We start from the raw sequence: 922,746 nt of genomic DNA, 5'->3' as shown, positions 1-922,746 counted from the left end.
TTGCGCCGAGCCCAGTACATGCCCGGCCGGGTGCAGGCTCAGGGTTACGCCATGGTGCAGCAGGCGTTCGCCATACGGCAGGGTTTGCAGGGCGATGTCCTGGCCCAGGCGGCTGCGCAGGATGCCGGCTCCTGGGGCGGCGGTGAGGTAATGGCGGTTGCCGATGCGGGCATGGTCGCCGTGACCATGGGTGATGACGGCACGCTCCACTGGCCGCCAAGGGTCGATGTAGAAATCACCGGGCGGGCAGTACAGGCCTTCGGGGCGGGCGATGACGAGGTCCATGGGCTTTGTGCACTGATTGGGTTACCAGTTAGGAGCCGTGGCGGAGGAGAGAAGTTCGGACGGGTTGGAGCTGGCAGGTGCCGGGCTGGCAACTGGCAGCGCCTGTGAGATCGAGCGCCGCGCGGGCGGCGCTCGATCTCACAGGCGCTGAACAAGGTCCGATCAAGCACCTCTCAGCCTCCCCGATACATCTCCTATCGCCCAGGCACCAACGTCAGACGCTGGTTGCCATACGCCCGCCCGAAGTTCTGCTGCTGCAGTGGCAGGCTCATGAAGCGCCCTTTGAACCAGGCATCCAGCCCGTCGCTGTAATGCGTGCTGGCCGGGTTGCCGGACTGGCCGCTGCTGGTCAGCACCTGCAACGGTTCGGCCTGGCTGAAGTCGACGATCATCCGTGCCGAGGCCGGCAGGCGGGTGTCGAAGTCGCTGCCCCAGGCGTATGGCGTCAGGGCCAGGGTGGTGAAGTCACCACCGGCAGCCAGCGGCGAGCGGCTGAGGGCATCGCCCAGGCCATGGTAGGCCGGTGCCGGCCAGCGGTACTGGTGCAGCTTGCCCCACTGCCAGGCGCGGCGGTCGGCACCCAGTTGCGCGGTGCCAGCATCCACCGCCCCAGCCAGGCTGCGGGCCAGAATGGCCGGCTTGTCTTCTTTCTGCGGGGTGCTGCGGTCATCCCAGAACGGGCTGTCGTCGCGGCCCAGCAGGTGGTCGGCCTGCGCCGAGAACGACAACCGTGCATTGCTGACGAAAGCCTGCCAGGCCGCGCCGGATTCCGGGCCCAGGTCATCGAGGAAGGTTTGCCGGGCCACTTCCTGGAGGAACAGTTCGTACAGCGCGGCATCGCTCGACACCGGGCTCAGGCGGCCATCGAAGGCCTTGAGCCGGGCCAGTGCGTCGCGGGCCTTGTCGCGCTGTGTGGCGGGCAGGGCATCGATCGCCTGCTTGAGCGGCTGGGCCATGCCCGGGGCGTCGAACATCTGCTTGAGCTTGTCGGCCAGCAGGGTGGTCTGGTCGTTCTGCAGGGCCATCAGGCTGCGGCTGTCGTGGCGGCCATTGCCGGCCAGCTGGGCCAGGCGTTCGGCGCGCTCGGGGTAGTACCAGGTGCTGGACAGCTGCATGCCATAACCGCGCGGCAGGCTGCGCTGGTTGGCGTGGCCGATCCAGCCGGCGGGCGGGTCCTGGTCGTAAGGGTGCAGCATCGGGTCGGCATAGCCGTCCCAGTCGTAGCGCCCGTCCCAGCCCGGCGAGGGCAGCAGGCCCTGGCCTTCGCGGCGGTTGGGGTAGCGGCCACTGACTTGCCAGCCGATGTGTTCGGGCTCGGCGAAGACGAAGTTGAGGGCGGCAGCGGTCACTTCACGGGTGCTGTCGAAGGCACGCTCCACGCTCTTGGCACGGGTCAGGTCGAACAGCGCATCCAGGCTGCGGTCGCCCTTGAACTGCGGCAGGTTCAGCGCCAGGCCCAGGCTGGCATTGCCTGGCTGGGCCAGCAGGGTGCCATGGCGGGTGTCGTACATCACCTCGCGCAGCGGGCGCTGGCCGCGGACGAAGAAGGTTTCGCTACGGGCACGGGCGGGCAGCCATTTGCCGTCGGCCAAGTAGCTCAGCTGGCTGCCCTGCTGGCGCAGTTGCTCCAGGTACAGGTCCTGGTTGTCGGCCATGACCGCGCTGCTGCTCCAGGCCAGCTTGCCGTTATAGCCGGCCAGTACGATCGGCAGGCCGGGCAACGACAGGCCGGCGACCTGGTACTTGCCGGTGTGGATCTGCACCGGGCTCAGGGCCCAGGCGGCCCGGCTGTCGCTGGCCAGCAGGCTCTTGCCGCTGCGGCTGCGCTGCGGCGCCAGGGCCAGGTTGGCCGAGCCCGGGCTGCCCAGCAGGTCGAGGTCGGCCAGCTTCTGGCTGGCAGCTGCCAGCGCCGGTAGCCCCGGCAACTGGCTGGCCAGGTTCAAGCCCTTGAGCTTGTCCACTTCGGCTTCGGCCAGCGGCTCGTCCGGGGCTCCGGGCAGCAGCCAGGCCAGCTTGTCGCTGCCGGCTTTCTGCGCCAGGGTCAGGGCAGTCAGTTCTTCCTGCAGGTTCACCGACTGGCTGAAGGCATACAGGCTGAAGATCAGCGCCGAGTCTTCGGGCTTCCAGTATTCGGGACGGTAGCCACTGCCGGCCAGGCTGGCTGGCAGCTTGTCGCGGTAGCGGAAGAGGTAGGCGTTGACCCCGCGTGCATACACTTCGAAGAAGCGCTTGAGCCGTGGCGAGGCGTCGGCGTATTGCTGGGCGGCGCTCTGCTTGAGGTTGGCCGCGCGCATCAGGCGGTCGATGTCCAGCGCGTCGCTGCCGGCCAGTTCTGCCAGGCGGCCCTGGGCCAGCAGGCGCATGGCGACCATCTGCTCGATGCGGTCGCCGGCGTGCACATAGCCCAGGCTGAACAGGGCGTCATGGAAGCTGCTGCTTTCGATCAGTGGTGCGCCCATCGCGTTGCGCCGAACCGAAACGTTCTGCGCGAGGCCCTTGAGCGGCTGCACGCCGCTGGTCGGTGGCACGCTGTCCTGATAGCCGCCCGTCTGGCAGCCGGCCAGCCCGAGCATGCCGAGCAGCGTGGCAGCGGTTGCGAACCGCAGGCGGAATGGAGGAAAGGCGGGGGCGGCCATGACAAGGGCTCCTGCAAGGCGTGGCGGGTATGGAAAGGCGCTAAGGTAGTGAGCGCGCAGGCGCCGTGCAAGGTCCCTGGGCGGTTTATTTTTCGTGCTTGCCGTGGGTTGTGTGGCGCCTGTGCGATCGAGCGCCGCCTCAAAATTCCAGACAGGCACTCAAACCTTGAAATGCTCGGCCACGGCATCGGAAAAGTGCGTGCAATTGATGCGCGCATGGCGTTGGTAGTCACGGCTGACAGCGAAGGCCGAGCCTGGCATCAATAGCACCTTGTGTTGTTCCAGGCGATGCATGAAGGGCTGCAGGTCGGCCAGTTCGGGGTGATAGACCCACAGGAACATGCCGCCTTGCGGTGTTATATCGAACTGCCAGCCACGCGCCCGCAACAACTGTTGGGTCTGCGCCTGCTGGCGGATCAGGCGCTGCTGCAGGTCTTGCATGTGGCGGGCATAGGTGCCGTCGGACAAGATGGTGTTGACGAAGCGTTCGCAAAACGCCGGCACTGCGACGCAGGTCAGCAATTTCAGGCGTGTCAGCGGCTCTATAAGCTGTGCCGAGCAGGCGATGTAGCCCACGCGCAATGAGGCGGACAGGCATTTCGAGAAGCTGCCGATATAGATGACCCGCTCAAGGTTGTCCAGTTCGGCAAAGGTCTGACGAACACCCGGGCTGAAGTCGCCGTAGACATCGTCCTCGACCACGAAGAAGTCGTGCTCCACCGCCAGGCGCAGGACGCTGAAGGCATTGTGCGGGCTGATGTTGCCGCCAGTCGGGTTGTGGAAGGTACTGTTGCAGAAGAACGCCTTGACCTTGTGCCTGGCCAGGTGGTCCTTCATGTCTTCCACACTCGGTCCGTCCTGGGTTCGCCGCACCCCGACCACGTGGCCACCGGCCAGTTGTATCAGCTTGATCAGGTTGCCATTGCCGGGCTCGTCGACGAACACGTGATCGCCTGGCTTGATCAACAGCCGCGCCACCAGATCCAGTGCTTGCGTGGCGCCCAGCGTAGTCAGCAACTGGGCTGGCTGGGCATCGACACGGGTCAGACGTTTCAGGTGTACGCACAACTGTTTGCGCATTGGCAGGTAGCCCTGGATGTCACCATATTCCGCCAGCGAACTCTGCTCCAGCCGTGCCGTGCGCCGAATCGCCCTGGCCAGCAGCTCGGTGTCACGCCAGGCGGGTGGCAGCCAGCCGCTGCCCAGTTTGGTGTAGTGCCTGCCCCCTTGCAGCAGTTTGAACAGTGGGTCGCCGGACATGCCTGCAGGCGCGTCTACCGCACCGGTTTGCCGTGGGTGGCTGGCGACGAAGTAACCGCGGCCAGGCAGTGCGGTCAACACCCCTTCGCTGACCAGCCGGGCGTAGCTGGAGACGACATCGTGGTAACTGCAGCCGACTGCCGCCGTGAGCTTGCGTATGGACGGCATGCGCTGGCCGGGCAGCCATTCGCCGGCTTCGAGGCGTTGTTTCAACTGGTCATGAAGGCTGTGCGGGCGCATGGCAGGTCCAGCAGCTGTTAGAAAAAACAGCCTAACAGTTAACCGGAAAGTGCGTCGACTGTTCACATCTGCGGGTTCGACAGATGCCACCATGCACCTGTCGACGCTTTCCCATGCCGAAAATTGCCCCATCCACTTACCCTGAGCACACGCTATGTCGAGCACACTTCCGCGGCGCACGTACCTGTATTTCACCGCGCAATCGATCAACCTGACGACTGCTGTCATGTCCGTGACCATGGCGGCCATTGTCGGGTCGGCGCTGGCGCCTGCCGCCACGTGGTCTACCGTGCCCTATGGTTTCCAGTTTCTCTGCCTGATGCTGGCCACCTATCCGGTTTCCAGGCTGATGAGCCGCATTGGCCGCAAGCGCGCCTTCATGTTGGGCTCGATCCCTTTAGCGGTGTCTGGCGTCAGTGGTTACCTGGCGGTGCAATACCAGCACTTCCCGACCCTGGTCATCAGCCATTCGGCATTGGGCATATATATTGCGTTTGCCAACTTCAACCGCTTCGCGGCCACCGACAATCTGGCCCAGAACCTGAAGCCCAAAGCGCTTTCCCTGGTCGTTGCAGGCGGGGTGATCGCTGCCGTGGTCGGGCCGGCGCTCACCGAGTGGCTGCGCGACGTTGGCGGGTATCCCCTGTTTTCGCTGTGTTACGCCGCTTTTGTCGGCCTGGCGGTGATGTCCTTGCTGATAGCAGCCTGTCTGCCCGGCGACAGCGCTATCACCAGAAACGACCGTGCAGCGAAACCGGCGGGTGCAGCCACCGAGCTGCTGAGCCCGGTGGTCGCCTTGGCCATGGCAGTGGCCGCGCTGGGCTACGGGATCATGAATTTGCTGATGATCCAGGCGTCGATGCATATGAAACACATGCATGAGGACTTTTCCGACGTTCGTCTGGCGATTCAGTGGCATGTAATTGCCATGTTTGCCCCGTCGTTCTTCACCGGCGCCATCATCCACAAGCTGGGGATCAGGGCCACCATCTGCCTCGGCCTGGGCCTGTTGATTGGTTGTACGGCCATGAACATGTGGTCGCACAGCTACGCGATGATGACCTTGTCGCTGATCGCCCTCGGTCTGGGCTGGAACCTGACCTACGTGGGCGGAGGGGCGCTGTTGGCGCAAACGCTGCAGAACAGCCCGGCAGCGATGCAGATGCAGGGCAAAAACGACCTGGCCATTGCGGTGTTTGCGACCGTTGGCGCATTCAGCCCGTCGTTGTTGCTGGGTGCGGTCGGCTGGGACGGCACCAATGCCATTTGCATGGCCCTGTGCATCGTGCTGCTCCTGGCCACCGCCGGGGTGCTGCAGCGCAAGTTGGCAGGACCTGCCAGGGCCAGCTAGGCCCCGGCTAGCCGCTGCGCGGCCCACGGCAGGGGCGCGCACGTGCTGTTCAGTTCAGGCGCCGTGGCACTTCTTGAACTTTTTCTGGCTACCGCACGGGCACGGGTCGTTACGGCCGACGTCTTTCAGGGCGTTGCGTACCGGCTCTTGGTGGCCGTGGTTGCAGTGCGGGCCGTGTACATGGCCATGATCGTGGTGGTGGTCATGGTCATGGTCGTGGTTGCAGTCAGGGCCATGAACGTGGGGTTGTTGGGACATTGCAGGGTTACTCCGGGTTGTAATCGCCGGGGATTATCTCACCACTGCGCGACAAGTGCAGGTCCCGATGGATGAGCAACCCTGTCGCCAGCTCGCCCTGCAGGCTGTAGTGCAGCGGTTGCGCGCTTTTCAGCAGCTTGGCCAGTGGCTTCAGGTGCTGCCACAGGTTGGTCCGTGCGGTTATCTTGAAGGTCCGCCGGGAATGCCCGCCGACACTGCGCCACAGGCTGGTTTCATCCTGCACCAGCAACAGGTCATTGAGGCGTATGGCATACGACAGATTGCGGATGAACAGGCGGCTGTCGTTGGGGTTGTCGACCCGCAGGTGCAGTTCGAACTCCTGTTCCAGCAACCTGGCTTTGACCGACTCCACCTTGACCAGGTGCACCTCTGGTTCGCGCCACTCGTCACCGCCCCAGCTGGCGCAGCCCGCCAGCAGTGCCAGCCATGTCATCAGGATGGCGAACAGCAGTGGGCGGGTGCGGGCGATCATGTTCAGTTACCGACGTAACTGGCGCAGCATTTCTTGAACTTCTGGCCGCTGGCGCAGGGGCAGGGGTCGTTGCGCCCGGCCTTGAGCCCGACCGTGGGATCGATGAAGTACCAGCGCCCGGCATGCTGGACAAATGCCGAGCGCTCGCGGTGCTGATGGTCACCTTCCTGGTCGTGCCAGCGTGCGGTGAAGGTGACAAAACCATGCTCCGGCTGGCCGCCCAGCACCTCTGCGCTTTCCACCTCCAGGCCCAGCCAGGTGCTCTGGGCGCTCCAGGCGGCCATGGCGGCGCGGTCCAGGCTGGCTTGCTGCGCCGGCAGGGTGGTGGCCACCAGGTAGTCGACCAGGCCTAGCACGTAGGCACTGTAGCGCGAGCGCATCAGGGCCTGGGCGTCCGGTGCCGGGGTGCCGGCATGGTAATGCCCACAGCAGGCGTCGAGCAGGTTGCCACTGCCGCAAGGGCAGACCGAGACACTCATCATCACCACCAGTACTTGCCAAAGTTTTCGGGGTTGGCCCAGAACTTGGCGTTGAGCCAGTCCGGTACCTGTTTGTAGTCATGTAGATCATAGGTGAACAGGCTCAATACCTGCTGGTCCCGGCAAAATTTCTCGCTCGCCGACAGCGCCAGGGCAAAGAAATCGGTGTCTTGCCAGCCACAGGCAGCCAGGTCGGCCAGCACCGCAACCCGGCTGGCATTGAGGTTGCGAATGCCACCGAGCAATTCCAGGCCGGTGCGTTTGGGCAGGTGCTCCAGGCAGTCCACCAGTACTGCCAGGTCAAAGCGCTGGGCTGCCAGTTCGGCCGGTAGCGGGCCCGGGGCGGCAGTAGCGATGGTTACCTGTGGGTGCGCCTGGGCAAAAGCATCCAGCGCCGGGAAGCGCGTGCCTACCAGCAGCAGACGTTGCGGGGTAAAGCGCTCCAGCAGGGCCGCCAGGGCCTGCTGCGGGGTGCGCGGGGAAAAACCGTCGGTCATTGGCAATCCTCGTTGAAGTCGTCCAAGACTAGCGGGCCGCAGCGTGCGGGCAAAGAGGCAGGTAACCGTGTCGTGGCTTACTGGTGGCAGGGATCAAATGCTGCGTCTTTACTCCCAGAGATCGGCCTTATGCCGATTCCCCCTAGGAGAAGCAATGAAATGAGCATAGTACGCACAGCGATACCCCTGGTCCTGCTCACCAGTGTGTTGACTGGTTGTGCAGGTTTGCAAAAGACCGACTGGCCGAAATGTGCCGCCGTCGGGGGTGTAAGCGGCGCTGCCTTGGGCGCCATCGAGAGTTCCAGCTGGGCTGGCTGGGGCGCGTTGCTGGGCGGTGGCCTGGCGGCGGGCTATTGCTGGTCTCATGGCGATGGCGACGAGGATGGCGACGGCGTGCCGGACAGCCGTGACAAGTGCCCTGGCACCCCGCGTGGTGTGCAGGTCGATGCCAACGGCTGCCCGCCGGAGCCGGCTGCGGTAGTCGAGGAAGTGGTGGTGCAGAAGGAAGAAGTCATCGTCATCCGCGATGTGCACTTCGAGTTCGACTCTGCGCGCCTGACCGCCAGCGACAAGGAGCGCCTCAATACCATTGCCACGCGTTTGAAACAGGAAGCGCCATCCGCTCGCCTGAGCGTCACCGGCCATACCGACAGTGTTGGCTCCGACAGCTACAACCAGAAACTGTCCGAGCGCCGTGCCCACTCGGTAACCGATTACCTGGTCGAGAGCGGTGTGCCGCGTAGCAGCTTCGTGTCGGTGGTCGGGGCCGGTGAAACCCAACCGGTAGCGGACAACGCCACGGCCGACGGGCGTGCCATGAACCGCCGTACCGAGATCAAGATCCAGCGGTAGAGCGGCGTGCGCCCGTGCCTTGAGCAGTGGCACGGGCGTGCCTGCACAGCAGTCAGCCATTGGTGGCCAATGACACAGGAGCATTCAGCATGAGTGTGACGTCGAAGGCGGCGTTGCCGCTGTTGGTGGCTACCAGCCTGCTCGCGGGCTGCGCCACCCATAGCGATGGCCGCGCCCCTCTCAACCAAAGGACCTGGCCTATCTGCAGCCTGCTCGGTGGCCTGGTCGGGGGTGGCCTGGGCGCCATCGAAAGTTCAAGCTGGGCGGCTGGCGGCGGTGCCCTGGGTGCCATTGCCGGGGGCCTGATCTGTTACGTCCAGGATGGTGACGAAGATGGCGACGGCATTTTCGACCGCCGCGACCGTTGTCCCGATACTCCCGCCAACGCTGCGGTCGACCACATGGGTTGCCCGTTGAAGGTGTACCCCGCATCGCCGCCAGCCACTGAACCTGAACCCTCGCCAGAGGTGATCATCCTGGATGACAACGGCGCGGTGATGTTCGCCTTCGATTCCGCCGAGCTGACCCCGGCGGCCCAACAGCGCCTGCAAGGCCTGGTGGCGAAACTCGATTCGGCGACGGTGGCCAAGGTCAGTGTGATCGGGCACACCGACAATGTGGGTTCCGACAGCTATAACCAGGCACTTTCCGAACGCCGCGCCGGTAGCGTGGCGAGGTACCTGATCGCCCACGGGCTGGCGCCGGGCAAGGTCACCAGCCAGGGACGTGGCGAGAGTGAGCCGCTCACCGATAACGAAAGCGAGGAGGGCCGCGCCCGTAACCGACGGGTGGAGCTGCGCCTCAACTGAGCGGTGCTGGCGCCTGCCTTGGCATTGCAGTTAATGTTGCCGCGCGACCCGCTCGAACGGGCCGTCTCGACATAACAACAACCTGATAGGGGCGGGAAATGAAGTTCATCCTGGGCTTGGGCAAGGTCCTGACAGTCGCTTTCTGGGGTGTGGTGTTGTTCAATCAGTTGATGCCACAACCCTTGCCCTTCAACCTGCTGATCAACGCCGCCGGCATCGCCTTGCTGGGGCTGCACCTGCTTGAAGTGCTGTTCTTCAATGGCAGCCTGCGCGGGCGCAGCCACCGCTGGTTCGATCGCTTGCAGATCCTGTTGACGGGTATCTTCCATGTCATGTCCATTCCTCGAGCGCAGGAGGCGCCGCGAAATGCGTAATCTGATGTTGCTGGCCATGTTGGCCGCGCCCCTGGCCCAGGCCGAAAGCCTGGAGGTCGCTGCCAACTCCATGCTGCGCCTGCCCGACAAGTCGGCCAGCGTGCACCTTGCGCACCTGCGTGTCGCCGATGCCGCAACCCTGCTGCTGCCTGCCACGCTCGCCGAACTGAAGGTCGACCAGCTGGAGCTGGGGCGCGATGCGCGTATCGCCATTGCACCGTCCGATAGCCCGTTACTGATCGAGGCGCGCAGCGCACGGCTGGCGCAGGGCAGCGAATTCAGTGCGCCGGGGGCCGCGGGCAGTTACCAGCGCGGAGCCCGGTCGGGCCGCAGCCTGGACTTGAAACTGGCTGAAGTGGATGCCGAGCGGCTGGCGATCGATGCCCGTGGTGGTGCCGGTGCACCGGGTTATGTGGGGCTCGATGGCGCCAACGGCCAGGCCGGTGGTTGCACTTGGGGCCAGGCCAGCCGCGGTGCCAATGGCGATGACGGCGGCAACGGGCACGATGGTGCGCCGGGTGGGCGTATCCGCCTGAGCGTGCCGCAGGGCTTCCCGCAGGAGCGCATCGTGGTGCGTCTGGACGGTGGCGCACCGGGCAAGGCCGGGGCTGCAGGCAAGGCAGGTAAAGGCGGGGCGAGCAAGGGTTGCCTGGTGTACCGCACCGATGCCGGGGCTAACGGCCGCCCGGGGCAGCCGGGCCAGCCCGGGTTGGCGGGGGCAGCGGGCGAACTGATCCTGCAGCGCCTGTGAAGCCTTGCCGCGTCCTCCTGTAGGAGCGGCCTTGTGTCGCGATGGGCTGCGAAGCAGCCCCAGGATTTCAGCGGCCTTGCACAATTTGATGGGGCTGCTTCGCAGCCCATCGCGACACAAGGCCGCTCCTACAGGGACTGCGCAGAGCCTGTCAGATCACCAGGCGCGAACTGGCCACGGCTACCACGGCCAGGCCCAGCAGCAGGTTGATCCCGACCATCCGCCGAACCCGCCCCAGCACTGCCGCACCCGCCGGCCAGTCCTCGGCCTGCACCGCCGCCTTCAGTTCCGGCAGCAGCAACGCCTGGATACGCATGAACAGGGCAAACATGGCGATGCCCCCACCGATCATCACGTGCACATACTTCGGTGCAGTCTCGAAGCCGCTGAAGCGCATGTGCAACATGCCGATACCACTTATCGCCAAAATCGCCACCGCCAGCCAGACCCAGCCGAAGAAACGTCGGAAAACTTCCACCCACAGGCGCAGCCGGGCAGGCCCTTCAAGGGCTGCAACCGTTGCCGGGCGTAGCACCAGCCAGGCGAAGAACATGCCGCCGACCCACACCAGGGCGGCCAGGACATGCAGTGTGTAGGGCAGGGCAAAGGCAAGCATCCGGATCTCCATGCGGCATAAAGGGCAATAGCGGGGTATGATAGCCGCCCCATGCGAAACACTGAAAATATATCCAGCCCTCCGGGCGCCTGCAGACCATGATCAGCAACGAACTCAAAGCCACCATCCAGGGCGCCTATACGCGTTTTCTCGAAGCCAAGAGCCTCAAGCCACGCTATGGCCAGCGCCTGATGATCGCCGAAGTGGCCAAGGTGCTCGGCGACATTGCCTGTGACGAAGAAGGCCGCCGTGCCGGCGAGCCTGCCGTGGTGGCAGTGGAGGCGGGCACCGGTACTGGCAAGACGGTAGCCTACAGCCTGGCTGCCATTCCGGCCGCCAAGGCTGCCGGCAAGCGCCTGGTGATCGCCACCGCCACCGTGGCGCTGCAGGAGCAGATCGTCTTCAAGGACCTGCCGGACCTGATGCGCAGCAGCGGGCTGAACTTCAGCTTCGCCCTGGCCAAAGGCCGCGGCCGCTACCTGTGCCTGTCCAAGCTCGACATCCTGCTGCAGGAGGGGCACGCCCAATCGGCTACCGCCCAGCTGTTCGAGGAAGAAGGTTTCCGCATCGAAGTCGACGAGCGCAGCCAGAAGCTGTTCAACAGCATGATCGAGAAGCTTGCCGGCAACCGCTGGGACGGTGACCGCGACAGCTGGCCCGAAGCCCTGGAAGACCAGGACTGGGCGCGCCTGACCACCGACCACAGCCAGTGCACAGGCCGTCACTGCCCGAACTTCCAGCAGTGCGTGTTCTACAAGGCCCGCGAGGGCATGGGCAAGGTCGACGTGATCGTCACCAACCACGACATGGTGCTGGCCGACCTGGCCCTTGGCGGCGGCGCGGTATTGCCCGACCCGCGCGATACCATGTACGTGTTCGACGAAGGCCACCACCTGCCAGACAAGGCCATTGGTCATTTCGCCCATTATACGCGCCTGCGCTCCACCGCCGACTGGCTGGAGCAGACCGCCAAGAACCTGACCAAGCTGCTGGCCCAGCACCCGTTGCCCGGTGACCTGGGCAAGTACATCGAGCAGGTGCCAGAGCTTGCGCGGGAAGTGCGCACCCAGCAGCAGTTCATGTTCACCTTGTGCGAGCAGGTTGCCGATTTCCGCCCCAGCGAGGACAACGAAGGCCGTGAGCGCCCCCGCTACCGCTTCGAAGGCGGCGTGGTGCCGGAGCAGATTCGCGAGGTGGGCATCGAGCTGAAAAAGGGCTTTGCCCGCCTTAACGACCTGTTCACCCGTCTGGCCGACCTGCTCAAGGAAGGCATGGATGGCGAGGTCAACATCGGCATCGCCAGCCACCAGGCCGAGGAGTGGTACCCGCTGTTCGGCAGTCTTGTAACCCGTGCCCAGGGCAACTGGGAACTGTGGACGGCCTTTACCGCCGAAGACCCGGAAGACAGCCCTCCCATGGCCCGCTGGCTTACCCTGGCTGAGAGCGGTGCGCTGTTCGACATCGAAGTCAATGCCAGCCCCATCCTGGCCGCCGAGATGCTTCGCCGCAGCCTGTGGAGCGTGGCCCATGGCGCGTTGGTGACCTCGGCGACGCTGACTGCGCTGGGCAAGTTCGACCGCTTCCGCATGCGCTCGGGGTTGCCGCGTGACGCGGTCACCTGCGTGGTGCCCAGCCCGTTTGTGCATGGCGATGCCGGCCTGCTGCGGGTCCCCGACCTCAAGGCAGACCCGCGCGATGCGGCGGCGCATACCGCTGCGATCATTCGCGAACTGCCGAACATCGTCGAAGATGCTCGCGGCGCGCTGGTGCTGTTCTCCTCGCGCAAGCAGATGCAGGACGTGTTCGATGGCCTGGACCGTGACTGGCGCAAGTTGGTGCTGATCCAGGGCAACCTGTCCAAGCAGGAAACCCTGAACAAGCACAAGGCGCGGGTCGACGATGGCCAGCACAGCGTGCTGTTCGGCCTGGCCAGCTTTGCCGAGGGTGTCGACCTGCCGGGTGCCTACTGCGAGCATGTGGTGATAGCCAAGATTCCCTTTGCCGTGCCCGACGACCCGGTCGAAGCCGCGTTGGCGGCGAGTGGATCGAGGCTCGCGGCGGCAACCCGTTCATGGAAATTGCCGTGCCCGACGCCTCGCTGCGGCTGATCCAGGCATGCGGCCGCCTGTTGCGAACCGAACAGGATCGCGGTGTCATCACCTTGCTTGACCGGCGCCTGGTCACCCAGCGCTACGGCAAGGCTATTCTCAATGCGCTGCCGCCATTCCGGCGGGAGATTTCCTGACCGCCGGAGCACTTGCTCCGGCGCGTTGTCCATTACTCAGTCGTGGGCCATGAGGGCCCTGAAGGAGAGCCCCAGCCTTATGGTCCGCCGCACCCTGCCCGCCGTTTTCGCCCTGTTGTTCAGTTCGCCCTTGCTGGCTGGGCAGCAGACGCTGTTCAGTTTCGTGCGCCCGGCCTCGGTGGTCAATGTGGCGACCGAGGATGCCGGCATGCCGCAGTACAACGCGGAGCAGACGGCCGAAGGCGAAGTGTTGCGGCGCGTGGTGTTCAACCCGGCCCAGCGGCCGACCCTGCGGCTGACCCCGCAAAACGGCGTGTGGGACTGGTCCGGCGGGCAATTCCTGACCCTGCGCCTGCAGAGCGCGATGGATTGGGCGCTGACCGTGGATGTCGTGGTGCAGGGCAGTGATGGCCGCATGTTGACCAGCCGCATTGACTTGCCGGCCGGCCCTGCACAGACCGTGATGGTACCGCTGATGGCCAGCTCGCCGCTGAGCCAGGGCATGCGCGCTGGCCCGCCGATGCCCTGGAACCATGCTGGCCAGCGCCTGCTGCTGACCAGCAGTACCGGCGCAGTCGACCTCAGGCAGGTGGCCTCCCTCAGCCTGAGCATTCCCAACCCCAAGGTGGCGCAGAACCTGCTGATCGAGCGGGTGGGCATCCAGGATGACGACCAGGCCTACAAGGCGGCCTACCACGCGCTGATCGATGCCTATGGCCAGTCCACCCGCGGCCATTGGCCCGAGAAGGTTGCCAGTGACGAGCAGCTCAAGGCGGCCGATGTACGGGAGCAGCAACAGCTCAAAGGCTGGCTGGCGGAGCGTGGCAAGCAGCAACTGGACACGTACGGTGGCCTGCTGGCCGGGCCGGCGTTCGCGGCCAAAGGTTTCTTCCGCACGGAAAAACGTGATGGCCGCTGGTATCTGGTAACGCCCGAGGGGCACCCGTTCTATTCCCTGGGGGTGAATGCCGTGGCCGCGGACGGCGGGCGAACCTACGTTGCCGGGCGGGAAGGGATGTTCAAAGCCTTGCCGGGCGAGGGCGATGCACTGGCGGCATTTTATGGCGACGGCAATAACGACGACGGCAACGCGTCGTCGCAAGGGCGCAATTTCAAACAGGGGCGCTGGTTCGACTTTTATGCCGCCAACCTGCAGCGTACCTATGGCAAACCCTGCCCACCGGCAGTTGAGGGGCAACCGGCCAACTGCGCGCCGTTGGTGCTGGATGCCGCCCGTTGGCAGGCGCATGCGCTCGACCGCCTGCAGGCCTGGGGTTTCAATACGCTGGGCAACTGGAGCGAGCCGGCCCTGGGCCAGGCCAGGCGCATGCCGTACACCTTGCCGCTATCGATCGTGGGCGATTACGCCAGCATCAGCACCGGCATGGACTGGTGGGGCCGCATGCCCGACCCGTTCGACCCGCGTTTCGCCATGGCTACCGAGCGCGCCGTGGCCATTGCTGCCCGCGATCACCGTGACGACCCCTGGCTGATCGGCTATTTCGCCGACAACGAACTGGCCTGGGCCGCCCCTGGTAGCGACCCCAAGGCGCGTTACGGTCTGGCCTATGGGACCTTGCGCCTGACCACCGATGTGCCGGCCAAGCGCGCCTTCCTCAAGCAGTTGCGCGACAAGTACCGTAACCAGGAAGGGCTGTCCAGGGCCTGGGGTATCGAGCTGACCGCCTGGGAACTGATGGAGGACCCGGGCTTCGAGGCACCGTTGCCCGACCCGGAGCACCCGGAAATCGAGCGTGACTACCAGCACTTCCAGCAGGTATTCGCCGAAACCTATTTCAGGACCATTGCCGACTCGTTGAAGTGGCATGCGCCCAATCACTTGTTGCTGGGCGGCCGCTATGCCGTGAGCACGCCGGAGGCGGTCAAGGCCTGCGCCGAATTCTGTGATGTGCTCAGCTTCAACTTCTATACCCTCAAGCCGCAGGACGGCTACGACTTCGCCCGCCTGGCCGAGCTGGACAAGCCGGTGCTGGTGTCCGAATTCCAGTTTGGCTCCCGCGATCGCGGGCCGTTCTGGCCGGGGCCGCTGGAAGTGGCACGGGAAGAAGACCGTGGCCCGGCCTACGGCAACTTCCTCAAGGCGGCGCTGGCGCAGCCGATGATCGTTGGCGCGCACTGGTTCCAGTACCTTGACCAGCCGGCCAGCGGGCGCCTGCTCGATGGTGAGAACGGCCACCTTGGGCTGGTAGCGATCACCGATATGCCATACCCGGGGTTTGTCGATGCCGTGCGCAAGAGCAACTTGCAGGCAATGAGCCAGCTGCGTGCCCAACTGGAAAAGCCGATTCCCTGACTAGTGCACATATCTTGTGGGAGCGGCACATGGTTTGGGATTTTGAGCAAGACAGTAAGTCCAGCTTGGCTACCATTCGTCGCGACCACCCAGCCCAAGCCGGTTTGCAAAACGCCAAACTACTGAAACAATGCACACCATTTTCGGAAATGGTCGTACGGAGAACAGCGGGTGCAGATCCAGGGTCACTATGAGCTGAAGTTCGAAGCAGTGCGCGAAGCCTTCACCGCGCTGTTCGATGATCCCCAGGAGCGTGGCGCCGCGCTGTGCATCCAGGTCGGTGGCGAAACCGTGGTCGACCTGTGGGCCGGCAGCGCCGACAAGGACGGCCAGCAGGCCTGGCACAGCGACACCATCGCCAACCTGTTCTCCTGCACCAAGACCTTCACCGCTGTCACTGCCCTGCAACTGGTTGGCGAGGGCAAGCTGGCTCTGGATGCCCCGGTGGCCAATTACTGGCCCGAGTTTGCCCAGGCCGGCAAACAGGCGATCACTCTGCGCCAGTTGCTCAGCCACCGTGCCGGTTTGCCAGCCATCCGTGAACTGCTGCCGGCCGAGGCGCTGTATGACTGGCAGGCCATGGTCGATGCGCTGGCTGCCGAAACGCCCTGGTGGACACCGGGGACCGAGCACGGCTATGCCGCCATCACCTACGGCTGGCTTATCGGCGAGCTGATCCGCCGTGCCGATGGCCGGGGCCCCGGCGACTCGATCGTTGCCCGTACCGCGAAGCCGTTGGGGCTGGATTTTCATATTGGCCTGGCGGACGACGAGTTCCATCGCGTGGCGCATATCGCCCGTGGCAAGGGCAACGCCGGCGACGCTGCGGCCCAGCGCCTGCTGCAGGTGACCCTGCGCGAGCCCGAGGCCCTGTCCACCCGTGCCTTCACCAACCCGCCGGCGATCCTGACCAGCACCAACAAGCCGGAATGGCGGCGCATGCAGCAGCCAGCGGCCAATGGGCATGGCAATGCGCGCAGCCTGGCTGGCTTCTATGCCGGGTTACTGGACGGTAGCCTGCTCGAATCCGAGCTGCTCGACGAACTGACCCGTGAGCACAGCCTCGGCCAGGATCGCACCCTGCTCACCCAGACCCGTTTTGGCCTGGGCTGCATGCTTGACCAGCCCGACGTGGCCAACGCCACCTTTGGCCTCGGGGCCCGCGCTTTCGGCCACCCAGGCGCTGGTGGTTCGGTCGGTTTCGCTGACCCGGAATTCGATGTCGCCTTCGGTTTCGTGGTCAATACCCTTGGCCCGTATGTGCTCATGGACCCGCGCGCCCAGAAACTGGTACGTGTCCTTGCCAGCTGCCTTTGATCGGGTAATGCGGGTGTTGCCCCAGCCCTTTGACTATCCTCATTGCCAACGCCTTAAGGGCGTAGCCAAAATTTCTTTCTATTTCATGGTGTATCGCTGATGTCTTCACACAAAACCTTAGCACTCGCCCTGTGCCTGACCGCCGTTACCGGCTGCGCCAGTCACCCCCAGGACGGCTCGAAGGACAGCGCCTCGAGCTGGTGGCCCTTCGGTTCGGACAAGGTTGCCGAGCAGGAAGTGAAGCAAGCCGTCACTGAAAACGTGGCCAAGGCCGACGCCAAGTCCGAGAATGCCAGCCGTTGGTGGTGGCCGTTCGGCGGTGAAGAGAAGCAGGCCAAAGGGCCGGTTGTACCGAAGATCGACCAGAAGGCTACCCAGGCCTGGCTGGACGAGTACGAGCCCAAGCTGCGTGAGGCTATCAAGGGCAGCAAGCTGGAGCTGGAGCGCCGTGATAACGTGCTGGCTGTAACCATCCCGGTGGACAGCTCGTACAACCCTGATCGTCCGAACATGCTGCTGCCGATGACCTTGGGCCCGATCACCCGGGTGGCCAAGACTGTCGAGGGCGATGCCAAGACCGCAGTACTGGTGCTTGGCCATGCCGACAGCAGCGGTGTCGCTGCGGCCAACCAGAAGCTCAGCCTGGAGCGCGCCGCTTCGGTGTCGGCGATCTTCCGCCTCAGCGGCCTGCAGCGTGACCGCCTGAACCTCAAGGGCATGGGTTCGGAAATGCCGCGCGCTGCCAACGACAGCGCCGAGGGCCGTGCCCTGAACCGCCGTGTGGAAATGCTGTTGACCCCGCAGAACACCATGGTCGCCCTGCTGGCCAAGTACCAGCAAGCCGCCCCTGCGCGGGCCCCGATGGTGGCGGTACAGGACGTCAAGGCGCCTGCCGTCAAGGCTGCCGACAGCAAGCCGGCCACCAAGGCAGCGGCGAAGAAGCCTGCTACCAAAGCCAAGGCCAAGGCGCCAGCCAAGACCACGGCCAAGAAAAAAGCCGCGCCGGTCAAGCCCGTCGCCAAGAAAGCTACCGCTGACAAGAAAGTAGCTGCCAATAGCCCTGCGAAGACCAACTGATCGTCAAGGAACGCAGCAATGACCCAATCCCTGGCCGATATGCGCCGCGACTACACCCGTGATGGTCTGGCTGAAGCCCAGGCCCCGGGGGAGCCGTTCGCCCTGTTCCACCAGTGGTTCGCCGATGCGGTGAAAACCGAGCAGGTACCGGTGGAAGCGAACGCCATGACGTTGGCCACTGTCGATGGTGAAGGCCGCCCTCACTGCCGCGTTTTGCTACTGAAAGGGCTCGATGAGCGTGGATTCACCTTCTTCACCAACTATGACAGTGCCAAGGGCCAGCAACTGCTGGTTAACCCCTTCGCCGCCATGACCTTCTTCTGGCCAGCGCTGGAGCGCCAGGTACGCATCGAAGGGCGGGTGGAAAAGGTCACGGCCGAAGAGTCGGACGCCTACTACCAGGTGCGCCCGCTGGGCAGTCGTCTAGGGGCCTGGGCTTCGCCACAGAGCCGGGTAATTGCTGGCCGTGAGGAGCTGGAGGGGCTGGTCAAGGCCACCGAGGCGCGCTTCTCCGACACCCAGCCGCATTGCCCTGAGCATTGGGGTGGGTATCGGTTGCTGCCTGAACGCATCGAGTTCTGGCAGGGACGGGCCAGCCGCCTGCATGACCGACTGAACTACCGACTGGTGGATGGGCAATGGCTGCGGGAGCGGCTGGCGCCCTGAGATTGTAGGGGCCGCTTTGCGGCCCTTTCATGACACAACGCTACCCCGGATATCCCGCAGCCTCCCGCTCCAACCACCCCGCCAACTGCTTGCGCCCCACCTTCTCCAGCCGTGCTTGCTCCAGCCTTTGCAGCATGTACGCGCGTTTTCCGGGGTCCGAACCAGCCAGTGACAACGCCAGGTCACGGTCCATCCAGTGGCGCGTGCGCACATACAGCCACCAGTGGAAATACAGCCCCGCAACCGTTGTGACCACGACGATGAAGTAATCCATGGCTATCCTTGGTCTCACTTGAAAGGCCTCGATACAGCCTCGCCGGCTGTACCTCGGCTGAATGAAAACAATTTTATTACGTTTGTACCGTGACAGCCGTCAACCTGCAGCGTCTAATGAGCACCTGACTTATGGAGACCTTACCCATGCGTAAATCCGCTTTGCTGGTGGCAACCTTTACCACCATGTCGCTGTTGCTGGGTGGCTGTGCCTCGAGCCTGACCGGTGACAGCTACTCCCGTGATGAGGCCCGCCGTGTGCAAACCGTGCGTATGGGCACCATCGAATCCCTGCGTCCGGTCAAGATCGAGGGTACCAAGACCCCGATCGGCGGTGGTGCTGGTGCCATCGTCGGTGGCGTGGCCGGCAGCGCCGTGGGCGGTGGTCGTGGCAGCATCGTCGCCGCCGTGATCGGTGCCGTTGCCGGTGGCTTGGCCGGGTCTGCCGCCGAAGAAGGCCTGACGCGTACCCAGGGTGTCGAAATCACCGTGCGTGAGGACGATGGCAGCATGCGTGCCTATGTGCAGGCTGTGCAGCAGAACGAGATCTTCCGCGTTGGCGACCGTGTGCGTATCATGACCGTCGACGGTACCAGCCGCGTCACGCACTGACCGTAGCGCAACAAGAAAAAACCCCGACATGGTGCTCGCCAGTCGGGGTTTTTTCATGCAGTGGCCAAGTCAGCCGATACTGGGCTTGCGGCTGGCCATGGCGGTTATCGCATAGCCGATAACGGCGGCGAAGAACGAACCGGTGAGGATTCCCATGCGGTCCATCCCCGCGTATTCACTGCTGCCAGGCACAAACGCGAGCGAGCCAACGAACAGGCTCATGGTGAAGCCGATACCGCAGAGTATCGCCACACCCAGCAATTGCCCCCAACTGGAGCCAACAGGCAGTGCGGCCAGGCGCAGCTTGACCGCGACCCAGGTCAGGCCGAACACACCCACGGTCTTGCCCAGCAACAGCCCGGCGGCGATACCCAGCGGCACCGGGTGGGTGAAGCTTTCCACGGTCATGCCTGCCAGCGATACACCGGCATTGGCGAACGCGAACAGCGGCAGGATGGCGTAGGCGACCCAGGGATGCAGGGCGTGTTCCAGGGCGAGCGACGGTGAGCGTTCGGGATGGCGCGTGCGCAGCGGGATACACAGGGCCAGGGCCACACCAGCCAGGGTGGCATGCACGCCGCTCTTGAGCACGCAAACCCACAGGATCAGGCCAACGACCATGTATGGGCCAAGTTTGACCACGCCGAGCCGGTTCATGGCCACCAGCACTATCAGGCAAATGGCGGCAAGCAGCAGTGACATGCTCGACAGGGTGCCCGAGTAGAAGAGCGCAATGACGATGATCGCACCCAGGTCGTCAATGATCGCCAGGGTCATCAGGAACAGTTTCAGTGACACCGGCACGCGCTTGCCCAGCAGGGCCAGCACACCGAGGGCAAAAGCGATATCGGTGGCGGTGGGGATCGCCCAGCCGGCCACGGCCGCGGGGTTGTCACGGTTGATGAACCAGTAGATCAGTGCAGGTATTACCATGCCGCCCACGGCAGCGGTGGCAGGCAGGATGACCTGCGAGGGCTTGGACAGGTGGCCGTCGACAACCTCGCGCTTGACCTCAAGGCCGATGAGCAGGAAGGAACAGGGCCATCAGCCCGTCGTTGATCCACAGCAGCAACGGCTTGGCAATGTGCAGAGCGCCGACCTGGACGGCGACGGGCACGTCGAGCAGGCCGCTGTACAGGTAGGACAGCGGTGAATTGTTGATGACCAGGGCCAGGATGGCCGCAGCAATCAGTAGCAGGCCGCTGGCGGCTTCGAGCTGGATGAAACGGGTTAACAGGCTACGCACGGGCTATGGGCTCTCCATGAGCAGTTAACGATGGAACGGGGGGTACACCCTAGCCTGTGACGATATGCTTTCAAATAAAAACCATATTCGTTTTTGTTATATGGTGTTGCTGGCTGGGCTGAGGGAAGCCTAGATGGAAATGGGGAAGGAAGGGGGAGGGAGAGTCTGATGTCTGGGTTGGATAATTCTGATTCCTGTCAGGGCCCCTTCGCGGGCTTGCCCGCTCCCACAGGTACCGCGCCACATTCAGATCTGGCGCGGCACCTGTGGGAGCGGGCGAGCCCGCGAAAGGGCCCTGGCAGGCAATAAAGTATCAGAGGCCGAGCATATCCCGCGCCACTGCCTCGGCAATGCGAATCCCGTCGACACCGGCCGACAGGATCCCGCCCGCATAGCCGGCCCCTTCACCCGCCGGGAACAGCCCCTTCAGGTTCAGGCTCTGGAAGTCCTCACCGCGGGTAATGCGCAGCGGCGACGAGGTGCGCGTCTCGATCCCGGTCAGCACCGCATCATGCAGGTTGTAGCCTTTGATCTGCCGGTCGAACGCCGGCAGCGCTTCGCGGATAGCCTCGATGGCGAAGTCCGGCAGGCTCGGCGCCAGGTCGCCCAGGGTCACGCCCGGCTTGTAGGACGGCTCGACACTGCCCAGCGCAGTCGATGGCCGGCCGGCAACGAAGTCACCCACCAGTTGCGCCGGAGCCTGGTAGTTGCTGCCACCCATCACGTAGGCGTGGGCTTCCAGGCGTTCCTGCAACTCGATGCCGGCCAGCGGGCCGCCCGGGTAATCGCGCTCGGGGTCGATGCCGACGACGATGCCGGAGTTGGCGTTGCGCTCGTTACGCGAGTACTGGCTCATGCCGTTGGTAACCACCCGGCCCGGTTCGCTGGTGGCGGCTACCACGGTGCCGCCCGGGCACATGCAGAAGCTGTACACCGATCGGCCGTTTTTGGCGTGGTACACCAGCTTGTAGTCGGCGGCACCGAGTTTCGGGTGGCCGGCGTACTTGCCCAGGCGCGCCTTGTCGATCAGTGTTTGCGGGTGTTCGATACGGAAGCCCACCGAAAACGGCTTGGCTTCCATGTACACGCCCTTGGCGTGCAGCATGCGGAAGGTGTCGCGGGCACTGTGGCCCAGGGCCAGTACCACATGGCGCGAATGCAGCTGTTCGCCGCTTTCCAGCACCACGCCGGTCAGCTGGCCATCTTCGATCAGCAGGTCGGTGACCTTCTGCTGGAAGCGCACTTCGGCACCCAGGGCGATCATGTCCTGACGCATCTGCTCGACCATGCCGGTGAGGCGGAAGGTACCGATGTGCGGCTTGTTGATGTACAGGATCTCGTCCGGCGCTCCGGCCTTGACGAACTCTTCCAGCACTTTGCGGCCGTGATGCTGCGGGTCCTTGATCTGGCTGTACAGCTTGCCGTCGGAGAAGGTGCCGGCGCCGCCTTCGCCGAACTGCACGTTGGACTCGGGGTTGAGCACGCTCTTGCGCCACAGGCCCCAGGTGTCCTTGGTGCGCTGACGTACTTCCTTGCCACGTTCGAGAATGATCGGCTTGAAGCCCATCTGCGCCAGCAACAGGCCAGCGAAAATGCCGCACGGGCCGAAGCCGACCACGATCGGGCGCTCCTGCAGGTCGGCCGGGGCCTGGCCGACGAACTTGTAGGTTACGTCTGGCGCCGGGCCGATGTTGCGATCGTCGGCGAACTTGCTGAGCAGTTCGGCTTCGTTGCTGGCTTCCAAGTCGATGGTATAGATGAACAGCAGTTCGCTGTTCTTCTTGCGCGCATCGTAGCTGCGCTTGAACAGGTTGAAGCTGAGCAGTTGCTCTTCGCGGATGCCCAGGCGCTGGACGATAGCTTCACGCAGGGCTTCGTCGGGATGGTCCAGGGGCAGCTTCAGTTCGGTGATTCGTAGCATGGCAGGGTCCAGTATCCCGGCCATGGGCGGCCGGCGGCTTTACACAAACCGCCAAGTATAAGCTGTTCGCCGCCTCGACTGGCAGGATAAAAGCGCCCGGCGATCAGTTGTCGCGCGCACCGCCGTAGTAACCGCAGCCCTGCAGGGTCTTGCCGTCGATGCGCAATTCGGCGCGCAGGTGGTGGATGGCACCGGTGGCGGTGTCTACGCAGCGCTGAGGTGCGACCCACAGCTCCACGTGCTGGCCGTTGGCTTCGCTGGTCAGGGTCAGGCCGCCGCCGGGCACTTCTTCTTCCAGGAAGGGCAGGGGCAGGGGGTCCTGGCCGACGCGGTTGAGTACCATGCCTTTGCCGCTGGCCTTGATGTCCCACTCCGGCTCGTGGCCATTGGCGCGCAGGGTCAGCTGCCTGAAGTTGGGGTCTTCGCAGGCGCGGGTCGAGGGTTCCAGGCGGTACAGGCGACGTACTTCCAGCTGGCCGTCGTTGTTGGCCTGCTTGCTGCCGGTGAGGCGGCCACGGACGTCGGCGAAAAGCTTGTCGTTGGCGTCCTTGGCGAGGTTGGCGGCTTCCTGCAGGATGCCGGTGGCGCCGATGTCGTTGATCACGAAAGTGCGGTTCTCGCTGCATGGCCTGAACAGCAGCTGGCCACCGGCGGCACGCAGCTCGCCCTGCATGCGCGTGGTGCCGATGTTCGGATCGCTGGGGGCGTCAGCCATGAGCTGGCAGCCGGCGAACAGGGGCAGCAGGGCGGTGAGCAGCAGGGTGGGGGTGAGGCGCATGGGGCGGGCTCCGGGGATCTTTGCCGTGAAAGCTGGCCACGTTACGCAGGCTGGCGGCGGATCTCAAGTTAATGGTTGCCTGTACTGGCCCTATCGCCGGCAAGCCAGCTCCCACAGGTACCCCACCGTTCCTGAAAGTTGTGGGGGCCTGTGGGAGCTGGCTTGCCGGCGATAGGGCCAGCACAGGCAATACATTTCTGACAGGTAGAAAAAAGGGCCAGTAGATGGCCCTTTTCCCGATCAACCCCCCAGGTACGCGTCGCGCACCTTCGGGTCGGTCAACAGTGCTTCACCGGTCCCTTGCATCACCACCCGGCCGTTCTCCAGCACATACGCCCGGTCAGCGATCTTCAGCGCCTGGTTGGCGTTCTGCTCCACCAGGAACACCGTCACGCCATCACGGCGCAGCTGTTCGATGATGTCGAAGATCTGCTGGATGATGATCGGCGCCAGGCCCAGCGAGGGCTCGTCGAGCAGCAACAGCTTGGGCTTGCTCATCAGCGCCCGGCCAATGGCGAGCATCTGCTGCTCGCCACCGGACATGGTGCCGCCACGCTGGATATAACGCTCCTTCAGGCGCGGGAACAGCTGCAGCACCTTGTCCAGCTGCTCCTGGTAATCGCCCTTGTCGGTGAAGAAGCCACCCATCGCCAGGTTTTCCTCGACGGTCAGGCGGGAGAACACACGGCGGCCTTCCGGTACCACCGCAATGCTTTTGCGCATGATGTGCGAGGAAGGCTGGCCGACCAGTTCTTCACCCAGGTACTTGATGCTGCCGCTGTGCGCCTGCGGCGAGCCGCACAGGGTCATCAGCAAGGTCGATTTGCCGGCACCGTTGGCGCCGATCAGGGTAACGATTTCGCCCTGGTTGATCTCCACGTTGACGCTGTGCAGCGCCTGGATCTTGCCGTAGAAGGTGGAAACGTTCTCGAACTTCAGCATTTACGCTTCCCCCAGGTAGGCTTTGATCACTTCAGGGTTGTCGCGGATCTCTTCCGGCGTGCCGTGGGCCAGGGGGGTGCCCTGGTTGATCACCACGATATGGTCGGAAATGCTCATCACCAACTTCATGTCGTGCTCGATCAGCAGCACGGTGACGTTGTGCGACTCACGCAGGTAGGCGATCAGCGCCTTGAGGTCTTCGGTCTCCTTCGGGTTCAGGCCCGCTGCCGGTTCGTCGAGCATGATGATGCGTGGCTGGGTCATCATGCAGCGGGCGATTTCCAGGCGGCGCTGCTGGCCGTAGGCGAGAGTGCCGGCGGTACGGTTGGCGAACTCGGTCAGGTTGACCTTCTCCAGCCAGTACTGCGCGCGCTCCATGGCCTCCTTCTCGCTGCGGCGGAAGTTCGGGGTCTTGAACAGGCCGGCGAAGAAGTTGGTGTTCAGGTGGCGGTGCTGGGCAATCAGCAGGTTTTCCAGCGCGGTCATTTCCTTGAACAGGCGCACGTTCTGGAAGGTCCGCACCACGCCTTTGCGGGCGATCTGGTGCCCGGCCAGGCCCTGGATCGGCTGGCCATCGAGCAGGATGGTGCCGCCGCTGGGCTTGTAGAAACCGGTCAGGCAGTTGAACACGGTGGTCTTGCCGGCACCGTTCGGGCCAATCAGTGCCACCACCTGTTTTTCCTTGACGGTCAGGCCCACGCCGTTGACCGCCAACAAGCCGCCGAAGCGCATGCTCAGGCCGCTGACTTGCAAAATTTCGCGGCTCATCGACGCAGCTCCATGTGTGGACGTTGCATAGGCAGCAGGCCTTGCGGACGCCAGATCATCATCAACACCATCAGCGCACCGAACATCAGCATCCGGTATTCGCTGAACTCACGCATCAGCTCGGGCAGCAGGATCATCACGATGGCCGCGAGTATCACGCCCAGTTGTGAGCCCATGCCGCCGAGCACGACGATGGCGAGGATGATCGCCGACTCGATGAAGGTGAACGACTCCGGCGTCACCAGGCCCTGGCGCGCAGCGAAGAAGCTGCCGGCGAAACCGGCGAAGCAGGCGCCCAGGGTGAATGCCGACAGCTTGATCACGGTCGGGTTCAGGCCCAGTGCACGGCAGGCGATCTCGTCTTCGCGCAGGGCTTCCCAGGCGCGGCCGATCGGCATGCGCAGCAGGCGGTTGATCACGAACAGCGCCAGCAGGGCCAGCAGCAGGGCCACCAGGTAGAGGAAGATGACCTTGTTGATCGAGTTGTATTCCAGCCCGAAGAACTCATGGAAGGTCTGCATGCCCTCGGCGGCACGGCGCTCGAAGGTCAGGCCGAACAGCTCCGGCTTGGGGATGTTGCTGATGCCGTTGGGGCCGCCCGTCCAGTCGGTGAGGTTACGCAGGAACAGGCGGATGATCTCGCCGAAGCCGAGGGTCACGATCGCCAGGTAGTCACCCCGCAGGCGCAGCACCGGGAAGCCGAGCAGGAAGCCGAAGGTAGCGGCCATCAGGCCGGCGATCGGCAGGCATACCCAGAAGCTCCAGCCCAGGTAGTGCGAGAGCATGGCGTAGCTGTAGGCACCGACGGCGTAGAAGCCGACGTAACCCAGGTCGAGCAGGCCTGCCAGACCGACCACGATGTTCAGGCCCAGGCCCAGCAACACGTAGATCAGGATCAGCGTGGCAATGTCTACCGCACCGCGCGAGCCGAAGAACGGCCACACCAGTGCAGCGACGATCAGGCCCATGATCACGTAGCGCTGGGTTTTCGGCAGGGTCAGGTAGTTGCTGACAGCCGGCGGGATCAGCTTGCGGTCCGAACGGCGGCCCATCACCGAGTTCCACTGCTTGTCGAACAGCACGCGCAGGAACATCAGCACCGAACACACGGCGATGATACTGATGGTGAACGACCCTTGGCTGTGCACCGCCAGGCTGATGCCGTCGATGCTCAGTTTCAGGCCCAGCACCGGGAAGGCCACGGCCCATACCAGCAAGGCGCTGAAGAACGCCTGTTTGAGATTTCTGTTCATACTTTTTCAACCTCCGGGCGGCCCAGGATGCCGGTCGGCCGGAATAGCAGGACAAGAACCAACAAGCCGAATGCCACCACGTCCTTGTACTGGTCGCCGAAGATATCGGCACCGAACGCTTCGGCCACGCCCAGCACCAGCCCGCCGAGCATGGCGCCCGGAATGCTGCCGATGCCACCCAGCACCGCCGCGGTGAAGGCCTTCAGGCCCACCAGGAAACCGGCGTTGGGGTTGATCACCCCGTACTGCATGCTCAGCAGCACGGCCGCCACCGCCGCCAGGGCGGCACCGATGACGAAGGTGAGGGCGATGATGTTGTTGGTGTTGATGCCCAGCAGGTTGGCCATCTTGATGTCCTCGGCACAGGCGCGGCAGGCACGGCCCAGGCGAGAACGGGAGATGAACAGGGTGAGGCAGGTCATGGCCACCAGGGTGACCACGAACACCAGGATCTGCATGTAGCTGATCAGTACTTCCTCCGCACCGCCCGGCCCGAACGAGAAACTGCCGGGGATCAGGTTGGGGATGGACTTGTCCTTGGAGTCTTGCGACAGCAAGACGGTGTTCTGCAGGAAGATCGACATGCCGATGGCGGAAATCAGCGGGATCAGGCGGTTGCTGTTGCGCAAGGGGCGGTAGGCAACCCGTTCGATGCTGTAGCCATAGGCACTGGTGACGAAGATCGTCGCGACGAAGGCGACGGTCATCAGGATCGGCAGCGAATGGATACCCATCATGGCCAGGCCCGCCAGGGCGATGAAGGCCACGTAGGAACCGATCATGTAAACCTCGCCGTGGGCGAAGTTGATCATGCCAATGATGCCGTACACCATCGTGTAGCCGATGGCGATCAAGGCATAGGTGCTGCCGATGGTCAATCCATTAACCAGTTGTTGGAAGAAATGGTAGATCTCAGGCATTACAGCGCTCCTAAAAACCTGATTTGCATTTCGCTGGCGGGGGTACGGCCAGGAAACCGCGGGTGACGGTTTTAAGATTTTCAGGTGAACCCGCCCCCGGATCGCGGGGATCAGGCCCATGAACCTCGTAAAACAAAGCCCACTGCTCGCACAGTGGGCTCCTAGGTCAGCTATTAGTCACGCAGTTACTGAGGGGAGACTTCGGTCTTCGGCTTGCCGAAGTGCCATTCGTAGACCACGAACTTGAAGTCTTTCAGGTCGCCTTTGGCGTCGAAGGAAAGGTCGCCGGTCGGGGTTTTGAAGGTACCGGCGTGGATGGCCTCGGCCACCTTCTCGGCGTCTTCGGACTTGGCGGCCTTGATGCCCTGGGCGATCAGCTCGACAGCCGAGTAGGCCGGGAACACGAACGGGCCGCTTGGGTCCTTGCCGTCAGCCTTGATGGCGTCGACGATCTTCTTGTTCGCAGGGTCCGCGTCGAACGACTTCGGCAGGGTCACCAGCAGGCCTTCGGAGGCATTCTGGGCGATCTGCGAAATGGAGTCGTTGCCTACGCCTTCCGGGCCCATGAACTTGGCTTTCAGGCCCTTTTCCTGAGCCTGGCGCAGGATCAGGCCCAGCTCTGGGTGGTAGCCGCCGTAGTAGACGAAGTCGACGTTGTTCTGCTTGAGCTTCTGGATGATCGAGGAGAAGTCCTTGTCACCAGCGTTCAGGCCTTCGAACACGGCAACCTTGGTGCCTTTGCCTTCCAGGGTCTGCTTGACCGCGGTAGCGATGCCTTCACCGTACTGCTGCTTGTCGTGCAGGACGGCGACCACCTTCGGCTTGACGTGGTCGGCGATGTAGTTGCCGGCAGCCGGGCCCTGGGCGCTGTCCAGGCCAATGGTACGGAAGATCAGCTTGTAGCCACGGGCGGTGATTTCCGGCGAGGTAGCGGCCGGGGTGATCATGATCACGCCTTCGTCTTCGTAGATGTCGGACGCAGGCTGGGTGGAGCTGGAGCACAGGTGGCCGATGACAAACTTGACGCCGTCGTTGACCACTTTGTTGGCGACTGCAACGGCCTGTTTAGGGTCGCAGGCGTCGTCGTATTCCTTGGCTTCGAGCATCTTGCCATCCACGCCGCCCGCGGCGTTGATATCCTTGATGGCTTGCTTTGCGCCGATGAACTGCATGTCGCCGTACTGGGTCACAGGGCCGGTCTTTGGACCTGCGATCCCGATCTTGATGGTATCGGCGGCAAACGAATGGCTGGCTACCCCTGCCAGAACCATTGCGGCGAACAGCTTGGAAATCTTGATCATAGTGCTCCACTCATTCTGTTGTAATTCTTATAGTCCTGGCGGCCAGGGCTACAGACCGGGCGGGATTTGCGGCGTGGCCATGCCAACGCGCAAGCCCACCTTCCCCCGGAACATGTCCCGGAACTGTACCGGTACAGTGTAGAGCGCTGTTCGAGCGCTTGAAAAGCGGTCGAAAAGTGCCTGCTTCCTGGGTTGTCGCTTGATCGACACAAAGATACAGAAAGGCGCCATCAAACTGCCTGCATCTGCGACCCCGGCCCACACGTTCGGGATCAATCGACCAAATTACATATTTGAAACCGGGTTTTTCTGCAAAAATGCCGGCCTTTTTTATTGGCCGATTTTTGTGGATACCACCCATGACTGATCAAACAAGCACCCTCTATGCCAAATTGCTTGGCGAGACAGCAATCATCGAGTGGAAAGCGCTGGAGCGTTTCTGGGCCAAGGGTGACCTGATTTGGGTCGACCCAAGCCTGGACCTGATCGCAGTAGCCGAGGCAATGGCCGAGAATCGCAGCGAGATCTTCGCCAAGTGGCGTAGTGATGGCACTGTCGGGCCAGTGACGGCCGAGCAGGCCCAGGAGCTGCAAAGCCGCGATCCAGAGATCTGGGCGGTGGTGGTTTCGCCGTTCATCGTGATTCAGATGAAGCGCGCGGTAGAGGCATGATCGTTTTTGGTGCGCAAAAATGCGCAGCAGCTCCGTTTTGGTGCTCGAAGGCGTTCAAGGCGGGTAGAGGTAAGTAACAATTCGGCGTGGCGGTAACAGTTTACGGGATGCGTAATGGGGGCTGCTTTGCAGCCCTTCGCGGGCACGCCCGCTCCCACAGGTTGTGTGTTGTTCTCCAGAGCAGCACCGGCCCTGTGGGAGCGGGCGTGCCCGCGAAGGCCGCAAAGCGGCCCAGATCGATATCGAATCTGTCTGGAGTCATTGATGAGCACTGCACTACCTTCGCTTGGATTCGCCGGCATCGGCCTGATGGGCCTGCCCATGTGCCGCCGCCTGTTGGCCGCGGGCTACCCGCTGACCGTGTGGAACCGCAGCCCGGACAAGTGCGCGGCACTGGTTGCCGCCGGCGCGCGCCTGGCCAGCAGCCCTGCCGAGCTGTGCCGCGACAGCGACATGCTGCTGCTGTGCCTGGCCGACACGGCCGTGGTGCGTGAGGTGGTGTTCGGCGAGCACGGCATTGCCCAGGGCGGGCGCAGCGGCCAGTTGCTGATCGATTTCTCCAGCCTGGAACCCACCGCCACCCGTGAAATGGCCGCCGAACTGGCGGCGCTGTGCGGCATGGCCTGGCTGGATGCGCCAGTGTCCGGTGGCACGCCCGGGGCCGAAGCCGGCACCCTGGCGATCATGGTCGGTGGCGAGGTGGCCGACCTGCAGCGCGCCCGCCCGGTGCTGCAGGTACTTGGCCAGCGTGTGACGCACATGGGGGCGGTGGGCGCCGGCCAGGTGACCAAGGCCTGCAACCAGATGATCGTGGCCTGCAATGCCCTGGTGATCGCCGAAGTGGTGGCCTTGGCGGAACAGTCCGGCGTCGATGCGACGCTGATCGCCGAAGCGCTGGCGGGCGGCTTTGCCGACTCCAGACCGTTGCAGATCCTCGCGCCGCAAATGGCCGAGAGCCGCTTCGAACCGATCAAGTGGCACGTGCGCACGCTGCTCAAGGATCTCGATGGTGCGGTCAAATTCTCCCGCGAGCAAGGCTCGGCGACGCCGCTCAGTGGCCTCGCTGCGCAATTGATGCGCCTGCACGCAAGCCAGGGGTACCAGCAAAAAGATCCAGCGACTCTGGTTGAACTGTACCGCAGCAAGGGTTGAATGCAGCGCTGGGGTACTGCAGCCGCTCCAGCAGCGGCCGCAGTTCGGCCAGCGGCTCCGGGCGGCCCAGCAGGTAGCCTTGCAGGTAGTCGCAGCCGTGCGCTTCGAGGAACGCCAGCTGTTCGGTGCTTTCCACCCCCTCGCTGACTACTTGCAAATGCAGGGTATGCGCCATGACGATGATCGCCTGGACGATCTCGCGGTCTTTCTGGCTGCCCGGTACATCCTGCAGGAAGCTGCGGTCGATCTTCAGCACGTCCAGCGGCAGACGCTTGAGATAGGCCAGTGACGAGTAGCCGGTGCCGAAGTCATCGATTGACAGCGCCACGCCCAGCGCGCGCACGTGCTTGAGCAGGTTGACCGTGCGCTGGATATCACCCATGAGGGCGTTCTCGGTCACTTCCAGCTCCAGCTGCCAGGGCGAGAGCCCGGCGTGAGACAGCGCCTTTTCCACTTCATTGGGCAGATCGTCGTGGCTGAGGGTGACGGCCGAGCAATTGACCGTGACCTTGAGGCTGCCGTACCCGTGGCGCTGCAGGTAGGCCAGGTCGGCGCAGGCGTGGCGCAGTACCCACAGGTCAAGGTCGATGATCAGGCCATTGGCTTCGGCGATGGCGACAAAACGCTCGGGCCCGAGCAGGCCATGTTGCGGGTGTTGCCAGCGCACCAGGGCTTCCAGTTTGGCCACTTGCCTGCTGCGCAGGTCGAAAATTGGCTGGTAGTGCACGCACAGCCCATGTTCCTCGAGCAGGGCCACCCGCAGTTCTTCTTCCAGTTGCAGGGCAATCGAGGCCTGGGTCTTCAGGCTGTCGTTGAAAAAGTTCAGGCTGTTGCGTCCGCTGCCCTTGGACTGGTATAGGGCGAGGTCGGCATGCTTGAGCAGCTCTTCGGCGCTGGTGCCGTCGTCGGGGAAAATGCTGATGCCGATGCTGGTGGTCATGACCATGCGCCGACCGCCCAGGTCGATGGGCTCTTTCATCCGCTGCATGATGCGCTGGGCCAGATGGCGGGCTTCGTCGCGGCTGTTGAGGCTGGTGACCACGCAGAACTCGTCACCGCCAAAGCGCGCGACCAGGTCGTGGGTGCGGGTGGCAGCCTTGATGTGGCTGGCGATCACTTTGAGCAGTTCGTCGCCAGCGTCGTGGCCAAGGCTGTCGTTGATGCGCTTGAAATGGTCGATATCGAGGAACATCACCGCCAGGCGGTTTTCCGTGGCCTGGTGTTCGGCCAGGCGTTCGGCGAACACCTGGTTGAAACCGCGACGGTTGACCAGGTTGGTCAGGGCGTCGTAGTGCGCGGCCTGTTGCAGCGAGGCGCGGGCCTGGTCCAGCTGGCTGAGCAGCACGCTGACCCGACGCAGGTCGTGCTCCTTGCTTTGCAGCTTCTTGTCGGCCAGCGCGGCACTGATGCTGGCAGCACTGATCAGCAGGGTGATGAAGCCGATGCCCAGCCCCAGTTGCACGCTGTTGTCGCCAGAGGGAAGGCGCAGGGCGGTGTCGGCCGGGATGACGAGGGTCATGGCCGACATTGCGGTGAAGTGGGTGGCGACGATGCCGCCGGCCATCAGCAGGCTGGCGCCGTATTTCATGGCCTGGTGCAGGGTGCCGCTGCCGTGACGGAAGTAGCGGGCCAGGCACAGCGCTGTCAGGCTGGTGAGCAGCGCAATGGTGGCAGATGCCAGCAGCAGGCCGGTCTGGTAGTACTGGCGGGCGCCGGTTTCCAGGGCGGCCATGCCGACGAAGTGCATGAGAATGATGCCCAGGCCGATCAGCATTGCACTTTGCAGGTAATGGTGTGCGTGCATCTGTCTGCGGTCGAGGCTGTGCATGGCCACCCAGGCGACGGCCAGGGCAATGAGCAGCGAAAGAATGGTCAGGGAAGCGTCATAGTGCACTTCCACCGGCGCCTGGAAAGCCAGCATGCTGATGAAGTGCATGGCCCAGATGCCACCTGCCAGGCAGCAGGCACCGAGCATGTTCCATTGGCGGTGGGCAGTAGGGTCTTCGCTGTGGGATTGGCGCTCGGCCATGTCCAGTGTGGCGAAGCAGGCCGTACAGGCGACGAGGTAGGCGAGCAGAACCAGGAACGGTTCATGCCGGCAATCGATGACGATGCGCCCGGTTGCCGGGAGGTCGGCGAACAGTTGCAGCCCCAGCCATTCCATGGAATGCCTCATGTTCGAGTTTTCACTTGTCTGCGCTATAACCCTGTGCAGACTGTCCAGAGGCAGTATAGGAAGAGGTGGTTAAGCCTTCCTGACTAATGGCACTTTGATTTCTACGATTTGGTTATGAGCCTGATCGCAGCGGGGAATATGCAGCAGGTGGATGGCACCGGCTCCGCCGGTGTTCGCGGGCATGCCCGCTCCCACTGGTACCGCATAGCGCTTCAGCCTGGTGCGGTCTCTGTGGGAGCGGGCGAGCCCGCGAAGCAGGCGCCGCGGCGCCTGCCCTCTCAGCCAGCCACCAGTACGCGAATGGCTTCCAGGCGCAGGGCGGCCTTTTCCAGCATCGCCAGGCCTTCTTCGCGCTGCTTGCGCAGCGCTTCGATCTCGCTATCGCGCACGCTCGGGTTGACCGCTTGCAGCGCGACCAGGCGGGCCAGCTCTTCGTCGGCTTCCGCGGTCAGCCGGCGCTGGGCCTCGGCCACGCGCTCCACGTGGGTCGGCATGACCTTGGCCTCGCCACTGCCGATGCGCTGGGCCAGCACGTCACGCTGGGCCTGGACGAACTTGTTGGCGCTGGCGCGCGGCACGCTTTCCAGCTGGTCGTTGAGGGTTTCGAAGGCCACGCGGGACGCCAGGTCGTTGCCGTTGGCATCGAGCAGGCAACGCAAAGCCGCCGGTGGCAGGTAACGGCCCAGCTGCAGGCTGCGCGGTGCCACCACTTCGCTGACGAACAGCAGTTCAAGCAGCACGGTACCGGGTTTGAGCGCCTTGTTCTTGATCAGCGCCACGGCGGTGTTGCCCATCGAGCCGGACAGCACCAGGTCCATGCCGCCTTGCACCATCGGGTGTTCCCAGGTAAGGAACTGCATGTCCTCGCGCGACAGCGCCTGGCCACGGTCGTAGGTGATGGTCACGCCTTCGTCGTCGCCCAGCGGGAAGCTGGCGTCGAGCATCTTCTCGCTCGGTTTGAGGATCAGGGCGTTCTCGGAATGGTCTTCGCTGTCGATGCCGAAGGCGTCGAACAGGGTTTCCATGTAGATCGGCAGGGCGAACTGGTCGTCCTGTTCGAGAATGGCCTCGACCAACGCCTGGCCTTCGCCGGCACCGCCGGAGTTGAGCTCCAGCAGGCGGTCACGGCCGGTATGCAGTTCCGCCTCCAGGCGCTCGCGCTCGCTGCGGGCGTCGGCCACCAGGGCTTCCCAGGCCTTGCTTTCGTCGCCGTCGAGCAGCGGCAGCAGGCGCGGGCCGAACTGGTGCTGCAGGGCGTTGCCGGTTGGGCAGGTGTTGAGGAAAGCATTGAGGCCTTCGTGGTACCACTGGAACAGGCGCTCTTGCGGGCTGCCCTGCAGGTACGGGACATGCAGCTGGATGGTGTGCTTCTGGCCGATACGATCGAGGCGGCCGATGCGCTGTTCGAGCAGGTCCGGGTGCGCCGGCAGGTCGAACATCACCAGATGGTGGGCAAACTGGAAATTGCGGCCTTCGCTGCCGATCTCGGAGCAGATCAGCACCTGCGCGCCGAACTCTTCGTCGGCGAAGTAGGCGGCGGCACGGTCGCGCTCGAGAATGCTCATACCTTCATGGAACACCGAGGCCGGGATACCGGAGCGCACGCGCAGGGCGTCTTCCAGGTCCATCGCGGTTTCGGCATGGGCGCAGATCACCAGCACCTTGGTGCGCTTGAGCATCTTCAGGGTGTCGATCAGCCAGTCGACGCGCGGGTCGAAACGCCACCAGCGCTCGTCGTCAGCCACCTCGCCCTGGGCCTGGAAGGCAACTTCCGGGTACAGCTCGGCATGTTCGCCGGCTGGCAGCTCGCGGTACTGATCGGGCGTGGTCAGTGGGTAAGGGTGCAGCTGGCGCTCCGGGAAGCCCTGGATTGCTGCGCGGGTGTTACGGAACAGCACACGGCCGGTGCCGTGGCGGTCGAGCAGCTCACGGATCAGGCGCGCGCTGGCCTGGGTATCGCCGTCGCTGACCGCCGCCAGCAGGGCTTCGCCTTCGGCACCCAGGAAGCCCTGGATGGTGGCGTGCGCCTTGGGCGACAGGCGGCCTTCGTCGAGCAGTTCCTGTACGGCTTCGGCCACCGGGCGATAGTGCTCGCTCTCGGCGCGGAAGGCGGCCAGGTCGTGGAAACGGTTGGGGTCGAGCAGGCGCAGGCGGGCGAAGTGGCTGTCCTGGCCGAGCTGTTCGGGGGTGGCAGTAAGCAGCAGCACACCCGGAATTACCTGGGCCAGCTGTTCGACCAGGCCGTATTCGGCGCTGACCTGGTCTTCGTGCCAGACCAGGTGATGGGCTTCGTCCACCACCATCAGGTCCCAGCCGGCGGCGAACAGCGCGTCCTGGGCCTTTTCGTCGTCAACCAGCCACTCCAGGGCCACCAGCGCCAGCTGGGCATCCTCGAACGGGTTGCTGGCGTCGCTTTCGATGAAACGTTCGGCGTCGAACAGGGCCACCTGCAGGTTGAAACGGCGGCGCATTTCCACCAGCCACTGGTGCTGGAGGTTTTCCGGCACCAGGATCAGTACGCGGCTGGCGCGGCCCGACAGCAATTGGCGGTGGATCACCAGGCCGGCCTCGATGGTTTTACCCAGGCCCACTTCGTCGGCCAGCAAGACGCGCGGCGCGCTGCGGTCGGCGACTTCGCGGGCGATGTGCAACTGGTGGGCGATAGGTTGGGCGCGGCAGCCGCCCAGGCCCCACAGCGCCGACTGCATCTGCTTGCTGGTGTGCTGCAGGGTGTTGTAGCGCAGGCTGAACCACGACAGCGGGTCGATCTGCCCGGCGAACAGGCGGTCGCTGGCCAGGCGGAACTGGATGAAGTTCGACAGCTGGGTTTCTGGCAGGGTGCGCGGCTGGTTCTGCCCGTCCAGGCCGTGATACACCATCAGCCCGTCGATGTCCTCGACCTCGCGCACGGTCAGCTTCCAGCCCTCGAAGTGGGTGATCTGGTCACCTGGCGAGAAGCGCACGCGGGTCAGCGGCGCATTGCGCAGGGAATACTGGCGTGTGTCGCCAGTGGCCGGGTAGAGCACGGTCAACAGGCGGCCATCCTGCGCCAGGATGGTACCCAGGCCGAGCTCGGCTTCGCTGTCGCTGATCCAGCGTTGCCCCGGTTGATACTGCTGCGCCATACTGCCTGAACTCCCGCGATGAAAAAGCCGATTATGTTAACGGATCGGCCGGTCAGACCAAAGTGCCGAGCGCATCGAAAGGTGCCGAAATGCAATAGCTAGTGCAACAGTCTAGCCGCTTCATCGCCCCCCACCGCGCTGCCGACGAGGGCTCCGGATCAACATGTCTGCCAAGCACCGCTGGATAAGCACCTCGATGGCCATGGGCAGCCTGCTGCTGCTGGGTGCCTGCGAGCAGAAAAACTTCGAGACCTTGCCCGCCATCCCGATGGAACAGCTTGAGGTATTGGGCGTGCAGACGCCGATCAAGAGCGTGCACTTTCGTGACCGTGACGGTGAAGGCCTGCTGGTATTGAGCCGCAGTGATGGCCAGGCCAGTGATCCGGAAAGCGAGCAGGAAGTGGATAAGGTGGTACTCAAGGCCACGCTGTACGGGCGCACCGCCGAAAACGACGCGTTCAAGGCGCGCTGGCAGATCGAGCAGGAAACCACTTGCCCGGGCCTGGACCTGGATGTGGACTTCTATAACGATGTCAGCGATGTCGGCGACCTGAACAAGGATGGCGTCGCCGAGGTGACGGTTGCCAGCCACGCTTTCTGCGGCGGCGGTATCGACCCGCACGACATCGCCATCGAGATGCGTGAAGGGCAGGCCAGCTACAGTATCACCGGCCAGTCACTGATTAGCCCGGCAGGTGAAGAGCCGATAGGTGGTGAGCGCGAGGACAGTGCTTCGCTCAAAGGTGCGCCGCAGGTGCTGCGCGAGCACATGGACGCGGTCTGGCAGCAGGTATACAAGCGGCCCTGGAGCGAGGCCAGCCCGCCAACCGACGACGAGCCCGACGAAGAAGCCGAATAAGTGTTGCGCCTGCCATCAAGGTAAACCCGCGCCTGCCGATACAGGGGGCATAGGAGAACGTCCATGCTGCCGCCGATCATTCCGCTAAGTGCTGCCCCGGTGACCTCGCAACTGGACCCGGTCAAACCGACCCCCGACATCAAGCCGGTGGTGCCGACACAGCCTGCATCCGGTGAAAGTGCCATCGACCTCAAACACCAGCGTGACCCGCAGGAGCAGACGCTGCTGTTGCGCGATGAGCAGCGCCGCCAGCAGCAACGGCGGCGGCAGAGCGATGACGAACGCTACAGTGCGATGTCGGGTGACGAGGTAAACGCCGACAACACCGTACCGGTGGCACCGTTGATGGGCGAGCACGTGCGCCAGGGGCTGCTGGTAGACATCGAAGTCTGACGCGGGGCTGGTCAGCGCCTGCGCCTGGCTTCATCATGCAAGTCTCAGTTGATCGTCGAGCCCACCCATGAGCCAAGACAACCTCATCGATTTCGATGCCGAACGCGCCAAGCGCGTCCACGACCTGAAGGAAAAGCGCCTGAACGAAATGCGCAATGCGTTCGAACAGGCCCTGCCGTTGAACACCGCCAGGAAAAAGAAGCCCAAGGGCAAGCCGAAGAAACGCTGAAACTTGACGCAGGTCAACCCAGCACCCGCCTCGCGTGCCCGGCCCCGGGCACCATTGACACCGATCAATTTTTCCTACCCCCACTTTGGTTAACGTGCACCCATCGGACAACGGCAAACGAATGGGGAGGCCAGCATGTTCTTCGACAACGTGGTTATCGCCGGAGTGGTAACGGTCGGGTTGATGGTCGTCTTCTTTGCCGGTCTGGGCATTTTCATCTGGAAGGACTCGAACAAGCGCAAGCCGCGCTGACCTTCCGGGTACACGAGCACGCAAGGCATTTAGGGCGACTTCGGTCGCCCATTTTTTTGCCTGGGATTTTGCTTTGCCGGTACCGGCCTCTTCGCGGGCACGCCCGCTCCCACAGTTTTCAGACTGTGCGCGGTCCCTGTGGGAGCGGGCGTGCCCGCGAACGGGTCAGCACAGGAGAACGCGATCTCACTAAAGATGATTAGCTAGCTAATTAGTTGTTTCCGTTTTATCCTTCCCGTCATTGTCTATCTTTTCAGTAACACCACCCCCCGCAAGGTCCGCCGCGTGCCCATCACTCTCCAGGCCCTTTTCGCCCCCAGCAGCCTCGCCCTCAAGTTCGCCATCAAGACCCTGCTCGGTGGTGGCCTGGCGCTGTGGCTGGCGATGCGCTGGGGCCTGGAGCAACCCTCCTGGGCGCTGATGACCGCTTTCATCGTCGCCCAGCCGCTGTCGGGCATGGTGGTACAGAAGGGCTTGGCGCGGCTGGCCGGCACCCTGGTCGGTACGTTTGCATCGGTGCTGTTCATCGGCCTGTTCGCCCAGACCCCATGGTTGTTCCTGCTTACCTTGGCCCTGTGGCTGGCCCTGTGCACCGCCGCGTCCACCCAGCTGCGCAGCGCCTGGGCGTATGCCTTCGTACTGGCTGGCTACACCGCGGCGATCATTGCCCTGCCGGCCATCGACCACCCGTTGCAGGTGTTCGACCAAGCCGTGGCGCGCTGCACCGAGATCTGCCTGGGTATCTTCTGTGCCACCGCCAGCAGTGCCTTGCTCTGGCCCATGCGGGTAGAGCAGCAACTGGGCGGGCAGGCCCGCCAGGCCTGGCAGAACGGTCTACAGGCCGCCAGTGCCATGTTGGGCGGTGAAGACGAGGCGCGCAAAGGCTTGCTGGAAAGCCTGGGGCGTATCGTTGCGATCGACAGCCAACGCGAACACGCCTGGTTCGAAGGCAACCGCGGGCGCCAGCGTGCCCGCGCCGTTCGTGGCCTGAGCCAGAAACTGATAGTGCTGCTGCGCATCTCCCGCTCGGTACGCCGGCAGTGGCGGCAACTGGATGAGCGCGAAGCCGAACACCTGGCGCCCTGGCTGAATGAGGTGCGGGCACTGCTCGGCGAGCCCGACCGGCCCAGCCTGTTGTTGCTGCGCCAGCGCATCTGGGATGCTGCCCACGATGAACATATCAGCCCGGCGGAGCACTTCTGCCTGGCGCGCATGGCGCTGCTGCTGGATTACGCCATGGCCGCCAGCCAGGCGCTGGAGGACGTGGAGGCGGGCAGGGCGCCCAAGGATGTGTCCCAGGGCCTGGCCGCCCACCGCGACTGGTCGCTGGCCTTGTTGTTCGGCTCACGCAGTGCGCTGGCCTTTCTGGTAATGAGCAGTTTCTGGCTGGCCACCGCCTGGCCTTCGGCACCGGGCGGGCTGGTACTGACCTGCGTGGTCTGCAGCCTGTTCGCCAGCCGCGAGAATGGTGCGCAGATCGGCCTGAGCTTTTTACGCGGGATCTTCCTGGCGATACCTGTGGCGTTTCTGGTCGGGCAGATATTGCTGCCGCAATGGAGCAGCTTCGCCATGCTCTGCCTGGGCATGGGCGTGCCGCTGTTTCTCGGGGCGCTGGGCATGGCTCACCCACGCACCGGGGCCACGGCCACCTCCTATTGCCTGCACTTCATCGTGCTGGTGTCGCCGCTCAACGCCATGCAGTTCGGCGTGGCCACCCTGCTCAACAGTGCCTTGGCCATGCTGGTGGGGGTATCTGCTGCGGTGATGGCCTTCCGTTTGTTGGTGTTTCGCCACCCGGCCTGGCTGGGCCAGCGCCTGCGCGCGGCGACCCAGAACGACCTGGTGCGCCTGACCCGGCGCGACCTGCGCGGGGCCGACAGCTGGTTTGGCGGGCGCATGGCCGACCGCCTGATGCTGCTGGCACGGCATGCCGGCGAGTTGCCCGAGAGCGAGCGCAAACGCTGGGACGACGGCCTGCACGGGTTGGATATCGGCGACGAACTGGTGCATCTGCGCATGTGTCTGGCGGTCGCCCAGGCCCCGTTGGGGCGTGCCGAGCGTGAATACCTGCAGCAGGTAGAGGCCGTGCTGGCCAAAGGGCCGGCGCCAGGGCGTGGCCAGCGCCTGGACGCTGCCAGCGAACAGTTCATTGGTGCCTTGCGCCGTCTACCCTCAAGCGATCCGCTGCGCTTGGCCGAAGGGGCGGTGCTGCAATTGCAGAAAAGCTGGGGCAAGTGGTGCCGCTGGCAGGAGGAAGCCCATGGGGTTGCGTGAGTGGGAAGCAGGCGGCGTACTGTTCAGTCCCTTCCTGGTTTATGTGTTGATGGCGCTGGTGCTGACCGGGTTGCTGCGTCTGGTGGTGCAGGCCACGCCGTTGGGGCGCTGGATCTGGCATGAGGCGCTGTTCGACGCGGCGCTGTTCGTTTGTGTGTTGTTCCTGGTAGTGCGACTGCTGGGAACCTTGTGAAGGAGTGTTTCGATGCGTGCGGCCGTACGTACCCTGGTCACCTTGTGTGTGGTGGCCCTTGCCGTGTTCGCCGGCTATCAGCTGTGGCAGTACTACATGCTCACCCCCTGGACCCGTGATGCCCGTGTGCGCGCCGATGTGGTGGTGATCGCCCCCGATGTGTCGGGCTGGGTGCGCGAGCTGAAGGCGCGTGACAACCAGCGGGTCAAGGCCGGCGACCTGCTGATGACCATCGACCGCGAACGCTTCCAGGCCGCTTTCGACCAGGCCAGTGCGGTAACCGAGACCCGCACCCAGCAGCTACGTCTGCGCGAGCGTGAGGCGGCCCGGCGTACCGCCCTGGGGCCGGAGGCGATCAGTGCCGAGTTGCGGGAAAACGCCCAGATCAATGCGGCCATCGCCCGCGGTGAACTGCATGAGGCCGAGGCACAGTTGCAGGTTGCCAGAATCAACCTGGCGCGCAGTGAAGTGCGGGCGCCGCGCAGCGGGCATATCACCAACCTGCGCCTGGCCGAGGGCAACTATGTGAACACCGGGGAATCGATGATGGCCCTGGTGGACGATTCAACCTTCTATATCCAGGCCTATTTCGAGGAAACCAAGCTGCCGCGCATTCGCGTGGGGGATGCGGTGAGGGTGTGGTTGATGGGCGCGGGCGAGCCGATGCAAGGGCATGTGGAGAGCATCAGCCGCGGGATCACCGACCGCAACAGCAACCCGGACAGCCAGTTGCTGCCGGAGGTTGAACCGACCTTCAATTGGGTGCGCCTGGCGCAGCGCATACCGGTGAGGATTCGCCTGGACCAGGTGCCTGAGGGGGTGACCCTGAGTGCGGGCATGACGGCGAGTGTGCAGGTGCATGAGCAATAAGGCGGGGGCCACTCCGTGGCCCAATCGCTGGCAAGCCAGGCTCCCACAGATACTGCACAAGGCTTGAGGTCCATGCGGTGGTGGCAGCAACTGGCCTGCATTGCCTGTCCTGGCCTCATCGCCGGCTAGCCAGCTCCTACAGGTACTGCACATGGCTTGGGATCAATGCGGTCGAGGTGGGAGCTGGCTTGCCGGCGATGGGCCGCAAAGCGGCCCCAGATTCCCGATTTCAAAGGAACATCCCGCCCGACACCTCCAGCCGCTGCCCGTTGATCCACCCATTGCCCTCTTCCAGCAGCAGCGCAATCGCCGCGCCGATATCATCCGGCAAGCCCACCCGACCCAGCGCCGTATTACTGGCAATGTACTCATTCACCTGGTGGTTATCCCGCACTACGCCGCCGCCAAAATCAGTCTCGATCGCCCCCGGCGCCAGAATGTTCACGCGAATACCACGCGGCCCCAGTTCCTTGGCCTGGTAGCGGGTCAGCACCTCCATCGCCCCCTTCATCGCGGCGTAGGCGGAATACCCCGGCAGCGCAAAGCGCGCCAGGCCGGTGGAAATATTGACGATGCGGCCATTGTCGACCAGTAGCGGCAGCAGGCGTTGGGTAAGGAAGAATGGCCCTTTCAGCTGGATATTCAGCAACTGGTCAAACTGCGCCTCGCTGGTTTCGGTGTAGGGCACGTTCAAGCCGATCCCTGCATTGTTCACCAGGAAGTCGAACCGCTCGCGGCCGAAGTGTTGTTGCAGGGTTGTGCTCAGGCGTTCGGTAAAACCGGCAAAGCTGGCGCTATCGCTGACGTCGAGTTGCAGCATGGCAGCCTTGACCCCGGCCTGCTCGAGCCGGGTGGCCACGCCGTGGGCTTCCTCCGCCTTGCTGTGGTAAGTGCCGATGACATCGATGCCGCGTGCGGCCAGGTGTTCGGCAGCGTTGCGGCCCAGGCCTCGGCTGGCGCCAGTGATCAGGGCAATCTTGCGAGTCATGGTGAAGACCTCATGGTGGGTTGATGAGCACAGGTTATTGGTCACTGTTGTGCTGTTAAATCCAGGAGATTTGGCAATACTGTTCGGTAAAACCGAATAGTCGAGGCGGCAAGTGAACAAGCTGGAGTTGTTACGCACTTTTGTGCGGGTCAGTGAGGTCAGCAGTTTCACCCTGGCTGCCGAGAGCCTGGGGCTGCCACGCTCGACCGTGTCGGAGCAGATCAGGGGGCTGGAGCGTTTGCTCGGTACGCAGCTGTTCAACCGCACCACCCGCCGGGTGCAGGCAACCCAGGATGGTGCCTTGCTGTACGAGCGCAGCAAGGACTTGCTGTCGGGCATGGAGGAAATCGAGAGCCTGTTCCGTGCCGACGATGCCGAGCTGGCCGGGCGCCTGCGGGTCGACCTGCCGACCATGATGGCCCGCCGGGTCATCATCCCGGCGCTGCCGCAGTTTCTGCAGCGCTTTCCGCGCCTGGAGGTAGAGCTCAGCTGTACCGACCGCCAGGTCGACCTGCTGCGTGAGGGCTTCGATTGTGTGATGCGCATTGGTGCCCTGCACGATCTGGATGTGGTGGCGCGTCCGGTCGGGCAACTGAGCATGCGTAACTGTGCAAGCCCCACCTACCTGGCCCGCTACGGTGTGCCGCGCACGCTGCAGGACCTGGCCGGGCACCACCTTGTGCATTACGTGCGCACCCTGGGGGCGCGCAGCGCCGGTTTACGAGTACCTGCAGGGCGGTGAATTGCACTGCCAGGCCATGGCCGGCGTGGTCACCGTCAACAATGCCGAGGCCTACTCGGCGGCCTGTCTGGCCGGGCTCGGGCTGATCCAGGTGCCAGCAGTGGGTGTGGCCGAACACCTGCGGCGCGGCGAACTGGTTTCGGTACTGGAAGGCTGGCAGGCCCCGGCGATGCCGGTGTCACTGCTGTATGCGCGGCAACGGCACGTGCCGCGTCGGGTGCAGGCCTTCATGCAGTGGCTGGGCGAGGTGCTCCATTCTCAGGTGGACGGTGGCCACTGATCGATCAGAACCGTAGCGCCGGTGCGGCGGCTTGCGTTAGGCTGCCAGTCACGAGTTGCCCGACAGAGGCGACCCTTCCCCCGCCTGGCGTGCGTATCTTCCGATTTCATTGCGAGGTTACGTCATGGCCATCACTTCCCAGGACATCTGCAACGCTGCCGACCAGCTCAAGGGCTTTGTCGGTTTTCATCGCAAGCGCGGTGTGCATATCGTACGTTTTTCCGAAGATTCGTTCGGCATGGACGTGGCCGACGCCAGCATCACGCCCTGCAGCGAGTTTGTCTGGCGGCACGAGCAAGGGCAGCGCATGGCCCTGTGCCGTGAACGGCTGACGCTGTTGCTGGAGCAGCATGTGGATGACCGTTTGAACATCGGTGAACCGCTACGCACCTACCTGCGCCGGCGCGACCTGCCGGAAATCGTGGCTGAGCGCAGCTTGCAGCCACCTTGCTGAAAAAATGCCTGTGGGAGCGTTCAAACTTACGCTACGGGTGAGGTGCCGAGCGCTGGGATGTTTGCTGCAACAACGCCGCGAGCCCGGCACTGTCCAGCGGCCGGCTCATGTAGTAGCCCTGCACTTCGTGGCAATGGTCATTTGCCAGTGCCCTGAGCTGCTGCTCGCTCTCCACCCCTTCGGCCGTGACCGTCAGCCCCATCGCTTCGCCCAGATTGATGATGGCCTGGACCACGGCGCGGTCGCTGCCGCCTGTGTTGCTCAGCCCGCCGATGAAGCGCTTGTCGATCTTGATGCTGTCGAACGGGTAGGTACGCAGGTAGCCCAGCGACGAGTAGCCGGTGCCGAAGTCGTCCATGTTCAGGCGCACGCCCAGCTCCTTGAGCGACAACATGGTGCCCAGCGCGCCTTCAATATCGTTGAGCATCACGTTCTCGGTAATTTCCAGCTCCAGGCGCTGGGCAGGGAAGGCGGTTTCCAGCAGGATCTCGCGCACATCGGCCACCACATCGCTGCGCAGGAATTGCGCAGGCGAAAGGTTCACCGAAACCAGCACGTCGGCGGGCCAGTCGTGGGCAGTGCGGCAGGCTTCGCGCAGCACCCAGCGGCCCAGCGCCACAATGATGTCGCTCTGCTCGGCCAACGGGATGAAGGTATCCGGCGCCAGCAACCCCTCCTGCGGATGTCGCCAGCGCACCAAGGCCTCGACCGCGACGATGCGCAAGTCGCTGAGGCGGTAGCGCGGCTGATAGTACAGTTCGAATTCCTGGTTGCGCAGGGCCCGCCGCAGGTCGTTCTCCAGTTGACGGCGGTACTGGATCTGCTGGTTCATTTCGGCAGCGAAATAGCGCCAGGTGTTCTTGCCGTCGGCCTTGGCCTGGTACAGGGCGATATCGGCGCAGCGGATCAGTTCCCCGGCATCGAAGCCCTGGGTGCGGGTCTGGGCGACACCGATGCTGGCGCCAACGTGCAGGGGCTGGCTATCGAAGACGATCGGTTGCTGCAGCAGGCTGATCAGGCGCGCACAGAAACGGTCGATCTCGCTGCGGTTGTCCATGCCGCCGAGCACCAGCAAAAACTCGTCGCCGCCCAGGCGCGCGACCATGTCGCCATCGCGTGTGCTGTCGCGCAGGCGTGTTGCTACCTCCTGCAGCACGGCGTCACCGGCGGCGTGGCCGAGGGAGTCGTTGATCGGCTTGAAGTTGTCCAGGTCCAGTAGCAGCAGGGTCAGTGGCGGCGAATCGTTGCCGCGCAACAGTGCCTGCTCGAGGTGCCGGGCGAGCTTGTTGCGGTTGGCCAGCCCGGTCAGCGGGTCGTGCAGCGACAGGTGCTGTATGCGCGCATGGGCGTCGACTTCGTCGGTGATATCGCTGGCGGTGCCGCGATAACCCACGGGCTTGTCGTCGAACCAGATGGCGCGGGCCGAAATCCGGCAGTAACGGTTCTGGCCATTCTGGTCGCGGTAGGTGCAGCGCAGGTTGGCCAGTTGTTGCGGGTCGGCCGCGGCCAGGGCATCCAGCCACGGCGAAAGCGGCGTGGTGTCGCAGGCCAGCAACTGATTGAGCGGCTGGCCGAGCCAGTCGTCCACCGCGTAGCCGGTGACGTTGACAAAGCGTTGAGAAAGGTAGGTCAGGCGTTGTTGCCGGTCGGTTTCCCAGATCCAGTCGGAGGCCGACTCGGCCACCGCGCGAAAACGTTGCTCGCTGGCCTCCAGCGCCCGGTTGCTCTGCTGCAGATCGGCGAGCGTACGGTCGATCGCCCGCGAACTGCGCAACGCATGGCGGAACAGGTACAGCATGATCAGACCGAGTATCAGCAAGGCACCTGCCAGTGGGGGCAATACCGCCCGCAACAACTGATGCCCGGGTAGCGGGCTGCTCCAGGACAGGTGGTAGCCGGTATCGCCGAGGTCGAGGCGCAAGTGGTCGTGCTCACCCACATCATTTTTTTCCACGTGCATGCCGGTAAGGCCTGCACCGCTGCTCAGCTGTGCCAGCTTGTCCTCGGTGAGCTGGTCGACGAAAAGCATTACCGGCGCCTTGCTCACCTCGCTGTCGGTGACATCCCGATCAGGGCGCACCGCCGCGGCACTGAGCACGGCCGGCCAACCGTTGAACAGGACAAAACGGGTGATCTGTTCACGTGGGGCCGCCGCCGCCCGGGCCTGGTCGATGATTGGCTGAAGTGCCGCATCAATATAGGTATCGGCCGATGCCTGGGTAGGCTTGCCCTTGAACAGGGCATACGTGGTGCGTGCATCCTCCACCACGAACACCCCTTCATAGCCGCTGGCGCTGTACAGCGATTCGCCCACGTTCTTTTCTTCGTAGGCCCATTTCCAGTCGGCCTGGCCCGCCAGGTGCTCGAAAGCCGCATCCCAAACGGCGTAGCTGGACAGAAACTGGCGCGAGGCGAGCAACCGCTGTTCCAGCGCCTTGGTCGCCTGCGAGGCACTGCGCTGGCGCTCCTGGTGGTCGAGAGTGGCCGCGATATTGAACAGGGCGCCGAGGATGACCAGGCAGACCAGGCCGAAAATTGCGCTGAAACCGGCAATGAGGCGACGCACCTGGAAGCGTGGTGCAGGGCTGGCGGGTGGAGGGTTGGCGGTCCTGGCCATGCGCGGGCAGCTCCTTCAGGCAGCCTCCCGCCAGGCAGTCAGGAAGGAGGTTCAATCAGGATAGGCCAGCCTGAGCGCCGCGGTGCCGCTGTGGGCAAAAATTGACCTGGTCGCGGCCAGCATGCTTGGCGGTGTATAGCGCCTTGTCCGCTTGTTCGAGCCAGTGTTCGGGTGACGCCAGGTCGACCTCGAATGCCGACAGGCCGATACTCAGGCTGATGCGCAGGTGCGGCAACTGCGGGTTGCGGTAACTGGCGACCCGCTCGCGCAGGCGCTCCATGGCCTGGCAGGCCTGGGCCTCGCTGGTGTCCGGCAGGAGCACGCAGAATTCATCACCGCCGTAGCGCCCGGCCTGGTCGCCTTCGCGCAGGTTACGCCGCAGCTCGGTGCTGAGCTGGCGCAACACACAGTCGCCGACCACGTGGCCGAAGGTGTCGTTGATGGTCTTGAAGTGGTCGATGTCGATCAGGGCAATCACCGCGCTCCCTTGTTGCTGCTGGCAGGCCTGGAACTTCAGCTGCAGCAGGTCTTTCCAGGCACCATGGTTGAGCAAGCCTGTCAGGCTGTCGGTGAGGCTCAGGGCGCTCAGGCGGCGCTTGTGGTCGGCGAGCTTGATCGCCAGTTGGTAGCAGACCCAGCCCAGCGCCAGCGGATAGAGTGTCAGCATCGGCAGGCAGGCATAGACCTGCAGGGGCGTGGCGTTCAATTGCAGGCCCGGGCCGAGCAGCAGGATGGCGACGAACATGCCCGCCAGCTGGGCCAGCACCCCGCGCACGACCATGCGTTTGCCGCCTGCGGCGACATTGTTCATGGTCATCATCGACAGCACGGTCACGCTGGGCAATGGATTGAAATGCATGGCGGCCGCCCAGAACCCACCCATCAGGGAGTCCAGCACCAGGTTGCGCTGTTCTGCCTGGTAAGGCATGGCCGAACGGGTGGCCCACAGGTAGGCCACATGCGGCCACAACAAGCCGTTGAACAGTACCAGCAGCCATGTCCAGGTGGGTGGGGACAGCGGCGCCATTGCCGCCATGACGCTGAACATGCCGATCCCCAGGCCGATGACACGCGGCAGGTAGATGCGTTTGGCGAATGAAAGTCCTTTGCCGCTGCGTTTATCCATCTTGGCCATCGTTCTTCTGCTGAAGCACCGTTTATCGCATAACCTGCATGAATATTGTTGAACAGTGTTTCATCGACGAAAAATGACCTTACAAGCCAATTCACGGTTGATTCGATCACTGTGGGATAGCATGAAGGCTTTCCTGTTGCCAGGAGTGTTGCTGATGGTCCCTTTGACTAGCCCTGCCGGCGAGCCGGCGCCCCAGCGGGAAGGGCGTTTTCACAACCAGGCGTTGTTGCCTCAGGATGGCGTATTGAAGAAGCTGCGCATCGGGCTCAAGTACCTGTTCTTGCGCAAGCCGCCGGAAACCCGGCCGGCCAAACCGGTCAGCCTCCAGCCCATGACCCGCCAGCAGGTGCTCGACGCACCTGACCGCAGCCTGTGGCGCCTGGGCCATTCCACGGTATTGCTGAAGTTGCGCGGGCGCTTCTTTATTACCGACCCGGTATTCGCTGAGCGCGCCTCGCCGGTGCAGTGGGCCGGCCCGCTGCGTTTTCATGCGCCACCCCTGGCGCTGGACCAATTGCCACCGTTGGCTGCAGTGGTACTGTCCCACGATCACTTCGACCATCTGGACGAACAGGCCATTCGCCAACTGGCGCCGCGCACGGACGTGTTCCTGGCGCCGCTGGGTGTAGGCGACTTGCTGATGACCTGGGGCGTGGCACCGGCGAAGGTGCGGCAGCTGGACTGGTGGCAGCAAAGCGAGGTCGAGGGCGTGCGTTTTGTCGCCACCCCGGCCCAGCACTTTTCCGGGCGTGGGCTGCTGGACAGCAACCGGACCTTGTGGGCGTCCTGGGTGATCGTCGACGAGGATGTGCGGGTCTTCTTCAGTGGCGATACCGGCTACTTCGATGGGTTCAGGCAGATTGGCGAGCGCTTCGGGCCATTCGACCTGACCCTGATCGAGACCGGGGCCTACAACGTCGCATGGCCCGATGTTCACATGCAGCCGGAGCAGAGCCTGCAGGCCCATCTGGATTTGCGCGGGCGCTGGCTATTGCCGATTCACAACGGCACCTTCGATTTGTCCATCCACGGCTGGCAGGAGCCGTTCGAGCGCATCCTGGCGTTGGCCAACCAGGCACAGGTGCGCCTGAGTACGCCGCAAATGGGGGAGCGGGTCAGCCTTGACACTCCGCATGCCGGACAGAACTGGTGGCAACCGCGGCCTTTGCGTCAGCGCGGCCAGGCAAACGAGCACGTGGTAACGGCAAGCTGAAGTTCATTGGTTGCCATTGTTGCGGCGCGGGGAGTGTGGCTGGTCCTTCTTCAGTAGCCGTGAGGGCGGTTTGCCGCTGTCGCTGCGCACCTGTGCATGGCTGATCAAGCCAAATATGAAGCTGCCGCCGATGATGTTGCCCGCCAGTGTCGGCAGGGCGAACTCCAGCCAGAAGCTGCTCCAGGTTTCATCGCCGGCCCAGACCAGATAGGACACCTCGACCGAGCCGACCACGATATGAGTGAAGTCACCCAGGGCCATCAGGTAGGTGATCATCAGGATTATCCAGATCTTGGCGTGTTCCATCGACGGAATCATCCACACCATGGTGGCGATCATCCATCCCGATACGATGCCTTTGGCGAACATCTGGCTGACATCGTTCTCCATGACCTTGCGGCCAACCTCCAGGAAGGCCACGTCTGTCTTGCTGTCGAAGATCGGCAGCTCGAGCATTACCCAGGCCACCAGCAAGGTGCCGGCGAGGTTGCCAAGCAGTACCACGCTCCAAAGGCGCAGCAGGCGCCCAAAGTTGGCCAGGGTAGGGGCGGTCATTACCGGCAACACGGCGGTCAGGGTGTTTTCGGTGAACAGCTGCTGGCGCGCCAGTATTACTGCAAGGAAGCCTGCACTGTAGCCGATGCTGGCGATCGCCTGGGCACTGTCGCCCTCCGGCAGGCGAGCGTAGAACAGGCCCATGGCCATGAGCGACAGCCCCATGGACAAGCCTGCGGCCAGTGCCGACCACCATAGGGCGGCGAGTGTACGTTCCAGTTCCTGGTCGCCCTGGTAACGAATGATCTCGTGCAGTACTGCCGCGCGGGGCGGTTGGTTAAGGCTGACTTCCTGCTCCTCGTCCGCCGACAGGCCTGGGGTTTTCTCGCTCTGCGCGTCGCTCATGGCCGCTACGCTCCGTTGGGTGGTGTTTCTCTACAGATTCGCGGCGCTTTCATTAGTTGCCGTCGAAGGTAAAGCGCCGGTAGAAAGTTTTTTCAGATCAAGGTGTTGACTCTGATCTCAAAGCGCGTATTATTCGCCTCCTCGCAGCGATGAACGCTTCGAGGCAAGCGGTAAGTTGTTGAAGTTGAAGGGTTTCGAAAGAAATCGGTTGTAAAAAACTTCAAAATAAACGCTTGACAGACCATGAGGAAAGCGTAGAATGCGCGCCTCGGTTGAGACGAAAAGCTCTTAACCAAACGCTCTTTAACAAATCGAATCAAGCAATTCGTGTGGGTGCTTGTGAGTATGGGCTGATAGTCACAAAGATTATCAGCATCACAAGTGGCCATGCGAGAAATCACATAGTCATTTGAGATTGCTGAGCCAAGTTTAGGGTTTCTTAAAAACCCAAGCAGTATTGAACTGAAGAGTTTGATCATGGCTCAGATTGAACGCTGGCGGCAGGCCTAACACATGCAAGTCGAGCGGATGACGGGAGCTTGCTCCTTGATTCAGCGGCGGACGGGTGAGTAATGCCTAGGAATCTGCCTGGTAGTGGGGGACAACGTTTCGAAAGGAACGCTAATACCGCATACGTCCTACGGGAGAAAGCAGGGGACCTTCGGGCCTTGCGCTATCAGATGAGCCTAGGTCGGATTAGCTAGTTGGTGGGGTAATGGCTCACCAAGGCGACGATCCGTAACTGGTCTGAGAGGATGATCAGTCACACTGGAACTGAGACACGGTCCAGACTCCTACGGGAGGCAGCAGTGGGGAATATTGGACAATGGGCGAAAGCCTGATCCAGCCATGCCGCGTGTGTGAAGAAGGTCTTCGGATTGTAAAGCACTTTAAGTTGGGAGGAAGGGCAGTAAGCTAATACCTTGCTGTTTTGACGTTACCGACAGAATAAGCACCGGCTAACTCTGTGCCAGCAGCCGCGGTAATACAGAGGGTGCAAGCGTTAATCGGAATTACTGGGCGTAAAGCGCGCGTAGGTGGTTCGTTAAGTTGGATGTGAAAGCCCCGGGCTCAACCTGGGAACTGCATCCAAAACTGGCGAGCTAGAGTACGGTAGAGGGTGGTGGAATTTCCTGTGTAGCGGTGAAATGCGTAGATATAGGAAGGAACACCAGTGGCGAAGGCGACCACCTGGACTGATACTGACACTGAGGTGCGAAAGCGTGGGGAGCAAACAGGATTAGATACCCTGGTAGTCCACGCCGTAAACGATGTCAACTAGCCGTTGGAATCCTTGAGATTTTAGTGGCGCAGCTAACGCATTAAGTTGACCGCCTGGGGAGTACGGCCGCAAGGTTAAAACTCAAATGAATTGACGGGGGCCCGCACAAGCGGTGGAGCATGTGGTTTAATTCGAAGCAACGCGAAGAACCTTACCAGGCCTTGACATGCAGAGAACTTTCCAGAGATGGATTGGTGCCTTCGGGAACTCTGACACAGGTGCTGCATGGCTGTCGTCAGCTCGTGTCGTGAGATGTTGGGTTAAGTCCCGTAACGAGCGCAACCCTTGTCCTTAGTTACCAGCACGTTATGGTGGGCACTCTAAGGAGACTGCCGGTGACAAACCGGAGGAAGGTGGGGATGACGTCAAGTCATCATGGCCCTTACGGCCTGGGCTACACACGTGCTACAATGGTCGGTACAGAGGGTTGCCAAGCCGCGAGGTGGAGCTAATCTCACAAAACCGATCGTAGTCCGGATCGCAGTCTGCAACTCGACTGCGTGAAGTCGGAATCGCTAGTAATCGCGAATCAGAATGTCGCGGTGAATACGTTCCCGGGCCTTGTACACACCGCCCGTCACACCATGGGAGTGGGTTGCACCAGAAGTAGCTAGTCTAACCTTCGGGAGGACGGTTACCACGGTGTGATTCATGACTGGGGTGAAGTCGTAACAAGGTAGCCGTAGGGGAACCTGCGGCTGGATCACCTCCTTAATCGACGACATCAGCCTGCTGATGAGCTCCCACACGAATTGCTTGATTCATGGTTGAAGACGATCAGGGCCTTGAACAGGTCTTGTGTTGTTCCTGATCAGAACCTGGAAATGAACATTCGCATCGAATGTTGATTTCTGGCTTTTGTCAGACCGTTCTTTAAAAATTCGGATATGTGATAGATATAGACTGATGACCAGTTTCACTGCTGGTTAATCAGGCTAAGGTAAAATTTGTGAGTTCTGCGCGAAAGCGCAACATGCGAATTTTCGGCGAATGTCGTCTTCACAGTATAACCAGATTGCTTGGGGTTATATGGTCAAGTGAAGAAGCGCATACGGTGGATGCCTTGGCAGTCAGAGGCGATGAAAGACGTGGTAGCCTGCGATAAGCTTTGGGGAGTCGGCAAACAGACTGTGATCCAGAGATCTCTGAATGGGGGAACCCACTCAGCACAAGCTGAGTATCTTGTACTGAATACATAGGTGCAAGAGGCGAACCAGGGGAACTGAAACATCTAAGTACCCTGAGGAAAAGAAATCAACCGAGATTCCCTTAGTAGTGGCGAGCGAACGGGGACCAGCCCTTAAGTTGATTTGAGATTAGTGGAACGCTCTGGAAAGTGCGGCCATAGTGGGTGATAGCCCCGTACACGAAAATCTCTTGTCAATGAAATCGAGTAGGACGGAGCACGAGAAACTTTGTCTGAATATGGGGGGACCATCCTCCAAGGCTAAATACTACTGACTGACCGATAGTGAACCAGTACCGTGAGGGAAAGGCGAAAAGAACCCCGGAGAGGGAGTGAAATAGAACCTGAAACCGTATGCGTACAAGCAGTGGGAGCCTACTTTGTTAGGTGACTGCGTACCTTTTGTATAATGGGTCAGCGACTTATATTCAGTGGCGAGCTTAACCGAATAGGGGAGGCGTAGCGAAAGCGAGTCTTAATAGGGCGTTTAGTCGCTGGGTATAGACCCGAAACCGGGCGATCTATCCATGGGCAGGTTGAAGGTTAGGTAACACTGACTGGAGGACCGAACCGACTACCGTTGAAAAGTTAGCGGATGACCTGTGGATCGGAGTGAAAGGCTAATCAAGCTCGGAGATAGCTGGTTCTCCTCGAAAGCTATTTAGGTAGCGCCTCATGTATCACTCCAGGGGGTAGAGCACTGTTTCGGCTAGGGGGTCATCCCGACTTACCAAACCGATGCAAACTCCGAATACCTGGAAGTGCCGAGCATGGGAGACACACGGCGGGTGCTAACGTCCGTCGTGAAAAGGGAAACAACCCAGACCGTCAGCTAAGGTCCCAAAGTCATGGTTAAGTGGGAAACGATGTGGGAAGGCTTAGACAGCTAGGAGGTTGGCTTAGAAGCAGCCACCCTTTAAAGAAAGCGTAATAGCTCACTAGTCGAGTCGGCCTGCGCGGAAGATGTAACGGGGCTCAAACCATGCACCGAAGCTACGGGTGTCATCTTTGATGACGCGGTAGAGGAGCGTTCTGTAAGCCTGTGAAGGTGAGTTGAGAAGCTTGCTGGAGGTATCAGAAGTGCGAATGCTGACATGAGTAACGACAATGCGAGTGAAAAACTCGCACGCCGAAAGACCAAGGTTTCCTGCGCAACGTTAATCGACGCAGGGTTAGTCGGTCCCTAAGGCGAGGCTGAAAAGCGTAGTCGATGGAAAACAGGTTAATATTCCTGTACTTCCAGTTATTGCGATGGAGGGACGGAGAAGGTTAGGCCAGCCTGGCGTTGGTTGTCCAGGTTTAAGGTGGTAGGCTGAAATCTTAGGCAAATCCGGGATTTCAAGGCCGAGAGCTGATGACGAGTTGCCTCTAGGCGACGAAGTGGTTGATACCATGCTTCCAAGAAAAGCTCCTAAGCTTCAGATAACTGGGAACCGTACCCCAAACCGACACAGGTGGTTAGGTAGAGAATACCAAGGCGCTTGAGAGAACTCGGGTGAAGGAACTAGGCAAAATGGCACCGTAACTTCGGGAGAAGGTGCGCCGGCGAGGGTGAAGGACTTGCTCCGTAAGCCCATGCCGGTCGAAGATACCAGGCCGCTGCGACTGTTTATTAAAAACACAGCACTCTGCAAACACGAAAGTGGACGTATAGGGTGTGACGCCTGCCCGGTGCCGGAAGGTTAATTGATGGGGTTAGCGCAAGCGAAGCTCTTGATCGAAGCCCCGGTAAACGGCGGCCGTAACTATAACGGTCCTAAGGTAGCGAAATTCCTTGTCGGGTAAGTTCCGACCTGCACGAATGGCGTAACGATGGCGGCGCTGTCTCCACCCGAGACTCAGTGAAATTGAAATCGCTGTGAAGATGCAGTGTATCCGCGGCTAGACGGAAAGACCCCGTGAACCTTTACTATAGCTTTGCACTGGACTTTGAATTTGCTTGTGTAGGATAGGTGGGAGGCTTTGAAGTGGGGACGCCAGTTCTCATGGAGCCATCCTTGAAATACCACCCTGGCAACTTTGAGGTTCTAACTCAGGTCCGTTATCCGGATCGAGGACAGTGTATGGTGGGTAGTTTGACTGGGGCGGTCTCCTCCCAAAGAGTAACGGAGGAGTACGAAGGTGCGCTCAGACCGGTCGGAAATCGGTCGTAGAGTATAAAGGCAAAAGCGCGCTTGACTGCGAGACAAACACGTCGAGCAGGTACGAAAGTAGGTCTTAGTGATCCGGTGGTTCTGTATGGAAGGGCCATCGCTCAACGGATAAAAGGTACTCCGGGGATAACAGGCTGATACCGCCCAAGAGTTCATATCGACGGCGGTGTTTGGCACCTCGATGTCGGCTCATCACATCCTGGGGCTGAAGCCGGTCCCAAGGGTATGGCTGTTCGCCATTTAAAGTGGTACGCGAGCTGGGTTTAGAACGTCGTGAGACAGTTCGGTCCCTATCTGCCGTGGACGTTTGAGATTTGAGAGGGGCTGCTCCTAGTACGAGAGGACCGGAGTGGACGAACCTCTGGTGTTCCGGTTGTCACGCCAGTGGCATTGCCGGGTAGCTATGTTCGGAAGAGATAACCGCTGAAAGCATCTAAGCGGGAAACTTGCCTCAAGATGAGATCTCACTGGGATCTTGAATCCCCTAAAGGGCCGTCGAAGACTACGACGTTGATAGGTTGGGTGTGTAAGCGCTGTGAGGCGTTGAGCTAACCAATACTAATTGCCCGTGAGGCTTGACCATATAACACCCAAGCAATTTGCGCACGAAAGCCAAATTGTGGTGGTGAAGACGAAAGAACCGAAAGTTCGCAACTTCACAAAATCACATATCCGAATTAGCCAAGAGTGTTCAACAGACATTCTGGCAACAGAATTTCTTGACGACCATAGAGCATTGGAACCACCTGATCCCATCCCGAACTCAGCAGTGAAACGATGCATCGCCGATGGTAGTGTGGGGTTTCCCCATGTGAGAGTAGGTCATCGTCAAGATTCATTTCGCAAAACCCCTATCTGCACATGCAGGTAGGGGTTTTGTCTTTGTGGCGCAAAAATCTCCAGCCCTACGTAATACCTGTGGGAGCGGGCAAGCCGGCGAAGCAGGCGACGCGGTGCATGGCACCGGCTACCCCGGTGTTCGCTGCGGTTCGACGCCTCGACTCGCCCGCTCCCACAACTCCCACTCTGAGCGCGCAATACCCAGGCTGCGACAATATTCCCGTCACACTCACGTGACTTTCCCGAGCCCACCCTACGTCAAGACTTTGGTTCGGGGCACTCCTGGCCCTGGGCTGAGCGATGCCAGCGTACCGTGCTGCGCATTTCCGGACGTCCACCGTCCCATCACTTGAGGTAGCAAGCAAGATGGCCAAGGCCGCCGATGTCGTTGTGCAATGCCTGGAAAACGAAGGTGTCGAGTATGTGTTCGGCATTCCGGGTGAGGAAAACCTCGACCTGCTCGAATCCCTGCGCAAGTCGAAGATCAAGCTGGTACTGACCCGTCACGAGCAGTCCGCAGGTTTCATGGCTGCCACTTATGGCCGCCTGACTGGCAAGACCGGCGTCAGCCTGTCCACCCTCGGCCCTGGCGCCACCAACCTGGTTACTGCCAGCGCCTACGCCTACCTGGGCGGCATGCCGATGATGATGATCACCGGCCAGAAGCCGATCAAGAAGTCCAAGCAGGGCCGCTTCCAGATCATCGACGTGTGCGGCATGATGGATCCCATCACCAAGTACACCCACCAGTTCGCCTCGGCCGACAACATTCCGGCCCGCATGCGCGAAGCCTTCCGCCTGGCTGAAGAAGAGAAGCCGGGGGCCGTGCACCTGGAGTTGCCGGAAGACATCGCCGCCGAGCAGACTGATAGCCTGCCGGTCCCGCCTAGCCTGAGCCGTCGCCCGCTGGCCGAGCACAAGGCTATCGAAGCGGCCGTAGAGAAACTGCAGAACGCCCGTAACCCGATCCTGGTGATCGGCGCCGGCGCCAACCGTAAAATGACCGCCAAGGTCCTCAAGCAGCTGATCGACAAGACCGGCATCCCGTTCATCACCACCCAGATGGGTAAAGGTGTGGTCGACGAGCGTCACCCGCGCTTCCTGGGTAACGCTGCACTGTCGTCCGGTGACTTCGTGCACCGCGCCGTCGAAGCCGCCGACCTGATCGTCAACATCGGCCACGACGTAATCGAGAAGCCGCCGTTCTTCATGGTCCGTGGTGGCACCGAGGTCATCCACATCAACTTCCGCTCCGCCGAAGTCGATGCCGTGTACTTCCCTCAGGTGGAAGTGATCGGCGATATCGCCAACGCCGTATGGCAGATCAGCGAAGCGCTGAACGACACTTCGCACTGGGACTTCACCCGCCTGATGGCCATTCGTGAAGCCAACGAAGCGCAGATCGCCGAAGGGGCCGACGACAACCGCTTCCCGGTCTACCCGCAGCGCCTGGTTGCCGACATCCGTCGCGTGCTGCCGTCCGAAGGCATCGTGGCCCTGGACAACGGCATCTACAAGATCTGGTTCGCCCGCAACTACAAGGCTCACAGGCCGAACACCGTGCTGCTGGACAACGCCCTGGCGACCATGGGCGCCGGCCTGCCATCGGCCATGGCCGCGCACCTGGTGCACCCGGACCGCCCGGTGATTTCGGTGTGCGGCGACGGCGGCTTCATGATGAACAGCCAGGAGCTGGAAACCGCAGTACGCTTAGGCATGCACATCACCGTGGTGATCCTGCGTGACGACGGCTACGGCATGATCCGCTGGAAGCAGGCCAACATGGGCTTCACCGATTTCGGCCTGGACTATGGCAACCCGGACTTCGTCAAGTACGCCGAAGCCTACGGTGCCAACGGCCACCGCGTGGAAAGCGCCGAAGGCTTGCTGCCGCTGCTCGAGCACTGCATCAAGACCCCGGGCGTGCACGTGATCGACTGCCCGGTCGATTACAGCGAGAACGACCGCATCCTCAACAGCGAGCTGCGTGAGCGCGCGCTGGCGGTGTAAGGCGTAACGGCTTTATTGACATCAACCCGGCCACCACAGATATCTCACGATCTGTGGTGGCCGGTTGGTGCTAATTAACAACCTCCTGACGCACCTCTTGATTGACCACTCTCATGTTCCCAATTCATTGAGAACACGAGACCATGACCATCGGCTCAACACACAACCATCCTGCCGATCTGGCTATCGAGCCATCCCTGTCCGTAAAGCCGTGGGCTGCGCGTTACCCTAACCCTCCTGATCTTTGCTTTGATTACCGCCGTCTACTCGAACAAGAGGGTGGAGTTGCATACGCCACTCAGCCGGAACACCGGATCTGTATTGTCGGTGCTGGTGTTACCGGGCTAACTGCAGCCCGAGAATTGCTACGTTGCGGCTTTACCCGTATCACCTTGATCGAGCAGTCCCAACGTGTGGGTGGACGTCACCTCACGCTGGTGAATAACGCAGGAGATCACAAGCAGCCTGTAACCCCTTTTGAAATGGGGGCCATGCGCATGCCGTTCTTCAACAGGACTGGTGAGCACCCAAAAGAGGGGCGTTCGCTTATGGCCTATTACGCCAAGCTGTTCAGGCTACGAATCTCCGATTTTCCAAATCCCGGGACACCTTGGGTGAATGCCACTGGAATATATCTTCGTGATGGGCAATTGGAGGGTGACAGAGGCCCAGAGCTGTTGATCTGGCGCAATCCCGAAGGAAAGACACCACCACCCACTGCGATGCTTCAGCAGGTCTACGATAAATGGCGCCATTTCGCGGAGCAGTTCGCCGAGCGTATTGCTGCGGTTTACGGCACTTATGGTTGGGAATCGATGTGGTCGGCGATCGTCGAGCGCTATCATCGATTATCGTTTAGAGATCTGGTGCATTTACCTGCTCTTACGGTTTGGGACCCTGCAAACCCTGGTGATTTTGGCGGTCTAGACATGAGTGGCGACGAGTCGGCCATCTTCTATGCAATCGGTATTGGAGATGGTAGCTGGGGAGCGTTTTATGACGTCTGCTGCCTGTACCCGCTGCGCACAGCAATCTTTGGCTTCAGCAGTCACTTGCAGTTGGTGCATGGGCGTGTTGATCAGGACGGTGTGCCTTACGCTGCACCCTATCTTGAATCCAGCAGCATCCCTGACAGTAAAGGGTTGATGTTTCAGGCGCCAGCGTATATCGGGCTTGCGGCGATGGACGAAAGCCTCATGTTTCTGAACGTCGGGATGAGCGGTTCCTCACTATATGATCATCTGCTACAACGAGATGATGGGCTACTGACCGACAGTTCGGTCTGTTCGCTACAGAAGCTGGAAGGGGGGCGCGTACGGGTCGGATATCGTTGGCATTGCAGTGATCCGGTGCAGGATAACGTCCAATACGAAGACTTCGACAGTGTGATCTTGACTATCCCTTCCTGGCTGATCGAAACCAACATCTGCCTCGAAGGTTTCAGCCGTCAGATATTGCCGCAGACCATCATGGATGCCTGGAAGCATGCTCATTGGGAGACCAGTTGCAAGGTCTATGCTCCGCTGAAGAAGAGCTTCCTGGACCGCAACCCAGCCTTTCCGCAAATCTTGGTCACTGACAGTTTCGTTCACGATGTCTATGCCTATCGCTACAACGACCATTACGCGGATGACTGCATCCTGCTCAGTTACACCTGGGAAGACGATGCAACGAAGCTGGCCGCGTTCTCAGATGAAGAACTGGGCGTCAAGTGCGTGAAGGAACTCGATCGGATCCTCCTTCGCTGCAGCAACGTGGCTGAACCCATATCGCCTTATATCGATACTCGAAACATTCGCATACAGCGTTGGATGACAGACCGAAACGCCCTTGGCTGCGCAAAGTTGTATCGGGCTGGTACCTATTACGATGCAGTGAGCCTGATGAAATACAACCGTGATCTGAGTGCCGGTTCAGGGTTGTATCTGGCTGGAGAGTCTTTCTCTGTTGACGCCGGCTGGACCGAGCCGTGTTTACGCACGGCACTTGATGCAGTCATCAACCTGTGCAACAGAACATCGGCATCCTTCAACGGTGGCTTTACCCTGAACGACTACCCACATTATCAAGCTGGGAAATAGCTGCATCCGGGAGTTTTTGTGGGAAGTTTCCTACTGGCACACTTCTCTTGTCCTTCGATCCCATAGGAACTCCCCGACTGTCACTCCCCAGCCCAACCCAGCTTTACTGGCGCCCTTCCAAAACAACCATAAGAAGGAAGCCGCCATGTCTGAACATTGCACCCCCGTCAGCCCCGTACGCATCGCTGTCATCCAGTACGACCCTCAGGTCGGGCTCGAGCATTGCGACGGTAACCTGAGCAGAGGCCTGGCATTGGCCCGGCGGGCAGCGCGTGAAGGCGCCAACCTGATCGTGCTGCCCGAGTTGGCCAACACCGGCTACACCTTCCACTCCCGCGCAGAGGCCTATGCCCATGCCGAAACGCTGGAGGAAGGTGGCAGCCTGAAAGTCTGGGCGGATTTCGCCAGGGAGTATCAGGTCTACCTGGCTGCGGGATTTGCCGAACGCGAAGGGCTGAAGCTCTACGACAGTGCCGTACTGTTCGGCCCCGAAGGCCTGCTCGGGCATTACCGCAAGGCCCACCTGTGGAACCAGGAAAAGCTCTGGTTCACCCCTGGCAACCTGGGCTTCCCCGTGTTCGAGACGCCGATCGGCCGTATCGGCCTGCTGATCTGCTGGGATATCTGGTTCCCGGAGGTGCCGCGGCTGATGGCCGCGCAAGGCGCCGACATCATCTGCAGCCTGAACAACTGGGTATGGACCCCACCACCGCTGTTCGATGAATCAGGGCGCTGCATGGCGTCCTACCTGACCATGACGGCGGCACACGTCAATAACGTCTACATTGCCGCCGCCAACCGCATAGGCAACGAGCGGGGCGGGCGCTTCCTGGGCTGTTCGCTGATCGCCGGTACCAATGGCTGGCCCATCGGTGAGGTGGCCAGCGCAGAGGAGGAGGGCATTCTCTACGCCGATGTCGACCTCAGCAGTGCACGTTCGGCGCCAATCTGGAACAACCTCAATGATCTGCCACGAGACCGGCGCACCGACCTCTATGATGCGACCCTTGGCTATCGCCTGCATGCCCCGATGCCGCGCTGAGGAGTCGCCCATGAAAACGCTACTCTTCCCGAGTCGGCAACGTGCGCCGCTGTTGATCCTCGCCTGCCTGCTGGTGCCGCTGGCTGTCAGCCTCGCCCACGGCCAATGGCCGGACTACGCACAAATGGCGGCGACGCTCGATCAGCCGTTGAGCCGCCTGCGCTGGATAGTCGGTGATATCAGCGAGGTGGCTTTCTACAAGCATGAACTGCCCGCCCTCGGCTTGCTGCTAGGGGCTGGCCTGGCGCATTGGGCGCATGTGCGCAGGTATCGCTGGCAGGGCTTTGCCATCTGTTACGGCAGCGGGTTATGGCCATGGGTGTTCACTAGTTCGCTGTTGGGCCTGCTGCTCAGCCACGCGCTGTGGGGATGGACCTTGGCCAGTGGCACCTGGCAACCGACCTTCGTTGCCTTCGTGTCATTGCCGGCGGCCATGGTGCTGCTGTTTGGCGCGGGCTGGCAGGTGGCGATCAGCGGTGCACTGCTGGGGGCACTGCTGGTAACACCAGCCAGCCTGCTGATGGTCAACTACCTGTGCTACCCCCTGCAGCTGCCGGTGGTCGTCGGCAACGTGAGTGGCATGGCGCTGGCAAGCCTTTTGGCGTTCATGCTGTGCCGGCGCTTTCCGTCATGGGTGCGGCCCAGCCACAAGCCCGCCGTGTCCGAACCCGTTATGGCCCAAGCCGATTACGGCGTAGCGTGGACCCTGCGTCGTGTGCTTGCCGATTTCAGCGAAGCGCCATTCTTCGGTAATGAACTGGCCAGCCTCGGGCTACTACTGGGCGTGCTCCTGGCTTATATGCTGGCCCCCGGAGCGCCGGCCTACGGTTCGCTGCTGCTGATACCGATGATCGCCGGGCAGGCGCTGGCGTCACTGGTCGGGGTCGTGCTCTGGCGTCGCCAGTGGCAGGTGCGCGGCTGGTATCCCACCTACATTCCCATCGTCTCTATCGTCCCGGCCACTGTGCTTACCCATGGTGGTAGCTGGCAAGTGGTTGTGGTCAGCGCAGTGCTCGGTGCGCTGGTGGCTCCACCGCTGGCGGTAGCCATTACTCAGCGCTTGCCGACCTACATGCACGGCTATATCGGTAATGTGCTGTCGATGGCCATCAGCACGCTGGGGATCGTGCCACTGGTTGGGATGCTTGCGGGAGGTGGCGCATGAATGAGCAAACAAGCCTGCCCAGGCTTTCGATCGCCAGCCTGGGTGGCACGGTGAGCATGCAGGCAAGTGGCCGCGAATACGCGGTAAGGCCAAAGCTGGACTGCGACGAGCAACTGGCAAAAGTGCCACAACTACGCGAGATGGCCCACCTTGAAGTTGCCACTCTGGGCCTGCTCCCCAGTGCCTCGTTGGGCTTTGCAGCGCTGCTCGAGGTGCTGGCCTGGGCCCGGGGAGAGGTGGAGCGCGGGGCGCAGGCGGTGATACTGACCCAAGGTACCGACAGCCTCGAGGAAACGGCGTATTTCCTCGATCTGCTCTGGCCGTTCGATGCGCCGTTGGTGATGACCGGAGCCATGCGCGCGGCCAGCCAGCCGGGCAACGACGGCCCGGCCAATCTGCTGGCTGCTGCGCGGGTTGCCCTGGCGCCGAGCAGCCGTGGGCGCGGTGTTCTGGTACTGATGAATGATCAGGTCCACTGTGCCGCGAGGGTTCGCAAGACGGCCAGTTTGGCGATAGCTGCATTCGAATCGCCCGGCTGCGGAGCGCTGGGCGATGTTGTGGAGGGTGTTGTGGTATATCGTCAACCGCCTGGGCCACGAGAGGTGTTGCCATTGCCGCAACGCACCGAGCATCGGGTTGCACTGCTGGAAGCGTGCCTGGATGCAGACACGGCGTTGTTGGAGGCCACAGCGACACTGGGCTACGAAGGACTGGTCATTGCCGGTTTTGGCGCTGGCCACGTTTCCGGTAGCTGGTCCGAAGTGCTCGGCTGTCTTGTGCCCACCTTGCCTGTGATTGTTGCCACCCGTACAGGCAGTGGTCCCACAGCCTCGGCCTCCTACGGTTTTGCCGGGGCCGAGATCGACCTCCAGGCCAAGGGGATACACATGGCCGGGCAGCTCTGCCCGCGCAAATGCCGCATTCTGCTGTGGCTGTTGATCGGCACAGGCAGGCAGCAGCAGTTGCATGGCTTGTTGCCACGTTAAGCAATCTGCCCGCGTAGCTGCAAGCGCGGGCAGCCCTTCGGGCGCTGCTGTGCTAGGGTGCACACACTTTTGCTTCCCAGGATGTCCGCCCATGCTCCCCGCACTCAGCGAAAAAGAACTCGACCGCCTTGAAGACCTGCTGATCACCTACGGCAATGACTACTCGGTACTCAACCTGGCCGAGCTCAATGGTTTTTTCACTGCACTGGCCAGCTCGCCAGTCACCGTCACGCCGGAGCAGTGGCTGCCCGTAGTGGCCGGCGGCAAGGTGCCGAAATTCAAGAAGCCGGCGCATGAAGAAGCCTATACGGCGTTGATGCTGCGCTACGCCAGCCAGGTGGCAGAGGAGTTGGGCGACGATGTGGACCACTTTGAGCCGCTGTTCGAAGAAGGCGAAGGCGAAGAGGGCAGTGTGATCATCATGGAGGAGTGGTGCTTTGGCTACATGCGCGGCACTCAGGTCGCTGGTTGGGCTGAGCTGCCGCCGGAGCAGGACCAACTGCTCAAGGCCATTTCGCTGCATGGGCTGGAGGACAACTTCGAGCTGCTGGACCAGATGAGCGAAGCGGATATCCAGGCATGCGTGCCGCAGGTGGTCGAGGCTGTGCGTGGGTTGTTCCGGTATTTCAACAAAACTGCACTGATCTTGCATCTGCATTGACGCTAACGGCCCCATCACCGGCAAGCCAGCTCCCACAGGTAATCTAAGGCCTCAGGGTTTTGTAGCCCCTGTGGGAGCTGGCTTGCCGGCGATCGGGCCCGGGCAGGCTCGGCGATTATTCCGCCTCGCGAAATTATGGTTTCCCCACCACACGGATTCTGCTCCCAGCCGAACAGGTGCAGCATGTGCTCCATCAGCCCATTCCGGTGCTGACCAGGAGCCAAGCCCATGTCGAACCCGATCAAGCTTTACAACTTCCCCAAGTCTGGCCACGCCCATCGCATTGAACTGATGCTGTCCTTGCTCAACCTGCCCACCGAGCTGATATTCGTCGACCTGGCCAAAGGCGCGCACAAGCAGCCGGACTTCCTGGCCCTCAACCCGTTCGGCCAGGTCCCGGTCATCGATGACAACGGCACGGTGATCGCCGATTCCAACGCCATCCTTGTGTACCTGGCCAAAAAGTATGACAACGGCACCTGGCTCCCCGAGGAGCCCGCCGCCGCAGCCCGCGTGCAGCGCTGGCTGTCGGTCGCTGCCGGCCCGCTGGCCTTCGGCCCTGCCGCGGCGCGGCTGGTGACCGTATTCGGCGCAGCGTTCAACACCGACGAAGTCATTGCTCGCGCCCACACCCTGCTCAAGGTAATCGACGCCGAGCTGGCCAAAACGCCCTTCCTGGCCGGTAGCACACCCACCATTGCCGACATCGCCAACTACTCCTACATCGCCCACGCACCGGAGGGCAATGTGTCGCTGGAGCCCTATGCCAACGTGCGCGGCTGGCTGGCGCGGATCGAGGCGCTGCCGCGCTTCGTGCCCATGCCACGCACCGTGATCGGCCTGCAGACCAGCGCCTGACATTCCGCCACTGCGAGGAACGCCGCCATGCAACAGAACCCGGACCACCACTCCTCGCCCTGGCATGCGGGAGAGAAGGCCCTGCAGGAAAAAGCCGGTGTCGCGGAGCGCATGGAGGCGTTCGGGCAGAAGGTCATTCGTGACTACATGCCCGACCAGCATCGTATTTTCTATCACCAGTTGCCATTCATGGTCGCCGCCAGCGTAGACGCACTGGGACGGCCTTGGGCGACGCTGTTGGAAGGGCCGGAAGGCTTCGTCAGCTCGCCGGACCCGCGCCAGCTGACGATCGACACTCGACTGCCGGCAGACGATCCCGCTACCCCGGGGCTGTCTGCCGGGCAAGCGGTCGGCCTGTTGGGTATCGAACTGCATACCCGCCGGCGCAACCGCCTCAACGGGCAGATCCGTGAAGCCGGCGACGGGCAACTGCAGGTGACTGTGGAGCAGTCGTTCGGTAACTGCCCGCAGTACATCCAGCTGCGTGACTACACTCGCGTCGCGGAACCCGCCCAAGGGCGTGTCGATGCGACGGCACTGGATGCCTCGGCTGTCAGCATGATCCAGGCAGCCGACACTTTCTTTGTCGCCAGCTATGTCGAGCATGGCGACGGCCAGCGCTCGGTGGATGTCTCCCACCGTGGTGGGCGGCCCGGGTTCGTCAAGGTCGAAGGCAACCGCCTGACCATTCCCGACTATGCTGGCAACCTGCACTTCAATACCTTGGGCAACCTGCTGGTTAACCCGCAAGCAGGGTTGCTGTTCATCGATTTCAGCAACGGCAACGTGCTGCAGCTTTACGGGCATGCCGAGCTGCTGCTGGACAGCCCCGCCATCCAGGCGTTCGAGGGCGCTGAGCGCTTGTGGGCGCTGGAGGTCGAGCAGGTGGTGTGGCGCCCGGCTGCTGTTTCCCTGCGTTGGGCCTTCAAGGAGTACGCGCCGACCAGCCTGATGACCGGCACCTGGGCCGAGGCCGATGCACGCCTGCAGCAACGCCAGCGGCAGCGCCAATGGCAGGCCTGGCGTGTGCTGCGGGTAGAGCAGGAGAGCCGTGATATACGTTCGTTCTACCTTGAGTCACCGGGCGACACGGCGGTGGCCTTTGCGCCAGGGCAGCATGTTCCGGTGCAAGTGCGGCTCGATGGCGAGGTGGTGGTGATCCGTACCTACAGCCTCTCCAGCGCGCCCTCCGATGGCTACCTGCGCATCAGCGTCAAAGCCCAGGGCCCTGCTTCGCGGCACCTGCATGAGCACGTTGTGGCCGGCGATGTGCTGAACGTGCGCCCGCCAATGGGCAGCTTCACGCTGGACCAGCAGAGTACACGGCCGCTGGTGCTGATCGGCGCGGGCGTGGGTATCACGCCGTTACTTGCCATGCTGCGTGAGCAGTTGCACAGCGGGCGGGCACGACGCATTCATCTGTTCCATGGTGCGCGCAGCCAGGCCGACCTGCCGTTCCGTGAGGAACTGGCGAGCTTGCGACTACAGGCTGGTGGTCTGCTGCAGGTGCACCGCGCCCTGAGCCAGCCGGAAGCGCATGCGCGGGTGGGGCGTGATTATGAGTTCGCCGGTCGGTTGGGTATCGAGCAGATCAAGGCGACGCTGGCGCTGGACGACTACGATTTCTACCTGTGCGGCCCGGGCAGTTTTACCCAGGACCTGTATGAAGGGTTGCGCGGCGTGCATGTGCCGGATGCGCGGATCCATGCCGAAGCCTTCGGCCCGTCGACACTCCGACGGCACACCGACGATGACCAACCCACACTGCAACAGCCACCCGCTGCCAGCGAACCGGTGCCAGTGTATTTTGCGGCTTCGGCCAAGGAGGCGCGCTGGGCGCCCGGTAGCGGGACGCTGCTGGAGCTGGCCGAGGCGCGAGGGCTGGCACCGGAGTTCAGTTGCCGGGGCGGGTCGTGCGGTACATGCAAGACCCGGTTGGTCAGCGGACAGGTGCATTACCCTGCCCCCCCGGCCGAGCAGCCGGAAGCGGGGGCGGTGTTGATCTGTTGTGCCGTGCCGGCGAGGGTGGAGGAGGGGGCGCAGGCGTTGGTGCTGGATCTGTAAGGTAGTCCCGGCCCTTTCGCGGGCAAGCCCGCGAAAGGGCCGGTATTGGCAAAACCACAAAATGCCCAGATGAAAGATAATCCCGGCACCTCACAAACCCAGGAGCCCGCATGGACCAGATCCACCTGATGAAGGTGTTCGTCGCCGTAGGCGAACTGGAAAGCTTCGCCGCCGCTGCCCGCCGTCTGGACATCTCCCCGGCCGCAGTCACTCGCGCGGTAAGCGCCCTGGAAGAGCAGCTTGGGGTCAAGTTGCTGCTGCGCACCACCCGCAGCGTGCGCCTGACCGAAGCCGGTGGCCGCTACCTGGAAGACACCCGGCTTATTCTCGCCAGTATTCACGAGGCCAACGAAGCGGCTGCCGGCATCAACGCCACACCCAAAGGCGACCTGGCCGTCACCGCGCCGATCCTGTTTGGCAAGAAGTACGTCATGCCGTGCATCGTCCGCTACCTGCAGCAGTACCCCGAGGTTGACGTTTCCGCCTACTTCCTCGATCGCATCGTGAACATGGTCGAGGAGGGCATGGACGTGGCCGTACGCATCGGTCCCTTGCCCGACTCTGGCCTGAAAGCGCTACGGGTCGGCAGGGTGCGGCGCATGTTGTGTGCATCCCCTGGCTACCTGGCGCGTCATGGCGTGCCGAAGCACCCGTCGGACCTCGCGGGCCATGTGGTGATCGGCACGCCCAACCTGTCGCCGCGAGCCGGCTGGCGCTTCGGGGTGACCGATGAGCCGACCCTGGTGCGCATGAAACCCCGCCTGACGGTGACCAGCAATGACGGGGCCATAGCGGCCGCTAGCGGCGGACTGGGGATTGCCCGCCTGCTGTCGTATCAGGTGGCGGATGAACTGGCCAGCGGGCAGTTGCAGGTGATCCTGGCCGAGTATGAAGAGGCGCCCTGGCCGATTCATGTCTTGCACCGGGAGAGCAAATACGGCTCGTCCAAGGTCAGGGCCTTTATCGACATGCTGGCGCAGGATTTGCGGGCCCAGCAGCTGGATTGAAGTGGACAGTATCACTGCCCTCAGCTATTTTCAGTACTGGCCTCGCCCTCGACCACGTAGACTGGCATGTCCAGTCCCGGCACCTCGTTGTGCCGTACCCCCTTGTCGGCGTGGGCGAGGCCTCTCTTATCCCGCCTGTTTGAAAAGATCCGAAACCGCCTTGCCTTCCCGCAACGAGTGAAGATTCGACTGCCTGTGACGCCTTATCCGCGCAGGCGCTCAGGGCCTGTCAACTGAACTGCTCAACGGAGCAGGGTGAATGTAAAGCAACCTGGGCATTGCTGCTCCAACCACGCTTTGGCTCGCTCGCTAAGAAAGTACCCTCGATAGACATCACCTTTGAAAAAATCGGCTTGCTCGTCGGCCTTGAGCACCTTGAGGTACAGGCCGAGGTCAGCAGGTTCTTGCTGTGGGTCCTTGAGCAGGTTGAGTTTGCCCATGACGAATGCTTGCCAATACTCCGGCATGTGTCTGGCAAGCTCCGGGTCATGCGGCAGGGACTCGATGATCGAAGCCGGCCCGCCCTCCAGGTCCAGGTATTCGGTAATGGGCTTGCTGGTGTCCCAGTGCAGCCAGTCAAGGTGCACGATGTGGGTTTTCTCCAGGTGCTCATAACGACTAATGCCCTTCAGACCGCTTTTTTCCAGGGCTGCCTTGACCGGCTGGGTGAGCACCAGTGAACCCGAACGGATATACGCAGCCGGCGTGTATGGCCCGGCGCGGTTGATGCTGTCCATGTCGGTGTTTTCATCCCAGGCGATCAGACCCTGGACCAGAGCCGCGCCCCAGTCGCCCCAGGGTGTTGGCGCGTTGTCCAGGTGATAGATTTTCAGGTGAGCCTCCTCAGCCCTTGCCGTTCTTGTAGGGGCGAGATACAGGGGTTTGAAATCGGTACTTCATTCAGGCGTACTGAACGAAAAAGAACCCGGCTTCGTCGCCTTGGTTTTTCCGCCGGGCTTGCTTGTCCAGATAGATGTAACCGATGCCATCCAGGAAGATCCCTTCCTGCTGGGGAGCCCAGCGGCTGATTTCGTAGTCGGTCAGTTGCAAAAGGAGCAAGTACCGGTTTGGAACATAGATGGGATCTTGCATCCAGGCGGCTCGACCGAGTTGCTTGCTGATGCCCAGACCGGAGTCTTCGTCAGCGTGCTCTTCGGCGAATTCCTCTTCGGTCATCGGCTCGAAGTCGATATAACGGCGCTCCAGCAAGAGCGTTTCAGGCGGGGCTGGTAACTCCTCCTCGCACAGCCGGTGGAGAATGAACCGCGCATAACCCTTCTGGATACCGGGTAGCTCCGCTTGCTCATGAAGTGAGTAGCGGCTGACGACAGACTGTTTGAAGCCGCCGGCACGCTGCTTTCGAGCGGTGATGAATACCGTGGCAGCCATGCCGGGCGGGAAGATTTTAGCTGGCAGGAAGTTTTCCGTGACCGTACACAGAGGCGTCATCGGCTCCTGGGTGTCGGGTGCCAAAGGCCACAGGCCTGGGTCGTCCATGCGTACGCTGCCACCTAGCTGACCGAGGCCTTTGTCTTTTTCGGTAAATACAATTTTCATGGTTTAGGTGAACTGAATGAAGAAGAAACCGGCGTCGTCGCCTTGCTTGCCACGGCGCGCCTGCATGTCCACGAACAGATAGCCGATACCTTCGCCGAACAGCCCAACATGCTGAGGGCTGGCTTCGGCCACATCTGCATCTACCAGTTGCATCATGAACATGTAGCGCGCTGGTTCGTAAATCGGGTCCTGCAGCCAGCAGGGCCTGCCGCTGGGCTTGCTCAGGCCGATCCCGCTGTCCTCGTCATGATGTTCCTCGTCATGCTCCTCGTCGGTCATCTCTTCAAAATCGATGAATGCTCGCTCCAGCAGCAAGGGGGGATTGCCAGGTTCCAGTGGCTGGTTGGCGAGTTCATGCAGAATGACCCGGGCAAAGCCGCTGCTGATGACGTCTTGCAGCTCCGCCTGTTGATTGACCGTATAGCGACGCTGGAGGGGGCGGCTGAAACTGCCATCCTGATATTGGTCGACGGCGAGGAAAACCGTGATCGCCATGCCTGGCGGGACGAACGTGGCCGGTTGGAAACGCTCGCTCAGGGTCAGGATGGGCGTCATCAACATGCCGGTTTCCGGGTTTGTCGGCCACAAGGAGAGGTCCTTGAGCAAAGCCGCGCCACCGACCTGGCCGAAGCCGCGATCGTGTCGGGACAAGAGGATTTTCTTCATGGCTGGAACCCCCCTTTGCACTGGCGGACGACCTGGCGTAGTGACGGGTAGTCAGCGATTTCGTTTACCACTCGAACAGCCCTACGAAGTTCTTCTGGTCCATGGGGCCGATCGAGCAACTGGCGCCACGTGCCAGGATGGAAGGCTCGAGGCGGTTGCCCATCTGGCGAACAGCCTGGTACTGGCTATCGCAACGCCCGGACAGCGACGGGGCTGGCTGCACATGGCTGACAATGATGATCTGCACACCATTGAACTGTTCCACGCGAGGCTTGCCTCCATCCCGTTCCGGGCTGAATTGGCAGGGCCAGGGCATTTCGAGCTGTAGCAGTGATGCATCGGAGCTGCGCAGTGCGCAACGACCTTCGTGGTTCACTAGTGCAAGCTTGTGCCCGGCAAGGGTAACTTCAGGCCCTGCATTCGATGACGGGGCAGGCGCCTGCGCGCCTGCATTCAGAGCGATTGCAGCCAGCAGCGTCGGCAGGGTTTTGGACACACGATTCATTTCAGTTCCCCGGAACTGGCCTGCGGGAACAGCGAGAGCAACGGCGATTCATTCACCAGATTTCGATCTCCTATCGGCCCTGGGTGAGGGCGTGTGCCTGTGCGGAGTTGCTAACGCGCACAGGTGCGAAACTTACATAAAGTGCCGAAGTGATATCGCGCTGACAGGCACTTGGAAGTCGGCTTTTTATGGTTTATTCATTTCTGGTTGTCAAGGTAAGCTACCTGCGCACCACGGCTTTCAAGGATGACAGCGCTTACTCATATGAATGGATCGAAGTTTCAAAAGGGGCAGGAACTGCAAAGATTTCTTACCCGCTATTTCGGCGTTTTCATCGCCGAATTTCTGCTGTCCTGCTTTGCCATCGGCGGCTGTGTGTCACTGGTGTTCTCCACCTATCTGCGTAGTCCGGACCGGTCGCTGTCGGTGCTGGCACTGGCGCTGGCATGGGCGGTGAGCGCCGCTTCGCATATCGCGCTGGTGCGTGGATACGCCTGGGGCCTGCGGGGGCTGGTCGGCCTGAACGGGTTGGCCGTGTTGGCCGCGCTGCCGAGCTACGCTTACCGGCCGCACATGGGCGGCTACGTCTCGGTTTTACTGTTCGGGCTGCTGGCCTTGCTGGTCATCAACACCCAGCGCTACCGGGAAATGCGCGTACGTTTGGTGGGCTACCGGGACATTCGCAAGACCAACCGGCAGGCGGCGAAAGCTGCCAAGTAGCATTTTTGCTGGTGTAGCGAGACTTCTGCATGAATGCGCGCCGCGCAGTGCATGGCACCGGCTGCGCCGGTGTTCGCGGCCACGGCCGCTCCCACAGGTGCAGCGTGAACTAGAAGCCAGCGCAGTACCTGTGGGAGCGGGTTCACCCGCGAAGAGGGCCGCCCAGGCCAACACACCGCTCAGCCGGTCGGGTTCGTGGGCGCAGAGCAAAAGTAATAATGAAAACCGTGCAGGAAGCTTCCTGTTCGGCTTTTTCCCTGCCAATAAAAAAGGCTGCCAATTGGCAGCCTTCTCGATGCTCAGCCTGGATGATCAATCCCAGCTCAATGCCCCACCAGTCTGATACTCGATCACTCGCGTCTCGAAGAAGTTCTTCTCTTTCTTCAAGTCCATGATCTCGCTCATCCACGGGAACGGGTTGGTAGTCCCTGGGTACTCTTCCTTCAGGCCAATCTGGGTCAGGCGACGGTTGGCGATGAACTTGAGGTAGTCCTCCATCATCGCTGCGTTCATGCCCAGCACGCCGCGTGGCATGGTGTCACGGGCATATTCGATCTCCAGCTGGGTCCCTTGCAGGATCATCTGGGTCGCTTCTTCCTTCATCGCCGCGTCCCACAGGTGCGGGTTCTCGATCTTGATCTGGTTGATCACGTCGATACCGAAGTTCAGGTGCATCGACTCGTCACGCAGGATGTACTGGAACTGCTCGGCCACGCCGGTCATCTTGTTGCGGCGGCCCATGGACAGGATCTGGGTGAAGCCGCAGTAGAAGAAGATGCCTTCCAGTACGCAGTAGTAGGCGATCAGGTTGCGCAGCAGCTCCTTGTCGGTTTCGACGGTGCCGGTGTTGAATTCCGGGTCGGAGATGGCGCGGGTGTACTTCAGCCCCCAGGCGGCTTTCTTCGCGACCGACGGGATCTCGTGGTACATGTTGAAGATCTCGCCTTCATCCATGCCCAGCGACTCGATGCAGTACTGGTAGGCGTGGGTGTGGATCGCCTCCTCGAAGGCCTGGCGCAGGATGTACTGGCGGCACTCCGGGTTGGTGATCAGGCGGTACACGGCCAGGGCCAGGTTGTTGGCGACCAGCGAGTCGGCGGTGGAGAAGAAGCCGAGGTTGCGCATGACGATGCGGCGCTCGTCTTCGGTCAGGCCGTCCATGCTCTTCCACAGGGCGATGTCGGCGGTCATGTTGACCTCTTGCGGCATCCAGTGGTTGGCGCAGCCGTCCAGGTACTTCTGCCACGCCCAGTCGTACTTGAACGGTACCAGCTGGTTGAGGTCGGCGCGGCAGTTGATCATGCGCTTTTCGTCAACACGCACGCGGGCGCCGGAGCCTTCCAGCTCGGCCAGGCCTTCGGCGATGTCGAGGTCGTTCAGGGCAGCCTTGGCACGCTTGACCGCGTCGGAGTCGTCGGCGGTGGCGGCACGGGCTTCCAGGGCGGCGGCACCACCGGCGCTGTCGAGCTTGTCGAGGGTAGCGGCGGCAGCAGCCTGCGCAGGGGTGTTGCCTTTGGCGGCTACTTCGCCGTCTTCCTTGTCGAATTCGTCCCAGCTCAGCATGGTTTGGCTCCTGCTTGAGGGTCGCCCTGGGGCAACCGGTTGGATTTTAAGAATGTGATGCCTGACGCAAGGCCGTAACGGCGAATGGACAGCTCGAGAGGCTGACTCTCGTTTACATCTGGTGTGTTCTGGCTTGTACCTGGCCAGGCCTTCGTGAGGGGCCAGGGACAATTGATAGGTGCCCTTTTCAGAGGGGGCGAAGTATACCGGAATTCGCCTTCGATCGGGGCGCGTGTCTGGCGGGCGAGGGTAACTTTTTCGACCGGTCTGACGTGCGTCCGTTCACGAAATCCTGTGTAGTTTTCTACGGGGGAAGAGTTTAGCGTCAACCTATATGTTGTGCCAGTTTAAATTTCAGGCACACCATATGGTGTTTTCGCGAGGTTTTGTGTTGCCCGGCCTGGCCTCATAGCCGGCAAGCCAGCTCCCACAGATACCGCGTCACGCCGGAGGGCGATTAGCACCGTGGGAGCCGGCTTGCCGGCGATGAGCCCAGGCCAGGCAACCACTAGCTGCGTGAGTGGTGCAGCGTTTCGACAATGTGTGTCTTGGGATGCCTGCGTGCTTCTTCGACCGAGGTGAAGCGGCCGGTTTCCGCATTGCGACCGATCTTGCGAGTTGCCAGTTTTTTCCGCGCCATGGGCTTACGTCCTTTTTTGAGAGGTCCTGTCCTTTTACCGAGCTGCGCGAACAGTGGGCAAAGGGCAAGGTTTCTCCGGGGCGCAGATACAAAAATGCCGCGCAGGGCACCCATGGGCACCCTGCGCGGCACTCAGGCCTTACTGGCAGGCTTCGCAGTCAGGCTCGTCGATCGCGCAGGCCTTCGGCACTGGTGCAGGGCCCGCTGCCTGGACCGGGGCGCTGTCGCCACCACTGGAAACGGCGTTGAGCTTGCCGGTGTTGATGGTCGACTTCTCGGTGCTGGTCGCGGCCAGGGCACGGAGGTAGTAGGTGGTCTTCAGACCACGGTACCAGGCCATGCGGTAGGTCACGTCCAGCTTCTTGCCCGAGGCGCCGGCGATGTACAGGTTCAGCGACTGGGCCTGGTCGATCCACTTCTGGCGACGCGAGGCGGCATCGACGATCCACTTGGTCTCGACTTCGAACGCGGTGGCGTACAGGTCCTTCAGCTCTTGCGGGATACGCTCGATCTGCTGCACCGAACCGTCGTAGTACTTCAGGTCGTTGATCATCACCGAGTCCCACAGGCCACGGGCCTTCAGGTCGCGGACCAGGTACGGGTTGATCACGGTGAACTCGCCCGACAGGTTCGATTTCACGTACAGGTTCTGGTAGGTCGGCTCGATCGACTGCGAAACGCCGGTGATGTTGGCGATGGTCGCGGTCGGCGCGATGGCCATGATGTTCGAGTTGCGAATACCTTTCTTGACGCGCTCGCGCACCGGGGCCCAGTCCAGGGACTCTTCCAGGTTGACGTCGATGTACTTGGCGCCACGGGCCTCGATCAGGATCTGTTGCGAATCCAGCGGCAGGATGCCCTTGGACCACAGCGAGCCCTGGAAGGTCTCGTACGCACCACGCTCGTCGGCCAGGTCACAGGACGCCTGGATGGCGTAGAAGCTGACCGCTTCCATCGACTTGTCGGCGAATTCGACGGCGGCATCGGAACCGTACGGAATGTGCTGCAGGTACAGCGCATCCTGGAAGCCCATGATGCCCAGGCCGACCGGGCGGTGCTTGAAGTTCGAGTTACGCGCCTGCGGCACCGAGTAGTAGTTGATGTCGATCACGTTGTCGAGCATGCGCACGGCGGTGTTCACGGTGCGTTGCAGCTTGGCGGTGTCCAGCTTGCCGTCGACGATGTGGTTCGGCAGGTTGATCGAGCCCAGGTTGCAGACCGCGATCTCGTCCTTGTTGGTGTTCAGGGTGATCTCGGTGCACAGGTTCGAGCTGTGGACCACGCCCACGTGCTGCTGCGGCGAACGCAGGTTGCACGGGTCCTTGAAGGTCAGCCACGGGTGGCCGGTCTCGAACAGCATCGACAGCATCTTGCGCCACAGGTCTTTGGCCTGGATGGTCTTGAACACCTTGATCTTGTTGTACTCGGTCAGGGCTTCGTAGTACTCGTAGCGTTCTTCGAAGGCCTTGCCGGTCAGGTCGTGCAGGTCTGGCACTTCCGAAGGCGAGAACAGGGTCCACTTGCCGTCATCGAAGACACGCTTCATGAACAGGTCAGGGATCCAGTTGGCGGTGTTCATGTCGTGGGTACGACGACGGTCATCACCGGTGTTCTTGCGCAGCTCGATGAATTCTTCGATGTCCAGGTGCCAGGTTTCCAGGTAGGCACACACGGCGCCCTTGCGCTTGCCACCCTGGTTCACGGCAACGGCGGTGTCGTTGACCACTTTCAGGAACGGCACCACGCCCTGGGATTTGCCGTTGGTGCCCTTGATGTAGGAGCCCAGTGCACGCACCGGGGTCCAGTCGTTGCCCAGGCCACCGGCGAATTTCGACAGCATGGCGTTGTCGTGGATCGCGTGGTAGATGCCCGACAGGTCGTCCGGCACGGTGGTCAGGTAGCAGCTGGACAGCTGCGGGCGCAGGGTACCGGCGTTGAACAGGGTCGGGGTCGAGGCCATGTAGTCGAAGGACGACAACAGGTTGTAGAACTCGATCGCACGGGCTTCCTTGTCTTTCTCTTCCAGCGCCAGGCCCATGGCCACACGCATGAAGAATACCTGTGGCAGCTCGAAGCGTACGCCATCCTTGTGGATGAAGTAGCGGTCGTACAGGGTCTGCAGGCCCAGGTAGGTGAATTGCTGGTCACGCTCGTGGTCGATGGCCTTGCCCAGGCGGTCCAGGTCGTAGCCTTTCAGAGCCGGGTCCAGCAGCTCGAACTCGACGCCTTTGTCGACATAGGCTGGCAGGGCCTTGGCGTACAGGTCGGCCATTTCGTGGTGGGTGGCGCTCTCGGCCACGTTCAGGAAGCCCAGGCCTTCGGCGCGCAGGGTGTCCATCAGCAGGCGGGCGGTAACGAACGAATAGTTCGGCTCGCGCTCGACCAGGGTACGGGCGGTCATCACCAGGGCGGTGTTGACGTCCTTGATGGCCACGCCGTCGTACAGGTTCTTCAGGGTATCGCGCTGGATCAGGTCGCCATCGACTTCGGCCAGGCCTTCGCAGGCTTCGCTGATGATGGTGTTCAGGCGGGCCATGTCGAGTGGCGCCAGGCTGCCGTCGGCCAGGGTGATGCGGATGGTCGGGTGCGGCTCGACCACGGACTCGCTGTTGACGCGGGTGGCACGCTCCTTGGCGCGCTGCTCGCGGTAGATCACGTAGTCACGGGCGACTTTCTGCTCGCCGGCGCGCATCAGGGCCAGTTCGACCTGGTCCTGGATTTCTTCGATGTGGATGGTGCCACCCGATGGCATGCGACGCTTGAACGTGGCGGTAACCTGCTCGGTCAGGCGCGCGACGGTGTCGTGGATGCGCGACGAAGCGGCGGCGGTGCCGCCTTCAACTGCGAGGAACGCCTTGGTGATGGCAACGGTGATCTTGTCGTCGGTGTAGGGAACGACAGTGCCGTTACGCTTGATCACGCGCAGTTGGCCGGGAGCGGTGGCGGCCAGATCCTGGTTGGAATCGGCGGCCTGCGGCACCTTGGCCTGCGGGTTCTCGCGAGTTGTGTCGGTTTGCATGGGTGGGTGTCTCCACAGTTTCTATATTGTTCAGGCGCCTTTTGGGCGCCCACCGTTCCGTCCACTTGCTCGATGGCCCGGCGGGGATGGGCAATGCATGCGCATCCGCCCGCGCGGGCGTACCGACTTCGGGACAGACTCAGGAATAAGGGGCAATGGCTTGCCGCTCCCTGGCCGAAGTCAAAGGTTCTGGGCCGTGCCCAAAAACTGTTGCTGATGGATGCCAGGCCTGGCCTGCCACACCCATACCCGAACAAGGCCCTGGAGGGGCTTGCCTCGGTCGCCTCCGCAGGAGCGGTTTGGCTGCTGAAATCACTTGAAGTTCAGCCGAAAAATCGTTTGATTTTGCGGGTTGACTTTTGTGTGTGATTTTGCACGAACCCCTATATCTAGTGGTTCGCTGCGATCGGGATACAAGATAATGCGGTATTGGGGGCTTTGCAAGGCGAGCGCCTGTGGATAACTTGTGCGTACTTTGTGAGTGAATGGTGGGTATTCGCTGTAGGCCTTGTGCCAAGTGGTTTGCAGTATTTTTCTGCGCCTTGCCGCCCTCTGGCAGAATTTTTCGGGCGCGAACCCGATCACAAAATACGGTTCAGTCGAGGGGCGGCGGGGCGGCTTGGCAGTGCCGGGGGCGGGACGTAGTATCCGAAGCAGATGTTGCCTTTTGGTTAAAGGGTCATGTTTCCTGCACTGGCCTCTTCGCGGGCACGCCCGCTCCCACAGGTACTGTGCAAGCCTTGAAAGCGGTGCGGTCCTTGTGGGAGCGGGCGAGCCCGCGAAGGGGCCGGTACAGGCCAGAGAAAAACAACAAACAAAGGCACAAGCCATGGACCACCCCGCACCTCGCATCCTCATCGTCGAAGACGACCAGCGCCTGGCCGAGCTCACCGCCGAGTACCTCCAGGCCAACGGCTACGAAGTCAGTGTCGAGGGCAATGGCGCCCGCGCCGCGCGGCGCATCGTCGACAGCCAGCCCGACCTGGTCATTCTCGACCTGATGCTGCCTGGCGAGGACGGCCTGAGCATCTGCCGCCGGGTGCGCGGCCAGTACCCCGGCCCGATCCTCATGCTGACCGCCCGCAGCGATGAACTCGACCAGGTCCAGGGCCTGGACCTGGGGGCCGACGACTACGTCTGCAAACCCGTACGCCCACGCCTGCTGCTGGCGCGCGTTCAGGCCCTGCTGCGCCGCAGCGAAGCACCGGACAGCAAGCGCCAGGAGCTGGTCTTCGGCGCGCTGCGCATCGACAATCGCCTGCGCGAGGCGCGTCTGGGTGAACAGCTGATCGAGCTGACCGGTGCCGAGTTCGACCTGCTCTGGCTGCTGGCCAGCAATGCCGGCCGGGTGCTGACACGCGAGCAGATCTTCACGGCGCTACGTGGCGTCGGCTACGACGGCCAGGACCGCTCCATCGACATACGCATCTCCAGGATCCGCCCCAGGATCGGCGACGACCCGCTCCAGCCAAGGTTGATCAAGACCCTGCGCAGCAAGGGCTACCTGTTCGTCGGCGAGGCCCCATGAAGAACGCGATCTTCCTGCGCATCTATGGCGGCATGCTGGCCGTGCTGGTGCTGGTGGCCCTGCTTGGGGTGCTCAGCCTGCACCTGGTCAACGAAGTGCGTGCCGCCCAGCACCGCGAGGGCCTGGCCCAGGGTACGTTCAGCCTGATGGCCGACAACCTGGCGCTGCAGAACGACACCGAACGCAAGCGCTCGCTGCTGATCTGGGAGCGCCTGCTAGGCGTGCCGTTGGCGCTGCAGCCAATGACCGCGCATACCCTCGATGGTGGCCAGCGGGCGCGCCTGTACCGCGGCCTGGTGGTGGTCGAGAAGACCGGCCCGCATGCGGCCCAGGTGCTGCGCAAGGTCGGCCAGGAAGACCTGATGCTGGTAGCGCAGATCAAGCAGATCAGCGAGCAACTGGCGCGAGCCACCCTCTACCTGTTGGCCGACGAACTGGTGCGCTACCCGGTAACCGAACAGCAGCAGCGCCTGGCACAGATCAAGAAAGAAAAGGGCTTCGGCTTTGGCGTGGCTCTGCAGCGCATCGAGCGGGTGAGCCTGGACGATGACCAGCGGCGCCGGGTCGAGGAGGGCGACACGGTCATGGCCCTGGGCAAGGATGGTGACTCGATCCGCGTGTTCGCCGGGCTGGCTGGCTCGCCCTGGGTGCTGGAAATCGGCCCGCTGTACCAGCTCAACCCGTATCCGCCGCAGTTGCTGATCCTGATCGCCTTTCTCGGCCTGTGCCTGATCGGCCTGGTGGTCTACCTGCTGGTACGCCAACTGGAGCGGCGTGTGTCGGGCCTGGAGATTGCCGCCACGCGCATCGCCCAGGGCAGCCTGGACACCCGGGTGCCGGCCGGCGATGCCGACTCGGTAGGGCGCCTGGCTGCGGCCTTCAACGGCATGGCGGAGCACCTGCAGCGCTCGCTGACCATGCAGCGCGAGCTGGTGCGGGCGGTTTCCCATGAGCTGCGCACGCCGGTGGCACGCCTGCGCTTTGGCCTGGAGATGATCGAAAATGCCCCCACCGAGCTGGCTCGGGCCAAGCACCTGGCGGGCATGGACGGCGATATCCAGGACCTCGACAAGCTGGTCGACGAGATGCTGACCTACGCTCGCCTGGAGCAGGGCGCTCCGGCGCTGAAGTTCGAGCGGGTCGACCTGGATGCCTTGCTCGACCGGGTGATCGAAGAGCTGGCGCCGCTGCGTGCCGAGGTACGGGTGGTGCGGGGTGAGTGCCAGGGCGCCGATGGCGAAGGCGCCTGGGTCGAGGCCGAACCGCGCTACCTGCACCGGGCCCTGCAGAACCTGGTGGGCAATGCCATGCGCCATGCCGAGGCCGAGGTGCGCCTGAGCTACCAGTTGGGGCAGCAACGCTGCCGCATCGATGTGGAGGATGACGGCCCTGGGATCCCCGAGGGTGTCTGGGACCGTATCTTCACACCGTTCACCCGCCTCGACGACAGCCGCACCCGCGCCTCGGGCGGGCATGGCCTGGGCCTGTCGATCGTGCGGCGGATCATTTACTGGCACGCGGGCCGGGCCACGGTGGGGCGCAGCGCCGCGCTGGGTGGTGCCTGCTTCAGCCTGAACTGGCCACGGCAGCAGGCACCGTTGTGACGGTCAGACGCTGACCAGGCTGAGCAGGTGGCCGTCCTGCAGGCAGAACTGGCCCTGCAGCTCGGCGCCATGCCGCCACTGCGGCGACAGGTCGGTGAGCAGGCGCAGGCGGGCCAGGCCTTCGGCGGACCAGTCCAGCACTTCGGCGTGCTCGAAGTAGAAGCGCTGACGGGTCAGCGGGTAGAGCGTCTTGAACAGGCTTTCCTTCAGCGAGAAGGTCAGGGTGACGGCGAGGCCGAGCTGGTGGCGGTCCAGGCGCTCGAGCTCGGGCGGGGTGAGGATTTCGCCCATCAGCCGCTCGGCGCGTTGATCATCCAGCAGCGCTTCCTGATCCAGGCCCAGGCCCTGGCAACTGCCTTCGGCGGCGACCACGGCAGCAGCCCAGCCTTTGCCGTGGGTGATCGAGCCATGAATGCCAGCGGGCCAGATGGGCGAGCGGTCTTCGTGGGTACCGGGCACGTAGTCACGGCCGTCCAGGCGCTGCAGCGCGGCGCGGGCGCATACCCGGCCGGCCAGGTACTCGGCCTGGCGCTTGGCCACCGAGCGCTGCAGGCTGGCGCCTGGCACGACGCCGGCGCGCTGGAAGTCGTCGGGGGCCAGGCGGGTGGGGTCGAAGGTGCAACTGACCAGTACCGCGCCGGGTAATGGGCGGGGCAGGGGCCAGTGGTGCTGGAGCGGGGCGCAGCAGGCGGGGAGTGTGTTCATGGGGCTATTGTGCCAGCCGCGGCGGTGGTGTGGGAGGTGGGATCGCAGAGGGCTGCTTTGCAGCCCAATCGCCGGCAAGCCAGCTCCCACAGGTACAGCGTATGTCTCAGGTTTTGCGCGGTCCTTGTGGGAGCCGGCTTGCCGGCGATTGGGCCGCAAAGCGGCCCCTCGCGTTGCTTACTTGAACACCTTCTTGAAGAACGCCTGCATGTCCGCCCAGGAGCTTTCATCCGCTGCCTTGTTGTAGCCGATATCCGGCCCGCCATGCTCGCCATGGCTCAAGCGGTCCGCGTCCGGGTTGGTAAACCCGTGCTTGGCCCCGTCGATGCTGACGAACTGGTAGTTGACCTTAGCCGCATCCATTTCGGCCTTGAACGCTGCTACCTGCTGCGGGGTAACCATGCTGTCCGCAGCACCATGTTCGACCAGGATATCCGCCCGCACCACGCCAGGCTTTGCCGGGGTCTGCGTGGCCAGCGCGCCGTGGAAGCTCACCACGCCATCCAGCTTCTCCCCGCGCCGCGCGGCATCCAGCACCACCTTGCCACCGAAGCAGTAGCCTACCGCACCCAGCTGGTGCTTGTTGGTATTGGGCTGCAGTTTCAGCAGTTCAAGCCCGGCGTCGAAGCGGCGCTCGGCAGCTTTCGGGTCCTTCATCACCTCGGCCATGAACGCCTGGGCATCGGCGGGATGTTCGGTCTGCTTGCCGTCGCCATACATGTCGATGGCCAGCGCGTTGTAGCCCAGCGCCGCGAGGTCGCGCGCGCGACGCTTGGCGTAGTCGTTCAGCCCCCACCATTCATGCACCACGACAATGCCGGGGCGCTTGCCCTCGATGGCGTCGTCATAGGCGTAGTAGCCGACCAGGCGGTTGCCATCGGCGTCCTGGTAGGGAATTTCGCGAGTTTGCACCGCCGCTTGAGCGAGGGCGGCGCCGCACATCAGGGTCAAGGCCAGCAGGGCGCGCATGGTCACTACTCCTAGTTCTGCAAATAGTTCTGCAAATAGTTCTGCAAACAGTTCGTTCAGCCGGGGTTCAGCCAGGGTTCAGTCGCGGTTCAGGGTGCCCTGCTTACTCTAGCTTCCAGACCGCAACAGCGCACTCAACCGGAGTATCCCGCCATGAAAACCTTCAATACCCTGCTTGCCGCCATGGCCGTCTGCGCCGCTGGCATCACCACCGCCCAGGCCGCCGACGACAACTTCGCCAGCCTGACCTACGGCCAGACCAGCGACAAGGTTCGCAAGTCCGGCCTGCTGCAGCGCAACACCGACCACCTCAATGCCGACGGCATCATCGGCAAGGACGACACTTGGGGCGTGCGTGTGGGCAAGATCAATGACCAGGGCCGCTACTACATGACTTACGACAATGTATCGGGCGACCACAGCGGGCTGAAGTTGCGCCAGGAAAACCTGCTGGGCAGCTATGACCTGTTCCTGCCGGTGGGCGATACCACCAAACTGTTCGGCGGTGGCAGCCTGGGCGTGACCAAGCTGACCCAGGACTCGCCAGGCGCCAGCCGGGATACCGACTACGGTTACGCGTATGGCCTGCAGGCCGGCGTGATTCAGGACATTACCGACAAGGCTTCGGTGGAACTGGGCTACCGTTACCTGCGTACCAATGCCGCCACCGAAGTGGGTGCGCACGGCGGGCCGAAGGATGGCACCCTGCGCCTGACCAGCAGCGCCCAGACCTACCTGGCTGCAAGCTACAAGTTCTGACGGGCGAGCCGGGTTATCCTGTACCGGCCCTTTCGCGGGCACGCCCGCTCCCACTGGTACTGCACAAGCCTTCGGGGCAGTGCGATCCCTGTGGGAGCGGGCGTGCCCGCGAAGAGGCCGGTCCAGGCAATGCAAACAAGGAGCTGCACATGAAACTGCTGGTGGTCGAGGACGAAGCCCTGCTTCGCCATCACCTCTACACCCGCCTGGGCGAAAGCGGCCATGTGGTCGAGGCGGTCGCCGACGCCGAAGAGGCGTTGTACCAGGCCGGGCAATACCACTTCGATCTGGCCATCATCGACTTGGGCCTGCCTGGCATCAGCGGCCTGGAGCTGATCACCCGCCTGCGCAGCCAGGACAAGACCTTCCCCATTCTCATCCTCACCGCACGCGGCAACTGGCAGGACAAGGTCGAAGGCCTGGCCGCCGGCGCCGACGACTACCTGGTCAAGCCGTTCCAGTTCGAAGAGCTCGAGGCACGCCTGAACGCCCTGTTGCGTCGCTCCAGCGGGTTCACCCAGTCGACCATAGCCGCCGGCCCGCTGATGCTCGACCTCAACCGCAAGCAGGCAACGCTGGACGAGCAGCCCCTGGCCCTGACCGCCTACGAATACCGCATCCTCGAATACCTCATGCGCCATCACCAGCAGGTGGTGGCCAAGGACCGCCTGATGGAGCAGCTGTATCCGGGGGACGAGGAGCGTGACCCCAATGTCATCGAAGTGCTGGTCGGTCGCCTGCGGCGCAAGCTCGAGGGCGAGCACGGCTTCAGACCGATCGACACCGTGCGCGGCCTGGGCTACCTGTTCACCGAGCGCTGCCGATGATCCGTTCGCTGCGGGTGCGCCTGATGCTGGCGGCCGCGGTGCTGGCGCTGCTGTTCATGCTGGCGCTGCTGCCGGCCTTGCAGAAGGCCTTCAGCCTGGCCCTGCAGGAGTCGATCGAACAACGCCTGGCCTCGGATGTGACCACGCTGATTTCCGCTGCACGCATCGAGCACGGCCAGCTGCAGATGCCGACGCTGCTGCCGGACGAGCGTTACAACCTGCCGTATACCGGGCTGCTCGGCTATATCTTCGACCGCGACGGCACGCTGGTCTGGCAGTCGCGGGCCACCGCCGCGCAGAACATCAACTACCGCCCGCGCTACGACGGCCGCGGCAACGAATTCGCCCGCATTCAGCAGGCCGATGGCGAAGAATTCTTCGTCTACGACGTCGAGATCAAGCTGCTGGGTGGCCAGAGCGCCGCCTACAGCATCGTTGCCCTGCAACCGGTGCGCGAGTACCAGCACACTCTCGACGGCCTGCGCGAAAAGCTCTATCTGGGCTTTGGCGCGGCCTTGCTGGTGCTGCTGGTGCTGCTGTGGGCCGGCCTGACCTGGGGCCTGCGTTCGTTGCGCCGGCTTAGCCGGGAGCTGGACGACGTAGAGTCTGGCGCGCGGGATGGGCTGAGTAGCGAACACCCGCGTGAACTGCTGCGCCTGACCGGCTCGCTGAACCGTCTGTTGCGCAGCGAGCGCGAGCAGCGTCAGCGCTACCGCGATTCGCTCGATGACCTGGCGCACAGCCTGAAGACGCCGCTGGCGGTGTTGCAGGGGGTGGGCGAAAGCCTGCAGCAGCGTAGTGGCGAGCGCGAACAGGCGCGCGTGCTGCAGAGCCAGATCGAGCGCATGAGCCAGCAGATCGACTATCAGTTGCAACGCGCCAGCCTGCGCAAGAGCGGCCTGGTACGCCACAGCGTGCTGCTGCGACCGTTGCTCGACAGCCTGTGCAGCACCTTGGCCAAGGTGTACCGGGACAAGCGGGTGGAGGTGAGCCTGCAACTGCCCGAGGCGGCGCAGGTGCCGATGGAGCAGGGCGCGTTGCTGGAGTTGCTGGGCAACCTGCTGGAAAACGCCTACCGCCTGAGCCTGGGCCAGGTGCGTGTGAGCCTGGAGCAGGCGCCTGGGCAGTTGACCTTGTGCATCGAGGACGACGGCCCGGGGGTGCCGGTGGACCAGCGTGAGCGGATTCTGGAGCGTGGGGAGCGGCTGGACAGCCAGCATCCGGGGCAGGGGATCGGGCTGGCGGTGGTCAAGGACATCGTCGACAGCTATGACGCCGAGTTGAGCCTGGGGGATTCTCCTCTGGGGGGCGCGGCGTTCAGGATCACCTTCAACCTCGAGTGATTTGCTGGCTTGGCCGGCCTCTTCGCGGGTAAACCCGCTCCGACAGGGGCGCACTGCACTCGAGCCCTGTGCGGTTCCTGTGGGAGCGGGTTTACCCGCGAAGAGGCCGGCACAGGCAAACCACGATGGGCGGATTCCCGCCAATGCCCCTGTACAAAACCCGCCACCGGGCGGAAATCCGCCAGCCTTTCTCAAGCAAATCGCCCCGTCGTTGGGCGTTTATCCCTTGCAAATAGGGCCCTTGCACCCTTCGTGGGCATTTTGGCACCACCCTTGCTATTGATCCTCGCAGAGGCCTGCCCAGGCAGCTCGAACACAACGACAAATCCCTCCGGGTGCAGGAGGGTTAGCGATTCAGGTGCCCCATCGCCCTGGGAAGGGTGACCCGGCACACTTGAGGAAAATTAGCCATGACGACACGTCAGCCGCTGTACAAATCCCTGTATGTCCAGGTGTTGGTCGCCATCACCATCGGTATCCTGCTCGGCCACTTCTATCCGGAGACGGGCGTTGCCCTCAAACCCTTGGGTGACGGCTTCGTCAAACTGATCAAGATGGTCATCGCCCCGATCATCTTCTGCACCGTGGTCAGCGGCATCGCCGGCATGCAGAGCATGAAGTCGGTCGGCAAGACCGGTGGCTACGCGCTGCTGTACTTTGAAATCGTCTCTACCATCGCCCTGATCATCGGTCTTGTCGTCGTCAACGTGGTCAAGCCGGGCGCTGGCATGCACATCGACGTCAGCACCCTGAACGCCAGCAGCGTGGCTGCCTATGCCGCCGCCGGCGCGCAGCAGACCACCGTCGGCTTCCTGCTCAACGTCATCCCCAACACCGTAGTCGGCGCCTTCGCCAATGGCGACATCCTGCAAGTGCTGATGTTCTCCGTGCTGTTCGGCTTCGCCCTGCACCGCCTGGGCAGCTACGGCAAGCCGGTGCTGGAAATGATCGACCGCTTCGCCCACGTCATGTTCAACATCATCAACATGATCATGAAGCTGGCCCCGGTCGGTGCCTTTGGTGCGATGGCCTTTACCATCGGCCAGTACGGCGTTGGTTCGCTGGTGCAACTGGGCTACCTGATGGCCTGCTTCTACATCACCTGCCTGCTGTTCGTGCTGGTGGTGCTGGGCGGTATCTGCCGCGCCCACGGTTTCAGTGTCCTCAAGCTGATCCGCTACATCCGTGAAGAACTGCTGATCGTGCTGGGTACTTCCTCCTCGGAATCGGCCCTGCCACGCATGCTGGCCAAGATGGAGCGCCTGGGGGCGAAGAAGTCGGTAGTGGGCCTGGTCATCCCGACCGGTTACTCGTTCAACCTTGACGGCACCTCGATCTACCTGACCATGGCTGCGGTGTTCATCGCCCAGGCCACCGACACCACCATGGACATCACTCACCAGATCACCTTGCTGCTGGTGCTGCTGGTGGCGTCCAAAGGTGCTGCCGGCGTTACCGGCTCGGGCTTCATCGTGCTGGCTGCCACCTTGTCGGCGGTTGGCCATCTGCCGGTTGCCGGCCTGGCGCTGATCCTCGGCATCGACCGCTTCATGTCTGAAGCCCGCGCCCTGACCAACCTGGTGGGCAACGCCGTTGCCACCGTGGTCGTGGCCAAGTGGGTAAAGGAAATGGACAACGACAAGCTGGCATCGGAGCTGGCCTCCGGTGGTGCGCCGCTGGTCGATAACCGTCCGACCGACGACCTGGGCGTGGCGGAAGGCCCGGCTCGCTGATAGCGGAGCGATGGAAAGAAAAAGGCGACCCTGGAGGTCGCCTTTTTCATGCCTGCGCGGTCCCTTTGTAGAGCGGCCTTGTGTCGCGATCGGGGCGCGTAGCGGCCCCAGGATTTCCGCCACCCTGCAAGATTGCCGGGGCTGCTACGCAGCCCTGTCGCGACATAAGGCCGCTCCTACAAGGGATCGCGTACAGGCCTGAGTCGAGGTCAGGCCAGCACCACCTCCAGCACCCGGATCACGTCCGGTTGCGGGTAGTGCCAACGCACTTGCACATCCCAGAACTTCACCCCATATACCCGCTCGGCCGGCGGCACCTGGTAGGCCGGCCGGGGGTCCTGCGCCAGGCATTGCTCGATCAGTTCCACCAACGGTTCACCCAGGCGCAGTGCATGTTCACGGGCCTGGGGCAGGGCGTTGTCGCCCCACTGCAAGGCGATCGCGACAGGTGCTTCGCTGGCCATCTGGTTGCTGGCACCAGCGATGCTGTCGGCGTATGGCACATATGGCTTGATGTCCAGTATGGGGGTGCCATCGAGCAGGTCTATCCCGGACAGCAGCAGGCGCCCGGGCTCCACGCCTTCCAGGCGCACTACCGACTGGCCGATACCATTGGGCCGGTGAGTGGCGCGGGTGGCGAACACGCCCATGCTCTTGTTGCCGCCCAGGCGCGGCGGCCGCACCTTCAGGCGGGGTTTGTCTTCCAGTGCCTGGTGAAACAGGAACAGCAGCCAGACATGGCTGACCTGCTCCAGGCCCTCGACCGCATCCCCCTGGTCGAACGGTGGCAGCAGTTCGAGCACGCCGCGTGCGGCGGGCGCCAGTTGCGGCTGGCGCGGGATGGCGAATTTCTCCTTGAAACAGGAGCGGAGAATGCCGACCGGAGTAACCGTATGCTGCATGGCCACTCAGCCGCGCACGCGCAAGGTCAGGCCCTTGAGGAAGTTGCGCAGCAACTGGTCGCCGCACGGGCGGTAGTTGTCGTGGCCGGCCTTGCGGAACAGCGCGCTGAGTTCGGGCTTGCTGACCGGGAAGTTGACCGACTTGAGGATTGCATGCAGGTCGTCTTCCTTGAGCTCGAAGGCCACCCGCAGCTTCTTGAGGATGAGGTTGTTCGTCACCGGCAGCTCGATTGGCTGCAGCGGGCGGCTGTCGTCCTTGCCGCGGCGGTGGATTACCAGGCCGTCGAGAAAGTGCGCCATGACCCGTTCCGGGCAACGCACGAAGCCTTCCTCGTCTTCCTTCTTCAGGTAGGTGGCCAGCACCAGGGGATGCACGTCGAGGCCGGATAGCCCGATGATCTCGACCATCTTGGCGTCATTCACCTTGAGCATGTAGCGCAGGCTACGCAGGACGTCATTGTGGTTCATTGCTGCAGAATCCTGTTCAGGTGCCGCGCCGGTGGGCGCAGCATATTGCTTAGAAACGTTCGGTAGTGGCCAGGTAGCGCCATTGGCCCAAAGGCAGCTTGCCCATCGATACACCACCCAGGCGAATGCGGCGCATGCCTACCAGCTCCAGGCGCAGGTACGCGCACAGCTCGGCAATCTGCCCCGGCTGCGGGTTTTTCAGGGCCATGCGCAGGTGGGTCTCGTTCTGCCAGCTGGCCTTGGTCCTGGGCAGCTCGCGGTCATTGCGGGTGGCACCGCGTGCCAGGCGTTCCAGCGCTTGGGGCGTGGTCTCGCCGCGCACTTCAACGATGAACTCCTGTTCCAGGCGGCGCAGGTCGGCGTCGATCTTGCGGGTTACCCGCCAGTCCTGGGTGAAAACCTGCAGGCCGCTGGCACCGCGCTCCAGCGGCGCCACGCAGGCCTGCCGGGCAAAATGCCCGTGCAGGGCGCGCACACCTTCGCGGTGGGCTTCGCTGAGGGTGCCCATGTTCATGCTCGCGCGGGCGGTTTCGCTGTCCACGCTGGCCGGCTGGTTCAGCAGCAGGGTTACCGGTTCCAGCGTTTCGGCACGGGCACCTGGCAGCAGTTCGACGCGCTGTTGTTCGACCTTGAATTGTGGCTGCTCGACCACCACGCCATCGACCGTGACCCAGCCGCCTTCGATATACAGCTCGGCCTCGCGGCGAGAGCAGCCAAGCTGCTCGATAAGGCGTTTGGACAGGCGGACGGGTTCGGACATGACGGCAATTCGCAAAGGCAGGGAAAGACCTGCATTGTACCTGCCCGCGCGGCAGAGGGGCTGGGAATCTGTGTCATTTACGCCGTTTTGCGCAGGCGCATGTGCAGCAACGGGTAGGGTTGCCCCAAGCCGTCGGTTTCCGAACGGCCGATCACCTCGAAGCCTTCATGCAGATAGAAGCCCAAGGCTTGCGGGTTCTGTTCGTTGACGTCCAGGCGCTCGGCATTCAACTCGTCGATCGCATGGTGCAGCAGGCGCTTGCCGACCCCTTGGCCCCGGTAGGCAGGTGCGACGAACAGCATGTCAACGCGCCCGTTGGCGACCCCGGCGAAGCCGCAGATGCGTTGGCGATCCTTGCAGCAGATCAGCATCACGGCATCGAGGTAGCGACGCAGCACCTGTTCGCGTAGCAAGACGATATAGCCATCCGGCAAGAAGTCGTGGGTGGCGCGTACCGAATCCTCCCATACCTGTACCAGTTCGTCGTAGTCACTCAAGCGCGGGGTTTGCAGCGTCAGTACCGCATGCATGTCGGTGTTCCTCCGTGACGATAAGGCAAACATAGCAGGCCAACCACCGGTCGGCTTTTCCGCGCGGTGCTTGAACCTCGGGGTGTGGAGGACTATTACTTGAGCGTGGGAAAAAATCCCACGCAATAAGAAGCAAAAGCTGAACCCAGAATTTCCGGCTTGATTTGGCGTTTCTCATGGCGATGACCTGGAGACGAAACATGCATATCCCTATGTTGTTCAAAAAGGCGCTATTGGCGGCCGCGGTTGCTGGCGTGCTGTCGACTTCCATCGTTCTGGTCCCTGATTCGATATCCAATGGCTCCAGTGCCTACGCCAAGGATGGTGGTGGCGGTGGTGGCGGTGGTGGCGGTCATGGTGGCGGCGGCGGTGGTCATGGTGGTGGCGGTGGCGGCCATGGTGGCGGCGGAGGTGGTCACGGCGGTGGCGGTGGCGGTGGTCACGGCGGCGGTGGCGGCGGTCATGGTGGTGGTGGCGGCGGTCATGGTGGTGGTGGCGGTGGTCACGGCGGCGGTGGTGGCGGCCACGGTGGTGAAGGCGGTGGCCACGGTGCTGGCGGAGATGGAGGTGGCCACGCCGGCAACAGTGGGCGCGGTCATGATGGTGCCTCGAACTCTGGGCGCAGCGGCAACCACGCTGAAGCGGGTGATGATCATGGCAATCACGTTGGCGGTGAGCCTGGGGACGATCACGGTAATCACGTTGGCGGTGAGCCCGGTGACGATCACGGTAATCACGTTGGCGGTGATGCCCGGGGATGATCATGGCAATCATGTTGGCGGTGAGCCTGGCGATGACCACGGCAATCACGTTGGCGGTGAGCCTGGTGATGATCGTGGTGACCCTATGGGTGGCGAACCGGGTGATGACCGCGGTGAGCATGCCGCAGGCGAACCGGGTGATGACAACAGCAGGAGTTGACTGGCGCTGAACTCAACGCGAATGCAATGAGCGCTGACGACCATCCCTGATTTTGTTGGGGTTGTGTGGGATGTTTTCCCACGGCGTATACTGGGTTCATCTGTCAAGGAATGCGCTCAATGCAATCGCCTGCCATCCCCCCTTCGATGTTAAGTGCACTGCGGCGCGTCATGCGTCCGCTGGTGCGCCTGATGCTGCGCAAAGGGGTCACCTACACGATGTTCGCCGACCTGCTCAAGGAAGTGTTCGTCGATGTGGCCCATCGCGAGTTTCGCCTGGACGGTACCGTGCCGACCGACAGCCGTATCAGCCTGCTCACGGGCGTACATCGCAAGGACGTTCGGCGTTTGCGCAGCGAGGGGGGGACATCGCTTGTCGCGCTGCCGGAAAACATCACGTTAGGTGCGCAGCTGGTCAACATGTGGACCACTGGCAAGCCGTTCTGCTCGGAGCCTGGCCAGCCGCTGCCGTTGCCGCGCCTGGCGAGTGTCGGCGGCGATCGCTCCTTCGATGCCCTGGTAGCGAAGATCAGTACCGACATTCGCGGGAGGGTGGTGCTGGATGAGTGGTTGCGCCTGGGTATCGTCCGGCTCGACGAACAGGACTGTGTCCACCTGGAAGCCCAGGCATTCGTGCCGCAGAAGGGCTTCGATGAAAAGGCCGCGTACTTTGGCCACAACCTGCATGATCATGCCTGCGCAGCAGTGCACAACCTGAGCGGGGAAGGCCAGCCGTTCTTTGAACGCAGCGTGCACTACGACGCCTTGAGCCCGGCCAGTGTCGACCATCTGCGTGAAGCGGTGGACAAGGATGGCATGCAGATGCTGCTTGCCTTCAGCCGGCTTGCATCAGACCTGGAAGATGCCGAAGTGCCCAGTGCCGGGCAGCGTCAGCGCATCACTGTCGGGCTTTATTTCTACACTGAAACCACCGACTCCGATTTGTCGAAGACACCTGACCCATGACCTCCCTCGCGCGCTGCCTCAGTGTCGTCGCACTGGCCCTGGGTTTCGGGCTGAACCTGGTGGCGCCTGCCGAGGTGGCCGCAGCACCGGTGTGTGTCAGCCGTGACGAAGTGGGTATGGCGGGGGCAGCGGGCTTGCAGTTTCCGGGTGGCATGGGTGGCACCGGGGCCAGGACTGGCGGTGTCGGCGGTACAGGCGTACGCAGTGAAAACGGTGGTGTGGGTGGCACCGGTGCGCCGCAGCCGCAGCGTCCCGGTGGCACAGGCGGGACCGGTGCGGTGGCCGACGGTGTGGACGGTAACTTTATCGATCACGGTGGTGTCGGCGATACCGGCGCGCCGATCCTGCGCCCGGGCGGCAGCGGTGGCACAGGCATCGTCGGCACCATCACCGGGTTCGCTTCGATCTGCGTCAATGGCCTTGAAGTGCACTTCGGCAAAGATGTGCCGGTGAGTGAAAACGGTGCGCCTGCCAGTAGCGCTCACCTGGCGATCGGGCAGGTTGTCGCGGTGGAGGCATTTGCCGGCAAACGCGGCCTGCAAGCAGGGCGCATCTCCATCCTCAACGTTTACGAAGGGCCACTGACGGCACTGCCCAATGCTTCGGCCCCCCTGCGGGTCATGGGCCAACCGGTGCGCCTTGCTGCTGGGGCACGGGTGGCCGAAGGGCTGCGCCCGGGCGAACCGGTCAGGGTCAGTGGCTTGCGCGATGCCAGAGGCGAAGTGGTAGCCAGCCGTATCGAACGGGCGCCTGGGCTCAGGGAAGCCAGTGCCATCGGTGCGGTTGATCGTACCGGCAGCCTCCAGGGGCTGAAGCTGGGAACCCGCGTGGCACCCGCACGGGAAGTGCTGGTGCGTGGGCAGTGGACCGGGCGTCAGCTGGAAGTGGCGCAAACCCGCCCAGACCCGAGCCTGCCTTTTGCTGGCCGTGTACAGGCGGCGGTGATCGAGGGGCTGGTACAGCGCAGCCACGCTCAACAACTGGTGGTAGCAGGGATCAAGGTGACGCTGGGGCAGGGCACCGTGATCGTCGGCAAGCAGTCCGCGGCATTTACGCTCGATCAACGTGTGCGGGTGAGCGGGGTGTTCAGTGGCAAGCACGAGCTGCGGGCAACCCGCGTGGAGTTCGATGGCGACCGTGCCGATAACCCGGACAGAGGGCACTCGGGGCGGGGCAGCGAGCATGGGACCAGTGACGCTGAAAGCGCCAGCAATAGCGGGCATGGCGGGCGCGATTCGACCAGCGTTCGCCTTGAAAGCAATGACGATCACAGCGGGCACGGTGGCGTTGACGGCTCCAGTGGTCGTGACAGTACTGAAAGCCTGGACAAGTCCGGGAGGTCAGAACATGTCGACAGCGTGGAGCAGCCCGAGAGCAGCAACAGTGGACGCTCTGGTCGGGTAGAGAGGGTCGAGCTTGAGCGGGTGGAAAAAGTAGAGAAGGTTGAAAAAATACAGAAACCAGAAAAAGTAGAGAAAGTAGAAAAAATCGAGAAAGTAGAAAAGCCCGAGAAGCCCGAGAAGCCCGAAAAGGTCGAGAAGGTCGAGAAGGTCGAGAAGGTCGAGAAGCCTGAGAAAGTCGAGAAGGTAGAAAAACTCGAGAAGGTAGAAAAAGTCGAAAAGGTCGAAAGACCCGAGACAATAGAGAAAACTGAAAAAGTGGAGCATCCAGAGCGATCCGGGCATTAGGCAACTAGGCTGGGTAAGTGCCATCACGCTTCCCGCCGGGATACCGAGGTGCAGATGAGACCCACGCTCCCTCTTTTCGCCTGCTTGCTGTCATGCGCCAGCGCGTCGGCCCTGGGCGATACCTTCAGCGCCGCCATAGGCATGGACTATTCAAGTGGTGACTATGGCACCGGTACCACCTCGGAAATCTGGTACGTCCCCGTGGTCGGCAAGTATGAAACCGGCCCGATGACCTACAAGGTCACCGTGCCCTGGCTGCGTATCACCAACCCTGAAGTGGGGCCCAATGGTGACCCCTTGCCCGGTGGCTGCCGGGATGTGGAAAGCGGGTTGGGAGACACGGTTGCCAGCGCCGGTTATGCGCTGCTAGACGGCAGTGACGGCGGCCTGATGGTGGACCTTATCGGCAAGGTCAAATTCCCCACTGCCGATGAAGACCAGTGTCTGGGCACCGGTGAATACGACTACACCGGCCAGGTCGACATCGCCAAGGCCTTTGGCCCGATGACCGGCTTCGCGACCCTGGGCTGGAAGAAGTTCGGTGACCCGCCCGACAGCGATTTCGACGACCCGATATTTGCCAGCCTCGGCTTCGCCATGCCGGTGGCTGCAGGCACTTCGGCGGGCGCCTCCTACGACTGGCGGCAGAAGGTCGTCTCGACAGGCGCGCAGATCAGGGAACTTACCCTGTTCCTGACGCACAAGCTCAACCAGCAGTGGAAAGTGCAACTCTATGCGGTCAAAGGCTTCTCGGATGCCAGCCCGGACGCAGAGGGCGGTCTGATGCTTTTTCATGCGTTCTGAAGAACAAGCCCTGCCCCGGCAATGCGCGATCCCGGGAGCAACAGTCTTGTGTTGCCTGTCAGGGCCTCATCGCCGGCAAGCCCGCTCCCACAGGTACTGCACAGGCCTGAAGGCAGCGCGGTCGAGGTGGGAGCCGGCTTGCCGGCGATGGGCCGCGAAGCGGCCCCAAATTGCTTGACTGACAGGCTTTGTCAGCGGCCTTGGATGGGTTCAGCCCACATGTCGTATTCGTCGGCATCCACCACGCGGCAACGCACCTTGTCACCCGGCTTGAAGCCGTGGTCGCCATCAATGAACACGCTGCCGTCGATCTCCGGGGCATCGAAGAAGCTGCGGCCAACCGAACCTTGCTCTTCCACTTCATCGATCAGCACGTCGATTTCCTTGCCGATACGCAGTTGCAAGCGGGCGGCGCTGATGGCCTGCTGGTGCGCCATGAAGCGGTCCCAGCGGTCCTGCTTGACGTCGTCCGGCACTTCTTCCAGGCCCAGGTCGTTGGCCGGGGCGCCTTCTACCGGCGAGTACTGGAAGCAGCCCACGCGGTCCAGCTGGGCTTCGGTCAGCCAGTCCAGCAGGTACTGGAAATCTTCCTCGGTCTCGCCTGGGAAGCCGACGATGAAGGTGGAGCGGATTACCAGCTCCGGGCACTGCTCGCGCCAGTTCTTGATGCGCGCCAGGGTACGGTCTTCGAAAGCCGGGCGCTTCATGGCCTTGAGTACTTTCGGGCTGGCGTGCTGGAACGGGATGTCCAGGTACGGCAGGATCTTGCCGGCGGCCATCAGCGGAATCACGTCGTCGACGTTCGGGTACGGGTACACATAGTGCAGGCGGACCCACGCGCCCAGGCTGCTCAGCGCTTCGCACAGCTCGAGCATGCGGGTCTTGACCGGGCGGCCGTTCCAGAAATCGGTCTTGTACTTGACGTCGACGCCGTAGGCGCTGGTGTCCTGGGAAATCACCAGGATCTCCTTGACCCCGGCCTTGACCAGGCGCTCGGCCTCGCTCAGCACTTCGCCGACCGGGCGGCTGACCAGCTTGCCGCGCATCGACGGGATGATGCAGAAGCTGCAGCTGTGGTTGCAGCCTTCGGAAATCTTCAGGTACGCATAGTGGCGCGGGGTCAGCTTGACGCCCTGCGGCGGTACCAGGTCGATCAGCGGGTTGTGGTCCTGGCGTGGCGGCACCACTTCATGCACCGCGTTGACCACCTGCTCGTACTGCTGCGGGCCGGTGACCGACAGCACGCTCGGGTGCACGTCACGGATGCTGCCTTCCTCGACACCCATGCACCCGGTAACGATGACCTTGCCGTTTTCCTTGATCGCTTCGCCGATCACTTCCAGCGATTCTGCCTTGGCGCTGTCGATGAAGCCGCAGGTGTTGACCACCACCACGTCGGCGTCCTCGTAGGTGGGCACGACTTCATAGCCTTCCATGCGCAGCTGGGTCAGGATGCGCTCGGAATCGACCAGGGCTTTTGGGCAACCCAGGCTTACGAAACCAACCTTGGGGGTGGCGGGCGTGGTGGACATGACTAACCTCGGTATTGAATGCAGGTCGCCCGACCGGAATCGGGGGCGATCTTGACGGACGCTTTTGGCGCCTCTGATCAAAAAGTGCGCAATTCTAGCGAGCGCGGGATCGCTTGACCAGCAGAAATGCGACGAACGCTGCGCTATGCTTCGCGCCATTGCGTCGGGGGTATCGGTATCACTTGGCGCATGGGTAATTCTACTGGCCTTGCAAGGCCGTCTGCGGGAGTGGTCGATGGTTCAGGCAAGCAGTCACGCCGAGGGCGGGCACGAGGGGAAGCAGGGCGCGACGCGGTCGCTGAGCCTGCTCGTAGCGGCAGTCGGGGTTGTTTATGGCGATATCGGTACCAGTCCGTTGTATACCCTCAGGGAAGTCTTCAGTGGCGGGTACGGGGTACCGGTCAACCATGACGGCGTGCTGGGGATCCTGTCGCTGATCCTGTGGTCGTTGCTGTGGGTGGTGTCGTTCAAGTACGTGATGTTCATCCTGCGTGCCGACAACCAGGGCGAGGGTGGCACCATGGCGTTGACTGCGCTGGCACGGCGGGCCACGGCGGCCTATCCGAGGTTGCGTACGCTGATGGTGGTGTGCGGGTTGATCGGCGCTTCGCTGTTCTATGGCGACAGCATGATCACCCCGGCGGTGTCGGTGCTGTCGGCGGTAGAGGGCATGGGCCTGGCGTTCGAGGGTATCGACCACTGGGTGGTGCCGATTTCGCTGGTGATACTGGTGGCGTTGTTCCTGGTGCAGAAGCACGGCACCGACAAGATCGGCAAGCTGTTCGGCCCGATCATGGTCACCTGGTTTGTGGCGCTGGGCTCGCTGGGGGTGTACGGCATCTCGCAGAGCCCGGAAGTGCTCAAGGCATTCAACCCGGTCTGGGCAGTGAACTTCTTCGTGGTTCACCCCGGCATGGGTGTCGCCATTCTCGGTGCGGTGGTGCTGGCACTGACCGGTGCCGAGGCGTTGTACGCCGACATGGGCCACTTTGGCCGCAAGCCGATCGCCCGGGCCTGGTTTGCCCTGGTACTGCCGGGGCTGGTGCTCAACTACTTTGGCCAGGGCGCGTTACTACTGCAAGACCCCGAGGCGGCACGTAACCCGTTCTACCTGCTGGCGCCGGGCTGGGCGCTGCTGCCGATGGTCGGTTTGGCTACCATGGCCACGGTGATCGCTTCGCAGGCGGTGATCTCAGGGGCGTTCTCCCTGACCCGCCAGGCCATTCAGCTGGGCTACATTCCCCGGATGCAGATCCAGCATACCTCCAGCGACGAACAGGGGCAGATCTACATCGGCGCAATCAACTGGTCGCTGATGGTCGGCGTGGTACTGCTGGTGGTCGGTTTCGAGTCGTCCGGAGCCCTTGCGGCGGCCTACGGCGTGGCGGTGACCGGTACCATGCTGATGACCACCATCCTGGTCTCGGCGGTGATGCTGCTGCTGTGGAAGTGGCCACCGGTGCTGGCAGTGCCGATCCTGCTGGGCTTCCTGTTCGTCGACGGGCTGTTCTTTGCCGCCAACGTGCCGAAGATCGCCCAGGGCGGTGCCTTCCCGGTATTGGCCGGGGGCGTGCTGTACCTGTTGATGAGCACCTGGAAGCGCGGCAAGCAAATCCTGATGGAGCGTATCGACGAAGGCGCGCTGCCACTGCAGCTGTTCATCAGCAGCATACGCATTCAGCCGCCGCACCGGGTCGAAGGCACGGCGGTGTTCCTCACGGCGCGCTCCGATGCGGTGCCCCATGCGCTGTTGCACAACATGTTGCATAACCAGGTGCTGCACAGTCAGGTCGTGCTGTTGACGGTTGTCAGTGAGGACCGGCCACGGGTACCGGAGCAGGAGCGTTTTGAAGTGGAGGCTTATGGCGACGGGTTCTTCCGCGTGTTGCTGCACTTTGGCTTCATGGACGAACCGGATGTGCCGGCGGCGCTGAAGCTTTGCCACCTGGAAGAGCTGGACTTCAGCCCGATGCGCACCACCTACTTCCTCAGCCGCGAGACCGTGATCGCCTCACGGCTGGAGGGGATGTCGCGCTGGCGGGGCAACCTGTTCGCGTTCCTGCTGAAAAATGCCAACGGCAACTTGCGCTTTTTCAACCTGCCGCTGAACCGGGTGATCGAGCTGGGGACCCAGGTCGAGATCTGAATCTGCGCCAAGGCGCGGTCCCTGTAGGAGCGGCCTTGTGTCGCGATGGGGTGCGAAGCGCCCCCACGATTTGTGCAACGATGCAGAATAGCTGGGGCCGCTTTGCGGCCCTATCGCGACACAAGGCCGCTCCTACATCGACCGCGTCGCTTGTAGGAGCGGGTTTACCAAAGGTTATCAGTTCTGCTCAGCCACACTCGACTTGCCCTGGCGTGTCTCGATCTCGCCGATCAGGCGCTTGGCCAGTGCGGGGTAGTTTTCGTCGAAGTGGTGCCCACCCGGCAGCTTAAGGCGTTCACCCACCGCAGTCTTGTCGGTGCAACCGCTTTCGTCGGCCTCTTCCACGCCATACACGCACACCACCTTGGACGCCGGCAGCCTGGCCATTTCCGGCCCGGTTGGCGCTTCCTGGCCTTCCTTGCCCAGCCAGCCCTCGACTTCGATCTCGAAGCTGCCGCTGCGGGCAAAGGCCAACAGCATCACCGCGTCGATCCGCTGCTGGTCCTCGGCCGGCAGGCGGTTGTAAATCGCCGGCAGCACGTCGGCACCGAACGAGTAGCCGGTCAGCACGAAGCGCTTGGTGCCCCACTTCTGCCGGTAATGCTGCATCAGCTCGGACAGGTCGGCGGCGCTTTGTTCCGGGGTCTTGTGTTGCCAGTAGTAGCGCAGCGTGTCGATGCCCACCACCGGGTAGCCCAGCTTGGCCATTTCACCGGCCACGTCGCGGTCCAGGTCACGCCAGCCACCATCGCCGGAAAGGAACAGGGTAACCGTGTCGGTGGTCTGCCCGGCTGGCACCTCGACCACCGGGATGGCCAGTGCGTTGCCGTCGTGGCCGACCAGGGCCTGGGTCAGTTGGGCCTTGAGCACTTGTGGCAGGTGGATGTCGTAGTCGCTGATACTGGTTTCGGCATTGGCCTGGTCGCGTACGAAGGCAGCGCTGGCGTCATCCGGGTTGTCGTTCCAGGCGACATTCCAGTGGCCATGGGCCGCAGATTTTGGCAGCGGGACCTGGCAGCCAGGTTGTTCCAGGCTGAAGTCCACGGAAATCGCCCGCGCCTTGTCGTTGTTCTGGTTGGCCAGCCAGCGCCAGGCCTGGGCGGCGCCAGGGCCGATACCGGCGACCAGCGTCGGCTTTTCCGACAGCTGGCCCAAGGCCTGGTCCAGGGCCTGTTGCTGCTTGCTGCAGTCGTTTGGGCGGCAGGATCACCTGCACCAGTTGCGCTTCACCGGCCTGGGCCAGGTCCAGCAGCTGCCTGTCGGTCAGTGCCTGGTCCTGGGGCACACCGATGGCCACCCGGGCCTTGGGGTGCACGCCTGGGGTCACGCGGGTGATGCGGGTGTCATTGAGGCTCAGTTGTTCCAGGTGTGCCTCGGGAGCCGGGCGCGTCCACAGCCAGAATGCCAGCGCACCTCCCAGGGTGGCTAACAGCAGAGGAACCAGCAGGTACAGCCAAAAGCGTCGGGTCATCAACGTTTCACCAATCCAGTCAGGCCGCCTGCGATCAGGGCGGCGGTGTCGGCCAGTGCCACCAGCGGGTCGAGCCCGGCCGGCACGGCCATGTAGCGGGGTTCCCAGTCCGGTTGGAATTTGTCCTTGAAGCGTCGAAGCCCCTGGAAGTTGTACAGTTGCTCGCCACGGCGGAACACCATCGAGCCCAGGCGTTGGGTCAAGGGCGCGCCACGCCGCGGTTGCAGGCCGGACAGCGGCACCATGCCCAGGCTGAAGCGGGCGTAGTCATGGTTTTTGTAGTGCAGAATCAGGCCGATCATCATGAATTCCATGGTCAGCTTCGGGGCCTCGGGGTGCGCACGCATCAGGTCGAGGCTGGCCAGTTCGTGGCCATGGGTTTCCAGCAGGTTGGCGAAAGCCACCGGGCGGCCCTGGAAGCGGATCAGGGCAATACGGAAGTGCTGCAGGTATTCAGGGCTGAAGCGCCCCAGCGAGAAGCCTTTCTCGCGCACGTTCTTGCCGCCGAGCCAGGCATCGGAAATTTCCTTCAGTTCTGTCAGCGGGGCATGGCCGGGTTCGTGGATTTCCAGGCTCAACCCGTCACGCCCACCACGGTTCCAGGTGTAGCGCAGGTCCTTCATCTCCTTGCCCTTGGCTTCGAGGTCGAAGCGGCGCAAGTCGACCCGGGCTTCTTCGCCCAGCTTCAGCGCGGTCAGGCCGATGTCCATGTAGAACGGCAGGTTCTCGGCGCGCACCTGGTAGAACACCGGGCGGGCATGGTGCAGGTCGCACAGGTCGCGGAACTGCCAGATCATCTCGGCACGCTCCTGGGCCGGGCCGATCGGGTCGTACAGGGCCACCAGGCTGCGGCCGCGACGGGCATACATGAGGAAGGCGTTGTCGCGAGGATGGAACAGCAATGCCTTGTCGCCGGTCAGGGCCAGGCCGCCATCGGGCTGGTCGGACGCCAGCAGTATGCGGTTGGCACGTTGCAGCTCTTCTTCGTCAGGCAGGTGGATCACCGGCGGTGCCGTGCGCAGCAGCCAGGTCAGGGCCACGGCCGCCAGCAGCAAGGCGCTGCCCATGGCGGCGCGCAGGCCACGCGGGGCGTCGGCATCGAGAGTGAACTGCCACCACAGCTGATGGCTGTAGGGCACATCCTGATAGGCGAACAACAACAGCCAGACCGATGCACCGACCACACAGGCACTGGCCACCAGAAATACTGGCGAGAACGGCAATTCGAGCAAGCGGCTTGGGCGGTAGAAGGAACGGCGGAACAGAGCGAGCAGGGCGGCAGTGAGGGTCAGCAGGCAGGCCTCTTCCCAATCGAAGCCCTTGAGCAGCGACAGCAGGGCGCCGACCAGCAACAGCACGGTAGTCAGCAGCCAGGCGGCGGACAGGCGCCGACGCAGGCCTTGGGCCAGCAGCAGGCAAAGCACGCCGATCAGGCTGGCGCCAAAGTGCGAGGCATCGATCAGACGGTGCGGCACCAGAAAGCCCATGTGTTCCAGGCGCGTGTCGATCTCGGGCGTGGCCCCGGAGAACAGCAATACCACCCCGGACAGGAACACCAGGATCGACAGGATCGGCGCGGCCAGCCCGGAAGCGGCCTTGATCGCCTGTTGCGCGAACAGCAGGCGCCGGGCTTCGTTGGCCAGCAGCAACACGCAGGCCAGCAGCAGCGGCAGCACCACGTAGATCAGCCGATACAGCAGCAGTGCCGCTGCCAATGGCGCCGCGCCGAGCTGGTCGGCAAAAGCCGCCAGCAGGATCGCTTCGAACACCCCGACGCCACCCGGTACATGGCTGAGCACACCTGCGGCCAAGGCCAGCAGGTACACCAGGACAAACGCACCGAAAGGTGGTGCTTCGGGCAACAGCAGGTACAGCACCGTGGCGGCAGCGGCGACATCCAGTGCGGTGATCAGCAATTGCAGGGCGGCCAGGCGTGCGCCCGGCAGGCGCAGTGTGCGGCGACCCAGTTGTACCAGCAGGTTATTGGCCAGTGGTTGTTCAGCCAGGCGCCGGCGGTACAAGCCGAACACCAGCATGCTGCAAACCAGCAGTACGGCTGTGGCGATACCGGCCAGCAAGCCAGGGGCCAAACCCAGTGCAGCCGAGGCTGCCGGCAGGTCGCTCAAGGTCGCCAAAGCCGCCAGTGGCGGCAGCGCGCAGCCCAGTGACAGGCTGGCAAAAACGGTCATCCGTGCCACTTCACCTGCGCCCACCCCCTGTCGTGCATACAGGCGATAGCGCACAGAACCGCCCGAAAGCATCGACAGGCCGATGGCGTTGCCGATGGCAAAGGCGCTGAAGCCGCCCAGCACAAGGCTGCGCGTCGGCAGTTTCACACCGGCATAGCGGCTGGCCGACCATTCGTAACCCAGCAGGATCACGAAACCGAGCACGGTTGCCAGCAAGGCGCCGAGTAGCGACTGTGTCGGCACGCTGAGCATGGCATCGTGCAAGGCATAGATGTCCAACTCGCTCAGCAGGTGGCGGCAGGCGATCAGGGCCATGGTGAACAACACCAGCGTCACTACCAGGCCAATGGGCTGGCGATAGCGGCTCAAGCGTTCGAGCAAGGGCAGGCGTTGCACGGCACCGGGCAGCGCCGAGGCGAGCGGCACCGGCGGTTCGGGGTTGTGCGAAGTCATGGATTGCCCCCGGCATGTAGCGCGAGGTGAGGGGAAGGTGCGGCCAAGTGAAAGTCCCTTAGGAAAACGTATCCAATGTTACTCCGGCCTCGGGCACTTTCAGCGGCCTGGCAGGGTTAAAGATAGTTCATCCTGGGCACGACCTCTCAAGCCTGCGGGTTGGCTGGAGGGCGGGGGCATTGGGGGCGACGAAAAGCAGGAGGGGAAAAGCAACAAACCCCGCGCTGCTGTTACACAGGCGGGGTTCGTTCTGACGAATATGGTTGCGGGAGCCGGATTTGAACCGACGACCTTCGGGTTATGAGCCCGACGAGCTACCAGGCTGCTCCATCCCGCGTCAGTGGGGCGCATTCTACAGCTTTCAGAATGAGCGTCAAGCGCTAGTTGTTGATTTTTTTAATATTTCTACAAGAGCATTATTTGACGCAAAAGAAAAAGGCCACTGTGTGAACAGTGGCCTTTTCTCGAATCTGGTTGCGGGAGCCGGATTTGAACCGACGACCTTCGGGTTATGAGCCCGACGAGCTACCAGGCTGCTCCATCCCGCGCCTGTGAGATCGAATTCTACGGATTTACCGGTTGGGTGTCAAGCTTTTTCCTGAAAAAACCTTTCCTGTTCAAACTCTTAGCGCTTGAATATGGCCCGCAGCTCAGGCGCGACGGGGCTTTCAGGCCGATTATCGAGCAATGCCGCGTACAGGCTGCATCCTCCCGAGGGGGCATGCGATACTATCTGTATGAATTTACAGTGCTGACGGTCATCCATGTCCTTGCGCAAGATCATCCACGTCGACTGCGATTGCTTCTATGCCGCTATCGAAATGCGTGACGACCCGTGCCTGGCCGGGCGGCCCATGGCGGTGGGCGGCTCGCCGGACCAGCGTGGGGTGATCGCCACTTGCAACTATGAAGCGCGTGCCTACGGCGTGCGTTCGGCCATGTCGTCGCGGCACGCACTGAAGCTGTGTCCGGACCTGCTGATCGTCAAGCCGCGCTTCGAGGCCTACCGTGAGGCCTCGCGGGAAATCCACGCGATCTTTCGCGATTACACCGAGCTGATCGAGCCGCTGTCGCTGGACGAGGCCTACCTGGATGTGAGCGACAGCCAATGGTACTCGGGCAGCGCCACGCGCATTGCCGAGGATATCCGCCGGCGCGTCGCGCGCACCCTGCATATCACCGTGTCGGCCGGTGTGGCGCCGAACAAGTTCCTGGCCAAGATCGCCAGTGACTGGCGCAAGCCCAATGGCCTGTTCGTGATTACCCCGGGCGAAGTGGAGGCGTTCATCGCTGCGCTGCCGGTGGCCAGGTTACACGGGGTGGGCAAGGTAACGGCAGACAAACTGGCGCGGCTGGGTATCGAAACCTGCCTGGATCTGCGTGAATGGTCGCGTCTGGCGCTGGTGCGCGAGTTCGGCAGTTTTGGCGAGCGGTTGTGGGGGCTGGCGCGGGGTATCGATGAGCGCGCGGTACACAATGACAGCCGCCGGCAATCGGTCAGCGTGGAAAACACCTACGACACCGACCTGCCGGACCTGGCCAGTTGCCTTGCACGGCTGCCCGAACTGCTGGAAAGCCTCAACGAGCGTATCGCCCGCATGGACAGTAGTTACCGGCCAGAAAAACCCTTCGTCAAGGTCAAGTTCCATGATTTCAGCCAGACCACCCTGGAGCAGGCGGGGGCGGGCAGGGACCTGGAGAGTTATCGGCAGTTGCTGGGGCAGGCGTTTGCCCGTGGAGGCAAGCCGGTGCGCTTGCTGGGGGTAGGCGTGAGGTTGCGCGACTTGCGCGGGGCGCATGAGCAGCTGGAGCTGTTTCCGCCTAAATAAGGAGAGCAGCTTCACGCGGCCCTTGTAGGAGCGGCCTTGTGTCGCGATGGGCTGCGAAGCAGCCCCAGGAGTTCAGCTTTAATGCATGAATTGCCGGGTCTGCTTCGCAGCCCATCGCGACACAAGGCCGCTCCTACAAGGGCTGCGTGATGCTGGTTATTGCGCGCCTGGATCAGCCACCAACCGGCCAGTGGCCTTGGTCAGCGACTGCAGAAACTCCTGCTGCAGCTCCGGGTCGTTGCGGGTCAGTTCGATCAGGCTCTGTTCCATTTCACTGGCTTCCTCTTCCAGGCCCAGTTCGGACAAGCGCTTGACCCGGTGTACCCATTGGCCGACATCGTCATCTTCGAGGTCATCGAAGATCAGTTCATGGGCTTCGAGCAGCTTGTTGCGCAAAGTAGCGCTGACCAGCAGGCTGGCATCGCCACGTACCGCGTTGTCCTCGTCCAGCACCTGCAGGTGCAGGGTACCGATGTGGTTGAGGTTCTGCTCGGAGAACGGGCTGTCGAGCAGGTTCAGGCGCAGCACACCGTTCCTGTCGGTGGTCAGCTCGTGGGTCATCCTGCCGGCCTTGACCTCGACCAGGCGTTCGCTCCAGGGCACGCTGGTAGATTCTTCGCGCTTGCCTTTCTGCACTTCGCTGATCCCGGCCAGGTTCTGCTGGGCACGGCCGTTGGACGGCACGTTCATGAACGGGTTGAGCCCGTCCACACCGTAGCTGAGCCAGTCGTGGGTGATGCTTTCCGGCAGGTTGCCCAAGGCGAAGACGTTGACCACGTTGGCACCGACGCCCGCTACCACCGCCACTGCACCCAGCGGGATCTCGTAAATCTCCCGCCATGGCTGGTAAGGCGTGTAGCGGTCATAGCTGCGGGTGACTTCGAACTCGGTGACTTCGAAGCGCTTCTGCTCATGCACCCGCACACGTCGCTGCGGAAGCTCCATCACCTTCGGCTCGCCGACATCGATCTGCAGGGTGTGCTCGAGCAGTTTGCGCTCGATGCGCTCCTCATGGTCGCTGCGTTGGGACATCTGGTTGGCGCAGCCGCTGACGAGCAGGGCGCCGCACAGTGCGGCGCCCCCCAGGGGAAAGGTACTTCGCTTGAACATGATCACTCGTGCATTGGTTATCAGCGGCGAACGCGGGCCTGCAGGAAGGTCAGCACTTCATTGAGCGGCAACGGCTGGGCGTCCTGCTCGGTGCGGTGCTTGTACTCCAGGTTGCCTTCGGCCAGGCCGCGATCGCTGACGACGATGCGGTGCGGGATACCGATCAGCTCCATGTCGGCAAACTTGATGCCAGGGCTGGTTTTCTTGTCGCGGTCGTCCAGCAGCACTTCGTAGCCGGCGGCCGTCAGCTCGGCGTACAGCTTGTCGGTCGCCTCGCGAACCACATCGGTCTCGTAGCGCAGCGGTACCAGGGCGATCTGGAACGGGGCCAGGGCGTCGTTCCAGATGATGCCCTTGTCGTCGTAGCTCTGCTCGATGGCAGCGGCGACCACACGGGACACACCGATGCCGTAGCAGCCCATGGCCAGGGTTACCGGCTTGCCGTTCTCGCCCAGTACCTGGCACTTCAGCGCCTCGCTGTACTTGGTGCCGAGCTGGAAGATGTGGCCCACTTCGATGCCGCGCTTGATCACCAGGGTACCCTGGCCGTCCGGGCTCGGGTCACCTTCGACCACGTTACGCAGGTCGGCGACCTGTGGAACCGGCAGGTCGCGCTCCCAGTTCACGCCGAAATAGTGCTTGTCGTCGATGTTGGCGCCAATGCCGAAGTCGCTCATCAGGGCAACCGAACGGTCGATCACGATTTCCAGCGGCAGGTTCAGCGGGCCGAGCGAACCGGCGCCGGCACCAATGGCCTCACGCAGTTCGGCGTCAGTGGCCATGACCAGCGGGTCGGCAACCTGTTCCAGCTTGGCTGCCTTGATTTCGTTCAGCTCGTGGTCGCCACGGACGATCAGGGCAACCAGCTTGCCTTCCTCGGCGCCGCGCACGATCAGGGTCTTGACGGTTTTCTCGATCGGCAGGCCGAAGTTTTCCACCAGCTGGGCGATGGTCTTGGCGTTCGGCGTGTCGACCAGGCGCAGCTCCTCGGTAGGGGCCGGGCGCACGGTTTCACGCGGGATGGCCTCGGCCTTCTCGATGTTGGCGGCGTAGTCGGAGCTGTCGCTGAAGATCACGTCGTCTTCGCCGGACTCGGCCAGTACGTGGAACTCGTGCGAGTAGCTGCCACCGATGGAGCCGGTGTCGGCCTGCACCGGGCGGAAGTCCAGGCCCAGGCGGGTGAAGATATTGCTGTACGCCTGGTGCATGCGGTCGTAGGTTTCCTGCAGGGAAGCCTGGTCGGCATGGAACGAGTAGGCGTCTTTCATGATGAACTCGCGGCCGCGCATCAGGCCGAAGCGCGGGCGGATCTCGTCACGGAACTTGGTCTGGATCTGGTACATGTTGAGCGGCAGCTGTTTATAGCTGGACAGCTCGTTGCGGGCCAGGTCGGTGATGACTTCTTCGTGGGTCGGGCCGACACAGAAGTCGCGCTGGTGGCGGTCCTTCAGGCGCAGCAGCTCGGGGCCGTACTGCTCCCAGCGGCCGGATTCCTGCCACAGTTCGGCGGGCTGGATGCTGGGCATCAGCACTTCCAGGGCGCCGGCGGCGTTCATTTCCTCACGCACCACGGCCTCGACCTTGCGCATCACCCGCAAGCCCATCGGCAGCCAGGTGTACAGGCCGGAGGCCAGTTTGCGGATCATGCCGGCACGCAGCATGAGCTGATGGCTGATGACCACTGCGTCGGCAGGGGTTTCTTTCTGGGTGGCGAGCAAATATTGACTGGTGCGCATGGTGAGCCGTGTCGATTGCCTAAGACATTGAAATGACCCCGCATTGTACGGGGGCGAAACGAAGGCGTACAGGATGCCCCAGGGCGTGACGCTTGTCAGCCAAGAAAAAGCCCGGCGTGATCGCCGGGCTTTTTCAGGTGCGGGGCACTGCAAGCCAGGCTTACAGGATGCTCAGCGGGTACTCCACGATCAGGCGCAGTTCGTCGATCGATGGGGAATCGTAGTAGGTGCCATCGGAAGAACGGTAGGTAGCCTGACGTACGCGGAAGCTCAGGTCTTTCGCCGGGCCGCTCTGCAGCACGTACTTGATATCCACGTCGCGTTCCCATTCCTTGCCGTTGCTGGTGCTGGCGACGTTGGCGTCGGTACCGCGGACATAACGGGTCATGAAGGTCAGGCCCGGGATGCCGTATTCGGCAAAGTTCAGGTCGTAGCGAGCCTGCCAGGATTTCTCGTCTTCGGCGTTGAAGTCGGAACGGGCCACGGAGTTGGCCAGGAAGATGGTGCCGCCACCGTCGATACCATAGCCATAGTCGCCGTCGCCGGTGACTTTCTGGTAGGCCAGGGTGAAGGTGTGAGCGCCGATGTTGTAAGCGCCCGACAGGCTGAACGCGCGGTTGTCCAGCTTGTCGCCATCGAACGCGCGGTACTCGGCCGAGCCTTCGCTCTTGGTGTCATAGATGTTGAAGTCGAACACCAGGCCTTGCTTGTCGGAGATCGGCAGTGCCCAGTTGACGTTGGCGTAGTACTTGCGCCAGTAGTCTTCAACCTTCGAGTAGTACAGGCTGGTGCTGAGGTTGTCGGTGAAGGCGTAGGTACCACCGACCACGTTGGCTTCCTTCAGGTGGAAGCTGTCGCGGTCGGTCTGCTCCTGGGCGGTCAGGCTGGTGAAGTGACCAGCGTGCAGGGTCAGGCCCTCGATCTCGTTGCTGGTGATCAGGGTGCCCTGGGCGATTTCCGGCAGCAGGCGGCTGTCGTCGGTGGCGAAGACCGGCAGTGCGGTGAACTGGTCACCCACTTTCAGCACGGTGTCGGAGATGCGGAACTTGACCGCGCCGCCGCCCTTGGAGTAGTCATCCTGCGAACGGCCGTCGGAGCCGGTCGGGAACAGGCCGGTACCGGCGCGGCCCTTGCCGCTGTCCAGTTTCAGGCCGAGCATGCCGATGGCATCGACACCCACACCCACGGTGCCTTGGGTGAAGCCGGACTCGAAGGTGCCGAGGAAGCCCAGGCCGGTTTCTTCGCGACGGCTCTGGCCGCCTTCGTTGTTACGGAAGTCACGGCTGAAGTACAGCATACGGGTCTTGACGTTCAGCTTGCTGTCTTCGATGAAACCTTTGGACTCGTCCTGGGAAGAGGCCACTGCCAACTGCGAGGTCCCTGCCGCAACGGCCAGGGCGATCATGCTCCACTTCATCACGCGCATCGTGATTTGCTCCTTTGGTTTTTAGGAAGAGTACCGCTGCGTCCAAGTCTTTTAGTTATATGGTGCAGCTCTTTCTTGTTATGTCGGCGAAAATGTATAGCACGCTGACTGTTGTTAGCGATATGGGTATAAACATCCTTTGCGGAACTTTTTCACCCTGTCGCTTTCAGGTATTTCCATGTCGCAAATCACGCCCCGGTTTAAGGGCCGTACAACGCCAGCGCTGTTCCTGCCACCGTAATCAACCTGTAACTACCGATTCCGGCGGGTGGAACTCCCTGGTAACCAATGCCGCTGTTGTTATTTGTCGCGTACACCTGCCACTGCAGATGTCGTGCCGACTTGGCGTGAAAGGAATGCAACAAGCGTGCTCAAAATTCGCAACGCTTCATGAAATTTTCACAAAACCCGCTACCGGGGGTCGGAAAGTGCCGTAAACACGGGGCGGGAGCGACCTGGCCATGTATTGCGGACGAGAATCATTAAAAATTGGAAAGCTGTCATGAAAGTCAATGTGTTACCGCAACTTGTTCATGCAGCGTCACTTGTGGGGTGGCAAGTGTGGTGAGAGGTGTGCCGGCGGCCTCATTTTGGTGCGAAAAGTAGCGCTGTGTTACCGGGAGCGTGCAAGGTATCCTTGCAGGCCTGTTTTCCGCGTGAAGCGGGTTGGTTCTGCCTGAAGGAGATTTGCCGTGTTCGTCCTCGATTCGCGTTTGCAGCAGGATTCGCTGGTGCTGGGGGAATTTGCGCTGTGCCAGTTGCTGCTGAGCAAGGATGCCAACTATCCATGGTTCATCCTGGTGCCCAAGCGCGCCGGCATCAGCGAACTGTTCGAACTCGATGCTGCTGCGCAGCAGCAGTTGTGGCAGGAAACCACCCGCTTGGCCGAAGCGCTGAAAGCCAGTTACGGCGCCGACAAGATGAACGTGGCGACCCTGGGCAATGTGGTAAGCCAGTTGCACATGCACGTGATCGTGCGCCAGCGCGACGACGCCGCCTGGCCGGCACCGGTGTGGGGCAAGTGCCCGGCGCTGGCCTACACCGACGATCAGGTGCAAGCCATTCGCCAGCGCCTGCGCGGGCTGCAGCTCGCCGGTTACCAGGAGGCCTGACATGTCGCTTGAATTGCGCGTGGTCGAACTGGAAACCCGCCAGGCGTTCCAGGATGACACCATCCAGGCGCTGAATGATGTGGTGGTCGAGCAGGGGCGAGTGATCGAACGGCTGCAGTTGCAGATGGCCGAGCTGATCAAGCGTTACGAAGAAATGGTTGGCCAGTACGGCAGCGAAGGGGACGAGGCGCCGCCGCCTCATTATTGATCCTTGTGTGGGCGGGCACGCTCGCTCCCACACAAGGATGGTTGTGCAAATGCAGTCAGCGGCGTGTTACCGCAACCACATCTTCGGCCTGCAGGCCCTTGTCGCGGTGCATCACGGAAAACTCCACGCGCTGGCCTTCGACCAGGATGCGGTGGCCCTCGCCGCGAATGGCGCGAAAGTGCACGAAGATGTCATCGCCCGAGTCGCGGGAGATGAAGCCAAAGCCTTTGGATGTGTTGAACCACTTCACGGTACCGGTATCACGATTGCCGGTATCCTGCGCCGTGTGCTGGCCAGCGCGCGCCTTGCGCGGGCTGCGGGCAAAGCCCACGGCCAGGTGCACGGCCACGGCCAGCGCCGCGCAGACCAGTGCAGCCAGGTTGCCCATTTCCGGGCGGGCCAGCAGTGTCAGGGTCTGCAGCACCACGGCTACTACCAGCAGGGCGCAGGCCAGGTGCTGCAGCTGTTGCCGTGCACCACGGTAGTACAGTGGCACGACCGGGGCCAGCACCAGGTTGAGCAGGCCGAGCAGGGCCAGGTAGACCGCGTCGGGTTGTTGCAGGAAAGGTATCGCATCAGTTTTCAGGCTGGGCATGAGCGATAGCAGCAAGGCTGCCACGCCCGTCACCAGATGGACGATCTTGAACATGGGGTTGGCTCACAGTTGATAAGGCCGATCACAGGAAGAGCTGGCGGCACGGTGCGCATGAGGTGTAGGGCGCGAACACGTGACAGGCCAGCCTATGCACCCGGCAATTGCTGTCCGCACGGGTGGCACCCTGCCTATTTAACAGTAAAGCTGCAGGCTACTCAAACCGCAGGCCACGAGGCGCGATGTGTTGCGCCATGTCACAGGCGGCGTACACCAAGTGTTGCTACAGTGGACGGCACCCGCTTGGGTCTCAAGCCTTATGGAAAAAGGGGAACTTCATGGCAATCGATATCGGTATCAGTGAAGAAGATCGCAAGTCCATCGTTGATGGGCTGTCCCGTCTGTTGTCGGATACCTACGTGCTGTATCTGAAAACCCATAACTTCCACTGGAATGTCACCGGTCCTTCGTTCCGCACGCTGCACCTGATGTTCGAAGAGCAGTACAACGAACTGGCGCTGGCGGTGGACTCGATCGCCGAGCGCATCCGCGCCCTGGGCTTCCCGGCACCGGGGTCCTATGCATTTTATGCACGACACTCCTCGATCAAGGAGGAAGAAGGGGTGCCGCCTGCCGACGAGATGATCCGCCAGCTGGTGCAGGGCCAGGAAGCCGTGGTGCGTACCGCGCGCAGTATCTTCCCGGTGGTGGACAAGGTCAGTGACGAGCCGACCGCCGACCTGTTGACCCAGCGCATGCAGGTGCACGAGAAAACCGCCTGGATGCTGCGGGTGCTGCTCGACGGCGAGTAAAAGGCTGTCATGTAACCCTGTGGGAGCGGGCACGCCCGCGAAGAATCCAGCACGGTGGTTGGCACCGGCTCCGCCGGTGTTCGCGGGCTCGCCCGCTCCCACAGGGTCCGCCTCGTGCGTAACAATCAGTGTTTGTGCAGGAAGATTTTGCCGCTGCTTTAAGCTCGCCCGTCAGCGCTTCATAGGCCACCTGGTACCTGTGACGAGGAAGTGTGGCGCATGATGCAAGCAAGCAAACGTGTGGCTGGCCAGGGGCGCTGGCCGGGAAAACAGTGCATCGATCCGTTCAAGGCGGATTTCGATATGTTGCAGACCCGGCCCGTGTCACGTTCGGTGCGGCTCAACGGCTTTTCCACCTGCCTGCGGCTGGAGGCCGTCTACTGGGGTATCCTGGAACGCATTGCCGCAGCCAACCGCTGTTCGGTCAGTGCGGTGCTGTCTTATGTGGACCGCGAGGTGCACCTGCGTCAGGGTGGAGTGCGCAACTTCAGCGGGCTGATCCGGGTGATCTGCGTCGCCTGGCTTCAGGACCCGCCAAGTGTGCGCTGATCGCCTGCCGGGCTGCGCAGTGCTTGCTAACCATATATAATCCCGCTTTTTGCTGCCCCGGCAGCCAGCGTTGTGGTTGACGAGAGACACCCATGCCCCTTTATGACTATCAATGTGCATCCTGCGAGCACCGCATGGAGGTGCTGCAGAAGATCAGCGCCGCGCCGCTGACCGATTGCCCGGCCTGCCAGGCGCCGGCGCTGAAGAAGCTGCTGTCGGTGCCAGGCTTCCGCCTGAGCGGTAATGGTTGGTACGAAACCGACTTCAAAACCGGGGCGAAGAAGAATCTGGCAGGCGGCGACAAAGCCGACTGAGTTGAATGCTGTGACCGGGTCTTGCAGTATTAGCCCTCTCCGGGCGGCCAAGGCCTCCACCGAATACACGAATCACGAGAAGCGAAACCACCATCATGATGCGCAGCCATTATTGCGGCCAACTGAACGAGAGCCTGGACGGCCAGGAAGTCACCCTTTGCGGCTGGGTCCATCGTCGCCGCGACCACGGCGGGGTGATCTTCCTCGACATCCGTGACCGCGAAGGCATGGCCCAGGTCGTGTTCGACCCGGATCGCGCCGAAACCTTCGCCGCTGCCGACCGCGTGCGCAGCGAATACGTCGTGCAGATCACCGGCAAGGTCCGCAAGCGCCCTGAAGGTGCGGTGAATGCCAACATGGCTTCCGGCGCCATCGAGATCCTCGGCTACCAGCTGAACGTGCTCAACGAAGCGGAAACCCCGCCGTTCCCGCTGAACGAATACTCCGACGTCGGCGAGGAAACCCGCCTGCGCTACCGCTTCATCGACCTGCGTCGCCCGGAAATGGCCGACAAGCTGCGCCTGCGTTCGCGCATTACCAGCAGCATCCGTCGCTTCCTCGACGAAAACGGCTTCCTCGACGTCGAGACGCCGATCCTGACCCGTGCCACCCCGGAAGGCGCGCGTGACTACCTGGTGCCTAGCCGTACCCATGCCGGTAGCTTCTTCGCCCTGCCGCAGTCGCCGCAGCTGTTCAAGCAGCTGCTGATGGTCGCCGGCTTCGACCGCTACTACCAGATCGCCAAGTGCTTCCGTGACGAAGACCTGCGTGCCGACCGCCAGCCGGAGTTCACCCAGATCGACATCGAGACCAGCTTCCTCGATGAAAGCGAGATCATGGGCCTGACCGAAAGCATGATCCGCAAGCTGTTCAAGGAAGTGCTGGACCTGGAATTCGGCGAATTCCCGCACATGACCTTCGAAGAAGCCATGCGCCGCTACGGCTCCGACAAGCCGGACCTGCGTATTCCGCTGGAGCTGGTCGACGTTGCCGACCAGCTCAAGGACGTCGACTTCAAGGTGTTCGCCGGCCCGGCCAATGATCCGAAGTGCCGCGTTACCGCCCTGCGCCTGCCAGGCGGCGCCAGCATGCCGCGCAGCAAGATCGACGAGTACACCAAGTTCGTCGGCATCTACGGTGCCAAGGGCCTGGCCTACATCAAGGTCAACGAGCGCGCCAAGGGCGTCGAAGGCCTGCAGTCGCCGATCGTCAAGAACATCCCCGAGGCCAACCTCAACACCATCCTCGACCGCGTTGGCGCGGTTGACGGCGACATCGTGTTCTTCGGTGCCGACAAGTTCAAGGTGGTCAGCGAAGCCCTGGGCGCGCTGCGTATCCGCCTGGGCCACGACTTCGAGCTGCTGACCTGCGAGTGGGCACCGATGTGGGTGACGTCGACTTCCCGATGTTCGAAGAGAACGAAGACGGCAGCTTCACCGCGCTGCACCACCCGTTCACCGCGCCGAAGTGCACCCCGGAAGAGCTCGAGGCCAACCCGGCCACCGCTCTGTCCCGTGCCTACGACATGGTCCTGAACGGTACCGAGCTGGGTGGCGGTTCGATCCGTATCCACCGCAAGGAGATGCAACAGGCGGTGTTCCGCCTGCTGGGTATCGAGGCAGAAGAACAGGAAGAGAAGTTCGGCTTCCTGCTCGACGCCCTGAAGTTCGGTGCGCCGCCTCACGGTGGCCTGGCCTTCGGCCTGGACCGCCTGGTCATGCTGATGACCGGCGCCCAGTCGATCCGTGAAGTGATCGCGTTCCCGAAAACCCAGAGCGCCGCGTGCGTCATGACCCAGGCCCCTGGCGTGGTCGACGCCAAGGCCCTGCGCGAGCTGCACATCCGGCTGCGCGAACAGACCAAGGTCGAGTAAGCAGTCCCCGGGCGCATCCACATGGATGCGCCTTTGCGTTTCGGCGCAGGCAATTTCCCGTCCCGCCCCGAACAGGGGCGGGGCTGTTTGTGATTCAAAGGATTCGGAGTCGTTATGGCTGGTCATTCCAAGTGGGCAAACATCAAGCACCGCAAAGAGCGCCAGGATGCCAAGAGAGGCAAGATCTTCACCAAGTGGATCCGCGAACTGACGGTCGCTGCCAAGCAGGGTGGTGCTGACCCGGCATCCAACCCGCGGCTGCGCCTGGCGCTGGACAAGGCCTTGGGCGCCAACATGAGTCGCGACATCATCGATCGTGCCGTCGCCCGCGGTGCCGGCACCAACGAAAGCGACAACGTCGAAGAGCTCAGCTACGAAGGTTACGGCCCGGGTGGCGTGGCGATCATGGTCGAGGCCATGACCGACAACCGCAACCGTACCGCCGCCGCCGTGCGTCATGCCTTCTCCAAGTGTGGTGGCAATCTGGGTACCGACGGTTCGGTGGCCTACCTGTTCGAGCGCAAGGGGCAGATCAGCTTTGCCCCGGGCGTGGAAGAAGACGCGCTGATGGAAGCGGCGATGGAAGCCGATGCCGACGACGTGGTGGCCAACGATGACGGCTCGTTCGACGTGTTCACCTCGTTCAACAGCTTCTATGCCGTGCGCCATGCCCTGGAAGAGGCGGGCTTCAAGGCCGCTGACGCGGAAATCGTCATGCAGCCGACCACCAGCGCCGAACTCGACCAGGACGGCGCCGAGAAGGTGCTCAAGCTGATCGACATGCTCGAAGACCTGGATGACGTGCAGAACGTTTACTCCAATGCCCAGATTTCCGACGAGATCATGGAAAACCTCGGCTAAGGTGTCCTGAGCATTCGGGCCAGGCAGGTAGCTTTATTGGGGCTGCTGTGCAGCCCATCGCCGGCAAGCCAGCTCCCACAGGTACAGTGCCACCCTCAAGTCCTGCACTGTACCTGTGGGAGCTGGCTTGCCGGCGATGGGCCGCGCAGCGGCCCCAATGGTGTTAAAACATGAGCTTTGTACGACAGGCACTATGACTCTGATTCTTGGTATCGACCCCGGCTCGCGCATTACCGGTTATGGTGTGGTGCGCCAGACCGCCCGTGGTTGCGAGTACGTGGCGTCGGGCTGTATCCGCACCGGCAGCGGCGAGCTGCACGAGCGGCTGCAGATCGTTTTTCGTGGTGTCAGTGAAATCATCAGCCAGCACGGCCCGGTGACCATGGGCATCGAACGGGTGTTCATGGCCCGTAACGCCGACTCGGCACTCAAGCTCGGCCAGGCCCGCGGCGCGGCCATCGTCGCGGCAGCCGAAGCCGGCCTGGAAATTGCCGAATACAGCGCTACCCAGGTCAAGCAGGCGGTAGCCGGTACCGGTGGGGCCAACAAGGAGCAGGTGATGATGATGGTCATGCACCTGCTGAAACTGACGCAGAAGCCGCAGATCGACGCCTCCGACGCCCTGGCCATTGCCCTGTGCCACGCCCACACCCGCTCCAGCCTGGTGCCGCATGGCCTGGCAACGGCGCGTCGGCGCGGTGGGCGCTTGCGTCTGTAGGCGCTTCATGCGCTGATACACATTTTGTTCGGGTGATGCGTTCACCTGCTGCATTTGCTGATAGGGTTGAGCGGTCTTTGACCGGCTCCCCGAGAGGAAGGATCGGAACGTGATTGGACGTTTGCGCGGCACCCTGGCGGAAAAACAGCCGCCGCACCTGATTATCGACGTCAACGGCGTAGGTTATGAACTGGAAGTTCCCATGACCACGCTGTACCGTCTGCCCAAGGTGGGCGAACCGGTAACCGTGCACACCCACCTGGTGGTGCGCGAGGACGCTCACCTGCTCTACGGATTTGCCGAAAAGCGCGAGCGCGAGCTATTCCGCGAGCTCATTCGCCTGAACGGCGTAGGGCCGAAGCTGGCCCTGGCGCTGATGTCCGGGCTGGAGGTGGACGAGCTGGTGCGCTGCGTGCAGGCCCAGGACACCTCGGCCCTGGTGCGCGTGCCCGGTGTCGGCAAGAAGACCGCCGAACGCCTGCTGGTCGAGCTCAAGGACCGCTTCAAGGCGTGGGAAACGTCCCCGGCCATGTTCACCCTGGTCTCCGACGGGCCGCTGCCGGTCGCCAGCGCATCCACAGCCGAGGCCGACGCAGTCAGCGCCCTGGTTTCGCTTGGCTACAAGCCGCAGGAGGCCAGCAAGGCGATCGCCGCGATCCAGGACAAGGCCGGCCTGAGCAGTGAAGAGCTGATCCGCCGCAGCCTGAAAGGGATGATTACCAAGTGATCGAAGCCGACCGCCTGATCGCCGCCAGTGGCCGCGACCGTGAAGAAGTCCAGGACCGTGCGATCCGCCCGCTGCGGCTGGACGAGTACATCGGCCAGCCGGTGGTGCGCGAACAGATGGCGCTATTCATACAGGCCGCCCGTGGCCGCAGCGAGTCGCTCGACCATACGCTGATCTTCGGCCCGCCCGGCCTGGGCAAAACCACCCTGGCCAACCATCATTGCCCAGGAAATGGGCGTGTCGGTCAAGAGCACCTCGGGGCCGATTCTCGAGCGCCCGGGCGACCTCGCGGCAATGCTGACCAACCTGGAACCGCACGACGTGTTGTTCATCGACGAGATCCACCGGCTGTCACCGGTCGTCGAAGAGGTGCTGTACCCGGCGATGGAGGACTTCCAGCTCGACATCATGATCGGCGAAGGGCCAGCGGCCCGTTCCATCAAGCTCGATCTGCCGCCGTTCACCCTGGTCGGTGCCACCACCCGTGCCGGCATGCTCACCAACCCGCTGCGGGACCGCTTCGGTATCGTCCAGCGCCTGGAGTTCTACAGCGACAAGGACCTGGCCACCATCGTCAGCCGTTCGGCCGGCATCCTCGGCCTGGCCATCGAAGATCAGGGTGCCTACGAGATCGCACGCCGGGCCCGCGGCACGCCACGTATCGCCAACCGCCTGCTACGCCGCGTGCGCGACTACGCCGAGGTGCGCGGCAAGGGCCAGATCACCAAGGCCGTGGCCGACATGGCGCTCAACCTGCTGGACGTCGACGAGCGCGGTTTCGACCACTCCGACCGCCGCCTGCTGCTGACCATGATCGAGAAGTTCGACGGTGGCCCGGTCGGCGTGGACAACCTGGCGGCAGCCATCAGTGAAGAGCGCCACACCATCGAGGACGTGCTCGAGCCGTACCTGATCCAGCAGGGCTACATCATGCGCACGCCGCGCGGTCGCGTGGTCACCCGGCATGCCTACCTGCACTTTGGCCTGAATGTGCCCGGGCGCCTGGGGGAGGGAGGGGATTTTTCCGAAACGGGCGATGAGTGACAGATCGATAACGGCTTTTCGCGGTCCTACCGCTGGCATGCCAAGGGTGCGCTGGCAATAAGACATTAATGAAGAAAAAACAGTTGCCACAGCGGATTGGCAAGCTGAGGAGTAAGCACTAGAGTATGCGCGCGCAAAATTGCCTGGAACCGTTCGCACACCGTTGTCGTGTCTATTACGAGGATACCGATGCCGGTGGCGTGGTGTATTACGTCAATTACCTGAAATTCATGGAGCGCGCGCGTACCGAGCGGCTGCGGCACCTGGGCTTTTCCCAGGCGCAACTGGCCGAAGACAACCTGCTGTTCGTGGTCCACTCCAGCGAAGCGCGCTACCACGCGCCGGCGCGGCTGGACGACGCGCTGCGGGTCACCGCGCAAGTACTTGAACTCAATCGCGCCAGCCTGCGCTTCGTGCAGCAGGTCTGGCGGGAAAAGGATGAAACGCTGCTCTGCGAAGGGCAGTTCCTGGTGGCTGCCGTGCGCGCCGATACTTTCAAACCCCGAGCCATACCCCCGGAGCTGCGCGACGCCTTTGCGGCCGACGGCTCGGGTACTCAATCGAATGCAGGAGAATAAGCGTGGAAGCTAACGTCGTCGACCATACCTCCATGTGGAGTCTGGTCAGCAATGCCAGCGTGTTGGTACAGCTGGTAATGCTGATCCTGGTGGGCCGCCTCGGTCACCTCATGGATCATGATCTTCCAGCGCAGCACCATGCTGCGCGCCGGTCGTCGTGCGCTGGATACCTTCGAGGAGCGCTTCTGGTCGGGCATCGACCTGTCCAAGCTGTACCGCCAGGCAGGCAGCAACCCAGACCCGGATTCCGGTGTCGAGCAGGTCTTCCGTGCCGGCTTCAAGGAGTTCTCGCGCCTGCGCCAGCAGCCGGGCGTTGACCCGGACGCGGTCATGGAGGGTGTTGCCCGTGCCATGCGCGTGGCTATTTCGCGTGAGGAAGAAAAGCTCGAGCAGAGCCTGCCGTTCCTGGCCACAGTCGGTTCGACCAGCCCGTACATCGGCCTGTTCGGTACCGTATGGGGCATCATGAACTCCTTCCGCGGCCTGGCCAGCGCCCAGCAGGCCACCCTGGCCACGGTTGCCCCGGGTATCGCCGAAGCGCTGATCGCTACCGCCATCGGCCTGTTCGCGGCAATCCCGGCGGTCATTGCCTACAACCGCTTCTCGGCCCGCAGCGAAGTGCTGATCGGCCGTTACTACACCTTCGCCGACGAGTTCCAGGCGATCCTGCACCGCAAAGTGCACACCAGCGAAGAGTAATCAGGTAGAAGCCCATGGCCCGAGTTCGCCACAAACGCAAGCCCGTCGCCGAGATGAACGTGGTGCCCTACATCGACGTGATGCTGGTACTGCTGGTCATCTTCATGGTGACGGCGCCCATGCTCAACCAGGGCGTGAAGGTAGACCTGCCCAAGGTTTCCAGTGAAGCCTTGCCGCAGGACAACAACGTCCAGATCCTCACCATCTCCATCAAGGCCGACAAGACCTATTACTGGAACCTCGGCAGCGAAGTCGATACCGACAAGCAGATGGACAAGGCCATGACCTTGCCTGCCATGACCGACGCGGTGACCAAGATCATTGCTGCCGGCCGTGACCAGGGCAAACAGACCCAGGTGTTCATTCGTGGCGACAAGGCTGTCGACTATGGCGCGGTCATGGGTGCCATGGGCGGGTTGCAGAAGGCCGGTGTCGGTAACGTTGGCCTGATTACCGAGGCGCCCTGATGCAACAGCGAGAGCCATCCGCCTCGGAAAGCTACTTCTGGCCCAGTGTCTGGGCCATCGGCCTGCATGTGCTGGTGTTCGCCCTGCTGTTCGTCAGTTTTGCCATGACGCCTGAGCTGCCGCCATCCAAGCCGATCGTCCAGGCTACCCTGTACCAGCTCAAGTCCAAGAGCCAGGCGACTACCCAGACCAATCAGAAGATTGCCGGGGAAGCGAAGAAAACTGCTTCGCGCCAGACCGAGGTCGAGCAGCTGGAACAGAAGAAGGTCGAGCAAGAGGCCGTGAAGGCCGCGGAACAAAAGAAAGCCGACGCCGCTCAAAAGGCCGAAGAGGCCCGCGAGGCCGCCGAAGCCAAGAAAGCCGAGGCCGCTGCCGAAGCCGCCAAGGCTGCCGAGGCCAAGAAAGCCGCCGAAGCCAAGAAGGCCGAAGAGGCGAAGAAGGCTGCCGAGAAGCAGCAGGCCGACATCGCGAAGAAGAAGGCCGAGGAAGAGAAGAAAAAAGCCGAAGAAGAGGCCAAGAAAGAGGCCGCTGAAGAGGCGAAGAAACAAGCCGCCGAGGATGCCAGGAAAAAGGCAGCCGAAGAGGCCAAGAAGAAAGCAGCCGAGGACGCCAAGAAGAAAGCGGCGGCCGAGGACGCGAAGAAGAAGGCAGCTGAAGAGGCCAAGAAGAAGGCCGCTGCAGACGCCCAGAAGAAAAAGGCACAGGAAGCGGCCCGCAAGGCGGCGGAAGACAAGAAAGCCCAGGCCCTGGCCGAGCTGTTGTCCGACACCACCGAACGGCAGCAGGCGCTGGCCGACGAGCAGGGTGACCAGGTGGCCGGCGACTTCGACGACCTGATTCGCTTGCGCGCGGCCGAGGGCTGGGCACGTCCGCCATCCGCGCGCAAGGGCATGACGGTGGTCCTGCAGATCAACATGTTGCCGGACGGTACCATCACCAACGTCAGCGTGGCCCGGTCCAGTGGTGACGGCCCGTACGACAGTTCGGCGGTGGCTGCGGTGAAGAACATTGGTCGTTTGACCGAGATGCAGGGTATGAAGCCGAGCGATTTCAACCAATATCGTTCGTTCAAGATGACATTTACACCTGAGGATCTAGCGTTGTGATTAAACGTCTGAGAGGACTGCTGGTCATGCTGTGCTGCGTGGCAGGCATGGCCGTGGCAGAGGAAAAGAACATCCTGGTCACCAGCGGCAGCGACCGGGCCACGCCCATCGCGGTAGTGCCGTTCGGTCTGCAGGGCGGCAGCGTGCTGCCGGAAGACATGGCCGACATCATCGGCAACGACCTGCGCAACTCCGGCTACTACTCGCCGATTCCGCGGCAGAACATGATCAGCCAGCCGTCGCAGGCCAGCGAAGTGATCTTCCGTGACTGGAAAGCGCTGGGCGCGCAGTACGTGATGGTCGGCAGCATCGTGCCGTCGGGCGGTCGCCTGCAGGTGCAGTACGCGCTGTTCAACGTCGCCACCGAGCAGCAAGTGCTGACCGGTAGCGTGGCAGGCAGCGTCGATCAGCTGCGCGACATGGCGCACTACATTTCCGACCAGTCGTTCGAGAAGCTCACCGGCATCAAGGGTGCGTTCTCCACCCGCATGCTGTACGTGACGGCCGAGCGTTTCTCTACCAACAATACCCGCTATACCCTGCAGCGTTCGGACTACGACGGTGCGCGTGCGGTTACCCTGCTGCAATCGCGTGAACCGATCCTGTCGCCACGCTTTGCGCCGGATGGCAAGCGCATCGCCTATGTCTCGTTCGAGCAGAAGCGCCCGCGCATCTTCGTCCAGCACATCGATACCGGTCGCCGCGAGCAGGTCACCAACTTCGAAGGCCTGAACGGGGCGCCAGCCTGGTCGCCGGACGGCACCCGCCTGGCATTCGTGCTGTCGAAGGACGGCAACCCGGACATCTACGTGATGAACGTGGCCTCGCGCCAGATCAGCCGTGTCACCGCCGGCCCGGGCATCAACACCGAGCCGTTCTGGGGCAAGGATGGCAACACCCTGTACTTCACCTCCGACCGTGGCGGCAAGCCGCAGATCTACAAGCAGTCGGTCAGTGGCGGTGGTGCCGAGCGTGTAACGTTCGTGGGTAACTACAACGCCAACCCGAAACTGTCGGCGGACGAAAAGACCCTGGTGATGATCCATCGCCAGCAGGGCTTCACCAACTTCAAAGTTGCGGCCCAGGATTTGCAACGCGGAAGTGTAAAGATTCTCTCGGAAACGAGTCTTGATGAGTCTCCCACTGTTGCGCCAAACGGCACCATGCTAATCTACGCCACCCGCCAGCAGGGCCGGGGAGTCTTGATGCTCGTGTCGCTTAATGGCCGCGTGAGGCTCCCACTTCCTACCGCTCAAGGCGAAGTCAGAGAACCGTCCTGGTCCCCTTACCTGAACTGATTGCGGCGTAATAATTTTTGCTTAACACACTGGGGTTTCATTAGGAGTTTCACGATGGAAATGCTGAAGTTTGGTAAATTTGCTGCGCTGGCTCTGGCCATGGCCGTAGCTGTAGGTTGCTCCTCCAAGGGCGGTGACAACGCAGGCGAAGGCGCTGCTGTAGATCCGAACGCTGGCTACGGTGCCAACACTGGTGCTGTTGACGGCTCCCTGAGCGAAGAAGCTGCCCTGCGCGCAATCACCACCTTCTACTTCGAATACGACAGCTCGGACCTGAAGCCAGAAGCCATGCGCGCTCTGGACGTTCACGCCAAGGACCTGAAAGCCAACGGCAACCGCGTTGTCCTGGAAGGCAACACCGACGAGCGCGGCACCCGCGAGTACAACATGGCTCTGGGTGAGCGTCGTGCCAAGGCCGTTCAGCGTTACCTGGTTCTGCAGGGCGTTTCCCCTGCTCAGCTGGAACTGGTCTCCTACGGTGAAGAGCGTCCGGTTGCCACTGGCAACGACGAGCAGTCCTGGGCTCAGAACCGTCGCGTAGAACTGCGTAAGTAAGTTCTTATGCGTATGTGCCGCCGTGTAGTAACCGTCCTCGCACTCAGCCTGCCGCTCGCGGCCTGGGCTGAGGTCCCTGTAGTTGATGACAACGCAGGCAGCTATCCGCCTGCGGGTTATGGCACGAGCGGCGCCTATGCCGGGTCAGGGGCTTCGGCCCCTGCCTCTGCACAGGGCCAGCTGTTCATGCAGCTGCAACAGATGCAGGATCAGCTTTCCCGCCAGCAAGGCATCATCGAAGAGCTGCAGAACGATGTGTCGCGCATGAAGCAAGAAAACCTGGAGCGTTACCAGGACCTGGACCGTCGCATCAACAGTGGCGCCGCGCCTGCCGCGACCCCTGACAATTCCTCCAGTGGTGGTGCATCCGGTGCCGCCCCCGATGCAGCAGCAGGTGCTGCTGCGCAACAACCGGCCGCCAGTAGCGAGCCCGGTGATCCGGCGAAAGAAAAGCTCTACTACGATGCTGCTTTCGACCTGATCAAGCAGAAAGACTTCGACAAGGCCAGCCAGGCGTTCAACGCCTTCCTGCGCAAGTACCCCAACAGCCAGTACGCCGGCAATGCCCAGTACTGGCTGGGTGAGGTGAACCTGGCCAAGGGCGACCTGCCGGCTGCCAGCCAGGCCTTCGCCCAGGTCAGCCAGAAGTATCCGAAGCACAGCAAGGTGCCGGATTCGCTGTACAAGCTGGCCGACGTCGAGCGCCGCATGGGCCACACCGACAAGGTCAAGGGTATTCTGCAGCAGGTCATCACCCAGTACCCAGGCACCTCGGCCGCACAACTGGCCCAGCGTGACCTGCAGAAGCTCTAAGCTGCACCGTTTGAAAGAAACCCGCGCCTGCCGCGGGTTTTTTCGTTAGAATCACAGCCCTTTTTTCGTAAACACGCTGCTGCGGATAACGCTATGTCGAGTCCGCGACAGTGCCTGACGGAGGCGGACAGCCTGTTTAGCTGTCACGCCCGTGGCGAGCATGCAAGACACATTACGCATTACCGAAGTCTTTTACTCTTTGCAGGGTGAAACGCGAACGGCTGGGCTGCCCACGGTATTCGTGCGCCTCACCGGTTGCCCCCTGCGCTGTCAGTACTGCGACAGTGCCTATGCCTTCAGTGGCGGTACCCTTCGCACCCTCGATTCGATCCTCGAGCAGGTCGCCGGCTTCAAGCCGCGCTACGTCTGCGTCACCGGTGGCGAGCCATTGGCGCAGCCCAACGCCTTGCCGCTGTTGCAGCGCCTGTGTGACGCCGGTTACCAGGTGTCGCTGGAAACCAGCGGCGCGCTGGATATCGCCGGCACCGACACCCGTGTCAGCCGCGTGGTCGACCTGAAGACCCCTGGCTCCGAAGAGTCGCACCGTAACCGTTACGAGAACATCGAGCAGCTGACCCGCAACGACCAGGTCAAGTTCGTCATCTGTTCCCGTGAGGACTACGACTGGGCGGTCTCCAAGCTGATCCAGTACAACCTTGCCGAGCGTGCTGGCGAGGTACTGTTCTCGCCCAGCCACCACCAGGTGAACGCCAGCGACCTGGCGGACTGGATCGTCGCCGACAACCTGCCCGTACGCTTCCAGCTGCAGCTGCACAAGCTGCTGTGGAACGACGAACCCGGACGTTGATTGAGGAGCAAGCACACATGACCGAAAAACGCGCAGTAATCCTGTTGTCCGGCGGCCTGGACTCGGCCACCGTGGTTGCCATGGCCAAGGCCGAAGGTTATAGCTGCTACACGATGAGTTTCGACTACGGCCAGCGCCACCGTGCCGAACTGAACGCCGCCGCCCGCGTTGCCCGCGACCTGGGCGTGGTCGAGCACAAGGTGATCGGCCTGAGCCTGGACGGCATCGGCGGTTCGGCATTGACCGACAGCAGCATCGACGTGCCGGAAACCCCGGGTGAAGGCATCCCCGTCACCTACGTGCCGGCGCGCAACACCGTGTTCCTGTCCCTGGCCCTGGGCTGGGCAGAGGTGCTGGATGCTCGCGACATCTTTATTGGCGTCAATGCCGTGGATTACTCCGGCTACCCAGATTGCCGCCCCGAGTTCGTCGAAGCCTTCGAGCGCATGGCCAACCTGGCGACCAAGGCCGGCGTCGAAGGGCAGGGCTTCCGTATCCAGGCGCCGTTGCAGAACATGAGCAAGGCGCAGATCGTGCAGGCCGGCATGGCTCGCGGCGTGGATTACAGCCTGACCGTTTCCTGCTACCAGGCCGATGATGACGGCCGCGCTTGCGGCAAATGCGACAGCTGCCGCCTGCGTGCCGACGGCTTCAAGGCAGCTGGTGTCGAAGACCCGACGCGATACTTTTGAAAAAAGTTTGATGGGGTATTGATTTCCCGTTAGAAATCAGTATTATACGCGCCATCCAACGGGTCGTTAGCTCAGTTGGTAGAGCAGTTGGCTTTTAACCAATTGGTCGTAGGTTCGAATCCTACACGACCCACCATATGCAGTACGTCAAAGCCCGCAACCAGAAATGGTTGCGGGCTTTTTCGTTTTCGGCGCTTTGGGGGCGCAAAGCGCCCCCAGCTTATTCAGCCCACTCCGGATCCCCGGTAAACACCACCGTCAGCCAACGGTCCGGCCCTTCACCCCCCACCGCATCACCAATCTCGTTGCGCCACGCATCCCATTCATCGATGGTTTTCGCGGCCATGGCCTTGGGGACGATGAAATACAGCTCGATCTCCCGCGAGCGCCCGACCTTGGCCACATAGGCGCGGTACGACTGCAGCCCATGGCGTGCGACGAAGGCTTTGGCGACTTCGTCTACATGCAGCTTGAGGTCGCCAGGGGTCACCAGGAATATTTCCGCAAGGGCCTGGCGCACCACCGACATCGGCAACGGCACGATCACCAGGCAGACCAGCGCCAGCACCGCCGGGTCGATGTACGGCGACACCCACTCCAGCGACGTGCCTTGCACCGCATAGCCAAAGCAGAAGGCGATCAGCAGGGCGGCGGTGATGCTGGCCGACATCACCCAGCCCTTGACGTCCATTCGCACGAAATCCGAACCCAGCTTGCGGTTGGCGCGGGCCTCGACAATGGCGATGGTCACACAGGCGATCACGGTCAGCACCGCGTAGACCATGGCGATGCCGAACTCCAGGTGGCGCCCGCCTTGCAGCAGGCTGCTGACGGCGTTGATCAGTGCATAGATGGCCACGCCGCTGAGCAGGATGCCGTTGAGCGCCAACACCATGGGTTCCAGGTGCCAGAAGCCCATGGTGAAGCGCTCACGCAACTTGCGCGACATCTGCACGCTGGTGGTGTGCGCGGTGATCAGCCTGACCACCACCAGCGACAGCCCGCTCATGCTGGCGTCGACCAGCGAGTAGACGCCATCGAACACGATGGAGAACGAGCCGGAGGCCAGGCCGAAGGCGATGCCGATAGTGGCTATGAACAGGGTGACGGCGATCGAGGTGCGTAGCAGGCCCTGTTCGCTGGTGATGTCGAAGAAGGTGGTTCTGGTTGGGTTTTGCATAAATTGTGCTCGGTAAAATCGATGATGCGGTATTGCCTGATGGGGCCTCTTCGCGGGCTCGCCCGCTCCCACACGGTATGGCTCCACCCCAAAGGGCTGTACATATCCTGTGGGAGCGGGCAAGCCCGCGAAGCAGGCGCACTGGCCCTGACAGACTAGACGCGGAACTGCTCCATCAGCGCCTGTTGCTGGTTCGCCAGCCGGTTCAAGGCCTGGCTGATCCGCGCCGATTCATCGGCCTGGCCAGCCAGCGATTCGGTTACATCGCGAATGCCGGCCACGTTGCGGTTCACTTCTTCAGCCACCGCACTCTGCTCCTCAGCCGCCGAGGCAATCTGCAGGTTCATGTCGCTGATCACCGCCACCGCCTCGCCAATGCGCTGCAGTGCCGGCAGCGCCTGTTCCATCCGCGCGGCGCTGTCCTGGGCCTGGCGCTGGCCTTCGTGCATGGCACCCACCACATCCTGGGTGCCTTGCTGCAAGCCCTCGATGACCTGGCGAATTTCTTCCACCGATGTCTGCGTGCGCTGGGCCAGGCCACGCACCTCATCGGCAACCACGGCAAAACCACGCCCGGCTTCGCCAGCGCGTGCGGCTTCGATGGCGGCGTTGAGCGCCAGCAGGTTGGTTTGCTCGGCAATGGTGCGGATCACTTCCAGCACCGAACCGATCTGCCCGCTGCGGCCTTCCAGCGCGCGTGCCTCGTCCATGGCGGTGTTCATGCCGGCGGCCAGGCGATCGATGCCCTGCCGGGTGCTGTCGATCAGTTGCAGGCCCTCGCGGCTGGCCTGGTCGGCTGCGCGTGCGGCCTGGGCCGCTTGCGAAGCGTTATGGGCGACATCCAGGGCGGTGGCGCTCATCTCGTTGGCAGCGGTGGCCACCTGTTCGATTTCACGGTGCTGTTGCTGCATGCCGTTGCTGGTCTGGCTGGCGATGGCTGCCGACTGGTCGGCAGTACTACGGGCCTCCCGCAGTGAGCCTTTGACCTGGGCTATGACCGGCTGCAGCTTGTCGAGGAAGCGGTTGAACCAGCCGGTGAGCTGGCCCAGTTCGTCCTGGCGGGCGTAGTCCAGGCGGCGGGTGAGGTCGCCTTCGCCGCTGGCGATGTCTTCCAGGCGCGCGGCCACGGCCAGGATTGGCCGGGTTACGCCGCGCGCGGTCAGCCACACCAGCAACAAGCCGACTACCGCAGCGCCCAGGCCAACCAGCAGGCTGGTGAGGTTGGCGCTGTGGTTGTGCGTGTCCAGGCGCTGGTTGAGCGCCACGGCAGGCGCCTGCAGCACGCTTTCCGGCAGTTCCAGCAATACCTGCCAGGGGGCTGCGTCAGGGATTGGTGTGAACGGGTGGGCAACACGCAGCAGGCCGTCGGCTACCGTCTTGTCCATCGGCTCGCCGAGCTTGCTGTCGTCGCGGCTGTTGCCGGCCAGCAGGTCGGCGGCGCTGGCGATGCTGACCTGACCCTGGCCGTCGAACAGCTCCCGGCGGCCGTCCAGACTCAACTGCTGCAGGTTGGCCAGGCCGATGTCCAGGCCGACCACGCCGACCACCTTGCCGTGCTCCAGCAGGGGCAGGGCAATGCTGGTCATGAGCACCTGGCGCCCATTCACCTCGTCGAGGTATGGCTCGAGCATGCAGGTTCTTGCGGTGTCCTGCGGGCAGGTCAGCCAACGGTTCTTCGCCGTGCCGTTGCTGCCGATGCTGGCGTCGCCGAGCATCGATTCCGGCATGGCTTCGAGCTCCAGGGTGCCGGGACTGGGTTGTGACCAGTACAGCGAGAAACGCCCGGCCTCGTTACTGCCCATGGCGTCCTGGCCGAGGTACTGGCTGTCCGGGCCCAGGGCGTTGGGCTGGAACACCAGGTACAGGCCGATCACATCCGGGTTGCCAGCCAGGCTGGCGCGGGCCTGGCGCGTCAGTTCGGCGCGCAGGTCGTTGCCGCCACGGGTCTTGAGCACTTGCACCAGGCGGGCAAAGCCATTGCCGTACTGGTAGGCGTCCATGAAATAGCGCTGGATGCGCAGGGCCTGGGTTTCGGCATGGGCCTGCAGGCGCAGGCGTGCGCTGCTGTCGAGCATTTCGGTGTTGGCCTGGTTGACCAGTACCGCGCTGCGCCGCGCCTGGGCCAGCGAGGTACTTACCAGCAGGGCGACGATGGCCAGCAGGCAAAGGCCGGCGAGCAGGGTGATTTTCCACTGGATGGAGAGGCGGCGCAGCGGCATGAGGGCTTTCCTTTTCGATCAAATACAACGCCCGCGATCAGGCGCGGGCGTTGTCGGCAGCATGGGTCATTCAGCGACGTAGTTGGGTGGCGCGTTCCTGAAAGCCTTGGTCAGCCAGGCCAGGTAGAGCACGCCGAGCACTGCCCAGACGCCACCGAACAACAGCGAGTGGGCGTTCAGGTCCAGCCACAGCGAGACGATGATGCAGAAGCCGATGGTCGGCAGTACCAGGTACTTTAGCTGGTTGGCCAGCCCTTGCCGCTTGCCTTCACGCAGGTAGCAGTGGTTGATCACCGACAGATTGACGAAGCTGAACGCAACCAGCGCACCGAAGTTGATGATCGAAGTGGCGGTGACCAGGTCGAAGAATATCGCCGACAGCGAAATCAGCCCCACCACCGCGATATTCAGCACTGGCGTTTTGTAGCGCGAGTGCAGGCGGGCGAACAGGCTGGCCGGCAACACGTTGTCGCGGCCCATCACGTACAGCAGGCGCGACACGCTGGTCTGCGAAGCCAGGCCCGAGGCGATGGTGTTGATCACGGTGCAGGCGATGAAGATCGACTGGAACAGTTTGCCGCCGACGTACAGGGCGATTTCCGGCAGTGCCGCTTCGTGGTCATGGAAACGCGCCATGGTCGGGAAGTAGGCCTGGATGAAGTACGACACGGTGATGAACACCACGCCACCGATCAGTGCGGTGAGGAAGATCGCCCGTGGAATGGTCTTGCTCGGGTTGTGGGTTTCCTCGGACAGGGCAGGTGACCGCGTCGAAGCCGAGGAACGAGAAGCACAGGATGGTTGCACCGGCGGCCAGCGCGCTGAACTGGGTCTGGCTGTCGGCGAACGGCAACAGGCTCCAGGCGGTGCCCAGCCCCTCACCCTGGTCCAGGCCGCGCAGGCACAGGTAGATGAACACCGCGATGATCGCCACCTGGACGCCCACGAACAGCAGGTTGAAGTGCGCTACCAGGTTCACGCTGCGCATGTTGATCAGGCTGATCAGGGTGACGAAGCCGGCCACCCACATCCACTCCGGTACTTCCGGGAACATGGCCGAAAGGTACAGCTTGGCCAGCAATGCGTTGACCATTGGCAGCAGCAGGTAGTCCAGCAACGACGACCAGCCGACCAGGAAACCGACGTGCGGGTTGATTGCGCGCTGGGTATAGGTGTAGGCCGAACCCGACTGCGGGAAGCGTCGTACCAGGGTGCCATAGCTCACGGCGGTGAACAGGATCCCGGCCAATGCCAGGATGTAGGCGCTGGGTACGTGGCCGGCGGTAATCCCGGAAACGATACCGAAGGTGTCGAACACGGTCATCGGGGTCAGGTAAGCCAGGCCAATGATGATCACGTGCCAGAGGCGCAGGGTTTTGCGCAGTTGGCCGTTGCCGGAGGCGCTGTGGTCATGCTGCATGCTGGCATGGCTCCTGCGGCTGGGCGTAAACGGCGGGCACGGTGTACTGCGCATGCGGCAAGGGCGAGCGGGTGGGCTCCATGTTGTTCACCTTTATTGTTGGAGCAGCGGGGACGCGGGGGAGCGCGCAAAGTGGTGAAAATAAAAAACGATGGGTAGCTTGGTGTCAAGTTAAACATGACAAGATGTTACTGGATTGAAATATTTATCGATTAAAGTGGGGTTTTGTTCGGTTTTTGCGCGTTTTTTTGCGGTTATGATCAATTTTGGTGTTCGCAAAAATTAACGAATGCTGGTCTCCCTTGGAAGGGGCGTGTAAGAGGGTTCCCAAAAACGGGTTTTCTCTCGCCTTGCCAGCGCCAGGCGTGGCTGCGGTGGTACTCTTGGCGTCTTGTGCGGCCCCTGGCCCCCTACGAAGCCCTTATGGACAGCAATCGGTTCTATTCATGAAGAAATCAGTCGGCATCCTTTCCGGCCTGGCTATCGCCATCGCCGTCGCAACCACCGCTGGCGCCTGGTACACCGGCAAGCAGCTGCCTGCGGAGCTGGACAACGCGCTTGTCCGCAGCAACGCCGAACTGAAGAAGGCGTTGGTGAGCACCGGTGGCAGCATGAGCATCGAGCGAGTGTCGCTGGAGCAGCATTTCTTCAGCAGTATTGCCCAATACCGGCTCAAGGCCCGCGATATCAACCTGGGCGACGGTGAAGTGGTGAATTTCGATGTGGGTGTGACCGACCAGATCGAGCACGGCCCGTTCCCCTGGTCGCGGGTAAAGGCGTTGAAGCTGATGCCGGTGCTGGCGGTCAGCAACAGCACGCTGCAGAAGGACGACGCCACCGCACCGTGGTTCGCCGCCGCAGGCGAGCAGGCCCCGGTCAGCGCACAGACCAGCCTGGGCTACGACGGCAATGTGGTCAGCCAGGTCCGGCTGGCGCCGGTCAAGCTCGACGAAGCGGATGGCAATAGCATCGACTTCTCGGGCATGCAACTGCAGGTCAGCGGTGATCAGGAAGGCAAGGCCTCGAAATTCCAGGGCCAGGCCGACCGCTTTGTGATGAAGCTGGTACGTGATGACCAGCCGCCTGCCACCTTCGAGCTCAACGGCCTGAAGGTCGGTGGCCAACTGGCGGCCACCGCGCACGAGGCCATCTATGTGGGCAACGTCGACCTGGCGCTGGCCGAAACCAAGGTCACTCTGGGGCCCAGGCAGCAGGTGCTGGTGGTCAAGGGCCTGGAGCAGAACGCCCTGCAAACACTCGACGGCCCGGACACCGTGGGTGGTCGCGTGGCGTACAAGGTCGGGGATATCACCTGGGATGGTCGTGCGGTAGGCAAGGCGCAGATGGCAGTGAGCATCACCTCGGTCAACGCCCCGGCGTTACAGGCGCTGTCGGCCTGGTACCAGGCCCACCTGCCGGAGTTCGAAGCCGCAGCTGCCGCCGGCCAGCCGGTGCCGGAAATCCAGATGAACGATGTGGAGAAGGCCAGGTTCCACGGCGAGCTGCAGAAACTGCTGGCTGCCAAGCCCCGGGTGGCGGTTGAAAACCTGTCGTTCAAGACCGCCAATGGCGAAAGCCGCTTTGACCTGTCGATGGGTTTCGCCGCCCCCGCCAGCTTCGATCTGCCGCCTGAACAGTTGAGCAAGCAACTGATCACCGAGGTGAAGGGCAAGCTGTCGTTGTCCAAGCCGATGATCGGTGACCTGGCAACCTTGCAGGCGCTGCTGGATGGCCAGACCGACGCCCAGGCCATTGCCATGCAATCGAGCCAGGCCGGGGAAATGGTCGGCATGATGGCGCTGCAGAGTGGCATGGCCACGGTGCAGGGCGATGATGTGGTGACCAGCCTGCACTATGCCGATGGCATGGTCGACTTCAACGGCAAGAAAATGACCGTGGAAGAGTTCGCCATGCTCATGTCGGCGCAGCTGGCGGCCCTTTCGCCGCAGGGCTGATCGCTTCTCCTGTACCGGCCTCTTCGCGGGCGCGCCCGCTCCCACAGGGTCTGCACAATTCCTGTGGAAGCGGGTTTACCCGCGAAAGGGCCAGCACCAGGCAACACAAAAACCGCTTTAGAATTCGCTGGATTGTCTGTAGCCTTCGGCCTCCGATAATAATCCGCGCCCGCAGAGGGCCGTGGCGGCCTGTGTGCCGTCCGGCACCCTTAGCCGATCTGTCAGGGCCGGGTGATACACTCGATTTGACGCGCGCACGCGCCTGCAGGTCCAGCGATCATGACCCAGATTTCCGAACGCCTGTTGGTTCAGGCCCACCTCGACGCCAAGCAGCCCAACCCGCTGACAGCCGAGCAGGAGGCCGAATACCGTGCGGCCATCGCTGCCGAGCTCAAGGCCCAGAACGCCGTGCTGGTCGCCCACTATTACTGCGACCCGGTCATCCAGGCGCTGGCCGAAGAAACCGGCGGCTGCGTCTCCGACTCGCTGGAAATGGCCCGCTTCGGCAAGAACCACCCGGCTGAAACCGTGATCGTTGCCGGCGTGCGCTTCATGGGCGAGACAGCGAAAATCCTCACCCCGGAAAAGCGGGTGCTGATGCCGACCCTGGAGGCCACCTGCTCGCTCGACCTGGGCTGCCCGGTCGAAGAGTTCTCGGCCTTCTGTGACCAGCACCCCGAGCGTACCGTGGTGGTCTACGCCAACACTTCCGCTGCCGTGAAGGCTCGCGCCGACTGGGTGGTGACGTCGAGCTGCGCCCTGGAAATCGTCGAAAGCCTGATGGACAACGGCGAAACCATCATCTGGGGCCCGGACCAGCACCTGGGCCGTTACATCCAGAAGCAAACCGGTGCCGACATGCTGCTGTGGGACGGTGCCTGCATCGTTCACGAAGAGTTCAAGTCGCGCCAGTTGGCCGACATGAAGGCGCTGTACCCGGATGCAGCGATTCTGGTGCACCCAGAGTCGCCGGAAGCGGTGATCGAACTGGCCGACGCGGTGGGCTCCACCAGCCAGCTGATCAAGGCTGCCCAGACGCTGCCGAACAAGACCTTCATCGTCGCCACCGACCGCGGCATCTTCTACAAGATGCAGCAGCTGTGCCCGGACAAGGAGTTCGTCGAAGCGCCTACCGCCGGTAACGGCGCGGCATGCCGCAGCTGCGCGCACTGCCCGTGGATGGCGATGAACACCCTGGAGCGGGTGCTGGATTGCCTGCGCAAGGGTACCAACGAGATCTTCGTCGACCCGGCACTGGTGCCGAAGGCGATCAAGCCGCTGAACCGCATGCTGGACTTTACCCAGGCCGCACGCCTGAAGTTGTCCGGTAACGCCTGACGCCAGACCGCGTCGCTTTCTTCGCGGGCACGCCCGCTCCCACAGGTACTGCACCGCTTGTAAGGGCGGTGCAGTACCTGTGGGAGCGGGCGTGCCCGCGAATGGCCCTCACCGCCCCATCATTTCCTGAACCATGCGCTGCTGTTCCATGATCTCGCGCTGACGCTGGTCAATCTGTGCTGCCAGCGGGAAGTTGCCACCCGCACGGCGCTTGGCGTAATCCAGCTGCTGAATCGCCTGGTCGAAATCGCCCACCAGGGTGAAATACTCGGCCCGCGCCCGGTGCAAACCAATGGTATTGCCCGAAAGGCCACGCACTTCAGCCATGTCGTACCACACGTCCGGGTCATCCGGCCGGCTCTTCACCAGATCGTTCAATACCTTCTCTGCCTCGGCGGGCTTGTTCTGCTTCACCAGCAGATCGGCACGCACTTGCTTCAGCGGGTAGTTGCCTGGGTACAGGCCCTGCATGCGTTCGGCGCGCTGCTGCGCGTCGGCCAGGCGGTTGTTGGTGATGTCCAGGTCGATCTGCGCCAGGTTGTAGGTAATGTCGTTGGGCGCCTTGGCCAGCAGCGGCTTGAGCAGTTCACGCGCCTCGTTCAGCTGGCCGCCCTTGATCTGCGCCAGGGCCAGGCCGTAGCGTGCTGCGTCCAGCTTGGGGTCTTCGTCCAGCTGTGCGCGGAAGCGCTTGGCCGCCAGCCCCGGGGTGCCTTCGTAGGTCAGCGCCACGCGAGCACGAATAAGCTGGTAGCGCATGCTGTCCTCGACGCCGCCCTTGGGCGCCTGCTCGGCACGGTTGCGGGTGTCGGCGATACGCGACTCTGTTACCGGGTGGGTCAGCAGGAATTCCGGCGGTTTGGCATCGTAGCGGTACTGCCGGGCCAGGCGCTCGAACATGGTTGGCATGTTGCGCGGGTCGTAGCCGGCCTTTTCCAGGTTCTGGATGCCGATGCGGTCGGCTTCCTGTTCGTTCTGCCGTGAGAAGCGCCGCTGTTCCTGGATCGCCGCCGCCTGGGTACCGGCGATCATGCCGATACCGGCATCACCGCCGCCACCAGCGGCCAGCACGATACCGGCCAGCAGCGCCGCCATCATCGGCAACTGCATGCGCTGCTGGGCCTCGACACCGCGGGCGAAGTGGCGCTGCGACAAGTGCGCCAGTTCGTGGGCCAGTACCGAGGCGTACTCGCCTTCGGTCTGGGCGTTGAGGAACAGCCCGCCGTTGACCCCGACGATACCGCCCGGGGCGGCAAAGGCGTTGAGCTCGCGGCTGTCGATGAGGATGAATTCCAGGCGGCGGTCCTGCAACTGGCTGGTTTCGGCCAGGCGGTACACGCTGGTTTCGACGTAGTCCTTGAGCTGCGGGTCGTTGAGCTGGTTGACCTGACCACGCAGCAGGCTCAGCCAGGCTCGGCCGAGCTGGTGCTCCTGTTGCGGCGAGACGATCGCGGAACTGGCATCACCCAGTGATGGCAGGTCGTCAGCGTGGCCGGGGAGGGCCAACAGGCAGGCCAGCGTCAGCAGGGTAGGGCGCAGTAGATTCATGCATGAAGCTCGCGTCGGTCAAAGATACCTACTGTAGCGGGCTCACACGTTGGCGACCAGTGGCGCTATCCTAGCCGGCCAAATCCAGATACAGCCTGGCAATGCCTTTTGGAGAGCCCCGTAATGAGTGACACCCTGACCTGTGACGCCGAACTGGACGCCAGCGGGCTGAATTGCCCTTTGCCGCTGCTGAAGGCCAAGATGGAGCTCAACCGCCTGGCCAGCGGCGCGGTGCTGAAGGTCATCGCCACCGACGCCGGCTCCCAGCGCGACTTCCGCACTTTCGCCCAGTTGGCAGGTCATACCCTGCTGCGTGAAACGGCCGAGGCCGGCACCTACACTTACTGGCTGCGCAAGGCCTGAGTCTTTCCAAGGATCGTCAATGTTCAAAGTGCTTCGCGACTGGATGCAACGCTACTTCTCCGATGAAGAAGCAGTGGTGCTGGCGGTCCTGTTGTTCCTGGCTTTTACTGCGGTACTCACCCTGGGCGGCATGCTTGCGCCGGTGCTGGCGGGCATGGTGCTGGCGTTTCTGATGCAGGGGCTGGTCAATGCCCTGGAGCGCCTGCGGGTACCGACCCGGTTGGCGGTGATGCTGGTGTTCGCCCTGTTCATGGGCGCGCTGGCAGTGGTCATGCTGGTGCTGGTGCCGCTGCTGTGGCACCAGTTGATCACCCTATTCAACGAATTGCCGGGCATGCTCGGCAAGTGGCAGTCGCTGCTGTTGCTGTTGCCAGAGCGCTACCCGCACCTGGTATCGGACGAGCAGGTACTGCATGCCATCGAGTCGGTGCGCGGGGAAATCGGCAAGTTCGGCCAGTGGGCACTGACCTTCTCGCTATCGAGCCTGCCGCTGCTGGTCAACGCCATGATCTACCTGGTGCTGGTGCCGATCCTGGTGTTCTTCTTTCTCAAGGACCGCGAACTGATCGGCCGCTGGGTCAGCGGTTATCTGCCGCGCCAGCGCACCCTGCTTAACCGGGTGGGCAGCGAGATGAACCGGCAGATCGCCAACTACATCCGCGGCAAAGGCATCGAGATCCTGATCTGCGGCATTGCCACCTACATCGCCTTCATCAGCCTGGGGCTCAACTACGCCGCGCTGCTGGCGCTGCTGGTAGGGCTGTCGGTGGTGGTGCCTTACGTGGGCGCGGTGGTGGTGACCGTGCCAGTGACGTTGATCGCGTTGTTCCAGTGGGGGTGGGGTGACCAGTTCATCTACCTGATGACGGTGTACGCGATCATCCAGGCGCTGGATGGCAACGTGCTGGTGCCGCTGCTGTTTTCCGAGGCGGTCAGCCTGCACCCGGTGGCGATCATCTGCGCGGTGCTGTTGTTTGGCGGGTTGTGGGGGTTCTGGGGGATATTCTTCGCGATCCCGCTGGCGACGCTGATCAAGGCGGTGCTGGATGCCTGGCCGCGGCAGGAGCCTAGTGTGTCACCGATGCTTTGAATGCAATTGGGGCCGCTTTGCGGCCCTTCGCGGGCACGCCCGCTACCCACAGGTTCCGGCTCGATTTCTGTGGGAGCGGGCGTGCCCGCGAAGGGCTGCAAAGCAGCCCACAGCAATCTCAAGCCTTGTGCAGGGCCTGGGCAGCAGCCAATACGGCATCCACATGCCCGGGCACCTTCACCCCGCGCCATTCCTGGCGCAGCACACCGTCCTTGTCGATCAGGAAGGTGCTGCGGTCAACGCCCATGTATTCCTTGCCATACAGCTTCTTCAGCTTGATCACGTCGAACAGCTGGCACAGGGCTTCGTCCTTGTCGCTGATCAGCTCGAACGGGAAGCCTTGCTTGGCCTTGAAGTTCTCATGCGACTTGATGCCATCGCGCGACACGCCGAATACCAAGGTGTTGGCCGCGGCAAAGGCATCATGCTGGTCACGGAAGCCCTGACCCTCGGTGGTGCAGCCCGGGGTGCTGTCCTTCGGGTAGAAGTACACCACCACTTGCCGGCCCTTGAGCCCGGCCAGGCTGACGGTTTGCCCGCTGGTGGCCTGGGCCTGGAAGTCGGCAACAGGTTGGTCGAGTGCTACAGCCATGGTCGGTTTCCTTACATTGGGTTCTGTGGACGCCATGGCTCGATCAGCGCATCGAGGTTCAAGGCATCGGCAAAGTCCAGGAACTGGTCACGCAGCCAGCTGATCTGGGTACCGGCCGGCAGAATCACGGTGAACTGTGCGTTGAGCATGCTGCTGCCGGTCTGCGGCGCAAGGTAGGTATCGCAGGTCATGGCTTCCAGCTCGACGCGGTGGTCGAGGAAGAACTGGCACAGTTCGTTGATGATGTCCGGGCGGTAGGCGGCGCTGACGTAGGCAACGTAGGGCAGGGCCTGCGGGCGCACTTCCTGGTCGGCGCTGCGCACCACGTCCAGGGTCAGGCCGTGCTTCTTGCCCAGGCCCGGCAGCATGGCTTCGAGGCGCGCCAGGGCGTCCCAGCTGCCGCCCACCTGCAGTACCAGGGCGCTGGTCTCGCCGTGGCGGCTCAGGCGCGAGGTGACCACCGCGCAGCGGTTCTCGAACGCAGCGCGGCTGAGGACGTTGGCCAGCTCCATGGGGTTGGGGCCCAGGGCACTGATGACAAGGAATTGTTCGCGGACGGTGGGGGTGGACATGCAGCATTCCTAAAGCGATGAGCGGTCGGCACAGGACGGGCGAAAGCCTCCTGTCGGCAGGGCCCGGGGCTCGCATGCGAGGTCGTGGACGCTGGCGGGGAGCAAGGTCGACGGCCCGGCGGGCCGCGCTGCACCGATCAAAGCATCAAGGGTAGCGAAATAAGGCGCCGAGGGGAATGCTCCGCCCGCCTGCTTCGCTTGTGCAAGGCCGATGCCCCCAGTACCATTACCGCTCTCTTTTTCCGGCAGGAGCAGTTACATGATTGCGGGCAGTATGGTGGCATTGGTCACACCCATGGATGCACAAGGGCGTGTGGACTGGGGCAGCCTCGACAAACTTGTAGACTTCCACCTGGAAAACGGCACCCACGCGATCGTCGCTGTCGGCACTACCGGTGAGTCGGCCACGCTGGATGTCGAAGAACACATCCTGGTCATCAAGCACGTGGTCGAGCGCGTCAAGCGCAGCAACAAGCCGATCCCGGTCATCGCCGGCACCGGTGCCAACTCCACTGCCGAAGCCGTGCACCTGACCCAGAATGCCAAGAATGCCGGCGCCGATGCCTGCCTGCTGGTGGTGCCGTACTACAACAAGCCGACGCAAGAAGGCCTGTACCAGCACTTCAAGCACATTGCCGAAGCCGTCGACATCCCGCAGATCCTCTACAACGTACCTGGTCGCACTTCCTGCGACATGCAGGCCGAGACCGTGATCCGCCTGTCGAAGGTCAAGAACATCATCGGTATCAAGGAAGCCACCGGCGACCTGGTGCGCGCCAAGGCCATCCTCGATGGCGTCGACAGCGACTTCATCGTCCTGTCCGGCGACGACCCGACTGCCGTCGAACTGATCCTGATGGGTGGCAAGGGCAACATCTCCGTCACCGCCAACGTCGCCCCGCGCGAAATGGCCGACCTGTGCGAGGCCGCCCTTGAGGGCAATGCCGAGAAGGCCCGCGCAATCAACGAAAAACTCATGCCACTGCACAAAGACCTGTTCTGCGAAGCCAACCCGATCCCGGTGAAATGGGCGCTCGTCGAAATGGGCCTGATGCAAAAGGGCATTCGCCTGCCGCTGACCTGGTTGAGCGAAGGCTGCCACGAAAAAGTCCGTACTGCCTTGCGCCAGTCCGGCGTACTGGTTTAAGAGGAAGTACACCGCATGAAGCGACTGGCTGGTCTTTCCGCCCTTGCCCTGATCATTTCCAGCACCAGTGGGTGTGGCTGGCTGTGGGGCGAGGATGGCTATTTCCGCGACCGCGGCAGCGATTACCTGCAGGCGCGCCCGACTGCGCCGATGCAGCTGCCGCCGGACGCCAGCAACGTCAAGCGCCTGGATCCGCTGCTGCCGATTCCGCGTAACGTCGCCGACGACGGCGCCACCGGCGAGTTCGAGGTGCCGCGCCCGCAACCGATGACCGGTGGCGCCGCCCAGGTTACCGACTACAGCCTGCAGCGCAGCGGCAGCAGCCGTTGGGTGCTGGCCCAGCATTCGCCGGCCGAAGTATGGCCGGTGGCTCGCCAGTTCTTCGAGGACAACGGCTTCCGCATTGCCGAAGAGCGCCCGCAGACCGGTGAGTTCAACACCACCTGGCAGCGTTTCGACGAACTGTCGGCATCGCTCGGCCAGCGCCTGGCCAGCACTGCCAGCAGCGCTGACAGCGAAGTGCGCGTGCGTGTGCGCATGGAGCCTGGCGTGCAGCGCAACACCTCCGAGGTGTACGTGGTCAGCGTCGAGCGCCCGGCCGGCAGCACTACCGAGCCCGATTTCCCGTCCACCTCCAGCAACACCGGCACCGATGCCCTGCTGGTCGACGAAATGCTTGCCAGCATGAACCGCAGCGCCGAGAAAGGCGGTTCGGTGTCGCTGCTGGCCGCGATCGCGATTTCGACGCGCCAAGCCGCGTCAGCCTGAGCGAAGACGGCAGCGGCAACCCGGTGCTGTATCTGGGCGCCGACCTGGACCGCGCCTGGTCCAGCGTGGGCCGTGCCTTGGAGCAGGGTGGCGAGTGGCGTGTCGAGGACATCAACCGCAGCCTGGGCCTGTACTACATCAACCTGTCGGAAAAGCCTGACGACAAGCAGAACCAGCCGGGCTTCTTCGGGCGCATGTTCGGCAGCGAACCGACCAAGGAAGAGCGTGAAGCCCGTGCCGAGCGCTACCAGGTTCGCCTGAGCAAGGTGGGTGAGAGCGTGCAGGTCACGGTCGAGAAGAACATCAACACCGTGGCCCCGGCCGATGTCGCCCGCCGCGTGCTGAGCGCCATTCAGGACCACCTGGGCTAAGTGCGCTTCGCGGTACTCGGAAGCGGCAGCCAGGGAAACGGCACGCTGATCGCCAGTGGTGACACACTCATCCTGGTCGATTGCGGGTTCTCTCTGCGCGAGACTGAGCGGCGCCTGGCGCTGCTCGGCGTGTCGCCGGCCCAGCTCAGTGCGGTACTGGTCACCCACGAACATGCCGACCACGTGCATGGGGTCGGCTTGCTGTCGCGGCGCTACAATGTACCGGTCTACCTCAGCCAAGGGACCTTGCGCGGCATGCGCAAGCCGGTGGAGGTGGCCGGTTTTCTCGCTTGTGGCGACAGCCTGCGTATCGGCGGCCTGGAAGTGACCGCGGCGCGGGTCGAGCATGACGCCTATGAGCCGCTGCAGTACGTGCTCAGTGATGGCCAGCGGCGCTTCGGCATGCTGACTGACCTGGGCTCCTACGACGCGCTGCTGCTGGAACGTTACCAGGGCCTGGATGCACTGCTGATCGAGGCCAACCACTGCCGCGACCTGCTGGCACGCGGTCACTACCCGGCCTTCCTGAAGCAGCGGGTGGGTGGCATGCAAGGGCATTTGAACAATCACCAGGCCGCGCGCCTGGTGCACGAGTTGGGCTGGAGCAACCTGCAACATCTGGTGCTGGCCCACCTCAGCAGCAAGAACAACCTGCCACACTTGGCTCGCCAGTGCTTTGTCGACACCCTCGGGTGCGACCCGGACTGGCTCCAGGTGGCGAATCAGGAACACGGGCTCGACTGGCGCGAAATCGCCTAGCCCAACACCTCAAGCAAGCGGAGCCCAATCATGGAAAAACGCGACGAACTCTACCGCGGCAAGGCCAAATCGGTTTACAAGACCGACGACGCCGACCGCTTGATCCTGCTGTTCCGTAACGACACTTCGGCGTTCGACGGCAAGCGCATCGAACAGCTCGACCGCAAAGGCATGGTGAACAACAAGTTCAACGCCTTCATCATGCAGAAACTCGAAGAAGCCGGCGTGCCGACCCAGTTCGACAAGCTGCTGGGCGACAACGAGTGCCTGGTGAAGAAGCTGGACATGATCCCGGTCGAGTGCGTGGTGCGCAACTACGCTGCGGGCAGCCTGGTCAAGCGCCTGGGCGTGGAGGAGGGCATCAAGCTGGAGCCGTCCACCTTCGAACTGTTCCTGAAGAACGACGAGAAGGGCGACCCCTTCATCAACGAATCCCACGTTGTCGCGTTCGGTTGGGGCACCGCCGAGCAGCTGGCCGAAATGAAAAAGCTGTCGCTGAAAGTCAACGAAGTGCTGAGCAAGCTGTTCGATGACGCTGGCCTGCTGCTGGTCGACTTCAAGCTGGAGTTCGGCGTATTCCACGGTCAGATCGTGCTGGGCGACGAGTTCAGCCCGGACGGCTGCCGCCTGTGGGACAAAGAAACCCGCAAGAAGATGGACAAAGACCGCTTCCGCCAGGGCCTGGGCGACGTGATCGAAGCCTACGAAGAAGTTGCCAAGCGCCTGGGCGTGCCGCTGTAAGCGCTACGTTCACGCAAGCGCCTGATACCACGCGATTTTTTTGAAAAAAAGGTTTGCCTTTCAAAAGAACGCTGGTATGATGCGCGGCATTGGAGAGATGCCGGAGTGGTCGAACGGGACGGATTCGAAATCCGTTGTACTGGCAACAGTACCTAGGGTTCAAATCCCTATCTCTCCGCCATACAAGATAAAGCCCTTGGAAGCGCAAGTTTCCAGGGGCTTTTTCGTTGTTGGACCGGCAATCGATTTGGCGTTCTGCTTGCCTGTTGGGTGGCGTCCTATGAAGAAGCTGGTAGCTTCTGGAGTGGCCTCACTGTCAGCTCAACTCCCAAAGCCAGCATCAGCTTCTGAATAGTTGAGAAGCGTGTCTTATCGCCACCCCTCAAAGTCTTGTAAAGCGATTCACGATTTACGCCCGCCTCTTGTGCAAATTGGTTCACGCCCTTGGCTTTCGCCACTTCGCCCAACGCATGCATCAGGATTTGAGCGTCGTTAGCTTTCATTGCTTCTGCCAGGAAAGCTGCGATGGTTTCGGGGCTGTCTAGAAACCGGGAAGCCTCGAACCGTTTGCTATTGCTCAAGTCCAGCTCAAGGATGGGCATGTCCTCGGGGGTGAATTTGTCGCTCATCGTTGTTTACCTCTTACAGAATCAAGGATTTCCTTGGCTCGCTTGATGGCTCTGTGTTGATCCGTTTTATTGCTGCCGTAAAGCATCAGGTAGCGAGTCGAGCCCGTTCGTACGAAGTAGATTCGATATCCCGGACCGACAAACACACGCATCTCACTGACACCATCGCCTACCGATTCGATATCGCCGAAGCTGCCAATTTCGGCTCGGGCGATTCTGGAAGTGATTGCACCTCTGCCGATCGGGTCTTTGACGTCATCCAGCCAATCGTCAAATTCTGGCGTCGTGTCAATCTGATTCGGCATACCTTTAATGTAGCCTACTGGCTACTCCTTGTCGATGAGTGAGCGACCGAGTGCTGCGCGACGAGGCTAAGCGGGCGGGTTGAGCACAGGCAATAGCTAGAGCAGGTTTGGCGTAGATTTGGGAAATGGACTACATGGCATCGAATGCGATAGATAGGACCCCTGGATGTTCACCTTTCCAGGGGCTTTGTCGGTGTCTTACTTTTTCATCATCCCCAGCTCTGCATCATCCAGCAGCGCCTTGGCCATCGCACTCAGGTAGTGCGAAGCCCAGATCAGCTTCTGGTCGCCGTCCATCAGGCCGGTGATGATCAGGTCGCGGACGTAGCCCATCAGTTCGGAGGCCTGCTCGCGGGCGTCCTGGCAGGGGATGCCAGGTTCGATGCGGAACAGCGGGTGGGTGTTGTTTTCGCCTTGGTAGAAGCAGGTCTTGCCGACTGTGGTGGGTTGCTTTGTGTCGTCGGTGGGCATTGTTTTACTCCCTGGAGTCTTGGGTGTCTGGGCCGGCCTCTTCGCGGGCGCGCCCGCTCCCACAGGTATGGCGCAGTACCTGAGGGCAATGATTACCCCTGTGGGAGCGGGCGTGCCCGCGAAGAGGCCAGGCCTGCTAGTGCAAGGTTCGCGGCTCAGCCGGCAAATGGACCTGCATCCGCAATTGCATTCAATGCCGACTCGACCAGGCCCTGTACCGCCTCCATTTCATGGATCACGGCCTGCATCACGATCGAACTTGGGGCCGTGGGTTTGAGTTGCACGGATTGGCGGGCCACGAACAGGGCGCAGAGTACGTACTCTGAGGACTGGACCAGGGTGTCTTGCAGAGCCTGGGTGGAATCGAGGGAGTGGGGTGGATCGGGGACCATCTTGCGCATGTAAGCTCCTTGGGTAAGTGGAGCCGCCTGGCAACGCTGTCAAACGAATGGAGGCAGCTATACATGGGTTGACAGACCGGTACCCAAGGACCCGGCGCACACGAATGTGCCCCATGCACAGCTGCCATAAAGCGCTGCAACGGAAACTTGAGTAATCGGCCTGTCAAAGCCGGTCGTTGATTTGCAACGACAAGCCGAGACTAGAGCGCGACCCAATCCGTCGCAACAGTTTGAGCGGTTTGGCAGTATGTTTGGGAAATTGCCTACATGGAAGGGGATTATTCTGAGCTTCAGGTGTAGGACAGGGGCCGCTTTGCGGCCCATCGCGACACAAGGCCGCTCCTACAACTGCATCCCTGCAACTAGCCAATGCACGTTGCTGCTTGGATCCAATGCCCAGGTTCTGTATCATCCCGCCGCCATCAGAATGATGGCCGAAGATGATTCATTAAAGGACTTAGTATGAAAAAGCTGTTCAAGGCTACCGTTGCCGTTGCTGTCGTTTCGGGTGTTGCCCTGCTGTCGGGTTGCACTGGTCAGGTTTACAACCAGCCGAAAAACTGCACCTACGACTACCTGTTCCACCCTTCGGTTTCCATCTCCAAGATCATCGGTGGCTGCGGCCCGATCGATAAACTGCCTCAGCAGCAGTAATCTTGGCGATACCCTGATCGCGACGCTTGCGGCGTGATCCAAGGCCCCCGGTCATGTACGTGACCGGGGGTTTTTGTTTTTCGGCGTGACAATCTGCCACTGGGGCAACCCGTCGCCTTGACGCTCCGGGCGGTAATTTGTTTGTGCTGGCATTTAAGCTACAATCGGAAAAACGATTCAGCCTTGTCGGTCAATTCGACAAAAGCCCGAGTCGTTTTCTGGTTCTCTGGCTGCTGAATAACGATCAACAACAAGCCTGCGCTGCAGAACACGCTTTACCTGGGCCAGCCACAGGCCCACCCCTGTTCTCCTGACTGGAATCGATCAATGTTCAAGAAAGCTGGCAAGACCTTGCTGGGTCTGGCTGTCGCTGCAAGCGTCATGCAAGCGCACGCCGCAGAAACCAAGAAAGTAGATGTGCTGCTGGTCGGCGGCGGCATCATGAGCTCCACCTTGGCCGTGTGGCTGCACGAGCTGGAGCCAAGCTGGTCGATGGAAATGGTCGAGCGCCTGGATGGCGTGGCCGAAGAAAGCTCCAACGGCTGGAACAACGCCGGTACCGGCCACTCCGCGCTGGCCGAACTGAACTACACCCCGGAAGACAAAGACGGCAACGTCAACATCAGCAAGGCCATCGAAATCAACGAAGCCTTCCAGATCTCCCGGCAGTTCTGGGCCTGGCAGGTTCGCCAGGGCGTACTGAAGAACCCGCACTCGTTCATCAACACCACGCCGCACATGAGCTTCGTGTGGGGCGATGACAACATCAAGTTCCTGAAGAAGCGTTACGACGCGCTGCAGGCCAGCCCGCTGTTCCGCCCGATGCAATACTCCGAGGACCACGCGCAGATCGCCAAGTGGGTCCCGCTGATGATGGAAGGCCGCGACCCGAACCAGAAGCTGGCCGTGACCTGGACGCCAATCGGCACCGACGTCAACTTCGGCGAGATCACCCGCCAGTTCGTCGGCCACTTGAAAACCCAGGACAACTTCGACCTGAAGCTGTCCAGCGAAGTGCAGGACATCACCCGAAACAAGGACGGCTCCTGGCACGTCGAGTACAAGAACCTGAAGGACGGTACCGAGTCGGCCACCGACGCCAAGTTCCTGTTCATCGGTGCCGGCGGCGGCGCATTGAAGCTGCTGCAGAAGTCGGGCATTCCTGAAGCCAAGGAATACGCAGGCTTCCCGGTGGGCGGCTCGTTCCTGGTGACCGAGAACCCGACCATTGCCATGCAGCACATGGCCAAGGCCTACGGCATCGCCTCGACCGGCGCGCCGCCCATGTCGGTTCCGCACCTGGACACCCGTGTGCTGGACGGCAAGCGCGTGATCCTGTTTGGGCCGTTCGCCACCTTCTCGACCAAGTTCCTGAAGAACGGTTCGTACCTGGACCTGCTGAGCAGCACCACCACCCACAACGTATGGCCGATGACCAAGGTCGGTATCGACCAGTACCCGCTGGTCGAGTACCTCGCTGGCCAGCTGATGCTGTCTGACGACGACCGCTTCGAAGCCCTGCGTACCTACTTCCCGAACGCCAAGAAGGAAGACTGGCGCCTGTGGCAGGCCGGCCAGCGCGTGCAGATCATCAAGCGTGATGCCGAGAAGGGCGGCGTGCTGAAGCTGGGTACTGAGGTGGTCGCTTCCGAGGACCGCACCATCGCCGGCCTGCTGGGTGCATCGCCAGGTGCTTCGACTGCTGCACCGATCATGCTGAACGTGCTGGAAACCGTGTTCAAGGAAAAGGTCGCTACCCCTGAGTGGCAGGCCAAGATCAAGCAGATCGTGCCAAGCTACGGCACCAAGCTGAACGACTCGGCGGCGGCCACCCAGAAGGAGTGGAACTACACCGCTGAAGTGCTGCAGCTCGAGAAACCACCGGTGATCGACGAGAGCGTCGGTACCACGGTTGCACCGAGCCAGCCGGTCGAGAGCAAGCCTGAGAATGACATGGCGCTGTAATCGGCCATCGTTGTGAAAGAAGCCACGGGGGAGACCTCGTGGCTTTTTTGTTGCCTGTTCCGGCCCTTTCGCGGGTAAACCCGCCCCCACAGGGATAGCGCCAAGCCTGTGGCCAACGCGGTCCGTGTGGGAGCGGGTTTACCCGCGAAGAGGCCGGCACAGGAAAATCATTGCTGCCGCAGAATGCAGTCCAGCAACCCGGGAAACCGCTCCCCCAGCATCTCGCTACGCAACGAATTCATATGGGTAGTTCCCACATTGCGGGTATGCACCAGCCCCGCATCACGCAGCACGCGAAAGTGGTGGGACATGCTCGACTTCGGCCGGCCGCCGTCCAGCTCGCCGCAGCTGGCTTCGGTCACGCCTGCCAGGCGGCGCACGATATCCAGGCGCACCGGGTCGCTCAGGGCATAGAGCAGACGTTCCAGGGTCAGGTCTTCAGGATTGGGGTGTGGGTAGGCTCGCATGGTCGTCATGATAACGGGGCTATCATTAATTGCCATAGTTCGATTATGATCGAACTATCGTAATCAATCAGCTCGGGAGCTTGCCCATGTCCGCCTTGTTCGAACCCTATACCCTCAAGGACGTCACCCTGCGCAACCGCATTGCCATCCCGCCGATGTGCCAGTACATGGCCGAGGACGGCATGATCAACGACTGGCACCACGTGCACCTGGCCAGCCTGGCCCGTGGCGGTGCCGGCCTGCTGGTGGTCGAGGCCACGGCAGTGGCACCGGAAGGGCGCATCACCCCCGGTTGTGCCGGTATCTGGAGCGATGCCCACGCCCAGGCTTTCGTACCGGTGGTGCAGGCAATCAAGGCCGCAGGTTCCGTGCCGGGTATCCAGATTGCCCATGCCGGGCGTAAGGCCAGCGCCAACCGCCCGTGGGAAGGTGATGATCACATTGCCGCCGACGACGCCCGCGGCTGGGAAACCATCGCCCCGTCCGCCATCGCCTTCGGCGCGCACCTGCCACAAGTGCCGCGCGAGATGACCCTGGACGACATCGCCCGGGTCAAGCAGGACTTCGTCGATGCTGCCCGCCGTGCGCGTGATGCCGGTTTCGAGTGGATCGAACTGCACTTTGCCCATGGCTATCTGGGCCAGAGCTTCTTCTCCGAGCATTCCAACAAGCGTACCGACGCCTACGGTGGCAGCTTCGACAACCGCAGCCGCTTCCTGCTGGAAACCCTGGCAGCGGTGCGTGAGGTGTGGCCAGAGAACCTGCCACTGACCGCGCGTTTTGGTGTGCTGGAATACGATGGCCGCGATGAGCAAACCCTGGAAGAGTCGATCGAACTGGCGCGCCGCTTCAAGGCTGGCGGCCTCGACCTGCTGAGCGTGAGTGTCGGCTTTACCATTCCCGACACCAATATTCCGTGGGGCCCGGCGTTCATGGGGCCGATTGCCGAGCGCGTGCGCCGAGAGGCGAAGCTGCCGGTGACTTCGGCGTGGGGTTTTGGTACGCCGCAACTGGCGGAAGCCGCGCTGCAGGCCAACCAGCTGGACCTGGTATCGGTGGGGCGTGCGCACCTGGCAGATCCGCACTGGGCTTATTTTGCGGCCAAGGAGCTAGGGGTTGAGAAGGCCTCCTGGACCTTGCCGGCACCGTATGCTCACTGGCTCGAGCGTTATCGCTGAGGCATAAAAGGGGCTGCTTTGCAGCACCATTCGCCGGCAAGCCAGCTCCCACAGGTACTGCACACCGCTTGAGGCCTATGCGGTCGAGGTGGGAGCTGGCTTGCCGGCGAATGGGCCGCACAGCGGCCCCCGAATCTAGAACCGATCCAACCGGTAAGCCCCCATCTCCGGTCCACCGGCCCGCTCGACCAACCGCCCCACCCATTCCGCCGTCACCGCCGCCTGGGTCAACCCCAGGTGCTGATGCCCGAACGCCAACAGCACCCGCCCATCACACACCCGGTCGATCACCGGCAACGAATCTGGCAACGAAGGCCGGAAGCCCATCCAGGGCGTCGCTCCCTCCACACTCAAATCCCGCCGGAACAACCCCTTGCTCAACCGGTGTAACTGCCACGCGCGCTGCATGCTCGGCGGCGCATCCAGCCCGGCGAATTCCACCGTACCGGCCAGGCGCAGGCCCTCGGCCATGGGCGTCATGATGAACTTGCGCTCAAGCGAAGTGACCGCGAACGGCAAACGCTGATGCTCGCCAGGCAACATCAGGTGGTAGCCGCGCTCGGTGTCCAGGGGCACCTGCTTGCCGGTCAGCGCGCCGGTCAACCGCGCAGAATGCGCACCACAACTGATCAGCACCTGGCGGGCCTCCAGCGTGCCCTGGTCGCTGGCCAGGCTGACCCCGCCGCTGTGCAGCCGCCCGCCGTCGACCTGCGCCTGAACAAAACGCACGCCACTGGCCTTGGCCGCTTCGAACAGTTCGCACACCACCCGGTACGGGTCGATGAAATGCCCGGTACGCGGGAAGAACAGCCCTCCCAGCAATGACGGACTCAGTTGCGGCGCCGCTTCAAGCACGGTGTCGGCCGACCAGACGTCCACCGCCACCGCCTGTTGTTGCATGCGTGCACGCAAGGCCTCCAGGGCCTGACGCGACTCCGGCCGCTCGAACACCAGCAGCGAGCCATGTTCCTGGAACAGCTCGCTGCGCCCGATCGAACCCAGCAACCGTTGCCAGGCACCCAGGCTGCCCTCGTTCAAGGCACGGATGCCGGCCACGCTGCGCTGATACGGGCCCGGGCGCAGGTTGAGCAGCAGGCGGGTGAACCAGGGCATGGCCTTGGGCAGGTACTTCCAGTCCAGGCGCAGCGGGCCCATCGGGTCCAGCAGCATGCGCGGCAGGCGCTTGAGAATCGACAGGTCGGCAATCGGGAATACCTGCTCGGTAGCCAGGTGCCCGGCGTTGCCGTAGGACGCGCCATGGCCGGGTGCCTGGCGGTCGACCAGGGTTACCCGGCGGCCCTGGCGGGCCAGTTGCAGCGCACAGGCAACGCCGACAATGCCGGCGCCGACCACGGCGATATCGGTTTCAGCGGTTTCGACCATGCTCAGCCTTCCCGTTTACCGTCGTGCAGGCGCCGCAATTGCAGCGGGTTGCCGTGTTGCAACGCCTGCGGCAGCAGGGCATCGGGGAAGTCCTGGTAGCACACCGGGCGCAGGAAGCGCAGGATCGCCGCCGTGCCCACCGAGGTGGTGCGGGCATCGGAGGTGGCCGGGAACGGTCCGCCGTGGACCATCGCGTCGCATACTTCGACACCGGTCGGCCAGCCATTGACCAGGATGCGGCCAGCCTTGCGCTCAAGGGTTGGCAGCAGGGCGCGGGCGTTGTCGATGTCGGCATCGTCCAGTTGCAAGGTGGCGGTCAGTTGGCCTTCCAGATGCTCGGCCACCTGGCGGACCTGCTCATCGTTGACGCAGGCCACCACCAGCGACGCCGCGCCGAAGACTTCGGCCTGCAACGCCGGGTCGGCGAGGAACGCTTCCGCCTGGGTCACGAACAAATGCGTCTGGCACTGGTTGGGGCCTTGCCCGGCCTGGCCACTGGCGGCAGCCTGGGCATTGGCGTTTGCGGCCAAGGCGCCGACACCGGCCTGGTAGGCACTGAAGATGCCCGGGGTGAGCATGGTCTGCGCCGCAGCCTGGCGCACGTGTTCGCTGGCGGCGTCGATGAAACGCTGCAACGCCGGCCCTTGACGGGCAATCACCAGGCCTGGGTTGGTGCAGAACTGGCCGGCACCCTGGGTCAGTGAGGCGACGAAGCCTTGTGCCAGTGCCTCAGCGCGGGTCTGCAAGGCGGTGTCGAACAGGAAGACCGGGTTGATCGAGCTCATTTCGGCGTACACCGGGATTGGCTCCGGGCGGGCCTGGGCCGCCTGGCACAGCGCAATGCCACCGCTGCGCGAGCCGGTAAAGCCAACGGCCTTGATGCGCGGATCGCTGACCAGTGCAATGCCCACTTCACGACCGGAACCGTACAACAGCGAAAACACACCAGCCGGCAAGCCGCACTGCTTCACGGCCCTTGCCACTGCCTGACCAACCAGCTCGCTGGTGCCCGGGTGGGCGCCATGGGCCTTGACCACCACCGGGCAACCGGCGGCCAGGGCCGAGGCAGTGTCGCCACCGGCCACCGAGAAGGCCAAAGGGAAATTGCTGGCGCCGAATACGGCCACCGGCCCCAGGGCCACCTGGCGTTGGCGCAGGTCGGCACGTGGCAGCGGCTGGCGTTCGGGCAGGGCGTTGTCAACCCGCACGTCCAGCCATTCGCCGGCCCGCACCACGCGGGCGAAAGTGCGCAGCTGGGTGCAGGTGCGACCGCGCTCGCCCTGGATGCGCGCCTTGGGCAGGCCGCTTTCGGCCACGGCGCGGTCGATCAGCTCATCGCCCAGCGCTTCGATCTGCGTGGCGATGCTTTCGAGGAATTGTGCCCGTTGTTCGAGCGAAGTTTCGCGGTAGGCATCGAACGCCGCCCAGGCCAGGGCGCAGGCCTGGGCCACGTGTTCGCTGGTGCCGCCAAGGTAGGCCGGTTCCAGCGCCTGGCCGGTGGCCGGGTCGATGGCACGGATGGCTTCGCGGCTGCCGGTTACCGGCGTCTGGCCGATCAGCAGGTTGCCTGTGAGGGTCATGGAGCCTCCTTGGAAATCACATGCAGTTGCAAGGGTGTACTAGGTACCCTGTGGGAGCGGGCGAGCCCGCGAACACCGGCAGAGCCGGTGCCAGGCACCGAGTCGCCTGCTTCGCGGGCACGCCCGCTCCCACAGAGAAAACCGTGGCTGCTTAGGCCACGTTCTGCTCGGCCGACCAGCTGGCATACCAGGTGCGGAACAGCGCGTACTGCTGCTCGGCATAGTTGCGCTGGGCGTCGGTCAGTACATCGGTCTCGTTGAAGTGCAGGCTGTATTCGCTGTCGCCGTTCAGCACCATCAGGTGCTTGTAATACAGCACCAGGTCGCAGCCTTCATCGAACGACGACAGCACCGCCAGCGCCGCTTCCAGTTCCCGTGCCAGGCGGCGGGCCTTGGCATCACCCTTGGCCGCCTGCTTGCTCAGGCTCACCAGCTGCAGTACCTCACGCGGCAGGGCGTTGCCAATGCCGGTGATGGCGCCGGTGGCGTTGCAGTTGACGAAGCCATGCACCACCTGGGTGTCGACGCCGACCATCAGGGTCACGTCATCATCCTTGGAGGTGATGTGCTCGGCGGCGTAGCGCAGGTCGGCGCCACCGCCAAACTCCTTGAAGCCGATCAGGTTGGGGAACTCGCGGCGCAGTTCGAAGAACAGGTCGGCGCGGGTGGCAAAGCCGTAGTACGGGCTGTTGTAGATCACCGCCGGCAGCTTCGGTGCGGCTGCCAGGATGGCCGAGAAGTGGTGCTTCTGGGCGATCAGCGAGGCCCCGCGGCTGAGTACGCGTGGGATGACCATCAGGCCGGCGGCACCGACCTTGGCCGCATGGGCGGCGTGAGATACCGCTTCACGGGTGTTCACCGCACCGGTACCTACGATGGTCGGGATGCCGGCGGCTACCAGGCGTGCCACGCCTTCCTGGCGCTCGGCTTCGGTCAGCAGCGGCCAGTCACCCATCGAGCCGCAGTACACCACGGCGCTCATGCCGGCCTCGATCAGTTCACGGCCCTTGCGCACCAGGGCGTCGAAGTCCGGCTTGCGCTGGGCGGTGCAGGGGGTCATCAGGGCGGGCATGGTGCCGGTGAAGATATTGGTCATTGTTGTCACTCCTCGCGGTATTCGGTTTTTATGGAAAAAGCCGGGGTCAGATGCCCCAGGCGAACGGGTCCTGTGCGTCGATCAGCAGGGTGCTGTCGGCGGTCATGTAGGCGCGGCCGGTGATGAACGGGCGAATGAGTTCGCCGTCGTGCTCGTAGCGGCCCTGGAACTGGCTGCCGGTGATACTGGCCTGTACCCAGGTCTGGCCTTGGTCGAGCTTGCCGTCGGCGGCCAGGCAGGCCAGCTTGGCGCTGGTGCCGGTGCCGCAGGGCGAGCGGTCATAGGCCTTGCCGGGGCACATCACGAAGTTGCGGCTGTCGGCATTGGCGTCGTCGGCGAACAGTTCGACATGGTCGATGGGAGCGCCGTTTTCACCGGTGATGCCTTGGGCTTCGAGGGCCTTGAGCATCGCCCAGGTGTACTCGGTCAGCGCCTCGCGGTTGTCCAGTTCGATGCGCTGGCCGTGTTCGGAAACAAGGAAAAACCAGTTGCCGCCCCAGGCGATGTCACCGCGCACCGGGCCATGGCCGGGCACGTCCACCAGCACTTGCTGGCGGTAGCGGTAGGACGGCACGTTGCCGACGGTAACGGCGCCGTCTTCATGCAGGGTGGCGCTGACCTGGCCGACCGGGGTGTCGATCTTGTGCACGCCCGGTGCGATCAGGCCCAGGTGCTGCAGCGAGGCGACCAGGCCGATGGTGCCGTGGCCGCACATGTTCAGGTAGCCGGCGTTGTTGAAGAAGATCACCCCGCACGTGGCGTCGGCCGATACCGGTGGGCAGTACAGCGCGCCGACCAGCACATCGTTGCCACGTGGTTCCAGCAGGCAGGCGCGGCGCCATTGGTCGTGCAGCTCGCGCAGTTCGTCACGTTGCTCGGCCATGCTGCAGCCATGCAGTTGCGGGAAGCCTTTCATCACCAGGCGGGTCGGTTCTCCGCCGGTGTGCGAGTCGATGACGTGAACGTGTTTCATAGGCATATCCATTCGAGAGTGGGTCAGGAGGCGACGGCGGCAGGGCGCTGGCCTGGGTAGCTTTCGGAGGAGGCTTCGCTTTCATCCTCACCCTCCAGGCGCACCAGGTGCGCAGGCACGCCGGTGGCCGCGCCCCAGTAGTAGATGCCCAGCGCGCAGGCGGCCACGGCCACGGTGTCGAACGGGTGGCCGAGCACTCCCAGGCCGCCGAAGCTGCCCAGCCACGACAGCAGGATGGTCACCGCGTAGAAGCCGATCAGCCACGCCGACGAGCGCACTTGCTGGGTCAGTGACAGGTGCCGGGTCGGCACGAAGCGACCGCACAGCAGGTACAGCACGAACATCACGATCTGCAGGGCCAGCAGCCACGACACGGTGTTCCAGCCCGACCAGTACACGATCAGTGCGGCGATGATGAACGACAGCGGGCCGAGCACGCCCATGCCCTTGACCCGGAACGGGCGTGGCATGTCGGGGGCGTTGCGGCGCAGCGCGGCGACGGTGACCGGGGCCACGGCGTAGCTCAGTACCAGGGCGGCGGAAACCACGTTGATCAGTGCTTCCCACGAAGGGAACGGCAGGGTCCAGAACACCGACAGGCCGAAGGTCAGCCACAGCGCCGGGCGCGGGATACCGGACTCGGCATCGATGCGGGTGAAGTACTTGAAGAAGGTGCCGGTCTGCGCCCAGCCATAGACCACACGTGGGGTGGCATTCATGTAGATGTTGCCGCAGCCGCTGGGTGAGATCACTGCGTCGGCCACCACCAGATAGGCCAGCCAGCCCACACCCAGGGCCAGGGCGATGTCACGGTAGGGCAGGGCCAGTTCCTTGGTCACGGCGGCCCAGCCGTTGCTCAGCATTTCGGTTGGCACGCTGCCGAGGAAGGCTAGTTGCAGCAGGGCGTAAATCGCGGTGGACAGCAGTACCGAGAGGATCAGCGCGATAGGGATGGTGCGCTGCGGGTTCTTTACCTCGCTGGCCACCGAAATGATCGGGGTCAGGCCCAGGTAGGCGAAGATGATGCCGCCGGCCGATACCGCCATTTCAACACCGGACAGACCGAACGGGGCAAAACCCTGGACCTCGAAGTTTTCCGGCTTGAAGAAGGTGAACAGCACGCCGATCACCAGCAGCGGCACGATGAACTTGAACACGCTGACCAGGTTGTTGGCCTTGGCGAAGGTTTTCACGCTGCGGTAGTTGAGGAAGAAGAACAGCCCCAGCAAGGCGAACTGCACCAGCCAGCCGAGCACGGTCGGGTCGCTGGAGCCGGCCTTGGTCAGCCCGGGGAACCAGGCGGCGGCGTATTGGCGCGACGCGACCACTTCGATGGCGATCAGGCTGGAAAAGGCGATCAGGGTGATGAACCCCATCAGGTAGCCCAGCAGCGGGCCGTGGGAGTAAACCGGGTAGCGCACCACGCCCCCGGCACGCGGCAGGGCAGCGCCCAGTTCGCAATAGACGATGCCCAGCAACAGTACGGCGAAGCCGCCAAGGAACCAGGACAGGATGCCGGCCGGGCCTGCGATGGCCGAGACGTGGCTGGCTGCGAACAACCAGCCGGAGCCGAAAATGGCGCCTAGGCCGATGAAGGTGAGGTCCAGCAATGACAACTGTTTTTTGAATTTACCTGACATGGGTTCGCCTTTTTGTTGGTTATTGGATAGGCAGGTCTGATGTCACCAGATGCGGCTTTTTGGGCCGCGCTCTTGTAGGACTTGGGGCGGCTTGCGTGGGGCATAGAGTGGACCGATCGGGGCGACGGTTCTTGATGGTTTTCTGCAGGCGGAATGACGAAATCGGCACAGTTGCAGAAAAACAGTGGCGGGCCGGAAGGGTGGGGGATAGGCTGTAAGCCATACCGTATAAGGGCTGTAGAGGTGTGTTGGTAGCGCTGGCCTCTTCGCGGGCACGCCCGCGAAAGGGCCGGCACAGCCAACAGAGAACCGACAGATGACCGACACCCCCCTGGCAACCCTCTACCAGTCCCCTCGACCAGCACCGCCCTGCCACCCTAGAGGCCCTGCTCGCCGGGGTGTCCCTGCTACTGCCGATCCTCGACGCCATCCCCAACGCCGCGATCTTCATCAAGGACCCGGCCGCCCGCTATGTGCTGGCCAACAACACCCTGGTCCAGCGCTGCGGCCTCAAGCGCCTGCAACCGCTGCTGGGCAAGACCAGCGCCGAAGTGTTCCCGGCACAACTGGGCCCCGGCTACACCGAGCAGGATCGTCGTGTCCTCAAGGAAGGGTTGGTTTTGGTAGACCAGCTGGAACTGCACCTGTACGGCAGCCGCGAGCCTGGCTGGTGCCTGACCCACAAGCGCCCGCTGTATAACCAGGCCGGCGAGATCATCGGCCTGGTCGGCATCTCGGTCGACTTGCAGTCAGCCTCCGACAGCCACCCTGCCTACCAGCGCCTGGCGGCGGTGGACGAGCATATCCGCCGGCATTTTCACCAACCGATCAGCATGGGCGAGCTGACCCGTATCGCCGGCATTTCCGTGGCCCAGCTGGAGCGCTACTGCAAGCGCGTGTTCCACCTGACGCCACGGCAGATGATCCACAAGGCACGCCTGGAACATGCCCACCGCCTGCTGCACTCGGAACTGCCGATCACCGAAGTGGCGATGTGCTGTGGCTATACCGACCACAGCGCCTTCAGCCGCCAGTTCAAGCAACTGACCGGCTTCACCCCGCGGCAGTACCGCCAGGCAACCAGCGATCAGTTGGCCTGAAACAGCGCCCGCGCCTCATCGAAGCACTGTTCGGCGATCGCCGAACGTGGCTCGCTGCGGCGCAGCAGCAGGCCGACCGGGCTGTGGATGGCGGCGTCGGCCACCGGCAGGATGCGTAGGTGTTCGCTCAGGTCTTCCAGGCCGCAGTCCAGCGGCATGACTGCGCAGCACATGCCGGTGGTGATGGCCTGGATCAACTGGAAGCTCGAATCGCTTTCCAGCACCGCATTCGGCTCCAGGCCACGGCTGCGGAAACTCAGGTCCAGCGATTGGCGGTAATGCATGCCTTTGCTCAGCAGGCCCAGCGGAATGTCGCCCAGTTCGTCCCAGCGCAGGGTGTCGGCGGTGAACTGGAAGTGCCGGGTATCGTGCAGCAGGCCCATGGTGGTGGTGCCCAGCTCGATTACTTCGAAGAAGCTGGTGTTGACCTGGTCCAGGTAGCAGATGCCCAGGTCGAGCTGGTTGCGGCTGAGCCCGTCGATGATCTGTTCCGAGCTGAGCGAGCTGAGCTGGAAGTGCAGCTCGGGGTATTTTTCACGCAGCGGCAGCAGCAGGTGCATGGGGTTGAAACTGGCTAGCGGCACCGTGCCCAGGCGCAGGCTGCCGACCACCTGGCCACGGCAGCTGGCGGCCTCGGCCTGCAGGCCGTCGTGGGCGGCGAGCAGAGTGCGGGCCCAGGCCAGGATGCGCTCGCCGGCCTCGGTGAAACCTTCGAAGCGCTGGCCGCGCTTGACCAGTACCAGGTCCAGCTCGTCCTCCAGGTTGCGCAGGCGCATGGACAGCGTCGGCTGGGTGATATGGCACAGCGCCGCCGCCTGGCCGAAGTGGCGGGTCTGGTCGAGGGCGATGAGGAATTTGAGCTGCTTGATGTCCATGGAAGTGCCTGGTAGCGGGTTGTGCAGACCTTAACCCACGTCTGCGATAGATGTCATTGATCAGTCGGTACGCCATATCGATTGGACGCCCCTGGGCCATGCCTCTAGCGTGGCAGCAATGCCACTTGAGGAGCCCCACCGTGCGCGTCCAACCCGACGCGGTCTTCGTACCGCTCAACATTGCCGTGCTGACCGTCAGCGACACCCGTACCTACGACAACGACACCTCCGGTGAGCTGCTGGCCAGCCGCTCGGTGGAGATCGGCCACCGCCTGGTGGCGCGGGCGTTGCTCAAGGACGACCTTTACAAGATCCGCGCCCAGGTCGCCACCTGGATTGCCGATGAGCAGGTGCAGGTAGTGCTGATTACCGGCGGTACCGGTTTTACCGGGCGTGACAGCACGCCGGAAGCCGTAGAGTGCCTGCTGGACAAGCGCATCGATGGCTTTGGCGAACTGTTCCGGGCCTTGTCGATTCTCGATATCGGCACCTCGACCGTGCAGAGCCGGGCGCTGGCCGGGCTGTCCAACCGCACGTTGGTGTGCTGCCTGCCTGGGTCCACCGGGGCTTGCCGTACGGCGTGGGAGGGCATCCTGGCGGAGCAACTGGATGCGCGGCACCGGCCGTGCAACTTCGTCAAGCACCTGAAGCCGATCGAGGCCTGTGCAAGCCGGGGCTGAGTGCTTTCCTGTACCGGCCTCTTCGCGGCGGTTCGACGCCTCGACTTGCCCGCTCCCACAGGTACTGCACAGGTCTTGAGGGCAGTGATGACCCTGTGGGAGCGGGCAAGTCGAGGCGTCGAACCGCCGCGAAGAGGCCAGGACAGGCAACAACAATCGCTCAGCTCAATACATGGTCCACCGGCAACAACGCCGGCGGTAGCTGTTGTTCCCCCAACCCAGCCAGCACATCGCGCTCCACGGTCCGCACCATGGCATCGGTCGGCAGGTCGTTCTCATCGCGCCCGAACGGGTCTTCCAGTTCGTTGCCAATCGCATCCAGGCCGAAGAACGTGTACCCCACGATGGTGGTGAACAGCGGCGCCAGCCAGCCCAGCGGTTCGGCCAGGGCAAACGGCAGCAGCAGGCAGAAGATGTAGATGGTGCGGTGCAGCAACAGTGTGTAGGGGAACGGCAACGGCGTGCCCTTGATCCGCTCGCAGGTGGCCTGCACTTCGGTCAGGCCTGCCAGCCGTTGCTCCAGCAGGCTGTAACGCCAGTCACTGATCTGTTGCCGTTCGGCCAGCCGCGAGCAATGCCCGCCGATTTCGCGCAGGATGGCATCGCACACATTGTGCGGGCTGATCGCTTCGGGCCGGGCCAGCCAGGGCCGGGCGGCGGCCAATTCGTCCTCGTTACGCAGCCGCGCATTCAGCGCATGAGCAAAGCCGCACAGGCTGCGCAACAGTTCGGCCCGCAGGGTTTCGTCGGTAATCACCACGCTTTCACGCACGAACGAGCGGGTTTCGATAATCAGCTTGCCCCAGGCCTTGCGCCCCTCCCACCAACGGTCGTAGCAGGCGTTGTTGCGAAAGCTCATGAAGATCGACAGCGACAGGCCAAGCAAGGTGAACGGCGTGGCACTGACCGGGTAGAAAAACGCCGGGTAGTGGCGCTCGACCAGCACGATCAGTGCGGCCAGCAGGGTCACCATCAGGCAGCGCAGGGCAATGCGCTTGACGATCGAACCCTTGAGGGTGAACAGCACACGCAGCACATCGGGGGTGGGGTGGACGATCATGGAAATCCAGGGGCGGCTGCCTAGCCGCCGGTCATGTTCATGAAACGCAGGATCTGCACGTCGCCCCCGACTTCGAAATGATGGCGATAGGGCTTGAGGTGCAATGAATCACGAATGGCCTTTTCCAGGCGCCCGGGGTTGCCGGGGTGGGCGCGCAGCACCTGCTTCAGGTCCACCGAGTGCTCATTGCCCAGGCACAGCAGCAGGCGGCCTTCGACGGTGAGGCGCACGCGGTTGCAGGTGGCGCAGAAGTTGTGGCTGTGTGGCGAAATGAAGCCGACCCGAGTGTTGGCGGCTTCGGCCAGGCGCCAGTAACGGGCCGGGCCATGTGACGACTCGGTCGACTCGACCAGGGTGAACTGCTCGGCCAGTAGCGCACGTACTTCATCGCTGGAGCAGAACGACTCGCCGCGTTCATGTTCGCTGATCACGCCCAAGGGCATTTCTTCGATGAAGGTGATGTCCAGTTCGCGGTCGATGGCAAAGCGTACCAGGTCGACCAGTTCATGATCGTTGCGGCCCTTGAGGACCACGCAGTTGAGCTTGGTGCGCTTGAAGCCGGCCTGGCGGGCGGCGTCGATGCCGGCGATCACCTGGTGCAGGTCGCCGGTGCGGGTCAGTTGCTTGAAGCGGTCGGCGTCCAGGCTGTCGAGGCTGATGTTCAGGCGCGTCACGCCAGCGTCGAACAGCGGCTGGGCCAGGCGCCCGAGTTGCGAGCCATTGCTGGTCAGGCACAATTCACGCAGGCCGGGCAGGGCGGCGATGCGCCCGCACAGGTCGACGATGCCCTGGCGCACCAGCGGCTCGCCGCCGGTCAGGCGGATCTTGCGGGTGCCGAGGGCGACGAAGCGCTCGGCCACCTGGAACAGTTCTTCGAGGCTGAGGATTTGCTGGCGCGGCAGGAACTGCATGTCTTCGGCCATGCAGTACACGCAGCGGAAGTCGCAGCGGTCGGTGACCGACATCCGCAGGTAGTCGATTTTCCGGTTGAAGCCGTCGATCAGGGCCCGGCTGTTCTGTTCCACGTTCGCGCTCGAATGGGTTGGGACTGCACTCCAAGCTATAACCTGGGGGCAAGGCCGTCAAATTGCTTTGCCCGACCATTTGATCGACCGTTTCTATCATCACCCCCGATGCATGATCGAAACCGCCTATCACCCCGTAAGATCTTTCGATTGGACGGCTCTACCCCGCGCTCCATAGGCTGAAAAAAAGCATCGAAGCGTGAGGATTCATCGCATGAGCCAGGACCAACATATCAGGGACTACAAGGGCGCCGCCGCCGGCTGGGGGGCGCTCAAGAGCGTGACCAAGAGCTGGCTGGGCAGCGACAATGCCTTCAAGAACCTGCGGGCCATGCTCAAGACCAACCAGAACGGCGGCTTCGACTGCCCCGGCTGCGCCTGGGGCGAGTCGCCGGAAAACGACATGGTCAAGTTCTGCGAAAACGGCGCCAAAGCGGTCAACTGGGAGGCCACCGGCCGCTCGGTAGACCCGGCGTTCTTCGCCAGGTACAGCGTCAGTGCGCTGGCCGGACAGACCGACTACTGGCTGGAGTACCAGGGCCGCCTGACCCACCCGATGCGCTACGACGCGGCCACCGACCACTATGTCGAAACCAGCTGGGAAGAAGCCTTTGCGCTGATAGCCCAGCACTTGCGCGCACTCGATTCGCCCGACCAGGCCGAGTTCTACACCTCGGGCCGGGCCAGCAACGAGGCGGCGTTCCTCTACCAGCTGTTCGTCCGCGCCTACGGCACCAACAACTTCCCCGACTGCTCGAACATGTGCCACGAGGCCAGCGGCGTGGGCATGTCGGAAACCCTCGGCGTGGGCAAGGGCACCGTGGTGTTCCATGACCTGGAGCTGGCCGACGCCATCTTCGTCATCGGCCAGAACCCTGGCACCAACCACCCGCGCATGCTCGAACCGCTGCGTGAAGCGGTGAAGCGTGGTGCCCAGGTGGTCTGCTTCAACCCGCTCAAAGAGCGCGGCCTGGAGCGCTTCCAGCACCCGCAGCACCCGTTCGAGATGCTCAGCAATGGCTCCGAGCCAACCAACACGGCCTACTTCCGACCGGCCCTGGGCGGTGACATGGCAGTGATGCGCGGCATTGCCAAGTACCTGCTGCAGTGGGAGCGCGAGGCCCAGGCCAACGGCGAGCCGGCAGTATTCGACCATGCCTTCATCGCCGAGCACACCAGTGGCATCGACGCCTACCTGGAAGCCGTGGATGCCACGCCCTGGGCGCACATCGTCGAGCAATCGGGCCTGACCCAGGCCGAGATCGAACTGGCCGCGCGCATGTACCGCAAGGCCGAACGGGTAATCATGTGCTGGGCCATGGGCGTAACCCAGCACCGTCATTCGGTGCCGACCGTTCAGGAAATCGTCAACCTGCAGCTGCTGCGCGGTAATGTTGGCAAGCCCGGCGCCGGTCTGTCACCTGTGCGTGGCCACAGCAACGTGCAGGGCGACCGCACCATGGGCATCGACGAGAAGCCCGGGGCGGCGCTGCTCGATGCCATCGAAAAACGCTTCCGCTTCCGTGTGCCGCGTGCCCACGGGCACAACGCGGTGCTGGCGATCAAGGCCATGGAAGAGGGGCGGGCCAAGGTGTTCATCGGCCTGGGTGGGCAACTTTGCCCAGGCCACGCCGGATACGCCGCGCACCCATGCCGCCATGCGCAATTGCGCGCTGACCGTGCAGATTTCCACCAAGCTCAACCGCTCGCACCTGGTCACCGGCCGCGATGCGTTGATCCTGCCATGCCTGGGCCGTACCGAAATCGACATGCAGGCCAACGGGCCGCAAGGCGTGACCGTGGAGGACACCTTCAGCATGGTGCACATTTCCCACGGCCAGCTGCGCCCGCGCTCGCCGCACCTGCGCTCGGAGCCGTGGATCATCGCCGGCATGGCCCAGGCGACCCTGGGCAAGCAGCCGATCGACTGGGAATACGCTGTTGCCGACTATGGCCGCATCCGTAGCATGATTGCCGATGTGATTCCCGGCTTTACCGATTTCAACGAGCGTCTGCAGCACCCGGGCGGCTTCCACCTGGGCAACAACGCTGCCGACCGTACCTGGCGCACGGCCACTGGCAAGGCACGCTTCAGCCCGCACCTGCTGCCGGAGCAACTGGTGAATGCCAAGGTGCTGGCGCGCGGCGACAAGCCCGACCTGATCCTGCAGACCCTGCGCTCGCACGACCAGTACAACACCACCCTGTATGGCCTGGACGACCGTTATCGCGGGGTGTTCGGCCTGCGTGAAGTGGTGTTTGTCAACGAAGTCGACATTCGCCGGATGGGCTTCGAGCCGGGCGAACATGTGGACCTGGTGTCGCTGTGGGAAGATGGCGTGGAGCGGCGAGTGTCGGGGTTCCGCCTGGTGGCGTATGACGTGCCCGAGGGGCAGGCGGCGGCCTATTATCCGGAGACCAACCCGTTGGTGCCGCTGGAAAGCTATGGCGAGGGAACTTATACCCCGACTTCGAAGTTTGTGGCGATCAAGGTCGAGAAGGCCAAGGCCGGGAGCCGGATTGCGGCGGTGCTGGCCGCGGATTGACAGGTAGCCTGCAAGGGCCCTATCGCCGGCAAGCCAGCTCCCACAGGGACCGCACAGATTTCAGAACCCTGTGACGTACCTGTGGGAGCTGGCTTGCCGGCGATAGGGCCGGTACTGCCATACAGGAATCAGGAACGATGCACCGGATAAGCCGTGGTGTACTTCATCTGCTCCATGGCAAAACTGGACGTGATGTTCGACAGCCCGTCAGTACTGGTGATCAGCTTCTTGTAGAACCGGTCATACGCCGCAATATCCCCCACCACCACCCGCAGCATGTAATCCCAGTCGCCCGACATGCGGTAGAACTCCATAACCTCTTCGAACCCGGTCACGGTCGCGGCAAACTGCTCCAGCCAGGCGCTGTCGTGGCGCTGGGTCTTGAGCTGGACGAACACCGTCAGCCCCAGCCCCAGCCGTTCCGGGTCGAGCAGGGCTACGCGGCCGACAATGTAGCCGTCTTCCTCCAGGCGCCTGACCCGCTTCCAGCACGGCGTGGTAGACAGGTTGACGGCCTCGGCCAGGTCCTTGAGCGAGATCGACGCATCGCGCTGAAGCAGGGTGAGAATGTGCTGGTCGAAGCTGTCCATATTGCGCGGGGGCCGTGGCGAAAAATATTTCACAGATTACCCCAAGCCTGGAAGTTTTGGCTTGTGCGATAGTGGTGGCTTTCTCTCTGCCAATGGGCCTGACCATGTCCGACAAGCTGCGCAATTTTGCCACCCGTACCATTCACGCCGGCGAGCAGTTCAGCGTCGCCGATAACGCCATCTTCCCGGCGATCGTCACCGCCAGCTCGTTCACCAAGCGCAGCCTGGACGACAAGCCGGAGTACTCCTACAGCCGTGTCGGCAACCCCACCCGGCATGCCTACGAAACCTGTGTCGCCGCTCTGGAGGAGGGCGTTGGCGCGGTCGCTTGCGCCTCGGGCGTGAACGCCACCGCCACGGTGCTCGAGCTGCTGCCCAAGGATGCGCACGTGGTGGTGATGAACGGTGTCTACGGCGGCACCTTCCGCATCCTCGAAGACTACCGCAGCCACACCTCGGGGCTGACCACCACCTACGTCGACCTCAACGACCTCGACGCCGTGGCTGCCGCCATCCAACCAAATACCCAGCTGATCTGGATCGAGTCGCCGACCAACCCGCTGCTGCACCTGGTCGATATCAAGGCGGTGTGCGACCTGGCCAGGGCGCGGGGCATCCTCACCTGTATCGACAACACCTTCTGCTCGCCTTGGAACCAGCGCCCGATCAGCCTGGGTGTCGACCTGGTGATGCATTCGGCCAGCAAGTACATCGGCGGTCACTCCGATCTGACCGGGGGCGTGGTGGTCGCGGCCAATGAAGCGCTGCTGGCGCGCCTGCGCCGCATCAGCATGGCGATTGGTGCGGTGCAGGGGCCGTTCGACTGCTACCTGGCCTTGCGCGGCCTGAAGACCCTGGATGTGCGCATGGAGCGCCAGTGTGCCAATGCCTTGCAGGTAGCGCGCTTCCTGGAAGGCCATGCGCAGATCGAGCAGGTGTATTACCCGGGGCTGGAAAGCCACCCGCAGCATGAGCTGTGCAAACGGCAGATGCGCAGTGGCGGGGCGGTGGTGGCGATGAAGGTCAAGGGCGACCGCGCTGCACTCAACCGCCTGGTCGAGGCGCTGCAGATCTTCGTGCTGGCCGACTCGTTGGGTGGCGTGGAAAGCATGATCAACCACTCCTGGAGCATGTCGCACTGCTCGCTGAGTCCGGAGCAGAAGGGCGTGATGGGGATCAGCGAAAACCTGCTGCGCCTGTCGGTGGGGATCGAGGATCACCGCGACCTGATCGACGACCTGAATGCCGCGTTCGCGGCCATGGCCGTGGCGTAACGCCACCGCCGCTGCCAGGTACAGCCTCGACACGACCGTTGTCGAGGCTGCGCTTGCCTGGATAAACGCCCGCTACAAAAGTCGAATATTTCAGTTTTAATACGCCAGCGCAGAGATGTCGCTGCGTGTCGGAGTGCGTCGCAAATATCCCGGAAATTCAAAGCTGCAAAAATAGTTGCTTGAATAGTGTGGGTTCTGCGTTTAGTATCGTCTTCGTTATAAGTTAATGACTGTTTCTTCCGGAAAACGCCAGGCGATGTACCTGGGCGTATCGGAAGTGCACCTGCCTGTGCGCAAGCGGCTACGGCCAATGCGTGGGTATGGTTTCGTTTCTTGTTCAGTATCTTGTTGATCTATAAGAATATTATTTTCTGTCACCGAGGCTGTGATACCTGTCGTGCTGCCTGTTTCGAACCGGTTTTTCAGGGTTTTTCCAGGTCGGAATTAAACTTGCCGGTTTAACAATATAGGCGCTTGGAAAGCATGCGGGTAAACGTTCAAGTTTAATAATGGTGATAATGAACTGACAGTTTTAATAATGCCCGTTCAGCGCTCTGTTACGCGTCTTGAACTTGCATGGCGGCGGAGTTGTGTTTGGAATTTGGTTACTTAATTGACTCGTTAGTTTAATGGTGTGGGCAGCAAGGCCCCGGGTCATCGACCGGGCCGCAACAAGTTGCGTCACGCCCGTTGCGCAGGATGGCAAGGCTGGATCAGACGTCTGCGGGGGGCCGGGCAAGCGTTCGGCAACCCCGAGGCGAAGATTTACATAGGTGGAAACAAGGAGGCTCATGATGAGCAACGACAATATGCTGAACCGCTCGCTTGCACTCTTGACCGAGGCAGGCATCGACAGGCTGGCTTCCAGCTGCGTGGTCATCGCCGGCTGCGGCGGCGTGGGCGGCGCCATGGCCCTGACGCTGTGCCGCATGGGCGTACAGACGTTCAAACTGGCGGACCCGGGGGTTTTCGATCCGCCGGACATGAACCGCCAATGGGCTGCGACCGGGGCCACGCTGGGCCGCAACAAGGCGCTGGTCTATCGCGAGCTGATTCTCGACCTGAACCCGCAGGCGAAGGTCGAGATTTTCGTCGAGGGTATCACTGCCGATAACCAGGACGAGTTCCTCGGCGGCGCGGATATCCTGGTCGACTGCCTGGACGCCAACGTCACCCACGTGCTGCGCGAATCGATCCACGCCAAGGCACGCCAGCGAGGGGTGTTCAGCGTCGCGGGGCCGATCATGGGCTTCGGCTGTTTCGCCCTGTGCTCCGCGCCCGATGGGCTGGCCATGGATTACTGGACCGAGACGCTCAAGGGCGCCAAGGAGCAGGGTTCGCTACCACGGGTTTTCGACGAAATCTTCGTGCCGCAGCACATGCAGGCCATCGTCCGCAGCCTGGAAGTCGGCAAGGTACCGACGGTAGCGGTTGGCGTGCTGATCGCCACATCGTTGCTGGCGACCGAGTGCGTCAACTACCTGCTGCATGACCTGGTGCCGGGTTTCCGCGAGCCGATCGTGCTGCCGAAGGTGATGTTCTTCGACCTCAACCGCATGAATCACAAGGTGCTCGACGTCACGCAAGGGGCGCTGGCATGACGTTGCAGGCAGAAACCGCCGAAGGCCGTGCGCAGATTCTCGTCCGGCACGGCTTCAACCTCGACCTGGTACCGTCACGCCTGGTGCTGGATGACTACCAGACAGACAGCCTGATGCACCGGGCCTATCCAAGCTTCCCCGCACAGCAGGACGCTGACCGCGAGCTGGACGAGCAGTTGTCGAATGCCTTCGCCGGGCTTTTCAACCTGCCACAGGTGATTGCCGTGGCCCAGGGGCGGCTGGCCGAAGCCTTGCTGGTCAATGCCCTGGTGTCACCAGGGGACTGCGTGCTGGGCAGTGCGCCGTTCCCCACGCTCGAGGCTCACGTTCGGCTCAAGGGCGCTTCGCTGTGCAGCGTGACGACGGTCGATGGCAACGGCGCGTTCGCTGCCGACCTCGACAGTGCCGCGCTGGAGCGCGCCATCCGTCGCGTGGGGCGTCAGCGGGTGCCGTTCATTGTGCTGGAACCGTGCACCAACGCCATCGGCGGTGCGCCGATGTCGGTCGAGAACCTGCAGGCAATCAAGGCAGTGGCTGCCCGGCACGGCATTGCGCTGATCCTCGATGCGACGCGGATCATCAGCAATGCCTGCCTGGTCCGTGAACACGCCAGCGGCTGGTACGACAGTGACGAGTTGCACATCGTCAAGGCCATGTGCGAGCTGGCTGACGGTGTGTTGATGAGTGCGACCAAGGAAATGCCGACGACCATCGGCGGGTTCCTGGCGCTGCGTGAGCGTGCCTTGTTCGAGCGATGCCTCGACCAGGCGCTGATCTTCGGCAGCGGCCTGGACCTGATGGGCAAGCGCCGGCTGCTGGCGGCGATGCACGAGCCGTCCGGCCTGGTGGAACGCGTACGTGCACGCATTGATCAGGTGCGTCGTCTGCATGGCCTGGTGGGTGCCGGTCGCGGGCTGAGTGCCGGTGCGCATGGGCTGTTCCTGCATGGCAGCGCGGCGTTCGCCGGCATGGCAGCGCACCTGTGCCCGGCGCGCGCGTTCCTCAATCACCTGTATGTCAGCCACGGTGTACGCGGCGCGCTCAACCCAGGCGCTTCGAGCGAACAGGGGGATGCTCAGGTGCGCTTCGCGATTGCGGTACCCGGCAAGAGCCAGCGCGCTTTGGAGGCGGCTGCAGCCGCCATTCGCGCGGCTCTGGCAGAAACCGACCAGTTTGTCGGCCTGGAGGAGGTGTACCGCCCTAAAGGCATGGCCGGTGGCTTGCTGGCGACCTATCGACAGGCGGGAGGCATGCACGCATGAAGCGGATATTCCTGCTTGCCTGGCTGTGTTGCCCGACGCTGGCACTGGCGGAGGCCACGGCGCCGGCCGAGGAGCCCAGGGCAGTGATCGAACGCTCCGAAGGCCGCCCGATTGGCAACGACTCGGTGTCGATGCTGATGGTGACCCTGACCGACCAGGCAGGCGTGCGCCGCCAGCGTGGCCTGCTGTGGTATCACCTGGCAAGCCAGCAAGGCGATCTCGACCTGCAAAAGTTCTTCTACCCGCGCAGCATCCGCAACATCGCCACTTTCAACGAGGAAGTGCGTGATGCCGAGGACTTGCAGTATCTGTTCCTGCCGGCCGCCAGCCGGGTCAGGCGGGTTTCCTCGAAGCACCAGACCTGGGTGGGCTCGGACCTGATCTACGAGGACCTGCAGAAGCTCAACCTCGAAGACTGGACCTACCGCTACGTGGAGCAGGCCAGCGAGGACGGCTTTGCCGTGCATGTCATCGACTGCGTGGCCAAGCCTTCGTCGAACTCCGCTTATGCCAAGCGCCGCTATTACATTCGTGCGGATGGCAGCTATTTCCCCAGCCGGATCGACTTCTTCGACAGCGTGGGCACGTTGATCAAGCAAGTCCGGCGCAGCGATGTCCGGGCTTACGGCGATGCGCTTTACGAGCGCCTGGTCCAGGTGAAGGATTTTCGCAATGGCCACCAGACCGAACTGGAGCGACGTTGGGTCCAGGTGAATGTCGGGCTGCCCGCTGCACTGGTATCGGTGCGGCAGATGGAGAAAGGCATCGAGCACTTTGCCTACCCGGCAGAGATCCAGCGGGTGGTCGATGAGGCAACCAACGGGATGGTGGAGTGAATGGGCGGTTACCTCCATGGGCTGGCCGCTGCCCTGCTGATGGCCACTGGGCCGCTTGCGAGCAGCCAGGCATGGGCAGGCCCGCACGGGCAGAGCACGGTCACCGGCTTTGTCGATGTGCGTTCGGCCGCCGGGCTTGGCAGCGGTGGTGAAGTGGGCTCCAGCGCGTTGAAGTCCAACCTGGACAGCGGCCAGCGCGGGCGTGCCCGGGTGGAACTGGACCATCAGGGCGATGGCCTGCGCACGGTGCTGTCGGCGGATATGGAACTGGAGCACAAGGACATGCGCGGCACGGCTGACGAGAACGAAAGCCAGGTCCGGCTCTGGGAGGCATTCGTGGAATGGGATGGCGAGAGCACCAACTGGCGTATCGGTCGCCAGGTGATCCAGTGGGGTGTGGCCGATGAAGTCAGCGTGATCGACAGCTTCACCCCGCAGGATTTTCGCAGTTTCCTGGTGCATACCCGGTTTGAGCGCAAGTGGCCGGTGACGGCGGTGAGTGGCCGCTACTTCCTCGACGATGGCGGTTTCGTGGAGATGGTCTGGCAGCCGCAGTTCCGCCAGGACCTGCTGGCGCAGCCAGGGGAAGAGTGGAGCTTGTTCGTCGAGAACAACTATGTGCGTGGCCTGGGCCTGCGCGAGCGGTCCACCGCCATCGAGTCGGGCGGGCTGGGTGAAAGCGTGTTCGCGCTGCGCCGGGTGTTGCGTGGTGACAATTACGACCTGTCGTTCAACTACGCCTATCACTTCGAGCAGCTGGCGGCGTTTCGTGCCGATATCCAGGGGTTCGACCCGGGGGGCAAGGCAATCGGCACGGTGCAGCCGTACCACGCCCGCCAGCACACCAGCTCGATCGCGTTCGAATCGGGGCGCGACGGCATCGGCCTGCGTGGGGAACTGGCCTACGTGACCGACGCCGGTTACGTCTCCTACGACCTCAGCGTACCCGGCCTGGTGGAACGCCGGGACACGCTCAGGGGCGTGGCGGGCATGGATTACACCTTCGCTTCGCGTACCTACGTCAACCTGCAGTACACCCTGGATTACATCCGCAACCACAACGGCCAGATGCAACCGGACAAATACCGGCCGAGCGTGACCTGGCGGGTCAATGTTCCCTTGAAAGGGGAGGATGTCTGGCTGGAGTTCCAGGGGCGCGAGTTCATGAACATGACTGACCGTTTCATGCGCTTGCAAGTGCGTTGGCGGGTGACCGACGACTGGGAGCTGCGGGCCGGCGGCATGCACTTTGCCGGGCATGACGAAGGCATATTCGGTGAGTTTCGAGATAACGACCAACTGTATGCGGGGGTTCATTACTACTTCTGATCAAACAACGTGCGGTACATCGATTGGCGGTAAAGGTTAACGCTGGACAAGAACCGACAAGTTGGTGCTTGCACCCGCGTGCAGCCGAAATCTGGATATATAAGGTTTTAATTGATCCTACAAAGGAGCGTGAAAAATGAATGTTGAATTGACCCCGGAAATGATCAACGAGTACCAGACACGTATGGCCGTGGCGCGGGAAAGGTTTGCTAGCCGTGAAGATGTACAGGCCTTGTTCAACGCGCCGATGGAGCCTCGGTTGCTGAACCTCTTCATGATCTACTGGAGCGCCATGAGTGCCGCGCTGACAACGCCTATCCCCGAGTATCTGGCCACCGCCGGCATGCGCTGCGAGGCGTTGGGCCTGCATGACCTGGCCGAGTTTTTCAAGGAACACACCGAAGAAGAAGATGGCCATCACGAATGGGCGGCTGCGGATGTGCGCAAACTGGTCGACCTGTGGAACTTGAACAACCCGGGTATGCCGTTCAATGCCGACGATTTGCTGGTTTCCAACTTGACGCCGTCGGTGCGCCGTTATCACCAGTTGCACAAGGATGTTGTAGCGGGCGATGCGCCATGGGCGGAACTTGCAATCGATGTCGAGATTGAATTGATCACCACGCAATATGGCCCACCGCTGATGAAAGCCTGCAGCGCGGCATTGTGCGAGCGTGGCCAGCAAAGCATTTCGTTCCTGGCCGAACATGTCCGCTTCGACTTTGGCCATACCGATATCAACTTCCGCGTCGTTGCCAATTTGATCAAGGCCAAGCCCGAGTTCACCGACCACCTGGTTGCCATTGGCGAGCGGGCACTGACCGCTTATGGCGATTTCCTCGGTGAGGCCTTGCAACTGGCCCGGCAGGCCTACGCCCGCCTGCAGCACAGCCGGGCGACGGTCGGCGCGTGATCTGACACGGACTGTTATTCGAATACGACAAGGATAGAAAGGAGCTGGTCGGTATGTTCAAGAAAGTGTGCGTCACCTGCTTGCTGACCGATGCCGTCGAAGGGGTGGCACTCGACTCTGACGGTATCTGCAACCTGTGCCGCGTAGCACAGGGAGGTGGCAATGAGCGCCAGGAGGCGCGGCGCATGCAGTTTCAGCACGATCTGGAGTCGACGCTACGCGCCGCCAAGGGCAGTGGCAGGCAGTACGACTGCATCGTTTCCTTCAGCGGCGGCAAGGACAGTTGCTACCTCTTGCATCGGCTGGTGAAGGATTACGGGCTGAAAGTGCTGGCGTATACCAGCGACTACGACATACCGCCCAGAACCTGGGACAACATTCGCCGCACCATCAAGGCCCTGGGGGTAGACCATCACGTGCACCGCCCGGTGCAGAGTGTCTACCGCCGCTTCATCCGCCACCTGCTGATGAATCAAGGCCCCAAGGGGGCGGTGCACACCGTTTGCTATTTCTGGCTGGATATTCGTGAGGGCGACCTGTTGCGGTTTGCCCTCGAGAAAGACATCCCGCTGATTTTCACCGGCTATTCGCCTGGCCAGCCGGAGCCCGAACGCATGCTCTACGAAATGGCCCCGGAACGTATTGCCCAGGATTGGACGCCGCATGAATTGTTCGCCAACGGGGTGTTCGAGGAGCACGAGCGGGCGCTGTTCTGGAACCCGCAGCAATACCCTGGGCAGGTCAGGCTGCCGCGCATTCTGGCCCCGTTTCATGCCTGGGACTACGACCAGGCAGGTGTCACCAGGGCGGTCATCGAACTGGGGCTGGTCCAGGACAAGGTGCACGCCAACCCGGTACTGAGCAACTTCACCTTGAACTGGCTGCTGATGTATTCGGACCTCAAGCACCTTGGTTACAACCCGTACAAACCGGAGTTCGCCAAGCTGGTGCGCGAAGGCAAGGCGGGGCGTACCCGCTGGCGGATCATTTTCGCGCTGATGGACTTCATGGTGCGCCGGCGGATTTTCATGGGCCGGCATATCGACCGTTCGCTGCGCGAACTGGGCTTGCGTCTTGAAGACTTGCGCATGGCGCCAGTGCAGCAGGCGCCGCGCGACCGGGGCCAGCCACACAAGGCCGGCCGGGCCCACGATTTCGCCTGACCGCTGGCGGTGCCGGCCATGAGCGAAATCGGCAGCGCCGCCCTTCCCAATGTTTCAACCAAGGATGGTATCGATGAGCGATACAGCATTCTCCAGCGGACTGTTCGCAGGTTTCACGGACTTCCGCTTCTCTCATGAAGGCGTGTCGCGCCAGGTCTTTCGCCTGGGCGAAGGGCCGGCCGTGTTGTTGATGCATGAGGTCCCCGGGTTGCATGAGGGGGTGGTGCGCCTGGCCCGTCGGCTGGCAGACGCCGGCCTGAGCGTCTGGCTGCCGGTGTTGTTCGGTGAGCCCGGGGTGCGGGTTTCGGCGTTATCCGTGGCCAGCTGCATGGGCAAGGTGTGCATCTCGCGGGAGTTCAAGGTGCTGGCCAGCCGGCGCCGCAGCCCGATCACCGACTGGCTGCGAGCGTTGGCCCGTTGCGCCCACGAGGCCTGTGCCGGGCCCGGCGTAGGCGTGATCGGGATGTGCCTGACCGGTGGTTTCGGCCTGGCCATGATGGCGGATGCCGCGGTGATTGCCCCGGTGCTCGCCAACCCGTCGCTGCCGTTTGCCCTGTCTGCTGGCAAAGCAGGGGCACTGGGCCTAGAGCACGCGGTACTGGAAACCATCAGCCGGCGCGCCAGCGAGCAGGACATCACGGTGCTGGGGCTGCGCTTCACGGGCGACCCAGCAGTGCCGAACGCGCGCTTCGAAAGCCTGAAACAGGCCTTCGGCGAGCGCTTCGTGGCATGCGAAATCGACTCCAGTGCGCGCAACCCGCACGGGATCGGCCGCTGGGCCCATTCGGTGCTGGGGGTGAGCTACGTCGACCACCCAAGCCATCCCACTTACCAGGCCCAGGAACAGGTCGTGGCCTTTCTCCAGGCTCGACTCGCCGCGAACACTTCAGAGGCATGCACATGGAAACCATAGAACTGGCCAGGACCCTGGCGCCGGTCATCCTGTTCGTGATGATGATCGGGATGGGGCTGGGCCTTGAGGTCGCGGATTTTGCCAACCTGCTCCGAGCGCCTGCGGGTGTGGTGATCGGTACCCTGGGCCAGGTGGTGGTGTTGCCGTTGGTGGGCGTGTGGGTCACCTGGCTGTTCGCGCTGGACGGCGCCTTGGCACTAGGCGTGATCATTCTGGCGCTGTGCCCCGGCGGCGTGGCCTCCAACACCATCACTTACCTGGTCAAGGGCGATGTGGCGCTGTCGATCTCGCTTACCGTGATTTCCAGCTGCGTGGCGTTTGTCAGCGTGCCGTTGCTGGCCTCGCTGGCCCTGGCGCACTTCGGCCTGTTCAGTCACGAGGTGCGCCTGCCGATGGGCGAAACGGTATGGCGGCTGTTTCTGCTCACCTTGCTGCCGCTGGCCCTGGGCATGCTGATCGCCCGTCAATGGCCGAACGCCAGCGTTCGGCTGCAGAAGCCGCTGCGCCTGCTCGGCTTCGCCTTCCTGATGCTGATGATCCTGACCGTGGTGGTCCGGGAGTACGCGCTGCTCGAAGACTACGCCTCGCGCCTGGGGGCCAGCCTGCTGGTTCTGTTCAGCGCGACCATGGGCCTGGCCTGGCTGGTGGCGTGGCTGGCCGGGCTGGGCCGCGAGCAGCGGCGCTCGATCACTGTCGAGATCGGCATCCAGAACAGCGCGCTGGCGATGGTCATCGCCAGCCTGATTGGCAGTGTCGACATGGCCATCGCCGCGATCATCTACAGCGTCATGGTCTGCCTGATCGCGCTGCTGGGCGTTTCTGCGCATGCCTGGTTTACCAGGCAAAGCCGCGTAACGGACCCGCGGCGGGCTTATGGGCAGCACGCATGCAACCCGCTAGCCAAGGACTGAATGGCCATGAACACAGCAAGCATTTTCCTGCAGTTACTGGTGATCCTCGGGATCTCCCATTGCCTGGGCCGCATCAGCTACTGGCTGGGGCAACCCGCCGTCATCGGCTACCTGCTGACCGGCGTGGTTGTCGGGCCCATGGTCCTCGGTGCATTCGACCCGGGTCTGAGCAGCGCACTGTTCGCCAACCTTTCGGGGTTGATGGTGCTGGGCAAAATCGGCCTGATCTTCATCATGTTCGGCCTTGGCCTGGAAGCCGGGGCGACAGAACCTGGCCCAGCGCAAGCCAAGGCAGGCAAGGCCTTGCCGATTGCCCTGTGCGGCTTCATTGGCGCGGGCCTGGCGGGCATGCTGCTCGGGCATGTCAGCCATGGTGTGTTTTCAGGGCATGTCGAGCGGCTGCCGTACATGCTGTTTTTCGGCGTCGTCATGGGCGCCACGGCGGTTCCGGTGCTGGCCGGGATCCTCGCTGATCCGCGGTTCCCGCATCGTTCATTGTCGCCGTTGGTGATGAATGCCGCGGTGATCACCGACATCCTCGCCTGGTTCGCTTTATCGCTGGTGCTGGTGGTGCTGTCGAGCAAAGGCACGTCGGGCATTTTCTATTCCGCCATCACCCTGGTGGTGCTGGTGGCGGTCGCCGAACTGGTGGTCAGCCGCCGCCTGGTAGGGGCGGCGGGGGCAGCTGCGGGTTGCGACCCGTCCAGGCCCTTGATCGCTGCCTTGATCGTGCTGTTCGCCTTCTGCGTCATCACCGACCTGGCCAACGCCCACGTCACCATCGGCGCATTCGTCGCCGGTATTGCCTTCCGCAAGCACAAGGGCCTGCGCGAGTTCTGGGAAAAAGGCCCACAACCGCTGGTGAACCTGTTCTTCGCGCCGCTGTTCTTTGGCACGGCCGCGATGAACGTGCAGATCGATGCCGCCAGCTGGCCGGGGCTGCTGGCCTGGGGCGGGTTGTTTTTCCTGGTGGGGGCGGTGGGCAAGGCTGGGAGTTCGTACCTGGCTGCGCGCTTCACCGGGTTGGACCGGCCCGACGCATTCGTGCTCGCCACCCTGATGCACACCAAAGGCGTGATGGAAATCATCTTGCTCACCGTAGGCCTGGAAATCGGCGTCATCACGCCAGACCTCTACGCGATTCTCATGGTGGTCGCACTGCTGGCGACGGTGATCACCCTGCCAGTGGTGCGGCGGGTCACGCCTCGTCGCCAGGCCCCGGCAGCGCAACCCCAGGTGTTGTTTGGCCAGGGAGAAAAACGCGCTGGGTGATGAGCAAGGGTTCAGAAAGTACCGATAGGGATGTTCACGTAAAAAAATGGGAAGTGATGCTGATGAGACCTATGTTGAATACCGACGTGGAAAGAAGCGGCGTTGACGCAGGCGCAATGCCCTGGACCGTGAACCTGCGTGGCGCTGATGGCGAAGGCGTGCCGGTGACCGCGTATTTGCGCGAGCTGGGCGAGAGCAGCTTGACGCTGGACCTGGAACTGGCCGTGCAACCCGGGCAGGTGCTGGCACTGGCGGGAAAGGACGAGATTGCCCGGCGCGACATTGCCTTCGAGGCGCAGGTCGTGCAGGTACAGGCGAACGGGCCGGGCAAGCTTGCTTCGGTACGTTGCAGCCCCTGTGCGACGCAGGTGTCACGGCAGTGGCCGCGCGATGTCAAACAGCTCTGCCAGCGCCTGCGCGTTGACCAGGCCGTTGCGGCAGCCGGGCGTGTTGGCGGGTTCCAGCCGCTTTGCCCGGCCACCGACAAGCGTGCGGCGGTGCCGCTGTCGCTAACCCAGGCCAAGTCCGTCGACGAGCGAGAGGCCGCCTATCGCCTGGTGTATGACGCCTACTTCGCCAAAGGCCTGGCCGAGCCGGCCGAGAATGGGCTGTACACCAACGGTTTTCTGCTCAACCCGCAGACGGTGACGTTCGTTGGCAAGGTGGAGCAGGCCGTGGCCATGACCCTGACCTCTATTCCCGATTCGGAGCAGGGGCTGCCCATGGACGCGGTATTTGCCGACTGCCTGGAGCCCTTGCGCAAACAAGGCAGGCGCCTCGTCGAGTTCGGCATGCTGGCGGTCGGCACCGAGCATTTCGGCGCGATGAACTACAGCATTCACGACCCTGACCGGATGCTGTGCGTGTACTCGCTGTTCCGTATTGCCCTGCAGCACGCCAAGTTCAGCCGTGACTGCACCGATGTGGTGTTCGCCGTGCCACCCAAGCACCAGGCGTTGTATCGCTTCATGGGCGTCGGTGCCATATCCGAGGTGCGCTATTACAGCAAGTACAACACGCCCGCCGTGGCCATCCGCATCGACCTGCTGGCGCTGGAACTGCGCCCGCACGTCAGGCAGTTCCTGTTCGGCGAGGCGATGGCCGAACTACAGGAAATCGGCCTGACCGATTGGGGGGTACAGGCCCTGGCCAGATTGTTCGGTAGCCGATCCGCGCCCAGCGTGGCGCGGGATGCCGAGCCGCAGTTCAACAGTCAATCTCAATGACCCAGCAGGGAGTAGCAAGGCAATGGACAAAGCAATGAGGTCGCACAACAGTTTCGCACAGGCGGACTTCCCGACCATCGATCTGAGCCACGATCCGAAGATCGACTGGCTCACCCGCAGCCGCTACTGGGCGGACTTCCTGCGTCGGTACTACCTGGTCGGGCGCAAGGAACATGGCCCCTACGGTACCCCCGCCTGCATCGAGCGCACCCGCCGTATCGAGGCGCGTATCCAGGAACAGTCCAGGGCGTATGGCGACGGCCCGACCTTGCCGGTGCCCGAGGTCGACATCAACGCGCTGTCAGCCGAGAACTTCCACAAGCTCTACCTGGAGCCCAACACCCCGGTGGTATTCCGTGGCGCGGCCAAACACTGGGAGTCGGTACGCAAATGGACGCCAGAATACCTGGCGCAACACTACGGCGATGTGAAGGTGGCCACCCGGGTGCGCGGCAACGAGCTGAACGAGAAGGCGTTGCAGTACATCGACCTGCCGATCGCAGAGGTGGTCGAGAACATTCTCGGTGGTGGCACCTACTACCCGGGCCACACCGAAGACCTGTTCAACAAGCACCCCGAGTTGCGCCAGGAACTCGACCTGGCAACCCTGGGCAAGTACCTGAGCACGCGCGACAAACGCATCATGTCGACGCAGATGTTCCTCTCGGCCGGTGGGGTGATCTCGGGGTGGCACTGCACTGGCGGGCCGAACCTGTTCACCATGATCAATGGCGTGAAGAAATGGACGTTCGTGCATCCCAAGCATTCGATGTGGATGCACCCGATCACGCGCAAGGACATGTTCTACGCCGCCACCATGCTCGACTGGCGCAAAAGCCATGACGAGATCGAAGCGGACGGCTACCCGTTGTATCGCTACATCCCCAAATACACCACCACGCTGGAAGCGGGGGACGTGCTGTTTTCCCCGCACTGGTGGTGGCACTGCGTGGAAACGCCGGTCCCCTCGCTGGCGATTGCATCGCGGGCGATCAACAAGATGATCATGGGCAACAAGATGTTCTCGCTGATGTGGATTACCTCGCCACGCTTCCGCCAGACGGTAATGACCGTGCTCAAGGAAGGCTGGGGTTCGGACAAGGCCACCGGCGCGAAACTTGCGTTCGAGTTCGACACCGAGGAGTTCGTCCGTCGCGTATCGCTTTAGGTGCCGCCTGACCGGGCTATGACCATTATACTGTGACGGCCCCGGGGGCTGGCCCCCGGGACGTTAAAGTCCTAGACCGGAAAGTTGATCTAAAGGAGTAGATATGAGCGTAGTTCTTTACAGCTATACCCTGTGCGTGTTGGTGCTGTTTTTAAAGATGTTTGCCATTTCATGTTACCAAGGCGTTTACCGCATCGGCCGCATGACATTCAAGAATGCCGAAGATGCGAGTTTTGTCGGAAGGGCCGCCAGTGCCGAAGAACTGCCCCAGGTATCACGGGCATCCCAGGCCTGGATGAACGACCTCGAGAACATTCCATTGTTCTTCGTGCTCGGCGGTATTTACGTCCTGCTGGACGGGCCGGCCGAACCGGCGGTGTGGTTGTTCTCGCTGTTCACCGTTGCCCGCGTCGTTCACACCGTGACTTATCTGGCGCGCTGGCAGCCATGGCGCACGCTGTCTTATGCCGTGGGCATCGTCTGCCTCTTCGCGTTGGCAGGAATAATCATCGCTCAATTGGTCGCAGGGACCAGTTGAAGTTCTATCCATAACAAACAGGATCGCCGGTGGGCGAGATGACCAACATGGGCATGGAAGCAATAATTCGATTTCTGATCAATTGGCGCCGGTTCAACGCGCTTTGGGTGGTACTGGTCGTATTGGCGGTTGCGCCTGGTGTGATGAACCTGCGTTTCGACGCTTCGATCGATACCTTCCTGCCCGAGGACAACCTCGAACGCCAGCAATACGAACAATTCAGGCAACGGTTCGGCGATGACCGCCTGTTGGTGATCGCCTTGCCGGTTCAATCGCTGTTCACCGGCGAGCAGATGGCCAGCTTACAGGCGCTGACCACGCGCCTGGAGCAGCTACCCGATGTGGCCAAGGCAACCAGCATTGCCTCGGTCGACATCATGCTTGGCGAGCAGCAGGCGCTGGACATCCTGCCGGCTGAAAAGGCCTTGGCCAACCCTGCTGCGTACGACCGGCAACGGGTGGTGGACAAGCTGCTCGGCAGCCCGTTGTATCTTCGTGACCTGATCTCGCCAGACGGCCAGGTCACGGCCATCCTGCTCGAAGCGAACCTGGCGGCTACCGAAGGCAAGTTCGAGCGGATCTTGTCGGGCGTGCACGCGATCATGAACGACAGCGGTCATGCGAAGTACTACGTTGCCGGTGAACCGGTCGTAGAGCAGCAAGTGACCAGCGACATGTGGAAAGACCTGCAGACATTCATACCGCTCACCGCGCTGATCCTGTTCGTGTTGCTGCTGGTGTTTCTGCGCAACCTGGGCGATGTGATGGTGATGCTGGCAGTGGTGACGCTGTGCACGCTACTGCTGCTGGGCGGGATGGCCAGAGCGGGCTTGCCCATGAACGCCGTCACGGTTGGTTTGCCATCGATCATGATGTGCGTCGCCGTACTGGACTGCCTGCACTTGCTGGGCGCCTATCGTCAGGGGCTCGACCAGGGGATGCCGGTGCTGGATGCTGTGCGGTTTTCCTTGCGGCAGAACCTCATGCCGTGCTTCCTGACCGCGCTCACCACGGCATTCGGCTTTCTCGACCTGGCACTCAGCGAGGTGGCCCCGATTCGTCAATTCGGTGTCATCGCATCACTGGCAGCCATCTTCGCTTACCTGCTGTCCTGCCTGGTAATGCCATTCCTGCTGGAATGCGCGGCTTCGCGCCGGGTGCGTCGAAGCGAGCCGAAAAATCATGCCAGGTGGGTGCAACGCTTCGAGCCGCTGTACCGTTCACCCAGGTTGCTGCCCTATGTCTCGATCGCGCTGGTGGTGCTGGCCGTTCTGCCGATCGGGCGCCTGCATGTGGAAGCCTCGTTCCTCAATTTCATCGACAAGACGGCGCCAATCCACGTTTCCACAGACTACATAGAACGTGAGCTGGGCGGGGTGTCCAACCTCGAGATCAGCCTTGCGACCGAACACGCGGGTGGCGTGCTCGAGCCCGAGGCGTTGCGCGAGATTGTCGCGTTGCAAGGGTTCATCAGCCAGATCCCGGGCGTGGACAAGAGCCTGTCGGTGGTGGATTTCCTCAAGGACATTCACCGTGAAGTGGAAGGTGGGGATAGCCGTCAGCAGGCCCTGCCGCCCAGCCGTGAGAGCGCGGAACAGTATGTGTTCACCTACTCGCTGGCCGGGCCGGACCATGACCTGAAACGCTTCATCGACTATGACAACCAGTTCACCCGGGTGCGCATCCGCCTGCAACAGATGCCGCATGCGCAACTGCAGCAAGTGCTGGATCAGGTCCAGGGTTATCTGGACAGCCATCCCGGCGTTTTCGAGCATCATCTGACCTCCTACTCGGTCATGCAGTCGGTGATGGTCAAGCTGCTGCTCGACGGCATGGCGTGGAGCCTGTTGTCGGCCGTGCTGTCCATGCTCGTGGCGTTTTTCATCCTCACCCGCTCCTGGGCGGCAGCGGTGGTAGCGGTGATCGTCAACATCCTGCCGCTGGTGGCAGTGTTCGGGGTGATGGGCGCCCTGGGGCTGTCGATCAACGTGGGCACTTCGATGATCGGCTGCATCATGTTCGGGCTGGTGGTGGATGCGACGCTGCATTGCTTCTACCACGCCAGGCAAGCGCCGGCGCAGCTGACGGCCCGGCAGGTGGTCAGGCTGGTCTTCGACGATGTCGGTGAAGCCCTGTGGGTCGGCGGCCTGGTGCTGTGTGCCGGGTTCCTCGTACTCGGGGTAGGGGAGTCCTACTTCACCCGATTGTTTGGCCTGTTCTGCGCGCTGGCGGTCCTGGTATCGCTGCTCTGCAACGCACTGGGCATTCCCTATGTCATTCACCACTTTCTCAGGCGTCCAGCGCCGGGTGGTGTTGAAAGCGCCGCAGTCGCGCTACCGAGCATTGATCCACGCTGACCCGCGCACGTCATCGGTGCTTTAAACCTTGCGAGCCTGGCTTATCTGACCGGGTAGCCAAAAACCGCAAATCCTGACCAGGCCGGCTTGCCTCGCTGCAAGCCGCGTCTGCCAATACAACAAAGGAATGAAAACCACATGACCAAGCAAACAGTACTGGTGAGCAAATCGGGGCGCCCAAAGGATCAGGCCAAACGTAAAGCGGTGCTGGAGGCGGCCAAGAGCCTGTTCCTGAGCAAAGGCTACGAGGGTAGCAGCATGGATGCCATCGCCGCAGAAGCGGGTGTTTCGAAATTGACCGTGTACAACCATTACCGAGACAAGGCCACGCTGTTCTCCGCGGCGATAACGGCCAAGTGCGATGAGCAGCTACCTGAGCGGCTGTTCGAATTTTCACCGTATGCCAGCATCGAGACGGTGTTGCTCAATATCGGCATCAAGTACCTGGAGCTGATCTGCAGCAGCGAGGCTGTAGCCCTGCAGCGGGTCATCGTCGCCATGGCCAATCAGGAGCCCAAGCTGGCCTGCATGTTCTACGAGGCCGGTGCACGGCACATGCTCAGGGAAATGACCAACCTGCTGATGCGCGCGTCGCTGGCAGGCCGCTTGCACATCGAGGACCCGCAGAAGGCGGCGGAGCGCTTCTTCTGCCTGCTCAAGGGTGATGATTACTTCCGGGTGCTGATCGGAATCTGCGAACCGCTGGAAGGGGAGCAGGCCGCGCGGCATGTGCATGAGGTGGTGACGGTGTTCCTCGGCCTGCACAGCTGCGAAACGCCTCAGGTGCGTGCGGTGATGCCTTTCGGCACCCTGGCCAGCCCGGCCAAGGCGCAGGTGCCAAGCGTTGCGAGAACGCGAGGGCGCTGAGTGCAGGGTCGTCGGTATTGGCCGGCCGGCAAGCCGGCCGTTCACGAAGGCCTCGCCAGGCGCGCGTGAAGGATGGCTTGCCGGTAACGCGGGAACTGGCGTTCAGGATTTGGGCGGATGAATGATCCGTTCGATCTTGTCCTTGATCAGCAACCGCTCCTTGCGCAGGCGGTTGACGGCTTCGTCGTTGGTGCCGTTGCCTTCGGCGGCGACTACCTCCTTGTCTTTGGCGTTGTATTCCTTGTGCAGTGAGTGCAGCGTCTGGTCCTTGTCCATGAGCGCCTGGAATGCATCAGCGGTAACGTGCAGGTCAGCGAGCAGATCATGCGGAACTGGCATTTCTTCACCTCTGTCGGGGGTTGGCGAATGGTTCTGACCTTTGAGGATAGTCGCCTTTGCGCAGGTAGGGGACTGGGTTAGGCTGTCGTATCTCCCCCTTGACCCGGAACCCGCACCATGCCTCACCTGAACCTGGAATACAGCGACAACCTGCGCGAGCTCAATGTCGACGTCCTGCTGCTGCGTCTGAATCACGCCCTGGTCGGCAGTGGCCAGTTCGCCGACGAGGCCGACATCAAAAGCCGCGCCGAAGCCTTCAAGCACTATCGGGTGGGCACCGCTCCCGGTGAGCGTGCCTTTGCCCATGTGCGCCTGGCCATCCTCAGCGGGCGCTCGCCCGAGGTGAAAACGCAACTGTCCGCCAGCCTGCTGGAGGTGCTGCGTGAGGCCATCCCCGAGCAGGCCGGGCTGGATATCCAGCTGTGCGTGGAAGTGCTGGACATCGACCGCGAGCCATACGCCAAGGTACGCCTGCCTGGCTGAGCACACGCTGAATGAACTTCTTTTAATGTAGAAAAGGCGCCTGCTCACGGATTTGTTGGCGTCTTTTTCACAAAAAATTGATGGTGCGCTTTCTAGAGTTCAGCCCAGTTTCCCCGGTGCCGCGCAGGCCCTTGGGCTGATAATCACTCTAGATTGCGAACACCGATGCTCAACTTCAAATCCCTGCGGACTGAATGGGTCACGCTGCTGGCCAGCCTTTACTTGCTGATCGGCTTCAATGTCTTCCTCTGGCAGCATGTTGAACAGGTCGTGCCGCCCGGTTTGCCTGGGCTTTGGCTAAGCCTGGCGTTTGCCGTGCTGATGTTGTTCGCGTTCAACCTGATCCTTACGTTGTTCGCCTTCCGTTATGTATTGAAGCCAGTACTTATCGTGTTGTTCATGAGTGGCGCGGGTGTGGCTTACTTCATGAACCAGTACGGTGTACTTATTGACGCGGGTATGTTTCGCAATATCGCGGAAACCAACGTGGCGGAAGTGCGTGACTTGCTGTCGTTGAAGTTTGCCTTGTATATCCTGGGCCTCGGTGTAGTGCCTTCGGTACTATTGTGGAAGGCGCCCATCGCCTATCGTGCCTGGCACCGTGAACTGCTCGGCAAGCTGGTGGTTGGCGGTACCTGCGTAGTGGCACTGGGCTCGGTGGCATTGGTCAACTACCAGGGCCTGTCGTCGCTGTTTCGCAACCACCACGAACTGCGCCTGATGCTCACCCCCAGCAATATCGTGGGGGCTTCCATCGGTTATGTCAGCGAGCGCGTCGGTACCGCATCGCACCCCTTCCAGCATTATGGCGAAGATGCCAGGCGTGATGCCGCCTGGCAAAAACACCAGCGCAAGTCGCTGACCGTGCTGGTGGTGGGTGAAAGTGCGCGGGCAGACCACTTCGGCGTGCTCGGCTACAACCGCGATACCACACCGAACCTTGCCAGGGAACAGGGCCTGCTGGCGTTTTCCGATGTGCACTCCTGTGGCACGGAAACCGCCGTCTCGGTGCCGTGCATGTTCTCTGGCATGAGGCGCAAAGACTACGATGCCCGCGTGGCGAAGAACCGCGAAGGGTTGCTGGACATTCTCCAGCGTGCCGGCCTGGCGGTGCAGTGGCGTGACAACCAGTCGGGCTGCAAGGGTACCTGCGACCGGGTGCAGTTCATTGATGTCAGCAACCTCAAGGACCCGCAGTTGTGCGCTGATGGTGAATGCCATGACCAGATCCTGCTGCAGGGTCTGGGTGAGCTGATCGACAACCTCGACAAGGACACCGTGCTGGTGCTGCACCAGATGGGCAGCCACGGGCCTGAGTACTTCAAGCGCTACCCCGGCGCCGACCAGCGCTTTGCCCCGGTGTGCCAGAGCAACGCGCTGGACCAGTGCAGCGAGCAGGAAATCATCAACGGCTACGACAACACCCTGGCATATACGGACGAGGTGCTGGCCTCGCTGATCGACACCCTGCGCAGCAAGCAGGACAAGGTCGACACGGCAATGATCTACCTGTCCGACCACGGCGAGTCGCTGGGCGAGTACAACCTGTTCCTGCACGGCACACCCTACGCCATCGCCCCCGAGCAGCAAAAGCACGTGCCGCTGCTGACATGGTTCTCGGACAGCTACAAGGAGGACTTCGGCGTCGACACCGACTGCCTGGCCAAGCTCAGCGATGCGCCGCTGTCGCAGGACAACCTGTTCCACTCGATGCTCGGCCTGTTGCAGGTGCACACCGAGGTCTACCAGCAGTCGCTGGACATGTTCGCCAGCTGCCGGCCGTGGCTGGCGGCCAAGCGCTGAGTCGGGCTGCACCGTTTATCCATTCCAGGGATGGCCCGGGTTTCACCAGCAGTGCCCGCGCCGTATATACTGCGCGCCAATGTTAGTGGGAGAGCCTCGTGGCCATCGAAATACACTGGATCCGTGACGACCAGAGCCTGGCCGAACACTGCCGCGACTGGCACAAGCTGCCCTTTGTCGCCGTCGATACCGAATTCATGCGGGTCGACACCTTCTACCCGAAAGCCGGGCTGATCCAGATCGGCGACGGCCAGCGTGCCTTCCTGATCGACCCGTTGCTGATCGGCAACTGGCAACCTTTGGCCGAACTGCTGGAAGACAGTGGTGTGGTCAAGGTGCTGCACGCCTGCAGCGAAGACCTCGAAGTGCTGCTGCGCCTGACCGGCAAACTGCCACAGCCGCTGTTCGACACCCAGCTGGCCGCCGGTTACCTGAACCTGGGCTTCTCCATGGGCTATTCGCGCCTGGTGCAGGACGTGCTGGGTATCGACCTGCCCAAGGGCGAAACCCGCTCCGACTGGCTGCAGCGGCCGCTCTCGGAAACCCAGGTCAGCTATGCCGCCGAGGATGCCGTGCACCTGGCCGAGCTGTTCACCGTGCTGCGCCCGCGCCTGAGTGACGACAAGTACGCCTGGGTGCTGGAGGACGGCGCCGAGCTGGTGGCCGCATTGCGCCGCGAAGTCGAGCCCGAAAGCCTGTACCGCGACGTCAAGCTGGCCTGGAAGTTGACCCCCCAGCAACTGGCAGTGCTGCGTGAGCTGTGCGCGTGGCGCGAGCGTGAAGCGCGCAACCGCGACGTGCCGCGCAACCGCATCCTCAAGGAGCATTCGCTGTGGCCCATGGCCAAGAGCCAGCCGAACAACCTGTCGGCGCTGGCCAAGATCGACGAGATGCATCCGCGCACCATTCGTCAGGACGGTGAGTTCCTCATTCAGCTGATCAAGCGTGCCGCCAGCCTGCCAGCCGAACAATGGCCACAGGCCCTGCCCGAGCCTTTGCCGATCGAAGCCGCCGGCATCCTCAAGCAGCTGCGCGCCATCGGCCAGGCCGAAGGTGAGCGCCTGGGCATTGCCCCCGAGCTGATGCTGCGCAAGAAAGCCCTGGAAGCGCTGCTCAAGAGCGGCTACCCCAACGGCCCCTACCAACTGCCCGATTCGCTGCGCGGCTGGCGCCGTGAGCGCATGGGCCAGGCCCTGCTGGACAGCCTGGCAGGCGCCGGAGAGACCCGATGAAACGCATTTGCTCTATCTACAAGAGCCCCCGCAAGAACGAAATGTACCTGTACGTGCTCAAGGCCGACGGCCTGAACCGTGTGCCCGAAGGCCTGCTGCCGTTCTTTGGCACCCCGAAGCACGCCTTCGACCTGGTGCTTACTCCCGAGCGCAAGCTGGCCCGCGAGGACATCGCCAAGGTGCTGGAAAACCTCGACACCCAGGGTTACCACCTGCAGATGCCGCCGCCGGAAGACGACTACATCGAGCACCTGCCCGAAGAGTTGCTGCGCCGTAACGACCCTGCCTGATCATGCGAGTACTGATTGCTGAGCATGATCATGCTCGATATGCCGAAATTTTGCGCGCAGCCGCGCCTGAACTGGAAGTCCTGACCAGCGGCGACTCCGCAGAACTGGCCCGCCAGGCACCGCAGTGCCCGGTGTGGCTGGGCCAGCCGGACCTGCTGGCCAGCCTGCTGCGCCAGGGCCACAAGCCTGGCTGGGTGCAGTCTACCTGGGCCGGTATCACCCCGCTGCTGGCCGAGGGCCTGCCGCGTGACTATCGCCTGACCCGCGCCGTGGGCATCTTTGGCCAGGTGATGGCCGAGTACATGCTCACCTACATGCTTGGCCATGAGCGCGAGGTACTGTCGCGCCTGGTCAGCCAGGTCGAGCGGCGTTGGGACGACCGCCCGGGGCGTACCCTGGAAGGGCGCAAGGTGCTGATCGTCGGCACCGGCGACATTGGCCAGCGGGTGGCCGAGTTCCTGCAGGCGTTTGGCGTGGTGCTGTATGGCGTTGCCAGCAGCGCCCGCGAGCAGGCACCATTCGTCGAGGTGGCGGCGCTGGCCGACCTGCCGCGCATGGTTGGCCAGGCCGACTACGTGCTCAACCTGCTGCCGGATACCCCGGCCACCCACGACCTGTATGACGCGACACTGTTCAAGTGCTTCCAGCCCACGGCGCTCTTCATCAATGCCGGGCGTGGGGTGGCGGTGGTCGACGCTGACCTGGTCGAAGCGCTGAAGGACGGGCACCTGGCGGGGGCGGTGATCGATGTCTGCCGGCAGGAGCCGTTGCCCAGGCAGCATCCGTTCTGGACGGCGTGGGGCTTGCTGCTGACCGGGCACAGCTCGGCGCCCACCTCGCCGGCGGCGATGGTGCGGTTGTTTGTCGAGAATGTGCGGGCGTATGTGGCGGGGCAGGGGTTGCGTGGCGAAGTGGACTTCGCCCGGGGCTACTGATTTTGTAGTGCCTGTACCGGCCTTTTCGCGGGCTTGCCCGCTCCCACAGGTATTGCGCCGCCCTCGAAGGGTGTGTTGTACCTGTGGGAGCGGGCGAGCCCGCGAAAAGGCCGGTACAGCCAATGCAAGGCTTACAGGCTGAAATCACCCTCGGCCGCCAGCTCGCTCAGTGGCTTGCGCGGGCTGGGCACTTCACGCGCCTGCAGGGCTTCGTTCAGGCTGGCCTTGTCGCCCAGCTTGCCAATTGCCACCATGGCATGCAGCACGTAGCCTTCAGGCACCTTCAACTCCTGACGCGCCAGCGCCTGGTCGAAACCGGCCATGCCATGGGTATGCCAGCCGCTGATGCTGGCTTGCAGGGCCAGGTGCCCCCAGGCGGAGCCGGTGTCGAAGGTGTGCCACAGCGCCGGTTTTTCTTCCGTGGTGCCCGGTGCGGCGTAGGTGGTCTTGGAAATCACCAGCACCAGCGCCGAAGCCTGTTGCGCCCAGCTGCGGTTGGCCGGCACCAGCAGGTTCAGGTAACGCTCCCAGTTCGGCGTGTCACGGCGGGCATAGAGGAAGCGCCAAGGTTGCGAGTTGTTCGCCGACGGCGCCCAGCGAGCCGCTTCGAGGAAGCTCAGCAAGGTTTCTTCGCTGATCGGCTCGGCGGTGAAGGCGCGTGGCGACCAGCGGTTGATGAACTGCTCGTTGATGGCGTAATCGGCAATGCGGGGGTTGGCGCTCATGGCGGCTCCTGCAAAAGGACGGGAAACGCGCACGCTACTGCGTCGCGTCGCGACTGACAAGCGGTCTGGCTTTGCCGAAGGCCAGGCTCTAGACTGGCGCCGCCGCGCGCCGTGGCCCCAAGATGAATGCAGGAAACCCGTGTCATGATCGCTGAAAACGCGCCGTTCTGGCGGCGCAAGACCCTCGAGCAACTCAGCCCGCAAGAGTGGGAGTCGCTGTGTGACGGCTGCGGCCTGTGCTGCTTGCAAAAGCTTGAGGACGAGGACGATAACAGCGTCTATTACACACGCGTCGCCTGCAAATTGCTGGATCTGGATACCTGCCAGTGCAGCGATTACCCCAACCGCTTCGCCCAGGTCCCCGACTGCATCCAGCTCACCCCGGGCAAGGCCGACCAGTTCAAGTGGCTGCCGAGCACCTGCGGCTACCGCCTGGTCAGCGAAGGCAAGGATCTGCCAGCCTGGCACCACCTGGTCTGCGGCGACCGCCAGCAGGTCCATGAACAGCGCATTTCCCAGTCGGGGCGCATGCTCAGTGAACACGATGTGCACGAAGATGACTGGGAAGACCACCTGATCTTCCGCGCCAGCTGATCGGCGCGGCCCGCTGCCACGGGGAAACAAGGAGTTTCTGTATGCGTTGCCAGCTGTTGTTGCTGTTGGGCCTGATGGCCAGCTCGCCGGCCTGGGCGAAAAAGGTCGAGCTCGACTACCAGGTGCGCCTGTTACCGGCCAGTGGCCAGGCGGAGGTCCGCCTCACCTTGGCCGAAGGCAGTGCCGTGCGCAGCCTGGACTTCGACCTGGGCAAGGCCGGGGCCTACAGCGGCTTCCAGGCTGATGGCCAATGGCAAATGCAGGGCCAGCGTGGTGTGTGGCAACCGGCGGCTGGCAAGACCAGCCTCAGCTACCGCGTGCAACTGGACCAGAAACGCGCCAGCGGCGCCTATTCGTCGCGCATCACCCCGCATTGGGCGCTATTCCTCGGCGACCAACTGGTACCGCCTGCGCGCCTCGACCAGCAGGATGGCACCGAGCTGGTGGCGCGGCTGGCGTTCGACCTGCCCGAGGGCTGGAAGAGCATCGAGACCTCATGGCCACGCATCGGCAAGGACAAGTTCCGCATCGACAACGTTTCGCGCCTGTTCGACCGCCCCACCGGCTGGATGCTTGCCGGCGACCTGGGCAGCCGCCGCGCCCGCCTGGGCGAAACCGAGGTTACCGTGGCCGCACCGGTGGGGCAGGGTATGCGGCGCATGGACAACCTGACCCTGCTGACCTTTGTCTGGCCGCAATTGCAGGCGGTGTTCCCGCGCAACCCGCCGAAGCTGCTGCTGGTCGGTGCCCGTGACGGCATGTGGCGCGGGGCGATGGCTGCGCAGGGGTCGTTGTACCTGCACAGCGCCCGGCCGATGATCAGCGAGAATGGCAGCAGCCCGTTGCTGCGTGAAGTGGTGCAACTGTTTGCGCAGATCCATGGGCGTGATGGCAGTGACTGGCTGGTGGAAAGCCTGACCGAATATTACGCCAGCGAGTTGCTGCGCCGCTCGGGCGGGGTAAGTGACGACCGTTACCAGGCCTGGCAGGCGCGCCTGAGCAAGCAGGGTGCCAAAGTCACCCGGCTCAAAGGCGAGCATGCCACCCCGGCGCAGGTAGCGCGTGGGGTGATGTTGCTGCAGGCGCTGGACAAGGAAATCCGCATCCACACCCAGGCCAAGCGCTCGCTGGACGATGTGGCCCGGGGGCTGATGCGCTTGCCAGGCGTGAGCACCGAAGACTTCGTGCAGATCAGCGAGAATGTGCTGGGGCGGCGCTCCGAGGTGTTGCAGAGCAAGGCGTTGCGCTAGGGCTCTTCAGTGCCTGTGCCGGCCCTTTCGCGGGCACGCCCGCTCCCACAGGACCGCGCAGGGCTCAGCGGCAATTCGGTACATGTGGGAGCGGGCGCGCCCGCGAAAGGGCCAACACAGGCAGTGCAGGATCAACTGCCAGCCAACGGATCTTTCCCGGTCACCGTCACCCCCCGCGTCGCTGCGTCGGCACTGGCCTTCAATGCCTCCAGCTCCGCCGCGCTGCGCTCGATGTCCGAACGCAAGCGGTGATATTCCTGCCGATGCCGCTGCCACCAGGCCTTGGTTGCACAGTGCCCGCTGAAGCCCCGAGCCAGGGCCAGGCCGCCCACGGCAATCTGCAACAAGCCGACAAGGCCGCCGTGGCGCAACCCCTTGCTTACCATCAACGCGCCACCAGCCAGCGAACTGGCACGCTCAAGGCCATGAACATTGTTGTCCTGCGATGTCGCTGCCGAATGTATATCAAGCATGGCAAGGTCTCCGTCTGAAGTGTATGCAGGTGACCTGTCGGCCACCGTCATCGTTCAGTCGGCTATTTGAACCGGGGCCCCGAACGGGTGTTCAGGCCCTTGGCCATGCGGTCATACAGCACCACGTTCACCGTCGCCGCCAGGTTCATGCAGCCGTCGGTCGGAATGTAGATGGTCTCTTCGCACCACGCCCGTACATCGGCACTGAGGCTGCCGTCTTCCGGCCCGAAGATATAGATAGCCCGGTCCGGGTGGGTGTACTCCGGCAATGGCCGCGCACCTTCAACCAGTTCTACAGCCACCGGCGTGCAGCCCAGCGGGATGATGCGCTGCAGGTCATCGATGCCGATCAGCGGGATGTCGTAGTGCACGCGCTTGGTGTCGGTGACGAAGTCACGGGCACGCTCATAGCGTTTGCCGGTGTAGAACACCGAATTGACGCCGTAGCAACCCGCGGCGCGCATCACCGAGCCGACGTTCTCTGCCGACTTGGGGTTGAACAGGCCGATGCAGCTGTATCGTTTGTTTGCCACGACCGGGGCCCTTCGCGAAAAAAGCGCGATTATACGGGCTGCCCGGTAGCAGCGGGGGGCGAATCGATGGTCAGTCTTTCTTCAGCATGCCCGCCAGCCCGGCGAACGGGTTATGGGTGGCCTTGGCGATGCTCGGGGTGCTGGTGGAGCCTTCGCTGAAGTACTGCTGGTCGGTGTAGCGCGAGTGCTCGTTGTCGTGGCAGTACAGGCACAGCAACTCCCAGTTGGAGCCGTCCTGCGGGTTGTTGTCGTGGTTGTGGTCGCGGTGGTGCACGGTCAGCTCGCTCAGGCGCTTGCCGGAGAACTCGCGGGCGCAGCGGCCGCAGACGTGCGGGTACATTTTCAGGGCCTTGTCGCGGTAGCCCATTTCCTTGTCGCGCTTGGCATCGGCCAGGATGCGGTCCAGTCGCGCGGTGGCAGCGGCGGAAGAGGTGGAGCTCATGGTGTTTCCTTTGTACTGATCAGGCAAATGACGGTTATGCCACTGAGTCTAGCGCGCTTGCGGGGCAGGCGGACAGGCGGAAGCCTGGATTTAGGCGTAGCCTGTAGGAAGGTTCCCGACAGGAGGTTGCTGATGTTTCGCGCGATCCTCGCTCTGCTGATGTTGGCCGGCCTGGCCATGGCCGAAGCTGCCAGTACGCCACCCCGGCTGACCACGCCGGTGCCCGGTGCACCAGGTACGCCTACGCCTACGCCATATCCGCAGATTACCCCCAGTACGCCGCCCAAGGCCTACGACAACAAGCCGGGGGCGCCATTGTTACCGCCGATGCCGGTACCCGGGCCGCCGAAAGATCAGCCGTTGCCGGGGTTGCGGCCGGAGCCGCCGAAGCCGGCGGTGGATGATGATTAAATAAAATCAGCCTGCACCGGATCCTGTGGGAGCGGGCATGTCGAGGCGTCGAACCGCCGCGAACACCGGCGAAGCCGGTGCCAACCACCGCGTTGAGTTCTTCGCGGGCATGCCCGCTCCCACAGGGATCGGCGCGGGTGCTCAACCCTGGGTTTTACGCCACACCCAGCTCACCAAACACGAACGCATACTCCAGCGCCACATCCTTCAAGCCCTGGTACCGCCCACTCATCCCGCCATGGCCAGCGCCCATTTCGGTCTTGAGCAGCAGCAGATTGTCGTCGGTCTTGCGCGTGCGCAGCCGCGCCACCCACTTGGCCGCTTCCCAGTACTGCACGCGGCTGTCGTTGTAGCCCGCCACCACCAGCATCGCCGGGTAGGCCTGTTCCTTCACGTTCTCGTACGGTGCGTAGGCCTTGATCCGCTCATACACCTCCGGCTCTTCAGGGTTGCCCCATTCGTCGTACTCGGTCACGGTCAGCGGCAGCTCAGGGTCGAGCATGGTATTGAGCACGTCGACGAACGGCACTTCGGCAATCGCGCAGCGGAACAGCTCGGGGCGCAGGTTGAGCACTGCACCCATCAGCAGGCCACCAGCGCTGCCGCCACTTATGGCCAGGCGGTCGGCAGCCGTCACACCTTCGGCGATCAGGTGCTCGGCACAAGCGATGAAGTCGCTGAACGTGTTGTGCTTGTGCTCCTGCTTGCCGGCACGGTACCAGGCTTCGCCCAGTTCGCCACCACCACGCACATGCGCGATGGCAAAGGCCACGCCGCGCTCCAGCAGGCTCAGGCGCGCATGCGAAAACCACGGGTCGAGGCTTTCGCCATAGGGCGCCGTAGCCATACAGGTACAGCGGCATGGTCTGGCCCAGGTCCTGGCGCCGGCGCACCAGGCTGATCGGCACCCGGGTGCCGTCCGCTGCGGTGGCCCACAGGCGCTCGCTGACGTAGTCATCGGCATTGAACGGCCCGAGTACCGGGGTTTGCTTGAGCACCGCCTGGGCGCCAGTAGCCAGTTCCAGCTGGCGCACCTGGGCGGGGCGGTTGAGGGCCTCGTAGCGCAGGCGCAGGCGCGGGCTGGCGAACTCCAGGCTGTCCTGCACGTACAGGCTGTAGGCCGCATCGGGCAGTTCGACACGGTAGGCCGCCAGGCCTTGGGGACGTACTTCGATGATCGGCAGGCCGCCTTCGCGCAGGCTAAGGGTCAGCGCAGTGGCATTCAGGCTGAGGCCCTCGAGCATGATCGCGTCGCGGTGCGGCACCAGCACCTGCCACTGCTCACGGCTGGGCACCGGTGCGACCGGAGCGTGATACAAGGCGAAGTTGATGCCGTCCTGGTTGGTGCGGATGAACCAGCGCCACTGGCCGTCGAGCTGGCCGTGGTCGGGGAAGTATTCGTGGCCTTCGACGCGTGGCGCCAGGCAAGTGAACGGTGCCTGCGGGGTTTCCGCGTCCAGCACCCAGGCCTCGCTGGTGGTCTTGCTGTTGAGCAACAGCACCAGCTGGCGTTCGGAACTGGTGCGGTAGCAGTGCAGGAAGAAGCGCCCGTCGGGCTCCTCGAACACAATCTGCGCGCCTTCGTTGCCCAGGGTGTGGCGACGCAGGCGCCACGGCCGGTGGGTGTCGTCCAGTTCGGCGAAGAACAGTGTCTGGCTGTCGTTGGCCCAGGTCAGGCTGCCGTCGCAGTCGTCGAAGGGCAGGGTGGTGACGCTGCCACTGGCCAGGTCCTTGACGTACAGGGTGTAGATTTCGTCGCCGCTGGTGTCCAGGCTGTAGGCCAGCAGGCGGTGGTCGGGGCTGACGTTGAACGCGCCGAGGGACAGGAAGCCACCGTTGGCCAGGGCGTTGGGGTCAAGCAGCAGTTGTTCCTGGCTTTCATCGACCGTGTTGGAGTCGTCGGCCGGGCGTGGGCAGCGGTAGTGGCGCGGGTATTCGTCGCCTGCGGTGGTACGGGTGTAGTACAGGTAGGGGCCCCACGGCGCCGGCAGCGACAGGTCGGTTTCCAGGATGCGGCCCTTGATCTCTTCGAACAGCTGCTCGCGCAGTGGCGCCTGGTCGGTCAGACAGGCTTCCTGATAGGCGTTCTCGGCCTGCAGGTAGGCAAGCACCTCGGGGGAGTCGCGCTGTTGCAGCCAGGCGTACGGGTCGGCGGTGTTGTCGGCGTGGGCAATAGGGGGTTGGGGCTTGGTTGGCATTGAGGATCTCTTGATTGGGGTTGCCTGTGCCGGCCTCTTCGCGGGCTTGCCCGCTCCCACAGGTTCACCACAGTTCTTGAAATCTGTGCGGTCCCTGTGGGAGCGGGCAAGCCCGCGAAGAGGCCGGCACAGGCAAACACTGTCTGCGCCCGGAAAAGTGTTTATCATAGGCATCTCTTTGCCTGGCTTGCACGAACACCATGACCGAGAACGACTACACCCTGGCCTGGGGCCTATACGCGGTTGCCGCCCTGGGCTGCCTGCTGGTGGGCTTCAAGCTCACCGGCTGGATGTGGCGCTGGCTGCGCGAACCGCTGCGGGTGGTGCTGGCGGTGCTGCTGCTGACCCCGACCATCGTCGACCCGGTCAAGGACAGCTTCGCCCCGGCCATCGCCATCACAGCCCTGGATGTCGCCTTCAAGGTCGGCAACAACGCCTGGCGCGCGGTGTCGGACTTTGCCATGTACGGCATGTTCGCCTTCAGCCTCTATTTCCTCTTCGTGGCGCTGCGCTGGCCGCTGGAAAAGCGCGCCCGCGAGCGCCGCGCCCAGGCCGAGGCCGCGGCCCAGCGCCAGGTCGCCGAAGATGACGCACTCGCTGCCCAGGCGCCGTTGGCCGCCGAGCGCCGGGACCGCTACCTTGACGACCCACGCCCTGCCGCCCTGCATGGCGGCGGCCGGGTCGAGCCCCGTCTGTAAGTGGAGACACGCCTATGTGCGAACTGCTGGGCATGAGTGCCAACGTTCCCACCGACATCGTCTTCAGCTTCACCGGCCTGATGCAGCGCGGCGGCCGTACCGGCCCGCACCGTGACGGCTGGGGCATCGGCTTCTACGAAGGCCGTGGCCTGCGCCTGTTCCAGGACCCGGCCGCCAGCAGCGAGTCGGAAGTGGCCAACCTGGTGCAGCGTTACCCGATCAAGAGTGAAGTGGTCATCGGCCACATACGCCAGGCAAACGTCGGCAAGGTGTGCCTGTCCAACACCCACCCGTTCGTGCGGGAGATGTGGGGCCGCAACTGGTGCTTCGCGCACAATGGCCAGTTGGGTGACTTCAAGGGCCAGGCCAGTTTCTACCGGCCGGTGGGCGACACCGACAGCGAGGCGGCCTTCTGCGACCTGCTCAACCGGATCCGCAGTGCCTTCCCCGAGCCCGTGCCGGTGGAACAGCTGCTGCCGGTGCTGGTCGAAGCCTGTGCCGGCTACCGCGGCCAGGGCGTGTTCAACTGCATGCTCAGCGACGGCGACTGGCTGTTCTGCTTCTGTTCGACCAAGCTGGTGCACATTACCCGCCGTGCGCCCTTTGGTGCGGCACGGTTGAAGGATGTCGACCTGATCGTCGATTTTCACACCGAAACCACCCCCAACGACGTGGTCACGGTGATCGCCACCGAGGCCTTGACCGAAAACGAGACCTGGCAGCGCTACGCACCGGGTCAGTGGGCCCTGTGGCGGCACGGCGAGTGCGTGGCGCACGGCCAGAGCTAAGGACGCGGCATGTTCAGAAGTTACCTGCGGTTGCTGCTGTTCACCTTCGGCCTGCTGGCCGGTATCCAGGTTCCGGGGCTGGTGAAGGACTACAGCCAGCGGGTCGAGGCGCACCTGTTCGAATCGCGCGAGGCGCTCGACGGTTTCCGGCCAGACCGCCGAACGCTTCTTCAATGGTGACCTGCAGGCGCTGCTGCGGCATTACCGCAGTAGCGACGACCCGGTATTCCTCAGTGACGCCAACAGCATCGAAAGCCTGATGATCCGCAACGAACTGCTGGAAAACGAATGGCAGGCGCTGCAGGGGCCATGGGCACTGCGTACCTGGCACGTGCTGGTGCAGGCCGACCCGCAGTTGCGCGACGAAACCCTCAATGGCTACAGCTACCAGATTCTGCTGGTGCCCGAGGCGATTGGCTGGGGCGTCGGTGCAGGGTTTGTGCTGGCCTTCGTGGTCGAGAGCCTGTTGCTGACGATTGGCTGGGTGATCCTGGGTGGGCGGCGCAGGGCGGTGAAAGAGAGCTGGCGCTGATTTTTAATGTGTCTTTGCCGGCCCTTTCGCGGGCTTGCCCGCTCCCACAGGATCATCACAGGCCTTGAGAGCTGTGCAGTTCTTGTGGGAGCGGGCAAGCCCGCGAAAGGGCCCGCACAGACAAAGCCAATCAGTCAGACCAATACTATGCGCTGCCCACCCACATCCCGCGCATACCTCTCCAGCACCTGCCGGCAAACCCCGACCACTTCATCCACCAGTACCACCCCGGTCTGCCAGGCCACCACCAGCTCCAGGCTTGGCGGTGGTTGCAGCCCCTGCAGCAATACCAGCTCACCCCGGCTCAACTCGGCATCCACCAGTGCCGGCGGTAATGCGCCAATGCCAAACCCGTCGCGCAACAGCCGGGTAATCGCCGCCACCGAATTCACACAATTCAGCCGCGGCGTTTCGGCCCCCGCACTCTGCAGCAGGCTCAGTACTTCCTGGTGCGGCCGCGAGTTCTTCGAGAAGGTGATGATGCGTTCCCGCCCAAGCTCGGCCAGTGACGCGTAGTCGCGGTGCTGGTGCGAGCCGGCGGCCACCACCCAACCCATCGGGTAGCGCGCCAGGTCCAGGCTGCGGATCGACTGCTCGCGCAGCAGGTCGGTCTGCAGGATCACGTCGAGAAAGCCCTTTTGCAGTTGCTCGCGAAGGTTCAGCGCCGTGTCGGCCACCAGTTCGATCTCCACCTGCGGGTAACGCTCGGTCAGCTCCGCCACCAGCGCGCTCATCCAGGTGTGGATCACCGTGTCCATCACCCCGATACGGATGCGCCCGACCTTGGCCCGGTCGCTGTCCAGCGACTGCTTCATGGCCTTGGCGGTTTCCAGCATGCGCTCGGCATATTCCAGGACCTTGCCGCCCTCCGGGGTCAGGCTGACACCGCGTGAATCGCGCAGCAGCAGCTTCACACCCAGGTCGGCCTCCAGCGCAGCGATGCGGCTGGACACCGAGGCCTGGGTGGTGAACAGCTTTTCTGCGGTCAGGCGGAAGCTCTTGAGCCGGGCAACCCAGACGAAGGTTTCGAGGAAGCGAAGGTTCATGATCAGTTTTTCTTGTTCCAGACCGGCGGTTTTTATCGTTGGACGCAGGTGGCGCGGCCTCTGAACAATGACGCACAGGCCGCGACACTTTGTCGCCCATAAAACAATACCAACAAGCCGAGGCAAGCATGAACCCCACCGGCGTACAGCAGCAGGTCAATTCCCCCTCTTCGTCCGGGCCCTTTGCCTGGTACCGCGACATAGACTCACAGCAACGCCGCACCTTCTGGAGCTGCAAGATCGGCTATGGCCTGGACGGCATGGACACACAGATGCTCAGCTTCGTCATCCCCACGCTGATCATGCTGTGGGGCATCACCACCACCGAAGCCGGGCTGATCCATACCAGCACGTTGATCGCCTCGGCCGTGGGAGGCTGGGTGGCCGGCATTCTCTCCGACCGCATCGGCCGCGTGCGCACCCTGCAACTGACGGTGCTGTGGTTTGCCTTCTTCACCTTCCTCTGCGGCTTCGCCCAGAACTACGAGCAACTGCTGATAGCTCGCACCCTGATGGGCTTCGGCTTTGGCGGAGAGTGGACTGCCGGCGCGGTGCTGATCGGCGAGGTGATCCGCGCCCAGGACCGTGGCAAGGCGGTGGGCATGGTGCAGTCCGGCTGGGCGCTTGGCTGGGGCCTCACCGCCATCCTGTACGCGCTGCTGTTTTCCTGGCTGCCGGCAGAGCAGGCCTGGCGTGCGCTGTTCCTGTTGGGCCTGGTGCCGGCGATCTTCGTGATCTTCGTCCGCCGCCTGGTCAAGGACCCTGAGGTGTACCGCGAGGCCAAGGCTGTGGAAAGGGCCGAGGCTCCTGCGCAGTTCTACGAGATTTTTGCCCCCGGCATGCTCTGGACCACCGTGCGAGCGTCGCTGCTGACCACCGGCGCATTGGGCGGCTACTACGCCATCACCTCGTGGCTGCCGACCTTCCTCAAGAACGAGCGCGGCCTGAGCGTGCTGGGCACCGGCGGCTACCTGGCCATGGTGATCGTCGGTTCCTACGTCGGCTATGTGGTCAGTGCGTACCTGTCCGACCTGCTGGGGCGCAAGAAGAACTTCATCCTGTTCGCCGTGGGCTCGTTCGTCATCGTGCTGCTGTACACGCAAATGCCCGTCAGCGATGGCGTGATGCTGTGGCTGGGCTTCCCGCTGGGCTTCTTCGCCTCGGGCATCTTCAGCGGCATGGGCGCGTTCCTGACCGAACTGTTTCCCACCCGCATCCGTGGTTCCGGGCAGGGCTTCTGCTACAACATCGGCAAGGTCATCGCCGCGCTGTTCCCGCTGCTGATCGGCGTGCTCGGCCAGAAAATACCGCTGGGCCTGGGTATCGGCGTGTTTTCGGCTGTGTCCTACGGCGTGGTGATCGTTGCGGCGCTGAGCTTGCCGGAAACCCGCGGCAAACAGCTGCAGGCGCGGTAAGGTAGGCTTATGAACAACGAAAACGGAGGCCGCGCGGTGGAACGCCTGCTACTCAATTGCGACATGGGCGAGAGTTTCGGCAGCTGGCGCATGGGCCTGGACGCCGAGGTCATGCCCTATATCGATTGCGCCAACATCGCCTGCGGCTACCACGCCGGCGACCCCGGCATCATGCGCCGCACCGTGGCCCTGGCGCTGGAACACGGGGTAACCATCGGCGCGCACCCGGCCTACCCGGACCTGGTCGGCTTCGGCCGCCGTTCCATGGCCTGCAGCCCGGAGGAAATCCGCGACCTGCTGCACTATCAGATCGGTGCGCTGGATGGCATCTGCAAAGTGTCGGGCGGCCGCGTGGCCTATGTGAAACCCCATGGTGCGCTGTACAACGACATGATGGCCGACCCGCTCAAGCTGCGTACCGTACTGGAAGCTGTGGCGGCGTATGGCGGCGAGCTGCCGCTGATGCTGATGGCCACCGCCGACAACCGCGCCGCCCAGGCCCTGGGCGATGAAATTGGCGTGCCGCTGTGGTTCGAAGCGTTCGCTGACCGCGCCTACACCGCCAGTGGCCACCTGGTGTCGCGGCGCCTGCCCGGCGCGGTGCACCACGATCCGGCGCTGGTGGTCGAACAGGCCGTGCGCCTGGCCCGTGGCGAAACATTGGTGGCGGACGATGGCAGTGCATTGATGCTTGCGGCCCGCACCCTCTGCGTGCACGGCGACAACGACAGTTCGGTGGCGGCGGTGCGGCAGATTCGCCAGGCCCTCGATGCCTTGGAGTCGCGATGAAACCGCGCATTGAAGTGGTGGCCATTGACAGCCTGATGGTGCGCCTGTTCGAGCGTATCGACGAGGCCAACATGCCGTGGCTGCTCGCCGCCAGCCAGCGCTTGCACGCGGCGTTCGGCGAGCATTTGCTGGACCTGGTGCCGTCCTACACCACGCTGATGGTGCAGTTCGACCTGCCACCGGGGCAGGCGAGGGCGCTGATCCTTCGTGCGCTGGAAGGCATGCAGCCAGACACGGGCAGCGCTGGGCGCGGCCATGAGATCCCGGTGTGGTACGACGCCAGCGTCGGCCCGGAACTGCCGGTGCTGGCGGCCCGCAGCGGCTTGAGTGAAGCAGAGGTGATCCGCTTGCACAGCGAGCGTGAGTACCCGGTATTCGCCCTGGGTTTCGCCCCTGGTTTCGGCTTCATGGGCCTGGTGGACGAACGCCTGGCCAGCCCGCGCCTGAGCACCCCGCGCAAGCGCGTGGCGGCCGGCAGTGTCGGCATTGCCGAGCGCCAGACGGCGGCCTATCCGGCGGTGTCGCCGGGTGGCTGGAACCTGATCGGGCGCACCCCGGTGCGCCTGTTCGACCGCGAGCGCGAGGGCTACAGCTTGTTGCAACCCGGTGACCGGGTGCGCTTCGTGCCGGTTTCGCGCAGCGAGTTCGTGGCGTTGGGCGGTGATGTGGAGGCGCAAGGATGAAGCAATTGAAGATCGAGGCCAGTACGCCGCTGTGCCAGTTGCAGGATGCCGGGCGCTTCGGCGTACGCCACTTGGGGGTGACCCAGGGCGGGGCGCTGGACTGGGTGGCGATGCACTGGGCCAACTGGCTGCTGGGCAACCCGCTGGCGGCGCCGGTGGTCGAGGTAGCGCTGGGTGGTTTCTGTGTAGTTGCCGAGCAGGATTGTGTGCTGGCCCTGGCCGGTGCCGACCTGGATGCGCGGGTCGATGATCAGCCGTTGGCGCCCTGGCGCAGCTTTGCGTTGAGCAAGGGGCAGCGGTTGACCCTGAAACAGCCGAAGCAGGGCGTGAGGACCTACCTGGCTGCACCGGGCGGGTTCCTGGGTGAGGATGTGCTGGGCAGTTGTGCCACGGTTGTGCGCGAAGAACTGGGCGGTGTCGATGGCCAGGGCTCTGCGCTTGGCAAAGGCCAGGCGCTGGCATTTTCAGGCACGCCGGCGACCCTGCGTGAGGTACCGGAAGCGCTGCGGCCACAGTACGCACAAAAGCCTGTGCTTGACCTGGTGATGGGGGCACAGATCGGTGATTTCAGTGGTACCAGCCTGTTCGAGGCGTTCAACCGCGAGTGGACGCTGGACAGTCGGGCCGACCGTATGGGCATCCGCCTGCTTGGGCCGCAGTTGGCCTACCAGGGCGCGCCGATGATTTCCGAGGGGATTCCGCTGGGGGCGGTGCAGGTGCCGCCTGATGGGCAGCCGATCGTGTTGCTCAACGACCGGCAGACCATTGGCGGCTATCCGCGGCTGGGGGCGTTGACGCCGCTGGCGCTGGCGCAACTGGCGCAGTGCATGCCGGGGGCGGTGGTGCGGTTCCGGGCGGTGGTGCAGGATGAGGCCTGGCGGGAGCAGCAGGTTTACCTGGACCGTTGGCGATAAGGCTGCTGGACCTTTCGCGGGCATGCCCGCTCCCACAGGTTCGGCGCAGGCCTCGGGCTTGTGCAAAACCCTGTGGGAGCGGGCGCGCCCGCGAAGAGGCCTTTACAGCCAGCATCACTTGGACAGGTAACGCATCCCTTCCTCCAACCCCTGCAAGGTCAGCGGGTACATCTTGTCTTCGATCAAGTCCCGCACCAGATGGGTCGATGCGGTGTAGTCCCAGGCCTGCTTCGGATACGGGTTGATCCAGATGATCTTCCTGAACTTCTCCATGAAACGTTGCATCCACACGTACCCGGCTTCTTCGTTCCAGTGCTCCACGCTGCCACCTGGCTGGGTAATCTCGTAGGGCGCCATGGCCGCGTCGCCGACGAACACCACCTTGTAGTCATCGCCGTACTTGTGCAGCAGGTCGAAGGTGGAATAGCGCTCCGAGGTGCGGCGCAGGTTGTTTTTCCACACCGATTCGTACACGAAGTTGTGGAAGTAGTAATACTCCAGGTGCTTGAACTCGGTCTTGCACGCCGAGAACAGTTCTTCGCAGACCTTGACGTGGGCGTCCATCGAGCCACCGATGTCGAACAACAACAGCAGCTTCACCGTGTTGCGCCGCTCGGGGCGCATCTGGATGTTCAGCAGCCCGGCATCCCGTGCGGTGTGGTCGATGGTGCCGTCGATGTCCAGCTCTTCGGCGGCGCCTTCACGGGCGAACTTGCGTAGTCGGCGCAAGGCCAGCTTGATGTTGCGCGTACCCAGCTCCACCTGGTCGTCCAGGTTCTTGTATTCGCGCTGGTCCCACACCTTCACCGCCTTGCCCTGGCGCTTGCCGGCCTCGCCCACACGGATGCCCTCGGGGTTGAAGCCGCCCGAACCGAACGGGCTGGTGCCGCCGGTGCCGATCCACTTGTTGCCGCCGGCGTGACGCTCCTTCTGCTCTTCGAGGCGCTTCTTGAACTCCTCGATCAGCTTGTCCAGGCCACCCAGCGACTGGATCTGCGCGCGCTCCTCGTCGGTCAGCGAACGTTCGAATTCCTTGCGCAGCCAGTCTTCGGGTATCAGCGCCTCGATATGCCGGTCGAGGTTCTCCAGGCCCTTGAAGTAGGCGGCAAAAGCGCGGTCGAACTTGTCGAAGTGGCGCTCGTCCTTCACCAGGATGGCGCGGGCGAGGTAGTAGAACTCGTCCATGTCGGCGAACACCACGCGCTTTTGCAGGGCCTGGTGTAGGTCGAGCAGTTCGCGTACCGACACCGGCACCTTGGCCGCGCGCATTTCATTGAACAGGTTGAGCAGCATGGCCCGGCTCCTGTCAGCGGTTGCCGCGCCGGCTCATGAAGGCCAGGCGCTCGAGCAACTGCACGTCCTGCTCGTTCTTCACCAGCGCACCGGCCAGCGGCGGAATGGCCTTGGTCGGGTCGCGTTCGCGCAGAACCGCTTCACCGATGTTGTCGGCCATCAGCAACTTGAGCCAGTCGACCAGTTCGGAGGTGGAGGGCTTTTTCTTCAGGCCTGGTACCTTGCGCACGTCGAAGAACACGTCCAGCGCCTCGCTGACCAGCGACTGGCTGATGTTCGGGTAGTGCACGTCGACGATCTGTTGCAGGGTGGTGCGGTCGGGGAAGGCGATGTAGTGGAAGAAGCAGCGGCGCAGGAAGGCGTCCGGCAGCTCCTTTTCGTTGTTGGAGGTGATGATGATGATCGGGCGCTGTCTGGCCTTGATGGTCTCGTCGATTTCGTAGACGTAGAACTCCATCTTGTCGAGCTCTTGCAGCAGGTCGTTGGGGAACTCGATGTCGGCCTTGTCGATTTCGTCGATCAGCAGGATGACCCGTTCCTCGGCCTCGAAGGCCTCCCACAGCTTGCCCTTTTTCAGGTAGTTGCGCACATCGTGGACTTTGTCCACGCCCAGTTGCGAGTCCCGCAGGCGGCTGACCGCGTCGTACTCGTAGAGGCCCTGGTGGGCCTTGGTGGTGGACTTGATGTGCCAGGTAATCAGGCGCGCACCGAACGAGGCCGCCAGCTGCTCGGCAAGCATGGTCTTGCCGGTGCCGGGTTCGCCCTTTACCAGCAAGGGGCGTTCGAGGGTGATGGCCGCGTTTACTGCCAGTTTCAGGTCGTCTGTGGCGACGTAGTCGCGGGTGCCTTCGAACTTCATGGGTCTGTCCTCTGCCTTATGCCTGTCAGGGCCTCTTCGCGGGCACGCCCGCTCCCACAGGAACTGCACAAACTTCCGGATCTGTGGAGTACCTGTGGGAGCGGGCGTGCCCGCGAAAGGGCCAACACCTGTTCTTGATTTGTCACCGACTATAACGCGGGGTTCGTCGACTGGAAACGCAGACCGGGTATTCAGTCCCTGAATGCCCCGTCACTCAATCCTGGTCGGAATCCGGCGCATCACGCTCGTACCGCGCATTGAACGCCTCGATGAACCCGTTGCGCAGTATCTGCAGAAACGCCTCGAAGGCGCTGATATCCTGTTTGTGCACGCTACCGCTGAGCTCGACACGGGTCGCGAACTGGTTCTTAGGCTGGTTCTTCAATACCGTCTCGGTGGCGCCCACCAGCGCTTCCCAGACCGAGCGGAAGAAACCCTTGTCCTTTTCCTGCACATCCTGCTGCCAGTCGAACACATCCACATCCCGCAACAGCGGCTTGATGTACCCGTTCAATCGGCCCTTGGTCGCTTCGGCCTCTATCACCACATCGCCATGCCCGGCATTGAAGTCGAACTTGCCGTAGGCGCTGGCGAAGTCATTGAGTTTGCGCAGCTCGATACCCGTGGCGCGCAGGCGGAACTCGAAGTCATCAAAATCGCTGAACGGGTCGAACGTGGCACGGCTTTCCACCTTGGCATCGCCTACGATCAGCGCCGTGCCATCGAAACTGGCATCGCGTCGGCCCTTTTCGTCACGAATGTTGGTGAGGTTGCGGATACTGGCATCGAGCTGGGTGGCCTTGAGGTTGACCGGTGGCCTGGAGTTGAAGTTGCGGAAAGTGAGCACGCCGTTGTCGATGCGAACCTCGTCCAGGGTGATCGGCAGCAGTTTTTCCAGTTGCTGGCGCCAGTCGGTGCCCTGACCGGTCTGCGAGTTCTGTTTGTTGCCGCCATCGACGAAGTTGAGTTCCGGTCGGTCGAAGACCACTTCGGCAACCACTGCGCGGTCGTACCACAGGGCGTGCCAGCTCACCGACAGGTCTATCAGCGGCGCGTCGAGAAACGGTACTGGCACCTTGCCGGTGGTCTTGACGATCTTCAGCCCGTTGATCTGGTACGCGCCGCGCCACCAGGCCAGGTCCACATCGGCCACCTGGCCACGGTAGTCGCCCATGTCGGCCAATTTGTCGTTGAGGTAGTTGCGCACCAGATAGGGCAGGGCCAGGTGCAGTGCCACCAACAGCACGATCAGGCTGGCCAGGCCGATCAACGGCCAGCGATAACGGGCTTTCATCAACGTGTCTCCAAGGCAGGATATGCGGTTGACCGCAACGCGTCCGCGGGAGTTCGAACAGGCTTTACGGGCCTTCGCCCCGGGCTTACCCTTGAGGTCTTTCCCTGCTTACTTTCATGCCAAGGACTCCTGCCATGAGCCGTATCTTTGCAGACAACGCCCACTCCATCGGTAACACGCCGCTGGTGCAGATCAACCGCATTGCCCCGCGCGGCGTGACCATCCTGGCCAAGATCGAAGGGCGTAACCCGGGCTACTCGGTCAAATGCCGCATCGGCGCGAACATGGTCTGGGATGCCGAAAGCAGCGGCAAGCTCAAGCCGGGCATGACCATCGTCGAACCCACCTCGGGCAACACCGGCATCGGCCTGGCCTTCGTCGCCGCCGCCCGTGGCTACAAGCTGATGCTGACCATGCCTGCCTCGATGAGCCTGGAGCGGCGCAAGGTGCTGAAGGCGCTGGGCGCCGAGCTGGTGCTGACCGACCCGGCCAAGGGCATGAAGGGCGCCATCGAGAAGGCCAGCGAAATCGTCGCCTCCGACCCGGCCCGGTACTTCCTGCCCGGCCAGTTCGAAAACCCGGCCAACCCGGCGATCCACGAGAAGACCACCGGCCCGGAAATCTGGAACGACACCGATGGCGCGGTCGACGTGCTGGTGGCGGGCGTGGGCACCGGCGGCACCATCACCGGCGTGTCGCGCTATATCAAGCAGACCCAGGGCAAGGCGATCACCTCGGTGGCCGTGGAGCCGCTGGCATCCCCGCTGATCACCCAGACCCTGGCCGGCGAGGAACTCAAGCCCAGCCCGCACAAGATCCAGGGCATCGGCGCCGGCTTCGTGCCGAAGAACCTCGACCTGTCGATGGTCGACCAGGTGGAAACGGTGACTGACGAAGAGTCCAAGGCCATGGCCATCCGCCTGATGCAGGAAGAGGGCATCCTCTGCGGTATTTCCTGTGGCGCGGCGATGGCGGCGGCCGTGCGCCTGGCCGAAAAGCCGGAAATGCAGGGCAAGACCATCGTCGTGATCTTGCCGGATTCCGGCGAGCGCTACCTGTCGAGCATGCTGTTCAGCGACATGTTCAGCGAGCAGGAAAACCAGCAGTAAACGGCCTTGCCGCTGACCCGGCGCAACGTTCGGTGGGCTTGCTTTATTGCAAAATCTTCATGATTGAGTTGCCGCCCGGGCTGTTTTTACCCTGGCGGCATCAGTTTATGATGGCAGGATGATTTATCGGAGCGCAGGGCCACAGCCCTGTTGCTTCCTCAAGGAGTGAAAGCATGACCTTTTCCTTTGCAGCCAAGGCGGGTGTCTTGCTGGTGTTATTTTGGCAGCGTGCTGTTCGTGCACCTGCGCGGCAAGGCTCGCCTGCCGGTGTTGCGCCAGTTCGTCAACCATTCGGCGCTGTTCGCCCCTTACAACAGCCTGATGTACCTGTTCTCCGGCGTACCGTCCAAGCCCTACCTGGACCGCCAGCGCTTCCCGGAGCTGGATGTGCTGAAGGACAACTGGCAGGAAATCCGCGAAGAGGCCATGCGCCTGTTCGACGAGGGCTACATCCGCGCCGCCGAGAAGGATAACGACGCCGGCTTCGGTTCGTTCTTCAAGAAAGGCTGGAAGCGCTTTTACCTGAAGTGGTACGACAAACCGTTGCCGTCGGCCGAAGCCCTGTGCCCGCGTACCGTCGAGCTGGTCAGCAGCATCCCCAACGTCAAGGGGGCGATGTTCGCCCTGCTGCCCGGCGGCAGCCACCTGAACCCGCACCGCGACCCGTTCGCCGGTTCCCTGCGTTACCACCTGGGGTTGTCCACCCCGAACTCCGACGCCTGCCGCATCTACGTCGATGGTGAGCAGTACGCTTGGCGTGACGGCGAGGACGTGATGTTCGATGAAACCTACGTGCACTGGGTCAAGAACGAGACCGACGTTACTCGGGTGATCCTGTTCTGCGACATCGAGCGCCCGCTGAGCAGCCCGCTGATGACCCGCATCAACCGCAAGGTCAGCGCGTTCCTGGGGCGTGCTACCGCGCCGCAGAACACTGATGACGAGCGCGTTGGCGGGATCAACCAGGCCTATGCCTGGAGCAAGCGCTTCAGCAACAAGATCAGCACCCACGTGAAGCAGTTCAAGCGCGCCAACCCCAAAGCCTACCGCGTGCTGCGGCCGGTGCTGGCGGTGGTGGTGGCGTATCTGCTGTATCGCTGGTTGTTCTGATTCTGCCTGTTGGGGCTGCCTTGCAGCCCATCGCGACACAAGGCCGCTCCCACAGGTGATCGCGTATTCCTGTAGGAGCGGCCTTGTGTCGCGACAGGGGCGCAAAGCGCCCCCGGCGTCCTCTCAGGAAACCACTCAGGCAAGGCCTTCCAGCAAGCCGTCCGCACGCACGATATCGACTATCACCTGCTCATCTACCGCGTACACCCCCCGCGATGCTTTCCACACCAGGTTCTTGTCCTGCAAGGCGATAAGTGCTTGCTGCACCCCCGGTACCTCGGCCTTCACTTCGCTCGCCTCCACACCAGCCTGTTCCATCGCTTTGGCGTACAGTGCCAGGGTCGGGGCCTCGAACGGCGCGAAGTCGTTCCCCTTTACGCACATGACACGTAGAACCGCAGCCTGGATAGGCGTGAGGCTGTGGATCACCTTTTTCAGGTTTGCATTCAAGTCATTGGCTTGTGCCTGAACAAGCTCTCTGAATCGTGCCGGAATAGCCTCGGGCGTGATACCGAAGTCGAAGCGGATTTCATCCGCTGCCGCACCTAACAGCTCTGGGCGGTAGCCGCTTTCCTTGAAGAGCTGGAACACCTCTGCTGGGTCGAGTGCGCATGGCAGGTCGATATTGGCGCACAGCCAGTCGATGAAGTCCTTGTCCAGCGTTGGGAACTGCACCATAGAGGCGCCGAAGAACGCCTGGTCCTTGCTGTTGCGCAGCATGGCCAGCTTGTCCCGGTTTGAACCTGTGCAGACGATGCGCAGGCCATGGTGCTTCGAGCTGTTGAGCTCGTCTCTGGCTGCCTTGAGGGCGAACAGCGCTGCTGTTCCTTGCTCGGTCGTGATTGCATGCTGTGCTTCGTCGATGATCAGTACGATGATCTTGCGGGATTCATCGGAAAGCGCCACCAGGGCGGTGGTCAGGTCGACATCTTGCCCCAGTCCGATCTTGTCCACGCTGAAGTTCAGGCCGCCGACAGTGACCTTATCCATACCAGATGACCTTGCCAGCCGGGTGATGAAGCCTTCGCTACGCCCGACCGCTTCCCGCACCGCTTCTACGATGACTTGCCCGGGATCCTTGGTCAGGTCTTTCCACAGATCGGCATACAGCACGATGGCCCCGGCTGTTTCGAGGGCAGGGCGCAGGTCTTCGCGAGCAAAGGTGGATTTACCGGTACGTCTTGGCGCAGCGAGAAACACACCTGAGCTTGCTGCGCTGCCCACGGCGACTTGCAGGATCAATTTCGACAGTCGGGACGCGAGCGCCGGACGGTGATAGACAGTTTCAGGCATTTCGACCCCCTCCGTTTCAATTTATAGTCGATTATAGATCGATTATAGATTGATTATAGAGCGATTATAGAGTCATTAGAGATCTGGCAGGGCGGTGTTTATAGGGAATTATAGAATAACTATAGAGCGATTATAGATTGTGGTGGGTGAGGGGCGCGCAGCCCCCCTTTGCCGTATCAAGCCGGCTCCAACGCCTCCACCACTTTCCCCCGGCTAAGGTGCACCACCTTGTCCGCCGTATCGAAATACCGGTCATCATGCGAAATCACGATGATGGTCTTGCCCAAACGCTTCAGGTCCGGCAGCAGTTCGGTGTAGAACACCCGGCGGAAGGTCGGGTCCTGGTCCGCCGCCCATTCGTCGAACACCAGCACCGGCCGGCCGTCCAGCCAGGCATTGACCAGCGCCAGGCGCTTGCGCTGCCCGGTCGACAGGTCGGTGGTGGTGAAGGCGCCATCGCGCACGCTTACCTTGTGGGCGATTTCCAGCCGTTCCAGGTAGCGCGTTGCATCGCTGGGCAGGCTGTGCTCGTGCTCGGGCAGGTCGTCGAACAGGTAATAATCGGCGAACACCGTGGTGAACAGCTGGCGATAGTCATCCAGCCCCTCCGGCCCGACGGCCTTGCCGTTCAGGCGCACTTCGCCGCGTTGCGGGGTGTACAGGCCCAGCAGCAGCTTGATCAGCGAGGTCTTGCCGCAGCCGTTTTCGCCGACGATGAACAGGATCTCGCCCGGTTCGATGCTCAGATTCACCGGCCCGACGCGGAACGGCTCGTTGCCATCCACCGGCGGGTAGGCGTACTCGACGTTATGCAGTTCCAGATGCGCGCTGGCCGGGGCGGTGCGCTTGACCGGCGGCTGCAGCAGCAGGTGCGGCTCGGGCGAAGAAAAGCGCTCGGACAGGTCGGCGATGCGGCGGAACGCCACCTGGGCGCGGCCGAGGATGGGCAGGTTGCCGATCAAGGTTTCCAGCGGGCCTTTCATGTACAGCAGCACCAGCACGAAGCCGCTCATCACCGCCGGGTCGTTGCTCGGCCATAGCGACTGCAGGGCCAGGGTCAGGCCGATGACCACGAAGAACAACATCGACCCCAGGCTCTTGGCTGCGACGAAGATGTTGATGGCACGGATATGGGTGTTGGCGATGAAATCGGCGGTGCCCTGGATGTTGCGGGTCAGCATGGCGTGGCGGCGGCGGCGGTCGATGCGCAGCTCCTTGGCGCCCTCGGCAATGGCCGAGTAGTGCTTTTGCAGGTTGTCTTCGGCATCGCGGGCGGCATTGAAGCCGGCAACGCCTTTCTGCCGGGCCACGTACTGAATGCCACTGCCGATGCCGATGGCTGCCAGGGTGATGAGGAAGATGGGCCACGACAGCCAGGCCAGGTAGGCCATGCAGCCGGTCACGGTGGTGAGCGAGATGGCCAGCGGGGCGAAGGCGAAGGCGAAGTCGCTGATGGTGTCGACGTCGCGGGTCAGCACCGGGATCAGGCGGTGGGTGCGGTAGCGCTCGATCTGCTCGATCGGTGCTGACAGCACCTTGGCGCCGAGGTCCTTGCGCAATCGGGCGATGACTTTCTGCCCAACGTAGTTGGTGCCGCTGTCGGCCGCCACGCTGCTGACCAGGGCCAGCACGCACAGGCCGGCGAAGGCCAGGATCACGCCTTGGCTCATGCCGCCGGCCTCATGCAGGCCCTGGTTGACGGTGGCCAGCAGGGCGGTCACGGCCAGGCCGCCGAGCATGCCCAGCAGCACCGAGACGATGACCGCCGGGCGGTAGGGTTTCAACAGGCCCAGCAATTCGCGGATGGCCCCGGGGGAGGAGGTTTTCATGAAGCGTGATCTCGCTGGTGAGGTGGGGGCGGGTCAGCTGCCGAGGATCAGGGAGCCTTTCATCAAGGTGCTGTGGAACGGGAACGAGCAGTAGAAGCTGTAGGCGGTACCGGCCTTCAGCGACCGGGTGTCGAGGGTGACGCTGTCTGTTTCACCGCCGCCGATCAGGCGGGTGTGGGCGATGACCCGGGTGTCGCCGGGCTTCACGTAATCCAGCGCTTCGCCGGCCTTCTGGCCGTCGTCGAGCACGCCTTGCATGTCGGCCTGGGTACTCAGCACCCAGTTGTGGCCCATCACGTTCTTCGGCATGTCGCCAGGGTGAGTGAGCGTGACGGTGAACACGGCGCAGGCCTTGGGCACCGTGATGGCGGCCTTGTCGAAGGTCATCTGGTCGGTGCCATGGATTTCCACGGCGCATGGCTGCGCCGACCAGGCGGCAGGGGCCGCGGCGAGCAGGGCGAGGAGCAGAAGCTGGCGAGTCATTTACGGGTCCTGGGCGTTAGAAGGGTGCACATCGTTCAGACGAACCGGCGCGCGCAGGCTTTACCTGTGTGTGCGGCCCGGGTGAATTTCCCCATCGCCCGCTCGTTCATTCAGGCAGGCGCTGACACGGCGCATATCCCGATTTCGCCGCCTATGCGGCCCAGGCCTGAGGTGACCGGACATGAGTGAACTGCTGAGCTTTGCGATCGAACCCCTGGATGCTGCACGCGGCAATCTGCCGCTGCTGGTGCGCGCGCCGGAGCCGGGTATCGACCTGCTGGAAGCCTTTGCCGAGTTGCAGCCGCTGGTCGACCGGCACCTGCTGCAGGCCGGCGGCATCCTGTTTCGCGGGTTCGAGGTGGGTGGTGCCGAAGCGTTCCGACAGTTCGCCGCGTCCTTCGGCCACCCGCTGCTCAACTACGAGTTTGGCTCAACCCCGCGCAGCAACGTGACCAAAGGCGTGTACACCTCCACCGAGTACCCGGCGCACCAGAGCATCCGCCCTGCACAACGAGCAGGCCTATACCCTGGAATGGCCGATGAAGATCTGGTTCTACAGCGTGATTCCCGCCGAGACCGGAGGCGAGACGCCGATTGCCGACAGTCGCGAAGTGTACCGACGCATGCCGGCACGCATTCGTGAGCGGCTGGTGGAGAAGGGGCTGATGTACGTGCGCAACTACGGCAACGGCCTGGATGTGGAATGGTCGCAGGTGTTCAACACTGAAGACCCGGGCCAGGTCGAGGCCTATTGCCGGGCCCATGCCATCGAGTGCATCTGGAAGGATGACGGCGAATTGCGCACCCGCCAGCGCTGCCAGGTGGTGGCGCGCCACCCGGTGACCGGGGAGGACGTGTGGTTCAACCAGGCGCACCTGTTCCATGTGTCGAACCTGCAGCCAGAGGTGCGCGAGTCGTTGATGGACATTGTCGAGGAAGAGGACCTGCCGCGTAACGTGTATTACTGCGACGGTACGACCATCGAGGATTCGCTGCTTGATGAAGTGCGCGGGGTGCTGGATGAATGCACCATCAGCTTTCCGTGGCTGGAAAACGATGTGCTGATGCTGGACAACATGCTTGCAGCGCATGCCCGGTCGCCGTTTACCGGCAAACGCAAGGTGGTGGTGGCGATGGCGCAGGGGCATTCCGAGGTGTTGCGCTGATTAGGGAGTGAGGGCTGCCATGTGCCTGGCTTGAGAGGTGTGGGGCCTATGAGATCGAGCGCCGCCCGCGCGGCGCTTCGCGGGACAAGCCCGCTCCCACATTTGTTGCAACGTGCCGAACCTGTCAGGCCATGGTTGCCAGCCTTGGTAGGTTGACTCGATTTCTGAGTTGGCATTGCTGCCGCATCACCTGTCTCAAGCCATGCACCCAGGCTGACAACGCCGCTCCCACAGGCATGGCCACGTTGCAACAAATGTGGGAGCGGGCTTGTCCCGCGAAGCGCCGCGCGGGCGGCGCTCGATCTCACAGGCACTGAAAGGGTTGTGGCGAACACCTGTCAGCCCTGATGCATTCCCCAGACATGCCCCCTGCAACCCACAACAATCCCAGACTCTTCCTACGCCTCAGCACTGGCAACTCCACTCCCCAGCGAAATACCCTACAACCTCTGTCGACACGCGTCTGATTGTTCCTGCAAATCCCGCACTCTAGGCTTTGCCCGTCGCTGACGGTTCAGCGATCGGGTGTGGAAACCTGCAGCAAGCATTTCAGGGTTTAACGAGCATTCAGGAAAACCCCATGACCGACGAAACCAAAACCACCCCCGGCGTTACCTACTTCTACCAAGGCGAAGGCCAAACCCATCCACTGTTCCGTATAGCCGAGGGCATCCCCTGCCGCAGCGCCCGCGAGCAAGCCTCGGAACTGATGGGCTATGCACGCGACTTGTCACTGACCGGTTTGATGGACGGCGATCAGCAGATGCTCTGGGCTTCGCATTACTTTGCAGCCATGGCCAAGGCGCTGCTGGATGATGCCGAGTTGGGTTTGATGCGCTGATCCTTCTATTGGCTGGGCTGGCCCTTTCGCGGCTAAAGCCGCTCCCACAGGGATTGTGCATGCCTCAGGTTATGCAGAATGCCTCAGGGCATGCACAACTCCTGTGGGAGCGGGCGTGCCCGCGAACACCGGCGCAGCCGGTGCCATACAATCAGTGGCAAACCGACCTTTACGTCATTTAGTGGTTGGCATAATGAGAAATTAGTGCAAGTAGAGCGGCGGAGGGCGACCAGCTGATAATTATCCATAGCCCGTTTGCCCAAGTAATTTGTGCGTTCCGCAGACCTGTTGGGTCACCTTCATAAGCGTTGGCGGCTTGCTGAATTTGCACCAGCGCTACCAAGGTTAAAGTCACAGACGTGACCAGAAGCGCGAGAGGCAGCATGAACATGTTATAGAGCGATTGGTTTTCATCCGGCTGGTCGGGTGCCCAGAATTGCCAGCTCACGAAGAGCAGGTAAGGTACCCAATATCTCAATGTCACGCCAAGCGCTGTACCTTCGACGGTCAGATCCAATTCTTTGCAATAGGTGATTGCTCTTTTCATTAGGGGGTAAATCAAGAAAGAGCCAAACACGCCGCAGAGCAACGGGATTATACTGAACCCGCTTTGTCCTCGGATAAGTCGCCAGTGGCAATAGCTCCAGTAGGGTATATAAAGGCCCCAGGTCAAGCAGGTCATGGTGATCAGCTTTGATACGGAGACTACGTGAAGTCGGGGTTCTTGAATACGCTGGTTTGCTTGAGGTTCGGTGTTATATGAAATAGTTGAGCTCATCTGTTTTGTCTCTCAGTCTAGCAGTTTCATCAGGTAATAGATGGCTATCCAAGCGATACCAATGGTGTTTAGCGAGGATGCAATAAGAATTTTTCTTCTTAACTTCTCGGGGAATTGTAAATGGTCTTGCTCATCCAATAGTCCACTGCGAATGCTTGAAGCGGGGGAACCAATGGCGCCAGCGATTACAGAAATAACTAGAATCCTGGAACCTATTTTTTTCTCTCCCCACATGCTGGTCGCAAATGGGAGACATGCGCTCCGTTGGAGTGCTGAGGTCATTTCTTTATATTGGCGAGAGCACACGATGTGAAGGTCAGATGCAAGCCCGATTAAGGCGAGGCAGATTGGGGTGCCTAAAAGAAATAGTCTTAATTTTACGTCAAGATGCTCAATCATTTCGAAGATCTCGAAGCTCTGTTGTGGCTAAATCATGAAGTAATTTATAACTAGCCAAGTGAACCCGATTGTATTTAACCATGATGCAATAACGATTTTGGTTTTTAATGGTCTGGGGAGTTGCTCATAATCTTCTTTGTCAAGCAGGCCTCTGCGAGTACTGGAGGTTGGGAAGGTGATGGCGCCCGCTACCATGAAAATCACCAGCATTCTTGAGCGTATGCTTTTCTCGCCCCAAAGGGTTATGGCGTATGAAAGACATGGGCTTCGGTGAAGTGCTCTGACCATTTCTTTATACTGCTGAGAACTTGCAATGTGAAAGTCCATTGCAAGTGCGGTCAGGCCGAGGCAGAAAGGTGAGGCTACTATAAATAGCCTTAATTTTATGTCCAGATGATCAATCATCTTGAAAAACCTCGAAGATTACTTCACCTAACTCTTCGCCACCGCCCATACCTGCAATGCTTCCCGCTAGTGCGCCTGCGCCGGTAATCACAACTCCGCATGCCAAGCCGGCGGCTCCGGCTTTCCAACAAACTTTCGTGGCGGCTTTACCTGCTATCTTTCCGCCTAGCCAGCCCGCAGCTAGCCCGCCTGAAAAATTCCCCGCTTCAGTAATTTTTACCTTTTGACAATTCTTGACATTCCCTGACTGGCAAACTTCCGATATTTTTAATGCCGAGCCAGTGCCGCCAATGGTAATGCCTATATATCCTCCTGCCTTGAGGTATTTAGCCATTTTGGCCAGTTTGTCTAGGTGCGTCGAGTAACCAGGGATATGCGTCGGGGCCCCTGCTTTACTCCAGTGATGAACTAGGCTTCTTGATGATATTCCCAAATCTCGTCGTAGGTTTTCATAGCTTCCAAGATTGAGTCGCTTGTTCAGAGTGGTTGCTTTCAGGTTCGCATTCAATTGCTTGAACAGTCTTTGACGCTCCGCAAAGAACTCAGGGTGGCGGAGATGCCCGTGCTTGATGAATTGCTCTTTATGTAGATCCTCTATTTTTTGCAATAGGGTGCTGAGTTCATCCATCGACTTGGCAACCATCGCCTCGCTCACCCCCATCGCCAGGCTCAAATCGCTGAGCAACGCAGCAATCTCGGCTTGATGGCGCATCATGAATTCCGCCTCTTCGGGCGTCAGTTCCGCCAATGCTTCACGAGCTTGTTTTGCTGCACTCATCGCAGACAGTTCTTCCCGAGTGCACACCGGGCGCCTCAAGCCATCGCCAATGACAAAGATCTCGCCCGCCTTGAACCCCTGCTGATAGGTCGGGTTTAGCCGCTCCAGAATTGACCGAGGCAGGTTGGCCTGCGGCGCGCCCAGTTCTGCCAGGACTTCCTGATACGTCATGCAACGCGGAACGATGTAGAAGCCGGGTTCCATGCCTTGTGGCGTGGGCGAGGGCTGAACCCCCTCAGGCTGGTAGGTACTTCTTGTCGGGTTACCCGTCTGGGCCTGTGCTGGTGCCTCACGAACCGGCTCAGGTGCAGGTGCCCTGCGCGACGATGGCGGTGCATATCCACTGGCTACCAGGCGATTGCTGCCCTGTGGGCACCCACATTGCACCAGTGCTCCGTCCAGAGCCGTGGGTATACCATCCTGCCGCCAGCGGGCTTCGCCCTCGACGATTGTGCCCGCTTGTCCACATAGCGGGCAGGGTGTGGTCGGGTCGCCTTGAAGCAGCCAGTTGTGGCCATGCACGCGGCCCCTGGCCTGGCTGGCAATGCAGATGGCACCTGTGGTGGTTTCGTCGCCGTCCAGGCCTTGATATCGGCCGAAGATGTTCATGCGCATGCTCATGGCTCGCCTCTTTTTTTAAGGTGGAAGCCAGGAACCTAGCAGGCTGTGGGCGGGTATTTCCGGGGCGGGAAGGGTTTAGGAAGGGGCCTACAAGCAATAGGGATTTGGACTACATGTTTGTCATGGCAATACCGGCCTCTTCGCGGGCATGCCCGCTCCCACAGGTGCGGCACAAGCCTCGATAGCTGTGGTGTATCTGTGGGAGCGGGCGAGCCCGCGAAGAGGCCGACAAGGCCACCGCCAGAGCCCTGCAGCCCCGCCACTAAATCAGCCCCCCACACCTTCGTCTGACAGTTACCGCTCGACTGCCAGGACTCCGCTCGACATGAATGCCGACCAAACGCTCAAGCTCGCCCGCCGCTTCATCGAACTCAGCCCCGACAAGCGCCGCCTGTTCCTCAAGGCGCTGCAGGGCGAGGGCATGGATTTTTCCGTGCTTCCGATCGCGCCCGGGGTGGAGGTGGCCGAGCGTGACCAGCTGTCGTACGCCCAGCGGCGCATGTGGTTCCTCTGGCAGCTCGACCCCCAAGGTGCGGCGTACAACCTGCCCATGGCCGTGCGCCTGACTGGCCCGCTGGACCTGGCAGCCCTGAAGCACGCCTTCGATGCCCTGGTGGCCCGCCACGAAACCCTGCGCACCCGCTTTGTCGCCGACGGTGATGACGTGCGCCAGCAGGTCGATGCCGTCGCCGCTCCGTTGCAGCTGCGCCAGGATGCTCTGGCCGATCTTGACGAGGACGCCCGTCAGGCCGCCATCGAAACCATCGCCGAAGCCGAAGCCCTGGCCCCCTTCGACCTGGCCAGCGGCCCGCTGCTGCGCGTGCGCCTGCTGCAACTGGCAGCACAGGAGCACGTGCTGCTGCTGACCCTGCACCACATCGTTGCCGACGGCTGGTCGATGAACGTGCTGATCGACGAGTTCCTGCACCTCTACGACGCTGCCGTGGCCGGCACCGAGGCCACCTTGGCGCCGCTGCCGATCCAGTACCGTGACTACGCCCTGTGGCAGCGCAGCTGGCTTGAGGCCGGTGAGCAGGAGCGCCAGTTGGCCTACTGGCAGGCGCGCCTGGGCGACGACCATTCGCCGCTGGAGTTGCCACTGGACCGCACCCGCCAAGGCCGCCCCAGCTATCGCGGCGCGCGCCACGAGTTTCCCATCGCCGCCGATGTCGCCGAACGCCTGCGCGGTGTGGCCCGCAAGCACAACGTCACCCTGTTCATGGTCCTGCTGGCCGCCTTCAAGCTGCTGCTGCAGCGCTACAGCGGCCAGGCCGCGATCCGCGTTGGCGTGCCCATCGCCAACCGCAACCGTGCCGAAGGCCAGGGCCTGATCGGCTGCTTCATCAATACCCAGGTGCTGCACACCGAGATCGACCCGCTGCTGGATATCGCCGGTTTGCTACAGCGCGTGCGCGAAACTGCCGTAGGCGCGCAAAGCCACCAGGACCTGCCGTTCGAGCAACTGGTCGAAGCCCTGGACCTGCCGCGCAGCGGTGAAAGCCCGCTGTTCCGGGTGCTGTTCAACCATCAGGCGCAGGTGGCGGATGTGCAGGCCATCGAGACCCGCTCCGGCCTGAGCCTGGCGCCGATTGTTCTGGAAAAGCGCAGCGCACGTTTCGACCTGGCGTTGGACACCCACGAGCGCGGCGGGCAGTTGCATGCAGCGTTCACCTATGCGACCGATGTATTCGATGCGGCTACCGTCGAAACCCTCGGTGAGCAGTGGATGACCCTGGTGCAAGCGCTGGCCGCCGAAACGGCTGGCGCCGTAGGCGAGCTGGCATTGCCGGGCCTGGCCACAGCCATTGGCGTAGCAGCACCGGCTGACGAAGTACCCATGGTGCAGGAGCGCTTTGCTGCTGCGGCCCGCCGTCACCCTGAGCGTATCGCGGTGATGGCTGCCGGCGAGCAGGCCAGCTTCGCCGAACTCGATGCCCGCGCCGAGGCCATCGCCGGCCGGCTGGCCGAAGCCGGCGTGGGGCCGGACTCGCTGGTCGGCGTGCTGGCTGACCGCAGCGTCGGCATGCTCGCCAGCATCCTTGGCGTGCTCAAGGCCGGTGGCGCCTACCTGCCGCTGGAGCCTGAGCAACCAGCCGAACGCCTGGCCTACATGCTCGCCGACAGCGGCACGCGCCTGGTGCTGGCCCCCGGCAACTGGCAGGCCGAATTGCCGGCAAGTGTGCAGCACCTCAACTGGGCGCAATCCGGTAACGGGCGCGTCACACGCGCCGCTCCGGCAGCGGCCAACCTGGCCTACGTGGTCTACACCTCCGGCACCACCGGCCAGCCCAAGGGCGTGGCGATCAGCCACGGCGCCCTGGCCAATTACGTCGACGGCATCGCCGCACGCCTGCCGCAGCAGCACATCCGCAGCATGGCCCAGGTCTCTACCCCAGCGGCCGACCTGGGCCACACCATGCTGTTTGGCGCCCTGTGCGGCGGCCACACGCTGCACCTGCTGCTGCGCGAGCAGGTGCTGGATGCCGAAGGCTTCGCCGCCTACCTGGCCCGAGCACCAGGTGGACGCGCTGAAGATCGTGCCGTCGCACCTGGAGGCCATGCTGGTGGCTGGCCGCGCGGCGCTGCCGGGCCAGTGCCTGGTGCTCGGTGGCGAGGCCATCAGCCCAGGCCTGCTGGGCAAGATCCGCCAACTGGCCCCGGCGCTCAAGGTGTTCAACCATTACGGCCCGACCGAGACCACCGTAGGTGTGCTGGTCGCCGAGCTGGACGGGCAGGCCTGCCTCGGCCAGCCCCTGGCCAACACCCGCGTCGCGGTGCTCGACCACTGCCTGCAACCTCTGCCGGCCAAGGCCAAGGGGGAGCTGTACATCGGCGGCGCCGGCCTGGCCCGTGGCTACCTGAACCGCCCGGCACTCACTGCCGAGCGCTTCGTTCCCGACCCGAGCGGCAGCCATGGCCAACGCCTGTACCGCAGCGGTGACTGGGTACGCCAAGGCAGCGACCTGCAGTTCGCCGGGCGTATGGATGGCCAGGTGAAAATCCGTGGCTATCGCGTGGAACTGGCCGAAATCGAAAACCAGCTGCGTGCCCTGTGCGGCGTCACCAATGCCGTGGTCCGTGTGCATGGCCAGGCGCCGCAACTGCAACTGGCTGCCTGGCTGGTGCCCAGCCAGATGCCGGCAGACAGCCTAGCCTGGCAGGAATCGACCCGCGCCAGCCTTAAAAGCCTGCTGCCCGAGCACATGGTGCCGACCCACCTGATGGTGCTGGAGCACCTGCCGGTCACGGTCAACGGCAAGGTCGATGTCAAGGCGCTGCCGGAACCCGTCGCCACCCAGGCGGCCTATCAGGCGCCGCAGACCCCGCTGCAAACGCAATTGGCACAGATCTGGGCGCAAGTCCTGCAAGTACCGGAGGTAGGCCTGGGCGACAACTTCTTTGCCCTTGGCGGCCATTCGCTGCTGGCCACCCAGGCGGTATCGCGGATACGCAAGCAACTGGGCGTGGATATCCCGCTACGCACCCTGTTCGACACCGTTGACCTGCAGGCCTTCGCCCAGGCAGTGGCCGAAGGCGAACAGCGCGCAGGCCTGGACATCGAGATCCTCGACCGCCAGCAACCCTTGCCGGTATCCCGCTCGCAGAACCGCCAGTGGCTGTTCTGGAAGCTCAACCCCGAAAGCCTGGCCTACAACACGCCGATGGCCGTACGCATGCAAGGCCACCTCGACCGCGCCGCCGTGCAGGTTGCACTGGATGCCCTGGTGGCTCGCCATGAATCGTTGCGCACGGTGTTCGTCGAGGCCGACGGCCTGCCCTGGCAGCGCATCCTGCCGGTCGCCACGGTCCCTATCGGTTTCGAAGATCTCAGCGGCCAGGACCACGCCGCACAGATGCGCAAACTGGAAGCCGAAGCCTTCGTCCCGTTCGACCTGGAGCACGGCCCGCTGCTGCGCGCCCGGCTGTTCAAGGTGCATGGGCAGGAGCACCTGCTGTCGCTGACCTTGCACCATATCGTTTCCGATGGCTGGTCGATGAGCCTGTTGGTACGTGAGTTCGCCGCCGCCTACAACGCCGCCGCCACGGGCCAGGCGCAAACCGTCGAGCCGCTGCCGGTGCAATACGCCGACTTCGCCGCCTGGCAGCGCAAGTGGCTGGCCGAGGGGCAGATGCAGGTGCAGATCGACTACTGGAAGGCGCGCCTGGAAGACGACTTCGAAGTGCTGGAGCTGCCTGCCGACCGCATTCGCCCGCAGGTCAAAAGCTACCAGGGCAGCCGTTTCGATGTGCGCCTGCCACAGGCCCTCACCGAGCGCCTGCGGGCACTGGCGGTGGCATCCAACGCCACGCTGTTCCATGTGTTCCTGGCGGCCTATGCCATCGTGCTGTCGCGCTACAGCCGCAAGGGCACGCTCAACATCGGCGTGCCGGTCACCAACCGCAATCGCCTGGAACTGGAGGGGCTGATCGGCTTCTTCATCAACGTGGTGGTGGCCCGCATCAGTGTCGATGGCAGCCAGCCGTTCCCGCAGTTGCTGGCGGCGATCAAGGAAACCACCTTGCAGGCCCAGGCCAACAAGGATGTACCGTTCCTGGAGGTAGCCGAAGCGCTGTACCCAGAGCGCGACCAGGGCGTGAACCCGTTCTTCCAGGTGCTGTACAACCACCTGCGCGACCTTGGCGAGCAGGTGTCCAGCGATGCCCTGCACGGCCTGCAGGTCAAGGAAGTGGACCTGCTGGAGCCGGGCGCGCAGTACGACATCTCGCTCAATACCCTGGAGCGCTCAGATGGAGTAACTGCCTCGTTCAACTATTCAACCGACCTGTTCGATGCTGCACGTATCGAGCGCATGGCCGGGCATTGGCAAGCACTGCTGGAAGCCATCTGCGTCGAGCCACGGCGCTGCATTGCCGAGCTGGATTTCCTTGGCAGTGCCGAACGCCAGCAGCTGACTTACGGCTGGAACCCGGCACCCCAGGCTGGCAGCGGCTTGTGCGCGCACCAGTTGCTGGAGCGCCAGGCGCGTGAGCGGCCGGATGCGCTGGCGCTGATCTTCGACGACCAGCAGATGACCTACGCCGAACTGGACCGCAGCAGCAACCAGCTGGCCCACCGCCTGCGGGCGCTGGGCGTGGGGCCGGATTGCCTGGTCGGCGTGGCCGTCGAGCGCGGCCTGGGCATGGCCCTGGCGCTGATCGCCATTCACAAGGCAGGTGGCGCTTACGTGCCGCTGGACCCGGACTACCCGCAAGAGCGTCTGGCCTACATGGTCGAGGACAGCAAGATCGGCCTGCTGCTGGCCGACGCGCTCTCGCGTGAGCGCCTGCACCTGGGCCGGCAACTGCCCTGCGTGGTACTGGAGCCGGGCACCGAGTGGCTGCATGCCTGGCCCGCCGAGCCGCTGGCCAACCTGGCTGCACCGCACAACCTCGCCTATGTCATCTACACCTCCGGCTCCACCGGCATGCCCAAGGGCGTGGCCATCGACCACCATGCCCTGTCGCTGTTCTGCCAGGTGGCCGGCGACTACTCGCGCTTGAGCCCGGACGACCGTGTGCTGCAGTTCGCCACCTTCAGCTTCGATGGCTTCGTCGAGCAGTTCTTCCCGCCGCTGGCCCACGGCGCTTGTGTGGTGCTGCGCGATCTGCGGCTGTGGGACACCGCCACCCTGCTGGATGAGATCAACCGCCACGGCGTGACCGTGGCCGACCTGCCGGCGGCCTACTGGCGCCTGCTGGCGCTGGAGCGCCGAGCCCCCGAGGCCTATGGCCGGCTGAAACAGATTCACGTGGGGGGGGAGGCGGTGCCGGAAGATGCCCTGCGCGCCTGGCTGGCCGATGGCCCGCCAGCGGTGCGCCTGCTGAACACCTACGGCCCGACCGAAGCCACCGTGGTCGCCACCACCTACGACTGCTCGCAGATGACCGTGGAGCAGGTCAGCCAGGGTGGCGTGCCGATCGGCCGTGCCTTGCCGGGCCGCACCCTGCATGCCCTGGACGATGGCCTGGCGCCGACACCGGTGGGCGTGCCCGGCGAGCTGTTCATCGGCGGGGCAGGGTGCCTGGCGCGCGGTTATCACCAGCGGCCGTCACTCACCGCCGAGCGTTTCATCCCCGACCCGTTCGACCCGGTTGGCGGTGGTCGCCTGTACCGCACCGGCGATCTCGGCTGTTACGACGAGAACGGCCAACTGGCCTATCGCGGCCGGGTCGACCACCAGGTGAAGGTGCGCGGCTTCCGTATCGAACTGGGCGAGATCGAGCAGTACCTGCGGGCGCACCCGGACGTCCGGGAAGCCACCGTGCTGGCCATCGACCTGCCCAGTGGCAAGCAGCTGTGCGCCTACGCGGTGCCGGCCGAAGGCTACCGCGGCGATCTGCGCCAGGCCCTGAAGCAGTACCTCAAGGCCAGCCTGCCGGACTACATGATCCCGGCCTACCTGGTGACCCTGCCGAGCATGCCGCTGACCCCCAGCGGCAAACTCGACCGCAAGGCCCTGCCGCTGCCCGACCCGAACCTGACACAGCATGACTACCAGGCGCCGCAGACCGAGCGGCAGCAGCAACTGGCGAGCATCTGGGCGCAATTGCTGAACCTTGCACGGGTCGGCCTGAACGACAACTTCTTCGAACTGGGCGGCCACTCCCTGCTGGCGGCCCAGGCCGTGTCGCGGATCAACGTCGAGCTGGGGCTGGACATCCCCCTGAGGCTGATCTTCAGCCACCCCGAACTGCGCGCGTTCGCCCAGGCGCTGGACGAGCAGGGCCTGTCGCTCTCCGACGACGGCCTGAGCGATATCGAACAAATGATGAATGCATTCACAGAGGCCTGACATGGAACTCACCGCCGCACAACGCATCGCCCAACGTTTCGTTGGCCTCCCCGTCGAACAACGCCAGCAGATCTTGGAAAAGATGCAGGCCAGTGGGCAGAGCTTCCGCCTGCTGCCCATCGTGCCCGCGCGCCAGGGCCTGGCGCGTATTCCGCTGTCGTACGCCCAGCAGCGTCTGCTGTTTCTCTGGCAGCTGGAGCCCGACAGCCCGGCCTACAACGTGCCGATGGCGGTACGCCTGAAGGGCGCCCTGGACCAGGCGCTACTGCAACAGGCGCTGGATGCGCTGGTGCAACGCCACGAATCGCTGCGCACGCGCTTCGCCTCGGAGGAGGGCGAGTTCTACCAGGAAATCCTCGAGCACTGCCCGTTGTCGCTGGAATTGCTGATGCTCGACGGTTCCGCCGATGAGGCCGCGCTGAGCGTAGCCGTGGACGCCGCCCTCAAGCAGCCTTTCGACCTGCTGACTGGCCCGCTGCTGCGGGTGACCCTGCTGCGCGTGGCCGCCGATCACCACGTGCTGGCGTTGAGCATGCACCACATCATCTCCGATGGCTGGTCCAGCGATGTGCTGGTGCGGGAATTCATCCAGCTGTACAGCGCCCTGGCCGAGGGCCGGCAGGCCGAGTTGCCGGCGTTGCCGATCCAGTACGCCGACTACGCCATCTGGCAGCGCGCCTGGCTCGAGGCAGGTGAAGCGCAGCGCCAGCTGGCCTATTGGCAGGCCCAGCTGGGCGACGAGCAGCCGGTGTTGAGCCTGCCGCTGGACTTCGAGCGCCCGTCCACGCCTAGCCAGCGTGGCGCGGTGGTGCACGTGGACATCGGCGCCGAGCAGGCCGAGGCCCTGCGCAGCCAGGCGCGCAAGGGGGGCCACACCTTGTTCGTGCTGGTACTGGCAGCCATGGCGGTGGTGCTGTCGCGCTACAGCGGCCAGGCCGACATCCGCATCGGCGCCCCGAACGCCGGGCGCAACCGCAAGGAGCTGGAAGGCCTGATTGGCTTCTTCATCAACACCCAGGTGCTGCGCGTGCAGGTGGACGAGCGCGCCACCTTCGCCGCGCTGCTGGAGCAGGTAAAAGATGTGATCGGCGGCGCCCAGTCACACCAGGAACTGCCGTTCGAGCACCTGGTCGATGCCTTGCTGCCCGAGCGCAACCTGGCCCATAACCCGCTGTTCCAGTTCAAGATAAACCAGCATGTAGCCGCCAGCGATACAGGGCGCAAGCGCCTTGGCGCGCTGGAGGTGGAAGGCTTTGCCCGTGACGGCGGCGATGCCCGCTTCGACCTGGCATTTGACTTCTCCGACAAGGCCGATGGCATCGAAGGCTACTTCACCTACGCTACCGACCTGTTCCAGCAAGCCACCATCGAACGCATGGCCGCTTCGCTGCGCCAGGTGCTGGATGCGCTGGTCCGCAATCCGCAGCAGGCTATCGTAGACAGCCCGCAAGTGGCGACGCTGCTGCCGGCGAACACACAGGTCTACCCGCACGGCAACGTCCTCGCCCTGTGGCGTCGGGCCATGGCGCAAGGCCAGGCCTGCGGCGGTGTGCGTGCCGGTGACCGGTTCATGACCCAGGCCGGGCTGGAGGCCGCGTCCAACCGCCTGGCCAACTACCTGCGCCAGCGCGGCGTGGGCGCCGGCAGCGTCGTTGCCCTGTGCCTGCCGCGTTCCATCGAGTGGGTCGGCGCCTTGCTCGCGGTGCTCAAGACCGGCGCTGCCTACCTGCCGCTGGACACCCAGCAGCCACAGGAGCGCCTGCAACAACTGATTGCCGACAGTGGCGCCGCCGTACTGCTGCATGAGCCGGGCGACCAGCGCTTCGCAAGCCTCGATAACGTGCAGCTGATTGCCTGCGATCACACCGCCTGGGCAACCTGCAGCGACAGCCCGGTCGAGGTGGCCATCACCGCCGAACAACCGGCCTATCTGATCTACACCTCGGGCTCGACCGGTCAGCCGAAAGGCGTGGTGATCAGCCACGGGGCGCTGGCCAGCTACACCCAGGCGGTGCTGGAGCGTCTGCAATTGCCGGCCGCAGCGAGCATGGCAATGGTCTCCACCACCGCAGCCGACCTGGGCCACACCGTGCTGTTCGGTGCCCTGGCCTCTGGCCGCCTGCTGCACCTGCTGCCACACGAACTGGCGTTCGACCCGGATGGTTTCGCCAGCTACATGGCGCAGCATCAGGTCGGCGTGCTCAAGCTGGTGCCGAGCCACCTGCAGGGCTTGCTGCAAGCGGCCCGCGCCGCCGATGTGCTGCCCGCCGAGGCGCTGATCCTGGGGGGTGAGGCCTGCAGCTGGGGCCTGTTGGAAAAAATCCGCGAACTGCGCCCGGCCTGCCGGGTCATCAACCACTACGGCCCGACCGAAACCACGGTCGGCGTGCTCACCTTCGAGCCGGGGCAACCGCTGCCAGGCTGCCGCACGGTGCCGGTCGGGCGCCCGCTGGGCAACGCCTGCGCCCAGGTGCTGGATGGCTACCTCAATCCGTTGGCGGCGCAGGTGCCCGGTGAACTTTACCTGGGCGGGCAAGGCGTCGCCCAAGGCTACCTGGGCCAGCCGGCTTTGACCGCCGAGCGCTTCGTGCCGACCGAGGGCGGTGCCCGCTTGTACCGCACCGGCGACCGCGCGCGGCTGACGGCCGATGGCTTGGTCGAGTTCATCGGCCGTGCCGACGACCAGGTGAAGATTCGTGGCTACCGGGTAGAACCTGGTGAAGTCGGCCGGGTGCTGGCTGGCCTGGCCGGTGTCGGCGAGGCCGTGGTGTTGGCCTTGCCGCTGGAAGGCGATGCCGAGCGCCTGCAACTGGTGGCTTATGTGGTAGCCGACGGCGACGTCACCGTGCAGCAGCTGCAGGCGCAATTGCAGGCTCGCCTGCCGGACTACATGCTGCCGGCGCAGATACTGTTGCTGGAGCACCTGCCATTGACCGCCAACGGCAAACTCGACAAGCGTGCATTGCCGTTGCCGGGCGCTGTCAGCCGTGGCTATGTGGCGCCACAAGGTGAAATCGAGGAAAAACTGGCTGCGGTGTGGGCCGATGTGCTCAAGCTGGAGCAGGTCGGCAGCAGCGACAACTTCTTCGAACTGGGCGGCGACTCGATCCTCAGCCTGCAGATTATTGCCCGGGCCAAACGCCAGGGCATAAGGATCACCCCCAAGCAGCTGTTCGAACAACAGACCATCGCCCAGCTGGCCCAAGTGGCCAAGCGCCATCGAAACGAAGCCAGCGGTAGCCGCTGTGGACACCGCTATCAGCGGGGAGGCAGGGTTGTTGCCAGCGCAGGCACGGTTCTTCGAGATGGAGATCGCTCAGCCGGCGCATTGGAACCAATCGGTACTGCTCAAGCCGGCCAGCCCGGTGCAGGTGCAGCATCTGGAGGCAGCCCTGCGCGCCGTGGTCGAGCAGCACGATGCCCTGCGCCTGCGCTTCAGCCGTGGCGAAAGCCAGTGGCAGGCACGCTTCCAGCCGCTGGACAATGCACCACTGCTGCACCAGCGCAGCCTGGCCGCCCTGAATGAACTGGATGCCGCCGGCAACCAGGTGCAGGCAAGCCTGAACCTGGAGCACGGGCCGCTGCTGCGTGCCGAACTGTTCGAATTCGCCGATGGCCAGCAGCGCCTGCTGCTGGTGGTCCATCACCTGGTGGTCGATGGCGTGTCGTGGCGGGTATTGCTGGAAGACCTGCAAGCGGCCTACCGGCAATTGCTGAACGGCCAGGCCGTGAGCCTGCCCGCCAAGACCACCTCGGTAAAAACCTGGGCCGAGCGCCTGGTCAGCCATGCCGGCAGCCCGGCGCTGCAGGTACAGCGCGATTACTGGCTGCAGGCGCTGGCCGGCGACTCCGGCGAACTGCCGCGGGACAACCCGCAGGGCAGCCTGGCCAACACCCATGCCCGTACTGCCGCCACACGGCTGGATGCCGAGCGCACTGCCAAGCTGCTGAAACAGGCCCCTGCGGCCTACCGCACGCAGATCAACGACCTGTTGCTGACCGCGCTGGCGCGCACCCTGTGCCAATGGAGTGCGCAGGACAACCTGCTGGTCCAGTTGGAGGGCCATGGCCGCGAAGACCTGTTCGACGACCTTGACCTCAGCCGCACCGTGGGCTGGTTCACCAGCCTGTTCCCGGTGCGCCTCACCCCCGGCCAAGACCTTGGCCAGTCGATCAAGGCGATCAAGGAGCAACTGCGCTCGGTGCCGGACAAAGGCCTCGGCTACGGCCTGCTGCGCTACCTCGGCGATGCCCAGGTGCGTGACCAGCTTGAGCGTGCTGCCCAGGCCCGTGTCACTTTCAACTACCTGGGCCAGTTCGATGCCAGCTTCGATGCCGAGGCTGGCGCCCTGTTCACCCCGAGCGGGGAAAGCGCAGGCCGTACCCAATGTGCCGGCGCACAGCTGGGCAACTGGCTGAGCATCACCGGCCAGGTGTACGGCGGCGAGCTGTTCCTGGAGTGGACCTACAGCGCCGACGTTCATCATCCGGCCACCATTGAAAAGCTGGCCCAGGCCTACGAGCAGGCCTTGGCAGAGCTGGTCGAGCACTGCTGCGATGCCCGGCACCAGGGCGTGACGCCGTCGGACTTCCCGCTGGCCGCGCTGACCCAGGCGCAACTGGACAGCCTGCCGCTGGAGCCCGGCCAGATCGCCGATGTGTACCCGCTGTCACCCATGCAGCAAGGGATGTTGTTCCACACCCTTTACGACCAGCAGGCAGGCAATTACATCAACCAGCTGCGCGTGGATGTGGATGGGCTGGATGTACAACGTTTCCAGCAGGCCTGGCAGGCCACGCTCGATGCCCACGACATCCTGCGCAGCGGTTTCATCCTGCAAGGCGAACTGGAGCAGGCCGTGCAGCTGGTACGCAAGGCCGTCGAACTGCCGTGCAGCGAGCACGACTGGCGTGGCCAGCCGGCGCTGGAGCAGGCACTGCAGGCCCTTGCCGAGGGTGAGCGCCAGCGTGGTTTCGACCTGACTGCCGCGCCGCTGCTGCGCCTGGTACTGGTACGCACTGGCGATGCTCGCCATCACCTGATCTACACCAACCACCACATCCTGATGGACGGCTGGAGCACCTCGCGCCTGCTGGGCGAAGTGCTGCAGCGCTATGCCGGCCTGGCACCGCAAGCGCAGGCCACCCACTACCGCGACTACATCGCCTGGCTGCAGGGCCAGGACGCGGCCGTTGCCGAAGCCTTCTGGAAAGCCCAGCTTGCGGCCCTGGACGAGCCGACCCGTCTGGCCCAGGCCATCGCCGGCGGTGCGGGCTCGAGCGGTAGCGGCCACGGCGATCACCGCCTGGCCTTCGACCGCGAGCACACCGCACGCATCGAAGCCTTCGCCCGGGCCAACCGGGTCACGGTCAACACTCTGGTGCAGTCGGCCTGGCTGCTGCTGTTGCAGCGCTGCACCGGCCAGGCCAGCGTGTGCTTCGGCGCCACTGTCGCCGGCCGCCCGGCAGACCTGCCGGGGGTAGAGGAACAGATCGGCCTGTTCATCAACACCTTGCCGGTGATCGGCGCCCCGCGTGCCGAGCAGACCGTGGCCGAGTGGATCGGCCAGGTGCAGGCCGGCAACCTGGCCGTGCGCGAGTTCGAGCACACCCCGCTGTACGATGTGCAGCGCTGGGCGGGGCAGGGCGGTGACGCCTTGTTCGACAGCATCCTGGTGTTCGAGAACTACCCGGTGGCCGAGGCGCTGCAACAGGGCGCGCCCGGTGGCCTGCGCTTTGGCGACGTGGCCGTGCAGGAACAGACCAACTACCCGCTGACGCTGGTGGTGGAGCTGGGCACGACGCTGTCGATGCAATACAGCCACGACCGTGCGCTGTGGAGCGAAGAGACCATCACCCGGCTGGCTGGCTACTTTGCCAACCTGCTGCAGGCGCTGGTGGAGAATGCTGACGCGATGATTGGCGAGCTGCCAATGCTGGGGCTGGCAGAACAGCAACAGATGGTCGAAAGCTGGAACGAGACCCATGCGACGTACCCGAACGAGTGCAGCATCCACCAGCTTATCGAAGCCCAGGTATTCGCCACCCCGAACGCCCCGGCGCTGGTGTTTGGCGAACAGACCCTGAGCTATGCCGAGCTCAACCGCCGTAGCAACCAGCTGGCGCACAAGCTGCGCGAGCAGGGCGTGGGCCCGGATGTGCTGGTGGGCATCGCCATGGAGCGCAGCCTGGAGATGGTCATCGGCCTGCTGGGTATCGTGAAGGCCGGTGGCGCCTATGTGCCGCTGGACCCGGAATATCCACAGGACCGTCTGAGCTACATGTTCGAGGACAGCGGCATCGCCTTGCTGCTGACCCAGTCGCACCTGCATAAAACCCTGCCGATCCCGGCCGGCCTGCGCAGCCTGGACCTGGACACCGAGAACCTTGGCGGCTACAGCGAGGCCAACCCGAATGTCGACGTGGCGCCGCTGAACCTCGCCTACGTGATCTACACCTCCGGCTCCACCGGTCGCCCGAAAGGCGCTGGCAATAGCCATCAGGCGCTGGTCAACCGCCTGTGGTGGATGCAGAAGGCCTACGGCCTGGACGCCAGCGACAGCGTGCTGCAGAAGACCCCGTTCAGCTTCGACGTGTCGGTGTGGGAGTTCTTCTGGCCGCTGATGACTGGCGCGCGCCTGGTCATGGCCCAGCCCGGTGCGCACCGCGACCCGCAGCTGCTGGTGGAATGCATCAACCATTACGGCATCAGCACGCTGCACTTCGTGCCGTCGATGCTGCAGGCGTTCATGACCCACGAAGCGGTCGAAAGCTGCGTCAGCCTCAAGCGCGTGGTGTGCAGCGGTGAAGCGCTGCCGGCCGAACTGGCCCGGCAGACCCTGCAGCGCCTGCCGGCGGCGGGCCTGTACAACCTGTATGGCCCGACCGAAGCGGCGATCGACGTGACCCACTGGACCTGCCAGCCGGACGAACGCATCAGCGTGCCGATCGGTCAGCCGATCGACAACCTCAAGACCCATATCCTCGAAGGCAGCCTGCAACCGGCGGTACGCGGCAGTGCCGGCGAGCTGTACCTAGGTGGCGTGGGCCTGGCCCGTGGTTACCACCAGCGCCCGGCGCTGACTGCCGAACGCTTCGTACCAGACCCGTTCAGCGACAACGGCGGCCGCCTGTACCGCACCGGTGACCTGGCGCGCTACCGCGCCGATGGGGTGATCGACTACGCGGGGCGTATCGACCACCAGGTGAAGATCCGCGGCCTGCGCATCGAGTTGGGCGAGATCGAGGCACGCTTGCTGGAACTGCCGACTGTGCAGGAGGCCGTGGTGCTGGCGCAGGACGGTCCAAGCGGCAAGCAACTGGTGGGCTATGTGGTGCCTGCCGACAGCACGCAAGACGAAGGCGCATTGCGCGACAGCCTGCGCGAAGCGCTCAAGGCCGGTTTGCCGGACTACATGGTACCGGCGCACTTGCTGCTGCTCGGCAAGCTGCCAGTGACGCCGAACGGCAAGCTGGACCGCAAGGCCCTGCCGCAGGCGGATGCCAGCCAGTTGCAGGGCGAGTACATCGCGCCGCAGAGCGATCTGGAACAGCAGATCGCGGCGATCTGGGCGGATGTGCTGAAGCTGGAGAAGGTCGGCCTGACCGACAACTTCTTCGAACTGGGCGGCGATTCGATCATTTCGCTGCAGGTGGTCAGCCGCGCACGCCAGGTGAATATCCAGTTCACGCCCAAGGACCTGTTCGAGGCCCAGACGGTGCAGGCATTGGCCCGGCTCGCCAACCACGGCGACAGTGTATCGATCGATCAGGGCGCGGTAACGGGCGTGACGCCGCTCACGCCCATTCAGCACTGGTTCTTCGAGCAGCCCATTGCCGTGCGCCATCACTGGAACCAGTCGGTGCTGCTCACGCCAGGTGAAACGCTGGACCCGGCGACGCTCGATGCGGCATTGCAGGCATTGCTCGAACATCACGATGCCCTGCGTTTGCGCGTGTTCGGCCATGGGGTGGGCTGGCAGGCTGAATTTGCCGATGCGGGATACTCCCAGTTGCTGTGGCATCGCGATTTCGCCAGCGTCGAGCAGTTGCAGCAAGCCGCCACTGAAGCCCAGCGCAGCCTTGACCTCGAGCATGGGCCGTTGATGCGTGCCATGCTCGCTGCGCTGCCTGACGGTAGCCAGCGGCTGCTTTTGGTCATCCATCACCTGGCGGTAGACGGTGTGTCTTGGCGTGTGCTGCTGGAAGACCTGCAGCAGGCCTACCAGACCCTGGCTGCCGGGCAACCACTGCAGCTTCCGGCCAAGACCACTTCGTACAAAGCCTGGGCCGAGCGTTTGCAAACCTATGCCGCTGCGCCCGCATTGCAACAGGAACTGGGCTACTGGCAGGGGCAGTTGCAAGGGGCCAGCGAAATGCTGCCCTGCGACAACCCGCAAGGCAGCCGGCAACTGAAGCATGCTGCTTCGGTCAGCACGCGCCTCGACGTGGCAAGCACCCGACGGCTGTTGCAGGATTGCTCGGTGGCTTATCGCACGCAGATCAACGACCTGCTGCTGACGGCCCTGGCGCAAGCAGTTGGCCGCTGGAGCGGTCAACCCGAAGTGCTGGTGCGCCTGGAAGGGCATGGCCGTGAAGACCTGTTCGCGGGTATCGACCTGACGCGTACGGTGGGCTGGTTCACCAGCCTGTACCCGGTAAAGCTGAGCCCGCAGGCAGACCTGGCAAGTTCGATCAAGACCATCAAGGAACAGCTGCGCGCCGTGCCTGACAAAGGCCTGGGCTATGGCGTGCTGCGCTACCTCGGCGATGCCGCGAGCCGCGAGGCCCTTGCAGCATTGCCTGAAGGCCAGATCGTCTTCAACTACCTCGGGCAGTTCGACGGCAGCTTCGATGGTGAAGCAGGTCTGTTCACCCCCGCCAAGGAGAACGATGGCGCCAGGCAGGATGCCGAAGCACCGTTGGCCAGCCTGCTGACCATCAACGGTCAGGTTTATGGCGGCGAGCTACGCCTGGAGTGGACCTTCAGCCAGGACATTCATCGCCGCGAAACCATCGAGCAGCTGGCCCAGGCTTACCAGCAGGCCTTGGCTGAAATCATCGAGCATTGCTGTGAGGGTGGACATCGCGGCCTGACCCCGTCCGACTTCCCGTTGGCCGACCTGACACAGGTGCAGCTCGACCAGCTTCCGGTTGACGTGGCGGAGATTGCCGATGTCTACCCGCTGTCGCCGATGCAGCAGGGCATGCTGTTCCACAGCATCTACGAGCAAGGCAACGGCAACTACATCAACCAGATGCGCGTGGATGTGGATGGCCTGGATGTAAATGCCTTCAGGCAGGCCTGGGGGGCTGCCTTGCAGGCCCACGACATCCTGCGCAGCAGCTTCGTCTGGCAGGGGGACTTGGGCCAGGCGGTACAGGTCGTGCACAAGCAGGTGACACTGCCGTTCAGCGAATATGACTGGCGTGCCGAGGATGAGCTGGCACGGGCGCTGGACAGCCTGGCGGATGCCGAGCGGCAGCGTGGCTTCGACCTTGTCGAGGCACCCTTGTTGCGCCTGGTGCTGGTGCGTACGGCGCAGGCACGTCACCACCTGATCTTCACCTGCCATCACATCCTGATGGATGGCTGGAGCACCTCGCAGTTGCTGGGTGAGGTGTTGCAGCGTCATGCGGGTAAACCTGTGGTGGCAGCGGCGGGCAGCTACCGTGACTACATCGCCTGGTTGCAGCGCCAGGATGGGGCGGCGGCAGAGCGGTTCTGGCAAGGCCAGATGGCCAGCTTCAACGAGCCGACGCGCCTGGCCCAGGCCGTGCGCAATGGTGTGCCTGATGGCCAGGGCCATCACATTCATCACCAGGCATTCGATGCCGGGCGTACCGAGCGGGTTGAAGCCTTTGCCCGTGCCCAGCGTGTCACCGTCAACACCTTGGTACAGGCTACCTGGCTGTTGCTGCTGCAGCGCTATACCGGGCAGTCGTCGGTCTGCTTCGGTGCCACGGTCGCCGGCCGGCCAGCGGAGCTGGCGGGCGTGGAGGCGCAGATCGGCTTGTTCATCAACACCCTGCCGGTGGTTGGTACACCGCAAGGCGAGCAGAGCGTCGCGCAATGGATCGGGCAGGTGCAAGCCAGCAACCTGGCCATGCGTGAATACGAACATACGCCGCTGTACGACGTGCAGCGCTGGGCCGGCCTTGGCGGTGAAGCCCTGTTCGACAGCCTGGTGGTATTCGAAAGTTACCCGGTGTCCGAGGCCCTTCGGCAGGGCGCAGCGAGTGGCTTGCAGTTTGGCCCAGTGCAGGTGCGCGAGCAGACCAACTATCCGCTGACCGTGCTGGTGAGCCTTGGCGACAGCCTGGCTATCCAGTACCGGCATGATCGTGCGCACTGGAGCAGCGAGGCGATCGAGCAACTGGCCCATCACTTCGGTACGCTGCTTGACGCGCTGGTGAGTGACCCGTGTACTGCACTCGGCGACCTGCCGCTGCTCGATGCCGCACAGCATCAGCGTATCGTGCAGGACTGGAACCGCACGGCGGCCAGTTACCCGACCGACCGCTGTATCCATCAGCTGTTCGAGGCGCAGGTGGTTGCTGCGCCAGGCGCAGTTGCACTTATCCACGGCGAGCAGACGCTCACGTATGCCGCGCTCAATGTACGGGCCAACCAGCTGGCCCACAAACTGCGCGAGGCTGGCGTGGGCCCGGAAGTGCTGGTAGGTGTCGCCATGGAGCGTGGCCTGGACATGGTGGTCGCGCTGATGGCCATTCTCAAGGCGGGCGGCGCCTACGTGCCGCTCGACCCTGGCTACCCGCAGGACCGCCTGGTGTACATGCTCGAAGACAGCCAGTCGATCCTGCTGCTGTCGCAGTCGCATCTGCTGGAGCGTGTGCCGGCCAGCTTCCAGGCGCGCACGCTGCTGGTGGACCAATTGCTGCTCGACGGCTACGAAGCGGCCGACCCGGTGTGCGTGAGCACGCCGGACAACCTGGCGTACTGCATCTACACCTCAGGCTCCACCGGCAAACCCAAGGGCGTCCAGATCGAGCATCGCAATGCCGTGGCAATGATCGGCTGGGCGCAGTCGGTATACAGCCAGCAGGACCTGTGCGGCGTGTTGGCGTCCACATCGATCTGTTTCGACCTGTCGGTCTGGGAGTTGTTCGTGACCCTGGGGTCGGGTGGCTATGCGGTACTGGCGGCCAATGCCCTGGAGCTGCCGCACCTGCCGGCCAAAAACCAGGTACGCCTGGTCAACACGGTGCCGTCGGCCATCAAGGTGCTGCATGAAACCGGCAAGTTGCCGTCCAGTGTCCGCATCGTCAACCTGGCGGGGGAGGCCCTCAAGCAGGGGCTGGTCGACGCGTTGTACGGCACTGGCCACGTGCTCAAGGTGTACGACCTGTACGGGCCTTCGGAGGACACCACCTACTCGACCTTCACCCTGCGCACTCAAGGCGGCCAGGCCAATATCGGCCGGCCGCTTTCCAACAGTGCCGTGTACCTGTTGAGCGAGGCCGGAACGCCGCTGCCGGTAGGGGTGGTGGGGGAGCTGTACATGGCGGGTGCGGGCCTGGCGCGTGGTTACCTGGCGCGCCCTGGGCTTACCGCCGAACGCTTCATCCCCGACCCGTTTGGTGGGCAGGGTGGCCGCCTGTATCGCACCGGCGACCTGGCGCGCTATGACGCCGACGGGGTCATCGAATATGCCGGGCGTATCGACCATCAGGTGAAGATTCGCGGCTTCCGTATCGAACTCGGCGAGATCGAGGCGCGCCTGCAACAACAGGACGCAGTCCGCGAAGCCGTGGTACTGGCGCTGGATGCGCCTGGCGGCAAGCAACTGGTGGGCTATGTGGTGCCAGCCGATGCAGAGTCGGTTGCCGGCGAGGAAGCTCGGGCGGCGTTGCTTGACACCCTGCGCGTCAGGCTGAAGGCCAGCCTGCCGGACTACATGGTGCCCGCGCACCTGTTGCTGTTGGAGCGCCTGCCACTGACACCGAACGGCAAGCTGGACCGCAAGGCCCTGCCACAGCCTGACGGCAACCTGCGCCGGGCGACCCATGTGGCGCCGGAAACGGAGCTGGAGCGGCGGATCGCCGCGGTATGGGCTGAAGTTCTTGGCCTGGAAAACGTATCTCTTACCGACAACTTCTTCGAGCTGGGGGGCCACTCCTTGCTGGCAACCCAGGCGATAGCACGACTGCAGATCGAACTGGGTACGAACCTGCCACTCGCGTTGTTGTTCCAGACAGAGAACCTGCAGGCCTTTGCACAAGAGGTCGGCAGTTTCGGTACCCGAAACGACGGAGACCTGGATGAGCTCCAGGACTTCATGGCAGAGCTCGAGGCGGTTTGAGATGCACACGGACAACAGAAACGCAGACCTGGTTTATCGCTTTATCCGTCTGCCCCTGGCGCAGCAGAAGCTGTTTCTCGAAAAACTGGCGTCCAAGGGCGTCACGCTCGCGCAACTGCCCATCCCGGTGGCCAGGCACGATGTCGAGCGCCCTGTGCTGTCCTATGCCCAGCAACGCCAGTGGTTTCTCTGGCAACTGGAGCCCACTGGCTCGGCCTACAACATTCCGACCGCGCTCAGGTTCAGGGGGCCGCTCGACCTGGCAGCCCTGCAGCGCAGCTTCGCGACGCTGATCCAGCGTCATGAAGCCTTGCGCACGACCATTGCCGAGGAAGATGGCCAGCTGATGCAAGTCATCCACCCGGACCAGCCTTTCCAGCTGGCCCGCCAGGCCTTGGGGGCCGTGGAGGAGCAGGTCTTGCAGGCGCAGGTCGCGCTTGAGGTCCAGCAGCCGTTCGATCTGGTCCATGGGCCGCTGCTGCGGGTGAAACTGCTGGAACTGGCGCAGGACGAGCACGTGCTGGTGCTCACCTTGCACCATATCGTCGCCGATGGCTGGTCGATACCCTTGCTCATCGATGAGTGGGTGCAGCTTTATGAGGGCTATAGCCAAGGTCGGGAGGTGGCGCTGGCCGAACTGCCGATCCAGTACGCCGATTATGCGATCTGGCAGCGTGCCTGGATGGACGCCGGCGAGCGTGAGCGTCAGCTGGCGTACTGGATTGAGCAGCTGGGCGACGACCACCCGGTGCTGGAACTGACCACCGACAGGCCACGCCCGGCGTTGCAAAGCTACCAGGGGGAGCGGATCGACATTGACCTGGGCGAAGCGTTGAGCCTGTCACTCAAACAGCTGGCGCAGCAACAGGGGGCGACACCCTTCATGCTGCTGCTGGCGAGTTTCCAGGTACTGTTGCACCGCTACTCCGGGCAGGCCGATGTGCGCGTGGGCGTGCCCATCGCCAACCGTAACCGTGTAGAAACCGAGCGGCTGATCGGCTTTTTCGTCAATACCCAGGTGATGCGTGCCGAGTTCGACACGCAGCTGACCTTCACCGAGTTGTTGGCGCAGGTCCGGCAACGGGCTTTGGGCGCGCAGGTGCATCAGGACCTGCCATTCGAACAGCTGGTCGATGCCTTGCAGCCTGAACGCAGCCTGAGCCACAGCCCGTTGTTCCAGGTGATGTACAACCACCAGACCCGGGGCAAGGGCGAGCGCCGCAGCTTGCCCGGCCTGGAGGTGGAGAGCCTGCAATGGAACGTGCACGCGGCGCAGTTCGACCTCACGCTGGACAGCTTCGAACATGAGCAGGGCATCAGCGCCACGCTGACCTTTGCAACCGACCTGTTCGATGCCTCGACCATACAGCAGATGGCGCGGCACTGGCTGAACCTGCTACATGGCATCGTCGCCAACCCCGGCCAGCGAGTGGCTGAGCTGCCATTGCTGGATGACGGGGATCGGCAGCAGATCGTGCATGGCTGGAATGCCACGCAAGCCGATTACCCAGGCGAAACCAGGATCCACCAGCTGATCGAGGCCCAAGTGTTCGCCACCCCGGACGCCCCGGCGCTGGTGTTTGGCGAACAGACCCTGAACTATGCCGAGCTCAACCGCCGTAGCAATCAGCTGGCGCACAAGCTGCGCGAGCAGGGCGTGGGCCCGGACGTGCTGGTGGGCATCGCCATGGAGCGCAGCCTGGAGATGGTCGTCGGCCTGCTGGGTATTCTGAAGGCCGGCGGCGCCTATGTGCCGCTGGACCCGGAATATCCACAGGACCGTCTGAGCTACATGTTCGAGGACAGCGGCATCGCCTTGCTGCTGACCCAGTCGCACCTGCATAAAACCCTGCCGATCCCGGCCGGCCTGCGCAGCCTGGACCTGGACACCGAGAACCTTGGCGGCTACAGCGAGGCCAACCCGAATGTCGACGTGGCGCCGCTGAACCTCGCCTACGTGATCTACACCTCCGGCTCCACCGGTCGCCCGAAAGGTGCTGGCAACAGCCATCAGGCGCTGGTCAACCGCCTGTGGTGGATGCAGAAGGCGTACGGCCTGGACTCCAGCGACAGCGTGCTGCAGAAGACCCCGTTCAGCTTCGACGTGTCGGTGTGGGAGTTCTTCTGGCCGCTGATGACTGGCGCGCGCCTGGTCATGGCCCAGCCCGGTGCGCACCGCGACCCGCAGCTGCTGGTGGAATGCATCAACCATTACGGCATCAGCACGCTGCACTTCGTGCCGTCGATGCTGCAGGCGTTCATGACCCACGAAGCGGTCGAAAGCTGCGTCAGCCTCAAGCGCGTGGTGTGCAGCGGTGAAGCGCTGCCGGCCGAACTGGCCCGGCAGACCCTGCAGCGCCTGCCGGCGGCGGGCCTGTACAACCTGTATGGCCCGACCGAAGCGGCGATCGACGTGACCCACTGGACCTGCCAGCCGGACGAACGCATCAGCGTGCCGATCGGTCAGCCGATCGACAACCTCAAGACCCATATCCTCGAAGGCAGCCTGCAACCGGCGGTACGCGGCAGTGCCGGCGAGCTGTACCTAGGTGGCGTGGGCCTGGCCCGTGGTTACCACCAGCGCCCGGCGCTGACTGCCGAACGCTTCGTACCAGACCCGTTCAGCGACAACGGCGGCCGCCTGTACCGCACCGGTGACCTGGCGCGCTACCGCGCCGATGGGGTGATCGACTACGCGGGGCGTATCGACCACCAGGTGAAGATCCGCGGCCTGCGCATCGAGTTGGGCGAGATCGAGGCACGCTTGCTGGAACTGCCGACTGTGCAGGAGGCCGTGGTGCTGGCGCAGGACGGTCCAAGCGGCAAGCAGCTGGTGGGCTATGTGGTGCCTGCCGACAGCACGCAAGACGAAGGCGCATTGCGCGACAGCCTGCGCGAAGCGCTCAAGGCCGGTTTGCCGGACTACATGGTACCGGCGCACTTGCTGCTGCTCGGCAAGCTGCCAGTGACGCCGAACGGCAAGCTGGACCGCAAGGCCCTGCCGCAGGCGGATGCCAGCCAGTTGCAGGGCGAGTACATCGCGCCGCAGAGCGATCTGGAACAGCAGATCGCGGCGATCTGGGCGGATGTGCTGAAGCTGGAGAAGGTTGGCCTGACCGACAACTTCTTCGAACTGGGCGGCGATTCGATCATTTCGTTACAGGTGGTCAGCCGTGCACGCCAGGTAGATATCCAGTTCACCCCCAAGGAGCTGCTGCAGCATCAGACCGTGCAGGGGCTGGCCTCGGTTGCCCGGCGCAGCGAAGCTCAAGCGCTGGAGCAGGGCGTGGTCACCGGGCCCCTGCCACTTGTTCCGGTGCAACACTGGTTCTTCGAACAAGCGCTTGCGGTACGTGACCACTGGAACCAGTCGGTGCTGCTCGAGCCTGGTGAGGCACTGGATGCGCACCTGTTGGGCCTGGCACTGGGCAACCTGCACGCCCATCACGACCTGCTGCGGCTCAATGCCTGGCAGAGTGCCGGGCGCTGGCAGGCCGCGATCGGCGCGCCGGTATCGACCGAGCTGCTGTGGGTACGCGAATGCGTTGATACCGAGGCGCTGGAGCGCTTGGCTGATCAGGCCCAGCGCAGCCTGAACCTGGCTCAGGGGCCACTGTTACGCGCCGTGCTGGCAACGCTGGCAGACGGCAGCCAGCGGCTGCTGCTGGTCATTCATCATCTGGTGGTCGATGGCGTGTCATGGCGGATCCTGCTAGAAGACCTGCAACAGGCCTACCAGGCGCTTGCCCTCGGGCAGCCGCTGAAGCTGCCGGCCAAGACCAGCGCGTTCAAGGTATGGGCCGAACGGCTGCAGGCCTATGCCACCAGCCAGGCGCTGGAACATGAACTGCACTACTGGTGTGATCAACTGCACGGCGCCAGCGATGCTTTGCCTTGCGATCATCCTCAGGGCGAAAACCGGCAGAAGCATGCAACGTCGGTCAGCACTCGCCTGGACCCGCTCTGGACCCGCAAGCTGTTGCAGCAGGCACCGGCAGCCTATCGCACGCAGATCAACGACCTGTTGTTGACGGCATTGGCCCGTGTGGTCAGCCGTTGGACCGCGCAGCCGCAGGTACTGGTACGCCTGGAAGGCCATGGCCGCGAAGACCTCTTCGACGGTATCGACCTGAGCCGCACAGTGGGTTGGTTCACCAGCATGTACCCGGTCAACCTCAGCCCTCAGCCCGAGCTGGCCAGCTCGATCAAGACCATCAAGGAGCAACTGCGAGCGGTGCCCCACAAGGGCCTTGGCTATGGTGTGCTGCGTTACCTGGGGGCTGGTGAAGCTCGGCAGATGTTGGCGGCGCTGGCCCAGGGGTCGATCATCTTCAACTACCTGGGGCAGTTCGATGGCAGCTTCGATCAGCAGGCCGGCCTGTTCAAACCGGCCAGCGAGAATGCCGGGCTGAACCAGGATAAGGACGCGCCATTAAGCGGCCTGCTGGCGCTCAATGGCCAAGTGTACGGCGGCGAGCTGATAATGGGCTGGACGTTCAGCCGTGAAGTCTTCGATACCTCGACCATCCAGCACCTGGCCGATGCCTATGCAGAAGAACTCAAGGCCTTGATCAACCATTGCAGCCAGGATGACACCCAAGGCCTCACGCCATCGGACTTCCCCTTGGCCCGTCTGAACCAGGCGCAACTGGACGACCTGCCGGTACCTGCTGCTCAGATTGCCGACATCTACCCGTTGTCGCCGATGCAACAGGGCATGCTGTTCCATACCCTGCAGGAGAGCGACGCGGCGCTGTACATAAACCAGACTGCGGTCGATGTGCACGGCCTGGACATCGACCGCTTCGTCGCGGCCTGGAACCAGGTGATCGCCAGCCACGACATCCTGCGCACGGTCTTCCTGTCATCGGCCCGGTGGGCGGAGCCCTTGCAGGTGGTGCAGCGTCAGGCCAGCCTGCCGCTGCGCGTGCTCGACTGGCGTGGGCGTGAGGTGACCAGCGACGCCTTGCAGGCGCTGGCAGCCGAGGAGGCCGCCGAAGGCTTCGACCTGGCGTGTGCCCCCCTTATGCGCCTGACACTGGTTCGAGTGGATGAGCAACGCCTGCACCTGATCTGGTCGCGCCACCACATCCTCATGGATGGCTGGAGCAATTCACGGTTGCTGGGCGAGGTGTTGCAGGTTTATCACGGCCGGTCTGCCAGCCATGCGGGGGGGCGCTACGGTGACTACATCCGTTGGCTCGCCGAGCAGCCGATGGGCAAGCTGGAGCAGTTCTGGAGCGAGAAGCTGCGTGCCCTGGAGGGACCGACGCTGTTGGCCGACAGTGTAGCGCCGCAGGCGGACGGCAAGCTTGTCGGGCACCATGCGCTGTATCTGCATTGGGATGCGCAGCGCACGCAACACCTGCGTGACCAGGCCCGGCGCCTGAGGGTCACGCCCAATACCCTGGTCCAGGCCACCTGGCTGTTGCTGCTGCAACGCTACACCGGCCAGGCCAGCGTGTGCTTCGGCGCCACAGTGGCCGGGCGCCCCAGCAGCCTGGCTGGTGCAGGCGAGATGCTGGGGCTGTTCATCAACACGCTACCGGTGGTGCAGGCGCCGCAACCCCAGCACATTGTCAGTGACTGGCTGCACCAGCTGCAGCACTACAACCTGGAGTTGCGCGATCACGAGCATGCAGCGCTGGCCGATGTGCAACGCTGGGCAGGGCGGCCAGGGCAAGCGCTGTTCGACAGCATTGTGGTGTTCGAGAACTACCCGGTTGACGACCGCCTGCGCGAGGGCGGCGGCGGAACGTTGCGCTTTGGCGAAGTACGTAACCGCGACGTCACCAACTATGCCATGGACCTGGCCGTTCAATTGGGCGAAACCTTTTCGGTAGAGTTCCTGTACCTGCGCAATCGCTTTACCGAAGCCGCTGTCGAATGCCTGCGCGGCAGTTTCGAAAGCCTGCTGAGTGCCATGCTGGACAATCCCCAGGCCACGCTGGGCAGCCTGGGCATGCTGACGCAGGCACAGGCAAGGCACGCCGACCTGCGCAACCAGCTTGCGGCACCTGGGCGCGAGCAGCCGCTGCTCGCCGAGCGTATCGCCGGGCATGCCCGTGAGCGTGGCGAGGCCATGGCGGTCGTCTGCGGCGGCCAGCAGTTGACCTATGCCCAGCTGGACGCGCGTGCCAACCGCCTTGCCCACCACCTGATCGCGCAGGGCGTGCGCCCGGAAAGCTGCGTGGGCATTGCCCTGGAGCGGTCGGTGGAGGTGATCGTGGCCTTCCTGGCAGTGATGAAGACCGGCGCAGCTTATGTGCCGCTGGATATCGACTACCCACAAGAGCGCTTGCAGTGGATTGTCGAGGACTCGGCAATGCACCTGCTGGTCACCAGCAGCGGCCTGCGCCAGCGCTTTACCCAGGTAGCACGGTGCGTCGAGCTCGACCAGCAAGCGCTGGACCATCTGCCTGCAACCGCACCCGAACAGCGCGCGTGCGCGGATAACCTGGCTTATCTGATCTACACGTCTGGTTCCACCGGCAAGCCCAAAGGTGTGGCGGTGAGCCACGGCCAGATTTGCATGCACTGCCAGGCTATCGGCGGGCTGTATGAGATGGACCTGCAGACCCGCGAGCTGCTGTTCATGTCGTTCGCCTTCGACGGGGCGCAGGAACGCTGGCTGTCGACGTTGTCCTCGGGTGGTTGCCTGGTGGTGCGAGACAACCGGCTGTGGACGGCAGAAGAAACCTGGCAGACCTTGCATGCCCAGCGCATCGACATCGCCTGCTTCCCGCCGGCCTACCTGCAACAGTTGGCCGAATTCGCCGATAGCCAGCAGCAGCCCGCACCAGCGGTGCGGGTGTACTGCTTTGGCGGCGATGCGGTACCAGACGCCCTGTTCGAGCACGTCAAGCGTACGCTGCGCCCGCGCTGGTTGACCAACGGCTATGGGCCGACGGAAACCGTGGTTACGCCTCTGCTGTGGAAAGTGCCAGTGCAACGAACCTGTGAGGCTGTGTACGCGCCGATCGGCGACCGCGTGGGCGAGCGCACGTTGCACGTGCTGGACCAGCACCTCAACCCGCTGCCCGATGGTGTGGCCGGTGAGCTTTACATCGGCGGAGAGGGCGTGGCGCGTGGCTATCACCAGCGGGCCGCACTCACGGCCGAGCGCTTCGTGGCCGACCCGTTTGCCACGGGTGGCCGTCTGTACCGCACCGGTGACCGGGTGCGTCGCCGCGCCGATGGCGTCATCGACTTCCTCGGGCGGCTGGACAACCAGCTGAAGATTCGAGGGTTCCGCATCGAGCCGGGAGAAATCGAGGCACGCCTGCGCAACCTGGCTGGCGTGCGCGATGCCGTGGTGGTGGCGCGTGACATCAGCACGGGCAAGCAACTGATCGGCTACGTGGTAACGGACAATGCCGATACCCGCGCCGAGCAATTACGTGATGCCCTGCGCGCCGACCTGCCGGATCACATGGTGCCGGCACAGCTTGTACTGATGCCGGCGCTGCCGCTCACCCCCAATGGCAAGATCGACCGCAATGGCCTGCCGGCACCCGAGTTCGCCGCAGGCCGGGCATGGGTTGCCCCGCGTAATGCCATCGAGCAGGCGCTTGCAGCGATCTGGCAGGAAGTGCTGCAAGTCGAGCAGGTGGGTGTCGATGACAACTTCTTCGAACTGGGTGGTGACTCGCTGCGCGTGCTTAAGATGCTGTCCAAGGTCCGCGCCCGCGAGGATTTACCTATCGAACTGAAACTGCGTGATGTGATTGCCCGGCCGACCATCGCCGAGTTATCGGGTTATGCCCCCGACGATGCCAGCCTGGACCCACTGTTGTTGCTGAACAGCCGAGTGGGCGCGAGTACGCCGCTGTTCTGCCTGCATGCCGGGTTTGGCACGGTGTTCGATTACGAGCCATTGGCGCGCCGGCTGGAAGGCCGTTGCACGGTTTATGGCCTGCAATGCCGGATGCTGCTGGATCACGCCTGGGTGGATGATTCGCTGGAAACGATGGCTATCGATTACGCACAGTACATCCGGCAGAAGCAACCCGAAGGGCCTTATCAGCTGGCAGGTTGGTCGCTGGGCGGCACCCTGGCGGTGTTGGTGGCCAAGGAGTTGGAAAGCCAGGGGCAGCGGGTTGCAGTGCTGGCCTTGGTGGACAGCTTCGTACCCTCGGCCAGGCAAGCCGTGCAGGAAAGTGACTGGAGCGCCGATCTGCGTGGCTTCCTGGCGGTGATTCTCGGGGTTTCGGCCGATGCACTGGTGCTGCCGATCGTGCCCGCCGGCAGTACTCAGGATGCCCTGGAGCGCGTGATCGAAACGGTTCGGGCCGCACAGGCTGCACAGTCCGCCTATGCCGAAATCGGCAACGCTGATCTGGCGCAGACCTTTGTCGTGGCCATGAAACTCAAGGCGCTTTCGCGTCAATTGCGTCAGCTACCGTCTACCGAGGCAGCGGCAAGTTGCTGGTGGGCGGGGGAGGGCGCGCACGCGGGGGGCATCTCGGGTAGCTGCCAGGACATTGCTGTTGATGCCGGGCACTATGACATCCTCGAACAGGTGGATGTCCTTGAGGGGATGATTGCCAGGCTGTTGCTGGCAGATACGATCAGCCCGTAAACCTGTTCACTCTTGAGGAGCGGCCTTGTGTCGCGAAAGGGCCGCAACGCGGCCCCGGGGGCTCAGCAGTGATGCAGGAATTGCCGGGGCTGCCTTGCAGCCCTTTCGCGACACAAGGCCGCTCCTACAACGGATCGCGTACCGACGCGAAGACCATGCAGGCATGAAAAAGGCGACCTCCAGGGTCGCCTTTTTTCGTTCTGCTGATCAGAAATCGTAGCGCAGGTTCAGCGTCGCGTTTCTCGGCGCGCCATAGTGGCCATAATTGCCGGCCAGGCCTGCGTAGTACTTCTTGTCGAACAGGTTGTCCACGTTCAGCGTGGCGGCCAGGTGCTCGCTGATCTTGTAGCGGGCCATCAGGCTGGCCACGGCGTAGTCTTCCTGGGTAATGCGCGTGTTGTAGCGGGTGGCCAGGGATTGCTTGGAATTCCAGTTGACCCCTCCACCAACAGTCAGACGCTCCCATTCGCCAGGCAGGCGGTAGGTAGTCCACAGGCGGAAGGTATCCAGCGGCAATTGCGACGTCAGGCGAGTGCCATTGGCATCTTCCGTGCGTGAGTGGCTGTAACCGGTATGAACTTCCAGCCCGCGAGCCACTTCGCCGGACAGTTCAAGATCGATACCCTTGGTTTCGGCGCCGCTGACCGCGCGGTAAGCGGTGGAGTTAGGTACGCCCGGTACGCTGAAGCCGGTGTCTTCCTCTGCAAGGTTGTCGCGCTTGATGAGGTAGATCGCGGCGTTGGCATTCAGGCGGCCATCGTAGAACTCACCTTTCCAGCCCATTTCATAGTTCTGCCCGATCACAGGGTCCAGCACCTTGCCGGTACGGTCGCGGCTGGTCTGGGGCTTGAAGATATCGGTGTAGCTGGCGTACACCGATTGCTCATCGGTCAGGTCATAGATCAGGCCGGCGTACGGTGTTACCTCTCCGTGCTCCTTCAGTTGCGTGGGATTGCCGATGCCAGTGGTCAACACTACCTGGTTAGAGTCCGAACGGTAATTTGTGGTACGGGCACCGAGAATCATGTGCAGGTCATCGGTGAAATTGAGCCGGGTGGCAATGAAGTAACCGGTCTGGCGGATATTCAGGTCGTAGTCAAGCAGTGGTGAATAATTGCCAGGTTGTGGTATGCGGTTGCCCCAGGTGTAGAAGTTGAAAGTGGCTTCTCCCGCTGTCCCGGTGAAGTGGTTGTTCTCGTAATCCATGTAGTCGAAGCCGGTCACCAGTTCGTGGGTCTGGCCAAACAACTCGAAGGGCCCTTGCAGCGTAATGTTCATGCCCCGCTGAACCTGGTGGGCATCGACTTGCAGCAGGTCGGACTTGGCGTTGCCGGTGGCTTGATCGAGGGTAGATACGCCCGCACCGGTGCGGTAGAACGCCGACAGCGAGTCGCGATCGACATCCATGTAGTTGCCGGCCACTTTCAACTGCCAACCATTGCCTAACTCCTGGTCCAGGCCGAAGGAGTAGTTCTTGGTGGTGTAGTCTTCATACATCCAGCGCGGCCCGGAACTGGTCGAGCGGGAGAAGTTGGTGGGCTGGCCATTGCTGAAAAACAGCGGCACACCTGGCGCGCCATTGGCGTCGTAGGTCTGGTAGTCCATGCCGAAGCGCACGGTGGTGGTATCGGTCAGGTCTGCTTCGAGCACGCCGTAGACCAGGTCACGGTCCTGGCTGTACCAGTCCATGTAGCTCTGGTTGCTCTGCTTGGCAGCCACCAGGCGGCCACGCAGTTTGCCGCTTTCGATCAGCGGGCCGGACACGTCGGCCTCGGTGCGATAGTAGTCCCACGAGCCCACACCGGCCTGCACATACGACTGGAATTCACGCGTGGGGCGTTTGCGTACCATGTTGACCACACCGTTGGGCTCGCCCGCACCGGTCATCAGGCCAGTGGCACCGCGGACGATCTCGATGCGGTCGAACATGGCCATGTCCATCAGGGTGTTGGGCATGTTGCGCGTCAGGTAGTCCTGCGTAGTGTTCACGCCATCGAGTTGGTAGGTGCTGATTTCCGAACCGCGCGAATAGATGTGGAAGCGCTCGCCACCGTCCTGGGACATGGTGATGCCCGGGTTTTGCTTCAGCACGTCGGTAATGGTCGCCAGGTGCTGGTCGTCCATTTGCTGGCGGGTGATGACGCTGATGCTTTGCGGTGTTTCGCGTATCGACAGGTTCATGCGGGTGGCCGTGCTGGTCACGCCGGTGGTATAGGAACCCGTGCCTTCGGTAGTGGCCCCCAGGCCCACGCTATTGACGTTGGTCGCCGAAAGCTCGACCTGGCCATCCTTTGCGGCTGAACCCGCTGTTACCGTCACGGTGTTGCCGTCGATCTGATAACGCAGCCCGCTGCCACCCAGCAGGATGCGCAGGGACGAAGCGAGGTCGTGGCGCCCCTTGAGTGCGGAGGAGCGCAGGCCACCGATATCTTCCGGGCTATACAGCAACTGGGTATCGGTCTGCCTGGCCAGTGCCTGCAACGCCGAGTTCATCGACTGCGCGGGAATATCCAGTGTCCACTCCTGTGCCTGCACCTGGGCAACCATCGCAGCGGATATCGCCAGGCCCAGGCCGATGCGTGTGAACGCACGCTGGGGACGAAGGGAATGACGGATCAGTAATGCTTTGGCAAGCGGGTTGAGCGGGCCGGGCAAGGACTTGGACATCTGGTGCGGTCTCGTTGGCAGAGGGGTTTTTTTCTATGTCAGCTATAGGACGCAGCACCTGTGAAAAACCGGAACGATTCTTATTGGCGATTTTTTTAGCCGGTGCTGCGTTAACCGCGTCACAACTTCACAGTTCGCGTGCTACGCGAAAGCCGAGGAAGTCACCGCGGGTGGTCTTGAGGCGGTCGTTGCGGTTGGCCGAGCGGGAAAAGATCGGCGGCTCGCCCCAGTCGTTGCCGCGCATGTGCGCGCGGATGCACGTGGGGTCCTGGATCCAGGCGCTGCCGTCGGTGGGGGCGCCTTCGTAGCTGTCGTGGTAGCAGTCGGCGACCCATTCGTAGACGTTGCCGTGCATGTCGTACATGCCAAAGGCATTGGGCGGGTAGCTGCCCACCGGGGCGGTGAAGGTGTAGCCATCCCTTGGGCCATAGGTATTGGCGTGCTTGCTGATCTCGTACTTGCCGGGTTCGTCGAAAGGGAAGGGGAACGGGCCGGTCGAGCCGCCGCGGGCGGCGTATTCGCGCTCGGCTTCGCTGACCATGCGGTAGGGCTTGCCGGTGGTTTTCGCCAGCCATCGGGTGTAGGCCTGCACTTCGTCGTAGTCGACGCACACCGCTGGTTGGCGGGGGCCCTGCTTGTAGCTGGGCTTGCTGGCTTCGCACCAGCGGCCTGGGCGGTCGTCGCCGCTCTTGATGACGGTGCCGGTGGCCTTGATGTAGGCGTCCAGCTCGCCGGCGGTGACCTGGTAGCGGCTCATGGCGAAGGGCTTGGCGAAGGTCACGGTGTGCAACGGGCCCTCGTCGGGCTGGCGGCCGACTTCGTCGTCGGGGGCACCCATCACGTAGCTGCCGGCGGGCAGCACGACCATCTCGGGGCAGTCCTTGCAGTCTTTGAACACGTCGCCGGGCTTGGCGGCGTGGGCGTAGGCGCTGACCAGCAGCAGGCAGGTGATCTGGGCTGGCCGGTGGAGCCAGGCGGATACGTTCATCGGTGATCCTCGAAACGGGTGAATGCGGGCTGCGTTTCGCATTCAGACGAATCGGGGTGGTGAGAAATTAACCAATACAGACGCGGCCCCTATGGTCGCGGCTGGCTTGCTCAAAAACTCGAAGGTTGCATAAACCCCTGTGGGAGCGGGCGTGCCCGCGAAGCAGGCGACACGGTGTATGGCACCGGCTTCGCCGGTGTTCGCGGGCGCGCCCGCTCCCACAGGGATCGCGGAAGCTTCGAGATTGAGCAGGACAGTTGCCCCACGGTGATATGCGCCAGGTTGAGTTTGGGGAGGTTGCCAGCTGCTTGGCACCGGGCTATAGTCCAGCCCACTGTTCTCTTCCCGAAGACCTGTTCATGCCAGCCAGCCCTTCCACCACACACTTTGCCGTCGCGCCAGTCGCGGGCATGGTCGTGCGTGGCTGCCAGCAGCCGGCGATGATCAGTCACTATCCACCACCACCTGTCAGTGGCGTCGTAGGCGGCGTAGCTCCGCCTCCTTGCGTGGTCGTGCTGGGCTGATCGGCTTCTGGCCGCACCCCTTCGCACACGCAACCTACTGAACACGGTCGGCGACTTTCTACGCTGAAGCGCACGCCGTCCGTCTGGCTTATTCGCCTTATATTCAGGTGGCAATACATGTCTGTCCTTAGCAAAGCATCCGTGGCCTCGGCGGCCACTACCAGCCTGTTCGTCCTGCTGTGGAGCAGCGGGGCGATCGTTTCCAAGCTGGGCCTGGCGCATGCCAGCCCGTTCGCCTTCCTGCTGTTGCGCTCGGCGCTGGCCCTGGCCGGCCTGCTGCTGATCGGCCCGTTGCTGGGGCTGCGCTGGCCGCGCAGTCGCGGGGCCATCCTGCGGGCCCTGGGCACCGGCTGCGTGTTGCTTGGCGCCTATCAGATCTTCTACCTGCTGGCGCTCGCCACCCATGTCACACCCGGCGTGATGGCCACGGTGATGGGGGTGCAACCGATCCTGACCGTGGTGCTGATGGAGCGCCAGCGCTCCTGGAGCCGCTTGTTCGGCCTGGGCTTGGGGCTTGGCGGGTTGATCATGGTGGTCTACCAGGGCATCAACCTGGGCGGGGTGTCGCTGGCGGGGATGCTGTTCGCCTTGCTGGCGTTGGCCAGCATGACCTTCGGCTCGATCCTGCAGAAACGCATCACCGACAACCCCATGGGCACGCTGCCTTTGCAATATCTGGCCGGCTTTGCCATGTGCGCGCTGTTCGCGCCGCTGCAGCCGCTGCAGGTGGAGTGGACGGGTGGTTTCGTCGGCGCGCTGCTGTGGATGGGGCTGGTGGTCTCGCTGCTGGCGACCCTGCTGCTGTACCGGCTGATCGCCAAGGGTAACCTGGTCAATGTCACCAGCCTGTTCTACCTGGTGCCGGCAGTGACCGCGGTGATGGACCTGCTGATCTTCGGCAACCGCCTGGCGCCGCTCAGCCTGCTGGGCATGGGGCTGATCGTGGTGGGCCTGCTGTTCGTGTTCCGCAAGCCCGCCGCGCGCCTGGCCGAGGCGTAGACCCTAGCGGAACTCTTCGGGGATGGCGTGGCGCAGTACGCCTTCCTCGAAGTCCAGCAGGCCGGCTTCGCGCTGGGTGAGCAGGTAGTAGAGCAAGGTGTCGAGCGAGCGCTGCGGCGGGACCTCGACCGCCAGCATCTTCACTGCCTGCTCGGTTTCGCAGTTGCAGCCGAAGTCGTGCAAGGCCGCGCGCACCTGGTCCAGGGTTTCCGGGGGCTTGACGATAACCCGGAACACCGAGCTGCCGCTGCTGTGGCGCAGTTCGGTAAACCAGGTTTCGCCGGCTTCCTCACGGGTACCGATCACATCGCCCGGGGCGATACCGTAGACATGGAAGGGAATATTGTCGACGGCATGGCCGCCTTCCACGGCCTTGGCCCACAGGCCTTCGACCGAGGCCGGCGGGTAACCGTTTTCATCCTGCTCCAGGCGGAACAGCACCTTTTTGTACGCGTCGTTCATCGTGTACCCGCTTCAGCTGCGTGCCGGGCGCAGCACCAGCCACAATGCCAGGCCAATCAGCAGGCCGCCGTACAGGTGCGCCATCGACAACGGTTCGTCCAGCAACCACGCCCCCCACAATACGCCGAATACCGGGATCAGGAAGGTCACGGTGCTGGCCTTGACCGGGCCGATCTCCTCCAGCAGGCGGAAGTACAGAATGTAGGCGAACGCTGTGCACAGCAGGCCCAGGCCCAGCAGCGACAGCCACACCTGCCAGCCGCCCCAGCTGGCCGGTGGCTGGCTTAGTGCGCTCCAGGCGAACAGCGGGCTCAGCATCAGGGTGGCGCCGAGCATGCTGCCCAGTGCCGACAGGCGGCTGTCCAGGCCGCTGACCCAGCGGCGGGCAAGGAAGCCGGCAAAGCCGTAGCAGGTGGTGGCCGCCAGGCAGGCGAGGGCGCCTTGCAGCAATGCCAGGTCCAGGGCCACCGGGCCGGCGCCGCTGAGGATGCCGACGCCGAACAGGCCCAGGAAGATGCCGCAGAGCTTGGCCAGGGTCATCGGTTCGCGGAAGAACAGCGCGCCGACCAGTACGCCCATCAGCGGCGTGGTGGCGTTGAAGATTGCCGAGTAGCCGGCAGGCAGTACCTGGGCGGCCACGGAGTAGAAGGTGGCGGGGATGCCGGAGTTGATCATGCCCAGCACCAGGCAGGCCCCGAGCTTGCCCTTGAAATCCCAGCGCACGCGGGCGGCGGCGAGCAGCGCGATCAGGCCGAGGCAGGCGATGGACACGCGGAAGAATGCCGTCGGCACCGTGCCCAGCTCGGGGGCGATAATGCGCATGAACAGGAAACTCGCCCCCCAGACGGCGGCAAGGGTCAGCAGGCGGGCTAGGGCGATGGGGCTCACAGCGGTCTCCGGAGGCGGGGCAGGGGCGCGAGTGTACGTCAGGGGGGCTGGGGATTCTTGTGCTTTCTTGCGGTGTAAACCAGTGCTGGCCTCTTCGCGGGCATGCCCGCTCCCACAGGTTCTCTGCAATGCTCGGCACTGTGGTAATCCTGTGGGAGCGGGCGAGCCCGCGAAGAGGCCGGCACAGGCTCCGCAAAAACCAAGAGGCGACTAAGCTCTGTAACTCAACACCGCACCGAGGTCTTCGCATGCCCCAGCCCTGGCCAGCTATCGAAATCGCCCGGATGATCCTCGCCGGCTTCGACGACTACCGCGACCATTTCCAGCGCATCACCCTCGGTGCCCGCAAGCGCTTCGAGCAAGCGCACTGGCAGGATATCCAGCGTGCTTCCGCCGCCCGCATCAATCTCTATGAAGAAAAGGTCGCCGAGGTCAACGGCTGGCTGCGCCAGGGCTTTGCCGAGGATGTGCTGCTGGATGTGGAGCAATGGCCCTTGGTGAAAAACGCCTATATCCACCTGATCGACCCACGGCTGGACGACGAGCTGTCCGAGACCTGGTACAACTCGCTGTTCTGCAGCCTGTTCAGCCACGACTTGATCAGCGACGGCTGCATGTTCATCCACACCACCCGACCGTCCATGCGCGGCCGTGAGCGCGCCGCGCAAACCCGTACCTATCGGCCTGACGGTGGGCTCAAGGGCCTGCTGCGGGCGGTGTTCACTGATTACCCGTTCGATGTGCCGTACGGCGACCTGGAAGGCGACCTGACGCGCCTGGAAGACCAACTGCGCGACTGCCTGCCGGACTGGGTATGCAAGGACCCGACCCTGGCGGTGGAGCTGTTTTCGCCGGTGCTGTACCGCAACAAGGGCGCCTACCTGGTTGGCCGGCTGTTCAACAGCGACGAGCAGTGGCCGCTGGTCATCCCGCTGCTGCACCGCGAAGGGCACGGTATCGAGGCCGATGGGCTGATCACCGATGAGGCCGAGGTGTCGATCATCTTTTCCTTCACCCGCTCGTACTTCATGGTCGATGTGCCGGTGCCGGCGGAGTTCGTCAACTTCCTCAAGCGCATCTTGCCGGGCAAGCACATCGCCGAACTGTACACCTCGATCGGTTTCTACAAGCACGGCAAGTCGGAGTTCTACCGGGCGCTGATCAACCACCTGGCCAGCAGCGACGACCGCTTCGTCATGGCGCCGGGGGTGCGCGGCATGGTCATGAGCGTGTTTACCCTGCCGGGCTTCAACACCGTGTTCAAGATCATCAAGGACCGCTTTTCTCCATCGAAGACGGTCGATCGCGCCACGGTGATCGACAAGTACCGGCTGGTAAAAAGCGTCGACCGCGTCGGGCGCATGGCCGATACCCAGGAATTCGCCGATTTTCGTTTCCCGCGCAGCAAGTTCGAGCCGGAGTGCCTGGCCGAGCTGCTGGAGGTGGCGCCATCGACCGTGGCGCTGGAAGGTGACACGGTGCTGATCCGCCACTGCTGGACCGAGCGCCGGATGACGCCGTTGAACCTGTATCTGGAGCACGCCAGCGAGGGCCAGGTGCTGGAGGCGCTGGAAGATTACGGCCTGGCCATCAAGCAGCTGGCGGCGGCGAATATCTTCCCTGGCGACATGCTGCTGAAGAATTTTGGCGTTACCCGCCATGGCCGGGTGGTGTTCTATGACTATGACGAAATCAGCTTCCTGACCGAGGTGAATTTCCGCCATATCCCGCCGCCACGTTACCCGGAGGACGAGATGTCGGGCGAGCCGTGGTACTCGATTGGGCCGCATGACGTGTTCCCCGAGGAATTCCCGCCGTTCCTGTTTGCCGACATCGGCCAGCGGCGGTTGTTCAGCCGCTTGCATGGAGAGCTGTATGACGCGGATTACTGGAAGGGGTTGCAGGCGGCGATTCGTGAGGGGAAGGTGATTGATGTGTTTCCGTATCGGCGCAAGGGGCGGTGATCTTGTTATATCAGGCCCGGCCTCTTCGCGGGCTCGCCCGCTCCCACAGGTACATCACAGGTATCGAGGGCAGTGGGTTCCTGTGGGAGCGGGCAAGCCCGCGAAGAGGCCGGGCCTGCTTTTCACCCTCACCCCTTCAAGCACTTCAATTCACTGAAGTCGGTGCGCACCTTGCCCAGCCGTTCCTGCAGAAACCGCCGCTGCTGCGGGGTACTCTGCCGCACCAGGTCCACCAGCAAGCTGCGCGCCTGCTGCTCGGTATTCTGATACGCCGCCCGGTACGCCGGCGTCCACAAACTCTCCTTGCGTTGCAACAACGTCGCCAGGCGCGGTTCGAAGCTGGCGTCGTTGCGCTGGTTCATCGCCAGCAGCAGTTGCTGCTGCCAGTGCGCACGGTTGGCGATCCATTGGCGGTTCTGGTCGCCCAGCGCCTGGGACCAGGCCTGCACACGCTGCCTCTGCACTGCGGTCAGTTCGCCGAACCACGGCGTCAGGCGTTTCTCCATGCGTTCGGCACGGCGGGCGATCTGTTTGGCCAACGGTGTGTCCACATACTGCTTCTGCCGTTCGGCGATATCGTCGCGGAAGGCTTCGCGCATTTCCGCCACCTGTGCATCGCTCATGCCGCGCAGCAACTCGGTGGCCGACGGGGTAATTGCCTCGGCCACCCGGCCAATCGCCTCGCGGGCTTCGTGGGTGCGCTGCTGCAGGGCCTGGTCGGTCACCTGGTCGTCGGCGACCATGCCGCGTATCCGGTCCAGCCAGTCAAGGTAGCCAGGCAACTGGGTCTTGCAGTGCCAGGCCAGGTGCTCGCGCAGCCGGTCGTCCAGCAGGGCCTTCTGCTCGCTGTTCATGGCCAGGTAGTCGCCCAGCGACCACGGCACCAGGCGGTCGAGGTTGCGGTAGGCCAGGTCGATGCGGCTGCAGGCGGCGAGGGCCAGGGCGAAGCCAATGGCGATGAGCAGGGCTTTGGACAGGCGTAACGGCATGTGCTGTTCCTTGCGGGTGCTGGCCCGACGGTAGACGCAAGGGGGACGCTGACGGTTCCACTGCATCAGCGGTCGGGCGGCGCGCTGGCTTCAGGTGTAGAATAGCCGCCTTGTCTTGAGGAACATCGGAAATGGCTCTGCTTGGGCGTTACAACAGTTTGCAAATCGTGAAACACGTGGACTTCGGCCTGTACCTGGACGGCGGCGCCGACGGCGAGATCCTGCTGCCTGGGCGCTACATCCCGAAAAACGCCGAAACCGAGGTCGATGACTGGCTGAACGTGTTCATCTACCTGGACAGCGAAGACCAGCTGATCGCCACCACCGAGAAGCCCAAGGTGCAGGTCGGCGAGTTCGCCAGCCTCAAGGTCAAGGACATCAACGGTGCCGGCATCTTCCTCGACTGGGGCCTGTCAAAGGACCTGCTGATGCCGTATTCGGAAGAGGCGCGGCCGCTGAAGATCGGCGACTACTGCGTGGTACATGTGTACCTCGACAAGCGCACCCGCCGCATCACTGCCACCTCACGCCTGGACCGCTACCTGGACCGCACCCCGGCGGACTACCAGGTGGGCCAGCCGGTCGAGCTGCTGGTGGCCGGCGAAACGCCGATGGGCTTCAAGGCGATCATCAACAATCGCCACTGGGGCCTGATCCACAAGAACGAGGTGTTCAAGTTCCTGCGCTCGGGCATGCACGAGAAGGGTTTCATCAAGGAAGTGCGCGCGGACGGCAAGATCGCCCTGAGCCTGCAACCGGTGGGCGCTGCCCTGGCCGACAACCTGCAGGAGCAGATCATGGCGCGCCTGGAGGCCGAAGGCGGGGTGCTGGGAGTGTGCGACAAGAGCGACCCGGCGCTGATCAGCAAGCTGTTCAACGTCAGCAAGGGCAACTTCAAGAAGGCCATTGGCGGGTTGTTCAAGCAGGGCCGCATCGTCATCCATGACGATCGCATCGAAAAGGCCTGATCAGGCCTGCACGAAGGTACGGAAGTCCAGCTGCTCGCCACCGGGGCGGGTGTCGCGCAGCAGCGAGTCGCGGTCGGCGCTGAGGGCCAGGCTGATGGTCGAGCGGCGCTTGCCGGGGTTGCGCACTTCCATTTGTTCCTGGTGAGCGCGCAGGAAGTTGGTCGGCACCTTGAGGTGCTGCAGCTCGTCGCTTTCCGGGGTGTGCAGCAGCAGGTTTACCCAGTCGGGCTGGCCCTTGCGCAGCAGCGCCACCGGCACCTCGAACCACCACAGGTTGCGCTTGCGGTCGAGAATGGCGAACAGGGTGTTGCTGCTGGTCAGCACCGGGCGGGCCAGTGCTTCGTTGCGCCGGGCGATGGCGGCGGGTTTGTCGAGTTTCATGCAGGTTCCTGCGGGTTGACGCTATGAAGGCCTGCATTGTGAGGGGTGGCGGGTAGCGGGGCAAGGTTTGCCAGCTGCCTTGCCGCTCGGTTCGAAGGCGAAAAAACCGTTGGAACGCTTGGCGAAGGTGTTGGGTCCACCGATTGTCGGCACGGTTCACGTGTCCCCAATTTCAGGAGTTTTGCCATGAGCGGTACCAAAGACAAAGCGAAAGGCTTGGCCAACGAAGCGATCGGCAACGTCAAGCAGGGTGTTGGCAAAGTCACCGACAACGAGCGGCTGCGGGCCGAGGGCGAGGCTCAGGAGCTCAAGGGCGAGGGGCAACAGATCAAGGGCAACGTGAAGGACGCGGTGAAGAAGCCTTGATGTGAGTATCCTGTCCCGGCCTTTTCGCGGGCACGCCCGCTCCCACAGGTACTGCACGGTGCTTTAAGTCTGCAGTACCGGTGGGAGCGGGCGTGCCCGCGAAGAGGCCGGTACTGGCGTAAGCAAATTCTTGCAGCATGGCCGGGATCAGCACAGTAACGGCACGGTCTATTAGACTTACCCGTGGTACTCACGAATCAAGCGGCGAAAGGAGACGCTATGATTTTTCCCGACCTGCGCGGCCTGCCCCTGCACCGCGTGCTGGTACGCACCGTCAAGGAATTTCTCGACGACGAGATGTCGACCTACGCATCCGCGTTGGCCTACCAGATGCTGTTCTCGCTGTTCCCGTTCCTGCTGTTCCTGATCGCCCTGATCGGCTTCCTGCACCTGCCGGACTTCTTCTCCTGGCTGCGCCTGCAATCGGAACTGGTGCTGCCTCCCCAGGCGCTGGAGCAGGTCAACCCGGTGATCGACCAGTTGCAGCAGTCCAAGGGCGGGCTGTTGTCGGTGGGTATCGTGATTGCCTTGTGGACCGCATCAGCCGGTGTGCGCCTGATGATGAGCGCGATGAACGCCGCCTACGACGTGCCCGAGGGCCGCCCGGTGTGGAAACGCATTCCATTGTCGATCATCTACACCGTGGGCATTGCCGGCATGCTGCTGGTGGCTGCGGCGCTGATGGTACTGGGGCCGCAGGTGATGGAGTGGATCGCCGCCCAGGTCGGCATGCAGGAGGTGATCGTCACCGTGTGGACCATTCTGCGCTGGCCGGCGATCATCATTCTGATGATGGTGGCGGTGGCGCTGATCTATTACGTGATGCCGGATGTGAAGCAGGAATTCCGCTTCATCACACCGGGCTCGGTGCTGGCGGTGGTGGTGTGGATCCTGGCGTCGCTGGGCTTTGCCTACTACGTGAAGACCTTTGCCGACTACAACGCAATGTACGGCAGTATCGGTGCAATCATCGTGCTGTTGCTGTATTTCTATATCTCCGCCGCCGTTTTGCTGCTGGGCGCGGAGATGAACGCAGTGATCGAGCACATGTCGAGCGAGGGCAAGAACCCTGGCGAGAAGGACGTCGATGAGCACAAGCCCGGCGAAACCATTACCGTGCTGGGCCATGAGCACCCTGTACCGAGCGAGCATCAATCTTCCGAGCCGAACCCCCGATGATCCGAGACATTCTCAAGATGGGCGACGAACGCCTGCTGCGCATCGCCCCGCCAGTACCCGAACATATGCTCGGCAGCGCCGAACTGCAGCAACTGATCGACGACATGTTCGAAACCATGCGCCATGTGGGCGGCGTGGGCCTGGCCGCGCCACAGATCGGCATCGACCTGCAGCTGGTGATCTTTGGTTTCGAGCGCAGCGAGCGTTACCCGGATGCCGAACCGGTGCCGCAGACCATCCTGCTCAACCCGGTCATCACGCCAACGTCCAGCGAGATCGAGGACGGTTGGGAAGGCTGCCTGTCGGTGCCCGGCCTGCGCGGCGTGGTGCCTCGGTTCAAGCACATCTGCTATGAAGGCATCGACCCCCAGGGCAACCCGATCAACCGTTTTGCCGACGGCTTCCATGCGCGGGTGGTGCAGCATGAATGCGACCACCTGATCGGTCGGTTGTACCCGTCACGCATCCAGGACTTTTCCCGGTTCGGCTACACTGAGGTGCTGTTCCCCGGGCTGGACGCCAGCGACGACTGACCTCGCTGCATGGCCACCAGGCGCTTGCTGCGCTGGTAGCGCTGCAGGCGGCCAGCCAGGGCTTGCGGCAGCTGCAGAGCCATGTCGAAGCCCAGGCGCTGGTAGAACGGCGCGAGGTCCGGGTGGCAGAACAGCCAGGTGGGCCCGCCAGCCTGCGCCAGCGCCGCCGCGACCAACCGCCCGGCCACCCCCTGGCTGCGTCGCTGCGGGTCGACGAACAACCCGGTCAGCCAGACGCCATCGTCCACCGCGCTCAGGCTCAGGCCCGCGATGATGCCCGGGCCTCGCGCTACCCACAGCTGAGCGTCGCCGGCAGCGCGCATGCGTGAGCCGTGCTGGCGGTAAAAGTTGTCCAGCAGCCGGCGTTCCGGGTCCGAAAGTTTCGAACAGTGCACATTTTCAGAAATCGCGCGTCCTACCCTGAAATGCGACCAGATGCTCTGGCCTGAGGTTTTTTGGTCATCTTGTCGCAGATTGTTGCATATCTGGCAAGGGTGAATATCCGAGTTCGGGGTTCAACTATTCCGGGCCAGGAGTAGACTTTTAGCCATCCCCACTGGCAGTACGAAGCGGGATCGGTACTTCGTGCCATCTTCACCGCAGATGGCAACTTCTCCGCGCCGGTTACGGCAATAGAAGTCGATCGATCAGCTTGAATGCTCAAAAGGCAAACACACATGAAACCATTACTGATTCTTGCATTGGTCGGTATGTCCTCGTTCGCCCTCGCCGATGAGGTCAAACCCGTCTCCAGCGAGCCTGTGGCCCAGCAGTACGACTACTCCATGAACCTGGACATCAAGCGGGTGATCAACCTGTCGACCATCCCCAACGTCTGCGAAGTGGTACCTGCGACCATGACCTACGAAGACCATCAAGGCCAGGTGCATACCATCCAGTACCGGGCCATGGGTGAGGGTTGCCAGCAGGGTTGAGCGGGCCCTTGCCTGGTGTTGATGGCCCCGTCGACGGCCTGCTGGCGTCGGGGTCATCAACCGTATTGCAGTTCGAGCAACAGAAAAATCCTGAATGAATATCGAGGAAAAAGTGCTATCTTTATTTGATAGCATTTTTCGATGAACACTCGATACCGCAAAATCCTCGACGCAATCTTCCGAACGCCGGCTACGGCGTCGTTGGCTTTCTCCGAGATCGAGGCATTGGTACTCCATCTTGGCGGTGAGGTGCTGGAGCGGCAAGGTTCCAGGGTCAAGCTGGTGCTTGGTGGCCAATTCTGGAGATGCCATCGGCCTCATCCAGGCAAGGAAGCCAAGCGGTATCAGATTGAAGAAGCCCGTGAATTCTTCTTGCGGGCAGGAGTCAGGATATGAGTTGCATGCGCTACAAAGGCTACGCCGCCCGTATCGAGTACGACGCGCGTGACGATATCTTCGTCGGCCGTGTGCTTGGGATGCGTGACATCATCAGTTTTCACGCAAGCTCGGTGCCCGAGTTGCATGAGGCGTTTCGCGATGCGCTGGAAGATTACCTGGCCGATTGTGCAGAGCAGGGCATTGCGCCGGAAAAACCTGCCTCGGGCAAAGTAATGCTGCGTATCCGCCCCGAAGTTCATGCCGCCGCGAGTGTTGCTGCCCGTGCTGCCGGCAAAAGCCTCAACCAGTGGGCCGATGAGGTCTTTGAACAAGCCGCAATGGCCTGAACCAGCCTGCTTTTTCGTTGTTTCTCGCGGGTATTCTGCCATCACCCATGCAGAATAGTTTCCGCTGCCTGTCGATTCCGCCGTCCCCCGTTCGACCATAGGTGAAAGCACGTTGCACCCCGTGCCCAACCACCCATGACCTGTCGGAGGAACCCCCGATGAGCACCGCAGCCGAAACCGAGATCCGCCAATTGATCGAGCGCTGGATGCAGGCCGTGCGCGACCGCGACATCCCCAACATCATCGCCCCCTACGCCGACGACATCGTCGCCTTCGATGCCATCCAGTCCCTGCAATTCAAAGGCAAGGCCACCTACCAGGCGCACTGGGAAATGTGCATGGGCATGTGCCCCGGCCCGATGGTTTTCGAATTTGCCGAGCTGACCGTGCATGCCGCTGGCGACCTGGCCCTGGCCCACTGGCTGAACCGCTGTGGCCCGGCGGACAATGAAAGCCAGTGCGGCTTCATGCGCGCCACCGTGGGCTATCGTCGTCAAGGTGGCCAGTGGCAGGTCATCCACGAACACTGGTCGGCGCCGTTCGACATGGAAACCCAGAAAGCCCTGTTCGATCTCAAGCCCTGAGCCGTTATCGCCAAACGCACTTTGCCAATGCCCTGGAGGTGACCATGAAATATCTGTGCCTGGTCTATTGTGACGAGGGGCTGCTGCACAGCCTGCCCGACAGCCCGGAAGACGCCGAATGCATGGCGTACGCCGAATCCATCCAAGGTTCCGGGCGAATGCTGGCAGCCGAGGCGCTGAAGCCGGTGCAGACCGCCACCACCGTGCGCATGCGCAACGGGCACATGAGCCTGACCGACGGCCCGTTCGCCGAGACCAAGGAGCAACTGGCGGGCTTCTACCTGGTGGAGGCCCGCGACCTGAACGAGGCACTGAACATCGCCAAGGGCATCCCCGCCGCACGGGTCGGCAGTGTCGAGGTGCGGCCGGTGCGCGAACTGCAACCCTGACAGCAACGGAGACCTACCAGCATGAGCCTTGCACACCCCGCGCAAGCGCAACACGAGTTGTCCATCAGCCGCCTGATCGACGCGCCTCCGGCCAAGGTGTTCCGCGCCTGGACCGATCCCCAGTGGCTGATGCAGTGGTGGGGGCCGCACGGCATGACCACCCCGGAGTGCGAGATGCAGTTGTGGATCGGTGGCCTGTTCCGCACCCTGATGCGGGCGCCGGATGGCAGCGAGTACCCGAACCAGGGCGTGTTCCTGGAAATCGCCGCGCCGCGTCGGTTGGTGTTCACCGATGCCTTCGGCCCGGGCTGGGTGCCTTCGGACAAGGCCTTCATGACTGCCGTGATCAGTTTTGACGAGGAGCAGGGCAAAACCCGCTACACCGCCCGCGCCTGGCACTGGAATGCCGCCGACTGCCGTGCCCATGAGGAAATGGGCTTTCACCAGGGCTGGGGAGAAAGCCTGGACCGCCTGGTGGAGGTGGTGACCCAGCGGATGCCCGACTGATGACGCCATTGGCGCAAGTACGTGCCGAGGTCGAGGCGGTCTACCGGCGCGAGTCGCGGCGCATCCTGGCGACGCTGATCCGCCTGCTGGGTGATTTCGACCTGGCCGAGGAGGCCATGCACGACGCCTTCTTCATCGCCGTAGAGCGCTGGCAGCGCGACGGTATTCCCGATAACCCGCGGGCGTGGCTGGTGTCCACCGGCCGCTTCAAGGCCATCGATGCGCTGCGCCGGCGCGCCCGTTTCGACCGTTCCCAGGCGGACCTGAGCATGCTGCTCGATGGCCAGGCGCAGGACCCAAGTGAAGAAGAGCTGCTGGCCGATGACCGCCTGCGGCTGATCTTCACCTGCTGCCACCCGGCCTTGTCCGCCGATGCCCAGGTGCCGCTGACCCTGCGTGAAGTGTGCGACCTGACCACCGAGCAGATCGCCCGCGCTTTCCTGCAGAGCCCGGCTACCATCGCCCAGCGCATCGTGCGTGCCAAGGCCAAGATCCGCGATGCTGGCATCCCTTATCAGGTGCCGGAGCTGAGCGAATTGCCCGAGCGCCTGGAGAGCGTGCTGCGGGTGATCTACCTGGTGTTCAACGAGGGCTATTCGGCGTCATCGGGCGAGGCGCTGTTGCAACAGGAACTGAGCGACGAAGCCATTCGCCTGGCGCGGCTGCTGGTGCAGTTGCTACCCGACCCGGAGGCGCTTGGCCTGTTGGCTTTGATGTTGCTGCAAGCATCCCGGCAGCGGGCGCGTACCGATGGCCAGGGCAATCTGGTACTGCTCGAGCAGCAGGACCGTAGCCTGTGGGACCGGCAACGCATTGAGGAAGGTTGCGAACTGGTGCGCCAGGCCCTGCAAAGCCGGGCGTTCGGTGCCTATACCGTGCAGGCGGCGATTGCTGCGGTGCATGCCGAAGCAGCGACCGCCGAAGCGACCGACTGGGCCGAGATCGTCGGGCTGTATGACGTGCTGCAGCGGCATTGGCCGTCGGCCGTGGTAGAGCTGAACAGGGCCGTGGCGCTGGCGAAGCGGGATGGGCCGGAGGCTGGCCTGCGGGAGGTCGAAGGGATTCTGGCGCGGGGTGAACTGCTGGACTATCACCTGGCCCATGCGGCGCGGGCCGAGCTGTATTACCAGCTGGGGCATGTGGAGCAGGCGCGTGCGGCCTGGCGGCAGGCGCTGGCGCTGACCCGGCAGGAGCCGGAGCGCAGGCATATCGAGCGGCGGTTGCAGGCTGTCGAATGATGTTGGCTGCACTGGCCTCTTCGCGGGCACGCCCGCTCCCACAGGATCGGCACAGGCTTGAAGGCTATGCAAATCCCTGTGGGAGCGGGCATGCCCGCGAAGAGGCCGGTACTGGCTACATCAGACTTCAGCTGGCCACAAAATTCGGCGGCGACACCAGCTCGACGGTCTGCTGCTTGCGCGGCGCCAGGATCTCGGCCTCGCCCTGGACCACCAGCTCATCATTCTGGTTGAACACATTGGTGGCGATGCGCACCTTGAACTTGGGCAGCTTCTCGAGGATTTCCAGGCGTACGGTCAGGGTATCGCCAATTTTCACCGGCTTCTGGAAGCTCATTTGCTGGCCCAGATAGATGGTGCCAGGGCCGGGCAAGGTGCAGGCCACTGCAGCACTGATCAGCGCACCGCTGAACATGCCATGGGCAATGCGCTCGCGGAACATGCTCCTGGCAGCGAACTCGGCGTCCAGGTGCACCGGGTTGTGGTCACCGGACATCGCGGCGAACAGCTGGATGTCGCGTTCTTCAACGGACTTCTTGTATTCGGCCTTCTGGCCGACTTCGAGGGCTTCGTAGGGCGTGTTGGTGACCTGGGTCATCGGGGCTTCCTTAAAGGGCAGGCGAGGGCGCCTATCATTCGCTGCGGGCAGGCCGGCCAAGGGCCAGCGCCTGTTCGAGCCAGGCGAGAATATCGCCGGTGACCTCGTCTCGATTGAGTTCGTTGAGCACTTCATGCCGCGCCTCGGGGTAGACGCGCAGCTGTACATGTCGATTGCCGGTCGCGCGCAGAGCGTCGGCCAGGTGGGTGAGACGCTTGCCGGCGCTGACCGGATCACATTCACCACCGATCACCAGCAGTGGCAGGTTCGGATCGATCTGCGCGAGGTTACTCGGCTGGCTGATTTGCGCCAAGCCTTGCAGCAGGTCGAGCCATAACTGGTTGCTGCAGCGAAAGCCGCACAGTGGGTCGTTGACGTACAGGTCGACCTGCGCCGGGTCGCGGCTGAGCCAGTCGAACGCTGTGCGATTGGGCTTGAAGGCCTTGTTGAACGAGCCGAACGACAACCACTCGATAAGCGCGCTCTTGCCCAATGGCCCCTGGCGCCAGGCCTCCAGCCGGGCAATCAGCCGCGCCACGCGGTACAGCACCGCCGGCTGGTAGTTGGAGCCGCTGAGGATCGCCCCATGCAGGCTGCCACTGTGGTGCAGCAGGTAGGCCTGGGCAATGTAGCTGCCCATGCTGTGGCCGAACAGGAACAGCGGCGTACACGGGTATTGCTGGCCGATGTGCTGGGCCAGCAGCCCGAGGTCGTTGACCACGGCATTCCAGCCATGATGGGGGGCGAACAGGCCGAGGCTGCCCAGTTCGGCGGTGCGCCCGTGGCCGCGCTGGTCGGCAGCGAACAAGGCGAAGCCGGCCTCGCTCAGGGCATGGCCCAGGTGCTGGTAGCGCCCGGCATGCTCGGCCATGCCGTGGGCCAGCAGCACCACGGCTTTTACCGGTTTGGCCGGCAACCATTGGTGCACATACAGGCTGCAGTGCTCGCTGGCGGGCAGCCAGAAGGCGTCGTGAGGCATGGCGGGTCCTTGTGCGCACAGGTACCCGGACAGTGTATGCACAACCGGGCGGATTGCAGGAAGGGCACAAATAAGATTCACAATGTTAATGGCGGCACTTGGCGTATATGCCACCTCGGGCTTACCTGCTAACGTCGGATCAACGCCTTTTCGCTTTCGGGCGGGCAGGTGAAAGGACTACAGGACTCACAGCAGGTCCAGGCAGAGGAACAATAATAAATGCAAGCCGACTTCTGGAATGACAAGCGCCCGGCGGGCGTGCCTTCGACCATCGACATCAATGCCTACACCTCGGTCGTCGAGGTGTTCGAGCGCTCCTGTAAACGCTTCGCCGACCGCCCGGCCTTCAGCAACCTGGGCGTGACCCTGAACTACGCCGAGCTGGAACGCCATTCGGCGGCCTTCGCGGCCTGGTTGCAGCAGCATACCGACCTCAACCCGGGGGACCGCATCGCGGTGCAGATGCCCAACGTGCTGCAATACCCCATCGCCGTGTTCGGTGCCCTGCGCGCAGGCCTGATCGTGGTCAACACCAATCCGCTGTATACCGAGCGCGAGATGCGCCACCAGTTCAAGGACAGCGGCGCGCGTGCGCTGGTGTACCTGAACATGTTCGGCAAGCGCGTGCAGGAGGTGTTGCCCGATACCGGCATCGAGTACCTGATCGAGGCGAAGATGGGCGACATGCTGCCCACCGCCAAGGGCTGGCTGGTCAACACCGTGGTCGACAAGCTGAAGAAGATGGTGCCGGCCTACCAGCTGCCCCAGGCGGTGTCGTTCAAGCAGGTGCTGCGCCAGGGCCGCGAGCTGTCGCACAAGCCGGTGCCGCTCAGCCTGGACGACACGGCCGTGCTGCAGTACACCGGCGGCACCACCGGGCTGGCCAAGGGCGCCATGCTCACCCACGGCAATCTGGTGGCCAACATGCTGCAGGTGCTGGCCTGTTTCTCGCAGCACGGGCCGGACGGGCAGAAGCTGATCAAGGAAGGCCAGGAGGTGATGATCGCGCCGCTGCCGCTGTATCACATCTATGCCTTTACCGCGAACTGCATGTGCATGATGGTCACCGGCAACCACAACGTGCTGATCACCAACCCACGGGATATTTCCGGCTTCATCAAGGAGCTGGGCAAATGGCGTTTCTCCGCCTTGCTGGGCCTGAACACGCTGTTCGTCGCGTTGATGGATCATCCGGGCTTCCGCCAGCTCGACTTTTCGGCGCTGAAGGTCACCAACTCCGGTGGCACCGCACTGGTCAAGGCCACGGCCGAGCGCTGGGAGGCGCTTACCGGTTGCCGCATCGTCGAGGGCTACGGCTTGACCGAGACCTCGCCGGTGGCCAGCACCAACCCCTATGGCCAGCTGGCGCGCCTGGGCACGGTGGGCATCCCGGTGGCGGGCACTGCCTTCAAGGTGATCGACGACGACGGCAACGAGCTGCCGCTGGGCGAGCGGGGCGAGCTGTGCATCAAGGGGCCGCAGGTGATGAAAGGCTACTGGCAGCAGCCCGAGGCCACGGCCCAGGCCCTGGATGCGGACGGCTGGTTCAAGACCGGCGACATCGCGGTGATCGACCCGGACGGCTTCACCCGCATCGTCGACCGCAAGAAAGACATGATCATCGTCTCGGGTTTCAATGTGTACCCCAACGAGATCGAGGACGTGGTGATGGGCCATCCCAAGGTTGCCAACTGTGCGGCCATCGGCGTGCCGGACGAGCGTTCCGGCGAGGCGGTGAAGCTGTTCGTGGTGCCGCGCGAGGGCGGGCTGAGCGTGGATGAGCTGAAGGCCTACTGCAAGGCCAACTTCACTGGCTACAAGGTACCCAAGCACATCGTGCTGCGCGAATCGCTGCCGATGACGCCGGTGGGCAAGATCCTGCGGCGGGAGCTGCGCGACATCGCTTGATTCCGGGTTGGCTTCTTCGCGGGCTTGCCCGCTCCCACAAGTACTGCACAGCATTTAAGAACTGTGACGTCCCTGTGGGAGCGGGCGAGCCCGCGAATGCCGGGAAACCGCTCTAACAGGCAGTTTATAGCCCGTTCTGCGACATTTTGGATAAATACTCTAAAAATGACCTGCATTGTTCATTGAGTCATTTTTGTGACCGCGAAGCCTGTTTTGGCCTCTAGGCGACCCCTGGCAAAGCTGTTACTCTCGGCCCGCTTTCAGGTGATCCGGTTTGCAACGAACCGTCATCTCATATCAATAATAAGCGCATCGACGCGTGAATCGAACTTCGCTGTTGCTGAAGGAGTGGGCTTCCATGATCGAACATTTTTGGAAGGATAAGTACCCAGCCGGGATTACGGCGGAAATCAATCCTGACGAATTCCCCAATATCCAGGCGGTACTCAAGCAATCCTGCCAACGCTTTGCCGACAAACCGGCCTTTAGCAACCTGGGCAAGACTATCACTTATGGCGAGCTGTATGCGCTGTCGGGGGCGTTTGCCGCCTGGCTGCAGCAGCATACCGACCTCAAGCCGGGTGACCGCATTGCCGTGCAGCTGCCTAACGTACTGCAGTACCCGGTAGCGGTGTTCGGTGCCATGCGTGCCGGGCTGATCGTGGTCAACACCAACCCGCTGTACACAGCACGGGAAATGGAACACCAGTTCAACGACTCGGGCGCCAAGGCCCTGGTGTGCCTGGCCAACATGGCCCACCTGGCCGAGAAGGTGGTGCCCAAGACCCAGGTCAGGCACGTCATCGTCACCGAAGTGGCCGACTTGCTACCGCCGCTCAAGCGCCTGCTGATCAACAGCGTGATCAAGTACGTGAAGAAGATGGTGCCGGCCTACAACCTGCCGCGTGCCGTACGCTTCAACGACGCACTGGCGCTTGGCAAGGGCCAGCCGGTGACCGAGGCCAACCCGCAGGCCAACGACGTGGCGGTGCTGCAGTACACCGGTGGCACCACCGGCGTGGCCAAGGGCGCGATGCTGACGCACCGCAACCTGGTGGCCAACATGCTGCAGTGCCGTGCGCTGATGGGCTCCAACCTGCACGAAGGCTGCGAAATCCTCATCACCCCGCTGCCGCTGTACCACATCTACGCCTTTACCTTCCATTGCATGGCAATGATGCTGATCGGCAACCACAACGTGCTGATCAGCAACCCGCGTGACCTGCCGGCCATGGTCAAGGAACTGGGCAAGTGGAAGTTCAGCGGCTTCGTCGGCCTCAACACCCTGTTCGTTGCCCTGTGCAACAACGAGGCGTTCCGTGCCCTGGACTTTTCGGCGCTGAAGATCACCCTGTCCGGCGGCATGGCCTTGCAGCTGAGCGTGGCCGAGCGCTGGAAGGCGGTGACCGGCTGCGCCATCTGCGAGGGCTATGGCATGACCGAGACCAGCCCGGTGGCTGCAGTGAACCCGTCGGAGGCCAACCAGGTCGGCACCATCGGTATTCCGGTACCCTCGACCCTGTGCAAGGTTATCGATGACGCCGGCAACGAATTGCCGCTGGGCGAAGTGGGTGAGCTGTGCATCAAGGGCCCTCAGGTGATGAAGGGCTACTGGCAGCGCGAAGAGGCCACCGCCGAGATCCTCGACAGCAATGGCTGGCTGAAGACCGGTGATATCGCCGTGATCCAGCCGGACGGCTACATGCGCATTGTCGACCGCAAGAAGGACATGATCCTGGTCTCGGGTTTCAACGTGTACCCCAACGAGCTGGAGGATGTGCTGGCGGCCCTGCCGGGCGTGCTGCAATGTGCAGCCATCGGCGTGCCGGACGAGAAGTCCGGTGAAGTGATCAAGGTGTTCATCGTGGTCAAGCCGGGCATGACCGTGACCAAGGAGCAGGTGATGGAACACATGCGCGCCAACGTCACTGGCTACAAGGTCCCGCGCCAGATCGAGTTCCGTGATGCGCTGCCGACCACCAACGTGGGCAAGATCCTGCGCCGCGAACTGCGCGATGAAGAGCTGAAGAAGCAGGGCCTGAAGAAGATCGCCTGATCGACCTCACTGACCTCTTCGCGGGCACGCCCGCTCCCACAGGTATTGCGCCGAGCTAGAGGGCTGCGTTGTACCTGTGGGAGCGGGCGTGCCCGCGAATGCTTCAGCGCAATTTCTCCAGCATCTGGTAATACCACATCCCCGCCGCCAACAGCGGGTTCCCCAGCAGATCCCCCATTGGCACCCGCACATGCTTGCACTGGGCAAAGGTGTCGAACTTTTCCAGTGTTCCGGTCAGCGCCTCGGCCATGATCTCGCCCATGATGTGGCTGGTAGCAATCCCGTGCCCCGAATAGCCCTGGCAGTACCACACGTTGTCCGACAGCTTGCCCAACTGCGGGATGCGGTTGACCACGATGCCCATGGCGCAGCTCCACTGGAACTCGATCGGCACGCCTTTCAATGCCGGGAAGGTGCGTTCGATGCACGGGCGCAGTTCGCCTTCGATATCCCGTGAGTCACGGCCGGAATAGTTGGCGCCACCGCCGAACAGCAGGCGCTTGTCGGCGGTCAGGCGGTAGTAGTCGAGCACGAAGCGGCAGTCGTACACCGCCAGGTCCTGCGGGTTGATCTGCTCGGCCAGTTCCCCCAGCGGCGCGGTGGTGACGATGCCGCCCATGGCGGGGAAGATCTTGCCCTTGAGCTGGCGCTTCTCCAGCTTGTGGTACACATCGCCGGCCAGCATCACCTGACGCGCTTCGACCCGGCCGTGGGCGGTGACCACCGCCGGGCGCGGGCCGTGGACGATGTCCAGTACTTCGGAGTTCTCGAAAATCAGCGCCCCCAGGCCATGGGCAGCACGGGCCTCGCCCAGGCACAGGTTGAGCGGGTGCAGGTGCAGGTTGCGCAGGTTCTTCAGCGCGCCCAGGTACAGCGGGCTTTGCAGGTGCTCGGCCATGCCATCGCGGTCCAGCAGTTGCACCTGTTCGCCCATGCCGCGCCGCCGGGCCTCGGCCTCGAAGGCGCGCAATTCGTCCATGTGCGAGGGCTTCATCGCCGCATGCAGGTGGCCGCGCTTGAGGTCGCAGTCGATGCCGTAGCGCGCCACGCGCTGCTCGATCACCTGGTGCCCGCGCCAGCGCAGGTGCCAGATGAAGTCATCGACCTCGGCACCCAGGCGGTTGCGCATCTGCGAGCGCATGGCTTCGTCGCCCGACAGGCTGCCGGTGACCTGGCCGCCGTTGCGCCCGCTGGCACCCCAGCCGATGCGGTTGGTTTCGACGATGGCCACCTTCAGGCCACGCTCGGCCAGTTCCACCGCCGTGGCCACGCCGGTGAAGCCGCCGCCGATGATCGCCACATCCACCTGTACCGTGCCCTTGAGTTGCGGGTACTCGGTGTTGTCGTTGAGGGTGGCGCTGTAGTAGGACTGCGCGCGCTGCGCCGGGCCTTTGTTCAATGCTGCATTCATGGGGATTCCTTGTAATCGGGGGCTCAGGCCTGGTGCAGGTACCAGCGCCAGTCCTGCTCGCTGACTTCGGCCATGAACTGGCGGTACTCGGCGCGCTTGACCTTCAGGTACACGCCAAGGAAGTCCTCGCCCAGTGCTTCGCGCGCCCAGCTGGAGTGCTGCAGGGCATCAAGGGCAGTGAGCCAGTCGGTGGGCAGGTGTTCGGTGGCCTGGGCATAGCCGTTGCCTTGCACCGGTGCCCCCGGGTCCAGCTGTTCGCGGATGCCGCGGTGGCTGGCGGCGAGGATCGCCGCAGCGGCCAGGTAGGGGTTTGCGTCGGCGCCGCAGATGCGGTGCTCCACATGCCGGCTGTTGGCCGGGCCGCCCGGTATGCGCAGGCTCACGGTACGGTTGTCGACGCCCCAGGTCGGCGCCAGCGGTGCATAGCTGTTGGCCTGGAAGCGGCGGAACGAGTTGGCGTTGGGGCAAAACAGCAGCAGCGATTCGCGCAGGTGGCGCAGCATGCCGGCCACCGCCTGGCGCAGCAGCGGGGTGCCGGCCTTGTCCTCACTGGCGAACAGGTTGTTGCCGGCGCTGTCGGCCAGGCTCAGATGCATGTGCATGCCGGTGCCGGCCAGTTGCGCGAACGGCTTGGCCATGAAGCAGGCCTGCATGCCATGGGCATGGGCAATGCCTTTGACCAGGCGCTTGTAGCGCACGGCCTGGTCCATTGCCTGCAAGGCGTCGCCGTGCTCGAGGGTGATTTCCACCTGGCCGGGGGCATATTCCGAAATCGCCGTGCGGGCCGGGATGCCCTGGGCCTTGCACGCGGCGTAGAGGTCGGCAAGGAACGGCTCGATCTGCTCCAGTTCGCGCAGGCCATACACCTGGGTGGTGCGTGGGCGGCCGCCGTCGTTGTCCAGTGCCGGTTGCGGGCGGCCCTGGGCATCGGGTTGCTGGTCGAGCAGGTAGAATTCCAGCTCGCAGGCCATCACCGGGTGGTAGCCATCGGCCTTCAGTGCTTCGATGGTACGCAGCAGCACGTGGCGCGGGTCGGCGATGCTGGCCGGCAGGCCCTCGGTCGGGTGCATGCTCACCTGTACCGCGGCGGTTGGCACCCGGCGCCAGGGCAGGCGCACCAGGCTGCCTTCAAGCGGGTAGGCGCGGCAGTCGATATCACCCACCTCCCACACCAGGCCGGAGTTTTCCACGTCGTCGCCGTTCAGGGTCAGGCCGAGAATGGTGCTGGGCAGTGGCCGGCCGCTCTGGTACACGGCCAGCAGTTCCTCGCGGTGCAGCAGCTTGCCGCGCGGTACGCCGTTGGCGTCGAGGATGAACAATTCGAACAGCTCGATATCGGGGTTGTCGGCCAGAAAACGGCTGGCCTGCTCTACGGGTGCAAAGTGCATGATGAATTCGCTCGCGGGTGCACGGGCCACCGCGCATGCAGGCGGCCCGGCTGAGTCAAACGGCCAGACGACGGCCGGGTTTGGTCACAAAGGCGAGAGCGAGATATCCGGTGGGCGTGCGTGACGGCAGTGCCACAGGGCCCAGAAGGCAAGGATGATGTGGACCAGCGGATTTTCACCGCGCACGGCGCCGGGCCTTCGGCAGCGAAGGGCGGGACGACGGTGGGGCGATGGGCTGGGCGGGAATCATGCCTTTGATACTCACATGCGGCGTAAGGTTGATTAAAGCAGTGAATGGCAACCTTTACATCGCACTTGGCTAAACATTTGGCTGCCTGTGCCGGCCTATTCGCGGGCTTGCCCGCTCCCACAGGATTGCATCAAGGCTGAATGTTGCGCGGTCCCTGTGGGAGCGGGCGAGCCCGCGAATAGGCCGGCACAGGCAGCAGAAACCCGGCAAATCTGCGACAATCGCGCATCCTTCGAATGCCGATCATGAAAAAGCAGGCCCACCTGCATCATTAAAAAGCCCCATGACTGACCACGCCATCGACAAACTGCTGCAAAACCTCGACCACGCCATGATCGCCGACCGCCATCGCCTGCGCCGGCAATTGCACGAACTGCGCAAGCGCCCAGACGAGGCCAAGCTGGCGCAGTGGGTGGAAAAGGTCCAGGCGTCCTGTGCCCAGGTCACTGCGCGCCAGCAGAGCGTGCCGACCGTGCGCTACGACGACAGCCTGCCAATCGCTGCCAAGCGTGACGAAATCAAGAAAGCCCTGGCCGAACACCAGGTGCTGGTGATCGCGGGCGAAACCGGCTCGGGCAAGACCACCCAGTTGCCGAAGATCTGCCTGGAACTGGGCCGTGGCAGCCATGGCCTGATCGCCCACACCCAGCCACGCCGGATCGCCGCCCGCAGCGTTGCCGCGCGGGTCGCCGAAGAACTGGGCACGCCGCTGGGCGGGCTGGTCGGCTACCAGGTGCGCTTCGAGGACCAGAGCGACGCCAACACCTTGGTCAAGCTGATGACCGACGGCATCCTGCTGGCCGAAACCCAGCACGACCGCTTCCTCGAGCGCTACGACACGATCATCGTCGACGAAGCCCACGAACGCAGCCTGAACATCGACTTCCTGCTCGGTTACCTGAAGACCCTGCTGCACCGTCGCCCGGACCTGAAGCTGATCATCACCTCGGCGACCATCGACCTGGAACGCTTTTCCAGGCACTTCGACGGCGCGCCGATCATCGAGGTGTCCGGGCGTACCTTCCCGGTGGAAACCTGGTACCGCCCGCTGACCAGCGAGCAGGACGAGGAGGGCAACCAGATCGAGGACGACCTCACCGTCGACCAGGCCATCCTCGCCACGCTGGATGAGCTGGCGCTCCACGAGCGGAGTGAGGGCAAGGGCCCCGGCGATGTGCTGATCTTCCTGCCGGGCGAACGAGAGATCCGCGATGCTGCCGAGATCCTGCGCAAGGCGCAGCTGCGCCACACCGAGATCCTGCCGCTGTACGCGCGCCTGTCGCCGGCCGAGCAGCAGCGCATCTTCCAGCCGCACACCGGGCGCCGTGTGGTGTTGGCCACCAACGTCGCGGAAACCTCGCTGACCGTGCCCGGCATCCGCTACGTGATCGATACCGGTACCGCGCGCATCAGCCGCTACAGCTACCGCGCCCAAGGTCCAGCGCCTGCCCATCGAGGCCGTGTCGCAGGCCAGTGCCAACCAGCGCAAGGGCCGCTGTGGCCGGGTCGAGCCGGGCATCTGCGTGCGCCTGTACAGCGAAGAGGATTTCAACAGCCGGCCGGCGTTCACCGACCCGGAAATCCTGCGCACCAACCTGGCGGCAGTTATCCTGCAGATGCTGCACCTGCGCCTGGGCGCAATCGACGCCTTCCCGTTCATCGAGCCGCCGGATGGCAAGGCCATCAGCGACGGTTTCAACCTGCTGCAGGAGCTGTCGGCGGTCAACCGCGAGAACCAGCTGACGCCGATCGGCCGCCAGCTGGCGCGCCTGCCGATCGACCCGCGGCTGGGCCGCATGCTGCTCGAAGGCGCCCGCCTGGGCAGCCTGCAGGAAGTGCTGATCGTCACCAGTGCGCTGTCGGTGCAGGACCCGCGCGAGCGCCCGCCAGAGCGCCAGCAGGCCGCCGACCAGGCGCACGCGCAATGGAAGGACGTGGATTCCGACTTCGCCGCGCTGGTCAACCTGTGGCGTGGCTTCGAGGAACAGCGCCAGGCGCTGACCGCCAACCCGCTGCGCAACTGGTGCCGCAAGAACTTCCTGAACTATCTGCGCCTGCGCGAATGGCGCGATGCCCATCGCCAGCTGGCGCTGATCTGCCGTGACCTGCAGCTGACAGTGAACAAGGACCCGTCCGACTACCCGAAAATGCACAAGGCCATTCTCAGTGGCCTGCTCAGCCAGATCGGCCAGAAGACCGAAGAAGGCGATTACCAGGGCGCCCGTCAGCGGCGCTTCTGGGTGCACCCGTCGTCGGGCCTGGGGCGCAAGCGCCCGCAGTGGGTGATGGCGGCCGAACTGGTCGAAACCACCAAACTGTACGCACGCATGGTGGCCAGGATCGAGCCGGACTGGATCGAGCCGCTGGCCGGCCACCTGGTCAAGAAGAACCACTTCGAGCCGCACTGGGAGAAGAAGCGCGGGCAGGTGGTGGCTTACGAGCAGATCACCCTGTACGGCCTGATTCTGGTTGGCCGCCGGCCGGTGCATTTCGGCCCGATCGACCCGGTCACCTCGCGCGAGCTGTTCATCCGCGAAGGCCTGGTGGGTGGCGAAATCCAGTCGCGGGCCAAGTGCCTGGCGGCCAACAAGCGCCTGCTGGAAGAGCTCGACGAGCTGGAGGCCAAGGCCCGCCGCCGCGACATCCTTGCCGACGAAGAGACGCTTTACGCCTTCTACGAAGCGCGTCTGCCGGCGGAAATCCACCAGACCGCGACCTTCGACAGCTGGTACCGCATGGGCAGCCAGAAGGACGCCAACCTGCTGATCATGCGCGAGGAAGACGTGCTGGCCCGCGAGGCCAGCGAAGTCACCGCCGCGCAGTACCCCGACAGCCTACAGGTGGGCGAACTGCGCCTGCCGCTGAGTTACCACTTCGAGCCCGGCCACCCCCGCGATGGCGTGACCGTGCGGGTGCCGGCACCGCTGCTGCCGAGCCTGCCGGGCGAGCGCCTGGAATGGCTGGTGCCGGGCCTGCTGGAAGCCAAGTGCGTGGCGCTGGTGCGCAACCTGCCCAAGGCCCTGCGCAAGAACTTCGTGCCGGTGCCGGACTTCGTCAAGGCCTCGCTGGCGCGCATGACCTTCGGCCAGGGCGCACTGCCGCAGGCCCTGGGCCAGGAACTGCTGCGCATGACCGGCGCCCGTGTGCCCGACGAGGCCTGGGACGAGTCGGTCAACCTGGTCGAAGGCCACCTGCGCATGAACATCGAAGTGGTCGATGGCCAGGGCAAGTTCCTGGGTGAGGGCCGCGATCTGGCAGAGCTGACCGCGCGCTTTGCCGCCGCCAGCCAGGCAGCGCTGGCCGTGCCGCGTGACGCCAGGAGCGAGCAGCCGGTGCAGGCCAAGGCCTTCAGCGAGGTGAAGCAGACCGCGCAGCAGAAGATTGCCGGCCTGTCGATGACCGTGTACCCGGCGCTGGTGGAAGAGGGCGGCACCGTGCGCGAAGGGCGCTTCTCGACCCAGGCCGAAGCCGAGTTCCAGCACCGCCGCGCCTTGCAGCGCCTGTTGCTGCAGCAACTGGCCGAGCCGGCCAAGTACCTGCGCGGCAAGCTGCCGGGGCTTACCGAACTGGGCCTGCTGTACCGGGAAATGGGCCGGGTCGAGGCGCTGGTCGAGGATATTCTGCTGGCCAGCCTGGACAGCTGCATCCTTGAAGGCGAACAGCCGCTGCCACGCGATGGTGCGGCCCTGGCTGGCCTGGCCGAGCGCAAGCGCGGCAGCTGGGCCGAACATGCCGAGCGCCTGGCACGGCAGACGCTGGAAGTGCTGAAGCTGTGGCATGGGCTGCAGAAGCGCTTCAAGGGCAAGATCGACCTGAGCCAGGCGGTGGCGTTGAACGATATCAAGCAACAGCTCGGCAACCTGGTGTATCCGGGCTTCGTGCGCGAAACCCCGGCGGCCTGGTTCAAGGAGCTGCCGCGTTACCTGAAAGCTGTGGAACTGCGCCTGGAGAAGCTGGGTTCGCAGGTGCAGAAGGACCGGGTGTGGAGTGGTGAGCTGGCGAACCTGTGGGCGCAGTACAAGGCCCGTGCCGACAAGCATGCCCAGGAAGGCAAGCGTGATGAGCAACTGACCCTGTACCGCTGGTGGCTGGAGGAATATCGGGTGTCGCTGTTTGCCCAGCAACTGGGGACCAAGGTGCCGATTTCCGACAAGCGATTGAGCAAGCAATGGAGCCAGGTGGAGGGCTAAACTTCCCCGGATGTGGCAATATTGATGCAATTTGGGGCCGCTTTGCGGCCCTTCGCGGCGCGACACGTTCCCTGTGGGAGCGGGCGTGCCTGCGAACGAGGGCGCAGCCCTCGACTGAAAACTGGTACTAAAGTGCCATTAACCTGTCATGTTTCCAGCCAGCGCCCCGTGGCGATGGCCTTTGACCAGAGGAACGACCGTGCATAACGTCGTGATCAGCGGCACCGGCCTGTACACCCCGGCCCAGAGCATTTCCAACGAAGAACTGGTGGCCTCCTTCAACACCTGGTCGCAGCAGTTCAACCAGGACAACGCCGCTGCCATCGAGCGCGGTGAAGTCGAAGCGGCGCCGCTGTCCGATGCGGCGTTCATCGAGAAGGCCTCGGGCATCAAGAGCCGCTTCGTCATGGACAAGGCCGGCATCCTCGACCCGCAGCGCATGAAGCCACGCTTGCCCGAGCGCTCCAATGACGAGCCATCGGTGCTCTGCGAAATGGCCGTGGCCGCTGCCCGGCAGGCCCTGGAGCGCGCCGGTCGTACGGCGGCCGATGTCGACGGGGTGATCGTCGCCTGCTCCAACCTGCAGCGCCCGTACCCGGCCATCGCCATCGAAGTGCAGCAGGCGCTGGGCATCCAGGGCTTTGCCTTCGACATGAACGTGGCCTGCTCTTCGGCCACTTTCGGCATCCAGACCGCCGCCAACAGCGTTGCCCTGGGCCAGGCGCGCGCGGTGCTGATGGTGAACCCTGAGGTGTGCACCGGCCACCTGAACTTCCGTGACCGTGACAGCCACTTCATTTTTGGTGATGCCGCCACGGCGGTGTTGCTCGAGCGTGCCGACAAGGCCACCTCGGCGCACCAGTTCGACATTGTCAGCAGCAAGCTGTGGACCGAGTTCTCCAACAACATCCGCAACAACTTCGGCTTCCTCAACCGCGCGGCGGAAGAGGGCGAGGGCGCGGCGGACAAGCTGTTCATCCAGGAAGGCCGCAAGGTGTTCCGCGAAGTGTGCCCGAAGGTAGCCGAGCTGATCGGTGAGCACCTGCAGGAAAACGGGCTGCAACCGAGCGATGTGAAGCGCTTCTGGCTGCACCAGGCCAACCTCAGCATGAATCACCTGATCGTCAAGAAGCTGCTGGGGCGTGAAGTGGCCGAGGAAGATGCGCCGGTGATTCTCGACCGTTATGCCAATACCAGCTCGGCGGGGTCGGTGATTGCCTTCCACCTGTACCAGGACGACCTGTGCCAAGGGCTCGCTGGGGGTGTTGAGCTCGTTTGGTGCGGGGTATTCGATTGGTAGCGTGATCCTGCGCAAGCGCTGATTTATCTGGCGCCTGTACCGGCCTCTTCGCGGGCTTGCCCGCTCCCACAGGTACTGCACAGTTCTCATGATCTGTGGTGATCCTGTGGGAGCGGGCAAGCCCGCGAAGAGGCCGGCGCATTTCTACCAGGCAAAAAAAAGCGGGAAACGCCGGATGGGGTCGGCATTTCCCGCTTCAGGTGACGCAGTGCAGGGTGTTGCTTAGAACTTGGCTTCCAGGTCTACCTGCAGGGTATCTACATCGGCATCGCTGTTGGGCAATTGCGACAGATCGGTCTTGGCCATCAGGTAAGCTGCGCCCAGGGAGAAGTTCTTGTCGATTTCATAACCGACCTTGAACTTGTGCCCGCGCGAACCGGTAAAGCCGTTGCCAAAGTCGGAGTCGGTGAACAGGCTGACCACCGCGTTACGCTGCACATCGCGGTAGTTGTAGTCCAGGCTCCAGGCGCCGACCTTGGTTTTCAGGCCAGCCAGCCAAGCCTGGTCTTCGCCATCGGTGCTTTCGGTGTTCTTCACGTACTGGCCGTACGCAGACAGCGGTATGGCAAAGCCGGTGAAGTCCAGCTGGCCAAAGCCTTCCACCAGGTTGAATTCGTTGGTGGTGTTGCCGAACGACTGCAGAATGGTTGCTTCCTTGTCGTTGTCGTAGCCATAGATACTGGCACCGACGGTCAGCTTGAGCACATCTGCCGGCGCGAACTTGGCGCCCAGCTGGCCGTGGTAAACCTGTGCGTCATGCTTGTATTGCACACCGTCGCCATCGACGTTGTCCTTGAGGGTGTACTGACCGGCGCTGGCGAACACTTCGGCCCCGCCCAGGTCGGTCTTGTAGGTGGCTGCCACGCCTTCCGGGTTGATGTCGCTGTCCCAGATGATGTCGCCCATGCTCACCCATGGCTGCGCCATCTTGCCACCAATCAGGTGCAGGTTGGGAACGGCGGTCGGGTGCCAGTCAAGGTAGGCCTGGTCGACCCACAGCGACTTCTTGTCGAAGTAGTTGTCGAAGCTCTGGTTGGTCGAGCGGCGGTCGGCGCTGCTGCCGGTAGCGATACGGATGCCGGCGTCGACCTGCGGGTTGATTTCGCTATAGAAGCCGACACGGGCACGCACGCGCTGGCGGTCCTGGTTGCCGCTGCTGCTGTTCGGGTCGTCTACGTTGACATCTTCGTAACGCAGGCGCAGATCCCCCTTGACCTGGGTCTTGGCGGCCCATGCCACTTTTTGTTCAAAGGAGCTCATCCGTTCGGACTGAGCTTTCTGAGCGGCCTTTTCCTTGGTTTCTTGAGCCAGGTCCGCCTGCAGTTCGTTGTACTGCGCCTGGTTGATCGAGCCATTGGCGCGGAGCATTTCGAGCAGCTTGGCGTCGACAGCTGCACTGGCCGGAGTACTCAGAGCCAGCATCATGCCGGTGAGGCTCACTCCGCTGTAAGTGTAGAAACAAGACGCATAAGGTTCTCCCTGTTGAATAAGATGGGGGAGGCTCAAGCGCCCGCCCCTGTATTGGCATGTCTTCGGAAAGGGCCTGAATAGACAGGTTCTGGGGTTCCGGAAAACAGGCGCAAGTATTGCGGGGGCGAATGACAGATTAATGTCGAATTGGTGGCACTGCCGTTAAGTAATTGAGTTAAAAGGATCCGGCCCGGCGTTGGTGATTTGAGTGGCGGGCCTTCCTTGGCGATACTGGGTACCTTGAAACAGCGAGCCAAAACCGTGACCAGCCTGTACAGCCTTGCCCATTTGCGTGATCTTCCGGCGGCCACCTGGGATGCCCTGGTGCCGGCCGGCCAACCGTTCCTGCGCCATGCGTTTCTCAGTGCCATGGAGGACAGCGGCAGCGTCGCGCGCATCACCGGGTGGGCCGCCGAACACCTGGTGCTGGAACGTGACGGGCAGGTACGGGCGCTGCTGCCGGCGTACCGCAAATGGCACTCGTTTGGCGAGTACGTGTTCGACCATGGCTGGGCCGATGCCTGTGAGCGGGCCGGCATTGCCTACTACCCCAAGCTGCTCGGTGCCGTGCCGTTCAGCCCGGTCAGCGGCCCGCGCCTGCTCGCCGCCGAGCCTGCCGATGGCTTGCTGATGCTACAGGCGTTGCCTGAGTACCTGGGCAAGGGCGGGCTGTCTGGTGTGCACATAAATTTCACCGAGCCTGCTCTGGACGAACAGTTGGCCGGCCTGCCGGGCTGGATGGAGCGCCTGGGTTGCCAGTTTCATTGGCGCAACCACGGCTACCGTGACTTCCAGGATTTTCTCGACAGCCTGAGTTCGCGCAAGCGCAAGCAGATGCGCAAGGAGCGTGAACAGGTGGCCGGGCACGGTATCGAATTCCGCTGGTACCGTGGGGGGGAACTGGATGAGGCGCAGTGGGATTTCGTCTACCGCTGCTACGCCAATACCTACGCCGTGCGCCGCCGTGCGCCCTACCTCACACGTGAGTTCTTCAGCCTGCTGGCGGAGCGCATGCCCGAGGCGCTGCGCGTGGTGATGGCGCGGCAGGGTGGCCGTGATGTGGCCATGGCCCTGAGCCTGGTGGGGGGCGACAGCCTGTTTGGCCGCTATTGGGGGTGCCTGGATGAATTCGACCGGCTGCATTTCGAGACCTGTTTCTACCAGGGCATGGACTTTGCCATTGCCGAGGGTTTGCAGCGTTTCGATGCCGGGGCGCAGGGGGAGCACAAGCTGATTCGCGGGTTCGAGCCGGTGCTGACGCGGTCATGGCACTACCTGCTGCACCCGGGGTTGCGGCGGGCGGTGGAGGATTTTCTGGTGCAGGAGCGGGAAGGGGTGCGGGCCTATGCCGAGGAGGCCCGGGGGATGTTGCCCTATCGCCGGGACTGATCCATTTATATTGGCTGTGCCGGCCCTTTCGCGGGCTTGCCCGCTCCCACAGGTACGGCACAGTTTTCAAGGTCTGTGGTGATCCTGTGGGAGCGGGCAAGCCCGCGAAGAGGCCGGCACAGGAAATCAGTCCACCCCGACAAACCCCCCGGTCTGGTGATGCCACAACCGGGCATACAACCCTTGCTGCTCCAGCAGCTCAGTATGGCTGCCACTCTCGACGATCCGCCCCTTGTCCAGCACCACCAGCCGGTCCATCCGCGCAATGGTGGAAAGCCGGTGGGCAATGGCGATGACCGTCTTGCCCTGCATCAGCGTCTCCAGGCTTTCCTGGATCGCTGCCTCCACCTCCGAGTCCAGCGCCGAAGTGGCCTCGTCCATGATCAGGATCGGTGCATTTTTCAGCAGCACTCGGGCAATGGCGATGCGCTGGCGCTGGCCGCCCGACAGCTTGACCCCGCGCTCACCCACATGGGCATCGAAACCGGTGCGGCCCTGGGCGTCCGACAGCTGCGGGATGAACTCGTCGGCGCGGGCCCGGCGCACCGCTTCGTGCAGCGCCGCCTCGCTGGCACCGGGACGACCATACAGCAGGTTGTCGCGGATCGAGCGGTGCAGCAGCGAGGTGTCCTGGGTGATCATGCCAATCTGCGCGCGCAGGCTGGCCTGGCTCACTTCGGCAATGTTCTGGCCGTCGATGAGAATGCGCCCGCCTTGCACGTCATACAGCCTTAGCAGCAGGTTTACCAGGGTCGACTTGCCTGCCCCGGACGGGCCGATCAGGCCGATTTTCTCGCCCGGACGGATGTCCAGGTTGAGCCCTTCGATCACGTTGGCGGCCTTGCCGTAATGGAAGTCCACGTCATCGAAACGCACCGCACCGCGAGTGACCTTGAGTGCCGGCGCATTGGGCCGGTCGGTGACGGTGACCGGCTGGGCGATGGTCTGCAGGCCGTCCTGGACCATGCCGATGTTCTCGAAGATGCCGTTGACCACCCACATGATCCAGCCCGACATGTTGACGATGCGGATCACCAGGCCGGTGGCCAGGGCGATGGCGCCAACGGTGATCAGCGACTGGCTCCACAGCCACAGCGCCAGGCCGGTGGTGGCGACCACCAGCAAACCGTTGAGGGTGGTGATGACCACGTCCATGCTGGTGACCACGCGCGCGGCCAGCTGGGTTTTCTCGGTTTGTTCGCTGATCGCTTCGCGGGCGTACTGCTGTTCGTAGTCGGTATGGGCGAACAGCTTGAGGGTGGTGATGTTGGTGTAGCCGTCGACGATGCGCCCCATCAGCTTGGAGCGGGCGTCGGAGGAAATCACCGAACGTTCCTTCACCCGTGGCACAAAGTAGTACAGCGCGGCGATGTAGCCGATGATCCAAAGCAGCAGCGGCAGCATCAGGCGCCAGTCGGCCTCGGCGAACAGCACCAGCGAGGTAATGGCGTAGATCAGCACATGCCACAGCGCATCCACCGCCTGCACGGCCGAATCGCGCAGCGAGTTGCCGGTCTGCATGATGCGCTGGGCGATGCGCCCGGCAAAGTCGCTCTGGAAGAAATTCAGGCTCTGCTTGAGCACATAGGTGTGGTTCTGCCAGCGGATCAGGCTGGTCATGCCGGGGTTGATGGTCTGGTGTACCAGCAGGTCGTGCAGGCCGAAGAACAATGGCCGCAGCAGCAGGATCACCACCAGCATCCAGATCAGCTCGCCACTGTGCTCACTGAAGAAGTCGGTATTGGGCGTGCCCTGGGCCAGGTCGATGATGCGGCTCAGGTAGCTGAACATCGCCACCTCGATCAGCGAGGCGAACAGGCCGACCACCAGCAGGGCGAGAAAGCTCGGCCACACCTGGCGCAGGTAGTACAGGTAGAACGGCCACACCTGGCCGGGTGGCGACTCGCTTGGCGCGTCGCGGAAGATGTCGATCAGTTGTTCAAAACGACGGTACAGCATGGGTAACGACACTCCTGTTCCATCCGGCCCTCAGGCGGTTTCACGTCCCTGTGAAGCCTGCGGTCAGTCGATGCGTTTGGCCGACTTGATGTAGACCGGGTCGGCCGGTACATCGCGCATGCCTTTCTTGATGGTGGTCGGCGAATTGACGATCTGGTCGACCACCTCCATGCCCTTGGTCACCTTGCCGAATACGGCATAGCCACGGTCACGTCCAGGGTTGAGGAAGTCGTTGTCGGCCACGTTGATGAAGAACTGGCTGGTGGCCGAGTTCGGGTCCTGGGTACGGGCCATGGACAGCGTGCCACGGGTGTTCTGCAGGCCGTTGCCGGCTTCGTTGGTGATCGGGGCTCGGGTGTTCTTCTGCACCATCTGGTCGGTGAAGCCGCCGCCCTGGACCATGAAGCCCGGGATCACGCGGTGGAAGATGGTGTTGTTGTAGAAGCCGCTGTCGACGTACTCGAGGAAGTTCTTGGTACTGACCGGCGCCTTCTCGGCATTCAGCTCGATTTCGACCTGGCCGAAGCTGGTGTCCAGCAGTACGTGCGGGGTCTTGTCGGAGGCCATGACGCTGGTGGCGAAGGCGACCGAGCAGGCGGTGAGCAGGAGTTTTTTCAGCATGGGCTCAAAGATCCTTGAGAGGTGGAAGCGGCTGCAAGGAACTGCAGCAGGGTCTGGTTGAAGACCTCGGGTTGGTCGAGGGGTGTAGCGTGCCGGGAATCGTCGATGACTACCAGCCTGGCATGGGGCATCAAAGCGACATAGCGCTCTTTCAGTTGTATCGGGGTGTAGTCGTGATCGGCGGCGATCACCAGGGTAGGGCAGTGGATCTGCCTGATGCGTTCCTGCACGCCCCAGTCGACGATGGCGTCGAAACTCTTGAGATAGGCGCGCTTGTCGTTGCGGGCCCAGCGCTGGGCCATCTTCTGCCGCAGTTCGGCCTGCTGCGGTTTGGGGAACAGGCGCTCGGCCAGGCCCTTGCCGACGGTTTCGACACTAAGCAGGCGCGCAAGGCCCCAGCGCTTGAGCCACCATGCCCAGTCACTGCGGGTGCGGCGCTTGACCTCGGGGGCGCTGTTGACGATGCACAGGCTGCGCAGCCACTGCGGGTGATCGACGGCGAACTGGAAGCCGACCATGCCGCCCATGGACAGGCCGACGAAGTGCACGGGGCCGGTATGCAGGTGTTCGAGCAGGGCCAGCAGGTCGGCACTGAAGGTAGCTATCTGGTAGCCGTCGCGTGGCTTGTCGGAGCGGCCGTGGCCGCGAATGTCCATGAGGATTACCCGGTAGTGGCGGCTGAGCAGCGGTACCTGCAGCTCCCAGTCCTGGCAGCTGGAGCCCAGGCCATGCAGCAATACCAAGGGTTCACCCTGGCCATATTCCTCGTAATGCAGTGCGCATCCTTCGTGTTCGAAATAGGCCATTGGCGCGGTCCTCTCAGGCTTGCGGGGGGGCTGCGAAGGGCACATCCAGGGGGGCGGTGTCGAAATTGCGCAGCAGGTCGATGAGAATCTGCGTAGCCGGGCCCAAGGTCTTCTCTTTGCTCGAATAAAGGTAGAACAGTGGGTGGCGGCTGCCACCCTGATCCAGCGGCAACGGCTTGAGCACGCCTTCGCGCAGCTCGCGCTCGATCATGTGGCGGGGCAGCCAGGCAAAGCCCAGGCCGCTGCTGACGAAGGTAGCGGCGGTACCCAGGCTGCCGACGGTCCAGCGTTGCTCGGCGCCCAGCCAGCCGACATCGCGCGGCTGGGCGCGGCCAGAGTCGCGGATCACCACCTGCAACTGGCTTTCCAGGTCCTGGAAGGTCAGTTCGCGGCCCAGGCGGTGCAGGCTGTGTTCGGGGTGGGCGACGGCGACGAACTCCACCGCGCTCAGTTCGGCGCCCAGATAGCCACCGATGCTGTAGCTGCTGATGGCCAGGTCGGCGATGCCTTCGTGCATCACTTCCTCGACACCAGAGAGCACTTCTTCACGCAGGCGCACCCGGCAGCCGCGGCTTTGCGGCATGAACGCGGCCAGGGCACGTACCAGGCGGGCACTGGGGTAGGCGGCGTCGACCACCAGGCGGACCTCGGCCTCCCAGCCCTGCTCCATGTGGTGGGCGAGGTCTTCGAGCTGGCTGGCCTGCTTGACCAGGTGGCGCGAGCGGCGCAACAGAACATTGCCGGCTTCGGTGAGCACCGCCTTGCGCCCGTCGATGCGCAGCAGCGGCACGCCCAGCTGCTCCTGCATGCGCGCCACGGTGTAGCTGACCGATGACTGCGAGCGGTGCAGTGCCTCGGCGGCCTGGGCAAACCCGCCGTGATCGACCACTGCCTGCAGGGTTCGCCACTGGTCAAGGGTTACGCGCGGCGCTTTCATCTTTCGCTCCTGTTGTCCTAAGCTGCGCTCTTTCAAGGAGAGCGGCCCATGAAGAAATGTTGTGCGGCAATACTGATGTGCCTGCCCCTCGGGGCCATGGCGTATCCCATCGACGTGGAGAAGGAACTGACCGGGGTCAAGCTCGACTACACCGCCTATGACACGGCCTACGACATAGGCGCCATCACCCTGAACAACTATGGGCAGGTGCCGGCGGCGTGCAAGGTGACCTTCCGCAACGGCCCGGAAGCACCACGGGTGCGCCGGGTGAACGTACCGGCTGGTAAAAGCGTCGATGTCACCGCCAAGTTCAACCGGCAAATCATCAAACTACGGATCGCCTTGAACTGCACGGCAGAATAAGCTGATAAATCGATAGATTGAACCCATTTTTTACGCTTTTTTATCGATAGGTCAAGCCGTAATCTCACCTCCATCGAATCGCAACCCTTTTTGCCGATGGAGGCACCCCATGTCCCGCGTACTGATCATCGAAAGCAGCGCCCGCCAGCAGGATTCCGTTTCCCGTCAGCTGACCCGTGATTTCATCCAGCAATGGCAGGCTGCCCACCCGGCCGATCAGATCAGCGTGCGCGACCTGGCCGTGACCCCGGTGCCACACCTGGACGCCAACCTGCTGGGTGGCTGGATGAAGCCTGAGGAACAACGCAGCGCTGCCGAACTGGAAGCGCTGGCACGATCCAACCAACTGACCGATGAATTGCTTGCTGCCGACGTCCTGGTGATGGCTGCGCCAATGTACAACTTCACCATCCCCAGCACCCTCAAGGCCTGGCTGGACCACGTGCTGCGTGCCGGCATCACCTTCAAGTACACCCCCACCGGCCCGCAGTGCTTGCTGACCGGCAAGCGCGCCATCGTACTGACGGCCCGTGGCGGCATCCATGCTGGCGCCACCAGCGACCACCAGGAACCCTACCTGCGCCAGGTCATGGCCTTCATCGGCATTCACGATGTCGAATTCATCCATGCCGAAGGCCTGAACATGAGCCCTGACTTCCACGAGAAGGGCGTCAACCAGGCCAAGGCCAGGCTGGCGGCGGTGGCCTGAGGCTTAGCGAATTCCCAACCCTGACACCTGGTTTTGCTCCTTTGGGTGTACCTGCCCGGCCTGCATGGCCGGGCTTTTTTATGCCTGTGAATTTTGTGGGGGCCTGTGCCGGCCTCTTCGCGGGTAAACCCGCTCCCACAGGAATATCACGGCACCTGAGATCAGTGGTGTCCCTGTGGGAGCGGGTTTACCACCGCGAATAGGCCGGCACAGCCCCACATTCCTCATGGTTGAACTCATTCCCCGCAACCCGCTAAGGTCGCGGCCTTGATCCCCGAGAGGCAACCATGGGCTACCTGATTATCGTTGCGCTGATCCAGGCGTTTTCCTTCAGCCTGATCGGCGAATACCTGGCCGGGCACGTCGACAGCTACTTTGCCGTGCTCGCGCGCGTGGTGCTGGCTGGCCTGGTATTCCTGCCGCTGACCCGCTGGCGCCAGGTCGAGCCGCGCTTCATGCGCGCGATGCTGCTGATCGGTGCGCTGCAGTACGGCATCACCTACGTCTGCCTGTACCTGAGCTTTCGCGTGCTCACTGTGCCGGAGGTGCTGCTGTTCACCATTCTCACGCCGTTGCACGTGACGCTGATCGAAGACGCCTTGAACCGGCGCTTCAACCCCTGGGCCCTAGTGGCAGCGCTGGTGGCGGTGGCCGGTGCTGCGGTAATCCGCTTCGACACCATCAGTGGCGAGTTCTTCATCGGCTTCCTGCTGCTGCAACTGGCCAACTTCACCTATGCCGCCGGCCAGGTGCTGTACCGCCACCTGGTCGCCCGCTACCCCAGCGACCTGCCGCACTACAAGCGCTTTGGCTACTTCTACCTCGGCGCCTTGCTCGTGGTGTTGCCGGCGTTCCTGCTGTTCGGCAACGCCCAGCACCTGCCGACCACCAACGTGCAGTGGCTGGTGTTGCTGTTCCTGGGCCTGTGCCCGACAGCGTTGGGGCTGTACTGGTGGAACAAGGGCGCGTGCCTGGTTTCCGGCGCTACGCTGGCGGTGATGAACAACCTGCACGTGCCGGTAGGGTTGCTGCTCAATTTGCTGATCTGGAACCAGGACGAGCCACTGGGCAGGCTGTTCATCGGCGGGGCGGTGATCCTGGCGTCGGTGTGGATGAGCCGCCTGGGCACCCTGACGGTTTCAAGCAAGCCATGGCGCAGCCAGCTATGACGCGTTCGTTACTGAACCCAAATCCCGCCGGTACCTACCCGATAATCATGAAAATAATATCGGGAGACCGGCGTGAAGCTAGAAACGCGAAGTATCGAATTCGTCCCACACGCTGAGCGTTATGGCACGCCGAAACGATTGTTCACCATCTGGTTCAGCTCCAACTTTCAGATAACCGCCCTGATGGTCGGCACCCTGGGCGTGGCGTCCGGGCTAAGCCTGGGCTGGACCTTGCTGGCCCTGTTGGTCGGCAACCTGATCGGCACCGTGTTCATGGCCGCGCACTCTGCCCAGGGGCCGCACCTGGGCGTGCCACAGATGATCCAGAGCCGGGCGCAGTTCGGTGTCCATGGGGCGGCGCTGCCTTTGCTGGTGATGGTCACGGCCGCAGTCCTGTTCCTCGCCGCCAGCGGTGTGCTGATGCGCAATGCCCTGCAGGCGCTGGTGCCCATGAGCGATGACCAGGCCATTGTGGTGGTTGGCTTGCTGACCTTTGTCATCGGCTTTGTCGGCTACGAACTGATCCACCGCCTGGGCGCGTGGATGAGTCTGTTGTCCACGCTGGTTTTTGCTGGCGCCCTGGTGTTGATCCTGCTGCACCCCGGCGACATGGCAACCACGACGGCGGTGAGTACCGGCTTTTCGTTCACCGCGTTCAACCTGATCGTGGCCCAATCGGCCTCGTGGACGCTGGGCTATGGCCCCTATGTGGCCGATTACTCGCGCTACCTCCCGGCCAACGTCAACCCGCGCGCCACGTTCTGGGCCACTTATTGCGGTTGTGCGCTGGGCTCCTTCGCCATGATGGCATTGGGCGCGCTGGTAGCTGTGGAGTTGCCCTCGGCCCTGGGGCATGACCCGGCCACGGCCATTGCCGCGTTGTTCGGCCCGTGGGCGCCGTTGGCGCTGGCAGTGATTGCGTTGGGGGTGATTCAGTACAACGTCCTGTGCTTGTACAGCGCGTACATGTCGTCGGTCACGATCTTTGGCGCCTTCAAGACCATCCGGCGCGTGACCGCCACTGCCAAGGCCCTGGTAATGGCTGGGCTGACCGCAGCGGCAACGGTGATCGCCATCGCCACCCAGTACAATTTCGATACGTTCTTTGCCGACATCCTGATCGGCCAGTTGTACCTGTTGATCCCCTGGAGCGCGATCAACCTGGTGGATTACTACTGGGTGTGCCGCGGCCACTATGATGTGGGGGCGCTGTATGACGCCAAGGGGCCTTATGGATGCTTCAATCGTCGAAGCCTGAGTGTGTACGCCGTGTCGATCATCGGTACCATCCCGTTCATGAAGCTGTCGTTCTACACGGGGTTCGTGGCCGAGTGGCTGGGGGCGGACATCAGTTGGGCGATGGGGTTGATCCTGGCTGGCGCGCTGTATTGCATGGTCCATGGGCGTGAGAGCAAGCGGCTTTCGCCAACCCTGAATGCGCACCCCTGACTCGGCCCTGACACGGAAAGGGGCCGCCTTGCGGCCCATCGCCGGCAAGCCAGCTCCCACAGGCACCGCGCAAAAATTCGAGACGTGTGCAGTACCTGTGGGAGCTGGCTTGTCGTGGCGACGAACCGCGCCGATGGGCTGCGAAGCAGCCCCGGCAATCTCAAGCCTCGCTCATGTCTTCCAGCCGGCGCGGCACAGGCTCTTGCGCTACGCGCCCGCTCAACCCTACCCGCATGTCATTGCCACTCGGCTGCTGATACAAACTCAGCCCGAACTCCGGCAACACCGCCAGCAGATAATCGAAGATATCCCCCTGAATCCGCTCGTAATCCGCCCACACCGTGGTGGTGGTAAAGCAGTAGATCTCCAGCGGTACGCCCTCGGCGGTGGTCTGCATCTGCCGCACCATGCAGGTCATGTTCGGGTGCACGTTGGGGTGGTTTTTCAGATAGGCCAGGGCAAAGGCGCGGAAGGTGCCGATATTGGTCAGCTTGCGGCGGTTGGCCGACAGCTCGGCCACCGGTCCCATAGCCTCGTTCCAGCGCTGCAGCTCCTGGCGCTTGCCGGCCAGGTAGTCGGCCAGCAAGTGCACCTGGCTCAGGCGCTGCTCTTCTTCGCGGGTGAGAAAGCGCACCCCGGCGGCATCGATGAACAGGCTGCGCTTGATCCGCCGGCCACCGGACTGCTGCATGCCGCGATAGTTGCGGAACGACTCGCTCATCAGGCGCCAGGTGGGGATGGAGACGATGGTCTTGTCGAAGTTCTGCACTTTCACCGTGTGCAGGGTGATGTCCACCACATCGCCATCGGCGCCCACCTGGGGCATTTCGATCCAGTCGCCCACGTGCAGCATGTCGTTGCTGGTCAGCTGCACGCTGGCGACGAACGACAGCAAGGTGTCCTTGTACACCAACAGCAGCACTGCCGACATGGCACCCAGACCGGAAAGCAGCAACAGGGGCGAGCGGTCGATCAGGGTGGCGACGATGACGATGGAGGCGAAGATCCACAGCATCATCTTGGCCAGCTGCACGTAGCCCTTGATCGAGCGGGTGCGGGCGTGTTCGGTGCGGGCATAGATGTCGAGCAGGGCATCCAGCAGGCACGACAGCGCCATGGTCATGAACAGCAGGGTAAAGGCCAGGGCGACATTGCCAAGGAAGTGCTGGGCGGTGTCGGACAGCTCGGGTACCAGCTTCAGGCCGAACTGAAGCACCAGTGATGGTGTGGTCTGCGCCAGGCGGTGGAACACCTTGTTGTTGCGCAGGTCGTCCAGCCACTTCAGCGCTGGCTGGCGGGCCAGCAGGCGGGCGCCATGCAGCACCAGGAAGCGTGCCAGGCGGCCGATGACCAGAGAAACCAGCAGCAGCACCGCCAGGCCAATGGCTGCGTGCAGCATCGGATGTTGGTCAAGGGTGCCCCACAGGTCGAGTGAGTCACGCCAGATTCGTTGGATATCCATGGGCTTGCGTACAGTCTTTGTTGCCAAACGAAGCGCTATTAGAGCGCGGATGGCGACAAAGTTGCCAAAAGAAATTCGGCTAAGGCGGCAGAAAACGTTACCCTATGCAACTGACATTTTCCCGCACTTGCCTGAGGTTACCTCCGTGTTCTCCCAATTCGCCCTGCACGAACGCCTGCTTAAAGCCGTGGCCGAGCTTAACTTTGTCGAGCCAACCCCGGTGCAGGCCGCGGCCATCCCCCTGGCCCTGCAAGGGCGTGACCTGCGCGTGACCGCCCAGACCGGCAGCGGCAAGACCGCAGCCTTCGTGCTGCCGTTGCTCAACCGCCTGGTCGACCTGCGCGAACGCCGTGTCGAGATCCGCGCGCTGATCCTGCTGCCGACCCGTGAACTGGCCCAGCAGACCCTCAAGCAGGTACAGCTGTTCTCGCAGTTCACCTACATCAAGTCGGGCCTGGTCACCGGTGGTGAAGACTTCAAGGAACAGGCCGCCATGCTGCGCAAGGTACCGGACGTGCTGATCGGCACCCCGGGCCGCCTGCTCGAGCAGCTCAATGCCGGCAACCTCGACCTGTCCCACGTGCAGGTGCTGATCCTCGACGAAGCCGACCGCATGCTCGACATGGGCTTCGCCGAAGACATGGAGCGCCTGTGCAAGGAGTGCGAGAACCGCCAGCAGACCCTGCTGTTCTCTGCCACCACTGGTGGTGCGGCCCTGCGCGACATGATCGGCAAGGTGCTTAAAGACCCTGAGCACCTGATGCTCAACAGCGTCTCGCAGCTGGCCGAAGGCACCCGCCAGCAGATCATCACCGCCGACCACGACCAGCACAAAGAGCAAATCGTGCAGTGGCTGCTGGCCAACGAAACCTTCGACAAGGCGATCATCTTCACCAACACCCGCGCCCTGGCCGACCGCATCTACGGCCACCTGGTGGCCAAGGATGTGAAGGCCTTCGTGCTGCACGGCGAGAAGGACCAGAAGGACCGCAAGCTGGCCCTGGACCGCTTCAAGCAGGGCAGCTCCAAGGTGCTGGTGGCCACCGACGTGGCGGCCCGTGGCCTGGACATCGATGGCCTGGACCTGGTGATCAACTTCGACATGCCGCGCAGCGGTGACGAGTACGTGCACCGTGTGGGCCGTACCGGCCGTGCCGGTGGCGAGGGCTTGGCGATCTCGCTGATCACCCACAACGACTGGAACCTGATGTCGAGCATCGAGCGCTACCTCAAGCAGCAGTTCGAGCGCCGGGTGATCAAGGAAGTGAAGGGCACCTACAGCGGGCCGAAGAAGGTGAAGGCCTCCGGCAAGGCGGCTGGCAGCAAGAAGAAAAAGGTCGAGAAGAAGACCGGTGACAAGAAGGCAGCCGCCAAGCGCAAGCCAACCGCCAAACCGAAGGCCAACGCACCGCTGGCCAGCGCTGACGGCCTGGCGCCGCTGAAGAAGCGCAAGCCTGCTGCTGAGTAAGGCTCGATAGCGCTGTTGGCTTCTTCGCGGGCTCGCCCGCTCCCACAGGGATATCACAGACCTCGAAATCTGTGGGGTTCCTGTGGGAGCGGGCGTGCCCGCGAAGAGGCCAGCACAGGCGACAACTATTCAGCCTTTTTCTCCGCCTCTTTCAACTCCTTGATCCGCTTGTCGATCAATTGGCATTTGTCGGGCAAGTCCTTGCTCGCCGTCCCCAGCTCCATCCCCTGAAGCTCATCATTGATCTCCTTGGCCTTCTGCGGGTTCTGCTCGGTCAACTGGGTGACCAGCCCCGCCAGCTCTTCGCGCTTCTGCGTCGCTTCTTCCGGTGTGCAGGCCCAGGCGGGCAGGGCGCAGAACAAGGCAGTGGCGCAGGCAATGGGCAGTAGCAGTTTCATCCTTCCTACCTCCGGCGGTGGTGATGCCCGGTGGAGGCATGCGCCTGGCCGTTAGTTCAGCGCCTTCGACCGATGGGCCTTGCTAGCCGATTGGCTAGGCCGTTTCCGCTCTAGGCTGTAATCCATTTCCCAAAGCCTCCTGCGGCTATTGAAGGTCGTGCGATCGCCCCCTAGCCTTGGCCTGGATCAGGAGGTATCGTATGTACAGATGTAAATACGGAGCGTCCCATGTTCTTTGAATGGGACGATGCCAAGAACCAGATAAACATCCGCAAGCACGGCATCGACTTCAGCGATGTTCCGGATATGTTCAATCACCCGATGTTGATTCGCTTTGATGACAATCCGAACAATGATGAGGAGCGCTGGGTCTGCCTGGGCTGGCTGAAGTGTCTGATAGGCGTCGTCGTGTACACGGAAAGGCAGGGTGATGTCATTCGCATCATTTCTGCACGCAAAGCCACCAGATGGGAGGCCAAACATTATGACCAAAGCATCGAAAACTGACTGGAGCCGCCTGGCTCGACAGGACGACCAGGCTATCGATACCTCGGATATTCCTGAACTGGATGAAAATTTCTTCCGCGAGGCCGAGCTGCGAGTTCCAGCCAAGCAGACGGTGACCATTCGCCTGGATTCCGATGTGCTCGCCTGGTTCAAAGAGCAGGGTAGCGGCTACCAGACCCGGATCAATCAGTTGCTGCGCCAGTACATGCAAGCGCAACAACGCCAGCGCTGAGATATTTCGGAACGCCGGGCAACCTCGACAGGTCCCAACCTGTGTACCCCTTCCGTCCACAGCAGGAGCCCGTAGCCATGAGCATCGCCTACGACTGGGACCTGATCGAACGCTTGCTGCACGAGGTGCAGAACGGCGCCGGTCGCAGCTTCACGCCACGCCCCTATGCCGAGCAGCACGCTGCGGCACTGGCCGCCAAAGGTGAGCCGGTGGGCGACCTGGACCACCTGAAAACCCGCGCCTGCGAATACGAAAGGCTGTTGTTCGAGCGGGGTTTCATCGAAACCCGGCCCGAAGAGGATGGCGGCAATGGTGAGAACTTTGTGCTCACCGAGCGTGGTTCGAGGCTGATGAGCCTGATCGACAGCAGCATTCCCGGCTTCGAGCACCCGCGCCAGGTTCTGGATGAACAGGAGGATGCGCTGGACGAAACCACCTTCGAGCAGGTGTCGGCGAAGGCACAGATCGCCTGAGGTCGTTTTGAGGCTGGCAAGTGCGGCCCTGAAAACCCGATAATCGGTAGTTCATGAACACTGCCGAGCCTTCGCCCATGCCGATGACCACCGCAGAGGCCCGCCCATGAGCGCGGTCCGCAAGAACCCCGATGCCTTTGCCTTCCAGGTGATGCTGGGGCTGTGCCTGATCTGGGGTTGCCAGCAGGTATTGATCAAGACGGCCGCCATCGATATTGCGCCGGTGATGCAGGCGGCCTTGCGCAACGGCATCGCCGCCGTGCTGGTGGGCCTGATGCTGTGCTGGCGGGGTGGCTGGGAGCAGGTGGGTAGCACCTGGCGCGCCGGCGTGGTGGCAGGCGGGCTGTTCGGCGTGGAATTCCTGTTCATTGCCGAGGGGCTGAAGCTGACCTCGGCGGCGCACATGTCGGTTTTTCTCTATACCGCGCCGGTGTTCACCGCGTTGGGCCTGCATTTCAGGTTGCCCAGCGAACGCCTGCGGCTGCTGCAATGGCTGGGGATTCTGCTGGCCTTCGGCGGCATTGCCATGGCGTTTGCCGGCGGTATGTCGTTCGAGCACATGGATGGCCGTACCCTGCTGGGCGATGCCTTTGGCGTGATCGCCGGGCTGGCCTGGGGCGCGACCACGGTGGTGGTGCGTTGCTCGCGGCTGTCGGAAGCGCCAGCGACCCTGACCCTGTTCTATCAGCTGGCGGTGGGCTTTGCCGGGCTGCTGCTGATTGCCTTGCTCAGCGGGCAGATCGGCGCGGTGGTGTTTACACCGTTGGCGATGGGGAGCGTGCTGTTCCAAGGGATTGTGGTGTCCTTCATCAGCTACCTGACCTGGTTCTGGTTGCTGCGCAAATATCTGGCGTCGAACCTGGCGGTGTTTTCCTTCATCACCCCGCTTTTCGGGGTGACCTTTGGCGTGTTGTTGCTGGATGAGCCGCTGAGCCTGAACTTTGTGGTTGGCGCGTTGATGGTGCTGCTGGGGGTGGTCCTGGTGAGTGCCGAACCTTGGGTGAAGCAGCAGTTGCGGCGGATCGTGGGGTGATCGATAACTTGTACTGGCCTTTTCGCGGGCTTGCCCGCTCCCACAGGTACTGCACAGGTCTTGAAGATTGTGCGGCCCCTGTGGGAGCGGGCGAGCCCGCGAAGAGGCCAGCACAGGCAACCACAATTCAGGATGCAGCCTTGGCCTGACAGGCGCTGCCCTGCTGTGCCGAGCCGGCCATCAGCACCAACCCGCCAGCCACCACCAACCCACCCGCCGCCACCATCAGCGCCGGCTGCAGCCCGCCACTGAAATGGCTGCTGACCGCCGCCAGCAATGGTCCGCTCAACTGCCCCAGGGCAAAGCAGGCCGTCAGCAGCCCGGCATTGCGCTGCGTGGCATGCGGTGCCAGCTCCCGCGAACGTTGCATCACCAGTTGCATGCAAGCCAGGAACGGCCCGCCACACAGCACCACACCCAACGCCAGCCCGACACCCCCACCCATCAGGCAGGCCAGCACACCCAGCCCCTGCAGCCACAGGGTGACAGTGAGCCAGGTCGAGGTGCGGCCGCCACGTCGCAGGCTCACCAGCAGCACCCCCAGCGCAGCCGCCAGGCCGAACGCCGGCCAGAACAGGTCGGCCTGCCATTGCCCGCGGAACTGCTGGTTGGCCATCTGCGACAGGAAGGTGGCCGGCAGGATGTAACCGATTCCGTACAACGCATAGACCAGCCCCAGGCGGCCGATGCCGACGCTGCGGCTCGGGCCTTGGCTTGCAGCGGAGGGCGCCGTTGCAGCTTGCAGCGCGCGCGGCAACCAGGGGCAGACCGCCAGCAGCATCACCAGCGCGGCCACGGCATAGATCAGCCACAGTGCTGCCGAGCCCAACCCCCACAAATGCGCAACCAGAGCCAGCAAGCCGGTCAGCGCAATACCCAGCCCTGGCCCGGCGAACACCAGGGCACCCAAGCGTTGGCGATTGAGGGCATTGGCCACCTGCTGGCTGAGGCTGGTGATCATCACCAGCACCCAGGCGCTGGCCACGCCGGTGCCGAAGCGCAGCAACAGGTGGCTCCAGAACCCGTCGGCGGCCCATGAGGCCAAGGTCAGCAACACGCACAGCCAAAGCCCGCCATGCAGGCGCAGGCGCACCTGACCCGGTGAGCGGGCGAACATGGCGTCGACGGCGCCGATGAAATAACCCAGGTAGTTGGCCGCCGCCACCAGCCCGGCGACCGTCAGGTCGAACTGGCCTTCGGCGATCAATTGCGGCAGCTGCGGGGTAAGGGCGAAACGGCCGATGCCCATGGCCATCATCAGCGCCACGGCGCTGGCCAGCAGTTGAATGAGGGGCGACATGGCAAGTCTCCTGCGCGGATGTAAGCGATGGGTGGCAGGTTAGGGTGGTTTGTTTTTCAATAAAATTGAATAATGATGATCAAGTTGTTCTGTTTTGGAGAATGTCGTGGAATTCAGCCAACTGCGTATCTTCCAGGCCGTGGCCGAGGAGGGGTCGGTCACCCGTGCCGCAGAGCGCCTGCACCGGGTGCCGTCGAACCTGTCGACGCGCTTGCGCCAGCTCGAGGAGCAACTGGGTGTCGAGCTGTTCCTGCGCGAGCGCCAGCGCCTGCAACTGTCGCCGGCGGGCAAGGTGCTGCTGGACTACGCCAACCGCATGTCAGCCTTGCGCGACGAGGCGCTGGCCGCGGTGCGAGGTGGCCAACCGGCCGGGGATTTCGTGCTGGGGACCATGTACAGCACAGCGGCGACCCATTTGCCGGGATTGCTGGCGCGCTATCACCAGGCCTACCCGGCGGTGAACCTGCAGGTGCGCGCGGCGCCCAGTGGCGAACTGCTGGAAGGCCTGCTCAACCACCGCCTGGACGCGGCACTGGTGGACGGGCCGCCGAGCCTGGCCGGGCTGGATGGCGTGCCGTTGTGCGAGGAGGAACTGGTAGTGATCACCAGTCCCGAGCACCCTGCAGTGCACACGGCAAAGGACGTGGCGGGCAAGGCGGTGTTCACCTTCCGTCAGGGCTGCTCGTACCGCATGCGCCTGGAAGCCTGGTATGCCCATGCCCATACGCCCATGGGCCGGGTGATGGAGATCGAGTCGTACCAGAGCATGCTGGCCTGCGTGATCGCCGGCGCGGGGGTGGCGATGATGGCCCGGTCGATGCTTGACAGCCTGCCCGGGCGCGATCGGGTACGGGTACACCAACTGCAGGCGCCGTTCGATCAGGCGGTCACCTGGTTGATGTGGCGCCAAGGCATGCGCGGGGCGAATTTGCAGGCCTGGATCGACCTGCAACAAAGCGAAACGATTAACCAGTCGTCGGAATGCGCCGCTACGGCTTGATCCGTATCAAAATGGCCCGTATCTGTAGGTGTAGAGGCATGCGTAATGCAGGACATAGGGCTATGATCTGTATGAAACATCGCAGGATTGAATTGCCGTGAGGCTGACCCGTCAAGGGGGCATTATGAATAAACCACTGTCCAACTGGCTCCACGACCTGGCTGTCGCCTTGGGGCTGATTCCACCACCCTTGCAGCCGGTGCCGATCCCGACTGACGAAGAGCAGCGCAAACGCCAACCGCGTCGTCGCTGATAAATACAAAGGCCGCTGCACCTGGGTGGGTGCAGCGGCCTTTTTGTGCCTGATGAAAATCTGTTGCCTGTACCGGCCTCTTCGCGGGCTTGCCCGCTCCCACAGGTACCCACAAATCTCAGGACCCGTGGAGTCCCTGTGGGAGCGGGCAAGCCCGCGAAGAGGCCGGTACAGGCGCCCGAGAACTATCAGGCCAGCTTCACCGCCGCCGCCGGTTTACGCGACACCAGGCTCACCACCACAAAGCTCACCAGGCCAACCACCAGGCTGTAGTAGATCGGCGTGTTGGCCTCCAGCCCATCCTTGAACATGAACAGCAACGCGGTCGCAAAGCCCAGCGACATGCTGGCGATAGCCCCGGAGGTGGTAGCGCGCTTCCAGAAGATGGCACCGATCAGCGGGATCAGCATGCCGCCGACCAGCAGGTTGTAGGCCAGCGTCAGGGCGTTGATCACATCGTTCACCATCAGCGCAATGCCCAGCACCACCAGCCCGGTGAGCAGGGTGAACAGGCGGCTGACGCCCAGGCTCGACTGTTTGCCGCCACGCAGCTTGGGCAACAGGTCTTCGGTCAGGGTGGTGGACGCAGCCAGCAGGCCGGCACTGGCGGTGGACATCATGGCGGCCAGTGCCGCTGCCATCAGCAGGCCACGGATGCCATCGGGCAGGGTGGTCTTGATCATCTCGGCAAAGGCATTGTTCGGGTTGGCCAGGTCAGGCATGAGCACGTGCGCAGCCATGCCGATCGTGGCGCAGGCCAGGCCGTACAGTACGCAGTACACACCGGCGGTGGTGCCGGCACGCTGGCAGACCTTCTCGTCACGGGCAGTGAACACCCGCTGCCAGATGTCCTGGCCGATGAGGATGCCGAAGAAGTAGATCAGGAAGTAGGTGATGATGGTGTCCCAGCCAATGGTGGTCAGCTGGAAGCTGGCCGCCGGCAGCTTGGCCACCAGGGTGTCCCAGCCACCGGCCTTGTACAGGCACACTGGCAGGAGGATGAACATCAGGCCGACGGTCTTGATCACGAACTGGACGATATCGGTCAGGGTCAGCGACCACATGCCGCCAATGGTCGAGTACAGCACTACCACGCCCCCACCCAGCAGCAGCGAGGCCCAGAACGGCAGGTCCAGCAGCACTTGCAATACGGTGGCCATGGCCAGGGTCGAGGTGACGCCGATCATCAGTGCGTAGGCCAGCATGATCACGGCGCTGGCCTGGCGTGCGGTCGGGTTGTAGCGCTGCTCCAGCACCTGGGTCACGGTGAAGATGCGCAGGCGCAGCAAGGGTTTGGCCAGGAACAGGTTGAGGGCGATGATGCCCAGGCCCAGGGCTGCGCACAGCCAAAAGCCAGAGATGCCGTGGACGTAGCCCAGGCGCACGGTGCCGACGGTGGAGGCGCCACCGAGCACGGTGGTGGCCATGGTGCCCATGTACAGGACAGGGCCGAGGTTGCGCCCGGCCACCAGGTAGTCTTCATGGGTTTTCGCGCGCCGCATGCCATACCAGCCAAGCCCGAGCATGCCGGCGGTATAGATCATTACAACAATGATGTCCAAGGCCATTGGGGGTCTCCCGATTATCTTTATTATGGCGAGATCGACCACGCGGGCGGGTTCACGGCGCCCGGCGGTCTTGTCGTGTTGTTGGCGGGCCTCAGTGGCCCTCCCATATGGCTCCTGCCGGGGTGTAGCAAGTACTGCGAGCGCTCCTGCAACGGGCCGTCGTTTACCGACGTACTACGCCTGGAAGCACGCAAAGCATTTCAAACAGCAGGTTGGCACCGAGCAGCGAGGTGTTGCCGGTGGTGTCGTAAGGCGGGGAGACTTCGACGAGGTCACAGCCGATCAGGTCCAGGCCGTGGCAGCCGCGAATGATCTCCATCGCCTGGATGGTGGTCAAGCCGCCGATTTCCGGGGTGCCGGTGCCTGGCGCCCAGGCCGGGTCGATGCCGTCGATGTCGAACGACAGGTACACCGGGCCGCCGCCGACCTTTTCCCGTACTTCGGCCATCAGCGGTGCCAGCGACTTGTGCCAGCACTCTTCGGCCTGGACCACGCGGAAGCCCTGGCGGCGGCTCCAGTTGAAGTCATCGGCGGTGTAGCCCTGTGCGCGCAGGCCGATCTGCACCACGCGCTCGCAATCGAGCAGGCCTTCTTCCACGGCGCGGCGGAAGGTGGTGCCGTGGGCGATCTTCTCGCCGAACATGTGGTCGTTGACGTCGGCATGGGCATCGATGTGCACCAGGCCGATCTTGCCGTGCTTCTTGTGCAGCGCGCGCAGGATCGGCAGGGTGATGGTGTGGTCGCCACCCAGGGTCAGCGGGATGATGTTGTGCTCTAGGATCTCGTCATACGCTTCTTCGATGATGCGCACGGCGTCCAGCAGATTGAAGGTGTTGATTGCCACGTCACCGATGTCGGCCACCGACAGCGAGTCGAACGGTGCCGCCCCGGTGGCCATGTTGTACGGGCGGATCATCACCGATTCGGCGCGGATCTGCCGCGGGCCGAAGCGGGTGCCGGAGCGCAGCGAGGTGCCGATATCCAGTGGCACGCCGATGAAGGCGGCGTCCAGGCCCTGGGCACTTTGCAGGTGGGGGAGACGGAGCATGGTGGCGATGCCGCCGAAACGCGGCATTTCGTTGCCGCCCAGTGGTTGGTGGAGGATCTTGTCCACGGTGGGCCTCATCAGTCGGTCGATTGTTCTGTTTGTTCGAACCTGTGCCGCCGCGCGCCTTGCAGGTAGGGTGTTGCCGGCGGGCAGGGACATTTCGGCCAAGTCTGCTGAAGGTAGTGCCGGGGAAAAATCGCTACCGGCAAATACTTAGTTCAGGAATTTCTGAACTAAAGGCGGCAGAGCGGTTAGACTGCGCGCAAATACCCTTGCGGAACCGTTGCACCATGGCCTCGACCTTGCCCGACCTGAAACTGCTGCGCATCTTCGTCAGCGTGGTGCGCCACCAGGGGTTCGCCAACGCCCAGCGCGAGCTGAACCTGTCGACCTCGGCCATCAGCACCTACATGAGCCAGCTCGAAGGCGCCCTGGGTATCGTGCTGTGTCACCGTGGCCGTGGCGGTTTCAGCCTGACCAGCAAGGGCGAGCTGTTTCACCAGGAAACCCTGCGCCTGCTGGCCGAGCTGGACGGTTTCGAACAGTACGCCGCCGCCCTCAAGGGCGAGTTGCGCGGCACCCTCAACCTGGGGGTGATCGACTCCACGGTCGGTGACCGGGCCTTGCCGCTGGCCGAAGCCATTGGCGCCTACAGCCAGGAACACCCGGCGGTGCACCTGCACCTGTCGGTGTCCAGCCCATACGAGCTGCAGTTGGGCGTGCAGGACAACCGCCTGGACCTGGCCATCGGCGCGTTTTCCTCGCGCATGAGCGGGCTGCTTTATCAGCCGCTGTACCGTGAGCAGCACTGGCTGTACTGCAGCAGCCGACACCCGCTGTATGCCGAACGGCGCATTCCCGAGCCAGTGGTGACCCAGCAGCGCATGGTCGGGCGTGGCTACTGGAGCCAGGCCGAGCTGGCCCGGCACGGCTTCAAGCACAGTGCCGCGACCGTGGAGAGCATGGAGGCGCAGTTGATCCTGATTCTTTCCGGGGCCTACATCGGCTACCTGCCCGAGCACTATGCCCAGGCCTGGGTCGACAAGGGCGACTTGCGCGTGCTGTCGCCGTCGACCTTCGGCTACCAGGCACCGTTCTCGCTGATCATTCGCCGCGGGCGCAGCCGCGAACCGTTGATCCAGACCTTCCGCGATTTGCTGAAAAGCCAGCTCAACGTGGGCTGAAGTCCGGCACATGCTGTATTTCGTCGGCGCCGGTTAAATTGTTGTCGCCGCTGACCGACAACATAATGGCGTCCTGCTATATATCAAATCAGCGTGTGCTGCTGACCACTTCCCCTTAATCCTGCAAGGATTGCCCAAGATGCGCATGAAATTTGCCCGTCACTGAGCACGAAAGAACCTTTCCCAACGATCAGCGCCTGATTTCCACCACCGACCTCAACAGCCGCATCACCTATTGCAACGACGCCTTCGTGGCGATCAGCGGGTTCACCTACGACGAACTGGTCGGTCAACCCCACAACCTGGTGCGCCACCCGGACATGCCGCCGGCGGTGTTCGGCCACATGTGGGAAACCATCAAGCAGGGCAAACCGTGGATGGGTGTAGTCAAGAACCGGGCTAAGAACGGCGATTACTACTGGGTCAGCGCCTATGTCACGGCCATCTACGAGCAGGGCCGCATCAGTGGCTACGAGTCGGTGCGGTCGGTGCCCACACGCGAGCAGATCCGCCGCGCCGAGGCGTTGTACGCACGCTTGCGGGCCGGCCGAGCGCCGGTGCCATGGGCGGCCCGCCTGGGGCATGGCCTGGGTCACGGTTGGCCATTGATCGGCGCGGGCCTGCTGTCGGCAGCGGGCTACCTGTGGCTACCGCCTTACGCGGCACTCGGGGTACTGATGGCCAGCCTGCTGCTGGCCTGGTATCTGGTCGAGCACCGGCAGAACCAGGGCATCCGCCGCACGCTGGCCGAGCATCCCAAGGCTTTCACCAGCCCGCTGGTGGCGCTGACCTATAGCGATAACCCGGGCCTGCAAGGCCAGCTCGACCTGGCCATCCTCAGTGAGGAAGCACGCCTGCAAACGGCCTTGACCCGGCTGGTGGATGCCGGGGTCGGGGTGAAGTCGCGGGCGGCGCAGTCGTCCGGGTTGTCCGATGCCCAGGCACAGATGCTCGACCGTCAGCGCAACGAGACCGACCAGTCCGCCACCGCGATTGCGCAGATGGCGGCGACCATCCAGGAGGTTACCCACAATGTGCAAAGTACGGCGCATGCAGCGGGAGATGCCGACCAGCTGGCACAGCAGGGCAGTGAGCTGGCTCTGCAGAGCCTGAAAGCCATGGGCAGCATGAGCGATGCCGTCAATGACATCGGCCAGGCGGTGAACGCCTTGGCCGAGCAGACCCAGTCGATCGGCAGCGTGGTCGATGTGATCACTTCGATTGCCGAGCAGACCAACCTGCTGGCGCTCAATGCTGCGATTGAAGCGGCACGCGCCGGCGAACAGGGGCGCGGATTTGCCGTGGTGGCGGATGAAGTGCGTTCGCTGGCCCAGCGCACGCGCGCCTCGACCGAAGAAATCCACCACATCATTGCTTCGTTGCGCGCCGGGGCAGAGCGAGCGGTCAGTACGGCAAACCGTGGTGAGCAGATCTCGCGGGATAGTGTGCACAGTGTCGAAGCAGTGCAGGCCGCGTTGAGCGGGATTGCCCAGGCGGTCAGCCGCATCACCGGCATGAGCCAGCAGATGGCGACGGCGTCGGAGCAGCAGAGCCATGTGGCCGAAGACATCAACCAGCAGATCGTGAGGATTGCCCAGCTGTGCGACCAGAGTGCCGGGCAGGCCAGGCAGGGCGCGGAAATCAGCCAGGACCTGGAACGCATGGCGGAGTACCTGCATAGCCTGGCAGAGCGGTTCAACCGCTGAAATCGCAGGGGCTGCTTTGCAGCCCTTTCGCAGCACAAGGCTGCTCCTACAGTGGGTCGCGTGGCCCTTGTAGGAGCAGCCTTGTGCTGCGAATGGCCTGCAAAGCGGGCCCCGGTTCTGTGGCAAACTGTTCCCGCCAAGGAGAACCCCATGCCCAGACCCCGCTGCGAGCGTTGCCAGCGCCCGCTCGACCATTGCCTCTGCCCACTGATACCCGCGCTCGACAGCCGCACCCGCGTCATCCTGCTGCAGCACCCCAGTGAAACCGCCCATGCCCTGAACACCGCCCGCCTGGCCGCCCTTGGCCTGAACAACGCCGAGTTGCGGGTAGGCGAGGTGTTCGATGACCTGAGCGAATTGCTGGCGACCCCGGGTTACCGGCCGGCCCTGCTGTTCCCGGGCGATGACGCCCAGGAATTGCTGGCCTATGGCGAGACGGACGACAAACCCTTGCTGTTGATCGTGCCCGACGGCACCTGGCGCAAGGCGCGCAAGCTGCTGTACCTGAACCCGCTGCTGGATACGTTGCCGAGGGTGACGCTGGGGGCTGTCGCGCCTTCACGCTACCGCTTGCGCAAGGCACCGGAGGCGGGGGCGTTATCGACTATCGAGGCCGTGGTGGGGGCGTTGAACGCGTTGGAGCAGCCGGCCTGTTTCGATGCGCTGCTGGCACCGTTCGAGGCGTTGATCGAGGGGCAGATCAGGGCCATGGGGGCGGAGACGTTCCAGCGCAACCATGGTGAGGGGTGAGGTGGCAGTGACGGCCCTATCGCCGGCAAGCCAGCTCCCACAGGTGCAGCGGCAGGGCTCAAGTTTGTGTTTCTACAGCTGGAACACAAAGGGTGAAGCTTGTGCTGTACGTGTGGGAGCTGGCTTGCCGGCGATGGGCCGCAAAGCGGCCCCGACATCTCGAACCTGATCAACGCATGTCAGGCAAGCGCGCCTCGGTGCGCACTTCGGTAGTAGCCAGCGCTTCCGGCGGCAGCGAAATACGCTGCTTGCTCAGCAACTCGCCCATGGTCGCCAGCACGCGGTAGCGCGAGAACTCCTCGGTATAACGCACCTCGGTGTAGCGGCGGTCGGCGTTGTACAGCTCGTTTTCACTGTCGAGCAGGTCGAGCAGGGTACGCTGGCCCAGGCCGAACTGGTCCTGGTAGGCCGCACGCACGCGCTTGGTGGTCTCGGCGTATTCACGCGCGGTCGGCAGCTGCTTGCTGGCGTTGTTCATGGCGTTCCACGCCAGGCTCAGGTTCTCGGTCAGCTCACGCAGGGCGTTGTTGCGGATGTCCAGCGCCTGGTTGACCTTGTGTGCGTCGGAGTTCAGGCGAGCCTTGTCGCTGCCGCCGCGGAACAGGTTGTAGTTCATCTCGACGCCGGCTTGCCAGTCGTTGTTGCTGTGACCTTTCTCGCCGCCGGTGTTGTTGTTGGCGCCTGTGGCCAGGATGGCATCGAAGCGAGGATAGAAGGTCGACTTGGCCACTTCGTACTGCTTCTCGGCAGCATTTACGTCAGCCTGGGCCGACTTGATATAAGGGTTGTTCTGGCGCATGCCTTCACGCGCCTGTTCGAGATCAGCCGGCATTTCAACCTTGATCGACTGCGGGCTTTCCAGCTCGTCCGGCATGCGGCCGACGACACTGAAGAAATTGGCCTCGGCGTCGGCCAGGTCGACTTCGGCGGTGTCCAGGTTGTTTTCCGCCAGGGCGCGACGGGCGCGGGACTGGTCAAGGTCGGCGGTGCTGCCGACGCCGCGCTCGTTGCGCAGGCCGATCTGGTCGTTGACGCGCAGGTGGGCTTGCAGGTTATTCCTGGCCAGGGCTACCAGCTCACGGCGCTTGAGCACTTCCAGGTACACCTCGGTTGCACGCAGGGCGACATCCTGGGCGACAGCCTGGGTGTAGTAGGCGCGGGAAGTGGAGACCGCTTCGGTGCGGCCCACCTCGTTCGAGGTGTTGAAGCCGTCAAAAATCATCTGCCGCAGGCGCAGCTCGGACTGGGTGTAGTTGAGCGTTTCCTTGTTGTGGTTGCTCGTACCATCGGGGTTTACCCCGCGCGTATTGTTATTGTCCGAACGCTGCCGGCCGTAGCCTGCGACCAGGTCTACGGAAGGGAAGTAGCCACCACGCGCAAACTTTACGTCTTCATCGGCCGAGAGCTTGCTGTTGCGGTTGGAGCTGACTTGGGGATGGTAGTCCACGGCGCTCTGGACGGCCTCTGTGATCGACATCGCCTGTACGTTGGCACTCGCCAGGGCCAACAGTAACGCACTGGTGATGGGGTTCAAAACGCGCATGGTACATCTCCCTGATCCTGGAATTTATCCTGCTGTTCGCCAAAAAAATGACGATAAACTAATCGCGTATAGTGTTGCAGGTTTTTAACAACACAGCTAAGTACATTCAATGCGATAGATAAGAAGATTTCTTCATATCAAATTGCCATATAAGACATATATTGTCTAATTGGTTTGCGCAGGACTGCACAAGTGCACCACTATGGATGGCCGTGAAAGCCCGTGAATACAAGGCTTGTGCCTGGTTCCAGAATTCTTTCGGATAAGAGAAGTATCAGTTAGGCGATATTGATATTTGGCGACAAAATATTGTCACTTTGGCCTGTGCAAGGTCTTCCGGCTGAGGATATACAGGCTTACCAGCACGGCGCTGGTCAACATGAAGGTGCGGGCCCAGAACAGCGGTACCAGATAGCACGACAGGCCGATGCTGGCCCACATCAGGCCGACAGCATAGACCTTGCCCTTGAGGGGGATGCCTTCACCACTGAGGTAGTCGCGGATCCATGGCCCGAGCTTCGGGTGATGGACCAGCCAGTGGTGAAAGCGCGGCGAGCTGCGGGCAAAGCAGGCCGCCGCCAATAGCAGGAACGGGGTGGTGGGCAACACCGGCAGGAAAATCCCCAACACCCCCAACGCGACGCTGAGCCAGCCGGTGGCCAGCAGCAGGTAGCGCACAAGCAACTTAGTGGTGGCGTGGCTTGAGCAGCGCCGGCTTTTCGTCAGGGGCGTGCAGCAGCAGGAACAGGGCAGTCAGCGCTTCCGGGATCTGCACGATCATGTCGTCCTGCAGGTTGGCGTTGCTGGCGATATCGGCGAACTCCGGCTGCTCGTCGAACAGGCCCGAGCCAACCATGATCGGCAACAGCATCTCGCTGACTTCTTCCTCGGCGTTCTCGAACCAGGCCTCTTCACGCAGGAATACGCCTTCCATGAAGCCGATGCACCAGCCGCGCAGGTCGGAATCGTCCGGCTCGTCGGTCAGGTCCAGGTCGCACGGCAGCTCGAACTCGTCGTCACTGGCCAACTGACGGGCGATATGCGCTTTGAGCGCCACCAGGGTGGCTTCGATCTCGGTGCGCTGAGCGTCGCTGGCGTAGTGCGGTTCTTCGGCGAACAAGGCGTCGATCCATTCGCGCTCGGGCACTTCCTCGGCATTGATCGACAGGGCGGTGAGGTAGCCGTGGGCGGCGACATAGTCCAGCGCTTCTTCGTGCAGCTCGTCGGCGTCGAGGAAGGCTTGCAGGCGGGTCAGTTGCTCGGCGAAGGACATTACAGGGCTACCTTGGGGAATAAACGATAACGAATTCTAGCACCTTGCGGCGACGGCGGGGCAAAGGGAACGTCTATCGTCGCGGTGCCCTGCGCGGGGCAGCGCTGCGGTATACTCCGCGATTTTTCATCCAGGGGCAGGTTTTGCCGGCTGCCTGGCAAAAACCGCTTACGCATTTGGCGTGTGCGGGGCGGGTTTTTCGTCCAGCCTGTATCCAGGATGGTACGGCGATTTGTGGAGTTGCACATGCTCGAACAGGCTCAGCGCGTTCTCAAGGACGTCTTCGGCTACGACAGTTTCCGCGGGCGCCAGGCAGCGATCATCGACTGCGTGGCCAATGGCGGCGATGCCCTGGTGCTGATGCCCACCGGCGGCGGCAAGTCGTTGTGTTTCCAGGTGCCGGGGCTGTTACGCCCGGGCCTGACGGTGGTGGTCTCGCCACTGATCGCGCTGATGGACGACCAGGTCGCTACCCTCGACGAGCTGGGGGTGCCGGCTGCCGCGCTGAACTCCACGCTGACGCCGGAGCAGCAGCGTGACCTGGCCGGGCGCCTGCGCCGTGGCGAAGTGAAGATGCTGTACCTGGCGCCGGAGCGCCTGGTGCAGCCGCGCATGCTCGACTTCCTGCGCGACCTGGATATCGCGCTGTTCGCCATCGACGAGGCCCACTGCGTGTCGCAATGGGGCCATGATTTCCGCCCCGAATACCTGCAACTGGGCCAGCTGGCCGAGCTGTTCCCGCATGTGCCGCGCATCGCGCTGACCGCCACCGCCGACATGCGCACCCGTGAAGAAATCGTCCAGCGCCTGCACCTGCAAGGCGCCGAGCGCTTCCTGTCGAGTTTCGACCGGCCCAACATCTTCTACCGCATCGTGCCCAAGGAGGCGCCGCGCAAGCAACTGATGGCCTTCCTCGGCGAGCGCCGCGGCAACGCCGGCATCGTCTATTGCCTGTCACGCAAGAAAGTCGACGAGACCGCCGCCTTCCTTTGCGACCAGGGCTTCCCGGCGCTGCCGTATCACGCCGGCCTGGCTGCCGAGACGCGCGCGGCCAACCAGCACCGCTTCCTCAACGAGGAAGGGCTGATCATGGTCGCCACCATCGCCTTCGGCATGGGTATCGACAAGCCCAACGTGCGCTTTGTCGCCCACCTTGACCTGCCCAAGTCGCTCGAGGCGTACTACCAGGAGACCGGCCGTGCCGGCCGTGACGGGCTACCGTCCGATGCCTGGATGGCCTACGGGCTGCAGGACATGGTCATGCTCAAGCAGATGCTGCAGAACTCCGAAGGTGACGAGCGCCACAAGCGCATCGAGCAGCACAAGCTCGACGCCATGCTGGCCCTGTGCGAAGAAACCCGCTGCCGCCGCCAGTCGCTGCTGGCGTATTTCGACGAAACCCTCGAGCAACCATGCGGGCACTGCGACAATTGTGTCGACCAGGTGCAGACATGGGACGCCACCGAGCCTGCCCGCCAGGCACTGTCGGCGGTGTTCCGCACCGGCCAGCGCTACGGCGTCGGGCACCTGGTCGACGTGCTGCTGGGCAAGGACACCGACAAGGTGCGCAATTTCGGCCACGAGAAGCTCTCGGTGTTTGGCGTCGGCAAAGGCCTGGCCGAGGTCGAATGGCGCTCGCTGTTCCGCCAGCTGGTGGCGCGCGGCCTGGTCGACATCGACCTGGAAGGCTACGGTGGCCTGCGCCTGTCCGACAGCTGCCGGCCGCTGCTGCGTGGCGAAGTGACCTTGCAGTTGCGCCGTGACCTCAAACCGCAAACCACTGCCAAAACCTCGTCCTCCAGTGGCGGCAGCCCGGCCAGCCAGCTGGTGCGTGCCGAAGAGCGCGAGCTGTGGGAAGCGCTGCGTACCCTGCGGCGCAAGCTGGCCGAGGAGCACAGTGTGCCGCCCTACGTCATCTTCCCCGACTCGACGTTGCTGGAGATGTTGCGCAGCCAGCCGGTCAGCCTCAGCGACATGGCCCAGGTCAGTGGCGTGGGCGCGCGCAAGCTGGAGCGTTATGGCCAGGCCTTCCTCGAGGTGCTGAACAACAGCGGTGGCACCGACGACGCACCGAAAGTGGTGCTCGACCTGCGCCACGAACTGGTCAGCCTGGCCCGCGCCGGTATGACCCCGGCGCAGATCGCTGGCCAGCTGAACTGCAGCGAGAAAAACGTCTACAGCTTGCTGGCCGAGGCGCTGGGCTGTCAGGAGCTGAGCCTGGAGCAGGCCCTGGACCTGCCGGAAGACCTGTTGATGGAAGTGCAGGATGCCTTCCTCGATGGCGAGGGCGAGCTGCCACCGGTGTCGGCGATTGCGCCGCTGTTCGGGGCACGGGTGCCGGAGGGCGTGCTGTACTGCGTGCGTGCGGCGCTGGCGGCCGAGTTTGAACTGTGAGTGGCGACAGGATCGCCCAGACCTGCCATCTGCTGACCTTCGTCATGTTTTTTCACGATTATCGAACATTCCAGGGTGCCCGAGCCTTGCCTCGTGGGACGGGCCATGGTTAGCTGCCTAATAATTAGATCTGTTCAATGAGTTGCTTATGCCCCTGACCGACAACCAACACCGCTTCGGCATGCAGCTGGCCCAGATGTCCCGGGGGTGGCGTGCCGAGCTGGACCGGCGCCTGGCCGGGCTCAACCTGTCCCAGGCGCGCTGGCTGGTGTTGCTGCACCTGGCCCGTTTCGAAGAGGCCCCGACCCAGCGTGAGCTGGCCCAGAGCGTGGGTGTTGAAGGCCCGACCCTTGCGCGCCTGCTTGATAGCCTTGAAGGGCAGGGGCTGGTGCGCCGGCAGGCGGTGCTGGAGGACCGGCGGGCGAAGAAGATCGTGCTGTGCCCTCCGGCCAAGCCGCTGATCGACCAGATCGAGACCATTGCCAATCAACTGCGGGTGGAGCTGTTCACCGGGGTGGACGAGGCGGACCTGCAGGTGTGCATGCGGGTGCATGCCAGGATCCTGGCCAACCTCGAGAAATCCTGAGGGGCCATTGGGGCTGCCTTGCAGCCCTTCGCGGGCATGCCCGCTCCCACAGGTGTATCGCTGCACTCTGAGGGAGCGGGCGTGCCCGCGAAGGGCCGCAAGGCGGCCCCAATATTCAGAAGGTATGCCCCAGGTTCAGGTACACCGCCTGCTCATGCGCACTGTTCGCCCCGTAGCTCAGGTTCAACGGCCCCAGCGGCGTCTCCAGCCCCAGGAAGATGCTCGCCGCATTGATGTAGCCACTGTCGAACTCGTTGTCGTTGTTCCACGCCCGCCCACGCTCCAGCGACCCGCCGATGTACAGCGGGAAGTCCAGCGGCACGTAGGCCCGTGGCGTCAGGCGGCGGTAGTAGACCATGCGCATCAGGCTCACGTTCTGCCCCGACACCGAGTCCTGGCGGAAGCCTGACAGCTCCCGCGCGCCGCCCATGACGAAGCTCGACGTCACCACTTCGGTATCGTCCAGCGTGCGCCCGTAGCGCCCGCCCAGCACGAAGGTGTTCGGCCCGCTGCTGATGGCCTTGTCCAGGTTGAACATCCACTGCCGGTAATCCTGGTCAGAATCCAGCGACTGGTCATACTTGCGCAAGGTCAGGCCGATATCTTCGCCGCGGTGCGGGAAGTACACGTTGTCGAGCGTGTCGAACGAGTACTTCAGCTCGTAGAAACCTTCATTGAAACTGACCTTGGGCAGGTCCTGGGCGCCGATGCGCACCTCGGCCTCGCCCCAGGCCTTGCCCACGCCCAGGCGCACTTCACCGTTGGTGCCGATCTGCCGCCCCACGTTCAGGCCAAAGCCGTAACGCTCCAGGCGGTACTCTGCCACCGGGTCGTTGTCCAGGGTGGCTTCGATGTTCTGTGAGCCGAAGGCCAGGTACGGCGCGATGAAATAACGCGAACCTACGTCCAGCGGCTGGTAGAACTCGCTGTACAACTCCTGCTGGTCGCCGATCTGGCCACGGGTCAGCCATTCGGCGCCGAGGCTGTTGATGCCGTTGACTCTGTAGCTGGCGCCCAGGTTGAAGGCGCTGTCGCCGCGCAGGTCGTCCGACAGGTTCAGGCCCAGGCGCAGGTAGTCGGTGCCGCCACGACGGCCCCGGGCGTTGATCACAAGGGTGTTGTCGTCACCCTTGTGCACCACGCGGTACTGCACCCGGTCGAAATAGTCCAGGCCATACAGCGTGCCCATATCGGTCTGCAGGCGGCCGAGCTCCAGCGGGGCATCGATCGGCTGACGGATATACGAGCGGATGACCTCGTCGCTGACCTTGGAGTCGTTCTCGATCCTGATTGCGGTGATTACCGGTGTGCGCTGGCGCGGCGAGCGGGCCACGGCCAGGCTGCTGTCGCCTTCAGACCTGCGCAGGGCGACCAGGCGCGGGTCGAGCAGGCGGGTGGCGCGGTAGCCGGCATCGATCATTTCCCGGGCGCGGCCAAAATCGGTGACGCCGAAGGCGCTCAGCGGTGGCTGGATGAGGATGTCGTCTCGGTGCAGGCTGGCCAGTTGTTCTTCCGAATTGCGCCGGGTCATCAGGGTGATCGACTGGTTGAGCACGTCAACCACCGTGGCCAGCTGCTTGCGGTCACGCAGCGGGGTGCCGATGTCGACCACGATGGCAAGGTCCACCCCCATTTCGCGGGCGACGTCCACCGGGATGTTGTCGACCATGCCGCCGTCCACCAGCAGCCGGCCGTCCAGCTCGACCGGGGCGAACACCGCCGGGATCGACATGCTGGCGCGGATCACCTGAGGCAGGTGGCCACGGCGGAACACCACCTTTTCGCCACTGGCAATGTCGGTGGCCACTGCGCGGAAGGGGATCGGCAGCTTGTCGAAGTCACGGGTGTCGGCGGTATGCGCCAGCTTGCTTTCCAGCAGCAGTGCCAGGTTCTGGCCCTGGATTACCCCCAGCGGCAGGCCCAGGCTGCCGTCGTCGCGAAAGCTGAGCTTCTGCTTGACCAGGAAATCGCGGTCATCCTGCTTGCGCCGGAACGGTACGTCCTTGCGCGGCGGGGCATCGGACAGCGCCTGTTGCCAGTCGAGGGTGGTGGCGAGCTTTTCCAGCTCTTCGACACTATAGCCCGAGGCATACAGGCCGCCGACCACCGCGCCCATGCTGGTGCCGGCGATCGCGTCGATGCGCACACCCTGTTCCTCCAGGGCCTTGAGCACACCGATGTGGGCCAGGCCGCGGGCCGCGCCGCCAGACAGCACCAGGCCAACCTTGGGCCTGGCCGGTTCGGCGGCGAATGCCGTGAGGGCGGTGAGGGTGAACAGCAAACAGAACAGCAAACGGCGCATCGTGAGTCTCAAACCGTGGGCTAAAGACCGCTAGTATAAGCGGCCCCTCACCTGGAGATGCCTCACCATGGCCGACAGCAAACCGGAAATCGTCATCACGTACTGCACCCAGTGCCAATGGCTGCTGCGTGCCGCCTGGCTGGCCCAGGAACTGCTCAGCACCTTCACCGACGACCTTGGCCGAGTGGCGCTGGAGCCTGGCACCGGCGGTATCTTCCGCATCACCTGCGATGGCGTGCAGATTTGGGAACGCAAGGCCGACGGTGGTTTCCCCGAGGCCAAGGTGCTGAAGCAGCGGGTACGCGACCAGATCGACCCACAGCGTGACCTTGGCCACAACGACCGCTGAATCAGGCGCCCTCGGCCAGTGGCCGCTGCCTGGGCGGTTGCTCGGCGGCCAGGCGGCTGGACAGCACGATGGCGAAAATGATCAGTGCGCCCCCCAGCAGCATGCGCAGGGTCGGGGTTTCGGCGAACACCGCCCAGGCCACGGCGATGCCGTAGACCGGCTCCATGCCGAATACCACGGCGGCGGTGCGCGCCTTGATCACCGACAGGCTGGCGACGAACAGGCTGTGTGCCACGCCGGTGCAGAAGATGCCGAGCAGGGCGATCCACAGCCAGTCCATGGTGGCTACGCCAGCCAGGCCCGGTGCCGCGAACGGCAGCAGGCACAGCCCCACCACCAGGTTCTGCCACAGCGCCGCCTGCACTGCGGGCAGGCGCCCGGAGCCGGCGCGGTTGGTGAGTGACAGCAGGGAGAACAGCAACCCCGACAGCAATGACCACAGCAGGCCACCGGTGGCTTCACTGGCCAGGTCGAAGGCCGGCGTGACCAGGACCAGGCCGATACTGACCAGCAATACCAGCAAAGCCTCGTTGCGGCGGATGCGTTCGCGGAACAGCAGGCCTTCGAGGATCACGGTAAAGGCCGGGAAGCTGGCGAAGCCGAGGGTGGCGATGGCCACGCCGGCGACCTTTACCGCAATGAAGAAGCTGACCCAGTGGCCGGCCAGCAGCACGCCGCCGAGCAGCAGACGGCGGGCGTCCTGACCGCTCAGCCGTTGCCAGCCCGGCCCGGCCAGGCTGGCGAACAGGGCCAGGGCGAGCACGGCGAAGGCGGCGCGGCCGAAGACGATGATCACCGGGCTGGCACTGGCGGCCAGTTTGCCGAAGACGCCGGTGAGGCCGAAGAACAGCGCGCCAATGTGCAGGGCGCCGAGGGCAGTGCGGTGGTTCATGGGGGGTCCTTGCTCAAGATCTCTACTGGCTGTGCCGGCCTCTTCGCGGGCATGCCCGCTCCCACAGGTACTGCACAGGTGTTGAAAACGGTGCAACACCTGTGGGAGCGGGCGCGCCCGCGAAAGGGCCGGTACAGGCTCAGTGTATAGGCTCGGGAGAATGCATTCTGTCGCCAGACTAATGTGCCTTGTCGCCAGACTCTCGTCGCAACGCAAGCGGCGTACACCCGAACGCCCGCAACATCGCCGCCGAAAACGCACTCTGCGAGCTGTACCCCACCTGCGCCGCAATCTCGCCCATCGGTAGCAAGGTCTGCACCACCAGGCGCCGCGCCTTGAGCAAGCGCCGCTGGCGAATGTAGTCCATCGGCGTCATCCCGCACTCCGCAGTAAAGCGCGCATGCAGGCGGGCACTGGACAACCCGGCGATGCGCGCCAGGTCAGCCACTTGCAGCGGATAGGCGGCATGCTGCTCGATATGCGCATCGAAGGCAGCATAGGGCAGGCGCTGGCTGGCGCTGACGCTGGCGGCCGCCGTGGGGTTGAGGCTGGCCAGCAGCAGCGCTGCCCCTTGCCGGGCAATCAATGGGTCATGCATGGGGCTGGCCGCCAGCCAGTCCACCAGCTGCTGCTGGCGCTCATCCAGGCCCAGGGGGCCGGGGCGGTCGAGCAAACGGCGGCTGGCATCGGCATGTTCGCCCAGTTGCTCGCGCAACCAGAGGTCTCCTGGTACATCCAGCACCAGGCAATCGCTACCGCCATCGCTGGCGCAGGTGTGATGGGCGCCCGCCGGTACCACGATCAACCCCTGTCGATCGATCCCGGCGCCATGCCCCTGCACCTCGAAATCCAGGCGGCCGCGCAGGCCGAACACCAGTTGCGGGTGTTCGTGGCTGTGTGCGATCAGGCTGTCGCGGTAGTGGCGCAGCGAGAGGATCGGGCCGGCGGTCATGGGTAGCGTCGTCCTCGCAGGGCAGAAGCGCATTGTGCCTGATTCCCTGCAACCCATCACTCGTAACGGTTTTGCCACCGCGCTGTCATCCGCGCCTGCCAGGCTCCAGCAAACTGCGCCGGAGCCTGCCCATGACCCATGCCGAACTGTCCCGTCCCTCGCGCAAGCAACGCGTGCGTACCCTGTGGATCTCCGATGTGCATCTGGGTACCCGCGACTGCCAGGCCGAACACCTGTCGCAGTTCCTCAAGGGTTACCAGGCCGACCGCATCTACCTGGTGGGCGATATCATCGATGGCTGGAAGCTGCGCGGTGGCATCTACTGGCCGCAAGCCCATACCAACGTGATCCGCCGGTTGCTGACCATGAGCAAGCGGGGCACCGAGGTGATCTACGTGACCGGCAACCATGACGAATTCCTGCGCCGTTATTCCAGGCTGATCCTTGGCAACATCCAGTTGGTGGACGAGGCCGAGCACCTGACCGCCGATGGCCGCCGCCTGCTGGTGATCCATGGCGACCAGTTCGATGTGATTACCCGTTACCACCGCTGGCTGGCATTTCTGGGTGACCGTGCCTACGAGTTCACCCTGGTGCTCAATCGCTGGCTCAACCATTGGCGCGCCCGCTATGGATACGGCTATTGGTCCCTGTCGGCGTACCTGAAGCACAAGGTCAAAGGCGCGGTGAACTTCATCAGCGACTTCGAGGATGCGATTGCCCACGAATGCACCCGCCGCGGTTTTCATGGGGTGGTGTGTGGGCATATCCACCATGCCGAGATTCGCCAGGTGGGGGAGGTGGAGTACCTCAATTGCGGGGATTGGGTGGAGTCGTGCACAGCGCTGATCGAGCATTGGGATGGCACGATCGAGCTTTATCGGCTGGCGGAGGCGCAGGCAGCGGCGGCGGTGCGCGAACCGGCGTAGGGTTTGAGGGCCCTGGGGGCTGCCTTGCAGCCCATCGCGACACAAGGCCGCTCCTACAACGACCGCGTGAATCTGGAATTTATGCGGACCTTGTAGATACTCTGTTGGCGGTCAAGCTTTTCTGAGGTGTTCAGAGCTGAAAAGCTTGGCCGTATCAAATGGCTCATCCCCGCGCATACATGCCCAGATGCCTGTCAGGTACTTGCGCATGACAGCAGCGATAGCCTGCATTTTCTTCTTGCCCCTGTTGACCAACGACTCGTAAAAAGCCTTCGCATAAGGGTCGCAGCGCACTGCGGTCAAGGCAGGCATGTACATGGCTGCCCGTAGATAAGCATTCCCACTTTTGCCGAGTCTGCCGGGCTTATCAATGCTCGTTCCCGATTGGGTCTGTCGAACATCGAGACCCGCGTGGCGAGCTACCTGCGAGGACTTGAGCATTTGAGGAAGGATGGTCAGTTCAGCCAATGCCGCAAGTGCAGAGACTTCTCCCATCCCAGGCCCTGCGAGCAGCTGCTTGTACTGCCGAGTAAGCGTCGGACACTGGGCGACCAGCTCGCGGCCCGCCTTACGAAAGCGCTCAATTCGATTATCCAGTGAAGCAATCGCTTCCTCCTGATCCTCGATCAGCATCGACACGGTTGTAGCGGTCGCCTGCAATGCATGCAGTTCGTTCTTCGCCCTTGTACGATGCCCCACCAAACGATTGATGTGTCGCCCCAGAGCCCTCAGTTCAAGCTGCACAAGGCTTGGAGGTGTCCACAAGCGCGGTGTCATACGCTCGCCGTACTCGGACAGCAGTTGAGCATCTATTGCATCGGTCTTGCTGTTCACCAGCATCAGTTTGGCGAAATTGTGGAAGCTCTTGGGGTTGATCACGGATACAGGGAGGTCAGCCGCATGTAGCTCAAGGGCCAAGTCCAGGTAATAGATTCCGGTCGCCTCCATCACGATCGACTTGGGTTTGAGTGCCAGCAGCTTTTTCACCGCAGCCTTACGGCCTGCAGGGGTTTGAGCGATATCCCACTGTCCGGCCGGACGCCCATCTTTACGCACCCCAACGACCGAAGTACGTGAGCCGATATCGACGCCAACCCAGACACTCATTCCTTCCTCTCCCAAGCGAGTTAGGTAACAATGGCCTCCGGTTCCCCGACCTCGAACTTCATGCTGCTGCAACCTTGTAATGCGAAGTCCGACTTGTCGGCTTCTCGATACTCTTCGCAGTGGGCAATGAGGCGGGGGGCCTCTCTACATACAAGGTCAGGGGCAATACCTGCCTTCAGGAGCGATCGGCCTCCCCGGAAGTGCTTCTTCAGCCCGACGAGAATAACCTCTCCCGCTAGGCCAGACACAACATACAAGGAGCGGCCTTGTGTCGCGATGGGCCGCAAAGCGGCCCCAAAAAATCTACAGACTGATCTTGCCCAGCAGGATATCCCTGAACATCACGAAATCCCCGATCAGGCTATACAGCGGATGGGTAAAGGTCGCTGGCCGATTCTTTTCGAAAAAGAAATGCCCGACCCAGGCAAAGCCGTAGCCGAACACGGGCAAGGCCAGTAGCAGCAACCATTTGCCACTGCCGATTGTATACGCCAGCAGGGCGATCACCAGGCTGGTGCCGACAAAGTGCAGGCGGCGGCAGGTGGGGTTGCTGTGTTCCCCCAGGTAGTAGGGATAGAACTCGGCGAAACTGCGAAATTGCGCTGTGCGGTTCATGGCAGTGCTCCGGGATTAATACTTCTGGACAAGATGCACGGCGTGGAGCCTGATTCGAGTCTAGAGTGACTGGCGAGGCCTATCAGTGACAATAGGCGCCAATTGAATATCCTTGGGGTTTACCGCAGGAGCGGTCAGCAAGATGCCTGTCATGAGCGAAAGAACCACGTCAGCGAGCTGGGCGTCAGGAATCGTGAAGGCACTCGAACTGGAAGGGCTGGACTGCCAGGCCATGTTCAAGCAGCTGGGGCTGGATTTCGCCGCCCTCGACGACCCCGACGCGCGCTTCCCCCAGGACTCCATGACCCGGTTGTGGCAACTGGCGGTGGAACTGTCGGGCAACGAGGCCATTGGCCTGAACATGGCGCGGGTGGTGCGCCCGGCGTCGTTCCATGTGGTGGGTTATGCGTTGATGTCCAGCCGCACGTTGGCCGAAGGCTTCGAGCGACTGGTGCGTTATCAGCGCATCATCGCCGAAAGCTCCGACCTCAGCTTCGTCCTCGGCCCCGAAGGCTATTCGCTGATCCTGACCGTGCACGGCGACCATCTGCCGCCCACCCGGCACAGTGCCGAGGCGTCGCTGGCGTGCGCGCTGGCGCTGTGCAGCTGGCTCAGCGGTCGGCAGCTGCAACCACGCCGGGTGCTGGTGCAGGGGCCGCAACCAAAGGACATCGAACCGTACAAGGTGGCGTTCCACTCGCCGCTGGTGTTCGGTGCGCCGCACGATGCGCTGGTATTCGAGCGCGCCGACATGGAGGCACCGCTGCCCACCGCCAACGAAGCCATGGCCATCCTGCATGACCGCTTTGCCGGCGAATACCTGGCGCGTTTCACGGGAAGCCGGGTCACCCACCGCGTGCGCCAGGTGCTGTGCCGCATCCTGCCGCAGGGCGAGCCCAAGCGCGAGGCCCTGGCCCAGGCCCTGCACTTGTCGCAGCGCACCTTGCAGCGGCGGTTGCAGGAGGAGGGCACCAGTTTCCAGACCCTGCTCGATGACACCCGCCGAGAACTGGCCGAACAATACCTGGCGCAGCCTGGCATGACGCTGCTGGAAACCGCCTACCTGCTGGGCTTTGCCGACCCCAGCAACTTCTATCGGGCGTTCCGCCGCTGGTTCGATGCCACACCCGGTGAATTCCGCGCCCGCCTGGGTGCGGAGCCAGAGCTGGTCAGTGGCGCCAGAATGCCGGCATGCACAACACGAGTACGGTGATGATTTCCAGGCGACCGAGCAGCATGCCGCTGGCGAGAATCCATTTGGCGGCATCCGGCAGCGTGGCGTAGTTGCCCGACGGGCCGATCACTTCCCCCAGGCCCGGGCCCACACCCGACACCGTGCCGGCAGCGCCGGTCAGGGCGGTCATCCAGTCCACGCCAAGCAACGACAGCAGCAGCGCCATGACACAGATGGTGATGGCGAAGAAGAACGAGAAGGTGAGGATCGACCGCACGATTTCTTCGTCAAGGCGGTGGCCGTTGTACTTCTGCTTGATCACCGCACGCGGGTGGATCAGTTGGTTGAGGCTTGCCTTGAGCAGGATGTAGGCGACCTGGAAGCGGAAGATCTTGATGCCACCTGCCGTCGAGCCGGAGCAGCCGCCGACGAAGCCCAGGTAGAAGAACAGCATCAGCGAGAAGTTGCCCCACAGGCTGTAGTCACCCAGGGCGAAACCGGTGGTGGTGACCACCGAGGTCACGTTCAGCGCCACGTGGCGCAGGGCGTCGAGCCAGTGCAGGTTGGTGGTGGCCCAGTACCAGGTGCCAAGCACTAGCCAGGTGGCCACCAGCATGCCCAGCAAACCCTGCACCTGTTGGTCGCGGAGCAGTGCCTTGCGGTTGCCGCGCAGCGTCGCCACGTAAAGGGTGAAGGGCAGGCTGCCGAGAATCATCACCACCACCGCGACCCAGTGCACGGCCGGGATGTCCCACTTGGCCAGCGACTGGTCGGAGGTGGAAAACCCGCCAGTGGAAATCGCCGACATGGCGTGGTTGATCGCATCGAACGGGCTCATGCCGGCCCACCAGAAGCCCAGCGCACCCAGGATCGAAAAGCCGACGTATACCCCCACGATCGATTTGGCGACCATGTGCGAGCGCGGCATGACCTTCTCCGAGCGGTCGGACGATTCGGTCTGGAACAGGCGCATGCCACCGATGCGCAGCAGCGGCAGGATCGCTACCGCCATGCCGATGAAGCCGATGCCGCCAAGCCAGTGCAGCATCGAACGCCACATCAGGATGCCCGGTGACATGTTGTCGAGCCCGCTGAGCACGGTGGCGCCGGTGGCGGTGATGCCTGACATGCTTTCGAAAAACGCGTCGGTATAGCTGATGTGCTGGGTCAGCAGGAACGGCAGGGCGGCAAACACGCACACTACCAGCCAGCTGCTGACGGTCAGCAGGTACATGTCGCGCGGGCGCAGGTGCACATGCTCGGGGCGGCCCTGAAGCACCAGGGTCAGGCCGGCGATGAAAGTGATCAGGCTCGACCAGAGGAACGACGGCATATCACGGGTGCGTTCGAAGATCACCAGGGTCGCCATGGGCACGGCCATGCTGACGGCGAGGGTAATCAGGAAGATGCCGATGATGAAACCAATGATCCTTAAGGTCGGCAACGCCATGTGATCTGCTCTGACTCGAAACGGAAGGGCGCCATTCTACCTATGGGTCTGGTGATGTAAACGCTAGAATGGCGGCACATTCACCTGCCAGGAGGGTAGCCATGGAGGCTCTCGACGCATTGCTCAACCGTGTTTCCGTACCACGTCTGACTGACCCGGCGCCCAATGCCGCACAGCGCGAGGCGCTGTTCCAGGCCGCCTTGCGCGCCCCGGACCACGGTCAGCTGCGGCCATGGCGCTTTCTCACCATCGAAGGCCAGGGCCGGGAGAAGCTGGGGGAGCTGTTCGCCGAAGCGCTGCAGCACAAGGGCGATGCCAGCCAGGCTGCCCTGGACAAGGCCCGCGCCGCGCCGCTGCGGGCGCCGTTGCTGATCGTGGTGATTGCCAGGCTGCAGGACCACTTCAAGGTGCCCAAGTCCGAGCAGCGGCTGGCGGCAGGCTGTGCGGCGCACGGCATCCTGATTGCTGCGCATGCGCAAGGTATCGGTGCGGTATGGCGCACCGGCGAAATGGCTTTCGATGCTCATGTGCACAAGGGCCTGGGGCTGGCCGAGAACGAGGAGCTGATCGGTTACCTGTATGTTGGTACGCCGCTGACCGAGCCGCGTACGGCGCCGATTCTGGAAACTGCCGCGTTTGTCAGCGCCTGGGGCGAGTAACGCAGCCTTGGGCTGATCGCCGTATCAAGGCATCCGGCCTCTTCGCGGGCTTGCCCGCTCCCACAGGTACAACACTGCTTCAAGGCCTGTGTAGTACCTGTGGGAGCGGGCAGGCCCGCGAAGAGGCCAGCAGCATTTACATCACATCAACTGCCTGTCGCTTCAGTCACCGGCAACTCCAGCCTGGCCACAAAGCCTCCCTGTGGATGATTGTCCAGCACCAGGCTGCCACCATGCCGCTCTGCCGCCTTGCGTGCAATCGCCAGCCCCAGCCCATGCCCCGGCGCATCCTGCCCCGGCGCACGGAAGAAGGGTTCCCCCAGCTGCGCCAGGTGTTCCGCCGCCGCTCCAGGTCCATGGTCACGCACGCGGATCACGATACGGTCCTGCTCGCGCACGGCGCTGAGCTCGATCGGCTGGCCCTGCGGGTTGAAGCGCAGGGCGTTGCGCAGCAGGTTGTCCACGGCACGCTCGATCAGTTTTGGCCAGCCCAGCATGGTCAACCCCGGCTGTGCCTCCAGGCGCACATCCTGCTCCGGTGCGCTGAGCTGGGCGTCCTTGCGCACGCTACCGAGCAGGGCATTGAGGTCGACCGGTTCGGCATGGGCCTGTTCGGCATCGACCCGCGCCAGGGCGAGGATTTCGCTGATCAGGTCTTCCAGGCGGTCGCATTCGCGGGTCAGGCGTGGCCACAGCGCCTCACGCTGCTCGGGCTCGGCGCGTTCAGCCAAGGCCAGGGCGATACGCAGCCTGGCCAGCGGCGAGCGCAGTTCATGGGACACATCGCGCAGCAACTGGCGCTGGCTGCCGATGGTGCTTTGCAGGCGCGCGCCCATCTTGTTGAAGTCCTTGGCCAGCACGCCGAACTCGTCACGCCGCGCCGCCAATTGTGCCAGGCTGTTCTGCTGGTAGGTGGTCTGGCCCAGGTCATGCACGGCGCCGCGCAGGCGGTTGAGCGGGCGGGTGATGGACAGCGTTACCAGCAGGCTGAACAGGGTCAGCACCACCAGGGCAATGCCCAGCGCACTGAGCGGCCACAACAGGCTTTCGCGGTGCCAGGCGTCCAGCGCCGGATGGGGGATGCGGTAGATCAGCAGGTACGTCTCGCCGGTGTCGGGGCTGGTGTATTCCTCGGTCAGCCGGCGCCACGGCAGGCGCCGCTGGTCGTTGTGCTGGCGTGCCTCGAAGGCCGCCGCACGGCGTGGGAAGGTGCCAGGCACCACGGCCTCGCCACTGTCGTCGAGCACCTGCACGTCGATCTTGTAGCGGTCCTTGCGCCGTTCCAGGAAGTGCTGTGCCGAAGCCAGGCCTTCCTGTTCGTAATGCTTGGCCCACTTGCTGGCCAGGGTATTCAGGCCCGGGTGGCGGCTGAGGATCCAGGCGTCCTGGTTGAGCATATGGCCCAGCAGGATCGACAGGCCCGCAACCAGGGTGATGGCCAGCCAGAAACTGGCCAGGATGCGCCAGTAACAGTGAACGCAAGTGCACCTCCTGCAAACGGGAAAAGCCCGGCTCGCACTGAGGCGGGCCGGGCATCGGGCTGACAGCTTACTGGGCCTTGTTGCCTTTTTCAGCTTTCCAGGCCTGGAACTCCTGCCACTCGGCCTTTTGTGCGGCGCGTTCCTTCTGCAGTTCGTCGAACTTCTTCTGCTGCTCAGGCTTGAGCAGGGCACGGACCGCGCTGTCGGTCTTGTCGCGGTTGGCCTGCAGTTCGTCCTTCATCGCCTTCTGGTCGGCGGCCGGCAGCTTGGACAGGTAGCGCTCGGTGATGTCGCGGCGCTGTTTCATCTGCTCGCCCATCAGCTTGCCGATCTGCTGGCGCTGGTCACGGCTCAGGTCCAGCTGGTGGAAAGGCGCATCACCACGATGATGCGGGCCGTCGTGGCGCGGGCCGCCTTCAGGCATGGCCATGGCCACGGTCGGCAGGGCGGCGGCGAACATCAGGGCGATAAGGGTCTTGCGCATGGTGTCTCTCCTTTACATGGGCCGGTGGTTACCGGATGAGCACAGTCTAGGGAGATCACCGTCAAGCGCGGTCAGTGGAGGGTAAAGGCTCGGTAAAGATGTTCAGAGGCAGTAGTAATAGCCACGGCTGCGCAGGGCAACGATGCGTGGCCGGCCATCGGCGTGCGGACCGATCTTCTTGCGCAGGTTGCTGACGTGCATGTCCAGGCTGCGGTCGTACAGGGTCAGCTTGCGGCCCAGGCCGATCTGCGCCAGTTCCTGCTTGTCCAGCGGCTCGCCGGGTTGGCGCAGCAGGGCTTCGAGAATGCGGCTTTCGGACAGGGTCAGGGTCATTTCGCGGCCATCGATGCTGGCCACGCCACGAGCAGGGCTGTAAACCAGGTCGCCCAGCTCCACCTGGCTGGTGGTGGCGGAGGGGTGGCTGCGGCGCAGCACCGCACGCAGGCGAGCGGTGAGCTCACGCGGGTCGCAGGGTTTGGCCAGGTAGTCGTCGGCGCCCAGTTCCAGGCCGAGGATGCGGTCCAGCGGCTCGCCGCGCGCCGAGAGCATCAGTACCGGCAGTTCGGCATGCTCGCTGCGCAACTGCTTGAGCAGTTCCAGGCCACTGCCGTCGGGCAGCATCACGTCCAGCACCACGGCCGCCGGGGCGTGCGCGGCCAGGGCCTGGCGTGCGCTGTGGCCATCGTGGCAGGCGCGCACGGTAAACCCTTCCTGGGTCAGCCAGCTGCCGAGCAGCTCGCACAGCTCCTGGTCATCATCAATCAGTAACAGCTCGCTCATGACTCACTCAATTCAACCATTGACGGCGGCTAAATCGGCCCGCCAGTGGCAAAGATACCGCAGACTGATGGCAATCGTATAACTGCCAGTACTGCGTGGCCTTCTTCGCGGGTAAACCCGCTCCCACAGGGACACCAAAGATCCTGAGGTTTGTGGGTTACCTGTGGGAGCGGGCAAGCCCGCGAAGAGGCCGACGCGGTCTCGGATCAGGGCAGTACTTGCTTGAACGGCTTGACCACGACCTTGTCGTACACGCCGGCCGCAATGTACGGATCGGCATCGGCCCAGGCCTGCGCCGCAGCCAGCGATTCGAACTCGGCAACGATCAGGCTACCGCTGAAACCTGCTTCGCCCGGGTCGTTGCTGTCGATGGCCGGGTGCGGGCCGGCCAGTACCACGCGGCCCTCGGCTTTCAGTTGCTGCAGGCGTTCGATGTGCGCCGGGCGGGCGGCCAGGCGCTTTTCCAGGGAGTTTGCGACGTCGCTGGCGATGATGGCGTAGAGCATGTCAATCCTTGGGTTTGGAGGTAGAAGGGTCGTCGTGCAAGTGGCGCGACAGGTACATGCCCTGCGCCACCAGGAAGATCACGGTCATGCCCAGGCTGCCGAACACTTTGAAGTCGACCCAGAAGTCCTGGAAGGTGAAGGCAACGAACAGGTTGGCCGCGCCGCAGAACAGGAAGAAGCCGATCCAGGCCAGGTTCAGGCGGGTCCAGATGGCATCGGGCAGGTTCAGGGCGTGGCCCATGATGCGTTTGATCAGCACCCGGTCGCCGACGAAGTGGCTGCCGGCGAAGCCCAGGGCGAACAGCCAGTTCACCACCGGCGCCTTCCACTTCAGGAAGGTTTCGCTGTGGAAGGTCAGCGTCAGGCCGCCGAACACCAGGCAGGCTACCAGGGTCAGCCACTGGCCCTTTTCCAGCTTGCGCTGGCGCAGGAACAGCGCGCCATAAACCACCAGCGAGCTGATGATCAGCATGGCCGTGGCGCTGTAGATACCGCCGAATTCGAAGCTGTGGCCGGCGACTTCCATGGGGCGCGGGTCGAGCTTGTAGACGATGAAGAACAGCAGCAGCGGGATGAAATCGATGAATTGTTTCACAATGGCAGCCAGAATCGGGATGTGACGGCATAATAACAAACATCGATTCCAGCGAAAGCGCTCCTCCATGAATGTTGATCTGCACTGTCACAGCACGGCCTCCGATGGCGCCCTGTCGCCCTCGACCCTGGTCGCCCGGGCCCATGAGCACGGGGTGCAAACGCTGGCACTCACCGACCATGACACCATCGAAGGCCTGCCCGAGGCGCGCCAGGCATGCCGCGACAAGGGCATGCACTGGGTCAGCGGGGTAGAGCTGTCGTGCACCTGGGGTGGTGCGACCATCCATGTGCTGGGCTATGACTTCCCGCTCGACGCGCCGCCCCTGCTGGCGGCAATCGATGCGCTGCACCGTGGCCGCTGGCTGCGCGCCGAAGAAATCGACAAAAGGCTGGCGGCCAAGGGCATGCCCGGTACCCTCGACGGCGCTCGCGCCGTGCAGCACGAACTGGGCGATAGCGGCAACGCCCCGGCACGCCCGCATTTTGCCGAATACCTGGTGCGCGCCGGGCACGTCAAGGACCGCGGCGAGGCGTTTCGCAAATGGCTGGGGGCCGGCAAGCTGGGGGACGTCAAGCAGCACTGGCCGACCCTCGATGAAACCGTCGCTACCCTGCGCCAGTCCAATGCTTGGGTGAGCCTGGCGCATCCCATGCACTACGATCTGACCCGCAGCAAGCGCAGAAGGCTGATTGCCGACTATATTCAGGCAGGCGGGCAGGCGCTTGAAGTGGTCAACGGGATGATGCCTGCCGAGCAGGTGGGCACCATGTCCATCCTCACCCGTGAGTTCGGCCTGCTGGCAAGCGCTGGCAGTGACTTCCACGGCCCCGGCACCTGGGGTGAGATCGGTGCCTACCGGCCTTTGCCCGAGGACCTGCCACCTTTGTGGCGCCGATTCAGCCATGAACAGCCTTTGGCGGTATGAACAGGACGACTACGTGAGCCAATTTTTCCAGATTCATCCGGAGAACCCGCAGCAGCGCCTGATCAAGCAGGCCGTCGAGATTATCCGCAAGGGCGGTGTGGTGGTGTACCCGACGGATTCGGCCTACGCACTAGGTTGCCAGATGGGTGACAAGGCGGCCATCGAACGGGTGCGGCGCCTGCGCGGGCTGGACAAGACGCACAACTTCACCCTGATGTGCTGCGACATGTCGCAGCTGGGGTTGTACGCCAAGGTCGACACCGGCACCTTCCGCCTGCTCAAGGCACATGTGCCGGGGCCTTACACGTTCATCCTCAACGGCACGCGCGAAGTGCCGCGCCTGCTGTTGCACGATAAACGCCGCACCATCGGGCTACGGGTGCCGGCCCATGCCATCACCCTGGCCTTGCTGGCTGAACTGGGCGAGCCGTTGATGAGTGTGAGCCTGATCCTGCCGGGCGACACCGAGCCGATGACCGACCCTTACGAGATCCGCGAGCGCCTGGAGCATCATGTCGACCTGGTGATCGATGGCGGTTTCGGTGACCTCAAGGCCTCGACCATCATCGACCTGTCCGGCGATGAGCCGGAACTGGTCCGTGAAGGCTGCGGCGACCCCACGCCGTTCCTGGTCAACGCGTGAGCCAGGTGGAAGCGCCCGAGGCGCCGGCCGAACAGGTCGACGAGCCTCGGCAGCTGCAACTGGCTCTGGTCTATGGCGAAGCCCTGACCGAGCTGCCGCTGGACCTGTACATCCCGCCGGACGCCCTGGAAGTCATCCTCGAAGCCTTCGAAGGCCCGCTGGACCTGTTGCTGTACCTGATCCGCAAACAGAACATCGACATCCTCGACATCCCGGTGGCAGAAATCACCCGCCAGTACATGGGCTACGTAGAGCTGATGAAGAGCGTGCGCCTGGAGCTGGCTGCCGAATACCTGGTGATGGCTGCCATGCTCGCCGAGATCAAGTCGCGCATGTTGCTGCCGCGCTCGGCCGACGTCGAGGAGGAGGAGGGCGACCCGCGCGCCGAACTGATCCGGCGCCTGCAGGAGTACGAGCGGTTCAAGGCCGCCGCCGAAGGCATCGATGAGTTGCCACGGGTCGGTCGCGAGGTGCTGGTGCCACGCCTGGAGGCGCCGCAGGCCAAGGTGCGCAAGCTGTTGCCCCAGGTCAGCCTGGAAGAGCTGCTGGTGTCGATGGCCGAGGTGATGCGCCGCAACGACCTGTTCGAAAGCCACCAGATCACCCGCGAGACCTTGTCCACCCGCGAGCGCATGAGCCAGGTGCTGGAACGCCTGAAGGGCGGTGGATTCGTGCCGTTCGTCGAGCTGTTCGCCGCCGAGGAGGGCAAGCTGGGCGTGGTGGTGACTTTCATGGCGATTCTCGAGCTGGTGAAGGAATCGCTGGTCGAACTGGTGCAGAATGAACCCTTCGCCGCTATCCACGTGCGGCTTCGCCCGGCGCTTGTTGAAGATCCCGATGAACCTGAATGAACCCCGCGACCTGGCGTCGCTGATCGAAGCCTTCCTGCTGGCTTCGGGCAAGCCGCAATCCCTGGAGCGCCTGTACGAACTGTTCGAGGAGGCCGAGCGACCGGAGCCCAAGGTGTTCAGGCAGGCGCTGGAGCTGCTGGGCACGTCGTGCAATGGCCGCGCCTTCGAGCTCAAGGAGGTGGCCAGCGGTTACCGCCTGCAGATTCGCGAAGACTTTGCGCCGTGGGTCGGGCGCCTTTGGGAAGAGCGGCCGCAGCGCTACTCGCGCGCGCTGCTGGAAACCCTGGCCCTGATCGCCTATCGCCAGCCCATCACCCGCGGCGAAATCGAGGATGTGCGCGGCGTGGCGGTGAACAGCAACATCATCAAGACCCTGATGGAGCGTGAGTGGATCCGCGTGGTCGGCTACCGCGAAGTGCCCGGGCGGCCGGCGATGTTCGCCACTACCAAGGCGTTTCTCGACCATTTCAACCTCAAGAGCCTGGACGAGCTGCCGGCCTTGGCCGAACTGCGGGAGATGGAGCCGGAGCCGCTGCTCGACCCGGATGATGCGCCAGTGCCGGCGCACTTGCAGGCTTTGGCTGATGCCAGCCTTGGCGACGAGGACGAGGTTGCCGAACCGAAGGAGGAGACCAGCTTCCGCAGCTTGCTGGTGGAGCTGGATGCCATGGAAGAGGGGCTGAAGACCGATTTCGATGACTTGCGCGAGGAAGAGGCTGAGGCCTCGGTGGGGGAAGAGGGCAAGTCGCTGCCCTGATTCCTTGTTGCCAGTACCGGCCTCTTCGCGGGCTCGCCCGCTCCCACAGGTACTGCGCAGCCCTCAGGACCTGTGATATCCCTGTGGGAGCGGGCAAGCCCGCGAAGAGGCCGGCACTGTCAGCACCCCACCATTAGGCAGAAACCCCTCGCAATACCCACAAAACCCACTACCCTCCAGTGCGTTCCCCCACCGAACCGCGTATGATGCGCGGCCTTTTGGCGCATTCGTCGTCAAAACCCTGATTTCATTCCTACACCGGGAGGTGCCCAGATGAGTGAGCAAGACCTGCAAGATACCGAAATCACCCCTCCATCCGGCGAAAAGCTGCAGAAAGTGCTGGCGCGCATCGGCGTTGGCTCGCGCCGTGACGTCGAGGCCTGGATCAGCCAGGGCCGCATCAAGGTCAACGGCGTCGAGGCCACCCTCGGCCAGCGCGTCGACCTGCACGACGCCATTGCCGTGGATGGCAAGCTGATCAAGCGCGAAGAGGCCGCCGAGGCCACCCGCCGGGTGATCATGTACAACAAACCCGATGGCGAAATCTGTACCCGTGACGACCCGGAAGGCCGCCCGACCGTGTTCGACCGCCTGCCGCGGCCCAAAGAAGGCCGCTGGATCAACATCGGCCGCCTCGATATCAACACCACCGGCCTGCTGCTGTTCACTACCGACGGTGAACTGGCCAACCGCCTGATGCACCCGTCCTATGAGATGGACCGTGAGTACGCGGTACGTGTGCGTGGTGAGGTCGACGACGAGATGATCGAGCGCCTGAAGGCCGGCGTGATGCTGGAAGACGGCCCAGCCAAGTTTACCGACATCCAGAAGGCGCCCGGTGGCGAAGGCTTCAACCACTGGTACCACTGCGTGGTGATGGAAGGCCGCAACCGTGAAGTGCGTCGCCTGTGGGAGTCCCAGGGCATGGTGGTCAGCCGCCTGAAGCGCGTGCGTTTCGGCCCGGTGTTCCTCAACTCCGACCTGCCGATGGGCCGCTGGCGTGAAATGACCCAGGGTGAAATCGACATCCTTGCCGCTGAGGTGGGCCTGCAGCCGGTGGCGCTGCCAGCCATGAAGCTCAAGGCCAAGGACAAGATGGAGCGCCTGCAGCGCAAATCCACTCGCCCGTTGGGCCGTGGTGAGCGCGTGCGCAGCCTGCGCCCGGCTCACGAAGGTGCTGCTGCCGGCGAACGCCCTGCACGCCAGCCGCGTGAAGAGGCCCCACGCAAGACCAGCCGTGGCAGCACGGTGGCAGAGCGCCCGAGCGAGATGCGCAAGCGCCCGGCCAAGCCTGAAGGTGACAAGCCGGCAGGGCGTGGCCGCGGCAAACCCCGTGGCTGATTGGCCTTTGCTTTAAAGAGAACCAGCCTTCGGGCTGGTTTTTTTATGCCTGTGAGAATTTGGGGCCGCAAAGCGGCCCCAAGATATTGAATAAAAAGAATTTTCGGACGACTGGCAAGTTTCCGAACCACCTTGTAAAGAAAATTGTACGAATGTGGTCGGTTTCAGCCCTGATTTCAGATTAGGTCGAATCGTGTAAACAAACCTTGCCGCCGGCTCCCCGCCAAAACAGCCGGCCAAGCCCCGCCCACCCTTGCCCAAACCCCCGCCTCACGGTGTTATAGCCGCCATTGCCGTGTGCAAAAGCCTGTCCACAGAGCCAGGCTGACAAAACAACAAATGGAGGCGCCATGTACGCCGATCACTCCGCCTTTCAAGGCCCACACCACAGGATCGCTGCGTTTTTTCCCGAGGAAACGACGCAACGCGTTGACGCCTGCGCGTTTGCAGGGGTATACAGTGCGCCGCGTTTTACCTGTGACTCCTTTGCGTACCGCGCACTCCTGATCACGCCTGGTTGAACCGCTCCGGCGGCACCTGAGGTCAGGAAACCCAAGGTAACCACCTTGCCCATTCCGCTGCGCCACGAGCGCGGTGGGTCCGATTCCGTCACAGATAAAAACAATGCAGGTGACTTCGTTCATGAGTGGACAAAACATGCATTCAGGCGAGCTCAAGCGGGGCCTGAAGAACCGCCATATCCAGTTGATCGCCCTCGGCGGTGCAATTGGTACCGGCCTGTTCCTCGGCTCGGCAGGCGTGATGAAATCCGCCGGCCCGTCGATGATCCTTGGCTACGCCATCTGCGGCTTCATCGCCTTCATGATCATGCGCCAACTCGGTGAAATGATCGTCGAAGAACCGGTGGCCGGCTCCTTCAGCCATTTCGCCCACACCTACTGGGGTGGTTTCGCCGGCTTCCTGTCAGGCTGGAATTGCTGGGTGCTGTACATCCTGGTGGGCATGTCGGAGCTTTCGGCGGTCGGCAAGTATGTTCACTACTGGTGGCCGGAGATCCCCACCTGGGTCACGGCGGCAGCGTTCTTCGTGCTGATCAACGCCATCAACCTTATGAACGTGAAGTTCTTCGGTGAGGCCGAATTCTGGTTTGCCATCATCAAGGTGGTGGCCATCGTCAGCATGATCGGCCTGGGTGCCTACCTGCTGACCAGCGGCAGCGGCGGCCCTGAAGCCACCGTGGCCAACCTGTGGTCGCATGGCGGCTTCTTCCCGAACGGTGTCAGCGGGCTGGTGATGGCCCTGGCCTTCATCATGTTCTCCTTCGGTGGCCTGGAAATGCTCGGCTTCACCGCCGCCGAGGCCGACAAGCCGAAGACCGTGATCCCCAAGGCGATCAACCAGGTCATCTACCGCATCCTGATCTTCTATGTCGGTGCCCTGGTGGTGCTGCTGTCGCTGACCCCATGGGACAACCTGGTCGCCAGCATCGATGCGTCCGGTGGCAGCTATGGCAGCAGCCCGTTCGTGCAGGTGTTCTCGCTGCTGGGCAGTGACGTGGCCGCGCACCTGTTGAACTTCGTGGTCCTGACTGCGGCACTGTCGGTGTACAACAGCGGTACCTACTGCAACGCCCGCATGCTGCTGGGCATGGCCGAACAAGGTGACGCCCCGGCGGCGCTGGCCAAGGTCGACAGCCGCGGTGTACCGGTGCGCTCGATCCTGGTGTCGGCAGCCGTGACCCTGATTGCGGTGCTGCTCAACTACCTGATGCCGTCGAACGCGCTGGAACTGCTGATGTCGCTGGTGGTGGCTACCCTGGTGATCAACTGGGCGATGATCAGCTACTCGCACCTGAAGTTCCGCCAGCACCTGGACCGCACCGGCCAGAAGCCGCTGTTCAAGGCCCTGTGGTACCCCTATGGCAACTACATCTGCCTGGCGTTCGTGGTGCTGATCCTGGGCATCATGCTGATGATCCCGGGTATCCAGGTTTCGGTGTATGCGATCCCGGTGTGGCTGTTCGCCATGTTCGTAGCCTACATGATCAAGCCGCGTCGCAAGGCGCAGGCCCTTGAGGCTGCCGGTAGCGTGGCCAAGTAAGGCGCGACAGGCAGACTGCAGAAACCCGAAGTCAGGTGACTGGCTTCGGGTTTTTTGTTGCCTGTGCTGCCCCTTTCGCGGGCACGCCCGCTCCCACAGCGCAGCACTCAGGACCTGTGATACCTCTGTGGGAGCGGGCGTGCCCGCGAAAGGGCCGGTACAGGCAACCCAGACATTCAGATCTGCTCCAGCAACCAGCTGCGAAACGCCCGCAGCGACGGCAGCGCCTCATTGCGCGGGGGATAGATCAGGTAATAACTGCGCTGGCTGGCAAAGGCCTCCCCGGGGCTGTACAGCTCACCCTTGGCCAGTTCCTCTTCCACCAGTATGCGCGGCACCAGGCCGATGCCGATCCCGGCCCGTACCGCCTGGATCAGGTGTGAGGTCAGTTCGAAGCTCGGCCCCAGGCGCATTGCCCGGTGCGCCAGGCCATGGTGCGAGAACCACTCGCCCCAGGCATGCGGGTTGTTGGCCACATTCAGCAGCACCTCTTCACTGATGCGCGTCGGGCACCAGCCCTGGCTGTCCGCGCCAGCCTCCGGCGGCAATATCACCACCAGTTCCTCGGCATGCAGGCGATGGCAGATCAGCCCGGGCAGGTCGTGGCTGGCCACGCCGATGGCCGCATCGATCTCGCTGGTGTCGAAGTTGATGGCTTCGATGCGGGAATGGATGTGCACCAGCATGCCCGGATGGGCGCTGTAGAAGGCATGCAACCGCGGCAGCAGCCATTTCGAGCCAAAGGTGGGCAGGGTGGCCAGGCGCAAGGTGCCCACCCCCGACTGGTAGGCCAATGCCTGCAAGGTGGCGCTGCGGATGCGCCCCAGTGCCTCGCTGAGCTCGCGCTGGTACAGGCGGCCGACATCGGTCAGCTGCACCTGGCGCCCCTCGCGGCGGAACAGGGTGAGGCCCAGTTGCTGTTCCAGCGCCTGCACCTGGCGGCTGACCGCGCTCTGGGTGAGCGACAGCTCGGCGGCGGCACGGGTGTAGCTTTCATGTCGGGCGGCGGCCTCGAATGCCAGCAGCAGCGACATGGACGGGGTCAGATGGCGGTAATTCATTCATGAAAGTCATCAATAGCGGCAGGATTATCCGTTTGCCCCTGGAGCGAAACTACAGGAACATTGGCCTGTACGTCATCCCCGCATGCCACCACCCATGCCGGTACGACAGGAATCCCGTGAATTTGCCAATATCAAGAGGCCATCCTTCGATGATCGCCCAGCTACCGACCGTTGCCCCGAGCGCCAACTACCCCGAATTCCTCGAAGCGCTGCGCAACAGCGGCTTCCGTGGCCAGATCAGTGCCGACTACGCAACCCGTACGGTGCTGGCCACCGACAACTCGATCTACCAGCGCTTGCCACAGGCGGCGGTGTTCCCGCTGGATGCCGACGATGTGGCGCGGGTCGCCACGCTGATGGCCGAGGAGCGCTTCCAGCAGGTGAAGCTGACCCCGCGCGGCGGCGGTACGGGCACCAATGGCCAGTCGCTGACCGACGGTATCGTCGTCGACCTGTCGCGGCACATGAACAAGATCCTCGAAATCAACGTCGAGGAGCGCTGGGTGCGGGTGCAGGCCGGTACCGTCAAGGACCAGCTCAACGCCGCCCTCAAGCCGCACGGGCTGTTCTTCGCTCCCGAGCTGTCCACCTCCAACCGCGCCACAGTCGGCGGCATGATCAACACCGATGCCAGTGGCCAGGGCAGCTGCACCTATGGCAAGACCCGCGACCACGTACTGGAACTGCATAGCGTGCTGCTCGGTGGCGAGCGCCTGCACAGCCTGCCGATCGACGATGCCGCGCTGGAGCAGGCCTGTGCCGCGCCCGGCCGGGTCGGCGAGGTGTACCGCATGGCGCGCCAGATCCACGAAACCCAGGCTGATCTCATCGAAGCTACCTTCCCCAAGCTCAACCGTTGCCTGACCGGCTACGACCTGGCCCACCTGCGCGACGAGCAGGGTCGCTTCAACCTCAACAGCGTGCTGTGCGGCGCCGAGGGCTCGCTGGGCTATGTGGTCGAAGCCAAGCTCAATGTGCTGCCGATCCCCAAGTATGCCGTGCTGGTCAACGTGCGCTACACCAGCTTCATGGATGCCCTGCGTGATGCAAACGCGCTGATGGCACACAAGCCGCTGTCGATCGAGACCGTCGACTCCAAGGTGCTGATGCTGGCGATGAAGGACATCGTCTGGCACAGCGTCGCCGAGTACTTCCCGGCCGACCCCGAGCGACCGACCCTCGGCATCAACCTGGTGGAGTTCTGCGGCGACGAGCCGGCCGAGGTCAATGCCAGGGTGCAAGCGTTCATCCAGCACCTGCAGAACGACACCAGCGTCGAGCGCCTGGGCCACACCCTGGCCGAGGGGGCCGAAGCGGTGACCCGCGTCTATGCCATGCGTAAACGTTCGGTGGGCTTGCTGGGCAACGTCGAAGGCGAAGTACGCCCGCAACCGTTCGTTGAAGACACCGCGGTACCGCCGGAGCAACTGGCCGACTACATCGCCGAGTTCCGCGCACTGCTCGATGGCTACGGCCTGGCCTATGGCATGTTCGGCCACGTCGATGCCGGCGTGCTGCACGTGCGCCCGGCACTGGACATGAAGGACCCGGCCCAGGCCGCACTGGTCAAGCCGATTTCCGATGCCGTGGCGGCACTGACCAAAAGCTATGGCGGTTTGCTGTGGGGCGAGCACGGCAAGGGCCTGCGTTCGGAATACGTGCCGGAGTACTTTGGCGAGCTGTACCCGGCGCTGCAGCGCCTGAAGGGCGCTTTCGACCCGCACAACCAGCTCAACCCGGGCAAGATCTGCACCCCGTTGGGCAGCGCCGAGGGCCTGACCCCGGTCGATGGCGTAACCCTGCGCGGTGACCTCGACCGCACCATCGACGAACGCGTGTGGCAGGACTTCCCCAGCGCCGTGCACTGCAACGGCAACGGCGCGTGCTACAACTACGACCCCAACGACGCCATGTGCCCATCGTGGAAGGCCACCCGTGAACGCCAGCATTCGCCCAAGGGCCGTGCCTCGTTGATGCGCGAGTGGCTGCGCCTGCAGGGCGAGGCCGACATCGATGTGCTGGCTGCCGCGCGCAACAAGGTCTCGTGGCTCAAGGGCCTGCCGGCGCGCCTGCGCAACAACCGTGCGCGTAGCCAGGGCCAGGAAGACTTCTCCCATGAGGTGTACGATGCCATGGCCGGCTGCCTGGCGTGCAAGTCGTGCGCCGGGCAGTGCCCGATCAAGGTCAACGTGCCGGATTTCCGTTCGCGCTTCCTCGAGCTGTACCACGGCCGCTACCAGCGCCCGCTGCGTGACTACCTGATTGGCTCGCTGGAATTCACCATCCCGTACCTGGCCCATGCGCCCGGGCTGTATAACGCAGTGATGGGCTCGAAGTGGGTGAGCAAGCTGCTGGCCGACAAGGTCGGCATGGTCGACAGCCCACTGATCAGCCGCTTCAACTTCCAGGCCACCCTGACCCGCTGCCGCGTCGGCGTGGCCACGGTACCGGCCCTGCGTGAGCTGACCCCGGCCCAGCGCGAGCGCAGCATCGTGCTGGTGCAGGACGCCTTTACCCGTTATTTCGAAACGCCGCTGCTGTCGGCCTTCATCGACCTGGCCCACCGTTTGGGCCACCGGGTGTTCCTGGCGCCGTACAGCGCCAACGGCAAGCCGCTGCACGTGCAGGGCTTCCTCGGTGCGTTCGCCAAGGCAGCGATTCGCAATGCCACCCAGCTCAAGGCCCTGGCCGACTGTGGTGTGCCGCTGGTGGGCCTGGACCCGGCGATGACCCTGGTGTATCGCCAGGAGTACCAGAAGGTACCGGGCCTGGATGGTTGCCCGCAGGTGCTGTTGCCGCAGGAGTGGCTGATGGATGTGCTGCCTGAGCAGGCGCCGACCGCGCCGGGCAATTTCCGCCTGATGGCGCATTGCACCGAGAAGACCAACGTGCCGGCCAGCACCAGGCAGTGGGAGCAGGTGTTCGCTCGCCTGGGCCTGAAGCTGGTGACCGAGGCGACTGGCTGCTGCGGTATGTCCGGTACCTATGGGCACGAGGCGCGCAACCAGGATACCTCGCGGACCATCTTCGAGCAGTCGTGGGCGACCAAGCTGGACAAGGAAGGCGAGCCGTTGGCAACGGGCTACTCGTGCCGTAGCCAGGTCAAGCGCATGACCGAGCGGCAGATGCGCCACCCGCTGGAAGTGGTGCTGCAGTACGCCAAGCGCTAGGTCTCAGGGCGTCGGGGGCTGCCTCGCAGCCCATCGCCGGCAAGCCAGCTCCCACACCGACCGCATTGATCTCAGGTCATGTGCTACCCCTGTGGGAGCTGGCTTGCCGGCGATAGGGCCAGTGCAGGCACTACGAATTCAGGCTTCTTGCGCTCTGTTTCGTCCCCGTCGCGCCTGGCGGTACAGATACAGGCTCAACGCCAGCCCGCAAGCCGCTGCTGCTGCCGCAAACAAAAACATCGAAGCAAACCCGAACCCCGCCGCCACCGCGCCTACCAGCGGCCCGGTCACTCCCAGCGACAAATCGATGAACAGCGAATACGCCCCCACCGCCGCCCCGCGGTTGGCCGCCGACACCTGGTTCACCGCCTCCACGCCCAATGCCGGGAACACCAGCGAGAAGCCGAACCCGCTCAACGCCGCCCCTGCCAATGCCATCTCGGCGCTGGGCGCCAGCCACAGCATCAGCAGCCCAAGCGTTTCCACCGACAGGCAGGCGATTGCCACCCGGAACCCGCCAATCCGGTTGATCAGGTTGCCGAACAACAGCCGTGCACTTATGAAGGCGGCGCCGAACAGGCTCAGGGTCAGCGCCGCATTGGCCCAGCCGCGGCTGGCGTAATACAGGGTAATGAAGGTGGCAATGGTGCCAAAGCCGATCGAGCCCAGCGCTAGCCCCGAGCCATGCGGGAACACCTTGCCCAGCACACGCAGGAACGGCAGGCGCACGCCGCTGACGATCGGTGCGGCCCGCTTGGGCCAGGCCAGCAGCAGCCCGAGCGCACACAGCAGGATGATGCTCACGCCCATGCTCCACAGGCCTAGGGCCTTGACCATCAGCACGCCCAGCGGGGCGCCAATGGCCAGCGCGCCATAGCTGGCGATGCCGTTCCAGGAGATGACCTTGGCCGTGTTTGTGGCACCCACCCGGCCAATGCCCCAGCCAATCGCACCGGAGCCCACCAGGCTTTCGGCGCTGCCGAGCACCAGGCGGCCGAGCAGCAGGCAGGCCAGGCTCAGCCACGGCAGGTGGCTGAGAAAGGCGCAGGCCAGCATGAAGACCCCGCTGAGCCCGCAGCCGGCCAGGCCATACATGACGGCTTTCTTGCTGCCGTGGTTGTCGATGATGCGGCTGGCGGTGGGGCGGCTGAGCAGGGTGGCCAGGTACTGCACGCTGATCACCAGGCCCGCGACCACGGCACTGAAGCCCAGGTCGTTGTGCACGTAGCCGGGCAATACGGCCAACGGGATGCCGATGTTCAGGTAGCCGATGAAGGTGAAGAGGACGATGGAGACGACTTGCAGGGTGACCGCAAGGGGGCGCGGTGAGTGGGGCATGAGGGCCTACGTGGGTTCTGGACGGTGTGAAAACGTGATGACGGGGGTGGCCCGCAGGTCAGCCGTTTTCACACAGTCGGGGGGACGCGCGGTTATTCCTGGTCAGCGCTGGATTGATCGTCACCATCCTGCTCGACGGCGGTTGCCGGTTCGGCGTGAACGGTCACGGTTGGCTCTTCTGGGTTCAGGCTTGGGAAGGGAAGATTCGGGATTTCATGCATCTCGTCGTTCCTCGCAAGTGTGAGTGAAAAGTCTGCGCCAGGCGCGTTTAAGCTTCGCGAAGCAGGGGCAGGATACACAAGTCTGAATGACAGTTTGGATTTTTTGCCGATCGTTTGTCGGTTTTGCGGGCGAACAGCGGACAGTTATCCTGCAAAAAACTGGGGCCGCTTCGCGCCCCTTCGCGGGCTTGCCCGCTCCCACAGGAAGTCACGAAAGCCAGGGGCGACGCGGTCACTGTGGGAGCGGGCCGGCCCGCGAAGGGGCGCGAAGCGGCCCCATTTTCTCAGTGCTTACTTGCGGCCTTCTGCCGTTTTCGCAACTTCGTCAGTACGCGCACACATGATGAAGTCGTTGCGGTGCAGGCCTTTGATCGAGTGGCTCCACCAGGTCACGGTGACCTTGCCCCACTCGGTCAGCAGGCCCGGGTGATGGCCTTCGGCTTCGGCGATCTCGCCTACGGCATTGGTGAACGCCAGGGCGTGCTTGAAGTTCTTGAACAGGAACACGCGCTCCAGCTCCATGTGGCCGTCACGTACTTCGATGTTCCAGTCCGGGATTTCGCGAATCAGCTCGGCCAGTTCTTCGTCGGTGACCTTCGGTGCGTCGGCGCGGCAGGCTTCGCAATGGGCTTGGTTCAAGGCATTCATGTGGTGTTTTCCGGTTCGAGTTGTTATCGGCAAAGTCGCTCAGGCAGCGACCTTGGGTGGAAATTTCGGTGCGTGCAGGCCCAGCTGCATGGCTTTGTGAACCATGCCCATGATGTCTTCGTGGGCCAGGTCGAACAGACGCTTCATGTTCGGTAGCACGAAATACAGCGGCTGCAGAATGTCGATGCGGTACGGTGTACGCATCGCCTCGATCGGGTCGAAGGCCTGGTGCTCGGGCTCGTCAGACAGACAGTAGACGGTCTCTTTGGGTGACGAGAGGATGCCGCCGCCATAAATCTTGCGGCCCTGCGCGGTTTCCATCAGGCCGAACTCGATGGTCATCCAGTACAGGCGCGCCAGGTACACCCGTTGTTCCTTGGTCGCGGCCAGGCCGAGCTTGCCATAGGTGTGGGTGAATTCGGCGAACCAAGGGTTGGTCAGTAGCGGGCAGTGGCCGAAGATCTCATGGAAGATATCGGGCTCCTGCAGGTAGTCCAGCTCTTCCGGGGTGCGGATGAAGGTAGCTACCGGGAAGCGCTTGCTGGCCAGCAGTTCGAAGAAGGTCTGGAAGGGGATCAGCGCCGGGACCCGGGCAACCTGCCAACCGGTGGTGGCGCCCAGCACCTTGTTGATCTCTCCCAGCTGCGGAATGCGGTCATGGGGCAGCTTGAGCTGGTCGATGCCGTCCAGGTATTCCTGGCACGCACGGCCTTCGATCACTTTCAGCTGGCGGGTGATCAGGGTGTTCCATACCGCATGCTCTTGCTGCGGGTAATCGATAAAACCATGCGCATCGGGCTCGCGTGCCACGTATTGCGTCTGTTTCATGTGGCTCTCCTGGTGAGGGCTTTTCTTGTTATGTACAGGACATGCCTAAGGAATATCCCTTCGCTGGCCGCTTTGCACGGGGTGGGTCAACGGCCGGTGCTGGCTTTGGGCGGTATTTTCGTAACGATAATTTTACAAAAATGCGCAGGTGTCGGAAAATCCGAGGCATCTGGCTGAAGCTTCGGCTGTTTTTGTCAGCTTATCTTTACGACTTTTCCGCGCGGTGTTGAAAAACATTGGCGCTTCGAGAGCCCTCATGCGTATCAAAGTGCATTGCCAGAACCGTATTGGCATCCTGCGCGACATCCTCAACCTGCTGGTGGAGTACGGCATCAACGTGCTGCGCGGCGAGGTGGGCGGTGACCATGGCAACGCCATCTACCTGCATTGCCCGAACCTGATCAATTTGCAGTTCCAGGCGCTGCGGCCGAAGTTCGAGGCCATCGCCGGGGTGTTTGGCGTCAAGCGCGTGGGGCTGATGCCCAGCGAGCGCCGGCACATGGAGCTGAATGCGCTGCTCGGGGCGCTGGACTTCCCGGTGCTGTCGATCGACATGGGCGGCAGTATCGTCGCCGCCAACCGTGCCGCTGCGCAGTTGCTGGGGGTGCGGGTAGACGAGGTGCCGGGCATGCCGCTGGCACGCTATGTGGAGGACTTCGACCTGCCAGAGCTGGTGCGGGCCAACAAGTCGCGCATAAACGGCCTGCGCATCAAGGTCAAGGGCGATGTGTTCCTCGCCGACATCGCGCCGCTGCAGTCCGAGCATGACGACAGCGAGGCGCTGGCCGGGGCAGTGTTGACCCTGCACCGCGCCGACCGTATCGGTGAGCGCATCTACAACGTGCGCAAGCAGGAGCTGCGCGGTTTCGACAGCATCTTCCAGAGCTCGCGGGTGATGGCGGCGGTGGTACGCGAGGCGCGGCGCATGGCGCCGCTGGATGCGCCATTGCTGATCGAGGGCGAGACTGGCACCGGCAAGGAGCTGCTGGCGCGTGCCTGCCACCTGGCCAGCCCGCGCGGCCAGTCGCCATTGATGGCGCTCAATTGCGCCGGGTTGCCCGAGTCGATGGCCGAAACCGAGCTGTTCGGCTACGGCCCCGGGGCATTCGAAGGGGCGCGAGCCGAGGGCAAGCTGGGGCTGCTGGAGCTGACCGCCGGTGGCACGCTGTTCCTTGACGGGGTAGGGGAGATGAGCCCGCGTCTTCAGGTGAAGCTGCTGCGTTTTCTGCAGGATGGCTGCTTCCGCCGCGTAGGCAGTGATGAAGAGGTGTATCTGGATGTGCGGGTGATCTGCGCGACCCAGGTGGATCTGTCCGAATTGTGTGCCCGTGGCGAGTTTCGCCAGGACCTGTATCACCGGCTCAATGTGTTGTCGCTGCACATTCCACCCTTGCGCGAATGCATGGATGGCCTGGAAGGGCTGGTGCAGCACTTTCTCGACCAGGCCAGCCGGCAGATCGGCTGCGCCATGCCACGCCTGGCGCCGGCGGCGATGGACAAACTTGGGCAGTACCATTGGCCGGGTAATGTCAGGCAGTTGGAAAACGTATTGTTCCAGGCGGTTTCGTTATGCGAAGGCGGCGTAGTCAAAAGTGAACATATCCGTTTGCCGGATTATGGTGTGCGCCAGCCGTTGGGTGAGTTTTCGCTGGATGGAGATCTTTCGCAAATTGTCGGGCGCTTTGAAAAAGCGGTGCTGGAAAGTTTGATGGGGGAGTTTCCGAGTAGCCGGGCTTTAGGTAAAAGACTGGGTGTTTCGCATACGACCATTGCCAACAAGTTGAGGGATTACTCGCTTGGCAAGTCTGCAGATTAACAAGCGGTCAATAACCTGTTAATCAGGTGCAATATTCTTCGCGGGCTTGCCCGCTCCCACAGGTACCGCGCCAGATTCAAGGCAGGCGCTGTACCTGTGGGAGCGGGCAAGCCCGCGAATGGGGCCCGCAGGGCCCCCAATCCACAAGGTATCAGCCGTTCGAGCAGCCGTTCCCCATCACGCGGTATTCGAGAATGTGCTTCTGGCCCTTGGAGTCCTCGTAGGTCATGCGGGCTGGCACGACTTCGCACACATTGGGCACTTCGCTCATGGAAATGACGCGGGCAATGTCCAGGTGCTGCGAGTAACTGTACTGTTCAACCGGAATCTGCTCGGCATCTTTGGCTTCGCCGGCCATCGCCGCGCCGCAAAGACTGCCAAGTACCAATACCAGTAAAGCTTTCATTTTCAATTTACCTGTCTAAGGTCGTGAGGGGGCACGCGGCGCTTATGGCGCCGCGAGTATTGCTGGTTTTAACTATCGGGTTTGGATGGGGATTAACGCTTGCCTTCGTGGGGGCTGTTACCAGTTGTTAATCGCCTTGCCGTTGCTGGCGAAGTGAATTTTATGGCTGGGGCGAAGGCCGAAACAGTGGGTCTTTTGATAAAGTGTTTTGGCAAAATCTGTAACAATCTTCTGCTAAAGCCCCCGTTTTTTCGTGGTCAGGGCTGTAATCCGCATGCCAGAGCGCTTTGCCGGGACGGGCGTACCAAATTACTACCAACGTCGAATGGCTTTTGTTGCTCTGGTACAGTTACAAACGGTTCCATACAAAAACAACTATTACACCGAGGTAACACAGATGAGTGCGGCTCCACTGTATCCCGTTCGTCCCGAGGTTGCGGCCACTACCCTGACCGACGAGGCCACCTACAAGGCCATGTACCAGCAGTCGGTGATCAACCCGGACGGCTTCTGGCGCGAGCAGGCCCAGCGCATCGACTGGATCAAGCCATTCACCAAGGTCAAGCAGACCTCTTTCGACGACCACCACGTCGATATCAAATGGTTCGCCGACGGCACTCTGAACGTTTCCTCCAACTGCCTGGACCGCCACCTCGAAGAGCGCGGCGACCAGTTGGCCATCATCTGGGAGGGTGACGACCCTTCCGAGCACCGCAACATCACCTACCGCGAACTGCACGAGCAAGTCTGCAAGTTCGCCAACGCCCTGCGTGGCCAGGATGTGCACCGCGGTGACGTGGTCACCATCTACATGCCGATGATCCCCGAAGCCGTGGTCGCCATGCTGGCCTGTGCCCGTATCGGTGCGATCCACTCGGTGGTGTTCGGTGGCTTCTCGCCCGAGGCGCTGGCCGGCCGTATCATCGACTGCAAGTCCAAGATCGTGATTACCGCCGACGAAGGCGTGCGCGGCGGTCGCCGTACCCCGCTCAAGGCCAACGTCGACCTGGCGCTGACCAACCCGGAAACCAGCAGCGTGCAGAAGATCATCGTGTGCAAGCGCACCGGTGGCGACATAGCCTGGCACCAGCACCGCGACATCTGGTACGAAGACCTGATGAAAGTGGCTTCCAGCCACTGCGCGCCGAAGGAGATGGGCGCCGAGGAAGCGCTGTTCATCCTTTATACCTCCGGCTCCACTGGCAAGCCCAAGGGTGTACTGCACACTACCGGCGGCTACCTGGTGTACGCCGCGCTGACCCATGAACGCGTGTTCGACTATCGCCCGGGCGAGGTGTACTGGTGCACCGCCGACGTGGGTTGGGTCACTGGCCACAGCTACATCGTCTACGGCCCGCTGGCCAATGGCGCCACCACCCTGCTGTTCGAAGGCGTGCCGAACTACCCGGACATCACCCGTGTGTCGAAGATCATCGACAAGCACAAGGTCAACATCCTGTACACCGCGCCAACCGCCATCCGCGCGATGATGGCCGAAGGCGAGGCCGCGGTTGCCGGTGCCGATGGCTCCAGCCTGCGTCTGCTTGGCTCGGTGGGTGAGCCGATCAACCCGGAAGCCTGGAACTGGTACTACAAGGCTGTGGGCAAGGAGCGTTGCCCGATCGTCGACACCTGGTGGCAGACCGAGACCGGCGGCATCCTGATCAGCCCGCTGCCGGGCGCTACCGGCCTCAAGCCGGGTTCGGCAACCCGTCCGTTCTTCGGCGTGGTGCCGGCACTGGTGGACAACCTGGGCAACCTGATCGAGGGCGCCGCCGAGGGCAACCTGGTGATCCTCGATTCCTGGCCGGGGCAGTCGCGCTCGCTGTACGGCGACCACGACCGTTTCGTCGACACCTACTTCAAGACCTTCCGTGGCATGTACTTCACCGGCGACGGTGCGCGCCGCGACGAGGATGGCTACTACTGGATCACCGGTCGCGTGGATGACGTGCTGAACGTGTCCGGTCACCGCATGGGCACTGCCGAGATCGAAAGCGCCATGGTGGCCCATGCGAAAGTGGCCGAGGCGGCGGTGGTGGGTGTGCCGCACGACATCAAGGGGCAGGGCATTTATGTGTATGTCACCCTTAATGCCGGTATCGAGGCCAGCGAGCAGTTGCGCCTGGAGCTGAAGAACTGGGTGCGCAAGGAGATCGGCCCGATCGCCTCGCCGGATGTGATCCAGTGGGCGCCGGGGCTGCCGAAGACCCGTTCGGGCAAGATCATGCGCCGTATCCTGCGCAAGATTGCCACGGGTGAGTACGATGCCCTGGGCGATATCTCGACCTTGGCCGACCCGAGCGTGGTGCAGCACCTGATCGATACCCACAAGGCCATGAGCCTGGCTTCGGCATAACAGCCGCGTGTGGGAGCGGGCGCGCCCGCGAACACCGGCGCAGCCGGTGCCATCCACCGCGCCGCCTGCTTCGCGGGCACGCCCGCTCCCACACAAGAACCCCGCCCGGGCAACCGGCGGGGTTTTTGCTTTACTGTTACCCGACATTCATCGGTAACTGTTCTGTCACCGTTGGCGCACGTCATCGGGGCGCCAGGAAACAATTCCGCTTCGTTTCGGTGCATTTCGCTGGCATTTTTCCCCGCGCAACACGCTACACTTGCCGTACTACAAGGCTTTGCCAATAATAGGCCCGGGAATTGCTAGGTCTATAGGTTCTATTTCTTGCGCTTTTGCATATTTTGCACTGGCTGTCAACATCGCCCGCAGCGGTTTCAGGCGCTTCTGTAAGTAGTTGTCGCTTTGAAGAAATATCGACTACCGGGCTGTCGCTAGAATGCCACTCACACGCTCGTGGTCTGCGACCTTGGTCGATACCCTGCGCGGCTCGCGTTGTACCCATTCGCATATCGGGCAGCCGTTACCTGCCTTGTATTGCCCCGTACCGATGGAGTTACCTGATGAAGAAGCTCGCACTGCTTGGCGCCCTGGCGCTGTCCGTGTTTTCCCTGGTATCGCAGGCCGATGAAAAACCGTTGAAAATCGGTATCGAGGCCGCCTACCCACCCTTTGCCTTCAAGCAACCTGATGGCAGCATCGCCGGTTTTGACTACGACATCGGCAACGCGCTGTGCGAAGAGATGAAAGCCAAGTGCACCTGGGTCGAGCAGGAATTCGACGGCCTGATCCCGGCGCTGAAGGTGCGCAAGATCGACGCCATCCTGTCGTCCATGTCGATCACCGACGACCGCAAGAAATCGGTCGACTTCACCAAGCGCTACTACCTGACCCCGGCGCGCCTGGTGATGAAGGAAGGCACCGCCGTCAGCGACAGCCTGGATGAACTCAAGGGCAAGAAGATTGGTGTGCAGCGCGGCTCGATCCACGACCGCTTCGCCAAGGAAGTGCTGGGCGCCAAAGGTGCCACCGTGGTTCCTTACGGCACCCAGAACGAAATCTACCTGGACGTGGCAGCTGGCCGCCTCGATGGCACCGTGGCTGACGCCACCCTGCTGGAAGACGGCTTCCTCAAGACCGACGCCGGCAAGGGCTTCGCCTTCGTAGGCCCGTCCTTCACCGACGCCAAGTACTTCGGTGACGGCATCGGCATTGCCGTGCGCAAGGGTGACAAGGCCAACGTCGACCGCATCAACGCGGCCATCGATGCCATCCGTGCCAACGGCAAGTACAAAGAAATCGAGAAGAAGTACTTCAACTTCGATATCTACGGTCCAGACTCGAACTAAGACGTCGGGTTTCACCTGTGCAATGGTGCAAACAGCAGAGGCTCTGAGGTTTGCACCATTTTTCATTCTCTAGGTCGAGGACCTCATCATGTTGAAAGGCTACGGGGCAGTCATCCTCGACGGGGCGTGGCTGACGCTTCAGCTCGCCCTGTCGTCGATGGCCCTGGCCATCGTGCTCGGCCTGATCGGTGTGGCGCTGCGCTTGTCGCCGGTGCGCTGGCTGGCTTGGCTGGGCGATCTGTATTCCACGGTGATTCGTGGCATTCCGGACCTGGTCCTGATCCTGCTGATCTTCTACGGCGGGCAGGACATCATCAACCGGGTAGCGCCGCTGCTCGGCTATGAAGACTACATCGACCTGAATCCGCTGATCGCCGGTATCGGTACCCTGGGCTTCATCTTTGGCGCCTACCTCTCGGAAACCTTCCGCGGTGCATTCCTCGGTATTCCGAAGGGCCAGGCCGAAGCGGGTGTGGCATATGGCATGAGCAACCGCCAGGTGTTCTTCCGCATCCAGGTGCCGCAAATGATTCGCCTGGCGATCCCGGGCTTCACCAACAACTGGCTGGTGCTGACCAAGGCCACTGCACTGATTTCGGTCGTGGGCCTGCAGGACATGATGTTCAAGGCCAAGCAGGCGGCCGACGCCACCCGCGAGCCTTTCACCTTCTTCCTGGCAGTGGCGGCCCTGTACCTGGTGCTGACCAGCATCTCGCTGCTGGCCCTGAAGTATCTCGAGCGCCGCTACTCGGTGGGCGTCAAGGTGGCTGAACTATGATCTTCGACTACAACGTCGTCTGGGAGGCGTTGCCGATGTACTTCGGCGGCCTGCTGACCACCCTCAAGCTGCTGGCGATCTCGCTGTTCTTCGGCCTGCTGGCGGCCATTCCGCTGGGCCTGATGCGGGTTTCCAGACAGCCAGCGGTCAATCTCGTGGCGTGGCTGTACACCTACGTGATCCGTGGCACGCCGATGCTGGTGCAGCTGTTCCTGATCTACTACGGCCTGGCGCAGTTCGAGGCGGTGCGCGAAAGCTTTCTGTGGCCGCTGCTGTCCAGCGCTACCTTCTGCGCCTGCCTGGCGTTCGGCATCAACACCAGTGCCTACACCGCCGAAATCATCGCCGGCAGCCTCAAGGCCACGCCCCATGGCGAAATCGAGGCGGCCAAGGCCATGGGCATGTCGCGCATGAAGATGTACCGGCGCATCCTGCTGCCGTCGGCCCTGCGCCGCGCGCTGCCGCAGTACAGCAACGAAGTGATCATGATGCTGCAGACCACCAGTCTGGCGTCGATCGTCACCCTGATCGACATCACTGGCGCTGCGCGTACGGTCAATGCCCAGTACTACCTGCCTTTCGAGGCCTACATCACGGCGGGCGTGTTCTACCTGTGCCTGACCTTCATCCTGGTGCGCCTGTTCAAGATGGCCGAACGCCGCTGGCTCGGCTACCTGGCGCCGCGCAAGCACTGACCGCTTTGTGAGAATCGACAGCATGTACAAACTCGAAGTCCAAGACCTGCACAAGCGCTACGGCAGCCATGAAGTGCTCAAGGGCGTGTCCCTGTCGGCCAAGGCAGGCGATGTCATCAGCATCATCGGCTCCAGCGGTTCGGGCAAGTCGACCTTCCTGCGCTGCATCAACCTGCTGGAGCAGCCGCACGCCGGCAAGATCCTGCTCAACAACGAAGAGTTGAAGCTGGTACCAGGCAAGGATGGCGCACTCAAGGCCGCCGATCCGCGTCAGTTGCAGCGCATGCGCTCGCGCCTGTCGATGGTGTTCCAGCACTTCAACCTGTGGTCGCACATGACTGCGCTGGAAAACATCATCGAAGCGCCGGTGCACGTGCTGGGCGTGAACCGCAAGGAGGCCCTGGAAAAGGCCGAGCACTACCTGGCCAAGGTGGGTGTCGCCCATCGCAAGGACGCCTTCCCTGGGCATATGTCCGGCGGCGAGCAGCAGCGTGTGGCAATTGCCCGGGCGCTGGCCATGGAGCCGGAGGTCATGCTGTTCGACGAGCCGACCTCGGCGCTGGACCCGGAACTGGTCGGCGATGTGCTCAAGGTAATGCAGGCGCTGGCCCAGGAAGGCCGCACCATGGTGGTGGTGACCCACGAAATGGGCTTTGCCCGCGAGGTGTCCAACCAGCTGGTGTTCCTGCACAAGGGCCTGGTCGAGGAAACCGGCTGCCCGCGCGAAGTGCTGGCCAACCCGCAGTCGGAGCGTCTGAAGCAGTTCCTCTCCGGCAGCCTGAAGTAAAAACTGCAATTTTGCACCAGAATAGGGCATGCTGCGCGGCGAGCGCAGCCTGACCCGGCGCACAGACTCGAACGACCTCAGGTTTCGGACCGTACCCTATGACCACCCAGCGAATCGGTTTTCTCATCTGGCCCAGCACCAGGCCTTTGACCCTGGCGCTGGCCGAGGAAGTGTTGCAGGTGGCGCAGCGGGTGCACCCCGAGGTGGTCTACGAGCTGCTCTTCCTGCAGGCGGAGCCGGCGCAGGAGGGCAACTGGCGTTTGCCGGGCGAGCCGTGGAACGGCCGTCTCGAAGGGTGCCACAAGCTGTTCCTGCTGGCTGACGAGCAGCCGCCGGCGGTGGGGGCGGCGTTGTCGGCGGCGCTCAAGCACCTGGCGCGCAGTGGCTGCGTGATCGGCGGCCTGTCAGCCGGGGTCTACCCCTTGGCGATGCTGGGACTGCTTGACGGTTACCGGGCTGCAGTGCACTGGCGCTGGCAGGATGATTTTGCCGAGCGCTTTCCCAAAGTCATCGCTACCAGCCACCTGTTCGACTGGGACCGCGATCGCCTGACTGCCTGTGGTGGTATGGCCGTGACCGACCTGTTGCTGGCGGTGCTGGCCCGTGACCACGGGGCGGAGCTGGCCGGGGCGGTGTCGGAGGAACTGGTGGTCGAGCGCATCCGCGAGGGTGGCGAGCGCCAGCGCATTCCGCTGCAGAACCGCCTGGGCTCGAGCCATCCCAAGCTGACCCAGGCGGTGCTGCTGATGGAAGCCAACATCGAAGAGCCGCTGACCACTGACGAAATTGCCCAGCACGTGTGCGTGTCGCGCCGGCAACTGGAGCGAATTTTCAAGCAGTACCTGAACCGCGTGCCGAGCCAGTATTACCTGGAGCTGCGGCTGAACAAGGCGCGGCAGATGCTGATGCAGACCAGCAAGTCGATTATCCAGATCGGGCTGTCCTGTGGCTTCTCGTCGGGGCCGCATTTTTCCAGTGCCTACCGCAACTTCTTTGGCGCAACGCCACGGGAAGATCGTAACCAGCGGCGTAGCAGCAGCCCGTTCGAACTGAGCTCGGCGCCTGCCGAAAAAGGCTGATATTTCCTTCTCCTATGCCGGCCCTTTCGCGGGCGTGTCCGCGAAGAGGCCAGTGCAGGCAGCGCCTTTCTTAATGTGAACACCCGTTCACCCAGCCCCCTCTCTCCCGTACACTGCGCGATTGCGACAGTGTTTGTCGCATTGCCGAAAGCCTTGTCAAAACTGGGTTTTGCGCTGTAACAAGTTGTCGCTTGGCCGCAAGGACAGGCGCGGATCAGTCCTTACAATCCCCCCATCGCTCGCCACTTCCAGGCCAGCGTTCCTCTTCAGGAGACTCAGATGTCCGTTGAGCAAGCCCCGGTGCAACGTGCCGATTTCGACCAGGTCATGGTTCCCAACTATTCTCCGGCGGCCTTCATTCCTGTGCGAGGCGAGGGTTCCCGTGTCTGGGACCAGTCAGGTCGTGAGCTGATCGACTTTGCCGGCGGCATCGCGGTCAACGCCCTGGGCCACTGCCACCCGGCACTGGTCAAGGCCCTGACCGAGCAGGCCAACACCCTCTGGCACGTATCCAACGTGTTCACCAACGAGCCGGCGCTGCGCCTGGCCCACAAGCTGGTGGACGCCACCTTTGCCGACCGTGCGTTCTTCTGCAACTCCGGCGCCGAGGCCAACGAGGCCGCGTTCAAGCTGGCCCGGCGCGTTGCTCATGACCGCTTCGGCCCGGAAAAACACGAAATCATTTCCACCGTGAACAGCTTCCACGGCCGTACCCTGTTTACCGTCAGCGTCGGTGGCCAGCCGAAGTATTCCGACGGCTTCGGTCCGAAGATCACCGGCATCAGCCACGTGCCGTACAACGACCTGGAAGCGCTGAGGGCACAGATTTCCGACAAGACCTGCGCCGTGGTGATCGAGCCGATTCAAGGCGAGAGCGGCGTGGTACCGGCTGACAAGGCCTACCTGGAAGGCGCGCGCAAACTGTGTGACGAACACAACGCCCTGCTGATCTTCGACGAAGTGCAGACCGGCGTGGGCCGTACCGGTTCGCTGTATGCCTACCAGCACTACGGTGTGACGCCGGATATCCTGACCAGCGCCAAGAGCCTGGGCGGCGGCTTCCCGATCGGCGCCATGCTGACCACCACCGAGCTGGCCAAGCACCTGGCCGTCGGCACCCACGGCACCACCTATGGCGGCAACCCGCTGGGTTGCGCCGTCGCCTGCGCAGTGCTGGACGTGGTCAACACCCCGGAAACCCTGGCTGGCATCAAGGCCAAGCACGAGCGTTTCAAGGTGCGCCTGGAGCAGATCGGCCAGAAATACCAGCTATTCACCCAGGTGCGTGGCGTTGGCCTGTTGCTGGGCTGCGTGCTCGCCGACGCCTGGAAAGGCAAGGCCAAGGACGTGCTCAACGCCGCCGAGAAGGAAGGTGTGATGGTGCTGCAGGCCGGCCCGGATGTGGTCCGCTTTGCCCCAAGCCTGGTGGTTGAAGACGCCGATATCGATGAAGGCCTGGATCGCTTCGAGCGCGCCGTGGCCACCCTGACCCAGGCCTGAACGGCCTGAGGTCCCTTCGCCGGCTCCCGCGCTGCCTGCGGGCCGGCGATACCCGATTCCCGTGCAGGTGCCGGTGCACCTGCCGTTTTTTCGTGCCGCCGTGAGCGGCCCGTATTCCAAAGGAGTGACACCATGCTGGTGATGCGCCCCGCGCAAATGGCTGATCTGAACGAAGTGCAGCGCATGGCTGCAGACAGCCCCATTGGTGTCACCTCGCTGCCGGACGACGCTGCTCGCCTGGGCGACAAGATCGCCGCTTCCGAGACTTCCTTCGCCGCCGAGGTCAGCTTCAATGGCGAGGAAAGCTACTTCTTCGTCCTTGAAGACAGCGAAACCGGCAAGCTGGCAGGCTGCTCGGCGATCGTCGCCTCGGCCGGCTACTCCGAGCCGTTCTACAGCTTTCGTAACGAAACCTTCGTGCACGCCTCGCGCGAGCTGAAGATCCACAACAAGATCCACGTGCTTTCGCTGTGCCACGACCTGACCGGCAACAGCCTGCTGACCAGCTTTTATGTACTGCCGGAGCTGGTGAACAGTGGCTGGGCCGAGCTCAATTCACGTGGTCGCCTGTTGTTCATGGCTTCGCACCCGGAGCGCTTCGCCGATTCGGTGGTGACCGAGATCGTCGGCTACAGCGACGAGCAGAGTGAATCACCGTTCTGGGATGCCATCGGTCGCAACTTCTTCGACCTCAACTACGCCGATGCCGAACGCCTGTGCGGCCTCAAGAGCCGCACCTTCCTCGCCGAGCTGATGCCGCACTACCCGATCTATGTGCCGCTGCTGCCTGACCTGGCGCAGGAAGCCATGGGCCAGGTGCACCCGCGGGCGCAGATTACCTTCGACATCCTCATGCGCGAAGGCTTCGAGACCGAGCACTACATCGACATCTTCGACGGCGGCCCGACCCTGCATGCGCGTACCTCGGGTATCCGCTCGATCGCCCAGAGCCGGGTGGTGCCGGTGAAGCTCGAGGACGCCCCGGTCAAGGGCGGGCGCCCATACCTGGTGTGCAATGGCCAGTTGCAGGACTACCGCGCAGTGCTGCTGGACCTGGACTGGGTGCCCGGCAAGCCGGTCAGCCTGAGCCTGGCGGCCGCCGATGCGCTGGGGGTGGGCGAGGGCGCCAGCGTGCGCCTGGTCGCGGTCTGAGGTCTGGCAACAGACGTTTGCGGATTGATGCGTTAGCAGAGTTTCGCGCCGGCCGCCGCCGTCGCACAAGGAGATAGCATGATCGTTCGTCCTGTACGCAGCAGCGATTTGCCTGCGTTGATCGAATTGGCACGCAGCACCGGGACCACCGGGCTGACCACGCTGCCGGCCAACGAAGAGCGCCTGGGGCATCGCGTTGGCTGGGCGGAAAAAAGCTTCCGTGGCGAAGCCGAGCGCGCCGACACCGACTACCTGTTCGTGCTGGAAAACGACGAAGGCATGGTCGTGGGCATCAGTGCCATCGCCGGTGCCGTCGGCCTGCGCGAGCCCTGGTACAACTACCGGGTCGGCCTGACCGTCAGCGCCTCGCAGGAGCTGAAGATCTACCGCGAAATCCCCACCCTGTTCCTGGCCAACGACCTGACCGGCAACTCCGAGCTGTGCTCGCTGTTCCTGCGCAGCGACTACCGCTCCGGCCTCAACGGCCGTCTGCTGTCGCGGGCGCGCATGCTGTTCATCGCCGAGTTCCCCGAGCTGTTCGGCAAGAAGATCATCGCCGAAATGCGGGGCATGTCCGACGAGCAGGGGCGTTCGCCATTCTGGGAAAGCCTGGGCCGGCACTTCTTCAAGATGGAGTTCAGCCAGGCCGACTACCTCACCGGCGTGGGCAACAAGTCGTTCATTGCCGAACTGATGCCGAAGTTTCCGCTGTACACCTGCTTCCTGTCCGAGGCAGCGCGCAACGTGATCGGCCGCGTGCACAAGGACACCGAGCCGGCGCTGGCCATGCTCAAGCAGGAAGGCTTCAACTACCAGGGCTACGTCGATATTTTCGACGCCGGCCCCGCCATCGAGTGCGACACCGACAAGATCCGCGCCGTACGCGAAAGCCAGACCCTGGTGCTGGCCGTGGGCACGCCGGGCGATGACGCCACCCCTTACATCATTCACAACCGCAAGCGCGACGACTGCCGCATCACGGCTGCACCTGCGCGGTTGGCCGCCGGTACCCTGGTGGTCGACCCCTTGACGGCCAAGCGCCTGCGCATGGGTGCCGGCGACAACGTGCGCGCGGTGCCGCTGTCGGCAAGCCGGGAGGCCAAATAAATGACCACGCATTACATCGCAGGCAACTGGCATGCCGGCCAGGGCGAAACCCTGCAGTCGCTCAACCCGGTGACGCAAGCCGTCGTCTGGGAGGGGCAGGGCGCCGACGCCAGCCAGGTGGATGCCGCCGTACAGGCTGCGCGTCACGCCTTCCCGGCCTGGGCGCAATTGAGCCTGGAAGCACGTATCGATGTGCTGGAGAAGTTCGCCACGCAACTGAAAGCGCATGCCGAAGCCATGGCCCAGTGCATCGGTGAGGAAACCGGCAAGCCCCTGTGGGAATCGGCGACCGAAGTCACCAGCATGATCAACAAGGTGGCGATCTCGGTGCAAAGCTACCGCGAGCGCACCGGCGAAAAGAGCGGCCCGCTGGCCGATGCCACGGCCGTGCTGCGGCACAAACCCCACGGTGTGGTGGCGGTTTTCGGCCCGTACAACTTCCCCGGCCACCTGCCCAACGGCCATATCGTGCCGGCGCTGCTGGCGGGCAACTGCGTGGTGTTCAAGCCCAGCGAGCTGACACCCAAGGTCGCCGAACTGACGGTCAATTGCTGGATCGCCGCCGGTTTGCCGGCGGGTGTGTTGAACCTGGTGCAGGGCGCGCGTGAAACCGGCGTGGCGCTGGCCGCCAATCCGGGTATCGATGGCTTGTTCTTCACCGGCTCCAGCCGCACCGGCAACCTGCTGCACCAGCAATTCGCCGGTCGCCCGGACAAGATCCTGGCCCTGGAGATGGGCGGTAACAACCCGCTGCTGGTGGACGAGGTCCAGGACCTCGACGCCGCGGTGTACACCATCATCCAGTCGGCGTTCATTTCCGCTGGCCAGCGCTGCACCTGCGCCCGTCGTCTGCTGGTGCCGCAAGGCGCCTGGGGCGATGCGCTGATCGCGCGGCTGGTCGAAGTGAGCAGAACCATAACGGTTGGCGCGTTCGACCAGCAGCCCGCGCCGTTCATGGGCTCGGTGATTTCGCTGGAGGCGGCGCGGGCGCTGATTGCGGCACAGGCCGAACTGGTCGCCAAGGGTGCCGTGAAACTGCTGGAAATGACCCAGCCGCAGGCCGATGCGGCACTGCTGACCCCGGGCATTGTCGATGTCACCGCCGTGGCCGAGCGCCCGGACGAAGAGTTCTTCGGCCCGCTGCTGCAGGTAATCCGCTATGCCGACTTCGATGCTGCCATCGACGAGGCCAACAACACCCAGTACGGCCTGGCCGCCGGCTTGCTGTCCGACTCCCGTGCCCGCTACCAGTACTTCTGGCTGCGCAGCCGCGCCGGCATCGTCAACTGGAACAAGCAACTGACCGGCGCCGCCAGCAGCGCGCCGTTCGGTGGTGTCGGCGCCAGTGGCAACCACCGCGCCAGTGCCTATTACGCAGCCGATTACTGCGCTTACCCCGTGGCTTCGCTGGAGACCGCCAGCCTTGCCTTGCCGGCGACCTTGACGCCGGGCGTCACCCTATAACAACAGGTCACGGAGCCTAGCCGATGAAATCCTACGAAGTGAATTTTGATGGCCTGGTGGGGCCTACCCACAACTATGGCGGCCTGTCCTACGGCAACGTGGCTTCGCAGAGCAACAGCCAGCAGGGTTCCAACCCGCGCGAAGCCGCGCGCCAGGGCCTGGCGAAGATGAAAGCGCTGGCCGACATGGGCTTCAAGCAGGGCGTGCTGGCGCCGCAGGAGCGCCCGGATGTGGCCGCACTGCGCCGCCTTGGCTTCAGCGGCAGCGATGCCGAAGTGATCCAGCGTGCTGCCAGGGAAGCCATGCCATTGCTGGTGGCCAGCTGCTCGGCCTCGAGCATGTGGGTGGCCAACGCCGCCACCGTCAGCCCCAGTGCCGACACGGCCGATGGCCGCGTGCACTTCACCGCTGCCAACCTCAACTGCAAGTACCACCGCAGCATCGAGCACCCGACCACCAGCCGCGTGCTCGGGGCCATGTTCAGCAATGAGCAGCATTTTGCCCACCATGCGGCACTGCCTGCCGTGGCCCAGTTCGGTGACGAGGGCGCGGCCAACCACACGCGCTTCTGCCGTAGCTACGGCGAGGCTGGCGTGGAGTTCTTCGTCTATGGCCGCAGTGCGTTCGACAGCCGCTACCCGGCGCCGCAGAAATACCCGGCCCGGCAAACCCTGGAAGACTCGCAGGCGGTGGCCAGGCTGCATGGCCTGAGCGACGATGGCGTGGTCTACGCTCAACAGAACCCGGCCGTGATCGACCAGGGCGTGTTCCACAACGATGTAATCTCGGTGGGCAACGGCGAGGTGCTGTTCTACCACGAGGACGCTTTCCTCGAGACCGACGCGGTACTTGGCCAGCTGCGAGCTAAACTGGCCAGCAAGGGTGGCAACTTCCAGGCCATCTGCGTGCCGCGGGCAGCGGTTACGGTGGAGGACGCGGTGCGCTCCTACCTGTTCAACAGCCAGCTGCTCAGCCGCGACGACGGTTCGATGCTGCTGGTGGTGCCGGAAGAGTGCCGCAACAACGAGCGGGTCTGGGCCTATCTGGGTCAGTTGACCAGCCAGGGCGGCCCGGTGAAGGAGGTCAAGGTATTCGACCTCAAGCAGAGCATGCAGAACGGCGGTGGCCCGGCGTGCCTGCGTTTGCGCGTGGCGTTGAAGGAAACGGAACTGGCAGCGGTCAACCAAGGCGTTATCATGACCGCCCCGCTGTACGACACCCTGCTGCAATGGGTTGACAAGCATTACCGCGATCGCCTTGGCGAAGCGGACCTGGCCGACCCGCAATTGCTGGTGGAATGCCGTACGGCACTGGACGAATTGACCCAGATCCTGAAGTTGGGCTCGGTGTACCCGTTCCAACGCCAACCTTGAAGAGAGACTTTGCAATGACCGACGCCCTGCGCCTTATCCTGGAAGATGAAGACGGCACCCAGCTGGAAACTTCCTGCACCCGCTTTGCCGTGGTCTGGCAAGGCAAGGAAGTGTGGATTCAGCAGGATGGCCGTGGCCAGTTGCTGATTGGCGTGGATGTCGAGGAAGACGACACCGAATACGCCAACCTGCTGCTGCGCCCGATGGCCACCAACCTGGTCAGCCTGCAGCTGGAAATGGAACCCGCGGAGGTCGGCGAAGACGACGATCACGTCCATGGCCCCGACTGCGGCCACCACCACTAAGGAAGTACCTATGCTCGCCCTTGGAAAATTGCTTGAGCTGACCCTCACCGATCACGAACCGGCCGAGAAGACCCAAGTGACACCCAAGGGCGCGCGTTTGGGCGCTGGCTGGGGGAGGGCGCGCTCGAAGTGCGCCCTGCCGAAAGCGAGGATTGCGGGTTGGACCTGCTGTTGTCCGCCGGCATCCACGGCAACGAAACGGCACCGATCGAATTGCTCGAGCGGCTGCTGCATGGTGTGGCCAACGGCAAGATCAAACCCAAGGCACGGGTGCTGTTCCTGTTCGGCAACCCGGCAGCGATCCGCAAGGGCGAGCGTTTCATCGAGCAGGACATCAACCGCCTGTTCAACGGCCGCCACGAGCTGTCCAGTGGCTTCGAGGCATTGCGTGCCGCCGAGCTGGAACAGTTCGCCCGGGTGTTCTTCAGCAAGCCGGGGCGCAGCCGCCTGCATTACGACTTGCATACTGCCATTCGTGGCTCGAAGATCGAGCAGTTCGCCTTGTACCCTTATAAAGAGGGGCGCAAGCATTCCCGCCGCGAACTGGCACGCCTGGCGGCGGCGGGCATGGAGGCGGTGTTGTTGCAAAGCAAGTCTTCCATTCACCTTCAGCGCCTTCACCTACGAGCAGCTCGAGGCCGAAGCCTTCACCCTGGAGCTGGGCAAGGCCCGCCCGTTCGGTCAGAACGAGGAGGTGAACCTCGACAGGCTGGAAGAGCGGCTGATCCGCATCATCGAAAATACCGAGCCTGAAGGCGAAAGCTCGCTGGATGGCCTGCAGCTGTTCAGCGTTTCTCGCGAGATCATCAAGCACAGCGACAGCTTCCACCTGCACCTGCCGGCGGACATCGAGAATTTCTCCGAGCTGAGCAAGGGCTACCTGCTGGCCGAAGACCTGGCCGAGACGCGCTGGGTGGTCGAGGAGGAGGGCGCGCGCATCATCTTCCCCAACCCCAAGGTCAAGAACGGCTTGCGCGCAGGGATCCTCATCGTGCCCGATTCGGGGCAGCGCCTGGGCTGATTGCCCGTCAGCCTGTAATGGCCCCATCGCCGGCAAGCCGGCTCCCACAGGTACAGCGCAGGGCCTGAAGCTGATGCGCTCGATGTGGGAGCCGGCTTGCCGGCGATGGGGCCGGTACAGGTTGAAATGGATCCTGTTTTCCCATGAAACTCTTTTAATTCACCGTCTGTTCCATTTTCCCTCCCCATGAGCGGTAATTGGCTTGCCAGTGGCGAAAGGCTGGATTTAGCATCCAGTGATGTCGTTTTCGTTTGCATAGCCCGAAAAACCGTCCAAACGATGGTTTCTATCGTATAAACACACTGCATCGAGACCGCAGGACCGATATAATGCGGCCCTTTGCCGTCGTTTCGTCGACGCGTTTGCCCAACAGGGCCGCCGTTTCCGTGGAAGAACCTATGAAAAGCGCAGAAATCCGTGAAGCCTTCCTTCGCTTCTTCGAAGAGCAGGGCCATACCCGAGTCGCCTCCAGTTCGCTGATCCCGAACAACGACCCGACCCTGCTGTTCACCAACGCAGGCATGAACCAGTTCAAGGACTGCTTCCTCGGTGCAGAGAAGCGTGCCTACACCCGTGCGGTCAGCAGCCAGAAGTGCGTGCGCGCCGGTGGCAAGCACAATGACCTGGAAAACGTCGGTTACACCGCGCGTCACCACACCTTCTTCGAAATGCTGGGCAACTTCAGCTTCGGCGACTATTTCAAGCGCGACGCGATTACCTTCGCCTGGACCTTCCTGACGTCGGAAAAGTGGCTGAACCTGCCCAAGGAAAAGCTCTGGGTCACCGTCTACGCCACTGACGACGAAGCCTACGATATCTGGACCAAGGAAGTCGGCGTGCCGGCCGAGCGCATGGTGCGCATCGGTGACAACAAGGGCGCCCCGTACGCCTCCGACAACTTCTGGACCATGGGCGACACCGGCCCGTGCGGCCCGTGCACCGAGATCTTCTACGACCACGGCCCGGACATCTGGGGCGGCCCACCCGGCTCGCCGGAAGAAGACGGCGACCGCTACATCGAGATCTGGAACAACGTCTTCATGCAGTTCAACCGCACCGCCGACGGCGTGCTGCACCCGCTGCCAGCGCCGTCGGTGGACACCGGCATGGGCCTGGAGCGCGTCAGCGCCGTGCTGCAGCACGTGCACTCGAACTACGAGATCGACCTGTTCCAGAACCTGCTGGCGGCCGCGGCCAAGGCCATCGGTTGCAGCAATGACGGCCAGGCCTCGCTGAAAGTGGTCGCCGACCACATCCGTTCGTGCGGCTTCCTGATCGCAGACGGTGTGCTGCCTTCCAACGAAGGTCGTGGCTACGTGCTGCGCCGCATCATTCGTCGTGCCTGCCGCCACGGTAACAAGCTGGGCGCCAAGGGCAGCTTCTTCTACCAGATCGTTGCCGCGCTGGTAGCGGAAATGGGCGAGGCCTTCCCGGAGCTGAACAGCCAGCAGGCGCACATCGAGCGCGTGCTCAAGGCTGAAGAAGAGCAGTTCGCCAAGACCCTGGAGCAGGGCCTGCGCATCCTCGAGCAGGACCTGGCCCAGCTCGAAGGCGACGTGGTGCCGGGCGACGTGGTGTTCAAGCTGTACGACACCTACGGTTTCCCGATGGACCTGACCGCCGACATCGCCCGCGAGCGCGAGCTGACCATCGACGAAGCCGGTTTCGAGCGCGAGATGGACGCCCAGCGTGAACGTGCCCGCTCCGCCAGCGCCTTCGGCATGGACTACAACAGCCTGGTCAAGGTCGACAGCGCCACCGAATTCCTAGGCTACGAAGCCACCGAAGGCCAGGGCAAGATCATCGCCCTGTACAAGGACGGCCAGGCCGTCGACCAGCTGGGTGAGGGCGAGCAGGGCGTGGTCGTGCTCGACCGCACGCCGTTCTACGCCGAATCCGGTGGCCAGGTGGGTGACACCGGCTACCTGCAGGCTGGCGCTGCGCGCTTCGACGTGCGCGACACCACCAAGACCGGCGGTGCCTTCCTGCACCACGGCGTGGTTGCCAGCGGTGCGCTGGTGATCGGTTCGCCGGTCGAGGCCAAGGTCGATGCCGAGGTGCAGCACGCCACCTCGCTGAACCACTCCGCCACCCACCTGCTGCACGAAGCGCTGCGCCAGGTACTGGGCGAGCACGTACAGCAGAAAGGCTCGCTGGTCGACAGCCAGCGCCTGCGTTTCGACTTCAGCCACTTCGAGGCGGTCAAACCGGAGCAGATCAAGGCCCTGGAAGACATCGTCAACCGCGAAGTGCGCAAGAACACTGCGGTAGAAACCGAACTGACCGACATCGAAACCGCCAAGGCCAAGGGCGCCATGGCGCTGTTCGGCGAGAAGTACGGCGACACCGTGCGTGTGCTGAGCATGGGCGGCGATTTCTCGGTGGAGCTGTGCGGCGGTATCCACGCCAAGCGCACCGGTGACATCAGCCTGTTCAAGATCATCAGCGAAGGCGGCGTGGCTTCGGGCGTGCGCCGAATCGAAGCGGTCACCGGCGCTGCTGCGCTGGCCTACCTGAACGCTGCCGAAGAGCAGGTCAAGGAAGCCGCGCAACTGGTGAAGGGTAACCGCGACAACCTGATCGACAAGCTGTCGGCTGTGCTCGAGCGCAACCGCCAGCTGGAGAAGCAGCTGGAACAGCTGCAGGCCAAGGCCGCCAGCGCCGCCGGGGACGATCTCTCCAACGCGGCCGTTGAGGTCAAGGGCGCCAAGGTGCTCGCCGCCCGCCTGGATGGGCAGGACGGCAAGGCCTTGCTGGCGCTGGTCGATCAACTGAAGAACAAGCTCGGCCACGCAGTGATCCTGCTGGGCAGCGAGCATGAGGGCAAGGTCGTGCTGGTGGCCGGCGTGACCAAGGACCTCTCCAGCCAACTCAAGGCTGGCGATCTGATGAAGCAAGCCGCTGCGGCAGTGGGTGGCAAGGGCGGTGGCCGTCCGGACATGGCCCAGGGTGGTGGCGTCGACGTCGCTGCGCTGGACCAGGCCTTGGCGCTGGCCGTGCCATTCGCAGAGCAGGGACTTTGAGATGAAGGGGGGATGGTCTAGTCGTCCCCCCCTCATGTTGGATTGTTTTTTGGGGCCCTGTATGGGCTGAGGCACCATTGAAATGGCGTTGATCGTACAGAAATTTGGCGGCACCTCTGTCGGTTCCATCGAGCGGATCGAGCAGGTAGCCGATAAGGTCAAGAAACACCGTGAGGCGGGCGACGACCTGGTGGTTGTATTGTCGGCCATGAGCGGTGAAACCAATCGCCTGATCGACCTGGCCAAGCAGATCACCGATCAGCCGGTTCCGCGTGAACTGGACGTGATCGTGTCGACCGGCGAGCAGGTCACCATTGCCTTGCTGACCATGGCCTTGATCAAGCGTGGTGTGCCAGCGGTGTCCTACACCGGCAACCAGGTGCGCATTCTCACCGACAGCGCGCATAACAAGGCGCGCATCCTGCAGATCGACGACCAGAAGATTCGTGCCGACCTCAAGGAGGGCCGCGTGGTCGTGGTGGCGGGCTTCCAGGGCGTCGACGAGCACGGCAGCATCACCACCCTGGGCCGTGGCGGTTCCGACACCACCGGTGTGGCCCTGGCGGCGGCTCTGAAGGCTGACGAGTGCCAGATCTACACCGACGTCGATGGCGTCTACACCACCGACCCGCGCGTTGTGCCACAGGCCCGGCGCCTGGAGAAGATCACCTTCGAAGAGATGCTGGAAATGGCCAGCCTCGGTTCCAAGGTGCTGCAGATCCGTTCGGTGGAGTTCGCCGGCAAGTACAACGTTCCGCTGCGCGTGCTGCACAGCTTCAAGGAGGGTCCGGGTACCCTCATTACCATTGATGAAGAGGAATCCATGGAACAGCCGATCATTTCCGGTATCGCCTTCAACCGTGATGAAGCCAAGCTGACCATTCGCGGCGTGCCGGACACCCCGGGCGTGGCCTTCAAGATCCTCGGCCCGATCAGCGCCTCGAACATCGAGGTCGACATGATCGTGCAGAACGTTGCCCACGATAACACCACCGACTTCACCTTCACCGTACACCGCAACGAGTACGAGAAGGCGCAGAGCGTGTTGGAAAATACCCTGCCCGCGAAATCGGCGCCCGTGAAGTGATCGGCGACACCAAGATCGCCAAGGTCTCGATCGTTGGCGTCGGCATGCGTTCGCACGCCGGTGTGGCCAGCCGCATGTTCGAAGCCCTGGCCAAGGAGAGCATCAACATTCAGATGATCTCCACCTCCGAGATCAAGGTTTCGGTGGTGATCGAGGAGAAGTACCTGGAGCTGGCCGTGCGCGCGCTGCACACCGCGTTCGAGCTTGACGCTCCGGCACGACAGAGCGAGTAATACGCTGCCTGGAAGGGCGCGGCTTGCCGCGCCCTTCGCGTTTCTGCTCGCCACGCAGGCCTGTCCTGCCCTGCGTGGTGAGTAACCGGGCCCCGAGTCGTCGTCCACGACCAGGCCGCAACACCCATGACTGTTACCCCTGAATGTTTTGCGTAAGGAGAAAGCTATGTTGATTCTGACTCGTCGGTGCGCCGAGAGCCTGATCATTGGAGACGGCGAGATCACCGTGACGGTGCTCGGCGTCAAAGGCAACCAGGTGCGTATTGGCGTCAGCGCCCCGAAAGAAGTGGCTGTGCACCGCGAAGAAATCTACCTGCGGATCAAGAAAGAGAAGGACGAGGAGCCAAGCCTTTAATTTTTTTGAAGTTTTTTTCAAAAAAAGGGTTGCAAACGAGGAAGAGCCTGTTTAATATTCGCCTCGTGTTGCGGTGAGGTGGCCGAGTGGCCGAAGGCGCTCCCCTGCTAAGGGAGTATACCTCATAAGGGTATCGGGGGTTCGAATCCCCCCTTCACCGCCATTATTCGCTTAGGGCGCTGTAAACGGTAAGAACGCTAAGTAGTTGATTTTAAACGAAAAAGTTCTTGCAAAAATGTTTCAGCGACCTATAATGCGCGGCAAGACACGGACTCATAGCTCAGCTGGATAGAGTACTCGGCTACGAACCGAGCGGTCGGAGGTTCGAATCCTCCTGAGTCCGCCACTTTTGAAGTGGCTTTGCATGCAAGGCTGCTTCAAGAAACCAGTGGTAACCTGGTCTAAAAATACCATCGCGGACTCATAGCTCAGCTGGATAGAGTACTCGGCTACGAACCGAGCGGTCGCAGGTTCGAATCCTGCTGAGTCCGCCACTTTTTGAAGTGGCTCTGCTTGCAAAGGCGCTTCAACCAACCAGTGGTAACCTGGTCTAAAACTACCACCACGGACTCATAGCTCAGCTGGATAGAGTACTCGGCTACGAACCGAGCGGTCGGAGGTTCGAATCCTCCTGAGTCCGCCACACCCAATCAAGAAGCCCGCTCATTTGAGCGGGCTTTTTGTTTTTCTGCGCCAATGAATTGTTGCTGATGTCGATCTAAGCTCATCTGTAGATTGAGCGTGTGCCTTTGGGGCCGCTGCGCGACCCTTTCGCGACACAAGGCCGCTCCTACAGAAGTACGCGATCCCTTGTAGGAGCGGCCTTGTGTCGCGATGGGCTGCAAAGCAGCCCCAGAATCGATCAGGCACCACAAACACATCCTGGCACATATCAAATGTGCTTTAACTGCCAGATCCACCGTCGCACTGATAGCTTCGAGCGTTGTCCCAGCTTTATCACGCAAACGATTGTTCTGGCCAAAATTTTAAGCGATCTGACAGCTTTAGCAGTGTATGATTGCGCCCGTCAGCCCCGCCGGGGCTTGTGGAAAACCACCATGGACTTACCCAGTAGTTACTCGCTAACAAGATTCATACAGAAAGATCTGACCGATTGATTCTCCCGGCGTGCTCCGCTGCTGGGAGTGGAGTTCGCCTATGACTGAAGTAGAAGTAAAAAAAGCGCAGGAAAGCCTGCAGGACCGCCTGGCCCAGGTGGTCGAACTGCTGCAGCGCCAGCGCGTGGTCGAAGACCTGACCCACCGTCAGGAAGGCGCCCACCACGACCTGGTGGAAAACCTGGTCCACCGGCAGAACCTCGTCGAGCTGCAGCGCAAGCTCGATGACCTGCACCCCGCCGACATCGCCTATATCCTCGAAGCCTTGCCACTGGAAGACCGCCTGACGGTCTGGCAGCTGGTGCGCTCGGATCGCGATGGCGACATCCTGCTGGAAGTCTCCGATGCTGTGCGGCAATCGCTGATCGCCGACATGGACGATCACGAGCTGCTCGCCGCCGCCAAGGAAATGGACGCCGACGAGCTGGCCGACCTGGCCCCTGAGCTGCCGCGTGACGTTGTTCACGAGCTGATGGAAACCCTCGATGCCCAGCAACGCGAGCGCGTGCGTTCGGCGCTGAGCTACGACGAGGAGCAGGTTGGTGCGCTGATGGACTTCGAGATGGTCACCATCCGCGAAGACGTCAGCCTGGAAGTGGTGTTGCGCTACCTGCGCCGCCTGAAAGAGCTGCCGAACCACACTGACAAACTGTTCGTGGTCGACTATGACGGCATTCTCAAGGGCGTATTGCCGATCAAGCGCCTGCTGGTCAACGACCCGGAGAAAATGGTGGCGGAGGTCATGGCGACCGACCCGGTCTCCTTCCACCCCGAGGAAGATGCCTATGATGCGGCGCAGGCCTTCGAGCGTTATGACCTGGTATCGGCGCCGGTGGTGGACAAGAACGAACGCCTGATCGGCCGTTTGACCATCGACGAAATGGTCGATCTGATTCGTGAAGAAAGCGAAAGCGAAGTGCTGAACATGGCCGGTTTGCGCGAGGAAGAAGATATCTTCGCCTCGGTCTGGCGTTCGCTGCGCAACCGCTGGGCCTGGTTGGCCATCAACCTGATCACTGCTTTCGTTGCGTCGCGTGTGATCGGCCTGTTCGAAGGTTCGATCGAGAAACTGGTAGCCCTGGCGGCGTTGATGCCGATCGTGGCGGGTATTGGCGGCAACTCCGGTAACCAGACCATCACCATGATCGTACGCGCCATGGCGCTGGACCAGGTGTCGCCGGGCAACACCAGCCGCCTGATGCGCAAGGAGCTGGCGGTATCGCTGCTCAACGGCCTGATCTGGGGCGGGGTGATCGGTGCGGTGGCATTCTGGCTGTATGGCAGCTGGTCGTTGGGCCTGGTGATGACCGCGGCGATGACCTTGAACCTGCTGTTGGCGGCCTTGATGGGGGTGTTGATCCCGATGACCCTGACTCGCCTGGGGCGCGACCCGGCGATGGGCTCCAGCGTGATGATTACCGCGGTGACCGACAGTGGCGGGTTCTTCATCTTCCTTGGGCTGGCCACGCTGTTCCTGCTCTAACCCGGTCTTTCCGGCCTACGCGATCCCTGTAGGAGCAGCCTTGTGTCGCGATGGGCCGCAAGGCGGCCCCAGGATTTCAACGGTGCGGCATGAATTTTTGGGGCCGCCTGGCGGCCCATCGCGACACAAGGCCGCTCCTACAAAGGACCGCGTCTCCTGCAGGACCGTCCGCCCATAAAAAAAGCCAGCTTACGCTGGCTTTTTCATGTGCACTGCAAACCTCAGGAAGCGTCGGCAGCCATTTCCACATCGTGAGCGATGAGGGCGACCAGCGCGTTCTGCTGGCGGTGGGACAGTTGGCGGAAGCGTTGCAGCAACTCGCGTTCATGCAGGGACAGTTCGGGGCTGTCCAGGCGCATGCTCAACTCGTCACCCAGCGCACCTTCCTGGATAAGGCTCTGTTCCAGGCGCGCGATGATCTCGGAGTTCATGCTGCGGTGATGGTTGCGCGCTACCTCGGCAATGCGCTCACGCATTCCGTCTGGCAGGCGGACGACGAACTTGTCAGCGGTGCGGCTCGAATAAATAGCCTGTTTCATTGGGCGCATATAAATTGACCGGATTTTGGTTCAGGGGAAGCGGTTCTCAAATTGGCCGCACGGGGTGGTAGTACGACCGTGGCGACGACAGAATGTTCAACCGTCGGTGAAAAATGGATGCTCATCTTGCCTCATGGTCGCCGTTTCCTTGGCGTCAATTCTGTGACAAATAGTGAGCCGAATAAAGGCTTTATGCCAGTACCAATTATCAGAAATGAGTACTGGTTTGAAAAGTTTTACATGCGCCGGCTTGCCCAACTGTCAGACTTTTGCCGTCAAAAACTGGTAAAAAGCAGCAAAAGGACTGGAAAACCACTAGAATGCGCCGGTTCCCTCTCATAGAGCATAGTGGCTATGCAACATGACGCAAGCGACCGCCAATCAGGGACAGGCCGGTTGATATTTCTTATAGGACCGTCGGGTTCAGGGAAAGATTCCCTGATCGACGCGTCACGTGAGCGGCTGACTGCCGCCGGGGTGGAAATCGCCCGTCGCGTCATAACCCGTTCGGCCGAAGCCAGGGGCGAAGCCGCCCACGGGGTCACGGCCGAACAGTTCGAAACACTGCGGGCTCAGGGGGCGTTCGCCATGCATTGGCGAGCCAATGGCCTGGATTACGGTATTCCACAGCAGCTTGACCAGTGGCTGGCGGCGGGCAGGGCGGTGCTGGTGAATGGTTCGCGGGCTTATCTGACCGAGGCGCGCCAGCGCTACCCGAACCTGCTGGCAGTGCGTGTCGAGGTCAGGCCCGAGGTGCTGCGCGAGCGCTTGCTGGCGCGCGGTCGGGAAACCGCAGATGAGGTCGAGCAGCGGCTGGCCCGTAACGCCCGCTTGCAGGCGCTGAACGATCCGTCGGTGCATGTGCTGGACAATTCCACCAGCCTGGAAGCAGCGGTCGCGGCGTTGTTCGCGCTGCTGCGTGATGAAGGTGTGTTGCCGCAGGTGTAGCATTGGCAGAAAAGGATTACGCGAAAAAGCCCGCTTGAAGCATGACAAACGCCGGCATGCTGGTTAACATGCTGGCCGTCCCGCTGTGCAGCGCTCGTTGCCGGCACTTGCGTCTCAGTAGCTCAATTGGATAGAGCATCCCCCTCCTAAGGGGAAGGTTGCAGGTTCAATTCCTGCCTGGGACGCCATTTATCCCTCGTACCCCTGTTACATTCCCGTGCGTGTTGTCAGGTGCTGCCCATCCTCAGTGGTTTCCCGCGCAGTGGCTTGGGCGTCGATCTTTGCCTGGGTCTTTATTTCCACATCTTCCTGCATGCGTTGGGCAAGCTGCTGGGCGACCTTTTCCTTCTGCTCGGGCGGCAAGGCGTTGTATTCGTCCTCGGTCATGCCCAGTTCATGCAACAGCTTCTCCTTGATCATCTCGCCCGGGGTCTTGTTCATGTAGTCGTCAAAGGCCTGGCGGGCGCTGCTGGTTTCCGCAGTCGCCCTGTCCCCCGGTGGGCTGCCGGCGGCCTCGGGGTTGTGCAGCATTACCTTGAGCCTGGCAAAGGCTTCTTCGCGGGCGTCCTCGGCATTCTGCTGCGCAGTATTGCCTCGGCTGCCGTGTTGCGCGGTGGCATTGCTGGCGACCATCAGCGGGCTGAGCTGCGGGCCATTGGCCGGCGTTTGCTCGTTGCTGGTGCGCTGCTGCTGATGTACTACGGCCTGCCAGCCGAGGCCGTTGATGGCAATCGACATGGGGTCCTCCTCGGAAAGGTGATTGGCCAGTGTGGAATGGCAAATGCCATGCCAGCCGCCAACGCCGAGAAAATAAGGGGTTGGGGTATTCCGATGGTGGCACGCTGGGCATATGCTTGCCCGTCAGAGGCATGACCTTGCCGCCTGCGGCAATGACCACCACTGTCGGCAGCCCCTTGATCGGAGCGAAGTTGCTGGGCATCAGGGAGAGCATTCATGAGTCAGGAAACCCGGCCGGTACCTGCCGGCTTCAGCGAGCAGCAGTTGCATACGTTGTTCGATTTGATCAGCGATGGCATTTGGGACTGGAATGCCAATACCGGCTACGTCTATCGCAACCCGGGCTGGTACGCCATGCTCGGCTACCCCAGCCATTCCATGGCCAATTCAGTGCTCACCTGGGAAAGCGTGATCCACCCGGAGGACTACCCTCGGGTGATGGCGCATTTCGAGGCGTACATAAACCAGCGCAACGAGCACTACCTGGTCGAATACCGCTGTCGTTGCCAGGACGGTAGCTACCTGTGGGTCGAGGACAGCGGCTACATCATCGACCGTAATCCGGATGGCTCGGTGGCGCGCATGCTTGGTGCCCACCGCAACATCGATGCCGGCAAACGCCTGGTGGCGCAGCTGCAGCAGAAGAACCAGTCGCTGGAAAGCCAGGTCGCCGAACGCACCCGCGAGCTGTCGTGGGTGAACCAGCAGTTGCAGCGGCAACTGGATGAGAACCGCGAGTTGGCCGAACGCGATGCCTTGACCCGGGTCGCCAACCGCTACCGGCTGGAAAACGTGCTGCAGCGGGAATGTCAGCGCGCCCAGCGCTTTCGCCAGCCGTTGTCGCTGATTGCCATGGACCTGGATGACTTCAAGCCGATCAATGACCGTTATGGCCATGCCCAGGGTGATGCGGCGCTGGTGCGGGTGGTCGACAGCCTGCGAACCTGCCTGCGAGAGCCGGACCTGCTGGCCCGTTGGGGTGGTGACGAGTTCGCCATCGTGCTGCCACAGACCTCGCTGGGCGAAGCGCTGGAGGTGGCGTGGCGATTGCGCCAGGTGATGGAGCGGCTGGGGCCGGTGGGCGATTGCCGGCTGACCATGAGCTACGGCGTGGTGCAATGGCAGGAAGAAGATGACCCGTATACGCTGCTGGCGCGTGCCGACCAGGCGCTGTACCGGGCCAAGGATGCTGGCAAGAACGCCATTTCGGAGTAAACCGAGCGGGCCTCTTCGCGGGTGGACCCGCTCCCACAGGTATTGCACAAGGCTCAAAGGCAGCACAAATCCTGTGGGCGGGTTTACCCGCGAAGAGGCCGGCACCGATCAGGCATGAAAAAAGACCCGCGGCGCCTGGGGCGCAGCGGGCCAAATCGGCCTCAGCCGCTTCAGTGTCAGATATGCAGAGCGTGGCCCAGGGCGCGCAGTGCCGCTTCCTGTACCGCCTCACCCAGTGTCGGGTGGGCATGGATGGTGCCGGCTACGTCCTCCAGGCACGCGCCCATCTCCAGCGACTGGGCAAACGCCGTCGACAACTCGGAAACAGCCACGCCAACCGCCTGCCAACCAAGGATAAGGTGGTTGTCACGGCGCGCCACCACGCGCACGAAACCGCTTTTGGATTCCAGGCTCATGGCCCGGCCATTGGCGGCGAACGGGAACTGCGCGACGATGCAGTCCAGCCCTTGCTGGCTGGCTTGCTCCGGGGTCTTGCCGACCACCACCACTTCCGGGTCGGTGAAACATACCGCGGCGATCGCGCTGGGTTCGAAACGGCGTGCCTTGCCGGCGATGATCTCCGCGACCATCTCGCCCTGGGCCATGGCCCGGTGCGCAAGCATCGGTTCGCCGGCCACGTCGCCGATGGCCCAGACGTTGCGCATGCTGGTCTGGCAGCGCTCGTCGATGGCGACGGCGGCGCCGTTCATCTTCAGGTCCAGGCACTCCAGGTTGAAACCTTGCGTGCGTGGCCGACGGCCTACGGCCACCAGCACCTGGTCGGCTTCCAGGCGCAGTTGCCCGCCCTGGCCATCACGGGCCAGCAGGCAGCCGCCTTCGTAACCTTCGACGCTATGGCCCAGGTGCAGGGCGATGCCCAGCTTCTTCAGCGATTCGGCCACCGGGGCGGTCAGCTCGCTGTCGTAGGTCGGCAGGATGCGCTCGCGCGCTTCCACCACACTGACCTGCGCGCCCAGCTTGCGGTAGGCAATGCCCAGTTCCAGGCCGATATAGCCGCCGCCCACCACCACAAGGTGCTGCGGCAGGGTTTTCGGCGCCAGGGCTTCGGTCGAGGAAATGATCGGCCCGCCCAGCGGCAGCATCGGCAGTTCGACGCTGCTGGAGCCCGTGGCCAGCAACAGGTGTTCGCACTGGATACGCTGGCCATCGACCTCGACCTGCTTGCCGTCGAGGACCTTCGCCCAGCCATGGATCACTTTAACCCCGTGCTTTTTCAGCAGCGCGGCGACGCCGGTGGTCAGCCGGTCGACGATGCCGTCCTTCCAGGCCACGCTCTGGCCGATGTCCAGGCGTGGCGAGGCGACACTGATACCCAGCGGCGATGGCTCGGTAAAGCGCGAGGTCTGGTGGAACTGCTCGGCCACGTGGATCAGCGCCTTGGACGGGATGCAGCCGATGTTCAGGCAGGTACCGCCCAGTGCCTGGCCTTCTACCAGCACGGTGGGGATGCCCAGTTGCCCGGCGCGGATGGCAGCTACGTAGCCGCCAGGGCCGCCGCCGATGATCAACAGGGTAGTCTGGATAGTCTGTTGCATGCTCACTCCACGAACAGGCAGGCGGGTTGTTCGAGCAGGCCGCGCACGGCCTGGATGAACAGCGCGGCGTCCATGCCATCGACCACGCGGTGGTCGAACGAGCTGGACAGGTTCATCATCTTGCGCACGACGATCTGGCCGTCGATTACCACCGGCCGCTCGACCATGCGGTTGACGCCGACGATCGCCACTTCAGGGGTGTTGACCACCGGTGTGCTGACGATACCGCCCAAGGCGCCCAGGCTGGTCAGGGTAATGGTCGAACCGGACAGCTCATCGCGGCTGGCCTTGTTGTTGCGGGCAGCGTTGGCCAGGCGCGAAATCTCGCCGGCATTGCTCCACAGGCTGCCCGCTTCGGCATGGCGCAGCACCGGCACCATCAGGCCGTTGTCACCTTGGGTGGCGATGCCCACATGCACCGCGCCATGGCGGGTGATGACCTGGGCTTCGTCGTCATAGGTGGCGTTGATCTGCGGGAAGTCGCGCAGCGCCACGACCAGGGCACGGACCAGGAACGGCAGCAGGGTCAGTTTGCCACGGCTGTCACCGTGCTTGCTGTTGAGTTGCTGGCGCAGGGCTTCCAGCGCGGTGACGTCGATTTCTTCTACATAGCTGAAGTGCGCGACCCGGCGCTTGGCGTCCTGCATGCGTTGGGCGATCTTGCGGCGCAGGCCGATCACCTGCACCTGTTCGCTGTCGGTGCGTTTGGCATAGCCACTGGACGCTTGCCCGCCAGCGCTGTGCGGCTTGCTCATGAACGCGTCGAGGTCTTCGTGCAGGATGCGGCCGGCCGGGCCGCTGCCATGTACGTAACGCAGTTCGATACCGGCATCCAGGGCACGCTTGCGCACCGCCGGCGAGGCCAGTGGCTTGTCGCCCGGCTGGCGCGGCACGATCGGGGCTGCCTCATGGTTGAGCGGCGCCTGGCATGCAGCCGGCTTTACTTCCTTCTGCGGTTCCGGCCTGGCGGCCACGGGGGCTGGCGGGGCTTCGGCCGGCTTGGCCTGCGGCACGTCCACATGGTTGCCGCTGCCTTCCACTTCGATGCGGATCAGCTCGCTGCCAACCGCCATCACCTCACCCGGCTGGCCACCCAGGGCCAGCACCTTGCCGCTGACCGGCGACGGGATTTCCACGGTGGCCTTGTCGGTCATGACATCGGCCACCACCTGGTCTTCGGCGATCATGTCGCCGACCTTGACGAACCACTCGACCAATTCGACCTGCGCGATGCCTTCGCCAATGTCCGGCATCTTGATGACGTGCGTGCCCATTCAGACCTCCATGACCTTTTTCAATGCCGCACCTACCCGCGAAGGCCCTGGGAAGTAAGCCCATTCCTGTGCGTGGGGGTAGGGGGTGTCCCAGCCGGTGACGCGCTCGATCGGCGCCTCCAGGTGGTGGAAGCAGTGTTCCTGCACCAGCGACACCAGTTCGGCGCCGAAGCCACAGGTGCGGGTGGCCTCGTGTACCACCACGCAGCGGCCGGTCTTTTTCACCGACTCGACGATGGTGTCCAGGTCCAGCGGCCACAAGCTACGCAGGTCGATCACTTCGGCGTCGACGCCGGTCTCTTCGGCGGCCACCTGGGCCACGTACACCGTGGTGCCGTAGGTCAGTACGGTGACATCATTGCCGGGGCGGGTAATGGCCGCCTTGTCCAGTGGTACGCTGTAGTAGCCGTCTGGCACGGCACTTTGCGGGTGCTTCGACCACGGGGTAACGGGGCGGTCGTGGTGGCCATCGAACGGGCCGTTGTACAGGCGCTTGGGTTCGAGGAAGATCACCGGGTCATCGCATTCGATTGAGGCGATCAGCAGGCCTTTGGCGTCATACGGGTTGGACGGCATGACGGTGCGCAGGCCGCACACCTGGGTGAACATCGCTTCCGGGCTCTGGCTGTGAGTCTGGCCGCCATAGATGCCGCCACCGCAGGGCATGCGCAGGGTCAGCGGGGCGATGAATTCGCCGGCCGAACGGTAACGCAGGCGCGCCATCTCGGAAACGATCTGGTCGGAGGCCGGGTAGAAGTAGTCGGCGAACTGGATTTCCACCACCGGGCGCAGGCCGTAGGCACCCATGCCCACGGCGGTACCGACGATGCCGCTCTCGGAGATCGGCGCGTCGAACACGCGGGACTTGCCGTACTTGTTCTGCAGGCCTTCGGTGCAGCGGAACACGCCACCGAAGTAGCCGACGTCCTGGCCGTAGATCACCACATTGTCGTCGCGCTCGAGCATGACATCCATGGCCGAGCGCAGGGCCTGGATCATGGTCATGGTAGTTGGTGGCCATGGCGGTTTCCGGGTTGATGCTGTTGTTATGGTCGTTCATCTCAAACCCCCAGTTCCTGGCGCTGACGGCGCAGGTGGTCGGGCATTTCCTTGTACACGTCCTCGAACATCGAGGCGGCGCTCGGGATGTGACCGTTGGCCAGGGTGCCGTACTGCTCGGCCTCTTTCTGCGCGGCGATCACCGCGGCTTCGAACTCGGCAGTGGTGGCCTGGTGTTCTTCCTCGGACCAGTGGCCGATCTTGATCAGGTGCTGCTTCAGGCGGGCGATCGGGTCGCCCAGCGGGAAGTGGCTCCAGTCATCGGCCGGGCGGTACTTGGACGGGTCGTCCGAGGTCGAGTGCGGGCCGGCACGGTAGGTGACCCACTCGATCAGGCAGGGGCCCAGGCCGCGCCGGGCGCGTTCGGCGGCCCAGCGCGAGGCAGCGTACACGGCGACGAAGTCGTTGCCGTCAACCCGCAGCGAGGCGATGCCGCAACCCACGCCACGGCCGGCGAAGGTGGTCGACTCGCCACCGGCAATGGCCTGGAAGGTGGAGATCGCCCACTGGTTGTTGACCACGTTGAGGATCACCGGGGCACGGTAAACGTGGGCGAAGGTGAGGGCGGTATGGAAGTCCGACTCGGCGGTGGCGCCATCGCCGATCCATGCCGAGGCGATCTTGGTATCGCCCTTGATCGCCGAGGCCATGGCCCAGCCGACCGCCTGTACGAACTGGGTCGCCAGGTTGCCGCTGATAGTGAAGAAACCGGCCTCGCGTACCGAATACATGATTGGCAGCTGGCGGCCCTTGAGCGGATCGCGCTCGTTGGACAGCAGCTGGCAGATCATATCGACCAGCGAAACGTCGCGGGCCATCAGGATGCTTTGCTGGCGGTAGGTGGGGAAGCACATGTCGCTGCGGTTCAGCGCCAGCGCCTGGCCGCTGCCGATGGCTTCTTCACCCAGGCTCTGCATGTAGAAGGACATCTTCTTCTGGCGCTGGGCGACCACCATGCGGCTGTCGAAAATCCGCGTCTTGAGCATGGCACGCATGCCTTGGCGGAGAATTTGCGGGTCGATGTCCTCGGCCCATGGGCCTTGGGCGTTGCCTTGCTCGTCGAGCACGCGGACCAGGCTGTAGGCGAGGTCGGCGGTGTCGGCAGCATCGACATCGACAGGGGGTTTACGGGTTTGACCTGCATCGTTCAGGCGCAGGTAGGAGAAATCGGTCTGGCAGCCTGGCCGGCCGGTAGGCTCGGGCACATGCAAACGCAGGGGGGCGTACTCGTTCATGCTTTTTACGCTCGCTCGGGTATTTGTTTTTGTGAGCTCTGAAGCGGCCGCCGCTGAATACCGGCTTGTGACTGGTAAGTCAGCGTCCCCTACATCTTAGTGGCCCGGCAGGAGAATTTTTCTCTCAAGTTGATTGCCTTTACTGCGCAGGGAAGATAAACATTCCGCATAAACATAAAAAACCGGTGAATTTGTCTCATGCGCAAACTCGATCGTACCGATATCGGCATTCTCAACAGCCTGCAGGAAAACGCCCGCATCACCAACGCCGAGCTGGCGCGCTCGGTAAACCTGTCGCCCACGCCCTGCTTCAACCGGGTGCGGGCCATGGAGGAACTGGGGGTGATCCGTCAGCAGGTGACCTTGCTGTCGCCTGAGGCGTTGGGGCTGGATGTGAACGTGTTCATTCACGTGAGCCTGGAGAAGCAGGTTGAGCAGTCGCTGCACCGCTTCGAGGAAGAGATAGCAGAACGGCCTGAGGTGATGGAGTGCTATTTGATGACCGGCGACCCGGATTACCTGCTGCGGGTGTTGTTGCCGAGCATCCAGGCGCTGGAGCGTTTTCTCGATTACCTGACGCGGTTGCCGGGGGTGGCCAACATACGTTCGAGTTTCGCCCTCAAGCAGGTGCGCTACAAGACCGCCTTGCCGTTGCCGGCCAATGGCATGACGTTGCGGGAATAGCAGCCTCCTGTGCCGGCCTCTTCGCGGGCCCGCTCGCTCCCACAGTGTCCCTGCTATTCAATGAGTCATGCGCAGGAACTGTTCGGCAGCGAGTTCATCGAAGGCTACGTCGCCAGCAAGGCCCAGGAGCTGAGTGATTTCTTCGACGAGATCACGCCATGGGAGCGTCGGGTGCTGGCGGCACAGGCCTGATCGCGACACGGCCGACACCGGATACGCCCCCGCTGCGCAAAATCATTACCGGGGGCCTGCGCCGGGCGGTTTTTGCCCTTATGCTTCTAGCACCCCCGCCACCTGACCAGGGAGCCTTACGGGACGTATGCGAAATATATGGAAGCCGTTTCAGTCGTTGTATTTCGCCGCGCTGATGATGTTGATCGGCTCGGGCCTGCTCAGTACCTATCTGGCCCTGCGCCTGGCGGCCGACCATGTCGACAGCCTGTGGGTAGGTGCGTTGATGGCCGCCAACTACTTTGGCCTGGCGGTCGGCGGCAAAGTCGGCCATCGGTTGATTGGCCGGGTCGGGCACATACGCGCCTATGCCACCTGCGCCGGTATCGTCGGCGCGGCGGTACTCGGCCATGGCCTGACCAGCTGGCTACCGGCCTGGGTCGGGCTGCGGATGATCGTCGGCCTGGGCATGATGTGCCAGTACATGGTCATCGAGAGCTGGCTCAACGAGCAGGCCGATGTGAAGCACCGCGGCGCAGTGTTCAGCGGCTACATGATCGCCTCGTACCTGGGCTTGGTGCTTGGCCAACTGATACTGGTGGTGCACCCTCAGCTAGGCCTGGAGCTGCTGATGCTGGTGGCCATGTGTTTCACCCTGTGCCTGGTACCGGTCGCGATGACCCGGCGCATCCACCCGGCGCCGCTGCGACCGGCACCGATGGAGCCCAAGTTCTTCATCAAGCGTGTACCGCAGTCGCTCAGCACGGTGCTGGGCTCGGGGCTGATCGTCGGTTCGTTCTATGGCCTGGCGCCATTGTATGCCGCTGGCCAGGGCATGAGTACCGAGCAGGTCGGCCTGTTCATGGGTAGCTGCATCTTTGCCGGCCTGCTGGTGCAGTGGCCGCTGGGCTGGTTGTCCGACCGCTACGACCGGGCCGTGCTGATCCGCAGCGTGGCGGTGGGGCTGGCGCTGGCCTCGGCGCCGCTGGCGGTACTGCCCAGTGTGCCGCTGGAATTGCTGTTCGGCATAGGATTTGTGATTTCGTTGCTGCAGTTCTGCCTGTACCCGCTGGCGGTGGCGTTTTCCAACGACCATGTGGAAAGCGAGCGGCGGGTGTCGCTGACCGCGATGCTGCTGGTGACCTATGGCGTGGGGGCGTGCATCGGGCCGTTGGCCGCTGGCGTGCTGATGAAGGTGCTGGGCCCGCAGATGCTGTATGCCTTCTTCGTATTCTTTGCCCTGGTGCTGGTGTGGCGCATTCGTCCGAAGGCGGTCACCGGGCTGCACCAGGTGCAGGATGCGCCGTTGGGCCACGTGGCGATGCCGGCGGCCGGTTCGCCGTTGTCGGCGGCGCTGGACCCGCGGGTTGATGAGCAGACCGTGCAGGATGTGATGCAGGCGCCGGTGGCCGCAGAGGACACCGAGGCGGAAGAGAAGGGGACCGGGCAACCGGCGTCTGAGCCGCAGGAGGTCAGCAAGTCGGTGTAAGCCTGTGCCCGCCTGTTCGCGGGCATGCCCGCTCCCACCGGGACCGCATCAAGCCTGAGGGCTGCGCCGTCCCTGTGGGAGCTGGCGCACCCGCGAAGAGGCCGGCACTATAAGGACACAAATGAAAACGCCACCTTGGCAGGTGGCGTTTTTGCATTCGGCCGACGATCAGTAGTCGTCCTTGTCGAACCGGCGCGCCTCACGCTGCAGCTGGTACACAAAGCTCTCGATCTTGCGCTGCGCCTGCCCGGTGAGGTTGTGGAAGCGCACACCGGCGAAGGTGGTGTTGATCCGCTCTTCATAGTGCAGGTGGCGCAGTTCGACCATGGTGTCCACCAGCCCCAGCGGGTTACCCGCCTTGAAGCGCTCATACACCTGGCCCAGTTGCAGGCGATCTTCGACATTGCCGTCGAAACGCAATTTGCAGCCGGTGGCAGAGATGTCCAGCAACTTGCCACGCAGGGCACCGTTGCCCTTCAGGTGGGCACCATCGAGGATGATATCGACCAGTTGCGACAGCTTCAGCGCGGCGCGGAAGGCGTTGCGGCGCTGGTGATAGGTCACCTCCTGGGGCATGGCGCCGCGGTAGCAGCGGTGACCGTCGACTTCACTGATCTTCAACGCGTGGTTGCAGTCCCAGGCGATACGCACGCCATCGTGGAAGCCTTCGACACGGAAGTGTTCGCCGTTCTCGATGAACTTCTCGCCGTCGCGCGGGATCATTTCGTCCAGCGCCAGGGTGTTGCTTTCACGGTCCACGTGCACCACATAGCTCTGGAAGCGCTGGCTGCGGTCATGGAAGGTGATGATCAGGGGGTCGTGGCTTTCCTGCAGCTGCCGTAAGTTGGCCGCAATCTCCAAAGGGGTGTTCAGCACCTTTGGCGGCTGCGGGGCATCGGATTCATTGAACACGGCTTATCGTTCTCCAGGCAAAAGCGACACACGCAATTAACGGCATTTTGCCAGTATGTTCCGTGCCTTGACAGAAAAAATCACACTTGACTGAGGGCCCGTGGCTTGGCCAGCGGCGAGGTGCTGCCACGACTGTCATAGAGCGACGGCGAATCGCCGCCCATGAGGATGCGGATCTGGTTGTTGGTGGCGTGTTGCTGCACCTGAATGATCCGGCCATTGGTCTGGTTGACCTGCTGGCAGTTGTCCATCAACTGCGAAAGCATGTCGAGCCGCTGCAGCATCACTTCGCCATGGGGCGATTGCGCGGCCACCGCTTGTACACCGGCCCGATCGGCACTCAGGCCCAGGCTGCCGAGCAACTGGCTGCGGCGCTGGCCGTGCTGCTCGAGCAAGATGATCAACGACTGCTTGCGCGCCAGGATCTGCTCCAGCAGCGGCATGTCGCGGCCATGCAGGGCGATCGCTTCTTTTTGCAGAAGGTCCAGCAGTTCCTGCATCGGGGCAATGTCATCTTCGATCAGTTGCAGCAAGGTGGTGTCGTGCATGGCTAACTCTTGGCTTTTCTGGCGTCCGTGAAGTCAGCGCGCCGAACGGTCAGCGCTGGGCTTCGAAATCGAGCAGTTTGCTGGCGACCCGGCCGGCATCGACCTGGTAGCTGCCGTCGGCGATTGCCTGTTTCAACTGGGCCACACGGGCACTGTTGACCACCGGCTCGTCGCGCAGCTTGTCGCTGATCTTCTGCAACTGCTGGGCCTCCTGGCTGAGGTGTACCGCTTCTCCGCTGGCGCTGGTGGCGGTTGCCGCTTCCTGGCTGGCTGCCGGTTTTTCGGCGCTGCCGGGCGCGGTGTTGCCGCGCACGCCGCCCGTGACGGACGGAGAGTTATTCAAACGACTGAAGTCGATGACCATGATCAGAAACCTCTGGGTATTTGGACGCTTGCCTTGTTTTCGGCCAACCCGAAAGAAACTTTAGGCACAAATGCATAGCCGCCTGTCAGCAAGCTCGCGAACCCGTTTTCTGACACAGTTTAGGAAAAGCGGTTCCTCACCGCCAGCGCAAATCAATGGGCTGGCTACATACTGACCTCGACCTGGCCGGGGCCGGTCACCCTGGCCTTGACCACCCGTTTGGAATTGAGGTTGCGCACCCGGATCTGTTCACTCAGGCTGCCTTTGCTCAGGGCTTCGCCGGGCATGCGCACGCTCAGGCTGCCACTGCGGGCGATGATCACCACGTGGTCGCCCTTGCGCACCACCTCGGCCTGTTCCAGGTGTTGCGGGGTGAGGACCTGGTCGATCACCGTCGGGCGCAGCATTTTCATGCCCAGCGCCTGATCCAGTTCGGTCAGGAAGCCTTGGCCCAGGGTACCGACATCGCGCTCGCGCAGGGCAACGTCGCCTTCGCCCACCACGTTGTCGCGCTTGAGCGGGCGGGTCACCACCACTACGTCGCGGAACAGCCGCACGGTGGCCGGCACGAACACGGTCCACGGTGCCATGCCTTCGCAGCGCACCTTTACCGTGACGCGGCCCAGCGGCTGGGCCGGGCTTTCCAGCGAGGCGTCAAGTTGCTGGCTGCACAACGGCATGCGCAGGCGCGGGTCCAGCGGGTTGACCTGGATTTCGTAGCGGCCGGCGGTCTGGGTGGTCGCCAGGTAATCTTCGACGCTGAATTCAAGAAACCCTTGGGTGACACCGATAAGTTGTTCAGGCAAGGTAAACGCGTCCGCTACCGTGCGAACGCCGGGCAGCAACAGGCACAGCATGGCCAGCGAGCCAGTCAGCAGGCGCGTCAATCGTCGGGAAAATGTCGTTTTCGTGTACATGGCGCTCAAAAAAGCAAAGCCCGTGCCGACTCTCTACCTGAGTTGCAACGAAAGGCTGAAACATAAAGGAGTCTGGCATGGCAGGTGTGATGGATTCGGTCAACCAGCGCACACAGCTGGTGGGGCAGAATCGCCTGGAATTGCTGCTGTTTCGCCTCAATGGTGAACAGCTTTACGGCATCAACGTATTCAAGGTCAGGGAAGTGCTGCAATGCCCTGCGCTGACGCTGCTGCCCAAGGCGCACCCGGTGGTGCGCGGCGTCGCCAATATTCGCGGGGCGACCATCCCGATCCTCGACTTGTCGATGGCCACCGGGTTGCGGCCGCTGCAGGAAGACACGCGCAACAGCTTCGTGATCATCACCGAATACAACACCAAGACCCAGGGTTTCCTGGTGCACTCGGTGGAGCGCATCGTCAACATGAACTGGGAGGCAATCCATCCGCCACCCAAGGGCACCGGACGCGACCACTACCTGACTGCGGTCACCCGGGTAGATAACCGCATGGTCGAGATCATCGACGTGGAGAAGGTGCTGGCCGAAGTGGCGCCTTCGTCGGAGTCGGTGTCGGACGGGGTGATCGATGCCGAGGTGCAGGACAAGGCCGTGCTGCTGCGGGTGCTCACCGTCGACGATTCCTCGGTGGCGCGCAAGCAGGTCAGCCGTTGCCTGCAGACCGTGGGGGTGGAGGTGGTGGCGCTCAATGACGGCCGCCAGGCCCTGAACTACCTGCGCCAGCTGGTGGACGAGGGCAAGAAGCCGGAAGAAGAGTTCCTGATGATGATCTCGGACATTGAAATGCCGGAAATGGACGGCTATACGCTAACGGCAGAGATCCGCAGCGATCCGCGCATGCAAAAATTGCATATCTGCCTGCATACTTCGCTGTCCGGGGTGTTCAACCAGGCGATGGTCAAGAAGGTCGGTGCCGATGACTTCCTGGCCAAGTTCAAACCGGACGACCTGGCCCAGCGGGTGGTCGACCGGATCAAGGCAACGCATTGACGCGGCCGGGGGCAGGCCCCCGGCTCCAGTGATTGAAAAGAGGCGGCAGTAGTGTCTACGGGTAATTTGGATTTCGAACAGTTCCGGGTATTCCTGGAGAAAGCCTGTGGCATCCTGCTGGGCGAGAATAAGCAGTACCTGGTTTCCAGCCGTCTCAACAAGCTGATGGAGCAACAGGGTATCAAGAGCCTGGGCGAGCTGGTGCAGCGCATTCAGGCCCAGCCGCGTGGCGGTTTGCGCGAACAGGTGGTCGATGCCATGACCACCAACGAGACCCTGTGGTTTCGCGACACCTACCCGTTCGAGGTGCTGAAGAACAAGGTCATTCCCGAGTTCATTCGCAACAACCCCGGCCAGCGCCTGCGCATGTGGTCGGCGGCGTGTTCGTCGGGGCAGGAGCCGTATTCCATCTCGATGGCCATCGACGAGTTCGAGCGCAGCAACCTCGGCCAGTTGAAGATGGGCGCGCAGATCGTTGCCACCGACTTGTCCGGCACCATGCTGACCAACTGCAAGACCGGTGAGTACGACAGCCTGGCGATTGCCCGTGGCTTGTCCCAGGAGCGCCTGCAGCGCTACTTCGACACCAAGGGGCCGGGGCGCTGGGCAGTCAAGCCGGCGATTCGCAGTCGCGTCGAGTTCCGCGCCTTCAACCTGCTCGACAGCTATGCCAGCCTGGGCAAGTTCGATGTGGTGTTCTGCCGCAACGTGCTGATCTACTTCTCGGCGCAGGTGAAAAAGGACATCCTGTTGCGCATTCACAGTACCTTGAAGCCGGGTGGGTACCTGTTCCTCGGCGCTTCCGAGGCGCTGAACGGGCTACCGGACCATTACCAGATGGTGCAGTGCAGCCCGGGGATCATCTACCAGGCCAAGTAAGCAAGGGGGCCGGCAGCTAAGCTGCCGGCCTTTTTGTTTGCCTGTGCCGGCCTCTTCGCGGGCATGCCCGCTCCCACAGGATCCATGCAAACCTTGGGGTGGCGCCCTACCAGTGGGAGCGGGCGCGCCCGCGAAGAGGTCGGCACAGGCAAAACACTGACGTCAATTTTTTGTTTTGCCGCTTTTGCCGCCCGGCAATTGCCGCTTTCGCCACCCAAGGCGGAAGGCCTTTGCCGCTTTTCTGGCATCACTCTGACAGCACTGCGCCCTGCAAGCCCGTATTTCCGGGCTTTTCGTTGGTTGGCACAGCCCTTGCTATACCTTGCCCAACGATATTCCGGTCAACCTCCGAAGGTTTCCCCGACATGAGCATCAGCTTCGACAAGGCGCTTGGTATTCACGAAAAGGCCCTGGGCTTCCGCGCCCAGCGCGCCGAAGTGCTGGCCAACAACATCGCCAACGCCGACACGCCCAACTACAAGGCGCGTGACATGGACTTCGCCTCGGTGCTCGCCGCCGAAAGCGATAAACAGCAGAGCGGTGGCCGCTTCAGCCTCGATCGTACCAACAGCCGCCATATCGAGGCCGAGGGCTTGGCCATGGCCGACGATACCCTCAAGTACCGCACGCCAACGCAGCCGTCGATCGATCAGAACACCGTGGACGCGCAGATCGAGCAATCGAACTACACCGAGAACGCCGTCGGCTTCCAGGCCAGCTTCACCTTGCTCAACAGTAAATTCAAAGGGCTGGTTTCGGCCCTGCGGGGAGAATGACCATGTCCCTTTCCAGTGTTTTCAATATTGCCGGTAGCGGCATGAGTGCGCAGAACACGCGCCTGAACACCGTTGCGTCGAACATCGCCAACGCCGAGACCGTGTCCTCGAGCATCGACCAGACCTACCGCGCTCGCCACCCGGTGTTCGCCACTACCTTCCAGGACGCACAGGCCGGCAGCAGCCAGTCGCTGTTCGAGGACCAGGGTGAGGCAGGGCAGGGCGTGCAGGTAAAGGGCATCGTCGAGGACCAGAGCAACCTGGAGGCCCGTTACGAGCCCAACCACCCGGCGGCGAACAAGGACGGCTACGTCTACTACCCGAACGTCAACGTGGTCGAGGAGATGGCTGACATGATCTCCGCCAGCCGCGCGTTCCAGACCAATGCCGAGCTGATGAACACGGCCAAGAGCATGATGCAGAAAGTCCTGACCCTGGGGCAGTGATAGGAAGCCGACATGACCACTACCAATTCCACCACCGACGTCGGTAGCGCATACCTGACCTCGCTGCAAAAGCAGCAGAGCAAGAACAGCAGCAGCACCGGCGCCGCCGGCAGTGCCCTGGGCAAGGATGCGTTCCTGCAGCTGCTGGTTACCCAGATGAAGAACCAGAACCCGCTCGATCCGCAGGAAAACGGCGAGTTCGTGGCACAGTTGGCCCAGTTCAGCAGCCTTGAGAGCATGCAGTCGCTGAATGACTCGGTGCTCTATATCGCCGCCGGGCTGCAGTCTTCCCAGGCCCTGCAGGCCTCGTCTCTGGTCGGGCGCAACGTGATCGTCGAGACCGACAAGGCCGTGGTCGATACCAGCAAGGGCATCAAGGGCTCGATCAACCTGACGTCGTCCAGTACCGCCACCTCGGTGGGTATCTACGACAAGGACGACAAGCTGGTGCGCACCATCGACCTGGAAACCCAGAAAGCCGGCAAGATCGACTTTACCTGGGATGGCCTGGACGACGACGGCGTAAGTAGCGGCCGCGGGTACCTACACCTTCAAGGCCACCGCTTCGATCGAGGGCAAGGCCACGGCCATGACTACCAACCTGCCGGCCACGGTAACCAGTGTGACTATGGGAACCAATGGTTCGGAGATGACGCTCAACCTTGCGGGGCTGGGCAGCATTGCGCTTTCCAAAATTCAGAGCATTGGCATCTAGGGCCTAAGCACACCGACAGGAGTTAGCACATGTCTTTCAATATCGGCCTTAGCGGCCTCTATGCAGCAAACAAGGCCCTGAACGTTACCGGCAACAACATTGCCAACGTTGCCACCACCGGCTTCAAGTCGTCGCGTGCCGAGTTCGCCGACCAGTATTCCAACTCCATTCGTGGTACCAGTGCCGGCAAGAACGTTGTGGGTACTGGCGTCAAGACTGCTGCTGTGTCGCAGATGTTCACTCCGGGCAACATCAATGGCACTGGCCAGGCGCTGGATATGGCCATCGACGGCAATGGCTTCTTCGTGATGAACGACAACGGCTCGAAAATCTACACCCGTGCCGGTGCCTTCTACAGCGACAAGGAAGGTTATGTGGTGAACGCTTCCGGCTCCAACCTGCAGGGTTACGCAGTGGGTCCGGATGGCAAGATCATCCAGGGTGTGCTGACCAACCTGCAGATCGATACCTCGAACCTGACGCCGAATCCGACCGGCAAGATCTCCGAGAATGTCAACCTGAACTCCAGCGCCACCGCACCGGCCGTGACGCCGTTCGACCCCGCCAATACCGGCAGCTACAACTACACGTTCAACACCGATGTGTATGACAGCCAGGGCAACGCGCATCAGTTGAACCAGTACTTCGTCAAGGATGCGGCCAGCAATTCGTGGACCATGTACACCACCATCGATGGTCGCAACCCTGCAGACCCGACCTCGACCACGCCGCTGGCCAACAAGCTGCCGTTCAAGTCTGACGGCACTCTGGACACTGCGGCCATGACCGCGGGCCCGGTAGCCGGTGGCATGACCATCGCCGCCGACAAGACCTTCACCCTCGATAACTGGATTCCGGCGCAGAAGAACGCTGCCGGTGTATGGAGCCCGAACGGCGCCACTGCCAACCTGGCCGGGGTGAACCTGGACATGCTGGGCACCACTCAGTACAACGCAGCGAGCGCTACCACGGCCAAAAGCCAGGACGGCTTTGCCACTGGTGAGCTGTCGGGGCTGACCATCGACCAGAGTGGCTTGATGTTCGCCAACTTCACCAATGGCCAGGACAAGGTGATTGGCCAGGTGGCCATCGCCAACTTCGCCAACCTGCAGGGCCTGACCCCGGTGGGTGGTACCTCCTGGAAAGAGTCCTACGCCTCGGGCGTACCGGTGATCGGTGCTCCGGATACCGGCACCCTGGGTCAGATCAGCGGCGGGGCGCTGGAGGATTCCAACGTCGACCTGACCGGCGAGCTGGTCAACCTGATCAAGGCGCAGAGCAACTACCAGGCCAACGCCAAGACCATCTCTACCGAAAGCACCATCATGCAGACCATCATCCAGATGACCTGATGGTTATTGGGGCTGCTGTGCAACCCGTCGCGACACAAGGCCGCTCCTGCATGCTCACGCGGTCTCTGTAGGAGCGGCCTTGTGTCGCGATGGGCCGCAAAGCGGCCCCAAATTCTCGAGGTCACAACGCATGAAACGGCTAATGCTCACAGCCCTGTTGGCCATGGCCCTGCCGCTCGCGGCCGCTCCCGCCCCGTTCTACCAGTGGCAAAGCTTGGCCACCGGTCGCTACATGTGTTCGGCCAGCAACCCTGGTGAGGGCTGGGTGCGCCATTCCGGCCCCTACAACAACGCCGCTTGCCGCACCTTCTGAGCAAACCCTTGCCGCAAGTGGCAAACATCCGCCGACAAACTGACGTTTATTGCCCATCGCCACGCTGAAGCCCCCGTAATCAAGGGCTTTCAGACTTGGTTCGATTATTGCTTTGAACCTGCGCAGTGACAGCGCGGCCGCTACGCGCAGAGGAGATACTGTGGACAAGTTGCTTTATGTGGCCATGACCGGCGCCAGCCAGAACGCGCTGGCGCAGAAGGCCCACGCCAACAACCTGGCGAACATTTCCACCAACGGTTTCCAGCGTGACCTGGAGCAAGCGCGCTCGATGCCGGTGTTCGGCGACAGCTTTCCGTCGCGTGCCTTTGCCATGACCGAGCGCCCGGCCACCGACTTCAGTGAAGGGCCGATGGTCGAGACCGGTCGTGACCTGGATGTGGCGGTGACCGGAAAGGGGTTCATTGCCGTGCAGGCACCCGACGGCAGCGAAGCCTATGTGCGTACCGGCAGCCTGAACATCGATGCCTTGGGCGTGCTGCGTGCCGGCAACGGCATGCCGGTGATCGGTAACGGTGGCCCGATTGCCATTCCGCCGGAGCAGAAGGTAGAGGTGGGGGCTGACGGCACCATCAGCATTCGCTCCATGGGTGAAGACCCGCGGGTAATGGCCGAGGTCGACCGCATCAAGCTGGTCAATCCGGACACCCAAGGGCTGACCAAGGGCCTGGATGGCCTGATCCATACCCGCGACGGCCAGCCGGCCGCCGCCGACGTCAATGTGCGGGTGGTGTCGGGTTTCCTGGAGGGCAGTAACGTCAATGCCGTGGAAGAAATGACCTCGGTGCTGGCGCTGTCCCGCCAGTTCGAACTGCACGTCAAGATGATGAACGCGGCCAAGGAAGGCGACGAAGCCATGGCTCGGGTTTTGCAAATCGGCTAATCACTTTTGAACGGGTGCCGTAAAACAGGCGCACGAGGAGAATCAACATGCTTCCGGCTCTTTGGGTCGCTAAAACCGGCCTGTCCGCCCAGGACACCAACCTGACGGTCATTTCCAACAACCTGGCCAACGTTTCGACCACCGGCTTCAAGCGTGATCGCGCCGAATTCGCGGACCTGCTCTATCAGATCAAGCGTCAGCCTGGCGCTCAGTCGACCCAGGACAGCGAACTGCCTTCGGGCCTGCAGGTCGGTACCGGTGTGCGTATTGTCGGCACCCAGAAAAGCTTCGTCGCCGGCAGCCTGCAAACCACCGAGAACCCGCTGGACATGGCGGTCAACGGCCGTGGTTTCTTCCAGATCCTGCAGCCGGACGGTACCGTTTCGTACACCCGTGACGGCACCTTCCACCTGAACTCCGACGGCCAGATCGTCACCGCCAATGGCTATGCCCTGGAGCCTGCCATCGTCGTGCCGAACGACGCGCAGACCTTCACCGTCGGCCAGGACGGCACCGTGTCGATCACCACCGCCGGCAACCCGGCTGCACAGGTGATCGGCAACATCCAGACCGCCGACTTCATTAACCCTGCCGGCCTGCAGGCGATCGGTGACAACCTGTTCCTCGAGACCGCTGCCAGTGGTGCGCCGCAAGTCGGCACCCCGGGCCTGAACGGTTTCGGCACCACCCTGCAGCAGACCCTGGAAAACTCCAACGTCAGCACCGTGGAAGAGTTGGTGAACATGATCACCACCCAACGTGCCTATGAGATGAACTCCAAGGTCATTTCCACCGCTGACCAGATGCTGTCGTTCGTTACTCAGCAGCTCTGAAGCAGGTAGCTCCAACCCCGTCACTCTGTTGCACCCGTGAGGTAAGCGTCATGAATCGTCTGTTGTCCGTTTTCGCCCTGGGGGGGGCGGTGTTGCTGGCAGGTTGCGTCGCGCCGACGCCCAAGCCCAACGACCCGTACTACGCGCCGGTACTGCCGCGCACCCCGTTGCCGGCAGCGGCCAACAACGGTTCGATCTACCAGGCCGGTTTCGAGCAGAACCTGTACAGCGACCGCAAGGCGTTCCGGGTGGGTGACATCATCACCATCACCCTCAACGAGCGCACCTCGGCCAGCAAGAACGCCGGCTCGCAGATCCAGAAGAACAGCAACGCCAATATCGGCCTGACCTCGTTGTTCGGCAGCACGCCGAGCACCAACAACCCGTTCGGCGGCGGTGACCTGTCGCTGGAGGCCGGCTACAGCGGCGAGCGTGCCACCAAGGGCGACAGCAAGGCCACCCAGGGCAACACCCTGACCGGCTCCATCACCGTGACCGTGGCCGAAGTGCTGCCCAACGGCATCATCGCCGTGCGCGGCGAGAAGTGGCTGACCCTGAACACTGGCGAAGAGCTGGTGCGCATTGCCGGCATGATCCGCGCCGACGACATCGCCACCGACAACACCGTGCCGTCCACCCGTGTGGCCGACGCGCGCATCACCTATTCCGGTACCGGCTCGTTCGCCGATGCCAGCCAGCCCGGGTGGCTGGACCGCTTCTTCATCAGCCCGCTTTGGCCTTTCTGAGTACGGATGACCATGTTCAACGTGAGGCAGCTGATTGCCGCAACCCTGCTCCTGTCCTGTGCCTTCGGCGCCCAGGCCGAGCGCCTGAAGGACATTGCCAGCATTTCTGGCGTGCGCTCCAACCAGCTGATCGGTTACGGCCTGGTGGTGGGGCTCAATGGTACCGGTGACCAGACCACCCAGACGCCGTTTACCCTGCAAACCTTCAACAACATGCTGTCGCAGTTCGGCATCAAGGTGCCGGCCGGCTCCGGCAACGTGCAGCTGAAAAACGTCGCGGCCGTGTCGGTGCATGCCGACCTGCCGGCGTTCGCCAAGCCAGGCCAGGTGGTGGACATTACCGTGTCCTCGATCGGTAACTCCAAGAGCCTGCGCGGCGGCAGCCTGCTGATGACCCCGCTCAAAGGTATCGACGGCAACGTCTATGCCGTGGCCCAGGGCAACCTGGTGGTGGGCGGCTTCGATGCCGAGGGCCGTGATGGTTCGAAGATCACCGTCAACGTTCCGTCGGCCGGTCGTATCCCTGGTGGTGCAACCGTCGAACGTGCAGTACCAAGCGGCTTCAACCAGGGCAACAGCCTGACCCTGAACCTGAACCGCCCCGACTTCACCACCGCCAAGCGCATCGTCGACAAGGTCAACGACCTGCTCGGCCCAGGCGTGGCCCAGGCCGTGGACGGCGGTTCGGTGCGGGTTACTGCGCCGATGGACCCGAGCCAGCGGGTGGACTACCTGTCGATCCTCGAGAACCTCGAGATTGACCCGGGCCAGGCGGTGGCCAAGGTCATCATCAACTCGCGTACCGGCACCATCGTCATCGGCCAGAACGTCAAGGTGTCGCCGGCCGCGGTGACTCACGGCAGCCTGACCGTGACCATTACCGAAGACCCGATCGTCAGCCAGCCGGGGCCGTTCTCCAACGGCCAGACCGCCGTTGTACCGCGCTCGCGGGTCAACGCCGAGCAGGAGGCCAAGCCGATGTTCAAGTTTGGCCCGGGCACCACCCTGGATGAAATCGTCCGTGCGGTGAACCAGGTGGGCGCAGCGCCCAGCGACCTGATGGCCATCCTCGAAGCCCTGAAACAGGCCGGCGCCTTGCAGGCCGACCTGATCGTGATCTGAGGACGGCGCGGATGAACAGCAAAAGCCTGGTTTCCAGTAGCGTCGACAGCGGCGCCTACACCGACCTCAACCGCCTGAGCGCGCTCAAGCATGGCGACCGCGACAGCGATGCCAACGTGCGCAAGGTAGCCCAGGAGTTCGAATCGCTGTTCATCAGCGAAATGCTCAAGGCCTCGCGCAAGGCCAGCGACGTGCTGGCCGACGACAACCCGATGAACACCGAAACGGTGAAGCAGTACCGTGACATGTACGACCAGCAGCTGGCCGTTAGCATGTCCCGCGAAGGTGGCGGTATCGGCCTGCAGGACGTGCTGGTGCGCCAGCTGACCAAGGGTCGCAGCACATCCATCAACACCAGCCCGTTCCCGCGGGCCGAGGGCAGTGGCCCGGCGTTGTGGGGCAACAAGGTGGCCGAGCCGGTGCATGCCGCCGATTCGGCATCTGCCCGCAACGACGTTGCCGCGCTCAACGCGCGGCGCCTGGCGTTGCCGAGCAAGCTCACCGACCGCCTGCTTGCCGGCATCGTGCCGTCTGCGGCCAGTACCAACAGCGCTGCCGTACCGGCCCGTGACGGCCAGCAGGTAGCCCAGGCGTTCGCCGTGCCGGACAACGGTCTGCGCATCCTCGGCCGCGCCGTGGCCCAGCCGCCACTGGCACCGAACAAGGCGTTCGCCGACAGTGACGAATTCGTCGCCACCATGCTGCCGATGGCCGAACAGGCCGCCAAACGCATTGGTATCGATCCGCGCTACCTGGTAGCCCAGGCCGCGCTGGAAACCGGCTGGGGCAAATCGGTCATGCGCAACACCGATGGCAGCAGCAGCCACAACCTGTTCGGCATCAAGGCCACCGGTAACTGGCAGGGCGAGCAGGCGCGAGCGATCACCAGCGAGTTCCGTGATGGCCAGTTCGTCAAGGAAACGGCGGCGTTCCGCAGCTACGACTCGTACCAGGACAGCTTCCACGACCTGGTAAGCCTGTTGCAGAGCAATTCCCGCTATCAAGATGCACTGGCTTCGGCCGATAACCCTGAGCAGTTTGCAAGAGAGCTGCAAAAGGCAGGTTATGCGACCGACCCGGGCTATGCGAAGAAAATCATCAGCATCGCCCGGCAAATGCAAGCAACCCCGCAATACGCCATGGCTGGCAGAACCACGAATCTATAAAAGGACTAAATCATGTCGAGCCTGATTTCGATCGGCCTGAGTGGCCTGAGTGCCAGCCAGGCGGCATTGTCGGTTACCAGTAACAACATCGCCAACGCCGCAACCAGTGGCTATTCGCGCCAGCAGACAATCCAGGCCGCGGGCCCGTCGCACAATATCGGCGCGGGCTTCCTGGGTACCGGTACCACGCTGTCGGACGTGCGCCGCATCTACAGCGCCTACCTGGACAACCAGCTGCAGACGGCCACCTCGCTGCAGGCCGACTCGGTCGCCTTCCAGGACCAGATCACCAGCGTCGACAAGCTGCTGGCCGACCGTGATACCGGCATCAGCTCGGTCCTTACCGCATTCTTCTCGGCCCTGCAGACCGCAGCGGCCAAACCCGGTGATGTTGCCTCGCGGCAGCTGCTGCTGACCCAGGCGCAGACCTTGAGCAACCGCTTCAACGCGGTGTCTACCCAGCTGAACCAGCAGAACGAGGTGATCAACTCCCAGCTCGATACGCTGGCCGGGCAGGTCAACAAGCTCAGCGGCAGCATCGCCGAGTACAACAAGCAGATCGCCGCGGCCAGTGCCACCGGCAACACCCCCAACAGCCTGCTGGATGCGCGCAACGAAGCCGTGCGTCAGCTCAACGAGCTGGTTGGTGTGACGGTGCAGGAGCGTGATGGCAACTACGACGTCTACCTGGGCAGTGGCCAGTCGCTGGTCACCGGCAACAAGGCCAACACCCTGTCGGTGCAGCCGGGTGTTGCCGACAAGAGCCAGGCCAGCCTGCGCATCAACTACGAGTCGTTCAGTTCCGACGTGACCTCGGTGATTACCGGTGGCGCCATCGGTGGCCTGTTGCGCTATCGCCAGGACGTGCTGACGCCGTCGATGAACGAGCTTGGCCGTGTCGCCCTGGTGGTGGCCGACAGCATCAACAGCCAGCTGGGCCAGGGCCTGGATGCCAATGGCCAGTTCGGCAGCTCGCTGTTCTCCAGCATCAATAGCGCTACCGCCATTGCTCAGCGCAGCCTGGCCTCGTCGAACAACAGCTCCGGCTCTGGCAACCTCGACGTGACCATTGCCGACAGTGGCAAGCTCACCACGTACGACTACGAGGTGAAGTTCACCAGCGCCAACCAGTACAGCGTGCGCCGCTCCGACGGCACCGACATGGGCACCTTCGACCTCAGCGCCGACCCGGCGCCGGTGATCGACGGCTTCAGCCTGTCGCTCAATGGTGGTGGCCTGGCGGCGGGGGACAGCTTCAAGGTGATCCCCACGCGCGCCGCAGCAGGCAGCATCACCACCACCCTCACCGATGCCAACAAGCTGGCGTTCGCCGGGCCGATCAGTGCCGCGGCGGGTAGTGGCAACAGTGGTACTGGCACCATCACCCAGCCGACCCTGGGCGAGTCGCTGGACATCTACGGTGGCGCCGATACTGCGTTGATCCAGCAATCGATTCGCGACTCGATGCCGGTGCGCGTGGTGTTCGACGCAGCCAGTGGCGGCTCCCAGGGCTACAAGCTGTACGATGCCAAGGGAACCCCGATCGGCACCGGCAGCGTGGTGCCAGGTACCGACAACAAGCTGTCGGTGGCCGTGCCGATGCTCGATGCCGCTGGCAACCCGATTCTCGATGGCAGTGGCAACCCGCGTTCCTTTACGGTCGAGACCACCATCGGTGGCAGCCCGGCGGCCAACGACAGCTTCACCCTGTCGTTCAATGCCGACGGCAAGGCCGACAACCGCAATGCCACGGCGCTGCTGGGCCTGCAGACCAAATCTACAGTGAACACCGGCTCCGGCGGCGGTACCAGCTTCACTTCGGCCTATGCCTCGCTGGTCGAGCGCGTTGGGGCCAAGGCCAACCAGGCCACCATCGACACCACGGCGACCCAGGCGGTGCTCAAGTCCGCCACCGAAAGCCGCAGCGCGGTGTCCGGGGTGAACCTGGATGACGAGGCGGCCAGCCTGGTGAAGTTCCAGCATTACTACACGGCGTCGTCGCAGATCATCAAGGCGGCGCAAGAAACCTTCAGCACCCTGATCAATGCCTTGTAAGGAGTAGACTCTCGTGCGTATTTCCACCGCTCAGTTCTATGAGTCCAGCGCCAACAGCTACTCCAAGAACTTCTCCAGCATGAACAAGACCAACGATCAGGTGACGTCGGGTATCCGCATCCAGACTGCGGCCGATGACCCGGTCGGCGCCGCGCGCCTGTTGCTGCTGCAACAGCAGCAGTCGCTGCTGGACCAGTACAGCGGCAACATCAATACGGTGAGCAATGCCCTGCTGCAGGAAGAGAGCGTGCTCGCCACCATCAACGATGCCATGCAGCGTGCCAGTGAACTGGCAATCCGCGCCGGTGGCGCCGGGGTTACCGACTCCGACCGCGTGGCCATCAGCACCGAGCTGAAAGAGATCGAGGCGAACATTTTCGGCCTGCTCAACTCACGCGATGCCAATGGCGACTACATGTTCGGCGGCTCCAAGAGCACCTCGCCACCCTATGTGCGCAACTCCGATGGCACCTACAGTTACCACGGTGACCAGACCCAGTTGAGCCTGCAGGTGTCCGACACCCTGAACCTGGCAACCAACGACACCGGCTTCACCATCTTCGATTCGGCCAGCAACAAGAGCCGCACCCAGTCGACCCTGCTGGTGCCGGCCACCGACGATGGCGTGGTCGGGGTATCGCCAGGCCTGCTGACCTCGAGCAGCAGCTACAACAACAGCTTCACTGCGGGCCAGCCGTACAAGCTGACCTTCACCAGCGCGACCCAGTACGTCATTACCGACGCCAATGGCAATGACGTCACCGCTGAAACCCCCACCAACGGTACCTTCGACAGCAAGACCGAAGGCGCCAACCGCATAGCCTTGCGTGGCGTGGAGTTCGAAATCACCGTCACCCTGGAGGAGGGCGCCGATGCCGACGCCGCCGTGGCGGGGCGTGAGTTCTCCTTGGCAGCGCGCCCGGACACGTTCAACACCACCCGCAGCGCTGGCAATACCTCCAGCGCCCAGGTCACCAGCAGCACCGTGACCGACCAGGCCGCGTATCGCAGCACTTTCCCCAGCAATGGTGCGGTGATCAAGTTTACCGGGCCGGGCAGCTACGAGTTCTACGCCCAGCCAATGACCGCCGACAGCAAGCCGGTGGCCACGGGCACCTTCACTGCGCCGGCCTTGACGGTGGCTGGTGTGACCTACCAGGTCTCTGGCGCGCCGCAGGCGGGTGACCAGTTCGCGGTCACGGCCAACACCCACCAGAACCAGAACGTGCTGGAAACCCTCAGCCAGTTGCGCGCGGCGCTGGATACGCCGGTGACCGGTACTGGCCAGGCCAACGCCTTGAAGGATTCTGTGGCGTCGGCAATCGCCAACCTAGCCAGCGCCCGTGAGCAAGTTGATATCACTCGCGGTTCGATCGGTGCCCGTGGCAACTCGCTGGAGATCCAGCGCCAGGAGAACACCAGCCTGGGCCTGGCCAACAAGACCACCCAGAACGCCATCGGCAACACCGACATGTCTCAGGCGGCCATCACCCTGACCCTGCAGCAGGCCATGCTGGAGGCCTCGCAGCTGGCCTTCTCGCGTATTTCGCAGCTGAGCCTGTTCAACAAGCTCTGATCGGCCGTTTAAAAAGACGGGGCTGCTTTGCAGCCCTTCGCGGGCGCCCGCTCCCACAGGAACTGCATGGGCCTCAAGCTCATGCCAAACCTGTGGGAGCGGGCGTGCCCGCGAAGGGGCGCAAAGCGGCCCCGCCTTTCTCCTGCCTGCGAAACGCCCAGTCCGCACACCCTCGCCACGGCTTTCGTAGCATTTCAATGTGACCAATGAGTCAAAACGGTCATCTTCCCTGTATTCTATGCAGCAGCTGTTGCAGCATTTTGTTACCGGTGCGCAGGCGAGCACTGCCTTCAGCCCACAGCGGTGACGTTCCGGTATTTGGCGCCCTCAATTCATCGAGTGGTGGTCTTTGGCTGTTTTCATTGGGAAGCCAGAATGATTGGCATCAAAAGCATCGCGAGTTACGTGCCCACCGCTGGCCTGGACAACTACGTCCAGGGTGCGAAATTCGGCAAGGACGAAGCGTTCATGTTCGGCAAGATCGGCGCCTCGTTCCTGCCACGCAAGGCCGCCGAGCAGGAAACCTCCGACCTGTGCGTGGAAGCCGCCCAGGCGCTGTTCGCCAGCAACCCCGACCTCGACCCGCAATCGATCGATGCGCTGATCGTGGTCACCCAGAACGGTGACGAAGAAGGCCTGCCGCACACCGCCGCCATCGTCCAGAGCAAGCTCGGCCTGTCTACCCGCGTGGCGGCGTTCGACGTGTCGCTGGGCTGCTCCGGTTACGTGTACGGCTTGTACGCCATCAAGGGCTTCATGGAAGCGGCGGGGCTGAAGAACGGCCTGCTGATCACCGCCGACCCGTATTCGAAGATCGTCGACCCGGAAGACCGCAACACCACCATGTTGTTCGGTGATGCCGCCACGGCTACCTGGATGGGTGAAAACGCGGTCTGGAACCTGGGCCAGGCGCGCTTCGGTACCGACGGTTCCGGTGCCGAGCACCTCAAGGTGAGCGATGGCAAGTTCTTCATGAACGGCCGCCAGGTGTTCAACTTCGCCCTGGTCAAGGTGCCGGCGCACCTGCACGAGCTGCTGGAGGCCAGCGGCCTGAACTCTTCGGATATCGATGCGTTCTGCATCCACCAGGGCAGTGCGGCGATTGTCGATGCCGTGGCCCGTCGCTTTGAAGAAGAGCATCCGGAGAAGTTCGTCAAGGATATGCTGGAAACCGGCAATACAGTGTCCTCCAGCGTGCCGTTGCTGTTGCAGAAGCACATGCTCGACGGCAGTTGGAAGCGCGTGGCGATCAGCGGCTTTGGCGTAGGCCTGTCGTGGGGTTCGGCCATCCTCTATCGCGACTGATCCCCAGCAGTCCCAAAAAAAGCGCCCGGCGACCACCGCCCGGCGCTTTTTTCATGCCCGAAAGAAAATCGTGGCTGGCACGCAGTTTCTGTGGGAGCGGGCATGCCCGCGAACACCGTCGAAGCTGGTGCCATCCATCGCGTTGCCTTCTTCGCGGGCGCGCCCGCTCCCACAGGGGAGGGTGATGCTCCTGATATGGCATTTCGCCTGTTCACGCACGGTTTTTGACGCCAATAAACTGCCCTTAAGCCCTTGATTTCTCAGGGCTGGCCCCATGCCAGCATTTTTTTTTCAAAAAGGCCCTCAAGCAACCCGCGCACCCGACGATAACTATTACGAAGGTTCTCTAGGCCAATCCGGCGGTTGCCAAGGCCGGAAGCCGCAGTACCCATCCAACGAGGATTTCGTCATGCCGTTAACCGTTAACACCAACATTGCGTCGATCACTACTCAGGGCAACCTGACCAAGGCCAGCAACGCTCAGACCACTTCGATGCAGCGTCTGTCCTCGGGTCTGCGCATCAACAGCGCCAAAGACGACGCCGCCGGCCTGCAGATCGCCAACCGCCTGACCAGCCAGATCAACGGCCTGGGCCAGGCTGTGAAGAACGCCAACGACGGTATCTCGATCGCTCAGACCGCTGAAGGTGCAATGCAGGCTTCGACCGACATCCTGCAGAAAATGCGTACCCTGGCCCTGTCCTCGGCTACTGGCTCGCTGAGCGCCGACGACCGTAAGTCGAACAACGACGAATACCAGGCTCTGACCGCTGAGCTGAACCGTATCTCGGAAACCACCACCTTCGGTGGCCAAAAGCTGCTGGACGGCTCGTACGGCACCAAGGCCATCCAGGTCGGCGCCAACGCCAACGAAACCATCAACCTGACTCTGGACAACGTTTCTGCCAAGAACATTGGTTCCCAGCAGATCAAGAGCACATGCTATTACCCCGGGCACTGGCGTGGCTGGTGGCTTGATCACTGTCACTGGTAATGGTCAGACCAAAGACGTCACGATCGGACTTGCGGCTTCGGCTAAAACCATGGCAGCTCAGCTGAATGGTGCTGTTGGCGGTCTCTCCGCTACCGCCAGCACAGAAGTGGCTCTGACTGTCGACAAGGCTGCCATTGCAGCTGCTACCCCGGCGTCGGCCAACTTCACTCTGGATGTCGGTGGTCAGTCGGTCAATTTCGTGGGTGTTACCGACACCGCAGGTCTGGCTGATCAACTCAAATCCAACGCTGCCAAGCTGGGCATTAGCGTTAACTACGACGAGTCGAGCGGTGCGCTGTCGGTTAAGTCCGATACGGGTGAAAACCTCAAGTTCAGCGCCAGCGATGCCGGTGCTCAGGCTGGTATTGAAATCAACACTCGTGATGGTTCCGGCAACTATGCTGCCACTGGTACTGCCTTGACTGCTGCCGACATGATCGCCACTGGCGCTGTGTCGCTGGATTCGGCCAAAGGCTACGCGTTGACGGGTGCTGGTGTTACTGGCGTCTTTGGTGCAGGTACTGCTGCCAGCTCCGCAAAGACAACCATCTCCCAAACCGACGTGACTGATGCAACCAACGCTCAGAACGCCCTGGCCGTTATCGATAAGGCCATCGGTTCGATCGACAGCGTCCGTTCGGGCCTGGGTGCTACTCAGAACCGTCTGCAAACCACCGTCGACAACCTGCAGAACATCCAGAAGAACTCCACCGCTGCCCGCTCCACCGTGCAGGACGTGGACTTCGCTTCGGAAACTGCCGAGCTGACCAAGCAGCAGACTCTGCAGCAGGCTTCCACCGCGATCCTGTCGCAGGCCAACCAGCTGCCATCCTCGGTCCTGAAACTGCTCCAGTAATTCAGGCGCCTGAGTAAAGGGTGAAAGGGTGCGTTTACGTGCCCTTTCACCCTTTTTGACTTGAGGAGTTCGAAACATGGACATGAGTGTGCAAGCTGAGCCAGGTGTACCCCTCTGCGTTGCCCCCGGCGCCAGTCGCTGATCGGGACCCGGTGCAGCCTGCCAAGGTGCAGGAGGCAGCAGCCCCCGATAATCAGCCACACTCGCGTGAAGAGCTGGAAAAAGCGGTTGGCGAAATCCGCGATTTTGTCCAGTCGAGCCAGCGTCAGCTGGATTTTTCCATTGATGATTCCACCGGTCGGGTCGTGGTCAAAGTGATCGCTACCGAATCGGGTGAGGTCATTCGCCAGCTTCCGTCGGAAACCGCACTGAAGCTTGCACAAAGCCTCAGTGAAGCCGGCAGCCTGCTGTTCGACGGTCAGGCATAGGCTGGCATGATTTTTGTTGCTGTCGACTTTTTGATGGATTTATTCGCCAAGGATCCGGCAGCTACTGAACAAGGAGAGCAATGATGGCAGGTACAACAGTCAGCGGTATTGGCTCGGGCATCGATACCCAGGCGATCGTGGATTCCCTGGTGGCCGCGCAGAAGGCGCCGAAGCAGGCGCAGATCAATACCCAAACGCTGAAGGCAACCACCACGTTGTCCTCGATCGGCAAGATTCAGGCAGCCCTGGATGCCTTCCGCGGCGCCTTGACCAACATGACCGATACCAACAGTTTCGGTGGTCTTAGCCTGAAGTCCTCGGATGAGAAGGTTGCGACCGTGACCATGGGCACGGGTGCGGCCAACGGTTCGTTCTCGTTGGTGGTCAGCAAGCTTGCGACCGCCTCGAAAGTGTCGACCAAGGTTTATGCGGGCGGCGCCGGCTCGGTAGTCAATTCCGGCTCCACTCCGACCACCTTGAAGATCAGCCAGAGTGGCAAGGATTACGACCTCAGTGTTCCCCCGGGCGCGACACTGCAGCAAGTGCGCGACAGCATCAACAGCCAGTTCGGCGTGGCGGGCCTGAGTGCCAACGTGCTGACGGATGCCTCCGGCTCGCGTTTGATCATCACCTCGACCAAGATGGGTGAAGGTTCCGATATCACCCTTTCGGGAAACTCCGGCATCGATACCGGTTACACCGTCATCGATCCGCCAACGGATGCGGAATACACGCTTGATGGCATTGCCATGAAGTCCAAGACCAATGACATCACGGATGCGGTCAGCGGCCTGAACATCAAGCTGGTCGGTACGTCTCCGAAAAACGCCACCAGCGGGGAGCTGACGCCCACCGTGCTCTCGCTGAGTACCAGCAGCACCGCGCTGAAATCCGGTCTCAAGGGGTTCATCGATACCTACAATGCGTTGCTGACGGTGCTCAACACGGAAACCAAAGTCACCAAGAATGCCGATGGTTCCATGACTGCGGCAGCGCTGACGGGTGATGCGTCGATGCGTGCATTGATGACGTCCATTCGTGAGGAGCTCAATGCCGTATCCGGCAAGGGCACACTGAAGTCCCTTGCCGCGTTCGGCGTAACTTCATCCCAGGACGGCGGCCTGCTGAGCCTGGACGACAAGAAGTGGGACAAGGCGGCTACCAGCAACGCGGCCGACCTGACCAGTATCTTCAATGGCAAGGACGGCCTGTTGGCCCGTTTGCAAAAGGTGACCGAGCCGTTTGCCAAGGCCAGCACCGGTACCCTTGCCGAGCGTTCCAAGACCCTCAGCGAGAGCCTGACCAAGCTCAAGACCGAACAGGACACCCTTGATGCGCGCATGGAAGCCCTGCAAAAGAGCCTGCAGGACAAGTACAACAACATGGATACCCTGGTCACCCAGCTGCGCCAGCAGCAGAACTCGGTGCTGAGTACCCTCAACGCTCTGAACAAAGCCAATAGCGACGATTAATCCGTGAACATTGCATGAAGTCCGGGCATGATGCCCGGCTTCATGTCATCGGCCGGTAAAGTTTTCCGCCGCCTGCCCGATACAAGGAATATCTCCCTTTAAGCCTGCCCGTCACGAGGTCGCAAGATGAATCCCATGAGAGCCCTTCGTCAGTACCAGAAGGTCAATTCCCATGCCCAGATTTCCGAAGCCACGCCCCACCGCCTGGTGCAGATGCTGATGGAAGGCGGCCTCGATCGCATGGCACAGGCCAAGGGTGCCATGGCGCGCGGCGACATCGCGGAGAAGGGCCTGATGCTCGGCAAGGCGATCGATATCATCATCGGCCTGCGTGATGGTTTGTCGCCCGAAAAAAGCGAAAACCCGGAGTATGTCGAGAAGCTCGACGCCCTGTATGTCTACATGACCAATCGCCTGATGCAGGCCAACGTCGACAACGATGCAAGCATCATCGACGAGGTTGCCCAGTTGCTGATTACCGTGAAGAGCGGTTGGGACGGTATCGCCGACACCCAGCCTGCCAGCTGACGGCAAGGAGAACACCGTGACCGCACTGCAACGCCTCGACGACACCTGCGATGCCCTGATCGGCGCCTTGGGCGAACGTGACTGGGATGCCATTGCCAAGCTGGATGTGGCCTGCCGTGCGTGCATCGACGAGGTGCTGGCGACCCACGCGCTGGACCAGGCGTTGCTGCGCGAGAAGCTGGAGGGGGTGCTGGAGGTCTACCGCAATCTGATTGATGTGACAACCGGCGAACGCCAGGCAATTGCCGAAGAGATGATGCAGATCAATCAGGCGAAAAATGCTTCGAAGGTTTACCATCTGTTCAGTTAAGATGCGCACAACTGAACAAAAGGCGCCATAAATTTGACTGTGCGGGCCTTTTTGACTTTACTAGTGGCTGTTTTCGAATTTCAGACGTCCGAACACTGACCATTCAGTCGGAATGATGTCGAGCACGCCTTCGGGCGCCGATATGACTAGGGAAGTTGCTATTGCATGTGGCGTGAAACCAAGATTCTGCTGATCGATGACGACAGCGCACGCCGCCGCGATCTCGCGGTGGTGCTTAACTTCCTGGGCGAAGAAAACCTCGCTTGCTCCAGCCAGGACTGGCAGCAAGTGGTCGAGCCGTTGTCTTCGAGTCGCGAAGTGCTGTGCGTGCTCATCGGCACTGTAAACGCTCCGGGCAATCTGCTTGGGCTCGTTAAGACAGTGGCTGGGTGGGATGAGTTCCTTCCGGTTCTGCTTTTAGGTGAAATTTCTTCTGCGGAGTTCCCGGAAGACCTTCGCCGCCGCGTGCTTTCCAACCTGGAAATGCCGCCAAGCTACAGCCAGTTGCTGGATTCGCTGCACCGTGCCCAGGTCTATCGCGAGATGTACGACCAGGCGCGCGAACGTGGCCGTCAGCGCGAACCCAACCTGTTCCGCAGCCTGGTCGGCACCAGCCGTGCCATCCAGCATGTGCGACAGATGATGCAGCAGGTGGCCGATACCGATGCCAGCGTGCTGATCCTGGGCGAGTCCGGCACCGGCAAGGAAGTGGTGGCGCGCAACCTGCACTACCATTCCAAGCGCCGCGAAGCGCCGTTCGTGCCGGTCAACTGTGGCGCGATCCCGGCCGAGCTGCTCGAAAGCGAACTGTTCGGCCACGAGAAGGGCGCCTTCACCGGGGCGATCACCAGCCGTGCCGGGCGTTTCGAGCTGGCTAACGGCGGCACCCTGTTCCTCGACGAAATCGGCGACATGCCGTTGCCGATGCAGGTCAAGCTGCTGCGCGTGCTGCAGGAGCGTACCTTCGAGCGGGTGGGTAGCAACAAGACCCAGAGCATCGATGTGCGCATCATTGCCGCGACCCACAAGAACCTCGAGACCATGATCGAGGAGGGCACGTTCCGCGAAGACCTGTACTACCGCCTGAACGTGTTCCCCATCGAGATGGCGCCGCTACGTGAGCGGGTGGAAGACATCCCGCTGCTGATGAACGAGCTGATCTCGCGCATGGAGCACGAGAAGCGCGGCTCGATCCGCTTCAACTCCGCCTCGATCATGTCGCTGTGTCGCCACGGCTGGCCGGGCAACGTTCGCGAGCTGGCCAACCTGGTCGAGCGCATGGCGATCATGCACCCGTACGGTGTGATTGGGGTGTCCGAGCTGCCGAAGAAATTCCGTTACGTCGATGACGAAGACGAGCAGATGGTCGACAGCCTGCGCAGCGACCTGGAAGAGCGTGTGGCGATCAACGGCCATGCGCCGAACTTCAATGGTCACGCCATGCTGCCGCCTGAAGGCCTGGACCTGAAGGACTATCTGGGTAGCCTGGAGCAGGGCCTGATCCAGCAGGCGCTGGACGATGCCAACGGTATCGTTGCGCGCGCAGCTGAACGTTTGCGGATCCGCCGTACCACCCTGGTAGAGAAAATGCGCAAGTACGGCATGAGTCGCCAGGGTGGCGAGGAACAGGCGGAGGATTGACGCCTGGCGGTTGGCTGCGCCGGCCTCTTCGCGGGCGCGCCCGCTCCCACAGGAACGATGCACGGCTTGAATCCGGTGATATCCCTGTGGGAGCGGGCATGCCCGCGAAGAGGCCGGCACAGCCAACCCAAATCCCTATCTCCGGCACGGCTATTGCTACACCCCTCGCACCACACCGTTTTTATGACGGTCAGCCACGCGAGAGAGCAAGATGCCCCAGGCCGCCCATCTATCCCGAGCCCCCGTTGCGCAGGGGCAAACCCCGGTCGAGCAGGAAAGCCGCCAGGGTGTCGAGCAAGCCTTCGCCCTGTTCAATCAGGTATCCAGCCAGCTGAGCCAGTCCTACAGCCTGCTCGAAGCCCGGGTCAGTCAGCTCAAGGGCGAACTGGCGGTGGTCAGCGCCCAGCGCATGGACGAGCTCAGCGAAAAGGAACGCCTGGCCAACCGCCTGCAGAACCTGCTGGACCTGTTGCCCGGCGGGGTTATCGTGATCGATGGCCAGGGCCTGGTGCGCGAAGCCAACCCGGCCGCGTGCGAATTGCTCGGCGAGCCGCTGGTCGGCCAGTTGTGGCGCCAGGTGATTGCCCGCAGCTTTGCCCCGCGCAAGGACGACGGCCACGAAGTCTCGCTGCGCGACGGTCGCCGCCTGTCCATCGCCACTCGTTCACTGGATGCCGAGCCCGGCCAGTTGGTGCTGCTCAATGACCTGACCGAAACCCGTCGCCTGCAAGACCAACTGGCCCGCCACGAGCGGCTGTCATCACTGGGGCGTATGGTCGCCTCGCTGGCGCACCAGATCCGCACGCCACTGTCGGCGGCCATGCTCTATGCCAGTCACCTGGCCGACCCCGAACAGGACCTGAACCCGGAAACCCGCCAACGCTTCGCCGGTACCCTGAAAGAGCGCCTGCACGAACTGGAGCACCAGGTGCGCGACATGCTGGTGTTCGCCCGTGGCGAGCTGCCGATGGGTGACCGGGTCACTCCGAAAGCCTTGTTCCAGGCCCTGCAGCAGGCCGCCCAGGCGCATGTGCAAGGGCACGCCGTGCGCTGGCAGTGCGACAGCCACCTGGGTGAGCTGCTGTGCAACCGCGACACCCTGGTCGGTGCCTTGCTCAACCTGATCGAGAATGCCCTGCAGGCGAGCGATGGCCCGGCGCGGCTGAAAGTGCACCTGTTCCGCCGCTCACGCAGCCTGCACCTGTGCGTGAGCGATGCCGGCAGTGGTATTGACGCCGATCTGCTCGGCCGCCTGGGCGAGCCGTTCCTGACCACCAAGGCCACTGGCACCGGCCTGGGCCTGGCCGTGGTCAAGGCCGTGGTGCGCGCACACCAGGGCACGCTCGGCCTGCGCTCGAAGGTCGGCCGTGGCACCTGCGTGCGGGTGGAGCTGCCGTTGATCGACGGGCAACTGGCGGAGGGCGTGTAATGGCGATCAAGGTGCTGCTGGTCGAGGACGACCGCGTATTGCGCCAGGCGTTGGGGGATACGTTGGAAATCGGCGGTTTCGCCTACCAGGCGGTGGGCAGTGCCGAAGAAGCGCTGGAAGCGGTGCTGGAGGATGCCTTCAGCCTGGTGGTCAGCGATGTGAACATGCCGGGCATGGACGGGCATCAACTGCTCGCCCGGCTACGTCGCCAGCAACCACAGTTGCCGGTGTTGCTGATGACCGCGCACGCCGCGGTGGAGCGCGCGGTCGAGGCCATGCGCCAGGGCGCCGCCGATTACCTGGTCAAGCCGTTCGAGCCCAAGGCCCTGCTCCGCCTGGTCGAGCGACATGCTGCCGGGCGCGTGGCTGACGAGGAGGGGCCGGTGGCCTGCGAACCGGCCAGCCGCCAGTTGCTGGAGCTGGCTGCACGGGTGGCGCGCAGTGACTCGACCGTGCTGATTTCCGGCGAGTCCGGCACCGGCAAGGAAGTGCTGGCGCGCTTCATTCACCAGCAGTCGCCGCGGGCGGCGCAGCCGTTCGTGGCGATCAACTGTGCGGCCATCCCTGACAACATGCTCGAGGCCACCCTGTTCGGCCACGAGAAGGGCGCCTTCACCGGTGCCATAGCCGCCCAGGCCGGCAAGTTCGAGCAGGCCGAAGGTGGCACCCTGCTGCTCGATGAAATTTCGGAAATGCCAATGGCCTTGCAGGCCAAGCTGCTGCGCGTGCTGCAAGAACGTGAGGTTGAACGGGTAGGCGGGCGCAAGCCGATCAGCCTGGACATCCGCGTGCTGGCCACCACCAACCGTGACCTGGCTGGTGAAGTGGCAGCCGGGCGCTTCCGTGAAGACCTGTACTACCGCCTGTCGGTGTTCCCCCTGGCCTGGCGCCCGCTGCGAGAACGCCCGGGTGACATCCTGCAACTGGCCGAGCGCCTGTTGGCGCGTCATGTGGCCAAGATGAAGCACGCCCCGGTGCGCCTGTCAGCCCAGGCTCGGGCCAGCCTGCAGGCGCATGCCTGGCCGGGCAATGTGCGCGAACTGGACAACGCCTTGCAGCGGGCGCTGATCCTGCAGCAGGGCGGGGTGATCGAGGCGGCGGATTTTTGTCTGGCAGGTGCCATTCCATTGTCGGCCGCTATCGAACCATCACCCGAGGTCGCGGCCGACGCAGGCGGGCTCGGCGATGACATGCGTCGCCATGAGTACCAGATGATCATCGACACCCTGCGCGCCGAGCGTGGCAGGCGCAAAGAGGCGGCCGAACGCCTGGGGATCAGCCCAGCGTACCTTGCGCTACAAGCTGGCGCAGATGCGTGATGCCGGGTTTGACGTCGAGGCCAGCCTGTTCGGCTGACGGGCAAATATCTCGCTGCTGGCACGGCCCCTGTGTGGGAGCGGGCGTGCCCGCGAAGAATTCGACGCGGTGGCTGGCACCGGCTGCGCCGGTGTTCGCGGGCACGCCCGCGCCCACAGGAATCGCGTTGCTCGCCAAGGCTGGCACCTTTGTTGCTTCAGGTTGGCTATTCGCCGCATGACTGTCAAAAAAATGCGGCCGCAGGAGAGAGAAGGGTCATGAGCCAAGGTGTTGAATTCAATCGTCTGATGTTGGACATGCGGGCCATGCAGGCCGATGCCATGTCGCTGCCCAAGGTGGCTGCAGCCCCCGAGCTGGCACCGGGGCAAAGTACCTTTGCCGACATGCTCGGCCAGGCCATCGGCAAGGTGCATGAGACGCAGCAGGCTTCGACCCAGCTGGCCAACGCTTTCGAGATCGGCAAGAGTGGCGTCGACCTGACCGACGTGATGATCGCTTCGCAAAAGGCCAGCGTGTCGATGCAGGCCCTGACCCAGGTACGCAACAAGCTGGTCCAGGCGTACCAGGACATCATGCAGATGCCGGTTTGAGGACGGACGTAAACCATGGCTGAAGCAGTCGTCGACAACGCCCCCGCCAAAAGCGGCCCGCCAGCGGCCAAGCCGCCGCTGTTCGGCATGGCGTTTCTGGAAAACATCGCGCAGATGCCCATGCTGCGTCAGGTCGGCCTGCTGGTCGGTCTGGCCGCCAGCGTGGCGATCGGCTTTGCCGTGGTGCTGTGGTCGCAACAACCCGATTACCGTCCGCTGTACGGCAGCCTGGCGGGCATGGACACCAAGCAGGTCATGGACACCCTGGCCGCTGCCGACATCCCCTACAACGTCGAGCCCAACTCCGGCGCTCTGCTGGTCAAGGCCGACGACCTCTCCCGTGCGCGCCTGAAGCTGGCCGCTGCCGGTGTGGCGCCAAGCGATGGCAACGTCGGCTTCGAGCTGCTCGACAAGGAGCAGGGTCTGGGCACCAGCCAGTTCATGGAAGCCACCCGTTACCGTCGCAGCCTGGAAGGCGAGCTGGCGCGTACCGTGTCCAGCCTGAACAACGTCAAGGGCGCGCGCGTGCACCTGGCCATTCCGAAAAGTTCGGTGTTCGTGCGTGACGAACGCAAGCCAAGCGCCTCGGTACTGGTAGAGCTGTACCCGGGTCGTGCCCTGGAAGCCGGGCAGGTGATGGCCATCGTCAACCTGGTTGCGACCAGCGTGCCGGAACTGGACAAATCCCAGGTCACCGTGGTCGACCAGAAGGGCAACCTGCTGTCCGAGCAGATCCAGGACACCGCCCTGACCCAGGCCGGCAAGCAGTTCGACTACAGCCGCCGGGTGGAAAGCATGCTCACCCAGCGGGTGCACAACATCCTGCAACCGGTGTTGGGCAATGACCGCTACAAGGCCGAAGTGTCCGCCGACCTCGACTTCAGCGCGGTCGAGTCCACTTCAGAGCAGTTCAACCCCGACCAGCCGGCGCTGCGCAGCGAACAATCGGTCGACGAACAACGCGCCAGCAGCCAGGGCCCGCAAGGTGTGCCCGGTGCGCTGAGCAACCAGCCGCCAGGCCCTGCCTCCGCGCCGCAGACCACCGGTGGCGCTGCTACCCCGGCCGCGGCCATCCAGCCTGGCCAGCCGCTGGTGGATGCCAACGGCCAGCAGATCATGGACCCGGCCACCGGCCAGCCGATGCTCGCGCCGTACCCGTCGGACAAGCGCCAGCAAAGCACCAAGAACTTCGAGCTGGACCGTTCCATCAGCCACACTCGCCAGCAACAGGGGCGCATGACCCGCCTGTCGGTAGCGGTGGTGGTGGACGACCAGGTCAAGATCGACCCGGCCACCGGCGACACCACCCGTGCGCCTTGGGGCGCCGAGGACCTGGCACGCTTCACGCGCCTGGTGCAGGACGCGGTCGGCTTCGATGCCAGCCGTGGCGACAGCGTGACAGTGATCAACGTGCCGTTCGCCGCCGAACGTGGCGAAGAGATCGCCGACATCGCCTTCTACCAGCAGCCGTGGTTCTGGGACATCGTCAAGCAAGTGCTAGGTGTGGTGTTCATTCTGGTGCTGGTGTTCGGTGTGCTGCGGCCGGTGCTGAACAACATTACAGGGGGCGGCAAGCAGGCTGCCCCGGATAGCGACATGGAGCTGGGCGGCATGATGGGTCTGGATGGCGAGCTGGCCAACGACCGCGTCAGTCTGGGTGGCCCGACAAGCATTCTGCTGCCTAGCCCGAACGAGGGTTACGAGGCACAGCTCAACGCAATCAAAGGCCTGGTGGCCGAAGACCCGGGCCGCGTTGCCCAGGTCGTGAAAGAGTGGATCAACGCCGATGAGTGATAACCGAGCCGTTACCGCCAAGCTGAGCCGCGTCGACAAGGCGGCGATCCTCCTGCTTTCGCTGGGCGAGACCGATGCCGCCCAGGTGCTGCGGCACATGGGGCCCAAGGAAGTGCAGCGGGTAGGTGTGGCCATGGCGCAGATGGGCAATGTGCACCGTGAGCAGGTCGAGCAGGTGATGAGTGAGTTCGTCGAGATCGTTGGCGACCAGACCAGCCTCGGCGTGGGCTCCGATGCCTACATCCGCAAGATGCTTAACCAGGCCCTGGGCGAGGACAAGGCCAACGGCCTGGTCGACCGCATCCTGCTCGGTGGCAACACCAGCGGCCTGGACAGCCTCAAGTGGATGGAGCCGCGCGCCGTGGCCGACGTGATCCGCTACGAGCACCCGCAGATCCAGGCTATCGTGGTCGCCTACCTCGACCCCGACCAGGCTGGCGAAGTGCTGAGCAACTTCGACCACAAGGTGCGCCTGGACATCGTCCTGCGCGTGTCGTCGCTGAACACCGTGCAGCCGGCGGCGCTGAAGGAACTTAACCAGATCCTCGAGAAGCAGTTCTCGGGCAACTCCAACGCGGCGCGCACCACCCTGGGCGGCATCAAGCGTGCTGCCGACATCATGAACTTCCTCGACAGTTCGGTGGAAGGTGCCCTGATGGACGCGATCCGCGAAATCGACAGCGACCTGTCGGAGCAGATCGAAGACCTGATGTTCGTCTTCAACAACCTGGCCGACGTCGACGACCGTGGTATCCAGGCGCTGCTGCGCGAAGTCTCGTCCGACGTGCTGGTGGTGTCGCTCAAGGGTGCCGACGAGCGGGTCAAGGACAAGATCTTCAAGAACATGTCCAAGCGTGCCTCGGAGCTGCTGCGCGACGACCTGGAGGCCAAGGGGCCGGTGCGGGTCAGCGACGTGGAAACGGCGCAGAAGGAAATCCTCACCATCGCCCGCCGCATGGCCGAGGCCGGCGAGATCGTGCTCGGCGGCAAGGGTGCCGAGGAAATGATCTGATACGGGTGGTGAACCCACCGTTGACCCTGTGGGAGCGGGCGTGCCCGCGAAGCAGGCGCCGCGGTGGATGGGCACGGGCGTTGCCCGTGTTCGCGGCGGTTCGACGCCTCGACACGCCCGCTCCCACAGAGACCCGTGTTGGTCGAAGATGCGTTGAGTACCTGAAAACATGCCCACCAAAGAACATCACCCCAGCGACCTGATCCGCGCCCGCGACCTCGAGGGCGTGGACGTGTGGGCGCTGCCCAGCTTCGACCCGGAGCCGGAGCCTGAGCCCGAACCGGAGCCGGAACCCGAGGTAATCGAGGAAGAAGTCGAGGAAGTGCCGCTGGAAGAAGTCCAGCCACTGACCCTGGAAGAACTCGAGGCCATCCGCCAGGAAGCCTACAACGAAGGCTTCGCCACCGGTGAGCGCGAAGGCTTCCATAGCACCCAGCTCAAGGTTCGCCAGGAAGCCGAAGAGGCCCTGAAAACCAAGCTGGAAAGCCTTGAACGGCTGATGGCCAACCTGATGGAGCCGATCGCCGAGCAGGACACGCAGATCGAGAAAACCCTGGTCCACCTGGTGGCGCACATGACCCGCCAGGTGATCGGTCGCGAACTGCGGGGCGATTCCAGCCAGATCACCCAGGTATTGCGCGAAGCGCTGAAGCTGCTGCCCATGGGCGCTGACAATATCCGCATCCACCTCAACCCGCAGGATTTCGAGCTGGCCAAGGCCCTGCGCGAGCGTCATGAGGAAAACTGGCGGCTGCTCGAAGACGACGCGCTGCTACCCGGCGGCTGCCGTATCGAAACCGCTCACAGTCGCATCGACGCGACCATGGAAACCCGCATCGAGAAAGCCGTGGCGCAACTGTTCGACCAGTTGCACGACCATTCGCTGCACCCGGCGGCACCGGACATGTCGGTAGACCTGGACAGCCCGCCAGAGCGCGGCATAGGTAGCCCGGATGCAACTTGAGCGCACCAGTTTCGGCAAGCGCCTAGGCAGTTATGCCGAGGCCATCGAACTGCCGGCCCAGCCCATCGTCGAAGGCCGCCTGCTGCGCATGGTCGGCCTCACCCTGGAGGCCGAAGGCCTGCGCGCCGCAGTCGGCAGCCGCTGCCTGGTGATCAACGACGACAGCTATCACCCGGTGCAGGTCGAAGCGGAAGTCATGGGCTTTGCCGGGCCCAAGGTATTCCTCATGCCCGTCGGCAGCATCGTCGGCATCGCCCCTGGTGCCCGGGTGGTGCCGCTGGATGATGGCGGCCGCTTGCCGATGGGCATGAGCATGCTCGGCCGGGTGCTCGACGGCGCTGGCCGTGCGCTGGATGGCAAGGGCGGGATGAAAGCCGAAGACTGGGTGCCGATGGACGGCCCGGTGATCAACCCGCTGAATCGTGACCCCATCAGCAAGCCGCTGGACGTGGGTATTCGCAGCATCAATGGCCTGCTCACCGTCGGTCGTGGCCAGCGCCTGGGCCTGTTCGCCGGTACCGGGGTGGGCAAGTCGGTATTGCTGGGCATGATGACCCGCTTTACCGAGGCCGAAATCATAGTCGTCGGCCTGATTGGTGAGCGGGGCACGCGAGGTCAAGGAATTCATCGAGCATATCCTGGGTGAGGAAGGCCTCAAGCGCTCGGTGGTGGTTGCGTCGCCTGCCGACGATGCACCGCTGATGCGCCTGCGCGCTGCCATGTACTGCACACGTATCGCCGAGTACTTTCGCGACAAGGGCAAGAACGTATTGTTGCTGATGGATTCGCTGACCCGTTTCGCCCAGGCCCAGCGCGAAATCGCCCTGGCCATCGGTGAGCCGCCGGCCACCCGGGGTTATCCGCCGTCGGTGTTCGCCAAGCTGCCCAAGCTGGTGGAGCGGGCGGGCAATGGCGAGCCGGGTGGTGGTTCGATCACTGCGTTCTACACCGTCCTGTCCGAGGGCGACGACCAGCAGGACCCGATTGCCGACTCGGCGCGCGGCGTGCTCGATGGCCACTTCGTGCTGTCGCGGCGGCTGGCCGAGGAAGGTCATTACCCGGCCATCGACATCGAAGCTTCGATCAGCCGGGTCATGCCCCAGGTGGTCGATGCCGACCATCTGCGCCAGGCGCAAAAATTCAAGCAGTTGTGGTCGCGCCTGTCGCAAAGCCGTGACCTGATCAGCGTGGGCGCCTATGTGGCGGGCGGCGATCCGGAAACCGACCTGGCCATCGCCCTGCAATCGCAGCTGGTGGAGTTTTTGCGCCAAGGCCTGCGCGAGAACGTGGGCATGGCGCAAAGCCGCGAACAGTTGGGGGCGATCTTTACGCCCCCGGCAGGCTGATAGGCCATGGCGCTGCCCGGACGTGCCGCGCGCCTGGCGCCGGTGGTGGACATGGCCGAGGAGGCCGAGCGCAAGGCGGCCCAGCGCCTTGGGCATTTCCAGCAGCAGGTGGCCATGGCCCAGGCCAAACTGGCCGAGCTCGAGCGGTTTCGCGAGGATTACCAGCTGCAGTGGATCAACCGTGGCGGGCAGGGGGTTAATGGCAGCTGGCTGGTCAACTACCAGCGCTTCCTCGGGCAGCTGGAAACGGCCATGACCCAACAGCGCCAGAGTCTGGTCTGGCACCAGAACAACCTCGACAACGCACGCGGCACCTGGCAGCAGGCCTATGCCCGTGTGGAGGGGTTGCGCAAGCTGGTGCAGCGTTACCTGGACGAGGCCCGGCGGGCCGAGGACAAGCGCGAGCAGCGCTTGCTCGACGAGCTGTCGCAGCGCCTGCCGCGGCAGAATCATCTTTGACCTGTACCGGCCCTATCGCCGGCAAGCCAGCTCCCACAGGTACTGCACAGGGCTCAAGCCTTTTGCAGTACCTGTGGGAGCTGGCTTGCCGGCGATAGGGCCGGTACAGGCATGACCTTGCCACCCCCGTCATCGCCTGCTAAACCTGTAAGGAGTTGCATCCGCCATCATCGAAGGAATCGCTAGCATGGCAGTCGAGACTGACTTTTCGCAGGACGGGAAAAAGCTGACGATCAAGATCAAGGGGCGCTTCGATTTCGGCAAGCACCAGGAATTTCGCGACGCCTACGAACGCCAGCCCAGCCGGCCCGATTCGGTAGTCGTCGACCTGAAGGACACCACCTACCTCGACAGTTCCGCGCTTGGCATGCTGCTGTTGCTGCGCGACCACGCGGGCGGCGACGAGTCGGATGTGCGGGTGGTGCATGCCAGCTCCGATGTACGCAAGATCCTCGCCATTTCCAATTTCGAAAAACTCTTCGATATCAGTTGAGCGCCGACATGCCGGCCGAACAGGCGTTGACCGTGCTGGTCGCCGAGGACGGTGCCGCCGACCGCATGCTGCTGGCGCAGATCGTGCGCCGCCAGGGCCATCAGGTATTCACTGCGGAAAACGGCGAGCAGGCGGTGGCGCTGTTCATCGAGCGGCGCCCGCAGCTGGTGCTGCTGGATGCGCTGATGCCGGTGATGGATGGCTTCGAGGCGGCGCGGCAGATCAAGGCCCTGGCCGGCGAGGCGCTGGTGCCGATCATTTTCCTGACTTCATTGAACGAGGAGGAGGGCCTGGTGCGCTGCCTGGAGGCTCGGCGGCGACGACTTCATGGCCAAGCCCTACAGTGCGGTGATCCTCGGCGCCAAGATCCGCGCCATGGACCGCCTGCGCCGGCTGCAGGCCACCGTGCTGGAACAGCGCGACCAGATTACCCGGCACCACCACCACCTGCTCAACGAGCAGCGGGTAGCCAAGGCGGTGTTCGACAAGGTGGCCCACTCCGGCTGCCTGGCTGCGCCCAACATCCGCTACCTGCAATCGCCCTATGCGCTGTTCAATGGCGACCTGATGCTGGCCGCGTTCGCCCCGTCCGGCGACATGCGCGTGCTGCTCGGTGATTTCACCGGCCACGGCCTGCCGGCGGCGGTAGGGGCCATGCCGTTGGCCGAAGTGTTCTACGGCATGACCGCCAAGGGCTACGGCATTGCGCAGATCCTGCGTGAGATGAATGCCAAGCTCAAACGCATCCTGCCGGTGGACATGTTCTGTTGTGCGCTGCTGCTCAACCTCAGCATGCAGCGCGGTTCGGTGGAAGTGTGGAACGGTGGCATGCCTGATGGCTATCGCCTGGCAGTGGATGGCCAGGTGCTGTCGGTGCTGAGTTCGCGCCACCTGCCATTGGGCATCCTGGATGCCGAGCGTTTCGATGACAGTACCGAAGTGTTGCCGCTGGCTCCGGGCGAGCGCCTGCTGTTGCTATCGGATGGTGTGCTCGATACCGCCGACGACCAGGAACGCCTGTTCGGCGTGCAGCGCTTGCGCCAGGTGCTGGCCGACAACCGTGACCCGGCCCTGCTGTTCGACGAAGTGATGCAGGCCCTGGAGCGCTTTGGCGGGCGCCCGCGCGACGACATCAGCCTGTGCGATATCAGGATGTTCAACGCCGAGGAGCGGGTGCCGGCGCCGATAATCTACTCTGACAGTGGCCGCTCCAGCCCGCTGGACTGGTCGCTGGGGTTCGAGGTGCGTGGCGAGAGCCTCAAACGCTTCAACCCGGTGCCGTATCTGGTGCAGTTATTGCAGGAGATTCATGGCCTGCGCACGCAAACCGGCAACCTGCACAGTGTGCTCAGCGAGCTGTATTCCAACGCCCTGGAGCACGGCGTGCTGGGCCTGGACTCGCAGCTCAAGCGCGATGTTCAGGGCTTTGCCGACTATTATCAGGAACGCGCCCGGCGCCTTGGGGTGCTGACCGACGGTTACGTACGCATCGATTTCAAGGTTGAACCGCAGGCTGATGGCGGGCGTCTGAAGATCGAGGTTCGTGACAGTGGCGCCGGGTTCGATGTGCAGCGCGTATTGTCGCGCCCCTCGCTGGAGCAGGGGCTGAGCGGGCGTGGCCTGAACCTGGTACGGCGGCTGGCCAGCAGCGCGCACTGGCGTGACGGTGGGCGCTGCGCGCATGTGGAGTTCGTCTGGTGAGCCACGGGTTGGCTCGGGCATAATCTGGCTTGATCAAGGAGTGAACAAGTGACTGACATGCATATTGACCACAAGGTACTCAGCGACCTGCGTGAGGTCATGGAAGATGGCTACCTGCAGTTGGTGCAAACCTTTCTAGACGACTCCGAACGGCGCCTGGGCCAGTTGCATGCGGCCAAAAGTGCCGAAGAACTCGGTTCTGCGGCCCACAGTTTCAAGGGGAGCAGCAGCAACATGGGCGCGGTTGCATTGGCCAGCCTGTGTCAGCAGCTGGAAGAGCGCGCGCGGCGGCCCCCGCTGTATGGCATCGAGGACCTGATCAACCGCATCGACCTGGAGTTCGTCGAGGTGCAGCGCTTCTACCGGGATGAGCAGCAACGCATTTCGGCGGGTTGATGCACGACTTGGCGCGAGTTTTGCCTGTTTCTGGCTGGATGATTTTTTTGTTTCTGGCGCGGAGACCGCTCGATGCCTGTCGCACCCAACCCACTGTTGCAAGGCAACGCCATTGCCAACACCTCGCGTTCTGCCAACGCCCCGGCCGACAAGCTGCTGCAGGCGCCGGGCGGCAAGGGCGACGGCTTCGGCCAGGTGATGGCCAGGCAGGGTCGCGACAAGGCCGCCGGGCAAGACGACAAGGTCGCCCAGGCCAAGCCCAAGGACAAATCCGAGGCGGCTCAGGGTGGCAAGAAAGACCCCGTCGACACGCCCGCGGTTGCCGATGACGGCAAACAATTGCCAGCTGACGACCAGGTCCAGGCCGACACCGGCTTGCGCGATGCCAGCCTGGTGGCTGGCCAGGTCAGCGATGCCCAGCCTGGCGCACACCTGATCCAGGCACAGGCCGAGGCGGTGGCGCCGGTGTTGCAGGCTGCCACGGCGCAGGTTACGGCCGCACTGCCCGAGGAACCGGTCACCGAGGAAGTTTTTGACCCTGAAGCCGACCCGCTGGCCAACCTGCCTACCTTGCGCCTGGCGCTGGAGCACAGCGCCCAGGCCAAAGGGGCGACCTCGGCGCATGCCCTGGACCCTTCACAGGCTCAGGGCGAGGAGGCGCAGATGGCCGTCAATACCTTGGCGAATATGGTCGAGAATGCCGAGGGTGAAGCGGGCGAGGCTGGCGACAAGGCCTTTGCCGGATTGCTCGAGGATGGCCTGAAGGACACCAAGAGCGCTGGTAGCGATACGCGTGTCGACGATTTTGCCAACCGCCTGGCCAACCTGACCCAGGCCGCCACGGCCAAGACCGCCAATGCCGTCCCGGCCAATACCAGCCCGTTGCATCAGCCGCTGCCGATGAACCAGGGCGCCTGGGCCGAGGGCCTGGTCAACCGGGTCATGTATTTGTCCAGCCAGAACCTAAAGTCGGCGGATATCCAGCTGGAGCCGGCGGAACTGGGCCGCCTGGACATTCGCGTCAATGTTGCGACGGACCAGTCGACCCAGGTCACCTTCATCAGCGGCCACGCCGGCGTGCGTGACGCCCTCGACAGCCAGGTGCACCGCCTGCGCGAGCTGTTCGCCCAGCAGGGGCTGGCGCAGCCGGATGTCAACGTGGCCGACCAGTCGCGCGGGCAGCAACAGCAACAGGGGCAGGCGCAGGGCAGCAACCTGTCCGGGGTGGCGGCGCGGCGGGCCGGGCAGGATGGCGGCGAGGCAGTCCATAGCGCCCGGCCTGTTGAGCACCAGGTGGTTGTTGGCGACAGTGCGGTCGATTATTACGCCTGATAACCGTTAGCCTGAGCCTGGCCTCTTCGCGGGCGCGCCCGCTCCCACAGGTACTGCACAGTCCTGTGGGAGCGGGCGTGCCCGCGAAGATGGCAGCACCGTAAAACCTGCTGGAACCCATCCTCTGCAAAATCTGGCATAACACTTGCTCAAGCCAAGCCATCCTCCCTTGAACCCCCGATGGACGACGGATTATTGGCATGGCGAAGAGCGAAGCAGTGAAAGACCCCGCCACTAAAGGCAAACTCAAGCTGATCCTGCTGGCAGTAGTGGGCCTGTTGCTGGCGATCGGCCTTTCGGTGGGCGCTACCTGGTTCATCATGCACAAGAGCGAGCCGGCTCCGGCCGCCGACCCTGCAGCCAGCAACGTCAAGCCGGCGGCTATCTACGAAGCGCTGGCCCCGGCCTTCGTGGTCAACTTCAACCAGAATGGTCGCCAGCGCTACATGCAGGTGAGCATCACCCTGCAAGCGCGCAACCAGGCCGACCTGGATGCCCTCAAGGTGCATATGCCGGTGATTCGCAACAACCTGGTGATGATGTTCTCCGGGCAAGGCTTCGATACCCTGGCCGGTAGCCCGGTCGGCCAGGAAATGCTGCGTCAGAAGGCCACCGCGGTGGTTCAGGAAGTGGCGCAGAAGGAAGTCGGCAAGCCGGTCGTCGACCAGTTGCTGTTCACCAATTTCGTATTGCAGTAGGAGTCCGCAATGGCCGTACAGGACCTGCTGTCCCAGGATGAAATCGATGCCCTGTTGCATGGCGTCGACGACGGGCTGGTGCAGACCGAGAGTGCATCCGAGCCTGGCAGCATCAAAAGCTACGACCTGACCAGTCAGGACCGTATCGTGCGGGGTCGCATGCCGACCCTGGAAATGATCAACGAGCGTTTCGCCCGTTACACCCGCATCAGCATGTTCAACCTGCTGCGCCGTTCCGCCGACGTGGCGGTGGGAGGCGTGCAGGTGATGAAATTTGGCGAATACGTGCATTCGCTGTATGTGCCGACCAGCCTCAACCTGGTCAAGATCAAGCCGCTGCGTGGCACCTCGCTGTTCATTCTCGACGCCAAGCTGGTGTTCAAGCTGGTGGACAACTTCTTCGGCGGCGACGGCCGCCACGCCAAGATCGAGGGGCGCGAGTTCACACCCACCGAGTTGCGGGTGGTGCGCATGGTGCTGGACCAGTGCTTCGTTGACCTCAAGGAAGCCTGGCAGGCAATCATGCCGGTCACCTTCGAGTACATGAACTCCGAGGTCAACCCGGCCATGGCCAACATTGTCGGCCCCAGCGAGGCGGTGGTTGTATCTACTTTCCACATCGAGCTGGACGGTGGGGGCGGCGACCTGCACGTGACCATGCCGTACTCGATGATCGAGCCGGTACGGGAAATGCTCGATGCCGGTTTCCAGTCCGACCTGGACGACCAGGACGAGCGCTGGGTCAAGGCCCTGCGCGAGGACGTGCTGGACGTGGCCGTGCCGCTGACCGCCACGGTCGCCCGGCGCCAGCTCAAGCTGCGCGACATCCTGCACATGCAACCCGGCGACGTGATCCCGGTGGAACTGCCCGAGCACCTGGTGCTGCGCGCCAACGGCGTGCCTTCGTTCAAGGCGCGCCTGGGTTCGCACAAGGGCAACCTGGCGCTGCAGATCATCGACCCGATCGAACGCCGCTGACGGCGTGCCGGTCGCTCATTACGAATTGAATGCCTGTCGAGGAAACCATGGCTAACGAAAACGAGATCACCTCCGCAGAGGACCAGGCACTGGCCGATGAATGGGCTGCGGCACTGGAAGAAACCGGTGCAGCCGGCCAGGCGGATATCGATGCACTGCTGGGTGGTGACACCGGTAGCAGCACCAGCGGCCCGGGCCGCCTGCCGATGGAGGAGTTCGCCAGCTCGCCGAAGCCGAACGAGAACGTCAGCCTCGAAGGCCCTAACCTGGACGTGATCCTGGATATCCCGGTGAACATTTCCATGGAAGTGGGCAGTACCGAGATCAATATCCGCAACCTGCTGCAGCTCAACCAGGGCTCGGTGATCGAGCTCGATCGCCTGGCCGGCGAGCCGCTCGACGTGCTGGTCAACGGTACGCTGATCGCCCACGGCGAAGTGGTGGTGGTCAACGAAAAGTTCGGCATCCGCCTGACCGACGTGATCAGCCCCAGCGAACGTATCAAGAAGCTGCGCTGAGTGAAGGGCACGATGCGCGCCATTGCGGCGCTCGCCGCGCTGCTTGCCAGCCAGGCCTGCCTGGCCGCGGCCACGCCGGCGGCAACCCCAACTGCGCCTGGCAGCCTCGGCGGGCAGCTGGCGCAGATGGTTTTCGGCCTGCTGCTGGTGGTCGGCCTGATCTTCTTCCTGGCCTGGTTGCTGCGGCGTTTGCAGAGCACGGCGGTGAAGGGCGGGCAGGTGATCGAGATCGTCGGCAGCCGGGCCATCGGCCCGCGTGACCGCCTGCTGCTGGTGCAGGTGGGCAAGGAGCAGATCCTGATCGGCCATACTCCTGGCAGCATCGAGGCCCTGCATGTGCTGGCCGAACCCGTGGAAGTGCCGGAAAGCGCCCGCCAGGCAACGCCGGAGTTCGCCCAGCGGCTGATGGAGTTGATGGGCAAGAACCCTAAGGACAACACGTGATGAGCGGCGCGCTGCGTATGTTGCTGATTTTGGCGCTGTTGCTGGTTGCGCCGCTGGCCTTGGCCGCCGACCCGCTGTCGATCCCGGCCATTACCCTGTCCAATACCCCGGACGGGCAGCAGGAGTATTCGGTCAGCCTGCAGATCCTGCTGATCATGACGGCGCTCAGTTTCATCCCGGCGTTCGTCATCCTGATGACCAGCTTCACCCGCATCATCATCGTGTTCTCGATCCTGCGCCAGGCGCTGGGCCTGCAGCAGACGCCGTCGAACCAGTTGCTGACTGGCATGGCGCTGTTCCTGACCATGTTCATCATGGCCCCGGTGTTCGACCGGGTGAACCAGGACGCGCTGCAGCCGTACCTGAAGGAGCAGATGACCGCCCAGCAGGCCATCGACAAGGCCCAGGGGCCGCTCAAGGATTTCATGCTGGCGCAAACCCGGCAAAGCGACCTCGACTTGTTCATGCGTCTGTCCAAGCGTACCGATATCGCCGGCCCGGACCAGGTGCCGCTGACGATTCTGGTGCCGGCGTTCGTCACCTCCGAACTGAAGACTGCGTTCCAGATCGGTTTCATGATTTTCATCCCGTTCCTGATCATCGACATGGTGGTGGCCAGTGTGCTGATGGCCATGGGTATGATGATGCTGTCGCCGCTGATCATTTCGCTGCCGTTCAAGATCATGCTGTTCGTGCTGGTCGATGGCTGGGCGCTGATCATGGGCACCTTGGCCAGCAGTTTCGGCGGCGTCTGACGCCGTCAAGGAGAGCCGCCGATGACACCTGAAATCGCTGTCGACCTGTTCCGTGATGCGCTGTGGCTGACCACCCTGATGGTTGCCGTGCTGGTGGTGCCGAGCCTGTTGGTGGGCCTGGTGGTAGCGATGTTCCAGGCCGCCACGCAGATCAACGAACAGACACTGAGTTTCCTGCCGCGCCTGCTGGTGATGCTGGTCACGCTGATCATCGCCGGGCCGTGGCTGGTGCAGAAGTTCATGGAATACATCACCAGCCTCTATACCAACATCCCGCAGCTGATCGGTTGACGCGGCGATGCTGGAGCTGACCGACACGCAGATCGGCACCTGGGTTGCCACCTTCATCCTGCCGTTGTTCAGGGTGACTGCGGTGCTGATGACCATGCCGATCTTCGGCACGCGCATGCTGCCGGCACGGGTGCGCCTGTACGTGGCAGTGGCGATTACCGTGGTGATCGTACCGGCGCTGCCGCCGCTGCCTGAATTCGACCCGTTGAGCCTGCGCGGTTTGCTGTTGTGCGCCGAGCAGATCATCGTTGGCGCGCTGTTCGGCCTGGCCTTGCAGCTGCTGTTCCAGGTCTTCGTGATCGCCGGGCAGATCGTGGCGGTGCAGATGGGCATGGCCTTCGCTTCGATGGTCGACCCGGCCAACGGTGTCAACGTCACGGTGATCAGCCAGTTCATGACCATGCTGGTGAGCGTGTTGTTCCTGTTGATGAATGGCCACCTGGTGGTGTTCGAGGTGCTGACCGAAAGCTTCACCACCTTGCCGGTGGGCAATGCGCTGGTGGTCAACCATTTCTGGGAGCTGGCCGGGCGCCTGGGCTGGGTGTTCGCCGCCGGCCTGCTGCTGATTCTTCCGGTCATCGCTGCGCTGCTGGTGGTGAACATTGCCTTTGGTGTAATGACCCGTGCCGCGCCACAGCTGAACATCTTCTCCATCGGTTTCCCGCTGACCCTGGTCATGGGCATGTTCATTTTCTTGGGTCGGCCTGGCCGATGTGCTGTCCCACTACCAGGCGTTGGCCAGCGAAGCGCTGCAATGGCTGCGTGAACTGGCGAGGGCGCGCTGAGCATGGCGGAAAGCGAGAGCGGTCAGGACAAGACGGAAGACCCCACCGAGAAACGCAAGCGCGATGCCCGCGAGAAAGGCGAGATCGCGCGCTCCAAGGAGCTGAACACGGTGGCGGTGACCCTGGCCGGCGCGGGTGGCCTGCTGGCGTTCGGCGGCCACCTGGCCGAGACGCTGCTGGAAATGATGCGCATGAACTTCAGCCTGACCCGCGACATCATCGTTGACGAGCGGGCCATGGGCGCCTTCCTGATGGCCTCGGGCAAGATGGCGATATGGGCGACGCAGCCGGTGTTGATCCTGCTGTTCGTGATCTCCTTCGTGGCGCCTATCGCCCTGAGCGGTTTCCTGTTCTCCGGCAGCCTGTTGCAACCCAAGTTCAGCCGCATGAACCCGCTGTCGGGGATCAAGCGCATGTTCTCGATGCATGCCCTGACCGAGCTGCTCAAGGCGCTGGCCAAGTTCTTCGTGATCCTGGTGGTCGCGGTGGTGGTGCTGATCAGCGATCGCCAGGCCTTGCTGTCGATCGCCAACGAGCCGCTGGAGCAGGCGATCATTCACAGCCTGCAGGTCGTGGGTTGGAGTGCGTTGTGGATGTCGGCCGGGCTGCTGCTGATTGCGGCGGCAGACGTGCCGTTCCAGCTGTGGCAGACGCACAAGAAAATGAAGATGACCAAGCAGGAGGTCAAGGACGAGTACAAGGACAGCGAAGGCAAGCCCGAGGTCAAGCAGCGTATTCGCCAGTTGCAGCGCGAAATGTCGCAGCGGCGCATGATGGCGGCGGTGCCGGAGGCTGATGTGATCATCACCAACCCGACACATTATGCGGTGGCCTTGCAGTACGACCCGGAGAAGGGCGGGGCGGCGCCGTTGCTGCTGGCCAAGGGCAGCGACTTCATGGCCTTGAAGATTCGCGAGATCGGTGTGGAACACAAGATCCAGATCCTCGAGTCGCCAGCCCTGGCGCGGGCGATCTATTACTCCACCGAGCTGGAGCAGGAAATCCCTGCCGGCTTGTACCTGGCGGTGGCGCAGGTGCTGGCCTATGTGTTCCAGATCCGCCAGTACCGGGCCGGCAAGGGCAAGCGGCCGGAGCCCCTGAAAGACGACCTGCCGATACCGCCGGACCTGCGTCGCGACAGTTGACCTTGTGTCAGGGCTTCTGGCCCTTTCGCGGGCACGCCCGCTCCCACAGGTGCGGTGTCCAGCTGTGAGATCCCTGTGGGAGCGGGCGTGCCCGCGAAGAGGCCGGAACAGGCAACATAAATCCCCCGTCGAGTAAAGTTGGAAAGCTTCTTGCAAAGCCAGCGCCAGGCGCCGCCTGTGCGTCAAAGTTTTGCATCAAGAGGACTCGCGGTGGATCGCACTCAGTTAATCAGCAACGCCCGTAACAACCTGGCCGGGCTCGGCCGGGGCAACCTGGGTGTGCCGCTGTTGCTGCTGGTGATGTTGGCAATGATGATGCTGCCAATACCACCGTTCCTGCTCGACGTGTTCTTCACCTTCAACATCGCCTTGTCGATCGTGGTCCTGCTGGTTTGCGTTTACGCCCTGCGCCCGCTCGACTTCGCCGCGTTCCCCACCATCCTGCTGGTGGCCACGTTGTTGCGCCTGGCCCTGAACGTGGCTTCCACCCGGGTAGTGATGCTGCACGGCCAGGAGGGCCACGGCGCTGCCGGCAAGGTGATCCAGGCCTTCGGCGAGGTGGTGATCGGCGGTAACTATGTGGTCGGTGCCGTGGTGTTCGCCATCCTCATGATCATCAACTTCGTGGTGGTGACCAAGGGCGCCGGGCGTATCTCGGAAGTGAGCGCGCGTTTCACCCTCGACGCAATGCCCGGCAAGCAGATGGCCATCGACGCCGACCTCAACGCCGGCCTGATCGACCAGGCCCAGGCCAAACACCGTCGTGCCGAAGTGGCGCAGGAAGCCGAGTTCTACGGTTCGATGGACGGTGCCAGCAAGTTCGTCCGCGGTGACGCCATCGCCGGCCTGCTGATCCTGTTCATCAACCTGATCGGCGGCATGCTGATCGGCATGCTGCAGCACGGCATGAGCTTCGGTGAGGCCGGCAAGGTATACGCCTTGCTGACCATCGGTGACGGTTTGGTGGCGCAATTGCCATCACTGCTGCTGTCTACCGCTGCCGCGATCATGGTTACCCGGGCCTCGGGCTCCGAGGACATGGGCAAGCTGATCAACCGGCAGATGTTCGACTCGCCCAAGGCCCTGGCGGTTTCCGGCGCGCTGATGATCGTCATGGGCCTGGTGCCGGGCATGCCGCATGTGGCTTTCCTCAGCCTCGGCCTGCTGGCCGGTGGCGGTGCCTACCTGGTGTGGAAGAAGCAGCAGAAAGCCAGGCTGCAGGCGCAGCAAGAGGCGCAGCGCCAGCAGGACCTGCTGCCCTCGCCGGCAGCGTGCACTGGAGACCAAGGAACTGGGCTGGGACGACGTCACGCCCATCGACATGATCGGCCTGGAGGTTGGCTACCGGCTGATTCCGCTGGTCGATCGCAACCAGGGCGGCCAATTGCTGGCGCGGATCAAGGGCGTGCGCAAGAAACTGTCGCAAGACCTGGGCTTCCTCATGCCCACCGTGCACATCCGCGACAACCTCGACCTGCAGCCCAGCGCCTATCGCCTGACCTTGATGGGGGTGATCCTGGCTGAGGCCGAGATCTACCCGGATCGTGAGCTGGCCATCAACCCGGGGCAGGTGTTCGGCACCCTCAACGGCATTGCCGCACGCGACCCGGCGTTTGGCCTGGAGGCGGTGTGGATCGACGTTGGCCAGCGTTCCCAGGCGCAGTCGCTGGGCTACACCGTGGTCGACGCCAGCACCGTGGTGGCCACTCACCTCAACCAGATCCTGCAGAAGCACTGCCACGAGCTGATCGGCCACGAAGAGGTCCAGCAACTGTTGCAGGTGCTCGCCAAGGCATCGCCTAAACTTGCAGAGGAGCTGGTGCCAGGTGTCATTTCCTTGTCGGGCCTGCTGAAGGTGCTGCAAGCGTTGTTGTCGGAACAGGTGCCAGTGCGCGATATTCGCAGTATCGCCGAGGCGATCGCGAACAACGCCGGCAAGAGTCAAGATACCGCCGCGCTGGTGGCGGCAGTGCGCGTCGGATTGTGTCGCGCCATCGTGCAAAGCATTGTCGGCGTTGAGTCGGAGCTGCCAGTGATTACCCTGGAGCCAAGGTTGGAACAGATTTTGCTGAATAGTCTGCAAAGGGCCGGGCAAGGTCAGGAAGACGGTGTTCTTCTGGAACCGAGCATGGCCGAGAAGCTGCAGCGTTCGTTGATCGAAGCGGCCCAGCGCCAGGAAATGCAGGGCCAGCCGGCCATCCTGCTGGTCGCCGGCCCGATTCGCGCCATGCTGTCGCGTTTCGGTCGCCTGGCTGTACCGAATTTGCATGTTCTGGCGTATCAGGAAATACCTGACAACAAGCAAGTCACCATCGTTGCCACCGTGGGCCCTAACGGCTGAGGTAGTGGATAATGCAAGTTAAGCGATTTTTCGCCGCCGATATGCGTCAGGCCATGAAGCTGGTCCGCGATGAGCTGGGCGCCGATGCCGCGATCATCGGCAACCGCCGCATCGCTGGCGGTGTCGAACTGACGGCTGCGCTGGACTACAAGCTGTCCGCCCTGGCCCCGCGTGTGCCCAATGCCGAGCTGGAAGAAGAGCTGCGCAAGACCCATACGCGCATCGCCACTGCCCAGGCCGAACTGGGCCACCGCCAGGACAGCAGTGACAACAACCGCCAATTGTTCGCCGGGCAATCGCTGACCGCCGCCGAGCCATTGATCGAACCGCACGTCGATGCGCCCGAGGCCGTTGCGCCAGCCCCTGCCTCGGCACCGGTCGACCCACGCCTGTTCGATGCCATGCGCTCCGAGCTGTCGGGCCTGCGCGAGCTGCTGGAAGTGCAGCTCGGTTCGCTGGCCTGGAATCAGCTGCAGGGCAGCAAGCCGCAGCAGGCCACGGTCTGGCGCCGCCTGCAGCGCATCGGCCTGTCCGGGCCGATCGCCCGCGAGCTGCTTGACCTGACCGCCGAGATCGACGAGCCACGTCAGGCCTGGCGCATGCTGCTGGCGCATCTGGCGCGGATGATCGAAATTCCCGAAATCGAACCGATCGAAGAGGGCGGGGTGATCGCCATGGTCGGCCCGGCCGGCATGGGCAAGACCACCACCCTGGCCAAGCTGGCCGCCCGCTACGTGCTCAAGTACGGCGCGCAGAACCTGGCGCTGGTGAGCATGGACAGCTTCCGCATCGGCGCCCAGGAACAGCTCAAGACGCTGGGCCGTATCCTCAACGTGCCGGTGACCTATGTCGACCCGGGCCAGTCGTTGGCCGCGGCGCTGGAGCCGCTGTTGCGCAAGCGCGTGGTGCTGATCGATACCGCCGGCCTGCAAGCCAGCGACCCGGCCCTGCGCCTGCAACTGGAAACCCTGGCCGGGCGGGGCATTGCCGCCAAGAACTACCTGGTGCTGGCCACCACCAGCCAGAAGCAGGTGCTGACCGCCGCCTACCACAGCTACAAGCGCTGCGGCCTGGCCGGTTGCATCCTGACCAAACTCGATGAAACGGCGAGCCTTGGCGACGTGCTGAGCCTTGCCATCAGTCACGAACTGCCAGTGGCCTACCTGACCGATGGGCCGCGCATTCCTGACGACCTGCACCTGCCTCGCGGGCACCAGCTGGTTACCCGCGCGGTCAATGTGCAGCAGCAGGACGAGCCCAGCGAAGAGGCCATGGCCGACATGTTCGCTGATCTCTATCACAACCCACGGCGAGCGGGTTGATGATGAAGCGTGTGCAAGGTAGCTATGCCAAAGGGTACGCAGAATTGCCCTACGTGTGGCCTGAGTCCCAGCGAGACAAGGTAAAGAACAGACATGGGTAGCATGCATCCCGTACAGGTGATCGCCGTGACCGGTGGCAAAGGTGGCGTCGGCAAGACTAACGTTTCAGTGAACCTGTCCCTGGCGCTGGCCGAGCTTGGCCGCAGGGTCATGCTGCTTGACGCCGACCTGGGCCTGGCCAATGTCGACGTGCTGCTGGGGCTGACCCCCAAGCGGACGCTGGCCGATGTCATCGAAGGGCGCTGCGAGCTGCGCGACGTGATGTTGCAGGGGCCTGGCGGGGTGCGCATCGTGCCGGCGGCCTCGGGCACGCAGAGCATGGTGCACCTGGCCCCGGCCCAGCATGCCGGGTTGATCCAGGCCTTCAGCGAAGTCGGCGACAACCTGGACGTGCTGGTGATCGACACCGCGGCCGGTATCGGTGACTCGGTGGTCAGCTTCGTCCGCGCCGCCCAGGAAGTGCTGCTGGTGGTGTGCGACGAACCCACCTCTATCACCGATGCCTACGCCCTGATCAAGCTGCTTAACCGCGACTACGGCATGAACCGCTTCCGTGTGCTGGCCAACATGGCACAAAGCCCGCAGGAAGGGCGCAACCTGTTCGCCAAGCTGACCAAGGTCACCGACCGCTTCCTCGACGTTGCCCTGCAGTACGTGGGCGCCGTGCCGTATGACGAGTGCGTGCGCAAGGCAGTGCAGAAGCAGCGCGCGGTTTACGAAGCCTTCCCTCGCTCCAAGTGCGCGCTGGCATTCAAGGCGATTGCCCAGAAGGTCGACAGCTGGCCGCTGCCGGCCAACCCGCGCGGCCATCTGGAGTTCTTTGTCGAGCGCCTGGTGCAACCCACCAGCGCGGGACCTGTGTTATGAATGCCAGCGGTTTCAAGATGTACAGCCGCGCGTCGAAAGACGCCCAGTACGAGCTGATCGAGCGTTACGCCCCGCTGGTCAAGCGCATCGCCTACCACCTGCTGGCGCGGCTGCCGGCCAACGTGCAGGTCGAGGACTTGATCCAGGCCGGCATGATCGGCCTGCTGGAAGTGGCCAACAAGTATGACGCCAGCAAGGGCGCCAGCTTTGAAACCTACGCCGGCATCCGCATTCGCGGGGCCATGCTCGATGAAGTGCGCAAGGGCGACTGGGCGCCGCGTTCGGTGCACCGCAACACACGCATGGTCAGTGACGCGATGCGTGCCGTGGAGGCCAGAACCGGTCGCGACGCTAAAGATCATGAAGTTGCTGCCGAACTCCAATTGAGTCTCGATGATTACTACGGGATCTTGAACGATACCCTGGGCAGCCGCCTGTTCAGTTTCGACGACCTGCTGCAGGACGGCGAGCACGAAGGGCTGCATGAGGACGGCGCCAGCGGCCAGGTCGAGCCTGCGCGTGGCCTGGAGGACGAGCGCTTCCAGGTTGCCCTGACCGAGGCCATCGCCAACCTGCCGGAGCGTGAACGCCTGGTGCTGGCGCTGTACTACGACGAAGAGCTGAACCTCAAGGAAATCGGTGAGGTGCTTGGGGTCAGCGAGTCGCGGGTCAGCCAGTTGCACAGCCAGTGTGCCGCGCGCCTGCGCAGCCGCCTGGGGGAATGGCGGGCGCGTTGAGCCCGCTGGCATTGCCGTCTTTTTCCACGTGCGTTTTCCATGTTGCACCGAATTGATTGAATGCGCGCTCGGGACCGAGCGCGTTTGAGACTGCTTGGAGGTCTACTTGAACAAAGATATGAAAATCCTCATCGTTGACGACTTTTCGACGATGCGGCGGATCATCAAGAACCTGTTGCGTGACCTGGGCTTCACCAACACCGAAGAAGCCGATGATGGCACCACGGCGCTGCCGATGCTGGAAAACGGCCACTTTGATTTCCTCGTGACCGACTGGAACATGCCCGGCATGTCCGGCATCGACCTGCTGCGTAAAGTGCGTGCCAGCGACAAGCTGAAAACCATGCCGGTCCTGATGGTGACGGCCGAGGCCAAGCGCGACCAGATCATCGAAGCGGCCCAGGCCGGGGTCAACGGCTATGTGGTCAAGCCGTTCACCGCCCAGGTGCTCAAAGAAAAGATCGAGAAGATCTTCGAACGCGTCAACGGCTGAGTCACGTCAGGGGGGCGCGCCATGGATTCATCACAAACGTCTTTGGGCGAGTTCGAATCGACCCTGAAGAAGCATGCCCAGGAGCTGGTTGAGAGCCTGGAGCGAGGCCGTTTCGGCGAGGCGGTGCAGCTGATTCACGAGCTGAACCAGACCCGCGACCGCGGCCTGTACCAGGAAGTCGGCAAGCTGACCCGCGAGCTGCACAGTGCCATCGTCAGTTTCCAGATCGACCCGACCATGCCGCAGGCCGAGGAGGTGTCGCAGATAACCGACGCCACCGAGCGCCTGTCGTATGTGGTCAGGCTTACCGAGGGCGCGGCCAACCGCACCATGGACCTGGTCGAGGAAAGCACCCCGGTGCTCAACGAGCTGGCCAGCGAGGCCAAGGCCCTGAGCGCCGACTGGCAGCGCTTCATGCGCCGCGAAGTGGCTGCGCCGGAGTTCCGTGAGCTGGTCAAGCGCGTCGACAGTTTCCTGACGCACAGTGCCGAAGGTAACCGCAAGGTCGCCGGCCACCTCAACGACATTCTGCTGGCTCAGGACTATCAGGACCTGACCGGCCAGGTGATCAAGCGCGTCACCAACCTGGTCACCGAGGTGGAAAGCAACCTGCTCAAACTGGTGCTGATGGCCAGCCAGGTCGACCGCTTTGCCGGTATCCAGCATGACCACGATCAACTGCGTGCAGAAAAAGATCGAGAAAAACATCCGACTCGGGGTGAAGGTCCGCAGATTCATGCCGATAAGCGTGAAGACGTCGTGTCCGGTCAGGACGATGTCGATGATCTGCTGTCCAGCCTTGGTTTTTAAGGAGCACGTTTGATGAGCTTCGGCGCCGATGAAGAAATCCTCCAGGATTTCCTGGTAGAAGCCGGCGAAATTCTTGAGCAACTGTCCGAGCAACTGGTCGAGCTGGAAAGCCGGCCCGACGATGCCGACCTGCTCAATGCGATCTTTCGCGGTTTCCACACTGTAAAAGGGGGCGCCGGCTTCCTTCAGCTGAACGAGCTGGTGGAGTGCTGCCATATCGCCGAGAACGTGTTCGACGTCCTGCGCAAAGGTGAGCGCCGGGTCGACGCGGAACTGATGGATGTGGTGCTCGAGGCACTGGATACGGTCAACAGCATGTTTGGCCAGGTGCGCGAGCGCACTGAAGTGACCGCGGCTACCCCCGAGCTGTTGGCGGCGTTGTCGCGCCTGGCCGAGCCGGGCGGCGCCGAAAGCGTTGAAGTGCCTGCCGCTGCGGCGCCAGCGCCGGTTGCCAAGGCGCCAGCCGAGGAGCAGGACATCACCGACAGCGAGTTCGAACAGCTGCTCGATTCGCTCGATGCGGTCAAGGCACAAGCTGCGGCCGACGAGCAGATGCAGGGCGAGACTGTCAGCGGTGAAGGTGACGAAATCACCGACGCCGAGTTCGAGTCGCTGCTCGACCAGTTGCACGGCAAAGGCCAGTTCAGCGCCGAGGTTGCTGCGCAGCCGGTTGTCAGCGCGCCGGAAACGGCCAGCGACGAAATTACCGACGCCGAATTCGAATCGCTGCTGGACCAGTTGCATGGCAAGGGCACCTTCCAGGCCGATGCCTTGCCCGGCGCCAAGGCGCCAGCGCCTGCCGCAGCGGACACCCATGCTGGCGGCGACGACATCAGCGAGCACGAGTTCGAGGCGCTGCTGGACCAACTGCATGGCAAGGGCAAGTTCGGTAGCGACGTTGCCGCCGTCGAAGCCCCGGCTGCGGCCAAGGCGCAAGCGCCGGCAGCGGCCAAGGCCGACAGCCAGCCCGTGGCCAAGCCAGCCGCAGCTACGCCGGCACCTGCCAGCAAACCTGCCGCAGCACCCCGCGCCCCGGCCGCGGCCGCCGACAAGCATGGTGCCAGCGAAGCGGAGACCACCGTACGGGTCGATACCGCACGCCTGGACGAGATCATGAACATGGTCGGCGAACTGGTGCTGGTACGTAACCGCCTGGTGCGCCTGGGCCTGAACAGCGGCGACGAGGCCATGTCCAAGGCCGTGTCCAACCTTGACGTGGTCACCGCCGACCTGCAGACCGCGGTGATGAAAACCCGCATGCAGCCGATCAAGAAAGTCTTCGGCCGCTTCCCGCGCCTGGTGCGTGACCTGGCCCGCCAGCTGAAGAAAGAGATCAACCTGGAGCTGGTCGGCGAAGAGACCGATCTGGACAAGAACCTGGTCGAGGCCCTGGCCGACCCGTTGGTGCACCTGGTGCGCAACGCCGTCGACCATGGTGTGGAAATGCCCGATGAGCGTGAAGCGTCCGGCAAGGCGCGCACCGGCCGTGTGGTGCTGTCGGCCGAACAGGAAGGCGACCACATCCTGCTGTCGATCTCGGACGACGGCAAAGGCATGGACCCCAACATCCTGCGCGCCAAGGCCGTGGAAAAGGGCCTCATGGACAAGGATGCCGCCGACCGCCTGAGCGAGTCGGACTGCTACAACCTGATCTTCGCCCCGGGCTTCTCGACCAAGACCGAGATTTCCGACGTGTCCGGTCGTGGCGTGGGCATGGATGTGGTCAAGACCAAGATCTCCCAGCTCAACGGCTCGATCAACATCTTCTCGGCCAAGGGCCAGGGCTCGAAGATCGTCATCAAGGTGCCGCTGACCCTGGCGATCATGCCCACCTTGATGGTGATGCTGGGCAACCAGGCGTTTGCATTCCCGCTGGTCAACGTCAACGAGATCTTCCACCTCGACCTGTCGCGCACCAACGTGGTCGACGGCCAGGAAGTGGTGATCGTGCGTGACAAGGCGCTGCCGCTGTTCTACCTCAAGCGCTGGCTGGTCCAGGGCCAGGTGCACGAAGAGCAGCACGAGGGCCATGTGGTGATCCTGTCGGTCGGCACCCAGCGCATCGGCTTTGTCGTCGATCAACTGGTTGGCCAGGAAGAAGTGGTAATCAAGCCGCTGGGCAAGATGTTGCAGGTGCACCCCGGGCATGTCCGGGGCCACCATCACTGGCGACGGTCGCATCGCGTTGATTCTCGACGTCCCGAGCATGCTCAAGCGTTACGCCGCGCGGCGTATTTGATTTCGGTGGCGCACCCTGGCGGGTTGCGCCGCCTAATGGAGTGTTTATGGCAGTCAAGGTCCTGGTGGTGGATGATTCCGGTTTCTTCCGCCGCCGCGTCTCGGAAATCCTCTCGGCGGATCCGACGATCCAGGTAGTGGGTACCGCGACCAACGGCAAGGAAGCAATCGACCAGGCGCTGGCGCTCAAGCCCGATGTCATCACCATGGACTACGAAATGCCCATGATGGACGGCATCACTGCGGTGCGGCACATCATGCAGCGCTGCCCGACGCCGGTGTTGATGTTTTCGTCGCTGACCCACGAAGGCGCCCGTGTCACCCTCGATGCGCTGGATGCCGGTGCGGTGGATTACCTGCCGAAGAACTTCGAGGACATTTCGCGCAACCCCGAGAAGGTCAAGCAGTTGCTGTGCGAGAAGGTGCATACCATTTCCCGCAGCAATCGCCGTTTTGGCAGCTATGCCAGCCATGCGCCGGTCGCCGCACCTGTGCCGGCAAGCAGCAGCCACACCCCTGCCAGCAGTCTTGCCAGCCCGGCAGCGGCGCGCACGCCTGCGCCTGCCCGTGCGGCGGCATCGGCAGCGGCGCCAGCGCACTCGCCGGCACCCAAGCGCAAGCCTTACAAACTGGTGGCCATCGGTACCTCCACGGGCGGCCCGGTCGCCCTGCAGCGGGTGCTGACCCAGCTGCCGGCCAACTTCCCGGCACCGATCGTGCTGATCCAGCACATGCCGGCGGCCTTCACCAAGGCCTTTGCCGAACGCCTGGACAAGCTGTGCCGCATCAGCGTCAAGGAAGCCGAGGACGGCGACATGCTGCGCCCGGGCCTGGCCCTGCTGGCGCCCGGTGGCAAGCAGATGATGATCGACGGCCGTGGCGCGGTGAAGATCCTGCCCGGTGACGAGCGCCTCAACTACAAACCATGCGTGGACATCACCTTCGCCTCTGCGGCCAAGTCGTATGGCGACAAGGTGCTGTCGGTGGTGCTTACCGGCATGGGCGCCGATGGCCGCGAAGGTGCGCGCCTGCTCAAGCAGGGCGGCAGCACGGTGTGGGCCCAGGATGAAGCCAGCTGCGTGATCTATGGCATGCCCATGGCCATCGTCAAGGCCAACCTGGCCGACGCGGTGTACAGCCTGGACGAAATCGGCAAGCACCTGGTGGAGGCGTGCGTCTGATGGACGTGCTCAGCCTGATCGGCCTGATCCTCGCCTTTGTCGCCATTGTCGGTGGCAATTTCCTCGAAGGCGGCCATGTCGGTGCCCTGATCAATGGTCCGGCGGCGCTGATCGTGCTGGGCGGCACCCTGGCGGCGGCCTTGCTGCAGTCGCCATTGTCGTCGTTCAAGCGTGCCTTGCAGATTCTGCGCTGGATCCTGTTTCCGCCGCGGGTCGACCTGGCGGGCGGGGTTGACCGTGTCGTCAACTGGAGCCTGACGGCGCGCAAGGAAGGCCTGCTGGGCCTGGAAGGGGTAGCCGACAGCGAGCCTGACCCATATGCGCGCAAGGGCCTGCAGCTGCTGGTGGATGGTGCCGAGCCAGAAGCCATCCGCAGCATCCTGGAAGTCGATTTCCTGACCCAGGAAAGCCGCGATATCCAGGCTGCCAAGGTGTTCGAGAGCATGGGGGGCTACGCGCCGACCATCGGTATCATTGGTGCGGTGATGGGCCTGATCCACGTGATGGGCAACCTTGCCGACCCGTCGCAACTGGGCAACGGCATTGCCGTGGCTTTTGTCGCGACCATCTACGGCGTGGCCAGCGCCAACCTGATACTGCTGCCGATCGCCAACAAGCTCAAGGCCATCGTCATGCGCCAGTCGCGCTACCGCGAGATGCTGCTCGAGGGCCTGCTGTCGATTGCCGAGGGTGAGAACCCGCGCTCGATCGAGCTGAAGCTGCAAGGCTTCATGGAGTAGCCCATGCGTCGCCGTCGTCATACCGAGGAACACGAAAACCACGAACGCTGGCTGGTGTCGTACGCCGACTTCATCACGTTGCTGTTCGCCTTTTTCGTGGTGATGTACTCGATTTCCTCGATCAACGAGGGCAAGTACAAGGTCATTTCCCAGGCCTTGCTCGGCGTGTTCAACGACCCCGAGCGCAGCATGAAGCCGATCCCCATCGGCGAAGAGCGGCCGCTGAGCGTGCGCCCGGCCGAGCCGTTGGTGAAGGACAGCGAGCAGACCGATGCGGGCCTGGGGGCGACCAGTGTCGACCCGCTGAAAACCATCAGCGATGACGTGCGCGATGCCTTTGGCGACCTGATCAACAGCGACCAGATGACCGTGCGCGGCAATGAGCTGTGGATCGAGATCGAGCTCAATTCCTCGTTGCTGTTCGGCAGTGGCGATGCCATGCCTAGCGACAAGGCATTTGCCATCATCGAGAAGGTGGCCGGCATTCTCAAGCCGTTCGCCAACCCGGTGCATGTCGAAGGCTTTACCGACAACCTGCCGATCCGCACTGCACAGTACCCGACCAACTGGGAGCTGTCGTCGGCGCGGGCGGCGAGCATCGTGCGCCTGCTGGCCATGGAAGGGGTCAACCCGGCGCGCATGGCCTCGGTCGGCTATGGCGAATACCAGCCGGTGGCGAGCAACGACACTGCCGACGGCCGTGCGCGCAACCGGCGCGTGGTGCTGGTGATTTCGCGCAACCTCGAAGTGCGCCGCAGCCTGACTGGCTCGGGCAGTGCCAATGCCACGCCGGATGCCGCATTGCGCCGGGCTGGCACACAAAGTGCACCGGCTACGCCAGCAACGGTGGCGGGGCAGTGATCCGTCAATTCCCCGACGTTGCCACGGACACGATGTTGAAGATGGCGCTACCCCTTGTGGGAGCGGGCATGCCCGCGAAGCAGACGACGCGGTGAGTGGCACCGGCTGCGCCGGTGTTCGCGGGCGCGCCCGCTCCCACAGGGATCGTGCAGGCTTTTGAATAGTTGTTTCTACAGTGTCCCTGCCAAATCAATAGATAGAGTTTGCTTGATGAGAGTCTGGGCAGTAGCCAATCAAAAAGGTGGCGTCGGCAAGACCACCACTACCATCGCCCTGGCCGGCCTGCTGGCCGAGGCCGGCAAGCGCGTGGTCGTCGTCGACCTCGACCCGCACGGCTCGATGACCAGCTATTTCGGGCACAACCCCGATGCCCTGGAACACAGCTGCTACGACCTGTTCCTGCACAAGGGGGCGGTGCCCGAGGGCCTGCCCGGGCAATTGCTGCTGCCCACCAGTGACGATCGCATCTCGCTGTTGCCGTCGAGCACCGCGCTGGCGGTGCTGGAGCGCCAGTCACCGGGGCAGAACGGCCTGGGCCTGGTGATCGCCAAGAGTCTGGCGCAGCTGTGGCAGGATTTCGACTATGCCTTGATCGACAGCCCACCCTTGCTCGGTCGTGCTGATGGTCAATGCGCTGGCAGCCAGCCAGCAGCTGGTGATTCCGGTACAAACCGAATTTCTTGCGGTCAAGGGCCTGGAGCGCATGGTCGGTACCCTGGCCATGGTCAACCGCTCGCGCAAGCAGGCGCTGCCGTACCAGATCGTGCCGACTCTGTTCGACCGCCGTACCCAGGCCTCGCTGGGCACGCTCAAGCTGCTGCGTGACACCTACGGCCAGCATGTGTGGCAGGGCTACATCCCGGTGGATACGCGCCTGCGCGATGCCAGCCGCAAGGGCGTTACGCCCTCGCAATTCGACAGCAAGAGCCGCGGGCTGATTGCCTATCGGGCGCTGCTCAAGCACCTGCTGACCTACAAGACTGCGGCGCAGGTGGCCTGATGACCCAGACCCGGAAAACCGGCACCCGGCCACAGATGGCCCTGCAATCGTACCTCGACGGCCTGTTGCAGGAGGCCACCGAAACCGAAGACCTGTTCGAGGCGCCGGAAGCGGCGGACACGTTCGCTGAAGCCGTGCGCGAAGAGCAGGCGCGTGATGCCGTGCAGCAGGCCAGGCCGGCGCCAGCCGAAGCAACCGCCAGCCCTTCACCGAGGCCGTTCGCCGAGCCCAGGCTGGCGGTGCTGCCCAGCGTGATGCCGGTGGAAGCACCGGTGGTGACGGTGGTGGAACGCGAGGTGGTGGCCCAGGCCAGCATCCCGGTGCTGGTCGAAGAACAGATCGTGGAGCCGGCAGTGCCGCTGGTGGATGTGCACCTGCCGGCCCCTGACCTGCCAGTGCCCCCGGCCACCGTCGATGGCCGCCCGGCGTGGGCCGCCGAACCGTTCGAATGCCTGCTGTTCGACGTGGCCGGCCTGACTCTGGCGGTACCGCTGGTGTGCCTGGGTTCGATCTATACCCTGGCAGGTCAGGAACTGACGCCGCTGTTCGGCCAGCCCGACTGGTTCCTGGGCATCCTGACCTGCCAGGCCGGCAACCTGAAGGTGCTGGACACTGCGCGTTGGGTAATGCCCGACCGCTACCGCGATGATTTTCGCCAGGGCCTGCAGTACGTGATTTCCGTGCAGGGCTACGAATGGGGGTTGGCCGTGCACCAGGTCAGCCGCTCGCTGCGCCTGGACCCGTCCGAAATCAAGTGGCGCAGCCAGCGTGGCCAGCGCCCGTGGCTGGCCGGCACGGTGATTGAACACATGTGTGCACTGCTCGACGTCGCCGCACTGGCCGAGCTGATCGCCAGTGGCGCGGTCAAGCAGATGCATGCCAAACAGAAATGACACCGAACACACCGCCGATGGCGGATTTTGAGGGTAGGGGAATGAAAAAGTCGTCTGCACAAGGTTCCGAAGATCCGATCCTGCAGTGGGTTACCTTCCGTCTGGACAATGAGTCCTACGGCATCAATGTGATGCAGGTGCAGGAAGTGTTGCGCTACACCGAGATCGCCCCGGTGCCGGGTGCGCCAAGCTATGTGCTGGGCATCATCAACCTGCGCGGCAACGTGGTGACCGTGATCGACACCCGCCAGCGCTTTGGCCTGATGCCGACTGAAGTCACCGACAACACCCGTATCGTCATCATCGAAGCCGACAAGCAAGTGGTCGGTATCCTGGTCGACAGCGTGGCCGAGGTGGTGTACCTGCGTCAGTCCGAAATCGAGACCGCGCCGAACGTGGGTAACGAAGAGTCGGCCAAGTTCATCCAGGGCGTGTGCAACAAGAATGGCGAGCTGCTGATTCTGGTCGAGCTGGACAAGATGATGACCGAGGAAGAATGGTCCGAGCTGGAGAACATCTGAGTTGATCCTAGAGGTAGCTGTCATCTTCCTGGCGCTGGTCTGGGCGCTGAGCCTGTGGTTTTTCCTCAACTACAGCAAGCGCCAGCGCGAGCTGGCTGCGCAGCAGGCGGAGGGTGATGCGCTGCGTGACCAGCGCATCAAGGACCTCGCCAAGCGCCTGGACGACTACCAGAACGGTACCGTGCGCATGGGCGAGGCGCTGCATGAACTGAGCGTGGCGGTTGCCCCACTGCCCGACAAGATCCAGCAACTGGAGCAGCGCGACCCGCATAACGTCACCTTCACCCAGGCGGCCAAGCTGGTGGGCATGGGCGCCAGCGTGGCCGAACTGACCGAAAGCTGCGGCCTGACCCAGGCCGAGGCCGAGCTGATGAGCAAGCTGCACCGCAGTGGCTGATGAAACGGGCGACACAAGTCGCCCGGTTTGTTTCAGGGCCTGCCCCACGAGTGGTAGTTGCCGATCCCTATGAAGCTACTTAGCGCTTGGTCAGTCTTCACGGCATCATCGCTAAAACTAAACACATCGGGCAGCAGGAACCTGAGCCGGTTCTGAGGAAGGAGGCAAAGTTTGGCGAGTTGTCGCTGAATGCGCAGCCTGGCCAACTCAACGTTGTTCACATCGTCAATAACTTCATTGAGCACGGCAGGCCCGGTCATGCTGCTCAATGCCTTGACGTAGGCTTCATGGCCGGGTTGACCCTTCAACGGTCTGCTTTCATAAAACGTTTCGTTGTTAAGGTAGTGTTCGCGTATGCGATCAGAGATTATCTGTAACGTATCGTTGTTTGCGTGGCTGCCGATCATGTTGGTGTTGTAATCGGCATGCATTCCCATCATGTCGTTGCTGACCGGGGAGCCCAGCACCAGGCCTTCGGGGGTCGTGCTCAAGTGGCTTGAACTGATCAGCGCCTTGTCATCCAGCTCGGCAGCGAGCAACTCGTCGTCGATGTCCATATATATTCCACCCTCTGCGTCCAGCAACGGGTAGCGCAGGACATCACAAGCCGAAGAGTAGTGTTTGCGTTCAATGGCTTTTGCATATTGCTCGTAATATTCTGTTTCCTTGAAGTCATGAAACAGCGGCTCGTCTTCCAGCGTTTTCATTTCCAGCTTATCGCTGAATTCGGCCAGCCTTGTCTTGTTGATTTCATAAGCTTCCGAGCTGCCATTCGACAGGTACAGTCGATATCGATATTGTGTTCCCCGCAACCTTTCGACATTGGTTTTGATCTTTGTCAGTAGTTCATCGGGGAGGGTTTGGTCACCGACCCATATGCTTAGAATCTGCTTGGGTAGCGGCCTCAGATCGGCGCTGTTGACAGGTGGAATCTCGATGGGCAGCTTCAAGTCGACGCCCAATGCATGCAGTGTCTTCATGCGTATCTCATCGGTAACCGTCCGGTTGGCGACTTCGATCGCAGCCAGGCCGTCATGTTCGTCACTGACGTGGTAGTAGGTGGGTTGCCTGCTTTGTCGTTCTGCGTCGAGGACGAACGCATCGTGTTCACTGTCGTAAACCACTGTGACCCTGCGCTCGTCCAGCACCGCTTCCATACGCATGCCGCCAGTTTGCGGATCAATGACTCTGGTGATCTGCCTGGCTACCGGGCTCTCATTCAGTGGGGTGGGCGGCAAGGAGAATGGGGGTGGGGAGAAGTACTGTGCCGCTGCCCCCTCTTCTTGCAAATGGGGCGGGCTGTTGGGACTCAAGGGATACCCCAACTGATCGTTCACTCGCGTCGGCAGGGTGAACCGTGAGCACTTGCCGGGGAACAGGATCTTTGTGCGGGTCGCTGGTAGCAAGGCCAGGGGCGCAGCATTGAGCAGGCCGAACGTGATGTTGCCTACGCCATCGTCCTTTTCATCAAGCGTCTTGCCGTTGATTGCCTGATCGAGCCCCAGGCCAAACTGCGCTATGCCGCCAACGGCCAGCAGCGGTATGAGTTCGGGCACCACGATGGCCAGAGGCGCCAGCAGGTTGATCGAGGTCACCAGATAGCCACGCCAGCGTGCCTTGGTCACTTGCGCATCGCTGGTGATGATGAAATCGGCGTCGGCGTAGCTGCGTTTGCGTTGTCGCAATGTGAGGGCTGCGAACAGTTCACCTTCGAGCAATGGGCTGTACTTGTGCGGCCGATAGTTGACGTACTCGGCGGGGGGCCAGGGGCCGTCGACGGTGAAACCTGAGCGGTTGGGCGATCGATGGTGAAAGGCCGGATAAGTGCCGAGGCCGTCCAGGGCGGTATCCTGGCCACTGAAATCCAGTCCATCCGGGGTGTCGGCAAGTTTGAAGTGCTGGCGCAGGCTTTGACGTTTTTCGGCATCACCGCATTGGTCACCGAACCAGGTCTTCAGACCTGCCATGTCGTCGAATTCATGGAAGGGTGATGAGTTGCCAGGCACGTACAGCAGTACTTTCTGCTGTGCCGGGGTAGCGATGTAGATCAAGTCAGTGGCGGTGTAGCCATAAACGTTCAAAGCCCTGATCTCCAAGCCAGGAACGCTTTGCATGATGCCGGCAGCCTGCCAGGCCAGTTGGCGACCTGCATCGCTCAACGAGCCTTCCTGGACCTGCTTGTTGCAAGCAGCAATGAAGCTGATTTGCAGGGACTGTCGATGAGTATCGTTGGCCTTGTTCCAGTAGCTATCCAGCATGGTGGTGAAGCGCTTGTAGAAGTCCAGGCTCCAGATGAACTGCTGCATGGCCTCGACGTCGACCGGCAGGTGCGTGGTGCTGTCGTAGCGGGCCGGGGTGGTCCTGCGGAACAGGCCGTTGAACACCGAGAAGTGGGCGCCGTTGTCAAACACGCCGGGTTCCGGCAGGCGTTCGACGATAGTCAACGGCTCGCTTGGCAAAGTGCCTGCCCAGTGGCCCGGGAACAATTGGCCGATCACATTCCTGTTGGTCTCACCTTGCCAGTTCGAGAGCACCGCCTGGGTGAGAGAAATGCGCTGGGTAATGACTGCCTGATTGCCACGGTAGTGCAGGGTGACTACGTCGGTCCGGTCGGGGTCGAGATCATGGCCCTGTTGCATGGCCCATTCACGGATAGCGCTGCAAGCGTGCCGGTCCGGGCGGGGAATATGCTGCAGATGGTTGCGGACGAACTGCTCGCCCGCGGGGTTCACCAAGGTGCCTGTCATGGGTATCAGCCTGTGCGGATAAATGAGGCACTACCGTAGCCAGGCAGAGGGTTCAGGCTGTTCTACATGGTTACCACCTTGCGCGGCTGTTCGTCTTGCACGGTCCCTGCAGAGAAGTTCGCCGGCTGAACGGCTGATGCCGACCGGGGTGGTAGATAGCTACCGGTGGCCCCCAGGTGGCAGCAGCGCGGTTACCGGGGTGATGTCGCGCGGTGCCTCGGGTTCGTCGCTGAAACCGGCGGGCACCTTGCCACGCAGTTGCCAGGCGAAGGCAATGATCTCGGCAATGGTCAGGTACAGCGCTTCAGGGATCTGCTCGCCCAGCTCCAGGCGCGCCAGCAGGCGCACCAACTCGGCGTTTTCGTAGATTGGCACCTCGTGCTCGCGGGCCAGGGCCAGGATGGCCTCGGCCAGCGCATCGTCACCCTTGGCGCTGAGGGTGGGGGCTTGCTGGCCGTCGTAGCTCAGGGCAATGGCCTGGCGGGTGGTTTTTTGTGTCATGCGTTTTCATCTACCCAGCGTTGTTCCACCCGCGTACGCGGGCCATGGGGTGGCGTGCCGGGGTGGCATTCCAGGTCGCCTACCTCCAGGCCCCGTGCCAGCAGGCGTTCGCGCAGGGTGCCCAGCTGGGTGTCGATCAGCCGGGCGGTTTGCTCGCGCTCTGCCCACAGCTGGCCGCTCAAGCGGCCCTGGCTCAGCTGCGCCTGTACCTGCATGGGGCCGAGCGGCGACAGGTCGAAGGCCAGCTCGATGCGCCACAGTGCTTGCAGCGGGTCTGGCGCTTCGTGCTGGCGGTCTGCCTGCTGTTGCGGGGTTTCCTCGCGCTGCAGCTTGACCTGCAACGGGATGAACTCCTGACCGTGACGAATCGGCACTTCGGTTTGCCAGGTGGTCTGCAGGTTGCCGTTTTCCAGGGTACCGGTTTGTTGCAGGCTGCTCATGGCATGGCTTTGCAGGCGCGATACGGCAGCGGCGGCCAGGCGCAGCAGTTGTTGCAGGTCGCCTTCGTCCTCCATGGCCTTGAGCAGGCGCGACGGCAGCGGGAATGCGCCCGGTTGCGGTTTCGGGCTGACCCGTTCGAGCATGCCCAACGCGCTGCGGGCCAGGGCCGGCATGGTAACGGCCAGGCTGGCGGGGGCCAGGTTGGGTGCACCGGGTACGCTGGCCGGGGCGACGGTGATCAGCCGCAGCAAATGCGCCTTGAGGTCGGTGGCGACGCTGGCCGGGAAACCGCCCAGCAGTTTGGCTTCGAGAAAGGCGCCGCTGTTGTTCAGGGCTTGGGCTACTGCCTTGGCATCACCCAGTTGCCGGGCTTCCGGCAGGCTGGCCAACAGGCGTTCGGCGCTGGCTCGCAGCTCGCCATCGGCGCCCGGGTCGCGGGCCACCTGTTGCAGGGCATTGAGCAGGCCGGGCAGTGAAGCCTGGCGGTTTTGCTGGGTCAGCAACTGCTGGGCAATGCTGAGCTGGTCCTGGCGGCCGCTGAGCGGTACGAAACGCAGTGACTGGTCGCCCTGCACCAGCGCGCTGAGCAGGCTGCCGACGGCCAGTGGGCGCGGGCTGTCCACACTCAGGGTGGCGCCGGCCTGGGCGCTGTTGAGCAGGCTGACCAGTGCCCGGTAGACGGTGGGCTGGCCGGGTGCCTGGGCCAGCGCCTGGTTGGTCAGGACCTTGCCCTGCAGCAGGGTGCCGACCGGCACCTTGCCGGTGTCCAGGCGGGTGAGGGTGGCGATCTGGCTGGCGCTGGCCTGCTGCAGCATGATCGCCAGGCGGTTGCTTTCGGGCTGGCTGACCGTGACCTGGCTACCTTGGGGCAGGGGCTGGCTGGCGCTGGCTTGCAGCTGGGTCTGGGTGCCGTTGGCCTGCATCAACCGCAGCACCAGCTGGAAGTCCTGGCCCACCTGACGCAACGACATGACCTCTGCCTGCGCAGTCTCGCCGGGCGCCATCAAACCGGGCTGCGGTTGCGTCAGGCGCAGCAGTTCACCGGTCATGCCTGCCTTGATGGCCTGGGGGCTGATCGCGGTTTGTGCGCCGAGACTATTGATTTCAGTCATGATTGTATACAACCTGTCGAACCCGGCCTCTTGGCAGCGCGGCGGCGCGTGTAATAATGCCGACCGTCCGTCGTTGCCAGTATAACGGCAGCGAGTGGGGCGACTTGAGACACAAGGGTTTTGGAGCGGTGTCGCCTGCTTCGCGGGCACGCCCGCTCCCACAAGGTTTCCCGCAAGGTTTGAAAGCTGCGCGAAACCCTGTGGGAGCGGGCGTGCCCGCGAAGCAGGCGACACCGCTATGGAACCCTACAAAGATAAGGCGAAACCGTGACCCTTCACCTCCAAGCCGCGGGCCTGGCCTGCGAGCGCGACTGGCGCCTGCTGTTCGAGCACCTCGCTTTCGAGCTGCGGCCCGGCGACATGTTGCAGATCAGCGGCCCCAACGGCAGCGGCAAGACCAGCCTGCTGCGCCTGCTGGCCGGCCTGATGCAGCCGACCGCCGGGCAGATCCTGCTGGGCGGCAAGCCACTGGCCGAGCAGCGCCACGCCCTGGCCAGCATCCTGGTGTGGATTGGCCACGCCGCCGGCATCAAGGACCTGCTCACCGCCGAGGAGAACCTCACCTGGTTGTGCGCCCTGCACCAGCCGGCCAGCCGCGAGGCGATCTGGACGGCACTGGCGGCCGTGGGCCTGCGTGGCTTCGAAGATGTACCCTGCCACACCCTGTCCGCCGGCCAGCAGCGCCGCGTGGCCCTGGCCCGGCTGTACCTGGCCAGCCCGCCGCTGTGGATTCTCGACGAACCGTTCACCGCCCTCGACAAGCAGGGCGTGGCGCAGCTTGAAGCGCACCTGGCGGCCCACTGCGAGCAGGGCGGCACGGTGGTGCTCACCACTCACCACACGCTGGAACGCAAGCCCTCCGGTTACCGTGAACTGAACCTGGGGCAATGGGCGGCATGAGCGTATTCATCCTGTTGTTGCGCCGCGAAGCACGCTTGCTGTTCCGCCGCCCGGCCGAGCTGGCCAACCCGTTGGTGTTCTTCGCCATCGTGGTGGCGTTGTTCCCGTTGGCAGTCGGCCCGGAAAGCCAATTGTTGCAAACCTTGTCGCCCGGCCTGGTCTGGGTGGCGGCACTGCTGGCAGTGCTGTTGTCGCTGGACGGCCTGTTCCGCAGCGATTTCGAGGACGGCTCGCTGGAGCAGTGGGTGCTGTCGCCGCATCCGTTGGCGTTGCTGGTGCTGGCCAAGGTGCTGGCGCACTGGATCTTTTCCGGGCTGGCGCTGGTATTGTTGGCGCCGCTGCTGGCGCTGATGCTGGGGCTGCCAAGCCATTGCCTGCCGGTGCTGCTCGGCTCGCTGTTGCTGGGCACGCCGGTGCTGAGCCTGCTGGGCGCGGTGGGCGCGGCGCTGACAGTCGGTCTGAAGCGCGGCGGTTTGCTGCTGGCATTGCTGATTCTGCCGTTGTATATCCCTGTATTGATCCTGGGCAGTGGTGCGTTGCAAGCGGCGTTGCAGAATATGCCAGCAACCGGCCACCTGCTCTGGCTCGCCAGCCTGACGGCCCTGGCCGTGACCCTGGCACCCTTTGCGATAGCGGCCGGCCTGAAGATCAGCGTTGGCGAATAACGAGTCCCGGGCTTTCAAGCCCGGCCAATACCCTGGATGTACCCTGATGAAAATAAGCTGGACGTGGTTCCACAAGCTGGGCTCCCCCAAATGGTTCTATGCCATCAGTGGCCGCATGCTGCCGTGGCTTGCCGGTGCAGCCGTGCTTCTGCTGCTGGTCGGCATCACCTGGGGCCTGGCCTTCGCCCCGCAGGACTACCAGCAAGGCAACAGCTTCCGCATCATCTACATCCATGTGCCGGCGGCCATGCTGGCGCAGTCCTGTTACGTGCTGCTGGCCGTGGCCGGGGTGGTGGGGCTGGTGTGGAAGATGAAACTGGCCGACGTCGCCTTGCAATGCGCCGCACCGATTGGCGCCTGGATGACCGCCGTGGCGCTGGTCACCGGCGCCATCTGGGGCAAGCCGACCTGGGGTAGCTGGTGGGTATGGGATGCCCGTCCTTACGTCCATGCTCATCCTGCTGTTCCTGTACTTCGGCATCATTGCGCTGGGCCAGGCAATCAGTAATCGTGACAGTGCGGCCAAGGCCTGCGCGGTACTGGCGATTGTCGGCGTGGTGAACATCCCGATCATCAAGTACTCGGTGGAGTGGTGGAACACCCTGCACCAGGGTGCCACCTTCACCCTCACCGAAAAACCGGCGATGCCCGCAGAAATGTGGCTACCGCTGCTGTGCACGGCGCTGGGCTTCTACTGCTTCTTTGGCGCGGTGCTGTTGCTGCGCATGCGCCTGGAAGTGCTCAAGCGCGAGGCGCGCGCCAGTTGGGTCAAGGATGAGGTATTGAACAGCCTGGGGCGGAGGGCCGCACAATGAGTTTTGCCACCTTCGGTGACTTTCTCGCCATGGGCCACCATGGCCTGTACGTGTGGACGGCCTATGGCATCTGCCTGGCGGTGCTGGCGCTGAATGTCGCCGCCCCCGTGCTGGCCCGCCGTCGCCTACCTGCAAGATGAGGCGCGCCGTTTGCGCCGGGAGAACAACCAGTGAATCCGCAGCGCAAGAAACGCCTGTTGCTCATCGCCGGCCTGCTGGTCGGCGTCGGGGTTGCCGTCGGCTTTGCCTTGAGCGCATTGCAGCAGAACATCAACCTGTTCTACACCCCGACCCAGATCGCCAACGGCGAAGCGCCGCTGGACACCCGCATCCGCGCCGGCGGCATGGTCGAGAAAGGCTCGGTGCAGCGTTCGTCCGATTCGCTGGACGTGCGCTTCGTGGTCACCGACTTCAACAAGTCGGTGCCGATCACCTACCGTGGCATCCTGCCCGACCTGTTCCGCGAAGGGCAGGGCATCGTCGCCCTCGGCAAGCTCAACGCCGACGGTGTGGTGGTGGCCGATGAAGTACTGGCCAAGCACGACGAGAAGTACATGCCGCCCGAGGTCACCAAGGCCCTGAAGGAAAGCGGCCAGGCCGCCACCGGCGGGGAGGCCAGGCCATGAACGCGGCGCTGGTGATTCCCGAGCTCGGCCAGTTGGCAATGATCCTGGCCATCTGCTTTGCCGTCGTACAGGCCAGCGTGCCGCTGCTCGGCGCCTGGCGTGGCGACAGCCTGTGGATGAGCCTGGCACGGCCGGCGGCGTGGGGGCAGTTCGCCTTCCTGGCCTTTGCCTTCGCCTGCCTGACCCATGCCTTCATGACCGACAACTTCTCGGTTGCCTATGTGGCCAGCAACTCCAACAGCGCCTTGCCCTGGTACTACAAGTTCAGTGCGGTGTGGGGCGCCCACGAAGGTTCGTTGCTGCTGTGGGCGCTGATCCTCGGCGGCTGGACCTTCGCCGTGTCGGTGTTCTCGCGGCAGTTGCCGCAGGTGATGCTGGCCCGGGTGCTGGCTGTCATGGGCATGATCAGCGTGGGCTTCCTGAGCTTCCTGATCATCACTTCCAACCCGTTCCAGCGCCTGCTGCCGCAGGTGCCGACCGATGGCCGCGACCTCAACCCGCTGCTGCAGGACTTTGGCCTGATCGTCCACCCACCGATGCTGTACATGGGCTACGTCGGTTTCTCGGTCGCCTTCGCCTTCGCCATCGCGGCCTTGCTCGGTGGCCGCCTGGACGCCGCCTGGGCGCGCTGGTCGCGGCCCTGGACCATCGTTGCCTGGGCCTTCCTCGGCGTTGGCATTACCCTGGGCTCATGGTGGGCCTACTATGAGCTGGGCTGGGGCGGCTGGTGGTTCTGGGACCCGGTGGAAAACGCCTCGTTCATGCCTTGGCTGGTGGGCACGGCACTGATCCACTCGCTGGCGGTGACCGAGAAGCGCGGGGTGTTCAAGAGCTGGACCGTGCTGCTGGCGATTGCCGCATTCTCGTTGAGCCTGCTGGGGACCTTCCTGGTGCGCTCCGGTGTGCTGACCTCGGTGCACGCGTTTGCCGCCGACCCGTCTCGCGGCATTTTCATCCTGATCTTCCTGCTGTTCGTGGTCGGTGGTTCGCTCACCCTGTTTGCCCTGCGCGCACCGGTGGTCAAGAGCCAGGTCGGCTTTGCCCTGTGGTCACGCGAGACGCTGTTGCTGGCCAACAACCTGGTGCTGGTGGTGGCGGCCTCGATGATTCTGCTCGGTACCCTGTACCCACTGGTGCTCGATGCGCTCACCGGGGCCAAGCTGTCGGTCGGCCCACCGTATTTCGACGCCTTGTTCCTACCGCTGATGGCGCTGCTGATGGTGGTGCTGGGCGTGGGCGTGGTGGTGCGCTGGAAAGACACCCCGGGCAAGTGGCTGGCCAGCATGATGACCCCGGTGCTGCTCGGCAGCGCCATCCTTGCGCCGGTGGCCGGCTTTATCGTCGACGACTTCGACTGGCCGACCCTGACCGCTTTCGCCCTGGCCGCCTGGGTAGTGCTTGGCGGGCTGCGTGACATTCTCGACAAGACCCGCCACAAAGGCCTGCTCAAGGGCTTGCCCGGGCTCGGTCGCAGCTACTGGGGCATGCAACTGGCGCACTCCTGGGCCTGGCGGTGTGCGCGCTGGGCGTGGTGCTGTCGAGCAACAACAGCGCCGAACGCGACCTGCGCATGGCGCCGGGCGAGAGCGTGGAGCTGGGCGGGTACCACTTCCTGTTCCAGGGTGCCAGGCACTTCGAAGGGCCGAACTTCATTTCCGACAAGGGCACCGTGGTGGTCAGCCGCGATGGCCGTGAAGTGACCACCTTGCACCCGGAGAAGCGCCTGTACACCGTGCAGCAGTCGATGATGACCGAAGCCGGCATCGACGCCGGCTTTACCCGCGACTTGTACGTAGCCCTCGGCGAGCCACTGGAGAACGGCGCCTGGGCAGTGCGCGTGCATATCAAGCCTTACGTCCGCTGGATCTGGCTGGGCGGTCTGCTGACCGGCCTGGGCGGGTTGCTGGCGGCCCTCGACCGGCGCTACCGCGTCAAGGTCAAGACCCGGGTGCGTGATGCCCTGGGCGTGTCTGGAGCAGCTGCATGAAGCGTTGGATCATGGTAGTCCCCCTGGCGGTGTTCCTGCTGGTGGCGGTGTTCCTCTACAAAGGGCTGTTCCTCAAGCCTGACGAGCTGCCCTCGGCGATGATCGGCAAGCCTTTCCCGGCGTTCTCCCTGGCCTCGACCCAGGGCGACCGTACCCTGACCGAGGCCGACTTGCGCGGCCGCCCGGCACTGGTCAACGTGTGGGCCACCTGGTGCCCATCGTGCAAGGTCGAGCACCCGTACCTGAACCAGCTGGCCCAGCAGGGCGTGGTGATTCACGGCGTCAACTACAAGGACGACAATGCAGCGGCCCTGAAGTGGCTGGCCGAGTTTCACAACCCGTACCAGCTGGACATTCGTGACGATCAGGGCAGCCTGGGCCTGGACCTGGGTGTATATGGCGCGCCGGAAACCTTCCTGATCGATGCCAAGGGCATCATCCGCTACAAGCACGTGGGCGTGGTCGATGCCACGGTCTGGCGTGAGCAGCTGGCGCCGCTTTACCAAGGCCTGGTCGACGAGGCCAAGCCATGAAGCGGGGGCTGGCAGCTGCCTTGCTGGGGCTCTTCATGGGGTTGAGCCTGGCAGGCGTGGCCAAGGCGGCCATCGACACCTACCAGTTCCGCGACGATGCCGAGCGTGAGCGCTACCAGCAGCTGACCAAGGAGCTGCGCTGCCCCAAGTGCCAGAACCAGGACATCGCCGACTCCAACGCGCCGATTGCCGCCGACCTGCGTCGGGAAATCTTCCGAATGCTCGGCGAGGGCAAGAGCAACCAGCAGATCGTCGACTTCATGGTCGACCGCTATGGCGACTTCGTGCGTTACAAGCCGGCGCTCAGCGGGCGCACCTGGCTGCTGTGGTTCGGCCCGGGGATTTTGCTGGCCGGTGGTTTCGTGGTACTGGCGCTGATCGTGCGTCGGCGCCGCGGTACGGCTGTGCAGGGCGCCAATGAGTTGTCTGCCGAAGAACGCGAGCGTCTCGCCAAATTGCTGGAAAAAGAACAGACCCATGATTGAATTCTGGCTTAGCGCGGGCCTGTTGCTGCTCGCTGCCCTCAGCTTCCTGCTGATCCCGACCCTGCGTGGCCGTGGCCGCCAGCAGGAAGAAGACCGCACCGCCCTGAACGTGGCCCTGTACCAGGAGCGCGTCGCCGAACTGGCTGCCCAGCAGGCCGCTGGCGTGCTTGACGAGGTGCAGATGGCCAAGGGCCGTGACGAGGCCGCCCGTGAGCTGCTGGCCGATACCGAAGGTGCCGAGCCCACGCGCCAGAGCAGCCTGGGCAAGGCCCTGCCGTTGCTGGCGGCGCTGCTGGTGCCGCTGATGGCGCTGGGGCTGTACCTGCATTTCGGCGCAGCCGACAAGGTGGAACTGACCCAGGAGTTTGCCGAGGCGCCCAAGTCGATGGAAGAAATGACGGCCCGCCTGGAGCGCGTGGTGCAGGCCCAGCCGGAATCGGCCGAGGCCATGTACTTCCTTGGCCGCGCCTATATGGCCGAGCAGCGCCCCGCCGATGCCGCGCGTACCTTCGAGCGCGCCGTGGCCCTGGGCGGTCGCCAGCCCGAATTGCTCGGGCAGTGGGCACAGGCGCTGTACTTCGCCGCCGACAAGCAATGGAGCGCGCAGTTGCAGGCGCTGACTGACGAGGCGCTGAAAGCCGACCCCAACGAAGTGACCAGCCTTGGCCTGCGTGGTATCGCCGCCTTTGAGGGCGAGCGTTATCAGGAAGCCATCGATTACTGGAAGCGCCTGCTGGCGCAGCTGCCGGAGGGTGATGCCTCGCGTGCGGCGCTGCAGGGCGGCATCGACCGTGCTGCCGAGCGCCTGGGTGGCTCACCGGGGCAGGCTACGGCGCCGGTGGCGGCTCGCTTGAAGGTGCGGGTGGCGCTGGCGGCGGCGCTGAAGGACAAGGTCAAACCGGACGACACGGTGTTCATCTTCGCCCGTGCCAGCAATGGCCCGCCCATGCCGTTGGCGGCCAAGCGGGTGACGGTGGCGCAGTTGCCGATCGAGGTGGAGTTGTCCGATGCTGACGCCATGATGCCGCAGATGAAACTGTCGGACTTTGCCGAAGTCCAACTCGTTGCACGTGTATCACGCGCTGGCCAGCCAACCCATGGCGAGTGGATTGGCCAGGGCACACCACTGCCCAGCGCCACCCAGGCCACCCAGCACCTGACCATCGACAGCCCCGACCCGTAAGAGAGCAATGCCATGCACAGCATCGTCCGCCTGACCCTGATCACCCTGGCCCTGGGTTTGTCTGCGTGTACGGTGCGTGAGCCGTACGAGCAGCCCGAACCACCGATCGAGCGCCTGCCGCCGCAGCCGGGGCCGGCGGTAAAGCCAGTGCCGGACAGGCAGCCGGCCCCGAGCAAGCCTGCGGCCACGCCCAAGCCGATGCCGCGCACCTCGGCCAGCTTCGCGCCGCCACCTGGTGGGGCCAGCCATTGGGATCCGAAGCTGGGTGTGTATGTGCTGGAGAAGAAGCCCAATACCTTTTACCGGCAGCGGACCTACTACCGCTTCGACAACGGCTGGAGCTGGTCGCTGAGCCCGGATGGGCCGTGGCAGGAGACTGACAGCAGCGGTGTGCCGGGCGGCCTGGGGCGCGCTTTCGCCCAATAATTGCAAACTTGCCGTTGCCGTTGCCGTTGCCGTTGCCGTTGCCGTTGCCGTTGCCGTTGCCGTTGCATTTGCTTTTGCTTTTGCTTTTAAGCGCGCGATATTTCAGGCGCCGCAGATTGCGACTTCAGGAGGCCGAGCGAAGGGACTGCGGAGGGAGGTGACGGGCATGGATGCCCGTCAAGCGCTGAGGCCCCATGGATGGGGCCTGCAGCGCGTACTCCCGGGAGCAGGCCCGTAGCGAGGGAACCCCGGAGCGCAGCGCAGGGGCCGGATGATGGGAGCCGACGGTTTTTGGTTCCTTTTTGCCACGACAAAAAGGGACCCGCCGTAAGGGCGGAAAGGTGAATAAGCGCCACCTTTGAAAATGAATGTTGACCTTGTTGTTGATGCCCACGCTTGAGAGCGAAAAGCGAAAAGCGAAAAGCGAAAAGCGAAAAGCGAAAAGCGAAAAGCGAAAAGCGAAAAGCGAAAAGCGAAAAGCGAAAAGCGAAAAGCGAAAAGCGAAGAGCGAAGAGCGAAGAGCGGAAAAGTACTGGTCTTGATATCGCGCATAGTCCATTTACGATGGCGACGCACACTCACCTTTTCGCCCTTACGGCGAGTCACTTTTTGCCAAACGCGGCAAAAAGTAACCAAAAAACGCTGCGCTCCCATCATCCGGCCCCTACGCTGCGCTCCGGGGTTCCCTCGCGCCGGTCTTGCTCCCGGGAGTACGCGCTGCAGGCCCCATCCATGGGGCCTCAGCGCTTGACGGGCATCCATGCCCGTCACCTCCCTCCGCAAGACCTCTGCTCGGCCTCCTGAAGTCGCGAAGATCAAGATCAAGATCAAGATCAAGATCAAGATCAAGATCAAGAGCTTGAGCTTGAGCTTGAGCTTGAGCTTGAGCGGGTTCGCGGGGAGCGGTACAGTACAGTTTTGCCTCGTTATTTCGATTGACTGTATTGGCTACTGATTCCGCATAATGCCCCTTCAAAAAAGGAGGTGGCATGCACAAGACAGTCCTGGTACTGGTGGAAACCGTCGATGATTACCTGCCCATACTGGAGCAGGCCGGCTACCGCCTGATCCGTGCCCCCTCGCCGCAACAGCGGGCAGATGCCATTCTGCGCCATTCCCAGGAAATCGACGCCGTGCTCACCCGTGGCCCATTGGGCCTGACTGCAGCCGAAATCGACGCATTGCCCAACTTGCAGATCATCTGCGTGATCGGCGCTGGCTACGAGCAAGTCGACCTGACCGCCGCTTCCGCCCGCGGCATCACCGTCACCAACGGCGCCGGGGCCAATGCCGCTGCGGTCGCCGACCACACCCTTGCCCTGCTGCTGGCGCTGCTGCGCGACGTTCCCCGTGCCGATGCCAGCACCCGGCGTGGCGAATGGAACCGGGATTATCAGCGCTTCCGTCAGTGGCAAGCGCCTGGGCATTCTCGGCCTCGGCGCCGTAGGCCTGGCGATCGCCAAGCGCGCCCACCTGGGCTTCGACATGCCCGTCAGCTACCACAGCCGCGCGCCGCGCCAGGACGTGCCCTACACCTGGTACGACAGCCCGCTGCACCTGGCCGAAGCCGTCGACATCCTGGTGGTGGCCACCCCCGGCGGTGCCAACACCCACCACCTGGTCGATGCACAGGTGCTCAAGGCCTTGGGGCCCGAGGGCTACCTGGTGAATATCGCCCGTGCCAGCGTGGTCGACACCCAGGCCCTGGTGGCCGCGCTGCAGCATGGCCAGCTGGCGGGTGCGGCACTGGATGTGTTCGACGACGAGCCAGCTGTGCCCGATGCCCTCAAGGCCCTTGGCAACACCGTCCTCACCCCCCACGTGGCTGGCCAGTCGCCGGAGGCGGCACGCGACACGGTAACCTTGGTGTTGCGCAACCTGCAGGCGTTCTTTGCCGGCGAAGCCGTGTTGACCCCGGTACGCCAGTAACCCTTTTTATCCATCTGCCTGGCAGCGGTCGGGCAATAAGGAGTGTGTGCATGCAACTTGAAATCTTCCAGGTCGATGCGTTTTCCGCCGAACCGTTCGGGGGCAACCCGGCGGCAGTGATCCCGCTGCAAAGCTGGCTGCCGGACGATGTGCTGCAGCGTATCGCTGAAGAAAACAACCTGTCGGAAACCGCCTACTTCGTGCGCAACGGCGAAACCTTCGACCTGCGCTGGTTCACCCCGACCGTGGAAGTCGACCTGTGCGGCCATGCCACCCTGGCCTCGGCCTATGTGCTGTTCGAGCAACTGGGCGAGCAGGCGCAGGTGCTGCGCTTCAATACCCGCAGTGGCGAGCTGCGTGTCAGCCGCAATGCCGACGGGCTGCTGGCCATGGACTTCCCGGCCAAACAGCCGGTCGCCGTGGACATTCCGCAGGGCCTGCTGCAGGCGCTGGGCCTTGGTCAGGCACAGGCGTTGTACCGCAGTGACGACTATGTGGTGGTGATCGATGACGCCCTGTCGCTTGACACCCTGAAGCCGGATTTTGTTGCGCTGTCGGCTTTCGATGTGCGCGGTATCGCCGTTACCGCAGCAGGCCGTGGTTTTGATTTCGTCACTCGCTGGTTTGGCCCGCGGGTCGGTGTGAACGAAGACCCGGTGACCGGCTCGGCGCACACTTCGCTGGCGCCTATATGGGCCGAGCGCCTGGGCAAGGACGCGCTGAGCTGCGAGCAGGGTGGGGTGCGCAAAGGGCAGCTGCGGTGCGAAGTGCCGGGTAACGGCCGGGTGATCATCAGTGGTCGGGCGGCGCTGTACATGCGCGGTACCATTTACATCTAGAAGCCCACGCGATGCGCTGTAGGAGCGCAACTATACTGGTCTGCCCATCCCTTGCTGAAGGAGCCAGCCATGGCCCTGGAAAAACACGGCACCTGCCTGTGCGGCGCCACCCGGCTCAAGGGTCATCGTCGACAACACCCATATCAGCGCCTGCCACTGCAGCATGTGCCGCAAGTGGACCGGTGGCCCACTGTTGGTGGTGCACTGCAGCCAGCCACCGGTGATCGAAGGGCGCGCGCCCAGCGTGTATGAGTCTTCCGACTGGGCCCAGCGCGGTTTCTGCGGCCAGTGCGGCACGCACCTGTACTACCGGCTCAAGGCCAATGACTTCCACGCCGTGCCGGTCGGCCTGCTCGACGGCGACCAGGAGTGGGATTTCGACCTGCAGATTTTCGTCGAAGAGAAACCCGCCTGGTACTGCTTCGCCAACCAGACCAAGGAACTGACCGGCCAGGAAGCTTTCGAGCAGCTCGGCTGATCAAACCGAACTTGCCAAACCGTTGCATACCTGAGAAAAGGGCGGCTTTGTTTCCAGTATTGGAGGATGCCCCGTGAGCCAGGAACTGCAGATCATCGACCTTGTGGAGGGGGATGGCAAAGCCGCCGTCAAAGGTGCCCTGATCACCACCCAGTACACCGGCTGGCTGGCCGACGGCAGCGAGTTCGATTCGTCCTGGTCGCGCGGCAAACCGTTCCAGTGCGTGATCGGCACCGGCCGGGTGATCAAGGGCTGGGATCAAGGCCTGATGGGGATGCGCGTAGGCGGCAAGCGCAAGCTGCTGGTACCGGCGCACCTTGGCTACGGCGAGCGCAGCGTGGGGGCGATTCCGCCCGGTTCGGATTTGACCTTCGAGATCGAATTGCTGGAAGTGCTGACGCGCGATGATTGAGGAGCCGTATTGCAACGCGAGGTTCTTGCACGTTACACAATTCGGCAACACCCATCCTCTAACGTAAGCCTTGCCTAGGGAACGGCATCCACCTCCAGGAAGGAACCAAACGGGTTCAGGGCACTCTCACCCTCACTCGTTGCCAAGGACGGCATTCACTACAAGGATGCCCCGCGGTGCTATCGGCGGGGGATGTGGCGGGTCAACCCGATTTTCTGCCACTCGAGCCTGTCCTGATGAAGTTGCCAACATTCTTCCGCCGTCGTCGTCACTGGTTGCTGAGCCTGGTGCTGACTGCCGTTGCCGTACCGCTGGCGTTGGAGGCTGTCGAAAGCCGGGCGCAACCGGTGGATGGCACCCAGACCCTGGTGTTCCTGCGCCACGCCGAGAAGCCGGGCGAGGGGCTGGGTCAATTGAACTGCCAGGGCCTCAACCGGGCGCTGGACCTGGCTACCGTGCTGCCCGAGCGCTTTGGAAAGGCCGATTACGTGTTCGCTGCCAACCCTTCACGGCATGTCGAGGAAGGCAGCAAGGACGAAAGCTACAGCTACATTCGCCCGCTGATGACCATCAGCCCCAGCGCCATTCGCCTGGGCCTGCCAGTCAACATTGACTACGGCGCCAACGACACCGACGCGCTGGCCGAAGAGCTGCTGCGCGACAAGTACCGTAACGCGACCGTGTACACCGCCTGGTCGCATGGCTACCTCCCCGACCTGATCAATGCCGTGGCTGGCAAGGCCCTGGGTGAAGAGCGGGTGATCACCGAGGACTGGAACGGCGACGACTTCGACACCCTCTACGTCCTCACCCTGACCTGGCACGACGGCAAGGCCAGCCTGCTAAGCCGCAACGTGCGCCAGGGCTTGAATGATGGTGCACATAGCTGCCCGACCTGATCCGCTAGTGAGGGTTTTCCTGTACCGGCCTCTTCGCAGGCTTGCCCGCTCCCACAGGTACTGCATGGCCCTGAAGGCAGTGGGACCCTGTGGGAGCGGGCAAGCCCGCGAAGAGGCCGGTACGGTCAACCCAAGGGTCAACGGCCGAAGCGCATCGGCCAGCCCACCACTTTCTTCACCCGTGGCGTGGCATAGGTACGTACCTTGGAGGTACTCAAGCCCATGCGTACCAGCGATTCTGCAATGGTTACCGCCGCGCTCACACCATCCACCACCGGCACGCCGGTGCGCTGGCGGATCTGCTCGTCCAGACCGGCCATGCCGCCGCAACCCAGGCAGATCACCTCGGCCTTGTCGTCATGCACGGCGCGTTCTGCCTGCTCGACAATCGCCTCCACGGCCCGCTGCGGATCGGCTTCCAGCTCCAGCACTGCCAGCCCGCTGGCCCGCACCGATGCGCAGCGGTCATACAGGCCGGAAAGCTTCAGGCGGTCTTCGATCAGCGGCACGGTGCGATCCAGAGTGGTCACCACCGAGTAGGCATGGCCCAGGTACATCGCCGTGCTGGCGGCAGCATCGGTGATGTCCACCACCGGCACGTTCAGCAGTTCCTGCAGGCCTTCGCGGCCGTGTTCGCCGTAACCCGCCTGGATCACGGCGTCGTAGGGGCCTTCGTAGGCCAGCACCCGGTCCATCACCGCGATGGCGGCCAGGTAACTTTCGAAGTTGCCTTCCACCGACTCGGCACCGAACCATGGGGTGAGGCCGATGATTTCAGTGCCGGGCCCGGCCACCGCACGGGCCTGTTCGGCAATGGCCTCGGTGATGGCTTCGGTGGTGTTGACGTTGGCGATCAGAATACGCATGGGCAGTCCTCCCTGATCAATGGCTGCTGTGGTCAACGGCGATGCATTCGCCGCTGACGTCGTGGTAGTGGCGTTGGCGTGGTGCAATCAGCAGGTACAGGGCGGCGGCGATGCCGGCACCGATCAGCCAGGAGAATGGCGCCACGCTCTGGAAGTTGGGCACCAGCGCCAGGACGATGGCCAGCAGTGCGGCAGGCACGAAGGCGGCTACTGCACGCAGGTTGATGCCTTTGGTGTAGTGGTAGGCGCCGGCCGGGTCTTCGCTGTACAGCTGAGGCACGTTGATGCAGCCTTTGCGCAGCAACCAGTAGTCGGACATGATCACCCCGTACAGCGGGCCGAGCAGGGCACCCAGGCCGGACAGGAAATACACGATTACCAGCGGGCTGTTGTACAGGTTCCACGGCAGGATCAGCACCGCCAGGGTGGCGCTGATCAGCCCGGCGCGGCGGAAGTTGAGGTGGCGGTGGTGCCAGGTTGCTAAGGACGAAGGCCGGGGCGACAAAGTTGGCCATGATGTTCACTGCCACCGTGACGATCAGGAAGGCCAGGCAGCCAAGTACCAGGAACGCTGTGCTGGGGATGGCGGCGACGATCTGGGTCGGGCTGTCGATAATCTGGCCGTTGATCCGGAACTGCGCGCCGCACAGCACCACGGTGATCATGGCGAATACCAGGATGTTCACCGGCAGGCCCCAGAAGTTGCCGACGCGGATGGTCTTGCGGCAGGGCGAGGAGCGAGCGAAGTCACAGAAGTTCAGCACCAGGGTGCCGTAGATCGCCAGCCACAGCGCGCCGCCGGCAAAGATGTTGCGCCACATCTCGTAACCGGTCAGCGGCTCTGCCACCGACCAGGCGATGCGGGCGTCGGCCTTGAAGTACATGAACACTGCCAGGGCGGCGACGGTCAGCAGGATCACCGGACCGGCGAAGGCCTCGTAGCGGCGCACCATCTCCATGCCGTAGGCCAGGATCACCAGTTGCACCAGCCAGATCGACACGAAGCACACCCAGCCCAGGCTCGACAGGCCGAGGATGCTGTCATGGTCGTAGCTTGCCATTTGCGGCCATACGGCAGTAAGCAGCACACGCAGTACCACCGAAGCCAGGTAGGTCTGGATGCCGAACCAGGCGATGGCGATGACCGCGCGGATCAGTGCCGGAATCTGCGCGCCGTGGATGCCGAAGGCGATGCGGCTGATCACCGGGAACGGCACGCCAGTCTTCTGCCCCATATAGCCGGACAGGTTCATGAAGAAGTACACCAGCGCCGCGCCGATGGCCAGCGACAGCAGGATTTGCCAGCCACCCAGGCCGAGGGCGAACAAGCCCATGGCGAACGAGTAGTTGGCGATGTTGTGCACATCGTTGGTCCATAGCGCGAAGATGCTGTAGCCGCCCCAGCGACGGCCCTCGACGCGTGTCGGGGCGAGGTCGCGGTTGTGCAGGCGCGGGCTCAGGGCAAGTTCCGGCTGGTGACCGGCAAGAGGGGAAGCGGGGTGGGTGCTGGCGACGGATAGTTCAGGGGCAAGGTCGAGGCTGGTACTCATTCCGGCGGGCTCCTGATGCACGTGACTGCGATGAGCGGGCATGCGCACGGGCTCGCCATCTCGTCGGTGCAGCGTTGGCATCTCAGGGTTTGGGGCGCGGCGGCCGATGTTGAGTCGGCGTCGCGGGTTCTTGTGTATTTATGTTTTGCTTGGTTTGTATACAAAACACGAACACACAAAAGCGAGTTCCATGCCAAGGGAAAAGCAACTTTCAGCTTGCCATCATTTTGAATCTATCTTGTTGAAATATAAGTTGATGAAAATAAGGAGATATAAGTTGACCAAGTGAACAGGTTTATATTTTTCGAAGATGATTTAGTTGATCAGTTGGTCAGAATAAATTGTGGGAAGTGTGTAACGTATTGGGGCGTGATACTGGTAAGTGCACACAAAAACGGCACTTATGGTGACATTCTTGTGTACAAAAATTAGTCAACTTTTCCCTGTGCCGGCCTTTTCGCGGGCACGCCCGCTCCCACAGGGACCGCATTGCGTCCGGGGATTGTGGAGATCCTGTGGGAGCGGGCGTGCCCGCGAAGAGGCCAGAACAGGAGGAAATCAGTCCATCGGCGGCAACCGCCGCTTCACCGGAGTCTTCTTGATGATTGCGGTATTGGTCTCGGCCACCGTATAGAGGCGGTCGAGCAGGGTGTCCAGTTGCTCCATCGAGCGTACATGCAGGCGGGCAATGAAGCAGTCTTCGCCAATAACCTTGTCGCACTCGGTGAACTCGGGAATGGCGATGATCTGCCGCTCCACCTCCTGCAACTGCCCCGGTAGCGGGCGGATGCGCACGATGGCCTGCAGCTGGTAGCCAAAGGCGCGCGGATCGACCTCAACGGTGTAACCGCGCAATACGCCGCGTTCCTCCAGCCGGCGCAGGCGTTCGCTGACGCTGGGTGCCGACAGCCCGCTGATCTGCGCCAAGGCCTTGAGCGAACGGCGTGAATCCTCCATCAGTGCATTGATCAGCAGTTGGTCGATGGCATCGGTCATGGTCACCTCGTAAGGTCGTTCGTGTGATTTGCCTTGATAGTAAAGGTAGTTCGGCAAATCCACCTTCGATATCCGCTGGAAGGCCTCGCAGAAACATTTGCATACTGTTGCCATCATCGACAGGAGGTGTGAGATGGATAGTTCGTTGCGTCGTGGCTCGCTGGAAATGGTCGCCGCCATGCTGATTTCAGGAACCATCGGCTGGTTCGTGCTGGTGTCCGGCCAGCCGGTGCTCGAGGTGGTGTTCTGGCGCTGCGTATTCGGTGCCGTAACCTTGCTGGCTATTTGCGCAGGTTTCGGCTTGCTGCGGCCGGGCGTGATCAGCCGCACGGCGTTTCTGCTGGCGATTGCCAGCGGTGTGGCCATTGTCGGCAACTGGGTGCTGCTGTTCGCCTCCTACTCGCGGGCGTCGATTGCCATCGGCACGGCGGTGTACAACGTGCAGCCGTTCATATTGGTTGGGCTGGCGGCAGTGTTCCTGGGCGAGAAGATCACCCTGGCCAAGGTCACCTGGCTGAGCGTGGCGTTCCTCGGCATGCTGGCCATCGTCAGTGCCCATGGCGCGGGGCAGGGTGGCGGTGAGGACTATTTGCTGGGCATTGCGCTGGCGCTGGGGGCGGCCTTCCTGTATGCCATCGCGGCGTTGATCATCAAACGCCTGAGTGGCACGCCACCGCACCTGATCGCGCTGATCCAGGTGGCCACGGGTGTGCTGCTGCTGGCGCCGTGGGTCAAGCTTGGCGGGTTGCCCGGTGAACTGCCGGCGCTGGCCAGCCTGGTGACATTGGGCATGGTGCACACCGGCTTGATGTATGTGCTGCTGTACAGCGCCATCCAGCGCTTGCCCACGGCGTTGACCGGGGCACTGTCGTTCATCTACCCGATTGCGGCGATTCTGGTGGACTGGGTGGCGTTCGGGCATCGCCTGGTGCCGCTGCAGTGGCTGGGGGTTGCGTTGATTCTTCTGGCAGCGGCGGGGATGCAGCAGGGGTGGTGGTTCCGGCCCGGGACCATGGCGGTAAAGGGGCATTGAGGCCGCTTTGCGGCCTATCGCCGGCAAGCCAGCTCCCACAGCTCCTGCGCAAGCTTCGAGACCTGTGCAGTACCTGTGGGAGCTGGCTTGCCGGCGATAGGGCGCGAAGCGCCCTCAGGGGGTAGAATGCCGCTTTTGCCAGCCTGCGACCCATGATGACTTCGCCGATCCACATTCTGGAGCAACACCTGCTCGCCGCCCTCGACCCTGCCCCGCAGGAAACCCGCCGCCTGTTCCACGGCCGCGGCCGCTGCTGGGCGGGCCTGGAGCAGGTCACTGTCGACTGGCTGCAAGGTGTGCTGTCGGTCGCCCTGTTCCGCGAACCGCCCGAAGGCCAGCTGGCCGAACTGGAAGCCATGCTGCGTGCCTTGGCGGAGCGCCCGCAGTGGACTGGCCAGGCCATCCTTGTCCAGCACCGCTACCTGCCCGATAGCCCGGGCCAGTGGCTGCTGGGCGAGCCGTGCCAACAACGCGAAGTGGTCGAAGACGGCCTGACCTACCTGCTGGACCTGGGCGTGCGGCAGAACAACGGCTTGTTCCTCGACATGCGCTATGGCCGGCGCTGGGTACGCGAGCAGGCGGCGGGCAAGCGCGTGCTGAACCTGTTCGCCTACACCTGCGGCTTCTCGGTGGCGGCGATTGCCGGTGGCGCCGAGCAGGTGGTGAACCTGGACATGGCCAAGTCGGCGTTGTCCAGGGGCCGCGACAACCATCGCCTCAATGGCCACGATGCGTCGCGGGTGGCGTACCTGGGGCACGAGCTGTTCAAGTCGTGGGGCAAGGTGCGCAAGTACGGGCCTTATGACCTGATCATCATCGACCCGCCGACCTTCCAGCGCGGCAGTTTTGTGCTGACCCAGGACTACGCGAAGATCCTGCGGCGCTTGCCAGAGTTGTTGAGCGAGGGCGGGACGGTACTTGCGTGCGTGAACGACCCGGGCATCGGACCGGAGTTCCTGATCGAGGGGATGGCGGAGCATGCGCCGTCGCTGGCATTTGTCGAGCGGCTGGAGAACCCGCCTGAGTTTCCTGATGTGGACCCGGCGGGGGGACTGAAGGCTTTGGTATTCCGCCAGGTCTGATGTCTCCTGCACTGGCCCCTTCGCGGGCTTGCCCGCTCCCACAGGGACCCCACAGCATTCAGGCCTGTGGTAATCCTGTGGGAGCGGGCAAGCCCGCGAAGAGGCCGGTAAGGCTTACATCAATTACTGATTGTTGCTGTAGATCTGGTCAAATACCCCACCATCATTGAAGTGGGTCTTCTGCACGGTGCGCCAGTCGCCGAAGGTCTTCTCTACCGACAGGAAGTCCACTTTCGGGAAACGGTCGGTGTACTTGGCCAGCACCGTCGCGTCACGCGGGCGCAGGTAATTCTGTGCGGCGATTTCCTGGGCGGCTGGCGACCACAGGTACTTCAGGTATTCCTCGGCCGCGGCCTGGGTGCCTTTCTTCGCCACTACCTTGTCGACCACGCTGACCGGCGGTTCGGCTTCGGCCGACACGCTCGGGTAGACCACTTCGAACTGGTCGCGGCCGAACTCGCGGGCGATCATTTCGGCTTCGTTCTCGAAGGTCACCAGCACGTCGCCGATCTGGTTGGTCATGAAGGTGGTGGTGGCTGCACGGCCACCGGTGTCCAGCACCGGCGCCTGCTTGAACAGCTTGCCGACGAAGTCCTTGGCCTTGTTTTCATCACCGCCTTGCTTGAGCACATAGCCCCAGGCCGACAGGTAGGTGTAGCGGCCGTTACCCGAGGTCTTGGGGTTGGGCACGATCACCTGTACGCCATCCTTGAGCAGGTCGGGCCAGTCTTTCAGCGCCTTGGGGTTACCCTTGCGCACGATGAACACGGTGGCCGAGGTGAACGGCGCGCTGTTGTTTGGCAGGCGGGTCACCCAGTTGTCCGGCACCAGCTTGCCATTGTCGGCCAGGGCGTTGATGTCGGTGGCCATGTTCATGGTAATGACATCGGCCGGCAGGCCATCGATCACCGCTCGCGCCTGTTTGCTCGAGCCGCCGAAGGACATCTGCACGTTGACCTTCTCGTTGTGCTCGGCTTCCCAGTGCTTCTGGAAGGCCGGGTTGTAGTCCTTGTAGAAGTCGCGCATCACGTCGTAGGACACGTTGAGCAGGGTGGGGGCAGCCTGGGCGATGTTGCCCAGGGCCAGGCCTGCGGCGAGCAGCGAGGCGGCGAAGAGTTTTTTCACGTTGCTTCCTTGTTATCGAGAAGGTGTTGGCAGTTTGCCTGCGACTATAGCGGGTGGGTTTGTAGGGGTTAAAGAACAAAAAGGTCTTTGGTTATACCGCTGCCTGCGCCGGCCTCTTCGCGGGCACGCCCGCTCCCACAGGTACGGCGCGATGCTCAGGCCTGGGGTGATCCTGTGGGAGCGGGCGAGCCCGCGAAAGGGCCAGTACAGGCGACATCATTGCTTGGGAAACAGCACATTCCCACAGCGGGAGCAGAACGCCGCCCCATGCTCATGGCTCTTTTTGCTGCAGGTCGGGCAATCATGCTGCAACTGCTCCCCGCGCATGGCATTGGCCAGTTCGGCGGTGAATATCCCGGTGGGTACGGCAATGATCGAATAACCGATGATCATCACCAACGACGATATCACCTGCCCCAGCGGCGTCTTCGGCACGATGTCACCAAACCCCACCGTGGTCAGGGTGACGATGGCCCAGTAGATACCTTTGGGAATGCTGGTAAAGCCGTGTTCCGGCCCTTCGATCACATACATCAGTGTACCGAACACGGTCACCAGGGTGGAAACGGTGACCAGGAACACGATGATCTTCTGCTTGCTGCCACGCAGTGCGTCTATCAGGTAGTGCGCCTGCTTGAGATACGGGCTGAGCTTGAGCACACGGAAAATCCGCAGCATCCGTATCACCCGGATGATCAGCAGGTACTGGGCGTCGCTGTAGTACAGCGCGATGATCCCCGGCACGATCGCCAGCAGATCGACCAAGCCATAAAAGCTGAAGGCATAGCGCAGCGGCTTGGGCGAGCAGTACAGGCGGGTGAGGTACTCGGCGAGGAAGATCGCGGTAAAGCCCCACTCGATGCCTGCCAGCAGGCCGGCGTAGCCCTGGTGCACTTCGTCGATGCTGTCGAGGATCACTGTTACCAGGCTGGCCAGGATGATCAGCAGGAGGATCTTGTCGAAGCGTCTTCCAGCCACGGTATCGGTCTGGAAGACGATGATGTAGAGCTGCTCGCGCAGGCTCGCAGGGTTGTTCATTGGCTCGTTCCACAAAAGCGATGGGCTGAGCCTAGGGGTTGCATTTCAGCTGTGCAAGCGGCTGGCGTCACGCTGCCTGGGCTGGGCCAGGTGGTTGCCCAGGTGCATCAGCCAGCAGGCAGCGACAAAGGGCGCGGTCAGGCCGGGTACCGGTAGCAGCTTGAACAGAGGTTGCAGCAGCAGGGCCAGGGCGATGGCCAGCAACGTCACCCACGGCTTTTCACCCTGCCTGCTGAACGCCAGCGCCGCCAGCGCGGCGTTGAAACCATACAGGCCCAGCCAGGCCGCTTGTGCCTGGTCGGCGAGCAGTGCCACACCGCCGCCGATGGCCGAACCGAGCACGGCCCACAGGGCTGCATAGGGGTTGGCGATGAACATGCCGATGATGATCAGCAGGCCGGCCAGCGGCTGGTCGAGCAGGAAGATCTGGCCCACGCCGCGCGCCAGTGCGTACAGCGGGTCGGCCTCGGCGAAGCCGCTGGGGGAAGGGCTGGCAATCAGCAGGGTGGCCCAGCCCAGCAGCACGAAGGGTGCGGTGTAGGCGACCAGCAGCTTGCCGCCGCGCTTGCGCCACTGGTGGGTGATGATGCTCGACAGGCCGCCAGCGGCAATGATCAGAGGCGGCAGGATGACCGACCAGGGCAGCACGGCGCTGATCAGGATGCCGATGAGTACGCCGTTGTAGCAGTACAGCCCGGCCTGGCGGTCGGCGCGATCGTAGCCGCGGGCCTGGGCGGTGAGCAGGCCGGCCAGGGCGCCGAGCAGGGCGCCGCCGACCAGGTTGGGTGCGGTCAGCAGGATGGCCAGCAGGCAGCACAGGCCGCACAGGGGGGTGCGCAGCAGCAGCACCTGGCTGAAGCCGTTGAGTAACGCCGTGGCCCAGTCCGGGCACGGGTTGACGAAATTTTTGGTGTACATCGGGGCAGTCAGTGAGGTTGATGGGGCGCGGTGGGCCTCTTTGGGCCTCGGGTTTTCCGCAGTTGTGTGCGACACCACCGACCCTGTGGGAGCGGGCGTGCCCGCGAAGGCGTCAGCTCAGGCAACATCGTTGTCCCTGCTGGCCTCTTCGCGGGCACGCCCGCTCCCACAGGAGAGATGCGGTGCTTCAGATCAAGGTCTCGATCCGCAGCGTGTTAGTCGACCCCGGCTTGCCGAAAGGCACACCAGCAGTGATCAGCAGCGTGTCGCCACGGCTGGCCATGCCTTGCGCCTGGGCGATTTCCAACGCGGTAGACACAACCTCATCAACCTGGCGCAGGCGGTCGTTGACCACCGAGTGCACGCCCCACGCCACGCTCAGGCGGCGCGCGGTGGCCAGGTTCGGGGTGAGGTTGAGGATCGGTGCCCGTGGCCGCTCGCGTGCTGCGCGCAGGGTCGAGGCGCCCGACTCGCTATAGTTGACCAGCACCGCCACCGGCAGGATGCCGCTGATACGACGGATAGCGCAGCTGATGGCGTCCGACACGGTGGCCTCGGCCTTCGGCCGGCCAACATCGAGCTGGGCCTGGTAGTCCGGGCCGTTCTCCACCTGGCGGATGATCTTGCTCATCATCTGCACGGCTTCCAGCGGGTACTCACCCGAGGCGGTCTCGGCCGACAGCATCACCGTATCGGCACCTTCGGCCACGGCGTTGGCCACGTCGGTGACTTCGGCACGGGTCGGCGCTGGCGAGAAGCGCATGGATTCGAGCATCTGCGTGGCCACCACCACCGGTTTGCCCAGCTGGCGGCAAGTGCCGATGATGCGTTTCTGGATCTGCGGCACGCTTTCGGCCGGCACTTCCACGCCCAGGTCGCCACGGGCCACCATGATCGCATCCGCAAGTTCCGCGATGGCTTGCAGCTGTTCGACTGCCGATGGTTTCTCGATCTTGGCCATCAGGTAGGCGCGGTCGCCAATCAGCTGGCGTGCTTCAACGATGTCCTCTGGGCGCTGCACGAACGACAAGGCTACCCAGTCCACGCCCAGCTCCAGGCCGAAGGCCAGGTCACGGCGGTCTTTCTCGGTGAGCGGGGAGAGGTCGAGCACCGCTTGCGGCACATTGACACCCTTGCGGTCGGACAGCTCACCACCGGCCAGCACTTCGGTGTCGATGGCGTCGCTGTGCTTGGCAGTAACGCGCAGGCGCAGCTTGCCGTCGTCCAGCAGCAGGTCCATGCCTGGCTCGAGGGCAGCGATGATCTCGGGGTGCGGCAGGTTCACCCGGCGGCTGTCGCCCGGGGTGTTGTCCAGGTCCAGGCGCAGGGCCTGGCCGCGTTGCAGTTGCACTTTGCCGTCGGCAAAGCGGCCGACGCGCAGCTTCGGCCCCTGCAGGTCCATGAGGATACCCAGCGGGTAGTTCAGTTGCTGCTCGACTTCGCGGATCCACTGGTAGCGCAGGGCATGGTCGGCGTGCTCGCCGTGGCTGAAGTTGAGGCGGAAGATGTTCACCCCGGCTTCGACCAGTTGGCGGATGTCGTCGATGCCTTTGATCGCAGGGCCAAGGGTGGCGAGGATTTTGACTTTTTTATCAGGCGTCATGATTGGGCAGTCTCGAGGATCAGGATGGCGCGGAAGTCGTTGACGTTGGTGCGGGTCGGCTCGGTGACGATCAGCGCATCCAGCGCGGCGAATTAGCCGTAGCCGTTGTTGTTGTCCAGCTCGTCGCTGGCCGACAGGCCCAGGGCTTCGGCGCGGGCGTAGCTGGCCGGGGTCATGAAGGCGCCGGCGTTTTCTTCCGAGCCATCGATGCCGTCGGTGTCACCGGCCAGGGCGTACACGCCCGGCAGGCCCTTGAGGCTTTCGGTGAGGCTGAGCAGGAACTCGGCATTGCGCCCGCCACGGCCATTGCCGCGTACGGTCACGGTGGTTTCGCCGCCAGACAGGATCACGCAGGGCGCCTTCAGCGGCTGGCCGTGCTGAACGATCTGCCGGGCGATACCGGCGTGCACTTTGGCCACTTCGCGCGATTCACCTTCCAGGTCGCCCAGGATCAGCGGGCTGAACCCGGCCTGGCGGGCTTTGACCGCGGCGGCTTCGAGCGATTGCTGAGGTTTGGCGATCAGCTGGAAGTGGCTGCGGGCCAGGGCCGGGTCATCGGCCTTGACGGTTTCCGAGGCTGGGTTGTTGAGCCAGTCGATAACGGCTTTGGGCGCTTCGATGTTGTAGCGCTTGAGAATGGCCAGGGCATCGGCCGAGGTGCTCGGGTCGGCCACGGTAGGGCCGGAGGCGATCACGGTGGCGAGGTCGCCGGGTACATCGGAAATGGCATAGGTGTAGACCGTGGCCGGCCAGCAGGCCTTGGCCAGGCGGCCGCCCTTGATCGCCGAGAGGTGCTTGCGCACGCAGTTCATCTCGCCGATGGTGGCGCCGGATTTCAGCAGCGCCTTGTTGATCTGCTGCTTGTCGGCCAGGGTCAGGCCTTCGGCGGGCAGGGCCAGCAGCGCCGAGCCACCGCCGGACAGCAGGAAGATGACGCGGTCGTCTTCACTGAGGTTGCTGACCAGTTCCAGCACGCGCTTGGCTACCGCCAGGCCGGCGGCATCGGGGACCGGGTGGGCGGCCTCGACCACCTCGATCTTCTGGCAGTTGGCGCCATGGCCGTAACGGGTTACGACCAGGCCGGAGACTTCGCCCAGCCAGCTTTTCTCGACCACTTCGGCCATGGCGGCTGCGGCCTTGCCGGCGCCGATGACGATAACCCGGCCGCTGCGGTCGGCGGGCAGAAAGGGTTCGAGGACTTGACGGGGGTGGGCGGCGGCGATGGCTGTGTCGAACAGCTCGCGGAGAATTTTTTGCGGATCGACCGACATGGCAGGCTCCCAATTATTGTTGTTCTGCACAATCAAAAACGCCCCTGGAACTGCCTCCGTGCAGGCCGAACCAGGGGCGGGTGTTGCTCGGTGCCACCGTTGAACCTGTGGTCGCAGGTTCAAAGGTGTTGAATTCATCGCCGGCAAGCCAGCTCCCACAGGTACAGCACAGGATTTAGGGATTGTGCGGTCCCTGTGGGAGCTGGCTTGCCGGCGATTGGGCTGCGCAGCAGCCCCCGAATTCGAATTACTTGTCGTCGCGGATCGAGAAGTTGGCCATGTGCTCCAGGCCTTTGATCAGCGCCGAGTGGTCCCAGTTGCCGCCGCCCAGGGCCTGGCAGGTGTTGAACACTTGCTGGGCATTGGAGGTGTTGGGCAGGTTGATGCCCAGTTCCTTGGCGCCTTGCAGGGCCAGGTTCAGGTCCTTCTGGTGCAGGTTGATGCGGAAGCCTGGGTCGAAGGTGCCCTTGATCATGCGCTCGGCGTGCACTTCGAGGATCTTCGACGAAGCGAAGCCGCCCATCAGTGCTTCACGTACCTTGGCCGGGTCGGCGCCGTTCTTGGCGGCGAACAGCAGGGCTTCGGCAACGGCCTGGATGTTCAGGGCAACGATGATCTGGTTGGCCACCTTGGCGGTCTGGCCGTCGCCGTTGCCACCGACGCGGGTGATGTTCTTGCCCATGGCTTCGAACAGCGGCAGGGTGCGCTCGAACGCTTTCGGGCAGCCACCGACCATGATGCTCAGGGTCGCAGCCTTGGCACCGACTTCGCCGCCGGACACCGGGGCGTCCAGGTAGGCAGCGCCGGTGGCCTTGATTTTCTCGGCGAAGGCTTTGGTAGCGGTAGGGGAGATCGAGCTCATGTCGATCACCACCTTGTTCGGGCCCACGCCTTCGGCCACGCCGTTGTCACCGAACAGGACGCTCTCGACCTGCGGGGTGTCGGGGACCATGACGATGATGAACTCGGCTTCCTGGGCAACTTCTTTCGGGTTGGCCAGGGCCACGGCACCGGCGGCGATCAGGTCGGCCGGGGCAGCGTCGTGGTGGGTGGAAACGAAGATGCTGTGACCTGCTTTCTGCAGGTTCTGCGCCATGGGCTTGCCCATGATGCCGGTGCCGATGAAACCGATTTTAGCCATGAGAATGTGCCTCTTTGTATTTGTAATGTCTCAAGCAGACCGCAATCCCTGTGGGAGCGGGCATGCCCGCGAAACAGGCGACTCGGTGGATGGCACCGGCTATGCCGGTGTTCGCGGGCATGCCCGCTCCCACAGGGTTTCGTGTTTCACAGGGGGCTAGCGTTCAGCCGTTCAGATTGCGTTATGGGTCTTCAGCCAGCCCAGGCCCGCTTCGGTGGTGGTCAGCGGCTTGTACTCCGCGCCCACCCAGCCCTGGTAGCCGATGCGGTCCAGGTGCTCGAACAGGAAGCGGTAGTTGATCTCGCCGGTACCTGGCTCGTTGCGGCCGGGGTTGTCGGCCAGCTGGATGTGGTTGATCAGTTTCAGGTTGGCTTCCATGGTGCGCGCCAGGTCACCTTCCATGATCTGCATGTGGTAGATGTCGTACTGCAGGAACAGGTTGTCGCTGCCCACTTCGGCCTGGATTTCCAGGGCCTGCTTGGTGGTGTTCAGGTAGAAGCCGGGGATGTCGCGGGTGTTGATCATTTCCATGACCAGGCGGATCCCGGCGGCTTTCAGCTTGTCGGCGGCGTAGCGCAGGTTCTCCACGAAGGTCTTGCGCACGGTGGCGCAGTCCGGGCCTTGTGGGCGAATGCCGGCCAGGGCGTTGACCTGGGTATTGCCCAGCACCTTGGCGTATTCGATGGCCTTGTCGACCCCGGCGCGGAATTCCTCGACGCGGTCGGGGTGGCAGGTGATACCACGCTCACCTTTCGACCAGTCGCCCGCAGGCAGGTTGAACAGCACCTGGGTCAGGCCGTTGGCGTCCAGCTGCTGCTTGATTTCGGCAGCGCTGAAGTCGTACGGGAAGAGGTATTCGACGCCGCTGAAACCAGCATCGGCGGCAGCCTTGAAGCGGGCCAGGAAGTCCTGTTCGGTGAACAGCATGGACAGGTTGGCAGCGAAGCGAGGCATGAGTTGTCTCCTTGCGATGAAGGCCCCCAGGGCGTGCCTGGGGGCGTCAGGCGATCAGTCCAGCAGCGAGATGGCGGTTGGCGCGTCGTTGCCGACCAGGGCCAGGTCTTCGAACTCGTTGACCGCGTTGATCTCGGTGCCCATGGAAATGTTGGTCACACGCTCGAGAATCACTTCGACCACCACCGGCACGCGGAACTCTTCGGCCATCTTCTGGGCCTTGAGCAGGGCAGGGGCGATCTCGGCCGGTTCGAATACGCGGATGGCCTTGCAGCCCAGGCCTTCGACCACGGCGACGTGGTCGACACCGTAGGTGGCGGCGTCGGTCGAGTTGATGTTCTCGAACGCCAGTTGTACACAGTAATCCATGTCGAAGCCACGTTGCGCCTGGCGGATCAGGCCCAGGTAGGCGTTGTTCACCAGTACGTGTACGTATGGCAGGTTGAACTGCGCGCCCACCGCCAGCTCTTCGATCATGAACTGGAAGTCGTAGTCACCCGACAGCGCGACGACCTTGCGCTTCGGATCGGCTTTGACAACGCCCAGCGCGGCAGGGATGGTCCAGCCCAGCGGGCCGGCCTGTCCGCAGTTGATCCAGTGGCGTGGCTTGTAAACATGCAGGAACTGCGCGCCGGCGATCTGCGACAGGCCGATGGTGCTGACGTAGCAGGTGTCCTTGCCGAATACCTGGTTCATTTCTTCGTAAACGCGCTGCGGCTTGACCGGCACGTTGTCGAAGTGGGTCTTGCGCTGCAGGGTGGCCTTGCGTTCCTGGCAGTCTTCCAGCCAGGCCTTGCGGCACTTCAGCTTGCCGGCGGCTTTCCACTCGCGGGCCACTTCGAGGAACACGTCCAGTGCCTTGCCGGCGTCGGAAACGATACCCAGGTCCGGGGTGAACACACGGCCGATCTGGGTCGGTTCGATGTCCACGTGCACGAACTTGCGGCCTTCGGTGTAGACGTCGACGGAACCTGTGTGGCGGTTGGCCCAGCGGTTACCGATACCGAACACCAGGTCGGACTTGAGCAGGGTGGCGTTGCCGTAGCGGTGCGAAGTCTGCAGGCCGACCATGCCGACCATTTGCGCGTGGTCGTCCGGGATGGTGCCCCAGCCCATCAGGGTCGGGATTACCGGTACGCCGGTCAGCTCGGCGAACTCGACCAGCTTGTCGCTGGCGTCGGCGTTGATGATGCCGCCACCGGCTACCAGCAGCGGGCGCTCGGCGTCATTGAGCAGGGCCAGGGCTTTCTCGGCCTGTACGCGGGTGGCGGACGGCTTGTGCACCGGCAGCGGCTCGTAGGCGTCGATGTCGAATTCGATTTCGGCCATCTGCACGTCGAACGGCAGGTCGATCAGTACCGGGCCTGGGCGGCCGGTGCGCATTTCATAGAAGGCCTTCTGGAAGGCGTAAGGTACCTGGCCCGGCTCCAGAACGGTAGTGGCCCACTTGGTCACCGGCTTGACGATGTTGGTGATGTCGACAGCCTGGAAGTCTTCCTTGTGCAGGCGGGCACGTGGGGCCTGGCCGGTGATGCAGAGGATCGGGATGGAGTCGGCGGAAGCACTGTAGAGGCCGGTGACCATGTCGGTGCCGGCAGGGCCGGAGGTGCCGATGCACACACCGATGTTGCCCGGGTTGGCACGGGTGTAACCCTCGGCCATGTGCGAGGCGCCTTCGACGTGACGAGCGAGGACGTGATCGATGCCACCGACTTTCTTCAGGGCCGAGTACAACGGGTTGATGGCAGCCCCCCGGGATGCCGAACGCGGTATCTACACCTTCACGGCGCATGACCAGAACGGCTGCATCGATTGCTCTCATTTTGCTCATGGTTTGTGCCTCATCGATTTTGTAATTGTATACAACTTGCTTTGTGCCAGAGTGTATTCACGGCTGGCCGCTTAGGTCAACGGGTTTTCGTCGGCGGATGTCGCTTTCGTCCGAGCGCCCATGAAAACGGAGGTTTGCGCCATCGCATACGATCGTTTCAAAATATTGTATACAAAAATACATTTCGTTGTGTTCTATTTGCTCTATCGGTTTTCAACTGCCCTCAGGGCTTCTCACAACAAGAAGAGGACCTTTCCATGAACGCTTTGAACCTGAAAGTCGCGGTCAGCCTGGTGAATGCCGCGCTGGCGGCGGGCCGCAAGATTAATGCTGCGCCACTGACCGTGGCGGTGCTGGATGCCGGCGGCCATTTGCTGGCGCTACAGCGCGAGGATGGCGCCAGCCTGATTCGGCCGGAGGTGGCTACCGGCAAGGCCTGGGGGGCGATTGCCCTGGGCAAGGGGTCGCGCCTGTTGGCGCTGGACGCACAGCAGCGGCCGGCATTTTTTGCCGCGCTGAACGGGTTGGGCGAGCGGCCGGTGGTACCGGCGCCGGGTGGCGTGCTGATTCGTGATCAGGACGGCAAGGTGCTGGGTGCTGTCGGGATCAGCGGGGATACGTCGGATATCGACGAGCAGTGCGCGATCAGTGCGATCGAGGAGGTGGGGTTGAAGGCGGATGCGGGTGTAGCAGCCTGAGTCTCTATTGCCTGTTCCGGCCCTATCGCCGGCAAGCCAGCTCCCACAGAGCCGTCACAGACCTTGAAATCTGTGGTGTACCCTGTGGGAGCCGGCTTGCCGGCGATGGGCTGCAAAGCAGCCCCACTGGCCCTGTCAGGCCACCTCGGGCTCACAACCCTTGAGCACCATGCGGATGATGGTCTCGGCTGCGGCGTCATAATCGCTGTCGGCGAGCTTGGCCTTGCCGGTTACCGCAGAGATCTGCCAGTCGAAATCGGCATAGGTCTGGGTCGCTGCCCAGATGCTGAACATCAGGTGATGCGCGTCCACATGGGCGATCTGCCCGCGGTCGATCCAGCGCTGGATGCACTCGATGTTATGCCGCGCCTGTTCGTTCAGCTGCGCCACCTGGTTCGGCGACAGGTGCGGGGCGCCGTGCATGATCTCGCTGGCGAACACCTTGGACGCATGCGGCAGGTCGCGGGAGATGCGGATCTTCGAGCGGATATACGCACTCAGCACTTCCTTCGGGTCACCGTCGGCATTGAACGGGGTCGACGCCTGCATGATCGGTGCGATGATGCTTTCCAGGACCTCGCGGTAGAGATTGTCCTTGGATTTGAAGTAGTAATACACGTTCGGCTTGGGCAGGCCGGCCTTGGCTGCGATATCGCTGGTCTTGGTGGCGGCGAAGCCCTTGTCGGCGAATTCCTCGCTGGCTGCGCGCAGGATCAGTTCCTTGTTGCGCTCGCGAATGGTGCTCATGGTCAGGGATCTTCCTCGTGTCTGGCCACCTCTAAGAGGGATCGGGCATGGTAGCACCGGGCTCGACGGGCGCTCAAGGCAGCGGCTTTGGGCTAGACTCCGGCTCATTCATACATCTGGAAACATCTGAAATGGCAGGAAGCAGTCTACTGGTACTGATCGATGACATCGCCACGCTGCTGGACGACGTCTCGCTGATGACCAAAGTCGCGGCAAAAAAAACAGCGGGTGTGCTTGGCGATGACCTGGCGCTCAACGCCCAGCAGGTAACCGGGGTACGTGCCGATCGCGAGTTGCCTGTGGTGTGGGCGGTGGCCAAAGGGTCGCTGGTGAACAAGGCCATTCTGGTGCCGGCGGCACTGCTGATCAGCGCGTTCATTCCGTGGGCGGTAACGCCGTTGCTGATGCTGGGCGGTGCCTACCTGTGCTTCGAAGGCTTCGAGAAGCTGGCGCACAAGTTCTTGCACAGCAAGGAAGAGGATGAGGCCCATCATGCGGCGCGCAAGGAGGCCGTGGCCGATGCCAGCGTTGACCTGGTGGCGTACGAAAAAGCCAAGATCAAGGGGGCCGTGCGCACCGATTTCATTCTGTCGGCAGAGATCATAGCCATTACCTTGGGCATCGTTGCCGACTCGCCGTTGTCCCAGCAGATTATTGTGCTGTCCGGGATCGCCGTTGTCATGACCATCGGTGTTTATGGCCTGGTGGGCGGTATCGTCAAGCTCGATGACCTGGGATTGTGGCTGACCCGGAAGGCATCACGCCTGGCCCGGGCGGTGGGTAACGGCATCCTCAGGGCCGCGCCGTACATGATGAAAAGCCTGTCGGTAATCGGCACTGCGGCCATGTTCCTGGTCGGTGGCGGGATCCTGGTGCACGGTATCGGGCCGCTGCATCACGCCGTCGAGGCGTTCAGCGAAGGGCGTGGCGGGGCGTTGACCGTGGCGCTGCTTAACGGCGGTGTCGGGGTTGTGGCCGGTGCCGTGGTGCTGGCGGTGGTGGGCATTGCGGGGAAATTGTGGCGGGCGGTTCGGCCGGCCAGTTGAGTTGCATGGCCGGGGCTTTGCCCCGGTTCGCGGGCAAGCCCGCTCCCACAGGTACAGCGCAGGCCTGAAGGCAGCGCGGTCGAGGTGGGAGCTGGCTTGCCGGCGATGGGCCGCAGCGCGGCCCCAACGCTTCAGGTCAGAAGTGAACCTTGACCAGGAAACTCATGGTGTTCTGATCAGTGGTGAAGGCATCGCTGTCCTTGATGCCGTACTTGTTCTTCCAGTAGTCGTACTCCACACCCACATACAGCTGCTTCTCGCCCAGGTGCAAGGCCTTGCCCAGGTCATACTTGATCTGCGGGTTGAAGTGCAGGTTGGCCTGGTAGGTGCCGCGGCGGTTCTCGTCGTTGTCCACCACCCAGTCCATGAAACCGTCGATCAGCACATCGGACGAACCGACCGGAATGGTGTAGGACCACACCGGGGTGATCTGCCACACGTTGTCGCCTGCGCGGCTGCCGTCGGTGGTGCGGTTGTAGAAGTTCAGCTGGAAGTAGTCGAAGCCAGGAATATCCAGGTCGAAGCCAGGGCCGATCAGGTACGACTCGGTATCACCTTCGCCGAACTCGTAGGTCATCGCCAGCAGTACGTCCTTGACCGGGCCGAACGCCAGCTTCTGGTCGAAGATCTTGCCAAACGACAGGCGCGGGCTGATTTCGCCGTAGTAGGTGTTCGGGCCATTGCCTGCATCTTTCTGGCCCTGGTAGAAAATCTTGTCGACAAAAATGAAGTTATCGCCGTACTTCCAGGCATCAGCGTGCTCGAAGGTCACGGTTTGCTGGATCGACGGGTTGACCTTGAAGTTCTTGCCCCACAGGTAGGTCAGGCTGTTGTTCTGCCATTGCAGCAGGTCGCCGCCGAAGGTGGTGCCACAGGCCAGCAGGCCGCCGGCGAGGATCAGGCTGTTGATGGTACGCATTGCGAGTGTCGCTCCCTTGATTGATCTATTGTCAGCGCTTGTTGTTGGCGCTTTTTTGTCTTTTGAGTCAGCTTTTTTCGATTGGCCACAGCTGTTTGGCAAGGGTTGAGCCAACTTTCCTGGGTTGGCAAAACTTTCCTGCTCGACTTCGTTCTGAACGGATGAAAAGGGTCTTTCAGGCTGGCAACACGTTGGCCAACCGCCCGAATTCATTGACTGAGCGGTCAGTAAACGCAGGCAGAATCCCTTCTGCCCTGATCGAGGGGGCGCGCAGATTACTGGCTTGCGCGCCTTGCCTCAAGTGCTCCGTCCTGGAGCAGTGTGGTACAAACTTGTGCGTTTGGTCAGTTTTTTAGAAGTGCACTTTGATCAGCGCACTGGTAACGCTCTGGTTGCTGTCGATGTTGCCCTGGCTGTCGATGCCGTACTTGTCTTTCCAGTAGCTGTACTCGATGCCTACGTACAGCTGCTTGGCGCCCAGGTTCAGGGCTTTGCCCAGGTCGTACTTGACCTGCGGGTTGAACTGCAGGTTGGCGTGGTAGGTGCCACGGCGGGTCTGGTCGTTGTCGACCACCCAGTCCATGTAACCGTCGATCAGAATGTCGGATTTGCCCACCGGGATGGTGTACGAGAAGGCTGGGGTGATCTGCCAGACGTTGTCACCGGGGCGGCTACCTTCGGTGTTGCGCAGGTAGAAATTGAGGGTGAAGTAGTTGAAACCGGGGATGTCCAGGTCGAAGCCGGGGCCGATCAGGTAGGCCTCGTTATCACCCTCGCCACGCTCATAGGTCATGGCCAGCAGCACATCCTTGATCGGGCCGAACGCCAGCTTCTGGTCGAAGATCTTGCCGAACGACAGGCGCGGGCTGAACTCACCGTAGTAGCTGGTCACGCCTTTGCCCGGGTCGGGCTTGCCGTTGTAGAAGACCTTGTCGACGAACATGAAGGTATCGCCGTACTTCCATTTGTTGGCGTGCTCGAAGGTCACAGTCTGCTGGATGCGTGGGTTGACCTTGAAGTCCTTGCCGTAGAGGTAGGTCAGGCTTTCGCCATGCCACTGCAGCCATTCGCCTGCGTGGGCGGGAAGGGTGGCCAGCAGGCTGCTGCCCAGCAAGAGGGACGAGGTGATGCGTTTCATGTTGTGGTTCCCGGACTTATTGTTTTTTTTGGGTTTTTTTGGCGCGCAGGCGCCCCGGGCGGCCCATTCCGGCGGGCCGACGGTGTAGCGTTTACGGCAGATTCGAGGCGGGGCGGCAGTGCGCCGCCCCCCTTTGCTCAGTGCTGGTGACAGACGTCGTTGTGCGCCGCGCGGTCGGCACCACCGAGAATGTTGAACAGCACGTTCAACACCAGGGCACTGACCGTGGCCATGGCGATGCCACTGTGGGTGATGGGTTCCATCCACTGGGGCATCTGCGCGAAGAACTCCGGACGCACCACGGGGATCAACCCGAAGCCGACGCTTACCGCAACCAGCAGCTGGTTGCGACGGTCGCCGATGTCCGCTTCCTGGAGAATCTTGATCCCGGTGGCGGTGACCATGCCGAACATGGCGATGGACGCGCCGCCCAGTACCGCAGGCGGGATCGAGGCAATCAGGAAGGCCGCCTTGGGCAGCAGGCTGAGCAGGATCAGCAGCGCGCCGGCCACGATGGTGACATAGCGGCAGCGCACCCCGGTCATCTGCACCAGGCCGATGTTCTGGGCGAACGAGGAGTGGGTGAACGTGTTGAAGAAGCCGGCGATGAACGACGCGCCGGCGTCGCACAGCAGGCCGCGACGCAGCATCCCAGGGGTAACTTCACGATCGGTCACCTTGCCCAGGGCCAGGAACATGCCGGTGGACTCGACGAAGATGATCACCACCACCAGGCACATGGACAGGATCGGTGCCAGGCTGAAGGTCGGCATGCCGAAGTGCAGCGGGGTTACCACTTGCAGCCACGGTGCGTCGTTCAGGCCCGACAGGTCGACCATGCCGATGGAGCCGGCCAGGATGTAGCCCAGGCCCATGCCCACCAGTACCGACACGTTGACCCAGAAACCGCGCATGAAACGGTTGATCAGCAGGATTACCGCCAGCACCAGGCCGGCCACCAGCAGGTAGATCGGTGAGCCGAAGGTATCTGCCTGTTGGCCGCCACCAGCCCAGTTGACTGCCACCGGGAACAGCGACAGGCCGATCGAGGTGATCACCGTGCCGGTGACCAGTGGCGGGAAGAAGCGTACGACCTTGGACATGAACGGCGCGATCAGCATGCCGAAGAAGCCGGCGGCGATGGTCGCGCCGAAAATCCCCTGCAAGCCCACGCCGGGCATGCCGGCCATGGCCACCATGCTGCCGACGGCAGCGAAACTGGCACCCATCATCACCGGCATGCGGATGCCCACCGGGCCGATACCGAAGGACTGGATGATGGTGGCGACGCCAGCGACCAGCAGGTCGGCGTTGATCAGGAAAGCGACTTCTTCACGGGACAGCCCGGCGGCCTGGCCGATGATCAACGGCACGGCGATCGCGCCGCCATACATCAGCAGAACGTGTTGCAGGCCAACCAGGATCAATTGGAACAGGGGCAAGGGCTCGCGCGGCGGCGCAACGGGGATGTACGCCTTGCGTGACTCGGACATGCAGCACCTCGAGTTTTGTTTTTATTCTCGGATCCAAGCGCCGGCTTCAGCGGCAGGCCCGGTGGAGGCAGCCTGGGGTTCCCGCTAGAGCTCGAACGCTCGATGCTTGCTTGTTGCGTAATACATGAAACCTGAGGCTGGCTTTGCCGGCCTCTTCGCGGGCACGCCCGCTCCCACAGGGGGAGGTGATCCCCCTTGGGAACGGGTTACCTGGCGAGGTGCTATCAGTTGACCGGGGCGCCTTTGGCGATCCAGTCACCGACCAGCTTGCGCTCTTCGGTGGTCATCTGGGTGATGTTGCCCAGCGGCATGATCTGGCTGGCGACCGCTTGCGCCTGGATGCGCGCTGCCTGGGCCTGGATCTGCTGCGGGGTGTCGAACATCACGCCGGCAGGGGCGGCGCTGAACAGTGGGCTGGTCGGCTTGGACGAGTGGCACACGGTGCAGCGTTCCTGGATGACGTTGTGGATCTTGTCGAAGCTTTCGCCGCCAGCCTGGGCCGCGGCCTGGGCAGGGGCTTGAGCCGGTGCGGCAGCCTTGGTGGCGTCCTCGGCGCGTTGCTCGGCAGCGGTCTTGCCGCCTACCGCGGTCGCGGGCAGTGGCTGGTACTCGATCTTCGCCGCGGCTTGCTCAGGGCTGACGGCCATCGGTTTCGGACCGGTGACGTAGGCCAGGCAGATCATCGCCAGGGCGCCGACCGGCAGGGTCCAGGCGTACTTGTTGCTGTCGTGGCGGGTGTTGAAGTAGTGACGGATCAGGACCGCGGCTACTGCTATACCGGCCAGGATCAGCCAGTTGTACTGGCTACCGTAGGTGCTCGGGAAGTGGTTGCTGATCATGATGAACAGCACCGGCAGGGTGAAGTAGTTGTTGTGGCGCGAGCGCAGCAGGCCCTTGGCCGGCAGTACCGGGTCGGGCGTCTGGTTGTTCTCGATCGCTGCCACCAGCTGGCGCTGGGCCGGCATGATGATGCGGAACACGTTGCCGACCATGATGGTGCCGATGATCGCGCCGGTGTGCAGGTAAGCACCACGGCCGCTGAACACCAGGCTGAAGCCCCAGCAGGCGGCGATGATCAGCACGAACAGTACGGCACCGAGCAGCGCTGGCTTCTTGCCCAGCGGCGAGTCGCACAGGAAGTCATAGATGAACCAGCCGGCGATCAGCGAGCCGATACCGATGGCCACGCCTTCGGCACCGCTGAGGGTGCTGCCAGGGGCCAGCAGGTAAAGGGCCGGGTTCCAGTAGAACACCACGCACAGCAGGGCGATACCGGACATCCAGGTGAAGTAGGCTTCCCATTTGAACCAGTGCAGGTTCTCGGGCATTTTCGGAGGGGCGAGCTTGTATTTTTCAAGGTGGTAGATACCACCGCCGTGAATTGCCCAGAGATCACCCGACAACCCATCGCGCGGGTTGCTTCGGTTCAGGTGGTTCTCCAGCCAGACGAAGTAGAACGATGCACCGATCCAGGCGACGCCGGTGATCATGTGAACCCAGCGAATGCTCAGGTTCAGCCATTCGTGAAGGTGTGCTTCCACAGTATGTACCTCTTGCCGGTCACCCGCTCGGGCAACGCCCTTGAATGACCGACCTTTTCTTATTGGTGGGGATTGAGGACCAGCATCTGTTCCTCGGTGAAGTAATGCTCGTCGCAGTTGTTGCCGGAACCACTGCGATCAACCACCAGGAAGTCATCCCGCTTTTCGATCGTCAGCACCGGGTGGTGCCAGACGCCGCGATGGTAATTAACGCCCTGCCTGCCGTTACTGCGGAAGGCGCGGACCAAGCCTGATACAGGTGCATCGCCAACTGGCGCGACCACGATCAGAAAGGGGTTGCCGAGCAGCGGGATAAAAGCCTGGCTGCCCAGCGGATGGCGTTCCAGCATGCGCACGGTCAGCGGCATGTCCAGCGCGTCGGCGCGGAAGATGCTGATGATCGCCTTGTCTTCAGGCTCGGCGGTTTCGACCGTGGCGAGCTTGTGAAAGCGCATGGTCGAGCCGTTGTTGATCATGAAGTGGTCGCTGCCGTCGGTTTCGATCACGTCTCCGAAAGGGGCGAAGGCTTCTTTGGTCAGGGGCTCGATCATCAGGGTGCGCATGCGGATATCTCTTCTATTGTTCGTTTTTCTGAATAAGGTTCGGCTGTTGCTTACAACTGCAGCAGGCGGAACAGGGCGATCAGGTTGATCTGCGCCAGGGCTTCCTTGAATTCGGCATCGGCATCGTTGTGGATGCGTTTTTCGAACGAGGCGAGGATCTGGTGCCGGTTGCTGCCTTTAACCGCCATGATGAACGGGAACTGGAACTTGGCCTTGTAGGCGTCGTTCAGCTCGGTGAAACGGGCGAACTCTTCGGCGGTGCACTGATGGATACCGGCGCCGGCCTGCTCGTTAGTGCTCGATTCGGTCAGCTCGCCCTGGATGGCGGCCTTGCCGGCCAGGTCCGGGTGAGCGTTGATCAGCGCAAGCTGGTCGGCGTGGTTGGCGCTGAGCAGGATGTCGCTCATGCGCTGGTGCAGCGCCTCGATCTCGTCCAGCTCACCCAGCTGGCCCAGGTCGTAGGCTTTTTCGGCAACCCACGGCGAGTGCTCGTAGATGTCGGCGAAGGCCTTGACGAAGGCGTCGCGGTCCAGGGTGGATGGCTTGAGGGTGTTGAAGGCGGTCATCAGGCGTTCTCTTTCTTGTACGGGTGGGTGGCGTGCCAGTGGCGGGCGATGTCCACGCGACGGGCGAACCAGACCTGGTCATGGCTTTTTGCGTAATCGACGAAGCGCTTCAGTGCGGCCAGGCGTGCCGGGCGGCCGACCAGGCGGCAGTGCAGGCCGATGGACAGCATCTTCGGTGCTTCGGCGCCTTCGGCGTACAGCACGTCGAAGGCGTCTTTCAGGTACTGGAAGAACTGCTCGCCGCAGTTGAAACCCTGTACCTGGGTGAAGCGCATGTCGTTGGTGTCGAGGGTGTACGGGATTACCAGGTGCGGCTTGCCGGTGGGGTTGTTCGGCTCCCAGTAGGGCAGGTCGTCGTCATAGGTGTCGCTGTCGTACAGGAAGCCGCCTTCCTCCATCACCAGGCGGCGGGTGTTCGGGCCGGTGCGGCCGGTGTACCAGCCCAGCGGGCGCTCGCCGGTGATTTCGGTGAGGATGCGGATGGCTTCGAGCATGTGCTCGCGCTCCTGGGCCTCGTCCATGTACTGGTAGTCGATCCAGCGGTAGCCGTGGCTGCAGATTTCATGGCCGGCCTCGGCCATGGCACGGATCACGTCGGGGTGACGCTGGGCCGCCATGGCCACGGCAAAGATGGTCAGCGGCACGCCGCTGTCCTTGAACAGCTTCAGCAGGCGCCACACGCCGGCGCGGCTGCCGTATTCGTACAGCGATTCCATGCTCATGTTGCGCACGCCCTGCAGTGGCTGGGCTGCGACCATTTCCGAGAGGAACGCTTCGGACTCCTTGTCACCGTGCAGGATGTTGCGTTCGCCACCTTCCTCGTAGTTGAGGACGAAAGACAGCGCGATGCGAGCGTTGCCCGGCCATTGCGGGTGAGGAGGGTTGTTGCCGTAACCGATCAGGTCGCGAGGGTAGTCAGCGCTCACTGCAGTCTTCCTTCTTGTGCGTTTGTGCGGGGGTGGGCGGGGCCGCGTCGGGATGTCGCACCACCGGATGGGCTGATTGTATACAACTTCTGAAATCTTTTGTAAGCCTGTTTTTCCGCATTTCTTCCCTTTTGTCGCTTCGTAGCGACCAGGAAAAACAGTGCAAGAAACCTGCCTGATTGGTCAGTAAATGACATTGGGGTCGGCCAGGTACCTGCATTTGCGACCGATGGGTCGTTTCTGGGCAAGAATCCCGGGGCAGGGCAGAAGGGCTCAAAAAATTGTGTACAATTTGGCGATGGAATGTCTTAATGGTGTCATTCCCGCACATCACAGGCCATTTGCCGTGATGATGGCCGTGTATTTTTTGCCCACAGATTGAACAAGAGGCGACAAGCAATGGGACGTTTGACCACACACGTACTGGATGCCGCGCATGGCTGCCCGGGCAGCTCGATCAAGGTCGAGCTGTACCGCGTCGAAGGCCAGCAACTGGAGCTGGTGAACACTGCCCTGACCAACAGCGATGGCCGCGTCGATGCCCCGCTGCTGCAGGGTGACGATTACCGTACCGGCGTTTACCAGCTGCAGTTCAGCGCTGGCGAGTACTACCGCGCTCGCGGTGTACAGCTGCCGGCCCAGGCGTTCCTGGATGTTGTCGTGCTGCGCTTTGGTATCGATGAGCAGCAAGAGCACTACCACGTGCCGCTGCTGATCTCGCCGTACAGCTATTCGACCTATCGTGGAAGCTAGTTGGTCGCTAGAAGAATCTTCGTAGGTCCTTTGGCCCGCTCTCACACTGGCGGGCTTTTTTTCGTCTGCCGTTTTTATATGCTCTTTGAAATAACTCCTTCTGCTGACGACTGATATTTTTGTCAGTAGCTTCGTTTGAGTGGGTCTGAAATGATCCCCTGCGAAATCGCATTTCAGGATTTATATTATGAGCACTAAAAACGCGTATTCGCCCTACGGTTATCATTTGCTTGGTCAGGATGCTCTCGGTTTCAACGGTGAACAACTGGATTCGCTTACTGGGCATTACCATCTGGGTAAAGGTTATAGATCGTACACTCCAGTTTTGATGCGTTTCCTGAGTGCGGACAACTTGAGCCCGTTTGCCCAAGGCGGCTTGAACGCTTATGCCTACTGTCTGGGTGATCCCGTGAATAACCAGGACCCAAGCGGTCACGGTGTCTGGGACAGACTGCTGGGGCGAGCACCGGTCGTTATCAAAAAACCTACGTTCAGTAGAGTTTTTGGGTATCACGCGACAGATGGTTGGAATGTATCGTCGTTGCTAGGCGGACTGAAACGTGGCCATTCACTCGAAGGTCGACGATCTCTGAATGAAGGGGTGTATTTCGGAAGAACCCGTGGAAAAGTTAAACCGTATCAAGAACAGGCTATTGATGGTGTGATCTTGACGGGGATGGTTCAAGACGGCGTCAGTCTGGTTCCGGGGCTGGGCTTCGAAGCGGACCCGGGTGGGGTAATAGTGATTAAGCCAGCGGCCTATGAAGTCATCCAGATGGTTAAAGAGGCCCCGCCAGAGGCGGCGTTCATCGATCTCCCTCTGACGGGCATTTTCGCAACACAAAAAACGACATCAAACCAGCCAGCAGGTAAGGGCGCCGAAGCGCCCTCTGTTGAAAAGGCAAGGATCAGAGGAAAATGAACTTGGCAATGAAGATCACGCACAGCACCCACAGGCTGGCAGAGATTTCCTTGTACTTGCCGGTACCCGCCTTCAGCGCCACATAGCTGATGAAGCCCAGGGCAATACCGTCGGCGACCGAGAAGGTCAGCGGCATCATGATCACGGTAACGATCGCGGGGATGCTGTCGGTGGCTTCATCCCAATGGATATGCGCCATGCTGCCCATCATCAGCATCGCCACGTAGATCAGCGCGCCTGCAGTCGCATAGGCCGGAATCATCCCGGCCAGCGGGGCGAAGAACATTGCCGCGATGAACAACAGGCCGACGACCACCGCCGTCAGCCCAGTACGACCACCAGCGGCCACACCGGCAGCACTTTCCACATAGCTGGTCACCGGTGGTACGCCAACCACCGCTCCGAACACGCTCGAAGCACTGTCAGCTTTCAAAGCCCGCGACAAGTTCTCGATGCGCCCGTCCGGCGCCACCAGGTTGGCCCGCTGCGCCACGCCCATCAGCGTGCCGGCGGTGTCGAACATGTGCACGAACAGGAAGGCCAGCACCACGCTGATCATGCTGACGTTGAACACGCCGGCAACGTCCATGGCCATCCAGGTCGGTGCCAGGCTCGGCGGCATCGACATCACCCCGCCGAATTTCACCAGGCCCAGGCCCCAGCCGGCCAGGGTGACCCCGATGATGCTGATCAGGATCGCACCGAACACCCGCTTGTAGCTGAGGATGGCGATCAACAGGAAGCACAGCGCCGCCAGCAGCGGCCCAGGTTCATGCAGTGAACCCAGCTTGATCAGCGTGGCCGGGCTGTCGACGATGATGCCTGCCGTTTTCAGGCCGATCAGCCCGAGAAACAATCCGACGCCGGCCCCCATGGCATGGCGCAGGCTGACCGGGATGCTGTTGAGCAACCATTCGCGCACTTTCGACAAGGTCAGGAACATGAACAGCACACCCGAGACGAATACCGCCCCCAGCGCGGTTTCCCAGTTGTAGCCCATGGTGCCGACCACGGTGTAGGTGAAGAAGGCGTTAAGCCCCATGCCCGGCGCCAGGCCCACCGGCCAGTTGGCGTACAGGCCCATCAGCAGGCAGCCCAGCGCGGCGGCGATGCAGGTGGCGACAAAGGCGGCACCGTGGTCGATGCCGGCGTCGGCCATGATGTTGGGGTTGACGAAGATGATGTAGGCCATGGTGATGAAGGTGGTCACCCCGGCGATCATTTCGGTTTTGACAGTGCTGCCGTGTTGCTTGAGTTTGAAAATCCGCTCCAGCCAGCTCGTTTCGAGCGGTGGGGCAAGATCCAGCGTAGGGGCGTCGGATTTGCGGCTTTCCACAGCGAGTACTCCTCAAGTCTTTCTTGTTGTTCTGGAGCCATGGGCCTGCGCAATGCACTTGGCGGCTCCGCGAGGGAAGGCAGACGTCTGACCGGTTTGTTGACTTGCGGGTCAAGAAGTTGCTCGGTGGATTATGCTTTTGTGTACAAAGAATGCAAATAATGTTTTATCTTTTGTGCGCGCAATGTGCCGTACAACGGCTATATAGGTAAAAGGCCACCTGCAGAAACGGCTCAGCCTGTGTACAATGGCGCCATACTTTCCTTCGTGCCTCGAGAGCCCATGAACGAACAGCTGCAACCTCTGAAGAAACCTGCGCGTGCCGGCAAGGCTGGCCGCAGTGGTACCCAGGACGACATCGTCTACGCGCATATTTTCGAGGCGATCCTCGAGCAGCGTCTGGCACCGGGCACCAAGTTGAGCGAGGAAGCGCTGGGCGAGATCTTCGGCGTCAGCCGCACCATCATCCGTCGCGCCTTGTCGCGCCTGGCCCACGAAAGCGTGGTGCTGTTGCGGCCTAACCGTGGCGCGGTGGTGGCCAGCCCGACGGTGGAAGAAGCCCGCCAGGTGTTCTTCTCCCGGCGCATGGTCGAACGTGCCATTACCGAACTGGCCGTGCAGCACGCCACCCTCGAGCAGCTCAACGAGCTGCGGCAGATGGTGCGTGAGGAGCGCGACAGCTTCTCCCGTGGCGACCGCGGTGCCGGCATCCGCCTTTCCGGCGAATTCCACCTCAAGCTGGCCGAGGCTGCCGGTAATGCGCCGCTGGTCAGCTTCCAGCGCAGCCTGGTATCACAGACTTCGCTGATCATTGCCCAGTACGAAAGCGGCAACCGTTCGCATTGCTCGTATGACGAGCACATGCAGCTGATCGATGCCATCGAGGCGCGTGATGCCGAGCAGGCGGTGAGCCTGATGATGCACCACATGGACCACATCGACAGCAAGCTGAACCTGGACGAGGAGAGCGCCTCGGACGATCTGCATGCTGTGTTCTCGCATTTGCTGAAAAAGCCCAAGGTTTCCGCCAAGGGTTGATCGTTTGCCTGGGTGATCGTGGGGCCGCTTTGCGGCCCATCGCCGGCAAGCCAGCTCCCACCCCGACCGCGCTGACCTCAAGACCTGCGCAGTACCTGTGGGAGCGGGCAAGCCCGCGAAACAGGCGACGCGGTGGATGGCACGGGCTTCGCCCGTGTTCGGGGGCACGCCCGCTCCCACCAACCGCGCTGACCTCGAGCCATGCGCAGTACCTGTGGGAGCTGGCTTGCCGGCGATGGGGCGCGAAGCGGCCCCAGCATTTATGGCCATTGGCCAAAGGTCTGCTAAATTCTTGTGAGCAAACCTTCATCAAGTAGTTGGGCTTGCGCATTCGGTGCGTTCAACTTCTTGAGGAATGGACTCATGAGCATGTCCCTCGGTAAACGCATGGGGGCCGAACTGGTCGGCACCTTCTGGCTGGTGTTGGGCGGCTGTGGCAGTGCGGTACTCGCTGCCAGTTCTCCCGTCGGCATCGGTGTACTCGGTGTCGCTTTCGCTTTCGGCCTCACCGTGCTGACCATGGCTTTCGCCATCGGCCATATCTCCGGCTGTCACCTCAACCCTGCCGTGTCGTTCGGGCTGGTGGTGGGCGGGCGCTTCCCGGCCAAAGAGCTGTTGCCCTACGTGATCGCCCAGGTGATCGGTGCCATCCTGGCGGCAGGTGTGATCTACCTCATCGCCAGTGGCAAGGCAGGTTTCGAACTGGCTGCGGGATTGGCTTCGAACGGCTACGCCGAGCCATTCGCCCGGCGGCTACACGCTCGGGGCGGGCTTTGTCAGTGAGGTGGTGATGACGGCGATGTTCCTGGTCGTGATCATGGGCGCTACCGACGCTCGGGCGCCGGCGGGTTTTGCGCCGATCGCCATCGGTTTGGCCCTGACCCTGATCCACCTGATCTCGATCCCGGTCACCAACACCTCGGTCAACCCCGCACGTAGCACGGGGCCGGCCTTGTTCGTCGGTGGCTGGGCCCTGCAACAGCTGTGGCTGTTCTGGGTGGCGCCGCTGATCGGTGCTGCAATCGGCGGCGCGCTGTACCGGGGCCTGGCGAAAGAACCTTAACGCTGGTGCACGCAACGCCCGGCAGCGAAGGTTTCACGCACAGTGCGATCGTCGCCAAGGGTGGTGAGCACGAACAGGGTTTCCTCGATACTGTTGGACTGCTGGATGCGGTAGTCCAGCAGTGGCGTGGCCTTGTAGTCCAGCACCACGAAGTCGGCATCGTTACCGGGGCGCACGGCTGCCGATGCGGTCGTCCAGGCGCAGCGCGCGGGCGCCGCCGAGGGTGGCCAGGTACAGTGACTTGTACGGGTGCAGGCGTGCGCCCTGCAGCTGCATCACCTTGTACGCTTCGTTCAGGGTGTTTAGCAGCGAGAAACTGGTGCCGGCGCCCACGTCGGTGCCCAGGCCCACGTTGACCTTGAAGCGCTCGGCCTGGGGCAGGTTGAACAGGCCGCTGCCGAGGAACAGGTTGGAGGTGGGGCAGAAGGCCACGGCCGAGCCGGTTTCGGCCAGGCGCTGGCATTCGTCATCGCACAAGTGCACGCCATGGGCGAATACCGAGCGCTCGCCCAGCAGCTCGAAATGGTCGTATACGTCGAGGTAGCCCTTCTGCTCGGGGAACAGCGACTTGACCCAATCGATTTCCTTGAGGTTTTCCGACAGGTGCGTGTGCATGTACACGCCCGGGTGTTCCTTGAGCAGTTGGCCCGCCAGTGCCAGCTGTTCAGGTGTACTGGTCGGGGCGAACCGTGGGGTGACTGCATAGTGCAGGCGGCCCTTGCCGTGCCAGCGCTCGATCAGCGCCTTGCTTTCGGCGTAGCCGGACTCGGCGGTATCGGTCAGGTAGTCCGGGGCGTTACGGTCCATCATTACCTTGCCGGCGATCAGGCGCAGGTCCAGGCGCTCGGCCTCTTCGAACAGGGCATTGACCGATTCCGGGTGTACGCTGCCGAACACCAGGGCGGTGGTGGTGCCGTTGCGCAGCAGCTCCTTGAGGAAGATCTTCGCCACCTGGTCGGCGTGATCCTTGTCCGCGAACTGTTTTTCGCAGGGGAAGGTGTAGGTGTTCAGCCAGTCCAGCAGCTGTTCGCCGTAGGAGCCGATCATGCCGGTCTGCGGGAAGTGGATGTGGGTGTCGATGAAACCCGGGGTGATCAGCGCGTCCTGGTAGTGCTCGACCGGGATATCGGCGTCCAGGGTCGGCAACAGTTCGGCGGCGTGGCCAATAGCGCGGATGCGGCCATTGTCGACCACCAGCAGGCCGTCCTCGAAGTATTCATGGGAAGCCTCCAGGCCCACCTCGGCCGGGTCGGCGATGCTGTGCAGGATGGCGGCACGGTAGGCTTTGCGGGTAACGGTCATAACACACTCGTCAAATGGCTTGGCTGCGCCGGGAGGGCGGCAGCAACTGGGCGATGGGGCCGGCATTGGCGGCAGCGTCGTGCTGGCCGAAGCAGGCGTTGTAGGTGGCAATGATTTCGCCGGCGATGGATACCGCAATCTCGATCGGCAGCTTGCCCTTGACCTCGGGCAGGCCCATCGGGCAGCGCATGCGCGCCAGCACGGCATCGTCGTAGCCGCGTTCGCGCAGGCGGTGCTCGAACTTGACCCGTTTGGTCTTCGAGCCGATCAGGCCGAACCAGGTGAAGTCGTTGCGCTTGAGAATGGCGGCGGTCAGTTCCAGGTCGAGCTGGTGGTTGTGGGTCATGACGATGCAGTAGCTGCCGGGCGGCAGGTCCGCGACTTCGTCGACCGGTTCTTCACTGACGACCTTGCTCACCCCGTTGGGGATGAGTTCGGGGAATTCCTGCTCACGCGAGTCTATCCAGCGCACCTTGCAGGGCAGCGCGGCGAGCAAGGGTACCAGAGCACGGCCGACATGGCCCGCGCCGAACACGGCGATCTCTGCCTGCACGGCGGCCATGGGCTCGAACAGCAGCACGGTGGCCCCGCCGCAGCACTGGCCCAGGCTGGCGCCAAGGCTGAAGCGCTCCAGGTGCGGGGTGGTGCGGTGTTCTTCGAGCATCTGCCGGGCGATGTGCAGGGCCTTGTATTCCAGGTGGCCGCCGCCGATGGTGTCGAACAGGCCGCTGGCGCTGACGACCATTTTCGAGCCGGCATTGCGCGGGGTCGAGCCGCGCTCCTCGATGATGGTAACCAGCACGCAGGCTTCACCGCGGGACTGGTGGTCGGCGAGGGCGTTGATCCATTGGTGCATGATGCAACCTCTCTGTGTCGTGCCGCAGACCCTGTGGGAGCGGGCGCGCCCGCGAATAGGGCGGTCAAGCCACCATCGCATTCGCGGGCACGCCCGCTCCCACAGAGATCCTCACTGTCAGTGGGTGACGGTTTCCAGTTCCTGTTCAGTCGGTTGCTGCTGGGCCACCGCCTTGCGCATCTGCTCGCAACCCCACAACACCCGCTCCGGCGTCGCCGGCGCGTCCACCTGCGGCTGCACACGGTAGTCAGCGATACTGGCCACGGCGTCCTTGATCGCGCACCAGGCGGCGATGCCGAGCATGAAAGGCGGCTCGCCCACGGCCTTGGAATGGAACACGGTGTCTTCCGGGTTCTTGCGGTTCTCCACCAGCTTTACCCGCAAATCCAGCGGCATGTCGGCCACTGCCGGGATCTTGTAGCTGGCCGGGCCGTTGGTCATCAGCTTGCCCTTGGCGTTCCACACGAGCTCTTCGGTGGTCAGCCAGCCCATGCCCTGGATGAAGCCGCCTTCGACCTGGCCGATGTCGATGGCCGGGTTCAGCGAATCACCCACATCGTGCAGGATGTCGGCGCGCAGCATCTTGTATTCGCCGGTCAGGGTGTCGACCACCACTTCCACGCAGGCAGCACCGAAGGCGAAGTAATAGAACGGCCTGCCGCGCGCCTGGCTGCGGTCGTAGTAGATCTTCGGCGTGCGGTAGAAGCCGGTGCTGGACAGTGACACCTGGGCGAAGTAGGCCTGCTGCACCAACTGCTCGAAGCTGACGATCTGGTCGCGCACGCGCACATGGCCGTTGCGGAACTCGACGTCTTCCTCGGTCACCTGGTAGTGCCGCGCGGCGAACTCGGTCAGGCGCTTCTTGAGGATTTCCGCCGCATTCTGTGCCGCCTTGCCGTTCAGGTCGGCACCGCTGGAGGCGGCGGTCGGCGAGGTGTTGGGCACCTTGTCGGTATTGGTGGCGGTGATCTGGATGCGGCTGAAGTCGACCTGGAAGATCTGCGCCACCACCTGCGCCACCTTGGTGTTCAGGCCCTGGCCCATTTCGGTGCCGCCGTGGTTCAGGTGAATGCTGCCGTCGGTATAGATATGGATCAGCGCACCGGCCTGGTTGAGGAAGGTGGCGGTGAACGAAATGCCGAACTTGACCGGCGTCAGCGCCAGGCCTTTCTTCAGGACCGGGCTGTTGGCGTTGAAGCGGCGGATCGATTCGCGGCGCTCGGCGTAGTCACTGCTGGCCTCCAGTTCGGCGGTCATCTCTTCGAGCATGTTGTGCTCGACGGTCTGGTAGTAGTGGGTGACGTTGCGCTCGGTCTTGCCGTAATAGTTGGCCTTGCGTACCGCCAGCGGGTCACGGCCGAGGTGGCGGGCGATGTGGTCCATCACCTGCTCGATGGCGACCATCCCCTGTGGCCCGCCGAAGCCGCGGTAGGCGGTGTTGGAGGCGGTGTTGGTCTTGCAGCGGTGGCCGTGCACGGTGGCATCGCCCAGGTAGTAGGCGTTGTCGGAGTGGAACATGGCGCGGTCGACGATCGAACCGGACAGGTCGGGGGAATAGCCGCAGTTGCCGGCCAGGTCGAAGTTGATGCCGTGCAGGCGCCCGTCATCGTCGAAGCCCACGTCGTACTCGACATAGAACGGGTGGCGCTTGCCGGTCATGGTCATGTCTTCGACCCGCGGCAGGCGCATCTTGGTCGGCTGGCCGGTCAGGCGCGCTACTACCGCGCACAGGCACGCCGGGCTGGCGGCCTGGGTTTCCTTGCCGCCAAAGCCGCCGCCCATGCGGCGCATGTCCAGCACCACCTTGTTCATGGGTACATCAAGGACTTCAGCGACCAGCTTCTGCACTTCGGTAGGGTTTTGCGTGGAGCAGTAGACGATCATGCCGCCGTCTTCGGTGGGCATCACCGAGGAAATCTGCGTTTCCAGGTAGAAGTGCTCCTGGCCACCGATGTGCAGGGTGCCCTGGATGCGGTGCGGGGCACTGGCCAGGGCTGCAGCGGAATCGCCACGCTGGTGGGTGTGGCTGTCGAGTACGAAGTGCTTCTTGCGGAACGCCTCTACCACATCCAGCACAGGCTCCAGGTCTTCATACTCGACGATGGCGGCCATGGCCGCACGGCGTGCGGTGTCGAGGTCGCGGGCGGCCACGGCGAGCACCGGCTGGCCGAAGAACTCGACCTTGTCGATGGCCAGCAGCGGGTCGCCGGCCACCACCGGGCCGATGTCCTTGAGGCCAGGGATGTCTTCGTGGGTGATGGCGATGCGCACACCCTCGAAGGCATAGCACGGCGTGGTGTCGATGCGCAGGATGCGCGCATGGGCGCGGTCAGCGGTGCGGGCATAGACGTGCAGCTGGTTGGGGAATTCCAGGCGGTCATCGATATATATGGCCTCACCGGACACATGCTTGTCAGCACTGTCGTGCTTGACGCTGCGGCCGACCCCGGTGGTCAGGTCCTGGCTGAACAGTTCGGCCATCTCGGCCTGGCTCTTGGCTACGTGATGGTTAGACATAAGCGGTCACCCGGGTCTCGATGTGCGGCGTTTGCTGTTCGATGAAGTACTTGCGCAGCAGGTTCTGCGCGGTCAGCAGGCGGTATTCCTTGCTGGCGCGGAAGTCGCTGAGCGGGGTGAAGTCCTCGGCCAAGGCTTGGCAGGCCCGCTCGATGGCAGCCTGGTTCCACGGCTTGCCGCGCAGCGCTGCTTCGCAGGCACGGGCCCGCTTGGGGATCGCCGCCATGCCGCCGAAGGCGATGCGCACACCGCTGACCACGCCGTCTTCGATGCTGAGGTTGAAGGCACCGCATACGGCGGAAATGTCATCGTCCAGGCGCTTGGACACTTTATAGGCGCGGAACGCCCAGTCGCTGGTGGCGCGCGGCACGATGATCTTCTCGATGAACTCGCTGTCCTGGCGGGCAGTGATGCGGTAGTCGATGAAGTAGTCTTCCAGCGGCATCACCCGCTGGCGCTCGCCCTGGCGCAGGACGATCTGCGCATCCAGGGCAATCAGCAGGGGGGGCGAGTCGCCGATTGGCGAAGCGTTGCCGATATTGCCGCCGAGGGTGCCCTGGTTGCGGATCTGCAGCGAGGCGAAGCGGTGCAGCAGGGCGCCGAAGTCCGGGTATTCCTCGTTCAGTGCGCCGTAGCAATCGGTGAGCGGGGTGGCGGCGCCGATTTCCAGGTGGCTGGCGGTTTTCTCGATGCGCTTGAGCTCGGCCACGTGGCCGACGTAGATCATCACCGGTAAGGTCTTGTGGAACTGCGTGACTTCCAGGGCCAGGTCGGTACCGCCGGCCAGCAGCCGCGCTTCGGGGTGCGAGCTGTACAGGTCGGCCAGGTCGGCCACGGTCAGCGGCACCAGGCAGCGCTTGTCGCCGCTGTTCAGTTCGCCGGTCTGGGTGGGTGCAATGGCCTTGAGGCGGCTTATGGTCTGCGCCTGCTGGGCATCGAACTGGTCGCGGCAGGGCTGGCGGCAGCTCTGCTCGGCGGCATCGAGGATCGGCCGGTAGCCGGTGCAACGGCACAGGTTGCCGGCCAGGGCTTCCTGGGCCTGGTGCAGATCAGGGCCGCTGCTGTTCTTCTGCAGGGCAAACAGCGACATGACGAAGCCTGGCGTGCAGAAGCCGCACTGTGAGCCATGGCAATCGGCCATGGCCTGTTGCACGCTGTGCAGCTGGCCCTGGTGCTTGAGCCCCTCGACGCTGATCAGTTGCTTGCCGTGCAGTGACGAAACGAAGGTCAGGCACGAGTTGAGGCTGCGGTAGCGCAGGCTGTCGTTGCCCTGGTCGTCCTGGGTCAGTTCGCCCACCACCACGGTGCACGCGCCGCAGTCACCGCTGGCGCAGCCCTCCTTGGTGCCAGGTTTGCCCAGGTGCTCACGCAGGTACTGCAGCACCGTCATGTTCGGGTCCAGGGCGTGCTCATTACGCAGCTCCTGGTTGACGAGAAACTGGATCACGGGGATGGCCTCGCAATGGTTTTATTGTTGTTGGGCGGACTCTAAGCAAGAGCTGTCCAGCAGGTCAATATTTTTCTGACTCAAAGGTCAAGAAATTGCTCATGTACAAGCCCGGCCGCGCACATTGCCCATATCCCAAGCATAGATCGCGCCGGGTGCCTGGTTGTCTTGCAGGTCAAATAAACCGCCAGGCCCCTCTGCGCGATTACCGGGCAAGTACGCTACAATCCGCCACTTGTGCCCAGTTCAATGATTTTGAAGGAAAACCATGACGTTCAAGGCCCCGGACAGCCTCTCCGAGCAGATTGCCGATTACCTGGCCGAACGCATCATCCGTGGCGAACTGGCGCCAGGCGAGCGTATCCAGGAGCAGAAGGTCACCCAGGCACTCAACGTCAGCCGTGGCTCGGTGCGCGAGGCGCTGCTGATCCTCGAGCGTCGCCACCTGGTGGCGATCCTGCCGCGCCGGGGTGCCCACGTGACCGAACTCGACGAGCGCAGTGTGCGCAGCCTGTGTGCCCTGATGAGCGAGTTCTACATCCTGCTGGGTAACGCGGTTGCGCAAAAATGGCGCACCGATGCCGACCTGCGCCCCTTCCTGGACATCCAGCAGCGCCTGCAGCGGGCCCATGACCAGCTGGACATCAAGGCTTTCGTCGCCGACAGCTTTGCGGTCATGCGGGCGGCGTATCCGTTCGCCGACAACCCGTTCCTGCAGGAAACCGTTGAAAACCTGCAGCCGGCCATGAGCCGCGCCTACTACCTGTCGCTGGACCAGCGCCAGGCCAGCATGATCGACTATCTGGACCTGTTCGCCCGCCTGCTCGACGCCGTGGTCGCCCGTGACCTGCCGCGCATTCGCGAGGTGCTCACCGCCTATGGCCAGCGCAGCTGCGAACTGGTGCTGGCGGCGTTGGCCCGAGGCTGACCGATGCGCCTGAAGTGCATTCGCCTGGCCGGGTTCAAGTCGTTCGTCGACCCGACCACGGTCAACTTCCCCAGCAACATGGCGGCCGTGGTCGGCCCCAATGGCTGTGGCAAGTCCAACATCATCGACGCCGTACGCTGGGTGATGGGCGAAAGTTCGGCGAAGAACCTGCGCGGCGAGTCGATGACCGACGTCATCTTCAACGGCTCCAGCGGCCGCAAGCCGGTAAGCCAGGCCAGCATCGAACTGGTGTTCGACAACAGCGAAACCACGTTGGTCGGCGAATATGCTGCCTACGCCGAGATCTCGATCCGCCGCAAGGTCACCCGCGACGGGCAGAACAGCTACTACCTCAACGGTACCAAGTGCCGTCGGCGCGATATCACCGACATCTTCCTCGGCACCGGCCTGGGGCCGCGCAGCTACTCGATCATCGAACAGGGCATGATTTCCAAACTGATCGAGGCCAAGCCCGAGGAACTGCGCAACTTCATCGAGGAAGCCGCCGGCATTTCCAAGTACAAGGAACGCCGTCGTGAAACCGAGAGCCGCATCCGCCGCACCCAGGAAAACCTGGCGCGCCTGACCGACCTGCGCGAAGAGCTGGAGCGCCAGCTGGAGCGCCTGCATCGCCAGGCCCAGGCAGCCGAAAAGTACCGTGAATACAAGGCCCATGAACGCCAGTTGAAAGCGCGCCTGTCGGCGTTGCGCTGGCGTGATCTGGACGAACGGGTGCGCCAGCGCGAGGTGGTAATCGGCGAGCAGGATGTGTCTCATGAGGCGCTGGTGGCCGAGCAGCGCAATGCCGATGCCAGCATCGAACGCCTGCGCGACGGCCATCACGAGTTGTCCGAACGCTTCAACCAGGTGCAGGGCCGCTTCTACTCGGTGGCCGGTGATATCGCCCGGGTCGAGCAGAGCATCCAGCATGGCCAGCAGCGCCTGCGCCAGTTGCAGGATGACTTCAAGGAAGCCGAGCGCACGCGCCTGGAGACCGAATCGCACCTGGGCCACGACCGAACCCTGCTGGCTACCCTGGGTGAAGAGCTGGCCATGCTCGAACCCGAGCAGGAAATGACCCTGGCTGCTGCCGAAGAAGCTGCCGCGGCCCTTGAAGAGGCCGAGCTGGGCATGCATGGCTGGCAGGAACAGTGGGACAGCTTCAACAGCCGTTCTGCCGAGCCGCGCCGCCAGGCCGAAGTGCAGCAGGCGCGCCTGCAGCAGCTGGAAGCCAGCCTGGAACGCCAGGCCGAGCGCCAGCGCAAGCTGGGCGAAGAGCGCGAGTTGCTAGGCAGCGACCCGCAGGATGCGGCCATGCTCGAACTGGCCGAGCAGCTGGCCAGCAGCGAAATGTCGCTGGAAGAGTTGCAGTTGTCTGAAGAGCAGGTGGTCCAGCGCCTGGAAAGCGCACGTGAGCAACTGCAACAGGCCGCCCAGGCTCAACAGCAGGCGCAAGGCGACCTGCAACGCCTGGGCGGCCGCCTGGCCTCGCTCGAAGCCTTGCAGCAGGCCGCCCTGGAGCCGGGCGCAGGGGCTGCGGACTGGCTGCAGGGCCAAGGCCTGGAGCAACAGCCGCGCCTGGCTGAAGGGTTGCGGGTAGAGCCGGGCTGGGAGCTTGCGGTAGAAACCGTGCTCGGCGCCGATCTGCAGGCTGTGCTGGTGGACAACCTCGACAACCTCGATTTTGCTGGCCTGGAGCAGGGCGAGTTGCGCTTGCTGGTGGTCAGTGGTGGCGGCTCGTCGCTGCCCGGAAGCCTGCTGGAAAAGGTCGAAGGCCGTGTCGACCTGGCGCCGTGGCTGGGCCAGGTCAAGCCCGTGGAAAGCCTGGCCCAGGCGCTGGCACAGCGGGCGTCGCTCAACAACGGCCAGAGTCTGGTCAGCCGCGATGGCTACTGGGTTGGCCGCCACTTCCTGCGGGTGCGTCGTGGCGGCGAAGCCGAAGGCGGCATGCTGGCCCGCAGCCAGGAGATCGAGCGCCTGGGCCAGGAGCAACGGCAGCAGGAAGCGGTGCTGGAGCAGTTGGAGCAGCACCTGCAGGCCCTGCGCGAGCAGCAGCTGGACCTGGAAGAAGAGCGTGAACAGTTGCGCCGTCGTACTCAGGAAGAAAACCGCCTGCATGGCGAGTTGAAAGCCAGCCTGTCGGCCAGCCGTGCGCGTGCCGAGCAGGTCGAGCTGCGCCGCCGACGCCTGCAGGAGGAGCTGGCCGAACTGGAAGAACAGCGTACCCTGGAGCACGAGCAACTGGGCGAAGCCCGCTTGCTGCTGCAGGAAGCCCTGGAACTTATGGCCCAGGACACCGAGCAGCGCGAGCAATTGATGGCCCGCCGCGACACCCTGCGCGAGAGCCTCGATCGCGTGCGCCAGGAGGCCCGCCAGCACAAGGACCATGCCCACCAGCTGGCTGTGCGCCTGGGCTCGCTGCGCGCCCAGCACGACTCCACTCGGCAGGCCCTCGAGCGCCTGGAACAGCAGGCCGCGCGCCTGACCGAGCGCCAGGAGCAACTGAGCCTGAACCTGGAAGAAGGCGAGGCCCCGCAGGAAGAACTGCGCCTGAAGCTGGAAGAGCTGCTGGAGCGGCGCATGAGCGTCGACGAGGAAATGCGCCAGGCCCGCCTGCACATGGACGAAGCCGACCGCGAACTGCGTGATGCCGAGAAACGCCGCACCCAGGCCGAGCAGCAGGCCCAGTTGCTGCGCGGCCAGCTGGAGCAACTGCGCCTGGAGTGCCAGGGACTGGATGTGCGGCGCAAGACCTTGCAGGAGCAGTTGCTGGCCGACGGCTACGACCTGCAAGGTGTGCTCGCCACTCTCGAGGCCGAGGCCAGCGAGCAGGGTACCGAACAGGAGCTGGAGCAGCTCGAGGCGCGTATCCAGCGCCTGGGGGCGATCAACCTGGCGGCCATCGAAGAGTACGAGCAGCAGTCCGAGCGCAAGCGCTACCTGGACGCCCAGGACGCCGACCTGGTCGAAGCCCTGGAGACCCTGGAAAACGTCATTCGCAAGATCGACAAGGAAACCCGCAACCGCTTCAAGGATACCTTTGATCAGATAAATGCCGGATTACAGGCACTTTTCCCAAAAGTTTTCGGTGGTGGCAGCGCTTATCTGGAACTGACGGGCGAAGATCTACTCGATACAGGGGTGACGATCATGGCGCGACCACCGGGCAAGAAGAACAGCACCATCCATCTGCTGTCCGGCGGCGAGAAGGCACTGACCGCATTGGCGCTGGTGTTTGCCATCTTCAAGTTGAACCCCGCACCGTTCTGCATGCTCGACGAGGTCGACGCGCCGCTGGACGATGCCAACGTCGGGCGTTACGCCCGTCTGGTAAAGGAAATGAGTGAAAGCGTGCAGTTCATCTACATCACCCATAACAAGATTGCCATGGAGATGGCGGATCAATTGATGGGGGTGACCATGCATGAACCGGGTTGTTCACGGCTGGTTGCCGTCGATGTGGAGGAGGCCATGGCCATGGTCGACGCCTGATGCTCGACGATAAGGGCATATTCTGTAGCGAAATGCCCCCGCCATGTGCGACAGACGGTGTAAAGTTGTCTTTGGTCGTGCTAGCTTAATGTCACTCGTTTTTTGCGTGGGTAAAACGCCTGTCAGAACATAGAGTTGGCGCCACGTGTTAAAGGGCTTTGAACCCTTTGTTTTCAAGCATATTTTTATAGAGGCACGGGATTACATGGAAATCGGTCTGCGCGAGTGGCTGATCGTCATCGGCATCATTGTCATTGCCGGGATTCTTTTCGACGGCTGGCGCCGCATGCGCGGCGGGAAAGGCAAGTTGAAATTCCGTCTGGATCGCAGTTATTCCAACCTGCCGGACGAAGAGGGCAACGCCGAAGTGCTTGGCCCGTCGCGCGTGCTGGATACCCACAAGGAGCCTGAGCTGGACGAAAGCGACCTGCCGTCGCTCAGCGCTTCTGCGCGTGATCGCGAGCGCGAGCCCAAACCGGCCAAGGCCAACAAGCGCGGCAAGCGTGCCACCGCTGCTGCAGATGCGCAGCAGGGTGACCTGAACCTGAGCGCCGATCCACGCGAACCCGACCTGTTTGCCGACAGCGATGACGACTTTGCCGCGGAAAATACCCGCAGCAACGGTGCGGCGCCTGCCAGCAGCAGCGTCAAGGAGTTGCCGCCGGCCGAAGAAGTGCTGGTGATCAGCGTGATCTCCCGCGACGAGGGCGGTTTCAAGGGCCCGGCGCTGCTGCAGAACATTCTGGAAAGCGGCCTGCGCTTCGGCGAAATGGACATCTTCCACCGTCACGAGAGCATGGCCGGCCACGGCGAAGTGCTGTTCTCCATGGCCAATGCCGTCAAGCCTGGCGTGTTCGACCTTGACGACATCGACCACTTCAGCACCCGCGCGGTGAGCTTCTTCCTCGGCCTGCCGGGCCCGCGTCATCCGAAGCAGGCCTTCGACGTGATGGTGGCCGCGGCGCGCAAGCTGGCCCACGAACTGAACGGTGAACTCAAGGACGACCAGCGCAGCGTGCTGACCGCCCAGACCATCGAGCACTACCGCCAGCGCATCGTCGAGTTCGAGCGCCGTGCGCTGACCCAGAAGCGCTGACAGATCCAGACGAAAGAGCAGCCTGAGGGCGTGCTGGTCGGTTCGGGTGTTGTAGTTGTCTGTGCCGGCCTCTTCGCGGGCTTGCCCGCTCCCACAGGTACATCACTGCCCTTGAGGCTCGTGGTGTCCCAGTGGGAGCGGGCAAGCCCGCGAAGAGGCCGGCACAGGCGATAAATACCTCAAACCCCCGGCACCACCCCCAGGCTGCTCTTTTGCTTTGCAAGAGAAGACAATCCCATGACCGCCGAAACCCGTATCCACGAACTGCGTGCCGAGCTCGACCAGCACAACTACCGCTATTACGTGCTCGACGAGCCCAGCGTGCCCGATGCCGAATACGACCGCCTGTTCAACGAGCTCAAGGCGCTGGAAGCCGAATACCCGCACCTGGTAACCCCGGACTCGCCCACCCAGCGCGTGGGTGGTGCAGCCTTGGCCGCGTTCAGCCAGGTGCGCCACGAAGTGCCCATGCTCAGCCTGGGCAACGCCTTCGATGAAGCCGACCTGCGTGAATTCGGTCGTCGCGTGGTCGACGGGCTCGATCAGCCGGGTGCGGTCGACTACAGCTGCGAGCCCAAGCTCGACGGCCTGGCGGTAAGCTTGCTGTACCGCGACGGCCAGCTGGTGCAGGGCGCCACCCGTGGCGACGGCACCACCGGTGAAGACATCAGTGTCAACGTGCGTACCGTGCGCAGCATCCCGCTCAAGCTGCAGGGCGAGGGCTGGCCGGCAGTGCTGGAGGTGCGCGGTGAGGTGTACATGAGCAAGGCCGGTTTCGACCGGCTCAATGCCGCCCAGGCTGAAGCCGGCGGCAAGACCTTCGCCAACCCGCGCAACGCCGCAGCCGGCAGCTTGCGTCAGCTGGATTCCAAAATCACCGCCAGCCGCCCGCTGGAGTTCTGCTGCTATGGCGTCGGTCAGGTGTCCGCGAGCATCGGTGACAGCCACATTGGCATCCTCGAACAGCTCAAGGTCTGGGGCTTGCCGATCAGCCGCGAACTCAAGCATGCCGCTGGCATTGAAGAATGCCTGGCCTACTATCGCGACATCGGCGAGCGGCGCAACAGCCTGCCCTACGAAATCGACGGCGTGGTGTTCAAGGTCAATAGCCTGGCCGCCCAGCGCGAACTGGGCTTCCGCGCCCGTGAACCACGCTGGGCGATTGCCCACAAGTTCCCGGCCATGGAAGAGCTGACCGAGGTGCTGGATGTCGAGTTCCAGGTCGGCCGCACCGGTGCGGTCACGCCCGTGGCACGCCTGAAACCGGTCAAGGTGGCCGGTGTGACTGTGTCCAACGCCACCCTGCACAACATGGACGAAATCGCCCGCCTGGGCCTGCGCATTGGCGATACGGTGATCATCCGCCGCGCCGGTGACGTGATTCCGCAGGTGATGCAGGTGGTGCTGGAGCGCCGCCCGGAGGATGCGCGCCCGGTGCAGGTACCAAGCGAATGCCCGGTATGCGGCTCGCAGGTCGAGCGTACCCAGCTGGTCAAGCGCAGCAAGGGCAAGGAAACCACCAGCGAGGGCGCGGTGTACCGCTGCGTCGGCCGCCTGGCCTGTGGCGCCCAGCTCAAGCAGGCGATCATCCACTACGTGTCGCGCCGCGCCATGGACATCGATGGCCTGGGTGAGAAGAGTGTCGAGCAGTTGGTGGACGAAGGCCTGATCGGCTCGCCGGCCGACCTGTACAAGCTGGAGTTCGAGCAGATCGTCGGCCTGGAAGGCTTTGCCGAAGTGTCCAGCAAGAAGCTGCTGGATGCTATCGAAGCCAGCAAGCGCCCGAGCCTGGCGCGCTTCATCTACGCCCTGGGCATCCCGGACGTAGGCGAGGAGACCGCCAAGGTGCTGGCCCGCTCGCTGGGTAGCCTGGCGCGCGTACAGCAGGCGCTGCCGCAGGTACTCACCTACCTGCCGGACATCGGCCTGGAGGTTGCCTACGAGATCCACAACTTCTTTGAAGACGAGCATAACCAGAAGGTTATCCAGCAGCTGCTCGATAGCGGCATGCAATTGCAGGACGAAGGCGAGCTGGCTGCAGAATTCGCCGCCAGCACCACCCTGGCCGGCATGATCGCCAAGCTCGACATCGCCTCGGTCGGCCCCACTGGTGCCGAGAAGCTGGTGGCCAGGCTCGACAGCCTGGACAAGATCATTGCCGCCGACGGTATCGACCTGCGCCAGGCCCTGGCGGCCAAGCAGGCTGACGCGGTGCGCGAGTTCTTCAAGGATGAAGCGAACCAGAAGCTGGCGCGGGACATTGAAGCGCAGTTGCTGGCGTTTGGCATGCACTGGAGCAGCGAGAAGAAGGTAGCCGAAGGCTTGCCGCTGGCCGGCCAGACGTGGGTGCTGACCGGCACCCTGGAGCGCATGAGCCGCGACATCGCCAAGGACAAGCTGCAAAGCCTTGGGGCCAAGGTGGCGGGTTCGGTTTCCGGCAAGACGCACTGCGTAGTGGCGGGGCCGGGGGCGGGGTCGAAGCTGGCCAAGGCCAGTGAGTTGGGTGTGAAGGTACTCGATGAAGATGCCTTCGTCACCTTCCTGGGCGAGCAGGGCATCGCTGTCTAAAAGGCCAAGGCCAGGTCCTGCGGCTTGCACGGTCCTTGTGGGAGCTGGCTTGCCGGCGATCACCGGCAAAGCCGGTGCCATCCACCGCGGTGCCTGCTTCGCGGGCGCGCCCGCTCCCACAGGTCCTGTGCTGGTCTTGCTGTCAGCGCTACCCCTGCAGGAGCGGGTTCACCCGCGAGTTGGCAGCCCCTTGCCCCCTCAACCCGGACAAGTCATTGAGAAATGATGACTTTTTCTCCTCCAGAGGTTGTATCTGCCCCCAAGACCGGTACAATGGCGCCACTCGCTGCTCAGCGAGCCTTGTAGTGGTGGCCCCATCGGTCCCCCCGCATTGATTACCCGTTAACCTGGTCAGGCCCGGAAGGGAGCAGCCATAGCGGGAACATCGAGTGCCGGGGTGTGGCTGGTGGGGCTGCCTCCATTTCCGGGGTCCGAAAACCTCAATCTGCAGTAAATGCCTTCGTTCTGCCCTGCTTCTCGCCCAATGCTCCCGCCGCCGACAGCTTCATCAGTCGCTGGAATTTCGGGCATGCAAGGTGATCTTCCTCAGGGCACTGCGCCGCATGCCGCAAGCCCTTGCTCATGGCCTGCAAGCTCCTGATCCGTGCATCCAGTTCGTCGGCCTTGGCCATCAGCCTCTGCCGGTCGACTTGCAGGTCCACCAGCATCGCCCCCACTTCATCCAGCGAAAACCCCGCAGCCTGGCCCAGGGCGATCAGCGCCAGCCTGTCCGCCACATCGGCTGCGAACTGCCGCCGCTGGCCAGGCCTGGCGAGTGACTTGAGCAGGCCTCTCTTCTCGTAGTAGCGCAGCGTCGAGGCGGGTACGCCTGTGCGTTTGGCGACGTCGGCAATGTCCATTTCGGCCCCTTGACTTGAAGTTGACTTCAACTTCTATGCTGCGCGGCAGAGTGATGACCGTCAATCTTCGAGGGGGTGTTCAATGACGTTTACTGCGATGTTTTTCGCTGCTTTGCCAATTGGTATCGGTGCCACGATGGTGATGGACCTGTGGGGGCTGCTGCTGAGGCGGTTGGGTGTCGCCACGCTGAACTTCGCCATGGTCGGGCGTTGGGCGGGGCATTTGCTGCACGGGCGTGTGCGGCACCAGGCGATTGCCAAGGCCGAGCCGGTTCGCCATGAGCTGGCGTTGGGGTGGGGGATTCACTACGCCATCGGCGTGCTGTTCGCGATGCTGCTGGTTGGGTTTGTGGAGGAGGGGTGGTTGCTGGCGCCTACTTTGTTGCCTGCGGTGGCGGTGGGTGTGGTTACGGTCGTGGCGCCGTTGTGCTTCATGCAGCCGGTGATGGGGGCGGGGTTCTTTGCGTCAAGGACACCGACGCCTGCGCGTAACTGCCTGAAGAGCCTGGCTACGCATTTCGTGTTTGGTGTGGGGTTGTACTTGAGTGCGGCTCTGCTGGCCTAGGGCCGGGGGTTAGAGTGAGCGCATGATCAGCACGCCTGCAATCAGCAGTACCAAGGCAAACCCTGCACCGATGCTAAACGGGATCAACGCCTCCCAAGGAGAAGACTCTCTGAGCTTGCGTATCTCGTCGGCGAGCATTTCGGCTTCGCTGCGTAACTGCTCAGAGTGATTTTGGGCAGGGCGGGGCATTTGTTACTCCTGACATCTGGATTGGCGAAGACTCAGAGTTTGTTGGTTAGAGCCATGATACCCGCGACGGCCGTCACCACCGTCGCGCCAACCAACAACGGGTACCAGAACGTCTCTCGCTTGAGCTTACGCGTTTCTGCCACGAGTTTGTGAGTCTCGGCGACAAGCTTGGTGTTGCCAATTTGCCGCGCGGGCGGCGCTCGATCTAACAGGCAATAAAAAAACTATCGGCGAACAGCTGTCAGCCCCACCCAAATCAAGGCCGAGTCGCCAAAACCCCCATACCCCCATACCGCTGCACCATTCGCTCGATTTCCCCCGACTGCTTCATCCGCACCAGTGCCCGCAACACTTCCTGTGCCGGTATCGCCGGGTCGTTGCGCACCATGCACCCCAGGTCCTGTTCCTCCAGCACCGCCAGCGCGTGCAAGCGCTGTTCCGTCGGCAAGCCCTGGTTGAACCACTGCAACGACAACTGGTTGCTTACCGCATGCCGATACCGCCCGACCTGCAACTTCTGTAGCACCAGCAACTGGTTGCGGCTGTCTTCACGGTGCAGTCGGCCCTGGTCAAGCAAAGGCTGCAGGGTCGAATAGGTATAGCCCAGCACCGTGCCGATCGCCTGGGGTGGCAGTTGTTGCGGAGATAGCAGGGGACTGTCGCCCGGGCGGCCTACCAGCAGGTCGCGCTGGCGAATCAATGGAATGCTCCAGACAAAATGCCTCGGAGGGGCATCGAACCACTGGCTGCTGACATAGCAGCGCACGTCGATATCTCCGTGGTCCATGGCCTCCTGCAGGCGCAGGCGGGCCATCACATGGTACACAGGGCGTGCGCCCACCTCTTTGGCTAGCGCCTGGGTCAGGTCGTACAGCAGGCCTTCAACCGGCCGGTCACCTTCGATGCGCACCAGCGGCATGCTCCAGCTCTCGGCCACGGAAAAGCGCAGCACCGGCTGTTCGGCCATGCCCTGCGAGGTCCAGAGCAACAGCAAGGCCAGTAATCTTCGCAAGGCTTATCCTCCCTGGACAGCGTACAGTTTCATAGCTTAGCCGAGCGGCGCAGGGTGCAATTTTGCCCCCGCTCCGCTAGCATTAGCGATCTTCCGCTCGATCAGGCTACGATGGTTTTTCGATGAGTTATCAGGTTCTTGCACGTAAATGGCGTCCGCGCTCGTTCCGCGAAATGGTCGGCCAGGCCCATGTGCTCAAGGCCTTGATCAACGCCTTGGACAACCAGCGCCTGCACCATGCCTACCTGTTCACCGGTACCCGTGGCGTGGGCAAGACCACCATCGCCCGTATCATCGCCAAGTGCCTGAACTGCGAAACCGGCATTACTTCCACGCCGTGCGGCACTTGCTCGGTGTGCCGGGAAATCGACGAGGGCCGTTTCGTCGACCTGATCGAGATCGACGCCGCCAGCCGCACCAAGGTCGAGGACACCCGCGAACTGCTCGATAACGTGCAGTACGCGCCGAGCCGTGGGCGCTTCAAGGTCTACCTGATCGACGAAGTGCACATGCTCTCGACCCACTCGTTCAACGCCTTGCTCAAGACGCTGGAAGAGCCGCCACCCTACGTCAAGTTCATCCTCGCCACCACCGACCCGCAGAAACTGCCAGCTACCATTCTGTCGCGCTGCCTGCAATTCTCGCTGAAGAACATGAGCCCGGAGCGGGTGGTCGAGCACCTCAGCCACGTACTGGCTGCCGAAAACGTGCCGTTCGAGCCTGATGCCCTGTGGCTGCTGGGCCGCGCGGCCGATGGCTCGATGCGCGACGCCATGAGCCTGACCGACCAGGCCATCGCCTTTGGCGAAGGCAAGGTGCTGGCCGCCGATGTGCGGGCCATGCTCGGCAGCCTCGACCATGGCCAGGTCTATGGTGTGTTGCAGGCGCTGCTGGATGGCGATGCCCGGGCCTTGCTGGAAGCCGTGCGCAACCTGGCCGAGCAAGGGCCGGACTGGGCTGGCGTGCTGGCCGAGATGCTCAATGTGCTGCACCGCGTGGCAATTGCCCAGGCGCTGCCGGAAGCGGTGGACAACGGCCAAGGCGATCGCGACCGGGTGCTGGCGCTGGCCTCGGCATTGCCGGCCGAGGACGTGCAGTTCTATTACCAGATGGGCCTGATTGGCCGCCGTGACCTGCCCCTGGCGCCGGACCCGCGTGGCGGCTTCGAAATGGTCCTGTTGCGCATGCTGGCGTTCCGCCCGGCCGACACCGACGACGCGCCGAAGCCGGTACTAAAGCCAGTGGGGATCAGCCAGGCCACAGCTGATCCTGCAACACCGGTGGCAGCGCCGGCGGTTGCCGTGGCGCCGCCCGTCGCTGCTGCAGTGGAACCTGCTGCACCGGTTGTCGCGCCACAGGCGCCCGCGCCGGTCGAGCCAGCGCCACAGCCGGTTGTCCAGCCTGTAGTGGCAGCTGAACCTGCCCCGGTCAGCGAACCAGAACCGGAACCGGTGGCAGAGGTGGTTGACCTGCCATGGGAAGAGCCCGCTGCAGCGCCTGCACCGGTAGTGGCCGAGCCCGTACCTGCGCCTGCGCCGAAACCAGCGCCTGCGCCCGTGCCTGCCGCCCCGGCGCACGATGATGAGCCGCCGTTCGACCCATCTGCCTATGCCGCGGTAGGCATGGACCGCGACGACGAGCCGCCGCTGGACGAAGACTATTACGGTGGCGAAAGCGACCCGGTCGGCTTCAGTTACCTGGACGAACTGGCCGAACACGTCCAGGAAGACGCGCCCAAGCCGGTCGCCGAACCGTTGCCAGCGGCCAAGCCTGCTACCGGCCTGGCCTTGCAATGGCTGGAATTATTCCCACAGTTGCCTGTATCCGGGATGACAGGCAACATCGCGGCAAACTGTACGTTGATTGCCGCTGAGGGCGACGACTGGCTGCTGCACCTGGACCCTGGCCAGGGTGCGCTGTTCAACGCCACCCAGCAGCGGCGCCTGAACGAAGCGCTCAACCAGCACCTGGGGCGCACGCTGAACCTGCGTATCGAGCTGATCCTGCCCGAGCAGGAAACCCCGGCCCAGGCCGCGGCGCGCAAGCGTAGAGAGCGCCAGCACGAGGCCGTGGTGTCGATCGAGCAGGATCCGTTGATCCAGCAGATGATCAAGCTGTTCGGTGCCAAGGTGCGGCAGGATACTATTGAGCCTGTAGAAGCCCTGGTTAACCAGGGCCAGTAACGGATAACCATGCGGCTGGCCAGGTGCCGGGCCGCATCACATGACCCAATCGAGGTATACCCCCATGATGAAAGGTGGCATGGCCGGCCTGATGAAGCAGGCCCAGCAGATGCAGGAAAAGATGCAGAAGATGCAGGAAGAGCTGGCCAACGCCGAAGTTACCGGCCAGTCCGGTGGCGGCCTGGTGAGCGTGGTGATGACCGGTCGTCACGACGTCAAGCGTGTCAGCATCGACCAGAGCCTGATGTCGACTGATGAAGACGACAAGGAAGTGCTGGAAGACCTGATCGCAGCGGCGCTGAACGACGCCGTGCGCAAGGTCGAGCAGAACAGCCAGGACAAGATGGGCAGCATGACCGCCGGCATGCAACTGCCGCCGGGCTTCAAGATGCCGTTCTAAGGGCATTTGCGTTACCGAAAACCGCCGCTGATGTTCAGCGGCGGTTTTTTTGTGCGCGCAAGCCTTACGATGTGCGCATGGCTGATTTGACGCCACCGCCCCCGCTGGGTATAAACCGCCTCTTATTGATTTGTCAGGCCTTTCCCATGAGCTTCAGCCCCCTCATCCGCCAACTGATCGACGGCCTGCGCATCCTGCCAGGTGTCGGCCAGAAAACCGCCCAGCGCATGGCCCTGCAACTGCTCGAGCGTGACCGCAGTGGCGGCCTGCGCCTGGCCCAGGCCTTGACCCAGGCCATGGAAGGGGTTGGGCATTGCCGCCAGTGCCGCACCCTGACCGAGCAGGAACTGTGCCCGCAATGCGCCGACACGCGCCGTGACGACACCCAGTTGTGCGTGGTCGAGGGGCCGACCGATGTATATGCGGTGGAGCAGACCGGTTACCGTGGCCGGTACTTCGTGCTCAAGGGCCACTTGTCACCACTGGACGGGCTGGGGCCGGAGGCGATCGGGATTCCGCAGCTGATGGCGCGGATCGAGGAGCAGGGCACCTTCACCGAGGTGATCCTGGCGACCAACCCGACGGTGGAAGGGGAGGCGACGGCGCATTACATTGCCCAGTTGCTGAGCGAGAAGGGGCTGGTGGCGTCGCGGATCGCCCATGGTGTGCCGCTGGGGGGCGAGCTGGAGTTAGTCGACGGCGGCACTTTGGCCCATGCGTTTGCAGGGCGTCGGCCGATTTCGCTCTGATTCAGAATTGTAGGGGCCGCAAAGCAGCCCCAAAACCCAACTCAGTATTCGCTAAGAGAAAACTCGGTCAGGCAGAACGTCGGTACCCCGGCCGCCTGCAGTCGGCGCGACCCGTCCAGCTCCGGCAGATCGATGATCGCCGCCGCCTCGAACACCTGCGCCCCGGTTCGACGCACCAGGTTGGCCGCTGCCAGCAGCGTACCGCCAGTAGCAATCAAGTCATCGAAGATCAACACCGAATCCCCTTCGCACAGGCTGTCGGCATGCACTTCCAGGAAGGCTTCGCCGTACTCGGTCTGGTAACCTTCGCTCAGCACGTCAGCCGGCAGCTTGCCCTGCTTGCGGAACAGGATCAGTGGCTTGTTCAGCTGGTGGGCGATGATCGAGCCAATCAGAAAGCCCCGCGCATCCATGGCGCCGATGTGGCTGAACTCGGCTTCGACATAGCGCTCGATGAACTGGTCGGCCACATAGCGCAGCCCGCGCGGTGACTGGAACAGCGGGGTGATATCGCGGAAGATCACGCCCGGTTTGGGGAAGTCCACTACCGGGCGGATCAAGGCTTTGAGGTCGAAGGCGTCGCTGTGCATTGTTGCGGGTATCCTGGGAAAACGAATGGCCAAGTATACCCGCTAAACGCCGGCCTCAGGCCTCCATTGCACCACCGGCCAGCGCGCATAGCTGGATCGGGTCGAGAATGTGCACTTCCTTGCCTTCGGCACGAATCAGGCCATTCTGCTGGAAGCGGGTGAAGACCCGCGACACGGTTTCCACCGCCAGGCCCAGGTAGTTGCCGATTTCGTTGCGCGACATGCTCAGGCGGAACTGGTTGGCCGAATAGCCTCGGGCGCGGAAGCGCGCCGAAAGGTTGACCAGGAAGGTGGCAATACGCTCGTCGGCGGTTTTTTTCGACAGCAGCAGCATCATTTGCTGATCGTCGCGGATTTCCCGGCTCATTACTCGCATCAGCTGGCGGCGTAGCTGCGGCAGCTGCACCGACAGTTCGTCAAGGCGCTCGAACGGGATCTCGCACACCGAAGTGGTTTCCTGGGCCTGGGCCGACACCGGATAAGCCTCGGTGTCCATGCCCGACAGGCCGACCAGCTCGCTGGGCAGGTGGAAGCCGGTGATCTGCTCTTCGCCGCTGTCGCTGAGGCTGAAGGTTTTCAGGGCGCCGGAACGCACTGCGTAGACCGAGCCGAAATTGTCACCCTGGCGGAACAGGAACTCGCCTTTTTTCAGCGGTCGCCCACGCTTGACGATTTCGTCCAGTGCATCCATGTCTTCCAGGTTAAGTGACAGGGGCAGGCACAGGGGGGCCAGGCTGCAGTCCTTGCAATGGGCCTGGTTGTGTGGGCGCAGTTTGACTGGCTCGGACATTTTCATTCGATCCTTGTGGGAAAGCACACATAAGACGTAAGGGTAACTCACGGCGTAGGTTGTAGGCCAGCGTGCGCTGTTGTGGTGCGAGCTGGACTGGCCCCGGCGGGTGCGCCGGGGCCTTCGCTGTGACCCATGGTGTGCCTGGCAAGGAAACTTGTCCATGCGGTTGAATGACCCGGTATCAGATCACCCGCGAAAAGCGCTGGCGGTTGTGCATTGCCAGGTAGACGTCGAATACCATGCACACCGAGCGCGCCAGCAGGCGGCCGGCCGGCAGGATGCGGATACCTTTGTCGTCCAGGCGGATCAGGCCGTCGCGCTGCAAGGTCAGCAGTTCTGGCCAGAGGTCATTGAAGTAGCCACGAAAATCGATGCTGAAGGCCTGTTCGATCGGCTCGAAATCCAGCTCGAAATGGCAGATCAGCTGCTGGATCACCGCCCGGCGTATGCGATCGTCGTGGTTGCACAGCAGACCGCGCTGGGTCGCCAGCTGGGCGTTGGACAGGCTGTCCTGGTAGCTGTTGAGGTCGCTGCTGTTCTGGCAGTACAAGTCGCCGATCTGGCTGATGGCCGACACGCCCAGGCCGATCAGGTCGCAGTGCCCATGGGTGGTGTAGCCCTGGAAGTTGCGCTGCAGGGTGCCTTCTTCCTGGGCGATGGCCAGCTCGTCGTCGGGCAGGGCGAAGTGGTCCATGCCGATGTAGCGGTAGCCAGCTGCGGTCAGCTGGTCGATGGTGGCGTGCAGCATCTCCAGTTTGGCGGCCGCACTGGGCAGGTCGCTGCTGTCGATACGCCGTTGCGGCATGAAGCGCTCGGGCAGGTGGGCATAGTTGAACACCGACAGGCGGTCGGGTTGCAGGCGGATCACTTCTTCGACGGTGCGGGCAAAGCCTTCCGGGGTTTGCTTGGGCAGGCCGTAGATCAGGTCGAGGTTGATCGAGCGGAACTGCAGGGTGCGCGCGGCTTCGATCAGGGTTCGGGTCTGTTCCAGGCTCTGCAGGCGGTTGACCGCGCGCTGTACGGTCGGGTCGAGGTCCTGCACGCCCAGGCTGACCCGGTTGAAGCCCAGCTCTCGGAGCAGGCCCATGGTCGACCAGTCGGCTTCGCGCGGGTCGATCTCGATGCCATAGTCGCCGGAGTCGTCGTCCAGCAGGTGGAAGTGCTGGCGCAGGGTGGCCATCAGCTGGCGCAACTCCACATGGCTGAGGAAGGTCGGTGTGCCGCCGCCGAAATGCAGCTGTTCAACACGTTGTTTGGAGTCGAGGTGGCAGGCGATCAGCTGGATTTCCTGCTCCAGGCGCTTCAGGTAGGGCGCGGCACGGCCGCGATCCTTCGTGATGACCTTGTTGCAGGCGCAGTAGTAGCAGATGTTGGCGCAGAACGGCACGTGCACGTACAGCGACAGCGGGCGCACGGCCCGACGGCTCTCGCGCAGGGCGTGCAGCAGGTCGAACGAGCCCACTTCGCTGTGCAGTTGCACGGCGGTCGGGTAGGAGGTGTAGCGTGGCCCGGCCAGGTCGTAGCGGCGGATCAGGTCGGTATCCCAACGAATGTCGTCGAGCATGAGGGCGGTCCCCGGAAAGAGCAGCAGTGCCCCGGAGTCTATGGCCGTCTGTAGGAATCTGTGTTGATTTGTATCAAGGGCATCAGGGCTGCTCTGCGAGCCTTCGCAGGGTATACGCATGGCCCTGTGGGAGCGGGCATGCCCGCGAAGGGCCGCAGAGCGGCCCCATCAATGCCCCATCAACCAGTGCTGATGCGGCCCGGGCAGGGTCCAGATGCCAAAAAGCATCACCAGCACACCGCCAGCCACCCGCACACTGCGGCATCTCAACAAAATGTTTACCCGCTCCGCGGCTAATCCGGTAGCCAGCAACACCGGCCATGTCCCCACCCCGAACGCCAGCATCAGCGCCGCGCTGTACCCGGCATTACCCTGGCTGGCCGCCCACAGCAAGGTGCTGTACACCAACCCGCAGGGCAACCACCCCCACAGCGCCCCCAGCAGCAATGCGCGGGGCAGGCTGGACACCGGCAGCAAGCGTGAAGCCACTGGCTGGATATACCGCCACAGCCCCCGGCCCAGCGCCTCGATGCGGGTCAGCCCGCTCCACCAGCCGGCCAGGTATAGCCCCATGGCGATCAACAGCAGCGCCGCCACCACCCGCAGTGCCAGCGCCGCCGGGCTGCTGGCCACGGCCCAGCCGGCCAGGCCCAGCAGCAGGCCGGCACAGGCATAACTGAGAATGCGCCCCAGGTTGTACGCCAGCAGCAGGCGCAAGCGCCGGCCACGTTGTTCGGGTGGTATGGCCAGGGTCAGCGCACCCATCAGGCCGCCGCACATGCCCAGGCAGTGGCCGCCGCCGAGCAGGCCGAGGATCATCGCAGAGCCCAGCAGGGGCAGCAGGTCAGGCACGGGGTGGGGGTTCCTTGTCAGTATCGGCCTGGCTGTCGTCAGGCTTCACCGCCGCCTGGTGGCGCGGGTCCTGGTCGTCGAACAGGATGCTGTGGGCAGGGCTTTCCAGATCGTCGTACTGGCCGCTGTCCACTGCCCAGAAGAAGATGTACACGGCCACGCCGACCAGCAGCAGCGCCGCGGGAATCATGACATAGAGGGCGGGCATGGCGACTTCCTCCCGGGCAGGGGCGCATGGTTCGCTGGCAAGCCCGATGCCAGAGGCAGGCGGGTCAGGCGCAGGGCGTTGAGTACCACGATCAGCGAACTGACCGACATGCCGATGGCTGCCCAAACCGGGGTGATCCAGCCAAGTGCGGCGAACGGCAACATCAGGCCATTATACAGGGTCGCCCACAGCAGGTTCTCGAGGATGTTGCGGTGGGTGCGGCGGGCCAGTGCGAAGGCCTGTACCAGCGCCTGCAGGCGGTTGGACAGCAGCACGGCGTCGGCACTGGTCTTGGCCAGGTCGGTGGCGCTGCCCATGGCGATGCTGATGTCGGCGGCGGCCAGCACCGGCACGTCGTTGACCCCGTCGCCCAGCATCAGCACCTTGCGCCCGGCCGCCTGCAGCGCCTTCAGCCGGTCCAGTTTGTCGTCCGGGCGCAGGCCACCGATGGCCTGGTCGATACCCAGTTGCGCGGCCACTTCGGCAACCATCGGCGAGCTGTCGCCCGACAGCAGCAGCGTGCGCCAGCCACGGGCCTTGCAGGCTGCCAGCAGTGCAGGGGCGTCGTCGCGCAGGCGGTCGTCCAGGCCGAACCAGGCCAGCGGGCCCTGGCCGTCGCCCAGCAGCAGCCACTGGCCGCGTGGCTCCGGCACGCCGGGGACTTCCGCGCCGCTCAGGGCACAGACGAAGGTGGCCTGGCCTATGCGCAGGTGCTGGCCTTCGACCAGCCCTTCCAGGCCCAGGCCCGGTACGGTCTGCACATCGTCAGCAGGCGTGGCGGTGCGGCCGAAGGCGCGGGCGATGGGGTGTTCGGAGCGGTTCTCCAGTGCCGCAGCCAAGGCCAGGCAGCGGTCGGCGGGCAGGCTGCCGAGCGGGCGGATGCTGCGCAAGGTCAGGCGGCCTTCGGTCAGCGTGCCGGTCTTGTCGAAAATCACCGTGTCGATCTGGTTCAGGCCTTCCAGCACATGGCCACGGGTTACCAGCAGGCCGAGCTTGTGCAAGGTGCCGGTGGCTGCAGTCAGCGCCGTTGGCGTAGCCAGGGACAGCGCGCAAGGGCAGGTCGCTACCAGCATGGCCAATACGATCCAGAACGCCCGCGCCGGGTCCAGGTACCACCACCACAGGCCGATGGCCGCGGCGGCCAGCAGCGAGAACAGCAGGAACCACTGCGAGGCGCGGTCGGCGATTTCGGCCAGGCGCGGTTTTTCGGTCTGGGCGCGTTCCAGCAGGCGGACGATGGCCGACAACCGCGAGTCGTGGCCGAGGGCTTCGACTTGCACGTTCAGGGTGCTTTCAACATTCAGGGTGCCGCCGGTAACCCGCTCGCCGACCTGCCGCGGTTGCGGCAGGTATTCACCGGTCAGCAGCGATTCATCGATGCTGGAGCGGCCTTCGACGATGCGCCCGTCGGCGGGTATTACCGCGCCTGGAAGCACCTGTACCGTGTCACCACACTGCAGTTCGCTGAGCAGGATGCGTTCGCTGTGGCCGACGGCGTCCAGGCGCAGGCACGAGGCCGGCAGCAGGTTGACCAGCTGCGCCGTGGCCGCGGCGGTGCGTTCGCGGGCACGGCGCTCCAGGTAGCGGCCGGTGAGCAGGAACAGCGCGAACATGCCCACGGTGTCGAAATACAGCTCGCCGCTGCCGGTGATGGCGGTCCAGATACCGGCGCCGAAGGCCAGGCCAATGGCCAGCGACACCGAAACGTCCATGGTCAGGTGGCGGGTGCGCAGGTCGCGTGCCGCGCCCTTGAAGAAGGGTGCGCAGCTGTAGAATACAATGGGGATTGTCAGAAACAGCGCCACCCAGCGCAGGATGGTGTGCAGTTCGGGTGACAGGTCGATGTTGAATTCCGGCCAGGTAGCCATGGTTGCCATCATCGCCTGGAACCACAGCAGCCCTGCCACGCCCAGGCGGCGCAGGGCGCTGCGGTTTTCCCGGGCCAGTTGCTCGGCGGCCTGGTCGGGCTGATAGGGGTGGGCGGCGTAGCCGATCTGGCGCAGCTCGGCGAGCAGGCGCGAGAGCGGCAGTTGCTTGTCGTCCCAGTTCAGCAGCAGGCGGTGGTTGGACAGGTTCAGGCGCGCTTCGGCGACGCCGGGCAGGTTGCGCAGGTGCTTTTCGATCAGCCAGCCGCAGGCGGCGCAGCTGATGCCTTCGAGCAACAGGGTGGTTTCGGCCAGTTCGCCCTGGTGACGGACGAAGGTCTGTTGCACGTCGCTGCGGTCATACAGGGCTAGTTCGTCCTGTAGCTGCCTGGGCAGGGCCTCGGGGTTGGCACTGTTGTCGCTACGGTGCTGGTAGTAGTGCTCGAGGCCGCCGGCGACGATCGACTCGGCCACCGCCTGGCAGCCGGGGCAGCAGAACTGCCGAGGCTGGCCGAGGACCACGGCGGTGAAGCGGCTGCCGGCGGGGACGGGCAGGGCGCAGTGGTAGCAGGGGTTGGGCTGGGTCATAAGGCAAGCACTGCTCAGGCACATAGGAAACCCTGTGGGAGCGGGCATGCCCGCGAAAGCGTCAGGCCTGAAAACACCTTTGCCTGAGCTGTCGCATTCGCGGGCATGCCCGCTCCCACAGGGGTTTGCGGTGTCGCTACTGCTGGTGCTCGGCACCTTGCAAAGCTTCGTCACCCAACTGCAAGGTCACACCGTGCTCGACCTTCTCTTCCTCGAACAAGCGCCATACCTGGCCACCTTCACTACCCAGCAATTCAACGAAACGACGCCCGTCAACCTTGTCCTCCAACTGCCCCACATAGCACCCGGCCTCGACCCGGCTCAGCAGCACCTTGCGGTCTTTCTCCGGCTGGGTGGGCGAAATCAGGTTCAGTTCCAGGCTCTGCGGGTCGCTGTTGCCGGCCAGGCGCACATCGACTTCGCCGGTCAGCTCATCCAGATGCACGCCGGCCTTCAGGCCCAGCGTCTGTGCCAGCAGTTCACGGTCCAGCGAGCGGTTGATGCCCTTGCCAGCCTCGTAGTAGTTGTCGTTCACCAGGTTGTCCGGGTTGTTGCACGGCGATGCTGACCATGGTCAGGCTCAGGCACACCGAGGTGGCGAGGATGCCGATGATGATCCAGGGCCAGAGGTGCTTGTACCAAGGGCTGGCGGCGGTGGCAGGCATTGTGGGTTATCTCTCTTAGCGGATCTGTGGGCCGATAAAGCGGCTCTTGGCTTCAACCTGGGCGTCGCTGTCATCGGCGCTCTTGAGGATGAAGGTGATTTCGTTGGTGGTCGACGGCAGTTTCTCGGGCGCGATCGACAATTGCACCGGCAGGCTGACGATATCGCCAGCGTCCACGCGGATCTCGCGCTGGCCCTCAAGCTTCAGGTCCGGCAGGCCGGTGGCGTCCAGCACGTAGACGTGGTCACGCTGGTCCTTGTTCATCACCTTCAGGCTGTACACGTTCTCGATCCGGCCCTGGGCGTTCTCGCGGTACAGCACGCGGTCCTTGCTGACGTCGAAGCCGACCAGTGAACGGGTAGCGAAGGCGGTGGCCAGACCGACCATCATCACCAGCAGCACCACGGCATAGCCGATCAGGCGCGGGCGCAGCAGGTGGGTCTTCTGCCCGGACAGGTTGTGCTCGGTGGTGTAGCTGATCAGCCCTTTGGGGTAGTTCATCTTGTCCATGATGTTGTCACAGGCGTCGATGCACGCGGCGCAGCCGATACACTCGATCTGCAGGCCGTCACGGATGTCGATGCCGGTGGGGCAGACCTGCACGCACATGGTGCAGTCGATGCAGTCGCCCAGGCCTGCGGCCTTGTAGTCCATGTCCTTTTTACGCGGGCCGCGGGTTTCGCCACGACGCGGGTCGTAGGAAACGATCAGCGTGTCCTTGTCGAACATCACGCTCTGGAAGCGCGCGTAGGGGCACATGTACACGCATACCTGCTCGCGCAGCCAACCGGCGTTGCCGTAGGTGGCGAGGGTGAAGAAGCCGACCCAGAAGTAGGCCCAGCCGTCGGCTTGGCCTGTGAAGAATTCGGTGGCCAGTTCGCGGATCGGCGAGAAATAGCCGACGAAGGTCATGCCGGTGACGAAACCGATAAGTAGCCACAGGCTGTGCTTGGCGAACTTGCGCAGGAACTTGTTGCCGCTCATGGGAGCTTTGTCGAGCTTCATGCGCTGGTTGCGGTCGCCTTCGGTGATTTTTTCGCACCACATGAAAATCCATGTCCACACACTTTGCGGACAGGTGTAGCCACACCACACCCGGCCGGCGAACACGGTGATGAAGAACAGGCCGAAGGCAGCAACGATGAGGATGCCTGAAAGCAGAATGAAGTCTTGCGGCCAGATGGTGGCGCCGAAGATGTAGAACTTGCGCTCGGGCAGGTTCCACCACACGGCCTGGTGGCCGCCCCAGTTCAGCCACACGGTGCCGAAATACAGCAGGAACAGCACCGCCCCGCCGACCATGCGCAAGCGTCGGAACAGGCCGGTGAAGGCGCGTGTGTAGATCTTTTCCCGGGAGGCGTAGAGATCGACGGAATCCTTCCCTTTGTTGGCAGGCGGGGTGACGTCATGTACCGGAATTTGCTTGCTCATCATCAAGTCCCACGGCAGTGGAGAAACGCCGCAGCCAGTGCGTGCCGGCCGCAGTCTCGCGCAATCTGCTAGCGCTCTGCGGCCCATGATACGCCGCTGATGGCAGTATGGGGTCGCGCTGCGACCTTTAGTCGCGTTGGGTTCGTGGCGTGAATCGTGTTATGGCGGGTGTCAATTGATCCAGGTCATGGGGCCTGCAACAAATGCAAGGCTGTACCGGCCTCTTCGCGGGCAAGCCCGCGAAGAGGCCGGGCCTGCTTACTCGGCCTTGGCCGGCTCAGCCTGCTGCGACAGGCTGTACACATATGCAGCCAGCAAGTGCACCTTGTCATTCCCCTGCAGCTGTTCCTGGGCCGGCATCTGCCCCTGGCGACCATAACGAATGGTCTGCTGCAACTGGGCAAAGCTCGAACCGTAGATGAATGCCTGCGGGTGGGTCAGGTTCGGCGCGCCCATGGCTGGCGTACCCTTGCCCTCAGGTCCGTGGCAGGCCACGCAGTTGGCGGCAAAGATCTTCTGCCCGTTCTCGGCATCGGCCTTCGCGCCTTCCGGCAGCGTACGGCCATCCAGCTTGCTGACCACGAACGCCGCCACGTCAGCCACACCCTGATCACCGATCACCTCGGCCCAGGCCGGCATCACGCCGTGGCGGCCGCCCATGATGGTGGTCTTGATAGTGTCCGGCTCGCCACCCCAGCGCCAGTCGTTGTCGGTCAGGTTGGGGAAGCCGAAGGCACCCTTGGCGTCGGAGCCGTGGCACACCGAGCAGTTCGAGGCGAACAGCCGCGCGCCCATTTTCAGTGCCTGCGGGTCCTTGGCCACTTCTTCGATAGGCATGGCGGCGAACTTGGCGAAGATCGGCCCGAAGCGGGCGTCGGCCTTGGCCATTTCCTTTTCCCACTCATGCACACCGGTCCAGCCCGGTTGGCCGTTGGAGAACTCGGTCTGCTTGTCGTTTATCCAGGTACGCGTAGCCCGGCAGGACGCCTTTCCAGTTGCCCAGGCCCGGGTACAGCACCAGGTAGCCGAGGGCGAAGACGATGGTGCCGACGAACAGCCAGAACCACCACTTCGGCAGCGGGTTGTCGTACTCCTCGATGCCATCGAAGGCATGCCCGACGGTTTCGTCGGTGACCTCTTCGCGCTGGCCCTTGCGGGTCGACAGCAGCAGCCAGGTCAACGAGAAGATGGTGCCCAGGGTCAGGACGGTAACGTACAGACTCCAGAAGGTTGTCATTGTTTTTTGCTCCCAGAAGCTTTTTCGTGCTCTTGCTCGACGTGGCGGCAGGCTGCGGGGTCATCCGCGAAAGGCAGTTGGGTCGCTTCGTCGAAGTCCTTCTTGCGCCGTGGGTTGAACACCCACAGCGCCAGGCCCACGAAGGCCACCATCACCACGACGGTGCCCAGGCCGCGAATCATCCCGATATCCATCAGCGTCACCGTTTGCTCTTGATGATGGTGCCAAGACCCTGCAGGTACGCGACGATGGCGTCCATTTCGGTCTTGCCCTTGACCGCGTCGCGGGCCCCGGCGATGTCGGCGTCGGTGTACGGCACGCCGAGGGTGCGCAGCACTTCCATCTTCTTCGCGGTGTCCTGGCCGTCGAGCTTGTGCTCGACCAGCCACGGGTACGACGGCATCTTCGATTCCGGTACCACGTTGCGCGGGTTGTACAGGTGCGCACGGTGCCAGTCATCGGAGTAGCGGCCACCAACCCGGGCCAGGTCCGGCCCGGTGCGCTTGGAGCCCCACAGGAACGGGTGGTCCCACACGCTCTCGCCGGCCACCGAGTAATGGCCGTAGCGTTCGGTTTCGGCACGGAACGGGCGGATCATCTGCGAGTGGCAGCCCACGCAGCCTTCGCGGATGTAGATATCGCGGCCTTCCAGTTCCAGCGCGGTGCGCGGCTTCATGCCCTCCACGGGCTTGTTGGTGACGTCCTGGAAAAACAGCGGGACGATCTGGGTCAGGCCACCGACGCTCACGGCGATGACCATGAAGAAGGCCAGCAGGCCTATGTTCTTCTCGACGGCTTCATGCTTCATCAGTGCGCTCCCACGACGACGATCTTGGCGGCTTCCTCGGCCTGTGCCGGGTTGGCGGCACGTACGGTACGGAACACGTTGTAGGCCATCAGCAGCATGCCGCTGGCGAAGAACGCACCGCCCAGGGCGCGGACGATATAGCCAGGGTGGCTGGCCTGCAGGGCTTCGACGAAGGAGTAGGTGAGGGTGCCGTCATCGTTGATGGCGCGCCACATCAGGCCCTGGGTGATGCCGTTTACCCACATCGAGGCGATGTACAGCACGGTACCGATGGTGGCCAGCCAGAAGTGCGCGTTGATCAGGCCGACGCTGTGCATCTGCTCGCGGCCATACAGGCGCGGGATCATGTGGTACACGGCGCCGATCGAAATCATCGCCACCCAGCCGAGGGCACCGGCGTGGACGTGGCCGATGGTCCAGTCGGTGTAGTGCGACAGCGAGTTCACGGTCTTGATCGCCATCATCGGGCCTTCGAAGGTGGACATGCCGTAGAACGCCAGCGACACCACCAGGAAGCGCAGGATCGGGTCTGTGCGCAGTTTGTGCCAGGCACCGGAGAGGGTCATCATGCCGTTGATCATGCCGCCCCAGCTGGGTGCCAGCAGGATGATCGACATCACCATGCCCAGCGACTGTGCCCAGTCGGGCAGGGCGGTGTAGTGCAGGTGGTGCGGGCCGGCCCAGATGTACAGAGTGATCAGTGCCCAGAAGTGCACGATCGACAGGCGATACGAGTAGATCGGGCGCTCGGCCTGCTTGGGTACGAAGTAGTACATCATCCCCAGGAAGCCGGTAGTGAGGAAGAAGCCCACGGCGTTGTGGCCGTACCACCACTGGATCATCGCGTCGGTGGCGCCGGAGTAGGCCGAGTACGACTTGAACAGGCTTACCGGCAGGGAGATGTGGTTGACGATGTGCAGCATCGCGGTAACCACGATGAAGGCGCCGTAGAACCAGTTGCCGACATAGATGTGCTTGGTCTTGCGCTTGACGATGGTGCCGAAGAACACCAGCCCGTAGGTGACCCAGACGATGGCCAGCAGGATCGCCAGCGGCCACTCGAGCTCGGCGTATTCCTTGGTGGTGGTGTAGCCCATCGGCAGGGTGATCAGCGCGCCGACGATTACCGCCTGCCAACCCCAGAAGGTGAAGGCGGCCATGCTGTCGGAGATCAGCCGGGTCTGGCAGGTGCGCTGCACCACGTAGTAGCTGGTGCCGAACAGCGCACAGCCCCCGAAGGCGAAGATCACCAGGTTGGTGTGCAGCGGACGCAGGCGGCCGAAGCTGGTCCAGGGCAGGTCCAGGTTCAGTTGCGGCCATACCAGCTGCGAGGCGATGAAGACGCCGAGGCCCATGCCAAGGATCCCCCAGACCACCGTCATGATGGCGAACTGGCGGACGACCTTATAGTTATAAGCAGTCGGACTGATTGCTGTGCTCATTGCTAAGGTTCCACGGTTTTGATGTTCTTGTTGGTCGAAAAATCGGCGCCAGTATTGATAACCACCGAGGTTACCGCAACGCAACTTTGGTACGCCGACCCGTGCCCGAGCCCGTTCACTGATGTCCCGCAGCGATCGGGTCTGGACGATTGTACACAAATAAATATTTGTAATGTGTACCGTTTTTCGTCTTTTTCTGATCGATCGGTCAAGCTTTTTATCGGGACGGCGACAGGCTACGCGCCGCGTCTGCTTCGGTCCTTTCGGAGCGAGGCCCACTGAGGCAACAAGCTTAGTTGTGTTCGGAGGGGGTGCAAGGAGGGGGTAGAGCGGGGGAGGGGCTGCTTTGCAGCCCTTCGCGGGCTTGCCCGGTCCCACAGGTTCACCACAATACTTGAAATCTGTGGTTGACCTGTGGGAGCGGGCGAGCCCGCGAATGGGTGTTACTTGGCTGTCAGGTCTGGCGAAGCTTGATCCTGCGACAGGCTATACACATACGCCGCCAGCAGGTGCACCTTGTCGTTGCCCTGAATCTCCGCCTGCGCTGGCATCTGACCCTGGCGGCCATAACGAATGGTCTGCTGCAGCTGGGCAAAGCTCGACCCGTAGATGAACGCCTGCGGGTGGGTCAGGTCTGGCGCGCCCATGGCTGGAGTGCCCTTGCCTTCAGGGCCGTGGCAGGCCACGCAGTTGCCGGCGAAGATATCCTTGCCCTTGGCCGCGTCGGCCTTGACCCCTTCAGGCAGGCTGCGGCCTGCAAGGTCGGTGAGCACGAACGCGGCCACATCGGCCACGCCCTGCTCGCCGATCACTTCAGCCCAGGCCGGCATCACGCCGTGACGACCGTTCATGATCGAAGCCTTGATGGTTTCCGCTTCGCCGCCCCAGCGCCAGTCCTTGTCGGTGAGGTTGGGGAAGCCATAGGCACCCTTGGCATCCGAGCCGTGGCACACCGAGCAGTTGGAGGCGAACAGGCGGCTGCCCATCTTCAGTGCTTGCGGGTCCTTGGCCACTTCTTCCACGGGCATGGCGGCGTACCTGGCGAAGATCGGGCCGAATTTCGCGTCGGCCTTGTCCATTTCCTTCTGCCATTCGTTGGCGCCGGTCCAGCCGTTTTCATAGCCCGGCAGGATGCCCTTCCAGTTGCCCAGGCCCGGGTAGAGGATCAGGTAGCCGACCGCGAATACCAGGGTGCCGACGAACAGCCAGAACCACCACTTGGGCAGCGGGTTGTCGTATTCCTCGATGCCGTCGAAGCTGTGGCCCATGGTCTGGTCGGTGGTGTTGCCCTGGCCCTTGCGGGTGGCGAGCAACAGCCAGGTCAGGCCAATCAGGCTACCGATGGTCAGTACGCAGATGTACGTACTCCAGAAGGTGGTCATTGCCCGTTACTCCTTTTTGCAGCAGGTTCCTGTCCGGCAGAGGGCAGGCGGTCGTCGACGAAGGGCAGCAGGCGCGCTTCGGCGAAATCATGGTCGCGGCGGCGGTTGAATACCCACAGGGTGAGCCCGATGAAGGCGATCATCACCACCAGGGTACCCAGGCCGCGGATCATGCCGATGTCGATTTCCATCGCACTCACCTCTTGTTCTTGATCGCGGTGCCGAGCACCTGCAGGTAGGCGACCAGGGCGTCCATCTCGGTCTTGCCCTTGACCGCGTCGCGGGCCCCGGCGATGTCGTCGTCGGTATACGGCACGCCCAGGGTGCGCAGGGTGCGCATCTTGGTGTCGGTGTGGCTGTTGTCGACCTGCTGGGCGACCAGCCACGGGTACGACGGCATCTTCGACTCCGGCACCACGTTGCGCGGGTTGTACAGGTGCGCACGGTGCCAGTCGTCCGAGTAGCGGCCACCGACCCGGGCCAGGTCCGGCCCGGTGCGCTTGGAGCCCCACAGGAACGGGTGGTCCCACACGCTTTCACCGGCTACCGAGTAGTGGCCGTAGCGTTCGGTTTCGGCACGGAACGGGCGGATCATCTGCGAATGGCAGCCTACGCAGCCTTCGCGGATATAGATATCACGGCCTTCCAGCTGCAGCGCGGTGTAGGGCTTCATGCCTTCGACCGGTTTGTTGGTGACGTCCTGGAAGAACAGCGGGACGATCTGGGTCAGGCCGCCGATACTGACAGCGAACACCATCAGCAGCGCCAGCAGGCCGACGTTTTTCTCGATGACTTCATGTTTCATCAGGCAGGTCTCCTCAAGCCAGCTGGGCGTTCGCAGAGGCGACATCGAGCGCCGGCGAACGCACGGTGCGCCAGGTGTTCCAGGCCATCAGGAACATGCCGCTGAGGAAGATCGCACCGCCAACGAAGCGCACGATGAAGCCTGGGTGGCTGGCCACCAGGGTTTCCACGAACGAGTAGGTGAGCGTGCCGTCGCTGTTGACCGCGCGCCACATAAGGCCCTGGGCGATGCCGTTGACCCACATCGAGGCGATGTACAGTACGGTGCCGATGGTGGCCAGCCAGAAGTGCGCGTTGATCAGGCCGATGCTGTACATGCGCTCCTTGCCGAACACTTTCGGGATGGTGTGGTACAGCGCGCCGATCGAGATCATCGCAACCCAGCCGAGGGCACCGGCGTGCACATGGCCGATGGTCCAGTCGGTGTAGTGGGAAAGCGCGTTGACCGTCTTGATGGCCATCATCGGGCCTTCGAAGGTGGACATGCCGTAGAACGCCAGCGACACCACCAGGAAGCGCAGGATCGGGTCGCTACGCAGTTTGTGCCAGGCCCCCGAGAGGGTCATCATGCCGTTGATCATGCCGCCCCAGCTGGGTGCCAGCAGGATCAGCGACATCACCATGCCCAGCGACTGTGCCCAGTCCGGCAGCGCGGTGTAGTGCAGGTGATGCGGGCCGGCCCAGATGTACAGGGTGATCAGTGCCCAGAAGTGCACGATCGACAGGCGATACGAATACACCGGGCGTTCGGCCTGCTTGGGCACGTAGTAATACATCATCCCCAGGAAGCCTGCGGTCAGGAAGAAGCCCACCGCGTTGTGGCCGTACCACCACTGCACCATGGCGTCGGTAGCGCCGGCATAGATCGAGTACGACTTGGTCATGCTGACTGGCAGTTCCAGGTTGTTGACGACGTGCAGCATCGCCACGGTGAGGATGAACCCGCCGAAGAACCAGTTACCCACGTAGATGTGTTTGGTGTTGCGTTTCATCAGCGTGCCGAAGAACACGATGGCGTAGCTCACCCAGACGATGGTGATCAGGATGTCGATCGGCCATTCCAGTTCGGCGTACTCCTTGGAGCTGGTGTAGCCCAGCGGCAGGCTGATGGCCGCCAGCAGGATTACCAGTTGCCAGCCCCAGAAGGTGAACGCGGCCAGGCCCGGTGCGAACAGGGTGGTCTGACAGGTGCGTTGCACCGAATAATAGGAGGTGGCGAACAGCGCACAGCCGCCGAAGGCGAAGATCACCGCATTGGTATGCAGGGGGCGCAGGCGGCCGAAGCTGGTCCAGGGGAGGTCGAAGTTGAGGGAAGGCCAGGCGAGCTGGGCGGCGATGAAGACGCCGAGCCCCATCCCGACGATTCCCCACACCACCGTCATGATGGCGAATTGGCGGACCACCTTGTAGTTATAGGCGGTACTGCTGGTTGTGTTCATGTATGGGTTCCCATCCACGGTTATTTGGCAGGCTTTACAGCGAGGCAAGCATGATTAATGGGCAAAGTGCCGGTATTGACGGGGATCAATGGGCGAAGATCGGAAATGTCCCAGGCTTGCGCTGCGATCCCCCGCACGTTCAGGGCAAGGACGGCTACAAGGGCTGCCTGATCCTGGCCCACGGCGCAGGTGCACCGATGGACAGCGGGTTCATGGAGCAAATGGCGCAAAGGCTTGCGGCGCTTGGGGTGGCGGTAGTGCGCTTCGAGTTCCCGTACATGGCCGAGCGCAGGGTTACCGGCGGCAAGCGGCCGCCAAACCCGCAGAAGGTGTTGCTGGAATGCTGGCGCGAGGTGTACAGGCAGGTGCGACCTTTGGTCGCGGGCAAGCTGGCGGTGGGTGGCAAGTCCATGGGCGGGCGCATGGCCAGCCTGCTGGCCGATGAACTGGAAGCGGATGCACTGGTGTGCCTGGGCTATCCGTTCTATGCGGTGGGCAAGCCGGAGAAGCCACGGGTCGAGCACCTGGCCGAATTGAAGACACCGACGTTGATCGTGCAGGGCGAGCGGGATGCGCTGGGTAACCGCGAGGCGGTGGCGGGGTACGCGTTATCGCCGGCGATCGAGGTGAGCTGGCTGGTGGCAGGGGACCATGACCTGAAGCCGCTGAAGGCTTCGGGGGTCAGCCATGAGCAGCACTTGCAGGCGGCGGCTGAGAAGGTTGCGGCATTCCTGAAGGATTAGTGCTGGATTCTTCGCGGGCTTGCCCGCTCCCACAGGTACTGCACAGGCCCGCAAGCTTGTAGTGAACCTGTGGGAGCGGGCAAGCCCGCGAAGAGGCCGGACCAGGCTAGCGCTTAGTCGCGGTACTCGCACAGGTAAGCGGTATCCACCTTCACCTGCAGCTGGAACTTGCTGTCAGCCGGCACGTTGAACTTGTCGCCCGCCTTGAAGGTTTCCCAGTTGTCGCTACCTGGCAGCTTCACGGTCAGCGCACCCGAAACCACATGCATGATCTCGCGCTTGGCAGTGCCGAACTCGTATTCGCCCGGGGCCATCACACCGACAGTGGCCGGGCCTTCTTCGCCCGCGAATGCGATCGACTTGACGGTGCCGTTGAAGTACTCGTTGACCTGGAACATGGGCGACTCCTGAAAAGGGGGATGAAAAAGGGCTGGCCAGTATGCCCAAGGCCACGGGCCCCGTCATCTGCTTTCAGGTAGCGTCCGCCGGCAGGCTCAACGGCAGCAGCCGCGCGGTATTGCGCGCATCTTCCAGGGCCCGATGCTGCTGCCCGCAAAAGTGCATGCCGGCCAGCTGCAGTGCACCATTGAGCCCAGCAGGGCGCTGCAGGTGGCGGGCCTTGGCGAAACGTTGCTTGAGGTTGATGTGCGGCAGGGTTCGCAACAGGCTGTCCAGGCCATGCTGCTGCCATTCCTGGTGCAGTTGCTGGCGATCATAGTCACCCCAGCTGACCCAGGCCTGAAGCTGCTCTCGATGGTGCCCAAGCCAGCGCTCGAAGCTTGCCCACACCTCGCGGAACGACGCGGCACTGTCCACGCTGGCCTGGCTGATGTGGGTCAGCTCACGGCAGAACGGGGTCAGCTGCGGCCGCCGCCGGGGCTTCACGAAGCGCTGGAAGTGGTCGACCTCGCGGCCTTCGCGGGTCACCAGGCTTGCGCCGATTTCAATCACTTCCATCTCTGTGACCGGCCACCCACCATTGTCGGTGGTGGCTTCAAGGTCGATCACCAACCAATGGCCCATACCAGGCTCCCTTGCAGATCCTGCTAGAGCGTAGCCAAACTCCAGGCATCCGGCACCCCCTGGCAATTTGCCCGTGGCTTTGGCACAAAGGGCCACGTAACGGCAGTTGTGTCCGGCCCGGAAAACGCCTAGCTTAGGCGGACCCAGGCATGAACCGTGATGAATGTCCGTCTTGACTCCAGCACCCGGCCTCAAGGCCCTGTTTTCCCTGATGCTGCTGACTGTGTTCTGGCTGGCGGCGCCGTCATGGGCGGCTGGTGCCGTCGAGGTGAAGATTGGCGCGGCGCACTTCCCGCCCTACACCGTGCGCCCGGAGCAGGGCGCCGACACAGGCCTGCTGCCGCAGCTGGTCGATGCGCTCAACCGCATGCAGCAGCACTACCACTTCGTTCTGGTACCCACGTCCATCCAGCGGCGTTTCGGTGACTTCCAGCAGGGCCGTACCGACATGGCCATTTTCGAGAACCCGCAATGGGGCTGGCAGCAGATTCCCCACCAGACCGTGGACATGGGCCTGGAAGACGCCGAAGTGTTCGTCGCCCGCCTGGCCGACGGTCGTGACCCGCGCTACTTCGACGACCTGCGCGGCAAGCGCCTGGCACTGTTCAACGGCTATCACTATGCATTCGCCGGCTTCAACCCCGACCCGGAATACCTGCGCACGACCTACAACGCGACCCTGACCTATTCCCACGACAGCAACCTGTTGATGGTGCAGGCCGGCCGCGCCGACATCGCCCTGGTCACGCGTTCCTACCTCAGTGATTTCCTGACGCGCAATCCGGCCAGCCAGGAGCGGTTGTTGCCTTCGCAGCGCATTGACCAGGTCTACCACCACTACGCCTTGCTGCGCCCGGGTGCACCCATCGGCGAGCAGTCGTTCGCAGCGCTGCTGCGCGCCCTGCGCGAGAGTGGCGAGCTGGCGCGCATCTTCGAGCCCTACCGCATCACGGTGGCCGCACCCCATAACTAAATTCCGGCGTGGCGGCAACGTTCTCAGCAGTGAGCCTTTTCTTCATTGCCGTGAGTCAAGTCCATGCCGTTCGATGCCGCTTCGCAACCCCAGTCAGTGCCACGCTGGCGCAGCCTCAGTGCCGAGGAGGGCGACCGCTGGCTGAGCCTGTCCCTCGAAGGCCGTCCGCTGATCCAGTTGCGCCTGGAGCTGGGCGCCCCCTTGCAGGTCCACCTTGAGCGGCTGTGCCCCGAGCGCCCCTGTCAGGCCTTGTGGGCCGCCTGCTATTGGTTGCTATCCCGCGACACGGTCTGCCAGCGCCTGGCCTGGTACCTGCCCGAAGTGCCGCCGCAGGCGTTGTCTCGGGCATTGACCAGTGGCCTGCTGCTGGCCGGCCAGCAGCCAGGCCAATACCTGTGCGAGCGGGCGCTGTTCTGGCAGTTGCCGCAGCCGTGGCTGGGGGAATCGGCCAGCGGGGCGTACCCGCAGCAGATGCACATCAGCAACGACAAGCGCCATCCGCGCCGCGCACCCAAGCCCCGTGGTGAAGTGTACCGGCGCTTCGACGCGCGGCTGGGAAGCTGGGTGTCGCTGCGCACCCTGGAGATCGAGCACGACCTGGAGCGCTTCAACCGCTGGCAGAACAACCCACGGGTAGAAGCGTTCTGGCAGGAGGGAGGCACGCTTGCGCAGCACCGTGAATACCTGGGCAAGCTGGAAGCCGACCCGCATACCCTGACGCTGATCGGTTGCTTTGATGATGAGCCGTTTGCCTACTTCGAGGCGTACTGGGCCAAGGAAGACCGCATTGCGCCGTTCTACCCGGCCGATGACTACGACCGTGGTATCCACATGCTGGTAGGCGAAGAGCGCCACCGCGGGCCGCACAAGGTGGCCAGCTGGTTATCGGCGCTGGTGCACTACCTGTTTCTGGATGATCCACGTACCCAGCGAGTGGTAGCCGAGCCGCGTGCCGACAACGGCAAGATGATCGGCTACATGCACGACCAGTGCTTCCACTGCGACAAGGAGTTCGACTTCCCGCACAAGCGCGCGGCGCTGATGATTCTGGGACGGGAGCGGTTTTTCGAGCGTTGCAGACTGGCTTGATATCGAGGTGGCTTCTTCGCGGGCGCGCCCGCTCCCACAGGTCCCCTCGGCTTTTGAAGGCTGTGCTTGTCCTGTGGGAGCGGGCGTGCCCGCGAAGAAGCAGGCTCTGCTCGATCAGGCTTGCCGGCTGGCCATCTTGCGGCAATGCACCAGCGCATCGCGGATCATGAAGTTGACCAGCGTCGGCGACACCCCCAGCTCCTTGGCAATGTCCTTCTGCGGCACGCCATGCAGGCGGTACATCTCGAAGGCATAACGGGTGCGCTGGGGCAGTTCGTTCAGCGCCTCGGCAATGTCATCCAGCGCCGCAAGGTTGATGTGGGTGGCTTCGGGGGAGGCATTCTGCACGACCACGTTCAGGCCTTCTTCCTCGCTGCCGGAGTACTTCAACTCCATGGCCTGCTTGCGGTAGTGGTCGATGGCCAGGTTGCGCACGATCTGGAACAGGTAGCTCAGTTGCGCCTTGAAAGAGGAGGTGATCTGCGGGGCAGCGCTGAGCCGGAAAAAGGCGTCCTGCACCACGTCTTCGGCGCGCGACCGGCAGCCGGTGATGCGGGCGGCGATCTTGACCAGGATGTTGCGGTTGTCGACGAAGGCCTGCAGTAATGGTGAATCGCACTTACTTGTGGATAGTTGTTCCGCCATGGAAATCACCTTGTCACAGAGGGGAAAGGACGCCCCCGAAGTTGGGAAGCTTCCTACGACGGGCGACAAGCTATTCAGAATGATAATGGTTGTCAAATGCGAAATGTAATTAGTTTCATGTGATTTCAGTTCTAAGGCGCAGCGATGGCTGGGTGCATGCCAGGCGCCACACCTCTCAAGGCATAAACCCACTAACTTTCACACAACCCAAAACCCCCAACCCCGCTAATTTCTCCCCCCGCCCATCCGTTCCCCTGTGTACACCTCAGGCCGCCACATGCCGCTCAACCCACGTTCGCGCAGCAGCCGGCCCGACCCAACCAGACACTGGCAGGAACACCCCATGACGGACGCCTTCGAACTCCCGCTCTCGCTGGTCCAGGCCCTGGCGCAGCGCGCCGCGCAGACCCCGGACAAAGTCGCCTTGCGCTTCCTGGCCGATGCGCCCGGCGAGCAGGCCGTGCTCAGCTACCGGGACCTCGATCAGCGCGCACGCACCATCGCCGCTGCCTTACAGGCCCGGACCGGCTTCGGTGATCGTGCGGTACTGTTGTTCCCCAGCGGGCCAGACTATGTGGCGGCGTTTTTCGGCTGCCTGTATGCCGGCGTGATCGCCGTGCCGGCTTACCCGCCGGAGTCCGCGCGTCAGCACCATCAGCAGCGCCTGCTGTCGATCATCGACGACGCCGAGCCGCGCCTGCTGCTGACTGTCGCGGCGCTGCACGATAGCCTGCAGGGCCTGGAGGCCCTGACGGCGGCCAACGGCCCCGAGCTGCTGGCGGTGGATGGCCTGGACCCGGCGCTGGCGGCGAACTGGCGCGAGCCCGCGCTCAAGGGTGGTGACATCGCCTTCCTGCAGTACACCTCCGGCTCCACCGCACTGCCCAAGGGCGTGCAGGTCAGCCATGGCAACCTGGTGGCCAACGAACAACTGATCCGCCAAGGCTTTGGCATCGACCTCAACCCCGACGACGTGATCGTCAGCTGGTTGCCGCTGTACCACGACATGGGGCTGATCGGCGGCCTGCTGCAGCCGATCTTCAGCGGCGTGCCCTGTGTGTTGATGGCGCCGGGCTACTTTCTGGCCCGGCCGCTGCGCTGGCTGCAGGCCATCAGCGAATACGGCGGCACCATCAGCGGCGGCCCCGACTTCGCCTACCGGCTGTGCAGCGAGCGGGTCAGCGAGGCCTCGCTGGCCGGGCTCGACCTCAGCCGCTGGCGGGTGGCCTATTCCGGTTCCGAGCCGATCCGCCAGGACAGCCTGGCGGCCTTCGCCGACAAGTTCCAGGCTTGCGGCTTCGACCCACAAAGCTTCTTTGCCAGCTACGGCCTGGCCGAGGCGACCCTGTTCGTCAGCGGCAGCCGCCGCGGCCAGGGCATCGCCGCGCTGGAGCTGGACGCCGCAGCCTTCGCCGCCAACCGTGCGGAGCCTGGCAAGGGCAGTGTGCTGATGAGCTGTGGCTACCCGCAGCCCGGGCATGCCGTGCGCATTGTCGAACCACAACGCCTGCAGGTGCTGGGCGACAACCAGGTGGGCGAGATCTGGGCCGGTGGCCCGAGCATCGCCTTGGGTTACTGGCGCAACCCCGAAGCCAGTGCCCGCACCTTCGTCGAGATGGACGGCCAGACCTGGCTGCGTACCGGTGACCTGGGTTTCATGCGCGAAGGCGAAGTGTTCGTCACCGGGCGCCTGAAGGACATGCTGATCGTGCGTGGGCAGAACCTGTACCCGCAGGACCTGGAAAAAACCCTTGAGCGCGAAGTGGACGTTCTGCGCAAAGGCCGGGTGGCAGTGTTCGCCGTTGAGCACCAGGGCGAGGAGGGCATCGGCGTGGCGGTGGAAATCAGCCGCAACGTGCAGAAGGCGATCAAACCCCAGGACCTGATCAAGACCCTGCGTCAGGTGATCGCCGACGCCTGCCGCCAGGCCCCGGCCGTGGTCCTGCTGCTGAACCCGGGCGCGCTGCCCAAGACCTCCAGCGGCAAGCTGCAGCGATCGGCGTGCCGCTTGCGCATGGACGACGGCAGCCTGGACTGCTATGCCCGCTTCCCTGAGGTGTGCGAGCCCGTTGCCACGGGTGCGGCCGGCGATGAACTGCAGGCGCGCATCGCCGCTGTGTGGCGCGACAGCCTCAAGGTCGAAGCGGTGGCGGCAGACGACCACTTCTTGCTGCTGGGCGGCAACTCCATCGCCGCCACCCATGCCACCGCACGCCTGGCCGATGAGCTGGGCATCGACCTGGGCCTGCGCACCCTGTTCGAGGCGCCGGTACTGGCTGACTACGCCAAGGCTGTGGCCGCGATCATCGCCGAAGGCGGTGGCCGGGTCGGCGCCATCGCTACCCTGGAACGCACCCAGGCGCTGCCCCAGTCGCTGGCGCAAAACCGCCTGTGGCTGCTATGGCAGCTGGACCCGCAGTCGGCGGCCTACAACATTCCGGCCGGCCTGCAGTTGCACGGTGAGCTGGACGAAAGTGCCCTGCAAGCGGCCTTCCAGGCGCTGGTGACTCGCCACGAGTCGCTGCGTACCCTGTTTGCCGAAGAGAACGGCCAGGCCCTGCAGCGCATCCTGGCGAAGCAGCCTTTCAACCTTCGTCGCCTGGACCTCGAAGGTCAGGCCACCGAACAGGCCGCTGCCCAGCGTGAAGCCGAAGCCCGCCAACCGTTCGACCTGATCCGGGGGCCGTTGCTGCGGGTGACCCTGGTGCGCTTGGATGATGAACATCATCAGCTGTGGGTGACCCTGCACCATATCGTCGCTGACGGTTGGTCGCTGAACATCCTGCTCGATGAATTCGCCAAACTGTACGCCGCCCATTGCCAGGGCGTTGAGGCCAGCCTGGCAGCGCTGACCCTGGGCTATGCCGACTACGGCACCTGGCAGCGACAGTGGCTGGCCGCAGGCGAAGCCGAGCGTCAGTTGCAGTACTGGCAGGAGCGACTGGGTGGCGAACTGCCGGTGCTCGACCTGTGCACCGACCACTCGCGCACCAGCCAGCGCGCCTACAGCGCCGCGCGCTTCAGTCTCAAGGTACCGGCCAGGCTCACCGACGCACTCAAGGGCCTGGCCCGCGAACAGCAGGCCAGCCTGTTCATGGTCTTGCTGGCCGGCTGGCAGGCGCTGTTGCACCGCTACAGCGGCCAGGCCGATATCCGTGTCGGCGTGCCCAACGCCAACCGACCGCGCCTGGAAACTCAAGCAATGGTCGGCTTCTTCATCAATACCCAGGTGCTGCGTGCGCAACTCGATGGCCGCCTGCCATTCGCTCAGCTGCTGGCCCAGGTCCGCCAGGCCACCCTGGACGCCCAGGCCAACCAGGACCTGCCGTTCGAACAGCTGCTCGAAGCCTTGCCCGAGGCGCGTGAGCAAGGCCTGTTCCAGGTCATGTTCAACCACCAGCAGCGTGATCTGTCTGCCCTGCGCCGCCTGCCGGGCCTGCTGGCCGAAGAGCTGCCGTGGCACAGTCGCGAAGCCAAGTTCGACTTGCAACTGCACAGTGAAGAAGACCACCAGGGCCGCCTGAGCCTCGCGTTCGACTATGCCGCCGAACTGTTCGATGCCGGCACCGTCAAGCGCCTGGCCCAGCACCTGCTGGCCCTGCTCGAGCAGGTGTGCGCCGAGCCGCAGCTAGCGCTGGGCGAGGTGCAATTGCTTGATGAGCCTGGCCGCATGCAACTGTTCAGTTGGGGCGAGGCACCGGCTGCGACGCCGCAGCGCCTGCTGGTCGAACAGCTCAATGACCAGGCACGCCTGACTCCGCAGCGCACCGCTCTGGTGTGGGAGGGGGGCAGCCTGGATTATGCCGAGCTGCACCAGCAAGCCAACCGCCTGGCCCACTACCTGCGTGACAAAGGCGTCGGTCCCGACACCTGCGTGGCCATTGCCGTCGAGCGTTCGCCGCAGCTGTTGGTCGGCCTGCTGGCCATTCTCAAGGCCGGCGGTGCCTATGTGCCGCTGGACGTCGATTACCCGGCCGAGCGCTTGGCCTACATGCTCGCCGACTGCAAGGCTGGCCTGTTGCTGAGCCACAGCAGCCTGCTGGGCAAGCTGCCACAGGTGGCGGGCGTCAGCGCCATCGCCCTTGATCAGTTGCACCTGGACAGCTGGCCGAGCCATGCCCCCCGCCTGCACCTGCATGGCGACAACCTGGCCTATGTGATCTACACCTCCGGCTCCACCGGCCAGCCCAAGGGGGTGGGCAATACCCACGCGGCACTGGCCGAGCGCCTGCAATGGATGCAGGCCACCTATGCGCTGGGCGACAGCGACGTGCTGATGCAGAAGGCGCCGATCAGCTTCGACGTGTCGGTGTGGGAATGCTTCTGGCCGCTGGTGACCGGTTGCAAGCTGGTGCTTGCCGGCCCCGGCGAGCACCGTGACCCACAGCGCATCGCGGCGTTGGTGCAAGCCCATGGCGTGACCACGCTGCACTTCGTGCCGCCGCTGTTGCAGGTATTCATCCAGGAGCCGCAGGCGGGTGCCTGCAGCAGCCTGCGCCGGCTGTTCTCCGGTGGCGAAGCGCTGTCCGCCGCGCTGCGTGACCGCGTGCTGCAGGTGCTGCCACAGGTGCAACTGCACAACCGCTATGGCCCGACCGAAACAGCCATCAATGTCACCCACTGGCACTGCCAGGCTAGCGATGGCGAGCGCTCGCCGATCGGTCGCCCGCTGGGCAATGTGCTGTGCCGCGTGCTGGACGACCAGCTGGAACTGACTGCCCCAGGTGTACCGGGCGAACTGTACCTCGGCGGCGCAGGCCTGGCCCGTGGCTACCTGGGTCGCCCCGGGCTCACCGCCGAGCGTTTCGTGCCCCGTGCGGACGGCAATGGCGAGCGCCTGTACCGCAGTGGCGACCGCGCCCGCTGGCAGGTGCAGACCGAGGCGCTGGAATACCTTGGTCGCCTCGACCAGCAGGTCAAGGTGCGTGGCTTCCGGGTCGAACCCGAGGAAGTCCAGGCCTGCCTGCTGGCGCAAGCGGGGGTCGAACAGGCGCTGGTGCTGATCCACAAGGATACCGTCGGTGCGCAACTGGTCGGCTATTACAGTGGCAGTGCCCAGCCTGATGCCTTGCTGACGGTGCTGGCTGGACAACTGCCGGCCTACATGGTGCCGGCACAACTTATCCCGCTGGCACAGATGCCACTGGGCCCCAGCGGCAAGGTCGACCGCAAGGCATTGCCGGCCCCGCTGTGGCAGCAGCGTGAGCATGTCGAGCCGCAAACCGAGTTGCAGCAGCAGGTTGCCGCCATCTGGCGCGAGGTGCTGAACCTGCCGCGCATCGGCCTGCAGGATGACTTCTTCGCCCTTGGCGGCCACTCGCTGCTGGCCACTCAGATTGTGTCGCGCACGCGTCAGGCCTGCGATGTCGAGCTGCCGCTCAAGGCCCTGTTCGACGCCAGCGAGCTGGGTGCCTTCTGTGCCGAGATCGCGCGTATCCGCGCGGCCGGCGAGCACAACCTGCAAGGCGCAATCGTCCGCGTCGACCGCCGTCAGGCAGTGCCGCTGTCGTACTCGCAGCAGCGCATGTGGTTCCTCTGGCAACTGGAGCCGGACAGCCCGGCCTACAACGTCGGCGGCATGGCGCGCCTGCGCGGCACCCTGCATGTGGATGCCTTCGAGCGCGCATTGCAGGCTCTGGTGGTGCGCCATGAAACCTTGCGCACCACCTTCCCCAGCATTGATGGCGTGCCGTACCAGTGCGTGGCCGAAGACAGCAGCCTGCACCTCGACTGGCAAGACTTCAGCGCCTTGCCCGCCGATGCTCGCCAACAACGCCTGCAACAACTGGCCGATGACCAGGCGCACCAGCCATTCGACCTGGAGCGCGGCCCACTGCTGCGCGCCTGCCTGGTGAAAGCGGAAGAACGTGAGCACTGCTTCGTCCTCACCCTGCACCACATCGTCACCGAAGGCTGGGCCATGGACATCTTCGCCCGCGAACTGGGCGAGCTGTACGAGGCCTTCGTCGATGACCGTGAATCGCCGCTGGCGCCGCTGCCGGTGCAGTACCTGGACTACAGCGTGTGGCAACGGCAATGGCTGGAAAGCGGCGAGGGTGCGCGCCAGCTGGCCTATTGGAAGGGTCGCCTGGGCGATGAGCACCCGGTGCTGGCATTGCCGGCGGACCGCCCGCGCCCGGCCGTGCAGAGCCACCGTGGCGAGCTGTACCGCTTCGAGCTCGACCCTGCGTTGGTCGCTCGCGTACATGCGTTCAACAGCCAGCGTGGCCTGACCCTGTTCATGACCATGACTGCCACCCTGGCCGCCTTGCTGCATCGCTACAGCGGCCAGCGTGACCTGCGCATTGGCGCGCCGGTGGCCAACCGCATCCGCCCGGAAAGCGAAGGCCTGATTGGCGCGTTCCTCAACACCCAGGTGCTGCGTTGCGAGCTGGACGGCCAGATGACCGCCGCACAGTTGCTGGAACAGGTGCGCCAGGTTGCCATCGAAGGCCAGTCGCACCAGGACCTGCCGTTCGACCAGCTGGTAGAAGCCCTGCAGCCACCGCGCAGCAGCGCCTACAACCCGCTGTTCCAGGTGATGTGCAACGTGCAGCGCTGGGCCTTCCAGCAAAGCCGCCTGCTGGCCGGCATGCAGGTGGATTACCTGGTCAACGACGCCAGCGCCACCAAGTTCGACCTGTACCTGGAGGTGACCGACCTCGACGGCCGCCTGGGTTGCTGCCTGACCTACAGCCGTGACCTGTTCGACGAACCACGCATCGCACGCATGGCCGAGCACTGGCAGCACCTGCTGGCCGGCCTGCTCGACAACCCGCAGCAGCGCCTGTGCGAGCTGCCGATGCTGAGCAGCGCCGAGCAGCAGGTGCTGGCGGGCCAGTTGCAGGGCGAGCAGGCTTTCGCGCTCGACCAGACCGTGCACGGCCTGTTCGCTGCCCAGGCGGTGCGCACGCCACACGCTGGCGCGTTGACCTTCGCCGGCCAGCACATGACCTATGCCGAGCTCGACCAGCAGGCCAACCGCCTGGCCCGCGCCCTGCGCGAGCGTGGCGTCGGCCCGCAGGTGCGTGTGGGCCTGGCGCTGGAACGTTCGCTGGAAATGGTCGTCGGCCTGCTGGCCATCCTCAAGGCCGGTGGCGCCTACGTGCCGCTCGACCCCGAATACCCGCTCGACCGCCTGCGCTACATGATCGAAGACAGCCGCATCGGCCTGCTGCTCAGCCAGCGCGCGCTGCTGCAAAACCTGGGGCAGTTGCCCGAAGGTGTGGCGTGCTGGAGCCTCGAGGACGACAGCGCCAGCCTGTCGGCCTACAGCGATGCGCCGTTGGACAACCTCAACCTGCCGCAGCATCAGGCCTACCTGATCTACACCTCCGGTTCCACCGGCCAGCCCAAGGGCGTGGTAGTCAGCCATGGCGAGTTCGCCATGCATTGCCAGGCGGTGATCGCCGCGTTCGGCATGCGCAGCGATGACTGCGAGCTGCACTTCTATTCGATCAATTTCGACGCCGCCAGTGAACGCCTGTGGGTGCCGCTGCTGTGTGGTGCCCGGGTGGTACTGCGCGCCCAGGGGCAGTGGGGCGCCGAAGACATCTGCCAGCTGGTGCGCAAGCAACAGGTGAGCATCCTCGGCTTCACGCCTAGCTACGGTAGCCAGTTGGCGCAGTACCTGGCCGGGCAGGGCGAGCAGTTGCCCGTGCGCCTGGTCATTACCGGTGGTGAAGCGCTGACCGGTGAACACCTGCAGCGCATCCGTCAGGCCTTCGCGCCGCAGCAATTCTTCAACGCCTACGGGCCGACCGAAACCGTGGTCATGCCGCTGGCCTGCCTGGCACCACAGACACTGCCGGCGGAGCTGGGCAGCGTACCGATCGGCCGCGTCATCGGCAGCCGCACGGCCTACATCCTCGACGAAGACCTGGCCTTGTTGCCGCAAGGCGGTATTGGCGAGCTGTATGTTGGCGGCGCCGGCCTGGCCCAGGGCTACCACGACCGCCCGGGCCTCAGCGCCGAGCGCTTCGTCGCCGACCCGTTCGGCAGCGAAGGAGGGCGCCTGTACCGCACCGGTGACCTGGTGCGCCTGGGCAGCGATGGCCTGGTCGAGTACGTCGGCCGTGCCGACCAGCAGGTGAAGATTCGCGGTTTCCGCATTGAACTGGGCGAAATCGAAAGCCGCCTGCAGGCGCATGCCGATGTCGACGAGGCCGTGGTGCTGGCCCTCGACCTGGCGGGCGGCAAACAGCTGGTGGGTTACCTGGTGTGCAGGCAGGCCACTGCCGACAGCGAGGCCCAGGGCCTGCTGCGCGACGCGGTGAAGGCCGATGCCCGCCAGCACCTGCCGGACTACATGGTGCCGGCGCACCTGGTGCTGCTCGACAGCCTGCCGCTGATGGGCAACGGCAAGCTCGACCGCCGTGCGCTGCCGCTGCCGGACCTGGAGCAGGCGCGCCAGCAGTACCAGGCACCTGGCAACGAGGTGGAAGCGCAACTGGCGCAGATCTGGCGCGACGTGCTCAACGTGGCCCGGATTGGCGTGCAGGATAACTTCTTCGAACTGGGCGGCGACTCGATCCTGTCGATCCAGGTGGTCAGCCGGGCCCGTCAGGCCGGCTTGCAGTTCACCCCGCGCGACCTGTTCCAGCATCAGACCATCCAGACCCTGGCGGCCATCGTTCAGCGCAGCGAAGCCGCCAGCAGCATCGAGCAGGGCCAGCGCCAGGGCCAGACCGGCCTCACGCCGATCCAGCACTGGTTCTTCGACAGTGAAGTGCCACAGCCGCAGCACTGGAACCAGGCTGTTCTGCTGGAGGCGCGCAAGCCGCTGGATGAGGGGGTACTGGAGCGCGCCTTGGCCGGCCTGGTACAGCACCACGACAGCCTGCGCCTGCGCTTCAGTCAGGCCCACGGCCGCTGGCAGGGCGAATATGCCCGGCCTGGCGCCGGGCAGTTGCTGTGGACCGCCACGGTTGCCGACTTCGCCGATTGCCAAGCGCTGTACACCGACCTGCAACGCAGTCTCGACCTGGAACAGGGCCCACTGTTGCGCGCCTTGCTGGTAAATGACGGGCAGGGCGGCCAGCGGCTGTTGCTGGCGATCCATCACCTGGTGGTCGATGGGGTGTCGTGGCGCGTGTTGCTGGAAGACCTGCAGGCGCTGTACCGTGGCCAGCCGCTGCCGGCCAAGACCCACGCCATGGGCGACTGGGCCGCACGCCTGGCCAGCTATGCCGGCAGCGATTCGCTGCGCGACGAACTGGGCTGGTGGCAAGGCCAGTTGGGCGGTGTGCGCCGCGAACTGCCCTGCGATCACCCGCAGGGCGGCAACCTGCACCGCCACGCCCGTACCCTGGCCATCGGCCTGGATGTCGCGCAGACCCGGCAGTTGCTGCAACAGGCCCCGGCGGCCTACCACACCCAGGTCAACGACCTGCTGCTGACCGCGCTGGCGCGTGCCCTGTGCCGCTGGAGCGGCGACGAAGAAGTGCTGGTACAGCTTGAAGGCCATGGCCGTGACGGGCTGTTCGAAGACATGGACCTGACCCGCAGCGTCGGCTGGTTCACCAACGCCTACCCGCTGAGCCTGCGCCCGCTGCCAGGCGAGGACGACGCGGCGCGGGCGGGTTCGATCAAGCGCATCAAGGAGCAACTGCGCCAGGTGCCACACAAAGGGCTGGGCTACGGTGTGTTGCGCTACCTGGCGGATGAGGCCGGGCGCGAGCAGATGGCAGCCTTGCCGCAGGCGCGCATCACTTTCAACTACCTGGGCCAGTTCGACCAGCAGTTCGACAGCACAGCCCTGTTCCAGCCGCTGGACGCTCCGGCCGGCCTGGCCCACGACCTCGATGCACCGTTGCCCAACTGGCTGAGTGTCGATGGCCAGGTGTATGGCGGCGCCCTGCAGCTGCGCTGGACCTTCAGTGCCGAGCGCTACGACGAGCGGACCATCGCCCGCCTGGCCGAGGCCTATCGCCAGGAGCTGCTGGCGCTGGTCGAGCATTGCCTGGCGGATGGCAACGGCAGCTTCACGCCGTCGGACTTCCCGCTGGCGCACCTCACCCAGGCGCAGATAGACGCGCTGCCGGTACCGGCTGCGCAGATCGAGGACGTCTACCCGCTGACGCCGATGCAGGAGGGCATGCTGTTACACACCCTGCTGGAGCCGGGCACCGGCCTCTACTACATGCAGGACCGCTACCGCATCAACAGCGCGCTCGACCCCGAACGCTTTGCCCAGGCGTGGCAGGCGGTGGTGGCGCGCCACGAAGCGCTACGCGCATCGTTCAGCTGGAACACCGGCGAGGCGATGCTGCAGATCATCCACAAGCCGGGCAACACACCGGTGGACTACCAGGACTGGCGTGGCCTCGATGACGACGCCCAGGAGCAGCGCCTGCAGGCCCTGCACAAGCAGGAACGCGAGGCCGGTTTCGCCCTGCTCCGCGAGGCGCCGTTCCACCTGCGCCTGGTGCGTGTGGCCGACCAGCGCTACTGGTTCATGATGAGCAACCACCACATCCTCATCGATGCCTGGTGCCGCTCGTTGCTGATGAACGACTTCTTCGAGATCTACCAGGCACTCGGCGAAAACCGTCAGGCCCAACTGCCGGTGCCACCGCGGTATCGCGACTACATCGGCTGGCTGCAACGCCAGGGCCTGGACGACGCACGTGCGTGGTGGCAGGCCAACCTGGCCGGCTTCGAACGTGCCACGGCCATCCCTAGCGACCGCCCGCTGCGCCATGACCATGCCGGTAGCGGCATGGTCGTCGGCGACTGCCATACCCGCCTGGCGATGAGCGACGGCGTGCGCCTGCGCGAACTCGCCCAGGCCCACCAGCTCACCGTCAACACCTTCGCCCAGGCGGCCTGGGCCCTGGTATTGGCGCGCTACAGCGGCGATCGCGACGTGGCCTTCGGCGTGACCGTGGCCGGGCGCCCGGTGAGCATGCCGCAGATGCAGCGTACCGTCGGCCTGTTCATCAACAGCGTCGCCTTGCGCGTGAAGTTGCCGGTTGCCGGTGAGCGCTGCAGCGTACGCCAATGGCTGCAGGGCCTGCTGCAAAGCAACATGGAACTGCGCGAGTACGAATACCTGCCGCTGGTGGCGATCCAGGAGTGCAGCGAACTGCCCAAGGGCCAGCCGCTGTTCGACAGCCTGTTCGTGTTCGAGAACGCGCCAGTGGCAACCGCCGTGCTCGACCATGCCCAGCACCTGAACGCCAGCTCCGACTCGGGCCGTACCCACACCAACTTCCCGCTGACAGCGGTGTGCTACCCGGGCGATGACCTTGGCCTGCACCTGTCCTTCGACCAGCGCTACTTCGACTACCCGACCGTCGAGCGCCTGCTGGCGGAGTTCAAGCGCCTGCTGCTGGCGCTGGTGCAGGGCTTTGAAGGGGAGGTGGGTGAACTACCGTTGATCGGCACCGAAGAACAGCGCTTCCTGCTTGAAGACTGCAACCGTACCGAACGGTCTTATCCGCTGGAGCAGAGCTACATCGCGCAGTTCGAAGCACAAGTGGCCGCGCATCCGCAACGTACTGTGGCCCGTTGCCTGGAAGCATCCTATGACTACGCCGGGCTGAACCTGGCGGCCAACCGCCTGGGCCATGCCCTGGTGGCTGCCGGGGTCAGCATTGACCAGCCGGTGGCACTGCTGGCCGAACGCGGGCTCCCGTTGCTGGGCATGATCGTCGGCAGCTTCAAGGCCGGCGCCGGCTACCTGCCACTGGACCCGGGCCTGCCGGGGGCGCGCCTGCAAAGCATCCTCCAGCTCAGCCGCACGCCGGTGCTGGTGTGCAGTGCGGCCTGTGCCGGGCAAGGGCAGCTGTTGCTGGATGAGCTGGAGCTGGCGACACGGCCGCAGCTGCTGGTCTGGGAAGACATCCAGGCCAGTGCCATTGCCAGCCACAACCCAGGCATCCACAGCGGGCCGGATAACCTCGCTTATGTGATCTACACCTCAGGCTCCACCGGCCTGCCGAAGGGGGTGATGGTCGAGCAGCGCGGCATGCTCAACAACCAGCTGAGCAAGGTGCCGTACCTGGCACTCGGCGAGCAGGACGTGATCGCCCAGACGGCCTCGCAAAGCTTCGATATTTCGGTGTGGCAGTTCCTTGCAGCGCCGCTGTTCGGCGCCAGGGTGGAGATTGTGCCGAACGCCATCGCCCATGATCCGCAAGGCCTGCTGACGCATGTTCAGGCTACCGGCATCACGGTACTGGAAAGTGTGCCGTCGCTGATCCAGGGCATGCTGGCCAACGACCATCAGGCGCTCGACGGACTGCGCTGGATGCTACCGACCGGCGAAGCCATGCCGCCGGAGCTGGCGGCGCAGTGGCTGCAGCGTTACCCGCAGATCGGCCTGGTCAACGCCTATGGCCCGGCCGAGTGCTCGGATGATGTGGCGTTCTTCCGTGTCGACGCGGCTTCGACCCGTGGCAGCTACCTGCCAATTGGCACGCCGACCGACAACAACCGCCTGTACCTGTTCGACGAGGAACAGATGCTGGTGCCGCTGGGTGCGGTGGGCGAGCTGTGCGTGGCTGGCACTGGCGTGGGCCGTGGCTATGTCGGCGATCCGGTGCGCACGGCGCTGGCGTTCATCCCCCATCCGCATGGTGCGCCGGGCGAACGCCTGTACCGTACCGGCGACCTGGCGCGTCAGCGCCCGGACGGGGTGCTGGAGTATGTCGGGCGCATCGACCATCAGGTGAAGATCCGCGGCTACCGCATCGAACTGGGCGAGATCGAAGCCCGCCTGCACGAGCAGCCGGAAATCCGCGACGCTGCCGTTGGCGTGCAGGAAGGCGTCAATGGCAAGCACCTGGTGGGTTACCTGGTGGCGCATCAGGGCGTTGCTACCGACGCCGCGTTGCTGGAGCAGCTTAAGCAACGCCTGCGTGCCGAGTTGCCGGAGTACATGGTCCCACTGCACTGGGGCTGGTTCGACAGCCTGCCGCACAATGCCAACGGCAAGCTTGATCGCAAGGCCCTGCCGGCGATCGACATCGGTGGCCAGCACAGCCAGGCCTACCAGGCGCCGCGCAACGAGCTGGAAGAGGTACTGGCCGGTATTTGGGCCGATGTGCTCAAGGCCGAGCGGGTGGGGGTGCACGACAACTTCTTCGAGCTGGGCGGGCATTCGCTGCTGGCCACGCAGATCGCCTCGCGGGTGCAGAAGCAGCTGCAGCTGAACGTGCCGCTGCGGGCGATGTTCGAGTGCAGCACGGTGGAGGAACTGGCCGAGTATGTGCAGGGGCTGCAGGGCAGCGTGCTGGATGACGACAAGGTCGACCGGCTCAGTGACCTGATGGCGGAGCTTGAGGGGCTGTGATCTGAATAAATGAGGCCTGCACCGTCCCGGTAGGAGCGGGTTCACCCGCGAACACCGGCGCAGCCGGTGCCATGCACCGAGCTGGCTGCTTCGCGGGCTCGCCCGCTCCCACAGGATCACCACAGCCTTCAGGGCAGGTGCATTACCTGTGGGAGCGGGCGAGCCCGCGAAGAGGCCGGTGCAGACGCCGCATCTTTCAGCGCTTGCCAAGAATCTTCCCAAGCAACTCCGGCCGCGGCGCGCCTTGCTGGCTCTGCAGGTTGCCCTGTTCATCCTGATAGAAAATCGCCGGGGTCGCCTGCAAGCCCATTTCTTCCATCAGCGCCATGTTCGCCGCCAGCTTCTGCTGCACCGCCTCCGGCACCTGCTCCAGCGGTTTCAGCGTGCTGGCCTTGCCGGCCTTTTCATGTTGCTGCAGCGCCTTGGCCGGGTCTTGCGCCGCCAGCAGCGCCGCCGACTTGCCCGGGCTGTCTTCGCGGATGATGCCGACCATGATATGGCGCAACTGCACCTTGCCCGACTCCACCCACGGGCGCGCCTGCTCCCAGAACATGTTGCAGTACGGGCAGTTGGGGTCGCTGAACAGGTACACCTTGCGCGGTGCATCGTCCTTGCCGTCGGCGATCCAGGCGGTTTTCTCCATCTTCGCCCAGATTTCCTTGCTCATCGGCGCATATACCAGCTTTTTCAGCGGCTCGGCACTGAGGTCCTTGCCCTGCTCGTCGAATAGGCTGCCGACCAGTACATGCTTGCCGTCAGGGGTGAGGTACAGCGCCAGGCCGTTATTCTGGTACTCGGCGGCATACCCGCGCAGGCCATTGGGCGCGTCGAAGCTGCCTTTGATCACGGCACCCTTGGCTTGCAGTTGCTGAATCGCCTTGGGCAGTTCTTCGGCCTGCAGGGCGGGGGCAGCCAGCAGGGCCAGGGACAGGGGCAGGGGCAGCAGTGCAGTCAATCGCATGTCAGTTTCCTTGTGCGGCAGGGGCGGGCGCGATGGCCCGGTCGAAAGGCTCCAGGGCGTGGCGCAGGCTGGCCCGGGACAGCTCGCCGAGGTGGCTGCCGATCAGCCGCCCCGTCGGCGTCGTAGAAAAGGGTGGTGGGCAGGGCCATGGAACCGACGCGTTGGGCCAGCAGGCCGGTGCCGTCGAACAGCACGTGGGTCAGGCTCAGGCCGGTGGTGGCGAGGAAGGTGCTGACGTTTTCCGGGGTCTCGCCCTGGTTGACGAACAGGAAGGTCACGTGCGGGTATGCGCTTTGCGCCTGTTGCAGCACCGGCATTTCGCGTCGGCAGGGCGGGCACCAGGTGGCCCAGATGTTGATCACCAACGGTTTGCCGCGGTAACTGTGCAACGCTACGGATTGGCCGCTGGCGTTGCGCAGGCTCAGTTCGGGTAGCTCGGTGCCTTTGCTGTACAGGTGGCCACCGAGGCTGGCCAGGCCCCAGAACAGCGCGCCGCTGAACAGCGCCCAACCCAGCGGGCGGCGCAGGCCCGGGTTGCGCCAGCCCTGCCAGAGGGCACCGAGCACGATACCGGCCAGGCCCGACCAGAACAGGAAACCGCCATCACGGATATCGATGATCTGTAGCGGGTCGTCCCGGTACATCGGCCAGTAGGCCAGCACGAAACCGGCACGGGCGCACAGCACGCCGATCAGGAACAGGTTGAACAGGGCCGATTCCGGGCTCTCGCCGCCACGCCGGGCGACCCACCAGCCGACCACGCTGGCGATCACCAGGGCGGTGAGCATCAGCAGGTGGTTGAGGGCCATGGTCAGTGGCCCGAGGGTTACGGTCAGCATCAGCCTTGGCTCCTGGTCTGGGCCCAGTGTTGCAGGAACTCCGCCGCATCCACTTCACCGGTGATGCGCCGCGCTCGGCGTTCGTCACCTTCCGGGCCAACCCAGATGATGCTGGGCGGGCCGGGAACCTGGTAGCGCTGCAGCAGGGCTTTGCTGGCCGGGCTGTCGGCGGTCACGTCCAGGCGCAGCAGGTGTACGCCGGCCAGGCCGGCCTGCACGTCGCTGCGGGCGAACACCTGTTTTTCCATGACCTTGCACGACACGCACCAATCGGCATAGTAGTCGAGCATCACCCACTCGCCACGGGCCTTGGCCGCATCCAGTTCGCGTTGCAGGTCTTCGGGGCGGCTGACGGTGACGAAGGCGTCCTCGGCGTGCAGGCCGGCGGCCGGCGCAGCCGCGCCAGCGGCGAACGGGCGCAGCGGCTGCCAAAGGTCGTCGCCACCGGCCGCAGCACCCACCAGCAGCAGGCCGCCCCACAGGGCACCCAGCAGCGGCACTGCGCGCAACGCCGGCAACCGCTGCAGGGCTGGCCAGGCGGCCCAGGCCAGGGCGATCAGCAAGGCGCCGCTCAGGGCCAGCAGCAAGGCTGCGGGCAGCAGGCCGCGCACGGTGTACAGCGCCATGCCCAGGAACACGAAGCCGAACACGCCTTTGACCCGGTTCATCCAGGCGCCCGGGCGGGGCAGGTAGCGGTTGCCCAGGGTCACCAGCAACAGCAGCGGCACGCCCATGCCCAAGCCGAGGCTGAACAGCACCAGCGCTCCCTGCAGCACGTCGCCGCTCTGGGCGATGTACAGCAACGCGCCGGCCAACGGCGCGGTCATGCACGGGCCCATCAGCAGGCCAGACAGCGCGCCGAGCAGTGCTGCGCCATACAGGTTGCCGCCACGGGTGCCTTGCCCGGCACGGTCCAGGCGGTCACGCAGGGCGGCAGGCAGTTGCAGTTCGAAGGCGCCGAACATCGGCAGGGCCAGCAGCACGAACAGCCCCGCCAGGCTTCCCAGCAGCCAGGGTTGCTGCAGCCAGGCCTGCAGGCTGGCACCCAGCAGCGCGGCGACCACGCCGAGGGCGGCATAAACCAGGGCCATGCTCAGTACATAGACCCCCGCCAGCACCCAGCCGCGCCGGGCACTGGCGCCATTGCCCAGCACCAGCCCGGCGAGAATCGGCAGCATCGGCAGCGTGCAGGGGGTAAAGGCCAGCAACAGGCCCAGGCCGAAGAACGCCAGCAGGCTCCAGGCCAGGTGGCCTTGTTGCAGGTCGCTGGCCAATGCCTGGTCACTGGCTTGTTCGGCCGCCGGCGCCACACTGCCACCCAGCTCGATCAGCGTGGTTTGCGGCGGGTAGCACAAGCCAGCGTCGGCACAGCCCTGCCAGCCCAGGCGCAGCTGGCCCTGGGCATCGGCCGGAAGCAGCAGTTCGAGTTGGTCGCGGTACACCGCACTGTCGCCGAAGAACTCGTCGTGATGGTTGAGGGCGGCTGGCAGTTGCGGGTGGTGCTCGGCAGGCAGACCGTCGAATTTCAGGCGTTTCTGATACAGGTAGTAGCCTGGCTGGATCTGGAAGAACAGGCGTATCTGGCCATCGGCCTGGCGGTCGTGGGTCAGCACGAAGGCCTGGTTGACCGGCAGGAAGTCGGGTTTGACAGCGAACGGGTTGGCCTGCAACGGGCCGGCCAGCAGCAGTGTCAGGAAGAGCAGGAGGATGCGCATGTCTTCGCCTTGGCAGCACATTGAAAGGTGTCATGCTGGCTTGGGTCGATTAACCCAAGGTTAAACACTTCCTGCAAAGGGCAGTGCTGTGGAACGCAACGCGATGCCAGGCCAGCCGCGACAGCCTCACTTGGCGTCATCGCCAATGGGGCTTGCCATGCCGACATGGCAATGGTTGCATTGGCTCATGATTCGGAAAAATCGTTGGCCTGACCATGCTTGCTGAGATTGTCGATATAGGTGAAATGGGCTCCAGGGCTACCTCCATAAAGCACCGGGTAGCGCTGTGAGCGTGGTCGCGCTGGTGCTGGCGGCAGGAAGCGGCCGGCGTTTCGGTGCCGACAAGCGCCGGGCGACCTTGGCTGATGGTCGCAGCCTGCTGGCCCATAGTGTGGAACGGGCTCGGGCAGTATTCGATGATGTGCGCGTGGTGTTGCGCGCGGGCGAGTGGGGCGAGGATTTTGGCTTGCCTGCCGATTGCCGGATTATCGTCAGCCCGGATGCGGCGTCGGGCATGGGGCACAGCCTGGCCGCCGGCGCCAGGTCGTTAGCTGACAGCAAGGCGCAGGCGGTGGCGATCTTGCTGGGTGATATGCCCTGGATCGAAGCGGCAAGCTTGCGTCAGTTGGCGGAAGCCGCCAGTGCATCGAGCATCGTGTTACCGCGGCATGCGGGGAAGCAGGGGCATCCAGTGATCTTCGGGCGCGATTTCTGGCCGGCACTGGAGCAATTGGCCGGGGATGAAGGGGCGCGCGCGGTGGTGCGGGCGCACCGGGATTGTTGCTTGGTGGTTGAAGTGGAGGATGCTGGGGTGTTGCTGGATGTAGATACGCCGCAGGGGTTGCTTTAGGCCCTGGTGTTCGCCACCACCCCCAAGACGAACACCCCAATCCACCCCACAATAGGTCCATAATCCCCCCTTAATCCCCCCATAGTGCAATGCCAGCGAGACCACTCCGGGAGCCCCACCATGCACGTTCTGCTCTGCGAGGACGACGACCTGATCGCCGCCGGCATCTGCGCCGGCCTTACCGCCCAGGGCCTGACCGTGGATCGGGTGGGCAACGCCGCCGATGCGCGGGCGATGCTGCAGGCAGCGCAATTCGACGTGATGATCCTCGACCTTGGCCTGCCCGACGAAGACGGCCTGAAGCTATTGCGCCGCCTGCGCGAGAAAGGCGAGACACTGCCAGTGCTGGTGCTCACCGCCCGTGACGCGGTCACCGACCGGGTCGATGGCCTGCAGGCCGGCGCCGACGACTACCTGCTCAAGCCGTTCGACCTGCGCGAGCTGGCCGCACGCCTGCACACCCTGCTGCGGCGGGTGGCCGGTCGGGCGGTGAACGTGATCGAACACGGCCCGCTGCGTTACGACCCGAGTAGCTGCGAGGCAACGCTGGCAGGGCAGCCGGTCGACCTGTCGCGCCGTGAACAGGCCTTGTTGCAGGCGCTGCTGCAGAACCCGGGGCGAGTGTTGTCCGGCGAGCAACTCAAAGACTGCGTGTACGGCTTCAGCGACGAAGTCGAGAGCAATGCCCTGAACGTGCATATCCACCATCTGCGGCGCAAGCTGGGCAATGGCATCGTCGAGACCGTGCGCGGCCTGGGCTACCGCCTGGGCCCGGCGCAGGCGCCGGAGGGGGCCGCATCATGAGCCTGCGGGTACGCCTGAGCCTGATCCTGGGCAGTGCCTTCGTGATCATCTGGGTGCTGGCCGCCGCGTGGATGCTGCGCGACCTGCGCCAGCAGATGATGTTCTCCCTCGACCAGCGCCTGGTGGCTTCGGCGCGCATGGTCGCCGGGTTGATCGACCAGCTGCCGCAGCCGCTGACCGCCAAGGGCGGGGAGGCGCACTTTTCCGCCGACCAGTTCAGCGTGCCGGATGGCATGGCCTGCCAGGTCAGCTCGCTGCGTGGCGAAATCCTTGCCAGCAACCACAAGCACGATGGCGCCATGGACGATGAGCGCAGCGGTTTCCGTGACCAGACCATCGACGACGCGCTGTGGCGCACCTTCACCTACAACCATGGCGATGTGCGCATTACCACCGCCGACCGGCACATGGAGCGCGAGGCGCTGAACCAGTCGATCCTGCTGGCGGCCTCGGCGCCGGTGCTGATGGCCCTGCTTGGCAGCCTGGGGTTGTTGTGGATCGGCCTGGGCAAAGGCCTGGAGCCGCTCAACCGCATGCGTGATGCCCTGCGCCGCCGGCGCGCGGACAGTGTCGAGCCGCTGCAGGTGGCGGGCATGCCCAGCGAACTGCAACCGTTGCTGGAAACCCAGAACCAGCTGTTCCTGCGCATTGCCCAGACCATCGAGCGTGAACGGCGCCTGACCGATGATGCCGCGCATGAACTGCGCAGCCCGCTGACGGCGATCAAGACCCATCTGCAGGTAGCGCGGATGACCGATGGCGCCGTACGCGAGCAGGCGCTGGAGCATGCCGAGCAGGGCGCCGATCGCATGCACCGCACGCTGGAGCAGTTGTTGATGCTGGCGCGGGTGGAGGGCAGCCTGTCGTTCGAGGATGGCGTGCAGTGCAGCGCCGAGCAGGTGGCCCGCCAGGCGGTGCAGGATGCCGGTGGCGGCGACAACCGGCGCATCGTGCTGCGCTTGCCGGAAGAGGCCACGCAGATTTACCTGGGCATGCCGGCACCGTTGGCGGTGGCAGCGCTGCGCAACCTGCTGGACAACGCCCTGCGCCATGGCGGTGATGAGGCGGTGGAGCTTGAGGTGCAGATGGCTGACGGCCAGGTCGGCTTCATGGTACGTGACCACGGCCCGGGGATTGCCGAGGCGGACCTTGACCATCTGACCGAGCGCTTCTGGCGTAACGGGCAGAGTGGTGGTTGCGGGTTGGGGCTGGCGATCGTGCAGGCGATCGTGCAGCGTTGTGCTGGCAGCCTGAAGTTTGACAGCCGCAGTGATGGGTTGCGGGTGTTGTTGCAGGTGCCGGCGCGTTCGGCCAGCTAATCTTCACTGTCTGTGCCGGCCCTTTCGCGGGCTTGCCCGCTCCCACAGGTACTGCACAGGGTCTGAGATGCATGCGATCCCTGTGGGAGCGGGCAAGCCCGCGAAAGGGCCGGCACAGGCAGAGTAAAATACAGTAACAACCGCTAAATCCTCCCCGCACTCAAGCGTTTTTCAAGCGACGAACACCCGCACTTTCGCTTGCTTGCGAGGATTCACCCATGCCCACCGCTTCCTGCCTTGCCAAGGTCCCGCCGGCCAACACGCCGCGTGTCTTGTACGAGTTCACCGATTCACCCTTGCTGCAACGCCAGCAGCAACAGGAGTCCAATGCCCGCAGCTACCCGCGCCGCATTCCGCTGGCGCTCAAGCGCGCCCGGGGTATCCATGTGGAAGATGTCGAAGGCCGGCAGTTCATCGATTGCCTGGCCGGCGCCGGCACCCTGGCGCTGGGCCACAACCACCCGGTGGTGGTCGAGGCGATCCGGCAGGTACTGGCCGATGAACTGCCCCTGCACACCCTGGACCTGACCACGCCGGTCAAGGACCGCTTCGTCCAGGACCTGTTCGGCGTGCTGCCCGAGGCGTTGCGCCGTGAAGCCAAGGTGCAGTTCTGCGGCCCGACCGGAACCGATGCGGTGGAAGCCGCACTGAAGCTGGTGCGCACCGCAACCGGCCGCAGCACCGTGCTGGCCTTCCACGGTGCCTACCATGGCATGAGCCAGGGGGCGCTGAGCCTGATGGGCAGCCATGGGCCAAAGCAGCCGCTGGGGGCGTTGCTCGGCAACGGTGTGCAGTTCATGCCGTACCCCTACGACTACCGTTGCCCGTTCGGTTTGGGCGGCGAAGCCGGGGTCAGGGCCAACCTGCATTACCTGGAAAACCTGTTGCTCGACCCGGAAAGCGGCGTGCCGCTGCCGGCGGCGGTCATTCTGGAAGTGGTGCAGGGCGAGGGCGGGGTCATCCCGGCCGATATCGAGTGGCTCAAGGGTGTACGCCGTATCACCGAGCAGGCCGGCGTGGCGTTGATCGTCGATGAGATCCAGAGCGGTTTTGCCCGTACCGGGCGCATGTTCGCCTTCGAGCATGCCGGCATCGTCCCGGACGTGGTCACCCTGTCCAAGGCCATTGGCGGCAGCCTGCCGCTGGCAGTGGTGGTGTACCGCGACTGGCTGGATACCTGGAAGCCGGGCGCCCACGCCGGCACTTTCCGTGGTAACCAGATGGCCATGGCGGCGGGCTCGGCGGTGATCGGTTACCTGGTAGAGCATCGTCTGGCCGAGCATGCCGAGGCCATGGGCCAGCGCCTGCGCCAGCACCTGCAGCAGTTGCAGCGGGATTATCCGCAGCTGGGTGATATTCGCGGGCGTGGCCTGATGCTTGGGGTGGAACTGGTGGATACGCAAGGCCAGCGGGATGCGCTTGGGCATCCGGCGGCCAACCGTGAGTTGGCGGCGAAGGTGCAGCGTGAGTGCCTCAGGCGCGGGCTGATCCTGGAGCTGGGTGGGCGGCATGGGGCGGTGGTGCGCTTCCTGCCGCCGTTGATCATCAGTGGCGAGCAGATCGATGAGGTCGCGCAGCGGTTTGCCGAGGCGCTGATCGCGGCGGTCTGACCGATTGCCGGGGCCGCTGCGCGGCCCTATCGCCGGCAAGCCGGCTCCCACAGGTACAGCGCAAGTCTTCCGGTCGGCGCAGTCCCTGTGGGAGCTGGCTTGCCGGCGATAGGGGCGCAAAGCGCCCCCCTGGTAATCCTGATTACCAGCCGCGCCCAGAGTTCACCCAGAAGTTCACCGACAGCGAGGTGGTCACAGACTCCACCTGGTGGAACCACCCTTCAGGCAGGAACAACAGGTCACCGGCCTGCAGCACCACGCGCAGGAACGGCACTTCGCGCGCCGCCGGGAAACGCTGGTAGTCCGGGGCGTCGGGGTTGAAGTCGCAGCCGTCCAGGCCGCCCTTGGGGCTGGTCGACCAGGTGCCCAGGGCCGGGCGATGATGCGGCGCGGCAAGGATGAACGACTTCTGCCCCCATACCTGTGCGAACAGGTTGTCGGTGTCGTCGCGATGCAATGGCGTCAGTGTGCCCTTGGGGCCGATCCAGATGCGCGGCGCAATGAACTTGTCGCGGGCGAAATACTGCGGGAAGCGAATCAGCGTCAGCAGCTTTTCCGGCACGATGTTGTTGCCCATGTAGGCCGGGGTTTCGCCGGGTTTGGCAGGGGTGTCGAGCGAGGCGATGAAGTCGGCCATGGAGGTGGAGCGGAAGTCACGGTCGGTGGAGAAGGTCTTCTTCACGTAGTCGCCGTGCCGGGTGATGCCCTGCAGTTCGGCGAAATGTTCCAGCGAAGCTTCGCGGCCCATGGTGAACAGCGGCCAGTCCTGCAGGGCATCGCTGATGACCACCGGCGCCCCGTGCTCAAGGTATTCGCTCTGGAAGCGCGCCAGCGACAGGTCGGCGCGGGCAATGCGTGCCACCTCGCGCTGTGCCGGTTGCGCGGCCGACAGCCGTTCGCTGAAGCGTGCCGGTGTCGGGTAGCGTTGGTTCATCGACACCTTGGTCGCCGGCGCACCGCGGCGGGCGTTGCTGATGATCTGCGGCAGCAGGGTGGCCAGGCCCATGTTGCCGCTGATCTTCAGGCGGGCGCTGGCGAACAGTTCTTCGACGTTGGCGGTGCCGCCCATGATGCCGATGAAGTCACGCTCGGCCACCTCGATGGTGACGTCCGGGGCGCTGTGCCGGCCGGCGCCGGTGCGGCTGCTGTCGCGCACCTCCGACCAGAAGGCCCGGTCCTGGCTGAAGACGAACTGGAAGACGCCTTCGATGCCGACGGCATGGGCGTTGTCGAACAGTTTGCTGAGGATGCTCTGAAGGTCCACGGTATGCCTCTGGCGGTCTTTCGTTGTGCAGGAATGACGAGTGCCCGCACCAACGATTTAGCCGTGTGGGCGGGTAATTTTTCGCCATGCTGCTACGTCCCGTAGGGAGGCTCGAGTTACATTTCACCCAAGGAACCCATATGGCACTGCACCCTAATCTGGCAGCATTTCTGGAACTGGTCGAATTTGGCCGGCTGACGGGCAGGAGCTTGCCCATGCACGCGATGGATGTGGCCCAGGCCCGTGCCGAGTTCGAAGGCAGCTCGCAGGTGCTCGACCCGAGCCCGCCCGGCAACGTCATGGCCAGCGAGTTGCAGATTACCGCGCGCGACGGTGCCTGCCTGGCTGCTCGTCTGTACCGCCGGGGCGATGCGGGGGCTGCCTTGCAGCCCGTGATCCTGTACCTGCATGGCGGCGGCTACGTGGTCGGCAGCCTCGATTCGCATGACTCGGTGTGCCGCCGCCTGGCAGCCCTGGGCGAGTTCGCGGTGCTGGCGGCAGACTACCGGCTGGCACCGGAGCAGCAGTTCCCGGTGGCCCTGCACGACGCGCTGGACGCGGCCAACTGGCTGGCCGAGCAGGCGGCGTCGCTGGGCCTGGACAATCGCCGGGTGGTGCTGGCAGGGGACAGCGTGGGCGCGAGCCTGGCGGCGGTGCTGGCCATTACCGCGGTGGAGCAGCCCGAGGCGCTGGCGTTCAAGCCGCAGGCACAGTTGCTGTTCTACCCGGTGACCGATATTTCCTGCCAGCGTGAGTCCCATCGCGAGCATGCCGTGGGCTACCTGCTGGAAACGGCCACCCTGGAGTGGTTCTACCAGCACTATGCACCGCTGCCCGTGCAGCGCCAGGACTGGCGGGTGTCGCCGTTGCTGTCGACGCTGCGCCAGCCTTTGGCACCGGCTTACCTGTTCGTGGCCGAATATGACCCGTTGCATGATGAAGGCATGGCCTATCGTGACTGGCTGCTGGCGGGGGGCACGGCGGTGACCTTTGCCCGGGTCGAGGGGTTGACCCATGACTTCTTGCGCATGTCGGGGATCGTCGGGCAGGTGGACGAGATTTACCGGGATGTCGGGGAGTGGTTGAAGCGGGTCGGCGGCCAGTCCTGACTTGGCTTCGCCGGGGGGCACGTTGCACCCCATCGCCGGCAAGCCAGCTCCCACCCCGACCACACCGACTTCAAGTCATGTGCAGTACCTGTGGGAGCCGGCTTGCCGGCGATAGGGCCGGTACAGGCAACCTTCAAGCGCGCAGGTAGCGCTTCAACACCTCCACCAATCGCTCAATCTCCGCCTCGGTATTCAACAACCCAGGCGCCGTCCGCACCACCGGCCCGACATCCCGCGACACTGCATCGACCACAATGCGCTGGCTGTTGAGGTGCCGGGCAATCTCGTCAGCATCCTGCCCGGCGACCCGGAAGAAGGTGAACCCCGCCGAATACTGCGTGCTGCGCGGTGTCACCAGCTCGACCCCCGGCAGCACTTCAAGACGCTGCCTGAGATAGCCATTGAGCCCGTGAATCCGCGCCTGCACCGCCGCCTTGCCCAGCTGCAGGTGCAGCTCGAACGCCTTGCCCAATGCCCAGCGGTGCTCGAACGCGTGGTAGCCCCCGGGCGTCATCACCGTGGCAAAATCCTCATTCTCGGAAAAGGTGGCAATGGTCGGGTTCAGCTGCTTCATTTCCGTGGACGCCGCGCAGATGATCCCGGTACCCCGTGGCCCGAACATCCACTTGTGGGTGCCGGCGATGAAGTAGTCGCAGTTGAGATCTGCAAAGCGCATGTCTTCGACACCGAAACCATGCACACCATCGATCACGTAGATGATCTGGTCGTGCTCGTCACGCTGGCGATTGACCTCGCGCACCAGCGCGCCAATCTCGCCTACGGGCAGTTTCACGCCACTGCCCGAGTGCACCCAGGTCATGCCCAGCACCCGGGTTTTTGGCCCGATGGCCGCCGCGAGGGTGGCCAGTACCTGGTCGCTGTTGACCTTGGCGGGTTCGTCGAACAGGCGCAACCGGTGCACCGTTGTGCCATCGCGCAGGGTGCGAAAACCCATGGTATGACGGGCGGCCGAATGCTCGTGCACGGTGGTGAGAATTTCCTGCCCCGGGGCAATCTTCAGCCCGCCATAGATCAGCCCCAGGCCTTCGGTGGTGCTGCCGGTCAGGGCGATTTGCCGGGGTGTCACTTCGAGGTAGCGAGCGGCCCATTCACGCACGGCGGCTTCGTGCTTCCACTCCGACTGGCTGTCCCAGTCGACCATGCGGGCCGGGTGGCGGTCGAAGCGGGCACGCAGCGCCTCGATGGCTTCGCGCACGGGCCGTGGGTGCGAGGTGATCAGGAAGTTGGCAAAGTGAGCGTACGCCGGGTCAAGCTCGAACAGGTTGCGAAACGCGGCCCAGTCGCCGGCGTTCACAGGTGGTGCAGCTGCCGCTTGGGCGCCCGGCAGCAGTGGGCCTGTGAGGGGCAGGGCGGCGGCAAGCAGGCCGGCCTGCTTGAGAAAGGTGCGACGATCGTTCATCAAATGGCTCGCAAGGGTCAGGGGGATGAGGTGGCGACAGGTTGCGCGGCGCGCTGCACCTGCTCCCACACCCGCAGGAAGTTGCCGCCCCAGAGTTTGGCGATATCCGCTTCGGAGTAGCCGCGGCTGATCAGTTCGGCGGTGACGTTGCGTGCTTCACTGGCGTTCTGCCAACCGTCGATGCCGCCGCCTTCGTTGAAGTCCGAGCTCAGGCCGACATGGTCGATGCCGACCTTGCGCACGGTGTAGTCGATGGCGTCGCCGTAGTCCTTGAGCGTGGCCGGCGGTTCTTCCTCGAGAATGCCGTACAGCGCGTTGGCGTATTGGCCGACCTTCTGTTCGGGCCAGCCGGCGATCACCGGGTCACCGGGCATCAGTGCGTAGTCGAGGTTGGCCAGTGGCGGCAGGTCGTAGCGGGCGCGCAGGGCGTTGAGTTTGTCCTGGGTCTTGCGGCTCAAGGGCTTGAGGTAGGTGGAGAAGGCCACCAGCTGGATCACGCCGCCGCTGCCCTTGATCAGCTGCAGCTCCTTGTCGGAAAGGTTGCGCCTGATATCGACCATCGCCCGTGGCGCCGAGTGCGAGGCCACCACCGGTGCGCGGCTGAGGGCGATGGCCTGGGCCAGCGCCTTGCTGGACATTTGCGACACATCGATGATCACCCCCAGGTCGTTCAGGCGCTGCACGGCGCGCTTGCCGACCGGCGACAGGCCGTCCAGGGCATCGGCGGTGTCATTGAAGAACGGCAGCGGGCGCGAGGAATCGGCCCAGCTGTTGTTGCCCACGTAACTGAAGCCGAACATGCGCACGCCTCGCGCAGCCCAGCGGTCGAGCTGGTCGATGTCATCACCCAGTGCATAGGCGTTGAGCATGCTGAGGAACACCGCAAACTTGCCTTCGCCGTGCAGGCGCCGCATGTCTTGCGGGGTGTAGGCAATACCCACCTGCTGCGGGAAGTCGCGAACCATGGCGGTGATGGCGTTGTAGCGCACTTCCTGGGTGTGGCGGGCGGCCTCGACGAAGCCAGGGGTGGGGCGGTGCGGGGCATCGTCACCGGTCCAGGATTCTGGCCAGGCGAAAATGGTCAGGGCCGCACCGGACAAACGTCCGCGTGCGGCCTTGGCCAGGTCGAAGCGGCCATCGCCATCCTTGTCGGCCTCGCTGCCCTCGGTGCCGAAGGTCAGTGGCAGGGTGACATGGCTGTCGAACGAGATGATGCGTTCCTGCAGGTCGTTGGCCTGGCGGGTCACCTCCCTGGAATAGCCGGCAGGTGTGGCGAAGTAGTGCCAGGCGGCGAACCCGGCGCCAGCGGCAACCGCCGTGGCCAGGCTGATAAACAGGGCTTTCTTCCAGCGTGGAGTCGTCATCTTGGTCTCAATAGGTTCACCGTCGAGGGATGGGCACAGAGGCCGCCGCTACCTGCAGTGAACGAGCTCGCGCCCGGGAAATTTAGCCGCGTATGCTCCCTGTACGCGGCTAAATTTCACCTGCCGTGCAACGTTCTAGCCTTGGACGGGCCGTGCCCCATGGCCGCAATGAATGCACAGGTATGCAATGACGATTTCCCGACGCGGTTTCATCGCCGGTGTGGCACTGACGGGTGTGGTGGTGCCCGGTGCGCTGGGGGCGCTGTATGTGCAGCGCCAGCGTGCCGCCGAGGAATTCCCGGAAACCCCTGGCGAGGCCGTCGTCGAGTTGGCCGATACCCGCCTGCAGCAGTTGGGCGATACCCTGCGCGGGATCTGGCGCTGGACCCTGCAGGGCAAGGATGCGGGGTTGGACGGCCTTCCCACAGGTGAACTGGAGCTGTTCCTGGATGTGACAACCAGTGGGCGCGCCCTGCGCGGTTACCTGGATACCCCTGAGCGCCTGCGTGGGCAGGAAGAGCCGCGCTACCGCGTGGTAGGCGACCTGTTGGCGGACAAACCGGGCACCCTGCGCTGGCGCCTGTTTTCGGCCCGGGCCCGCTATGAATGCCACATCGTGCTCGACGAGGTCTGGGGCCGGTTCGGCAACGCCGGGCCGGCGACCCTGAACGGGCGCATTGCACGCCTGGACCGCGCGCTGACATTGCCGGTGGAGGATAACCAGTTCCTGGCCTTGAAGCGCACCTTCCCCGAGGCGCGCGAGCGTACCCCGCTGAACCCGCAACTGCTGGCCTGGCTGATAGCCCCGGAGCATCGTCTGTTCCACCAGCTGTGGCACGCGTCGCGGGACAAATGGCACAAGCTGGGCAAGGACAAGCAGGCCGCCCTGCGTGGCCTGGGCTGGCAGCCCGGGCCGCGTGACCGCGAGCGTGACGCGCGGGGCCGGCACAAAGACCGCAACGGCTCGGGCGAGGACTTTTTCTTCATGCACCGGCACATGCTTGGCAGTGCCCGTGCCCTGCAGGACTTGCCGTCATGGCCGCGCTTCCCGCTGCCGCAGCCGGAACTGGAGCGCGACCGCGCCGGGTTCGCGCGCTACTTCGACAACCATGACGGCAATGCCCTGCCGCCCACCTGGCTGGCCAGCGGTGATGCGGAATACACCCAGTGGGTGCGCGACATCAAGACACCGGATACCTTCCATGGCAACTTCCAGGTCTGGGAGTCACGCTACACCGACCCGGAGTACCTCAGCACCCTGACCCTGGGCCAGTTCGGTTCCGAGGTGGAACTGGGCCTGCACGACTGGCTGCACATGCGCTGGGCATCGGTGCCGCGTGACCCGTCCAACGGCATGCCGGTACCGACGGCGCGCACGCCGGATGATTTTGCCGAACGCTGGTTCGCCGAGCAGAACGATTTTCTCGGTGACCCGTTTTCATCACATGTGAACCCGGTGTTCTGGCACTTTCACGGTTGGATCGACGACCGCATCGAGGACTGGTTCCACGCCCATGAGCGGTTGCACCCGGGCGAGGTACGGCGACTGGAAGTCAATGGCGTGCCATGGTTTGCGCCAGGGCGCTGGGTGCAAGTGGCGGATCCGTGGCTGGGGCCGGATACTCACGGCTGCTCGACGGTGCCGGGTTTGCGGCCCGGGCGCAGTGTAGAGATGGACCCGGAGACCATGAAGCTGGCGTTGCGCATCATCTACAGCGATGACGATCTGCTCGACAAGCTGCGGCCCAAGGTACCGCAACGGCCGTGGTATGCGCGCAACCTGAAGGTGCGGAGCTAGTCGCTGCCTACCGGCCTTATCGCCGGCAAGCCGGCTCCCACAGGTACAGCGCATGCCTTGAGCCCGGCGCAGGCCCTGTGGGAGCTGGCTTGCCGGCGATAGGGCCGGTACAGGCGACCTTACTGGCTGACCACCCACCCACCCCCCAAGGCTTTGTACAACGCCACGCTCCCCTGCAACCGGGCCAGACGCAGTTGTGCCTGCTGTTCCTGCGCCGCATACAAAGTGCGCTGGGTCTCCAGCACGCTCAACAACGTCTCCGCTCCCGCGCCATAACGCTGCTGCGCCAGGTCGAACGCCAGCCGCGCCTGCGCCACCTCGTCATCCTGCCACTGCCGCTGACGGTCCACGCCGTGGATCGCATTGAGGGCTTTTTCGACATCGGCAAAACCGGCCAGGATGCTGCTGCGGTAGGCCTCCAGCAACTCTGCCTGCTCAGCCTCGGCCAGTTCACGCGCGGCACGCAGCCGGCCGTTGTTGAACACCGGCGCGACCAGGCCGCTGGTGAGGGTGTAGTAGGCGCTGTCGAACAAGTGGGCGAAGGTATTGGCGCCAGCCCCCAGATTGGCCCCGAGGGTGAGTTTGGGCAGCATGGCGGCGCGGGCGACCTGCACGTTGGCGCTGGCGGCGGCCAGGCGTGCTTCAGCCGCGGCAATGTCCGGGCGGCGGGTGAGCAGTTCGCTGGGCACGCCGCTGCCTATGGCGGGCCATTGCAGGGTGATGAACGCCTCCTGGCTGGCGGGTAGCGCCTGCACCGGTTCGCCGAGCAGGGTCGCCAGGGTGACCCGGCTGTCTTGCCACTTCTGTTCCAGTAACGGCAACTGGCGTTGCTGCGCGGCCACCAGGCTGCGCTGCTGGGCCAGCTCCAGGCGCGTGGCGGAACCGCTGCGCTGGCGTGCCTCGACCAGGCCCAGCACATCGTGGGCATTGCGCAGGTTGAGGCGGGCAATGCGCAACTGCTCCTGCAGGGCCAGGCCTTGCAGGTAACTGTCGGCCACCGCGCTGACCAGGGTCAGCACGCCACGGTCTGGCGGTCGAAGCGGCTGGCATCCAGGCTGCGCAGAGCGCTGTCGCGGGTCGCCCGCAGGCCGCCCCAGAAGTCGATTTCGTAGCTGGCGCTGAGTTGCATGTCGAACGAGGTACTGGTGGGTTCGTTGCTGCTGACATCCAGCTGGTCGTTGCCCTCACCGTGCAGCAGGCGTTGGCGGCTGCCGTTCAGGCCCAGCGTCAGCTCCGGCAGCAGCGGGGCGCCGGCGATGACCGCGCGGGCCTGGGCCTGACGCACCCGCGCCGTGGCGGCGGCCAGGTCATGGGCATTGTGCAGGGCGTGTTGCACCAGGCGGTCGAGCTCGCGGCTGGCGAAGGCTTGCCACCACTGGGCCGTTGGCCATTGTGGCGAGGTTGTTGCGACCTCGCCTTGCCAGGCAGGTGGCGTGGCGATGCCGCTGGCGGGGGTGGGCGGCGTACTGCAGGCGGCGAGGCATACGCATAAGGTCAACAGGCTGATGCGGCTTGGCAGAGTCATGGGTTATTCGCTGGTAAGGGCTTTGACCGGGTCGAGGCGTGCGGCCTTGCGCGCGGGCATGAAGCCGAACACGATGCCGGTGACGACGGCGCAGGCGAAGGCGCCGAGCATGGCGGGCAGGGCAAAGGCCACCGCCACTTCGGCCAGCATCAGGCCGCCACCGATGGCCAGGGCCAGGGCGATGCCGGCCAGGCCGCCGACCATCGACAGCATCACTGCCTCGCTGAGGAATTGCCGCAGGATGTCGCGCTGGCGCGCGCCGGTGGCCATGCGGATACCGATTTCACGGGTGCGCTCGCGCACGGTCATCAACATGATGTTCATCACGCCGATGCCGCCCACCAGCAGCGAAATCGCGGCGATCGCCCCCAGCATCAGCGCCAGGCTGTTCTGCGTGCGCGCCTCGGCCTGGATCAGCGCCGCGTCATTGGTCAGCTCGAAGTCCTGGCGGCCGTTGTGGCGCTGGCGCAGCAGCTTGTCTATGGCCGCTTCGGCTTCGTTGACCCGCGTGGAGTCGAGGGCGGCAACGGCGATGTAGTCCGGGTCGCGCTGGCCGAACAGGCGGATGGCTGCAGCGGAGTAGGGCACCACGATGCGCCCGTCGCTGTCCTGGTCGCCAGAGCTGGCGCCCTTGGCGGCCAGGATGCCGACTACCTGGAACGGCACATTGCCAATCAGCAGGTACTGCCCCACAGGGTCGCGGCCAGGGTCGAGCATCTTTTCCCGCACTTTCTGGCCGATCACCGCCACCGCGGCAGCATTGGCTTCATCGGCATCGGTGTAGAAGCCGCCCTGCACCGCAGGCCAGTTGAAAATCTCCGGGAACCCGGTGTTGTTGCCACCCACATAGAACCGCTGGCTGTTGTTGCCTTGGCGCACCATCATCTTTTCGCCGATCACCGGCATCACGTGTTTGACCTGCGGCAGTTGGCCGATGGCAGCGACATCGTCGAGGGTGATGGTGCCGGCCTGTTCGCCCAGGCTTGCCGGCTTGCCGTTGAGGTAGAGGATATTCGAGCCGAAGGCGGCCATCTGCGCCATGACCTGGCGCTTGCTGCCTTCGCCCACGGCCAGCATCACCACCACCGAGGCCACGCCGATGACGATGCCCAGCAGGGTCAGGGCGGTGCGGAAGCGGTTGACCCACATCACCCGCCAGGCTGCCTGCAGGGCTTCGAGCAATTCGCCTTTCCACGCCCCGTGCAAAGTCGCGCCACGGTCCAGGCGCTGGCGCAGCTGCTCGGCCTGCAGCCCGCGGCCGTGCTCGACCGTGGGCTGTTCGCCGGCCGAATCGCTGATGATCAGGCCGTCACGGATTTCGATCACGCGCTGTGCCCGCGCCGCGACGTTGCGGTCATGGGTGATCAGGATGATCACATGGCCCTGGCTGGCCAGCTCGTCGAGCAACGCCATCACTTCGGTGCCGCTGTGGCTGTCGAGGGCGCCAGTGGGTTCGTCGGCGAGGATGATATGGCCGCCGTTCATCAAGGCCCGGGCAATCGACACCCGTTGCTGCTGGCCGCCAGACAACTGGTGCGGGCGGTTGCCGGTGCGGCTGGCCAGGCCTAGGCGGCCGAGCAGGGCGCTGGCGCGGGCGTGGCGTTCGTTGGCAGCGATGCCGGCATAGATGGCCGGCATTTCGACGTTTTCCTGGGCCGAGCCCGATGGGATCAGGTGGTAGCCCTGGAACACGAAGCCAAACGCCTCGCGGCGCAGCCAGGCCAGTTCGTCGCTGCCCAGCTCGGCCACATCCTTGCCGGCGAAGCGGTAACTGCCGGACGTGGGGCGGTCGAGGCAGCCGAGGATATTCATCAAGGTCGACTTGCCGGAGCCGGAGGCGCCGACGATGGCGACGAACTCGCCAGGATGGATGCACAGGTTGATGCCATGCAGGATATCGACCTTGGGCGTTTCGACGCCGCCGTAGGATTTACGGATGTCGACCAGCTCGATCAGGGGCGTGCTCATTCAACCTCCGCTGACGCCAGGGGCGCCGATCACCAGGCGTTCGCCTTCGTTGAGGCCGTCCAGCACTTGCACCCGCAGGCGGTCGCTGAGGCCGGTGCGCACCTGGCGCTGTTCCACCTTTCCGTCGCGGGTCAGCACATGCGCCAGGCGCAGGCCATCGCCGTCGTCCAGCGCGGCCAGTGGTACGGTCAGCACCTGGCTGGCTTTGCCGGCGACGAAGAACACCTGTGTGGTCATCTCTGCCATCAGCGCGCCGTCGGGGTTGTCGACATCCAGCAGCACGCTGTACTGCACTACCTGGCTGCCGGCACTGCCATTGCTGACGCTGGCCGGGCTGCCGCCGCCCTGGCTGGCCTGCTCCAGTGGCTTGGGCGGGATCGGCAGTACTTGCCGCACGGTGCTGGTCCAGCGGCGCTTGCCGCCGGCCAGGGTGGTGAAGTAGGCGGTCATGCCCGGCGTGACCTTGCCGATGTCGGCCTCTGACACCTGGGCCCACACGGTCATTGGCGAAAGCTTGGCGATGCGCAGGATCAACGGGGTCTGCTGCTGGGCATTGAGGGTTTGCCCCTCACGCGCATCCACCGCCACTACCGTGCCGTCCATCGGCGCGTAGATGCGCGTGTAGCCCAGCTCGGCCTCGTCGCTGCGCAGGCTGGCCTGGGCCTGACGGATCTGGGCCTGGAACATGTCGATGCGCGCCTGGGTGACCTTCAACTGTGCGGCAGCCGTTTGTACGTCCTCGTCGCGGGTGGCACCGGCGGCCGCCAGGTCGCGTTGGCGTTTGAGTTGCTGTCGGGCCAGTTGGAACTGCGCGCGTTGTTCGGCCAGCTGGGCCTTGAGGTTGTCGATCGAATAACGGCCGGCATCCAGCCGGGCCTGCTGGGTCGAAGGGTCGATCTCGACCAGTAGTTGGCCTTTGCGCACCGTGTCGCCGACTTCCACGTGCAGGGTGTGGATCTGCCCCGACGCCTGGGCACCAACGTCCACGTAGCGACGCGGTTGCAGGGTACCCAGTGCGGTGACGCTGCTTTCGATGTCGGCGCGGGTCACGGCGACCGTGCTCAGCGGCTGTGCGCCATAGGGCAGGGCCTTCCAGGCCAGCAGGCTGCCCAGGCCGAGCAGGCCCAGGCCGGTGAGCAGTAGCCGGCGACGGGTGTTGGTTAAAGGTCTCATGCAGACATCCAGCCGAGGGGGTGCCAGATAGACGAAAGCGGCAGGGGGGGATTTAGCGTGGGAAGATTGGCGCGATCTCTGTGGGAGCGGGCGTGCCCGCGAACACCGGCGCAGCCGGTGCCATGCACCGCGTTGAATTCTTCGCGGGCATGCCCGCTCCCACAGAAGAGCGCATACCTGTGGGAGGGACGGTGTTGCTCCAAGCGCCTTGTTGCTGAGAATAATTATAATTTGTAAGATCGCACGCTGACATCACTCGGTCCCGCGTTGCTGCCTGAAAAGGCTTTCTGGCATAGGCTGGCAGGACGATCTCAGGTAACGTCGTGGAACATTACTATCGCGAACTGGTGGGTTTCCTTTGCGCGCGCCTGGGCAATCGTCAGGCCGCCGAAGACGTGGCACACGATGCCTACCTGCGGGTGCTGGAGCGCACCGACGGCGAGCGCATCGAGCACCCGCGTGCCTTTCTTTACCGCACCGCGCTCAACCTGGTGGTCGACCGCCACCGTCGGCATCAGGTGCGCCAGGCCGAGCCGCTGGAGGTGCTGGACAGCGACGAGCGCTGGCATACCCCGGCGCCGACCCACGACATGCAGCTCGACCAGCGCCTGGCACTGATGCAGCGCGCCCTGGACGAGCTGAGCAAGGTCTGCCGCGACAGCTTCCTGCTGCGCAAGCTCGATGGCCTGTCCCACCAGCAGATTGCCGAGCATCTGGGAATTTCCCGCAGCCTGGTGGAAAAGCACATCGTCAATGCCATGAAGCACTGCCGGGTGCGCATGCGCGAGTGGGAATCCTGATCGCCGGGTTGAAGGCAAATGCAAATTCCGTCAGTCGATCACTTGATTTCCTCGGTTTTCCCGACTTCTATCAAAGAAGACCCCTGCCAGGCGTAGCGTTGGCAGCAGCCTTCACTGGCGCAGTATGGTCATGGAGCGTACCCATTACCCAACTGCCCAGGTCCGACCATGGCCAACAAGACGCTGCGCATCCTCATCGCCGACGCACACCCGTGCCAGCGCCTGCAACTGGAGCGGCTGCTCAACGGCCTGGGTTACTACCGGATAGCGCCAGTGGACAGCTTCGAGGAGCTGCAGCGCCTGGTGTTGAGTGCCTTGCAGCCTTTCCACCTGCTGTTGGGCAACATCGAGCTGGCCAGCCGTGCCGGGGTCGACCTGGCGCGCTTTTGCCGCGTCAGCACGCAGATCCAGCATGCCCTGCTTTACCACTCGGCCCAGTTGCAAGTGCCCTCGGTGCCGCAGACCGAGCGCCAGGCCGTCAGCCTGAGCCTGCCCCAGGTGCCCGATAACGAGGCGCTGGAGGCATTCATGGCGATCATCGATACGCCGCTGCTGGTCGGCAAGCTGCCGCTGCCGGGCACCATGCCGGCTGCCACGGCGCGGCCACGGCCCAGGGCCAATTTCGTCAATAGCATGTTCAACCGCTAAAGCCGCGCGGGCGGGGCAAGGGGGCAGCTATTTGCTATCCTCTTGCCCTTTGCCGATTTGCGGAACCTGCCATGACTGCCATCGATACCGCTCGCCCGCCCCGGTTCAGCCGCGGCGACCACCGGACCCTGGGCCTGGCGGCGTTGGGCGGCGCGCTGGAAATCTACGACTTCATCATCTTCGTGTTCTTTGCGCTGACCCTGAGCCAGCTGTTCTTCCCGCCCGAGATGCCCGAATGGCTGCGCCTGCTGCAAAGCTTCGGGATCTTCGTCACCGGCTACCTGGCGCGGCCGCTGGGCGGCATCCTGATGGCGCACTTCGCCGACCACCTGGGACGCAAGCGGGTTTTCAGCCTGAGCATCCTGATGATGGCCCTGCCGTGCCTGTTGATCGGGGTGATGCCGACCTACGCCGACATCGGCTATGCCGCGCCGCTGATCCTGCTGGCCCTGCGCATCCTGCAGGGTGCGGCGGTGGGCGGGGAGGTACCGAGTGCCTGGACCTTCGTTGCCGAGCATGCGCCGGCCGGGCGGCGCGGCTACGCCCTGGGTTTCCTGCAGGCCGGGCTGACCTTCGGCTACCTGCTGGGGGCGCTGACCGCGACCTTGCTGGCGCAGCTGTTCACCCCGCAGGAAATTCTCGACTACGCCTGGCGCTATCCGTTCCTGCTCGGCGGGGTATTCGGCGTGATCGGCGTGTGGCTGCGCCGCTGGCTCAGTGAAACACCGGTGTTCCTCGCCCTGCGCGCACGCCAGGAGCAGCCGGTGAGCTTCCCGCTGCGACGGGTGCTGGGCGAACACCGCCGGGCGCTGATCCCGGCGGCGCTGCTGACCTGTGTGCTGACGTCCGCCGTGGTGGTGCTGGTGGTGATTACCCCGACGGTGATGCAGCAGCGCTTCGGCATGACGGCGGGGCACACCTTCGCCCTGAGCAGCGTGGGCATCGTCTTCCTCAATATCGGTTGCGTGCTGGCCGGATTGCTGGTCGACCGGGTGGGCGCCTGGCGCGCGCTGATGCTCTACAGCCTGCTGCTGCCGCTGGGCATCGGCGCGTTGTACGCCAGCCTGGTGGGGCAGTGGGGCATGACCTGGCTTGCCTATGCGCTGGCGGGCCTGTCCTGCGGCGTGGTAGGGGTGGTGCCGTCGGTGATGGTCGGGCTGTTCCCGGCCGAAATCCGCGTGTCGGGCATTTCCTTCACCTACAACGTGGCCTACGCACTGTGGGCCAGCACCACACCGCTGGCGCTGATCGCGCTGATGCCGTGGAGCCCGTGGGTGTGTGTCGGCTTTTGTCTGATCATGGGCACGGTCGGGCTGCTGACAGCGTTGTATTTCGGGCGTCGTGAGCCATTGGCGTTTGCGGCGGAGCCGGTGCCGATCATGTGTGGTGACAAATGAGCCGGTAACGGCTGTAGGGCATTGAGGCAGACTTCCGGGCGGGGGTTATTGGAATAACCTATTAGCCAAATTTAACCTGGAAGGTTAATTTCTCATGGAAAAGAGATGCCTCACTGCCCGCTGAAGCGGGTGAAGGCGCTGTTGAGTCTAGGCAAAGTGCGTACTACCGGGGTAGCCACGCAGGGTGCTCGGGCACTTGGGATTGAGCCTTTCGCCATGCTGAACATTGTTCGCGAGCTAACGCCAGGCGACTTTCACAAGAGCATGACGACCTACAACAATCATCGAGTCTGGCAGGACGTCTATCGTCCCCAGACCGCTGTAGGAAGGGTTTACCTCAAGTTGATGGTGGTTGACGACCTGCTCATCGTGTCTTTCAAGGAGCTGTGAAATGAAATGCCCACTGTGTGGACGAGCGGAATTGGTCGCGCAATCCAAGGACATGCCTTATCGCTACAAGGGTGAAACTACCGTTATTCCCGATGTTTATGGCGACTACTGCCCTGCTTGTGGTGAGGTGATACTCGGCATGGGAGAGGCGCAGCGCATGAGTGACCTGATGTCGGCGTTTGAGCGACAAGTCAATGGAGCCGTTGTTGATCCTGCCTTCATTGCAGCAATGCGCAGGAAGTTCGACCTCGACCAGCGTGAAGCAGGGGAAATTTTCGGTGGTGGGGTCAATGCGTTCTCTCGTTACGAAAACGGCAAGACCACGCCGCCAGTGGCGCTGGTAAAACTGCTCAAGCTGCTGGACCGCCACCCAGAGCTCTTCGAGGAAGTGCGTACTGCCTGACGATTGGCAGGCAATAAAAAGCCCCCGGCTCGTGAGAACCCGGGGGCTTTTCGTTAGCGCAGGGCAGGGGCCTTACATGTTCGGGTAGTTCGGCCCGCCAGCGCCTTCAGGAGTGACCCAGGTGATGTTCTGGGCCGGGTCCTTGATGTCGCAAGTCTTGCAGTGCACGCAGTTCTGCGCGTTGATCTGGAAGCGCTTGCTGCCGTCCTCTTGAGTGACCACTTCGTACACGCCCGCCGGGCAGTAGCGCTGGGCCGGCTCGTCGTACAGCGGCAGGTTGCTGGCGATCGGCACGTTCGGGTCGGTCAGCTTCAGATGGCAGGGTTGTTCCTCTTCGTGGTTGGTGCTGGAGAGGAATACCGAGCTGAGCTTGTCGAAGCTGAGCTTGCCGTCCGGTTTCGGGTAGTCGATCTTCTGCGACTCGGCTGCCAGCTTCAGGCAGGCGTAGTCCGGCTTGGTGTCGTGCAGGGTGAACGGCAGCTTGCCGCCGAACCAGTTCTGGTCCACATAGTTGAACGCAGCACCCAGCAGCGGGCCGAACTTGTGCATGGCCGGGCCGAAGTTGCGGCTGGCGAACAGTTCTTCGTACAGCCAGCTGGCCTTGAAGGCGCTGACGTAACCGTTCAGCTGGTCGCCGCCTTCGCTGCCGGCGATCAATGCGTCGGCCACCGCTTCGGCGGCCAGCATGCCGGACTTCATCGCGGTGTGGCTGCCCTTGATCTTGGCGAAGTTCAGGGTGCCCAGGTCGCAGCCGATCAGCGCGCCGCCGTTGAAGACCATCTTCGGCAACGAGTTGAAGCCGCCCTTGCAGATGGCGCGGGCACCATAACTGATGCGCTTGCCGCCTTCGAGGTACTGGCTCATCACCGGGTGGTGCTTCAGCCGCTGGAACTCGTCGAACGGCGACAGGTACGGGTTGGCGTAGGACAGGTCGACGATCAGGCCAACCACCACCTGGTTGTTTTCCAGGTGGTAGAGGAACGAGCCACCGGTGTTGTCCTTGGCCATCACGTCCAGCGGCCAGCCGGCGGTGTGCACCACCAGGCCCTGCTCGTGCTTGGCCGGGTCGATTTCCCATATTTCTTTCAGACCGATGCCGTAATGCTGGACGTCGGCCTCGCTGTCGAGGTTGAAGCGCTTGATCAGCTGCTTGCCGATATGGCCACGGCAGCCTTCGGCGAACAGCGTGTACTTGGCGCGCAGTTCCATGCCCGGGGTGTACAGGCCGTCCTTCGGGTTGCCTTCACGGTCAACGCCCAGGTCACCGGTGACGATGCCGCGGACCACGCCGTTCTCGTCGAACAGTGCTTCCTGGGCGGCGAAGCCCGGGTAGATTTCCACGCCCAGGTTCTCGGCCTGCTGGGCCAGCCAGCGGCACAGGTTGCCCAGCGAAATGATGTAGTTGCCCTGGTTGTGCATGGTCTTGGGCACGAACAGGTCAGGCACCTTGGTCGAGCTGGCGGCATCCTTGAGCACGTAGATGTCGTCACGCTTCACTTCGGTGTTCAGTGGCGCGCCGAGTGCTTTCCAGTCAGGGAACAGCTCGTTCAGGGCGCGGGGTTCGAACACCGCGCCGGAGAGGATGTGGGCGCCGACTTCAGAGCCTTTTTCCACCACGCAGACGCTGATTTCGCTACCGGCTTCGGCGGCCTTCTGCTTCAGGCGGCAGGCGGCGGACAGGCCCGCCGGGCCGGCGCCGACGATGACCACGTCGAATTCCATGTATTCGCGTTCCACTGGTTCTCTCCTACTCATCAAGGCTCGTGCTGTTGCTTTGTCTTATGGGTGCGCGGGGGCATTCGCAGCGGTTCTACGCAACGGCGGAACTGTAGCTGGGCAAATGACGGACTACACCGTTTTGTCTTGGCCGCGCATTATATCTACACCACTTGGCGGGTCCAATACAAACGTTTGTTTGAATTTGCCGCAGGCCAGTAAAATCACAGGAACGCGGCTGGAGGGTGACCGATTTGCCGTATTGACCGGATTGGGTGTTACGGTCAAGATACGAGCGGTTTTACGTTCGCCGTAGGCTTGCAGCCGGGCGCAGGTACACCTCTAAAGACCAGGTGTGGAGCAGGGTTTTGCGGCCTTTGGCCGGTTTGTAGTGGAGTTTACACGCCACGACAGAAAATGACCCGTGAGTATTTGACGCAAGGGTCCGGACAAGACTGTTCGGTCACGGTTAAACCTCTGCCTCCCGGTACGTTTTTAGAGGTGCCCTTGTACCCACGCGCATCGCCGGGCCTGGCCCCAGGCGACTATCTATTCACCGGAGAGTAACGAGGAATCCATGAAGGTTCTTGTAGCTGTCAAACGAGTGGTCGACTACAACGTCAAGGTTCGCGTCAAGGCGGACAACTCCGGCGTCGACCTTGCTAACGTCAAGATGTCCATGAACCCCTTCTGCGAAATCGCCGTGGAAGAAGCCGTGCGCCTGAAGGAAAAGGGCGTGGCGAGCGAGATCGTCGTCGTTTCCGTCGGCCCGACCACTGCCCAGGAGCAGCTGCGTACTGCCCTGGCCCTGGGTGCCGACCGTGCCATCCTGGTCGAAGCCGCTGACGAACTGAATTCCCTGGCCGTGGCCAAGGCGCTGAAAGCCGTTGTCGACAAAGAGCAGCCGCAGCTGGTCATTCTCGGCAAGCAGGCCATCGACAGTGACAACAACCAGACCGGCCAGATGCTGGCTGCGCTGACCGGCTTCGCCCAGGGCACCTTCGCCTCCAAGGTCGAAGTGGCTGGCGACAAGCTGAACGTCACCCGTGAAATCGACGGCGGCCTGCAGACCGTTGCACTGAACCTGCCGGCCATCGTCACCACCGACCTGCGCCTGAACGAGCCACGCTACGCGTCGCTGCCGAACATCATGAAGGCCAAGAAGAAGCCGCTGGAGACCCTGACTCCAGACGCGCTGGGCGTTTCCCTCGCCTCCACCAACAAGACCCTGAAAGTCGAAGCCCCGGCTGCCCGCAGCGCTGGCATCAAGGTCAAATCGGTGGCCGAACTGGTCGAGAAGCTGAAGAACGAAGCGAAGGTAATCTAAATGACTATCCTGGTTGTCGCTGAATACGAAAACGGTGCCGTAGCCCCGGCCACCCTGAACACTGTTGCTGCTGCTGCCAAGATCGGTGGTGATGTGCACGTGCTGGTCGCTGGCCAGAACGTCGGCGGCGTTGCCGAGTCTGCTGCCAAGATTGCTGGTGTGGCCAAGGTGCCTGGTTGCTGATAACGCGGCCTACGCCCACGTCCTGCCGGAAAACGTTGCGCCGCTGATCGTCGAGCTGGCCAAGGGCTACAGCCACGTGCTGGCCCCGGCCACCACCAACGGCAAGAACATCCTGCCGCGCGTTGCTGCGCTGCTGGATGTGGACCAGATTTCCGAGATCATCTCGGTCGAGTCCGCCGACACCTTCAAGCGCCCGATCTATGCCGGTAACGCTATTGCCACCGTGCAATCGAGCGCGGCCATCAAGGTCATCACCGTGCGTACCACCGGTTTCGACGCAGTGGCCGCCGAAGGTGGTTCGGCTGCCATCGAAGCCGTTGGCGCTGCCCATAACGCCGGCATCTCGGCCTTCGTTGGCGAAGAGCTGGCCAAGTCCGACCGCCCAGAGCTGACCGCTGCCAAAATCGTCGTTTCCGGCGGCCGTGGCATGGGCAACGGTGACAACTTCAAGCACCTGTACAGCCTGGCCGACAAGCTTGGCGCTGCCGTCGGTGCTTCGCGCGCCGCGGTCGACGCCGGCTTCGTGCCGAACGACATGCAGGTCGGCCAGACTGGCAAGATCGTTGCGCCACAGCTGTACATCGCCGTCGGCATCTCCGGCGCGATTCAGCACCTGGCCGGCATGAAAGACTCCAAGGTGATCGTGGCGATCAACAAGGACGAAGAAGCGCCGATCTTCCAGGTAGCCGACTACGGCCTGGTTGCTGACCTGTTCGAAGCGGTTCCGGAGCTGGAAAAGCTGGTCTGATCCGCCTGCTTCACTTATAAAGAACCCGGCCCTCGTACAGGGGGCCGGGTTTTTTTGTGGTCAGTTCCGGCCCAATCGCCGGCAAGCCAGCTCCCACAGGTACTGCACCGCCCTGAAGCACTGCGCTGTACCTGTGGGAGCTGGCTTGCCGGCGATAGCGACGGATCAAGCAATACAAGGAGTGAGGGATGACGTTGCGCGGAACGGGTAGGGCGCTGGCATGTGTGGCGCTATTGATGTCACCACTGGCCATGGCCGCAAGTATATGCGAGCGCCTTGTGGCAACCGGCAGCCCTGATGCGCCACCTTATTCGTGGCAGGATCCGCAAGACCCGAAACACCTGATCGGCGCCAACGTCGACCTGTTGCGCCAGGTGGCTGGCGAGCTGGGCGTGAAGGTGGAGGTGCTGAATGCCGGCCGGCGTGACCAGGCGCTGGAAGAAGTGCGTAGCGGGCGCATGGACCTGCTGCTCGACACCCCCATGCAGGTGGAGCAACTGACCGCGCTGGACTATATCCATCCACCCCTGCAGCTCAACGAATACCTGGTGTGGACGCGCCACGACGCTACCCTGGCCTTCGAAGGCCCGGCGGACCTGGCCCAGTACCAGGGCAGTGTGTCCGAGCGCGCGCGGCTGACCCCGGCCTTTACCGCTTTTGCCAAGGCCCAGCTGAAGCTGGTGCCGGCACAGAACCTGACCCAGGCGTTCCAGAAACTGGTGCTCGGCCAGGTGGACTATGTGCTCGCTGGCCGCTATTCAGGCATGGCCATGGCCCAGAGCCTGGGCATGAGCAATGACCTGATCGCCCGCGGCCTGCCGGTGGATCGGCCAGGCTTGTACCTGGCCCTGTCGCACAATTCGGCCTGCAATGACAGCTGGTTGCGTGGGCAATTGGCGAAAAAACTGACAGAATTGCCGATCTCCGGTGCGTCCGAGGCCGTGCTGCAACGTAATGTCGAGCGCTGGAAAGCGCAGTTGCAAGTGCCGTCGGGCACCCCCAAACACTAGGAAGATTGCGTGAGAACCCAACCACTAATCCTTGCCTTGGCCGTGCTCGGCCTGGCTGGCTGTGCCAACGATCCGGCCCCTAACGAGCAGATGCGCATTTCCGAACAGGCACTGGAGCAGGCCAGGGCCGTCGGTGCCACTGAACAGGTCGAAGCGCTCAAGCTGGCCGAAGACAAGCTGGCCCGGGCCAAGGCCAACATGGTCACCGAAGATTACCGCGATGCGCGCATGCGTGCCGAGCAGGCCGAACTGGATGCGCGTCTGGCCGAGGCCCAGGTGCTGAACCAGAAGAGCGAAGAGCAGCTGCAACTGCTGCAGTCGCGGGTCAAGCGCCTGCGCAAGCAGCTGGAGGTGCAGCCATGATCCGTCGCATGCCATTGGCCGCGCTGGCAGTGCTGGCCCTGACGGCTGGCCTGCAAGGTTGCGCCAGCCAGCGCAGCAGCGCAGCACTGGATGAAGCCACCGCGGCCTTCCAGAAGGTCAAGGATGATTCCGATGTGCTGCGCAGCGCGCCGCGTGACGTGATTCGCGCTGGCGAATCGCTGGCCCGCGCCGAGCGGCTTTCCAGCTACATCGGCACCGGTACCGACGTGCGTCATTACGCCTACCTGAGCCAGCGTTACAGCGAGATCGCCAGCGAGCATGCCAAGCTGGCGCTGAACCAGGAACGCCAGGCCAAGCTTGACCTGGAGCGTCAGCGCCTGCAGCTGGCCCTGCGCGAGGCCAAACTGGCCAGCGTGCAGCAGCAGGGCAAATGGATCGAGTCGCAGATCGCCGCGTTGGCCTCGGAGCAGACCGACCGTGGTCTGGTGATGACCCTGGGTGACGTGCTGTTCGACACCGGCCGTGCCGACCTGAAGAACTCGGCCAGCCGTACTGTGCTCAAGCTGGTGCAGTTCCTCCAGCTCAACCCGCGCCGGGTGGTGCGGATCGAGGGCTATACCGACAGCACAGGCCCTGCGGAGGACAACCTGAAGCTGTCTCGCGACCGGGCGCAGGCCGTGGCCGACATGCTGGTCGACCTGGGGATCGACGAGAAGCGCCTGCAGGTTGAAGGGTATGGCGACCAGTACCCGATCGAGGCCAATGCCTCGGAACGGGGCAGGGCGCAGAACCGCCGTGTGGAGATCGTGTTCTCCGATGACAAGGGCAAGCTGGCGCCGGCGCGCTGAGTTTTGTGAAAAGGGGGCCGCCTTGCGGCCCATCGCCGGCAAGCCAGCTCCCACAGGAATCACGCACAGACTTCAAGCCCTGTGCAATCCCTGTGGGAGCTGGCTTGCCGGCGATGGGCTGTAAAGCAGCCCCGCTTTTAATCGGCTTAACCGGGCTTAATCGTTTCTATAGCTGTCACGCAACTGTATTGTTGACTATCCTGCGATCTGTCCCAGTACACTTTGCAACTGTTACGGTATCCTCTACCGTCAATGAGCTACACAAGAACAACGAGCCCGTCCGCGTGTCGAGAGCCAGCCATGACCAACCTGCTGCTGTACCAGCGTATCGCCCAGCAACTGGCCGATGACATCCGTCGCGGTGTCTACCAGCCAGGCGAGCGGGTACCCTCCGTGCGCAAGATGAGCGCCCAGCTCAATGTCAGCCATGCCACGGTGCTGCAGGCCTATGCCAATCTTGAGGACCAGGGGCTGATCCGTGCACGGCCGCAGTCTGGCTACTACGTGCACCAGACCCCGGCACTGACCGCGCAAACCCCGGACATCGCCCGGGTGGAGCGCCCCGGTCTGGTCACCCGCGCCAGTATCATCCAGCAGGTATTGACCGAGGCTCGCCGTGATGGCGTGTTCCCCTTTGGCGCCGCTGTGCCGCACGTCGACTACCTGCCGGTCCGTGCTTTGCACCAGCAGATTGCCAAGGTGACGCGCTTCCACAGCCCGCGTGCCTTCAGCTACATGTTCAGCCCCGGTTTCGAGCCGCTGCGCCGGCAGATCGCCATTCGCATGCGTGATGCCGGCGTACTGGTCGACCCGCGTGAAGTGATCGTCACCCATGGCTGTGTCGATGCGCTGCAGATGTCGCTGCGCGTGCTGACCCGCCCCGGTGACTTGATCGCCGCCGAATCGCCCACCTATTACGGGTTGTTGCAACTGGCCGACCTGCTGGGCCTGAAGGTGATCGAGATCCCCAGCGACCCGGCCACCGGCATCAGCCTCGAAGCCTTGCAACTGGCGGCCAACCAGTGGTCGATCAAGGCGCTGGTACTGACTGCGCGCCTTAGCAACCCGTTGGGCGGCACCGTCCCGGAAGAGCGTCAGAAGCAGTTGCTGCGCCTGGCGTCGGACTTCGATATCCAGATCGTCGAAGATGACATCTATGGCGAACTGATGTTCGAGCAGGGCAAGACCAAGGCGCTGAAGGCGTTCGACCGGCTGGACCGGGTGATCTATTGCTCGAGTTTTTCCAAGACCCTGTCTCCGGGTGTGCGCGTAGGCTGGATGATCGCCGGGCGCTATCAGGATGAAATCCAGCGCCTGCAAACCTTCAGCACCCATTCGGCCTGCAGCGTGACGCAGATGGGGGTGGCGGCCTACCTGGAGAATGGCGGCTACGACCGGCACCTGCGCTACATCCGCCAGGAATACCGCAAGAACCTCAGTGCCTACCAGCTGGCGGTGCAGCAGCACTTCCCCGAGGGTACCCAGATGACGCGACCGACGGGCGGTTTCATCCTGTGGGTGAGCCTGCCCGGGCGGGTCAATACCCAAGAGCTGCATGTGCGCGCGCTGGAGCAGGGCATCAGTATTGCGCCGGGGCTGATCTTCAGTAACACCGAACAATTCAACCACTGTATCCGCCTGAATTGCGGTATACCCTGGAACAAGGAGGCCGAGCGCGCGGTGATCACGCTCGGCCTGCTGGCCCAGCAATTGTGCCGGGAGCCAGCGGCCGCACTTTTGTAGGCTTGCCACGCGCCTGAGGAACAGGGAGCATACGCACTTTTCCTGCCAGTCTGTCCATTTGCCATGAATGCTTTGCGCCGTTTTGCCTTGATCTTGTGCCTCGTACCGCTCTGCAGTCTGGTGGGTGTTGCCCAAGCTGCGCAGCCGGCAGGCCAGGCGCAGGCCGTCCAGAGCAAGCCTGCGCAAAAAGGGGCAGCCAAACCCGTGCAGAAGCCGGCGGCAAAAAAGGCCGGCAACAGCAAGGCCAGGCCGGCCCGCAAGCCGGTGAGCAAGGCGGTTGCCAAACCATTGCCCAAGGCCAGACTCGACCTCAGCCTGCCTGCTGATATGGTCGATAACCTGGAGCCGAATGTGGGTAGCCTTCCGCCTGTCCAGCGTCGTAAACCTTTGCTGCCGCCCATGTTCACTGAAAAGCCAGAGAGCGACGACAGCCCGTTCCAGCTCAATGGTCGGCTGATCAACAACGAAATGCAGCTGCAACTGCGCAATGACAGCCGTCGCGATGTGGAAGGGGCAGCGATCGATTTCGAGTACCGCCAGTAATCGGTGAACTGACTGCCGGGTCACGGCAGATTTCATCATGCCAGTAATTTCAAACGCCTGTTTGAGCGGTTACTATCCAGGGACGCTCGTCCCGTTTTGTTCCAGGGAGTCCTGATTTTGGTGAATAGCCATGAATTGCCGTGAGGGCTGTGGTGCCTGTTGCATCGCCCCGTCCATCACCTCTGCGATGCCGCGTATGCCCAATGGCAAGCCGGCTGGCGAGCGCTGCCTGCACCTGACTGTCGACAACCTCTGCGACCTGTTCGGCAAACCCGAGCGGCCGGCGGTGTGTGGCGGTTTCAAGGCGGATGTCGAGGTGTGCGGCAGTGACCGTGACGAGGCGATCAGGATTCTCGGTTGGTGGGAGCAGGTGACGGCGGCGTGACAGGCTGGATCTTCGACAACAAGGATAAACATGATGAGATCGTTCAAGCGTATTGCACTGCTGTGTGGCATGGGTGTGCTGCTGTCGCCGGCGGCCTGGGCCGAAAACTGGCAGGTGGCCAAGGATGAGGAGGGGATCAAGGTTTCCCTCAGCGAAGTGGCCGGTTCCAAGTACAAGGCTTACCGCGGCGTCACCGTGATCAAGGCGCCGCTGGCCAAGGTGCAGGCGTTGCAGGAGGATGTGGTCGGGGCCTGCGCGTGGATTCACGAATGCAAGATGCAGAAGATGCTCAAGCAGGAAGGTGACCAGGTCTGGACCTATACCCAGTTCAATACACCATGGCCGGTGACGCCGCGGGACTCGGTGTTGCATGTGACCACGGTGAAGCAGGGCTGATGGCAGCCTGGTCCGCAACCTGAAGGAAGAGCCGACCTATGTCCCGGAAGAGAAGGGCTTCGTGCGGGTGGCGAAGGTAGAAGGTTTCTGGAAGCTGGTGCCCAAGGGTGACAGCACGGAAGTGACCTATCAGGTGCACACCGAGCCGGGTGGCAGTGTGCCGGCGATGGTGGCCAACAAGTTCGTGGTGGATGCGCCGTTCAATACCCTGAAAGGGTTGCGGGAGCGGGCCGAGAAAAACTGAGGCTTTTGGGTTGCCTGTGCCGGCCTCTTCGCGGGCTTGCCCGCTCCCACAGATACGTCATGGTCTTCAAGGTCTGTGGAGTTCCTGTGGGAGCGGGCAGGCCCGCGAAGAGGCCGGCACAGGATGAACAAAAAAGGCTGCCCGAGGGCAGCCTTTTTGCGTTCGGCCAGTAAGCTTACTTGCGGTCCTGCAGCGCAACGATGTCGCGCTTCTGCTCGCCGGTGTACAGCTGGCGCGGGCGGCCGATCTTGTACGGGCTGGAGAGCATTTCTTTCCAGTGCGAGATCCAGCCTACGGTACGTGCCAGTGCGAAGATCACGGTGAACATGCTGGTCGGAATGCCGATTGCCTTCAGGATGATCCCCGAGTAGAAGTCGACGTTCGGGTACAGCGAGCGCTCGATGAAGTACGGATCGGTCAGGGCGATCTCTTCCAGGCGCATGGCCAGTTCCAGCTGCGGGTCGTTCTTGATGCCCAGCTCGCGCAGGACTTCGTCGCAGGTCTGCTTCATCACGGTGGCGCGCGGGTCGCGGTTCTTGTAAACGCGGTGACCGAAGCCCATGAGCTTGAACGGGTCGTTCTTGTCCTTGGCCTTGGCGATGAACTTGTCGATGTTCGAGACATCGCCGATTTCATCGAGCATGGTCAGTACCGCTTCGTTCGCACCGCCGTGGGCCGGGCCCCACAGTGCGGCGATACCGGCGGCGATGCAGGCGAACGGGTTGGCACCCGACGAGCCGGCCAGACGAACGGTGGAGGTGGAGGCGTTCTGCTCGTGGTCGGCGTGGAGGATGAAGATCCGGTCCATCGCCTTGGCCAGCACCGGGCTGATCGGTTTGATCTCGCACGGGGTGTTGAACATCATGTGCAGGAAGTTTTCCGCGTACGACAGGTCGTTGCGCGGGTACATCATCGGCTGGCCCATGGAGTACTTGTAAACCATCGCGGCCAGGGTCGGCATCTTGGCGACCAGGCGCACCGCGGAAATTTCGCGGTGTTGCGGGTTATTGATGTCCAGGGAGTCGTGATAGAACGCCGACAGGGCGCCGACCACGCCGCACATCACCGCCATCGGGTGGGCGTCGCGGCGGAAGCCGTTGAAGAAGGACTTCAGCTGCTCGTGAACCATGGTGTGGTTCTTCACGGTGCTGACGAACTGGGCCTTCTGCTCGGCATTCGGCAATTCGCCGTTGAGCAGCAGGTAGCAGGTTTCGAGGTAGTCGGATTTCTCGGCGAGCTGCTCGATCGGATAGCCGCGGTGCAGCAGGATACCCTGGTCGCCGTCAATGTAGGTGATCTTCGACTCGCACGAGGCGGTCGCCATGAAACCAGGGTCGAAGGTGAAGTGACCAGTGGCCCCCAACCCGCGGACGTCGATTACATCAGGACCAACGGTGCCGGTTAAAATGGGCAGCTCGACGGGGGCAGCGCCCTCGATGACCAACTGCGCTTTTTTGTCAGCCATGTGGCCTCCTATTAATGCTTGAAATCATCAGACAGACCCCCCACGCAGGGCCCGCACCACTATAGAGGGATAAATTCAGATGTCAATTTGCCTAAAGGCTTGTTGAAACAGGCATTGAGGCCTGTTTTTTCGCGAAATTCTCGCCCATTTACGCCTTTTGTCCGTTAAAGGCAATGCGCTATTTGGGCTACCCCGTCACGTTGTCATGAGCAGCCTAACTGTCTATACTCGCAACCCGACCGCCAGGGGCTTGCAAGCCCGAACTGCTGGGGGTCGCCGTTCCCTGGGTGGTGGGTACCTGACCAGTACACTTACCAACAACTTTGCCCTGATTCGCTAGGGGCTCTTCAGTGTGAAAAAAGCCGTGAAAAGCCAACGACCTGTAAACCTAGACCTAAGGACTATCAAGCTCCCCGTCACTGCGTACACGTCCATCCTGCACCGTATCTCCGGCGTCATCCTGTTCCTCGGCCTTGCCATCATGCTTTATGCACTGGGCAAGTCGCTGGGTTCCGAGGAAGGCTTTGGTGAGGTGAAGGCGTGTCTGACCAGCCCGCTGGCCAAATTCGTGACCTGGGGCCTGCTGTCCGCCCTGCTTTATCACCTCGTGGCAGGTGTACGTCACCTGATCATGGACATGGGCATCGGTGAGACGCTGGAAGGCGGCAAGCTGGGCTCGAAAATCGTGATCGTCATCTCCGTGGTGCTGATCGTTCTGGTGGGAGTTTGGGTATGGTAACCAATGTCACGAACCTGTCGCGTTCGGGCCTCTATGACTGGATGGCGCAGCGCGTTTCTGCGGTCGTTCTCGCGGCTTACTTCCTCTTCCTGATCGGCTACGTGGTCGCCCACCCAGGCATCGACTACACCCAGTGGCATGGTCTGTTCTCCAACAACGCGATGCGGATCTTCAGTCTGCTGGCCCTCGTTGCCCTGGGCGCTCACGCCTGGGTCGGCATGTGGACCATTGCGACCGACTACCTGACGCCAATGTCGTTCGGTAAGTCGGCAACTGCGATTCGTTTCCTGTTCCAGGCGGTATGCGGCGTTGCGATGTTCGCTTACTTCGTCTGGGGTGTGCAGATTCTCTGGGGTATCTGATCCATGGCTAGCATTCCAACCATTTCCTTCGACGCCATCATCATCGGTGGCGGCGGTGCCGGCATGCGCGCTGCGCTGCAGCTGGCTCAAGGCGGTCACAAGACTGCCGTGGTCACCAAGGTCTTCCCGACCCGTTCGCACACTGTATCCGCCCAGGGCGGCATCACCTGCGCCATCGCTTCGGCCGACCCGAACGACGACTGGCGCTGGCACATGTACGATACCGTCAAGGGCTCCGACTACATCGGTGACCAGGACGCTATCGAGTACATGTGTCAGGAAGGCCCGGCTGCGGTCTTCGAGCTGGACCACATGGGCCTGCCGTTCTCGCGTACCGAAACCGGTCGTATCTACCAGCGTCCGTTCGGCGGCCAGTCCAAGGACTTCGGCAAGGGTGGCCAGGCTGCCCGTACCTGCGCCGCATCCGACCGTACCGGTCACGCGCTGCTGCACACCCTGTATCAGGGCAACCTGAAAGCCGGTACCACCTTCCTCAACGAGTACTACGCGGTTGACCTGGTGAAGAACCAGGACGGCGCATTCGTGGGTGTGATCGCGATCTGCATCGAAACCGGCGAAACCCTGTACATCAAGTCCAAGGCCACCGTGCTGGCGACTGGCGGTGCCGGCCGTATCTACGCCTCCACCACCAATGCCCTGATCAACACCGGTGACGGCGTGGGCATGGCCCTGCGTGCCGGCGTGCCGGTGCAGGACATCGAAATGTGGCAGTTCCACCCGACCGGCATCGCCGGCGCCGGTGTACTGGTCACCGAAGGTTGCCGCGGTGAGGGTGGCTACCTGATCAACGCCCACGGCGAGCGCTTCATGGAGCGTTACGCGCCGAACGCGAAAGACCTGGCCGGCCGCGACGTGGTTGCCCGTTCCATGGTCAAGGAAATCATCGCCGGCAACGGCGTGGGCCCGAACAAGGACCACGTGCTGCTGAAGCTGGACCACCTGGGCGAGGAAGTGCTGCACAGCCGCCTGCCAGGTATCTGCGAACTGTCCAAGACCTTCGCCCACGTCGACCCGGTGGTCGCGCCGGTGCCGGTCATCCCGACCTGCCACTACATGATGGGCGGCGTTGCCACCAACATTCATGGCCAGGCCATCACCATGGACGCCGAAGGCAACGACCACATCATCCCGGGCCTGTTCGCCGTAGGTGAAGTGGCCTGCGTATCGGTTCACGGTGCCAACCGTCTGGGCGGCAACTCGCTGCTCGACCTGGTGGTGTTCGGCCGTGCTGCCGGCCTGCACCTGGAAAAGGCGCTGACCGAAGGCGTGGAATACCGCGACGCCAGCGACACCGACGTCGATGTTGCCCTGAACCGCCTGAACAAGCTGAACGAGCGCACCACTGGTGAAGACGTTGCCAGCCTGAAGCGCGAGCTGCAGAGCTGCATGCAGAACTACTTCGGTGTATTCCGTACTGGCGAATACATGCAGAAGGGTATCGAGCAGCTGGCCGGCCTGCGTGACCGCATCGCCAACGTCAAGATCAACGACAAGTCCCAGGCCTTCAACACCGCGCGTATCGAAGCGCTGGAGCTGCAGAACCTGCTGGAAGTCGCCGAAGCTACCGCCATCGCGGCCGAAGCCCGTAAAGAGTCGCGCGGTGCTCACGCCCGTGAAGACTACGAAGACCGTGACGACGAAAACTGGCTGTGCCACACCCTGTCAACTACCCGGGTGAGAAGCGCGTCGCCAAGCGTGGCGTCAACTTTGCGCCGAAGACTGTTCCAGCCTTCGAACCAAAAGTCCGGACTTACTAAGGGTGGCCGCTATGTTGCAAGTCGAAGTTTATCGTTACAACCCGGACACCGATTCGGCGCCGAAAATGCAGACCTTCCAGGTCGATACCGGCGGCAAGGATCTGATGGTGCTGGACGTGCTGGCGCTGATCAAAGAGCAGGACGAAGGTTTCTCCTACCGTCGTTCGTGCCGTGAAGGCGTTTGCGGTTCCGATGGCATGAACATCAACGGCAAGAACGGCCTGGCCTGCATCACCCCGCTGTCGGCGGTGGTGAAAGGCAACAAGCTGATTCTGCGCCCGCTGCCGGGCCTGCCGGTCATTCGTGACCTGGTCGTCGACATGAGCATCTTCTACAAGCAGTACGAGAAGGTGAAGCCGTTCCTGCAGAACGACACCCCGGCGCCGGCCATCGAGCGCCTGCAGTCGCCGGAAGACCGCGACAAGCTGGACGGCCTGTACGAGTGCATCCTGTGCGCCTGCTGCTCGACCTCCTGCCCGTCGTTCTGGTGGAACCCGGACAAGTTCCTGGGCCCCGCCGCACTGCTGCAGGCCTACCGGTTCCTGGCCGACAGCCGTGACACCAAGACCCAGGAGCGCCTGGCGTCCCTGGATGACCCGTTCAGCGTATTCCGCTGCCGCGGGATCATGAACTGCGTCAACGTTTGCCCGAAAGGTCTGAACCCGACCAAGGCAATCGGCCACGTACGTAACATGCTGCTGCAAAGCGGCACCTGATACAAAGTGTTGTACCTGCAGTAAGCCGAGGTGCGGGTGGTGAGCCCGCACTGAGGTAAAACCCGAACAAGGGCCCACAAAGCCTGCGTTCATTACCTATGAAGATATGAGACCAGCAGGGGCTTTCCGGGCTGGTACCCGGAAAATCAGCAGGATCCAAGTGGCGTGGTTCAGTCGCTGTATTCGGACTTTTCCAGGTTTGCTGTGGCTCTCGCCGATCAGTCCCCTAATCGAGGGTGACCAAGCATGCAAGAAAGCGTGATGCAGCGCATGTGGGAAAGCGCCCACCTTTCAGGTGGTAACGCTGCATATGTGGAAGAGCTTTATGAGCTCTACCTGCACGACCCTAACGCTGTGCCAGAAGAGTGGCGCACCTACTTCCAGAAGTTGCCCGCCGACGGCAGCACCGCTACCGATGTATCGCACTCGACAATCCGCGACCATTTCGTACTGCTGGCAAAGAACCAGCGCCGCGCCCAACCGGTATCCGCCGGGAGCGTGAGCAGTGAACACGAGAAGAAGCAGGTTGAAGTTCTGCGACTGATCCAGGCCTATCGTATGCGCGGCCATCAGGCTGCCAAGCTCGACCCGTTGGGGTTGTGGCAGCGTCCTGCGCCCGTAGACCTGTCGATCAATCACTACGGCTTGACCAATGCCGATCTTGATACGACCTTCCGTGCCGGCGACCTGTTCATCGGCAAAGAGGAGGCGAGCCTACGCGAGATCTTCGAAGCGCTCCAGAAGACATATTGTCGCACCATTGGCGCCGAGTTCACCCACATCGTCGATTCCGAGCAGCGCAGCTGGTTCCAGCAGCGCCTTGAAAGCGTGCGCGGCCGTCCGGAGTTTTCCGCTGACGTGCAGGCCCACCTGCTCGAGCGCGTGACCGCCGGTGAAGGCCTTGAGAAATACCTGGGCACCAAGTACCCGGGCACCAAGCGTTTCGGCCTCGAGGGCGGCGAAAGCCTGATCCCGATGCTGGACGAAATGATCCAGCGTTCCGGCTCCTACGGCACCAAGGAAGTCGTGATCGGCATGGCCCACCGTGGCCGCCTGAACGTGCTGGTCAACACCTTCGGCAAGAACCCGCGCGAGCTGTTCGACGAGTTCGAAGGCAAGAAGATGAACGAGCTGGGCTCCGGTGACGTTAAATATCACCAGGGCTTCTCGTCGAACGTGATGACCCCGGGTGGCGAAGTGCACCTGGCCATGGCGTTCAACCCGTCCCACCTGGAAATCGTCTCGCCAGTGGTCGAGGGTTCGGTGCGCGCCCGTCAGGACCGCCGCAACGACACCGTTGGCGACAAGGTGCTGCCGATCTCGATCCACGGCGACGCAGCATTCGCCGGCCAGGGCGTGGTCATGGAAACCTTCCAGATGTCGCAGACCCGCGGTTTCAAGACCGGCGGCACCGTGCACATCGTGATCAACAACCAGGTCGGTTTCACCATCAGCAACCCGCTGGACGCGCGCTCCACCGAGTACGCCACCGACGTTGCCAAGATGATCCAGGCGCCGATCCTGCACGTGAACGGCGACGACCCGGAAGCCGTGCTGTTCGTGACCCAGCTGGCCATCGACTACCGCATGCAGTTCAAGCGTGACGTGGTCATCGACCTGGTCTGCTACCGCCGTCGCGGCCACAACGAGGCCGACGAGCCGAACGGCACCCAGCCGTTGATGTACCAGCAGATCAGCAAGCAGCGCACCACGCGTGAGCTGTATGCCGAGGCACTGATCCAGGCCGGCCGTATCGATGCCGAGCGCGCCCAGGCCAAGATCGACGAGTACCGCAACGCGCTGGACAACGGCCTGCACGTGGTGAAGAGCCTGGTCAAGGAGCCGAACCGCGAGCTGTTCGTCGACTGGCGTCCGTATCTGGGCCATGCCTGGACCGCGCGTCACGACACCCGCTTCGACCTCAAGACCCTGCAGGAACTGTCGGCCAAGCTGCTGGAGATCCCGGAAGGTTTCGTCGTCCAGCGCCAGGTCGCCAAGATCTACGAAGACCGCCAGAAGATGCAGGCCGGTGGCTTGCCGATCAACTGGGGTTATGCAGAGACCATGGCCTACGCCACCCTGCAGTTCGAAGGTCACCCGATCCGCATGACCGGCCAGGACATCGGCCGTGGCACCTTCTCGCACCGTCACGCGGTGCTGCACAACCAGAAGGACGCCAGCACCTACGTACCGCTGAAGAACCTGTTCCCGGGCCAGCCACAGTTCGAACTGTACGACTCCTTCCTGTCGGAAGAAGCGGTACTGGCCTTCGAATACGGCTACTCGACCACCACGCCGAACGCGCTGGTGATCTGGGAAGCCCAGTTCGGTGACTTCGCCAACGGTGCGCAAGTGGTGATCGACCAGTTCATCACCAGCGGCGAGCACAAGTGGGGCCGTCTGTGTGGTCTGACCATGCTGCTGCCACACGGTTATGAAGGGCAGGGCCCGGAGCACTCCTCCGCGCGCCTGGAGCGTTACCTGCAGCTGTGCGCCGAGCACAACATCCAGGTCTGTGTACCGACCACCCCGGCCCAGATCTACCACCTGCTGCGTCGCCAGGTCATCCGTCCGCTGCGCAAGCCGCTGATCGTGCTGACGCCGAAGTCGCTGCTGCGCCACAAGCTGGCCATCTCGACCCTGGAAGACCTGGCAGAAGGCTCGTTCCAGACCGTGATCCCGGAAATCGACAGCCTCGATCCGGCCAAGGTCGAACGCCTGATCCTGTGCGGCGGCAAGGTTTACTACGACCTGCTGGAAAAACGCCGTGCCGAGGGCCGCGAAGATATCGCCATCGTGCGTATCGAGCAGCTGTATCCGTTCCCTGAGGACGACCTGGTCGAAATCCTCGCGCCTTACACCAACCTCAAGCATGCGGTCTGGTGTCAGGAAGAGCCGATGAACCAGGGCGCCTGGTACAGCAGCCAGCACCACATGCGCCGTATCCTGGGCCGCCATAACAAGGCACTGGTCCTGGAGTACGCCGGCCGCGACGCTTCCGCCGCGCCAGCCTGTGGTTACGCATCGAAGCACGCCGAACAGCAGGAAAAACTGCTGCAAGACGCCTTCACCGTTTAATGCCTTCGCGCACCTGAAACCGAATTTAAGGAAACACAGATAATGGCTATCGAGATCAAAGCCCCAACCTTCCCGGAATCGGTTGCCGATGGCACCGTTGCCACCTGGCACAAGCAGCCGGGCGATGCCGTCAAGCGTGACGAGCTGATCGTCGACATCGAGACCGACAAGGTCGTCCTGGAAGTGCTGGCCACCGCCGACGGCGTGCTGGGCGCCATCGTCAAGGGCGAGGGCGACACCGTCCTGTCCGACGAAGTACTGGGTTCGATCGTTGAAGGCGGTGCTGCTGCCGCTGCACCAGCTGCTGCCCCGGCCGCTGCTGCTCCGGCTGCCGCTGCTGCCGACGCTGGCGAAGACGACCCGGTTGCCGCCCCGGCCGCGCGCAAGCTGGCTGAAGAAAACGGCATCGACCTGGCTAGCGTTGCCGGCACCGGCAAAGGTGGTCGCATCACCAAGGAAGACGTCGTCGCTGCCGTTGCCAACAAGAAGTCGGCGCCTGCTGCAGCTGCCAAGCCTGCCGCCGCTGCCGCTGCTGCCCCGGTTGTGGTTGCCGCTGGCGACCGTACCGAGAAGCGTGTGCCGATGACCCGCCTGCGCGCCAAGATCGCCGAGCGTCTGGTCGAAGCCCAGTCGAGCATGGCCATGCTGACCACCTTCAACGAAGTCGACATGACCGAAGTCATGGCCCTGCGTTCGAAGTACAAGGACCTGTTCGAGAAGACCCACAATGGCGTACGCCTGGGCTTCATGTCGTTCTTCGTCAAGGCTGCCACCGAAGCCCTGAAGCGCTTCCCGGCGGTCAACGCCTCGATCGACGGCAACGACATCGTTTACCACGGCTACGCCGACGTCGGCGTAGCCGTGTCCAGCGACCGTGGCCTGGTGGTGCCGGTACTGCGCAACGCCGAGTCGATGAGCCTGGCGGAAATCGAAAACGGCATCGCCACTTTCGGCAAGAAGGCCCGTGACGGCAAGCTGGCCATCGAAGAGATGACCGGCGGCACCTTCACCATCACCAACGGTGGTACCTTCGGTTCGATGATGTCGACCCCGATCGTCAACCCGCCGCAGGCCGCCATTCTCGGCATGCACAACATCATCCAGCGCCCGATGGCCATCAATGGCCAGGTGGTGATTCGCCCGATGATGTACCTGGCGCTGTCGTACGATCACCGCCTGATCGACGGCAAGGAAGCGGTAACCTTCCTGGTCACCATCAAGAACCTGCTGGAAGATCCGTCTCGCCTGCTGCTGGACATCTAACCCTCTGGCTGCGTACCGTGCCGGCCCTGGCTTCGCGAGAAGCCATGCCGCGCGGTCCGCGGCTTGTAGCTTGTAGCTGATAAGGAATCTTTTATGACCCAGAAATTCGACGTAGTGGTGATTGGTGCAGGTCCTGGCGGCTATGTGGCTGCCATCAAGGCCGCACAACTTGGTCTGAAGACTGCCTGTATCGAGAAGTACACCGACGCCGAGGGCAAGCTGGCCCTGGGCGGCACCTGCCTGAACGTAGGTTGCATTCCTTCCAAGGCGCTGCTGGACAGCTCCTGGAAGTACAAGGAAGCCAAAGAGAGCTTCAACGTCCACGGTATCTCCACTGGCGAAGTGAAGATGGACGTCGCCGCGATGGTTGGCCGCAAGGCCGGCATCGTCAAGAACCTGACCGGTGGCGTTGCCACCCTGTTCAAGGCCAACGGCGTGACTTCGATCCAGGGCCACGGCAAGCTGCTGGCTGGCAAGAAAGTCGAAGTGACCAAGGCTGACGGCACCACCGAAGTCATCGAAGCCGAGAACGTGATCCTGGCTTCCGGCTCGCGTCCGATCGACATTCCGCCGGCTCCGGTCGACCAGAACGTCATCGTCGACTCCACCGGCGCCCTGGAATTCCAGGCCGTGCCGAAGCGCCTGGGCGTTATCGGTGCTGGCGTGATCGGCCTGGAGCTGGGCTCGGTATGGGCTCGCCTGGGTGCTGAAGTCACCGTCCTGGAAGCCCTGGACACCTTCCTGATGGCTGCCGACACTGCCGTGTCGAAGGAAGCCCAGAAGACCCTGACCAAGCAAGGCCTGGACATCAAGCTGGGCGCGCGCGTCACCGGCTCGAAAGTCAACGGCAACGAAGTCGAAGTGACCTACACCGACGCCAACGGCGAGCAGAAGATCACCTTCGACAAGCTGATCGTCGCGGTCGGCCGTCGCCCGGTGACCACTGATCTGCTGGCTGCCGACAGCGGCGTGACCATCGACGAGCGTGGCTACATCTTCGTCGACGACTACTGCGCTACCAGCGTGCCGGGCGTGTACGCCATCGGCGACGTGGTGCGCGGCATGATGCTGGCCCACAAGGCCTCGGAAGAGGGCATCATGGTGGTCGAGCGCATCAAGGGCCACAAGGCCCAGATGAACTACGACCTGATCCCGTCGGTCATCTACACCCACCCGGAAATCGCGTGGGTCGGCAAGACCGAACAGGCCTTGAAGGCCGAGGGCGTTGAGGTTAACGTGGGCACCTTCCCGTTCGCGGCCAGCGGCCGTGCGATGGCTGCCAACGACACCGGTGGTTTCGTCAAGGTCATCGCCGATGCCAAGACCGACCGCGTCCTGGGTGTACACGTGATTGGCCCATCGGCTGCCGAACTGGTGCAGCAGGGCGCAATCGCAATGGAATTCGGCACCAGTGCCGAGGACCTGGGCATGATGGTCTTCAGCCATCCGACCCTGTCCGAAGCGTTGCATGAAGCAGCGCTGGCAGTGAATGGCGGCGCCATTCACGTGGCCAACCGTAAGAAGCGTTAATTATAAGAAACCACGGCGGGCTGCCCGTCGTGAGTCTTGCGTGCATGACTCACCGCGGAAAGTCCGCCGGACCGGATCACACGGGAAAACCCGGGGTCAACGGTCACAGGTGGTGCGGCGCCAGTGATGGCGCAGCGCCGAAGCGCAGTACCTAACGAAGACGGTAAAAAGCATGAATCTTCACGAGTATCAGGGTAAGCAGCTGTTCGCTGAATACGGCCTGCCAGTTTCCAAGGGTTTCGCTGTCGATACCCCTGAGCAAGCTGCAGAAGCCTGCGACAAGATCGGCGGGAACGAGTGGGTGGTAAAAGCCCAGGTTCACGCCGGTGGTCGCGGTAAGGCGGGCGGCGTCAAGCTGGTTCGCAGCAAGGAAGACGCCAAGGCGTTCGCTGCACAGTGGTTGGGCAAGAATCTGGTTACCTACCAGACCGATGCCAACGGTCAACCCGTCTCCAAGATTCTGGTCGAATCCTGCACTGACATCGCCAAAGAGCTGTATCTGGGCGCTGTAGTCGATCGTTCGAGCCGCCGTATCGTGTTCATGGCCTCCACCGAAGGTGGCGTGGACATCGAGAAAGTCGCTCACGAAACGCCTGAGAAGATCCTCAAGGCCACTATCGACCCGCTGGTCGGCGCTCAGCCGTTCCAGGGTCGCGAACTGGCGTTCCAGCTGGGTCTGGAAGGCAAGCAAGTTCAACAGTTCGCCAAGATCTTCGTGGGTCTGGCCAAGCTGTTCAAGGATCACGATCTGGCCCTGCTGGAAGTGAACCCGCTGGTGATCAAGGCCGACGGCGACCTGCACTGCCTCGATGCCAAGATCAACATCGACGCCAACGCCATGTACCGTCAGCCGAAGCTGAAAACCTTCCACGACCCGTCGCAGGACGACGCCCGTGAAGCCCACGCTGCCAAGTTCGAACTGAACTACGTTGCCCTCGAAGGCAACATCGGCTGCATGGTCAACGGTGCCGGCCTGGCCATGGGTACCATGGACATCGTCAACCTGCACGGCGGCAAGCCGGCCAACTTCCTCGACGTTGGCGGTGGTGCTACCAAAGAGCGCGTTACCGAAGCGTTCAAGATCATTCTGTCCGACAGCAATGTCGCGGCCGTACTGGTCAACATCTTCGGCGGCATCGTTCGCTGCGACATGATTGCCGAAGGCATCATCGGTGCAGTGAAAGAAGTCGGCGTCAAAGTTCCGGTCGTCGTTCGCCTTGAAGGCAACAACGCCGAACTGGGCGCTAAAGTACTGGCAGAAAGCGGTTTGAACATCATTGCGGCAACCAGCCTGACCGACGCTGCTCAACAAGTTGTCAAAGCTGCGGAGGGCAAGTAATGAGCGTCCTGATCAATAAAGACACCAAAGTCATCTGCCAGGGCTTCACCGGCTCGCAGGGTACTTTCCACTCCGAACAGGCTATCGCCTACGGCACCAAGATGGTCGGCGGTGTAACCCCAGGCAAGGGTGGCACCACCCACCTGGGCCTGCCAGTGTTCAACACCGTGAAAGAAGCTGTAGAAGCGACCGGCGCTGACGCTTCGGTCATCTACGTTCCGGCTCCTTTCTGCAAGGACTCGATCCTGGAAGCTGCCTTCGGCGGCATCAAGCTGATCGTGTGCATCACCGAAGGCATTCCTACCCTGGACATGCTGGATGCCAAGGTCAAGTGCGACGAGCTGGGCGTGACCCTGATCGGCCCTAACTGCCCAGGTGTCATCACCCCGGGCGAGTGCAAGATCGGCATCATGCCAGGCCACATCCACCTGCCAGGCAAGGTCGGTATCGTTTCGCGTTCCGGCACCCTGACCTACGAAGCTGTGAAGCAGACCACCGACGCCGGCTTCGGCCAGTCGACCTGCGTCGGCATCGGCGGTGACCCGATCCCGGGTTCCAACTTCATCGACATCCTGAAGCTGTTCCAGGAAGACCCGAAGACCGAAGCGATCGTCATGATCGGTGAGATCGGCGGTTCGGCTGAAGAAGAAGCCGCGGCTTACATCAAGGCCAACGTCACCAAACCTGTGGTTTCCTACATCGCTGGTGTTACCGCTCCGGCGGGCAAGCGCATGGGCCACGCTGGCGCCATCATCTCCGGCGGCAAGGGCACTGCGGACGAGAAGTTCGCCGCCCTGCAGGACGCTGGCGTGAAGACCGTGCGTTCCCTGGCTGATATCGGCAAGGCCCTGGCCGAGCTGACTGGCTGGGAAGTCAAGAAGTAATACTGCTACACCCCCCACGCGCACAGAGGCCACCTTCGGGTGGCCTTTGTCGTTTCCGGGGGTAGGCAATATGGATTTTTCGATGGGTTTGATAGGAATTTTCAGACAGACGAATTTCCCGATATCGGGATAATTCTGACCGTCCCCGGTTGCACAGACGACAAACAGATACGCACATCGGACAAGCAGCACTGTGCCAGTGCGTTTAAGTGACAAAACAGTTACCCTACGCGCTCACTCTGTGCCCGTGCCCCAAAAGGGAACGACACGCTAAACGGGTCTGGCTTATCAAGCCGGGCAGCATTTCCCTCAACCCTTGGGGAAATCCCTTCTCGAATCCCGATTTCAGCAGTGTGGTACTACCTTAAATGAAAGTTTTAAAAGGCCAGGACATCCTGGCGCTTGGCTTTATGACGTTTGCGCTTTTCGTAGGCGCGGGCAACATCATCTTCCCGCCTATCGTCGGTCTGCAGTCTGGCCCGCACGTGTGGATGGCCGCCCTGGGCTTCCTGGTTACTGCCGTGGGCCTGCCGGTCATCACCGTGGTTGCCCTGGCCAAGGTCGGCGGCGGCATGGATGCCTTGAGCAGCCCGATCGGCAAGTTCTTCGGTGGCCTGCTGGCGGCCGTGTGCTACCTGTCGGTGGGCCCGCTGTTTGCCACCCCGCGTACCGCGACCGTGTCGTTCGAGGTGGGTGTTGCGCCGCTGACTGGCGAAAGCCCGCTGGCGCTGTTCATCTACAGCCTGGTGTACTTCCTCGTGGTACTGGCCGTGTCCATGTACCCAGGCAAGCTGCTCGACACCGTGGGCCGTTTCCTGGCGCCGTTGAAAATCATCGCCTTGGCGGTGCTGGGCATTGCCGCCTTCGCGCTGCCTGCCGGCACCATTGGTGAAGCGCAGCCGGCCTATGCTGCCGCAGCATTCTCCAAGGGCTTCTCCGATGGTTACCTGACCATGGACACCCTGGGTGCCCTGGTGTTCGGTATCGTCATCGTCAACGCCATCCGCTCGCGGGGTGTCGAGTCACCGAAGCTGATCACCCGCTACGCCATCATTGCCGGCCTGATCGCCGGTGTCGGCCTGGCCCTGGTGTACATCAGCCTGTTCCGCCTGGGCGCAACCAGCCACGAAATCGCGGCTGGCGCCACCAACGGCGCGGCGGTGCTGCATGCCTACGTGCAACACACCTTCGGCTCGCTGGGCAGCGGCTTCCTCGCCGTGCTGATCGCGCTGGCTTGCCTGGTGACTGCGGTTGGCCTGACCTGCGCCTGTGCCGAGTACTTCAGCCAGATTCTGCCGCTGTCGTACCGTGCACTGGTGGTGATCCTTGCGGGCTTCTCGCTGCTGATCTCCAACCTTGGCCTGACCAAGCTGATCATGTTCTCGATCCCGGTGCTCACCGCTATCTACCCGCCGTGCATCGTGGTAGTCGGCCTTAGCTTCGTGAAGGACCTGTGGAACTCGCCTACCCGCATCCTGGCGCCAGTGATGCTGGTGTCGCTGCTGTTCGGCATGGTCGATGCGGTCAAGGGCAGCAGCATTGCCCACGTGCTGCCGGACTTCATGGCCCACCTGCCGCTCAGCGACCAGGGCCTGGCCTGGCTGGTGCCTTCGGTAGTGACCCTGGTTGGCGCCGTAGCCTGCGACCGAATGCTCGGCAAGCCGCGCGAAGCGCTGGCCTGATAGTCGAAGCCTGAGGGCGGCACCGGCCACAAGCCGAAGGGTGCTTGCCAAGGGTGGAAACTCAAGAGCCCCGTATCCGTGAGGATGCGGGGCTTTTTGTTTGCCTGTACTGGCCTCTTCGCGGGCGCGCCCGCTCCCACAGGTAAAGTGCAAGCCTCAGAATTGACGGTGTACCTGTGGGAGCGGGCGTGCCCGCGAAGAGGCCGGGATAAGCGGTGCAAATATCAGGATGGATGTGTGCCTTTTGCCGCTTGCCAGCGTCGAAATGCGGTCCCTATCCTTCAGGTATCTGGCCCTCCCGGGAACCCTGCATGAACTTCATCCAAAGCAATTTCAACAACCTGCTGGCCATCGCCTGGTTCGCCCTGTGCTGGGGTGGTTACACCCGCTATGCCATCTGGAAGGGGCGCGACACCCGCGTGCCTGGCCAGCGTGCTGCACCTGTACCGCGAAGACTGGATGCGCCGCATGCTGCTGCGCGACAACCGTATCGCCGATGCCAGCGTGATTGGCAACCTCGAACGTAACGCGTCGTTTTTCGCCTCCAGCACCCTGATCATCCTCGCAGGCATCCTTACCGTGCTCGGCGCCTCCGACCGGGCGCTGTCGCTGCTGGCCGACCTGCCGCTGGTGCAGCAGACCTCCCAGGGCATGTCGGAGATCAAGTTGCTGTGCCTGGCCATGGTCTTCGTCTACGCCTTTTTCACCTTCAGCTGGTGCATGCGCCAATACAACTTCGCGGCAGTACTGGTGGGGTCGGCGCCGATGATCGGTGAACGGCTGGTCAATGAACTTGAACGCAAGGCATTCGCCTCGCGCGCGGCGCGGGTGCTGTCGCTTGCCGCCAACCAGTTCAACCTGGGCCTGCGTTCCTATTACTTCGGCATGGCCATGTTGAGCTGGTTCATCAGCCCATGGTTATTCATGGTCATGAGTGTCGGCGTAGTGCTGATTCTTTACCGCCGCGAGTTCCATTCGGATGTGCTGGATGTGATGGTGTTCACACCTACCGAAAGTGTTTCGATAGAACCCGTCAGGGAGAACACCGCTCCTGGTACCTGAAACGTTTAATCCATAAGTTTCAGGCACAAAAAAACCCGACAATGTCGGGTTTTCTTGTTTTAGCCGATTACTGCTTGGCAGGTTCGGCTGGAGCAGCTGGGGTAGCTGGAGCGGCTTCCGGAGCCGGAGTAGCCGGAGCGGCTTCTTCGGCGGCCTTCTGCTCGGCTTCGGCCTGATCTTTGGCGGCTTCGGCGTTTTCCTTGGCGGCCTCGTTCATCTTATCCTGAGCTTCGCCCGCTTTTTCCTGGGCTTGCTCGGCGTGTTGCTGTGCGTCCTGGGCTTTGTCTTCGCTCGCTTTATCGCAAGCGGCCAGGCCCATGGCTGCGGCCAGCATCAGAGCAAAAGCAAAAGGTTTACGCATGGGGGTGTTTCTCCTTGGTGGAATAAGTGACTTGTTCCTTCGAGTGCAACTACGCGGAATAAGTTCCGCGAAGGTTACACATATATAACGCCCCGTTCTATATAGACTTTTTAACGATTTTATGCCGCTGCGGCAATGCGCGTGGAACCAGCCAATGAGCGATTCAACCTTGATGGCCATGGCCGAGCGTTTTCTCTCGGCCCTGAAACATTGTCAGTTGTTACAGATGCGCGTGGCGCAAGCCGATGCCGATGGCATTACCCTGGTACTGCCCTGGTCGCCGGCCATCGTCGGCAACCCGCAGACTGGCGCGGTGCATGGCGGAGCGCTGACCACGCTGATGGATACCACCTGCGGCATGGCCACGCTGTGCGTGCTGCCGCGCTTCGAGGTGTGCCCGACGCTGGACCTGCGCATCGATTACATGCACCCGGCCGAGGCCGGCAAGGATATATACGGCCATGCCCAGTGCTACCGGGTCACCCGCGATGTCATCTTCACCCGTGGCACGGCCTACCAGGACGACCCTGACCAGCCGATCTGCCAGGTGGTGGGCACGTTCATGCGCCTGGGCCAGGAGATCAAGGGTGGCATTCGCTTCGGCAACAGCCTGAAGGAGGGCGGGGCATGATTCCGTACGAGGTTCGCCAACAGCTCAACGCCGCCCATGCGGTAGGAGACTATCGGCCATTACTGGCGCTGATCCCCTATGCCGGCCTGATCGGCATCGAATGCGAGCGCGAAGGCGATGACCTGCTGTTTCGCCTGCCGGCCAGTCAGGACAATATCGGCAACCCGCTGCTGCCGGCTATCCACGGTGGTGTGATCGCCGGCTTCATGGAGCTGTCGGCGGCGCTGTACCTGCTGATCTACAGCGAAAGCGCGAGCATTCCGAAGATCATCGACTTCTCCATCGACTACCTGCGCGCCGGGCACTTTCGCGATACCTACGCCCAGTGCCAGCTGTGGCGTCAGGGGCGGCGGGTGACCAATGTAGCCATCACCGCCTGGCAGGGTGACAGGCAATCGCCTATTGCCACGGCCCGCGCGCATTTCAAGATCGAACCGGAAAAGCCCTTGAAATCATCCGGGCAGCCCCCATCTGCATGACATCCGCCGCTAGCGCAGCCCGAAATGGCCGCCAGGCGTCAACTGCCATCAGATCGGAGTTTTGAAGACCATGAGTGTGGAGACTCAAAAAGAAACGCTGGGCTTCCAGACCGAGGTAAAGCAACTGCTGCACCTCATGATCCATTCCCTGTATTCGAACAAGGAGATCTTCCTGCGGGAGCTGATCTCCAACGCTTCCGACGCCGCTGACAAGCTGCGTTTCGAGGCGCTGGCCAAGCCAGAGCTGTTCGAAGGCGACGCCGACCTGAAGATTCGCCTGAGCTTCGACAAGGACGCCGGTACCGTGACCCTCGAGGACAACGGCATCGGCATGAGCCGCGAAGACGTCATTGCCCACCTGGGTACCATCGCCAAGTCCGGCAACTGCCGACTTCATGAAGAACCTCACCGGTGACCAGAAGAAGGACTCGCACCTGATCGGTCAGTTCGGCGTGGGCTTCTACTCCGCATTCATCGTCGCTGACAAGGTCGATGTGTACAGCCGCCGGGCTGGCCAGCCGGCCGCTGAAGGCGTGCACTGGTCGTCGAAAGGCGAGGGCGAGTTCGAAGTCGCCACCATCGACAAGCCACAGCGCGGTACCCGCATCGTTCTGCACCTGAAAAAGGACGAGCAGGAGTTTGCCGATGGCTGGCGCCTGCGCAACGTGGTCAAGAAGTACTCCGACCACATCGCCATGCCGATCCAGCTGCCGAAAGAGCAAGCTGCCGCCGAAGGCGAAGAACAGCCGGCCGAAGAGTGGGAAACCGTCAACCGTGCCAGCGCCCTGTGGACCCGCCCGCGTACCGAGATCAAGGACGAGGAGTACCAGGAGTTCTACAAGCACATCGGCCATGACTTCGAAAACCCGCTGGCCTGGAGCCACAACAAGGTCGAAGGCAAGCTCGAATACAATTCGCTGCTGTACGTGCCGGCCCGCGCGCCGTTCGACCTGTACCAGCGCGAAGCGCCACGCGGCCTGAAGCTGTACGTGCAGCGCGTATTCATCATGGACCAGGCCGAGTCGTTCCTGCCGCTGTACCTGCGCTTCATCAAGGGCGTGGTCGATTCCAACGACCTGTCGCTGAACGTGTCGCGTGAGATCCTGCAGAAAGACCCGATCATCGACTCGATGAAGACCGCGCTGACCAAGCGCGTGCTGGACATGCTGGAGAAACTGGCGAAGAACGAGCCCGAGAAGTACAAGGGCTTCTGGAAGAACTTCGGGCAGGTGCTGAAGGAAGGCCCGGCCGAAGACTTCGCCAACAAGGAAAAGATCGCCAGCCTGCTGCGCTTCGCTTCCACCCAGGACGACAGCGGCGAGCAGAGCGTTGCCCTGGCCGACTACCTGGCCCGCGCCAAGGACGGCCAGGACAAGATCTACTACCTCACCGGCGAGTCGTATGCGCAGGTCAAGAACAGCCCGCACCTGGAAGTCTTCCGCAAGAAAGGCATCGAAGTGCTGCTGCTGACCGACCGTATCGACGAGTGGCTGATGAGCTACCTCAACGAATTTGACGGCAAGGCCTTCGTCGACGTTGCCCGTGGCGACCTGGACCTGGGCAAGCTGGATTCGGAAGAAGACAAGAAGGCCCAGGAAGAAGTCGCCAAGGACAAGGAAGGGCTGGTCGAGCGCCTGAAGGGCGCGCTGGGTGACAGCGTGGCTGAAGTGCGCGTGTCGCACCGCCTGACCGACTCCCCGGCGATCCTGGCGATCGGTGAGCAGGACCTGGGTCTGCAGATGCGCCAGATCCTCGAAGCCAGCGGGCAGAAGGTACCGGAGTCCAAGCCGATCTTCGAGTTCAACCCGACTCACCCGCTGATCGAGAAGCTGGACAACGAGCAGAGCGAAGACCGCTTCGCCGAGCTGTCGCACATCCTGTTCGATCAGGCGGCCCTGGCGGCCGGTGACAGCCTGAAGGACCCGGCGGCTTACGTTCGTCGCCTGAACAAGCTGCTGGTCGAGCTGTCTGCTTGAGTTGATGGATAGGAAAGCCCGCTTCGGCGGGCTTTTTTATGACGAGTGCCAAAGGAGTGCTTGATGAGCAAAGTAATCGTCGAATCGCTGGTTTATCACCTGTCCGGCAAGACCTACGAAAGCCGCCTGGTCTATGAGCCGGGTGCGCTGGGCCGCCCTGGGTTGGTGATGGCACCGAACTGGATGGGTATTGGCGAAGGGGCCGAGCGCATCGCCAAGGAAGTGGCCGAGAAGGGCTATGTGGTGCTGATTGCCGACCTGTACGGGCAATCGGTGCGCCCGTCAAACGCCGACGAGGCCGGCGCCGCGATGATGCCGTTGAAGAATGACCGAGGCGAGCTGCGCAAGCGCATGCAGGAAGCCCTGGCGCAGCTGTTGGGGCAGTCGAAGGCGCTGTTGGAGCCGGGCAAGGTTGGCACGTTCGGCTTCTGCTTTGGTGGCTGCTGTGCCCTGGAACTGGCCCGTAGCGGTGCCGATCTGCGCGCGGCGGTGTCGTTCCATGGCACGCTGGACACGCCGAACCCTGAAGATGCCAAGCGTATCAAGGGCTCGGTGCTGGTCTTGCATGGTGCTTCCGATCCGCTGGTGCCGAAGGAGCAGTTGCCGGCGTTCGAGGAGGAGATGAATGCGGCCAAGGTTGACTGGCAGTTGCTGAGCTATGGCGGGGCGGTGCACTCGTTTACCGACCCCAATGCCAATGTGCCCGGCAAGATGCAGTATGACCGGCGCACCTCGGAGCGGGCGTTCCGCTCGATGCACAACCTGCTGACCGAAGTGTTCCAGCGCTGACATCGCAGGGGGCCGCTGTGCGGCCCTACAGGGATAGCGTGGCTCATGGCATGCGCGGTCCCTGTAGGAGCGGCCTTGTGTCGCGATGGGCTGCAAAGCAGCCCCAAAATTACCTGGGCAGCTCGATCCTCGAAGTTTCCCCCGGTACCACCGGCCAATCCCCCGCAGCCCACTTGGCCCGGGCCTGTTCGATCAGCTCCACGTCACTGGCGACAAAGTTCCAGTTCATCCGCCGTGGCCCATCCAGCGGCGCGCCACCAATCAGCACCAGCTGGCACTCACCCTCCGCGTACAGTGTCACCTCTTCGCCCTCCGGCAGCACCACCAGGCTGCACGGCTCCACTTCCTCATCGTTCATCAGCAGTTCGCCATCCAGCACGTACAGCGCCCGTTGCGCATGCTCATTCGGCACCTGCAAGGTAGTCGCCGGCTGCATCCGCACATGTGCGTAAAGGGTAGGGGACAGCACTGGCACCGGCGATTCCAGGCAGAACCCGCTACCGGCAATCATGCAGATACGCACCCCCAGGCTGTCGCTGACCGGCAGGCTGGCCGCCGGGTGATGGCTGTAGCTGGGCGCGCCTTGCTCCTGTTCGCGTGGCGACGCCAGCCATACCTGCAACCCGTGCAGGCGTGAACCATGTGCCAGGGCATCTTCAGGCGTGCGCTCGACATGGGCCACGCCGCAACCTGCGGTCATCCAGCTGACATCACCAGGCAGCACCCGCTGTGCCGAGCCGAGGCTGTCCTTGTGCAGGATTGCCCCTTCGAACAGATAGGTAAGCGTCGACAGGCCGATATGCGGGTGCTGGCGGATGTCCATACCATGCCCCGGGGCATAGTCGGTTTCGAGCATGTGGTCGAAAAACACGAACGGGCCGACGCTGCGGCACTGGGCCGACGGCAGCGGGCGCAGGATCGGTTGGCCCTCGACCGATTCGGCACGTGGGCGAATGACCAGTGGGCTGCTCATGGGAAGGCTCCAGGGAAGGTGGAAATGCCCCAAGCATAGCGGTTTGCCTGCCGCAGCTGAACCGTCTCGTTTGCCGGCAGGTCTAGAGATCTGGTACCCGGAAAAGGAAGCTTCATCATGATCGCCAGAGCGCTGGGCTGCGTGCTGTTATCCGCCTCGCTGTGCCACGCGGTGCAGGCGCGCGACTACCGCTACAGTGATGCCCATTTGCACTACGTCGACTTCTTCCAGGAAAGCGAAGGCATGCCCGCGCTGATCAAGGCCATGGATGCTGCGGGTATCGAGCAGTCGATGATTTCCGGCGTGCCGGTGGCCAAGAAGTGGCATGAAGACGAGCCCAAGCGCCCGCGCTACTACGCCGGTGACGATGCCGATGCCTACTGGTACAGCGCCACCGATACCTATGTGGCTGCGGCACTGCAGCAGTTGCCGGACGCGCAGCGTAAGCGCTTTCATCCATTCCTGACCGGCTTCAACCCGGTCGACAAGAATGCCGTCAGCCATATCGAGCGCATGCTCGACCTGTACCCGGGCCTGTGGCAGGGCATTGGCGAGGTGTTCACCCGCCACGACGACCTTACCGCATTGACCACGGGCGAAACGCCGCGCGCCAACAACGAAGCCATGACGCGTATCTACCACCTGGCGGCCGAGCGCGACTTGCCGGTATTGCTGCATTCCAACATCACCTCCAAGCGCGAGCGCAACCCGCTGTACCTGGCGGAGATCGAAGAGCCACTGCGCAATCACCCGCACACGCGATTCATCTGGGCGCATGCCGGCAGCAGCATGGAGATACACCGACACCAGACGCAAATGGACTTTCTGCTGCCGGTGCTGACGCGGTTGCTGGAAGATTATCCGAACCTGTACGTCGACCTGTCGTGGAGCGTGCTGGAACCCTATTTGCTGGACAGCAAGGGTGTGCCTCGCAAGGCGTGGCTGGCCTTGGTCGAGAAGTACCCGGAGCGCTTCATGCTGGGCTCGGATGTGGTGGGGCGGTTTGGCAGCCTGGGAGAGCAGATGCACGGGTTCAGGCCGTTTCTGGATGCATTGCCGGAACAGGTGGCCAACAAGGTGGCCCGGGAGAATTTTCTGGCGGTGTTGCCCAAGGTTCGCCAGTGACCTGTGCCGGCCTCTTCACGGGGCATGCCCGCTCCCACAGGATCACCACAAGCCTGAATGCCATGGGGCCCCTGTGGGAGCGGGCGTGCCCGCGAAGAGGCCGGCACAGGCGATACAAATGAAAACGCCCCGAACCAGTCGGGGCGTTTTCATTTACCGCAGCAGCGTCTTACTTGCCTTCCCAGCGCTTGAGCACCAGGGTGGCGTTGGTGCCGCCGAAGCCGAAGCTGTTGCTCATGACCGTGTCGATCTTGGCGTTCTCTTCGGTCTTGCGCAGGATCGGCATGTCGGCGACCTCTGGGTCCAGCTCGTCGATGTTGGCGGAGCCGGCGATGAAGTTGTTTTCCATCATCAGCAGGCAGTAGATCGCCTCGTGCACGCCAGCGGCGCCCAGCGAGTGGCCCGACAGGCTCTTGGTCGAGCTGATCTTCGGTGCCTTGTCGCCGAATACCGCGCGAACGCCCTTGATCTCGGCAACGTCACCGACCGGGGTCGAGGTGCCGTGGGTGTTCAGGTAGTCGATCGGGGTGTCGACAGTGGACAGTGCCTGCTGCATGCAGCGGATGGCGCCTTCGCCGCTCGGGGCAACCATGTCGTAGCCGTCGGAAGTGGCACCGTAGCCAACGATTTCGGCGTAGATCTTGGCGCCACGGGCCAAGGCGTGTTCCAGCTCCTCGACCACCACCATGCCGCCGCCACCGGCGATGACGAAGCCATCACGGTCAGCGTCGTAGGCGCGCGAGGCCTGTTCCGGGGTTTCGTTGCGCTTGGTCGACAGGGCGCCCATGGCATCGAACAGGAACGACTGGCTCCAGTGCTCTTCTTCACCGCCACCGGCGAAGACGATGTCCTGCTTGCCCCACTGGATCTGCTCCAGGGCGGTGCCGATGCAGTGGGCCGAGGTGGCGCATGCCGACGAGATCGAGTAGTTGATGCCCTTGATCTTGAACGGGGTGGCCAGGCACGCCGAAACGGTGCTGCCCATGGTGCGGGTGACGCGGTACGGGCCGACACGCTTGACGCCTTTCTCGCGCAGGGTGTCCAGCGCTTCCATCTGGTTCAGGGTCGAGGCGCCGCCGGAGCCAGCCACCAGGCCGGTACGCGGGTTGGAAACCTGCTCTTCGGTCAGGCCGGCGTCCTTGATCGCGTCCTGCATCGCCAGGTAGGCGTAGGCGGCAGCGTGGCCGACGAAGCGGTAGACCTTACGGTCGATCAGTTCTTCGAGGTTGAGGTCGATGGACCCGGAAACCTGGCTACGCAGCCCCATTTCCTTGTATTCCGGGTTGTAACGGATACCCGGACGGCTGTTGCGCAGGTTTTCGGTGACGGTAGCTTTGTCATTGCCCAGGCACGATACGATGCCCAGACCAGTGATAACGACGCGGCGCATGCGAATAACCCTTAGAAATTGTCAGTGGAGGTGAACACGCCGACCCGCAGGCCTTCGGCAGTGTAGATCTCGCGGCCGTCGACGCTGACCGAGCCATCGGCGATGGCCATGTTCAGCTTGCCCTTCAGGACGCGCTTGATGTGAATGTTGTAAGTGACCTTCTTGGCTTCGGGCAGTACCTGGCCGAAGAACTTCACCTCGCCCGAACCCAGGGCGCGACCGCGGCCTGGCAGGCCCTGCCAGCCGAGGAAGAAGCCGACCAGCTGCCACATGGCGTCGAGGCCCAGGCAGCCCGGCATTACCGGGTCGCCTTCGAAGTGACAGGCGAAGAACCACAGGTCCGGATTGATATCCAGCTCGGCGACCAATTCACCTTTGCCGTACTTGCCGCCTTCTTCACTGATGTGGGTGATGCGATCGACCATCAGCATGTTCGGCGCGGGCAGTTGCGCATTACCTGGGCCGAACAGCTCACCGCGACTGCAGCGCAGCAGGTCTTCCCGAGTAAAGGCGTGTTGTTTGGTCATGCGAGCTCCTCAATAACCCCCTGTGGCAGGGGATGAATCTTCCCGGCCGGCCCGATACGCATCGCGTCCGGGGCGGCAGCCTACAGGTAGACTATTGCGTTGTGGTGAAAGTCACAGTGCGCCTGGTGAAAGAAGTACAGGTGTGCACTGAAACGTCTATTTTCAGGTCCGATGAAGGTCCTGTCCAGTGTTTAAGACTGCCGCACTTTAGCATTTATCGCCAGTCGCGGTTGTCTGACCGGGCAGCCAGCGCTGCAGCACGCGCTGCAGTTCGGTGCGGCGCAAGGGTTTGCTCAGGTAGTCGTCCATGCCGGCCGCCATGCAACGCTCGCGGTCGCCCTGCAAGGCGTTGGCGGTCAGGGCGATGATCGGTAGCCCGGCGCCGTTGGGCAGTTGCCGAATTCGTCGGGTGGCTTCATAGCCGTCCAGGTGCGGCAGGCGGCAGTCCATCAACACGGCGGCAAAACGCTGCCGGCTGACCCGTTCGACCGCCTCCAGGCCGTCCTCGGCGGTGCTTACCGCCAGCCCCAGGCTGCGCAGCATGGCCTCGATGACACTTTTGTTGACCGGATTGTCCTCTACCAGCAGCACCTGATCGTTGTCGGTCATTGCCGCTGGCGCAGCGCTTGGCAGCGTCAGCGAGACCGCGGCAGGGCTGGCCAGGGCCAACGGCATCTCCAGGGTAAACGTGGAGCCAAGGCCCTCACGGCTTTCGCCGCGCAGCTTGCCGCCCATGCGTTCGGCCAGGGTGCGGGCAATCGACAGCCCCAGCCCGGTGCCGCCATAGCGGCGGGAAATGGAGCTGTCGGCCTGCTGGAAGGCGACGAACATCATTTCCAGGCGGTCGCTGTCGATGCCGATTCCGGTGTCGCGCACGCTACAGGTCAGCCAGAGCAATTGCCGGTCAAGCATCTGCCAGCGCGCCTCGACCTGGACCTGGCCGCGCTCGGTGAACTTCAGCGCGTTGCCGACCAGGTTCAGCAGGATCTGGCGAATGCGCGTGGGGTCGCCGTTCACCTGCAACTGTTCGATACCGGCCGGCAGTTGCAGGTGCAGGGCAAGCCCGCGCTGCTGGGCGCTGTGCTGGAACGACTGGACGCAGCTGGTGATCAGCTCGCCGAGGTTGAAGTCGATGTGTTCCAGTTGCAGGGCGGCGCGCTCGATGCGCGAGAAGTCGAGAATGTCGTTGATGACCTTGAGCAGGTGCCCGGTGGACTCGCTGGCCAGCGCGGTGTACTCGGCCTGTTCGTTGCTCAGCGGCGTGGTTTCCAGCAACTGCAGCATACCCAGCACGCCATTCATCGGCGTGCGCAGCTCGTGGCTCATCATCGCCAGAAAGTCCGATTTGGCGCGGTTGGCCTGTTCGGCCTCTTCGCGGGCCTGGATCAGTTCGGCAATGGCCTTCTTCTGTTCATCACTGGCCTGCTCCAGGGCGTGGGCCAGGTTATTGATGTGGCGCGCCAGGTGGCCCAGCTCGCTGTCATCGACCACCGGCAACAAGGTGTTGTACTCGCCCTGCTGGATGGCCTTGACCGCATGGCCCATGTCGCTGATCGGCTTGGCCAGGCTCAGGGCCAGGCGGCGTGCCAGCAGGAAGGTGAACAGCAGGGCGAACAGCGCGAGGATACCGGCCTTGATCACGATTTCCTGCTGGCGCTGGCTGAAGGCGTCATCGGACATGCCGACGATCACCCGGCCCAGGTAATCGTCGCCGATGGCCGGTGAGGTGGCCTTGCCCTGTTGCAGGAAATCGCTGTCCAGACGGATTTGCTGCAGGCGGATGGGCGCCTGGAACACTTCGACGCGCTGGGCGCGGTTGGCGCTTTCGTCGGACTGCTCCACATACACCAGGATGTGGTTGCGGCTGTCCTGCACTTCGAGGAAGCGCACGTGAGGGATGCTGAGCGTGGCGCGCATCAGGCCCTCGAGCACTTCGTTGTTGCCCGAGATCACCCCGTACTCCGAGGCTGGCGCCAGCTGGTTGGCGATCAGTTGCCCGGTGTGGTTAAGTTCCTGGCGCAGGTCCTGGATACGCACGAAGGTGAAGAAGCTGATCAGCAGCAAGGTCAGCAGCAGGGCAGGGCCGAGGCTGATGATCTGGGTGCGGGTGTGGATGTCCCAGCTCAGGCGCTTGCTCATGGGGTGGGTTCTCCTTCGGCCAGGGCCTTGGCGGCGGCGTTGGGATCGATCGGTTCCAGGCCCAGGGCGCGCGCCACCTGCTGGTTGCCGCTAACGCCGAAGTGTGCCGGGTACAGGTTGCGTGGCCAGCGTGCCGGTGGCTGGTCGAGCAACTGGTCGAGCACCGCCAGCCAGTCGTCCTGGTCGCTGAAGGTGCTGGCCAGGGCGCCGGCGCGGACGAACCCGGCGTTCGGGCCGATCAGCGCCATCTGTCGGCCATAGCTGCTCAACAGCAGATTCTTCGCGGTCTTGGAGTTGTACAGGTCGCTGTCATCCAGGCCCAGCAGCACGTCACTGTTGGCCAGCAGGTGTTGCAGAGGGCGGCTGTCGCGCGGGTCGGGCCAATCCTGGGCAATGATCTCCAGGCCCAGCTGGCGGGCGGCCTGGCGCAGCTCTTCGAGCAAAAAGCTGCTGTGCTCACCGTACAGCACACCAATGCGCTGGGCCTGTGGCAGCAGGTAGCGCGCCAGGCGCAGCTGCCGGCCCAGCGGCGGGTCGCTCCACAGCAGGGTGAGGAACGCGGGACGCGACTTTCCCAGGCGCTGTTCAGCCTGTACCCGGCTGACCCGCATCGCCATCGCCGGCGGGCCGGCGGTTTCCCCAAGGCGCCATTCCAGTGCGGCGTTGTCCAGCAGGATCAGGCGCAGGTCAGCCCTGAGCTTGCCCGGGCGTGGCAGGTCGGCGGTGGTCTGGAAATGCACATGATCGTGGGGTCGGCGGCTTTCCAGCGCGGTGACGAAACTGCGAATGCCGGGCTGGTCTTCTGCGCCTACCAACAGGATTTCACTGGCGGACAGTGGCCCCAGTGGCCACAGGCACAGCAGCAACAGGCGCAAAAGCAGGGCCATCAGAACTCCAGCTCCGCGCTGACGCTCAGGCGGTGGCGGCTGTCGTAGCGGTTCTGGATTGCCGTGGTCGGCTCATCGTCGAGGCGCTGTTGCCACAGTGCGGCCAGCTCCAGGTTGCTGCCATGCACCCGGAAACGCTTGGCCAGGCGCAGGTCCAGGCGCTCGTAGCGATACTGGTTGAGCGCATCGTCACCGTAATAGAACAGCGCGCTGGACCAGCCGTCGCCCCATTCGCGCATCCACCCGGCCGAGCCGCTGTTGCGGGCGCTGAGGCGGCGGTCGGCGGGGTTGCTGGCCCAGGCATCGACATAGGCGTAGGTCAGGCGCAGGCGGTCGCGCAGGGTCGGGCGCCAGTCCAGTTGCGCCTCGCTGCCGCTGAAACGGGCCTTGTTGGCATTGCTGGCGATGTACTGGTTGTTCTTCAGGGGCTCGCTGATCATTCCGGTGATCTCGTCGTAGAACAGCTTCACATCCATGTTCAGGTCGATATCGCTGAAGTAGCCGTTGTAGCCCAACTCGCGCGAGCGCATGCGTTCCTGGTCCAGGTCGCCGGGGCCGCGGGTCTTGACGAAGTATTCGCCGTTTTGCAGGCCGAATGCGTTGGGGGTCAGGTTCCTGACCGTGTAGCTCCAGTTGATGTTGTTCTCGAACATGTCTGGCGAGCGCACAGCCTCGGAATACACCGCGCGCAGGCCATGGCGCGGGGTGATCAGGTAGTTGACCGCCACTCGCGGGGTGAGCGAGCTGCCGGACAGGCGCGAGTCCTCGAACATGGCGCCGCCCTGCAGGATCCAGTGCTCGTCGGCGCGCCATTCCAGCTGGCCGAACAGGCGCCAGGTCTGATCGTCAATGCTGCCGTTGAAGTAAGTCTGCGAGTCGGCCCGATCATAGCGGTAGTTCATGCCGCTGAGCAGGCGCAGGCTGTCGGTCAGGCTCAGGGTGTCCTGGACTTCCAGGTCGTAGCGGGTTTCGCGGGTGCTCTGGTCGACGTCGCCGCAGACCTGCTGCTTGCCACCGTTCGCCCATTGCTGCTGGACCCTCTCCAGGAGCCCGCTCATGACCGGATCGTTGGTTGAAAGGTGGTGCGCCGGTAGCAATGCCGCGCGCCACTTTTTCGGCGAAGTCAGGGTTCATTTGCCAGAGTTGGGTCAATTCCGGGCTGAACGACTGCAGGGCATCACAGGCACGCCACACCTGCTGACGGTCGAAATGCTGGGCAGAGCCCTGGATGTAGAGGCTGTGCTCGGAACTGAAGTCCTTGGTCCAGCGCAATGAGCCAGCGTAGTCCTTGGCATTGACGTCAGCGTTGTTACCGGCTTCGTATTTGGCGAAGACCGGCTGATAGGTATACGGCCGCTGATTGCTGCCTTCCTTGGCCGCCAGTTGCCATTCCAGGGTCTGGTCGTGCGTCAGGTTGTGGCTGGCATTGAGGGTGAGGCGGGTCAAGCGACGGCTGTCGCGGTAGTCCTGGCCGAACTGGTTCTCGTCGAAGCCGTCGTCCTGCTGGCCGGACAGCGACAGGCGCATGTCGCCGCCATCCCAGCCGAAGCCGTGGCTGGCGTAAAAGTCGTTGATCCCGTCCTGGCCGCGGGTCATCTTCAGCCGCGTGCCATGGCTGTCGGCGGGGTTGCGGGTAAGGATGTTGACCACCGCCATCAGCGCGTTGGCGCCATAGCTGACCGTGTTGGGGCCGCGGAACACCTCGATGCGCTCGATATCCTCCATGGCCAGGGGGATGTCGCTCCAGTCCACCGTGGCCAGGCCGGCGCGGTACACCGAACGGCCATCGATCAGCACCTGCATGCGCCGCGCGTCGTTGACGTTGCTGCCGTGGTAGTTGACCGTGGGCTGGTTGCCTGCGTTGTAACCCACCATCATGCCTGGCACCAGGCGCAGCAGTTCGGGGATGTCGCGGGCACCGCTGGCGCGGATCAGATCGCTGTCGAGCACGGTCATGCTGCCCGGAACTGCAGCGGGGGATTGTTTCAGGCGCGTGGCGGTCAGAACCTGCGGCAGGTCGGTGTTGTCGATGAACAGATCATCGGCCACGGCCGGGCCACCGAGCAGGGCAGTCAGTATGAGCAGGCGCGGGTACGGGGGCGTGCCAGGGAACACAAAGCGGCCTTGTATCAGGATTGAAACAGGCATGGTAACTGACCTTGGCATATTTGCCAGTGATCTGCTTTACCTGTTCGGGCCCTTTCGCGGGCACGCCCGCTCCCACGGGGGGAGTGCGGTTATTCTGTGGGAGCGGGCACGCCCGCGAAAGGGCCGGTACTGACACTGGTTCTGTAGCAGGCGAGCCGTATAATGGCTGGGTCGCCACTTAACTTTTGGCTTTAACGGATTGGATATGACTGAACAGCAACCTGTTGCAGTTCTGGGAGGCGGCAGCTTCGGCACCGCCGTGGCGAACCTGCTGGCAGAAAACGGTGTGCCGGTGCGCCAATGGATGCGCGACCCGGACCAGGCCGAGGCCATGCGCGTCAATCGCGAGAATCCGCGCTACCTCAAGGGCATCCGCCTGCACGACGGCGTCGAGCCGGTCAGCGACCTGCTGACCACCCTGCAGGCGAGCGACCTGGTTTTCGTCGCCCTGCCATCGAGCGCCTTGCGCAGCGTGCTGGCCCCACATGCCGAACTGCTGCGCGGCAAGGGCCTGGTCAGCCTGACCAAGGGCATCGAAGCGCAAAGCTTCAAGCTGATGAGCCAGATCCTCGAGGAAATCGCCCCCGAGGCGCGCATCGGCGTGCTGTCCGGCCCCAACCTGGCCCGTGAAATCGCCGAACATGCGCTGACCGCCACGGTGGTCGCCAGCGAGGACGAAAAACTGTGCCAGCAGGTGCAGGCCGTGCTGCATGGGCGTACCTTCCGCGTCTACGCCAGTGCCGACCGCTTTGGCGTCGAGCTGGGCGGGGCGCTGAAGAACGTCTACGCCATCATCGCCGGCATGGCGGTGGCCCTGGGCATGGGCGAAAACACCAAAAGCATGCTGATTACCCGCGCCCTGGCCGAGATGACCCGCTTCGCCGTCAGCCAAGGCGCCAACCCCATGACCTTCCTCGGCCTGGCCGGTGTCGGTGACCTGATCGTGACCTGCTCCTCGCCCAAGAGCCGCAACTACCAGGTCGGCCACGCGCTGGGCCAGGGCCTGAGCCTGGAGCAGGCGGTCAACCGTCTGGGCGAAGTGGCCGAAGGTGTCAATACCCTCAAGGTGCTCAAGGCCAAGGCGCAGGAAGTGCAGGTGTACATGCCGCTGGTGGCGGGCCTGCATGCCATCCTGTTCGAAGGCCGCACGTTGAACCAGGTGATCGAGCACCTGATGCGTGCCGAGCCGAAGACTGATGTCGATTTCATTTCCATCAGCGGTTTCAACTGAGCCTTGAGCGGCTCTGACAACAGCAAGGAGCAACACATGAACGATACGCCCGAACGCGCCCAGCGCGAGTCGATCATCCTGCGGGTCCTGTGGATGCTGGTGTTCCTGGTGGTCTGGCAACTGGCCGAGCTGCTGCTCGGTGGCCTGGTACTGGTACAACTGATCTACCGCCTGGTGTACGGCGCCCCCAGCGCCAGCCTGATGAACTTCGGCGACAGCCTTAGCCAGTACCTGGCGCAGATCGGCCGCTTTGGCAGCTTCCACAGCGACCAGAAGCCCTGGCCGTTCGCCGACTGGCCGGCACCGCGTGCCCCGGAAGGCGAGGCGCCGCATGCCGTGGCCCCGGCCCCGCACCCGGTGCGTGACGAGGAGCCCAAGCTGTGAAGCTGTGGGTGCTGCGCCACGGCGAAGCGGAGCCGCGGGCCAACAGCGATGCCGAGCGCCGGCTGACCGCCCACGGCCGCGAGCAGGTGCTGCACAGCGCCGCCCGCCTGCTGGGCCAGCCGCTGCAGGCGATCATCGCCAGCCCTTATGTACGCGCCCAGCAAACGGCCGCCCTGGTGCATGACACCCTGGGCTTCGCCGAGCCAGTGCGCACCGTGCCCTGGCTGACACCCGACACGGATGTGCAGCAGGCCATCGGCGAAATCGAGCGCCTGGGCCTGGAGCATGTGCTGCTGGTCAGTCATCAGCCGCTGGTGGGGACCCTGGTCGGGGCGCTGGAGCATGGCCACCAGCAACAACCGGCAGGCATGAGCACTGCAAGCCTGGCGGAGCTGGAAGGGGACTGGCCGTTGGCGGGGTTGATGACGCTTCGGGCGATCAACTCGCCGGCCTGAGCTCTCAGGCCATCTCGGTTTCCTGTAGGAGCGGCCTTGTGCTGCGAAGAGGCCAGTAGGGCAATAGCTCTTCTCCGGCAGTTATGGCCTCTTCGCAGCACAAGGCTGCTCCAACAGGACCTGTGCATGGCTTGAAGGTAGCGGCCGCGCCCGCAAGCCTGACCTGATTGCCCTCGCCGATGACCTTTCCGGACATTGCCGAACCGCCCGGCGATGCCGACAATGGGCCATCATTCCCGCATCCGGACCCGGCGCCATGTTGCAGCAGATCTTCTTCGCCCATGCCAACGGTTTCCCCTCGGCCACGTACGGCAAGCTGTTTGCTGCCCTGGCGCCGGACTATCAGGTGCAGCACCTGGCCCAGCACGGGCACGATCCGCGTTTTCCGGTGGACGACAACTGGCAGAGCCTGGTCGACGAACTGTTGCACCACCTGGCCCGGCAGGATCAGCCGGTATGGGGTGTTGGCCATTCGCTGGGCGGCGTGTTGCACCTGCACGCCGCCTTGCGCTGCCCGGAGTACTACCGCGGCGTGGTGATGCTCGACTCGCCGGTGCTCACCCGCGCCGACCAGTGGTTGCTGCGCACCGCCAAGCGCTTCGGCTTCATCGACCGTATCACCCCGGCGGGTCGCACCCTGGGGCGTCGCGAAACCTTCAATGACCGTGACAGCGCCCGGGACTATTTCGCCGGCAAATCACTGTTCCGCCATTTCGACCCCGATTGCCTCGATGCCTATATAGAGCACGGCCTGCAAGCAATGGAACAGGGGCTGCAGTTGCGCTTCGATCCGGCCACGGAAATCAGCATCTACCGCAGCATCCCGCATACCAGCCCCGCTCCTGCGCGGCAATTGCAGGTGCCGCTGGCCATGGTCCGCGGCGAGCGCAGCAAGGTCATTCGCCGCCACCACACCCTGGCCGTGCGCGGCATGCCCAGGGGCGAATACCACAGCGTGCCGGGTGGGCATATGTTCCCGCTGGAGCGACCAACCGACACCGCCAGCCTGATCAAGGGCCTGTTCGACCGCTGGAGCCAGGCATGAGCGCGCAGGTCGAGGAAATACGCCTGAGCCTGGGCCATATCGAACTGGCGGCGCACCTGTTCGGCCCCGAACACGGCTTGCCGGTGATCGCCCTGCATGGCTGGCTGGACAACGCCAACAGCTTCGCCCGCCTGGCGCCACTGCTCAAAGGCCTGCGCATCATCGCCCTGGACCTGGCCGGGCATGGTTATTCCGAGCACCGGCCACTCGGCGCCAGCTACGCTCTGGCCGACTACGCCCATGATGTGCTGCGGGTGGCCGAGCAGGTGGGCTGGCAACGTTTTGCCCTGTTGGGCCACTCACTCGGGGCAATCATTTCGGTGCAGCTGGCTGGCGCATTGCCGGAGCGAATCAGCCACCTGGCCCTGATCGACGGCGTCATTCCGCCAACTGGCGCCGAGCAGGATGCCGGTGAGCGGCTGGGCATGGCCCTGCAGGCCCAGTTGCGCCTGGATGGCAAGCGCAAGTCGGTGTACGCGACCCTGGAGCAGGGCGTGCAGGCACGCATGAAAGGCATGGTCGCGGTCAGCCGCGAGGCAGCCGAGTTGCTGGCCCAGCGAGGCCTGATGCCGGTGCCCGGTGGTTACAGCTGGCGCAGCGACAGCCGCCTGACCCTGCCTTCGCCAGTGCGCCTGAGCGAGGCGCAGGCCATGGCTTATGTGCGCCGGGTGAGTTGCCCGGCGCGCCTGGTGGTGGCCGCCGACGGCATGCTGGTGCGTCACACCGGGTTGCTGGAGCAGCTACCCTTTGAGCAAGTGACGCTGCCCGGTGGCCATCACTTGCACCTGAACGATGAGCAGGGTGCGGCCCTTGTCGCAGACTGTTTCAATCGCTTCTTTGGCTTTGCTTGACTTGCACCGGACAAGTGTCGAGGCTTGGCGGGTTGAACAGGGAGACAACCATGCAACTGCCAGACATCCTGGAGCTTCACCTCGGCGCCGAGCGCCGCCTGGGTCGCCAATGAGCGCGCCTGCTACCATCCGTAATGCCTTCGCTGCCTGCCTGGTATTCGCCAGCTCCGTGTCGTGGGCCGGCAGCCTGCCGGTACCGGTAGACGCCAAGGTGGTCGACCAGCGCCCGGCCGTAGAGCAGGAACGTGTCTACCCCATGGGCCCGCTGCGCAAGATCAGCGGCCGACTACGGGTCGAGGACAAGGTCGAAAGCCGCGGCCAGGTCAGCTCGGTCACCTATGAGCTGCCGGTCGAGCGTACCGCCCGCGAAGCCTTCACCAGCGCCCGCGAAGCCCTGCAGCGCGACGGTGGTTACCCGCTGTTCTGGTGCCAGGGCCGCGATTGCGGTGAGGCGAGCCTGTGGGCCAATGATGTGTTCGGCAATGCCCGCCTCAACGGCGGCGACGAGCAGCAGGCGTTCATCCTGCTGCGCCGCTCGGCGGCGCAGGCCGACACCCTGGTTGCGCTGTACAGCGTTACCCGCGGCAACCGCCGCGCCTACCTGCACGTGGAAGAGTTCGTCGCCGGCAGCCCGCTGGGCGAACTGCTGCCGACCGCCGCCACGGTGCTGCGCGAAATGCGCGACACCGGCAAGCTCGACTACCCTGACCTGGCCGCGCCGCAAGACGCCTGGGCGAACCTGCTGGCGCGCAGCCTGAACCTCGACAGCACCCTGCGTGCCAGCCTCAGTGGTGCCCAGGCCGAAGCCTGGCGCGAGGCACTGGTCAAGGCGGGGGTGCGCAACGGCCGCCTCGAAGTCGGTAGCGCGCCTACCGACGGCCTGCACCTTGAACTGATTCGTTGAACGAGCACCACCATGGCTAACAATGACCGCATGCTGGTCCAGATTCTGCTGTTGGCGCTGCTGGGTGCCGGCCTGTGGGTTATGGCACCTTTCATTTCAGCGCTATTGTGGGGGGCCATTCTGGCCTTTGCCAGCTGGCCCTTGATGCGCTTGCTGACGCGTGTGCTGGGCGGGCGCGAAACCCTGGCGGCAGGCCTGCTGACCAGCGCCTGGATCCTGATCGTGGCACTGCCGCTGGTGTGGTTGGGGTTCAACCTGGCCGATCACATTCGCGATGCGACGGCGTTCGTGCGTGACGTGCAGATGGACGGCCTGCCCGATGCACCGGCCTGGCTGGGCGGCATCCCGTTGGTTGGCGACCGCCTGGTCAGCTGGTGGCAATCGCTGGACCAGCAGGGCGCGGCCTTGCTGGCTTCGGTCAAGCCGCACCTTGGGCAGGTGGGCAACTGGCTGCTGGCGCGCAGTGCGCAGATTGGCAGTGGCGTGCTGGAGCTGACCCTTAGCCTGGTATTCGTGTTCTTCTTCTACCGCGACGGCCCGCGATTGTCGGCGTTCGTCCTGCGCTTGCTGCACCGCTTGATGGGCGACCGCGCCGAGTACTACCTGGAGCTGGTGGCCGGTACGGTGCAGCGAGTGGTCAACGGAGTGATCGGTACGGCTGCCGCGCAGGGCCTGCTGGCGTTGATCGGGTTCCTGATTGCCGGCGTACCCGGGGCGATCGTGCTGGGCCTGGTCACCTTCATGCTCAGCCTGATCCCCATGGGCCCGCCACTGGCCTGGATCCCCGCCACGGGCTGGCTGGTATGGAAGGGCGAATACGGCATGGCAGTGTTCCTTGGGGTTTGGGGCACTTTCATCATCAGTGGTGTGGACAACGTGCTCAAACCGTACCTGATCAGCCGTGGCGGCAACCTGCCGTTGGTGATCGTGCTACTGGGCGTGTTCGGCGGCTTGATCGCCTTTGGCTTCATTGGCCTGTTCATCGGGCCCACCTTGCTGGCTGTCGGTTACAGCCTGCTGCTGGACTGGAGCCGCAACGCCGCCACGCAGCCGCCCCAGCCAGTAAACCTGTACCGGCCTCTTCGCGGGCTCGCCCGCTCCCACGGTTACAGCGCAGGTCTGTAACATTGCGGAAGCCCTGTGGGAGCGGGCGTACCCGCGAAGAGGCCAGTACAGACAACCCAAACAGCTGATCTTTACGCCTTCTTTATTGCCATCCCCACCCTCCAGTCTCGCCCCTTTACGCCCCTCGCTCGGACAATTTCCCCAAAGCGGCCCAAGCCGCACCACGGGGAGAACCACACATGAACATGCTCGACGGGCTGTCACTGCTGCTGGCAGTGGCATTGGCGTTTTATCTGCTGGTGGCGCTGCTGCGCGCCGATCGCAGCTAGGGAGCGGCCATGCACAGTTACGATTTCGCCTTGCTCCTGGCATTTTTCGCCATCGTGCTGCTACCGGCACCCTGGCTCGGGCGGTTCTATTTCAAGGTCGTGGAAGGCCAGCGCACCTGGCTGTCGCCCGTGCTGGGCCCGGTCGAGCAGGCCTGCTACCGGCTGGCGGGCGTGCGCGCCAGCCAGGAACAGAGCTGGAAGCAGTACACCCTGGCGCTGCTGGCTTTCAACCTGGCCGGGTTCCTGTTGCTGTTTGCCGTGCTGCTGTTGCAGGGCTACCTGCCATTCAACCCACAGCATCTGCCTGGCCAGGAATGGTCGCTGGCATTCAATACTGCCGTCAGCTTCGTCACCAACACCAACTGGCAGGCCTACAGCGGTGAGGCGTCGGTCAGCTATCTGAGCCAGATGCTCGGCCTGACCGTGCAGAACTTCGTCAGCGCTGCCACCGGCCTGGCCGTGCTGGTCGCCCTGTGCCGTGGCATCGCCCGGCGCAGCGCTACGACGCTGGGCAACTTCTGGGTCGACATGACCCGCGCCACCCTCTACGGCCTGCTGCCACTGTGCCTGCTGCTGGCATTGTTGCTGGTGTGGCAGGGCGTACCACAAACCCTGGCCGACTACGCCCACGCGGTCACCCTGCAAGGCACCGAGCAGACCATTCCGCTGGGCCCGGCCGCAAGCCAGATTGCCATCAAGCAACTGGGTACCAACGGCGGTGGCTTCTTCGGGGTCAATTCGGCGCACCCGTTCGAAAACCCCACGGCCTGGAGCAACCTGTTCGAGGTGGCCTCGATCATTCTCATTCCGGCGGCGCTGGTATTCACCTTCGGCCACTACGTGAAGGACCTGCGCCAGAGCCGCGCCATCCTCGCCTGCATGCTTGCCCTGTTCCTGATCGGCGGCAGCACGGCGTTGTGGTCAGAGCACCAGCCCAACCCGGCCCTCGAGAGCGCGCAGGTACAGCAAAGCGCGCCCATGGAGGGCAAGGAAAGCCGCTTCGGCACTACCGGTTCGGTGCTGTGGACGGTGACTACCACTTCTGCCTCCAACGGTTCGGTCAACGCCATGCATGACAGCCTCAACCCGCTGACCGGCATGGTGGCGATGGTCAACATGATGGTCGGCGAGGTGATCTTCGGCGGCGTCGGTGCAGGGCTGTACGGCATGCTGTTGTTCGTGCTGATCGCGGTGTTCCTGGCCGGGTTGATGATCGGCCGCACCCCGGAATACCTGGGCAAGAAGCTGCAGGCACGAGAGGTGCAGTTGCTGGTGGCGACCCTGCTGGTGATGCCGGTCGGCGTGCTGGTGCTCGGCGCCATCGCCGCCAGCCTGCCAGGCCCGGCAGGTGCGGTCAGCAACCCGGGTGCGCATGGCTTCAGCCAGCTGCTGTACGCCTACACCTCCGGCACGGCCAACAACGGCTCGGCCTTTGCCGGCTTCGGTGCCAACACGGTGTACCACAACCTGATGATCGGCCTGGCCATGCTTGTCGGCCGCTTCGGCTACATCCTCCCGGTGCTGGCGCTGGCCGGTAGCCTGGCAGCGAAGAAAAGCGCGCCCCAGGGGCTGAACAGCTTCCCCACCCATGGCCCGCTGTTCACCGGCCTGCTGCTGGTCACCATCCTGCTGGTCGGTGGCCTGACCTTCCTGCCGACTTTGGCCCTTGGGCCGATCGCCGAACACTTGAGCCTGGGTTTTTGAGGACCGATCATGAACATGCCCATTCCTGAAGTACAAGCCCACAGTGCCAAGGACCAGACCCGCTTCGCCGCGCTGTGGCGCCCGGCGCTGGTGCAGGCATTCGTCAAGCTCGACCCGCGCCAGCTCAAGCGCTCGCCGGTGATGCTGGTAGTCGCCCTGACGGCTGTGCTGACCACCGTCCTGTGCTTTGCCCCCGGCAGCGGTGTGAGCACTGGTGTTGCCGTGCAGATCGCCCTGTGGCTGTGGTTTACCGTGCTGTTCGCCAACTTCGCCGAGGCCCTGGCCGAAGGCCGTGGCAAAGCCCGCGCCGACAGCCTCAAGGCGGGCAGCCAGGGCCTTGCCGCCGAGCGTCGCAAGCGCGATGGCAGCTACGAGACCGTCGCGGCCAGCGCGCTGCGCAAGGGCGATGTGGTACGCGTGGTGGCCGGCGAAATGATCCCCGGTGACGGCGAGGTGCTCGAAGGTATCGCTGCGGTCAACGAGGCCGCCATTACCGGCGAGTCCGCGCCGGTGATCCGCGAGTCCGGCGGCGACCGCTCGGCTGTCACCGGCAATACCCGGCTGGTCTCCGACTGGTTGTTGATCCGCATCACCAGCAACCCGGGCGAATCGACCCTCGACCGCATGATTGCCCTGGTCGAAGGCGCCAAGCGGCAGAAGACCCCGAACGAGATCGCCCTCGACATCCTGCTGATCGGCCTGACCCTGATCTTCCTGATCGTGGTAGTGACGCTGCAGCCGTTTGCCCACTTCGTGGGTGGCAGCTTGCCGCTGATCTTCCTCGCTGCGCTGCTGGTGACACTGATCCCCACCACCATCGGCGGCCTGCTGTCGGCCATCGGTATCGCCGGCATGGACCGGCTGGTGCGGTTGAACGTCATCGCCCGTTCGGGCCGCGCGGTGGAAGCGGCCGGTGACGTGCATACGCTGATGCTCGACAAGACCGGCACCATCACCTTCGGCAATCGCCGTTGCAGCGCGCTGCACGCCGCACCGGGCATCACCGCCCGCGAGCTGGGGGAGGGTGCCTTGCTGGCCTCGCTGGCGGATGACACCGCCGAAGGCAAGTCGATCGTCGAGTACCTGCGCCAGTTGCACGACTTTGTCGAACCAGCCGCCGGGCAGTTCGAGGCCGTGGCCTTCAGCGCCGAGACGCGCCTGTCGGGCATCGACTTGCAGCAGCACCGCTACCGCAAGGGCGCCGTCGACGCCGTGCTGGCGTTCGTCGGCATGCAACGCCTGGAAATGCCCCTGGCATTGGCCCGTGAAGTGGAGCGCATCGCCCAGGGCGGCGGTACACCCTTGCTGGTATGCCTCGACAAGCGCCTGCTTGGCGTGATCCATCTCAAGGACGTGGTCAAGCCCGGCATCCGTGAGCGCTTTGCCGAGCTGCGCAAGCTGGGCATCCGCACGGTGATGGTGACCGGCGACAACCCGCTGACCGCTGCCGCCATCGCTGCCGAGGCCGGCGTGGATGACGTGCTGGCCGAGGCCACGCCAGAGAAAAAGCTGGCGCGTATCCGCCAGGAGCAGAACGACGGCCGCCTGGTGGCCATGTGCGGCGACGGTGCCAACGACGCCCCGGCACTGGCCCAGGCGGACGTGGGCATGGCCATGAACGACGGCACTCAGGCGGCGCGCGAGGCGGCCAACATGGTCGACCTGGACAGCGACCCGACCAAGCTGCTGGACGTGGTGCAGGTCGGCAAGGAGCTGCTGGTGACCCGTGGCGCGCTGACCACCTTCTCCATCGCCAACGACGTGGCCAAGTACTTCGCCATCCTGCCGGCGCTGTTCGCTGCCATTTACCCGCAACTGGGCGTGCTCAACCTGATGCACCTGGCCAGCCCGCAGAGTGCGATTTTGTCGGCCATCGTGTTCAACGCGCTGATCATCATCGTGCTGATCCCGCTGGCACTGCGCGGCGTGCGGGTGCAGGCGGCCAGCGCGGCGCACCTGCTGCGGCGCAACCTGCTGATCTACGGGCTGGGCGGCATTGTCGTGCCGTTTGCCGGGATAAAGCTGATCGATCTGCTGCTCAATGCCCTGCACCTGGTCTGAGGAGGCCACCATGAATGCTTATGTACGCCCGGCGTTGAGCCTGGCCCTGTTGATGACACTGGTGACTGGTGCGCTGTATCCGCTGGCGGTGACCGGCATTGCCCAGGTCGCTTTCCCCGGTCAGGCCAACGGCAGCCTGGTGCGCGATGACCAGGGCCTGGTGCGCGGTTCGGCGCTGATCGCCCAGGATTTTCAGGGTGATGGCTGGTTCCACGCACGGCCGTCGGCGGGCGCCTATGCCACCGTGGCCAGTAGCGCCAGCAACCTGTCGCCGAGCAATCCGGCGCTGGCCGAGCGAGTCAAGGGCGATGCGGCTGCGTTGTACCAGGCGCAGCAGGGGCCGGTGCCCCAGGCGCTGTTGACCACTTCGGGCAGCGGCCTCGACCCGCACCTGCCGCCGGAAGCCGTGGCCTACCAGATCCCGCGGGTGGCGGCGGCGCGGCAACTGCCGGTAGAGCGCTTGCAAGGCTTGCTGGAAGAGGCCACCCTCCACCCATTGATCGGCCCGCCGGTGGTCAATGTGCTGGCGTTGAACCAGGCACTTGAGCATCTGGGCCACTGATATCGGGGCCGCTTTGCGGCCCTTCGCGGGCTTGCCCGCTCCCACAGGTACAGCGCAGCTTCCGAGTATTGTGATCACCCTGTGGGAGCGGGCAAGCCCGCGAAGGCCTGCAAAGCAGGCCCAAAGAGGCTGCAGGACGCCGCCACACCAAAGGATGAAAGATGAGTGATTCCACCCGCGCAGACGCGCTGTTGGCTACCCTCCCGCGAAGCGGCCGGGGCCGGCTGAAGGTGTTCCTAGGCGCCGCCGCCGGCGTCGGCAAGACCTTCGCCATGCTCCAGGCCGCCCACGCCCAGCAACGCCAGGGCGTGCAGGTGCTGGCCGGGGTCGTCGAAACCCATGGCCGCGCCGAAACCGAGGTACTGCTCGCTGGCCTTCAGCAGCAGCCCCTGCTGCGCAGCCAGTACCGCGGCGTCACTCTCGAGGAAATGGACCTCGACGGCCTGCTCAAGGCAGCGCCGGCCTTGGTGCTGGTCGACGAACTGGCCCACACCAATGCACCCGGCAGCCGTCACGCCAAACGCTGGCAGGACGTACAGGAACTACTGGCCGCCGGCATCGATGTGTACACCACGGTCAATGTCCAGCACCTGGAAAGCCTCAACGACAAGGTCCGCGACATTACCGGCGTGCAAGTGCGCGAAACCTTGCCGGACTGGGTGCTGCAGGAAGCCTTCGAGCTGGTGCTGATCGACCTGCCACCCCGTGAACTGCTCGAACGCCTGCGCGAAGGCAAGGTGTATGTACCCGAGCAGGCGCGGGCGGCCATCGATGCGTTCTTTTCTCAAACCAACCTCACCGCCCTGCGCGAACTGGCCATGCAGACCGCTGCTGCCCAGGTGGATGCCGACCTCGCCCATGGTTATCGCCAGCGCGGCCAGGAAGCCCCGGCCCTGCGTGGGCGCTTGCTGGTGGGCGTGGATGGGGACGATCAGGCGGAACGCCTGGTGCGCCATGCCAGCCGCGTGGCCCAGCGCCGTCACCTGCCCTGGAGCCTGGTGCATGTAGACAACGGCCGGTTGCGCGACGAAATCGCGCGCCAGCGCCTGCAAGCTGCCCAGCAACTGGCCGAGCGCCTGGGTGGGGAAGTGGTACTGCTGCGTGCCGGCGAAGTGGTGCGTACGCTGATCCAGCATGCTGCCGAGCGGCGGGCCAGCCTGGTGCTGGTCGGGCAGTCCCGCGACCGCCTGCGCCGGCGCCTGTTCGGTGCTGGTGTGGCCGCGCGGCTGCTGCGCGAAAGCCACGGCCTGGAAATCAACGTGCTGGACCGCGACGTGCAGCCGCCTGCACCACGTTCGGCGGTGCGGCGAATATGGGTCTGGCGCCATTACCTGCTGGCGTTGCTGGCCACGGTCATGGCCGCAGGCCTGGCCTGGGCGGTGTCGAGTGTGCTGGCCCTGCCCAACATTTCGCTGGTGTTCCTGGCCGCGGTATTGCTGGTGGCGGTGCGCAGCAGCCTGGGGCCTGCGCTGGCTTGCGCGGTGCTGTCGTTCCTGACCTACGACTTCCTGTTCATCCCGCCCAACCTGTCGTTCAGGATCCAGCGCGAAGAAGACGTGCTGACCCTGGTGTTCTTCCTGTTGATGGCCGCACTCACCGGCAATCTGGCTGCCCGCCAGCGCCGCCAGTTGCAGGCCCTGCGCGAGACCCAGGCGCAGACCAGCCAACTGCTCGACTTGTCGCGCCGGCTGACCGTGGCCACCGACCGCCAGGCGGTGTTCAATGCCGCCGGCCAGCACCTGGACGGCTGGCAGGACATGCAGGTGTGCCTGCTGGAGCGCAATGTCGAGGGCCAGTTGCAGGTGGTCAGCGGCGAAGCCCACGCCTTTAGTGACAACGAGCGCGCTGCCGCAGAATGGGCCTGGCAACACGGCCAGGCCGCCGGGCATGGCAGCGACACCCTGCCCAATGGTCGCTGGTGGTGGTGGCCGCTGGCGGTGGATGAACAGCCCCTGGCATTGCTCGGTGTGCGCCCACGCTCCGGCCAGCCGCTCAGCGACCCGCGCCGGCGCTTGCTCACCGCCCTGGGTCAGCCATTGGCCCAGGCCCTGGCCCGCGCCCGCCTGGCCGAACAACTGGAGGCCGCGCGCCTGCATGGGGAAACCGAGCAGTTGCGTAGCGCCTTGCTCGCATCCGTTTCCCATGACTTGCGTACCCCGCTGACCGCCATGCGCGGCAGCATCGAAAGCCTGCTGGCGCTGGGCGAGGCGATCCCCGCCGCCGACCGCCGAGAACTGCTGGAGGGCACCCGCAACGAGGCCGACCGCCTCGACCGCTACATCCAGAACCTGCTCGACATGACTCGCCTGGGCCACGGCGGCCTCAAGCTGGCCCGCGACTGGGTAGCCCCGGCCGACATCGTCGGCAGTGCGCTCAGCCGCCTGCGCGTGGTGTTGGCACCGCTGAGCGTGCATACCGACGTGCCGGCCGAGCTGCCGTTGCTGTTCGTGCATGCGGCGCTGATCGAGCAGGCGTTGGTCAATGTGCTGGAAAACGCCGCGCGCTTTTCGCCCGGCAACGGCCGGCTGGAACTGCAGGTGTCGGTGCAGGACGCCCAGTTGCGCTTCGCCGTCAGCGATCAGGGCCCCGGCATTCCCGTGGCCGACCGCGAGAAAATCTTCGACATGTTCTACACCGCCGCCCGCGGTGACCGCGGCGGGCAGGGCACCGGCCTGGGCCTGGCGATCTGCCAGGGCATGATCGGCGCCCATGGCGGGCAGATCCTGGTGGGCGAAGGCATCGATGGCCAGGGCACCAGCATCACTCTATGCTTGCCGCTGCCCCCTCAACCTCAAGCTGAAAGTGATACCCCATGAGTCAGTCCGCCACCCTCCTGGTCATCGATGATGAACCGCAGATCCGCAAGTTCCTGCGCATCAGCCTGGCCTCGCAAGGCTACAAGGTGCTCGAGGCCGCCACCGGCGCGCAGGGGCTGGCCCAGGCCGCTTTGGGCAAGCCGGACCTGGTGGTGCTTGACCTGGGCCTGCCGGACATGGACGGCCAGCAGGTACTGCGTGACCTGCGTGAATGGAGCGCGGTGCCGGTGCTGGTGTTGTCGGTGCGCGCCAGTGAAGTACAGAAGGTCGATGCGCTGGATGGTGGCGCCAATGACTATGTGACCAAACCGTTCGGCATCCAGGAGTTTCTGGCGCGGGTGCGTGCCTTGCTGCGCCAGGTGCCGGTGGCCGGCGCTTCGGAAGTGGCAGGGAGTTTTGGGCCGTTGACCGTGGATTTTGCTTTTCGACGGGTGACGCTGGAGGGCGTCGAGGTGGCGCTGACGCGCAAGGAATATGCATTGCTGGCGTTATTGGCCCTGCATCCGGGGCGGGTGATTACCCAGCAGCAGTTGCTCAAGGAGATCTGGGGACCTACGCATGTGGAAGACACCCATTACCTGCGGATTGTGGTTGGGCATTTGCGCCAGAAGCTGGGGGATGACCCCACGGCGCCCCGGTTCATCATTACCGAGGCGGGGGTGGGGTACAGGTTAATGGCCCCGGTCGCTTGACCCGGACTTACGCCGCTCTTGTGGAAGCGGGTTTGCCCGCAGGTCAGCGCAGCTCATTCACCGCACGCCATGCCTCATCGATGGCCGCATGTGCATAGGCATTCCAGGCTGCATCGGAGTTGGCAATGGCAACATTGCCAACCTGCTGGCGGGCCAGGTTGATCAGCTTTTCGCTCTCTTGCTCATCATCGAACAGGCTGTTGGCAGAGTACGAGTAACCGTGCGGCCAACGGTTGATGGTAATCGCCTGCACGTCCTTGTTGTGGTCGAAGCCGGCCGGCCCCAGCATGGCCTGCAGCTGATCACGCACCATGCCCTCCATCGCTTCGAAGCTCATGGCGTAAAGCTTGCTGCGGCCAAGGCGGGCCTGGCTGCGGGCATCCAGGCCCGCGTTGGGGGTGGTGGGCACGTGGACCATGTGCAGGCCGATGGGCTGGTTGGGGTCGCGCGGATGACGGTAGCCGCCGATGTCCACCGGGTAATCCAGTTTGACGCGGCTGTACGGCTGATTCGGCGCGTAGATTTCATGCACGCCCAGTTTGATGAAGCTCTGCCAGTGACGAATGAGCACTTTGGTATACACCAGCGGGAACTTCACGTTCTGCTTCAGCGCGTCTGCCTGTTCGGTGGAGAGGTCGCGCAGCAGGTACGGGATCATCATGTTGTAGCAAGCCAGCACGCAGTGCGTGGTTCGAACCCGGTGTAACTGGCCGGCCCGGCTGTAGGCTGTATCAACGCCGCCGTCGCGGTTCTTCACGCTCACCACGGTGCTGTTGAGCCGCAGGTTTACCGGGTTTTGCGCTAGGTCCAGCCTGGTGTAGTCGAAGGGCGCCAGGACGATGTCATCCATGTTGGTGCCGGGTGCCACACCGGGGATCAGGCTGCGGACCAGCAGACGTGCCAACGAGGCGTTGCCGTCGGGGAAGTGGTAGATGTAGGGCTCTTCCATCTCTGCTTTCAACTCTTCGCTGACGGGCGGCAGACCCATGCCGGCAAAACCGGGGAAGCCCAGGCCGTAAGCGTCGGCGGCGGCCACGGCGTCGATGCTCAGGGCTGAAAAGTCGTTGCTGCGGCTGAGGAAGTAGCGGGTGGCGGCTTTGCTGAGGCCCACATTCTTGCGCAGGAAGTCCTGGTAGCTGGTCTTGGCCAGGTACTCCTGTTTCTCTGCGAGGCTGTTGCCCTCCAGGTAATCCCTTGGCGCTTCGTGCAAGTCGATCAATGCCTGGCGGTCGGCCTCGGGCAGCGGGAAGTCGCCAATGAAGGCGCGCCAGCTGCGGGCATTGAGTTTGTCCGGGGCAATGTCATCGGCAACCATAGGCGTGGGGTCACCGCTGACCAGCTTGGCTTCGCCGAAACCGGCCTTGTCGAAGAACACGCCACGAGACAGGCCAAGGTTGGGGTAGAAGTCTCTGTCGAAGGCGCTCTGGAAACGGTCCACATCGACGTTCAGTTGCTTCAGCAAGCCATTCACCGTGGCGCTGTAGAGGTGCTTGGGTGACTGGAAGGCTTCGCTGCCGCCATAGCCAAGGATCATCTGGCCGCCCGTCTGGAACTCGTTGCGTTTGGCGTGGCCGCCGAAGTCGTCATGGTTCTCGATAATAAGCACGCGCGCCGTCGGGTGCTGCTGCCGATAGAACCAGGCAGCGCAGAGGCCACTGATGCCGCCACCCACCACGACCAGATCATATTGCTCTTTTACCGCCAGGTTCTCGGTATCGAACAAGTGCTTCTCCCAGCCCATCCGGTGACCGACCTCGAACGCGCCTGGGTGGCTGCCGCGCAGGCCGGTGAGGGCAGGGGGGTAGTAGCGGCCGGAGGGGGCGGCCTGGAGCAGTTGCAGTGGGGTGAGGCCCGCACCAATGGTGAGGGCCACGCCATTGAGGAAGTCGCGTCGGGTGATGGTCATGTCAGTGTCCTTACCGGGTAACCATGGTGGTGTTCGAAGCGTAGCTGCGTGTGGCTCAGGCCCTCGGCGATTCTGTTTCAAAGCATTGGCGCATGACGTCCAGGTAGCGTCTCGCCCCCAGGCCGAGCGGTCGCGACTTGACCCAGATGATGTCCACCCACAACCGCAATCGGCTGGCCATGTTGTCGAAGCGCACCTCCGCCAGCGCGCCCGAAGCAATCAACGGCTCGACCAACGGCTGCGGCAGGTAGGCCCAACCGAGCCCTGACTGCACCAGGTCCAGCGTGGCCAGGTAGCTGTCGGTCAGCCAGATGCGCCGCGACAGCACCATGCGCGGGTCCGACCCGGTGGCCTTGCCGGACGCCACGATGATCTGCCGCTGTTCGGCGAACGCCTCTTCAGGTAACGGCGTGCCGCTGTTCTGCCCGGCCGGGTGGCGGGGCGAGGCGACGGCCACCAGCAATTGGCTGCCGGCCTCCAGGAATGACTCGCGCTCGTCGATGCCAGGCCGTTCGAAGACCAGTGCCAGTTGCACGCTGCCGTCATGCAGCAGGCGGATGGCTTCGGCCTGGGTGGCCGAGCGCACCTCGATTTCCAGGCTGGGAAATTCCTGGGCGAGGGTTTCCAGTGGCTGGCTCCAGCGGCCGGTTTGCAGTTCGGGCGCCATGGCGATGGTCAGGCGCTTTTCCAGGCCCTTGTGCAGTTGCAGGGCCTGGGCATCGAGCAGGTTGAGCTGGCAGATCACCTGCCTGGCCTGGGGTTCCAGGGCCAGGGCGGCGCTGGTGGGCAAGGCTTTGCGCGTGGCCCGGTCGAACAGTACCAGGTCCAGCTCCGCCTCCAGTTGGGCGATGGCCATGCTCACCGCCGAAGGCACACGCCCCAGCTTGCGCGCGGCGGCGGAGAACGAGCCTGCCTCCAGCACCGCGAGGAAAATTGCCAGGGAGTCGCTGGTAAAGGCCATTGTCAGAAAACCTGATGACGAGGAAGCGTTGAGGCCGAAAAGTATGAACACTCCACGGCCAGCTGCGCAATTCCTTACAGGCCCTCGGAGAGCACCCGGTCGATGCTGTCGACGAAGTAGTCCACGCTCGCCCGGCTGGTGCACATCGGTGGCTTGATCTTGAGGATGTTCAGGTAGTCGCCGGTCGGCTGCATGAAGATGCCCAGGTCACGCAGGCGGTCGCACAGGGCCATGGTTTCCTCGGTGGCCGGTTCCAGGGTTGTGCGGTCGCGCACCAGTTCCAGCCCCAGGTAAAAGCCCGAACCATGCGCCGCGCCGGCCAGCGGGTGCTTGTCGACCAGTGCCTGCAGGCGCGCCTTGAAGTAGCGCCCGGTGTCGCGGGCGTTGTCCCACAGGCCTTCTTCCTGCATCACGTCCAGCACCGCCATGCCGATGCGGCAACTCACCGGGCTGCCACCGGCCGAGTGGAGAAGAAGTACCCCTCGGCCTCCAGCGCTTCGGCGATCTCGCGGCGGGTGATGACTACACCCAGCGGTTGGCCGTTGCCCATGCCCTTGGCCATGGTAATGATGTCAGGCACCACGCCCTGTTCCTCGAAGCCCCAGAAGTACTCGCCCAGGCGGCCATAACCGACCTGCACCTCGTCTGCGATGCACACGCCGCCGCGGGCACGCACTTTGGCATAGGCCTCGCGCAGGTAACCGGCCGGCAACGAAATACCCCCGGCGTTGCCGTATACCGGCTCGCAGATGATGCCTGCCAACTGGCGGCCACGGGCGTCGAGGTCGGCCAGCTTGGCGTCGACGTCGCGCAGGTAGTCGGTGGCGCTGTCGGGGCCACGGAAGCGGCCACGGAAGGTATTTGGCGCCTCCACCGGGTGCACCCAGTCCGGGCGGGTTTCCAGGGCCTGCGGGTTGTCGGCAATGGAGGTGGAAATGGCATCGGTGGCCACCGACCAGCCGTGGTAGGCCTCCAGCACACTGAGCAGGTCGCGCCCGCCGCTGTAGGCCCAGGCCAGGCGAATTGCCAGGTCGTTGGCTTCGGTGCCGCTGTTGACCATGAACACCCGGTCGAAGCCTTCGGGCGCCAACGCCAGCAGGCGTTCGGAGAACTCGGTGATGGCCGCGTAGTGAAAGCGCGAGTTGGTATTGAGCAGCGACCACTGCCGTGCCGATTCGGCGACCATGCGCGGGTGGCCGTGGCCCAGCACCGCGACGTTGTTGAGCATGTCCAGGTACGAGCGGCCCTGCATGTCGATCAGGTAGTTGCGCCAGCCGCGTTCGATGTGTGGCGGCTGCGCGTAGTAGTGCTTTTGCGAGCGAGCGAAGCTGGCGTCGCGGCGGGCCAGCAGGGCCTGTGGGTCAGGGAGTGGTTCGGCATTGCAGTCGAAGCCCAGCAAGGCAGCTGGCGACGGGCACAGGGCCAGCCAGGCCGTCGCCTGGGATGGGGTGGCGAAGAACGGCGGCTGGATGCCGTTATCCAGGCACAGTTGCACGCTGAGGAAACCGCAACTGCTCCCCAGCGACTGGCCTTTTTCCACGGCCTGGCCATTTGCAGGCGCGTCTTCCAGGCCCTGCAGCCACAAGGTCCAGTGCGTGCTGCGCAGGCAGCCACGGCCGTCGCCATGGCGCTGCCAGGTGCCGGCATCTGGTGCTTGCACCAGGCTGCCGTTGGGCACATGCAGTTCGACGCCCAAGGCGCAGGTGGCGGGTTCCTCCGGGCGGTCGATGTGGGTTTGCGACAGGCGATACTGCCCGTGCAGGCTGCAGGCCGGGGCCGGTTGCGTGGTCAGCAGGTGCTGGTCGAAGCCGGCTTGCTCCCAGTTGCCTGCCTCGCAATGCTTGCTGAGCACGCCCAGGTCGACGCGCGTTACGGCCTGCCCATCCAGTTCCGGGAGCAGGGGCGAGCAGCCGCTCAGGTCCGGCGTGGCGGGTTGCAGCCCGGCAGCGTGCAGAATAGACGCTTCCATCAGCGCGAAAGGTACGGCGGTGGCAGTGTCGAAGATTTCCCATTCATGGGCGATGTTGTCGCGGGTGTACTGGTTGCCGGGGTCGACGGCGAGCTGTTGCTCGCTGCTTAGCACCAGCACGGCGGCGCGGTTGATCACCAGCGGCCACAACGCGCGCAGTTCGGCCTCGGTCAGCGGGTTGAGCGCCTGGTAGGCTTGCACTGCAGGCAGGATGCGCAGCGGGTCGCCCTCGGCATGGTGCAGCAGCGCTGCGCAGGTTACCGACAGGTCGGCGATGCGCCAGGTGCGCAACAGGTCGCCGAAATCGATCACCCCTTGCAGCTGCCACTGGCGCTGGGCATCACGGGCCCACACGGTGTTGTCGTCGGTAATGTCCAGGTGCACGGCCTGGCTTGGCAGCTGATCAACCAGCGGCATCAGGCGCTCGCTGGCCTGGCGGGTGGCGTGTTCGATGCGGGCGCGCTGCTCGCTGTCCTGCAGCACCGGCAGCAGGTGTTCGATCAGTGCCTGGGCATGCTGCGGGTCCCATTGCAGGGTGCGCGCAAGGCCTGGGTGATCGAAATTGGCAAGTGCATTGTCCAGCTTCGCACAGAGCCCGCCCAGTTCAGCCATCAGACGTGGCTCCATGTGCTTGAGTCGGGTCAACGGTTGGCCTTCGATGTAGTCGAGCAGGCGCAGGCGCAGCGGTTGCCCGTCGATGTCCAGTTCCAGCAATCCCATGCCGTTGTCGGCTGCGCGCACGGCAGGTACCGGCAAACCTTGATCGCGCAGGAAGGCCAGGGCGGCGTGCTGCGCTTCCAGTTCCAGCTGGGCATAGCTGCCGTGGCAGGCCTTCAGCACAAAACCACCCTGCGGCGTGCTCAGGCGAAAGTTCAGGTCTTGCTGGCTGCCCAGTGGCGAAAGGTTGCCGGCAAGGCCGTAGTGGGCCTGCAGCACGGCGTGTGCCTGGGCTTCGCTCAGCGTTGGGCCGGGCAGGCCGGAGCGCTGGATCAGTGTGGCCAGGGCAGGGGAGGCGGGCTGGTTCTGTGGGCTGGACATGGGCTCTACCGTGGGTACTGGGAGTTGACGGCGGAGAATTTATGCCCGATCCAGCTGATGATGGAAGACGATTGTTTTCAGAAAAAATGATAACAAGGCTGAAATGATGCCCTTCTTCGGGCTTGACCTTGGAGCGTACTCCAGGCTTTAGGCTGCAGCCTCCGTGATTGAGAGGGCAGTGGATATGTGGAGTGAAACGCAGTATCGCAAGCTGGTCCGGGCCAGCGGTGTCTATGATCTGGTGGTTACCATCGGCTTTGCGACCCCCTGGAGTTTTGCCCTGTTGCATGGGTGGTTGAGCGGGCTGCATGACACGTTTGGGCTGGCGGGTGAAATTCCGCTGTTTGGAGCGATGCAGGTCATGATGGCCAACCTGATGGGGTCGATTGTGTGCGTGTGGGCGTGGTTGCGCATTCGCCACCCTGAGCATCGGTTTGGGCGTTACGATGCGGCGGGGAGGGTGCTGTTTTCGGCGTGGCAGGTGTATGCGCTGGTCAATGGCGCCTCAGCGCTGATCTGGGGTGTCCTGGTGCTGGAAGTGCTGTGGGCTATTGCCCAGTTGGCACCGGTCTCGCGAACGCAGGCTATTCCTGCTGCATAAATTGCAGGGGCCGCTTTGCGGCCCTTTCGCGACACAAGACCGCTCCCACAAAGACCGCGCTAGCGGGTCATGCGTTTGCGTGTTTCTTCATCGAGTGTGCGCCTCAAGATGGCCAGAAACGGTAAGGCATCGGTATAGCGACGGCCATATTCCAGGTTGAACGCGTAGTCGAAGCCAGGCGGGTTTTCGCCCTGGGTGTGCTGCAGGATGGTTTCGATCTTGTCCAGTGCCTTGACCACTTTGGCTTCTGGCGAGTCCGCCGCTTCATACTCGTCGAACAGGGCAACGATGTTGTCCTGCATCGAGGGTTCGAGCATCGAGGTCATGGAGATCAGGTCGTGCCGTTCACTCATGCTCTTGTTTGGCGTTGCCTGCGCTTGCGGTGCAGGAACATCACCACTCAACGCTTCCCCAAGGTCATGAACCAGGCACAGCTTGAGCACCTTGCAGATATCGACATCACCCAGCTCCTCCTCGAACACCAGCGCCAGCAACGCCAGCCGCCAACTGTGCTCGGCCGTGCTTTCCCGCCGGCCTGTCGACGTGTGGGCACTGCGTGTCACGCTCTTGAGCTTTTCGGCTTGGCGCAGGAATTCGAGTTTTCCATGAAGGTTGTGATTCGGCACGACGGGATACCTCTTGCTATTGCAGAGGTAAATCATCGGCTCGCCGCTTGCCTGCGTCCACGCATTAAATATGCGCCAGGGTTTCGACCAGCCTGGCAGTCGACCCATCCGACAGTGTGAATCGGGTCCAGCGGCACAGGCTGTGCTGGATGGGTACCAGTGCCGAGTCATTGGTGCCGGTGGAGAACTCCAGCGCCGGGGAGGCCAGGTTGTCGCGCCAGCCGATGCCTGCCAAGCGTTGCTCCTGGCTGGCGATTTCCTCTGTTGCGAATGGCCATAGCGAGACTCCCAGCAAGTCACTGACGGGCACGCTGAACTCAGCCTCGCGGGAAGATGAGCAGGCCAGCAGGCGGTGGGTGAGGTCGCACACCAGGTGCACAGGTTGCGAACTGTCCGACACAAGGCGCGCCAGTGCGTGGTCCGCGGCACTGCTGAGCCTGGCTTTGAGCAAGGCTTCGATACGCGCCCGCTGCTCGGGCTCGGCGTCCTGCAAGCCTGACTCCCAGCGAGAAATGGTCGACTGGCACACCCCGAACATCTGCGCGGCGTGCAGCTGTTTGACGCGGTTCAGCACGCGCCAGTGTTTTAGCATCGGGCCGATGGGGGTGTTGCGAAATGAAGGTGAGATGTTCATATCTGTCTACCATGCTTGCGCCAAGGTTCTACAGGCATATAGATGATATGGCGCGGTACTTCGAGCGTGTAGGCGGCCATTCTCAGCGCATCATGCCCAGCACGGCTCATCCATCAGCATTTTAGCCATCGCACTCAGGTGGTAGGCGGCCCGGATCATAATGGGGCTCTCATCCATCAGCTCCGAAGTTTGCTCGCGGGCCTCTTCGCGGGCACGCCCGCTCCCACAGGTACTGTGCAAGTCTTGAAGTCTGTGGTGACCTTGTGGGAGCGGGCGTGCCCGCGAAAGGGCCGGCCCTGGCAACACATCACTGCCAGAGCAGCTCCCACAGGGACAGTGCATGGCTTGAAGCCGGCGCGGTCGGGGTGCTGGCTTGCCGGCGATGGGCTGCGCAGCAGCCCCAAAAAGCTAACTGGCCGCATCCACCTCCAAAAACGCCGCCTCCAGCAACTGCCGGGTATACGGATGCTGCGGCGCATGGAAGATCGTCTGCGCGTCCCCTTGCTCCACCACATGCCCATGCTTGATCACCATCAACTGGTGACTCAACGCCTTGACCACCGCCAGGTCATGGCTGATGAACAGGTACGTCAGGTTGTACTTCTGCTGCAGGTTGCGCAGCAGTTCCACCACCTGCCGCTGCACCGTGCGGTCCAGCGCCGACGTAGGTTCATCCAGCAGAATCAACGCCGGCTTCAACACCAACGCCCGGGCAATCGCAATGCGCTGGCGCTGCCCACCGGAAAATTCGTGCGGATAGCGATGCCGCGTGCGCGGGTCCAGCCCCACTTCCTCCAGGGCCGCAACAATCGCCGCTTCCTGTTCCTGCGCGTTGCCAATGCCGTGAATGCGCAATCCTTCACCGACGATATCCGCCACGCACATGCGCGGGCTCAGGCTGCCGAACGGGTCCTGGAACACTACCTGCATTTCCCGGCGCAAAGGGCGCACAGCCTTCTGGTTCAGCCCTTCCAGGTTCTGCCCATGGAAGCGAATGCCGCCCTGGCTGGAGATCAGCCTCAAGATCGCCAGGCCCAACGTCGACTTGCCCGACCCGGACTCGCCGACAATCCCCAGCGTCTGACCCTGCGGCAAGCTGAAGTTGACCCCGTCCACCGCCTTCACATGGTCGACAGTGCGCCGCAGCAGGCCCTTCTTGATCGGGAACCACACCTTGAGGTCATCCACCTCCAGCAACGGCGCGCCCACGGGGGTGTGCGCCGGCAGCCCGCTGGGCTCGGCATTGATCAGCATCTGTGTGTAGTGGTGCTGCGGTGCGCTGAACAGCCTGGCGCATTCGGCCTGCTCGACAATCTGCCCGTGTTGCATCACGCACACGCGGTGGGCGATGCGCCGCACCAGGTTCAGGTCATGGCTGATCAGCAGCAGGGCCATGCCCAGCCGCGCCTGCAGGTTCTTCAGCAGGTCGAGAATCTTCAACTGCACGGTCACGTCCAGCGCCGTGGTCGGCTCATCCGCAATCAGCAGTTCCGGCTCGTTGGCCAGGGCCATGGCGATCATCACTCGCTGGCGCTGCCCGCCGGACAGTTCGTGGGGCAGGGCCTTGAGGCGTTTGCGTGGCTCGGGAATGCCGACCATCTCCAGCAGCTCCAGGGTGCGCGCCGTGGCCTCTTTGCCGGTCAGGCCCTTGTGCAGCAGGAGGATTTCGTTGATCTGCTTCTCGATGCAGTGCAACGGGTTCAGCGAGGTCATCGGCTCCTGGAAGATCATCGCAATGCGGTTGCCGCGAATGCGCTGCATGGTCTTCTCGTTCTGCTGCAGCAGGTCCTTGCCTTCGTAGCGGATGCTGCCGCTGGGGTGGCGGGCCAGGGGGTAGGGCAGCAGGCGCAGGAGCGAGTGCGCGGTGACCGATTTGCCCGAGCCACTCTCGCCCACCAGGGCCAGTGTCTCACCCTTGCGGATGTCGAAGCTGATGCCGTTCACCACGCGGTGGGTCTGGTCACCGGTGACAAACTCCACCGCCAGGTCGCGCACTTCGATCAGGTTATGTTCACTCATGTCACTTCCTCGGGTCGAAGGCATCGCGGGCGGATTCGCCGATGAATACCAGCAGGCTCAGCATCAGCGCCAGCACGGCGAAGGCGCTGATGCCCAGCCACGGGGCCTGCAGGTTGGACTTGCCCTGGGCTACCAGCTCGCCCAGCGACGGTGCGCCCGGCGGCAGGCCGAAACCGAGGAAGTCCAGGGCGGTGAGGGTGCCGATCGCGCCGGTGAGAATGAACGGCATGAAGGTCATGGTCGAGATCATGGCGTTGGGCAGGATGTGCCGATACATGATCGCGCCGTTGCGCATCCCCAACGCGCGGGCGGCGCGCACGTATTCCAGGTTGCGCCCGCGCAGGAATTCGGCGCGCACCACATCCACCAGGCTCATCCACGAGAACAGCAGCATGATGCCCAGCAACCACCAGAAGTTGGGCTGCACGAAGCTGGCGAGGATGATCAGCAGGTACAGCACCGGCAGGCCCGACCAGACTTCCAGGAAGCGCTGCCCGGCCAGGTCGACCCAGCCGCCATAAAAACCCTGCAGGGCACCGGCGATCACGCCGACGATGGAGCTGAGCACGGTCAGTGTCAGGGCGAACAGCACCGAAATGCGGAAGCCGTAGATCACCCGCGCCAGCACGTCGCGGCCCTGGTCGTCGGTGCCCAGCCAGTTGTCCGCCGATGGCGGGGCCGGTGCGGGTACGCGCAGGTCGTAGTTGATGCTCTGGTAACTGAACGGAATCGGTGCCCACAACACGAAGCTGTCTTTCTTCTCCAGCAGCTCGCGGATGTACGGGCTTTTGTAGTTGGCTTCCAGCGGGAATTCGCCGCCGAAGGTGGTTTCCGGGTAGCGTTTGAACGCCGGGAAGTACCATTCGCCGTCATAGCGCACGGCAATCGGCTTGTCGTTGGCGATCAGCTCGGCGCCCAGGCTCAGGCCGAACAGAATCAGGAACAGCCACAGTGACCACCAGCCACGGCGGTTGGCCTTGAAGCGCTCGAAGCGCCGGCGGTTGAGGGGGGACAAGGCCATGTCAGTGCTCCCGGCTGGCGAAGTCGATGCGTGGATCGACCAGGGTGTAGGTCAGGTCGCCGATCAGTTTCACCACCAGCCCCAGCAGGGTGAAGATGAACAGGGTACCGAAGACCACCGGGTAGTCGCGGTTGATGGCCGCCTCGAAACTCATCAGGCCAAGGCCGTCGAGGCTGAAGATCACCTCGATCAGCAAGGAGCCGGTGAAGAAGATGCCGATGAACGCCGAGGGGAAACCGGCAATCACCAGCAGCATGGCGTTGCGGAACACGTGGCCATACAGTACCCGTGACCGGCTCAGGCCCTTGGCCTTGGCAGTGACTACGTATTGCTTGTTGATTTCGTCGAGGAAGCTGTTCTTGGTCAGCAAGGTCATGGTGGCGAAGTTGCCGATCACCAGCGCGGTGATCGGCAACACCAGGTGCCAGAAGTAGTCCAGCACCTTGCCGGTGGTGCTCAGCTCGTCGAAGTTGTTGGAAGTGAGGCCACGCAGCGGGAACCAGTCGAAGTAGCTGCCGCCGGCGAACAGCACGATCAGCAGGATGGCGAACAGGAACGCCGGAATGGCGTAGCCGACGATGATCGCCGAACTGGTCCACACGTCGAAATGGCTGCCGTGGCGTACGGCCTTGGCGATGCCCAGCGGGATCGACACCAGGTACATGATCAGCGTGCTCCACAGACCCAGCGAGATCGACACTGGCATCTTTTCGATGATCAGGTCGATGACCTTGGCATCGCGGAAGAAGCTGTCGCCGAAGTCCAGCCGGGCGTAGTTCTTGATCATGATCCACAGGCGCTCGGGCGGCGACTTGTCGAAGCCGTACATGCGTTCGATCTCGGCGATCAGTGCCGGATCCAGGCCTTGGGCGCCACGGTAATTGGAGCCGGCCACGGACACTTCGGCGCCGCCGCCGGCAATGCGGCTGGTGGCGCCTTCGAAGCCTTCGAGCTTGGCGATCATCTGCTCGACCGGGCCACCGGGGGCGGCCTGGACGATGATGAAATTGATGATCAGGATGCCGAACAGGGTCGGGATGATCAGCAGCAGACGGCGCAGGATGTAGGCCAGCATGTCAGTTGGCCTCGTCCGCAGGGGTTTCGCTGACCGCTGGCGTCACGCCGGGCTTGATCCACCAGGTGTCGATGCCGATGTCGTATTTGGGCGATACCTTCGGGTGGCCGATGTGGTTCCAGTAAGCCACACGCCAGGTCTTGATGTGCCAGTTGGGGATCACGTAATAGCCCCACAGCAACACGCGGTCGAGGGCGCGGCAGTGGTCGATCAGGCTCTGGCGCGAATCGGCGTTGATCAGCTGTTCCACCAGCTGGTCGATGGCCGGGTCGCGCAGGCCGATGAAGTTGCGGCTGCCTGGGTTGTCGGCGGCGGCACTGGACCAGAACTCGCGCTGCTCGTTACCTGGCGAGTTGGACTGCGGGTAGCCACCGACGATCATGTCGTAGTCGCGCGAGCGCAGGCGGGTGATGTACTGGGAAACGTCGACCCGGCGGATGTTCAGGTCGATGCCGAGGTCGGCGAGGTTGCGCTTGAACGGCAGCAGGATGCGTTCGAACTCGGTCTGTGCCAGCAGGAACTCGATGCTCACCGGCTTGCCCTGGGCGTCGACCATCTTGTCATCGACGATTTTCCAGCCGGCTTCCTGCAGCAGCTTGTAGGCCTGGCGCTGCTGTTCGCGGATCATGCCGCTGCCATCGCTGACCGGGTTGTGGAAGGCCTCGCTGAACACCTGCTCGGGCACTTTGCCGCGCAGCGGTTCGAGGATTTTCAGCTCGCTGGGGCTGGGCAGGCCGCGGGCGGCCATTTCCGAGTTTTCGAAGTAGCTGCCGGTACGGGTATAGGCGCCGTTGAACAGCTGCTTGTTGGTCCACTCATAGTCCAGTAGCAGGCTCAGCGCCTGGCGCACGCGGATATCCTGGAACACCGGGCGACGGATGTTGAAGATGAAGCCCTGCATGCCGGTGGGGTTGCCGTTGGGCAGCTCTTCCTTGATCAGCCGGCCGTCGCGCACGGCGGGCACGTTGTAGGCGGTGGCCCAGTTTTTTGCGCTGACTTCCAGGCCATAGTCGAAAGCCCCGGCCTTGAGGGCCTCGAGGGCAACGGTGGTGTCACGGTAGGAGTCGAACGTCATGACGTCGAAGTTGTAGAAGCCGCGGTTGATCGGCAGATCCTTGGCCCAGTAGTCCTTGACCCGTTCGTAGCGCACCGAGCGCCCGGCCTTGACCTCGGCGACCTTGTACGGGCCGCTGCCCAGCGGAATTTCCAGGTTGCCGCGGTTGAAATCGCGGTTTTCGTACCAGTGCTTGGGCAGTACTGGCAACTGGCCGAGAATCAGCGGTAGCTCGCGGTTGTTCTTGTGCTTGAACTTGAACAGCACCTTCAGCGGGTCTTCGGCGACCACTTCGGTGACGTCGGCATAATACTGGCGGTACAGCGGCGCACCGTCCTTTATCAGGGCGTTGAAGGTGAACACTACGTCGTCGGCACGCATCGGGTGGCCGTCATGGAAGCGGGCTTCCGGGCGCAAGTAGAAGCGTACCCAGCTATTGTCGGGTGCTTTCTCGATCTTGCCGGCAACTAGGCCGTATTCGGTGAATGGCTCGTCCTGGCTCTGGCGCATCAGAGTGTCGTAGATGCTGCCGATGTTCTCGGCTGGCACGCCCTTGTTGATGAACGGGTTGAGGCTGTCGAAACCGCCGAAGCTGGATTGGCGGAACGTGCCGCCCTTGGGTGCGTCAGGGTTGACGTAGTCGAAGTGCTTGAAGTCGGCCGGGTACTTGGGCGGTTCGTCATACAGGGTGAGCGCGTGCTGCGGTGCGGCCAGGGCGGGAAGGCTCAGGCAGGCAAGCAACAGGCTGCCGGCCAGCCGGCGCAGTCGGTGCGTTGGCGTCATTGGGCTTTCTCCGAAGTCTTGATCCACCAGCTGTTCAGCCCGAGGGTGTAGGGCGGCGTGGTGACGAAGGCGAACCGGTTGCGGTAGGCCAGGCGATGGTTGTCGAGGTACCAGTTGGGGATCATGTAGTACTGCCATGAAAGCACGCGGTCCAGGGCGCGAGCGGCGGCGACCTGGTCATCGCGGGTACGTGCGGCGAGCAGGGTGTCGAGCAGATGGTCGACCACCGGGTCCTTGACCCCAGCATAGTTCTTGCTGCCCTTGGTTGTGGCCTGGCTGGAGTGGAAGTACAACCACTGTTCGAGGCCGGGGCTCAGGGTCTGGTTCAGGGTCATCAGAATCATGTCGAAATCGAACTGGTCCAGGCGTTGTTTGTACTGGGCGCGGTCGACGGTACGCAAGCGCGCATCGATGCCGATGCTGGCCAGATTTTCGACATAAGGTTGCAGGATGCGTTCAAGGTTGGGGTTTACCAGCAGCAACTCCATGCGCAACTGCTGGCCCTTGCTGTCGACCAGGCGCTGCCCGTTCAGCTTCCAGCCGGCCTCGGCGAGCAGGCCGAGGGCCTGGCGCAGGGTCTGACGGCTTATACCACGGCCATCGGTGTGGCTGACCGTGTAGGGCTCGCTGAACAGCCTGGCTGGCAACTGGTCGCGGAACGGCGCCAGCAGCAGCCACTCCTTGCCGGTGGGCAGGCCGGTGGCGGCGAATTCGCTGTTGGGGTAGTAGCTGGTCGAACGGCGGTAGGCACCGCTGAACAGTGCGCGGTTGGTCCATTCGAAATCGAGCATCAGCCCCAGCGCCTGGCGTACCCGTGGGTCGCTGAAAGTGGCCCTGCGGCTGTTCATGAACAGGCCCTGGGTTTGCGTGGGGATGCGGTGCGGGATTTGCGCCTTGATTACCTCGCCCCGGCGCACGGCCGGGAAGTTGTAGCCGTTGGCCCAGTTCTTCGCCTGGTGCTCGATATAGATGTCGAACTCGCCGGCCTTGAACGCTTCGAAGGCGACCGTGGCGTCGCGGTAGAACTCGTACTCCACGCGGTTGAAGTTGTACTTGCCACGGTTCACCGCCAGGTCCTTGCCCCAGTAGTTCTTTACCCGTTCGAACACCAGCCGGCGCCCAGGCTGGACCTGGGTGATGCGGTAGGGGCCACTGCCTAGCGGGGGCTCGAAGGTGGTGGCCTTGAAGTCGCGCTTTTGCCAGTAGTGCTTGGGCAGCACCGGCATTTCGCCCAGGCGCAGGATCAGCAGCGGGTTACCCGCACGCTTGAACACGAAGCGGATGCGCAGCGGGCCGAGGATGTCCACCCGCTGCACTTCCTGCAGGTTGGTGCGGTAGATCGGATGGCCATCCTTGAGCAGCGTACGGTAAGAGAAGGCCACGTCTGCCGAGGTGATCGGCTTGCCGTCATGCCAGCGGGCTTCCGGGCGCAGGTTGAACACCACCCAGCTGCGGTCTTCGCTGTACTCCACCGAGCGGGCGATCAGGCCGTAGCTGGAGGTCGGTTCGTCGCCGGATGGGTCGTACTGGCCGGTGCCGACCATCAGCGGCTCGTTCAGCTCGCTGATGCCGTATTGCTGGAAATTGGGCGTGGTAATCGGGCTCGACCCCTTGAAGGTGTAGGGGTTGAGGGTGTCGAAGGTACCGAAAGCCATGGCCCGCAAGGTGCCGCCCTTGGGCGCTTGCGGGTTGACCCAGTCAAAATGGGTGAATGTGGCTGGGTACTTGAGCGTGCCGAACTGCGCGTATCCGTGGCTTTCGCTCACCATCGCGGCTGCGGGAAAGCTCAAGGCCAGGCTGAGAGACAGCAGGAGGGGACGTATCAAGTCGGCATCCGATCCAGAGGCGTTGGGCTTTGATCGGGGTACAGTAACAGCTTGGTGGGGTTGGAAAAAGAGAGGGGGCAGGGGTTTTCCAGTGGGTATGTTTTCAGGCCCATTCGCGGGCACGCCCGCGAATGGGCTGCAAAGCAGCCCCTGTAACTACTTCAATGCGACAGGTAGACGGTCAGGGTCTGGCCTGGCTTGAGGGCATGGCCGCTGCGCGGGTTCCAACGCTTGAGGTGCTTCATTTCGACGTTGAAGCGCTTGGCCACAAGGTACAGCGAATCGCCTTTGCGTACCTTGTACTGGGTGGAGCGCTGGCCGGAGGCGGCTACCCGATTGCCGGCAGCGCTCGGCGCGCTACCACCGCGCAGTGCCAGCACCTGGCCAGCGCGCACGCTGTTGCCGGAGAGGCGGTTCCAGCGCTTGATGTCCTTGACCGAAACGCGGTTGGCCTTGGCGATTGCGCCCAGATTGTCGCCGCGCTTGACCCGGTAGCTGCGCGCCGCCACCGGCGCCTTGGCTTCGGCCACGGCACGGGCGAATACGGCCTTGTTCGGCTGCAGGCTGACCAGTTGCTCGGGTTTGAGGTTGGACAGGCTGTCGCTCAGCAGTTGCGCCTTGGCGGTGGGTACCAGCAACTGCTGCGGGCCATCCACGGTCATGCGTTTCTTGAATGCCGGGTTGAGCTGGATCAGCTCGTCTTCGTCGATGTTGGCGAAGGCCGCTACCCGCGACAGGTCGAGGCGGTCGTTGATGGCCACCGCCTCGAAGTAGGGTTCGTTGGCAATCGGGTTCAGGTTAACGCCATAGGCTTCCGGCGTCAGTACCACCTGGGACAGGGCCAGCAGCTTGGGCACGTAGTCGCGGGTTTCCTGGGGCAGCGGCAGGTTCCAGTAGTCGGTGGGCAGGCCGAGCCTTTCGTTGCGTTCGATGGCGCGGCTGACCGTGCCTTCGCCGGCGTTGTAGGCAGCCAGGGCCAGCAGCCAGTCGCCATTGAACATGTCGTGCAGGCGGCTAAGGTAGTCCAGCGCGGCGTTGGTCGAGGCGGTCACGTCGCGACGGCCATCGTAGAAGTTGGTCTGGCGCAGGTTGAAGTGGCGGCCGGTGGACGGGATGAACTGCCACATGCCTGCGGCGTGGGCGCGCGAGTATGCCATCGGGTTGTAGGCGCTTTCGATGGCTGGCAGCAGGGCCAGTTCCAGCGGCATGTCGCGCTCTTCAAGACGCTCGACAATGTAGTGCAGGTAGAGGCTGCCACGTTCGCCGGCGCTTTCGATGTAGCTCGGGTTGCTGGCGAACCACAGGCGCTGTTGTTCGATGCGCGGGTTGACATCGATGTTGTCTTGCAGGGCAAAGCCCTGGCGCATGCGTTCCCACACGTCCTGTGGCGCCTGCTCGGCCGGCTTGACCAGCAGCGGTGAAGGCTTGTGCTTGAACCGTGCCTGGTAGTTGTGCGCGCGAACGCTTTCGGATTCGTCTAGCTGACGGGTGCTCTGGCAGCCCACCAGGGTGGCGGCCAGGGCCAGCGCACTGATTTGGGCCAGGCGCGTCAGGGCGACGGAATGAGAGGTTCTGCGGCTACGGGAAGACATCGGCTGACACAGGTTTCCGGACGAAAAATTTCGGCGATTCTAGAAACCGCTCCGGGCCTGGTCAACCGTTGGCCAAGCTTTGCGATATATCTTGAGGTTATCAGAAGGTGTCCTTCCAAGACCTCAAGGCAGCAAAAACAGCGACATGCGTGGGGTTTGAATGTCCCTTCCATTCGTCTGCTTTTTGTTTAACTAATGTTTCAGAGGTGCGCAGAAAGGGGTTGGTCAGGCGTTCCAGGCCGATCGTTGATGGCAATGTGATGCGATTTTCTGCACGCAAACGGCTAACGTCCTCAAACCGCCGCTGAACGTGCGGATTTTCAGGTTCCACCGCCTTGGCGAAACGCAGGTTGCTCAGGGTGTATTCGTGGGCGCAGTACACCTCGGTCTGCTCAGGCAGGGATGCCAGGCGGGCGAGGGCAGGCTGCATCTGTTCGGGGGTGCCTTCGAACATGCGTCCGCATCCGGCGGCGAACAGCGTGTCGCCACTGAACAGCACAGGCGTTGCCGGCTGCTCGCTGAAAAAGGCGATGTGCCCCAAGGTATGCCCGGGCACGGCCAGCACCTGGAACGTCACGCCCAGCGCGGTCACCTGGTCGCCCTCGTCCAGCGCCAGATCACGGCAGGGAATGCGTTCGTGGGCCGGCCCGCAGACGCGCGCGCCGGTCAGTTGCTTGAGCCGTTCCACGCCGCCGACGTGGTCGTTGTGGTGGTGGGTGACGAGGATGTCGCTCAGTACCCAGCCGGGGTTGGCGGACAGCCAGCGTTCCACTGGGCCGGCGTCACCTGGGTCGACCACCGCGCAGCGGCGTTTGGCAGTATCCTGTAACAACCAGATGTAGTTGTCGGAGAAAGCGGGGAGAGCATCGATCTGTATCATGGTGCGGATCCGATTCGCCTAGCGTGGCACATGAGGGCATCTTAGCCGCGATGGCGCGGTGCGAGAACCTTCGAGGGAGAGCGCAATGACCGACCAACCCTTTGCCCAGGCCGACCCGGACTGGGTCAAGCTGATCAGCCTGGCCCGTGAGTGGTTCAATGGCCCACTTGGCCAACTGATGCTCAAGGAGGAGGAAAAACTGCTGAAAGAAGAGCTCGGGCGCTTCTTCGGTGGCTACCTTGTGCACTACGGGCCCTGTGCAGAGCCGCCGCCCAGCGCGCCGCAGGTGCAGCGTAACGTGCGCCTCGGCGCGCCGCTGCCGGGGGTGGAAATAGTCTGCGAAGAGCAGGCCTGGCCGCTGAGCGAACACGCCGCCGACGTGGTGGTGCTGCAGCATGGCCTGGATTTCAGCCTGTCGCCCCACGGTTTGCTGCGCGAGGCGGCCAGCGCGGTGCGCCCAGGCGGGCACCTGCTGATTGTCGGGATCAACCCCTGGAGCAGTTGGGGCATGCGCCATTTCTTCAGCCACGGCGCCTTGCGCAAGGCCCGTTGCATCTCGCCGTCGCGGGTCGGCGACTGGCTCAACCTGCTGGGCTTCGCGCTGGAGAAACGCCGCTTCGGGTGCTATCGTCCGCCGCTTGCCTCACCGGCCTGGCAGCAGCGCCTGGCAGGCTGGGAACGGGTGGCCGGCGGCTGGCAGGGCTCCGGTGGTGGTGTGTACCTGCTGGTAGCGCGCAAGATGGTGGTGGGCCTGCGGCCGTTGCGCCCTGAGCGTCGCGAGCCGATGGGCAAACTGCTGCCGCTGCCACTGGCCAAGGTCAACCGCACGGCGGCCAACCCGGATACCGAAAAGCACTGAACATGAGTGGTACATGAGCGAAAGCGTCGAGATGTTTACCGATGGTGCCTGCAAGGGCAACCCCGGCCCTGGCGGCTGGGGGGTCCTTATGATCTACAAGGGTGTCGAGAAGGAACTGTGGGGCGGCGAACGCGAAACCACCAACAACCGCATGGAGCTGATGGCCGCGATCCAGGGCTTGATGGCCCTCAAGCGCGAATGCGAAGTGGTGCTGACCACCGACTCGCAGTACGTGATGAAGGGCATCAACGAATGGATGACCAACTGGAAGAAGCGCGGCTGGAAAACCGCGGCCAAGGAGCCAGTGAAGAACGCCGACCTGTGGCAGCAGCTGGATGAACAGGTCAACCGCCACAAGGTGACCTGGAAGTGGGTGCGCGGGCACATCGGCCACCCCGGCAACGAACGCGCCGACCAGCTGGCCAACCGAGGGGTCGATGAGGTGCGCGCCAAGCGTTGAGCTGGGGTACAATTCCAGCCTTTGTAACTGATGCAAGTTGGAGCGCCCCGCGTGGAGCAGCAGCAAGATAAACGGTTCGTCATTCTCGATACCGAAACCACGGGTATGCCGGTCAGCGAAGGCCACCGGATCATCGAGATCGGCTGTGTCGAGGTCATCGGCCGGCGCCTGACCGGGCGGCACTTCCACGTCTACCTGCAGCCGGACCGCGAGAGTGACGAGGGCGCCATCAACGTCCACGGTATCACCGATGCCTTCCTGGTCGGCAAGCCGCGCTTTGCTGATGTCGCCGAGGAGTTCTTCGAGTTTATCCAGGGCGCCACGCTGGTCATCCACAACGCAGCGTTCGACGTTGGCTTCATCAACAACGAATTTGCCTTGCTCGGCCAGCAGGACCGCGCGGACATTTCGCAGCACTGCACCATCCTCGACACCCTGCTGCTGGCGCGCTCGCGCCACCCGGGGCAGCGCAACAGCCTGGATGCGCTGTGCAAACGCTACGACATCGACAACTCGGGCCGTGAACTGCACGGCGCATTGCTCGACTCGGAACTGCTGGCTGACGTCTACCTGGCGATGACCGGTGGCCAGACCAGCCTGTCGCTGGCCGGGCATGGGGCCGAAGCCGGGGATGAAGGGGCGGGTGCTGGTGGTAGCGAGATTCGCCGTATTACCGGGCGCGTGCCCGGGCGGGTGATCATGGCCAGTGCCGAGGAGCTGGAGGCGCATGCCGAGCGCCTGGCGGCGATTGCCAAGTCGGCGGGCGGGCCATCCATGTGGCAGGCTCTGACCGAGGCACCTGCTGGCTGATCTTTGGCCTGCTCTGGCCCTTTCGCGGGTGAACCCGCGAAGAGGCCAGCACAGGCAATACAAGGCTCAACTACCCTGAAATGGACACCTGTCCTTCGGAGGTAGCCACCTGATGTACAAGGACCTCAAGTTCCCCATCCTCATTGTCCACCGCGCCATCAAGGCCGACAGCGTCGCTGGCGAGCGCGTGCGGGGTATCGCCGAGGAACTGCGTCAGGACGGTTTTGCCATCCTTGCCGCCGCCGACCATGCCGAGGCTTGCCTGGTTGCCGCCACCCACCACGGCCTGGCCTGCATGCTGATTGCCGCCGAGGGCGTCGGCGAGAATACCCACTTGCTGCAGAGCATGGCCGAGCTGATCCGCCTGGCCCGCCTGCGCGCGCCCAACCTGCCGATTTTCGCCTTGGGCGAACAGGTGACCCTGGAAAACGCCCCCGCCGAAGCCATGAGCGAGCTCAACCAGCTGCGCGGCATCCTCTATCTGTTCGAAGACACCGTGCCGTTTCTTGCGCGCCAGGTGGCGCGTGCCGCACACACCTACCTTGATGGCCTGCTGCCGCCGTTCTTCAAGGCCCTGGTACAGCACACCGCGCAGTCCAATTATTCCTGGCACACCCCGGGCCACGGCGGCGGCGTCGCCTACCGCAAAAGCCCGGTGGGCCAGGCCTTTCACCAGTTCTTCGGGGAAAACACCCTGCGCTCGGACTTGTCCGTTTCCGTGCCGGAGCTGGGCTCGCTGCTCGATCACACCGGCCCCTTGGCCGAAGCCGAGGCCAGGGCCGCACGCAACTTTGGCGCCGACCACACCTTCTTCGTCATCAATGGCACCTCCACGGCCAACAAGATCGTCTGGCACGCCATGGTTGGCCGCGACGACCTGGTACTGGTGGACCGCAACTGCCACAAATCGGTGGTGCATGCGATCATCATGACCGGTGCCATTCCGCTGTACCTGTGCCCTGAGCGCAACGAGCTGGGCATCATCGGCCCGATCCCGCTCAGCGAGTTCAGCCCCGAGGCGATCCAGGCGAAGATCCAGGCCAACCCGCTAGCCCGTGATCGCGGGCAGCGTATCAAGCTGGCGGTGGTGACCAACTCCACCTACGACGGCCTGTGCTACCACGCCGGGTTGATCAAGCAGACCCTGGGTGCCAGTGTCGAGGTGCTGCATTTCGACGAGGCCTGGTTCGCCTATGCGGCGTTCCACGAGTTCTTCACCGGCCGCTATGCCATGGGTACGGCCTGCGCGGCAGACAGCCCATTGGTGTTCAGCACCCATTCCACCCACAAGCTGCTGGCCGCGTTCAGCCAGGCCTCGATGATTCATGTACAGGACGGCGCCAGGCGGCAGCTGGACCGTGACCGCTTCAACGAAGCATTCATGATGCACATTTCGACTTCGCCGCAGTACAGCATCCTCGCTTCGCTGGACGTGGCCTCGACCATGATGGAAGGGCCGGCCGGGCGCTCGCTGCTGCAGGAAATGTTCGATGAGGCGCTGAGCTTTCGCCGTGCCCTGGCCAACCTGCGCGAGCATATTGCCGCCGACGACTGGTGGTTCAGCATCTGGCAGCCGCCGAGTGCCGAAGGCATCCACCGCCTGGCCGCACAGGACTGGCTGCTGCAGCCGGGGGCGGAGTGGCATGGCTTTGGCGAGGTGGCAGACGACTATGTGCTGCTCGACCCGCTGAAGGTGACCCTGGTAATGCCTGGGCTGAGCGCGGGCGGTGCACTGGGCGAACATGGCATTCCGGCGGCAGTGGTCAGCAAGTTCCTCTGGGAGCGGGGGCTTGTGGTGGAGAAAACCGGCCTGTACAGCTTCCTGGTGCTGTTCTCCATGGGCATCACGAAAGGCAAGTGGAGCACTTTGCTCACCGAATTGCTGGAGTTCAAGCGCCACTATGATGGCAATACCGCGCTGGGCAACTGCCTGCCGAGCGTGGTGGCTGCCGATGCCTCACGCTACCAGGGCATGGGCCTGCGCGACTTGTGCGACCAGTTGCATGGCTGCTACCGCGCCAATGCCACGGCCAAGCAACTGAAGCGGCTGTTCACGCGCTTGCCGGAGGTGGCCGTGAGCCCGGCCCAGGCTTATGACCAGATGGTACGTGGGGAGGTGGAGGCTGTGCCGATCGAGGCACTGTCGGGGCGGGTGGCGGCGGTGATGCTGGTGCCATACCCGCCGGGTATTCCATTGATCATGCCGGGGGAGCGGTTCACCGAGGCGACCCGCTCGATTCTCGATTACCTGGCGTTTGCCCGGGCATTCAACCAGGGCTTCCCGGGTTTTGTCGCCGACGTGCACGGCCTGCAGAACGAAAGCGGCCGCTACACGGTGGATTGCATCAAGGAATGCGAATGATCTCGACGCCGCTGCGCGCCAGTTCGAAGCGGTTTTCACCCAGGTGGTTGACTTTGTCGCCGATGGCCAGGCGATAGGTGGTGATGGGGGCGCCCAGCGTGCTGCCGTCGGTTTGCAGGGTCGACTCCTGGAACTCGTGCACGGGGTAGATGCGGCCTTCGGCGTCACGGGCGTGGAATTGGCCGACCATTACTGCTGCCATTTGGGTGGAAACCTCTGAATTACGTGAGAAATGTCTGCAGGCATAGACCGTGGAACAGCGTCGGAAGTTTTCGCCCCGCAGAAAAAAAACCAAAGCGCCGAGGAACGGTCATCTATAACTACAACGTCCCTTTACTCAGCAAAGGTTGGAAATTGCCATGAGCCAGGTGTATTCGGTAGCGGTGGTCGTCGGTAGCTTGCGCAAGGACTCCTACAACCGCAAGGTCGCCCGCGCACTCTCGGAGCTGGCGCCGTCCAGCCTTGCCCTGAAAATCGTCGAGATTGGCGACTTGCCGTTGTACAACGAGGATGTCGAGGCCGAAGCACCGCCGGAAGCGTGGAAGCGTTTTCGCGACGAGATCCGCCGCAGTGATGCGGTGCTGTTCGTGACCCCGGAATACAACCGCTCGGTGCCTGGCGGCCTGAAGAACGCCATCGATGTGGGTTCGCGGCCCTATGGGCAAAGCGCCTGGAGTGGCAAGCCGACGGCGGTGGTCAGCGTTTCGCCGGGGGCTATTGGTGGCTTCGGCGCCAACCATGCCGTGCGCCAGTCGCTGGTGTTTCTGGACATGCCGTGCATGCAGATGCCCGAGGCCTACATTGGCGGCGCGGCGAGCCTGTTCGAGGAATCGGGCAAGCTCAATGACAAGACCCGGCCGTTCTTGCAGGCGTTTGTCGACAAGTTCGCGTCCTGGGTGAAATTGAACCGGGCGGTTTGACCTGAGCAATCATCGCTGAGCGCACGATCCCTGTAGATACTCTGTTGGCGGTCAAGCTTTTCTGAGGTGTTCAGAGCTGAAAAGCTTGGCCGTATCAAATGGCTCATCCCCGCGCATACATGCCCAGATGCCTGTCAGGTACTTGCGCATGACAGCAGCGATAGCCTGCATTTTCTTCTTGCCCCTGTTGACCAACGACTCGTAAAAAGCCTTCGCATAAGGGTCGCAGCGCACTGCGGTCAAGGCAGGCATGTACATGGCTGCCCGTAGATAAGCATTCCCACTTTTGCCGAGTCTGCCGGGCTTATCAATGCTCGTTCCCGATTGGGTCTGTCGAACATCGAGACCCGCGTGGCGAGCTACCTGCGAGGACTTGAGCATTTGAGGAAGGATGGTCAGTTCAGCCAATGCCGCAAGTGCAGAGACTTCTCCCAATCCCAGGCCCTGCGAGCAGCTGCTTGTACTGCCGAGTAAGCGTCGGACACTGGGCGACCAGCTCGCGGCCCGCCTTACGAAAGCGCTCAATTCGATTATCCAGTGAAGCAATCGCTTCCTCCTGATCCTCGATCAGCATCGACACGGTTGTAGCGGTCGCCTGCAATGCATGCAGTTCGTTCTTCGCCCTTGTACGATGCCCCACCAAACGATTGATGTGTCGCCCCAGAGCCCTCAGTTCAAGCTGCACAAGGCTTGGAGGTGTCCACAAGCGCGGTGTCATACGCTCGCCGTACTCGGACAGCAGTTGAGCATCTATTGCATCGGTCTTGCTGTTCACCAGCATCAGTTTGGCGAAATTGTGGAAGCTCTTGGGGTTGATCACGGATACAGGGAGGTCAGCCGCATGTAGCTCAAGGGCCAAGTCCAGGTAATAGATTCCGGTCGCCTCCATCACGATCGACTTGGGTTTGAGTGCCAGCAGCTTTTTCACCGCAGCCTTACGGCCTGCAGGGGTTTGAGCGATATCCCACTGTCCGGCCGGACGCCCATCTTTACGCACCCCAACGACCGAAGTACGTGAGCCGATATCGACGCCAACCCAGACACTCATTCCTTCCCTCTCCCAAGCGAGTTAGGTAACAATGGCCTCCGGTTCCCCGACCTCGAACTTCATGCTGCTGCAACCTTGTAATGCGAAGTCCGACTTGTCGGCTTCTCGATACTCTTCGCAGTGGGCAATGAGGCGGGGGGCCTCTCTACATACAAGGTCAGGGGCAATACCTGCCTTCAGGAGCGATCGGCCTCCCCGGAAGTGCTTCTTCAGCCCGACGAGAATAACCTCTCCCGCTAGGCCAGACACAACATACAAGGAGCGGCCTTGTGTCGCGAAAGGGCTGCGCAGCAGCCCCGGCAATTTATGTTGCGAAGCTGAAATCCTGGGGCTGCTGCGCAGCCCTTTCGCGACACAAGGCCGCTCCTACAAAAGCTGTGCACAGAGGATTAGCGGAAGCTGTAGGAAACCCCGGCATACACGCCAAAGCCTTCGCCCGGTGTCGAACGGGCTTTATCCTGGCCTGCATCGTCGTAGGTCGGTGTCACCGTCGCCGCATAGCGCTTGTTGGTCAGGTTGCGCAGGTCCAGCCAGGTTTGCCAGTCCTGCTTCGGTGAATCCCAGCCCAGGCGTGCGCCGAGCACGGCATATTCATCGGCGTGGTAACTGTTGGCGTAGTCCACCTGCACCTTCGACGCCATCTGCGTGTTGACCCCGGCGTAGAAGCCGTTCGGCCAGTCATAGCGCAGCTCGGCCTGGTAGTAGTGCATGGGGATGCCCGGCAGGCGGTTGTCGCCGAACTTGTCGTCATCGCGGTAGTGGAAGTCACTGAAGGTATAGGCCTGGCGCAGGCTGAGCTTGCCAGTACCAGCACGCTCCCACAGGGTGCTGTCGAGGCCGGCTTCCACGCCCTGGTGCACGGTGGGGCTGGCATTGAACTCCGAGGTGAAGTTCGGCACCACTTCTACGGCCAGCAGTTCATGACGCACTTGCGAGTAGTACCAGGCCAGGTCCCAGCGGCCAAGCCCTGAATCGCCACGCGCACCCAGTTCCAGGGTAGTGGCGGTCTGGTTCTGCATCTCGATCGGCTGGATCTGCTTGCCGCCTACGCTGGGCGAACTCCAGATCAGCGACCATGGGTGGGGCGGCTCTACCGAACGGCTCAGGTTGCCATACACCTGCAGGTCCGGGCTGATGTCATAGCGCAGCCCCACGCGCGGCGCGTAGTCCCAGTCATGCATGCTCACCTTGCCGCCCTCGGCCGGGTAGGTGACATCACTTTCACGGCGGGTATAGATCATCGCCAGGCCCGTGGTCAGCCACAGGTTCGGCACCAGCTCCAGGTCATTGCCCACATGCAGCACGGTGTCCGAACCCTGGTAGGTAAAGTCACGAGTGCGCTCTCCGAACACGTCGCCATTGCGGGTGAACTGCGAAGCACCGCTGTTGGGCAGGTGCTTGGTGGTGCGCCAGCCGACGGTGGTCTTGCTCTCGTGGCCGAACAGGGTGTCGCGGCGGAAGTAGTTCAAGGTGCCGCTGACATCGGTGTAGGCCACCTTCAGGCGCATCGGGCCTTCGCGCAGGTCCATCGGGTAGTCGTGGTAGACCAGGCCGGCTTCCAGGCGCGCATCGTCGTCGAGGTAGAAGGTGGTCTTGTTGCCCAGCCAGGTGCTGCCCGGTTGCGGGCGGCTGTCGTCACGGGCCAGGTAGGCCGGGTTGGCCGCGCGCGGGTGGTGCTTGATCTGCGCCTTGGTCAGGCGCCCGGCCAGCTCGTTTTCGGTTTCCCGGTAGCGCAGGTAGAAGCGGGTTTCCAGGTTCGGGTTGAAGCGGTAGCCGATGTTGGCGGCAACGCCCTTGGCGCTGCCGCTGCTGTGCGCCTGGTAGCCGTCATATTCCGCATCGGTCAGGGCCACGTAGTAGTCGAGGTTGCCCAGCACCTGCCCCGAGCTGATGTGCCGGTGCTGGTAGCCGCGGCTGCCGGCTTCGTAGCGCACCTGCAGCGGCGCGGCGTCGTAGCCGGTGTGGGTGACGTAGTTGATCGCACCGCCAAGGGCCAGTGCGCCCTGATCGAAGCCGTTGGCGCCGCGCAGTACTTCGGCACGGCTCAGCCACAGCGGCTCGAACAGTTCATAGGGCGTGCCGCCGGGGCCGGTCAGGGGCAGGCCGTCGAACATCGTGTACACCCCGGAGCCGTGGGCCCCCGGTGCGCGGTTGATGCCCGAACCGCGGATCGACAGCTTGATGCCATCGTTGCCCGCCGATTGGGCGAACACCCCGGGCTGGTAGGCCAGTACATCCTGGTTGCTGGCAACCCGGCCTTGTCCCACGCGCTGCATGTCCACCAGGTTGCTTGCGCCCGGCACTTCGTGCAGGCGTTCGCTGGCTGCGGTCAGGTCGTTCTGCTCCTCATCGGTGATCAGCACCTGGCCCAACTCGACCGAAGGTGCCGCCAGGGCGGGCTGTGTGGCAGCGAAAGCAGCCAGCAGGCCAAGGCAGGATGGTAGGGGCAAAACGCAACGCATTGTACGACTCCAGGCGAAAGGCGAATGGACAACGGCGTTGAGACGAGCGAAATGCCGCTTGGAGCACGAGGAAAGTCGACAAATCTTGCGCAGCGTTCGTCAGACGGTTTTGTACGAAAGTTCTTTACAAGCCCAAGCGGTGGAGCAGGGCGGCCCCCGCTTCGTAAGGTGACGGCAGACCGGCAGCGATGCCTCGCTCAATCACCTGTGGAGTTCAAACATGACTGACAACGCACGACACTCGCAGCAGCCCTTGGCGGACGCCCCGGTTCGCCTGACGCCCCGTGAACGGCAAGTGCTGTTGTGGTGTGCTTACGGCAAGAGCTCGTGGGAGATTGGCCAGATCCTGGCGTGCAAGGAATCGACGGTGAACTTCCATGTTTCGAACATCCTGCGCAAGTTCGATGTGCCGACCCGGGTAGCTGCGGTGATCAAGGCTATTCGCTACGGCATGCTGGCCGAGCAGTGAGGGGGTGAAACATGGACAACGACCCTCGATTACCGCGTTTTGCCGATTGCCATGATCCGTTCTGGCCACGGGTAGACCTGGGCAGGCTGCGTGAGCGCCTGAACCTGCAGCGCCCTGTCAGTGAGGCCGCGCTGGAAGTGGCCGCACGCTGCGCCGCCATCGACGCGGCACGCGAATTCGCGCGCTGGCGTGCGGTGTTGCGGGAGCGGGGCTACAAGCGCCTTGAAGATGTGGCCGGGCACGACCAGGGGCGGGCATTGCGGGTGTGCTACATCCGTTTTGTCGAAGCCGCGGTCATGTATACCCTGGGCTCGACCGGCTACCTGCCCACTGCGCGCCGGGGAGTTGACCATGGCTGAGCAATCTGTTTTCGACAGCCTGGTCCCGGCGCTGGTGGCGTTGCTGGGCGTGGATGGCAACGTACTGTTTGCCGCGCTACTGGGGGCTTTGCTGGTGAGTGCAGCGCGCGACCGGTTGATCACCAATACGGCCAGGCGCCTGACACTGGGCAAGAAACTGTTGCTGGTGTTCGTGACCGTGGGGGTGGGTCATCTGTTCGAGCCACTGGTTTCCTCGCTGGTGCCTTTGCTTAGCCGTGGCATGGCGGCGTTTGTGGCTGCTGTGGTGGTGATCCCCATCAGCCTCAAGGTAATGGTATGGCTGGATACGCTGGACCCGCGCGAACTCATCCAGCGCTGGCGCCGGCGGGGCTAGCCGCTGGCGGTATCGGGCAGGCGACTGGTCAGCGCGTTCAATTGGCGTTCCAGCTGCTGGATGCGTTGCTTGTCCTCGACCAGCAGGAGCACGGCTTGGCGATCAGCAAGCGACAAGGTGCGCAGCCGTGCAAGCATGTCGCTTTCCCAGCCGTCTTCCTCCAGGCGTGGGCGATGATGTTCGGGTTCACCCAGCAGAAGCCAGTCCAGTGAGCAGGCATACTGCCTGGCGACATCTATGCAAAGTGAATATGGAACGCTGTCGCGTACCTTCCAGCTGCTCAATGTTTGCGGGCTGATTGCCAGGGCCCTGGACAGCTCTGCATCTGATTCTGTGGCGGTCAGAAGCTTCAGCCTGGCCAGTACCGAAGCAAGTACGTTGGTACTCATAACAAATATCCATGACTGGTTTAATGATATTCCATGGGCTTAAACTACTCGTTATGAATACAGCCCTGCGTTTTAAGGAGCATTTCTGCAATGAGAAGCATCAAACTGAAGAATACACCTACATATGCAGCTAATACTGACAAAATTGGACGACCATTCTCACAGAAGGTAAGCCTGAACAATGCTTGCAGGTACTTGCCGTGAGTACATACAAACTGGTTTGCCCGCATTGCCACAGCCGGATGCGTATACGCACCAGTGAAGGGCGCCATATTTTCCTGCGTATTGCCTATTTGCAATGCACCACCGAGGCCTGTGGCTGGTCTGTGCGCGCCGAGTTCGAAATGACCCATGAACTCTCGCCCAGCGGCATGCCAAACCCGGAAGTGTACCTGCCTTCGGCCAATGGTGATTTGCGCAAGGCAGCGCTGCCGGGCGCCGTGCAGGGCAACCCCGGCGAATGAGCGTTCATGCCTACGGATACAAAGCGCGCAGATAAAAAAACACCCCGCATTAGCGGGGTGTTTTGTTTTGCCGGGGCGATCAGCCGATCAGTTGCAGGCCAGCTTGCTGGACCATTTCCAGCAGCGGTTGCGGATACACACCCAGCACGAAGGCAAGAATGGCGATGGCCAGCAGCATGACGCCGCCGGTGCGCTGCTCCCACTTCAGCGGGGCGTCGTGGCGACGCAGGTTCGGCTCGACCAGATACAGGGTGACCATGACGCGCAGATAGTAGTAAACACCGATGGCGCTACCGATCACCAGCGCACCGACCAGCCACCACAGGTGCGACTCGACGCCGGTGGCGATGATGTAGAACTTGCCGATGAAGCCCGCGGTCAGCGGAATACCTGCCAGCGACAGCATCATCACGGTCAGTACCGCGGTCAGGTACGGACGACGCCAGAACAGGCCACGGTATTCGTACAGCGCATCGGCGTCACGGCCGCCGTAAGGCGAGGACATCAGGGTGATGACGCCGAAGGCGCCCAGGCTGGTGATCACGTAGGTGACCAGGTACACACCCATGGCTTCCAGGGCCAGCCCCTTGCTGGCGACCAGGGCGATGACCAGGTAGCCGAAGTGGGCGATGGACGAGTAACCGAGCAGGCGCTTGAGGTTGCTCTGGGTCAGTGCCAGCAGGTTGCCGATCAGGATCGAGGCCACGGCAATCACTGCCAGTACGGTGCTCAGCACGCCGCTGCTGGCAGCAGGAGAGAGCATGAACAGGCGCACGACCACGGCGAACACCGCGACCTTGCTGGCGGTGGCCAGGAACGCGGCGACCGGCGCCGGGGCGCCTTCGTAAACGTCCGGGGTCCACAGGTGGAACGGTACCAGCGACAGCTTGAAGGCCAGACCGACCAGCATCATGGCGAGGCCCAGCTGGGCCAGCAGGCTTGGCATGCTGGTAGCGGCCAGGGCCTTGCCGATCTGGTCGAAGGTGAGGCTGCCGGCGTCGGCGTACAGCAGGGCCATGCCGAACAGCAGGAAGGCCGAGCCTGCAGCCGACAGCACCATGTACTTGATGCCGGCTTCCAGCGAGCGCTTGTTGAAGAAGGCATACGCCACCAGGCCGTAGACCGGTACCGACAGCAGCTCCAGGCCGATGAACAGGCCGGCCAGGTGGTTGGCGCTGACCAGCACCAGGCCACCGAGGGCCGACATCAGCAGCAGCAGGTAGAGTTCTTCACGGTTGCCCGGGAAGCCCTTGGAGCCTTCGCCGAGGTAGGCGTGGGCGAGGGTGACGCAAGCCAGCGTCGCCACCAGCATGATCGCCATGTACAGGCAGGCGAACTTGTCGATGGTGACCAGCGAAGTGACCGCCAGCGGCGCAACCTTCAGCGCCGGCAGGATCGACAGCAGAGCCAGGTTGAGGCCCACGGTGGATAGCAGGAAGGTCTGCGAGTGGTTGCGCTTCCAGGCGATCGCCAGCATCACCACCACTGTGGTGATGGTGGTGATCAGCATCGGCGCCAATGCGATGAAGTGTTGAGTGGTGAATTCCATAGCGCTCTTACCGGGCCGAAGCGAGTTGAGTGAAAGCGGAACCGAGCCACTGCTGCACACCACTCATGGTGGCGGCAGAGGTGTCGAGGAACGGCTGCGGATACACGCCCAGCAGGATCAGCAGTACCGCCAGACCCAGGACCATGATCAGCTCGCGACCGTCCATGCCGGCCAGCACAGTGTCGGTCTTGGCCGGGCCGAAGTAGGCGCGGTGGATCATGATCAGCGAGTACACCGAACCGAACACCAGGCCAGTGGTGGCGATCACGGTGATCCACGGCACGCTGGCGAAGCTGCCGATCAGGATCAGGAATTCGCCGACGAAGTTGCCGGTACCGGGCAGGCCCAGGGAGGCAGCGGCGAAGAACAGGCTGATGGCCGGCAGGTAGGCGATGCGGTGCCACAGGCCACCCATTTCGCGCATGTCACGGGTGTGCAGGCGCTCGTACAGCTGGCCGGCCAGGATGAACAGCGCAGCAGCGGACAGGCCGTGGGCCAGCATCTGGATCACCGCGCCTTGCAGGGCCTGCTGGCTGCCGGAGTAGATACCGATCAGCACGAAGCCCATGTGCGAGACGCTGGAGAAGGCCACCAGGCGCTTGATGTCGGTTTGCGCGAAGGCCAGGAAGGCACCGTAGAAGATACCGATCAGGCCCAGGGTCATGGCAATTGGCGCGAACTCGGCCGAGGCGTTCGGGAACAGCGGCAGAGCGAAGCGCAGTAGGCCGTAGGCCGCAGTCTTCAGCAAGATACCTGCCAGGTCCACGGAGCCTGCGGTCGGTGCCTGGGCGTGAGCGTCAGGCAACCAGGAGTGGAACGGCACCACCGGCAGCTTCACCGCGAAGGCGATGAAAAAGCCCAGCATCAGCAGGTACTCGGTACCGGCTGGCAGTTCGGCCTTGAGCAGGTCGCTGTAGTTGAAGGTGATCACGCCGGTGTTGGTGTAGTTGACCAGTACCAGGCCGAGGATCGCCACCAGCATGATCAGGCCGCTGGCCTGGGTGAAGATGAAGAACTTGGTCGCCGCGTAGATCCGGGTCTTCTTGCCGTCCGACGAGCTGTGACCCCAGAGCGCGATGAGGAAGTACATCGGCACCAGCATCATTTCCCAGAAGAAGAAGAACAGGAACAGGTCCAGGGCCAGGAACACACCGACCACGCCGCCGAGAATCCACATCAGGTTGAGGTGGAAGAAGCCGACGTGGCGCTGGATTTCTTTCCAGGAGCACAGTACCGATAGCACACCGAGCAGGCCGGTGAGCAGGATCATCAGCAGCGACAGGCCGTCGAGGGCCAGGTGGATGCTGATGCCGAAGCGCTGGATCCACTGGACCTTGTAATTCCAGGGCCCAGGCCGGCTCGGCGCCCGGAGCAGGGGCGAGGGTGTAGTCGCCGTTAGCCCACAGCCACAGGCCGATGCCGAGCAGCAGGGACATGGTCAGCAGCGCGATCCAGCGCGGCAGGGTGGCGCCGAAGCGCTCACCCAGCCAGCACAGGAAGCCGCCGATGAAGGGGATCAGGATCAGCCAAGGCAAAATCATGACGGGTTGGTTTCCTTTGGCAAAGTCGCAAGATTCATAGTCATACCGCAGCCACTACCACGGCACCGAGCACCAGCACGGCACCTACGGCGATAGAGGCGGTGTACCAGCGCAGCTGGCCAGTCTCGGTCTTGCTCATGGCAACGTGGCCGCCACGCGCCATCCGAGGAATCAGGCCGATGGTGCGGTCAACCGGGTCCTTGCGCAGGATATGGCTGATCAGCAGGTACGGTTTGACGAAGAGCTTGTCGTAGATCCAGTCGAAGCCCCAGGCAGCGAACCACCAGGCCGACAGGACACGGCCGATACCACTGTTGGCCACGGCGCTGACGAAGCGGCGCTTGCCCAGGAACAGCAGGGCCGACAGCAGGATACCGGCGATGGCGATGGCACCCGAGGTGATCTCCAGCGCGTGCTTGGCTTCGCCACCGGCGTGGCCGGCGCTTTCCGGCAGCACGCCTGCCAGCGGCGGGGTGATCCAGGCGCCGACGAAGGTCGACAGCACGATCAGCACGCCCAGCGGCAGCCAGTGGCTGATGCCGTGGCCCGCGTGGGCTTCGGTCTTGGCTTCGCCGTGGAAGGCGATGAAGATCAGGCGGAAGGTGTACAGCGAGGTCATGAACGCGCCGACCAGGCCGGCATACAGCAGGCCGGTGTTGCCGCTGGCGAAGGCTTCCCAGAGGATCTCGTCCTTGGAGTAGAAGCCCACGGTCACGATCGGCAGGGCGGCCAGGGCAGCACCACCGACCACGAAGCTGGCGTAGGCCAGCGGCAGTTTCTTCCACAGGCCGCCCATCTTGAAGATGTCCTGCTCGTGGTGGCAGGCAACGATCACCGCACCGGAGGCAAGGAACAGCAGGGCCTTGAAGAAGGCGTGGGTCATCAGGTGGAAGATCGCCGCGTCCCAGGCGCCAACGCCCAGGGCCAGGAACATGTAGCCGATCTGGCTCATGGTCGAGTAGGCGAGGATACGCTTGATGTCGGTCTGCACCAGCGCGGCGAAGCCGGCCAGTACCAGGGTCACGCCACCGACCACACCGACCAGGTGCAGGATGTCCGGCGCCAGCAGGAACAGGCCGTTGGTACGGGCGATCAGGTACACGCCCGCGGTCACCATGGTTGCCGCGTGGATCAGTGCCGAAACCGGGGTTGGGCCCGCCATCGCGTCGGCCAGCCAGGTCTGCAGTGGCAGCTGAGCCGATTTACCGACCGCGCCACCCAGCAGCATCAGGGTTGCCAGCACCATCCAGGTGTCGCCAGCCTGGAACTTCTGCGGTGCCAGAACCAGCAGTTCCTGCACGTTCAGGGTACCCAGCTGGGCGAACAGGATGAACAGGCCGATGGCCATGAACACGTCGCCGATACGGGTGACGATGAACGCCTTGAGTGCTGCGTTACCGTTGTTGCGGTTGCTGTAGTAGAAACCGATCAACAGGTACGAGCACAGGCCCACGCCTTCCCAGCCGAAGTAGATGAACAGCAGGTTATCGCCCAGCACCAGGAACAGCATGCTGGCGATGAACAGGTTGGTGTACGAGAAGAAGCGCGAGTAACCGGCTTCGCCACGCATGTACCAGGAAGCGAACAGGTGGATCAGGAAGCCGACACCGGTGACCACGCCGAGCATGGTGACCGACAAGCCGTCCAGGTACAGGGTGAAGTTCGGCGCGAAGCCGTCCACCGACATCCACTGCCACAGCAGCTGGCTGTACGCGCCGCCCTCAGGCGGGGCGACGTTGAATTGCCAGATGACGTAGGCGGCCGTGGCCGCCGACAGGCCTACCGAGCCGACGCCGATCAGGGCGGACAGGTTCTCCGAGAACCGCCCGCGCGAGAACGACAGCAGCAGGAAGCCGACGAGGGGGAAGACGAAAGTCAGGAAGAGAAGGTTCATCCGCGCATCTCACTGGCAGCATCGATGTCGAGAGTGTGGAAGCGGCGATACAGCTGCAGCAGGATGGCCAGGCCAATACTGGCCTCGGCGGCTGCCAGGCTGATCACCAGAATGAACATCACCTGGCCGTCGGGCTGGACCCAACGGGCACCGGCGACGACGAACGCCAGGGCAGAGGCGTTCATCATGACTTCCAGGCTCATGAGCACGAAGAGGATGTTGCGGCGGACCATCAGGCCAACCAGACCTAAGCAGAACAGGATGCCGGCGACTGCCAGACCATGCTCGAGAGGGATAGCACCCATGATTTACTCCTTCGCCTCGTTGCGGCCCAGGTGGAAGGCGGTGACGGCTGCTGCCAGCAGCAGCATCGACGCCAGTTCGACCACCAGCAGGTAGGGGCCGAACAGGCTGATGCCGACGGCTTTCGGGCCCACGGTGGTACCGCTGATGCCGGCGCCACTCGGGGTGACGAACAGCACGTACAGCAGCTCTGCCAGCAGCAGGGCGCCGAGGATCACCGGCCCGGCCCAGATACCGGGCTTGAGCCAGCCGCGTTCCTGGGCGACCGAGGCCGGCCCCAGGTTGAGCATCATCACCACGAACACGAACAGCACCATGATGGCGCCGGCGTAGGCGATCACTTCCAGGGCACCGGCGAACGGCGCACCCAGGGAGAAGAAGATCATGGCCACGGAAATCAGCGAAATGATCAGGTAAAGCAAGGCGTGCACGGGGTTGGTGCCGGTTACCACCCGAAGGGTGGAGACCACGGCGATCCCGGATGCGAAGTAGAAAGCGAATTCCATCTTTCTGTCCTTATGGGAGCAAGCTCTTCACGTTGATCGGCTCGGCTTCGTTCTGTGCAGAACCCTTCGGCTTGCCAGCGATTGCCATACCCGCAACACGGTAGAAGTTGTAGTCAGGGTTCTTGCCGGGGCCGGAGATCAGCAGATCTTCTTTCTCGTACACCAGGTCCTGACGCTTGAACTCGGCCATTTCGAAATCCGGAGTCAGCTGGATCGCGGTGGTCGGGCACGCTTCTTCACACAGGCCGCAGAAGATGCAGCGCGAGAAGTTGATGCGGAAGAACTCCGGGTACCAGCGGCCGTCCTCGGTCTCGGCCTTCTGCAGCGAGATGCAGCCGACCGGGCAGGCCACCGCGCAGAGGTTGCACGCTACGCAGCGCTCCTCGCCATCGGGGTCGCGGGTGAGGACGATGCGGCCGCGGTAGCGCGGCGGCAGGTACACGGGTTCTTCGGGGTACTGCAGGGTGTCGCGCTTGCGGAACCCGTGGGAGAACACCATTGCCAGGCTGCGCAGCTGGGTGCCGGTGCCCTTAACGATGTCGCCGATATACTTGAACATGGGTCAAATCCTCACTGGGCCGCGACGGCTGGCGTGTTGTAGAGCACGATCGCAGCGGTCACCAGCAAATTGATCAGGGTCAGCGGCAGGCAGAACTTCCAGCTGAAGTCCATCACCTGGTCATAGCGTGGGCGCGGGATCGAGGCGCGCAGCAGGATGAACAGCATGATGAAGAACGCGGTCTTCAGGGCGAACCACAGGAACGACAGTTGCGGCAGGATGCCGAACGGGCCGTGCCAGCCGCCGAAGAACAGGGTTACCAGCAGCGCCGAGATGAGGATGATGCCGATGTACTCACCGACGAAGAACATGCCCCATTTCATGCCGGCATACTCGATGTGGTAGCCGTCGGCCAGTTCCTGTTCCGCTTCCGGCTGGTCGAACGGGTGACGGTGAGTCACGGCGACGCCAGCGATGAAGAAGGTGCAGAAGCCGAAGAACTGCGGAATGATGAACCACAGGTTCTGCGCCTGGTATTCAACGATGTCGCGCATGTTGAACGAGCCCACCTGCACCACCACGCCCATCAGCGCCAGGCCCAGGAACACTTCGTACGACACGGTCTGCGCCGAGGCACGCAAGCTGCCCAGCAGGGCGTACTTGTTGTTCGACGACCAGCCGGCGAACAGCACCGCGTAGACCGACAGGCCGGCCATGGCGAAGAAGAACAGCAGGCCGATGTTCAGGTCGGCGACGCCCCAGGTCGGGGTGATCGGGATGACCACGAAGGCGATCAGCAGGGCGCTCATGGCCACTACCGGTGCCAGGGTGAAGATCACACGGTCGACGAAGGGCGGGTTCCAGTCTTCCTTGAAGAACATCTTCAGCATGTCGGCAGCGATCTGGAACATGCCGAACGGGCCGACGCGGTTCGGACCGTAACGGTCCTGCCACCAGCCTAGCAGGCGACGCTCGACGAAGCTGAGCAGCGCACCGCAGACCACCACCGCCAGCAGGACCACGATGGCCCGCAGCACGGTGAGGATCACATCGATCACTTCGGGGGTGAACCAGCTCATTGTGCTGCCTCCTGCAGACCTTCGACGGATGCACCGAAGATGGCAGGCGGAATGCCAGCCAGGCCTTTCGGCAACGCGACCAGGCCAGCGCCCAGCTCTTCATTGATACGCAGCGGCAGGCGCAGGGCCACACCGGCCACGTTCAGGCTCAGCAGGGCACCGTCGTTGACGCCCAGGCGGTCGGCTTCGGACTTGGCCAGGGCCACGTAGGCTGCCGGGATGCGCTGTTGCACCGGGGCGGCGCGCGAGGAGCTTTCTTCGCTGCCGAACAGGTGGAAGAACGGCACGGCAGTCCAGGTGCCACGTGCCGGGTTGAAGGCACCCGGAATGGCGTTGAACCAGTGCAGGCGGTCGCCTTGCGATTCGATCAGGCGCACGCCTGGGTCACCGGCACGCAGGTGGCCACCGACCTCGTCCTGGAACTTGTTCCAGGCTTGTGGCGAGTTCCAGCCCGGCGACCAGGCGAACGGCACCTGCTGGCGCGGTTCGGCCGAACCCGAGTAGCCTTCCATGGAGAAGGCGAACGCGGTGTCCTTGTCTTGCGGGGTGCGCGGCTCGTGCACGCTGATGTTGGCGCGCATGGCGGTACGGCCGGAGTAGCGCAGCGGCTCGCGGGCCAGCTTCAGGCCCTTGATGCGGAACGCGGCGCTTGGTGCGGCGTTGACGATGCCGGCCAGTTGCGGAACGGCTTCGGCGCAGGCGCTGGTGACGTGGTCCAGCTGGGTCCAGTCGACCGGCTTGTTCAGCAGGGTGGCACGCAGCGCGTGCATCCAGCGCCAGCCTTCGTGGATCAGGATGCTGCTGTCCAGGTATTGCGGGTCGAACACCTGGAAGAAGCGCTGGGCACGGCCTTCCTGGCTGACCAGGGTACCGTCGCCTTCGGCGAACGAGGCCGCTGGCAGCACCAGGTGGGCGCGGTCGATAGTCGGGGTTTTCGAGTGGTCGGCAACGATCACGACCTTGGCCGCAGCCAGGGCAGCGTCGACCTTGGTAGCCGGTACGCGGGTGTACAGGTCGATTTTCCAGCACGACGATGGCGTCGGCCTTGCCGCTGATGACCGCGTCCAGCGCGGCATCGACCGACTCGCCACCGAGCATGGCCAGGCCGAGGCTGTTGGCTTCAGGCACCACCAGGCTCAGCGAGCCGTTCTTCTCGCGCAGCTTCAGCGCCTTGGCGATGTTGGCGGCAGCTTCGATCAGCGCCGGGTCGGCCAGCGAGGTACCGGCTACGACCAGTGGGCGCTTGGCCGCGACCAGGGCGTCGGCGATGCGCTGGGCCAGGGCTTGCGCTTCGGCGTCCAGGCCTTCGACGGCCGGGGCGCTCGGGTCGATGGCGTGGGCCACGGCGAAACCGATGCGGGCCAGGTCGGCCGGGGCGGCGTGCACGCACTCCTCGGCGACGTCGTCCAGCTTGGTTTCAGCCAGCGAGGCGATGAACAGCGGGTACAGCGCGTGCTGGCCGATGTTCTTCACCGCGGCGTCGAGCCACGGCTGCACTTTCATCGCTTCAGCCATTGCGCCTCGGCCTTGCCCTTGGTGGCCTGGCGCACGGCCAGGGCGACGCGGGCAGCGGTCTGGGTCAGGTCTTCACCGAGCACGAACACGGCGTCGTGGTCTTCGATGTCGCGCAGGGTCGGAACCGGCAGCGGGCTGTTGTTCAGTACGTTCAGGGCCAGGCGTACGCGGGCCAGTTCGCCGGCTTCCATGCCCGAGTAGAAGTACTCGGCACCGACCAGTTCACGCAGGCCGTAGTTGCTTTCCAGGCTGGCGCGTGGCGAGCCGATACCGACGATGGTACGGCCGCGCAGCAGGTCGGCAGCCTTGTCCAGGGCGGCGTCCAGGCCCAGCTTGGTGCCGTCTGCCAGGTGTGGCTGGCGTGGGCGGTCCTTGCGGTTGACGTAGCCATAGCCGAAGCGGCCGCGGTCGCACAGGAAGTACTGGTTGACCGAACCGTTGAAGCGGTTCTCCACCCGGCGCAGTTCGCCGTAGCGCTCGCCCGGGCTGATGTTGCAGCCGCTGGAGCAGCCGTGGCAGATGCTCGGGGCGAACTGCATGTCCCACTTGCGGTTGTAGCGCTCGGAGTGGGTCTTGTCGGTGAACACGCCGGTCGGGCAGACCTCGGTCAGGTTGCCGGAGAATTCGCTTTCCAGCACGCCGTCTTCGACGCGGCCGAAGTACACGTTGTCGTGAGCACCGTATACGCCCAGGTCGGTACCACCGGCGTAGTCCTTGTAGTAGCGCACGCAGCGGTAGCAGGCGATGCAGCGGTTCATCTCATGGGCGATGAACGGGCCGAGGTCCTGGTTCTGGTGGGTACGCTTGGTGAAACGGTAGCGGCGCTCGTTGTGGCCGGTCATTACCGTCATGTCCTGCAGGTGGCAGTGACCGCCTTCCTCGCACACCGGGCAGTCGTGCGGGTGGTTGGTCATCAGCCATTCGACGACGCTGGCGCGGAACGCCTTGGACTCTTCATCGTCGATGGAGATCCAGGTGCCGTCGGAGGCAGGGGTCATGCAGGACATGACGATACGACCACGGGTGTCGTTTTCGTCGGTGTACTGCTTGACCGCGCATTGCCGGCAGGCGCCAACGCTACCGAGCGCCGGGTGCCAGCAGAAATAAGGGATGTCGAGGCCGAGTGACAGACAGGCCTGTAACAGGTTGTCTGCACCGTTGACTTCGAGCGCTTTGCCGTCTACGTGGATAGTGGCCATTGTTCAAAGTTCTTCGTTGGCCCGCGTGAGCGGGCGTGGCTAATGGAAATCGGTGAGCTTGCGACACGCCTCGATCGCTCGGGCCTGCCGGCAAGCTGGCGAGTGGCACGGACCACCCGCCTTCATCATCTTGTTATGCGCCGACCACGATCGGCTTCGCCAAATTGGGGCGCAGGGTGTCACCAGCAGACGCTGGCGCGACACCGGCCTCGAACTCGGACCGGAAGTATTTGATGGCACTGCCCAGCGGCTCGACGGCACCCGGTGCGTGAGCACAGAAGGTACGGCCAGGGCCGAGGAAGTTGACCAGCCCGAGCAGCGTCTCGATGTCTTCGGCGCGACCCTGGCCTTTTTCCAGTGCGCGCAGCATCTTCACGCTCCACGGCAGGCCGTCACGGCATGGGGTGCACCAGCCGCACGACTCGCGGGCGAAGAACTCTTCCATGTTGCGCAGCAGCGAAACCATGTTGATGCTGTCGTCGACCGCCATGGCCAGGCCAGTACCCATACGGGTGCCGACCTTGGCGATGCCGCCGGCGTACATCTGTGCGTCGAGGTGCTCGGGCAGCAGGAAGCCGGTACCGGCGCCGCCTGGCTGCCAGCACTTGAGCTTGAAGCCGTCGCGCATGCCGCCGGCGTAGTCTTCGAACAGTTCGCGGGCGGTGACGCCGAACGGCAGTTCCCACAGGCCCGGGTTCTTCACCTTGCCGGAGAAGCCCATCAGCTTGGTGCCATGGTCCTCGCTGCCTTCACGGGCCAGCGACTTGTACCAGTCGTTGCCATTGGCGACGATGGCCGGGACGTTGCACAGGGTTTCGACGTTGTTCACGCAGGTCGGCTTGCCCCACACGCCCACGGCGGCAGGGAAGGGCGGCTTCGAGCGCGGGTTGGCGCGGCGGCCTTCCAGCGAGTTGATCAGCGCGGTTTCTTCACCGCAGATGTAGCGGCCGGCACCGGTGTGCACGAACAGCTCGAAATCGAAGCCGCTGCCGAGGATGTTCTTGCCCAGCAGGCCGGCGGCCTTGGCTTCCTCGATGGCGCGGTTGAGGTTTTTCGCTGCGGTGGTGTATTCGCCACGCAGGAAGATGTAGCCACGGTAGGCCTTCAGGGCGCGGGCACTGATCAGCATGCCCTCGACCAGCAGATGGGGCTGTTGCTCCATCAGCATGCGGTCCTTCCAGGTGTTCGGCTCCATTTCGTCCGCGTTGCACAGCAGGTAGCGGATGTTCATGGATTCGTCTTTGGGCATCAGGCCCCACTTCACGCCGGTGGGGAAGCCTGCACCACCACGGCCCTTGAGGCCGGAGTCCTTGACGCTTTGCACGATATCGTCGGCGGACATCTGCGCCAATGCCTTGCGCGCAGCAGCGTAGCCGTTCTTCGACTCGTACTCGGCCAGCCAGACCGGCTCGCCGTCGTCACGCAGGCGCCAGGTCAGCGGGTGGGTTTCGGCCGTGCGCGCGATGCGGTTGGCCGGGCCGAAGGAAGTAATGGTCATACGTAACCCTCCAGCAGTTTGGAAACGCCAGCCGGCTGCACGTCACCGAAGGTGTCGTCGTCGATCATCAGCGCCGGGGCCTTGTCGCAGTTGCCCAGGCAGCACACCGGCAGCAGGGTGAAACGGCCGTCGGCGGTGGTCTGGCCGAGGCCGATGCCCAGCTCGCTCTGGATCTGGCTGACCACCGACTCATGGCCGCCGATGTAGCAGACCATGCTGTCGCACACGCGGATGATGTGGCGGCCGACCGGCTGACGGAAGATCTGGCTGTAGAAGGTGGCGACACCTTCGACGTCGCTGGCCGGGATGCCCAGCACTTCGCCGATGGCGTGGATGGCGCCGTCCGGCACCCAGCCACGTTCCTTCTGGACGATCTTCAGGGCTTCGATGGACGCCGCGCGCGGGTCCTCGTAGTGATGCATTTCGTGCTCGATGGCCGAGCGCTCGGTTTCGCTCAGGGCGAAACGGTCTGTCTGGATAAGCGTGCTGTTCATGCTTAGCGGTCCACGTCAGCCATAACGAAGTCGATACTGCCCAGGTACGCAATGAGGTCGGCGACCATGCTGCCTTTGATCACCGAAGGGATCTGCTGCAGGTGCGGGTAGCTCGGGGTACGGATCCGGGTGCGGTAGCTCATGGTGCCGCCATCGCTCGTCAGGTAGTAACTGTTGATGCCCTTGGTCGCCTCGATCATCTGGAACGACTCGTTGGCCGGCATGACCGGGCCCCACGAGACTTGCAGGAAGTGCGTGATCAGGGTTTCGATGTGCTGCAGGGTGCGCTCTTTCGGCGGCGGCGTGGTCAGCGGGTGATCCGCCTTGTACGGGCCTTCCGGCATGTTGCGCAGGCACTGGTCGATGATGCGGATACTCTGGCGCATCTCCTCGACACGGACCATGCAGCGATCGTAGGCATCGCCGTTGTGGGCCAGCGGTACTTCGAACTCGAAGTTCTCGTAGCCGGAGTAGGGGCGCGCTTTACGCAGGTCGAAGTCGCAACCGGTGGCACGCAGGCCGGCACCGGTGGTACCCCAGGCCAGCGCTTCCTTGGTGTTGTAAGCGGCAACGCCGATGGTACGGCCCTTGAGGATGCTGTTCTGCAGGGCGGCCTTTTCGTACTCGTCGAGGCGCTTGGGCAGCCATTCGACGAAGTCCTTGACCAGCTTGTCCCAGCCGCGCGGCAGGTCGTGGGCGACGCCACCGATGCGGTACCAGGCCGGGTGCAGGCGGAAACCGGTGATCGCTTCGATCACGGTATAGGCGCGCTGGCGGTCGGTGAAGGTGAAGAACACCGGGGTCATGGCGCCGACGTCCTGGATGTAGGTACCCAGGAACAGCAGGTGGCTGGTGATACGGAAGAACTCGGCCAGCATCACGCGGATGGTGTCGACCTTCTGTGGCACCTTGATGCCGGCCAGCTTCTCGACGGCGAGCACGTACGGCAGGTTGTTCATTACCCCGCCGAGGTAGTCGATACGGTCGGTGTAGGGGATGAAGCTGTGCCAGGACTGGCGCTCGGCCATTTTCTCGGCGCCACGGTGGTGGTAGCCGATGTCCGGTACGCAGTCGATGATCTCTTCACCGTCCAGCTGCAGGACGATACGGAAGGCACCGTGGGCGGAAGGGTGGTTGGGGCCGAGGTTGAGGAACATGTAGTCCTCGTTGGCGCCCTGGCGCTTCATGCCCCAGGCTTCCGGGTTGAAGCGTGCCGATTCCTCTTCAAGCTGCTGCTTGGCCAGGGTCAGGCTGTAGGGGTCGAACTCGGTGGCGCGGGCCGGGTAGTCCTTGCGCAGCGGGTGGCCTTCCCAGGTGGGCGGCATCATGATGCGGCTGAGGTGCGGGTGGCCGGCAAAGTCGATGCCGAACATGTCCCAGACTTCGCGCTCGTACCAGTTGGCGTTCGGCCAGATACCGGTCACGCTTGGCAGGTTCAGGTCGCCTTCGCTGAGCGACACCTTGATCATCACGTCGCTGTTACGCTCGATCGACAGCAGGTGGTAGAACACGCTGAAGTCGGCGGCCGGCAGGCCGCGGCGCTGGGTGCGCAGGCGTTCGTCGACGCCGTGCAGGTCGTACAGCATGCTGTACGGTTTGGCCACGCCGCGCAGGAAGCTGAGCACTTCCTTGAGCTGCTCGCGCTTGACCCACAGCACGGGCATGCCGGTGCGGGTTTCCTGGGCGACGAATGCTTCGGCGCCAAAACGGTTGTGCAGTTCGACGACCACATCCTGGTCGTCTGCCTTGTAGGGCGGAATGAAAATAGCGTTGTCCGCTGTCATGGTCTCGGTCGCTTTGGGTCAACGTTAAGAATGAAGCCAGGCCGCCGGCTCCAGGGGAGCGGGCGGCAGGTCGCTGGATCAGACTTCGTCGGGGCTGCGCAGGTTGGTTACGGCGATGCGCTGCTCACGACGCAGGTCCTTCTGGGCTGGCATCTCGGCACGGTAGATGCCTTGATCACCAACAACCCAGGAAAGCGGGCGTCGTTCTTGGCCGATCGACTCCTGCAGCAGCATCAAGCCTTGCAGGAAAGCCTCAGGGCGCGGCGGGCAGCCGGGCACATAGACGTCCACGGGGAGGAACTTGTCGACCCCCTGAACGACCGAGTAGATGTCGTACATGCCGCCGGAGTTGGCGCACGAACCCATGGAGATAACCCATTTAGGCTCGAGCATCTGCTCGTAAAGGCGCTGGATGATCGGCGCCATTTTGACGAAGCAGGTACCGGCGATGACCATGAAGTCGGCCTGACGCGGCGAGGCCCGGATGACTTCGGCGCCGAAGCGGGCGATGTCGTGGGGTGCCGTGAAGGCCGTGGTCATTTCCACGTAGCAGCAGGACAGGCCGAAGTTGTACGGCCAGAGGGAGTTCTTGCGACCCCAGTTGACCGCGCCACGCAGCACATCTTCAAGCTTGCCCATGAAGATGTTCTTGTGGACCTGGTCCTCCAGCAGTTGATCGGTGACGGTTTCCCGTTCACCGACCGGGTACTGCTCGTTGGGCGCATCCGGATCGATTCTGGTGAGATTGTATTGCATGCCAAAGCCTCATTGTTTCAGCTTCGCTTGCCGCTTGCGGCGACCTTCGGGAGCCCAATCAAGTGCCCCGACGCGCCATAGGTAGACAAGACCAGCCAACAGAATTGCTATGAAAACGAGTGCTTCGACGAATCCGGTCCAGCCGCTTTCGCGGACGGACACAGACCATGCAAAGAGAAAGAGGGCTTCGATATCGAAGATCACGAACAGCATCGCGACCAGATAGAATTTGGCGGACAGGCGCAGGCGGGCGCTGCCGACGGGCAGCATGCCGGATTCGAAGGGTTCGTTCTTGGCGCGGCCCCAGGCCTTGCTACCGAGCAGGCTGGACAGGCCGAGCATGAAGGCGCACAGGCCGACGACACCCAGGAGGAAGATGGCAAAGCCCCAGTTGTGGGCGATGAGTCCTGCCGAATCGGACATGCTAGAGATCCTTATACAGAGACCCAGCTCTGCAGTCTGAAATAAGTGTAGAGCGGCGACCTGGTGTCGCACATGCAGTGACCAAATGTCGCAGCTGAATCAATCGCGCTGATTTTATGGGTAAACCCCGTGCAAGTAAAATTTCTGTCGCAAATTTATTCGTAGGATTAAGTACAAAATCCGCTTGTAACTGGCTGAAAGCCTTGAGATTCGGGCATTGCGTGCGGTTTTGTTAATTATGTTTCTTGCGCCGGGTAACGAATTGCAAGTTTCGAAATGATAATTAATATCATTTGATCTGGTGTCCTGTAATTGGGCTGTTCTGCGCCTTGTAAAGTTCATCTGGCGATCCCCTCTACTTGCAAATGCGAAAAACGCCTGTTCTAGCAGCATCCGACACCGCTTGCCCCGCTCTGGGTCAATACTTTACCGATTGAGCGCCGACTGGCTGATGAAGCGATCGCCCACTGGCCTGGCCAGTAGGTGAGGATAATCAGGTAAGGCGCGGCGGGGAACGGGCTGACGAAGCGGTCGATACCGATCAGGCTGTCGGAGAGCACGAACAGGCAGGCGCCAAGCGCTGCGAGCCCGCCGCAGGCCAGTGCGCGCCAGAGCATGGCGCTGATGGCCAGGGCGTACACTGCGACCGGGATCAGCAATGGGCCGAGGCCGTGGCTGGCGAGTACGCCGAACAGGGTGATGCCGGTGAGGGCGCTGAGCAGGAATGCGGGCAGGGCGGGGCGCAAGGTTTGGCCGCAGTAGGCGCGCAGGTAGGCCAGGTGGGCACAAAGGAATGCGACCAGGCCGAACACGAACAGGTCGGCGGGGATGGCCAGCAGGATGTCACCGAGTACCGAGAAGGCCAGGCCGAGGGTGATCCAGCGGCGATAAGGTGTGGCGGGAGCGCTACGCAGCCAGGCGATCAGGGCCAGTACCGGGATCGGTTTGGCCAGCAGGGCGAGCAGGGTGTTGTCGCTGGCCAGTGCATATAGATAGAGGGCGGCGGCGACCAGGGCGATTGTGGTCAGGTGGCTTGGACGGGGCATGGGCGGTCCTTGCGGCTGGGCTGCCACAAGCATAGACCTGATTATGGGGTTTGTTGGTGATGCCTTTGGATTGTGTGAGGGCTGCCATGGGGGCGGCGAAAGGTATGCGGCGCTCGATCTCCGCAACACCAGAAAAATCAAACTGGACACCTCGCCGCCCTGACGCAATCGGGCGCAGAACACCTGACATGTCGGATTTAACCCCTTCCCTGTGGTAGCTATGCGTGTGGGCACGCTTGCGTGCGCCGGTCTTTCTTTTCTTTCCACCGGTCTGTCAACCCGCGCATAGCTGCCACCCAACCGTTTGACAGCGGGCGGATGGCGGCCAAACAGGAAAGAAAGGAGCGAGTCATGCTGAAAGTTATCCCCGATCCACCCGCAACCCCCAAGGCCTGCACAGTACCTGTGGGAGCGGGCACGCCCGCGAACACCGGCAGCGCCGGTGCCATCCACCGCGTCGCCTGTTTCGCGGGCACGCCCGCTCCCACAGGTACGGCGGCAACTCGAAGCCAGCGCAGTCCCTGTGGGAGCGGGTTTACCCGCGAAAGGGCCGGTACGGACAAAAACAAAGGCCCGGGGCTTTCACAAGCCCCGGGCCTTCCTTCAACCGCAACCCACTATCAGTGGAACTGCTCTTCCTCGGTCGAACCAGTCAGTGCAGTCACCGACGAAGCCCCGCCCTGAATAACAGTGGTCATGTCGTCGAAGTAGCCAGTGCCCACTTCCTGCTGGTGCGCCACGAAGGTGTAGCCCTTGTTGGCGTCAGCGAACTCCTGCTCCTGCAGCTTCACGTAGGCGGTCATGTCGTTGCGGGCGTAGTCGTGCGCCAGGTTGAACATGCCGTGCCACATGTTGTGGATGCCGGCCAGGGTGATGAACTGGTGCTTGTAGCCCATGGCCGACAGTTCGCGCTGGAACTTGGCGATGGTGGCGTCGTCCAGGTTCTTCTTCCAGTTGAACGAAGGCGAGCAGTTGTACGACAGGATCTGGTCCGGGTATTCCTTCTTGATCGCTTCGGCGAAGCGGCGGGCTTCGTCCAGGTCCGGCTTGGCGGTTTCACACCAGATCAGGTCGGCGTACGGCGCGTAGGCCAGGCCGCGGGCGATGGCCTGGTCGAGGCCGGCGCGTACCTTGTAGAAGCCTTCACGGGTGCGCTCGCCAATCACGAACGGCTGGTCGTACGGGTCGCAGTCGCTGGTCAGCAGGTCGGCGGCGTTGGCGTCGGTGCGGGCCAGGATGATGGTCGGTACGCCCGATACGTCAGCGGCCAGGCGAGCAGCAACCAGCTTCTGTACGGCTTCCTGGGTCGGTACCAGCACCTTGCCACCCATGTGGCCGCATTTTTTCACCGAGGCCAGCTGGTCTTCGAAGTGCACGCCGGCGGCGCCTGCTTCGATCATGTTCTTCATCAGCTCGTAGGCGTTCAGTACGCCACCGAAACCGGCCTCGGCGTCGGCCACGATCGGTGCGAAGTAGTCGATGTAACCGTCGTCGCCCGGGTTCTTGCCGGCTTTCCACTGGATCTGGTCGGCGCGGCGGAAGGCGTTGTTGATGCGCTTGACCACGGTCGGTACCGAGTCGACCGGGTACAGCGACTGGTCAGGGTACATGGACTCGGCCGAGTTGTTGTCGGCGGCAACCTGCCAGCCGGACAGGTAGATGGCCTGGATGCCGGCCTTGACCTGCTGCACTGCCTGGCCGCCGGTCAGGGCACCCATGCAGTTGACGAAATCTTTTTCTGGGCGGAAGGACGGGTGGGCACCTTCGGTGACCAGCTTCCACAGTTTTTCTGCACCCAGACGGGCCAGGGTGTGCTCCGGCTGCAGGGAGCCACGCAGGCGAACGACATCAGCGGCGGTGTAGGTACGGGTCACGCCTTTCCAGCGCGGGTTCTCGGCCCAGTCTTTCTCGAGGGCTGCAATTTGCTGTTCGCGTGTCAGTGCCATGGAAATAAACCTCGTCGCATCGATCTTGGGGTAATTGTGCTGATGCTCGGAGCAGATCAGGAGCTGGCGGCTGTCCTGTTCGCAGGAGTGCGGCGGCGAACGCGAAGGCTCGAAGGGGAAGGGGGTGCAGGCCAGGCGAAAGGGTGCTCCGGCAGGTCGGCTCGTGGTTGCCTTGCTGCGGTGCTACGCGATTGCCAGTACTGCGGTGATGCGCTTCCGTCCCTCGGGACAACTTCTTCGTTGCAGTCGCAATCCCGTCGAACCGCCTTGTGGGCCGTATAGACACGAGACGCCTCCAGGGGTGGGGGGAGCGCGCCTCGAAGGCCCTTGCCAGGGCCCCTGATTAGCGGGAGCGAGGCCATCATGCCCTTGGGAAAAAGACCCTGTCAAATGTTTTGTAGTGGTTTTTTTCACTTACTACATCTTTGGTCTAATGCGACTTGGCAGTCAGTTTCAAGGCCTTTGGTCGAAGCCTTGAATTGCCTGGGATCAGTCGAGAAGGTCGACTTTGACCCGCAAAGTCATGTTTTCACCCCGTTGGGTGCTGTAACTGTGGCTTGACGCGCTACGGTCGGCTTGGCTCTGCTGGTTGTAGCCTGCCAGGGTGATCCATTCTCCGAGCTTGCCGGTGATTGTCGTGTCGGTGCTTTGCACTTTCACTACATCTGCACGTTCCTGGCTGATGCGGTCATTATTGGTGCTTATTTGCAGACGAACCGTATCGCCGCTCAGGCTTGGCGTAACGTAGAAACCCTGGGTCACGTTGCGGTATTCGGTGTTGCTCTGGATGCGCCCGTAGCCGTCGGTGCTGGTGCTGGTGATCGGGATGCTCTGGCCAACCTGGATCAGCGCCGGCTGGCCTTCGCTGGCCTGCACCTGTTGCATGCCACCGTCACGGTTGCTGGTGCCGTAGTGGATGACACGTGCGCTGCCACGGTTGTCCTGGAAGTTGCTGTCATTGTTGTCGACGCTGATCAGCAGGCGCTTGGGTGCGGTGTCCAGCTGTTGCAGCAAGGTGCGCAGGTCGTCGATGCGCTCGGGGCTGGCATTGACAATCAGCTTGTTCTCGAAGGCGCTGACCGTGCCGTCGTTGCCGATGAACGCCTGGGCGGCGGGCAGCAGTTCGGCGCTGCTGCGGTGTTGTAGTGGCAGCACCTCGGTGGCGGCCTGGGCGGTGAGGCTGGCCGCCAGTAGCAGGGCGGCAAACAGGGGGCGTAGCGGCATGTCCATGATCTCCGCAGGTGGAATCGACATGATGGCAAATTTAGCGGCTGGCTGCTGGATCTGGATCACGTCCATGATGTGGCTGAGTGGGTGATTTATCGGCTTTTATCTTGTAGGCTATAAATTATAGCCATTCAAGATAATTGAGGGTAATTGCATGTCACCCATCCGCCCGCTTCTACGGCGTGATCAGTTGGCCAAGGCTTTGGGCCAAGACCTGGCCGGCGAGTCGCTGGTCGATTACAGCTCGGGCATGTTCCTCGCCGCGCCCCGACGTACGGGCAAGAGCACCTTCCTCAACAACGACTTCATTCCGGAATGCGTACAGCGCGGCTGGCTACCGGTTTACGTCGACCTGTGGTCGGACCGCGACGCCGCGCCGGCAGAACTCATCAGTGGCGCCATCGGTGCTGCGCTGGGTAGCTTCGAAGGTGCTCTGGCCAAGGCTGCGAAAAAGGCCGGTATCGACAAGATAAACCTACTGCGTACCCTCAGCTGGGATTTTACTCGCCCGCAATTGCCTGAGGGGACTACCTTGGCTCAGGCACTTGCCGTGTTGCATCAAGTGTCGGGGCAGATGGTGGTACTGATCATCGACGAGGCCCAGCATGCCCTCAACAGCGAAGATGGCCTGAATGCGATGTTCGCGCTGAAAGCCGCGCGTGACCATCTCAACCGTGGTGACCGCCCGGACGGTTTGCGTCTGGTGTTCACTGGCTCCAGTCGCGACAAGCTGGCCAATCTGGTGCTGAAGAGCAAGCAGCCGTTTTATGGTGCGAGTATCACGCCATTCCCGTTGCTGGGGCGTGAGTATGTCGAGTTCATCACTGACTTGTGGAACCGGCGCCTGGCCGCCAGCAACCAGTTCAAGGTCGAGGACCTTGTGTACGCTTTCGAGTTGGTCGGGCGCCGCCCTGAAATGCTCAACAAGCTGTTGGCCGAAGCGAGCGTGGGCCTGGGTGAGGCGGGCAACCTGGGTGAATTACTGCGCACAGGGGCGCTCAATCATCAGGCGGGCGTGTGGGGTGACTACGAAAGCGCCTGGAACGACCTGTCAGCCTTGCAACAGGCGGTGCTTGAGGTTATGGCCGAGTGCACGTTGGGCCGGCAGCCGTTTTCGCCATTTACCGAGCAAACCTTGAGGGATGTGAACCGTAAGCTGGAGCAGGCCCAGGCGGAAGTCAACGCCAGCACGACTAGCGTCCAGAAGGCCCTTGATGCCCTGCGTGCCAAGGAGCTGGTATGGAAGGCCAATCGCGGTGAGTACGCGCTTGAGGATGCTTCCATGGCTGAATGGCTTGCACGGGACAAGGCGGCGGGCCGCAGCTGAACCTTTGATCTACCCCACCAGTCGCACGCACAGGGATTGAGTGGGGCTAAGTGCATGAAGCGTGTTCTGATCTTTTTGTTGTGCCTGTGCAGCCTTTGTGCCGGGGCTGCAACTGATTCGTTGCGCATCAAGCAGCTGCAGCGTTGCGGCGACCTGCTTGGCGATGGCCAGCAGCGATGGTGCCTGCGCGCCGAGGGGCTCGGGGCGCAGCTGCCGACGGTCTGGTTCGGTGGTGCGCGGCTGCCGACAGCCGATTTCGAGCGGCAAGGTGACCGGCTTACGCTGAAATTGGCGAAACAAGCCCTGCGCAGTGCTCCGCTGTGGCTGGAGGACGGCGAGCGCACCAGCAACCCGGTTTGGCTCACCCGTCAGCGCAGCCATGTTGTGGCCGCCGGGCCTGATGAAGTGGCGAAGAACATGGACGGACTCACCACCTACGTGGACCTGGTAAGCCTTTTGATCGAGGAAAAACATGATGGCCTCGGTGAAGCCCGACGGATCGCCGGGAAGTACGGCGCCCAGGTCGTGGGTGCCATACCGCCGCTGAATGTCTACCAGTTGCGCTTGCCAGTGGGCGACCTGGTGCAACGCGACGCGATGATCCTGCGCATGGGCAGTGAGGTCAGCGTGGATGCAGTGATTGTCGAGGAGTCTGCCCCTGAGCGTGGCGAGGAAGGTAGCGGGCGCGACGCACTTGCCATCAATCAGGCGGATGAATGGGCCGCCAACCGCTTCATGGACGCGCTGTACTACTACCAGCGGCGAATTGCCGCTTCCGGCTTGCCGGTGCAACCGGTGCGGGTCGGGGTGGTCGAGCGAGAGGTGGACTTCGACGCGCCAGGCTTCAGCCATCACCGAGGGCGCTGCGAGCAGGCACAGACGTGCTTGTATGCTCGCGACGGTGACCGACCAGGCAGTCACGGCAGCCATGTGGCCGGTATCCTGGCGAACCAGGATGAAGGCTTTTTGCCAGGGCTGGGCAAGCACAGTCCTGGCTTCGAGGTGATTGTCGAACGCAACTCGGATGCCGGTATCACCGCCAACATCGCTGCCTCGGTGAACCTGGTCGAAGACGGCGTACGGGTGTTGAACTGGAGCTGGGGGATTCACCGGGTCGGGGCGAAGAACGTGAAAGGTGATGAGGTCGATTCGCTGGTACGTTCAGGGCTGGCGATGAGTGGCTATGAAGAACTGCTAGAAGAATTCTTCCTCTGGCTGAGGGCAAAGCATCCTGATGTGGTGGTGGTGAACTCGGCCGGTAATGGCGCGTCCTGGTCGGGCACCGATGAGTACCGGCTGCCGTCCTCGTTCATCACCGAGCAATTGCTGGTGGTGGGTGGCCACCAGCGCAGCGACAGGCCGGTGCCGGTCGAAGACTCGCGCCATGTGCGCAAACGCCACAGTTCCAACATCGACATGCGTGTGGACATCAGTGCGGCTGCCTGCATCCGCCCGGCGCCGGCCGCCGAGGCGCATTGTGGCACGTCGTATGCTACGCCGCTGGTGACCGCCACCGTGGCGACCATGCTGGCGATCAACCCGGCCCTGACCCCGCAGCAGGTGCGCATGCTGTTACGGCGCAGCGCCTTGACCCTGGGCAGCGAACAGGACTTCGAGGCCATGGATGCCGAAGACCTGACCGCGCCGATACTGCCTTCGGAGCGCGGCGGGCGGCTGGACCACCCCGACCTGGGACGCTCGGCACGCCTGGACATGCAGCGGGCACTGGACCTGGCCATACAAAGCCGGGACCGGGTGCGCTGAACGGTGGCTGCTGGCAGACAAATTCCGTAACATCGCGCCCCTCGTTTTTCCCGTCCGCCCCGGACTGCACCACAGGATCCCCATGAAACCCGCCCGACTCCGCGCCGACCTGCTCGCCGGCCTGACCACTTCTTTCGCCTTGGTGCCCGAATGCATCGCGTTCGCCCTGGTGGCCCATCTCAACCCGCTGATGGGCCTGTACGGGGCGTTTATCATCTGCACCCTGACGGCGCTGTTCGGTGGCCGGCCGGGGATGGTTTCCGGCGCAGCCGGCTCGATGGCGGTGGTGATCGTTGCGCTGGTGGTGCAGCACGGTGCGCAGTACCTGCTGGCCACGGTACTGCTGGGCGGCATGGTGATGATCCTGTTCGGTCTGCTGCGCCTGGGCAAGCTGGTGCGGTTGGTGCCGTACCCGGTGATGCTCGGCTTCGTCAACGGCCTGGCGATCGTCATCGCCCTGGCTCAGCTGGAGCATTTCAAACAGGGTGAGCACTGGCTCAGCGGTGCGCCGCTGTACCTGATGGTTGGTCTCGTGGCTCTGACCATGCTGGTGGTTTATGTGCTGCCGAAATTGACCCGTACGGTGCCGCCGGCGCTGGTGGCAATCCTCAGCGTTGGTTTGCTGGTGTACCTGCTGGGCCTGCCCACTCGCACCCTGGGCGACATGGCGCACATCGCTGGTGGCCTGCCACACCTGGCCCTGCCGGACGTACCGTGGAATCTTGAAACCCTGAAGATCATCATCCCTTACGCGGTGCTGATGGCCATGGTCGGCCTGCTGGAAACCCTGCTTACGCTCAACCTGACCGATGAAATCACCGAAAGCCGGGGCTACCCGGACCGCGAATGCGTGGCGCTGGGCGCGGCCAATATGGTTTCCGGGCTGTGCGGTGGCATGGGTGGTTGCGCGATGATCGGCCAGACAGTAATCAACCTCAGCTCCAATGGCCGTGGCCGGCTGTCGGGCGTGGTGGCCGGGGTGATGGTGCTGCTGTTCGTATTGTTCCTGTCGCCGCTGATCGAGCGCATTCCGCTGGCGGCGCTGGTCGGGGTGATGTTCGTGGTGGCGCAGCAGACCTTTGCCTGGGCGTCGTTGCGGGTACTGCACAAGGTGCCGGTCAGCGATGTGCTGGCGATTGTTGCCGTGACCGTGGTTACGGTGTTTACCGACCTGGCCATGGCGGTGCTGTTCGGTGTCGTCATCGCAGCGGTGAACTTTGCCTGGCAGCATGCGCGCGAGCTGTATGCCGACAGCCACGATGATGGGGAAGGGGGCAGACATTACCAGGTGCATGGCACGCTGTTCTTTGCCTCGACCACGCCGTTCCTGAACCAGTTCGACCCGGCCAATGATCCGGCCAAGGTGACCCTGGACTGCCAGCATTTGAGCTTTGTCGATTATTCGGCGATTGCTGCGTTGAAGACTTTGCGTGAGCGGTATGCCAGGGCGGGCAAGCAGTTGCGGGTCGTGCATTTGTCGGAGCGCTGCAAGAAGCTGTTGAAGCGGGCTGGGGAGCAGCACTGAGGGTTGGTTGTTGTCTGTGCCGGCCTCTTCGCGGGCGCGCCCGCTCCCACAGAGGCTATGCGATCCCTGTGGGAGCGGGCGTGCCCGCGAAGAGGCCGGCGCAGGAGAAAGATTTATTCCCCGCGGTTCTTCTTGACGATGGCATCGGCAATGCTCGCCGGTGCCTCGGCATAGCGGGTGAACTCCATCGAGAAGCTGGCCCGACCCTGGGTCATCGAGCGCATCGAGGTGGCGTAGCCGAACATCTCGCCCAGCGGCACCTCGGCACGGATCACCTTGCCGGCCGGCGTTTCGTCACCATCCTGGATCATCCCGCGGCGCCGGCTAAGGTCACCGAGGATGTCACCCTGGTACTCTTCCGGGGTCACCACCTCCACCTTCATCACCGGCTCCAGCAACACCGCCCCACCTTTCTGCGACAGCTGCTTGGTGGCCATCGAGGCGGCGATCTTGTAGGCCATTTCGTTGGAATCGACGTCGTGGTACGAGCCGTCATACACCGCCGCCTTCAGGTTGATCAGCGGGTAGCCGGCGAGCACACCGTTCTTCATCTGCTCCTCGATGCCCTTCTGGATCGCCGGGATGTACTCGCGCGGCACCACGCCGCCGACGATTTCGTTGATGAACTCCAGGCCTTCCTTGCCCTCGTCGCCGGGGGCGAAGCGGATCCAGCAGTGACCGTACTGGCCGCGGCCGCCGGACTGGCGGACGAAGCGGCCTTCGATCTCGCAGGTGTTGCGGATTTTTTCGCGGTAGGCCACTTGTGGCTTGCCGATATTGGCCTCGACGTTGAACTCGCGGCGCATGCGATCGACGATGATGTCCAGGTGCAGCTCACCCATGCCCGAGATGATGGTCTGTCCGGTCTCCTCGTCGGTGCGTACGCGGAATGACGGGTCTTCCTGGGCCAGCTTGCCCAGGGCGATGCCCATTTTTTCCTGGTCGGCCTTGGTCTTCGGTTCCACCGCCACGGAAATGACCGGGTCGGGGAAGTCCATGCGTTCGAGGATGATCGGCTTGTCCATGTCGCACAGGGTATCGCCGGTGGTCACGTCCTTCATGCCGATCAGTGCGGCGATATCGCCGGCGCACACGTCCTTGATTTCCGCCCGCTGGTTGGCGTGCATCTGCACCATGCGGCCGATACGTTCCTTCTTGCCCTTGACCGAGTTGAGTACCGCATTACCGGAGCTGAGTACGCCGGAATAGACCCGCGCAAAGGTGAGGGTGCCGACGAACGGGTCTGTGGCGATCTTGAAGGCCAGGGCCGAGAACGGCTCTTTGTCGTCGGCGTGGCGCTCCAGGTGCTTCTCTTCGTCATCCGGGTCGGTGCCGCGGATGGCCGGGATTTCCGAAGGGGCGGGCAGGTAGTCGATGACCGCGTCGAGCATCAGCGGCACGCCTTTGTTCTTGAACGATGAGCCGAGGATGGTCGGCACGATTTCGTTGTTCAGGGTGCGTTTGCGCAGCCCGGCCTTGATCTCCTCGATGCTCAGTTCCTCGCCATCGAGAAACTTCAGGGTCAGCTCGTCATCAGCCTCGGCCGCCGCCTCGATCATGTGCGCGCGCCATTCGTCGGCCAGCGCCTGCAGCTCGGCGGGGATGTCTTCTTCGCGGTAGCTGGTGCCCTGGTCGGCATCGTTCCAGTAAATGGCCTTCATCTTCACCAGGTCGATCTGGCCCTGGAAGTTTTCTTCGCTGCCGATGGCCAGCTGGATCGGCACCGGGTGGTGGCCAAGGCGCTGGTCGATCTGCTTGACCACGCGCAGGAAGTCGGCGCCCTGGCGGTCCATCTTGTTGATGTAGGCCAGGCGCGGCACGTGGTACTTGTTGGCCTGGCGCCATACGGTCTCGGACTGTGGTTCGACCCCGTCCGCGCCACTGAACACCACCACCGCGCCATCGAGCACGCGCAGCGAGCGCTCCACCTCGATGGTGAAGTCGACGTGGCCGGGGGTGTCGATGATGTTGAAGCGGTACTTGTGGGCGAACTGCTTGGTCGAGCCCTGCCAGAAGGCGGTGGTCGCCGCCGAGGTGATGGTGATGCCGCGTTCCTGCTCCTGGGCCATCCAGTCCATGGTCGCCGCACCATCGTGCACTTCGCCCATCTTGTGGTTGACCCCGGTGTAGAACAGGATCCGCTCGGTGGTCGTGGTCTTGCCGGCATCCACGTGGGCGACGATGCCGATATTGCGGTACAGCTCGATGGGCGTTGTACGGGCCATGGCGGACTACCTGCGGGTGAGCGGATTCTCCCACGGTAGCAGAACGGGAGAATCCTGCTTTACCGCCGGGCCGTCAGTCGGCCTGAGCCTGCAGCAGCCACTGGCCATCCACTTCGCGGGCCAGGCCGCTGGCAGGCAGCAGGGCCAGCAGGCGCGCGTGCAGGGCGGCTTCGGTGAAGGTCTTGAGGGTGGTCAGGTCCAGTGCGCCGACCAGGTTGAGGTCGGCCTTGGTGTACGACAGCCAGGCCTTTTTCAGGACCTGGGCCACGTCGCTGCCGGCGGTGCTGGCGAAGCGGCGGTGCCACTGGCTGCCGTCGAAGGTGAAGGTATGGGCGTGGCTGTAGGTGTTCTGGTCGCCACCTTCGGCGCAGCGGTGGCAACGGCATGGGCCTTCGCCGAAGGCGTTGCGCAGGTAGCTGTTGAAGTCCACCACGGGCTTGAGGGACAGGCGTTTGTCGACTTCGAACAGGTCGGCGATCAGGGGTTCTTCGGCGCTCACTCGGGATCCTCGTGTGGTGTGGCGTGCATCGGCGGGCACCCTAACAGATCGGGCCCTGCAGATCACCTTTTGCAGGTCTGGCCCCTTCGCGGGCTCGCCCGCTCCCACAGGTGCTGTGCACAATCTGAGCAACATGCGATCCCTGTGGGAGCGGGCATGCCCGCGAACAGGCCGGTAGAGACAATAGAGACCACCTGCCGTACTCTACGCGCCCAAACGCCAAACACCCACAGAGGTAACCCCGCTTGAGCACCAAGTACCCGTACATCGCCACCATCACCGTCAGCGCCGAAGACCGTGGTGGCGACGCCGAGGCCTCCGAAAACCCCAACATGCGCGTTGGCCTGGAAGCGGTGACCGAAACCCTGAAAAAGGTGCACTTCGTCGGTACGCTCGCGGCCCCTGAAAAGAACGCCACGCACATCTGCGTGACCCTGGAAAACGGCCTGACCTATTACGGCCCGATCGTCAACGGCCACGCCGAACTCGAAGGCGGCTGGATTGCCTTCGAGTCCGACATGCTCACGCCGGCAGAACTGGGCTTGTAAGTATCAGTTCAGCTCGGCCAGGCACTGCTCGAGGATATCCAGACCTTCTTCGAGCACTTCGGCCTCGATGGTCAGTGGTGCCAGCAGACGGATGATGTGCCGCGCCTTGCCGCTGGGCATCAGCAACAGCCCCCTGGCGCGTGCCGCTTCCATCACCTTGGCCAGTTGCGCCGGTGCCGGGCTGCCGTCGGCATTGACGAACTCGATCCCGCGCATGGCGCCGACGCCGGTCAGGCGGCCGATGAACGGGCTCAGGCCCGAGGCCTTCCAGCGCTCGAAACGGCGCACGATTGCCTGCTCCTGGCGCTCACCCCAGGTGGCGACGTTCTCGTCGGTCATCTGCGCCAGGCTGGCCAGGGCTGCGGCGCAGGCGATCGGGTTGCCCGAATAGGTGCCGCCCAGGCCACCCTTGGGCAGTGCTGCCATCAATTCCTTGCGCCCGACCACCGCACCCAGCGGCATGCCGCCGGCAATGCTCTTGGCCACCAACAGCAGGTCGGGCTCGAGCCCTAAGCGCGGGAAGGCGAAGCGCTGGCCGGTGCGGCCAAAGCCCGACTGGATCTCGTCGATGATGATCAGGATCCCGCGCTCGTCGCAGAAGCGGCGCAGGGCCTGGGCGAAAGCTGGGTCAAGGGCGAGGAAGCCGCCTTCGCCCTGCACCGGCTCGAAGATGAACGCCGCTACGTCTTCCACTGCCAGTTCGACGCTGAACAGGCGGTCCATGGCCTTGAGCGCCTGTTCGCAGGTTACCCCGGTGTCGGCGCTGGGGTAGGGCAGGTGGTAAACCGGCCCCGGCAGTTCACCGACCCGCTGCTTGTACGGGGCGACCTTGCCGTTGAGGTTAAGGGTGGCCAGGGTGCGACCGTGGAAGCCGCCGTCGAAGGCGATGATGGCGCGCTTGCCGGTGGCCGCGCGGGCCACTTTCAGGGCGTTTTCCGCGGCTTCCGCGCCGCTGTTGGTGAGCATGCCGGCCAAGGGGTAGCTGACTGGCACGAACTGGCTCAGTTGCTCCATCAGCGCCAGGTAAGGGCCATGCGGGGCCGCGTTGAAGGCGTAGTGGGTCAGGCGCGCGGCCTGGGCCTGGATCGCCTCGACCACGGCCGGATTGCAGTGGCCCAGGTTGAGTACGCCGATACCGCCGACGAAGTCGATGTAACGTTTGCCGTCGGTATCCCAGACTTCGGCATTACGGCCATGGGAAAGTGTGATCGGGTGAACGATGGCAATGGACTGGCTGATACTTTCCTGGTTCATGGGCACGCGGACCTTTGTTCGAGTTTCTTATTATCCAAGCGTGTCGGCGGGTTATTCCGCAAACGAATTATTCGATTGCGGTCATTCCCTGGATTCTTGATCTCACCATTTTTTTTGTTGCCTGTGCGGGCCTTTTCGCGGGCTTGCCCGCTCCCACAGGTACTGCACAGCATTCGAACCTGCAGCGATCCTGTGGGAGCGGGCAAGCCCGCGAAAAGGCCGGTGCAGGCAGCATCAATCCCCCTCGGCCACGCGCTCCCGAATCCACTGCACGAAGGCCCGCACCTTGGGCACTTCCGCTGCATGCTCGGCATGCGCAATGAAGTGCCGGCCATTGCTCGCCACCGGGTGGTCCCAGGCCACCACCAGTTTGCCCTCGCTCAGCTCTTCGGCCACCAGGTAGCGCGGAATCAGGGCGATACCGCAGCCGGCAATGGCCGCGCGGATGCACAGGTAGAACGTGTCGAAGCGCGGCCCGTGGTAGCTGTTCTGGCTATGCAACCCCAGCCCCAGGAACCATTCGTGCCAGGCCTCCGGGCGCGACACGCACTGCAACAGGCGGTGTTCGGTCAGTGCCCGGGCGCTGTCGAACCGGTGGTTGGCCAGCAGCTGCGGGCTGCATACCGGCACCACTTCCTCGCTGAACAGCTCGATGCAGGTTGCCCCGGGCCAGGTGCCCTGACCGAAGAAAAACGCAATGTCGGCCTTGGCCTGCACCAGGTCGAACGGCTCCAGCTCATTGCGGATATCCAGGTGGATGCGCGGGTAGCGGTCGCCAAAACCCTTCAGCCGAGGTACCAGCCAGCGCGCGCCGAAGGTGGGCTGGGTGGCAATGCGCAGCACTTCGGTCTCGTCGCCGTAGCTGAGGATGTAACGGCTGGAAATGTCGATCTGGGTGAGGATCTTGTTCACTTCGGTGAGGTACAGGGCACCGGCCGGGGTCAGGTGCAGGCGCCGGCGAATGCGCTGGAACAGCGAGTGCGACAGCATGTCCTCCAGCTGTGCCACCTGCTTGCTGACGGCGCTCTGGGTCAGGTGCAGTTCCTGGGCCGCGCGGGTGAAGCTGAGGTGGCGGGCGGCCGCTTCGAAGCACTGAAGGGCGGTGGTCGAAGGCATCAGGCGTTTGGACATGACGGGCAAATCCGAGCAAAAAAGGAAGGAGTTCATTCCATAACGGAATCATGTGTTTCGAAAAGGTCGTTTGTTGACCCCGCCCTATAGATTAATACTGACCTGGATCAACGATTACAACCGGTCGTGCGAAGAGGAGGTCAGTACCCGCTTCCGGCATCTGCAAAACAACAACAACGAACATCAGAAATTTATAAGAATTCTGCTCCAGTCTTCAGCCGCTCCCGCCGCGGCCGACCCATTCGAGGGTTCTTCATGGCTTCGCAACACAACAACAAACAGCGTTCCCTGCAGCACGGCCTGACGTCCCGTCAGGTATCCATGATCTCCATCGCCGGCATCATCGGCGCCGGCCTGTTCATCGGCTCCTCCAACGCCATCGCCACCGCCGGCCCGGCCATCCTTATCTCCTACGCCATGACCGGCCTGTTGGTCTTGCTGGTGATGCGCATGCTGGGCGAAATGGCCATCGCCAACCCCAACAGCGGCTCGTTTTCCACCTATGCCTCGGAGGCCATCGGCCCTTGGGCGGGCTTTACCATCGGCTGGCTGTACTGGTGGTTCTGGGTGCTGATCATTCCGGTCGAGGCCATTGCCGGCGCCGATATCCTGCATGCCTACTTCCCCGGTGTGCCGTCGTGGCTGTTCGCTTTCCTGATCATGCTGGTGCTGTCGGGTACCAACCTGATCAGCGTGAAGAACTTCGGGGCCTTCGAGTACTGGTTCGCGCTGGTCAAGGTGGTGGCGATCATCGCCTTCATCGTGGTCTGCAGCCTGGCGGTGTTCGGCGTCTGGCCGCTGGCCGAGGTGTCCGGGGTCAGCCGGCTGTGGGACAACGGCGGCTTCATGCCCAACGGTTTCGGCACTGTGCTCGGTGGCGTGCTGATCACCATCTTCTCGTTCTTCGGCGCCGAAATCGTCACCATCGCCGCTGACGAAACAGCCAACCCGAAAGACAAGATCCGCCGCGCCACCAACCTGGTCGTGTACCGCATCGCCATCTTCTACCTGGCATCGATCTTCCTGGTGGTGTCGCTGGTGGCCTGGAACGACCCGGGGCTGAAAGCAGTGGGTTCGTTCCAGCGTGTGCTTGAGGTGCTGAACGTGCCGGGCGCCAAGCTGCTGGTGGATATCGTGGTGCTGGTGGCCGTGACCAGCTGCATGAACTCGGGCCTGTACACCGCGTCGCGCATGCTGTATTCGCTGGGCGCCCGTGGCCAGGCGCTGAGCGTTACCAAACGTATCTCCGGCTCTGGCGTACCGACCGTGGCGGTCATCTTCTCGACCCTGGCCGGCTTTGCCGGGTGCTTCGTCAACTATGTGTTCCCAGGCAAGGTATTCGGCTTCCTGCTGTCCACCACTGGCGCCATCGCCTTGCTGGTGTACCTGGTGATTGCCGTGTCGCAGCTGCGCATGCGTGCCCGTGCCGAGCGTGAAGGGCGGCCGCTGGAGCTGAAGATGTGGCTGTTCCCGTGGCTGACCTGGCTGGTGATCGGCACCATCGTCATGGTGCTGGGCTACATGCTGTTCAGCGATGCCTACCGCTACGAGACACTGATGACTGCCGGGGTGACTGCATTCATCCTGCTGGTTTCGCTGACCCAGCGGGGCGCCAAGGTGGTTGCCCAGGCGGCCTGATGATTCTGCTTTAATGGGGGCGTTGCGCGCCCCCATTCGAACAAGCACAGGAAGCGTATGAACGACCACTCCCTTTCTCTACAGGCCCTCGCTGCACCCGATGGCACTTGCTACGGCTGCGGTTGCTCCCACCCCAGCGGCCTGCACCTGCAAAGCCACTGGGATACCGACGGCATCCACCTGTTGTGCAGGCACCTGCCCGACAGCACCTTCATCGGCTGGCCTGGCCTGGTCTATGGCGGCCTGCTGGCGATGCTGGTCGACTGCCACTCCAACTGGACGGCGATGGCCTACCACTACCGTAACGAAGGTCGCGAGCCGGGTAGCCTGCCGCGTATCGACTGCGTTACCGGCACGCTCAACCTGACCTACCTGAAACCCACGCCGATGGGCGTCGAGCTGTTGCTCAAGGCACGTGTGGAAGGCGAAGTAGGGCGTAAGAGCCGGGTAATTTGTGAAGTGTGGGCCGACGATGTGCTGACCGTCACTGCCGACTCGGTGTTCGTTCGCGTCGATACCGAAAAGCTCAAGCTCAAAGCCCACGGCCAGGCCTGAAACGCGCATGCTGATAAAGGGTCGGTGATGGTCAGCGGCCGGGGATGCCTCTAGAGTGAGAGGTTCATTCCTCAGGCAAGGTTGATCATGACCGATCTCAGTGCTTTCCCCATTACCCGCAAGTGGCCCGCGAAACACCCCGAGCGCCTGCAGCTTTACTCGCTGCCGACGCCCAACGGCGTCAAGGTGTCGATCATGCTCGAAGAAATCGGCCTGGCCTATGAGCCGCACAAGGTCAGCTTCGACAACGATGACCAACTGAGCCCCGAATTCATCTCGCTCAGCGCCAACAACAAGATTCCCGCCATCCTCGACCCCAATGGCCCAGGCGGCAAGCCGCTGCCGCTGTTCGAGTCCGGGGCGATCCTGCAGTACCTGGCGGAGAAGAGCGGCCAGTTGCTCAGCCAGGACCCGGCCCAGCGTTACCAGACCCTGCAGTGGCTGATGTTCCAGATGGGCGGTATCGGGCCGATGTTCGGCCAGGTTGGCTTCTTCCACTTCTTCGCTGGCAAGGAATACGAGGACAAGCGCCCGCGGGACCGTTATGTCAACGAGTCCAGGCGCCTGCTCGGTGTGCTGGACCGGCATTTGAAGGGCCGGGAGTGGATGGTCGACGAGTACAGCATTGCCGACATCGCGATCTTCCCCTGGGTGCGCAACCTGGTGGAGCGCTATAACGCCCGTGAGTTGGTCGGCTTCGATCAGTTCAAGAACGTGCAGCGGGTGCTGGCGGCATTCCTCGAGCGGCCGGCCGTGCAGCGTGGGCTAAAGATTCCAGGTTGATGTTGGCTGTAAGGGCGCTATCGCCGGCAAGCCAGCTCCCACAGGTAATGCACAAGGCCTGGGGCCTGTGGTGTACCTGTGGGAGCTGGCTTGCCGGCGATAGCGCCCTTAGAGCCAACAATGTACTCCAGCGGCTCAGAAAATGTGGTGCAGCAACCAGTACAGGCTGCCGGCCAACAGCATCGCTGCCGGCAAGGTCAGCACCCAGGCCATCAGCAGATTGATCAGCGTGCGCTTCTGAATCCCCGACCCGTTGGCCACCATGGTCCCGGCCACCCCGGAGCTCAGCACGTGGGTGGTCGATACCGGCAACCCGAACATGTCCGCCGCACCGATGGTGCACATCGCCACCACTTCAGCCGAAGCCCCCTGGGCATAGCTGAGGTGGGTCTTGCCGATCTTCTCGCCTACCGTCACCACGATGCGCCGCCAGCCGACCATGGTACCCAGCCCCAGTGCGATGGCCACGGCCACTTTCACCCACAGCGGGATGTAGCGGGTGGCATCGTCCAGCTGGGTCTTGAACAGCAGCACCTTGCTGCGTGTGTCGGCATCGAACACCACCAGCTGGTTCTTCTCGATCAGGCGGATGGCTTCGCTGGTCAGGTACATGTCGTTGCGCACGTTGGCCATGGCTTCGGCCGGTACCCGTTTGAGCGAGCCATAACCTTTGACCTGATCGCCGATCATGCCGGTCAGCGCTGCCAGCGCCGGTGCCAGGTGCGGGCTGGCCTTGGGTTCTGCAATGAACGTGGTCAGCACCTGGCGCGGGTCGGCCGGGGCCGTTAGCGGGTTGTTGCGCACCAGTGCCTGGCGGGTTACCTCGGCGACGGCGGAAAACTGCAAGGCCTGCTCATTGGGCATGGTCTTGTTCAGTGCGTAAGCCATCGGCAGGGTGCCAACCAGGATCAGCATGATCAGGCCCATGCCTTTCTGGCCGTCGTTGGAGCCATGGGCAAAGGACACGCCGGTGCAGGTCAGGATCAGCACGCCGCGGATCCACCACGGTGGCGGCGTCTGGCCTTCCGGCGCCTGGTACAGCGCCTTGCGCCGGACCAGCGCGCGCAGGGCCAGTAGCAACAGGGCAGCGCAGGCAAAGCCGATCAGCGGCGAGAACAGCAAGGCATAACCGACCTTGCTGGCCTGGGCCCAGTCCACGCCACTGGTGCCGTCGCGCCCGTGCATCAGCGCATTGGCCACGCCCACGCCGATGATCGAACCGATCAGGGTGTGCGAGGATGAGGCCGGCAGGCCCAGCCACCAGGTGCCGAGGTTCCAGATGATCGCCGCCAGCAGCAGGGCGAAGACCATGGCGAAGCCGGCCGAGGAGCCTACCTGCAGAATCAGCTCAACCGGCAGCAGGGCGATGATGCCGAACGCCACCCGCGCCGCTGGAAAGCAGCACGCCGAGGAAGTTGCACAGCCCGGACCAGACCACGGCGACCGGTGCCGGCAACGAATGGGTGTAGATGACGGTGGCCACTGCGTTGGCGGTGTCGTGGAAGCCATTGACGAACTCGAAGCCCAGGGCGATCAGCAACGCCAGGCCCAGCAGCAGAAATGGCGTGACCGTGGTGATTACCGTACCGCTGGCCGTCACATCCTGCTTCAGGCTCCAGGCGGTATAGGCGATGCCGGCCAGCAGCAGGCCGAAGAACAGCACCAGGCTGGCACGCCCCGGCTTGTGGGCAAGCTGCGGGCGGGAGTCGCGTTGGGCCAGTTGCGGCTGGCTGGCCAGTGACGGGGTTGCCATGGGGGCTCCGGTTGGCAGGGGGCGAAGGTGCCGAAGGCCTTGAGCATAGAAACAATTCGTAACCCGGCCGTGACCTCGATCAATGATTTATCTAGGCTCAAGACGGACGGTAATGGCAGGAGAAACCCATGATTCGCTGCAAGCGTGTCTATGACGCGGTTGAGCCGGACGATGGCCAGCGCGTGTTGGTCGATCGCCTGTGGCCGCGTAACAAGCGCAAGGAAGACCTGCACGGGCAGTGGTTGCGCGAAGTTGCACCCTCGGCTGAATTACGCAAGGCGTTTCACCAGGGTGAAGTGGATTTCGCCGGCTTCACCCGGCGCTACCAGCAGGAGCTGGCGGCCCGCCCCGAACACTGGTACCCGCTGCTGGACCTGGCCGGAAAGGGCACGCTGACATTGCTTTATGCGGGCAAGGACACCGAGCATAACAATGCCCGGGTGCTGGCTGAATGGCTGGAGGACGAGCTGGACCGGCGTGGGCCTGGCAGTTCGCCCGTGTGCTACGCCCCATGAGCGATAATGATTTATCGGGACTGTGCTGACCCTGTAAGCGGCCTTGTGTCGCGACAGGGCCGCAGAGCGGCCCCGGCAATAATTGCTCCATGTCGAAACCCGGGGCTGCTTTGCAGGCCCTGTCGCGACACAAGGCCGCTCCTACAAACGACAGTGCAAGAGCTGCCAGACTAGAGAACCCATGCCTCTACAACTAACCCCCGCCAACGACACCCACCGCAACTTCGCCCGCGACCTCACGCGCCGCGCCATGCTGCCGTACTACCGCGAATACGACCTGCTGTGGATAGAGCAAGCCTTCGACGAAGCCTGGGGCTGGCGCGAACAGTGGTTGGTGACTGAAGGCGATCGCGTGCTCGGCTACTGCAGCCTCAGCCAGGACCGCCAGGCGCTGTTCATCCGTGAGTTGCACCTGCTACCCGAGCACCGTGGGCGTGGTGTCGGCAGCTGGGTGCTGGAGCAGCTGGCGCTGTGGGCCCGCCAGCGGCATCTGCCGCTGCTACGGCTGATGGTGTTTCGCAGCAACCCGGCGCGTGTGCTGTACCGGCGCCAGGGTTTCGTCGAAATGGGTGAGGACGACTGTTTTGTGCGCATGCAGCGTACGATCGACTAATAGCGCAATGATGGCTTGTCGCGACGAGTGGGCATGGGCATAGTGAACTCAGACGTTTACGGCTGCCTGCCGGTGGGTAGGCAGTACCAGCGTGTGAACAGGGAACAGGAGCCCCCCCATGAATGGAATCGGTCCGCGGTTGCGGGAAGAGCGTGAGCGTCTGGGGATGACCCAGCGCGTGTTTGGTGACATCGGCGGGGTCGAACCCAATGCCCAGGGCAAATACGAGAGTGGTGAACGCTCGCCGCGGGTCGATTACCTGGCTGCATTGGCGAGCAGAGGCGTGGATGCGCTATACGTGCTCAGCGGTATCCGCACCCCGGCACCGCTCGAAGGGCTGAACACCGATGAGTCCAGTTTGCTGGATGCGTTCCGGCAGTTGTCGGGCGACGATCAGGCGGCACTCTGGCACTTGCTGAGGCGTTTGACCCACTCCGACAAATCCCGGCAGGCAGTGAGGCCGCTGCCGGTTGAACGTCAGGCGTTTCTTACGGAAGGAATGCGTTAGGTCCGCCGTGAAAAATTTTGTTAAGGTGGCAGGATCCAATCGCCCTGCTGACGAGGTGTGTGCTTGATTAGGGTCTTAGTGGTCGATGATCACGATCTGGTACGAACCGGTATTACCCGCATGCTGGCCGACATCGATGGCCTGCAGGTGGTGGGTGAGGGTGATTCGGGCGAATCGGCACTCAAGCTGGCCCGCGAGCTGAAGCCGGACGTGGTGCTGATGGACGTGAAAATGCCCGGTATCGGCGGCCTGGAGGCTACCCGCAAGCTGCTGCGAAGCCACCCGGACATCAAAGTGGTTGCCGTGACCGTGTGCGAGGAAGACCCATTCCCCACGCGCCTGCTGCAGGCCGGCGCTGCCGGCTACCTGACCAAGGGCGCCGGCCTTGACGAAATGGTCCAGGCGATCCGCCTGGCCTTTGCCGGCCAGCGCTACATCAGCCCGCAGATCGCCCAGCAGCTGGCGCTGAAACCGTTCCAGCCACAGGGTTCACCGTTCGACGCCTTGTCGGAGCGGGAAATCCAGATTGCCCTGATGATCGTCGGCTGCCAGAAGGTACAGATCATCTCCGACAAGTTGTGCCTCTCACCCAAGACCGTCAATACTTACCGTTATCGGATCTTTGAAAAACTCTCGGTCACCAGCGACGTCGAACTGACCTTGCTGGCCGTTCGCCACGGTATGGTCGACGCAAGCCTGTAAAACCTCATGTCCCAAGTTTTCGATGCCAGCGCATTCCTGGCGACCTGCAGTGGTCGCCCGGGCGTATACCGGATGTTCGACGGCGAAGCCCGGCTGCTTTACGTGGGCAAGGCCAAAAACCTCAAGAAGCGCCTGGCCAGCTATTTCCGCAAGACCGGCCTGGCGCCCAAGACCGCCGCGCTGGTGGCGCGCATCGCCCAGGTCGAAACCACCATCACCGCCAACGAAACCGAGGCGCTGCTGCTGGAGCAGAACCTGATCAAGGAATGGCGGCCGCCGTACAACATCCTGCTGCGCGACGACAAATCCTACCCCTACGTGTTCCTTTCCGACGGCGAGTTCCCGCGGTTGGGCATTCACCGTGGGGCGAAGAAGGCCAAGGGCCGCTACTTTGGCCCGTACCCCAGTGCCGGGGCCATTCGTGAAAGCCTCAGCCTGCTGCAAAAGGCCTTTTCGGTGCGCCAGTGCGAAGACAGTTATTACGCCAACCGCACCCGGCCGTGCCTGCAGTACCAGATCAAGCGCTGCAAAGGCCCCTGCACGGGCCTGGTAACCGCCGAGGAATATGCCGAGGACGTGCGCCATTCGGTGATGTTCCTGGAGGGTCGTAGCCAGCAACTGGGCAACGAGCTGAATGCCGAAATGGAAAAGGCCGCCATGGCCCTCGATTTCGAGAAGGCCGCCGAGTTGCGCGACCAGATCGCCTTGCTGCGCCGCGTTCAGGACCAGCAGTACATCGAAGGCGGCAGCGGGGATGTCGACGTTATCGCCGCCTTCGTCAACCCTGGTGGCGCCTGCGTGCACCTGATCAGCGTGCGCGGCGGGCGGGTGCTGGGCAGCAAGAACTTCTTCCCGCAGGTGGGCATCGAGGAGGAGGTGGCCGAAGTGATGGCGGCGTTCCTCTCCCAGTACTACCTGGGCAATGCCGAGCGCGAACTGCCGGGCGAACTGATCGTCAACGTGGTGCACGAAGACTTCGAAGCCATCACCGAAGCACTGCACACGCTGCGTGGCCGCGAGCTGACCATCAGCCACCGGGTGCGCGGTACCCGCGCCCGCTGGCAGCAACTGGCAGTGACCAACGCCGAGCAGGCACTCAATGCCCGCCTGGCCAACCGCCAGCACATGGCCGCACGTTTCGAGGCCCTGGCCGAGGTGCTGCAGCTGGACGAGGTGCCGCAACGCCTGGAGTGCTACGACATCAGCCATTCCAGCGGCGAAGCCACCGTGGCCAGCTGCGTGGTGTTCGGCCCCGAAGGCCCGCTCAAGTCCGACTACCGCCGCTTCAACATCGAAGGTGTCACGGCCGGTGACGACTACGCCGCCATGCACCAGGCCCTGACCCGCCGCTACGGGCGCATCAAGGACGGCGAGGGCAAGCTGCCAGACGTGCTGCTGGTGGACGGCGGCAAAGGCCAGTTGAACATGGCCCGTGACGTGATGCAGGAGCTGGGCTTCAGCGACCTGACCCTGCTCGGCGTGGCCAAGGGCGTGACACGCAAGGCCGGTTTCGAAACCCTGTACCTGAACGACGTGCACCATGAGTTCACCCTCAAGGGCGACTCACCGGCCCTGCACCTGATCCAGCAGATCCGCGACGAAGCCCACCGTTTCGCCATTACCGGCCACCGCGCCCGCCGTGGCAAGGCCCGCCGGGTGTCGAGCCTGGAGGACGTGGCCGGGGTAGGGCCCAAGCGCCGGCGCGACCTGCTGAAACATTTCGGCGGCCTGCAGGAGCTCAACCGCGCCAGTATCGATGAAATCGCCAAAGCACCCGGCATCAGTAAAAAGCTTGCCGAGTCGATTTATGCCAGCCTGCATAGCGAGTAGAATGCGGGCTCAACTTGCGGCCAGTCGTACCGATGAATATTCCAAACCTGCTCACCGTTCTACGCGTCCTGCTCATCCCGATCTTCATCCTGCTGTTCTACATGCCTTACCACTGGAGCTACATGGCAGCCAGCAGTGTGTTCGCCGTTGCCGCCGCCACCGACTGGCTGGACGGCTACCTGGCGCGTCGTCTGCAGCAGAGCACGCCGTTCGGTGCCTTCCTCGACCCTGTGGCCGACAAGCTGATGGTGGCGGTGGCCCTGGTGCTGCTGGTGCAGACCCACGCCAACTTCTGGCTGACCCTGCCGGCCGCGGTCATCATTGGCCGCGAGATCGTGGTGTCGGCGCTGCGCGAGTGGATGGCCGAACTGGGCGCGCGGGCGCATGTGGCGGTGTCCAACCTCGGCAAGTGGAAAACCGCGGCCCAGATGCTGGCGCTGGTGATCCTGCTGGCCAACCCCCCGGCGGTAACCTTCTGGGTAATCCTCGGCTACGCGCTGCTGCTGGTGGCGGCGGGGCTGACCCTGTGGTCGATGGTGCACTACCTGCTGGCCGCCTGGCCGCACCTGCGCGAAGGTTCGGAACAGAAATAAAAGTTTTTTGAATCAAGGGGTTGACGCCGTTTTGGAGTTCGCTAGAATGGCACCCATCACGACGCGGGAATAGCTCAGTTGGTAGAGCACGACCTTGCCAAGGTCGGGGTCGCGAGTTCGAGTCTCGTTTCCCGCTCCAAAATTGGCCCTTATCGAAGGATTTCGGTGGGGCAAGAAAGAAGGCCCTTCGGGGCCTTTTTTCGTTTCTGTCATTTGCTCTTTTCCCTCCGGCGCCACGCCTGTCTGCTTGATCGACGCCATGCGAAGATCTGGTCATCAAAGGAGGCTTGAGATGACCCGATCCTCTAATACCAGTGTTGCCACTGAAGTCAGAAACCTTGCCAAAAAGCACCATGTTACCGCGAAGCGTGACGGGGTGAGTGGTATGGCTGTGACTATCAGTCGTCTGGCTGGTGATATCATCCACCTGGACGTCGTCGAACAGTTGCTGGTGAACCTTAAAAGAAAAGGCGTGCTCAGCAAGGTTGAGATCATGGCACTGCAAGGGCGCTATCTCGCCGAAAAACGGCGCACCAGGAAACCGATCCGCGCATGAGCTTCGATCCGTTCGGAGATTTCGAGGTGGCAGGGTACCTGCAAAGTGCCCTGCAACTCAAAGACCCAGATCTGCAGATTGCCATAAAGCGTCTGTAAGTCGTGGAAGAAAGGGCCTTAGGGCAAATGCCTGTCAGTTAAGATATTTGGGGCCGCCTTGCGGCCCATCGCCGGCAAGCCAGCTCCCACAGGTATAGTGCAACTCTTGAGCCCTGCGCTGTACCTGTGGGAGCTGGCTTGCCGGCGATGGGCTGCAAAGCAGCCCCAGTGAAGCCTTTAGAAACCTTAACTGACTGGCATTAGCCTTCGGGCCCTTTTTCGTTTCAGCGCCAAACCGCCAGCTCGAACCCGTCACTCGTTGCCCTGGCGCCCCCAAAGTTGTGCCGACAGCAGTTGCAGGCGCTCGGCCAGGTTGGCCACATGGGCCGCAGTAGTACGGCTCTGGCTGCTGGCAAGCACACTGTTGCGGGTGGTTTGGCTGATATCCGCCAGGCTGCCCTGAATGCTGTCACCCACCGCACTCTGCTCCTCTACAGCGGCAGCGATCTGCACACTCATACCGCTTATCTCATCGACGCGCCGGGTAATGCCATCCAGCGCCCGGGCGGCCAGCAGGGCCTGTTCGACGCTGACCTCGGCCTTGCTGTGACTACGCTGCATCGCCAGCACGGCATTACCGGTGGAGCGGCGCAAGGTCTCTATGGTGCCCTGGATGTGGGCGGTGGATTGCTGGGTTCGCGAAGCCAGCCCGCGCACCTCGTCGGCGACCACGGCGAACCCCCGGCCTGCCTCACCGGCTCGTGCAGCTTCGATGGCGGCGTTGAGGGCAAGCAGGTTGGTCTGTTCGGCGATGCTTTGAATGACCTCCAGTACCCGGCCAATTTCACTTCCATGCTGTTCCAGTTGATCGATCACTGCGCTGGTCTGTTGCACCTCGCTGGCGAGACTATCGATGTGCTGGCGGGTTTGCTCGACCAGTTGCTGACCGCGGTCCGATTCCTCATTGGCCAGGTTCGCGGCGCTGGCGGTGAGCTGGGCGTTGCGCGCCACTTCCTGGACACTGCTGGCCATCTGGGTTATTGCGCTGGCTACCTGGGCGGTTTCCCCCTGCTGCCGCAGGGTCGCGCAATTGTTGTTGTCCACTGCCGATACAAGCGCTTCGGCTTCCTTGCTCAGCTGGCGGGACGAGTCGGCAATGCGTCCGACGATTGCCTGGGTCTCGGCTTCGAGCATTTGCAGGGCGAAATCGATCTGGCCAAATTGGTCGCGGCGGCCGCTGTAGAGAATCTGGCTCAGAGGGTTGTCGGCGATCTTCCTGGCTTTGCGCGCAAGGGCGTCGAGGGGGCGCAGGCTGAAGCGCAACAGGCCGCCGAGCAGCAAGCTCGACAGCATCATGGAGAAGGCGGCATGGCTCCAGGCCAACGCGCCCAGCGAGCCCAAGGCAGCGAAGCACAGCAGGTTGACGCCAGTGCTGGCGAGTGCCAGGCGCATGCCGACGGATAGCCGTGACATACGCAGGCAGTTGGCCTTTCTACCGGTACGCAACTGCGCATAGAGATGTTCTGCAGCTTGCACCAGCGCTTTGGCCGGTAGCGTGCGAACCGATTGGTATTCCACTGTTTCGCCATTGCGCTGCATCGGCGTGACGTAGGCGCTGACCCAGTAGTGGTCACCGTTCTTGCAGCGATTTTTTACAAGCCCCATCCACGAGCGCCCGGATTTGAGTGTCTGCCACAGATGCGCAAAGGCTTCCGGGGGCATGTCCGGGTGACGCACGATGTTGTGATTGACGCCGAGCAGTTCGGTTTCACTGAAGCCGCTGATGTTGATGAAGTCGGGGTTGACGTAAGTGATGGCGCCTTTGGGGTTGGTTGTGGAAAGGATGTTCGCGTTTGCGCTGAATTCGACGGCACGACCACTGACCGGAAGATTGGTTTTCATTGTTTTTCTCCTGAACTGACGGGTACGCGCCGGGTAACTGCGCTTTCCTCGAAACGGTCTTCTGTGCTGAGCAGATGTTGTATCTGGGCGGCAGGTTGTGGCCGACTGAACCAGTAACCTTGGGCGTAGTGGCAGCCTTCACCGACCACGAATTCGAGCTGCGCCGAACTCTCGATGCCTTCGGCCACCACTTCCAGGCCAAGGCTACGGCCGAGGCCGATGATCGCTTGGCTGATCGCACTCTGTTTGCTCTCGCAAGGCACGCCGTTGATGAAGCTCTTGTCCAGTTTGAGGATGTGCAGCGGAAAGCGGGTGAGGTAGCCCAGCGAGGAATAGCCGGTGCCAAAGTCGTCCAGGGCCAGCAGTACGCCGAGACTGGTCAATTCATGCAGACAGGCCAATGTGTCCGTGTCGTCATGCATCAGCTGGCTTTCGGTAATTTCCAGGATCAGGCTGGCGGGCGGCAGGCCGCTTTCCTGCAGGATGTCGATAAGCCGAAGGGTGAAGTCGACTTGTTGCAGCTGGGTGCTGGAGATGTTCACCGAGCAGCGTAAAAGGCCATGTCCGGCCAGTTGCCAGAGCCGGGTCTGCTGGCAGGCCTGGCGCAATACCCATTCGCCGACGCGGATGATCTCCCCCGACTCCTCCAGCGCCGGGATGAACTCCAATGGCGAGATCAGGCGTTCACCATGGCGCCAGCGCAGCAGTGCCTCGACCCCGGTCACCTGCGGCGCCCCTGGGTCCAGACGATAGATCGGTTGGTAATACAGTTCGAACTCATTGCGTTGCAGTGCCTGGCCTAGCGCGGACTCCAGTTCAAGATTCTGCTGTGCGGTGTCTTGCAACGTTTCGTCGTAGTGGGCGAAGCGGGCCTTGCCGGCAGACTTGGCTCGGTAGAGGGCAAGATCGGCCGCCTGCAGGACATCCAGGGCTTTGCCATTGTCGTGCAATGGCGCGATGCCGATGCTGGCGCTGACCACCAGGGTTCGGCCGTCCATGTGCAGCGGCTTATGCAAGTTGTCGAGGATGCGCTGGGATATCTGTTCGGCGTCGCGGTCGCAGGTAAGGTCATGAAGCAGGACGATGAACTCGTCTCCGCCGAATCGGAACAGTTGGTCGGTGGGGCGCAGCGACTCTTTCAGGCGCATTGCAACTTCCACCAGCACGCGATCACCGACGTTGTGGCCGAGGCTGTCGTTAATCAGCTTGAAGCGGTCCAGATCGATGAATAGTAGCGCCTCGTAGTCACCGCCCTTGCGCTGCTTCCTGAAGGTCTTCTGCATCTGCTCGTCAAGCCGGATGCGGTTGGCCAGGCCGGTCAACGGGTCATGCTGGGCGGTGTGCTGGAGGCGCTGCTCGGCATCCTTGCGTGCACTGATATCAGACTGCGAGCCAGCCATGCGTAGCTCGCCGGGGTTGGTCATTTCGGCGACCCCTCGCACGAGGACCCAGATGTAGTCGCCGTTGTGCTTGCGGATACGGTACTCGTAGTGAACGGAGGATGTCTGCCCTTGTAGATGGGCATTGATGGCATGGCGAAAATCCGGCAGGTCGTCCGGGTGCACGCGGCCGAACCAACTGGCACTGCTCTCGCCGATGCTGTCGCGGCTGAGGCCGAGCATGCTGGCCCAGCGTTCAGAAACGTAAAGCCGGTCCTGATCCACATGCCAGTCCCACAGCCCGTCGTTGGCACCGCGCAGCGCGCGGGCGAAGCGAGCCTCACTATCTTCCAGCGCCTTGTGCTGGGCCGCACTGTAGGTATCGATGGCCAGCGTCATGTCGAAGAACACCGCCTTCAACAGGCTTGAATAGAGCGTTACATCCGGGCTGTCGCCGAACACGCTTTCAAGCATGTCGTCGAGGTAAAGCCGATAGCTGCCGAGGTACCACTTCAGCTCCAGGCCGATCTGCTGATGGATCACACCGATGCGCAGGCGGCCGTTGACGTAGGTTTCATCGTAGGGGCCGCTCCACAAGCGCTGGTAATACTCAGCCTGGCTCTGCTTCAAACGGGCGGTGACCTGCGGCGTGCGAAGCAAAGCGGACGGCGTGGCAAATTCCGCCAGGTGACGGTACAGATGGTCGACGAAAGCCTGCTGGGACGGGGCCATCTGCTGAGCTGCTGCGCCTAGTCGTCTGGCATCATCGGCGCTCCAGTCGAGAAAGCGAAAGCGTTCGACAATCTCCGCGTGGTCGAGACGGATACGCTTGAGCAGTTCCTCGAGGTCTTTTGTCACCTTCATTCATATCCCCCGGTGTTGGAGAAGTTCCTTTTTGCTGAACAAAAAAAAGCGCCGTGGCAACAAGTTCTGCTCGAGAACTTGTTGCCACGGCGCTTCGTCTTTCAGGCCTGTTATCCTGCTCGGCAAAGCCGGTTCCCGCGGGGCGGAACCTGGTGATGGCACATTCACATCACTGGGGATCTTCCGACAATTTATCCAGCAATGCAACCAAGCGTCGCCGCAGCAAACCCAGTTCGCGGGATTTGAACGCGTGTCGGGTCTGTTCGAGAACCTCGGTGGCATCCAGCAAGGCAGCTTGTACCTGCCCAGCCGGGCCCAACCGGGCTTCACCGAGCCAGCGGCAAAGCGGTGCGACGCTGCAATTGGCAGGCGTACTCAGCACCTCGCAATCGGGTGCGACAGGCGCCAACAACTGGCGCAATTGATCGGCCAGTTCAAGATTGTTGCAGATAATTCTGGTTGCCGGGTTGGACTCGCTCATCAATCTTCATTCCCCAATGTTCGGTGTGCTGTTTACAACACCGCCCATGGCGTTTGATTGATTCAGGTCAATGCTGAAACCTTTCCATTTACCCTGTGAAGCCCTTCGGCGCGAACAGCGCTCCCCGAAACCGAGCGCCGTGAGGCGGCGTTCGGTTTCGAATGGGCAACGGACGTCCTGTCAAACGTGTGGCCGCCTGCTCAGTACCTGAACTCGACCCCCACGTACGCGCCAATCCCGTCCCCCGGCCAGAACGACGCGGTATCCTGCCCGCGCGCGTTGTACACCGGCGTCACCGCTGTCACGTAGGCCTTGTTCGCCAGGTTCTTCAGGTCCAGCGACACTTTCCAGTTGCCCTTCGGTGCCTCGTATCCCAGGTTCGCTCCCCAGATGGTGTACGACGGTGCATACAGGGTATTGGCATAGTCCACGGCCGTACGCGAGGCTGACTGTACGTTGATGCCGGTGTACCAGCCGCTGTGGTCCTGATACTGCAGCTCACCCTGATAGATGTGCTTGGGCACGCCCGGCAACTGGTTGTCGCCGAAGGTGTCGTCATGCCGGTAGTAGAAGTCGTTGTAGGTGTACACCTGGCGCCAGCGTACCAGGTCGCCCTGAGGGTTTTCCCAAAGGCGGGTGTTCAGGCCGGCTTCGACCCCCTGATGGATGGTCGGTGAGGCGTTGAAGGCGCCAGTGACCGCTGCCGACGATGACGTGGCGGGGATGATCTGCACGTTCAGCAGCTCGTCGTGGATCCACGAGCGGTACAGGGCCAGGCTGCCATCGAAGATGCCGTGCGAGCCCTTGATACCGACCTCGAAGGTGTTGGCCTTCTGCTCCACCAACGGGCGGATGTAAGGCAGGGTCGGGCCGGAGCCTGAATATTCCCACGAAGCCGGCGGGTCGATGCTGCGGCTGAAGTTGGTGAATACCTGCAGGTTCGGGCTGAACTCATAGCGCAGGCCGATGCGCGGGGCGGTGCTCCAGTTGTCGTAGTCCACGTGCTGCGGGAAGGTGGTGGTGTTTGGGTTCACCGCGTGGTCGATATTGATGTTGCGCCGCACGTTGATGAACGACACGCCGCTGGTGAGCCAGAGGTTGTCGACCAGGTTGATATCGTTGCCCAGGGCAATCACCCGGTCGAACGAATCCTTGTAGTTGACCTGCTTGAGCGACACCTTGTTGTCGTTGGCCGAATTCACTCCGCCACGCAGGTGCTGGATGGACGTGACGGCGATGTTGCTGCGGCTTTCGTGGCCGAACAGATAGTCGACCCGGTCGTAGCCCAGCAACAGGCCGAGGTCGTGCCAGTCCCAGTAACTGGGGTTGCTCGGGCTGCGCGGGCTGTTGGTATGGCGATAGTCGTGGTACGACAGGCCGAAGGTCAGCCGTGCATCGTCGTCAAAGGTATAGGTGGTCTTGCTGCCTACCCAGATGCTGCCCGGGCGGCGCGCACCGGCACCGCTGCTCTCGGCGGTGGCGCTGGCACGGCGCGGGTGGTGCAGTGCGGCGTTGAGGGTGGTAGCGCTGGGGTCGTTGTGGGTTTCGTCGCGGTAGCGCAGCAGCAGGCGGGTTTCCAGCTTGGGGCTGAAGCGGTAGCCGGCATTGGCAACGATGCCCGAGCTTTTCGACAGGCTGTAGTCGCGATAACCCTCGTTGCGGTAGTTGTCGGCTTGCAGGTAGTAGTCCAGGTCGCCTTCGACCCCACCGTAGCTGATGCTCTGCTTCTGGTAGTGGTAGCTGCCGGCTTCGGCGCGCACGCGCAGGCCAGGGGCGCTGTAGCCGCTGTGGTTGACGAAGTTGACCGCGCCGCCGAGGGTCAGCGCGCCATACTGGAAGGCGTTGGCACCGCGCAGGATCTCGGTGTAGTTGACGCCGCTGGCATTGAGGAATTCGTAAGGTGTACCGCCAGGGCCGGTCAGCGGCAGGCCGTCGAACAGGAACTTGATGCCCTCACGGAAGTAGCCGGGCGAGGTATTGGCACCGGAGCCGCGGATCGAGATCTTCGCAGCGTCGTTGCCGCCGGTGGACTGCACGAATACCCCGGGCTGGTAGCCGAGGGTGTCCTGCAGCGTGGCAGTGCGGCCTTTGGCGACTTCTTCGCTGTCGACCACGCTGGTGCCACCGGGCACCTCGGCCAGGGCGCTGGCGGCCTGTTGCACTTCGGATTGCTTGGCTGCCTGCACGGTCACCGTGCCCAGGGTTTGCTCAGCGGCCAGTACCGTGACCGGGGCCAGCAGGGCCGTGGCCGCGGTGGCCAGGGCGGCGTGGCGGATGGCCAGGCGCAGTGGATGGGTTTGAATCGCACGCATCGTTCAATTCCTTGCAAGTCATCGTAGGTCCTCGGCGTTCTATGGGAATAGTCAGGCCTGTCGAAATGTGTAAGAGCAGTTTTTGTGCCAGCTGGCGAAAGGCCGGAAGTTGCGGGGGTGGCCAAAGTTTTGCTGTGAAGTGCTGAATAAAACAGCAAACTTTGTTGCGCCCCTGTTGTTTGTGGAACAGTGCCGGTTATATCCAAATATCCAAAGGAGAGGGGGCACCCTACGGAATGTTGTCAGGGCAACAGGGATGGAACAGTTTGTATGGTTAACGAGCCAGGCGGCTTAAACTAACCTCAATGAATGCGCCGTTTTAGCGCTGGCACGACAACTGCAATAGCCCTTTATGTAGCCGTCTATATAAAAGGCCCGTTGTGCAGCTGAATTCCCGATTGTTCAATACATGCCTGCTAGCCAGTGCGCTGTTGGTTGCCGCCTGCTCACCCGCCACGCCACCGCAGGGCCAGGTGCCGCTCAAGGGCGAAGCGCTCAGCGAAGTGAATGGCGTGATGCGCTACCCGGCCAGCGACTTCATCGAGCAGCAGCCCGGCAAGCGCGGCGGCACCCTGCGTGTGTCAGCGGCGAGCGACGCTGGCAGTTTCGATATCCATGCACTGTCCAATGGCAACATGCAGTGGATGGGCCGCATCCTGTTCGACTGCCTGGTGTACCAGGCCGAAGACGGCACCCTCACGCCGTGGCTGGCGAAAAGCTGGGACATCAGCGCCGACGGCCTGACTTACACCTTCCACCTGCGTGACGACGTCACGTTCAGCGATGGCGAGCGCTTCAACGCCGAGGCCGTTCGGGTCAACCTCGAACACATGCGCGACCCCGTGACCAAGTCGCCGCTGGCTGCCGCCTATATTGCGCCGTACCTGCAAGGGCGGGTCGTGGACGAGTACACGTTCGAAGCGACCCTGCGTGCACCCTTTGCGCCGTTTCTGGATGTGCTGTCGCAGGCCTGGCTGGGGATGATATCGCCGCGGCAGATCCTCCAGGCGCCGAAGACCATCGCCAGTCAGCCCATCGGCACCGGGCCTTTCGTATTGACCGGCTGGGTGCGCGACCAGCGTGCCAGCTTTGTCCGCCGCCCGGGGTACAACTGGGCGCCGCCGGCGATCAACCACCAGGGCGAGGCGTATCTGGACGGCATCGAGCTGAGCTACGTGCCCGAAGCGATGATCCGTTACACCTCGCTGGAAGCCGCCGACAACGACATGGCCCTGGACGCCCCCGCGCAGAATGCCGCGGCGATCCGTGCCAACCCACAGCTGACCCTGCGCAACCGCATTCGCAAGGGCAACCCGTCGCGCAGCATCACCTTCAATGTCGAGCGTGCGCCGTTCGATGACGTGCGGGTGCGCCAGGCCGTGGCCAAGGCTATCGACCGTGATGGCCTGGCGTGGATTTCCGGCTTCGGCGAATACCTGGCCAAGGGCGACTTCCTTGCCGTGAATACGCCCGGCTATGACCCGGTGGCTCGCGACACCCTGGCCTTCGACCCGGCCGAAGCCGGGCGCCTGCTCGACGCTGCCGGCTGGACCGGGCGTGATGCCGAAGGCTATCGCACCCGTGCTGGCCAGCGCCTCGGGGCGGTCTTGTTGACCTATGACAACCCGGCGTTCCCGGCCAATGTCTCGGTGGCAGCCCAGGCGGACCTGCGCAAGGTCGGCTTCGACCTGCGCATCGAGCTGCTGCCGCTCAGCAAGGTCATGGAGCTGCGCTACCGCGGCAACTTCGACGCCATCGGCGGCGGCTACTGGCACACCAACACGGCCGATGGCTTGTACATCCTCTACCACAGCCAGTCCATCCCCAGCGCACGCATGATCGGTCAGAACGTCGGCCACTTCCGTGACGCCACCCTCGACCGGTTGCTCGGCGCCGCCCGACGCAGCACCGACCCGACCCAACGCCGCGAGCTGTACCGCCAGGCCCAGCAGCGCCTGGGCGAGACCGTGCCAGCCGTGCCCTCGGTGGAAAGCCAGATGCTGCTGGCCTACCGCAACGCGGTCGGCGGTGTGCTGTTCGATGGCTCGCACAACGTTCCCCTGTTCACCAGCGTGTGGCTGGCCAAGGAGCAACCATGACACTGTTGATCATCTTGCTGCGCCGCCTGCGTGACGGTGTGATCGTGCTATGGGCGGCGGCCAGCCTGACCTTCTTCGGCATGCAGCACAGCGGCGGTGATACCGCCCTGGCGATCCTCGGCGGCCCGGATGCCATGCCGAGCGAAGCGCTGCTGGCCCAGGTGCGCGCCGAGTACGGCCTCGATCAACCGCTGTGGGTGCAGTACGGCCACTACCTGGTGCGCCTGGCCAAGGGCGACCTGGGCGAGTCGTACCGGTTGCGCATACCGGTCGGCCAGGCGATTGGCGAGCAGGCCGCCGCGACCCTGGCGCTGGCCAGCAGCGCGGCGGTACTGGCAGTGCTGCTGGCGGTAGCCTCGGCGCTGCTCACCGCCAACCGTGGGCGGCGTTTGCGGGCGGTGGTGTCGGGCATCGAGCTGTTGCTGTCATCGGCGCCCAATTTCGTGATCGGTACGCTGCTATTGCTGGCCTTCGCCTTCCACTTCCATTGGTTGCCGCCGTCCGGGTCAAGCGGTTGGCGTTCGCTGGTACTGCCAAGTCTGGCCCTGGCGCTGCCGATCGCCGCGGTACTGGCCCAGGTGTTGCGCCAGGCGCTGGAGCAGGTGCTGGAACAACCCTTCATCACCCAGGCCCGTGCCCGTGGCATGAGCGACTTCGCTGTGCGTCTGCGCCATGCCCTGCGTCATGCCCTGGTGCCGCTGGTAACCCTGGCCGGCTACGTGTTCGCCAGCCTGCTCGGCGGTGCCGTGGTGCTGGAGCTGCTGTTCGGCCGCCAGGGCATTGGCCGTTTGATGCTCGACGCTACCGCCAGCAAGGACGTGCCAGTGGTACTCGGCGTCACCCTGCTGGCGGCCGCGATCTACGTGCTGGTCAACCTGCTGGTGGACCTCGCGACCCAGGCCATCGACCCGCGCAGCGCACAACCCTGAATTTACGAAAAAGGACACATCATGAGCCAAACCACGATAACCGATGCCGAACTGGATGCGCGTTTCGCGCCGATCTTCGCGCGTATTGCCGAAGGCGCGGTGGCCCGCGAGCAGCAGCGCACCCTGGCCCATGAGCCGGTGGCCTGGTTGCGCGAAGCCCGTTTCGGTGCTCTGCGCGTGCCGCGCAGCCACGGTGGCTCAGGCGCAACCTTGCCGCAGCTGCTGCGCCAGTTGGTGCGCCTGGGGCAGGCCGACTCCAACCTGCCGCAGATCTTCCGTGCCCACTTCGGCTTCGTCGAAGGGCGGCTGTCGTCCGGCGACGCCGCCTCCCAGGACTACTGGTTCGCCCGCGTGGTCGCCGGTGAACTGTGGGGTGCGGCCATGGCCGAGCGTACCGACAGTACCGGCAATACCGTGCAGTTGAGCGAAGACGAGGGTGGTTACCGCCTGGACGGTGAAAAGTACTACTGCACGGGCACGTTGTACGCCGATTGGGTGGCGGCAGTGGCCAACCACGGCGACGACTTTGTCAGCCTGGTGGTGCCGACTCGTGCGCCAGGGGTGGAGCGGGTCGACGACTGGGACGGCTTTGGCCAGCGCCTGACCGGCAGCGGCACCACCCGTTTCACCCGGGTCAGCGTGCAGCCGCAGCATGTGCTGCGCCGTTTCGCCAAGGGCGAGCTGCGCGCCGAGTCGTACCTCACCGCGTTCTACCAGGCGGTGCACCTGGCCACCCTGGCGGGTATCGGGCGTGCAGTGCTGGCCGATGCGGTGGCGTTCGTCCAGGGCCGCACCCGCGCCTTCGGTGTGCCGGGGCAGTCGCAGCCGGCCGCAGACCCGCGGGTGCAGGCGGTGATCGGACGCCTGGCGAGCCTGGCCTTCGCCGCCGAGGCGCAAGTTACCGCCGTGGGCCATAGCCTGCAGACGGTGTTCGAAGCCGGGCAGCAGGGCGAGGTGGCCGAGCAGCTGTATACCGATGCCGAGATCCATACGTTCCAGGCGCAGCAGATCGTCCTGCCGCAGGTGCTGGAGGCAAGCTCCTTGCTGTTCGAAGTCGGCGGCGCATCGGCCACCAGCAATGCCCGGCGCCTCGATCGCCACTGGCGCAATGCCCGCACCCTGGCTTCGCACAACCCGGCGATCTACCGCGAGCAGGCGTTGGGCAACTACTACCTCAATGGCATCAGCCCGGCCCAGGCCTGGCGTGCCCTTCATGCCGGCGCCAGCGAAGGGCAGGGCAGCGGCGACGAAGCCAGCGCAGTCTGATCAGGAGAATCGGCATGACTACCAAACAGATGAGCCTGGGCATGAACATCCTCGGCTTCGGCTCGCATTCCGGCGCCTGGCGCCAGGGTGAGGCGGCAATCGACGCCTATATCGACGTCAACTATTACCGCGATATTGCGCGTATTTCCGAGCGCGGTTGCCTGGATGCGATCTTCCTTGCCGATGGCCCGGCGTTGCCGCCGGATGTGTCTGCCCAGCCAGGCGGGCGGCTGGAACCGACCGTGCTGCTAACCGCAGTGGCGGCTGCCACCGAGCGCATCGGCGTGATCGCGACCTGCTCCAGCACTTACAACGAACCGTTCAACCTGGCCCGGCGAATTGCCTCGCTGGACCATATCAGCGGCGGCCGTGCTGCCTGGAATGTGGTCACCAATGCCGGTGATGCGGCGGCACAGAACTTCGGCCTGGCTGGCGCGCCGTTGCATGTGGACCGCTATGGGCGGGCCGAGGAGTTCGTCGAGGTGACCTTGAAGCTCTGGGACAGCTGGGAGGACGACGCGATCATCGGTGATCGCGGCGCTGGCCGTTTTGCCGACCCGAGCAAGGTCCACACTGTGGATTTCAAGGGCAAGCACTTTCAGGTAAAGGGGCCGCTGAACCTGCCACGCTCGCCGCAGGGCAGGCCGGTCCTGGTGCAGGCCGGTTCTTCCGAAGGTGGCAAGGCACTTGGTTCACGCTATGCCGATGCGATCTTCACCACCCAGACCACCCTGGCCGACGGGCAGGCGTTCTATCGGGAGATGAAGGCACGGGCCAAAGCCTGGGGCCGCGACCCGCAGCACCTGAAGATCATGCCCGGCCTGTCTACCGTGATCGGCAGCACCGAGGCCGAGGCCCATGCACGCTTCGACGAGCTCAATGCCTGGCATGGCGAGCACGGCCTGTTGCAGCAAGTGGCGGGGCGTATCGGCATCGATGCCAGTGAACTGGACCCGGATGCGCCATTGCCCTGGGCGCGGATTGGCGCGGTGGCGGACTTCGAGCGGGGGTCGCAGGGTTTTCTGGAGGCGCAGTTGAACCTGGCGCGCAGCGAGAACCTGACCATTCGCCAGCTGTCGCGGCGGATTCTGGTCGGGCACCGGTTGGCCGTCGGCACGCCAGAGCAGGTCGCCGATACCCTGGCCGAGTGGTTTCTGGCGGGGGCGGGAGATGGTTTCAACATCATGCCCGACATGTTCCCGTCGGGTGCGCGGGTGTTTGTCGAAGAGGTGGTACCGCTGCTGCAGAAGCGTGGGTTGTTCCGCACCGAATACACCGGCACCACCTTGCGCGAGCACCTGGGGCTGCCCAGGGCACACAACCAGTTCGCTGCCTAGGGGCGCTCTGCGCCCCACCTGTGGGAGCTGGCTTGCCGGCGATGGGCTGCAAGGCAGCCCCAGGATTTGAAACCCGACACACTTCACAAGGATGCACCCATGCGCTACCGCCCACTCGGCCACACCAACCTCCAGGTCAGCCTGCTCAGCCTCGGCACCATGACCTGGGGCCACCAGAACAGCGAACAGGATGCCCACCAGCAACTGGACGCCGCCATCGCCGCCGGCATCAACTTCATCGACACCGCCGAGATGTACCCCACGCCCACCCGCGCTGAAACCTGGACCACCACCGAGCGCTATATCGGCACCTGGCTCGCCGCCCGTGGCAGCCGCGACAAAGTCCTGCTGGCCAGCAAGATCGCCGGCCCGGCCCGCGACCCCGGTGGCCAGGCGCACATCCGCGATGGCCTGTCGCACCACGACCGCAAGAACATCGTCGCGGCCCTGGAGGGTAGCCTGCGCCGCCTGCAGACCGATTACCTGGACCTCTACCAACTGCACTGGCCCGATCGCACCAGCAACTTCTTCGGTATCCGTGAATACCCCTACGTCGACGACCATCCGCAAACGGCAGCCATCGAAGAAACCCTTGCGGTGCTGGACGAGCAGGTCAAGGCCGGCAAGGTGCGCCATATCGGTGTGTCCAACGAAACACCGTGGGGTGTGGCGCAGTTTCTGCGGCACAGCGAGGACAAGGGCCTGACGCGGATTGCCAGCATCCAGAACCCGTACAGCCTGCTCAATCGCTTGTACGAGAACGGCCTTTCGGAGTTCAGCCATCGCGAAGGGATCAGCCTGTTGGCCTATTCGCCGCTGGCGTTCGGGGCGTTGACCGGCAAGTACCTGAACGGGGCAAGGCCGGAGGGTTCGCGGTTGTCGTCGGTGTATCGCACGTTCAATCGCTATGGCAGCGAAGAGGCCAACAGCGCGATTGCCAGCTATGTGCAGATTGCACGGGAGCATGGGCTGACACCGGCGCAACTGGCCCTGGCGTTCGTCATACGCCAGCCGTTCGTGGCCAGTGCGATCACCGGGCAGACCACCTTGCTGCAACTGCAGGAGAACCTGAGCGCACTGGATGTGCAATTGAGCGATGAAGTGCTGGCCGAGCTCCAGGCCGTGCACCGGCGTATTCCCAACCCGGCCCCGTAGCCTGTTTCCACAGGATCACTGTCCTTGCGGCCCATCGCCGGCAAGCCGGGGCTCCCACAGGTACGGCGCAGACTTCAAGCGTTGCGCGGTCGCTGTGGGAGCCCGGCTTGCCGGCGATGGGCTGCGCAGCAGCCCCAATCCAGGCGACACAAGAAGGATCGCTATGAACACGATATCGTTGGCACCCCCCAGCTGGATCAGCAGACCGCAGTGGCAAGTACGCCCCGGCCTGTTCTTCGCCTGGGCAATGCTCGGTTTGCTCCTGCTGGCAGTAACCTTCCCCGACTGCCTCTCGCCAACCGACCCGTTGGCTGCCGACGCCCGCCTGGCTTACTACCCGCCAGGCCCCGCCTTCTGGCTGGGCAGTGACGAGAACGGCCGCGATGTGCTCAGCCGGCTGATCCATGGCGCCCGCCCATCGCTCTACATCGGCCTGGCTGCCACCCTGGTCGGGCTTGGCCTGGGCACGCTGCTCGGCTTGCTCGCCGGCCTTTCTCCAGCCTGGCTGGACAACCTGCTGATGCGCGCCGTCGATGTGTTGCTGGCCTTCCCGGACCTGTTGCTGGCGTTGGTCATCATCACCCTGTTCGGCCAGGGCACCAGCAACCTGATCCTCGCCGTCGGCATTGCCTCGGTGCCGCGCTATGCCCGCCTGGTACGCGCCCAGACCCTGACCATCCGGCGTGCCAGCTTCGTCGAAGCGGCAGTCACGCTGGGCCGCAGGCCCTTGGCCGTGGTGTTCTGGCATGTACTGCCCAATGCCGTGCAACCCGTGCTGATCCTGGCCTGCATCGGCCTGGGTGGCGCCATCACCGCCGCCGCTGCGCTGAGCTTCCTCGGCTTCGGCGCACCACCGCCCGCGCCGGAGTGGGGCGCGATGATGGCAGTGGCGCGCAACTTCATGGCCAACGCACCCTGGCTGATGGCCTGGCCAGCGCTGGCGATCACCCTGACTGTCATTTCCATCACTGTCATTGGCCGAGACTGGCTGCGCCGTAGCGAGGGCAGACACGCATGAGCATCTTCGAGAGGAACCAGGCACCGCTGGTGGACATCCGCGGCCTGCACGTGAGCTTCAAGGGTGTGCCAGTGGTGCACGGCGTCGACCTGCAATTGCATGCCGGGCAGTGCCTGGCATTGGTGGGCGAATCGGGCTCGGGCAAGAGCGTCACGGCGCGTACCCTGGTCGGCCTGACCGGCGCCGGTGCCCATGTGCAGGCGCAGCGCCTGGCCTTTGCCGGGCAGGACCTTCGGCAGTTCGATGAGCGCGCGTGGCAGCGCTTGCGCGGCGAGCACATCGGCTTTGTCATGCAGGATGCGTTGGGCTCGCTCGACCCGCTGCGCCGCGTGGGGGCAGAGGTCGAGGAGCCATTGTTGCTGCACACCGATCTGGCTGCGGAGCAGCGCCGTCTGCGGGTGCTCGAGTTGTTGCGCCAGGTCGGAGTGCCTGAACCCGAAGTGCGTGCCCGGCAATACCCGTGGCAGCTCTCCGGAGGCCTCAGGCAACGCGCCCTGATTGCTTCGGCCATCGCCTGTCAGCCGCGCCTGTTGATCGCCGACGAGCCCACCACCGCGCTGGACGCCACGGTGCAGGCGCAGATTCTCGACCTGCTGGAGCAACTGCGCGAGCGCGACAACAGCCTGTTGATGGTCAGCCATGACCTAGCCGTGGTCGCACGCCTGGCCGACCGGGTGGCAGTGATGCGCCATGGGGTGGTGGTGGAACAGGGCAGTGTCGAACAGGTCCTGCAGGACCCGCAGGACCCCTATACCCAACGCCTGTTGAGCGCGGCGCGGGCGGTACATTTCAAACGGCCGGCGGCGCCTGCCCTGGCGCTGGTGGAGGACACCGTGGACAAGCAACCCGTGGTGCTGGAGGCGCGCGGCCTGAGCAAGGCCTTTGTAGGGCCGGACGGGCGAATGCGTCAGGTGCTGGACGATGTGTCGCTGCAGTTGCGCGCCGGGCAAACCCTTGGCGTGGTGGGCGAGTCCGGTTCCGGCAAGAGCACGCTGGGGCGCATCCTGCTGGGACTGGAACGGCCGGAGCAAGGCAGCCTGCACCTGGCCGGGCAGGATTGGCTTGCGTTGTCTGCCGCGCAGCAGCGCCAGGCGCGGCAGGGGATCCAGGTGGTGTTCCAGGACCCGCTGGCCTCGTTCGATCCACGCTACACCGTGCTACGGGTATTGGCCGAAGCGCTGGCGCATGCGGGTGTACCGCGTGTGTTGCAGCGCACCGAGGCGGCGGCGTTGCTGGAACGGGTGCAGTTACCGGCGGGGTTGCTCGAGCGCCGTCCGCTGGAGTTGTCGGGCGGACAGCGGCAGCGCATCGCGATTGCCCGGGCGCTGGCCATGAAGCCCAGGGCACTGGTGCTGGACGAACCGGTATCGGCACTGGATGTGTCGGTGCAGGCGCGCATCCTGGCATTGCTGGCCGAGCTCAAGGCGGAGTTGAACCTGGCCTGCCTGTTCATCTCCCACGACCTTGGGGTGGTGGAGCAGGTCAGCGACCAGGTGTTGGTGATGCAGGGAGGAAGGGTGGTGGAACAAGGGGCGGCAGTCCAGGTGCTCGGTCAGCCGCGTCATGCCTATACCCGCGCTTTGCTCGACGCCGTGCCTCATCTTCCGGCGGCGCGGTCAAGCTGGTTTGCGCGGATTGCCGTGTAAACCCGTGCCAGCCCTGACGCGGGCAAGGCTGCTCCTACAGATCCTGTGCATGCCTGGAAGTCGGGGCTGACAGTGGGGGAGGCATGGATGATCACAAACAAAACACAGTTCACTGTCGCCCCACCAACACCCCCCGCACACTTTGCCCCCGCAACAGCACCTCACCCTCGGCAAACCCCAGAAAATCAAGCCCTTGAGCCCGGCACAACTCCTGCAACAGGCCTATTGAAGCCCAGTCACCGCAGGAGCGCTCTTGAACACACCCACCTTCCCACTTATCCCGCTCTGCACCGTACTGGCCTTGCTCGGCTGCAAGCCGAACGAGCAGCACACGGCGCAAAGCACCCAGCCGCAGCAGGGCGGCACCCTGGTCTACGCCACCGACCGCGAGCCCACCTGCCTGGACCCGCATGTGGCCGGCGACATGCCGCAGGTATTCCTCGCCCAGCAGTACCTCGATTCGCTGGTGTCGATGGACAGCAACGGCCGGATAGGGCCTTGGCTGGCGACAAGCTGGGAGGTTTCGCCAGACGGCCTGCGCTACACCTTCCACCTGCGCCGCGACGTGCAGTTCACCGACGGTACGCCGTTCAATGCCGAAGCGGTCAAGGCCAACCTCGACCACATGGCCAACCCCAAGACCCAATCCAGTACCGCCGGTGGCTACATCCGCCAGTACCGCGGCACGAAGGTGCTCGACACCTACACTGCCGAAGTCACCCTGGCGACACCCTATGCGGCGTTCCTTGAAGTGCTGGCCCAGGGTTTTCTCGGCATCCAGTCGCCCACGGCGTTGCAACGCAGCCGTGACCAGAACTGCGAAAGCCCGGTTGGCAGCGGGCCGTTCAAGGTGGTGCGCTGGGACCGGCAGAACCAGGTGGAGCTGGGTGCGCAACCCGGCCTACAACTGGGCGCCACCGACCGCACGACACCAGGGCCCTGCGTACCTTGAGCGCATCGTGTGGAAGTTCATACAGGAACCGTCGGTGCGCTTCGCCTCGCTGCAGGCCGGTGAGGTTGATGTGATCGAAGCATTGCCACCAGAGTCGCACGAAGCAGCACGGCGCAATCCGGACGTGAAACTGATCATCGCCCAGCGCCCGGGCAACCCCACCAATGGCACCTTCAACCTGCGCCGTGCACCGTTCGACGACATCCGCGTACGCGAGGCTTTCGTTCGCAGCGCCGATGTCGAGGGGGCGCTGAAGAGCGTGTACTTCGGCGAGTTCCCCCGCGCCGGTGGGCCGCTGAGCCTGGCCACACCGTTCTACAGCGGTGCCTTCGAGCGTAGCCAGGACTACGACCCGGCCCGCGCCGCCAGGCTGCTCGACGAGGCCGGCTGGACCGGCCGTGACAGCGAAGGCTACCGCACCAGGAACGGCCAGCGGCTGCGCGCCGTCGTGCTGATCGGTGCGCGCACGCCGCCGTCGGAACTGACCCTGTGGGAACAGGTACAGGCCACAACCCGGCAGGCGGGCCTGGAGCTGGTGCTGGACCAGATGAGCGATGCCCAGGTCACCGCCCGCCAGGCCGCCTGGGACTATGACATCCGTATCGGCTACTGGAACACCAACACCCCCGATGTGCTGCGCATCATCTTCACCACCGCGTTCGTGCAGCCGGCTGGGGTTGGCGGTTATCACCAGAACTCCTCCGGCTACGCCGACCCGGGCTACGACGCGCTGCTTGACAGCGCCCTGGCCACCCAGGACGCGGGCCTGCGCCGCCAGCGCTACTTCCAGGCACAGCAACAGGCCGCCGCGCAGTACCTGCAACTCACCACCTATCCGCAAAGCACGCGCCTGGGCATCTACAAGACCGCCCATGGCGTGCGCCTGGAGCCTTCGCTGGCTGTGACCTACCTCTATGACGCATGGGTGAACAAATGACTACGACGACACGCACGGTGACCGACTTGCGTCGTGAGCGCCTGGCTGCCCTGGGCCGGCGCGCCGCCATCCGCCTGGCCGGTGGCGTGCTGGTGCTGTGGGCGGTGGCGACCCTGACCTTCTTCGCACTGCGGCTGATGCCGGGTGACCCGGTGCTGGCGATTCTTGGTGGCCCCAGTGGCAACCCGACGCCGGAAGCGATTGAAGCCGCGCGCGTGGAGTACGGCCTCGACAAGCCACTGGCCGTGCAGTACGTGTTCTACCTCGGGCGCTTGCTGCAAGGTGACTTGGGGGTGTCCTACTCGCAGCACCTGCCAGTCACTCGTGTGCTGGCGGAGCAGGGCGGGGCGACCTTGCAACTGACCGTTGCCGCCCTGCTGCTGGCCTGGTTGCTGGTGCTGCTGCTGACCGTGGTCACCGCCGGGCGCGGCAGGCTGGTCGGCGGCATCGCCTCGCTGGCGGAAACCCTCAGCGCGGCGCTGCCGCACTTCTGGCTCGGCGTGGTGTTGCTGGCGGTGTTCGCCTTCGGCCTGCGCTGGTTCCCACCGGCCGGTAGCGACAGCTTCGCCAGCCTGATACTGCCGGCGTTGTCCCTGGCGATTCCGTTGGCCGGCTTCATCGCCCAGGTCACCCGGGAGTCGCTGGAACTGACCCTCGATCAACCCTTCGTGCTCACTGCCCGCACACGGGGGCTGAGTGACCTGGCCGTGCGTTTTCGGCATGCCTTGCGCCATGCCTTGCTGCCAGGGGTGTCGTTGTCGGGCTGGGCTATCGGCGCGCTGATCAGTGGCGCGGTGGTGTGCGAGGTGATCTTTTCCCGCAAGGGGGTGGGCCGCCAGCTGTACCAGGCGGTGCAGGCCCAGGACCTGCCACTGGTGATAGGCATCAGCCTGGTAGTGGCGGCCGGCTATGTACTGGCGAACATTCTGGTCGACCTGCTGTACCAGTGGATCGACCCTCGGCAGCAGGAGGCTGCAGCATGACAGACCTGACCCATGATCAAGCCTTGGCATCGTTGCGCCGGCAGCGTCATCTGACCCTGCCGCCACTGGGCGCAAGCCTGGCGATCCTGTTTCTGTTCGCATTGCTTCTGGCCGCGTTGATGCCGGGGCTGTTCACTCGCATCGATCCCTTGGCCATCGTCCCGCGGGAAGCTTTCCAGCCGCCCAGCTGGGCGCACTGGCTGGGCACCGACCAGTCAGGCCGCGACATCTTTGCGCGGGTCGTCCACGGCGCCCGGCAGAGCCTGTTGATCGGTATCGCGGCTACAGCCATTTCCATGGTTATCGCCATCGCGCTCGGTCTGCTCGGTGGCCTTGGCGGCGCACGCGTGGACCGTGCGGTGGGCTGGTTGCTGGAGGTGCTGTTCGCCTTCCCCAGCCTGGTGCTGGCGTTGCTGTTCGTGGCGGTGTTCGGCAGCGGCGTCGGCCCCTTGATCGTCGCCACCGGGCTGGGTGGGGCGCCGGGCTATGCGCGCATGGTCCGTGGCCAGGTGCTGGCGGTACGCAACGCCGGTTACATCGAAGCGGCGCGGGCGCTGGGGCACCCGACTTCGCGCATCGTGCTGCGCCAATTGCTGCCCAACGCCATGCGGCCATTGGTGGTGACACTGACCATGGGCGTTGGCCAGGCCATCGTCTGGGCTTCGGCGCTGAGCTTCCTCGGCCTGGGCGCGCGGCCGCCGGCGCCGGAGTGGGGGACCATGTTGTCCATGGGGCGCGACTTCATCGCCAATGCCTGGTGGCTCACCTTCTTCCCTGGCCTGTTCATCGTCCTCACCACCCTGGCGACCACCGTGACGGGCCGCTATATCCAACAACGCCTGGAGGGGCGCCTGCCATGAGCGACAAGACCTTGATCGTCGAAGGGCTGAACGTGGCCTTTGATGGCGTCAGCGTGGTCCGTGATCTGTCTTTCACCTTGCAGCCGGGCCGTTGCCTGGCCTTGGTCGGCGAGTCCGGCTCGGGCAAGAGCGTCAGTGCCCGCTGCCTGGTCGGGGCTGGCCGGAGAGCGCGGGCAGGTGAGTGCTCGTCGTTTGAGTTTCGGCGGCCACGACCTGCTCGACCTCAGTGAGCGTCAGTGGCGCGCGGTGCGTGGCAAGGATATCGGCTTCGTGCTGCAGGATGCGCTGGTGTCGCTGGACCCGTTGCGCCCGGTAGGCAAGGAAATTCTCGAAGTGCTGCAGACCCACCGATACGGTGACCGCCACAGCCGTACTGCGCGTGTGCATGCGTTGCTCGAGCGGGTAGGCGTGCCGGATGTCGAGCTGCGCGCTCGCCAGCGTCCCGGGCAATTGTCCGGTGGCCTGCGCCAGCGTGCACTGATCGCCAGCGCCCTGGCCCTGGACCCGGCGCTGGTGATCGCCGACGAGCCGACCACCGCGCTGGACGCCACCGTACAGGCACAGATTCTCGAAGTGTTCCAGCAGATCAAGGCCCGCGGCGCCTCGCTGCTGATCATCAGCCACGACCTGGCAGTGGTCGCCCAACTGGCCGATGAGGTGGTGGTACTGCGTCATGGCGAAGTGCTGGAGCAGGGGCCGATACGGCAGGTGCTGCGCCAGCCGCGTCACCCGTACACCCAGGCCTTGCTGGCGGCAGTACCGGCCGAGCACCCGCGCGGCAGCCGGCTGTCACCCGAGCGGGCTGGCGTACGCCGAGCACCGCAGGCACGCTCGCACAGCGACGTGCTGCTCGAAGGCCGTGGCCTGGGCAAGCGCTACCTCGGCCCGGACGGGCTGGTGCGGCAGGTGTTGCAGGGGGTCGACTTCAGCCTGCGTGCCGGGCGCACCCTGGGCATTGTCGGTGAGTCCGGCTCGGGCAAGACCACCGTGGCGCGCATTGCCCTCGGCCTGCTGCAGCCTGATGAGGGTGAAGTGCTTTATCGCGGGCAACCCTGGAACCGCCCGGGCAATGCTGTGAGCGAGGCAGTGCGCAGGCCGCTGCGTCGCGAGATCAGCGTGATCTACCAGGACCCGCTGGGCTCGTTCGACCCGCGTTGGAGCGTGGCGCAGATTCTTGATGACGCCTTGCAGGTAGCCGGTATCGAGGCGCCCGCCAGGCCGGCACGTATTGCTGTGCTGCTCAACCAGGTGCGTTTACCGGCAGAACTCGGCCAGCGCAGACCGTTGCAACTGTCGGGCGGCCAGCGCCAGCGGGTGGCAATTGCCCGGGCGATCGCCAGCGAACCCAGGGTGATCATCTGCGACGAGCCGGTGTCGGCCCTGGATGTGTCGGTGCAGGCCCAGGTGCTCGACCTGCTGGCCGACCTGCAGGACGAACTGGGCCTGGCCTACCTGTTCATTTCCCACGATCTGGGGGTGATCCGCCATGTCAGCGATGACGTGTTGGTGATGCGCCACGGTCAGGTGGTGGAGCAGGCACCGGTCGAGCAGTTGTTCGAGAGCCCGGCCCACGCATACACCCAGCGATTGCTCGGCGCGGTGCCGCGCCTGCCCGGCAGCGGCGCCGAACTGGTGGTGCCACCGCTGGACCTGGAACACGAAGCCTTCGACCTGTTCGACGAAACCCGCCTGTGGAAGATCGCTATTTGAAGGTGAACTGAGACACCAGGCCCTGCGCCGACCCTGTGGGAGCCGCGCTTGCCGGCGATGGGCCGCGAAGCGGCCCCACGATTTCAAGGCTGTTGCATGAATCGCCGGGGCCGCTTTGCGGCCCATCGCCGGCAAGCGCGGCTCCCACAGGGATCGTGCCAGCCTTGAGAAATTGGCAAGACAGCTGCTCCCACAGGGCTCGGGTCGCCTAAACGAAAGATGTACTTAAAGGACTGAACCATGACCACATTTCAACGTTTCCCAACCCTGGCTCCGGCCACCAGCGTTGCGGAGCTGAAGGCCCGCATCGTGGCCTTGTTGCCCGCCATCGGCGAAGGTGCCGCGCAGCGCGAGCGCGAACGCCAGCTGCCCCATGAGGCCATTGCCCAGCTTGCGGCAGCCGGGCTTTACACCGTGCGTATCCCCGAGCAGTACGGCGGCCCCGGCGGCAATGTCAGCGATGTGATCGAACTGCTGCTGCAAGTCGCCTCGGTCGATTCCAACGTGGCCCAGGCCCTACGCCCGGGTTTTGCCTTTGTCGAAGGCCTGCTGGCTTCACAGGCCGAAGGCGCCGAGCAGGAGCGCGAGCGTTGGTTCGCGCGCTATCTGCAGGGGGCGGTGATCGGCAACGCGGGCTGGGAACTGGGCGGTGCCAACGGCGCCATCGCGGCGCGTCTGGTGCGCGAGGGCGAACACTTCCGCGCCAACGGCAGCAAGTTCTACAGCACGGGCGCATTGTTCGCCGACTATGTCAGCGCCGTTGCCCTGGACGAGGACGAGCAGCCGGTGTCGTTCATCCTGCCGCGTGACCGCGAGGGCCTGGAACTGGTCGACGACTTCGACGCTATGGGCCAGCGCCTGACTGCCAGCGGCACCACCCATTTGCGCAATGTGCGCGTCGAGGCCAGCGATATCCGCACGCGCACCGTGGAGGAGGGCAAGCGCACCATCGTCACGCCATTCCTGCAGCTGTTCCTTGCCACCGTGCTGGCTGGTATCGCCCGCAATGCGCTGGACGACGCTACCCGCTTCACCCGTGAGCATGCCCGCCCGATCAAGCACAGCACGGCCAGCCGCTCGGTGGATGACCCCTATGTTGAGCTGTCGGTAGGCGATATCGCTGCCCGTGCCTATGGCGCCGAGGCCATGGTCGTGAAGGCCGCTGCAACCCTCGACAAGGCCTGGGCCGCGCAACTGGATGAAACCGCCGTGGAGCAGGCCGCGATCGAGGTGGCGCAAACCCAGTACCTGGTTGCCGAGCTGGCGCTTCAGGCTGCGCAAACGCTGTTCGACGTTGGCGGTGCCTCCACCACCGGGCGCCAGCACAACCTCGACCGCCATTGGCGCAATGCCCGCACCGTGGCCAACCATAACCCGCGCCAATGGAAGGCGGCGGTGGTCGGTGCCTGGCAGCTCAAAGGCACTCGCCCACCTGTCTCGGGGCTCAGTTTTGACCGCCCAGCCGGCCTTGCTGGCCGGCCATGTGCAAAGCCCCAAGGTGCCGGTGATCATCGGCGCCGCGTTGTTCATGGAGCTGCTCGACAGCACAGCGGTGATGACCGCCCTGCCGCGGATGGCCGCGGATTTCGGCGAACCGGGGCTGCGCATGAATCTGGTGGTGTCGCTGTACATGCTTGCCCTGGCCCTGTGCGTGCCGGTCAGTGGCTGGGCCGCCGAGCGCTTTCGCCCGCGCCAGGTGATGTTGTTGGCGATGGGCCTGTTCACCTGTGCCTCACTGGCCTGCGCCCTGGCCGATACGCTCTGGCAACTGTGCCTGGGGCGCATGTTGCAAGGGGCGGCGGGGGCATTGATGACACCCGTGGGGCAGGTGATCATCCTGCGGTGGTCGAGCCGCGAGCAGCTGTTGCAAGCCATGTCGTGGTTGGCCTTGCCGGCACTGGTGGGGCCGCTGGTCGGGCCGTTGCTCGGCGGTTTGCTGGTGACGGTGCTGTCCTGGCACTGGATCTTCCTGGTCAACTTGCCCATTTGCCTGCTCGGTTGCTGGCTGGTCCTGCGCCATGTGCCGGACTATCCGGCACGGCCGGTGCCACCGTTGGACGTGCGTGGCTTGCTGCTCAGCGGCGGGGCCCTGGCCATGCTGGTGTTCGGCCTGGAAGCGCTGGGGCTGGGGCAGTTGCCGCAGGTCTGGGCCATGGTGCTGGTGGCCGGTGGAATAGCCTGTGCGTTGGGGTATCTGCTGCACGCACGACGACACCCCAATCCGTTGGTGGACCTGTCGCTGTTGCGCCTGCGCAGCTTTGGCGTGGCCCAGGCCGGTGGGGGGCTGTTCCGCCTGGGTTCGGCAGCCCAGCCGTTCCTGATCGTGCTGCTGCTGCAGAACTGCCTGGGCCTGAGCCCGCTGGCGGCGGGATGGCTGGTGGTCAGCGGTGGGGTTGGCGCGTTGCTGATGAAGCTATTGGCGGTGCCATTGGTTCGGCGCTACGGCTATCGCCGGGTGCTCAGTTGCAATGCCGTGCTCAGTGGTGCGGCGATTGCCCTGTGCGCCAGTTTCGATCGGGATACTGCCGTGTGGCTGATGGCTGCGGTGCTGTTCGCCGCAGGCCTGCTGCGTTCACTGCAGTTCTCGACGTTGGGGGCTGCCAGTTATCAGGACGTGCCTGGTGAGCGTTCGGCCGCGGCCAGTTCGTTGTCGGCGATGTCCGTGCAGTTGACCATGGCCATGTCGGTGAGCCTGGCAGGGGGGCTACTGGAGATGCTGGCCGGGTTGGACGGGCGTAGCGAAACCTCGGTGGCAGATATTGCCACGGTGATGGTGCTGTGCGCTGTCATGTGCGGGGTCGCTGGCTTGGTGTTCCGGCGTTTGGCGGACTAGTCAACACGCGAACACCACGTTCGTGCGCGATGCCGCGTTGCGGATATGCTCCTGCATCGCACGCTGCGCCCCGGCCTGGTTGCCACGGGCAAGCTGGCGCAGGATCTTGCGGTGTTCCTGCCAGGTCTCCATGGCGCGTTCCGGGCGAATGAACGGCAGCTTCTGGCTCTCCAGGAAAATGTCCTGGTTGGTGGTGATCACCTGCAGCATGGCGTGGTTGCCACTGGCTTCCAGCAGGCGACGGTGAAAGGCGAAGTCCAGGCGCGCGGCGGCCTCGAAATGGCCAGCCCGCAGCTCCTGGCGCATCGACTCGACATTGGCTTCGAGCGCATCGATGTCCGCTGCCGTCAGGTACAGCGCCGCCAAGCCGGCGGCAAACCCTTCGAGTGCATAGCGCAACTGGAACGTATCGACGGCGGATACCTGTTCGGAATAGGGCCAGGAGAAACCGGTAGCGGGTGGCGGCGCTTGGACGAATACTCCCTTGCCCGGCTGTACGCTCACCAGCCCCAAGGCGCTCAAGGAGGACAGCGCCTCGCGCAGGGAGGCGCGGCTTACACCCAACTGCTCTGCCAGGTCACGTTGGGAGGGCAGGGCATCACCAGGCTGGTAGTCGCCGTCCTGGATCAGCCTGCGGATAGCCTGCAAAGCGATTTCCGGAACTGCACGGGGGAGTGTGTCGAGCATCTGTTCAGACCAGCTGGCAAGGGGTCTGCGCTTTTTAAAGGCTTTTGCGGTTGCCTGGCAAGTCTCGCCCCACGCTGACGCAATCGGGCAGGTGGCTGCACGAAAGGGGGGCGATGGCAAATGCCAAGTGTTATCTGTTCAGACCAGTAAGACCGCGTGCTGCCGAGGGGCGAAAGACTATTGCGGGGCTGCCGGGCAACACTGGCACGGCCTGTGCTTTTCGGGCTAGGCAAACTTCTTCGCATGCACCCGAGGCATTTTCCATGAAAAACATCCGCACCCTGCTTCTGGCCACCCTGCTTTGCGGCGGCGTCATGAGCGTTTCCCATGCCCAGGCCGATGCGCTGGCAGACATCACTGCCCGGGGCGTGCTCAAGGTCGCCGTACCCCAGGACTTCCCGCCCTTCGGCTCGGTAGGGCCGGACCTCAAACCCCGCGGCCTGGACATCGACACCGCGCAACTGCTGGCTGACCGGCTCGGCGTCAAGCTGGCGCTGACCCCGGTCAACAGCACCAACCGTATTCCGTTCCTCACGACCGGCAAGGTCGACCTGGTGATTTCCAGCCTGGGCAAGAACCCGGAGCGAGAAGCGGTGATTGATTTTTCCCGCCCCTACGCACCGTTTTACCTGGCAGTGTTCGGGCCGGCCGAGGCGTCGATCGACAATATCGGTGCCGTTGCCGGCAAGACCATCAGTGTCACGCGGGGCTCGATCGAGGACATGGAGTTGACCGCGGTTGCCCCACAGGGTGCGATCATCAAGCGCTTCGAGGACAACAACTCGACCATCGCCGCCTACCTGTCGGGCCAGGTCGAGCTGATCGCCAGCGGCAGCGTGGTGATGGCTGTGATTGCCGAGAAGAACCCGAGCAAGGTGCCGGTGATGAAGGTCAAGCTCAAGGACTCGCCCGTGTACGTGGGCCTGGCCAAGCAGGAGCCGGCCTTGCTCGAGAAGGTCAACGCCACCCTGGATGCGGCCAAGGCCGACGGCAGCCTCAACCGAAATGCCGAAAAATGGCTGAAGCAGCCATTGCCGGCCGACCTTTGAACAGCCCTGGAGTCGCTGACCCATGGCCTACCAATTTGACTTTTCCCCTGTGCTGGCCCAGGGCGGCCTGCTGCTCGAAGGGGCTGTGTTCACGCTTGAGCTGACGTTGATCGGTACCCTGCTGGGGTTGGCCATCGGTGTGCTTGGCGCGATGGTGCGCGCCTGGCGACTACGGCCGTTCGATGCCCTGTTCGGCCTATACGTGGAGCTGATCCGCAACACGCCCTTCATCGTCCAGTTGTTCTTCATCTTCTTCGGCCTGCCCTCGCTTGGCGTTCGGTTGACGGAATGGCAGGCGGCGGCCCTGGCGATGGTGATCAACCTTGGCGCCTACTCCACCGAGATCATTCGGGCGGGTATCCAGGCCATCCCCAGAGGGCAACTGGAGGCTGCGGCGGCATTGGCCATGAGCCGTTTCGAGGCTTTTCGCCATGTGGTGCTGCAACCTGCACTTGCCAAGGTCTGGCCGGCCCTGTCGAGCCAGATCGTGATCGTCATGCTCGGCTCGGCGGTGTGCTCGCAGATCGCCACAGAGGAACTGTCGTTCGCTGCCAACTTCATCCAGTCGCGCAACTTCCGGGCTTTCGAGACATACCTGTTGACCACGGCCTTGTATCTGGTCATGGCCATCCTGGTGCGCCAACTGCTGGCATGGTTCGGTCGACGCGCGTTGATGGGGAGACGCTGAATGGATTTCACCTTGTGGGACATCGTGCGCAACCTGCTCGCAGGCTTGCAATGGACCTTGCTGCTGTCGCTGGTGGCATTCGTCTGTGGTGGTATTGCCGGGCTGTTGCTGCTGTTGGCGCGCATCTCCGATAGCCGGTTGCTGCGTGGCGCGGCGAGGAGCTACATCGAGCTGTTCCAGGGGACGCCGCTGCTGATGCAGCTGTTCATGGTGTTTTTCGGCATCGCCCTGTTCGGCATCGATGTGTCGGCCTGGATGGCGGCGGCCATCGCCTTGACGCTGTTCACCAGTGCCTTTCTCGCCGAGATCTGGCGGGGCTGCGTCGAGTCCATACCACATGGCCAGTGGGAGGCCTCCGGCAGCCTGGCCATGAGCCGTCTGGAGCAGTTGCGCCATGTGATCCTGCCCCAGGCCCTGCGCATTGCCGTCGCACCGACAGTCGGGTTCTCGGTGCAGGTGGTCAAGGGCACGGCGGTGACCTCGATCATCGGTTTCACCGAGCTGACCAAGACTGGCGGCATGTTGGCCAACGCCACTTTTGAACCGTTCCTGATCTACGGTCTGGTGGCCGTGGGTTACTTCGTCCTTTGCTACCCGCTCTCGCTGAGCGCCCGTTACCTGGAGAGGAAGCTGCATGCCCCTGCTTAGAGTGTCCGCATTGCACAAGTACTACGGCGACAACCATGTGCTCAAGGGGGTCGACCTAGCGATCGAGGAGGGCGAGGTGGTCGCCATCATCGGCCGTAGCGGTTCCGGCAAGAGTACCTTCCTGCGAACCCTCAACGGCCTGGAGTCGATCAGCGACGGGGTGATCGAGGTGGATGGCGAATACCTGGATGCCAGCCGCGCCGACTTGCGCTCGCTGCGGCAGAAGGTTGGCATGGTGTTCCAGCAGTTCAACCTCTTCCCTCACCTGACCGTGGGCCAGAACGTCATGCTTGCGCCCCAGGTGGTGAAGAAGGCCGGCAAGGCCGAGGCCCGCCAGTTGGCCGAACAGATGCTCGCCAGGGTTGGACTGGGCGACAAGTTCGACGCCTACCCGGACCGCCTTTCCGGCGGCCAGCAGCAGCGGGTGGCGATTGCCCGGGCGCTTGCCATGTCGCCCAAGGTGTTGCTGTGCGACGAGATCACCTCAGCGCTCGACCCCGAGCTGGTCAATGAAGTGCTCGGTGTGGTGCGCCAGCTGGCCAGTGAAGGCATGACCCTGATCATGGTCACCCACGAAATGCGTTTTGCCCGGGAAGTCGGTGACAAGCTGGTCTTCATGCATCAGGGCAAGGTCCACGAGACGGGGCATCCGCGCGAGGTTTTCGCGGCACCCCGAACAGCAGAACTGGCGAACTTCATCGGGAGCGTGGCAGGGAGCTAGTGGTTTGCGCTCCACTTCACCAGTGATGTGTTGTCCGGGTTGGCCTGTTCGAGGGTGAACCCGCTCTCATAGAACTGCACATACCTCATTTAATTAGCAGGGACACTGTAGGAGCGGGCGTGCCGGTGGCTTCGATCAGAGCCACGCCTTGATCTGCCTCGACACAGCGTCAGTGGAGATCCCGTATCGGTCATGCAAGGTCGGCAGTGCACCCGCATCGAGAAACGCATCCGGTAGCGCGATCTGGCGGAAGGTGGGTGTGACCCCATTGCGCAGCAGTACGCCCGCCACTGCTTCCCCCAGGCCCCCTATGATCGAATGGTTTTCCGCAGTGACCACCAGGCGGCCAGGCTTGCGTGCCTCGGCGAGGATGGTTTGTTCATCGAGCGGTTTGATGGTAGGCACGTGCAGCACCGACACATCCACGCCGTCCTTTTGCAACTGCTCCGCAGCCTCCAGGGCGCGCATGGTCATGAGGCCACTGGCAATCAACAGCACGTCTCGGCCCCCACGCAGCACCTGTGCCTTGCCCAGCTGGAACTGGTAGTCGTAGCGATTGAGCACCAAGGGTACGTTGCCGCGCAGCAGGCGCATGTAGACCGGCCCCTGATGGGCGGCGATCGCTGGCACAGCCTGTTCGATCTCCAGCGCATCGCAGGGGTCGACGATCATCAGGTTGGGCATCGCCCGGAAGATGGCCAGGTCATCCGTGGCCTGGTGGCTAGGGCCATAACCGGTGGTCAGGCCAGGCAGCCCACAGACGATCTTGACGTTGAGGTTCTCCTCTGCGATTGCCATGCAGATGAAGTCATAAGCCCGACGGGAAGCGAACACCGCATAGGTGGTGGCAAAGGGGGTCATGCCTTCCCGTGCCATGCCGGCGGCGGCGCTCATCAGTAATTGTTCGGCCATGCCCATTTGATAGAAACGCTCGGGGTGGGCTTTGGCGAAGATGTGCAAGTCGGTGTACTTGGACAGGTCGGCACTCAGCCCGACTATATCCGGACGTTGCTCGGCCAGGCTTGCCAACGCATGGCCGAACGGGGCAGGGCGGGTCGGCTGGCCGTCGGCGGCAATCGAAGCGATCATGGCCGAGGTGGTCAGGCGTTTCTTGGGTGAGTTCACAGTGCTCATGCTTGGCTCCCGGCGTCCAGCGCTTTGAGGGCGAGGTCCCATTCGTTTTCATCGACGCGAATGAAGTGCGTCTTGTCGCGGTTTTCCAGGAAAGGCACGCCTTTGCCCATGCGGGTATCGCAGATGATGACGCGCGGTTGTGCCCCGGTGTGGGCGCGGGCCTGGTCGAAGGCGCCGACCAGCGCATCCATATCGTTGCCGTCCACTCGCTGGACGAACCAGCCAAAGCTTTGCCAGCGGTCGACGATTGGCTCGAAGGCCAGTACCTCGCTGGAATGACCATCCGCCTGCTGGTTGTTCACATCGATGATGGCGATCAGGTTGTCCAGGCGCCAATGGCTGGCCGACATCGCAGCCTCCCAGGTCGAGCCCTCGTTGAGTTCGCCATCGGACAGCAGGTTGTACACCCAACTGTCCGACCCCTTGCGTTTGAGCCCGAGACAAGCGCCGACGGCGATGCCCAGGCCGTGGCCGAGCGAGCCACCGGTGATCTCCATGCCCGGGGTGTAGGCAGCCATACCGGACATGGGCAAGCGACTGTCGTCGCTACCGTAGGTTTCAAGCTCTTCCTCGGGGATTACGCCGGCCTCGATCAGTGCGGCATAGAGGGCGATCGCATAGTGCCCGATGGACAGGTAGAAGCGGTCGCGCTGCTCCCATTCGGGGTTGCCGGGGTCGATGCGCAGCGCATGGAAATACGCGACCGCCAGCAAGTCGGCGGCGCCCAGAGCCTGGCCGACATAGCCCTGGCCCTGGACTTGCCCCATGCGCAATGCGTGGCGGCGGATATTTCGGGCGCGAACAGCCAGCGGCAGCGCCTCGGTGCAGGTAGGCACAGCAGTCATTGAGGTGACTCCTTTTTATCGAATCAACGATTGACCAGATGGGCCGGCACTCGCGACACCAGGAAGGCGCCAAACATGAGTACGGCCGTGATGAGATACATGCCGATGGCATTGCTGCCCAAGGTGGTAGTGACCCAGCCGATCAGGTACGGCGAGCAGAAGCCGGCGAGGTTGGCAAAACTGTTCACCGCCGCGATGCCTGCCGCCGCCGATACACCTCCCAGCAACGTGGTGGGCAGCATCCAGAACAGCGAGGAGGCGGACAGCACCCCAGCCGCAGCCAGGCACAGGCTGAGGATCGACAGCGTCAGGCTGCTGCCCAGTGCTGCGGCGAGGCTCAGGCCCAGTGCACCGATCAGCATGGGGATCGCCAGGTGCCAGCGGCGTTCACGGTGACGGTCGCCGCTGCGCCCGGCCCACAGCATCGCGACGATGGCACACAGGTACGGCAGGCTGGTCAGCAGGCCGATGTGCAAAGGTTCGCTGACGCCGGCATTGCGTACCAGTGTGGGTAGCCAGAACGTGATTGCGTACTGGCCCATCACCACACAGAAGTAGATGCCCGCCAGCAACCAGAGCCGACGGTCGCGGATGAAGTCCGCCACCGAGCCGTGGTTCACCTTGTGTTGCTCGTCTTCAGCCAGCTCCTTGCGCACCAGGGCTTTTTCTTCGTCGCTCAACCAGTGGGCCTGATCGACGCCATCCTTCAGGTAGCTCAGCACCAGGATGCCCACCAGCACGGTGGGGATGGCTTCGAGCAGGAACATCCACTGCCAGCCCGCCCAGCCGTGCACGCCGGCAAAGCGCTCCATGATCCAGCCCGACAAGGGGCCACCGATCATGCCCGAGAGCGGAATCGCGATGAACCACAGCGCGGTCATCTTCGCCCGGCGGTAAGACGGGAACCAATAGGTCAGGTACAGCAGAAGCCCCGGTGCCAGGCCTGCTTCGGCGATCCCCAGCAAAAAGCGCAGGGTATAGAATTGCCAGGCTGTCTCGACCAGGGCGAACATCGCCGAGATGATGCCCCAGGTGATCATGATGCGAGCGATCCAGCGTCGAGCGCCCACTTTGTGCAGAATGATGTTGCTGGGCACCTCGCAGAGAAAGTAGCCAATGAAGAACATGCCAGCGCCCAGTCCGTAGACCGCTTCGGAAAGGGCAAGGTCGTCCATCATCTGCAGCTTCGCAAAGCCGACATTGACCCTGTCCAGATAGGCGCACAGGTAGCAGAGCATGAGAAAAGGCATCAGTCGCCAGGCCGTTTTACGGTAGGCGCTGCTGCGTGCGGCGGATGCCGCATCGAGCGCTATTGTGGTCATTCGTTCTGATCTCTTGTTGTTATCGAACGCGTGACCTGCGCCGGGCCAGGTGCAGGTCACGATGCACCGGGTGCTCAGTGGATCAGCATCCCGCCGTTGACATCCAGGGTAATGCCCGTCAGGTAGCTGGACAGGTCGCTGGCCAGGAACAAGGCCGCGTTGGCGACATCGCGCGCCTCACCCAGGCGGCCCAGCGGGATGCCTTCGATGATGGCGTGACGGCGCTCATCCTGCATGAGGCCACCGGTGATGTCCGTGTGAATCAGGCCTGGCGTGATCGAGTTGACGCGAATATTGTCCGGCCCCAGTTCACGGGCCATCGCCTTGCCCAGACCGAGCACGCCAGCCTTCGCCGCGCTGTAGTGGGGGCCACCGAAGATGCCGCCACCGCGTTGGGCAGACACCGACGACATGCAGATGATGCTGCCGGCGCGTTGCGCCCGCATGGTCGGGATCACCGCCTGGGACATCAACAATGTGCCACGCAGGTTCACGTTGAGAATCCGGTCATAGTCAGCCCCGGTGATTTCCAGGGTTTTCACCGGTTGAGTGATACCGGCGTTGTTTACCAGCACGTCGATCCGACCGAATTGCGCGAGTACCTGGGCGATGGCATCACGTACCTGTGCTTCATCGGCAACGTTGGCAGCCAGGCCAAGATGGCCTTCGCCAAGTGAAGCGGCAGCTTCGGCTGCGGCAGTCGCGTCCAGGTCCAGGATGGCGACTTTGGCGCCTTGGTCGGCAAACGCCTGGGCGGTTGCCCGGCCGATACCTCGGGCAGAGGCCGCGCCGGTGATCACGGCACATTTTCCTGTTAACAGCATCGAAGTTGCTCCAGATGATTATTGTTGTGAGCGACGGTTCCGGCAGAACCGATAGGCACAGCTTCGTCCCGGACAGCCCCCCGAGCAACGCTGCCTCTTTCACCCGGTGCTGAAAAAAATTCAGCCCTCGACTTGTGCCTGGGGCTTACAGGAAGGTAAAAGCCTTGGTATCGCTGCGCATCCTTCAGGAATGGCCATGAGCCTGGACAACCTTCGAAAACTTCCTCAGCTCCCTTCCCTGAAAGCAATTCAGGCCTTCGAGCAAGTTGCGCGTTTCGCCAACGTTGCACGTGCCGCTGAGCAGTTGAACCTCACACCCTCTGCGGTGAGCCACCAGATTGCCAACCTGGAAGCCTTGATCGGTCGCCCATTGTTCATTCGCGAGGCACGTGGTGTTACGCTGACCCCGGCAGGCGAGCAGTACCTGCGCGAGGTGTCGGGCATATTGCAGAGCCTGGCTACTGCCACCGAGCGCGCTGGCAACTCGGTGGGCTTCGATTGCCTGCGGCTTCATTCCGCGCCTAGCTTCGGCCTGCTCTGGTTGCTGCCGCGCCTGGACCATTTTCGTAACAGTCACCCGCAAATCCAGATCAACCTGTCGTGCTCCTACGAGTCGCTGCACTTCGGCCGCCATCAGATCGACCTGGATATCCGTCATGGTTACCCCAACTGGCCCAGCCTGGAAGTGCGCACCATCCGGCATGAACGTGCAACGGTGCTGGCCTCGCCACAGCTTCTAGCGCGTACACCTGTCAGGCAACCCAGCGACCTGCTGGGGCAGAACCTGATCCTGTCGGAAGCCGCGTTGGTGCAATGGCCCCAGTGGTTCGCCCAGCAAGGTGTGGCGTTGCCACAAACCCCTTATGCACTGAGCTTCGATCGCTCCTACATGAGCCTGGAGGCCGCCAGCCACGGGTATGGGCTGGCCTTGGAGAGTTCCCTGCTGGCGCAGGACTATATCGCCCGAGGCGAGTTGGTACCGGTATTTGCAGAAGACCTGGCGACGCCCGTCAGTGCCCACCACCTGGTCTTTCCTCGAGGCCATGCTGAAACCCGCAGGGTTCGACAATTCCTTGAATGGGTGCAGGGCCAGCTAGGCCACGATTTCAATTACTGAGCGCAGTCCGCACGACAGACTGTTGGAGGCACCAAGGGATACAGGCACCGCGAAGCACCATTGAATGGTGTTGCTTAAAAGGTCTCAAGTAGTTCGAAATATGACTTGGACGGTCTTGGTGGGTGGCGCATAGCATTGCAGCCACTGGAGTTCACAACCGACTCCCTCATCAGGAAAATGCACATGAACCTCAAATCCCTTATCGCCAACCCGCTGGGCTTCGGTACCGCCCCACTGGGCAACATGTTCCGCAATGTGCCTGAAGACGAAGTGCAGGCTACCGTCGATGCCGCCTGGAACAACGGCGTGCGCTACTTCGACAGCGCGCCGTTCTATGGTGCCGGCCTCTCCGAAAGCCGCCTGGGCAATGCCCTGGCCGGTCGCCCGCGTGACGAATATGTGCTCAGCACCAAGGTCGGCCGCATCATCCTCGACGAACTGGAAGACCCGGCGGCCCGTGAACTGGGCGAGAAGAGCGGCCTGTTCGAGCACGGCAACCGCAACCGCATCGTCAACGACTACAGCGCTGACGCCACCCTGCGCTCCATCGAAGACAGCCTGCGCCGGCTGAAGACCGACCGCCTGGACATTGTCTGGATCCACGACATCGCCCAGGACTTCTACGGTGACGAATGGCTGAGCCAGTTCGAAGTTGCCCGCACTGGTGCGTTTCGCGTGCTCTCTCGGTTGCGTGAGGAAGGCGTGATCAAGGCCTGGGGCCTGGGTGTGAACCGCGTCGAGCCGATCGAACTGACCCTCGACCTGGACGAGCCGCGCCCCGACGGCTTCCTGCTCGCCGGGCGCTACTCGCTGCTGGACCATGATCGCGCACTGCAACGCGTCATGCCGCAAGCGGTGGAGCAGGGTGTCGGCATTGTCGTGGGTGGCCCGTACAGCTCGGGTGTCACCGCCGGCGGCGAGCACTTCGAGTACCAGAAAGCCACCCAGGCGGTGCTGGCCAAGCTCGAGCGCATCCGTGCTGTGGCCCGTGCCCATGGTGTGGATGTGAAGGCGGCCGCCCTGCAGTTCGCCCTGGCCCACCCGGCCGTGGTCTCGGTGATCCCGGGCTCCACCCGCCCTGCGCACGCCAACGAAGACCTTGCCGCCCTGAGCAAGGTGATCCCGATGGCGTTCTGGAACGACCTGCGCCAGCAAGGGCTGATCAACGCCCAGGCCCCGGTACCTGCTGTTTAAAGCGATCTTGCAGGGCCGCATTGCGGTCCTGACTACCCGAATCAATGGGGCCACGCCCCGAGGAGAATCACCATGGCAACTGCACAAGCTTCCATCACCCTGGCAACCGATGCCAACCGCGTCTGGCAACTGATTGGCGGTTTCGACGCGCTGCCCGACTGGCTGCCGTTCATCCCCGAAAGCACCCTGAGCGAAGGCGGCCGCGTCCGCACCCTCAAGAGCGTGGCCGGTGACACCATCATCGAGCGCCTGCTGGACTTCAACGAAGCGGGCCGCAGCTACAGCTACACCATTCTCAGCGGCCCGGCGCCAGTACGTGACTACCAGTCGACCCTGCGTGTGGTGGCTGAAGGTAGCGGATCTCGCGTGGAATGGTCCGGTTCGTTCGTGCCGGTGGGAATCAGCGACGCTGAAGCAACTGCGCTGTTCGCGGGGATCTATGAAGATGGCCTGGCGGCGCTGAAGAAAGGGCTGGAAGGCTAAGCGGTTTCCTGGAAGAGCTTGCCCGGCGACAGTGTCAGGATCCGAATCCTGAGACGTCGCTGGGGTCCGGCTATCAAGTCAGCAGAAGTCTGATAGCACCAGAAGTCATCAGTAGAAAGTGTCACGGGAAAAGCCCTACAGATCTATCGGAAGTTTCGCTGCCCGCTCCGGGTTGTACATCTTCAGGGTATCGCTACCATCATGGCTCGGCGCTTCCAGGGAGATTCCAGTGACTATTTCCGGGCCCTTGGGGTCACTCAATAGCAATCTGTGCTCGGCCCTGTTGGTTCTGTTGTGTCTATTGGGCGTATTCCCGCTGGATGTGATCCTGCCATCATTCCCAGCGCTCGCAGAAGAGTTTCAGGTCGAGCCACAGCAGATAGCCTACTCGGTAAGCTTCTTTGCGTTTGGTGTCGCCTTGGCGCAGATAGTGATCGGGCCATTGTCGGATGGCATAGGACGCAAGCGGTTATTGCTCGCTGGGCTGGGTGTGTCCATTGCAGGGGCGGTGGGTTGTGTATCTTCAACCCGCTATGAGACGTTCATGGCGTTCCGTTTGCTGCAGGCTCTGGGGTGCGGAAGTTTCGTGCTGGGCCAGGCGCTTGTGCAGGATCTGTACAGCGGTAAGCAGCGCAATGCCATGCGGATCCTGCTGACCAGCGCTAGTGGGTTGTTCATCTCGTTGTCACCGGTTGCAGGCGCTTTTCTCCAACAGTCCTTTGGCTGGAAGGGCAGCTTTACGCTATTCGCTTTCATAGCCGTGATGGTTTCATGCCTGTCCTGTGTACTGCTGCAGGACACGCCTGTATCCCGAGGTTGTACTTCAGGCATGCGCAGCTATTGGATCATGCTGCGTGATACGACCTATCTTTCGAACTCCCTGCTGTCCAGCCTCGCTTTCGCCTGCCATTTTTCCTTCATCGTTGTTGCGCCATTGGCGTTGATGGACAGCCTGGGGCTGACGCCATATGAATTCTCGGTGGTATTTATCGCCTATGGGCTTGCGTATATCGCTGGCGGAGCAACCGCGACCTACTTGAACAATCGCGTAACCCCGCAGGTTCAGATCAAGACGGGATTCCTGCTTATTGCTGTCGGGGGCATCACACTGGTGATCTGGGAACAGGTCGCAGGATTGACGGTGGCGGGGCTTCTGCTGCCGATGATCATCTGCACGACCGGGACAACGCTGGTGCGTCCGGCTGCAACGACCCAGGCTTTGGCGCGTTACCCCCAGCAGGCCGGTGCGGCAGCGTCGCTCAACACGACCTTGCTGTTCGCAGGTGGTGGTTTGGCTGGCAGCCTGGTTGCTGGCCTGGAAAGCGCGTTGCCGATGAGCCTGGGGCTGCTGTTCCTGGGTGCCAGCTTGTGCGGATGGCTACTGCTTGCATGCCTGACGGAAACGCTGACCAGCACTCGAACTTGATAGTAAACGAGCCCTTCTCGGTGAAAGCGATTATGGCGTAGCTGAGGTGTTGATCAGGCGCCGCCACGCCAAGCCTCACCGCAATCGAGCAGCTACCCAGCGACAACACACTTCGCTCCAGCCTGGCGCAGGACGCACCCAACGCTGGTTGCCGTGCGGCGCCCCACTTTGATCGGCGCGTGCCCATCGCATAGGCGATTGCCATCAGGTTCTCATCAAGATTTGGAGAGTCACGATCGGACCGCATTGCGGCGGGCAAGTGTTCGACAGTGCGGCCATGAAGGAAAGGAATCAACAGTGACGGTCGAACCGTGGTGTCAAAGTGCTGAACTCCGTCGCTTTGAGTTGGGCGCGCTGTGCTCGGAACAGTCATGAATAGCCTGAGCGTTGACGGTTTTCTGCAGAATGATCAGGCCCACAACCCGAACAGAACCAACGCAGCTACGCCGAGCCCGAGCGCAACCGAACAACCGCCCAGCGACAACGCCGCCCGACCTTGCCGATACCAGCCATCATGGCCAAGCTGCCGTGCCGGTGCCAGCAGGCTGCGCCAATGCAATTCCGTCTCGTGAAACGCCTGCAAGTTCGCCGGGTCCGCATCCAGCCAGCGGCGGAAGTCGATACGCTCGCACGCGGTCACCTGTGGGCTTTGCAAACGCACGTACCATTGCCCGGCCACACTCGCCAGTACATCCCGGCGCGAGCGGCCGACCTGCAGTGCCTGGTCCATGTTCCGCTCGATACTGGCCAATGGCAGGTCCAGGCGGGCAGCGATGGCGGCGAAGTCCAGCTGGTCGAGACGGCTGAGCAGGAACACTTGCTGTACGCGCCGTGGCAGCCGCTTAAGGGCATGCAGCAGGGCATCGTCGGCCTCGTGTTCGGCACCAGTGATTGGAAGCCCATGGGGCAGCAGCAAACGGGCCATGGACAGCTCCTTGCTTTAAATGGGGGAGGGGTGGGGGCATCTTCCGTGATGCGTGATCAGCGTAGGTGAAACGAGATTGATTCTCAAGTGCTGATTCCGCAAAGTTTTGTAATGAGCGTTCACGCTCTGAAACACTTTTGCTATCATGCGCGCCATTACGATCTTCATTAGCCTGAAGAGCCAAAAAAAAGACCCAGCAAAAGCTGGGTCAAAAACCGTGATTAGCCTGATGAGGAGATAATCTGAGAGCGACCTAAGCTCCAGGTTATCCAGCAGATCTTGCGATCAGCTGAGTGCAATAATAATCGTTATCATTTGCCAGTCAAATGAATTTTCGCTAATCCGGTAAAAAAGTTTTACCGGTGCGCTTCCTTGTCCCGGCAATCGGGGCCTTTGCCGTTACCTGGCCATCACGTTCTCTCCCTTCTTTTCGTATCTACAAACCCGTTTCCCCGGTGCGTTTGTGCTCCAGCAGTGCGCGGGCCATGTCCATCATGTGCATCAAGGCGAAGGTCAGCTCGCGCTGGCTGCCCTGCTGGTGGGTGGCGGTTTCCTGCGCGGTGGCGGCGGCGCAGCGCAGCAGGGCGATGGCGTGTTCCCGGGCCTGGTCGGTGGTTACGCCCTCGTGCAGGGTCCAGATCCTGTTCTCCAGGGTAGGGCGCGGCGGGTTGGGGTTGAGGTAGTAGTCGAGGGCGCGGCGGGCGGCTTCGCTGTCGAGATCTGTTTCGTCGTTTTTCGGTGGTTTCATCGCGATACCTTCTGTTTTCCCTTCAAACACAGAGGAATCAGAGGATAGGTCAGTCTGTACTATCTATCTCAAAATAAATAATTCAGATTGTGTATTGCTGCGAGTAATACAGTCCGTATTGTTGCCCCTCATGGAAAACTGGAACGCATTTCTCAAGCGCTACAAGCGCGAACACAATCTCAGCCAGCTCAAGCTGGCCGAGCGCCTGGGCATGACTCAGGGGGGCGTGGGGCACTGGCTGCGTGGTACGCGGCGGCCGACGCTGGAAACCATCAACGAAAAGCTCGAAAAACTTGGGCTGGTGTTTCTGGAAGCCCAAGTCATGGTGGTGGAGCGCGATATCGTGCGCGAATCGCCTGGTCACTATGCGGCCGAGCAGCCGGTTTCGGCAGAAGCACTGCTTTACGCGAGCTTCCGCTTCCCGGTGCTGAGTTGGGCTGACTTGCAGGGGACCTTGCCAGAAACAAGCAAGGCCCACGAGCAGACTGACTACATGCCCGCCGGAAATGCGTTCTGGCTGGTGGTGGAAAACGACTCGATGAATGCCACCAGCGGCAGGAGCATACCTGAGGGTATGCGTGTGTTGGTGGATACTGGCCTGCCGGCAGAGCCAGGGCGGTTGGTTATTGCGCGACAGCCCGGGCGGCCGGCAGTGTTGCGGCAGTTGGTCGAGGAGGGCGGAGACAGGATGCTCAAACCGCTGAATACGCGCTATCCGACAGTCCTGTGTGAAGACGGCTGCGAGTTTCTGGGAGTGGTCGTGCGGGGGCATGAGGTCTTCTAGCTTGCCGGGGGCTGCTGTGCAGCCCTTTCGCGACACAAGGGGATCGCGCCGGGTTTGATGCCAAGCGCGGACCCTTGTAGGAGCGGCCTTGTGTCGCGAAGGGCCGCAAAGCGGCCCCCGGTACCCTTATTCCGCCAGTTCGACCAGCACCGTCCCTTCGCTGACCATATCCCCTTCCTGACAGAACAACGCCTTCACCGTGCCGCCATGCGGCGCGCGAATGCTGTGTTCCATCTTCATGGCCTCCAGCACCACCAGCGGCGTACCCGCTTCCACCACCTGCCCCGGTTCAACCAGCACGCGCACAATGCTGCCGTTCATGGGCGCGCCCAGGCCGCCCTGGTGGCTGTGGCTGGCCTCGGCCTCGGCAATCGGGTCGAAGGCTTCGATGGCGTGCATCTCGCCGTCCCAGTGCAAGTACAGCGTGCCACCGCGGCGGATCGCCAGATGCTGGCGACGCACGCCCGCCTGGTCATGCACCAACTGCTCGCCCACCAGTTGCCAGGTAGACGCAGCGCTGCGCTCCAGGGCAACCGCCTGGTCCTGCCCGCCACTGATCAGGTGCAGGCTGCTGCGCGCCGGCAGGCCCAGGCGCAGGCCGTTGCGTTCGGCCCACGGCGAACTGCGGTCGTCGTCTCGCTGGTGTGCGGCCTGGCCCTGCAACCAGGCCTCGGCCGCGGCTTCCCAGAAGCCTGCCGGCAGCGCTTGAGGCGCGGGCAGCAAAACCTCCTGATGACGCGGAATGAACCCGGTATCCAGCTCCGCTGCAGCAAACGCCGGGTGGGCGAGAATGCGACGCAGGAAGGCAATGTTGGTCTTCAACCCGCCAATGGCAAACTCGTCGAGCATGGCCAGCAAGCGCAGGCGCGCCTGCTCGCGGTCTTCACCCCAGGCGATCAGCTTGCCCAGCATCGGGTCGTAGAACGGCGACACCACATCACCTTCGCTGACCCCGCTGTCCACCCGGCGGCCTTCGCCGGCTGCCGACTCGCGGTACAGCGTCAGCGTGCCGGTCGCGGGCAGGAATTCGTTGGCCGGGTCCTCGGCATACAGGCGCACTTCGATGGCGTGACCGATCAGCGGCACCTGTTCCTGGGTGATCGGCAGGGCCTCGCCGCAGGCCACACGAATCTGCCAGGCCACCAGGTCGAGACCGGTAATGGCCTCGGTGACCGGGTGCTCCACCTGCAGCCGGGTGTTCATCTCCATGAAGAAGAATTCGCCACGGGCATCGAGCAGGAATTCCACGGTGCCGGCGCCCACGTAGCCGATAGCCTGGGCCGCGCGTACTGCCGCCTCACCCATGGCCCGGCGCAATTCTGCTGACAGGCCTGGCGCAGGGGCTTCTTCCACCACCTTCTGGTGACGGCGCTGGATCGAACAGTCACGCTCGTTGAGGTACAGGCAGTTGCCGTGCTGGTCGGCGAATACCTGGATTTCCACGTGGCGCGGCTTGAGCACGTACTTTTCCACCAGCATGCGCGCATCGCCGAACGATGACTGAGCCTCACGCTGGGCCGAGGCCAGGGCATCGGCCAGCTGGCTTTCTTCCTCGACCACTTTCATGCCCTTGCCACCGCCGCCGGCGCTGGCCTTGAGCAGTACCGGGTAGCCAATACGTTCGGCGGCGGTGCGGAAGGTGTCCAGGTCCTGGGCTTCGCCGTGGTAACCCGGCACCAGCGGCACGCCAGCGGCTTCCATCAGCGCCTTGGCCGCCGACTTGCTGCCCATGGCGTCGATGGCGCTGGCCGGTGGGCCGAGGAAGATCAGCCCGGCCTCTTCGATGGCGCGGGCAAAGCCTGCGTTCTCGGACAGGAAGCCATAACCCGGATGGATGGCCTGGGCGCCGCTGGCCTTGGCGGCGGCCAGCAGCTTGTCGACCAGCAGGTAGCTGTCGGCGGCCTTGGTGCCGCCGAGGTCGACACGGATATCCGCTTCGCGGCTGTGCCGGGCGTCACGGTCGGTGGCGCTGTGCACGGCGACAGTGGTCAGGCCCATGGCCTTGGCAGTGCGCATAACCCGGCAGGCGATTTCGCCGCGGTTGGCAACCAGCAGGGTGGTCAAAGCGGGGCGGCTCATGGGCGCGGCTCCTTCTTGTCGTCGGTTTGCCAGGCGGGGCGACGTTTTTCCAGGAAGGCGCGCAGGCCCTCCTGGCCTTCGGCGCTGACGCGGATACGGGCAATGGTATTTTCGCAGTAGCGGCGCAGGGCCGGGCTGAGTTCGCCGTCGTCCACTTCGCGCAGCAGGTCCTTGGTGGCGCGCAGTGCTTGCGGGCTGTTCTGCAGCAGGTTGGTCACCCAGGCTTCGACCTGGGCGTCCAGTTCGCTGGCCGGGTACACCTCGGCCAGCAGGCCCAGTTCGCGGGCCCGCACGCCGCTGAAACGCTCGGCAGTAAGGGCATAGCGGCGTGCGGCGCGCTCACCGATGGCCTTGACCACGAACGGGCTGATCACTGCCGGGGCCAGGCCGATGCGCACTTCCGACAGGCACAGCTGGGCGTCCTCGGCACCGATGGCCATGTCGCAGCAGCTGATCAGGCCCAGCGCGCCGCCAAAGGCCGCGCCTTGCACCACGGCCAGGGTCGGCGCCTTGAGGCGGTGCAGGGCGTACATCAGCTCGCCCAGCTCGCGGGCATCATCCAGGTTGGTGTTGAAGTCCAGCTGCGCCGACTGCTGCATCCAGGCCAGGTCGGCGCCGGCGCTGAAGTGTCGGCCACGGCCGCGCAACAGCACAAAGCGCAGGCTGGCGTCCTCGGCCAGCTGGTCGAGGGCGACGATCAGTTCGCGGATCATCTGCGCGTTGAAGGCGTTGTTCTTGTCCTCGCGGCTCAGCCACAGGGTGGCGAAACCGCGCGGGTCGCGGATCACTTCGAGGGTGCTGAAATCGCTCATGGTCACATCCGGAAAATGCCGAAGCGGCTTTGTTCGATCGGTGCGTTCAGCGCGGCAGACAACGCCAGGCCGAGCACGTCGCGGGTCTGTGCCGGGTCGATGACACCGTCGTCCCACAGGCGGGCGCTGGAATAGTAGGGGTGGCCCTGGTGCTCGTACTGGTCGAGGATCGGCTGTTTGAGCCGGGCTTCGTCGTCGGCACTGAACGGCTGGCCACTGCGCTCGCTTTGCTCGCGCTTGACCTGGGCCAGCACGCCGGCGGCCTGTTCGGCGCCCATCACGCCAATCCGCGCGTTGGGCCACATCCACAGGAAGCGCGGGTCGTAGGCCCGGCCGCACATGCCATAGTTGCCGGCACCGAAGCTGCCTCCGATGATCACCGTGAACTTCGGCACCTGGGCGCAGGCCACGGCGGTGACCAGCTTGGCGCCGTGCTTGGCGATGCCGCCTTCTTCGTACTTTTTACCGACCATGAAACCGGTGATGTTCTGCAGGAACAGCAGCGGGATGCCGCGCTGGCAGGCCAGCTCGATGAAGTGCGCACCCTTTTGCGCGGCCTCGGCGAACAGGATGCCGTTGTTGGCCAGGATCGCCACCGGGTAGCCGTGCAGGTGGGCGAAGCCACACACCAGAGTGGTACCGAACAGCGCCTTGAATTCATCGAATACCGAGCCGTCGACCAGGCGCGCGATCACCTCGCGCACGTCGAACGGTTGCTTGGCATCGGCCGGCACCACGCCGTACAGCTCGTCGGCGGCGTACAGGGGGGCAACCGGGGCCTGGCGCTGCAACTTGCCCAGCTTGTGCCAGTTGAGGTTGGCCACGCTGCGCCGGGCCAGGGCCAGGGCGTGTTCGTCGTTGTCGGCATAGTGGTCGGCCACGCCGCTGGTGCGGCAGTGCACATCGGCGCCGCCGAGCTCTTCGGCGCTCACCACTTCACCGGTGGCAGCCTTTACCAGTGGCGGGCCGGCGAGGAAGATGGTCGCTTGCTGTCGCACCATGATCGCTTCGTCGGCCATCGCCGGCACGTAGGCACCGCCGGCGGTGCACGAGCCCATCACCACGGCGATCTGCGGGATGCCCAGGGCGCTCATGTTGGCCTGGTTGAAGAAGATCCGCCCGAAGTGCTCGCGGTCGGGGAACACTTCGTCCTGGCGGGGCAGGTTGGCGCCACCGGAGTCTACCAGGTAGATGCACGGCAGGCGGTTCTGCAGGGCGATGGTCTGCGCACGCAGGTGCTTCTTCACCGTCAGCGGGTAGTAGGAACCGCCTTTGACCGTGGCGTCGTTGGCCACGATCATGCATTCCACGCCTTCGACGCGGCCGATGCCGGCGATCACGCCTGCGGCGGGCACGTCTTCGCCATATACCTCATGGGCGGCCAGCTGGCCGATTTCGAGGAACGGCGAGCCGGGGTCCAGCAAGCGGTCGATACGCTCGCGTGGCAGCAGCTTGCCACGTGAAGTGTGCCGCACCTGGGCCTTGGGCCCGCCGCCCTGGGCCACCTGGGCGAGCAGGCCGCGCAGGGCCTGGACCTGTTCGAGCATGGCCGCGCTGTTGCCGGCGAACTCCGCCGAACGCGGGTTGATCTGGGTGTGCAAGGTAGCCATGTGCGCCCGTCCCCTGTGCTCAGCGGGTTTCGTTGAACAGTTCGCGACCGATCAGCATCCGGCGGATTTCGCTGGTGCCGGCACCGATCTCGTACAGCTTGGCGTCGCGCAGCAGGCGGCCGGCCGGGAATTCGTTGATATAACCATTGCCGCCGAGAATCTGGATCGCCTCCAGGGCCATTTGCGTGGCGCGTTCGGCGGTGTACAGGATCACCCCGGCGGCGTCCTTGCGGGTGGTCTCGCCACGGTCGCAGGCCTGGGCCACGGCATACAGGTAGGCGCGGCTGGCGTTGAGCTGGGTGTACATATCGGCGATCTTGCCCTGGATCAGCTGGAATTCGCCGATGCTCTGGCCGAACTGCTTGCGGTCGTGGATGTAGGGCACCACCAGGTCCATGCAGCTTTGCATGATGCCGGTCGGGCCGCCCGACAGCACCACGCGCTCGTAGTCCAGGCCGCTCATCAGCACGCGCACGCCACCGTTGAGCTGGCCGAGGATGTTTTCTTCCGGCACTTCGACGCCGTCGAAGAACAGCTCGCAGGTGTTGGAGCCACGCATGCCCAGCTTGTCGAACTTGTTGCTGCGGCTGAAGCCTTTCCAGTCACGCTCGACGATGAACGCGGTAATGCCGTGCGCGCCCTTGTCCAGGTCGGTCTTGGCGTAGATCACGTAGGTGTTGGCGTCGGGGCCGTTGGTGATCCAGGTCTTGCTGCCGTTGAGCACGTAGTGGTCGCCGCGCTTTTCCGCGCGCAGTTTCATCGATACCACGTCGGAACCGGCGTTGGGCTCGCTCATGGCCAGGGCGCCGATGTGCTCGCCGCTGATCAGCTTGGGCAGGTACTTGAGCTTCTGCTCGTGGTTGCCATTGCGGTTGATCTGGTTGACGCAGAGGTTGGAGTGGGCGCCATAGGACAACGCCACCGAGGCCGAGCCACGGCTGATTTCTTCCATCGACACCACGTGCGCCAGGTAGCCCAGGCCGGCGCCGCCGTATTCTTCTGGTACGGTGATGCCCAGCAGGCCCATGTCGCCGAACTTGCGCCACATGTCGGCGGGGAACAGGTTGTCGTGGTCGATTTGCGCGGCGCGCGGGGCCAGTTCGGCGGCGACGAAGGTGCGCACCTGGTCGCGGAGCATGTCGATGGTTTCGCCCAGGGCGAAGTTCAGGGTGGGGTAATGCATGCTGGGGCACCTTGTTGTTCTTGGAATATGGGAAACACCCATGGTTCATGGATCTGGCGCCGGACCCTGTGGGAGCGGGCGTGCCCGCGAATGCGTCAGCAGGACCACCGTCATTGCCTGAGTGATCGCATTCGCGGGCACGCCCGCTCCCACAGGGTTCGGCGTCAAGCCTGAGGGGTGTCGTTTTCACCTTTACGTTAACGTAAACCTGCAGGCGGCCACTGTCAATCGACTCATCACCTTTACGTAAACGTAAATCTGCGCCAGAGTATTCCCCGCTTGCTTCAGTCGTGCCCAGAACAACCACAAGAAGGGACACCCATGAGTCAACCAAGCTATACCCGCGGTCGTCAGGACCAAGCCTTGCTGACCCAGACTATCGGCCAGGCCTTCGACGCTACCGTGGCCCGTTGTGCCGATGGCGAGGCCCTGGTGTCGCGCCACCAGGGCCTGCGTTACAGCTGGCGGCAGCTGGCCGAACAGGTCGAGGTGCATGCCCGTGCCTTGATGGCCCTGGGCGTGAATACAGGTGACAGGGTGGGCATCTGGTCACCCAACTGCGCCCAGTGGTGCATCCTGCAGCTGGCCAGCGCCAAGGTCGGTGCCATCCTGGTCAACATCAACCCGGCCTATCGCGTGGGCGAGCTGGAATACGTGTTGCGCCAGTCTGGCTGCCGTTGGCTGGTGTGTGCCGATGCCTTCAAGACGTCCGACTACCACGCCATGGTCCAGGAACTGGCACCGGAGCTGGCCAGTGCCACCCCGGGCGAAATGGCCAGTGCACGGCTGCCCGAGCTGCGCGGTGTGGTCAGCCTGGCCGCCAACCCGCCGGCAGGCTTCCTGCCTTGGCAAGCGCTGGCCGGGCGGGCAGGGCAGACCTCGACCGCGGCCTATGCGGCACGCCAGCAGAGCCTGCAGTTCGACCAGCCGGTAAACATCCAGTACACCTCCGGCACCACCGGCGCGCCGAAGGGCGCCACGCTCAGCCACTACAACATTCTCAACAACGGCTTCATGGTCGGCGAAAGCCTGGGCCTGAGCGCAGCTGACCGCATGGTGATCCCGGTGCCGCTGTACCACTGCTTCGGCATGGTCATGGCCAACCTCGGCTGCATCACCCATGGCAGCACCATGATCTACCCCAACGACGCCTTCGACGCCGAGCTCACCCTGCGCGCCGTGGCCGAAGAGCGCGCCAGCATTCTCTATGGCGTGCCGACCATGTTTATTGCCATGCTCGACCACCCTTTGCGAGCACACGTGGATCTGTCCACCTTGCGCAGCGGCATCATGGCCGGCGCCACCTGTCCGATCGAGGTGATGCGCCGGGTCATCGACCAGCTGCACATGGCCGAAGTGCAGATTGCCTACGGCATGACCGAGACCAGCCCGGTATCGCTGCAGACCGGCCCGGACGACGACCTGGAGCTGCGTGTGACCAGCGTTGGCCGTACCCAACCGCAACTGGAGAACAAGGTCGTGGACGCCGACGGCTGCATCGTCCCGCGCGGGCAGATCGGCGAGCTATGCACCCGTGGCTACAGCGTGATGCTCGGCTACTGGGACAACCCGCAGGCCACGGCGGAGGCCATCGACCCGGCCGGCTGGATGCATTCGGGCGACCTGGCGATGATGGACGAGCAGGGCTATGTGCGCATCGTCGGGCGCAACAAGGACATGATCATTCGCGGTGGCGAGAACATCTACCCGCGTGAGCTGGAGGAGTTCTTCTACACCCACCCGGCGGTGGCTGATGCGCAGGTGATCGGCATTCCGTGCAGCCGGTATGGCGAAGAGATCGTCGCCTGGATCAAGCTGCATCCGGGGCACAGCGCCACGGTCGAGGAGTTGCAGGCGTGGTGCAAGGCGCGCATCGCGCATTTCAAGGTGCCGCGGCATATCCGTTTCGTCGACGAGTTCCCGATGACGGTGACCGGCAAGGTGCAGAAGTTCCGCATGCGCGAGATCAGTGTGGCGGAGATCTCGGCGGTTACTGCTGGTTGATGCGTTGGCTGCTCCGGCCCTTTCGCGGGCACGCCCGCTCCCACAGGTACTTCACTGCCCTGGGGCACTGTGAAATACCTGTGGGAGCGGGCGTGCCCGCGAAGAGGCCGGCCCTGTCAGCACAAGATCCTGGTCTACCCTTAACCCTTCACCGGTGGCTCCTGGCTTGGTGGGTCACCCACCGTCGGCGGCACGGTCGGCTTGATCGGCAGCTCGTCCGGGTCCTCTTCCGGCACCGGTGGCGGCAGGCTCGGGTCGTCGATGTTGGGATCGGGCGTCTCCGGTGGAATGGGAATGTTCATGGCCTGACCTCGCGTGGGTAATTGAAGAGGTGCTGCAGGCTTCGACACCTGGCAGCTGCCGTTCGCTCAATTTTTTTGAACCCCCGCGCCTGCGCATGGCTCTGAACCCTTACTGCCACCAGCCCAAGGGAGCAAGGCCTGATGTCTCTGAAAGAGCCCTTCGAAAGCGTGCCCATGGCCAATGACCACCCGGACCAGGTCATCAGCCTGTCCCAGGCCCTGCTGGCGCCGCGCATTGTCATCGAAGACACCCAGCCGGTGCTCGAAGGCGGCGCATTCGCGGCCAAGGCCATCAGCAACCAGCCGGTTGCGGTCAGCAGCAAGGTATTCAGCGACGGCCACGACCGCATGGCGGTGATGCTGAACTGGCGCCAGGCCGGCAGCCGGCGCATTCATTGCGTGCCGATGACCCCGGCGGGCAACGACCTGTGGCTGGCCGAGTTAATACCCACCGAAATCGGCCCGCACCTGTTCAGCATCGAGGCCTGGATCGACCCCTTTGCCACCTATTGCCACGACCTGGAGATAAAAGTACCAGGCCGGCGTCGACATCAGGCTCGAGCTCGAAGAAGGGCGCCTGCTGCTTGGCAAGGGTATCGAGCTGAGCGGCGGTGCCTTGCGCGACCAGTTGCGAGCGCTCGCCGACCGGCTGCCGAGTCTCACTGAAGACGACCAGGTCGCCTTGTTCCTGGGGGCCGAGACCACACGGCTGATGGCCGAAGCCGAGCACCGCAGCTACCTGACCCGCAGCATCGAGTACCCGTTGGATGTGGATCGCCCGGCCGCGCAGTTCGCCAGCTGGTACGAGCTGTTCCCGCGCTCTTGCACCGACAGCCCCGAGCGCCACGGCACCTTCAATGATGTGCACCAACGCTTGCCGATGATCCGCGACATGGGCTTCGATGTGCTGTATTTCCCGCCCATCCACCCGATTGGCACCAAGCACCGCAAGGGCCGCAACAATTCCCTGCAGGCCCAGCCCGGCGACCCCGGCAGCCCGTATGCCATCGGCAGTCCGGAGGGCGGCCATGACGCCATTCACCCGCAGCTGGGCAGCCGGGAAGATTTTCGCCGTCTGGTCTCGGCAGCCGCCCAGCACGGCCTGGAAATCGCCCTGGACTTCGCCATCCAGTGCTCCCAGGATCACCCGTGGCTGCAGGAACACCCTGGCTGGTTCAGCTGGCGCCCGGATGGCACCATCCGCTACGCCGAAAACCCGCCGAAGAAGTACCAGGACATCGTCAACGTCGACTTCTATGCCCCCGATGCGGTGCCAGGCCTGTGGCTGGCCTTGCGCGACGTGATCATCGGCTGGGTCGAGGAGGGGGTGAAGACCTTCCGCGTCGATAACCCGCACACCAAGCCACTGCCGTTCTGGCAATGGCTGATCGCCAATGTGCGCAGCCACTACCCGGACGTGATCTTCCTCGCCGAGGCGTTCACCAAGCCGGCGATGATGGCGCGCCTGGGCAAGGTCGGCTACGCGCAGAGCTACACCTATTTCACCTGGCGCAATACCAAGCAAGAGTTGCGCGAGTACTTCGAACAACTCAACCAGCCGCCCTGGAGCCAATGCTACCGGCCCAACTTCTTCGTCAACACGCCGGACATCAACCCATTCTTCCTGCAGCATTCCGGGCGCGCCGGCTTTCTTGTCCGGGCCGCCCTGGCAACCATGGGGTCGGGCTTGTGGGGCATGTATTCGGGCTTCGAACTGTGCGAGGCGGCGGCTTTGCCGGGCAAGGAGGAGTACCTGGACTCGGAGAAGTACGAGATCCGCCCGCGCGATTACACCCAGCCGGGCAACATCATTGCCGAGATCGCCCAGCTCAACCGCATTCGCCGGCAGAACCCGGCACTGCAGACTCACCTGGGCGTGGCGTTCTTCAACTGCTGGAACGACAACATCCTGTACTTCGCCAAGCGCACGCCCGAGCGCGACAACTACATTCTGGTGGCAGTCAGCCTCGACCCGCATAACGCCCAGGAGGCGCATTTCGAGCTGCCGCTGTGGGAGCTTGGGCTTGACGACAACGCCGAAACCCATGGCGAGGATTTGATGAACGGCCACCGCTGGTCGTGGTACGGCAAGACCCAATGGATGCGCATCGAACCCTGGCACCTGCCGTTCGGTATCTGGCGTATCGAAAAGGCCCGTTAGGGCTTGAGAACCGGGGGGCCGCTTTGCGGCCCATCGCCGGCAAGCCAGCTCCCACAGGGGCTGGCGTCTGTTGTGAGTTTGCATACCCATTACAGGCCTGGTGCTGCCTGTGATACCTGCACAAAACCTGTGGGAGCTGGCTTGCCGGCGATGGGCTGCACAGCAGCCCCAAAACCAGGCAACACGGTCCCGCAGAAATGAAAGGAGTCGCACATGGCCAAGCGTTCCCGCCCGGCAGCCTTCATCGACGACCCGCTGTGGTACAAGGACGCCGTTATCTACCAGCTGCACGTCAAGTCGTTCTTCGATTCGAACAACGACGGCATCGGCGATTTCGCTGGCCTGATCAGCAAGCTCGACTACATCGCCGAGCTGGGCGTCAACACCCTGTGGCTGTTGCCGTTCTATCCGTCGCCACGCCGCGACGACGGCTACGACATCGCCGAATACAAGGCTGTGCACCCCGATTACGGCAACCTGGCCGATGCCCGCCGCTTCATCGCCGAGGCGCACAAGCGCGGCCTGCGGGTCATCACCGAGCTGGTCATCAACCACACCAGCGACCAGCACCCCTGGTTCCAGCGCGCCCGCCATGCCAAGCGCGGCAGCAAGGCGCGGGACTTTTATGTGTGGTCGGATGACGACCAGAAGTACGACGGCACCCGCATCATCTTCCTCGACACCGAAAAGTCCAACTGGACCTGGGACCCGGTCGCCGGGCAGTACTTCTGGCACCGCTTCTACTCGCACCAGCCCGACCTCAACTTCGATAACCCGCAAGTGCTCAAGGCCGTGATCGGTGTCATGCGCTTCTGGCTCGACCTGGGTGTCGATGGCCTGCGCCTGGACGCCATCCCGTACCTGATCGAGCGCGACGGCACCAACAACGAGAACCTCGCCGAAACCCACGACGTGCTCAAGGCGATCCGCGCCGAAATCGATGCCAACTACCCCGATCGCATGCTGCTGGCCGAGGCCAACCAGTGGCCCGAAGACACCCGCCCGTATTTCGGCGAAGGCGAGGGGGACGAATGCCATATGGCTTTCCACTTCCCTTTGATGCCGCGCATGTACATGGCGCTGGCCATGGAAGACCGCTTCCCGATCACCGATATCCTGCGCCAGACCCCGGAGATCCCCGCCAACTGCCAATGGGCGATCTTCTTGCGCAACCACGATGAGCTGACCCTGGAAATGGTCACCGACCGCGAGCGCGACTACCTGTGGAACTACTACGCCGAAGACCGCCGCGCCCGCATCAACCTGGGCATTCGTCGGCGCCTGGCACCGCTGCTGCAGCGCGACCGCCGCCGCATCGAGCTGCTCACCAGCCTGCTGCTGTCGATGCCCGGCACACCCACCCTGTATTACGGCGACGAACTGGGCATGGGCGACAACATCTACCTGGGCGACCGCGATGGTGTGCGCACGCCCATGCAATGGTCACCGGACCGCAACGGCGGTTTCTCCCGCGCCGACCCGCAGCGCCTGGTGCTGCCACCGATCATGGACCCGCTGTACGGTTACCAGACCGTCAACGTCGAAGCCCAGGCCACCGACCCGCACTCGCTGCTGAACTGGACCCGGCGCATGCTGGCGGTGCGCAAGCAGCAGAAGGCCTTCGGCCGCGGCAGCCTGCGTACCCTCACGCCGAACAACCGGCGCATCCTCGCCTACCTGCGCGAGTACACCGACGCTGATGGCAACACCGAAGTCATCCTGTGCGTGGCCAACGTCTCCCGCGCCGCCCAGGCGGCGGAACTGGAACTGTCACAGTACGCCGGCAAGGTACCGGTGGAGATGCTCGGCGGCAGCGCCTTTCCGCCGATCGGGCAGTTGCCGTTCCTGCTGACCTTGCCACCCTACGCCTTCTACTGGTTCCTGCTGGCCAGCCACGACCGCATGCCCAGCTGGCACATCCAGGCCACCGAGGGGTTACCCGAATTGAACACACTGGTACTGCGCAAACGCATGGAAGAACTGCTGCAAGCCCCCGCCAGCGATACCCTGCAAAGCGCCATCCTGCCGCAGTACCTGCCCAAGCGGCGCTGGTTCGCCGGCAAGGAAGGGCCGATCGACGCGGTGCGCCTGTGCTACGGCGTACGCTTCGGCACGGCCACCACACCGGTGCTGCTCGGTGAAATCGAAGTGCTCAGCGACGGCGTGGCCAACCGCTACCAGCTGCCGTTCGGCTTGTTGCCCGAGGAGCAGATCAACAGCGCACTGCCGCAGCAACTGGCGCTGTCACGGGTGCGCCGGGCCCATCAGGTGGGCCTGATTACCGACGCCTTTGTCCTCGAGCCCTTCATCCGTGCGGTGCTGCGTGCCTGTGAGCAGGGCATGCATCTGCCTTGTGGCAATGGCGAGGGCGAGCTGCGCTTCGAAAGCACGCAGCAACTGGCGGGCCTGGCGTTGAACGAAGAAAGCAGCGTGCGCTACCTCAGCGCCGAGCAGTCCAACAGTTCGGTGGTGATCGGCGACCAGGTGGTGCTCAAAATGATCCGCCGGGTCAACCCGGGTGTGCACCCGGAGCTGGAAATGAGTGCCTACCTGACCGCCGCGGGCTTTGCCAACATTTCGCCGCTGCTGGCCTGGGTCAGCCGGGTGGACGAGCAGGGCGCGCCGCACTTGCTGATGATCGCCCAGGGTTACCTGAGCAACCAGGGTGATGCCTGGGCCTGGACCCAGAACACCCTGGAGCGAGCCATCCGCGACCAGATGGAGCCGTCCAGCCTGGATACCGATGTGCACACCGATGCACTGGCTGAACTCACCGGCTTTGCCGCCTTGCTCGGCCAGCGCCTGGGCGAGATGCACCTGCTGCTGGCCGCACCGACCAGTGACGAGGCCTTCCAGCCGCGCCCAAGCGATGCCGACGACAGCGAACGCTGGAGTGCGCAGATCAGTGCCGAACTCACCCATGCCCTCGACTTGCTGGCCCAGCACCGCGACAGCCTCGACAGCGAAAGCCAGGCGCTGGTCGACGATTTGCAGCAACAGCGCGACGGCCTGGCCCAGCACATCGCCAACCTGACCGGCCAGGCCCAGGGCGGCTTGCTGATGCGCGTACACGGCGACCTGCACCTGGGCCAGGTGCTGGTAGTGCAGGGTGACGCCTACCTTATCGACTTCGAAGGGGAACCGGCCCGGCCGCTACAAGAGCGCCGGGCAAAACACAGCCCGTACAAGGATGTCAGCGGCGTGCTGCGCTCCTTCGACTATGCTGCTGCCATGATCTTGCGCAGCGCCTCTGCGGTCGACCTTTCCGACCCGGCACGCCAAGCCCGGCAACGTGTTGCCAGGCAGTATCTGCACCAATCGCGGCATGCCTTTGTCGAAGCCTATGGCCTGGCCACCGCGGCCATGCCTCACGCCTGGCAGCAGGCCGAGGGCGAGCGGGCTGCACTGGAGCTGTTCTGCCTGGAAAAAGCCGCCTACGAAATCACATACGAAGCCGAGAACCGTCCGAGCTGGCTGGCCGTGCCTTTGCATGGCCTGCATGGACTGATCAGTACCTGGGGAGAGTCATAGATGAATGCAACCACGCGTGAAAACGGCGGCCTTCGGCAACGGGACCTCGACGCCCTGGCCCGCGCCGAGCACGCCGATCCATTTTCGGTACTCGGCCCCCATGGCGATGGTACGCGCGGGCAGGTGATCCGCGCGTTCCTGCCCAATGCCCTGAATGTGCGCATTCTGGCCCGGCATGACGGGCGCATGCTCGCCGAAATGGAGCAGGGCAGCCTGCCCGGGTTGTTCACCGCGCACCTCGATGAGGCGCACCCCTACCTGCTGCAGATCGGCTGGGCCGGTGGCGAGCAGATTACCGAAGACCCCTACAGCTTCGGCCCGCAACTGGGCGACATGGACCTTTACCTGTTCGCCGAAGGCAACCATCGCGACCTGTCCGGACGCTTCGGCGCTCAACCCATCCAGGTCGATGGCGTCGACGGCGTGTGTTTCTCGGTATGGGCGCCGAACGCCCGGCGGGTGTCGGTGGTAGGTGACTTCAACAACTGGGATGGCCGTCGTCACCCCATGCGCCTGCGCCACAGCGCCGGGGTGTGGGAGCTGTTCGTGCCGCGCCTGGGCGTGGGTGAAACCTACAAGTTCGAGGTGCTGGGCAAGGACGGCATCCTGCCGCTGAAGGCCGACCCGCTGGCGCGCGCCACCGAACTGCCGCCGAGCACCGCCTCCAAGGTAGCGGGGGCGCTCAGCCACGACTGGCAGGACCACGACTGGATGGCGCAACGCGCGCAGCGTCATGCCTATAGCGCGCCGCTGTCGATCTACGAACTGCACCCGGGGTCGTGGCGCTGCGAGCTGGATGAGGCGGGCGAGGTCGGGCGCTATTACAACTGGCGCGAGCTGGCCGAGCGCCTGGTGCCGTACGTTCAGGAGCTGGGCTTCACCCACATCGAACTGCTGCCGATCATGGAGCACCCGTTCGGCGGCTCCTGGGGTTACCAGCCGCTGTCGCTGTTCGCGCCCACCTCGCGCTACGGCAGCGCCGAGGATTTTGCCGCCTTCATCGACGCCTGCCACCAAGGCGGTATCGGTGTGCTGCTGGACTGGGTACCGGCGCATTTCCCCACCGACGAACACGGCCTGGCGCGTTTCGACGGCACCGCCCTGTACGAATACGACAATCCCCTGGAGGGCTACCACCAGGACTGGAACACGCTGATCTACAACCTTGGCCGCAACGAAGTGCGCGGCTTCATGATGGCCTCGGCGCTGCACTGGCTGAAGCACTTCCACATCGACGGCCTGCGCGTGGATGCGGTGGCCTCGATGCTGTACCGTGACTATTCGCGCAAGGCCGGCGAATGGGTGCCCAACCGCCATGGCGGGCGCGAGAACCCTGGAGGCCATCGACTTCATCCGCCACCTCAACGGCGTGGCGGCCCATGAGGCCCCGGGCGCGCTGATCATCGCCGAGGAATCCACCGCCTGGCCCGGCGTCAGCCAGCCGACCCAACAGGGCGGCCTGGGCTTTGCCTACAAGTGGAACATGGGCTGGATGCACGACACCTTGCATTACATCCAGAACGACCCGGTGCACCGGACCTACCACCACAACGAGATGAGCTTCGGGCTCATCTATGCCTATTCCGAGCACTTCATCCTGCCCATCTCCCATGACGAAGTGGTGCACGGCAAGCATTCGCTGATCGACAAGATGCCCGGCGACCGCTGGCAGAAGTTCGCCAACCTGCGCGCCTACCTCACCTTCATGTGGGCGCATCCGGGCAAGAAGCTGCTGTTCATGGGCTGTGAGTTCGGCCAGTGGCGTGAGTGGGACCACGATGGCGAGCTGGACTGGTACCTGCTGCAGTACCCTGAGCACCAGGGGGTGCAGCGCCTGGTCAGCGACCTCAACCGGCTGTACCGGGATATACCAGCGCTGCATGAACAGGATTGTCAGCCGCAGGGCTTCCAGTGGCTGATCGGTGATGATGCCCAGAACAGCGTGTACGCCTGGCTGCGCTGGAGCAGCAGTGGCGAGCCGGTGCTGGTGGTGGCCAACTTCACCCCGGTGCCGCGCGAGGGCTATCGCATTGGCGTGCCGTTCGGCGAACGCTGGCAGGAGCTGCTGAACAGCGATGCCGAGCTGTATGCCGGGTCGAATGTCGGCAACCTGGGGGTTGTGCAGAGTGACGAGATAGCCAGCCATGGCCAGCCGCAGTCGCTGGCCCTGAACCTGCCGCCACTTGGGGTTCTGATAATGAAACCCGCTTGATGTATTGCCTGTACCGGCCTCTTCGCGGGCATGCCCGCTCCCACAGGTATCGCACCGTACCTTGTGGGAGCGGGCGTGCCCGCGAAAGGGCCGAACCTGCCTACCACCGCATCCGCACCCCCAGGCTACCAATCAGCCCGTTCAGATCATTGTCATCCACGTCACTGCTGTAATCGGCACTGACAAACAGCGCCACCGAAGGCGTCATCCGCGCCACCAGCCCCAAGCCCAGCTCCACCGTGGTCGAGTAGCGCGAGCTGGAGATCTTGTCGACCTGGTCCAGCTTCACCTCATCGGCATTGCTGAAGTCATACCACACGTTGGTCCGCACATAGGGCTCGATCGGCATGCCGCGCACATCGTAGCGCCCGGACAACCTGGCACCGACCCGGCCGCTCCAGCTCGGCTGGCTGTCGAAGGCCTGCAAGGTCTCCTCCTGCGCCCGGTTGCCGGGGAAGAACTGCTGGTTGATCAATTGCGCCTGCGGCTCGATCACCCAGCCACCACCCAGGCCGATGGGGATGCCGCCCTCCAGCGAGAAGGTCATCGCATGGCCGCTGTCGTCCAGGCGCTGGCCATTCTCGCCACGGCCATTGACGTCGATGCGCGAGCCCATGGCCACGGCATCCAGGTGCCAGCCCTGCTCATGGGTCATGCTCCAGTACACCCCCAGGCTTTCGCCACTGAGGTTCACCGCGTTGCGCTGCTTGTCGCCCAGCTGCCGGCGCATGCCGTTGAAGTTGGTCTGCAGGTTGTTCTGCCCGACGAAGATCCCTGCGCGGTGCACGTTGCCCGCCGCAGTTTCACGCACGAACAGGTCCGGGCCGATCGTCAGTTGCTGGCTCGGGGATTCAAGCTGGTCTGGCGGCTGTGCACCATTGCGTGGGGTGCTCGGAAAGAACTGCGCCCACTGGCTGGCGACCATTTCCGGTGCAGCCTGCCCGTGGCGCTCGCTCATCTTTTGCGAGAATGCGTTCAAGGTACCCATGCTCAAGCCACTGGCGCTGACCGGGTCGAGCGACAGCTGTGGTACTGCCGGTTGGTGCAGGAAGCCGGGCGAGGTCGGGTCGTCCTGCAGTTCATACGCGATAGTTTCCACCGGGGTTGCCAGAAGCAGCGACGTGGAAACCGCGTAGAAAATGCTGTCGAAGCGCAAGAGGTTCGAGGTGCTATTCATGGCGGATCTCCTTTGTTTTTGGGTTACAGCCCTGGGACCTGGCCTGAGGTCACGAGCTGTACGGCAAAAACAGTGGGCGACCCAAACCAGCACGCCAGCTTTCGCGGGCGCGCACGAAGGCGCGGGCTAGAGGCCCGGCGCGAGATCATTACTGCTTTGATATGTTCAGCTAAGGAGAGCGCGCCGCTTGCGTCAAGAAAGCGTGAAGGCGGTGTTCAGGTTTCGTGGTTTTGTTCAACTTGTTGAATTGCCGAACGAATGTGTAAGGCATAGCGGGGTTCGTTATTTGCCGTGCCGTGGCTATGAAGAATGATTGCTAGAGCCTCACTTCCACTGCCAACGGCAGGTGGTCCGACAGGTGCGACCAAGGTTTGTGCCCCAGAATCCGCGGCCCATGGCTTTCGGCGTTGCGCAGGTAGATGCGGTCCAGGCGCAACAGCGGCAGGCGCGCGGGATAGGTGCGGGCCAGGTGGCCATGGTGGCGTTCGAAGGCCTCGTGCAGGTCACGTTGCAAGCCCAAGGTGCGGTTGCCATGGGATTTCCAGTCGTTGAAATCACCGGCGATGATTACCGGGGCGTCGGCGGGAAGGGATTCGAGCAGCTTGCGCAGCAGTTGCAGTTGCTTTTGGCGGTGGCTTTCCAGTAACGACAGGTGCACGCAGATGGCATGTACCTGGCGCTCGCCGGGCACGTCGAGAATGCAGTGCAGCAGGCCACGACGTTCGGGGCCGGTAATCGACACGTCGAGGTTACGGTGTTCGATGATCGGGTATTTCGACAACAGCGCATTGCCGTGGTGGCCGTCGGGGTAGACCGCGTTGCGGCCATAGGCGAAGTCGCTCCACATGCTGTCGGCAAGGAACTCGTACTGCGAGGTCTGCGGCCAGCCGGGGTAGCGGGCGGCGTGGCGGTCGTGGCTGCCGAGTACCTCTTGAAGGAAGACGATGTCGGCCTGGGTACTGCGCACTGCCTCGCGCAGTTCCGGCAGGATGAAGCGCCTGTTGAAGGCGGTGAAGCCCTTGTGGGTATTCACCGTCAGCACCCGCAGCCGCTTCACGGCCGGAGCCTGGTTGATGCTGGCGAAACCTTTACTGCCGGCTTCGGGGTTCACGGTTACTCCTCGATGGCAGGTGCATGTATGTTGCCTGTACCGGCCCTATCGCCGGCAAGCCAGCTCCCACAGGTACCGCACAGCCCGTCAGGCAGCGGATTACCTGTGGGAGCTGGCTTGCCGGCGATGAGGCCAGTACAGGCAACCGATACACATTGGGACCAACGATGGTCCCTGGTGTTCACTCCTCATCGCGTTGCAGCACCATCAGCAGCAACGACCGCCCCTTCACCTCGAAGGTGCTGTCGAACTGCAGATGCTGCCCCTTGCGCAGCTCTGGCCGGTCGGTATCGACCAGGCAGCTCCAGTAATCTCCCTCGGGCACGGTCGGCAATTTGAACGGAACGGTGTCATGGTGGGCATTGACGATCAGCAGCACGGTGGCCTCGGCGCCTGGCCGGGCAATGCCGCTGACCTGCGCGCGGCCATCGATCAGCATGCCCAGGCAGCGCCCGTGCGGGTCTTCCCATTGTTCCACGCTCATCTCGTTGCCATCCGGTGCCAGCCAGGTCACGTCCTTGACCCCGATTGCCTCATTGTAGTCGCCCACCAGGAAGCGTGAGCGGCGCAGTACCGGGTAGGCCAGGCGCAGGCGGGTCAGGCGCTTGACGAAGGCCAGCAGTTCCTGGCCCTCCTGGTCCAGGTCCCAGTTCACCCAGCCGATCTCGCTGTCCTGGCAATAGGCATTGTTGTTGCCGTGCTGGGTGCGGCTGAATTCATCGCCAGCGACGATCATCGGCGTGCCCTGTGCCAGCAGCAGGGTAGCGAAGAAGTTGCGCATCTGGCGCATGCGCAGGGCATTCACGCCCGGGTCGTCGGTGGGGCCCTCGACACCGCAGTTCCACGACAGGTTGTTATCGGTGCCGTCCTGGTTGTTCTCGTCGTTGTCTTCGTTGTGCTTGTGGTTGTACGACACCAGGTCGCGCAAGGTGAAACCGTCGTGGGCGGTGACGAAGTTGACCGAGGCATAGGGGCGCCGGCCACGGTTGTTGAACATGTCCCCCGAGGCGGTCATGCGCGAGGCAAAGTCGGCCAGTTGGCCTTCGTCGCCTTTCCAGAAGGCGCGCACGGTGTCGCGGAAACGGTCGTTCCACTCTGCCCAGCCCGGGGCGAAGTTGCCCACCTGGTAGCCACCCGGGCCGCAGTCCCACGGCTCGGCGATCAGCTTTACCTGGCTCAGCATCGGGTCCTGGCGGCAGGCGACGAGAAAGCCGTGGCGTTCGCTGTAGCCGTCGTGATAGCGGCCAAGGATGGTCGCCAGGTCGAAGCGGAAGCCGTCCACATGCATTTCGCCGGCCCAGTAGCGCAGCGAGTCGGTGACCAGCTGCAGCACGCAGGGGTGGCTCAGGTCCAGGGTGTTGCCGGTGCCGGAATCGTTGATGTAGTAGCGCTTGTCGTCCGGCATCAGGCGGTAGTACGAAGCGTTGTCGATGCCGCGCATCGACAGCGTGGGGCCGCGCTCGTTGCCTTCGGCGGTGTGGTTGTAGACCACGTCGAGGATCACCTCCAGCCCGGCGTCGTGCAGGTGCGCGACCATCTCCTTGAATTCGGCGATCTTGCCGCTGGCCAGGTAACGCGGGTGCGGGGCGAAGAAGGCGATGCTGTTGTAGCCCCAGTAGTTGTTCAGGCCCTTGTCCAGCAGGTGCTGGTCGTTGACGAAGGCGTGAATCGGCAGCAGTTCGATACTGGAAACGCCCAGTTCCTTGATGTGTTTGAGCAACTCGTCATTGGCCAGGCCGGCGAAGGTGCCGCGCAGGTTTTCCGGTACTGCCGGGTGGCACATGCTGATGCCACGGGTGTGGGCCTCGTAGATGATCGTGCGTTCCCAGGGGATGAGCACACGCTGGTCGCGGCCCCAGGTGAAGGCAGGGTCGATCACCTTGCACTTGGGCACGAAGGGCGCGCTGTCGCGCTCGTCGAACGACAGGTCACCGTCGGGGTGGCCGATGGTGTAGCCGAACAGTGCTTCGGACCATTGCAGGCTGCCAACCAGTTGCTTGGCATAAGGGTCGATCAGCAGTTTGTTGGGGTTGAAGCGGTGGCCGTTCTCCGGTTCGTAGGGACCGTGCACGCGGTAGCCGTAGACCAGCCCTGGGTGCGCGTCGGGCAGGTAACCGTGGTAGATCTCGTCGGTGTATTCGGGTAGCTCGATGCGTTCGATCTCATGCTCGCCAGTGGAGTCGAACAGGCACAGCTCGACCTTGGTGGCGTTGGCCGAGAACAGGGCAAAGTTGACCCCCAGGCCATCCCAGGTGGCACCGAGGGGGAAGGGCAGGCCTTCGCGGATACGCGACGGGGCGACCGAGCGGGTTTTCTTCGGGGTACGGGGGCTCATGGCGGTCCTCTAATGGCCGTGGTGAAGGGGGGCGTAGTCCTGTCCTGGCCCTATCGCCGGCAAGCCAGCTCCCACAAGGTCTCCACAGGACTCGAAACGGGCGCTGTACTTGTGGGAGCTGGCTTGCCGGCGATAGGGCCGGGACAGGCTTAACCGGCAGAAGGCTTTTTCACCGCCCGGGTCTTTTTCGCCACAGCCGGTTTAACCCCCGGCAGGGCGGCCACTTTGGGCTCGGCAGGCGCCGTCGGCTCAGCCGCTACCTTTGGCTTGGCCGGGGCCCGCTTGCGCGGCGCTGCCTTGGGTGCCAGCGCCTCGGCTTCGGCCAGCTTGCGCGCCATGTCCCAATGGCGGTCTTCCTGGCCGGCGGGCTTACCCTCGGACTCCCAGATCTGGTAGGCAAATTCGCGGATACGCTTTTCATCAACACTCATCATGACGCTCCTGATGCTCAAGATTGTTGTATCAGCAGGTTGACCGGAAACTCCGCCAGCACGGCGCTCAACAGCAGCTCCCTGGAAGAGCTGACCGCAGCACTGGGGAAAAGTCCCGTCGAGTTGGCAGGCGACAAGGCAAACGGCAGGCTTACCCGGGTGTCGTCCCAGTTCTGTGCCGGGATCAGGGGTATCGGTGCATCCGCCAGTAGGGTACTGGCCAGGCGTGGCGCGATGATGACGGCCCGCTCGCCGTCGCCCAGGCGGGCAAAGGCCATCACCTTGTCGGCATGCCGGCCGTGCACGGTCAGCGGCAGGTAGGCGCCACGGCGGAACAGCTCGGCGTGGGCCTGGCGGCAGTCCAGCACCCGGGCGATCAGCGCCTGCTTGAGGCGGCCGTCGCGCCAGTGCGCCAGCAGCTCGGCCACCGGCGTTGCATCGTCCAGGGTGCGACGCCGGCAAGCGTAGTCCACGGCGCGGCGGTTATCCGGGTCGACCAGGCTGAAATCCCAGTATTCGTTGCCTTGGTACAGGTCGGGCACACCGGGTGTGGTCATGCGCAGCAGGGCCTGGACCAGGCCGTTGAGGGCACCGGGGCAGGCCAGCAGGTGTGCGGCATCGGCCAGGGATTTGCGCAGTTGCTGATTCTCGCTGTCTAGCAGCAGACCGTCGATGTAGCGCGCGCAGGCGCCTTCGTAAGCCTCATTCGGCGCGCTCCAGCTGCTGCGCAGCTTGGCCTCGCGCAGGGCCTTCTGCTGCCACTGGCGAATGCGTTCGGCGTACTGGCCAAGGGCGTTGTCGTCATGCAGGTCGAGGTCCAGCGGCCAGCTGCCGAGCAAGGTCTGCAACAGCATCAGCTCGTCGCCGGGGCTCGGCGCAAGGCCGTCGTCCAGTGGCGTGCGCAACGGCGTGGCCAGTTCGCGCCAGTGTTCCACTCGGCTGGCCAGCCACGGGCCGCGCTCGCTGAGCACGGCCAACCGCGCACGGGTGTCTTCGCCGCGCTTGTGGTCATGGGTGGCGCTGGCCAGCAGGTTGTCGGGGAAGTCGCGCAGGCGTCGCTGGGCCTCGTTGTGGAAGTGCTCGAGCGGGGCGCTGAAGCGCTCGGCGTCGAAGCCCACGTCGTTGCGCGACAGCAGCCGTGCGCTGCGGTAGAACGCGGTGTCTTCCACGGCCTTGGCGGCGCTTGGCGCAGTCAGCTGCTGGAAGCGCACGCAGGCGTGACGCAGCTGCTTGCGCGCCCGGCCCGCTGGCAGGTTGCGCCAGGCTTGCCCGCCTAGCCATTGTTCAAGCTGCTCGAGCAGCGGCCAGTCAGCTTCACCGAGGTCCTGACGGGCATTGGCCAGGGCTTGCTGGAAAAACCCTTCGTCTTCGGCCGGGCGCCCGCAGGCATTGAAGTAGGTGCGGTACACCGGGTAATGCGCCACCAGCGCCTGCAAGGCGCGGCGGATAGCGCCCAAGGTCAGGTCGCGGGTCATCAGGTCGTTGCGCGCCACCTGCAACAGCGCCTGGGCCACTGACTCGCAGTCGCCGGCCAGGCTGGCATTGAGCACCAGGTGACGGGCCTGGCGAATTTCTTCGGGGAAGTCCGGGCGTTCGCTCACATTGGCCCACAGCTCGGTCAGCGCTGCTTCGCCCGCCGGGTCGTGCTGCAGCAGCGAGACCTGGTTCATGAACTCATAGCCGGTAGTGCCATCGGTAAGCCAGTCGCGGTGCAGGTGTTCGTTGGCGCCGAGGATCTTCTCCACGTAAATGGGGAAGTGCTCCAGGGCGGCGCTCAACGGCCGCCGCGCCAGCAGGCCATCGACCCGCCGGCGCAGCTTGCGGCAGTAACCGCGCGGGTCAGCCAGGCCGTCGATATGGTCGATGCGCAGGCCATCTACCAGGCCGCGTTCGATCAGCTCGAACAGTTTGGCGTGGGTGGCCTCGAACACCACCGCCCGTTCGACCCGCAAGCCGCCCAGTTCGTTGATGTCGAAGAAGCGCCGCCAGTTGATGTCATCGGCGGCAGTGCGCCAGCTGGCCAGGCGGTAGGTCTGGCGTTCCAGCAGCAGGTGCAGGCGCTTGAAGCCATGCTCGTTGCGGCTGTCGAAGGCTTGCAGTGCCGATTCGAGGTCGGCACCTTCAGCGACCAGGCGCGCCAGTTCGGCGTGCAGGGGCAGGGCGTCGGCCAGTGGCGTGGCCGCTGCGTTCAACGCGGTGAAGCGTTCGGCCAGGGCATTCAGGGCCGGGTCCGGGCTGAGGGCGAGAATCCAGCCGTAGTCGACCGGGCAGATCGGGAAGCGGTGTTCGTAGTGGGCGACTTGCAGCACCCCGGTTTGCCTGTCGAACTCCAGCGGTATCTCGCCATTTTTCAGCGCCACGCCATAGTCGCTGCCCAGGAACGGCAACAGCAACTGGCCGGCCAGCAGTGGGTCGCTGGAGTGCCACTGGATGTCGAAGAACTCGGCGTACGGGCTGCGTCGTCCCCAGGCCAGCAAGCTCTGCCACCAGGGGTTGTCGGCACCGCCCACGGCCATGTGGTTGGACACCGTGTCGAGGATCAGCCCCATGCCGTGCTGGCGCAGGGCGGCGACCAGCCGTTGCAGCGCCGCCTCGCCGCCCAGCTCGGGGTTGACGCAGGTCGGGTCGACCACGTCGTAACCGTGGCGCGAGCCGGCGCGGGCCTTGAGGATGGGCGAGGCATACAGGTGGCTGATGCCCAGCCGGGCAAAATACGGCACCAGTGGCACGGCGTGATCGAGGGTGAACTCACTGTGAAACTGCAGGCGCAGGGTCGCGGTCAGCGCTTTCATCGGTCACGCTCCCAGGCCTGTTCGCGGGCCTGGGCCAGCAGTTCCAGGCGCCTTGCTGCGTCAGCGTCGTCGAGCAGTTCACGTACCGGCCGGGCAAAGCGTCGGCGCCAGTTGGGGTGGCCGGCGGTGGTGCCGGGCAGGTTGGGTTGCTCGTCGCAGCCCAGCAAGTCTTCCAGCGGTACCAGCACCAGCGGTGCGCGGGTGTGGCCAACATAGCGGATGGCCGCGTCGATAAACGCGTCGTTGTCCGCCAGGGCGCCGTAGTTGGCCTCCAGGGTGCGGCGCAGGCCATCGTGCTCCTTCTGCCGCTCGTGGCGCCAGTGCAGTTCGGTGGCCGCATCGATCAGTTGCAGGCGGTGGCTCCAGTCGATGTCGCGGTTTTCCAGCCAGCCGGCCAATGGCGCCAGGTCGTGGGTGCCGGTGGTGGCCAGGGCGTTGTCCGGCCAGTCGAGAATCGGCTTGAAATGGCCAGGCTGGGTCTGCTCGAAGGGCAGCACGCGCATGCCCAGCACGGCCTTGGCCGCCAGTTGTTCGCGCAGGCCGTCCGGCACGGTGCCCAGGTCTTCGCCAAGGATGATTGCCTGGTGGCGCACCGACTCCAGCGCCAGCAGGCGCAGCAGGTCGTCCAGCGGGTAGTTGAGGTAGGCGCCTTCGCTGGGCTTGGCCCCCTGCGGGATCAGCCACAGCCGGCGCAGGCCCATCACATGGTCGATGCGCAGGCCGCCGGCGTGGGCGAGGTTGGCCCGCAGCATTTCGATGAAGGCGCGGTAGCCGATTGCGCTTGAGGCCCTCTGGCGAGAAGGCGCAGATGCCCCAGTCCTGACCGGCACGGTTGAGAATGTCGGGTGGCGCACCCACATTCAGGCCTGCCAGCAGCTCGTCCTGGCGGCTCCAGGCCTGGCTGCCGGCCCCATCTGCGCCCACCGCCAGGTCAGCGATCAGGCCGACCGCCATGCCGTTGCCGCGGGCCGCTTCCTGGGCGCGTTGCAAGCCCCGTTCGGTCAGCCATTGGCAGAAGGCATGAAACTCGATCCTGGCCGGGTAGGCGTTGGCGAAGGCCTCCACTTCCGGGTGGTACGGGTCGTGCCAGGCCTTGGGCCAGTGGCGCCAGTCGGCACCCAGGCCGTGCTCCACTGCTTGGGCCTGCAGCGCTTCGAAGCGGCAGTGGAGCTCCAGCGCCTGGCCGCCCGCTTCGCGGAAACTGTCGAAGTCCTTGCGCAGCGGGTGGTCGCCCTGGCTGAAACCCTGGTACAGGGCTTCGAGCAGACGCAGGCGGGCGCTGGCGGCACGCGGCCAGTCGACCAGCGGAGCTTGTTCCAGGTCTTCCAGCTGTTGCTCCAGGCCGCAGGCTTCGATGGCCACGCGCACCTCCCGCTCGCCCAGCAGCGCGGCCGGGCTGGCGTACAGGGTATTGAGCAGCAGGCGGCTGGAGGGCGAGTAGGGGCTGTAGTGCGTCTGGTCGATGGCCGACAGCGCGTGGATCGGGCTGATGGCCAAGGCATCGGCACCGCGCTCGGCGGCCGCGCGTGCCAGTTGCTCCAGGGCCAGGCAGTCGCCATAGCCGCCATCACCGGGGCGGCGCAGGCTGTACAGCTGTACCGCCAGGCCCCAGCAGCGCGGTGGCGGCTGCTGCACCCGGTCCTCAAGGCTGTGGCAGCGTGGCGGGGCCACGGCCACGGTGAAGCGGCGGCTGTCGATTTCCACCTGGTGGTAGCCGATGGGCAGCGCACCGGGCAGGCGGGCCTGGTCGTCGAGGCTGAGGGTGAGGGCGCTGTGGTCCTCCAGGGTGCAGTGCGCGACGCTGGCGGCGCTGAAATAGCGCGCCAGTGCCAGTGGCTGGCCGAGGTCGGCGGTCAGCAGCGGCGGCAGGTGCTCACTGTCTTCGGCCGCGTCCACGGCGCGCAGGCTGGCGGCAATGGCGGCGTCATCGGTGGCAGGGTGGCCAAGGCCTTCGAGGATGTTGCGCAGTACCTCGTCGCTGACTCGCTGGGGCCGGGCGTTGGCGTCGATCCAGTCGCGGCTCAGCCCGACGCGGGTCGCCAGACGGTGCAGGGCGGTTTCGCTCATGGGCGCTCCTGGGCAGGGGAAAGCAGGCTGACCACGCAGCTGTATGCGGCCAGATGGGTATCGGGGTGTCGGGTGTCGCTGCTGTCGAACAGGCGGTTGGCTGGCGCCGGCAACGCGACCTCCTGCGGGGTGGCGGCCAGGTTCAAGTCAATGCGCAGGGTGGTGCCGTTGCCCAGGCGCCAGCGTGCGGTCAGGGCCTTGTCGCCGTGTACTTCGGCGCCCAGCGCGCGGCTGCCGGGCAGGTGCGGGATGACATGGCGGCGGCGCAGTTCGAGCAGGTGCTGGTACAAGCCGTGCCAGCCAGCGATCACTTCCCTGGCTTGCGGGCGGGAGGCCTCGAATGTCTGTACTGCGTTGGGGTCGGGGATGCGTTGGCGCTGCTCTGGGTCGGCGAAGGCGGCGAAATGGGCGAACTCGCCGCGCCGGCCTTCGCGCACGGCGTCGGCCAGTTGGTCATGGAAGTCGGTGAAGAACAGGAATGGCTGGCAGCTGCCATCGTCGTCGCCCATGAACAGCAGCGGAATCATCGGCGCCAGCAGCAACAGCCCGGTGGCCGCCCGCAGCGCCTGCGGCGGGCACAGGCGGGTCAGGCGCTCGCCCAGGGCGCGGTTGCCGACCTGGTCATGGTTCTGCAGGAACAGCACGAAGGCGCTGGGCGGCAAGTGCCCGCTGGGCTCGCCGCGGGGCGTGCCATGGCGGTTGACCTGGCCCTGGAACACGAAACCTTCGGCCAGGCAGCGGGCCAACTGGTCGATGGGGCGCTGCTGGTAGTCGGCGTAGTAGCCTTCGGTTTCGCCGGTCAGCAGCACATGCAGGGCATTGTGGCCGTCGTCGTTCCATTGGGCATCGAAGCCTTGTTCCAGCAAGAAGGCCTGGTTGTGCTCGTTCTCCAGGACCAGCCATACGTGGCGGCCCGGCTCCACGGCAGCGCGTACCCTTTGCGCCAGCTCGACCAGGAAGTCGGGCTGGTCGATGGCGTGCACGGCATCCAGGCGCAGGCCATCGAAGCGGTAGTCGCACAGCCACATCAGGGCGTTCTGGATGAAATACTCGCGCACCTGCGGGCGGCGGAAGTCGATGGCTGCGCCCCATGGGGTCTGCCGGTCCTCACGGAAGAACGGGCTGGCGTACTGGTGCAGGTAGTTGCCGTCGGGGCCGAAGTGGTTGTACACCACGTCGACCAGCACCATCAGCCCCTGGCCATGTGCCTGGTCGACCAGCGCACACAGTTGCTCGGGGCTGCCGTAGGTATTTTGCGGCGCATAGGGCAGCACGCCGTCGTAACCCCAGTTGCGCTCGCCGGGGAACTGCCCCAGCGGCATCAGTTCGATGGCGCTGACGCCCAGCTCGGCCAGGCGCGGCAGTTGCCGGGCGACCCCGGCGTAGCCGTCGAGCAGGCCCACATGCAGCTCCTGGATGACCGCTTCGTGCCAAGGCCGGCCTTGCCAGGGGTGCTGCCAGGCATAGCTGGCCACATCCACCACCTGGCTCGGCCCCTGCACGCCATCGGGCTGGTAGCGTGAGGCCGGGTCGGCTACCTGCAGTTCACCGTCGATACGGTAGTGGTAACGGTCACCGGCCTGGCACGGGGCCACGCCGGTGTACCAGCCTTCATCATCGGGCAACAGCTCGATGGCCGGCTGTTGCTCCAGTTCCACGCTCACGCTGCGCGCATCCGGCGCCCAGAGGGCGAAGCGCGCCGACGTGGCGTCCAGCAGGTGTGCGCCATGCCTGTGCATCTTCTGCTCCCCGTTCAGTAGTGGCTGTGCTGCGCCTGCTTGACCAGGTCTTCGTACAGGCGGGCGTAGGGTTCCACGGCCTGGCACCAGTTGAACGGTTGGGTCATCGACAGGCAGCGCATGGCGTTCAGCAGGTCTTTCTTGCCGTATACATAGAAGGCGCGGCTGAGGGCCTGGCGATAGCTCTCGACGGTGGACTCGTTGAACAGGAAGCCGGTTACACCGCACTCGATGGTGTCGGCCAGGCCGCCCGTTTTGCGCGCCACCGGCAGCGAGCCGAAGCGCTGCGCGTACATCTGGCTGAGGCCGCATGGCTCGTAGCGTGACGGCATCAGCAGGAAGTCGCTGCCGGCGAACATGCGCCGGGCATCGGTTTCGTTGAAGCCGATGCGCACGCCGATGCGGCCCGGGTGGCGTAGCGCCAACTCGCGCATGGCCTGTTCTTCTTCCGGCTCGCCACGGCCGATGATCGCAATCTGCCCGCCTTGCTCGACGATGTAGTCGGCCACGCCAAGGGTAAGGTCCAGGCCTTTCTGGTAGACCAGGCGCGAAACCACGGCGAACAGCGGGCCTTCGGAGGGCTGCAGTTTGAACAACGCGCGCACTTCCTGGGCATTGCGCGCCTTGCCTTCCCAGTCATTGATGCTGAAGTTGTGCTGCAGGTGCTTGTCGGTGGCCGAGTCCCAGCTTTCGTCGATGCCATTGGGAATGCCGCCGAGCAGGCCTTGCTGGGCCTTGCTGGCGAGGAAACCGTCCAGGCCGCAGCCGAACTCCGGGGTGGTGATTTCCCGGGCATAGGTGGCGCTGACCGTGGTGATGTGGCTGGCATAGGCCAGCCCGGCCTTGAGGAACGACAGCTTGCCGTAGAACTCCATGCCTTCCTGCTGCATGGCATGCTCGGGGATTGCCAGTTCCGGGCTGCAGCCGCGGCTGTATACACCCTGGTAGGCCAGGTTGTGGATGGTGAACGAGGGTTGGCGTGCTCAGCCCGCGCCAGTGCATGTAGGCCGGTGCCAGGCCGGCAGGCCAGTCGTGGGCGTGCACCACTTCGGGCTTCCAGTGGATCCTGCCTTCGCCGGCGGCAATTTCGGCGGCAGCCAGGCCCAGGCGGGCGAAGCGGATGTGGTTGTCGGGCCAGTCGCGGCCGTTGTTGGCGCCATAGGGGGTGCCGTCGCGCTGGTACAGCTCGGGGCAGATCAGCACATAAATGACCAGGCCGTCGGCCATGTCCATGCGCCCGATCTTGCACGGTGGCAGGGCAGCGTGGCCACCCAGTTCACCGACGATGTGGATGGGGTTGTCGCTTTCCATCACCTGCCGGTAACCGGGGATCAGCACCCGCACATCGTGCAGGTGCGCCAGGGCGCGGGGCAGGGCGGCGGACACGTCACCCAGGCCACCGGTTTTCACCAGGTCGGCGATTTCCGAGGTCACGAACAGTATCTTGCGCTTGTTGCGGTTGTGCTGGCGCTGGGCGCCGGGTGCCTTGCCTGTCGTGGCGAAGTCCGGGGTGAGCGGTTCGCGGTTGTCCGGGTTGAATGAATCTACGTGTGGCTCGACAGCGGCACTGATCATACTTCTCTCCGTCCCTATGCTTGGTCGGGTGCTGGCACCCGTGGCGATGTTTCGTGCTGGTTCTCTCTGTTTCTGAATTCTGCGTAGTGCGTTCCATGCCCCAGGGTCGTGCGCGCAGGCACAACGCGATCAGCACTCCGGCCGAAGGCGATTGGACTGGTTGGGATGGGTGGGCCGAGCCAGGGAATGTCCCTTGCGTTTGGCCTACTTAGTTCCTGACCTGCCGGTGTTCCCGAAAGTTCGACTTTTTTTCGTCACTCTTCCACTGAGCAAATGGCGGGCCGAAATCCGAGTGTAGGAGAGAAAAAGGCAAAAAGGTGACCCGCTGGTCACTATTGCCATGCGCGAAATAGACGCAAACGTTGGCGTATGTGACCGGATGTGAACAGGGAAAAGCCGAGGTATTTGAGGGATGCGCCAAATGGTGGCTTTGCGGTGCTGATGCACCAGAATGGGGCAAGAGAACAATCAGCAGGGGTGGGAGCCATTCAGCTCCCACAGGAAGAAGGTAGAATCAGAGGCTGACGGTGTTGTCTTCAGCGCGCTGTTGCGCCAGCAGCAGGTTCAGTTGGGCGACCTGCTGACGCAGTTGGTCGCGTTCGTCCTTCAGTTTACGCAGCTCATCACGGCGCACGGAGACATAGAGGGTCTGGGTTGGGGTTGCAGGCATCAAGGTACCCATTAGCACACCTCGCGGTTTTGGCTGGTGACAAGTTAAAGCGTAGACGCTTCACGCGGGGCGCATTTTGAATTCTTTTACAGGCCATGGGAACTTTTTTGTTTATCGTGGTCTCGCCGTTCGTCGCTGGACCCTCCATCGGTTCGCTGGACTAATCTGAAAAGCTGGATTGTGTTGTCATTTATTTCGAAAGGGGAGCATCGGCTCATGCAACTGGGAATCATCGGGCTGGGCCGCATGGGCGGCAATATCGCAAGGCGCCTGATGCGCGCCGGCCACCGTACCGTGGTGCATGACCGCAACCGCGAGGCCGTCGTTGGCCTGGAGGGCGAGGGCGCCCAAGGCGCGCACGACCTTGGTGCGCTGGTACAGAAGCTGAAAGCACCGCGTGCGGTGTGGGTCATGCTGCCCGCCGGCGAGCCGACCGAGCAGACCATTGCCCAACTGGCCGAACTGCTGGAGCCGGGTGATGCGATCATCGACGGCGGCAATACCTTCTACAAGGACGACGTGCGCCGCGCCGCCGAACTGGCCAAGCGCGGGCTGCATTACCTGGATGTCGGCACCTCGGGCGGGGTGTGGGGCCTGGACCGTGGCTACTGCATGATGATCGGTGGCGAAAAGGACGTGTTCGAGCGCCTGGAGCCGCTGTTCAAGGCACTGGCCCCGGGCGTGGGTGACATTCCGCGTACCCATGGCCGCAGTGGCGAGCACCAGCGTGCCGAACACGGCTACATCCATGCCGGCCCACCCGGCGCCGGGCATTACGTGAAAATGGTGCACAACGGTATCGAATACGGCCTGATGCAGGCCTACGCCGAAGGCTTCGACCTGTTGCGCAGCAAGGGCGGCAACGAACTGCCCGAGGACCAGCGTTTCGACCTGAACGTGGCCGAAATCGCCGAAGTGTGGCGGCGTGGCAGCGTGGTCACCTCGTGGTTGCTCGACCTTACCGCCGATGCGCTGGTGGCCGACCCGCAGCTGTCGCAGTTCAGTGGCTCGGTGTCCGACAGTGGTGAAGGCCGCTGGACCATCGACGCCGCGGTCGAACAGGCGGTACCGGTGCCGGTGTTGTCCAGCGCGCTGTTCGCCCGCTTCCGCTCGCGCCAGCAGCAGGGCACCTATGGCGACAAGATTCTTTCGGCCATGCGTCTGGGCTTTGGTGGCCACGTCGAGAAGAAAGGCGAATGACCAAACAGCGCATTCCGGCCGCACCACCATGCACCCTGTTCCTGTTCGGCGCCAATGGCGACCTGGTCAAGCGCCTGCTGATGCCGGCGCTGTACAACCTCAGCCGTGACGGTTTGCTGGACCGCAACCTGCGCATTGTCGGTGTCGACCATAACCCCGCCACTGCCGAGGAATTCGCCGGGCGCCTGCATGCGTTCATGGCCGAGCGTGACCAAGGTAGCGAGGGAAAGGCCAAATGCCTGGATCAGAAGCTCTGGGCACGCCTGGCCAAGCGCCTGGATTACCAGACCGGCGATTTCCTCGACCCGGCCACCTACCAGGCGCTCGCCAAGCGCATCGACACAACCCGCCATGGCAACGCCATCTTCTACCTGGCGACCTCGCCGCGCTTCTTCCCCGAGGTGGCGCAGCGCCTGGGGCAGGCCGGGCTGCTCGACGAATCGGCCGGCGGCTTTCGCCGCGTCGTGGTCGAAAAGCCCTTCGGCACCGACCTGGCCAGCGCCGAGGCGCTCAACGCCTGCCTGCTGAAGGTGATGGGCGAGCGGCAGATCTACCGCATTGACCATTACCTGGGCAAAGAGACGGTGCAGAACATCCTGGTCAGCCGGTTCTCCAACGGCTTGTTCGAATCGTTCTGGAACAACCACTACATCGACCATGTGCAGATCACTGCCGCGGAAACCGTCGGTGTCGAGACCCGTGGTGCGTTCTATGACAGCACCGGGGCGCTGCGCGACATGGTGCCCAACCACCTGTTCCAGCTGCTGGCGATGGTGGCCATGGAGCCGCCGGCCGCGTTCGCCGCCGATGCGGTGCGCAGCGAAAAGGCCAAGGTGGTCGGCGCCATCCGCCCGTGGTCGGTGAAGATGGCCCTGAAAAACTCCGTGCGCGGCCAGTACAGCGCCGGCAAGCTGGGGCGCAAGCAGTTGCCCGGCTACCGCCACGAGGCCAACGTCGCAGCCGACAGCCAGACCGAAACCTATGTGGCGCTGAAGGTGATGATCGACAACTGGCGCTGGGCCGGCGTGCCGTTCTACCTGCGTACCGGCAAGCGCATGAGCGTGCGTGATACTGAAATCGCCATCTGCTTCAAGCCCGCGCCTTATGCGCAGTTCCGCGAGTCGGAGCTGGAGCGGCCCAAGCCCAATTACCTGAAAATCCAGATCCAGCCCAATGAAGGCATGTGGTTCGACCTGCAGGCCAAGCGCCCCGGGCCGGAGCTGGTGATGGAGAATGTCGAGCTGGGCTTTGCCTACAAGGACTTCTTCAAGATGACCCCGGCGACCGGCTACGAGACGCTGATCTACGACTGCCTGACCGGTGACCAGACCTTGTTCCAGCGGGCTGACAACATCGAGAACGGCTGGCGCGCGGTGCAGCCGTTCCTCGATGCCTGGGCCCAGGGCGGCGAGGTGCATGAGTACCCGGCCGGTGAAGACGGGCCCGAGGCCGGCAATGAATTGCTGGCCCGGGATAAGCGCGAGTGGCATCGCCTGGGGTGAGGTTTCTGTAAAGCCTGTGCCGGCCCTTTCGCGGGCACGCCCGCTCCCACAGGGGCCTGTGATGTACCTGTGGGAGCGGGCGAGCCCGCGAAGAGGCCGTCACAGGCAGCCACACAAAGGAGCCCCAATGCCTGCCCACATCGAAGACTATGCCCTGCTGGGCAACTGCCGCAGCGCCGCCTTGGTCAGCCGCGATGGCTCGCTCGACTGGCTGTGCCTGCCACGCTTCGACGCCCCCGCGGTATTCGCCGCACTGCTGGGCAACGAAGAAAACGGCCGCTGGCGCCTGGCCCCCTGTGACCCGGTCGAACACAGCAGCCGCCAGTACCTGGACGACACCCTGGTGCTGGAAACCACCTGGGTTACCGCCGCCGGCCGTGCCCGCGTGCTCGACTTCATGCCGCTGGGCGAGGTCAACTCGCTGGTGCGCATCGTCGAGGGCCTCGCTGGCGAAACCCATTTCGAGATGGACCTGGTCATGCGCTTCGACTATGGCCGCAGCATACCCTGGGTAGAACGGCTCGACCCGCTGACCCTCAGCGCCGTCGCCGGCCCCGACCGGCTGATCCTGCGCAGCACCGTTCCGCCGCATGCCCGCGACCAGCACACCGTCGCCCGCTTTCGCGTCGGCGCGGGCGAACGCCAGGTGTTCAGCCTGTGCCACCAGCCCTCGCACCTGCCGGTGCAGCCCGGTTGTGATAGCGACGAAGCGCTGGCGCAAACCATCGACCAATGGCAGGCCTTCGCCGCCCGCTGCCCACAGGTGGGCCCATACTCCGCCCTGGTGCGCCGCTCGCTGCTGACCCTCAAGGCCATGACCTACGCACCCACTGGCGGCATCGTTGCCGCCGTCACCACCTCGCTGCCCGAGCGCCTCGGCCACGAGCGCAACTGGGACTACCGCTTCTGTTGGCTGCGCGACGCAACCATGACCCTGCTGGCCTTCATGAACCTCGGCTACTTCGACGAAGCCTAGGCCTGGCGCGAGTGGCTGTTGCGCTCGGTGGCCGGCAACCCCGAGAGCAGATGCAGATCATGTATGGCCTGGCCGGTGAGCGCGACCTGCAGGAATACACCCTGCCATGGCTGGCCGGTTACGAGCGCTCGCAACCGGTGCGGGTGGGCAATGCAGCGTCGCAGCAGGTGCAGCTGGATATCTATGGCGAACTGGCCGACGCCATGGCCCAGGCGATCAAGGGCGGCTTGCCCCGGCACCCGCGCAGCGCTGCCATCTCCCGGCTGATCCTGCCTTACCTCGAGCGGATCTGGCGCCAACCGGACGAAGGCATCTGGGAAGTACGCGGCGGCCGGCAACAGTTCGTGCATTCCAAGGTAATGGCCTGGGTCGCCTTCGACCGTGCTGCAGGGTTGGCTGACACCACCGAGGAAGGCCGCGAGCGCGGGCAGCATTACCGCCAGGTGGCTGACGAGATTCACCGTGAAGTGTGCGCGCAGGGCCTGGACCCCAGCGGCCGCTTTTTCGTCCAGGCCTATGGCTCGACCGAGCTGGACGCCAGCCTGTTGCACATCGCCCTGACCGGCTTCCTGCCGGCGGATGACCCACGCTTCCTGCGCACGCTCGAACAGGTCGAGCAGCGCCTGCTGAAAAACGGCCTGCTGCTGCGCTACGACAGTGACAGGTGCAGCGACGGCCTCACGCCCGGGGAGGGCACCTTCCTGGTGTGTTCGTTCTGGCTGGCCGACGTGTATGTGTTGCTGGGTCGTCAGGAAGAAGCGCAGGCACTGTACGAACGCCTGACCGGCCTGTGCAACGACCTTGGCCTGCTGGCCGAACAGTACGACCCGGCGGGCCAGCGCATGCTCGGCAACTTCCCCCAGGCGTTCAGCCATATCGGCATCATCAACACCGCGCTGAACCTGCACCGCGCACAGTGCCCGGTGCGTGATCGGGCTAGTGGTGGATAGAGTCGCGCCCTCTGGCAATCAAAGTGTGACGCATTGCGTCACATATGATACTTTGCTTCGTGTGATGCATAGGGTCACACTTGGCTCGTCTCCCAAATGGACGCGGCGAGCTACCCATGATCATCAGTTTTCAACACAAGGGACTGCGAATTTTTCATGAAACGGGTAACACCCGAGGCATCCAGGTCTCTCACGCAAAGCGCTTGAAGCGACAACTCCAGTTTCTTGAGTGCGCCATGTCTGCGCAAGATTTGAGCGTACCTGGCTGGCAGTTGCATCCGCTCAAGGGGGAGTAATCGGACTTCTGGTCAGTCAGTGTGTCAGATAACTGGCGGCTGATCTTTCGCTTCGTGGGTTCGGATGTCGAACTGGTCGATTACCTTGATTACCACTGAAAAGGAGAGCTGAGCATGCCTTTGCACAACCCGCCACATCCAGGCGAAACCCTGCGTGAAGATGTTCTGCCCGCGTTAGGTCTGACGGTGAAGGCCTTCGCATCGCATCTTGGGTTCTCTCGAGAAGCGCTTTCGCGGGTATTGCATGGGCGCGCGGCAATGTCTCCGGACTTGGCGATACGCCTGGAGACGGCTGGAATCAGTACCGCCCGCCTGTGGTTGGCCATTCAGGCTGATTACGATATCTGGCAGGCGCGTCACCGACAGCAACCTGTAATTACCCGGTTGTTTCAGGCCGCCTGATGTAAAAGTGTGAAACGACCGGGGTAGACTAGGGCAAACCCCTTCGGCACGGAGCATACATGGGCATTCGCGGTACTGACCGGCAGATCGACAACATCGAGTTCAATGTCAGCGACATCGCACGGAGCAAGGCCTTCTATGGCAGTGTGTTCGGCTGGGCCTTCACTGACTACGGGCCTTCATACACCGAGTTCAGTGATGGCCGGCTGACCGGTGGCTTTACCACGGGTGAGCCGGTGCGCCCGGGCGGGCCGCTGGTCATCCTGTACGCCGACGATCTGCAGGCTACACAGCAGCGGATCGAAGCCGCCGGGGCGCGCATCAGCCGGGCCATTTTTGCTTTTCCCGGCGGGCGGCGCTTCCACTTCATCGACCCGGATGGTTATGAACTGGCGGTGTGGACGGCCCAAGCCTGATGGCCAACCACAAGATCGAAATCCGTCGGCGCAATATCGAAAAAATTCTGCAGGCGGCGGAAAAGGTGTTTGCCGAGAAAGGCTACGGCGCTACCTCAATGGGCGATATCGCCGAGCAGGCCGAGTTGCCGCGTTCCAACCTGCATTATTACTTCAGCACCAAAGACGACCTGTTCCGTGCGGTGTTGCAGGACCTGCTGGATGTGTGGAAGCAGGACGCGCTGTGCTTCGAGAATTTCGACGACCCGCGTGTAGTGCTGACCAGTTACATCCGGGCGAAGATGGGCCATTCGCGCTCACGGCCGCTGGGGTCGAAGATCTGGGCCGAAGAGATGCTGCACGGGGCGCCGGTGCTGGGGGTGAACCTGGATGAAAGCCTGGTGCCCTGGGCCAAGCTGAAGGAAGCCAAGATCCGCCGCTGGGTGGAGGAGGGGCGCATTCTGCCGGTGGAGCCGTCGGCACTTTTGTACATGATCTGGGCTTCGACCCAGCACTATGCCGACTTTGGTTACCAGGTGGCGTTGCTCAATGGCGGCGAGGCGTTGTCGGACATGGCTTTTGAAAGTGCGGTGCAGACGGTGACGAGTGTGATCCTGCGGGGGATCGGGCTGGAGCCCTGAACAGGCAATTGGGGCCGCTGCGCGGCCCTTCGCGGGCCCGCCCGCTCCCACGGGGGCTCAGCAGCCCTTGAGAGCGGCGCGGAACCTGTGGGAGCGGGCAAGCCCGCGAAGGGCTGCGCAGCAGCCCCAATCAGTGTCAGCTGGCCTCACGGTAGGGATTACGCGGATCCTGCGTCCAGTTCAGGTAAGGCTTGCCAGTATCCTGAGCCACCATCTCGATGCAGTTCTCCACCGGGCAGGTGATCTGGCACAGGTTGCAGCCCACGCATTCCGCTTCGATCACGCTGTAGGCATGCGTGCCATCCGCCTTCAGCGTGCTGGCAATCGCCTGGTGCGAAGTATCCTCACAGGCAATGTGGCAGCGCCCGCAGCCAATGCATGCTTGCTGGTCGATGTGCGCCACCGACTTGTAGTTCATGTCCAGGTACTTCCAGTCGGTGGTATGCCCCACCGCCTGGCCGCGGAACGCCTCGATGTTACGGTGCCCGTGCTGGTCCATCCAGCGCGCCAGGCCGTCCTTCATGTCCTCGACAATGCGGAAGCCGTGCAGCATCGCTGCCGTACACACCTGCACGGCGCCACTGCCCAGGGCCATGAACTCGGCTGCGTCACGCCAGTTGCCGATGCCGCCAATGCCACAGATCGGCAAGCCGAGCGTTTGCGGGTCGCGGGCGATTTCCGCCACCATGTTCAGGGCAATCGGTTTCACCGCCGAACCGCAGTAGCCACCATGGGTGCTCTGGTCGCCGACGATGGGGTGGGCGACCATGCGATCGAGGTCGACGCTGGTGATCGAGTTGATGGTATTGATCAACGACACCGCATCGGCCCCGCCACGGTGCGCGGCGCGGGCTGACTGGCGGATGTCGGTGATGTTCGGCGTGAGTTTCACGATCACCGGCAGCGAGCAGTACGTCTTGCACCAGCGGGTGACCATTTCCACGTACTCCGGCACCTGGCCGACTGCCGCGCCCATGCCGCGCTCCGGCATGCCGTGCGGGCAGCCGAAGTTCAGTTCGATGCCATCGGCCCCGGTGGCTTCCACCAGCGGCAGGATGAACTTCCACGAGTCTTCCACGCACGGCACCATCAGCGACACGATCAGCGCGCGGTCGGGCCAGTCCTTCTTCACCTGGGTGATTTCGCGCAGGTTGATGTCCAGGGAGCGGTCGGTGATGAGCTCGATGTTGTTGATGCCTTGCACCTGGCGGTTGGGGCCGTAATGCGCCGAGTAGCGCGACGACACGTTGACTGCCGCCGGGTCTTCGCCAAGGGTTTTCCACACTACGCCACCCCAGCCGGCCTCGAAGGCACGGACCACGTTGTAGGCCTTGTCGGTGGGCGGTGCGGAGGCCAGCCAGAAGGGGTTGGGTGCCTTGATGCCGGCAAATTCGATGGACAGGTCGGCCATTTATGCAGCCTCCACGTTGAGCATGAGTCGGGCATGGATGGCTTCGGCGGCCAGCTTGCCGTGTTGTACGGCCTGGACGGTAAGGTCCTGGCCCAGGGCGGTGCAGTCGCCGCCGGCGTATACCCCCGGCAGGCTGGTTTGCATCGTTTCGTCGACCCGGATGCGCTCACCAATGCGCGCCAGTTGTGCGGCCACCGGGTCGCCGAGGCTGGCGTCGTCGAAGCGTTGGCCGATGGCCTTGAAAATGGCATCGGCGGGCAGCTCGAAGGTTTCGCCGGTGTCGCGCAGGCGGCCGTCTGCCAGCTCGGTGCGGGCAAAACGCATGCCGCGCACCTTGCCAGTGTCGTCCAGCAGCACGGCATCAGGGCGGGCCCAGGTATGCAGGCGCACCTGGTTGGCCTTGGCGATGGCCTGCTCGTGGCCGGTGGCACCCATGTCGGCAAGGCCACGGCGGTACACCAGGTTGACATCGCGGGCACCCAGGCGGGCCATCTGCACGGCCATGTCGATCGCGGTGTTGCCGGCGCCGATCACCAGGCAGCGGTCGGCCAGGGGCAACTGGCTCAGGTCGTCGGCCTGGCGCAGTTCGCGGATGTATGCGGTGGCGGCGAGCAGACCGGGGGCTTGTTCATCCGGCAGGCCGAGCTGGCGCACGGCATTCAGGCCGAGGCCGAGGAATACGGCGTCGTACTGGTCGCGCAGTTCGCCCAGGCCCAGGTTGCTGCCCAGGCGCTGGCCATGGCGAATTTCTATGCCACCGATGCCGAGCAGGAATTTCACTTCACGCTGGGCATAGTCGTCCACCAGCTTGTAGCGGGCGATGCCGTACTCGTTGAGGCCACCGGCCTTGTCGCAGGCCTCGAATACCACCACATCATGCCCGTGCATGGCCAGGCGGTGGGCGCACGCCAACCCGGCTGGGCCGGCACCGACCACGGCGACCCGTTTGCCGGTGACCGGCGAGCGCTGGAACGGGTGCTCGGTGAAGCGGGCGTTGTCCAGGGCATAGCGCTGTAGCTGGCCGATCAGTACCGGTGCGCACTCCTGCGCGTTGTTGCGCACGCAGGCTTGCTGGCAAAGGATTTCGGTGGGACAGACGCGGGCGCAACTGCCGCCAAGAATATTGGCTGAGAGAATGCGTTCGGCGGCGCCTTGCAGGTTTTCGTCGCTGATACGGTGGATGAACGACGGGATGTCGATGTCGCTGGGGCAGGCGTTGACGCAGGGGGCGTCGTAGCAGTACAGGCAGCGCGCGCTTTCCACGGCGGCCTGGCGGGCGGTGAGGGGTGGGGCCAGGTCGCTGAAGCGCTCGGCCAGCTGGTCGGCACCGGCCCGGGGGCGCGGCAAGTGGTTCAGGGCGTCGATCACGGTTGTAGCCTCTCTTTCTTGTATTTGGCTTGGAATGGGGGCGCGCTGCGCCCCAATCGCCGGCAAGCCAGCTCCCACAGGTGGGATAGCGCTGCTCTCAAGGACAACACTATCCCTGTGGGAGCTGGCTTGCCGGCGATGGGCTGCGCAGCAGCCCCAATGGCCTTAACGCTGCACGGGCGTCGGCCGCTGCACTTCGGCCCGGCGCCCCAGCACCTCAAACACCGACGGATACGCCGGCCGTTCCACATAGCGCCCCGCGCCCTTTTCTGCGCGCAGGTCGCCGTCGGCCCAGAGCACCTTGCCCTGGCTGATGGTGTGGCTGGGGATACCGCGCACGGTACGGCCTTCGAAGATGTTGAAGTCCACCTGCTGGTGGTGGGTCGTGGCCGAGATGGTGCGGGTACCTTGCGGGTCCCACAGCACCAGGTCGGCGTCGGCGCCAACGCGTATGGCACCCTTGCGCGGGAACAGGTTGAAGATTTTCGCGGTGTTGGTAGAGGTCAGCGCGACGAACTCGTGCATCGACAGGCGCCCACTGTTCACCCCGGCATCCCACAGCACTGCCATGCGGTCCTCGATGCCGGCAGTGCCGTTGGGGATACGGCTGAAGTCGTCGCGACCCATGGCTTTCTGCTCGGCGCAAAAGCAGCAATGGTCGGTGGCGGTGGTGTGCAGGTTGCCCGACTGCAGCCCGCGCCACAGCGCCTCCTGGTGTTCACGCGGGCGGAACGGTGGGCTCATCACGTAGCCTGCGGCGGTGGCCCAGTCCGGGTCACGGTAGACGCTGTCATCCAGCAGCAGATGGCCGGGCAGGACTTCACCGTACACCGGCTGGCCCTTGCCGCGGGCATAGGCGATTTCGTCCAGCGCTTCGCGGCTGGAAACATGCACCAGGTACAGCGGCGTGCCCAGCGTCTCGGCAATGCGGATGGCGCGGCTGGCCGCCTCGCCCTCGACCTGGGAGGGGCGTGACAGCGGGTGGGCTTCCGGCCCGGTCAGGCCCTGGGCCAGCAGTTTTTTCTGCAGGTGGTACACCAGCTCGCCGTTCTCGGCGTGCACGGTGGGCACCGCACCCAGTTGCAGGCAGCGCTCGAAGCTGGCCACCAGGGTGTCGTCGGCGGCCATGATCGCATTCTTGTAGGCCATGAAGTGTTTGAAGCTGTTCACCCCATGCCTGGCCACCAGTTCGCCCATCTCTTCGGCTACCTGTTCGCTCCACCAGGTGATGGCGACGTGAAAGCCGTAGTCGCTGGCGCTTTTTTGTGCCCAGCCGCGCCAGGTGTGGAACGCCTCCAGCAACGACTGCTGCGGGTTGGGGATGACGAAGTCGATGATCGAGGTGGTGCCACCGGCCAGGCCCGCGGCAGTACCGCTGAAGAAGTCCTCGCTGGCCACGGTGCCCATGAACGGCAGCTGCATGTGGGTATGCGGGTCGATGCCGCCGGGCATCAGGTACTGGCCGCTGCCGTCGAGGATCTCGCAGGCGCTGGGTGGTTCTAGGTTTTGCCCGATGGCACGGATCAGGCCATCGGCACACAGGACATCGGCGGGGTAACTCTCTTCGTGGGTGACCACGGTGGCGCCACGGATCAACAGGGACATGCCGTTTTCCTCGCAGGCTGACCGGTCTGGGCCGGTTCTTGGAATTGTCTTGGTGCAGGAGGGCAGGGCGGTTAATCCTGTCAGTCCTGACAAGATTGCAGGCTAGATGCTGATTCTGAATTCAGCAAGAAAATTTCCACATAAATTTTGATGGTTTTAACCAATTGAAATTGAAGAAATTATTTAGCTTGTGCGGCCCATTGCGGGGCTTTTGGAGACGTTGACTGACTTGACAAGATGAAAATCTGGTCGAGATTTTCAAGCACATAAAGCGTGTGTACTCCGGCCATCGCATCCACTCGACGGGCAAACAACAACTACAAGAAAACCTGGAGCAAGCCTCATGCAGCAGAGCAGATCGGAAGTGGTCGAGCAGGGTGGCCTGTTCGAGTTGTCCGAGGGCAGCGATGTCCTCGACAGCCCGCGCTACAACCACGACATCGCCCCGACCAAGGTGCACCAGCGCACCTGGAACAAAAATGGCACATCACCGCCCTGTGGGTGGGCATGTCCATCTGCGTGCCCACCTATACCCTTGGCGGCGTGCTCACCGCCTACTTCGGCCTCAGCGTGGGCGAGGCCTTGCTGGCGATTCTGCTGGCCAACCTGATCGTACTGATCCCGCTCACCCTCAACGCCTTCCCAGGCACCAAGTACGGCATCCCGTTCCCGGTGCTGCTGCGTTCGTCGTTCGGCATCCTCGGCTCCAACGTGCCATGCCTGATCCGCGCGGTGGTTGCCTGTGGCTGGTTCGGCATCCAGACCATGTTCGGCGGCCTGGCCATCCACCTGTTCCTCGGCTCGGTATTCGATGGCTGGAAGGCCCTGGGCGGCACCGGCGAGGTGATCGGCTTCATGATCTTCTGGTGCCTGAACCTGTGGGTGGTACTGCGCGGCGCCGAGTCGATCAAGTGGCTCGAAACGCTTTCGGCACCGCTGCTGGTGGCGGTCGGCGTCGGCCTGCTGTTGTGGGCCTTGCCGCACATGTCGATGAGCGAACTGCTGGCCCAGCCGCCCAAGCGCCCGGAAGGGGCGAACATGCTCGGCTACTTCTGCGCCGGGCTTACCGCCATGGTCGGTTTCTGGGCCACGCTATCGCTGAACATCCCCGACTTCAGCCGCTACGCCCGCAGCCAGAAGGACCAGATCCTCGGGCAGATCTTCGGCTTGCCGCTGACCATGTTCCTGTTCGCCGCGCTGGGCGTGGTGCTGACTGCCGCCTCAGCGTCGCTGGTAGGCGAGACCGTGTCCGACCCGGTCAGCCTGATCGGCAAGATCCACAGCCCGTTCTGGGTGGCCCTGGCCATGGCGCTGATCGTGATTGCCACGCTGTCGACCAACACCGCGGCGAACATCGTGTCGCCGACCAACGACTTCCAGAACATTGCCCCACGCCTGATCGGGCGCAGCCGTGCGGTATGGCTGACCGGCTTCATCGGCCTGGCGCTGATGGGCCATGAGTTGCTGAAGAAGCTGGGCTGGATCGCTTCCGACCTGAGCCTGGAGAGCGTGTACTCCAACTGGCTGCTGGGCTATTCCAGCCTGCTGGGGCCGATTGCCGGGATCATGGTGGTGGACTACTTCCTGATCCGCCGGCAGCAGCTGGACCTGGCCGGGCTGTACCGTGACGACGTGTACCCGGCGTGGAACTGGGTCGGCTTTGCCGCCTTTGCGCTGCCGGTGGCGCTGACCGTGATGGCCATTGGCAACAGCAGTTTCAGCTGGTTCTACGACTACGGCTGGTTCACCGGTTCGCTGCTGGGTGGGGCGCTGTATTACCTCTTCGCCGGCGTGGTCGCGCGCAGCCCGGCGCGGGTGGCCAAGCCCTCGCCGTGAGACCGCGCTGGCCCCTTCGCGGGCTCGCCAGCTCCCACCTAGACCTGTGGGAGCGGGCCAGAACAGACAACAGAAATGCCTGAAGGAGAAACCCGTGACCCCCGTCAAAGAGATCCTGAAGACCACCGCCCCCCACATCGACAGCACCCGCCTGTGGCAGTCCCTGATGGACCTGGCCCGCCTCGGTGCCACCGCCAAGGGCGGCGTGTGCCGCCTGGCCCTGACCGACCTTGACCGCCAGGCCCGCGACCTGTTCGTGCAGTGGTGCGAGGCCGCCGGTTGCACGGTCAGTATCGACGCCGTCGGCAATATCTTCGCCCGTCGCCCGGGGCGTAACCCCAAGCTGCCCCCGGTCATGACCGGCAGCCATATCGACACCCAGCCCACCGGTGGCAAGTTCGATGGCTGCTTCGGCGTGATGGCCGGGCTGGAGGTGCTTCGCACCCTCAACGACCTGGGTGTGGAAACCGAAGCGCCGCTGGAAGTGGTGGTGTGGACCAACGAGGAAGGTTCGCGCTTTGCGCCGTGCATGATGGGATCCGGGGTGTTTGCCAGCAAGTTCACCCTGGAAGAAACCCTGGCCAAGCGCGACGCCCAGGGTGTCAGCGTTGGCGAGGCACTGAACGCCATCGGCTACGCGGGCTCGCGCGCTGTATCGGGCCACCCGGTGGGAGCGTATTTCGAAGCGCATATCGAGCAGGGCCCGATTCTCGAAGACCAGGGCAAGACCATCGGCGTGGTGCTGGGCGCGCTGGGCCAGAAGTGGTTCGACCTGACCCTGCGCGGTGTCGAGGCCCATGCCGGCCCTACGCCCATGCACCTGCGCAAGGACGCCCTGGTCGGCGCGGCGGCGGTGGTGGAGGCAGTCAACCGCACCGCCCTCGGCCACCAGCCCCATGCCTGTGGCACGGTGGGTTGCCTGCAGGCCTACCCGGGCTCGCGCAACGTGATCCCGGGCGAAGTGCGCATGACCCTGGACTTCCGTCATCTGGAGGGTGAGCAACTGAATGCCATGATTGCCGATGTGCGCGCGGTGATCGAAGCGACCTGTGCCAGGCATGGCCTGAGCCACGAACTGGTACCCACGGCCGATTTCCCGGCGCTGTACTTCGACAAAGGGTGTGTCGCTGCCGTGCGCGAATCGGCGCAGGCGCTGGGCCTGCCGCACATGGACATCGTCAGCGGGGCGGGGCACGACGCGATCTTCCTGGCCGAGCTGGGGCCGGCGGGGATGATTTTCGTGCCGTGCGAGAACGGCATCAGCCATAACGAGATCGAGAACGCCACGCCCGAAGACCTGGCGGCGGGCTGCGCGGTGTTGCTGCGCGCGATGCTGGCGGCATCGGAGGCGATTGCCAGTGGGCGGTTGGCGGCCTAGCGCGGTCAGTACGCGCTTTTTGTAGGAGCGGCCTTGTGTCGCGATCGGGCTGCGCAGCAGCCCCAGGATCTTGAAGCAAACGCAGGCATCGCCGGGGCCGCTTTGCGGCCCTTTCGCGACACAAGGCCGCTCCTACAGGGGCCGCGCTGCCGGGGCGGGTTGGGTAAGATCTGCCAGAAACGCCGCAATCTGCCGCTCACCCCGCAAATGCACCACCGGCACCTGCGGCGCTGTGGCCTCTCGGCTTGCCTCGATCCCAGGCCGATATCCCCGATCGAACGTCCATACGAACTTCAGGAAAGTCAGAAACTCCCGGTCCAGCCGCTCGGTACATCCCGCCGGCAGGTCCGGCCGGGGCTTGTTCAGCACACTGCGCAGGATCACCCGCTTGAGGCAGGTCAGTCTCGGCGTATCCAGCCAGATGACCAGGTCGGCCCGCGGCAGGCGCAGGTCGAACGTGCGGCGGGCATAATTGCCCTCGCATACCCAAGCCTCCCCAGCTACCGCATCGCGCACGCGGGTGCGGAAGGTCTCGGCATCCGGTTCGACCCAACCGGCCTCCCAGAACAGCATATCGAGGTGCACCACCGATACGCCCAAACGTGCGCCAATATGCCGGGCCAGGGTTGATTTGCCACTGCCGGCGTTGCCCAGAATCACGATGCGTTGCATGGCCAAGTCCTTTTGGAAAAAACCGGCCATGCTAAATTATCCGGCCGGTTCGAGCCAGCCATCGCGCCCGATGTGATAACGCTGCAGGTCTTGCGCCAGCGTCAGCCGCCCGTTGTAGTGGGCGAGGGCTTCATCGCGAATGTTGTCGATGCTCGGGCTGCGCCGTGGGTCGTGCTGGTAGCGGGCGCTGAAGTGCGTCAGCACCAGGTTGCGCACGCCCGCCGTTTCGGCAAAGCGCGCCACCGCAGCCGCGGTGCTGTGGCCGAAGGTGACCCCCGTGCGCTCGACCACCGCCTGGGTGAACGTGGCTTCATGCACTAGCACGTCGGCGCCCTTGGCTGCGTCGGCCAATAGCTCGGGGTTGTCGTTGTCGCCGCACACGATCACCCGCCGTGGCGGGCGCGAAGGGCGCAAGTAGTCACTGCCGTGCAGCAGCCGGCCGTCATGCTGAACCGTCACGCCCTTGGCCAGGTCGCCCCACAGCGGACCGCGGGGGATGCCGTCGGCTTCCAGGCGCGGAATGTCCAGGCGTGGTTCGGGGTTGAGTTCGGTGAACACGAAGCCGACGCTCGGCACCCGGTGCGACAGCTGCACGCAGGTCACTTGCACGGCGTCACTGTGCCACTCCACCAGGTCTTCAACGGCCAGCAGGCGCAGTTCGAACGGCAGGAAGGTATCGGTGGCCGCCAGTCCCTGGCGCACCCAGTCGTGCAAGGCGGCGGGCAGGACAAGGTCCAGCGGCTGGGTGCGCCCGCTCATGCCGGCGCTGGCCAGCAGGCCCGGCAGACCGAAGCAATGGTCGCCGTGCACGTGGGTGATGAAAATGGCGCGCAGGTCGCGGATCGACAGCGGCGTGTGCAGCAGCCGGTGCTGGGTGCCTTCGCCGCAGTCGACCAGGTACCAGTGGCTGCCACTGGCTTCGATCACAGCGGTGGCGCTGACGTTGCGCGCCTTGGTCGGCACGCCGGCGGAGGTGCCCAGGAACAGCAAATCCATGGTTTGGCTCCTTGTTTCAGCCCAGCAGCGACAGGTCGCGCAGCAATGCGTGCAGCCCTTGTGGTACCAGCGGGCCGATGCGCCCGAAATCGGCGCTGTCGCACCAGCGGGCGCGGAACGGGCTGCCGTTCGATTCGTGGCCGTCCAGCCAATCTTGCTGGTACAGGCTGGCATCGGTGAAGCGCGCGTCGTACACCTGCACAATCTCATGCCCCGCCTTCCCGGCATAGGTGAACAGGCTCTCCAAGGTACCGAGCAGGCGCACATCGCTGATCGCCTGGCCCAGTTCTTCGTCGATCTCCCGGGCGATGGCATCGCGGCCCAGCTCACCGAACTCGATACCGCCTCCCAGCGGGCGGCACAGGGTCTGGCCGCTGGCAGGGTCGTCGAATACGTTGACCAGAATCTTGCCCTGGTGATGGAACACGCACAGGGCGAGAAACCGGATGCGCGGTGCTAGCAGCGGCTGGGTAGTCACGGGCTCGTTCCTTCGAGACTAAAAAGGGCGCACACCTTAGCCTGATTGCTGCATGCCGTCGATGGCCCGCTACTCGGCCTGCCGCCAGATCAGGTTGCTGGTGTCGTAGCCTTGTTCGCGAGCAATGGTCAGCAGCTGTTCGCGCTGCTCGTCCGTGACCGCTGGCGTGCGCGAAAGCAGCCACAGGTACTCGCGGTTGGGGTGGCCGACCAAGGCCACGCGGTAGTCCTTGTCGTGGTACAGCACCCAGTACTCGCCCTTGGTCAGGCCGGGCGCGATGCGGCTGAACCAGTTGTCGAAGCGCACCCAGAGCTTGTCGGTGCTGCCCGGTTGCTGGGCTTCGGCGACGCCCTTGGCCTGGTTCCACTGGCCGTCTTTTTCCTGGCAGCGGTTGGTCACATCAATGCGCCCGTCCTCTCGCAGGCCATAGTGCGCCTCGGACTGCACGCAGTTGCGCTGGAAGAACATCGGTAGCCGCGCGAGTTCGTACCAGGTGCCCTGGTAACGTTGCAGGTCGACCTGCTGGGTACGCGGTGGTGCCGAGTGATCGTTGCCGGCGCAGCCGAGCAGGGCCAGGGTCATGCAGGAAAGCAGCAACGTGGTGCGTAGCGCCATGGTCAACCTCCTTGATAGGGACGGGGCTTACCTGTGTTTCGATGCGGGCGAGAGGCAAAAGTTGTACGGGATTGCACCTTTCAGAACGAACCGGTCTGCACTTCGCCGACGCGCACGTACCGGGCGACGACCACGCCCTTTGGCGAAACCTGCAAGTGCTGCAGGGTGAAGGCCGCCGCTGCCGCATCGTCGCCGAACAGGCGTTTGCCGTGGCCGAGCAGCAGCGGGTGGATCAGCAGTTGCAGTTCATCGACCAGGCCTGCCGCCAGCAGTTGCTGCACCAGTTCGCTGCTGCCCTGGGTCAGCAGGTTGGCGCCGTCCTGCTGTTTCAGCGTGCGAACCGCTGCGGCGATGTCCGTGCCCAGGGCATGGCTGTTGTGCCAGTCGAGGGTTGAGGGGTTGTGGGTGGCCACGTGCTTGGGCACGCTGTTGAACAGGTTGGCGATGGAGAAGTCTTCCGAGCTGTCTTTTACCTTTGGCCAGTAGCCGGCGAAGATGTCGTAGGTGCGCCGACCCAGCACCAACTCGAAGGGCTGGCTGAACAGGGCCTGCATGGCCTGGCCGAAGACTTCCTCGGCATAGGGCACGATCCAGCCGCCATAGGTGAAGCCGCCGCTGGTGTCTTCCTGCGGGCCGCCGGGGGCCTGCATGACACCGTCGAGGCTGATGAAGGCGGCTACGATGAGTTTGCGCATGGGGACTCTCCTGTTGGCAGCCGGGGTGGCTGCGGGCATGGGATAGTCGAATGGCAGGCAGCAGAATCGACAGCGCAAACCTGTGCCGGCCCTTTCGCGGGCATGCCCGCTCCCACAGCATCACCACGGCTCCAGAAAGCGGTGCAGTGCCTGTAGGAGCAGCCTTGTGCTGCGAAGAGGCCGGTACTTGCTACCTCACAGCCAGTAGGTCACCGCCCACCACCCCAGCCCACCCATCACTACGGTATAGGGCAAGGCCATCCACACCATCCGCCCGTACGACAGCCGGATCAGCGGCGCAATCGCCGAAGTCAGCAGGAACAGGAAGGCCGCCTGCCCATTCGGCGTCGCCACGCTGGGCAGGTTGGTGCCGGTGTTGATCGCCACCGCCAGCGTCTCGAAATGCTCACGGCTCATGCCGCCATTGAGGAACGCCTGCTTCACCTCGGTGATGTAGATGGTGGCAACGAATACGTTGTCGCTGATTGCCGACAGTAGGCCGTTGGCCAGGTACAGCATGCCTGGCTGCTGCTCGGCCGGTAGCGTCAGCACCCAGGCAATCAGCGGGCTGAACAGCTGCTGCTGATGAATCACCGCCACCACGGCGAAGAACACCACCAGCAACGCGGTGAACGGCATGGCGTCCTGGAAGGCACGGCCCAGGCGGTGTTCGTCAGTGATGCCGGTAAATGCCGTGATCAGCACGATCACCATCAGGCCGATCAGACCGACCTCGGCAACGTGCAGCCCCAGGCAGACGATCAGGATCAGTGCGGCGCACCCTTGCACCCACAACGCGATGCGTTGGGCAGTGGTGCGTGCGGCATCGTCCTCGGCGGCATAGGCGGCAAGCACCTGGCGCACTGGCTCGGGCATCAGCGTGCCATAGCCGAACAGGCGCAGCTTCTCCAGCAGCACGCAGGTCAGCAGGCCGGCGCCCAGCACCGGCAGCGACACCGGCGCCACCTTCAGGAAGAAATCGGCAAAGTGCCAGCCCATCTCATGGCCGATCAGCAGGTTCTGCGGCTCGCCCACCAGCGTGCACACGCCACCCAGGGCAGTACCCACCGCACCATGCATCAGCAGGCTGCGCAGGAACGCGCGGAACTGGTCGAGGTGTTCACGGTGCAATTGTGCGACCTGCTGGTCGCTGTCCAGCGCACTGTCTTCGCGCGGGTTGGCCCCGGAGGCGACGCGGTGATACACCGCATAAAACCCAACTGCGGCGCTGATGATCACGGCGGTTACGGTCAGCGCATCGAGAAACGCCGAGAGGAACGCCGACAGCACACAGAACAGCAACGCCAGGGTCGCCTTCGAGCGCACCCCCAGCAGGATGCGCGAGAACAGGAACAGCAGCAGTTCCTTCATGAAGTAGATGCCCGCCACCATGAACATCAGCAGCAGGATCACCGGAAAGTTGTGCTGCAGCTCTTCGTACAGGGCTTGCGGGGTGGTCATCTGCAACAGCAGCGCCTCGACCAGCAGCAGGCCGCCGGGCATCAGCGGGTAGCATTTCAGGGCCATACCCAGGGTGAAGATGAATTCGAGCACCAGTGCCCAGCCGGCCGCGACCGGGCCGACAATCAGTAGCAGCAACGGGTTGAGCACCAGGAACAGGCATATGACTGCCTTGTACCAAAGCGGCGACTGGCCCAGAAAGCTGTGGGCGAGGGCGCCGGTCAGGGAGCGTGGCATGAATTTGTATCCTTATGATTCGGCGATGGCGCACGGTGCCGGATCAGCGCGTGTTAGGCAAGGCGTACAGTCCCGTTTTTGGCACAAGCGCGGTCATCGGGGTGGGTTACCATCCGTGTCATGAACCCTTCACCCACAGGAGTGCCGCCCGTGACCGATTACAGCGCATTCAAGGTCGAACTGACCGATCATATCGCCCACGTTCAGATCAACCGCCCGGAAAAGGTCAATGCGATGAACGCGGCCTTCTGGGAAGAGATCATCGACATCTTCCGGTGGGTCGACGAAACCGACGCGGTACGGGCGGTGGTGATCAGCGGTGCCGGCAAGCATTTTTCCGCCGGTATCGACCTGATGATGCTGGCCTCGCTGGCCGGGCAGATGGGCAAGGACGTGGGCCGCAATGCGCGCTTCCTGCGCAGCACCATCCTGCGCCTGCAGGCGTCGTTCAATGCCGTGGACAAATGCCGCAAACCGGTACTGGCCGCGGTACAGGGTTACTGCATTGGCGGCGCCATCGACCTGATCTCGGCCTGCGACATGCGCTACTGCAGCAGCGACGCGCAGTTCTCCATCAAGGAAATCGACATGGGCATGGCCGCCGATGTCGGCACACTGCAACGTTTGCCTCGTATCATCGGTGACGGCATGATGCGTGAGCTGGCTTTCACCGGGCGCAATGTCGAGGCCGAAGAGGCGCTGCGCATCGGCCTGGTCAACCGGGTCTATGATGATCAGGCCGCGCTGATGGACGGGGTCTTTGCCATTGCCGGCGAGATTGCCGCAAAATCGCCGATTGCCGTGGCCGGCACCAAGGAAATGCTCAGCTACATGCGTGACCATCGCATCGACGATGGTCTGGAGTACATCGCCACCTGGAACGCTGCGATGCTGCAGTCCGAAGACCTGCGCGTGGCCGTGGCGGCGCACATGAGCAAACAGAAACCGACGTTCGCCGACTGATCAGGGCGGGGGACGCGCAGTAAAGGAACCCCCGACATGTCAGCACGCTGGACTACCGCAGTACTCGACCCGCAGATCACCGGGGGGCTGGCCGTGGCCCGCAGCCCGGAAGGGTTCCTGGTGGACGACAACGGCGCGCTGTTCCCCCGTGACTGGCTCAAGCGCCAGGACCTCGATGTGTTGTGCGAGCACGGCATCGGCCACTTCGACGGCCAGCCGGTGTTCCTGCTGGAGCTGCGCAGCGCCACCGACGTGCCCGGCTGCGCCTGGCGCGGCCTGCGTGCGTTCATGCTCGAAGGGGATTTCGACACCTACAAAGTGCTGGGCTATGCCGCGCAGATCGGCACCTGGGCCCGCGAGCACCGCTTTTGCGGCAGCTGCGGCCAGGCGATGACGCAAATCCGCTGGGAACGGGCGATGTACTGCCAGCCCTGCGACCTGCGCAGCTACCCGCGCATCTCGCCAAGCATGATCGTGCTGGTAACCCGTGGCGACGAAATCCTGCTGGCGCGTTCGCCACGTTTCGTTTCCGGGGTGTACAGCACTTTGGCGGGCTTCGCCGAACCGGGCGAGTCGGCCGAGGACTGCCTGGTGCGCGAAGTGCGTGAAGAGGTGGCGGTGGAGGTGCAGAACATCCAGTACATCGGCAGCCAGTGCTGGCCGTTCCCGCATTCGATGATGCTGGGCTTTCACGCCGAATATGCTGGTGGCGAGATCGTCATGCAGCCGGACGAGATCGAGGACGCCAAGTGGTTCAGCGTCCACGACCTGCCGCCGCTGCCGGCCGGGCGGTCGATTGCCCGGTATCTGATCGACCTTTATGTAGCCAGGCGCTCAGGCTTGCCCGAACCAGTGCTGCCACGCTAGGCGCACGGTCAATGCCAGCACCACGGTGATGAACACCGGGCGGATGAACTTGCTGCCGCCACTGATCGCCGTGCGTGCGCCGAAGAAGGCGCCGACCATCACCGACAGGCCCATGCACAGGCCGACGATGTAGTCCACCTGCCCGGAAATGATGAATACCGTCAGCGCTGCGATGTTGCTGACGAAGTTCATGCTGCGTGCCACGCCGCTGGCACGGACCAGGTCGATGGGGTACAGCAGCAGGGTGCTGACTGTCCAGAACGCACCGGTACCCGGGCCGGCCACGCCGTCATAGAAGCCCAGGGTGAAGCCTTGCGGTACCTGCCATTTCTTCCTGATCGGCGCATCGGCGTCCAGCGGCGCCTTGGGCGTGCCGCCGAACAGCAGGTACACGCCACAGGCGAAAACGATCACCGGCAGCATCTTGTTCAGCCATTCGGCCGGCATGTAGTGGGCGATGACCGCGCCGAGCAACGCCCCGGTCAAGGTGGCGAACAACGCAGGGCGCCATTGTGCCGGGTGGAACAGTTTGCGCCTGTAGTAGGTAAAGCCGGCGGTGGCCGAGCCGAAGGTGGAACTGAGCTTGTTGGTGCCCAGTACCAGGTGCGGTGGCATGCCGGCAGTGAGCAACGCCGGGGTGGTGAGCAGGCCGCCACCGCCGGCGATGGCATCGATGAAACCGGCGACGAAGGCGACCAGAGCCAGGATCAGCAGGGTTAGGGGTTCTACGGTGAGTTCGAAGGGCATGGGGTTTTGGCAGGCAGGGGGCAAGGGGCGGCAAATGGGCCGCGCTAGAAGGGTGACATGGTAATCCTGGGGGAGGTGTGTTGCCAGTGCCGGCCCTTTCGCGGGCTCGCCCGCTCCCACAGGTTATATGCACGTCTGAATACACGTGCGGTCCTTGTGGGAGCGGGTTCACCCGCGAAGAGGCCGGTACAGGCAATCACATCAGCTACGGATAAACGCCAGCAAATCCGCATTGATCACATCGGCATGGGTGGTCGGCATGCCATGCGGGTAGCCCTTGTAGGTTTTCAGCGTGCCATTGGGCAGCAGCTTGGCCGATAGCACCCCGGAGTTTTCATACGGCACGATCTGGTCGTCGTCGCCATGCATCACCAGTACCGGCTGTTTGATGCCTTTCAGGTCTTCAGTGAAGTCGGTCTGCGAAAACGCCACGATGCCATCGTAATGGGCCTTGGCGCTGCCGATCATGCCCTGGCGCCACCAGTTGCCAATGATGCCCTCACTCGCTTCTGCACCAGGGCGGTTGTAGCCGTAGAACGGCCCGGCCGGTACATCGCGATAGAACTGCGCACGGTTGCTGGCGACCTGGGCCTGGAAACCGTCGAAAACGGATTTGGGCAGGCCACCGGGATTAGTGGGGGTTTGCACCATCAATGGCGGTACGGCGGCGATAAGCACGGCCTTGGCCACCTTGTCTTCAGGGTGCCGGGCCATGTAGCGCACCACTTCGCCACCGCCGGTCGAATGGCCGACATGCACGGCGCCCTGGATGCCCAGGTGAGCGACAACTGCTGCCACGTCGTCGGCATAGTGGTCCATGTCGTGGCCGTCCCATACCTGGCTGGAGCGTCCATGGCCGCGGCGGTCGTGGGCGACCACGCGGTAACCGTGGGCGAGGAAGAACAGCATTTGCGCGTCCCAGTCGTCGGCACTGAGCGGCCAGCCGTGGTGGAAGTGGATGACCGGCGCGTCGCGCGGGCCCCAGTCCTTGTAGAAGATCTGTACACCATCCTTCGTGGTTACATAGCTCATGGTCGGTCTCCTGTGTGCAGGAAGCGAAGGGAGCTATTGAGGATAGGAGGAATTTATCCTGGCGCTGGAATTTGTATTGGCAGTACCGGCCTCATCGCCGGCAAGCCAGCTCCCACAGGTACTGCGCAGTATTTGCAACCTGTGGTGATCCTGTGGGAGCTGGCTTGCCGGCGATAGGGCCAGAACAGGTTATGGGAACCAGAGCCGGGCGTCTCAGACGCGGTCGCGCATCCGGTACCAGGCCTTGGCCGCAGCCTCCAGCGGCGCCGCCAGCAGGTCGCCGCCGGGGAAGCGGCCGTTGTCGATGCCTTGGTACAGTGTCAGCAAGTCGTTGTCACCCAGAATGGCATCGCTCACGGCCCGCGCCGCCGCCAAGGTCGGCAGTACACCGTGGCCGGAGAAGCCCTGCAGCCAGTAGCGCTGGCCCTCGCGGCCGACATCCGGGGTGCGCTGGATGCTGCAATCGATATGGCCGCCCCAGGCGTAGTCGATGGCTACGCCGGCCAGTTGCGGGAACACCCGCTCCAGGTAGGGGCGGGTAGCGCTGGCGACGTCCTTGGGAATACCGCCCAGGTAGGTGCAGCCGCCGCCGAACAGCAGGCGGTGGTCAGGGGTGAGGCGGAAGTAGTCGGGCACGAACTGGTTGTCGATCACGCAACTGTTGCGTGGCAGCAGCGAACGGGCGAAGTCCGCGTCCAGTGGCGCCGTGGCCACCTGGTAGGACCCGACGGGCAGCAGGCGGCGTGACAGGCTGCGGTCGAGGCGGTCGATGTAGGCGTTGCAGGCCAGTACCAGCACGTCGCTGCGCACTTCGCCACGCACGGTGCGGGCGATGTAGCCGCTACCGGTCTGTTGATAGTCGAGCACCTGGCTTTGTTCGAAGATGCGCCCGCCAGCTGCCTCGATGGTACTGGCCAGACCCTGGGCCAGTTTGAGCGGATTGAGGTGGGCGCCTTTGGCGTCGTATAGCGCGGCCTGGTAGCGCGGGCTGTCGATCCATTGCGGCAGCTCGTCGCGGCCGATCAGGCGCAGGGCGTCGTAGCCCCATTTGTGTTCGGCCTCGTGCAGGGCCTCCTCCAGCAGCTTAACCCTGCGCGGCAGCACGGCAGCCCACAGGCTGCCCGATCGGTAGTCGATGTCGAAGCCATGGCGCCCGGGCAGTTCGCGCATTTCCTCGGCTGCCCAGCACATGCTCGCCCACAGGCGTCGAGTGCGTTCGACGCCCAAGGCCTTCTCCAGCGGCGGCATGTCGCACGACCAGCCGAGCAGTGCCTGGCCACCGTTGCGGCCGGACGCGGCCCAGGCCACGCGGCTGGCTTCCAGCAGCGTTACACGCTTGCCGGCCTGGGTCAGGCGCAGGGCGGTGTGCAGGCCGCTGAAACCGGCGCCAATGATCAGTACATCGGTGTCGTGGCTGCCTTGCAGGGTGGGGTGCAGGGGAATGCTGGCGGGGTAGGTCTGGGCGTAGTAGCTGGCGACGTGCTGGGCGGATTGTTTGAACATGCAGGGGTCTCATGAAATTTTTTGTGTTTATTTTCATGAAAACTTAGCAGTTAAATTTCATGGTGCCAATGTATCGGGCAGGACTTGTGGTTTGCCTGAGTGTTAGGTAATGCCTGATCTGGCCCTATCGCCGGCAAGCCAGCTCCCACAAGATCGCCACAGGTCTTGAATACTGTGCAGTACCTGTGGGAGCTGGCTTGCCGGCGATAGGGCCAGAAATGACAGTGCAAAAGCTTCAGGTTGCCGCTTTTTTCCGGGGCTGTCGCGGCTTGCTGGCAGTTTTGGCTCCAGCTGTCTTGCTCTTCCCGCCACTCCGCCGCTTCTTCTTCCACGGCGGCGCAGCCCCGGCCGCCGCCCCGCTGATGGTCATGCGCATGCCGCTGCAGCGTTCGACCAGTTTGCCCATCCATGCCGACTGCCGGGCGACGAACTCCTCCAGCGTCATCTCGCCACTCTGCACCATGTCCAGCGCCTGCTCCCAGATTGCCGTGGTGCCCGGGTCGGCAATGGCGCGTGGCACGGCGTCGATCAGGCTGAAGGCCGCAGGGGTGGCGGATAGGGCCTTGCCGTTCTTCACCAGGTAACCACGGTCAAGCAGGCCCTGGATGATGCTGGCGCGGGTGGCTTCGGTGCCGATACCGGTGGTTTCCTTGAGCTTCTGCTTCAGCCGTGGGTCGTCTACCAGCTTGGCGACGTTCTTCATTGCCTTGATCAGGTCGCCTTCGGTAAACGGCTTGGGCGGCTGGGTCCACAGGTCCTTCAGTTGTAGACCCTGCACTGTGCAGTCCTGGCCTTCGCGCAGCGCTGGCAATACCTGAGCCGGTGGTGCCTCGCGGCCCTTGGCCGGGGTCAGCGCTTCGGGCAGCGCACGGCGCCACCCCGGTTCGACGATCTGCTTGCCCACCGCGCGCAGGGCATGCCCGGCACAGTCGAAGTCGGCCTGGGTGCGGTCGAACTCGTGGTTGGGCAGGAATTGCGCCAGGTAGCGGGCGCGGACCAGGGTGTACACCGCCTTGTGCTTGGCCGGCAGGCGCGACGGGTCGCTGGCGGCAGCGGTGGGGATAATGCCGTGGTGGGCGCTGACCTTGGCGTCGTTCCACGCCCGTGAACGGCGCTGCGGCTCCAGGTAGGGTTGCAGCGGCGCCAGGCTGGCATCAGCCCGTTGCAGTGCAGCAAGGATGGCCGGTGCTTCGCCGTGCTGGCTTTGCGGCAGGTAGCCACAGTCACTGCGCGGGTAGGTGATCAGCTTGTGGGTTTCGTACAGGGCCTGGGCTATGTCGAGGGTTTCCTGGGCGCCGAGGCCGAACTTTTTCGAGCACAGCTCCTGCAGGGTGCCAAGGTCGAAGGGCAGGGGTGCCGCTTCACGCACGCGCTCGGTGGTCACCTTCACGGCCCTGGCAGTGCCGGCCTGGTTGATGTCGCTGGCGGCCTGTTGCGCCAGGGCCTGATTCAGGCAGCGGCCTTGGTCGTCGCAGGCGTCCTCGGGAGCGCGCCACTGGGCTAATTGAAGCCCTGGCCTGAGTGCTCCAGCTGCACTTCGATGGCCCAGAACGGAACCGGCACGAAGTCGGCGATGCTGCGGTCGCGGTCGACCACCAGGCGCAAGGTTGGCGTTTGCACCCGGCCCACCGGCAACACGCCCTGATAGCCCGACTGGCGGCCCAGCAGGGTGAACAGCCGGCTCATGTTCATGCCAATCAGCCAGTCGGCGCGCGATCGGCCCAGCGCCGAGTGGTACAGGTTGAAGGTTTCATGGCCCGGCAGCAGTCGCGCCAGGGCCTTGCGAATGGAGGCGTCGTCCAGTGCCGACAGCCACAGGCGCTGCACCGGGCCGCGGTAGCGGCAATGCTCGACCAGTTCGCGAGCGATCATTTCGCCCTCGCGGTCGGCGTCGGTGGCGATCACCAGTTCGCGCGCTTCGCCGAGCAGGCGCTTGACCGCCTTGAACTGGCTGGCAGTCTTGGGCTTGACCAGCATCTTCCATTTGTCCGGAATGATCGGCAGGTCGGCCAGGTTCCAGCGCTTGTAGCGTTCGTCGTAGCTGTCGGGCGGAGCAGTTTCCAGCAGGTGGCCGATGCACCAGGTGACGCAGACGTCAGTGCCTTGCCAACAGCCATCGCCCTTGCGGTTGGCGCCGAGCACTTTGGCGATGTCTTTTGCCTGGGAGGGTTTTTCGCAGAGGAACAGGCGCATGGCCGGGGACGCTTCATCGGGGGTGATGGGCGATAGGATGCGCAAGCGAGGGCGCGGAGGCAAGTTTTATCTGGATGGATGTACAGGTTTTTTCAGAGCAGATGTGTTTTGCTGTGCCTGCCTCTTCGCGGGCTTGCCCGCTCCCACAGGTACTGCACAGTATTCAATATCTGTGGGGTCCTGTGGGAGCGGGCAAGCCCGCGAAGAGGCCGGTACAGGTATCAGGCGCGCGAGTCGCGCACCATGTCCACGTGCGGGATGCCGGCTTCGAGGAACTCTTCGCTGACTACGCGAAAGCCCAACCGCTCGTAGAACGGCGTGGCATGCACCTGGGCACTGAGCATCTGTTGCTTCAGGTCGCGGTTCTGGGCTTCGACAATCACCGCGTTCATCAACGCGTCACCCACCTTCAGCCCGCGCCAGTCCTTCAGTACCGAGACCCGGCCAATGGTGCCGTCAGGCAGCAGGCGGGCGGTGCCGATCGGATAGTCGCCTTCCAGGGCCAGGAAGTGCGCGGCGGTCGGGTCATCCGAGTCCCACTCCAGCTCCGGCGGCACGTGCTGTTCGGCAATGAACACCGCTTCGCGGATGCGGCGGATGTCGGCGTTGTCCTTGTGCCAGTCGGCAAGACGCACACGAATCTTATTCATCGGCGAATCCCAGGCTTCCTTGTTTGACCAGCTGCTGTACCAGCATAAGGCCATCTTCATCCTGCAGCCATTCGCCCAGGTTGTCGATGTGCAGGGCGTCGGCCGCACAAACCAGCTTCAGCAGCTCGCGCAGTTTGCCCGGCAGCGGGCAACTGCGGCCGCTGGCGAACAGCAGCAGGTCTTCTTCGAATTCCGACCAGGCCAGGCGCGCGCTCGGGTTGCGGATCAGGATGGCGCCCTGTTCCAGGGCATCGATCAGCTCTTCCTCGGACAGCTCTTCACCGACGATCTGCTCGGGGTAGCGCGGCTCGGTCATGAACTGGCCGAACCAGGTCAGCAGCAGGTCCTTGTCGCCCATGTGCTTGTCGAGCAGCGCCTTCAGGCGGTCGAGAGCGTCGTGCTGGATCTGGTGCGGGTCGCTGACCGGCTGGGCGTCGGCGTCGCTGTAGCGTTCTTCGTCGGGCAGGAACTGGCCGAGGAAATCGGTGAAGTGGGTCAGCACTTCGGCGGCGCTTGGTGCGCGGAAGCCGACCGAGTAGGTCAGGCAGTCGTCCACGGCCACACCGTAATGGGCCAGGCGCGGTGGCAGGTAGAGCATGTCGCCTGGCTCCAGTGTCCACTCCTCGCTCTGCTCGAAGTCGGCGAGGATGCGCAGGTCGGCCGTGCTCCAGCAGCGAACTGTCGCTGCTGCACATCTGGCCGATCTTCCAGTTGCGCTGGCCGTGGCCCTGCAGCAGGAACACGTCGTAGTTGTCGAAGTGCGGGCCGACGCTACCACCGGGGGCGGCAAAGCTGATCATCACGTCATCGATGCGCCAGCTGGGCAGGAAACGGAAGTTTTCCAGCAGCTCGGCTACTTCCGGGACGAACTGGTCGACAGCCTGCACCAGTAGGGTCCAGTCCTTTTCCGGCAGCTCGGCGAAGGTGTCTTCGGTGAACGGGCCGCGGCGCAGCTCCCACGGGTGCGCACCGTGCTCGAGCACGATACGCGACTCTACTTCCTCTTCCAGGGCCAGGCCGGCCAGCTCGTCGGGGTCGATCGGGCTGATGAAGTCCGGGAAGGCCTGGCGCACCAGCAGCGGCTTCTTCTGCCAGTAGTCGCGCATGAATTCGCGGGCCGAGATGCCGCCGAGCAGCTGCAGTGGAGTATCAGGATTCATGTTTCAACCTATTGAAAAAATGTAATTTCTTTCCGGGAATAAAAACGCCCGGCCAGGCCGGGCGTTGAACGCGACGGTCAGCTTAGATGCGTTTGGCCTGTGCTGCCGCGTTGCCGATGTAGGTAGCAGGGGTCAGCTGCTTGAGCTCGGCCTTGGCGTCGGCTGGCATGTCCAGGCCGTCGATGAAGGTCAGCAGCGCTTCCGGGGTAATGCCCTTGCCACGGGTCAGCTCTTTGAGCTTCTCGTAGGGGTTCTCGATGTTGAAGCGGCGCATCACGGTCTGGATCGGCTCGGCCAGCACTTCCCAGCAGGCGTCCAGGTCGGCGGCGATGCGGGCTTCGTTGACTTCCAGCTTGCCGATACCTTTCAGGCTGGCTTCGTAGGCGATGACGCTGTGGGCAAAGCCCACGCCCAGGTTGCGCAGCACGGTGGAGTCGGTCAGGTCACGCTGCCAGCGCGAGATCGGCAGCTTGCTGGCCAGGTGCTGGAACAGCGCGTTGGCGATACCCAGGTTGCCTTCGGAGTTTTCGAAGTCGATCGGGTTGACCTTGTGCGGCATGGTCGACGAGCCGATTTCGCCGGCAACGGTCTTCTGCTTGAAGTAGCCCAGCGAGATGTAGCCCCACACATCGCGGTCGAAGTCGATCAGGATGGTGTTGAAGCGGGCGATGGCGTCGAACAGCTCGGCGATGTAGTCGTGCGGCTCGATCTGGGTGGTGTACGGGTTGAACTGCAGGCCGAGCTCGTCTTCGATGAAGGCGCGGGCGTTCTGCTCCCAGTCGATCTGCGAGTAGGCCGAGAGGTGGGCGTTGTAGTTGCCCACGGCGCCGTTGATCTTGCCCAGCAGCGGCACGGCGGCCACCTGGGCGATCTGGCGCTCCAGGCGGTACACGACGTTGGCCAGTTCTTTACCCAGGGTGGTCGGCGAAGCCGGCTGGCCATGGGTGCGCGACAGCATTGGTACATTGGCGTGGGCGTGGGCCAGGGCGCGGATGGCATCGGCGATCTGGCGCATCAGCGGCAGCAGCACTTCGTCACGGCCGGCGCGCAGCATCAGGGCGTGGGACAGGTTGTTGATGTCCTCGCTGGTGCAGGCGAAGTGGATGAACTCGCTGACCTTGGCCAGCTCAGGCAGCTTGGCCGCCTGCTCCTTGAGGAGGTATTCGATCGCCTTGACGTCGTGGTTGGTGGTGCGCTCGATTTCCTTGACGCGTTCGGCGTGCTCGAGCTTGAAGTCGGTGGCCAGGCTGTCCAGCAGGGCGTTGGCTTCGGCGGAGAACGCCGGCACTTCGCCGATCTGCGGGTGGGCGGCCAGGCGCTGCAGCCAGCGCACTTCGACCAGGGCGCGGAAACGGATCAGGCCGAATTCGCTGAAAATGGGGCGCAAGGCCTGGGTTTTGCCGGCATAACGGCCGTCTACAGGGGAAACCGCAGTGAGCGAAGAGAGCTGCATGGGGTGTTCTCGGACAGTCAGGCTTTTGGAAGGGCGCATATCATACATGAAAAATGCGCCCGAGTCGGGTGGCTGACCAAAGGTCGGCCGTACAAAAGTGCTTGATGCGATCCCGTGGGAGCGGGCGTGCCCGCGAACACCGGCGAAGCCGGTGCCATCCACCGAGTTGCCTGTTTCGCGGGCGCGCCCGCTCCCACAGAGGCAGGTACAGCCTTTCAGTTAGTGCTACGCATCATGTCGTACAGTTCGTTGAGCAACTTGCGCCGGCTGAACACCAGCTGCCAGCGGTGCCCGCCCAGCTGGCGCCACAGGCGTGCGGCGCGGATGCCGGCCAGCAGCAGGGCGCGGATCTTCGAGGCGTTGCTGGCCTGTTGCAGGAAGCGCATGTCGCCATGCACCTGGATGCGCTGGCGCAAGGTGCTCAGGGTGTCCTGGTACAAGGCACCACTGGAAGCGATGACGTTTTCGTGAACCAGGCCAAAATGCTCGGCCTGGGACTGGATTTGCGGCAACCGGTTGCCGATGGTTTCGAGCAGGTCGCCACGCTTGTTCAGCTGGCGCTCCAGGCCCAGCATCGACAGGGCGTAGCGCAGCGGCTCGCGCTGCAGGCTGCTGGGGTCGCGCTCCAGCGCGCCGACCAACGCGCGGTAGCCGTCGCGCAGGTTCAGGTCGTCACCGCCGAACACCTCCAGGGTGTCCTTGGGGTCACGCACCAGCAGGCTGCCCAGCATGCAGCCGATGTTGGCCTCACTGGCCTGGCCGGTTCGGGCGATGCGGTCGACCAGTACAGCGGCCTGGAACACACCACCCAATGCAATCAGCTGCTCCTGCAGGTTGCTCATGCGCGCGGGCTCCACGGCTCGGCGGCTTCGATCACGCCGCCGCCCAGGCATACTTCGCCGTCGTAGAACACCACCGACTGGCCCGGGGTAACGGCGCGCTGAGGCTCGTCGAATACCGCACGGTAACCGCTTTCGGTCAGTTCCAGGGTGCACTGCTGGTCGCTCTGGCGGTAGCGTACCTTGGCGGTGAGCTGGCGCGGGCTGCTGAGGTCGACCGGGTTGACCCAGAAAATTTCCGAAGCCAGCAGGGCGCGTGAGAACAACCATGGGTGTTCGTTGCCTTGGCCGACCACCAGCACATTGCGGGTCAGGTCCTTGTGCAGCACGTACCACGGTTCGTCGCCGGCGTCCTTCAGGCCGCCAATGCCCAGGCCCTGGCGCTGGCCGATGGTGTGGTACATCAGGCCGTGGTGGCGGCCGATCACTTCACCGTCGGTGGTTTCGATGTTGCCCGGCTGGGCCGGCAGGTATTGCTTGAGGAAGTCGCTGAAGCGGCGCTCGCCGATGAAGCAGATGCCGGTGGAGTCCTTCTTCTTGGCGGTGGCCAGGCCGTGCTTTTCGGCAATGGCGCGTACTTCGGGCTTTTCCAGCTCGCCGACCGGGAACAGGGTGCGGGCGATTTCCTTGCCGCCGACGGCATGCAGGAAGTAGCTCTGGTCCTTGTTCGGGTCCAGGCCCTTGAGCAGTTCGGTGAGTTCGCCGGTGTCGCGGCGGCGCACGTAGTGGCCGGTGGCGATCAGGTCGGCACCCAGCGACAGGGCGTAGTCGAGGAACGCCTTGAACTTGATTTCGCGGTTGCAGAGGATGTCCGGGTTGGGGGTGCGGCCGGCCTTGTATTCCTCGAGGAAGTGCTCGAACACGTTGTCCCAGTATTCGGCGGCGAAGTTGGCGGTGTGCAGCTTGATGCCGATGCGGTCGCACACGGCCTGGGCGTCGGCCAGGTCTTCACGGGCGGTGCAGTATTCGGTGCCGTCGTCTTCTTCCCAGTTCTTCATGAACAGCCCTTCCACCTGGTAGCCCTGCTCCATGAGCAGAAGGGCGGAGACGGAAGAGTCCACGCCGCCGGACATGCCGACGATGACGCGGGTCTTGGCGGGGTCTTTGAGTGCTGGGCTGGTCATGGTTACCGGTGTGTATCAAGGGGGGAAAAACGTCGATTCTATCAAACCTGCGACGGCGCGTCAGTCGCGCAGCAGGTCGAGGCTGTGCAAGGGGCCTCTGAGGTAGTCGTCGAGGCAGCGTGGCACCAGTTCGCTGCGCCAGCGGGCTGGGTCGGCCAGCAGTTCGTCGCGGGTCAGCCACACGGCGCGGACTATGTCGCGGTCCAGTGCCAGGTCGGCGTGATGGCGCACGGGGCGGGCGGCGAAGCAGATGCGCTGATAGGTCACGCCGTTGCTTGGGGCAGTGTACAGGTAGATGCCGACCACGCCGGTAAGCTCGACTTCCCAGGCGGTTTCTTCGAGGGTTTCGCGCAGGGCGGCCTGGGGCAGGGTCTCGTTGGGTTCGAGGTGGCCGGCGGGTTGGTTGAAGACGTGCTGGTTGGCTTTGAACTCTTCGACGAAGAGGAACTTGCCTTCGTGTTCGACGATGGTGGCGACGGTGATGTGGGGTTGCCAGGTCATGAACAGCTCCTTAGAGGCCTGCACAGCCCTTGTGGGAGCGGGTTTACCCGCGAATGCGTCAGTGGATTCGCCATCGCATTCGCGGGTAAACCCGCTCCCACAGGGTCCGCGCTGGCGGCCAGAAATCGTTTATCCAGAAAGCACAAACCCCGGTGCGTGGCCGGGGTTTGTGCTGTTACTTCAAGCGAGCCTTACAGGGCGGCAATGGCGCTGTTCAGGGTCTGGCTTGGGCGCATCACCTTGGCGGTCAGCTCGGCATCCGGGGCGTAGTAGCCACCGATGTCGGCCGGCTTGCCCTGGACGGCGTTGAGCTCGGCGACGATGGTCTCCTCGTTCTCGGTCAGGGTCTTGGCCAGTGGCGCGAAGCGTGCCTGCAGGGCAGCGTCGTCGTTCTGCGCAGCCAGGGCCTGGGCCCAGTACAGGGTCAGGTAGAAGTGGCTGCCACGGTTGTCGATACCACCGACCTTGCGCGACGGCGACTTGTTGGTGTCGAGGAACTTGCCAGTGGCCTGGTCCAGGGTGTTGGCCAGTACTTTGGCGCGCGGGTTGTCGTAGGTGTTGCCCAGGTGCTCCAGGGAAGCGGCCAGGGCCAGGAATTCACCCAGCGAATCCCAACGCAGGAAGTTCTCTTCCACCAGCTGCTGCACGTGCTTCGGTGCCGAACCGCCGGCGCCGGTTTCGAACAGGCCGCCGCCGCTCATCAGCGGTACGATCGACAGCATCTTGGCGCTGGTGCCCAGTTCCATGATCGGGAACAGGTCGGTCAGGTAGTCACGCAGCACGTTGCCGGTCACCGAGATGGTGTCCTTGCCTTCGCGGATGCGGGCCAGGGAGAACTTGATGGCGTCGACCGGAGCCAGGATGCGGATGTCCAGGCCACTGGTGTCGTGATCTTTCAGGTATTTCTGCACCTTCTCGATCATCACGCCGTCGTGGGCGCGGGCCGGGTCCAGCCAGAACACTGCCGGCGTGTTGCTCAGGCGGGCACGGTTGACGGCCAGCTTGACCCAGTCCTGGATTGGCGCGTCCTTGACCTGGCACATGCGGAAGATGTCACCGGCTTCGACGTTCTGCTCGAGAACCACCCTTGCCTTTGCTGTCGACCACGCGCACGACGCCGTCGGCCTTGATCTGGAAGGTCTTGTCGTGGGAGCCGTATTCTTCGGCCTTCTGCGCCATCAGGCCGACGTTCGGCACGCTGCCCATGGTGGTCGGGTCGAAGGCACCGTTGGCCTTGCAGTCTTCGATGGTGGCCTGGTAGATACCGGCGTAGCAGCGGTCCGGGATGATTGCCTTGGCATCTTGCAGTTCGCCGGCGGCGTTCCACATCTTGCCCGAGTCACGGATCATGGCCGGCATCGAGGCGTCGACGATCACGTCGCTCGGCACGTGCAGGTTGGTGATGCCTTTGTCGGAGTTGACCATGGCCAGGGCCGGACGCTGGGCGTACAGGGCCTGGATGTCGGCTTCGATCTCGGCCTGCTTCTCGGCTGGCAGGTCCTTGATGCGGGCGTACAGGTCGCCGATGCCGTTGTTGGCGTTGAAGCCTACTTCAGCCAGGGCTGCGGCGTGCTTGGCCAGCACGTCGTTGTAGAACTCTTCGACGATGACACCGAACATGATCGGGTCGGAGACCTTCATCATGGTGGCTTTCAGGTGTACCGAGAGCAGCACGCCGGAGGCCTTGGCATCGGCGATCTGTTCGGCGATGAAGGCTTTCAGGGCCTTGCGGCTCATGGTGGCGCAGTCGATGACTTCGGCAGCTTTTACCGCAGTCTTTTCTTTCAGCACGGTGGTGCTGCCGTCTTTGCCGACCAGCTCGATGCGCAGGCTGTCGTCAGCTTCGATCAGTGCGGCTTTCTCGCTGCCGTAGAAGTCGCCCTGGGTCATGTGGGCAACGTGCGACTTGGAGTCGGCAGCCCATGCGCCCATCTTGTGCGGGTGCTTGCGGGCGTAGTTCTTGACCGACAGCGGCGCGCGGCGATCGGAGTTGCCTTCGCGCAGTACCGGGTTCACGGCGGAGCCCTTGATGCGGTCGTAGCGGGCGCGGGATTCTTTCTCTTGCTCGGTGGCCGGCTCGTCGGCGTAGTCAGGGATGTTGAAGCCCTTGCCCTGCAGTTCCTTGATCGCGGCTTTCAGCTGCGGTACCGAGGCGCTGATGTTTGGCAGCTTGATGATGTTGGCTTCCGGGGTGGTAGCCAGCTGGCCCAGTTCCGCCAGGTGATCGCCTACTTGCTTCTCTGCGCCCAGTTGCTCCGGGAAAGCGGCGAGGATACGGCCAGCCAGGGAGATGTCGCGGGTTTCGACGGCGATGTCAGCCGAAGCGGTGAACGCTTCGATGATCGGCAGCAGCGAGTAAGTGGCGAGTGCGGGGGCTTCGTCGGTGAAGGTATAGATGATCTTGGAACGGGTGGGCATGCGGGTTAACTCTCTGTGTGCTGAGCGTGCTCGAGTCTCGTGGTGCGCAGGGTAGGCGCATCGCCCTGGCAGCGCCATGAGCGGAAAGTCGAGAGGCTGCGAGCGGTGATGGTGGATGCATCAGTCGAGCGTCAAGTGCTGAGCTGCGGTAACAACCCAGGCTTTTATGGCCAGGCTTTGTGTCCATTCATGGCCAAGGGCGGTCCGCATTTTCCTAGGGATCGCCCCGATGACCCTTCGGTCGCGGCGCAGTATACCAAACCATTCGGGCTAATCAGCAAGGCCAAGTGATATCGGGCCATTTATAAGACCAAAGACTAAGCGGCAATGTGGCGGGTTGTCGCATGCCTTGCAGGTCCGCAGATGTGGTTTAGGCTCATTGCATCACTTGATGTCCAAACCACACCCGACCGCGGAGTAGTGCAAGCATGGGATACCAGAAAATCAAGGTTCCGACCGACGGCGCCAAGATCACCGTCAATGCCGACCATTCGCTCAACGTGCCTGACAACCCGATCATTCCTTATATCGAGGGCGACGGGATTGGCGTCGATGTCTCGCCGGTAATGATCAAGGTGGTCGACGCCGCCGTGCAGAAGGCCTACGGCGGCAAGCGCAAGATCGCATGGATGGAGGTGTACGCCGGCGAAAAAGCCACCCAGGTGTACGACCAGGACACCTGGCTGCCCCAGGAAACCCTCGATGCCGTGCGTGATTACGTGGTGTCGATCAAGGGGCCGCTGACCACCCCGGTGGGCGGTGGCATCCGGTCACTCAACGTGGCCTTGCGCCAGCAGCTCGACCTGTACGTGTGCCTGCGCCCGGTGCTGTGGTTCCAGGGTGTACCGAGCCCGGTGAAAAAGCCTGGCGATGTGGACATGGTGATCTTCCGCGAGAACTCCGAGGACATCTATGCCGGCATCGAGTGGAAGGCCGGTTCGCCCGAGGCGAACAAGGTGATCAAGTTCCTCAAGGAGGAAATGGGCGTTACCAAGATCCGCTTTGACCAGGACTGCGGCATTGGCGTCAAGCCGGTGTCCCGCGAGGGCACCAAACGCCTGGTGCGCAAGGCCCTGCAGTACGTGGTGGACAACGACCGCGAGTCGCTGACCCTGGTGCACAAGGGCAACATCATGAAATTCACCGAGGGCGCGTTCAAGGACTGGGGCTATGAAGTGGCCCGCGACGAGTTCGGGGCCGAGCTGCTCGATGGCGGCCCGTGGATGAAGTTCAAGAACCCCAAGAGCGGCCGTGAGGTCATCGTCAAGGACGCCATCGCCGATGCGATGTTGCAGCAGATCCTGCTGCGCCCGGCAGAGTATGACGTGATCGCCACCCTCAACCTCAACGGTGACTACCTGTCCGATGCCCTGGCGGCAGAGGTGGGTGGTATCGGCATCGCGCCGGGGGCCAACCTGTCCGATACCGTGGCCATGTTCGAGGCCACCCACGGCACCGCGCCCAAGTATGCCGGGCAGGACAAGGTCAACCCGGGCTCGGTGATCCTGTCGGCAGAGATGATGCTGCGGCACATGGGCTGGACCGAGGCGGCCGACCTGATCATCAAGGGCACCAACGGCGCGATTGCCGCCAAGACCGTGACCTACGACTTCGAGCGGCTGATGGACGGTGCGACGCTGGTGAGCAGTTCAGGCTTTGGCGATGAAATGATCAAGCATATGTAAGGCAATGGAAAACCGGCCGCTTCCAGTAAAGAAACGGCCGGTTTTTTCGTATACCGGCAGGCGGCGCGGCAAGTCAGGCGTCGGCAGTGCTGCCGGTTTGCTGTGCGCTGGCGGCAGTGGCGGCAGCGGCGCTGCTGATATTCACCGCGTGCAGGCCTTTGGGCCCCTGGACGATGTCGAAACTCACAGCTTGGCCGGCCTTGAGCGTCTTGTACCCGTCCATCTGGATGGCTGAATAATGAGCGAACAAGTCGTCAGTCTTGCCCTCTTCATTGATGAATCCGTAGCCCTTGGCATTGTTGAACCACTTGACTTTACCGCTTGCCATCCTTATGTCCCTCTGCAAAGGACTCCATCACTGGAGTATCATCCACTTCATCCGCATACGAACCATGCGAAAAATCTGGTTGACTGCGCGGATCTTTATCGACCACGGTGGGTTCTTATTGGTTGTAACACCGTTTTGCCGATAGTCAAGGTCGCCCGGCGCCTGCGCTGGCCGTGCCCTTCGCAGTCAACCCACAACCTTAACCTGTCGCTCATGATGAAATTCTTTCCATGCATGCACCTAGTGAGATTCGACTAACATTCAATCAGGATCGCCCGCAATCGAATGAGGACGACGGCTCAGGTCTTGCAGTTCAGGAAGCCAAGCCGATCCTGCAGGCACCACCGATGTACAAGGTGGTTTTGTTCAACGATGACTACACGCCGATGGATTTCGTCGTCGAAGTGCTCGAGACGTTCTTCAATCTGAACCGCGAGCTGGCGACCAAGATCATGCTGACCGTCCATACCGAAGGGCGGGCAGTGTGCGGATTGTTTACCCGTGACATCGCCGAAACAAAGGCTATGCAGGTCAACCAATACGCCAGGGAAAGCCAGCATCCGCTACTCTGTGAAATCGAGAAGGACGGTTAATCGCCGACCACTTGGGTATGAGGTGAAGCTATGTTAAACCGCGAGCTCGAAGTCACCCTCAATCTTGCCTTCAAGGAGGCTCGTTCGAAGCGTCATGAGTTCATGACCGTCGAACATCTGCTGCTGGCACTCCTTGACAATGAGGCTGCCGCGACCGTTCTGCGCGCCTGTGGCGCCAATCTCGACAAACTCAAGCACGACCTGCAAGAGTTCATCGATTCCACCACACCCCTGATCCCGGTCAACGACGAAGACCGCGAAACCCAGCCGACCCTGGGCTTCCAGCGTGTGCTGCAGCGTGCCGTGTTCCACGTGCAAAGCTCCGGCAAGCGCGAAGTCACTGGCGCCAACGTGCTGGTGGCGATCTTCAGCGAACAGGAAAGCCAGGCCGTGTTCCTGCTCAAGCAGCAGAGCGTGGCCCGCATCGACGTGGTCAACTACATCGCCCATGGTATCTCCAAGGTGCCGGGCCATGGTTCGCATGCCGAAAGCGACCAGGAAATGCAGGACGAAGAGGGCGGCGATACCGCCTCTTCGAGCAACCCGCTGGATGCCTATGCCAGCAACCTGAACGAGCTGGCCCGTGCTGGCCGTATCGACCCGCTGGTAGGCCGCGAGCAGGAAGTGGAGCGCGTGGCGCAAATTCTTGCCCGTCGGCGCAAGAACAACCCGCTGCTGGTGGGTGAGGCCGGGGTGGGCAAGACCGCCATCGCCGAAGGCCTGGCCAAGCGCATCGTCGATGGCCAGGTGCCCGACCTGCTGGCGCAGAGCGTGGTGTATTCCCTCGACCTCGGCGCACTGCTGGCCGGTACCAAGTACCGTGGCGACTTCGAGAAGCGCTTCAAGGCGCTGCTCGGTGAGCTGCGCAAGCGCCCGCAGGCAATCCTGTTCATCGACGAAATCCACACCATCATTGGTGCAGGTGCGGCGTCGGGCGGGGTGATGGATGCCTCCAACCTGCTCAAACCACTGCTGTCGTCCGGCGAAATCCGCTGCATCGGCTCGACCACCTTCCAGGAGTTCCGCGGCATCTTCGAGAAGGACCGTGCCCTGGCACGGCGCTTCCAGAAGGTCGATGTCAGCGAGCCGTCGGTCGAAGACACCGTGGGTATCCTGCGTGGCCTGAAAGGGCGCTTCGAAAGCCACCACAACATCGAGTACAGCGACGAAGCCCTGCGCGCCGCTGCCGAGCTGGCCTCGCGCTACATCAATGACCGGCACATGCCGGACAAGGCCATCGACGTGATCGACGAAGCCGGTGCCTACCAGCGCCTGCAGCCGGAGGCCAACCGCGTCAAGCGCATCGACGTGCCGCAGGTCGAAGACATCGTCGCCAAGATCGCGCGGATTCCGCCGAAGCACGTCACCAGTTCCGACAAGGAGCTGCTGCGCAACCTGGAGCGTGACCTGAAACTGACCGTATTCGGTCAGGACCAGGCGATCGATTCGCTGGCCACCGCCATCAAGCTGTCCCGTGCCGGCCTCAAGTCGCCAGACAAGCCTGTCGGTTCGTTCCTGTTCGCCGGCCCCACCGGCGTCGGCAAGACCGAAGCGGCACGGCAACTGGCCAAGGCGCTGGGCGTGGAGCTGGTGCGCTTCGACATGTCCGAATACATGGAGCGCCACACCGTGTCGCGCCTGATCGGTGCGCCTCCTGGTTATGTTGGCTTCGACCAGGGTGGTTTGCTGACCGAGGCGATCACCAAGCAGCCGCACTGCGTGTTGCTGCTCGACGAAATCGAGAAGGCCCACCCGGAAGTCTTCAACCTGCTGCTGCAGGTGATGGACCACGGTACCCTGACCGACAACAACGGGCGCAAGGCCGACTTCCGCAACGTGATCCTGATCATGACCACCAACGCTGGCGCAGAAACCGCCGCGCGGGCCTCGATCGGCTTCACCCATCAGGACCATGCGTCCGATGCCATGGAAGTCATCCGCAAGAGCTTCACGCCGGAGTTCCGCAACCGCCTGGATACCATCATCCAGTTCGGCCGCCTGAGCCACGAGACGATCAAGAGCATCGTCGACAAGTTCCTTATCGAACTGCAGGCGCAGCTGGAAGACAAGCGGGTGCTGTTGGAGGTCAGTGACGATGCGCGCGGCTGGCTGGCGGCCTCGGGCTACGACGTGCAGATGGGTGCGCGGCCGATGGCGCGGCTGATCCAGGACAAGATCAAGCGGCCGCTGGCCGAGGAGATCCTGTTTGGCGAACTGGCCGAGCATGGTGGCGTGGTGCACGTCGACCTGCGCGATGGCGAACTGGTGTTCGACTTCGAGACCACCGCTGAGGTTGCGTGATAGATGGGGCCGCTATGCGGCCCTTCGCGGGCACGCCCGCTCCCACAGGGGGATAGCTATTACCTGTGGGAGCGGGCGTGCCCGCGAAGGGCTGCAAAGCAGCCCCAACAATCCTGAAAGCACAAAAAAGCCCGGCACATCGCCGGGCTTTTTCATGGCTTGAGATTAGCGCGCACGGTAGGTGATGCGGCCCTTGCTCAGGTCGTAAGGCGTCAGTTCGACGCGGACCTTGTCGCCAGTGAGAATACGGATGTAGTTCTTGCGCATCTTTCCGGAGATGTGCGCGGTTACGACGTGCCCGTTTTCCAACTCCACGCGGAACATGGTGTTGGGCAGGGTGTCGACGACAGTACCTTCCATTTCGAAGCTGTCTTCTTTCGACATGCAGTAGAGCCCTCGGATCCAGTGTTGGCCCGACGCATAACCGCACCGGGCAAAAAAGTGGCGTGGATTATGCCCGAAAACTGTGTGTCAAGCCAATGCCTTTCAGTTGAGGGTGACCCAGCGCTGATTTATCAACAATTCGATAGGCCGATACTGTGTCTTGTAGTTCATTTTCTTGCAGTTCTTGATCCAGTAACCCAGGTAAACCGCCTCCAGGTTCTGGCGCAGGGCTTCGGTGATCTGCCAGAGGATGGCGAAGCGGCCCAGGCTGCGGCGTTCTTCGTCCGGCTCGTAGAAGGTATACACCGCCGAAAGGCCATTGGGCAGCAGGTCGCATACCGCTACCGCCATCAGGCGGCCTTCCAGGCGGAACTCGTAGAACCAGCAGAACGGCAGGTCGCGCACCAGGAAGGTAGAAAACTGGTCGCGGCTGGGTGGGTACATGTCACCGTCGGCATGGCGCGTTTCGATATAGCGCCGGTACAGCTCGAAGTACTCTTCCTTGAATGCCGGGCGCGCTGCGCTCACGGTCAGGTCGGCGTTGCGCTTGAGGATGCGCCGTTGCTGGCGATTGGGGATGAAGCGCGCCGCCGGGATGCGGGCCGGCACGCAGGCATTGCAGTTCTGGCAGTGCGGGCGGTAAAGGTGGTCGCCGCTGCGGCGAAAGCCCATTTCCGACAAGTCGGCGTATACATGCACGTCCATCGGCTGGCTAGGGTCGAGGAACAGCGTGGTTGCCTGTTCGTCGGGCAGGTAGCTGCAGGAGTGGGGTTGAGTGGCATAGAACTTCAACCGCGCCAACTCTGTCATGATCAACCCCCTCGGTGAGACTTTGTTTTAAGTGTAAGCCAGCTATGGGAACTCGCCTAGGGAACCCATGTGGCGCTGTTGGGCTGGTCGAGGTGGCGTGCCAGGTAGCCGGCGAACTCGGCGCGGCTGATGGCGTGGGCGCCCAGGCTATGCAGGTGGTTGGTCGGCATCTGGCAGTCGATGAGGACGAAACCGGCCTGGCGCAGGTGGTTGACCAGGGTCACGAAGCCGACCTTCGAAGCGTTGTCGGCGCGGCTGAACATCGATTCGCCGAAGAACAGCTGGCCCATGGCCAGGCCGTACAGGCCACCGACCAGCTCGCCATCCTGGCGCACTTCCACCGAATGGGCGATGCCGCGCTGGTGCAGCTCGCAGTAGGCGGCGCGCATGGTGTCGGTGATCCAGGTGCCGTCGGCGTAGTCACGTGGCGCGGCGCAGGCGGCGATGACGGCGGCGAAGTCAGTGTCGAAGTTGACCTGGTACCGCCCCTGGCGCATCAGCTTGGCCAGCGAGCGCGACACGTGCAGCTGATCCGGGAGCAGCACCGTGCGCGGGTCGGGTGACCACCAGAGGATTGGCTGGCCGTCCTGGTACCACGGGAAGCAGCCGTGGCGATAGGCCTGCACCAGGCGCTCGGGGCTCAGGTCGCCGCCGGCAGCCAGCAGGCCATTGGGGTCGTGCAGGGCCTTTTCCAGGGGCGGGAAGGTCAGCGAGTCGCGGGTCAGCCAGGTGAGCATGGTCTATCGTGCGGTGGGGGAGGGGAGAGGGCAGCATGGCGCGGGCGAAAAGCAGGGTCAATCTCTTTGACCCCCAAAGCCAGCACGAGGCTGCTCCTATCAGGGCGCAAGAGCTTCGGTAATTTAGGCAATTTCCTACACATTCATGAAACCGCAGGCACCATCCGCTACATTTGCTGTCACACCTGTGCAAAAACACAGCATAAGCCTTTGTCACAGAAGGCAATGCATGCTCAAATTGCAGCTATACGAAAGTCGCCCCCACTCAAGCGCCTTACGGCGCGCCGTCATGGCAGTGGGCGGGCAGTAATGTTAAAAGTAGTGGTTCATTGGCCGCACCGTCGGCCGATCACTATTGGACGCGCAGCACGCGCAGGAATAGACGCGTTTTGAAGAAATCCACCGCAACTCCAGCTCCCTTGCCCGTCCCCCTGTGGCGGCAGCAGCTGCATTATCGCCTCAAGGAAGGTGCGTTGATCGCTGTCGGCGCCCTGTGCCTGTACCTGTGGATGGCGCTGCTTACCTACGACACGTCGGACCCGGGCTTCAGCCACACCAGCAACGTCGACCAGGTGCAGAATGCCGCCGGGCGTGCCGGTGCCTACTTCGCCGACATCCTGTTCATGGTGCTGGGTTACTTCGCCTACATCTTCCCGCTGCTGCTGGCGATAAAGACCTGGCAGATTTTCCGCGAACGCCACCAGCCCTGGGACTGGAGCGGCTGGCTGTTCTCCTGGCGGCTGATCGGCCTGGTGTTCCTGGTGCTGTCTGGTGCGGCGCTGGCGCATATCCATTTCCATCCGCCTGCGAGCATGCCGTTCTCCGCCGGTGGTGCACTGGGCGAGAGCCTCGGCGACCTGGCGCGCAACCTGCTGAATGTGCAGGGCAGCACGTTGATGTTCATTGCCCTGTTCCTGTTCGGCCTGACCGTGTTCACCGACCTGTCGTGGTTCAAGGTTATGGACCTGACCGGTAAAATCACCCTCGACCTGTTCGAACTGGTGCAGGGCGCCGCCAATCGTTGGTGGGAGGCACGCAACGAGCGCAAACGCCTGGAGGCGCAGCTGCGCGAGGATGAACCGGTGGTGGTCAAGGCTGCGCCGATGGCTGCCGACAAGCGCGAGCCGGCCAAACCGGCGCTGCGCGAGCGTATCTTCAAGCGTGAAGAAGCACCTGCCCAGCCGGTCGAGCCGCGTGAGCCCACCCTGTCGCGTGAGCCTGTGGTACCGCGCGAGTCGCTGGCCCCGCGTGAGCCGGTAATCTCCCGCGAACAACCCGCCGCGGCCCCGATGATCGTGCCGCCGGCACCTGCCAGGGCGCCGGAGCCGAGCAAGCGAGTGATGAAAGAGAAGCAGGCGCCGCTGTTCGTTGACAGCGCGGTGGAAGGCACCTTGCCGTCGATCTCCATTCTCGACCCGGCCGAACAGAAGAAGATCGAGTACTCGCCCGAATCCCTGGCCGGTGTCGGCCAGCTGCTGGAAATCAAGCTCAAGGAGTTCGGCGTGGAAGTGGCGGTGGACTCGATCCACCCGGGCCCTGTCATTACCCGTTACGAAATCCAGCCGGCAGCCGGTGTCAAGGTCAGCCGTATCGCCAACCTGGCCAAGGACCTGGCGCGTTCGCTGGCCGTGACCAGCGTGCGTGTGGTCGAGGTCATCCCCGGCAAGACCACCGTGGGTATCGAGATCCCCAACGAAAACCGGCAGATGGTGCGCTTTTCCGAAGTGCTGGCCACGCCGCAGTACGACGAGCAGAAGTCGCCGGTCACCCTGGCCCTGGGCCACGACATCGGCGGCAAGCCGGTGATCACCGACCTGGCCAAAATGCCGCACCTGCTGGTGGCCGGTACCACGGGTTCCGGTAAGTCGGTGGGCGTGAACGCGATGATCCTGTCGATCCTGTTCAAGTCCAGCCCGGAAGACGCGCGCTTGATCATGATCGACCCGAAAATGCTCGAACTGTCGATCTACGAAGGCATCCCGCACCTGCTGTGCCCGGTGGTCACCGACATGAAGGACGCCGCCAACGCCCTGCGCTGGAGCGTGGCCGAGATGGAGCGGCGCTACAAGCTGATGGCGGCCATGGGCGTGCGTAACCTGGCCGGCTTCAACCGCAAGATCAAGGACGCCCAGGAAGCCGGCGAAATCATCCATGACCCGCTGTACCGCCGCGAGAGCATGGACGACGAACCGCCGGCGCTGAAAACCCTGCCGACCATTGTTGTGGTGGTCGACGAATTCGCCGACATGATGATGATCGTCGGCAAGAAGGTCGAAGAGCTCATCGCCCGTATCGCCCAGAAGGCCCGTGCGGCCGGTATCCACCTGATCCTCGCCACACAGCGCCCGTCGGTGGATGTGATTACCGGCCTGATCAAGGCCAACATCCCGACCCGCATGGCGTTCCAGGTGTCGAGCAAGATCGACTCGCGGACCATCATCGACCAGGGTGGTGCCGAACAGCTGCTGGGTCACGGCGACATGCTGTACATGCCGCCGGGCACCAGCCTGCCGATTCGCGTGCACGGCGCGTTCGTCTCCGACGACGAAGTGCACCGCGTGGTGGAAGCGTGGAAGCTGCGTGGCGCCCCGGACTACAACGACGACATTCTCAACGGCGTCGAAGAGGCCGGCAGCGGCTTCGAAGGCGGGGGTGGTGGTGGCGATGGCGAAGATTCGGAAAGCGACGCCCTGTATGATGAGGCCGTGCAGTTCGTGCTGGAAAGCCGCCGTGCGTCCATCTCGGCCGTGCAGCGCAAACTGAAGATCGGCTACAACCGCGCCGCCCGCATGATCGAAGCCATGGAAATGGCCGGCGTGGTCACTCCCATTGAACAGCAACGGCTCGCGGGAAGTGATTGCCCCGGGCGGCCCGCGCGACTGATGAACACCCTGCCGGGCGCCAACGGTGGCGCCCGGCCTTTTCAATGCTCGATGAGGACTCCCATGCGCGCGATTCGCATGCTGTTGGTTTCTGCCCTGGCCGCGGCTTCTGTGTCGGCCACCGTTTCGGCTTATGCCGGTGAGCAAGATGTACAACGCCTGACCCAGTTGCTGGAAAAGTCGCAGACCATCGAGGCCAACTTCTCCCAGCTGACCTTGGACGCCGGCGGCACCAGCCTGCAGGAAACCTCCGGCAAGATGACCGTAAAGCGTCCGGGCCTGTTCTACTGGCACACCGATGCGCCGCAGGAGCAGGTAGTGGTATCCGACCGCACCAACGTCACCCTGTGGGATCCGGACCTGGAGCAGGCGACCATCAAGAAGCTCGACCAGCGCCTGAACCAGACCCCGGCGCTGCTGCTGTCCGGTGACGTGTCGAAGATCAGCCAGAGCTTCGACATCAGCTCGAAGGAGCAGGGCGAAGTGATGGACTTCACCCTCAAGCCGAAAACCAAGGACACCCTGTTCGACTCGCTGCGCGTGTCGTTCCGCAAAGGCCTGATCAATGACATGCAGCTGATCGACAGCGTCGGCCAGCGCACCAACATCCTGTTCAATGGCGTGAAGGCCAACCAGGCGGTGCCGGACAGCAAGTTCAAGTTCGACATCCCCAAGGGCGCGGACGTCATCAAGGAGTAACCAGAGCTCGCCATGGACCTGTTTCGAAGCGAACCCGTCGCCCAGCCCCTGGCGGCTCGCCTGCGTCCGTCCAACCTGGACGAGTACGTTGGCCAGGAGCACCTGCTGGCGCGCGGCAAACCGCTGCGCGAGGCGCTGGAGCAGGGTGCGCTGCATTCGATGATCTTCTGGGGGCCGCCGGGTGTGGGCAAGACCACACTTGCGCGGCTGCTGGCGCAGTTCTGCGACGCGCACTTCGAAACGGTGTCGGCGGTGCTGGCCGGGGTGAAGGAAATTCGCCAGGCGGTCGAGGTGGCCAAGCAGCAGGCTGGCCAGTACGGCCGCCGTACTATCCTGTTCGTCGACGAAGTGCATCGCTTCAACAAGTCGCAGCAGGATGCCTTCCTGCCTTATGTGGAAGACGGCACCCTGCTGTTCATTGGCGCCACCACCGAAAACCCGTCGTTCGAGCTGAACAACGCACTGCTGTCGCGGGCGCGGGTGTATGTGCTCAAGAGCCTGGACGAGGCGGCATTGCGCAAGCTGGTCAACCGCGCGCTGACTGAAGAGCGCGGCCTGGGCAAGCGCAACCTGCGGGTTGGCGACGACGCTTTCAAAATGCTGATGGCCGCCGCCGATGGCGATGGCCGGCGCATGCTCAACTTCCTCGAGAATGCCTCGGACCTGGCCGAAGACGGCAGCGAGATCGACGTCGAGATGCTGCAGAGTCTGCTCGGTGACAGCCGTCGCCGCTTCGACAAGGGCGGCGAGGCGTTCTATGACCAGATTTCCGCGCTGCACAAATCGGTGCGCGGGTCCAACCCCGATGGTGCCCTGTACTGGTTCGCGCGCATGCTCGACGGCGGCTGCGACCCGCTGTACATCGCCCGCCGCGTGGTACGCATGGCCAGCGAAGACATCGGCAACGCCGACCCGCGCGCACTCAGCCTGTGCCTGGCGGCCTGGGATGTGCAAGAGCGCCTTGGCAGCCCCGAGGGCGAGCTGGCGGTGGCCCAGGCCATCACCTACCTCGCCTGTGCACCGAAGAGCAACGCGGTGTACATGGGCTTCAAGACCGCCCTGCGCGAGGCTGCCGAGCACGGCTCGCTGGAAGTGCCGCTGCACCTGCGCAACGCCCCGACCAAGCTGATGAAGCAGCTGGGCTATGGCGATGAGTATCGCTATGCCCACGACGAGCCAGACGCCTATGCCGCCGGCGAAGACTACTTTCCCGACGAACTCGAGCCGCGTCAGTACTACCAGCCGGTGCCGCGAGGCCTGGAGCTGAAGATTGGTGAGAAGCTGCGCCACCTGGCCGACCTTGACCGCAACAGCCCCCGCCAGCGGAGAAAACCGTGATTGCACTGATTGCCGCCGTCAGCGCGGGTGGTATTGCCGGTACCTTGTTGCGCTTTGCTACCACCAATTGGGTGGCTGCCCACTGGCCACGGCACTTCTATCTCGGTACGCTGGCGGTCAACCTGGTTGGCTGCCTGCTGATCGGCCTGCTCTATGGCCTGTTCCTGCACAAGCCGGTCGTGCCGGTCGAGCTGCGTGCCGGGCTGATCGTCGGCTTCCTCGGCGGCCTGACGACCTTTTCCTCCTTTTCGCTGGATACCGTACGCCTGCTGGAAAGCGGGCAAGTGCCTCTGGCTTTGGGCTATACCGGTATCAGCGTGGTGGGCGGGCTGCTCGCGACCTGGGCCGGCCTGTGCCTGACCCGATTCTGAACCAACACCTACACATAACGAGAGAACGATATGCTCGATTCCAAACTGTTACGCGGCCAACTTCAGGAAGTGGCGGATCGCCTGGCCTCCCGTGGCTTCAGCCTGGATGTCGCGCGCATCGAATCACTGGAAGAGCGCCGCAAGGCGGTGCAGACCCGCACCGAGCAGCTGCAGGCCGAGCGTAACGCCCGTTCCAAGTCCATCGGCCAGGCCAAGGCCAAGGGCGAAGACATCGCGCCGCTGATGGCCGACGTCGAGCGCATGGCCAACGAACTGGCTGCCGGCAAGGCCGAACTGGACGGCATCCAGGCTGAACTGGACGGCATCCTGCTGACCATTCCCAACCTGCCGGACGCCAGCGTACCGGTCGGTGCCAGCGAAGACGACAACGTCGAAGTGCGCCGTTGGGGCACACCGAAGGCCTTCGACTTCGAAATCAAGGACCACGTCGCCCTTGGCGAAGTCAGCGGTGGCCTGGACTTCGAAGCCGCCGCCAAGCTTTCTGGCGCGCGCTTTGCCGTGCTGCGTGGCCCGATCGCCCGCCTGCATCGTGCCCTGGCGCAGTTCATGATCAACTTGCACACCGGCGAGCACGGCTACGAGGAACACTACACCCCGTACCTGGTCCAGGCTCCGGCCCTGCAAGGCACTGGCCAGCTGCCAAAATTCGAGGAAGACCTGTTCAAGATCAGCCGTGAAGGCGAAGCCGACTTCTACCTGATTCCGACCGCCGAAGTGTCGCTGACCAACCTGGTAGCCGGTGAAATCCTCGACGCCAAACAGCTGCCACTGAAGCTGGTTGCCCACACCCCGTGCTTCCGCAGCGAAGCCGGCGCTTCCGGCCGTGACACCCGCGGCATGATCCGCCAGCACCAGTTCGACAAGGTCGAGATGGTGCAGGTGGTCGAGCCGTCCAAGTCGATGGAAGCCCTGGAAGGCCTGACTGCCAACGCCGAACGCGTGCTGCAGCTGCTGGAGCTGCCGTACCGCGTGCTGGCCCTGTGCACCGGCGACATGGGCTTTGGTGCGGTGAAGACCTACGACCTGGAAGTATGGGTACCCAGCCAGGACAAGTACCGCGAAATCAGCTCGTGCTCCAACTGCGGCGACTTCCAGGCGCGCCGCATGCAGGCCCGCTGGCGCAACCCGGAAACCGGCAAGCCAGAGCTGGTGCACACCCTCAACGGCTCCGGCCTGGCTGTAGGCCGTACCCTGGTTGCCGTGCTGGAAAACTACCAGCAGGCCGACGGTTCGATCCGTGTACCGGAAGTGCTGAAGCCGTACATGGGCGGCGTCGAGGTTATCCGCTAAATGGATTACCTGCCGCTGTTCCACAAGCTGCAGGGCGGCCGCGTGCTGGTCGTCGGCGGCGGTGAGATCGCCTTGCGCAAGGCGCGCCTGCTGGCCGATGCCGGCGCCGCGCTGCGCGTGGTGGCCCCGGATGTCGACGGCCAGTTGGCCGCACTGGCCCGGGAAGGTGGCGGCGAGGTGCTGGTGCGCGGCTATCAGGCAGCCGACCTGGTCGGTTGCCGGCTGGTGATCGCGGCCACCGACGACCCAGGGCTCAACGCCGAGGTGTCGGCGGATGCGCAGGCGCTGAGCCTGCCGGTCAATGTGGTGGATGCGCCGGCCCTGTGCACGGTGATCTTCCCGGCGATCGTCGACCGTTCACCGTTGGTGGTGGCGGTGTCCAGTGGCGGCGATGCCCCGGTGCTGGCGCGTTTGATTCGCGCCAAGCTGGAAGCCTGGATCCCGTCCGCCTACGGCGAACTGGCCGGCCTGGCCGCGCGCTTCCGCGAAAAGGTCAAGGCCTTGTACCCGGACGTCAACCAGCGCCGTGGCTTCTGGGAAACCGTGTTCCAGGGGCCGATTGCCGAGCGCCAGCTGGCCGGGCAGGGCGCCGAGGCCGAGCGCCTGTTGCAGGCGATGGTTGACGGTGCACCAATGCAGCAGGGCGGTGAGGTGTACCTGGTGGGTGCTGGCCCGGGCGATCCGGACTTGTTGACCTTCCGTGCCTTGCGCCTGATGCAGCAGGCCGACGTGGTGCTGTACGACCGCTTGGTGGCTCCGGCGATCATCGAGATGTGCCGGCGCGATGCCGAGCGAATCTACGTGGGCAAGCGTCGTGCCGACCATGCAGTGCCTCAGGATCAGATCAACCGCCTGCTGGTCGATCTGGCCCGGCAGGGCAAGCGTGTACTGCGCCTGAAAGGCGGCGACCCATTCATCTTTGGCCGGGGTGGCGAAGAGATCGAAGAGCTGGCCGAACAGGGCATCCCGTTTCAGGTGGTGCCGGGCATTACCGCGGCCAGCGGGTGTTCCGCCTATGGCGGGATTCCGCTGACTCACCGCGACTATGCCCAGTCGGTGCGTTTCGTGACCGGGCACTTGAAGGACGGCACCAGCAACCTGCCTTGGCATGACCTGGTGGCGCCGGCGCAGACCTTGGTGTTCTACATGGGCTTGGTGGGTTTGCCGACCATCTGTGCCGAGCTGATTCGCCATGGCCGTGCGGCCAGTACCCCGGCGGCGCTGGTGCAGCAGGGGACTACGCGTAATCAGAGGGTGTTCACTGGCACCTTGGCCGACTTGCCGGAGCTGGTGGCCCAGCATGAAGTGCATGCACCGACCTTGGTGATTGTCGGGGAAGTGGTGCAGTTGCGTGACAAGCTGGCCTGGTTCGAAGGCTCGCAGAACAGCTGAAACCGCTAAAGGGCCGCTTTGCGGCCCATCGCAGGCAAGCCAGCTCCCACAGGTACTGCACAAGGCTTCGGAGATACCTGTGGGAGCTGGCTTGCCTGCGATGGGCTGCAAAGCAGCCCCGACAAATTCAAGCCTGCCAGATCCCCTTGCCCGCCAACCGCTCCCGATCATGCGGCAGGTTGAAGTCCTGCAGCGGCCCCTTGGGCACGATCCCGTTCGGGTTGATGGTCTTGTGGCTCATGTAGTAGTGCTTCTGGATATGCTCCATGTCCACTGTGCCCGCCACCCCCGGCCACTGATACAGCTCGCGCAGCCAGTTCGACAGGTTGTGATAATCGCTCAGGCGCCGCAGGTTGCACTTGAAGTGCCCGTGGTACACCGCGTCGAAGCGCACCAGGGTGGTGAACAGGCGCACATCGGCCTCGGTCAGGTACTCGCCGGCCAGGTAGCGGTTGCGGCTGAGCAGGTCTTCCAGATAAGCCAGTTCGTTGAACACATCGTCGAACGCCGCCTCGTAGGCTTCCTGCGTGGTGGCAAAGCCCGCGCGGTACACGCCGTTGTTCACCGCTGGGTAAATGCGTCCGTTTAGTGCCTCGATGGCCGGGCGCAGCGGCTCGGGGTACAGGTCCAGCGTATTGCCGGTCAGCTCGTTGAACGCACTGTTAAAGATGCGGATGATCTCCGCTGACTCGTTGTTGACGATGCGCTTTTCCTTTTTGTCCCACAGCACTGGTACCGTCACGCGGCCAGTGTAGTGCGGGTCATCCTGGGTGTAGCGCTGGTGCAGGTACTGCAGTGCGTCGAGGTGGTCGCCGCTGGAGCCTTGCTGCCGGTCGAACGTCCAGCCATGGTCCTGCATCAGCCAGCTGACCACCGACACGTCGATCAATGGCTCCAGGCCCTTGAGCGCGCGGAAGATCAGGGTGCGGTGTGCCCATGGGCAGGCCAGCGAGACGTACAGGTGGTAACGGCCGGCTTCGGGAGCGGGCAGCTGATTGCGGCGTTGGGCATTTTCGCGCTTGAAGGTGCCGTCCTTGCCGTTTTCATACCACTGGTCATGCCAGCGGCCGTCGATCAAAAGGCCCATGGTGAGCTCCTCGGAACAAAGTTGTTTGTCGTTGGAGCCCAGTCTAGGGGAAATCGTTCGAATAAATAGCGCAAAGACCGCGCCATAATTATCTATTAATTCGATTAGTTCCGTGCACTCCAGTAACCACGCGCTGTAGCGAACGCCTGCTCACGGTCGCTGCCCAAGCCGCGCAAGGCCAAGGCCATGGTCGCGACCACGGCCATTTCACCGTAGCTGTCCTCGGCCTCGCCGCGCCAGACCGCCAGCAATTGCTCGGGCTGCAAGCTTGGCGGCTTCACGTGGCGGCGTTCGCTCAGTGCTGGCCATTCCTCATCCCAGGCTTCGCCGGCAGTGGTGCCGTACAAGTGGCTGATGACATCGGGGTTGACCTCGATCTCGCCGCCATCGCCCTTGATCACCACGGCATGGTCGCCCAGCAGCCGGCTGGCTTCGCGGTGCACTGCCTGGTAACCGGGGTGGAAGATGCTCTGCAGGCCACAACGCGCAGCCAGCGGGTTGAGCACCCGGGCCAGCGAATGGATGGGCGAACGCAGGCCCAGGGTGTTGCGCAGGTCGATCATGCGCTGCAACTGCGGCGCCCAGTCCTGCAGCGGGAAGAAGGCCAGGCGCTGCTGGTCCAGGCCGTGGCTGACGGCAGCCCAGTCACGGCACAGCGGAATTTCCAGCAAGGACAGAAGCTGCTCGGTGTACAGGCGCCCGGCAGTGTGTGCACCGCCACCGTGCATCAGGATGCGCACGCCATTGTTGGCCAGGCACTTGGCCGCCAGCAGGTACCAGGGCAGGTGGCGCTTCTTGCCGGCGTAAGTGGGCCAGTCCAGGTCCACGGCGATGCTCGGCGCCTGCAAATGCGTGCGCAGGGCCTCGGTGAACCCGGCCAGCTCTTCGGCGCTTTCTTCCTTGTGCCGCAGCAGCATCAGGAAGGCGCCGAGCTGGGCATCTTCGACCTTGCCTTCCAGCAGCAGGGTCATGGCCACACGGGCTTCTTCCCGGGTCAGGCCGCGCGCGCCGCGCTTGCCTTTGCCAAGAATGCGCACGAATTCGGCAAACGGGTGTTCGGCGGGGGTTACCAGGGTAAGCGGGCGAGGTTCTGTCATATGCAGTTGGTCGGCTTGGGCAGGCCCGCCAGTTTGGCGGCCAGTTTGGCGGGAGTGCCGTTGAACAGGCGGTTCAGGTGCGGGCTGTTGCCCTTGTCCGGGCCCAGTTTGAGGGCCGTGTACTTGATCAGCGGGCGCGTGGCCGGGGACAGCTGGTATTCCTGGTAGAACTGGCGCAGCAGTTCGAGGATTTCCCAGTGGTCCGCCGTCAGCGCGATACCCTCGCGTGCGGCCAAGGCCTCGGCAGCGGCATGCGACCAGTCTTGCAGGTCGACCAGGAAGCCGTCCTTGTCCAGGGCAATCGCCTGATCGCCAACGTTGAGGGTATTCATAGCCAACTGTTGACCTTGTGGTAATGCAGCGACAGCTCGACGAACCCGGCATAGTCCACGGCCTTGGCCAGTTCGTTGCCGACCGCGCGGGCCTGCACGTCTTCTTCCAGGGCAAACAGGCGCTGGGCCAGGCCGGCGGCTTGCAACTGGCGGTGTGGCTCGCTGCCGCTGCGCAGGGCATACACCGCATCGCCGCACAGCAGCAGGGCGTCGTCGGTACCGAGCAGGCGCAGGCAGCTGGCCAGGCGCTCGTCGCCAAACGGGGAGTGGGCAATTACATGCAGGGTCGTCATCAAAGCGTTACCACCTGGTCGAAACGGGCGATCAGTGCGGCCAGGGCCGCGTCGTCCAGCACTTGCACCGGCAGCGCCAGGGTGCCGGCTGCCATGCCGCGCAGTGCGAGGCTGTGGCTGCAGGCGAACAGGTCCTCGACGCCGAACATTGGCAGCGCTTGCAGGTTGGCGGCCAGGTTCTTCTGTTGCACGGCGGTGGGCTGCTGGTCCGCAGCGAGCTGGAACACGCCGTCATCGAGGAACAGCATGCCCAGCGGCAAATCGAACGCGCCGCCGGCCAGGGCGATGTCCAGTGCCTCGCGGGCCGAGGGGCCGTTCCAGGGTGCCTGACGGCTGATGATCAACAAGGATTTGGCCATTTCAGTCGCCTCCAAAGCAGACAAGGCGATCGGCAACCTGCGCCGCCTCATGCAGTTGGCCAAGCCCCGACAACTCCCAAGGTTTGGGCAGGTTCACGGCCGGGCGCTGGTAGCGATTGGCTTCGGCCTCGTCGAGCACGCCACGGCGCAGGGCGGCGGCGATGCACACCACTGCGTCCAGCTGGTTGGTCTCGATAAAAGTAAGCCATTGGCCGGCCACATCCAGCTCATCCTGGGGGGCGACCACGTTGGCCGAGGCACTGTGTACCCCGTCCTGATAGAAGAACAGCCGGGCAATCTCATGCCCGCCAGCCAGCACCGCCTCGGCGTAGCGCAAGGCGCGCCGCGAGGAGGGCGCATGGGCCGGGGAGAACACCGCGATAGCGAATTTCATGGGTAACTCATGCAAAAGGAATGGTGCCATGATAAAGCAAAAAAGCCCGCGCCCGCTTGTGCATGGCGGGGCGGGCTTTCTGTCTTGCACCAATCTTCAGGTCTACGGGGCCTCGTGTAGGAGCGGCCTTGTGTCGCGACGGGCTGCAAAGCAGCCCCATGGCCCTGACAGAAGGACTCTAGGCTCAAGCCTGTTCCTTGCTCTCCGGCAAGAACCAGTTCAACACCAGGGCACAGATACCTCCGGTAGCCACGCCCGACTCCAGCACATTGCGAATCGCAGCCGGCATGTGCGCCAGGAACTCCGGCACCTGCGCCACACCCAGGCCCAAGGCCAGGGACACAGCGATAATCAGCAGGGCGCGACGGTCCAGCCGCGTGCTGGCCAGTATATTGATCCCTGACGCCGCAACCGCCCCGAACATGACCATGGCCGCACCACCCAGCACGGGTTCCGGCACTGCCTGGATCACCCCGGCAACGCTCGGGAACAGGCCCAGCAGCACCAGCATCAGGGCAATCCACATGCCGATATGGCGGCTGGCGATCCCGGTCAGCTGAATAACGCCGTTGTTCTGCGCAAAGATCGAGCTCGGGAAGGTGTTGAACAAGCCGGCCAGCAGCGAGTTGGCTCCGTTGACCAGCACACCGCCCTTGATGCGTTGCATCCAGACCGGCCCTTCGACCGGCTGGCGCGACACCTTGCTGGTTGCGGTAACGTCACCGATGGCTTCCAGCGAAGTCACCAGGTAGATGACCAGCATCGGAATGAACAGCGCCCAGGAGAAGCCCAGGCCGAAGTGCAGCGGCGTTGGCACCTGGAACAGCGCGGCTTCGTGCATGCCGGTGAAGTCCAGGCGGCCCAGATAGCCGGCCAGCGCATAGCCGACTGCCAGGGCGATAACGATGGCGCAGCTGCGCATCCACACCACCGGGATGCGGTTGAGGATGACGATGATCGCCAGCACCACGCCCGACAGCAGCAGGTTTTCGCCATTGGCGAAGGTGCCATTAGCCATGGCGCCGAAGCCACCACCCATGCTGATCAGGCCGACCTTGATCAGGGTCAGGCCGATCATCAGCACCACGATGCCGGTTACCAGCGGGGTAATCAGGCGTTTGACGAAGGGCAGGATGCGCGACACGCCCATCTCTACGAACGAGCCGGCGATTACCACACCAAAGATGGCCGCCATCACGCCTTCAACCGGCGTACCCTGTTTGACCATCAGCGCCCCGCCGGCAATCAGCGGGCCGACGAAGTTGAAGCTGGTGCCCTGAACGATCAGCAGCCCGGCACCGAACGGCCCGAAGCGTTTGCACTGCACGAAGGTGGCGATACCCGAGATGACCAGCGACATGGAAACGATCAGGTTGGTATCACGTGCGGAAACACCCAGCGCCTGGCAAATCAGCAGGCCAGGGGTGACGATCGGTACGATGATCGCCAGCAGGTGCTGCAGGGCAGCCAGCAGGCCGATCAATAGCCGTGGCTTGTCCTCCAGACCCAGCACCAGTTCATTGGCAGGCGCCGCCGCGCCTGGGCTGTGTTCGTGTGAGCTCATTGAAAGCTGCCCCGGAAGAAAAAAGGAGCGCATTCTACGGGCTGATGGCGGATTGGGGTAGACCAATGCACGATGGCAACATGATCGAAGGGCATTCGCCTGTTTATCTGACTTTATAGTCAATTACTGAGTGATATTGCCCAGAAGCCGAACCTGTGGGAGCGGGCATGCCCGCGAAGAATGCTACGCGGTGCATGGCACCGGCTCCGCCGGTGTTCGCGGGCTCGCCCGCTCCCACAAGACACCGGCTGAATCGATGAGTTGATCGCCCACAAAAAAGCCCGCCGAAGCGGGCTTTCTCTTGCAGCAATCAATCAGTCATCACGACCCATGATGCCAAACAGTTGCAGCAGGCTGACAAACAGGTTGTAGATCGACACATACAGGCTGATGGTCGCCATGATGTAGTTACGCTCGCCACCATGAATGATCGCGCTGGTCTGGAACAGGATGCAGACCGACGAGAACAGCACGAAGCCAGCGCTGATCGCCAGTTGCAGGCCGCTGATCTGGAAGAAGAAGCTGGCCACGACAGCACCCAGCAGGACAAAGAAGCCTGCAGTGATGAAGCCGCTGAGGAAGCTCATGTCCTTGCGGGTGATCAGCACATAGGCCGACAGACCACCGAACACCAGCGCAGTCATGGCAAACGCCGAGCTGACCACCTCGGCGCCACCGGCCATGCCCAGGTAACGGTTGAGGATAGGGCCGAGGATGAAGCCCATGAAGCCGGTAAGGGCGAAGGTGGAGACCAGGCCCCAGGCCGAATCACGCAGTTTGTTGGTAAGGAAGAACAGCCCGTAGAAGCCGATCAGCACCACGAACACGTTCGGGTAGCCGACGCGCATCTGCTGGGCCACGAAGGCCATGACACCGCTGAAGGCAAGGGTAAGTGCCAGCAGGCTGTACGTGTTGCGCAGGACCTTGCTGATCTCCTGCTGCTCGACCTGCTGGCCGTGGTGTACGGCGTAATCCTGTTCGCGCATGGCGACACTCCTTGGTAAACCTGTGGTTTTGAAACGTTCAGATGCTAGGAGTCTATCAGAGCTCCCACAACCCGCGACACAGAGAGTTTGACAGCTTGTTTCATTACGGTATGATGGCGGCCGCAAAACGAGCTGGAAGCGTGGCCGAGTGGTTTAAGGCAACGGTCTTGAAAACCGTCGATGGGCAACTATCCTAGAGTTCGAATCTCTACGCTTCCGCCATTATCTTCAGCAAAAGCCCCGATTATTCGGGGCTTTTGCATTTCTGGAAGTTGGAAACCGCCGCTTTTTCGCAGCTTCGCGGGACCGCGTTGCATTCTTCGCGGGCATGCCCGCTCCCACAGGTTCTATTGCAGAGTCACTGGCTTCATGTCATCCGGTAATTGCCGAATGGCCGCCTCTATCCGCTCGATCGGTGCCGCGAGTTCGTCGGCTTCCTTGTCCTTGCCCTCCCTTCTCAGGCGATCGCGCTCAAGGCGCAGGTTAAGCAAATTTTTCTGCAGCTTCAGGGCCGAGACATTGAACGGGTCCATGCTTTTCTCATGCTGTGGGCTTCCGTGCCGTTGTAGGAAAACTGGACCGTAGCAGCTCGAATTTGCTGGAGAAACTGATGTTTCATACAGGCAAAGCCCGCTACATCGATTCTTCCTACATTGCGCGGTAAAAGATCCTACAAGCTGCGTTACAAGTCGTGTCTTTCAAACCCGGCTAAACACCGCGTGGTAGCGGGGAATCAGCGGTTTTCGGCAATGCACGCCTTCGACGCGGCTCAGTCCAGGGCCTGTCGTGCTTTTGGAAATCTTATGTAGCAATTACCGCCCCTTGCTGAAGCATTCGGCGCCTGCGCAGAAGCTTCAGCGGCTGACCTGAAGCGCGACGCCGGCCAGTACCTGCTCGGTGCGCAGGATGCGCGCGTAATCCAGGGCCAGGTTGCTCAACGACAGCGCATGTACATCCTCCGCAGGCCAAAGCCGGCCTTGCAGGTCGTGCTGGTCAAAGGTGAAGCAGGCATCTTCCACCACCACCACATCGAAACCGAGATTGCCCGCCGAGCGTGCGCTGCATTCCACGGAATTGTTGGTAATAACCCCGGCGATCACCAGTTGGTTGATGCCGCGTGCATGCAGCCAGCGCTCCAGGCCGGAGTTGGCGAAGGCATCGGGCACCTGCTTGTCGAACACGGTTTCGCTGGCCAGCGGGGTGAACGCGGGCTGGAATTCGCAACCGGACTGGCCCGGCCAGAACACCGAGTCCACCGAGCGGGACAGGTGGCGCACATGGACCACCGGGCGTCCTGACTGACGCCACGCAGCCAGCAGATCGCCTATACGCAGTTCGGCCTCAGGGTTGTTGCGCCGGCCCAGGCGCGGGTGATGAATGCCAACCTGAAGGTCGATCAGCAACAAGGCAGCGTTGGTCGCGAAAGCAGTCATGGCGGGATGGCACTCCTTGGCCGTTTCAAGCACTCGAACCTAGCACAGCGTGGATAAGTGCAGAAATTGCTGTCTCGTGTAAAGGGCAGTTGCGCTGTGGCGCAGAGAACTCAGTGCGCAAGCGGTCCGTGTACCGTGTGGGAGCGGGCGTGCCCGCGAAGAATCCAACGCGGTGCCTGGCACCGGCTGCGCCGGTGTTCGCGGGCACGCCCGCTCCCACAAAGCATCGGCGCTTCGCATCTGATCCGCTTTTTTTCCACAAACCTGAATCTGTAACCGTATCAGCCCAGGCCCGACAATATGCCCATTCCCGCATCAAACTTGTAGAGGTTCCGATGGGCAAGCTCGCGCTGTTCCTGGGTGGTTTTCTGCTGTTGACCATTCTGATTGGTATTCTTGGCACCATTCCGCCAAGCTGATGTTCATCACGGTTGTTCCCCCGCGGCCTGCCTGTCCTTCGGGCGGGCCCGACTCTCTCCGTTGTTGGCCGATTCACCCTACCGATTTGTACGATAAGTCATTCTTTGCACTGGGAAATCTGTCCACAAAAAACGTGGGTAGGTCTGTGGATAAAGTGCTGGAAGCCAGGCCCGCGGCGGGCTCTGTTAAATTGAGCAGAATTTGAACAGCCGTTTCAGGGTGGGTTGCAGTAGGCCATGCCGGCGCGGCGCAGGGCCGCCAGCAGGTCGCGCACCCGTGCCGGCAGTTCGCCGGCGGGGTACACCGCATGCATTTGCGGGTCCTGGCCGTTGCTGGAGGTCAGTCGGTATTGCGGGCATACCCGCACCAGCCGCCCGGCCTTGACCTGCGCTTCGCCAACCCAGGCGGCCAGGCGGGCAATGCCGGCACCGGCCAGGGTGCTGTGGTACACCGCGTCGCCTGAGTCCAGGCGCAACCTGGGCCTCGGGCGCAGGCTGGTGATCTGGCCGTCACGGCAAAAATGCCAGGCCTTGAGGATGCGCGGGGCGGTGTGCAGGATCAGTGCATGGCCTTCGAGGTCTTCGGGTTGTTGTGGCGTGCCGGCCTGGGCCAGGTATGCAGGGCTTGCATACAGGTGGCGCCGGTAATCCCATAGTGGGTAGCCGATCAGCTCGCTGGACTGCGGGAAGGCACCGCGCACGACGAAATCGAATTTGCCTTGCAGCGGGTCCAGGGCGCCGTCGCTGTACTGCACGTCCAGGGTTACCTGGGGGTGGCATCGGGAAAACTCGGCAAGCACCAAGGGCAGTACATGTTCACCCAGCACCTGCGGCACGGCGAAGCGGATCCAGCCTTGCGCACTGCCGCTGAGCGCGGCCAGTTCGTCGGCGGCATCACGTTGCACATCCAGCAAGCGTTCGGCGTGGGGCAGCAGGCGCTCGCCAGCTTCGGTAAGGGTCACGGCGTTGGCGTTGCGGTTGAGCAGTTTGCTCCCGGCATTGTCTTCCAGGGTTTGTACCGCACGGGTGACGGCGCTGGGCGAGCGCCCCAGCGCGCGGGCGGCGGCAACGAAGCTGCGCTTGTGCGCCACGCTGACGAACGCCTGGATTTCTCGCAGCATGTCCAACGCCATTGCCTGCTCCTCGTTGCAGTTTTCGCAATATGGCATTTCAACACAAGCGCGGCGCTTTGATTAGCCTTGCAGGCGTCTTCACTGCCTGGAACCGCGTCATGATGGATATCGCTGTGCTCTCCGTGTTCGCCTTCGCCGCTGGGCTGATCGACGCCGCCGTGGGTGGCGGCGGGCTGATCCAGATACCAGCCTTGTTCAACGTGCTGCCCACCGCACAGCCGGCGGCATTGCTCGGCAGCCAACAAGCTGGCGTCGGTCTGCGGCACGGCCTTCGCGGCGCGTTCGTTCATCCGCAGGGTGACGCTGGACTGGGGGTTGATCGTGCCGGCGGCGCTCAGTGCCTTTGCCATGTCGTTTGCCGGTGCCGCCACGGTGTCGCTGGTGCCGCCCAGCGTGATGCGCCCGGCGGTGCTCGTGCTGATCGTGCTGATGGCCATCTACACTTTCTGCAAAAAGGACTTCGGCACGCTGCACAAACCCGCAAGGATCGGCCGCAAGGAGCAGTGCCTGGCGGTGCTGATCGGTGGTGCGATCGGCTTTTACGATGGCCTGTTCGGGCCGGGTACCGGTAGCTTCCTGATCTTCCTGTTCATTCGCTTCTTTGCCCTGGACTTCCTGCACGCCTCGGCGTCGGCCAAGGTGGTGAACATCGCCACCAACCTGGCGGCGCTGGTGTTCTTCGTGCCATCGGGCAACGTGCTGTACGCCATCGCCTTGCCCATGGCGGTGTGCAACATCCTCGGCGCGCTGACCGGTACCTGGCTGGCGGTGCGCAAGGGCGCGGGCTTTGTGCGCGGGCTGTTCCTGATACTGTTGTGCGTACTGATCGCCAAGTTGACCTGGGACTTGCTGGCCGGCTAGTTCATATCACCTGGTGTTGCGGTTCGGCCTGCTCTACGCGGTTGCGGCCATGGGCCTTGGCCCGGTACAGGGCCTGGTCGGCGCGTGCCAGCAGTTCGTCGAGGGTAGGGGCCGGCATGTCGGCGGCGCAACCGGCCAGGCCGATACTGACGGTAATCTGCAGGGGCTGCTCGGCCTGTACCACGTGCAGTTCCTGCACGGCTCGGCGCAGGCGTTCGGCAGTGAACTTGGCCCGATCTGGCGCCAGGCCAGGGAGGACCACGACGAACTCCTCGCCGCCCAGGCGAGCGAACAGTTCGCCATCGTGCAACTGGTCCTGCAGGGCGCCGGCGAACTGGCGCAGCACCTGGTCACCGATCGCATGGCCATGGGCATCATTGATCGACTTGAAGTGGTCGATGTCCAGCATCATCAGGGTAAGCGGCAACGCCTGGGCGTGTTGCTGGCGGCTTTCCAGCAACGCATTGGCGCGGCGGGTGAAGGCACTACGGGTGAGCGCGCCGGTGAGGTGGTCGATGGTGGCCTGATGCGCCAGGCGGGCCATCAGGCTGCGGTTGGCCTGGCTGACGCAGGCCACCACCAGCGGCCCGAGCACCAGCATGGCGATGCCCAGGCGCGCCGACATCAGCGTGGTCACCCCGGGCTCGCTTTGCGGCACGCTGAAATGCATGAGGTTTTGCGCTACCGCCACGATCAGCGTGCTGCCAGCGGTGAGTGTCAGCAGCGAGACCAGGAACGGGGAGTAGTTCCAGGCGCACCACAGCAGCGCGGCAATCGGGAAGGCAATGGCCCCGGGGCCGCCAAAGGCTATGCTGAACGCCAGCGAAGCCAGCAGCACCAGTAACGGCGCCAAGCGGATGGCCTGGGCGCCACCGCGTACCAGTGCCCGTGCCGAAGGCGCCGTCAGCAGCACTGGCAGCACTAGCACGCTGGTGGAGAATTGTTCGCTGAACCAGGCTAGCCAAGTGGCGCGCAACGACTGTTCGAACCACGGCGCGGCCACTACCGCCGCCATGCTGGCCGCCACTATCGCTGCGGCGGCAGAGGCGCCAAAGACGCTGAGCACGCCGTGGGGGGTACGCATGCGCCGGTGCAGGCGCGGCAAGCGCGAGAGCAGCAGCCAGAGGGTGGTCACCACACCCAGGTTGCACAGGTTGAACCACAGGGCGGGTACCCAGGCGCTGCCACACAGCAGGTCGGCACCGACCATGGCCAGCCACACCAGGGCAAAGCCCGTCAGCGTGGCCTGCCGAGGGCAACGCAGCAGCACGCCGGCCAGTACCGCATTGACCGGCCAGAACAGCGACAGGGATTCGATCGGGCGGGCCAGGATGCCGCCCAGGGTGAGGGCAAAGGTCAGGCCGAGCAGAACGACGTAGTGCAGCACGCGCGATTGGGCTGGAAAAACCATGGGCTCGACCGGCAAAGCGGAAACGAAATCCAGGACAACGGCTTGAAGCACCTGGGGCATTTGCACACAAGTTTGGTTCGTCAGAGGACTTGATGTCAATCTGCCGCGATTGGTCGAGATAATGCCAAATTGCCTTCATTCGTTGCCAGTTACCTCACAAGCCGAAGAACCACGGCACCATCACCACGGTCACCAGCATCACCAGCACGGTAAACGGCACGCCAACTTTGACGAAGTCGGCGAAGCGGTATTGCCCCGGGCCCAGTACCAGCGTATTGACCGGCGATGACACCGGCGTCATGAACGCCGCCGAGGCGGCCAGCGCCACGGTCATGGCGAACGGGTAGGGCGACATGCCCAGCTGCGCGGCGGTGCTGACGGCCACGGGCGCCATCAGTACCGCGGTGGCGGTGTTGGAGATGAATAGGCCGATCACCGCCGTAACCGCGAACAGGCAGGCCAGAATAGCGCTGGGGCCGGCACCGCCCAGTACGCTGACCAGGCCGCCCACCGCCAGGTCGATGCCTCCGGTTTTCTGCAGTGCCTGGGCAAAGGGGAGCATGCCGACGATCAGTACCAGGCTTTGCCAGTGGATGGCCCGGTAGGCGCTGTTCATGTCGATGCAGCGGCCTGCGCCCATCAGCAGGCAGCCGATCAGTGCGGCAATGACGTTGGGCACTACGCCGCTGACCATCAGTCCGACCATCACTGCCAGGCTCAGCAATGCCTGTGGTGCGCGGGTGCGGGCGGGCGCGACCAGGTCGATTTCCGCGGGCAGGCTCAGTACCAGGAAGTCCTTGGGTTTGCTTTGCAACTGGCGCACGGCTTTCCATGGCCCGACTACCAGCAGGGTGTCGCCCAGGCGCAGCTTTTCTTCCACCAGTTGTGCTTCGATCGCCGCCTGCTCGCGGCGCAAGCCGACCACGTTGAGGTCGAAGCGCGTGCGGAAGGCCAGTTCGAGGATGCTCTTGCCAAGCAGTTTCGAGCCTGGTGGCAGCATAACCTCGGCCATGCCCAGTTCCTGGGACTGGTCGATGAAGTAGGCAGCCTTGAAGTGCAGTGGCTCCAGTAGCATGGTCTGGCACAGGCTGCGCAGGTCGTCGTGGTTGGCGAACAGGTCGAGCAGCAGCACGTCGCCCTGGTGCAGCACGGTGCTGGAGTCGGCGGCGATCACCCGCGTGGTGAACTTGTGCTGGCGCTCGATGCCGATCACGTTGGCGCCATGCCGGGTGCGCAGCTCCAGCTCGCCGAGGGTGTGGCCGATCAGTGGTGAATGGGGGCGGATGCGCAGGCGCCGTTCCCGGCCGTTGAGCTTGTAGTCAAGCACCAGGTCCAGCAGGGTGCGGCGGCTTTCCACGCGGCCGTCCTTGCGCACTTCGCCATTCAGCCAGTGCCGGGTCAGCAGCATGTAGCCGATGCCCAGCACCAGCACCACCAGGCCAAACGGGGTGAAGCTGAAGAAGCTGAAGCCCGCTTCGCCGTGGCGCACCAGTTCGCTGTGTACCACCACGTTGGGCGGTGTGGCCACCAGGCTGAGCATGCCGCTGATCAGGCCGGCGAAAGCCAGCGGCATCATCAGGCGGCTGGGCGAAAGCTGCAGGCGCGCGGCGATGCTCAGCACCACCGGAATGAAAATGGCCACCACACCGGTGGAGCTCATCATCGAACCCAGCCCCGCCACGGCCACCATCAGCAGCACCAGCAGGCGCGCCTCGCTGTTGCCGGCCCGCTCGCTCATCCATTCGCCGATGCGGTAGGCAATGCCGGTGCGCACCAGGCCTTCACCGATCACGAACAGGGCGGCGATCAGCACTACGTTGGGGTCACTGAAGCCGGCTAGCGCCTGTTCCACGGTGAGGATACCCGACAGCGGCAGGGCGAGGATCACCAGCAGCGCAACCACATCCATGCGTGGGCGGTTGATGACGAACAGGGCGACGACGATGGCCAGCAGGCCGAGGACCCAGGAGCAGCTCTTGGTTCATGGGGAGGGGGTGTTCCTTCACACGGGGCACGATAGACAGTAGCAGCCAGTGTGCCGGAGTGTGGTGAAGGGGGTGTTGACGTACTGCAGGGTTTGCAAAACAAAAGGGGCCGCATGGCGGCCCCTTGGTCATCGGGATCAGTGACGGTGACGACGGTGCTTGCCGTTGTTGTCACCCAGGTGGTTGCCGATGGCACCACCGGCCGCGCCACCCAGGCCGGCACCGACAGTGGAGCCGGTCTTGCCGCCCACCGCACCGCCAAGCAGCGAACCACCGGCCGAGCCCAGGCCACCGCCGATGGCAGCTTCGGTACGGTTGCCTTTGCGTGCACCTACCGCACTACCGGCTGCGCCGCCGAGGCCGGCGCCGATGGCCGCCCCCGTTTTGCCGCCGATCTGTTGACCGACAACGTTACCCAGAACACCACCCAGGCCACCGCCAATGGCGGCGGTACCGTCACCGGCGAAAGCGCCCTGGCACAGCAGCAGGCCGAGGGCAAGGGAAGGCAGAGTCAGACGCATGATACGAACCTCAAAGGAATCATCAGGTTAAGTTGCCGCGCAACGGGCGGCTCAGGGTTGGAAAGACGCTTCAGCGGTAGTAGCGGTCACCGCGGTAACGACGATAGTCATCATCATCGTCGTCGCGGTCATGCCGATGGTGGTGGCGATGGTCACGATCACGGTCACGGTCACGCCAGCCATCGTCGTCGTCATGGTAGCGATGGCTATGGCACCCTGCGGTCAGCAGGACTACGGCAATCAGCGAAAGGCTTGCAAGACGGGTCATCACGATATAGGTCCTTGATCCGCAAAGGTTTACGGCACACCTTCTGAGACTGGAAAGGATCCATTTGGTTTCGCTGGCAGGCAAAAATTTGTCGTGCCAGCGATGGGCGGCGGGGGTGAGAAACGCAGAATCAGTGGGTTGGCTGAATCGCCAGCACCACACCGTTAGTGATCTGCACCAGCACGTACCGCCCTCCCATGTTTACCCAGTGGCTTTCCTTTTCCGGCGCGGGCAGGCCCTTGGCTTTCCAGTCCTTGATTGCCTGGTCCTCGCGCTTGTACTGGTCAGGTGCCTTGTCGCCGACCTTGAGCTCGCGGTTGTGGGTTTCTGGCGCGGTGATGCTTTCTTCGCTGGAGGGCGCTGCGGTGGCAGCCAGGGGCAGGCAGGGAAGGGCAGCGAACAGCAGGTAGTGCAGTTTCATGACGATCTCCTTGTGACGGAATGCCTTATCTGCGACAGCCGCCTGCGCGCGACAATTCACTCGCGATGCTTGCCAGTGCTAGAGTCGCGTTCTTTTTACCCTGAGGATGGAACATGCGTGCGATTCTGCCGATGGCCGCGGCGCTGATGCTGGTCGGTTGTGCTTCTGCGACCATGGAAACGGCCCGCGGCGGCAAGCCGACTGCGCAGCTCGACTCGCACAAGGCGCCTGAACTCGTGGCCCAGTGCATCCAGTTCAGCTGGCAGGAAGAGAAGGTGTTCGGCGATGACGCCAGTGGTTATCTGGAACCACGCAAACAGGGTGGGTTCACGGTGTATACCCGTGAGGCGGAGGCGTTCGTGGACGTGTACCCGCAGGCCGGTGGGACGCGGGTGGATTATTACGCGCAGAAAAGCGACGGCGTGGCGCTGCAGCGCCGGGCGGCAGCGGCGACCTGCCTGTAACGGTTGGCGACTGCACATGGCTGGCTGACTTCTGACTTGGCAGGGGCTCTGTGGGAGCGGGTGGGAGCGCACCAGCATTACAATTTTTAGCAAGGCTGTTGTGTCGCAGGGAGATGGTGGGGGCTAGCATGAGCCCCTACCGAATCAAGGAAGACGCCATGGACCGCTCACTGCAACTCAACCGCGCCAGCTGGGATGAACGTGCCCCGCTGCATGCTGCTTCCAAGGACTACGAAGTCGAACGGCTCGTCCAGCATCCCGAACACCTTTCCGAAACCGTACGCTTCGACCTGCCCTTGCTTGGCAATATCGACGGGCTCAACGCCGTCCACCTGCAGTGCCACATCGGCACTGATACCCTCTCGCTGGCGCGCCTTGGCGCCAAGGTCTGTGGCCTGGACTATTCCGCGGCTTCGCTGGCCGAGGCACGTACGTTGGCCCAGCGCTGTGCGGCACCCATCGCGTATGTCGAGTCCGACGTATACGCCGCCGACAAGGTGCTGCCGGCCGGCACGTTCGACCTGGTCTACACCGGCATCGGCGCGCTCTGCTGGCTGCCCCGTATCGAGCCGTGGGCGCGTATTGTCGCGGCCCTGCTGAAACCGGGCGGGCGGCTGTTCCTGCGCGACGGCCACCCGATGCTGATGGCGGTCAATGAAGACCATCAGGACCGCCTGCAACTTGAATACCCGTATTTCGAGCACGAAGCGCCGACGGTTTGGCACAACGACCAGACCTACGTCGAAACCGAGCAGCGTCTTTCCCACACCGAAACCCACGAGTGGAACCACGGCCTGGGCGAGGTGATAAGTGCCTTGCTCGCCCACGGCCTGCAGTTGACCGCCCTGGTGGAGCACCAGAGCATTCCCTGGGAGGCGCTACCGGGGCAGATGGTCAAGGGCGACGACGGTGAATATCGCCTGCGCGAACAGCCAGCGCGCCTGCCCCTGAGTTACACGCTGGTGGCAGTAAAAGCCTGATCAGGACAGGTAGCCGCCGTCAACATTGAGCGCGGTCCCGGTGGTGTAGCTGGAGGCATCGCTGGCCAGGTACAACACGGCGCCGGCCATTTCCTTGGGGTCGGCCACGCGCTTGAGCGGGATCTGCTGCAACGCGGCGTTGAGGATGGCGTCGTTCTTCACCAGTGCCGAGGCGAACTTGGTATCGGTCAGGCCCGGCAGCAGGGCGTTGCAGCGGATACCGAACGGCGCGCATTCCTTGGCGAAGACCTTGGTCATGTTGATGACCGCCGCCTTGGTCACCGAATAGATGCCCTGGAACAGACCGGGCGAAACCCCGTTGATCGACGCCACGTTGATGATGCTGCCGCCACCCTGCTCACGCATCAGCTTGCCGGCCTCTACCGACATGAAGAAGTAGCCACGGATGTTCACGTCCACGGTTTTCTGGAAAGCACCCGGGTCGGTATCCAGTACGTTGCAGAACTGCGGGTTGGTGGCGGCGTTGTTGACCAGGATGTCCAGCCGCCCGAACTGCTCGCGAATGCCGGCGAACACTTGCTGGATCTGCGCCAGTTCACCGATGTGGCAGGCTACCGCCGTAGCCTTGCCACCGGCGGCGATGATCGCATCGGCCACCTGCTGGCAACCGTCGAGCTTGCGGCTGGACACGATCACATGAGCGCCTTGCTGGGCCAACAGGTGGGCGATGGCCTCGCCGATGCCACGGCTGGCGCCGGAGACGAAGGCAATCTTGCCGTCGAGGTCGAACAGGTGGGTCTTGGACATGCTGGTTTCCTTGTTATCCGTCGTCGAGGTCGTACTCAGAGGCTGGACTTGGCGATGACCTGCAAGGTCATCTGCTCCAGCAAGCGGTTCATGTGGATGAACTGGGCGAAGCGCTTGTCCTGGGTCTGGCCGTGGTAATAGCGGTAGTAGATCTGCTGGACGATACCGGCCAAGCGGAACAGGCCATAGCAATAGTAGTAATCGAAGTTGTCCAGGCGGATGCCGGCGCGCTCGGCATAGTAATCGACGAACTGGCGGCGGCTGAGCATGCCCGGGGCGTTGCTCGGCTGGCGACGCATCAGCTGCACCGGCGCGGGGTCGTCAGCCTCGATCCAGTAGGCGAGGCTGTTGCCCAGGTCCATCAGTGGGTCGCCGAGGGTGGTCATTTCCCAGTCCAGCACACCGATGATGCGCATAGGGTTGTCGGCATCGAGGATAACGTTGTCGAAACGGTAGTCGTTATGCACGATGGCGGGCCGTGGGTGGTCGGCGGGCATTTTCTCGTGCAGCCACGCGGTCACCTGTTCCCAGCGCGGGGCGTCGGGGGTCAGGGCCTTTTCATAGCGGCTGGTCCAGCCCTCGATCTGGCGCTGCACATAGCCTTGCGGTTTGCCCAGGTCGGCCAGGCCGCAGGCGTTGTAGTCCACCTGGTGCAGCTCCACCAGGCGGTCGATGAAGCTCTTGCACAGGGCCTCGGTGCGGTTGGCGTCGAGGTCCAGTTCGGCCGGGATGTCAGAGCGCAGGATGATGCCCTTGACCCGGTCCATCACGTAGAACTCGCCGCCGATCAGGCTGCTGTCGGTGCAGTGCACGTAGGCCTTGGGGCAGTAGGGGAAGCCACTGTTCAGCTGGTTGAGGATGCGAAACTCGCGGCCCATGTCGTGGGCCGATTTGGCCTTTTGCCCGAACGGCGGGCGGCGCAGCACGAAGTCGCGGCCCGGGTAGCTGACCAGGTAGGTAAGGTTGGAGGCGCCGCCTGGGAACTGGCTGATGCTCGGCAGGCCATCCAGGCCGGGGATGTGGGCCTTGAGGTAAGGGTCGATCACTGCCGCGTCGAGTTCTTCGCCGTGGCGTACCTGGGTGGGCTGGTCGGTGAGCGTCATGCGTTTTCCTTATTCTCGATCGCAAGGACTATTGGCTAATCTAATGCGCTGGCGATGTTGGAACAAGCGTGCCAGGTGCCATATAGGCGAGGGTGTTGCTGCCTGATCAATTGCCTTGATAACCCCAAACGTGCCCGGCATTTCATGAGTGCCCAAATCTTGAAACCTTGCGCTGTCCTTGTGGGAGCGGGCGCGCCCGCGAACACGGGCGACGCCCGTGCCATCCATCGCGGTGCCTGTTTCGCGGGCTTGCCCGCTCCCACAGTGATCAGCGTTCGATCTGAAGCAGCCAGGCAAAAAAAAAACCGAAGCCGGTCAGGCTTCGGTTTTTCGATCAGTGCTATTTCCTGCCCTCAGGACGGGAACAGCTCGCTGAGCTTCATCGACAGCATCATGTCGCCTTCGACGCGCAGCTTGCCGCCCATGAACGCCTGCATGCCGTCGGTTTCGCCGCTGACGATACCCTTCAGGGTTTCACTGTCCATCACCAGGGTGCAGTTGGCATCCGGGTTCTCGCCTTCCTGCAGGTCGCAGGTGCCGTCCTTGACGATCAGCGCGTAGTGCTTGCCTTCGTCGGTGATGTTGAAGCCGAACACCAGGTCCAGGCCGGCGGCAGCGGATGGGTTGAACTTCTCTTGCATCTTTTTGACGGCATCAGCTACGGAGGTCATGGCGCATTCCTTATAGAGTGATTTACACGTCCCCGCAGGGACACAACAAGCCGGGCTCATCGATAGGTGACAAGCTCCGGCGCCCTCAACAGCTGCACATGGGCCTGGCTGTTGAAGGAAGCCAGTGCCACGTCGCGGCCGCGGAACTTCAGCTGGCTGAGCGACGTGTTGATGATTTGCCAGTTCAGCGCGAACGCCTGACCGGGGGTAATACGGGTAACCAGGTGGAGCAGGGCGGCAATGGTGCCACCCGAGGTGAAGATGGCGATATTGTCACCGCTACCGGCGGCATCGAGTACGCGCTGCAGGCCGCCATGCACGCGGCTGGTGAACGCCTGCCAGGTCTCCAGGCCATCGTCGGCATGTTCGCCATCGTGCCAGCGCTGCACCATCAGGGCGAACAGGCGCTGGAACTCGCTGCGGTGCTGCGCGCCATTGCGCAGGATGTGCAGGGCGTCGGGCTCTTGCGGCAGCAGGCCGGGCAACAGGGCGCGGATCACACCGTCGGCATCGAACTCGTTGAACGCTGCGTCGGTCTCAATTGCGGGCACCGCGCAGCCATTGGCCTGCAGTGCGTGCAGCGCCAGGCGCGCGGTATCCTGCTGGCGGCGCAGGTCGCCCGCTACGCAGCGATCCAGGCGCACGCCCAGCTGGGCCAGGTGCTCACCCAGGGCCTGGCTCTGGCGTTCGCCCACAGGCGACAGGACGTCATAGTCATCGGCGCCGAAGGAGGCTTGGCCATGTCGGATCAGGTAGAGGTTGCCCACGAAAGGTTCCGGCCTGTTGTGGAGGTTGCTGCGAGGTTAGGATGCGGCACACGGGCTGTCAACGAAAAAACATACAAGCGTTTGAAAAGGTTGTTTGAAAGGTGTTGCCGGCGTTTACAGCGGCTGGCAGCGCCTCAGGCGCAACGGTATGCTTGCTACAGTTACGCGCCGTAGTGGCGCAGGTCTTTAAGGAGTCAACGTGGAGTTTCTTGCTGAATACGCAAGCTTTCTCGCCAAAACCGCCACCCTGGTCATCGCCATTCTGATAGTGCTGTCGGCCATCGCCGGGCTGCGCGGCAAGGGGCGGCGCAAATCGGGTGGGCAATTGCAGGTCACCCGCCTGAACGAGTTCTACAAGGACCTGCGCGAGCGCCTGGAGTCCGGCCTGCTCGACAAGGCCCAGCTCAAGGCTTTGCGCAAGCAGCAGGCCAAGGCGGAAAAGCGGCAGAAGAAGGGCAAGGCCGAGGAAAAAGGTCGGGTCTTCGTGCTGGACTTCGATGGCGACATAAAAGCCTCTGCCACTGAAAGCCTGCGCAACGAAATCACCGCGCTGCTGACCCTCGCCACCCCGCGTGACGAAGTGGTGCTGCGCCTGGAAAGCGGTGGCGGCCTGGTCCACAGCTACGGCCTGGCCGCATCGCAACTGGCGCGCATTCGCCAGGCCGGCATCCCGTTGACCGTGTGTATTGACAAGGTGGCCGCCAGCGGTGGTTACATGATGGCCTGCATCGGCGAGAAGATCGTCAGTGCACCGTTCGCCGTATTGGGTTCCATCGGCGTGGTGGCGCAGCTGCCCAACGTCAACCGCCTGCTGAAGAAGCACGACATCGATTTCGAAGTGCTGACCGCCGGTGAATACAAGCGCACCCTGACCGTGTTCGGCGAGAACACCGAGAAGGGCCGGGAGAAGTTCCAGGAAGACCTGGACATCACCCACCAGCTGTTCAAGGACTTCGTTGCCCGCTATCGTCCACAGTTGCACATCGACGAAGTGGCCACCGGCGAAGTCTGGCTGGGTGTCGCGGCACTCAACCGCAAGCTGGTGGACGAGTTGCAGACCAGCGACGAGTACCTCAGCGAGCGCGCGCGCAATGCCAACCTGTTCCACCTGCACTACGCCGAACGCAAGAGCCTGCAGGAGCGAATCGGCATGGCTGCCAGTGGCACGGTGGAGAACACCGTGGTGGGCTTGTGGAGTAAACTCGGCCGCCTGCGCTAACACCTTGAACCTGTTGAAATTTTTTTTTGATCAGGGGGTTGCAAGGTTAAAGGAATGAAGACATAATGGCGCCCATCGAAACGCAGCAAACTTTGAAAAAGGTTCAGCGTTTCAAGGAGATAGCGAAGCGAAAGCTGCTAGATCCGACCTTTGAGGCCGAGTAGCAAAGTGGTTATGCTCCGGATTGCAAATCCGTCTACGCCGGTTCGATTCCGACCTCGGCCTCCACCATTCGAAAACCCCGCAGATTAACGTCTGCGGGGTTTTTCTTTGTGGGGCAGAAAGCCATCGGAGTCCATCTCGGATAGTCAACAGTTGTCCCAGCGCGAGATGACCGGTGAACGGGTGGCGTTCCTAGGAAATTCATGCGCATCCCGCACTTTCGGACTCCGCTAGAAGCCCCAATCCTCAGCCCGTACTAGTTGGCAGAATGGCCCGTCAAGCGTTGCATTGTGATGAGCGACGATGTCCTTGGCTTTCATCACTGGTGTGTCTGAGCAGGTATGGCCTTCGGCGATGAGTACCGCATCGAAGCCAAGATCGCGCGCAGCACGGCAGGTGCTGTCGACGCAATATTGAGTTTTCATCCCGGTGACTACCACACCGGTAGTGCCACAAGCGCGCAAGCTGTCGGCTAGGTCAGTCATTGCAAAGGCATTGGGCCGCCGTTTTTCGAACACTACTTCTCCACCTAGCAGCTTCAGTTCCTGTGCAATCATCGTGAGGGGGCTGCCTGGTTCGATTGGCGATCCAGCGGGCCCGATGTGGCGCGCGAGAAAAATCGGAGCGCCTGCTGTGCGTGCCTTGTCCATCAAGGTATTCAGCGTTTCCAGCAACGCTTCGCAGCGCCATGGTTTTTCCGGGCCGTGAACAAGCCCGACTTGGACATCGAGTATCAATAAAGCGTACATACGTGCATTTCCTTGCGTTTCAACAAGCGACACAAGGGCGAAAAAAAAGGCCCTGTCCATCGCTGGCGGGCCTATGAAGTTCGTCTGCTACTGGCTCACGAGACCTCACACGCTCCGCTTTCAGCGGTCGTGGTTGTGGTCGTCGAGGTGAAGAGATAGGTAGTCATGGATCGACACTAGCAATATCACAGCGAGCTGACAAGCGCGCGTCAGGCGCAGACCTCGCAAGACCTGCGCCTGACTTCACCCGTTAGAAACTGCCGTTGAGGGTAAGCATAAAGTTGCGTGGTTCGCCGTAGTAGTTGCCCCAACCGGTAGCCCCGATGGTGCTGTAGTACTTCTTGTCGAACAGGTTGTTGCCATTGACCGCAACGCTCCAGTGCTGGTCGATACGATATTGCACACGACCGCTGAACAGCGTGTAGCCCGGCTGCTCTATGCGGATGGCGCCCTGACGGCGGAAGTTGTCGCTCTGGCTGCTCACCCCGGCACCAAGCGTCCAGCGGTCCAGCGCGCCATCGAGCTGGTAGTCACCCCAGACCTTGAGCATGTGCCGCGGGATGAAACTGGAGGTAAACGTCAGCTCGGTCGGGTCGGTGTCGTTGATGGTCTTGAGGTACTTGGTCTGGGTATAGGTGTAGCCGGCCAGCACTTGCAGACGGTCGATCGGCGAGCCGCTGATCTCGGCCTCAAAGCCTTGGGCACGCACCTTGCCGCTGTCGGTGTAGCAATAGCCGTCACTGGAGCCGGCACAGACATTCTCATAGTCGGTTTCAGCACGGTGATCTTCAATGGTACGGAACAGATTGAACGACGTATTGAGGTTGCCATCGAGCAGTTCGCCCTTGATACCCAGCTCATAACTGCCGCCGGTCTTGGGCTGCAGGGATGTACCATCGGCGGTGGTCAGGTTGCCTTGCGGCTGGAAGATTTGCGCGTAGCTGGCGTAGGCGGTCCACTGATCGTCCAGGTCGTAGAGCACAGCGCCAAACGGCGTGACTTCGCCGTTTTCCTTACTACGGATATGCTCCCAGGTATCCCAGCGCTGGGTATAAGAGTCGCGGTCGTTGCGGTACCAACTGACGCGGGTACCCAGCACCAGGGTGAGGGGCTCGGCCAGTTTCAGGCGCAGGTTGGCATAGGTGCCCCACTGGGTAGTGGTGGAGTCGGTAGGAAACGGGCCGCCGCGGATGGTACTGGTCTGGTAGTCGGCCTTGGTCGGGCGCGGGAAGTTATCCGAAGGGTCGAAGGGGTTTTGTGTGCCGCTCAAGCCCAGTAGCGCGAAGTAGTCATGGTTCTTTTGGCGGCTGGCGTTGGCTCCGACGATCAGTTCGTGCTCAAGGCCGAACGCCTCGAACTTGCCATCGATGTAACTATCGAAGCCGTAGTCGGTCTGGTCGTAATCGAAGCGCCCGGAATAACGCCCCATCGTTCCGTTGGTGGCGCCTACCGGCACCGAACCTTCTGAGTATCCGTACTCGATGTTCTGGTTGTTATGGGTATAGACCGACGCGAAGTTCAGCGACCAGTCATCGTTAAAGCGGTGCTTGAGGTCGGCGAAGCCGGTGATGCGCTCGCTTTGCAGGTCGTTCCAGCTGGCGCCCAGGCATGTTGAGCGGGACAGCTTCAGGTCGCTGCCATCGGCATAGCGCGGCAGGCCGTGATAGCAAGGTGAGGCGTCGACATCCTCGTAGGCCATGCCGAAGCCCAAGGTGGTGTCGGGCGTCACATCCCAATCGATGGCGCCGTAGGCGACACGATCCTGGCGATCGGAACTGTCGTAGAAATACTGCTTGTCCTGTAGCGCCGCCACGGCACGGCCGCGCACGGTGCCCGTGTCATTCAGCGGCCCGCCCACATCCACCTGGCTGCGGTAATTGTCCCAGCTGCCAGCGGAAAGAGTCACGCTGGTGTGGCCCTTGTTCTGGCCACGCTTTCGCACGAAGTTGACGCCGCCAGCTGATGAGCCGGAGCCCTTCATCATCCCGGCTGCGCCCTTGAGGACCTCTACTCGGTCGTAAAAGGCCATGTCGCTTGAGAAACTGTTGGCCTGCACGTAGTTGCCGCCCACATCTAGCGGCACACCATCGTACTGGTACTGGCCATCCAGATTGAAACCGCGGGAGTAGAAATACTTACCGCCCATGGGCGAGTCATAGATGGTGATCCCGGGCGTCTTGTCCAGCACCTGCTCAAGCGTGTTGAGGTTCTGGTCGTTGAGCATCTTGCGGGTCATGACCGTGACAGACTGCGGGGTTTCCTTGAGGGTATGCACGCCTTTGCCGATGGTCACTGCGCGCGCCGCATAGGACTGTGTGCCCTCGCTGGTGGCATCGACGCGGTTGGCTTCGATCGTCAACGGTCCCAACTCCATCGCCGCGCCGTTATCAGCCGGGACCAGCACATAGCCTCCGTTGTCTAGACGCTGTGCTTGAAGCCTGCTGTTGGCAAGCAAACGCAGCAAACCTTCCTCGACGCTGTAGTTACCATCTAGCCCGGTTGTGGTCAGTTGCCGGGTCTGCTCGGTGTCGAACGAAATCGTTACGCCAGCCTGCACACCGAATTGGGTGATGGCGTCGCCCAGAGGCCCGGCGGCGACGTGATAGGTTTTCTGGCTTTCAGCCATGGCGTGAGCCGGCGCGAGCAGGGCGCAGGGCACGGCGGTGAGGGCCACGCCTAAGGCGACCCGGCGGATGGCATGGCGCAGTCGGGCGATGGAGTAGGGAGCGGGCATTGAGTGATCCTTGCGTGTCATGACGGAATGCCGCTTTTGTCGCGGCTTGTGTCATGGACGGACGAGAATCGAAATCAGCAAGATTACGGGAATTTTTTTCCCGCAAACCTCACGCAGGCTCCACCCTGACCCAGTAGCGGCTCAGGTAGTGCACTTTCACCGGCAGGGTTTTCGGCAGGTTCGCTAGCGCGATGTCGGTGTCGTCGATTCGGAACGCCCCGGAAATTCTCATGCCTCGAATAGCCGGCGCGCAGCGGAGCACTCCCGGACGGTAGCGGCCCAACTCATCAATGAAATCGCCCAGACACCAGTCGTTCACGCTGAGCATGCCCTGGACCCAAGCTGTAGAGTCGGCGGGCAAAGGTTGGGCGCGGGCGAACGTATCGCTGTCGAAGTGCGTCTGTTGCCCGGCGTCCAGTCGCAGTAAGCGGTCCAAGTGGTGCCGGGGGCGTACCTCGACGGCCGACTGCAAGACGCCGACCCGTGTCTGCGCCGGCAACTGCCGTACACTGAATCGCGTGCCCAGCGCACGCACGCTGCCGTGTGGGGTGTGCACGATGAACGGGCGTCGGGCGGGGTCGCTGGCGGTGCTGATCAGGATCTCACCTTGGTACAGTTCGATCACCCGTACCTGCGCATCGAAACGCACATCCAGTGCAGTGCCGATGTTCAGCTCCAGATGCGAGCCGTCCTCCAGGCGCAGTGAGCGTCGTTCGTTGGTGCCGGTGCGCTGCTGGGCAAGCAGGGCGCGGTGGGATGTCTGCTCGGTGGCCAGCCAGGCGCCGCCGCCCACGGCCAGCAGCATGCCTAGTATCTTCAGCACCTCGCGGCGCTGGGCCTGAGCTGCGCCCAGGCCCGACAGCGCGGCCTGGCGCGGCACCATCGACCATTGCCGCTGGAGCTTTTCCACCCGAGCCCAGGCTTCGGCATGCGCAGGGCTGGCGGCCAGCCATGCCTCCCAGGCCTGGGTCTGTGCCGCGTCAGGATAACCCTCATTGAACTGTACGTACCAGGTCGCGGCTTCTTCGAGTATCTTCAGGTCCAATGCAAGCGCCCCTCAGCTCTCGACCAATAGCAGGCAGTGGGTCATGGCCCGGATCAGGTGATTTTTGACCGTAGTGACCGATACATCGAAGCGTTCGGCGACTGCCGCGTAGGTCAGCCCTTCCAGTTGCACCGCAAGGAAGATATCGCGAGTCCTGGGCCCGAGTTCGTCGAGCAGCGCATCGATCGATACCAGCATCTCGAGAATCGACAGGCGAATCTCCGGCGACACATCGACCGGCTCCGGGCGCAGGGCGAGAGCCTGCAGGTAGGCTTGCTCGATTGCCCGGCGGCGAACCTTGTCAATCAATAGTGCACGGGCGATCGCGCTGAGATAACTGCGCGGCTCGCGTATGGGCGCTTGGTTGCGGGCGGTCATGACCCGCAGGAAAGTATCGTGTGCCAAATCGGACGCATCGGAGGCATTGCCCAGGCGAGATCGCAACCAGCTTTTCAACCAGCCGTTGTTTTCGCTGTACAGCTGGTGAAGCGCCGAATGGTCGAGCGTCGACATTGAGCAGGATCCGAGAAGCAAATGGTAATTGCTCGCATTCTCTCTATGGGGTGGGAAGATTGCAAGATCCGATGTTGGTGGGGCACGGGTGCCGGGCGCTGCGCGTACCCTGTGGGAGCGGGCGCGCCCGCGAAGAATCCAGTGCGGAGCCTGGCACCGGCTGCGCCGGTGTTCGCGGGCCCGCCCGCTCCCACAGAGTGCGCGTCGCGCTCACGAAACCCGTTATTTTTCAGCGTCGGCTAAGGGGCGGAGGCGGTCGGCATTCTTAGGCTATCGGCGGGCTCAATGGGGCCCGCTCTCACGGTGGCGTTGAACCGTGAGCGCAGCGTCTCGATCACTTGGGCGCTTCGGGCAAAAGGGCGGAAAGAATTTGCCACTCTTCACTGAAGCGGGTTTATCAGCTCGGCGCCTTGGTTGCGCACATTCCCCACTGCTGTACTTACCCGGTACCACTCAAAGGCACCGGCCGGCTCGCCAAGTTTGAGTACCAGTTGCTCGGCATGCTCGCTTGGTATTCCTGTCGCGATCCACTCGTATGCCAGTTCAGGTGACAACACGACAGGCCGGCGATCGTGTACGTCGACCATACCGCCCTGCGCATCGGCGGTGATGATGACAAACCCATCATGCTCATTGCCTGAGAACTGGCCGATGCTGGCGCACAGGGCAGGGCGCCCATCCCGGCGCCGAATGTAATACGGCTGTTTCTTCAGCCCACCCTCATCAACCCATTCGTACCAGCCGTCGATGGGCGTGATCGCACGGTGCGGCCAGATCGCCCGGAAGAACGGGCCGTGCGCAACTTTTTCGACTCGGGCATTGATCGGCGCAGCCCGGTCGGTTGCCCAATGCGGCCGCCAGCCCCACCGCACCAGGTCCGCCCTCGGGCCTGCGTCATCCACCCGCAGCACGGCCACCGGCGTGGTCGGCGCAACATTGTACCGGCCAAGCGGCTGGTCGCCGACGTTGTTCCTCCAGGCCTCCGGCAGGCTCAAGGTTTCAACGAAGTCGTGTATGCCTCGGTACTGGCTCAACCTTCCGCACATACACCCTCCTATCGAAACCTTAAGGATAGCCGCTGGCCTCACTCGGGCCGAAACTCATCGTTTACCGCGCTTGCTGAAACGATTCTTCGCGTTTATAAAAAGGCACAACTCCAAGAAAGGCTACTGCCATGTCCTCCCTCAAGCTCTGCATTGCGTTCGGCGCCCTGTCCGCAACCTCCCACGCCCTGGCCTGGGATTACGTTCTGCTCGACACCGACAAAGCCGCCCAGAACTGGCAGATCACCAGCCAGCAACTAGGCGTACAAACCGACAAGCCCTTCAGCGTTACCTTGCGCACCTTGCATGGAGGTCGGCAAGAGGGTGTCAGCATTGTCGACATCGATAACGGAACGATGAAACTTTCGGTAGTGCCGACCCGCGGCATGAACGTCTTGCAGGCGTCGGTCGGTAATGTGCGCATGGGCTGGGATTCGCCAGTCAAGGAAGTGGTCAACCCGTCCTTCATTGAACTGAACGGGCGCAATGGTCTGGGCTGGCTGGAAGGTTTCAACGAACTGGTCACCCGCTGCGGTTACGAATGGGTCGGCCACCCCGGCATCGACAACGGCGAGTTGCTGACCCTGCACGGTCGGGCTGCCAACATCCCTGCGAACAAAGTCACCCTGCACATCGATGACAAGCCACCTTACGCCATCACCCTGCGTGGTGAACTGAAAGAGCAGGCGTTCAAGAAGGTCGACTTCTCCGTCATGACCGAAGTGGTCACCGAACCCGGCAGCGTGGCGTTCGCCCTCAACGACATCCTGACCAACAACGGTGACTATCCGAAGGAATACCAGGCGCTGTATCACAGCAACTTCAGCACCCCGTTCCTGGAGCAGGGCGCACGTTTTGCCGCGCCGGTGAAACAGGTATCGCCGTTCAACGACAAAGCCAGGGGAGATCTGCCTGACTGGCAAACCTACCGCGGCCCCACCAAGGACTATGACGAAACGGTTTACAACGTGGTGCCGTATGCCGATGCCAAGGGCAATACGTTGGCCGTATTGCATAACAAGGCCGGTAGCCTTGGCGTTTCGGTCGGGTTCAATACTGGGACATTGCCCGTATTCTCCCTGTGGAAAAACACCGATACCCAAGGCCAGGGCTATGTCACGGGGCTGGAGCCAGGGACGAGTTTTTCCTACAACCGCCGTTACCAGCGGCCACTGAACCTGGTGCCGACAATCGGGCCGAAGGAGCACAGGCAGTTCCGCATCAGCTACAGCTTGTTGCCGGACAAGGCGGCGGTGGACAAGGCCCTGAAGCAGGTGAGCGAGATTCAGGGTGGGCGCGAAACCGAAGTGCGGCAAACGCCATTGGTTGATCTGACCAAAGGGTAATGCAGGCCTTGGATTGTGCACAGCAACCCACGTGCAGCATTCATCAAAGGAACAGGACCGCTGATGATCAAAAGCGGGGGCGCCTTGGCGTCCCCCGCTGCGCCCAGCACTAACCTTCAGGTGGGGATATCCCGCAAATGAATTCATCCGATCCCAGGCGATGCGAACCGAACTCCACCACGTAGCCGGCACCGCGGCGCTGCGCCTCGGCCCTGGCGGTCTTCTGGTCGGCATAGACATCGACGAAATGCCAAGGGTGCCGGTCTCGCAGCACGCCCCATCCGAGTACCCAGCCGTCATTGTCCGGATCGGGCGGCAGGTTTTTCGCCAAGCTGCGGATGCTCATGCATTCACCCCGCTGAGCTAGTCATTGTTCTGCCGTGGAGCGAACTGAATCACCATCCGCCCTTTGATCTTGCCCTCCAGCATCTCCTCGAAGATCTGGTTGATATCTTCGATCGGCCGCAGGGTCACCTTCGGCACCACTTTACCTTCCGCTGCAAACTGGAAAGCTTCCTGCAGATCCTGCCGGGTGCCGACCAGCGAGCCGATCACTTCGATACCGTCCAGCACCAGGCGAGGGATATTCAGGTTCATGGCTTCCGACGGCAGGCCGACCGCAACCAGTCGGCCACCCGCGCGCAGGGCGTCGACGGCCGAGTTGAACGCAGCCTTGGCAACGGCGGTAACCACGGCGGCATGGGCGCCACCGGTCTTGGCCTGGATAACCTTGGCGGCATCCTCGGTGCGCGAATTGATGACCAGGTCGGCGCCCATCTCGCTGGCGAAGCGCAGTTGCTCTTCGTTGACATCGATGGCGATCACTTTGGCGTTGAAGACATTCCTGGCATATTGCAGGGCCAGGTTGCCCAGGCCGCCAAGGCCGTAGATGGCGATCCATTGGCCGGGGCGGATGTTGGAGATCTTCACCGCCTTGTAGGTGGTCACGCCGGCGCAGGTAATGCTGCTGGCGGCAGCGGAGTCGAGCCCGTCGGGCACTTTGACCGAGTAGTCGGCCTTGACGATGCAGGCTTCGGCCATGCCGCCATCCACGGTGTAGCCGGAGTTCTTCACTTCGCGGCACAGGGTTTCGTTGCCGCTGTTGCAATATTCGCAATGCCCACAGCCTTGGTAGAACCAGGCCACGCTGGCACGGTCGCCCGGTTTGAGCGAGGTGACGCCTGGCCCGACTTCCTGGACCACGCCGATGCCTTCATGGCCTAGCACGACACCGGTCTTGTCGCCGAAGTCGCCATTTTTCACATGCAGGTCGGTGTGGCACACACCGCAGCACTGCATCTTCAGCAGCGCTTCACCGTGCTCGAGTGGGCGCAGGGTTTTCTCCACCACCTCCACGCGACGGCCTGGCGCAACAACAGCAGCTTTCATATGAGCCTCCGTGTCTATCCGAGTGAGCTTGAGTTATCGCAGGGGTTAGCATAGCCCTTGCCTGGTGGGGCAAAACTGCTTCAGGTCATGGTCTGGGGCGGCAACCGCCTTGCACACATCTACCTGCCTTGCGCAGCCACTTGTGGGGGCAACTGTCTTGCTCAATTTCCAAAAGCTGGCGCGCTCTCACAGGGTTCTGTGTAAGGCTCGCCACAAAAAGAAAAGCCCGCGGCAATAATGCGGCGGGCTGCAAGAACATACGGAGCAGGGCCAGTGTGCCCACCCGGATGTCAGTATTTCGTGAAGGTCAGGTCACGAGCTTGTCATGCATGGCTCAGTACCAGTTGGCTGATGACGCATACCGAGCCGTCCTCGGCCGGTGTGTCGTCGGTGTAGTCCACCTGGTTGTATACCCCGCCATGGAAATTGAGCGTGCGCGTCGCCCAGGTCGCGCCCAGTTGCAGCGACGATGTGCTGCCGATACGGCCGTTGCAGCTAGCACTGACAGTGCAGGCACCGTTGTTTGTCACGTCGATAGTGACATCGAAACGGGCACCGAGCGGTACGTCGGCCAGCACCGTGCTGCTGCTCGTGGTCAGCTGGTTGAAGTCGGTTCGAAAGCCCACGGTGATCTTGCCCTTGTTCCAGAACACCTTGATGGGCGGGCTGTCGTCGTCCTTGACGTGCAGCTGGGCAATCACCACCTTCTGCGCAAGGTTCACTTTCTGCAGTGTCATGGTCTGGTAATTGCGGTGCCGGGCGGCGCTGTTCAGCGCCCAGTACGCGGGCTCCTTCCACTCGCAGCGGGTGCGGTGGGTACTTTTGCTGGAGGCACCTTTGGTGGGGGCCGTCATGCGGATGGAGCCGTCGCTCAGGCGGGCGATGACTTCAGGCAGGGTCGCCAGTGCCTGGGCGCCGGTCAATTCCAGGGCTACCGGGTTGGTCGCGGATTTCGGCACGGGGGTGGTGATGATGAGGTTGTCGATATTAACAGTCATGGGCGTTCTCCTTGAAAAACGACAGGTCCTGCATCATTTGCGAGCGTGGCCAGCATGGGCGCAGTTCACTGTGATTTGCCAAAGGCTGGACGAAGGGAAAACCCAAGGGATAAAAAAGCCCGCCATGCAAGGCGGGCAAGCAACGTTTGAAGGGAGAGCCTGCAGACTGGACCTGGCCGGTTAACCGAGCATTAAGTGGTAACGCATTGACCTGCGCAGCCGATCAGCCTATACAGGCCTGCCATCAGCCCAGGAGCCAGCATGCACGACGAAGACGACCTGCACGAACCCGAGCACGATCACCTGCTTGACCACGAATTCCTCTATGACGACGTGGAGCCTGAAGCGGATGCCCAGGGTGCCGAGGACGAGGTGGAGGAAGACGAGGAAACACTGGATGACCTCGATGACGAGGACCGCGATCACCCAGCCTGGTTCGACGACTGCGAAGACGACTGATTCAGCGCCCGTCTACCGAAAAACGCCCCGGGCCGCTCACTGCCAGCAACAGCAGGCCGCCCATGATGCTGAGGTTTTTCAGGAACTGGGTCATGTTGGCGCTGCGCTCAGGGTCGACCATGTTCCAGAACGGGTGGCCCAGCAGCGCCGTGCCCAGCACGAACAGCGCAAACAGGAAGGCCAGCGGCCGGGTATAGAAACCGAGGATCAGCAGGATGCCGACGACGAATTCCATGAGCACGGCAACTGCCGCTGCCAGCATCGGGGCAGGGGCGCCCAGTGAGGTCATGTAGCCGACCGTGCCTTCGAACCCGGTCAGCTTGCCCCAGCCAGACAAGACGAACAGGATCATCAGCAGCACGCGGGCAATCAGGATAATGATGTCGCGTTGACCATCGAACAGGGAGTAGCGCATGGCAGCGTTCCAGTGGACGGGGACAAGCTCCACTCTAGCAGTTGCGCCAAGGATTGCTGACGGGCAGCAAAAAGGCGCCGCAGGGGCGCCTTTTCAAGGAAGTTTGGTGCGAGTGGCGGGACTCGAACCCGCAAGGCTCACGCCGACAGATTTTAAGTCTGCTGTGTATACCAATTCCACCACACTCGCACGCTTGAAGGGGTCGCAGCGACCGGCTCGCTTCTAAGCAGAAGGGCTTTGCAATCAAGCGCGCTTTATAACCCATTGTTATAGTTGAGTCAACTGCAGCACCTATGATCAACAGAGTGAAGGGTCGATCGAAAGGGCAATTGACACCTTGCTGTCATTACGCCACTGTTGCCCTCCTTTATTGGATCCAAGGCGATTGCGGTGATGACTCAATCCACTGCTTCCGAGCGTATCGTGCGCCCACGGCTGTTCTGGCGACTGCTGTTCGTGCAGGTAGTCGTGTTGGGCGCATTTCTCTACCTCAGCCTGATCAGCCTTGGCGGTTACCTGCTGATGCTGGGGTTCGATGCCGAACACCCTCAGCCACAGCGGCTTATGGCCCTCGCCGGTGGCGGGCTTATCCTGCTGGTCGGCTTGTGGCTGCTGAAGGTGGCAATGCCGCGACGTATCAGCCCGGTGCTGGTTGAACCTGAGCGCTGAACCTCGCCAGCCGCGCGGGGTCAATTACGCAGGGCCAACAACGTGGGCGCTCACACGCGTGCGCGTTCGACAAGGCCTATTTCCTCTCCTGCTGTTGTGCCGGTGGAGCTTGCATGGTTTCAGCTGACTGCCTCGACCCCCCCGTCATGCCCGCCCACCGCTATGAGCAGTTGGTCCAGTCGGTGGTGGATTACGCTATCTACATGCTCGACCCGTCTGGCCATGTAGTGTCGTGGAATGCGGGCGCGCAACGTATCAAGGGTTACCGTGCCGATGAAGTGATCGGTCAGCATTTTTCGTTGTTCTTCACCCCGCAGGATCGCACTGACGGCCGCCCGGAGCGCTTGCTGCGTCAGGCGCTGGAGCATGGCGTGGCGCAGGATGAAGGCTGGCGCGTACGCAAGGATGGCACGCAGTTCTGGGCCTTGGCCGCGCTGGATGTCATCCGCGATGACCTTGGCCAGATCGTCGGTCTGGCCAAGGTAACCCGGGACATCACCGACCGTCGCGAGTCCGCGCTGCAACTGGACGCGGTGCGCGCCCAGCTGTTCCAGGCACAGAAACTGGAGGCCCTCGGCCAGTTGACCGGTGGCCTGGCGCATGACTTCAACAACATGCTGACCATCATCATCAGTTCGGCGCGCCTGGCGCTGGCCACCCAGGACCCGGCACGCGCCCAGCGCATGCTGCAGCATATTCTCGATGCCGGGCAGCGGGGCACCGAACTGACCCAGCAGTTGCTCAGCTTTGCCCGTCACCGCAAGCTTGATGTGGCCTGCATCGCCCCGGCGAACCTGATTGCCGCCACCCGTGGTCTGCTGGAACCTGCACTGCCTGGTTCAATTGAACTGAAGGTGCTGTTGCAACCGGACCTGCCCCTGATCGAGGCGGATGCCGGGCAATTGCAGATGGTGCTGCTCAATCTGTTGTTCAATGCCCGCGATGCCATCACAGGGCAGGGCCGGATCGTCCTGACGGTCGATGTGGTCGAACTGGCCGGCGAGGTAGAGGGGCTGCACGGCGGGTTTGTGCGTTTCGAGGTGGAAGACAGCGGCGAGGGTATCGAGCCAGCGGTACTGCCGCGGATCTTCGAGCCGTTTTTCACCACCAAGCCATTTGGCAAGGGTACCGGCCTGGGCCTTAGCCAGGTGTATGGGTTTGCCAGGCAGACGGGGGGCGCCATTTGCGTCGACAGTGAGCCCGGCCGGGGAACCTGCATGCAGCTTTACTTGCCAATCTATCAGCTCCAGACCGACAGCCAACTCGACAGGTAGATACCATGGCACAGGCACTCAGGCGGCTGGTGACGGGAATCGAAGGGCTCGATGCGTTGCTCCGGGGTGGCCTGGTGGCTGGCGCGTCCTACATCATCCAGGGCCCGCCAGGGGCCGGCAAGACTATCCTCGCCAACCAGCTGGCCTGTGCGCATGTGCGCGGCGGCGGCCGGGTGCTGGTAGCCACCTTGCTGAGCGAGTCGCACGAGCGGCTGTTCCAGTACCTGGCAACCCTGGAGTTCTTCGACCCGGCGCTGGTCGGCGACTCGATCCAGTTCGTCAGTGCCTTCGACACCCTGGAGCAGGAAGGCCTGGATGCGGTGGTACGGTTGCTGCGCCAGGAAATCGCCCGGCAACAGGCCAGCCTGTTGATCGTCGATGGCGTGCTCAACGCCCGGGTGCGCGCGGAAACCGCGCTGGACACCAAGAAATTTGTCTCCGAACTGCAGGGCCATGCGGCCTTTGCCGGTTGCACCTTGCTGCTGCTGACCAGCGCCCGGCTGGAAGAGGGCAGCCCGGAGCACACCATGGTCGACGGCGTAATCGAACTGGGCGAGCAATTGTTCGGCAGCCGCGCCGTGCGCCATGTCCAGCTGCGCAAAACGCGGGGCAGTGCGGCGTTGTCGGGGCGCCATGAATGCCTGATCGATGAAGCCGGCATGCACGTCTACCCACGCCTGGAATCGCTGTTCAGCCACCCCAGCCAGGCGGGTAGTGCCACCCTGGAGCGTATCGGCAGCGGGGTTGAAAGCCTGGATGAAATGCTCGGTGGCGGTTTGGCCACAGGTTCGGTCAGCTTGCTGATCGGGCCTTCGGGTATCGGCAAGACGTCCTTGGGCCTGGCCTTTCTCGGTGCCAGCAGCCCGCAGGCGCCGGGGCTGCATTTCGGCTTTTACGAAACGCCGGAGCGCCTGCGTATCAAGGCCGTGTCGCTAGGTTACGATTTTGCCGCCATGGAGCAGGACGGCAGCCTGCAGCTGTGCTGGCAGCCGACCACCGAGGGCCTGCTGGACCAGGTCGGTGCGCGCCTGCTCGAGCGGGTCGCGGCGCACGGCAGCAAGCGCGTGTTGATCGACAGCCTCGGGGCGTTCAGCCGCCTGGCCACCGACCCGGCGCGGCTCAATGCGTTTTTCCGCGCACTGGTCGGCGAGTTGCGCGCGCGCGATATCAGCGTGATGCTGACCTGGGAAATGCGCGACATCTTCGGCGCGGAAATCAGCGCCCCGGCCCCGGACCTGTCGAGTATCGTCGACAACCTGATGCTGATGCGCTTCGTCGAGCTGGATTCGCAACTGCGGCGCATGCTGTCGATCCTCAAGGTGCGTGACAGCCACCATGACCCTGCCTTGCACGAGCTGCTGATCGGGCCGCAGGGCATTACCCTGCGCAAGGCGTTCGAAGGTGCCTGCGGTGTGCTTTCGGGAACGCCGGTGCCGCAGGCAAGCGGGTGACGGTGCGGGCGATGAACACCATCCTGATTGTCGATGACGAGTACCTGATCGCCGACATCCTCGGTTTTGCCCTGGAGGACGAAGGTTTCCTCGTGGAAAAGGCGAGCAACGGCTGCAAGGCGCTGGAGGCACTGAAGGAAAAGCGCGTTCAGCTGGTCATCACCGACTACATGATGCCGCTGCTCAACGGTGAGGAACTGGTGCGCTCGATGCGTGAAGACCCGGCTTTGAGCGAGTTGCCGGTCATCCTCATGAGTGGCGCGCAGGCCAACCAGGGATGCCCGGAACTGTTCGCCGCGGTGTTCGACAAACCGTTCGACATGGACTGTATGATCGCCAAGGTGCGCGAACTGCTGGGCACCTGAGGCGCGGGGCGATCAAGCGCGTCCGTGCGGCTTGAGGCAGGTCGCTCAGTGCGAGTCGTCGTGCTTTTCCGGGGCCGGGCTGCCGGCCTGGATACGCTTGAAGATCTCTTCGCGATGGACCTGGACGTCTTTCGGTGCATCGATACCGATCCTCACTTGCATCCCTTTGACGCCCAGAATGGTGACTTTGATGTCATCGTTGATGACGATGCTTTCGCCAACCTTGCGGGTGAGTATCAGCATGTAGTTCTCCTTGGTGATGTAAAAGTCCGTCGGGCTAGTTGCCGCGGCGGCGGGAGCTTGTCCCTCTTCCTTCTCATTAAAGACGCTTTCGGCGGATAGTAATTCCCCGACAGACAAATTCTGTTGCGTGTCTTCAGTCGCAGGTGCCGACGCAAACCGCCAGCGGTTTGTCGGCCAAGGTGCTCGGTGGCAAGAATAGGGGGCTTGGCGGCCAATGGGAAATTTCTTCGCAACATGGGCTGAATAGACCGGGTCAATGGTCGTTCTGTTCCTCGAGTGCCTGAAGAAACAACAGCAAGGCTACTTCTTCACGGTCCAGACCCTTGCGTACACGGTTCTTCGGCAAGTTGGCCAACCGCCCCAGGGCGTAGTGTTCAAGTACCGCCGGGTGGATGTAGCAACGCCGGCACACCGCCGGCGTATTGCCCAGGCGTGTGGCAACCTGGCGGACGATGGCGGCGACCTGGCGCCTGGCTTCGCTCTCGGGCTCCCAGGCCAAGGGCCTGAGCAGCTCCAGGGCCAGGCTGCTACCGGCCCAGGTGCGGTAATCCTTGGCGGTGAAGTCGGCACCGGTCAGCTGCTGCAGAAACTGGTTGACCTCGCTGGAGCCGACGCTGTGGCGCTGGCCGTCGTCGTCCAGGTACTGGAACAACGCTTGCCCGGGCAACTCCATGCAGCGCTTGAGCAGATTGGCCAGGCGCCGATCGTTCAGGCTGACGTTGTGTTCGACGCCGCGCTTGCCGCGGAACTGGAAGCGAATGCTGCTGCCCTTCACCTGGACATGACGGTTGCGCAGGGTGGTCAGCCCATAGGACTGGTTGTCACGCAGGTAACGCTGGTTGCCGATACGGATAAGAGTGTGGTCCAACAGGCTGATCACCAGCGCCATCACCTTTTCCCGGTCCAGGCCCGGCCGGGCAAGGTGGGCGTGCAGTTGTGCGCGCAGTTTCGGCAGGGCTTGGGCAAACGCCAGCATGCGTCCGTACTTGTGCTGGTCGCGTACTTCGCGCCACTGCGCATGGTAGCGGTATTGCTTGCGGCCACGGGCATCGCGGCCCGTCGCTTGCAGGTGGCCCTGCGGGTCGGCGCAAATCCACACCTCGGTATAGGCCGGGGGGATAACCAGTGCGGCGATGCGGGCGAGGGTATCGCTGTCGCGCACCCGCTGGCCGTTTGCATCCAGGTAGATGAAACGGCCCCGCCAGCGTCGCCGGGTCAGGCCCGGCTGGCTGTCGTCGACGTAGTGCAGGCTGGGCGGCAGGGGGCAGTCGAGCATGGTTGGCAGGCCTCGATCAGTTCACTGATCAATGGACAGCAGCCGCAGGGCCGATGCTCAGCCCAGCAACGCCACCGACTTGATCTGGGCAAACAGCACCTGGCCCGGGTGCAGGCCGAGCTGGTCTGCCGAGAAGCGGGTGATGCGCGCCAGCAGGGCGATGCCGCCGGCATCCAGGCTGACCAGCACATGCGCCGGGTTGGCAGCCGGGCGGCTTTCGCGCACGCGCACCGGCAAGCGGTTGAGGATGCTCGAAGTGCTATCGGCTGCCAGGGCCAGGCTGACGTCACGGGCCTGCACCTTGACCCGCAGTGAGCTGCCCATCACCTGGGCCGGGTGGGCAATGCGCAGCAGCGGCCCATCCTTGCCGGGCAGGCGCAGGTCGAGCAGGTCGTAATACGGGTCATGGCCTACCACCAGGCCCTCGAACACCACGCCGGCATCCTCGCCCTGGGCCAGCGACAGGTCGAGGCGGGCCAGGGTTTCGCCGATCGGGCCGCTGGCCACTGCCTGGCCTTGCTCCAGCAACACCAGGTGGTCGGCCAGCCGCGCCACTTCCTCCAGGGCATGGCTGACATACACCAGCGGGATGTCCAGTTCGTCGTGCAGGCGCTCCAGGTAGGGCAGGATCTCGCGCTTGCGCGGCCCGTCGAGGGCCGCCAACGGCTCGTCCATCAACAGCAGGCGCGGGCTGCTGAGCAGGGCGCGGGCAATGCCTACCCGCTGCGCCTCGCCTCCGGACAAGGTTGCCGGGCGGCGTGCCAGCAAGTGGCCGATACCCAGTAACTGGCAGGCCTGTTCAAGGCTGACCTTGCGCTCGGCCGCAGCCACCCGCCGCCAGCCGAATTCCAGGTTGCCGCGTACCGACAGGTGCGGGAACAGGCTGGCCTCCTGGAACACGTAGCCAACCGGGCGCAGGTGCGGTGCCTGGAAGTAGCCGCGGGCACTGTCCTCCCAGACTTCGCCGTTGACTTCGATATAGGCGCTGGCGGCCCGTTCCAGCCCGGCCAGGCAACGCAGGCAGCTGGTCTTGCCAGACCCCGAGTGGCCGAACAGCGCGCTGATGCCGTGCCCGGGCAGGTGCAGGTCGACGTTCAGGGTGAAGTCGTCGCGCGCCAGTTTCAGACGCGCCACAATCGATGCACTCATTTCAGCTCCAACCGGCTTTGCCACGGCGTCCAGCGTACAGCAGGAGCAGCACCAGGAACGAGAACACCAGCATGGCGCCGGCCAGCCAGTGTGCTTGCGAATAGGCCATGGCCTCGACATGGTCGAAGATCTGCACCGAGACCACGCGTGTCTTGTCGGGGATGTTGCCGCCAATCATCAACACCACGCCGAACTCACCTACCGTATGGGCGAAGCCGAGGATGCTGGCGGTGATGAAGCCTGGCCGGGCCAGCGGCAGCACCACGTGGACGAAGCTGTCCCAGGGGCTGGCGCGCAGTGTGGCGGCCACTTCCAGCGGGCGCTGGCCAATGGCGCCGAAGGCGTTCTGCAGCGGCTGGACCACGAAGGGCATGGAGTAGATCACCGAGCCGATCACCAGCCCGGTGAAACTGAACACCACGCTGCCCAGGCCCAGCGCCTGGGTCGCCTGGCCCAGCCAGCCATGCGGGCCGAGGGCGATCAGCAGGTAGAAGCCGATCACCGTGGGGGGCAGCACCAGCGGCAAGGCCACCACCGCGCCCACCGGCCCACGCAACCACGAGCGCGTGCGCGCCAGCCACCAGGCAATGGGCGTGCCGACGATCAGCAGGATCAGGGTGGTCAGACTGGCCAGTTTCACGGTCAGCCAGATGGCGCCCAGGTCACTGGCGTCCAGCGGCATCAGATTTCATAACCGTAGGATTTGATCACCGCCGCGGCTTTCGGCCCTTTCAGGTAGTCGACCAGGGCCTTGGCGGCGGGGTTGTCCTTGCCTTTTTCGAGGATCACCGCGTCCTGGCGGATAGGCGCGTGCAGCGACGAGGGGACGATCCAGGCCGAACCGCTCTCGACCTTGCCGTCCTTGTAGATTTGCGACAGGGCGACAAAGCCCAGTTCGGCGTTGCCGGTGGAGACGAACTGGAATGCCTGGGTGATGTTCTGCCCTTCGACCAGCTTGGGCCTGGTGGCTTCGGTCAGCTTCAGCTTGTCCAGCACCTGGGTCGCGGCCAGGCCGTAAGGTGCGGTTTTCGGGTTGGCGATGGACAGGTGCCTGAATGTGTTGTTCTTCAGCACTTCGCCGCTGGCGTCGACATAGCCGGGTGTGGCCGACCACAGGGCCAGGGTGCCGATGGCGTAGGTGAAGCGCGAGCCCGGGACAATGGCCTTTTCCTGCTCGAGCTTGGCCGGGGTGCTGTCGTCGGCAGCGAGGAATACCTCGAAAGGCGCGCCGTTCATGATTTGTGCGTAGAACTGGCCGGTGGCGCCGTAGGCCGCGACCAGCTTGTGGCCGGTGTCTTTTTCGAAGGCCTTGGCAATGGCCTGGATGGGGGCTGTGAAGTTCGCTGCGACCGCGACCTGGACTTCCTCGGCCCAGGCAGTGTTGAAGGCGAGCAGGCTGGCCAGGGCGGTGGCGGCCAGGCAGGAAGGGCGGATACGCATCGAGCAGCTCCTTGGGGGTATCGTTATATCCTTAACTATATAGCGATAGGCCGGGGGCCGGGAAGGGGCAGGATTATGCATGGGCAGGTCAGGCCTCTTCGCGGGCTTGCCCGCTCCCACAGTACTGCGCAGCATTCAAAACCAGTGGTGAACCTGTGGGAGCGGGCAAGCCCGCGAAGAGGCCGAGCCTGCTTATGCAGATGCCTGGTGCCCGACTACTGCCAGCGCCTTTTCGGCAATCTCCCGGGTCAACGCACCCGCCGGCATATGCCTGCCCAGCCGCAATGCCTGCCCCGACCACAGGTTGCTGAAATCGCTCTTGCCCTGCGGATCCGTAATCGCTCGCAAAGGCATCAATGCCCCCCCGGCCAGCGGGAAGCGCGGCGCCAGGTCGCTCATCGGCCCCAGCTCGCGCATAATGCGGTTGTTGATGCCACGCGCCGGTCGGCCGGTGAACAGGTTGGTCAGCGCCGTGTCGCTGGCAGGCGCGCTGTCCAGGGCCTGGCGATGCGCCGGCGAGACCTTGGCTTCAGGGCAGAACAGGTAAGCCGTTCCGATCTGCACGGCCGAAGCACCCAGGGCCAGCGCCGCCAACAGGCCGCGGTGGTCCGCAATGCCGCCGGCGGCAATCACCGGCACGCTGACCGCATCGGCCACCTGCGGCACCAGGGCGAAGGTGCCTATCTGGCTGGTGATGTCGTCGCTGAGGAACATGCCGCGATGGCCGCCCGCTTCGTAGCCCATGGCAATGATCGCATCACAGCCGTGGCGCTGCAGCCACACGGCTTCTTCGACGGTGGTGGCGCTGGACAGTACCTTGGCCCCGCTGGCCTTGACCCGTTGCAGCAGGTCTGCCTGGGGCAGGCCGAAGTGGAAACTCACCACCTCCGGGCGCAGTTGCTCGACCAGCTGGCAGCTCTGTTCGTCGAAAGGCGCGCGGTTGGACACCGGCGTAGGAGCAGCGAAGTCGGCACCCACTTCGTTGTAATAGGGCTCGAGCGCCTGCTTCCAGCGTGCATCGCGCTCGGCGTCGGGCGCTGGCGGCTGGTGGCAGAAGAAGTTCAGGTTCAGTGGGCGGCCCGGGCAGCCGGCGCGGAAGGCGGCGATCTCGGCGCGCACCTGGTCGCCGGTGAGCATGGCGCAGGGCAGGGCGCCCAGGCCGCCCGCCAGGCCCACGGCGATGGCCATGCCCGAGCCCGTCGCACCGGCCATGGGCGCTTGCAGAATGGGCAACTCGATGCCCAGCAGGTCGAGGATGCGGCGGTCGGGCCAGTGGCTCATGCGGTTCTCCTTGCGCGGGCGAGTGGTGCGGCGGGGGCGGGTATCTACAAGGCCTTGCTGACCTGGATGTCGCTGATCTTCTCGGCGTCTTCACCATGAATCTTGCGCAGCGCTTCCAGGGCTTGTTCGTGGGAAGCATCGGGCATTAGTGCGAAATCCCAGCGGCGCTGGCCGTCGAGCTTGTACTTGATGACGTATTTGGTGGTCTGGGTCATGGGGCCTTACCTGAGTTTCGACGACGAACGACGGATGATCTTGATCTTGTGGGTCAACGTCGGCTTGCGGGTAACCGAGATCGGGCGGGTGGTCACGGTGTCGATGGTGATGTTCCAGAAACCGGTGCTGGGCACGGTGATCTTCGCCGGGAACTTGTCGAAATGGCCGCCGTGATAGGTGTGACGGCCGCCATTCTTGAAGCTGCGGAAGTTGGCGTCGTTCATCAGGCGGATATTGCAGCGCTGGGAGCACTCGATGACGACGATGTCGTCCTCGTTCAGGTGCTCGCGCTGGTGTACGAATTTCATGTGATGCTCCGCAAGGATTGGTTCTGCAAAGGCAAACGATACCACGATGTCGGGTTAGACTGCCGCGCTGTTCCGCCAGGCGCAGATAAATCTGCCAAAGCAGGGAGCAAAACCGCCTGGTCGTGGTCGAAGCGGATTCTTGAAGGCAGAGGTGCTGCAAATGAAGTGGATGGTGGCGGCGTTGGCGGTGACGCTGGGTGGCTGTGTGAGTGTTACGGAACTGGAACAATCGCGTGAAACGCTGGATGTGATCTCCGGCAAGTCCCCACGCGCATATGCCGATTGCATCAAGCAGAAGCTGGCCGATACCCGCGACCCGCTGGTGGAAGAACCGCGTGGCGATGGCCTGCGGCTGATCGTGCCGCAGAAGATCAGCTCGGGTGTGGGCCCGGCGGCGCTGGTGGACATCGACAAGCGGGGCAGCGGCAGCAGCATCAAGCTGTACGAGCGGCTGAACAACTTCCCGTTGCGCCTGGGCGACGTGCGCACCGCAGCCACCCAATGCATCTCCGGGAGTTGATCCAGGGCAACTGATCGCGCTCCTTTTGCTTATATGTTTTAAGCCTAAGCTTATAACAATAGAAAAGGAGATTCGTGATGACACCGTTGAGTCGCGCCGTGATCGGCAGCCTGCTGATCCTGGCCTGGCCCACGGCGCATGCCGCCGATGGCCAGAAAGTCTTCACCCAGGGCGGGGCCAACCCCGCCGCCATGGCTTGCCTGGGTTGCCATGGCCCGGACGGCAAGGGCATTGCCGCTGCCGGCTTCCCGCGCCTGGCCGGGCTACCGGCCGCCTACCTCAGCAAGCAATTGCATGACTGGCGCAGTGGCAGCCGCAAGCAGGCAGTGATGGAGCCGCTTGCCAAGGCCCTGAGCGAGGATGAAATCAAGGCGGTCAGCAGCTACCTGGCCAGCCTGCCGGCAGACCCCGCACGCGACCTGCGTCGCCAGCAGATTGCCGATGACCCCACCACCCGCATGGCCCTGTACGGCGACTGGAGCCGGCAGATTCCTGGCTGTGTGCAATGCCATGGCCCGGGCGGCGGCGGGGTTGGCGAACACTTCCCGCCCTTGGCCGGCCAGCCCGCCAGTTACCTGGTGGCGCAGCTCAACGCCTGGCGTGACGGCACCCGCAGCAATGACCCCAACCAGCTGATGGTCGGTGTGGCCAAAGCCATGACCGATGACGAGATCAAGGCCGTTGCCGAGTTCTTCGCCCACCCCGCCAGCCAGGAAGTCAAGCCATGAAACCGATGATTCCAGCCCTGTTGCTGCTGGCCGTGGGCAGCGCCCAGGCCGCCGAGATCGCCATGGAAGACCAGTCGCAGTTGAAAGTGCCTGGCGTGCAGGCTGCGCCACAGTTCGTGCCGCCAGCGGAAAGCGAGTTGCCTGACAATGCCTTTGGCAAGATGGTGCGCGAGGGCCATGCCCTGTTCGTCGACACCCGCAGGCTGATGCCCGAGGCCGTCGGCAACGGCATGAACTGCAGCAACTGCCACCTTGACCAGGGGCGGCTGGCGCATTCCGCGCCGATGTGGGGGGCGTACCCGATGTACCCTGCGTACCGCAAGAAAAACGACAAGGTCAACACCTACGCCGAGCGTATCCAGGGCTGCTTCCAGTTCAGCATGAACGGCAAGCCACCTGCTGCCGATAGCCCACAGATGACCGCGCTGGCGGTGTATTCGTACTGGCTGTCGACCAAGGCCCCTACCGGTGTGGAGATTGCCGGGCGCGGATACCCCGAGGTGCCGCAGCCCAAGGGCGGGTACGACTTCAAGCGCGGCCAGCAGGTTTATCGCGAGCAGTGTGCGATTTGCCACGGCGATAATGGTGAAGGGCAGAAGGTGGCGGGCGAGTATGTAATGCCGCCGCTGTGGGGCAAGGATTCCTACAACTGGGGCGCCGGCATGCACCGTATCAACACCGCGGCGTCGTTCATCAAGTACAACATGCCACTGGGCAAGCCGGGCAGCCTGAGTGATCAGCAGGCCTGGGATGTGGCGGCCTGGATCAACCGCCATGAACGGCCCCAGGATCCGCGGCTGGTGGAAGGCTCCATCGAGAAGACGCGGGTGAAGTTCCATGCCAATGACGGCGTGAACCTGTATGGGCAGAAGGTCGATGGGGTGCTGATCGGGCAGGGCACTGGTAGTTGATCCATGGCCTTTGCCGGCCTCTTCGCGGGCTTGCCCGCTCCCACAGGATCGCCACAGGTCTTGATACTGTGCAGTACCTGTGGGAGCGGGCAAGCCCGCGAAGAGGGCGGCACAGGGCAAGCGCATCCCTGTCATCCAATGGTCATTGATGACAGCAATATTTACGATCCCCCGGAACTATCTACACTGGGTTATCTCTATCATGCAATCGGTCGGCACGGGTGGGGGCATTGTAAGGTGACTGCCGCCTGATTAGACTGCGCCGAATTCCACAGGCCTAGCCTTTTGTAAGGACGTATATGATCAAAAAATGCTTGTTCCCGGCAGCCGGTTACGGCACCCGCTTCCTGCCTGCTACCAAAGCCATGCCAAAGGAAATGCTGCCGGTGGTCAACAAGCCACTGATCCAGTATGGCGTTGAGGAGGCACTGGATGCCGGTCTGAACGAGATCTCCATCGTCACCGGGCGCGGCAAGCGTGCTCTGGAAGACCACTTCGACATCAGCTACGAGCTGGAAAACCAGATCAAGGGCACCGACAAGGAAAAATACCTGGTCGGTATCCGTCGCCTGCTCGACGAGTGCTCGTTCTCCTACACCCGCCAGACCGAAATGAAAGGCCTGGGCCACGCCATCCTCACTGGCCGCCCGCTGATCGGCGATGAGCCGTTCGCCGTGGTGCTGGCGGACGACCTGTGCGTGAACCCGGAAGGTGACGGCGTACTGACCCAGATGGTCAAGCTGTACAACCAGTTCCGTTGCTCTATCGTCGCCATCCAGGAAGTCGACCCGCAGGAAACCAACAAGTACGGCGTGATCGCCGGCGACATGATCCGTGACGACATTTTCCGCGTCACCAACATGGTCGAGAAGCCAAAGCCGGAAGACGCTCCGTCGAACCTGGCGATCATCGGTCGCTACATCCTGACCCCGGATATCTTCGACATCATCGCCAACACCGAGCCGGGCAAGGGTGGCGAGATCCAGATCACCGACGCGCTGATGCAACAGGCGCAGAACGGTTGCGTGATCGCCTACAAGTTCAAGGGCAAGCGTTTCGACTGCGGTGGCGCGGAAGGCTATATCGACGCGACCAACTTCTGCTTCGAGAACTACTACAAGACTGGCAAGGCTTACTGATAAGTCCTGCTGGCCTGAAAGCCACCCTTCGGGGTGGCTTTTTTGTTTGCGGCGGCCAACGGCGTTATGCTGGGCGCCTGCCTAGGAGAGTGAATACATGGCCTACGATTTTGATCTGTTCGTGATTGGCGCCGGGTCCGGCGGTGTGCGTGCGGCGCGGTTTGCCGCCGGCTTCGGCGCAAAGGTGGCAGTGGCCGAGAGCCGCTACCTGGGCGGTACCTGCGTCAACGTGGGCTGCGTGCCGAAAAAACTGCTGGTGTACGGCGCGCACGTTGCCGACGAACTGGAGCAGGCTGCCGGTTTCGGCTGGACCCTCGAAGAAGGGCATTTCGACTGGGGCACCCTGATCGCCAACAAGAACCGGGAAATCGAGCGCCTGAACGGCATCTACCGCAATCTGCTGCTCAACAGCGGGGTCACCCTGCTGCAGGGCCATGCGCGCCTGACCGGTGCCAATGAAGTGGAAGTGGAAGGCCAGCGCTACACCGCCGAGCACATCCTCATCGCCACCGGCGGCTGGCCACAGGTGCCGGACATCCCGGGCAAGGAACTGGCCATTACCTCAAACGAAGCCTTCTACCTCAAGGACCTGCCACGCCGGGTGCTGGTGGTAGGCGGTGGCTACATCGCCGTCGAGTTCGCCGGCATCTTCCAGGGCCTGGGGGCGGCTACCACGCTGCTGTACCGTGGCGACCTGTTCCTGCGCGGCTTCGACGGTTCGGTACGCACGCACCTGAAGGAAGAGCTGGAAAAACGCGGCCTCGACCTGCAGTTCAACGCCGACATCCAGCGCATCGACAAGCTCGAGGACGGCAGCCTCAAGGCCACGCTAAACGACGGCCGCGAGCTGGTCGCCGATTGTGTGTTTTACGCCACCGGCCGCCGCCCGATGCTCGACAACCTGGGCCTGGAAAACACCGGCGTGGAACTGGACGCGCGCGGTTTCATTCGCGTTGACGACCAGTACCAGACCACCGCACCGTCGATCCTGGCCATCGGTGACGTGATCGGCCGCGTGCAGCTTACCCCGGTGGCGCTGGCCGAAGGCATGGCCGTGGCCCGGCGCCTGTTCAAGCCCGAGCAATACCGCCCGGTGGACTACCAGAACATCCCTACCGCCGTCTTCAGCCAGCCGCCCATCGGCACCGTGGGCCTGACCGAGGAGCAGGCGCTGGAGGCCGGGCACAAGGTGCAGGTGTTCGAAAGCCGTTTCCGTGCGATGAAACTGACCCTGACCGATATCCAGGAAAAGACCCTGATGAAGCTGGTGGTCGATGCCGAGACCGACAAGGTGCTGGGCTGTCACATGGTTGGCCCCGACGCCGGCGAGATCATCCAGGGCCTGGGCGTCGCCCTGAAGGCCGGTGCAACCAAGCAACAGTTCGACGAAACCATTGGCGTGCACCCGACCGCGGCCGAAGAGTTCGTGACCATGCGCACAGCCACCCGCTGATGCCACTGGCCTCATCGCCGGCAAGGCCAGCTCCCACAGGTATTGCATAAGTCTCAAGGCCTATGCTGTACCTGTGGGAGCTGGCTTGCCGGCGATGAAGCCCTTGAATACCTGCGCAATCCTTTGCTCAGCCCATTCCCTTCTATTAATAAACCCCGGTTATAGCCAAAACCAATCAAAAGCATGAGCTTTGCCAATGAGCCTTTATCGGGACCAGCGGTTAGGATTCTCTCCGTCAACTGTTTCCAACCCCATGAAGGAGCGTCTCTCATGCCAATCATCAACAGCCAGGTCAAACCGTTCAACGCCACCGCCTACCACAAGGGCGAGTTCGTTCAGGTCAGCGAAGCCGACCTGAAAGGCAAGTGGTCTGTCGTGTTCTTCTACCCGGCCGACTTCACCTTCGTCTGCCCGACCGAGCTGGGCGACCTTGCTGACAACTACGCCGAGTTCCAGAAGCTGGGCGTGGAAATCTACGGCGTGTCCACCGACACCCACTTCACCCACAAAGCCTGGCACGACACTTCGGACACCATCGGCAAGATCCAGTACCCGCTGATCGGTGACCCGACCCACGTCATCTCGCGCAACTTCGACGTGCTGATCGAAGAAGCCGGCCTGGCCGATCGCGGTACCTTCGTGATCAACCCGGAAGGCCAGATCAAGATCGTCGAGCTGAACGACGGTGGTGTAGGCCGCGATGCTGCCGAACTGCTGCGCAAAGTGAAGGCTGCCCAGTACGTTGCCGCTCACCCGGGCGAAGTTTGCCCAGCCAAGTGGAAAGAAGGCGAAGCCACTCTCGCCCCATCCCTGGATCTGGTCGGCAAGATCTAAGACTGTGCACCAGTCGCGGGCGGTAAGCAGCCGCCAAAGCTGAAGTACTCACCGCCCCGTCAAACGCCCGGGCGACCTCGCCTGGGCGTTTTTGTATCCGAGTTTTGAAAAAGGAATCGCCCGTATGTTGGACGCCACGCTTAAATCGCAACTGAAAACCTACCTGGAGCGGGTCACCCAGCCGATCGAGATCGTTGCTTCCCTCGACGACGGCGCGAAGTCCCGCGAATTGCACGACCTGCTGGTGGAAATTGCCAGCCTGTCGAACCTGATTACCCTCAGCGCGGACGGCAGCGATGCCCGTCGTCCCTCGTTCTCGCTGAACCGCCCGGGAGCCGACATAAACCTGCGCTTCGCCGGCATCCCCATGGGCCACGAATTCACCTCGCTGGTGCTGGCATTGCTGCAAGTCGGCGGCCACCCGTCCAAGGCCAGTGCCGAAGTGATCGAGCAGATCCAGGCACTGGAAGGCGAATTCACCTTCGAAACCTACTTCTCCCTGTCGTGCCAGAACTGCCCGGATGTAGTCCAGGCGCTGAACCTGATGGCGGTGCTCAACCCCAACGTGCGCCACGTGGCTATCGACGGCGCGCTGTTCCAGGGTGAAGTCGAGTCGCGCAAGATCATGGCGGTACCGAGCATCTACCTGAACGGCGAAGTGTTCGGCCAAGGCCGCATGGGCCTGGAAGAAATCCTCGGCAAGATCGACACGAACGCCGGTGCTCGTCAGGCCGAAAAGATCAACGCCAAGGACGCCTTCGATGTGCTGGTGGTCGGCGGTGGCCCGGCCGGCGCCTCGGCAGCCATCTATGCCGCACGTAAAGGCATCCGCACCGGTATTGCGGCCGAGCGTTTCGGCGGCCAGGTGCTCGACACCCTGGCCATCGAGAACTTCATCTCGGTACAGGAAACCGAAGGGCCGAAGCTGGCCACGGCGCTGGAAGAGCATGTCAAGCAGTACGACGTGGACATCATGAACCTGCAGCGCGGTGAAGCGCTGATCCCGGCCACTGATGGCGGCCTGCACGAAGTACGTCTGGCCGGCGGCGCCTCGCTCAAGGCCAAGACCGTGATCCTGGCCACCGGTGCCCGCTGGCGCGAAATGAACGTGCCGGGCGAGCAGGAATACCGCGCCCGTGGCGTGGCCTACTGCCCGCACTGTGACGGCCCCCTGTTCAAGGGCAAGCGCGTGGCGGTGATCGGTGGTGGCAACTCGGGTGTAGAAGCGGCCATCGACCTGGCCGGTATCGTCGCCCAGGTAACGCTGATCGAGTTCGACAGCCAGCTGCGTGCCGATGCGGTACTGCAACGCAAGTTGCACAGCCTGCCGAACGTGAAGGTGATCACCAGTGCGCTGACCACCGAAGTGCTGGGCAATGGCGAGAAAGTGACCGGCCTGCGCTACAAGGACCGCACCAACGACCAGCAGCATGAAGTGGCGTTGGAAGGCATCTTCGTGCAGATCGGCCTGCTGCCGAACACCGACTGGCTGAAAGGCACCGTCGAGCTGTCGCCGCGTGGCGAGATCATCGTCGATGCCAAGGGCCAGACCAGCATCCCCGGTGTGTTTGCGGCGGGTGACGTGACGACTGTGCCGTACAAGCAGATCGTGATTGCGGTGGGTGAGGGGGCCAAGGCATCGCTGGCGGCCTTTGACCACCTGATCCGCACTTCGGCACCGGCGTAAGCCTGTACCGGCCCTTTCGCGGGCATGCCCGCTCCCACAGGTACTGCACAGGTCTTGAGATTTGTGAGGAACCCTGTGGGAGCGGGCATGCCCGCGAATGCGTCAGAACTGACAAAGGTGAACCCGAGGATGTCTATGATTACTGCAGACACCCTCAGGAATCCCACCCATGACCCTGATAAGCCGCGAACCCTGGTGGCTGGTCCCCCCAAAGCCCGGGCAGCAAGAGCAGGACCTGCACTGGGGCTACCTGGAAATCTATGCCGACGGCCGCACCGTGTTCGTTGACCAGCGCCCCAGTGACCGGGAGCTGGCCGAGCGCAAGAGCTGCCGCAACTTCCCCGACCCCGAGCCGTGATGGCTCAGCCTTCCAGCTCGGCCAGGCGTGCCTCCAGCGCCGCGATGCGGGCTTCGAGGGCTTCGATGCGTTCTTCCGACACAGTGCCGCCGCTGCTGCGTGCACCACCTTCCTGCTGCCGTGCAGCCAGGATCGCCTCGATTTCCGCCGGGTCACCCAAGGCATGTGTGTAACGGTCTTCGCGCTGGCCGGCCTGGCGTGGCAGGTGCAAGGCCAGGCCGCGCGAGACCAGGCGCTCCAGTTGGTGCTGGATCTGCTCGGTGTCGTCGAAGTCGTGCAGGCGGTTGCTGCGGGTCAGCAGCTCATTGAGGGTTTGCGGCCCGCGCAGGAACATCAGGCCCATCAGTACCAGTTGCGCGGGCACCAGCTCCAGCGCCTTGTCCACCCGGTGTTCCCAGCGGTCGGCGCGGCTGCCCATCTGCAGGCGGGTCATGTCTTGCCCTTCGAGGGCGCGCAGGGCCTGGCCGACCTGGCCTTGGGTGAGGTTCATCACCGGCTCGCGGCTGGTCTTCTGGTTGCAGGCCAGGACCAGGGCATTGAGGGTCAGCGGGTAGCTTTCCGGGCTGGTGGCCTGCTTCTCGATCAGCGCGCCGAGAATACGGATCTCGATGCTGTTGAAGCGGCCTTCGCCGGCAGTTTCGTGTTCTGACATGGCCCTGTCTCATTGCTGGGGAAAGGCCACTAGCCTAGGTAAAGCGCCTGGCTTAAGCAATCACTGGCATCATCGCCGGCAAGCCAGCTCCCACAGGTACTGCACAATGCCCCAGGCCGGCGCTGTACTTGTGGAAGCTGGCTTGCCGGCGAAAGGGCCGCAAAGCGGCCCCGGCAATCTCAAGCGGTGCGCTGCTCTTCGGCCTGGCACGCCGCCGCGGTAAACAGCACATCGGTCGAGGAATTCAGCGCCGTTTCGGCCGAGTCCTGCAGCACGCCGATGATGAAGCCCACCGCCACCACCTGCATGGCAATTTCGCTCGGGATGCCAAACAGGCTGCACGCCAGCGGAATCAGCAGCAACGAGCCGCCGGCCACACCTGACGCGCCGCAGGCACACACCGCCGCCACCACGCTGAGCAGCACAGCGGTTGGCATGTCTACCGGAATACCCAGGGTATGCACCGCCGCCAGGGTCAGCACGGTAATGGTGATGGCGGCACCGGCCATGTTGATGGTCGCACCCAGCGGGATCGATACCGAATAAGTGTCCTCATGCAGGCCAAGGCGCTCCGACAGGGCCAGGTTCACCGGAATATTGGCCGCCGAGCTGCGGGTGAAGAATGCGGTGATACCGCTTTCACGCAGGCACAGCAGGGTCAGCGGGTACGGGTTGCGGCGGATTTTCCAGTATACGATCAGCGGGTTCATCACCAGCGCCACGAACAGCATGCAGCCGATCAGCACCGCCAACAGGTGCAGGTAGCCGAGCAGGGCGTCCAGGCCCGACTGGGCCAGGGTGGCGCTGACCAGGCCAAAGATGCCCAGCGGGGCGAAGCGGATGACCACGCGCACGATCAGGGTCACGCCGTTGGACAGGTCCTCGACCACGGTGCGGGTGGTTTCGCCAGCATGGCGCAGGGCCACGCCCAGGCCGATGGCCCAGGTCAGTATGCCGATGAAGTTGGCGTTGAGCAGGGCGTTGATCGGGTTGTCGACCGCACTCAGCAGCAGGTTCTGCAGCACCTCGGTGATGCCGCCCGGCGCGCTCAGCGTAACCTCGCCGGTGCTCAGCACCAGGTTGGACGGGAACAGCATACTGGCGACCACCGCGACTACCGCGGCGCTGAAGGTGCCCAGCAGATACAGCCAGAGGATCGGGCGAATGTGCGTTTCCTGGCCGTGGCGGTGGTTGGCGATCGACGCCATGACCAGGATGAACACCAGCACGGGTGCCACCGCCTTGAGGGCGCTGACGAACACTTTCCCGAGGAAGGCCATGTCCCGGGCGATGGCGGGTGCAAGCAGGGCCAGGGCGATGCCGGCGATCAGCCCGATGACGATCTGCGTCACCAGGCTGGTGCGGTTGAGGAAGCGGAGGACGGGGGTCATGTGCAGCGATATCCCAGCATGTTCGAAAAGGGCGCGACTTTACCATAGACCTTTGTCTAGCAGGGGAGGCCTCTTCGCGGGCGCGCTCCTGTACAGGCTTCGAATGCTGTGCGGTCCCTGTGGGAGCGGGCGTGCCCGCGAAGAAGCCACCCACGGTCACCAGTGAAACAACTCCCGCCGCGCGCCCTCGGTAATCGCCACGATCCCCGGGTGCTTGACCTTGCGCTCCACCGAAATGGCATAGAACGACTCATGCACGGCCTCGGTCTGCCCGATCAGCGCCACGCCGTACTGGCGGCACACTTCCTCGGCGATCACGCTGGGCGCGACGAAGATGCCGCTGCCCGACTGCCCGAATGCCTGCATCAAGGCGCTGTCATCGAACTCGCCCACGATCCGCGGCTGCACCTGCTGCTCGGCCAGCCAGCGCAGCAGGCGGCTGCGGACCACGGTTTCCTGCCCTGGAATGAGCAATGGCGCATCCTGCAGGCAGGCGGGGAAGGGGCCTTCCAGGCGTTGCGCCAGCGCCGGGGTGGCAAAGAAGCTCAACCCGCACTCGCCCAGCTTCTGGCTATAGCCCTTGATGTCCAGATGGCTGGGCATGGGGCTGTCGGAAATCACCAGGTCCAGGCGCTGGATCGCCAGGTCGGCCAGCAGCCGTTCGAGCTTGTCTTCGCGGCAGTTGATGCGCAGCACATCGTCCAGCTCCATGGTCGGCGCCAGCAGGCGGTAGACGATGGACTTGGGCACCACGTCCGCCACGCCCACGCGGAACAGGATCTGCTCCTGCGGGCCGGCCCGCAGCATGGCTTCGAGTTCGCCACCCAGCTGGAACATCTGCTCGGCATAGCTCAGCGTCTGTCGCCCTGTTTCGGTCAGCTCCAGTTGCCGCCCCACGCGCTGGAAAAGCTCCAGGCCGTAGGTCTGTTCGAACAGGCTGATCTGCCCACTGATGGTTTGCGGCGTCAGGTTCAACTGTTCGCTGGCGCGGGCGATGCTGCCGGTCTTGGCCACGGCCCAGAAGTAGTGCAATTGCCGATAGTTGAGCATCGGGTTTTCCGGATTCGTAAAAACCGAAGTATAACCGCTGAAAAAACGAATTTTCCCTGATGTATTACGCTCTTTAGAATGCGGCTCCATCAGGCGCCCCTGTGCGCCGCCGGACTATCGACAAGCGAGGAACCCATGCTGCAACTCAAATCCATCGGCACGCCGCTGGTGCTGGCCTTGGCCCTGTTCACCCTGGCCGGTTGCGAACAGGCCGAGAAATCTGCCCAGCAGATGCTCGACCAGGCCGCACAGTCGGCCAAGCAGGCCATCGACGACACCAACAAGGCCGCGCAGCAGGCGTTGAGCGAGGCCATCGGCAGCGAAGGGCACAAGCCCAAGGACGCCGACAAGAAAGAAGAAACCCAGGAAATCTGACCCCCAACCGCTGCTGCAGGATTTGACCAATGGAATATTTGCTGGAACTCGCCGCTAGCCCCACCGCCTGGGTTGCCCTGGCTACGCTGGTGGCCATGGAAGTTGTACTGGGTATCGACAACCTGATCTTCATCTCGATCCTGACCAACAAACTGCCGGTGGAGTACCGCTCCAAGGCGCGCCGTATCGGTATCAGCATGGCCTTGGTCATGCGCCTGGCCTTGCTCAGCACGGTAGCCTGGATCGTCCAGTTGACCGACCCAGTGTTCGAAGTGTTCGGCAACGCCTTCTCGTGGAAGGATGTGATCCTGATTGCCGGTGGCCTGTTCCTGCTGTGGAAGGCGACCAAGGAAATCCACGAAAACGTCGACCCGCACGGCGCCAAGGAAGAAGCCAAGGTGTCGTCGACGGTTACCCTGGGCTTTGCCGCGGCGATCTTCCAGATTCTGTTGCTGGACATCGTCTTCTCGGTCGACAGCATCATCACCGCCGTGGGCATGACCGAACACCTGCCTATCATGATTATTGCCGTGATCACCGCAGTGATCGTCATGATGGTGGCCGCCGACCCGCTGGCCAACTTCATCAACGACAACCCGACCGTGGTGATGCTGGCCCTGGGCTTCCTGATCATGATCGGCATGACGCTGATTGCCGAAGGTTTTGGCGCCCATGTACCGAAGGGTTATGTGTACGCGGCCATGGCCTTCTCGACGGCGATCGAAATCCTCAACATCCTCGCTCGTCGGGCGCGGTTGAAACGTGAGGCGGCTGAAGGTTGATGTGAAACAGCGGGGCGCTTGCGCCCCGTTCGCGGGCTTGCCCGCTCCCACAGGGACTGCGTAGCCATCTGGCTGACGCGGTCCCTGTGGGAGCGGGCAAGCCCGCGAACGGGGTCAAGGAAAACCTGGAGTCAGTGCACCCCGGCATGCCGCCGCGCCCGGCGCACAGGCTGTGGCTTGGCGGGGACCTGCGGTGGCAGGTGGTGGTGAGAATGACGCCGCACGATACGCAGTACACCCCACAGCATGGCGGCTGCGACGCTCAGCCACATGCCCAACAGCATGAGGATTGCCAGGGTCAGGCTCATCTGTGCCTCCATCTCTACAGGCCACGCTCGGTCAGCCGGCGCTGGCCTTCCAGACACTGCTTTAGTCTAGCCTTTCGCCTGTGACGTTCCATTGACCAAAGGTCTATTGCTTGGTCCGATTCGCTCCTAACCGGTGTCGGACTATACCCGCGCCGCTGTCCGACCTATGATCGGTGGCCAGAGCCGGGCGCTGCCTGCCTGGCGTTGGAGCAAGCGAGTGTCCATGCAGCAACATTCCTTCAAGACCACCCCCCGTCGGCTGCTGGCGGCCTGCCTGGTAGCGGCCAGCCTGGCCGGTTGTGCCAGCGCACCCTCCAACAACCTCAAGGGCCTGCCGCAGCGGGTCGAGATCAGCAGCGTGCCGTTCTACCGTGGCAACGCCAACCACAGCGGGGCCATGGCGTTGGCGGCAGTGCTGTCGCAACAAGGGGCACCGATCACGCCGGGGCTGCTGGACAAACCGCTGGACCTGCCCCAGGGCGCCGAGGCGCTGGACACGGGCATCCCCCGGGTGGCGCGCGACTACGGCATGGTGGTGTATCCGCTGGACAAGCAACTGGACGCACTGTTGACTCAGGTGGCGGCGGGCAACCCGGTGCTGCTGCGTTACGAGGAGGGTTCGGCCTGGTGGAGCGAGCCACGCTATGCCGTGCTGATCGGCTACGACCGCTACAAGCAGCGGGTGCTGTTGCGCTCGGGCATGCACCGGCGGCAGGTGATGGGGTTCGATGCCTTCGCCTCGGCGTGGGCGAAACTTGGCAGTTGGGCGGTGCTGGTGCAGCCACCACGGCAACTGCCGGCCCAGGTGGACCGCCAGCGCTGGTTGCAGGCTGCAGATGAACTGGCCCGGGCGGGGCAGGAGATTGCGGCGAAGCAGGCTGTGAGTAGCCTGAACAAATAGCTTTTGTCTGTACCGGCCCTTTCGCGGGCACGCCCGCTCCCACAGGATTTGTGCTGCTTGCACGGTCCCTGTGGGAGCGGGCGTGCCCGGGAAGAGGCCAGGCCTGCCTACATCAGAAGCCCAGGCGATCGCGCAGGCTGTAGTACCAGGCGCCAAGGGCGCTGAACGGTACGCGCAGCATCTGGCCACCCGGGAACGGGTAGTGCGGCAGGCCGGCGAAGGCGTCGAAGCGCTCGGCCTGGCCACGCATGGCCTCGGCCAGCACCTTGCCCGCCAGGTGGGTGTAGGTCACGCCGTGACCCGAGCAGCCCTGCGAGTAGTAGATGTTGTCACCGATACGGCCAACCTGCGGCAGGCGCGACAGGGTCAGCAGGAAGTTGCCGGTCCAGGCGTAGTCGATCTTCACGTTCTTCAGCTGCGGGAAGGCCTTGAGCATCTTCGGCCGGATGATCGCCTCGATGTTGGCCGGGTCACGCGCGCCGTACACCACGCCACCGCCGAAGATCAGGCGCTTGTCGCTGGTCAGGCGGTAGTAGTCGAGCAGGTAGTTGCAGTCCTCGACGCAGTAGTCCTGCGGCAGCAGGGTGCGCGCCAGTTCGTCGCCCAGTGGCTCGGTGGTGATCACCTGGGTGCCGCATGGCATGGACTTGCTGGCCAGCTCAGGCACCAGGTTGCCCAGGTAGGCGTTGCCAGCGACGATGATGAACTTGGCGCGGACCTTGCCCTGTGGGGTGTGCACCACCGGGTTGGCGCCACGCTCGATGCGGATGGCCGGGGTTTGCTCATAGATGATGCCGCCCAGCGACTCGACCGCGGCGGCTTCGCCCAGGGCCAGGTTCAGCGGGTGGATGTGGCCGCCGCTCATGTCCAGCATGCCGCCCACATAGTTGTCGCAGGCGACCACTTCGCGGATGCGCTTCTGGTCCATCAGCTCCAGCTGGTTGTGGCCGAAGCGTTCCCACAGGCGCTTTTGCGACTCCAGATGGCCCATCTGCTTGCTGGTGAGGGCAGCGAACACGCCACCGTCCTTCAGGTCACACTGGATGTTGTACTTGGCCACGCGCTCACGAATGATGCGCCCGCCTTCGAAAGCCATCTGGCCCAGCAGTTGGGCCTCCCGTGGGCCGACGGTGCGTTCGATGACGTCGATGTCGCGGCTGTAGCTGTTGACGATCTGGCCGCCGTTGCGGCCCGACGCGCCGAAGCCGACCTTGGCTGCTTCGACGATGCTCACCTTGAAGCCGTTCTCCAGCAGGAACAGGGCGCTGGACAGGCCGGTGTAGCCGGCACCGATGATGCACACATCGGTTTCCACCTCACCCTGCAGCGCCGGACGTGGCGGCACCGGGTTGGCCGAGGCGGCGTAGTAGGACTGGGGGTAGGGGGTGTTAGCCATGCTGCAGGAACCTCGTGTTTTATATTTTTAACGAATGTACCGATGCTATCAATAATAATAAACACCCGCTAGTCGTCCGTTGAAAATCCTTTACTCGGTACCTGTCAGCGCGCCTTTCTATAAAGAGTTTAAGATTCAGTAGGTTAGCGCAAAAAAAAGTGTTGACAGGGTTTTTGGAATGAGTAGAATGCGCACCACACGACAGGCACATAGCTCAGTTGGTTAGAGCACCACCTTGACATGGTGGGGGTCGTTGGTTCGAGTCCAATTGTGCCTACCAAATCGAAGAGGGACGGTGATCCGCAAGGGTCACCCCTTTTTTCATTGCCCGATTTTTGTGGGCAGCGCGATGCGCTCAGATTCGAAAGTTTTTGATTTTTCTCAAAAAAACGCTTTACAGGTACGCATTCGGTCACTAATATGCGCACCACACGACAGGCACATAGCTCAGTTGGTTAGAGCACCACCTTGACATGGTGGGGGTCGTTGGTTCGAGTCCAATTGTGCCTACCAAATCGAAAAAGGGCGATCAGCAATGATCGCCCTTTTTGCTATGCGCGCGAAGCAGCGTGTAACGTTTGGTCGCGGTTCGGGGCATTGCCCGGCGTGCTAGAATCCGCCCCTTCGAAACTGGAGGTACACGCGTGCGCAAACTGGCTGTGGTAATGGCAGTGCTGGCCCTGGCGGGCTGTGAGAACGAGGTCGAAGGCGTGCACAAACAGGTGGCCGAACACCTGCACAACCCTAAAACCGCCAAGTTCGGCAACGTGCGGATCGACACCCAGGGCACCATCTGCGGCCAGGTTCGTGGCAAGGATGATGCCGGGCAGTACGAGGCCTACCGCAGCTACGTGGCGATCAAGCGCGATGGCCAGTACGAAATCATCGTCGACGACAGCGGTAACAACCTGCGCATCCGCGAGATGTGCGGCGGCGCCGAGCTGCAGCGCCGCGCCGAAGCCCTGGCTGGCCAGCCTGCCCCGCAGGGCTGGGACGTGGAGGTGATCCAGGGTGCCAACATGGGTGCGCTCAGCGACATGACCGCACGCCTGATCGAAAAGGGCATTCCCTCCTCGGTGGAGTACCGCGACGGCAAGCCGGTGGTGCTGATGGGGCCGTTCCCGAGCCGTGAGGAGGCTGAAGCACGCAAGGCCGAGGTAATGGCCAAGCTGGGTACCGATTCGGTGGTCATCCAGCACGGCGCCACGCGCTAAAACCGCTCCTACAGGGGGGCGCAAGCTTTGAGCGGCACAGCCACACCTGCGCTAGACACTGTCCGCACAGTTTTGGCTATGCTTGGCAGGAAGAAGCCGAACGGGGAGGGCCTCATGTCTACACTGGAGCGGGCCATTGCCGTGGCCGCCAGGGCGCATGAAGGGCAATACGACAAGGGTGGGGCAGCTTATATCCTCCACCCGCTACGCGTGATGATGCGGGTTTCCACACCTGAACAACGGATTGTCGCGGTGCTTCACGATGTGATCGAAGACACCTCGCTGACGCTGTCCGACCTGGCGCGCGAGGGGTTCGCGCTGAAAATCCTTGCCGCCTTGCTGGCGCTCAGCCGCCGTGAGGGCGAGGCCTACCAGGACTTCGTGGTGCGCCTGGGCGATAACCCGCTGGCGCGCACCGTCAAGCTGGCCGACCTGGCCGACAACAGTGACCTTTCGCGCATTCCCTGCCCGGGCCCCGCCGACCTGGCGCGGCTGGCGCGTTATCGTGAAGCCAGCGCCTACCTGCAGGCCTTGGCCTGAGGTTAAGCCGCAGGCCTTGAAGGCCACCCGGGCCAGCCAACTGCCATGCTCGCCGCGGTCAGTCTTCCTTCGGTACGGTCCAGAAAATCTGCACGCCACCATCGTCGCGGTGGGCGAGGGTGACGTTGTCGTTTTCGGCGATTTCCTCGAGCAGGGTTTCCCAGTCTTCCGGTGTTTCCTGTTCCAGGCGGAAGATCAGTGCCGCGCGGCTGCGCTGGGCGGTGGGGCTGTTGATGATCTTCTGGATGCGCACACCCAGTTGTTCATAGCTGCTCGGGGTGGCGGAGGCGGTGCTGGACACAGGCGTTTCCTTGTTTTGCTGTATGCACATACAGTATTTCACTGTAAGTAATTTCGCAACAGCCTGTCAGGCCAAAAACTGCGCTTTACACTGAGCAGCGGCATTCCTGGCACGCGATGAAAAGACGTTCGTCTTTTCGGAAAAAATCCGGATAAACTGCCCCGGGCTCGACTTGACCTCTGACAGCCAAACGGATTTGACAAACCCCGGTCCTGTTTCCATAGTGAGTCAACGCAAACGTTTGCGATCCGACAAAAAACACAAGATCCGGAGTCCTCGTCCATGAAACTGCCGTTCCCCGGTCGTCTGCTGGCCCTCGCAGTCATTTCCTCGCTGTCCCTGGCCCTGCCATTTTCCGCCGCCCACGCCGAAGACAAGCCCAAGGTCGCCCTTGTCATGAAGTCGCTGGCCAATGAGTTCTTCCGCACCATGGAAGACGGCGCCAAGGACTACCAGAAAGCCCACGCCGATGAATTCGAGCTGATCGCCAACGGCATCAAGAACGAGACCGACACCGGCGAGCAGATCCGCATCGTCGAGCAAATGGTCAACGCAGGCGCCAAGGCCCTGGTCATTGCCCCGGCCGACTCCAAGGCGCTGGTTTCGGCGGTGAAGAAGGCCATGGACCAAGGCGTGGTGGTGATCAACATCGACAACCGCCTGGACCCGGCGCTGCTCAAGAGCAAAGGCATCAGCGTACCCTTCGTGGGCCCCGACAACCGCAAGGGCGCGCGCCTGGTCGGCGATTTTCTGGCCAACGAGAAGCTCAAGGCCGGCGACCAGGTCGGCATTATCGAAGGCGTGCCGACCACCACCAACGCCCAGCAGCGTACCGCCGGTTTCAAGGACGCCATGGAGGCCGCGCAAGTCAAGATCGTCTCGGTGCAGAGTGGCAATTGGGAAATCGATAAAGGCAACGCCGTCGCCGCCTCCATGCTCAACGAATACCCCGACCTGAAAGCCCTGCTGGCCGGTAACGACAGCATGGCCCTGGGCGCCGTGTCGGCCGTGCGTGCCGCTGGCAAGACCGGGCAGGTGCAAGTGGTGGGCTACGACAACATCAACGCCATCAAGCCGATGCTCGCCGATGGCCGTGTACTTGCCACCCTCGACCAGGCGGCCAGCCAGCAGGCGGTGTACGGCATCCAGGCGGCGCTGAAAATGGTCAAGGGCGAGAAACCCGACGTGGATGCCGACAACGTCATCCAGACCCCGGTCCAACTCATCACCAAGCCCTGATCGCTGGCAGGAGATACGGCCATGCCTGCATCGGCCAATGAAGTGGTGCTCGCCGCCAGCGGCCTGGGCAAGACCTACGCCCAACCCGTGCTCGGCGAGGTCAGCCTGAGCCTGCGGGCCGGCGAAGTGCTGGCGCTGACAGGTGAGAACGGCGCTGGCAAAAGCACCCTGTCCAAGCTCATCAGTGGCCTGGAAACCCCTACCACCGGGCATATGCACTACCGCGGCCAGGCCTACGCGCCTGGCAGCCGCAGCGAGGCCGAGCGCCTCGGCGTGCGCATGGTCATGCAGGAGCTGAACCTGCTGCCCACGCTGACCGTGGCGGAAAACCTGTTCCTCGACAACCTGCCCGGCCGCTTCGGCTGGATCAGCCAGAAGCGCCTGCGCCAACTGGCCACGGCCGCCATGGCCCAGGTCGGCCTCGACGCTATCGACCCGGACACCCCAGTCGGCGAGCTGGGCATCGGCCACCAGCAAATGGTCGAGATCGCCCGCAACCTGATCGGCGATTGCCATGTGCTGATCTTCGACGAACCCACCGCCATGCTCACCGCGCGCGAGGTGGAGCTGCTGTTCACCCAGATCGAGCGCCTGCGCCAACGTGGCGTGGCCATCGTCTACATTTCCCATCGCCTGGAAGAACTGCAGCGTGTGGCCCAGCGCATCGTCGTGCTGCGTGACGGCAAGCTGGTGTGCGATGAGCCGATCCAGCGCTACAGCAGCGCCGAACTGGTCAACCTGATGGTCGGCCGCGAGCTGGGCGAGCATATCGACCTGGGCCGCCGGCAGATCGGCGCGCCGCTGCTCAAGGTCGACAAGCTCAGCCGTGGCGACAAGGTGCGTGGAGTGTCGTTCGAGGTCAGGGCAGGGGAGATCTTCGGCATCTGCGGCCTGATCGGTGCCGGCCGTACCGAGCTGTTGCGCCTGATCTACGGCGCCGACCGTGCCGACAGCGGCAGCATCGCCCTCGGCCAGCCACCGCAGGCGGTCACCATCGACTCGCCCAAGGCCGCTGTGCAGGCCGGTATCGCGCTGATCACCGAAGACCGCAAAGGCGAAGGCCTGCTGCTGACGCAGTCGATCAGCGCCAATATTGCCCTGGGCAACCTCGGAGCGGTATCACGGGCCGGGGTGCTCGATGGCGAGGCCGAAGCGGCATTGGCCGAGCGCCAGATCCAGGCCATGCGCATTCGTAGCGCCGGTCCGCAGCAGGTGGTAGGCGAGCTGTCTGGCGGCAACCAGCAAAAGGTGGTGATAGGCCGGTGGCTGGAGCGCGACTGCCAGGTGTTGCTGTTCGACGAGCCCACCCGTGGTATCGACGTCGGCGCCAAGTTCGACATCTATGGCCTGCTGGCCGAACTGGCGCGCCAGGGCAAGGCCCTGGTGGTGGTTTCCAGCGACCTGCGCGAGCTGATGCTGATCTGCGACCGCATCGCCGTGCTGTCGGCCGGCCGCCTGATCGAAACCTTCGAGCGTGACCATTGGAGCCAGGACCAGTTGCTGGCTGCGGCCTTTGCCGGTTATCAGAAACGTGACGCACTGCTGCATGAAGCAGCTCCCAGGATGGATGCATGAAAACCACCCCGCTCGACAGCCAAGGCACCGCACCGGTGCGCCGCAGTGGCACCTATCTTGGCCTGGGTACCTACCTGGGCCTGGCCGGCGCCTTGCTGGCGATGATCGTGCTGTTCTCGTTCCTCAGCAGCCACTTCTGGTCGTACAACACCTTCAGTACCCTGGCCAACCAGATCCCCGACCTGATGGTACTGGCAGTGGGCATGACCTTCGTGCTGATCATCGGTGGCATCGACCTGTCGGTGGGCTCGGTACTGGCGCTGGCGGCCTCGACGGTCAGCGTGGCGATCCTCAGCTGGGGCTGGGGCGTGCTGCCCTCGGCCCTGCTGGGCATGGCCGTGGCCGCGCTGGCCGGCAGCATTACCGGCGGCGTCACCGTAGCCTGGCGCATTCCGTCGTTCATCGTCTCGCTCGGCGTGCTGGAAATGGCCCGTGGCCTGGCCTACCAGTTCACCGACTCGCGCACCGCCTATATCGGCGATGCCTATGCCTGGTTCTCCAACCCCATCGCGTTCGGCATCTCGCCGGCCTTCATCATCGCCTTGCTGGTGATCGTGCTGGCCCAGCTGGTGCTGACCCGCACGGTGTTCGGCCGCTACCTGATCGGCATCGGCACCAACGAAGAGGCCGTGCGCCTGGCAGGCATCGACCCGCGCCCCTACAAGGTGTTGGTGTTCGCCCTGATGGGCCTGCTTGCCGGCCTGGCTGCGCTGTTCCAGATCTCGCGCCTGGAAGCGGCCGACCCCAATGCCGGTTCCGGCCTGGAGCTGCAGGTGATCGCCGCCGTGGTAATTGGCGGCACCAGCCTGATGGGCGGCCGTGGCTCGGTCATCAGTACCTTCTTTGGCGTGCTGATCATTTCGGTGCTGGCTGCAGGGCTGGCGCAGATCGGGGCCAGCGAACCGACCAAACGCATCATCACCGGGGCGGTGATTGTCATCGCCGTGGTGCTCGACACTTACCGTAGCCGGCGCGCAGGCCGGCGGAACTGAGAACATGGCAACCATCAAAGACGTCGCGGCACTGGCGGGTATTTCCTACACCACTGTGTCCCATGTACTGAACAAGACCCGGCCGGTCAGCGAGCAGGTGCGGCTGAAAGTCGAAGCCGCCATCGCCGAACTCGACTACGTGCCCAGCGCCGTGGCCCGCTCGCTGAAGGCGCGCAGCACGGCCACCATCGGCTTGCTGGTGCCCAACAGCGTCAACCCGTACTTCGCCGAGCTGGCACGGGGTATCGAAGACGCCTGCGAACGCAACGGCTACTGCGTGATTCTGTGCAACTCTGACGACAACCCGCAGAAGCAGCGCAGCTACCTGCGCGTGCTGCTGGAAAAACGCATCGACGGCCTGGTGGTGGCTTCGGTCGGCCAGGACGGCGACCTGCTGCAAAGCCTGGCTGGCGTGCGCACGCCCATGGTGATCGTCGACCGCGAACTGGATGGCGTCGATGCCGACCTGGTGCGCATCGACCACGAGCAGGGCGCCTACCTGGCCACCCGGCACCTGCTGGAGCTTGGCCACCGCGACATCGCCTACATTGGTGGCCCTGCCGAGACCGGGGTGACCCAGCTGCGCCTGAGCGGCTTCCGCCGCGCCATGGCCGAGGCCGGCGTACCGGTGCTGGCCAACCGCGTGCTGCACTGCGACTTCACCAGCCCGGGTGGCCATGCAGCGGCAGCCCGGTTGCTGGAGGGCAAGCGGCCCACGGCGATTTTCGCCGGCAACGACATGATCGGTTTCGGCGTGCTGCGCGCCGCAGCCGAACGCAATATCAACGTGCCCGGCGAGCTGTCGGTGATCGGCTTCGACGACATCGAACTCAGCCGCTATGTGTACCCGCCGTTGACCACGGTGGGCCAGTCGATCCGCGCGTTGGGCGAGAGCGCCGCGTCGCTGTTGCTGGCACGTATCGGCACACCGCGGCAGGGCGCGGCAGAGCAACGTATCGTCGCCCCGCGCATCGTGCTGCGCGAGTCCACCGGGCCGCGCCCGGACCTGTTCAACGATTGCCGCTGATGCTAAGGAAATGTCATGAATGCCAAGGTCGTGGTAGTCGGTAGCCTCAACATGGACCTGGTGGCCCGCGCCCAACGCCTGCCCCGGGCCGGCGAAACACTCCCCGGCGAAAGCTTTTTCACCGCACCGGGCGGCAAGGGGGCCAACCAGGCGGTGGCCGTGGCGCGCCTGGGTGGCAGCGTGGCGATGATCGGCAACGTCGGCGACGATGATTATGGCCGGCAACTGCACCGGGCCTTGTATGTGGAAGGCATCGACTGCCAGGGCGTCATCACCTGCCAGGGCGTGTCCAGCGGTGTGGCGCTGATCACCGTGGATGCCGCCAGCCAGAACTGCATTGTCATCATTCCCGGTGGCAACGGCCTGCTGACGCCGCAGTCGGTGCAGCGGTTCGATGCGCTGCTGCAGGCGGCCGAGGTGATCATCTGCCAGCTGGAAGTGCCGGCCGACACCGTGGCCTGGACCCTGGCCAGGGGGCGTGCACTGGGCAAGCAGGTGATCCTGAACCCGGCACCGGCGACCGGCCCCTTGCCGGCGGACTGGTTCGCCCACATCGACTACCTGACGCCCAACGAAAGCGAGGCCGAAGCTCTGACCGGCGTGGCGGTGACTGACCTGGACAGTGCCCGGCGTGCCGGCGAGCGCTTGCTGCAACTGGGCGCGGGCAAAGTGATCATCACCCTGGGCGCGCAAGGTGCCTTGCTGGTCACCCCCAAGGGCCACCAGCACTTCCCCGCACCGGTGGTGCAGCCGCTGGACACCACTGCCGCCGGCGACACCTTCATTGGTGGCTTTGCCGCTGGCCTGGTACGCGGCCTGGAGGAGGGCGAAGCCATCGCTTTCGGCCAGCGCGCCGCGGCCCTGTCGGTTACCCGCGCCGGCGCCCAGCCGTCGATTCCTTACCTGGCGGAGCTTGGGCCATGAAGAAAACCCCGCTGCTGAACATCGCCCTGTCGCGGACCATTGCCGGAATGGGGCATGGCGACATCCTGGTAATCGGCGATGCCGGGTTGCCGGTGCCGCCGGGCGTCGAACTGATCGACCTGGCCGTCACGCCTGGTCTGCCGGATTTCGCCAGCGTGTTGCGGGTTGTGCTGAGCGAGTTGCAGGTGGAGCGGCATGTGCTGGCCGAAGAGATGCACAAAGTGGTGCCGCCGGCGCTGGTCGAGATCGAGCGGCTCAAGGGCAAGCTGGGCAAGCGCGAATGGCTGAGCCATGAAGATTTCAAAGTGCTGTCGCGCAGTGCCCGTGCGGTCGTGCGTACTGGCGAATGCCAACCCTACAGCAACATCGCGCTGATCTCCGGCGTAACCTTCTAACTCGTCGTCTTGCCCAACGCAGATCCCCTGTGGGAGCGGGCATGCCCGCGAACACCGGCAACGCCGGTGCCATTTACCGCAGGCCCCGTGTGGGAGCGGGTTCACCCGCGAACACCGGCGAAGCCGGTGCCATCCACCGCGTTGCTTTCTTCACGGGTAAAACCGCTCCCACAGGGATTTGCGGTGTTTCAGGAATACCAACCCAGGCAACAGGAGTGCCACCCATGCTCAAACCCCTGCTACAAGGAATCGCCCTCATGGCCGCAGCAACCACCCTCCAGGCCGCCCCCATTGACCTGATCATCGACACCGACCCCGGCGCCGACGATGTGGTCGCGCTGTTCCTGGCCATGGCCTCGCCCGACGAGCTCAACATCCGCGCCATCACCACCGTGGCCGGCAATGTGCGCCTGGAAAACACCTCGCGCAACGCCCGCCTGGCCCGCGAATGGGCCGGTCGCGAAGACATCCCCGTATACGCCGGCGCCGCGCGCCCGCTGGTGCGCAAGCCGGTCTACGCCGCCGAAGTGCACGGCGAAGAAGGCCTCACCGGCGTCCAGGTCCACGAACCGAAAGCGCCACTGGCCCAGGGCAATGCCGTGCAATACCTGGTCGACACCCTGGGCGCCGCCAAACCGCACAGCATTACCATCGCCATGCTCGGCCCGCAGACCAACCTGGCCCTGGCGCTGATCCAGCGCCCGGACATCGCCAAAGGCATCAAGCAAGTGGTGGTAATGGGCGGTGCGCATTTCAACGGCGGCAACATCACCCCGGCGGCAGAATTCAACCTCTATGCCGACCCGCATGCCGCCGAAGTGGTGCTGGCCAGCGGCGTGCAACTGGCCTACCTGCCGCTGGACGTCACCCACAAGCTGCTGACCAGCGACGCCCGCCTCAAGCAGCTGGCAGCGGTGAACAACAAGGCCAGCAAGCGGGTGGTGGATATCCTCAACGCCTACATCACCCACGACATGGACCTGTACGGCATGCCCGGCGGCCCGGTGCACGACGCCAGCGTCATCGCCTACTTGCTCAAGCCCGAGCTGTTCAGCGGCCGGCGCATCCACATGAGCATCGACAGCCGCGAAGGCCCCAGCTTCGGCCAGACCCTGGCCGACTGGTATGGCGTGCTAAAGCAGCCAGCCAATGTGATGTGGGTAGAGCAGGGCGATGCTCAGGGCCTGTTCGACCTGCTCAGCGCCCGTTTGGCGCGATTGGAATAGCCGTGTGCGGCGCGAAGCGCTCGAACACCTGGTCGATAAAGCTGCGCGCCGCCTCGGCGCCGCGATCGCGCACCAGCAGGTCGATGGCAATCAACAGCAACTCTTCCGGTGTGCCAGGGCTGTACGCGCTCTGGCCCTCGGCCCATTTGACCTTGATATCGGCATCGATGCTGTGGCTGCTCATGAAAGGCTCTCGCTTGGGGCCCAGGACGAAGGGGCGAACACCTGACCCTGGTGTTCGATGGAGGCCGGGTGCGCTCCACTTCTTGCACTAAATCATGACTTTGCGTCAGTGACCTTGTGGCTTAAGCATATGGCAAACGCAGCGGGTTGTGCAAAATCCGGTCACGATTGCGCTTTCGCCTCTACCAGCGAGTTCAGGCAGACTTGACCGGTTTTGCAACAAATGATGAGTGGAACGGTCGGATCAGACAGTTCCCGGACCGATTTAGGAGGCTTCATGTTCCGTACCCGTGCTTACCTGGCAACCCTGGCGGTGGCTGCTGTGCTGGCTGGTTGCAGCACTGGTGGCAGTTCTGCTGGTGGCGCTGCACCGGCAGGCAACGATGGCCGCTGCGAAGCCAGCGGCGCCGATTTTGCCATTGGCAAGCCTGCTAGCGCCGAGCTGCTGGAGCAGGCACGCAAGGCCAGTGGCTCGCAGATGGCCCGCATTCTCAAGCCGCACGACGTGGTCACCCTGGAGTACCGCTCCGAGCGCCTGAACCTGAATGTGGACGAGCAGGGCAAGGTGATTCGCGTCAATTGCGGTTGACCGATTATGTGGGCTGCGCGGTCCCTGCAGGAGCGGCCTTGTGTCGCGACAGGGCCGCAAAGCGGCCCCGGCAATTGACGCTGCGAAGCTGAACCCTGGGGCCGCTTTGCGCCCCATCGCGACACAAGGCCGCTCCTACAGGAAAGCGAGTGCGTGCAGCCTGGCAGATACCCATAAAAAAACCCGCCACAAGGGCGGGTTTTTTTACAGCTATCCGAATTACTCCGGACGAACCTGTGCAGCCTGCATGCCCTTCTGGCCGCGCTCGGCGACGAAGGAAACAGTCTGGCCTTCTTTCAGGCTCTTGAAGCCGTCAGATTCGATGGCCTTGAAGTGAACGAACAGGTCGTCGCCGCCGCCTGCTGGGGTGATGAAGCCGTAGCCTTTCTCATCATTGAACCATTTGACGGTGCCTTGTTGGCGATTGGACATGGGTGAATCTCCAGAACATTTAGTTTTTTCAGTGGTGCAATGCGGCCGAGGCTACGGAGCACGGAACACATCATAGTCTAATTCTGCGCATCTAGCGCCTTTTACCTTCGCCGGATCTTGATCCAGCTCAAAGAATGGCTGGTCTGCTCTGGCTTTAAGGTTTCAGCTCTTCGGTGCGCAGGCCTGTTTCACGACCGTCTGCGCCTTCTGCATCAGCTTGGCGTCCACGCCATCGTTGCTGTCCAGGTCGGCAATTTCCGCGTCGGTGAAATTCTTTTTGATGGTTTGCGCGCCACAGTCGCAGTGTTTTTTCGCGGTCGCAGCATCAACGCCTTGGCCTTGTGCCACTTGCGTGCACTGGGTCATGTAGGCGGCCTCCTTCCCTGCCGGGAAGTTGCCGGCGTTCGCAGCCATGGGCAGCAGCAGGGCCCCAGCGGCCGCCAGGGCCAGAAGAGACGGAACTCGCATAACCAGTTACTCCTTGGGTTAAGGTCTCATCAAGAGTAGGTTGCTTCCCAAGGTCTGATAGGAATTTTTCCGTGTAAGTTCAGCCGAAGTCTGTAATTTCCAAATATTTCTGCCTGGCATGCAACCCGCGTGCTAGCATGCCCGGCTTGCAGCTGACAACGTGCAGCTTGCAGCTATCTTTTTTCTTTCCAGTCACTCTGGTTCGTCCCTTGCAAGCCGAAAGGCTTCTGCCACTGTGAGGCAGGCTTCCTTTGCGGGAAGGCAGGTCGGATCTTGTACTGGCTCATCCCAACCCACGTGACCTTTGGTAGGGGTCACCACTAGGAGAGGAGGCGCCATGCCCGTTATTACTCTTCCCGATGGCAGTCAACGTTCGTTCGATCACGCCGTATCCGTAGCCGAAGTCGCCGCTTCCATCGGCGCCGGCCTGGCCAAGGCCACCGTGGCCGGCAAGGTCGACGGCAAGCTGGTCGATGCCTGCGACCTGATCAGCAACGACGCCACCCTGCAGATCATCACCCCTAAAGATGAAGAGGGACTGGAGATCATCCGTCACTCGTGCGCCCACCTGGTCGGCCACGCCGTGAAGCAGCTGTACCCGACCGCCAAGATGGTCATCGGCCCGGTCATCGACGAAGGCTTCTACTACGACATCGCCTACGAGCGCCCCTTCACCCCTGAAGACATGGCCGCCATCGAAAAGCGCATGATGGAGCTGATCGACAAGGACTACGACGTCATCAAGAAGGTGACCCCGCGTGCCGAAGTCATCGACGTGTTCAAGGCCCGTGGCGAAGACTACAAGCTGCGCCTGGTCGAAGACATGCCGGACGAGCAGGCTATGGGCCTGTACTACCACGAAGAATACGTCGACATGTGCCGTGGCCCGCACGTGCCGAACACCCGCTTCCTCAAGGCATTCAAGCTGACCAAGCTGTCCGGTGCCTACTGGCGCGGTGATGCCAAGAACGAACAGCTGCAACGCGTGTACGGCACCGCCTGGGCCGACAAGAAGCAGCTGGCTGCGTACATCCAGCGCATCGAAGAAGCCGAAAAACGCGACCACCGCAAGATCGGCAAGCAGCTCGACCTGTTCCACCTGCAGGAAGAAGCCCCGGGCATGGTGTTCTGGCACGCCAACGGCTGGACCGTGTACCAGGTGCTCGAGCAGTACATGCGCCAGGTCCAGCGCGTCAACGGCTACCAGGAAATCAAGACCCCGCAGGTTGTCGACCGCATCCTCTGGGAGCGTTCCGGCCACTGGTCCAACTACGCCGAAAACATGTTCACCACTTCGTCGGAAAGCCGTGACTACGCGGTAAAACCGATGAACTGCCCGTGCCACGTGCAGGTGTTCAACCAGGGCCTGAAGAGCTACCGCGACCTGCCGCTGCGCCTGGCCGAGTTCGGTGCCTGCCACCGTAACGAGCCGTCCGGCGCCCTGCACGGCATCATGCGCGTGCGTGGCTTCGTGCAGGACGACGCGCACATCTTCTGCACCGAAGAACAGGTGAAGAAAGAGGCCGCTGACTTCATCAAGCTGACCCTGGACGTGTACAAGGACTTCGGCTTCACCGACATCGCCATGAAGCTGTCGACCCGCCCGGCCAAGCGCGTGGGTTCCGAAGAGCTGTGGGACCGTGCCGAAGGCGCGCTGGCCGACGCCCTGAACGAGTCGGGGCTGGAGTGGGAATACCAGCCGGGCGAGGGCGCCTTCTACGGCCCGAAGATCGAGTTCACCCTGCGCGACTGCCTCGGCCGTAACTGGCAGTGCGGTACCCTGCAGTACGACCCGAACCTGCCAGAACGCCTGGATGCCAGCTATATCGCCGAAGATAACAGCCGAGTGCGCCCGGTCATGCTGCACCGCGCCATCCTCGGTTCGTTCGAGCGCTTCATCGGCATGCTGATCGAGCACTACGCTGGCGTGTTCCCGGCCTGGCTGGCACCAACCCAGGCCGTGATCATGAACATCACCGACAAGCAGGCCGATTTCGCCCTCGAGGTGGAAAATACCCTGAACGGTAGCGGTTTCCGTGCCAAGTCGGACTTGAGAAATGAGAAGATCGGCTTTAAAATCCGCGAGCATACTTTGCTCAAGGTCCCGTACCTTTTGGTTATAGGGGATCGCGAAGTCGAAACACGAACCGTCGCTGTGCGTACTCGCGAAGGCGCAGACCTGGGCTCCATGCCCGTCGCCCAGTTCGCTGAGCTCCTGACACAAGCGGTTTCCCGGCGTGGACGCCAAGAATCGGAGTAATGACTATTAAGCGTGAAATGAGAAACGATAAGCGTGCTGTACCGAAGGCCCCGATCAACGAGAATATCTCGGCCCGCGAGGTTCGGTTAATTGGCGCTGATGGCGAGCAGGTTGGCATCGTCTCGATTGATGAAGCGCTTCGTATCGCTGAAGAAGCGAAGCTGGATCTGGTGGAGATCTCTGCAGACGCGGTACCGCCTGTCTGCAAGGTGATGGACTACGGCAAGCACCTCTTCGAGAAGAAGAAGCAGGCCAACGAAGCCAAGAAAAACCAGAAACAGATCCAGATCAAAGAAATCAAGTTTCGTCCAGGGACGGAAGAAGGGGATTACCAGGTAAAACTACGCAACCTGGTACGTTTCCTTACCGATGGGGACAAGGCCAAGATCTCTCTGAGATTCCGCGGCCGTGAGATGGCCCACCAGGAGCTGGGCATGGAGCTGTTGAAGCGGGTCGAAGCCGACCTTGCCGAATACGGCTCTGTTGAGCAGCATCCGAAGATGGAAGGACGCCAGCTTATGATGGTCATCGCCCCCAAAAAGAAGAAGTAATCTCCCGGGCACGGCAGGCCTGATGATTATTGTGTAATTTTATCGAATGCGGAGTTCCAACATGCCAAAAATGAAAACCAAGAGCGGTGCTGCGAAGCGCTTCCTGAAGACCGCTTCCGGCTTCAAGCACAAGCACGCTTTCAAGAGCCACATCCTGACCAAAATGTCGACCAAGCGTAAGCGTCAACTGCGCGGTGCCAGCCTGCTGCACCCGTCTGACGTGGCAAAAGTCGAGCGCATGCTGCGCGTACGTTAATTCTGGTTTAGATAGAGGAAGTTACTCATGGCTCGTGTTAAGCGTGGCGTCATCGCTCGTAAGCGTCACAAGAAAATTCTGAAACTGGCTAAAGGCTACTACGGTGCACGCTCGCGCGTATTCCGCGTTGCCAAGCAGGCTGTCATCAAGGCTGGTCAATATGCCTACCGTGACCGTCGTCAGAAGAAGCGTCAGTTCCGCGCACTGTGGATCGCTCGTATCAACGCCGGTGCCCGCACCAACGGTCTGTCCTACAGCCGTCTGATTGCTGGCCTGAAAAAGGCTTCGATCGAAATCGACCGTAAGGTTCTGGCCGATCTGGCAGTGAACGAAAAAGCGGCGTTTGCTGCGATTGTCGAGAAAGCTAAAGCCGTTCTGGCTTAAGTACCCGCGACAATCACCCGGCGGCGCTAGCGCCGTCGGGCATTGAACGTCATCGATAGGGGAAGAGCCTTCAAAGCTCTTCCCCTATTTTCGTATCTGGAGTCTGTACATGGAAAACCTGGATGCGTTGGTCTCCCAAGCCCTGGAGGCTGTGGAGCGCGCTGAAGACATCAATACCCTGGAACAGATCCGGGTTAACTATCTCGGCAAGAAAGGCGAGCTGACCCAGGTGATGAAGACCCTGGGCAACCTGCCAGCCGAAGAGCGGCCGAAAGTCGGCGCGCTGATCAACGACGCCAAAGAGCGCGTCACCGTTGTGCTCAATGCCCGCAAGGCCGCCTTCGAAGAAGCCGAGCTCAGCGCTCGCCTTGCTGCTGAATGCATTGACGTCACCCTGCCAGGCCGCGGCCAGGCCACCGGTGGCCTGCACCCGATCACCCGTACACTCGAGCGCATCGAGCAGTTCTTCACCCACATCGGCTACGGCATTGCCGAAGGCCCAGAGGTGGAAGACGACTATCACAACTTCGAAGCGCTCAACATCCCCGGCCACCACCCGGCCCGGGCGATGCACGACACCTTCTACTTCAATGCCAACATGCTGCTGCGCACCCACACCTCGCCGGTGCAGGTGCGGACCATGGAGTCCAGCCAGCCGCCAATCCGCATTGTCTGCCCGGGCCGCGTGTACCGCTGCGACTCGGACATTACCCACTCGCCGATGTTCCACCAGGTCGAAGGCCTGCTGATCGATCGCGATATCAACTTCGCCGACCTCAAGGGCACCATCGAAGAATTCCTGCGCGTGTTCTTCGAAAAAGAACTGGCGGTACGTTTCCGCCCATCGTTCTTCCCCTTCACCGAGCCGTCCGCCGAAGTCGACATCCAGTGCGTGATGTGTTCCGGCAAAGGCTGCCGCGTGTGCAAGCAAACCGGCTGGCTGGAAGTGATGGGCTGCGGCATGGTGCACCCGAACGTGCTGCGCATGTCCGGCATCGACCCTGAAGAGTTCCAGGGCTTCGCCTTCGGCATGGGCGCCGAGCGCCTGGCCATGCTGCGCTACGGCGTCAACGATTTGCGTCTGTTCTTCGACAACGACCTGCGGTTCCTTGCCCAATTCCGCTAGGCCCAATCGACGCACATTCTAGGAGAACAGCATGAAATTCAGTGAACAGTGGCTGCGCGGTTGGGTAAACCCGCAAGTCTCCCGTGACGAACTGGTCGCCCGCCTGTCCATGGCCGGCCTGGAAGTCGACAGCGTTACCCCCGCTGCCGGCCAGTTCAGCGGCATCGTCGTCGGCGAGATCCTCGCCACCGAACAACACCCGGACGCCGACAAGCTGCGCGTGTGCCAGGTAAGCAACGGCCAGGAAACCTTCCAGGTCGTGTGCGGCGCCCCTAACGCCCGCCCAGGCATCAAGATTCCGTTCGCCATGATCGGCGCCGAACTGCCAGGCGACTTCAAGATCAAGAAGGCCAAGCTGCGCGGCGTCGAGTCCTTCGGCATGCTGTGCTCGGCTGCCGAGCTGCAGATCAGCGAAGAGAACGACGGCCTGCTGGAACTGGCTGCGGACGCCCCGGTTGGCGAAGACATTCGCCAGTACCTGAGCCTGGACGACGCCAGCATCGAAATCGGCCTCACCCCCAACCGCGGCGACTGCCTGTCCATCGCAGGCCTGGCCCGCGACGTCAGCGCCCTGTACGACACCCCGGTCACCCGCCCGGTAGTGCCAGCCGTAGCGGCTGCCCACGACGAAGTGCGCCCGGTCGAAGTCAGCGCCCCGGCTGCCTGCCCACGTTACCTGGGCCGTGTCATCCGCAACGTCGACCTCAGCAAGCCGACCCCGCTGTGGATGGTCGAGCGCCTGCGCCGCAGCGACGTGCGCAGCATCGACGCAGCCGTCGACATCACCAACTACGTGATGCTCGAACTCGGCCAGCCGATGCACGCCTTCGACCTGGCAGAAATCAACGGCGGCATCCGCGTACGCATGGCTGAAGAGGGCGAGAAGCTCGTCCTGCTCGACGGCCAGGAAGTGGCCCTGCGCGCCGACACCCTGGTCATCGCCGACCACACCCGCGCCCTGGCCATCGCCGGCGTCATGGGTGGCGAGCACAGCGGTGTGAACACCGAGAAAACCCGCGACCTGTTCCTGGAAAGCGCCTTCTTCGAGCCGATTTCCGTCGCCGGTAAAGCCCGCTCCTACGGCCTGCACACCGACGCCTCGCACCGCTACGAGCGCGGTGTGGACTCGCAGCTGGCCCGCGAAGCCATGGAGCGCGCCACCCAGCTGCTGCTGGACATCGTCGGCGGCGAAGCCGGCCCGGTGGTCGAAGCCGTCAGCGAACAGCACCTGCCGCAAGTGGCCCCGGTCACCCTGCGCGCCGAACGCATCACCCAGATGCTCGGCATGGAAATGGACCCAGCCCAGGTCGAGCAACTGCTCAACGCCCTGGAACTGACCACGACTCGTAACGGGGAAGGGCAGTGGACCGTCAACGTCCCAAGCCACCGCTTCGACATCAGCCTGGAAGTGGACCTGATCGAAGAGCTGGCCCGCCTGTATGGCTACAACAACCTGCCGGTTCGCTACCCGCAAGCCCGCCTGGCCCCCCAGGGCAAGCCGGAAACTCGCGGTGACCTGCCGACCCTGCGCCGCCTGCTGGTTGCCCGCGGCTACCAGGAAGCCATCACCTACAGCTTCATCGACCCGAAACTGTTCGAACTGTTCAGCCCGGGCGTAGAGCCGCTGCTGCTGGCCAACCCCATCTCCAGCGACATGGCCGCCATGCGCGCGTCCCTGTGGCCGGGCCTGGTCAAGGCACTGCAGCACAACCTGAACCGCCAGCAAGACCGCGTGCGCCTGTTCGAAAGCGGCCTGCGCTTCGTCGGCCAGCTCGGCGACCTGCAGCAGCAGCCGATGATCGCCGGCGTTGTCACCGGCAGCCGCCTGCCAGAAGGCTGGGCCAACGGCCGCGACAGCGTCGACTTCTTCGACGTTAAAGCCGACGTGGAAGCCCTGCTGGGCTACTCCGGCGCCCTGAGCGACTTCACCTTCAGCGCCGGCAAGCACCCAGCCCTGCACCCAGGCCAGACCGCCGCCATCGAGCGTGACGGCAAGCTGGTCGGCTACCTCGGCGCCATTCACCCAGAGCTGGCCAAAGCCCTGGACCTGGACCGCCCGGTGTTCCTGTTCGAGCTGGTGCTGGGTGATGTGGTCGAAGGCCGCCTGCCGAAATTCAGCGAGCTGTCCAAGTTCCCGGAAACCCGTCGTGACCTGGCTTTGATCGCAGGACGTGATGTAGCTTCTAGCGCGGTGCTTGAAGTAATTCGTGACAATGCAGGCGAATGGCTTACAGACCTCAGGCTGTTTGACGTCTACCAAGGTAAAGGCATTGATCCTGATAGAAAAAGCCTTGCCGTTGGCTTGACCTGGCAGCATCCATCGCGCACTCTTAACGACGATGAGGTGAACACTACCCTGCAAAACATCCTCACCTCGCTCGAACAAAGGTTGAACACCACGTTAAGGAAATAACGGCATGGGTGCTCTGACGAAAGCTGAGATGGCCGAAAGGCTGTACGAGGAGCTGGGGCTTAACAAGCGTGAGGCCAAGGAGCTGGTCGAGCTGTTTTTTGAAGAAATTCGGCACGCACTTGAAGAGAACGAGCAGGTCAAGCTGTCCGGTTTCGGCAACTTCGACCTTCGCGACAAACGCCAGCGGCCGGGCCGCAACCCCAAGACAGGGGAAGAAATCCCGATCACCGCACGGCGCGTCGTCACCTTTCGTCCAGGGCAGAAGTTGAAGGCCCGGGTTGAGGCCTATGCTGGAACCAAGCCATAACGACGAACTGCCCCCCATACCGGGCAAAAGGTACTTCACCATTGGTGAGGTGAGTGAGCTTTGTGCGGTAAAACCGCACGTGCTGCGGTATTGGGAGCAGGAGTTCGATCAGCTCAATCCCGTGAAGCGGCGGGGGAACCGGCGGTATTATCAGCGGCAGGATGTGCTGATGATTCGCCAGATTCGTGCGCTGCTTTATGACCAGGGGTTCACCATTGGCGGGGCTCGGTTGAGGCTTTCCAGTGATGAGGCCAAGGATGAGTCTAGCCAGTACAAGCAGCTGATTCGGCAGATGATTGTTGAATTGGAAGATGTGTTGGTGGTGTTGAAGAAGTGACCTGGGTTTTTGGTGAGTGAAATTTTTTTGAGAAAAAGCTTTCATTTATCAGGAGGTTAGGGTACATTCTTCAACGTTCTCGGTAGCATTGAGAACATGCTTCAAGCCCAGTCGGGGCGTAGCGCAGCCCGGTAGCGCACTTGCATGGGGTGCAAGGGGTCGAGTGTTCGAATCACTCCGTCCCGACCATTATTGAAACGAAAAAGCCCAGTCGGAAACGACTGGGCTTTTTTGTTTGGTGATAGTTTGATGCATGTACGCTTCAAATTGAAGCATCGAATTCAAGCCGGGTCATGTAGCGCTTACTTAGACTCATAGTCGATCTACATAAAGGCTTCACCTAGGTACCCGTTGATAATGGGGCTGACTGAATCTGTCTGGCCTGGTCCGGACAGATTAAGTTCCTTTCCATAATCAGCTTTGCTCCATAGCATAGGTTGAGCCGGGATGATCAACATCGTCATTCATTGGACATGAGCATTTCCCTCGGCGTCTGTCCAGATGCTATCGCGCCGTCGGATGAGAACCGATACAGGTCGTTCTCGCTCCAAATTAGTATACCTGCGAAGACTCCACCTAGTTTACGAATGATGTTAAAATGCTTTCTGCGCAGGGATGAGGTGCGGAAACATGGATTGGAGCCTTGTTAACACTAAGCTATCTCTTCTTCGCTTTGCAATAAACTCTGCAAAGGACTCCATATGTCGTCTTCTCTAGATGAAAAAATAGTAAACCAAATAGCCTTGCTGGGTGAGCTTGATAAAGAATATTGGTCGTTTTCTCGCAGAGCGAAAAGAACGCATTGTCATGGGTTTATAAAATATCCTGCGATGATGGTTCCCGAGATGCAGGGCGAACTAATTGATATTTTTCTAAAGCATAAACCTGAAATTAAGTCTATTTTTGATCCTTTTGTAGGATCTGGGACGACTTTAGGCGAGGCTATCGTAAGGGGGCTAGATTTTCAGGGGGTAGATATAAATCCACTGGCTATCCTGGCTTGTGAAACAAAGTCGGATGTATTTTATATCTCGTCTTTAGAAGAGAAGATTTTCGGGCTTATTGCGCGTCTAGATTGCGATAAGATGTCCACAGTCGAGGTGAGTTTTCCTAAGATTAATAAGTGGTTTTTACCAAGAATTCAGGTTGAGTTGAGTAAAATCCGGCGTGCAATAATGGCGGAGCCTAGCAAATGGGCTAGGAGATTTTTCTGGGTCGCTTTTAGCGATACTGTTAGAGGAAGTTGTAATTCAAGAAGCTCCACCTACAAGCTACATATGAAGCATGAGCAAGATTTGTGTCTGGTTGGGTGTTGCTTCGATTTATTCAAGAGTAAATTAAACTCGAATTTTCTATTAAAGAAAGAACAAGTGCGACTGCTAGAAGCTAAGGACCTGCTTTCAAGGGCAAGTCTTAAAAGTCTAGTTGATCTTTCTATTGGTGATATCCAAAGCGCCCCTCGACAATCAGATTGCTCAAGGCATGATATGCTGGTTACGTCGCCGCCCTACGGTGACAACTCAACTACGGTTCCCTACGGACAATTTTCTTATCTTCCTTTGATGTGGATTGATACAGCCGATTTACGCAATAAAGTGCCTGCTGCACTGCTGACAAATGCATCTGCTATTGATAGGGCGAGCCTTGGAGGGGTACACAAGTGCGCGATCAAAGATGTTGAACGCTTAAGAGATATGTCGACGAGCTTTTCGCATAGCATCGAAAATTTATCAAAGTATGCAAATAATGGACCTGAACGTTTAGCTGCTTTTATCAATGATCTTGATAATTCGTTAGATGGAATGCTTTATCGGATAAAAAAAGACGGCTATCTTGTTTGGACGCTCGGTAATAGACATATATCTGCTCAGAAAATACCATTGAATAGTATTCTCAGGGAGCTCTTGGAGGCTCGGGGTTGTCAGTTCGTTCTGGAGATAGATCGTATTATACCCTACAAGCGGATGGCAAACAGGAATAGCAGTTCGAAGACAATGACGGAAGAGCAAGTTTTGATAATGCGAAAAATATAGATTTGGGTTGTTGTTGCATGGTTTATAAAAAAATGGAAAGGACTTTCATATGTCAGCTGCCTCTTTGAAGTTTGATGGTCGATTAATTGAAGAGTTGTCGCAGAAAATACCGTCTTCATTGTTTGCGCTAAACGAACTAATTAAGAATGCTTATGATGCTTTTTCACCAGATGTTACAATTCAGTTGGAGCCATCAAAGAATCTAATAACCATATCTGATAATGGAAATGGAATGGGGTTTGAAGAAATTGAAGGTCTTTTCCATATATCTAAGAGTTCAAAACGGTACGGGCATTGCGTTGAACAAGACGGTATTGTTCGTATAACTCAGGGGTCCAAAGGGTTAGGTTTTCTTGCTGCGTTCAAATTTGGCGATCAAGTCACTTGGATTACGAATAAGGCTGGAGTTCAGAGCACTTTTTCTTTGAAGAAATCCCACCTTGTCGCCAAAACCGATCTGTCAGGAACTAGTATTCCAATAGCTACTGAGTTAGTGGAGGGGAAGGGTACTACTATAGTTATCCGTTCTAATGAAAATTTAATCAAAGAGCTGCTTGAAGACTTGGAAGAGCCAAAGATTCTGGAGAAATTGGCTGCTGCCGTTATTGATGATTCCTTTAATATTCAGATACATGTTGAAAATAGGCTCTTTGCTTGTTCTACTAAAAAGCTAAAGAGTTACGTACTTGAAAGTGAAAGTGATCAGCTGTTTTATGTTTCGTTTGATTCAGAGAGTAATGTTGTAGACTTTTATCATGCAGGGGAATTAGTGAGGTCGATGCCCGGGCTGCCAGAGGACATGCGGAGGACGGATTATTCAATTAGTTTAAATTTGGTGATTTTTCATTTTGGTCGCGGAAGAAATTCAAAGTCTATATCTGCTTTGAATAAAAGAGTGTACGACGACGCTCTTTATCCTCTGGTTTATTTCAATCGGAATCTATTTAATAATACCGTTCTTTTTGATCCCGAGCTATTAAGGAAGACTAGCTCCGGCAGCTCCTTGCCGCAGATGATTGGGCAGGGTTAGTTTGACAAGTCAAAGTTCGGATATTGAGTTTAACTCTGATCGTACTAATTTTGTTGAGGGGGCCTTAACCAAAAGTATTTCTAAGGATTTAAGGTTTCTCAATGAATTAATTCAGACTAGCGGCTCAGAAATAAAAAAAGAATTGCAAAGAAAAACATCATCTCACCGCGTGCCTACTGGTAAGGCGTATCCAGACTCCAAGGAGGGCGTGCAAAAAAAGAAAGCGGCATCAATTTTTTTTGATAGAAAAATTCCAGTTGTATATTACATTCCATCGCAGCAGCTTGATCTAGTTAGCTATATTTATCAAGTTAAAAATAGTCTTTCTGAAGATGTTGATCCTGATGCAGTGGAGATATATATTGACCACCAGCTATCATCAGGGCGAATTTTGCAATCCATTTTAGAGCCTTGTGAGAAAGTTATTAGTTTTCGTTACATGGATGAGCATACTGGTGTTGTATGTGCTGAAATTACACTACGCTTTTTAAAGCGTATTTCTAATATTTCCGGTGATCCTCTACGTAAATCGATTTTTACTATTGAGTCTGAATCTGTTTATCAAATGTCGCAAGGAATAATTTCTAGCCTGATCTATGCGATAGATAAAGCATATGAGTCTAAGAGGCGAGACGAGTATCTTCCGTTAATAGCTAGCTCCATTCGTTGTATATTTGAGATTTCTGCTAAAAAATTGTATAGGGTGCGTAAGCAATGGTTTAGTAAGCTCAATAATTCTGGGTTTTCGCCAGAAGTGAAGAAAGGTTTCCGTGGGGATCTAATATTTGATGTTTCCCAAGTTGTGCTTTTGCTGAAAAAAAATATGGGGCTGATGACTGAGGTTGCTGAGGCTTCTGGGATTGGGTTCAATACCCTTTCCAATATATTGAATTTATCGGACTTCTGGGAGGCCATTAAGGTTTCTAATGTAGGCGCTCATTCGTCTTCCAGTTATTTGTCAAAGCCAAAAATCGAAGAGTGCGCTAGTAAGGGTGGTTTGTTTGCTGTGATATGTGACGTGCTAATTAACCTAGACTCCGAAAAATTAGATAGTGTAAATGTGGATAATTTGGAGGATGCTGATTTTAGGTTGGCTCTAGGAATATGAATACACCAGCCGTCGCAGAGGCGGGAGCACGGTCTATAATTAGAATTGCGCTTTGAGAGCTCGGTTGCACGGTGTCTTAGTGTTAACTGGCCTATCAAATATCGCTTGCAACAATGCGTGGCGCATTGAGATGTGGTTGTTGGTCAACAGCCGTAATACGAATCCCCCCTGCTTTTTCATAGACACCTCCAAGCCTGATAATGAGTCCCAAATAGGAGGTGTCGTTAGTCGTAAGCTTTAACCCGAAGAATTTAAGATCTAAGCGGTCAAGTAAGTTACCGAAAAGACCGGCCTGTCGCCGGTGTGGGTATGCGATCCATGAAGCCACATTCCAAGCGAATAGCTAAAAAGACTTTTTCGATTTTGCTTTCGGCGCATCTTGGCGGGCTGGCCCCAGAAAGAAATCGGTAGTACAGCATCGGCCTTCAGGTCCACTTGGAATGTGGCTCTTATTGAGCGGATAGGTTCAGTTTCCGCACTGCAAGCCATGATATCTCTAGTCATCCTTCCGCTTCTCAAGCAGATTGGCAATGGCTAATCATGGGACAGGCCTAGCTTTCTATCCCTTTTGAGGGCAACCAGGCTGGCAGAGTAAAAAGGTTGCCAGCCTGGTCTGTGTCACGCCCGGATAAACACCTGTGTATCACCCATGTCAGCCGAGACGACATTGACCTTCAGTCGGTTCAAGGCCTCTCCCTGCTTTTCCGCGTCTGCCTTGAAATCAAAGGCTTCTACGTAGAGTTGTCCGGAGTTTCGATCCGCGCGCCAGTACGACATGCCCTGGTCCAATCGGATCCTGACTTCGTGCCCCGATTCGAAGGTCAAGCGCAACATGCGTCCGTGCTCGATTGCAGGCTTGCTATTCACGTTGGCACTGAACCCAACGTACTCGAGGGCGGACTGGAGAGCGGCGTCGCGCTGATCATGGTCAGCCCAGTCATGCCAAAGTTGCCGTGGTCCCTGGAAGTTTGCCTGGTAGTGTTGTCCGGTAACCGAGACGTGCGGATTTGCAGCCGCGTTTGCGACTGTATTCTTCAGTGCGTCAAGGACCTCGACCAGCAGTGCGACAGTGAACGGATTGCGAGTATAGCGATCCGTGTACTCGATTCTTTCTAGGGAGTCGTTCCCGGTCAGCACTGCTTTCAGTGCAGGGGACCGCTCGATGAGTAGCGCCCAGAACCGGGTTCCGAAACCACAGAATTTCCCGCTGAGCTCATCGGGACCGATATCCACTTCGACGTCACCAACCTGCGGGCGAATCTCCATGCCGGTGTAGCTCGTACACGCCAAGTCGATGGATGGTAGTCTGCCGCGAACCAGGAGCTGGCCTTCGTCATTTCGTGCCCAATTGTCGTTAGGAATACCCAAGGTACAGTTTCTGCTTGCCCATATATCGGCGGCCTCTTGTCTGGCCAGTGACACCAAAAGGGCATGTGTTCCGCCCATCGAGAGGGATTCCGGCGCCACTTCTCCGTAGCAAATACCGTTGTCGACCAATGCAGCGAGGCGGTAGAGGTTACCTTCGTCTAATTGGGCCAGTGAGCCGGCCGCCGCTTGCAAGTGCACCCCGAAACCTTGCGCTCTCCAGTTGGCAAGACGGCCCAAAAGTCGGGAAGCCATGGGGAGATCCCATTTGTCAGGGTTTCCCTGTAGATACAGCGTGATGTCGGTATGTTCCCTGCTGTTGAGCCGCGTTTCCACTGCTTCAAGGAGGCCAGTAATCTCCGCAACGTTCTCATGCGGGAAGACGCGCTCTGCCTCCGGCAGGGCTAGAGCATTTCGCCAAGTCGGAGAGATCCACTCCAAGGCCCGTATCCTATCGAGCTTCTCCGTGTCAAAGCGAGTATCAAATCCAATGAGGCAGTTCTGGCACGCGTTCTGGCAATGGGGGCATTGCAGGGTCTCAAGGACCCTGTCCCACAGGCTTTGGAGGTTGATATCCCGCGCTGCCTGGCTGGTATATCCACCACTCCGCAGGTCGAAGACCTGAACCAACTCTACCGCCTTACCTTCCCACGCGATTTGCCGGGTACTGAAGCCGAGCTCCTCAGAGATAACCCCCATGGCCTCGGCGACAGCGTCACGAAGGGCAACGGCAATTGTGAAGGCTGCCACCTTGTCGTTCATCCACGCGCTTGATAGCGGGTTGCGTAGGAGCAACTCTATCGCATCCGTTTCGGTGTCATGTCCCAGCATTACATCCGGCTGAATTTTCCAGCGGTTGGAGTTGCCCGGACAGGCCTCTTCACTGTCGTCCATACGACCACCGCGTAAGCGTTTGTGCGGAGTCTTCGTCGAAGATCTGAATGACGCCGGCAGGAACCCCTCATTTGCAGGTGCGTTATCATCCGCTACGGACAACATAGGTTCTGCCCGGCCGCATTCCAGGCATAGGGCGAAGCCAGCTTTGTGCTCGCCCGCGGTGTGATGGAACATGTGAGCACGAGGGCTGGCGCGGAACAGGCCATTCGCAGGGTTTGCCAACGGGATCCATGGCTCGTTCACGCTCAGGCGCGAGGGGCGCGCGGGGATATAGACCGGATGGTCGACATCTGTGTGAGGCAGATCTCCGAAGAAAGAGACGGCAAAGCCAGACGGCACCAGATAACGCATTACGTCTTTATTGGGATCCAGTTGCTTGCCGCAGCACTCGCATTCCGATGGTTTGAGCACGAAACTGCTGCCGGTGGATCCGCACCCACTGCACTGCCATGCCCATTTAAACAGCTGTGTTTCTCGAAGTTCAGCTTCGGTTGGTGGCAGTAGCCAGTTGAGGGAGATGCCGCGGGATTGGTAGACAAGCCCATCGATGACTACTTCTGCGCCCGGAGCATACTCGCGAAGAGCTGTCGCGCGGTCTCGGGACGGTAGGTCGCGACTGCTTCCCCATTTGTCCTCTCGCTCGTGGCCAGTCTCGCGCTGATCTTTCTTTTGGTAATAGGTGTTATTGAAGGTGACCACATCTGTCGGGAAGCCATATCCTGGAAGGAAGCGGCGGGCTGCTAGTTCACTCAGAAGATAGGCGCCGGTCAAGCGCGCGAGCTGAGCCAGAAGCGCACGCAATGCCGCGCTTTTGGCTTCGCTGCATCCTTCGAAGTGCTTTTTCTCCTGCTCAGCACACTGGAACTCGTGCAGCCATTCCAGGGCGATCTCCGCCAAGGCTTTGCCACTATGCTTCGTGAGGACCGCGGCGGGCGTGTGCGCCAGAGTAGTCCGATAAACGAGAGCCTGAAGGGGCTTCCGGACCTCGGGAATCTCGGCGGCTTCTACTTGGCACCAACGACTGAATCGCTCTGCCAATGAGTCGACATAGCCAGATTCGGGGACCTCGCGCATGAAGAAGGGGCCGACGGTCATTCCCTTCAGCTCGTCGTGACCTAAGACGTCTTTCATCCAGTAAGACAGCAGGAATGCGTTCAGATGACGCATTACCAGCTCGGTACTGCGCATCTCTACTTTCGGTACCACCATTGGGGTTTCGAACGGCCAGAGAGGGCGGGAGAAGACGTGCTGGTCATGGGGCGTGCGTCGACACACAGTCAGTGCCATGGCTCGACCTTCACCTCGGCGACCTGCGCGGCCAGCACGTTGCAAATAGTTGGCTGGATGCGGCGGCACGTTATTATTAGCTACCGCGGCGATACGGTCGATGTCGATCCCCATTTCCATGGTGGTGGAGCAGTTCAACAGGTTGATCTCACCATCGTTGAACTTCCTCTCGTATTTTTGGAGTAGCCCAGTGCGCTGCTGTGCCGAGTGCTCCGCGGAACGGAAGTACCGGGTACTCTCGATGATTCGATCGTGAAGGTCCGACCAGAGGCCTTGATCACGCATGGCCATAACCCCAGTCTCAGTGCTCAACCAGTCGCGGGCCATGGCAATCCGCTCGTGATCGTCCAAGGCCCCGCCATTACGGTGGGGGTAACGGGGAATCGTGTAGGCTGGCAGGCGTGTGTGAGGGTCCTGGCTGCCCTGCGCGCCATATGGGCTGAGGTTGCAGAAAGCGGTATCGAGGAAACGCCTAGTAACCGGGCAAAGGCTGACGGTGCTTGAGAGGCGGAAGTGCAGCTTGCGCAGGTCAAGCTGTACACCCTGCGAATCTCCGGTGAGCAGCCCTGTTTCTTTCGTCAAGGCACGCCAAGCTTCCTGCAGAAGGAAGTTGATCCGGTCTTCGTTCGCATCGGTCGGCCAGCCAAAAGCGTTGCAAAGCAGGTTGATTGGCCTGGACTGACGAGTAGTGTTGGGAGTCACCTGTGGCCAGATTTTGAAGCGGCGTCCAGGGCTCTCTCTTGTAGTCGGCGGAAGCAGGTGTTTTGCCCTAAACTTCGTGCCAATGAAGCGCTGCCACTGCGGGCTAATGCTAACGAAGCTGTTCTCGCGCACATAGAAGTCTAGAAGGACCTTCAGGTAGGCGCGCCACTCTTCTACGCTACCCAACCATGCGCTCGGAGCCTTTACGGTTGCCAGTTCGGGATAAACAATCTCAACAAGTCCCATTGTTTCGAGGTTGTTCCGAGCTTTCGGTCGACGCATGAACTCGCGCGCCAGAAACATACCTGCTAGCTCATGCGTGCCGCCTTGGTTTTCGAAGAGCTCCCTGCCGCGATCGCGGTAGTATTCCAGCATCCCAAAGTTTTCATCTTTCACGTCGGGGCTCATGGCCAGTAGGCCAATAAGCTGGTTCCACGACAGTATCGCCCCGGCGCTAGATTCGGCCTTCAGGTCCTTGAGTCTCTGGAGGGTCCGTAAATCACGCTCGCGTAATGTGCCGTCTTGCTCTTCAGCGAGAAGCTCAATGAGGTCCTGCTCATCGTCCGCCGTTAGGGACGATTTCGGCTGCTCATTCAGCAGGTGATGGTAGACCAGGCTCCTAACTCGAAGGCGTTCGGAGTCCTGTTGGAGCTTCGCCGCTGTACGGGCCGTGCCCTGACGGCTGTCTGTGAAAGAGATCATCTTACGGCCGCGGAAGGGCTTGAGAAGAGGTGCTTTGTCGTCTTCTGGACAGAACTCCAGGACAGCGGGAATCACAGTGCTTAGAAGGAACGGAGTACCGATCACGGCACTCCGGTACTGGATGCCCTGCGGTCCTTCTGTCAAACAGCAGGGGCATTTATCCATTGAATCGAGTACAAGGATATCCAGCTTCGCTGCATCACCCTCTGGGCAGTGGTCCAACAGACGCTCGGTTGCACGATCGAACCAGCGGTTTTCCATTTCCTGTTGGTTCGACGTTGCACGGTTGACGATCAGCCAACGCTTCCCGTCCGATGAGGAGCTCTCGTTGTTTATCTCATCATCAGGGTCCGGGTCGAGGTCAATGGCGAACTCGTCAACGTCGTCCAGACGAATACCCGAAACTCCCCCGTTTGCATGCTTGCCGAGTAGGAAAGCCTCGTTGCAGGTCACACAGCTGACTAGGCTTACCACCGGCGCACCGCACTCACAGTGCGTGCGGTCGTCGGTGTACACCCTTCCATACGGCCAGTCAGGGCTGTTCAGAGGTGTGTCGACCCTGTAGTGGCACTTCGGGTCAACGCAGACGAGCAAGCCCTGCAGCACGTTGTGGAAGAGGTGCAACCTTACCGGAAGGAAGAACGGATCATCCTCGCTATCAGGCATCCGAGTGCCTGACATCAGACTCAGCCAGGCGAGCAGGTCCTGCGAACTGACCGACGAAGCAAAGTGCTGGGCCAGCATGTTCAAGGTATTTACTCGGGTACCGTCCGACGTGATGAACGCCTCGCGTATCTGCCTAGCAAGGGGATGGGCCGACAGGGCCAAATAGCGGGAGGTGCTTGCCTCCAGTGCGGATTCAATCGCCGCAAGCTCACTCAAGGATGGTGCACTGGAAGTGTCTGCGCAGGCAGGCAGCGATGGGACCTCCCGTTGTCCCTGGACAACCTCTACCTGCATCTCGTCAACACCGGCCATATCTGCGAGAAACTTGGTCAAGGAGTCAACGGTGCCTTTGTCCTTACCAAAGGTAGCCGAGGTGGCGATGAAGCGGACGTCTTTAGGTTCGACCTTAAAGGCATGCATGACCCGGCGGAGCAGCAGCGCCATTTCTGCAGCCTGCGAACCAATATAGGTGTGCGCTTCGTCCAGCACGATCCACCGGAGCTGGCCTTTGGATTGTTCGAGTATTGGCGCGTCATCTTTGCGCACTAGCATGTACTCGAGCATGGTGGCGTTGGTCACCAGTAGTGGTGGTGCACTTTCCCGAAGGCCATTACGGCTATACACGTGGCCCTTGGATTTTTGCGCTGAACTCTTCTCGGACGTCTTCAAGGCTCCGGTGTATAGGCAGTAGCGCACCTTGCCCTCGAATCCATCGGTCCAGGCATCGAGGCGATTCTGCTGACTATTGATCAGGGCGTTCAGCGGATAAATCATGATTGCCTGCACCCCTTGCAACGTACCTTTCTCAGCCGCGGCGCGCGCCAGGCTGTCTAGTACCGGGACCATGAAGCACTCGGTCTTGCCAGAGCCCGTTCCGCTGGTGACTACCAGAGACTTGGTCTCCTTGGTTGAGAGCTTTTGCCAAGCCTCTAGCTGGTGCCGGTAGACCTTGGCGTTAGAAGGAAATGGCCGAATTCCGGCACTCTTCGGTGGTGATGTCATATTGCGCACCAGACTCGGGTGCAACAGGTTTCCACTCAGGCTACTCAGCGAGTCCTCGCTCTTCTGCCAACCAAAGGTCGGCTCGAACACTGGATCGGCGAGCAAAGCTCCCTTTTGACCTGGTGTGCCGAGCAGTTGCTGGGACAGGTATTCGCGCAGTGCCGGTTCTTTCAGCGCCAGCAGGCTCTGGATGGCGCGAGTGCTGCGGCTACGAAGCTCATCAATCAGAGATTCGAAATACGTCATGTGGATCCTCCTGGTATTAGTGCGCGACTGTGCCGGTGCAAAAGGCCAAAACCTGGCCTAGCCGGTAACCCTCGTCGAACCATTGGCGATCAAACTCTCGGTACAGGCGTAGGGCATGTAGTCGATCCATCTGGGACAGCCACTGCTGGTGGTTTCCGCTTGCGGTCTCGTAGCCCAGCCAGACAGGCATTCCAATCATTGGCCATTTGTGGTCCGTACGGTCGAGGGTGACCGAGGCAAACAACGCTCGTGCTGGCGGGGTGGAAAGGAAGGCCTTGATTTGAGTTTTCATCGCTGTCGGCCAAGATCCATCCCCGTCATCCGGGCGTCGCTTCAAAACACCAAATGGGCCATCCTCGGACAGGGCACGAGCCAGCATTTTCTTCAGCAAAGCTGTTGGGTTCTGTTGGAGTAATTCAGCAGGTCTGTCTGTAATTTCGAGCTGGAGACTTCCAGCGAGGTCCAGGCCTAACGTTACACTTGGCTGGCCGATAGCTAATGTTTCTCTGCGCTCCTGCCAGACCCTCCGAAGATGGCGAACTCCCCGCGGGCCGCTATCCTGCTGCCAAAAACAGTGGAGTGTTCGAACGCATGCCACCCAGTCTGCCGGTGACGTAAGGAGCCATTCGAAAGGGAGCTCCTCGGAGGTCCGTGGGGCAATTTGCTCGGCAAATCCTTCTAAGTGGAGCAGGGCCATGATCATCGCTTGGGGATTGCTCGCAAATACCCGCCAAATGTCCAGGCCGGACAGGGGTAAGTGCCCCAAAGTGTTGACGAGGTCTTCCAGGATCAACCAGTTCTCATCCTCTGGGTGAGCGACAAGCCCAGCGACTACAGTCTGCAAGGCGGCAATGCGCTCAGCGGAGGTCTGGACGGAGAGAGCCCGGCCCAGCCCCTGCAACCTGGTCGTTGGCTTCCCAAGTGGGGCCGAAACTTCCCAAATCAGGGGCCGGAAAACTGAGGGTGAGGCTGCGTCAGGGAAAATTAGCCACGGTCCAGGTTCGCGCAGCTCTGGGTTGAACCACCAGCGGCCAACATATTCGCCATCCGAACGCGCGTGCTTGAGGGATGTGTCTCCGGCCTCCGGACGACTGATCGGGATCGCCCGCACACCAAGACTGTCCACTCCAGCAGCAGGTTGGCGCGCTGACAGTGGGAAACCCAAAACTCCAACGTTTGTGTCACGCTCGAGCCACGCCGTGTATCTGCCCACACGAATCGAGGCTACAGCCGAGTTGAGCTCAAGGGCATCGATGGTTACCGTTGCATCGAGTTTCTCGGTACAGGCCAACATCTCACGAATGGGAGACATGAATTCGAACAGGCGGATCTCAGCCGAAAGTCCGTACTTGTAAGTACGAGACAGGAGTGCAGGGCCGGAGTCCCCGTTTCGCAACGTCAAGCTCACCTCCCAGTGGCGTCTGTGGCGGCCAGGCAAAAGACGCAAGCGCGTCCCTAACAGGCTCTCGACATCGATACGTTCTCTGGTTTGCATGCGCTTGCCGGCAGTATCAAAGAAGACCGCTCCGGTGCCCGGGAATGGCAGGGTCAACCGTTGGATTTGAGCGCCGGGCCAGGCTATCAACAAGGTGACATCGGTTGGCAGGTGATCCCCGGTTGCACTGACGCGGACCTTCCAGTCCGCGCCAACCTGCTCGGGCACAATTTCGTAGTCTTTCGCTTCGGAGCCAATTCCTAGAGCGGGCCAACGCTTCAACCAGATTGTGCCTCCGTGGCTGTTTCGATCACCGCCATCCTCAATTGAGGCATCCACTGGTAGCAGTACTGCATTAAGGCGAGTCTGGGGCGCGTTGGCGTGCTTCCATACCAAGGTACCCATCCCATGGGGAGGGGACCTGAAAGATACCAGTGAGGGCTTGCTGCCCACTCTCCAATGGAACTCGCCCTGCGCGATTGGTGCGCCACTGCCATCTGGGTTCAGTTTGTACAGCGTTGGCAAGCCAATATAGACCTGGGTGGGCTGAGAGGCGATGTCCAGCAAGCGGCCACTCCAGTTCAAGGTTCCCTGGTCTCCATACTCTTGAGCGCAATCTACGCGATAGTCGCCATCAGGTAAGGGGATGCGGGTCGTACCCCTGGATAGTCGGTAGAGTGCTCGCCCAGGTAAAGGGGAGGGGAGCTCGACACGGTCACCGCCCTCATTTAGCACCACGGCCCCTTCCGGGACGCATAACAACATTGTGTCCTTGGTGAGACGAACACTGCCTATTGCCAGTAACCGGCCGTCAGGCTCAGCGTCCTCGAAGACCCACGGCATGTCTGGCTCCAGCGGATCACTGCCAGGCAATTGGGTGTGGAAAAGCACCTCTCCCAAGCGAATCAGACGTAAGTGGGCCACCTGGGTGTTTGATAACAGTTCAGGGGGGAGGCCACGGCTTTGCAACCGAACGCTCAGTGTTCTGTGTACAGCATCTGCCAGTGGGTATTCCTTGTCGCCAATCTTCAGGCTGATCTGAAACGAAGGCGGAAGGGACTGCTCGTCAACTATGCTGAAAAGCTCGGCTATTGCCTGAGGGGTGGTTGTGGGCAGGACGTCGATAGTGGAAATAAGGCGATATCCATCGCCGCCAAAGCGCAGCACTCGGCGCATCTGGATGGGGTTACGTCGGAAACCTACTTCCGCCTGCGACGCTTCCTGGATCAGGCCTCCAATTAGCTGGCGTGCTGAGTCGCAATCGATGCGCAATGGGAAGTTTTCCATCCACTGCGGATCTCGGGCATTCAGAAACTCGACTGGGTCTTCGGTGTTTTTCAGAGCATGTGACTGATAGAGCCCCTTTACCACCTGCACCACCTCAGCCAGCAGATCGTAGAGCGGCGCCTGGCGGTAGCTATGTGGCAGATGGTGCTGATGCTGCTCCACTTCCGCGCGGATGGCTTGGAGGGCCAAGCCGCAGAGGATGGCTTGGCGCAGCACCGTTCTAAGCAAGCGTGAGAGCGGACCATGGGCTGTTTCGATTAGGCGCAGCGGTAGTCCACCCTGAGTCGCAACGACGCCGATGTAGCGCTTCCCACCCTCATTCCCACCGTTCAGTTGCCAGGCTGCGCGTCCCCGCTCAACAAGCTGTTGGATCTGGGCGTATTGCGGCTGAGCCATGCCAAGGCTTTCAAACACTGGGTTCCACGCCCAGGCCCCACCATCGTAGGACCGCTTCCACCATTCCGCCGCGTAGAGCAACCATGCCATGGGTAACGTGTTTTGCCCAAAGAGCCCGGAATGCCCCGTGCTTTGCCTGAGCAGGTCAGACAATGCGGAATACTCTTGGTCTGAAACCCGGTAGGTGTAAAGAGGGCGTCTATTCGGTTTGTCCAAGCCTCTGGCCCGCAAGAAGCTCTGGATCCAGGTATACAGATTGAGATTCTCGGTACCCATGACCAGATCCATTTTACCTCCTGTAATTTGCGGCACGGGGCAGTCGTGTACCCGCACAACCATAGGTTGGATCAACCTAAGGAGAGAACGGCGCACTAACGAAGGCAGCCTATGATCTTCGAGTTGTGAGATCCCAAGCCTCGAGCTTAGAAGAGTTCATTTCATTCCTGGCGATTCAAGCAAAGCGATGCTGGCAGGTTGGTATCATGCCATGCCTGGCAGCCGTGGTCTAAGTACTGTTTCGGATCTTTCTGGATGCTTAAGTAATCCGCATACATTGGATTTTCTAGAATGCAGGATGAACCCATGCCGTTTCGCAAGATCGACAGTCGGTGACTGTGTCGGCGACTCCGTGGGACGCATGCAGTTCAGAGTCTGGATGAGTGCAACCGCGCGGAGTTGAGTTTATGCACTGACTCATATTTTTTGCGTATCTTGTAGGAAATTTCCTCTTTTTTGATAGGCTTTTGCCATCGCTCGAGAGGAAAATGAAATGCCCGTCGTCATCGTTGAAAACGACACATCGCAGTGGGAAGACGAGACAGGCGCTGTCTATCACTTCCCCAAGCGTTACCAAGCCTGGCTCGCGCAGGGAACCGAGGTGATCTACTACAAAGGGCGCATCAAGGAAAAAGCCTTTGCTTCCGTCCGCCTCAGCACCGATCCGCATTATTTTGGTAAGGCACATATAGGTCAGGTCTACGCGGACCGGAAGAGCGATAAGGGTGATCTGTTTGCTCTGATCGAAAACTTCACGCCGTTTGAAGACGCTGTCCCCTCGAAAATTGACGGCGAGTACCTGGAGACTATCCCCGCCAGCCGTATGAGTAACTACTGGCGTGATGGCGTTCGGCCAATTTCACAATCCGATTACGATGCCATCTTAAGCCATGCGACGCTCCTGCCTTCGCGTGCTGACGCGGCTGTACCGTACACGGAAGACGACCCACTTGCCTTTGAATCGGCCAGTGAAGGCAGCAAAACAAGCTACTTTGGAACCCGTTACGAGCGCCGGAAAGATTTGAGGATGAAGGCCATCGCCATCCACGGGCTTGACTGCAAGGCATGCGGGTTTGATTTCGAACAGGCATACGGCGAACACGCGAAGGGCTTCATTCACGTTCATCACGTAGTACCGATTTCGGATTTTGGTGGGGAGAAGGCCGTGAATCCTGAGACAGACCTCGTGACGTTGTGCGCCAACTGTCACGCGGTTGTCCATCGCAAGAGAGATAAGACTCTGAGTGTTGACGAGTTGAAAGGAATGTTGCGCGGGCGATGGGTAACCGAGTCCCAGTAGACAGCTAAGCGCACGCTAACTTTGCCTGGCTGTGGAAGTGGGGCAGCTGGAGCGCCTTCAAAACAGGGGATGGACATAGGTTCTGAAGGCATCCAGTGAGGGAAGGGTGATTCAGCGCATCATGCCCAGCTCGGCATCATCCATCAGCGCCTTAGCCAATGCGCAGAGGTAATGCGAAGCCCAGATCAGCTGAGGTTTGTCCTCCATCAAGCCGTCCAGGGTCATATCTCGTGCGTAGCCCATAAGCTCCGAGGCCTGTTCGCGGGCGCTCTGGCAGGGGATGCCTGCTTCGATGCGGAACAGCGGATGGGTCTGGTTTTCACCTTGGTAGAAGGTGGTTTTGCCGACGGTGAATTTGGTTTCTTCTGTGGACATTGTTCAATCTCCCCGAAATCTCTCGTGCCTGGTCTGGCCTCATCGCCGGCAAGCCAGCTCCCACAAATACTGCATAGGCCTCGAGATCTGTGGGGCAGCTTAGATCCATGTGGGAGCCTTGCTTGCTGGCGATAGGGGCAGCCCAGGCGACACATAAATGAAGCCTTAGTGCAAAGTCCTAGGCTCAGTGGGCATCTGCACCTGGACCAGTGCGGACTCAAGCAAAGCTCGCAGCGTCTCCAGTTCATGCATCGAGGTCATCATCAAAATCGACGCAGGCGATTTGGGCTGCAGCAGCATTGCCTGATGCACGACGGTCGCCGCGCATAGTGCGTAGTCCGTGGCTTGGATCAGGGTGTCTTCAAGGCAGAGAGTCTTGTGTGGAGGATCTGGAACGATCTTGAGCATGGTGAAGCTCCAACGTAGAAGGAGGGACTACCACGGCCATGCCGTCAAGCAATGGGGTGGTAGCTGTACGCGGGTTGACGGACCGAGACGTTGGCACTCGGCGCACCACAGGGTGCCCGCACGTACAGCCACCATAAAAGTGTGCACATGAGGAAAGCGTCATCGGTCCGTCAAAACCGGTCGCTGAATTGGCAGCGACGAGCCGAGACTAAAATCCACGTTGGTCATGTGCAACGAAAAACAGGCGCAGGGAGTATCTTTGGGAAATGGCCTACAAGGAAGGGGTTAATTCTGACTTTTTTCGCCCATTGACCCTCACAGCATGCAACGCCGGCTGCTCTGTTAACGGTTTGTGGCTCTCAAAAAGCTTTCCACTCACGAATCCCCGTATCCAGTTATGTCGCGATGCCAACAAACGGTCCAGCATGGACTTTCGCCACTCAAGCCTTGAAACTGACCCGCTCGCATCTGGACCAAGGCAGGTACGGGCCAGCCCCTGACAACGGACGCCAAGTCACAGCCCATGGAATGCACCGAAGATGACTATCGAAGCTTTTGCCCCTTTCCAGCGCTTTGCCGCTGGCCTGTTGAAGTATCTACCGGCTGACCAGCCAGATGGCTCCCACGACCTGTCCCACATCCATCGCGTATGGGTCAACGCACAACGGATACAGCGCGTAGAAGGCGGCGACCTGGAAGTTCTGCTTGCAGCGACGGTGCTGCATGATTGTGTCGCAGTAGAAAAGAACTCGCCCTTGCGTGGGCAGGCGTCAACGCTGTCCGCACAAAAGGCGGCGTCAATCCTCGCTGATATGGGCTGGCCCTTGCAGCGCATCGAACAGGTGGCGCATGCAGTCAAAACCCACAGCTACTCGGCTGGCTTTGAACCACTCACCCTTGAGGCCAGGATTCTTCAGGACAGCGATCGCCTGGACGCCATAGGTGCAGTGGGTATCGCCCGGTGTTTTTACGTTTCCGGGCGAATGGGGTCGGCGCTGTACGATTTCGAGAACCCCACTGCGTGGGGGAGGGAGTATCAGGACAAGGCGTATGCGGTCGAGCACTTTCATACCAAGCTGCTCAAGCTTGTGTCAGGGTTTAAAACTGGTGAAGGGGCTCGGCTGGCTGCTGAGCGTCATGCTCGGCTTGAGGTGTTTCTGGCGGATTTCATGGATGAGATTGGGGCGGGTGGGGCAGGTCTGAAGTGACGCGGTTTTGGGGGATTGGCAGGTTGTTTATGGCGTGAGGCGGCTGTCTAAGAGCTGCACACGACTGATTGGTTTTGCAGGTGTATTTGGGATGTAGCCAAGCCTTGGGCTTTGCGGGCGGCGAGTAGATAGCTGTGGCCGCGTGGCTCTGCGTGGTTTGTTTAGGCGGGGAAGAATCTGGCGGGGCATGGCACCGGCTGCGCCGGTGTTCGCGGCTGAAGCCGCTCCCACAGAGGGGGCGGGGCTGCTGAGTGTTTTGAGGGCGGGCTGCTGATTCAGGGAGATGGGTGCAGTTTTCTGAGGGCGGGCTGCTCGTGGAGGCTGCTTCGGCGATGCCATGCGGTGTGTTGGGGTGTTCGTGGGCATGTCGGGCTGCAGCATCGTCGGCCGCTCAGCGGCTGGGTCAGGGGTTACTGGTTAGGCTATCGGTGCGGTGATGCACCAATGGGCTGGGCCTTCTTGTACCAGGTTCTGCTGATTGGTGAGTGGTATGCCGTGTTTTGGGCGGGTCGCACTGGATGGCACGGGCTGCGCCCGTGTTCGCGGGCGCGCCCGCTCCCACAGGGATCGCGTCATCTTTTGGAATTTGAGCAAGCATTTGCTTCCACAAGGATCGCGCCATGTTTTGAGTTTGAGCAGGGCAATGGCTTTCACTGGGGCGCGGCACTTTTTTGGAGTTTTTGCTGGGCGGTTGCTTTCACGGGACGCGCGCAGGGTTTTAGCGCTGTGCTTGCGGCCTTTGGATGATCCAGCTTTGGCGGAAAGAGCATGCCGAGTGGGGCGGGTTCGGGGAAATGAATAGCCGGGCTGACGTGCGAGTTAGAGGTGCCGTACAGCCCGGTTCGCGCTCGTCTCAGAGCGGCGGCGCTACATAGACAACCCGATCACGCCCGTTCTGTTTGGCGGTATAAAGCCCCTTATCGGCGCGTTCCAGCGCGTCATCCAGCGTTTCCCCCTTGGCAAACAGGGTGCACCCGATGCTCAGGGTCACCTTCAACTGACCACAGGGCAACTGCATCGGGCTGGCACCCACCTGTTCGCGAATCCGCTCAGCAATCCGTGTCAGCTCTTCGCTGTCTTTAACATGCAAAACTGCGACGAACTCCTCACCCCCATGGCGCACCAGCAGGTCATCAGGGCGCAGGGCAGCACGCAGGCGACGGGCAGTTTCGCAAAGCACCTTGTCACCGCCACCATGGCCGTACTTGTCGTTGATGGACTTGAAGTGATCCAGGTCGGCATACACCGCTCCCAGTTGTAAGCCGTTCACGTCGGCCAATCGCCGTTCATGCTCTTCAAACGCCGACAACGCGCCGCGGTTCCACAGTTGCGTCAAAGGGTCGAGCAGGGCTTTGCGCTGCTCGCGATCCATTTCAAGGCGCAAGTCGCGGTTCACCTGCGCCAAGGTGCGCAGCTGCAAGTAGCCCTCGGCGAGCGTGGCCAGGTCCCTGAAGTTCGCTTGCTGGGCCTCGCTCAGCTCGCGCGGGCGTGGGTCGAACATGCACAGCGTACCGATGGCTTTGCCGTTGCCTGCGCGCAAGGGGTGGCCGGCGTAAAAGCGGATATAGGGCTCGTTGAGCACGAGCGGGTTGTCGACGAATCGCCCGTCGCACGTGGCGTCGGGGACCATCAGGGTACCCTCGCCGAGAATGGCGTAGCCGCAGAAGGAAACACTGCGCGTCGTCTCGCTTGCCTCCAGCCCTATGCGGGCCTTGAACCACTGTCGGTCCTGATCGATCAGGCTGATCAGAACGGTATCCACGTGGGCCAGGTCCTGGGTGAGCCGCACCAGGGTATCGAGGTAATGCTCGGCCGGTGTATCGACCAGGTTCATGTCATCGAGCGTGCGCTGGCGGAGCGCTTCGTCAGCGGGTAACGGGCAAGCTGGCATCGTTGATTCTCCATTCCCTGGTGGGTTGCTTATACACCCTGGCGGTTACAGGTTCTCTATCCGTCAAAACAAGCACAGCATAGGTGATGACGAGAAGCCATGCGCTACAGGGATGGTCGGGAATTTCTCCTTGAGTGTGTGATTTCTCCCGGCCAACCTTCGTCAAGAATGCTACCCCCTTAGCCGTCGCCTGGGGGACTGATACAGGGCCTTTCATGCAAACGCTGTTGAACGAGATTCTCGAAGAAGTACGTCCCTTGATCGGCAAGGGCAAAGTGGCTGACTACATTCCTGCGTTGGCCGATGTGCCTGCGAACCAGTTGGGTATCGCAGTCTATGGCAACGACGGCAGCTATCACTGCGCAGGCGACGCGCTGGTGCCGTTTTCGGTGCAGAGTATTTCCAAGGTGTTCAGCCTGGTGCAGGCGATTGGCCACTCGGGGGAAGCCATTTGGCAGCGGCTTGGCCATGAGCCTTCCGGCCAGCCGTTCAACTCGCTGGTGCAGTTGGAGTTCGAGCGGGGGCGGCCGCGTAATCCTTTTATCAATGCGGGTGCGTTGGTGATCTGCGATATCAACCAGTCGCGCTTTGCAGCACCCACGTTGTCGATGCGTGATTTCGTGCGGCGGCTGTCGGGTAATCCGCACATCTCGATCGATGCCCGCGTCGCCGACTCGGAATATCAATTCCGCGCGCGTAACGCGGCCATGGCTTACCTGATGCAATCGTTCGGCAACTTCCATAACGAGGTGGAAGCTGTGCTGCGTAGCTATTTCAGTTACTGCGCGCTGCAGATGAACTGCCTTGATCTGGCTCGGGCGTTCTGTTTCCTGGCCAACGATGGGTTCTGCAAGCACAGCGGTGAGCAGATTCTGACCCGCCGCCAGACCCAGCAGGTGAACTCGATCATGGCTACCAGCGGGCTGTATGACGAAGCAGGGAATTTCGCCTATCGGGTGGGGTTGCCGGGCAAGAGCGGTGTGGGGGGCGGGATTGTGGCGATCGTGCCGGGGCAGTTCACGGTGTGCGTGTGGTCGCCGGAGTTGAATGCTGCGGGTAACTCCCTGGCGGGGATGGCGGCACTCGAACTGCTTAGTTCGCGTATCGGCTGGTCGGTGTTCTGATCGGCGGGCTCGGTGGCTGAGGTAGGCCCGGTTGATACCTCAGCTCGTCGGGTCCTGCCCCAGTACCTTGGCCAGGGCCACGCGGGCGTCTTCAAGCTGTACCAGTGAAGCATGCCGCGCGCCCAGCGCGTCGCCGTTCTGGATAGCGGTCAGAATCGCCTTGTGCCTGGGCAGGGCGAGCTGGTCGAAGTTCGCGCGCTGGTTGGAGTAGCGCACCGACTCGCGCAGCGCCATCGACAGCATGTTGCACAGGTAAGCCAGCAGGTCGTTGTGGGTGGCGTCGGCGATGCGGGCGTGGAAGTCCAGGTCCGGTTGCAGGCGTTCTTCGTGGTTGCGTGCGGCTTCCATGCGCTGGTAGGCCTCGGCGATCGAATCGACATCCTCGGCGCTGGCGTTGGTGGCGGCCAGCGCGGCGGCAGCCGGTTCGATGACCCAGCGTACGCTGCTCAGCATGTTGAAGAATTCCTGCTGTGGCGTGGCCTGCATCAGCCAGTGCAGCACGTCGGGGTCGAGCATGTGCCAGTCGTGGCGCGGCCGGACCAGGGTACCTACCCGTGGGCGTGCTTCGATCAGACCCTTGGCGGTAAGGGCGCGCATGGCCTCGCGGAATACCGGCCGGCTGATTGCGTAGGCTTCGCACAGGCTGGCCTCGGAAGGCAGCTTCTGCCCGGGTGCGAGTTGGCCGGAGACGATCTGGACGCCAAGGTCCTGGACCAGGGTGGCGTGCATGCTCTTGCGCGTGGTGGGCTGGCGGTAGTTCATGTGGGGCGGGGCGGATCCTTCTGGCGGGGGCAGCATCATAGCATTAGCGCGTCAACGCGGGGCATGGCACCGGCTGCGCCGGTGTTCGCGGCTGAAGCCGCTCCCACAGGTGTAGTGTTAACTCGAAGCCAGCGCAGTGCCTGTGGGAGCGGGCATGCCCGCGAAGCAGGCGACGCGGAGGATGGCACCGGCTTTGCCGGTGTTCGCGGCCGCGGCCGCTCCCACAGGTGTAGTGTCAGCTCGAAGCCAGCGCAGTACCTGTGGGAGCGGGCATGCCCGCGAAGCAGGTGACGCGGAGGATGGCACCGGCTTTGCTGGTGTTCGCGGCCGCGGCCGCTCCCACAGGTGTAGTGTCAGCTCGAAGCCGGCGCAGTACCTGTGGGAGCGGGCGTGCCCGCGAAGCAGGCGACGCGATGGATGGCACCGGCTTTGCCGGTGTTCGCGGGCATGCCCTGATGCCAATCAGTCAAGCGATTTGGGGCCGCTTTGCGGCCCATCGCTGGCAAGCCAGGCTCCCACAGGTACGGCGCAAGCCTCAAGGCTTTCGCGGTCCCTGTGGGAGCCCGGCTTGCCGGCGATGGGCTGCGCAGCAGCCCCAATGACGTCAGGCCTTAGTGCGAGTGCTTGGGCACCGCCGCCCCTCGGCAACCGACCAGGAAGTCGAAGTCGCAACCTTCGTCAGCCTGCATCACATGGTCCAGGTACAGCCTGGCGTAACCACCGCTGATCAACTGCGGCGGGGCTTGCAGGTCGGCCAGGCGGCCGGCCAGCTCCTGGTCGGAAATGTCCAGGTGCAGGCGGCCTTCCTTGCAATCCAGTTCGATCCAGTCACCCTCACGCACGGCAGCCAATGGCCCGCCTGCGGCCGCTTCCGGCGCCACATGCAGTACCACGGTGCCATAGGCGGTGCCGCTCATGCGGGCATCGGAAATGCGCACCATGTCGGTCACCCCTTGGGCCAGCAGCTTGGCCGGCAGGCCCATGTTGCCGACCTCGGCCATGCCCGGGTAGCCCTTGGGCCCGCAGTGCTTCATCACCAGCACGGAACTGGCGTCCACATCCAGCTCGGGGTCGTTGATGCGTGCCTTATAGTCGTCGAAATTCTCGAACACCACCGCACGGCCACGATGCTGCATCAGCGCCGGGGTGGCGGCCGAGGGCTTGAGCACCGCACCCTTGGGCGCCAGGTTGCCACGCAGGATGCAGATGCCGCCATCGGCAACCAGCGGCTTGTCGATCGGGCGGATCACCTCTTCGTCGTACAGTGGTGCGACCTGGCAGTTATCCCACAGGCTCTTGCCGTTGGCAGTCAGCGCGGCAGGGTTGGGCAGCAGGCCGTTTTCGCCCAGGCGGCGGATGACCGCAGGCAGGCCGCCGGCATAGTAGAACTCTTCCATCAGGAAACGGCCCGAGGGCTGCAGGTCCACCAGGGTTGGCGTACCACGGCCGATGCGGGTCCAGTCTTCCAGCTGCAGGTCCACGCCGATGCGCCCGGCAATGGCCTTGAGGTGAATCACCGCGTTGGTCGAGCCGCCGATGGCGGCGTTGACGCGGATGGCGTTCTCGAAGGCTTCGCGGGTGAGGATTTTCGACAGGCGCAGGTCTTCGCGCACCATGTCGACAATGCGCATGCCCGACAGGTGGGCCAGCACGTAGCGCCGTGCATCCACCGCCGGGATGGCGGCGTTGTGCGGCAGCGAGGTGCCCAGCGCCTCGGCCATGCAGGCCATGGTCGAGGCGGTGCCCATGGTGTTGCAGGTACCCGCCGAGCGCGACATGCCGGCTTCGGCCGAGAGAAACTCGTTGAGGTCGATCTGGCCGGCCTTGTAGGCCTCGTGCATCTGCCAGACGATGGTGCCGGCACCAATGTCCTTGCCTTTGTGCTTACCGTTCAGCATCGGCCCACCGGTAACCACGATCGCCGGCACGTCACAGCTCGCCGCGCCCATCAGCAGCGCCGGGGTGGTCTTGTCACAGCCGGTCAGCAGTACCACCGCGTCCACCGGGTTGCCACGGATCGCTTCTTCCACATCCATACTGGCCAGGTTGCGGGTAAGCATGGCGGTGGGGCGCAGGTTGGATTCGCCGCTGGAGAACACCGGGAACTCCACCGGGAAGCCGCCAGCCTCCAGCACACCCTTCTTGACGTGCTCGGCAATTTTGCGGAAGTGCGCGTTGCACGGGGTCAGCTCCGACCAGGTGTTGCAGATGCCGATGATCGGCTTGCCCTGGAATTCATGGTCCGGGATGCCCTGGTTCTTCATCCAGCTGCGGTACATGAAACCGTTCTTGTCAGCGGTTCCGAACCATTGGGCGGAGCGCAGTGGGCGTTTGGGATCAGACATGGGGACACCTAATTAGTATTACTATTTATCGTTGTTAGATCGACTGTACTGATAAAATTGGTCTCTGTGAAGGCTTGTTGGTGCAATTAGTAATACTATAAGATCATTCTCCCAGGTCAGAGGTCTGCCAAAAAGTCCCCGGCCAGGTGTTGTACCCATTACAAGAACAATTGGAGACATCGCCATGATTCAGGAGCAGCGGCTCGTCCGCCTGATCACACTGAAACTCATCCCTTTTCTGGTACTGCTTTACCTGGTGGCCTATGTCGACCGTTCCGCGGTGGGCTTCGCCAAGCTGCACATGGGCGCCGACATCGGCCTGGGTGACGCGGCCTATGGCCTGGGTGCCGGGCTCTTCTTCATTGGTTACTTCCTGTTCGAGGTGCCGAGCAACCTGTTGCTCGACCGCTTTGGCGCGCGCCGCTGGTTCGCCCGCATCCTGGTCACCTGGGGCGCGATCACCGTCGGTATGGCGTTCGTTACCGGGCCCAACGGGTTCTACGTGATGCGCTTTCTGCTGGGGGCGGCCGAGGCGGGCTTCTTCCCGGGCGTGCTGTACTACATCACCCAGTGGTACCCGGTGCGCCATCGGGGCAAGATCCTCGGCTTCTTCATCCTCTCCCAGCCGCTGGCAATGCTGATCACCGGGCCGCTTTCGGGCGCGCTGCTGGGGCTCGATGGCACATACGGCCTGCATGGCTGGCAATGGCTGTTCATCTGCATCGGTACACCGGCGGTGCTGCTGGCCTGGCCCACCTTGCGGCTGCTGCCGGACAGCCCGGCCAAGGTGCGCTGGCTCAGCGACGAGCAACGCAGCTGGCTGCAGGAACAGCTGGCCAATGACCTGCGCGAGTTCGGCCAGACCCGCCATGGCAATCCGCTGCATGCCCTGAAGGACAGCCGGGTGCTTTTGCTGGCGCTGTTCTACCTGCCGGTGACCCTGAGCATCTACGGCCTGGGCCTGTGGCTGCCGACACTCATCCACCAGTTTGGCGGCAGTGACCTGATGACCGGTTTCGTTTCGGCCGTGCCTTACCTGTTCGGCATCATCGGCCTGCTGATCGTGCCGCGCAGCTCTGACCGGTTGAACGACCGCTACGGCCACCTTGGCCTGTTGTACGCCCTGGGTGCGATCGGCCTGTTCCTCAGTGCCTGGCTGAGCGTGCCCGGCCTGCAACTGGCGGCGCTGTGCCTGGTGGCGTTTGCGCTGTTCTCCTGCACGGCCATTTTCTGGACCTTGCCAGGCCGGTTCTTCTCCGGTGCCAGTGCCGCTGCGGGCATCGCGCTCATCAACTCCATAGGCAACCTTGGCGGCTATCTCGGCCCGTTCGGCATCGGCGCGCTCAAGGAGCACACCGGGCAGTTGTCGTCGGGCCTGTATTTCCTGGCAGCGGTGATGCTGTTCGGCTTGCTGCTCACTGGTGTGGTCTACAACCGCCTCGAGCGCCGTCAGCGCCTGGCTTCTACGCGGGTAGCCCCGGCCCCCCGCTAACTTTTGCAACCGAAAAGCGAGCACAAGCATGCGATTGATTCAATTCGAAACCGCCACCGGCGAGCGCCGGGTGGGCGTGGTGGAAGGCGAGTACGCCCTGGAAGTACGTGGCGCCGGCAGCACCCGCGAGCTGGCCCTGCAAGCCATTGCCGCCGGCCGTGACCTGGCCAGCGAAGTGCAGGCTGCAGGCCAGGGCGAGCGTCACGACTACCTGGCCCTGCTGGCCGAAGGCCGCGTATTGCCACCGCTGGACCATCCGGACCCGGCGCATTGCCTGGTCACCGGCACCGGGCTTACCCACCTGGGCAGTGCCGCCACCCGCGACAAGATGCACCAGCAGCAGGCCGAAGGCGCCGTGACCGACAGCATGCGCATGTTCCAGTGGGGGCTCGATGGCGGTCGGCCGCCGGCAGGCGAGGAGGGCGCGCAGCCGGAATGGTTCTACAAGGGCGACGGCGGCATCGTCGTGCGCCCTGGCGCCGACCTGCCGCTGCCGGCATTTGCCGAAGATGCCGGCGAGGAGCCGGAGCTGGTCGGGCTGTACCTGATCGGTGCCGATGGCACGCCGTATCGCCTCGGTTACGCGCTGGGCAACGAGTTTTCCGACCATGTGATGGAGCGGCGCAATTACTTGTACCTGGCCCACTCCAAACTGCGCGCCTGCAGCTTCGGCCCCGAGCTGCGCCTGGGCGCGCTGCCGGCCCACCTGGAAGGTGCCAGCCGCATCCTGCGCGACGGCCAGGAACTGTGGCGCAAGCCGTTCCTGTCGGGCGAGCAGAACATGTGCCACAGCTTCGAGAACCTCGAGTTCCACCACTTCAAGTACCCGCAATTCCTGCGCGCTGGCGATATCCACGTGCATTACTTCGGTACCGCCACGCTGTCATTCGCCGACGGCATCCAGGCGCGCCCGGGCGATACCTTCGAGGTCAGCCTCGATGCCTTTGGCCAGCCGCTGCGCAACGGCATTGCAGCAGCACCCGCGCAGGTACGCCCCGGGGTGGTGAAAAGCCTTTGAGCTCGCTGCCAGCCGGTTGATGAATCGGGGCCGCTTTGCGGCCCTTCGCGGGCTCGCCCGCTGCCACAGGTACAGCACAAGCCTAAAAAGCGCGCGGTCCCCTGTGGGAGCTGGCTTGCCTGCGATGGGCTGCGCAGCAGCCCCTTAGGGCCAACTGCCTGACATAAGCATCTGAACCTTCCTTCTCATTTACAGGAGTCAACCATGACCGGAAGCAACTTCATTGCCGGCCAGCGCAGCGCCGTCGGCAGCGTGCGCCTGCACAGCCTCGATGCGCGTACCGGCGAAGCCTTGCCACTGGCCTTTGCCCAGGCCACACCTGAAGAAGTGGACGCCGCCGCGCAGGCAGCCGAAGCGGCCTTTGCCGAATACAACGCCATGGCGCCGCAGCGCCGTGCGCAGTTCCTCGATGCCATTGCCGACCAGCTGGATGCGCTGGACGACACCTTCATTGCCACCGTGTGCCGCGAAACCGCGCTGCCGGCCGGGCGCATCCAGGGCGAACGGGCGCGTACCAGCAACCAGATGCGCCTGTTCGCCACGGTGCTGCGCCGCGGCGACTTCCTCGGCGCGCGCATCGACCGCGCCCAGCCACAGCGCCAGCCGCTGCCGCGTCCCGACCTGCGCCAGTACCGCACCGGGGTCGGTCCGGTAGCCGTGTTCGGCGCCAGCAATTTCCCGCTGGCCTTCTCTACCGCCGGCGGTGACACCGCCGCAGCGCTGGCCGCCGGCTGCCCGGTGGTGGTCAAGGCGCATAGCGGCCACATGGCCACGGCCGAGCAGGTGGCCGAGGCGATCGAGCGCGCAGTGCTCGCCACCGGCATGCCCGCCGGCGTGTTCAACATGATCTACGGTGCTGGTGTCGGCGAAGCGCTGGTCCGCCACCCGGCGATTCAGGCGGTGGGCTTTACCGGCTCGCTCAAGGGCGGCCGTGCCCTGTGCGAGCTGGCTGCGGCGCGCCCACAGCCGATCCCGGTATTCGCCGAAATGAGTAGCATCAACCCGGTTCTGGTCTTGCCGGCGGCCTTGCAGGCCCGTGGCGAGCAGGTGGCCAGAGAACTGGCCGGTTCGGTGGTGCTGGGCTGCGGGCAGTTCTGCACCAACCCCGGGCTGGTCATTGGTATTGCCGGCGAAGCGTTCAGCACCTTCCTCACGACCCTCGGCGCGCAACTGGCCGACCAGCCCGGGCAGACCATGCTCAATGCCGGCACCTTGCGCAGCTATAGCCAAGGTGTGCAACGCCTGCACCAGCACCCGGGCGTGCGCCATCTGGCCGGTGCCGAGCAGGCGGGTGACCAGGCCCAGGCACAGCTGTTCCAGGCCGATGTGAGCTTGCTGCTGAACGGTGACGCACTGCTTCAGGAAGAGGTCTTCGGGCCTGCCACGGTGGCTGTCGCAGTAGCCGACGAAGCCGAACTGCGCCGCGCCGTGCAAGCCCTGCATGGGCAGCTGACCGCAACCCTGATTGCCGAGCCGGAAGACTTCCAGCGTTTCGCCGCGCTGGTGCCGGTGCTGCAGCGCAAGGCCGGGCGATTGTTGGTCAACGGCTACCCGACCGGCGTTGAAGTGTGCGATGCGATGGTGCATGGCGGGCCATACCCGGCCACCTCCGATGCTCGTGGCACCTCGGTCGGCACCTTGGCCATCGACCGCTTCTTGCGACCGGTTTGCTACCAGGACTACCCGGACGCACTATTGCCCGATGCCCTGAAAAACGCCAACCCGCTGGGCCTGCAGCGGCTGGTCGATGGACAGCACAGCCGCGAGGCGCTGGCCTGACGCAAGCGCTGTCAGGTTACTCCCGCCAGGCCCAGCCTGGCGGCTTACGGCAGGCATGGCTGGCACCGGCTTCGCCGGTGTTCGCGGGTGAACCCGCTCCCACAGGGGCGCTTTCTTGAGTGAGCGACCTCAGGTACCGCCACTGGCTATCTCCCCAGCAACCCAGCTCTGGAACGCCTCCGCCACCGGTGATGGGTGCATCGCGCCTGATTGCGCCAGCACGACTTTTTGCGGTGATACCTCTTCCAGCAAAGGCCGGCACAACAGCGGTGTACCGTCATAGCAGTGGTCCCCGGCGGGCCGGGTGCATGACAGGGCAACCCCGTAGCCATGCGCGACGAGCCCCCGTTGCATCTCGAAGGTCTGGGTAAATTGCTGGGTGCGCGGTTGCAGGTTATGCGCCCAGAACAGCGAAAGAAAATACTCACGCGTTTGCGCAATGTCCTCAAGAATCAAACACTCTTGCGCCAGCTCATGCAGCGGTATCGCTGCCAGGTGGGCCAGGCGATGGTCAGTGGCGATGAGTGCATAGGGTTTCAACTCAGCCAGCACCTGGCGCGGCAGCGAGGGGTCGAGGCCTATGTCGTAAGTCAGTGCGAGCTCGGCTTTACCGGCGCTCAGGTGGCGGTGTACGTCTGCCAGGTCAGTCTCGAACAGCGTGACCTCCACATCGGGATACTGCTTGCGAAAGCTCGATAGAAGGCGCGGCGCGTAGTAGGGGCCCAAGTCTTGAAAACAGATCAGCGACAGGTTGCCGCGCAGCGAGCCTTGGGTGGTATCCGCGTTCTGATTCATGGCAATGGCCATGCCGATGATATCGCGTGCCTGGGCCAGTAAGCGCGTGCCTGCTGACGTCAGCTCCAGCCCGCGGCTTACCTGGCGCCGGAACAGCCGCTCGTTCAGCGCCTCTTCGAGCTGGGCGATAGCAACCGAAACCGATGGCTGCGAAACGTGCCGGGCTCTAGCCGCGGCGCTGATGCTGCCGTGTTCGGCCACGGCGACGAAGTACTCGAGCTGCCTGAACGAGAACCCTATCATCTTTTCCTATACTCGGAATTAGGAAATATATTCTTTTCCTATCGTAGCTGAAAAGCAATACTCGCGGTGCACCTTGCTTGTTCCGCTTGATACTTGGCAGTGGTGCTGTTGCCCAATAAAAAGACCAAAGGGTGCTTTATGAAACAGTCCACCGAATTTCAACTAAGTGAAGAAACCATCGCGGCATTCCAGCGCGATGGTGCCGTCTGCGTACGTAACTTGTTCACGCCGGAAGAAGTTGCACTGCTCGAAACCGGTATCGAACAGAACCTGAAGGCCCCGAGCGAGCGCGCCAAAGTGGCCAGCCGCCCTGACGACCCGGGTTGGTTCTTCGAAGACTTCTGCAACTGGGGTGATATTCCGGCCTATCGCCAATTCATCTTTGAAAGCCGGGTGGGTAGTGTTGCAGCGCAACTCATGAACAGCGAGACAGCCCGGCTTTATCACGATCACCTGCTGGTCAAGGAGCCAAACACGCGCCAGCGAACGCCCTGGCATCAGGACCAGCCCTATTACAACATCGACGGGCGCCAGAACTGCAGCATGTGGATGCCAGTCGACCCGGTCTCGAGAGAATCCACCCTTGAATTCGTGGGGGGCTCGCACCTCGGGCCCTGGCTGATGCCACGCAGCTTCCTCGACAGCCAGGCGCAATGGTTCCCGGAAGGCAGCCTTGCGGACCTGCCGGATATCGAGGCCGATCGCAGCGCCTGGAACATACTCGGTTGGGCGCTCTCCCCAGGCGACGCGGTGTTCTTCCACATGCTCACCTTGCACGCTTCTGGCGGTGTCGGGGGCAATCGTCGGCGTCGAGCCTTCTCGGTGCGTTTCCTCGGCGACGACATTACTCACGCACCGCGCCAGTGGAAAACCTCGCCACCGTTCCCCGGCCTCGAAACGCAACTGGCCAGCGGCGCCGAAATGAACCACGAACTGTTTCCGGTGCTGTGGCCAAGGGCTTGATGATTGGAATAATGCGTGCCTGATAAAACCGCACGGCATTAACGTTGTGCGGACCTGATAATAAAACCAAGAAGGTACCTATGAGCGCTCAATCTTCACACCAGTTGAAGCGGGGTCTTTCTACCCGGCATATTCGTTTCATGGCGTTAGGCTCTTCTATCGGTACGGGGCTGTTTTATGGCTCGGCATCGGCAATCAAGTTGGCCGGGCCCTCAGTTCTGCTGGCCTATCTGATCGGTGGCGCAGCCATTTACATGATGATGCGCGCCCTTGGCGAAATGGCGGTTCATAACCCGGTGTCAGGCTCTTTCGGCCACTATGCCAGCCAGTACCTCGGTCGTTACTTTGGCTTTCTGACAGGTTGGAGCTACGCGTTCTCGATGTTGGTGGTATGCCTGGCAGACGTGACGGCCTTTGGCGTTTACATGGGGCTGTGGTTCCCTGAAACACCGGCGTGGATCTGGGTGCTTGGGATCGTGTTCTTTATCGGGGCGCTGAACCTGTGCAGCGTGAAAGTGTTCGGGGAGATGGAGTTCTGGTTGTCGTTGCTGAAGGTGACCGCGATCGTTGCCATGATTGTGGCAGGCGCCGCTGTGCTGCTACTGGGCATCCAGTTGAATGACGAGGCAGGCACGGTTGCCGGAATCTCGAACCTGTGGAACCACGGCGGGTTCTTCCCTAATGGCGTCAGCGGAATGATCGCTTCCTTCACTGTCGTGATGTTCGCCTTTGGCGGGGTCGAAATGATCGGCATCACCGCAGGCGAGGCAAGGGACCCGAAGCGCGTATTGCCGAAGGCTATCAACTCGGTGCCTTTGCGCATACTGCTGTTCTACATTCTTACCCTGTTGGTGCTCATGGCCATTTACCCTTGGACCAGCATTGGCAGCCACGGTAGCCCGTTCGTGCAGATCTTCAGTGGTCTTGGTATCAGTTCAGCGGCAACGGTGTTGAACATCGTGGTTATTTCAGCGGCTGTTTCAGCCATCAATAGCGATATCTTCAGCGCTGGGCGCATGATGTACGGTATGGCTCAGGACGGCCAGGCACCAGCCGGTTTCGCATCGTTGTCGCGTTTCGGTGTGCCGTGGATGACGGTTGCAGTGATGGGCGTAGCGCTGCTTCTGGGCGTGGTATTGAACTACCTGGTACCAGAAGACTTGTTCCTGGTGCTCGCTGCGGTGGTCACGTTCTCCATTGTCTGGGTCTGGTTGATGATCCTGCTTTCTCAAGTGGCCATGCGGCTCGGCATGAGCAAGGAGCAGGCGGCTGCACTGGATTATCGTGTGCCACTGTGGCCGGTAGGGCCAGCCTGCGCCATCGCTTTCATGGTATTCATTTTTGGCGTGCTCGGTTGGTTCCCGGCCAGCCGCACAGCCATGTATGTCGGGGTCGGCTGGTTGCTGCTGCTATCCCTGGGTTACTGGTTGTGGGGTGTGCGTGCTCCGCGTCAGCTGTCGGCCAACGCTTGAGGCTGTGCCCGGCATGTCCCTTCGAACCATTCCGGGTCACGATCGAGTGGGGCGTTCAAGTGCCCGTGCGGGGATCGGGGTAGACATCACGATGGACGTTCGCGTTTCTCCATAGATGTTGATCCTTTCGATTAGTCGCTCCAGATCGGTCATGCTGGCGGCGACTACACGGAAGATGTAGGAATCTGCGCCTGTTATGTGATGACACTCCAGCACTTCCGGAATCGAACCTAACAGCTTGAGGAATTTTGCTTTAGCCGGTTGGGGTACTGTCATGGCCAGCATTGCCCCAACCAGATAACCCGCTTTTATCGGGTTGACCCGCGCCGCGTAGCCCTCGATCACGCCGTCTTCCTCAAGGCGCCTGACACGCTCGGTGACGGCAGGCACCGAGAGGTGGACATGCCGTGCAAGCTCTGTATAGGTCATGCGACCATTGCCCTGAAGGCGTTCAAGGATTTTCCAGTCAATATCATCCATGTGGCTTAATTCCTTAGGCAAAAGAAGAATTTTCCTTGGAAAACCCATTCTGCCCCACCCGAGCTATGCCTACCATGCCTCCATGACCGAAGCGCACCGTATGGAGGGGCTCATGTTGTTCATCAAGGCGTTTGTTATTGGCTTTTCAATCGCTGCACCGGTCGGCCCGATTGGCCTGCTCTGCGTCCAGCGGAGCCTGAAGCGTGGCTTTCGCTCAGGGCTTGCGACAGGGCTAGGGGCTGCAAGCGCCGATACCCTCTATGGGTTGCTTGGGGCAATTGGCATTACCGGGGTCGCCCTGTCTGCACCGTCGCTGGCAATATTTCTGAAGGTGGTGGGTGGTGCGTTCCTGGTGTGGCTGGCCTGGGGCATTGCCCGCGACGCGCTGAACCCCAAGCATGCAGCAGAGGCGGTAGCCTCTACGGAACTCACTCGCGACTTCCTGACAGCGTTCGGGTTAACCCTGTCCAACCCCATGACAATATTGGCCTTCATTGCCATTTTTGCGGCACTCGACCCGCTGTCCGGCGAGCCGCAGGCGGGTGAAGCAATGTGGTTTGGCACTTGCTCGATGCTGGCTGGAGTCTTCTTGGGCTCTGCTGCCTGGTGGCTTTGCCTGAGTGGGCTGACGGCGGCTTTGCGCAAGAAGATGTCCGTCTCGTTCATGCGGGTCATCTCAGCAATGTCCGCAGTCGCTATCGGCACCTTCGGCTTTGCCCAGGTGGTCATCGGGTTGCGCCTGGTTTTGTAGCAGATGTCGGACGAATGCCTGCAAGCCACTCGGCCCGTGTGATCTGCGTTCCCTGTGGTAGCAACTGTCTTGCTCAATTTCTAAAAGCTGGCGCGATCCCTGTGGGAGCCGGCTTGCCGGCGATAGGGCCGGTCAGGCAAACAGGACTTCCGGCAGAAAAACCCGGATAATGCCGGCCAATTTCGTTTTGCACGCTTAAATCACGGTAATCCCGCATGGAAATCAAGGTCAATTTTCTCGACAATCTCCGTCTCGAAGCCAAGTTCGACGACTTCACGGTGATCGCCGACCAACCGATCCGCTACAAAGGGGATGGCTCGGCCCCGGGGCCGTTCGACTATTTCCTGGCGTCTTCGGCCTTGTGCGCGGCTTACTTTGTCAAGCTGTACTGCCAGACCCGCGACATCCCTACCGAAAACATTCGCCTGTCGCAGAACAACATCGTCGACCCGGAAAACCGCTACAACCAGGTCTTCAAGATTCAGGTCGAACTGCCCGAGGACATTTCCGAGAAGGACCGCCAGGGCATCCTGCGCTCCATCGACCGCTGCACGGTGAAGAAGGTCGTGCAGACCGGCCCCGAGTTCGTTATCGAAGTGGTCGACAACCTCGATGCCGATGCCCAGGGCCTGCTGATGCCGGTGGCGGACACCAGCACCTACATCCCCGGCAAGGACCTGCCGCTTGAGCAGACCATCGCCAACATGTCGGGCATCCTCGCCGGGCTGGGGATGAAGATCGAAATCGCCTCGTGGCGCAACATCGTGCCTAACGTGTGGTCGCTGCACGTGCGCGACGCCCAGTCGCCGATGTGCTTCACCAACGGCAAGGGCGCGACAAAGGAGGCAGCGCTGGCCTCGGCGCTGGGCGAGTTCATCGAGCGGTTGAACTGCAACTTCTTCTATAACGACCAGTTCTGGGGTGAGGACCTGGCCAACGCGCCGTTCGTGCACTACCCGAACGAGCAGTGGTTCAAACCCGGCCCGCGCGATGCGCTGCCGGCCGAGATTCTCGATGAGCACTGCCTGGCCATCTACAACCCGGACGGTGAATTGCGTGGCTCGCACCTTTACGACACCAACTCGGGCAACACCGCGCGCGGCATCTGCTCGTTGCCGTTCGTGCGCCAGTCCGACCAGCAGGTGGTGTACTTCCCGTCCAACCTGATCGAAAACCTGTTCCTCAGCAACGGCATGAGCGCCGGCAACACCTTGGCCGAGGCGCAGGTGCAGTGCCTGTCGGAAATCTTCGAGCGCGCGGTGAAGCGCGAAATCCTCGAAGGCGAGCTGTGCCTGCCGGATGTGCCGCAGGAGGTGCTGGCCAAGTACCCGGCCATCGTCGCCGGCATCCAGGGCCTGGAAGAGCAGGGCTTCCCCGTGCTGGTCAAGGATGCGTCGCTGGGGGGCGAGTTCCCGGTGATGTGCGTGACCTTGATGAACCCGCGCACCGGTGGCGTGTTCGCTTCGTTCGGCGCCCACCCGAGCCTGGAGGTGGCGCTGGAGCGCAGCCTCACCGAACTGCTGCAGGGGCGTAGCTTCGAAGGCTTGAACGACCTGCCGCAACCGACCTTCGAAAGCCACGCGCTGACCGAGCCGAACAACTTCGTGGAGCACTTCATCGACTCCAGCGGCGTGGTGTCGTGGCGCTTCTTCAGTGCCAAGGCCGACTTCGAATTCGTCGAGTGGGACTTCTCCGGTCACGGCGAGGATTCCAACGTGCAGGAAGCCGCGACCCTGTTCGGCATCCTCGAAGACCTGGGCAAGGAAGTGTACATGGCGGTGTACGACAACCTTGGCGCTACCGCCTGCCGTATCCTGGTGCCGGGTTATTCGGAGATCTACCCGGTCGAGGACCTGATCTGGGACAACACCAACCGCGCCTTGTCGTTCCGCGCCGACATCCTCAACCTGCACAGCCTCGACAACCGTTCCCTCAAGCTGCTGCTCAAGCGCCTGGACAACTGCGATGTGGATGACTACACCACCATTACCACGCTGATTGGCGTGGAGTTCGACGAGAACACGGTGTGGGGCCAGCTGACCATTCTCGAGTTGAAGTTGCTGATCTGCCTGGCGGTGCAGCGCTTCGAGGATGCCAAGGAGCTGGTCGAAGCGTTCCTGCAGTTCAACGACAACACCGTCGAGCGCGGGCTGTTCTACCAGGCGCTGAACGTGGTGCTGGAAGTGCTGCTGGACGACGAGCTGGAAATGGACGACTACGAAGCCAACTTCCGCCGTATGTTCGGTAACCCGCGCATGGACGCGGTGCTGGGTTCGGTGGACGGCAGCGTGCGCTTCCATGGCCTGACGCCGACCAGTATGAAGCTTGAAGGCCTCGATCGCCACCTGCGCCTTGTTGAAAGCTACAAGAAGCTGCACGCGGCCCGGGCCAAGTTCGCCTGATAGCCGCAGTGCTCCAATCGCTATCTTGTACTGCCTGTTCTGGCCTCATCGCCGGCAAGCCAGCTCTCATAGAACTGCACATAACTCATTGAATGGGCAGGGACACTGTGGGAGCGGCTTTAGCCGCGAACACCGGCGCAACCGGTGCCATGCACCGCGTTGGATTCTTCGCGGCTAAAGCCGCTTGTATGGTGATACTTGAAGGGGTGGTGGCTTGCCGGCGATTGGGCCCGGTAGCCTTCATATAGCGCTTTGTTCTTGCCGCTATCCCCAATCTGTCTTGCCGTTTCGCCTGCCAGGCGCGTAGCGTTTTGCTCCTATCCCCTGAATCCATGGCGCGTTGACCGCCAGAAGGACCTCGGCCGCGCACGACAAGAAGGCGCAGACCATGAGCACCCCTTTGGATACCAATGCCCTCAAAGCCCGCCAGCAAGCCGCGTGGGCCAGTGGCGACTACGCGGTAATCGGCACCACCCTGCAACTGGTTGGCGAGCGCCTGGCCGAAGCCTGTGACCTGCGCTGGGACGAGCAGGTGCTGGATGTCGCCGCCGGCAACGGCAATGCCACCCTGGCCGCCGCCCGGCGCGGTTGCCGTGTCACCTCCACCGACTATGTGCCCGAATTGCTCAAGCGCGGCGAAGAACGGGCGCGGGCCGAGCACCTCAACGTGGTGTTCCAGACCGCCGATGCCGAAGCGCTGCCATTTGCCGACGGCACCTTCGATGCCGTGCTTTCCACCTTCGGCGTGATGTTCGCCCCCGACCAGGCCCAGGCCGCGCGCGAGTTGGCTCGAGTGTGCCGGCCCGGTGGCCGGATCGGGCTGGCCAACTGGACCCCGCAAGGCTTCGTCGGGCAGATGTTCAAGACCCTCGGGCGGCATGTGCCGCCACCAGCCGGGGCTCTGCCGCCTTCACGCTGGGGTGATGAAGAACAGTTGCGCGTTATGTTCGAGGCGGCGCTAGGCGAATTGAAGGTCAGCCGCCAGCACTTCAACTTCCGCTATCGCTCGGCGGCGCATTTCATCGAAGTGTTCCGCACGTGGTACGGGCCGGTGCACAAGGCGTTTGCCTCGCTGGAGCCGGAGGCGGCCAGGGCGCTGGAGCGGGATCTGACCCAGTTGCTGAATGAAAGTAATGTGGGGGGCTCTGGGTCATTGGTGGTGCCGAGTGAATACCTTGAGGTGGTGGTCATTCGGGGTTAGCAGGTACTCCTTCGAAGGCCTCTGCCGGTGGTGGCGCTGCCCGGACATTGAAAAGCTTGCAGACGAAGTACCAAGCGATGGCGACGGTCAGGTTGTAAGGAAACAGTACGGCCCAGAACGGCAATTGCCAGTTCTTCTTGCCCTGCATTTCACCGGGTTCGCCGGTTCGCCAGGGGGCGTAGTGGCGCCAGGCCTCTGCCGGGGTCAGGCAGATGGCATGCAGCGGCTTGTGCCACCAGTTGGGTTCGCCGGGCGGGGGGAGCTTGTCCGGGCCGTGATCCATGAAGTGGCGGAGGTATTCCCAGACTTCGGCAACGTGCTTGACGCCGGGCTCGGTGGGCTCGTTGCTGTCGACCCAGAGGCAATCCTTTTGGTAGAGGCTGCCGTCCGCCCGGCGAGGGGCGAAGGCGAGGGCATAGCTGGTGCTGAACGATGAACCACTGAATTCAGTGCGTTTGAAGAGACCTCCGCCGGTGTTATTCCAATCAAAAACTATTACTTTGCTCAATCGTTGGTAGTATATTTTCTTGGAGGCTCTGTTGAGGCAGATGCTTGACAAGCCTTTTATGAGATATATTCGATAAATGAAAAAGGGGAGGAAAGTGAAGGGGCATAAGAAAAAATCCAGATGCCAATAATGGGGCGGATTCATACATCTCCGAAATGTTTCTGGATAGTAGAAGTGGGTAAAATCCAATCATCAACCCAATCATCATTGCGCAGTACAACTTTCCCATGAAAACTGAGTCTGTTGTCCAGGGATTTTGCAGGCGCAAGGTGTTTTTGGATGTGCTTAATAGCTGTCCACCAATAGCAGGTTTATGACCTGAATCGGATGTTGTATTGAATAGCCATATGGTAGCCATGATCAGTGCTCAAAACGGAAAGTTGAATGGATGTCATTGACTTTGTCCAACCCGTGATTGGTACCGTAGGCAGGGTGAATCGCGAAATGGCGTTGTTTTGTAGTGTGTATTGAGCAAGTTGGGCTCGAGAGGATCCAGTTGACGGAGGCGTCGTTCATGTACGTTTCCTTTTGGTTGAATGCGCTGGGGCTTCCTCAAATGCTTCTGGGGGCGGTGGGGCTGCCCGGACATTGAACAGGCGACAGATGCCGTACCAGCAGATCGCCAGCGTGATGTTGTAGGGGAACAGTACGGCCCAGAACGGCAGTTGCCAGTTCTTCTTGCCTTGCATTTCACCGGGTTCGCCGGTACGCCAGGGGGCGTAGTGGCGCCAGGCTTCTGCCGGGGTCAGGCAGATTGCGTGCAGTGGCTTGTGCCACCAGTTGGGTTCGCCGGGCGAGGGGAGCTTGTCCGGGCCGTGATCCATGAAGTGGCGGAGGTATTCCCAGACTTCGGCAACGTGCTTGACGCCGGGTTCGGTGGGGTCGTTGCTGTCGACCCAGAGGCAATCCTTTTGGTGGAGGCTGCCGTCCTCCCGGCGAGGGGCGAAGGCGAGGGCATAGCTGGTGCTGAACGATGAACCGCCAAACTCAGTGCGCTTGAAAATCCCCCCTCCGGTATTACCCCAATCAAAGACTAGTACTTTACTCAAGCGTTGATAGTAGATTTTTTTAGTTTCCCGGTTAAGGCAGAAGCTTGATAATCGTTTTATGAAATATATTCGATAAACCAGAAACGGAAGAAAAATAAAAGGTCCAATCACTGTTCCACCAATCAGGATGAGGCTGAAGGTGTATGGGCCCCAGGCTTCGCTGGATAGTAAGTCAGGGTATAGGCCAATCATCAATACGATAATCATTGCGCAGTACAGCTTTCCCATGAAAACAGAGTCTGTTACCCAAGGGTTTCGCAGGCATAAAGTATTTTTTGATAAGCTTAATAGCTGTCCACCAATAGCAGGGTTATGACCTGAGTCGGATGTCGTGTTGAATAGCCATATGGTAGCCATGATCAGCGCTCAAAACGGAAAGTTGAATGGATGTCATTGTCTTTGTCCAACCCGTGATTGGTACCGTAGGCAGGGTGAATCGCGAAATGGCGTTGTTTTGTAGTGTGTATTGAGCAAGTTGAGCTCGAGAGGATCCAGTTGACGGAGGCGTCGTTCATGTACGTTTCCTTTTGGTTGAATGCGCTGGGGCTTCCTCAAATGCTTCTGGGGGCGGTGGGGCTGCTCGGACATTGAACAGGCAACAGATGCCGTACCAGCAGATCGCCAGCGTGATGTTGTAGGGGAACAGTACGGCCCAGAACGGCAGTTGCCAGTTCTTCTTGCCTTGCATTTCACCGGGTTCGCCGGTACGCCAGGGGGCGTAGTGGCGCCAGGCTTCTGCCGGGGTCAGGCAGATGGCGTGTAGCGGCTTGTGCCACCAGTTGGGTTCGCCGGGCGGGGGGAGCTTGTCCGGGCCGTGATCCATGAAGTGGCGGAGGTATTCCCAGACTTCGGCAACGTGCTTGACGCCGGGTTCGGTGGGTTCGTTGCTGTCGACCCAGAGGCAATCCTTTTGGTGGAGACTGCCGTCCGCTTGGCGAGGGGCGAAGGCGAGGGCATAGCTGGTGCTGAAGGATGAGCCGCCGTATTCGGTGCGTTTGAATATTCCACCCCCCGTATTGCTCCATTCAAAAACTAATACTTTATTCAAGCGCTGGTAATAGATTTTTTGAGTTAAGCGGTTGAGGCAAAAACTTGATAAGCCTTTTATAAAGTAGATTCGATAGATCAGAAAAGGAGTGAATATGAAGGGGGCTGTTAAAAACAATAACAACAATACAGTGTCTTCAGTGTACAGATCTGGGATACTTGGAATGAGGTAGGGGTAAAAACCAATCAGTAGTGCGATTGTCATTGTGCAGTATAATTTCCCCATGAATACGGAGTCTGTTACCCATGGATTACGTAAGCATAAGGTGTTTTTTGATACTTTTACCAGCTGCCCGCCAATGGCAGGTTTATGCCCGGAGTCTGACGTTGAGTTGAATATCCAGATGGTTGCCATGATCAGCGCTCGAGACGAAAAATTGACAGGGTCTCACTATCTTCATCCAACCCTTGATTGGCGCTGTAGGCTAGATGCAGTGAAACATGATCTTGGGTGCCTAGCGTGTTCTCGAAATGCAGAACTAAGCCAGCACCTACAATGTGACCGGTCGGGTCGATTGGAAAAACGTCCATTCCTTGGTCGTTACGGAGGGTGCTCAAGCCTCCTGACCACTCGCTTACTCCAAGCACGAAACCAGGCAGCAGTACTGTGAACTCAACGGTTGGTTGAGATGTGGCTACTTTGTTGTGAGTGATAGCTGTCCAGTTTGGCGGAGACCAGTGATTGCTCTGATGCCATCTGGTGTCGACTTTAGTTAGTCCGAGTGATTGGGCCTGCTCGGCGGATAATAGCTTCGGTCCGTAATGCTCATTGTGCCAAGCTTTGATTTCTATTTCTGGTGAGTTGAAAGCCGGGAGTTTCTTTACGTGGTCTAAGGTAATGTCAGGGCGCACCTCTCCGTCGTTGACGCGATTACCGAAGACGCTACGTGCTGCCCACAATTCTATTGGGCTGTGAAGTCGCTCATGTGCCCTGGCATGGAGATAGAGACCTCCAGCGATGATGGCTGTTCCTACCAGAACAAGGGCAGCTGCGGCCCATCCGGCGAAGGGCACAACCGATGTAGCGCCCGCAACAGCAAGTCCGGCCTCAAGGACGACAGCAGAGCCAATCGCCATGGTTAATCCACCAGCAAATGTGTATCTGCCAGCAGTAGAGTCACCGTTTTTGAACTGGCGAAAACCCTTGGACCCATCAGAGAACAGACCAAATACTATTGAAGGATATCCTGCTAAACGCGCAAACAAATTACTGCTTAAGAATTTTATAATCCCATTGCCATAGGCCATGCCGGGCGCCGTTGAACTCAACCTCAGCATGACGGCCTTTTGCGTCGCGCGCACGCTGACCAATGTCGCTGCCGCCGCACCGATCACCCCGAAAATCGATGAAGCGAACCCCATGGTGTATTCCGGTGCATCGCTCTGCTGGAGGCTGTTGTAGGCAGTCTTGAGCGAAATCACGTTGAACCACAGCATCCCCGCGTTCAATCCACCGCCAACGCCTGCTGTCAGTAACCCGAGAAAGTTGGGTTTGACGCGCACGGTAGTGGTCATTTCGATTGATACCGTTCGGCTTCCCGAGATGCGCAGTTGTTTCATCTCTTCAACCTGCGCCATGCCGCTCTTCAGGTACTTCTCCACCTCCTGACTGAACGGATTATCCCGAATGGCCTGCCCGGTGATCTGGTAGCGCGCTGCCAGCAACCCCAGCGCTTTCTCGGCGTTAGCCTCACGCGCCGCCAACAACACTTGCTGACGCAGGCCATGACTGGCATCCCACCTGGTCTGCCCACGCAGGCGCTTGAGCACCACGGTGGTGACCGACTGGGCGGTGAGGTCGGTGATGTCGGCCATGGCCGGAAAGCGACCCGCCAACCCTTGGATCACGTTATCGCTGGCGCCGAACAAGCTGCCAACCGCATCCGCCTTGTCCTTGAACGGGTTGAACGGCGCCAGGGCGGTGTACAGCGGGCTCTCGTGCTGGTCCAGCCACTGCTCAAGGCGTTCGAGCCGCGGGTCCTGTTCTTCGGTACCGGGCGCCGGCTGGCCCATCGACTGAATCAGTAACGCCAAAGATATTTCCAGCCCGCGCGCGGACGTGATTTCGTCGCGGTCGTAGCAGGCCAGGGCCGCAGCCAGGCTGTAGGGGTTATCGACGTGTTGAGGTTCGGCGGTCCCGAGCCAGGCGTCATGGTCGTGGCTGGCTTGCAGGGCCTGGTTGCGCAACGCAATGATCCGGCGTTCCAGTTCATCCCGCTCGGTGAGGAAGTGCCGGTACTTGGCGAGGTCGAGGCGCTGTGCCAGGCGGGCGCCGTTGGGGGAATAGTCTTTGTGGGTGAGGGCCTGAAAACGTGACTCGGATGGCGACAGGGCGGGGCCGCGACGCTCGGTGCCAAGCCGGAACTCGGCCAGTTCCAATGAAGGGGCATCCGCCGGGTACAGGCTTTCCAGCGTCTTGTTCAGCAGCAGGGCCACCAGGTTGCGGTGGTGGAAATCGCGGCTTTGCACGCTCAGTTGCTCGGCATCCAGTCTGTAGCACGCAGGCACGCGTTCCTGTTCGGGCCCTTGTGTCGGCTTCATGTGCTGCAGCTGTTCGGCGGGCATCAGGTCGCGCAGTTGATGCTGGTAGGCCGACACCGTCAGGCTCAGGTCCAGGGCCATGCCTTCGGCATCGGTGAGCGCCACCACTACCGGTACCTTCGGCTGGGTGTAGGGGTAGTGTCGGCCGATGGCAACGAGGTTGCCGATGGGCAAGGTTTCGTTGATCGGGTCGCTGCTCCAGGTCAGGGGCATGCGCCGCTCGGTCGGCTTGAAGTCTTCGACCCAGGTTTGCAGGGCGCTGACCGGCAAGACATGGGGCTGGGTTGAGGAGCCTGGTTGCCGGCTATCAGTTCGGCCATGTCCAGCTGGCGCATGTGCCGTTGGCGCAAGGCTGCTGAACTGGTGATTCGGGCGGTCATGGCGTTGGTCCACAGGTGCGGGCTGTAGCCGATCCACACTTCCTCGGCGGTATCGGGGCAGGTATCGGCCCACACCCAGCCCATGTCCTGCGGCTGGACAGGTAGCGGTCACGCCGGTGGTAGTCGTCCAGCCCGCGGTAGCGCAGCTCCTTGTAAAGGCCCGCGCCGACGTACTCGTGAATGACCAGCTTCTGGCCCAGAGCGCCTCGCATGAACACGTAGACATAGCCCGGGCGCAGCGCGCGCAGGGTGTAGGCAGAGTGTTGCAGCGGCCCGAAGCCTTGTTCGAGGTTGAAGCCTGCATCGGCATAGCGGCAGGCAGGCATGTCGCCGGTGCGTGGCACGATGGCGTAGCGCACCGGCAGGATGGGGATGCGTGCGCTACAGGCAGGGCCGGAGGTGGCGCTACTGACACTAGCGTCATTCATGAACGGGCTCCTTGCTTTCGATCAATGCGTGCAGTTCGTAGAGGCGGCTCTGGGGTGACTTCTTGAGGTTGGTGTAGATCTTCCCGGCCTCATCGTTGCTCATGAGCCACATGTGCCTGGCAATCAGCCTGATGAACTGCCCGGCGACTTCCTCGTCGCGAAAGTTGAGGGCTTTCAGTTGCGGCAGCAGGCTTTCAATCCAGTGCCTGATATCGGCCAGTGTGTGGCGGTCGTGTTGCGGCAGCGCTAACACCTCGTGTGCCAACGTGAGCACGAAATGCTCATGCATGCCTGCTTGCAGCCGCTCAAGTTCAAGTTTGCGCAGGGAGAGTGGGGCTTGCGAAAAAGAACGGGCAGTAGTCGGGCTGCGTTCAAGTGTTTTCCACTCGTGAGCCGGCCCCCAGTTGACTCGCCAGGCCAGCGAACACACAGGCCCAAGCCAGGTAGTCCGATGGTCGTCATCCAGCGCATCCAGCCAGGCTGCAAGGTGGTCTGGCCTGAACTGGAAAGTGGCCAGCCCCTGCCCCGGAAGCGCGATTTGTACAAGGCTGGAGAAATGGTCTGCCAGCTCGGCAAAGCCGATATCGGCATTCAGCGCGATGGCACCGCCAATGGGCATCCAGGTAGATATCGCATGGGCAAGCAGTTCGGGTGCGTCTGACACGTTTACCAGCAACGGGCCAAAGTCATGGCGGTCATCCACCGCACTGCCCCGCCATAGCCAGGCATGCTGGGTGTTGCGGCTGACTTCATTGATAAGTTCAAGTACCGAAGGGGCATAGGCCGGGACCAGCTCGCCATTCGGGAGTATCTGGGTTATTGGCCGGTAGGCCGAGTGCTCGAGCACAATGGTCATGAGCAACAGAAAGCGCGCATTGCTCCCGAAATGTACGCTTGGCAGCGTGTTGGAGGGCGCTGTTTTCATCGACCGGGCCCCCTGATGCAACGGCAGTCGGGCAACGGGCAGGAACCATCGGGGCGGCGCCCGCACTGACGATCCAGCGGGTTGCCATTGACCGGCGCACCGCTGATGGAAAACAGGTTGGTTGCCCCATCTGCCGATTGCAGCATCTGGCCGTTGATGCGTATTGTCGGGCTGTCCAGGGTGATGCCTGTGTCATCGATCTGAATGGAGCCCCCAGGGCCCTGGATGATCACCGCTTCTGCTGTGCGAAGCTCATAACGGCGGGTACGCCTGCGGATTTCGCCCCGGGCTTCAAGCTCGGCATGCCCCTCGACCTGCTGCTCGAGGTTGCCGCCGATACTGGTGTGGTGATTGGCTGCGATCTGGTCGTGGCGGTGATTGCCGATAGCTTCAATACGATCCTTGGCTATCTTGATTGTCTGGTTTCGACCGATGTCGAGAGCGGCGTCATGCCCAATGGTGACGCGCTCATCATTGCCAACCGTTTCAGTGCGGTCACGGCCAATCAGAATCGATTCGTCGTTATTGACCTGTTCCGTGCGGTCATTGCCGACCTGCGTCGTCTCATCGTGCTTGACCACAATGTTCTGGTCTTTCTGTGCGTGGATGAAGACCTCTTCCTGGCCCAGTTCATCTTCAAAACGCAGTTCGTTGAAGCCATCGCCCTTATGCGTCTGGCTTTTGATCGTCATGCGTGTTTTGTATCTGGGCAGGTCGTAGGGCGGCAACTGGTTACCGCAGTAGGTGCGCCCGGTGATCATTGGCTGGTCGGGGTCGCCATTGACGTACTGGATGATCACGTCCTGACCAATACGTGGAATAGCCATCGAGCCCCAACTGCCACCGGCCCAGCCCTGGGATACCCGCACCCAGCAGGAGCTGAATTCGTTGTCCTGGCTTTCGCGGTCCCAAGGGAAGCTGACCTTGACTCTGCCCCATTCATCGCAATAGATCTCTTCACCGCGTGGGCCCACGACGGTCGCCATGTGTGGCCCATCGACGCGGGGTTTATCCAGAGGGGCAGGACGCCACTCCGTTCTGCCGGGGACGAGCTGTGCAATCTGCTCGTAGCGTGTGCTCTGGTCGACGCCGGCGGCTTCCTCTTGCAGGCTGGTGAACTGGCTGCCTTCATGAGTGACCGTAGTTACTCGCCAATGCACGTTGAAATCAGCGCGCGGGTGGCCCACAAGTGTGAAACCGAGACCGGGTTGCAGGCGTACATCATCACCCCCGACTTCGGCAACACGTACATCGTGTCGCAGTGCGGTGATGCGGTTTTCGGTGAACGGTTTGCCAACGGCATCGCGCTTGTAGCGGCCCGGGTAATCGAAGCATTCGTACTCGCTGGATTGATGTTCCAGGAAGGGGCCGGCGGCGCTGTGTTCCTGGCGATAGGCCGGGTTGGTGAAGGTGTAGTCGCGCTGAACCTGACGTGCCGTGCGCACCTGTTCGCTGTAGCGCAAGCGCCGCAGGCAGGGTTTCGCCTGGGCGCCACCGCTATTGGCTTGATAGAGGACTGTATTGGGATCGAGCAGCCCGTCCACTTCATGAACGCTCTCGTCTTCATCCTTGGCCTTTTTAACCCCATGGGTGATCAGACCGAGCGATTGCAGCCGGTCAGTGATGATCAGTTTGTGAAGCTTTTCACTGTGCTCGAAGCGGTAGACGAAGCCTTCTTCAGCAGCCAGGCGAGCGATGAATGCAAGGTCTGTTTCGCCGGCCTGAACACAGAATTCGCGAATCTGGTGGTCCAAGCTTGCCCGCAGCTCGTACTGTGCGATGCCTTGGCGCTTGAGCATCAGTTCCAGTATTTGCGGAACGGTCTTATGCTGGAAAATACGCCAGTTCGAGCGCAGGTTGGCGCGCGCCAGTTGTGGTTCGACTACCGCGCTGTAGCGTGTGCGATGAGGGCCACTATCGCCTTGGTTGAACGTGCTGATCAGACCATGGATATGTCGCAAAGGGCAGTTTGCACGGGAGATGGTGAACAGTGCAGGTTTATCGAGCAATTGACCGAAGTCTAAATCGTTTTCATGGCTGATCAATTCCAGCTCTAATTGGAAATTAGTGCTGATACCTTCCTTGAGGGTAAAGGAAACCACCTCGAACTCTAACCGGCTAGCGAGAGGTCGAAAGCTGTAATGCAGGTCAGATTGGCTAGGCATAAGAATTCCTTGTCTGCCGTCTGATAGTTTAAGGGTGTCCAGGCAGTAGATCTGCCCGGAACACTCAATGCCTCAGTGGAGTGCTGGTGTTTCAAGTCTTTTGCCAGTCATCGGATCCTTCGGTGCCGCAGACCTCATGGCATTCAGTAATTTTCCGGTAGGAGAACCAGACTTCAACCTCTTGGTGTCGGGGCGTGGGTGTGTCTTCTTGTGCGTGGGGTTGCTCGGTTCTAAGTTTGATGATGGTCGCGTCCGTAAGCGTGGTTCTGTAATACAACTCGTTTGGATCTTCGCTGGTGGCTCTGTATTGCGTGATTACAACCTCTGGGAGCAACTCTGCCTTGCAGATCGATTCCAGCAGCAAGGGCTTTGATTTGTTGGTGGTGAAGGTGACTTTGTAAGGGCCGTGCACGCGCTTTCCCGAGGGCTGGCCGTTCTGTGGGTCGATCGGTGTGTTTATCTCGTGCTCGATTTTTTGCACCATGATTTCATCGGCGAACTCCGATTGATAAATATTGCCAATTGACTCGGAAGTACTGGCGCCTTCACTGATGTTGCCTTGTACCTTGCCGGTGATTTTTAAATAGGCTGGTGATGCCATGATGTGCTCCTGATTTCAGTAGGTGTACACGCCAATATTTGTAAAGGCGTGGCCATCGGAAACGATGGACTTGTTAACGAGACGGAGCCTCGCCAATTCGTTGAAGTCACGGGTGCCGAACTTCAGCTACTTATTGCTGTAAAATTCCGTTGAGTGATTCCAGCACCTCGGTAGTAATCAGGTGCAGGCGATAGCTATAGATTCCATAGGCCACGGCCATGGCAAGGACGGAAATCACCAAAGGGCTCCACCACGGCAATTGCCGGTTCATACGGAAATTGCGCGGAGCCACATGGGTGTAGGGGTCACATACGTCTTCCGGGGTAGGCCCGCGCAGTTCACGTAGCATCCCGTGAAGTTGGTGGATGAGTGCGTTCAGCGTTTCTTCGCCCTTTGGCGCAATGGCGTACTTGCCCCTCAGGCCAAGGCACAACACGAAGTACATGAATTCCAATACGTCCTGATAGCGAGCGGGCTCCTGCATCAGGCGGGACAGCACCGTAAAAAATTTCTCCCCGCCCCAGGTTTCGTCGTGGAAGATGCTGAGCAGTGGTTCCTGGCTCCAGCAGCTGTTCTTGCCCCAGGGTCGTTCCATCACCGCTTCATCGATGTACAGACATAGAGCGTACGAATACGCCAGCGCTTGAGCGGGTTCGTAGCCGTGTTGGCTTATTTCTTCCTGAATGTTCTCGATCTGCTTGCGCACTTTCTGGTGTACATCTTTGATGTTTGGCAGTTCGTCCAGGGTGCGCAGGCGTATGGCCAGGCCGAACAGCGGTGCAGCCGCATCCAGCATCAGATTGTCGTAGCCGCCCCGTAGCTGGAAGTCTGGATCAGCCGGGTAGCCTTCGTGAGCGGGTTCTGGTCTTGGCTTCTGCTCGTGGGCTTCAGACGTTGTCGAAGTGGGTGGGTTACCGGGTAATGGCGTCCTGAGCTTCGAGTGCAGCCGCGTGCCTTCGACATTTGTGGTATCGATAGGGGCATTGCTTTTCTCTTCCATCTCATTCACTCCTGATTGCCCAAAGTTGCAGCTCAAGGCCGGGGAAGTCGCCCGCAATGTGGATACCGAAGCCGCTCGCGGTCTTCATGCGTGCCCACGCCGGGTCACGCCGATCCAGTTCGAAGTAGTTGAAGCCTGCATGGAAAGGAAGGTCGCGAGGCGCCACCGGTAACGGGGTCAACGGGATACCTGGTAGTTGCAATGGCACCAGCTCGTTCAGTGATTCGAGTGAAGTGACTTTGACTTTCTGCACGAACATCTGGCGCAGCACCTGAGGGGGCAGGTGGGCGCGCACCGCAAGGATAAAATCAGCCTCATCGATCAGCCGGCGGTCCTCCAGCGTGGTCGTCATCACGCCGTAGTCCAGTGTCTGCAGTGGTAACGACACGGCGCGCGGTTGCAGGACAGTACCTAGTGCTCGGCGTAGCGTGTCTTCCAGCGGCTTGAACGAGGTGTGCAGCGCTGTGTGGTGATAGGCGGGGTATTCCTGCGGCAGCCGATTTTCGTCGGTAAAGGTCACGAACTCGCCACAGGCCTGGCTCATGCTCAGGTAGAGCTGTTCGGGGTGTGTCTGCGCTTGCCTGGCCAGGTGCTGGAAGCAGGGCCACCAGCGGTTCATGGCTTGCAGCAGATTGAAGTCGCGAATATCGGCGATGCCAGACTGGCCTGCTCCGCCAATGCGTGCTGCAAGGTTGCGCCCCCGTTCGCGCATGGTGTTGGTAATTTCCTCAAGAAATCGTTGCAGCGCAGGTATTGCCCGCACTGTCACGCAGGTGGGGTAGAACGCTTCATCCAGCTGCAGGCTGCCATCGGGGCGGCGTTCCAGAATGCGTGCCAAGGCCAGGCGGGAGTAGGCGCTGCTGTCTTCGGCCTTGCGTTTGAGCTGCAGGTTGGGGACGGCCAGGTCGACCTGCACCAGGTCGCCGTCAGCGCTATGGGTATCCTTGATTTCCTGAGCCTGGGCGATGTAGCGGAAGTCGGCGGCATTGTCGGGCCAGCTCACTTCACGGCCACCATCGGTGCGCAGGGGCAGACATAGATACACTTCGCTGTGCTTCGAAGCGTCATCCTCGATTTCCAGCGGTGGTGGAGGTGGAAGATCTGCGGGGATATCGAACACCGTGCCGTCTGGCATGACGCCCCGGGCCCGGGTAATGGCGATTTTGCCCAGGGTGAGGTACTCGTCATTCAGCTGAAGTTCGCTGAAACCGTAAAGGGCTGCATTGAGGCTACCAAGGCGTTGGTGCATGGCCGCTTCGCTAGCCCGGGCCGCCTGCTGGAAATGCTGTGGTTTGACGAAAAGGCCCTCAGGCCAAAGGACAGGATTACGTGAACTCATGTGCGCTCCATGTCAGCGTGAGTAAGCGAAAAGGGCAGGACTGGTAGCGCCATCAGTCTTCTTCCTTGAGCAGGATCTGCGTGTCGTTGACCAACACCGACAGAACGATCTGGTGGCCGCGTGGAGGAATGCGCAGCACTTGGCGCCAGGTTGCGTTTTCCTGGCTTCGGTAGTCGCCGATTACCGCTACGAAGCGGGTCTCGGGCTCGATGGGCGCAAAGGGGATGAACTTGAACTGGCCAGGGCGCAGCAGGTAATCGTCATCACGTATGTAGGTGCTGCGCAGGACCTTGGCCGGGTCCTTGTCCAGCAATTGATACACGCTGTTGCGTAGCAGAGAGTCGTCGCTCAACTGCAGGATCTTGATGGCAATGGGCGTAGCGAGCGGCTCTGTGGCCAGGGTTGTAGTGCGCGGCAAGGTAAGCACGACTGTCGGGTCGTCGTAACTGCCGGGGGTACTTTCCTCCAGTGGCGAATAAGCCAGGTCATTGTCTTCGCCCTCGTCCATGACGACTGGCGAGATAGCGGGGAATTGCTCCTGGAGATATTCGAACAACGTTCCGACTTTTTCGGTCAGTACATAGGGGTCTCCCGCACTCAGGCTCACGGCGTAGGGGCTTGGCTCCAGGACGCTCTCATGTTCAGTTGCGATATCGAGGCTGTACGGGTTGCCGTTGAGGGTAGGGCTGGCATTGATGCTGAACGCGACCTCGGTTGGGTGGTCCTTGGGCGGTCCAATGGGCAGCGAGGGGTCCATGATCACTTGGCTCACTCTGCTCAGGGGCGTGCAGCCTGAAAGCCCGATCAACACGGCCAGCAGGGTGACTGCGAGCGGATGCCGCGTCATGAGCGTCCTCCTGCAATCAGACGCTGAAGTGGGGTTTCGTGCGATAACCCCATAACGGTTACTGCATCCAATGCTGCCAAGGGATCATTCCCCACGCCCGGCTCGAACACCGAGCAGATCTCAGTGGTAGCCCGGGCGGCTGGAGGCATCGGTTGCCATGTCTGCGTCGGCAGATCGGCGATCAGCTGTTCGAATACCCTATGGGCAGGGCTGAACAGGTCCTCAAGTGAGCCCGCATCGGTTTGTGAGTACTGAACCAACAGTCGATAGGCGCCGATACGTAAGCTGATCACCCTCAACAAGCCGTCTCGCAGATAGCGCTCCCAGGCTGACGAGGCTGTCGTTCAGATAGGTGCGATTGCAGTGATCGATCGCACAGAAGCTGCCCTCGATCCAGCGGATTTCGCAGTGAATTGGTGCAACGGTCTGGTCACGGTCATTGATCCGCCAGGTGGCAGCCTTGCTGCCGATGGTGCCGCCCGTGCAATCGAACCGATGCCGCGCGGTGACGGTGTGCTGCAATTGGTCGAGATTGGTGATGTTCAGGGTCAATGTATTCATGAGCGCCCCCGGAACCGGACGACGGGGCTGATCTGGCCGTGGCGGTCATCGACAAAGCTGGTCCAGCCCAGATAGGCGCCTCGATTGCGGTGCAGGCAGAATGACGACAGCGCGTTTTGCTTCAGGTGCAGTTCCAGGTCGTAGGCCAGGCCATCACGCAGTAGAAAGTCGATCAGTGCGCGCAAACGGCCGAAGTTGATGCCGCTGGGGAGCAGGTCGCGCAATTGCACCTGGTCCAGTTCGCTGATCACGATGGTGAACTTGCTGCTACGGGTGCGCGTGCGGCTGCCGACCATGAACGTGTTGCCCAGCTCGCCGTTGCTGCGCCCGAGACTTACAAGCTGTGTGGCCGTAGTGGGGACTGAGCGGGTTTCGAACTCGCGTATCTGTACATGCTTTAGGTCGAAACAGTGGGCAATGATGCCGGCAACCGTTCCCGGTGCACGGCTGCGGCTGGCAATGACACCGGCAAAACTGAGCAACCGGCTCCACGGCAGTGCCGTGTCCCCTCGTAGCTGTTTGTCGTTCAAACCAAGCAGGGCAAAGATGTACTGTGAGAACCCATCGGTGGCTCCCGGCTGAAAGCGGATGTAGTAGCGATATTTACGCCAGATGCGATGCAGCAGGCTGAGCAGGTAGTGGTTGAAGAAATCGAAGAAAGCCGGCCGCACACCAATGCCTTGTGCATGCTCGTATGCCACCTGCTCCAGGTAATAGGTGGGGGTAAAGGCGAGTCAGTACCGTGTAAACCCATGAAGGTGGTGCATACGCGATAGCGCTGTTCCCCGCCGGGCATCCGTTCGGCTTTGTATACGTCCGAAACGGGGAAGGTCAGGCGCGGGTCGCTGGCAAGGCGTACACGCAACCGGGTGGCCTCGCTCGGCCAGCGTGGTTCAAGGTCATCACCATGCAGCCCGTGCAAGCGCTCCAGCAACTGGAAGAAGTTGTACTGGTACGCTTCGGCGAGCAGCTTGTCGGCTAGATCAGCGGTTGTTTGCCGGTCTGGATTGGCCATGTGTAGTGCTCGTTATTGGTGGTGTTGATCACTTCCAGTTTGTGGAAGGAATTGATGCTGGCGTACAGCGCGAAGAAGTGCGCGAGCACGCTACTGAACAGGTACAAGTCGCCTTCGCAGAGGAAGGCGGCCTGGTCCAGCTTCAGCCGGGTGTGCAGGCCGCGAATGGGTTGCCCCTTGATAAGCCAGTCCAAGGGTGTTGTGTGCACATCACGGATGCCATCGAGGCGCTTGCGGGTGGTGCGTGTCTGCTGGATGTCGTGCAATGCGGCGAAGTCATAGGCGCGAATGACCGCTTTCAGTGGGTCGACCGAGAGTAGCGACAGGTAGTTGAGCGACATGTTGGAGATCAAGGCCCACTGCAACTGGCCATCCAGCACTGGCCTGTACGGGCGGGTGGGTACGCAGATGTTGGTGTAGGTAGCCAGGGGCGGTGTGATCTCGGTGAGCACGTTGATGTCATCGATACCCAACGCCAGTGGCAGGTCGCGATTGGTGCAGGTCAGTTCGATGGACGCCGTTTCCAGCTCGCCAATGTAAGCGTTGGCATCGGCGCGCACGAAAGCGATGCAATGCGTGACGCCATCGCCGCGCAGGGAGTCTTCGAGCCGGTAGCGGTAGTACAACGCCGTGCGCCCTTGTACATGTTCGATTTCATGGGCGAACGACTCGAAGGGGCGGAAGGTCCTCAGGTGCTCGCCGGTGCTGCCGTCAGTCGTGGTGCGGGTACTGATCACCTCATCGATGCTGAAGATCTCGTAAGCGTGGCGCTCTGCGCCTTTAGGCTTCAACTCGAACTGAGCGACGTCGCTGGACAGGTCGATGGGCTCGGCGCTGTGCTTGAACAGGTTGACTGCAGGTGTGCAAAACAGCCTGAAGTCTGCCTTGCCGACACGCAGCGAGTCGGGAAGCGGGCGGGTGAAGTGCAGTTCGATACGAACCTTGGCGCTTTGTTCTGCGGGCCACAGGCGTTCCAGTCCGGTGACAGCGAAGAAGTGAAAGCGCTGAGGGAAGATGAAGTACTCCTGCAGGATCCGGTAGCCATCGAAGACGTTCTGAGGATAGGGCAGCAGGGCTTCATCAGGGTTGAAACCCGGAAAGGCGATGCTGCTGGCCGGCAATCGGCGAACCTCGCCATTGATGGTCACGCTGACATGTTCTAGGTATTGAGAGATCCATAAATAGAGCGTGCGGGCGGTGCGGTGATCGCCGCTGAGGTAGAAGTCGAGGGTGGCACAGCCCAAGGTATCCAAAGGCCGCTCGACCAGGGTTTGAAGATCGATGCTGACCACGGAACGGTCGAGGGCCTGGGTTGCGCCTACCGCGTCGATTTCGAACGGATGAATGTTTACTGCTGTGCAGGTGCGAAATTCACAGGTGACACCGTCCACGGGTTTTGAGAACAGCCTTGAACCCTTGGGGATCTGTTGGGACTGGCTGAGCGATTGCTTGCGTGGCGTGAACTGGATGATCGTTACACTGGGCAGCGGCCGAAGGTAGTTGGGCCACAGCAACTGCAGCATAGGGTGTGTCAGCTCTGGCAGGTCGTCTTCCAGCTTCAGTCGTAACTTGGCCGTCAGGAACGCAAAGGCTTCCATCAGGCGTTCGACATCGGGGTCGCTACCGCCGTCGCCAAGCAGCCGAGCCAGCTGTGGGTTGTCCTTGGCGAAGTCGTTTCCCAATTCATGCAGGTAGCGCAGTTCTTCGTTGAATCGGTCCTTCAGTGACATGGGTCACCTCACTCGGGTATAGCGGTTGTGCCCGTTGACCAGCAGCTCCAGTTGCAGCTGTTCTGTGTGGTCATTGACCTGCACCTGGCAGTCCAGCCTGAAATGCAACTCCAGCGGGGTGTGACCATCGGGCACTGCCTTGAGCGCATGCACCTGTATGCGGGGTTCAAAGCGCTGGATGGTGCGGCGAATATCAACGCTCACTTGCTCAAGCAGATCACCTCTGCTCGTGTCGTGCCCGTTGAAGTCGCGCAGGCCCAGCTCAGGGCTGCTCTGTGAGCAACCTTGGCGGGCGTTGAGCAGTGTTTCGAGATGGCGCTTGATGGCGGCGAAGGTGTGGGACGCGTTCTCCTGTCGAGAAGGCTCCCGATGGCCAGACTGATCTGCCATCAAGCGATCAAAAAAGCCTCTCATTGCGTGTCGAGCCGCCCGACCAGGGAGATTTCGAAGTTGGCGCCCATGTATTTGAAGTGCGGGCGCACGGCGAGTGAGACCTGGTACCAGCCTGGATCACCGGCAACGTCTGAAACTTCAACGCTGGCAGCGCGTAGCGGCCGGCGGCTGCGTACATCGGCAGAAGGGTTCTCCTGATCGGCGACATACTGCTTGATCCATTTGTTGAGCTCGCATTCAAGGTCGCGGCGTTCTTTCCAGCTGCCGATCTGCTCGCGCTGCAGCACCTTGATGTAGTGGGCCAGCCGGTTGACGATGAACAGGTAGGGCAACTGAGTGCCGAGCTTGTAGTTGGTCTGGGCCTGCAGGCCTTCAGGTGTCTTGGGGAAGTTCTTCGGTTTCTGTACCGAGTTGGCCGAGAAGAAAGCGGCGTTGTCGCTGTCCTTGCGCATGGTCAGGGCGATGAAGCCCTCTTCGGCAAGTTCGAACTCTTTTCGATCGGATATCAGCACCTCGGTAGGAATTTTGGCCTGTAGCTGCCCCAGGGATTCGTATAGATGCACCGGCAGGTCTTCGACAGCACCGCCTGACTGCGGGCCGATTATGTTCGGGCACCAGCGGTAGCGGGCAAAACTGTCATTGATGCAGCTGGCCAGCAGGAAGGCGGAGTTGCCCCACAAGTAGTTGTCATGCCGGCCGGCGATGTTTTCGTCGTAGTTGAAACTCTCGATGGCTTTTTCCTGGTGGTGGTAGGCGGAGCGAAGCATGAAGCGCGGCCCGGTCAGTGCGGTGTAACGGGCATCTTCACTTTCGCGGAAAGCACGCCATTTGGCATGCCGTGGGCCGGCGAAGATGTCCTTGATCTCCTTGAGGTTCGGCAATTCCTCAAAGCTGCTGAGGTTGAAGAACTCCGGAGAAGGCGCCGCCAGGAATGGCGCATGCGACATGGCGCCGACAGAGGCCATATAGCTCAGTAGCTTGATGTCCGGGGAGGAGGGGCCGAAGCTGTAGTTACCGACCATGGCGGCAACTGGTTCACCGCCAAATTGGCCGTAGCCTGCGGTATAGACGTGTTTGTAAACGCCACTGCAGGTGATGTCGGCCGCGTTCTCGAAGTCATCGAGCAAGTCTTCCTTGCAAACATGCAACACTTCGAGCTTTATATTCTCGCGGAAGTCCGTGCGGTCCACCAGAAGCTTGAGGCTACGCCACGAGGATTCAAGCTGTTGAAACTTGGGCTGATGAAGAATGGCATCCATCTGTTTGCTGAGTACCCGATCCAGCTCTGCAATCATCTGGTCGACGCGATGCTTGTTGATCAGTTGATCCGGGTCATTGCTTTTGAGGATTTCGGCGATGAACGCAGATACACCCTGGCGAGCAACCTGATAGCCCTCTTGAGCAGGCACCAACTTGGTTTCTGCCATCAGCTGGTCGAGCAAGGTGGTGTTGCTTAATGTGTCGGTAGTTACTTCAGCGGCGACGGTAGTATTGCTTGGCTTCGGCATTGGGACGCTCCGTTGTCTCAGTCTGCTTTTGGCGCCTCGAGCACCAGGTCGAGTTCTTTCGCGAGTTGTTTGCGGGCGTGCTCATCGTTCAACAGATGTTGCAGTTGCTTGCGGAAAGTTGGCACGTTGCCCAGCGGGCCTTTCAGGGCGACTAACGCTTCGCGCAGTTGAAGCAGTTTGTTCAGCTCCGGTACCTGACGGGCGATGCCATCGGGGCCGAAGTCGTTGATCGACTTGAACCGCAGATTGACTGCCAGTTCCGCATCCGGGCCCGCGCTGAGCATGGATGGCACCGACATATCCAGGCGCACCTCGGCATCGCTCAGCACATTGTTGAAGGTGTGTTTGTCAATGCGCATGACCGTACGGTCTTCCAGGGCGCGGTTGTCACCCAGGCCGAAGTCGCCTAAAACAAGCATTTTGTGAGGTAGCTCTACTTCGGCTTGTTCGCCACTGGTGGCCGGTACGTATTTGATATTGATGCGCTCTTTGGGCGCAACGGAACCGGAGGGCTTGCTCATTGCCTGATATCCTTTTCTTGTTTCGCCTTTTATGTAGGAAGTGTCCTACAAGTTCGTGTTTAATAATAAACGTGTGTCTGTGCTCAAGTTTGTTGCGCATAAAAACCATGCGCTCGAAAAGTGGCGAGAGTCGAGTGAAAAGATGTAAGAAAATATTTGTTTGTATTGTTTGTTGGTAATGTACTAGGCTCCGGTCGATTTCGTCAGGTTTGGTGTTTCGTACTTTGTTCAGTGTGCTTGGCTGATCTTGTAGGAAAGCGCTACTTATCATGTAGGACGTATTTACTATTTCAAAGAGAGTGGACTTAAGATGATTGCCCGCTATTCCTGTGGCATTGTTCTCTCGTTGATATTTGGCCTGCCGCCGGCGTTTGCGAGCCCAGTGCGGGACTGCCCTCGAATTGTGTCTAACGTGGAGCGTCTGGCTTGTTTTGATGAGGCCGCGAATACACCCGCATATGTAACAAAGCGGCAGTGGTCTGCAGCCGAGCAAGAGGCACCCAGTGTGCTACGAGTAATGGCAAACGAAACCGCGCGAGGGCCAGATGACCTGACCATTTCTCGCAAGTACGGATGAGGGGGATTGGCGGTTGCATGGTCTGGTGATTTCAGCACCGGCAATTGCATCGGCCGCCCTGCGCCCGTACCTGGCCATCAGTTGCGTGGAGGGCATCTCCAGGCTGCAGTTGATCAGCGCGCGGCCCCTGGACGCGAGATGGGTGAAGGTGCAGTTGCAGGGCATGCGGGGATCAACGGTTGCAAGGCCCTGGCAGGTGATGGAGAACGGCCAGGTGCTGGATGCGGGGCGGGGCCTGCCAGCCATCGAGCAGATCAAGAAGTTGATCGGGGCTCAACGCATACGGCTGCTCAGTGACAACCCCGAGGTTGATGGCCTTGTGTTCGATGCCCAGGGGCTGGACCCACTGATCAGCAAGGCGCGTAGCACATGTCGCTGGTAACTGGGTGGGGGGAAGAGCAACTCACCCGGTTGCTTATGCCGATCGATCCGGCAGTACCGGCTGGCCTGTTCGACATGGAGGACGAAACCTACCAGGCCATTGATCAAGAGATGGTCAAGCTGGGCGGGCTACAGGAGGCTTCAATCGACTGGAGCTACATCGAAGAGGCGTCTTGTCAGTATCTGGGCCAGCAGTGCAAGCACGTGCGGATCGTCGCACACCTGAGTGTCGTGTGGCTGCGCAGCGGTTGCTGGGAGCGCTGGAGCGTCACTTTGGCGTTGCTTGCCGGCATTGTGGAACGCTATTGGGAAGCCGCTCATCCAAAACCGGGGCCCAAAGGCTTCCTGGGCAAGCGCAAACTGGTTGGCCTTGTGCTTAATCGCTTGATCGAAGCGCTACCGCGTCTTGACCGTTTCACGTACACCCCTGCTCATGCAGTGGTCGCGCGGGATGCGTTGACGCGTTTGATCCAGCAACAAGACGCCGCACAACTGGATGCGGCTGTTCTGAGTGAGCTGGAGCGGCTGTTACTTGAACACACGGACCTTGCCAATGGTGTCGGCGAGGCTGCTGCGCCCATCTCCCCGATTGCAAGCAGACCAACCAGCGTCACTGGCTGACGTCATTGCAAGGCCTGTGCCCCGGCCTTCAATTGGCAACGAGCGCGAAACGCGCCGTGCCGTGTTGAATTTGGCCGAACTCATCAATCAACAGGATCCCTACGACCCCGTTGGCTACCAGCTACGTCGCTTCGGCTTATGGGCCCATATCCAGACCGCACCTGCCGTCAAACAGCGGCACTGCACGGGACTGATAGCGGTACCGCCGGAAGTTGTCGCTGCTTACGAAAATGCTGCAACCAGTACTTCGATTGATGTGGCGTTACTGCATCGGATCGAGAAAAGCATCACGGCAGCCCCTTATTGGATCCGCGGCAGCTTCCTGGCTGCGACTGTAGCGTCGCAGTTGGCGATGACCGAGGTCAGCGAGGCCATTCGCAGTACGACCGCGCGGTTTGTACAGCGCCTTCCTTCGTTACAGCAACTGTGCTTCAGCGATGGCACGGTGTTCGTCGATGGCCAATGTCTGGCCTGGCTCAAAGGCAGAGCCAGAGTGGCTGACCAAGGCGCTGCTTTTCAGGAGTTCCGCAGTCTGCGGGAGGAGCTCGTCTCTCAGCTGGAGGGTATTGGTGTAGAGCAGGTTCTCTTGAGGCTGCAAGGGATGCAAGCAGATCTCCATTCCCCTCGTGAACGCTCCCACACCACGCTCATCGCCGCCGATTTGCTGACGACCCGAGGTGTTTCCTGGCTGGCCCGGGAATTGTGCGCCGGCGTAGCCAGGACGATGCAGCAAACCACTGCTGCTGCCTGGGAACCCGAGGTTTTCCAGGGGCTTCAGCACTATGCGACATCTTCAGCATTGGCAGATCAGAACAAGGATCCAGAGCCCTCATGAATCCACTATGGAAACCACTCAAACGCTGGGGCTTGCCCCTGGTTACCCGCATTGGCCTGGCGATGCCGTTGCTGCTCGGGCTTGGCGCCGTGCTGATGCTGATCGCCATCTGGTGGCTCGGGCCGCAATGGACGTGGCGTGAGCCAACAACCGCTAGCCGAGGTGGCTCATCGCATGGTGGCGAGCCTGGTGCTCGTGGTGGTACCGCTACTTTGCGGGCTTATTGTATTGAGCACGCGCTTTCGCCATCTGCAAGCGCAACGCAAGGAGGCAGTGGCCGTCGAACTGGATCGCGCGTTACCGCTTGTCCACGCCCAAGAGAAGGCATTGAACCAGGGGCTTGCGCGATATCTCGACAGTGCCGGCGGGCGCAGAGCCTTGTACCGGTTGCCGTGGTACCTGGTGTTGGGTGATGAACATTCCGGCAAGAGCAGCTTCGTTGAACGTACCGACCAGAATTTTTCCCTGACCCGCATCGACCGCGCCCAGGCGCGCGGCTACCAGGTTGAAGTGCTTGCCTACCCGGTAGGCTGGTGGGTCAGCAATGACGCGGTGATCATCGACCCACCTGGTGTTTTCATCCGCCAGGAAGCATCGGCAGGCTCGTTATCCGAGCACTTGAAAGCCCCTGAATCTTCTCTGCCGTCCGGAACTCCAGCCAGGTTGTGGAACCACCTGCTGGAATGGCTACTGCACAATCGCAGTCAGAGAGCCCTCAATGGATTAGTACTGGTCATCGACCTGCCGGCACTGGTTCATGGTACGTCCGAGCAACGTATCGCTTTGGCCCACGTCCTGCGCACGCGTCTGTACGAGGTGAGTAGCCAGCTTGGTTCGCGCCTGCCGTTGTATGTGGTGCTATCCAAATTCGATCTGCTGGATGGCTTCGACCAGCTCTACAGCAAGCTCTCGGCCTCCCGGCGGGAGAAACTGCTAGGGTTCACCTTCAAACTGGATGCGGTCGATTCGTTCGACGCCTGGTTGGACGAATACGATGAATGCTACGGTCGCTTGATCAGGGGGCTGTTCGAGCAGGTATTTGACCAACTTGACGGGCTGGGCAGTGCGCCGCCCCGGGCGCGGCTGTTCTCCTTGTATGCGCAACTGGTTGGCCTGCGCCCGATATTGATGGGTTTCCTGCGTGAAACGTTGGCGAGCGATCGGTTTACCACACCAGCACTGGTACGTGGCGTCTATTTTTCGTCGGTGGTGCAGCAAGGTGACATGCTCAATGCATTCGTTCGTGAGGCGGCTCAACCCTACGAGACAAAGCTCCCCCTGCGTGAAGGCAAGGCGCAAGGCAAGTCATTGGTCTACTTCATTCAGCAGGCCTTCCGGAGAGTCATCTACCAGGAGGCCGGCCTCGCCGGCGACAATGTCAGGGTGGCACGTAACAAGCGCCAGTTGTCATGGATGGGTTTCGGTGTAGGTATCCTGGCGTTCTGTGTCGTCATCGCCACCTGGCAGCGCTATTTCGATATCAACGGCACCAAGGCAGCCAGCGTGCTTGCCAAGAGCCGGGAGTACAGCCGTCACCAGGTGGACCAGCGCCTGGACCCGACCGGGCGCAACTTGCTGGAGCCACTGGACCAGATCCGTGATGCAGTAGTGGTATTTGGCGATTATCGAGCGGCCTGGCCGGGTGTTGCTGAATTTGGCCTGTACCAGGGGCGCACCATTGGCCCCTCGATCGATGAGGCCTACCTGAGCTTGCTCTCCAAGCGCTTCTTGCCGGCCTTGGCCAGTGGCGTGATCGACGCCATGAGCGCGGCTTCCCCAGGCAGTGAGCAGCAGATGGCCTCGCTCAGGGTGTACCGGATGCTCGAGGATCGCCAGAACCGCCGGCCAGGTTGGGTTGAGGACTGGATGGCCCGCCAGTGGCAACAGGCTTTCCCGGGCCAGGGGCAACTGCAGCGCAACCTCATGCAGCATCTGCAATACGCCTTGGCCTATGCCGATACCGATCTGCAACATTACCGCCAGCGTGTCGCCGAGGTGCAGCAGACCTTGCGAAAGGTGCCGCTGCCGGAGCGGGTCTATGCAAGCCTCAAACAACAGGCCCAGGAGCAGCTGCACACAGGCTTGGACCTGCGTCATCAGGTCGGGCCAGCGTTCGATGTGGTCTATCAGTCGGCTTCTGGCTCCAGGCTGGGCAATGACGGTGTCTTGCTTGCGCCTATGCTCACCGCCAGAGGCTTCAAGGAGTACTTTGAACCGCGTAGCCAGCGGTTCGCCGACATGGCGATGATCGACCAGTGGGCGTTGGGCGAGCGAAGTCAGCTCGATTACTCGGACACCGATCGTGATGTGCTGACAGAACGCCTGCGCAGCCTGTACAGCACCGATTACATTGATAGCTGGCGGCGTGCCTTGAATGCCTTTTCGGTGGCTGATTTCCGAGATCTGGACCATGGTGTCGCCATCCTGGAGCAATTGACCGGGCCCGCTGCTCCGCTACATCGGCTGCTGGATACGGTGAGGGACAACACTGTGCTTTCATTGCCAGCGGGGCTTGATATACCGAGCGAGGCAGAAGCGCGTCGACCAGCAAGCAGCAAGCCCGAGATGCAGCAAGCGTTGGCCATCCAGCGGGCATTTTCGGGCCTGAGTGCCATGTTGCAGGCAGCAGGTGAAAAACCGAGCTACTACGATGAGACCCTCGCCGCCATTGCGGCCGTACATGACTATGCCAAGGCAGTGCAGGACAGCCCGGACCGAGGCAAGGCCGCTCTGCAAGCCGTGCATCAGCGCTTCTCGATGACAGGGCACGACCCGATCAGTACCTTGCAACGAGTGGCAACGGGCTTGCCGGAACCCGTCAATCATCAAGTCCGAAAGGTGGCAGATCAGACAGCGCAAGTGCTGAACGTTGAAGCGCTGCGCGAGTTGGAGCGCCGCTGGGATGCTGAGGTTTACAGTTTCTTCCAGCAGCGCCTGGCAGGCCGCTACCCCTTTGTGGTGAGGGCGCCCGATGCCTCCCTGGATGACTTTGAAGCATTCTTCGGACCAAAGGGGCGTCTGCAACAGTTCAATGATCAGTACCTGAAGATCTTCCTGAAGGAAAACCTCGAAGCCCTGCAGTCCGGTCAGCACGGGCAGTCGCTGATTCGCGACGATGTCATCGAGCAGTTGGAGCTGGCTGAACGCATCCGTGAAACCTTCTTCGATCAGCGCGGCAATCTGAGTGTGCAGTTCAGTATTGAGCCGTTGGGGCTGAGTGCGAATCAACGTACCAGCTTGCTGGATCTGGATGGCCAGTTGATTTCCTACACTCATGGCCCAAGCCAGATCGCCGGTATCGTCTGGCCCAATACCCAAGGGCAGCAAGTGCGCAGCAACCTCACCTTGCTCAGGCAGAACGGAAATAGCAGCAGCCTGGAGTACCGCGGCCCTTGGTCGATGTTCCGCCTGCTCAGCCGTGGCTCGCTCAATGGGAGGACGGCAACCAGTGTGGATTTGAGCTTCAGGGCGGGCGACGGGGTGATGCGCTACCGGTTGAATGCCGAGAAAGCCTTCAACCCGATTACCCAGGAGCCTTTCAAGGGCTTCCGATTGCCACGAGGTTTGTTGCAACAGCCACCCAAGATGGCGCAGGGGAGGCAGTCGGATGAGCCGCTGTTATGAAGATCAGGGCCGGTACAAACTCAACGCTCTACCAGCCAGGTAACCAAACGTCATCCCTGGCCCCAGGGTAATCCCGCCACTCGGGTAATACCCACCTATCACACTGTGCATGTCATTGCCCACCGCATGCAGCCCCGGAATCGGCTGCATCGCGTGGTCCAGCACAGCTCTTTGTGGGAGCCGCGCTTGCCGGCAGAGTTACCTGCGCGACAGCGAAGCCCAAAAGGGCTGGGGGATCTCCCACAGGGACAGCGCTTTGGTCTGGATGCGCGCTGTACCTGTGGTAGCGGGCCAGGCCCTTGGTTTATCTCTCGATCTGGCGATTCCAGCGGGCGTTCCATTCCGGGCGCTGGGTGTTGACCTGGTCCCAGTCGATGGTCACGGCAGTCTGCAGGTAGGTCTGCATGGCTGCGACCTGGCCACGGGTCTTGTCGCTGGTTGGGGTGTTGGGGTTGGACGGGATCTGGTCACCCAGCTCCAGGGCCGGCGACTGCGCCTCGGGGCTGAGCAGGAACTCGGCGAGCTTCTGCGCAAGCTCCGGCTGGTCGTTGTTGGCCGTGACACATTCGGCCTGGTTGAGCACCACGGCACCTTCCTTGGGCGCGGCGTACTCTACCGGGATGCCTTTGAGCTTCAGCGCTGTTACCTGGGTGGGGGTGAGCGGGAATAGCGCGGCTTCGTCGGTCTGCACCATTTCCGAGAGCTTGGCCGAGTTGGGGATGTACTCCAGCACGTTCGGCCCCACGTTCTTCTGCCAGGCCGTGAAGCCCGGGTTGACGTCGGTATCGCTGCCGCCGTGCAGGCGGTTGTACATCAGGAAACCATGCAGGCCGAAGGTGGACGATGCCATCGACTGGAACACCACCTTGTCCTTGAAGCGCGGGTCGGCCAGGTCGTTCCACGAGGTGGGCGCTGCCCAGCCATTGGCCTTGAACAGGCGGCTGTTGTAGGCAAGCCCGGTCACACCCAGGCTGACTGCGGCGGCCTTGTCCTTGATCAGGGCCTTTTCCGGCAACTGGGCCAAGGTCGGGTTGGGCTTGAGCGTGCTGCACAGGCCCATGCCGATGGCGCGGTACATGATGCCGTCATCCAGCACCATCACATGGATCGACGGCTTGTTCGGGGTGGCCTGGACCTTGGCCAGGATGTCGGCCGAGGTGCCGGGGACGATCACCACCTTCACCCCGTTGTCTTGCTCGAACCTGGGCAGAATGTTGTCGCTGAACAGCCGCTCCATGGTGCCGCCGTTCATGCCCAGGTACAGCGTGGGTTGTGCCATGGCGGGCAGGCAGGTGAACAGGCCGGGCACGGTGCAGAACAGGGCGAGCAAACGTTGCTTGTGCGTCATGACAGGTTTTCCTTGTGGTGGTTGGGCTGAAAGCGGTTGATGGAAAAGGCCGCCAGGCTGATTGCCGGCGCGCCGTGCAGGATGCATTGCGCCAATGCTTCACCGGCGGCCGGGCCAATCTGGAAGCCGGCACCGGCAAAGCCGAAGCCATGCAGCAGGCCAGGCTGGTACAGGCTGGGGCCCAGCACCGGTTCGTCATCGGGCAGATAGCCCTCGGTACCGCTCCAGGTGCGAATGGCCTGGGCGCCGGCCAGTGCCGGGTACAGTTCGGTGGCGTTGCGCAGGATATCCAGCACTGCGGCCTGGCCCGGGCGCGCGGTGGTCGGGGTCAGGGCAAAACCGCGCCCGCCGCCCAGCACGCAGTTGCCACGCGCCACCTGGCGGGCGTAGATGCCGCCGCCTTCGACCCCGGTGCTGGCGGTCATGAACAGCGGCAGCGGCTCGGTGACCAGCATGGCCGGGTGGGCGGCGGTCAGCGGCACTGGTTCGCCGAATTGCTCGGCCAGTTGCGCCGACCAGGCGCCAGCGCAATTCAACAGCCAGGGTGCCTTGAAACATTGGCCGCTGCTGGTGTGCACGCTGAAGCGGTGGCCGTCGTGGCCCACCTCCAGTACCGTGCACTGCTCCTGCACCTGGGCGCCGCTGCGTCTGGCCGCCTGGGCGAAGGCCGGTGACACCAGCCGTGGGTTGGCGTGGCCGTCCTCGGGGCAGTACGAGGCGCCGACGGCGATATCGCCTACCCAGGGGAAGCGCTGGCGCAGTTCGCGTCGTTCAAGCAGTTGCAGGCGCAAGTCAAAAGCCTCGGTGCGCCGGGCATAGGCCTTCAAGGCATCGAAGTCGGTTTCACTGCGTGCCAGCTTCAGGTGGCCGCTGCGTGCGTATTCGCCATCGATGCCGATCCATTCGCGCAGATTGCCCCAGATGGCATGGGCGCGCATCGACAATGGCAGCTGGGCCAACGAGCGGCCCTGGCGGCGCACGCCGCCATAGTTCACCCCGCTGGAGTGCGAGCCGCAGAAGTCGCGTTCCAGCAATGCCACCTGCTGGCCCGCGCGGGCCAGGGTCAGGGCAGCGCTGCTGCCGATGATGCCGCCGCCGACGATGATGGCGTCCACTTCGATCAGCTTCATGGTTTTATCTCCAGGCCGAAGGGCAGGGGCTTGACCGGCGCCTGACCGCGCAGGCGCCCGACCTGGTCAATGGCCCGACCGCTTTCGCAGGCGATCAGCTCGGCGGCAGCGGCACCACACACGCGGCCCTGGCAGCGGCCCATGCCGACGCGGCACATGGCTTTGACCCGGTTTATCTCCCAGTGCCCGGCACGCACCGTGGCACGGATTTCCCCGGCGCTGATCTGCTCGCAGCGGCACACGGTGAGCTGGTCCGGGGCTTGCCGGGCCCACTGCTCGGGAAATGGAAATGCCTGCTCCAGCCCCTGGCGGAAGCGCTGCAGGGTGGCCAGGCGCTTTTCCAGTTGCTGCTGGCGTTGCAGGTTACCGGGCTTGCCGAGGTCGGCCAGCAGTGTCAGGGCGGCCAGTTCGCCGCTCATCTCGGCACCGTCGGCACCGAGAATGCCAGCACCGTCGCCCGCCAGGTACACCCCGGGGCTACTGGCCCGGCCCTGGGCATCACGTACTGGCAGCCAGGCGCGGTTGAGCGCGCTCCAGGCGAACTGGCACCCCAGCAGGTCGGCCAGTTGGGTTTCACTGCGCAGGGCGTGGGCGAATGCCACGGCGTCGCACGCCAGTTCATATTGCTGGCCATTGTGCGACCAGCGTATCCCGCTGGCGCGTTGCTCGCCGTCGATACCCAGCAGGACCACGCCCTGGTGCACCGGTACACCCTTGCGGGCCAGCCAGGCGCGATAGTAAAGGCCCTTGGCAAAGGTGCCCGGTTGCAGCAGCAGGCGTGGCAGGGCACGTACCTGGGCGCTGAACGGCGAGGTGTCGAGCACCGCGCTGACCATAGCGCCGGCCTTGGCGTACTGGTACGCCACCAGGTACAGCAGCGGCCCGCTGCCAGCCAGCACCACCCGTTCACCGATCGCGCAGCCCTGGAATTTCAGGGCGATTTGCGCAGCGCCCAAGGTATAGACGCCGGGCAGGGTCCAGCCGGGTATCGGCAACACCCGGTCGGTGGCACCGGTGGCGACGATCACCCGGTCGAACGCCAGGCGGTCGGCCAGCTGCCCCTGCTGCAGGGTATCCAGCACCTGCCCCTCGGCGTTCCACACCAGGGTTTCGGGGCGGTAGTCGATCTGCTTGCGCAACTGTTCAAGGGTGCTGTGCAGGGCCTGGGCCTTGTCGGCCTCGAAGCCATACAAGGCTTTGGCCGGGCGGTGAAAGTTGGCTGGCTGCTGGCGGTAGATCTGCCCGCCGCCACGGCTGGCCTCGTCCAGCAGTACCGGGCGTACGCCGTGGGCCACCAAGGTTTGCGCGGCGCGGATGCCGGCCGGGCCGGCGCCGATGATCACGATTGCACTCATGGCTGGCGCCCCGGGTCGCGGGTCACGCACTGGCCCGGTTCCAGGAACGTCGAGCAGGCGCGTACCCGACGGCCATCCTGCAGGCGTACCCAGCAGTCCTGGCAAGCGCCCATCAGGCAGAAGCCGGCGCGTGGCTCGGCGCTGAAATCGCTGCCGCGCAGGTGCCCGGCATTGGTCAGGATGGCGGTCAACAGGGTATCGCCGCGCATGCCGTTGGCCGGTTGGCCGTCGAGCAGAAAGGGCAGCGGCTCACGGTCGTGTTCGGCCACGCGCTTGAACAGAGGCATAGGCGCATTCCTTGTCATTGCTTGCCTACCAGTACGCGGTCCAGGCCATATACCCGGTCCAGGGCGACCATGGTCAGGGCCGTGACGGCGATCACCAGCGCCGATACGGCGGCCATCATCGGGTCGATGGATTCGGTGGCGTATACGTACATGCGCACTGGCAGGGTCTGCGTGGCGGGCGAGGTGACGA

739 protein-coding genes, 16 tRNA genes, 3 rRNA genes, 1 other RNA gene and 81 pseudogenes (2 of these 840 cut by a window edge) are annotated in these 922,746 nt (G+C 63.0%); 472 read left to right on the top strand and 368 right to left on the bottom strand.

Translation table 11 applies throughout. The features are described from left to right. From QIY50_04755 to QIY50_04745, 3 genes are all read right to left on the bottom strand, one after another. Window positions 1–285, bottom strand: partial view of a ligase-associated DNA damage response exonuclease gene (locus QIY50_04755; protein WGV21556.1) — the beginning only. Its footprint begins 732 nt before the window's first position; the window shows 285 of its 1,017 coding nt (coding positions 1–285); its start codon is at window positions 283–285; its stop codon lies beyond the left edge, outside the window. 194 nt (window positions 286–479) lie between these two features. Continuing rightward, window positions 480–2,921, bottom strand: coding sequence for a penicillin acylase family protein (locus QIY50_04750; protein ID WGV21555.1), 2,442 nt, complete (start codon window positions 2,919–2,921; stop codon window positions 480–482). 159 nt (window positions 2,922–3,080) lie between these two features. Further along, the gene (locus tag QIY50_04745; GenBank protein ID WGV21554.1) at window positions 3,081–4,421 is read right to left on the bottom strand and encodes a PLP-dependent aminotransferase family protein; all 1,341 of its coding nucleotides are present in this window, start codon (window positions 4,419–4,421) and stop codon (window positions 3,081–3,083) included. Between the two features lie 154 nt (window positions 4,422–4,575). On the opposite strand from QIY50_04745, the gene QIY50_04740 reads away from it, so the two are divergent. Then, on the top strand, window positions 4,576–5,772 hold the full coding sequence (locus QIY50_04740; protein WGV21553.1) for an MFS transporter: 1,197 nt from the start codon (window positions 4,576–4,578) through the stop codon (window positions 5,770–5,772). Window positions 5,773–5,826: 54 nt separating this feature from the next. Here QIY50_04740 and QIY50_04735 read toward each other — a convergent pair whose 3' ends face one another. Genes QIY50_04735 through QIY50_04720 form a run of 4 tightly spaced genes read right to left on the bottom strand, consistent with a single transcriptional unit; the run spans window position 5,827 to window position 7,499 of the window. Then, window positions 5,827–6,030, bottom strand: coding sequence for an SEC-C metal-binding domain-containing protein (locus tag QIY50_04735; GenBank protein WGV21552.1), 204 nt, complete (start codon window positions 6,028–6,030; stop codon window positions 5,827–5,829). Window positions 6,031–6,037: 7 nt separating this feature from the next. Beyond that, window positions 6,038–6,523, bottom strand: coding sequence for an LEA type 2 family protein (locus tag QIY50_04730; protein ID WGV21551.1), 486 nt, complete (start codon window positions 6,521–6,523; stop codon window positions 6,038–6,040). 2 nt (window positions 6,524–6,525) lie between these two features. Beyond that, complete coding sequence (locus tag QIY50_04725) at window positions 6,526–7,002, bottom strand: YchJ family protein (protein WGV21550.1); 477 nt, start codon at window positions 7,000–7,002, stop codon at window positions 6,526–6,528. 2 nt (window positions 7,003–7,004) lie between these two features. Next, the gene (locus QIY50_04720) at window positions 7,005–7,499 is read right to left on the bottom strand and encodes a DUF6231 family protein (protein WGV21549.1); all 495 of its coding nucleotides are present in this window, start codon (window positions 7,497–7,499) and stop codon (window positions 7,005–7,007) included. A gap of 159 nt (window positions 7,500–7,658) precedes the next feature. Here QIY50_04720 and QIY50_04715 point away from each other — a divergent pair, with 159 nt between their 5' ends. The 4 genes from QIY50_04715 to QIY50_04700 all read left to right on the top strand — a co-directional run bounded on the left by QIY50_04715 (window position 7,659) and on the right by QIY50_04700 (window position 10,285). Next, the gene (locus tag QIY50_04715; GenBank protein WGV21548.1) at window positions 7,659–8,351 is read left to right on the top strand and encodes an OmpA family protein; all 693 of its coding nucleotides are present in this window, start codon (window positions 7,659–7,661) and stop codon (window positions 8,349–8,351) included. Window positions 8,352–8,440: 89 nt separating this feature from the next. Further along, a complete protein-coding gene (locus tag QIY50_04710; GenBank protein ID WGV21547.1) occupies window positions 8,441–9,160 on the top strand; it encodes an OmpA family protein in 720 nt (239 codons plus the stop codon). Window positions 9,161–9,258: 98 nt separating this feature from the next. Further along, window positions 9,259–9,534 carry a DUF1145 domain-containing protein gene (locus tag QIY50_04705; protein ID WGV21546.1) on the top strand — a complete coding sequence of 92 codons (276 nt, stop codon included), beginning with the start codon at window positions 9,259–9,261 and terminating at the stop codon, window positions 9,532–9,534. Then, entirely contained in the window at window positions 9,527–10,285 is a 759-nt protein-coding gene (locus QIY50_04700) for a collagen-like protein (GenBank protein WGV21545.1), read from the top strand. The genes QIY50_04705 and QIY50_04700 overlap by 8 nt, the downstream gene beginning before the upstream one ends. A 151-nt stretch (window positions 10,286–10,436) precedes the next feature. Here the strand turns inward: QIY50_04700 and QIY50_04695 are convergent, their stop codons facing one another. Continuing rightward, entirely contained in the window at window positions 10,437–10,901 is a 465-nt protein-coding gene (locus QIY50_04695; GenBank protein WGV21544.1) for a CopD family protein, read from the bottom strand. Between the two features lie 98 nt (window positions 10,902–10,999). Here QIY50_04695 and dinG point away from each other — a divergent pair. The 5 genes and pseudogenes from dinG (at window position 11,000) to pdxH (ending at window position 18,520) form a co-directional block, all read left to right on the top strand. Then, window positions 11,000–13,146 (top strand): annotated as a pseudogene (gene dinG, locus QIY50_04690) (ATP-dependent DNA helicase DinG). A 79-nt stretch (window positions 13,147–13,225) separates the two neighbouring features. Further along, window positions 13,226–15,460, top strand: a complete 2,235-nt coding sequence (locus QIY50_04685) for a beta-galactosidase (GenBank protein WGV21543.1) — start codon at window positions 13,226–13,228, stop codon at window positions 15,458–15,460. Window positions 15,461–15,631: 171 nt separating this feature from the next. Next, window positions 15,632–16,777, top strand: coding sequence for a serine hydrolase domain-containing protein (locus QIY50_04680; protein ID WGV21542.1), 1,146 nt, complete (start codon window positions 15,632–15,634; stop codon window positions 16,775–16,777). Window positions 16,778–16,876: 99 nt separating this feature from the next. After that, window positions 16,877–17,854: an OmpA family protein gene (locus QIY50_04675; protein ID WGV21541.1), complete on the top strand. Its 978-nt coding sequence runs from the start codon at window positions 16,877–16,879 to the stop codon at window positions 17,852–17,854. Window positions 17,855–17,872: 18 nt separating this feature from the next. Further along, window positions 17,873–18,520 carry a pyridoxamine 5'-phosphate oxidase gene (pdxH, locus tag QIY50_04670; GenBank protein ID WGV21540.1) on the top strand — a complete coding sequence of 216 codons (648 nt, stop codon included), beginning with the start codon at window positions 17,873–17,875 and terminating at the stop codon, window positions 18,518–18,520. A 40-nt stretch (window positions 18,521–18,560) separates the two neighbouring features. On the opposite strand, the gene QIY50_04665 is transcribed toward pdxH, so the two are convergent. Then, on the bottom strand, window positions 18,561–18,794 hold the full coding sequence (locus tag QIY50_04665) for a hypothetical protein (GenBank protein WGV21539.1): 234 nt from the start codon (window positions 18,792–18,794) through the stop codon (window positions 18,561–18,563). Window positions 18,795–18,940: 146 nt separating this feature from the next. Between QIY50_04665 and QIY50_04660 the strand changes: the two genes are divergently transcribed. Then, window positions 18,941–19,405 (top strand): glycine zipper 2TM domain-containing protein, encoded by a 465-nt coding sequence (locus tag QIY50_04660; protein ID WGV21538.1) that lies wholly within the window; start codon window positions 18,941–18,943, stop codon window positions 19,403–19,405. Between the two features lie 69 nt (window positions 19,406–19,474). Here QIY50_04660 and nhaA read toward each other — a convergent pair. The 8 genes and pseudogenes from nhaA to QIY50_04620 all read right to left on the bottom strand — a co-directional run bounded on the left by nhaA (window position 19,475) and on the right by QIY50_04620 (window position 28,534). Further along, window positions 19,475–20,651: pseudogene (gene nhaA, locus QIY50_04655) on the bottom strand (Na+/H+ antiporter NhaA). A gap of 313 nt (window positions 20,652–20,964) precedes the next feature. After that, window positions 20,965–22,572, bottom strand: coding sequence for an NAD(P)/FAD-dependent oxidoreductase (locus tag QIY50_04650; GenBank protein ID WGV21537.1), 1,608 nt, complete (start codon window positions 22,570–22,572; stop codon window positions 20,965–20,967). A 103-nt stretch (window positions 22,573–22,675) separates the two neighbouring features. Next, on the bottom strand, window positions 22,676–23,350 hold the full coding sequence (locus tag QIY50_04645; GenBank protein ID WGV21536.1) for a hypothetical protein: 675 nt from the start codon (window positions 23,348–23,350) through the stop codon (window positions 22,676–22,678). Window positions 23,351–23,590: 240 nt separating this feature from the next. Next, complete coding sequence (locus QIY50_04640; protein WGV21535.1) at window positions 23,591–24,292, bottom strand: ATP-binding cassette domain-containing protein; 702 nt, start codon at window positions 24,290–24,292, stop codon at window positions 23,591–23,593. Beyond that, window positions 24,293–25,060, bottom strand: coding sequence for a high-affinity branched-chain amino acid ABC transporter ATP-binding protein LivG (livG, locus tag QIY50_04635; GenBank protein ID WGV21534.1), 768 nt, complete (start codon window positions 25,058–25,060; stop codon window positions 24,293–24,295). Then, entirely contained in the window at window positions 25,057–26,313 is a 1,257-nt protein-coding gene (locus tag QIY50_04630; protein ID WGV21533.1) for a high-affinity branched-chain amino acid ABC transporter permease LivM, read from the bottom strand. Before QIY50_04630 ends, livG begins: the two co-directional genes overlap by 4 nt. Further along, complete coding sequence (livH, locus tag QIY50_04625) at window positions 26,310–27,233, bottom strand: high-affinity branched-chain amino acid ABC transporter permease LivH (GenBank protein WGV21532.1); 924 nt, start codon at window positions 27,231–27,233, stop codon at window positions 26,310–26,312. Before livH ends, QIY50_04630 begins: the two co-directional genes overlap by 4 nt. Before the next feature lie 185 nt (window positions 27,234–27,418). Beyond that, on the bottom strand, window positions 27,419–28,534 hold the full coding sequence (locus tag QIY50_04620) for a branched-chain amino acid ABC transporter substrate-binding protein (protein ID WGV21531.1): 1,116 nt from the start codon (window positions 28,532–28,534) through the stop codon (window positions 27,419–27,421). Window positions 28,535–28,893: 359 nt separating this feature from the next. Between QIY50_04620 and QIY50_04615 the strand changes: the two genes are divergently transcribed. Both QIY50_04615 and QIY50_04610 read left to right on the top strand, forming a co-directional pair. Continuing rightward, window positions 28,894–29,205, top strand: a complete 312-nt coding sequence (locus QIY50_04615; protein ID WGV21530.1) for a DUF2288 domain-containing protein — start codon at window positions 28,894–28,896, stop codon at window positions 29,203–29,205. Between the two features lie 264 nt (window positions 29,206–29,469). Continuing rightward, window positions 29,470–30,357, top strand: coding sequence for an NAD(P)-dependent oxidoreductase (locus QIY50_04610; protein WGV21529.1), 888 nt, complete (start codon window positions 29,470–29,472; stop codon window positions 30,355–30,357). On the opposite strand, the gene QIY50_04605 is transcribed toward QIY50_04610, so the two are convergent. Both QIY50_04605 and rapA read right to left on the bottom strand, forming a co-directional pair. Further along, entirely contained in the window at window positions 30,257–32,521 is a 2,265-nt protein-coding gene (locus tag QIY50_04605) for an EAL domain-containing protein (protein WGV21528.1), read from the bottom strand. The genes QIY50_04610 and QIY50_04605 overlap by 101 nt on opposite strands. Window positions 32,522–32,811: 290 nt before the next feature. Further along, window positions 32,812–35,658, bottom strand: a complete 2,847-nt coding sequence (gene rapA, locus QIY50_04600) for an RNA polymerase-associated protein RapA (GenBank protein WGV21527.1) — start codon at window positions 35,656–35,658, stop codon at window positions 32,812–32,814. A gap of 163 nt (window positions 35,659–35,821) precedes the next feature. Between rapA and QIY50_04595 the strand changes: the two genes are divergently transcribed. From QIY50_04595 to QIY50_04565, 7 genes are all read left to right on the top strand, one after another. Beyond that, window positions 35,822–36,517: a hypothetical protein gene (locus QIY50_04595; protein ID WGV21526.1), complete on the top strand. Its 696-nt coding sequence runs from the start codon at window positions 35,822–35,824 to the stop codon at window positions 36,515–36,517. Between the two features lie 63 nt (window positions 36,518–36,580). Then, window positions 36,581–36,910 (top strand): aspartate-semialdehyde dehydrogenase, encoded by a 330-nt coding sequence (locus QIY50_04590; GenBank protein WGV21525.1) that lies wholly within the window; start codon window positions 36,581–36,583, stop codon window positions 36,908–36,910. A 67-nt stretch (window positions 36,911–36,977) separates the two neighbouring features. Beyond that, a complete protein-coding gene (locus tag QIY50_04585) occupies window positions 36,978–37,139 on the top strand; it encodes a hypothetical protein (protein ID WGV21524.1) in 162 nt (53 codons plus the stop codon). 135 nt (window positions 37,140–37,274) lie between these two features. Next, on the top strand, window positions 37,275–37,391 hold the full coding sequence (gene ccoM, locus QIY50_04580; GenBank protein WGV21523.1) for a cytochrome c oxidase subunit CcoM: 117 nt from the start codon (window positions 37,275–37,277) through the stop codon (window positions 37,389–37,391). Window positions 37,392–37,676: 285 nt separating this feature from the next. After that, entirely contained in the window at window positions 37,677–39,665 is a 1,989-nt protein-coding gene (locus tag QIY50_04575; protein WGV21522.1) for an FUSC family protein, read from the top strand. After that, entirely contained in the window at window positions 39,652–39,858 is a 207-nt protein-coding gene (locus QIY50_04570) for a DUF1656 domain-containing protein (GenBank protein ID WGV21521.1), read from the top strand. The genes QIY50_04575 and QIY50_04570 overlap by 14 nt, the downstream gene beginning before the upstream one ends. 12 nt (window positions 39,859–39,870) lie before the next feature. Continuing rightward, window positions 39,871–40,728 carry an HlyD family secretion protein gene (locus QIY50_04565; protein ID WGV21520.1) on the top strand — a complete coding sequence of 286 codons (858 nt, stop codon included), beginning with the start codon at window positions 39,871–39,873 and terminating at the stop codon, window positions 40,726–40,728. Between the two features lie 229 nt (window positions 40,729–40,957). Here the strand turns inward: QIY50_04565 and QIY50_04560 are convergent, their stop codons facing one another. Then, on the bottom strand, window positions 40,958–41,716 hold the full coding sequence (locus tag QIY50_04560; GenBank protein ID WGV21519.1) for an SDR family oxidoreductase: 759 nt from the start codon (window positions 41,714–41,716) through the stop codon (window positions 40,958–40,960). Between the two features lie 112 nt (window positions 41,717–41,828). On the opposite strand from QIY50_04560, the pseudogene QIY50_04555 reads away from it, so the two are divergent. Continuing rightward, a pseudogene (locus tag QIY50_04555) lies at window positions 41,829–42,738 on the top strand (LysR family transcriptional regulator). A gap of 124 nt (window positions 42,739–42,862) precedes the next feature. Further along, window positions 42,863–43,192 (top strand): DUF2025 family protein, encoded by a 330-nt coding sequence (locus tag QIY50_04550; protein ID WGV21518.1) that lies wholly within the window; start codon window positions 42,863–42,865, stop codon window positions 43,190–43,192. A gap of 31 nt (window positions 43,193–43,223) precedes the next feature. Here QIY50_04550 and QIY50_04545 read toward each other — a convergent pair whose 3' ends face one another. Continuing rightward, window positions 43,224–45,809: an EAL domain-containing protein gene (locus QIY50_04545; protein WGV21517.1), complete on the bottom strand. Its 2,586-nt coding sequence runs from the start codon at window positions 45,807–45,809 to the stop codon at window positions 43,224–43,226. Between the two features lie 51 nt (window positions 45,810–45,860). Next, window positions 45,861–46,935, bottom strand: a pseudogene (locus tag QIY50_04540) (diguanylate cyclase). Window positions 46,936–47,065: 130 nt separating this feature from the next. On the opposite strand from QIY50_04540, the gene QIY50_04535 reads away from it, so the two are divergent. Continuing rightward, entirely contained in the window at window positions 47,066–48,157 is a 1,092-nt protein-coding gene (locus QIY50_04535; GenBank protein WGV21516.1) for an MBL fold metallo-hydrolase, read from the top strand. Window positions 48,158–48,160: 3 nt separating this feature from the next. Here QIY50_04535 and QIY50_04530 read toward each other — a convergent pair whose 3' ends face one another. Beyond that, entirely contained in the window at window positions 48,161–49,057 is an 897-nt protein-coding gene (locus QIY50_04530) for a formate/nitrite transporter family protein (protein ID WGV21515.1), read from the bottom strand. Between the two features lie 459 nt (window positions 49,058–49,516). Here QIY50_04530 and QIY50_04525 point away from each other — a divergent pair. The 12 genes from QIY50_04525 (at window position 49,517) to QIY50_04470 (ending at window position 66,392) form a co-directional block, all read left to right on the top strand. After that, window positions 49,517–51,053, top strand: a 16S ribosomal RNA gene (locus tag QIY50_04525). A gap of 317 nt (window positions 51,054–51,370) precedes the next feature. After that, window positions 51,371–54,261 (top strand): 23S ribosomal RNA (locus QIY50_04520). A gap of 135 nt (window positions 54,262–54,396) precedes the next feature. Further along, a 5S ribosomal RNA gene (rrf, locus tag QIY50_04515) occupies window positions 54,397–54,512 on the top strand. The 16S, 23S and 5S rRNA genes sit together here, the layout of an rRNA operon. 372 nt (window positions 54,513–54,884) lie before the next feature. Continuing rightward, a complete protein-coding gene (locus QIY50_04510) occupies window positions 54,885–56,528 on the top strand; it encodes an acetolactate synthase large subunit (GenBank protein WGV21514.1) in 1,644 nt (547 codons plus the stop codon). Window positions 56,529–56,671: 143 nt separating this feature from the next. After that, a complete protein-coding gene (locus QIY50_04505; GenBank protein WGV21513.1) occupies window positions 56,672–58,609 on the top strand; it encodes an FAD-dependent oxidoreductase in 1,938 nt (645 codons plus the stop codon). Between the two features lie 145 nt (window positions 58,610–58,754). Further along, complete coding sequence (locus QIY50_04500; GenBank protein ID WGV21512.1) at window positions 58,755–59,651, top strand: nitrilase family protein; 897 nt, start codon at window positions 58,755–58,757, stop codon at window positions 59,649–59,651. A gap of 10 nt (window positions 59,652–59,661) precedes the next feature. Then, window positions 59,662–60,816, top strand: a complete 1,155-nt coding sequence (locus tag QIY50_04495) for a hypothetical protein (GenBank protein ID WGV21511.1) — start codon at window positions 59,662–59,664, stop codon at window positions 60,814–60,816. Then, on the top strand, window positions 60,813–61,802 hold the full coding sequence (locus QIY50_04490; protein WGV21510.1) for an asparaginase: 990 nt from the start codon (window positions 60,813–60,815) through the stop codon (window positions 61,800–61,802). The genes QIY50_04495 and QIY50_04490 overlap by 4 nt, the downstream gene beginning before the upstream one ends. Before the next feature lie 91 nt (window positions 61,803–61,893). Then, window positions 61,894–62,463: a UPF0149 family protein gene (locus tag QIY50_04485; protein WGV21509.1), complete on the top strand. Its 570-nt coding sequence runs from the start codon at window positions 61,894–61,896 to the stop codon at window positions 62,461–62,463. A 228-nt stretch (window positions 62,464–62,691) separates the two neighbouring features. Continuing rightward, entirely contained in the window at window positions 62,692–63,321 is a 630-nt protein-coding gene (locus QIY50_04480) for a glutathione S-transferase (GenBank protein ID WGV21508.1), read from the top strand. 27 nt (window positions 63,322–63,348) lie between these two features. Next, complete coding sequence (locus QIY50_04475) at window positions 63,349–65,385, top strand: pyridoxamine 5'-phosphate oxidase family protein (protein ID WGV21507.1); 2,037 nt, start codon at window positions 63,349–63,351, stop codon at window positions 65,383–65,385. 110 nt (window positions 65,386–65,495) lie between these two features. After that, window positions 65,496–66,392: a LysR family transcriptional regulator gene (locus QIY50_04470; GenBank protein WGV21506.1), complete on the top strand. Its 897-nt coding sequence runs from the start codon at window positions 65,496–65,498 to the stop codon at window positions 66,390–66,392. A gap of 242 nt (window positions 66,393–66,634) precedes the next feature. On the opposite strand, the gene QIY50_04465 is transcribed toward QIY50_04470, so the two are convergent. The 4 genes from QIY50_04465 to QIY50_04450 all read right to left on the bottom strand — a co-directional run bounded on the left by QIY50_04465 (window position 66,635) and on the right by QIY50_04450 (window position 68,880). Then, window positions 66,635–67,129 (bottom strand): hypothetical protein, encoded by a 495-nt coding sequence (locus QIY50_04465; protein WGV21505.1) that lies wholly within the window; start codon window positions 67,127–67,129, stop codon window positions 66,635–66,637. A gap of 163 nt (window positions 67,130–67,292) precedes the next feature. After that, complete coding sequence (locus QIY50_04460) at window positions 67,293–67,949, bottom strand: hypothetical protein (GenBank protein ID WGV21504.1); 657 nt, start codon at window positions 67,947–67,949, stop codon at window positions 67,293–67,295. 3 nt (window positions 67,950–67,952) lie between these two features. Next, the gene (locus tag QIY50_04455; protein ID WGV21503.1) at window positions 67,953–68,615 is read right to left on the bottom strand and encodes a hypothetical protein; all 663 of its coding nucleotides are present in this window, start codon (window positions 68,613–68,615) and stop codon (window positions 67,953–67,955) included. Window positions 68,616–68,679: 64 nt separating this feature from the next. Next, window positions 68,680–68,880 (bottom strand): hypothetical protein, encoded by a 201-nt coding sequence (locus QIY50_04450; GenBank protein WGV21502.1) that lies wholly within the window; start codon window positions 68,878–68,880, stop codon window positions 68,680–68,682. Window positions 68,881–69,384: 504 nt separating this feature from the next. Between QIY50_04450 and QIY50_04445 the strand changes: the two genes are divergently transcribed. Next, complete coding sequence (locus QIY50_04445) at window positions 69,385–69,840, top strand: hypothetical protein (GenBank protein ID WGV21501.1); 456 nt, start codon at window positions 69,385–69,387, stop codon at window positions 69,838–69,840. 312 nt (window positions 69,841–70,152) lie between these two features. On the opposite strand, the gene QIY50_04440 is transcribed toward QIY50_04445, so the two are convergent. From QIY50_04440 to QIY50_04430, 3 genes are all read right to left on the bottom strand, one after another. Beyond that, complete coding sequence (locus QIY50_04440) at window positions 70,153–71,403, bottom strand: ribonucleotide-diphosphate reductase subunit beta (GenBank protein WGV21500.1); 1,251 nt, start codon at window positions 71,401–71,403, stop codon at window positions 70,153–70,155. Between the two features lie 508 nt (window positions 71,404–71,911). Next, window positions 71,912–72,157 (bottom strand): hypothetical protein, encoded by a 246-nt coding sequence (locus QIY50_04435; GenBank protein ID WGV21499.1) that lies wholly within the window; start codon window positions 72,155–72,157, stop codon window positions 71,912–71,914. Between the two features lie 25 nt (window positions 72,158–72,182). Beyond that, complete coding sequence (locus tag QIY50_04430) at window positions 72,183–75,062, bottom strand: ribonucleoside-diphosphate reductase subunit alpha (GenBank protein WGV21498.1); 2,880 nt, start codon at window positions 75,060–75,062, stop codon at window positions 72,183–72,185. 829 nt (window positions 75,063–75,891) lie between these two features. Between QIY50_04430 and QIY50_04425 the strand changes: the two genes are divergently transcribed. Both QIY50_04425 and QIY50_04420 read left to right on the top strand, forming a co-directional pair. After that, window positions 75,892–76,590, top strand: coding sequence for a response regulator transcription factor (locus QIY50_04425; protein ID WGV21497.1), 699 nt, complete (start codon window positions 75,892–75,894; stop codon window positions 76,588–76,590). After that, window positions 76,587–78,194, top strand: a complete 1,608-nt coding sequence (locus QIY50_04420; GenBank protein ID WGV21496.1) for an ATP-binding protein — start codon at window positions 76,587–76,589, stop codon at window positions 78,192–78,194. Before QIY50_04425 ends, QIY50_04420 begins: the two co-directional genes overlap by 4 nt. Window positions 78,195–78,197: 3 nt before the next feature. Here the strand turns inward: QIY50_04420 and QIY50_04415 are convergent, their stop codons facing one another. Together QIY50_04415 and QIY50_04410 are read right to left on the bottom strand one after the other, a co-directional pair. Continuing rightward, window positions 78,198–78,899 (bottom strand): 4'-phosphopantetheinyl transferase superfamily protein, encoded by a 702-nt coding sequence (locus QIY50_04415; protein ID WGV21495.1) that lies wholly within the window; start codon window positions 78,897–78,899, stop codon window positions 78,198–78,200. Window positions 78,900–79,076: 177 nt separating this feature from the next. Further along, window positions 79,077–79,868, bottom strand: coding sequence for a dienelactone hydrolase family protein (locus QIY50_04410; GenBank protein ID WGV21494.1), 792 nt, complete (start codon window positions 79,866–79,868; stop codon window positions 79,077–79,079). Window positions 79,869–80,021: 153 nt separating this feature from the next. Here QIY50_04410 and QIY50_04405 point away from each other — a divergent pair, with 153 nt between their 5' ends. The 4 genes from QIY50_04405 (at window position 80,022) to QIY50_04390 (ending at window position 84,530) form a co-directional block, all read left to right on the top strand. Next, entirely contained in the window at window positions 80,022–80,627 is a 606-nt protein-coding gene (locus QIY50_04405) for an outer membrane beta-barrel protein (GenBank protein WGV21493.1), read from the top strand. Between the two features lie 149 nt (window positions 80,628–80,776). Continuing rightward, window positions 80,777–81,454, top strand: coding sequence for a response regulator (locus QIY50_04400; protein WGV21492.1), 678 nt, complete (start codon window positions 80,777–80,779; stop codon window positions 81,452–81,454). After that, the gene (locus QIY50_04395; protein ID WGV21491.1) at window positions 81,451–82,797 is read left to right on the top strand and encodes an ATP-binding protein; all 1,347 of its coding nucleotides are present in this window, start codon (window positions 81,451–81,453) and stop codon (window positions 82,795–82,797) included. The genes QIY50_04400 and QIY50_04395 overlap by 4 nt, the downstream gene beginning before the upstream one ends. A gap of 410 nt (window positions 82,798–83,207) precedes the next feature. Further along, window positions 83,208–84,530 (top strand): dicarboxylate/amino acid:cation symporter, encoded by a 1,323-nt coding sequence (locus tag QIY50_04390; protein WGV21490.1) that lies wholly within the window; start codon window positions 83,208–83,210, stop codon window positions 84,528–84,530. Window positions 84,531–84,739: 209 nt separating this feature from the next. Here QIY50_04390 and tsaA read toward each other — a convergent pair whose 3' ends face one another. The 4 genes from tsaA to QIY50_04370 all read right to left on the bottom strand — a co-directional run bounded on the left by tsaA (window position 84,740) and on the right by QIY50_04370 (window position 87,190). Further along, window positions 84,740–85,432: a tRNA (N6-threonylcarbamoyladenosine(37)-N6)-methyltransferase TrmO gene (gene tsaA, locus QIY50_04385; GenBank protein ID WGV21489.1), complete on the bottom strand. Its 693-nt coding sequence runs from the start codon at window positions 85,430–85,432 to the stop codon at window positions 84,740–84,742. 6 nt (window positions 85,433–85,438) lie between these two features. Beyond that, window positions 85,439–85,900 (bottom strand): DUF1456 family protein, encoded by a 462-nt coding sequence (locus tag QIY50_04380; GenBank protein WGV21488.1) that lies wholly within the window; start codon window positions 85,898–85,900, stop codon window positions 85,439–85,441. Between the two features lie 49 nt (window positions 85,901–85,949). After that, window positions 85,950–86,660 carry an rRNA pseudouridine synthase gene (locus tag QIY50_04375; protein WGV21487.1) on the bottom strand — a complete coding sequence of 237 codons (711 nt, stop codon included), beginning with the start codon at window positions 86,658–86,660 and terminating at the stop codon, window positions 85,950–85,952. 77 nt (window positions 86,661–86,737) lie between these two features. Next, complete coding sequence (locus tag QIY50_04370) at window positions 86,738–87,190, bottom strand: GNAT family N-acetyltransferase (GenBank protein WGV21486.1); 453 nt, start codon at window positions 87,188–87,190, stop codon at window positions 86,738–86,740. A 200-nt stretch (window positions 87,191–87,390) separates the two neighbouring features. Here QIY50_04370 and QIY50_04365 point away from each other — a divergent pair. From QIY50_04365 to QIY50_04350, 4 genes and pseudogenes are all read left to right on the top strand, one after another. Then, window positions 87,391–88,111 (top strand): annotated as a pseudogene (locus QIY50_04365) (hypothetical protein). 119 nt (window positions 88,112–88,230) lie between these two features. Further along, window positions 88,231–89,076 carry a DUF6502 family protein gene (locus tag QIY50_04360; GenBank protein ID WGV21485.1) on the top strand — a complete coding sequence of 282 codons (846 nt, stop codon included), beginning with the start codon at window positions 88,231–88,233 and terminating at the stop codon, window positions 89,074–89,076. Beyond that, on the top strand, window positions 89,073–90,764 hold the full coding sequence (locus QIY50_04355; GenBank protein WGV21484.1) for a DUF5666 domain-containing protein: 1,692 nt from the start codon (window positions 89,073–89,075) through the stop codon (window positions 90,762–90,764). The genes QIY50_04360 and QIY50_04355 overlap by 4 nt, the downstream gene beginning before the upstream one ends. A 54-nt stretch (window positions 90,765–90,818) precedes the next feature. Then, window positions 90,819–91,568 carry a hypothetical protein gene (locus QIY50_04350; GenBank protein WGV21483.1) on the top strand — a complete coding sequence of 250 codons (750 nt, stop codon included), beginning with the start codon at window positions 90,819–90,821 and terminating at the stop codon, window positions 91,566–91,568. Between the two features lie 191 nt (window positions 91,569–91,759). Here QIY50_04350 and rimO read toward each other — a convergent pair whose 3' ends face one another. Then, entirely contained in the window at window positions 91,760–93,100 is a 1,341-nt protein-coding gene (gene rimO / locus QIY50_04345) for a 30S ribosomal protein S12 methylthiotransferase RimO (GenBank protein WGV21482.1), read from the bottom strand. A 235-nt stretch (window positions 93,101–93,335) separates the two neighbouring features. Here rimO and QIY50_04340 point away from each other — a divergent pair, with 235 nt between their 5' ends. Then, entirely contained in the window at window positions 93,336–95,246 is a 1,911-nt protein-coding gene (locus tag QIY50_04340) for a potassium transporter Kup (protein ID WGV21481.1), read from the top strand. 177 nt (window positions 95,247–95,423) lie between these two features. Here QIY50_04340 and QIY50_04335 read toward each other — a convergent pair. The 4 genes and pseudogenes from QIY50_04335 to QIY50_04320 form a co-directional block, all read right to left on the bottom strand. After that, window positions 95,424–96,717: pseudogene (locus QIY50_04335) on the bottom strand (AcvB/VirJ family lysyl-phosphatidylglycerol hydrolase). Then, window positions 96,717–99,359 (bottom strand): bifunctional lysylphosphatidylglycerol flippase/synthetase MprF, encoded by a 2,643-nt coding sequence (mprF, locus tag QIY50_04330; protein ID WGV21480.1) that lies wholly within the window; start codon window positions 99,357–99,359, stop codon window positions 96,717–96,719. The pseudogene QIY50_04335 and the gene mprF overlap by 1 nt, the downstream one beginning before the upstream one ends. A 260-nt stretch (window positions 99,360–99,619) precedes the next feature. Beyond that, window positions 99,620–99,696 (bottom strand) — tRNA-Met (locus QIY50_04325). A gap of 134 nt (window positions 99,697–99,830) precedes the next feature. Next, window positions 99,831–99,907 (bottom strand) — tRNA-Met (locus tag QIY50_04320). Between the two features lie 222 nt (window positions 99,908–100,129). On the opposite strand from QIY50_04320, the gene dinB reads away from it, so the two are divergent. Beyond that, window positions 100,130–101,188, top strand: a complete 1,059-nt coding sequence (gene dinB / locus QIY50_04315; protein WGV23001.1) for a DNA polymerase IV — start codon at window positions 100,130–100,132, stop codon at window positions 101,186–101,188. Window positions 101,189–101,344: 156 nt separating this feature from the next. Here dinB and QIY50_04310 read toward each other — a convergent pair whose 3' ends face one another. The 3 genes from QIY50_04310 to QIY50_04300 all read right to left on the bottom strand — a co-directional run bounded on the left by QIY50_04310 (window position 101,345) and on the right by QIY50_04300 (window position 105,460). Further along, window positions 101,345–102,298 carry a hypothetical protein gene (locus QIY50_04310; protein ID WGV21479.1) on the bottom strand — a complete coding sequence of 318 codons (954 nt, stop codon included), beginning with the start codon at window positions 102,296–102,298 and terminating at the stop codon, window positions 101,345–101,347. Window positions 102,299–102,318: 20 nt separating this feature from the next. After that, window positions 102,319–104,034 carry a proline--tRNA ligase gene (locus QIY50_04305; GenBank protein WGV21478.1) on the bottom strand — a complete coding sequence of 572 codons (1,716 nt, stop codon included), beginning with the start codon at window positions 104,032–104,034 and terminating at the stop codon, window positions 102,319–102,321. A gap of 160 nt (window positions 104,035–104,194) precedes the next feature. Then, on the bottom strand, window positions 104,195–105,460 hold the full coding sequence (locus tag QIY50_04300; GenBank protein WGV21477.1) for an OprD family porin: 1,266 nt from the start codon (window positions 105,458–105,460) through the stop codon (window positions 104,195–104,197). Between the two features lie 692 nt (window positions 105,461–106,152). On the opposite strand from QIY50_04300, the gene QIY50_04295 reads away from it, so the two are divergent. Then, the gene (locus QIY50_04295; GenBank protein ID WGV21476.1) at window positions 106,153–106,572 is read left to right on the top strand and encodes an HIT domain-containing protein; all 420 of its coding nucleotides are present in this window, start codon (window positions 106,153–106,155) and stop codon (window positions 106,570–106,572) included. Between the two features lies 1 nt (window position 106,573). Next, window positions 106,574–106,780: a SlyX family protein gene (locus QIY50_04290; protein ID WGV21475.1), complete on the top strand. Its 207-nt coding sequence runs from the start codon at window positions 106,574–106,576 to the stop codon at window positions 106,778–106,780. A 55-nt stretch (window positions 106,781–106,835) separates the two neighbouring features. On the opposite strand, the gene QIY50_04285 is transcribed toward QIY50_04290, so the two are convergent. After that, window positions 106,836–107,429: a cold shock domain-containing protein gene (locus QIY50_04285; protein ID WGV21474.1), complete on the bottom strand. Its 594-nt coding sequence runs from the start codon at window positions 107,427–107,429 to the stop codon at window positions 106,836–106,838. Window positions 107,430–107,710: 281 nt separating this feature from the next. Here QIY50_04285 and QIY50_04280 point away from each other — a divergent pair, with 281 nt between their 5' ends. From QIY50_04280 to QIY50_04195, 18 genes and pseudogenes are all read left to right on the top strand, one after another. Continuing rightward, window positions 107,711–108,184 carry a Dps family protein gene (locus QIY50_04280; GenBank protein WGV21473.1) on the top strand — a complete coding sequence of 158 codons (474 nt, stop codon included), beginning with the start codon at window positions 107,711–107,713 and terminating at the stop codon, window positions 108,182–108,184. 219 nt (window positions 108,185–108,403) lie between these two features. Then, window positions 108,404–108,733, top strand: a complete 330-nt coding sequence (locus QIY50_04275; GenBank protein ID WGV21472.1) for a ribbon-helix-helix domain-containing protein — start codon at window positions 108,404–108,406, stop codon at window positions 108,731–108,733. A 92-nt stretch (window positions 108,734–108,825) separates the two neighbouring features. Continuing rightward, window positions 108,826–109,047, top strand: coding sequence for a zinc ribbon domain-containing protein (locus tag QIY50_04270; GenBank protein WGV21471.1), 222 nt, complete (start codon window positions 108,826–108,828; stop codon window positions 109,045–109,047). A 95-nt stretch (window positions 109,048–109,142) separates the two neighbouring features. Then, window positions 109,143–110,920: pseudogene (gene aspS, locus QIY50_04265) on the top strand (aspartate--tRNA ligase). Window positions 110,921–111,034: 114 nt separating this feature from the next. Beyond that, window positions 111,035–111,781, top strand: a complete 747-nt coding sequence (locus QIY50_04260) for a YebC/PmpR family DNA-binding transcriptional regulator (protein ID WGV21470.1) — start codon at window positions 111,035–111,037, stop codon at window positions 111,779–111,781. Between the two features lie 193 nt (window positions 111,782–111,974). Further along, window positions 111,975–112,499, top strand: coding sequence for a crossover junction endodeoxyribonuclease RuvC (gene ruvC / locus QIY50_04255; protein ID WGV21469.1), 525 nt, complete (start codon window positions 111,975–111,977; stop codon window positions 112,497–112,499). Window positions 112,500–112,608: 109 nt separating this feature from the next. Continuing rightward, window positions 112,609–113,226, top strand: a complete 618-nt coding sequence (gene ruvA, locus QIY50_04250; GenBank protein ID WGV21468.1) for a Holliday junction branch migration protein RuvA — start codon at window positions 112,609–112,611, stop codon at window positions 113,224–113,226. Further along, window positions 113,223–114,270 (top strand): annotated as a pseudogene (gene ruvB, locus QIY50_04245) (Holliday junction branch migration DNA helicase RuvB). The gene ruvA and the pseudogene ruvB overlap by 4 nt, the downstream one beginning before the upstream one ends. A 125-nt stretch (window positions 114,271–114,395) precedes the next feature. Then, complete coding sequence (gene ybgC / locus QIY50_04240) at window positions 114,396–114,848, top strand: tol-pal system-associated acyl-CoA thioesterase (protein ID WGV21467.1); 453 nt, start codon at window positions 114,396–114,398, stop codon at window positions 114,846–114,848. 2 nt (window positions 114,849–114,850) lie between these two features. Further along, window positions 114,851–115,547 (top strand): annotated as a pseudogene (gene tolQ / locus QIY50_04235) (protein TolQ). Window positions 115,548–115,561: 14 nt separating this feature from the next. Next, complete coding sequence (tolR, locus tag QIY50_04230; GenBank protein WGV21466.1) at window positions 115,562–116,014, top strand: protein TolR; 453 nt, start codon at window positions 115,562–115,564, stop codon at window positions 116,012–116,014. After that, window positions 116,014–117,120: a cell envelope integrity protein TolA gene (gene tolA, locus QIY50_04225; protein ID WGV21465.1), complete on the top strand. Its 1,107-nt coding sequence runs from the start codon at window positions 116,014–116,016 to the stop codon at window positions 117,118–117,120. The genes tolR and tolA overlap by 1 nt, the downstream gene beginning before the upstream one ends. Before the next feature lie 26 nt (window positions 117,121–117,146). After that, window positions 117,147–118,418, top strand: a complete 1,272-nt coding sequence (tolB, locus tag QIY50_04220; protein ID WGV23000.1) for a Tol-Pal system beta propeller repeat protein TolB — start codon at window positions 117,147–117,149, stop codon at window positions 118,416–118,418. A 54-nt stretch (window positions 118,419–118,472) separates the two neighbouring features. Next, window positions 118,473–118,973, top strand: coding sequence for a peptidoglycan-associated lipoprotein Pal (gene pal, locus QIY50_04215; protein WGV21464.1), 501 nt, complete (start codon window positions 118,473–118,475; stop codon window positions 118,971–118,973). A 6-nt stretch (window positions 118,974–118,979) separates the two neighbouring features. Then, entirely contained in the window at window positions 118,980–119,786 is an 807-nt protein-coding gene (gene ybgF / locus QIY50_04210) for a tol-pal system protein YbgF (protein WGV21463.1), read from the top strand. Between the two features lie 160 nt (window positions 119,787–119,946). Then, window positions 119,947–120,594, top strand: coding sequence for a 7-carboxy-7-deazaguanine synthase QueE (gene queE, locus QIY50_04205; GenBank protein ID WGV21462.1), 648 nt, complete (start codon window positions 119,947–119,949; stop codon window positions 120,592–120,594). Between the two features lie 17 nt (window positions 120,595–120,611). Continuing rightward, on the top strand, window positions 120,612–121,286 hold the full coding sequence (gene queC / locus QIY50_04200) for a 7-cyano-7-deazaguanine synthase QueC (protein ID WGV21461.1): 675 nt from the start codon (window positions 120,612–120,614) through the stop codon (window positions 121,284–121,286). 60 nt (window positions 121,287–121,346) lie between these two features. Continuing rightward, window positions 121,347–121,422: transfer RNA gene (locus QIY50_04195), tRNA-Lys, on the top strand. An 84-nt stretch (window positions 121,423–121,506) separates the two neighbouring features. Here the strand turns inward: QIY50_04195 and QIY50_04190 are convergent. The 3 genes and pseudogenes from QIY50_04190 to QIY50_04180 all read right to left on the bottom strand — a co-directional run bounded on the left by QIY50_04190 (window position 121,507) and on the right by QIY50_04180 (window position 126,105). Beyond that, on the bottom strand, window positions 121,507–122,466 hold the full coding sequence (locus QIY50_04190) for a cation transporter (protein ID WGV21460.1): 960 nt from the start codon (window positions 122,464–122,466) through the stop codon (window positions 121,507–121,509). A 155-nt stretch (window positions 122,467–122,621) separates the two neighbouring features. Continuing rightward, window positions 122,622–124,685, bottom strand: coding sequence for a methyl-accepting chemotaxis protein (locus tag QIY50_04185; protein WGV21459.1), 2,064 nt, complete (start codon window positions 124,683–124,685; stop codon window positions 122,622–122,624). A gap of 66 nt (window positions 124,686–124,751) precedes the next feature. Beyond that, window positions 124,752–126,105 (bottom strand): annotated as a pseudogene (locus QIY50_04180) (APC family permease). 446 nt (window positions 126,106–126,551) lie between these two features. Between QIY50_04180 and QIY50_04175 the strand changes: the two are divergent. Both QIY50_04175 and nadA read left to right on the top strand, forming a co-directional pair. Continuing rightward, window positions 126,552–128,060, top strand: coding sequence for a YdgA family protein (locus QIY50_04175; protein ID WGV21458.1), 1,509 nt, complete (start codon window positions 126,552–126,554; stop codon window positions 128,058–128,060). Window positions 128,061–128,339: 279 nt separating this feature from the next. Beyond that, window positions 128,340–129,398 (top strand): quinolinate synthase NadA, encoded by a 1,059-nt coding sequence (gene nadA, locus QIY50_04170; GenBank protein WGV21457.1) that lies wholly within the window; start codon window positions 128,340–128,342, stop codon window positions 129,396–129,398. A gap of 108 nt (window positions 129,399–129,506) precedes the next feature. Here the strand turns inward: nadA and QIY50_04165 are convergent, their stop codons facing one another. After that, entirely contained in the window at window positions 129,507–130,943 is a 1,437-nt protein-coding gene (locus QIY50_04165; GenBank protein WGV21456.1) for a M48 family metalloprotease, read from the bottom strand. 123 nt (window positions 130,944–131,066) lie between these two features. Between QIY50_04165 and QIY50_04160 the strand changes: the two genes are divergently transcribed. Together QIY50_04160 and QIY50_04155 are read left to right on the top strand one after the other, a co-directional pair. Continuing rightward, a complete protein-coding gene (locus QIY50_04160; protein ID WGV21455.1) occupies window positions 131,067–131,306 on the top strand; it encodes a sulfurtransferase TusA family protein in 240 nt (79 codons plus the stop codon). Window positions 131,307–131,325: 19 nt separating this feature from the next. Beyond that, on the top strand, window positions 131,326–132,396 hold the full coding sequence (locus QIY50_04155; GenBank protein WGV21454.1) for an AI-2E family transporter: 1,071 nt from the start codon (window positions 131,326–131,328) through the stop codon (window positions 132,394–132,396). Between the two features lie 118 nt (window positions 132,397–132,514). Here the strand turns inward: QIY50_04155 and QIY50_04150 are convergent, their stop codons facing one another. Continuing rightward, the gene (locus QIY50_04150) at window positions 132,515–132,988 is read right to left on the bottom strand and encodes a peroxiredoxin (GenBank protein WGV21453.1); all 474 of its coding nucleotides are present in this window, start codon (window positions 132,986–132,988) and stop codon (window positions 132,515–132,517) included. Window positions 132,989–132,999: 11 nt separating this feature from the next. Continuing rightward, window positions 133,000–133,560 carry a glycine cleavage system protein R gene (locus QIY50_04145; GenBank protein WGV21452.1) on the bottom strand — a complete coding sequence of 187 codons (561 nt, stop codon included), beginning with the start codon at window positions 133,558–133,560 and terminating at the stop codon, window positions 133,000–133,002. 259 nt (window positions 133,561–133,819) lie between these two features. Between QIY50_04145 and dapA the strand changes: the two genes are divergently transcribed. The 5 genes and pseudogenes from dapA (at window position 133,820) to QIY50_04120 (ending at window position 137,527) form a co-directional block, all read left to right on the top strand. Beyond that, on the top strand, window positions 133,820–134,707 hold the full coding sequence (dapA, locus tag QIY50_04140; protein WGV21451.1) for a 4-hydroxy-tetrahydrodipicolinate synthase: 888 nt from the start codon (window positions 133,820–133,822) through the stop codon (window positions 134,705–134,707). A gap of 15 nt (window positions 134,708–134,722) precedes the next feature. After that, window positions 134,723–135,846, top strand: a pseudogene (gene bamC, locus QIY50_04135) (outer membrane protein assembly factor BamC). Continuing rightward, the gene (locus QIY50_04130) at window positions 135,847–136,605 is read left to right on the top strand and encodes an MBL fold metallo-hydrolase (protein WGV21450.1); all 759 of its coding nucleotides are present in this window, start codon (window positions 135,847–135,849) and stop codon (window positions 136,603–136,605) included. It begins immediately after the preceding pseudogene. A gap of 30 nt (window positions 136,606–136,635) precedes the next feature. Continuing rightward, complete coding sequence (locus QIY50_04125; GenBank protein ID WGV21449.1) at window positions 136,636–137,346, top strand: phosphoribosylaminoimidazolesuccinocarboxamide synthase; 711 nt, start codon at window positions 136,636–136,638, stop codon at window positions 137,344–137,346. A 91-nt stretch (window positions 137,347–137,437) separates the two neighbouring features. Continuing rightward, window positions 137,438–137,527: transfer RNA gene (locus QIY50_04120), tRNA-Ser, on the top strand. 97 nt (window positions 137,528–137,624) lie between these two features. Here the strand turns inward: QIY50_04120 and QIY50_04115 are convergent. From QIY50_04115 to QIY50_04100, 4 genes and pseudogenes are all read right to left on the bottom strand, one after another. After that, entirely contained in the window at window positions 137,625–137,975 is a 351-nt protein-coding gene (locus tag QIY50_04115) for a putative addiction module antidote protein (GenBank protein ID WGV21448.1), read from the bottom strand. Next, window positions 137,972–138,280 (bottom strand): type II toxin-antitoxin system RelE/ParE family toxin, encoded by a 309-nt coding sequence (locus QIY50_04110; protein WGV21447.1) that lies wholly within the window; start codon window positions 138,278–138,280, stop codon window positions 137,972–137,974. Before QIY50_04110 ends, QIY50_04115 begins: the two co-directional genes overlap by 4 nt. A gap of 198 nt (window positions 138,281–138,478) precedes the next feature. Then, entirely contained in the window at window positions 138,479–138,751 is a 273-nt protein-coding gene (locus QIY50_04105) for a DUF3077 domain-containing protein (protein ID WGV21446.1), read from the bottom strand. 136 nt (window positions 138,752–138,887) lie between these two features. After that, window positions 138,888–139,152: pseudogene (locus tag QIY50_04100) on the bottom strand (hypothetical protein). A 462-nt stretch (window positions 139,153–139,614) separates the two neighbouring features. Here QIY50_04100 and QIY50_04095 point away from each other — a divergent pair. Then, window positions 139,615–139,806, top strand: a complete 192-nt coding sequence (locus QIY50_04095; GenBank protein WGV21445.1) for a YhfL family protein — start codon at window positions 139,615–139,617, stop codon at window positions 139,804–139,806. Between the two features lie 327 nt (window positions 139,807–140,133). Next, window positions 140,134–141,771: a malate dehydrogenase (quinone) gene (gene mqo, locus QIY50_04090; GenBank protein WGV21444.1), complete on the top strand. Its 1,638-nt coding sequence runs from the start codon at window positions 140,134–140,136 to the stop codon at window positions 141,769–141,771. Window positions 141,772–141,938: 167 nt separating this feature from the next. Here mqo and QIY50_04085 read toward each other — a convergent pair whose 3' ends face one another. Then, window positions 141,939–142,274, bottom strand: a complete 336-nt coding sequence (locus QIY50_04085) for a helix-turn-helix domain-containing protein (protein WGV21443.1) — start codon at window positions 142,272–142,274, stop codon at window positions 141,939–141,941. Window positions 142,275–142,324: 50 nt separating this feature from the next. Here QIY50_04085 and xenA point away from each other — a divergent pair, with 50 nt between their 5' ends. Next, window positions 142,325–143,416 (top strand): xenobiotic reductase XenA, encoded by a 1,092-nt coding sequence (xenA, locus tag QIY50_04080; protein WGV21442.1) that lies wholly within the window; start codon window positions 142,325–142,327, stop codon window positions 143,414–143,416. A 135-nt stretch (window positions 143,417–143,551) separates the two neighbouring features. On the opposite strand, the gene QIY50_04075 is transcribed toward xenA, so the two are convergent. The 5 genes from QIY50_04075 to QIY50_04055 all read right to left on the bottom strand — a co-directional run bounded on the left by QIY50_04075 (window position 143,552) and on the right by QIY50_04055 (window position 150,088). Next, window positions 143,552–144,799 (bottom strand): FAD-dependent oxidoreductase, encoded by a 1,248-nt coding sequence (locus QIY50_04075; protein ID WGV21441.1) that lies wholly within the window; start codon window positions 144,797–144,799, stop codon window positions 143,552–143,554. 2 nt (window positions 144,800–144,801) lie between these two features. Further along, complete coding sequence (locus QIY50_04070) at window positions 144,802–146,379, bottom strand: aldehyde dehydrogenase (NADP(+)) (protein ID WGV21440.1); 1,578 nt, start codon at window positions 146,377–146,379, stop codon at window positions 144,802–144,804. Between the two features lie 151 nt (window positions 146,380–146,530). Beyond that, window positions 146,531–147,475 carry a dihydrodipicolinate synthase family protein gene (locus tag QIY50_04065; protein ID WGV21439.1) on the bottom strand — a complete coding sequence of 315 codons (945 nt, stop codon included), beginning with the start codon at window positions 147,473–147,475 and terminating at the stop codon, window positions 146,531–146,533. A 46-nt stretch (window positions 147,476–147,521) separates the two neighbouring features. Next, window positions 147,522–148,448 carry a 4-hydroxyproline epimerase gene (locus tag QIY50_04060; GenBank protein WGV21438.1) on the bottom strand — a complete coding sequence of 309 codons (927 nt, stop codon included), beginning with the start codon at window positions 148,446–148,448 and terminating at the stop codon, window positions 147,522–147,524. Window positions 148,449–148,471: 23 nt separating this feature from the next. Further along, complete coding sequence (locus QIY50_04055) at window positions 148,472–150,088, bottom strand: APC family permease (protein WGV21437.1); 1,617 nt, start codon at window positions 150,086–150,088, stop codon at window positions 148,472–148,474. A gap of 316 nt (window positions 150,089–150,404) precedes the next feature. Between QIY50_04055 and QIY50_04050 the strand changes: the two are divergent. Next, window positions 150,405–151,188, top strand: a pseudogene (locus QIY50_04050) (AraC family transcriptional regulator). On the opposite strand, the gene QIY50_04045 reads toward QIY50_04050, so the two are convergent. Continuing rightward, window positions 151,176–152,063, bottom strand: a complete 888-nt coding sequence (locus QIY50_04045; GenBank protein WGV21436.1) for a LysR family transcriptional regulator — start codon at window positions 152,061–152,063, stop codon at window positions 151,176–151,178. The pseudogene QIY50_04050 and the gene QIY50_04045 sit on opposite strands and share 13 nt — an antisense overlap. Before the next feature lie 140 nt (window positions 152,064–152,203). Between QIY50_04045 and moaB the strand changes: the two genes are divergently transcribed. Further along, window positions 152,204–152,743 carry a molybdenum cofactor biosynthesis protein B gene (gene moaB / locus QIY50_04040; protein WGV21435.1) on the top strand — a complete coding sequence of 180 codons (540 nt, stop codon included), beginning with the start codon at window positions 152,204–152,206 and terminating at the stop codon, window positions 152,741–152,743. A gap of 160 nt (window positions 152,744–152,903) precedes the next feature. Here the strand turns inward: moaB and QIY50_04035 are convergent, their stop codons facing one another. Continuing rightward, the gene (locus QIY50_04035) at window positions 152,904–153,803 is read right to left on the bottom strand and encodes a bestrophin family protein (protein WGV21434.1); all 900 of its coding nucleotides are present in this window, start codon (window positions 153,801–153,803) and stop codon (window positions 152,904–152,906) included. A 20-nt stretch (window positions 153,804–153,823) separates the two neighbouring features. Continuing rightward, window positions 153,824–154,828: a GTP 3',8-cyclase MoaA gene (gene moaA / locus QIY50_04030; GenBank protein WGV21433.1), complete on the bottom strand. Its 1,005-nt coding sequence runs from the start codon at window positions 154,826–154,828 to the stop codon at window positions 153,824–153,826. 214 nt (window positions 154,829–155,042) lie between these two features. Here moaA and QIY50_04025 point away from each other — a divergent pair. Then, window positions 155,043–157,374: pseudogene (locus QIY50_04025) on the top strand (FdhF/YdeP family oxidoreductase). A gap of 128 nt (window positions 157,375–157,502) precedes the next feature. Here QIY50_04025 and QIY50_04020 read toward each other — a convergent pair. Continuing rightward, window positions 157,503–157,964, bottom strand: coding sequence for an Lrp/AsnC family transcriptional regulator (locus QIY50_04020; GenBank protein WGV21432.1), 462 nt, complete (start codon window positions 157,962–157,964; stop codon window positions 157,503–157,505). A gap of 92 nt (window positions 157,965–158,056) precedes the next feature. Here QIY50_04020 and QIY50_04015 point away from each other — a divergent pair, with 92 nt between their 5' ends. The 15 genes from QIY50_04015 to QIY50_03945 all read left to right on the top strand — a co-directional run bounded on the left by QIY50_04015 (window position 158,057) and on the right by QIY50_03945 (window position 175,594). Further along, on the top strand, window positions 158,057–159,238 hold the full coding sequence (locus tag QIY50_04015; protein ID WGV22999.1) for an aminotransferase class I/II-fold pyridoxal phosphate-dependent enzyme: 1,182 nt from the start codon (window positions 158,057–158,059) through the stop codon (window positions 159,236–159,238). A gap of 794 nt (window positions 159,239–160,032) precedes the next feature. Continuing rightward, a complete protein-coding gene (locus QIY50_04010) occupies window positions 160,033–160,839 on the top strand; it encodes a ThiF family adenylyltransferase (protein WGV21431.1) in 807 nt (268 codons plus the stop codon). Next, entirely contained in the window at window positions 160,836–162,101 is a 1,266-nt protein-coding gene (locus QIY50_04005; GenBank protein WGV21430.1) for a beta-eliminating lyase-related protein, read from the top strand. The genes QIY50_04010 and QIY50_04005 overlap by 4 nt, the downstream gene beginning before the upstream one ends. Next, window positions 162,098–162,937, top strand: coding sequence for an outer membrane lipoprotein-sorting protein (locus QIY50_04000; GenBank protein ID WGV21429.1), 840 nt, complete (start codon window positions 162,098–162,100; stop codon window positions 162,935–162,937). Before QIY50_04005 ends, QIY50_04000 begins: the two co-directional genes overlap by 4 nt. Beyond that, on the top strand, window positions 162,938–164,266 hold the full coding sequence (locus QIY50_03995; protein ID WGV21428.1) for a hypothetical protein: 1,329 nt from the start codon (window positions 162,938–162,940) through the stop codon (window positions 164,264–164,266). A 136-nt stretch (window positions 164,267–164,402) separates the two neighbouring features. Continuing rightward, complete coding sequence (locus QIY50_03990; protein WGV21427.1) at window positions 164,403–165,179, top strand: hypothetical protein; 777 nt, start codon at window positions 164,403–164,405, stop codon at window positions 165,177–165,179. Window positions 165,180–165,232: 53 nt separating this feature from the next. After that, on the top strand, window positions 165,233–166,342 hold the full coding sequence (locus tag QIY50_03985) for a hypothetical protein (protein WGV21426.1): 1,110 nt from the start codon (window positions 165,233–165,235) through the stop codon (window positions 166,340–166,342). Window positions 166,343–166,415: 73 nt separating this feature from the next. Continuing rightward, complete coding sequence (locus tag QIY50_03980) at window positions 166,416–167,255, top strand: dienelactone hydrolase family protein (GenBank protein WGV21425.1); 840 nt, start codon at window positions 166,416–166,418, stop codon at window positions 167,253–167,255. After that, window positions 167,243–168,166: a bile acid:sodium symporter family protein gene (locus QIY50_03975; GenBank protein WGV21424.1), complete on the top strand. Its 924-nt coding sequence runs from the start codon at window positions 167,243–167,245 to the stop codon at window positions 168,164–168,166. The genes QIY50_03980 and QIY50_03975 overlap by 13 nt, the downstream gene beginning before the upstream one ends. A 6-nt stretch (window positions 168,167–168,172) precedes the next feature. Beyond that, window positions 168,173–169,438, top strand: coding sequence for a cation:proton antiporter (locus tag QIY50_03970; protein WGV21423.1), 1,266 nt, complete (start codon window positions 168,173–168,175; stop codon window positions 169,436–169,438). A gap of 116 nt (window positions 169,439–169,554) precedes the next feature. Beyond that, window positions 169,555–170,664: a hypothetical protein gene (locus QIY50_03965; GenBank protein WGV21422.1), complete on the top strand. Its 1,110-nt coding sequence runs from the start codon at window positions 169,555–169,557 to the stop codon at window positions 170,662–170,664. A gap of 34 nt (window positions 170,665–170,698) precedes the next feature. Beyond that, window positions 170,699–171,832 carry a cupin-like domain-containing protein gene (locus QIY50_03960; GenBank protein WGV21421.1) on the top strand — a complete coding sequence of 378 codons (1,134 nt, stop codon included), beginning with the start codon at window positions 170,699–170,701 and terminating at the stop codon, window positions 171,830–171,832. 103 nt (window positions 171,833–171,935) lie between these two features. Beyond that, a complete protein-coding gene (locus QIY50_03955; GenBank protein WGV21420.1) occupies window positions 171,936–172,370 on the top strand; it encodes an MAPEG family protein in 435 nt (144 codons plus the stop codon). A gap of 38 nt (window positions 172,371–172,408) precedes the next feature. Then, complete coding sequence (locus tag QIY50_03950; protein ID WGV22998.1) at window positions 172,409–174,727, top strand: MMPL family transporter; 2,319 nt, start codon at window positions 172,409–172,411, stop codon at window positions 174,725–174,727. 138 nt (window positions 174,728–174,865) lie between these two features. Continuing rightward, window positions 174,866–175,594: a TetR/AcrR family transcriptional regulator gene (locus tag QIY50_03945; protein WGV21419.1), complete on the top strand. Its 729-nt coding sequence runs from the start codon at window positions 174,866–174,868 to the stop codon at window positions 175,592–175,594. Window positions 175,595–175,696: 102 nt separating this feature from the next. Here QIY50_03945 and QIY50_03940 read toward each other — a convergent pair whose 3' ends face one another. Then, window positions 175,697–175,933 (bottom strand): YdcH family protein, encoded by a 237-nt coding sequence (locus QIY50_03940; GenBank protein ID WGV21418.1) that lies wholly within the window; start codon window positions 175,931–175,933, stop codon window positions 175,697–175,699. A 117-nt stretch (window positions 175,934–176,050) separates the two neighbouring features. Here QIY50_03940 and QIY50_03935 point away from each other — a divergent pair, with 117 nt between their 5' ends. From QIY50_03935 to QIY50_03915, 5 genes are all read left to right on the top strand, one after another. Then, window positions 176,051–176,416: a 5-carboxymethyl-2-hydroxymuconate Delta-isomerase gene (locus tag QIY50_03935; protein ID WGV21417.1), complete on the top strand. Its 366-nt coding sequence runs from the start codon at window positions 176,051–176,053 to the stop codon at window positions 176,414–176,416. Between the two features lie 165 nt (window positions 176,417–176,581). Further along, complete coding sequence (locus QIY50_03930; GenBank protein ID WGV21416.1) at window positions 176,582–178,219, top strand: phosphoethanolamine--lipid A transferase; 1,638 nt, start codon at window positions 176,582–176,584, stop codon at window positions 178,217–178,219. A 98-nt stretch (window positions 178,220–178,317) separates the two neighbouring features. After that, window positions 178,318–179,451 (top strand): ribonuclease D, encoded by a 1,134-nt coding sequence (rnd, locus tag QIY50_03925; GenBank protein ID WGV21415.1) that lies wholly within the window; start codon window positions 178,318–178,320, stop codon window positions 179,449–179,451. Continuing rightward, window positions 179,448–179,741: a YcgL domain-containing protein gene (locus QIY50_03920; GenBank protein ID WGV21414.1), complete on the top strand. Its 294-nt coding sequence runs from the start codon at window positions 179,448–179,450 to the stop codon at window positions 179,739–179,741. Before rnd ends, QIY50_03920 begins: the two co-directional genes overlap by 4 nt. Window positions 179,742–179,743: 2 nt before the next feature. Next, the gene (locus QIY50_03915; GenBank protein WGV21413.1) at window positions 179,744–180,676 is read left to right on the top strand and encodes a D-2-hydroxyacid dehydrogenase; all 933 of its coding nucleotides are present in this window, start codon (window positions 179,744–179,746) and stop codon (window positions 180,674–180,676) included. Window positions 180,677–180,807: 131 nt separating this feature from the next. On the opposite strand, the gene QIY50_03910 is transcribed toward QIY50_03915, so the two are convergent. Beyond that, complete coding sequence (locus tag QIY50_03910) at window positions 180,808–181,401, bottom strand: nitroreductase family protein (GenBank protein WGV21412.1); 594 nt, start codon at window positions 181,399–181,401, stop codon at window positions 180,808–180,810. A 144-nt stretch (window positions 181,402–181,545) separates the two neighbouring features. On the opposite strand from QIY50_03910, the gene QIY50_03905 reads away from it, so the two are divergent. Both QIY50_03905 and QIY50_03900 read left to right on the top strand, forming a co-directional pair. Further along, window positions 181,546–181,995: a YcgN family cysteine cluster protein gene (locus QIY50_03905; protein ID WGV21411.1), complete on the top strand. Its 450-nt coding sequence runs from the start codon at window positions 181,546–181,548 to the stop codon at window positions 181,993–181,995. Between the two features lie 41 nt (window positions 181,996–182,036). Next, the gene (locus tag QIY50_03900; protein ID WGV21410.1) at window positions 182,037–183,245 is read left to right on the top strand and encodes a hypothetical protein; all 1,209 of its coding nucleotides are present in this window, start codon (window positions 182,037–182,039) and stop codon (window positions 183,243–183,245) included. Window positions 183,246–183,376: 131 nt separating this feature from the next. Here the strand turns inward: QIY50_03900 and QIY50_03895 are convergent, their stop codons facing one another. The 3 genes from QIY50_03895 to QIY50_03885 form a co-directional block, all read right to left on the bottom strand. Then, window positions 183,377–183,718, bottom strand: coding sequence for a DUF2892 domain-containing protein (locus tag QIY50_03895; protein ID WGV21409.1), 342 nt, complete (start codon window positions 183,716–183,718; stop codon window positions 183,377–183,379). Between the two features lie 62 nt (window positions 183,719–183,780). Further along, window positions 183,781–184,251, bottom strand: a complete 471-nt coding sequence (locus QIY50_03890; protein WGV21408.1) for an RNA methyltransferase — start codon at window positions 184,249–184,251, stop codon at window positions 183,781–183,783. Window positions 184,252–184,321: 70 nt separating this feature from the next. Beyond that, on the bottom strand, window positions 184,322–184,693 hold the full coding sequence (locus QIY50_03885; GenBank protein ID WGV21407.1) for a YajD family HNH nuclease: 372 nt from the start codon (window positions 184,691–184,693) through the stop codon (window positions 184,322–184,324). A gap of 132 nt (window positions 184,694–184,825) precedes the next feature. Between QIY50_03885 and QIY50_03880 the strand changes: the two genes are divergently transcribed. Next, window positions 184,826–185,104, top strand: coding sequence for a hypothetical protein (locus QIY50_03880; protein WGV21406.1), 279 nt, complete (start codon window positions 184,826–184,828; stop codon window positions 185,102–185,104). A 154-nt stretch (window positions 185,105–185,258) separates the two neighbouring features. On the opposite strand, the pseudogene QIY50_03875 reads toward QIY50_03880, so the two are convergent. Beyond that, a pseudogene (locus QIY50_03875) lies at window positions 185,259–187,302 on the bottom strand (S9 family peptidase). 200 nt (window positions 187,303–187,502) lie between these two features. Here QIY50_03875 and QIY50_03870 point away from each other — a divergent pair. The 3 genes and pseudogenes from QIY50_03870 (at window position 187,503) to QIY50_03860 (ending at window position 189,320) form a co-directional block, all read left to right on the top strand. After that, on the top strand, window positions 187,503–188,000 hold the full coding sequence (locus QIY50_03870; protein WGV21405.1) for an MFS transporter: 498 nt from the start codon (window positions 187,503–187,505) through the stop codon (window positions 187,998–188,000). Window positions 188,001–188,014: 14 nt separating this feature from the next. Further along, window positions 188,015–188,788: a class II glutamine amidotransferase gene (locus QIY50_03865; protein ID WGV21404.1), complete on the top strand. Its 774-nt coding sequence runs from the start codon at window positions 188,015–188,017 to the stop codon at window positions 188,786–188,788. Window positions 188,789–188,797: 9 nt separating this feature from the next. Then, window positions 188,798–189,320, top strand: a pseudogene (locus tag QIY50_03860) (DUF2937 family protein). Window positions 189,321–189,454: 134 nt separating this feature from the next. Here the strand turns inward: QIY50_03860 and QIY50_03855 are convergent. Further along, entirely contained in the window at window positions 189,455–190,366 is a 912-nt protein-coding gene (locus tag QIY50_03855; protein ID WGV21403.1) for a LysR family transcriptional regulator, read from the bottom strand. A gap of 128 nt (window positions 190,367–190,494) precedes the next feature. On the opposite strand from QIY50_03855, the gene QIY50_03850 reads away from it, so the two are divergent. Genes QIY50_03850 through QIY50_03835 form a run of 4 tightly spaced genes read left to right on the top strand, consistent with a single transcriptional unit; the run spans window position 190,495 to window position 194,167 of the window. Further along, complete coding sequence (locus QIY50_03850) at window positions 190,495–191,781, top strand: MFS transporter (protein WGV21402.1); 1,287 nt, start codon at window positions 190,495–190,497, stop codon at window positions 191,779–191,781. Window positions 191,782–191,790: 9 nt separating this feature from the next. Further along, window positions 191,791–192,570 carry a 5-oxoprolinase subunit PxpA gene (locus QIY50_03845; GenBank protein ID WGV21401.1) on the top strand — a complete coding sequence of 260 codons (780 nt, stop codon included), beginning with the start codon at window positions 191,791–191,793 and terminating at the stop codon, window positions 192,568–192,570. After that, the gene (pxpB, locus tag QIY50_03840; protein WGV21400.1) at window positions 192,567–193,253 is read left to right on the top strand and encodes a 5-oxoprolinase subunit PxpB; all 687 of its coding nucleotides are present in this window, start codon (window positions 192,567–192,569) and stop codon (window positions 193,251–193,253) included. The genes QIY50_03845 and pxpB overlap by 4 nt, the downstream gene beginning before the upstream one ends. Further along, window positions 193,250–194,167, top strand: a complete 918-nt coding sequence (locus QIY50_03835) for a biotin-dependent carboxyltransferase family protein (protein WGV21399.1) — start codon at window positions 193,250–193,252, stop codon at window positions 194,165–194,167. The genes pxpB and QIY50_03835 overlap by 4 nt, the downstream gene beginning before the upstream one ends. Window positions 194,168–194,281: 114 nt before the next feature. On the opposite strand, the gene QIY50_03830 is transcribed toward QIY50_03835, so the two are convergent. The 3 genes from QIY50_03830 to QIY50_03820 form a co-directional block, all read right to left on the bottom strand. Next, on the bottom strand, window positions 194,282–195,460 hold the full coding sequence (locus tag QIY50_03830) for a VWA domain-containing protein (protein ID WGV21398.1): 1,179 nt from the start codon (window positions 195,458–195,460) through the stop codon (window positions 194,282–194,284). Between the two features lie 13 nt (window positions 195,461–195,473). Then, window positions 195,474–196,319: a MoxR family ATPase gene (locus QIY50_03825; protein ID WGV21397.1), complete on the bottom strand. Its 846-nt coding sequence runs from the start codon at window positions 196,317–196,319 to the stop codon at window positions 195,474–195,476. Window positions 196,320–196,533: 214 nt separating this feature from the next. Then, window positions 196,534–197,613: a DUF748 domain-containing protein gene (locus QIY50_03820; protein WGV21396.1), complete on the bottom strand. Its 1,080-nt coding sequence runs from the start codon at window positions 197,611–197,613 to the stop codon at window positions 196,534–196,536. A 134-nt stretch (window positions 197,614–197,747) separates the two neighbouring features. On the opposite strand from QIY50_03820, the gene cysK reads away from it, so the two are divergent. Continuing rightward, the gene (cysK, locus tag QIY50_03815) at window positions 197,748–198,722 is read left to right on the top strand and encodes a cysteine synthase A (protein WGV21395.1); all 975 of its coding nucleotides are present in this window, start codon (window positions 197,748–197,750) and stop codon (window positions 198,720–198,722) included. A 173-nt stretch (window positions 198,723–198,895) separates the two neighbouring features. Then, a pseudogene (locus QIY50_03810) lies at window positions 198,896–199,832 on the top strand (aspartyl/asparaginyl beta-hydroxylase domain-containing protein). 135 nt (window positions 199,833–199,967) lie between these two features. Here the strand turns inward: QIY50_03810 and QIY50_03805 are convergent. The 3 genes from QIY50_03805 to azu all read right to left on the bottom strand — a co-directional run bounded on the left by QIY50_03805 (window position 199,968) and on the right by azu (window position 203,437). Beyond that, window positions 199,968–201,125, bottom strand: a complete 1,158-nt coding sequence (locus QIY50_03805; GenBank protein WGV21394.1) for an ATP-binding protein — start codon at window positions 201,123–201,125, stop codon at window positions 199,968–199,970. Window positions 201,126–201,301: 176 nt separating this feature from the next. Further along, a complete protein-coding gene (locus QIY50_03800) occupies window positions 201,302–202,954 on the bottom strand; it encodes a cyclic peptide export ABC transporter (protein WGV21393.1) in 1,653 nt (550 codons plus the stop codon). A gap of 33 nt (window positions 202,955–202,987) precedes the next feature. Beyond that, entirely contained in the window at window positions 202,988–203,437 is a 450-nt protein-coding gene (gene azu / locus QIY50_03795) for an azurin (protein ID WGV21392.1), read from the bottom strand. 181 nt (window positions 203,438–203,618) lie between these two features. On the opposite strand from azu, the pseudogene QIY50_03790 reads away from it, so the two are divergent. Next, a pseudogene (locus tag QIY50_03790) lies at window positions 203,619–204,603 on the top strand (TauD/TfdA family dioxygenase). A 580-nt stretch (window positions 204,604–205,183) separates the two neighbouring features. Then, window positions 205,184–205,444, top strand: a complete 261-nt coding sequence (locus QIY50_03785) for a DUF3077 domain-containing protein (protein WGV21391.1) — start codon at window positions 205,184–205,186, stop codon at window positions 205,442–205,444. Window positions 205,445–205,622: 178 nt separating this feature from the next. On the opposite strand, the gene QIY50_03780 is transcribed toward QIY50_03785, so the two are convergent. From QIY50_03780 to QIY50_03765, 4 genes are all read right to left on the bottom strand, one after another. Continuing rightward, window positions 205,623–205,991, bottom strand: coding sequence for a hypothetical protein (locus QIY50_03780; protein WGV21390.1), 369 nt, complete (start codon window positions 205,989–205,991; stop codon window positions 205,623–205,625). 243 nt (window positions 205,992–206,234) lie between these two features. Then, window positions 206,235–206,621: a hypothetical protein gene (locus QIY50_03775; protein ID WGV21389.1), complete on the bottom strand. Its 387-nt coding sequence runs from the start codon at window positions 206,619–206,621 to the stop codon at window positions 206,235–206,237. A 27-nt stretch (window positions 206,622–206,648) separates the two neighbouring features. After that, the gene (locus QIY50_03770; protein WGV21388.1) at window positions 206,649–207,026 is read right to left on the bottom strand and encodes a hypothetical protein; all 378 of its coding nucleotides are present in this window, start codon (window positions 207,024–207,026) and stop codon (window positions 206,649–206,651) included. Beyond that, window positions 207,019–208,425 carry a PAAR domain-containing protein gene (locus QIY50_03765; protein WGV21387.1) on the bottom strand — a complete coding sequence of 469 codons (1,407 nt, stop codon included), beginning with the start codon at window positions 208,423–208,425 and terminating at the stop codon, window positions 207,019–207,021. The genes QIY50_03770 and QIY50_03765 overlap by 8 nt, the downstream gene beginning before the upstream one ends. A gap of 499 nt (window positions 208,426–208,924) precedes the next feature. Here QIY50_03765 and QIY50_03760 point away from each other — a divergent pair. From QIY50_03760 to QIY50_03745, 4 genes and pseudogenes are all read left to right on the top strand, one after another. Further along, a pseudogene (locus QIY50_03760) lies at window positions 208,925–210,850 on the top strand (condensation domain-containing protein). 55 nt (window positions 210,851–210,905) lie between these two features. After that, window positions 210,906–215,219: an amino acid adenylation domain-containing protein gene (locus QIY50_03755; protein ID WGV21386.1), complete on the top strand. Its 4,314-nt coding sequence runs from the start codon at window positions 210,906–210,908 to the stop codon at window positions 215,217–215,219. A 1-nt stretch (window position 215,220) separates the two neighbouring features. Next, window positions 215,221–227,542, top strand: a pseudogene (locus QIY50_03750) (non-ribosomal peptide synthase/polyketide synthase). 1 nt (window position 227,543) lies between these two features. Next, window positions 227,544–236,123, top strand: coding sequence for an amino acid adenylation domain-containing protein (locus tag QIY50_03745; GenBank protein ID WGV21385.1), 8,580 nt, complete (start codon window positions 227,544–227,546; stop codon window positions 236,121–236,123). A 207-nt stretch (window positions 236,124–236,330) separates the two neighbouring features. Here the strand turns inward: QIY50_03745 and QIY50_03740 are convergent, their stop codons facing one another. Together QIY50_03740 and QIY50_03735 are read right to left on the bottom strand one after the other, a co-directional pair. Beyond that, complete coding sequence (locus tag QIY50_03740) at window positions 236,331–238,790, bottom strand: TonB-dependent siderophore receptor (GenBank protein ID WGV21384.1); 2,460 nt, start codon at window positions 238,788–238,790, stop codon at window positions 236,331–236,333. A 127-nt stretch (window positions 238,791–238,917) separates the two neighbouring features. Further along, entirely contained in the window at window positions 238,918–239,778 is an 861-nt protein-coding gene (locus tag QIY50_03735) for a formylglycine-generating enzyme family protein (GenBank protein WGV21383.1), read from the bottom strand. A 359-nt stretch (window positions 239,779–240,137) separates the two neighbouring features. Here QIY50_03735 and QIY50_03730 point away from each other — a divergent pair, with 359 nt between their 5' ends. Both QIY50_03730 and QIY50_03725 read left to right on the top strand, forming a co-directional pair. After that, entirely contained in the window at window positions 240,138–240,302 is a 165-nt protein-coding gene (locus QIY50_03730; protein WGV21382.1) for a hypothetical protein, read from the top strand. A 117-nt stretch (window positions 240,303–240,419) separates the two neighbouring features. Continuing rightward, window positions 240,420–241,301, top strand: coding sequence for a DMT family transporter (locus tag QIY50_03725; protein ID WGV21381.1), 882 nt, complete (start codon window positions 240,420–240,422; stop codon window positions 241,299–241,301). 3 nt (window positions 241,302–241,304) lie between these two features. Here QIY50_03725 and QIY50_03720 read toward each other — a convergent pair whose 3' ends face one another. Together QIY50_03720 and QIY50_03715 are read right to left on the bottom strand one after the other, a co-directional pair. Beyond that, window positions 241,305–241,763, bottom strand: coding sequence for a DUF4265 domain-containing protein (locus QIY50_03720; protein WGV21380.1), 459 nt, complete (start codon window positions 241,761–241,763; stop codon window positions 241,305–241,307). 12 nt (window positions 241,764–241,775) lie between these two features. Further along, the gene (locus QIY50_03715; protein ID WGV21379.1) at window positions 241,776–242,651 is read right to left on the bottom strand and encodes a DMT family transporter; all 876 of its coding nucleotides are present in this window, start codon (window positions 242,649–242,651) and stop codon (window positions 241,776–241,778) included. 248 nt (window positions 242,652–242,899) lie between these two features. Between QIY50_03715 and aceK the strand changes: the two genes are divergently transcribed. Next, window positions 242,900–244,615 (top strand): bifunctional isocitrate dehydrogenase kinase/phosphatase, encoded by a 1,716-nt coding sequence (gene aceK, locus QIY50_03710; GenBank protein ID WGV21378.1) that lies wholly within the window; start codon window positions 242,900–242,902, stop codon window positions 244,613–244,615. Window positions 244,616–244,743: 128 nt separating this feature from the next. On the opposite strand, the gene QIY50_03705 is transcribed toward aceK, so the two are convergent. After that, entirely contained in the window at window positions 244,744–245,604 is an 861-nt protein-coding gene (locus QIY50_03705) for a DUF6279 family lipoprotein (protein ID WGV21377.1), read from the bottom strand. Between the two features lie 131 nt (window positions 245,605–245,735). Between QIY50_03705 and QIY50_03700 the strand changes: the two genes are divergently transcribed. Continuing rightward, window positions 245,736–246,572, top strand: a complete 837-nt coding sequence (locus QIY50_03700; protein ID WGV21376.1) for a S1-like domain-containing RNA-binding protein — start codon at window positions 245,736–245,738, stop codon at window positions 246,570–246,572. On the opposite strand, the gene QIY50_03695 is transcribed toward QIY50_03700, so the two are convergent. Beyond that, complete coding sequence (locus QIY50_03695; protein ID WGV21375.1) at window positions 246,573–246,953, bottom strand: hypothetical protein; 381 nt, start codon at window positions 246,951–246,953, stop codon at window positions 246,573–246,575. It lies immediately after the preceding gene. 186 nt (window positions 246,954–247,139) lie between these two features. Here QIY50_03695 and QIY50_03690 point away from each other — a divergent pair, with 186 nt between their 5' ends. From QIY50_03690 to def, 3 genes are all read left to right on the top strand, one after another. After that, window positions 247,140–247,319: a CsbD family protein gene (locus QIY50_03690; GenBank protein WGV21374.1), complete on the top strand. Its 180-nt coding sequence runs from the start codon at window positions 247,140–247,142 to the stop codon at window positions 247,317–247,319. A gap of 219 nt (window positions 247,320–247,538) precedes the next feature. Next, a complete protein-coding gene (locus QIY50_03685) occupies window positions 247,539–248,498 on the top strand; it encodes a YihY/virulence factor BrkB family protein (GenBank protein WGV21373.1) in 960 nt (319 codons plus the stop codon). After that, window positions 248,495–249,031, top strand: a complete 537-nt coding sequence (gene def, locus QIY50_03680) for a peptide deformylase (protein WGV21372.1) — start codon at window positions 248,495–248,497, stop codon at window positions 249,029–249,031. The genes QIY50_03685 and def overlap by 4 nt, the downstream gene beginning before the upstream one ends. Here def and QIY50_03675 read toward each other — a convergent pair. Further along, window positions 248,986–249,354 carry a GNAT family N-acetyltransferase gene (locus QIY50_03675; protein ID WGV22997.1) on the bottom strand — a complete coding sequence of 123 codons (369 nt, stop codon included), beginning with the start codon at window positions 249,352–249,354 and terminating at the stop codon, window positions 248,986–248,988. The two genes, def and QIY50_03675, sit on opposite strands and share 46 nt — an antisense overlap. A gap of 354 nt (window positions 249,355–249,708) precedes the next feature. Here QIY50_03675 and QIY50_03670 point away from each other — a divergent pair, with 354 nt between their 5' ends. The 7 genes from QIY50_03670 (at window position 249,709) to QIY50_03640 (ending at window position 253,409) form a co-directional block, all read left to right on the top strand. Continuing rightward, window positions 249,709–249,966, top strand: a complete 258-nt coding sequence (locus tag QIY50_03670) for a DUF2790 domain-containing protein (protein ID WGV21371.1) — start codon at window positions 249,709–249,711, stop codon at window positions 249,964–249,966. Window positions 249,967–250,107: 141 nt separating this feature from the next. Beyond that, window positions 250,108–250,362 (top strand): type II toxin-antitoxin system HicA family toxin, encoded by a 255-nt coding sequence (locus QIY50_03665; GenBank protein WGV21370.1) that lies wholly within the window; start codon window positions 250,108–250,110, stop codon window positions 250,360–250,362. After that, the gene (locus tag QIY50_03660; protein ID WGV21369.1) at window positions 250,359–250,691 is read left to right on the top strand and encodes a type II toxin-antitoxin system HicB family antitoxin; all 333 of its coding nucleotides are present in this window, start codon (window positions 250,359–250,361) and stop codon (window positions 250,689–250,691) included. Before QIY50_03665 ends, QIY50_03660 begins: the two co-directional genes overlap by 4 nt. Before the next feature lie 158 nt (window positions 250,692–250,849). After that, window positions 250,850–251,275 (top strand): nuclear transport factor 2 family protein, encoded by a 426-nt coding sequence (locus QIY50_03655; GenBank protein ID WGV21368.1) that lies wholly within the window; start codon window positions 250,850–250,852, stop codon window positions 251,273–251,275. A 44-nt stretch (window positions 251,276–251,319) separates the two neighbouring features. Continuing rightward, entirely contained in the window at window positions 251,320–251,664 is a 345-nt protein-coding gene (locus tag QIY50_03650; GenBank protein ID WGV21367.1) for a YciI family protein, read from the top strand. Window positions 251,665–251,685: 21 nt separating this feature from the next. Continuing rightward, window positions 251,686–252,171 (top strand): SRPBCC family protein, encoded by a 486-nt coding sequence (locus tag QIY50_03645; protein ID WGV21366.1) that lies wholly within the window; start codon window positions 251,686–251,688, stop codon window positions 252,169–252,171. Then, a complete protein-coding gene (locus tag QIY50_03640) occupies window positions 252,171–253,409 on the top strand; it encodes an RNA polymerase sigma factor (protein ID WGV21365.1) in 1,239 nt (412 codons plus the stop codon). The genes QIY50_03645 and QIY50_03640 overlap by 1 nt, the downstream gene beginning before the upstream one ends. Before the next feature lie 127 nt (window positions 253,410–253,536). On the opposite strand, the gene QIY50_03635 is transcribed toward QIY50_03640, so the two are convergent. Beyond that, on the bottom strand, window positions 253,537–254,007 hold the full coding sequence (locus tag QIY50_03635; protein WGV21364.1) for a MaoC family dehydratase: 471 nt from the start codon (window positions 254,005–254,007) through the stop codon (window positions 253,537–253,539). Between the two features lie 34 nt (window positions 254,008–254,041). Continuing rightward, complete coding sequence (locus tag QIY50_03630) at window positions 254,042–254,986, bottom strand: lysophospholipase (GenBank protein WGV21363.1); 945 nt, start codon at window positions 254,984–254,986, stop codon at window positions 254,042–254,044. Window positions 254,987–255,205: 219 nt separating this feature from the next. On the opposite strand from QIY50_03630, the gene fadD2 reads away from it, so the two are divergent. Both fadD2 and fadD1 read left to right on the top strand, forming a co-directional pair. Continuing rightward, entirely contained in the window at window positions 255,206–256,894 is a 1,689-nt protein-coding gene (gene fadD2, locus QIY50_03625; GenBank protein WGV21362.1) for a long-chain-fatty-acid--CoA ligase FadD2, read from the top strand. Between the two features lie 358 nt (window positions 256,895–257,252). After that, window positions 257,253–258,950 carry a long-chain-fatty-acid--CoA ligase FadD1 gene (fadD1, locus tag QIY50_03620; protein ID WGV21361.1) on the top strand — a complete coding sequence of 566 codons (1,698 nt, stop codon included), beginning with the start codon at window positions 257,253–257,255 and terminating at the stop codon, window positions 258,948–258,950. Window positions 258,951–259,053: 103 nt separating this feature from the next. Here the strand turns inward: fadD1 and QIY50_03615 are convergent, their stop codons facing one another. Both QIY50_03615 and QIY50_03610 read right to left on the bottom strand, forming a co-directional pair. Continuing rightward, window positions 259,054–260,361 carry an FAD-binding oxidoreductase gene (locus QIY50_03615; protein ID WGV21360.1) on the bottom strand — a complete coding sequence of 436 codons (1,308 nt, stop codon included), beginning with the start codon at window positions 260,359–260,361 and terminating at the stop codon, window positions 259,054–259,056. Window positions 260,362–260,384: 23 nt separating this feature from the next. Beyond that, entirely contained in the window at window positions 260,385–261,749 is a 1,365-nt protein-coding gene (locus QIY50_03610) for a glutamine synthetase family protein (protein ID WGV21359.1), read from the bottom strand. A 533-nt stretch (window positions 261,750–262,282) separates the two neighbouring features. Here QIY50_03610 and hrpA point away from each other — a divergent pair. Both hrpA and QIY50_03600 read left to right on the top strand, forming a co-directional pair. After that, window positions 262,283–266,189, top strand: a pseudogene (gene hrpA / locus QIY50_03605) (ATP-dependent RNA helicase HrpA). 199 nt (window positions 266,190–266,388) lie between these two features. Next, window positions 266,389–267,511 (top strand): annotated as a pseudogene (locus QIY50_03600) (beta-ketoacyl-ACP synthase III). 200 nt (window positions 267,512–267,711) lie between these two features. Here QIY50_03600 and QIY50_03595 read toward each other — a convergent pair. Next, a pseudogene (locus tag QIY50_03595) lies at window positions 267,712–268,958 on the bottom strand (putative porin). Window positions 268,959–269,220: 262 nt separating this feature from the next. On the opposite strand from QIY50_03595, the gene QIY50_03590 reads away from it, so the two are divergent. Then, window positions 269,221–270,348 carry a GNAT family N-acetyltransferase gene (locus QIY50_03590; GenBank protein ID WGV21358.1) on the top strand — a complete coding sequence of 376 codons (1,128 nt, stop codon included), beginning with the start codon at window positions 269,221–269,223 and terminating at the stop codon, window positions 270,346–270,348. A 126-nt stretch (window positions 270,349–270,474) separates the two neighbouring features. Here QIY50_03590 and QIY50_03585 read toward each other — a convergent pair whose 3' ends face one another. The 4 genes from QIY50_03585 to QIY50_03570 all read right to left on the bottom strand — a co-directional run bounded on the left by QIY50_03585 (window position 270,475) and on the right by QIY50_03570 (window position 274,671). Then, on the bottom strand, window positions 270,475–272,307 hold the full coding sequence (locus tag QIY50_03585; GenBank protein WGV21357.1) for an ABC transporter ATP-binding protein: 1,833 nt from the start codon (window positions 272,305–272,307) through the stop codon (window positions 270,475–270,477). A 63-nt stretch (window positions 272,308–272,370) separates the two neighbouring features. After that, window positions 272,371–272,928: a peptidylprolyl isomerase gene (locus QIY50_03580; protein WGV21356.1), complete on the bottom strand. Its 558-nt coding sequence runs from the start codon at window positions 272,926–272,928 to the stop codon at window positions 272,371–272,373. Next, on the bottom strand, window positions 272,922–273,734 hold the full coding sequence (locus QIY50_03575; GenBank protein WGV21355.1) for an alpha/beta hydrolase: 813 nt from the start codon (window positions 273,732–273,734) through the stop codon (window positions 272,922–272,924). Before QIY50_03575 ends, QIY50_03580 begins: the two co-directional genes overlap by 7 nt. Before the next feature lie 13 nt (window positions 273,735–273,747). Next, window positions 273,748–274,671 (bottom strand): LysR family transcriptional regulator, encoded by a 924-nt coding sequence (locus QIY50_03570; GenBank protein WGV21354.1) that lies wholly within the window; start codon window positions 274,669–274,671, stop codon window positions 273,748–273,750. Between the two features lie 48 nt (window positions 274,672–274,719). Here QIY50_03570 and QIY50_03565 point away from each other — a divergent pair, with 48 nt between their 5' ends. The 4 genes from QIY50_03565 (at window position 274,720) to QIY50_03550 (ending at window position 278,361) form a co-directional block, all read left to right on the top strand. Further along, on the top strand, window positions 274,720–275,034 hold the full coding sequence (locus QIY50_03565) for a 3-phosphoglycerate kinase (protein ID WGV21353.1): 315 nt from the start codon (window positions 274,720–274,722) through the stop codon (window positions 275,032–275,034). Window positions 275,035–275,143: 109 nt separating this feature from the next. After that, entirely contained in the window at window positions 275,144–275,743 is a 600-nt protein-coding gene (locus tag QIY50_03560; protein ID WGV21352.1) for an FMN-dependent NADH-azoreductase, read from the top strand. A 287-nt stretch (window positions 275,744–276,030) separates the two neighbouring features. Further along, complete coding sequence (locus tag QIY50_03555) at window positions 276,031–276,912, top strand: carboxylate/amino acid/amine transporter (GenBank protein ID WGV21351.1); 882 nt, start codon at window positions 276,031–276,033, stop codon at window positions 276,910–276,912. Window positions 276,913–276,984: 72 nt separating this feature from the next. Beyond that, a complete protein-coding gene (locus QIY50_03550; GenBank protein WGV21350.1) occupies window positions 276,985–278,361 on the top strand; it encodes a cytosine permease in 1,377 nt (458 codons plus the stop codon). A 160-nt stretch (window positions 278,362–278,521) separates the two neighbouring features. Here the strand turns inward: QIY50_03550 and QIY50_03545 are convergent, their stop codons facing one another. Then, entirely contained in the window at window positions 278,522–279,823 is a 1,302-nt protein-coding gene (locus tag QIY50_03545) for a mechanosensitive ion channel family protein (protein WGV21349.1), read from the bottom strand. A 145-nt stretch (window positions 279,824–279,968) separates the two neighbouring features. Here QIY50_03545 and QIY50_03540 point away from each other — a divergent pair, with 145 nt between their 5' ends. After that, window positions 279,969–281,291, top strand: coding sequence for a DEAD/DEAH box helicase (locus QIY50_03540; protein WGV21348.1), 1,323 nt, complete (start codon window positions 279,969–279,971; stop codon window positions 281,289–281,291). A 125-nt stretch (window positions 281,292–281,416) separates the two neighbouring features. On the opposite strand, the gene QIY50_03535 is transcribed toward QIY50_03540, so the two are convergent. Further along, the gene (locus QIY50_03535; GenBank protein ID WGV21347.1) at window positions 281,417–281,689 is read right to left on the bottom strand and encodes a hypothetical protein; all 273 of its coding nucleotides are present in this window, start codon (window positions 281,687–281,689) and stop codon (window positions 281,417–281,419) included. Window positions 281,690–281,917: 228 nt separating this feature from the next. On the opposite strand from QIY50_03535, the gene QIY50_03530 reads away from it, so the two are divergent. From QIY50_03530 to QIY50_03515, 4 genes are all read left to right on the top strand, one after another. Continuing rightward, window positions 281,918–282,196 carry a BrnT family toxin gene (locus tag QIY50_03530; GenBank protein ID WGV21346.1) on the top strand — a complete coding sequence of 93 codons (279 nt, stop codon included), beginning with the start codon at window positions 281,918–281,920 and terminating at the stop codon, window positions 282,194–282,196. Further along, the gene (locus tag QIY50_03525) at window positions 282,174–282,428 is read left to right on the top strand and encodes a BrnA antitoxin family protein (protein WGV21345.1); all 255 of its coding nucleotides are present in this window, start codon (window positions 282,174–282,176) and stop codon (window positions 282,426–282,428) included. Before QIY50_03530 ends, QIY50_03525 begins: the two co-directional genes overlap by 23 nt. 77 nt (window positions 282,429–282,505) lie before the next feature. Continuing rightward, complete coding sequence (locus QIY50_03520; GenBank protein ID WGV21344.1) at window positions 282,506–282,901, top strand: transcriptional regulator; 396 nt, start codon at window positions 282,506–282,508, stop codon at window positions 282,899–282,901. A gap of 106 nt (window positions 282,902–283,007) precedes the next feature. After that, a complete protein-coding gene (locus QIY50_03515) occupies window positions 283,008–283,934 on the top strand; it encodes a DMT family transporter (protein WGV21343.1) in 927 nt (308 codons plus the stop codon). Window positions 283,935–284,061: 127 nt separating this feature from the next. Here QIY50_03515 and QIY50_03510 read toward each other — a convergent pair whose 3' ends face one another. After that, window positions 284,062–285,234 (bottom strand): MFS transporter, encoded by a 1,173-nt coding sequence (locus tag QIY50_03510; protein ID WGV21342.1) that lies wholly within the window; start codon window positions 285,232–285,234, stop codon window positions 284,062–284,064. Window positions 285,235–285,340: 106 nt separating this feature from the next. Here QIY50_03510 and QIY50_03505 point away from each other — a divergent pair, with 106 nt between their 5' ends. Next, window positions 285,341–286,234 carry a LysR substrate-binding domain-containing protein gene (locus QIY50_03505; GenBank protein ID WGV21341.1) on the top strand — a complete coding sequence of 298 codons (894 nt, stop codon included), beginning with the start codon at window positions 285,341–285,343 and terminating at the stop codon, window positions 286,232–286,234. Window positions 286,235–286,358: 124 nt separating this feature from the next. Then, complete coding sequence (locus tag QIY50_03500) at window positions 286,359–286,487, top strand: hypothetical protein (protein ID WGV21340.1); 129 nt, start codon at window positions 286,359–286,361, stop codon at window positions 286,485–286,487. A gap of 188 nt (window positions 286,488–286,675) precedes the next feature. Here QIY50_03500 and QIY50_03495 read toward each other — a convergent pair whose 3' ends face one another. Both QIY50_03495 and speB read right to left on the bottom strand, forming a co-directional pair. Continuing rightward, window positions 286,676–288,055 carry a sodium:solute symporter gene (locus tag QIY50_03495; protein WGV21339.1) on the bottom strand — a complete coding sequence of 460 codons (1,380 nt, stop codon included), beginning with the start codon at window positions 288,053–288,055 and terminating at the stop codon, window positions 286,676–286,678. Window positions 288,056–288,218: 163 nt separating this feature from the next. After that, a complete protein-coding gene (gene speB, locus QIY50_03490) occupies window positions 288,219–289,169 on the bottom strand; it encodes an agmatinase (GenBank protein WGV21338.1) in 951 nt (316 codons plus the stop codon). Window positions 289,170–289,393: 224 nt separating this feature from the next. On the opposite strand from speB, the gene QIY50_03485 reads away from it, so the two are divergent. The 3 genes from QIY50_03485 (at window position 289,394) to QIY50_03475 (ending at window position 292,743) form a co-directional block, all read left to right on the top strand. Continuing rightward, window positions 289,394–290,287, top strand: coding sequence for a LysR family transcriptional regulator (locus QIY50_03485; GenBank protein ID WGV21337.1), 894 nt, complete (start codon window positions 289,394–289,396; stop codon window positions 290,285–290,287). Between the two features lie 152 nt (window positions 290,288–290,439). Then, window positions 290,440–291,993, top strand: a complete 1,554-nt coding sequence (locus QIY50_03480; GenBank protein ID WGV21336.1) for a PAS domain-containing methyl-accepting chemotaxis protein — start codon at window positions 290,440–290,442, stop codon at window positions 291,991–291,993. A gap of 150 nt (window positions 291,994–292,143) precedes the next feature. Then, window positions 292,144–292,743 (top strand): DTW domain-containing protein, encoded by a 600-nt coding sequence (locus QIY50_03475; GenBank protein ID WGV21335.1) that lies wholly within the window; start codon window positions 292,144–292,146, stop codon window positions 292,741–292,743. 169 nt (window positions 292,744–292,912) lie between these two features. On the opposite strand, the gene QIY50_03470 is transcribed toward QIY50_03475, so the two are convergent. The 3 genes from QIY50_03470 to QIY50_03460 all read right to left on the bottom strand — a co-directional run bounded on the left by QIY50_03470 (window position 292,913) and on the right by QIY50_03460 (window position 295,559). After that, the gene (locus tag QIY50_03470) at window positions 292,913–294,286 is read right to left on the bottom strand and encodes a TolC family outer membrane protein (GenBank protein ID WGV21334.1); all 1,374 of its coding nucleotides are present in this window, start codon (window positions 294,284–294,286) and stop codon (window positions 292,913–292,915) included. Between the two features lie 312 nt (window positions 294,287–294,598). Next, window positions 294,599–294,964, bottom strand: a complete 366-nt coding sequence (locus QIY50_03465) for a YbaN family protein (GenBank protein ID WGV21333.1) — start codon at window positions 294,962–294,964, stop codon at window positions 294,599–294,601. A 7-nt stretch (window positions 294,965–294,971) separates the two neighbouring features. Next, window positions 294,972–295,559, bottom strand: coding sequence for a YecA family protein (locus QIY50_03460; protein ID WGV21332.1), 588 nt, complete (start codon window positions 295,557–295,559; stop codon window positions 294,972–294,974). A gap of 246 nt (window positions 295,560–295,805) precedes the next feature. On the opposite strand from QIY50_03460, the gene recQ reads away from it, so the two are divergent. After that, a complete protein-coding gene (gene recQ, locus QIY50_03455) occupies window positions 295,806–297,953 on the top strand; it encodes a DNA helicase RecQ (GenBank protein WGV21331.1) in 2,148 nt (715 codons plus the stop codon). 148 nt (window positions 297,954–298,101) lie between these two features. After that, entirely contained in the window at window positions 298,102–298,539 is a 438-nt protein-coding gene (locus QIY50_03450) for a MarR family transcriptional regulator (protein WGV21330.1), read from the top strand. A gap of 115 nt (window positions 298,540–298,654) precedes the next feature. On the opposite strand, the gene QIY50_03445 is transcribed toward QIY50_03450, so the two are convergent. Then, window positions 298,655–300,841: a patatin-like phospholipase family protein gene (locus QIY50_03445; protein WGV21329.1), complete on the bottom strand. Its 2,187-nt coding sequence runs from the start codon at window positions 300,839–300,841 to the stop codon at window positions 298,655–298,657. Between the two features lie 67 nt (window positions 300,842–300,908). Here QIY50_03445 and QIY50_03440 point away from each other — a divergent pair, with 67 nt between their 5' ends. Further along, the gene (locus QIY50_03440) at window positions 300,909–301,190 is read left to right on the top strand and encodes a SelT/SelW/SelH family protein (GenBank protein WGV21328.1); all 282 of its coding nucleotides are present in this window, start codon (window positions 300,909–300,911) and stop codon (window positions 301,188–301,190) included. 1 nt (window position 301,191) lies between these two features. On the opposite strand, the gene QIY50_03435 is transcribed toward QIY50_03440, so the two are convergent. Both QIY50_03435 and QIY50_03430 read right to left on the bottom strand, forming a co-directional pair. Next, window positions 301,192–302,082 (bottom strand): DMT family transporter, encoded by an 891-nt coding sequence (locus QIY50_03435; protein WGV21327.1) that lies wholly within the window; start codon window positions 302,080–302,082, stop codon window positions 301,192–301,194. A gap of 178 nt (window positions 302,083–302,260) precedes the next feature. Beyond that, a complete protein-coding gene (locus tag QIY50_03430) occupies window positions 302,261–303,034 on the bottom strand; it encodes an AraC family transcriptional regulator (protein WGV21326.1) in 774 nt (257 codons plus the stop codon). A 131-nt stretch (window positions 303,035–303,165) separates the two neighbouring features. Between QIY50_03430 and QIY50_03425 the strand changes: the two genes are divergently transcribed. Next, the gene (locus QIY50_03425; protein WGV21325.1) at window positions 303,166–303,963 is read left to right on the top strand and encodes a UDP-2,3-diacylglucosamine diphosphatase; all 798 of its coding nucleotides are present in this window, start codon (window positions 303,166–303,168) and stop codon (window positions 303,961–303,963) included. 111 nt (window positions 303,964–304,074) lie between these two features. On the opposite strand, the gene QIY50_03420 is transcribed toward QIY50_03425, so the two are convergent. Beyond that, window positions 304,075–305,070 (bottom strand): IS110 family transposase, encoded by a 996-nt coding sequence (locus tag QIY50_03420; protein ID WGV21324.1) that lies wholly within the window; start codon window positions 305,068–305,070, stop codon window positions 304,075–304,077. A gap of 303 nt (window positions 305,071–305,373) precedes the next feature. Then, window positions 305,374–305,685 carry a DUF962 domain-containing protein gene (locus QIY50_03415; GenBank protein ID WGV21323.1) on the bottom strand — a complete coding sequence of 104 codons (312 nt, stop codon included), beginning with the start codon at window positions 305,683–305,685 and terminating at the stop codon, window positions 305,374–305,376. A gap of 151 nt (window positions 305,686–305,836) precedes the next feature. Between QIY50_03415 and QIY50_03410 the strand changes: the two genes are divergently transcribed. Next, entirely contained in the window at window positions 305,837–306,898 is a 1,062-nt protein-coding gene (locus QIY50_03410) for an AraC family transcriptional regulator (GenBank protein WGV21322.1), read from the top strand. Here the strand turns inward: QIY50_03410 and QIY50_03405 are convergent. Then, complete coding sequence (locus QIY50_03405) at window positions 306,855–308,309, bottom strand: TrkH family potassium uptake protein (GenBank protein ID WGV21321.1); 1,455 nt, start codon at window positions 308,307–308,309, stop codon at window positions 306,855–306,857. The two genes, QIY50_03410 and QIY50_03405, sit on opposite strands and share 44 nt — an antisense overlap. Before the next feature lie 101 nt (window positions 308,310–308,410). Here QIY50_03405 and QIY50_03400 point away from each other — a divergent pair, with 101 nt between their 5' ends. Further along, window positions 308,411–308,968 (top strand): NAD(P)H nitroreductase, encoded by a 558-nt coding sequence (locus QIY50_03400; GenBank protein WGV21320.1) that lies wholly within the window; start codon window positions 308,411–308,413, stop codon window positions 308,966–308,968. 146 nt (window positions 308,969–309,114) lie between these two features. Here the strand turns inward: QIY50_03400 and QIY50_03395 are convergent, their stop codons facing one another. The 5 genes from QIY50_03395 to QIY50_03375 form a co-directional block, all read right to left on the bottom strand. Next, entirely contained in the window at window positions 309,115–310,365 is a 1,251-nt protein-coding gene (locus tag QIY50_03395) for a HAMP domain-containing sensor histidine kinase (protein WGV21319.1), read from the bottom strand. A gap of 151 nt (window positions 310,366–310,516) precedes the next feature. Next, window positions 310,517–310,933, bottom strand: coding sequence for a Spy/CpxP family protein refolding chaperone (locus tag QIY50_03390; GenBank protein WGV21318.1), 417 nt, complete (start codon window positions 310,931–310,933; stop codon window positions 310,517–310,519). Between the two features lie 102 nt (window positions 310,934–311,035). After that, the gene (locus tag QIY50_03385) at window positions 311,036–311,713 is read right to left on the bottom strand and encodes a response regulator transcription factor (GenBank protein WGV21317.1); all 678 of its coding nucleotides are present in this window, start codon (window positions 311,711–311,713) and stop codon (window positions 311,036–311,038) included. Window positions 311,714–311,919: 206 nt separating this feature from the next. Beyond that, window positions 311,920–312,219: a YciI family protein gene (locus QIY50_03380; protein ID WGV21316.1), complete on the bottom strand. Its 300-nt coding sequence runs from the start codon at window positions 312,217–312,219 to the stop codon at window positions 311,920–311,922. A gap of 1 nt (window position 312,220) precedes the next feature. Continuing rightward, window positions 312,221–312,814 carry a septation protein A gene (locus QIY50_03375; GenBank protein WGV21315.1) on the bottom strand — a complete coding sequence of 198 codons (594 nt, stop codon included), beginning with the start codon at window positions 312,812–312,814 and terminating at the stop codon, window positions 312,221–312,223. A 67-nt stretch (window positions 312,815–312,881) separates the two neighbouring features. Here QIY50_03375 and QIY50_03370 point away from each other — a divergent pair, with 67 nt between their 5' ends. The 6 genes from QIY50_03370 to QIY50_03345 all read left to right on the top strand — a co-directional run bounded on the left by QIY50_03370 (window position 312,882) and on the right by QIY50_03345 (window position 319,395). Then, entirely contained in the window at window positions 312,882–313,742 is an 861-nt protein-coding gene (locus tag QIY50_03370; protein WGV21314.1) for a PHP domain-containing protein, read from the top strand. Window positions 313,743–313,755: 13 nt separating this feature from the next. Beyond that, window positions 313,756–314,385, top strand: coding sequence for an L-threonylcarbamoyladenylate synthase (locus QIY50_03365; GenBank protein ID WGV21313.1), 630 nt, complete (start codon window positions 313,756–313,758; stop codon window positions 314,383–314,385). A 125-nt stretch (window positions 314,386–314,510) separates the two neighbouring features. Further along, window positions 314,511–315,236, top strand: coding sequence for a ScpA family protein (locus QIY50_03360; GenBank protein ID WGV22996.1), 726 nt, complete (start codon window positions 314,511–314,513; stop codon window positions 315,234–315,236). Continuing rightward, window positions 315,223–315,993, top strand: coding sequence for an SMC-Scp complex subunit ScpB (gene scpB / locus QIY50_03355; protein WGV21312.1), 771 nt, complete (start codon window positions 315,223–315,225; stop codon window positions 315,991–315,993). The genes QIY50_03360 and scpB overlap by 14 nt, the downstream gene beginning before the upstream one ends. Window positions 315,994–316,266: 273 nt before the next feature. Next, entirely contained in the window at window positions 316,267–317,334 is a 1,068-nt protein-coding gene (locus QIY50_03350) for a pseudouridine synthase (protein WGV21311.1), read from the top strand. A gap of 642 nt (window positions 317,335–317,976) precedes the next feature. Continuing rightward, window positions 317,977–319,395: an amino acid permease gene (locus QIY50_03345; GenBank protein WGV21310.1), complete on the top strand. Its 1,419-nt coding sequence runs from the start codon at window positions 317,977–317,979 to the stop codon at window positions 319,393–319,395. A gap of 176 nt (window positions 319,396–319,571) precedes the next feature. Here QIY50_03345 and QIY50_03340 read toward each other — a convergent pair whose 3' ends face one another. After that, complete coding sequence (locus tag QIY50_03340) at window positions 319,572–320,456, bottom strand: LysR substrate-binding domain-containing protein (protein WGV21309.1); 885 nt, start codon at window positions 320,454–320,456, stop codon at window positions 319,572–319,574. Between the two features lie 152 nt (window positions 320,457–320,608). Here QIY50_03340 and QIY50_03335 point away from each other — a divergent pair, with 152 nt between their 5' ends. Beyond that, on the top strand, window positions 320,609–323,629 hold the full coding sequence (locus QIY50_03335) for an FAD-binding and (Fe-S)-binding domain-containing protein (protein WGV21308.1): 3,021 nt from the start codon (window positions 320,609–320,611) through the stop codon (window positions 323,627–323,629). 138 nt (window positions 323,630–323,767) lie between these two features. On the opposite strand, the gene QIY50_03330 is transcribed toward QIY50_03335, so the two are convergent. The 4 genes from QIY50_03330 to phhA form a co-directional block, all read right to left on the bottom strand. After that, entirely contained in the window at window positions 323,768–324,967 is a 1,200-nt protein-coding gene (locus tag QIY50_03330; protein ID WGV21307.1) for an MFS transporter, read from the bottom strand. A gap of 92 nt (window positions 324,968–325,059) precedes the next feature. After that, the gene (locus QIY50_03325) at window positions 325,060–325,188 is read right to left on the bottom strand and encodes a hypothetical protein (protein ID WGV21306.1); all 129 of its coding nucleotides are present in this window, start codon (window positions 325,186–325,188) and stop codon (window positions 325,060–325,062) included. Between the two features lie 291 nt (window positions 325,189–325,479). Next, the gene (locus QIY50_03320; GenBank protein ID WGV21305.1) at window positions 325,480–325,836 is read right to left on the bottom strand and encodes a 4a-hydroxytetrahydrobiopterin dehydratase; all 357 of its coding nucleotides are present in this window, start codon (window positions 325,834–325,836) and stop codon (window positions 325,480–325,482) included. A gap of 39 nt (window positions 325,837–325,875) precedes the next feature. Then, window positions 325,876–326,664, bottom strand: a complete 789-nt coding sequence (gene phhA / locus QIY50_03315) for a phenylalanine 4-monooxygenase (GenBank protein ID WGV21304.1) — start codon at window positions 326,662–326,664, stop codon at window positions 325,876–325,878. A gap of 256 nt (window positions 326,665–326,920) precedes the next feature. Here phhA and QIY50_03310 point away from each other — a divergent pair, with 256 nt between their 5' ends. Further along, window positions 326,921–328,480: a sigma-54-dependent phenylalanine hydroxylase transcriptional regulator PhhR gene (locus QIY50_03310; GenBank protein WGV21303.1), complete on the top strand. Its 1,560-nt coding sequence runs from the start codon at window positions 326,921–326,923 to the stop codon at window positions 328,478–328,480. A 151-nt stretch (window positions 328,481–328,631) separates the two neighbouring features. Here the strand turns inward: QIY50_03310 and QIY50_03305 are convergent, their stop codons facing one another. Next, on the bottom strand, window positions 328,632–328,886 hold the full coding sequence (locus tag QIY50_03305) for a DUF2790 domain-containing protein (protein ID WGV21302.1): 255 nt from the start codon (window positions 328,884–328,886) through the stop codon (window positions 328,632–328,634). Window positions 328,887–329,283: 397 nt separating this feature from the next. Between QIY50_03305 and acs the strand changes: the two genes are divergently transcribed. The 21 genes and pseudogenes from acs to mgtE all read left to right on the top strand — a co-directional run bounded on the left by acs (window position 329,284) and on the right by mgtE (window position 351,151). Further along, the gene (acs, locus tag QIY50_03300) at window positions 329,284–331,245 is read left to right on the top strand and encodes an acetate--CoA ligase (GenBank protein WGV21301.1); all 1,962 of its coding nucleotides are present in this window, start codon (window positions 329,284–329,286) and stop codon (window positions 331,243–331,245) included. 560 nt (window positions 331,246–331,805) lie between these two features. After that, a complete protein-coding gene (locus tag QIY50_03295) occupies window positions 331,806–332,591 on the top strand; it encodes an ABC transporter substrate-binding protein (protein WGV21300.1) in 786 nt (261 codons plus the stop codon). An 88-nt stretch (window positions 332,592–332,679) separates the two neighbouring features. Continuing rightward, window positions 332,680–333,369: an ABC transporter permease gene (locus QIY50_03290; GenBank protein WGV21299.1), complete on the top strand. Its 690-nt coding sequence runs from the start codon at window positions 332,680–332,682 to the stop codon at window positions 333,367–333,369. After that, window positions 333,366–334,064, top strand: coding sequence for an ABC transporter permease (locus QIY50_03285; GenBank protein ID WGV21298.1), 699 nt, complete (start codon window positions 333,366–333,368; stop codon window positions 334,062–334,064). Before QIY50_03290 ends, QIY50_03285 begins: the two co-directional genes overlap by 4 nt. A gap of 22 nt (window positions 334,065–334,086) precedes the next feature. Further along, window positions 334,087–334,851, top strand: coding sequence for an ABC transporter ATP-binding protein (locus tag QIY50_03280; protein ID WGV21297.1), 765 nt, complete (start codon window positions 334,087–334,089; stop codon window positions 334,849–334,851). Window positions 334,852–334,949: 98 nt separating this feature from the next. Further along, on the top strand, window positions 334,950–335,930 hold the full coding sequence (argR, locus tag QIY50_03275) for a transcriptional regulator ArgR (protein WGV21296.1): 981 nt from the start codon (window positions 334,950–334,952) through the stop codon (window positions 335,928–335,930). Between the two features lie 279 nt (window positions 335,931–336,209). After that, on the top strand, window positions 336,210–337,430 hold the full coding sequence (locus tag QIY50_03270) for an aspartate aminotransferase family protein (GenBank protein ID WGV21295.1): 1,221 nt from the start codon (window positions 336,210–336,212) through the stop codon (window positions 337,428–337,430). A gap of 132 nt (window positions 337,431–337,562) precedes the next feature. Beyond that, window positions 337,563–338,582: an arginine/ornithine succinyltransferase subunit alpha gene (gene aruF, locus QIY50_03265; protein WGV21294.1), complete on the top strand. Its 1,020-nt coding sequence runs from the start codon at window positions 337,563–337,565 to the stop codon at window positions 338,580–338,582. Window positions 338,583–338,660: 78 nt separating this feature from the next. Further along, window positions 338,661–339,689, top strand: coding sequence for an arginine N-succinyltransferase (gene astA / locus QIY50_03260; protein ID WGV21293.1), 1,029 nt, complete (start codon window positions 338,661–338,663; stop codon window positions 339,687–339,689). Then, a complete protein-coding gene (gene astD / locus QIY50_03255) occupies window positions 339,690–341,153 on the top strand; it encodes a succinylglutamate-semialdehyde dehydrogenase (protein WGV21292.1) in 1,464 nt (487 codons plus the stop codon). Window positions 341,154–341,176: 23 nt separating this feature from the next. Then, entirely contained in the window at window positions 341,177–342,526 is a 1,350-nt protein-coding gene (gene astB, locus QIY50_03250; GenBank protein WGV21291.1) for an N-succinylarginine dihydrolase, read from the top strand. 14 nt (window positions 342,527–342,540) lie between these two features. Beyond that, on the top strand, window positions 342,541–342,831 hold the full coding sequence (locus QIY50_03245; protein WGV21290.1) for a topoisomerase II: 291 nt from the start codon (window positions 342,541–342,543) through the stop codon (window positions 342,829–342,831). A 10-nt stretch (window positions 342,832–342,841) separates the two neighbouring features. Further along, window positions 342,842–343,852, top strand: a pseudogene (astE, locus tag QIY50_03240) (succinylglutamate desuccinylase). Between the two features lie 398 nt (window positions 343,853–344,250). Continuing rightward, window positions 344,251–346,875 carry an alanine--tRNA ligase gene (gene alaS, locus QIY50_03235; GenBank protein WGV21289.1) on the top strand — a complete coding sequence of 875 codons (2,625 nt, stop codon included), beginning with the start codon at window positions 344,251–344,253 and terminating at the stop codon, window positions 346,873–346,875. Window positions 346,876–346,957: 82 nt separating this feature from the next. Further along, window positions 346,958–348,195: pseudogene (locus QIY50_03230) on the top strand (aspartate kinase). Between the two features lie 166 nt (window positions 348,196–348,361). After that, window positions 348,362–348,550, top strand: a complete 189-nt coding sequence (gene csrA, locus QIY50_03225; protein ID WGV21288.1) for a carbon storage regulator CsrA — start codon at window positions 348,362–348,364, stop codon at window positions 348,548–348,550. Between the two features lie 72 nt (window positions 348,551–348,622). After that, window positions 348,623–348,713: transfer RNA gene (locus QIY50_03220), tRNA-Ser, on the top strand. A 106-nt stretch (window positions 348,714–348,819) separates the two neighbouring features. Then, window positions 348,820–348,896 (top strand) — tRNA-Arg (locus QIY50_03215). 71 nt (window positions 348,897–348,967) lie between these two features. Continuing rightward, window positions 348,968–349,044, top strand: a tRNA-Arg gene (locus tag QIY50_03210). Between the two features lie 72 nt (window positions 349,045–349,116). Next, window positions 349,117–349,193 (top strand) — tRNA-Arg (locus tag QIY50_03205). Window positions 349,194–349,708: 515 nt separating this feature from the next. Then, on the top strand, window positions 349,709–351,151 hold the full coding sequence (gene mgtE, locus QIY50_03200; GenBank protein ID WGV21287.1) for a magnesium transporter: 1,443 nt from the start codon (window positions 349,709–349,711) through the stop codon (window positions 351,149–351,151). Window positions 351,152–351,372: 221 nt separating this feature from the next. On the opposite strand, the gene QIY50_03195 is transcribed toward mgtE, so the two are convergent. Continuing rightward, on the bottom strand, window positions 351,373–351,699 hold the full coding sequence (locus QIY50_03195) for an Arc family DNA-binding protein (protein WGV21286.1): 327 nt from the start codon (window positions 351,697–351,699) through the stop codon (window positions 351,373–351,375). Between the two features lie 345 nt (window positions 351,700–352,044). On the opposite strand from QIY50_03195, the gene phnN reads away from it, so the two are divergent. Then, window positions 352,045–352,638 carry a phosphonate metabolism protein/1,5-bisphosphokinase (PRPP-forming) PhnN gene (phnN, locus tag QIY50_03190; GenBank protein ID WGV21285.1) on the top strand — a complete coding sequence of 198 codons (594 nt, stop codon included), beginning with the start codon at window positions 352,045–352,047 and terminating at the stop codon, window positions 352,636–352,638. A 111-nt stretch (window positions 352,639–352,749) separates the two neighbouring features. Continuing rightward, window positions 352,750–352,826, top strand: a tRNA-Arg gene (locus QIY50_03185). A 19-nt stretch (window positions 352,827–352,845) separates the two neighbouring features. On the opposite strand, the gene QIY50_03180 is transcribed toward QIY50_03185, so the two are convergent. Beyond that, window positions 352,846–353,376, bottom strand: a complete 531-nt coding sequence (locus tag QIY50_03180; GenBank protein WGV21284.1) for a hypothetical protein — start codon at window positions 353,374–353,376, stop codon at window positions 352,846–352,848. Between the two features lie 216 nt (window positions 353,377–353,592). Here QIY50_03180 and QIY50_03175 point away from each other — a divergent pair, with 216 nt between their 5' ends. Continuing rightward, window positions 353,593–354,591, top strand: a complete 999-nt coding sequence (locus tag QIY50_03175; GenBank protein ID WGV21283.1) for a diguanylate cyclase — start codon at window positions 353,593–353,595, stop codon at window positions 354,589–354,591. A gap of 176 nt (window positions 354,592–354,767) precedes the next feature. Here the strand turns inward: QIY50_03175 and lpdA (QIY50_03170) are convergent, their stop codons facing one another. From lpdA (QIY50_03170) to QIY50_03155, 4 genes and pseudogenes are all read right to left on the bottom strand, one after another. Continuing rightward, window positions 354,768–356,147 carry a dihydrolipoyl dehydrogenase gene (lpdA, locus tag QIY50_03170; GenBank protein ID WGV21282.1) on the bottom strand — a complete coding sequence of 460 codons (1,380 nt, stop codon included), beginning with the start codon at window positions 356,145–356,147 and terminating at the stop codon, window positions 354,768–354,770. A 2-nt stretch (window positions 356,148–356,149) separates the two neighbouring features. Beyond that, window positions 356,150–357,421 (bottom strand): dihydrolipoamide acetyltransferase family protein, encoded by a 1,272-nt coding sequence (locus QIY50_03165; GenBank protein WGV21281.1) that lies wholly within the window; start codon window positions 357,419–357,421, stop codon window positions 356,150–356,152. Further along, window positions 357,422–358,481 (bottom strand): annotated as a pseudogene (locus QIY50_03160) (alpha-ketoacid dehydrogenase subunit beta). Window position 358,482: 1 nt separating this feature from the next. Then, the gene (locus QIY50_03155) at window positions 358,483–359,715 is read right to left on the bottom strand and encodes a 3-methyl-2-oxobutanoate dehydrogenase (2-methylpropanoyl-transferring) subunit alpha (GenBank protein WGV21280.1); all 1,233 of its coding nucleotides are present in this window, start codon (window positions 359,713–359,715) and stop codon (window positions 358,483–358,485) included. A 198-nt stretch (window positions 359,716–359,913) separates the two neighbouring features. Here QIY50_03155 and bkdR point away from each other — a divergent pair, with 198 nt between their 5' ends. The 3 genes and pseudogenes from bkdR to QIY50_03140 all read left to right on the top strand — a co-directional run bounded on the left by bkdR (window position 359,914) and on the right by QIY50_03140 (window position 362,059). After that, a complete protein-coding gene (gene bkdR / locus QIY50_03150; GenBank protein ID WGV21279.1) occupies window positions 359,914–360,399 on the top strand; it encodes a Bkd operon transcriptional regulator BkdR in 486 nt (161 codons plus the stop codon). A 63-nt stretch (window positions 360,400–360,462) separates the two neighbouring features. Further along, window positions 360,463–360,591, top strand: a pseudogene (locus tag QIY50_03145) (hypothetical protein). Window positions 360,592–360,718: 127 nt separating this feature from the next. After that, window positions 360,719–362,059, top strand: a complete 1,341-nt coding sequence (locus tag QIY50_03140; protein ID WGV21278.1) for an MFS transporter — start codon at window positions 360,719–360,721, stop codon at window positions 362,057–362,059. Window positions 362,060–362,227: 168 nt separating this feature from the next. On the opposite strand, the gene QIY50_03135 is transcribed toward QIY50_03140, so the two are convergent. The 4 genes from QIY50_03135 to flgA form a co-directional block, all read right to left on the bottom strand. After that, on the bottom strand, window positions 362,228–362,971 hold the full coding sequence (locus tag QIY50_03135) for a flagellar brake protein (protein WGV21277.1): 744 nt from the start codon (window positions 362,969–362,971) through the stop codon (window positions 362,228–362,230). 80 nt (window positions 362,972–363,051) lie between these two features. Continuing rightward, entirely contained in the window at window positions 363,052–363,519 is a 468-nt protein-coding gene (locus tag QIY50_03130) for a flagellar protein FlgN (protein ID WGV21276.1), read from the bottom strand. Window positions 363,520–363,568: 49 nt separating this feature from the next. Beyond that, a complete protein-coding gene (gene flgM, locus QIY50_03125) occupies window positions 363,569–363,883 on the bottom strand; it encodes a flagellar biosynthesis anti-sigma factor FlgM (GenBank protein WGV21275.1) in 315 nt (104 codons plus the stop codon). A 164-nt stretch (window positions 363,884–364,047) separates the two neighbouring features. After that, the gene (gene flgA, locus QIY50_03120) at window positions 364,048–364,800 is read right to left on the bottom strand and encodes a flagellar basal body P-ring formation chaperone FlgA (GenBank protein WGV21274.1); all 753 of its coding nucleotides are present in this window, start codon (window positions 364,798–364,800) and stop codon (window positions 364,048–364,050) included. A 77-nt stretch (window positions 364,801–364,877) separates the two neighbouring features. Here flgA and QIY50_03115 point away from each other — a divergent pair, with 77 nt between their 5' ends. The 55 genes and pseudogenes from QIY50_03115 (at window position 364,878) to QIY50_02845 (ending at window position 419,129) form a co-directional block, all read left to right on the top strand. Further along, window positions 364,878–365,807 (top strand): chemotaxis protein CheV, encoded by a 930-nt coding sequence (locus QIY50_03115; protein WGV21273.1) that lies wholly within the window; start codon window positions 364,878–364,880, stop codon window positions 365,805–365,807. A 51-nt stretch (window positions 365,808–365,858) separates the two neighbouring features. Next, window positions 365,859–366,686 carry a protein-glutamate O-methyltransferase CheR gene (gene cheR / locus QIY50_03110; protein WGV21272.1) on the top strand — a complete coding sequence of 276 codons (828 nt, stop codon included), beginning with the start codon at window positions 365,859–365,861 and terminating at the stop codon, window positions 366,684–366,686. Between the two features lie 365 nt (window positions 366,687–367,051). Continuing rightward, complete coding sequence (gene flgB / locus QIY50_03105; protein WGV21271.1) at window positions 367,052–367,462, top strand: flagellar basal body rod protein FlgB; 411 nt, start codon at window positions 367,052–367,054, stop codon at window positions 367,460–367,462. 2 nt (window positions 367,463–367,464) lie between these two features. Beyond that, window positions 367,465–367,908 (top strand): flagellar basal body rod protein FlgC, encoded by a 444-nt coding sequence (gene flgC / locus QIY50_03100; GenBank protein WGV21270.1) that lies wholly within the window; start codon window positions 367,465–367,467, stop codon window positions 367,906–367,908. A 12-nt stretch (window positions 367,909–367,920) separates the two neighbouring features. After that, a pseudogene (flgD, locus tag QIY50_03095) lies at window positions 367,921–368,623 on the top strand (flagellar hook assembly protein FlgD). A 29-nt stretch (window positions 368,624–368,652) separates the two neighbouring features. After that, complete coding sequence (gene flgE / locus QIY50_03090; GenBank protein WGV21269.1) at window positions 368,653–369,975, top strand: flagellar hook protein FlgE; 1,323 nt, start codon at window positions 368,653–368,655, stop codon at window positions 369,973–369,975. A gap of 130 nt (window positions 369,976–370,105) precedes the next feature. Beyond that, the gene (locus QIY50_03085) at window positions 370,106–370,288 is read left to right on the top strand and encodes a hypothetical protein (GenBank protein ID WGV21268.1); all 183 of its coding nucleotides are present in this window, start codon (window positions 370,106–370,108) and stop codon (window positions 370,286–370,288) included. 160 nt (window positions 370,289–370,448) lie between these two features. Beyond that, window positions 370,449–371,189 (top strand): flagellar basal-body rod protein FlgF, encoded by a 741-nt coding sequence (gene flgF / locus QIY50_03080; protein ID WGV21267.1) that lies wholly within the window; start codon window positions 370,449–370,451, stop codon window positions 371,187–371,189. Between the two features lie 47 nt (window positions 371,190–371,236). Further along, entirely contained in the window at window positions 371,237–372,022 is a 786-nt protein-coding gene (flgG, locus tag QIY50_03075; GenBank protein ID WGV21266.1) for a flagellar basal-body rod protein FlgG, read from the top strand. Between the two features lie 50 nt (window positions 372,023–372,072). Continuing rightward, the gene (gene flgH, locus QIY50_03070) at window positions 372,073–372,768 is read left to right on the top strand and encodes a flagellar basal body L-ring protein FlgH (GenBank protein WGV21265.1); all 696 of its coding nucleotides are present in this window, start codon (window positions 372,073–372,075) and stop codon (window positions 372,766–372,768) included. 6 nt (window positions 372,769–372,774) lie between these two features. Next, window positions 372,775–373,890, top strand: coding sequence for a flagellar basal body P-ring protein FlgI (locus QIY50_03065; GenBank protein WGV21264.1), 1,116 nt, complete (start codon window positions 372,775–372,777; stop codon window positions 373,888–373,890). A gap of 11 nt (window positions 373,891–373,901) precedes the next feature. Then, window positions 373,902–375,056: a flagellar assembly peptidoglycan hydrolase FlgJ gene (gene flgJ / locus QIY50_03060; protein WGV21263.1), complete on the top strand. Its 1,155-nt coding sequence runs from the start codon at window positions 373,902–373,904 to the stop codon at window positions 375,054–375,056. A gap of 12 nt (window positions 375,057–375,068) precedes the next feature. Next, complete coding sequence (gene flgK, locus QIY50_03055; GenBank protein WGV21262.1) at window positions 375,069–377,111, top strand: flagellar hook-associated protein FlgK; 2,043 nt, start codon at window positions 375,069–375,071, stop codon at window positions 377,109–377,111. Window positions 377,112–377,124: 13 nt separating this feature from the next. After that, the gene (locus tag QIY50_03050; GenBank protein ID WGV21261.1) at window positions 377,125–378,687 is read left to right on the top strand and encodes a flagellar hook-associated protein 3; all 1,563 of its coding nucleotides are present in this window, start codon (window positions 377,125–377,127) and stop codon (window positions 378,685–378,687) included. Window positions 378,688–379,062: 375 nt separating this feature from the next. Further along, entirely contained in the window at window positions 379,063–379,992 is a 930-nt protein-coding gene (locus tag QIY50_03045) for a ketoacyl-ACP synthase III (protein WGV21260.1), read from the top strand. Between the two features lie 409 nt (window positions 379,993–380,401). Beyond that, window positions 380,402–381,842, top strand: a pseudogene (locus QIY50_03040) (flagellin). A gap of 76 nt (window positions 381,843–381,918) precedes the next feature. Further along, a pseudogene (locus QIY50_03035) lies at window positions 381,919–382,270 on the top strand (flagellar protein FlaG). Between the two features lie 83 nt (window positions 382,271–382,353). Further along, window positions 382,354–383,742, top strand: coding sequence for a flagellar filament capping protein FliD (fliD, locus tag QIY50_03030; protein WGV21259.1), 1,389 nt, complete (start codon window positions 382,354–382,356; stop codon window positions 383,740–383,742). 126 nt (window positions 383,743–383,868) lie between these two features. Next, window positions 383,869–384,270 (top strand): flagellar export chaperone FliS, encoded by a 402-nt coding sequence (fliS, locus tag QIY50_03025; protein ID WGV21258.1) that lies wholly within the window; start codon window positions 383,869–383,871, stop codon window positions 384,268–384,270. A gap of 16 nt (window positions 384,271–384,286) precedes the next feature. Continuing rightward, complete coding sequence (locus QIY50_03020; GenBank protein ID WGV21257.1) at window positions 384,287–384,580, top strand: flagellar protein FliT; 294 nt, start codon at window positions 384,287–384,289, stop codon at window positions 384,578–384,580. Window positions 384,581–384,745: 165 nt separating this feature from the next. After that, a complete protein-coding gene (gene fleQ / locus QIY50_03015) occupies window positions 384,746–386,221 on the top strand; it encodes a transcriptional regulator FleQ (GenBank protein ID WGV21256.1) in 1,476 nt (491 codons plus the stop codon). Between the two features lie 211 nt (window positions 386,222–386,432). Next, on the top strand, window positions 386,433–387,650 hold the full coding sequence (locus tag QIY50_03010; GenBank protein WGV21255.1) for an ATP-binding protein: 1,218 nt from the start codon (window positions 386,433–386,435) through the stop codon (window positions 387,648–387,650). Continuing rightward, window positions 387,650–389,006 (top strand): annotated as a pseudogene (locus QIY50_03005) (sigma-54 dependent transcriptional regulator). Before QIY50_03010 ends, QIY50_03005 begins: the two are co-directional and overlap by 1 nt. A 218-nt stretch (window positions 389,007–389,224) precedes the next feature. Then, on the top strand, window positions 389,225–389,557 hold the full coding sequence (fliE, locus tag QIY50_03000) for a flagellar hook-basal body complex protein FliE (protein WGV21254.1): 333 nt from the start codon (window positions 389,225–389,227) through the stop codon (window positions 389,555–389,557). 15 nt (window positions 389,558–389,572) lie between these two features. After that, a complete protein-coding gene (gene fliF / locus QIY50_02995; GenBank protein WGV21253.1) occupies window positions 389,573–391,351 on the top strand; it encodes a flagellar basal-body MS-ring/collar protein FliF in 1,779 nt (592 codons plus the stop codon). Next, on the top strand, window positions 391,344–392,363 hold the full coding sequence (fliG, locus tag QIY50_02990; GenBank protein WGV21252.1) for a flagellar motor switch protein FliG: 1,020 nt from the start codon (window positions 391,344–391,346) through the stop codon (window positions 392,361–392,363). Before fliF ends, fliG begins: the two co-directional genes overlap by 8 nt. Window positions 392,364–392,532: 169 nt before the next feature. Further along, a complete protein-coding gene (fliH, locus tag QIY50_02985) occupies window positions 392,533–393,327 on the top strand; it encodes a flagellar assembly protein FliH (protein ID WGV21251.1) in 795 nt (264 codons plus the stop codon). Next, a pseudogene (gene fliI, locus QIY50_02980) lies at window positions 393,317–394,673 on the top strand (flagellar protein export ATPase FliI). Before fliH ends, fliI begins: the two are co-directional and overlap by 11 nt. A gap of 6 nt (window positions 394,674–394,679) precedes the next feature. Continuing rightward, entirely contained in the window at window positions 394,680–395,132 is a 453-nt protein-coding gene (gene fliJ, locus QIY50_02975) for a flagellar export protein FliJ (GenBank protein ID WGV21250.1), read from the top strand. A 187-nt stretch (window positions 395,133–395,319) separates the two neighbouring features. Then, a complete protein-coding gene (locus QIY50_02970; GenBank protein ID WGV21249.1) occupies window positions 395,320–395,625 on the top strand; it encodes an STAS domain-containing protein in 306 nt (101 codons plus the stop codon). Window positions 395,626–395,633: 8 nt separating this feature from the next. Beyond that, window positions 395,634–397,326: pseudogene (locus tag QIY50_02965) on the top strand (fused response regulator/phosphatase). Between the two features lie 48 nt (window positions 397,327–397,374). Beyond that, window positions 397,375–397,722 carry an Hpt domain-containing protein gene (locus QIY50_02960; GenBank protein ID WGV21248.1) on the top strand — a complete coding sequence of 116 codons (348 nt, stop codon included), beginning with the start codon at window positions 397,375–397,377 and terminating at the stop codon, window positions 397,720–397,722. Between the two features lie 72 nt (window positions 397,723–397,794). Continuing rightward, window positions 397,795–399,054: a flagellar hook-length control protein FliK gene (locus QIY50_02955; protein ID WGV21247.1), complete on the top strand. Its 1,260-nt coding sequence runs from the start codon at window positions 397,795–397,797 to the stop codon at window positions 399,052–399,054. A gap of 200 nt (window positions 399,055–399,254) precedes the next feature. Next, complete coding sequence (gene fliL, locus QIY50_02950; protein ID WGV21246.1) at window positions 399,255–399,752, top strand: flagellar basal body-associated protein FliL; 498 nt, start codon at window positions 399,255–399,257, stop codon at window positions 399,750–399,752. A 9-nt stretch (window positions 399,753–399,761) separates the two neighbouring features. Then, window positions 399,762–400,730, top strand: coding sequence for a flagellar motor switch protein FliM (gene fliM / locus QIY50_02945; protein ID WGV21245.1), 969 nt, complete (start codon window positions 399,762–399,764; stop codon window positions 400,728–400,730). Between the two features lie 47 nt (window positions 400,731–400,777). Then, the gene (fliN, locus tag QIY50_02940; protein ID WGV21244.1) at window positions 400,778–401,248 is read left to right on the top strand and encodes a flagellar motor switch protein FliN; all 471 of its coding nucleotides are present in this window, start codon (window positions 400,778–400,780) and stop codon (window positions 401,246–401,248) included. A 12-nt stretch (window positions 401,249–401,260) separates the two neighbouring features. After that, the gene (gene fliO / locus QIY50_02935; protein ID WGV21243.1) at window positions 401,261–401,692 is read left to right on the top strand and encodes a flagellar biosynthetic protein FliO; all 432 of its coding nucleotides are present in this window, start codon (window positions 401,261–401,263) and stop codon (window positions 401,690–401,692) included. Further along, window positions 401,692–402,447 carry a flagellar type III secretion system pore protein FliP gene (gene fliP, locus QIY50_02930; protein ID WGV21242.1) on the top strand — a complete coding sequence of 252 codons (756 nt, stop codon included), beginning with the start codon at window positions 401,692–401,694 and terminating at the stop codon, window positions 402,445–402,447. The genes fliO and fliP overlap by 1 nt, the downstream gene beginning before the upstream one ends. A 21-nt stretch (window positions 402,448–402,468) precedes the next feature. Then, window positions 402,469–402,738 (top strand): flagellar biosynthesis protein FliQ, encoded by a 270-nt coding sequence (gene fliQ, locus QIY50_02925; protein WGV21241.1) that lies wholly within the window; start codon window positions 402,469–402,471, stop codon window positions 402,736–402,738. Between the two features lie 7 nt (window positions 402,739–402,745). Then, window positions 402,746–403,523, top strand: a pseudogene (gene fliR, locus QIY50_02920) (flagellar biosynthetic protein FliR). Window positions 403,524–403,525: 2 nt separating this feature from the next. Then, window positions 403,526–404,668 carry a flagellar biosynthesis protein FlhB gene (gene flhB, locus QIY50_02915; GenBank protein WGV21240.1) on the top strand — a complete coding sequence of 381 codons (1,143 nt, stop codon included), beginning with the start codon at window positions 403,526–403,528 and terminating at the stop codon, window positions 404,666–404,668. Window positions 404,669–404,878: 210 nt separating this feature from the next. Further along, window positions 404,879–407,009 (top strand): annotated as a pseudogene (gene flhA, locus QIY50_02910) (flagellar biosynthesis protein FlhA). An 11-nt stretch (window positions 407,010–407,020) separates the two neighbouring features. Further along, window positions 407,021–408,331 (top strand): flagellar biosynthesis protein FlhF, encoded by a 1,311-nt coding sequence (flhF, locus tag QIY50_02905; GenBank protein WGV21239.1) that lies wholly within the window; start codon window positions 407,021–407,023, stop codon window positions 408,329–408,331. Window positions 408,332–408,424: 93 nt separating this feature from the next. After that, a complete protein-coding gene (fleN, locus tag QIY50_02900; GenBank protein ID WGV21238.1) occupies window positions 408,425–409,258 on the top strand; it encodes a flagellar synthesis regulator FleN in 834 nt (277 codons plus the stop codon). Continuing rightward, window positions 409,255–409,995 (top strand): RNA polymerase sigma factor FliA, encoded by a 741-nt coding sequence (gene fliA / locus QIY50_02895; GenBank protein WGV21237.1) that lies wholly within the window; start codon window positions 409,255–409,257, stop codon window positions 409,993–409,995. The genes fleN and fliA overlap by 4 nt, the downstream gene beginning before the upstream one ends. 118 nt (window positions 409,996–410,113) lie before the next feature. Continuing rightward, entirely contained in the window at window positions 410,114–410,488 is a 375-nt protein-coding gene (locus tag QIY50_02890; GenBank protein WGV21236.1) for a chemotaxis response regulator CheY, read from the top strand. A 21-nt stretch (window positions 410,489–410,509) separates the two neighbouring features. Further along, the gene (locus QIY50_02885; protein WGV21235.1) at window positions 410,510–411,298 is read left to right on the top strand and encodes a protein phosphatase CheZ; all 789 of its coding nucleotides are present in this window, start codon (window positions 410,510–410,512) and stop codon (window positions 411,296–411,298) included. A 12-nt stretch (window positions 411,299–411,310) separates the two neighbouring features. Continuing rightward, window positions 411,311–413,537, top strand: a pseudogene (locus QIY50_02880) (chemotaxis protein CheA). A gap of 46 nt (window positions 413,538–413,583) precedes the next feature. Then, window positions 413,584–414,717: a chemotaxis response regulator protein-glutamate methylesterase gene (locus QIY50_02875; protein WGV21234.1), complete on the top strand. Its 1,134-nt coding sequence runs from the start codon at window positions 413,584–413,586 to the stop codon at window positions 414,715–414,717. Continuing rightward, window positions 414,717–415,457, top strand: a complete 741-nt coding sequence (locus QIY50_02870; protein ID WGV22995.1) for a flagellar motor protein — start codon at window positions 414,717–414,719, stop codon at window positions 415,455–415,457. The genes QIY50_02875 and QIY50_02870 overlap by 1 nt, the downstream gene beginning before the upstream one ends. A gap of 3 nt (window positions 415,458–415,460) precedes the next feature. Further along, window positions 415,461–416,318 (top strand): flagellar motor protein MotD, encoded by an 858-nt coding sequence (gene motD / locus QIY50_02865; protein WGV21233.1) that lies wholly within the window; start codon window positions 415,461–415,463, stop codon window positions 416,316–416,318. A 210-nt stretch (window positions 416,319–416,528) separates the two neighbouring features. Next, window positions 416,529–417,318, top strand: a pseudogene (locus QIY50_02860) (ParA family protein). After that, complete coding sequence (locus QIY50_02855; GenBank protein WGV21232.1) at window positions 417,318–418,211, top strand: chemotaxis protein CheW; 894 nt, start codon at window positions 417,318–417,320, stop codon at window positions 418,209–418,211. The pseudogene QIY50_02860 and the gene QIY50_02855 overlap by 1 nt, the downstream one beginning before the upstream one ends. A 41-nt stretch (window positions 418,212–418,252) precedes the next feature. Then, entirely contained in the window at window positions 418,253–418,732 is a 480-nt protein-coding gene (locus QIY50_02850) for a chemotaxis protein CheW (GenBank protein ID WGV21231.1), read from the top strand. A 1-nt stretch (window position 418,733) separates the two neighbouring features. Continuing rightward, the gene (locus QIY50_02845; protein ID WGV21230.1) at window positions 418,734–419,129 is read left to right on the top strand and encodes a DUF2802 domain-containing protein; all 396 of its coding nucleotides are present in this window, start codon (window positions 418,734–418,736) and stop codon (window positions 419,127–419,129) included. A gap of 32 nt (window positions 419,130–419,161) precedes the next feature. Here QIY50_02845 and QIY50_02840 read toward each other — a convergent pair whose 3' ends face one another. The 3 genes from QIY50_02840 to QIY50_02830 form a co-directional block, all read right to left on the bottom strand. After that, on the bottom strand, window positions 419,162–421,876 hold the full coding sequence (locus QIY50_02840) for a glycosyltransferase (protein ID WGV21229.1): 2,715 nt from the start codon (window positions 421,874–421,876) through the stop codon (window positions 419,162–419,164). Between the two features lie 159 nt (window positions 421,877–422,035). Further along, entirely contained in the window at window positions 422,036–422,377 is a 342-nt protein-coding gene (locus QIY50_02835; GenBank protein WGV21228.1) for an EscU/YscU/HrcU family type III secretion system export apparatus switch protein, read from the bottom strand. Then, window positions 422,374–423,930 carry a flagellar hook-length control protein FliK gene (locus QIY50_02830; GenBank protein WGV21227.1) on the bottom strand — a complete coding sequence of 519 codons (1,557 nt, stop codon included), beginning with the start codon at window positions 423,928–423,930 and terminating at the stop codon, window positions 422,374–422,376. The genes QIY50_02835 and QIY50_02830 overlap by 4 nt, the downstream gene beginning before the upstream one ends. A gap of 267 nt (window positions 423,931–424,197) precedes the next feature. Between QIY50_02830 and ccmA the strand changes: the two genes are divergently transcribed. From ccmA to QIY50_02775, 11 genes and pseudogenes are all read left to right on the top strand, one after another. Beyond that, window positions 424,198–424,830: a cytochrome c biogenesis heme-transporting ATPase CcmA gene (gene ccmA / locus QIY50_02825; GenBank protein WGV21226.1), complete on the top strand. Its 633-nt coding sequence runs from the start codon at window positions 424,198–424,200 to the stop codon at window positions 424,828–424,830. Beyond that, entirely contained in the window at window positions 424,827–425,495 is a 669-nt protein-coding gene (ccmB, locus tag QIY50_02820; GenBank protein WGV21225.1) for a heme exporter protein CcmB, read from the top strand. The genes ccmA and ccmB overlap by 4 nt, the downstream gene beginning before the upstream one ends. Window positions 425,496–425,541: 46 nt before the next feature. Then, window positions 425,542–426,310: pseudogene (locus QIY50_02815) on the top strand (heme ABC transporter permease). Continuing rightward, a pseudogene (ccmD, locus tag QIY50_02810) lies at window positions 426,307–426,484 on the top strand (heme exporter protein CcmD). Before QIY50_02815 ends, ccmD begins: the two co-directional pseudogenes overlap by 4 nt. Beyond that, complete coding sequence (gene ccmE, locus QIY50_02805; protein ID WGV21224.1) at window positions 426,481–426,936, top strand: cytochrome c maturation protein CcmE; 456 nt, start codon at window positions 426,481–426,483, stop codon at window positions 426,934–426,936. Before ccmD ends, ccmE begins: the two are co-directional and overlap by 4 nt. Window positions 426,937–426,947: 11 nt before the next feature. Continuing rightward, window positions 426,948–428,923: pseudogene (locus QIY50_02800) on the top strand (heme lyase CcmF/NrfE family subunit). Continuing rightward, window positions 428,920–429,456: a DsbE family thiol:disulfide interchange protein gene (locus QIY50_02795; GenBank protein ID WGV21223.1), complete on the top strand. Its 537-nt coding sequence runs from the start codon at window positions 428,920–428,922 to the stop codon at window positions 429,454–429,456. The pseudogene QIY50_02800 and the gene QIY50_02795 overlap by 4 nt, the downstream one beginning before the upstream one ends. Continuing rightward, a complete protein-coding gene (locus tag QIY50_02790) occupies window positions 429,453–429,941 on the top strand; it encodes a cytochrome c-type biogenesis protein CcmH (protein WGV21222.1) in 489 nt (162 codons plus the stop codon). The genes QIY50_02795 and QIY50_02790 overlap by 4 nt, the downstream gene beginning before the upstream one ends. Next, window positions 429,934–431,124, top strand: a complete 1,191-nt coding sequence (gene ccmI / locus QIY50_02785) for a c-type cytochrome biogenesis protein CcmI (protein WGV21221.1) — start codon at window positions 429,934–429,936, stop codon at window positions 431,122–431,124. Before QIY50_02790 ends, ccmI begins: the two co-directional genes overlap by 8 nt. Before the next feature lie 12 nt (window positions 431,125–431,136). Further along, entirely contained in the window at window positions 431,137–431,550 is a 414-nt protein-coding gene (locus tag QIY50_02780) for a hypothetical protein (GenBank protein WGV21220.1), read from the top strand. A gap of 760 nt (window positions 431,551–432,310) precedes the next feature. Continuing rightward, on the top strand, window positions 432,311–432,505 hold the full coding sequence (locus tag QIY50_02775) for a hypothetical protein (GenBank protein WGV21219.1): 195 nt from the start codon (window positions 432,311–432,313) through the stop codon (window positions 432,503–432,505). On the opposite strand, the gene QIY50_02770 is transcribed toward QIY50_02775, so the two are convergent. Then, entirely contained in the window at window positions 432,477–432,965 is a 489-nt protein-coding gene (locus QIY50_02770; GenBank protein WGV21218.1) for a hypothetical protein, read from the bottom strand. The genes QIY50_02775 and QIY50_02770 overlap by 29 nt on opposite strands. On the opposite strand from QIY50_02770, the gene QIY50_02765 reads away from it, so the two are divergent. The 5 genes and pseudogenes from QIY50_02765 (at window position 432,922) to QIY50_02745 (ending at window position 436,107) form a co-directional block, all read left to right on the top strand. Continuing rightward, complete coding sequence (locus QIY50_02765) at window positions 432,922–433,479, top strand: NAD(P)-dependent oxidoreductase (protein WGV21217.1); 558 nt, start codon at window positions 432,922–432,924, stop codon at window positions 433,477–433,479. The two genes, QIY50_02770 and QIY50_02765, sit on opposite strands and share 44 nt — an antisense overlap. A 50-nt stretch (window positions 433,480–433,529) precedes the next feature. Continuing rightward, a complete protein-coding gene (locus tag QIY50_02760) occupies window positions 433,530–434,318 on the top strand; it encodes a PhzF family phenazine biosynthesis protein (GenBank protein ID WGV21216.1) in 789 nt (262 codons plus the stop codon). A 69-nt stretch (window positions 434,319–434,387) separates the two neighbouring features. Next, window positions 434,388–434,796 (top strand): annotated as a pseudogene (locus QIY50_02755) (GFA family protein). A 73-nt stretch (window positions 434,797–434,869) separates the two neighbouring features. Beyond that, window positions 434,870–435,208: an FKBP-type peptidyl-prolyl cis-trans isomerase gene (locus QIY50_02750; protein ID WGV21215.1), complete on the top strand. Its 339-nt coding sequence runs from the start codon at window positions 434,870–434,872 to the stop codon at window positions 435,206–435,208. A 236-nt stretch (window positions 435,209–435,444) separates the two neighbouring features. Beyond that, on the top strand, window positions 435,445–436,107 hold the full coding sequence (locus QIY50_02745; GenBank protein WGV21214.1) for a histidine phosphatase family protein: 663 nt from the start codon (window positions 435,445–435,447) through the stop codon (window positions 436,105–436,107). A gap of 137 nt (window positions 436,108–436,244) precedes the next feature. Here QIY50_02745 and QIY50_02740 read toward each other — a convergent pair whose 3' ends face one another. The 3 genes and pseudogenes from QIY50_02740 to QIY50_02730 all read right to left on the bottom strand — a co-directional run bounded on the left by QIY50_02740 (window position 436,245) and on the right by QIY50_02730 (window position 439,519). Further along, window positions 436,245–436,973 (bottom strand): aspartate/glutamate racemase family protein, encoded by a 729-nt coding sequence (locus QIY50_02740; GenBank protein ID WGV21213.1) that lies wholly within the window; start codon window positions 436,971–436,973, stop codon window positions 436,245–436,247. A 16-nt stretch (window positions 436,974–436,989) separates the two neighbouring features. Beyond that, window positions 436,990–438,523 (bottom strand): annotated as a pseudogene (locus tag QIY50_02735) (NCS1 family nucleobase:cation symporter-1). Between the two features lie 558 nt (window positions 438,524–439,081). After that, window positions 439,082–439,519 (bottom strand): Lrp/AsnC family transcriptional regulator, encoded by a 438-nt coding sequence (locus tag QIY50_02730; GenBank protein ID WGV21212.1) that lies wholly within the window; start codon window positions 439,517–439,519, stop codon window positions 439,082–439,084. A 133-nt stretch (window positions 439,520–439,652) separates the two neighbouring features. On the opposite strand from QIY50_02730, the gene QIY50_02725 reads away from it, so the two are divergent. Both QIY50_02725 and QIY50_02720 read left to right on the top strand, forming a co-directional pair. Beyond that, the gene (locus QIY50_02725; protein WGV21211.1) at window positions 439,653–440,552 is read left to right on the top strand and encodes a DMT family transporter; all 900 of its coding nucleotides are present in this window, start codon (window positions 439,653–439,655) and stop codon (window positions 440,550–440,552) included. A gap of 155 nt (window positions 440,553–440,707) precedes the next feature. Next, window positions 440,708–441,634 (top strand): class I SAM-dependent methyltransferase, encoded by a 927-nt coding sequence (locus tag QIY50_02720; protein ID WGV21210.1) that lies wholly within the window; start codon window positions 440,708–440,710, stop codon window positions 441,632–441,634. A 123-nt stretch (window positions 441,635–441,757) separates the two neighbouring features. Here the strand turns inward: QIY50_02720 and QIY50_02715 are convergent, their stop codons facing one another. The 8 genes and pseudogenes from QIY50_02715 to gcl form a co-directional block, all read right to left on the bottom strand. Then, window positions 441,758–442,759: a sulfate ABC transporter substrate-binding protein gene (locus QIY50_02715; GenBank protein WGV21209.1), complete on the bottom strand. Its 1,002-nt coding sequence runs from the start codon at window positions 442,757–442,759 to the stop codon at window positions 441,758–441,760. Between the two features lie 216 nt (window positions 442,760–442,975). Next, the gene (locus QIY50_02710; protein ID WGV21208.1) at window positions 442,976–443,797 is read right to left on the bottom strand and encodes an ion transporter; all 822 of its coding nucleotides are present in this window, start codon (window positions 443,795–443,797) and stop codon (window positions 442,976–442,978) included. Between the two features lie 45 nt (window positions 443,798–443,842). After that, the gene (locus QIY50_02705; protein ID WGV21207.1) at window positions 443,843–444,715 is read right to left on the bottom strand and encodes an urea transporter; all 873 of its coding nucleotides are present in this window, start codon (window positions 444,713–444,715) and stop codon (window positions 443,843–443,845) included. A gap of 187 nt (window positions 444,716–444,902) precedes the next feature. Then, window positions 444,903–446,318 (bottom strand): pyruvate kinase, encoded by a 1,416-nt coding sequence (pyk, locus tag QIY50_02700; protein WGV21206.1) that lies wholly within the window; start codon window positions 446,316–446,318, stop codon window positions 444,903–444,905. Next, window positions 446,315–447,589, bottom strand: a pseudogene (locus tag QIY50_02695) (glycerate kinase). Before QIY50_02695 ends, pyk begins: the two are co-directional and overlap by 4 nt. 247 nt (window positions 447,590–447,836) lie before the next feature. Next, the gene (locus tag QIY50_02690) at window positions 447,837–448,730 is read right to left on the bottom strand and encodes a 2-hydroxy-3-oxopropionate reductase (protein ID WGV21205.1); all 894 of its coding nucleotides are present in this window, start codon (window positions 448,728–448,730) and stop codon (window positions 447,837–447,839) included. Window positions 448,731–448,901: 171 nt separating this feature from the next. After that, window positions 448,902–449,684 (bottom strand): hydroxypyruvate isomerase, encoded by a 783-nt coding sequence (hyi, locus tag QIY50_02685; protein ID WGV21204.1) that lies wholly within the window; start codon window positions 449,682–449,684, stop codon window positions 448,902–448,904. 54 nt (window positions 449,685–449,738) lie between these two features. After that, window positions 449,739–451,515 (bottom strand): annotated as a pseudogene (gcl, locus tag QIY50_02680) (glyoxylate carboligase). A 257-nt stretch (window positions 451,516–451,772) separates the two neighbouring features. Between gcl and QIY50_02675 the strand changes: the two are divergent. Beyond that, window positions 451,773–452,213: a heme-binding protein gene (locus tag QIY50_02675; GenBank protein ID WGV21203.1), complete on the top strand. Its 441-nt coding sequence runs from the start codon at window positions 451,773–451,775 to the stop codon at window positions 452,211–452,213. Window positions 452,214–452,348: 135 nt separating this feature from the next. On the opposite strand, the gene QIY50_02670 is transcribed toward QIY50_02675, so the two are convergent. Continuing rightward, window positions 452,349–452,960 carry a TetR/AcrR family transcriptional regulator gene (locus QIY50_02670; protein WGV21202.1) on the bottom strand — a complete coding sequence of 204 codons (612 nt, stop codon included), beginning with the start codon at window positions 452,958–452,960 and terminating at the stop codon, window positions 452,349–452,351. Between the two features lie 131 nt (window positions 452,961–453,091). Between QIY50_02670 and QIY50_02665 the strand changes: the two genes are divergently transcribed. After that, a complete protein-coding gene (locus QIY50_02665; GenBank protein WGV21201.1) occupies window positions 453,092–454,006 on the top strand; it encodes a DUF808 domain-containing protein in 915 nt (304 codons plus the stop codon). Window positions 454,007–454,142: 136 nt separating this feature from the next. On the opposite strand, the gene QIY50_02660 is transcribed toward QIY50_02665, so the two are convergent. The 7 genes from QIY50_02660 to puuE form a co-directional block, all read right to left on the bottom strand. Beyond that, window positions 454,143–454,925, bottom strand: a complete 783-nt coding sequence (locus QIY50_02660; GenBank protein ID WGV21200.1) for an outer membrane protein OmpK — start codon at window positions 454,923–454,925, stop codon at window positions 454,143–454,145. A 352-nt stretch (window positions 454,926–455,277) separates the two neighbouring features. Beyond that, entirely contained in the window at window positions 455,278–456,063 is a 786-nt protein-coding gene (locus tag QIY50_02655; protein ID WGV21199.1) for an outer membrane protein OmpK, read from the bottom strand. 137 nt (window positions 456,064–456,200) lie between these two features. After that, window positions 456,201–457,556 carry a nucleobase:cation symporter-2 family protein gene (locus QIY50_02650; GenBank protein WGV21198.1) on the bottom strand — a complete coding sequence of 452 codons (1,356 nt, stop codon included), beginning with the start codon at window positions 457,554–457,556 and terminating at the stop codon, window positions 456,201–456,203. Between the two features lie 224 nt (window positions 457,557–457,780). Then, the gene (locus QIY50_02645) at window positions 457,781–459,097 is read right to left on the bottom strand and encodes a urate hydroxylase PuuD (GenBank protein WGV21197.1); all 1,317 of its coding nucleotides are present in this window, start codon (window positions 459,095–459,097) and stop codon (window positions 457,781–457,783) included. 59 nt (window positions 459,098–459,156) lie between these two features. Beyond that, complete coding sequence (locus QIY50_02640) at window positions 459,157–459,660, bottom strand: ureidoglycolate lyase (GenBank protein WGV21196.1); 504 nt, start codon at window positions 459,658–459,660, stop codon at window positions 459,157–459,159. Between the two features lie 50 nt (window positions 459,661–459,710). Further along, on the bottom strand, window positions 459,711–460,226 hold the full coding sequence (uraD, locus tag QIY50_02635) for a 2-oxo-4-hydroxy-4-carboxy-5-ureidoimidazoline decarboxylase (GenBank protein ID WGV21195.1): 516 nt from the start codon (window positions 460,224–460,226) through the stop codon (window positions 459,711–459,713). Continuing rightward, entirely contained in the window at window positions 460,226–461,152 is a 927-nt protein-coding gene (gene puuE, locus QIY50_02630; protein ID WGV21194.1) for an allantoinase PuuE, read from the bottom strand. The genes uraD and puuE overlap by 1 nt, the downstream gene beginning before the upstream one ends. Window positions 461,153–461,551: 399 nt before the next feature. Between puuE and uraH the strand changes: the two genes are divergently transcribed. Next, window positions 461,552–461,905: a hydroxyisourate hydrolase gene (gene uraH / locus QIY50_02625; GenBank protein ID WGV21193.1), complete on the top strand. Its 354-nt coding sequence runs from the start codon at window positions 461,552–461,554 to the stop codon at window positions 461,903–461,905. A gap of 205 nt (window positions 461,906–462,110) precedes the next feature. Next, window positions 462,111–462,353: pseudogene (locus QIY50_02620) on the top strand (RHS repeat-associated core domain-containing protein). A 460-nt stretch (window positions 462,354–462,813) separates the two neighbouring features. On the opposite strand, the gene QIY50_02615 reads toward QIY50_02620, so the two are convergent. Beyond that, window positions 462,814–464,133 carry an NCS2 family permease gene (locus QIY50_02615; GenBank protein WGV22994.1) on the bottom strand — a complete coding sequence of 440 codons (1,320 nt, stop codon included), beginning with the start codon at window positions 464,131–464,133 and terminating at the stop codon, window positions 462,814–462,816. Between the two features lie 312 nt (window positions 464,134–464,445). Here QIY50_02615 and QIY50_02610 point away from each other — a divergent pair, with 312 nt between their 5' ends. Then, window positions 464,446–465,201, top strand: a complete 756-nt coding sequence (locus QIY50_02610; protein WGV21192.1) for a GntR family transcriptional regulator — start codon at window positions 464,446–464,448, stop codon at window positions 465,199–465,201. 369 nt (window positions 465,202–465,570) lie between these two features. Next, window positions 465,571–466,264: pseudogene (gene aqpZ, locus QIY50_02605) on the top strand (aquaporin Z). On the opposite strand, the pseudogene guaD reads toward aqpZ, so the two are convergent. From guaD to xdhA, 4 genes and pseudogenes are all read right to left on the bottom strand, one after another. Then, a pseudogene (gene guaD / locus QIY50_02600) lies at window positions 466,261–467,566 on the bottom strand (guanine deaminase). The pseudogenes aqpZ and guaD overlap by 4 nt on opposite strands. Before the next feature lie 10 nt (window positions 467,567–467,576). Then, window positions 467,577–468,422 carry a xanthine dehydrogenase accessory protein XdhC gene (gene xdhC, locus QIY50_02595; GenBank protein WGV21191.1) on the bottom strand — a complete coding sequence of 282 codons (846 nt, stop codon included), beginning with the start codon at window positions 468,420–468,422 and terminating at the stop codon, window positions 467,577–467,579. A 117-nt stretch (window positions 468,423–468,539) separates the two neighbouring features. Next, complete coding sequence (xdhB, locus tag QIY50_02590; protein WGV21190.1) at window positions 468,540–470,939, bottom strand: xanthine dehydrogenase molybdopterin binding subunit; 2,400 nt, start codon at window positions 470,937–470,939, stop codon at window positions 468,540–468,542. After that, on the bottom strand, window positions 470,932–472,386 hold the full coding sequence (gene xdhA / locus QIY50_02585; GenBank protein ID WGV21189.1) for a xanthine dehydrogenase small subunit: 1,455 nt from the start codon (window positions 472,384–472,386) through the stop codon (window positions 470,932–470,934). The genes xdhB and xdhA overlap by 8 nt, the downstream gene beginning before the upstream one ends. 268 nt (window positions 472,387–472,654) lie before the next feature. Here xdhA and QIY50_02580 point away from each other — a divergent pair, with 268 nt between their 5' ends. The 5 genes from QIY50_02580 to ffs all read left to right on the top strand — a co-directional run bounded on the left by QIY50_02580 (window position 472,655) and on the right by ffs (window position 480,882). Beyond that, window positions 472,655–473,314: a GntR family transcriptional regulator gene (locus tag QIY50_02580; protein ID WGV21188.1), complete on the top strand. Its 660-nt coding sequence runs from the start codon at window positions 472,655–472,657 to the stop codon at window positions 473,312–473,314. A gap of 3 nt (window positions 473,315–473,317) precedes the next feature. Next, window positions 473,318–476,806 carry a chromosome segregation protein SMC gene (gene smc / locus QIY50_02575; GenBank protein ID WGV21187.1) on the top strand — a complete coding sequence of 1,163 codons (3,489 nt, stop codon included), beginning with the start codon at window positions 473,318–473,320 and terminating at the stop codon, window positions 476,804–476,806. Between the two features lie 205 nt (window positions 476,807–477,011). Next, a complete protein-coding gene (zipA, locus tag QIY50_02570) occupies window positions 477,012–477,902 on the top strand; it encodes a cell division protein ZipA (GenBank protein ID WGV21186.1) in 891 nt (296 codons plus the stop codon). Between the two features lie 237 nt (window positions 477,903–478,139). Next, complete coding sequence (gene ligA, locus QIY50_02565) at window positions 478,140–480,470, top strand: NAD-dependent DNA ligase LigA (GenBank protein WGV21185.1); 2,331 nt, start codon at window positions 478,140–478,142, stop codon at window positions 480,468–480,470. A gap of 315 nt (window positions 480,471–480,785) precedes the next feature. Then, window positions 480,786–480,882: signal recognition particle sRNA small type (ffs, locus tag QIY50_02560), an RNA gene on the top strand. 28 nt (window positions 480,883–480,910) lie between these two features. Here ffs and QIY50_02555 read toward each other — a convergent pair. Further along, window positions 480,911–481,330: a helix-turn-helix domain-containing protein gene (locus tag QIY50_02555; GenBank protein ID WGV21184.1), complete on the bottom strand. Its 420-nt coding sequence runs from the start codon at window positions 481,328–481,330 to the stop codon at window positions 480,911–480,913. Between the two features lie 82 nt (window positions 481,331–481,412). On the opposite strand from QIY50_02555, the gene QIY50_02550 reads away from it, so the two are divergent. Next, a complete protein-coding gene (locus tag QIY50_02550; protein ID WGV21183.1) occupies window positions 481,413–481,895 on the top strand; it encodes a DUF2938 domain-containing protein in 483 nt (160 codons plus the stop codon). 9 nt (window positions 481,896–481,904) lie between these two features. On the opposite strand, the gene QIY50_02545 is transcribed toward QIY50_02550, so the two are convergent. Genes QIY50_02545 through QIY50_02535 form a run of 3 tightly spaced genes read right to left on the bottom strand, consistent with a single transcriptional unit; the run spans window position 481,905 to window position 483,096 of the window. Next, window positions 481,905–482,084 (bottom strand): hypothetical protein, encoded by a 180-nt coding sequence (locus QIY50_02545; protein WGV21182.1) that lies wholly within the window; start codon window positions 482,082–482,084, stop codon window positions 481,905–481,907. A gap of 32 nt (window positions 482,085–482,116) precedes the next feature. Beyond that, entirely contained in the window at window positions 482,117–482,296 is a 180-nt protein-coding gene (locus tag QIY50_02540; GenBank protein ID WGV23144.1) for a hypothetical protein, read from the bottom strand. A 44-nt stretch (window positions 482,297–482,340) separates the two neighbouring features. Next, the gene (locus QIY50_02535) at window positions 482,341–483,096 is read right to left on the bottom strand and encodes a transporter substrate-binding domain-containing protein (GenBank protein ID WGV21181.1); all 756 of its coding nucleotides are present in this window, start codon (window positions 483,094–483,096) and stop codon (window positions 482,341–482,343) included. Window positions 483,097–483,218: 122 nt separating this feature from the next. Here QIY50_02535 and dnaX point away from each other — a divergent pair, with 122 nt between their 5' ends. From dnaX to recR, 3 genes are all read left to right on the top strand, one after another. Beyond that, window positions 483,219–485,279: a DNA polymerase III subunit gamma/tau gene (gene dnaX, locus QIY50_02530; GenBank protein ID WGV21180.1), complete on the top strand. Its 2,061-nt coding sequence runs from the start codon at window positions 483,219–483,221 to the stop codon at window positions 485,277–485,279. Between the two features lie 64 nt (window positions 485,280–485,343). Then, window positions 485,344–485,679 carry a YbaB/EbfC family nucleoid-associated protein gene (locus QIY50_02525; protein WGV23143.1) on the top strand — a complete coding sequence of 112 codons (336 nt, stop codon included), beginning with the start codon at window positions 485,344–485,346 and terminating at the stop codon, window positions 485,677–485,679. 146 nt (window positions 485,680–485,825) lie between these two features. Continuing rightward, window positions 485,826–486,428, top strand: coding sequence for a recombination mediator RecR (gene recR / locus QIY50_02520; protein WGV21179.1), 603 nt, complete (start codon window positions 485,826–485,828; stop codon window positions 486,426–486,428). A 41-nt stretch (window positions 486,429–486,469) separates the two neighbouring features. Here recR and QIY50_02515 read toward each other — a convergent pair whose 3' ends face one another. The 16 genes and pseudogenes from QIY50_02515 to ccoN (QIY50_02440) form a co-directional block, all read right to left on the bottom strand. Further along, window positions 486,470–487,018, bottom strand: a complete 549-nt coding sequence (locus tag QIY50_02515) for an adenine phosphoribosyltransferase (protein WGV21178.1) — start codon at window positions 487,016–487,018, stop codon at window positions 486,470–486,472. A 55-nt stretch (window positions 487,019–487,073) separates the two neighbouring features. Next, entirely contained in the window at window positions 487,074–487,808 is a 735-nt protein-coding gene (gene fnrA / locus QIY50_02510; protein ID WGV21177.1) for a Crp/Fnr family transcriptional regulator FnrA, read from the bottom strand. A gap of 184 nt (window positions 487,809–487,992) precedes the next feature. After that, window positions 487,993–489,375: an oxygen-independent coproporphyrinogen III oxidase gene (gene hemN, locus QIY50_02505; GenBank protein ID WGV21176.1), complete on the bottom strand. Its 1,383-nt coding sequence runs from the start codon at window positions 489,373–489,375 to the stop codon at window positions 487,993–487,995. Window positions 489,376–489,543: 168 nt separating this feature from the next. Continuing rightward, the gene (locus QIY50_02500; protein WGV21175.1) at window positions 489,544–490,227 is read right to left on the bottom strand and encodes a sulfite exporter TauE/SafE family protein; all 684 of its coding nucleotides are present in this window, start codon (window positions 490,225–490,227) and stop codon (window positions 489,544–489,546) included. Beyond that, a complete protein-coding gene (gene ccoS / locus QIY50_02495; protein ID WGV21174.1) occupies window positions 490,220–490,435 on the bottom strand; it encodes a cbb3-type cytochrome oxidase assembly protein CcoS in 216 nt (71 codons plus the stop codon). The genes QIY50_02500 and ccoS overlap by 8 nt, the downstream gene beginning before the upstream one ends. Further along, window positions 490,414–492,888 (bottom strand): heavy metal translocating P-type ATPase, encoded by a 2,475-nt coding sequence (locus tag QIY50_02490; GenBank protein ID WGV21173.1) that lies wholly within the window; start codon window positions 492,886–492,888, stop codon window positions 490,414–490,416. The genes ccoS and QIY50_02490 overlap by 22 nt, the downstream gene beginning before the upstream one ends. A 136-nt stretch (window positions 492,889–493,024) precedes the next feature. Beyond that, window positions 493,025–493,553 (bottom strand): annotated as a pseudogene (locus QIY50_02485) (FixH family protein). A gap of 15 nt (window positions 493,554–493,568) precedes the next feature. Next, window positions 493,569–494,984, bottom strand: a complete 1,416-nt coding sequence (gene ccoG / locus QIY50_02480; GenBank protein WGV21172.1) for a cytochrome c oxidase accessory protein CcoG — start codon at window positions 494,982–494,984, stop codon at window positions 493,569–493,571. Between the two features lie 258 nt (window positions 494,985–495,242). Continuing rightward, window positions 495,243–496,221: pseudogene (gene ccoP / locus QIY50_02475) on the bottom strand (cytochrome-c oxidase, cbb3-type subunit III). Next, entirely contained in the window at window positions 496,218–496,415 is a 198-nt protein-coding gene (locus QIY50_02470) for a cbb3-type cytochrome c oxidase subunit 3 (protein WGV23142.1), read from the bottom strand. Before QIY50_02470 ends, ccoP (QIY50_02475) begins: the two are co-directional and overlap by 4 nt. A gap of 5 nt (window positions 496,416–496,420) precedes the next feature. Continuing rightward, entirely contained in the window at window positions 496,421–497,029 is a 609-nt protein-coding gene (gene ccoO / locus QIY50_02465; protein WGV21171.1) for a cytochrome-c oxidase, cbb3-type subunit II, read from the bottom strand. After that, complete coding sequence (gene ccoN, locus QIY50_02460; GenBank protein ID WGV21170.1) at window positions 497,029–498,471, bottom strand: cytochrome-c oxidase, cbb3-type subunit I; 1,443 nt, start codon at window positions 498,469–498,471, stop codon at window positions 497,029–497,031. Before ccoN (QIY50_02460) ends, ccoO (QIY50_02465) begins: the two co-directional genes overlap by 1 nt. Before the next feature lie 443 nt (window positions 498,472–498,914). Next, window positions 498,915–499,853, bottom strand: coding sequence for a cytochrome-c oxidase, cbb3-type subunit III (gene ccoP / locus QIY50_02455; protein WGV21169.1), 939 nt, complete (start codon window positions 499,851–499,853; stop codon window positions 498,915–498,917). Further along, window positions 499,850–500,044: a CcoQ/FixQ family Cbb3-type cytochrome c oxidase assembly chaperone gene (locus QIY50_02450; protein ID WGV21168.1), complete on the bottom strand. Its 195-nt coding sequence runs from the start codon at window positions 500,042–500,044 to the stop codon at window positions 499,850–499,852. Before QIY50_02450 ends, ccoP (QIY50_02455) begins: the two co-directional genes overlap by 4 nt. 5 nt (window positions 500,045–500,049) lie before the next feature. Continuing rightward, a complete protein-coding gene (gene ccoO, locus QIY50_02445; GenBank protein WGV21167.1) occupies window positions 500,050–500,658 on the bottom strand; it encodes a cytochrome-c oxidase, cbb3-type subunit II in 609 nt (202 codons plus the stop codon). A gap of 13 nt (window positions 500,659–500,671) precedes the next feature. Beyond that, on the bottom strand, window positions 500,672–502,096 hold the full coding sequence (gene ccoN, locus QIY50_02440) for a cytochrome-c oxidase, cbb3-type subunit I (protein WGV21166.1): 1,425 nt from the start codon (window positions 502,094–502,096) through the stop codon (window positions 500,672–500,674). A gap of 50 nt (window positions 502,097–502,146) precedes the next feature. Here ccoN (QIY50_02440) and QIY50_02435 point away from each other — a divergent pair, with 50 nt between their 5' ends. Then, complete coding sequence (locus QIY50_02435) at window positions 502,147–502,839, top strand: dienelactone hydrolase family protein (protein ID WGV21165.1); 693 nt, start codon at window positions 502,147–502,149, stop codon at window positions 502,837–502,839. A 113-nt stretch (window positions 502,840–502,952) separates the two neighbouring features. Here the strand turns inward: QIY50_02435 and QIY50_02430 are convergent, their stop codons facing one another. Both QIY50_02430 and QIY50_02425 read right to left on the bottom strand, forming a co-directional pair. Further along, complete coding sequence (locus tag QIY50_02430; GenBank protein WGV21164.1) at window positions 502,953–503,237, bottom strand: pyrimidine/purine nucleoside phosphorylase; 285 nt, start codon at window positions 503,235–503,237, stop codon at window positions 502,953–502,955. Between the two features lie 73 nt (window positions 503,238–503,310). Beyond that, window positions 503,311–503,862 carry an exonuclease domain-containing protein gene (locus QIY50_02425; GenBank protein ID WGV21163.1) on the bottom strand — a complete coding sequence of 184 codons (552 nt, stop codon included), beginning with the start codon at window positions 503,860–503,862 and terminating at the stop codon, window positions 503,311–503,313. 172 nt (window positions 503,863–504,034) lie between these two features. Between QIY50_02425 and QIY50_02420 the strand changes: the two genes are divergently transcribed. Together QIY50_02420 and QIY50_02415 are read left to right on the top strand one after the other, a co-directional pair. Then, window positions 504,035–504,835: a transporter substrate-binding domain-containing protein gene (locus tag QIY50_02420; protein WGV23141.1), complete on the top strand. Its 801-nt coding sequence runs from the start codon at window positions 504,035–504,037 to the stop codon at window positions 504,833–504,835. A 63-nt stretch (window positions 504,836–504,898) separates the two neighbouring features. Continuing rightward, the gene (locus QIY50_02415; protein WGV21162.1) at window positions 504,899–505,924 is read left to right on the top strand and encodes a GNAT family N-acetyltransferase; all 1,026 of its coding nucleotides are present in this window, start codon (window positions 504,899–504,901) and stop codon (window positions 505,922–505,924) included. A 114-nt stretch (window positions 505,925–506,038) separates the two neighbouring features. Here QIY50_02415 and QIY50_02410 read toward each other — a convergent pair whose 3' ends face one another. Continuing rightward, window positions 506,039–506,569 carry an RNA polymerase factor sigma-70 gene (locus QIY50_02410; GenBank protein ID WGV21161.1) on the bottom strand — a complete coding sequence of 177 codons (531 nt, stop codon included), beginning with the start codon at window positions 506,567–506,569 and terminating at the stop codon, window positions 506,039–506,041. A 343-nt stretch (window positions 506,570–506,912) separates the two neighbouring features. Between QIY50_02410 and QIY50_02405 the strand changes: the two genes are divergently transcribed. Further along, a complete protein-coding gene (locus QIY50_02405; GenBank protein ID WGV21160.1) occupies window positions 506,913–519,866 on the top strand; it encodes a non-ribosomal peptide synthetase in 12,954 nt (4,317 codons plus the stop codon). Window positions 519,867–520,062: 196 nt separating this feature from the next. On the opposite strand, the gene dsbG is transcribed toward QIY50_02405, so the two are convergent. The 3 genes and pseudogenes from dsbG to dsbD form a co-directional block, all read right to left on the bottom strand. Next, a complete protein-coding gene (dsbG, locus tag QIY50_02400; protein ID WGV21159.1) occupies window positions 520,063–520,827 on the bottom strand; it encodes a thiol:disulfide interchange protein DsbG in 765 nt (254 codons plus the stop codon). A gap of 1 nt (window position 520,828) precedes the next feature. Then, window positions 520,829–521,666: pseudogene (locus QIY50_02395) on the bottom strand (TlpA disulfide reductase family protein). Further along, window positions 521,666–523,381 carry a protein-disulfide reductase DsbD gene (dsbD, locus tag QIY50_02390; GenBank protein WGV21158.1) on the bottom strand — a complete coding sequence of 572 codons (1,716 nt, stop codon included), beginning with the start codon at window positions 523,379–523,381 and terminating at the stop codon, window positions 521,666–521,668. The pseudogene QIY50_02395 and the gene dsbD overlap by 1 nt, the downstream one beginning before the upstream one ends. A 286-nt stretch (window positions 523,382–523,667) precedes the next feature. On the opposite strand from dsbD, the gene QIY50_02385 reads away from it, so the two are divergent. The 4 genes from QIY50_02385 to QIY50_02370 all read left to right on the top strand — a co-directional run bounded on the left by QIY50_02385 (window position 523,668) and on the right by QIY50_02370 (window position 527,964). Continuing rightward, a complete protein-coding gene (locus QIY50_02385) occupies window positions 523,668–524,231 on the top strand; it encodes a nucleotidyltransferase family protein (GenBank protein ID WGV21157.1) in 564 nt (187 codons plus the stop codon). Window positions 524,232–524,351: 120 nt separating this feature from the next. Continuing rightward, a complete protein-coding gene (locus tag QIY50_02380) occupies window positions 524,352–525,035 on the top strand; it encodes a response regulator transcription factor (GenBank protein WGV21156.1) in 684 nt (227 codons plus the stop codon). Continuing rightward, entirely contained in the window at window positions 525,032–526,354 is a 1,323-nt protein-coding gene (locus QIY50_02375; protein WGV21155.1) for an ATP-binding protein, read from the top strand. Before QIY50_02380 ends, QIY50_02375 begins: the two co-directional genes overlap by 4 nt. A 218-nt stretch (window positions 526,355–526,572) precedes the next feature. Next, the gene (locus QIY50_02370) at window positions 526,573–527,964 is read left to right on the top strand and encodes an aspartate aminotransferase family protein (GenBank protein ID WGV21154.1); all 1,392 of its coding nucleotides are present in this window, start codon (window positions 526,573–526,575) and stop codon (window positions 527,962–527,964) included. Window positions 527,965–528,106: 142 nt separating this feature from the next. Here QIY50_02370 and QIY50_02365 read toward each other — a convergent pair whose 3' ends face one another. After that, the gene (locus QIY50_02365; GenBank protein WGV21153.1) at window positions 528,107–529,228 is read right to left on the bottom strand and encodes a cupin-like domain-containing protein; all 1,122 of its coding nucleotides are present in this window, start codon (window positions 529,226–529,228) and stop codon (window positions 528,107–528,109) included. 140 nt (window positions 529,229–529,368) lie between these two features. Between QIY50_02365 and QIY50_02360 the strand changes: the two genes are divergently transcribed. After that, on the top strand, window positions 529,369–530,337 hold the full coding sequence (locus QIY50_02360) for an alpha/beta hydrolase (protein ID WGV21152.1): 969 nt from the start codon (window positions 529,369–529,371) through the stop codon (window positions 530,335–530,337). 133 nt (window positions 530,338–530,470) lie between these two features. On the opposite strand, the gene QIY50_02355 is transcribed toward QIY50_02360, so the two are convergent. After that, entirely contained in the window at window positions 530,471–531,757 is a 1,287-nt protein-coding gene (locus QIY50_02355) for an aminotransferase class V-fold PLP-dependent enzyme (protein ID WGV21151.1), read from the bottom strand. A gap of 17 nt (window positions 531,758–531,774) precedes the next feature. Then, on the bottom strand, window positions 531,775–533,121 hold the full coding sequence (gene pvdM, locus QIY50_02350; protein ID WGV21150.1) for a pyoverdine-tailoring dipeptidase-like protein PvdM: 1,347 nt from the start codon (window positions 533,119–533,121) through the stop codon (window positions 531,775–531,777). Between the two features lie 187 nt (window positions 533,122–533,308). Between pvdM and QIY50_02345 the strand changes: the two genes are divergently transcribed. Further along, entirely contained in the window at window positions 533,309–534,919 is a 1,611-nt protein-coding gene (locus QIY50_02345) for a PvdJ/PvdD/PvdP-like protein (GenBank protein WGV21149.1), read from the top strand. A 119-nt stretch (window positions 534,920–535,038) separates the two neighbouring features. Here QIY50_02345 and QIY50_02340 read toward each other — a convergent pair. The 3 genes and pseudogenes from QIY50_02340 to QIY50_02330 all read right to left on the bottom strand — a co-directional run bounded on the left by QIY50_02340 (window position 535,039) and on the right by QIY50_02330 (window position 539,585). Continuing rightward, window positions 535,039–536,444 (bottom strand): annotated as a pseudogene (locus QIY50_02340) (efflux transporter outer membrane subunit). 3 nt (window positions 536,445–536,447) lie between these two features. Beyond that, complete coding sequence (locus tag QIY50_02335; GenBank protein WGV21148.1) at window positions 536,448–538,412, bottom strand: MacB family efflux pump subunit; 1,965 nt, start codon at window positions 538,410–538,412, stop codon at window positions 536,448–536,450. Then, window positions 538,413–539,585 carry an efflux RND transporter periplasmic adaptor subunit gene (locus tag QIY50_02330; protein WGV21147.1) on the bottom strand — a complete coding sequence of 391 codons (1,173 nt, stop codon included), beginning with the start codon at window positions 539,583–539,585 and terminating at the stop codon, window positions 538,413–538,415. Window positions 539,586–539,908: 323 nt separating this feature from the next. Between QIY50_02330 and QIY50_02325 the strand changes: the two genes are divergently transcribed. From QIY50_02325 to QIY50_02305, 5 genes are all read left to right on the top strand, one after another. Continuing rightward, window positions 539,909–540,385 carry a sigma-70 family RNA polymerase sigma factor gene (locus QIY50_02325; protein ID WGV21146.1) on the top strand — a complete coding sequence of 159 codons (477 nt, stop codon included), beginning with the start codon at window positions 539,909–539,911 and terminating at the stop codon, window positions 540,383–540,385. A gap of 168 nt (window positions 540,386–540,553) precedes the next feature. Then, a complete protein-coding gene (locus tag QIY50_02320) occupies window positions 540,554–541,033 on the top strand; it encodes a histidine kinase (GenBank protein ID WGV21145.1) in 480 nt (159 codons plus the stop codon). A 71-nt stretch (window positions 541,034–541,104) separates the two neighbouring features. Beyond that, window positions 541,105–542,430, top strand: coding sequence for an MFS transporter (locus QIY50_02315; protein WGV21144.1), 1,326 nt, complete (start codon window positions 541,105–541,107; stop codon window positions 542,428–542,430). A gap of 105 nt (window positions 542,431–542,535) precedes the next feature. Continuing rightward, complete coding sequence (locus QIY50_02310) at window positions 542,536–542,820, top strand: type II toxin-antitoxin system MqsR family toxin (GenBank protein ID WGV21143.1); 285 nt, start codon at window positions 542,536–542,538, stop codon at window positions 542,818–542,820. Between the two features lies 1 nt (window position 542,821). Beyond that, window positions 542,822–543,223: a type II toxin-antitoxin system MqsA family antitoxin gene (locus QIY50_02305; protein ID WGV21142.1), complete on the top strand. Its 402-nt coding sequence runs from the start codon at window positions 542,822–542,824 to the stop codon at window positions 543,221–543,223. A 72-nt stretch (window positions 543,224–543,295) separates the two neighbouring features. On the opposite strand, the gene QIY50_02300 is transcribed toward QIY50_02305, so the two are convergent. Beyond that, complete coding sequence (locus tag QIY50_02300) at window positions 543,296–544,960, bottom strand: electron transfer flavoprotein-ubiquinone oxidoreductase (GenBank protein ID WGV21141.1); 1,665 nt, start codon at window positions 544,958–544,960, stop codon at window positions 543,296–543,298. A gap of 556 nt (window positions 544,961–545,516) precedes the next feature. On the opposite strand from QIY50_02300, the gene QIY50_02295 reads away from it, so the two are divergent. From QIY50_02295 to QIY50_02255, 9 genes and pseudogenes are all read left to right on the top strand, one after another. Next, window positions 545,517–546,266, top strand: a complete 750-nt coding sequence (locus tag QIY50_02295; GenBank protein ID WGV21140.1) for an electron transfer flavoprotein subunit beta/FixA family protein — start codon at window positions 545,517–545,519, stop codon at window positions 546,264–546,266. Further along, a pseudogene (locus QIY50_02290) lies at window positions 546,267–547,197 on the top strand (FAD-binding protein). Between the two features lie 188 nt (window positions 547,198–547,385). Continuing rightward, on the top strand, window positions 547,386–548,207 hold the full coding sequence (locus QIY50_02285; GenBank protein WGV21139.1) for a transporter substrate-binding domain-containing protein: 822 nt from the start codon (window positions 547,386–547,388) through the stop codon (window positions 548,205–548,207). A gap of 9 nt (window positions 548,208–548,216) precedes the next feature. After that, the gene (locus QIY50_02280; GenBank protein WGV21138.1) at window positions 548,217–548,570 is read left to right on the top strand and encodes a DUF4398 domain-containing protein; all 354 of its coding nucleotides are present in this window, start codon (window positions 548,217–548,219) and stop codon (window positions 548,568–548,570) included. Further along, on the top strand, window positions 548,567–549,379 hold the full coding sequence (locus QIY50_02275; protein ID WGV21137.1) for an OmpA family protein: 813 nt from the start codon (window positions 548,567–548,569) through the stop codon (window positions 549,377–549,379). Before QIY50_02280 ends, QIY50_02275 begins: the two co-directional genes overlap by 4 nt. Window positions 549,380–549,679: 300 nt before the next feature. Beyond that, on the top strand, window positions 549,680–551,122 hold the full coding sequence (locus QIY50_02270) for a PLP-dependent aminotransferase family protein (protein ID WGV21136.1): 1,443 nt from the start codon (window positions 549,680–549,682) through the stop codon (window positions 551,120–551,122). A gap of 63 nt (window positions 551,123–551,185) precedes the next feature. Beyond that, window positions 551,186–551,665: a hypothetical protein gene (locus tag QIY50_02265; GenBank protein ID WGV21135.1), complete on the top strand. Its 480-nt coding sequence runs from the start codon at window positions 551,186–551,188 to the stop codon at window positions 551,663–551,665. A 130-nt stretch (window positions 551,666–551,795) separates the two neighbouring features. Next, on the top strand, window positions 551,796–552,050 hold the full coding sequence (locus QIY50_02260; protein WGV21134.1) for a YkgJ family cysteine cluster protein: 255 nt from the start codon (window positions 551,796–551,798) through the stop codon (window positions 552,048–552,050). 33 nt (window positions 552,051–552,083) lie between these two features. Continuing rightward, window positions 552,084–552,690 (top strand): annotated as a pseudogene (locus QIY50_02255) (START domain-containing protein). 175 nt (window positions 552,691–552,865) lie between these two features. On the opposite strand, the gene gltA reads toward QIY50_02255, so the two are convergent. Then, a complete protein-coding gene (gene gltA / locus QIY50_02250; GenBank protein WGV21133.1) occupies window positions 552,866–554,155 on the bottom strand; it encodes a citrate synthase in 1,290 nt (429 codons plus the stop codon). A 352-nt stretch (window positions 554,156–554,507) separates the two neighbouring features. On the opposite strand from gltA, the gene sdhC reads away from it, so the two are divergent. From sdhC to QIY50_02195, 11 genes and pseudogenes are all read left to right on the top strand, one after another. Then, window positions 554,508–554,894, top strand: coding sequence for a succinate dehydrogenase, cytochrome b556 subunit (gene sdhC, locus QIY50_02245; GenBank protein ID WGV21132.1), 387 nt, complete (start codon window positions 554,508–554,510; stop codon window positions 554,892–554,894). Continuing rightward, window positions 554,888–555,256, top strand: coding sequence for a succinate dehydrogenase, hydrophobic membrane anchor protein (sdhD, locus tag QIY50_02240; protein ID WGV21131.1), 369 nt, complete (start codon window positions 554,888–554,890; stop codon window positions 555,254–555,256). The genes sdhC and sdhD overlap by 7 nt, the downstream gene beginning before the upstream one ends. A 3-nt stretch (window positions 555,257–555,259) precedes the next feature. Next, window positions 555,260–557,034 (top strand): annotated as a pseudogene (gene sdhA / locus QIY50_02235) (succinate dehydrogenase flavoprotein subunit). A gap of 11 nt (window positions 557,035–557,045) precedes the next feature. Then, entirely contained in the window at window positions 557,046–557,750 is a 705-nt protein-coding gene (locus tag QIY50_02230) for a succinate dehydrogenase iron-sulfur subunit (protein ID WGV21130.1), read from the top strand. A 246-nt stretch (window positions 557,751–557,996) separates the two neighbouring features. Then, the gene (locus QIY50_02225; GenBank protein ID WGV21129.1) at window positions 557,997–560,828 is read left to right on the top strand and encodes a 2-oxoglutarate dehydrogenase E1 component; all 2,832 of its coding nucleotides are present in this window, start codon (window positions 557,997–557,999) and stop codon (window positions 560,826–560,828) included. A 42-nt stretch (window positions 560,829–560,870) separates the two neighbouring features. Then, on the top strand, window positions 560,871–562,091 hold the full coding sequence (odhB, locus tag QIY50_02220) for a 2-oxoglutarate dehydrogenase complex dihydrolipoyllysine-residue succinyltransferase (GenBank protein ID WGV21128.1): 1,221 nt from the start codon (window positions 560,871–560,873) through the stop codon (window positions 562,089–562,091). Between the two features lie 93 nt (window positions 562,092–562,184). Continuing rightward, entirely contained in the window at window positions 562,185–563,621 is a 1,437-nt protein-coding gene (gene lpdA / locus QIY50_02215; protein ID WGV21127.1) for a dihydrolipoyl dehydrogenase, read from the top strand. Between the two features lie 172 nt (window positions 563,622–563,793). Next, window positions 563,794–564,960 (top strand): ADP-forming succinate--CoA ligase subunit beta, encoded by a 1,167-nt coding sequence (gene sucC, locus QIY50_02210; GenBank protein WGV21126.1) that lies wholly within the window; start codon window positions 563,794–563,796, stop codon window positions 564,958–564,960. Then, on the top strand, window positions 564,960–565,844 hold the full coding sequence (gene sucD / locus QIY50_02205) for a succinate--CoA ligase subunit alpha (protein WGV21125.1): 885 nt from the start codon (window positions 564,960–564,962) through the stop codon (window positions 565,842–565,844). The genes sucC and sucD overlap by 1 nt, the downstream gene beginning before the upstream one ends. Before the next feature lie 368 nt (window positions 565,845–566,212). Next, complete coding sequence (brnQ, locus tag QIY50_02200; protein ID WGV21124.1) at window positions 566,213–567,526, top strand: branched-chain amino acid transport system II carrier protein; 1,314 nt, start codon at window positions 566,213–566,215, stop codon at window positions 567,524–567,526. A gap of 311 nt (window positions 567,527–567,837) precedes the next feature. Beyond that, window positions 567,838–568,588: pseudogene (locus tag QIY50_02195) on the top strand (DUF599 family protein). A gap of 67 nt (window positions 568,589–568,655) precedes the next feature. Here QIY50_02195 and QIY50_02190 read toward each other — a convergent pair. Beyond that, window positions 568,656–568,949 carry a hypothetical protein gene (locus tag QIY50_02190; protein WGV23140.1) on the bottom strand — a complete coding sequence of 98 codons (294 nt, stop codon included), beginning with the start codon at window positions 568,947–568,949 and terminating at the stop codon, window positions 568,656–568,658. A 154-nt stretch (window positions 568,950–569,103) separates the two neighbouring features. Here QIY50_02190 and QIY50_02185 point away from each other — a divergent pair, with 154 nt between their 5' ends. From QIY50_02185 to QIY50_02170, 4 genes and pseudogenes are all read left to right on the top strand, one after another. Continuing rightward, the gene (locus QIY50_02185) at window positions 569,104–569,580 is read left to right on the top strand and encodes a PaaI family thioesterase (GenBank protein ID WGV21123.1); all 477 of its coding nucleotides are present in this window, start codon (window positions 569,104–569,106) and stop codon (window positions 569,578–569,580) included. Further along, window positions 569,577–570,059, top strand: a complete 483-nt coding sequence (locus tag QIY50_02180; GenBank protein WGV21122.1) for a PaaI family thioesterase — start codon at window positions 569,577–569,579, stop codon at window positions 570,057–570,059. Before QIY50_02185 ends, QIY50_02180 begins: the two co-directional genes overlap by 4 nt. Window positions 570,060–570,129: 70 nt before the next feature. Next, window positions 570,130–572,035 (top strand): annotated as a pseudogene (gene htpG / locus QIY50_02175) (molecular chaperone HtpG). Between the two features lie 63 nt (window positions 572,036–572,098). Beyond that, window positions 572,099–572,824 carry a dienelactone hydrolase family protein gene (locus tag QIY50_02170; protein ID WGV21121.1) on the top strand — a complete coding sequence of 242 codons (726 nt, stop codon included), beginning with the start codon at window positions 572,099–572,101 and terminating at the stop codon, window positions 572,822–572,824. 109 nt (window positions 572,825–572,933) lie between these two features. Here QIY50_02170 and QIY50_02165 read toward each other — a convergent pair whose 3' ends face one another. After that, complete coding sequence (locus QIY50_02165) at window positions 572,934–573,797, bottom strand: pirin family protein (GenBank protein WGV21120.1); 864 nt, start codon at window positions 573,795–573,797, stop codon at window positions 572,934–572,936. A 117-nt stretch (window positions 573,798–573,914) separates the two neighbouring features. Here QIY50_02165 and QIY50_02160 point away from each other — a divergent pair, with 117 nt between their 5' ends. Then, window positions 573,915–574,922 (top strand): amidohydrolase family protein, encoded by a 1,008-nt coding sequence (locus tag QIY50_02160; GenBank protein ID WGV21119.1) that lies wholly within the window; start codon window positions 573,915–573,917, stop codon window positions 574,920–574,922. A gap of 169 nt (window positions 574,923–575,091) precedes the next feature. On the opposite strand, the gene fabB is transcribed toward QIY50_02160, so the two are convergent. The 5 genes and pseudogenes from fabB to QIY50_02135 form a co-directional block, all read right to left on the bottom strand. Further along, a complete protein-coding gene (gene fabB, locus QIY50_02155; GenBank protein ID WGV21118.1) occupies window positions 575,092–576,312 on the bottom strand; it encodes a beta-ketoacyl-ACP synthase I in 1,221 nt (406 codons plus the stop codon). An 11-nt stretch (window positions 576,313–576,323) separates the two neighbouring features. Further along, a complete protein-coding gene (gene fabA / locus QIY50_02150; protein WGV21117.1) occupies window positions 576,324–576,839 on the bottom strand; it encodes a 3-hydroxyacyl-[acyl-carrier-protein] dehydratase FabA in 516 nt (171 codons plus the stop codon). 207 nt (window positions 576,840–577,046) lie between these two features. Beyond that, window positions 577,047–578,978, bottom strand: coding sequence for an ATP-binding protein (locus tag QIY50_02145; GenBank protein WGV21116.1), 1,932 nt, complete (start codon window positions 578,976–578,978; stop codon window positions 577,047–577,049). After that, window positions 578,975–579,865, bottom strand: coding sequence for an ABC transporter substrate-binding protein (locus tag QIY50_02140; GenBank protein ID WGV21115.1), 891 nt, complete (start codon window positions 579,863–579,865; stop codon window positions 578,975–578,977). The genes QIY50_02145 and QIY50_02140 overlap by 4 nt, the downstream gene beginning before the upstream one ends. Then, window positions 579,865–582,013 (bottom strand): annotated as a pseudogene (locus tag QIY50_02135) (TonB-dependent receptor). Before QIY50_02135 ends, QIY50_02140 begins: the two are co-directional and overlap by 1 nt. Before the next feature lie 205 nt (window positions 582,014–582,218). Here QIY50_02135 and QIY50_02130 point away from each other — a divergent pair. From QIY50_02130 to QIY50_02070, 13 genes and pseudogenes are all read left to right on the top strand, one after another. Beyond that, window positions 582,219–583,244, top strand: a complete 1,026-nt coding sequence (locus tag QIY50_02130) for an NAD(P)H-dependent glycerol-3-phosphate dehydrogenase (GenBank protein WGV21114.1) — start codon at window positions 582,219–582,221, stop codon at window positions 583,242–583,244. A 36-nt stretch (window positions 583,245–583,280) separates the two neighbouring features. After that, entirely contained in the window at window positions 583,281–583,628 is a 348-nt protein-coding gene (locus QIY50_02125; protein WGV21113.1) for a DUF4389 domain-containing protein, read from the top strand. Next, a complete protein-coding gene (gene sixA / locus QIY50_02120) occupies window positions 583,625–584,083 on the top strand; it encodes a phosphohistidine phosphatase SixA (GenBank protein ID WGV21112.1) in 459 nt (152 codons plus the stop codon). The genes QIY50_02125 and sixA overlap by 4 nt, the downstream gene beginning before the upstream one ends. A 256-nt stretch (window positions 584,084–584,339) precedes the next feature. Continuing rightward, window positions 584,340–585,128 carry an alpha/beta hydrolase gene (locus QIY50_02115; protein WGV21111.1) on the top strand — a complete coding sequence of 263 codons (789 nt, stop codon included), beginning with the start codon at window positions 584,340–584,342 and terminating at the stop codon, window positions 585,126–585,128. Beyond that, the gene (locus QIY50_02110; GenBank protein ID WGV21110.1) at window positions 585,125–585,979 is read left to right on the top strand and encodes an alpha/beta hydrolase; all 855 of its coding nucleotides are present in this window, start codon (window positions 585,125–585,127) and stop codon (window positions 585,977–585,979) included. The genes QIY50_02115 and QIY50_02110 overlap by 4 nt, the downstream gene beginning before the upstream one ends. A 109-nt stretch (window positions 585,980–586,088) precedes the next feature. Then, the gene (locus tag QIY50_02105; GenBank protein ID WGV21109.1) at window positions 586,089–586,883 is read left to right on the top strand and encodes a DUF4892 domain-containing protein; all 795 of its coding nucleotides are present in this window, start codon (window positions 586,089–586,091) and stop codon (window positions 586,881–586,883) included. Window positions 586,884–586,895: 12 nt separating this feature from the next. Then, window positions 586,896–587,942, top strand: a pseudogene (locus QIY50_02100) (AI-2E family transporter). A gap of 245 nt (window positions 587,943–588,187) precedes the next feature. Continuing rightward, window positions 588,188–588,277, top strand: a complete 90-nt coding sequence (gene kdpF, locus QIY50_02095; GenBank protein WGV21108.1) for a K(+)-transporting ATPase subunit F — start codon at window positions 588,188–588,190, stop codon at window positions 588,275–588,277. Between the two features lie 9 nt (window positions 588,278–588,286). Next, complete coding sequence (gene kdpA / locus QIY50_02090; protein WGV21107.1) at window positions 588,287–589,981, top strand: potassium-transporting ATPase subunit KdpA; 1,695 nt, start codon at window positions 588,287–588,289, stop codon at window positions 589,979–589,981. A 9-nt stretch (window positions 589,982–589,990) separates the two neighbouring features. Beyond that, entirely contained in the window at window positions 589,991–592,042 is a 2,052-nt protein-coding gene (kdpB, locus tag QIY50_02085) for a potassium-transporting ATPase subunit KdpB (GenBank protein WGV21106.1), read from the top strand. A 10-nt stretch (window positions 592,043–592,052) separates the two neighbouring features. Next, a complete protein-coding gene (gene kdpC / locus QIY50_02080) occupies window positions 592,053–592,604 on the top strand; it encodes a potassium-transporting ATPase subunit KdpC (protein WGV21105.1) in 552 nt (183 codons plus the stop codon). 161 nt (window positions 592,605–592,765) lie between these two features. After that, window positions 592,766–595,420, top strand: a complete 2,655-nt coding sequence (locus QIY50_02075) for a sensor histidine kinase KdpD (GenBank protein ID WGV21104.1) — start codon at window positions 592,766–592,768, stop codon at window positions 595,418–595,420. Then, a complete protein-coding gene (locus QIY50_02070; protein WGV21103.1) occupies window positions 595,417–596,112 on the top strand; it encodes a response regulator in 696 nt (231 codons plus the stop codon). The genes QIY50_02075 and QIY50_02070 overlap by 4 nt, the downstream gene beginning before the upstream one ends. 43 nt (window positions 596,113–596,155) lie before the next feature. Here the strand turns inward: QIY50_02070 and QIY50_02065 are convergent, their stop codons facing one another. From QIY50_02065 to QIY50_02055, 3 genes and pseudogenes are all read right to left on the bottom strand, one after another. Then, window positions 596,156–598,018, bottom strand: a complete 1,863-nt coding sequence (locus tag QIY50_02065; protein WGV21102.1) for an NAD(P)/FAD-dependent oxidoreductase — start codon at window positions 598,016–598,018, stop codon at window positions 596,156–596,158. A gap of 55 nt (window positions 598,019–598,073) precedes the next feature. Beyond that, entirely contained in the window at window positions 598,074–598,979 is a 906-nt protein-coding gene (locus QIY50_02060; GenBank protein WGV21101.1) for a LysR family transcriptional regulator, read from the bottom strand. Window positions 598,980–599,053: 74 nt separating this feature from the next. Then, a pseudogene (locus tag QIY50_02055) lies at window positions 599,054–601,986 on the bottom strand (aminotransferase). A gap of 184 nt (window positions 601,987–602,170) precedes the next feature. Here QIY50_02055 and QIY50_02050 point away from each other — a divergent pair. Then, window positions 602,171–602,587: a hypothetical protein gene (locus QIY50_02050; protein WGV23139.1), complete on the top strand. Its 417-nt coding sequence runs from the start codon at window positions 602,171–602,173 to the stop codon at window positions 602,585–602,587. Window positions 602,588–602,646: 59 nt separating this feature from the next. Here QIY50_02050 and QIY50_02045 read toward each other — a convergent pair whose 3' ends face one another. The 9 genes from QIY50_02045 to gloB form a co-directional block, all read right to left on the bottom strand. After that, window positions 602,647–603,213, bottom strand: coding sequence for an HD domain-containing protein (locus tag QIY50_02045; protein WGV21100.1), 567 nt, complete (start codon window positions 603,211–603,213; stop codon window positions 602,647–602,649). A gap of 64 nt (window positions 603,214–603,277) precedes the next feature. Then, window positions 603,278–603,847: a helix-turn-helix transcriptional regulator gene (locus QIY50_02040; protein WGV21099.1), complete on the bottom strand. Its 570-nt coding sequence runs from the start codon at window positions 603,845–603,847 to the stop codon at window positions 603,278–603,280. A 408-nt stretch (window positions 603,848–604,255) separates the two neighbouring features. Then, entirely contained in the window at window positions 604,256–605,866 is a 1,611-nt protein-coding gene (locus QIY50_02035; GenBank protein WGV21098.1) for an ABC transporter ATP-binding protein, read from the bottom strand. Between the two features lies 1 nt (window position 605,867). Continuing rightward, window positions 605,868–606,887, bottom strand: a complete 1,020-nt coding sequence (locus tag QIY50_02030) for an ABC transporter permease (protein ID WGV21097.1) — start codon at window positions 606,885–606,887, stop codon at window positions 605,868–605,870. Window position 606,888: 1 nt separating this feature from the next. Beyond that, a complete protein-coding gene (locus QIY50_02025; protein ID WGV21096.1) occupies window positions 606,889–607,962 on the bottom strand; it encodes a microcin C ABC transporter permease YejB in 1,074 nt (357 codons plus the stop codon). Window position 607,963: 1 nt separating this feature from the next. Beyond that, a complete protein-coding gene (locus QIY50_02020) occupies window positions 607,964–609,799 on the bottom strand; it encodes an extracellular solute-binding protein (GenBank protein WGV21095.1) in 1,836 nt (611 codons plus the stop codon). Further along, window positions 609,796–611,625 (bottom strand): extracellular solute-binding protein, encoded by a 1,830-nt coding sequence (locus tag QIY50_02015; protein WGV21094.1) that lies wholly within the window; start codon window positions 611,623–611,625, stop codon window positions 609,796–609,798. The genes QIY50_02020 and QIY50_02015 overlap by 4 nt, the downstream gene beginning before the upstream one ends. 161 nt (window positions 611,626–611,786) lie before the next feature. Next, the gene (locus tag QIY50_02010; protein WGV21093.1) at window positions 611,787–613,217 is read right to left on the bottom strand and encodes a transglycosylase SLT domain-containing protein; all 1,431 of its coding nucleotides are present in this window, start codon (window positions 613,215–613,217) and stop codon (window positions 611,787–611,789) included. A 100-nt stretch (window positions 613,218–613,317) separates the two neighbouring features. Then, entirely contained in the window at window positions 613,318–614,097 is a 780-nt protein-coding gene (gene gloB / locus QIY50_02005) for a hydroxyacylglutathione hydrolase (protein ID WGV21092.1), read from the bottom strand. Window positions 614,098–614,182: 85 nt separating this feature from the next. On the opposite strand from gloB, the gene QIY50_02000 reads away from it, so the two are divergent. From QIY50_02000 to QIY50_01985, 4 genes are all read left to right on the top strand, one after another. Continuing rightward, entirely contained in the window at window positions 614,183–614,956 is a 774-nt protein-coding gene (locus QIY50_02000) for an SAM-dependent methyltransferase (protein ID WGV21091.1), read from the top strand. Window positions 614,957–614,969: 13 nt separating this feature from the next. Further along, window positions 614,970–615,416 (top strand): ribonuclease HI, encoded by a 447-nt coding sequence (gene rnhA, locus QIY50_01995; GenBank protein WGV21090.1) that lies wholly within the window; start codon window positions 614,970–614,972, stop codon window positions 615,414–615,416. A gap of 51 nt (window positions 615,417–615,467) precedes the next feature. Further along, window positions 615,468–616,226 (top strand): DNA polymerase III subunit epsilon, encoded by a 759-nt coding sequence (dnaQ, locus tag QIY50_01990; GenBank protein WGV21089.1) that lies wholly within the window; start codon window positions 615,468–615,470, stop codon window positions 616,224–616,226. A 112-nt stretch (window positions 616,227–616,338) separates the two neighbouring features. Further along, the gene (locus tag QIY50_01985; protein WGV21088.1) at window positions 616,339–618,588 is read left to right on the top strand and encodes an Orn/Lys/Arg decarboxylase N-terminal domain-containing protein; all 2,250 of its coding nucleotides are present in this window, start codon (window positions 616,339–616,341) and stop codon (window positions 618,586–618,588) included. Here QIY50_01985 and QIY50_01980 read toward each other — a convergent pair. Then, window positions 618,572–618,790: a hypothetical protein gene (locus QIY50_01980; protein WGV21087.1), complete on the bottom strand. Its 219-nt coding sequence runs from the start codon at window positions 618,788–618,790 to the stop codon at window positions 618,572–618,574. The two genes, QIY50_01985 and QIY50_01980, sit on opposite strands and share 17 nt — an antisense overlap. 157 nt (window positions 618,791–618,947) lie before the next feature. Between QIY50_01980 and chrR the strand changes: the two genes are divergently transcribed. Beyond that, on the top strand, window positions 618,948–619,508 hold the full coding sequence (gene chrR / locus QIY50_01975) for a class I chromate reductase ChrR (GenBank protein ID WGV21086.1): 561 nt from the start codon (window positions 618,948–618,950) through the stop codon (window positions 619,506–619,508). Between the two features lie 51 nt (window positions 619,509–619,559). Here the strand turns inward: chrR and QIY50_01970 are convergent, their stop codons facing one another. The 3 genes from QIY50_01970 to QIY50_01960 form a co-directional block, all read right to left on the bottom strand. Beyond that, on the bottom strand, window positions 619,560–619,916 hold the full coding sequence (locus QIY50_01970) for a transposase (GenBank protein ID WGV21085.1): 357 nt from the start codon (window positions 619,914–619,916) through the stop codon (window positions 619,560–619,562). Then, entirely contained in the window at window positions 619,909–620,556 is a 648-nt protein-coding gene (locus QIY50_01965; protein ID WGV21084.1) for a transposase, read from the bottom strand. Before QIY50_01965 ends, QIY50_01970 begins: the two co-directional genes overlap by 8 nt. Window positions 620,557–620,945: 389 nt before the next feature. Next, window positions 620,946–623,018, bottom strand: a complete 2,073-nt coding sequence (locus tag QIY50_01960; protein WGV21083.1) for a TonB-dependent receptor — start codon at window positions 623,016–623,018, stop codon at window positions 620,946–620,948. A gap of 220 nt (window positions 623,019–623,238) precedes the next feature. Here QIY50_01960 and QIY50_01955 point away from each other — a divergent pair, with 220 nt between their 5' ends. From QIY50_01955 to QIY50_01945, 3 genes are read left to right on the top strand one after another with little or no spacing between them, the layout of a single operon-like run. Next, window positions 623,239–623,487 carry a helix-turn-helix transcriptional regulator gene (locus QIY50_01955; protein WGV21082.1) on the top strand — a complete coding sequence of 83 codons (249 nt, stop codon included), beginning with the start codon at window positions 623,239–623,241 and terminating at the stop codon, window positions 623,485–623,487. A gap of 11 nt (window positions 623,488–623,498) precedes the next feature. Further along, window positions 623,499–623,846 (top strand): head completion/stabilization protein, encoded by a 348-nt coding sequence (locus QIY50_01950; protein ID WGV21081.1) that lies wholly within the window; start codon window positions 623,499–623,501, stop codon window positions 623,844–623,846. Next, complete coding sequence (locus QIY50_01945) at window positions 623,839–624,201, top strand: hypothetical protein (GenBank protein WGV21080.1); 363 nt, start codon at window positions 623,839–623,841, stop codon at window positions 624,199–624,201. The genes QIY50_01950 and QIY50_01945 overlap by 8 nt, the downstream gene beginning before the upstream one ends. On the opposite strand, the gene QIY50_01940 is transcribed toward QIY50_01945, so the two are convergent. Next, window positions 624,198–624,590, bottom strand: coding sequence for a helix-turn-helix domain-containing protein (locus QIY50_01940; GenBank protein WGV21079.1), 393 nt, complete (start codon window positions 624,588–624,590; stop codon window positions 624,198–624,200). The two genes, QIY50_01945 and QIY50_01940, sit on opposite strands and share 4 nt — an antisense overlap. A gap of 200 nt (window positions 624,591–624,790) precedes the next feature. Between QIY50_01940 and QIY50_01935 the strand changes: the two genes are divergently transcribed. Next, on the top strand, window positions 624,791–625,054 hold the full coding sequence (locus tag QIY50_01935) for an ogr/Delta-like zinc finger family protein (protein WGV21078.1): 264 nt from the start codon (window positions 624,791–624,793) through the stop codon (window positions 625,052–625,054). A gap of 79 nt (window positions 625,055–625,133) precedes the next feature. On the opposite strand, the gene nuoN is transcribed toward QIY50_01935, so the two are convergent. The 16 genes and pseudogenes from nuoN to QIY50_01855 form a co-directional block, all read right to left on the bottom strand. Beyond that, window positions 625,134–626,603, bottom strand: coding sequence for an NADH-quinone oxidoreductase subunit NuoN (nuoN, locus tag QIY50_01930; GenBank protein WGV21077.1), 1,470 nt, complete (start codon window positions 626,601–626,603; stop codon window positions 625,134–625,136). A gap of 7 nt (window positions 626,604–626,610) precedes the next feature. Next, window positions 626,611–628,144: pseudogene (gene nuoM / locus QIY50_01925) on the bottom strand (NADH-quinone oxidoreductase subunit M). A 40-nt stretch (window positions 628,145–628,184) separates the two neighbouring features. Beyond that, on the bottom strand, window positions 628,185–630,038 hold the full coding sequence (nuoL, locus tag QIY50_01920; GenBank protein WGV21076.1) for an NADH-quinone oxidoreductase subunit L: 1,854 nt from the start codon (window positions 630,036–630,038) through the stop codon (window positions 628,185–628,187). Further along, window positions 630,035–630,343: an NADH-quinone oxidoreductase subunit NuoK gene (gene nuoK, locus QIY50_01915; protein WGV21075.1), complete on the bottom strand. Its 309-nt coding sequence runs from the start codon at window positions 630,341–630,343 to the stop codon at window positions 630,035–630,037. Before nuoK ends, nuoL begins: the two co-directional genes overlap by 4 nt. 3 nt (window positions 630,344–630,346) lie before the next feature. Beyond that, window positions 630,347–630,847, bottom strand: a complete 501-nt coding sequence (gene nuoJ / locus QIY50_01910) for an NADH-quinone oxidoreductase subunit J (GenBank protein WGV21074.1) — start codon at window positions 630,845–630,847, stop codon at window positions 630,347–630,349. 10 nt (window positions 630,848–630,857) lie between these two features. After that, window positions 630,858–631,406, bottom strand: a complete 549-nt coding sequence (nuoI, locus tag QIY50_01905; GenBank protein ID WGV21073.1) for an NADH-quinone oxidoreductase subunit NuoI — start codon at window positions 631,404–631,406, stop codon at window positions 630,858–630,860. Between the two features lie 11 nt (window positions 631,407–631,417). Then, the gene (gene nuoH, locus QIY50_01900) at window positions 631,418–632,425 is read right to left on the bottom strand and encodes an NADH-quinone oxidoreductase subunit NuoH (protein ID WGV21072.1); all 1,008 of its coding nucleotides are present in this window, start codon (window positions 632,423–632,425) and stop codon (window positions 631,418–631,420) included. After that, a pseudogene (gene nuoG / locus QIY50_01895) lies at window positions 632,422–635,139 on the bottom strand (NADH-quinone oxidoreductase subunit NuoG). Before nuoG ends, nuoH begins: the two are co-directional and overlap by 4 nt. 133 nt (window positions 635,140–635,272) lie before the next feature. Beyond that, window positions 635,273–636,637 (bottom strand): NADH-quinone oxidoreductase subunit NuoF, encoded by a 1,365-nt coding sequence (nuoF, locus tag QIY50_01890; protein ID WGV21071.1) that lies wholly within the window; start codon window positions 636,635–636,637, stop codon window positions 635,273–635,275. Continuing rightward, the gene (gene nuoE, locus QIY50_01885) at window positions 636,634–637,131 is read right to left on the bottom strand and encodes an NADH-quinone oxidoreductase subunit NuoE (protein WGV21070.1); all 498 of its coding nucleotides are present in this window, start codon (window positions 637,129–637,131) and stop codon (window positions 636,634–636,636) included. Before nuoE ends, nuoF begins: the two co-directional genes overlap by 4 nt. 2 nt (window positions 637,132–637,133) lie before the next feature. Next, on the bottom strand, window positions 637,134–638,915 hold the full coding sequence (gene nuoC / locus QIY50_01880) for an NADH-quinone oxidoreductase subunit C/D (GenBank protein ID WGV21069.1): 1,782 nt from the start codon (window positions 638,913–638,915) through the stop codon (window positions 637,134–637,136). 78 nt (window positions 638,916–638,993) lie between these two features. Next, window positions 638,994–639,671, bottom strand: coding sequence for an NADH-quinone oxidoreductase subunit B (locus QIY50_01875; GenBank protein WGV21068.1), 678 nt, complete (start codon window positions 639,669–639,671; stop codon window positions 638,994–638,996). Window positions 639,672–639,680: 9 nt separating this feature from the next. Continuing rightward, window positions 639,681–640,094 carry an NADH-quinone oxidoreductase subunit A gene (locus QIY50_01870; GenBank protein WGV21067.1) on the bottom strand — a complete coding sequence of 138 codons (414 nt, stop codon included), beginning with the start codon at window positions 640,092–640,094 and terminating at the stop codon, window positions 639,681–639,683. Between the two features lie 383 nt (window positions 640,095–640,477). Next, complete coding sequence (locus QIY50_01865) at window positions 640,478–641,140, bottom strand: lysoplasmalogenase (protein ID WGV21066.1); 663 nt, start codon at window positions 641,138–641,140, stop codon at window positions 640,478–640,480. Between the two features lie 620 nt (window positions 641,141–641,760). Then, the gene (gene aceA / locus QIY50_01860) at window positions 641,761–643,086 is read right to left on the bottom strand and encodes an isocitrate lyase (protein ID WGV21065.1); all 1,326 of its coding nucleotides are present in this window, start codon (window positions 643,084–643,086) and stop codon (window positions 641,761–641,763) included. Window positions 643,087–643,575: 489 nt separating this feature from the next. Next, window positions 643,576–644,340, bottom strand: coding sequence for a secretin N-terminal domain-containing protein (locus tag QIY50_01855; GenBank protein WGV23138.1), 765 nt, complete (start codon window positions 644,338–644,340; stop codon window positions 643,576–643,578). 127 nt (window positions 644,341–644,467) lie between these two features. Between QIY50_01855 and QIY50_01850 the strand changes: the two genes are divergently transcribed. The 3 genes from QIY50_01850 to QIY50_01840 all read left to right on the top strand — a co-directional run bounded on the left by QIY50_01850 (window position 644,468) and on the right by QIY50_01840 (window position 648,929). After that, window positions 644,468–645,640, top strand: coding sequence for a hypothetical protein (locus tag QIY50_01850; protein WGV21064.1), 1,173 nt, complete (start codon window positions 644,468–644,470; stop codon window positions 645,638–645,640). A gap of 54 nt (window positions 645,641–645,694) precedes the next feature. Then, on the top strand, window positions 645,695–647,404 hold the full coding sequence (locus QIY50_01845) for a S8/S53 family peptidase (GenBank protein ID WGV21063.1): 1,710 nt from the start codon (window positions 645,695–645,697) through the stop codon (window positions 647,402–647,404). Between the two features lie 82 nt (window positions 647,405–647,486). Then, window positions 647,487–648,929 carry a SulP family inorganic anion transporter gene (locus tag QIY50_01840; protein ID WGV21062.1) on the top strand — a complete coding sequence of 481 codons (1,443 nt, stop codon included), beginning with the start codon at window positions 647,487–647,489 and terminating at the stop codon, window positions 648,927–648,929. 113 nt (window positions 648,930–649,042) lie between these two features. On the opposite strand, the gene fusA is transcribed toward QIY50_01840, so the two are convergent. Together fusA and QIY50_01830 are read right to left on the bottom strand one after the other, a co-directional pair. Then, window positions 649,043–651,154 carry an elongation factor G gene (fusA, locus tag QIY50_01835; GenBank protein WGV21061.1) on the bottom strand — a complete coding sequence of 704 codons (2,112 nt, stop codon included), beginning with the start codon at window positions 651,152–651,154 and terminating at the stop codon, window positions 649,043–649,045. Between the two features lie 73 nt (window positions 651,155–651,227). Further along, on the bottom strand, window positions 651,228–651,653 hold the full coding sequence (locus tag QIY50_01830; protein ID WGV21060.1) for a hypothetical protein: 426 nt from the start codon (window positions 651,651–651,653) through the stop codon (window positions 651,228–651,230). Between the two features lie 245 nt (window positions 651,654–651,898). Between QIY50_01830 and QIY50_01825 the strand changes: the two genes are divergently transcribed. Further along, a complete protein-coding gene (locus QIY50_01825; GenBank protein ID WGV21059.1) occupies window positions 651,899–652,201 on the top strand; it encodes a hypothetical protein in 303 nt (100 codons plus the stop codon). Between the two features lie 3 nt (window positions 652,202–652,204). On the opposite strand, the gene QIY50_01820 is transcribed toward QIY50_01825, so the two are convergent. Further along, complete coding sequence (locus QIY50_01820; protein WGV21058.1) at window positions 652,205–653,455, bottom strand: aspartate aminotransferase family protein; 1,251 nt, start codon at window positions 653,453–653,455, stop codon at window positions 652,205–652,207. A gap of 234 nt (window positions 653,456–653,689) precedes the next feature. Continuing rightward, window positions 653,690–654,586 carry a transcriptional regulator GcvA gene (gene gcvA, locus QIY50_01815; protein ID WGV21057.1) on the bottom strand — a complete coding sequence of 299 codons (897 nt, stop codon included), beginning with the start codon at window positions 654,584–654,586 and terminating at the stop codon, window positions 653,690–653,692. A 255-nt stretch (window positions 654,587–654,841) separates the two neighbouring features. Between gcvA and QIY50_01810 the strand changes: the two genes are divergently transcribed. The 3 genes from QIY50_01810 to QIY50_01800 all read left to right on the top strand — a co-directional run bounded on the left by QIY50_01810 (window position 654,842) and on the right by QIY50_01800 (window position 657,562). Continuing rightward, complete coding sequence (locus QIY50_01810; protein WGV21056.1) at window positions 654,842–656,224, top strand: amino acid permease; 1,383 nt, start codon at window positions 654,842–654,844, stop codon at window positions 656,222–656,224. Window positions 656,225–656,281: 57 nt separating this feature from the next. Then, entirely contained in the window at window positions 656,282–656,779 is a 498-nt protein-coding gene (locus QIY50_01805) for a PaaI family thioesterase (GenBank protein WGV21055.1), read from the top strand. An 87-nt stretch (window positions 656,780–656,866) separates the two neighbouring features. After that, entirely contained in the window at window positions 656,867–657,562 is a 696-nt protein-coding gene (locus QIY50_01800; protein WGV21054.1) for a glutathione S-transferase N-terminal domain-containing protein, read from the top strand. Between the two features lie 135 nt (window positions 657,563–657,697). On the opposite strand, the pseudogene QIY50_01795 reads toward QIY50_01800, so the two are convergent. Further along, window positions 657,698–659,315 (bottom strand): annotated as a pseudogene (locus QIY50_01795) (inorganic phosphate transporter). Between the two features lie 128 nt (window positions 659,316–659,443). Between QIY50_01795 and QIY50_01790 the strand changes: the two are divergent. The 8 genes from QIY50_01790 to QIY50_01755 all read left to right on the top strand — a co-directional run bounded on the left by QIY50_01790 (window position 659,444) and on the right by QIY50_01755 (window position 664,632). Beyond that, window positions 659,444–659,830, top strand: a complete 387-nt coding sequence (locus QIY50_01790) for a DUF488 family protein (GenBank protein ID WGV21053.1) — start codon at window positions 659,444–659,446, stop codon at window positions 659,828–659,830. A gap of 181 nt (window positions 659,831–660,011) precedes the next feature. After that, complete coding sequence (locus tag QIY50_01785) at window positions 660,012–660,443, top strand: GNAT family N-acetyltransferase (GenBank protein ID WGV21052.1); 432 nt, start codon at window positions 660,012–660,014, stop codon at window positions 660,441–660,443. Window positions 660,444–660,561: 118 nt separating this feature from the next. Then, window positions 660,562–660,951: a helix-turn-helix domain-containing protein gene (locus tag QIY50_01780; protein ID WGV21051.1), complete on the top strand. Its 390-nt coding sequence runs from the start codon at window positions 660,562–660,564 to the stop codon at window positions 660,949–660,951. A gap of 63 nt (window positions 660,952–661,014) precedes the next feature. Next, on the top strand, window positions 661,015–661,653 hold the full coding sequence (gene uvrY, locus QIY50_01775; GenBank protein ID WGV21050.1) for a UvrY/SirA/GacA family response regulator transcription factor: 639 nt from the start codon (window positions 661,015–661,017) through the stop codon (window positions 661,651–661,653). Between the two features lie 6 nt (window positions 661,654–661,659). Then, on the top strand, window positions 661,660–663,483 hold the full coding sequence (uvrC, locus tag QIY50_01770; GenBank protein ID WGV21049.1) for an excinuclease ABC subunit UvrC: 1,824 nt from the start codon (window positions 661,660–661,662) through the stop codon (window positions 663,481–663,483). Between the two features lie 32 nt (window positions 663,484–663,515). Then, the gene (gene pgsA / locus QIY50_01765) at window positions 663,516–664,076 is read left to right on the top strand and encodes a CDP-diacylglycerol--glycerol-3-phosphate 3-phosphatidyltransferase (GenBank protein ID WGV21048.1); all 561 of its coding nucleotides are present in this window, start codon (window positions 663,516–663,518) and stop codon (window positions 664,074–664,076) included. A 63-nt stretch (window positions 664,077–664,139) separates the two neighbouring features. Then, window positions 664,140–664,215 (top strand) — tRNA-Gly (locus QIY50_01760). 153 nt (window positions 664,216–664,368) lie between these two features. Beyond that, the gene (locus QIY50_01755) at window positions 664,369–664,632 is read left to right on the top strand and encodes a hypothetical protein (protein ID WGV21047.1); all 264 of its coding nucleotides are present in this window, start codon (window positions 664,369–664,371) and stop codon (window positions 664,630–664,632) included. A 350-nt stretch (window positions 664,633–664,982) separates the two neighbouring features. Here the strand turns inward: QIY50_01755 and QIY50_01750 are convergent, their stop codons facing one another. The 4 genes from QIY50_01750 to QIY50_01735 all read right to left on the bottom strand — a co-directional run bounded on the left by QIY50_01750 (window position 664,983) and on the right by QIY50_01735 (window position 671,608). Further along, entirely contained in the window at window positions 664,983–666,572 is a 1,590-nt protein-coding gene (locus QIY50_01750) for a PAS domain-containing methyl-accepting chemotaxis protein (protein ID WGV21046.1), read from the bottom strand. After that, a complete protein-coding gene (locus QIY50_01745; GenBank protein WGV21045.1) occupies window positions 666,569–668,815 on the bottom strand; it encodes an EAL domain-containing protein in 2,247 nt (748 codons plus the stop codon). The genes QIY50_01750 and QIY50_01745 overlap by 4 nt, the downstream gene beginning before the upstream one ends. 169 nt (window positions 668,816–668,984) lie before the next feature. Continuing rightward, window positions 668,985–669,296 (bottom strand): hypothetical protein, encoded by a 312-nt coding sequence (locus tag QIY50_01740; protein WGV21044.1) that lies wholly within the window; start codon window positions 669,294–669,296, stop codon window positions 668,985–668,987. A gap of 200 nt (window positions 669,297–669,496) precedes the next feature. Further along, window positions 669,497–671,608, bottom strand: a complete 2,112-nt coding sequence (locus QIY50_01735; GenBank protein ID WGV21043.1) for a TonB-dependent receptor — start codon at window positions 671,606–671,608, stop codon at window positions 669,497–669,499. Between the two features lie 515 nt (window positions 671,609–672,123). Between QIY50_01735 and QIY50_01730 the strand changes: the two genes are divergently transcribed. From QIY50_01730 to QIY50_01675, 12 genes and pseudogenes are all read left to right on the top strand, one after another. After that, on the top strand, window positions 672,124–673,707 hold the full coding sequence (locus QIY50_01730) for an ABC transporter substrate-binding protein (GenBank protein ID WGV23137.1): 1,584 nt from the start codon (window positions 672,124–672,126) through the stop codon (window positions 673,705–673,707). After that, entirely contained in the window at window positions 673,704–674,636 is a 933-nt protein-coding gene (locus tag QIY50_01725; protein WGV21042.1) for an ABC transporter permease, read from the top strand. The genes QIY50_01730 and QIY50_01725 overlap by 4 nt, the downstream gene beginning before the upstream one ends. Before the next feature lie 21 nt (window positions 674,637–674,657). Then, window positions 674,658–675,902, top strand: coding sequence for an acyl-CoA dehydrogenase family protein (locus tag QIY50_01720; GenBank protein WGV21041.1), 1,245 nt, complete (start codon window positions 674,658–674,660; stop codon window positions 675,900–675,902). Between the two features lie 14 nt (window positions 675,903–675,916). Continuing rightward, on the top strand, window positions 675,917–677,239 hold the full coding sequence (locus QIY50_01715; GenBank protein ID WGV21040.1) for an LLM class flavin-dependent oxidoreductase: 1,323 nt from the start codon (window positions 675,917–675,919) through the stop codon (window positions 677,237–677,239). Between the two features lie 99 nt (window positions 677,240–677,338). Continuing rightward, window positions 677,339–678,394, top strand: coding sequence for an NADP(H)-dependent aldo-keto reductase (locus tag QIY50_01710; protein ID WGV21039.1), 1,056 nt, complete (start codon window positions 677,339–677,341; stop codon window positions 678,392–678,394). A gap of 163 nt (window positions 678,395–678,557) precedes the next feature. Continuing rightward, window positions 678,558–679,412, top strand: a complete 855-nt coding sequence (locus QIY50_01705) for an ABC transporter permease (GenBank protein ID WGV21038.1) — start codon at window positions 678,558–678,560, stop codon at window positions 679,410–679,412. Beyond that, window positions 679,409–681,058 (top strand): ABC transporter ATP-binding protein, encoded by a 1,650-nt coding sequence (locus QIY50_01700; protein ID WGV21037.1) that lies wholly within the window; start codon window positions 679,409–679,411, stop codon window positions 681,056–681,058. The genes QIY50_01705 and QIY50_01700 overlap by 4 nt, the downstream gene beginning before the upstream one ends. A gap of 253 nt (window positions 681,059–681,311) precedes the next feature. Then, complete coding sequence (locus tag QIY50_01695) at window positions 681,312–682,010, top strand: ABC transporter substrate-binding protein (protein ID WGV21036.1); 699 nt, start codon at window positions 681,312–681,314, stop codon at window positions 682,008–682,010. Further along, window positions 681,946–682,947 (top strand): ABC transporter substrate-binding protein, encoded by a 1,002-nt coding sequence (locus QIY50_01690; GenBank protein WGV21035.1) that lies wholly within the window; start codon window positions 681,946–681,948, stop codon window positions 682,945–682,947. Before QIY50_01695 ends, QIY50_01690 begins: the two co-directional genes overlap by 65 nt. Continuing rightward, a complete protein-coding gene (locus tag QIY50_01685) occupies window positions 682,944–683,930 on the top strand; it encodes an ABC transporter permease (GenBank protein ID WGV21034.1) in 987 nt (328 codons plus the stop codon). The genes QIY50_01690 and QIY50_01685 overlap by 4 nt, the downstream gene beginning before the upstream one ends. Then, entirely contained in the window at window positions 683,927–684,790 is an 864-nt protein-coding gene (locus QIY50_01680) for an ABC transporter permease (GenBank protein WGV21033.1), read from the top strand. Before QIY50_01685 ends, QIY50_01680 begins: the two co-directional genes overlap by 4 nt. Then, window positions 684,787–686,500 (top strand): annotated as a pseudogene (locus tag QIY50_01675) (ABC transporter ATP-binding protein). Before QIY50_01680 ends, QIY50_01675 begins: the two are co-directional and overlap by 4 nt. A gap of 225 nt (window positions 686,501–686,725) precedes the next feature. Here the strand turns inward: QIY50_01675 and QIY50_01670 are convergent. Further along, window positions 686,726–686,983: a hypothetical protein gene (locus QIY50_01670; protein WGV21032.1), complete on the bottom strand. Its 258-nt coding sequence runs from the start codon at window positions 686,981–686,983 to the stop codon at window positions 686,726–686,728. Between QIY50_01670 and QIY50_01665 the strand changes: the two are divergent. Both QIY50_01665 and QIY50_01660 read left to right on the top strand, forming a co-directional pair. Further along, window positions 686,867–687,814, top strand: a pseudogene (locus QIY50_01665) (acyl-CoA dehydrogenase family protein). The gene QIY50_01670 and the pseudogene QIY50_01665 overlap by 117 nt on opposite strands. 136 nt (window positions 687,815–687,950) lie before the next feature. Next, the gene (locus QIY50_01660; GenBank protein WGV21031.1) at window positions 687,951–689,333 is read left to right on the top strand and encodes an MFS transporter; all 1,383 of its coding nucleotides are present in this window, start codon (window positions 687,951–687,953) and stop codon (window positions 689,331–689,333) included. Here the strand turns inward: QIY50_01660 and QIY50_01655 are convergent, their stop codons facing one another. Next, window positions 689,334–690,020, bottom strand: a complete 687-nt coding sequence (locus QIY50_01655) for a FadR/GntR family transcriptional regulator (GenBank protein WGV21030.1) — start codon at window positions 690,018–690,020, stop codon at window positions 689,334–689,336. Between the two features lie 263 nt (window positions 690,021–690,283). Between QIY50_01655 and QIY50_01650 the strand changes: the two genes are divergently transcribed. From QIY50_01650 to QIY50_01635, 4 genes are read left to right on the top strand one after another with little or no spacing between them, the layout of a single operon-like run. Then, window positions 690,284–691,069 (top strand): transporter substrate-binding domain-containing protein, encoded by a 786-nt coding sequence (locus tag QIY50_01650; protein WGV21029.1) that lies wholly within the window; start codon window positions 690,284–690,286, stop codon window positions 691,067–691,069. A gap of 22 nt (window positions 691,070–691,091) precedes the next feature. Then, complete coding sequence (locus QIY50_01645) at window positions 691,092–691,757, top strand: amino acid ABC transporter permease (protein WGV21028.1); 666 nt, start codon at window positions 691,092–691,094, stop codon at window positions 691,755–691,757. Next, window positions 691,758–692,405, top strand: coding sequence for an amino acid ABC transporter permease (locus QIY50_01640; GenBank protein WGV21027.1), 648 nt, complete (start codon window positions 691,758–691,760; stop codon window positions 692,403–692,405). It abuts the gene before it with no gap. Continuing rightward, window positions 692,392–693,126 (top strand): amino acid ABC transporter ATP-binding protein, encoded by a 735-nt coding sequence (locus QIY50_01635; protein WGV21026.1) that lies wholly within the window; start codon window positions 692,392–692,394, stop codon window positions 693,124–693,126. Before QIY50_01640 ends, QIY50_01635 begins: the two co-directional genes overlap by 14 nt. A 135-nt stretch (window positions 693,127–693,261) precedes the next feature. Here the strand turns inward: QIY50_01635 and QIY50_01630 are convergent, their stop codons facing one another. The 4 genes from QIY50_01630 to QIY50_01615 form a co-directional block, all read right to left on the bottom strand. Continuing rightward, the gene (locus QIY50_01630; GenBank protein WGV21025.1) at window positions 693,262–694,260 is read right to left on the bottom strand and encodes a transketolase family protein; all 999 of its coding nucleotides are present in this window, start codon (window positions 694,258–694,260) and stop codon (window positions 693,262–693,264) included. Then, window positions 694,257–695,105 (bottom strand): transketolase, encoded by an 849-nt coding sequence (locus QIY50_01625; GenBank protein ID WGV21024.1) that lies wholly within the window; start codon window positions 695,103–695,105, stop codon window positions 694,257–694,259. The genes QIY50_01630 and QIY50_01625 overlap by 4 nt, the downstream gene beginning before the upstream one ends. Window positions 695,106–695,128: 23 nt before the next feature. Further along, window positions 695,129–696,427, bottom strand: coding sequence for an MFS transporter (locus QIY50_01620; protein WGV21023.1), 1,299 nt, complete (start codon window positions 696,425–696,427; stop codon window positions 695,129–695,131). Between the two features lie 74 nt (window positions 696,428–696,501). Further along, window positions 696,502–697,251, bottom strand: coding sequence for an SDR family NAD(P)-dependent oxidoreductase (locus tag QIY50_01615; GenBank protein WGV21022.1), 750 nt, complete (start codon window positions 697,249–697,251; stop codon window positions 696,502–696,504). Window positions 697,252–697,447: 196 nt separating this feature from the next. On the opposite strand from QIY50_01615, the gene QIY50_01610 reads away from it, so the two are divergent. The 4 genes from QIY50_01610 (at window position 697,448) to QIY50_01595 (ending at window position 701,471) form a co-directional block, all read left to right on the top strand. After that, the gene (locus QIY50_01610; GenBank protein WGV21021.1) at window positions 697,448–698,368 is read left to right on the top strand and encodes a LysR substrate-binding domain-containing protein; all 921 of its coding nucleotides are present in this window, start codon (window positions 697,448–697,450) and stop codon (window positions 698,366–698,368) included. Between the two features lie 183 nt (window positions 698,369–698,551). Next, on the top strand, window positions 698,552–699,562 hold the full coding sequence (locus QIY50_01605; protein ID WGV21020.1) for an aldo/keto reductase: 1,011 nt from the start codon (window positions 698,552–698,554) through the stop codon (window positions 699,560–699,562). Between the two features lie 72 nt (window positions 699,563–699,634). Next, window positions 699,635–700,045 (top strand): SRPBCC family protein, encoded by a 411-nt coding sequence (locus QIY50_01600; GenBank protein WGV21019.1) that lies wholly within the window; start codon window positions 699,635–699,637, stop codon window positions 700,043–700,045. Between the two features lie 235 nt (window positions 700,046–700,280). Then, window positions 700,281–701,471: a Bcr/CflA family efflux MFS transporter gene (locus QIY50_01595; protein ID WGV23136.1), complete on the top strand. Its 1,191-nt coding sequence runs from the start codon at window positions 700,281–700,283 to the stop codon at window positions 701,469–701,471. Window positions 701,472–701,880: 409 nt separating this feature from the next. Here the strand turns inward: QIY50_01595 and QIY50_01590 are convergent, their stop codons facing one another. Beyond that, a complete protein-coding gene (locus QIY50_01590) occupies window positions 701,881–702,396 on the bottom strand; it encodes a DUF4880 domain-containing protein (protein WGV21018.1) in 516 nt (171 codons plus the stop codon). 436 nt (window positions 702,397–702,832) lie between these two features. After that, window positions 702,833–703,144, bottom strand: a complete 312-nt coding sequence (locus QIY50_01585; protein WGV21017.1) for a hypothetical protein — start codon at window positions 703,142–703,144, stop codon at window positions 702,833–702,835. A gap of 130 nt (window positions 703,145–703,274) precedes the next feature. On the opposite strand from QIY50_01585, the gene QIY50_01580 reads away from it, so the two are divergent. Beyond that, window positions 703,275–703,928, top strand: coding sequence for a S24 family peptidase (locus QIY50_01580; GenBank protein WGV21016.1), 654 nt, complete (start codon window positions 703,275–703,277; stop codon window positions 703,926–703,928). Window positions 703,929–704,054: 126 nt separating this feature from the next. Here the strand turns inward: QIY50_01580 and QIY50_01575 are convergent, their stop codons facing one another. From QIY50_01575 to QIY50_01560, 4 genes are read right to left on the bottom strand one after another with little or no spacing between them, the layout of a single operon-like run. After that, on the bottom strand, window positions 704,055–706,007 hold the full coding sequence (locus QIY50_01575; GenBank protein ID WGV21015.1) for an acetyl/propionyl/methylcrotonyl-CoA carboxylase subunit alpha: 1,953 nt from the start codon (window positions 706,005–706,007) through the stop codon (window positions 704,055–704,057). Continuing rightward, entirely contained in the window at window positions 706,004–706,819 is an 816-nt protein-coding gene (locus QIY50_01570; GenBank protein WGV21014.1) for a gamma-carboxygeranoyl-CoA hydratase, read from the bottom strand. The genes QIY50_01575 and QIY50_01570 overlap by 4 nt, the downstream gene beginning before the upstream one ends. Before the next feature lie 2 nt (window positions 706,820–706,821). Then, complete coding sequence (locus tag QIY50_01565) at window positions 706,822–708,429, bottom strand: carboxyl transferase domain-containing protein (protein ID WGV21013.1); 1,608 nt, start codon at window positions 708,427–708,429, stop codon at window positions 706,822–706,824. Between the two features lie 19 nt (window positions 708,430–708,448). Next, the gene (locus QIY50_01560; GenBank protein ID WGV21012.1) at window positions 708,449–709,612 is read right to left on the bottom strand and encodes an isovaleryl-CoA dehydrogenase; all 1,164 of its coding nucleotides are present in this window, start codon (window positions 709,610–709,612) and stop codon (window positions 708,449–708,451) included. 321 nt (window positions 709,613–709,933) lie between these two features. Between QIY50_01560 and QIY50_01555 the strand changes: the two genes are divergently transcribed. Then, the gene (locus QIY50_01555; protein ID WGV21011.1) at window positions 709,934–711,616 is read left to right on the top strand and encodes an AMP-binding protein; all 1,683 of its coding nucleotides are present in this window, start codon (window positions 709,934–709,936) and stop codon (window positions 711,614–711,616) included. Between the two features lie 140 nt (window positions 711,617–711,756). On the opposite strand, the gene QIY50_01550 is transcribed toward QIY50_01555, so the two are convergent. Further along, on the bottom strand, window positions 711,757–711,918 hold the full coding sequence (locus tag QIY50_01550; protein WGV21010.1) for a hypothetical protein: 162 nt from the start codon (window positions 711,916–711,918) through the stop codon (window positions 711,757–711,759). Window positions 711,919–712,059: 141 nt separating this feature from the next. Between QIY50_01550 and QIY50_01545 the strand changes: the two are divergent. The 3 genes and pseudogenes from QIY50_01545 (at window position 712,060) to glgB (ending at window position 719,822) form a co-directional block, all read left to right on the top strand. Further along, window positions 712,060–714,079, top strand: a pseudogene (locus QIY50_01545) (alpha-1,4-glucan--maltose-1-phosphate maltosyltransferase). Window positions 714,080–714,292: 213 nt separating this feature from the next. Then, on the top strand, window positions 714,293–717,610 hold the full coding sequence (treS, locus tag QIY50_01540) for a maltose alpha-D-glucosyltransferase (protein WGV21009.1): 3,318 nt from the start codon (window positions 714,293–714,295) through the stop codon (window positions 717,608–717,610). Then, window positions 717,611–719,822: pseudogene (glgB, locus tag QIY50_01535) on the top strand (1,4-alpha-glucan branching protein GlgB). 100 nt (window positions 719,823–719,922) lie between these two features. Here the strand turns inward: glgB and QIY50_01530 are convergent. From QIY50_01530 to QIY50_01490, 9 genes and pseudogenes are all read right to left on the bottom strand, one after another. Beyond that, window positions 719,923–720,999 carry an autotransporter outer membrane beta-barrel domain-containing protein gene (locus QIY50_01530; GenBank protein ID WGV21008.1) on the bottom strand — a complete coding sequence of 359 codons (1,077 nt, stop codon included), beginning with the start codon at window positions 720,997–720,999 and terminating at the stop codon, window positions 719,923–719,925. 316 nt (window positions 721,000–721,315) lie between these two features. Further along, complete coding sequence (locus QIY50_01525) at window positions 721,316–722,110, bottom strand: endonuclease/exonuclease/phosphatase family protein (protein ID WGV21007.1); 795 nt, start codon at window positions 722,108–722,110, stop codon at window positions 721,316–721,318. Window positions 722,111–722,291: 181 nt separating this feature from the next. Continuing rightward, a complete protein-coding gene (gene glgX / locus QIY50_01520) occupies window positions 722,292–724,445 on the bottom strand; it encodes a glycogen debranching protein GlgX (GenBank protein ID WGV21006.1) in 2,154 nt (717 codons plus the stop codon). A 149-nt stretch (window positions 724,446–724,594) separates the two neighbouring features. Beyond that, window positions 724,595–724,879, bottom strand: coding sequence for a DUF2934 domain-containing protein (locus QIY50_01515; GenBank protein ID WGV21005.1), 285 nt, complete (start codon window positions 724,877–724,879; stop codon window positions 724,595–724,597). Between the two features lie 14 nt (window positions 724,880–724,893). Next, window positions 724,894–727,668, bottom strand: coding sequence for a malto-oligosyltrehalose synthase (locus QIY50_01510; GenBank protein WGV21004.1), 2,775 nt, complete (start codon window positions 727,666–727,668; stop codon window positions 724,894–724,896). After that, window positions 727,665–729,735, bottom strand: a pseudogene (gene malQ / locus QIY50_01505) (4-alpha-glucanotransferase). The gene QIY50_01510 and the pseudogene malQ overlap by 4 nt, the downstream one beginning before the upstream one ends. Then, a complete protein-coding gene (treZ, locus tag QIY50_01500) occupies window positions 729,732–731,474 on the bottom strand; it encodes a malto-oligosyltrehalose trehalohydrolase (GenBank protein ID WGV21003.1) in 1,743 nt (580 codons plus the stop codon). Before treZ ends, malQ begins: the two are co-directional and overlap by 4 nt. Before the next feature lie 14 nt (window positions 731,475–731,488). After that, window positions 731,489–733,049: pseudogene (gene glgA / locus QIY50_01495) on the bottom strand (glycogen synthase GlgA). A gap of 514 nt (window positions 733,050–733,563) precedes the next feature. Then, on the bottom strand, window positions 733,564–733,731 hold the full coding sequence (locus QIY50_01490; protein WGV21002.1) for a DUF6026 family protein: 168 nt from the start codon (window positions 733,729–733,731) through the stop codon (window positions 733,564–733,566). 204 nt (window positions 733,732–733,935) lie between these two features. Between QIY50_01490 and gnd the strand changes: the two genes are divergently transcribed. The 7 genes and pseudogenes from gnd to QIY50_01455 all read left to right on the top strand — a co-directional run bounded on the left by gnd (window position 733,936) and on the right by QIY50_01455 (window position 740,081). Then, on the top strand, window positions 733,936–734,919 hold the full coding sequence (gene gnd, locus QIY50_01485) for a decarboxylating 6-phosphogluconate dehydrogenase (protein WGV21001.1): 984 nt from the start codon (window positions 733,936–733,938) through the stop codon (window positions 734,917–734,919). Continuing rightward, window positions 734,916–736,421 carry a glucose-6-phosphate dehydrogenase gene (zwf, locus tag QIY50_01480; protein ID WGV21000.1) on the top strand — a complete coding sequence of 502 codons (1,506 nt, stop codon included), beginning with the start codon at window positions 734,916–734,918 and terminating at the stop codon, window positions 736,419–736,421. Before gnd ends, zwf begins: the two co-directional genes overlap by 4 nt. 127 nt (window positions 736,422–736,548) lie before the next feature. Continuing rightward, window positions 736,549–738,347: pseudogene (locus QIY50_01475) on the top strand (glycoside hydrolase family 15 protein). A gap of 116 nt (window positions 738,348–738,463) precedes the next feature. Further along, window positions 738,464–738,742, top strand: a pseudogene (locus tag QIY50_01470) (type II toxin-antitoxin system RelE/ParE family toxin). Window positions 738,743–738,757: 15 nt separating this feature from the next. Further along, a complete protein-coding gene (locus QIY50_01465) occupies window positions 738,758–739,045 on the top strand; it encodes a HigA family addiction module antitoxin (GenBank protein ID WGV20999.1) in 288 nt (95 codons plus the stop codon). 59 nt (window positions 739,046–739,104) lie between these two features. Then, window positions 739,105–739,461, top strand: a complete 357-nt coding sequence (locus tag QIY50_01460; protein ID WGV20998.1) for a VOC family protein — start codon at window positions 739,105–739,107, stop codon at window positions 739,459–739,461. Next, window positions 739,461–740,081: a TetR/AcrR family transcriptional regulator gene (locus tag QIY50_01455; protein ID WGV23135.1), complete on the top strand. Its 621-nt coding sequence runs from the start codon at window positions 739,461–739,463 to the stop codon at window positions 740,079–740,081. Before QIY50_01460 ends, QIY50_01455 begins: the two co-directional genes overlap by 1 nt. 136 nt (window positions 740,082–740,217) lie before the next feature. Here QIY50_01455 and preA read toward each other — a convergent pair whose 3' ends face one another. The 3 genes from preA to hydA all read right to left on the bottom strand — a co-directional run bounded on the left by preA (window position 740,218) and on the right by hydA (window position 744,465). Continuing rightward, window positions 740,218–741,492 (bottom strand): NAD-dependent dihydropyrimidine dehydrogenase subunit PreA, encoded by a 1,275-nt coding sequence (preA, locus tag QIY50_01450; GenBank protein WGV20997.1) that lies wholly within the window; start codon window positions 741,490–741,492, stop codon window positions 740,218–740,220. Further along, complete coding sequence (locus QIY50_01445; protein ID WGV20996.1) at window positions 741,493–742,860, bottom strand: NAD(P)-dependent oxidoreductase; 1,368 nt, start codon at window positions 742,858–742,860, stop codon at window positions 741,493–741,495. A 165-nt stretch (window positions 742,861–743,025) separates the two neighbouring features. Further along, window positions 743,026–744,465: a dihydropyrimidinase gene (hydA, locus tag QIY50_01440; GenBank protein WGV20995.1), complete on the bottom strand. Its 1,440-nt coding sequence runs from the start codon at window positions 744,463–744,465 to the stop codon at window positions 743,026–743,028. Between the two features lie 343 nt (window positions 744,466–744,808). On the opposite strand from hydA, the pseudogene QIY50_01435 reads away from it, so the two are divergent. Both QIY50_01435 and QIY50_01430 read left to right on the top strand, forming a co-directional pair. Then, window positions 744,809–746,301, top strand: a pseudogene (locus tag QIY50_01435) (NCS1 family nucleobase:cation symporter-1). A 94-nt stretch (window positions 746,302–746,395) separates the two neighbouring features. Next, window positions 746,396–747,679: a Zn-dependent hydrolase gene (locus QIY50_01430; protein WGV20994.1), complete on the top strand. Its 1,284-nt coding sequence runs from the start codon at window positions 746,396–746,398 to the stop codon at window positions 747,677–747,679. Between the two features lie 132 nt (window positions 747,680–747,811). Here the strand turns inward: QIY50_01430 and QIY50_01425 are convergent, their stop codons facing one another. From QIY50_01425 to nhaB, 6 genes are all read right to left on the bottom strand, one after another. Then, entirely contained in the window at window positions 747,812–748,351 is a 540-nt protein-coding gene (locus tag QIY50_01425) for an AAA family ATPase (protein WGV20993.1), read from the bottom strand. Between the two features lie 36 nt (window positions 748,352–748,387). Next, window positions 748,388–749,347, bottom strand: coding sequence for a ribonuclease Z (locus tag QIY50_01420; protein ID WGV20992.1), 960 nt, complete (start codon window positions 749,345–749,347; stop codon window positions 748,388–748,390). A 16-nt stretch (window positions 749,348–749,363) separates the two neighbouring features. After that, on the bottom strand, window positions 749,364–749,810 hold the full coding sequence (locus QIY50_01415) for an NUDIX hydrolase (protein ID WGV23134.1): 447 nt from the start codon (window positions 749,808–749,810) through the stop codon (window positions 749,364–749,366). A gap of 84 nt (window positions 749,811–749,894) precedes the next feature. Next, window positions 749,895–750,440: a lipocalin family protein gene (locus QIY50_01410; GenBank protein WGV20991.1), complete on the bottom strand. Its 546-nt coding sequence runs from the start codon at window positions 750,438–750,440 to the stop codon at window positions 749,895–749,897. A gap of 80 nt (window positions 750,441–750,520) precedes the next feature. Continuing rightward, window positions 750,521–751,135, bottom strand: a complete 615-nt coding sequence (locus tag QIY50_01405; protein ID WGV20990.1) for a dihydrofolate reductase family protein — start codon at window positions 751,133–751,135, stop codon at window positions 750,521–750,523. Window positions 751,136–751,330: 195 nt separating this feature from the next. Next, complete coding sequence (gene nhaB / locus QIY50_01400) at window positions 751,331–752,833, bottom strand: sodium/proton antiporter NhaB (protein WGV20989.1); 1,503 nt, start codon at window positions 752,831–752,833, stop codon at window positions 751,331–751,333. Between the two features lie 150 nt (window positions 752,834–752,983). Here nhaB and QIY50_01395 point away from each other — a divergent pair, with 150 nt between their 5' ends. Next, entirely contained in the window at window positions 752,984–753,796 is an 813-nt protein-coding gene (locus tag QIY50_01395) for a crotonase/enoyl-CoA hydratase family protein (GenBank protein ID WGV20988.1), read from the top strand. 36 nt (window positions 753,797–753,832) lie between these two features. Then, window positions 753,833–754,663: an NAD(+) diphosphatase gene (gene nudC / locus QIY50_01390; protein WGV20987.1), complete on the top strand. Its 831-nt coding sequence runs from the start codon at window positions 753,833–753,835 to the stop codon at window positions 754,661–754,663. Here the strand turns inward: nudC and QIY50_01385 are convergent. The 11 genes and pseudogenes from QIY50_01385 to QIY50_01335 all read right to left on the bottom strand — a co-directional run bounded on the left by QIY50_01385 (window position 754,631) and on the right by QIY50_01335 (window position 768,283). Then, window positions 754,631–755,410 carry a TSUP family transporter gene (locus QIY50_01385; GenBank protein ID WGV20986.1) on the bottom strand — a complete coding sequence of 260 codons (780 nt, stop codon included), beginning with the start codon at window positions 755,408–755,410 and terminating at the stop codon, window positions 754,631–754,633. The genes nudC and QIY50_01385 overlap by 33 nt on opposite strands. Before the next feature lie 201 nt (window positions 755,411–755,611). Further along, a complete protein-coding gene (locus tag QIY50_01380) occupies window positions 755,612–756,442 on the bottom strand; it encodes an alpha/beta hydrolase (protein ID WGV20985.1) in 831 nt (276 codons plus the stop codon). Between the two features lie 213 nt (window positions 756,443–756,655). Next, window positions 756,656–757,945, bottom strand: coding sequence for an FAD-binding oxidoreductase (locus QIY50_01375; GenBank protein WGV20984.1), 1,290 nt, complete (start codon window positions 757,943–757,945; stop codon window positions 756,656–756,658). A 235-nt stretch (window positions 757,946–758,180) separates the two neighbouring features. Then, window positions 758,181–760,138, bottom strand: a pseudogene (locus QIY50_01370) (DNA topoisomerase III). Between the two features lie 221 nt (window positions 760,139–760,359). Continuing rightward, window positions 760,360–760,788: a GNAT family N-acetyltransferase gene (locus QIY50_01365; protein ID WGV20983.1), complete on the bottom strand. Its 429-nt coding sequence runs from the start codon at window positions 760,786–760,788 to the stop codon at window positions 760,360–760,362. Beyond that, window positions 760,781–761,948, bottom strand: a pseudogene (locus tag QIY50_01360) (cupin domain-containing protein). Before QIY50_01360 ends, QIY50_01365 begins: the two are co-directional and overlap by 8 nt. 82 nt (window positions 761,949–762,030) lie before the next feature. Then, window positions 762,031–763,401, bottom strand: a complete 1,371-nt coding sequence (gene purB / locus QIY50_01355; GenBank protein ID WGV20982.1) for an adenylosuccinate lyase — start codon at window positions 763,399–763,401, stop codon at window positions 762,031–762,033. A gap of 215 nt (window positions 763,402–763,616) precedes the next feature. Next, window positions 763,617–764,243, bottom strand: a complete 627-nt coding sequence (gene hflD, locus QIY50_01350) for a high frequency lysogenization protein HflD (GenBank protein WGV20981.1) — start codon at window positions 764,241–764,243, stop codon at window positions 763,617–763,619. Next, window positions 764,240–765,364, bottom strand: coding sequence for a tRNA 2-thiouridine(34) synthase MnmA (mnmA, locus tag QIY50_01345; protein WGV20980.1), 1,125 nt, complete (start codon window positions 765,362–765,364; stop codon window positions 764,240–764,242). Before mnmA ends, hflD begins: the two co-directional genes overlap by 4 nt. Before the next feature lie 60 nt (window positions 765,365–765,424). After that, on the bottom strand, window positions 765,425–765,865 hold the full coding sequence (locus QIY50_01340; GenBank protein WGV20979.1) for an NUDIX hydrolase: 441 nt from the start codon (window positions 765,863–765,865) through the stop codon (window positions 765,425–765,427). 191 nt (window positions 765,866–766,056) lie between these two features. Beyond that, window positions 766,057–768,283 (bottom strand): annotated as a pseudogene (locus QIY50_01335) (NADP-dependent isocitrate dehydrogenase). Between the two features lie 428 nt (window positions 768,284–768,711). On the opposite strand from QIY50_01335, the gene icd reads away from it, so the two are divergent. Further along, window positions 768,712–769,968 carry an NADP-dependent isocitrate dehydrogenase gene (icd, locus tag QIY50_01330; GenBank protein WGV20978.1) on the top strand — a complete coding sequence of 419 codons (1,257 nt, stop codon included), beginning with the start codon at window positions 768,712–768,714 and terminating at the stop codon, window positions 769,966–769,968. 73 nt (window positions 769,969–770,041) lie between these two features. Here icd and cspD read toward each other — a convergent pair whose 3' ends face one another. Beyond that, a complete protein-coding gene (cspD, locus tag QIY50_01325) occupies window positions 770,042–770,296 on the bottom strand; it encodes a cold shock domain-containing protein CspD (GenBank protein ID WGV20977.1) in 255 nt (84 codons plus the stop codon). 230 nt (window positions 770,297–770,526) lie between these two features. On the opposite strand from cspD, the gene clpS reads away from it, so the two are divergent. Together clpS and clpA are read left to right on the top strand one after the other, a co-directional pair. Next, entirely contained in the window at window positions 770,527–770,889 is a 363-nt protein-coding gene (clpS, locus tag QIY50_01320) for an ATP-dependent Clp protease adapter ClpS (GenBank protein ID WGV20976.1), read from the top strand. A 30-nt stretch (window positions 770,890–770,919) separates the two neighbouring features. Next, entirely contained in the window at window positions 770,920–773,190 is a 2,271-nt protein-coding gene (clpA, locus tag QIY50_01315) for an ATP-dependent Clp protease ATP-binding subunit ClpA (protein WGV20975.1), read from the top strand. A gap of 165 nt (window positions 773,191–773,355) precedes the next feature. Here the strand turns inward: clpA and infA are convergent, their stop codons facing one another. The 3 genes from infA to aat form a co-directional block, all read right to left on the bottom strand. Beyond that, window positions 773,356–773,574 (bottom strand): translation initiation factor IF-1, encoded by a 219-nt coding sequence (gene infA / locus QIY50_01310; GenBank protein ID WGV20974.1) that lies wholly within the window; start codon window positions 773,572–773,574, stop codon window positions 773,356–773,358. 102 nt (window positions 773,575–773,676) lie between these two features. After that, a complete protein-coding gene (locus QIY50_01305; GenBank protein ID WGV20973.1) occupies window positions 773,677–774,384 on the bottom strand; it encodes an arginyltransferase in 708 nt (235 codons plus the stop codon). A gap of 56 nt (window positions 774,385–774,440) precedes the next feature. After that, window positions 774,441–775,121 carry a leucyl/phenylalanyl-tRNA--protein transferase gene (gene aat / locus QIY50_01300; GenBank protein ID WGV20972.1) on the bottom strand — a complete coding sequence of 227 codons (681 nt, stop codon included), beginning with the start codon at window positions 775,119–775,121 and terminating at the stop codon, window positions 774,441–774,443. A gap of 389 nt (window positions 775,122–775,510) precedes the next feature. Between aat and QIY50_01295 the strand changes: the two are divergent. The 6 genes and pseudogenes from QIY50_01295 to cysG all read left to right on the top strand — a co-directional run bounded on the left by QIY50_01295 (window position 775,511) and on the right by cysG (window position 783,114). Next, window positions 775,511–778,004 (top strand): annotated as a pseudogene (locus QIY50_01295) (DNA translocase FtsK 4TM domain-containing protein). A 77-nt stretch (window positions 778,005–778,081) separates the two neighbouring features. Next, window positions 778,082–778,702, top strand: a complete 621-nt coding sequence (lolA, locus tag QIY50_01290; GenBank protein WGV23133.1) for an outer membrane lipoprotein chaperone LolA — start codon at window positions 778,082–778,084, stop codon at window positions 778,700–778,702. 12 nt (window positions 778,703–778,714) lie between these two features. Next, complete coding sequence (locus QIY50_01285; protein ID WGV20971.1) at window positions 778,715–780,040, top strand: replication-associated recombination protein A; 1,326 nt, start codon at window positions 778,715–778,717, stop codon at window positions 780,038–780,040. Continuing rightward, complete coding sequence (gene crcB, locus QIY50_01280) at window positions 780,037–780,411, top strand: fluoride efflux transporter CrcB (protein ID WGV20970.1); 375 nt, start codon at window positions 780,037–780,039, stop codon at window positions 780,409–780,411. The genes QIY50_01285 and crcB overlap by 4 nt, the downstream gene beginning before the upstream one ends. 30 nt (window positions 780,412–780,441) lie before the next feature. Next, the gene (serS, locus tag QIY50_01275; protein ID WGV20969.1) at window positions 780,442–781,722 is read left to right on the top strand and encodes a serine--tRNA ligase; all 1,281 of its coding nucleotides are present in this window, start codon (window positions 780,442–780,444) and stop codon (window positions 781,720–781,722) included. Continuing rightward, window positions 781,723–783,114, top strand: a complete 1,392-nt coding sequence (gene cysG, locus QIY50_01270) for a siroheme synthase CysG (GenBank protein WGV20968.1) — start codon at window positions 781,723–781,725, stop codon at window positions 783,112–783,114. Window positions 783,115–783,241: 127 nt separating this feature from the next. On the opposite strand, the gene QIY50_01265 is transcribed toward cysG, so the two are convergent. From QIY50_01265 to QIY50_01230, 8 genes are all read right to left on the bottom strand, one after another. Next, on the bottom strand, window positions 783,242–784,201 hold the full coding sequence (locus tag QIY50_01265) for a glutathione S-transferase family protein (protein ID WGV20967.1): 960 nt from the start codon (window positions 784,199–784,201) through the stop codon (window positions 783,242–783,244). Between the two features lie 104 nt (window positions 784,202–784,305). Continuing rightward, window positions 784,306–785,298, bottom strand: coding sequence for a glycosyl transferase family protein (locus tag QIY50_01260; GenBank protein ID WGV20966.1), 993 nt, complete (start codon window positions 785,296–785,298; stop codon window positions 784,306–784,308). Next, the gene (locus QIY50_01255; protein WGV20965.1) at window positions 785,295–785,630 is read right to left on the bottom strand and encodes a TusE/DsrC/DsvC family sulfur relay protein; all 336 of its coding nucleotides are present in this window, start codon (window positions 785,628–785,630) and stop codon (window positions 785,295–785,297) included. Before QIY50_01255 ends, QIY50_01260 begins: the two co-directional genes overlap by 4 nt. After that, window positions 785,627–785,923, bottom strand: a complete 297-nt coding sequence (gene tusB, locus QIY50_01250) for a sulfurtransferase complex subunit TusB (protein ID WGV20964.1) — start codon at window positions 785,921–785,923, stop codon at window positions 785,627–785,629. Before tusB ends, QIY50_01255 begins: the two co-directional genes overlap by 4 nt. Then, entirely contained in the window at window positions 785,923–786,282 is a 360-nt protein-coding gene (gene tusC, locus QIY50_01245) for a sulfurtransferase complex subunit TusC (protein WGV20963.1), read from the bottom strand. Before tusC ends, tusB begins: the two co-directional genes overlap by 1 nt. A 1-nt stretch (window position 786,283) precedes the next feature. Further along, a complete protein-coding gene (gene tusD / locus QIY50_01240) occupies window positions 786,284–786,676 on the bottom strand; it encodes a sulfurtransferase complex subunit TusD (GenBank protein ID WGV20962.1) in 393 nt (130 codons plus the stop codon). Between the two features lie 184 nt (window positions 786,677–786,860). After that, the gene (locus QIY50_01235; protein WGV20961.1) at window positions 786,861–788,240 is read right to left on the bottom strand and encodes a uracil-xanthine permease family protein; all 1,380 of its coding nucleotides are present in this window, start codon (window positions 788,238–788,240) and stop codon (window positions 786,861–786,863) included. A 314-nt stretch (window positions 788,241–788,554) separates the two neighbouring features. After that, window positions 788,555–789,226, bottom strand: coding sequence for a Bax inhibitor-1/YccA family protein (locus QIY50_01230; protein ID WGV20960.1), 672 nt, complete (start codon window positions 789,224–789,226; stop codon window positions 788,555–788,557). A gap of 134 nt (window positions 789,227–789,360) precedes the next feature. Between QIY50_01230 and QIY50_01225 the strand changes: the two genes are divergently transcribed. Beyond that, window positions 789,361–789,448: transfer RNA gene (locus QIY50_01225), tRNA-Ser, on the top strand. A 125-nt stretch (window positions 789,449–789,573) separates the two neighbouring features. Here QIY50_01225 and QIY50_01220 read toward each other — a convergent pair. Both QIY50_01220 and QIY50_01215 read right to left on the bottom strand, forming a co-directional pair. Further along, window positions 789,574–789,759, bottom strand: a complete 186-nt coding sequence (locus QIY50_01220; GenBank protein ID WGV20959.1) for a hypothetical protein — start codon at window positions 789,757–789,759, stop codon at window positions 789,574–789,576. Between the two features lie 321 nt (window positions 789,760–790,080). Then, window positions 790,081–790,659 (bottom strand): cysteine hydrolase family protein, encoded by a 579-nt coding sequence (locus QIY50_01215; GenBank protein WGV20958.1) that lies wholly within the window; start codon window positions 790,657–790,659, stop codon window positions 790,081–790,083. 149 nt (window positions 790,660–790,808) lie between these two features. Here QIY50_01215 and QIY50_01210 point away from each other — a divergent pair, with 149 nt between their 5' ends. Further along, window positions 790,809–791,078: a hypothetical protein gene (locus tag QIY50_01210; GenBank protein ID WGV20957.1), complete on the top strand. Its 270-nt coding sequence runs from the start codon at window positions 790,809–790,811 to the stop codon at window positions 791,076–791,078. Between the two features lie 215 nt (window positions 791,079–791,293). On the opposite strand, the gene QIY50_01205 is transcribed toward QIY50_01210, so the two are convergent. After that, window positions 791,294–792,211, bottom strand: a complete 918-nt coding sequence (locus QIY50_01205) for a LysR substrate-binding domain-containing protein (GenBank protein WGV20956.1) — start codon at window positions 792,209–792,211, stop codon at window positions 791,294–791,296. A gap of 98 nt (window positions 792,212–792,309) precedes the next feature. Between QIY50_01205 and QIY50_01200 the strand changes: the two are divergent. Continuing rightward, window positions 792,310–793,072 (top strand): annotated as a pseudogene (locus QIY50_01200) (TSUP family transporter). Window position 793,073: 1 nt separating this feature from the next. Here the strand turns inward: QIY50_01200 and QIY50_01195 are convergent. The 5 genes and pseudogenes from QIY50_01195 to QIY50_01175 form a co-directional block, all read right to left on the bottom strand. Next, window positions 793,074–794,498, bottom strand: coding sequence for a diguanylate cyclase (locus tag QIY50_01195; protein WGV23132.1), 1,425 nt, complete (start codon window positions 794,496–794,498; stop codon window positions 793,074–793,076). Window positions 794,499–794,637: 139 nt separating this feature from the next. Beyond that, window positions 794,638–796,468, bottom strand: a pseudogene (locus tag QIY50_01190) (SLC13 family permease). Window positions 796,469–796,605: 137 nt separating this feature from the next. Next, entirely contained in the window at window positions 796,606–796,989 is a 384-nt protein-coding gene (locus tag QIY50_01185; protein ID WGV20955.1) for a bacteriocin, read from the bottom strand. A 70-nt stretch (window positions 796,990–797,059) separates the two neighbouring features. Continuing rightward, complete coding sequence (locus tag QIY50_01180) at window positions 797,060–797,257, bottom strand: hypothetical protein (GenBank protein ID WGV20954.1); 198 nt, start codon at window positions 797,255–797,257, stop codon at window positions 797,060–797,062. A 130-nt stretch (window positions 797,258–797,387) separates the two neighbouring features. Then, a complete protein-coding gene (locus tag QIY50_01175; GenBank protein WGV20953.1) occupies window positions 797,388–797,678 on the bottom strand; it encodes an RcnB family protein in 291 nt (96 codons plus the stop codon). A gap of 113 nt (window positions 797,679–797,791) precedes the next feature. Between QIY50_01175 and QIY50_01170 the strand changes: the two genes are divergently transcribed. Then, window positions 797,792–798,142, top strand: coding sequence for a hypothetical protein (locus QIY50_01170; GenBank protein ID WGV20952.1), 351 nt, complete (start codon window positions 797,792–797,794; stop codon window positions 798,140–798,142). A gap of 158 nt (window positions 798,143–798,300) precedes the next feature. Further along, window positions 798,301–799,122: a class I SAM-dependent methyltransferase gene (locus QIY50_01165; GenBank protein ID WGV23131.1), complete on the top strand. Its 822-nt coding sequence runs from the start codon at window positions 798,301–798,303 to the stop codon at window positions 799,120–799,122. Here QIY50_01165 and QIY50_01160 read toward each other — a convergent pair whose 3' ends face one another. The 4 genes from QIY50_01160 to QIY50_01145 form a co-directional block, all read right to left on the bottom strand. After that, window positions 799,123–799,890 carry an SDR family oxidoreductase gene (locus QIY50_01160; protein WGV20951.1) on the bottom strand — a complete coding sequence of 256 codons (768 nt, stop codon included), beginning with the start codon at window positions 799,888–799,890 and terminating at the stop codon, window positions 799,123–799,125. It lies immediately after the preceding gene. Window positions 799,891–799,925: 35 nt separating this feature from the next. Next, window positions 799,926–800,993, bottom strand: a complete 1,068-nt coding sequence (locus QIY50_01155; protein ID WGV20950.1) for a phosphotransferase family protein — start codon at window positions 800,991–800,993, stop codon at window positions 799,926–799,928. Window positions 800,994–801,346: 353 nt separating this feature from the next. After that, entirely contained in the window at window positions 801,347–801,664 is a 318-nt protein-coding gene (locus tag QIY50_01150; GenBank protein ID WGV20949.1) for an SCP2 sterol-binding domain-containing protein, read from the bottom strand. A gap of 56 nt (window positions 801,665–801,720) precedes the next feature. Further along, window positions 801,721–802,431: a histidine phosphatase family protein gene (locus QIY50_01145; GenBank protein ID WGV20948.1), complete on the bottom strand. Its 711-nt coding sequence runs from the start codon at window positions 802,429–802,431 to the stop codon at window positions 801,721–801,723. A 199-nt stretch (window positions 802,432–802,630) separates the two neighbouring features. On the opposite strand from QIY50_01145, the gene sohB reads away from it, so the two are divergent. Continuing rightward, the gene (gene sohB / locus QIY50_01140) at window positions 802,631–803,650 is read left to right on the top strand and encodes a protease SohB (GenBank protein ID WGV20947.1); all 1,020 of its coding nucleotides are present in this window, start codon (window positions 802,631–802,633) and stop codon (window positions 803,648–803,650) included. A 154-nt stretch (window positions 803,651–803,804) separates the two neighbouring features. Next, window positions 803,805–803,878 (top strand) — tRNA-Cys (locus QIY50_01135). Between the two features lie 164 nt (window positions 803,879–804,042). On the opposite strand, the gene QIY50_01130 is transcribed toward QIY50_01135, so the two are convergent. From QIY50_01130 to QIY50_01110, 5 genes are all read right to left on the bottom strand, one after another. Continuing rightward, window positions 804,043–804,561: a cysteine hydrolase family protein gene (locus tag QIY50_01130; protein ID WGV20946.1), complete on the bottom strand. Its 519-nt coding sequence runs from the start codon at window positions 804,559–804,561 to the stop codon at window positions 804,043–804,045. A gap of 250 nt (window positions 804,562–804,811) precedes the next feature. Continuing rightward, window positions 804,812–807,295, bottom strand: a complete 2,484-nt coding sequence (locus tag QIY50_01125) for a TonB-dependent siderophore receptor (protein WGV20945.1) — start codon at window positions 807,293–807,295, stop codon at window positions 804,812–804,814. 109 nt (window positions 807,296–807,404) lie between these two features. Then, window positions 807,405–808,340: a FecR domain-containing protein gene (locus QIY50_01120; GenBank protein ID WGV20944.1), complete on the bottom strand. Its 936-nt coding sequence runs from the start codon at window positions 808,338–808,340 to the stop codon at window positions 807,405–807,407. 12 nt (window positions 808,341–808,352) lie between these two features. After that, window positions 808,353–808,853, bottom strand: a complete 501-nt coding sequence (locus QIY50_01115; GenBank protein WGV20943.1) for a sigma-70 family RNA polymerase sigma factor — start codon at window positions 808,851–808,853, stop codon at window positions 808,353–808,355. Between the two features lie 380 nt (window positions 808,854–809,233). Beyond that, window positions 809,234–809,899, bottom strand: a complete 666-nt coding sequence (locus tag QIY50_01110; GenBank protein ID WGV20942.1) for an SOS response-associated peptidase family protein — start codon at window positions 809,897–809,899, stop codon at window positions 809,234–809,236. Window positions 809,900–810,027: 128 nt separating this feature from the next. Between QIY50_01110 and QIY50_01105 the strand changes: the two genes are divergently transcribed. After that, window positions 810,028–811,242 carry an aldose 1-epimerase family protein gene (locus QIY50_01105; protein ID WGV20941.1) on the top strand — a complete coding sequence of 405 codons (1,215 nt, stop codon included), beginning with the start codon at window positions 810,028–810,030 and terminating at the stop codon, window positions 811,240–811,242. Window positions 811,243–811,351: 109 nt separating this feature from the next. Here QIY50_01105 and QIY50_01100 read toward each other — a convergent pair whose 3' ends face one another. The 3 genes from QIY50_01100 to QIY50_01090 all read right to left on the bottom strand — a co-directional run bounded on the left by QIY50_01100 (window position 811,352) and on the right by QIY50_01090 (window position 813,629). Continuing rightward, window positions 811,352–811,588: a hypothetical protein gene (locus tag QIY50_01100; GenBank protein ID WGV20940.1), complete on the bottom strand. Its 237-nt coding sequence runs from the start codon at window positions 811,586–811,588 to the stop codon at window positions 811,352–811,354. Window positions 811,589–811,605: 17 nt separating this feature from the next. Next, window positions 811,606–812,631, bottom strand: coding sequence for an alcohol dehydrogenase AdhP (adhP, locus tag QIY50_01095; protein WGV20939.1), 1,026 nt, complete (start codon window positions 812,629–812,631; stop codon window positions 811,606–811,608). Window positions 812,632–812,954: 323 nt separating this feature from the next. Further along, complete coding sequence (locus tag QIY50_01090) at window positions 812,955–813,629, bottom strand: polysaccharide lyase family 7 protein (protein ID WGV20938.1); 675 nt, start codon at window positions 813,627–813,629, stop codon at window positions 812,955–812,957. A 261-nt stretch (window positions 813,630–813,890) separates the two neighbouring features. Here QIY50_01090 and QIY50_01085 point away from each other — a divergent pair, with 261 nt between their 5' ends. Beyond that, window positions 813,891–814,088 carry a hypothetical protein gene (locus QIY50_01085; GenBank protein ID WGV20937.1) on the top strand — a complete coding sequence of 66 codons (198 nt, stop codon included), beginning with the start codon at window positions 813,891–813,893 and terminating at the stop codon, window positions 814,086–814,088. Window position 814,089: 1 nt separating this feature from the next. Here the strand turns inward: QIY50_01085 and QIY50_01080 are convergent, their stop codons facing one another. Further along, window positions 814,090–814,503: a DoxX family protein gene (locus QIY50_01080; GenBank protein ID WGV20936.1), complete on the bottom strand. Its 414-nt coding sequence runs from the start codon at window positions 814,501–814,503 to the stop codon at window positions 814,090–814,092. Between the two features lie 104 nt (window positions 814,504–814,607). After that, window positions 814,608–814,692: transfer RNA gene (locus tag QIY50_01075), tRNA-Leu, on the bottom strand. 204 nt (window positions 814,693–814,896) lie between these two features. Here QIY50_01075 and QIY50_01070 point away from each other — a divergent pair. The 4 genes from QIY50_01070 (at window position 814,897) to QIY50_01055 (ending at window position 818,262) form a co-directional block, all read left to right on the top strand. Continuing rightward, the gene (locus tag QIY50_01070; protein ID WGV20935.1) at window positions 814,897–815,172 is read left to right on the top strand and encodes a hypothetical protein; all 276 of its coding nucleotides are present in this window, start codon (window positions 814,897–814,899) and stop codon (window positions 815,170–815,172) included. A 113-nt stretch (window positions 815,173–815,285) separates the two neighbouring features. Continuing rightward, on the top strand, window positions 815,286–816,446 hold the full coding sequence (locus tag QIY50_01065; protein WGV20934.1) for a PAS domain S-box protein: 1,161 nt from the start codon (window positions 815,286–815,288) through the stop codon (window positions 816,444–816,446). Between the two features lie 5 nt (window positions 816,447–816,451). Beyond that, complete coding sequence (locus QIY50_01060) at window positions 816,452–817,897, top strand: ATPase domain-containing protein (GenBank protein ID WGV20933.1); 1,446 nt, start codon at window positions 816,452–816,454, stop codon at window positions 817,895–817,897. An 11-nt stretch (window positions 817,898–817,908) separates the two neighbouring features. Then, window positions 817,909–818,262, top strand: coding sequence for a response regulator (locus QIY50_01055; GenBank protein ID WGV20932.1), 354 nt, complete (start codon window positions 817,909–817,911; stop codon window positions 818,260–818,262). Between the two features lie 45 nt (window positions 818,263–818,307). Here QIY50_01055 and csrA (QIY50_01050) read toward each other — a convergent pair whose 3' ends face one another. The 8 genes from csrA (QIY50_01050) to QIY50_01015 form a co-directional block, all read right to left on the bottom strand. Further along, complete coding sequence (gene csrA / locus QIY50_01050) at window positions 818,308–818,505, bottom strand: carbon storage regulator CsrA (protein ID WGV20931.1); 198 nt, start codon at window positions 818,503–818,505, stop codon at window positions 818,308–818,310. Between the two features lie 253 nt (window positions 818,506–818,758). Further along, window positions 818,759–819,781: a DNA topoisomerase IB gene (locus tag QIY50_01045; GenBank protein WGV20930.1), complete on the bottom strand. Its 1,023-nt coding sequence runs from the start codon at window positions 819,779–819,781 to the stop codon at window positions 818,759–818,761. 57 nt (window positions 819,782–819,838) lie between these two features. Further along, a complete protein-coding gene (modC, locus tag QIY50_01040) occupies window positions 819,839–820,930 on the bottom strand; it encodes a molybdenum ABC transporter ATP-binding protein (protein WGV20929.1) in 1,092 nt (363 codons plus the stop codon). Window position 820,931: 1 nt separating this feature from the next. Continuing rightward, on the bottom strand, window positions 820,932–821,612 hold the full coding sequence (gene modB / locus QIY50_01035) for a molybdate ABC transporter permease subunit (GenBank protein ID WGV20928.1): 681 nt from the start codon (window positions 821,610–821,612) through the stop codon (window positions 820,932–820,934). Further along, complete coding sequence (gene modA, locus QIY50_01030) at window positions 821,612–822,370, bottom strand: molybdate ABC transporter substrate-binding protein (GenBank protein WGV20927.1); 759 nt, start codon at window positions 822,368–822,370, stop codon at window positions 821,612–821,614. The genes modB and modA overlap by 1 nt, the downstream gene beginning before the upstream one ends. 192 nt (window positions 822,371–822,562) lie before the next feature. Beyond that, on the bottom strand, window positions 822,563–823,651 hold the full coding sequence (locus QIY50_01025; GenBank protein ID WGV20926.1) for a nitronate monooxygenase: 1,089 nt from the start codon (window positions 823,649–823,651) through the stop codon (window positions 822,563–822,565). 44 nt (window positions 823,652–823,695) lie between these two features. Then, window positions 823,696–823,866: a hypothetical protein gene (locus QIY50_01020; GenBank protein ID WGV20925.1), complete on the bottom strand. Its 171-nt coding sequence runs from the start codon at window positions 823,864–823,866 to the stop codon at window positions 823,696–823,698. A gap of 6 nt (window positions 823,867–823,872) precedes the next feature. Continuing rightward, a complete protein-coding gene (locus QIY50_01015) occupies window positions 823,873–824,175 on the bottom strand; it encodes a DUF1883 domain-containing protein (GenBank protein ID WGV20924.1) in 303 nt (100 codons plus the stop codon). Window positions 824,176–824,335: 160 nt separating this feature from the next. Between QIY50_01015 and QIY50_01010 the strand changes: the two genes are divergently transcribed. From QIY50_01010 to QIY50_00975, 8 genes are all read left to right on the top strand, one after another. Next, window positions 824,336–824,695, top strand: a complete 360-nt coding sequence (locus QIY50_01010; protein ID WGV20923.1) for a hypothetical protein — start codon at window positions 824,336–824,338, stop codon at window positions 824,693–824,695. 77 nt (window positions 824,696–824,772) lie between these two features. Further along, window positions 824,773–825,423: a c-type cytochrome gene (locus QIY50_01005; protein ID WGV20922.1), complete on the top strand. Its 651-nt coding sequence runs from the start codon at window positions 824,773–824,775 to the stop codon at window positions 825,421–825,423. Further along, window positions 825,420–826,334: a c-type cytochrome gene (locus QIY50_01000; GenBank protein ID WGV20921.1), complete on the top strand. Its 915-nt coding sequence runs from the start codon at window positions 825,420–825,422 to the stop codon at window positions 826,332–826,334. The genes QIY50_01005 and QIY50_01000 overlap by 4 nt, the downstream gene beginning before the upstream one ends. 299 nt (window positions 826,335–826,633) lie before the next feature. Further along, entirely contained in the window at window positions 826,634–827,473 is an 840-nt protein-coding gene (galU, locus tag QIY50_00995) for a UTP--glucose-1-phosphate uridylyltransferase GalU (protein ID WGV20920.1), read from the top strand. A 97-nt stretch (window positions 827,474–827,570) separates the two neighbouring features. Further along, window positions 827,571–828,926: a glutathione-disulfide reductase gene (gene gorA / locus QIY50_00990; protein WGV20919.1), complete on the top strand. Its 1,356-nt coding sequence runs from the start codon at window positions 827,571–827,573 to the stop codon at window positions 828,924–828,926. 270 nt (window positions 828,927–829,196) lie between these two features. After that, window positions 829,197–829,760 carry an alkyl hydroperoxide reductase subunit C gene (gene ahpC / locus QIY50_00985; GenBank protein ID WGV20918.1) on the top strand — a complete coding sequence of 188 codons (564 nt, stop codon included), beginning with the start codon at window positions 829,197–829,199 and terminating at the stop codon, window positions 829,758–829,760. A 124-nt stretch (window positions 829,761–829,884) separates the two neighbouring features. Beyond that, window positions 829,885–831,447 carry an alkyl hydroperoxide reductase subunit F gene (gene ahpF, locus QIY50_00980; GenBank protein WGV20917.1) on the top strand — a complete coding sequence of 521 codons (1,563 nt, stop codon included), beginning with the start codon at window positions 829,885–829,887 and terminating at the stop codon, window positions 831,445–831,447. A gap of 169 nt (window positions 831,448–831,616) precedes the next feature. Then, the gene (locus QIY50_00975; GenBank protein ID WGV20916.1) at window positions 831,617–831,805 is read left to right on the top strand and encodes a hypothetical protein; all 189 of its coding nucleotides are present in this window, start codon (window positions 831,617–831,619) and stop codon (window positions 831,803–831,805) included. 4 nt (window positions 831,806–831,809) lie between these two features. On the opposite strand, the gene QIY50_00970 is transcribed toward QIY50_00975, so the two are convergent. The 3 genes from QIY50_00970 to nhaR all read right to left on the bottom strand — a co-directional run bounded on the left by QIY50_00970 (window position 831,810) and on the right by nhaR (window position 834,898). Next, on the bottom strand, window positions 831,810–832,457 hold the full coding sequence (locus tag QIY50_00970) for a DUF480 domain-containing protein (protein ID WGV20915.1): 648 nt from the start codon (window positions 832,455–832,457) through the stop codon (window positions 831,810–831,812). A 179-nt stretch (window positions 832,458–832,636) separates the two neighbouring features. Continuing rightward, window positions 832,637–833,848 carry a serine/threonine transporter SstT gene (sstT, locus tag QIY50_00965; protein WGV20914.1) on the bottom strand — a complete coding sequence of 404 codons (1,212 nt, stop codon included), beginning with the start codon at window positions 833,846–833,848 and terminating at the stop codon, window positions 832,637–832,639. 156 nt (window positions 833,849–834,004) lie between these two features. Then, the gene (nhaR, locus tag QIY50_00960; GenBank protein ID WGV20913.1) at window positions 834,005–834,898 is read right to left on the bottom strand and encodes a transcriptional activator NhaR; all 894 of its coding nucleotides are present in this window, start codon (window positions 834,896–834,898) and stop codon (window positions 834,005–834,007) included. A 135-nt stretch (window positions 834,899–835,033) separates the two neighbouring features. Between nhaR and QIY50_00955 the strand changes: the two genes are divergently transcribed. Together QIY50_00955 and QIY50_00950 are read left to right on the top strand one after the other, a co-directional pair. Further along, on the top strand, window positions 835,034–835,273 hold the full coding sequence (locus tag QIY50_00955) for a hypothetical protein (GenBank protein WGV20912.1): 240 nt from the start codon (window positions 835,034–835,036) through the stop codon (window positions 835,271–835,273). 29 nt (window positions 835,274–835,302) lie between these two features. Continuing rightward, window positions 835,303–836,055: a TerC family protein gene (locus QIY50_00950; GenBank protein WGV20911.1), complete on the top strand. Its 753-nt coding sequence runs from the start codon at window positions 835,303–835,305 to the stop codon at window positions 836,053–836,055. A 131-nt stretch (window positions 836,056–836,186) separates the two neighbouring features. Here QIY50_00950 and QIY50_00945 read toward each other — a convergent pair whose 3' ends face one another. Beyond that, entirely contained in the window at window positions 836,187–836,363 is a 177-nt protein-coding gene (locus QIY50_00945; GenBank protein WGV20910.1) for a hypothetical protein, read from the bottom strand. Between the two features lie 166 nt (window positions 836,364–836,529). On the opposite strand from QIY50_00945, the gene QIY50_00940 reads away from it, so the two are divergent. Further along, on the top strand, window positions 836,530–837,264 hold the full coding sequence (locus QIY50_00940) for a peptidase C39 family protein (GenBank protein WGV20909.1): 735 nt from the start codon (window positions 836,530–836,532) through the stop codon (window positions 837,262–837,264). A gap of 112 nt (window positions 837,265–837,376) precedes the next feature. Here QIY50_00940 and QIY50_00935 read toward each other — a convergent pair whose 3' ends face one another. Further along, window positions 837,377–838,660, bottom strand: a complete 1,284-nt coding sequence (locus tag QIY50_00935; protein WGV20908.1) for an FAD-binding oxidoreductase — start codon at window positions 838,658–838,660, stop codon at window positions 837,377–837,379. Window positions 838,661–838,863: 203 nt separating this feature from the next. On the opposite strand from QIY50_00935, the gene QIY50_00930 reads away from it, so the two are divergent. From QIY50_00930 to QIY50_00915, 4 genes are all read left to right on the top strand, one after another. Continuing rightward, window positions 838,864–838,940: transfer RNA gene (locus tag QIY50_00930), tRNA-Val, on the top strand. A gap of 156 nt (window positions 838,941–839,096) precedes the next feature. Beyond that, window positions 839,097–839,173: transfer RNA gene (locus tag QIY50_00925), tRNA-Val, on the top strand. 131 nt (window positions 839,174–839,304) lie between these two features. Next, a complete protein-coding gene (locus QIY50_00920; protein ID WGV20907.1) occupies window positions 839,305–839,874 on the top strand; it encodes an SPOR domain-containing protein in 570 nt (189 codons plus the stop codon). A gap of 114 nt (window positions 839,875–839,988) precedes the next feature. Then, window positions 839,989–840,414 carry a GTP pyrophosphokinase gene (locus QIY50_00915; GenBank protein ID WGV20906.1) on the top strand — a complete coding sequence of 142 codons (426 nt, stop codon included), beginning with the start codon at window positions 839,989–839,991 and terminating at the stop codon, window positions 840,412–840,414. 58 nt (window positions 840,415–840,472) lie between these two features. On the opposite strand, the gene QIY50_00910 is transcribed toward QIY50_00915, so the two are convergent. After that, window positions 840,473–840,715: a DUF1654 domain-containing protein gene (locus tag QIY50_00910; protein WGV20905.1), complete on the bottom strand. Its 243-nt coding sequence runs from the start codon at window positions 840,713–840,715 to the stop codon at window positions 840,473–840,475. Between the two features lie 282 nt (window positions 840,716–840,997). Between QIY50_00910 and QIY50_00905 the strand changes: the two genes are divergently transcribed. The 7 genes from QIY50_00905 (at window position 840,998) to QIY50_00875 (ending at window position 848,093) form a co-directional block, all read left to right on the top strand. Beyond that, the gene (locus QIY50_00905; protein ID WGV20904.1) at window positions 840,998–841,954 is read left to right on the top strand and encodes a sugar ABC transporter substrate-binding protein; all 957 of its coding nucleotides are present in this window, start codon (window positions 840,998–841,000) and stop codon (window positions 841,952–841,954) included. 21 nt (window positions 841,955–841,975) lie between these two features. Next, window positions 841,976–843,529: a sugar ABC transporter ATP-binding protein gene (locus QIY50_00900; GenBank protein WGV20903.1), complete on the top strand. Its 1,554-nt coding sequence runs from the start codon at window positions 841,976–841,978 to the stop codon at window positions 843,527–843,529. Continuing rightward, window positions 843,526–844,521, top strand: a complete 996-nt coding sequence (locus tag QIY50_00895) for an ABC transporter permease (protein ID WGV20902.1) — start codon at window positions 843,526–843,528, stop codon at window positions 844,519–844,521. Before QIY50_00900 ends, QIY50_00895 begins: the two co-directional genes overlap by 4 nt. A gap of 4 nt (window positions 844,522–844,525) precedes the next feature. Next, entirely contained in the window at window positions 844,526–845,548 is a 1,023-nt protein-coding gene (locus QIY50_00890) for a LacI family DNA-binding transcriptional regulator (protein ID WGV20901.1), read from the top strand. Window positions 845,549–845,563: 15 nt separating this feature from the next. Then, window positions 845,564–846,472 carry a ribokinase gene (gene rbsK / locus QIY50_00885; GenBank protein ID WGV20900.1) on the top strand — a complete coding sequence of 303 codons (909 nt, stop codon included), beginning with the start codon at window positions 845,564–845,566 and terminating at the stop codon, window positions 846,470–846,472. After that, the gene (gene rbsD, locus QIY50_00880; GenBank protein WGV20899.1) at window positions 846,469–846,867 is read left to right on the top strand and encodes a D-ribose pyranase; all 399 of its coding nucleotides are present in this window, start codon (window positions 846,469–846,471) and stop codon (window positions 846,865–846,867) included. Before rbsK ends, rbsD begins: the two co-directional genes overlap by 4 nt. Window positions 846,868–847,091: 224 nt before the next feature. After that, complete coding sequence (locus tag QIY50_00875; protein ID WGV20898.1) at window positions 847,092–848,093, top strand: nucleoside hydrolase; 1,002 nt, start codon at window positions 847,092–847,094, stop codon at window positions 848,091–848,093. On the opposite strand, the gene QIY50_00870 is transcribed toward QIY50_00875, so the two are convergent. After that, window positions 848,065–848,277 (bottom strand): hypothetical protein, encoded by a 213-nt coding sequence (locus QIY50_00870; GenBank protein WGV20897.1) that lies wholly within the window; start codon window positions 848,275–848,277, stop codon window positions 848,065–848,067. The two genes, QIY50_00875 and QIY50_00870, sit on opposite strands and share 29 nt — an antisense overlap. A gap of 276 nt (window positions 848,278–848,553) precedes the next feature. Here QIY50_00870 and QIY50_00865 point away from each other — a divergent pair, with 276 nt between their 5' ends. Continuing rightward, entirely contained in the window at window positions 848,554–848,865 is a 312-nt protein-coding gene (locus QIY50_00865) for an I78 family peptidase inhibitor (GenBank protein WGV20896.1), read from the top strand. Window positions 848,866–849,084: 219 nt separating this feature from the next. Here the strand turns inward: QIY50_00865 and QIY50_00860 are convergent, their stop codons facing one another. Both QIY50_00860 and QIY50_00855 read right to left on the bottom strand, forming a co-directional pair. Next, a complete protein-coding gene (locus QIY50_00860; protein ID WGV20895.1) occupies window positions 849,085–849,297 on the bottom strand; it encodes a cold-shock protein in 213 nt (70 codons plus the stop codon). Between the two features lie 162 nt (window positions 849,298–849,459). Next, on the bottom strand, window positions 849,460–849,765 hold the full coding sequence (locus tag QIY50_00855) for a hypothetical protein (protein ID WGV20894.1): 306 nt from the start codon (window positions 849,763–849,765) through the stop codon (window positions 849,460–849,462). Window positions 849,766–850,102: 337 nt separating this feature from the next. Here QIY50_00855 and thrS point away from each other — a divergent pair, with 337 nt between their 5' ends. From thrS to QIY50_00795, 12 genes are all read left to right on the top strand, one after another. Beyond that, entirely contained in the window at window positions 850,103–852,025 is a 1,923-nt protein-coding gene (gene thrS, locus QIY50_00850; protein WGV20893.1) for a threonine--tRNA ligase, read from the top strand. Then, complete coding sequence (gene infC, locus QIY50_00845) at window positions 852,025–852,576, top strand: translation initiation factor IF-3 (GenBank protein WGV20892.1); 552 nt, start codon at window positions 852,025–852,027, stop codon at window positions 852,574–852,576. Before thrS ends, infC begins: the two co-directional genes overlap by 1 nt. A 61-nt stretch (window positions 852,577–852,637) precedes the next feature. Continuing rightward, window positions 852,638–852,832, top strand: a complete 195-nt coding sequence (rpmI, locus tag QIY50_00840; GenBank protein WGV20891.1) for a 50S ribosomal protein L35 — start codon at window positions 852,638–852,640, stop codon at window positions 852,830–852,832. Window positions 852,833–852,859: 27 nt separating this feature from the next. Continuing rightward, a complete protein-coding gene (gene rplT / locus QIY50_00835; GenBank protein WGV20890.1) occupies window positions 852,860–853,216 on the top strand; it encodes a 50S ribosomal protein L20 in 357 nt (118 codons plus the stop codon). A gap of 109 nt (window positions 853,217–853,325) precedes the next feature. Continuing rightward, window positions 853,326–854,342: a phenylalanine--tRNA ligase subunit alpha gene (pheS, locus tag QIY50_00830; GenBank protein WGV20889.1), complete on the top strand. Its 1,017-nt coding sequence runs from the start codon at window positions 853,326–853,328 to the stop codon at window positions 854,340–854,342. Window positions 854,343–854,373: 31 nt separating this feature from the next. Beyond that, window positions 854,374–856,755: a phenylalanine--tRNA ligase subunit beta gene (gene pheT, locus QIY50_00825; GenBank protein WGV20888.1), complete on the top strand. Its 2,382-nt coding sequence runs from the start codon at window positions 854,374–854,376 to the stop codon at window positions 856,753–856,755. Between the two features lie 4 nt (window positions 856,756–856,759). Then, on the top strand, window positions 856,760–857,062 hold the full coding sequence (gene ihfA / locus QIY50_00820; protein WGV20887.1) for an integration host factor subunit alpha: 303 nt from the start codon (window positions 856,760–856,762) through the stop codon (window positions 857,060–857,062). Then, a complete protein-coding gene (locus tag QIY50_00815) occupies window positions 857,043–857,399 on the top strand; it encodes a MerR family transcriptional regulator (protein ID WGV20886.1) in 357 nt (118 codons plus the stop codon). The genes ihfA and QIY50_00815 overlap by 20 nt, the downstream gene beginning before the upstream one ends. A 112-nt stretch (window positions 857,400–857,511) precedes the next feature. Beyond that, window positions 857,512–857,588, top strand: a tRNA-Pro gene (locus tag QIY50_00810). 512 nt (window positions 857,589–858,100) lie between these two features. Continuing rightward, complete coding sequence (locus tag QIY50_00805; GenBank protein WGV20885.1) at window positions 858,101–859,432, top strand: hypothetical protein; 1,332 nt, start codon at window positions 858,101–858,103, stop codon at window positions 859,430–859,432. A 49-nt stretch (window positions 859,433–859,481) separates the two neighbouring features. Further along, window positions 859,482–860,462 (top strand): ATP-binding protein, encoded by a 981-nt coding sequence (locus QIY50_00800; GenBank protein WGV20884.1) that lies wholly within the window; start codon window positions 859,482–859,484, stop codon window positions 860,460–860,462. Window position 860,463: 1 nt separating this feature from the next. Beyond that, window positions 860,464–861,570, top strand: coding sequence for a hypothetical protein (locus tag QIY50_00795; protein WGV20883.1), 1,107 nt, complete (start codon window positions 860,464–860,466; stop codon window positions 861,568–861,570). Between the two features lie 618 nt (window positions 861,571–862,188). On the opposite strand, the gene QIY50_00790 is transcribed toward QIY50_00795, so the two are convergent. Together QIY50_00790 and QIY50_00785 are read right to left on the bottom strand one after the other, a co-directional pair. Beyond that, the gene (locus tag QIY50_00790) at window positions 862,189–868,437 is read right to left on the bottom strand and encodes a DEAD/DEAH box helicase (protein ID WGV20882.1); all 6,249 of its coding nucleotides are present in this window, start codon (window positions 868,435–868,437) and stop codon (window positions 862,189–862,191) included. A gap of 16 nt (window positions 868,438–868,453) precedes the next feature. Then, window positions 868,454–871,843 carry an STY4851/ECs_5259 family protein gene (locus tag QIY50_00785; GenBank protein ID WGV20881.1) on the bottom strand — a complete coding sequence of 1,130 codons (3,390 nt, stop codon included), beginning with the start codon at window positions 871,841–871,843 and terminating at the stop codon, window positions 868,454–868,456. A 481-nt stretch (window positions 871,844–872,324) separates the two neighbouring features. On the opposite strand from QIY50_00785, the gene QIY50_00780 reads away from it, so the two are divergent. After that, window positions 872,325–873,131, top strand: a complete 807-nt coding sequence (locus tag QIY50_00780; protein WGV20880.1) for an HNH endonuclease — start codon at window positions 872,325–872,327, stop codon at window positions 873,129–873,131. Window positions 873,132–873,242: 111 nt separating this feature from the next. Here QIY50_00780 and QIY50_00775 read toward each other — a convergent pair whose 3' ends face one another. Both QIY50_00775 and QIY50_00770 read right to left on the bottom strand, forming a co-directional pair. Then, window positions 873,243–873,506, bottom strand: coding sequence for a DUF3077 domain-containing protein (locus tag QIY50_00775; protein WGV20879.1), 264 nt, complete (start codon window positions 873,504–873,506; stop codon window positions 873,243–873,245). A 165-nt stretch (window positions 873,507–873,671) separates the two neighbouring features. Continuing rightward, complete coding sequence (locus tag QIY50_00770) at window positions 873,672–873,914, bottom strand: hypothetical protein (GenBank protein ID WGV20878.1); 243 nt, start codon at window positions 873,912–873,914, stop codon at window positions 873,672–873,674. 539 nt (window positions 873,915–874,453) lie between these two features. Here QIY50_00770 and QIY50_00765 point away from each other — a divergent pair. Continuing rightward, window positions 874,454–875,122: an HD domain-containing protein gene (locus QIY50_00765; protein ID WGV20877.1), complete on the top strand. Its 669-nt coding sequence runs from the start codon at window positions 874,454–874,456 to the stop codon at window positions 875,120–875,122. An 853-nt stretch (window positions 875,123–875,975) separates the two neighbouring features. Here the strand turns inward: QIY50_00765 and QIY50_00760 are convergent. Next, window positions 875,976–877,013 (bottom strand): sensor domain-containing diguanylate cyclase, encoded by a 1,038-nt coding sequence (locus tag QIY50_00760; protein ID WGV20876.1) that lies wholly within the window; start codon window positions 877,011–877,013, stop codon window positions 875,976–875,978. A gap of 215 nt (window positions 877,014–877,228) precedes the next feature. Between QIY50_00760 and glsB the strand changes: the two genes are divergently transcribed. Further along, complete coding sequence (gene glsB / locus QIY50_00755) at window positions 877,229–878,137, top strand: glutaminase B (protein ID WGV20875.1); 909 nt, start codon at window positions 877,229–877,231, stop codon at window positions 878,135–878,137. A 39-nt stretch (window positions 878,138–878,176) separates the two neighbouring features. Here the strand turns inward: glsB and QIY50_00750 are convergent, their stop codons facing one another. Both QIY50_00750 and QIY50_00745 read right to left on the bottom strand, forming a co-directional pair. After that, window positions 878,177–878,899 carry a FadR/GntR family transcriptional regulator gene (locus tag QIY50_00750; protein ID WGV20874.1) on the bottom strand — a complete coding sequence of 241 codons (723 nt, stop codon included), beginning with the start codon at window positions 878,897–878,899 and terminating at the stop codon, window positions 878,177–878,179. Between the two features lie 611 nt (window positions 878,900–879,510). Then, window positions 879,511–881,244: an IlvD/Edd family dehydratase gene (locus QIY50_00745; protein WGV20873.1), complete on the bottom strand. Its 1,734-nt coding sequence runs from the start codon at window positions 881,242–881,244 to the stop codon at window positions 879,511–879,513. A 184-nt stretch (window positions 881,245–881,428) separates the two neighbouring features. On the opposite strand from QIY50_00745, the gene QIY50_00740 reads away from it, so the two are divergent. From QIY50_00740 to QIY50_00730, 3 genes are all read left to right on the top strand, one after another. After that, window positions 881,429–882,736 (top strand): MFS transporter, encoded by a 1,308-nt coding sequence (locus QIY50_00740; GenBank protein ID WGV20872.1) that lies wholly within the window; start codon window positions 881,429–881,431, stop codon window positions 882,734–882,736. A gap of 28 nt (window positions 882,737–882,764) precedes the next feature. Continuing rightward, the gene (gguC, locus tag QIY50_00735) at window positions 882,765–883,754 is read left to right on the top strand and encodes a GguC family protein (protein ID WGV20871.1); all 990 of its coding nucleotides are present in this window, start codon (window positions 882,765–882,767) and stop codon (window positions 883,752–883,754) included. Window positions 883,755–883,958: 204 nt separating this feature from the next. Continuing rightward, on the top strand, window positions 883,959–885,533 hold the full coding sequence (locus QIY50_00730) for an aldehyde dehydrogenase (NADP(+)) (GenBank protein WGV20870.1): 1,575 nt from the start codon (window positions 883,959–883,961) through the stop codon (window positions 885,531–885,533). A 129-nt stretch (window positions 885,534–885,662) separates the two neighbouring features. On the opposite strand, the gene QIY50_00725 is transcribed toward QIY50_00730, so the two are convergent. Continuing rightward, entirely contained in the window at window positions 885,663–886,529 is an 867-nt protein-coding gene (locus QIY50_00725; protein ID WGV20869.1) for a LysR family transcriptional regulator, read from the bottom strand. A 180-nt stretch (window positions 886,530–886,709) separates the two neighbouring features. Between QIY50_00725 and QIY50_00720 the strand changes: the two genes are divergently transcribed. Together QIY50_00720 and QIY50_00715 are read left to right on the top strand one after the other, a co-directional pair. Then, window positions 886,710–887,534, top strand: a complete 825-nt coding sequence (locus tag QIY50_00720; GenBank protein WGV23130.1) for a phytanoyl-CoA dioxygenase family protein — start codon at window positions 886,710–886,712, stop codon at window positions 887,532–887,534. Window positions 887,535–887,614: 80 nt separating this feature from the next. Beyond that, window positions 887,615–889,006, top strand: a complete 1,392-nt coding sequence (locus QIY50_00715) for an amino acid permease (GenBank protein WGV20868.1) — start codon at window positions 887,615–887,617, stop codon at window positions 889,004–889,006. 36 nt (window positions 889,007–889,042) lie between these two features. Here QIY50_00715 and QIY50_00710 read toward each other — a convergent pair whose 3' ends face one another. Continuing rightward, the gene (locus QIY50_00710) at window positions 889,043–889,486 is read right to left on the bottom strand and encodes an Lrp/AsnC family transcriptional regulator (GenBank protein ID WGV20867.1); all 444 of its coding nucleotides are present in this window, start codon (window positions 889,484–889,486) and stop codon (window positions 889,043–889,045) included. Window positions 889,487–889,598: 112 nt separating this feature from the next. Here QIY50_00710 and QIY50_00705 point away from each other — a divergent pair, with 112 nt between their 5' ends. The 3 genes from QIY50_00705 to QIY50_00695 all read left to right on the top strand — a co-directional run bounded on the left by QIY50_00705 (window position 889,599) and on the right by QIY50_00695 (window position 893,840). Continuing rightward, a complete protein-coding gene (locus tag QIY50_00705; GenBank protein ID WGV20866.1) occupies window positions 889,599–890,237 on the top strand; it encodes a LysE family transporter in 639 nt (212 codons plus the stop codon). Between the two features lie 215 nt (window positions 890,238–890,452). Beyond that, window positions 890,453–892,639, top strand: a complete 2,187-nt coding sequence (locus QIY50_00700; GenBank protein WGV20865.1) for an OsmC domain/YcaO domain-containing protein — start codon at window positions 890,453–890,455, stop codon at window positions 892,637–892,639. A 388-nt stretch (window positions 892,640–893,027) separates the two neighbouring features. Further along, complete coding sequence (locus QIY50_00695; GenBank protein WGV20864.1) at window positions 893,028–893,840, top strand: class I SAM-dependent methyltransferase; 813 nt, start codon at window positions 893,028–893,030, stop codon at window positions 893,838–893,840. Here QIY50_00695 and QIY50_00690 read toward each other — a convergent pair. The 16 genes and pseudogenes from QIY50_00690 to tssB all read right to left on the bottom strand — a co-directional run bounded on the left by QIY50_00690 (window position 893,827) and on the right by tssB (window position 912,398). Continuing rightward, window positions 893,827–894,492, bottom strand: a complete 666-nt coding sequence (locus QIY50_00690) for a hypothetical protein (protein WGV20863.1) — start codon at window positions 894,490–894,492, stop codon at window positions 893,827–893,829. The genes QIY50_00695 and QIY50_00690 overlap by 14 nt on opposite strands. 368 nt (window positions 894,493–894,860) lie before the next feature. Beyond that, window positions 894,861–895,754 (bottom strand): hypothetical protein, encoded by an 894-nt coding sequence (locus QIY50_00685; protein ID WGV20862.1) that lies wholly within the window; start codon window positions 895,752–895,754, stop codon window positions 894,861–894,863. Between the two features lie 154 nt (window positions 895,755–895,908). Continuing rightward, window positions 895,909–896,799, bottom strand: coding sequence for a hypothetical protein (locus QIY50_00680; protein WGV20861.1), 891 nt, complete (start codon window positions 896,797–896,799; stop codon window positions 895,909–895,911). Between the two features lie 2 nt (window positions 896,800–896,801). Beyond that, window positions 896,802–899,793, bottom strand: a pseudogene (locus QIY50_00675) (T6SS effector BTH_I2691 family protein). Beyond that, window positions 899,786–900,718 carry a DUF4123 domain-containing protein gene (locus QIY50_00670; GenBank protein WGV23129.1) on the bottom strand — a complete coding sequence of 311 codons (933 nt, stop codon included), beginning with the start codon at window positions 900,716–900,718 and terminating at the stop codon, window positions 899,786–899,788. The pseudogene QIY50_00675 and the gene QIY50_00670 overlap by 8 nt, the downstream one beginning before the upstream one ends. After that, complete coding sequence (tssI, locus tag QIY50_00665; protein ID WGV20860.1) at window positions 900,715–902,883, bottom strand: type VI secretion system tip protein TssI/VgrG; 2,169 nt, start codon at window positions 902,881–902,883, stop codon at window positions 900,715–900,717. Before tssI ends, QIY50_00670 begins: the two co-directional genes overlap by 4 nt. A 91-nt stretch (window positions 902,884–902,974) precedes the next feature. Beyond that, window positions 902,975–903,484 (bottom strand): Hcp family type VI secretion system effector, encoded by a 510-nt coding sequence (locus tag QIY50_00660; protein WGV20859.1) that lies wholly within the window; start codon window positions 903,482–903,484, stop codon window positions 902,975–902,977. Window positions 903,485–903,614: 130 nt separating this feature from the next. Continuing rightward, window positions 903,615–904,484, bottom strand: coding sequence for a type IVB secretion system protein IcmH/DotU (gene icmH / locus QIY50_00655; GenBank protein ID WGV20858.1), 870 nt, complete (start codon window positions 904,482–904,484; stop codon window positions 903,615–903,617). A gap of 1 nt (window position 904,485) precedes the next feature. Next, the gene (gene tssK / locus QIY50_00650) at window positions 904,486–905,823 is read right to left on the bottom strand and encodes a type VI secretion system baseplate subunit TssK (protein WGV20857.1); all 1,338 of its coding nucleotides are present in this window, start codon (window positions 905,821–905,823) and stop codon (window positions 904,486–904,488) included. A 52-nt stretch (window positions 905,824–905,875) separates the two neighbouring features. Continuing rightward, entirely contained in the window at window positions 905,876–906,670 is a 795-nt protein-coding gene (gene tssJ, locus QIY50_00645; GenBank protein WGV20856.1) for a type VI secretion system lipoprotein TssJ, read from the bottom strand. Between the two features lie 222 nt (window positions 906,671–906,892). Beyond that, window positions 906,893–907,231, bottom strand: coding sequence for an FHA domain-containing protein (locus tag QIY50_00640; GenBank protein ID WGV20855.1), 339 nt, complete (start codon window positions 907,229–907,231; stop codon window positions 906,893–906,895). Continuing rightward, a pseudogene (tssG, locus tag QIY50_00635) lies at window positions 907,228–908,246 on the bottom strand (type VI secretion system baseplate subunit TssG). The gene QIY50_00640 and the pseudogene tssG overlap by 4 nt, the downstream one beginning before the upstream one ends. Beyond that, window positions 908,210–909,976, bottom strand: coding sequence for a type VI secretion system baseplate subunit TssF (gene tssF / locus QIY50_00630; GenBank protein ID WGV20854.1), 1,767 nt, complete (start codon window positions 909,974–909,976; stop codon window positions 908,210–908,212). The pseudogene tssG and the gene tssF overlap by 37 nt, the downstream one beginning before the upstream one ends. Before the next feature lie 3 nt (window positions 909,977–909,979). Next, window positions 909,980–910,390 carry a type VI secretion system baseplate subunit TssE gene (gene tssE / locus QIY50_00625; protein ID WGV20853.1) on the bottom strand — a complete coding sequence of 137 codons (411 nt, stop codon included), beginning with the start codon at window positions 910,388–910,390 and terminating at the stop codon, window positions 909,980–909,982. Beyond that, window positions 910,387–911,877 (bottom strand): type VI secretion system contractile sheath large subunit, encoded by a 1,491-nt coding sequence (gene tssC / locus QIY50_00620; protein ID WGV20852.1) that lies wholly within the window; start codon window positions 911,875–911,877, stop codon window positions 910,387–910,389. Before tssC ends, tssE begins: the two co-directional genes overlap by 4 nt. Window positions 911,878–911,894: 17 nt before the next feature. Beyond that, window positions 911,895–912,398 (bottom strand): type VI secretion system contractile sheath small subunit, encoded by a 504-nt coding sequence (gene tssB / locus QIY50_00615; GenBank protein ID WGV20851.1) that lies wholly within the window; start codon window positions 912,396–912,398, stop codon window positions 911,895–911,897. Between the two features lie 310 nt (window positions 912,399–912,708). Between tssB and QIY50_00610 the strand changes: the two genes are divergently transcribed. From QIY50_00610 to tssM, 5 genes and pseudogenes are all read left to right on the top strand, one after another. Continuing rightward, window positions 912,709–912,975 carry a type VI secretion system-associated protein TagO gene (locus QIY50_00610; GenBank protein WGV20850.1) on the top strand — a complete coding sequence of 89 codons (267 nt, stop codon included), beginning with the start codon at window positions 912,709–912,711 and terminating at the stop codon, window positions 912,973–912,975. 13 nt (window positions 912,976–912,988) lie between these two features. Further along, on the top strand, window positions 912,989–913,357 hold the full coding sequence (gene vasI / locus QIY50_00605) for a type VI secretion system-associated protein VasI (GenBank protein ID WGV20849.1): 369 nt from the start codon (window positions 912,989–912,991) through the stop codon (window positions 913,355–913,357). Further along, window positions 913,345–913,977, top strand: coding sequence for a type VI secretion system ImpA family N-terminal domain-containing protein (locus QIY50_00600; GenBank protein ID WGV20848.1), 633 nt, complete (start codon window positions 913,345–913,347; stop codon window positions 913,975–913,977). Before vasI ends, QIY50_00600 begins: the two co-directional genes overlap by 13 nt. Next, entirely contained in the window at window positions 913,910–914,812 is a 903-nt protein-coding gene (tssA, locus tag QIY50_00595; GenBank protein WGV23128.1) for a type VI secretion system protein TssA, read from the top strand. The genes QIY50_00600 and tssA overlap by 68 nt, the downstream gene beginning before the upstream one ends. Beyond that, window positions 914,809–918,436 (top strand): annotated as a pseudogene (gene tssM, locus QIY50_00590) (type VI secretion system membrane subunit TssM). Before tssA ends, tssM begins: the two are co-directional and overlap by 4 nt. A gap of 3 nt (window positions 918,437–918,439) precedes the next feature. On the opposite strand, the pseudogene QIY50_00585 reads toward tssM, so the two are convergent. The 6 genes and pseudogenes from QIY50_00585 to QIY50_00560 all read right to left on the bottom strand — a co-directional run. After that, window positions 918,440–918,601: pseudogene (locus tag QIY50_00585) on the bottom strand (FAD-binding protein). A gap of 139 nt (window positions 918,602–918,740) precedes the next feature. Next, the gene (locus tag QIY50_00580) at window positions 918,741–919,784 is read right to left on the bottom strand and encodes an ABC transporter substrate-binding protein (GenBank protein ID WGV20847.1); all 1,044 of its coding nucleotides are present in this window, start codon (window positions 919,782–919,784) and stop codon (window positions 918,741–918,743) included. Next, window positions 919,781–920,914 (bottom strand): FAD-dependent oxidoreductase, encoded by a 1,134-nt coding sequence (locus QIY50_00575; GenBank protein WGV20846.1) that lies wholly within the window; start codon window positions 920,912–920,914, stop codon window positions 919,781–919,783. The genes QIY50_00580 and QIY50_00575 overlap by 4 nt, the downstream gene beginning before the upstream one ends. Continuing rightward, window positions 920,911–922,269, bottom strand: a complete 1,359-nt coding sequence (locus tag QIY50_00570) for an FAD/NAD(P)-binding oxidoreductase (protein ID WGV20845.1) — start codon at window positions 922,267–922,269, stop codon at window positions 920,911–920,913. The genes QIY50_00575 and QIY50_00570 overlap by 4 nt, the downstream gene beginning before the upstream one ends. Continuing rightward, window positions 922,266–922,556, bottom strand: a complete 291-nt coding sequence (locus QIY50_00565) for a (2Fe-2S)-binding protein (GenBank protein ID WGV20844.1) — start codon at window positions 922,554–922,556, stop codon at window positions 922,266–922,268. The genes QIY50_00570 and QIY50_00565 overlap by 4 nt, the downstream gene beginning before the upstream one ends. A gap of 14 nt (window positions 922,557–922,570) precedes the next feature. After that, on the bottom strand, window positions 922,571–922,746 hold the end of the coding sequence (locus QIY50_00560; GenBank protein ID WGV20843.1) for an ABC transporter permease. 619 nt of this gene lie beyond the right edge of the window; the window shows 176 of its 795 coding nt (coding positions 620–795); its start codon lies beyond the right edge, outside the window; the stop codon is at window positions 922,571–922,573.

This window comes from Pseudomonas putida (assembly GCA_029953615.1).
Lineage (GTDB): Bacteria > Pseudomonadota > Gammaproteobacteria > Pseudomonadales > Pseudomonadaceae > Aquipseudomonas.
This window is presented reverse-complemented; position numbering and strand designations above follow the sequence as displayed.

Coding starts and splice junctions, on each gene's coding strand:
- flgB (WGV21271.1), top strand. CDS start 367,052: ATGAGCATCAGCTTCGACAAGGCGCTTGGTATTCACGAAAAGGCCCTG.
- QIY50_01640 (WGV21027.1), top strand. CDS start 691,758: ATGGATTTCACCTTGTGGGACATCGTGCGCAACCTGCTCGCAGGCTTG.
- QIY50_03970 (WGV21423.1), top strand. CDS start 168,173: ATGAACACAGCAAGCATTTTCCTGCAGTTACTGGTGATCCTCGGGATC.
- QIY50_01490 (WGV21002.1), bottom strand. CDS start 733,731: ATGGGTACCTTGATGCCTGCAACCCCAACCCAGACCCTCTATGTCTCC.
- QIY50_01000 (WGV20921.1), top strand. CDS start 825,420: ATGAAACCGATGATTCCAGCCCTGTTGCTGCTGGCCGTGGGCAGCGCC.
- QIY50_03980 (WGV21425.1), top strand. CDS start 166,416: ATGAGCGATACAGCATTCTCCAGCGGACTGTTCGCAGGTTTCACGGAC.
- QIY50_03985 (WGV21426.1), top strand. CDS start 165,233: ATGTTCAAGAAAGTGTGCGTCACCTGCTTGCTGACCGATGCCGTCGAA.
- fadD1 (WGV21361.1), top strand. CDS start 257,253: ATGATCGAACATTTTTGGAAGGATAAGTACCCAGCCGGGATTACGGCG.
- livG (WGV21534.1), bottom strand. CDS start 25,060: ATGAGCCGCGAAATTTTGCAAGTCAGCGGCCTGAGCATGCGCTTCGGC.
- QIY50_01865 (WGV21066.1), bottom strand. CDS start 641,140: ATGCCCCGTCCAAGCCACCTGACCACAATCGCCCTGGTCGCCGCCGCC.
- flgG (WGV21266.1), top strand. CDS start 371,237: ATGCTTCCGGCTCTTTGGGTCGCTAAAACCGGCCTGTCCGCCCAGGAC.
- QIY50_03665 (WGV21370.1), top strand. CDS start 250,108: ATGAACACTCGATACCGCAAAATCCTCGACGCAATCTTCCGAACGCCG.
- QIY50_00600 (WGV20848.1), top strand. CDS start 913,345: ATGTCGCTGGTAACTGGGTGGGGGGAAGAGCAACTCACCCGGTTGCTT.
- QIY50_01340 (WGV20979.1), bottom strand. CDS start 765,865: ATGACCTGGCAACCCCACATCACCGTCGCCACCATCGTCGAACACGAA.
- QIY50_03575 (WGV21355.1), bottom strand. CDS start 273,734: ATGGCCTATTTCGAACACGAAGGATGCGCACTGCATTACGAGGAATAT.
- QIY50_02555 (WGV21184.1), bottom strand. CDS start 481,330: ATGGACATTGCCGACGTCGCCAAACGCACAGGCGTACCCGCCTCGACG.
- motD (WGV21233.1), top strand. CDS start 415,461: ATGCGTCGCCGTCGTCATACCGAGGAACACGAAAACCACGAACGCTGG.
- kdpB (WGV21106.1), top strand. CDS start 589,991: ATGAACATGCCCATTCCTGAAGTACAAGCCCACAGTGCCAAGGACCAG.
- QIY50_04075 (WGV21441.1), bottom strand. CDS start 144,799: ATGGTCGAAACCGCTGAAACCGATATCGCCGTGGTCGGCGCCGGCATT.
- dsbG (WGV21159.1), bottom strand. CDS start 520,827: ATGCGATTGACTGCACTGCTGCCCCTGCCCCTGTCCCTGGCCCTGCTG.
- QIY50_03460 (WGV21332.1), bottom strand. CDS start 295,559: ATGTCCTTCGCCGAGCAACTGACCCGCCTGCAAGCCTTCCTCGACGCC.
- QIY50_01160 (WGV20951.1), bottom strand. CDS start 799,890: ATGTCCAAGACCCACCTGTTCGACCTCGACGGCAAGATTGCCTTCGTC.
- QIY50_04285 (WGV21474.1), bottom strand. CDS start 107,429: ATGTTCAAGATCGTCCATCTGGTGACGGGCGTGGCAGCCTTGCTGCTA.
- QIY50_00745 (WGV20873.1), bottom strand. CDS start 881,244: ATGTCTGATCCCAAACGCCCACTGCGCTCCGCCCAATGGTTCGGAACC.
- gguC (WGV20871.1), top strand. CDS start 882,765: ATGCGATTGATTCAATTCGAAACCGCCACCGGCGAGCGCCGGGTGGGC.
- QIY50_03180 (WGV21284.1), bottom strand. CDS start 353,376: ATGTCGATTGCCATCAACGGCCTCGGCTGGCAGGCCGTAGTACATCAG.
- QIY50_04070 (WGV21440.1), bottom strand. CDS start 146,379: ATGACCCTCACAGGCAACCTGCTGATCGGCCAGACGCCGGTAACCGGC.
- fadD2 (WGV21362.1), top strand. CDS start 255,206: ATGCAAGCCGACTTCTGGAATGACAAGCGCCCGGCGGGCGTGCCTTCG.
- QIY50_00680 (WGV20861.1), bottom strand. CDS start 896,799: ATGGCAACCATCTGGATATTCAACTCAACGTCAGACTCCGGGCATAAA.
- QIY50_03400 (WGV21320.1), top strand. CDS start 308,411: ATGGAGGCTCTCGACGCATTGCTCAACCGTGTTTCCGTACCACGTCTG.
- QIY50_02760 (WGV21216.1), top strand. CDS start 433,530: ATGCAACTTGAAATCTTCCAGGTCGATGCGTTTTCCGCCGAACCGTTC.
- QIY50_03390 (WGV21318.1), bottom strand. CDS start 310,933: ATGCGCAAGACCCTTATCGCCCTGATGTTCGCCGCCGCCCTGCCGACC.
- gcvA (WGV21057.1), bottom strand. CDS start 654,586: ATGTCCAAACGCCTGATGCCTTCGACCACCGCCCTTCAGTGCTTCGAA.
- QIY50_03645 (WGV21366.1), top strand. CDS start 251,686: ATGAGCCTTGCACACCCCGCGCAAGCGCAACACGAGTTGTCCATCAGC.
- QIY50_01405 (WGV20990.1), bottom strand. CDS start 751,135: ATGCGCAAACTCATCGTAGCCGCCTTCATCAGCCTCGACGGTGTCATG.
- QIY50_02515 (WGV21178.1), bottom strand. CDS start 487,018: ATGCACAGCGACGCCTTCGACCTCAAAGCCTTGATCCGCCCGGTAGTG.
- QIY50_03425 (WGV21325.1), top strand. CDS start 303,166: ATGACCCATGCCGAACTGTCCCGTCCCTCGCGCAAGCAACGCGTGCGT.
- ihfA (WGV20887.1), top strand. CDS start 856,760: ATGGGTGCTCTGACGAAAGCTGAGATGGCCGAAAGGCTGTACGAGGAG.
- QIY50_04485 (WGV21509.1), top strand. CDS start 61,894: ATGCTCCCCGCACTCAGCGAAAAAGAACTCGACCGCCTTGAAGACCTG.
- QIY50_03115 (WGV21273.1), top strand. CDS start 364,878: ATGGCAGGTGTGATGGATTCGGTCAACCAGCGCACACAGCTGGTGGGG.
- QIY50_02035 (WGV21098.1), bottom strand. CDS start 605,866: ATGAGTGAACATAACCTGATCGAAGTGCGCGACCTGGCGGTGGAGTTT.
- QIY50_02725 (WGV21211.1), top strand. CDS start 439,653: ATGGATAGTTCGTTGCGTCGTGGCTCGCTGGAAATGGTCGCCGCCATG.
- QIY50_03420 (WGV21324.1), bottom strand. CDS start 305,070: ATGAGTGTCTGGGTTGGCGTCGATATCGGCTCACGTACTTCGGTCGTT.
- QIY50_00705 (WGV20866.1), top strand. CDS start 889,599: ATGTTGTTCATCAAGGCGTTTGTTATTGGCTTTTCAATCGCTGCACCG.
- flgC (WGV21270.1), top strand. CDS start 367,465: ATGTCCCTTTCCAGTGTTTTCAATATTGCCGGTAGCGGCATGAGTGCG.
- clpS (WGV20976.1), top strand. CDS start 770,527: ATGCATGCACCTAGTGAGATTCGACTAACATTCAATCAGGATCGCCCG.
- QIY50_02745 (WGV21214.1), top strand. CDS start 435,445: ATGAAGTTGCCAACATTCTTCCGCCGTCGTCGTCACTGGTTGCTGAGC.
- mqo (WGV21444.1), top strand. CDS start 140,134: ATGTTCAAGAAAGCTGGCAAGACCTTGCTGGGTCTGGCTGTCGCTGCA.
- QIY50_04005 (WGV21430.1), top strand. CDS start 160,836: ATGACGTTGCAGGCAGAAACCGCCGAAGGCCGTGCGCAGATTCTCGTC.
- fliH (WGV21251.1), top strand. CDS start 392,533: ATGCCCACCAAAGAACATCACCCCAGCGACCTGATCCGCGCCCGCGAC.
- QIY50_04340 (WGV21481.1), top strand. CDS start 93,336: ATGGTTCAGGCAAGCAGTCACGCCGAGGGCGGGCACGAGGGGAAGCAG.
- QIY50_02335 (WGV21148.1), bottom strand. CDS start 538,412: ATGAGCACGCCCCTGATCGAGCTGGTCGACATCCGTAAATCCTACGGC.
- QIY50_03650 (WGV21367.1), top strand. CDS start 251,320: ATGAAATATCTGTGCCTGGTCTATTGTGACGAGGGGCTGCTGCACAGC.
- QIY50_02795 (WGV21223.1), top strand. CDS start 428,920: ATGAAGCGTTGGATCATGGTAGTCCCCCTGGCGGTGTTCCTGCTGGTG.
- thrS (WGV20893.1), top strand. CDS start 850,103: ATGCCCGTTATTACTCTTCCCGATGGCAGTCAACGTTCGTTCGATCAC.
- QIY50_01650 (WGV21029.1), top strand. CDS start 690,284: ATGAAAAACATCCGCACCCTGCTTCTGGCCACCCTGCTTTGCGGCGGC.
- fliJ (WGV21250.1), top strand. CDS start 394,680: ATGGCGCTGCCCGGACGTGCCGCGCGCCTGGCGCCGGTGGTGGACATG.
- QIY50_00890 (WGV20901.1), top strand. CDS start 844,526: ATGGCAACCATCAAAGACGTCGCGGCACTGGCGGGTATTTCCTACACC.
- QIY50_03735 (WGV21383.1), bottom strand. CDS start 239,778: ATGAACGTATCCGCCTGGCTCCACCGGCCAGCCCAGATCACCTGCCTG.
- QIY50_02835 (WGV21228.1), bottom strand. CDS start 422,377: ATGACACAAAAAACCACCCGCCAGGCCATTGCCCTGAGCTACGACGGC.
- QIY50_03630 (WGV21363.1), bottom strand. CDS start 254,986: ATGCCTCACGACGCCTTCTGGCTGCCCGCCAGCGAGCACTGCAGCCTG.
- QIY50_04595 (WGV21526.1), top strand. CDS start 35,822: ATGTCTGCCAAGCACCGCTGGATAAGCACCTCGATGGCCATGGGCAGC.
- xdhB (WGV21190.1), bottom strand. CDS start 470,939: ATGTCTAACCATCACGTAGCCAAGAGCCAGGCCGAGATGGCCGAACTG.
- QIY50_00875 (WGV20898.1), top strand. CDS start 847,092: ATGCTCAAACCCCTGCTACAAGGAATCGCCCTCATGGCCGCAGCAACC.
- QIY50_00750 (WGV20874.1), bottom strand. CDS start 878,899: ATGAACTACCGCCAGCCCACCACGCGCAAGAGCATGCACGCCACCCTG.
- QIY50_02375 (WGV21155.1), top strand. CDS start 525,032: ATGAGCCTGCGGGTACGCCTGAGCCTGATCCTGGGCAGTGCCTTCGTG.
- QIY50_04020 (WGV21432.1), bottom strand. CDS start 157,964: ATGGACAGCTTCGACCAGCACATTCTCACCCTGCTTCAGCGCGATGCG.
- QIY50_03690 (WGV21374.1), top strand. CDS start 247,140: ATGAGCGGTACCAAAGACAAAGCGAAAGGCTTGGCCAACGAAGCGATC.
- cysK (WGV21395.1), top strand. CDS start 197,748: ATGAGCCGTATCTTTGCAGACAACGCCCACTCCATCGGTAACACGCCG.
- QIY50_03085 (WGV21268.1), top strand. CDS start 370,106: ATGAAACGGCTAATGCTCACAGCCCTGTTGGCCATGGCCCTGCCGCTC.
- QIY50_02470 (WGV23142.1), bottom strand. CDS start 496,415: ATGGATATCGGGATGATTCGCGGCCTGGGCACCGTCGTGGTGATGGTG.
- fliQ (WGV21241.1), top strand. CDS start 402,469: ATGACACCTGAAATCGCTGTCGACCTGTTCCGTGATGCGCTGTGGCTG.
- infA (WGV20974.1), bottom strand. CDS start 773,574: ATGTCGAAAGAAGACAGCTTCGAAATGGAAGGTACTGTCGTCGACACC.
- glgX (WGV21006.1), bottom strand. CDS start 724,445: ATGAGCCCCCGTACCCCGAAGAAAACCCGCTCGGTCGCCCCGTCGCGT.
- pgsA (WGV21048.1), top strand. CDS start 663,516: ATGAATATTCCAAACCTGCTCACCGTTCTACGCGTCCTGCTCATCCCG.
- QIY50_02345 (WGV21149.1), top strand. CDS start 533,309: ATGACGATTTCCCGACGCGGTTTCATCGCCGGTGTGGCACTGACGGGT.
- QIY50_03330 (WGV21307.1), bottom strand. CDS start 324,967: ATGCCCCACTCACCGCGCCCCCTTGCGGTCACCCTGCAAGTCGTCTCC.
- QIY50_03945 (WGV21419.1), top strand. CDS start 174,866: ATGACCAAGCAAACAGTACTGGTGAGCAAATCGGGGCGCCCAAAGGAT.
- QIY50_02380 (WGV21156.1), top strand. CDS start 524,352: ATGCACGTTCTGCTCTGCGAGGACGACGACCTGATCGCCGCCGGCATC.
- ccoG (WGV21172.1), bottom strand. CDS start 494,984: ATGAGCAAGCAAATTCCGGTACATGACGTCACCCCGCCTGCCAACAAA.
- QIY50_03960 (WGV21421.1), top strand. CDS start 170,699: ATGAGGTCGCACAACAGTTTCGCACAGGCGGACTTCCCGACCATCGAT.
- phnN (WGV21285.1), top strand. CDS start 352,045: ATGCAACATGACGCAAGCGACCGCCAATCAGGGACAGGCCGGTTGATA.
- ybgC (WGV21467.1), top strand. CDS start 114,396: ATGCGCGCGCAAAATTGCCTGGAACCGTTCGCACACCGTTGTCGTGTC.
- ccoP (WGV21169.1), bottom strand. CDS start 499,853: ATGACCACCTTCTGGAGTACGTACATCTGCGTACTGACCATCGGTAGC.
- QIY50_04310 (WGV21479.1), bottom strand. CDS start 102,298: ATGTTCAAGCGAAGTACCTTTCCCCTGGGGGGCGCCGCACTGTGCGGC.
- gltA (WGV21133.1), bottom strand. CDS start 554,155: ATGGCTGACAAAAAAGCGCAGTTGGTCATCGAGGGCGCTGCCCCCGTC.
- QIY50_04150 (WGV21453.1), bottom strand. CDS start 132,988: ATGGCTGTAGCACTCGACCAACCTGTTGCCGACTTCCAGGCCCAGGCC.
- QIY50_02840 (WGV21229.1), bottom strand. CDS start 421,876: ATGACAGGCACCTTGGTGAACCCCGCGGGCGAGCAGTTCGTCCGCAAC.
- QIY50_01820 (WGV21058.1), bottom strand. CDS start 653,455: ATGAACCAGGAAAGTATCAGCCAGTCCATTGCCATCGTTCACCCGATC.
- QIY50_03450 (WGV21330.1), top strand. CDS start 298,102: ATGCCCCTGACCGACAACCAACACCGCTTCGGCATGCAGCTGGCCCAG.
- ccmI (WGV21221.1), top strand. CDS start 429,934: ATGATTGAATTCTGGCTTAGCGCGGGCCTGTTGCTGCTCGCTGCCCTC.
- purB (WGV20982.1), bottom strand. CDS start 763,401: ATGCAGCTCTCTTCGCTCACTGCGGTTTCCCCTGTAGACGGCCGTTAT.
- QIY50_03635 (WGV21364.1), bottom strand. CDS start 254,007: ATGACCCAGGTCACCAACACGCCCTACGAAGCCCTCGAAGTCGGCCAG.
- QIY50_03845 (WGV21401.1), top strand. CDS start 191,791: ATGAACAACGAAAACGGAGGCCGCGCGGTGGAACGCCTGCTACTCAAT.
- ccoM (WGV21523.1), top strand. CDS start 37,275: ATGTTCTTCGACAACGTGGTTATCGCCGGAGTGGTAACGGTCGGGTTG.
- QIY50_01560 (WGV21012.1), bottom strand. CDS start 709,612: ATGCATTACCCCACCCTGAACTTCGCCCTGGGCGAAACCATCGACATG.
- QIY50_03770 (WGV21388.1), bottom strand. CDS start 207,026: ATGATTGATCATCTGGACATAAAATTAAGGCTATTTATAGTAGCCTCA.
- QIY50_01150 (WGV20949.1), bottom strand. CDS start 801,664: ATGACCTCCGTAGCTGATGCCGTCAAAAAGATGCAAGAGAAGTTCAAC.
- nuoN (WGV21077.1), bottom strand. CDS start 626,603: ATGGAATTCACCACTCAACACTTCATCGCATTGGCGCCGATGCTGATC.
- QIY50_02955 (WGV21247.1), top strand. CDS start 397,795: ATGCCTGTCGCACCCAACCCACTGTTGCAAGGCAACGCCATTGCCAAC.
- QIY50_02425 (WGV21163.1), bottom strand. CDS start 503,862: ATGGGCCATTGGTTGGTGATCGACCTTGAAGCCACCACCGACAATGGT.
- QIY50_01785 (WGV21052.1), top strand. CDS start 660,012: ATGCCTCTACAACTAACCCCCGCCAACGACACCCACCGCAACTTCGCC.
- QIY50_04105 (WGV21446.1), bottom strand. CDS start 138,751: ATGCCCACCGACGACACAAAGCAACCCACCACAGTCGGCAAGACCTGC.
- QIY50_00765 (WGV20877.1), top strand. CDS start 874,454: ATGACTATCGAAGCTTTTGCCCCTTTCCAGCGCTTTGCCGCTGGCCTG.
- QIY50_00685 (WGV20862.1), bottom strand. CDS start 895,754: ATGGCTACCATATGGCTATTCAACACGACATCCGACTCAGGTCATAAC.
- QIY50_04710 (WGV21547.1), top strand. CDS start 8,441: ATGAGTGTGACGTCGAAGGCGGCGTTGCCGCTGTTGGTGGCTACCAGC.
- fliF (WGV21253.1), top strand. CDS start 389,573: ATGGCTGAAGCAGTCGTCGACAACGCCCCCGCCAAAAGCGGCCCGCCA.
- QIY50_03915 (WGV21413.1), top strand. CDS start 179,744: ATGCGAGTACTGATTGCTGAGCATGATCATGCTCGATATGCCGAAATT.
- QIY50_01945 (WGV21080.1), top strand. CDS start 623,839: ATGGCTGAGCAATCTGTTTTCGACAGCCTGGTCCCGGCGCTGGTGGCG.
- QIY50_01750 (WGV21046.1), bottom strand. CDS start 666,572: ATGAAAACCAATCTTCCGGTCAGTGGTCGTGCCGTCGAATTCAGCGCA.
- QIY50_03530 (WGV21346.1), top strand. CDS start 281,918: ATGTTCTTTGAATGGGACGATGCCAAGAACCAGATAAACATCCGCAAG.
- QIY50_01805 (WGV21055.1), top strand. CDS start 656,282: ATGAACGACCACTCCCTTTCTCTACAGGCCCTCGCTGCACCCGATGGC.
- QIY50_02315 (WGV21144.1), top strand. CDS start 541,105: ATGACTGCCATCGATACCGCTCGCCCGCCCCGGTTCAGCCGCGGCGAC.
- gnd (WGV21001.1), top strand. CDS start 733,936: ATGCAACTGGGAATCATCGGGCTGGGCCGCATGGGCGGCAATATCGCA.
- QIY50_01655 (WGV21030.1), bottom strand. CDS start 690,020: ATGCTCGACACACTCCCCCGTGCAGTTCCGGAAATCGCTTTGCAGGCT.
- QIY50_04015 (WGV22999.1), top strand. CDS start 158,057: ATGGGCCTGACCATGTCCGACAAGCTGCGCAATTTTGCCACCCGTACC.
- fliO (WGV21243.1), top strand. CDS start 401,261: ATGCGCGCCATTGCGGCGCTCGCCGCGCTGCTTGCCAGCCAGGCCTGC.
- tssJ (WGV20856.1), bottom strand. CDS start 906,670: ATGACGCGGCATCCGCTCGCAGTCACCCTGCTGGCCGTGTTGATCGGG.
- QIY50_04665 (WGV21539.1), bottom strand. CDS start 18,794: ATGGATTACTTCATCGTCGTGGTCACAACGGTTGCGGGGCTGTATTTC.
- QIY50_04545 (WGV21517.1), bottom strand. CDS start 45,809: ATGGCCAGGACCGCCAACCCTCCACCCGCCAGCCCTGCACCACGCTTC.
- livH (WGV21532.1), bottom strand. CDS start 27,233: ATGCCTGAGATCTACCATTTCTTCCAACAACTGGTTAATGGATTGACC.
- QIY50_04675 (WGV21541.1), top strand. CDS start 16,877: ATGTCTTCACACAAAACCTTAGCACTCGCCCTGTGCCTGACCGCCGTT.
- QIY50_00565 (WGV20844.1), bottom strand. CDS start 922,556: ATGCCTCTGTTCAAGCGCGTGGCCGAACACGACCGTGAGCCGCTGCCC.
- QIY50_02360 (WGV21152.1), top strand. CDS start 529,369: ATGGCACTGCACCCTAATCTGGCAGCATTTCTGGAACTGGTCGAATTT.
- mprF (WGV21480.1), bottom strand. CDS start 99,359: ATGACTTCGCACAACCCCGAACCGCCGGTGCCGCTCGCCTCGGCGCTG.
- QIY50_03195 (WGV21286.1), bottom strand. CDS start 351,699: ATGCGCCCAATGAAACAGGCTATTTATTCGAGCCGCACCGCTGACAAG.
- QIY50_04065 (WGV21439.1), bottom strand. CDS start 147,475: ATGACCAATATCTTCACCGGCACCATGCCCGCCCTGATGACCCCCTGC.
- QIY50_03695 (WGV21375.1), bottom strand. CDS start 246,953: ATGAAACTCGACAAACCCGCCGCCATCGCCCGGCGCAACGAAGCACTG.
- dapA (WGV21451.1), top strand. CDS start 133,820: ATGATTGCGGGCAGTATGGTGGCATTGGTCACACCCATGGATGCACAA.
- QIY50_01730 (WGV23137.1), top strand. CDS start 672,124: ATGCGCTACCCGGCCAGCGACTTCATCGAGCAGCAGCCCGGCAAGCGC.
- QIY50_01105 (WGV20941.1), top strand. CDS start 810,028: ATGTCCTCCCTCAAGCTCTGCATTGCGTTCGGCGCCCTGTCCGCAACC.
- QIY50_01460 (WGV20998.1), top strand. CDS start 739,105: ATGGGCATTCGCGGTACTGACCGGCAGATCGACAACATCGAGTTCAAT.
- QIY50_00570 (WGV20845.1), bottom strand. CDS start 922,269: ATGAGTGCAATCGTGATCATCGGCGCCGGCCCGGCCGGCATCCGCGCC.
- fliE (WGV21254.1), top strand. CDS start 389,225: ATGAGCCAAGGTGTTGAATTCAATCGTCTGATGTTGGACATGCGGGCC.
- QIY50_02850 (WGV21231.1), top strand. CDS start 418,253: ATGAAAAAGTCGTCTGCACAAGGTTCCGAAGATCCGATCCTGCAGTGG.
- gloB (WGV21092.1), bottom strand. CDS start 614,097: ATGATACAGATCGATGCTCTCCCCGCTTTCTCCGACAACTACATCTGG.
- QIY50_04715 (WGV21548.1), top strand. CDS start 7,659: ATGAGCATAGTACGCACAGCGATACCCCTGGTCCTGCTCACCAGTGTG.
- uraH (WGV21193.1), top strand. CDS start 461,552: ATGGGACGTTTGACCACACACGTACTGGATGCCGCGCATGGCTGCCCG.
- QIY50_01600 (WGV21019.1), top strand. CDS start 699,635: ATGGCAACTGCACAAGCTTCCATCACCCTGGCAACCGATGCCAACCGC.
- QIY50_03885 (WGV21407.1), bottom strand. CDS start 184,693: ATGAGCTCCACCTCTTCCGCCGCTGCCACCGCGCGACTGGACCGCATC.
- flgJ (WGV21263.1), top strand. CDS start 373,902: ATGAACAGCAAAAGCCTGGTTTCCAGTAGCGTCGACAGCGGCGCCTAC.
- QIY50_01425 (WGV20993.1), bottom strand. CDS start 748,351: ATGCAACGCATCGTGATTCTGGGCAACGCCGGCAGTGGCAAATCAACC.
- QIY50_02265 (WGV21135.1), top strand. CDS start 551,186: ATGAATGCTTTGCGCCGTTTTGCCTTGATCTTGTGCCTCGTACCGCTC.
- QIY50_03285 (WGV21298.1), top strand. CDS start 333,366: ATGATCTTCGACTACAACGTCGTCTGGGAGGCGTTGCCGATGTACTTC.
- chrR (WGV21086.1), top strand. CDS start 618,948: ATGAGCCAGGTGTATTCGGTAGCGGTGGTCGTCGGTAGCTTGCGCAAG.
- QIY50_01630 (WGV21025.1), bottom strand. CDS start 694,260: ATGAGCACTGTGAACTCACCCAAGAAACGCCTGACCACCTCGGCCATG.
- QIY50_03295 (WGV21300.1), top strand. CDS start 331,806: ATGAAGAAGCTCGCACTGCTTGGCGCCCTGGCGCTGTCCGTGTTTTCC.
- QIY50_01055 (WGV20932.1), top strand. CDS start 817,909: ATGAACACCATCCTGATTGTCGATGACGAGTACCTGATCGCCGACATC.
- QIY50_02885 (WGV21235.1), top strand. CDS start 410,510: ATGGATTCATCACAAACGTCTTTGGGCGAGTTCGAATCGACCCTGAAG.
- QIY50_02060 (WGV21101.1), bottom strand. CDS start 598,979: ATGGCCTTTACCAGCGACTCCCTGGCAATTTTCCTCGCGGTGCTGGAG.
- QIY50_00610 (WGV20850.1), top strand. CDS start 912,709: ATGATTGCCCGCTATTCCTGTGGCATTGTTCTCTCGTTGATATTTGGC.
- QIY50_00950 (WGV20911.1), top strand. CDS start 835,303: ATGGAATATTTGCTGGAACTCGCCGCTAGCCCCACCGCCTGGGTTGCC.
- QIY50_01870 (WGV21067.1), bottom strand. CDS start 640,094: ATGTCCGATTCGGCAGGACTCATCGCCCACAACTGGGGCTTTGCCATC.
- QIY50_02405 (WGV21160.1), top strand. CDS start 506,913: ATGACGGACGCCTTCGAACTCCCGCTCTCGCTGGTCCAGGCCCTGGCG.
- QIY50_03745 (WGV21385.1), top strand. CDS start 227,544: ATGCACACGGACAACAGAAACGCAGACCTGGTTTATCGCTTTATCCGT.
- pxpB (WGV21400.1), top strand. CDS start 192,567: ATGAAACCGCGCATTGAAGTGGTGGCCATTGACAGCCTGATGGTGCGC.
- QIY50_03470 (WGV21334.1), bottom strand. CDS start 294,286: ATGCGCGTTTTGAACCCCATCACCAGTGCGTTACTGTTGGCCCTGGCG.
- QIY50_04475 (WGV21507.1), top strand. CDS start 63,349: ATGCAACAGAACCCGGACCACCACTCCTCGCCCTGGCATGCGGGAGAG.
- QIY50_03670 (WGV21371.1), top strand. CDS start 249,709: ATGAAACCATTACTGATTCTTGCATTGGTCGGTATGTCCTCGTTCGCC.
- nuoI (WGV21073.1), bottom strand. CDS start 631,406: ATGTTCAAGTATATCGGCGACATCGTTAAGGGCACCGGCACCCAGCTG.
- QIY50_03975 (WGV21424.1), top strand. CDS start 167,243: ATGGAAACCATAGAACTGGCCAGGACCCTGGCGCCGGTCATCCTGTTC.
- flhB (WGV21240.1), top strand. CDS start 403,526: ATGGCGGAAAGCGAGAGCGGTCAGGACAAGACGGAAGACCCCACCGAG.
- QIY50_02830 (WGV21227.1), bottom strand. CDS start 423,930: ATGACTGAAATCAATAGTCTCGGCGCACAAACCGCGATCAGCCCCCAG.
- QIY50_02110 (WGV21110.1), top strand. CDS start 585,125: ATGAGCGCGCAGGTCGAGGAAATACGCCTGAGCCTGGGCCATATCGAA.
- flgA (WGV21274.1), bottom strand. CDS start 364,800: ATGTACACGAAAACGACATTTTCCCGACGATTGACGCGCCTGCTGACT.
- fabB (WGV21118.1), bottom strand. CDS start 576,312: ATGCGCCGCGTCGTTATCACTGGTCTGGGCATCGTATCGTGCCTGGGC.
- QIY50_03870 (WGV21405.1), top strand. CDS start 187,503: ATGACCGAGAACGACTACACCCTGGCCTGGGGCCTATACGCGGTTGCC.
- QIY50_00970 (WGV20915.1), bottom strand. CDS start 832,457: ATGTCAGAACACGAAACTGCCGGCGAAGGCCGCTTCAACAGCATCGAG.
- fliM (WGV21245.1), top strand. CDS start 399,762: ATGGCCGTACAGGACCTGCTGTCCCAGGATGAAATCGATGCCCTGTTG.
- QIY50_03500 (WGV21340.1), top strand. CDS start 286,359: ATGAATAAACCACTGTCCAACTGGCTCCACGACCTGGCTGTCGCCTTG.
- QIY50_00870 (WGV20897.1), bottom strand. CDS start 848,277: ATGAGCAGCCACAGCATCGATGCCGATATCAAGGTCAAATGGGCCGAG.
- QIY50_01305 (WGV20973.1), bottom strand. CDS start 774,384: ATGACAGAGTTGGCGCGGTTGAAGTTCTATGCCACTCAACCCCACTCC.
- fliN (WGV21244.1), top strand. CDS start 400,778: ATGGCTAACGAAAACGAGATCACCTCCGCAGAGGACCAGGCACTGGCC.
- bkdR (WGV21279.1), top strand. CDS start 359,914: ATGCGCAAACTCGATCGTACCGATATCGGCATTCTCAACAGCCTGCAG.
- QIY50_04145 (WGV21452.1), bottom strand. CDS start 133,560: ATGTCCACCCCCACCGTCCGCGAACAATTCCTTGTCATCAGTGCCCTG.
- ahpC (WGV20918.1), top strand. CDS start 829,197: ATGCCAATCATCAACAGCCAGGTCAAACCGTTCAACGCCACCGCCTAC.
- QIY50_04605 (WGV21528.1), bottom strand. CDS start 32,521: ATGGAATGGCTGGGGCTGCAACTGTTCGCCGACCTCCCGGCAACCGGG.
- QIY50_00730 (WGV20870.1), top strand. CDS start 883,959: ATGACCGGAAGCAACTTCATTGCCGGCCAGCGCAGCGCCGTCGGCAGC.
- QIY50_02070 (WGV21103.1), top strand. CDS start 595,417: ATGAGTCAGTCCGCCACCCTCCTGGTCATCGATGATGAACCGCAGATC.
- serS (WGV20969.1), top strand. CDS start 780,442: ATGCTCGATTCCAAACTGTTACGCGGCCAACTTCAGGAAGTGGCGGAT.
- QIY50_04660 (WGV21538.1), top strand. CDS start 18,941: ATGCGTAAATCCGCTTTGCTGGTGGCAACCTTTACCACCATGTCGCTG.
- QIY50_02550 (WGV21183.1), top strand. CDS start 481,413: ATGACGTTTACTGCGATGTTTTTCGCTGCTTTGCCAATTGGTATCGGT.
- QIY50_02320 (WGV21145.1), top strand. CDS start 540,554: ATGGCCAACAAGACGCTGCGCATCCTCATCGCCGACGCACACCCGTGC.
- adhP (WGV20939.1), bottom strand. CDS start 812,631: ATGAAAGCTGCTGTTGTTGCGCCAGGCCGTCGCGTGGAGGTGGTGGAG.
- QIY50_02140 (WGV21115.1), bottom strand. CDS start 579,865: ATGGCCCTGCTTTTGCGCCTGTTGCTGCTGTGCCTGTGGCCACTGGGG.
- fleN (WGV21238.1), top strand. CDS start 408,425: ATGGGTAGCATGCATCCCGTACAGGTGATCGCCGTGACCGGTGGCAAA.
- QIY50_03990 (WGV21427.1), top strand. CDS start 164,403: ATGAATGTTGAATTGACCCCGGAAATGATCAACGAGTACCAGACACGT.
- QIY50_03525 (WGV21345.1), top strand. CDS start 282,174: ATGACCAAAGCATCGAAAACTGACTGGAGCCGCCTGGCTCGACAGGAC.
- pyk (WGV21206.1), bottom strand. CDS start 446,318: ATGACGCCTGATAAAAAAGTCAAAATCCTCGCCACCCTTGGCCCTGCG.
- QIY50_04590 (WGV21525.1), top strand. CDS start 36,581: ATGCTGCCGCCGATCATTCCGCTAAGTGCTGCCCCGGTGACCTCGCAA.
- tssF (WGV20854.1), bottom strand. CDS start 909,976: ATGTCACTGAAGGACCGATTCAACGAAGAACTGCGCTACCTGCATGAA.
- QIY50_03440 (WGV21328.1), top strand. CDS start 300,909: ATGGCCGACAGCAAACCGGAAATCGTCATCACGTACTGCACCCAGTGC.
- QIY50_04650 (WGV21537.1), bottom strand. CDS start 22,572: ATGCTACGAATCACCGAACTGAAGCTGCCCCTGGACCATCCCGACGAA.
- QIY50_02870 (WGV22995.1), top strand. CDS start 414,717: ATGGACGTGCTCAGCCTGATCGGCCTGATCCTCGCCTTTGTCGCCATT.
- QIY50_04695 (WGV21544.1), bottom strand. CDS start 10,901: ATGCTTGCCTTTGCCCTGCCCTACACACTGCATGTCCTGGCCGCCCTG.
- QIY50_01680 (WGV21033.1), top strand. CDS start 683,927: ATGACAGACCTGACCCATGATCAAGCCTTGGCATCGTTGCGCCGGCAG.
- QIY50_02050 (WGV23139.1), top strand. CDS start 602,171: ATGTGGAGTGAAACGCAGTATCGCAAGCTGGTCCGGGCCAGCGGTGTC.
- QIY50_02855 (WGV21232.1), top strand. CDS start 417,318: ATGACCCAGACCCGGAAAACCGGCACCCGGCCACAGATGGCCCTGCAA.
- tsaA (WGV21489.1), bottom strand. CDS start 85,432: ATGCAGCATACGGTTACTCCGGTCGGCATTCTCCGCTCCTGTTTCAAG.
- QIY50_04425 (WGV21497.1), top strand. CDS start 75,892: ATGGACCACCCCGCACCTCGCATCCTCATCGTCGAAGACGACCAGCGC.
- QIY50_01115 (WGV20943.1), bottom strand. CDS start 808,853: ATGTCGACGCTCGACCATTCGGCGCTTCACCAGCTGTACAGCGAAAAC.
- QIY50_01720 (WGV21041.1), top strand. CDS start 674,658: ATGAGCCAAACCACGATAACCGATGCCGAACTGGATGCGCGTTTCGCG.
- phhA (WGV21304.1), bottom strand. CDS start 326,664: ATGAAACAGACGCAATACGTGGCACGCGAGCCCGATGCGCATGGTTTT.
- QIY50_00895 (WGV20902.1), top strand. CDS start 843,526: ATGAAAACCACCCCGCTCGACAGCCAAGGCACCGCACCGGTGCGCCGC.
- QIY50_03045 (WGV21260.1), top strand. CDS start 379,063: ATGATTGGCATCAAAAGCATCGCGAGTTACGTGCCCACCGCTGGCCTG.
- QIY50_02125 (WGV21113.1), top strand. CDS start 583,281: ATGAACGATACGCCCGAACGCGCCCAGCGCGAGTCGATCATCCTGCGG.
- QIY50_04430 (WGV21498.1), bottom strand. CDS start 75,062: ATGCAAACCGACACAACTCGCGAGAACCCGCAGGCCAAGGTGCCGCAG.
- QIY50_02190 (WGV23140.1), bottom strand. CDS start 568,949: ATGCGTAAACCTTTTGCTTTTGCTCTGATGCTGGCCGCAGCCATGGGC.
- QIY50_01745 (WGV21045.1), bottom strand. CDS start 668,815: ATGAAGGTGACAAAAGACCTCGAGGAACTGCTCAAGCGTATCCGTCTC.
- QIY50_02230 (WGV21130.1), top strand. CDS start 557,046: ATGTTGCAAGTCGAAGTTTATCGTTACAACCCGGACACCGATTCGGCG.
- QIY50_03675 (WGV22997.1), bottom strand. CDS start 249,354: ATGCGCGCTGCCGGCGACGCTCAGCTGTGGGTAGCGCGAGGCCCGGGC.
- csrA (WGV20931.1), bottom strand. CDS start 818,505: ATGCTGATACTCACCCGCAAGGTTGGCGAAAGCATCGTCATCAACGAT.
- fliP (WGV21242.1), top strand. CDS start 401,692: ATGAGCGGCGCGCTGCGTATGTTGCTGATTTTGGCGCTGTTGCTGGTT.
- xdhC (WGV21191.1), bottom strand. CDS start 468,422: ATGCACCAATGGATCAACGCCCTCGCCGACCACCAGTCCCGCGGTGAA.
- QIY50_01065 (WGV20934.1), top strand. CDS start 815,286: ATGGTTTCAGCTGACTGCCTCGACCCCCCCGTCATGCCCGCCCACCGC.
- QIY50_02655 (WGV21199.1), bottom strand. CDS start 456,063: ATGAAACGCATCACCTCGTCCCTCTTGCTGGGCAGCAGCCTGCTGGCC.
- def (WGV21372.1), top strand. CDS start 248,495: ATGATCCGAGACATTCTCAAGATGGGCGACGAACGCCTGCTGCGCATC.
- QIY50_03835 (WGV21399.1), top strand. CDS start 193,250: ATGAAGCAATTGAAGATCGAGGCCAGTACGCCGCTGTGCCAGTTGCAG.
- brnQ (WGV21124.1), top strand. CDS start 566,213: ATGAAAGTTTTAAAAGGCCAGGACATCCTGGCGCTTGGCTTTATGACG.
- cysG (WGV20968.1), top strand. CDS start 781,723: ATGGATTACCTGCCGCTGTTCCACAAGCTGCAGGGCGGCCGCGTGCTG.
- preA (WGV20997.1), bottom strand. CDS start 741,492: ATGGCCGACCTGTCCATCGAATTTGCCGGCATCAAGGCACCCAACCCC.
- nudC (WGV20987.1), top strand. CDS start 753,833: ATGTCAGCACGCTGGACTACCGCAGTACTCGACCCGCAGATCACCGGG.
- QIY50_04305 (WGV21478.1), bottom strand. CDS start 104,034: ATGCGCACCAGTCAATATTTGCTCGCCACCCAGAAAGAAACCCCTGCC.
- QIY50_00800 (WGV20884.1), top strand. CDS start 859,482: ATGTCAGCTGCCTCTTTGAAGTTTGATGGTCGATTAATTGAAGAGTTG.
- QIY50_04375 (WGV21487.1), bottom strand. CDS start 86,660: ATGTCCGAACCCGTCCGCCTGTCCAAACGCCTTATCGAGCAGCTTGGC.
- QIY50_02790 (WGV21222.1), top strand. CDS start 429,453: ATGAAGCGGGGGCTGGCAGCTGCCTTGCTGGGGCTCTTCATGGGGTTG.
- QIY50_00715 (WGV20868.1), top strand. CDS start 887,615: ATGAGCGCTCAATCTTCACACCAGTTGAAGCGGGGTCTTTCTACCCGG.
- QIY50_03310 (WGV21303.1), top strand. CDS start 326,921: ATGCGTATCAAAGTGCATTGCCAGAACCGTATTGGCATCCTGCGCGAC.
- QIY50_00690 (WGV20863.1), bottom strand. CDS start 894,492: ATGAATCCGCCCCATTATTGGCATCTGGATTTTTTCTTATGCCCCTTC.
- QIY50_01610 (WGV21021.1), top strand. CDS start 697,448: ATGAGCCTGGACAACCTTCGAAAACTTCCTCAGCTCCCTTCCCTGAAA.
- nuoF (WGV21071.1), bottom strand. CDS start 636,637: ATGACCATTACTTCCTTCGGCCCGGCCAACCGCATCGCGCGCACGGCC.
- aat (WGV20972.1), bottom strand. CDS start 775,121: ATGCTCACCTGGCTGACCCGCGACTCGCTGACCTTCCCGCCCCTGGAA.
- QIY50_04055 (WGV21437.1), bottom strand. CDS start 150,088: ATGTCAGGTAAATTCAAAAAACAGTTGTCATTGCTGGACCTCACCTTC.
- recR (WGV21179.1), top strand. CDS start 485,826: ATGAGCTTCAGCCCCCTCATCCGCCAACTGATCGACGGCCTGCGCATC.
- fleQ (WGV21256.1), top strand. CDS start 384,746: ATGTGGCGTGAAACCAAGATTCTGCTGATCGATGACGACAGCGCACGC.
- QIY50_03380 (WGV21316.1), bottom strand. CDS start 312,219: ATGCTCTACGCCATCATCGCCAGCGACGTCGCAAACTCCCTGGAAAAG.
- QIY50_04685 (WGV21543.1), top strand. CDS start 13,226: ATGGTCCGCCGCACCCTGCCCGCCGTTTTCGCCCTGTTGTTCAGTTCG.
- QIY50_01085 (WGV20937.1), top strand. CDS start 813,891: ATGCACGACGAAGACGACCTGCACGAACCCGAGCACGATCACCTGCTT.
- QIY50_03785 (WGV21391.1), top strand. CDS start 205,184: ATGACCGACGAAACCAAAACCACCCCCGGCGTTACCTACTTCTACCAA.
- nhaR (WGV20913.1), bottom strand. CDS start 834,898: ATGCTCAACTATCGGCAATTGCACTACTTCTGGGCCGTGGCCAAGACC.
- QIY50_00935 (WGV20908.1), bottom strand. CDS start 838,660: ATGGCTAACACCCCCTACCCCCAGTCCTACTACGCCGCCTCGGCCAAC.
- QIY50_03570 (WGV21354.1), bottom strand. CDS start 274,671: ATGAAAGCGCCGCGCGTAACCCTTGACCAGTGGCGAACCCTGCAGGCA.
- QIY50_04440 (WGV21500.1), bottom strand. CDS start 71,403: ATGCTGAGCTGGGACGAATTCGACAAGGAAGACGGCGAAGTAGCCGCC.
- queE (WGV21462.1), top strand. CDS start 119,947: ATGCAAGACACATTACGCATTACCGAAGTCTTTTACTCTTTGCAGGGT.
- tusB (WGV20964.1), bottom strand. CDS start 785,923: ATGACGACCCTGCATGTAATTGCCCACTCCCCGTTTGGCGACGAGCGC.
- QIY50_03430 (WGV21326.1), bottom strand. CDS start 303,034: ATGACCGCCGGCCCGATCCTCTCGCTGCGCCACTACCGCGACAGCCTG.
- QIY50_03580 (WGV21356.1), bottom strand. CDS start 272,928: ATGCTGAAAAAACTCCTGCTCACCGCCTGCTCGGTCGCCTTCGCCACC.
- QIY50_01465 (WGV20999.1), top strand. CDS start 738,758: ATGCCTTTGCACAACCCGCCACATCCAGGCGAAACCCTGCGTGAAGAT.
- QIY50_02415 (WGV21162.1), top strand. CDS start 504,899: ATGCCGTTCGATGCCGCTTCGCAACCCCAGTCAGTGCCACGCTGGCGC.
- QIY50_02670 (WGV21202.1), bottom strand. CDS start 452,960: ATGAGCACCATTCGCGAGCGCAACAAGGAACTGATCCTGCGCGCAGCC.
- ccoN (WGV21166.1), bottom strand. CDS start 502,096: ATGAACACAACCAGCAGTACCGCCTATAACTACAAGGTGGTCCGCCAA.
- QIY50_03950 (WGV22998.1), top strand. CDS start 172,409: ATGACCAACATGGGCATGGAAGCAATAATTCGATTTCTGATCAATTGG.
- ybgF (WGV21463.1), top strand. CDS start 118,980: ATGCGTATGTGCCGCCGTGTAGTAACCGTCCTCGCACTCAGCCTGCCG.
- QIY50_02780 (WGV21220.1), top strand. CDS start 431,137: ATGCACAGCATCGTCCGCCTGACCCTGATCACCCTGGCCCTGGGTTTG.
- QIY50_03955 (WGV21420.1), top strand. CDS start 171,936: ATGAGCGTAGTTCTTTACAGCTATACCCTGTGCGTGTTGGTGCTGTTT.
- QIY50_04435 (WGV21499.1), bottom strand. CDS start 72,157: ATGGGTGCCCTGCGCGGCATTTTTGTATCTGCGCCCCGGAGAAACCTT.
- QIY50_00905 (WGV20904.1), top strand. CDS start 840,998: ATGAAACTGCCGTTCCCCGGTCGTCTGCTGGCCCTCGCAGTCATTTCC.
- QIY50_04060 (WGV21438.1), bottom strand. CDS start 148,448: ATGAAACACGTTCACGTCATCGACTCGCACACCGGCGGAGAACCGACC.
- QIY50_01100 (WGV20940.1), bottom strand. CDS start 811,588: ATGAGCATCCGCAGCTTGGCGAAAAACCTGCCGCCCGATCCGGACAAT.
- QIY50_01015 (WGV20924.1), bottom strand. CDS start 824,175: ATGAAATTCGTACACCAGCGCGAGCACCTGAACGAGGACGACATCGTC.
- QIY50_03765 (WGV21387.1), bottom strand. CDS start 208,425: ATGAGCATGCGCATGAACATCTTCGGCCGATATCAAGGCCTGGACGGC.
- QIY50_02310 (WGV21143.1), top strand. CDS start 542,536: ATGCCTCACTGCCCGCTGAAGCGGGTGAAGGCGCTGTTGAGTCTAGGC.
- QIY50_02180 (WGV21122.1), top strand. CDS start 569,577: ATGATTCCGTACGAGGTTCGCCAACAGCTCAACGCCGCCCATGCGGTA.
- QIY50_02650 (WGV21198.1), bottom strand. CDS start 457,556: ATGTCCGAGTCACGCAAGGCGTACATCCCCGTTGCGCCGCCGCGCGAG.
- dsbD (WGV21158.1), bottom strand. CDS start 523,381: ATGCGCATCCTCCTGCTCTTCCTGACACTGCTGCTGGCCGGCCCGTTG.
- QIY50_01845 (WGV21063.1), top strand. CDS start 645,695: ATGAAGCGTGTTCTGATCTTTTTGTTGTGCCTGTGCAGCCTTTGTGCC.
- QIY50_02295 (WGV21140.1), top strand. CDS start 545,517: ATGAAGGTTCTTGTAGCTGTCAAACGAGTGGTCGACTACAACGTCAAG.
- nhaB (WGV20989.1), bottom strand. CDS start 752,833: ATGCCACGCTCCCTGACCGGCGCCCTCGCCCACAGCTTTCTGGGCCAG.
- fliL (WGV21246.1), top strand. CDS start 399,255: ATGGCGAAGAGCGAAGCAGTGAAAGACCCCGCCACTAAAGGCAAACTC.
- QIY50_04355 (WGV21484.1), top strand. CDS start 89,073: ATGACCTCCCTCGCGCGCTGCCTCAGTGTCGTCGCACTGGCCCTGGGT.
- QIY50_01005 (WGV20922.1), top strand. CDS start 824,773: ATGACACCGTTGAGTCGCGCCGTGATCGGCAGCCTGCTGATCCTGGCC.
- QIY50_03755 (WGV21386.1), top strand. CDS start 210,906: ATGCCGAAGGCTTCGCCGCCTACCTGGCCCGAGCACCAGGTGGACGCG.
- tusD (WGV20962.1), bottom strand. CDS start 786,676: ATGAAATTCGCTATCGCGGTGTTCTCCCCGGCCCATGCGCCCTCCTCG.
- lolA (WGV23133.1), top strand. CDS start 778,082: ATGCTGTTGGTTTCTGCCCTGGCCGCGGCTTCTGTGTCGGCCACCGTT.
- QIY50_02665 (WGV21201.1), top strand. CDS start 453,092: ATGGCAGGAAGCAGTCTACTGGTACTGATCGATGACATCGCCACGCTG.
- QIY50_04700 (WGV21545.1), top strand. CDS start 9,527: ATGCGTAATCTGATGTTGCTGGCCATGTTGGCCGCGCCCCTGGCCCAG.
- QIY50_03880 (WGV21406.1), top strand. CDS start 184,826: ATGTTTCGCGCGATCCTCGCTCTGCTGATGTTGGCCGGCCTGGCCATG.
- QIY50_04165 (WGV21456.1), bottom strand. CDS start 130,943: ATGAATCTACTGCGCCCTACCCTGCTGACGCTGGCCTGCCTGTTGGCC.
- QIY50_04395 (WGV21491.1), top strand. CDS start 81,451: ATGATCCGTTCGCTGCGGGTGCGCCTGATGCTGGCGGCCGCGGTGCTG.
- QIY50_00660 (WGV20859.1), bottom strand. CDS start 903,484: ATGGCATCACCAGCCTATTTAAAAATCACCGGCAAGGTACAAGGCAAC.
- QIY50_01710 (WGV21039.1), top strand. CDS start 677,339: ATGCGCTACCGCCCACTCGGCCACACCAACCTCCAGGTCAGCCTGCTC.
- QIY50_00785 (WGV20881.1), bottom strand. CDS start 871,843: ATGGATCTGGTCATGGGTACCGAGAATCTCAATCTGTATACCTGGATC.
- pheT (WGV20888.1), top strand. CDS start 854,374: ATGAAATTCAGTGAACAGTGGCTGCGCGGTTGGGTAAACCCGCAAGTC.
- QIY50_02890 (WGV21236.1), top strand. CDS start 410,114: ATGAAAATCCTCATCGTTGACGACTTTTCGACGATGCGGCGGATCATC.
- QIY50_01955 (WGV21082.1), top strand. CDS start 623,239: ATGACTGACAACGCACGACACTCGCAGCAGCCCTTGGCGGACGCCCCG.
- QIY50_00710 (WGV20867.1), bottom strand. CDS start 889,486: ATGGATGATATTGACTGGAAAATCCTTGAACGCCTTCAGGGCAATGGT.
- QIY50_04035 (WGV21434.1), bottom strand. CDS start 153,803: ATGATCGTCCACCCCACCCCCGATGTGCTGCGTGTGCTGTTCACCCTC.
- mnmA (WGV20980.1), bottom strand. CDS start 765,364: ATGACCAGCCCAGCACTCAAAGACCCCGCCAAGACCCGCGTCATCGTC.
- QIY50_04585 (WGV21524.1), top strand. CDS start 36,978: ATGAGCCAAGACAACCTCATCGATTTCGATGCCGAACGCGCCAAGCGC.
- QIY50_00975 (WGV20916.1), top strand. CDS start 831,617: ATGACCCTGATAAGCCGCGAACCCTGGTGGCTGGTCCCCCCAAAGCCC.
- QIY50_01220 (WGV20959.1), bottom strand. CDS start 789,759: ATGGACCCGTTCAATGTCTCGGCCCTGAAGCTGCAGAAAAATTTGCTT.
- nuoC (WGV21069.1), bottom strand. CDS start 638,915: ATGACAGCGGACAACGCTATTTTCATTCCGCCCTACAAGGCAGACGAC.
- kdpA (WGV21107.1), top strand. CDS start 588,287: ATGCACAGTTACGATTTCGCCTTGCTCCTGGCATTTTTCGCCATCGTG.
- flgH (WGV21265.1), top strand. CDS start 372,073: ATGAATCGTCTGTTGTCCGTTTTCGCCCTGGGGGGGGCGGTGTTGCTG.
- astD (WGV21292.1), top strand. CDS start 339,690: ATGACCACGCATTACATCGCAGGCAACTGGCATGCCGGCCAGGGCGAA.
- QIY50_04570 (WGV21521.1), top strand. CDS start 39,652: ATGGGGTTGCGTGAGTGGGAAGCAGGCGGCGTACTGTTCAGTCCCTTC.
- QIY50_03495 (WGV21339.1), bottom strand. CDS start 288,055: ATGGCCTTGGACATCATTGTTGTAATGATCTATACCGCCGGCATGCTC.
- clpA (WGV20975.1), top strand. CDS start 770,920: ATGTTAAACCGCGAGCTCGAAGTCACCCTCAATCTTGCCTTCAAGGAG.
- QIY50_01125 (WGV20945.1), bottom strand. CDS start 807,295: ATGCCCGCTCCCTACTCCATCGCCCGACTGCGCCATGCCATCCGCCGG.
- QIY50_03655 (WGV21368.1), top strand. CDS start 250,850: ATGAGCACCGCAGCCGAAACCGAGATCCGCCAATTGATCGAGCGCTGG.
- QIY50_02730 (WGV21212.1), bottom strand. CDS start 439,519: ATGACCGATGCCATCGACCAACTGCTGATCAATGCACTGATGGAGGAT.
- QIY50_02525 (WGV23143.1), top strand. CDS start 485,344: ATGATGAAAGGTGGCATGGCCGGCCTGATGAAGCAGGCCCAGCAGATG.
- QIY50_01555 (WGV21011.1), top strand. CDS start 709,934: ATGAGTCAACCAAGCTATACCCGCGGTCGTCAGGACCAAGCCTTGCTG.
- QIY50_04640 (WGV21535.1), bottom strand. CDS start 24,292: ATGCTGAAGTTCGAGAACGTTTCCACCTTCTACGGCAAGATCCAGGCG.
- QIY50_00815 (WGV20886.1), top strand. CDS start 857,043: ATGCTGGAACCAAGCCATAACGACGAACTGCCCCCCATACCGGGCAAA.
- QIY50_04115 (WGV21448.1), bottom strand. CDS start 137,975: ATGAGCGACAAATTCACCCCCGAGGACATGCCCATCCTTGAGCTGGAC.
- QIY50_00670 (WGV23129.1), bottom strand. CDS start 900,718: ATGAAAACAGCGCCCTCCAACACGCTGCCAAGCGTACATTTCGGGAGC.
- QIY50_01855 (WGV23138.1), bottom strand. CDS start 644,340: ATGTCGATTCCACCTGCGGAGATCATGGACATGCCGCTACGCCCCCTG.
- uvrC (WGV21049.1), top strand. CDS start 661,660: ATGTCCCAAGTTTTCGATGCCAGCGCATTCCTGGCGACCTGCAGTGGT.
- QIY50_00865 (WGV20896.1), top strand. CDS start 848,554: ATGTTCCGTACCCGTGCTTACCTGGCAACCCTGGCGGTGGCTGCTGTG.
- QIY50_01565 (WGV21013.1), bottom strand. CDS start 708,429: ATGGCTACCTTGCACACCCAGATCAACCCGCGTTCGGCGGAGTTCGCC.
- QIY50_00855 (WGV20894.1), bottom strand. CDS start 849,765: ATGCGAGTTCCGTCTCTTCTGGCCCTGGCGGCCGCTGGGGCCCTGCTG.
- QIY50_03010 (WGV21255.1), top strand. CDS start 386,433: ATGCCCCAGGCCGCCCATCTATCCCGAGCCCCCGTTGCGCAGGGGCAA.
- nadA (WGV21457.1), top strand. CDS start 128,340: ATGACCCAGATTTCCGAACGCCTGTTGGTTCAGGCCCACCTCGACGCC.
- QIY50_04720 (WGV21549.1), bottom strand. CDS start 7,499: ATGACCGACGGTTTTTCCCCGCGCACCCCGCAGCAGGCCCTGGCGGCC.
- QIY50_03545 (WGV21349.1), bottom strand. CDS start 279,823: ATGGATATCCAACGAATCTGGCGTGACTCACTCGACCTGTGGGGCACC.
- QIY50_02020 (WGV21095.1), bottom strand. CDS start 609,799: ATGACGCCAACGCACCGACTGCGCCGGCTGGCCGGCAGCCTGTTGCTT.
- QIY50_01685 (WGV21034.1), top strand. CDS start 682,944: ATGACTACGACGACACGCACGGTGACCGACTTGCGTCGTGAGCGCCTG.
- QIY50_00915 (WGV20906.1), top strand. CDS start 839,989: ATGTCTACACTGGAGCGGGCCATTGCCGTGGCCGCCAGGGCGCATGAA.
- QIY50_01965 (WGV21084.1), bottom strand. CDS start 620,556: ATGAGTGTCTGGGTTGGCGTCGATATCGGCTCACGTACTTCGGTCGTT.
- QIY50_02170 (WGV21121.1), top strand. CDS start 572,099: ATGAGCAAAGTAATCGTCGAATCGCTGGTTTATCACCTGTCCGGCAAG.
- QIY50_02435 (WGV21165.1), top strand. CDS start 502,147: ATGATTAATGGGCAAAGTGCCGGTATTGACGGGGATCAATGGGCGAAG.
- QIY50_03640 (WGV21365.1), top strand. CDS start 252,171: ATGACGCCATTGGCGCAAGTACGTGCCGAGGTCGAGGCGGTCTACCGG.
- nuoJ (WGV21074.1), bottom strand. CDS start 630,847: ATGGAATTCGCTTTCTACTTCGCATCCGGGATCGCCGTGGTCTCCACC.
- QIY50_02030 (WGV21097.1), bottom strand. CDS start 606,887: ATGGCCTTGTCCCCCCTCAACCGCCGGCGCTTCGAGCGCTTCAAGGCC.
- QIY50_01940 (WGV21079.1), bottom strand. CDS start 624,590: ATGAGTACCAACGTACTTGCTTCGGTACTGGCCAGGCTGAAGCTTCTG.
- QIY50_01810 (WGV21056.1), top strand. CDS start 654,842: ATGGCTTCGCAACACAACAACAAACAGCGTTCCCTGCAGCACGGCCTG.
- QIY50_03865 (WGV21404.1), top strand. CDS start 188,015: ATGTGCGAACTGCTGGGCATGAGTGCCAACGTTCCCACCGACATCGTC.
- QIY50_03165 (WGV21281.1), bottom strand. CDS start 357,421: ATGGGCACGCACGTCATCAAGATGCCGGACATTGGCGAAGGCATCGCG.
- QIY50_00770 (WGV20878.1), bottom strand. CDS start 873,914: ATGCTCAAGATCGTTCCAGATCCTCCACACAAGACTCTCTGCCTTGAA.
- rpmI (WGV20891.1), top strand. CDS start 852,638: ATGCCAAAAATGAAAACCAAGAGCGGTGCTGCGAAGCGCTTCCTGAAG.
- QIY50_04480 (WGV21508.1), top strand. CDS start 62,692: ATGTCGAACCCGATCAAGCTTTACAACTTCCCCAAGTCTGGCCACGCC.
- icmH (WGV20858.1), bottom strand. CDS start 904,484: ATGGAAGAGAAAAGCAATGCCCCTATCGATACCACAAATGTCGAAGGC.
- QIY50_02640 (WGV21196.1), bottom strand. CDS start 459,660: ATGCGCACCCTGATGATCGAGCCCCTGACCAAAGAAGCCTTCGCCCCT.
- QIY50_01625 (WGV21024.1), bottom strand. CDS start 695,105: ATGACTGCTGTGCCTACCTGCACCGAGGCGCTGCCGCTGGCTGTTCGC.
- QIY50_03780 (WGV21390.1), bottom strand. CDS start 205,991: ATGAAAAGAGCAATCACCTATTGCAAAGAATTGGATCTGACCGTCGAA.
- QIY50_01080 (WGV20936.1), bottom strand. CDS start 814,503: ATGCGCTACTCCCTGTTCGATGGTCAACGCGACATCATTATCCTGATT.
- QIY50_03245 (WGV21290.1), top strand. CDS start 342,541: ATGACCGACGCCCTGCGCCTTATCCTGGAAGATGAAGACGGCACCCAG.
- fliG (WGV21252.1), top strand. CDS start 391,344: ATGAGTGATAACCGAGCCGTTACCGCCAAGCTGAGCCGCGTCGACAAG.
- ccoN (WGV21170.1), bottom strand. CDS start 498,471: ATGAGCACAGCAATCAGTCCGACTGCTTATAACTATAAGGTCGTCCGC.
- glsB (WGV20875.1), top strand. CDS start 877,229: ATGCAAACGCTGTTGAACGAGATTCTCGAAGAAGTACGTCCCTTGATC.
- QIY50_01130 (WGV20946.1), bottom strand. CDS start 804,561: ATGTACGCTTTATTGATACTCGATGTCCAAGTCGGGCTTGTTCACGGC.
- QIY50_04010 (WGV21431.1), top strand. CDS start 160,033: ATGAGCAACGACAATATGCTGAACCGCTCGCTTGCACTCTTGACCGAG.
- QIY50_04370 (WGV21486.1), bottom strand. CDS start 87,190: ATGCATGCGGTACTGACGCTGCAAACCCCGCGCTTGAGTGACTACGAC.
- QIY50_03515 (WGV21343.1), top strand. CDS start 283,008: ATGAGCGCGGTCCGCAAGAACCCCGATGCCTTTGCCTTCCAGGTGATG.
- QIY50_04615 (WGV21530.1), top strand. CDS start 28,894: ATGACTGATCAAACAAGCACCCTCTATGCCAAATTGCTTGGCGAGACA.
- kdpF (WGV21108.1), top strand. CDS start 588,188: ATGAACATGCTCGACGGGCTGTCACTGCTGCTGGCAGTGGCATTGGCG.
- QIY50_04445 (WGV21501.1), top strand. CDS start 69,385: ATGAATGGATCGAAGTTTCAAAAGGGGCAGGAACTGCAAAGATTTCTT.
- QIY50_01235 (WGV20961.1), bottom strand. CDS start 788,240: ATGAGCTCACACGAACACAGCCCAGGCGCGGCGGCGCCTGCCAATGAA.
- QIY50_03585 (WGV21357.1), bottom strand. CDS start 272,307: ATGCTGTACCGTCGTTTTGAACAACTGATCGACATCTTCCGCGACGCG.
- QIY50_04730 (WGV21551.1), bottom strand. CDS start 6,523: ATGATCGCCCGCACCCGCCCACTGCTGTTCGCCATCCTGATGACATGG.
- QIY50_02875 (WGV21234.1), top strand. CDS start 413,584: ATGGCAGTCAAGGTCCTGGTGGTGGATGATTCCGGTTTCTTCCGCCGC.
- QIY50_01550 (WGV21010.1), bottom strand. CDS start 711,918: ATGAACATTCCCATTCCACCGGAGACGCCCGATCCCAACATCGACGAC.
- QIY50_01585 (WGV21017.1), bottom strand. CDS start 703,144: ATGAAACCACCGAAAAACGACGAAACAGATCTCGACAGCGAAGCCGCC.
- sucD (WGV21125.1), top strand. CDS start 564,960: ATGAGCGTCCTGATCAATAAAGACACCAAAGTCATCTGCCAGGGCTTC.
- QIY50_02145 (WGV21116.1), bottom strand. CDS start 578,978: ATGAGCAAGCGCCTGAGCTGGGACATCCACACCCGCACCCAGATCATC.
- QIY50_02970 (WGV21249.1), top strand. CDS start 395,320: ATGGCAGTCGAGACTGACTTTTCGCAGGACGGGAAAAAGCTGACGATC.
- QIY50_03910 (WGV21412.1), bottom strand. CDS start 181,401: ATGAGCGCCAACCCCCGCATTGCCGATTACGCCATCAACGAGCAGTTC.
- modA (WGV20927.1), bottom strand. CDS start 822,370: ATGCGTATCCGCCCTTCCTGCCTGGCCGCCACCGCCCTGGCCAGCCTG.
- smc (WGV21187.1), top strand. CDS start 473,318: ATGCGCCTGAAGTGCATTCGCCTGGCCGGGTTCAAGTCGTTCGTCGAC.
- queC (WGV21461.1), top strand. CDS start 120,612: ATGACCGAAAAACGCGCAGTAATCCTGTTGTCCGGCGGCCTGGACTCG.
- QIY50_04275 (WGV21472.1), top strand. CDS start 108,404: ATGATGCAAGCAAGCAAACGTGTGGCTGGCCAGGGGCGCTGGCCGGGA.
- QIY50_04380 (WGV21488.1), bottom strand. CDS start 85,900: ATGAACCACAATGACGTCCTGCGTAGCCTGCGCTACATGCTCAAGGTG.
- QIY50_04110 (WGV21447.1), bottom strand. CDS start 138,280: ATGCCGAATCAGATTGACACGACGCCAGAATTTGACGATTGGCTGGAT.
- QIY50_01580 (WGV21016.1), top strand. CDS start 703,275: ATGGAAAACTGGAACGCATTTCTCAAGCGCTACAAGCGCGAACACAAT.
- QIY50_01790 (WGV21053.1), top strand. CDS start 659,444: ATGATTCGCTGCAAGCGTGTCTATGACGCGGTTGAGCCGGACGATGGC.
- QIY50_03740 (WGV21384.1), bottom strand. CDS start 238,790: ATGTCCAAGTCCTTGCCCGGCCCGCTCAACCCGCTTGCCAAAGCATTA.
- QIY50_04495 (WGV21511.1), top strand. CDS start 59,662: ATGAAAACGCTACTCTTCCCGAGTCGGCAACGTGCGCCGCTGTTGATC.
- gorA (WGV20919.1), top strand. CDS start 827,571: ATGGCCTACGATTTTGATCTGTTCGTGATTGGCGCCGGGTCCGGCGGT.
- QIY50_04410 (WGV21494.1), bottom strand. CDS start 79,868: ATGCGCGCCCTGCTGGCCTTGACCCTGATGTGCGGCGCCGCCCTCGCT.
- QIY50_01700 (WGV21037.1), top strand. CDS start 679,409: ATGAGCATCTTCGAGAGGAACCAGGCACCGCTGGTGGACATCCGCGGC.
- fabA (WGV21117.1), bottom strand. CDS start 576,839: ATGACCAAACAACACGCCTTTACTCGGGAAGACCTGCTGCGCTGCAGT.
- QIY50_03900 (WGV21410.1), top strand. CDS start 182,037: ATGCGTTGCCAGCTGTTGTTGCTGTTGGGCCTGATGGCCAGCTCGCCG.
- treS (WGV21009.1), top strand. CDS start 714,293: ATGGCCAAGCGTTCCCGCCCGGCAGCCTTCATCGACGACCCGCTGTGG.
- QIY50_02355 (WGV21151.1), bottom strand. CDS start 531,757: ATGAACGATCGTCGCACCTTTCTCAAGCAGGCCGGCCTGCTTGCCGCC.
- QIY50_02065 (WGV21102.1), bottom strand. CDS start 598,018: ATGACCATCACCCGACGCGACTTCCTCAATGGCGTGGCCCTCACCATT.
- QIY50_01590 (WGV21018.1), bottom strand. CDS start 702,396: ATGGCCCGTTTGCTGCTGCCCCATGGGCTTCCAATCACTGGTGCCGAA.
- flgE (WGV21269.1), top strand. CDS start 368,653: ATGTCTTTCAATATCGGCCTTAGCGGCCTCTATGCAGCAAACAAGGCC.
- QIY50_00900 (WGV20903.1), top strand. CDS start 841,976: ATGCCTGCATCGGCCAATGAAGTGGTGCTCGCCGCCAGCGGCCTGGGC.
- QIY50_01045 (WGV20930.1), bottom strand. CDS start 819,781: ATGCTCGACTGCCCCCTGCCGCCCAGCCTGCACTACGTCGACGACAGC.
- fliA (WGV21237.1), top strand. CDS start 409,255: ATGAATGCCAGCGGTTTCAAGATGTACAGCCGCGCGTCGAAAGACGCC.
- tolB (WGV23000.1), top strand. CDS start 117,147: ATGCTGTGCTGCGTGGCAGGCATGGCCGTGGCAGAGGAAAAGAACATC.
- QIY50_02260 (WGV21134.1), top strand. CDS start 551,796: ATGAATTGCCGTGAGGGCTGTGGTGCCTGTTGCATCGCCCCGTCCATC.
- QIY50_03335 (WGV21308.1), top strand. CDS start 320,609: ATGATCGCCCAGCTACCGACCGTTGCCCCGAGCGCCAACTACCCCGAA.
- QIY50_01010 (WGV20923.1), top strand. CDS start 824,336: ATGAAGTGGATGGTGGCGGCGTTGGCGGTGACGCTGGGTGGCTGTGTG.
- QIY50_01070 (WGV20935.1), top strand. CDS start 814,897: ATGACTCAATCCACTGCTTCCGAGCGTATCGTGCGCCCACGGCTGTTC.
- QIY50_04400 (WGV21492.1), top strand. CDS start 80,777: ATGAAACTGCTGGTGGTCGAGGACGAAGCCCTGCTTCGCCATCACCTC.
- QIY50_03895 (WGV21409.1), bottom strand. CDS start 183,718: ATGCTTGATATACATTCGGCAGCGACATCGCAGGACAACAATGTTCAT.
- QIY50_00760 (WGV20876.1), bottom strand. CDS start 877,013: ATGCCAGCTTGCCCGTTACCCGCTGACGAAGCGCTCCGCCAGCGCACG.
- QIY50_01365 (WGV20983.1), bottom strand. CDS start 760,788: ATGAATAAGATTCGTGTGCGTCTTGCCGACTGGCACAAGGACAACGCC.
- QIY50_01960 (WGV21083.1), bottom strand. CDS start 623,018: ATGCGTTGCGTTTTGCCCCTACCATCCTGCCTTGGCCTGCTGGCTGCT.
- QIY50_03905 (WGV21411.1), top strand. CDS start 181,546: ATGATCGCTGAAAACGCGCCGTTCTGGCGGCGCAAGACCCTCGAGCAA.
- QIY50_03820 (WGV21396.1), bottom strand. CDS start 197,613: ATGAAAGCCCGTTATCGCTGGCCGTTGATCGGCCTGGCCAGCCTGATC.
- QIY50_03510 (WGV21342.1), bottom strand. CDS start 285,234: ATGTCGCCCCTCATTCAACTGCTGGCCAGCGCCGTGGCGCTGATGATG.
- QIY50_02660 (WGV21200.1), bottom strand. CDS start 454,925: ATGCGTACCATCAACAGCCTGATCCTCGCCGGCGGCCTGCTGGCCTGT.
- QIY50_01090 (WGV20938.1), bottom strand. CDS start 813,629: ATGACTGTTAATATCGACAACCTCATCATCACCACCCCCGTGCCGAAA.
- QIY50_01175 (WGV20953.1), bottom strand. CDS start 797,678: ATGAAACTGCACTACCTGCTGTTCGCTGCCCTTCCCTGCCTGCCCCTG.
- QIY50_02165 (WGV21120.1), bottom strand. CDS start 573,797: ATGAGCAGCCCACTGGTCATTCGCCCACGTGCCGAATCGGTCGAGGGC.
- fliD (WGV21259.1), top strand. CDS start 382,354: ATGGCAGGTACAACAGTCAGCGGTATTGGCTCGGGCATCGATACCCAG.
- QIY50_01840 (WGV21062.1), top strand. CDS start 647,487: ATGAAACCCGCCCGACTCCGCGCCGACCTGCTCGCCGGCCTGACCACT.
- uraD (WGV21195.1), bottom strand. CDS start 460,226: ATGACCGCCTTCAACACCCTCAAGCCATCCACCCTGGACCGCGACGCC.
- QIY50_04630 (WGV21533.1), bottom strand. CDS start 26,313: ATGAACAGAAATCTCAAACAGGCGTTCTTCAGCGCCTTGCTGGTATGG.
- QIY50_03730 (WGV21382.1), top strand. CDS start 240,138: ATGCCAGCCAGCCCTTCCACCACACACTTTGCCGTCGCGCCAGTCGCG.
- QIY50_04190 (WGV21460.1), bottom strand. CDS start 122,466: ATGCAAAACCCAACCAGAACCACCTTCTTCGACATCACCAGCGAACAG.
- QIY50_03475 (WGV21335.1), top strand. CDS start 292,144: ATGCCCAGACCCCGCTGCGAGCGTTGCCAGCGCCCGCTCGACCATTGC.
- QIY50_00790 (WGV20882.1), bottom strand. CDS start 868,437: ATGACGTATTTCGAATCTCTGATTGATGAGCTTCGTAGCCGCAGCACT.
- QIY50_03830 (WGV21398.1), bottom strand. CDS start 195,460: ATGCTGCTCAACCTGTTCAATGAAATGCGCGCGGCCAAGGTGCCGGTG.
- rplT (WGV20890.1), top strand. CDS start 852,860: ATGGCTCGTGTTAAGCGTGGCGTCATCGCTCGTAAGCGTCACAAGAAA.
- hemN (WGV21176.1), bottom strand. CDS start 489,375: ATGCTCGACGACATTCGTTGGGATACCGACCTGATCCGCCGCTACGAC.
- QIY50_04095 (WGV21445.1), top strand. CDS start 139,615: ATGAAAAAGCTGTTCAAGGCTACCGTTGCCGTTGCTGTCGTTTCGGGT.
- fnrA (WGV21177.1), bottom strand. CDS start 487,808: ATGTCCGAGCCAGTCAAACTGCGCCCACACAACCAGGCCCATTGCAAG.
- pheS (WGV20889.1), top strand. CDS start 853,326: ATGGAAAACCTGGATGCGTTGGTCTCCCAAGCCCTGGAGGCTGTGGAG.
- pvdM (WGV21150.1), bottom strand. CDS start 533,121: ATGACGACTCCACGCTGGAAGAAAGCCCTGTTTATCAGCCTGGCCACG.
- QIY50_03700 (WGV21376.1), top strand. CDS start 245,736: ATGGCTCTGCTTGGGCGTTACAACAGTTTGCAAATCGTGAAACACGTG.
- QIY50_02000 (WGV21091.1), top strand. CDS start 614,183: ATGACCGACCAACCCTTTGCCCAGGCCGACCCGGACTGGGTCAAGCTG.
- QIY50_01850 (WGV21064.1), top strand. CDS start 644,468: ATGTCACCCATCCGCCCGCTTCTACGGCGTGATCAGTTGGCCAAGGCT.
- QIY50_04175 (WGV21458.1), top strand. CDS start 126,552: ATGAAGAAATCAGTCGGCATCCTTTCCGGCCTGGCTATCGCCATCGCC.
- QIY50_00575 (WGV20846.1), bottom strand. CDS start 920,914: ATGAAGCTGATCGAAGTGGACGCCATCATCGTCGGCGGCGGCATCATC.
- QIY50_03965 (WGV21422.1), top strand. CDS start 169,555: ATGCCCTGGACCGTGAACCTGCGTGGCGCTGATGGCGAAGGCGTGCCG.
- QIY50_01260 (WGV20966.1), bottom strand. CDS start 785,298: ATGACAGAACCTCGCCCGCTTACCCTGGTAACCCCCGCCGAACACCCG.
- ccoO (WGV21167.1), bottom strand. CDS start 500,658: ATGAAACATGAAGTCATCGAGAAAAACGTCGGCCTGCTGGCGCTGCTG.
- QIY50_01875 (WGV21068.1), bottom strand. CDS start 639,671: ATGCAATACAATCTCACCAGAATCGATCCGGATGCGCCCAACGAGCAG.
- QIY50_03370 (WGV21314.1), top strand. CDS start 312,882: ATGAATGTTGATCTGCACTGTCACAGCACGGCCTCCGATGGCGCCCTG.
- astA (WGV21293.1), top strand. CDS start 338,661: ATGATCGTTCGTCCTGTACGCAGCAGCGATTTGCCTGCGTTGATCGAA.
- QIY50_01375 (WGV20984.1), bottom strand. CDS start 757,945: ATGTTCAAACAATCCGCCCAGCACGTCGCCAGCTACTACGCCCAGACC.
- QIY50_01215 (WGV20958.1), bottom strand. CDS start 790,659: ATGACTGCTTTCGCGACCAACGCTGCCTTGTTGCTGATCGACCTTCAG.
- QIY50_01950 (WGV21081.1), top strand. CDS start 623,499: ATGGACAACGACCCTCGATTACCGCGTTTTGCCGATTGCCATGATCCG.
- QIY50_03130 (WGV21276.1), bottom strand. CDS start 363,519: ATGCACGACACCACCTTGCTGCAACTGATCGAAGATGACATTGCCCCG.
- QIY50_03805 (WGV21394.1), bottom strand. CDS start 201,125: ATGCCTGAAACTGTCTATCACCGTCCGGCGCTCGCGTCCCGACTGTCG.
- alaS (WGV21289.1), top strand. CDS start 344,251: ATGAAAAGCGCAGAAATCCGTGAAGCCTTCCTTCGCTTCTTCGAAGAG.
- QIY50_00805 (WGV20885.1), top strand. CDS start 858,101: ATGTCGTCTTCTCTAGATGAAAAAATAGTAAACCAAATAGCCTTGCTG.
- QIY50_02160 (WGV21119.1), top strand. CDS start 573,915: ATGATCGCCAGAGCGCTGGGCTGCGTGCTGTTATCCGCCTCGCTGTGC.
- tssB (WGV20851.1), bottom strand. CDS start 912,398: ATGAGCAAGCCCTCCGGTTCCGTTGCGCCCAAAGAGCGCATCAATATC.
- QIY50_03520 (WGV21344.1), top strand. CDS start 282,506: ATGAGCATCGCCTACGACTGGGACCTGATCGAACGCTTGCTGCACGAG.
- QIY50_02740 (WGV21213.1), bottom strand. CDS start 436,973: ATGCGTATTCTGATCGCCAACGTCAACACCACCGAAGCCATCACCGAG.
- QIY50_02010 (WGV21093.1), bottom strand. CDS start 613,217: ATGTCTTCCCGTAGCCGCAGAACCTCTCATTCCGTCGCCCTGACGCGC.
- QIY50_01420 (WGV20992.1), bottom strand. CDS start 749,347: ATGGATTTGCTGTTCCTGGGCACCTCCGCCGGCGTGCCGACCAAGGCG.
- QIY50_04000 (WGV21429.1), top strand. CDS start 162,098: ATGAAGCGGATATTCCTGCTTGCCTGGCTGTGTTGCCCGACGCTGGCA.
- fliS (WGV21258.1), top strand. CDS start 383,869: ATGAATCCCATGAGAGCCCTTCGTCAGTACCAGAAGGTCAATTCCCAT.
- QIY50_03155 (WGV21280.1), bottom strand. CDS start 359,715: ATGAACGAGTACGCCCCCCTGCGTTTGCATGTGCCCGAGCCTACCGGC.
- QIY50_00695 (WGV20864.1), top strand. CDS start 893,028: ATGAGCACCCCTTTGGATACCAATGCCCTCAAAGCCCGCCAGCAAGCC.
- cspD (WGV20977.1), bottom strand. CDS start 770,296: ATGGCAAGCGGTAAAGTCAAGTGGTTCAACAATGCCAAGGGCTACGGA.
- QIY50_03850 (WGV21402.1), top strand. CDS start 190,495: ATGAACCCCACCGGCGTACAGCAGCAGGTCAATTCCCCCTCTTCGTCC.
- sucC (WGV21126.1), top strand. CDS start 563,794: ATGAATCTTCACGAGTATCAGGGTAAGCAGCTGTTCGCTGAATACGGC.
- QIY50_03930 (WGV21416.1), top strand. CDS start 176,582: ATGCTCAACTTCAAATCCCTGCGGACTGAATGGGTCACGCTGCTGGCC.
- QIY50_01645 (WGV21028.1), top strand. CDS start 691,092: ATGGCCTACCAATTTGACTTTTCCCCTGTGCTGGCCCAGGGCGGCCTG.
- QIY50_04280 (WGV21473.1), top strand. CDS start 107,711: ATGGCAATCGATATCGGTATCAGTGAAGAAGATCGCAAGTCCATCGTT.
- QIY50_01165 (WGV23131.1), top strand. CDS start 798,301: ATGGACCGCTCACTGCAACTCAACCGCGCCAGCTGGGATGAACGTGCC.
- QIY50_01110 (WGV20942.1), bottom strand. CDS start 809,899: ATGTGCGGAAGGTTGAGCCAGTACCGAGGCATACACGACTTCGTTGAA.
- QIY50_01705 (WGV21038.1), top strand. CDS start 678,558: ATGAACACGATATCGTTGGCACCCCCCAGCTGGATCAGCAGACCGCAG.
- QIY50_03725 (WGV21381.1), top strand. CDS start 240,420: ATGTCTGTCCTTAGCAAAGCATCCGTGGCCTCGGCGGCCACTACCAGC.
- QIY50_04530 (WGV21515.1), bottom strand. CDS start 49,057: ATGAGCGACGCGCAGAGCGAGAAAACCCCAGGCCTGTCGGCGGACGAG.
- QIY50_01205 (WGV20956.1), bottom strand. CDS start 792,211: ATGGCGTTGGACATGCTGCGAGAAATCCAGGCGTTCGTCAGCGTGGCG.
- QIY50_04185 (WGV21459.1), bottom strand. CDS start 124,685: ATGCCGCTGCGCCGCCTCTCCATCCAGTGGAAAATCACCCTGCTCGCC.
- QIY50_04300 (WGV21477.1), bottom strand. CDS start 105,460: ATGCGCGTGATGAAGTGGAGCATGATCGCCCTGGCCGTTGCGGCAGGG.
- tusC (WGV20963.1), bottom strand. CDS start 786,282: ATGGCCAAATCCTTGTTGATCATCAGCCGTCAGGCACCCTGGAACGGC.
- ccoS (WGV21174.1), bottom strand. CDS start 490,435: ATGCCCGCCCTCTATGTCATGATTCCCGCGGCGCTGCTGCTGGTCGGC.
- QIY50_04750 (WGV21555.1), bottom strand. CDS start 2,921: ATGGCCGCCCCCGCCTTTCCTCCATTCCGCCTGCGGTTCGCAACCGCT.
- QIY50_01755 (WGV21047.1), top strand. CDS start 664,369: ATGACCCGATCCTCTAATACCAGTGTTGCCACTGAAGTCAGAAACCTT.
- QIY50_04045 (WGV21436.1), bottom strand. CDS start 152,063: ATGGACATCAAGCAGCTCAAATTCCTCATCGCCCTCGACCAGACCCGC.
- QIY50_02720 (WGV21210.1), top strand. CDS start 440,708: ATGACTTCGCCGATCCACATTCTGGAGCAACACCTGCTCGCCGCCCTC.
- QIY50_04505 (WGV21513.1), top strand. CDS start 56,672: ATGACCATCGGCTCAACACACAACCATCCTGCCGATCTGGCTATCGAG.
- QIY50_01780 (WGV21051.1), top strand. CDS start 660,562: ATGAATGGAATCGGTCCGCGGTTGCGGGAAGAGCGTGAGCGTCTGGGG.
- acs (WGV21301.1), top strand. CDS start 329,284: ATGAGTGCGGCTCCACTGTATCCCGTTCGTCCCGAGGTTGCGGCCACT.
- QIY50_02430 (WGV21164.1), bottom strand. CDS start 503,237: ATGTTCCAGGTCAACGAGTACTTCAACGGCACCGTCAAGTCGATCGCA.
- QIY50_03280 (WGV21297.1), top strand. CDS start 334,087: ATGTACAAACTCGAAGTCCAAGACCTGCACAAGCGCTACGGCAGCCAT.
- QIY50_02040 (WGV21099.1), bottom strand. CDS start 603,847: ATGAACATCTCACCTTCATTTCGCAACACCCCCATCGGCCCGATGCTA.
- csrA (WGV21288.1), top strand. CDS start 348,362: ATGTTGATTCTGACTCGTCGGTGCGCCGAGAGCCTGATCATTGGAGAC.
- dnaX (WGV21180.1), top strand. CDS start 483,219: ATGAGTTATCAGGTTCTTGCACGTAAATGGCGTCCGCGCTCGTTCCGC.
- QIY50_02450 (WGV21168.1), bottom strand. CDS start 500,044: ATGGAAATCGACATCGGCATGATCCGCGGCCTGGGTACCCTGGTGGTG.
- QIY50_03855 (WGV21403.1), bottom strand. CDS start 190,366: ATGAACCTTCGCTTCCTCGAAACCTTCGTCTGGGTTGCCCGGCTCAAG.
- QIY50_01155 (WGV20950.1), bottom strand. CDS start 800,993: ATGACGCTCACCGACCAGCCCACCCAGGTACGCCACGGCGAAGAACTC.
- QIY50_03385 (WGV21317.1), bottom strand. CDS start 311,713: ATGAGCGAGCTGTTACTGATTGATGATGACCAGGAGCTGTGCGAGCTG.
- QIY50_04725 (WGV21550.1), bottom strand. CDS start 7,002: ATGAGTGTCTCGGTCTGCCCTTGCGGCAGTGGCAACCTGCTCGACGCC.
- QIY50_03535 (WGV21347.1), bottom strand. CDS start 281,689: ATGAAACTGCTACTGCCCATTGCCTGCGCCACTGCCTTGTTCTGCGCC.
- lpdA (WGV21127.1), top strand. CDS start 562,185: ATGACCCAGAAATTCGACGTAGTGGTGATTGGTGCAGGTCCTGGCGGC.
- QIY50_03175 (WGV21283.1), top strand. CDS start 353,593: ATGAGTCAGGAAACCCGGCCGGTACCTGCCGGCTTCAGCGAGCAGCAG.
- QIY50_00775 (WGV20879.1), bottom strand. CDS start 873,506: ATGTCCACAGAAGAAACCAAATTCACCGTCGGCAAAACCACCTTCTAC.
- QIY50_02705 (WGV21207.1), bottom strand. CDS start 444,715: ATGTACACCAAAAATTTCGTCAACCCGTGCCCGGACTGGGCCACGGCG.
- QIY50_03140 (WGV21278.1), top strand. CDS start 360,719: ATGCGAAATATATGGAAGCCGTTTCAGTCGTTGTATTTCGCCGCGCTG.
- QIY50_03565 (WGV21353.1), top strand. CDS start 274,720: ATGAAGAAATGTTGTGCGGCAATACTGATGTGCCTGCCCCTCGGGGCC.
- QIY50_02305 (WGV21142.1), top strand. CDS start 542,822: ATGAAATGCCCACTGTGTGGACGAGCGGAATTGGTCGCGCAATCCAAG.
- QIY50_04560 (WGV21519.1), bottom strand. CDS start 41,716: ATGACTCGCAAGATTGCCCTGATCACTGGCGCCAGCCGAGGCCTGGGC.
- QIY50_01025 (WGV20926.1), bottom strand. CDS start 823,651: ATGAGCCACTGGCCCGACCGCCGCATCCTCGACCTGCTGGGCATCGAG.
- QIY50_00720 (WGV23130.1), top strand. CDS start 886,710: ATGAAACAGTCCACCGAATTTCAACTAAGTGAAGAAACCATCGCGGCA.
- QIY50_04460 (WGV21504.1), bottom strand. CDS start 67,949: ATGAAAATTGTATTTACCGAAAAAGACAAAGGCCTCGGTCAGCTAGGT.
- tolR (WGV21466.1), top strand. CDS start 115,562: ATGGCCCGAGTTCGCCACAAACGCAAGCCCGTCGCCGAGATGAACGTG.
- QIY50_01605 (WGV21020.1), top strand. CDS start 698,552: ATGAACCTCAAATCCCTTATCGCCAACCCGCTGGGCTTCGGTACCGCC.
- QIY50_00860 (WGV20895.1), bottom strand. CDS start 849,297: ATGTCCAATCGCCAACAAGGCACCGTCAAATGGTTCAATGATGAGAAA.
- tssA (WGV23128.1), top strand. CDS start 913,910: ATGGTGTCGGCGAGGCTGCTGCGCCCATCTCCCCGATTGCAAGCAGAC.
- QIY50_04350 (WGV21483.1), top strand. CDS start 90,819: ATGAGACCCACGCTCCCTCTTTTCGCCTGCTTGCTGTCATGCGCCAGC.
- QIY50_00580 (WGV20847.1), bottom strand. CDS start 919,784: ATGACGCACAAGCAACGTTTGCTCGCCCTGTTCTGCACCGTGCCCGGC.
- mgtE (WGV21287.1), top strand. CDS start 349,709: ATGACTGAAGTAGAAGTAAAAAAAGCGCAGGAAAGCCTGCAGGACCGC.
- QIY50_02105 (WGV21109.1), top strand. CDS start 586,089: ATGAGCGCGCCTGCTACCATCCGTAATGCCTTCGCTGCCTGCCTGGTA.
- QIY50_04270 (WGV21471.1), top strand. CDS start 108,826: ATGCCCCTTTATGACTATCAATGTGCATCCTGCGAGCACCGCATGGAG.
- QIY50_01570 (WGV21014.1), bottom strand. CDS start 706,819: ATGAGCGATTTCAGCACCCTCGAAGTGATCCGCGACCCGCGCGGTTTC.
- QIY50_02775 (WGV21219.1), top strand. CDS start 432,311: ATGCCCGTCACCTCCCTCCGCAAGACCTCTGCTCGGCCTCCTGAAGTC.
- QIY50_01060 (WGV20933.1), top strand. CDS start 816,452: ATGGCACAGGCACTCAGGCGGCTGGTGACGGGAATCGAAGGGCTCGAT.
- hydA (WGV20995.1), bottom strand. CDS start 744,465: ATGTCCCTGTTGATCCGTGGCGCCACCGTGGTCACCCACGAAGAGAGT.
- QIY50_00700 (WGV20865.1), top strand. CDS start 890,453: ATGGAAATCAAGGTCAATTTTCTCGACAATCTCCGTCTCGAAGCCAAG.
- QIY50_02370 (WGV21154.1), top strand. CDS start 526,573: ATGCCCACCGCTTCCTGCCTTGCCAAGGTCCCGCCGGCCAACACGCCG.
- QIY50_04510 (WGV21514.1), top strand. CDS start 54,885: ATGGCCAAGGCCGCCGATGTCGTTGTGCAATGCCTGGAAAACGAAGGT.
- lpdA (WGV21282.1), bottom strand. CDS start 356,147: ATGCAACAGACTATCCAGACTACCCTGTTGATCATCGGCGGCGGCCCT.
- QIY50_03935 (WGV21417.1), top strand. CDS start 176,051: ATGCCTCACCTGAACCTGGAATACAGCGACAACCTGCGCGAGCTCAAT.
- QIY50_03610 (WGV21359.1), bottom strand. CDS start 261,749: ATGCACTTTGCACCCGTAGAGCAGGCCAGCCGTTTTCTGGCCGACAAC.
- QIY50_02690 (WGV21205.1), bottom strand. CDS start 448,730: ATGGCTAAAATCGGTTTCATCGGCACCGGCATCATGGGCAAGCCCATG.
- QIY50_03940 (WGV21418.1), bottom strand. CDS start 175,933: ATGCCAGTTCCGCATGATCTGCTCGCTGACCTGCACGTTACCGCTGAT.
- QIY50_00940 (WGV20909.1), top strand. CDS start 836,530: ATGATCGGTGGCCAGAGCCGGGCGCTGCCTGCCTGGCGTTGGAGCAAG.
- QIY50_02545 (WGV21182.1), bottom strand. CDS start 482,084: ATGCCCCGCCCTGCCCAAAATCACTCTGAGCAGTTACGCAGCGAAGCC.
- QIY50_02185 (WGV21123.1), top strand. CDS start 569,104: ATGAGCGATTCAACCTTGATGGCCATGGCCGAGCGTTTTCTCTCGGCC.
- xenA (WGV21442.1), top strand. CDS start 142,325: ATGTCCGCCTTGTTCGAACCCTATACCCTCAAGGACGTCACCCTGCGC.
- QIY50_03555 (WGV21351.1), top strand. CDS start 276,031: ATGGGCTACCTGATTATCGTTGCGCTGATCCAGGCGTTTTCCTTCAGC.
- QIY50_03350 (WGV21311.1), top strand. CDS start 316,267: ATGAGTGAGCAAGACCTGCAAGATACCGAAATCACCCCTCCATCCGGC.
- QIY50_03415 (WGV21323.1), bottom strand. CDS start 305,685: ATGAACCGCACAGCGCAATTTCGCAGTTTCGCCGAGTTCTATCCCTAC.
- aceA (WGV21065.1), bottom strand. CDS start 643,086: ATGGCACTGACACGCGAACAGCAAATTGCAGCCCTCGAGAAAGACTGG.
- flgM (WGV21275.1), bottom strand. CDS start 363,883: ATGGTCATCGACTTCAGTCGTTTGAATAACTCTCCGTCCGTCACGGGC.
- QIY50_01800 (WGV21054.1), top strand. CDS start 656,867: ATGACCGATCTCAGTGCTTTCCCCATTACCCGCAAGTGGCCCGCGAAA.
- fusA (WGV21061.1), bottom strand. CDS start 651,154: ATGGCCCGTACAACGCCCATCGAGCTGTACCGCAATATCGGCATCGTC.
- sstT (WGV20914.1), bottom strand. CDS start 833,848: ATGACCCCCGTCCTCCGCTTCCTCAACCGCACCAGCCTGGTGACGCAG.
- QIY50_04125 (WGV21449.1), top strand. CDS start 136,636: ATGGAAAAACGCGACGAACTCTACCGCGGCAAGGCCAAATCGGTTTAC.
- QIY50_00955 (WGV20912.1), top strand. CDS start 835,034: ATGCTGCAACTCAAATCCATCGGCACGCCGCTGGTGCTGGCCTTGGCC.
- QIY50_03305 (WGV21302.1), bottom strand. CDS start 328,886: ATGAAAGCTTTACTGGTATTGGTACTTGGCAGTCTTTGCGGCGCGGCG.
- QIY50_03705 (WGV21377.1), bottom strand. CDS start 245,604: ATGCCGTTACGCCTGTCCAAAGCCCTGCTCATCGCCATTGGCTTCGCC.
- QIY50_03720 (WGV21380.1), bottom strand. CDS start 241,763: ATGAACGACGCGTACAAAAAGGTGCTGTTCCGCCTGGAGCAGGATGAA.
- pal (WGV21464.1), top strand. CDS start 118,473: ATGGAAATGCTGAAGTTTGGTAAATTTGCTGCGCTGGCTCTGGCCATG.
- ccoO (WGV21171.1), bottom strand. CDS start 497,029: ATGAAGCATGAAGCCGTCGAGAAGAACATAGGCCTGCTGGCCTTCTTC.
- QIY50_03290 (WGV21299.1), top strand. CDS start 332,680: ATGTTGAAAGGCTACGGGGCAGTCATCCTCGACGGGGCGTGGCTGACG.
- ccmB (WGV21225.1), top strand. CDS start 424,827: ATGAGCGTATTCATCCTGTTGTTGCGCCGCGAAGCACGCTTGCTGTTC.
- QIY50_04420 (WGV21496.1), top strand. CDS start 76,587: ATGAAGAACGCGATCTTCCTGCGCATCTATGGCGGCATGCTGGCCGTG.
- scpB (WGV21312.1), top strand. CDS start 315,223: ATGAACCTGAATGAACCCCGCGACCTGGCGTCGCTGATCGAAGCCTTC.
- QIY50_04155 (WGV21454.1), top strand. CDS start 131,326: ATGTTCAAAGTGCTTCGCGACTGGATGCAACGCTACTTCTCCGATGAA.
- QIY50_04745 (WGV21554.1), bottom strand. CDS start 4,421: ATGCGCCCGCACAGCCTTCATGACCAGTTGAAACAACGCCTCGAAGCC.
- QIY50_04160 (WGV21455.1), top strand. CDS start 131,067: ATGAGTGACACCCTGACCTGTGACGCCGAACTGGACGCCAGCGGGCTG.
- aceK (WGV21378.1), top strand. CDS start 242,900: ATGCCCCAGCCCTGGCCAGCTATCGAAATCGCCCGGATGATCCTCGCC.
- odhB (WGV21128.1), top strand. CDS start 560,871: ATGGCTATCGAGATCAAAGCCCCAACCTTCCCGGAATCGGTTGCCGAT.
- QIY50_04490 (WGV21510.1), top strand. CDS start 60,813: ATGAATGAGCAAACAAGCCTGCCCAGGCTTTCGATCGCCAGCCTGGGT.
- QIY50_04415 (WGV21495.1), bottom strand. CDS start 78,899: ATGAACACACTCCCCGCCTGCTGCGCCCCGCTCCAGCACCACTGGCCC.
- QIY50_01615 (WGV21022.1), bottom strand. CDS start 697,251: ATGCTGTTAACAGGAAAATGTGCCGTGATCACCGGCGCGGCCTCTGCC.
- rnhA (WGV21090.1), top strand. CDS start 614,970: ATGAGCGAAAGCGTCGAGATGTTTACCGATGGTGCCTGCAAGGGCAAC.
- QIY50_01985 (WGV21088.1), top strand. CDS start 616,339: ATGTACAAGGACCTCAAGTTCCCCATCCTCATTGTCCACCGCGCCATC.
- QIY50_04550 (WGV21518.1), top strand. CDS start 42,863: ATGGCCATCACTTCCCAGGACATCTGCAACGCTGCCGACCAGCTCAAG.
- QIY50_04565 (WGV21520.1), top strand. CDS start 39,871: ATGCGTGCGGCCGTACGTACCCTGGTCACCTTGTGTGTGGTGGCCCTT.
- QIY50_02115 (WGV21111.1), top strand. CDS start 584,340: ATGTTGCAGCAGATCTTCTTCGCCCATGCCAACGGTTTCCCCTCGGCC.
- tssI (WGV20860.1), bottom strand. CDS start 902,883: ATGCCTAGCCAATCTGACCTGCATTACAGCTTTCGACCTCTCGCTAGC.
- QIY50_01715 (WGV21040.1), top strand. CDS start 675,917: ATGACTACCAAACAGATGAGCCTGGGCATGAACATCCTCGGCTTCGGC.
- QIY50_00740 (WGV20872.1), top strand. CDS start 881,429: ATGATTCAGGAGCAGCGGCTCGTCCGCCTGATCACACTGAAACTCATC.
- QIY50_03435 (WGV21327.1), bottom strand. CDS start 302,082: ATGAACCACCGCACTGCCCTCGGCGCCCTGCACATTGGCGCGCTGTTC.
- QIY50_01255 (WGV20965.1), bottom strand. CDS start 785,630: ATGAATACCCTCAACGTTGGCGATCAGGCGATTGCCCTGGACAAGGAC.
- QIY50_01020 (WGV20925.1), bottom strand. CDS start 823,866: ATGACCCAGACCACCAAATACGTCATCAAGTACAAGCTCGACGGCCAG.
- QIY50_01735 (WGV21043.1), bottom strand. CDS start 671,608: ATGCGTGCGATTCAAACCCATCCACTGCGCCTGGCCATCCGCCACGCC.
- QIY50_03410 (WGV21322.1), top strand. CDS start 305,837: ATGAGCGAAAGAACCACGTCAGCGAGCTGGGCGTCAGGAATCGTGAAG.
- hflD (WGV20981.1), bottom strand. CDS start 764,243: ATGAGCAACCTGCAGGAGCAGCTGATTGCATTGGGTGGTGTGTTCCAG.
- QIY50_04740 (WGV21553.1), top strand. CDS start 4,576: ATGTCGAGCACACTTCCGCGGCGCACGTACCTGTATTTCACCGCGCAA.
- QIY50_02025 (WGV21096.1), bottom strand. CDS start 607,962: ATGCTGGCCTACATCCTGCGCCGTCTGCTGCTGATCATCCCGACCCTG.
- QIY50_04455 (WGV21503.1), bottom strand. CDS start 68,615: ATGAAGAAAATCCTCTTGTCCCGACACGATCGCGGCTTCGGCCAGGTC.
- modC (WGV20929.1), bottom strand. CDS start 820,930: ATGAGTGCATCGATTGTGGCGCGTCTGAAACTGGCGCGCGACGACTTC.
- QIY50_02130 (WGV21114.1), top strand. CDS start 582,219: ATGACTGAACAGCAACCTGTTGCAGTTCTGGGAGGCGGCAGCTTCGGC.
- nuoH (WGV21072.1), bottom strand. CDS start 632,425: ATGAGCTGGTTCACCCCCGAAGTGATCGATGTGATCCTCACCGTGCTG.
- QIY50_03995 (WGV21428.1), top strand. CDS start 162,938: ATGGGCGGTTACCTCCATGGGCTGGCCGCTGCCCTGCTGATGGCCACT.
- hyi (WGV21204.1), bottom strand. CDS start 449,684: ATGCCTCGCTTCGCTGCCAACCTGTCCATGCTGTTCACCGAACAGGAC.
- ligA (WGV21185.1), top strand. CDS start 478,140: ATGACCGCCGAAACCCGTATCCACGAACTGCGTGCCGAGCTCGACCAG.
- rbsK (WGV20900.1), top strand. CDS start 845,564: ATGAATGCCAAGGTCGTGGTAGTCGGTAGCCTCAACATGGACCTGGTG.
- QIY50_01635 (WGV21026.1), top strand. CDS start 692,392: ATGCCCCTGCTTAGAGTGTCCGCATTGCACAAGTACTACGGCGACAAC.
- QIY50_04360 (WGV21485.1), top strand. CDS start 88,231: ATGCAATCGCCTGCCATCCCCCCTTCGATGTTAAGTGCACTGCGGCGC.
- icd (WGV20978.1), top strand. CDS start 768,712: ATGGGATACCAGAAAATCAAGGTTCCGACCGACGGCGCCAAGATCACC.
- QIY50_01185 (WGV20955.1), bottom strand. CDS start 796,989: ATGCGTCTGACTCTGCCTTCCCTTGCCCTCGGCCTGCTGCTGTGCCAG.
- QIY50_01385 (WGV20986.1), bottom strand. CDS start 755,410: ATGCCCTTCGAACTCACCGTAGAACCCCTAACCCTGCTGATCCTGGCT.
- azu (WGV21392.1), bottom strand. CDS start 203,437: ATGACTCGCCAGCTTCTGCTCCTCGCCCTGCTCGCCGCGGCCCCTGCC.
- QIY50_01575 (WGV21015.1), bottom strand. CDS start 706,007: ATGAGCCGCCCCGCTTTGACCACCCTGCTGGTTGCCAACCGCGGCGAA.
- QIY50_04735 (WGV21552.1), bottom strand. CDS start 6,030: ATGTCCCAACAACCCCACGTTCATGGCCCTGACTGCAACCACGACCAT.
- QIY50_03485 (WGV21337.1), top strand. CDS start 289,394: ATGGCCTCGACCTTGCCCGACCTGAAACTGCTGCGCATCTTCGTCAGC.
- QIY50_03395 (WGV21319.1), bottom strand. CDS start 310,365: ATGCTCAACCAGGACGCCTGGATCCTCAGCCGCCACCCGGGCCTGAAT.
- QIY50_02410 (WGV21161.1), bottom strand. CDS start 506,569: ATGGCGGAACAACTATCCACAAGTAAGTGCGATTCACCATTACTGCAG.
- infC (WGV20892.1), top strand. CDS start 852,025: ATGACTATTAAGCGTGAAATGAGAAACGATAAGCGTGCTGTACCGAAG.
- rimO (WGV21482.1), bottom strand. CDS start 93,100: ATGTCCACCACGCCCGCCACCCCCAAGGTTGGTTTCGTAAGCCTGGGT.
- QIY50_01530 (WGV21008.1), bottom strand. CDS start 720,999: ATGAATAGCACCTCGAACCTCTTGCGCTTCGACAGCATTTTCTACGCG.
- QIY50_04470 (WGV21506.1), top strand. CDS start 65,496: ATGGACCAGATCCACCTGATGAAGGTGTTCGTCGCCGTAGGCGAACTG.
- argR (WGV21296.1), top strand. CDS start 334,950: ATGACCACCCAGCGAATCGGTTTTCTCATCTGGCCCAGCACCAGGCCT.
- QIY50_03345 (WGV21310.1), top strand. CDS start 317,977: ATGAGTGGACAAAACATGCATTCAGGCGAGCTCAAGCGGGGCCTGAAG.
- aruF (WGV21294.1), top strand. CDS start 337,563: ATGCTGGTGATGCGCCCCGCGCAAATGGCTGATCTGAACGAAGTGCAG.
- tolA (WGV21465.1), top strand. CDS start 116,014: ATGCAACAGCGAGAGCCATCCGCCTCGGAAAGCTACTTCTGGCCCAGT.
- QIY50_04610 (WGV21529.1), top strand. CDS start 29,470: ATGAGCACTGCACTACCTTCGCTTGGATTCGCCGGCATCGGCCTGATG.
- nuoK (WGV21075.1), bottom strand. CDS start 630,343: ATGGGTGCTATCCCTCTCGAGCATGGTCTGGCAGTCGCCGGCATCCTG.
- QIY50_03615 (WGV21360.1), bottom strand. CDS start 260,361: ATGAATGCAGCATTGAACAAAGGCCCGGCGCAGCGCGCGCAGTCCTAC.
- zipA (WGV21186.1), top strand. CDS start 477,012: ATGGAAATCGGTCTGCGCGAGTGGCTGATCGTCATCGGCATCATTGTC.
- rbsD (WGV20899.1), top strand. CDS start 846,469: ATGAAGAAAACCCCGCTGCTGAACATCGCCCTGTCGCGGACCATTGCC.
- sdhD (WGV21131.1), top strand. CDS start 554,888: ATGGTAACCAATGTCACGAACCTGTCGCGTTCGGGCCTCTATGACTGG.
- astB (WGV21291.1), top strand. CDS start 341,177: ATGAAATCCTACGAAGTGAATTTTGATGGCCTGGTGGGGCCTACCCAC.
- QIY50_03920 (WGV21414.1), top strand. CDS start 179,448: ATGAAACGCATTTGCTCTATCTACAAGAGCCCCCGCAAGAACGAAATG.
- QIY50_04645 (WGV21536.1), bottom strand. CDS start 23,350: ATGCGCCTCACCCCCACCCTGCTGCTCACCGCCCTGCTGCCCCTGTTC.
- QIY50_04705 (WGV21546.1), top strand. CDS start 9,259: ATGAAGTTCATCCTGGGCTTGGGCAAGGTCCTGACAGTCGCTTTCTGG.
- QIY50_01510 (WGV21004.1), bottom strand. CDS start 727,668: ATGAAAGCGCTGACCGCGACCCTGCGCCTGCAGTTTCACAGTGAGTTC.
- galU (WGV20920.1), top strand. CDS start 826,634: ATGATCAAAAAATGCTTGTTCCCGGCAGCCGGTTACGGCACCCGCTTC.
- QIY50_00780 (WGV20880.1), top strand. CDS start 872,325: ATGCCCGTCGTCATCGTTGAAAACGACACATCGCAGTGGGAAGACGAG.
- QIY50_01170 (WGV20952.1), top strand. CDS start 797,792: ATGCGTGCGATTCTGCCGATGGCCGCGGCGCTGATGCTGGTCGGTTGT.
- tssE (WGV20853.1), bottom strand. CDS start 910,390: ATGAGAGGCTTTTTTGATCGCTTGATGGCAGATCAGTCTGGCCATCGG.
- QIY50_03065 (WGV21264.1), top strand. CDS start 372,775: ATGACCATGTTCAACGTGAGGCAGCTGATTGCCGCAACCCTGCTCCTG.
- QIY50_03325 (WGV21306.1), bottom strand. CDS start 325,188: ATGCATGAAATCCCGAATCTTCCCTTCCCAAGCCTGAACCCAGAAGAG.
- recQ (WGV21331.1), top strand. CDS start 295,806: ATGCTCGAACAGGCTCAGCGCGTTCTCAAGGACGTCTTCGGCTACGAC.
- QIY50_04085 (WGV21443.1), bottom strand. CDS start 142,274: ATGGCAATTAATGATAGCCCCGTTATCATGACGACCATGCGAGCCTAC.
- QIY50_02675 (WGV21203.1), top strand. CDS start 451,773: ATGAACGCTTTGAACCTGAAAGTCGCGGTCAGCCTGGTGAATGCCGCG.
- QIY50_03560 (WGV21352.1), top strand. CDS start 275,144: ATGTCCCGCGTACTGATCATCGAAAGCAGCGCCCGCCAGCAGGATTCC.
- QIY50_02330 (WGV21147.1), bottom strand. CDS start 539,585: ATGAGACCTTTAACCAACACCCGTCGCCGGCTACTGCTCACCGGCCTG.
- pdxH (WGV21540.1), top strand. CDS start 17,873: ATGACCCAATCCCTGGCCGATATGCGCCGCGACTACACCCGTGATGGT.
- QIY50_03405 (WGV21321.1), bottom strand. CDS start 308,309: ATGGCGTTGCCGACCTTAAGGATCATTGGTTTCATCATCGGCATCTTC.
- QIY50_04535 (WGV21516.1), top strand. CDS start 47,066: ATGAAGGCTTTCCTGTTGCCAGGAGTGTTGCTGATGGTCCCTTTGACT.
- tssC (WGV20852.1), bottom strand. CDS start 911,877: ATGCCGAAGCCAAGCAATACTACCGTCGCCGCTGAAGTAACTACCGAC.
- QIY50_02580 (WGV21188.1), top strand. CDS start 472,655: ATGACGTTCAAGGCCCCGGACAGCCTCTCCGAGCAGATTGCCGATTAC.
- QIY50_04500 (WGV21512.1), top strand. CDS start 58,755: ATGTCTGAACATTGCACCCCCGTCAGCCCCGTACGCATCGCTGTCATC.
- QIY50_03320 (WGV21305.1), bottom strand. CDS start 325,836: ATGAATGCCTTGAACCAAGCCCATTGCGAAGCCTGCCGCGCCGACGCA.
- flgK (WGV21262.1), top strand. CDS start 375,069: ATGTCGAGCCTGATTTCGATCGGCCTGAGTGGCCTGAGTGCCAGCCAG.
- flhF (WGV21239.1), top strand. CDS start 407,021: ATGCAAGTTAAGCGATTTTTCGCCGCCGATATGCGTCAGGCCATGAAG.
- QIY50_02275 (WGV21137.1), top strand. CDS start 548,567: ATGATCCGTCGCATGCCATTGGCCGCGCTGGCAGTGCTGGCCCTGACG.
- QIY50_04405 (WGV21493.1), top strand. CDS start 80,022: ATGAAAACCTTCAATACCCTGCTTGCCGCCATGGCCGTCTGCGCCGCT.
- QIY50_01620 (WGV21023.1), bottom strand. CDS start 696,427: ATGACCACAATAGCGCTCGATGCGGCATCCGCCGCACGCAGCAGCGCC.
- modB (WGV20928.1), bottom strand. CDS start 821,612: ATGCCGCTGGACGCCAGTGACCTGGGCGCCATCTGGCTGACCGTGAAA.
- QIY50_01230 (WGV20960.1), bottom strand. CDS start 789,226: ATGCGCGAACAGGATTACGCCGTACACCACGGCCAGCAGGTCGAGCAG.
- ahpF (WGV20917.1), top strand. CDS start 829,885: ATGTTGGACGCCACGCTTAAATCGCAACTGAAAACCTACCTGGAGCGG.
- QIY50_03445 (WGV21329.1), bottom strand. CDS start 300,841: ATGCGCCGTTTGCTGTTCTGTTTGCTGTTCACCCTCACCGCCCTCACG.
- QIY50_03825 (WGV21397.1), bottom strand. CDS start 196,319: ATGAAGTTCGAAGGCACCCGCGACTACGTCGCCACAGACGACCTGAAA.
- QIY50_01180 (WGV20954.1), bottom strand. CDS start 797,257: ATGACCCGTCTTGCAAGCCTTTCGCTGATTGCCGTAGTCCTGCTGACC.
- QIY50_01410 (WGV20991.1), bottom strand. CDS start 750,440: ATGGCGCTACGCACCACGTTGCTGCTTTCCTGCATGACCCTGGCCCTG.
- tssK (WGV20857.1), bottom strand. CDS start 905,823: ATGAGTTCACGTAATCCTGTCCTTTGGCCTGAGGGCCTTTTCGTCAAA.
- QIY50_04390 (WGV21490.1), top strand. CDS start 83,208: ATGACGACACGTCAGCCGCTGTACAAATCCCTGTATGTCCAGGTGTTG.
- QIY50_04620 (WGV21531.1), bottom strand. CDS start 28,534: ATGATCAAGATTTCCAAGCTGTTCGCCGCAATGGTTCTGGCAGGGGTA.
- QIY50_01380 (WGV20985.1), bottom strand. CDS start 756,442: ATGAGCTATGTAACCACGAAGGATGGTGTACAGATCTTCTACAAGGAC.
- QIY50_02285 (WGV21139.1), top strand. CDS start 547,386: ATGACGTTGCGCGGAACGGGTAGGGCGCTGGCATGTGTGGCGCTATTG.
- QIY50_04465 (WGV21505.1), bottom strand. CDS start 67,129: ATGGACAGCATCAACCGCGCCGGGCCATACACGCCGGCTGCGTATATC.
- QIY50_01980 (WGV21087.1), bottom strand. CDS start 618,790: ATGGCAGCAGTAATGGTCGGCCAATTCCACGCCCGTGACGCCGAAGGC.
- rapA (WGV21527.1), bottom strand. CDS start 35,658: ATGGCGCAGCAGTATCAACCGGGGCAACGCTGGATCAGCGACAGCGAA.
- QIY50_00640 (WGV20855.1), bottom strand. CDS start 907,231: ATGAATACATTGACCCTGAACATCACCAATCTCGACCAATTGCAGCAC.
- QIY50_03800 (WGV21393.1), bottom strand. CDS start 202,954: ATGAAAACCTCCTCCCCCGGGGCCATCCGCGAATTGCTGGGCCTGTTG.
- QIY50_01455 (WGV23135.1), top strand. CDS start 739,461: ATGGCCAACCACAAGATCGAAATCCGTCGGCGCAATATCGAAAAAATT.
- QIY50_02075 (WGV21104.1), top strand. CDS start 592,766: ATGAGTGATTCCACCCGCGCAGACGCGCTGTTGGCTACCCTCCCGCGA.
- treZ (WGV21003.1), bottom strand. CDS start 731,474: ATGCACAGGCATGGCGCACACCTGCTGGACGCCACGTCGGCGCGCTTC.
- QIY50_03340 (WGV21309.1), bottom strand. CDS start 320,456: ATGAATTACCGCCATCTGACCCCGTCCATGTCGCTGCTGCTGGCATTC.
- QIY50_01740 (WGV21044.1), bottom strand. CDS start 669,296: ATGAGCGAGTCCAACCCGGCAACCAGAATTATCTGCAACAATCTTGAA.
- zwf (WGV21000.1), top strand. CDS start 734,916: ATGACCAAACAGCGCATTCCGGCCGCACCACCATGCACCCTGTTCCTG.
- QIY50_01515 (WGV21005.1), bottom strand. CDS start 724,879: ATGATGAGTGTTGATGAAAAGCGTATCCGCGAATTTGCCTACCAGATC.
- nuoL (WGV21076.1), bottom strand. CDS start 630,038: ATGAACCTTCTCTTCCTGACTTTCGTCTTCCCCCTCGTCGGCTTCCTG.
- QIY50_01285 (WGV20971.1), top strand. CDS start 778,715: ATGGACCTGTTTCGAAGCGAACCCGTCGCCCAGCCCCTGGCGGCTCGC.
- QIY50_03660 (WGV21369.1), top strand. CDS start 250,359: ATGAGTTGCATGCGCTACAAAGGCTACGCCGCCCGTATCGAGTACGAC.
- QIY50_00945 (WGV20910.1), bottom strand. CDS start 836,363: ATGAGCCTGACCCTGGCAATCCTCATGCTGTTGGGCATGTGGCTGAGC.
- QIY50_01725 (WGV21042.1), top strand. CDS start 673,704: ATGACACTGTTGATCATCTTGCTGCGCCGCCTGCGTGACGGTGTGATC.
- QIY50_02225 (WGV21129.1), top strand. CDS start 557,997: ATGCAAGAAAGCGTGATGCAGCGCATGTGGGAAAGCGCCCACCTTTCA.
- QIY50_03685 (WGV21373.1), top strand. CDS start 247,539: ATGATTTTTCCCGACCTGCGCGGCCTGCCCCTGCACCGCGTGCTGGTA.
- QIY50_01265 (WGV20967.1), bottom strand. CDS start 784,201: ATGGGCCTTTTGATCGACGGCCGCTGGCATGACCAGTGGTATGAAAAC.
- ruvC (WGV21469.1), top strand. CDS start 111,975: ATGACTCTGATTCTTGGTATCGACCCCGGCTCGCGCATTACCGGTTAT.
- QIY50_02710 (WGV21208.1), bottom strand. CDS start 443,797: ATGAACAACCCTGCGAGCCTGCGCGAGCAGCTCTACATCATCGTCTTC.
- kdpC (WGV21105.1), top strand. CDS start 592,053: ATGAATGCTTATGTACGCCCGGCGTTGAGCCTGGCCCTGTTGATGACA.
- nuoE (WGV21070.1), bottom strand. CDS start 637,131: ATGAACAGCACGCTTATCCAGACAGACCGTTTCGCCCTGAGCGAAACC.
- QIY50_03775 (WGV21389.1), bottom strand. CDS start 206,621: ATGATTGAGCATCTTGACGTAAAATTAAGACTATTTCTTTTAGGCACC.
- QIY50_04260 (WGV21470.1), top strand. CDS start 111,035: ATGGCTGGTCATTCCAAGTGGGCAAACATCAAGCACCGCAAAGAGCGC.
- QIY50_04290 (WGV21475.1), top strand. CDS start 106,574: ATGTCGCTTGAATTGCGCGTGGTCGAACTGGAAACCCGCCAGGCGTTC.
- QIY50_02270 (WGV21136.1), top strand. CDS start 549,680: ATGACCAACCTGCTGCTGTACCAGCGTATCGCCCAGCAACTGGCCGAT.
- QIY50_03270 (WGV21295.1), top strand. CDS start 336,210: ATGTCCGTTGAGCAAGCCCCGGTGCAACGTGCCGATTTCGACCAGGTC.
- QIY50_02610 (WGV21192.1), top strand. CDS start 464,446: ATGAACGAACAGCTGCAACCTCTGAAGAAACCTGCGCGTGCCGGCAAG.
- QIY50_02490 (WGV21173.1), bottom strand. CDS start 492,888: ATGACCCAGCCCAACCCCTGCTACCACTGCGCCCTGCCCGTCCCCGCC.